This window comes from Flavobacterium sp. N1736, from assembly GCF_025947065.1.
GTDB lineage: Bacteria > Bacteroidota > Bacteroidia > Flavobacteriales > Flavobacteriaceae > Flavobacterium.
Map to the genome: position 1 here is coordinate 2,018,497 of NZ_CP109994.1, position 922,746 is coordinate 2,941,242.

Annotated in this window: 754 protein-coding genes, 19 tRNA genes, 6 rRNA genes, 3 other RNA genes, 6 pseudogenes and 1 riboswitch (2 of these 789 cut by a window edge); of the genes and pseudogenes, 408 read left to right on the forward strand and 380 right to left on the reverse strand. The window is 33.9% G+C overall.

The features are described 5' to 3' along the window. Both OLM54_RS08525 and OLM54_RS08530 read left to right on the forward strand, forming a co-directional pair. Positions 1-2,502, forward strand: the 3' portion of a protein-coding gene (locus OLM54_RS08525) for a SusC/RagA family TonB-linked outer membrane protein (protein WP_264538167.1). The gene continues 894 nt to the left of window position 1, outside the view; 2,502 of the gene's 3,396 nt are visible here — the last part of the coding sequence; the start codon falls outside the window, past its left edge; it ends in the stop codon at positions 2,500-2,502. 13 nt (positions 2,503-2,515) lie between these two features. Then, on the forward strand, positions 2,516-4,519 hold the full coding sequence (locus tag OLM54_RS08530; RefSeq protein WP_264538168.1) for a RagB/SusD family nutrient uptake outer membrane protein: 2,004 nt from the start codon (positions 2,516-2,518) through the stop codon (positions 4,517-4,519). A gap of 76 nt (positions 4,520-4,595) precedes the next feature. Here the strand turns inward: OLM54_RS08530 and OLM54_RS08535 are convergent, their stop codons facing one another. The 4 genes from OLM54_RS08535 to OLM54_RS08550 form a co-directional block, all read right to left on the reverse strand. Beyond that, positions 4,596-6,380, reverse strand: coding sequence for a T9SS type A sorting domain-containing protein (locus tag OLM54_RS08535; RefSeq protein ID WP_264538169.1), 1,785 nt, complete (start codon positions 6,378-6,380; stop codon positions 4,596-4,598). A 43-nt stretch (positions 6,381-6,423) separates the two neighbouring features. Next, entirely contained in the window at positions 6,424-6,636 is a 213-nt protein-coding gene (locus OLM54_RS08540) for a hypothetical protein (RefSeq protein ID WP_264538170.1), read from the reverse strand. A 70-nt stretch (positions 6,637-6,706) separates the two neighbouring features. Then, positions 6,707-7,462, reverse strand: a complete 756-nt coding sequence (locus tag OLM54_RS08545; RefSeq protein WP_264538171.1) for a tail fiber domain-containing protein — start codon at positions 7,460-7,462, stop codon at positions 6,707-6,709. Then, a complete protein-coding gene (locus OLM54_RS08550; protein ID WP_264538172.1) occupies positions 7,408-8,559 on the reverse strand; it encodes a hypothetical protein in 1,152 nt (383 codons plus the stop codon). Before OLM54_RS08550 ends, OLM54_RS08545 begins: the two co-directional genes overlap by 55 nt. A 416-nt stretch (positions 8,560-8,975) precedes the next feature. On the opposite strand from OLM54_RS08550, the gene OLM54_RS08555 reads away from it, so the two are divergent. The 4 genes from OLM54_RS08555 (at position 8,976) to OLM54_RS08570 (ending at position 11,900) form a co-directional block, all read left to right on the forward strand. Next, positions 8,976-9,794, forward strand: coding sequence for an alpha/beta fold hydrolase (locus OLM54_RS08555; protein WP_264538173.1), 819 nt, complete (start codon positions 8,976-8,978; stop codon positions 9,792-9,794). Between the two features lie 72 nt (positions 9,795-9,866). Beyond that, the gene (locus OLM54_RS08560) at positions 9,867-10,157 is read left to right on the forward strand and encodes a GNAT family N-acetyltransferase (protein WP_264538174.1); all 291 of its coding nucleotides are present in this window, start codon (positions 9,867-9,869) and stop codon (positions 10,155-10,157) included. A 17-nt stretch (positions 10,158-10,174) separates the two neighbouring features. After that, the gene (locus OLM54_RS08565) at positions 10,175-10,795 is read left to right on the forward strand and encodes an alpha/beta hydrolase (protein ID WP_264538175.1); all 621 of its coding nucleotides are present in this window, start codon (positions 10,175-10,177) and stop codon (positions 10,793-10,795) included. Between the two features lie 166 nt (positions 10,796-10,961). Continuing rightward, positions 10,962-11,900 carry a ring-cleaving dioxygenase gene (locus OLM54_RS08570; RefSeq protein ID WP_264538176.1) on the forward strand — a complete coding sequence of 313 codons (939 nt, stop codon included), beginning with the start codon at positions 10,962-10,964 and terminating at the stop codon, positions 11,898-11,900. 82 nt (positions 11,901-11,982) lie between these two features. Here the strand turns inward: OLM54_RS08570 and OLM54_RS08575 are convergent, their stop codons facing one another. After that, positions 11,983-12,597 (reverse strand): pyridoxamine 5'-phosphate oxidase family protein, encoded by a 615-nt coding sequence (locus OLM54_RS08575; RefSeq protein WP_264538177.1) that lies wholly within the window; start codon positions 12,595-12,597, stop codon positions 11,983-11,985. Between the two features lie 27 nt (positions 12,598-12,624). Continuing rightward, the gene (locus OLM54_RS08580) at positions 12,625-13,713 is read right to left on the reverse strand and encodes an NADH:flavin oxidoreductase (protein ID WP_264538178.1); all 1,089 of its coding nucleotides are present in this window, start codon (positions 13,711-13,713) and stop codon (positions 12,625-12,627) included. 281 nt (positions 13,714-13,994) lie between these two features. On the opposite strand from OLM54_RS08580, the gene OLM54_RS08585 reads away from it, so the two are divergent. From OLM54_RS08585 to OLM54_RS08600, 4 genes are all read left to right on the forward strand, one after another. Beyond that, positions 13,995-14,360, forward strand: coding sequence for a DsrE family protein (locus tag OLM54_RS08585; protein ID WP_264538179.1), 366 nt, complete (start codon positions 13,995-13,997; stop codon positions 14,358-14,360). 244 nt (positions 14,361-14,604) lie between these two features. Further along, positions 14,605-15,048 (forward strand): nucleoside deaminase, encoded by a 444-nt coding sequence (locus OLM54_RS08590; protein WP_264538180.1) that lies wholly within the window; start codon positions 14,605-14,607, stop codon positions 15,046-15,048. A gap of 5 nt (positions 15,049-15,053) precedes the next feature. Beyond that, the gene (locus OLM54_RS08595; protein ID WP_264538181.1) at positions 15,054-15,935 is read left to right on the forward strand and encodes a helix-turn-helix domain-containing protein; all 882 of its coding nucleotides are present in this window, start codon (positions 15,054-15,056) and stop codon (positions 15,933-15,935) included. Between the two features lie 234 nt (positions 15,936-16,169). Then, positions 16,170-17,528: a sialate O-acetylesterase gene (locus OLM54_RS08600; protein ID WP_264538182.1), complete on the forward strand. Its 1,359-nt coding sequence runs from the start codon at positions 16,170-16,172 to the stop codon at positions 17,526-17,528. 171 nt (positions 17,529-17,699) lie between these two features. Here OLM54_RS08600 and OLM54_RS08605 read toward each other — a convergent pair. The 11 genes from OLM54_RS08605 to OLM54_RS08655 all read right to left on the reverse strand — a co-directional run bounded on the left by OLM54_RS08605 (position 17,700) and on the right by OLM54_RS08655 (position 34,305). Then, positions 17,700-17,785: transfer RNA gene (locus OLM54_RS08605), tRNA-Leu, on the reverse strand. Positions 17,786-17,791: 6 nt separating this feature from the next. Then, positions 17,792-17,864 (reverse strand) — tRNA-Phe (locus OLM54_RS08610). A 74-nt stretch (positions 17,865-17,938) separates the two neighbouring features. Beyond that, positions 17,939-18,048, reverse strand: a 5S ribosomal RNA gene (gene rrf / locus OLM54_RS08615). A 173-nt stretch (positions 18,049-18,221) separates the two neighbouring features. Continuing rightward, positions 18,222-21,105, reverse strand: a 23S ribosomal RNA gene (locus tag OLM54_RS08620). Between the two features lie 190 nt (positions 21,106-21,295). Next, positions 21,296-21,369 (reverse strand) — tRNA-Ala (locus OLM54_RS08625). 145 nt (positions 21,370-21,514) lie between these two features. Further along, positions 21,515-21,588 (reverse strand) — tRNA-Ile (locus OLM54_RS08630). Between the two features lie 121 nt (positions 21,589-21,709). Beyond that, positions 21,710-23,223 (reverse strand): 16S ribosomal RNA (locus OLM54_RS08635). The 16S, 23S and 5S rRNA genes sit together here with 4 tRNA genes alongside, the layout of an rRNA operon. Positions 23,224-23,898: 675 nt before the next feature. After that, positions 23,899-25,860 (reverse strand): OmpA family protein, encoded by a 1,962-nt coding sequence (locus tag OLM54_RS08640; protein WP_264538183.1) that lies wholly within the window; start codon positions 25,858-25,860, stop codon positions 23,899-23,901. Positions 25,861-25,862: 2 nt separating this feature from the next. Beyond that, positions 25,863-26,771, reverse strand: coding sequence for a type IX secretion system membrane protein PorP/SprF (locus OLM54_RS08645; protein WP_264538184.1), 909 nt, complete (start codon positions 26,769-26,771; stop codon positions 25,863-25,865). Between the two features lie 59 nt (positions 26,772-26,830). Then, entirely contained in the window at positions 26,831-33,670 is a 6,840-nt protein-coding gene (locus OLM54_RS08650; RefSeq protein WP_264538185.1) for an Ig-like domain-containing protein, read from the reverse strand. Positions 33,671-33,681: 11 nt separating this feature from the next. After that, positions 33,682-34,305 (reverse strand): hypothetical protein, encoded by a 624-nt coding sequence (locus OLM54_RS08655; RefSeq protein ID WP_264538186.1) that lies wholly within the window; start codon positions 34,303-34,305, stop codon positions 33,682-33,684. Between the two features lie 698 nt (positions 34,306-35,003). Between OLM54_RS08655 and OLM54_RS08660 the strand changes: the two genes are divergently transcribed. Continuing rightward, positions 35,004-36,545, forward strand: a complete 1,542-nt coding sequence (locus OLM54_RS08660; RefSeq protein WP_264538187.1) for a helix-turn-helix domain-containing protein — start codon at positions 35,004-35,006, stop codon at positions 36,543-36,545. A gap of 94 nt (positions 36,546-36,639) precedes the next feature. Here the strand turns inward: OLM54_RS08660 and OLM54_RS08665 are convergent, their stop codons facing one another. From OLM54_RS08665 to OLM54_RS08705, 8 genes are all read right to left on the reverse strand, one after another. Continuing rightward, positions 36,640-37,293: a GNAT family N-acetyltransferase gene (locus OLM54_RS08665; RefSeq protein ID WP_413614467.1), complete on the reverse strand. Its 654-nt coding sequence runs from the start codon at positions 37,291-37,293 to the stop codon at positions 36,640-36,642. 533 nt (positions 37,294-37,826) lie between these two features. Next, positions 37,827-39,776 carry an OmpA family protein gene (locus OLM54_RS21650; protein ID WP_319802320.1) on the reverse strand — a complete coding sequence of 650 codons (1,950 nt, stop codon included), beginning with the start codon at positions 39,774-39,776 and terminating at the stop codon, positions 37,827-37,829. Positions 39,777-39,797: 21 nt separating this feature from the next. Further along, complete coding sequence (locus tag OLM54_RS08680) at positions 39,798-40,712, reverse strand: type IX secretion system membrane protein PorP/SprF (protein ID WP_264538188.1); 915 nt, start codon at positions 40,710-40,712, stop codon at positions 39,798-39,800. 38 nt (positions 40,713-40,750) lie between these two features. Further along, positions 40,751-42,088 (reverse strand): gliding motility-associated C-terminal domain-containing protein, encoded by a 1,338-nt coding sequence (locus OLM54_RS08685; protein ID WP_264538189.1) that lies wholly within the window; start codon positions 42,086-42,088, stop codon positions 40,751-40,753. 791 nt (positions 42,089-42,879) lie between these two features. Next, complete coding sequence (locus OLM54_RS08690) at positions 42,880-44,181, reverse strand: peroxiredoxin family protein (RefSeq protein ID WP_264538190.1); 1,302 nt, start codon at positions 44,179-44,181, stop codon at positions 42,880-42,882. Between the two features lie 272 nt (positions 44,182-44,453). Next, positions 44,454-47,630: a hypothetical protein gene (locus tag OLM54_RS08695; RefSeq protein ID WP_264538191.1), complete on the reverse strand. Its 3,177-nt coding sequence runs from the start codon at positions 47,628-47,630 to the stop codon at positions 44,454-44,456. Between the two features lie 65 nt (positions 47,631-47,695). Continuing rightward, positions 47,696-48,331 carry a hypothetical protein gene (locus OLM54_RS08700; RefSeq protein ID WP_264538192.1) on the reverse strand — a complete coding sequence of 212 codons (636 nt, stop codon included), beginning with the start codon at positions 48,329-48,331 and terminating at the stop codon, positions 47,696-47,698. A 410-nt stretch (positions 48,332-48,741) separates the two neighbouring features. After that, a complete protein-coding gene (locus tag OLM54_RS08705) occupies positions 48,742-52,704 on the reverse strand; it encodes a hypothetical protein (RefSeq protein ID WP_264538193.1) in 3,963 nt (1,320 codons plus the stop codon). Positions 52,705-53,611: 907 nt separating this feature from the next. On the opposite strand from OLM54_RS08705, the gene OLM54_RS08710 reads away from it, so the two are divergent. Then, the gene (locus tag OLM54_RS08710; RefSeq protein ID WP_264538194.1) at positions 53,612-54,109 is read left to right on the forward strand and encodes a hypothetical protein; all 498 of its coding nucleotides are present in this window, start codon (positions 53,612-53,614) and stop codon (positions 54,107-54,109) included. A gap of 4 nt (positions 54,110-54,113) precedes the next feature. On the opposite strand, the gene OLM54_RS08715 is transcribed toward OLM54_RS08710, so the two are convergent. From OLM54_RS08715 to OLM54_RS08725, 3 genes are all read right to left on the reverse strand, one after another. Then, a complete protein-coding gene (locus OLM54_RS08715; protein WP_264538195.1) occupies positions 54,114-55,094 on the reverse strand; it encodes a YheT family hydrolase in 981 nt (326 codons plus the stop codon). 96 nt (positions 55,095-55,190) lie between these two features. Then, positions 55,191-56,063 carry a hypothetical protein gene (locus tag OLM54_RS08720; RefSeq protein WP_264538196.1) on the reverse strand — a complete coding sequence of 291 codons (873 nt, stop codon included), beginning with the start codon at positions 56,061-56,063 and terminating at the stop codon, positions 55,191-55,193. Beyond that, on the reverse strand, positions 56,063-57,379 hold the full coding sequence (locus OLM54_RS08725) for a hypothetical protein (protein WP_264538197.1): 1,317 nt from the start codon (positions 57,377-57,379) through the stop codon (positions 56,063-56,065). The genes OLM54_RS08720 and OLM54_RS08725 overlap by 1 nt, the downstream gene beginning before the upstream one ends. 279 nt (positions 57,380-57,658) lie before the next feature. Here OLM54_RS08725 and OLM54_RS08730 point away from each other — a divergent pair, with 279 nt between their 5' ends. Together OLM54_RS08730 and OLM54_RS08735 are read left to right on the forward strand one after the other, a co-directional pair. Next, complete coding sequence (locus OLM54_RS08730; protein ID WP_264538198.1) at positions 57,659-59,800, forward strand: catalase; 2,142 nt, start codon at positions 57,659-57,661, stop codon at positions 59,798-59,800. Between the two features lie 19 nt (positions 59,801-59,819). Next, positions 59,820-60,389 (forward strand): ferritin-like domain-containing protein, encoded by a 570-nt coding sequence (locus tag OLM54_RS08735; protein WP_264538199.1) that lies wholly within the window; start codon positions 59,820-59,822, stop codon positions 60,387-60,389. 137 nt (positions 60,390-60,526) lie between these two features. Here the strand turns inward: OLM54_RS08735 and OLM54_RS08740 are convergent, their stop codons facing one another. Further along, complete coding sequence (locus tag OLM54_RS08740; protein WP_264538200.1) at positions 60,527-61,696, reverse strand: zinc-dependent alcohol dehydrogenase; 1,170 nt, start codon at positions 61,694-61,696, stop codon at positions 60,527-60,529. A 198-nt stretch (positions 61,697-61,894) separates the two neighbouring features. Between OLM54_RS08740 and OLM54_RS08745 the strand changes: the two genes are divergently transcribed. Beyond that, on the forward strand, positions 61,895-62,575 hold the full coding sequence (locus tag OLM54_RS08745; protein ID WP_264538201.1) for an SRPBCC family protein: 681 nt from the start codon (positions 61,895-61,897) through the stop codon (positions 62,573-62,575). Between the two features lie 87 nt (positions 62,576-62,662). Here OLM54_RS08745 and OLM54_RS08750 read toward each other — a convergent pair whose 3' ends face one another. From OLM54_RS08750 to OLM54_RS08790, 9 genes are all read right to left on the reverse strand, one after another. Then, positions 62,663-62,959, reverse strand: a complete 297-nt coding sequence (locus OLM54_RS08750) for a hypothetical protein (protein ID WP_264538202.1) — start codon at positions 62,957-62,959, stop codon at positions 62,663-62,665. Between the two features lie 229 nt (positions 62,960-63,188). Then, positions 63,189-64,991 (reverse strand): glycoside hydrolase family 2 protein, encoded by a 1,803-nt coding sequence (locus OLM54_RS08755; protein ID WP_264538203.1) that lies wholly within the window; start codon positions 64,989-64,991, stop codon positions 63,189-63,191. 205 nt (positions 64,992-65,196) lie between these two features. Then, positions 65,197-66,606, reverse strand: a complete 1,410-nt coding sequence (locus tag OLM54_RS08760) for a hypothetical protein (protein WP_264538204.1) — start codon at positions 66,604-66,606, stop codon at positions 65,197-65,199. A gap of 255 nt (positions 66,607-66,861) precedes the next feature. After that, positions 66,862-67,758 (reverse strand): hypothetical protein, encoded by an 897-nt coding sequence (locus tag OLM54_RS08765; protein ID WP_264538205.1) that lies wholly within the window; start codon positions 67,756-67,758, stop codon positions 66,862-66,864. Between the two features lie 136 nt (positions 67,759-67,894). After that, positions 67,895-68,983, reverse strand: coding sequence for an endo-1,4-beta-xylanase (locus tag OLM54_RS08770; protein WP_264538206.1), 1,089 nt, complete (start codon positions 68,981-68,983; stop codon positions 67,895-67,897). A 249-nt stretch (positions 68,984-69,232) separates the two neighbouring features. Continuing rightward, positions 69,233-70,822, reverse strand: coding sequence for a RagB/SusD family nutrient uptake outer membrane protein (locus tag OLM54_RS08775; protein ID WP_264538207.1), 1,590 nt, complete (start codon positions 70,820-70,822; stop codon positions 69,233-69,235). Positions 70,823-70,866: 44 nt separating this feature from the next. Further along, complete coding sequence (locus OLM54_RS08780) at positions 70,867-73,935, reverse strand: SusC/RagA family TonB-linked outer membrane protein (RefSeq protein WP_264538208.1); 3,069 nt, start codon at positions 73,933-73,935, stop codon at positions 70,867-70,869. Positions 73,936-74,281: 346 nt separating this feature from the next. Further along, positions 74,282-78,415 (reverse strand): two-component regulator propeller domain-containing protein, encoded by a 4,134-nt coding sequence (locus OLM54_RS08785; protein WP_264538209.1) that lies wholly within the window; start codon positions 78,413-78,415, stop codon positions 74,282-74,284. Positions 78,416-78,653: 238 nt separating this feature from the next. After that, positions 78,654-80,132, reverse strand: coding sequence for a DUF1254 domain-containing protein (locus OLM54_RS08790; RefSeq protein ID WP_264538210.1), 1,479 nt, complete (start codon positions 80,130-80,132; stop codon positions 78,654-78,656). 410 nt (positions 80,133-80,542) lie between these two features. Here OLM54_RS08790 and OLM54_RS08795 point away from each other — a divergent pair, with 410 nt between their 5' ends. From OLM54_RS08795 to OLM54_RS08815, 5 genes are all read left to right on the forward strand, one after another. Further along, a complete protein-coding gene (locus tag OLM54_RS08795) occupies positions 80,543-81,640 on the forward strand; it encodes an exopolyphosphatase (protein WP_264538211.1) in 1,098 nt (365 codons plus the stop codon). Between the two features lie 418 nt (positions 81,641-82,058). Beyond that, positions 82,059-83,360: a hypothetical protein gene (locus tag OLM54_RS08800; protein WP_264538212.1), complete on the forward strand. Its 1,302-nt coding sequence runs from the start codon at positions 82,059-82,061 to the stop codon at positions 83,358-83,360. Positions 83,361-83,714: 354 nt separating this feature from the next. After that, entirely contained in the window at positions 83,715-85,283 is a 1,569-nt protein-coding gene (locus OLM54_RS08805; protein ID WP_264538213.1) for a sensor histidine kinase, read from the forward strand. Positions 85,284-85,295: 12 nt separating this feature from the next. Next, positions 85,296-85,736, forward strand: a complete 441-nt coding sequence (locus OLM54_RS08810) for a response regulator (RefSeq protein WP_264538214.1) — start codon at positions 85,296-85,298, stop codon at positions 85,734-85,736. Between the two features lie 53 nt (positions 85,737-85,789). Continuing rightward, the gene (locus tag OLM54_RS08815) at positions 85,790-87,064 is read left to right on the forward strand and encodes a sensor histidine kinase (RefSeq protein WP_264538215.1); all 1,275 of its coding nucleotides are present in this window, start codon (positions 85,790-85,792) and stop codon (positions 87,062-87,064) included. A gap of 211 nt (positions 87,065-87,275) precedes the next feature. Here the strand turns inward: OLM54_RS08815 and OLM54_RS08820 are convergent, their stop codons facing one another. From OLM54_RS08820 to OLM54_RS08855, 8 genes are all read right to left on the reverse strand, one after another. Beyond that, on the reverse strand, positions 87,276-87,641 hold the full coding sequence (locus OLM54_RS08820; RefSeq protein ID WP_264538216.1) for a hypothetical protein: 366 nt from the start codon (positions 87,639-87,641) through the stop codon (positions 87,276-87,278). Next, positions 87,641-91,261: a DUF6443 domain-containing protein gene (locus OLM54_RS08825; protein WP_264538217.1), complete on the reverse strand. Its 3,621-nt coding sequence runs from the start codon at positions 91,259-91,261 to the stop codon at positions 87,641-87,643. Before OLM54_RS08825 ends, OLM54_RS08820 begins: the two co-directional genes overlap by 1 nt. A gap of 471 nt (positions 91,262-91,732) precedes the next feature. Further along, positions 91,733-92,188: a hypothetical protein gene (locus OLM54_RS08830; protein ID WP_264538218.1), complete on the reverse strand. Its 456-nt coding sequence runs from the start codon at positions 92,186-92,188 to the stop codon at positions 91,733-91,735. Positions 92,189-92,196: 8 nt separating this feature from the next. After that, entirely contained in the window at positions 92,197-93,585 is a 1,389-nt protein-coding gene (locus OLM54_RS08835) for an RHS repeat domain-containing protein (RefSeq protein ID WP_264538219.1), read from the reverse strand. 302 nt (positions 93,586-93,887) lie between these two features. Next, a complete protein-coding gene (locus tag OLM54_RS08840) occupies positions 93,888-96,023 on the reverse strand; it encodes a DUF6443 domain-containing protein (RefSeq protein ID WP_264538220.1) in 2,136 nt (711 codons plus the stop codon). A gap of 23 nt (positions 96,024-96,046) precedes the next feature. Continuing rightward, positions 96,047-100,096: a fibronectin type III domain-containing protein gene (locus tag OLM54_RS08845; protein ID WP_264538221.1), complete on the reverse strand. Its 4,050-nt coding sequence runs from the start codon at positions 100,094-100,096 to the stop codon at positions 96,047-96,049. Positions 100,097-100,732: 636 nt separating this feature from the next. Then, positions 100,733-101,425, reverse strand: coding sequence for an SIMPL domain-containing protein (locus tag OLM54_RS08850; RefSeq protein ID WP_264538222.1), 693 nt, complete (start codon positions 101,423-101,425; stop codon positions 100,733-100,735). A gap of 51 nt (positions 101,426-101,476) precedes the next feature. Next, positions 101,477-102,115 carry a rhomboid family intramembrane serine protease gene (locus OLM54_RS08855; RefSeq protein ID WP_264538223.1) on the reverse strand — a complete coding sequence of 213 codons (639 nt, stop codon included), beginning with the start codon at positions 102,113-102,115 and terminating at the stop codon, positions 101,477-101,479. A gap of 111 nt (positions 102,116-102,226) precedes the next feature. Here OLM54_RS08855 and OLM54_RS08860 point away from each other — a divergent pair, with 111 nt between their 5' ends. Together OLM54_RS08860 and OLM54_RS08865 are read left to right on the forward strand one after the other, a co-directional pair. Next, positions 102,227-103,102 carry a lysophospholipid acyltransferase family protein gene (locus OLM54_RS08860; RefSeq protein ID WP_264538224.1) on the forward strand — a complete coding sequence of 292 codons (876 nt, stop codon included), beginning with the start codon at positions 102,227-102,229 and terminating at the stop codon, positions 103,100-103,102. A gap of 176 nt (positions 103,103-103,278) precedes the next feature. Further along, a complete protein-coding gene (locus tag OLM54_RS08865; RefSeq protein WP_264538225.1) occupies positions 103,279-104,757 on the forward strand; it encodes a glycosyl hydrolase in 1,479 nt (492 codons plus the stop codon). 280 nt (positions 104,758-105,037) lie between these two features. Here the strand turns inward: OLM54_RS08865 and glmM are convergent, their stop codons facing one another. Beyond that, positions 105,038-106,426, reverse strand: a complete 1,389-nt coding sequence (gene glmM / locus OLM54_RS08870; RefSeq protein ID WP_264538226.1) for a phosphoglucosamine mutase — start codon at positions 106,424-106,426, stop codon at positions 105,038-105,040. Positions 106,427-106,678: 252 nt separating this feature from the next. On the opposite strand from glmM, the gene OLM54_RS08875 reads away from it, so the two are divergent. From OLM54_RS08875 to OLM54_RS08925, 11 genes are all read left to right on the forward strand, one after another. After that, positions 106,679-107,263: an acyl carrier protein phosphodiesterase gene (locus OLM54_RS08875; RefSeq protein ID WP_264538227.1), complete on the forward strand. Its 585-nt coding sequence runs from the start codon at positions 106,679-106,681 to the stop codon at positions 107,261-107,263. Then, the gene (ggt, locus tag OLM54_RS08880) at positions 107,260-108,942 is read left to right on the forward strand and encodes a gamma-glutamyltransferase (RefSeq protein WP_264538228.1); all 1,683 of its coding nucleotides are present in this window, start codon (positions 107,260-107,262) and stop codon (positions 108,940-108,942) included. The genes OLM54_RS08875 and ggt overlap by 4 nt, the downstream gene beginning before the upstream one ends. Positions 108,943-109,026: 84 nt before the next feature. Next, positions 109,027-110,811, forward strand: a complete 1,785-nt coding sequence (locus OLM54_RS08885) for a chloride channel protein (RefSeq protein ID WP_264538229.1) — start codon at positions 109,027-109,029, stop codon at positions 110,809-110,811. A 62-nt stretch (positions 110,812-110,873) separates the two neighbouring features. Further along, positions 110,874-111,827, forward strand: coding sequence for a Fic family protein (locus OLM54_RS08890; RefSeq protein ID WP_264538230.1), 954 nt, complete (start codon positions 110,874-110,876; stop codon positions 111,825-111,827). Between the two features lie 101 nt (positions 111,828-111,928). Beyond that, positions 111,929-114,760, forward strand: a complete 2,832-nt coding sequence (uvrA, locus tag OLM54_RS08895) for an excinuclease ABC subunit UvrA (protein ID WP_264538231.1) — start codon at positions 111,929-111,931, stop codon at positions 114,758-114,760. Between the two features lie 48 nt (positions 114,761-114,808). Continuing rightward, entirely contained in the window at positions 114,809-115,036 is a 228-nt protein-coding gene (locus OLM54_RS08900) for an addiction module protein (RefSeq protein ID WP_264538232.1), read from the forward strand. 9 nt (positions 115,037-115,045) lie between these two features. After that, positions 115,046-115,351 (forward strand): type II toxin-antitoxin system RelE/ParE family toxin, encoded by a 306-nt coding sequence (locus OLM54_RS08905; RefSeq protein ID WP_264538233.1) that lies wholly within the window; start codon positions 115,046-115,048, stop codon positions 115,349-115,351. A gap of 295 nt (positions 115,352-115,646) precedes the next feature. Beyond that, entirely contained in the window at positions 115,647-116,006 is a 360-nt protein-coding gene (locus OLM54_RS08910; RefSeq protein WP_264538234.1) for a cupin domain-containing protein, read from the forward strand. Between the two features lie 230 nt (positions 116,007-116,236). After that, entirely contained in the window at positions 116,237-116,965 is a 729-nt protein-coding gene (locus tag OLM54_RS08915) for a TIGR00730 family Rossman fold protein (RefSeq protein WP_230712271.1), read from the forward strand. Positions 116,966-117,310: 345 nt separating this feature from the next. Further along, positions 117,311-120,061, forward strand: coding sequence for an aminopeptidase (locus tag OLM54_RS08920; RefSeq protein WP_264538235.1), 2,751 nt, complete (start codon positions 117,311-117,313; stop codon positions 120,059-120,061). A gap of 189 nt (positions 120,062-120,250) precedes the next feature. Beyond that, positions 120,251-122,662, forward strand: coding sequence for a thiamine pyrophosphate-dependent enzyme (locus tag OLM54_RS08925; protein WP_264538236.1), 2,412 nt, complete (start codon positions 120,251-120,253; stop codon positions 122,660-122,662). A gap of 107 nt (positions 122,663-122,769) precedes the next feature. On the opposite strand, the gene kdsB is transcribed toward OLM54_RS08925, so the two are convergent. The 3 genes from kdsB to OLM54_RS08940 all read right to left on the reverse strand — a co-directional run bounded on the left by kdsB (position 122,770) and on the right by OLM54_RS08940 (position 125,915). Then, positions 122,770-123,504 carry a 3-deoxy-manno-octulosonate cytidylyltransferase gene (gene kdsB / locus OLM54_RS08930; RefSeq protein ID WP_264538237.1) on the reverse strand — a complete coding sequence of 245 codons (735 nt, stop codon included), beginning with the start codon at positions 123,502-123,504 and terminating at the stop codon, positions 122,770-122,772. A 55-nt stretch (positions 123,505-123,559) separates the two neighbouring features. Further along, positions 123,560-124,390, reverse strand: coding sequence for a 4,5-DOPA dioxygenase extradiol (ygiD, locus tag OLM54_RS08935; RefSeq protein WP_264538238.1), 831 nt, complete (start codon positions 124,388-124,390; stop codon positions 123,560-123,562). Positions 124,391-124,490: 100 nt separating this feature from the next. Continuing rightward, positions 124,491-125,915, reverse strand: a complete 1,425-nt coding sequence (locus OLM54_RS08940; protein WP_264538239.1) for an ATP-dependent DNA helicase — start codon at positions 125,913-125,915, stop codon at positions 124,491-124,493. Between the two features lie 400 nt (positions 125,916-126,315). Between OLM54_RS08940 and OLM54_RS08945 the strand changes: the two genes are divergently transcribed. Then, positions 126,316-127,137 (forward strand): DUF3822 family protein, encoded by an 822-nt coding sequence (locus tag OLM54_RS08945; RefSeq protein ID WP_264538240.1) that lies wholly within the window; start codon positions 126,316-126,318, stop codon positions 127,135-127,137. Further along, entirely contained in the window at positions 127,134-127,739 is a 606-nt protein-coding gene (locus OLM54_RS08950; RefSeq protein ID WP_264538241.1) for an RsmD family RNA methyltransferase, read from the forward strand. Before OLM54_RS08945 ends, OLM54_RS08950 begins: the two co-directional genes overlap by 4 nt. Positions 127,740-127,746: 7 nt before the next feature. Here OLM54_RS08950 and OLM54_RS08955 read toward each other — a convergent pair whose 3' ends face one another. After that, entirely contained in the window at positions 127,747-129,861 is a 2,115-nt protein-coding gene (locus OLM54_RS08955; RefSeq protein ID WP_264538242.1) for an outer membrane beta-barrel family protein, read from the reverse strand. A gap of 273 nt (positions 129,862-130,134) precedes the next feature. On the opposite strand from OLM54_RS08955, the gene OLM54_RS08960 reads away from it, so the two are divergent. The 3 genes from OLM54_RS08960 (at position 130,135) to OLM54_RS08970 (ending at position 132,486) form a co-directional block, all read left to right on the forward strand. Continuing rightward, positions 130,135-131,493, forward strand: coding sequence for a sensor histidine kinase (locus OLM54_RS08960; RefSeq protein WP_264538243.1), 1,359 nt, complete (start codon positions 130,135-130,137; stop codon positions 131,491-131,493). A 10-nt stretch (positions 131,494-131,503) separates the two neighbouring features. After that, positions 131,504-132,193 carry a response regulator transcription factor gene (locus OLM54_RS08965; protein WP_264538244.1) on the forward strand — a complete coding sequence of 230 codons (690 nt, stop codon included), beginning with the start codon at positions 131,504-131,506 and terminating at the stop codon, positions 132,191-132,193. Positions 132,194-132,291: 98 nt separating this feature from the next. Beyond that, positions 132,292-132,486, forward strand: a complete 195-nt coding sequence (locus OLM54_RS08970) for a hypothetical protein (RefSeq protein WP_264538245.1) — start codon at positions 132,292-132,294, stop codon at positions 132,484-132,486. A gap of 3 nt (positions 132,487-132,489) precedes the next feature. On the opposite strand, the gene OLM54_RS08975 is transcribed toward OLM54_RS08970, so the two are convergent. The 3 genes from OLM54_RS08975 to rnpB all read right to left on the reverse strand — a co-directional run bounded on the left by OLM54_RS08975 (position 132,490) and on the right by rnpB (position 135,229). Then, positions 132,490-133,404 carry a ketopantoate reductase family protein gene (locus OLM54_RS08975; RefSeq protein ID WP_264538246.1) on the reverse strand — a complete coding sequence of 305 codons (915 nt, stop codon included), beginning with the start codon at positions 133,402-133,404 and terminating at the stop codon, positions 132,490-132,492. Between the two features lie 228 nt (positions 133,405-133,632). Continuing rightward, entirely contained in the window at positions 133,633-134,883 is a 1,251-nt protein-coding gene (locus tag OLM54_RS08980; protein WP_264538247.1) for a cation:dicarboxylate symporter family transporter, read from the reverse strand. 28 nt (positions 134,884-134,911) lie between these two features. Beyond that, an RNA gene (gene rnpB, locus OLM54_RS08985) (RNase P RNA component class A) lies at positions 134,912-135,229 on the reverse strand. Between the two features lie 124 nt (positions 135,230-135,353). Between rnpB and OLM54_RS08990 the strand changes: the two genes are divergently transcribed. Beyond that, positions 135,354-135,647 carry a hypothetical protein gene (locus OLM54_RS08990; RefSeq protein ID WP_264538248.1) on the forward strand — a complete coding sequence of 98 codons (294 nt, stop codon included), beginning with the start codon at positions 135,354-135,356 and terminating at the stop codon, positions 135,645-135,647. Positions 135,648-135,713: 66 nt separating this feature from the next. Here the strand turns inward: OLM54_RS08990 and OLM54_RS08995 are convergent, their stop codons facing one another. Continuing rightward, complete coding sequence (locus tag OLM54_RS08995; RefSeq protein ID WP_264538249.1) at positions 135,714-136,508, reverse strand: SDR family oxidoreductase; 795 nt, start codon at positions 136,506-136,508, stop codon at positions 135,714-135,716. A gap of 148 nt (positions 136,509-136,656) precedes the next feature. Between OLM54_RS08995 and OLM54_RS09000 the strand changes: the two genes are divergently transcribed. Then, positions 136,657-137,007, forward strand: coding sequence for a winged helix-turn-helix transcriptional regulator (locus OLM54_RS09000; RefSeq protein ID WP_264538250.1), 351 nt, complete (start codon positions 136,657-136,659; stop codon positions 137,005-137,007). A 151-nt stretch (positions 137,008-137,158) separates the two neighbouring features. Here OLM54_RS09000 and OLM54_RS09005 read toward each other — a convergent pair whose 3' ends face one another. The 3 genes from OLM54_RS09005 to OLM54_RS09015 form a co-directional block, all read right to left on the reverse strand. Continuing rightward, entirely contained in the window at positions 137,159-137,530 is a 372-nt protein-coding gene (locus OLM54_RS09005) for a LysM peptidoglycan-binding domain-containing protein (protein WP_264538251.1), read from the reverse strand. A 6-nt stretch (positions 137,531-137,536) separates the two neighbouring features. Beyond that, positions 137,537-138,013 (reverse strand): BON domain-containing protein, encoded by a 477-nt coding sequence (locus OLM54_RS09010; protein WP_264538252.1) that lies wholly within the window; start codon positions 138,011-138,013, stop codon positions 137,537-137,539. Between the two features lie 150 nt (positions 138,014-138,163). Further along, positions 138,164-138,640, reverse strand: coding sequence for a cupin domain-containing protein (locus tag OLM54_RS09015; protein ID WP_264538253.1), 477 nt, complete (start codon positions 138,638-138,640; stop codon positions 138,164-138,166). A gap of 141 nt (positions 138,641-138,781) precedes the next feature. Here OLM54_RS09015 and OLM54_RS09020 point away from each other — a divergent pair, with 141 nt between their 5' ends. Next, positions 138,782-139,432, forward strand: a complete 651-nt coding sequence (locus tag OLM54_RS09020) for a hypothetical protein (protein ID WP_264538254.1) — start codon at positions 138,782-138,784, stop codon at positions 139,430-139,432. A gap of 410 nt (positions 139,433-139,842) precedes the next feature. Then, complete coding sequence (dnaX, locus tag OLM54_RS09025; protein WP_264538255.1) at positions 139,843-140,928, forward strand: DNA polymerase III subunit gamma/tau; 1,086 nt, start codon at positions 139,843-139,845, stop codon at positions 140,926-140,928. 28 nt (positions 140,929-140,956) lie between these two features. Here the strand turns inward: dnaX and OLM54_RS09030 are convergent, their stop codons facing one another. Further along, positions 140,957-141,166, reverse strand: a complete 210-nt coding sequence (locus OLM54_RS09030) for a hypothetical protein (RefSeq protein ID WP_264538256.1) — start codon at positions 141,164-141,166, stop codon at positions 140,957-140,959. Positions 141,167-141,182: 16 nt separating this feature from the next. Between OLM54_RS09030 and OLM54_RS09035 the strand changes: the two genes are divergently transcribed. After that, positions 141,183-141,599, forward strand: a complete 417-nt coding sequence (locus OLM54_RS09035; RefSeq protein ID WP_264538257.1) for a DNA polymerase III subunit gamma/tau — start codon at positions 141,183-141,185, stop codon at positions 141,597-141,599. A gap of 32 nt (positions 141,600-141,631) precedes the next feature. Here the strand turns inward: OLM54_RS09035 and OLM54_RS09040 are convergent, their stop codons facing one another. The 4 genes from OLM54_RS09040 to OLM54_RS09055 all read right to left on the reverse strand — a co-directional run bounded on the left by OLM54_RS09040 (position 141,632) and on the right by OLM54_RS09055 (position 145,797). Continuing rightward, positions 141,632-142,207 carry a TMEM175 family protein gene (locus tag OLM54_RS09040; protein WP_264538258.1) on the reverse strand — a complete coding sequence of 192 codons (576 nt, stop codon included), beginning with the start codon at positions 142,205-142,207 and terminating at the stop codon, positions 141,632-141,634. Between the two features lie 99 nt (positions 142,208-142,306). Next, a complete protein-coding gene (locus tag OLM54_RS09045) occupies positions 142,307-143,197 on the reverse strand; it encodes a Ppx/GppA phosphatase family protein (RefSeq protein ID WP_264538259.1) in 891 nt (296 codons plus the stop codon). Between the two features lie 24 nt (positions 143,198-143,221). Continuing rightward, entirely contained in the window at positions 143,222-145,306 is a 2,085-nt protein-coding gene (ppk1, locus tag OLM54_RS09050; RefSeq protein WP_264538260.1) for a polyphosphate kinase 1, read from the reverse strand. A 5-nt stretch (positions 145,307-145,311) separates the two neighbouring features. Then, complete coding sequence (locus OLM54_RS09055; protein WP_264538261.1) at positions 145,312-145,797, reverse strand: SixA phosphatase family protein; 486 nt, start codon at positions 145,795-145,797, stop codon at positions 145,312-145,314. A 499-nt stretch (positions 145,798-146,296) separates the two neighbouring features. Between OLM54_RS09055 and OLM54_RS09060 the strand changes: the two genes are divergently transcribed. Genes OLM54_RS09060 through OLM54_RS09075 form a run of 4 tightly spaced genes read left to right on the forward strand, consistent with a single transcriptional unit; the run spans position 146,297 to position 155,943 of the window. Next, positions 146,297-146,848 carry a hypothetical protein gene (locus OLM54_RS09060; protein WP_264538262.1) on the forward strand — a complete coding sequence of 184 codons (552 nt, stop codon included), beginning with the start codon at positions 146,297-146,299 and terminating at the stop codon, positions 146,846-146,848. A gap of 34 nt (positions 146,849-146,882) precedes the next feature. Continuing rightward, complete coding sequence (locus OLM54_RS09065; RefSeq protein WP_264538263.1) at positions 146,883-153,059, forward strand: gliding motility-associated C-terminal domain-containing protein; 6,177 nt, start codon at positions 146,883-146,885, stop codon at positions 153,057-153,059. Positions 153,060-153,087: 28 nt separating this feature from the next. Beyond that, complete coding sequence (locus OLM54_RS09070; RefSeq protein ID WP_264538264.1) at positions 153,088-154,005, forward strand: type IX secretion system membrane protein PorP/SprF; 918 nt, start codon at positions 153,088-153,090, stop codon at positions 154,003-154,005. 12 nt (positions 154,006-154,017) lie between these two features. After that, positions 154,018-155,943: an OmpA family protein gene (locus OLM54_RS09075; RefSeq protein ID WP_264538265.1), complete on the forward strand. Its 1,926-nt coding sequence runs from the start codon at positions 154,018-154,020 to the stop codon at positions 155,941-155,943. Positions 155,944-156,071: 128 nt separating this feature from the next. Here the strand turns inward: OLM54_RS09075 and OLM54_RS09080 are convergent, their stop codons facing one another. The 7 genes from OLM54_RS09080 to pyrR all read right to left on the reverse strand — a co-directional run bounded on the left by OLM54_RS09080 (position 156,072) and on the right by pyrR (position 161,332). Further along, positions 156,072-156,581 (reverse strand): CAP domain-containing protein, encoded by a 510-nt coding sequence (locus OLM54_RS09080; protein ID WP_264538266.1) that lies wholly within the window; start codon positions 156,579-156,581, stop codon positions 156,072-156,074. 166 nt (positions 156,582-156,747) lie between these two features. Then, positions 156,748-157,392, reverse strand: a complete 645-nt coding sequence (gene pdxH / locus OLM54_RS09085; RefSeq protein ID WP_264538267.1) for a pyridoxamine 5'-phosphate oxidase — start codon at positions 157,390-157,392, stop codon at positions 156,748-156,750. A gap of 89 nt (positions 157,393-157,481) precedes the next feature. Next, positions 157,482-158,390, reverse strand: a complete 909-nt coding sequence (locus OLM54_RS09090; protein ID WP_264538268.1) for a ribonuclease Z — start codon at positions 158,388-158,390, stop codon at positions 157,482-157,484. 131 nt (positions 158,391-158,521) lie between these two features. Next, positions 158,522-158,854 carry a ribonuclease Z gene (locus tag OLM54_RS09095; protein WP_264538269.1) on the reverse strand — a complete coding sequence of 111 codons (333 nt, stop codon included), beginning with the start codon at positions 158,852-158,854 and terminating at the stop codon, positions 158,522-158,524. Between the two features lie 177 nt (positions 158,855-159,031). After that, complete coding sequence (locus tag OLM54_RS09100) at positions 159,032-159,958, reverse strand: aspartate carbamoyltransferase catalytic subunit (protein ID WP_029273654.1); 927 nt, start codon at positions 159,956-159,958, stop codon at positions 159,032-159,034. 82 nt (positions 159,959-160,040) lie between these two features. Then, entirely contained in the window at positions 160,041-160,682 is a 642-nt protein-coding gene (locus OLM54_RS09105) for a DUF6891 domain-containing protein (RefSeq protein WP_264538270.1), read from the reverse strand. A gap of 110 nt (positions 160,683-160,792) precedes the next feature. Further along, positions 160,793-161,332 (reverse strand): bifunctional pyr operon transcriptional regulator/uracil phosphoribosyltransferase PyrR, encoded by a 540-nt coding sequence (pyrR, locus tag OLM54_RS09110; RefSeq protein ID WP_264538271.1) that lies wholly within the window; start codon positions 161,330-161,332, stop codon positions 160,793-160,795. 314 nt (positions 161,333-161,646) lie between these two features. Between pyrR and OLM54_RS09115 the strand changes: the two genes are divergently transcribed. Beyond that, on the forward strand, positions 161,647-163,020 hold the full coding sequence (locus OLM54_RS09115) for a PIG-L deacetylase family protein (RefSeq protein WP_264538272.1): 1,374 nt from the start codon (positions 161,647-161,649) through the stop codon (positions 163,018-163,020). Between the two features lie 128 nt (positions 163,021-163,148). Further along, positions 163,149-163,319, forward strand: a complete 171-nt coding sequence (locus OLM54_RS09120) for a hypothetical protein (protein ID WP_264538273.1) — start codon at positions 163,149-163,151, stop codon at positions 163,317-163,319. 60 nt (positions 163,320-163,379) lie between these two features. Here OLM54_RS09120 and OLM54_RS09125 read toward each other — a convergent pair whose 3' ends face one another. Next, positions 163,380-164,999, reverse strand: a complete 1,620-nt coding sequence (locus OLM54_RS09125; protein WP_264538274.1) for an ABC-F family ATP-binding cassette domain-containing protein — start codon at positions 164,997-164,999, stop codon at positions 163,380-163,382. 213 nt (positions 165,000-165,212) lie between these two features. On the opposite strand from OLM54_RS09125, the gene OLM54_RS09130 reads away from it, so the two are divergent. Beyond that, positions 165,213-166,196 carry a virulence RhuM family protein gene (locus OLM54_RS09130; protein WP_264538275.1) on the forward strand — a complete coding sequence of 328 codons (984 nt, stop codon included), beginning with the start codon at positions 165,213-165,215 and terminating at the stop codon, positions 166,194-166,196. 14 nt (positions 166,197-166,210) lie between these two features. On the opposite strand, the gene OLM54_RS09135 is transcribed toward OLM54_RS09130, so the two are convergent. The 9 genes from OLM54_RS09135 to OLM54_RS09175 all read right to left on the reverse strand — a co-directional run bounded on the left by OLM54_RS09135 (position 166,211) and on the right by OLM54_RS09175 (position 187,834). Continuing rightward, positions 166,211-166,981 carry a TlpA family protein disulfide reductase gene (locus OLM54_RS09135; protein ID WP_264538276.1) on the reverse strand — a complete coding sequence of 257 codons (771 nt, stop codon included), beginning with the start codon at positions 166,979-166,981 and terminating at the stop codon, positions 166,211-166,213. Between the two features lie 324 nt (positions 166,982-167,305). After that, complete coding sequence (gene chiA / locus OLM54_RS09140; protein WP_264538277.1) at positions 167,306-172,036, reverse strand: T9SS-translocated chitinase ChiA; 4,731 nt, start codon at positions 172,034-172,036, stop codon at positions 167,306-167,308. A 504-nt stretch (positions 172,037-172,540) separates the two neighbouring features. Further along, positions 172,541-174,607 carry a beta-N-acetylhexosaminidase gene (locus tag OLM54_RS09145; protein WP_264538278.1) on the reverse strand — a complete coding sequence of 689 codons (2,067 nt, stop codon included), beginning with the start codon at positions 174,605-174,607 and terminating at the stop codon, positions 172,541-172,543. A 156-nt stretch (positions 174,608-174,763) separates the two neighbouring features. Next, positions 174,764-176,701 carry a glucosamine-6-phosphate deaminase gene (gene nagB, locus OLM54_RS09150; RefSeq protein WP_264538279.1) on the reverse strand — a complete coding sequence of 646 codons (1,938 nt, stop codon included), beginning with the start codon at positions 176,699-176,701 and terminating at the stop codon, positions 174,764-174,766. A 113-nt stretch (positions 176,702-176,814) separates the two neighbouring features. After that, entirely contained in the window at positions 176,815-178,404 is a 1,590-nt protein-coding gene (locus OLM54_RS09155; RefSeq protein WP_264538280.1) for a RagB/SusD family nutrient uptake outer membrane protein, read from the reverse strand. 10 nt (positions 178,405-178,414) lie between these two features. After that, positions 178,415-181,432 carry a SusC/RagA family TonB-linked outer membrane protein gene (locus tag OLM54_RS09160; protein ID WP_264538281.1) on the reverse strand — a complete coding sequence of 1,006 codons (3,018 nt, stop codon included), beginning with the start codon at positions 181,430-181,432 and terminating at the stop codon, positions 178,415-178,417. A 353-nt stretch (positions 181,433-181,785) separates the two neighbouring features. Further along, complete coding sequence (locus OLM54_RS09165) at positions 181,786-182,808, reverse strand: glycosyl hydrolase family 18 protein (protein ID WP_264538282.1); 1,023 nt, start codon at positions 182,806-182,808, stop codon at positions 181,786-181,788. Positions 182,809-183,113: 305 nt separating this feature from the next. Then, positions 183,114-184,637 (reverse strand): SusD/RagB family nutrient-binding outer membrane lipoprotein, encoded by a 1,524-nt coding sequence (locus tag OLM54_RS09170; RefSeq protein WP_264538283.1) that lies wholly within the window; start codon positions 184,635-184,637, stop codon positions 183,114-183,116. 11 nt (positions 184,638-184,648) lie between these two features. Then, positions 184,649-187,834: a SusC/RagA family TonB-linked outer membrane protein gene (locus OLM54_RS09175; protein ID WP_264538284.1), complete on the reverse strand. Its 3,186-nt coding sequence runs from the start codon at positions 187,832-187,834 to the stop codon at positions 184,649-184,651. Between the two features lie 270 nt (positions 187,835-188,104). Here OLM54_RS09175 and OLM54_RS09180 point away from each other — a divergent pair, with 270 nt between their 5' ends. From OLM54_RS09180 to OLM54_RS09190, 3 genes are all read left to right on the forward strand, one after another. Continuing rightward, positions 188,105-189,157: a sensor histidine kinase gene (locus OLM54_RS09180; protein ID WP_264538285.1), complete on the forward strand. Its 1,053-nt coding sequence runs from the start codon at positions 188,105-188,107 to the stop codon at positions 189,155-189,157. Further along, positions 189,147-189,848: a LytR/AlgR family response regulator transcription factor gene (locus OLM54_RS09185; protein ID WP_264538286.1), complete on the forward strand. Its 702-nt coding sequence runs from the start codon at positions 189,147-189,149 to the stop codon at positions 189,846-189,848. The genes OLM54_RS09180 and OLM54_RS09185 overlap by 11 nt, the downstream gene beginning before the upstream one ends. 180 nt (positions 189,849-190,028) lie before the next feature. Beyond that, the gene (locus OLM54_RS09190; protein ID WP_264538287.1) at positions 190,029-191,465 is read left to right on the forward strand and encodes an MFS transporter; all 1,437 of its coding nucleotides are present in this window, start codon (positions 190,029-190,031) and stop codon (positions 191,463-191,465) included. A 113-nt stretch (positions 191,466-191,578) separates the two neighbouring features. Here OLM54_RS09190 and OLM54_RS09195 read toward each other — a convergent pair whose 3' ends face one another. Together OLM54_RS09195 and fsa are read right to left on the reverse strand one after the other, a co-directional pair. Then, complete coding sequence (locus OLM54_RS09195; protein WP_264538288.1) at positions 191,579-192,073, reverse strand: hypothetical protein; 495 nt, start codon at positions 192,071-192,073, stop codon at positions 191,579-191,581. Positions 192,074-192,162: 89 nt separating this feature from the next. Further along, positions 192,163-192,819, reverse strand: a complete 657-nt coding sequence (gene fsa / locus OLM54_RS09200) for a fructose-6-phosphate aldolase (RefSeq protein ID WP_042565033.1) — start codon at positions 192,817-192,819, stop codon at positions 192,163-192,165. 181 nt (positions 192,820-193,000) lie between these two features. Between fsa and OLM54_RS09205 the strand changes: the two genes are divergently transcribed. Then, positions 193,001-194,308, forward strand: a complete 1,308-nt coding sequence (locus OLM54_RS09205; RefSeq protein WP_264538289.1) for an ATP-binding protein — start codon at positions 193,001-193,003, stop codon at positions 194,306-194,308. 25 nt (positions 194,309-194,333) lie between these two features. On the opposite strand, the gene OLM54_RS09210 is transcribed toward OLM54_RS09205, so the two are convergent. Next, positions 194,334-195,137 (reverse strand): SDR family oxidoreductase, encoded by an 804-nt coding sequence (locus OLM54_RS09210; protein ID WP_264538290.1) that lies wholly within the window; start codon positions 195,135-195,137, stop codon positions 194,334-194,336. A 218-nt stretch (positions 195,138-195,355) separates the two neighbouring features. Next, an RNA gene (gene ffs, locus OLM54_RS09215) (signal recognition particle sRNA small type) lies at positions 195,356-195,453 on the reverse strand. Positions 195,454-195,541: 88 nt separating this feature from the next. On the opposite strand from ffs, the gene OLM54_RS09220 reads away from it, so the two are divergent. Then, complete coding sequence (locus tag OLM54_RS09220; RefSeq protein ID WP_264538291.1) at positions 195,542-196,591, forward strand: glutaminyl-peptide cyclotransferase; 1,050 nt, start codon at positions 195,542-195,544, stop codon at positions 196,589-196,591. 128 nt (positions 196,592-196,719) lie between these two features. Further along, on the forward strand, positions 196,720-197,961 hold the full coding sequence (gene hutI, locus OLM54_RS09225; RefSeq protein WP_264538292.1) for an imidazolonepropionase: 1,242 nt from the start codon (positions 196,720-196,722) through the stop codon (positions 197,959-197,961). A gap of 83 nt (positions 197,962-198,044) precedes the next feature. Here the strand turns inward: hutI and OLM54_RS09230 are convergent, their stop codons facing one another. Beyond that, entirely contained in the window at positions 198,045-198,923 is an 879-nt protein-coding gene (locus tag OLM54_RS09230) for a hypothetical protein (RefSeq protein ID WP_264538293.1), read from the reverse strand. A gap of 95 nt (positions 198,924-199,018) precedes the next feature. Here OLM54_RS09230 and OLM54_RS09235 point away from each other — a divergent pair, with 95 nt between their 5' ends. Further along, positions 199,019-200,056, forward strand: coding sequence for a formimidoylglutamase (locus OLM54_RS09235; protein WP_264538294.1), 1,038 nt, complete (start codon positions 199,019-199,021; stop codon positions 200,054-200,056). A gap of 136 nt (positions 200,057-200,192) precedes the next feature. Then, the gene (locus OLM54_RS09240; RefSeq protein WP_264538295.1) at positions 200,193-201,449 is read left to right on the forward strand and encodes a DEAD/DEAH box helicase; all 1,257 of its coding nucleotides are present in this window, start codon (positions 200,193-200,195) and stop codon (positions 201,447-201,449) included. A 113-nt stretch (positions 201,450-201,562) separates the two neighbouring features. Here OLM54_RS09240 and OLM54_RS09245 read toward each other — a convergent pair whose 3' ends face one another. The 3 genes from OLM54_RS09245 to aroC form a co-directional block, all read right to left on the reverse strand. Further along, positions 201,563-203,752 carry a response regulator gene (locus tag OLM54_RS09245; protein WP_264538296.1) on the reverse strand — a complete coding sequence of 730 codons (2,190 nt, stop codon included), beginning with the start codon at positions 203,750-203,752 and terminating at the stop codon, positions 201,563-201,565. Between the two features lie 131 nt (positions 203,753-203,883). Next, on the reverse strand, positions 203,884-205,164 hold the full coding sequence (locus OLM54_RS09250) for a dicarboxylate/amino acid:cation symporter (RefSeq protein WP_264538297.1): 1,281 nt from the start codon (positions 205,162-205,164) through the stop codon (positions 203,884-203,886). Positions 205,165-205,216: 52 nt separating this feature from the next. Then, on the reverse strand, positions 205,217-206,275 hold the full coding sequence (aroC, locus tag OLM54_RS09255; protein ID WP_029273121.1) for a chorismate synthase: 1,059 nt from the start codon (positions 206,273-206,275) through the stop codon (positions 205,217-205,219). Positions 206,276-206,463: 188 nt separating this feature from the next. Here aroC and OLM54_RS09260 point away from each other — a divergent pair, with 188 nt between their 5' ends. Together OLM54_RS09260 and OLM54_RS09265 are read left to right on the forward strand one after the other, a co-directional pair. Next, entirely contained in the window at positions 206,464-207,288 is an 825-nt protein-coding gene (locus OLM54_RS09260) for a UDP-2,3-diacylglucosamine diphosphatase (RefSeq protein WP_264538298.1), read from the forward strand. Between the two features lie 329 nt (positions 207,289-207,617). Next, on the forward strand, positions 207,618-208,115 hold the full coding sequence (locus tag OLM54_RS09265) for a hypothetical protein (RefSeq protein WP_264538299.1): 498 nt from the start codon (positions 207,618-207,620) through the stop codon (positions 208,113-208,115). 285 nt (positions 208,116-208,400) lie between these two features. Here OLM54_RS09265 and OLM54_RS09270 read toward each other — a convergent pair whose 3' ends face one another. The 7 genes from OLM54_RS09270 to OLM54_RS09300 form a co-directional block, all read right to left on the reverse strand. Further along, entirely contained in the window at positions 208,401-208,823 is a 423-nt protein-coding gene (locus OLM54_RS09270) for a protease complex subunit PrcB family protein (RefSeq protein WP_264538300.1), read from the reverse strand. A gap of 16 nt (positions 208,824-208,839) precedes the next feature. Continuing rightward, positions 208,840-209,985: an N-acetyl-alpha-D-glucosaminyl L-malate synthase BshA gene (gene bshA / locus OLM54_RS09275; protein WP_264538301.1), complete on the reverse strand. Its 1,146-nt coding sequence runs from the start codon at positions 209,983-209,985 to the stop codon at positions 208,840-208,842. Between the two features lie 269 nt (positions 209,986-210,254). After that, on the reverse strand, positions 210,255-210,737 hold the full coding sequence (locus OLM54_RS09280; protein ID WP_264538302.1) for an ABC transporter ATPase: 483 nt from the start codon (positions 210,735-210,737) through the stop codon (positions 210,255-210,257). 195 nt (positions 210,738-210,932) lie between these two features. Then, positions 210,933-211,724 (reverse strand): (Fe-S)-binding protein, encoded by a 792-nt coding sequence (locus OLM54_RS09285; RefSeq protein WP_042565049.1) that lies wholly within the window; start codon positions 211,722-211,724, stop codon positions 210,933-210,935. A gap of 129 nt (positions 211,725-211,853) precedes the next feature. Then, positions 211,854-213,185: a (Fe-S)-binding protein gene (locus tag OLM54_RS09290; protein WP_264538303.1), complete on the reverse strand. Its 1,332-nt coding sequence runs from the start codon at positions 213,183-213,185 to the stop codon at positions 211,854-211,856. 52 nt (positions 213,186-213,237) lie between these two features. After that, a complete protein-coding gene (locus OLM54_RS09295; RefSeq protein ID WP_264538304.1) occupies positions 213,238-214,203 on the reverse strand; it encodes an MlaD family protein in 966 nt (321 codons plus the stop codon). A 51-nt stretch (positions 214,204-214,254) separates the two neighbouring features. Beyond that, positions 214,255-215,376: an N-acetylmuramoyl-L-alanine amidase family protein gene (locus tag OLM54_RS09300; protein ID WP_264538305.1), complete on the reverse strand. Its 1,122-nt coding sequence runs from the start codon at positions 215,374-215,376 to the stop codon at positions 214,255-214,257. An 82-nt stretch (positions 215,377-215,458) separates the two neighbouring features. Here OLM54_RS09300 and OLM54_RS09305 point away from each other — a divergent pair, with 82 nt between their 5' ends. Both OLM54_RS09305 and OLM54_RS09310 read left to right on the forward strand, forming a co-directional pair. After that, positions 215,459-218,155 (forward strand): putative LPS assembly protein LptD, encoded by a 2,697-nt coding sequence (locus OLM54_RS09305; protein ID WP_264538306.1) that lies wholly within the window; start codon positions 215,459-215,461, stop codon positions 218,153-218,155. 91 nt (positions 218,156-218,246) lie between these two features. Then, the gene (locus tag OLM54_RS09310) at positions 218,247-218,627 is read left to right on the forward strand and encodes a RidA family protein (RefSeq protein WP_264538307.1); all 381 of its coding nucleotides are present in this window, start codon (positions 218,247-218,249) and stop codon (positions 218,625-218,627) included. Here the strand turns inward: OLM54_RS09310 and OLM54_RS09315 are convergent. From OLM54_RS09315 to OLM54_RS09340, 6 genes are all read right to left on the reverse strand, one after another. Beyond that, on the reverse strand, positions 218,608-218,997 hold the full coding sequence (locus tag OLM54_RS09315) for a methylglyoxal synthase (protein ID WP_264538308.1): 390 nt from the start codon (positions 218,995-218,997) through the stop codon (positions 218,608-218,610). The genes OLM54_RS09310 and OLM54_RS09315 overlap by 20 nt on opposite strands. Positions 218,998-219,192: 195 nt before the next feature. Then, positions 219,193-219,567: a methylglyoxal synthase gene (locus OLM54_RS09320; RefSeq protein WP_264538309.1), complete on the reverse strand. Its 375-nt coding sequence runs from the start codon at positions 219,565-219,567 to the stop codon at positions 219,193-219,195. A gap of 13 nt (positions 219,568-219,580) precedes the next feature. Next, on the reverse strand, positions 219,581-220,432 hold the full coding sequence (locus OLM54_RS09325; RefSeq protein ID WP_264538310.1) for an N-acetylglucosamine kinase: 852 nt from the start codon (positions 220,430-220,432) through the stop codon (positions 219,581-219,583). Between the two features lie 130 nt (positions 220,433-220,562). Continuing rightward, a complete protein-coding gene (gap, locus tag OLM54_RS09330; protein ID WP_029273106.1) occupies positions 220,563-221,567 on the reverse strand; it encodes a type I glyceraldehyde-3-phosphate dehydrogenase in 1,005 nt (334 codons plus the stop codon). A 90-nt stretch (positions 221,568-221,657) separates the two neighbouring features. Beyond that, the gene (gene pfkA, locus OLM54_RS09335) at positions 221,658-222,644 is read right to left on the reverse strand and encodes a 6-phosphofructokinase (RefSeq protein ID WP_264538311.1); all 987 of its coding nucleotides are present in this window, start codon (positions 222,642-222,644) and stop codon (positions 221,658-221,660) included. Positions 222,645-222,950: 306 nt separating this feature from the next. Continuing rightward, positions 222,951-227,441 carry a translocation/assembly module TamB domain-containing protein gene (locus OLM54_RS09340; protein WP_264538312.1) on the reverse strand — a complete coding sequence of 1,497 codons (4,491 nt, stop codon included), beginning with the start codon at positions 227,439-227,441 and terminating at the stop codon, positions 222,951-222,953. Positions 227,442-227,647: 206 nt separating this feature from the next. Here OLM54_RS09340 and tsaD point away from each other — a divergent pair, with 206 nt between their 5' ends. The 8 genes from tsaD to OLM54_RS09380 all read left to right on the forward strand — a co-directional run bounded on the left by tsaD (position 227,648) and on the right by OLM54_RS09380 (position 234,749). After that, on the forward strand, positions 227,648-228,670 hold the full coding sequence (gene tsaD, locus OLM54_RS09345; protein ID WP_264538313.1) for a tRNA (adenosine(37)-N6)-threonylcarbamoyltransferase complex transferase subunit TsaD: 1,023 nt from the start codon (positions 227,648-227,650) through the stop codon (positions 228,668-228,670). A gap of 2 nt (positions 228,671-228,672) precedes the next feature. Further along, positions 228,673-229,386, forward strand: coding sequence for a 16S rRNA (uracil(1498)-N(3))-methyltransferase (locus OLM54_RS09350; protein WP_264538314.1), 714 nt, complete (start codon positions 228,673-228,675; stop codon positions 229,384-229,386). A gap of 157 nt (positions 229,387-229,543) precedes the next feature. Continuing rightward, on the forward strand, positions 229,544-230,182 hold the full coding sequence (locus OLM54_RS09355; protein WP_264538315.1) for a DUF4159 domain-containing protein: 639 nt from the start codon (positions 229,544-229,546) through the stop codon (positions 230,180-230,182). A 10-nt stretch (positions 230,183-230,192) separates the two neighbouring features. Then, positions 230,193-230,687 (forward strand): TrmH family RNA methyltransferase, encoded by a 495-nt coding sequence (locus OLM54_RS09360; RefSeq protein ID WP_264538316.1) that lies wholly within the window; start codon positions 230,193-230,195, stop codon positions 230,685-230,687. A gap of 158 nt (positions 230,688-230,845) precedes the next feature. After that, positions 230,846-231,796 carry a zinc metalloprotease gene (locus OLM54_RS09365; protein ID WP_264538317.1) on the forward strand — a complete coding sequence of 317 codons (951 nt, stop codon included), beginning with the start codon at positions 230,846-230,848 and terminating at the stop codon, positions 231,794-231,796. A gap of 111 nt (positions 231,797-231,907) precedes the next feature. Then, positions 231,908-232,999 carry an AI-2E family transporter gene (locus OLM54_RS09370; protein ID WP_264538318.1) on the forward strand — a complete coding sequence of 364 codons (1,092 nt, stop codon included), beginning with the start codon at positions 231,908-231,910 and terminating at the stop codon, positions 232,997-232,999. A gap of 2 nt (positions 233,000-233,001) precedes the next feature. After that, complete coding sequence (locus OLM54_RS09375; RefSeq protein ID WP_264538319.1) at positions 233,002-234,183, forward strand: class I SAM-dependent methyltransferase; 1,182 nt, start codon at positions 233,002-233,004, stop codon at positions 234,181-234,183. Positions 234,184-234,185: 2 nt separating this feature from the next. Beyond that, positions 234,186-234,749, forward strand: a complete 564-nt coding sequence (locus tag OLM54_RS09380) for a hypothetical protein (protein ID WP_264538320.1) — start codon at positions 234,186-234,188, stop codon at positions 234,747-234,749. Here the strand turns inward: OLM54_RS09380 and OLM54_RS09385 are convergent, their stop codons facing one another. Beyond that, complete coding sequence (locus OLM54_RS09385; RefSeq protein WP_264538321.1) at positions 234,750-235,403, reverse strand: M15 family metallopeptidase; 654 nt, start codon at positions 235,401-235,403, stop codon at positions 234,750-234,752. Between the two features lie 74 nt (positions 235,404-235,477). Here OLM54_RS09385 and OLM54_RS09390 point away from each other — a divergent pair, with 74 nt between their 5' ends. Continuing rightward, entirely contained in the window at positions 235,478-236,041 is a 564-nt protein-coding gene (locus tag OLM54_RS09390; protein WP_264538322.1) for a hypothetical protein, read from the forward strand. Positions 236,042-236,331: 290 nt separating this feature from the next. Further along, positions 236,332-238,083, forward strand: coding sequence for a CocE/NonD family hydrolase (locus OLM54_RS09395; RefSeq protein WP_264538323.1), 1,752 nt, complete (start codon positions 236,332-236,334; stop codon positions 238,081-238,083). Positions 238,084-238,088: 5 nt separating this feature from the next. Here the strand turns inward: OLM54_RS09395 and OLM54_RS09400 are convergent, their stop codons facing one another. Next, entirely contained in the window at positions 238,089-238,784 is a 696-nt protein-coding gene (locus tag OLM54_RS09400; protein WP_264538324.1) for a LytR/AlgR family response regulator transcription factor, read from the reverse strand. Then, positions 238,781-240,493 (reverse strand): histidine kinase, encoded by a 1,713-nt coding sequence (locus OLM54_RS09405; protein ID WP_264538325.1) that lies wholly within the window; start codon positions 240,491-240,493, stop codon positions 238,781-238,783. Before OLM54_RS09405 ends, OLM54_RS09400 begins: the two co-directional genes overlap by 4 nt. Positions 240,494-240,552: 59 nt before the next feature. Here OLM54_RS09405 and OLM54_RS09410 point away from each other — a divergent pair, with 59 nt between their 5' ends. Further along, positions 240,553-242,928: an outer membrane beta-barrel family protein gene (locus OLM54_RS09410; RefSeq protein ID WP_264538326.1), complete on the forward strand. Its 2,376-nt coding sequence runs from the start codon at positions 240,553-240,555 to the stop codon at positions 242,926-242,928. Between the two features lie 255 nt (positions 242,929-243,183). After that, on the forward strand, positions 243,184-247,452 hold the full coding sequence (locus OLM54_RS09415; protein ID WP_264538327.1) for an alpha-L-fucosidase: 4,269 nt from the start codon (positions 243,184-243,186) through the stop codon (positions 247,450-247,452). 60 nt (positions 247,453-247,512) lie between these two features. Here OLM54_RS09415 and OLM54_RS09420 read toward each other — a convergent pair whose 3' ends face one another. Beyond that, positions 247,513-248,301: a phospholipase A gene (locus OLM54_RS09420; RefSeq protein WP_264538328.1), complete on the reverse strand. Its 789-nt coding sequence runs from the start codon at positions 248,299-248,301 to the stop codon at positions 247,513-247,515. 586 nt (positions 248,302-248,887) lie between these two features. Between OLM54_RS09420 and OLM54_RS09425 the strand changes: the two genes are divergently transcribed. The 5 genes from OLM54_RS09425 to OLM54_RS09445 all read left to right on the forward strand — a co-directional run bounded on the left by OLM54_RS09425 (position 248,888) and on the right by OLM54_RS09445 (position 252,330). Next, complete coding sequence (locus OLM54_RS09425; RefSeq protein WP_264538329.1) at positions 248,888-249,637, forward strand: SDR family NAD(P)-dependent oxidoreductase; 750 nt, start codon at positions 248,888-248,890, stop codon at positions 249,635-249,637. Positions 249,638-249,821: 184 nt separating this feature from the next. After that, the gene (locus OLM54_RS09430; RefSeq protein WP_264538330.1) at positions 249,822-250,250 is read left to right on the forward strand and encodes an organic hydroperoxide resistance protein; all 429 of its coding nucleotides are present in this window, start codon (positions 249,822-249,824) and stop codon (positions 250,248-250,250) included. 53 nt (positions 250,251-250,303) lie between these two features. Beyond that, on the forward strand, positions 250,304-250,525 hold the full coding sequence (locus OLM54_RS09435) for a hypothetical protein (RefSeq protein ID WP_264538331.1): 222 nt from the start codon (positions 250,304-250,306) through the stop codon (positions 250,523-250,525). Positions 250,526-250,562: 37 nt separating this feature from the next. Further along, the gene (locus tag OLM54_RS09440) at positions 250,563-251,582 is read left to right on the forward strand and encodes a sensor histidine kinase (protein WP_264538332.1); all 1,020 of its coding nucleotides are present in this window, start codon (positions 250,563-250,565) and stop codon (positions 251,580-251,582) included. Then, positions 251,563-252,330, forward strand: coding sequence for a LytR/AlgR family response regulator transcription factor (locus OLM54_RS09445; protein WP_264538333.1), 768 nt, complete (start codon positions 251,563-251,565; stop codon positions 252,328-252,330). The genes OLM54_RS09440 and OLM54_RS09445 overlap by 20 nt, the downstream gene beginning before the upstream one ends. A gap of 74 nt (positions 252,331-252,404) precedes the next feature. Here OLM54_RS09445 and OLM54_RS09450 read toward each other — a convergent pair whose 3' ends face one another. The 6 genes from OLM54_RS09450 to OLM54_RS09475 all read right to left on the reverse strand — a co-directional run bounded on the left by OLM54_RS09450 (position 252,405) and on the right by OLM54_RS09475 (position 257,788). Then, positions 252,405-252,587 carry a hypothetical protein gene (locus OLM54_RS09450; RefSeq protein ID WP_264538334.1) on the reverse strand — a complete coding sequence of 61 codons (183 nt, stop codon included), beginning with the start codon at positions 252,585-252,587 and terminating at the stop codon, positions 252,405-252,407. A gap of 27 nt (positions 252,588-252,614) precedes the next feature. Beyond that, a complete protein-coding gene (locus OLM54_RS09455) occupies positions 252,615-253,391 on the reverse strand; it encodes a DUF1223 domain-containing protein (RefSeq protein ID WP_264538335.1) in 777 nt (258 codons plus the stop codon). 241 nt (positions 253,392-253,632) lie between these two features. Beyond that, positions 253,633-257,319, reverse strand: a complete 3,687-nt coding sequence (locus OLM54_RS09460; protein ID WP_264538336.1) for a hypothetical protein — start codon at positions 257,317-257,319, stop codon at positions 253,633-253,635. A gap of 191 nt (positions 257,320-257,510) precedes the next feature. Next, positions 257,511-257,584: transfer RNA gene (locus OLM54_RS09465), tRNA-Arg, on the reverse strand. Between the two features lie 30 nt (positions 257,585-257,614). Beyond that, positions 257,615-257,689 (reverse strand) — tRNA-Pro (locus OLM54_RS09470). A 15-nt stretch (positions 257,690-257,704) separates the two neighbouring features. Further along, a tRNA-Ser gene (locus OLM54_RS09475) sits at positions 257,705-257,788 on the reverse strand. Positions 257,789-258,029: 241 nt separating this feature from the next. Between OLM54_RS09475 and OLM54_RS09480 the strand changes: the two genes are divergently transcribed. Both OLM54_RS09480 and OLM54_RS09485 read left to right on the forward strand, forming a co-directional pair. Further along, positions 258,030-259,208: an acetyl-CoA C-acyltransferase gene (locus OLM54_RS09480; RefSeq protein WP_264538337.1), complete on the forward strand. Its 1,179-nt coding sequence runs from the start codon at positions 258,030-258,032 to the stop codon at positions 259,206-259,208. A 72-nt stretch (positions 259,209-259,280) separates the two neighbouring features. Further along, a complete protein-coding gene (locus tag OLM54_RS09485) occupies positions 259,281-260,042 on the forward strand; it encodes a C40 family peptidase (protein ID WP_264538338.1) in 762 nt (253 codons plus the stop codon). A 113-nt stretch (positions 260,043-260,155) separates the two neighbouring features. Here OLM54_RS09485 and OLM54_RS09490 read toward each other — a convergent pair whose 3' ends face one another. Beyond that, entirely contained in the window at positions 260,156-261,001 is an 846-nt protein-coding gene (locus tag OLM54_RS09490; RefSeq protein WP_264538339.1) for an AraC family transcriptional regulator, read from the reverse strand. A gap of 120 nt (positions 261,002-261,121) precedes the next feature. Here OLM54_RS09490 and OLM54_RS09495 point away from each other — a divergent pair, with 120 nt between their 5' ends. From OLM54_RS09495 to OLM54_RS09510, 4 genes are all read left to right on the forward strand, one after another. Continuing rightward, complete coding sequence (locus OLM54_RS09495) at positions 261,122-262,108, forward strand: aldo/keto reductase (RefSeq protein ID WP_264538340.1); 987 nt, start codon at positions 261,122-261,124, stop codon at positions 262,106-262,108. A gap of 310 nt (positions 262,109-262,418) precedes the next feature. Next, a complete protein-coding gene (locus OLM54_RS09500) occupies positions 262,419-263,024 on the forward strand; it encodes an NAD(P)H-dependent oxidoreductase (RefSeq protein WP_264538341.1) in 606 nt (201 codons plus the stop codon). Positions 263,025-263,026: 2 nt separating this feature from the next. Further along, a complete protein-coding gene (locus OLM54_RS09505) occupies positions 263,027-263,305 on the forward strand; it encodes a putative quinol monooxygenase (protein WP_264538342.1) in 279 nt (92 codons plus the stop codon). A 17-nt stretch (positions 263,306-263,322) separates the two neighbouring features. Beyond that, positions 263,323-264,303 carry a zinc-dependent alcohol dehydrogenase family protein gene (locus tag OLM54_RS09510; protein WP_264538343.1) on the forward strand — a complete coding sequence of 327 codons (981 nt, stop codon included), beginning with the start codon at positions 263,323-263,325 and terminating at the stop codon, positions 264,301-264,303. An 85-nt stretch (positions 264,304-264,388) separates the two neighbouring features. Here the strand turns inward: OLM54_RS09510 and OLM54_RS09515 are convergent, their stop codons facing one another. Beyond that, a complete protein-coding gene (locus OLM54_RS09515; RefSeq protein WP_264538344.1) occupies positions 264,389-265,096 on the reverse strand; it encodes a class I SAM-dependent methyltransferase in 708 nt (235 codons plus the stop codon). 169 nt (positions 265,097-265,265) lie between these two features. Between OLM54_RS09515 and OLM54_RS09520 the strand changes: the two genes are divergently transcribed. Both OLM54_RS09520 and OLM54_RS09525 read left to right on the forward strand, forming a co-directional pair. Continuing rightward, a complete protein-coding gene (locus tag OLM54_RS09520) occupies positions 265,266-266,210 on the forward strand; it encodes a LysR family transcriptional regulator (protein ID WP_264538345.1) in 945 nt (314 codons plus the stop codon). Between the two features lie 216 nt (positions 266,211-266,426). After that, positions 266,427-267,701: a DUF2130 domain-containing protein gene (locus OLM54_RS09525; protein ID WP_264538346.1), complete on the forward strand. Its 1,275-nt coding sequence runs from the start codon at positions 266,427-266,429 to the stop codon at positions 267,699-267,701. Between the two features lie 181 nt (positions 267,702-267,882). On the opposite strand, the gene OLM54_RS09530 is transcribed toward OLM54_RS09525, so the two are convergent. Together OLM54_RS09530 and OLM54_RS09535 are read right to left on the reverse strand one after the other, a co-directional pair. Beyond that, positions 267,883-268,314: an META domain-containing protein gene (locus OLM54_RS09530; RefSeq protein ID WP_264538347.1), complete on the reverse strand. Its 432-nt coding sequence runs from the start codon at positions 268,312-268,314 to the stop codon at positions 267,883-267,885. 102 nt (positions 268,315-268,416) lie between these two features. Continuing rightward, on the reverse strand, positions 268,417-269,193 hold the full coding sequence (locus OLM54_RS09535; protein WP_264538348.1) for an META domain-containing protein: 777 nt from the start codon (positions 269,191-269,193) through the stop codon (positions 268,417-268,419). A gap of 264 nt (positions 269,194-269,457) precedes the next feature. On the opposite strand from OLM54_RS09535, the gene nirB reads away from it, so the two are divergent. The 13 genes from nirB to OLM54_RS09600 all read left to right on the forward strand — a co-directional run bounded on the left by nirB (position 269,458) and on the right by OLM54_RS09600 (position 287,317). Further along, a complete protein-coding gene (gene nirB / locus OLM54_RS09540) occupies positions 269,458-271,971 on the forward strand; it encodes a nitrite reductase large subunit NirB (protein ID WP_264538349.1) in 2,514 nt (837 codons plus the stop codon). Between the two features lie 116 nt (positions 271,972-272,087). Continuing rightward, on the forward strand, positions 272,088-272,465 hold the full coding sequence (gene nirD / locus OLM54_RS09545) for a nitrite reductase small subunit NirD (protein ID WP_264538350.1): 378 nt from the start codon (positions 272,088-272,090) through the stop codon (positions 272,463-272,465). 207 nt (positions 272,466-272,672) lie between these two features. Continuing rightward, entirely contained in the window at positions 272,673-273,257 is a 585-nt protein-coding gene (locus OLM54_RS09550) for a DUF4202 domain-containing protein (protein WP_264538351.1), read from the forward strand. A gap of 11 nt (positions 273,258-273,268) precedes the next feature. Beyond that, positions 273,269-275,074 (forward strand): ATP-binding protein, encoded by a 1,806-nt coding sequence (locus OLM54_RS09555; protein WP_264538352.1) that lies wholly within the window; start codon positions 273,269-273,271, stop codon positions 275,072-275,074. A 403-nt stretch (positions 275,075-275,477) separates the two neighbouring features. Next, positions 275,478-276,137: a response regulator transcription factor gene (locus OLM54_RS09560; RefSeq protein WP_264538353.1), complete on the forward strand. Its 660-nt coding sequence runs from the start codon at positions 275,478-275,480 to the stop codon at positions 276,135-276,137. Positions 276,138-276,302: 165 nt separating this feature from the next. Beyond that, positions 276,303-277,781, forward strand: coding sequence for an MFS transporter (locus OLM54_RS09565; RefSeq protein WP_264538354.1), 1,479 nt, complete (start codon positions 276,303-276,305; stop codon positions 277,779-277,781). A gap of 101 nt (positions 277,782-277,882) precedes the next feature. Further along, positions 277,883-279,151 (forward strand): alginate export family protein, encoded by a 1,269-nt coding sequence (locus tag OLM54_RS09570; protein ID WP_264538355.1) that lies wholly within the window; start codon positions 277,883-277,885, stop codon positions 279,149-279,151. 137 nt (positions 279,152-279,288) lie between these two features. Beyond that, positions 279,289-279,654 (forward strand): hypothetical protein, encoded by a 366-nt coding sequence (locus tag OLM54_RS09575; RefSeq protein ID WP_264538356.1) that lies wholly within the window; start codon positions 279,289-279,291, stop codon positions 279,652-279,654. 52 nt (positions 279,655-279,706) lie between these two features. Next, the gene (locus tag OLM54_RS09580; protein ID WP_264538357.1) at positions 279,707-280,420 is read left to right on the forward strand and encodes an endonuclease/exonuclease/phosphatase family protein; all 714 of its coding nucleotides are present in this window, start codon (positions 279,707-279,709) and stop codon (positions 280,418-280,420) included. 3 nt (positions 280,421-280,423) lie between these two features. After that, positions 280,424-281,047 (forward strand): class I SAM-dependent methyltransferase, encoded by a 624-nt coding sequence (locus OLM54_RS09585; protein ID WP_264538358.1) that lies wholly within the window; start codon positions 280,424-280,426, stop codon positions 281,045-281,047. A 277-nt stretch (positions 281,048-281,324) separates the two neighbouring features. Beyond that, positions 281,325-284,843: a nitrate reductase gene (locus tag OLM54_RS09590; protein ID WP_264538359.1), complete on the forward strand. Its 3,519-nt coding sequence runs from the start codon at positions 281,325-281,327 to the stop codon at positions 284,841-284,843. Between the two features lie 237 nt (positions 284,844-285,080). Next, entirely contained in the window at positions 285,081-286,511 is a 1,431-nt protein-coding gene (locus OLM54_RS09595) for a rubredoxin (protein WP_264538360.1), read from the forward strand. 176 nt (positions 286,512-286,687) lie between these two features. Further along, entirely contained in the window at positions 286,688-287,317 is a 630-nt protein-coding gene (locus tag OLM54_RS09600; protein ID WP_264538361.1) for a hypothetical protein, read from the forward strand. A 59-nt stretch (positions 287,318-287,376) separates the two neighbouring features. On the opposite strand, the gene moaA is transcribed toward OLM54_RS09600, so the two are convergent. The 16 genes and pseudogenes from moaA to OLM54_RS09685 form a co-directional block, all read right to left on the reverse strand. Next, positions 287,377-288,384, reverse strand: a complete 1,008-nt coding sequence (moaA, locus tag OLM54_RS09605) for a GTP 3',8-cyclase MoaA (RefSeq protein WP_264538362.1) — start codon at positions 288,382-288,384, stop codon at positions 287,377-287,379. Next, a complete protein-coding gene (moaCB, locus tag OLM54_RS09610) occupies positions 288,371-289,285 on the reverse strand; it encodes a bifunctional molybdenum cofactor biosynthesis protein MoaC/MoaB (protein WP_264538555.1) in 915 nt (304 codons plus the stop codon). Before moaCB ends, moaA begins: the two co-directional genes overlap by 14 nt. Position 289,286: 1 nt before the next feature. Continuing rightward, positions 289,287-289,718, reverse strand: coding sequence for a molybdenum cofactor biosynthesis protein MoaE (locus tag OLM54_RS09615; protein WP_264538363.1), 432 nt, complete (start codon positions 289,716-289,718; stop codon positions 289,287-289,289). Positions 289,719-289,969: 251 nt separating this feature from the next. Continuing rightward, complete coding sequence (gene moeB / locus OLM54_RS09620; RefSeq protein WP_264538364.1) at positions 289,970-291,040, reverse strand: HesA/MoeB/ThiF family protein; 1,071 nt, start codon at positions 291,038-291,040, stop codon at positions 289,970-289,972. 10 nt (positions 291,041-291,050) lie between these two features. After that, positions 291,051-291,287 (reverse strand): MoaD/ThiS family protein, encoded by a 237-nt coding sequence (locus OLM54_RS09625; protein WP_264538365.1) that lies wholly within the window; start codon positions 291,285-291,287, stop codon positions 291,051-291,053. A 2-nt stretch (positions 291,288-291,289) separates the two neighbouring features. Further along, positions 291,290-292,078, reverse strand: a complete 789-nt coding sequence (gene cobA / locus OLM54_RS09630) for a uroporphyrinogen-III C-methyltransferase (protein WP_264538366.1) — start codon at positions 292,076-292,078, stop codon at positions 291,290-291,292. A gap of 5 nt (positions 292,079-292,083) precedes the next feature. Continuing rightward, the gene (locus OLM54_RS09635) at positions 292,084-292,656 is read right to left on the reverse strand and encodes a molybdenum cofactor guanylyltransferase (protein ID WP_264538367.1); all 573 of its coding nucleotides are present in this window, start codon (positions 292,654-292,656) and stop codon (positions 292,084-292,086) included. 179 nt (positions 292,657-292,835) lie between these two features. Continuing rightward, positions 292,836-293,582, reverse strand: a complete 747-nt coding sequence (locus tag OLM54_RS09640; protein WP_264538368.1) for a sulfite exporter TauE/SafE family protein — start codon at positions 293,580-293,582, stop codon at positions 292,836-292,838. Between the two features lie 186 nt (positions 293,583-293,768). After that, positions 293,769-294,941 carry a gephyrin-like molybdotransferase Glp gene (gene glp, locus OLM54_RS09645; protein ID WP_264538369.1) on the reverse strand — a complete coding sequence of 391 codons (1,173 nt, stop codon included), beginning with the start codon at positions 294,939-294,941 and terminating at the stop codon, positions 293,769-293,771. Between the two features lie 178 nt (positions 294,942-295,119). Beyond that, positions 295,120-295,371 carry a DUF6755 family protein gene (locus tag OLM54_RS09650; RefSeq protein WP_264538370.1) on the reverse strand — a complete coding sequence of 84 codons (252 nt, stop codon included), beginning with the start codon at positions 295,369-295,371 and terminating at the stop codon, positions 295,120-295,122. Positions 295,372-295,389: 18 nt separating this feature from the next. Continuing rightward, positions 295,390-295,908, reverse strand: coding sequence for a ubiquinol-cytochrome c reductase iron-sulfur subunit (locus OLM54_RS09655; protein ID WP_264538371.1), 519 nt, complete (start codon positions 295,906-295,908; stop codon positions 295,390-295,392). Positions 295,909-295,919: 11 nt separating this feature from the next. After that, positions 295,920-296,489, reverse strand: a complete 570-nt coding sequence (locus OLM54_RS09660) for a 4Fe-4S dicluster domain-containing protein (protein WP_264538372.1) — start codon at positions 296,487-296,489, stop codon at positions 295,920-295,922. A 19-nt stretch (positions 296,490-296,508) separates the two neighbouring features. Next, positions 296,509-298,724, reverse strand: a pseudogene (locus OLM54_RS09670) (molybdopterin oxidoreductase family protein). Between the two features lie 134 nt (positions 298,725-298,858). Next, positions 298,859-299,911, reverse strand: coding sequence for an MFS transporter (locus OLM54_RS09675; protein ID WP_264538375.1), 1,053 nt, complete (start codon positions 299,909-299,911; stop codon positions 298,859-298,861). Between the two features lie 26 nt (positions 299,912-299,937). Beyond that, positions 299,938-301,530 (reverse strand): magnesium transporter MgtE N-terminal domain-containing protein, encoded by a 1,593-nt coding sequence (locus OLM54_RS09680; RefSeq protein ID WP_264538376.1) that lies wholly within the window; start codon positions 301,528-301,530, stop codon positions 299,938-299,940. A 20-nt stretch (positions 301,531-301,550) separates the two neighbouring features. After that, on the reverse strand, positions 301,551-303,023 hold the full coding sequence (locus tag OLM54_RS09685; RefSeq protein ID WP_264538377.1) for an MFS transporter: 1,473 nt from the start codon (positions 303,021-303,023) through the stop codon (positions 301,551-301,553). Positions 303,024-304,181: 1,158 nt separating this feature from the next. Between OLM54_RS09685 and OLM54_RS09690 the strand changes: the two genes are divergently transcribed. From OLM54_RS09690 to OLM54_RS09740, 11 genes are all read left to right on the forward strand, one after another. Then, entirely contained in the window at positions 304,182-307,307 is a 3,126-nt protein-coding gene (locus OLM54_RS09690) for a SusC/RagA family TonB-linked outer membrane protein (RefSeq protein ID WP_264538378.1), read from the forward strand. Between the two features lie 17 nt (positions 307,308-307,324). Beyond that, positions 307,325-308,800, forward strand: coding sequence for a RagB/SusD family nutrient uptake outer membrane protein (locus tag OLM54_RS09695; RefSeq protein WP_264538379.1), 1,476 nt, complete (start codon positions 307,325-307,327; stop codon positions 308,798-308,800). Between the two features lie 18 nt (positions 308,801-308,818). Continuing rightward, positions 308,819-310,387, forward strand: coding sequence for an arylsulfatase (locus OLM54_RS09700; protein ID WP_264538380.1), 1,569 nt, complete (start codon positions 308,819-308,821; stop codon positions 310,385-310,387). A gap of 45 nt (positions 310,388-310,432) precedes the next feature. Beyond that, positions 310,433-312,367 carry an arylsulfatase gene (locus OLM54_RS09705; protein ID WP_264538381.1) on the forward strand — a complete coding sequence of 645 codons (1,935 nt, stop codon included), beginning with the start codon at positions 310,433-310,435 and terminating at the stop codon, positions 312,365-312,367. A 462-nt stretch (positions 312,368-312,829) separates the two neighbouring features. Next, positions 312,830-313,897 carry a sterol desaturase family protein gene (locus OLM54_RS09710; protein WP_264538382.1) on the forward strand — a complete coding sequence of 356 codons (1,068 nt, stop codon included), beginning with the start codon at positions 312,830-312,832 and terminating at the stop codon, positions 313,895-313,897. Between the two features lie 292 nt (positions 313,898-314,189). Further along, complete coding sequence (locus OLM54_RS09715; RefSeq protein ID WP_264538383.1) at positions 314,190-314,903, forward strand: thioredoxin domain-containing protein; 714 nt, start codon at positions 314,190-314,192, stop codon at positions 314,901-314,903. Positions 314,904-315,075: 172 nt separating this feature from the next. Next, positions 315,076-316,695, forward strand: a complete 1,620-nt coding sequence (locus OLM54_RS09720) for a sulfatase-like hydrolase/transferase (RefSeq protein WP_264538384.1) — start codon at positions 315,076-315,078, stop codon at positions 316,693-316,695. A 178-nt stretch (positions 316,696-316,873) separates the two neighbouring features. Next, positions 316,874-318,136, forward strand: a complete 1,263-nt coding sequence (locus OLM54_RS09725) for a YeiH family protein (RefSeq protein ID WP_264538385.1) — start codon at positions 316,874-316,876, stop codon at positions 318,134-318,136. 83 nt (positions 318,137-318,219) lie between these two features. Beyond that, entirely contained in the window at positions 318,220-319,875 is a 1,656-nt protein-coding gene (locus OLM54_RS09730; protein ID WP_264538386.1) for an arylsulfatase, read from the forward strand. Between the two features lie 134 nt (positions 319,876-320,009). Continuing rightward, complete coding sequence (locus OLM54_RS09735; RefSeq protein WP_264538387.1) at positions 320,010-320,930, forward strand: family 2A encapsulin nanocompartment shell protein; 921 nt, start codon at positions 320,010-320,012, stop codon at positions 320,928-320,930. Beyond that, entirely contained in the window at positions 320,914-322,854 is a 1,941-nt protein-coding gene (locus tag OLM54_RS09740) for a family 2A encapsulin nanocompartment cargo protein cysteine desulfurase (protein ID WP_264538388.1), read from the forward strand. Before OLM54_RS09735 ends, OLM54_RS09740 begins: the two co-directional genes overlap by 17 nt. Before the next feature lie 241 nt (positions 322,855-323,095). Here OLM54_RS09740 and rocD read toward each other — a convergent pair whose 3' ends face one another. Next, positions 323,096-324,349, reverse strand: a complete 1,254-nt coding sequence (rocD, locus tag OLM54_RS09745) for an ornithine--oxo-acid transaminase (RefSeq protein WP_264538389.1) — start codon at positions 324,347-324,349, stop codon at positions 323,096-323,098. Between the two features lie 193 nt (positions 324,350-324,542). Between rocD and OLM54_RS09750 the strand changes: the two genes are divergently transcribed. The 4 genes from OLM54_RS09750 to OLM54_RS09765 all read left to right on the forward strand — a co-directional run bounded on the left by OLM54_RS09750 (position 324,543) and on the right by OLM54_RS09765 (position 328,232). Then, complete coding sequence (locus tag OLM54_RS09750; RefSeq protein WP_264538390.1) at positions 324,543-324,995, forward strand: Lrp/AsnC family transcriptional regulator; 453 nt, start codon at positions 324,543-324,545, stop codon at positions 324,993-324,995. 364 nt (positions 324,996-325,359) lie between these two features. Then, positions 325,360-326,133, forward strand: coding sequence for a dienelactone hydrolase family protein (locus OLM54_RS09755; protein ID WP_264538391.1), 774 nt, complete (start codon positions 325,360-325,362; stop codon positions 326,131-326,133). Positions 326,134-326,241: 108 nt separating this feature from the next. Then, entirely contained in the window at positions 326,242-327,207 is a 966-nt protein-coding gene (locus OLM54_RS09760; RefSeq protein WP_264538392.1) for a DUF3667 domain-containing protein, read from the forward strand. Between the two features lie 8 nt (positions 327,208-327,215). Continuing rightward, on the forward strand, positions 327,216-328,232 hold the full coding sequence (locus OLM54_RS09765) for a M28 family peptidase (RefSeq protein ID WP_264538393.1): 1,017 nt from the start codon (positions 327,216-327,218) through the stop codon (positions 328,230-328,232). A 159-nt stretch (positions 328,233-328,391) separates the two neighbouring features. On the opposite strand, the gene rho is transcribed toward OLM54_RS09765, so the two are convergent. After that, positions 328,392-330,245: a transcription termination factor Rho gene (rho, locus tag OLM54_RS09770; protein WP_264538394.1), complete on the reverse strand. Its 1,854-nt coding sequence runs from the start codon at positions 330,243-330,245 to the stop codon at positions 328,392-328,394. Between the two features lie 183 nt (positions 330,246-330,428). Here rho and OLM54_RS09775 point away from each other — a divergent pair, with 183 nt between their 5' ends. From OLM54_RS09775 to OLM54_RS09785, 3 genes are all read left to right on the forward strand, one after another. Beyond that, complete coding sequence (locus tag OLM54_RS09775) at positions 330,429-330,845, forward strand: DUF4293 domain-containing protein (RefSeq protein ID WP_264538395.1); 417 nt, start codon at positions 330,429-330,431, stop codon at positions 330,843-330,845. 167 nt (positions 330,846-331,012) lie between these two features. Next, positions 331,013-331,675, forward strand: coding sequence for a response regulator (locus OLM54_RS09780; protein ID WP_264538396.1), 663 nt, complete (start codon positions 331,013-331,015; stop codon positions 331,673-331,675). Positions 331,676-331,685: 10 nt separating this feature from the next. After that, positions 331,686-332,615, forward strand: a complete 930-nt coding sequence (locus tag OLM54_RS09785; protein WP_264538397.1) for a sensor histidine kinase — start codon at positions 331,686-331,688, stop codon at positions 332,613-332,615. A 4-nt stretch (positions 332,616-332,619) separates the two neighbouring features. Here the strand turns inward: OLM54_RS09785 and OLM54_RS09790 are convergent, their stop codons facing one another. Together OLM54_RS09790 and OLM54_RS09795 are read right to left on the reverse strand one after the other, a co-directional pair. Then, complete coding sequence (locus OLM54_RS09790; RefSeq protein ID WP_264538398.1) at positions 332,620-333,114, reverse strand: metallophosphoesterase family protein; 495 nt, start codon at positions 333,112-333,114, stop codon at positions 332,620-332,622. A 256-nt stretch (positions 333,115-333,370) separates the two neighbouring features. Continuing rightward, positions 333,371-335,287 (reverse strand): SPFH domain-containing protein, encoded by a 1,917-nt coding sequence (locus tag OLM54_RS09795; protein WP_264538399.1) that lies wholly within the window; start codon positions 335,285-335,287, stop codon positions 333,371-333,373. A gap of 547 nt (positions 335,288-335,834) precedes the next feature. Here OLM54_RS09795 and truA point away from each other — a divergent pair. The 5 genes from truA to OLM54_RS09820 all read left to right on the forward strand — a co-directional run bounded on the left by truA (position 335,835) and on the right by OLM54_RS09820 (position 341,642). Further along, a complete protein-coding gene (gene truA / locus OLM54_RS09800) occupies positions 335,835-336,575 on the forward strand; it encodes a tRNA pseudouridine(38-40) synthase TruA (RefSeq protein ID WP_264538400.1) in 741 nt (246 codons plus the stop codon). Between the two features lie 149 nt (positions 336,576-336,724). Next, positions 336,725-338,479 carry an ABC transporter ATP-binding protein gene (locus OLM54_RS09805; RefSeq protein ID WP_264538401.1) on the forward strand — a complete coding sequence of 585 codons (1,755 nt, stop codon included), beginning with the start codon at positions 336,725-336,727 and terminating at the stop codon, positions 338,477-338,479. Positions 338,480-338,622: 143 nt separating this feature from the next. After that, positions 338,623-339,204, forward strand: a complete 582-nt coding sequence (locus OLM54_RS09810) for an HNH endonuclease (protein WP_264538402.1) — start codon at positions 338,623-338,625, stop codon at positions 339,202-339,204. 358 nt (positions 339,205-339,562) lie between these two features. Further along, positions 339,563-340,951 (forward strand): dihydrolipoyl dehydrogenase, encoded by a 1,389-nt coding sequence (gene lpdA / locus OLM54_RS09815; protein ID WP_264538403.1) that lies wholly within the window; start codon positions 339,563-339,565, stop codon positions 340,949-340,951. Between the two features lie 223 nt (positions 340,952-341,174). Then, positions 341,175-341,642: a copper resistance protein NlpE gene (locus tag OLM54_RS09820; RefSeq protein ID WP_264538404.1), complete on the forward strand. Its 468-nt coding sequence runs from the start codon at positions 341,175-341,177 to the stop codon at positions 341,640-341,642. A gap of 78 nt (positions 341,643-341,720) precedes the next feature. On the opposite strand, the gene OLM54_RS09825 is transcribed toward OLM54_RS09820, so the two are convergent. From OLM54_RS09825 to OLM54_RS09840, 4 genes are all read right to left on the reverse strand, one after another. Further along, positions 341,721-342,884: a thiol-activated cytolysin family protein gene (locus OLM54_RS09825; RefSeq protein WP_264538405.1), complete on the reverse strand. Its 1,164-nt coding sequence runs from the start codon at positions 342,882-342,884 to the stop codon at positions 341,721-341,723. 156 nt (positions 342,885-343,040) lie between these two features. Continuing rightward, positions 343,041-344,204, reverse strand: a complete 1,164-nt coding sequence (locus OLM54_RS09830) for a thiol-activated cytolysin family protein (protein ID WP_264538406.1) — start codon at positions 344,202-344,204, stop codon at positions 343,041-343,043. A gap of 21 nt (positions 344,205-344,225) precedes the next feature. After that, complete coding sequence (locus tag OLM54_RS09835) at positions 344,226-345,065, reverse strand: hypothetical protein (RefSeq protein WP_264538407.1); 840 nt, start codon at positions 345,063-345,065, stop codon at positions 344,226-344,228. Positions 345,066-345,369: 304 nt separating this feature from the next. Further along, a complete protein-coding gene (locus tag OLM54_RS09840) occupies positions 345,370-345,603 on the reverse strand; it encodes a helix-turn-helix domain-containing protein (RefSeq protein WP_264538408.1) in 234 nt (77 codons plus the stop codon). A 79-nt stretch (positions 345,604-345,682) separates the two neighbouring features. Here OLM54_RS09840 and OLM54_RS09845 point away from each other — a divergent pair, with 79 nt between their 5' ends. From OLM54_RS09845 to OLM54_RS09910, 14 genes are all read left to right on the forward strand, one after another. After that, positions 345,683-345,871 carry a type I toxin-antitoxin system SymE family toxin gene (locus OLM54_RS09845; RefSeq protein ID WP_264538409.1) on the forward strand — a complete coding sequence of 63 codons (189 nt, stop codon included), beginning with the start codon at positions 345,683-345,685 and terminating at the stop codon, positions 345,869-345,871. A 157-nt stretch (positions 345,872-346,028) separates the two neighbouring features. Continuing rightward, positions 346,029-346,937, forward strand: coding sequence for an arginase family protein (locus tag OLM54_RS09850; protein WP_264538410.1), 909 nt, complete (start codon positions 346,029-346,031; stop codon positions 346,935-346,937). A 98-nt stretch (positions 346,938-347,035) separates the two neighbouring features. After that, complete coding sequence (locus tag OLM54_RS09855; protein ID WP_264538411.1) at positions 347,036-347,545, forward strand: TPM domain-containing protein; 510 nt, start codon at positions 347,036-347,038, stop codon at positions 347,543-347,545. 209 nt (positions 347,546-347,754) lie between these two features. After that, positions 347,755-348,399 carry a suppressor of fused domain protein gene (locus OLM54_RS09860; RefSeq protein ID WP_264538412.1) on the forward strand — a complete coding sequence of 215 codons (645 nt, stop codon included), beginning with the start codon at positions 347,755-347,757 and terminating at the stop codon, positions 348,397-348,399. Positions 348,400-348,666: 267 nt separating this feature from the next. Continuing rightward, positions 348,667-349,341, forward strand: coding sequence for a carbonic anhydrase (locus OLM54_RS09865; RefSeq protein ID WP_264538413.1), 675 nt, complete (start codon positions 348,667-348,669; stop codon positions 349,339-349,341). 214 nt (positions 349,342-349,555) lie between these two features. Further along, on the forward strand, positions 349,556-349,882 hold the full coding sequence (locus OLM54_RS09870) for an ArsR/SmtB family transcription factor (protein WP_264538414.1): 327 nt from the start codon (positions 349,556-349,558) through the stop codon (positions 349,880-349,882). After that, complete coding sequence (locus tag OLM54_RS09875) at positions 349,872-350,372, forward strand: SRPBCC family protein (protein ID WP_264538415.1); 501 nt, start codon at positions 349,872-349,874, stop codon at positions 350,370-350,372. The genes OLM54_RS09870 and OLM54_RS09875 overlap by 11 nt, the downstream gene beginning before the upstream one ends. Before the next feature lie 231 nt (positions 350,373-350,603). Then, positions 350,604-351,500: an NmrA family NAD(P)-binding protein gene (locus tag OLM54_RS09880; protein WP_264538416.1), complete on the forward strand. Its 897-nt coding sequence runs from the start codon at positions 350,604-350,606 to the stop codon at positions 351,498-351,500. Between the two features lie 12 nt (positions 351,501-351,512). Next, positions 351,513-352,427, forward strand: coding sequence for a helix-turn-helix domain-containing protein (locus tag OLM54_RS09885; RefSeq protein WP_264538417.1), 915 nt, complete (start codon positions 351,513-351,515; stop codon positions 352,425-352,427). A gap of 130 nt (positions 352,428-352,557) precedes the next feature. Then, positions 352,558-352,926: an ester cyclase gene (locus OLM54_RS09890; protein ID WP_264538418.1), complete on the forward strand. Its 369-nt coding sequence runs from the start codon at positions 352,558-352,560 to the stop codon at positions 352,924-352,926. Positions 352,927-353,124: 198 nt separating this feature from the next. Beyond that, the gene (locus tag OLM54_RS09895; protein WP_264538419.1) at positions 353,125-353,556 is read left to right on the forward strand and encodes a DUF1801 domain-containing protein; all 432 of its coding nucleotides are present in this window, start codon (positions 353,125-353,127) and stop codon (positions 353,554-353,556) included. A gap of 2 nt (positions 353,557-353,558) precedes the next feature. Further along, positions 353,559-354,656 (forward strand): MBL fold metallo-hydrolase, encoded by a 1,098-nt coding sequence (locus tag OLM54_RS09900; RefSeq protein WP_264538420.1) that lies wholly within the window; start codon positions 353,559-353,561, stop codon positions 354,654-354,656. Between the two features lie 199 nt (positions 354,657-354,855). After that, positions 354,856-355,980, forward strand: a complete 1,125-nt coding sequence (locus OLM54_RS09905; RefSeq protein ID WP_264538421.1) for a lactonase family protein — start codon at positions 354,856-354,858, stop codon at positions 355,978-355,980. Between the two features lie 297 nt (positions 355,981-356,277). Further along, the gene (locus OLM54_RS09910; RefSeq protein ID WP_264538422.1) at positions 356,278-356,859 is read left to right on the forward strand and encodes a TIGR00730 family Rossman fold protein; all 582 of its coding nucleotides are present in this window, start codon (positions 356,278-356,280) and stop codon (positions 356,857-356,859) included. Between the two features lie 13 nt (positions 356,860-356,872). Here the strand turns inward: OLM54_RS09910 and OLM54_RS09915 are convergent, their stop codons facing one another. Then, complete coding sequence (locus OLM54_RS09915) at positions 356,873-357,706, reverse strand: helix-turn-helix domain-containing protein (RefSeq protein WP_264538423.1); 834 nt, start codon at positions 357,704-357,706, stop codon at positions 356,873-356,875. A gap of 86 nt (positions 357,707-357,792) precedes the next feature. Between OLM54_RS09915 and OLM54_RS09920 the strand changes: the two genes are divergently transcribed. The 5 genes from OLM54_RS09920 (at position 357,793) to OLM54_RS09940 (ending at position 361,184) form a co-directional block, all read left to right on the forward strand. Next, on the forward strand, positions 357,793-358,185 hold the full coding sequence (locus OLM54_RS09920; protein ID WP_264538424.1) for a DoxX family membrane protein: 393 nt from the start codon (positions 357,793-357,795) through the stop codon (positions 358,183-358,185). A gap of 5 nt (positions 358,186-358,190) precedes the next feature. Beyond that, a complete protein-coding gene (locus OLM54_RS09925) occupies positions 358,191-359,141 on the forward strand; it encodes a polysaccharide deacetylase family protein (RefSeq protein WP_264538425.1) in 951 nt (316 codons plus the stop codon). Between the two features lie 250 nt (positions 359,142-359,391). Continuing rightward, positions 359,392-359,859 (forward strand): SRPBCC family protein, encoded by a 468-nt coding sequence (locus tag OLM54_RS09930; protein ID WP_264538426.1) that lies wholly within the window; start codon positions 359,392-359,394, stop codon positions 359,857-359,859. A gap of 257 nt (positions 359,860-360,116) precedes the next feature. After that, the gene (locus OLM54_RS09935; protein ID WP_264538427.1) at positions 360,117-360,485 is read left to right on the forward strand and encodes an iron chaperone; all 369 of its coding nucleotides are present in this window, start codon (positions 360,117-360,119) and stop codon (positions 360,483-360,485) included. A gap of 6 nt (positions 360,486-360,491) precedes the next feature. Then, positions 360,492-361,184, forward strand: coding sequence for a 2'-5' RNA ligase family protein (locus tag OLM54_RS09940; protein WP_264538428.1), 693 nt, complete (start codon positions 360,492-360,494; stop codon positions 361,182-361,184). Positions 361,185-361,268: 84 nt separating this feature from the next. On the opposite strand, the gene OLM54_RS09945 is transcribed toward OLM54_RS09940, so the two are convergent. Beyond that, complete coding sequence (locus OLM54_RS09945; RefSeq protein WP_264538429.1) at positions 361,269-363,416, reverse strand: cation:proton antiporter; 2,148 nt, start codon at positions 363,414-363,416, stop codon at positions 361,269-361,271. A gap of 317 nt (positions 363,417-363,733) precedes the next feature. On the opposite strand from OLM54_RS09945, the gene OLM54_RS09950 reads away from it, so the two are divergent. The 8 genes from OLM54_RS09950 (at position 363,734) to OLM54_RS09985 (ending at position 375,259) form a co-directional block, all read left to right on the forward strand. Further along, positions 363,734-365,161, forward strand: coding sequence for an L-serine ammonia-lyase (locus tag OLM54_RS09950; RefSeq protein ID WP_264538430.1), 1,428 nt, complete (start codon positions 363,734-363,736; stop codon positions 365,159-365,161). A gap of 132 nt (positions 365,162-365,293) precedes the next feature. Next, the gene (locus OLM54_RS09955; protein ID WP_264538431.1) at positions 365,294-366,493 is read left to right on the forward strand and encodes an SH3 domain-containing protein; all 1,200 of its coding nucleotides are present in this window, start codon (positions 365,294-365,296) and stop codon (positions 366,491-366,493) included. A gap of 55 nt (positions 366,494-366,548) precedes the next feature. Then, entirely contained in the window at positions 366,549-367,367 is an 819-nt protein-coding gene (panB, locus tag OLM54_RS09960) for a 3-methyl-2-oxobutanoate hydroxymethyltransferase (protein WP_264538432.1), read from the forward strand. 176 nt (positions 367,368-367,543) lie between these two features. Then, positions 367,544-368,233, forward strand: a complete 690-nt coding sequence (locus OLM54_RS09965; RefSeq protein WP_264538433.1) for an RluA family pseudouridine synthase — start codon at positions 367,544-367,546, stop codon at positions 368,231-368,233. A 75-nt stretch (positions 368,234-368,308) separates the two neighbouring features. Then, positions 368,309-369,637: an aldehyde dehydrogenase gene (locus OLM54_RS09970; protein WP_264538434.1), complete on the forward strand. Its 1,329-nt coding sequence runs from the start codon at positions 368,309-368,311 to the stop codon at positions 369,635-369,637. A 118-nt stretch (positions 369,638-369,755) separates the two neighbouring features. Next, on the forward strand, positions 369,756-370,544 hold the full coding sequence (locus tag OLM54_RS09975; protein WP_264538435.1) for a hypothetical protein: 789 nt from the start codon (positions 369,756-369,758) through the stop codon (positions 370,542-370,544). Between the two features lie 91 nt (positions 370,545-370,635). After that, entirely contained in the window at positions 370,636-374,319 is a 3,684-nt protein-coding gene (locus OLM54_RS09980) for a response regulator (RefSeq protein WP_264538436.1), read from the forward strand. A 91-nt stretch (positions 374,320-374,410) separates the two neighbouring features. Beyond that, positions 374,411-375,259 carry a neutral zinc metallopeptidase gene (locus OLM54_RS09985; RefSeq protein ID WP_264538437.1) on the forward strand — a complete coding sequence of 283 codons (849 nt, stop codon included), beginning with the start codon at positions 374,411-374,413 and terminating at the stop codon, positions 375,257-375,259. Between the two features lie 219 nt (positions 375,260-375,478). On the opposite strand, the gene OLM54_RS09990 is transcribed toward OLM54_RS09985, so the two are convergent. The 4 genes from OLM54_RS09990 to OLM54_RS10005 form a co-directional block, all read right to left on the reverse strand. Then, positions 375,479-375,552: transfer RNA gene (locus OLM54_RS09990), tRNA-His, on the reverse strand. A 76-nt stretch (positions 375,553-375,628) separates the two neighbouring features. Continuing rightward, a complete protein-coding gene (bshB1, locus tag OLM54_RS09995; RefSeq protein ID WP_264538438.1) occupies positions 375,629-376,345 on the reverse strand; it encodes a bacillithiol biosynthesis deacetylase BshB1 in 717 nt (238 codons plus the stop codon). 91 nt (positions 376,346-376,436) lie between these two features. Next, positions 376,437-377,519 carry a chorismate-binding protein gene (locus tag OLM54_RS10000; RefSeq protein WP_264538439.1) on the reverse strand — a complete coding sequence of 361 codons (1,083 nt, stop codon included), beginning with the start codon at positions 377,517-377,519 and terminating at the stop codon, positions 376,437-376,439. A gap of 2 nt (positions 377,520-377,521) precedes the next feature. After that, the gene (locus OLM54_RS10005; RefSeq protein ID WP_264538440.1) at positions 377,522-377,950 is read right to left on the reverse strand and encodes a PaaI family thioesterase; all 429 of its coding nucleotides are present in this window, start codon (positions 377,948-377,950) and stop codon (positions 377,522-377,524) included. Positions 377,951-378,302: 352 nt separating this feature from the next. On the opposite strand from OLM54_RS10005, the gene OLM54_RS10010 reads away from it, so the two are divergent. From OLM54_RS10010 to OLM54_RS10030, 5 genes are all read left to right on the forward strand, one after another. Further along, entirely contained in the window at positions 378,303-379,820 is a 1,518-nt protein-coding gene (locus tag OLM54_RS10010) for a DUF5123 domain-containing protein (RefSeq protein ID WP_264538556.1), read from the forward strand. A gap of 302 nt (positions 379,821-380,122) precedes the next feature. Beyond that, positions 380,123-381,970 carry an endonuclease gene (locus OLM54_RS10015; RefSeq protein WP_264538441.1) on the forward strand — a complete coding sequence of 616 codons (1,848 nt, stop codon included), beginning with the start codon at positions 380,123-380,125 and terminating at the stop codon, positions 381,968-381,970. Positions 381,971-382,330: 360 nt separating this feature from the next. After that, on the forward strand, positions 382,331-385,984 hold the full coding sequence (gene purL / locus OLM54_RS10020; RefSeq protein WP_264538442.1) for a phosphoribosylformylglycinamidine synthase: 3,654 nt from the start codon (positions 382,331-382,333) through the stop codon (positions 385,982-385,984). Between the two features lie 680 nt (positions 385,985-386,664). Continuing rightward, on the forward strand, positions 386,665-387,096 hold the full coding sequence (locus tag OLM54_RS10025) for a hypothetical protein (RefSeq protein ID WP_264538443.1): 432 nt from the start codon (positions 386,665-386,667) through the stop codon (positions 387,094-387,096). Between the two features lie 169 nt (positions 387,097-387,265). After that, positions 387,266-389,044: an AMP-dependent synthetase/ligase gene (locus OLM54_RS10030; RefSeq protein WP_264538444.1), complete on the forward strand. Its 1,779-nt coding sequence runs from the start codon at positions 387,266-387,268 to the stop codon at positions 389,042-389,044. Positions 389,045-389,111: 67 nt separating this feature from the next. Here OLM54_RS10030 and OLM54_RS10035 read toward each other — a convergent pair whose 3' ends face one another. Continuing rightward, complete coding sequence (locus tag OLM54_RS10035) at positions 389,112-389,741, reverse strand: hypothetical protein (RefSeq protein WP_264538445.1); 630 nt, start codon at positions 389,739-389,741, stop codon at positions 389,112-389,114. Positions 389,742-389,962: 221 nt separating this feature from the next. Here OLM54_RS10035 and OLM54_RS10040 point away from each other — a divergent pair, with 221 nt between their 5' ends. The 8 genes from OLM54_RS10040 (at position 389,963) to OLM54_RS10075 (ending at position 402,304) form a co-directional block, all read left to right on the forward strand. Next, positions 389,963-390,364: a helix-turn-helix domain-containing protein gene (locus OLM54_RS10040; RefSeq protein ID WP_264538446.1), complete on the forward strand. Its 402-nt coding sequence runs from the start codon at positions 389,963-389,965 to the stop codon at positions 390,362-390,364. A gap of 251 nt (positions 390,365-390,615) precedes the next feature. Beyond that, the gene (locus tag OLM54_RS10045; protein ID WP_264538447.1) at positions 390,616-393,525 is read left to right on the forward strand and encodes an SIR2 family protein; all 2,910 of its coding nucleotides are present in this window, start codon (positions 390,616-390,618) and stop codon (positions 393,523-393,525) included. A gap of 644 nt (positions 393,526-394,169) precedes the next feature. Further along, positions 394,170-394,634, forward strand: coding sequence for a MarR family winged helix-turn-helix transcriptional regulator (locus tag OLM54_RS10050; RefSeq protein WP_264538448.1), 465 nt, complete (start codon positions 394,170-394,172; stop codon positions 394,632-394,634). Positions 394,635-394,763: 129 nt separating this feature from the next. After that, the gene (locus OLM54_RS10055) at positions 394,764-397,154 is read left to right on the forward strand and encodes a 3-hydroxyacyl-CoA dehydrogenase/enoyl-CoA hydratase family protein (protein WP_264538449.1); all 2,391 of its coding nucleotides are present in this window, start codon (positions 394,764-394,766) and stop codon (positions 397,152-397,154) included. Positions 397,155-397,329: 175 nt separating this feature from the next. Next, on the forward strand, positions 397,330-398,511 hold the full coding sequence (locus OLM54_RS10060; protein WP_055096034.1) for a thiolase family protein: 1,182 nt from the start codon (positions 397,330-397,332) through the stop codon (positions 398,509-398,511). Between the two features lie 160 nt (positions 398,512-398,671). Beyond that, positions 398,672-399,022: a four helix bundle protein gene (locus tag OLM54_RS10065; protein WP_253789085.1), complete on the forward strand. Its 351-nt coding sequence runs from the start codon at positions 398,672-398,674 to the stop codon at positions 399,020-399,022. A gap of 58 nt (positions 399,023-399,080) precedes the next feature. Next, positions 399,081-400,886, forward strand: coding sequence for an acyl-CoA dehydrogenase family protein (locus OLM54_RS10070; protein ID WP_264538450.1), 1,806 nt, complete (start codon positions 399,081-399,083; stop codon positions 400,884-400,886). 323 nt (positions 400,887-401,209) lie between these two features. Further along, positions 401,210-402,304: a glycoside hydrolase family 18 protein gene (locus tag OLM54_RS10075; protein WP_264538451.1), complete on the forward strand. Its 1,095-nt coding sequence runs from the start codon at positions 401,210-401,212 to the stop codon at positions 402,302-402,304. A 56-nt stretch (positions 402,305-402,360) separates the two neighbouring features. On the opposite strand, the gene OLM54_RS10080 is transcribed toward OLM54_RS10075, so the two are convergent. Both OLM54_RS10080 and OLM54_RS10085 read right to left on the reverse strand, forming a co-directional pair. Beyond that, a complete protein-coding gene (locus OLM54_RS10080) occupies positions 402,361-402,882 on the reverse strand; it encodes a DUF4251 domain-containing protein (RefSeq protein ID WP_264538452.1) in 522 nt (173 codons plus the stop codon). A gap of 5 nt (positions 402,883-402,887) precedes the next feature. Next, on the reverse strand, positions 402,888-403,313 hold the full coding sequence (locus OLM54_RS10085) for an META domain-containing protein (protein WP_264538453.1): 426 nt from the start codon (positions 403,311-403,313) through the stop codon (positions 402,888-402,890). Positions 403,314-403,502: 189 nt separating this feature from the next. On the opposite strand from OLM54_RS10085, the gene OLM54_RS10090 reads away from it, so the two are divergent. Further along, a complete protein-coding gene (locus tag OLM54_RS10090; protein WP_264538454.1) occupies positions 403,503-404,030 on the forward strand; it encodes a superoxide dismutase family protein in 528 nt (175 codons plus the stop codon). A 109-nt stretch (positions 404,031-404,139) separates the two neighbouring features. Then, positions 404,140-405,342: an LETM1-related biofilm-associated protein gene (locus OLM54_RS10095; RefSeq protein WP_264538455.1), complete on the forward strand. Its 1,203-nt coding sequence runs from the start codon at positions 404,140-404,142 to the stop codon at positions 405,340-405,342. A gap of 46 nt (positions 405,343-405,388) precedes the next feature. Here the strand turns inward: OLM54_RS10095 and can are convergent, their stop codons facing one another. The 4 genes from can to OLM54_RS10115 all read right to left on the reverse strand — a co-directional run bounded on the left by can (position 405,389) and on the right by OLM54_RS10115 (position 408,775). After that, positions 405,389-406,027, reverse strand: coding sequence for a carbonate dehydratase (gene can / locus OLM54_RS10100; RefSeq protein WP_264538456.1), 639 nt, complete (start codon positions 406,025-406,027; stop codon positions 405,389-405,391). 122 nt (positions 406,028-406,149) lie between these two features. Continuing rightward, positions 406,150-407,799, reverse strand: coding sequence for a SulP family inorganic anion transporter (locus OLM54_RS10105; protein ID WP_264538457.1), 1,650 nt, complete (start codon positions 407,797-407,799; stop codon positions 406,150-406,152). A 79-nt stretch (positions 407,800-407,878) separates the two neighbouring features. After that, entirely contained in the window at positions 407,879-408,163 is a 285-nt protein-coding gene (locus OLM54_RS10110) for a hypothetical protein (RefSeq protein WP_264538458.1), read from the reverse strand. Positions 408,164-408,295: 132 nt separating this feature from the next. Further along, complete coding sequence (locus OLM54_RS10115) at positions 408,296-408,775, reverse strand: Dps family protein (protein ID WP_264538459.1); 480 nt, start codon at positions 408,773-408,775, stop codon at positions 408,296-408,298. A 109-nt stretch (positions 408,776-408,884) separates the two neighbouring features. Here OLM54_RS10115 and OLM54_RS10120 point away from each other — a divergent pair, with 109 nt between their 5' ends. Continuing rightward, entirely contained in the window at positions 408,885-409,829 is a 945-nt protein-coding gene (locus tag OLM54_RS10120) for a LysR substrate-binding domain-containing protein (RefSeq protein WP_264538460.1), read from the forward strand. 32 nt (positions 409,830-409,861) lie between these two features. Here OLM54_RS10120 and OLM54_RS10125 read toward each other — a convergent pair whose 3' ends face one another. Both OLM54_RS10125 and mnmD read right to left on the reverse strand, forming a co-directional pair. After that, on the reverse strand, positions 409,862-410,059 hold the full coding sequence (locus OLM54_RS10125; protein WP_115888694.1) for a hypothetical protein: 198 nt from the start codon (positions 410,057-410,059) through the stop codon (positions 409,862-409,864). A 166-nt stretch (positions 410,060-410,225) separates the two neighbouring features. Then, the gene (mnmD, locus tag OLM54_RS10130) at positions 410,226-410,891 is read right to left on the reverse strand and encodes a tRNA (5-methylaminomethyl-2-thiouridine)(34)-methyltransferase MnmD (RefSeq protein WP_264538461.1); all 666 of its coding nucleotides are present in this window, start codon (positions 410,889-410,891) and stop codon (positions 410,226-410,228) included. Between the two features lie 307 nt (positions 410,892-411,198). On the opposite strand from mnmD, the gene OLM54_RS10135 reads away from it, so the two are divergent. Beyond that, on the forward strand, positions 411,199-412,269 hold the full coding sequence (locus tag OLM54_RS10135; protein WP_264538462.1) for a branched-chain amino acid aminotransferase: 1,071 nt from the start codon (positions 411,199-411,201) through the stop codon (positions 412,267-412,269). A gap of 245 nt (positions 412,270-412,514) precedes the next feature. Here OLM54_RS10135 and OLM54_RS10140 read toward each other — a convergent pair whose 3' ends face one another. Beyond that, entirely contained in the window at positions 412,515-412,895 is a 381-nt protein-coding gene (locus OLM54_RS10140; protein ID WP_264538463.1) for a nucleoside triphosphate pyrophosphohydrolase family protein, read from the reverse strand. 81 nt (positions 412,896-412,976) lie between these two features. On the opposite strand from OLM54_RS10140, the gene OLM54_RS10145 reads away from it, so the two are divergent. The 5 genes from OLM54_RS10145 to OLM54_RS10165 all read left to right on the forward strand — a co-directional run bounded on the left by OLM54_RS10145 (position 412,977) and on the right by OLM54_RS10165 (position 416,020). Continuing rightward, complete coding sequence (locus OLM54_RS10145; protein WP_264538464.1) at positions 412,977-413,165, forward strand: hypothetical protein; 189 nt, start codon at positions 412,977-412,979, stop codon at positions 413,163-413,165. 189 nt (positions 413,166-413,354) lie between these two features. Then, positions 413,355-414,491 carry an SRPBCC family protein gene (locus OLM54_RS10150; RefSeq protein WP_264538465.1) on the forward strand — a complete coding sequence of 379 codons (1,137 nt, stop codon included), beginning with the start codon at positions 413,355-413,357 and terminating at the stop codon, positions 414,489-414,491. 64 nt (positions 414,492-414,555) lie between these two features. Further along, on the forward strand, positions 414,556-415,098 hold the full coding sequence (locus OLM54_RS10155) for an RNA polymerase sigma factor (RefSeq protein WP_264538466.1): 543 nt from the start codon (positions 414,556-414,558) through the stop codon (positions 415,096-415,098). A 33-nt stretch (positions 415,099-415,131) separates the two neighbouring features. Then, positions 415,132-415,545, forward strand: a complete 414-nt coding sequence (locus OLM54_RS10160; protein WP_264538467.1) for a hypothetical protein — start codon at positions 415,132-415,134, stop codon at positions 415,543-415,545. Positions 415,546-415,561: 16 nt separating this feature from the next. Beyond that, complete coding sequence (locus tag OLM54_RS10165; protein WP_264538468.1) at positions 415,562-416,020, forward strand: sensor of ECF-type sigma factor; 459 nt, start codon at positions 415,562-415,564, stop codon at positions 416,018-416,020. Positions 416,021-416,087: 67 nt separating this feature from the next. Here OLM54_RS10165 and OLM54_RS10170 read toward each other — a convergent pair whose 3' ends face one another. Continuing rightward, the gene (locus tag OLM54_RS10170; protein ID WP_264538469.1) at positions 416,088-417,149 is read right to left on the reverse strand and encodes a WD40/YVTN/BNR-like repeat-containing protein; all 1,062 of its coding nucleotides are present in this window, start codon (positions 417,147-417,149) and stop codon (positions 416,088-416,090) included. A 121-nt stretch (positions 417,150-417,270) separates the two neighbouring features. Here OLM54_RS10170 and OLM54_RS10175 point away from each other — a divergent pair, with 121 nt between their 5' ends. From OLM54_RS10175 to OLM54_RS10185, 3 genes are all read left to right on the forward strand, one after another. Next, positions 417,271-418,533, forward strand: coding sequence for a hypothetical protein (locus tag OLM54_RS10175; RefSeq protein WP_264538470.1), 1,263 nt, complete (start codon positions 417,271-417,273; stop codon positions 418,531-418,533). A 131-nt stretch (positions 418,534-418,664) separates the two neighbouring features. Then, entirely contained in the window at positions 418,665-420,629 is a 1,965-nt protein-coding gene (locus OLM54_RS10180; protein ID WP_264538471.1) for a KUP/HAK/KT family potassium transporter, read from the forward strand. Between the two features lie 148 nt (positions 420,630-420,777). Next, positions 420,778-421,992: an RsmB/NOP family class I SAM-dependent RNA methyltransferase gene (locus OLM54_RS10185; RefSeq protein WP_264538472.1), complete on the forward strand. Its 1,215-nt coding sequence runs from the start codon at positions 420,778-420,780 to the stop codon at positions 421,990-421,992. A gap of 285 nt (positions 421,993-422,277) precedes the next feature. On the opposite strand, the gene OLM54_RS10190 is transcribed toward OLM54_RS10185, so the two are convergent. Beyond that, a complete protein-coding gene (locus OLM54_RS10190; RefSeq protein WP_264538473.1) occupies positions 422,278-423,318 on the reverse strand; it encodes an AMP-binding protein in 1,041 nt (346 codons plus the stop codon). A 5-nt stretch (positions 423,319-423,323) separates the two neighbouring features. Next, the gene (locus OLM54_RS10195; protein WP_264538474.1) at positions 423,324-424,256 is read right to left on the reverse strand and encodes a CPBP family intramembrane glutamic endopeptidase; all 933 of its coding nucleotides are present in this window, start codon (positions 424,254-424,256) and stop codon (positions 423,324-423,326) included. A gap of 156 nt (positions 424,257-424,412) precedes the next feature. On the opposite strand from OLM54_RS10195, the gene OLM54_RS10200 reads away from it, so the two are divergent. The 3 genes from OLM54_RS10200 (at position 424,413) to fumC (ending at position 429,334) form a co-directional block, all read left to right on the forward strand. Further along, the gene (locus OLM54_RS10200) at positions 424,413-424,757 is read left to right on the forward strand and encodes an arsenate reductase family protein (protein WP_264538475.1); all 345 of its coding nucleotides are present in this window, start codon (positions 424,413-424,415) and stop codon (positions 424,755-424,757) included. A 95-nt stretch (positions 424,758-424,852) separates the two neighbouring features. Beyond that, a complete protein-coding gene (locus OLM54_RS10205; protein ID WP_264538476.1) occupies positions 424,853-427,315 on the forward strand; it encodes an outer membrane beta-barrel family protein in 2,463 nt (820 codons plus the stop codon). 633 nt (positions 427,316-427,948) lie between these two features. After that, a complete protein-coding gene (fumC, locus tag OLM54_RS10210) occupies positions 427,949-429,334 on the forward strand; it encodes a class II fumarate hydratase (protein WP_264538477.1) in 1,386 nt (461 codons plus the stop codon). A gap of 149 nt (positions 429,335-429,483) precedes the next feature. On the opposite strand, the gene OLM54_RS10215 is transcribed toward fumC, so the two are convergent. Beyond that, positions 429,484-430,686: an NAD(P)-dependent oxidoreductase gene (locus OLM54_RS10215; protein WP_264538478.1), complete on the reverse strand. Its 1,203-nt coding sequence runs from the start codon at positions 430,684-430,686 to the stop codon at positions 429,484-429,486. Positions 430,687-430,926: 240 nt separating this feature from the next. Here OLM54_RS10215 and OLM54_RS10220 point away from each other — a divergent pair, with 240 nt between their 5' ends. Continuing rightward, entirely contained in the window at positions 430,927-432,129 is a 1,203-nt protein-coding gene (locus tag OLM54_RS10220; protein WP_264538557.1) for a serine hydrolase domain-containing protein, read from the forward strand. A 67-nt stretch (positions 432,130-432,196) separates the two neighbouring features. Next, positions 432,197-432,593: a transfer-messenger RNA gene (gene ssrA / locus OLM54_RS10225) on the forward strand. A 169-nt stretch (positions 432,594-432,762) separates the two neighbouring features. Here ssrA and OLM54_RS10230 read toward each other — a convergent pair. The 10 genes from OLM54_RS10230 to OLM54_RS10275 all read right to left on the reverse strand — a co-directional run bounded on the left by OLM54_RS10230 (position 432,763) and on the right by OLM54_RS10275 (position 457,482). Next, positions 432,763-433,680, reverse strand: coding sequence for a PorP/SprF family type IX secretion system membrane protein (locus OLM54_RS10230; protein WP_264538479.1), 918 nt, complete (start codon positions 433,678-433,680; stop codon positions 432,763-432,765). Positions 433,681-433,734: 54 nt separating this feature from the next. After that, positions 433,735-443,664, reverse strand: a complete 9,930-nt coding sequence (locus OLM54_RS10235) for an MBG domain-containing protein (protein ID WP_264538480.1) — start codon at positions 443,662-443,664, stop codon at positions 433,735-433,737. 45 nt (positions 443,665-443,709) lie between these two features. Beyond that, positions 443,710-447,735 carry a beta strand repeat-containing protein gene (locus tag OLM54_RS10240; RefSeq protein ID WP_264538481.1) on the reverse strand — a complete coding sequence of 1,342 codons (4,026 nt, stop codon included), beginning with the start codon at positions 447,733-447,735 and terminating at the stop codon, positions 443,710-443,712. A 718-nt stretch (positions 447,736-448,453) separates the two neighbouring features. After that, a complete protein-coding gene (locus OLM54_RS10245; protein WP_264538482.1) occupies positions 448,454-449,734 on the reverse strand; it encodes an HlyD family secretion protein in 1,281 nt (426 codons plus the stop codon). Positions 449,735-449,760: 26 nt separating this feature from the next. Then, on the reverse strand, positions 449,761-451,977 hold the full coding sequence (locus OLM54_RS10250; RefSeq protein WP_264538483.1) for a peptidase domain-containing ABC transporter: 2,217 nt from the start codon (positions 451,975-451,977) through the stop codon (positions 449,761-449,763). Further along, complete coding sequence (locus OLM54_RS10255) at positions 451,974-453,320, reverse strand: DUF6734 family protein (protein ID WP_264538484.1); 1,347 nt, start codon at positions 453,318-453,320, stop codon at positions 451,974-451,976. The genes OLM54_RS10250 and OLM54_RS10255 overlap by 4 nt, the downstream gene beginning before the upstream one ends. 1 nt (position 453,321) lies before the next feature. Beyond that, entirely contained in the window at positions 453,322-454,890 is a 1,569-nt protein-coding gene (locus tag OLM54_RS10260; protein WP_264538485.1) for a thioredoxin domain-containing protein, read from the reverse strand. Between the two features lie 6 nt (positions 454,891-454,896). Beyond that, a complete protein-coding gene (locus tag OLM54_RS10265) occupies positions 454,897-456,378 on the reverse strand; it encodes a TlpA family protein disulfide reductase (RefSeq protein ID WP_264538486.1) in 1,482 nt (493 codons plus the stop codon). An 86-nt stretch (positions 456,379-456,464) separates the two neighbouring features. Beyond that, a complete protein-coding gene (locus tag OLM54_RS10270; protein WP_264538487.1) occupies positions 456,465-456,611 on the reverse strand; it encodes a TIGR04149 family rSAM-modified RiPP in 147 nt (48 codons plus the stop codon). Between the two features lie 214 nt (positions 456,612-456,825). Next, positions 456,826-457,482: a DNA-binding response regulator gene (locus OLM54_RS10275; protein WP_264538488.1), complete on the reverse strand. Its 657-nt coding sequence runs from the start codon at positions 457,480-457,482 to the stop codon at positions 456,826-456,828. A 209-nt stretch (positions 457,483-457,691) separates the two neighbouring features. Between OLM54_RS10275 and OLM54_RS10280 the strand changes: the two genes are divergently transcribed. The 3 genes from OLM54_RS10280 to OLM54_RS10290 all read left to right on the forward strand — a co-directional run bounded on the left by OLM54_RS10280 (position 457,692) and on the right by OLM54_RS10290 (position 460,910). Beyond that, entirely contained in the window at positions 457,692-458,291 is a 600-nt protein-coding gene (locus OLM54_RS10280; protein ID WP_264538489.1) for a LytR/AlgR family response regulator transcription factor, read from the forward strand. Between the two features lie 327 nt (positions 458,292-458,618). Next, positions 458,619-458,822 (forward strand): hypothetical protein, encoded by a 204-nt coding sequence (locus tag OLM54_RS10285; RefSeq protein WP_264538490.1) that lies wholly within the window; start codon positions 458,619-458,621, stop codon positions 458,820-458,822. 108 nt (positions 458,823-458,930) lie between these two features. After that, positions 458,931-460,910 (forward strand): sensor histidine kinase, encoded by a 1,980-nt coding sequence (locus tag OLM54_RS10290; protein ID WP_264538491.1) that lies wholly within the window; start codon positions 458,931-458,933, stop codon positions 460,908-460,910. 232 nt (positions 460,911-461,142) lie between these two features. On the opposite strand, the gene katG is transcribed toward OLM54_RS10290, so the two are convergent. The 13 genes from katG to OLM54_RS10355 form a co-directional block, all read right to left on the reverse strand. After that, positions 461,143-463,407 carry a catalase/peroxidase HPI gene (katG, locus tag OLM54_RS10295; protein WP_264538492.1) on the reverse strand — a complete coding sequence of 755 codons (2,265 nt, stop codon included), beginning with the start codon at positions 463,405-463,407 and terminating at the stop codon, positions 461,143-461,145. A 140-nt stretch (positions 463,408-463,547) separates the two neighbouring features. After that, positions 463,548-464,456 carry an ROK family protein gene (locus OLM54_RS10300; RefSeq protein ID WP_264538493.1) on the reverse strand — a complete coding sequence of 303 codons (909 nt, stop codon included), beginning with the start codon at positions 464,454-464,456 and terminating at the stop codon, positions 463,548-463,550. Positions 464,457-464,555: 99 nt separating this feature from the next. Then, positions 464,556-466,019 carry a glycoside hydrolase family 125 protein gene (locus OLM54_RS10305; RefSeq protein WP_264538494.1) on the reverse strand — a complete coding sequence of 488 codons (1,464 nt, stop codon included), beginning with the start codon at positions 466,017-466,019 and terminating at the stop codon, positions 464,556-464,558. Positions 466,020-466,023: 4 nt separating this feature from the next. Continuing rightward, positions 466,024-468,309, reverse strand: a complete 2,286-nt coding sequence (locus tag OLM54_RS10310; protein WP_264538495.1) for a GH92 family glycosyl hydrolase — start codon at positions 468,307-468,309, stop codon at positions 466,024-466,026. A 547-nt stretch (positions 468,310-468,856) separates the two neighbouring features. After that, a complete protein-coding gene (locus tag OLM54_RS10315) occupies positions 468,857-471,133 on the reverse strand; it encodes a GH92 family glycosyl hydrolase (protein WP_264538496.1) in 2,277 nt (758 codons plus the stop codon). Between the two features lie 176 nt (positions 471,134-471,309). Beyond that, positions 471,310-473,298, reverse strand: a complete 1,989-nt coding sequence (locus OLM54_RS10320; RefSeq protein WP_264538497.1) for a beta-mannosidase — start codon at positions 473,296-473,298, stop codon at positions 471,310-471,312. Positions 473,299-473,560: 262 nt separating this feature from the next. After that, positions 473,561-475,078 carry a SusD/RagB family nutrient-binding outer membrane lipoprotein gene (locus OLM54_RS10325; RefSeq protein WP_264538498.1) on the reverse strand — a complete coding sequence of 506 codons (1,518 nt, stop codon included), beginning with the start codon at positions 475,076-475,078 and terminating at the stop codon, positions 473,561-473,563. Positions 475,079-475,088: 10 nt separating this feature from the next. Then, positions 475,089-478,178: a SusC/RagA family TonB-linked outer membrane protein gene (locus tag OLM54_RS10330; RefSeq protein ID WP_264538499.1), complete on the reverse strand. Its 3,090-nt coding sequence runs from the start codon at positions 478,176-478,178 to the stop codon at positions 475,089-475,091. Between the two features lie 226 nt (positions 478,179-478,404). After that, positions 478,405-479,415 (reverse strand): LacI family DNA-binding transcriptional regulator, encoded by a 1,011-nt coding sequence (locus tag OLM54_RS10335; RefSeq protein WP_264538500.1) that lies wholly within the window; start codon positions 479,413-479,415, stop codon positions 478,405-478,407. A 194-nt stretch (positions 479,416-479,609) separates the two neighbouring features. Further along, a complete protein-coding gene (locus tag OLM54_RS10340) occupies positions 479,610-480,200 on the reverse strand; it encodes a murein L,D-transpeptidase catalytic domain family protein (protein WP_264538501.1) in 591 nt (196 codons plus the stop codon). A 244-nt stretch (positions 480,201-480,444) separates the two neighbouring features. Next, on the reverse strand, positions 480,445-481,707 hold the full coding sequence (locus OLM54_RS10345; protein WP_264538502.1) for an MFS transporter: 1,263 nt from the start codon (positions 481,705-481,707) through the stop codon (positions 480,445-480,447). Positions 481,708-481,729: 22 nt separating this feature from the next. Next, positions 481,730-481,957, reverse strand: a complete 228-nt coding sequence (locus tag OLM54_RS10350) for a hypothetical protein (RefSeq protein WP_264538503.1) — start codon at positions 481,955-481,957, stop codon at positions 481,730-481,732. 6 nt (positions 481,958-481,963) lie between these two features. Then, entirely contained in the window at positions 481,964-482,560 is a 597-nt protein-coding gene (locus OLM54_RS10355; protein WP_264538504.1) for a TetR/AcrR family transcriptional regulator, read from the reverse strand. A 154-nt stretch (positions 482,561-482,714) separates the two neighbouring features. Here OLM54_RS10355 and ribB point away from each other — a divergent pair, with 154 nt between their 5' ends. The 8 genes from ribB (at position 482,715) to hmpA (ending at position 495,483) form a co-directional block, all read left to right on the forward strand. Then, positions 482,715-483,377 (forward strand): 3,4-dihydroxy-2-butanone-4-phosphate synthase, encoded by a 663-nt coding sequence (ribB, locus tag OLM54_RS10360; RefSeq protein WP_264538505.1) that lies wholly within the window; start codon positions 482,715-482,717, stop codon positions 483,375-483,377. Between the two features lies 1 nt (position 483,378). Further along, a complete protein-coding gene (locus tag OLM54_RS10365; RefSeq protein ID WP_264538506.1) occupies positions 483,379-483,951 on the forward strand; it encodes a Crp/Fnr family transcriptional regulator in 573 nt (190 codons plus the stop codon). A gap of 389 nt (positions 483,952-484,340) precedes the next feature. Further along, positions 484,341-485,906 (forward strand): histidine kinase, encoded by a 1,566-nt coding sequence (locus OLM54_RS10370; RefSeq protein WP_264538507.1) that lies wholly within the window; start codon positions 484,341-484,343, stop codon positions 485,904-485,906. 107 nt (positions 485,907-486,013) lie between these two features. Next, the gene (locus tag OLM54_RS10375) at positions 486,014-488,611 is read left to right on the forward strand and encodes a zinc-dependent metalloprotease (RefSeq protein ID WP_264538508.1); all 2,598 of its coding nucleotides are present in this window, start codon (positions 486,014-486,016) and stop codon (positions 488,609-488,611) included. 27 nt (positions 488,612-488,638) lie between these two features. Continuing rightward, entirely contained in the window at positions 488,639-491,983 is a 3,345-nt protein-coding gene (locus tag OLM54_RS10380; RefSeq protein WP_264538509.1) for a SusC/RagA family TonB-linked outer membrane protein, read from the forward strand. Positions 491,984-491,994: 11 nt separating this feature from the next. Continuing rightward, on the forward strand, positions 491,995-493,314 hold the full coding sequence (locus OLM54_RS10385) for a RagB/SusD family nutrient uptake outer membrane protein (RefSeq protein WP_264538510.1): 1,320 nt from the start codon (positions 491,995-491,997) through the stop codon (positions 493,312-493,314). A gap of 58 nt (positions 493,315-493,372) precedes the next feature. Beyond that, positions 493,373-494,131 (forward strand): LytR/AlgR family response regulator transcription factor, encoded by a 759-nt coding sequence (locus tag OLM54_RS10390; RefSeq protein WP_264538511.1) that lies wholly within the window; start codon positions 493,373-493,375, stop codon positions 494,129-494,131. 140 nt (positions 494,132-494,271) lie between these two features. Next, entirely contained in the window at positions 494,272-495,483 is a 1,212-nt protein-coding gene (hmpA, locus tag OLM54_RS10395) for an NO-inducible flavohemoprotein (protein ID WP_264538512.1), read from the forward strand. A gap of 322 nt (positions 495,484-495,805) precedes the next feature. Here the strand turns inward: hmpA and OLM54_RS10400 are convergent, their stop codons facing one another. Both OLM54_RS10400 and OLM54_RS10405 read right to left on the reverse strand, forming a co-directional pair. Then, positions 495,806-497,314 (reverse strand): DEAD/DEAH box helicase, encoded by a 1,509-nt coding sequence (locus OLM54_RS10400; protein WP_264538513.1) that lies wholly within the window; start codon positions 497,312-497,314, stop codon positions 495,806-495,808. 26 nt (positions 497,315-497,340) lie between these two features. Continuing rightward, positions 497,341-497,514: a hypothetical protein gene (locus OLM54_RS10405; RefSeq protein ID WP_264538514.1), complete on the reverse strand. Its 174-nt coding sequence runs from the start codon at positions 497,512-497,514 to the stop codon at positions 497,341-497,343. Between the two features lie 219 nt (positions 497,515-497,733). Between OLM54_RS10405 and OLM54_RS10410 the strand changes: the two genes are divergently transcribed. Further along, positions 497,734-498,786: a glycoside hydrolase family 130 protein gene (locus OLM54_RS10410; protein ID WP_264538515.1), complete on the forward strand. Its 1,053-nt coding sequence runs from the start codon at positions 497,734-497,736 to the stop codon at positions 498,784-498,786. Positions 498,787-498,961: 175 nt separating this feature from the next. Here the strand turns inward: OLM54_RS10410 and OLM54_RS10415 are convergent, their stop codons facing one another. The 11 genes from OLM54_RS10415 to OLM54_RS10465 form a co-directional block, all read right to left on the reverse strand. Next, positions 498,962-499,456: a hypothetical protein gene (locus OLM54_RS10415; RefSeq protein WP_264538516.1), complete on the reverse strand. Its 495-nt coding sequence runs from the start codon at positions 499,454-499,456 to the stop codon at positions 498,962-498,964. A gap of 171 nt (positions 499,457-499,627) precedes the next feature. After that, a complete protein-coding gene (locus tag OLM54_RS10420) occupies positions 499,628-499,993 on the reverse strand; it encodes a hypothetical protein (RefSeq protein WP_264538517.1) in 366 nt (121 codons plus the stop codon). 73 nt (positions 499,994-500,066) lie between these two features. Further along, on the reverse strand, positions 500,067-500,594 hold the full coding sequence (locus OLM54_RS10425) for a hypothetical protein (RefSeq protein ID WP_264538518.1): 528 nt from the start codon (positions 500,592-500,594) through the stop codon (positions 500,067-500,069). Between the two features lie 17 nt (positions 500,595-500,611). Continuing rightward, entirely contained in the window at positions 500,612-502,072 is a 1,461-nt protein-coding gene (locus OLM54_RS10430; protein ID WP_264538519.1) for a toxin-antitoxin system YwqK family antitoxin, read from the reverse strand. A gap of 29 nt (positions 502,073-502,101) precedes the next feature. Then, positions 502,102-502,881, reverse strand: a complete 780-nt coding sequence (locus OLM54_RS10435; protein ID WP_264538520.1) for a hypothetical protein — start codon at positions 502,879-502,881, stop codon at positions 502,102-502,104. 166 nt (positions 502,882-503,047) lie between these two features. After that, a complete protein-coding gene (locus OLM54_RS10440; RefSeq protein ID WP_264538521.1) occupies positions 503,048-503,827 on the reverse strand; it encodes a hypothetical protein in 780 nt (259 codons plus the stop codon). Position 503,828: 1 nt separating this feature from the next. After that, entirely contained in the window at positions 503,829-504,119 is a 291-nt protein-coding gene (locus OLM54_RS10445; RefSeq protein WP_264538522.1) for a hypothetical protein, read from the reverse strand. Between the two features lie 154 nt (positions 504,120-504,273). Next, a complete protein-coding gene (locus OLM54_RS10450) occupies positions 504,274-505,092 on the reverse strand; it encodes a hypothetical protein (protein WP_264538523.1) in 819 nt (272 codons plus the stop codon). Continuing rightward, positions 505,043-508,423 (reverse strand): DUF6443 domain-containing protein, encoded by a 3,381-nt coding sequence (locus OLM54_RS10455; protein ID WP_264538524.1) that lies wholly within the window; start codon positions 508,421-508,423, stop codon positions 505,043-505,045. Before OLM54_RS10455 ends, OLM54_RS10450 begins: the two co-directional genes overlap by 50 nt. A 4-nt stretch (positions 508,424-508,427) precedes the next feature. Next, entirely contained in the window at positions 508,428-511,982 is a 3,555-nt protein-coding gene (locus OLM54_RS10460; protein WP_264538525.1) for a hypothetical protein, read from the reverse strand. A 29-nt stretch (positions 511,983-512,011) separates the two neighbouring features. Continuing rightward, positions 512,012-513,676 carry a T9SS type A sorting domain-containing protein gene (locus tag OLM54_RS10465; protein ID WP_264538526.1) on the reverse strand — a complete coding sequence of 555 codons (1,665 nt, stop codon included), beginning with the start codon at positions 513,674-513,676 and terminating at the stop codon, positions 512,012-512,014. 540 nt (positions 513,677-514,216) lie between these two features. On the opposite strand from OLM54_RS10465, the gene OLM54_RS10470 reads away from it, so the two are divergent. Beyond that, a complete protein-coding gene (locus OLM54_RS10470) occupies positions 514,217-514,666 on the forward strand; it encodes a response regulator (protein WP_264538527.1) in 450 nt (149 codons plus the stop codon). Positions 514,667-514,677: 11 nt separating this feature from the next. After that, entirely contained in the window at positions 514,678-518,268 is a 3,591-nt protein-coding gene (locus tag OLM54_RS10475; RefSeq protein ID WP_264538528.1) for a PAS domain-containing protein, read from the forward strand. 96 nt (positions 518,269-518,364) lie between these two features. Here the strand turns inward: OLM54_RS10475 and OLM54_RS10480 are convergent, their stop codons facing one another. Next, positions 518,365-518,784 (reverse strand): lipocalin family protein, encoded by a 420-nt coding sequence (locus OLM54_RS10480; protein WP_264538529.1) that lies wholly within the window; start codon positions 518,782-518,784, stop codon positions 518,365-518,367. Between the two features lie 409 nt (positions 518,785-519,193). On the opposite strand from OLM54_RS10480, the gene OLM54_RS10485 reads away from it, so the two are divergent. Both OLM54_RS10485 and OLM54_RS10490 read left to right on the forward strand, forming a co-directional pair. Then, complete coding sequence (locus tag OLM54_RS10485; protein WP_264538530.1) at positions 519,194-520,549, forward strand: GH1 family beta-glucosidase; 1,356 nt, start codon at positions 519,194-519,196, stop codon at positions 520,547-520,549. Positions 520,550-520,606: 57 nt separating this feature from the next. Beyond that, positions 520,607-520,771 (forward strand): hypothetical protein, encoded by a 165-nt coding sequence (locus OLM54_RS10490; RefSeq protein WP_264538531.1) that lies wholly within the window; start codon positions 520,607-520,609, stop codon positions 520,769-520,771. 150 nt (positions 520,772-520,921) lie between these two features. On the opposite strand, the gene OLM54_RS10495 is transcribed toward OLM54_RS10490, so the two are convergent. The 5 genes from OLM54_RS10495 to OLM54_RS10515 all read right to left on the reverse strand — a co-directional run bounded on the left by OLM54_RS10495 (position 520,922) and on the right by OLM54_RS10515 (position 527,937). Continuing rightward, a complete protein-coding gene (locus tag OLM54_RS10495; RefSeq protein ID WP_264538532.1) occupies positions 520,922-522,358 on the reverse strand; it encodes a TolC family protein in 1,437 nt (478 codons plus the stop codon). Further along, positions 522,351-525,518: an efflux RND transporter permease subunit gene (locus OLM54_RS10500; RefSeq protein WP_264538533.1), complete on the reverse strand. Its 3,168-nt coding sequence runs from the start codon at positions 525,516-525,518 to the stop codon at positions 522,351-522,353. Before OLM54_RS10500 ends, OLM54_RS10495 begins: the two co-directional genes overlap by 8 nt. A 125-nt stretch (positions 525,519-525,643) precedes the next feature. Beyond that, positions 525,644-526,726, reverse strand: coding sequence for an efflux RND transporter periplasmic adaptor subunit (locus OLM54_RS10505; protein ID WP_264538534.1), 1,083 nt, complete (start codon positions 526,724-526,726; stop codon positions 525,644-525,646). Between the two features lie 170 nt (positions 526,727-526,896). Beyond that, positions 526,897-527,274, reverse strand: a complete 378-nt coding sequence (locus OLM54_RS10510) for a hypothetical protein (RefSeq protein WP_264538535.1) — start codon at positions 527,272-527,274, stop codon at positions 526,897-526,899. A gap of 258 nt (positions 527,275-527,532) precedes the next feature. Beyond that, positions 527,533-527,937, reverse strand: a complete 405-nt coding sequence (locus OLM54_RS10515; RefSeq protein WP_264538536.1) for a GNAT family N-acetyltransferase — start codon at positions 527,935-527,937, stop codon at positions 527,533-527,535. A gap of 175 nt (positions 527,938-528,112) precedes the next feature. On the opposite strand from OLM54_RS10515, the gene OLM54_RS10520 reads away from it, so the two are divergent. Beyond that, the gene (locus tag OLM54_RS10520) at positions 528,113-528,679 is read left to right on the forward strand and encodes a hypothetical protein (RefSeq protein WP_264538537.1); all 567 of its coding nucleotides are present in this window, start codon (positions 528,113-528,115) and stop codon (positions 528,677-528,679) included. Positions 528,680-528,763: 84 nt separating this feature from the next. On the opposite strand, the gene OLM54_RS10525 is transcribed toward OLM54_RS10520, so the two are convergent. The 5 genes from OLM54_RS10525 to OLM54_RS10545 form a co-directional block, all read right to left on the reverse strand. Then, positions 528,764-529,156: an ACT domain-containing protein gene (locus OLM54_RS10525; RefSeq protein WP_264538538.1), complete on the reverse strand. Its 393-nt coding sequence runs from the start codon at positions 529,154-529,156 to the stop codon at positions 528,764-528,766. 12 nt (positions 529,157-529,168) lie between these two features. Continuing rightward, on the reverse strand, positions 529,169-529,783 hold the full coding sequence (locus OLM54_RS10530; RefSeq protein ID WP_264538539.1) for a tetratricopeptide repeat protein: 615 nt from the start codon (positions 529,781-529,783) through the stop codon (positions 529,169-529,171). A gap of 184 nt (positions 529,784-529,967) precedes the next feature. Then, entirely contained in the window at positions 529,968-531,827 is a 1,860-nt protein-coding gene (locus tag OLM54_RS10535; RefSeq protein ID WP_264538540.1) for a M1 family metallopeptidase, read from the reverse strand. A 244-nt stretch (positions 531,828-532,071) separates the two neighbouring features. Beyond that, entirely contained in the window at positions 532,072-533,652 is a 1,581-nt protein-coding gene (locus tag OLM54_RS10540; protein ID WP_264538541.1) for an NADP-dependent glyceraldehyde-3-phosphate dehydrogenase, read from the reverse strand. A gap of 77 nt (positions 533,653-533,729) precedes the next feature. Beyond that, entirely contained in the window at positions 533,730-534,041 is a 312-nt protein-coding gene (locus OLM54_RS10545; RefSeq protein WP_121329352.1) for a rhodanese-like domain-containing protein, read from the reverse strand. A 459-nt stretch (positions 534,042-534,500) separates the two neighbouring features. On the opposite strand from OLM54_RS10545, the gene OLM54_RS10550 reads away from it, so the two are divergent. Together OLM54_RS10550 and OLM54_RS10555 are read left to right on the forward strand one after the other, a co-directional pair. Next, positions 534,501-535,142, forward strand: coding sequence for a Crp/Fnr family transcriptional regulator (locus OLM54_RS10550; RefSeq protein ID WP_264538542.1), 642 nt, complete (start codon positions 534,501-534,503; stop codon positions 535,140-535,142). 209 nt (positions 535,143-535,351) lie between these two features. Further along, a complete protein-coding gene (locus OLM54_RS10555) occupies positions 535,352-536,137 on the forward strand; it encodes a sulfite exporter TauE/SafE family protein (protein ID WP_264534608.1) in 786 nt (261 codons plus the stop codon). Between the two features lie 73 nt (positions 536,138-536,210). Here OLM54_RS10555 and OLM54_RS10560 read toward each other — a convergent pair whose 3' ends face one another. From OLM54_RS10560 to OLM54_RS10580, 5 genes are all read right to left on the reverse strand, one after another. Then, entirely contained in the window at positions 536,211-536,969 is a 759-nt protein-coding gene (locus tag OLM54_RS10560) for a glucose 1-dehydrogenase (RefSeq protein ID WP_264534609.1), read from the reverse strand. 99 nt (positions 536,970-537,068) lie between these two features. Then, positions 537,069-537,659: a Crp/Fnr family transcriptional regulator gene (locus OLM54_RS10565; protein WP_264534610.1), complete on the reverse strand. Its 591-nt coding sequence runs from the start codon at positions 537,657-537,659 to the stop codon at positions 537,069-537,071. A 189-nt stretch (positions 537,660-537,848) separates the two neighbouring features. Continuing rightward, on the reverse strand, positions 537,849-538,925 hold the full coding sequence (gene cydB / locus OLM54_RS10570) for a cytochrome d ubiquinol oxidase subunit II (protein ID WP_264534611.1): 1,077 nt from the start codon (positions 538,923-538,925) through the stop codon (positions 537,849-537,851). A 2-nt stretch (positions 538,926-538,927) separates the two neighbouring features. Then, positions 538,928-540,274 carry a cytochrome ubiquinol oxidase subunit I gene (locus OLM54_RS10575; protein ID WP_264534612.1) on the reverse strand — a complete coding sequence of 449 codons (1,347 nt, stop codon included), beginning with the start codon at positions 540,272-540,274 and terminating at the stop codon, positions 538,928-538,930. A gap of 178 nt (positions 540,275-540,452) precedes the next feature. Then, positions 540,453-541,046, reverse strand: a complete 594-nt coding sequence (locus OLM54_RS10580) for an HD domain-containing protein (protein WP_264534613.1) — start codon at positions 541,044-541,046, stop codon at positions 540,453-540,455. A 136-nt stretch (positions 541,047-541,182) separates the two neighbouring features. Between OLM54_RS10580 and OLM54_RS10585 the strand changes: the two genes are divergently transcribed. From OLM54_RS10585 to OLM54_RS10680, 20 genes are all read left to right on the forward strand, one after another. Next, complete coding sequence (locus OLM54_RS10585) at positions 541,183-542,598, forward strand: MBL fold metallo-hydrolase (protein WP_264534614.1); 1,416 nt, start codon at positions 541,183-541,185, stop codon at positions 542,596-542,598. 86 nt (positions 542,599-542,684) lie between these two features. After that, on the forward strand, positions 542,685-543,254 hold the full coding sequence (locus tag OLM54_RS10590; protein WP_264534615.1) for a YeeE/YedE family protein: 570 nt from the start codon (positions 542,685-542,687) through the stop codon (positions 543,252-543,254). A 10-nt stretch (positions 543,255-543,264) separates the two neighbouring features. Then, positions 543,265-543,744: a YeeE/YedE family protein gene (locus tag OLM54_RS10595; RefSeq protein WP_264534616.1), complete on the forward strand. Its 480-nt coding sequence runs from the start codon at positions 543,265-543,267 to the stop codon at positions 543,742-543,744. A 277-nt stretch (positions 543,745-544,021) separates the two neighbouring features. Further along, a complete protein-coding gene (locus tag OLM54_RS10600) occupies positions 544,022-544,483 on the forward strand; it encodes a MarR family winged helix-turn-helix transcriptional regulator (RefSeq protein ID WP_264534617.1) in 462 nt (153 codons plus the stop codon). Positions 544,484-544,488: 5 nt separating this feature from the next. Next, the gene (locus tag OLM54_RS10605; protein WP_264534618.1) at positions 544,489-545,121 is read left to right on the forward strand and encodes an NAD(P)H-dependent oxidoreductase; all 633 of its coding nucleotides are present in this window, start codon (positions 544,489-544,491) and stop codon (positions 545,119-545,121) included. A gap of 31 nt (positions 545,122-545,152) precedes the next feature. After that, positions 545,153-545,719: a YceI family protein gene (locus OLM54_RS10610; RefSeq protein ID WP_264534619.1), complete on the forward strand. Its 567-nt coding sequence runs from the start codon at positions 545,153-545,155 to the stop codon at positions 545,717-545,719. 211 nt (positions 545,720-545,930) lie between these two features. Beyond that, a complete protein-coding gene (locus tag OLM54_RS10615; protein ID WP_264534620.1) occupies positions 545,931-547,208 on the forward strand; it encodes a hypothetical protein in 1,278 nt (425 codons plus the stop codon). 300 nt (positions 547,209-547,508) lie between these two features. Continuing rightward, positions 547,509-548,909 (forward strand): anthranilate synthase component I family protein, encoded by a 1,401-nt coding sequence (locus OLM54_RS10620; RefSeq protein WP_264534621.1) that lies wholly within the window; start codon positions 547,509-547,511, stop codon positions 548,907-548,909. A gap of 91 nt (positions 548,910-549,000) precedes the next feature. Beyond that, entirely contained in the window at positions 549,001-549,450 is a 450-nt protein-coding gene (locus tag OLM54_RS10625; protein ID WP_264534622.1) for a hypothetical protein, read from the forward strand. A 115-nt stretch (positions 549,451-549,565) separates the two neighbouring features. Next, complete coding sequence (locus OLM54_RS10630; protein ID WP_264534623.1) at positions 549,566-550,132, forward strand: anthranilate synthase component II; 567 nt, start codon at positions 549,566-549,568, stop codon at positions 550,130-550,132. A gap of 84 nt (positions 550,133-550,216) precedes the next feature. Continuing rightward, positions 550,217-551,209 (forward strand): anthranilate phosphoribosyltransferase, encoded by a 993-nt coding sequence (gene trpD, locus OLM54_RS10635; RefSeq protein ID WP_264534624.1) that lies wholly within the window; start codon positions 550,217-550,219, stop codon positions 551,207-551,209. Positions 551,210-551,294: 85 nt separating this feature from the next. After that, positions 551,295-552,077, forward strand: a complete 783-nt coding sequence (gene trpC / locus OLM54_RS10640; RefSeq protein ID WP_264534625.1) for an indole-3-glycerol phosphate synthase TrpC — start codon at positions 551,295-551,297, stop codon at positions 552,075-552,077. 87 nt (positions 552,078-552,164) lie between these two features. Beyond that, positions 552,165-552,797, forward strand: coding sequence for a phosphoribosylanthranilate isomerase (locus OLM54_RS10645; RefSeq protein WP_264534626.1), 633 nt, complete (start codon positions 552,165-552,167; stop codon positions 552,795-552,797). Positions 552,798-552,809: 12 nt separating this feature from the next. Then, positions 552,810-553,991 carry a tryptophan synthase subunit beta gene (gene trpB, locus OLM54_RS10650; RefSeq protein WP_264534627.1) on the forward strand — a complete coding sequence of 394 codons (1,182 nt, stop codon included), beginning with the start codon at positions 552,810-552,812 and terminating at the stop codon, positions 553,989-553,991. A 27-nt stretch (positions 553,992-554,018) separates the two neighbouring features. After that, a complete protein-coding gene (locus OLM54_RS10655; protein WP_264534628.1) occupies positions 554,019-554,336 on the forward strand; it encodes a gamma-glutamylcyclotransferase family protein in 318 nt (105 codons plus the stop codon). A gap of 260 nt (positions 554,337-554,596) precedes the next feature. Further along, positions 554,597-555,358: a tryptophan synthase subunit alpha gene (gene trpA, locus OLM54_RS10660; RefSeq protein WP_264534629.1), complete on the forward strand. Its 762-nt coding sequence runs from the start codon at positions 554,597-554,599 to the stop codon at positions 555,356-555,358. 296 nt (positions 555,359-555,654) lie between these two features. Beyond that, a complete protein-coding gene (locus OLM54_RS10665; RefSeq protein WP_264534630.1) occupies positions 555,655-556,284 on the forward strand; it encodes a TetR/AcrR family transcriptional regulator in 630 nt (209 codons plus the stop codon). Further along, on the forward strand, positions 556,274-557,593 hold the full coding sequence (locus tag OLM54_RS10670; protein WP_264534631.1) for a TolC family protein: 1,320 nt from the start codon (positions 556,274-556,276) through the stop codon (positions 557,591-557,593). Before OLM54_RS10665 ends, OLM54_RS10670 begins: the two co-directional genes overlap by 11 nt. Positions 557,594-557,605: 12 nt before the next feature. After that, positions 557,606-558,685: an HlyD family secretion protein gene (locus tag OLM54_RS10675; RefSeq protein ID WP_264534632.1), complete on the forward strand. Its 1,080-nt coding sequence runs from the start codon at positions 557,606-557,608 to the stop codon at positions 558,683-558,685. A 3-nt stretch (positions 558,686-558,688) separates the two neighbouring features. Continuing rightward, a complete protein-coding gene (locus OLM54_RS10680; protein ID WP_264534633.1) occupies positions 558,689-560,278 on the forward strand; it encodes an MDR family MFS transporter in 1,590 nt (529 codons plus the stop codon). 195 nt (positions 560,279-560,473) lie between these two features. On the opposite strand, the gene yaaA is transcribed toward OLM54_RS10680, so the two are convergent. Next, a complete protein-coding gene (gene yaaA / locus OLM54_RS10685; protein WP_264534634.1) occupies positions 560,474-561,232 on the reverse strand; it encodes a peroxide stress protein YaaA in 759 nt (252 codons plus the stop codon). Positions 561,233-561,627: 395 nt separating this feature from the next. Here yaaA and OLM54_RS10690 point away from each other — a divergent pair, with 395 nt between their 5' ends. Together OLM54_RS10690 and OLM54_RS10695 are read left to right on the forward strand one after the other, a co-directional pair. Continuing rightward, positions 561,628-563,058, forward strand: coding sequence for a CCA tRNA nucleotidyltransferase (locus tag OLM54_RS10690; protein ID WP_264534635.1), 1,431 nt, complete (start codon positions 561,628-561,630; stop codon positions 563,056-563,058). 346 nt (positions 563,059-563,404) lie between these two features. Beyond that, complete coding sequence (locus OLM54_RS10695) at positions 563,405-564,430, forward strand: COX15/CtaA family protein (RefSeq protein ID WP_264534636.1); 1,026 nt, start codon at positions 563,405-563,407, stop codon at positions 564,428-564,430. 39 nt (positions 564,431-564,469) lie between these two features. On the opposite strand, the gene OLM54_RS10700 is transcribed toward OLM54_RS10695, so the two are convergent. The 8 genes from OLM54_RS10700 to OLM54_RS10735 form a co-directional block, all read right to left on the reverse strand. Further along, entirely contained in the window at positions 564,470-565,237 is a 768-nt protein-coding gene (locus tag OLM54_RS10700; RefSeq protein ID WP_264534637.1) for a LytR/AlgR family response regulator transcription factor, read from the reverse strand. A 37-nt stretch (positions 565,238-565,274) separates the two neighbouring features. Then, positions 565,275-565,640: a 2TM domain-containing protein gene (locus OLM54_RS10705; RefSeq protein ID WP_264534638.1), complete on the reverse strand. Its 366-nt coding sequence runs from the start codon at positions 565,638-565,640 to the stop codon at positions 565,275-565,277. Positions 565,641-565,655: 15 nt separating this feature from the next. Further along, a complete protein-coding gene (locus OLM54_RS10710; protein ID WP_264534639.1) occupies positions 565,656-565,973 on the reverse strand; it encodes a 2TM domain-containing protein in 318 nt (105 codons plus the stop codon). After that, positions 565,964-566,290 carry a 2TM domain-containing protein gene (locus OLM54_RS10715; protein ID WP_264534640.1) on the reverse strand — a complete coding sequence of 109 codons (327 nt, stop codon included), beginning with the start codon at positions 566,288-566,290 and terminating at the stop codon, positions 565,964-565,966. The genes OLM54_RS10710 and OLM54_RS10715 overlap by 10 nt, the downstream gene beginning before the upstream one ends. Before the next feature lie 2 nt (positions 566,291-566,292). After that, on the reverse strand, positions 566,293-567,630 hold the full coding sequence (locus tag OLM54_RS10720) for a 2TM domain-containing protein (protein WP_264534641.1): 1,338 nt from the start codon (positions 567,628-567,630) through the stop codon (positions 566,293-566,295). A gap of 20 nt (positions 567,631-567,650) precedes the next feature. Further along, entirely contained in the window at positions 567,651-568,274 is a 624-nt protein-coding gene (locus OLM54_RS10725) for a hypothetical protein (RefSeq protein ID WP_264534642.1), read from the reverse strand. Between the two features lie 46 nt (positions 568,275-568,320). Next, complete coding sequence (locus OLM54_RS10730; protein ID WP_264534643.1) at positions 568,321-568,728, reverse strand: DUF2141 domain-containing protein; 408 nt, start codon at positions 568,726-568,728, stop codon at positions 568,321-568,323. Positions 568,729-569,154: 426 nt separating this feature from the next. Beyond that, positions 569,155-571,314, reverse strand: coding sequence for a TonB-dependent receptor (locus OLM54_RS10735; protein ID WP_264534644.1), 2,160 nt, complete (start codon positions 571,312-571,314; stop codon positions 569,155-569,157). Positions 571,315-571,454: 140 nt separating this feature from the next. Here OLM54_RS10735 and OLM54_RS10740 point away from each other — a divergent pair, with 140 nt between their 5' ends. From OLM54_RS10740 to OLM54_RS10775, 8 genes are all read left to right on the forward strand, one after another. Next, a complete protein-coding gene (locus OLM54_RS10740) occupies positions 571,455-571,913 on the forward strand; it encodes a DinB family protein (RefSeq protein ID WP_264534645.1) in 459 nt (152 codons plus the stop codon). Positions 571,914-571,921: 8 nt separating this feature from the next. Beyond that, the gene (locus OLM54_RS10745; RefSeq protein ID WP_264538558.1) at positions 571,922-572,497 is read left to right on the forward strand and encodes a sugar O-acetyltransferase; all 576 of its coding nucleotides are present in this window, start codon (positions 571,922-571,924) and stop codon (positions 572,495-572,497) included. Next, a complete protein-coding gene (locus tag OLM54_RS10750) occupies positions 572,497-572,886 on the forward strand; it encodes a VOC family protein (protein ID WP_264534646.1) in 390 nt (129 codons plus the stop codon). The genes OLM54_RS10745 and OLM54_RS10750 overlap by 1 nt, the downstream gene beginning before the upstream one ends. A 349-nt stretch (positions 572,887-573,235) precedes the next feature. Then, complete coding sequence (locus tag OLM54_RS10755) at positions 573,236-574,516, forward strand: chloride channel protein (protein ID WP_264534647.1); 1,281 nt, start codon at positions 573,236-573,238, stop codon at positions 574,514-574,516. Positions 574,517-574,608: 92 nt separating this feature from the next. Continuing rightward, positions 574,609-575,208, forward strand: coding sequence for an HPP family protein (locus OLM54_RS10760; RefSeq protein ID WP_264534648.1), 600 nt, complete (start codon positions 574,609-574,611; stop codon positions 575,206-575,208). A 211-nt stretch (positions 575,209-575,419) separates the two neighbouring features. Then, complete coding sequence (locus OLM54_RS10765) at positions 575,420-575,959, forward strand: plasmid pRiA4b ORF-3 family protein (protein ID WP_264534649.1); 540 nt, start codon at positions 575,420-575,422, stop codon at positions 575,957-575,959. A gap of 91 nt (positions 575,960-576,050) precedes the next feature. Beyond that, a complete protein-coding gene (locus tag OLM54_RS10770) occupies positions 576,051-576,410 on the forward strand; it encodes a four helix bundle protein (RefSeq protein WP_264534650.1) in 360 nt (119 codons plus the stop codon). A 157-nt stretch (positions 576,411-576,567) separates the two neighbouring features. Continuing rightward, positions 576,568-577,626: a nucleoid-associated protein gene (locus OLM54_RS10775; protein WP_264534651.1), complete on the forward strand. Its 1,059-nt coding sequence runs from the start codon at positions 576,568-576,570 to the stop codon at positions 577,624-577,626. An 85-nt stretch (positions 577,627-577,711) separates the two neighbouring features. Here the strand turns inward: OLM54_RS10775 and OLM54_RS10780 are convergent, their stop codons facing one another. Together OLM54_RS10780 and OLM54_RS10785 are read right to left on the reverse strand one after the other, a co-directional pair. Next, positions 577,712-578,293 (reverse strand): TetR/AcrR family transcriptional regulator, encoded by a 582-nt coding sequence (locus tag OLM54_RS10780; protein ID WP_264534652.1) that lies wholly within the window; start codon positions 578,291-578,293, stop codon positions 577,712-577,714. Positions 578,294-578,365: 72 nt separating this feature from the next. Then, a complete protein-coding gene (locus OLM54_RS10785; protein WP_264534653.1) occupies positions 578,366-579,118 on the reverse strand; it encodes a glucose 1-dehydrogenase in 753 nt (250 codons plus the stop codon). Between the two features lie 226 nt (positions 579,119-579,344). On the opposite strand from OLM54_RS10785, the gene OLM54_RS10790 reads away from it, so the two are divergent. Further along, positions 579,345-581,714, forward strand: a complete 2,370-nt coding sequence (locus OLM54_RS10790) for a GAF domain-containing protein (RefSeq protein WP_264534654.1) — start codon at positions 579,345-579,347, stop codon at positions 581,712-581,714. A 170-nt stretch (positions 581,715-581,884) separates the two neighbouring features. Here the strand turns inward: OLM54_RS10790 and OLM54_RS10795 are convergent, their stop codons facing one another. Further along, a complete protein-coding gene (locus tag OLM54_RS10795) occupies positions 581,885-583,063 on the reverse strand; it encodes a Pycsar system effector family protein (RefSeq protein WP_264534655.1) in 1,179 nt (392 codons plus the stop codon). A gap of 28 nt (positions 583,064-583,091) precedes the next feature. Between OLM54_RS10795 and OLM54_RS10800 the strand changes: the two genes are divergently transcribed. Further along, positions 583,092-586,838: a metallophosphoesterase gene (locus OLM54_RS10800; RefSeq protein ID WP_264534656.1), complete on the forward strand. Its 3,747-nt coding sequence runs from the start codon at positions 583,092-583,094 to the stop codon at positions 586,836-586,838. A gap of 148 nt (positions 586,839-586,986) precedes the next feature. Here OLM54_RS10800 and OLM54_RS10805 read toward each other — a convergent pair whose 3' ends face one another. Together OLM54_RS10805 and OLM54_RS10810 are read right to left on the reverse strand one after the other, a co-directional pair. Further along, positions 586,987-587,847, reverse strand: a complete 861-nt coding sequence (locus OLM54_RS10805; RefSeq protein ID WP_264534657.1) for a hypothetical protein — start codon at positions 587,845-587,847, stop codon at positions 586,987-586,989. A 109-nt stretch (positions 587,848-587,956) separates the two neighbouring features. After that, entirely contained in the window at positions 587,957-589,009 is a 1,053-nt protein-coding gene (locus OLM54_RS10810) for a hypothetical protein (RefSeq protein ID WP_264534658.1), read from the reverse strand. Between the two features lie 108 nt (positions 589,010-589,117). Here OLM54_RS10810 and OLM54_RS10815 point away from each other — a divergent pair, with 108 nt between their 5' ends. From OLM54_RS10815 to OLM54_RS10825, 3 genes are read left to right on the forward strand one after another with little or no spacing between them, the layout of a single operon-like run. Further along, positions 589,118-590,029 carry an ABC transporter ATP-binding protein gene (locus OLM54_RS10815; protein WP_264534659.1) on the forward strand — a complete coding sequence of 304 codons (912 nt, stop codon included), beginning with the start codon at positions 589,118-589,120 and terminating at the stop codon, positions 590,027-590,029. A gap of 3 nt (positions 590,030-590,032) precedes the next feature. Continuing rightward, positions 590,033-590,869 (forward strand): ABC transporter permease, encoded by an 837-nt coding sequence (locus tag OLM54_RS10820; RefSeq protein ID WP_264534660.1) that lies wholly within the window; start codon positions 590,033-590,035, stop codon positions 590,867-590,869. A 13-nt stretch (positions 590,870-590,882) separates the two neighbouring features. Beyond that, positions 590,883-593,213, forward strand: coding sequence for a choice-of-anchor L domain-containing protein (locus OLM54_RS10825; protein WP_264534661.1), 2,331 nt, complete (start codon positions 590,883-590,885; stop codon positions 593,211-593,213). A 114-nt stretch (positions 593,214-593,327) separates the two neighbouring features. Here OLM54_RS10825 and typA read toward each other — a convergent pair whose 3' ends face one another. Next, positions 593,328-595,124, reverse strand: a complete 1,797-nt coding sequence (gene typA, locus OLM54_RS10830) for a translational GTPase TypA (RefSeq protein WP_264534662.1) — start codon at positions 595,122-595,124, stop codon at positions 593,328-593,330. Between the two features lie 167 nt (positions 595,125-595,291). On the opposite strand from typA, the gene OLM54_RS10835 reads away from it, so the two are divergent. Further along, positions 595,292-597,004: a PAS domain-containing sensor histidine kinase gene (locus OLM54_RS10835; RefSeq protein WP_264534663.1), complete on the forward strand. Its 1,713-nt coding sequence runs from the start codon at positions 595,292-595,294 to the stop codon at positions 597,002-597,004. 4 nt (positions 597,005-597,008) lie between these two features. Then, positions 597,009-597,422, forward strand: coding sequence for a response regulator (locus OLM54_RS10840; RefSeq protein WP_264534664.1), 414 nt, complete (start codon positions 597,009-597,011; stop codon positions 597,420-597,422). An 85-nt stretch (positions 597,423-597,507) separates the two neighbouring features. Here OLM54_RS10840 and rpsT read toward each other — a convergent pair whose 3' ends face one another. The 5 genes from rpsT to proS form a co-directional block, all read right to left on the reverse strand. Beyond that, entirely contained in the window at positions 597,508-597,759 is a 252-nt protein-coding gene (rpsT, locus tag OLM54_RS10845; RefSeq protein ID WP_160375900.1) for a 30S ribosomal protein S20, read from the reverse strand. A 155-nt stretch (positions 597,760-597,914) separates the two neighbouring features. After that, positions 597,915-597,986, reverse strand: a tRNA-Glu gene (locus tag OLM54_RS10850). Positions 597,987-598,029: 43 nt separating this feature from the next. Beyond that, positions 598,030-598,101: transfer RNA gene (locus OLM54_RS10855), tRNA-Glu, on the reverse strand. 45 nt (positions 598,102-598,146) lie between these two features. Continuing rightward, positions 598,147-598,218, reverse strand: a tRNA-Glu gene (locus OLM54_RS10860). Between the two features lie 77 nt (positions 598,219-598,295). Continuing rightward, positions 598,296-599,774: a proline--tRNA ligase gene (proS, locus tag OLM54_RS10865; RefSeq protein WP_264534665.1), complete on the reverse strand. Its 1,479-nt coding sequence runs from the start codon at positions 599,772-599,774 to the stop codon at positions 598,296-598,298. Positions 599,775-599,874: 100 nt separating this feature from the next. Between proS and OLM54_RS10870 the strand changes: the two genes are divergently transcribed. From OLM54_RS10870 to OLM54_RS10890, 5 genes are all read left to right on the forward strand, one after another. Next, a complete protein-coding gene (locus tag OLM54_RS10870; RefSeq protein ID WP_264534666.1) occupies positions 599,875-600,873 on the forward strand; it encodes a hypothetical protein in 999 nt (332 codons plus the stop codon). A 47-nt stretch (positions 600,874-600,920) separates the two neighbouring features. Beyond that, positions 600,921-602,498 carry an OmpP1/FadL family transporter gene (locus OLM54_RS10875; protein WP_264534667.1) on the forward strand — a complete coding sequence of 526 codons (1,578 nt, stop codon included), beginning with the start codon at positions 600,921-600,923 and terminating at the stop codon, positions 602,496-602,498. Between the two features lie 196 nt (positions 602,499-602,694). Further along, positions 602,695-604,008 (forward strand): 30S ribosomal protein S12 methylthiotransferase RimO, encoded by a 1,314-nt coding sequence (rimO, locus tag OLM54_RS10880; protein ID WP_264534668.1) that lies wholly within the window; start codon positions 602,695-602,697, stop codon positions 604,006-604,008. Between the two features lie 39 nt (positions 604,009-604,047). Next, the gene (locus tag OLM54_RS10885) at positions 604,048-604,608 is read left to right on the forward strand and encodes a hypothetical protein (protein WP_264534669.1); all 561 of its coding nucleotides are present in this window, start codon (positions 604,048-604,050) and stop codon (positions 604,606-604,608) included. Positions 604,609-604,641: 33 nt separating this feature from the next. Beyond that, a complete protein-coding gene (locus tag OLM54_RS10890; RefSeq protein WP_264534670.1) occupies positions 604,642-605,547 on the forward strand; it encodes an N-acetylmuramoyl-L-alanine amidase in 906 nt (301 codons plus the stop codon). A gap of 390 nt (positions 605,548-605,937) precedes the next feature. Here OLM54_RS10890 and OLM54_RS10895 read toward each other — a convergent pair whose 3' ends face one another. The 8 genes from OLM54_RS10895 to OLM54_RS10930 all read right to left on the reverse strand — a co-directional run bounded on the left by OLM54_RS10895 (position 605,938) and on the right by OLM54_RS10930 (position 617,003). Beyond that, positions 605,938-607,029, reverse strand: coding sequence for a porin (locus tag OLM54_RS10895; protein ID WP_264534671.1), 1,092 nt, complete (start codon positions 607,027-607,029; stop codon positions 605,938-605,940). Positions 607,030-607,622: 593 nt separating this feature from the next. After that, positions 607,623-608,588, reverse strand: coding sequence for a glycoside hydrolase family 5 protein (locus OLM54_RS10900; RefSeq protein WP_264534672.1), 966 nt, complete (start codon positions 608,586-608,588; stop codon positions 607,623-607,625). Between the two features lie 12 nt (positions 608,589-608,600). Continuing rightward, a complete protein-coding gene (locus tag OLM54_RS10905) occupies positions 608,601-609,836 on the reverse strand; it encodes a glycoside hydrolase family 27 protein (RefSeq protein ID WP_264534673.1) in 1,236 nt (411 codons plus the stop codon). 92 nt (positions 609,837-609,928) lie between these two features. Next, entirely contained in the window at positions 609,929-610,987 is a 1,059-nt protein-coding gene (locus OLM54_RS10910) for a hypothetical protein (protein ID WP_264534674.1), read from the reverse strand. A 16-nt stretch (positions 610,988-611,003) separates the two neighbouring features. Beyond that, positions 611,004-612,602 (reverse strand): RagB/SusD family nutrient uptake outer membrane protein, encoded by a 1,599-nt coding sequence (locus tag OLM54_RS10915; protein WP_264534675.1) that lies wholly within the window; start codon positions 612,600-612,602, stop codon positions 611,004-611,006. Between the two features lie 11 nt (positions 612,603-612,613). Then, positions 612,614-615,247, reverse strand: coding sequence for a SusC/RagA family TonB-linked outer membrane protein (locus OLM54_RS10920; RefSeq protein WP_264534676.1), 2,634 nt, complete (start codon positions 615,245-615,247; stop codon positions 612,614-612,616). Between the two features lie 41 nt (positions 615,248-615,288). Further along, positions 615,289-615,810 (reverse strand): carboxypeptidase-like regulatory domain-containing protein, encoded by a 522-nt coding sequence (locus tag OLM54_RS10925; protein WP_264534677.1) that lies wholly within the window; start codon positions 615,808-615,810, stop codon positions 615,289-615,291. A 314-nt stretch (positions 615,811-616,124) separates the two neighbouring features. Next, the gene (locus OLM54_RS10930) at positions 616,125-617,003 is read right to left on the reverse strand and encodes an AraC family transcriptional regulator (protein WP_264534678.1); all 879 of its coding nucleotides are present in this window, start codon (positions 617,001-617,003) and stop codon (positions 616,125-616,127) included. Between the two features lie 303 nt (positions 617,004-617,306). Here OLM54_RS10930 and OLM54_RS10935 point away from each other — a divergent pair, with 303 nt between their 5' ends. The 7 genes from OLM54_RS10935 (at position 617,307) to OLM54_RS10965 (ending at position 627,213) form a co-directional block, all read left to right on the forward strand. Beyond that, entirely contained in the window at positions 617,307-618,437 is a 1,131-nt protein-coding gene (locus OLM54_RS10935) for a glycoside hydrolase family 26 protein (protein WP_264534679.1), read from the forward strand. A gap of 233 nt (positions 618,438-618,670) precedes the next feature. Beyond that, a complete protein-coding gene (locus OLM54_RS10940) occupies positions 618,671-620,062 on the forward strand; it encodes an MFS transporter (RefSeq protein WP_264534680.1) in 1,392 nt (463 codons plus the stop codon). A 28-nt stretch (positions 620,063-620,090) separates the two neighbouring features. Further along, positions 620,091-621,281, forward strand: a complete 1,191-nt coding sequence (locus OLM54_RS10945; RefSeq protein ID WP_264534681.1) for a glycosidase — start codon at positions 620,091-620,093, stop codon at positions 621,279-621,281. Positions 621,282-621,287: 6 nt separating this feature from the next. Continuing rightward, the gene (locus OLM54_RS10950) at positions 621,288-622,478 is read left to right on the forward strand and encodes an AGE family epimerase/isomerase (protein WP_264534682.1); all 1,191 of its coding nucleotides are present in this window, start codon (positions 621,288-621,290) and stop codon (positions 622,476-622,478) included. 3 nt (positions 622,479-622,481) lie between these two features. Then, positions 622,482-623,711 carry a glycoside hydrolase family 26 protein gene (locus OLM54_RS10955; protein WP_264534683.1) on the forward strand — a complete coding sequence of 410 codons (1,230 nt, stop codon included), beginning with the start codon at positions 622,482-622,484 and terminating at the stop codon, positions 623,709-623,711. A 219-nt stretch (positions 623,712-623,930) separates the two neighbouring features. Then, a complete protein-coding gene (locus OLM54_RS10960; protein ID WP_264534684.1) occupies positions 623,931-625,220 on the forward strand; it encodes a glycoside hydrolase 5 family protein in 1,290 nt (429 codons plus the stop codon). Between the two features lie 13 nt (positions 625,221-625,233). Further along, entirely contained in the window at positions 625,234-627,213 is a 1,980-nt protein-coding gene (locus OLM54_RS10965; protein ID WP_264534685.1) for a glycoside hydrolase family 97 protein, read from the forward strand. Positions 627,214-627,417: 204 nt separating this feature from the next. Here OLM54_RS10965 and mgrA read toward each other — a convergent pair whose 3' ends face one another. Then, positions 627,418-628,374: an L-glyceraldehyde 3-phosphate reductase gene (mgrA, locus tag OLM54_RS10970; RefSeq protein ID WP_264534686.1), complete on the reverse strand. Its 957-nt coding sequence runs from the start codon at positions 628,372-628,374 to the stop codon at positions 627,418-627,420. Between the two features lie 116 nt (positions 628,375-628,490). On the opposite strand from mgrA, the gene OLM54_RS10975 reads away from it, so the two are divergent. After that, a complete protein-coding gene (locus OLM54_RS10975; RefSeq protein ID WP_264534687.1) occupies positions 628,491-628,721 on the forward strand; it encodes a DUF433 domain-containing protein in 231 nt (76 codons plus the stop codon). Beyond that, complete coding sequence (locus OLM54_RS10980; protein ID WP_264534688.1) at positions 628,721-629,056, forward strand: DUF5615 family PIN-like protein; 336 nt, start codon at positions 628,721-628,723, stop codon at positions 629,054-629,056. The genes OLM54_RS10975 and OLM54_RS10980 overlap by 1 nt, the downstream gene beginning before the upstream one ends. 64 nt (positions 629,057-629,120) lie before the next feature. On the opposite strand, the gene bglX is transcribed toward OLM54_RS10980, so the two are convergent. The 3 genes from bglX to OLM54_RS10995 form a co-directional block, all read right to left on the reverse strand. Continuing rightward, positions 629,121-631,415 carry a beta-glucosidase BglX gene (gene bglX, locus OLM54_RS10985; RefSeq protein WP_264534689.1) on the reverse strand — a complete coding sequence of 765 codons (2,295 nt, stop codon included), beginning with the start codon at positions 631,413-631,415 and terminating at the stop codon, positions 629,121-629,123. A 138-nt stretch (positions 631,416-631,553) separates the two neighbouring features. Then, positions 631,554-632,945, reverse strand: coding sequence for a sialate O-acetylesterase (locus OLM54_RS10990; RefSeq protein ID WP_264534690.1), 1,392 nt, complete (start codon positions 632,943-632,945; stop codon positions 631,554-631,556). Beyond that, entirely contained in the window at positions 632,935-634,029 is a 1,095-nt protein-coding gene (locus OLM54_RS10995; RefSeq protein ID WP_264534691.1) for an SGNH/GDSL hydrolase family protein, read from the reverse strand. The genes OLM54_RS10990 and OLM54_RS10995 overlap by 11 nt, the downstream gene beginning before the upstream one ends. A gap of 216 nt (positions 634,030-634,245) precedes the next feature. Here OLM54_RS10995 and OLM54_RS11000 point away from each other — a divergent pair, with 216 nt between their 5' ends. Further along, entirely contained in the window at positions 634,246-634,752 is a 507-nt protein-coding gene (locus OLM54_RS11000; RefSeq protein WP_264534692.1) for a C40 family peptidase, read from the forward strand. Positions 634,753-634,832: 80 nt separating this feature from the next. Here OLM54_RS11000 and OLM54_RS11005 read toward each other — a convergent pair whose 3' ends face one another. Further along, positions 634,833-635,249, reverse strand: coding sequence for a DUF1573 domain-containing protein (locus tag OLM54_RS11005; RefSeq protein ID WP_264534693.1), 417 nt, complete (start codon positions 635,247-635,249; stop codon positions 634,833-634,835). Between the two features lie 172 nt (positions 635,250-635,421). On the opposite strand from OLM54_RS11005, the gene OLM54_RS11010 reads away from it, so the two are divergent. Genes OLM54_RS11010 through OLM54_RS11020 form a run of 3 tightly spaced genes read left to right on the forward strand, consistent with a single transcriptional unit; the run spans position 635,422 to position 638,186 of the window. Further along, the gene (locus tag OLM54_RS11010) at positions 635,422-636,684 is read left to right on the forward strand and encodes a sensor histidine kinase (protein ID WP_264534694.1); all 1,263 of its coding nucleotides are present in this window, start codon (positions 635,422-635,424) and stop codon (positions 636,682-636,684) included. Further along, positions 636,681-637,364 (forward strand): response regulator transcription factor, encoded by a 684-nt coding sequence (locus OLM54_RS11015; RefSeq protein ID WP_264534695.1) that lies wholly within the window; start codon positions 636,681-636,683, stop codon positions 637,362-637,364. Before OLM54_RS11010 ends, OLM54_RS11015 begins: the two co-directional genes overlap by 4 nt. A 57-nt stretch (positions 637,365-637,421) precedes the next feature. Next, positions 637,422-638,186: an MBL fold metallo-hydrolase gene (locus OLM54_RS11020; RefSeq protein WP_264534696.1), complete on the forward strand. Its 765-nt coding sequence runs from the start codon at positions 637,422-637,424 to the stop codon at positions 638,184-638,186. Between the two features lie 127 nt (positions 638,187-638,313). On the opposite strand, the gene OLM54_RS11025 is transcribed toward OLM54_RS11020, so the two are convergent. Further along, on the reverse strand, positions 638,314-640,530 hold the full coding sequence (locus OLM54_RS11025; RefSeq protein WP_264534697.1) for a B12-binding domain-containing radical SAM protein: 2,217 nt from the start codon (positions 640,528-640,530) through the stop codon (positions 638,314-638,316). Between the two features lie 126 nt (positions 640,531-640,656). Beyond that, the gene (locus OLM54_RS11030) at positions 640,657-641,934 is read right to left on the reverse strand and encodes an MFS transporter (RefSeq protein ID WP_264534698.1); all 1,278 of its coding nucleotides are present in this window, start codon (positions 641,932-641,934) and stop codon (positions 640,657-640,659) included. A 344-nt stretch (positions 641,935-642,278) separates the two neighbouring features. Between OLM54_RS11030 and bshC the strand changes: the two genes are divergently transcribed. From bshC to OLM54_RS11045, 3 genes are all read left to right on the forward strand, one after another. Then, the gene (gene bshC / locus OLM54_RS11035) at positions 642,279-643,868 is read left to right on the forward strand and encodes a bacillithiol biosynthesis cysteine-adding enzyme BshC (RefSeq protein ID WP_264534699.1); all 1,590 of its coding nucleotides are present in this window, start codon (positions 642,279-642,281) and stop codon (positions 643,866-643,868) included. Positions 643,869-644,036: 168 nt separating this feature from the next. Beyond that, on the forward strand, positions 644,037-645,308 hold the full coding sequence (locus tag OLM54_RS11040; RefSeq protein WP_264534700.1) for an acyltransferase family protein: 1,272 nt from the start codon (positions 644,037-644,039) through the stop codon (positions 645,306-645,308). Between the two features lie 218 nt (positions 645,309-645,526). Next, the gene (locus OLM54_RS11045; protein WP_264534701.1) at positions 645,527-645,946 is read left to right on the forward strand and encodes a nucleoside-diphosphate kinase; all 420 of its coding nucleotides are present in this window, start codon (positions 645,527-645,529) and stop codon (positions 645,944-645,946) included. A 132-nt stretch (positions 645,947-646,078) separates the two neighbouring features. Here OLM54_RS11045 and OLM54_RS11050 read toward each other — a convergent pair whose 3' ends face one another. Continuing rightward, on the reverse strand, positions 646,079-646,375 hold the full coding sequence (locus OLM54_RS11050) for a DUF721 domain-containing protein (RefSeq protein WP_264534702.1): 297 nt from the start codon (positions 646,373-646,375) through the stop codon (positions 646,079-646,081). After that, positions 646,356-646,796, reverse strand: a complete 441-nt coding sequence (locus OLM54_RS11055; protein WP_264534703.1) for a hypothetical protein — start codon at positions 646,794-646,796, stop codon at positions 646,356-646,358. The genes OLM54_RS11050 and OLM54_RS11055 overlap by 20 nt, the downstream gene beginning before the upstream one ends. 277 nt (positions 646,797-647,073) lie before the next feature. On the opposite strand from OLM54_RS11055, the gene OLM54_RS11060 reads away from it, so the two are divergent. Further along, complete coding sequence (locus OLM54_RS11060) at positions 647,074-648,138, forward strand: serine hydrolase domain-containing protein (RefSeq protein WP_264534704.1); 1,065 nt, start codon at positions 647,074-647,076, stop codon at positions 648,136-648,138. Between the two features lie 198 nt (positions 648,139-648,336). Here the strand turns inward: OLM54_RS11060 and ftsY are convergent, their stop codons facing one another. The 12 genes and pseudogenes from ftsY to OLM54_RS11120 form a co-directional block, all read right to left on the reverse strand. Further along, positions 648,337-649,290, reverse strand: a complete 954-nt coding sequence (gene ftsY / locus OLM54_RS11065; RefSeq protein ID WP_264534705.1) for a signal recognition particle-docking protein FtsY — start codon at positions 649,288-649,290, stop codon at positions 648,337-648,339. A 259-nt stretch (positions 649,291-649,549) separates the two neighbouring features. After that, positions 649,550-649,702, reverse strand: coding sequence for a DUF4295 domain-containing protein (locus OLM54_RS11070; protein ID WP_007805819.1), 153 nt, complete (start codon positions 649,700-649,702; stop codon positions 649,550-649,552). Positions 649,703-649,778: 76 nt separating this feature from the next. Next, the gene (rpmG, locus tag OLM54_RS11075; protein WP_008253902.1) at positions 649,779-649,961 is read right to left on the reverse strand and encodes a 50S ribosomal protein L33; all 183 of its coding nucleotides are present in this window, start codon (positions 649,959-649,961) and stop codon (positions 649,779-649,781) included. A gap of 27 nt (positions 649,962-649,988) precedes the next feature. Further along, the gene (rpmB, locus tag OLM54_RS11080; protein ID WP_007805815.1) at positions 649,989-650,225 is read right to left on the reverse strand and encodes a 50S ribosomal protein L28; all 237 of its coding nucleotides are present in this window, start codon (positions 650,223-650,225) and stop codon (positions 649,989-649,991) included. Positions 650,226-650,296: 71 nt separating this feature from the next. Next, complete coding sequence (locus OLM54_RS11085; RefSeq protein WP_264534706.1) at positions 650,297-651,550, reverse strand: CinA family nicotinamide mononucleotide deamidase-related protein; 1,254 nt, start codon at positions 651,548-651,550, stop codon at positions 650,297-650,299. Between the two features lie 222 nt (positions 651,551-651,772). Then, the gene (locus tag OLM54_RS11090; RefSeq protein WP_264534707.1) at positions 651,773-652,117 is read right to left on the reverse strand and encodes an Hpt domain-containing protein; all 345 of its coding nucleotides are present in this window, start codon (positions 652,115-652,117) and stop codon (positions 651,773-651,775) included. Further along, positions 652,117-652,728 carry a fumarylacetoacetate hydrolase family protein gene (locus tag OLM54_RS11095; RefSeq protein ID WP_264534708.1) on the reverse strand — a complete coding sequence of 204 codons (612 nt, stop codon included), beginning with the start codon at positions 652,726-652,728 and terminating at the stop codon, positions 652,117-652,119. Before OLM54_RS11095 ends, OLM54_RS11090 begins: the two co-directional genes overlap by 1 nt. A 95-nt stretch (positions 652,729-652,823) precedes the next feature. Then, entirely contained in the window at positions 652,824-653,594 is a 771-nt protein-coding gene (locus OLM54_RS11100) for a 3'-5' exonuclease (RefSeq protein WP_264534709.1), read from the reverse strand. A 165-nt stretch (positions 653,595-653,759) separates the two neighbouring features. Next, positions 653,760-655,150 (reverse strand): annotated as a pseudogene (locus OLM54_RS11105) (dihydrolipoamide acetyltransferase family protein). 84 nt (positions 655,151-655,234) lie between these two features. Next, positions 655,235-656,398: a glycosyltransferase family 2 protein gene (locus OLM54_RS11110; RefSeq protein WP_264534710.1), complete on the reverse strand. Its 1,164-nt coding sequence runs from the start codon at positions 656,396-656,398 to the stop codon at positions 655,235-655,237. 30 nt (positions 656,399-656,428) lie between these two features. After that, on the reverse strand, positions 656,429-657,610 hold the full coding sequence (locus OLM54_RS11115; RefSeq protein ID WP_264534711.1) for a hypothetical protein: 1,182 nt from the start codon (positions 657,608-657,610) through the stop codon (positions 656,429-656,431). Positions 657,611-657,767: 157 nt separating this feature from the next. Beyond that, a complete protein-coding gene (locus tag OLM54_RS11120; RefSeq protein ID WP_264534712.1) occupies positions 657,768-658,952 on the reverse strand; it encodes a DUF5009 domain-containing protein in 1,185 nt (394 codons plus the stop codon). A 149-nt stretch (positions 658,953-659,101) separates the two neighbouring features. On the opposite strand from OLM54_RS11120, the gene OLM54_RS11125 reads away from it, so the two are divergent. From OLM54_RS11125 to OLM54_RS11160, 8 genes and pseudogenes are all read left to right on the forward strand, one after another. Beyond that, the gene (locus tag OLM54_RS11125) at positions 659,102-659,839 is read left to right on the forward strand and encodes a tyrosine-protein phosphatase (protein WP_264534713.1); all 738 of its coding nucleotides are present in this window, start codon (positions 659,102-659,104) and stop codon (positions 659,837-659,839) included. Between the two features lie 18 nt (positions 659,840-659,857). Further along, positions 659,858-660,823 carry a T9SS C-terminal target domain-containing protein gene (locus OLM54_RS11130; protein WP_264534714.1) on the forward strand — a complete coding sequence of 322 codons (966 nt, stop codon included), beginning with the start codon at positions 659,858-659,860 and terminating at the stop codon, positions 660,821-660,823. Positions 660,824-660,929: 106 nt separating this feature from the next. Next, positions 660,930-661,349 carry a helix-turn-helix domain-containing protein gene (locus OLM54_RS11135; RefSeq protein ID WP_264534715.1) on the forward strand — a complete coding sequence of 140 codons (420 nt, stop codon included), beginning with the start codon at positions 660,930-660,932 and terminating at the stop codon, positions 661,347-661,349. A 70-nt stretch (positions 661,350-661,419) separates the two neighbouring features. Beyond that, positions 661,420-661,827, forward strand: coding sequence for a helix-turn-helix domain-containing protein (locus OLM54_RS11140; RefSeq protein WP_264534716.1), 408 nt, complete (start codon positions 661,420-661,422; stop codon positions 661,825-661,827). Between the two features lie 174 nt (positions 661,828-662,001). Beyond that, positions 662,002-662,178, forward strand: a pseudogene (locus OLM54_RS21725) (helix-turn-helix transcriptional regulator); the annotation flags it as partial. 258 nt (positions 662,179-662,436) lie between these two features. Further along, positions 662,437-662,754: a HipA N-terminal domain-containing protein gene (locus tag OLM54_RS11150; protein ID WP_264534717.1), complete on the forward strand. Its 318-nt coding sequence runs from the start codon at positions 662,437-662,439 to the stop codon at positions 662,752-662,754. An 86-nt stretch (positions 662,755-662,840) separates the two neighbouring features. After that, the gene (locus OLM54_RS11155; protein WP_264534718.1) at positions 662,841-663,683 is read left to right on the forward strand and encodes a HipA domain-containing protein; all 843 of its coding nucleotides are present in this window, start codon (positions 662,841-662,843) and stop codon (positions 663,681-663,683) included. A gap of 161 nt (positions 663,684-663,844) precedes the next feature. Continuing rightward, a complete protein-coding gene (locus OLM54_RS11160; RefSeq protein ID WP_264534719.1) occupies positions 663,845-665,707 on the forward strand; it encodes an ABC-F family ATP-binding cassette domain-containing protein in 1,863 nt (620 codons plus the stop codon). Between the two features lie 50 nt (positions 665,708-665,757). Here OLM54_RS11160 and OLM54_RS11165 read toward each other — a convergent pair whose 3' ends face one another. Next, positions 665,758-666,126 carry a four helix bundle protein gene (locus OLM54_RS11165; RefSeq protein ID WP_264534720.1) on the reverse strand — a complete coding sequence of 123 codons (369 nt, stop codon included), beginning with the start codon at positions 666,124-666,126 and terminating at the stop codon, positions 665,758-665,760. A 273-nt stretch (positions 666,127-666,399) separates the two neighbouring features. Here OLM54_RS11165 and OLM54_RS11170 point away from each other — a divergent pair, with 273 nt between their 5' ends. Then, a complete protein-coding gene (locus OLM54_RS11170) occupies positions 666,400-666,942 on the forward strand; it encodes a hypothetical protein (protein ID WP_264534721.1) in 543 nt (180 codons plus the stop codon). 113 nt (positions 666,943-667,055) lie between these two features. Beyond that, positions 667,056-667,859 (forward strand): O-methyltransferase, encoded by an 804-nt coding sequence (locus OLM54_RS11175; RefSeq protein WP_264534722.1) that lies wholly within the window; start codon positions 667,056-667,058, stop codon positions 667,857-667,859. Positions 667,860-667,915: 56 nt separating this feature from the next. Here the strand turns inward: OLM54_RS11175 and OLM54_RS11180 are convergent, their stop codons facing one another. Next, positions 667,916-668,575, reverse strand: a complete 660-nt coding sequence (locus tag OLM54_RS11180; RefSeq protein WP_264534723.1) for a DUF6565 domain-containing protein — start codon at positions 668,573-668,575, stop codon at positions 667,916-667,918. 311 nt (positions 668,576-668,886) lie between these two features. Here OLM54_RS11180 and OLM54_RS11185 point away from each other — a divergent pair, with 311 nt between their 5' ends. The 7 genes from OLM54_RS11185 (at position 668,887) to OLM54_RS11215 (ending at position 678,907) form a co-directional block, all read left to right on the forward strand. Then, the gene (locus tag OLM54_RS11185) at positions 668,887-669,573 is read left to right on the forward strand and encodes an ABC transporter ATP-binding protein (RefSeq protein WP_264534724.1); all 687 of its coding nucleotides are present in this window, start codon (positions 668,887-668,889) and stop codon (positions 669,571-669,573) included. 100 nt (positions 669,574-669,673) lie between these two features. Next, the gene (locus OLM54_RS11190; RefSeq protein ID WP_264534725.1) at positions 669,674-670,243 is read left to right on the forward strand and encodes a cob(I)yrinic acid a,c-diamide adenosyltransferase; all 570 of its coding nucleotides are present in this window, start codon (positions 669,674-669,676) and stop codon (positions 670,241-670,243) included. Between the two features lie 278 nt (positions 670,244-670,521). Continuing rightward, positions 670,522-670,743 (forward strand): DUF2795 domain-containing protein, encoded by a 222-nt coding sequence (locus OLM54_RS11195; RefSeq protein ID WP_007138072.1) that lies wholly within the window; start codon positions 670,522-670,524, stop codon positions 670,741-670,743. Positions 670,744-670,830: 87 nt separating this feature from the next. Next, positions 670,831-674,175 (forward strand): preprotein translocase subunit SecA, encoded by a 3,345-nt coding sequence (gene secA, locus OLM54_RS11200; RefSeq protein WP_264534726.1) that lies wholly within the window; start codon positions 670,831-670,833, stop codon positions 674,173-674,175. Between the two features lie 254 nt (positions 674,176-674,429). Next, a complete protein-coding gene (locus OLM54_RS11205; RefSeq protein ID WP_264534727.1) occupies positions 674,430-674,807 on the forward strand; it encodes a hypothetical protein in 378 nt (125 codons plus the stop codon). 94 nt (positions 674,808-674,901) lie between these two features. Then, the gene (locus OLM54_RS11210; RefSeq protein WP_264534728.1) at positions 674,902-677,061 is read left to right on the forward strand and encodes a TonB-dependent receptor; all 2,160 of its coding nucleotides are present in this window, start codon (positions 674,902-674,904) and stop codon (positions 677,059-677,061) included. 250 nt (positions 677,062-677,311) lie between these two features. Beyond that, on the forward strand, positions 677,312-678,907 hold the full coding sequence (locus tag OLM54_RS11215) for a PepSY-associated TM helix domain-containing protein (RefSeq protein WP_264534729.1): 1,596 nt from the start codon (positions 677,312-677,314) through the stop codon (positions 678,905-678,907). Between the two features lie 107 nt (positions 678,908-679,014). Here OLM54_RS11215 and OLM54_RS11220 read toward each other — a convergent pair whose 3' ends face one another. The 4 genes and pseudogenes from OLM54_RS11220 to cysC all read right to left on the reverse strand — a co-directional run. Next, on the reverse strand, positions 679,015-679,677 hold the full coding sequence (locus tag OLM54_RS11220; protein WP_264534730.1) for a TrmH family RNA methyltransferase: 663 nt from the start codon (positions 679,675-679,677) through the stop codon (positions 679,015-679,017). A gap of 63 nt (positions 679,678-679,740) precedes the next feature. Beyond that, entirely contained in the window at positions 679,741-680,709 is a 969-nt protein-coding gene (locus tag OLM54_RS11225) for a sulfotransferase family protein (RefSeq protein WP_264534731.1), read from the reverse strand. Between the two features lie 9 nt (positions 680,710-680,718). Then, positions 680,719-681,402 carry an aspartyl/asparaginyl beta-hydroxylase domain-containing protein gene (locus OLM54_RS11230; protein ID WP_264534732.1) on the reverse strand — a complete coding sequence of 228 codons (684 nt, stop codon included), beginning with the start codon at positions 681,400-681,402 and terminating at the stop codon, positions 680,719-680,721. A 17-nt stretch (positions 681,403-681,419) separates the two neighbouring features. Beyond that, a pseudogene (cysC, locus tag OLM54_RS11235) lies at positions 681,420-681,956 on the reverse strand (adenylyl-sulfate kinase); the annotation flags it as partial. A gap of 235 nt (positions 681,957-682,191) precedes the next feature. On the opposite strand from cysC, the gene OLM54_RS11240 reads away from it, so the two are divergent. The 3 genes from OLM54_RS11240 to OLM54_RS11250 all read left to right on the forward strand — a co-directional run bounded on the left by OLM54_RS11240 (position 682,192) and on the right by OLM54_RS11250 (position 686,771). Continuing rightward, positions 682,192-682,902: an SIR2 family NAD-dependent protein deacylase gene (locus OLM54_RS11240; RefSeq protein WP_264534734.1), complete on the forward strand. Its 711-nt coding sequence runs from the start codon at positions 682,192-682,194 to the stop codon at positions 682,900-682,902. 109 nt (positions 682,903-683,011) lie between these two features. Then, positions 683,012-684,358, forward strand: a complete 1,347-nt coding sequence (gene purB / locus OLM54_RS11245) for an adenylosuccinate lyase (RefSeq protein ID WP_264534735.1) — start codon at positions 683,012-683,014, stop codon at positions 684,356-684,358. A 178-nt stretch (positions 684,359-684,536) separates the two neighbouring features. Beyond that, entirely contained in the window at positions 684,537-686,771 is a 2,235-nt protein-coding gene (locus tag OLM54_RS11250; protein WP_264534736.1) for a cation:proton antiporter, read from the forward strand. 106 nt (positions 686,772-686,877) lie between these two features. Here OLM54_RS11250 and OLM54_RS11255 read toward each other — a convergent pair whose 3' ends face one another. Continuing rightward, entirely contained in the window at positions 686,878-687,516 is a 639-nt protein-coding gene (locus tag OLM54_RS11255; protein ID WP_264534737.1) for a peroxiredoxin, read from the reverse strand. Positions 687,517-687,626: 110 nt separating this feature from the next. After that, complete coding sequence (locus OLM54_RS11260) at positions 687,627-688,538, reverse strand: AEC family transporter (RefSeq protein ID WP_264534738.1); 912 nt, start codon at positions 688,536-688,538, stop codon at positions 687,627-687,629. 117 nt (positions 688,539-688,655) lie between these two features. On the opposite strand from OLM54_RS11260, the gene OLM54_RS11265 reads away from it, so the two are divergent. Genes OLM54_RS11265 through meaB form a run of 3 tightly spaced genes read left to right on the forward strand, consistent with a single transcriptional unit; the run spans position 688,656 to position 690,914 of the window. Further along, on the forward strand, positions 688,656-689,063 hold the full coding sequence (locus OLM54_RS11265; protein ID WP_264534739.1) for an RrF2 family transcriptional regulator: 408 nt from the start codon (positions 688,656-688,658) through the stop codon (positions 689,061-689,063). Positions 689,064-689,119: 56 nt separating this feature from the next. After that, the gene (locus OLM54_RS11270) at positions 689,120-689,761 is read left to right on the forward strand and encodes an NAD(P)-dependent oxidoreductase (protein WP_264534740.1); all 642 of its coding nucleotides are present in this window, start codon (positions 689,120-689,122) and stop codon (positions 689,759-689,761) included. A gap of 55 nt (positions 689,762-689,816) precedes the next feature. Next, positions 689,817-690,914 carry a methylmalonyl Co-A mutase-associated GTPase MeaB gene (meaB, locus tag OLM54_RS11275; RefSeq protein WP_264538559.1) on the forward strand — a complete coding sequence of 366 codons (1,098 nt, stop codon included), beginning with the start codon at positions 689,817-689,819 and terminating at the stop codon, positions 690,912-690,914. Positions 690,915-690,984: 70 nt separating this feature from the next. On the opposite strand, the gene OLM54_RS11280 is transcribed toward meaB, so the two are convergent. The 3 genes from OLM54_RS11280 to OLM54_RS11290 all read right to left on the reverse strand — a co-directional run bounded on the left by OLM54_RS11280 (position 690,985) and on the right by OLM54_RS11290 (position 694,689). Then, positions 690,985-692,919, reverse strand: coding sequence for an LTA synthase family protein (locus tag OLM54_RS11280; protein ID WP_264534741.1), 1,935 nt, complete (start codon positions 692,917-692,919; stop codon positions 690,985-690,987). Positions 692,920-692,964: 45 nt separating this feature from the next. After that, positions 692,965-693,192 carry a hypothetical protein gene (locus OLM54_RS11285; RefSeq protein ID WP_059116453.1) on the reverse strand — a complete coding sequence of 76 codons (228 nt, stop codon included), beginning with the start codon at positions 693,190-693,192 and terminating at the stop codon, positions 692,965-692,967. Between the two features lie 111 nt (positions 693,193-693,303). Beyond that, the gene (locus tag OLM54_RS11290) at positions 693,304-694,689 is read right to left on the reverse strand and encodes an MATE family efflux transporter (protein WP_264534742.1); all 1,386 of its coding nucleotides are present in this window, start codon (positions 694,687-694,689) and stop codon (positions 693,304-693,306) included. A 188-nt stretch (positions 694,690-694,877) separates the two neighbouring features. Between OLM54_RS11290 and OLM54_RS11295 the strand changes: the two genes are divergently transcribed. After that, positions 694,878-695,396 (forward strand): hypothetical protein, encoded by a 519-nt coding sequence (locus tag OLM54_RS11295; protein ID WP_264534743.1) that lies wholly within the window; start codon positions 694,878-694,880, stop codon positions 695,394-695,396. 81 nt (positions 695,397-695,477) lie between these two features. Here OLM54_RS11295 and OLM54_RS11300 read toward each other — a convergent pair whose 3' ends face one another. After that, positions 695,478-696,356, reverse strand: a complete 879-nt coding sequence (locus OLM54_RS11300) for a PPK2 family polyphosphate kinase (protein WP_264534744.1) — start codon at positions 696,354-696,356, stop codon at positions 695,478-695,480. Between the two features lie 89 nt (positions 696,357-696,445). Here OLM54_RS11300 and OLM54_RS11305 point away from each other — a divergent pair, with 89 nt between their 5' ends. The 8 genes from OLM54_RS11305 (at position 696,446) to OLM54_RS11340 (ending at position 704,428) form a co-directional block, all read left to right on the forward strand. Beyond that, the gene (locus OLM54_RS11305; RefSeq protein WP_264534745.1) at positions 696,446-697,282 is read left to right on the forward strand and encodes a DUF6929 family protein; all 837 of its coding nucleotides are present in this window, start codon (positions 696,446-696,448) and stop codon (positions 697,280-697,282) included. Positions 697,283-697,548: 266 nt separating this feature from the next. Then, the gene (locus OLM54_RS11310; RefSeq protein WP_264534746.1) at positions 697,549-698,049 is read left to right on the forward strand and encodes an RNA polymerase sigma factor; all 501 of its coding nucleotides are present in this window, start codon (positions 697,549-697,551) and stop codon (positions 698,047-698,049) included. 2 nt (positions 698,050-698,051) lie between these two features. Then, complete coding sequence (locus tag OLM54_RS11315) at positions 698,052-699,017, forward strand: hypothetical protein (RefSeq protein ID WP_264534747.1); 966 nt, start codon at positions 698,052-698,054, stop codon at positions 699,015-699,017. Positions 699,018-699,096: 79 nt separating this feature from the next. Beyond that, positions 699,097-701,259, forward strand: coding sequence for a YfbK domain-containing protein (locus tag OLM54_RS11320; protein ID WP_264534748.1), 2,163 nt, complete (start codon positions 699,097-699,099; stop codon positions 701,257-701,259). A 238-nt stretch (positions 701,260-701,497) separates the two neighbouring features. Beyond that, positions 701,498-702,199: an SIMPL domain-containing protein gene (locus OLM54_RS11325; RefSeq protein WP_264534749.1), complete on the forward strand. Its 702-nt coding sequence runs from the start codon at positions 701,498-701,500 to the stop codon at positions 702,197-702,199. Between the two features lie 227 nt (positions 702,200-702,426). Continuing rightward, entirely contained in the window at positions 702,427-703,014 is a 588-nt protein-coding gene (locus tag OLM54_RS11330) for a phospholipid scramblase family protein (RefSeq protein WP_264534750.1), read from the forward strand. 112 nt (positions 703,015-703,126) lie between these two features. Then, positions 703,127-703,843 carry a 3-ketoacyl-ACP reductase gene (locus tag OLM54_RS11335; protein WP_264534751.1) on the forward strand — a complete coding sequence of 239 codons (717 nt, stop codon included), beginning with the start codon at positions 703,127-703,129 and terminating at the stop codon, positions 703,841-703,843. Positions 703,844-703,918: 75 nt separating this feature from the next. Next, positions 703,919-704,428: a hypothetical protein gene (locus tag OLM54_RS11340; protein ID WP_264534752.1), complete on the forward strand. Its 510-nt coding sequence runs from the start codon at positions 703,919-703,921 to the stop codon at positions 704,426-704,428. Between the two features lie 163 nt (positions 704,429-704,591). Here the strand turns inward: OLM54_RS11340 and mtaB are convergent, their stop codons facing one another. Next, a complete protein-coding gene (gene mtaB, locus OLM54_RS11345; protein WP_264534753.1) occupies positions 704,592-705,926 on the reverse strand; it encodes a tRNA (N(6)-L-threonylcarbamoyladenosine(37)-C(2))-methylthiotransferase MtaB in 1,335 nt (444 codons plus the stop codon). A 505-nt stretch (positions 705,927-706,431) separates the two neighbouring features. Here mtaB and OLM54_RS11350 point away from each other — a divergent pair. Then, the gene (locus tag OLM54_RS11350) at positions 706,432-706,956 is read left to right on the forward strand and encodes a hypothetical protein (protein ID WP_264534754.1); all 525 of its coding nucleotides are present in this window, start codon (positions 706,432-706,434) and stop codon (positions 706,954-706,956) included. 104 nt (positions 706,957-707,060) lie between these two features. Here OLM54_RS11350 and OLM54_RS11355 read toward each other — a convergent pair whose 3' ends face one another. The 13 genes from OLM54_RS11355 to hisS all read right to left on the reverse strand — a co-directional run bounded on the left by OLM54_RS11355 (position 707,061) and on the right by hisS (position 718,147). Continuing rightward, on the reverse strand, positions 707,061-707,594 hold the full coding sequence (locus OLM54_RS11355) for a GNAT family N-acetyltransferase (RefSeq protein WP_264534755.1): 534 nt from the start codon (positions 707,592-707,594) through the stop codon (positions 707,061-707,063). Further along, complete coding sequence (locus tag OLM54_RS11360; protein ID WP_413614451.1) at positions 707,572-708,405, reverse strand: Cof-type HAD-IIB family hydrolase; 834 nt, start codon at positions 708,403-708,405, stop codon at positions 707,572-707,574. Before OLM54_RS11360 ends, OLM54_RS11355 begins: the two co-directional genes overlap by 23 nt. An 81-nt stretch (positions 708,406-708,486) precedes the next feature. Beyond that, positions 708,487-708,705, reverse strand: a complete 219-nt coding sequence (locus tag OLM54_RS11365) for a DUF2007 domain-containing protein (protein WP_264534757.1) — start codon at positions 708,703-708,705, stop codon at positions 708,487-708,489. 138 nt (positions 708,706-708,843) lie between these two features. Continuing rightward, positions 708,844-709,506 carry a DEAD/DEAH box helicase gene (locus OLM54_RS11370; RefSeq protein WP_264534758.1) on the reverse strand — a complete coding sequence of 221 codons (663 nt, stop codon included), beginning with the start codon at positions 709,504-709,506 and terminating at the stop codon, positions 708,844-708,846. A gap of 98 nt (positions 709,507-709,604) precedes the next feature. Further along, on the reverse strand, positions 709,605-710,768 hold the full coding sequence (locus OLM54_RS11375) for a sigma-54-dependent transcriptional regulator (RefSeq protein ID WP_264534759.1): 1,164 nt from the start codon (positions 710,766-710,768) through the stop codon (positions 709,605-709,607). 212 nt (positions 710,769-710,980) lie between these two features. Beyond that, positions 710,981-712,297: an ABC transporter permease gene (locus OLM54_RS11380; protein WP_264534760.1), complete on the reverse strand. Its 1,317-nt coding sequence runs from the start codon at positions 712,295-712,297 to the stop codon at positions 710,981-710,983. Positions 712,298-712,376: 79 nt separating this feature from the next. Next, positions 712,377-713,306, reverse strand: coding sequence for an ABC transporter ATP-binding protein (locus OLM54_RS11385; protein ID WP_264534761.1), 930 nt, complete (start codon positions 713,304-713,306; stop codon positions 712,377-712,379). A 156-nt stretch (positions 713,307-713,462) separates the two neighbouring features. Next, positions 713,463-713,864 (reverse strand): type II toxin-antitoxin system VapC family toxin, encoded by a 402-nt coding sequence (locus OLM54_RS11390; protein WP_264534762.1) that lies wholly within the window; start codon positions 713,862-713,864, stop codon positions 713,463-713,465. After that, positions 713,851-714,114, reverse strand: a complete 264-nt coding sequence (locus OLM54_RS11395; RefSeq protein WP_264534763.1) for a hypothetical protein — start codon at positions 714,112-714,114, stop codon at positions 713,851-713,853. Before OLM54_RS11395 ends, OLM54_RS11390 begins: the two co-directional genes overlap by 14 nt. Positions 714,115-714,138: 24 nt before the next feature. Beyond that, positions 714,139-715,248 (reverse strand): molecular chaperone DnaJ, encoded by a 1,110-nt coding sequence (gene dnaJ / locus OLM54_RS11400; RefSeq protein WP_264534764.1) that lies wholly within the window; start codon positions 715,246-715,248, stop codon positions 714,139-714,141. Between the two features lie 78 nt (positions 715,249-715,326). Then, positions 715,327-715,905: a nucleotide exchange factor GrpE gene (locus tag OLM54_RS11405; protein WP_264534765.1), complete on the reverse strand. Its 579-nt coding sequence runs from the start codon at positions 715,903-715,905 to the stop codon at positions 715,327-715,329. A 322-nt stretch (positions 715,906-716,227) separates the two neighbouring features. Then, positions 716,228-716,298: transfer RNA gene (locus OLM54_RS11410), tRNA-Trp, on the reverse strand. A 421-nt stretch (positions 716,299-716,719) separates the two neighbouring features. Continuing rightward, positions 716,720-718,147 carry a histidine--tRNA ligase gene (hisS, locus tag OLM54_RS11415; protein WP_264534766.1) on the reverse strand — a complete coding sequence of 476 codons (1,428 nt, stop codon included), beginning with the start codon at positions 718,145-718,147 and terminating at the stop codon, positions 716,720-716,722. Between the two features lie 191 nt (positions 718,148-718,338). On the opposite strand from hisS, the gene OLM54_RS11420 reads away from it, so the two are divergent. After that, a complete protein-coding gene (locus OLM54_RS11420) occupies positions 718,339-719,583 on the forward strand; it encodes an ABC transporter permease (protein WP_264534767.1) in 1,245 nt (414 codons plus the stop codon). 86 nt (positions 719,584-719,669) lie between these two features. Here the strand turns inward: OLM54_RS11420 and prmC are convergent, their stop codons facing one another. Together prmC and OLM54_RS11430 are read right to left on the reverse strand one after the other, a co-directional pair. After that, entirely contained in the window at positions 719,670-720,524 is an 855-nt protein-coding gene (gene prmC / locus OLM54_RS11425) for a peptide chain release factor N(5)-glutamine methyltransferase (RefSeq protein ID WP_264534768.1), read from the reverse strand. 83 nt (positions 720,525-720,607) lie between these two features. Next, positions 720,608-721,093 (reverse strand): GNAT family N-acetyltransferase, encoded by a 486-nt coding sequence (locus OLM54_RS11430; protein ID WP_264534769.1) that lies wholly within the window; start codon positions 721,091-721,093, stop codon positions 720,608-720,610. Between the two features lie 127 nt (positions 721,094-721,220). On the opposite strand from OLM54_RS11430, the gene ribD reads away from it, so the two are divergent. The 3 genes from ribD to OLM54_RS11445 all read left to right on the forward strand — a co-directional run bounded on the left by ribD (position 721,221) and on the right by OLM54_RS11445 (position 723,694). Continuing rightward, a complete protein-coding gene (ribD, locus tag OLM54_RS11435; RefSeq protein WP_264538560.1) occupies positions 721,221-722,270 on the forward strand; it encodes a bifunctional diaminohydroxyphosphoribosylaminopyrimidine deaminase/5-amino-6-(5-phosphoribosylamino)uracil reductase RibD in 1,050 nt (349 codons plus the stop codon). Then, positions 722,263-722,865, forward strand: coding sequence for an HAD family hydrolase (locus OLM54_RS11440; RefSeq protein WP_264534770.1), 603 nt, complete (start codon positions 722,263-722,265; stop codon positions 722,863-722,865). Before ribD ends, OLM54_RS11440 begins: the two co-directional genes overlap by 8 nt. Positions 722,866-723,061: 196 nt before the next feature. Then, positions 723,062-723,694, forward strand: coding sequence for an IMPACT family protein (locus OLM54_RS11445; protein WP_264534771.1), 633 nt, complete (start codon positions 723,062-723,064; stop codon positions 723,692-723,694). 31 nt (positions 723,695-723,725) lie between these two features. Here the strand turns inward: OLM54_RS11445 and OLM54_RS11450 are convergent, their stop codons facing one another. Continuing rightward, positions 723,726-724,130: an acyl-CoA thioesterase gene (locus tag OLM54_RS11450; protein WP_042565137.1), complete on the reverse strand. Its 405-nt coding sequence runs from the start codon at positions 724,128-724,130 to the stop codon at positions 723,726-723,728. Positions 724,131-724,317: 187 nt separating this feature from the next. On the opposite strand from OLM54_RS11450, the gene dnaA reads away from it, so the two are divergent. From dnaA to scpA, 10 genes are all read left to right on the forward strand, one after another. Then, positions 724,318-725,745 (forward strand): chromosomal replication initiator protein DnaA, encoded by a 1,428-nt coding sequence (gene dnaA / locus OLM54_RS11455; protein ID WP_072973220.1) that lies wholly within the window; start codon positions 724,318-724,320, stop codon positions 725,743-725,745. Between the two features lie 9 nt (positions 725,746-725,754). Further along, the gene (locus OLM54_RS11460) at positions 725,755-726,222 is read left to right on the forward strand and encodes a low molecular weight protein-tyrosine-phosphatase (protein WP_264534772.1); all 468 of its coding nucleotides are present in this window, start codon (positions 725,755-725,757) and stop codon (positions 726,220-726,222) included. A gap of 71 nt (positions 726,223-726,293) precedes the next feature. Next, entirely contained in the window at positions 726,294-727,007 is a 714-nt protein-coding gene (locus OLM54_RS11465) for an SAM-dependent methyltransferase (protein WP_264534773.1), read from the forward strand. A gap of 22 nt (positions 727,008-727,029) precedes the next feature. After that, positions 727,030-727,155: a hypothetical protein gene (locus OLM54_RS11470; protein WP_264534774.1), complete on the forward strand. Its 126-nt coding sequence runs from the start codon at positions 727,030-727,032 to the stop codon at positions 727,153-727,155. Between the two features lie 47 nt (positions 727,156-727,202). After that, a complete protein-coding gene (locus OLM54_RS11475; RefSeq protein WP_264534775.1) occupies positions 727,203-728,330 on the forward strand; it encodes a methionine aminotransferase in 1,128 nt (375 codons plus the stop codon). A gap of 75 nt (positions 728,331-728,405) precedes the next feature. Next, on the forward strand, positions 728,406-729,287 hold the full coding sequence (locus tag OLM54_RS11480) for an SDR family oxidoreductase (RefSeq protein WP_264534776.1): 882 nt from the start codon (positions 728,406-728,408) through the stop codon (positions 729,285-729,287). Positions 729,288-729,464: 177 nt separating this feature from the next. Next, positions 729,465-730,073 (forward strand): uridine kinase, encoded by a 609-nt coding sequence (gene udk, locus OLM54_RS11485; protein WP_264534777.1) that lies wholly within the window; start codon positions 729,465-729,467, stop codon positions 730,071-730,073. A 127-nt stretch (positions 730,074-730,200) separates the two neighbouring features. Beyond that, the gene (locus OLM54_RS11490; RefSeq protein ID WP_264534778.1) at positions 730,201-730,527 is read left to right on the forward strand and encodes an FtsB family cell division protein; all 327 of its coding nucleotides are present in this window, start codon (positions 730,201-730,203) and stop codon (positions 730,525-730,527) included. Between the two features lie 17 nt (positions 730,528-730,544). Beyond that, positions 730,545-731,909, forward strand: a complete 1,365-nt coding sequence (locus OLM54_RS11495) for a methylmalonyl-CoA mutase subunit beta (protein ID WP_264534779.1) — start codon at positions 730,545-730,547, stop codon at positions 731,907-731,909. A 45-nt stretch (positions 731,910-731,954) separates the two neighbouring features. Then, positions 731,955-734,096, forward strand: coding sequence for a methylmalonyl-CoA mutase (scpA, locus tag OLM54_RS11500; protein ID WP_264534780.1), 2,142 nt, complete (start codon positions 731,955-731,957; stop codon positions 734,094-734,096). Positions 734,097-734,150: 54 nt separating this feature from the next. Here scpA and OLM54_RS11505 read toward each other — a convergent pair whose 3' ends face one another. The 4 genes from OLM54_RS11505 to dapF all read right to left on the reverse strand — a co-directional run bounded on the left by OLM54_RS11505 (position 734,151) and on the right by dapF (position 737,777). Continuing rightward, positions 734,151-734,798: a peptidoglycan-binding protein LysM gene (locus OLM54_RS11505; RefSeq protein WP_264534781.1), complete on the reverse strand. Its 648-nt coding sequence runs from the start codon at positions 734,796-734,798 to the stop codon at positions 734,151-734,153. A gap of 542 nt (positions 734,799-735,340) precedes the next feature. Continuing rightward, entirely contained in the window at positions 735,341-736,381 is a 1,041-nt protein-coding gene (mltG, locus tag OLM54_RS11510) for an endolytic transglycosylase MltG (RefSeq protein WP_264534782.1), read from the reverse strand. A 10-nt stretch (positions 736,382-736,391) separates the two neighbouring features. Then, entirely contained in the window at positions 736,392-736,925 is a 534-nt protein-coding gene (locus OLM54_RS11515) for a GNAT family N-acetyltransferase (protein WP_264534783.1), read from the reverse strand. 69 nt (positions 736,926-736,994) lie between these two features. Then, positions 736,995-737,777 carry a diaminopimelate epimerase gene (dapF, locus tag OLM54_RS11520; protein ID WP_264534784.1) on the reverse strand — a complete coding sequence of 261 codons (783 nt, stop codon included), beginning with the start codon at positions 737,775-737,777 and terminating at the stop codon, positions 736,995-736,997. 140 nt (positions 737,778-737,917) lie between these two features. Between dapF and OLM54_RS11525 the strand changes: the two genes are divergently transcribed. After that, positions 737,918-739,318 carry a trypsin-like peptidase domain-containing protein gene (locus tag OLM54_RS11525; protein ID WP_264534785.1) on the forward strand — a complete coding sequence of 467 codons (1,401 nt, stop codon included), beginning with the start codon at positions 737,918-737,920 and terminating at the stop codon, positions 739,316-739,318. Between the two features lie 209 nt (positions 739,319-739,527). Further along, a complete protein-coding gene (locus tag OLM54_RS11530) occupies positions 739,528-740,976 on the forward strand; it encodes a glyceraldehyde-3-phosphate dehydrogenase (protein WP_264534786.1) in 1,449 nt (482 codons plus the stop codon). Positions 740,977-741,037: 61 nt separating this feature from the next. Here OLM54_RS11530 and OLM54_RS11535 read toward each other — a convergent pair whose 3' ends face one another. After that, positions 741,038-741,496 (reverse strand): Lrp/AsnC family transcriptional regulator, encoded by a 459-nt coding sequence (locus OLM54_RS11535; protein WP_154784369.1) that lies wholly within the window; start codon positions 741,494-741,496, stop codon positions 741,038-741,040. 197 nt (positions 741,497-741,693) lie between these two features. Between OLM54_RS11535 and ald the strand changes: the two genes are divergently transcribed. Further along, a complete protein-coding gene (gene ald, locus OLM54_RS11540) occupies positions 741,694-742,812 on the forward strand; it encodes an alanine dehydrogenase (protein WP_264534787.1) in 1,119 nt (372 codons plus the stop codon). Between the two features lie 124 nt (positions 742,813-742,936). Here the strand turns inward: ald and pafA are convergent, their stop codons facing one another. The 6 genes from pafA to OLM54_RS11570 all read right to left on the reverse strand — a co-directional run bounded on the left by pafA (position 742,937) and on the right by OLM54_RS11570 (position 750,051). Then, entirely contained in the window at positions 742,937-744,556 is a 1,620-nt protein-coding gene (gene pafA / locus OLM54_RS11545) for an alkaline phosphatase PafA (RefSeq protein ID WP_264534788.1), read from the reverse strand. Between the two features lie 211 nt (positions 744,557-744,767). Next, positions 744,768-744,877 (reverse strand): 5S ribosomal RNA (gene rrf / locus OLM54_RS11550). A 173-nt stretch (positions 744,878-745,050) separates the two neighbouring features. Further along, positions 745,051-747,934 (reverse strand): 23S ribosomal RNA (locus OLM54_RS11555). 190 nt (positions 747,935-748,124) lie between these two features. Beyond that, positions 748,125-748,198: transfer RNA gene (locus OLM54_RS11560), tRNA-Ala, on the reverse strand. Positions 748,199-748,343: 145 nt separating this feature from the next. After that, a tRNA-Ile gene (locus OLM54_RS11565) sits at positions 748,344-748,417 on the reverse strand. A 121-nt stretch (positions 748,418-748,538) separates the two neighbouring features. Next, positions 748,539-750,051: ribosomal RNA gene (locus OLM54_RS11570) — 16S ribosomal RNA — on the reverse strand. 1,184 nt (positions 750,052-751,235) lie between these two features. Between OLM54_RS11570 and thrS the strand changes: the two genes are divergently transcribed. The 10 genes from thrS (at position 751,236) to OLM54_RS11620 (ending at position 759,728) form a co-directional block, all read left to right on the forward strand. Continuing rightward, on the forward strand, positions 751,236-753,182 hold the full coding sequence (gene thrS / locus OLM54_RS11575; protein WP_154339335.1) for a threonine--tRNA ligase: 1,947 nt from the start codon (positions 751,236-751,238) through the stop codon (positions 753,180-753,182). 22 nt (positions 753,183-753,204) lie between these two features. Further along, positions 753,205-753,756, forward strand: coding sequence for a translation initiation factor IF-3 (gene infC / locus OLM54_RS11580; protein ID WP_072974136.1), 552 nt, complete (start codon positions 753,205-753,207; stop codon positions 753,754-753,756). A 90-nt stretch (positions 753,757-753,846) separates the two neighbouring features. Beyond that, complete coding sequence (gene rpmI, locus OLM54_RS11585; protein ID WP_022827375.1) at positions 753,847-754,044, forward strand: 50S ribosomal protein L35; 198 nt, start codon at positions 753,847-753,849, stop codon at positions 754,042-754,044. Positions 754,045-754,227: 183 nt separating this feature from the next. Then, positions 754,228-754,572, forward strand: a complete 345-nt coding sequence (gene rplT, locus OLM54_RS11590; protein ID WP_017498429.1) for a 50S ribosomal protein L20 — start codon at positions 754,228-754,230, stop codon at positions 754,570-754,572. Between the two features lie 135 nt (positions 754,573-754,707). Beyond that, positions 754,708-755,280, forward strand: coding sequence for a Crp/Fnr family transcriptional regulator (locus OLM54_RS11595; protein ID WP_264534789.1), 573 nt, complete (start codon positions 754,708-754,710; stop codon positions 755,278-755,280). A gap of 77 nt (positions 755,281-755,357) precedes the next feature. Further along, positions 755,358-755,792, forward strand: a complete 435-nt coding sequence (locus OLM54_RS11600; RefSeq protein WP_264534790.1) for a carboxymuconolactone decarboxylase family protein — start codon at positions 755,358-755,360, stop codon at positions 755,790-755,792. Between the two features lie 168 nt (positions 755,793-755,960). Continuing rightward, positions 755,961-757,685 (forward strand): ATP-binding protein, encoded by a 1,725-nt coding sequence (locus OLM54_RS11605; protein ID WP_264534791.1) that lies wholly within the window; start codon positions 755,961-755,963, stop codon positions 757,683-757,685. A gap of 148 nt (positions 757,686-757,833) precedes the next feature. Further along, positions 757,834-758,502, forward strand: coding sequence for a DUF5932 domain-containing protein (locus OLM54_RS11610; protein WP_264534792.1), 669 nt, complete (start codon positions 757,834-757,836; stop codon positions 758,500-758,502). A gap of 74 nt (positions 758,503-758,576) precedes the next feature. Further along, positions 758,577-758,831 (forward strand): hypothetical protein, encoded by a 255-nt coding sequence (locus OLM54_RS11615; protein WP_264534793.1) that lies wholly within the window; start codon positions 758,577-758,579, stop codon positions 758,829-758,831. A gap of 93 nt (positions 758,832-758,924) precedes the next feature. Beyond that, positions 758,925-759,728, forward strand: a complete 804-nt coding sequence (locus OLM54_RS11620; protein WP_264534794.1) for an endonuclease/exonuclease/phosphatase family protein — start codon at positions 758,925-758,927, stop codon at positions 759,726-759,728. Here OLM54_RS11620 and OLM54_RS11625 read toward each other — a convergent pair whose 3' ends face one another. From OLM54_RS11625 to tgt, 10 genes are all read right to left on the reverse strand, one after another. After that, complete coding sequence (locus OLM54_RS11625; protein WP_264534795.1) at positions 759,729-760,988, reverse strand: asparagine synthetase B; 1,260 nt, start codon at positions 760,986-760,988, stop codon at positions 759,729-759,731. A gap of 340 nt (positions 760,989-761,328) precedes the next feature. After that, on the reverse strand, positions 761,329-761,994 hold the full coding sequence (locus tag OLM54_RS11630) for a response regulator transcription factor (RefSeq protein ID WP_264534796.1): 666 nt from the start codon (positions 761,992-761,994) through the stop codon (positions 761,329-761,331). 111 nt (positions 761,995-762,105) lie between these two features. Next, positions 762,106-762,894 carry a sensor histidine kinase gene (locus OLM54_RS11635; RefSeq protein WP_264534797.1) on the reverse strand — a complete coding sequence of 263 codons (789 nt, stop codon included), beginning with the start codon at positions 762,892-762,894 and terminating at the stop codon, positions 762,106-762,108. Between the two features lie 26 nt (positions 762,895-762,920). Then, positions 762,921-763,547 carry a hypothetical protein gene (locus OLM54_RS11640; RefSeq protein WP_264534798.1) on the reverse strand — a complete coding sequence of 209 codons (627 nt, stop codon included), beginning with the start codon at positions 763,545-763,547 and terminating at the stop codon, positions 762,921-762,923. 22 nt (positions 763,548-763,569) lie between these two features. After that, a complete protein-coding gene (locus OLM54_RS11645; RefSeq protein ID WP_264534799.1) occupies positions 763,570-763,929 on the reverse strand; it encodes a hypothetical protein in 360 nt (119 codons plus the stop codon). A gap of 204 nt (positions 763,930-764,133) precedes the next feature. Next, positions 764,134-765,678 (reverse strand): replicative DNA helicase, encoded by a 1,545-nt coding sequence (gene dnaB / locus OLM54_RS11650; protein ID WP_264534800.1) that lies wholly within the window; start codon positions 765,676-765,678, stop codon positions 764,134-764,136. Between the two features lie 140 nt (positions 765,679-765,818). Next, positions 765,819-766,772 carry an acetyl-CoA carboxylase carboxyltransferase subunit alpha gene (locus OLM54_RS11655; RefSeq protein ID WP_154785682.1) on the reverse strand — a complete coding sequence of 318 codons (954 nt, stop codon included), beginning with the start codon at positions 766,770-766,772 and terminating at the stop codon, positions 765,819-765,821. A gap of 112 nt (positions 766,773-766,884) precedes the next feature. Then, positions 766,885-767,772 (reverse strand): DMT family transporter, encoded by an 888-nt coding sequence (locus tag OLM54_RS11660; protein ID WP_264534801.1) that lies wholly within the window; start codon positions 767,770-767,772, stop codon positions 766,885-766,887. Next, positions 767,759-768,847 carry an LptF/LptG family permease gene (locus tag OLM54_RS11665; protein ID WP_264534802.1) on the reverse strand — a complete coding sequence of 363 codons (1,089 nt, stop codon included), beginning with the start codon at positions 768,845-768,847 and terminating at the stop codon, positions 767,759-767,761. Before OLM54_RS11665 ends, OLM54_RS11660 begins: the two co-directional genes overlap by 14 nt. 105 nt (positions 768,848-768,952) lie before the next feature. Next, the gene (tgt, locus tag OLM54_RS11670; RefSeq protein ID WP_264534803.1) at positions 768,953-770,083 is read right to left on the reverse strand and encodes a tRNA guanosine(34) transglycosylase Tgt; all 1,131 of its coding nucleotides are present in this window, start codon (positions 770,081-770,083) and stop codon (positions 768,953-768,955) included. Between the two features lie 215 nt (positions 770,084-770,298). On the opposite strand from tgt, the gene OLM54_RS11675 reads away from it, so the two are divergent. From OLM54_RS11675 to OLM54_RS11690, 4 genes are all read left to right on the forward strand, one after another. Next, positions 770,299-770,622: a hypothetical protein gene (locus OLM54_RS11675; protein ID WP_264534804.1), complete on the forward strand. Its 324-nt coding sequence runs from the start codon at positions 770,299-770,301 to the stop codon at positions 770,620-770,622. 253 nt (positions 770,623-770,875) lie between these two features. Beyond that, on the forward strand, positions 770,876-771,727 hold the full coding sequence (locus OLM54_RS11680; RefSeq protein ID WP_264534805.1) for a transketolase: 852 nt from the start codon (positions 770,876-770,878) through the stop codon (positions 771,725-771,727). 81 nt (positions 771,728-771,808) lie between these two features. Beyond that, complete coding sequence (locus OLM54_RS11685; protein ID WP_264534806.1) at positions 771,809-772,762, forward strand: transketolase family protein; 954 nt, start codon at positions 771,809-771,811, stop codon at positions 772,760-772,762. Positions 772,763-772,988: 226 nt separating this feature from the next. Next, positions 772,989-773,222, forward strand: coding sequence for a hypothetical protein (locus tag OLM54_RS11690; protein WP_264534807.1), 234 nt, complete (start codon positions 772,989-772,991; stop codon positions 773,220-773,222). Between the two features lie 154 nt (positions 773,223-773,376). Here the strand turns inward: OLM54_RS11690 and OLM54_RS11695 are convergent, their stop codons facing one another. After that, complete coding sequence (locus tag OLM54_RS11695; RefSeq protein WP_264534808.1) at positions 773,377-774,561, reverse strand: FKBP-type peptidyl-prolyl cis-trans isomerase; 1,185 nt, start codon at positions 774,559-774,561, stop codon at positions 773,377-773,379. Positions 774,562-774,640: 79 nt separating this feature from the next. Here OLM54_RS11695 and OLM54_RS11700 point away from each other — a divergent pair, with 79 nt between their 5' ends. After that, positions 774,641-775,030, forward strand: coding sequence for an RNA-binding S4 domain-containing protein (locus OLM54_RS11700; RefSeq protein ID WP_264534809.1), 390 nt, complete (start codon positions 774,641-774,643; stop codon positions 775,028-775,030). Positions 775,031-775,099: 69 nt separating this feature from the next. Next, positions 775,100-775,600 carry a phosphoribosyltransferase domain-containing protein gene (locus OLM54_RS11705; RefSeq protein ID WP_264534810.1) on the forward strand — a complete coding sequence of 167 codons (501 nt, stop codon included), beginning with the start codon at positions 775,100-775,102 and terminating at the stop codon, positions 775,598-775,600. Here the strand turns inward: OLM54_RS11705 and OLM54_RS11710 are convergent. Further along, positions 775,592-776,110: a shikimate kinase gene (locus tag OLM54_RS11710; protein ID WP_264534811.1), complete on the reverse strand. Its 519-nt coding sequence runs from the start codon at positions 776,108-776,110 to the stop codon at positions 775,592-775,594. The two genes, OLM54_RS11705 and OLM54_RS11710, sit on opposite strands and share 9 nt — an antisense overlap. A 127-nt stretch (positions 776,111-776,237) precedes the next feature. Between OLM54_RS11710 and OLM54_RS11715 the strand changes: the two genes are divergently transcribed. From OLM54_RS11715 to OLM54_RS11725, 3 genes are all read left to right on the forward strand, one after another. Then, positions 776,238-776,310: transfer RNA gene (locus OLM54_RS11715), tRNA-Lys, on the forward strand. A 39-nt stretch (positions 776,311-776,349) separates the two neighbouring features. Next, positions 776,350-776,422, forward strand: a tRNA-Lys gene (locus OLM54_RS11720). A gap of 44 nt (positions 776,423-776,466) precedes the next feature. Further along, positions 776,467-776,549: transfer RNA gene (locus tag OLM54_RS11725), tRNA-Leu, on the forward strand. Between the two features lie 144 nt (positions 776,550-776,693). On the opposite strand, the gene OLM54_RS11730 is transcribed toward OLM54_RS11725, so the two are convergent. The 14 genes from OLM54_RS11730 to OLM54_RS11795 form a co-directional block, all read right to left on the reverse strand. Next, entirely contained in the window at positions 776,694-777,566 is an 873-nt protein-coding gene (locus OLM54_RS11730) for a helix-turn-helix domain-containing protein (protein WP_264534812.1), read from the reverse strand. A gap of 47 nt (positions 777,567-777,613) precedes the next feature. Next, entirely contained in the window at positions 777,614-779,830 is a 2,217-nt protein-coding gene (locus OLM54_RS11735; RefSeq protein WP_264534813.1) for a TonB-dependent receptor, read from the reverse strand. Between the two features lie 198 nt (positions 779,831-780,028). After that, positions 780,029-780,235, reverse strand: coding sequence for a hypothetical protein (locus OLM54_RS11740; protein ID WP_264534814.1), 207 nt, complete (start codon positions 780,233-780,235; stop codon positions 780,029-780,031). Positions 780,236-780,250: 15 nt separating this feature from the next. Then, complete coding sequence (locus OLM54_RS11745; RefSeq protein WP_264534815.1) at positions 780,251-781,528, reverse strand: RidA family protein; 1,278 nt, start codon at positions 781,526-781,528, stop codon at positions 780,251-780,253. 112 nt (positions 781,529-781,640) lie between these two features. Beyond that, a complete protein-coding gene (locus OLM54_RS11750; RefSeq protein WP_264534816.1) occupies positions 781,641-782,531 on the reverse strand; it encodes an urea transporter in 891 nt (296 codons plus the stop codon). 24 nt (positions 782,532-782,555) lie between these two features. Next, a complete protein-coding gene (locus OLM54_RS11755) occupies positions 782,556-783,257 on the reverse strand; it encodes a hypothetical protein (RefSeq protein ID WP_264534817.1) in 702 nt (233 codons plus the stop codon). A gap of 9 nt (positions 783,258-783,266) precedes the next feature. Next, on the reverse strand, positions 783,267-784,052 hold the full coding sequence (locus tag OLM54_RS11760; RefSeq protein WP_264534818.1) for an urease accessory protein UreD: 786 nt from the start codon (positions 784,050-784,052) through the stop codon (positions 783,267-783,269). Next, complete coding sequence (gene ureG, locus OLM54_RS11765) at positions 784,052-784,690, reverse strand: urease accessory protein UreG (protein WP_264204901.1); 639 nt, start codon at positions 784,688-784,690, stop codon at positions 784,052-784,054. The genes OLM54_RS11760 and ureG overlap by 1 nt, the downstream gene beginning before the upstream one ends. A gap of 29 nt (positions 784,691-784,719) precedes the next feature. Continuing rightward, positions 784,720-785,412 (reverse strand): urease accessory protein UreF, encoded by a 693-nt coding sequence (locus tag OLM54_RS11770; protein ID WP_264534819.1) that lies wholly within the window; start codon positions 785,410-785,412, stop codon positions 784,720-784,722. Beyond that, on the reverse strand, positions 785,405-785,917 hold the full coding sequence (gene ureE / locus OLM54_RS11775) for an urease accessory protein UreE (RefSeq protein ID WP_089353446.1): 513 nt from the start codon (positions 785,915-785,917) through the stop codon (positions 785,405-785,407). Before ureE ends, OLM54_RS11770 begins: the two co-directional genes overlap by 8 nt. 73 nt (positions 785,918-785,990) lie before the next feature. After that, on the reverse strand, positions 785,991-787,712 hold the full coding sequence (ureC, locus tag OLM54_RS11780; RefSeq protein WP_264534820.1) for an urease subunit alpha: 1,722 nt from the start codon (positions 787,710-787,712) through the stop codon (positions 785,991-785,993). A gap of 1 nt (position 787,713) precedes the next feature. Then, entirely contained in the window at positions 787,714-788,082 is a 369-nt protein-coding gene (gene ureB / locus OLM54_RS11785) for an urease subunit beta (protein ID WP_264534821.1), read from the reverse strand. Between the two features lie 11 nt (positions 788,083-788,093). Continuing rightward, a complete protein-coding gene (ureA, locus tag OLM54_RS11790) occupies positions 788,094-788,396 on the reverse strand; it encodes an urease subunit gamma (RefSeq protein ID WP_264534822.1) in 303 nt (100 codons plus the stop codon). A gap of 302 nt (positions 788,397-788,698) precedes the next feature. Continuing rightward, positions 788,699-789,073 carry a hypothetical protein gene (locus tag OLM54_RS11795; RefSeq protein ID WP_264534823.1) on the reverse strand — a complete coding sequence of 125 codons (375 nt, stop codon included), beginning with the start codon at positions 789,071-789,073 and terminating at the stop codon, positions 788,699-788,701. A 541-nt stretch (positions 789,074-789,614) separates the two neighbouring features. Between OLM54_RS11795 and OLM54_RS11800 the strand changes: the two genes are divergently transcribed. From OLM54_RS11800 to OLM54_RS11840, 9 genes and pseudogenes are all read left to right on the forward strand, one after another. Then, positions 789,615-790,433 (forward strand): 1-acyl-sn-glycerol-3-phosphate acyltransferase, encoded by an 819-nt coding sequence (locus OLM54_RS11800; RefSeq protein WP_264534824.1) that lies wholly within the window; start codon positions 789,615-789,617, stop codon positions 790,431-790,433. 191 nt (positions 790,434-790,624) lie between these two features. Beyond that, positions 790,625-791,125: a tetratricopeptide repeat protein gene (locus OLM54_RS11805; protein ID WP_264534825.1), complete on the forward strand. Its 501-nt coding sequence runs from the start codon at positions 790,625-790,627 to the stop codon at positions 791,123-791,125. A 125-nt stretch (positions 791,126-791,250) separates the two neighbouring features. Then, positions 791,251-792,212: pseudogene (locus OLM54_RS11810) on the forward strand (ion channel). A gap of 73 nt (positions 792,213-792,285) precedes the next feature. Next, positions 792,286-793,185: a MerR family transcriptional regulator gene (locus tag OLM54_RS11815; protein WP_264534826.1), complete on the forward strand. Its 900-nt coding sequence runs from the start codon at positions 792,286-792,288 to the stop codon at positions 793,183-793,185. A gap of 36 nt (positions 793,186-793,221) precedes the next feature. Further along, positions 793,222-794,709, forward strand: coding sequence for a phytoene desaturase family protein (locus tag OLM54_RS11820; protein WP_264534827.1), 1,488 nt, complete (start codon positions 793,222-793,224; stop codon positions 794,707-794,709). After that, complete coding sequence (locus OLM54_RS11825; protein ID WP_264534828.1) at positions 794,693-795,532, forward strand: phytoene/squalene synthase family protein; 840 nt, start codon at positions 794,693-794,695, stop codon at positions 795,530-795,532. Before OLM54_RS11820 ends, OLM54_RS11825 begins: the two co-directional genes overlap by 17 nt. 78 nt (positions 795,533-795,610) lie before the next feature. Continuing rightward, entirely contained in the window at positions 795,611-796,051 is a 441-nt protein-coding gene (locus tag OLM54_RS11830) for a sterol desaturase family protein (RefSeq protein WP_264534829.1), read from the forward strand. Between the two features lie 9 nt (positions 796,052-796,060). After that, the gene (locus tag OLM54_RS11835; RefSeq protein ID WP_264534830.1) at positions 796,061-796,525 is read left to right on the forward strand and encodes an SRPBCC family protein; all 465 of its coding nucleotides are present in this window, start codon (positions 796,061-796,063) and stop codon (positions 796,523-796,525) included. 176 nt (positions 796,526-796,701) lie between these two features. Further along, positions 796,702-797,997, forward strand: coding sequence for a cryptochrome/photolyase family protein (locus tag OLM54_RS11840; RefSeq protein ID WP_264534831.1), 1,296 nt, complete (start codon positions 796,702-796,704; stop codon positions 797,995-797,997). A 214-nt stretch (positions 797,998-798,211) separates the two neighbouring features. Here the strand turns inward: OLM54_RS11840 and OLM54_RS11845 are convergent, their stop codons facing one another. Then, positions 798,212-799,516, reverse strand: coding sequence for an ABC1 kinase family protein (locus OLM54_RS11845; RefSeq protein WP_264534832.1), 1,305 nt, complete (start codon positions 799,514-799,516; stop codon positions 798,212-798,214). After that, a complete protein-coding gene (locus tag OLM54_RS11850; protein WP_264534833.1) occupies positions 799,513-800,175 on the reverse strand; it encodes a TetR family transcriptional regulator C-terminal domain-containing protein in 663 nt (220 codons plus the stop codon). The genes OLM54_RS11845 and OLM54_RS11850 overlap by 4 nt, the downstream gene beginning before the upstream one ends. 95 nt (positions 800,176-800,270) lie before the next feature. Between OLM54_RS11850 and OLM54_RS11855 the strand changes: the two genes are divergently transcribed. Then, positions 800,271-801,182 carry a TIGR01777 family oxidoreductase gene (locus OLM54_RS11855; RefSeq protein WP_264534834.1) on the forward strand — a complete coding sequence of 304 codons (912 nt, stop codon included), beginning with the start codon at positions 800,271-800,273 and terminating at the stop codon, positions 801,180-801,182. 4 nt (positions 801,183-801,186) lie between these two features. Here the strand turns inward: OLM54_RS11855 and OLM54_RS11860 are convergent, their stop codons facing one another. The 4 genes from OLM54_RS11860 to rmuC form a co-directional block, all read right to left on the reverse strand. Next, positions 801,187-801,756, reverse strand: a complete 570-nt coding sequence (locus tag OLM54_RS11860; RefSeq protein WP_264534835.1) for a YceI family protein — start codon at positions 801,754-801,756, stop codon at positions 801,187-801,189. 231 nt (positions 801,757-801,987) lie between these two features. After that, complete coding sequence (locus OLM54_RS11865; RefSeq protein ID WP_264534836.1) at positions 801,988-802,383, reverse strand: VOC family protein; 396 nt, start codon at positions 802,381-802,383, stop codon at positions 801,988-801,990. 62 nt (positions 802,384-802,445) lie between these two features. Next, positions 802,446-802,994, reverse strand: a complete 549-nt coding sequence (locus tag OLM54_RS11870; protein ID WP_264534837.1) for an acyl-CoA thioesterase — start codon at positions 802,992-802,994, stop codon at positions 802,446-802,448. A gap of 26 nt (positions 802,995-803,020) precedes the next feature. Then, on the reverse strand, positions 803,021-804,394 hold the full coding sequence (gene rmuC / locus OLM54_RS11875; protein WP_264534838.1) for a DNA recombination protein RmuC: 1,374 nt from the start codon (positions 804,392-804,394) through the stop codon (positions 803,021-803,023). A gap of 202 nt (positions 804,395-804,596) precedes the next feature. Here rmuC and OLM54_RS11880 point away from each other — a divergent pair, with 202 nt between their 5' ends. From OLM54_RS11880 to OLM54_RS11900, 5 genes are all read left to right on the forward strand, one after another. Then, a complete protein-coding gene (locus tag OLM54_RS11880; RefSeq protein WP_264534839.1) occupies positions 804,597-805,454 on the forward strand; it encodes a protease complex subunit PrcB family protein in 858 nt (285 codons plus the stop codon). Positions 805,455-805,461: 7 nt separating this feature from the next. Then, complete coding sequence (locus OLM54_RS11885) at positions 805,462-805,860, forward strand: hypothetical protein (protein ID WP_264534840.1); 399 nt, start codon at positions 805,462-805,464, stop codon at positions 805,858-805,860. A gap of 86 nt (positions 805,861-805,946) precedes the next feature. After that, a complete protein-coding gene (locus OLM54_RS11890) occupies positions 805,947-806,462 on the forward strand; it encodes an RNA polymerase sigma factor (RefSeq protein ID WP_264538561.1) in 516 nt (171 codons plus the stop codon). Continuing rightward, a complete protein-coding gene (locus tag OLM54_RS11895) occupies positions 806,459-808,345 on the forward strand; it encodes a hypothetical protein (protein WP_264534841.1) in 1,887 nt (628 codons plus the stop codon). Before OLM54_RS11890 ends, OLM54_RS11895 begins: the two co-directional genes overlap by 4 nt. A gap of 42 nt (positions 808,346-808,387) precedes the next feature. Further along, positions 808,388-808,915, forward strand: coding sequence for a MepB family protein (locus OLM54_RS11900; protein ID WP_264534842.1), 528 nt, complete (start codon positions 808,388-808,390; stop codon positions 808,913-808,915). 60 nt (positions 808,916-808,975) lie between these two features. Here OLM54_RS11900 and OLM54_RS11905 read toward each other — a convergent pair whose 3' ends face one another. Both OLM54_RS11905 and OLM54_RS11910 read right to left on the reverse strand, forming a co-directional pair. Further along, positions 808,976-812,389 carry a T9SS-dependent choice-of-anchor J family protein gene (locus tag OLM54_RS11905; protein WP_264534843.1) on the reverse strand — a complete coding sequence of 1,138 codons (3,414 nt, stop codon included), beginning with the start codon at positions 812,387-812,389 and terminating at the stop codon, positions 808,976-808,978. 353 nt (positions 812,390-812,742) lie between these two features. Then, complete coding sequence (locus OLM54_RS11910; protein WP_264534844.1) at positions 812,743-813,120, reverse strand: hypothetical protein; 378 nt, start codon at positions 813,118-813,120, stop codon at positions 812,743-812,745. 130 nt (positions 813,121-813,250) lie between these two features. Between OLM54_RS11910 and OLM54_RS11915 the strand changes: the two genes are divergently transcribed. Both OLM54_RS11915 and OLM54_RS11920 read left to right on the forward strand, forming a co-directional pair. Further along, positions 813,251-813,823 (forward strand): pseudouridine synthase, encoded by a 573-nt coding sequence (locus OLM54_RS11915; RefSeq protein WP_264534845.1) that lies wholly within the window; start codon positions 813,251-813,253, stop codon positions 813,821-813,823. Between the two features lie 78 nt (positions 813,824-813,901). Further along, a complete protein-coding gene (locus OLM54_RS11920) occupies positions 813,902-814,360 on the forward strand; it encodes a tRNA (cytidine(34)-2'-O)-methyltransferase (RefSeq protein WP_264534846.1) in 459 nt (152 codons plus the stop codon). A 171-nt stretch (positions 814,361-814,531) separates the two neighbouring features. Here the strand turns inward: OLM54_RS11920 and OLM54_RS11925 are convergent, their stop codons facing one another. The 3 genes from OLM54_RS11925 to OLM54_RS11935 form a co-directional block, all read right to left on the reverse strand. Then, a complete protein-coding gene (locus tag OLM54_RS11925; RefSeq protein ID WP_264534847.1) occupies positions 814,532-815,308 on the reverse strand; it encodes an ABC transporter ATP-binding protein in 777 nt (258 codons plus the stop codon). A gap of 109 nt (positions 815,309-815,417) precedes the next feature. Next, on the reverse strand, positions 815,418-816,446 hold the full coding sequence (locus tag OLM54_RS11930; protein ID WP_264534848.1) for an iron ABC transporter permease: 1,029 nt from the start codon (positions 816,444-816,446) through the stop codon (positions 815,418-815,420). Next, positions 816,447-817,589 (reverse strand): ABC transporter substrate-binding protein, encoded by a 1,143-nt coding sequence (locus OLM54_RS11935; protein ID WP_264534849.1) that lies wholly within the window; start codon positions 817,587-817,589, stop codon positions 816,447-816,449. Positions 817,590-817,929: 340 nt separating this feature from the next. On the opposite strand from OLM54_RS11935, the gene OLM54_RS11940 reads away from it, so the two are divergent. The 7 genes from OLM54_RS11940 to OLM54_RS11970 all read left to right on the forward strand — a co-directional run bounded on the left by OLM54_RS11940 (position 817,930) and on the right by OLM54_RS11970 (position 825,348). Further along, a complete protein-coding gene (locus OLM54_RS11940) occupies positions 817,930-818,133 on the forward strand; it encodes a DUF5522 domain-containing protein (RefSeq protein WP_264534850.1) in 204 nt (67 codons plus the stop codon). A 177-nt stretch (positions 818,134-818,310) separates the two neighbouring features. Beyond that, the gene (cobU, locus tag OLM54_RS11945; RefSeq protein ID WP_264534851.1) at positions 818,311-818,820 is read left to right on the forward strand and encodes a bifunctional adenosylcobinamide kinase/adenosylcobinamide-phosphate guanylyltransferase; all 510 of its coding nucleotides are present in this window, start codon (positions 818,311-818,313) and stop codon (positions 818,818-818,820) included. A 198-nt stretch (positions 818,821-819,018) separates the two neighbouring features. Beyond that, positions 819,019-820,698 carry a nicotinate-nucleotide--dimethylbenzimidazole phosphoribosyltransferase gene (cobT, locus tag OLM54_RS11950; RefSeq protein WP_264534852.1) on the forward strand — a complete coding sequence of 560 codons (1,680 nt, stop codon included), beginning with the start codon at positions 819,019-819,021 and terminating at the stop codon, positions 820,696-820,698. 104 nt (positions 820,699-820,802) lie between these two features. Beyond that, positions 820,803-821,594, forward strand: coding sequence for an adenosylcobinamide-GDP ribazoletransferase (locus tag OLM54_RS11955; protein WP_264534853.1), 792 nt, complete (start codon positions 820,803-820,805; stop codon positions 821,592-821,594). Beyond that, positions 821,579-822,115 carry an alpha-ribazole phosphatase gene (gene cobC / locus OLM54_RS11960; protein WP_264534854.1) on the forward strand — a complete coding sequence of 179 codons (537 nt, stop codon included), beginning with the start codon at positions 821,579-821,581 and terminating at the stop codon, positions 822,113-822,115. The genes OLM54_RS11955 and cobC overlap by 16 nt, the downstream gene beginning before the upstream one ends. Positions 822,116-822,182: 67 nt before the next feature. Further along, positions 822,183-822,383, forward strand: a riboswitch (cobalamin riboswitch). Between the two features lie 26 nt (positions 822,384-822,409). After that, complete coding sequence (locus OLM54_RS11965) at positions 822,410-824,272, forward strand: TonB-dependent receptor plug domain-containing protein (protein WP_264534855.1); 1,863 nt, start codon at positions 822,410-822,412, stop codon at positions 824,270-824,272. 5 nt (positions 824,273-824,277) lie between these two features. Continuing rightward, complete coding sequence (locus tag OLM54_RS11970) at positions 824,278-825,348, forward strand: YncE family protein (protein ID WP_264534856.1); 1,071 nt, start codon at positions 824,278-824,280, stop codon at positions 825,346-825,348. 124 nt (positions 825,349-825,472) lie between these two features. Here OLM54_RS11970 and OLM54_RS11975 read toward each other — a convergent pair whose 3' ends face one another. Beyond that, positions 825,473-826,954 (reverse strand): S41 family peptidase, encoded by a 1,482-nt coding sequence (locus tag OLM54_RS11975; protein WP_264534857.1) that lies wholly within the window; start codon positions 826,952-826,954, stop codon positions 825,473-825,475. Between the two features lie 249 nt (positions 826,955-827,203). On the opposite strand from OLM54_RS11975, the gene OLM54_RS11980 reads away from it, so the two are divergent. The 4 genes from OLM54_RS11980 to OLM54_RS11995 are packed head-to-tail and all read left to right on the forward strand — an operon-like array spanning position 827,204 to position 829,251. Beyond that, positions 827,204-827,713: an RNA polymerase sigma factor gene (locus tag OLM54_RS11980; RefSeq protein WP_264534858.1), complete on the forward strand. Its 510-nt coding sequence runs from the start codon at positions 827,204-827,206 to the stop codon at positions 827,711-827,713. Then, positions 827,700-828,167 (forward strand): hypothetical protein, encoded by a 468-nt coding sequence (locus OLM54_RS11985; protein WP_264534859.1) that lies wholly within the window; start codon positions 827,700-827,702, stop codon positions 828,165-828,167. Before OLM54_RS11980 ends, OLM54_RS11985 begins: the two co-directional genes overlap by 14 nt. Positions 828,168-828,181: 14 nt before the next feature. Continuing rightward, positions 828,182-828,709, forward strand: coding sequence for a DUF4252 domain-containing protein (locus tag OLM54_RS11990; RefSeq protein WP_264534860.1), 528 nt, complete (start codon positions 828,182-828,184; stop codon positions 828,707-828,709). Between the two features lie 2 nt (positions 828,710-828,711). Next, on the forward strand, positions 828,712-829,251 hold the full coding sequence (locus tag OLM54_RS11995; protein WP_264534861.1) for a DUF4252 domain-containing protein: 540 nt from the start codon (positions 828,712-828,714) through the stop codon (positions 829,249-829,251). A gap of 85 nt (positions 829,252-829,336) precedes the next feature. On the opposite strand, the gene OLM54_RS12000 is transcribed toward OLM54_RS11995, so the two are convergent. Beyond that, positions 829,337-830,515: a M57 family metalloprotease gene (locus OLM54_RS12000; protein ID WP_264534862.1), complete on the reverse strand. Its 1,179-nt coding sequence runs from the start codon at positions 830,513-830,515 to the stop codon at positions 829,337-829,339. A 317-nt stretch (positions 830,516-830,832) separates the two neighbouring features. Here OLM54_RS12000 and yiaA point away from each other — a divergent pair, with 317 nt between their 5' ends. Further along, positions 830,833-831,225, forward strand: a complete 393-nt coding sequence (yiaA, locus tag OLM54_RS12005; protein WP_264534863.1) for an inner membrane protein YiaA — start codon at positions 830,833-830,835, stop codon at positions 831,223-831,225. Between the two features lie 86 nt (positions 831,226-831,311). Here the strand turns inward: yiaA and carB are convergent, their stop codons facing one another. The 4 genes from carB to rpmH all read right to left on the reverse strand — a co-directional run bounded on the left by carB (position 831,312) and on the right by rpmH (position 835,096). Beyond that, positions 831,312-834,167: a carbamoyl-phosphate synthase large subunit gene (gene carB, locus OLM54_RS12010; RefSeq protein ID WP_264534864.1), complete on the reverse strand. Its 2,856-nt coding sequence runs from the start codon at positions 834,165-834,167 to the stop codon at positions 831,312-831,314. Positions 834,168-834,189: 22 nt separating this feature from the next. Next, on the reverse strand, positions 834,190-834,579 hold the full coding sequence (locus OLM54_RS12015) for a DUF6169 family protein (protein ID WP_264534865.1): 390 nt from the start codon (positions 834,577-834,579) through the stop codon (positions 834,190-834,192). Between the two features lie 91 nt (positions 834,580-834,670). Further along, the gene (locus tag OLM54_RS12020; protein WP_264534866.1) at positions 834,671-834,835 is read right to left on the reverse strand and encodes a hypothetical protein; all 165 of its coding nucleotides are present in this window, start codon (positions 834,833-834,835) and stop codon (positions 834,671-834,673) included. 99 nt (positions 834,836-834,934) lie between these two features. Beyond that, positions 834,935-835,096: a 50S ribosomal protein L34 gene (gene rpmH, locus OLM54_RS12025; RefSeq protein WP_008464848.1), complete on the reverse strand. Its 162-nt coding sequence runs from the start codon at positions 835,094-835,096 to the stop codon at positions 834,935-834,937. Positions 835,097-835,262: 166 nt separating this feature from the next. On the opposite strand from rpmH, the gene OLM54_RS12030 reads away from it, so the two are divergent. After that, entirely contained in the window at positions 835,263-835,778 is a 516-nt protein-coding gene (locus tag OLM54_RS12030) for a DUF2892 domain-containing protein (protein ID WP_264534867.1), read from the forward strand. Between the two features lie 283 nt (positions 835,779-836,061). Here OLM54_RS12030 and OLM54_RS12035 read toward each other — a convergent pair whose 3' ends face one another. Next, positions 836,062-836,721 carry an alpha/beta fold hydrolase gene (locus OLM54_RS12035; protein ID WP_264534868.1) on the reverse strand — a complete coding sequence of 220 codons (660 nt, stop codon included), beginning with the start codon at positions 836,719-836,721 and terminating at the stop codon, positions 836,062-836,064. Positions 836,722-837,005: 284 nt separating this feature from the next. Here OLM54_RS12035 and OLM54_RS12040 point away from each other — a divergent pair, with 284 nt between their 5' ends. Further along, positions 837,006-837,308, forward strand: a complete 303-nt coding sequence (locus OLM54_RS12040) for a GNAT family N-acetyltransferase (RefSeq protein ID WP_264534869.1) — start codon at positions 837,006-837,008, stop codon at positions 837,306-837,308. Between the two features lie 70 nt (positions 837,309-837,378). On the opposite strand, the gene OLM54_RS12045 is transcribed toward OLM54_RS12040, so the two are convergent. Continuing rightward, positions 837,379-839,013 carry an ABC-F family ATP-binding cassette domain-containing protein gene (locus tag OLM54_RS12045; protein ID WP_264534870.1) on the reverse strand — a complete coding sequence of 545 codons (1,635 nt, stop codon included), beginning with the start codon at positions 839,011-839,013 and terminating at the stop codon, positions 837,379-837,381. A gap of 323 nt (positions 839,014-839,336) precedes the next feature. On the opposite strand from OLM54_RS12045, the gene OLM54_RS12050 reads away from it, so the two are divergent. From OLM54_RS12050 to OLM54_RS12070, 5 genes are all read left to right on the forward strand, one after another. Then, positions 839,337-840,008 carry a response regulator transcription factor gene (locus OLM54_RS12050; RefSeq protein ID WP_264534871.1) on the forward strand — a complete coding sequence of 224 codons (672 nt, stop codon included), beginning with the start codon at positions 839,337-839,339 and terminating at the stop codon, positions 840,006-840,008. After that, positions 840,008-841,279: a sensor histidine kinase gene (locus OLM54_RS12055; protein ID WP_264534872.1), complete on the forward strand. Its 1,272-nt coding sequence runs from the start codon at positions 840,008-840,010 to the stop codon at positions 841,277-841,279. Before OLM54_RS12050 ends, OLM54_RS12055 begins: the two co-directional genes overlap by 1 nt. Positions 841,280-841,353: 74 nt before the next feature. Further along, positions 841,354-841,791, forward strand: a complete 438-nt coding sequence (locus tag OLM54_RS12060; protein WP_264534873.1) for a PepSY-like domain-containing protein — start codon at positions 841,354-841,356, stop codon at positions 841,789-841,791. 33 nt (positions 841,792-841,824) lie between these two features. Next, on the forward strand, positions 841,825-842,286 hold the full coding sequence (locus OLM54_RS12065; protein ID WP_264534874.1) for a PepSY-like domain-containing protein: 462 nt from the start codon (positions 841,825-841,827) through the stop codon (positions 842,284-842,286). 181 nt (positions 842,287-842,467) lie between these two features. Next, on the forward strand, positions 842,468-843,331 hold the full coding sequence (locus OLM54_RS12070; RefSeq protein ID WP_264534875.1) for a PepSY-like domain-containing protein: 864 nt from the start codon (positions 842,468-842,470) through the stop codon (positions 843,329-843,331). Between the two features lie 86 nt (positions 843,332-843,417). Here OLM54_RS12070 and OLM54_RS12075 read toward each other — a convergent pair whose 3' ends face one another. Beyond that, the gene (locus tag OLM54_RS12075; protein ID WP_264534876.1) at positions 843,418-844,593 is read right to left on the reverse strand and encodes a GlmU family protein; all 1,176 of its coding nucleotides are present in this window, start codon (positions 844,591-844,593) and stop codon (positions 843,418-843,420) included. Positions 844,594-844,963: 370 nt separating this feature from the next. After that, on the reverse strand, positions 844,964-845,218 hold the full coding sequence (locus OLM54_RS12080; RefSeq protein ID WP_029272307.1) for a type B 50S ribosomal protein L31: 255 nt from the start codon (positions 845,216-845,218) through the stop codon (positions 844,964-844,966). Positions 845,219-845,466: 248 nt separating this feature from the next. Here OLM54_RS12080 and OLM54_RS12085 point away from each other — a divergent pair, with 248 nt between their 5' ends. The 5 genes from OLM54_RS12085 to OLM54_RS12105 all read left to right on the forward strand — a co-directional run bounded on the left by OLM54_RS12085 (position 845,467) and on the right by OLM54_RS12105 (position 851,769). Next, positions 845,467-846,000 (forward strand): DUF4199 domain-containing protein, encoded by a 534-nt coding sequence (locus OLM54_RS12085; RefSeq protein WP_264534877.1) that lies wholly within the window; start codon positions 845,467-845,469, stop codon positions 845,998-846,000. Between the two features lie 8 nt (positions 846,001-846,008). Further along, complete coding sequence (locus OLM54_RS12090; RefSeq protein ID WP_264534878.1) at positions 846,009-846,956, forward strand: glycosyltransferase family 2 protein; 948 nt, start codon at positions 846,009-846,011, stop codon at positions 846,954-846,956. Positions 846,957-847,111: 155 nt separating this feature from the next. Continuing rightward, entirely contained in the window at positions 847,112-848,839 is a 1,728-nt protein-coding gene (locus tag OLM54_RS12095) for a phospho-sugar mutase (protein ID WP_264534879.1), read from the forward strand. A gap of 331 nt (positions 848,840-849,170) precedes the next feature. Continuing rightward, on the forward strand, positions 849,171-851,000 hold the full coding sequence (locus OLM54_RS12100) for an ABC transporter ATP-binding protein (RefSeq protein WP_264534880.1): 1,830 nt from the start codon (positions 849,171-849,173) through the stop codon (positions 850,998-851,000). Positions 851,001-851,067: 67 nt separating this feature from the next. After that, a complete protein-coding gene (locus OLM54_RS12105; RefSeq protein ID WP_264534881.1) occupies positions 851,068-851,769 on the forward strand; it encodes a DUF2971 domain-containing protein in 702 nt (233 codons plus the stop codon). Between the two features lie 198 nt (positions 851,770-851,967). Here the strand turns inward: OLM54_RS12105 and OLM54_RS12110 are convergent, their stop codons facing one another. Genes OLM54_RS12110 through OLM54_RS12125 form a run of 4 tightly spaced genes read right to left on the reverse strand, consistent with a single transcriptional unit; the run spans position 851,968 to position 857,534 of the window. Beyond that, positions 851,968-852,693: a hypothetical protein gene (locus tag OLM54_RS12110; RefSeq protein ID WP_264534882.1), complete on the reverse strand. Its 726-nt coding sequence runs from the start codon at positions 852,691-852,693 to the stop codon at positions 851,968-851,970. 46 nt (positions 852,694-852,739) lie between these two features. Beyond that, positions 852,740-853,375 carry a hypothetical protein gene (locus tag OLM54_RS12115; RefSeq protein ID WP_264534883.1) on the reverse strand — a complete coding sequence of 212 codons (636 nt, stop codon included), beginning with the start codon at positions 853,373-853,375 and terminating at the stop codon, positions 852,740-852,742. Then, a complete protein-coding gene (locus OLM54_RS12120) occupies positions 853,372-855,837 on the reverse strand; it encodes a TonB-dependent receptor (RefSeq protein ID WP_264534884.1) in 2,466 nt (821 codons plus the stop codon). Before OLM54_RS12120 ends, OLM54_RS12115 begins: the two co-directional genes overlap by 4 nt. Before the next feature lie 11 nt (positions 855,838-855,848). Next, positions 855,849-857,534: a M23 family metallopeptidase gene (locus OLM54_RS12125; RefSeq protein WP_264534885.1), complete on the reverse strand. Its 1,686-nt coding sequence runs from the start codon at positions 857,532-857,534 to the stop codon at positions 855,849-855,851. Between the two features lie 179 nt (positions 857,535-857,713). Between OLM54_RS12125 and OLM54_RS12130 the strand changes: the two genes are divergently transcribed. The 3 genes from OLM54_RS12130 (at position 857,714) to rny (ending at position 860,074) form a co-directional block, all read left to right on the forward strand. Continuing rightward, positions 857,714-858,004 carry a hypothetical protein gene (locus OLM54_RS12130; protein WP_264534886.1) on the forward strand — a complete coding sequence of 97 codons (291 nt, stop codon included), beginning with the start codon at positions 857,714-857,716 and terminating at the stop codon, positions 858,002-858,004. Between the two features lie 5 nt (positions 858,005-858,009). Further along, positions 858,010-858,303 (forward strand): cell division protein ZapA, encoded by a 294-nt coding sequence (locus OLM54_RS12135; RefSeq protein WP_264534887.1) that lies wholly within the window; start codon positions 858,010-858,012, stop codon positions 858,301-858,303. A gap of 208 nt (positions 858,304-858,511) precedes the next feature. Then, the gene (gene rny / locus OLM54_RS12140; protein ID WP_264534888.1) at positions 858,512-860,074 is read left to right on the forward strand and encodes a ribonuclease Y; all 1,563 of its coding nucleotides are present in this window, start codon (positions 858,512-858,514) and stop codon (positions 860,072-860,074) included. A 92-nt stretch (positions 860,075-860,166) separates the two neighbouring features. Here rny and OLM54_RS12145 read toward each other — a convergent pair whose 3' ends face one another. The 7 genes from OLM54_RS12145 to OLM54_RS12175 all read right to left on the reverse strand — a co-directional run bounded on the left by OLM54_RS12145 (position 860,167) and on the right by OLM54_RS12175 (position 866,416). Further along, a complete protein-coding gene (locus OLM54_RS12145) occupies positions 860,167-861,687 on the reverse strand; it encodes a PAS domain-containing protein (protein ID WP_264534889.1) in 1,521 nt (506 codons plus the stop codon). Positions 861,688-861,847: 160 nt separating this feature from the next. Further along, on the reverse strand, positions 861,848-862,744 hold the full coding sequence (gene xerD / locus OLM54_RS12150; RefSeq protein ID WP_264538562.1) for a site-specific tyrosine recombinase XerD: 897 nt from the start codon (positions 862,742-862,744) through the stop codon (positions 861,848-861,850). A 79-nt stretch (positions 862,745-862,823) separates the two neighbouring features. Next, positions 862,824-863,402: a porin family protein gene (locus OLM54_RS12155; RefSeq protein ID WP_264534890.1), complete on the reverse strand. Its 579-nt coding sequence runs from the start codon at positions 863,400-863,402 to the stop codon at positions 862,824-862,826. Between the two features lie 179 nt (positions 863,403-863,581). Beyond that, on the reverse strand, positions 863,582-864,199 hold the full coding sequence (locus OLM54_RS12160; RefSeq protein WP_264534891.1) for a porin family protein: 618 nt from the start codon (positions 864,197-864,199) through the stop codon (positions 863,582-863,584). A 108-nt stretch (positions 864,200-864,307) separates the two neighbouring features. Next, the gene (locus OLM54_RS12165; RefSeq protein WP_264534892.1) at positions 864,308-864,883 is read right to left on the reverse strand and encodes a porin family protein; all 576 of its coding nucleotides are present in this window, start codon (positions 864,881-864,883) and stop codon (positions 864,308-864,310) included. Between the two features lie 200 nt (positions 864,884-865,083). Next, the gene (locus tag OLM54_RS12170; RefSeq protein ID WP_264534893.1) at positions 865,084-865,689 is read right to left on the reverse strand and encodes a porin family protein; all 606 of its coding nucleotides are present in this window, start codon (positions 865,687-865,689) and stop codon (positions 865,084-865,086) included. 223 nt (positions 865,690-865,912) lie between these two features. After that, positions 865,913-866,416 (reverse strand): porin family protein, encoded by a 504-nt coding sequence (locus tag OLM54_RS12175; protein WP_264534894.1) that lies wholly within the window; start codon positions 866,414-866,416, stop codon positions 865,913-865,915. 247 nt (positions 866,417-866,663) lie between these two features. On the opposite strand from OLM54_RS12175, the gene OLM54_RS12180 reads away from it, so the two are divergent. The 3 genes from OLM54_RS12180 to OLM54_RS12190 all read left to right on the forward strand — a co-directional run bounded on the left by OLM54_RS12180 (position 866,664) and on the right by OLM54_RS12190 (position 870,603). Beyond that, positions 866,664-867,221: a porin family protein gene (locus tag OLM54_RS12180; protein ID WP_264534895.1), complete on the forward strand. Its 558-nt coding sequence runs from the start codon at positions 866,664-866,666 to the stop codon at positions 867,219-867,221. Positions 867,222-867,352: 131 nt separating this feature from the next. Further along, positions 867,353-867,766, forward strand: a complete 414-nt coding sequence (aroQ, locus tag OLM54_RS12185; protein ID WP_264534896.1) for a type II 3-dehydroquinate dehydratase — start codon at positions 867,353-867,355, stop codon at positions 867,764-867,766. Positions 867,767-868,113: 347 nt separating this feature from the next. Next, on the forward strand, positions 868,114-870,603 hold the full coding sequence (locus tag OLM54_RS12190) for a DUF5686 and carboxypeptidase regulatory-like domain-containing protein (RefSeq protein ID WP_264534897.1): 2,490 nt from the start codon (positions 868,114-868,116) through the stop codon (positions 870,601-870,603). Positions 870,604-870,802: 199 nt separating this feature from the next. On the opposite strand, the gene OLM54_RS12195 is transcribed toward OLM54_RS12190, so the two are convergent. The 4 genes from OLM54_RS12195 to OLM54_RS12210 all read right to left on the reverse strand — a co-directional run bounded on the left by OLM54_RS12195 (position 870,803) and on the right by OLM54_RS12210 (position 874,121). Next, positions 870,803-871,678 carry a cation diffusion facilitator family transporter gene (locus tag OLM54_RS12195; RefSeq protein ID WP_264534898.1) on the reverse strand — a complete coding sequence of 292 codons (876 nt, stop codon included), beginning with the start codon at positions 871,676-871,678 and terminating at the stop codon, positions 870,803-870,805. 12 nt (positions 871,679-871,690) lie between these two features. Beyond that, positions 871,691-873,004 (reverse strand): UDP-N-acetylglucosamine 1-carboxyvinyltransferase, encoded by a 1,314-nt coding sequence (murA, locus tag OLM54_RS12200; protein WP_264534899.1) that lies wholly within the window; start codon positions 873,002-873,004, stop codon positions 871,691-871,693. Between the two features lie 94 nt (positions 873,005-873,098). Next, positions 873,099-873,821, reverse strand: coding sequence for a DUF4290 domain-containing protein (locus OLM54_RS12205; protein ID WP_264534900.1), 723 nt, complete (start codon positions 873,819-873,821; stop codon positions 873,099-873,101). A gap of 3 nt (positions 873,822-873,824) precedes the next feature. Then, on the reverse strand, positions 873,825-874,121 hold the full coding sequence (locus OLM54_RS12210; RefSeq protein WP_264534901.1) for a DUF493 domain-containing protein: 297 nt from the start codon (positions 874,119-874,121) through the stop codon (positions 873,825-873,827). A 259-nt stretch (positions 874,122-874,380) separates the two neighbouring features. Between OLM54_RS12210 and OLM54_RS12215 the strand changes: the two genes are divergently transcribed. From OLM54_RS12215 to OLM54_RS12240, 6 genes and pseudogenes are all read left to right on the forward strand, one after another. Then, the gene (locus OLM54_RS12215) at positions 874,381-875,298 is read left to right on the forward strand and encodes a carboxylesterase family protein (RefSeq protein ID WP_264534902.1); all 918 of its coding nucleotides are present in this window, start codon (positions 874,381-874,383) and stop codon (positions 875,296-875,298) included. Positions 875,299-875,596: 298 nt separating this feature from the next. Further along, positions 875,597-876,130, forward strand: coding sequence for an ATP-binding protein (locus tag OLM54_RS12220; RefSeq protein ID WP_264534903.1), 534 nt, complete (start codon positions 875,597-875,599; stop codon positions 876,128-876,130). Between the two features lie 64 nt (positions 876,131-876,194). After that, positions 876,195-878,090 (forward strand): ATP-dependent DNA helicase RecQ, encoded by a 1,896-nt coding sequence (locus OLM54_RS12225; RefSeq protein WP_264534904.1) that lies wholly within the window; start codon positions 876,195-876,197, stop codon positions 878,088-878,090. Beyond that, positions 878,090-879,036: pseudogene (gene fmt / locus OLM54_RS12230) on the forward strand (methionyl-tRNA formyltransferase). Before OLM54_RS12225 ends, fmt begins: the two are co-directional and overlap by 1 nt. A 182-nt stretch (positions 879,037-879,218) precedes the next feature. After that, positions 879,219-879,491: an HU family DNA-binding protein gene (locus OLM54_RS12235; protein WP_042567273.1), complete on the forward strand. Its 273-nt coding sequence runs from the start codon at positions 879,219-879,221 to the stop codon at positions 879,489-879,491. Positions 879,492-879,619: 128 nt separating this feature from the next. After that, positions 879,620-880,180 carry a YqgE/AlgH family protein gene (locus OLM54_RS12240; protein WP_073396461.1) on the forward strand — a complete coding sequence of 187 codons (561 nt, stop codon included), beginning with the start codon at positions 879,620-879,622 and terminating at the stop codon, positions 880,178-880,180. Here OLM54_RS12240 and OLM54_RS12245 read toward each other — a convergent pair. After that, on the reverse strand, positions 880,177-881,016 hold the full coding sequence (locus OLM54_RS12245; protein ID WP_264534905.1) for an aminotransferase class IV: 840 nt from the start codon (positions 881,014-881,016) through the stop codon (positions 880,177-880,179). The genes OLM54_RS12240 and OLM54_RS12245 overlap by 4 nt on opposite strands. A 55-nt stretch (positions 881,017-881,071) precedes the next feature. Further along, a complete protein-coding gene (locus OLM54_RS12250) occupies positions 881,072-881,464 on the reverse strand; it encodes an START-like domain-containing protein (protein ID WP_026727620.1) in 393 nt (130 codons plus the stop codon). A gap of 153 nt (positions 881,465-881,617) precedes the next feature. On the opposite strand from OLM54_RS12250, the gene OLM54_RS12255 reads away from it, so the two are divergent. Both OLM54_RS12255 and OLM54_RS12260 read left to right on the forward strand, forming a co-directional pair. Further along, positions 881,618-881,691: transfer RNA gene (locus OLM54_RS12255), tRNA-Met, on the forward strand. 206 nt (positions 881,692-881,897) lie between these two features. Beyond that, positions 881,898-882,155 carry a hypothetical protein gene (locus OLM54_RS12260; RefSeq protein ID WP_264534906.1) on the forward strand — a complete coding sequence of 86 codons (258 nt, stop codon included), beginning with the start codon at positions 881,898-881,900 and terminating at the stop codon, positions 882,153-882,155. A 23-nt stretch (positions 882,156-882,178) separates the two neighbouring features. On the opposite strand, the gene OLM54_RS12265 is transcribed toward OLM54_RS12260, so the two are convergent. Then, positions 882,179-882,877: a LytR/AlgR family response regulator transcription factor gene (locus OLM54_RS12265; RefSeq protein WP_264534907.1), complete on the reverse strand. Its 699-nt coding sequence runs from the start codon at positions 882,875-882,877 to the stop codon at positions 882,179-882,181. Further along, positions 882,867-883,880 carry a sensor histidine kinase gene (locus tag OLM54_RS12270; protein WP_264534908.1) on the reverse strand — a complete coding sequence of 338 codons (1,014 nt, stop codon included), beginning with the start codon at positions 883,878-883,880 and terminating at the stop codon, positions 882,867-882,869. Before OLM54_RS12270 ends, OLM54_RS12265 begins: the two co-directional genes overlap by 11 nt. A gap of 140 nt (positions 883,881-884,020) precedes the next feature. On the opposite strand from OLM54_RS12270, the gene OLM54_RS12275 reads away from it, so the two are divergent. Continuing rightward, positions 884,021-885,565, forward strand: a complete 1,545-nt coding sequence (locus tag OLM54_RS12275; RefSeq protein WP_264534909.1) for a serine hydrolase — start codon at positions 884,021-884,023, stop codon at positions 885,563-885,565. Between the two features lie 229 nt (positions 885,566-885,794). Next, positions 885,795-886,205: a helix-turn-helix domain-containing protein gene (locus OLM54_RS12280; protein ID WP_264534910.1), complete on the forward strand. Its 411-nt coding sequence runs from the start codon at positions 885,795-885,797 to the stop codon at positions 886,203-886,205. Between the two features lie 72 nt (positions 886,206-886,277). On the opposite strand, the gene OLM54_RS12285 is transcribed toward OLM54_RS12280, so the two are convergent. Then, positions 886,278-886,754 carry a GNAT family N-acetyltransferase gene (locus OLM54_RS12285; protein WP_264534911.1) on the reverse strand — a complete coding sequence of 159 codons (477 nt, stop codon included), beginning with the start codon at positions 886,752-886,754 and terminating at the stop codon, positions 886,278-886,280. 94 nt (positions 886,755-886,848) lie between these two features. Between OLM54_RS12285 and OLM54_RS12290 the strand changes: the two genes are divergently transcribed. Both OLM54_RS12290 and map read left to right on the forward strand, forming a co-directional pair. After that, the gene (locus OLM54_RS12290) at positions 886,849-887,211 is read left to right on the forward strand and encodes a nuclear transport factor 2 family protein (protein ID WP_264534912.1); all 363 of its coding nucleotides are present in this window, start codon (positions 886,849-886,851) and stop codon (positions 887,209-887,211) included. A gap of 21 nt (positions 887,212-887,232) precedes the next feature. After that, the gene (map, locus tag OLM54_RS12295; protein ID WP_264534913.1) at positions 887,233-887,997 is read left to right on the forward strand and encodes a type I methionyl aminopeptidase; all 765 of its coding nucleotides are present in this window, start codon (positions 887,233-887,235) and stop codon (positions 887,995-887,997) included. Between the two features lie 37 nt (positions 887,998-888,034). On the opposite strand, the gene OLM54_RS12300 is transcribed toward map, so the two are convergent. The 5 genes from OLM54_RS12300 to OLM54_RS12320 all read right to left on the reverse strand — a co-directional run bounded on the left by OLM54_RS12300 (position 888,035) and on the right by OLM54_RS12320 (position 892,563). Then, positions 888,035-888,814: a TIGR03915 family putative DNA repair protein gene (locus OLM54_RS12300; RefSeq protein ID WP_264534914.1), complete on the reverse strand. Its 780-nt coding sequence runs from the start codon at positions 888,812-888,814 to the stop codon at positions 888,035-888,037. 5 nt (positions 888,815-888,819) lie between these two features. Continuing rightward, positions 888,820-890,079 (reverse strand): putative DNA modification/repair radical SAM protein, encoded by a 1,260-nt coding sequence (locus tag OLM54_RS12305; protein WP_264534915.1) that lies wholly within the window; start codon positions 890,077-890,079, stop codon positions 888,820-888,822. A 141-nt stretch (positions 890,080-890,220) separates the two neighbouring features. After that, positions 890,221-891,420 carry a porin family protein gene (locus OLM54_RS12310; RefSeq protein WP_264534916.1) on the reverse strand — a complete coding sequence of 400 codons (1,200 nt, stop codon included), beginning with the start codon at positions 891,418-891,420 and terminating at the stop codon, positions 890,221-890,223. Positions 891,421-891,422: 2 nt separating this feature from the next. Next, positions 891,423-891,833: a hypothetical protein gene (locus OLM54_RS12315; RefSeq protein WP_264534917.1), complete on the reverse strand. Its 411-nt coding sequence runs from the start codon at positions 891,831-891,833 to the stop codon at positions 891,423-891,425. A 55-nt stretch (positions 891,834-891,888) separates the two neighbouring features. Continuing rightward, positions 891,889-892,563 carry a CBS domain-containing protein gene (locus OLM54_RS12320; RefSeq protein ID WP_264534918.1) on the reverse strand — a complete coding sequence of 225 codons (675 nt, stop codon included), beginning with the start codon at positions 892,561-892,563 and terminating at the stop codon, positions 891,889-891,891. A 691-nt stretch (positions 892,564-893,254) separates the two neighbouring features. On the opposite strand from OLM54_RS12320, the gene OLM54_RS12325 reads away from it, so the two are divergent. From OLM54_RS12325 to OLM54_RS12335, 3 genes are all read left to right on the forward strand, one after another. Further along, positions 893,255-893,818 carry a DUF6642 family protein gene (locus OLM54_RS12325; RefSeq protein ID WP_264534919.1) on the forward strand — a complete coding sequence of 188 codons (564 nt, stop codon included), beginning with the start codon at positions 893,255-893,257 and terminating at the stop codon, positions 893,816-893,818. Next, the gene (locus tag OLM54_RS12330; protein WP_264534920.1) at positions 893,819-894,739 is read left to right on the forward strand and encodes an AraC family transcriptional regulator; all 921 of its coding nucleotides are present in this window, start codon (positions 893,819-893,821) and stop codon (positions 894,737-894,739) included. It begins immediately after the preceding gene. Positions 894,740-894,809: 70 nt separating this feature from the next. Continuing rightward, a complete protein-coding gene (locus OLM54_RS12335) occupies positions 894,810-895,010 on the forward strand; it encodes a hypothetical protein (protein ID WP_264534921.1) in 201 nt (66 codons plus the stop codon). Between the two features lie 178 nt (positions 895,011-895,188). On the opposite strand, the gene OLM54_RS12340 is transcribed toward OLM54_RS12335, so the two are convergent. From OLM54_RS12340 to OLM54_RS12355, 4 genes are all read right to left on the reverse strand, one after another. Further along, positions 895,189-896,730, reverse strand: coding sequence for a DUF5123 domain-containing protein (locus tag OLM54_RS12340; protein ID WP_264534922.1), 1,542 nt, complete (start codon positions 896,728-896,730; stop codon positions 895,189-895,191). Positions 896,731-896,802: 72 nt separating this feature from the next. Beyond that, positions 896,803-898,593, reverse strand: a complete 1,791-nt coding sequence (locus OLM54_RS12345) for a RagB/SusD family nutrient uptake outer membrane protein (protein ID WP_264534923.1) — start codon at positions 898,591-898,593, stop codon at positions 896,803-896,805. Positions 898,594-898,613: 20 nt separating this feature from the next. Further along, positions 898,614-901,829 (reverse strand): SusC/RagA family TonB-linked outer membrane protein, encoded by a 3,216-nt coding sequence (locus tag OLM54_RS12350; protein WP_264534924.1) that lies wholly within the window; start codon positions 901,827-901,829, stop codon positions 898,614-898,616. Positions 901,830-902,405: 576 nt separating this feature from the next. Continuing rightward, positions 902,406-903,572 (reverse strand): MFS transporter, encoded by a 1,167-nt coding sequence (locus OLM54_RS12355; RefSeq protein ID WP_264534925.1) that lies wholly within the window; start codon positions 903,570-903,572, stop codon positions 902,406-902,408. A gap of 102 nt (positions 903,573-903,674) precedes the next feature. On the opposite strand from OLM54_RS12355, the gene OLM54_RS12360 reads away from it, so the two are divergent. The 7 genes from OLM54_RS12360 (at position 903,675) to OLM54_RS12390 (ending at position 909,802) form a co-directional block, all read left to right on the forward strand. Then, positions 903,675-904,508, forward strand: a complete 834-nt coding sequence (locus OLM54_RS12360) for an AraC family transcriptional regulator (protein WP_264534926.1) — start codon at positions 903,675-903,677, stop codon at positions 904,506-904,508. Positions 904,509-904,641: 133 nt separating this feature from the next. Continuing rightward, a complete protein-coding gene (locus OLM54_RS12365) occupies positions 904,642-904,965 on the forward strand; it encodes a hypothetical protein (RefSeq protein ID WP_264534927.1) in 324 nt (107 codons plus the stop codon). Between the two features lie 175 nt (positions 904,966-905,140). Next, the gene (locus tag OLM54_RS12370; RefSeq protein WP_264534928.1) at positions 905,141-905,671 is read left to right on the forward strand and encodes a DUF3347 domain-containing protein; all 531 of its coding nucleotides are present in this window, start codon (positions 905,141-905,143) and stop codon (positions 905,669-905,671) included. Positions 905,672-905,715: 44 nt separating this feature from the next. After that, a complete protein-coding gene (locus tag OLM54_RS12375) occupies positions 905,716-906,234 on the forward strand; it encodes a helix-turn-helix domain-containing protein (RefSeq protein WP_264534929.1) in 519 nt (172 codons plus the stop codon). A 237-nt stretch (positions 906,235-906,471) separates the two neighbouring features. Beyond that, complete coding sequence (locus tag OLM54_RS12380) at positions 906,472-907,185, forward strand: heavy-metal-associated domain-containing protein (RefSeq protein ID WP_264534930.1); 714 nt, start codon at positions 906,472-906,474, stop codon at positions 907,183-907,185. Positions 907,186-907,242: 57 nt separating this feature from the next. Then, positions 907,243-909,450, forward strand: a complete 2,208-nt coding sequence (locus OLM54_RS12385) for a multicopper oxidase family protein (RefSeq protein ID WP_264538563.1) — start codon at positions 907,243-907,245, stop codon at positions 909,448-909,450. A 199-nt stretch (positions 909,451-909,649) separates the two neighbouring features. Next, positions 909,650-909,802 carry a hypothetical protein gene (locus tag OLM54_RS12390; RefSeq protein ID WP_264534931.1) on the forward strand — a complete coding sequence of 51 codons (153 nt, stop codon included), beginning with the start codon at positions 909,650-909,652 and terminating at the stop codon, positions 909,800-909,802. Positions 909,803-909,967: 165 nt separating this feature from the next. On the opposite strand, the gene OLM54_RS12395 is transcribed toward OLM54_RS12390, so the two are convergent. After that, positions 909,968-910,420: a DUF4442 domain-containing protein gene (locus OLM54_RS12395; RefSeq protein WP_264534932.1), complete on the reverse strand. Its 453-nt coding sequence runs from the start codon at positions 910,418-910,420 to the stop codon at positions 909,968-909,970. 230 nt (positions 910,421-910,650) lie between these two features. Here OLM54_RS12395 and OLM54_RS12400 point away from each other — a divergent pair, with 230 nt between their 5' ends. The 5 genes from OLM54_RS12400 (at position 910,651) to OLM54_RS12420 (ending at position 914,986) form a co-directional block, all read left to right on the forward strand. Then, positions 910,651-911,130, forward strand: a complete 480-nt coding sequence (locus tag OLM54_RS12400; RefSeq protein ID WP_264534933.1) for a DUF4870 domain-containing protein — start codon at positions 910,651-910,653, stop codon at positions 911,128-911,130. Positions 911,131-911,262: 132 nt separating this feature from the next. Then, positions 911,263-911,595, forward strand: a complete 333-nt coding sequence (locus OLM54_RS12405) for a PadR family transcriptional regulator (protein WP_017498072.1) — start codon at positions 911,263-911,265, stop codon at positions 911,593-911,595. A 2-nt stretch (positions 911,596-911,597) separates the two neighbouring features. Next, positions 911,598-913,328, forward strand: coding sequence for a PspC domain-containing protein (locus OLM54_RS12410; RefSeq protein WP_264534934.1), 1,731 nt, complete (start codon positions 911,598-911,600; stop codon positions 913,326-913,328). 4 nt (positions 913,329-913,332) lie between these two features. Beyond that, entirely contained in the window at positions 913,333-914,067 is a 735-nt protein-coding gene (locus tag OLM54_RS12415; protein WP_264534935.1) for a head GIN domain-containing protein, read from the forward strand. Between the two features lie 85 nt (positions 914,068-914,152). Next, positions 914,153-914,986, forward strand: a complete 834-nt coding sequence (locus OLM54_RS12420) for a DUF2807 domain-containing protein (RefSeq protein WP_264534936.1) — start codon at positions 914,153-914,155, stop codon at positions 914,984-914,986. 162 nt (positions 914,987-915,148) lie between these two features. Here the strand turns inward: OLM54_RS12420 and trxB are convergent, their stop codons facing one another. Next, positions 915,149-916,096 carry a thioredoxin-disulfide reductase gene (gene trxB / locus OLM54_RS12425; protein ID WP_264534937.1) on the reverse strand — a complete coding sequence of 316 codons (948 nt, stop codon included), beginning with the start codon at positions 916,094-916,096 and terminating at the stop codon, positions 915,149-915,151. 156 nt (positions 916,097-916,252) lie between these two features. Continuing rightward, a tRNA-Pro gene (locus OLM54_RS12430) sits at positions 916,253-916,327 on the reverse strand. A gap of 277 nt (positions 916,328-916,604) precedes the next feature. On the opposite strand from OLM54_RS12430, the gene OLM54_RS12435 reads away from it, so the two are divergent. The 7 genes from OLM54_RS12435 (at position 916,605) to OLM54_RS12465 (ending at position 922,626) form a co-directional block, all read left to right on the forward strand. Beyond that, positions 916,605-917,009, forward strand: a complete 405-nt coding sequence (locus OLM54_RS12435; RefSeq protein WP_264534938.1) for a septal ring lytic transglycosylase RlpA family protein — start codon at positions 916,605-916,607, stop codon at positions 917,007-917,009. Between the two features lie 311 nt (positions 917,010-917,320). Beyond that, positions 917,321-918,088: a ParA family protein gene (locus OLM54_RS12440; protein WP_029272236.1), complete on the forward strand. Its 768-nt coding sequence runs from the start codon at positions 917,321-917,323 to the stop codon at positions 918,086-918,088. A 5-nt stretch (positions 918,089-918,093) separates the two neighbouring features. Beyond that, positions 918,094-918,996: a ParB/RepB/Spo0J family partition protein gene (locus tag OLM54_RS12445; RefSeq protein WP_264534939.1), complete on the forward strand. Its 903-nt coding sequence runs from the start codon at positions 918,094-918,096 to the stop codon at positions 918,994-918,996. Next, complete coding sequence (locus tag OLM54_RS12450) at positions 918,996-919,556, forward strand: DUF5683 domain-containing protein (RefSeq protein WP_264534940.1); 561 nt, start codon at positions 918,996-918,998, stop codon at positions 919,554-919,556. Before OLM54_RS12445 ends, OLM54_RS12450 begins: the two co-directional genes overlap by 1 nt. Positions 919,557-919,597: 41 nt before the next feature. After that, the gene (gene dapB / locus OLM54_RS12455; RefSeq protein WP_264534941.1) at positions 919,598-920,299 is read left to right on the forward strand and encodes a 4-hydroxy-tetrahydrodipicolinate reductase; all 702 of its coding nucleotides are present in this window, start codon (positions 919,598-919,600) and stop codon (positions 920,297-920,299) included. A 53-nt stretch (positions 920,300-920,352) separates the two neighbouring features. Continuing rightward, the gene (lepB, locus tag OLM54_RS12460) at positions 920,353-921,906 is read left to right on the forward strand and encodes a signal peptidase I (RefSeq protein WP_264534942.1); all 1,554 of its coding nucleotides are present in this window, start codon (positions 920,353-920,355) and stop codon (positions 921,904-921,906) included. Between the two features lie 99 nt (positions 921,907-922,005). Then, a complete protein-coding gene (locus tag OLM54_RS12465; RefSeq protein ID WP_264534943.1) occupies positions 922,006-922,626 on the forward strand; it encodes a WbqC family protein in 621 nt (206 codons plus the stop codon). A gap of 13 nt (positions 922,627-922,639) precedes the next feature. Here the strand turns inward: OLM54_RS12465 and OLM54_RS12470 are convergent, their stop codons facing one another. Beyond that, positions 922,640-922,746, reverse strand: the 3' end of a protein-coding gene (locus tag OLM54_RS12470; protein ID WP_264534944.1) for an endonuclease/exonuclease/phosphatase family protein. The gene runs 940 nt beyond the window's last position; only the last 107 of its 1,047 coding nucleotides appear in the window; the start codon falls outside the window, past its right edge; the stop codon is at positions 922,640-922,642.

Consider the following 922,746-nt stretch of genomic DNA (forward strand, 5'->3'; position numbering starts at 1 on the left):
CGTGAAGACTGGGAAACTGCTGCCACTTACGGCGGTAATGCAACAACCGGTGAATACGGACCATGGATGGTAGGAACAGTTGCTAATGGTAAACCGGGTTACTTCTCAAATCCTAATGATTTAAGTAAGTGGGGAATTACTCAGGACCAATGGTTAGCTTATCAGCCAGCTGCACAAACAACAGGAAAAAGTGCCAAAGAAGTATGGGGAAATCGTTTGGGTCTTAATTTCGATCCTTCGCTTATGGCTAATTTCCTTGCAGATAAAACACACGATTGGACTAATAGTTCTTTTAGAACAGGGATTAATCATGACAATAATCTGAGTGTTTCCGGAGCGGGCGACAAGGTAAATTATTATATGTCTTTGGGTTATTTAACTTCAGAAGGTGCTATTGTTGGAAATGATTATAAATCGGCTCGTGCCAATATGAAAGTAGACGCTAAAATCACGGATTGGCTTGATTTTGGTGTAAACGTTAATTTTCAGGATCGTACTGATGGTGATATCAAACCTTCTTTAGATACACGTTCCGGGAATAATAATATGATGAGAACGAGCCCGTTTGGAACTTTTATAGATGCAAATGGCAACTATGAGAGACAGCCGATGGGGAAAAATGTTTCTGGACAGAATTATAACTATTACTATGATCGCCAATTTATGGAGCTTGAGAAAGGATATACTACTTTAAATACCATTTTTAATACAAAGGTAACTTTGCCTTGGGGTATTACATATTCATTTAACGTTGCCCCCCGTTATCAATTTTTTCACCATCGTGAGTTCAAATCGTCACTAAATCCAAATTTTCCTGCTGCTACTAATGGAGCAATTAGAAATAATGAAACAAGATTTGATTATAACCTGAATAATACAATAACGTGGGATTATACACTTGCTGCAAAACACCATATTATATTAACTTTAGTTCAGGAAGCTGAAGAACGCCGTTTTTGGTCAGATGGAATGAATGCCTATAATATTCTGCCTACGGATGCTTTAGGATTTCACAATGTTTCTACTGCAACACTGGCAAATAGCGCGCTTAGATCAGAGGATACACATCAAACGGCAGATGGTTTGATGGCAAGACTTTTCTATTCGTTTGATAATCGTTATATGTTAACAGCGACTGTTCGTCGTGACGGATATTCGGCATTTGGAGCTTCAAATCCTTATGCTACTTTCCCTTCTATCGGGATTGCATGGAACTTTAAAAATGAAAACTGGATTAATTGGGATGCGTTGTCAACAGGTAAATTCCGTTTGTCCTGGGGTGAAAATGGAAACAGATCGCTTGATAATCCATATATTTCTTTGGCAAACTTAATAAATACCGGGACCATGGGATATTTAGATGCTTCAGGAAAACCTCTTGAACTGAAATATTTATCACTTGATCGTATGGCAAATCCACATTTGGAATGGGAAAAAACAAGATCAACAAATATTGGTCTTGACTTAGGTTTTTTACATGATCGTGTTACTGCTACTATAGATGCTTACCAAAAGGTTACGCATGATATGATTATGAATCAAACTCTACTTGGTTTCACTGGTTTTTCAACAATTGCAACCAATCTGGGAGAGGTTGAAAATAAAGGTTTTGAATTGAGTCTTAGCACTCTTAATATGAAAAAACCAAACTTTGAATGGCGTACTTCGCTTGGTTTTTCATATAATAAGAATACTATTAAGTCATTGTATGGCAATATGGTAGATATTAAGGATGGCAGTGGTAATGTCGTTGGAACTAAAGAGGGTGATGATTCAGCAAACGGATGGTTTATAGGCAGATCGATCACTCAAATTTGGGATTACAGAGTAACCGGAATCTGGCAAAAAGATGAGTGGCAGGAAGCTTTAAAATACGGACAGCGTCCCGGAGACCCAAAAGTGGCAAACAGTTATACCGGAGACGATGTTGATGCGGTAGATGCAAATGGTGTTGCGTATAAAAAAGCGGTTTATAATGAAAAAGACAAGCAATTTTTAGGAGATAAAACTCCTCCTGTACAATGGTCGCTTCGCAATGAATTTAAGATTTATAAAAATTGGGATTTGGCTGTAAGCATGTATTCTTATATGGGGCAAAAAGATCTTAATTCAAGCTATATGAATACTTTCAATGATAGCAGTTTGTATAAATTCAACTTCAATCCGTATGTAAATCCGTATTGGACAGTGGACAACCCTACCAACGATTGGGCACGTCTTGATGCTAAAGGACCTGCTGGAACTCCGGCTGCACCGGGAAAATTGTATGATCGCAGTTTTATTCGTCTGGATAACATTTCGCTTGCTTATTCTTTACCAAGAGATCTTTTGGATCGCGTACACATTAAAAATTTAAAAATTTATACTTCGGTTCAAAACGTAGCAACATGGTCTGCTTCTAAACAATGGAAATATTATGGAGATCCGGAAGGAGATGTTAATAATGGAAATGGAGGATTAGCCACACGAACGTTTAATTTAGGTTTTAATGTACAACTTTAAAAATTATTCAACCATGAAAAAAAGATACACAAAAAATACAATTTCAAGACTGGTGCCTTTTATACTATTGGCTACGCTGTCTGGTTCTTGTTCGAAAGATTTTCTCGATTCAGACCCGCTTTCGTTTTACGAACCGGGAGCTACATTTTCTACAGAAGCCGGATTGCAGGCAACTTTAGCACTGTGCGATAAGCAGCTGCGTAATAATTATATTCATTTTAATGCTGCGGGCGTTAGTGTGCCTATTGGTACAGAGTATCTTTTCTCTGATATGGCACAATACGGAAAAACAGATACGGCTGGTAATATAGCCGATTATGCTGCTACTGTTGTTCCTACCGGAACTTTTAACAGAGACGTATCTGAGTCGACTTATCTTGGTTTTTACTGGACAGAAGCCTATACAGGGATTAAAAATGCTAATACCATATTAACGTATATTGGTAATGTGACAACTTTATCTGAGGATGTTAAAAATAAATATATCGGGCAGGCTTATTTTCACAGAGCATATCGTTATCTTAATCTGGTTTATCAATTTGGAGATATACCGTTGATAACTAAAATTTTGGAAGTTCCAAAGCAGAGTTATTATTCTACTAAAAAGGAAGCCATCATAGAAATGATTACAGCAGATATGGAAAAAGCCGTACAATATGTACCAGAACAGTCAAAAATAGGATATGTAGGTATGGTTAGCAAAGGAGCTTGCCGTCAGTTACTTATAAAATGTTATTTGGCATCAGGCAGATTTGCAGAAGCGGAAGCACAAGCAAACATTCTTATCAATCAATCGGGTTATTCTTTGGTACAAAACACTTTAGGAATTTTTGATCCGGGAGGAAATCCTACGGCATGGCCTATTACCAGAAATGTGATTTGGGATTTGCACAGACCTGAAAACAAGGTGATTTCTGCAAATACAGAAGCTATATTAGTGGCACCAAACGGAGGAGCACAATCATTTTTATCGTTTACTTCAATGAGAATTTTTGGACCTAACTGGAATGATGCCAATTTAATTACTCCCGATGGAAAAACAGCAGCACCGCGTTTTCCTTTGACAGATAAAACCAATTACAATGCAAAATATGATTATCAAAGAGCATTAGGACGCGGTATTGGTACTATTAGCGGTTCTTATTATTCACAGCATCCTATGTGGGTTGTAAACGGCGTTGAGGATAAGGTAGATCTTAGACATAACAGCACAGTTGGAAACTGGGTAAATATGGAAGACCTTAAATATGCTCCCGGAGCAGGTGGTAGTGCAGTATGGGCCGGGCAAAATTTTAGAATGAAAGATGCGACCGGCAAACTGTTGGCACAAGATTCTATTCGTGATTGGTATGATTTTCCGCATTACAAAATCTTTTTACACGATGTTGTAGCCGAAGCTAATCCGGCGGCAAATGATTTTCAGGGTGCTACGGCAGGATCTAGTGCGCATTTGTACATATATCGTTTAGCCGAGACTTATCTATTGCGTGCAGAAGCCCGTTTTTATCAGGGAAATGCCGCAGGAGCAGCTCAGGATGTGAATGTTGTAAGAGCAAGAGCAAAAGCTTCACAAATGTATGGAACGGTAACTATTGGTGATATTTGCGCAGAAAGAGGAAGAGAACTTTATCTTGAAGAATGGAGAAATGTAGAGTTAAAACGTATTTCGCACTGTTTGGCGCTTAGCGGAAAACCGGACGAATGGGGTCATACTTACAGTGTTGCCACTTGGGATAAACAATCCGGAACAGATGCAGCCGGAGGAAGTTACTGGTACCAGCGTATTGTACATTATACCATTTACAACAAATATCCGGCAGGTATTTCTATCAAACCGGGTGTAAAGTTTTATACCATGGACAAGCGTAATAATTACTGGCCAATTCCGTATAGACTTGCTATAGAACCAAACATTAAAGGTCAGTTAAGTCAGAATTTTGGTTATGATGGTTATAATGCAGGAGTTAAAGTATGGGATAAATGGCAGGATGCCGTTGATGATGAAAGTAAAATTTAAATTATAAACATTTATAAAGAAACAAGAAACGAGTTAATATATTAACTCGTTTTTTGCTTTTTATAGAGATTAAAAATTATTTTAAGGAAGATGCTATTAAAATTTTCTGAGTAAATCTTTCGTTTTCAATAGTTAAAAATTCAGCAATATAAATTCCATAACTCAAGCTGTTGGTTGAAAAAGTGTATTTCAGATCGTTTCCAATAGCTTTTTTGTACAAAACAGTCTTACCGGACATATCATATAATTTAAATGATTTTATGTCTAAATTATCGGGATTTGAAACATTTAAATTGGCATTCACATTATCCTGACTGATACTGAACTCATTTTTAATTTCAGAAGGTACTCCCAGTGTTTGATTTGTAAATACTATTTTAAAGCGATCCGGATATACGCCCGAAGCAACTGTAACCTGATAAGTTCCGTTTTTGATATCATGATACGATTGATCCAAAGCATCAAATATATAAATAGGCTGCGATGAATCGAAGTTGATCACTTCCGGAACATAAAACTTAAATGTTGAAGCTGCAGTAGCTTTTACACGTAATGCAATCCTTTTTTGCTGATCAAAAGCGATTCCCTGAATTACATAATTATCATTGTTTAGTAAAAAAGTAACATCGTTAGGAAGATTTCCATTCATATCTAAAGCATCAATACCAATATCAACACCATCAGTTGCTTCAGGAAGAAATGCTAAAGCCAGCTGCCTTGTAAATTGATTATTGATAATAGTATTCAACTTAAAATAAGAGACATCTGTTACATTCAATGTGCTTTTATTTGTTTCTTTTATCTGTGGTGCATGTTTTTCAAACTGAGATAAACCAACGCCTTCCTTATAAATCATTCGATGCGAATTCTTGAAAGTGGCTGTTCCGTTTGTATTTCCATTAAGTATGAATCCCTGACCTATGGGTGCAAATTTACGCTGTATGGAAAGCCCTGATGATAATCCGGTGTTATTTAATGAGCCATCGCTTTTATAAGAACTAAATGCGGCGGCGGCATATAACCCGCTGGAATTTACAGTCATTGGAGAATACGCCCCATAACCTCCCCTATAATCCGTAAGTACGTGAGAATTTACGGTTTTATCCTGCTCCCAAAAATAGGCAATACCTCCGGCAGCACTATTATCCGGATCTAAAAGAAATGCATTTAAATGTAAAGCCGACGGATACGGATTACCGGTTAAAGTGGCATTATTAGCCCCTAAAGTTACAATGATAATACCGTCATTAGGTTTTCCTCTAAAATCATATCGCTGCGCACTTCCGGGATTATTTACAACAGTTCCTTCAGGATTTGTGGCATCTGTTCCGCTCGTTCCTTTCATTGTAAAACCTTCACCGGGCGCTATTGCAGTTGTTCCGCCAACAAATATCCATTGCGAATAATTGTTGGCATTTATCAATTTATAAATCCATCTTGATGCTATAGAAAGCGGATTAGAAACTCCGTTATTTGTACCTGTTGGCAATATTAAAGCAGGAGTAGAAACTGTTGAAGATACAGGCTGGCTTAACATTGTAATTCCAAAGTTTTCATTACCTGCTAAAACAGAAGCATTTCCCACCGGAGAACACCAATAATTATAATCAAAATTATCAGAAGTCCCCTCTTGATATACGGATAATGTACCCGCTCCTGAATTACCTGAAACACCTGTAGTTCCTTGAATTAATTGCGAATTGTTTCTTAAATACAAATTTGAATTTGCGCCTAAACTTATATTTTTATCCACATACAAAACATCACCTTTTACGTACATGTTCGTGTTGGGATTAAAATAAATTTGCGAAATACATTTTGTAGTAGCCAATACCAAAAAAAATAGTATAGTTTTTTTCATAGCTTTTACCTTTAATACGTAAACAAATGTTTATCTGTTACTTCTAATTTTTTATAATAACCTTATTATTTTTTCTTTTCCAAATAAAAAAAATACCCAGCAAAAAACCACTTACTATTAATTTTGAAATCTCACTGTTTATTGGTGAACCCGGCGGTGGCGGCAATCCAGGTGGCGGTGGTGCCGGTGGCGCACTAATGCTAAAAGAGGTATATAAAAATAAAATAGCCAGTAATTTTAAAGTTCTAATTTTCATATAGTATCTATTATTATTTAGATTTAAAGGAATATGACAATCTTAGACGGATTCTATCAATAGGCAGCAATTACTTAGAAGTAGAAATTAAACTGTTTAATTTTTTTTCTAATGCTTCAAGTTTCGTATTTAATTCTATTATTTTAGTTTCCTGAGCAGCAACGGTTTTTTGTAAAATTTCAGTCTTTTTATCGGATTCTGATAATTCCTGTATACTTTTTATAATAGGAGCAAATAAATCAGTGTATCTAATCGATAGAAACTTATCTTTCGATTTATCACTTGAAATAATAGCAGCATTTTTATAGTTTACCTTATCAAGCGTTTCTTTTAGTTCCTGAGCGATTAATCCCCACTCCTTTGTTTTTTCAGAATTCGTTTTTTTAATGTATTCTACAGGATGCAGCTGATTGATAAAATCCAGCCCTAAAGGAATTGTTGCAATATCTTCTTTATATCTTCTGTCAGAAGCTACAGTCATTGCCACGAAACCTTCAATGATGGTTACGTTATCATTACCAATTCTCACTTTATTAGATTGGTCAGCAATAGCGCCATTTCCCAAGGCAGTTGAGTTTGTAATATTTCCACTCGAAACATCTGCCTGATGACCAAGAGCTGTGTTATTACTTCCGCTTACATTATTGTATAAAGTAAAATTTCCAATGGCTACATTATTATTTCCTGTTGTATTAATCCTCGAGGCTTCCAGACCAATACCAATATTGCCAAAGCCCGAAGTATTATCTCTGCAGGTTTCCATACCAATGGCTATATTTTGATCTCCGCTGATATTCGAATATAATGAAGCAAAACCCAAAGCCACATTATGGTTTCCTGTTGTGTTATTATATAAAGTTTCCTTACCAAATCCGGTATTTGTATCTCCTGAAATATTATGAAAAAGAGAATTGATTCCATAAGCTGAATTGCCAGAACCCGCATCATTAGAAAATAATGCCAAATCTCCCCCGATGTATTTTCATTTCCTGCAGTATTATTGCGCAGCGAATTATTACCAAAAGCACTATTATTTGCTCCTGTAGTATTCATATGCAGTGATTCTCTGCCCAGTGCCGTATTTGCACTTCCTGTTGTAGAATTTCGTAGTGATTCTCTCCCAACTGCTGTATTAGAATCTCCTGTTGTATTAGCATATAAAGACTGGTATCCTACTGCTGTATTAGAATCTTCATTATTGTTTCTTAATGCCTGATATCCTACCGCCACATTTTCTCCGTGATCGATATTTAAATACATCGCCTCATAACCTATAGCAGTATTAGCAGATGATGTCGTATTTTCATGCATCGCATTCGATCCTATGGCAATATTTTCAATACCTGTCGTATTTTTATACAGCGCATTAGATCCTACAGCAACATTATGATAACCGGTAGTATTGGTAAAAAAGGCATTATCTCCTATACCTATATTAAAATTTTCAGTATTACTGTTTCCGGCCTGATACCCAAAAAAAGTATGTGTGGTACTTATCGTTCCGGCTTTTTGATTATTTACTCTAAAGTTTAAAGGAACATTATCAACAGTTCCTAAAAAATTTGTTCCGTCAATAGTTGCACTATTACCGTTTAATGACCAGGATAACCCTGAAGAGTCAAGTGCAACCCATTTAAGCTGTGAAAAACTCCAATGATAAAAACCCACAGGATTTACACCAAATGGTGATCCTGCACCCGTAGCTACATTTAAATAAACCAACATACTATTTTGGCTTGCCGTGGGATTGACCGCAGGAAATGTATCTATTCTGGGAATTAATAATCCATCTATATTTGCTGGAGTAGCAGCGTTAGAAGCTGTAATATCCAGAACGGCTTGTGGATTTACATTATTAATACCAATTTGAGAATAAACACTTCCAGATAAAGCAAAGAAAAATAAAAATAGAATTTTATTCATAATTAACTGTTTTTAGGATTAAAGTATAAGTTTTACCCAAATATAATTATATTCCTATAAAATTAATGTTAAAAGAAAAGAAATTATCAACATAAAGTATTGTAATTTAACATTTTAAGAATAATACGCACAAAAGCTCATTTTATTACAGCGTTTGTCGTTAAATCTCTCACAGCGATTTATTTCGTCATGAATCACTTCATGAATTTTCGATATATCGTAAATAAAAACAACCTCAAAAAACATTAAACATCTGATTTAAAATAAGTTATATTTTTGGTATCTTAGTTGGTTTATGTATGGCATTCAAATATTTTTTTTTTCTTAATCTAGGTTAACCAACAAACTTTTGAATCTGCTGTAAGTTTGTAAAAGAAATTTAACAACAAAATTTAATAATTTAAAACCACAAAAAAATGAGCACAATTAAAACACAAGACGGAACAGAGATTTATTACAAAGATTGGGGAAAAGGTCAGCCAATAGTTTTTCACCATGGATGGCCTTTATCCGGTGATGACTGGGATGCGCAAATGATGTTTTTTCTAAAACAAGGATACAGAGTAATTGCACATGATCGCCGCGGACACGGTCGTTCTGGTCAAAGTTCTGAGGGAAACAATATGGAAACGTATGCAGCAGATGTAGCTGAATTGACAGCTGCGCTTGATTTAAAAGATGCCATTCATATTGGTCACTCAACCGGAGGCGGTGAAGTAATTCGTTATGCAGCAAAATACGGAAAAGGACGTGTTGCAAAAGCAATAATCATTAGTGCCGTGACACCAATAATGATAAAAAATGAAGCAAATCCTGAAGGTGTGCCGTTATCTGTTTTTGATGAAATAAGACAAGGTACAGGATTTAACAGAGCACAGTATTTTTACGATTTTCCAATACCATTTTACGGATGGAACCGCGAAGGGAAAACAGTTCAGGAAGGTATAAAACACAATTGGTGGCGTCAGGGAATGATGGGTTCAGTTCTGGCTCATTATGAAGGAATAAAAGCGTTTTCTGAATCAGATTTTACAGAAGATTTGAAGAGTTTAGATATTCCGGTTCTTGTATTACACGGAGAAGATGATCAGATAGTACCTTATAATCAGGCTCCTAAAGCGGCGGCACTTTTGAAAAACGGAAAACTAATTTCTTATCCCGGATTTCCTCACGGTATGCCAACAACAGAAGCAGAAACAATCAATAACGATATTCTGGCTTTTATTAAATCATAAGCTATCTTTAAGAAACGAATATAGGTTCTCTTTTATCTGCTCAAAAACAATAATAAAATATAATTAAAATATATGGAAAGTATAAAACTGGAATTAGACGAGAAAAAACATGGCGCTTTTAATCTTTATGTGGATGATAAAAAACTAGGCGAAATGACGGTAAGCTTAAAAGACGATTTACTAACCGTTTACCATACTGGCGTTGAACCGGAAGCCGAAGGAAAAGGTTATGCCAAAAAACTGCTGGAAGAAATGACATCGTATGTACGCGCCAATAATTTAATGGTTTTACCACTTTGTCCATACGTACACGCACAATTTAAAAGGCATCCGGATGAATATCAGGATATCTGGAAAAAATAATTATAAAAATAAACGATATGAATGCAGAAATTATAACCAGCGGTGTGTCTCTAAATAATGCTAAAAAAGCTTTGATTATGATTCACGGACGCGGTGCTGGCGCTCATGATATTCTGTCGATTGCGAAACATCTTAAAGTTGATGATTTTGCATTGATTGCACCTCAGGCAGAAAACAGAACCTGGTATCCTTATTCATTTTTAGTGCCTGTTAATGAAAATGAACCTGCTTTTTCAAAATCATTAGAGGCTATTCATCAGGTTGTTGTTGCAGTGCAGCAAAACGGGATCGAAAAAGAGAATATCTATTTTCTTGGATTTTCGCAGGGAGCTTGTCTGGCTTTAGAATTTACGGCTAGAAATGCTGCAAAATATGGCGGCGTTGTTGCTTTTACCGGCGGACTTATCGGCGATAAAGTATATGAAAATCATTATGCAGGAAACTTCGAAAACACACCTGTTTTTATCGGAACAAGTGATCCTGATTTTCATGTTCCTGTTGAAAGAGTGAATGAAACAGAAGCGCTTCTTAAAAAAATGGGCGCAGCTGTAACTAAAAAAATCTACGAAAATATGGGACATACCATAAGTCAGGACGAAATAGATTTGGCTAACGAACTTGTTTTTACAAAAAAATAATGATTCAGATTACCAGAGGCTTAATCCACTTGGAGTATTATTTGGTTATTAATTGACAAATGAAAATAGACGGCTTTTTATTTCTTAATCTAGGTTAATCGATGCAGAAGCATAACAGACGTAAATTTGTATAAGAAAATCAATAACAATTTAATGTATAAAAACCATGGAAAATAAAATTTTAGGCTTACACCATATTACTGCCATTGCAGGTGACGCAAAACGCAATTTCAATTTTTACGCTAACATATTAGGATTACGTTTCATCAAAAAAACAGTAAATTTTGATGATCCGGGAACGTATCATTTTTACTTTGGTGATGAAGTTGGAAGTGCCGGAACAATCTTAACATTTTTCCCTTGGGGAGAAGGAATTCAGCAAGGAAGAAAAGGTTCAGGAATGGCAACCGAAATTGGATATTCTGTTCCAAAAGGAAGTCTTGATTTCTGGCAGAAACGTTTTGAAAAATACAATGTAATTTATAATAAACCAGCTGAGAAATTCGGTGAAAAGTATCTTACTTTCTTAGATCCTGACGGATTAAAATTAGAATTAATCGAATCTAAAACAGACGATAACAGAAAACCCTGGGAAACAGACGAAGTAAAAGCCGATGTGGCAACAAGAGGTTTTCATAATATTACTTTAACTTTAAACAGTATAAAAGCAACTGCCGCAATCTTAACCGAAATATTTGGTTACAAGTTGATTGAACAAGATGTAAATCGTTACCGTTATGCAACAGATACTGTAGAAAATGCAGCTATTGTTGACTTGGTAGAATTGGCTGATGAAAAACGCGGTCATGTAGCAAACGGATCTGTTCATCACGTTGCTTTTCGTGTAGAAAACGATGAAATTTTAATGCACTTCCGTGAAAAAATCGAAGCTTACGGATTGTCTATTACACCACAAATTGACAGAAATTATTTCCACTCTCTTTATTTTAGAGAACCGGGAGGAGTTTTGTTTGAAATCGCAACCGAAAACCCTGGCTTTATGGTTGACGAAAGTCTAGAAGAATTAGGAAAAAACCTAAAACTTCCTGAACAATACGAGTCAGACAGAGCTGCTATTGAAGCGCATTTGGTAAAAATTAATTAATCTTTTTTTTGAATATTTTAAAAACCTGCAGATCGAAAGATTTGCAGGTTTTTTTATTTAAAGCACTTTTTAAGTTAAGATTTTATTTTTTGGATAATTCCAATTCAAGCTCTTTTACCCTATTTTCCAAATCAGAAATATACTTTTTCTGCGGCAATAGTGCCTGCTCAATTTCGGTGGCTGTATAACGAGGAGTAATATGCTGTGGGCAGTTCCAGTCATAAGCCTGAATTTCAAAAATCATCATTCGTTCCGGTCGAAACTTATAATCTGTCGGTTTTAACAGATCATATAATGCATTGTTTTCTTCTAAGTCGACAATTTTCGCATTTGCATAAATTTTCAATCTGGCTCTTTGCGGATACGAAATCATAATTAGAGCCACTTTTTCATTCTTAGAAATATTACCCGTAGAAATGTATTGCCGATTGCCTGAAAAGTCAACAATTCCAATTGTTTTATTATCGATCACTTTAATAAATCCTGCGGGTCCGCCACGATGCTGAATGTATGGATATTCATTTTCTCCAAAACTAGCCATATAAAAACTATCTCTTTCCTCTATAAAGTTAATTTCGTTTTCCGTTAATCCGTCTACAACCGACATTTTCTCCATACGATCATAAGCACTTCTGCTTCCCGCTTCTTCCTGCATTTTTTTTATTGCATCTGTAAAAGCTAATTGTCCGTAATTCATAATTCAAAATTTAAATTGTTCATAATTTTACAATGATCCCGGTTTTACAAAAGTCTGCCATCCTCGCATGGTTTCAATAAAACGTTCACTTAGCCCGCCCTCCCGCAGATAATCTGCTATAACAGGAAGTTTTGGACTGTCGTAATCAGGATTTAATTTAACCTGCACAGGAAAATCGCGCTGAAGAATTGCTGCTCGTGCAATAAGCACAAAATCACAGCCTTCATCCAAAAGCTCTCCTGCACGCTGCGCGCTCATAATTTTTCCGGCTGCACCTAAACGTACTCCCTTTCTGGGAAGTTCTGCAAAGATACTAAGCATAGTCTTTCCCTGAAAAGTTCCTTCACGAACAATTTGAGCCGAATCCCACAAAGCCAGATCCAAATAATCAATTAGTTCGCGATCAAAAATATCAGCCGTAACTTCGCGCAGCTCTTCTAAACGCAGTCCATAACGTTCTATTGATAACCTCCAGCCAATCTGAAAATCAGGACCACATGCAAGACGAATTCCTTCAATGACTTCAATCGTAAATCGTGCACGGTTCTCCAGACTGCCTCCATATTTATCCTTACGATCGTTTAAATTTGGAGACATAAATTCTGAAAGAATCCATCCAAAAGCACCATGCACCGAAATGCCGTCAAATCCCGCAAGCTGAGCTCTTTTAGCTGCCGTAATAAAGCTGTCGCGGATTCGCTCTACTTCTTCGGTTGTAATCGCCTTTATATCTTTTAATGTATTGCCAGATGCAGGCGATGGTATTCCTCCTATTAACGGCGAGGCACGATGTCCGGCATGGTGTAACTGCACCGCAGACAATCCCCCGCCTTCACGGATAACTTTTGCCATTTTGGTTAGACCCGGCAAATGATCATCGCTGTGAATACCCAGCTGACGCTCAAACGCAATTCCTCCGGCTTCAACAGTCGACGCACTTGTTTGTATTAATCCGTAATTACTATGCGCAAGCTGCTCCATCCAAAATTGATCATATTCCGATGCTCTTCCGTCGTGATGACTTTGCTGCGTAGTGAGCGGCGCGAGCATGAAACGATTTCTCATTACCGGACCATGCAGTAAACTGAGCGGTTTAAATAAATCAGAAACAGACATATTTCATTCTTTTTTAGGGTTTTACTTGTATTAATTATATCAATACAAAGATCTCCCGATAATCGCTCATTAAGAATGGATGATTTTTACATTATGATGGACGTTTTCAATCAAATTCTCCGGTTTCGATTTTAAAAGGTTTCAGTAACAATAATAGTGAGATGAATTCACTGCCTGATAAAAATTGACTAATGCAAAAATCCTCCATCACAAAGTAAAAATCATCCATTAATAGCAAAACATTTGCATCTGATCTTTGCAGTATTAATAAAATTATTAAAATGAAAAAAACAGCTATTATTATTCTTTCTGATCCCAAAGCTGGTTCAGAAGAAGCTCTTGGACGTGTATTTAATGCCTTAGCATCGGCATACGAGTTTAAACATGCAGGTGAAGATGTAAAGATTATTTTTCAGGGTACCGGTATAAGATGGCCTGAACAGCTTGAAAAAGCGGAGCATCCGGTTAACGGACTTTACAAGGAAGTAAAAGATCATGTTCATGGTCTTTCTAAAGGTTGTGTTGCAGTATTTGGTACCGAAGTGTCTGGCTATGATCTTTTAAACGACAATGAAGTACCTGGCACTCCCGGATTACCAAGTTTTCTTAATCTAAGAGACGAAGGTTACAGTATTTTAATTTTCTAATCTGGTTTTAACTGCCCTTTATTTTATAAAAAGGGCAGTTCTTTTTTTTGGAGGTCATAAAAAATATTCTTAAACAAGTAATAAATAATTATACAGTAATCATTTAAATCAAATTCAACTTTTTTATTTATATTCTGCTGTTAAAACGCTTGTACATTTTTAAAGTATTTTAGCATAGTTTTTAAAGAAGACTATTTGTAAAAGTAAATGGGATTAAATTATGAAAGACGATTTTCAATATTACATGAAACAATGTCTTGCTCTTGCCGAAACGGCCTTAGAAACTGGTAATCCACCCGTAGGGGCTCTAATTGTTTTAGATGGAAAAATAATAGGGGAAGGTATAGAATCTGGGAAATCAACCGGAGATATTACAAATCATGCTGAGATAATGGCAGTTCGGGATGCCCTAAAAAACGGACATTCAGATAATTTGCATCTTGCAAGAATGTATACCACACATGAACCTTGTATAATGTGTTCTTATCTGATACGACATCACAGGATATCCGAAATCGTGTATGGCTCTGCTGTACCATTGGTTGGCGGATTGACATCAAAGTTTAAGGTGCTTGAAACCGAAGATGTACCAAAATGGGGAAATAAACCAAAAATTGTCAGCGGTATATGTCTTGACGAATGTAATGCGCTTACTGCTCGATTTTTAGAATCATTAAGTAAATCATAAATACTATGTTTTCACAGTCCGTTTACACACTTATTAATCAACAGAACGGGAACTTGTCATTCAAAGTTTTCGAGTTCGATAACAGCAGTTATTTTGATCATATTCAACGCAACAATTATTTCACTGTAATTATCATTACTTCTGGTCAGGGATTAGCTAAAGTTGATCTTTCTGAATATGTTTTTGAAGAAAATACGATGTTTGCATTTTATCCTTACCAACCCTTTATGCTTGCTTCTGAAGGATCAATCGCTGGTGTCTGCATTCAGTTTCATCACGATTTCTTTTGCATTTACAGACATCACAAAGAAATAGCTGCAAACGGCATTTTGTTCAATAATATCTATGAGCAGCCTTTTATATACCTTGACCAGAATAATAAAAATACGTTGATGAACATTGTCAAAGAGATAGTCAATGAGCTAAAAATGGAAGCGTTGAGAAAAGATGAAGTTCTAATTTCTTATCTGAAAATATTTTTAGTTTTTGCCACCAGAATAAAACTTGAACAGCAGTCTGTTCATGAGACTAAGTTAGTTGGTGCAAAACAACTAACGATTGTACAAAATCTAAGAAATGCAATTGAGGAAAATTTCAGAATGAAGCATTCTGCAAGTGATTACGCTGAAATGCTTCATGTAACTCCCATTGCATTATCTCGAGTTACAAAAAATCATTTCAACATGACGCTTTCAGATCTTATTACTGAGCGAATTATTGTTGAGGCAAAAAGAGAATTATATCTTACCGATAAAACAGTTAAAGAGATTGCCTATGAGCTTGGTTATGAGGACGAATATTATTTTAGCAGGGTATTTAAGGGCAAAACAGATATATCGCCACAGTTCTACAGAGAAAATATAGGATTTAACAGAGGAGTTTCCTGATTTTCCGCAAAAAAACGCTCAGGACACAACAGGATAGATCCGCAACTGTATTTCTTTATTTTTGAAATTCTCCATTATAAACTATTAGTTAAATAATAGGATACTTTTCGACACAATACTAAAACAGAAAATATGTCTTCCAATAAATTGACTTTCCTATTCATAAGCATTTTGCTTCTATCTAATTTTAATCTTTTTAGTCAAGTTACACTCCCTAAAATACTGGGACACAACATGGTTTTACAGCAACAAAAAGAGGTGCCTATTTGGGGAACCGCGAGTCCGGGTGAGAAAGTATCAGTAGATTTCGCAGGACAAAACAAGACAACGTATGCTGACAATTCTGGCAAATGGTCGGTTAAACTCAATCCCATGAAAGCATCATTTACGCCACGCGAAATGACTGTTAAAGGAACTAATACAATAGTTTTAAAAAATATACTTATTGGTGAAGTTTGGCTTTGTTCAGGTCAATCAAACATGGAATATGCTATGCGCAAATACAGTAAATTTGCAACGGCTGTGAAGGGAAACAAACCTCCGGAAGATGATTTGAATACCGCAAATAATCCTAATATTCGCATTTTTCTGGACCGCCGAAAATATATGGATCCAAGCCCTGAACATCTGGGCTGGGATTCGGCAATGGGAAAACCGCTAGTTGATTTTTCTGCTGTGGGTTATTATTTTGCAAAAGATCTGTATTCCAAATTACACGTGCCAATCGGAATGATTTCTGCCGCTGTTCCCGGCAGTAGAATTGAACCCTGGATTGAGGCTTCGAAAATGGAATTATTTCCTAAAATGAAAAATGGCAAAACACTGGATAAACTCAGCACTGATGGTGGAGATCCCGGTAAATTCTACAACACGATGATACAGCCACTAATTCCTTTTTCATTGAAGGGATTTCTATGGTATCAAGGAGAATCTAATTGTTTTTTGAATGAAAATATTCGTTATGCCTACAAGTTTAAAACACTTATTGAGAGTTGGCGAAACGACTGGAACGACAAAAAACTCCCTTTTTATTTTGTTCAAATTGCTCCCTACGCTTATTCCACTGCCAAAGATAATAGTGGTCACAATGTTGAAAATCTTCCCGAATTTTGGGAGGCACAGCAGCTGGCTCTTCATTTGAAAAACACCAGCACAATCGCCATTACCAATTTAGTTGATAGTATTGCTGATCTCCACCCGGGATATAAATGGGAAGTGGGTCGACGATTGAGTCTTGTTGCCGCAAATAAAGCATATGGACAAAAAGACGTCGTTTGTTCCGGACCTGTCTATAAAAAAATGAAGACAGTGAACCACACCATTTCTATCACTTTCACTAACACGGGAACCGGTTTGACAAGCCGTGACGGAAAACCCCTTGACTGGTTTAGCATAGCCGGAAAGGATGGGAAATTTACTCTGGCAAAAGCAGAAATAAAAGATAACAAAATAATTCTTTCATCGCCTCAAGTTCCGTATCCCGTTTCGGCTCGTTTTGGCTGGAATGAAGGTGCTCAATCCAATTTCATTAATAAGGAAGGATTTCCTGCTGTTCCTTTTAGAACTGATAATCCGTGGGATAAACTTTTTTGATTAAAGGATTTCACACACAAAACAGGACAAAGCAGATACATTTGCAATAGTTAGTTCTAATGCAAACTCTCGCTAAAAGCCTGATGAAAATGGCTTTTTCTAAATTGAATAAAAAACTTTCGTTTTACTGCAAAAAAAAACTTCAATTAGCAAAGCCAATTGAAGTTTTAGTACTCAGAGCGGGACTTGAACCCGCACGAACATTGCTGTTCACTGGATTTTAAGTCCAGCGTGTCTACCAATTTCACCATCCGAGCATTATGTGGTACCTCCAGGGATCGAACCAGGGACACATGGATTTTCAGTCCATTGCTCTACCATCTGAGCTAAGGTACCTTATTTACTTATAGTTAAATAAGCAAAAAAAAGAATAAAAAACCCCATTTCGTTAGAAACAGGGTTTTTCAAAAGAAAGGCGACGACATACTCTCCCACAAAACTGCAGTACCATCTGCGCAGGCGGGCTTAACTACTCTGTTCGGGATGGGAAGAGGTGAGCCCCGCCGCAATAACCACCTTAAGGTTGTTCGTCCAAAGTCCAAGGTCATAAAGTGGCAGGTCTTTCGACTTTCGACTTTAATCTTTCGACTTAAAGACTGCCCGCGACGGGCAAATATCTTAACATACTGAGATAAAGAAAGTATTTTAGTTTTAGAAAGTTTCTCCCTCCCGATTGCTCGGGAGGAAAAGGGTGTACATAAGCTTACGGATTATTAGTACTACTCGACTATGACATTACTGCCTTTACATCTATAGCCTATCAACGTGGTCATCTTCCACGATCCTTAAAAGAAATCTCATCTTGTGGTGGGTTTCGCGCTTATATGCTTTCAGCGCTTATCCCTTCCAAACGTAGCTACTCTGCGGTGCCCCTGGCGGGACAACAGATACACTAGAGGTTTGTCCAATTCGGTCCTCTCGTACTAGAATCAGATCCACTCAAATTTCTAACGCCCACAGTAGATAGAGACCGAACTGTCTCACGACGTTCTGAACCCAGCTCGCGTGCCACTTTAATGGGCGAACAGCCCAACCCTTGGGACCTTCTCCAGCCCCAGGATGTGACGAGCCGACATCGAGGTGCCAAACCCCCCCGTCGATATGAGCTCTTGGGGGAGATCAGCCTGTTATCCCCGGCGTACCTTTTATCCTTTGAGCGATGGCCCTTCCATGCGGAACCACCGGATCACTATGCTCTACTTTCGTACCTGATCGACCTGTATGTCTCTCAGTCAAGCTCCCTTATGCCATTGCACTCTACGCACGGTTACCAAGCGTACTGAGGGAACCTTTAGAAGCCTCCGTTACTCTTTTGGAGGCGACCACCCCAGTCAAACTACCCACCAAGCAATGTCCCCCACAATATGGGGTTAGGCCTCAGATAAACAAAGGGTTGTATTTCAACAATGACTCCACAACGCCTGGCGACGCCACTTCACAGTCTCCAACCTATCCTACACATCATTTATCCAAGGTCAATACTAAGCTATAGTAAAGGTGCACAGGGTCTTTTCGTCCCACTGCGGGTAAACGGCATCTTCACCGTTACTACAATTTCACCGAGCTCATGGCTGAGACAGTGTCCAGATCGTTACACCATTCGTGCAGGTCGGAACTTACCCGACAAGGAATTTCGCTACCTTAGGACCGTTATAGTTACGGCCGCCGTTTACTGGGGCTTCAATTCAATGCTTCTCCGAAGATAACATCTCCTCTTAACCTTCCAGCACCGGGCAGGTGTCAGGCCCTATACTTCATCTTACGATTTTGCAGAGCCCTGTGTTTTTGATAAACAGTCGCCTGGACCTCTTCACTGCGGCCCCCATTGCTGGGGGCGACCTTTCTCCCGAAGTTACAGGTCTATTTTGCCTAATTCCTTAGCCATGAATCTCTCGAGCACCTTAGGATTCTCTCCTCAACTACCTGTGTCGGTTTACGGTACTGGTACTAATTACCTGAAGTTTAGAGGTTTTTCTTGGAAGCCCTTAGGCGCACTATCTCTTTGTCCGAAGACTCCGAGTACTATCGTATTTCCCCAAGACGCGTGGATTTGCCTGCGCATCTTATAGGTAGGTACTTCAACGAACTATTCCGTCAGTTCGCGGCGCTTTCATCACTCCGTCACCCCATCACAGTAATTAGTAGTACGGGAATATTAACCCGTTAGCCATCGACTGTCCCTTTCGGGTTCGCCTTAGGACCAGACTAACCCACAGCTGATTAGCATAGCTGTGGAAACCTTAGTTTTTCGGTGTGCGGGTTTCTCGCCCGCATTATCGTTACTTATGCCTACATTTTCTTTTCTAACCAGTCCAGCATACCTGACGATACACCTTCAACCCTGTTAGAATGCTCCCCTACCACTTACAGTAAACTGTAAATCCATAGCTTCGGTAATACGCTTATGCCCGATTATTATCCATGCTCGTCCGCTCGACTAGTGAGCTGTTACGCACTCTTTAAATGAATGGCTGCTTCCAAGCCAACATCCTAGCTGTCTGGGCAGACAAACCTCGTTCTTTCAACTTAGCGTATATTTGGGGACCTTAGCTGATGGTCTGGGTTCTTTCCCTCTCGGACTTGGACCTTAGCACCCAAGCCCTCACTGCTGTGAAACATTATATAGCATTCGGAGTTTGTCAGGAATTGGTAGGCGGTGAAGCCCCCGCATCCAATCAGTAGCTCTACCTCTATATAACTTTATGCACAGCGCTGCACCTAAATGCATTTCGGGGAGTACGAGCTATTTCCGAGTTTGATTGGCCTTTCACCCCTACCCACAGGTCATCCGAAGACTTTTCAACGTCAACCGGTTCGGTCCTCCACTGTGTGTTACCACAGCTTCAACCTGCCCATGGGTAGATCACACGGTTTCGCGTCTAACACTACTGACTAAAGCGCCCTATTCAGACTCGCTTTCGCTACGGATCCGTGGCTTAACCACTTAACCTTGCCAGCAACGTTAACTCGTAGGCTCATTATGCAAAAGGCACGCCGTCACCCCACGAAAGGGCTCCGACCGCTTGTAAGCGTATGGTTTCAGGATCTATTTCACTCCGTTATTCACGGTTCTTTTCACCTTTCCCTCACGGTACTGGTTCACTATCGGTCTCTCAGGAGTATTTAGCCTTAGCGGATGGTCCCGCCAAATTCAGACAGGGTTTCACGTGCCCCGCCCTACTCAGGATACCACTATCTATTACACTTGTTACCCATACGGGACTATCACCCTCTATGGTGCCGCTTTCCAGCAACTTCCGGTTCCTTGTGCATAAAATGTCGTGGTCCTACAACCCCAGCATTGCCGTAACAACACTGGTTTGGGCTAATCCGCGTTCGCTCGCCACTACTTACGGAATCACTTTTGTTTTCTTCTCCTCCGCCTACTTAGATGTTTCAGTTCAGCGGGTTTGCCCACCTATCGGTGTACTATGTCTTCAACATAGTGGGTTGCCCCATTCAGGTATCTGCGGATCAATCGGTGTGTGCCCGTCCCCGCAGCTTTTCGCAGCTTATCACGCCTTTCATCGCCTCTGAGAGCCAAGGCATCCCCCATACGCCCTTATTTTGCTTATTGTACCAATCATAAAATCAATTATGACCGTTTTTTTTGTCTTTTACAATAAATTGTAAAAAACGCTTTCTACTTTTTATTATTTTCTTATCTCAATATGTCAATGAACTTTATTTAGTCGAAGCTCAAAAGTCAAAAGTCGTCAAGTGAATCACTTTGGACTTTATAACTTTAGACTTTATGACTAAAATCGTGGAGAATAACGGAGTCGAACCGTTGACCTCCTGCGTGCAAGGCAGGCGCTCTAGCCAGCTGAGCTAATCCCCCATTTTTCAATCTTAGATTGTAGAATTCAGATTTTAGATTTCTTGAGTTCTTCTCTAATTTCCTGTGGTGAATCCCAACTTCCAGAATTTCCTTTTTTAAGCTTAACTTTAAATCTAAAATCTATAATCTTAAATCTAAATTTTAGTAGTCCCGGGCAGACTCGAACTGCCGACCCCTACATTATCAGTGTAGTACTCTAACCAGCTGAGCTACGAGACTCTGTTTTACTTAAAATTTATTATTTGAACTAACAGCAAGAGTAAAATAGCCTTGAAATCAAAACCCATAAAGCTTCTTCTTTTTTCCCCAGCGTGTGTTTCCACTAACACTAAGGCTCTAGAAAGGAGGTGTTCCAGCCGCACCTTCCGGTACGGCTACCTTGTTACGACTTAGCCCTAGTTACCAGTTTTACCCTAGGCAGCTCCTTGCGGTCACCGACTTCAGGCACCCCCAGCTTCCATGGCTTGACGGGCGGTGTGTACAAGGCCCGGGAACGTATTCACCGGATCATGGCTGATATCCGATTACTAGCGATTCCAGCTTCACGGAGTCGAGTTGCAGACTCCGATCCGAACTGTGACCGGTTTTATAGATTCGCTCCTGGTCGCCCAGTGGCTGCTCTCTGTACCGGCCATTGTAGCACGTGTGTAGCCCAAGGCGTAAGGGCCGTGATGATTTGACGTCATCCCCACCTTCCTCACAGTTTGCACTGGCAGTCTTGTTAGAGTTCCCGACTTGACTCGCTGGCAACTAACAACAGGGGTTGCGCTCGTTATAGGACTTAACCTGACACCTCACGGCACGAGCTGACGACAACCATGCAGCACCTTGTAAATTGTCTTGCGAAAGTTCTGTTTCCAAAACGGTCAATCTACATTTAAGCCTTGGTAAGGTTCCTCGCGTATCATCGAATTAAACCACATGCTCCACCGCTTGTGCGGGCCCCCGTCAATTCCTTTGAGTTTCATTCTTGCGAACGTACTCCCCAGGTGGGATACTTATCACTTTCGCTTAGCCACTGAAATTGCTTCCAACAGCTAGTATCCATCGTTTACGGCGTGGACTACCAGGGTATCTAATCCTGTTCGCTACCCACGCTTTCGTCCATCAGCGTCAATCAATTAGTAGTAACCTGCCTTCGCAATTGGTATTCCATGTAATCTCTAAGCATTTCACCGCTACACTACATATTCTAGTTACTTCCTAATAATTCAAGTCTAACAGTATCAATGGCCGTTCCACCGTTGAGCGATGGGCTTTCACCACTGACTTATTAAACCGCCTACGGACCCTTTAAACCCAATGATTCCGGATAACGCTTGGATCCTCCGTATTACCGCGGCTGCTGGCACGGAGTTAGCCGATCCTTATTCTTACGATACCGTCAAGCTGCTTCACGAAGCAGTGTTTCTTCTCGTACAAAAGCAGTTTACAATCCATAGGACCGTCATCCTGCACGCGGCATGGCTGGATCAGGCTTGCGCCCATTGTCCAATATTCCTCACTGCTGCCTCCCGTAGGAGTCTGGTCCGTGTCTCAGTACCAGTGTGGGGGATCTCCCTCTCAGGACCCCTACCCATCGTTGCCTTGGTAAGCCGTTACCTTACCAACTAGCTAATGGGACGCATGCTCATCTTTTACCGTTGTGACTTTAATAGTTCAGCCATGCGGCCGTACTATACTATGAGGTATTAATCCAAATTTCTCTGGGCTATCCCTCTGTAAAAGGTAGATTGCATACGCGTTACGCACCCGTGCGCCGGTCTCTAGCTCCGAAGAACTATACCCCTCGACTTGCATGTGTTAAGCCTGCCGCTAGCGTTCATCCTGAGCCAGGATCAAACTCTTCATCGTATATTGTTGATCTTGATAATTCAAGATCGTATTGTTATTCGAATCAGTCTCTATCGGTTCTTTTCAATCTCTCGATTATCTTACTCTTTATTCTTTTGCCCTAACATCTCTGTTAAAGCGGCTGTCAATTCAATATGTCTACGAACGTGTATTTCTTTTTAGTCTCGCTTGTGTTTCAAAGCGGGTGCAAAAGTACACACTTAATTGACATTCGCAACTATTTTTATTGAGTTTTTTGAATCTTTTTCAAAACTTTTTCTTAACAATCTGATAATGCTGAATTTAGATTTTGAACTATTTATTGTTTTTAAAGGAATTTTCCTATAAGCGCTATCTTTTTCTCAATTTACTATATTTGAAAGATTGCCTTTTTACGAATTTCACAGCTTTCTTTGTTGTTTTAACCAACTTCATATATAACGCTATAAACTCATATTCGGATAAAGGTGTTTCATCAGTACCATGACAGGGAGATTTACTGTAATTAGATTATTTTTAGGGACAGGCAATAAATCCTGTAGAACTTGTCTTGTGGCAAGTAATGAAATTTCATGTATTTATTTTTAAAATTTTTGATCTTTAAATACTGAATAAAACTTTTTCATTTGTTGCAAACAAAAAGCCCAATCCGAAAGGATTGGGCTTTCATAAGCTCTTAGAGCTCTTAATTACATATTACATGGATACAATTACAAATTCACTTCTTCTGTTTAACAAATGTTCTTCTTCTGTACATTTTACACCGTCTTTACATTTGTTGAGTAATTGGCTTTCGCCGAAACCTTTTCCTTTTAAACGATTTGCTGCGATACCTTTTTTTACAAGCCACGCCATAATAGATTTTGCTCTTTTATCTGATAAAATTAAATTTGATTTTACGGATGATCTGCTATCTGTATGCGAGCGAATATCTATTTTCATTTTTGGATATTCCTGCATTACGGCAAATATCTTTTCTAATTCAATTGCTGCTTTATCTGTAATATTCCATTTTCCTAAATCAAAGTAAATCATAGAAATATTTAATGTTTTACCTAAATCTGTTCCTACTTTGATTGCTTGTATATCCGGAATTTCCAATGCCGCAATTTTTTCTTTTTCTAAAGTAAAATCTAACTTATTGTCAATATTGGTCGAAACGGTAAAGTTATTTTCTTTTGTTGGATATTGTTTTCTTTCAACTCTGACTAAATACTTTTTATTGCAGTTTACTTTAAAATTATAAACTCCATCTTTTCCTGTTGTTACTTCTTCAAGTACCTGATTATTTTCATCAAACAAAGTTACTTTTGCTGCTTCTATAGTTTCATTTGCTTTGCTGTCAAAAATAGTTCCGGTTAATGTTCTTTCGCAAACCAGTTTTTTTGTTTCTGTAAATTTATAAATATCGTCATTTCCTATTCCGCCTTTTTTATTAGAAGAAAAATATCCTGTACGGGTATTGCTGTCAATAATAAAAGCAAAATCATCAGATTTGGTATTAATTGGTTCACCAATATTCTGCACTTTGTCAAAAGTTCCGTTATCGAGTATTTTTGAAACAAATATGTCGAGTCCTCCAAGTCCCGGACGTCCGTCAGTTGCAAAGTACAATTCATTATCGCCTGAAATAAACGGAAAAGTTTCTCTCCCTTCTGTATTAATATTTGTCCCTAGATTTTCAGGTTTTCCAAATGTTCCGTCAGCATTAATCGTGACGCTGTATAAATCCGACTGACCTAAACTTCCGGGCATATCTGATGAGAAAAACAATTTCTTTTCATCTAAACTTAATGCCGGATGTGCTGTACTAAAGGCGTCGCTGTTAAATGGCAATTCCTGAATATTATCCCATTTTCCATTTACAAAACTGGCTTTATACAATTTTAGCAATGTAATATTCTTGTCATCTTTTCCTCGCTTTCCATCCAAAAAGTTGTTTCTTGTAAAATACATGGTTTTGCCATCTTTTGTAAAAGCAGGGGTCGATTCGTTAAATTTAGAATTAACTTGTGTATCTAACAAAACCGGAGTAGAAAGATTTCCATCAGGCTGAATGGCCGCTGAATATAAATTTGTAAAAGATTTATTTGTCCATCGAAATGTCTTTTCTTCTCCTTTTCTAATTTTACGTGCGGAGCTAAATATTAAATTATTATTTAAAACAGCTGTTCCAAAATCTGATTGTTCTGTATTAATATTGGTATTTACTATATCAAATCTGCCTGAGTTTAACTTAATCTGCTCCAGGTAATTTCTGTTATTTTCAAATAAAATTCCTCTGGTATCTGTCGTTACTTTCTTATTGAATTCTTCGAGCATTTTATCTGCTTTTGCATAATCTTCTACGGCTTTAAGAGACTGTGCATATCTGTAAAGATATTCCGGTTCTTGTTTTGGATTCAGAAAGAAAAGTTCGTCATAGCAAACAACTGCTTTTGATAATTCAGCATTAAAGTAATAGGCATTACCAAGTCTCTGAAACATTTTTTCATCTTTGTATCCTTTAGCGGCAAGCTTTTCATAAATCGAAATTGCGTCTGCATACGCATAATTATTATATTGTTTTTCTGCTTTTTGCAAAAGTGCTTTTTGTGCCATTCCGCTGAAAAAGAAAAAAGACATTAGTATGCTATAAATTATATTTTTTATTTTCATGATTAGAAAAATCTTGGTGATGTTATTCGGCTATACTTATTCAAAAACTCAAAACGCAGGAATATTTCATGTGATCCAGAATTGTAATTCACTAATTTGGTTGTTTCACGATCATAGGCATATCCCAGATATAAACTATCGGTAATTTGAAAACCTGCCAATGCACTTACCGCTGCGCTCCATCTGTAGGAAACACCAACAACAAATTTGTCATTAAACATGAAGTTTGCCGAAGCATCAACCTGAAGCGGTGAACCTTCTACCATTTTAGCCAAAACTGCGGGTTTGAATTTTATCTGTTCATAATGATCAAGATTAAATACATATCCCGCAATTAAATAATAATTAATCTGCTCTTTAAAAATGGCAGTTTCATTATCATCATATCGATTTGTTTCGATAAAATTTGGCACGGATAAACCAACATATCCTTTGTCTGAATGATAGTAAATTCCTGCTCCAACGTTTGGTGAAAATTTATTTTTGAAATCCTGAAATTGCGGATCTCCCTGATCTTCCGGAGTTAACTTTGTTGGGTCCAGTTTGAATACATTTGCGGATCCTTTTATACCAAAAGAAAGTTTGGCTGTTGCCGATGTTTGAATCGAATACGAAAAATCTGCAGATATATTGTTTTCATTTGTTGGACCAATTTTATCATTTACTAATGAAACACCAAGTCCTACATTATTACCTACGGGTGTATTTACAGAAAAACTGCTTGTTTCGGGCGCTCCGTCTAACCCAACCCATTGTGTTCGGTAAAGTCCTAAAACACTTATAACTCCTCTTGAACCGGCGTAGGCTGGATTTATATTAATGGTATTATACATATATTGTGTAAACTGCGCATCTTGCTGAGCAAAACCTGCAACGGAACAAAACAATAAAACTAAAACTAATTTTCTCATTTATTTTATTTTTAAATAATGGCTTAGCCGTGACTAAGCCATTTAATTTGTATAGTGAATTACTTGGTAAGGTATAAATACCCGGCCTGTTGCTGTGCGTTAGATTGTTTATCTTTATATCTAATGATATAATAATAAGTTCCTTCAGGTAATCCGTTTGTATCTTTAACTGTTACACGTCCTTCTGAAATACCTCTAAAAGCAATATCGGCATTGTTGTAATGATCACGTTCGAATACTAATACTCCCCAACGGTTGAAGATTTGTACCGTATTATCAGGATAACATTCTATACCCTGAATATAGAATCTTTCGTTTTGTTTATCTCCATTTGCAGATACGGCATTAAAGATTTTAATTACACAACCGCTTAATTCCAGAACAGTTGGTTTTTCTCCTTCAGTATCACTAAAATCTGATTTGTCTGACACAGTTATTCCACTTTGTGTAATTGCCGATACTGTTGCCTGATTGCTTATGCTTCCAGAATCTACATCTGCCTGAGACAAAGTATATGTTCCGCTTATTGAGGTAGTATCAGTTTGACCAACCGTAAGATTAATAGGACCTCCACTCATTACAATTCCCGGTAAAGGATCAGAAACTGTTATATTTTCAAGAGCAACATTTCCTTTATTTGTTATGGCGAAATTATAGGTTAAAGTCTCCCCGGCTTCGGCATATCCATTGTTATTATCATCATTTAATACGACTGTTTTTACAATTGCAATTGCTGGAATTTCAACAAAAATCTTAACCGTTGCAGTGCTACAATTAGATGAATTAGCTTTCTCGCATATCTGGTATGTTAATGTATGCTCTCCTCCTGCTGTACCTGGCGCTACGTTAATTGTACCGTCATCGTTAATAGTAATTCCTGTTGGTAAATCCAGACCTTTTAGTATAACATCTGAAGCTTTAGCAGGAACACCGTTTAAGGTATCATTGTCTAAAACATTGATTACTTCTAATGAACCATTAAGTCCGTCAGCACGAGTTATATCGTCTTCATTACCAGCCTGAATTCCAAATGTAGGCATCGCGTTACAGCCAGATGCTGCTGCAGGATAATTGACCACTACTGATTGTGTTGGGTTTAATGTAAACTGCATTGTAACAGCCGGTCTTGTTAATTCAAAACCGTCATTTCCTTGTATCCATTGTCCGTTAACTAATACCCATCCCGGCCAGTCTGTTGGTTTATTATTACCATCAACAACTGCTCCCGGCCATAAAACTGTACCGCTTAATGGCATATTAGTTTGTGTTGCTACAATGTTGTTAGCACTGTCTATCCAATTAATAGTTAATAATCCTGTTGGAGTAAAATTATCTGCTACAACATTATAAGAAACATACGGTGCATTATTAGCGCAATAACTATTTGCAGTTATTGTCATTGTAGGCGCCACAACCGTAACTGAAACAGTAGCAGAACTACAATTTGAAGGGTTGGCTTTTTCGCAAATTTCGTATGTTAAAGTATAATTCCCAGCCGGTGCATTTGGAATCAATTCTACAGTACCATCAGGTTTTAATGTCATCGTTCCTGTTGGATCTGGAGTTACTACATGTAAATTAACATCTGACGGAATTAGTGGATTATTGTTTAAAGTATCATTATCAAATACATTTAATACTGTAACTGTTTTATCGATTCCTACAACCGCATTTATTGGGTCTGATACAGCATTTACAATTGTTTTTTCGACTACAATTGTTATGGTTGCCGGTGTTGCATCAACAGCTCCGTTATTGTCTGTTGCTGTAAAAGTAAAAGTTTCGTTGCCTGAAAATGCTCCGCTAGGATCATACGTAAGCATGCTGACTTCTAAAGGTGTCAATACCTGATTTATCGTTATTGGTGCACCAGATAATGCTAAAATTCCATTAGCAGGCAATGACAAGACGGTATAATTTACAATGGTTCCATCAGTATCTGTTGCTGTTAAAGCATTGATCGCTGTCGCTCCGGCTCTTGACGGAATACCAGCGTTGGTATCGTCGTTTGAAACTGGTGAATTATTTGCAACCGGAATTGTAATAGTTCCCGCTGATATAGCGATCGCACCAAGATTATCAGTTGCAGTAAATGTAAATGTATCGTCGCCTGTAAATGTTCCACTTGGATCATAAGTAAGCATACTTGCTTCTAAAGGCGTTATTATCTGATTTATTGTAACCTGAACTCCGGCTAGTGCCAAAATTCCATGAGATGGTAATGTTAAAACCGTATAATTTGCTATAGTTCCATCAATATCTGTTGCTATTAATGTGTTTAGGGCTGTCGCTCCTGATGTTGACAGAATTGAAGCATTTATATCGTCAGCTGCTATCGGATTATCATTTACAGCATTTACTGTTATAAGTTGGTTTGCCGTAGCGGTTCCACCGTTTCCATCACTGATCAGGTAAGGAATACTTACAGCTGTAGCTGAATTGAAGTTTGCCGATGGCGTGAAAGTAATCACTCCCGCAGCTGAGATATTTACTGTTCCGTTTGTAACAGAAATTGTTTGTGTTGTTCCCGTAAGTGTTGTTCCGCCAATTGAAGTAATACTCAAGGTATCTCCGTCAATATCTGAATCCAATGCCAATGGAGTTAACGTTACCGTAGCATCTTCGTTCATCGTATAAACATCGTTTACTGCCGTTGGGATGTCGTTTACTGCATTTACTGTGATAAGCTCGTTTGCTGTTGCAGTTCCGCCATGACCATCGCTGATTCCATACGGAATACTCACAGCTGTAGCTGAATTGAAGTTTGCCGATGGCGTGAAAGTTATTACTCCTGCAGCCGATATATTTACTGTTCCGTTTGTTACGGTAATAGTTTGTGCTCCGCCTGTAAGTGTTGTTCCGCCAATTGAAGTGATACTTAATGTATCGCCGTCAAGATCAGAATCCAATGCCAATGGAGTTAACGTTACCGTAGCATCTTCATTCATGGTATAAACATCATCAACTGCTGTTGGAATATCGTTTACTGCATTTACCGTGATAAGTTGGTTTGCCGTTGCAGTTCCGCCATGACCATCACTGATTTCATACGGAATACTCACTGCTGTAGCTGAATTAAAGTTTGCTGATGGTGTGAAGGTAATCACTCCCGCAGCTGAGATATTTACTGTTCCGTTTGTAACAGAAATTGTTTGTGTTGTTCCCGTAAGTGTTGTTCCGCCAATTGAAGTAATACTCAAGGTATCTCCGTCAATATCTGAATCCAATGCCAATGGAGTTAACGTTACCGTAGCATCTTCGTTCATCGTATAAACATCGTTTACTGCCGTTGGGATGTCGTTTACTGCATTTACCGTGATAAGCTGGTTTGCTGTTGCTGTTCCGCCATGACCATCGCTGATTTCATACGGAATACTCACCGCTGTAGCTGAATTAAAGTTTGCCGATGGCGTGAAAGTTATTACTCCCGTTGCTGAGATATTTACTGTTCCGTTTGTAACGATAATAGTTTGTACTCCGCCTGTAAGTGTTGTTCCGCCAATTGAAGTGATACTTAATGTGTCGCCATCAAGATCAGAATCCAATGCCAATGGAGTTAACGTTACCGTAGCATCTTCATTCATGGTATAAACATCATCAACTGCTGTTGGAATATCGTTTACTGCATTTACCGTGATAAGCTGGTTTGCTGTTGCAGTTCCGCCATGACCATCGCTGATTCCATAAGGAATACTAATCGCCGTAGCTGAATTAAAGTTTGCCGATGGCGTAAAAGTAATTACTCCAGTAGCTGAAATATTGATTGTTCCGTTTGTAACGGTAATGGTTTGTGTTGTTCCCGTAAGTGTTGTTCCGCCAATTGAAGTAATACTCAAGGTATCGCCATCAATATCTGAATCCAATGCCAAAGGAGTTAACGTTACCGTAGCATCTTCGTTCATGGTATAAATATCGTTTACTGCTGTTGGAATATCGTTTACAGCATTTACCGTTATAAGCTGGTTTGCTGTTGCTGTTCCGCCATGACCATCACTGATTTCATACGGAATACTCACTGCTGTAGCTGAATTAAAGTTTGCTGATGGTGTGAAGGTAATCACTCCCGCAGCTGAGATATTTACTGTTCCGTTTGTAACAGAAATTGTTTGAGTTGTTCCCGTAAGTGTTGTTCCGCCAATTGAAGTAATACTCAAGGTATCTCCATCAAGGTCAGAATCCAATGCCAACGGAGTTAAAGTTACAGTAGCATCTTCATTCATGGTATAAACATCGTTTACTGCTGTTGGAATATCGTTTACAGCATTAACTGTTATAAGTTCATTTGCTGTTGCAGTTCCGCCATGACCATCACTGATCTCATACAGAATACTCACAGCTGTGGCTGAATTAAAGTTTGCTGATGGTGTGAAGGTAATCACTCCCGCAGCTGAGATATTTACTGTTCCGTTTGTAACAGAAATTGTTTGTGTTGTTCCCGTAAGTGTTGTTCCGCCAATTGAAGTGATACTTAATGTATCGCCGTCAATATCTGAATCCAATGCCAACGGATTTAACGTTACCGTAGCATCTTCGTTCATGGTATAAACATCATCAACTGCTGTTGGGATGTCGTTTACAGCATTAACTAAAAATGTAATATCTGCATTATCACATAATCCTGTAGGATCACATAAAGTATAGGTAATTGAAGCTGTTCCATTAAAATTGTTTGCCGGATTAAAAGTTACAACTCCTGTAGTTGTATCTAATGACCAAACACCTTTAGCATCTGTATATGTTGTTTGGATACCTGAAACAGCAGGATTTAAATCTACTGTAAATTGACCAACTCCGTTTAATGGTCCAGTCGGCTTACCATCTGCGTCTGTATCATTAGTTAATACATTAACTGAACCGTCAACTCCATCTTCATTTAACGGAAAAGAAGTAGTATCATCATCATTAGCTTCCGGAGTATGATTGACTGGTGTAACTGTTACAGTATCTGTATTATTTAAAGTATTGGTATCTGAATCATTTCCACTAACAACCGCTGTATTCACATAAGAACCTGAAGCCTTGACAGTAGCAGTAATGGATAAAGTTGCACTTGCTGCGTTTGCTAAACTTCCAACAGTCCAGTTTGGTGCAGACCATGTTCCTGTTGATGGTGTTGCACTTACAAAAGTATAACCCGAAGGAAGCACATCATTTACTGTAACTCCGGTCGCTTTATAAGGTCCGTTGTTAGTGACAGTAATCGTAAAAACACTATTATCTCCCACACTCGGATTAAGATTATCAACAACTTTGCTAACCTGTAAATCTAAAGGACAAAGTGCCGCTTCAAAACTTTTAGTGGTAACAGAAGTACCCCCACAATCAGTAGCTACTGAATATTGAACCTCAACTGTACCTGATCCGGTAAAACTTAACGTATTTCCTGTCAAAGTACCCGGACCGCTAAGTATACTTAACGTACCTCCGGCTGGTGTTGGCTGCAATAAAACAGGATCACCAACACAATATTTTGAACCTGGTCCTCCTCCTGTAGAAACAGGCTGAATAACCGGAATTGATTCGACACCACAAATTTGCACAGCAGCTGTAGCAAAAGTATAACTTTGTTCAACTGTAGTTGCACTACTTCCATCACCCATACTACCGCTAATTCTATGACCAACATAACCGAACTTAGCTTCACATTTTTTAACAATCATTGAGGTATGTCCTCCTGTTTCAACCGCCAGAATATTAGTTATGTCAACACCATTTGGAGTCGTGGGATCAGTTGAAGTATTTCCTTTTCCAAGTAAATAATTATTACTATTACCAAATGCATAAATATTTTTACTGCTGTTAATGACATTCATACTGCCATATTGCGCATCATGTTCTTGTGAACTAAACCATTTAATATCATTCATCACCGGACCGCTTGCAGATGTATATCGAGGCTGAACCCATGCTAGTCTGTCAGCAGTCGCCCAATTTCCAAGCTCTCTGGCAGAGTTTTCACCTACTGCATATAAATTTCCGTCTGTCGCTAAAATATAGTAAGATCTTGATGTACCATTTCCTGTTGAACCAATCATTTTTGGAGTCATAGCAGGAATTGTCATTTGTGCAGCGCTATTTTGATTAGGAATTATTGCCGTATTATCTCCTAATAATACGTTATTACCCCAAACGTACACAGTACCATCCGACTTCAATGCCATAAGACCGTCATAACTACCTCTACAGGCTATAACATTAGTCAAAAACGGATTTCCCGTAGCAGAAGTGGTAACTTTGTACCAAGTCGTAGCAGAAGTTGCTCCTGCTCCGCTACCTCTAACATTGGGACTTTGTGAAATCACCCAGACATCTCCACTACAAGTTGTAATAGCTAATGTTTTAAAGGTAGCAAACATCATTTTAACATCGCCTGGCGTTACTCCGGTTGGCAAACCGTTAGTATTCCCACCAATCGTCAGCTTTTGAAAAATTACACCTGAAGTAATTGAAGCATCAAGAACAGCACCTTCTGTAGACCATGCATATAAACCATCAGTAGCTAAAAGAATACCTTGTACGTTATTAGAAGAATTACTTCCCAATCCAACTTTTAAAGGAGTACCGGTTAAACCTGTAAAATTTGTAGCATTAATTGTTAGTGGTGTCAAAACATTAGAAGTTCCATTACCTGCAATTTTTTCTCCCCATACCTGAAAAGAACCATCTGAAGTTCTTACAACTGTCGTATGAAAACTAGAAACAAAATTATCATACTCTATGGTTGTAGCATCGTTATTTGAATCAACTCCAAAATTTGATAAATCAGTATTTGGACATCCGGCAACTGGCGAAGAACATTGCGCATTTGCGAATTGACTGCATACGAAAAAAACAAAAAACAAAAAGATTGTCTTTTTTAATTTCAATATGTTATTTAAGTTTGAGTAGTTTTTTATCATAAGTAATCCGATTATTTTATTATCTGAGAAAGATTATAAGTCTGCACCTGATTATTGAAATCATAAAAATCAAACATCAGATAAGTTTCCTTATCTACTATTCCTGACAGCTTATATTTCAATAATTGAATTTTATTATTTAAGATAATCTCCTTTTCTAACGGAACAGCAGTAAATGCAACTCCTATTCCCGAAACTGACATGCCCGGTGCAGGTAATTTTGTAATTGAATTATCTTTTGTAGTAATAGTTGCGGGAACAGTAATTATTAAATCCGAATAATTTCTTCCCTTTTCTATTTTTTCAGAAAACTGAATTTTCGAAAAATCAAAAACCAATTTAACGGGTGCAACTTTTATGCGGAATCTTTCAGGAAACATTGCGTGATTGCAATCGTCATCGTGTTTTTTATTTTCCTGAAAATTTATATCATATTCTCCCGGTTCCTGAAATACATACTTATTAATTTCATTGCCTTGTAATGTAGTATTGATATTATTTTGAGAATTTGTAATAGTCCACATAATTGATGTATCCATATTGCCAAAATCAACTTTTTCGCCATATGAAATCACAGTATAAAATTGCTTAATTTCATCGTTGATTTTATTTTGAGCTTCTGATTTAAAACCCATAAATAGGCTGAAAAATAAAATACAGGCGACCTGTTTTTTTAAGTTGAAACAGATGTATTTCCGATAAATATTCCTGATCATAAGTAATAGTTTAGTTTTAATAGCTTTTGTATAATTTTGGCTGCGAATCTAAACGATTTGGGATCCGAAAAAAGTCTTAATTCTTTACCAATTACGCAATAGGTAAAACATTCTTTCATTGCAAAACACATAAAGCACTGTTTTACAATGTGTTAAATAAATGTTGTTTTTACACTTTTAATGTCTGAGAATTATTTAACTGTAATAAAAATTATACATTTGTAAATTAGAATCAAGTAAGCAGTGTTTGATTATAATGAGAACTACCAAAATAAAGACGGCTGATGTAGCATTGATGTAGTCATCTAAGCTACTATTAATACGCATATGTATAATTTTGGAACATCAATTTATCTGCAAATATTTTTAACTTAAATATTAAATGATGTTAAGAATGCACATAATCAGCGGGATTAAAAGAAATATTGATTACATTTCAACTTAGTTAAAATTACATCTGGCTGCGTTGGTAAAAAATTATATTTCTAAAGTTAGAAGGATTAAATATGATTTACATTATTAAGGTAAACATCAAAAAATCTTCCACAAATAAAAATATTTACTTGATTTAAAGCTGAGTTTATACACCTAATTTTCACTTATTTTTTATTTATTATATGCACTTAAAATCATTTCTTCTCCTATTTGCAGTTGTTTTTTTTCACTGTACAATCTATTCTCAAAACTCAAAATACGACACTGTTTTTTCTGAAACAGCTCAGGTATTATTAAGTTCGAATCCTAAAAAAGCACTAAGCAATACCGATTATCTCTACAAAATTTCTAATAATAATGCGGAGCGAATAAAAGCCTGCATGCTTAAAGCAACTCTTTTACGCCAATACGGAATACGTAACGAAGCTATTTCTGCATTAAAACGGGCAGACAGTCTTGCCATAATCGATAAAAATTACACGCTGCAGGCAAGAATAAACGGTTTTTTATCAACCCTTTTTCGTGAAAACGAAATTTACAGTCTTGGAAAAATTCATTTACAAAAAGCATTAGCTGTTAGTAAAAAAATTGAAGACAAAAATGAAATGTATAAATTTCAGGGAAATTTGTCTCAGGAAATAGCCTATTACGAAATGTTTGATGCCAACTATTCTAAAGCAATTGCACATCTTAAAAGTGGAAATCAATTGTTTGAAAAGGCAGGTTCAAGTATTGATAAAAATTTCCAGATAGCCGTTAATGACGAACTTATCGCAAAAAATTATCTTTCACTGCAAAAAGTGGATTCTGCTATGATAACGTATCAAAAAGCAATGAAAGAGCTCGATGCGTCACAATCGTCAAACAGTCCGTTGAAAGGTTTTATATATAATGGTTTTGCAAATGTTTATTATACTACAGGAGATTATAAAAATGCAATTGTAAATTATCAGAAAGCCGAGAAAATAGCTGACGAATCTAATTTTTTTGCATTAAAACAAGAAGTATATAATTCACTTTTAGAATTTTATAAAAAGACTGATAATAAAAAATACATTCTTTACAATGAAAAAAATCTGGCGTTAAACAAAAATGAAGAGCATAACCGAAAAATCATTGCAGATGATCTTATTAAATCACTCCGAAAAAAGCAGGTCGAAAACAAATCGCAATATCAAAAAACGACCTATATCATTATCGGTATTTGTATCTTTTCTATTTTGCTAATTCTTGGATATTACTATTACCGAAGACAGCAAGATTATAAAAAATTTAAAAAATTCATAAATAAAACGCAGGAAGTTCCTGATATTGATATTGAAGCTGTATCAGAGCCAAAAAAAGAAATTGCAAAAGAATATATGTCTGAGGCTACAGAAAATAGTATTCTCAAAAGCATACAGGAATTCGAAAAGTCTCATTTTTATTTAAATAAGGATTTATCATTGAATTCTGTTGCTGCAGAACTTAATATAAACCACCGGTATTTGTCTTATGTGATTAATAAACATAAATCGAAAGATTTTGCAGGTTATATCAATGAGCTTCGAATAAATTATATTGTTGATCGTTTGAGAAACGACAGCAATTATTTAAAATATAAAATAAGTTACCTTGCAGATCAGTCCGGTTTTTCGTCGCACAGCAGATTTACAATCAACTTTAAAAAAATTACCGGAGTTTCGCCTTTAGACTTTATTACCTACCTTCAAAAAGAGAATTGAGCAAATAAACACTGAAAAACAAAAACCTGCAAATCAAAGGATTCGCAGGTTTTTTTTATTTAGGCAATTTAACTTTTTATTCATCAATGATCTTTTAACTGGAAACGGTATCACTTTTTGGATCATAAAGCATTGCTGTGCATAAACAGTTTTTTCTTCCTTTACTCATTAATATAGGACAATTGACACAGGTTTTACAATTTTCCCAAAAAAGATCATCATTGGTAAGTTCCGAAAAGGTAACCGGTTCAAAACCCAATTCATGGTTCATTTTCATTACAGCAAGACCAGAGGTTAAACTAAAAATACGTGCATCCGGATACTTCTCTCGACTTAGCTCAAAAATCTTTTTTTTGATTCTTTTTGCAAGTCCCGTATGTCTGAATTCAGGTGCTACAATTAATCCTGAATTAGAAACAAATTTTCCATTTTCCCATGCAGAAATAAAAGAAAAACCTGCCCATCTGCCATCTGATGCAAAAGCGATTACGGCTTCACCCTTTTTCATTTTTGTCTCAAGCATTTCCGGCGAACGTCCTGAAATACCGGTTCCACGGGCTAAAGCAGATGCTAATGTTTCTTCGCAGATTTGTTTGATCCAAAAAGTGTGAGCAGATCTGGCTTTTTCAATAGTAAATTCAACGGGTTCAGCAACATCTTCGCCTGATGGAAAAATTGGCTTGTTACGAAATGAAAAAATCTTTGTCAGGTTTATTTTAGGATCTATAACGGGGTCTATAATTTTCATAATCGTTTATGTAATAACTTATACCATTTGAGAAATGAGCAAAACTGTAATAAAGAAAACGATAGTAAATACCATTAAGTTAATGATACTATCCTTATTCTGTCTGGATTTATTAGTTACATATTGTTTCGTAATCTCCTTGGTTCTGGTTCTATTTGCTTTCATATTTTTTTTATTGTTTTCTACTCCATAAAAACAAACGATATGCCAAAGAAATTCAAAACGAATCAAAACACTGACTACCAATAAAATACAAATAATAGTTATTATTTTACTTTCAAATTCCTATCAAAATGATACGATCAGGCATCCAAAATGAGAAGCATAACAGGCAACTTTATTAAAAACATTGAAAAACAAAAAACCTGCAAATCCTAAAATTTACAGGTTTTATTTATTTAAGATGATTTGTGCCTTTTCCTTATTTATGTATCGGCATTTAGTTTCATGATGAACAAAAGCTACTGAATTAAAACACAAAAAGGATATCTTTTCAGATACCCTTTTGTATTTATATACTATTAAAAAAAAAATTAATCTTTATTGTGAAATTGTATAATAAATTCTGAGCGTCTGTTTATTTCATGTTCACTATCTGAACATTTAACACCATCAGCACAATTGTTCAGTAATTCAGTTTCTCCATATCCTTTTCCGGTAACGCGAGCAGGTCGAATTCCTTTACTCACTAAATACTTGATTGTTGCCTGTGCTCTTCTTTCAGAAAGTTTAAGATTATACTCATTATTTCCCTGACTGTCAGTATGTGACTTAACATCAATTGTACTTGTTGGATAATTTTTTAGAATTTTTACAATTTTATTCATTTCCACCATTGAAGACTTTTTAATTTTGGTACCATTAAGGTCAAAATAAATAGGTTTCACTACAATATTATCCCCATTGCTTATGCTACCTGAACCATCCGCAGGGAATTTTGTTGCATTTGGATCAATTTTAAGGGTTTTATTAATAGTAACTACACCATTACTTCCTGATTTAGACGAAATTACATCATTTGAGGAAATATAACCTGGTTTCTCATATTTTATAGTATGATCTCCAACCGGAATTTTAAGCATATATTCTCCCGCATTATCGGTATAAAATATATCTACAACTCTGTTATCCTTATCATATACTGTAATCTTAACATCGGGTAAAGGATCCCCTGTTGTCGCATCAAATGTTTTACCAATAACGGTAACTGTTTTATCAATCTCTTTTACAGGTTGAAATTCTGTCAGACTGTAAATTTGATCGTTCTTGCTTCTGTTAGACGAGAAAAAACCTTTCTTTTCATCATTGATTACAAAACCAAAATCATCATCTCCGGAATTAATAGGTTCTCCTACATTAGTAACCGAATAGCTATTGTCATTATTTTTTACAGTAGCAAAAACATCCAGACCACCAAGTCCGGGTTGTCCGTCTGATGAAAAGTACAATTGTCCCGATTTAGTTATAAAAGGAAAAGTTTCTCTGCCAATAGTATTAATCGATGGACCTAAATTTCTTGGTTCCCCAAAAGTGCCATCTATTTTAATTTCGACTTCATATAGATCTGTCTGACCTAAAGATCCTGGTCTGTCTGATGCAAAAATCATTTTTCTATCATCAGGTGTTAAAGCAGGATGTGCATTTGAATACGAATCATTATTAATAGACAAATCTTCTATTTTATCCCAAACACCGTCAACAAGAGTTGCTCTGTAAATTCTAAGATGGTTTATATTCGATTTATCAGATTTAAGTTTGTTTCCTTTTATATTACTTCTGGTAAAAAACATAAATTTTCCATCACTTGTAATTACAGGTGTTGATTGATGATATACCGAATTAATTTTTCCGGTTAATTTTTTTGGATCTATCAGATCTCCATTTGAAATGGTTGCTTCGTAAAGCTTAAAATATGGTTTACCTGTCCAGGCATCTCTGTATTTTTTTCCAATAGTATCTCGTGCCGAAGTAAAAATTACATGGTCATTATTAAAAAATGCAGTTCCGTAATCCGGCATGTTAGAATTAGCCGTTACTGGTTTAATAGCGTATCTGTTAGATTGATCTTGTATATCCTTTAGATAATCTATACTCGAATTTAACGATTCATTTCCTTTTTTTAAATTTAGCTGCTTAATAAATCTAGTGGCTTCACTATATCGTTTTACTGATTTTAACGATTGTGAATATCTAAATAACTGACCACTGGTAAAAGCATACTCATCTTCTAACTTATCAGCATAATCATATGCTTTAACCGCATTTTCATAATCTCCGTTAAAATAGTATGAATCTCCAAGTTTTGCATATACTGCAGCAGACCCAAATTTATTTTCAACCAAAGTATTAAACAGATTATCTGCGTTTACAGATGCATATGCTTTTTGATCGAATTCTTTTTCGGCCTTATCAACTAATTTAGTCTGCGAATATGTTGTATGCAGACCAAATAAAACTATCCAAAGTAGTAAATATTTTTTCATAAGTAATTGTGACATCATTAATTAAAAGAATCTTGGATTAATCAATTGTTTACCTGATTTTGTAAACAGATCAAACCTTAGAAAAAACTCATGAGAACCCGAGTTATAATTTGACAGCCTGGTTGTTTCGTAATCGTATCCGTATCCAATCTGGATCGCATCTGTTAACTGAAAACCAGCCATTGCACTAACACCGGCATCTAAACGATAAGCCGCTCCAAGTGTAAACTTGTCATTAATCAGGAAATTTCCAGATAAATCCAGCGATATAGGTGCTCCGGATACAAATTTTGCCAATACAGCCGGCTTAAATCGTAAATATGGATTAATGTCAAAAACATATCCTGCGATACCATAAAAATGTGCTTTAGAAGAATATACAGAAGCGGCTACATTATCATCATGACTTGTTTGTAATAATTTAGGCGAAGATAATCCCGCATACCAATTATACGAATGCACATATACACCAGCTCCTACATTAGGAGATAACATAGACTCTCTTCCTGTTAGATAAGCATCCTGATTTTCAACATTTAATTTTGAATAATCTATTACTAAATTTTCAATACCTCCCGAAATTCCAAAAGAAAACTTCAGTTCGTTATCTGTTTCAATTGTATAGGCATAATTAAGCATTGCACCTAAATTTTTTGTTGGTCCAATCTCATCGTTAACAATGTTTAAACCTATACCATTACCATGATATCCTAACGGGCTCTGAATAGAGAAATTCATTGTTTTTGGAGCTCCATCTAATCCTACCCATTGCGTTCTGTATAAAGCCATTGCACTTACTACCTCTCTTGAACCGGTATAACCAGGGTTAAATGTCATCGTATTATACATATATTGTGTATACTGGGATTGTTGCTGTGCTGATGCGCTACAAACTCCAAGCAACATTATGACTGTTATGTAAAAAATATTTTTCATTAGCTGTTCTTATTTTTTTATTCCTTAATTTTTATTTTTTATTGATTATTTACATATAAATAACCTGATTTCTCCATTCCATTCCCGTCTTTATTATATCTCAGGATATAGAAATAAGTTCCGGTTGGTAGTTTTTCTCCTCTTTTTATTGTGGCGCGTCCATCAGAATATCCTGTAAACATATTGTCACTTTCATTATATCCTTTGGTATCATACACTTTTACACCCCAACGGTTGTATATTTCAACTGTATTATCCGGATAGCTATTAATTCCTGCAATATGAAAAGTGTCATTAAGACCATCTCCGTTTGGCGAAATAGCGTTGTAAACTATTATTTCATCTTTACGTGGTTCAATTGATTTCTTAACAATTCCTATTGTGAAAAATCCATATCCTGTTACTTCACCCATAATAAGGTTTGAATAATTAGTGCCGGATATGTTTTCAGCAATTCCGCCTTCGCTTACCCATTTTTCACCATCCCAGCGAACTATTGCCAGTTGTTCATCGGCATTTAGATTACTAAAATCATTTGGTGTTGTTGCATCATTCAGAGTAAGACCCAAAATAATTTTATCTGGTCCGCTCTCCTGAGTTACCTGCCAGTATTCTGCATTGTTTACTTTAAGTACAGCAACATCTTTCTTGTCTGCCGGAAGAAACTCATTGTTTGTTTTTCTTAAAAAATATTGAGATATATAGGTGTTCTCTCCTAATGAAGAGTCTGCAATATTAGGTCTGTAAAAAAATAGCTTTTCTTCATTACCATCACCAACAGGAAATTCAAACCTGGCATTACCTTTTTTTGCTACCTTTCCGTCAACAAAGCTTTGATTTCCTGCATTTTCATGCAGTGCATTTTCACCAAAAATTACCAGAGCATCTTCGTGAAGAGCATTAATAACCCCGTTTTTAAAAGAAACCATTCCAGCCGCATTAATGTTAGTTTGCAACAAAAAAGGCATTTGTTTTTTATCAATACTATTATCAAAAACTAAATTTTGAAACTCCGACAATCCATCTCCGTTAATTAACTGAGGTTTGAAAACTTTTGAAGAATCCTTGTCCCTAAAAAAAGTTGTTCCTTTATAATCGGGATCGAAACCAACTATACCTTTGTTAAGCCAGTTTTTAAAAATAGAAACCTGCCCGTCATTTATAAAAACGCCAGATTCTTCATTTTCATAATCTTCATAAATATACATCTCGGTACCAGCCTTTACCCGAATTTCTCCTTCATTATTAAACTGGGCGTGCCCTGTTTGACAAATCAATAAAATCATCAGGCAACTGAACATGCCCCCTGAACTTTTGCCGCGTGACAAAACGGGTCTTAATTTATTTATTACTTTATAAGAGTCATTTTTTTTCATACATCTTAGTTATATAGGTTATACAATCGTACCTTATTTAAGATGCAAAAGTAAATCCATAACAAAAGGTATTAAACCCGTAAAAGTTATCACTATATCAAAATAAGGTCAATACTTGATTTATAAACAACTAACAACCAAACCCTTGAAAAACTAAAGCGCTTTAACAGTACTTAATACTGGATTTTACCACGTTAAATACAGTATTTAATTCTCTTTAAATCAGGCTGAATAGGCGAATGCCCAAAGATTTTAATTACTTTTTGCACGCAATAAGATTTATGACTTTAAATAAAATGAAGCAGCAAAACCTGCTTTAAATAAGATAAAAGCAAAATAGTATCTCTATCTGTTAAATTCTTATTTTAAGTTACAGAATTATAATAAAAAGTAATTTACTATTGGGTTTACAGAAGAAGCTATTGCTCAATTTTTAACAATCAAAATACCTTTAAAGAAGTAGAATAAGAGAAGTTTCGAGGATTTTAATTTAATAATCTATCTGAGAATAACGTTTTTTTCTAAAATCAATTTCCGGTCTTCTGGTAAGTATGTGAAATAATAATTGTATAGATTCTTTTTATTTGCTTAAGGAACTAAACAAAAAATGAGGGAATATGTATTCCCTCATTAAAAAAAACAAATCATTAATGCCTAACCAAAGCAAATAAAAATAATGGCAAATATCAATTTAAAAAAATGCGTTTATGATCCGAATAAGTCCAGTTTATTTCAAAATAAGGTATTTTATTTATGATGTACTGTAATATTCTTTACTGTCTATGGTTTGTTTATTGTAAAACTCCTGCCTCGGCTAAGGTTGCGTAACGGCCTGTGATTTTACCTTTTTCGTCGATAACAAAAAAGGTTGGGGTTCCTATGATGCCGTAGTTGATAAAATTTGGGCCTTTAAATCCTTTATAGTCACATAACTGATCTTTCCAGGGAAACACGTGACCGTGACCGTCACCGGCATTTTTTGTTAAATCTGCAGCAACGGTAATTACTTCGAAACCATTTTTTGTAACTACATCGTAATTACCCAATAACGAATGCATTTCGTTTTCGCAATTGTTGCATCCTGATTCGAAAAAGAATAATAGGGTTTTATTTTTAATCGTTTTTTTACCTGTTGCAGTTTGCAAAACCGGAGCTATAGAACCGGCACCAAGATCATTCATGGCACTTAACAAATTATTACCCGGATTTAGTACTCTGCCGGATTTTGCTGCATATGCGCCTAATTCTGTTACCAGATAATCTTTTCCGGCTTTGGCGAATACACCCACCATTTTTTCTGCAAAAGCAGTGTACACCGTATTGCTTTTTATACGCGATAAAATTACTTTGGCATCCTCAAACAATACTGCATCGTCTTTTACGGCATATTGCTGCATTTGTACCCAGTTTTGTATTACGGGACTCCATAAATTACTGGTGTATAAGGCATCTATATCGAGGGTGTTGCGAATGTAGGGACTAAACTGCTTAATTAAATCTTCTTCGCTCATATCTGGGGTATTGCCTGTATGCATTAAAAAATTGAGCATTTCGCGTACGCGCGCTGCATATAGCGGGCTATTTTGTACCAGGGTTTGCTGTATGGCAAACTGGCTGTTCAGGTTTGCTTTTTCTTTCTCAAAAACGATATATAACGGTTCTTGTGGCTGATAAACCTGCAAAACTGCCTTGGCAATACCCATTTTATCGAGTATGCTTTTTTGCTGCTGCGCTGCTTTTATAAAATCATTCTCAGGCGAGTTGGTGATTTTTACATTCTCTGCTGTAAACTGCTCTGCTGTACTGCTTACGGCAATGTTCTCGTTGTTTACAATAAACTCTATATTTTGAGTTTTAGCAACAGTAAACTGTGCAAGACCCTTATACCCCTTGTATGCTTTAGGAAGTACCAATGCAGCAGTACCGGTCTTGGTAAGCATACCTTTTGCTATAGTATCTCTTTTATCTCCTTGTGTAAGCGCATAGCTGTATTCTTTACCTGCATAGTGCGGTAAACTTATTTGCACGGTTTGTGCCTGTAGTGCGGTTACACTAAAAATAACCATGACACTTATATATAATTTTCTTTTCATATTATGTATTTTTTAGATGTTACCCATTGATTTTAAGCAAGATAGTAAAAAATAAAAGTAATCTGACATCGTAATGCTTTAAAATGCCCAACGCTTCTCCTTTCTGCAGGATAGCAGAAATGAAAAGCGGAGGGCTTATTTTTATGTATAATTAATCTGTCTTAAAAATAGCTTTGCTACTTTTTTTTTAACCTTACTGTTCAATTCCTGAAGTAAAAACAAACTTCCTTCAGGACTAAAATCCTAAACAGAATTATTTATTAATTATTTTTTTATTCGGCAATACATCGAACGCTGCTACCAGACCTAGCGTCAGTTCCATATATCCCCATCCCATACTGAATATCACCTACTACAAGTACTTGCCCATTAGCAGCTAGATACCTTCCCTCAACTCCAACATAAGCCCTACTACCAAGATATGATATATAACCTACTAAAGGTAAAAATAAAGAGCCTATTTTTACACCCTTATCATAAGTTGATGCAGAACCTGAACCTACTCTACTAGAGCTATTATTATCTAGCACTCCTTTCCATTCATTCACCGTAGGTACACGAAATCCAGTTGGACATGGATCAGTACTAGTTTTAATTCCATTAGCACCCCATGTTGAATCTATAGAACCTACTGGTGCTAGATAATCAAATATATTTGCTCTTGGCTCTTTTAGACCATACTGGTAATAATTACCAAGTATACCTAAAGCACCAACAAATGGATCCAGGGATACATCGGCACCAAGATTATGGCACAGAAAGTTTTTCCAGACTGTAGGGCTAATCATCGCACCACAACAAGAACAGTCTTTTATTGATGCTTTTAGTTTAACCTGTACATCTGTTCCGGAACCATCTGCTTTATTATTGTAAACCGCATAAATCGTAACCGATAAGGCACTAGCATCTGTTTTACCGTATGCTGCTCCTGTACCGGCTGCACCACCGGAGCTTAACGTAGATTTGTATATTAATGTAGTAGTAACAGCTCCAGATACATTAAGGGCATCTTCTTTACCACTAGCCGTCATAGACTGTACAATATTTCCTGTAAGTGACTCTACATACATAAAACGAACTTTACTTACTGCCCCATATGGTGTAAAGGTGTATACTTGTGTATTTACCGTAGAAAGCGCAAAATTAGCCTTATTAGATGTACGGGATACTAAAGTACCACAAGTCGCATTATCATTGCTTTCAGCAATATCAAAACAGGTTCTACCATTTAATGTTCCTGATCCTGGAGGTATAGTATCCGGGCTAACCTGTGTTGTAATGGTAAATACCGGTGAAGCTGCTGTATAGCTGCCTACACAACCATTGGTCACGATACAATATACATAACTGATACCTGGACCTGCCGGTTTATAAGAATAACTTGCTGTAGTAGCGCCGCTAATCATAGCACCACCAGATGTACTGGCTGTAGTATTGCTATACCATTGGTAAGTTGGGCTAACCCCACCGCTAACCGATACAGATACAGGTGCACCTGCTCCTGATGTAATGGTTTGTACAAGCTCTGACTGTGCTGTAAGTACCGGAGTAGGACATGCGTTGTTTAAAACAACAGCCGCTATAAGCTCGATAGATTTACCACAAGCATTTACTGCGGTTACTTTTACCTCTACGGTAAGACCATCTGTACCTGACGCAGGAAGCTGTATTGTAACACTTGCTCCTGAACCAATAATAGCAGCGCCATTTGTTGCTGACCATGTATATGAAACTGCAGGACCAAACTCTATAGCAGTCTGCAAAGTAACATTGGCTCCAAAAGTAGCGGTAGCCGGTTTAGAGATCCATGACAATACCGGCAAGTTTGAAACCGTTGGGCTTATTACTTTGGTTGCCATAGTACTAGAACATCCTGTTGCATTGGTAATAGTAGCATAATACACTTCACCCGGTGTATTTACCGTGATAGTAGGTGTAGTAGCTGCCATTTTTACAGCGCCTTTGTACCATGTATAAGTATAAGTACCTGCAACTTGTGGTACAATTGTTAAATCTGTAGTACCGTTACATAATACATTATTACCTGTAATGTCCGGTTGTGCCGGAGCTCCTGTAGTAACGATTTGTTTTTCGGTAGAGTTTATTTCTGCAGGACAAACTGCCCCTGTATTATCTGTAGCCACAAGGCTTAATAAAATAGTAGTTTGTGATGCTGGTATTGCAAAAGGATTACTGCTTATTGCTTCAGCACCGTTATACCAGGTATAAGTTACACCATTTTGTTTGTTGGCAACACTTAAATCTAAACTTCCGCCTTTACAAAAAGCTGTAAAACTATTTAATGGCTGACCGTTTACCAGGGCATCATTTGCATTAAGGCTTACTTGTCCTGTTACTGCACTTTTTGATACCACTATATAATTAGAAGCCTGAGAGAAACAGTTACCTTCTTTAATAGCTGCAAACCATGTTCCTACATCACCGGCAGCATTAAGTGTAATTACTGCTCCTGTTTTACTATCCTGAACCCCGTTATGAAACCATACTACATTTGCGTTGTTCCCCAAAGCCGTAAGCTTAACCGCATTAGTACCACAAATAACACCATTGTTTGATGATAATATAGAGATACCTGCAGGAGCTGCCGTACTTGATTCTTTAACATTGCGCTCGTTGGCTATATTGGTATTACAACCTACTGCACCCATAGATACATTGTATTTTCCTTTTTGTGTTGCCACAAAAAAAGATGTGCCACGCGATACTTCGATACCGTTACGGGTCCAGATTAATTTATCCAGATTTGCTGTATTAGCAGGAACCGAAAGATATACTGCCCCACCGGAACACAAACTAAGATCGCTTGACGAAGGGCTTACCACAGGTACTGCGTACGTCATTGATGTACATTCTACTCCGTTTTGAGAGAATAAGAAATCTTTAAATGAATTATTACATGAACTGCTAACACGTACTAATACAGAACGTGCATTTACAGAAGCATTCTCTGAAAAACCAACATTAAATTTACCGTTTTTAGTATCTACATTATACAACGAAGCATATTCGCCTCCTGCTACAATGGTAAACATAAAAGGTCCGTTTGGACAATCCGGGTCTGTAATGCTAAATTCCTGCGCACATCCTGTACCATCTGTTGCTACTGTAAGACATGCTGCCGGACTAATCGTAATTTGAGAAGTACCTTCGCACAAGCTCACCCAACGGCCGCCGTTCCAATACTCAACACAGTTTACCGTTTTGTTAAAAATAGTAAGACCATTTGCTAATGCATTTCCTGAAACTGTAAAAGCATTACGCTCTGCAGTTGTTAACTGAGGCAGTCTAAGCCCTCCTTTATTACCCAACTCTAACACAGAGAATGCCTCAGGAGCTTTTTTACCCCCAATGGTGACCTGTGCGCTTGTATTTACTGAAAATAACATGGCCACAAACAAAAGCCATATATAAAATAGATTTTTTTTCATTATTGTATTATTAAATTGTTTTTAAATTTGCCTGATTATTGTTGACAAGATTTAATTTACAGCTCTTAAAGAGCCGAAATTACATGCCAGTTAAGTCCGTCAGATTGTAATGTAATTTTCAGACTTCCGCCTGTAGCCGAATAATAAGGTGCCATTAATTCGCTTTTGCTTACTGCATCAGAATATACCACAGGTACATTAAATTTTACTGTAAGTTCTTTACCTGCAGCATCTGTACCATTAAGCTGATTTATTACCAATACTCTTCCTTTACTTGCTGTTGCAGCCGGCAGGGTAATAGTAATATCATTTGTTAGCTTAGAAGCAACAATGGTGTAATCTGCATCTTTTACCTCGTAATCAATACTGGTGGTAATAAAATCAGCTACTTGTGAACCTCCTTCATTTTCTCCGGTTGTCATTTTTACCCATTTTTTTTCACTACTCCAGTAATAAAACCCCTGGGTTACAGAAGCATTGTTAGTGATATTGTATACCAACAAACTTTCTGCAGGTGTTCCTACAATTGGAAGCTGACTTGCAACTTCTACCAAAGCAACTCTTGGAATCAGAAGGCCTCTTTTTGCAGAAGTAATATCTAACTGTGCAGAATTGTCCGGATTATTGGTTCCGATACCTGTTTGAGCATGAGATACTATTATCCCAAATCCCATTAACACGAATGTTAATACTGTTTTCATTTTAAATCTCATTTGTCATTGAATTTAATTAATACTATTGCGTAACTTTTTAATCATTAACCTTTTTTTATTCACGTGCAAAGATCTCTCTTATATCATTTTAACTTTGCCTTTAAAAGTTTTCAGAATTACAAAATAGGGCATTATGGAACATCTTTTTTTGGTTTTTCGATTGTCGGATTTTTAGATTTTTAAATTGTAAGACTAACTAAACCGTTAGATTAAATTAGATTGTTGGATTATTGGATTGTTGGATTGCAGTTTACCGGATCGCTGATTAGATTATTAAATCTTTAAATCCGACAATTGAATAATCTGAAAATCTTTTATACAGGCTGTGAATGATATAAATGAAAAAAGAGGAAGCGATGCTTCCTCTTTTAACTTAGTTAAAAAATAATCTTTGTTAATTAAAGCGTCTGCCAGCTTAATGGGGAAACAGATTCTAACAATAGTTTAACCGTATTGGTCTCACCAAGTGTCATTTGAGTTTCTTTTCCATTAATTAATCCACCGTCAGTTTTAATCTTAACAATTGCGTTGCTATTATCGTCAGTACGTTTAAAAGTAAAAACTTTTCCTACTAAAGAGGCATCTGGTGCAGACGGTAATTTAAGATCTAAAATTCCTGATTTACCAGTTGCATTCATAATTGTTATATCTTTTGCAAGATCTACATCTCCTCCGGTTGTAACATTAACAATTTTTAAAGCTCCTGTTTCAGCTGCTGTTGGAGTTACCCAAACTGCTTTACCATTTGCATCTGTTGTTAATACTTGTCCGTTTGTACCTCCGTTAACTCTAATTACAGCATCAGAAAACAATATATCTTTACCGTTTGTTACAGAAACAATTCCTTCTGCGGTTAAACTTCCTTTGCTTGCAGGTCCGTTAATAGGTTTCCAGTTTGCAGGGTCTTTAGGATCTGTTTCAGGTACTAATACGTATATAATTCCTGTTGTATCGTCAATAACCATTGCAGTTCCGGCAGGAATACTTACTCCACTTGCACCAGGTGCTCCAGGAATACCCAGTAAACCATCTTTTCCGTCTTTACCGTTAACAGAAACCCAGCTTGCAGGATCTAATGGATCTGCTCCAGGTGTTAAAATATAAACCGTATCGGTTGCATTGTCAATATAAATAGTACTGTCCTTACCAATTCCAGAGGCTCCGGCTGTTCCAGGGGCTCCGGTTCCGCCAATCATTCCGTCTTTTCCGTTATTTCCGGCTGCGCCGTCTTTTCCGTTGATAGAAACCCAGCTTGCAGGATCTAATGGATCTGCTCCGGGAGTCAATATATAAACATTACCTGTAGCGTTGTCTACATAAATCGTACTGTCTTTGTTGATTCCTGAGGCTCCAGCTGTTCCAGGAGCTCCGGTTCCGCCGGTCATACCGTCTTTACCATTGTTTCCTGTTGGTCCGTTTAATGGAACCCATTGAGAAGCATCTTTTGGATCTTTTACATAAACAATTCCTGTAGTCTGGTCAATGTACATTTCGATAGTACCGTCTAAACCTGCTGCACCCGGTAAACCTTTACCGCCTGCAATTCCGTTTTTACCGTCCAATCCGTCTTTTCCGTTGATCGCAACCCAGCTTTCCGGCTTGGCAGGATCTGCTCCAGGTGTTAAGATATAAACCGTATCGGTTGCATTGTCAATATAAATAGTACTGTCCTTGCCGATTCCAGAGGCTCCGGCTGTTCCAGGGGCTCCGGTTCCGCCAATCATTCCGTCTTTTCCGTTATTTCCGGCTGCACCGTCTTTTCCGTTGATAGAAACCCAGCTTGCAGGATCTAATGGATCTGCTCCGGGAGTCAATATATAAACATTACCTGTAGCGTTGTCTACATAAATTGTACTGTCTTTGTTGATTCCTGAGGCTCCAGCTGTTCCAGGAGCTCCGGTTCCGCCGGTCATACCGTCTTTACCATTGTTTCCTGTTGGTCCGTTTAATGGAACCCATTGAGAAGCATCTTTTGGATCTTTTACATAAACAATTCCTGTAGTCTGGTCAATGTACATTTCGATAGTACCGTCTAAACCTGCTGCACCCGGTAAACCTTTACCGCCTGCAATTCCGTTTTTACCGTCCAATCCGTCTTTTCCGTTGATCGCAACCCAGCTTTCCGGCTTGGCAGGATCTGCTCCAGGTGTTAAAATATAAACCGTATCGGTTGCATTGTCAATATAAATAGTACTGTCCTTACCGATTCCAGAGGCTCCGGCTGTTCCAGGGGCTCCGGTTCCGCCAATCATTCCGTCTTTTCCGTTATTTCCGGCTGCACCGTCTTTTCCGTTGATAGAAACCCAGCTTGCAGGATCTAATGGATCTGCTCCGGGAGTCAATATATAAACATTACCTGTAGCGTTGTCTACATAAATTGTACTGTCTTTGTTGATTCCTGAGGCTCCAGCTGTTCCAGGAGCTCCGGTTCCGCCGGTCATACCGTCTTTACCATTGTTTCCTGTTGGTCCGTTTAATGGAACCCATTGAGAAGCATCTTTTGGATCTTTTACATAAACAATTCCTGTAGTCTGGTCAATGTACATTTCGATAGTACCGTCTAAACCTGCTGCACCCGGTAAACCTTTACCGCCTGCAATTCCGTTTTTACCGTCCAATCCGTCTTTTCCGTTGATCGCAACCCAGCTTTCCGGCTTGGCAGGATCTGCTCCAGGTGTTAAAATATAAACCGTATCGGTTGCATTGTCAATATAAATAGTACTGTCCTTACCGATTCCAGAGGCTCCGGCTGTCCCAGGGGCTCCGGTTCCGCCAATCATTCCGTCTTTTCCGTTATTTCCGGCTGCACCGTCTTTTCCGTTGATAGAAACCCAGCTTGCAGGATCTAATGGATCTGCTCCGGGAGTCAATATATAAACATTACCTGTAGCGTTGTCTACATAAATAGTACTGTCTTTGTTGATTCCTGAGGCTCCAGCTGTTCCAGGAGCTCCGGTTCCGCCGGTCATACCGTCTTTACCATTGTTTCCTGTTGGTCCGTTTAATGGAACCCATTGAGAAGCATCTTTTGGATCTTTTACATAAACAATTCCTGTAGTCTGGTCAATGTACATTTCGATAGTACCGTCTAAACCTGCTGCACCCGGTAAACCTTTACCGCCTGCAATTCCGTTTTTACCGTCCAATCCGTCTTTTCCGTTGATCGCAACCCAGCTTTCCGGCTTGGCAGGATCTGCTCCAGGTGTTAAAATATAAACCGTATCGGTTGCATTGTCAATATAAATAGTACTGTCCTTGCCGATTCCAGAGGCTCCGGCTGTCCCAGGGGCTCCGGTTCCGCCAATCATTCCGTCTTTTCCGTTATTTCCGGCTGCACCGTCTTTTCCGTTGATAGAAACCCAGCTTGCAGGATCTAATGGATCTGCTCCGGGAGTCAATATATAAACATTACCTGTAGCGTTGTCTACATAAATAGTACTGTCTTTGTTGATTCCTGAGGCTCCAGCTGTTCCAGGAGCTCCGGTTCCGCCGGTCATACCGTCTTTACCATTGTTTCCTGTTGGTCCGTTTAATGGAACCCATTGAGAAGCATCTTTTGGATCTTTTACATAAACAATTCCTGTAGTCTGGTCAATGTACATTTCGATAGTACCGTCTAAACCTGCTGCACCCGGTAAACCTTTACCGCCTGCAATTCCGTTTTTACCGTCCAATCCGTCTTTTCCGTTGATCGCAACCCAGCTTTCCGGCTTGGCAGGATCTGCTCCAGGTGTTAAAATATAAACCGTATCGGTTGCATTGTCAATATAAATAGTACTGTCCTTGCCAATTCCAGAGGCTCCGGCTGTTCCAGGGGCTCCGGTTCCGCCAATCATTCCGTCTTTTCCGTTATTTCCGGCTGCACCGTCTTTTCCGTTGATAGAAGTCCATGTACCATCTGTATTTTGTACATAAACAGTACTTGTAGTGGTATCCGTATAAAGATTTACACCTTCTCCCGGATATCCAAGTTCTCCTCTTTTACCAGGAGCTCCAGCTGCTGCTACAGTACTGGATAAAGCGGCTAAATCTGAAGTAGTAACTATTTTATTCCATCTTTTATTCTGAGAAGTCCAATAGTAATATCCTGGAGTAACACCATCAACACCTGTAGAAGTGTTTGTATTATAAACTAACAAGCTATTAGAAGAGAAAGGGATGTCTTTATCTGTATCTAAATTTATAACTGTTTCAATGTCTTTAATATCAGTTAAAGCAACTCTGGGTACTAAAAGACCTCTATGTCCAGACTTAATGTCTAATTGTGCGGCTGCATCCGGATTAAGAGTACCTATACCCACCTGAGAGTAAGCCGAGTAACATCCTAAAACAAATACTAAAGGGAGTAATCTATTCTTCATAAGATTTATTCTTTATTGTTATTATTTTTTATTTATCCAATAATTCAAACATTGGAATTTGAAAGTGCAAAGGTCCAGCCAATTACGAGAGACTTTTACCTGTAGAAGTTTTTAGATCTATAGAATAAGACATTTTTAATTTGGTATACGAAATGCTATTTTTAAAAGGAAGGAATAATTATATTGAACAGTAAGCTTTATTGATTAGTAAAAAAGCCGTCACTTTACCGTATTTGAATATCTATTAAAGTATACAGATACTATAGTGAAATAAATAAAAGATGTATATATAAGGATACTGTCTTACATAAAATTTTAGCCTTTATTATAATTACTTAGGTTTTCAATAAGTCAAGCGAATAATAAATAGTATTGCTTTATTTGTTATCTTATACTATTTAAGAAGTAGTTATATGGCTGCTTTTTTTCTGATTAATCAATTTTATCTTTTCCAAATGAAGACAATAAAAATTTTAGTGAAAGTTTCCCGGATTATTTAGTCTTTAGAAAGCACTGATAAAATCATATAAAAAAAGAGAACCGAAGTTCTCTTTTCATAAAATTATCAAATTAATAATTTTCACTAACAACAAACTATTAAAACTATGTTGGTAACCCACTTACCGATGCAAATATCTTATATCTTTAAAATTATAATTCCCCCAAGAAGGTTTAAAAATCATAAAATAAGTTTTTTTATCTATAATGCTTATAAAAGCCAGAAGAAGTTAATATTGACGCATCACTTGCCATAAGAATTAAACCAACTATTTGTGTTAAATAGGATCACATTCAGTATAATATAAAACATTGCATCTTCCAGATCCTGCAAAATACAAATGTTATTATGTAACAATAAATTCTAAGAAAGAATCTAAATTTGAGATGTTTTATTAAAAATACTGTTATGAAAAATTTTTTAATGCTTTTACTGTCGATTTTCTTTTTTGCATGTCAACAAAAAGAAAATAAAGATATTTCTATTAAAAATCAGAATGATTCGATTCAAACCTCAGATTCAATTCTTACGAAGGAAAACCAGGAAGTGAGCAAAGATGAGAACAAACAAATTGGCGACACGATCGTTATGAATTTTATAAATGAAAAAGGTCTATTTATAGCTGAAGGTTCCTTAGATTCTATTCATCCGAGGATATATGTCAAATTTAAAAATGAAGACTCAGGCGAATTAAAAGCAAATATTATCCCAACTACAGGTAAAGGAAACATCCGTTTCAACCAAATTATTTTTCCTGATAATTCTTCAGACGGACCTTTTGGAATGGATTTGAATATTCCGCTTAAACAAAAAGGAAATTATATTTTAGTAATTGGACATTCGCAAATGGCTGATAATCCTTTTTGGGGTAAATTCAAAGTGCAGATTGAGCCTAAGAAAGAATAGTTTATTAAGCCTTAAAAATTTCTACAGGTCCGCAGGATTTAAAAAACTCATACGCTCTTTTCTCTGCATAAGAATACATTGAATTACGCAACGGAAAAGCACAATGTCCTCCATACTTTGGAGTTTCAAGATAAACATAAGCGCTGTCTTTTGCTATAGCTCTGGGATAGCACCTTTCACCTAAAAAAGGATCATCAAGAGAATTAATAATCAAAACCGGAGTAGTAATATTTTTAAGTGAAAATTCAGGAGAAACACGCTGATAATAATCATCCCGACTTGCAAAGCCATGTAACGGTGCTGTAAAATAATGATCAACCTCATCAAAAGAAGTAATTTTATCAATCTGATCACTGTTTATAAAATCAGGAAACTGTGCAGCTTTGTGTTTCAGCTTTCTTTTAATATCAATTGTAAAATTCTTTAAATAAACTCTGTTAAAGCCTTGTTTGAGTACTTCTGCACTTGTTGCAATATGAGTTGGTACTGAAATCGAGACCGCTGCTTTTATACGCTCATCAATTTTTTTCCAGCCAAAATAATTCAAAAGCTGAACACCTCCCATTGAATATCCAATCAAATAAACATCTTCGAATCCTTTTCGTAAAACAAACTGAACTACTTCATCAAGATCATCAACCGCACCATGATGATAAAGCCTTGGAAGACGGTTCATTTCTCCTCCGCAAGTTCGATTATTCCATGCAAAAACTGAAAAACTTTTCTGCTGAAAATAAGCCGCACAACTATTATTATAGGTTCTGCGGGAATCTCCTTCTAAACCATGACATAAAATAACTGCTTTTTTAGGATCATCTATAATAAAATCGATATTGATAAAATCTCCATCATTTAACTCCAGTTTTTCTCTTGTGTATCCCGGAGCGTCAAACTTTTTAAATAAAGCAGCATAAATAGTCGATATATGCCTGTTGCGGTGAATAATAGAAGGAAAATTATATTCTGATTGTTCAATTAGCGGCATGATAAAAAAGTTTGTGGTATTTAGTACAAATCTAAGAAATCAATCAACATGTAATTAAAAACTGTATTTTTATTTCATATTTATAAATCAATAAAATTAATGCCACGCTATTTTAACCGTACTTTCCGCTGGAATTATATACTCAAGCAAATCAGCTGTTTTTGCAATAGGTACGATCGTATTTTTATGAATGGAAACTTCAATTTTTAATTTTACCTTTTCGGGAATTAAGATTTTTAAGTTGCATTCAAAAGAAGCACTTCCCAAAACATTAAAAGTGACTGTTTGTTTTGATTTTCTCATATCAACCAGCGGATAATCTGAAAATAGCAAAAACTCCTCATTTTTAATCTTATGATATTGTCTGGTCAAAACTCCAAAACCTACTCCGGCACCGTAAACCTCCTGCCCTACTTGTCCGCTTTTCTCCCATCCATTATAAAGATCTTCAAGCGGAATCCATAATTCTTTTACGATTTCGCCTGTTTTCACTTCCTCAGATATCATTTCCTCCGGAAGCATTGTTGGATAATAATACGGAAATCTGCTAATCGCATATTTTAGAAATTCAGGAATTAAAATCTTTAATGACGGCAATAAATCTATTGCTTTGGATTGTATTAAATATTCTGATAATCCTGCATATACTTCCATTTCCTCATACGCGGCGGTATAAGGCGCATCATTAAGCGGAAAAACAGAAAAGTAATTCGGATAATTTTTTCCAAATCCGTACTGGCAATCCCAGATTTGCATATTTTTAAAAAGACAGGCAAGACATGCATAACTCAAATCCAGATATTCCTGTTTACCGGTAATTTTATGCAATTCTAAAAGTGCTCCGGCAGAAAAAGCCGTATTATTCGCCTGATAAAGAATATCAAAACCACAGCCAACGAATTTTTTTACAGCTTTTTCAGCTTCATGTAAATATCGTTTCTCATTTGTAAGTCTAAATAACAGCAGCATTAAATGTGCATACGATCCGGGCACATCTTTTTCACCGCCTTCTCCCGTATAGTTTCTTTTTTTATAACTTCCAGCGTATCCATTTTATAAAAAACCGGCCATTCATAATCAAAATGATGCGCCACTTTAATCGCAAATTCAACCGATTTTAAAACAAGTTCCTTTGCCTTTTTTTCTCCGCTTAAAGCGAGTCTCGTTAAATTCATCAGCGGATGATGCAGATACCAGGAATCCATCACCATTTCCTTTTTTTGTTCTTCTGATTCATCAAGTTTATCAACAAGTTCAGGAAGCCAGCGATTAATCGTTTTTACCTTAGGATCATAAAAAGAATCAATTCCGTCGAGCAGTTCTTCATAAAGAGGATGAATTTCTCCATACCAATTTTTCAATTCATTCAATGGCGTCAATACAGCAAGCTGTACCATAACTTCTGCGGGTGTATCATAATCGCACAAATACGCATTTAGATACGAAATTCCTTTGGTTTGTGTCCAGCAACCTCTACTTTGATGCAGATCGACAAGGCATTTTTGTGTAATGTCCGGCCAGTTATTATAGGTAACTTCAGGATGCGGTAAAGCGCAGTAAACATCAGCAAGATTATTTAAAAATTGCTGTGTTTTTTGTATTTCATTTTCAATAATAGCAGTTGAGAATACAACATATGCATCCGATACGACATACGCTTTATCTGAAGGCAAAGGCTCTTCTTCGGTTAACGGTAATTGAAAACCAATTTCCGGCCAGGTTCCTCCAACAGTATTTTCTAATGTTGTTTTTGTAGCTTCGCAATATGGACTAAAGGAACTCAGATTTTGAAAGTAAAAAACAGAACCGGTTTTGGGTTTGGTCAAACTTGCAAATAACATTCCTGATCTTGAACCCATTTGGCTCATATGGATGCTTCCATTAGTGTTTTCTACACTTCCGTTTTGTGTTAAAGGAATAATATCCCTGGGCCAAAACGGAATCAACAAGGGAAAATTTGCCTTAAATGATGTTTTATAATGCAATAAAGCGATGTCATTATTGGGAAAACTGACACAAATTTCATATTTACCAAGCCTTGTTTCTAAATTAATGACAAGAAGTTCTCCGTCATCTAATAAATTAGTGACTTCAAAAGTACTGTTCATGCCAAAAGCAGCACGAAAAGCCATCTTTCCCTTATCCGGCCAAATAACAACAATCCATAATGAATCGCCGGTATTAAAAGCCTGAAAGGTATAGTCCTGAAATTTCTTTTCCCAAATTGCTGTATTATTTTCCAAATCTGCGTGAACGGTTGCCGCCCAAGGTGAAATTGTGTGCATAACTTATCTTTTTTAACACAAATATCAATTCATTTGAAATCAATCAATTACATTATTTTATTTTCAAATTATACTTTTTCAACTAATTAAAAGTAACTCGCATTTGAAAGACTTTACATACAATGGAAATTGTACAATCTTATAAAATAATCATATAAAATCTTGATAAGCACATCAATTAAATTTGACATCGTTGATTAATTAAGGAACAGTAAGTTATTCATAACCTGACATTAACCATCCAAACCAAAAAAAAATTTAATTACAAAATCGCATGATATGAAAAATTTTCAAGACGAAAAACAGCGTGATTTGTTGATAAACAAATCCGATGGAACAAACAAGTTCCTGACAACCGATCAGGGTGTCCGCATTAATGATGATAACAATTCACTTAAAGCTGGCGAAAGAGGACCTTCTCTACTCGAAGATTTTATTTTGAGAGAAAAAATCACGCATTTTGACCATGAACGAATTCCGGAAAGAATCGTACATGCAAGAGGTTCAGGAGCACATGGTTTTTTTGAAGTAACAAATCCAATTCCTGAATTAACAAAAGCAGGATTTTTGCAGGAAGCCGGTTTAAAAACACCTGTTTTTGCCAGATTTTCGACAGTAGCCGGATCAAGAGGATCTACGGATCTTGCCCGAGATGTAAGAGGATTTGCCGTTAAATTTTATACTCAGGAAGGAATTTATGATTTGGTAGGTAATAATATCCCCGTATTTTTTATTCAGGATGCATCAAAATTTCCAGATTTAATTCACGCTGTAAAACCTGAACCACATAATGAAATGCCTCAGGCTGCCTCTGCGCACGATACCTTTTGGGATTTTATTTCGTTAATGCCAGAATCTATGCACATGATTATGTGGGCAATGTCTGATCGTGCTATTCCGCGCAGTTACAGAATGATGGAAGGATTTGGCGTTCATACTTTTAGGTTAATCAATGAAGCCGGAAATTCTACTTTTGTAAAATTTCACTGGAAACCCAAATTAGGAACTCATGCAGTAGCGTGGGACGAAGCACAAAAAATCTCCGGAAAAAATCCTGATTTTCACAGAGAAGATTTATGGGAAGCCATAGAAATGGGGAATTTTCCTGAGTGGGAATTAGGTGTACAAATTATTCCTGAAGAAGACGAACATAAATACGAGTTTGATTTACTTGACCCAACCAAACTTGTTCCTGAAGAACTTATACCGGTAACAATCGTGGGAAGAATGGTTTTGAACAAAAACCCTGATAATTTCTTTGCAGAAACAGAACAAATTGCATTCCATCCGGGACATGTTGTTCCGGGAATTGATTTTTCAAATGATCCTTTGCTTCAGGGAAGATTGTTTTCGTATACAGACACACAACTTTCGAGATTAGGAAGTCCTAATTTTCATGAAATTCCAATTAACAGAAGTGTTGCTCCGGTTCACAACAATCAACGTGACGGACATATGCGTCAGGAAATTAACAAAGGCCGCGTAAGTTATCATCCTAATTCGCTAGGCGGAGGTTGTCCTTATCAGGCTAAAATTGCAGAAGGCGGATTCGCAAGTTTTAACGAACGTGTTGATGCTCATAAAGTAAGAGAAAGAAGCGAGAGCTTTGCAGATCATTTTGGTCAGGCAAAATTATTCTTTAACAGTCAGACTGATGTAGAAAAAAGTCATATCGTAAAAGCATTACGTTTTGAACTTGGTAAGGTTGATACTGCCGCGATCAGAGTAAGAATGCTTGGACTTTTGTCTCAGATTGATATGCAATTAGCAGAAAGAGTGTCGATGGGAATAGGAACTCAGGTTCCGCCAATTCTTGAAACGCCAATTAATCACGGTGTATCTCCTGAAAACGAAATGGGCAATCAGGAACCAAAAACGGTAGAATCTTCAGTAGAAAATTCTGATGCACTTTCTATGCTTAAAAATCCAACAAATACACCTACAATCGCTTCTCGAAAAGTGGCTATTATTTGTTCTGACGGAGTTTCTGAAGCAAGTGTAAAAAACATGAAAGATGCTCTTTTAAAAGAAGATGCAAAAGGTTTGGTTATCGCACCACATTTAGGAGCCGTTCTTACTGATGAAGATGGAGCAATTGCTGCCGATTTTAGTTTCTTAACTGCATCATCTGTTTTGTTTGATGCCGTTTATATTCCACATGGATTGGGACTTACTGCCTTGGCAGAAAATGATGATGTAATGGAATTTTTAAACGATGCTTACAAACATTGCAAAGTTATTGGTGCCAATGGCGAAGCAACTGCCGTGTTAAGTGCTGCGCCTTTTGCTTCAAAAATAAGCAATGACGATGCAGGACTTGTATTATCCGGCGAAATTGGAACAGAAACGTTTATACAGGATTTTATAAACGCTATGAGTGAACATCGTTTTTGGGAACGTGAAAAAAACTTATACAAATAACATTCAAAAATAAAAAAATATGAAAAATTCAGAAAAACCAACTGATAGCAAGGCTAATCCTGCTAAAAGTGATAAAAATTTTGTACAACCTGCAGCTGATGCAGCTACAGATTTAAGAGCCTTATTTATTGACAGCCTTAAAGATATTTACTGGGCAGAAAATGCTCTTGTTGGCGCGTTGCCTAAAATGGCGGCAAATGCAACAGCGGCAAGTCTTTCAACGGCTATTTTAGAACATCATGCCGTGACTAAAAACCAAGTGGCAAGACTTGAAAAGGTTTTTGATGTTTTGGGAGAAAAAGCAGAAGGAAAAAAATGCGAAGCGATGGCGGGACTTTTAAAAGAAGGCGACAGCATTCTTGAAGAAACTGCGCCGGGAGCTGTTAGAGATGCCGGAATTATTGCAGCATCTCAAAAAATAGAACATTATGAAATTGCTACTTATGGTACGTTATGCGCCTTTGCAAAAACGCTTGGTGAAAACGACGCAGCAAAATTATTAACGCAAACGCTTGCCGAAGAAAAAGAAGCGGATTGTTTGCTTAATGACGTTGCGCTAAATAACGTAAATATTGTAGCGGCAGAATAAACCTTGCTGTAATTCAGGAAAAATAAAAAAACATCTGTACTTAATAGTGCAGATGTTTTTTTGTTTTATGAAGAAATTCAAAAATAAAAGATGAAATTCTAAACAATCTTTTATTTAGAATTTCATCTTTTTAAGCATTACTTCCAAGGATCGAGTACCACTTTTACACAACCATCTTCACGCTTATTAAAAATATTATAAGCATCTGAAATTTGTGATAATGGCATTCTGTGGGTAATAATATCGTCAAGTTTTACTTTTCCCTGCACTACATATTCTAATAATTTATCGATATGTTTGTGCGCCGGAGCTTGTCCGCCTTTTAAAATTATCCCTTTATCAAAAAATTGTCCCAGAGGAAAATTATCATAATTAACAGGATAAACGCCTAATACAGAAACAATACCGCTTCGTCTAACCGCGCTCATACAAGCTTCTAAAACCTTTGTTGATCCTTTTTCAAAATTAATAGTCGCTTTGATACGGTCTGCAAAATTACGATCCGGTTCAAAACCAACAGCGTCGATACAAACATCGGCACCACGTCCCTGAGTTAAAGCACGAATTTGCTCTACAACTTCCTTAGCGCCGTCTTCCCAAAGTATGGTTGTACATCCTGAAGCTGCTTTTGCCTTATCCAATCGATATTGCAACGTATCAACCACGATTACTTGTGCGGCGCCACGAAGCCACGCACTTTTGGCAGCCATAATTCCAACAGGACCAGACCCAAATATTGCCACCGTTTCGCCGCCTTTTACTTCTCCCCAATCTACTCCCGTATATCCTGTAGGGAAAATATCGGTAAGAAATAAAACTTCTTCATCTGTTAAATTATCAGGAACCACTCTAGGTCCATAATTGGCATACGGAACACGAACATATTGTGATTGTCCGCCATCATATCCGCCATACAAATCTGTATAACCAAATAATGCGCCGCCTTTTTCTGTCAATATTCCACCTTCCGGACCATAATTTTCAGGATTACTGTGCTCACAATTTCCGGGAACATCGTGATTACAGAAAAAACAATTTCCACACGCAATAGGAAAAGGAACAACTACGCGATCTCCTTTTTTAAGGTGCGTAACCATAGATCCAGTTTCTTCTACAATTCCCATAAATTCATGCCCAAGAACCATTGGCCTTGGCTGCGGAAGTCCGCCCGAATAAATGTGAAGATCAGAACCGCAAATGGCGGTCGAAGTCACTTTTAAAATAATATCATCTTTCTCAATTAGTTTTGGATCATCTACGGTATCATATTGTACCGATCCGGGCCCGTGTATAACAGCTGCTTTCATGTTTATATATGTTTAATTAATTAAAAAACTAATTAACTAATAATAAGACGCTTAGATTTACACAATTCTACGATATTATTACAAATCAAGACAACTGGCAGCGGTTAATTCTGTAATGAATCTCATTAATGTTATAAAATAAAAATCACATAAAGCATTTACTTTTAACATCTTATAAATTTTAAAAAAAAAAGAATCATGGATATAGCAGCAACATCTCAAAAAGAAGTTTCAAACTCTGGAACTTCAAAACTTAAAAAAAACGTTTCGGCACTCGAAAGAATCTTAATGGTTACCAGCGGCGGTTATCTTTTGTATAAAGGTTTATCGAAAAATGATAAAAGTATCGCAAAAATAGGTTCTGGAGGCGCTATGCTTTTACGCGGGCTTTCAGGATATTGCCCTGTATATGATGCCGTAGATCATCTTAAAAATGATAAAGCTTCGAATGTAAATATTAGAGTTAACAGCATCATTAACAAACCAATAGATGAAGTTTACAACTTTTGGCGTGATTTCGAAAACTTACCAAAGTTTATGAGTCATATTGAATCTGTAAAACCGATAAGTTATACAACTTCTAAATGGACAGCAAAAGGACCTGCGGGAATTGGAAAACTGAGCTGGAAAGCCGAAATAATCAAAGATGAAAAAAACAGACTTATTAGCTGGAATTCATTACCGGATTCATCTGTAAAAAATGCCGGAAAAGTGGTTTTCAGACCAAGTGGAAATGGCACAGAAATTATTGTTACGATTTCTTATCATGCACCTCTGGGAATTGCCGGCGAAAGCGCTGCGAAACTTCTTAATCCGTATTTTGAAAAACTGGTAAAAGATGATATTATCAACTTTAAATCGTATTTAGAATCTCTTTAGAAATTGGGATATTTCATTTAAACTATTTTCTAAAAAGAAAAGCCTGTAACTTAAATTACAGGCTTTTCTTTTTATTCTCCATTTTACTTATTTTTTTGAAGCAGTAGCTGTTGAATCTGTTCTTACAGATGTATTGCCTTTTTGTGTTGTTCCTGCCGCTCCTGAACCTGTAGAACCTTCTCCTGTTGCGCCAGTAGTTCCGTTTGTAGATGAATTAGCACTTGTTGTGTCTGGAGTTGTTCCTACACTGTCTATTGTTTCCTGCGTAGTATCAGCTTCATTTGTGTAATTATCTGCCGGAGCATTCTCATTTTTTTTACATGAAAATGAAAGTCCTGCCAGAAGAATAAATAACGCCGCTTTTAATTTGATTTGAGTTCTCATAATAATGATTTTTAAGTGTTTATAATTTTTTAAAAGTAAAGCAATCATTAAAAATCACTTTATATAATTCTTACAAAAAATTACACAGTAAGCATTATTATTTCGCAAGAAACCCGACAGGGTTTAAAAACCTGTCGGGTTTAAATTCAGTATTGTTTTTTAGCCACGAATTCACGAATTAAATTTTTGATTTTCATTAAAATAATTCGTGAATTCGTGGCTATAATATTTACTTATATTCTTCTTCTTTTTGTGTATACCAATCTTTCATGACATAAAAAGCTTTTTTCTTTATTCCTGCGCTAGAAATCAATCCTTTACGATTAAAAAAGTCCTGAATATTAGGAAGCTGTCTTCTCGGCGATCTAAAGTCAACCAATATCCACGGAGAAACTCCTGCCAAACCTTCAATTCGGTTGAACATTTGTGTATTTTGTTTGTACAATTCTTCCTGATATTCCTCAGTCCAGCGCTCGGTTTTATCACCATGTCGCCCTTGTAAAGCCTCACCTCCAAATTCACTAATAATAACAGGTTTATTATACGGAATTACCCATTGCATGTCTTTGCAGGATTCGTTCGTTCCTCTGTACCAGCCTACATATTGATTAAAACTAACAATATCAACATATTCATTCATATTATCGTGCAATGTATTGACATTATTTGGGCTTTTAGTTACTTCCATAGCCATACTTATTAAGCGGGAATTGTCTTGTGTACGGGCATATTTAGACAGTTTGCTCAGAAAAATATCCCTGTCATCGCCATGCGGTGTTTCGTTTGCTATAGACCAGATTATGATTCCGCAACGGTTTTTATCCCTGTAAACCATGTCGTGCAACTGGCGTTCTGCATTGGCATACGTATCAGGATTTGTCCATGAAATTGTCCAGTAAACCGGAACTTCAGACCAAATCATCAAGCCCATTTTTTCGGCTTCTTTTACCATATTTTCGTTATGCGGATAATGCGCCAAACGAACATAATTACATCCTAACTCTTTTGCCCACGTTAATAAAGTAACGGCATCTTCCTGCGACCACGCTCGTCCTGATCTGTAAGGTGCTTCTTCGTGAATACTGATACCGCGTAAAAAGACTTTTTTTCCGTTTAACAAAATCTCTTTTCCTTTGGTTTCAATAGTTCTAAAACCAATTTTATCCGTAATATTTTCATCGGCTTTATTAATCGTTACTTCATATAACTTTGGTTTTTCGGGCGTCCATAAAACAGGGGTTGTTTTTATTTCAAAATAAGCCATTCCTTTTGCATCTGTGGTAATGTTTTTCTTGATTTTTAATTCTGGAATGTTAACCGACAGCGATTGATTTGCAGATTCTGTATTCAGTTTTACCCAACCCGAAATTTTGTTTTTATCTTTTTTATCCAACTGAACCAAATAATCTTCAATATATGTGTTGGGAACCTGCGCCAAAATTACATCTCTCGTAATTCCACCATAATTCCACCAATCCATATTTACCGTTGGCACATTATCTTTATGACGTTTGTTGTCGACTTTTACAACCACAAAATTATTGCCGTCGACTAAAAGATTGGTCACATCAAAATTAAATGGCGTATAACCACCAATATGACTTCCGGCAAATTTGCCGTTTACATATACTTTAGCATCATAATTAACGGCTCCGAAATAAAGAATTCCTTTCGTTTTTGAATCTTTTTTATAACTGAAATCTTTCTCAAACCAAACCGTTCCTTCATAAAAAAACAATCTTTCATCTTTACTATTCCAGTCCGAAGGAATATCCATAGTTGCCGAAGTCGCAAAATTATATTCAACCAATTCTGACGTTGAAAAAGCTTTATTTTCGAAAAATCCATTGTTTTTAAACGGCATAAGACGATAATCATAATAGCCGTTTTCGAGCGGATCTACAATATAACTCCATTTTCCGTTTAAGTTAATGTTGTTTCGCGATGAAATATTGGATACTAGCGGAACTTCCTGCGCTATCATTTTTCCTATAACCAAAATGGTAAAACACAGTATTATTATTTTTTTCATAGTTTAAATTGTATTATTTTTTATTGTAAACTTTTGTTTATTTCAATGGATCTTGTCTTTTCGACGGAGGAGAAATCGCACACGAAACTCCGCAAACAAAATCGTCATGACAAGATTGTGTTTAATATTTTTTCTCGCAGATTAAGCAGATTTTTCTTTTTAATCTTTTAATCTTTTAATCCTTCAATCTTTTTAATCTGTGACGTTATTTCTTTTTATCAAAATACTGTGTCAATTGATAGGCGTTCTCATTAATTATTTTCATCTCTTTCAATAAAGACAAATAAGGTTCAAACTTGCTGTTGACAATGCCTTTGTTAGAATCTCTGTTTGAATAATCTGTACTTAAATCCTCAGGATCATTGTCCATATATTTAAACCAATGCCAGCCTACCGAGTTTTTGTTTTTCAACAATTCTAACGTAAAATTTTGATAGAAAAGTCCTCTTTCCTGTTGCGTACGAACGAGCCATCCTGCGCCCGTATTATTTGGCAATCCCGAATCTTCTGCTTTCGTATACCATTCGGTAATTAAAAATGGTTTTCCTGACCATTCTCCCCAATTGTTCATTAATTCCTGACTCGGTTCCCATTTTCTGTAATGATTAATCGACACGATATCCATGTACTTTCCGGCAACTTTAAAAATTTCCGGATTCGTTAATTCCTGTTCTTTATCCTGATTAAAACGACATCCTAAATACAGATGATTTGGATCTGCTTTGCGGAGCGCCGCTGTTACTTTCTTCATGTATGTTTCAAAATAAAAAGCAGTAAATGCCATGCGGTCTTCCTGCGTTACATCTTTAATTGAAGCATCGAAACCTTTTCGCTGATCGAGCCATTCTTTTGCTGCAATATATCCCTGTTCATCTTTGGCTAACAAAGTTAAATGTTTATCTAAAGCATCATTATACCAAGGCAATTCATTATCTGTAAAATACCCCATCAAATACTTATCATCTTTATATTGGGCGACCTGTGCTACCGATTTTTCTACATAAGCATCAAATTCTTTGTCGAAAACCATAACAAGATCAAAACGGTAATTTTGCCAGCTGGCTTCTTTATATTTTCCGCCATATTTTTTAATGTGATCGGAATGGTACATTCCCATTGGCGAAATAATTACGGTATAAACCAACGGCTTTTCTGATTTTCGCACTAAATCTACATTCGACCACGCACCTACTCCATTAAAACCGTTATTGCGCAATAATTGTGTTTCCTGATTTACCCAGTTTTCCGGACTTCCGAATTTTTCATCAAAGGCTTTTTGCTGATTTACAGAACGTCCGGCATTAAAAACAGCAATTCCTTTGTAAATAAACGGATAACCTTCAGGATCAATAATCCACCATCTATTGTCTATTTTTTGAGTTCTAAAAAATCCCGTTGCTTCTTTTTGCCATACTTTCCATCCTCCATAATTTGAAATTTCGGTTTGTTTTTTAGTTTTAAAACCGGGCAGTTTATCTACGGTTTTTGCCTGATATGCAACCCATTTCGGGTCTAATGCGTTTTGTCTGGCTTCGACTTTCTGGTAATTATTCTGTGCGTATAAAGGAATCAGGCTTATAAAAAAACAGAACAATATAGAGATGGAATGTTTCATTAAATTAGTTTTTAAAAGTTGTCGTTAATGCATTGAAAATTTATTAAACACATAGAAACATAGATTTTATGTCTAAAAAAGAACGCAAAAAAGAAACTCGTTTCTTTTCACATAGCTATGTTTGTTTAAACAAGTGAAACGTCTTTTTTGAGCATGCTAAATCTATGTTTCTATGTGTTTAATTTTTTCCCGCAGATTTTGCAGATCGAGCAGATTTTTTTAATTGGGACAGCTATTAAACTGTCCCAAATAGTATTAATTAGATAAATAGACGTGGTCAATGCCAAAAGTGTAATTGTTTAAAGCCCTTACATCTTCGGGATCAACGCTTCGTAACACCAATATATCTTTGATTTTTGTTAGGTCTAATGCCGGATTTTGCTTTTTATATTCCGCAATCGGAATTTTGACCATATTCCAGTTTCCGTCTCTTTTTAATCCGTAAAGATTGCTTGTGGCATCAAATTCTACATATCCGGTATTGGTCGCATCTTTCATTCTAAATCTGATTTTACCCGTACTTGTCGTTCTTACCGCCAGATTAAGATAGGTATAAGATGAAATATCTGTAACGGCGACAAATTGCAAAATTGCCATCGCCCATTTAGCTTCTACGGCAGGTGGAGTCGCCGGAAGTGTAAAGCTTTTAAAAGCACCTTCATATCCGCCATCAGCATTATCTGAAATAACAAATTGATTGCTTGAAGACCAGTTTAAAGTAGCGGCGGTTTTTGTAAAATTAGGATTATCAGAATAGATTTTTAATCCTTCTATCGTTACAACCGGAGGTTCGGGAGCGGCTTCTACAGCAACAGCAAATGTTTTTTTCTCAATTTGATTATCAACGTACGTTATTTCAAGTGTTGTGGTATAACTTCCGCCTTTGGCATATTTTACAACAACATTAGAGTCGATTGACGAACCGGGAGATCCGCCCTGAAAAGTCCATTTTATGGCACGTACTTTTGTAGATGAATCTGTATACGTTACCGTTTCGCCAGCTTTGATTGCTGTATTGGTCGAAGTTGCTTCTAATTTTCCCGGAGTGTATAAATAAACCTCGCGTACATCGCTGTCGCAGGAAAGCAAGCTTAAAGAAAGCGCTAAAACAAAATAGTTTAGCTTGGCTATAGTTTTTAGTTTTATGTTCATGGTTTTATTCTTTTGGTTCGTAAATAGTTATTTAATAGTGTCTTATTTTTAACACATAGAAACATAGGTTTTGTAAACTTAAAAAAGGCGTTTCACTTCTTTAAATAAACATAGCTCTGATTGTCTCTTCGTTGCATTATTTTAAACCTGCCAGAAATCCCTGATATGCGGGCTTTTTATTATAATCATTATCCAATAACAACGGATATTCTTTTGGATGCCAAAATGCGGTAAGCCACGTATATTTATCTGTTACGCCCCAGGTTGTAATCGCAAATTTTTGATTTTGTGGCAGTTCTTCATACATCGATGTGATGTATTGATACGTTTCTGACTGTTTCTGCGCTTCGGCATCTGTAAAAACATACGAATCTGATTTACCGGTATTAACCTTAATATCTAATTCTGAAATATGAATTAGTAATCCGGTGCTGGCAAGATCTGTAAAACCGGTTTTCATGGTTTGTTTATTGGTGTCGTTCGCATAATGAAACTGATCGCCTAAACCATCAATTGGATATCCTTTTGCTTTAAATCTGGTTACCATTTTTTTGATGGCAGTTCTTTTTCCGGCATCTAAAACCACGCTGTAATCATTGTAAAATAATTTTGCATCAGGATCTGCGGCTCTGGCATATTGAAAACATCTTCCGTAAAAACCTATCGGATCTTTAAAAACTGTTTTTATAACGCTTTCTTCTCGTAAAGCGCCGCCGTCTGCAAAAACTTCGTTGGCTACATCCCAGCTTTTTACTTTGCCTTTATAACGTCCAACGACATCAGTAATGTAGATTTTCACTTTTGCCTCAAATGCAATCGAATCGTATTTTGCATTTTTAAACCAATCCGGAAATGAATCGTACCAAATCAAGGTATGTCCGTGTATTTCCATGTTATTATCTTTGGCAAAATTCACCAGATAATCGGCTGCTGTCCAGTTATAAACCGTTGAAGAAGTCCAAATACTCGCCATTTTCATTTCATATTCTGCAGTAATTTGGCTGTAATGTTTTACGACGGCATTTTTGTAATTGACTTCGCCCTGTAAATCCTTCATTTTTACTGCCGCGCCAATTTTAAATTTCGCTTTTTCTTTTAAAGTTGCCTGCACTGGCGGATTAACCGGAGTTTCATCTGCATAAATAAAAACTACTTTTTCGTCATTGCTGCAAGAGGCAAATACGAAGGCAGATAGTACGCCAAATATAATTTGTTTCGTTGTCATTGTTTTATTTTTTAGGATCCGAAATTTAGTGTTCCGAATGCGTTGTTTTTTTTTAGATTGATTGTAATTAATTATTAACACATAGAAACATAGAATTTGTATTCTTAAAAAGACGTTTCACTTATTAAAACGCACATAGTGAGCTATGTGAAAGAAATGAGTTTCTTTTTTGCATTCTTTTTCGAGATAAAATCTATGTTTCTATGTGTTAAATATTTTTTTTATGAATTACAACTCAATACGCTTGGATTAATATCCTACATTAAATCCTGCAGGTTTTCCCATTAAATCAATCTGACTTTGCGGAATTGGCATATTTACCATCGCCGGAGTCATTCTTAAAGGAACTTCTCCGGAAATTGTTCCTGACGGACTTGAACGGAAATATAAATTTTGTCTTTCTACCAGAAGTCCTAATCTTTTTAGTAAAAACCATCTGTTGTTTTCAAAAGCAAGTTCTCTGGCTGATTCGTCTAAATAATTATTTATGGTCCAGGTTGTAATATCATACGTGTTATTTGTACTTAACGGATCTCCGGTATACCCTCTCCTTCTTACTTTATTAAGATATTGCAGGGCTTTTGTATCATTACCCAAATTATGATACGCCTCTGATGCCAATAAATAAGTTTCGGCCAGTCTGTAATACATATAATCTTTGTAACTGTCTGAAGTCATTGGCAGTTTTTCTGTATCATGGTATTTTTTCAAACTCCAGTGCCACGCTCTGTAATTGCCGTTTGGCGCTGCAATTGCTGGGTTTGTAATGGGCTGACCAAATTTTGGGTTTCCGGCAACGTTAATTTTATAGTCTAAATAATTATCTGAATAATAATAGGTTTTAAATCTTAAATCGTTGGTTTGATCGTAAAGTGATTTCAAATAATTATTGGGATAAAACCATCCTAAAGCTTGTCCGCCGTAAGCCACATCCTGAATAAGTTCGGCTGGATTTAATTCGTACGTTCTTTGTGTAAAAACACTGCTTAACCAAGAACCGCCACCTCCGGCTAAATTGTCATTTGGTCCTAATAAAAAGTCTTTTTGATAGGTAAAAAGTGCTTCTTTATGATTGGCATTTTGTCCCCAAACTTCTGCTAATGGCACCAAAGCATGTGTACCATCATTTATAATCGCATCAAATTGAGCTGCTGCTCCTGCCCAGTCCTGCTGCCATAAAGCACTTTTTCCGCGAATGTGTCTTGCAACGCCCTGACCATAACGTCCCGGATCTACTTTGTACGGAAGATTGGCAATTGCATAATCAAGATCTCCGTCGATTAATGTATAAACATCGGCATCGCTGGCTACTTTATATTCTACAACATCGTTAATGTTTTCCGGAGTTGTTGGAATGGTATCGATTAAGATTCCGCCGTACATTTGTTTTAAGTCCAAATATAATTCGCCTCTTATAACACGCGCCTGCGCTACTAATCTTTTCTTGGCATTTTCATCCATATTTATAGATCTTGCCGAAGTAATAATCGCAGAACATCTGTCGATAATTTTATAACCCTGAATCCATTTTGATCCGGTAAAAGATGCCGGATTATGACCTGTTCCATAAGGCGTATTCCAGGTTCTGTGCAATCCTAAATCTGTCGCTGCCATAAAAAATACATTGGCCCACAAATCATTATTATCACCAGATGGCAGATTATAATATCTCATTTGATTGTAAAGCGCATTTACGCCAACCTCTAAACCGGCGGGTGTACTGTAGATATAATCTACTGCAATCTGATCTTTTACGGTTTCTTCAAGAAAATCTTCGCATGAAGTAAGGCTTAAAGAAAACAGGAATATCAAAACAAATAGAAAATTTATATTTTTCATAATCTTGTTATTTTTTAATTTATTATATGTGTTAAACTGCACCATTAAAAACCAAGTTGTAAACCTATAACACAAGTAACGGGTTCCGGATAATCGCCTACATTTTTCTCCGGACTGTACGATTGAAAATCTGTAATGGTGATTAAATTACTTCCTGTTACGTAAAGTCTCAGCGTAGTTAAACCTAATGATTTAAGGGTATTTTCAGGCAAGGTAAAACCTGCCGATACATTTTGCAGTCTTACGTAAGATGCATCTTGCAAGCCTAAAGTGTACATATAAGGCGGATCGCTTCCGTCTCTTGGTCTTGGCCAGTTTCCGCCCGGGTTTTCAGGTGTCCAATAATCTTGTTTTATACCATTTTTAACGCCTCTTAAAGATCCTCCCTGAACGTAGCCGTATAAATAAGCGTTATCTTTAGTAATACCCTGAACAGTATAAATATCTGCAGAGAAGTCGAAACGCTTGTATTTCATGCTTAATGAAAATGTACCAAACCAATCCGGCATTTTTGATGTTATCACACGGTCTTCGTCAGGATTTGGGTTAGCTCCGTTTGCGGTATTTGCATTGTATAATTTGATATCTCCCGGCAATAATGTTGTTCCGGTAACTACAGGAATATTTTCGCCAATTTGATAAATTCCAACGGATTTGTATTGGTAATACACATCGATTGGTTTACCAATAAACCATAAATTTCCAACGGCATCATCTTCTTTTCCGTCTCCGTTGGCATCTTTTCCATAGATACTTACGATGCTGTTTTTGTTTTTTGTGAAGGTTGCGCCAAGATTCAGACTAAAATCTTTCTTTTTGATAAGTTCTCCATTCAAAGTCACTTCAAGACCTTTATTGTTGACTTTACCAAGATTCGATAATTTGGTTGTATATCCTGTATTGGCATTTAATGTTTCGTAAATCAATAAATCAGATGTGTCTGTATTATAAACCTCAACGGTACCGCTTAATCTGTTTTTGAATAAACCAAAATCTACGGCAAGGTTTAATTGGGTTGAAGTTTCCCATTTTAAATCAGGATTTGATAATTGATTTCCCGGAACATAACCGGATACTTTTACACCATTAATAATATAATCTCTTTGGTTTGCCGTTGCCATACTTTGATACGGATTTTGAGGCTGATTCCCCACTTTACCATAACTGGCTCTTAATTTTAAATTACTGATTACAGGAACATGTTCTGTTATAAATTCTTCTTTATAAACATTCCACGCCGCATTTACAGCAGGGAAATATCCCCATTTATTATTTTTTCCAAATACAGATGAACCGTCCGCTCTTCCGGAAACGGTAAAATAATATTTGTTATCAAAGTCATATTCTAATTTTCCGGCAAATGAAACTAAAGATCTTTCGCTTGCTGCAATTTCCGGTGTGTTCAAAAAAGCACTTTCTAAACCATATATTCCAAGAATATCACTCGGAATTCTGCTTGCTGTATTTTTGAAATCACTATATTCAGATGATGTTATTTCGTAAACTGCGGTTGTGGCGAAATGATTTTTTTCGGCAACTTTAAAATTATAATTGAAAATATTACTCAATTGATATTCTACATTATCTTTATACATAATACTTCCGTTTCCCTGTCCGGAATTAGCAATTCCCGAAAGTGATTTCGAAGTATTATAAGCCAATCCTTTATAATTCCACGATCTTCTACTCGTGTTCAGTTTATATGTAAGTCCTTTTAAGATGTTGATATCCAAAAAAACATTCGCAATATCATTTCTATTTAACTCATTTATTCTGGTTTCGTAAATATCAATCAGCGGATTTGGTGTTTCCTGTATTCCGCCCGGTAATTGGCGGTACGTACCGTCATCATTGTAAATTCTGCCTAATGGCGATGTCGTAATAGAATTGCTTATAATATTTCCTACTCTTGAATCGTTTGAAATCGCATTATTTAAAACATTTCCTGAGTTTGGATTATTAGATTCTGAAAACTGAAGTGAAGCATTCATTCCTATTTTTAGCCAATCTGTAACTCTTTGATCGACATTAATTCTCATTGCCACTTTTTCAAAGTCACTGTTTGGTATTACACCTGTAGTATTGATGTAATTAACACTGGTAAAAATACTTGACTTATCTGTTCCCGAAGAAACACTAATACTATGATTATTGGTAACTCCGGTTCTCATAATATATTTTTCCCAATCTATGTATTTTCCCGACTGAACTGATTCTAATTCAAGCGGAGAAAAAACCTGATTGTCTGGTCTGTAAACTCCGTTATTACTGGTTCTGTACGCTTCTCTTTTTAGCTGCGCAAATTCTTCACCGCTGTAAATGTCAAAATTTCTATTTACCGTCTGCACTCCAGAGAAACCGTTGTAAGCAATTCTTGCCTTTCCTGTTTTTCCTCTTTTGGTGGTAATTAAAATTACACCGTTTGATGCTCTTGCTCCGTATATCGATTGTGCGGCGGCATCTTTCAGAATTTCTAAAGAAGCGATATCATTTGCATTAATATCATTGATACTTCCTATAACTATACCATCTGCAATTACGATTGGTTCATTGCTTCCGTTAATCGATTTTTTTCCTCTAATCTGAATTGAAGATGAACTTCCCGGACCTCCATCGGCAAGAGTAACCTGAACTCCGGCGGCTTTTCCTCGAAGCATTTCACCAACATCCGAAGTTGCAACTTTTAGCAGATCATTTGGTTTAACCGATGCTACAGAACTTATTACGTCGCTTTTCTTTTTTGTACCGTAACCTACCACCACTATTTCGTCCAGCGTTTGTGAACTTGGTTTTAAAGTCACTTTTAAATTCTTTTTATTTTCTGTTTCTACAGAAACTTCGTCCATTCCGATAAAAGAAAAAACGAGTACGCTTTTTAATGGAACGCTCATACTGAAATTACCGTCAAAATCAGTTTGTGTTCCTTTTGTTGATCCTTTGGCATGTACATTTACGCCTGGTAAGGGCATTCCTGTATTGTCTGTTACTTTTCCGGAAATTAAACTTTCCTGCGCATTCACGTTTATGGCGAGAATACACATAAAAAGGGTTAAGATTAATTTTAGGTAATTCCCTCCAAGAAAAAGCATCTTTACATGTTTGTTGTTTTTCATTGTTAAAATTTTAATTGGTTAGTTAGATAAATTCATTAGTAATTTACATTGCAAAAATGATTAATAAATGACGGTATGAGGGGAGCAATATATTCGTTTTTAGGGGGATGAACGTCTTTATTTGTGAATTACATATCTTTTTAAGTCTTAAAAAACAGTATTCGTAATAAAAACCTTAAAAATTATTAGACGCGTAATTTTGTTTGTTTTTACCAAATATTAAACCCGACAGGTTTTTAAAATCTGTCGGGTTTCTACGAATGTTATAGCCACAGATTAAAGGATTAAAATGATTAAAAAAATTCTGTAGTAATCTGTGCTAATCTGTGGCGAAAAAAATTAATGGTTAATCCTTAACCTGCGAACTTTTGTAAATTGTGGGAGATAAATTGTAGAATTTTTTAAATTCTTTGCTAAAGTGTTTCCTGTCATTAAAACCAACCATATAGGTTATTTCAGAGACGGAATACGTTGAATTTAGTAATAAACTGGCCGCTTTTTTTAATCGCATATTTTTGATAAATCCTGCGACTGAATGATTGGTCAGCGTTTGTACTTTTTTATAAAGCACCGTTCTGCTCATTCCAATTTCTTTGACTAAATCATTGACGTCAAAATTAGGATTATCTATGTTTGATTCAATAATATGCGTTAGTTTTTTTACAAATAAACCTTCGGGAGTATTTGTATTTTCCTGTTCTGAATCTGAAATAAATCGTTCTCCATATTTTTGGCGCATTATTTCTTTGGCAGACAATAAGTTTAGTATTGTAAGTTTTAATTCTTCGATGCTAAAAGGTTTCGAAATATAAGAATCTGCACCGGTAGAAAGTCCTTCAATACGATTTAAGGTCGAAGATTTTGCCGTGAGCAGAATCACCGGAATATGATTGGTATTGATGCTTGTTTTTAAGATTTTGCATAATTCAAAACCATCCATTTCCGGCATCATAACATCGCTTACAATAAGATCCGGAATTTCTTTGTCCATATAATTCAAAGCATCCTGACCGTTGGTAAATTTTAAAACCCTGTAATCTGTATGTAAAATATCAAAAATAAAAGACAGGACTTCCTCATTATCTTCTACAACAAGAATTGTCTTTTTTGTATTGCTTTCTGATTCTTCCAGATATTCGGCTTCATAGCTTTCAAATTCTGTTACAACATCAGAAATCGGACTTGCAGATTCTGTTATGGCAATGGCGTTTTCTACAATTTGGGATTTTTTAAAATGATCTTTGCCTTTTTTTAAGGTTATCGTAAAAATCGTTGTAAAATTAGCGTCAGCTTCTGTCTGTACTTTTATTTCTCCATGATGAAGTTCTACGATACTTTTACTTAATGCCAAACCAATTCCGCTGCCCAAATTGGCACTTCCGCGATCGTCTAATTGAAAAAAGTTTTTAAAAATCTTCTTTTTTCTGTTTTCGGGAATTCCAATTCCGTTGTCTTTTACTTTAATTTCAATAGAATCTGAATCTTCTTTTTGTTCTACAGCCAAAGTAATACGTCCGTTTTTGCTCGTAAATTTAAAAGCATTCGAAAGCAGGTTATAAATGACCTTTTCCATCTGATTTTTATCAAAATAAATCAATGCCGTATTGATATTAAGCACAAATTTGTAATCGATTTTTTTCTCGACAGCAAATCCACGGAAAGATTCGTAGATATCAAAACAGAAAGAAACAATATCCTGCTGTTCACAATAAATTTTCATGCTTCCTTTTTCTGCCTTTCTAAAATCCATTAATTCATTTACCAATTTTAATAATCGGTCTGAATTGCTTTTTATGATTTTTAATTTATGTTCCAGATTAGAGTTTTTTTCTGCACCGCTTAAAAGTTCTTCAACGGGACCGCTTATAAGCGTTAACGGCGTTCTGATTTCGTGCGAAACATTGGTAAAAAAGTCCAGTTTCATTTTGTATAATTCTTCCTGTCTTTCTTTTTCAACCTGTTCTAAATAAAAGGCTTGTTTTAATAATTCCCGATTTCTGAAAAAACGAAACAATAAAATTGCTCCGGTTAATAATATTCCAAAATAGAATATATAAGCCCACCAGGTTTTCCACCAGGGCGGCAACATTATAATTTTTAAGGTTTTAATCGAAGGGTTCCATTTACCGCCGGCATCTGAAGTTCTTATTTTTAAAAGATACGTTCCTGAATTTAAATTGGTCAGATTAATATAATGCTGCGAACCTATTGTATGCCAGTCATCTTTATTAAAGGAACTTTCTAATTTATAGGCATATTCGTTTTTTTCAGGATTAATAAAATTCATTGCACTAAATTCAAGCCCAATATATCCCTGATCATAACCCAAAGTTATTTCTGAAGTTTCACTTATATAATTGTCTAACGGAATCTTTTTGTTTCCGGGTTTTATTTCTTCATTATTAACGATAAGCTTCGTTAGGACAATCTCTGCGGTATCTTCTGTTTTTATTAATTTTGATGGATTAAAAAGAATCAAACCGTTTGATGATCCAAAAACCATCTGATTGCTGTTCAGTTTTAAGCTGCTGTTATTCGAAAATTGTTTTACTTTCAAACCATCTTTTGAGGAATAATTGGTAATCTCAAAATCAGTTATTTTGGGCACAGATTTGAAATTCTTTGTTCTAATTTTATAGAGCAAATTATTATCGCTAACCCAAATATTTCCCTGAGCATCTTCTGAGATACTTTTTATGGTTTCATCCGTAAAGCCTTTTGCTTTATTAATTTCAAGAAAATGTTCTGATTTTTCATCAAATAAATTAATTCCGCCACTTTCAGTACCAATCCAAAACCTTTTTTTAGAATCTGTAAACATAACCGTAAGGCTATTATTTGGCAATCCGCTCTTTCCGCCGGTTTTAAATACTTTGGTAACTTTTTTTAATCTTTTGTCGAAAAAGTTCAAACCATATTGTGTGGCAATCCATAAACCATTATTTCTGTTCGCGAGATCGGTAATAAAGTTGTCGCTAATAGAATTTCCCGTTCCATCCGCCATATAACTTTCAACGGTTCCATCTTGTGTTACTTTTTTTAATCCGTTTCCGTTTGTACCAACCCACAAATCGCCATTATCCATTAATAAAGACGTTATGGGTCTTTCGTTTTCTTTTGAATCTTTTTGTGAAAGTGATACCGTATTGAATGTTTTACTGCTTTTATTGAATTTAAACAATCCTTTAAATGTACCACAATATAAATTTTGATCATTTTGATGCACCAAAGAGGTGATCATATTCACGGTCTTTTCAAAACGATAATTATCTATTAAATAAGAAGTTGTTGTATTGTTTTTAAAATCCAGATGATTCAGACCGCCGCCATTTGTTCCAACCCATAAAGAACCGTCAGTTTCTTTGGCAAGCGCATTTACAAAAGCATTATTTAGTCCGAAGCTTGGTTTGATAACTTCTGTAATAGTCGTAAAATTGGCTTTTGTTTTTTGAAAAAAGTTGACGCCGCCGCCATTTGTTCCAATCCAAATATCACCGTGACGGTCTTTTAGAAAACATTTTACATCATCATCAGAAAGGCTGTAACTCGTTAACGGATTATGCTTGTAGGTAATAAATCCGTTTTTGTCTTTTTTAAAAACGCATAAACCATTTTTAGTGGCAAACCAAATCGTATTAGAATCTGCGGCTGTAATATCATTGATCCAATTAGAAGACAAACTTTTTCTGTTGTTAAAATCAACTGTATAATTGATTACCGTTTTTTTTATTTCAGAATAATGAAAAACGCCATTTGTTTCTGTGGCAAACCATAAATCGCCGCTTTTTTCCTTAATGATTTTCCAGATTTTCGATTTAAGTAAAAAAGCATTGTCGCTTAAAGCTTTAGGCAGAGTTTTCTTTGAACCATTTTTAGGATCAAAACATTCCAATCCTTTCGCTGTGCCCACTAATACGCCATATTTGCTGTCATAAAATAAAGATAGAACCCTGCTTTTTCTAAATGTTGAATTGTGATCGTTCGAGATTTCTTCAAGCAAATATTTCTTTTTGTTAAGACGTTTGATTCCTCCAAAAGTTCCAACCCATATTCTATTTTGATCATCCTGAATAATGGATGAAATATAGTTTCTGCCGCCTTTTACTTTGAGAACATCAACTCTTAAAAAATTATTTTCTTTTTTGTTAAACAGGTTTAAGCCATTATTTGTTCCAATCCAAAGTTCTTTTTGGTTATCCTCTAAAACAACATTGATATGACTATTGCTTATTGTGGTTAATATATCTTTATTGTAGACATATCTTAAAAAATTATATCCGTCGTAACTAATTAAGCCGTTTGCTGTTCCTATCCAAATAAACCCATTTTTAGTTTGATGAATACTGGAAATCATACTTTGAGAAAAACTCTCATCATAATTAATATGGTCAAAATACAAATCAGAGCTTTGAGCGCCGGAACTAAAAGGTATTGAAATAAATAATATAAAACTTAAAATGTATCTTTTAATGTTTTTCATGTATGAAATATGATAAAGCTCAATAATAGTTAATTTTGACCTGATTCGCTTTTTTTAACCAAAAAATTGAATCAAACATACTGCAAGGTAAATCTAATACAAAAAACAAAAGGCTGTATTTTTTCTTTTTAAGGGGTGTATTTGTACTTTTAAAAACCAAAAAGCCTGAAAAATATAAATCTTTCAGGCTTTTGGTTCGAATAGTTTTGTTCAGTTTTTCAAATTTCTACTCTATTATTTATTGCACTTTTATTACTGCCGGCGGTGTCCATTTTCCTTTTACCACTTCTTCTTTCGGCCAGTATGTGCGCAGATAAAGTGAAAATCCTCCTTTTTCTACAGCTGGCAGCCAGTTGTTTTGCCATTCATCTTCGGGTGGAACAGATTGCACATATATTGTTAACGAGCCATCTGGGTTATATTTCATTGTTTTATTTTTTGTTCCCAATGAATATCTGTTCAGTTTATTAATTTCAAAAAAATGATGTTCGTTGTATAATGTAAGCGACCAAAATCCGTTTACGGGCGGCAGCTTTCCTTTATCAAAAGTAACTTTATATTTATTAGAACTATTTAATCGGATGCCTGCTGCATCTAAATCCTGATAAAAATAACGTGTTTCGTTTGGGGCATTTACCAGAATATTTGATTTCGCCACTGCGGTACGTGTAAAATAATCTGTTCCCCACGATGCTCCGTTTGTAACTCCAGACCAATAATAGGGCAACTGTATTCCCCAATTTCTAAATTCAAATAATGGTTTTATTACTTGCTGGTCCGTTTCTGTTGCTGCACTTATCATCGCCTGTTTTAGTTTTGGGTCTTTTTTGGCGGCTGCAATTACGGCAAGTATTTGTTTATATTGTGCTTCTTCACCTGCTAGTGGTTTCGCGTCTGCCAATACTATTGGCAGTTCATCAAAAAATGTATCGGGACGCACCCATACCGTTTCTTCCTTTCCTCCTTCGCCTCCGGGCAATTTTTTAATATTCGCCCAATCTATAGTTTTCATTTTACCATCATAATCAGATAAAGGATACATTACTACTGATTTTAATACTTCCTGAATGGCTTTACGGTCTTCCTTTGTATCATCCATGAATATACGTGGCCCAACTAATCCGGTATTGGTCGACGATCGAAAAACTTTAAGTATTCCATCCGGTACTTCGCCTTTCCAATCTGGTCCTGCCAGTAGATAAAATCCCGGTTTATTGTGGTACATCTTACCCAGTTTTGCAAAACCTTCTGTTCGCAAATCAACAATTTGATAAACCCAAAAACGTTCGCCAAAATCAGGAACTTGTATAACAACCGGAGATTTATCGAGCGCGAGACATCCAATACCATAAACGACATCCTGATTAGGACAGGCTACGGCTCGTTCTGTAGGGATAATGTAATCTGTAAGCATGGTAAATTGATTGAGCGGAGCCATAAGCAAAGGTCCTGACAATGCCAGCTCTTTTACATCTTTGAATGCCAAACGGCGGTTGTACATGTTTACCAGAGGCCATGCCCAGAAATACGCATTTTTAGCAGCCAAAGCGGCATATTCCGGAGTTATTTTCACGTTTAAATCAGGACCCGATATGTTTGATACAGAATCTGTAACTATTTCCTGACTGTCTGTTTCATGGTCAGATTGTTTTGACTGGTCTTTTTTGCATGCACTTACTACCAGCATTATTACAACGAGTAAAAATATCTTTTTCATTTCTGTTGTTTTTAATTTTGTAATAGTAAAGATACAAATTTTACTTTTTAATTTTAATTACATCACACTCAAAAAAAGCATAACAATCTACTTATCTGATATTTACGTAAAAAAATAGTGTATGTTATAAAAATTGCCCAAATGAGATGTTTTTTCAAAACACAAAACCCTACCCTTACAGTAAAAAAATTTTAATCTTACAATTCGGTTTATTTCTATTCAAAACATAGTAATGCCTTAATAATTAAATAATATGTTTTCTCAATAACTGCGTTTATATTAGTAAATGTTTTTATAAATTCGCGATCTCATATTAAAACCCATTATTTTTAATTCAAAATTATGACTTTCACATAATTACGATAAAGTCATAATTCAAATAAAGTATATTATAACTATAATTAAATCCAATGCTTAAAAAAAACAAATCCCACATTCTAATTTTTATTCTTTTAAATTTATTTTTTTCGATTAATTCATTCGCTCAAAAAAATCTTTATGCAGGAATTGAAATCGGACGCAGAGCTATAAAAACTTCGATTCTGGAGGTAAATAATATCAAGAAAGCAGAATATAAAATTCTTTATTTCTCAAATGAAAGAATTAGTCTTGCTGATCATATTGCTGCTTCCGGTGAGGTTCCTCAGGAGGACATCGACAAAACCAGCGCTATTATTGTTGAGCAAATGAAAAAAATAAGAGCAGAATTTAAAATTCGCGAAGAAAATATTTTTATCGTAGCTGCTCCGGTTTTCTCATCTGCCCGCAACATTGATGTTTTAATGAAAAAAATTACGAGTACGTCTAATAAAAGTTTTGAAGTAATTAATGTTCAGGAAGAGGCCAAAATAATGGTTAAAGGTGCTATACCGCCTGTTGATTATTCTAATGGTTTATTACTTGATATTGGTGCACAAACTACTAAAGGCGGATACATTATTGATGACCTTGAAGATAATAAATTAGAGTTTATTCCACTGGAACTTGATTTTGGTACAATGACACTTACCGATGCGGTTAAAAAAACGGTTGTAAACCAAAGTCAGGTGAATGATATGTCTACGTATCAGGAAAAATCTTTTGATTATAACCCGATTCTGCGTAAGAAGATTAAAGAAATGCTTGACGCAAATCCCCTTTTAGCAAAAAAGGAAAAAATCTATTTATCAGGAGGCGCTGTTTGGGCTTTTGCAACTTTATATTATGATGAAAATGTTAAAGATCATTATATTCCTTTAACTCTGGAAGATGTTATTAATTACGATGCAATTCTGAAAAATAATTTCACCAAGTTTAGTAATCTTGCTAAAACCAATAAAGAAGTAGCCCGAGTTTTGAGTACCTATGACCAGAAATACCTTATCTCTGCCAATAACATATTACAAAACTTATTGGAAAGTATTCCAAATATAGCGACAAAGAAAATATACTTTGTTAAGGACGGGCAAGTAACATGGCTTATGTCGAACATTGCGGATCGTTCTAAAAAAGTAAATACTAATTTTTAAAGTATTTCTTCTTTATAAATTTTACAAAGCTTCAGAGAAATCTGGAGCTTTTTTTATGGGATAAATTCATCTGTTTATTTCTTTTTCTTTCTAGAGAGATTGCCAATTCTGCTTAGAAACGTTCTATAAATCACTTCAATAAACCATTTTGCTTTTACTTTTTTGTAAAAACCATTCCAATTCCTGTAAGTAACCTTTTGTTAACGGTATCATAATATTTTTAGATAGTACGATTTCTCTCTTTAAGTACTTAATCTTAAATAAGAATTATAATTCAAAAATCTGTCGACAAGATTTTCAAAAAACAAGTTTCTACTGCTGCTGAATGCTTTTTATTTCTCAGTGGGTTAATTGCATCAAATTATTTTACCAAACCAAGGAATTTTAAATAGGTTATAAAACAATTAAAACTAGAATTATGAAAAAACAGAATCGAAAAAAGATTTTCAGTAAAGTCTTAATTATCATGTTATCGGCGATTACATTCTCTTGTCAGGACACGACATTAGAGGATGCAGAAGTTTCTGCTGTGGCAAAAAAACAACAAAATACCAGCAAAATCAGTGCGGCAGCTATTTCTGATTTGGCAAGAAGATGGGCGCCTATTCATTATAAAGATGTAGATGCCACAGGAACTTATGCTGAAGGCGGAAAATCTGATTATCTTACGGCTATTAATTATGACAATGACTGGAATGGCGAAAATAACTGGAACAATCTTCCTGCTTATGCTAATTCTTTAGCTGCACATTGTTACTATTCTGTAGTAGAATCAAACACACACTGGTTTATTACGTATGCTTTCTTTTCTCCAAGAGACTGGACAGATAACCCGCTTTTATATTCGTTAGACCAGCACGAAAATGATTTAGAAGGTGTATTGATGATTGTAGAAAAAGATGGTTCAAATTATGGTTCCCTAAAAGGAGCTGTTACAGTAAGTCATTCTGATTTCTTTTCGTATGTACCATCCGGAAGTTCTTTTGTAAGCGGATTGGAAAGTGTTGACGGAACTTTACAAATGAGAGATTATAACGGAGAATTACATCCAATTACAGCGCAAGACGCTAAAGGACACAGCCTTAAAGCCTGGCCTCAGCACGATATAGACGGAGATGGAATTATTTATTACCCATCGGCAAGCGGAACTGCACAAATACCTTCTGATAATTATGACAATTATGTAGAGTACAAACTTGTAGATATTTTTGAAAGCGGAGGATTATGGGATCAGCGATTTAATACGCAATTGTTTTCTAGTCCGGCTGGAGGATTTACAGGAAATGACTTTAAAACCGGAGGTGCCAATGCTCCGTGGGCATGGAATGATGGAAATGATGCAATCGTTCAAGGTGGCGAATTTGCAACGGATCCTGCAAAATTAGCTGATAATTATTTTGATGGCGTGGGCAATTTATCCCGTACTTATGTAGATAATAAATATAATAACGCTGCCGGCGGAATTGTAACTCTTTACCAAAATTGCAATTATACAGGTTATGCAATTGCGTTGCCTGCCGGAAATTATACATTGGCTCAACTAAAATCGTATGGTATTGCAAATGATGATTTGTCTTCTGTTCGTTTAGAAAATGGATATAAAATCACCATGTACCAAAACGATAATTTTGGAGGCGAATCTGTAGTAATTACAGGAAACAATAGTTGTTTAGGAAGTTTTAATGACAAAGCAAGTTCTGTAAAGATTAGTGCTCTGTAAACTGTCTTTTAATTTTGAATATGCAAATGAGAATAAACAAGTTACGTTATTCTTGTTTGCATATTCTTTTTTTTATTCCTTATATTCTCACTTTAATTAATGCATTCTGTTTCAGAATTAAACTACGACTGCGACTGAAAAATTGTTAATTTGTCTAATCTTTGTTTTAGTGAATAAATCAAGCCTTTTATTCAGTATAATTCATTACATTCGCCAGACTACCGCATAAATCCTTCTCTATTAATATGTTTAGGTGAATATTACTATTCAATACCAATGTTACATTAATAATAAAAATAGAGGTGCTTTTCCAGCAAATTACTGCCATTATTTTCTAATACCATTTCGCTTACTATGAGCAAAGAAGAAAAAAAGGACGGTAAATACCTGACTATTATCAGCAAAGCAAAATCTGATGTTGAAAAAAAAGAGCAATATATCGAAGAACTGAATATTGCTAAAAAAGAACTGCTCTTCCAAAATCTCGAAAAAGAGAAACGGGCAGCTGAATTGCTCATTGCCAATATAGAACTTGTCTATCAAAACGAAGAAAAGGAAAAAAGGGCTGATGAACTTCTCATCGCTACTGAAGAACTTATTTACCAAAACAACGAAAAGGAAAATCGTGCCGATGAACTTTTCATCGCCAATAAAGAACTTATTTATCAAAATAAAGAAAAGGAAAAACGTGCTTCTGAACTGATTATTGCCAATAAAGAACTGGCTTTTCAAAATAAGGAAAAAGAAAGACGTGCCGATGAACTAATTATCGCCAATAAGGAACTTGTTTACCAAAATACCGAAAAGGAAAATCGTGCTTCTGAACTTATTATTGCAAATAATGAACTTGCTTTTCAGAATAAGGAAAAAGAAAAACGTGCCAATGAACTGATCATTGCAAATAAGGAGCTTGTTTACCAAAACATCGAAAAAGAAAAACGTGCATCAGAATTGGTTATTGCCAATAATGAACTTGCTTTTCAAAATAAAGAAAAGGAAAAACGTGCCGCAGAGCTTATTATTGCCAACAAAGAACTTGCCATTGAAAGCAAGGAAAAAGAGAAACGCGCTGCAGAACTTATCATTGCCAATAAGAAATTAGCCCTTGAAAATATCCAAAAAGAGAAAAGAAAAGCAGAGAAAGAAAAAACTGCTGCTGAACTTATTGTAACAAACAGGGAACTTGCGTATCAGGAAAAAAGAGGAAAAGAACTTTTCCTGGCTAATAGCGAACTTAAAAAAGCGCAGGAAGAACTTGAAGCCTTTTCTTATTCGGTTTCTCATGATTTAAGGGCACCAATACGAGCCATCAATGGTTATACCCAAATTTTAATGGAAGATCATGCAGAATTTATTGATGAGGATGGAAAAAGAGTTTTGGATGCTATCATACACAATTCCAAAAAAATGGGACATCTGATTGATGATTTACTGGCCTTTAGCAAACTGGGACGAAAACAGGTAAACACAGGACCTATCAATATGGCTAATTTAGTAGATAACGTAATCACTGAGCTGGTTGTTGAAAAAAATCAGAAGATTCCCGTATTTGATATTGGAATACTCGACACCGCTATAGGAGATGCTTCACTTATTAAACAAGTGTGGATTAATTTAATCTCAAACGCTATTAAATATTCGCAATACAAAGACGAAATCCATATCACAATTACTTCGACAACAGAGAACGATAAGATCATATATTGCGTTAAAGACAACGGCGCAGGCTTTGACATGGAATACTATGATAAGCTTTTTGGCGTATTTCAGCGTCTGCATTCACAAGAAGAATTCGATGGTACAGGCATTGGTCTGGCTATTGTTCAAAAAATAATAAATCGCCATCATGGTACCGTCTGGGCAGAATCTAAATTAGATTTTGGTGCCAGTTTTTACTTTAGCCTTCCCAATATTAACAACTAATTATACAACAATATGAATTACGACGACATAGAAATTTTATTTGCCGAGGACAGTCTCGATGACGCAATGTTAACGATCCGCGCATTAACGAAGAGTGGTTTTACCAACAAACTACTGCATGTAAAAGATGGTGCCGAAGCACTTGATTTTATCTATTGCCGCGGAATATACGCTGATAGAAATCCGAATGCACATCCTAAACTTTTTTTACTGGATCTTAAAATGCCAAAGGTTTCAGGTATGCAGGTTTTGGAAAAAATTAAGGGTGATCCTAATTTAAAAGCGATTCCAACCGTAATACTTACCTCTTCGCAGGAAGATCCGGATATTGCCAAATGTTATGATCTGGGTGCCAACAGTTACATTGTAAAACCGGTAGACAGCAATAACTTTTTCAATGCTATCAAAGAAATGGGCATGTACTGGATGATTCTGAGCCAGCCTTCTATATAAAATAGATTTTACCGGGTTGTTTTCCCGGTATCACTTATATTTTGCCAAATAAAATGAAAAAACAAATTAAAATATTGATTCTTGAGGACAACAGAACTGATGCAGATTTAATGCTTCGACAGCTGCGAAAATCAGAAATAAATTTTGTGGATAAAATTGTTGAAACAAGAAAAATGTTTGAAGAAGCGCTTGACACCTTTTCTCCTGATATTATTTTATCCGACTATTCTCTACCCACATTTGATGCAGTATCAGCATTTCATCTGCTTAAAAGCAAAAATCTTTCTATTCCGTTTATAATTATTTCAGGAACTATTGGGGAGGAAAATGTCGTGCAGCTTTTAAAAGATGGCGTAACTGATTTTGCCTCTAAAAATAATTTGCTCACTTTACCTCAAAAAGTACTTCGTGGACTTCGTGATGCAGAGGAAACTCTGGAGAAAATAGAAATTCTGGAAAAATTGAAAATACAAACTGCCGCATTGCTTATTGCTAATGATAAACTTGTACTTCAAAATGACGAAAAAGAAAAAAAAGCTGTTGAATTGCTGAATGTCAATAAAGAACTTTTAGCTTTTAATTTTGTTTCAAGTCATGATTTGCAGGAGCCTTTGCGAAAAATTCAAATCTTTATTTCAAAAATCAGGCAGGATGAAACCACGACAATGAGTGAATCCGGAAAAAACAACATGGAACGCATACAAGTTGCCGCTACAAGAATGAGGCAACTGATTGAGGATTTACTGGCTTTTTCCCGTGTTAGTACTACCGAACGCAAATATGAAATGAATGACTTGCGTGTTATTATCGAAGATGTAAAGTTAGAATTAGTAGATAGCATTAAACAAAAAGACGCCGTTATTGATATTATTGGACTTGTACCCGGGAATATGGTAACATTTCAATTTCGTCAGCTGCTATATAATCTAATCAGCAATGCGCTTAAATTCTCTAAAGACGATTTACAGCCGCGAATTACGATAGAATCAAGTATTATAAAACATGCTGATTTGAAACTGCGTGGTGTGACTCCGCAAATGAAGGACAAAAACTACTGGAACCTGAGTTTTAAAGATAACGGAATTGGGTTTGAAGCTGAATATAATGACCTTATTTTTGTAATGTTTCAAAGGCTTCATCACTCTCAGGAATATTCCGGTACAGGAATCGGGCTTGCCATTGTAAAGAAAATCATCGACAATCATAACGGAATTATCACTGCAAGCGGCGTATTAAATCAAGGCGCAACTTTTGAAATTTATATTCCGATAAAGGAAAATTTAAAACTAATTCGTAAAGTGGTAAAGCATAAATTAGTTAGTGCATAACTTTTGCCCGAAGAGTCATATCGCATATTTTTGTTAATAGGTGTTTAAATGCAACTATTGTTTGATAAGTAGTAATTATAACTCTAGAAATAAAAAGGATGAGCATAATTGCTCACCCTTCTTTAAATTAATTTCAATTATATTTTTTTCAAGACATTAAAAATATAAAATCGTATGTGATTAATTTTGAAATACTATTCATTACTAAACATCATTTACTTTTTAAATAACAATCTTCGCTTCGTCCCAGCTTATTTATAATGAAAAGCTTATTACCTTTAATTAAATATTTATCTACTCCATATATATCAGAGGCTTTAATTTTTGGACTTAAACTATCTATAGATTCACTCCATATATCAGAAGTCAAAATTAAAGTGTCAGATTTCATTTTCCATTTTCCTACTATTTCTTTATCATTATATCTAAAGTTATAAATAAAGCTTTTATCTAAATTTAGCTTTAAAGTAACTTCTGATTTCCCATAAAGCCTACAGGTACTAAAATAAGTAGTTGTTTTTATTGATTTACAACAAATACATAAACCTAAAACTAAAAATATAAGTATTTTTTTCATTATCTTTTTTTATAATAAGTTTGCCCATCGATTCTAAAGGCATGTCTAATGTTATTTGAAAGACCTTGCAAAATCTGTTTTTTATTTGGAGAACTTATTGCGCTACTAGTTGGTGGTACATTATTAAAATTATATGGACCTGTAGCAATTCCCGAATATTCATCTGGCAGATTTCTAGCGCTATAATTATTTCTATCTCCAAAAAGCGCACCTCTCTGATAGGCTTCAACTTCATCATTTTTATCGTAAAATAAATTCTTGTAAGGGACTCCAGATAACTCAGGACCAATACTATAACTACCCATCTCGAACTGAAAAGCATGTTTAAGTTCATGTGCAAATAACCCTACAGAAGTTCCGCTTGACACAGAAATATCAATATTACCATTTGCAAAATTAAAATTAGTACTATTCGTTGTTGATTTATTCCCTATTGCATCTGATTCTGTACCATTAGAATCTTCTATTACGTTGTATACTTGATTAGATGCTGCTAATGTTGCCGTTTCACCTCTTGCTGTCTCCAACTCTGTGTTATTCGCTGTAAGTGAATTAATATTTCTGTTCCATCTGGCTATTTCTCTATCACTACCACCTTTTGCTATTCTCGATTGGAAATCAGCAATACTAATGTTGTTTTTTTCTTGTCTGGAATTTATATCTGCAATCAATCGATTAACCCATTTCCAGGCACTTTCTGTAAATTCATTACCGTCAACATCTAAATTAAGCACAGGATTATTTCCAGCATAATGATAAGGGGAGATTGAAACATACTTTTCTGCCATATTATCAATATTCATCCAACGTCCTAATGCAGAGTCATAATTTCTCCACCCGTAATCATAAAGGTTAAGTCCCTGCTCATCTTGAAACTCTTTTCCGTTATACTTATACTTATATGCCGTTTGGTTTATTATTTCACCAGCTACTTTTTGTTTCATTCCAAATGGATAGTAATTGCTTTCTTCCACTATTTGTAATGATGATGTTCCCACATCTTTATAACTCAAACGTACATTGCCTAAATGATCTTTGTATTGATAAATATACGAAAAAGTTTCGTTGTTATTCTCGGCATAACCTTCTGTCGTTGGAAAAAATTTCAACGTTTCCGTTGTTCCTATTTTTTCATACTGAAAGCCTGCTGCATAATCAGTAGTTATCGTACCAGCCACTTTACGTTGTTTTACTCCTGCAGCATCATAGCCATAATGAATAATTCCCCCTGCAAGGGTTATATCTGTAGGCAAATTCAAATGGTTATATACTATAGCTGTAATGCCTTTGTTGGCATCTGTTTTCATATTACCATTATCATCGTAGGTATACTCCTGATCAGTACTACTGCCATTTTTAAATCCTTCAGTACTGCCTAATGATTCTTCGACCTTAATGAGTTTGTTTCCTGCATCATAAGTATAAAAAAGATTATCCATACTACCAAATGTAGTAGCCGCAGAATTGGTATTCCCTGATCTTACAAGACGGATAATATTACCATTTTTATCATACTTTGCCCCTTCATTATATCTTCTCGGATTTATGGCTGAATTATCTGTAGCTTGTATTAACCTGTTTAAAGCATCATAACTATAACTATAATTTCTTAAGCTGGTATCTATTGGATTTGTTGTTTTCCAAAAAGTTTCACTGATATTTCCGTTATATAATGGAGTACCTGTAAAAGGTTTGTTGTAATTAATTTTAAATCCAAATAAATCTCCGGATTCCATAGTAATAATACCATTATTTGTATCGGCATCATTTATTCCTTTCAGCCAGCCACGAATATTATAAGCATAATCTACAGTTTGTAAACGGTTTGTAACGGATAGCTTTCCTCCCACTCCTTTTTGAATAAGCTGCCCCAATTCGTCATACTTATTTGAAACAATGATTTCTTCAGATTGGTTATTTATTTTCTGGGATTGAGTCAATAAACGATTTTGACTATCATAGGTAAAAGTATCTATAATATCTACTGTAGTTCCTTTGATATGTTTAGTCGTTATTTTTATTGGTTTACCCTCAAAATCGAGTTCGGTTTTTACTTTTTGGGTTAAACCTAAAAAATCATTTTTAGAGTAATTGTATATCGGATGACCTTTTTGATCATAATAAATGACATTGGTTGTCCAATTATTGGTTCCCAGAATACGTATTTTACTTCCTGTTTCCAAAGACTTAGTTACTGTGTTTGGAATAGTTGAACCAACATTTTCAGAAACTCCCCCATTTACATCAAAATTATAATCATCGTAATAATTGATGGTAAATAAGTTTATATCTGTATTAGGAAACACAGAGTTAGTATAATATATAATTGTATTATTAATAGTATTACTGTCTTGTTTGTTTTCAAACAAGACAGTATTTCCATCTGCTATTCCTTGTATCTCTACGCGAGTATTTTGACTTGTTTTAGTATATTCACCTGTATAAACAGGACGGTTAAAAGCATCATATTTATTAAAAAGCCATTTGTTTTGGGCTTTCAAATTAGCATCCTGAGTTAAAACAGGTCTGTCTAGTTTGTCATATATAATATATTCCCATTGTTTTCCAGGAAGCTTTTTTTCAACGAGCCTATTGCGATAATCGTATTTGTATTGGTAGCATAAATTATCTAAAACGCTTTGACTGCCATTGTCTATAACGGCAGAAAAAGTGCTGCCTGACTGCGCATAAAATCCCTGCAATAATGTAATGGAGTTAGTAGCTTTTAAATCTAAATTGCTTCCAGAATTAACCACTGCTGTTGATGTAGTATCGGCCTGAAGTGCTGTTGTACTGCCAACTAAATCTACAGCTTTTGGTGGAATCACATAAGTAAGATTTCCGTAGATATCATAGACATAATAGGTATCATGTTTTTCATTAACTGTTCCTGTTCCAACCGCTCCATAGGCTCTTTTTAAAACTACCTGTCCTTCCTTATTTTTGAATTCAATCGTTGATCCATTACTTTCAGATGGTACTGCCGCAGTATTCTCATCATAAACAATGCTTTTATAAAGCTCATTAGCTAAGTAATACCCATTATCTGTCAATGAAATGAAATATAATTTCTGACTGGCATTCCAACTGGCATTTGCCGTAAACGATTTAACTTCATTGGCTGCATTGGTTTGATAATTCATTTTTATTTCATGTCCTGAACCTATTTTCCAATCAGCACCCGGAGCTGCTTGTTTTATAACACGGTTCAATGGTGAAACCTCTAAATCTTTTTCAAAATAGGGATTTCCATCATTAAAAAATGTTTGATATTGACTGACAATTGCTGGTATAATAATACTATTATCTATTCTGTCCATATTGTTTTGAGAGGAAATATAAGGCAGATATTCCTTCTTTTGGCGTCCATAGTCATCATATTCAATAGGTACAATAATATCTTTTTCTAATGGCGATTGCGCATTAGCAATTTTTTGTATAGGTCTTCCAAGTCCGTCAAAATAAGTAATATTCTGACTGACCTGATCAGGGGTTGGATTTGCAATAGTAGATGAACTAGCTAGTTTATATGTACTGCTTTTTATGAAATTACCTGTTTGAGTTTGCCCTACCAACGTGAATGGAAACATAACCAAAAGGAATTTGATTAAATTTTTCATGCTCTTTTTGGTTTTGTTTTTTTTGATGATACTGATTCTCTGAAAGTAGTTATCCATTAAATATTTGTTTTCGAAAGTTTTTACTATTTCTCCTTTTTTATTATAGTGATGCTCTCGTAATTTTATTATTCATATGCATCATCATATGAAGGCACATTTTTTATTCAATTTGTAATTTTTCAACCAATATTAGTACATTATTTCTTATGTAATGTTTAGATTATATTAAGTAATTGAATACAAAATGATAGTATTGTTATGGATTACTTTATAATTATTTTATTTAAAATCTTACTATTTCGGCTGTAACCAATAAAGACTTTTATATTAAAAAAGGGATGAGTATTAATACCCATCCCTTTAAAGTAAATTTTATTTAAGATGTAATAATTATCATATAATTGAGTTTTGAAAAATAAAAATCTCATTATAGACACATCATTTTTCAGGCAGCCAGAAGAAAATTGTGATCTACTTTTTTACTCCATAACGTTCCGGATGTTGTCGGACGATAGCGGGAACTGTATTTTCATAATCAATCATTTTTTTTACAAATGTCAATATCTCCTTATTATCGGTAACTTTTACTCCATTTTTGTAGGTGTCAAAATGTTCTCCAAAACATAAAGTATCTACTTTGTTTTTATAATGAATCAAAACTTTTATTCTTGCATTGATTCTGTCAGATTCATTAGATTCCTTATATGTATTAGATAAACTAATTAGTTTTTCATACATATTTTTATCAACTATTTTTTTATAGTTTATTTCTTCTTTTAATATTCCTTTAGAAAGCATACTACAAGAATAACTCATAGGTGTACTAACATTAGGTCCGATATAAAAAACTTCCAAAAACTCTGAATCGTTTTTATTGGAACAGTTTAATAAAAAAACAACTGCTAGATAAAAAAGTGTACTTTTCATTATAATTTTTAATCTTTATATTTATTTGTATCTTCTATTCCAAAACCAGGAAAAAAGGTTCCCTGATCATGCAAATTTTGTAAAAATCTATACGTTTGTCTTCTGTTAACCTTATTTGAGGTAGGAGACGTTGTTATTACCGGTAATCCTTTATGGTCTTTTCTTGTAATGCCAGCAGCTGGAATTTCCCCATTTGCCCTGGCGGTTACTTGTTCAGAACCATTAACAACTCTTTTTTCTTCTTTATTATCATAATTTTTATCAGGAGTACCGGTTAGAATGTCTTTAGATTTAGAAGCTACGGCACCTGCTAATGCATGATCTGCTTCATGTTCTGCCATGGTTGCCGGTGACATAATAGTACCATTAGTAGTTTCATATCCAACTTTTGGATTCCAGGTAACTACATTATAATTCGATTGTTCTGAATTTTCTTGTTTACTAAATACTCCTTCCTGAACATCAACCGTAATATTAGGATTTTCTGCAATTGCCTGCATCGCCTTACCACCACCATTATTAACATTGTAATTATATGCATCTACAAAGTCTCTCACAAATTGATTATCTGGTAAAACTGTTGCACCACCATTAAAAATAAACTCTTTACTTTTTCCTTGTTTATCTATATAATTTATTCTCCAATCATCAGGCGCCATCCCGTCAGGGTCAATAAAATAGACAGGGTTATTAAATGCATAATTATAAGGACTATGTCTTCTCATTTTTTCTGCCTTAGGATCAATGTTCATCCATCTTCCTAAAGCTGGATCATAGTTACGTGCGCCATAATCATATACATTAAAACTTAGCTCGTCTTGAAGTTCTTTTCCATTGTATTTATACTTTAAGGCAGTGCGAGTTGAATTAACTATACCGTTATCCTTATGTTTTAACCCGAAAGGATAATAATTATTTTCTTCCATGTTTTCAGAATAGACAATCATTCCATCGTTATTTGAATCACAATAACTCAATCGAACGTTTCCTAAATGATCTTTGTATTGATAAATATAACGAAAAATCCCGGAATTATATTCCACAAAACCTTCAGGTTGCGGAAAAAGTTTTAATACATTGTTTTCATACTGAAATCCGCCTGCGTAATCTGTTGTTATTCCTGTACTTACTATTTTACGCTGTTTTGCACCAGTTGCATCATACTTGTAATCAATAGTTCCGCTGCCAAATGTGACTTTGACAGGCAAGTTGAGATGATTGTAGGTAACAGAAGTTATATCTTTGTTTTTATCAAGAATCATATTCCCATTGGCATCATAAATGTAATCATCATCAGTATTAGTACCATCTTTAAAGCCTTCGGCACCATAGGCGCTATTTTTAAAACCATCATCTACTTTTTTTAAGCGATTACCGTTATTGTAAGTATAGCTCAAAGCATCCATTGAAGTGGAACCATTTCCGACATTCGGAGTAGGTGTCTGACGAGTTAAATACATAATATTTCCATTTCGATCATACTCATTAACAATTTCATCAAATTTATTATTGGATAAATTATTCTCATAATAAAGAGCTTTTGTAAATCTATTCAGTGCATCATAAGTATAATTGTATTGCTTTAAGGCTGAAGGCGTAAGGTTGTTTGACTTCCAGGAACTACTGCTTATATTACCATTGTATAATGGTTTATTATAAAAATATGGAGAAACTGATGGATTTACTATCGTATTGTAATTCAATGCATAACCAAACAAATCACCGGATTCTGAGCCATAGTATTAGGGTTGTTAATACCAGTAAGCCATCCGCGAATATTATAGGTAAAATCTACATTTTGCAATCCTTCATTGTTTTTTCCTCCAACTTTTTTATTGGTTAATTGCCCAAATTCATTATAATTATTAGCCACAATAATTTCCGGAATGCTGGCAGCATTTATGGCTTGAGTTTGTTTTAACATCCTGCCTGCCTGATCGTAAGTAAAGGTGTCTGCTATAAAGGTATTCACGCCGTTTCTGAGGTGTGTAGTAGTACTTCCCAATATTTTGCCCACAAAATCGAATTGGTTTTTTACTGTAGTGGTTGTAGACAGGTAATCATTTTTTGTGTAGTTGTAAATAGGTTTTCCTTTAGCATCATAATAATATGTATTGGTTATCCAGTTAGCAGTTTCCAAAATACGAATTTTACTTCCTGTATTCATGCCTTTGGAATTAGTAATTGGTGTAACACCATAAGATGTTGTCGAAACGCCACCGTTTAAATCAAAGTTATAATCATCATAATAATTAATCGTTAACACATTAATGTCGCTTGTGTTTGGAAAAGCAAAATTGCTATAATAGATAGTAGTTCCATTAAGGGTGTTCATCGCTGTTTTTATTTCTGACAAGCTGCTGCCTCCAACATCTGCTAAGAGCTGTATTTCTGCACGTGTTGTTTTTAGTGTATTTATATATTCACCAGTGTAAACAGGTCTGTCAAATGCATCATATTTGGTAAACAGCCATTTATTGGAAGTTTTTAAATTGGCATCCTGAGTTAAGATCGGTCTGTCTAGTTTATCGTAGACAATATACTCCCATTCTTTTCCTGGTAATTTCTTTTCTATAAGCCTATTTCGTTTATCATACTTATATTGATAAATTAAATCATTAAAAGTACTTCTGTCTAACGAAGGGATAGTAAATTTACTCTGCCAATTGTCAAGATTTATAGAAAACTGGGTAGTAAAATCGCCTCTTTGATGTGAGGACACCAAAAGACCTGTTGGGGAAAAACACAAATCTCCATTCAAAATATAAGCAGTTCCTGCTACAATTGGGTATCCTGAACTATTGTACATTATAATATCTCCTAAAGTCATATTAGGTAAATCGGGACTAAAATTTAAGTGTGCAATTTTACCGCTTTTTACGGGCTCATTTTGAAAATTTTCTCCGTAAAAATAACACTCTAATTTTCCTTTCGATTCATACATCGAAATTTCACTATAGTAGCCGTTATCTACAAGAAAGGATGCTCCATCGTTATAACTATCCAGAAAAATCTCTTGTTTTTGAAACACCTGCCCTAAATTACTGTATGTAAAAACTTTAGGAGGAAGTACATAAGTCAAATTCCCATAATCGTCATATACATAATAGGTATCGTGCCATTTTTCTGCATCAAAATTACGTTTCAAAATCATACGTCCCTCTTTGTCTTTAAATTCTTGCGTGGTATGATCATTAACATCAGTTTGACTAGCCATCCAATTTTCGTCTTTCGTAATCGTTTTATATAATTGAGATGGGGCATAAACACCTTGGTCTTCCAAATAGGGATTCTCTGTATTGCCTGAAATAAAAGAAACACCAAAACGTCTTACCTGATCTGCATAACTATTGGTTTGATAATCTAGCTTTATTTCATGACCATTGCCAAGTTTCCAATCCTCTCCCGGTGCTCCTTGCTTCAGCACTCTGTTAAGCGGTGAAACTTCTAAATCTTTTTCAGAATAGGGATTGCCATCTTTATAAAATGTTTGGTATTGGCTGGCAATTGCTGGTATAACAATACTATTGTCTATTCTGTTCATATTGCTTTGAGAGGAAGTATAAGGCAAATATTCCTTCTTTTGGCGTCCAAAGTCATCATATTCTATAGGTACAATAATATCTTTACCTAGTGGCGATTGCGCATTAGCGATTTTTTGTACAGGCCTTCCAAGTCCGTCAAAATAAGTGATATTTTGACCTACCTGAACAGGAGTTGGGTTTGCAATAGTAGACGAACTAGCTTGTTTATAAATATTGCTTTTTATGAAATTACCTGTCTGTCCAATAATTATCATTGGAAATAGTAATAATATATATAGATATCTTTTCATTATGATCGTTTATTTAATTATTACTAATCTCTGAATACAGTATTACAAGTTACTGAGATTACCTCAGAACCTATTTTTGTAAATGTTCCTGAACTTAGTACATTTCCACTTCCACTATTAGCATAACCGTTAAATAGTACCCCTCTTACAGAACTGGTCACTTTTAAATATTTATCGTAAGTATCCTGACTTGCTGTAATAGTGGCATAAAAAGTATCTCCTTCCGTGAGAGTGCCTGTTGAATATCCAGTACTTGTCATAGTTAAATATGGAACGCCATTTTTATAAAAAGCACAGGATTCGGATGAACCATTATAGCTTGAAAATTCTATACTGCAAGCGTTTACTAAGGCAATAGTTTTCATCGCTACAACGGGACATAATGCTCCTTCGCCAGTACTATTATAAGCAAGAACCTGCACATTATAAGAGGTTCCGCCTACCAGACCGGATAATGAACCGGATGTTGTAGCCGATGAACTAACATATACTCCATTCTTATATATTTTGTAACCTGTTGCACCAGAAACAGCATTCCATGTGAAGTTTAAAGTTGTTGACGTGGCACTTGAAAGAGACAATCCTGTTAATGCTGTAGGTATTTGATTAACGGTAATACAATCTACAGATTGCCCTTGATAATTATAACAATATGTTTCAATAATATTTAGATTCTGATCCTTTATAACTGCCAGTCTATTATTACTGTCATATTCGTAATAGGTAATTAATCCTTTAGGATCAGTTATAGTACTTACTCCTGCAAGTGGCTTGTAGGTATATGTAGTAACCATGGCATTGGTCAATGCTGCTCTGATTTTGTTTAATACAGTAATCATTGTGGCTTGATTGTATGTCCCATCCTTAATATTGGATAGCTCTGTTGGTGTCAAAATAGCCACAACAGATGCCAGAGAGGCATTTTCTATTTTAGCAACAGGATATTCTTCTTTGTATCCCCACAGAAAAACAGTTGTGGCACCATCGGTTTGCTTATACTCAGCAAGGTTTCCGTATTTTCCATAACCTGTAAAATCTATCTTTTTGTCATAACTTGTTGCCCCACCTTTTATAGTTTTAACATTTTTAGGTAAAAACATATTTTTGGAAACATTATTTTCATCCAGATAAGAGCTACTATTGAAATTATTAATAGTTCCTTGTACTAAGTTTCCATCAATAGTATTTTCTGATTGTATCACGGGATTAACAACATTCGCTGCAATCATACTCGAGATAGTAGCTGCAGGGGTTTCATCTATACCGGCTATTAAATCTTGTGGATATTTATTTTTAGCTATTATTACTTTCCCTTTACTATTAGTGGTAGTGGTTTTAGTTAAATTTTTATGCTGAGGATTTTCATAATCGTATGTAGTTTTTGTCGTAATAGGATCTTTTCCATTTACATCAAAAATCGTTTCTGTAGTACTCTCAGGATGCCACCATTCACAATAAAATCTATAATAATTAATAAAAATACCCTGTTTTGGATCAGAACTAGACCGATCTTTTAAAACAGTTCTTGTAGAAATCCCCTTAATAATTTTTGATGAAAGATTATCTTGCATATAATTGTTTTCTGTGATTTTTACGATATCACCTTTGGCATTATATTGTTCCTCTTTTATTAAATCACCATTATTCATATGCGTTATTAGGGGCATCCCAGGAATATTAGTAAAACCTTCTACATCAGGATTATTGGAATAATAATAAACAGATTTTCCCAACGTATTTCCTGACGAATCCTGATCTGACACTGATACATTTGTGTATCCAATATAATTTCCCTGAGCTGAAGAACTTAAAGGTGTACAATTTTCTGTAGAACGCACAACAACTTTCGTAAAATCATAACCTGAATAACCTTCCGGACTATAGTATTGCTTTGTTCCTGAATCTATATAAAAATGCTGAATATCACTCATAGGAACTCCTGAAGTCCAAGTCGTTCCTTTATAGTTATAATCATAAACTCTGCTCAGTTTAACGGTGCTGTCAGTATCTAAACTTTCCTGTTTCAAGATTCTTAAACCGCCTCCAATTATTCCGTCTGATCTAAGTCCTTGCGTAAAACTAACACGCATAGAAATTGTTGCATAGCCTGTATAAGCTTTAGTATTGGCTCTAATATTATAAAATCCGGGAGGTAAAATCAACTGAACGTTTGAACTAAAATTATTTACGCCTGGGCTAAAACGCAGTATAGTTTCACCGGCAGAGGTTTCTAGTAAAGCTTTAATATTTGCCAATGTACTTGAGGTACCTGAATTATTTGTAATGTTGCAATTAATTTTTACAATGGTATAGTCATTTAAATAAAATCCTCTTGATTCATCATCTACTGAATCGCCATCATGCCATATTGCATATTGTTGGTAATTATAATTCAAAACATCCTGATCACCATTAGGATCATATTTGTTTGATTCATAAGTAAACGTTGCAGCGCCTCCTGTAGGGTAATTAATTTTGGTTAAAATCCCTGCTTGCGCGTTAGTTTCATTGGGTTCTCTGTAAGCACCATTTAGAAAAGGATACCAGGTAGAACTTGATGCCGGACCACACTCCATTTGAAAAGGTAAAAAACTGGTATGGCTTATTTTATATTCAGGTGCATTATCTTCTCGTATTACAACAGGATTTCGTATGTAATCATAATCTGACGAGTTGTATCTGTATAAAGATGAGCTTACGTCTCTATAATATTGGAGATGATCATTATCAAATCCATTATAATATCCCCAGTGATCTGTCGAAGTAGATGTTTTAGCAGGAAGTATAATCGAATTATAAGTAAATGTATAGGGAGGATTTTTTTTATAAGTATTGGATACCTTATCATAAAATGATTCCTGAACGCTATTTAATTTCAGCCTCCAATAATTTTCTTTATTTTTTCCTGTTACATTTCCGTTAAAATAAGAATAGTCAAACGCCACTTTCTTAACAGATTCTCCATTTAAATTAAATACCTCAAAAGAATTTAGTTTTTGAGATTTTGGAGCTATATTTCCAAAGTGATTATTCTGGCGCTGATCTTCCCTGTCGTTTGAAGTAAAATCAATATAACCATTTTTAAATTTTATTTTTGTCAAATTGATATCACTAGCTGATGACATACTAACAGCTATATTATATTTTTTTTCATTAAAAGTTCCATACCATAAATTATAATATTCTGAAGATTTAAAAAGAGGATCTCCAAAATAACTTTCCTGTTCATAAAAACTTAACTGACTGATACTTCGGCGCCCGATCGCGTCATCATATTCAAAAGTTAGTGCATCTCCTTTTGGTGTTATTATTTTATTAATATACCATGCTGATATATATTCATCGAAATTAACATTGGGATCCAGTCTGGAAAATCTATCTTCACGTAGCACATCATCTACCAGATAATATGGAACCGCACCGCTATCAGTACCACTGTAGCTACGCGACACTTCTTTTACATTAAAATAATATTTCCAGCCATTACCATCGGTTACTTCCCACTCCATTTTATCTGTGTCATAAACAAATGTGGTATTGGTTTGTTTTAGAGGTATTCCTTTAATCTTAGGAGAACTTCCTTGCCTTTTATCGAAAATCATTTTTCCTGATTCTCCTAAAAAATTATAATACATTATATCTGGTTTTCCATCCCTTGCCCCTTCATCAATTTCTCTGTAAGAATTACAATATTCGCAATTATTCCCAAAAATAACTACATCAGTACTTGTAGAAGGCAAATCGCTAACTGTGGTATATCCAGTAAAAGGTTTTAAATCGTCTAAACCATTTATAGATCTGGTTATAACACCACCTGCATTTAATGCCCAGCCAAGACCAACATTACTCGCTTCTTGAGAAACTCTTATCCCTGAAGCGTGGTAACTTACTGAAATCGGTAATTCTATTTCTCCTGATTTTATATTATATAAGGGTACCGATATATCAGGAACCCCAGTATAATTATTTGTTGGCACATTTGCGTATTGTGCTAATGCAGCTGCATTTGGTGAAGGAGGCATCACTTTCGGTGCATTTTGTGAGAAAGCTAAGCTAACACTAAGTAGTGCCAAAATTTTAGATAGTACCTGTCTTTTCATATGGTTTGTTCTATGTTTTTCTTATTTTTCATAAAATTTTAACCAATATTAGTACATTATTTCTTATTTAATGTTTGCACTATATTAAGGAATTAGATATAAAATGAATGCATTGTTATGGATCAACTTAAGTAATTATTAATCAAAAACTTATAAATTAAATTACAAACTAATAAAGATTCTTATGGTGTCATTTATCTAAAAATAGGTCGACAGAAATCAATTTATTATGAAAGACAAAAAAGGAAACTGAACTCATTGAGACTTTAAATTAACTACTGTTTCTCAAGTTAAAGAAGCGTAAATTCGTCTAAAAACAGATACGTTTAAACAAAAACTCAAAAGCTTATGTTTAACATTAAATTTACATATGTAAGAAAGCAAAAGCTTTTGAAAAATTTATGATATACTTTTTTGCGTGATTTTTAATGATTCTTGAATATAAAAATTAAGATTAACTTATTATTTACCAAAAATTCTAATTCGAATATCTTTTGTCAAAATTCAATCTAGAGTTCTTTTATAGAAAACGTTCAATAAAAAAAATTCCAAACCCCAATTTTTAAATTGGAATTTGGAATTTAAGATTTAGAATTCTTTATTTATGATTTATTCTAGAACAAAACTTACACTTACATTTGCTGTAACTTCGATTTCACCAACTGCTAAAGTTTCATTTTCTGCACCACCGTTGCTATCCATAGCCATCGATTTCATAGCTGCATACATTGGTTGCGGGTGATAAATTTGTGAATTATCAGAAATAACAAAAGCTTTACCTACTTTTTGTCCTAAAACAGAAACGTAATCTTCTGCTTTTGCTTTCGCATCTTTCATCGCTAATTTACGAGCTTCTGATTGTAGCTGAACTATTTTTGAAGATTCAAAAGAAACTTTGTCCAAACGGTTAATTCCCTGTTGAACCAAACCTTCCATCAATTCATCGTATTTAGTTAAATCTTTTAAAACAATTTCTACTGTTTGCGTAGCGTTGTAACTTGTTTTCTTTTTTTCGTAATCATATTGCGGATTTAGCGCAACTTGTTTGGTTTTAAAATCTGCTGTTGGAATATTCATTTTTTTGATGAATTTCAAAACAGCATCAATTTTTTCGTCATTTTGCTTTTTGACGTCTTTAGCATTATTCCCTTTTGTTTCAACTGTTGCTGAAATACAAACCTGATCAGGTGCTACTTTTACTTTTCCTTCTCCATTTACATTGATTTGTGGAATTTGTTTGGTTTCCTGGCCGTAAGACATAGTCATAAACATGATTGTTAAAAATAATACTAGTTTTTTCATTTTTGTTAAATTTTAATTATTCAATAATGGCATTTCAAAATTTGTGCCACATTATATTTTTCCCAATTTTGCTAATACAAAAAGTATTAAAATAGGAATCGCCAACAGGATTACCATTAAAGTATGATCTGCAATTAAGGAAGGTTCTTTAATTAAAGTTATCAAATAACCGCCTATAGCACCTCCAAAGTGCGCTGTATGACCAATGTTATCATTTTTGGCGCGCATTCCGTAAATTGAATATAATAAATATAAAATTCCGAAAAGATAAGCAGGAACGGGAATCACGAAGAATACCCCTAACATCATATCCGGCTGTAAAAGTATTGCCGAATATAAAACACCTGTTACTGCGCCCGAAGCACCAACGGCTCTGTAACTGTAATCGTTTTTATGAAAAACCATTGTTAGCAGACTTCCAAAAATTAAACTTCCAAAATAAACCAGCACAAACGAAAAGTTACCCAACCAGCCTAAAACAACCGGAGCAAAAAACCAAAGCGTAAGCATATTAAAAAGTAAATGCATCATATCTGCATGTAAAAAACCGGATGAAAGCATTCTGATTTGTTCCCCGGAACGAATACTTCCTACATGAAATTCGTGTTTTCTAAAAAAAGCAAGATCATTAAAACCTTTGTAGCTAATCAATACATTGGCGACTATAATCCCAATTAAAATGGTATTCATAAAAAATATTTAATGTGAAATGTAAATATAGTCATTCTTAAACATATGTTAGCGTCAGTCCAAAATATCCGTCTTTATTCATTTTTATTTTATATTTGTAAAAAAATTTACATGCAATTTCTCGTTTATATATTGGCCTACCCTTTTTTATGGCTTATCTCTATATTACCTTTTCGAATATTTTACTTGTTTTCTGATTGCGTATATTTCATTATATATCATGTTGTTGGTTATCGTAAGAAAGTTGTTCGCGAAAACTTAGCAATGACTTTACCACATTTAAATAATGCCGAACGAAAAGAAATCGAAAAGAAATTCTATCAGCACATGTGCGATATGTTTTTAGAAACGATTAAAACGATGAGTATTTCGCCTGAAGAAATGGAAAGGAGATTTCAAGTCACTAATATTGAACTCATACAGGATTATGCAAGAAAAGGCAAAAGTGTTATTCTCGTTGCTTCACACTACGCCAGTTACGAATGGCTTCTGACAATTAATCCAAAACTTGGTTTTCAGGGAATTGCAATATACAAGAAAATTGCCAATCGTTATTTTGATAAATTAATTCGTAAAATTCGTTCAAAATATAATACAGAATTAATTGAAACCAGAAAAGCCATTCCAACTATGGCTCAAAATCAGCGTGAAGGAAAATTAAGCCTTTACGGATTAGCAAGTGATCAGTCTCCAAAACTGGACAGGATTTTTCATTCAATGAAATTTATGGGTATTGAAGTTCCTGTGCACACCGGAGCCGAAATGCTGGCAAAAAAATACGATTTAAGCGTGATAATGGTAAAAGTAAAAAAAGTTGCAAGAGGCTATTATGAAGCCACTTTTCTAACTATTGCTGATAATCCTAATGATTATGAAAATTTTGAAATTACAGAACGATATTTAAGAGAAGTCGAAAAACAAATTTATGAAGTTCCGGAATATTATTTATGGACACATAAAAGATGGAAACATAAAGTTGAAAAATAATCTTCAAAAAAATCCAAAAAACAATACATGTTTTTTGGATTTTTGGGTTTTAGTGCAAATCATAAAAAAATGAAAACTGATTGATGTGTTTTTGTATATCTTTTTTTTGATACGATTTTTACTAAAAAAACATACATTTGAAATAGATAAAATTAACCCAAATCTTATTATCTATTATGATCAAAAACCTATCTTTAATTGTATGTTTCTCATTAGCAACATTCGCACAAAGCCCAAAACGCGGAATTGCATACGGAGACCATTCTACATCTGATTTATTACTATTAAAACCCGGAGTTTCCTGGTGGTATAACTGGGGATCTTCTCCAGAAAACGACACTAATGCAAACTACGAATCTATTGGTGTAGAATATGTACCCATGGCATGGGGAAAAATAAATGATGCTGATGTTCAGGCTTTTATTAACAGAATAAAACCCGGAGCCAAATATTTATTGGCTTTTAATGAACCCAATTTTAACGACGGATCCAGATTAACGCCGCAAGAAGCAGTAAATGCATGGGCAAATGTCGAAAAAGTTGCTGCTGCAAAAAATCTCGAAATCGTAAGTGCCGCGCCGGCTTTTAACGGTTCCAATAATTATGGCGGTTACACAAGCCCAGTTGCCTGGCACGATCAATTTTTTCTGCTATGTCCAAACTGCAAAGTCGATTACATAGCTTTTCATACTTATGATAGTTCATCAGGATCTGTTATTGGCGTTACAGGACTTTTAAAAAAATACAATCGTCCTGTTTGGGTAACCGAATTTGCCAATAGAGTCATTCAGACTGCCGCCGAAAAAACGACATTCATGAAAGAGATCTTAACCAGTTTTGAAAACGATCCGGATATCTATCGTTATTCATGGTTTACCGGAAGAGTCGATCCTGCAAAATGGCCTGACATGGCCGAAGGACCATTATTAGAGTTAAAAACCAGTGCTTTAAGACCTATTGGAACGGAATATATAAATGTGCCTTACACTACCAAAAAAATGAATGTTCCGGGACGAATTACTGCCAATAAACATTATCGCCGAAAAGGAACAACATTGCAAAACACAACAGATGGCGGAACAGTTCAGAATGTTAGCGCAATAAATGAAGGCGACTGGAACGAATTTATGATCAATGTTGTCGATGCCGGAACCTATAAACTTACTTTTAGAGTAGCGGCTGCAACCATTGCCGGAAAATTTGACATTTTTGTAAATGATATTGCGGTAAAAACAGATGAAACTTTCCCCGCTACAGGCGCAATGCAAACGTATGCAGATAAAATCGTAAACGGAGTTGTGTTACCAAAAGGAGAAGTTTATCTGAAAATTAAATTCAAATCAAACGATATGAATTTTAATTATATAGATGTTGCCGTTACTAATTTAGGTGTAAATGATCCGGTTTCTGAAAAAGATTCTTTTACGGTTTATCCAAATCCAATTAAAACACAATCGACACTTCATATTAAATCAGATCTTACAGAACCTTTGTCTTTAAAAATAGTAGACATGAAAGGAAGTATTTGTTTTTCTTCTGATGAATATTTCACAAATGAAGATATAAAAATTGGAGATAAACTTTCGACAGGAATTTATATTGTAACCGCAACTTACGGTTCAATTAAAAAATCATTGAAAATTATCAAAGAGTAAGATTCTGATTAATAAGCGAATCAAAAGTTAAATGTGCCGTTAGGCACAAATATTGGTAGAAAACAAGAAGTGGAATAAATTTAGCGTGCCGTAGGTACGCAATAGTTATCATTTTGTTGCGTACCTACGGCACGTTAACGAATTTTCAACCTAATTAATAACTACCAAAATTTGGTGCTTAACCGCACAAATTGCAAATTTTCAACTCTTGCATTTAATAAAAAAAATACCTCTTTCATTGATTTTGAAAGAGGTATTTTTTTTATAGAATTGTCAAAAATTAAATTCCGGCAATTGCTTTTATTTCATCTATAATTCGAAGTGCCAAAACATCTGCTTTTTCCTGAGACGGAGCTTCGGTATAAATACGAATAATAGGTTCTGTATTTGATTTTCTTAAATGAACCCATTCTGTAGCAAAATCAATTTTTACACCGTCAATTGTCGAAATATCTTCGTTTTTATATTTTTCAGTCATCGCAACTAAAATTGCATCAACATCAATTTGCGGCGTTAATTCAATTTTATTTTTGCTCATATAATATTCAGGATATGAAGCACGCAATGCCGAAACTGAGATCTTTTTATTAGCCAAATGCGTCAAAAACAATGCAACGCCAACCAAGCTGTCACGACCGTAATGAAGCTCAGGATAAATAATTCCCCCGTTACCTTCACCGCCAATAATAGCATTATTTTTTTTCATTAATTCCACAACATTTACCTCGCCTACTGCGCTGGCTTCGTAATTTCCTTTATGACCAACAGTTACATCGCGCAATGCACGTGAAGATGACATATTCGAAACTGTATTTCCCAGAGTTTTACTCAAAACATAATCAGCGCAAGCGACCAAAGTATATTCTTCACCAAACATTTCACCGTCTTCGCAGATAAAAGCCAAACGATCCACATCAGGATCAACAACAACACCTAAATCTGCCTTTTCTTTTACAACCAATTCTGAAATATCCGTTAAATGTTCCTTTAAAGGTTCCGGATTATGAGGAAAATGTCCGTTTGGTTCACAATATAATTTCACCACTTCAACCCCCATTAATTCCAGTAATCTCGGAATAATAATTCCGCCAGAAGAATTTACACCATCAACAACAACCTTAAATTTTGCCGCTTTTACAGCTTCAACATCAACTAAAGGCAAATTTAAAACCTCGTCAATATGAATATCCATATACGCATCATTCAACGTAATCTCGCCTAAACTATCCACATCCGAGAAATCGAAAGCCTCAGCATCAGCAATTTCAAGAATTTTTGCACCTTCAGCGCCGCTTAAAAATTCCCCTTTTTCATTCAGTAATTTCAAAGCATTCCATTGTTTTGGATTGTGCGAAGCCGTCAAAATAATTCCGCCATCCGCTTTTTCCAAAGGCACGGCAACTTCAACAGTTGGCGTAGTTGAAAGTCCAAGATCAATTACATTAATTCCCAAACCTATTAAAGTATTTACCACAAGATTGTGAATCATTGGTCCTGAAATTCGGGCATCACGGCCAATTACAACCGTTAATTTTTCTTTTGAAGTATTGTTTTTCAAAAAGGTTCCGTAAGCCGATGCAAATTTTACCGCATCAACAGGAGTCAGGTTATCACCTACTTTTCCTCCAATAGTGCCACGTATACCTGATATTGATTTTATTAAAGTCATTTTTTTGAGTTATGGTTACCAGTTACAAATATAGAAAAGTTAGTAAGTTTCTAAGATGCTAAGTGGCTAAGAATTTAAAAAAAGTTGTTAAGTGGCTAAGGTTCTAAGTTACTGAGATTTTTTAAAATAAGCTGAAATGTTAAGTTTATATTGAGAAGTCCTATTATAAAAACCATTTAAAAAAGATTTTATACATTTACAATAGAGAGAACTTAGAAACTTAGTCTCTCAGAACCTTAGCAACTCAAAAAAATGAACTTCCTAGCCCACATATATCTTTCAGGCGATAACGATTTAATAAAAATTGGCAATTTTATGGCCGATGGCATCCGTGGAAAACAGTTTGAACATTTTCCTGACGATGTTCAAAGAGGAATTATTTTGCATCGTTTTATTGATACTTACACCGATTCGCATGATGTTTTCAGGCAAAGTACCAAACGGTTACACGAAAAATACCATCATTATTCAGGAGTGATTGTAGACATTGTTTACGATCATTTTTTAGCTAAAAACTGGTCTAATTATTCAGATGAAAAACTCGAAACCTTTATCGATAGATTTTACAGTTCATTGCACGATAATTATGATATTCTAACAGAAAAAACACAGGGTTTAATGCCTTATATGATTGAGCGAAACTGGCTTTTAAGTTATCGGACTGTCGAAGGAATTCATCAGATTTTAACTCAAATGGACCGACGATCTAAGAATATGTCGAAAATGCAGTTTGCCAGTGAAGAATTAAAAGAATTTTACGATGAATTTGAACAGGAATTCACTTTATTCTTTGAAGATATCAGGCTCAATGCACATCAAAAATTACAATCTTTATGAAGAAAATTACGCTTTTATTGAGCCTTATTTATATTAGCTGCGCCACGCAGGAAACTTCAAAACCAACCGGATTAGTCACTTCAAAAGCAATGGTGGTTTCTGCTCGCGAAGAAGCTTCTAAAATTGGTGTTGAAATCATGAAAAATGGCGGAAACGCTTTTGATGCCATGATTGGAACCGAATTGGCTTTGGCGGTTTCATTTCCTTTTGCAGGAAACATTGGCGGCGGCGGATTTATGGTTTACAGAAAAGCAAACGGCGAAGTTGGATCTTTAGATTATCGCGAAAAAGCGCCTTTGGCAGCATCAAAAGACATGTTTCTGGATAAAGACGGAAACGTTATAAAAGGAAAAAGTACTGAAACTGCTTTGGCAATTGGCGTTCCGGGAACTATTGCAGGTGTTTTTGCCGTGCATAAAAAGTTTGGTTCTCTGCCAATGTCTGAAATTTTAAAACCTGTAATTGCTCTTGCCGAAAGAGGCGTTATTGTTACTGAAAAACAAGAAAAAAGCATGGATAATTATCGGGAATCGATTGTAAAAGTAAACGGTTCTACGACTCTTTTGGCAACTCATTTTAAAGAAAAAGATACTATTAAATATTCGGCTCTGGCCAATACTTTAAAACGAATTTCAAAAAACGGACGAGATGAATTTTATAAAGGTCAAACTGCTGAAATTCTGGTTGATTATCTACAGAAAAAAGGCGGCATTCTTACGCTTGAAGATTTAGCCAAATACGAAGCAAAATGGAGAAAACCACTTCAGTTTACTTATAAGGATTTAAAAATTACCTCAATGTCGCCGCCAAGCAGCGGGGGAATTTGTCTGGCACAAATCCTGAAAATGATTGCTACTTATGATTTGGCAAAAATGGGTCATAATTCTCCGGAAGCAATTCAGGTAATTGTTGAAGCAGAAAGAAGGGCTTACGCCGACAGAAGTCAATTTTTGGGAGATCCTGATTTTGTAAAAATTCCGACAAAAGCATTACTTTCCGATGCTTATTTAAAAGACAGAATGTCGACTTTTAATGTTGACAAAGCCAGTTTATCATCTGAAATAAAAGAAGGAAAAATAACGTACAGCGAAAGTACCGAAACGACGCATTATTCAATTGTCGACAAATTTGGAAATGCCATTGCAGCAACTACAACCTTAAACGACGGTTACGGTTCTAAATATTATTGTGATGAATTGGGTTTCTTCCTTAATAATGAAATGGATGATTTTAGTGCAAAGCCGGGATCTCCAAATATGTTTGGTTTGGTTGGAAATGAAGCCAATAGTATTGTTCCTCAAAAACGAATGCTGAGTTCGATGACACCAACAATTGTAGAAAAAAACGGTAAACTTTTTATGGTTGTCGGAACTCCCGGAGGTTCTACTATTATAACATCTGTTTTGCAGACGATTTTAAATGTTTACGAATATAAACTGAGTATGCAGGAAGCTGTAAATGCGCCGCGTTTTCATCATCAATGGTTACCCGATCTTATTAATTTTGAGCCAGAAACCTTTGATATAAAGACTATTGAAGTTTTAAAAGCAAAAGGGTATCTGATAAACGAAAATCCAACTCCGGTATTGGGCAAAGTCGATGCAATTTTGGTTTTACCAAATCAAAACCTTGAAGGAGGCGCTGATTTTCGTGGAGACGATACTGCTTCCGGTTTTTAGTTTTTCAAAAAATAAACCGAAATAGTTGACTTTTATGAATTCTATGCGCTAAATTTGTAGTTTACCTAACTTTTTAAACAAATAATGTTAAGAAAACTTTTTCGCAGACTAGAAAGCATTATTGCTTTAGCTCAATCTATATTGACACCAAAGCAATTTATATTTTTATCCAGTGTCTTAGTTGGTATTTCTTGTTCATTGGCTGTAATTGTTTTAAAAACATTTGCCCACAGCGTTTTTTCTTTTGCCACGTATATAAACGGAATCCTGAAATTAAATTTCATTAATGGTATCTTGCCTATAATTGGTATTTTGCTAACCGTATTTGTGGTCAAAAAAGTATTAAACGGTTCTATTCAAAAAGGTACTTCTCAAATTTTATATGCCGTTGCAAAAAAAGCAAGCATAATTCCCAAAAAACAAATGTATGCGCAAATCATAACGAGTTCCTTAACAGTAGGTTTAGGAGGTTCTGCCGGATTAGAAAGCCCAATTGTAATTACCGGAGCCGCTTTTGGGTCCAATTATGCGCAAGGTTATAAATTAGCTTACAAAGACAGGACTTTGCTTATTGGCTGTGGCGTTGCTGCCGGAATTTCGGCTGCTTTTAACGCTCCTATTGCCGGAGTTCTTTTTGCTATCGAAGTTTTATTGGTTGATGTTAGTATTTCAGCCTTTACTCCTATTATGATTTCTGCGGCTACAGGTGCTTTAGTTTCTGCTATTTTATTAGATGAAAGCATTTTATTGTCCTTCAAACAACAGCAAACTTTTAATTATCACAATATTCCATTTTATGTTCTTTTGGGTGTTTTAACTGGTTTTATTGCGGTTTATTACGCACGAAATTTTCAAAAAACAGAGCATTATTTTTCTAATTTAAAAATGGGTCCTTATAAAAAAGCACTTATTGGTTCTTCTTTATTAGCCTTGCTTATTTTTATTTTTCCAACCCTTTTTGGTGAAGGTTATGAAAGCATCAAAACCTTATCAGAAAGTGATCCGGGACAATTATTAGACAATACTCTATTTGCTGATTTTAGAAACAACCAATGGGTTTTACTTCTTTTTGTGGGATGCACGATGATGGTAAAAGTATTTGCTTCAGGATTAACTCTTGGAAGTGGTGGAAACGGAGGAAATTTTGCTCCATCCTTATTTATGGGATCTTATTTGGGGTATTTCTTTGCAAAATTCATTACTTTAATTGGTTTGGCAAAACTGCCAATAAGCAATTTTACAATGGTTGGAATGGCCGGTATTTTGAGCGGATTATTTCATGCGCCACTTACAGCGATTTTCTTAATTGCCGAAATTACCGGAGGTTATGGCTTAATGATTCCGCTTATGATCGTATCTTCTATAAGTTTTGCCATTTCTAAACGATTTGAAAAATATTCGCTTGACGTAAAAAACCTCGCTAAAAAAGGTCATGCATTTACAAGTAATAAAGACTCCAATATACTTTCGACTTTAGATATTGATACTATTATACAATGCGATTATTTAACCGTTCATCCGGAAGAACATCTAACTAAACTGGTCGATCTTATCTCGCACTCCAATCAGGTTGTTTTTGCTGTTGTTACGAAAGAAAATGAACTCGTTGGCGTTGTACATTTTAATGATATTCGCGAAATTATTTTCAATCCGTATCGGGTAAAATATACCTTAATAAAAGATGTCATGAAAACACCGCCTGCCACTATTTCATCTTATGATAGTATGGAAGTGGTTATGAGCAAGTTCGAAAAATCGAAATCAGCATTTATTCCCGTTTTAAAAGATCAAAAATATTTTGGTTTTATTTCTAAATCTATCGCACTCGAAGCTTACAGAACAAAATTGCGTTCCATGACAATTGAATAGTCTTAATATCGGATAGGTTAAAATTTGATATATCCGATATTAAGAAGTACCTTTGTGGGGAAATGTGGAATATAGACTTAACATATAGAGAAGAATTTCAATCGACATTTGATCGATTGTACCAAAAAAGGCTTGATTTGCAAAATAGCAGACCATTGCCCAATATTGCTTTGCATAAAATTCGCGAAAGTTTATCGCTCGAATGGACCTACAATTCCAATAGTATTGAAGGAAATACAATGAGCTTACGTGAAACCCAAATGGTGATTCAGGAAGGAATTACCATAAAAGGCAAATCGCTTCGGGAACATTTTGAAACTCATAACCACGATAAAGCGATTGATTATTTATACTCAATTGTTGATGATAATTATAAAATTCGAAGTATTGATATCCTCTCTATTCACGGATTGGTCTTGCGTTCTATTGAAGATGATTTTGCAGGACGAATACGAAATGGCGGTGTTCGAATTTCGGGAGCTAATTTTATGCCTCCAAATGCTAATAAAGTTTCAGATTATCTCGATGAATTAATTGAGTTTATCAATACAAATCCGTTGGGTTTAAACGATATTGAGCTGGCAACAATTTATCATCACAAGTTGGTTTGGATTCATCCTTTCTTTGACGGAAACGGTAGAACTGTTCGTTTGAGCATGAATTTGTTATTAATGCGCTGCGGTTTTCCTCCTGCTATTATCCTTAAAAATGACAGGAAAAAATATTACGAAGCACTTAATCAGGCTAATAATGGCAATTATCAAAAACTGACGCTTTTGATGTGTCAGGCACTGGAACGAACGCTAAATATTTATTTAACCGCTATGCCGGGAAGTAGTTACGATTATCAGCCTATAATAAATATCGTAAGTGAACCCCGAACACCTTATGGTCAGGAATATATTAGTTTACTCGCCAGAACAGGAAAAATTGACGCTTATAAAGAAGGACGAAACTGGTATACAACCAAAGAAGCCATCGAAGAATATATGGCAACCAGAAAAAGAAAACGCTAGTGTAAACTAGCGTTATTTTGTTACTAATTGTAACATAAAGTTTTGTACTCTAGTACTAAAAGAACAAATCAAAGTGGTAACTTTGCGTTTTGCTCAAATTTATGCTAGATAAAGACAATACTATTGAAGTTCTTGGTGCAAGAGTTCATAATCTAAAAAATATCGATATTTCTATTCCGCGTGAAAAACTGGTTGTAATTACCGGTTTGTCAGGTTCGGGAAAATCATCTTTGGCGTTTGATACTATTTATGCCGAAGGACAACGTCGTTATGTCGAAACTTTTTCGGCGTATGCCAGACAGTTTCTTGGCGGTTTGGAGCGTCCGGATGTAGATAAAATCGACGGACTTTCTCCCGTAATTGCGATTGAACAAAAAACAACCAGCAAAAGTCCGCGTTCAACTGTTGGAACAATTACAGAAATATACGATTTTCTAAGACTTTTATATGCTCGCGGTGCAGACGCTTATAGCTACAACACAGGCGAAAAAATGGTCTCTTATTCTGATGAACAAATTAAAGATTTGATTATTCAGGATTTCAGCGGAAAACGCATCAATATTCTTGCTCCGATTATTCGAGCCAGAAAAGGGCATTATGCCGAATTATTCCAACAAATTACCAAACAAGGTTTCTTGAAAGTTCGTGTAAATGGCGAAGTTCAGGATTTGGTTTCAGGAATGAAACTGGATCGTTACAAAACCCACGACATCGAAATTGTTGTAGACAGAATGTTAATTGAAAATACCGAAGACAATCAAAAACGATTGGCTGAAAGTATCAATACAGCTATGCATCATGGCGAAAATGTCTTGATGATTTTAGATCAGGATACTAATGAGGTACGTTATTTTAGTAGAAATTTAATGTGTCCGACAACCGGAATCTCGTATCAAAATCCGGAACCGAATTTATTTTCATTCAATTCCCCAAAAGGTGCTTGTCCGCATTGTAACGGATTAGGAACGGTTCACGAAATCAACATCAAAAAAATTATTCCAAATCCAAAATTATCCATTAAAAGTGGTGGTTTTGCTCCGCTTGGTGAATATAAATCATCGTGGATTTTTAAGCAATTAGAAGTTATTGGAGAAAAATTCGGATTTAAAATAACAGATCCGATTGAGAAAATTCCGGAAGAAGCCATGAACATGATTCTTCACGGAGGAAAGGATAAATTTACCGTAAACTCGAAAGATTTAGGCGTAACTCGCGATTATAAAATAGATTTTGAGGGGATTTCGCATTTCATCAAAAACCAATATGACGAAAGTGCTTCGACAACCATAAAACGTTGGGCAAAAGATTTCATGGACGAAGTCAATTGTCCGGTTTGCGAAGGCTCACGTTTGAAAAAAGAAGCTCAGTTTTTTAGAGTTAACGGGAAAAATATCACTGAATTATGTGATATGGATATTTCTGATTTAACAGCCTGGTTTCAGGATTTAAATTCTCATTTATCAGACAAACAGCTTTTAATTGCCTCAGAAGTTGTGAAAGAAATCAAAGACCGTTTAAACTTTTTGATGAATGTTGGTTTGAATTATTTGGCTTTAAGCCGAAGTTCAAAATCACTTTCGGGCGGTGAAGCACAGCGTATTCGTCTGGCAACACAAATTGGTTCGCAATTGGTTGGTGTTTTATATATTCTGGATGAACCAAGTATTGGTTTACACCAAAGAGACAATGAAAAACTAATTCATTCGTTAGAACAATTACGTGATATCGGAAACTCGGTTATTGTGGTTGAACACGATAAAGACATGATCGAACGTGCTGATTATGTAATTGATATTGGTCCGAAAGCCGGAAAATACGGAGGAGAAATTATTAGTATTGGAACTCCTGCTGAAACTTTAAAATCGAACACGATTACCGCTCAATATTTGAATGGTAAAATGAAATTAGAGATTCCGAAAGAGCGTCGTAAAGGAAACGGCAAGTTTTTAAAATTAAGCGGGGCAACCGGAAACAACTTAAAAAATGTTTCAATCGAATTGCCTTTAGGACAATTGATTTGTGTTACAGGAGTTTCTGGAAGTGGAAAATCGACTTTAATAAACGAGACGCTCTACCCTATTTTAAACGCCTATTATTTTAATGGTGTGAAAAAACCACAGCCGTACAAAAAAATAGAAGGTTTAGAACATATTGACAAAGTAATTGATATTGACCAAAGTCCGATTGGAAGAACGCCGCGTTCGAATCCAGCGACTTATACAGAGGTTTTCACCGAAATCAGGAACTTGTTTACGATGACTTCTGAAAGTATGATTCGTGGTTATAAAGCCGGACGTTTTAGTTTTAATGTAAAAGGTGGACGCTGCGAAACCTGTGAAGGTTCCGGTGTTAGAACTATTGAAATGAACTTTTTACCGGATGTTTATGTAGAATGCGAAACATGTCAGGGAAAACGTTTTAACAGAGAAACGTTAGAAATTCGATACAAAGGAAAATCAATTTCCGACGTATTGAATATGACGGTTGATGAAGCGGTTCCGTTTTTTGAAAACATTCCGAAGATTTATAGAAAAGTAAAAACAATTCAAGATGTTGGTTTAGGATATATTACACTTGGTCAGCAAAGTACAACACTTTCCGGCGGAGAAGCACAACGTATTAAACTGGCTGGAGAATTGTCTAAAAAAGACACCGGAAATACCTTTTATATTCTGGACGAACCTACAACAGGTTTGCATTTTGAAGACATTCGTGTTTTGATGGACGTGATTAATAAACTGGTCGATAAAGGAAACACAATTTTGGTAATCGAGCATAATATGGATGTTATCAAACTTGCCGATTACATTATTGATATTGGTCCCGAAGGTGGAAAAGGTGGCGGACAATTGATCGCCAAGGGAACTCCGGAAGAAGTTGCGAAAAATAAAAAAAGCTATACAGCTAAGTTTTTGAAAAAAGAGTTAATTTAGTAGGTAATTATTAGAATCAATAGTTTTCCTATTTATAAAAGTATCGTTATGAACAGTTTAAGTTTAAAAGTAGATTTAGATTTTAAAGAGTTACTAAAAGTTGTAAAACAATTATCTCCTTCAGAAAAATTGAAACTTAATGATGAAATTTGGAAAGATGATATCGAAATTCCTATTGAACATCAAAAAATAGTTTTAAACAGAATTGAGAAAAGTAAAGCTTCACCTAAAAGAATGTTAGATTGGGATGAAGTATCAGATTTGCCAATTCAGTAATTCTTGAAAATGTATAATATTAAGATAGACCAAGATGCTTTAAATGATCTTGGAGAAATTGTTATTTGGTACAATAATCAATTGCAAAATTTAGGATTACGTTTTCATAAACAAATAAAATCTCAAATTAATTCTTTAAAAAACGAACCTTATATTTATACTATTCGTTATAAAGACGTTCATGGTATGCTTGTTAAAAAATTTCCGTTTATGATTCATTACACAATTAATGAAGAATCTAATTTAGTGGAAATTTTCGCCATATTTCATACTAGTCGAAATCCAGAAATTTGGAATTCAAGGATAAAAAAATAATCTTAATTGCAGGGTGGTTAAACTTTTGACTATTTCATTGTGTCGACGAATTCATTGATGATTTTAATTCTTAAAAATTTATTCAACAGACATTAATTTCGCAATAACAATTCTTTCTATTTTGATTAGATTTTTTAATCTACTGATAATGAATATCCAATCAAAAATACCACTATAGAAATGTTACATTTAAATTAATAAATACGCACTTCTGTAACAATTCTCAAAAAAAGCAGTAATTTAGTACGCCCTTTTTGTCAAAGCTTTTAATTTTGACAAAGACTAAGATGAATCTATGAATCTAAAAGAGAAATTAAACAGCGTTGACCAATATTTTTCGCCGAAAATAATTGATGAAGTAAATGATCAATATATTAAAGTAGCTAAAATAAAAGGTCAGGAAGTGCCCTGGCATAATCACGAGAATGAAGACGAATTGTTTTACATTATTGACGGTGAACTTTTAATGGAAATTGAAAATGAATCTTCGTTCATCATGAAAAAAGGTGATTTATTCGTTGTGAAAAAAGGCGTAAATCACAGGGTTTCATCGGTTGAGGAATGTTCAATAATGCTGATTGAATCGAAAACTACTGAACATACCGGAAAAGTTAAAAGCAACATTACCAAATCAATTGAAGAACAATCGTATTAATTAAAAGACAATTTCTTTTTTTTATAAAACATGTTTCAATTGAAAACGGCTGCCCTAGCCCTGATGGTCCCGAAGTGTCGGGAGGCATCCTTTTTCTTGCTTCTTTAGCAAGGAAAAGATATAGCAGACAGCAGGATTAAGCTCCTCACTTCGACTACGCTCGGGATGACAATTTGAGTAAAATTAGAGACACAACTTAAAATAAAAATATAAATTATAATATACCAAAAATGAGATTAGAAGATTTTGATAATGATGAGGATAAAGTAATTCAGGATCGTTTGAAACAAAAAACGTGGAATGAAATTAGAACCAATGACAGCTGGGCGATTTTTAAAATCATGGCCGAGTTTGTAAACGGTTACGAAAGTATGGGTCGTATTGGTCCGTGTGTTTCGATTTTTGGATCGGCGAGAACAAAACCGGAAGACAAATATTATTTACTTGCCGAAAAAATTGCATATAAAATCAGTAAAGCCGGTTATGGCGTAATTACAGGCGGAGGACCTGGAATTATGGAAGCCGGAAATAAAGGTGCACATTTAGGGGGCGGAACTTCGGTTGGTTTAAACATCGAATTGCCTTTTGAACAGCATTTTAACCCTTATATTGACCATGATAAAAACCTGAATTTCGATTATTTCTTTGTGAGGAAAGTAATGTTTGTAAAATATTCGCAAGGTTTTGTGGTTATGCCGGGAGGTTTTGGAACTCTGGACGAGATGTTTGAAGCAATTACTTTGATTCAGACTAAGAAAATTGGAAAATTCCCAATTATTTTGGTTGGTGTTGAATTTTGGTCTGGATTGATTGACTGGGTAAAAACGGTTTTGGTAGAAAAAATGCATACGGTAAGTCCTGAAGATTTGAACTTATTTAAAATAGTGGATACTGAAGATGAAGTAGTTGACGTTTTGGATAAATTCTATAAGAAATACGATTTAAGTCCGAATTTCTAAAAATATTTTTAGACATATAAGTAAAGTGATATACTAAAATAATTGACGCGGATTAAACGGATTCGCTAAAGCGAAGACGCGGATTAAAACGGATTTATTGGAATTTCGTTTTTCAACTTATATCACATATATGGTTAAAACACGTTAAGTATCGTAAAAATTGAAAGCTGTTTTTTTAACAGCTTTTTTTATACTATTTTTACAAAAAAACCAAATTTACTTTATGCTCGTAACTTACATATATCCTTAAATTTTAAGCTATCCTTGAAATCATTTTATAAAATTATATTTTTTGTCTTCGTTTTATTCAGTTCGGTAAAACAATATGCACAACATCAATCTAAGATGGAAGTTGCGGTTAATCTTGAACTTAAAACGCTGAATATAAAACAGGATATTACGTTTTATAATACTTCAAATGATTCTTTAAGTACGATTGTTTTGAATGACTGGAACAATGCTTTTTCTCATAAAAATACGCCGCTTGCGAAACGATTTTCGGATGAATTTTATCGAGGTTTTCATTTGGCAAAAGATTATGAAAGAGGAAATACAACGATTCTAAATCTGACCGATTCAGATAATCTGGCTTTTGAATGGGAAAGAACTGTTGAAAATCCGGATTTTATTGTTATAAAACTGAAGCAAAAATTACTTCCGGGACAAAAAATAGAATTGCATCTTACTTATATTTCTAAAATTCCGAGTGATAAATTTACGCACTATGGTTTTGATCAAAATGGCGGAATGAGCTTAAAAAACTGGTTTTTGAGTCCGGCGCGTTTGGAAAATGGTACCTTTATAACAAACCATAATTTTAATCTGGATGATATTGCAAATGCAGGTACAGATTATAAAATTGAAATAAAACTTCCGAATCAATATGCTATTACAACTGATTTGAATTCGGTTTCAAAAGATAATTCGAATCCTTCTTATAGTACTTATTTTTTCTCAGGAAATAACAGAACTGATTTTAACGTTTTTATTGAAAAACAAAATACTTTTAGAAGTTATACCAACGGAGATTTAGAAATTCTTTCGGATTTAAAAAGTAAAAAAATTACTGAGATTCAAAAAGCGATTATCATTAACAGGGTTGTGACTTTTACGAATGACTTTATTGGGAAATATCCGCATCAAAAAATCACAGTTTCTCAGGCAGATTATGACCGAAATCCTTTTTATGGGTTAAATCAGTTACCATCATTTATTAGTCCGTTTTCTGATGATTTTATCTTCGAAATTACCTTTTTAAAAACATATCTGAATAATTATCTAAGGAATAGTTTACGCCTGGATCCGCGAAAAGACAATTGGGTTTATGACGGAATTCAGATTTATGCCATGATGCAATTTATGGAAGAACATCATGCGGATCAAAAGATGCTGGGAAAGCTTTCGGATATGAAAATTTTTAAAAGTTACAATATCACCAATCTTACATTTAATGAGCAATACAGCTACTATTATATGTTAATGGCGAGAAAAAATCTCGATCAGCCGCTTGGAGATCCTAAAAATACTTTAATAAAATTCAACGAACAAATCGCCAGTAAATATCGTGCGGGTTTAAGTTTGAGTTATCTCGATGATTATTTAGATCATAATGTTGTTCCTCAAAGTGTACAGGAATTTTATAATCTGAACAAAACAGAACAAACAAATCGTTCTGATTTTGAAAGAATATTGACCAAAAACAGTCCTAAAAATATTGATTGGTTTTTTGAAACTATTATCGATTCGAGAGAAATTATAGACTATAAATTTTCGAATGTTTCGAGAACAAAAGACAGTGTTCAATTTTCGATCAATAACAGAACCGGCATTTATGCTCCGATTCCCGTTTACGGAATCAGGAAAAAAGAGATCGTTTTTAAAGAATGGATTGAACCCAAAAACAATGATTCTGTTTATAAATTTGACCGAAAAAATGCAGATAAAATTGTAATTAATTACGATAATGAAGTTCCTGAATATAACCAGAGAAACAATTGGAAATCATTAAAAAATCTGGTTATAACCAATCGTCCGATAAAATTTAATTTTGCCAAAGATTTAGAAGATCCCTATTACAATCAGATTTTATATATACCAACGTTAACGTATAATTTATATGACGGTTTTATGCCCGGAATTCGTTTTCACAATAAAACAATACTGGATAAACCTTTTAATTTTGACATTAACCCCACTTATTCGATTAACACTCAAACCTTAACAGGTTCATCTGCATTCTCATACACTCAGAATTACAGAAATAGTACGCTGTATAATGTACGTTATTCTATTAGTCAAAATTATTTTCATTATGCGGAGGATGCTACTTATTTTAGATTAAATCCGATGGTTCAGTTTCGAATTCGCGAAAAAGAGTTCAGAGACAATAGAAAACAACTTATTTTGTTACGTCAGGTTATTGTAAATCGCGAAGCAAGTGAGCATATAACAGATAATTCAAAACCAAATTATTCTGTTTTTAATGTGAGATATTCTAATACAAAAACAGAATTAATAAATCATTTTAATTTTATGACTGATGTTCAATTTTCCGGTGATTTTGGAAAATTGGCTGCAGAAGTAGAATATCGAAGATTATTTGACAATAACCGCAAATTGAATTTAAGATTGTATGCCGGAAGTTTTTTATACAATACAACAAATTCAGATTATTTTAGTTTTGGTTTAGACAGGCCGACAGATTATTTATTTGATTATAATTTTTACGGAAGATCAGAAAGTACCGGTTTTTTTAGCCAGCAATATGTAATGGCCGAAGGTGGTTTTAAGTCTAAAATAGAGCCGCGTTATGCCGATAAATGGATGACAACCTTAAACGCCAGTTACTCCCTTTGGAACTGGATTGAAGCGTACGGAGATGTTGGTTTTATGAAAAATAAGCATAAAAGCGAAAACTTTGTTTATGATAGTGGCATTAGATTAAATCTGGTTCCGGATTACTTTGAACTCTATTTTCCGGTTTATTCTAATAATGGCTGGGAGATTTCTCAAAACAAATACAGTGAAAAAATCAGATTTGTAGTGACACTTTCTCCAAAAACATTAGTTACTCTTTTTACCCGAAAATGGTTTTAATTCAATAAAATTTACACAAAAACATAAATTATTGTTATTAAAACCAGAATAACCTTAAATATTACACAAAAAATATACGTAGTTTTAGCAATTTAATTATAAATAATTAAATTATATTTACTTTAATGAATTATGATTATTGATACTTTTTAATTAATTTTGCAGCGTAACATGACCCATTCCGAGATTATGATTAAAGAAAAAAACAATACTACACTTACTTTCGAAGATTTCAAAACAGAAGTAATGAGCGACTACAAAATTGCTGTAACCAGCCGCGAATGTAGTCTTTTAGGACGTAAAGAAGTATTGACAGGAAAAGCCAAGTTTGGAATATTTGGTGACGGAAAAGAAGTGCCGCAGCTTGCTATGGCAAAGGCTTTTAAAAACGGAGATTTTCGTTCCGGATATTATCGCGATCAGACTTTTATGATGGCAATTGGAGAATTAACTCCTAAACAGTTTTTTGCAGGTTTATACGGCCATACTGATTTGGATTATGATCCAATGTCTGCCGGAAGACAAATGGGCGGACACTTTGTAACGCACAGTTTAAACGAAGACGGTTCGTGGAAAGACTTAACTCAACAAAAAAATTCAAGCGCAGATATATCGCCAACAGCCGGACAAATGCCAAGATTATTGGGATTGGCTCAGGCGTCAAAAATTTACAGAAATGTTGATGGAATAAAAATCAAAGACAAATTTTCTGTAAACGGAAACGAAGTTGCCTGGGGAACTATTGGTAACGCAAGTACATCTGAAGGTTTATTTTTTGAAACCATAAATGCTGCCGGAGTTTTACAAGTTCCGATGGTAATGAGCGTTTGGGATGATGAATACGGAATTTCGGTTCACGCCAAACATCAAACTACAAAAGAAAATATATCTGAAATTTTAAAAGGATACCAACGCGACGAAGACTCAAAAGGGTATGAAATTTTCAGGGTTAAAGGCTGGGATTATGCGCAACTTGTTTCGACTTACGAAAGAGCTGCAGCAATTGCCCGCGAAGAACATGTTCCGGTTTTAATTCACGTTAACGAATTAACACAACCACAAGGTCACTCGACATCAGGTTCGCACGAGCGTTATAAAAACGCAGAAAGACTGGCTTGGGAAAGAGATTTTGACTGTATTCGCCAAATGCGTTTATGGATGATTGCAATTAATATTGCATCTCCTGAAGAATTGGCTGAAATTGATTTTGAATTGAAAAAAGAAGTTCTGGAAGCTAAAAAAGAGGCCTGGAATTCTTTCATCAATCCGATTATTGAGGATCAGAAAAATCTTTTGGTTTTATTGGAGCAAATTGCAGAAGCCAGCATCAATCATAAGGAAAGAATAAAAAAATATATTTCAGAATTAAGCGCTATAAAATCGCCTTTAAAAAAGGAAATGCTGGTTATTGCAAGAAAGATTTTGCGTTTTATTGAAGTTCCAAATAGTAAAGTGCTATTATCAAACTGGATTACCAATTATATTGGTGTTACTCAGGGAAAATTTAGCAGTAACTTATATTCTGAATCCGATTTAAATGTGTTTTCAGTACAAAAAGTACTTCCTGAATATGCAGATAATGCTAAAGCTGATTTAGACGGGCGAATGATTTTGCGCGATAACTTTGATGCTTTGTTTACCAAATATCCTGAAACATTGATTTTTGGTGAAGATGTTGGAAACATTGGCGATGTAAACCAAGGTTTAGAAGGCATGCAGGAAAAATACGGAGAACTTCGTGTTGCCGATGTCGGAATTCGTGAAGCGACTATTATTGGTCAGGGAATTGGAATGGCTTTGAGAGGTTTACGCCCGATTGCCGAGATTCAGTATTTGGATTATTTATTATATGCCATCCAAATTATGAGTGATGATTTGGCTACGTTGCAATACAGAACTGTTGGAAAACAAAAAGCGCCATTAATTATCAGAACCCGCGGACACCGTTTAGAAGGTATCTGGCATTCTGGTTCTCCAATGGGAATGATCATTAATGCTATTCGTGGAATTCACGTTTTGGTTCCTAGAAATATGACGCAGGCGGCAGGTTTTTACAATTCACTTTTAGAATGTGATGAACCGGCTTTGGTAATTGAATGTTTAAATGGTTATCGTTTAAAAGAAAAAACACCGCTGAATTTTGGTGAGTTCAAAACGCCAATTGGTGTTGTTGAAACATTAAAAGAAGGCGCTGATATTACTTTGGTTTCTTACGGATCTACGTTAAGATTGGTAGAACAGGCTGCTACTGAATTATTAGACTTAGGAATTGATTGCGAAATAATTGACATTCAGTCTTTACTTCCATTTGATGTCAATAAAGATATTGTAAAAAGTATCGCTAAAACAAACCGTCTTTTAGTAATCGACGAAGATGTTCCCGGTGGAGCTTCTGCTTTTATTTTACAGCAAATTATTGAAGAACAGGATGCTTACAAATATTTAGACAGTAAACCACAAACGCTTGCTGCAAAAGCACACAGAGCTGCTTACGGAACTGACGGTGATTATTTCTCTAAACCTTCTGCCGAAGATATTTTCGAAAAGGTTTATGATATGATGCATGAGGTAAACCCTTCTAAGTTTCCGAATTTATATTAAGGACTTAGTTTGGTTTTAGATATAAAAAAAGCTCCTAAACAATTGTTTAGGAGCTTTTTTGTTTTTACACTGTCTACGTCATTGCGAGGAACGAAGCAATGACAGTATTATTTCGCAGCCAATATCGCTCTCGCCTTCTCTAAATCTTCCGTCGTATCAATTCCAATTCCTACATGCGTAGTTTCGACCATTTTAATTCGTTTTCCGAATTCTAAATAACGAAGCTGTTCCAGTTTTTCAGATGCTTCTAAAGATTTCATTGGTAAACTATAAAAATCTAATAAAGCTTGTTTTCTAAAAGCATAAATTCCGATGTGCTGAAAATAACGCACGCCAACATCTTTATCTCTTGGATATGGAATTACTGAACGCGAAAAATATAACGCAAACTGCGACTGATCTACAACCACTTTTACATTATTCGGGTTATTTATTTCGTCTTCGTCAGTGATTTCACGCATTAGCGAAGCCAAATCAACTTTGCGATCTGAATCGTTTTTAAAAACCGATAAAACCTGTTCTAAAGGTCCGGCTTCAGTAAAAGGTTCGTCGCCCTGAACATTTACCACAATATCAACATCAAGATTTGCAACAGCTTCGGCAATTCGGTCACTTCCTGATTCGTGTTCTTTAATGCTCATAATGGCTTTTCCGCCATTCGAAACAATTTCATTATATATCAAGTCAGAATCGGTTACAACAAATACATCGTCAAATAATTTTGTTGCTACAGAGGCTTCGTAAGTTCTTAAAATTACCGTTTTACCTTCTAAATCCTGCATTAGTTTTGCAGGAAAACGTGTTGATGCATATCGCGCCGGAATTACAGCTATTATTTTCATTTTTAATGTCATTGCGAGGAACGAAGCAATCTCATCCTCATTGTTATTTAATTTTTTATATTATTTTTACTGACGTCATACTCAACGAACCCGCCAATAATTTATCGTTGAACAAACTCAGTTCTTCTGATTTTTCTTTTAAACCTAAAGTGTACAATAAAGGCAAGTAATGATCGGGGGTTGGAATCGCAACCTGAACAGCTTTACTCATTTTTTCGTAATCAATAAGAGGCTGAAAATTTCCATCTAACAAATAATTATTAACAGTTTCTCTGGCTTCAATTGCCCAATCGTAACCATAATTATCTTTATCGAAATTTCGAAAATCAACCAAACGAAGGTTGTGAACAATATTTCCGCTTCCGATAATTAAAACGCCTTTATGACGTAACGATTGTAATTTCTGTGCTAGCTCAAAATGATATTGTCCGGATTTAGTGTAATCAATACTCAACTGAATTACCGGAACATTGGCTTCAGGATATAAATGTTTGATTACGCTCCATGCGCCATGATCTAAACCCCAATGTTCATCTAAATCTACGGGAACCGGATCTAAGATTTTTCTAGTTTCTAATGCTAATTCCGGACTTCCTTTTGCAGGATATTGCACATCAAATAAAGCTTGTGGAAATCCTCCGAAATCATGAATCGTTCTTGGCATTTGCATCGAAGTAACTTTGGTTCCGTTTGTAAACCAATGCGCCGAAATACACAAAATTGCATTGGGCTGCGGTAATGTTTTTGCCAGATTACGAAAACCCGCTACAAACTGATTTTCTTCAATTGCATTCATTGGACTTCCGTGTCCTAAAAACAAAACCGGCATTTTATCTGTATTCGAAAACGTAGACGAAATCGAATGTAAGTCGTTTAATGTTGTCATTGTAAAATCTTTTCTTTTTGCCACAGATTAAAAGGATTAAAAGATTTTCTAAATATACATTTTAAAATCTGCGAGAATCATTTTAATCTGTGGCAAAAAACTATTCCTCGAAACTCTCGTCTTTAAATCCTATCAAATATAATTTATTTTTGGCACGCGTCATCGCTGTATAAAGCCATCTGATGTAATCACGATCAATTCCGTTTGGTAAATACGGCTGTTCAATAAAAACTGTATTCCACTGCCCTCCTTGCGATTTATGACACGTAATGGCGTAAGAGAATTTTACCTGCAACCCATTAAAATATTCGTTCTCTTTTACTTTTTGGAATTTCTTGTATTTCGTACTTTCATCTTCATAATCTTTCATCACTTCTTCATACAAACGATTTGATTCTTCGTATGTCAGCGACGGAGATTCACTTTTTATGGTATCCAAAAGCAAAACCGTTTCAAAAGGTTTCTGGTCCGGATAATCGACCATTCTAATTTTTACTTTTGCAAAAGTAAAACCGTATAATTCCTTGATTCCAAACATTTCCAGAACTTCAATAATATCTCCGTTGGCAATAAATCCGGCTTCATCCGTTTCTTTCAGCCAGAAATAATTATTCTTGACAACCATTAAAAAATCGCCAACAGAAAGTTCGCTTTCTTTAAACAAAATTCGGGTTCTGATTTGTTCATTATACTGATTTGCTCTTTTATTCGAACGTACAATAAAAGCCGTATCTTCAATACTATAATTGCTGTATGCCGTATTTATCGCATCCTGAATATCATAACCATCCGTTAAACGAACAATATCTTTAAACTTTTTTACATTGAATTTAAACTCCGTAATAAAGCTATCTTTCAATAATTCACGCAATTCGGTCGCATTGTATAAAATTCCCGAATTTTCTTCCTGACGCATGACTTCATCAAGTTCAATATGTTCAATTTCTTTATCATAATGAACGCCCAAAGTTTGTATATCAAGCGCCGGACTAATGTCTAAATTTACGGGCGGCAACTGAGCTGTATCTCCCAAAAGAATCATTTTGCAATTCGTTCCGGAATAAACATAAGAAATCAAATCATCTAAAAGTGATCCGTTATCATACAATTTCGAATCAGAATTGCTGTCTGAAATCATCGAAGCTTCATCGACGATAAAAATCGTATTTTTATGTTTATTGATTTGTTTGGTAAAAGCTACGCCTCCGCCAGCCGATTTTTTAGGAAAGTATATCTTTTTATGAATTGTAAAAGCAGGCGTATGAGAGTAATTCGCAATTACTTTTGCAGCACGTCCGGTTGGTGCCAGCAAGACAAATTTCTTATTTATATCTCCCAGATTATTAACGATAGTCGAAATCACAGTTGTTTTTCCGGTTCCGGCATATCCTTTTAATACAAAAATGGTATCATTATGCGTATCGGTTAAGAAAATGGCGATTTTTTGAAAAAAAATATCCTGTTTATACGTTGGTGCAAATGGAAATCTTTTTTGTAAAACGCCGTAAAACAATGATGAATTCATAGGGAATAATTGAAATACAAAGTACGGTTTTTTAAATGGTAATGTCAATGTCAAAATTCAATATCAATTTCAAAAATCAATGACAATTTTAATATCAAAAATTAATGCCGATTTAAATATTAAATCCAATTGCAATGTCAAAATTCAATATCAATTTCAGAAATCAATGGCAATTTTAATATCAAAAATTAATGCCGATTTGAATATTAAATCCAATAGCAATGAAAATAGCAATGTAAAAATTATAAGTATTAATTAAACTTTCAATTGAAATTTGAAATTCTTACATTGATATTGAATTTTGCCATTGATATTGTTATTGAATTTTTAATTTGTAAGTTTGTGTTCGAATTAAATTCTTTCTTGACACTAAAGCAGGTAACGAATTGTAAATCAAATTATGTCTTTACAAAATACTAATATTACATCAAAAAAATACAAAAAACTTTCGATTCAGGTTTCCCTGAGCGGATTTTCTTTTTGTTGTTTTGACACTTTAAATAATACGATTACTTCGTTTAATGAAGTTCATTTTGATCCTACACAAAAAACAGCCAAAATAGAAGAATTATATCATGATAATTTTAAAAAATATGCTGAATTAAAGGACACTTACGACGAAATTATGGTTATTCATACTAATAATCTTTCGACTTTTGTGCCAACAGCGCTTTTTGATGAACATTATCTGGGAAGTTATTTACAGTATACAACCAAGGTTTTCGAAACGGATTTTTTTACATACGATCATATTTCAAATTATGAAATGAATTCCGTTTATATTCCGTACGTAAACATCAATAATTTCCTGATCGATCAGGTTGGTTCTTTTGATTACAAACATGCCAATAGTATTTTGATTGAGAAAATTTTAGAAAGCTCAAAAAATAATGATGATAAAAAAATGATTGTTAACTTTAATGTTGGTCATTTTGAAATTATCATCGTTCAAAATCAAAAGCTATTATTGTTCAATTCGTTTGAATATCAATCGCCTACGGATTTTATTTATTATGTGCTTTTTACCGCCGAACAATTAAGTTTAAATCCTGAAAGTTTTCCACTTGAATTATTAGGCACAATAGAAAAAAATGACGCGTATTATGCCATTGCGTATAAATACATTCGTAATATTTCATTTTTGGATGTAAGCACTTTACAGCAAAAAAATAACTTTTCAACTGCTCAGAATCAAAAACATTATATCTTATTTCAATCATGAGAATCATTTCAGGAAAATACAAAGGGCGCCGCATTTTTCCACCTAAAAACCTTCCTGTAAGACCTACGACTGATATGAGTAAAGAAGCATTATTTAATGTTTTAAATAATCATTTTAGTTTTGACGGCTTAAAGGTTTTAGATCTATTTGCAGGAACAGGAAACATTAGTTTTGAATTTGCTTCACGCGGAAGTGAACCAATTACGTCTGTTGACGGCGATTTTGGATGCGTAAAATTCATTAAGCAGATTGCATCAGAATATGATTTTAATATTGCGGCAACCAAAAGTGACGTTTATAAATTTCTGGAAAACTGCAAAACATCGTACGATATTATTTTTGCCGATCCGCCTTACGGATTAGATCAGGCTGCTTTTGAAAAAATTGTTTTAACGGTTTTCGAAAGAGATTTGCTTCACGATGACGGAATGATGATTATTGAACATTCAAAATATACCAAAATGGAACATTTAAGTAATTTCTCTTTTCAGAAAAATTACGGCGGTTCGTTTTTTAGTTTCTTCGAATTAAATTCTACAGATGATGACGAAGAACTTCCGGATGATTCTCCTTTAAAAATAGCAGAAGAAGACGAAGGTTAATTGTCTTTTATTTAATTCTATTCGAATTTTCATCAGCATTTTTCTCTTTAAATTCTGTTTCTTTTATTTTTCCAAAAGAATATTTTACAGAGAGAGAAATCTCATGACTATCAACCACATATCTTGCTTTAGAATTAATATTATTGATGGTGAATTTTTCTGTTTCAATAGTACTTTTAAAAACATTATTACAGCTTAAAGTACAATTCCATTTTTTTGAAAACGTTTTTGAAATCGCCATATCGACTCTAAATCGTGGATTTGTTTCAAAAACACCCGTGTTTTGTTTCGTTAATCCCCAAAAATTCAAAATAAGGAAATACTCTTTTGGAAGTTTAAATTCATTATTTGAAGTGTAATATAAATAAGGTTTTGAAGCTATGAATACAGCAGTATCATCTTCAATCTTTTCTAAAACAAATACCAAAGAGTTAGTTGTTGTCCAAAATTTATATGTGAAAGGCAAGGTAAAATCAACCGTAAATCCTGAACTTTTATCAAAATTTATATCTTTAAAAGTCATGATATTATTTTGATCATCAAAAGAAAAACTATTGTAAACAGGATCTTTAGCCTTATAAAAACTAAATTTTACCGACTTATCATGATATTGAAAAGTGGTCGAAATTTCATCAGTAATTGTTGGTCCTAAATTAATATTTCTTGCATACAAAAAATACGGATTAATATAAGTCGCGCCCTGACTTAAAGAGGAGTAATTAGGTCTTGAAATACTTCTTGCATAGTTTACAGAAATGCTTTTAATGCTATCAATTGGAAACGTAAATTGCGCTTTCGGGAAAAAATTAGTATAGTTTTTATCCAGTAATGGTAATGCATCTGCTCTGAATTTTCCAATTACATTTGAATTTTCAACCCTAAAACCAAGTGAAAAATCAGTCTTTTTAATTTTACCGGATAATTGAGTGTATCCGGACAAATTTTCTTCTTTAAAGTCATAATAGCTCAATTCATTTTGATTGTTTTCAGTATAAAAAATAGCAACATCTGATTTAGAATTTGCTGAAGAATATAATCCTCCAATTTCAAATTTCATTTCATTTTTAAGCTTTTTCTCCATATCAATTCTTCCTGAAAAATAATTGACCTGAAATTTCTGATCTCTGATTTGTGACAATTCAAATTGTGTTTCATTATAATTATTATTTATTTCGGTAAACAATCGCTGATCAAAATTAGAATATTGCAAACCTGTATAAATTTGTGCATCAATCGATTTTATTTTTTTCTGATAATTTAAAAATGAGTTTACAAAATTCTTTTTGCTATCATTATCAGTAAAAGTCAAAACGTTATTTTCAACATTTTTATTCTTATTATCCGTTATTGTATTGATGGGGAAAGTATCTGATTGTAACTTGCTATTTATATTTATCGAAAAATAATCATCCTCGTTTATCTTATAAAATAAACCACCGCCAAAAACATATTGCTTTCTTTTTGTACTCGCAGTTACATTATATTTTGACACAATTTCTGCTGTTGGAATTTGATAATCAATACTATGGCTTTCCCAGGGATTCAGTCTATTGTAATTAAAATTAGCTTTCAATTCCAGTTTGTTTTTTTTGAAATTAGAATTAAATCCTAAGTAATTATTACAGTTTTTTTTGAAAGAAGCCACTTCTGAAATTTCCGTTTTAAAACTGTCTTTTTTACTAAATTTTCTGGTAATCAAAATCACAGAACGTCCTTCTGCTTCATATTTAGAAGATGGATTTTGAATGATTTCGATCGTTTTTATATCGGCGACAGCCAAAGCGTTCAAATCATTTATTCCCACTTTTTGATTATCGATATAAATCAACGGATTTCCTTTGCCAACAACTGTAATACTTTCTTTGTCTGAACTAATTTGAACTGTTGGTAATTTTGCCAGTAAATCGACTGAATTCGGAATTGAACTATAAATAGAATTAGCAACGTCAACTTTAATATTCCCGTTTGAATTGGTAAACGTTTTTTTGTTTTGAGTGATAATAACTTCATCCAGTTTATTCGAAATACTGTCTTTTTGAGTTTCATTTTGTGCATTTGCAACTAGAGAAAAACAAAACAATAATAAAATTAAAAAAAGTTTTAAAGGCAGATAAATCTTCATTTTTTAGATTGATTTTAGATTGAAACATTGCAAAAGTGCTTCTAAAAAAGTGTTCTGAAGGTTAATGCGGAGTTAATGCATTTTTCGTACTATAAAAGCATTATTTTTGAATTTAGAATCTTCGTGCGTTAATCTCACGCAGATTGTGCAGATTGAAGCAGATTTAAGGAAATTATTTTTAATCTGCTAAAATCATTTTTAAATCTGCGTGAAAAATAAAAGAAATTGGTATAAATCCGTTTAATTCGCCTTATCAGCGTGCCATAAAAACTAATGAAACAAAGAATCAATTTATTAATCGTGTTTTCAGTCGTTGCTTTGATCGTTTTATCGACGGTGCAATGCTATTTGGTAAAAACGACTTACGATTATAAAGTGGCGCAGTTTCATACCGAAATCAAAAATGAAATCGCTCAGATATCTAACAATTACAGCGATATTGATTCTGTAATTGTATCTAAAAAAGAAGCGCTTTATAAAAAATTATCTGAAAATTATATTCAGGGAAAAAAGACCAGACTGGATATTAAAAACAGTATTCTTGAAAATGAATACAGACATATTCTAACCGAGAAAATTCAACGTAAGTTTGAAAGAGATTTACCCAATCTTAAAATAGATTTTGCAATTGTACTGAATAAATTTATTCTGTATCAAAACACAACAAAAGCGGATACTATTTTTTCTGAAAAGCCTTTTATACAAAACAAATTATACGGAAATCTGGCTTCTCTAAATCATGCTTTTTTGGTTCGGAATTATGTTGGTACCACAAACGGATCTTACGCAAATCAAGATTATAAATTATTGACTGAAGATTCGATGTACATTTCTGTAATCGATTGGGAAATGATTATTTTAAGGCGAATGATGTTTATTCTCACTTTATCTTTGCTTTCGATTTTAACGCTTATTACACTTTTTGTAATTGCCATAAAAGCATTAATCAAACAGAAAAAAGTAAACGATGTCAAAACTGATTTCATCAATAATATTACGCATGAACTTAAAACGCCTTTGGCAACTTTAAGTATTTCGACCAAAATTTTAGAGCAGAAAAACATTCGTGAAAACGATGAAAATTTCAATTCGATTGTCAATACTATTTCACGTCAAAACAATCGCCTGCAAAATTTAATCGATCAGGTTATGGCAAATTCATTGGCTGAAAATGAAATTGAACTGCAAAAAGAAAAAATAGAAACCGAAGATTTTTTGCTGACTATTGTCAATGATTTTAAAATTACATATCCTAAAATCAATATTGGAACTGATTTTCAAACATCAAAAACAATGTTGGTTTTAGACAAATTTCACTTAACAACGGCCATTTTAAATGTACTTGAAAATGCCGTAAAATATGGTTCGAACAACATTCGCGTAAAAACCAAAAACTTTCAAAATCAATTTTCGATTAGTATTGAAGATGACGGAATTGGAATTTCGAAAAACAAACAGGCTCTGCTTTTTGAGAAATTTTATCGCGTAGAACAAGGAAACCTTCATAATACAAAAGGCTTAGGTTTAGGACTTTATTATGTCGATCAGATTATAAAAGCGCATCAGGGCTCTGTTAGCGTTGTGAGCGATTTAGGAAAAGGAACTCAGTTTACTATTTTATTAAAAGTTTAATTACCTTATTTTGAAAAAATTACTTTTAGCCGAAGACGATTTTGATTTTGCTGCAATTTTAAAACAATATTTAGAACTGCATCAATTTGAAGTAATCTGGGCAGAAAATGGAGAAATAGCTTTAGACTATTTTAAAAACCAAACTTTTGATATTTGTGTTTTTGACGTCATGATGCCAAAATTGGACGGATTTTCATTAGCGGAAAAAATAATTACAATCAATCCTGAAATTCCTTTTATTTTTCTAACGGCAAGAAAGTTAAAAGAAGACAAAATCATTGGGTTAAAACTAGGTGCAGACGACTATATTATAAAACCTTTTGAAGTCGACGAACTTGTTCTGCGTTTGCAGAATATTCTAAAGAGAATCGAACAAAAGAGAAGTCTGGAAGGAAATAATATAATTGAAATTGGTTCTTATATTTTTGATAATGAACGATTAACCCTAAATAATAAAAATCATGTCCAGCAGCTCACAGAAATGGAAGCTTCTCTTATTGAATATTTATATCTGAACCATAACCAGTTATTAAAGAGGGACCAAATTTTAATGTCTGTCTGGAAAAAAGATGATTATTTTTCAGGTCGAAGCATGGATGTTTTTATCAGCAGGCTTAGAAAATATTTTAATTCAGATCCAAAAATTAGTATTGATAGTGTTCGTAATATTGGTTTAGAATTTAAAATAAAAAAATCTTAGTTAAATTACTGCAAATCATATAAGTTTCATAAGCAATTGTATAACAGCTTAAAAGTTGTTATAAGGTACTTTTGGTATAAACCTTAAAAACATAAATCATGAACCTTAAAAGATTTTTTGGAGCAGTGCTTACCATTCTGGGAATAGTGGGCTTAATTTATACTGCTGTTATATTTGCCGGCACTTCTGGCGAAACAAGAGATATTAAATCGCTAATTATTTACGGTATACTTGGAATCGTTTTTTTCATGTCCGGCATCAGTTTAGTTCGTACTACAAAAGACGAATCATAAGCGTTACACCAAAGTATTTGCTATCTTTTCATAAAGAGGTGTTTGTACGCCATGCTTTAAACCCTCATTTACAACAAATTGCGTTAGTGAAATAACTTCTGTTTTATTACCGGAAGTTAAATCTCTATGCATCGATGAAGTCGCTTCTTTAGGCGATTTTTCGAGTTTTACAACAGTCTGTTTTACAATATCATCAGGCAATTGTAATCCTTTTGCTTTTGCAACAGCTTCAATTTCATGCAGTAATTGTACATAAAGTGCTTTAGAATCTTTATTGCTTAGAATTTCACCAATATTTTGATTCAGATAGGAAGTTGCAGAAGCAAGTGCCGAAATAAAAATGAATTTCTCCCAAACTGTTTCTTCAATATTTTCTACTAAATAGCTCTCTATTTTAGCGGTTTCAAAAATGTTTTGCAATTCATGCAATCGGGAAATTTGAGCCGTTTTTGAGCCAAAAAACAACTTTTCATAAAAGCCTATTTTCCTGATTGTTCCCGGCGAAAAAATCATCGAAATGATATAAACACAACCTTGCAGAATATCATTTTCAGGAAATATTTTCTGAATACGTTCCGGCGCATCAACGCCATTATACAAAGGAAGAATTACCGTTTTTGGAGCAATACATTTTTTTATGGAAAGTAAACTTTCCTTTATATCATAAGTTTTTGTAGCACAAATTAAATAATCCAAAACACCAATTTCATCCGGATTATTCGAAACTATTTTTGGATAAACAATCATTTCTGTAGTATCAGTTATGATCTTTAATCCGTTTTCTACAATTGCCTTTTTGGTTTCGCCACGAGCGATAAAAATAATTTCAACTTCTTCTGACTTATAATAGGCTTTCGCCAAAAGTCCGCCGAAATAACCACCAACACCACCAAGTCCTAAAATTCCAATTCGTTTCATAAATTTCAATTAAAAAATTTCCAAATTCTAATAAATATAAAATAACCGTGTCCCGTTTGTCCTTGCGAGGAACGAAGCAACCACACTAACAATTAGACACAAAGTTGATTTTGTAAATGAGATTGCTTCGTTCCTCGCAAGGACAAAAAATGAGGATAAAAATCCGTTTAAATCTGCGTTTTCGCTTTAGCGAATCCGTATAATCCGCGTTCCACTATACGCAAACAATCACTCCTCCGTAACAGGCTCTAAATTCAACTCCGTAAAATCGTGTTCTGTTTTCGAAATTATAATTGTTGCGACTGTATTTCCAATTAAGTTTGTAATTGCTCTTGCTTCGCTCATAAATTTATCGACTCCCAATAAAAAAGCTAAACCTTCTACGGGAATTTTATGCAAAGCTGTTAATGTCGAAGCCAGAACAATAAATCCGCTTCCGGTCACGCCCGCAGCACCTTTTGAAGTAATCATCAAAATTCCGATTACGGTTAAAATCTCAAAAAAACTCAAATGAACATCGTACAATTGCGCCAGAAATATGACTGACATCGATAAATAAATTGAAGTTCCGTCAAGATTAAAAGAATATCCTGTGGGAATCACTAAACCTACTACAGATTTGCTGCAGCCCATTTGTTCCAGTTTTACCATAATACTTGGCAATGCGGCTTCTGAAGAAGATGTTCCCAAAACCAATAAAAGTTCTTCTTTAATATATTTTAGAATCGAAAGAATATTAATTTTATAATATCTCAGAATACTTCCCAAAATTAAAAACACAAATAAAGCCATTGTCAGATAAACGCAAAGCATTAATTTACCAAGTGGAATCAAAGTTTCTAAACCGAACTTTCCAATCGTGTACGCCATTCCGCCAAAAGCACCAAGCGGCGCCAGATACATAACATATTTCAATCCGGTAAAAACGACTTTTGAAAATCGTTCTAAAACCAAAATTGTCTGTTCTCTTTTTTTATAAAAATTCAATGCAATGCCGCATACAATCGCTGCCAATAAAACCTGCAAAGTAAAATTCGACAGGAAAAACTGGAACCATGAAAAATTCTCTGCGGCGTGAGTTGTATATTTACTAGGATCTTGTAAAGTCAATCCGGATTTATCAATTTTTCCGGGCTGAAAAAAATACGCAACACTTACGCCAATTGCCAAAGCAACTGTCGAAACGACTTCGAAGTAAGCTAAAGCTTTAACGCCAATTCGCCCCACTTTTTTAAGATTTCCCATTCCGGAAATTCCCAAAACAATCGTCAAAAATATAATTGGACCAATAAATAGTTTGATAATATCGACAAATGTTTTCCCGATGATTTCCATTTTAACGCCATTTTCAGGCGAAAAATGTCCGAGCAAAACACCTGCAATAATGGCAATTAAAACCCAAAAAGTAAGATTTGTAATTATTGTTTTAAAAGTACTTTTCTTTGGTTTTGTGGCAGTGTTTGGAGTAGGTATATTCATGAAGATAAGTTAGTATTCACAAATATATAAAAAATGCAGACCTATAAGCCGGATTCTGTCCCTGATAAATCAGAGCCTTATCATTTATCTAGATTCCGAATTACTTCGGAACTCAAGCTACCTACCCTTCAACAACGGACGAGAAGCCCTTAAATGCTGATATACTTGGTATTTCACCGCATAGAGTTTACCTGGTTTCACTACAGCATTACCTGTACATACTTTCTGTTGCACTTGTCCTGACGTTATTGCTAACGCCGACGGGTGTTACCCGCTATGCTTCTCTTTGGTGTCCGGACTTTCCTCCCTCCCGATAAATCAGGACGACGATAAGGCGGTCTGCGCGGCAAAAGTAGCGATTTATCAGGGAAGAAACGAGTATTTAAATTTCGGTTTTTTATAAAGTTTTCATAACAATTTAATTTTAAATTAGTTACCTTTAAAATCCTTAATTTTTAAATTCATTTATTATGGCTAAAATGTATCATTACGCAACTGTTTCAAAAGCTTTAGATCAATTGAATGAAAAAGGATTTACATGTGATTTTAATCTAAACTCGGACGTGATTAAAAAAAATCCTGAAAAATTTGAAATTGTTCATGTGTATCGATACGAAGGGGATTCGGACCCAGGCGATGAGGCAGTTGTATACGGAATTAAATCAACATCAGGCAAAAAGGGCGTTTATGTAGCAGGCTTCTCCGCTGATTCTGACCAGGAAACCGCGAAGTTTTTATTTGATTTGAGTATTAGAGGAAGGTAATCAATAATGAAGTCGCTGAGTTAAAAATTGCTTTTATACTCAGCGACATAAATCTTTAACCTGTTATTAAATCGTCGGAATCGTTCCGCCATCAATTACAAATTCTGTTCCCGTTAAATAATTAGCTCTTGACGAAACCAGAAAACCAATTAATTCTGCTACTTCTTCCGGTTGTGCCGGACGTCCGAAAGGAATTCCGCCCAATGCATTCATCACACTTTGAGTTGCTTCTTCGATCGTACTATTCGAACTTTCTGCTATTCTCTCCATCATTCTGTTGGCAGATGTAGTCATAATCCAGCCCGGAGAAACCGTAAGCACGCGAACTCCTTTTGGCGAAACCTCATTCGATAAACTTTTGCTGTAATTAATTAAACCTGCTTTTGCTGCTGCATAAGGCAAAGTCGAATCATACAGCGGTAATTTTCCCTGAATTGAAGCAATATGAATAATAACACCTGATTTTTGTTGTATCATTTCAGGCAAAAAACCTCTGTCTAACCTTACAGGCGCAAACAAATTGGCCTGAAAAGTACGTTCCCAATCTTCATCCTTTAAAGCTTCAAAACCACCACCCGGAGTTTCTGAACTTCCCAGATTATTTATCAGAATATCCAGTTTTCCAAAGTTTGTTTTTACTTCTTCGATTACTTTTGCTGTTCCTTTTGAAGTACTCAAATCTGCCGAAATAAAATGCAAATCCTTATTCTCCGTCTCAGGTTTATTTCTTGCCGTAATAATAACTGTTGCACCGGCTTTCAATAACCTTTCTGCAATTGCTTTTCCTGTACCTTTTGTACCGCCGGTTACCAAAGCAATTTTGCCTGATAACTCCTTATTAAAATTTAATTCTTTTTCCATTTGTTTGTTATTTACAGGACAAATTTCGACAGTATAACTGGTTCCCACAATTACGGAAAATCGAATTGCATACGGATAAATTTTTCCCCTATTGTGCAATTTGGAACATTAGGTTATTTTTGTATTTATGTACGAAAGAAAAATCCCTTTGAACTTAAATTGTGGCCTGGACCTAATTGGAGAAGTGCTTTATGGCAAATGGAAAATCCGTTTGTTGTGGTTCATCAATGAAGGATTCCAGCGGCCAAGCGAACTGCAGCGAAAAATTCCGGATGCCTCCAGAAGGGTTTTAAATATTCAGTTAAAAGAACTGGAACAGCACGAACTGGTTTCAAAAATTATTTATGCACAAATGCCTCCCAAAGTCGAATACAGCTTAACCGACTTTGGTAAAACACTGATACCTATAATTTTTGCTTTAGGAAACTGGGGCGATGAAAATGAGGAGCGTTTAAGAGTTGCTATTTTAAAACAGCCTTTAAATGATGGTGCTGAATAACACAATCTACCTCATTGCGAGGAAAGAAGCAACCACATTTGCTAAATCAATTATAGTGTGGTTGCTTCTTTCCTCGCAATGACAAAAAATAAGAATAAAAAAAAAGCCCATCATAAAATGACAGGCTTTTAAAAATAATTCGCAAAAAAAATTACGCTGTAGGTATTTTTAATTTCCAACCCGGTTGAATAACGTCCGGATTTTTAATAATATCTTTATTGGCTTCATAAATAGTTTGCCATGAAACGCCATGTGCTTTTCCTATTTTTGATAATGAATCGCCACTTACAACTGTATAATCTGTAGTTGTTCCTTCTGCAACTGCAATATTCATAACCACATCTGCTGATCTAAAATCAGGATCTATTTTTCCGTAAGCATCCCAAAGTTTTTCTTTATCATCTGCAGATTTTGCTGTACCATCAATATACAATACATTATCCTGTTCTCTAACTTGCAAATCTGATGTACCTAAATTAGTAGCCAAATCTGTTAACTCTTTGTATTTATCTAGTAAACTCATAACTTTTTATTTAATAGTTAACTTGTTATCCACTTTTTTAGGTTTCAATTCCTGTACGCTTTTTATAAGGTTAGGCAATTGACTTCTTTTGATTTCTCCTGTAAGCGTTACTACTCCGCCTACAACGGTAGCACTAACACCATCGTAAGATTTTACAACTTTACTTAATGCTTTGTCTAATTCAGTATCAGGACTAATTATAACAGCTGCTGCCGCAGTTTCTTCCGGCGCAACAATCTGGCAGTTATTCACCACAGATTTTACTCCTTTGATTGTTTTTATAGAACTTTCAACATTTTGCTTTAAGATATCATCTTTACAAATTCCAGAAATTGTAGCAACACCTTTTTCTACTGTAACCTGTACTTCTGGTGTATCACTCAATTTTGCACTAATTTCTTTTTGAATATCTGCATCTTTAGGCCCACAAGCTACTAACAAAACAGCAAGACCCATCCCTAATAAAACTGATTTAATCTTCATAACGATATTTTTTTAATTAATTTATTATTTAAAGTTAACGAATTAATTAATTAAATATTACAAAATAATCTTACAATTTTTATATTTTTCCCAGTCAGTATTTGGATTGAGAGTTAAGAGACTGATCTGTTTGTAGTTAAAATCTTATTTTTAATCTAAATAATTTTCAGGAAACATTTTTTGCCCATACTTTTCAAAAATCGAGTTAATCTTTTGCTTAGTTTCCTTTTCAGAATCTTTATTAGTTTCCATATAATCTGCTATTTCTTCAAACAAATCATCTAATCCTGCTGGTGTAACGGTACATAAAAGTTTTGCCGGTTTGTCGCTCTCGTTTTTAAAACCGTGAACAATTCCCCCTTTCGGAATATTGACAAACGAATTCTTCTTCGCGATATAATTTCCTAATTCTGATTTAAAAGAAACCTCGCCTTCCAGCACAAAAAAAGTTTCCGTAAAATCAGCATGTGCATGCGGATTTGGCCCAGCACCCGGTGGAATCGACATTTCGATTACAGCATATTCTCCATTAGTTTGTTTTCCTGAAATTATGATTCGGTAATTTCCTCCGGCAATTTTTAATTTTTGACCTTGGGTTTCGTCGATTGTTATAATTGGGTTATTCATGTGATTTTATATTATTGTTCAATTTTCAGTTCGTGTTATCTTAGATAAAATAATCGCTTTTATTACAAAACATCTAAACTAAATTTATAAAAACTAAGAATAAAAAAGATTATTATTGTATTAAAAATCAATCTTATGAATTTGAAATATCTTTTACTATTAGTTTTCTTTTTCACCATCAAAGCTTATCCAAGTGAATACCCTCACTATACAAAACAGGAAAAGGTTAATAGGGGACTGAAAGCTGCTGATATTATTTTTTATGGAGAACTTATAAAAGTAGATACAATTTTAGGTACATACGATTTTAAAATCCTTGAAATTTTTAAAGGTCATTATCACTCAAAATTTATTAAAGCCACAAACAATGAAAAAGATTTTTTTATTGCTCCGTTTAAAAATGATTTATGGATTGTATATGCTAAATTTAATAAAGACAGAACCATTTCTCTTAATCTAAGATCACCAACCCAAACAATGGAAATTCCTTCCGGATTTCCACCACCAATACCTTACTATAATACTTACGGAAGAAAAATTACAAAATTAGATTCTTTAAGCAATGATATAGAAAATTTGAAAATAAGAAATGAAACTCTGACAACATTTTTTTATCAATTAGATCAATTAAAATCTTATAAAGCTTCTCAAAATACAAATTCTGAAAAAGAAAAAAGCGAACAAAAAATAGAAACTTATAGCAGATATATTATCATTTCTTTAATTGTCAACATCATATTATTTCTAATTCTAATTTTCGTTATTTCCAAAAAGAAAAATACGAATCTCTAATTTATCCGCTTTATGAGATTGCTTCGTTCCTCGCAAGGACTTTGATTGTCGATTGTGATTGTCGATGATGATTGCGGTCCTTCGACTTCGCTCAGGAAGACAAACGGAGCGCCCATAAAACTAAAAGCCTTATTTCGCTCAGGAAGACAAACGAAGTGCCCATAAAGCTGAAACCATTTCTTCGCTCAGGAGGACATATCCACAGAAAAAAATCCGTACAAATCAGCGTTTTCGCTTTAGCGAATCCGTTTCATCAGTGTTCAATTTATCAAACATATATTAAAAATCGTTAATTTAATTTCCTTACTTTCTCACATTCAAACCAATCAAAATCTTCTCTAAGATTTATGATTTTCAGATTTGTGATTTGGTAATTTTCAGACTATATTTGCTATCGAATAAAATAGAATATGGAACAATTTGTAGTATCGGCTCGTAAATATCGCCCACAAACCTTTAAGGATGTTGTAGGCCAGAAAGCCATTACCAATACTTTGCTAAACGCCATAGAAAGCAATCACCTTGCCTCTGCCCTTTTATTCACGGGACCGCGTGGCGTTGGAAAAACGACTTGCGCGCGTATTTTGGCTCGAAAAATAAATCAGCCGGGATATGACGATCCAAACGAAGATTTTGCGTTTAACGTTTTTGAGTTGGATGCCGCTTCAAACAACTCGGTTGATGATATTCGAAGTCTGATTGATCAGGTTCGAATTCCGCCACAAACCGGGCAATACAAAGTCTATATTATTGACGAGGTTCATATGTTGTCTTCGGCAGCTTTTAATGCTTTTTTGAAAACATTGGAAGAACCGCCAAAACATGCTATTTTTATTTTGGCAACTACGGAGAAACACAAAATTATTCCAACGATTTTATCTCGTTGTCAGATATTTGATTTCAAGAGAATTACTGTAAAAGATGCTAAAGAACATTTGGCAGAAGTTGCAACAAGTCAGGGAATTAATTTTGAAGACGATGCTTTGCACATTATCGCTCAAAAAGCTGATGGTGCCATGCGTGACGCTTTATCGATTTTTGACCGTGTGGTTTCTTATTGCGGAACCAACTTAACACGTCAGGCTGTAACCGAAAACCTAAACGTTTTAGATTACGAAACGTACATTAGTATTACCGATTTACTTTTAGAAAATAAAATTCCGGATCTTTTAATTGCTTACAATGAAATTCTTGCAAAAGGTTTCGACGGTCATCATTTTATTGCCGGATTAGCTTCGCATTTCAGAGATTTATTGGTAAGCAAAACTCCTGCTACTTTAAGTTTGCTTGAAGTTGGTGAACAAGCGCAGCAAATGTACGGCGTACAGGCGCAAAAATGTTCTCAGGAATTTTTACTTAAAGGAATTGACATTGCAAACGACTGCGATTTAAAATATAAATTAAGTCAGAATCAGCGACTTTTGGTCGAATTATGTTTGATGCAATTAGCCTCTATCAACTTTGATGGAGAAAAAAAAAAGTTGAGCAATTCATAATTCCGCCCACTTATTTTAAAAATAGCGGTTATTCGATAGTCGAAAGTCCAAAGGCAAAAGCCCAAAGTCTTGAAAACGAAAATTCAAAGCCAAAAGCTGAAAATCCAACTCCAGCCACTGAAGTTCCGACTCCACAAAAAACAGAAATTGTTGAAACTCCAAAAGTTGAAACTCCAGAAACTCCAAGAGCTGAAACAAAAGGCGAACCAAAGGTTTCTGCATTTTCTCTTGCAAGCATTCGTGCTAAAAAAGCAATGGAAGAAAGCAATAAATCGTATGTAAAACCTTCCTCAGTTTTGCCTACGGAAGAATTTACGGAGACTGAAATGTTATTGCATTGGAACAAATATGCACAACGTTTGGGCGAAAAAGGTTTAAAAATCATGGAATCGTTATTATTGATTAACGACCCAACTTTGAACGGAACAGTTATTACACTTGAATTACCAAATGAAGGTTCTAAATTAGATTTTGAAAGTCAGCTTAATGGGCTTTTAGGACATTTAAAAGGACATTTGCATAATCACGACATTACAATTGAAATTATTGTAAATGAAACGATACAAACCAAAAGAAGCTTTAACGATCAGGATCGCTACAATCGTTTATTAGAAATCAACCCAAATATTGAGCTTTTGCGTTCTACATTTGGATTGGATTTACCTACATAGCTTTTTGTATGAGATAAGTTTAGTGCTTAAAGTTATTTAGTAAATACTTTTTCGATTCTTTTATCCGGAATAAGCCAGGACATTGCAACGATGAAATAGGCTGCTCCGGAAAGCCATTCGTTGTAAAATGAAGCCACAATTCCAACCGTATATAAAACAGCAGAAGCTTTTCCTTTTAAATCGTTTCCTAAAGCTTTTGCCAATACAGAATCTTTTCCTTCAACATCTAAAACTGTTTTTTGAAGAATTACATACGCAATCGCACAAAGCAATAAAATGAATCCGTAAAATGCCATCGCAGCTTTTGCGAAGTTATGCTCCCCCATCCAGCCTGTTGCAACGGGAATTAGTGACAGCCAAAATAATAAATGAAGATTTGCCCAAAGTATTTTTCCGTTTACTTTAGATAAACCATGAAGTAAATAATGGTGATTGTTCCAGTAAATTCCAACATAAATAAAACTCAGGATATAACTTAAAAACTTAGGAATAAGTGGTTTTAAATCAGCAAACTCAACTCCGTGAGGCACTTTTATTTCCAAAATCATAATGGTAATAATAATTGCTAAAACACCATCACTAAAAGCTTCGAGTCTGGTTTTATTCATTTTATATAAAGTTTGATGTTGAAAAAAAGTTTACCACAGATTAAAAGATTTTCTCAGATTTTATACTCTTTTGAATCTGTGTAATCTGTGGCAATATTTTTAGATTTTACCGTAATACATTGCTTTTACGATTCCGTCAGAAAGTCCTATTTTAGGAACGTAAATCTGGCGTGCTCCACTCCACTTCATAGCATTTAAGTAAATACGTGTGGCGTGAATAATTACGTCGGCGCGATCAGAGTTTAAACCTAATTCGGCAATTCTTTGTTCGTAAGTCAATGAATTTAAAAACGCATATTGCGAATTGATATAAATGTATGAAAGCGGTTTTTCCTGCTGTTTTCCAGACATTTTAAACAATTTATTGATGTTTCCGCCAGAACCAATTAAGGTTACTTCTTCATAATCTGCGGTATTGGTTTTAATCCATTTTTCAATTTCATCCCAAACTACATCATGAACCATATTATTTAATAAACGAACTGTTCCTGCTTTAAACGATCTTGAAGTAATCATTTTTCCATCAGAGAATAAGGTAAATTCGGTACTTCCGCCGCCAACATCTACAAATAAATAGGTTTCATCTGATTTTAATAAATGATGTAAATCTGTAGAAGCGATTATCGCCGCTTCTTTTTTACCATCAATAATTTCAATTTTAATGTCGGCTTTTTTCTTAATCAAAGCCACAACTTCTTTCGCATTATATGCTTCGCGCATTGCCGAAGTTGCAAATGCCATATAACGTTCTACTTTATGTACTTTCATCAAAAGATTGAATGCTTTCATGGCATCAACCATTCGATCTATATTTTCTTCTGAAATTTCTCCTACTGTAAAGGCATCTTGTCCCAAACGAATTGGCACACGAACAAGGGAACTTTTATTGAATTGAGGTTCTTTGCCTTCTTGTTCTACAACATTGGATATCAGAAGCCTCATGGCATTTGAACCGATATCTATTGCTGCATACTTTTTAATTTTAATCATGCTCACTTATGATTTGTTTTGGTTTTATAAATTTATTTTTTGTGAAACCTCTTCTAATACCGAAATTTTATTCTGATAATATTTATAGGTCTCCAATTGAGCTCTAAATGGGGCATGATGATTTCTTGCTTTATATTTATTATCTAATTTATAGGAATGATATCTCACTTTAACATTCCCTTTCCATCCTATATCAAAATTGTCAACGAGTTCTTTTTTGATTTCAAGGTCGTAAATTGGACAGGTTACCTCAACTCGTCCATCAAGATTTCTTGTCATAAAATCAGCAGAAGAAATATAAACTTCTGTTAATCCGGCATTTCCAAAAATATAAACTCTTGAATGTTCCAGATAATTATCGACAATACTTATGGCTTCGATATTTTCGCTCATTCCCGGAATTCCCGGAATCAACGAACAAATTCCTCTTACCTGAAGCTGGATTTTTACTCCGGCATTACTGGCTTCGTATAATTTATCGATCATTTTAAAATCAGATAAACTATTCATTTTAAGCTTTATATGTGTTTTTCTACCTGCCAATGCGTGCAGAATTTCACGATCGATCAGTTTAATAAATTTACTTCTTGTATAATGCGGAGACACTATTAAATGTTTGTATCTGTGCACTCTGTAATTGATGTCAAAAAATTCAAAGATTTTAGAAATGTCTTTCAAAATTCCCTGATTACAGGTAAAAAGTGTCACATCGGTATAAATTTTTGCTGTCGATTCGTTGAAATTTCCCGTCGAAATAAATCCGTAACGACGACTTTTACCTTCTTCTGTTCTTTCGATAACACATATTTTACTGTGTACTTTTAAGCCTTTGATTCCAAATATCAATTCGATTCCTTCGGTTTGCATTTGTTCTGCATACGAAATATTCGAAGCTTCATCAAAACGCGCCTGAAGTTCGATTTGAACGGTCACTTTTTTACCGTTTTTTGCTGCATTTATCAATGAACTGATAATTTGCGAATTTTTAGCCAAACGATACAAGGTAATTTTAATACTTGTTACTTTTGGATCTAATGCCGCTTCTCGTAAAAACTTTGTTAAGTATGAGAAAGACTGATATGGAGCGTTTAATAAATAATCTTTTTTACTGATTTTTTCCAGAATACTTCCGCCTAAACTCAAACCGGGAATTGGCAGCGGATCATTGGTTTTATACAATAAATCGTATCTTCCTAAATTTGGAAAATTCATATAATCACGTCGATTATGATATCTTCCTCCGGGAATTATACTGTCTGTTTCTACAATTTTCATTTTATCAAGAAAGAAACGCAATGTGTCTTCTTCGATTAAACTATCGTAAATAAAACGAACGGGCTCACCTATTCTTCGATCTTTTACTGATGTGGCGATTTTTTCGAGCATACTTTTGCTCAAATCACTATCAATATCCAATTGCGCATCTCGCGTAATTTTGATCATATGCGCCGTAACGCTTTTATAATCGAAAATATTGAAAATGTTTTTCAGATTATGGCGAATCACGTCATCAATTAAAATAACATAATGTTTATCATCATGAGAAGGCAAAACAACGAATCTGTTTATGGTTTTTGGGATTTCGATAACGGCGTATCGAACCTCATCATTTGTATTCATCTCTAATCGAACAGCCAAATACCCTAAAGTATCTTTAAGAATAGGAAATTCAGCAAGATCATTCAAGATAATCGTGACTAATTCCGGACTTAATCTTTGCGTAAAAAAGTCTTTCAGGAATTTATCCTGCTCTATTGTAATTTGATCTTCGTTTATAATAAAGATATTTTCGGCTTCGAGTTCAGATTCTATATTTCCTAAAATACGTAAACTTTCAGATTGCTGCTGAATTACAATTTCGGTAATATCCTTAATTAATTGGTGTGCCGAAACGCCGCCTAAATATTTTTCGCCTGAAATTCCAGAAAGACTCAATCTGCGGATTGCGGCATAACGAACTCTGAAAAATTCATCTAAATTGTTCGAAAAAATTCCAACAAAACGCAACCTGTCTAAAAGTGGCACTGTATTATCTGCTGCTTCCTGAAGCACTCTTGCATTAAACGCTAACCAACTTTTTTCTCTATCGATATATTTCTGCTCGTACACTTTATTTATTTTAAATCTTTGGGGAAAATTGTTTTTTGTGTCTTGCCTTTATGAATTGCATCCCAGGCTTCGGTATCAAATTTAAGCGATACAAATCCTGAAGTAGGTACATTTTCTATAAAAACATCCCCAAATTTATTAACAAAATTTGTAATAGCCTCATTATGTCCAAAAAGAATAACGCTTTCGAAACTATTATCACAAGATTTAATAACTTTTTCGAGTTGTTTATCATCAAAAGTATAAAGATCGTCTTTATAAACAATGCTTTCTATGGGATAGGATATGTTTTGAGCAAAGATAAGTGCTGTTTCAGATGCACGAGCCGCAGTGCTGCTCCATATTATATAGGTTTTAGGAAGATATTTTGCAATATGGGTCGACACTTCATGAGCATCTAAAATTCCTCTTTTCATTAATGGCCTGTCAAAATCCTTTAAAGGCGCTTCCCAACTTGATTTGGCGTGTCGTATTAAAATTAAATTTTTCATAAATAGAAGGGTTTAGAAACGTCAAAATTGAAGTTGCTTTTTTATTGAAGTTCTAATTTACAAAAGAAATTGTAATAGTCCTCCTTTTTTTAATTCTGTTAACATTTGAAGAAAATTTTAACAAGAATTTAAATTGCTGAAAAGTCAAAATTTCCAAAATTATCAAAATTATCATTTTAACAAATTATGTACTTCATCTAACAAACCCATCATTTCGTCGATTTAATTATCATTCCTAAAAAATTAACTAAATATCTGATTATTAGTTATTTATGATATTTATTTTTTTCTCTTTTAACACAAAAAAGTAAAAAATTCGTACAATTTTATTTGTTACAAATGACATAAAAAATTGCATTTTTTACCATTATTTAACAAAAAAAGAACATTTCAACGAGTTTTTAGGTTAGTTGCAGATAAAAAAAATCAAAAAATGATTGCCTATATAACTTTGATTCTGTTAAAATATTAGAAATAATTCAAAACAAAATCTTTAGTTATGAGAACAAACTCTACTCTTCAAAAAGCCGTAAAATTTGTAAAAAATTGTAAGTCTATTTTTTCTTATAAAAAAAGAATCTTTCAAAAAAACATTTTTTCATTACTGTTTTGTTTACTCCTCAATATTTCATTTGCACAATCAGGTTCGTGCAGCGCAATTTTGGTTGTTGAAAATAACGGAAATATTAGAAGTACTCCTCTCGACGGAACTTATTACGCGATGGTTCTTACCAACAATGGAGCATCGACAGATACTTATGTCCTGAATTCTAAGAATATAAATTCTTCCTGCAGTAATAGTGACGATAGCCCTGCAAGCGGCAACGTTGCAGTTAATGCTGAATTTATAGATTCTGAAAAAAATACCATTAGCGAAATAACATTAAATGCGGGGCAAAGCATAAATTTCTACATACACATTGCAGTACCTATTGGCACTGCTGTAGAAAAATGGTCCTGCAATCAGATTACTGCGACTTCAAAAAACTGCAGCAATTATTCTGCTGAAACGGTTTTACACACTTACATCATTAATCCGGTTAATGATTAACTCTATTTCAGGTATTCCCTTAAAATAATTTAAAATGGAAAAAACTCTACTCTCTTTCAGCAATTATTTTCATGATATAAAAAAAATACATTTTGTTTTTGTATTACTTATATCATCTTCATTAGGGTTGGCGCAAACGATAACAACCAATAAAACGGTTACTGCAAATGCGGGTAATTGTGGCATTGTGAATGTAAAAGTAGACATTACAGGCGCTAATCCTGTTACTCGAAATTCTGATGTGATTTTAGTTATTGATGTTTCCGGAAGTATGGGAAACACGATTTCCGGCGATACAAAAACATCTATGGATTATGCTAAATTGGCGGCGAAATCATTTATTACACAGGCATCTGCAAATACAAATAACCGAATTGCTATTGTATCGTATACTACAAATGCTAAGCTTGAACTGGGTTTAACGTATTTGAATGCGGCGGGTGTTACGACATTAAATGCTAAAATTAATGCGCTGACGGCAACAAATAATACGAATATTCAGGATGGAATTGTAAAAGCAGAAACGGAACTGGAAACCAATGGGCGTTTTGACTGCAGTACTTCAAGAGGCATTATTTTACTTACGGATGGTGTTGCAAACAGAACCGGAAGTGTTGGAAATACAACAAGCTGTAATACTGTAAGCACTTCTTCAGTTTGTGTTACAAGTGCTATTACGGCTGCAACGAATGCTAAAACTACGGTAAAAAGCAGTGTAACTTACAACAATCAGATTTTTTCTGTTGGTTTATTTGGGGGAATTCCGGGGAATATTAGTACTGTTGGAAGTGACCAGTATGTAGCAAAATATACTTTGGATGGCATTCAGGGAAGTGCTGCGTATATCACGCAAAGCGCTGCAAATTTAACTGCAATTTACAATCAGATTGCGACTCAAATTTCGTGGGTTGCGCAGAGTTTAATCGAAAAAGAAACTGTGATTCCGGGATTTACTGTGGGATCAATTTCGGTTAGCAAAGGAACAACTTCAGTATCTGGACAAGTAATTACGTGGAATACCGATTTTTTGAATTCTGAAACCATTACTTTAAATTATCAATTAACACCAACCGGAAGTGCCTGCGGAAATCAAACAGTAAGTACATCTAGTTTTAATTATCAGAATACATCATGTTCCGCTGATTCAAAAACAATTACAAGTCCGGGTTATTTTGTGCCTTGCCTGCCATTAATAACCGGAGTTCTAAGCGCCTGCGGATCTACAACATTAACCGCAAGTACAAATGCGGCTTCTCCAACTTATACTTGGTACAAAGACAATGTTGAAATAACAGGACAAACGGCTTCAACACTTATTGCAACAGCAAGTGGAGCTTATACCGTAAAAGTTAAAAACGGCAATACAAATTGTGAATTAACTTCTGCAGTTTCAACCGTAACGATTAGTCCGGCGGCGGCTCTTGTCGCGCCCGATAATGCTACAATATCCGGATGCAGTACAGCCGCGATTACAGGATTAGCATATAAAACAACTGATACTGCAATTACTCTCGCACAATTAAATACGGCTGGTGGTTCTCTTGCAAATAGTGCAAGTTTGGGAAGTTATACAATATCATATTCTGATGTTGCATCAGGAACTTGCCCAACAATTGTAAACAGAACTTTTAAAGTTACAACCGGATGTGGAGTAATAACAAAAACGCAAATTATTACAATTCAGGATACTGCTGCACCAACATGGACAACAACTGCAAATGCCTTAAACGTGACTTTGCAATGCAGTGATTCTGCCGGACTTTCTACGGTGCAAAATCAAGCGCCAACTGCAACTGATAATTGTGGAGGAACTATAACATATACCAAAGCCAGTGGAAATTTTGTTGCCGGTTCTTGCTCAAATTCTGGAACTTATACCAATACGTGGATTGCGAAAGATATTTGTTTGAATACTTCGACAACTTTTACGCAGGTAATTACTATTATTGATAATACAACGCCAACTTGGACTACAACTGCAAATGCCTTAAATGTGACTTTGCAATGCAGTGATTCTGCCGGACTTTCGACAGCGCAAAATCAAGCGCCAACTGCAGTTGATAATTGCGGTGGAATTATAACATATACCAAAACCAGCGGAAATTTTGTTGCAGATTCTTGTGCAAATTCAGGAACTTATACCAATACCTGGGTTGCAAAAGATGTTTGTTTAAATACTTCGACAACTTTTACGCAAGTAATTACAATTATTGATAATACAGCGCCAACTTGGACAACAACTGCAAATGCCTTAAACGTGACTTTGCAATGCAGTGATTTTGCCGGACTTTCGACAGCGCAAAACCAAACGCCAACTGCAACTGATAATTGTGGAGGAACTATAACATATACCAAAGCCAGTGGAAATTTTGTTGCCGGTTCTTGCTCAAATTCTGGAACTTATACCAATACGTGGATTGCGAAAGATATTTGTTTGAATACTTCGACAACTTTTACGCAGGTAATTACTATTATTGATAATACAACGCCAACTTGGACTACACAAACTGCTTTTTTAAACAGAACTGTAGAATGCAGCGATTTATCTGCTTTGGCTTCCGCGCAAGCGTTATTTCCTATTGCTTCTGATTTATGTGATGGTGATGTTTCGAATATCGTAAAAACCAGCGGTCAGTTTGTGGCTTCGGGATCTTGTTCGAATGCGGGAACGTATACCAATACTTGGGTTGTTTCTGACGATTGCGGAAATATTTCGGATACTTTCACACAGATAATTACAATTGAAGATACTACAAAACCAACTTTTAGCGGAGATCTTCCAACAGATATTACCGTTTCTTGTGACGCCGTTCCTGAACCTGCCGAAATGCAGGCAACAGACAATTGCGATAGTAATTTGCCAATTGTATTCTCTGAAATTAAAAGTGATATTGCGAATGGATGCAGTACAAATTATACTTTGACCCGTAAATGGACAACAAGCGATTGTAGTGGAAACACGCAGTTTTATGTTCAAATTATTACCGTAAAAGATACGACTCCGCCAACAGGTACTGCTCCGGCTGATGGGGCAGATTTACAAAATATTGCAGATATTCCATTGGCAAACCCACAAGACATAAAAGATGCTGCCGATAATTGCAGTCAAAACATAAATATTACAATTAGCGATGCAAATAATGGCGCTTCGGGCTGCGAAGGAAATGCTTATATCCTGACCAGAACTTATACGCTGACAGATTGTGCAGGCAATAAAACAGATTTAATACAAACTTTTACTGTCGAAAATAAAGTATTTGTTTCGGGAATTGCTTCTAATGTAACTTGTTTTGGCGGAAATAATGGTTCTATTTTAGTTACAAACAGTCCCGGTTCAACTGTTGTGATTACGAATGACAAAAATGAGGTTGTTGGAAATTCTAATTTACCTGCCGGGATTTATACTTTAACAGCTTTGTCTGCTGTAAATAACGGAAATCAAACTTGTACAGCAACTTCGATTGTAACGATAACTCAGCCAACATATACCGTAAAAATATCCGGACAAATTATAAATACAGATACAAATACGCCTATTGCAAATGTTCCGGTTACTTTAGTTCCGCAAGGCAATACAGCGGGACCAATTTTATTGCGGGTAACGGGTATTGATGGACTTTATAATTTTTCTGGTGTACCTGCAGGAAACTATTTAGTTCAGGTTCAGGATGCTAATTTAAATAGTGCTTATCAATTGTATCCTGTAACTTCGAGTTTGTTTTTTACTACTCTTGAAGATTGTATTATTCAGGAACATAATTTCGAATATGGAAAATCGACCTTGCCCGTTTTAGGAGATTATGTTTGGTATGACACAAATGGCAATGGCATTCAGGATGAATGGTATGATGCTAATAATGACAACATTGTAACGAAAAATATTCCGGATAGCGAAGGCGCAATTGATTACAGCCAATGGGAATGGATTGATTTTAATGGTGACGGAAGTTATACAGGAACACAAAATGTTGGTGAATTAAATGCCGGTGGTTTTGGAAATGCATTGAGTTCGAACGTTATTATTGACGGCTCAAATGGTTATCACGCAGAAGTAATTGTAGGTATTGAAGGATTTTGGAGAAACAGACCTGAAACTGCAAATCCGTATGGAGATTATACCATTAAACTGGTAAGAGATTCTAATTTTGATACTGTGGCAGCTTCTTTAGGAGCAACGAATCTGGTAAAAGAACTTCCTTCGGCTACAGCCAAAAAAATAACTTCGAAAACCGGAAAAACACAATTACACACTGTTTGTCAAACCACTACAAACTCCGCAATAATTGTAACTGTAACGCCTCAGGATTTGGTTCATTTGGATGCTGATTTTGGTGTAAACTGCAAAGTTTATGCTGATATTGTTGCTAATGATGATAGCGCCGGACCAATTGCAGGTGTAAATCATACGACGCAAAATGTGCTGAATATATTACCAAACGATACGCTTGAAGGAGTTGTTGTAACTGCTTCAGACGTGATTATTACGACTGTAACACCAAATGCGTTTTTACAATTAAACGCCGATGGTTCTGTCGATGTTTTACCAAATGCTCCAGTAGGTATACTCACATTAGTATATCAAATTTGCGAAGCTGATCAAATTTCAAACTGTGATACAGCAACTGTAACGGTTACGATTGTAGCTCCGGTTATCACGATTACCGCAACTTCTATTTGTGTTAATGACGTTCCGTATATTGATTATGTTGTAACTCCGGTAAATTTTACTCCCGTAAATGGCGTAACAATCTCCTGGACAAATAGTGGTAACAACGTTATAAGCACTACAACAGATTTATCTTTGAGCGGCAGAGTCTTATGGCCGGGCGCTGTTGTAGATCAAGCCGGTAACGGAATTGACTGGCCGGGCTGGATTTTCGAAAATAATAAATGGATTCAGGGCAGCGACGGATTTGAAACACTTCGTCCAACGGCGACATTAGCAATCTCTGTGAATCCAACTCAAACTATTACAATAAATTATCCTCCGGCAGATCCTTATTGTATTGCAAGACCAACATTTGCAATTGTGGCAAATGATGATGTCGCAGGACCAATTAATGGAATTACAGGCGGAACTAATGTCTTAAATGTTTATAATAATGATACATTAAATGGCTCAACAGTTAATCCAAATGATGTAACTCTTACAATTGTAACACAAGATCCTAAAGGAATTTTGACTTTAAATGCTGACGGATCTGTAAATATTCCCGCAAATACACCCGCAGGAACTTATACATTGACGTATCAAATTTGTGAAAAGGCTGATTTTGGAAACTGCGACACCGCAACGGTAACCATTACTGTATCTTCTTCTGCAATTATGGCGAACGACGATGTTTATGCCAATATAAGCTGTAACACTTTTGGGCTTGTTGGAAATGTTTTAACCAATGATCTTCTCAATCAAACTGCGGTTACGTTACAGCTCGTAAACTTTATGTTAGTAAATAATAACTCCGATAAAACAGATGCAAATATTAAGATTGATGCTTTGGGTAATGTAAATGTTTCGGGCTTAACTCCTGCCGGAACTTACACGTATAATTATCAAATTTGCGAGAAACTAAATCCTGATAATTGCGATACAGGATTGGTTACTATTACGGTTCTTCCTAACGGAATTACAAATATTTCCGGCGAGGCTTGCGCCGATGACTCAAGCCTTATTGATTTAACAACTTTATTACCGGCAAATACGCCAGCAACCGGAACGTGGATTGATCAAAATAACAGCAATGCATTGCAGGGAAATATTTTGAATCCTCTTGGTTTGGCATTGGGAAATTATGTATTTGAATATCAAATTGCAGATCAAAATTGCCCTAAAAGTATTGTGCTAACTATGGAAATTAACGATGACTGCAAAGTATTGGCGTGTGGAAATGTTATCATACACAATGCTTTTTCGCCAAACGGAGACGGAATAAATGATTTCTTTAAAATTGACAATATTGATGACACAACATGTTATCCCGAAAATACAGTCGAAATCTATAACCGCTGGGGAATATTAGTATTTGAAACTTCTAATTACAACAATACTACTAATGCATTTGACGGAACTTCCAGAGGCAGAACAACCGTTAAACAATCTGACGGGCTGCCAACCGGAACTTATTTTTATATCGTGAATTATAAATCCTTAGACGGAAATAATACAATTCAATCGAATAAAAAAGACGGCTTTTTATATTTATCGAAGTAATCAATAGTAATACTAAAAAACATCTACTATGAGAGCAAAATTATTATCCTTCGTTTTAATGCTTGTATCTATTGTAGGTTTTGCACAGCAAGATGCTCAATTTACGCAATATATGTACAATACCATCACTATTAATCCGGCTTATGCGGGTTCTCGTGGAGCTTTAAGCATTTTTGGATTGTATCGTACGCAATGGGTTGGACTTGACGGAGCACCTGAAACCAGCAGTTTTTCGGCAAATACACCTATAAATAATTCTAATTTAGGAGTTGGTTTCTCTTTGGTCAATGACAAAATTGGTCCTACAAATGAGAACAATTTTTCTGTCGATATTTCTTATACGCTTCAAACATCTGCTAATTTCAAACTTTCATTTGGAATTAAAGGAACAGCAAATTTATTCAATTTGGATATCAGCAAACTAAATCCTGAAAATCAGAACGATCCACAATTTCAGGATCTCGATAATAAATTTTCTCCCAACGTAGGAGCCGGAGTTTATTGGCATTCTGATAAAGCTTATATCGGATTCTCGGTTCCAAATTTCATCGAAACAAATCGTTATGATGACAATGATATTGCTATTTACAAAGATAAAATCAATTATTATCTAATGGGAGGTTATGTATTTGATCTCGATAAATATCAGTATATAAAGTTCAAACCTGCAGTTTTGGCAAAAATGGTCGAAGGCGCGCCATTGCAAGTCGACATATCAGCCAATTTTATGTTTTATGACAGGTTTGTATTGGGAGCTGCTTACAGATGGAGCGCTTCGATAAGTGCAATGGTTGGATTTCAAATTACAGAAGGTCTTTATTTAGGTTACGGTTACGATCGCGAAACCACCAACTTAAACAATTATAATTCAGGATCGCATGAGATATTTCTTCGATATGAATTTTTCAGGAAAAATAGCAAAATAACAAACCCTCGTTTCTTCTAAAAATAGTTAATCATGAAAAATTATACACTCTTTTGCATCATTATTTTTAGTTTTATTGCACTCGAAGGCAATGCGCAACAGGCGAAAATAAAAACAGCCAATAAAGAATATGATACATATGCGTATGTCGATGTGATAAAAACGTATGAAAAGGTAGCCTTAAAAGGATACAAATCTGAAGATATGTTTAAAAAACTGGGAAACTCCTATTATTTCAATTCAGATTTTGAAGGGGCGACAAAATGGTACGATGAATTATTTGCTATGAATACCCCTGTTGAACCGGAATATTATTACCGATATGCGCAATCATTAAAATCGACCGGACAAATTGAAAAAGCCAATAAAGTTATGAATGAGTTTATCCTTAAATCTAAAGATGATAGCCGGGGAAAACTTTATAATGAAGATGTAAATTATCTCGATCAGATAAAAGCCAATTCCGGACGTTATACAATTGAAGATGCGGGCATAAATTCTAAATACTCAGATTATGGAACTTTTGTTTACAATAAAAAGATATATTTTTCATCGGCAAGAGATACCGGAAATTTTACGCAGCGCAAACACACCTGGACAGGCGAATATTTTACTAATCTTTATACTTCAGATATTGATTCAGGCAAAGTAAAAAAAATTAAAGGCGTATTAAATTCTAAATTTCATGAAGCCTCACCTGCTTTTACAAAAGATGGTAAAACAGTTTATTTTACCAGAAACAATTATGTTGACGGAAAAAAAGGAAAAAACGAAAACAAAATTACATTAGTAAAACTCTATAAAGCCACTTTTGAAAATGATAAATGGACTAATATAACGGCGCTTCCTTTTACGAGTAACAATTACACTACGGCACATCCTGCGCTTAGTCCGGATGAAAAAACCTTATATTTTTCATCGGATATGCCCGGTACGTTAGGGCAATCTGATATTTATAAAGTAAGCATAAATGATAACGGTGCAACTTATGGTAGTCCGGTAAATTTAGGTGCAACAATTAATACGGAAGGAAAAGAGACATTTCCGTTTATAACCGATGAAAACGAAATCTATTTCTCATCAGATGGTCGGCCCGGACTTGGAGGATTAGATGTTTATGTAGGAAAACTTGAAGATAACGGAACTGTAACTTCTATACAAAATGTTGGTGCAGATGTTAATTCTCCGCAAGATGATTTTGCTTATGTAATTGATCCGGTTTCCCGAAAAGGTTATTTTAGTTCTAATAAAAATGGCGGACAAGGTTCTGATGATATTTATAAATTTCTCGAAACCAAAAAACTGCAATGTATTCAGGAATTAAGCGGAGTTATAACAGATGCGGAAACAGGAATTATTCTTCCGGAATCTAAAATTACTTTATATGAAAATCAAATCGTAAAAAACACCACAATTTCTGATGCTTCCGGCACTTATTATTTTCCTGTAGAATGTGGAAAAATGTATAATGTAAGAGCCGAAAAAGAAAATTTTACCACAAAAGAACTTACGATTACAATTGGAAAATTAACCGGAAAAACCAATTTGCCAATTGCACTTGACAAAGCAAAATGTAAAGTAACTGTTGGCGATGATCTTGGAAAATGTTTTGCTATAAAAATGATTTATTTTGATTTGGATAAATCCGATATTCGAACAGAAGCGGCTTTAGATCTGGAAAAAATATTGGATGTACTCAATAATAATCCAACAATGAAACTCGATATACGTTCGCATACCGACAGCCGACAAACGCATAAATACAATGAGGCTTTGTCTGACCGAAGAGCAAAATCGACGATTAACTGGTTAATTAAAAACGGAATTACAGCTAACAGACTTAAAGGCAAAGGATTTGGAGAAGCCCAACTGGTTAATAACTGTTCTGACGGTGTAAATTGCACCGAAGATCAACATCAGGCAAACAGACGAAGTGAATTTATTATCACTGCTTTATAATTATTAAACGTGTAAAGCTGCCTAAAATGGGCAGCTTTACTAAAAAAACAATAAAAAAAAATAAAAAAATCGTTGTAACTCTAAAAAAGAGCTACAACGACTAACTAAAAAACCAGTCCAATAATTTTTTAAATTTTAGCGAATATATTCGTGTAATATTTTTTACCGGAAGCATCTGTCGTTACAGCCAAACCAAAATGAGTATAATTTCCTTCGATATTCTCTTTGTGTCCAGCGCTTTCTAACCAGCCTTTTACAACAGCTGCAGATGTTTTATAATTGTAAGCAACGTTTTCGCCTACTTTTTTTGCGCCTAATAATTTCATGATATTTTCAGAACGCGCTACAAAATCATTATGGTTTACGACATTATTTTCGATCATATATTTATTATGCTCTTCACATTTATAAGAGATATGATTGATTTTTTCAAGCGCATTTAAACCAATGCTTACTCTATATTCGTTTATTAATTTCATGGTTTCCAGCTCTGCATCGTTATACGCATAGCTTGTAACAAGAGTTTGTTCTGTAGTGGCAGTATCTTCTTGACTTCCTTCGGCAGTGTCAGCAGTACACGAGTTCATTGTAATGCTTATTACAATGAACGTCGCGATGCTGCATATCATCTTTTTCATAATCAAATGGTAGTTAATTTTTAAAGTAAATGTTGGGGCAAATGCTTTATATTTAGATGATATAATTTTCTAATTCTTTGTCAAACATATTTAATTTATCGGTAAACTACAAAAATAATCGATGAACTACATATTTAAAGTTTAAAATAATATATTTTTCTTACAACTAAGAAGATAGGCGTTCAATCTTCCAGGAGAAATCAGATTGGCTTTGATAACGAATTCTGTCGTGTAATCTGTTTGGTCTTCCCTGCCAGAATTCAACTTCTAAAGGAGTTACTAAATATCCTCCCCAGTTCTCCGGTCTCGGAATTGATTTTCCTTCAAATTCTGCTTCTAATTTCTTTAAATTTTCTTCCAGAAAAGTTCTTGACGGAATGACTTCACTTTGGTTCGAAACAATAGCGCCCAATTTGCTTCCGTCAGGACGAGAATCAAAATAACCGTCTGAGATATTTTCAGAAGTTCTCTGGGCAATTCCTTTAATAATAACCTGACGTTCCATTTCCTGCCAAAAAAAAGACAGACAAACATGCGGGTTTGCCGCAATTGCTTTTCCTTTTTCCGAATTATAATTGGTATAAAAAATAAATCCTTCCTCTGAGAATTTCTTCAATAAGACAACTCTCGATTTCGGAAAACCATCCAAACCAATAGTCGAAACCGTCATCGCATTTACTTCTCCGCTTGCACCAAAATCCTCTACTTCATGAAACCATCGGTTAAAAAGATTAATGGGATCTTCGGGAATATTAGTTTCTAATAATTCGCTTTTCTCGTAAGACTTTCTATAATTGCTTAAATCATTCATTTTTTCTAATGTTAAATGTTAGATGTTAAAAGTTAGATCGAATACGTTACAAAGTACTTATAACTTTTAACATCTAACATTTAACTTTTTTACTCAAAATCAAAAGAAACCCCGTCGTCGCCTAAAAGCACATTTGGGAAAATTTCCTGAGCTTCCTCTTTAAAACGCTCAATACCGTCATATCGTGTGGAGTAATGTCCTAAAACCAATTGTTTCGCATTTGCTTTAAGTGCAATTGTTGCCGCTTCTTTTGCTGTTGAATGCAATGTTTTTAACGCTAAAGGAGCTTCTGATTCTAAAAAGGTAGATTCGTGGTATAAAATATCTACATTTTTTATTATTGGGATAATCGCTTCATTATAAACGGTATCAGAACAAAATGCATAACTCATTGCCGGAATCGGATCGAAAGATAATTTCTTATTTTCGATTACAGTTCCGTCATCAAGCGTAACATCTCCGCCGTTTTTTATTTTTTGATAATAAGCCGTATGAATATCATATTGCTGAACAGCATCTACATTTAATTTTCGTTCTCCGGGTTTTTCCTGAAACAAAAATCCGTTTGTATAAACACGGTGTTTTAACGGAATCGTTTTTACAATTACTCTGTTATCTTCAAAAATAACTTCACTTTTATCTGATTCTAATTCATGGAAAAATAAATCATACGTTGTCCATGAATTCGATAATCGCAATTGCAATGTTATGATTTCCTTTACTCCTTTTGGTCCATAAATATGTAAATCTGTAGTTCGTCCTAAAAGTGCAAAAGTCGAGATAGTGCCAATCAATCCAAAAAAGTGATCACCATGCAAATGCGAAATAAAAATGTGATTAATTTTCGAGAATTTAATTTTGTTTTTTCGCAATTGAACTTGGGTTCCTTCGCCGCAATCAATCAAAAACAATCTGTTTTTAATTTCTAAAACCTGCGAAGTCGGGTTGGTAATTGTTCTGGGAGTTGCGGCATAACAGCCAAGTATGGTGAGCTTCATTTGTAATTTTAGATTGTTGATTTTAGATTTTAGATTGATGAACTTAAAATTTCAGATTCAGTATTAAAAATCTAATAAATAATCCCGCAATGTTGGGGAAAAATCTAAAATCTGAACTCTAAAATCTAAAATTAAAACCCGAGGTCTCTTTCGATTTCTTCCATTTCGATAATATCATGCGCTTCTAAAAGAGAAGGAACGACAGTTAATTTATCCGAAACAGCATTGAAATCAAGTTCAGAAACTACAATTACAAAAGATTTTTTTGCTTTTTTTTGTTGCTTCGAAAGTGGTAAAAAAAGTTTTAAATCACTTTCAGATAAATTAGAATTGGCAGACAAATCAATTATAACATTTTGTTTTTCATAGGTTTTAAACTGCTGCGTAACGTTATCAAAAAAAGATTTAAAATCTCTCTGAGTATCTTTAATCGTAACAGTATGTCCTTTTTGATCTACTTTCATTTTAATATATGGGGGCTAATATAAAAACAATAATTTGAGAGCTAAGGTACGAAGTTTTTTTATTTTTTATTTTTAGTTTCAAATTTCAGGTTTCAGGTTTCAAAGTTTCATGTTTCAGGTTCTAAGCTTAGCGTTCCAAAACTTGAAACTTGAAACCTGAAACAAAATAAACCAACTCTACTGAATCTTAGACGCCAAAAGATAAATCACCGCCATTCTGATTGCAACTCCATTCTCAACCTGATTTAAAATTACCGAATGATCAGAATCGGCAACTTCAGAAGTAATCTCTACTCCTCTGTTGATTGGTCCGGGGTGCATGATGACGATTTCTTTTCCAAGAGAATCCAATAATGGTTTATCGACTCCGTATTGTTGTGCATATTCACGTGTTGACGGGAAGAAGTTGACATCCATACGTTCGTTTTGTACACGAAGCATATTTGCAACATCGCACCATTCTAATGCTTTTCTAAGATTTGGTTCAACCGTAACTCCAAGTGATTCTATATATCTTGGAATCAGTGTTTTTGGTCCGCAAACTTTAACTTCTGCGCCTTGCATCTGCAAAGCATATATGTTGGATAAGGCAACTCTTGAATGAAGAATATCGCCTACAATAACGACTTTTTTTCCGGCAACATCGCCTAATTTTTCTCTGATAGAATAACTGTCCAATAAAGCCTGCGTTGGATGTTCGTGTGCTCCGTCTCCGGCATTTACGATACTGGCTTTGACATTTTTAGATAAAAAATAAGCCGCTCCGGGGTTGGAGTGGCGCATTACAACCATGTCAACTTTCATGGAAAGGATATTGTTTACAGTATCAATTAAGGTTTCACCTTTTTTAACCGATGACTGTGCGGCAGAAAAACTAATAACATCTGCCGATAATCTTTTTTGGGCTAACTCAAACGAGAGTTTTGTTCTGGTACTGTTTTCGAAGAAAATATTGGCAATCGTAATATCTCGTAATGAAGGAACTTTTTTAATTGGTCGGTTAATGACTTCTTTAAAATGATCTGCCGTTTCAAAAATTAGGTTAATATCATTCTCGTTGATGTATTTAATTCCTAATAAATGATTTACGCTTAATTCTTTCATTTTTGTTTGTTTAATATTTATGTGTCAAATTCCTGAATTTCTGAAACTTTCAGTTCTTCAATATCTTTAAGAGTTGCTGTTTTTATTGAACCATTCTGTCTACAACTTCACTGTAATCCTGCAGATCTCTTGCATCTTCATCAAAAAGCTTCTGCCATCTGAAACCCGGAATTTCAATTTTAGTTCTTGCAGAGCCATCCCATTTTATTTTAAAATCGTTATTTATTAAAACTTCGGCAACTCGTTTTCCTATTTCTATTGTAATTGTATCATTAGTATTATCCACCTTTTGAAAAGCAATATACAAACCCGGATCTTCAACTGCGATTGCTCTTGCTAAATCCTGTTCGTGATAAAAACAATAACCATCAGACTCGACTTCATTTTCCTGCAAATCTCTTTCAACCTCAACTACTTCATATTCACCGTCGGTTGTGGTATAACCTGCTTTGTGAAGCGCGATTATGTTTTCATCGCATAATTCATCAAACGCTTTTATTAGCTTTTCAGTATCGGTTGGACTTTTCCATTGTTTACTTTCTGCAAGTAACTTTTGGTATTCTTCTCTTACTTTATCAAAAGCCCATTCTTCTGAGATTTCGTCGCCAAATTCGTTGTCTTCAATTTCTTCAAGGATATTTTCCTGAATCTCATCAAGCGAAAGAAATCCCATTCTGACCTGATTAAAAATTGATTCATAAATAAACGCTTCGTTCTCTGTCATTTTTTTGTTTATTCGGTTATTTGTTGATTTGTTTAACCGTTGATTTGTTGATTTGTTTAATCGTCTCGTTTTTGCGATTAAACGGTTAAACGATTTATCGATTAAACATTTTAATTTGTTACTAAATGAACAACATCTTCTCCGTCATTTTCTTTCCAGCTCACTCTTACTTTTTCACCATTAATTGCATCTACCTGACGACCGCGATAATCGGGCTGAATTGGTAAATTACGGCTAAAACGTCTGTCGATTAACACTAACAATTCAATTTCTGAAGGTCGCCCAAAAGACTGAATTGCGGTTAAGGCAGAACGAATGCTTCGTCCGGTAAACAAAACGTCATCGATAAAAATGACTTTTTTGTTTTCGACTATAAAATTTATTTGTGTTTTATTGGCTTCAAGCGGTTTATCAGTGCGACGAAAATCATCTCTAAAAAAAGTGATGTCCAGATATCCCAAAGAAATTTCAGGTCTCTGATATTCGTTTTCTAATATTTGTTTTAAACGTTCAGCTAAAAAAACGCCTCTCGGCTGAATTCCGATTAAAATGGTATCGGAGAAATCAAGGTGTTTTTCGATTAACTGACAAGCCAAACGATGGAGTATGATAGTAACTTCTTTTGAATTAAGTAATACTTTTTGGCTCATAATTAAGTGTAATGTTTGGTTGGGCAAATATACGAAATCAGAATTTATTTGTTGGGGTATTATAAATACAAATATTTTTTTTTGAGTTGAGTGGATTTTAAGGTTCAGAATTCGTTTTTTGGAACAGACTTAATCTCCTTTTTTTTCTTATAGAATTATTTCTCCTTCATTAGTAAAATCTTTAAAAATAAGAAAAATAAGAAATTACTTATTTTTACGAATATCGCATCATTATTTAACATACATTTAAATACCTAAAAAACAGGTGTTTACATAGTGTTTATTTCTAATTATTAATTTTTAAAAATTAAATCATGAACAAAAAATTACATCTAACAAAACTAAGTATTAAAGTAGGTACAATAATGTGTCTTTTATTTTTGTTTTCATGCTCTGCTGATACAAGTGATAGTGAATCTGAAGTTAAAACAGCAAATACAGCAAAAAGTTCACAAAAATCGAATGCTTTATTGATTGCAAAAAAAATATTAATATTGGCGCCTCATAATGATGATGAAGCATTGGGATGCGCAGGAATTATAGAACAGGCAATAGCTAACGGCGATCAGGTAAAAGTTGTAGTTGCTGTATGTTATAATAATAGCAGCCGAATTCAGGAAACAATAAATGCGATGGCTTCATTAGGCGTTAGTTCATCTGATTTGATTTTTTTGGGTTATCCTGATTGGGGAAAGAGTTACAGTGTGTCATTTCTATACAAATTGTATTATGCCGCCAGCGAAACTACTGCAATTGGTACCGGAACTACAAAAGGTTTTGAGCCTGGATTTCCAGATTACCATTATACAAAATTTGGTTCTCATGCTCCATATACCAAGGCTTCATTTCGTCAGGATATAGGATCGATCATAAATGACTATTTACCTACGGAAGTTTATGTAACCAGTTTTTATGATTTGCATGGGGATCATTCGGCATTTTATTCATTTGCAAAAGATGCCATCATTAACGCAGGTTATCCAACCTCTCTTTTTACTTATTTAATTCACGATAAAAATGAGCAGGATACTTCTAATTATTGGCCTGAAAGAGAAACATCCTTGTCGTCTGCAATGAGAGCTTATAATGCCCCTGGATTTTCATCGCAGGTACCAGCATTGGACTGGACTAAAAAGATATTGGTACCAGTACCTGCTGATATGCTGCTTTTGCCGCGAAATCTAAACCGAAAAACAAAATGTATTGCCCTGTATCCTTCTCAAAATCCGGCAGCCGGCAATAACTACCTTTATTCTTTTGTAAAAACCGATGAATTATTCTGGAAAGAAGATTTTCCGGTGGTAATACCTGATCCCGTAAAACTAGATGATCGTACACCAACTATTACATATTCAGGAACCTGGGGTAATGCATCCGGTTCCAATTATTTTATGTCTACAGCAAAGTATAGTACAACCGCTGCCAGTTACAGTCAGCTTACATTTACCGGTACCACTATTAAATGGTATGGTGTACTTGGATCAGACCACGGAAAAGCCGATGTATATATTGATAATGTTCTCGATTCGACTGTAGATTGTTATGGCAGTGGCTGGACCGCAAATTATTTACTTTATACAAAAACAGGACTGTCTGGCGGTTCTCATACCATTAAAGTTGTAGTAAGAAGTGATAAAAATCCTTCTTCGACTAATAAATATATTGAAATTGATTCTTTTGACTATTGATAAATAGTGCCAAATATTAGAACTTTCTAATTAAATTGTGTAAAACATTTTTTTGCTGATTAAAGTAATTTTATTCTACGATAATTAGAATACAAAATTCTTTTTAAAACAATTAAAAAAGCAAAATCATGCAAAAGAACATTACACGTTTGTTAATGGTATTCGTAATACTGTTTTCATTTACAAGTTGCGAAGTTATTGGAGATATTTTTCAAGCCGGAATGGGAGTCGGAATATTTATCGTGATTTTTGTAATCGCCATAATTATCTGGATCTTTACCAGGTTTTTCAAAAAATAAAACATAAAAAAATCCCGCTATGAAAATAACGGGATTTCTTTTTTTATGTAAAAAATAGAGTTACAAATTATACATTTTCTTTCTTAATTCCTGAATTTTTTCATCATCAAGATATTCATCAAATGTCATGTAACGGTCGATTGCTCCGTTTGGTGTTAACTCCACTACTCTATTACCTACAGTTTGTGCAAACTCGTGGTCATGTGTGGTGAAAATCACAGATCCTTTAAAGTTTTTCAACGAGTTATTGAAAGCTGTAATCGACTCCAAATCTAAGTGATTTGTTGGCTCATCAAGCATTAGTATATTCGCGCGTTCCATCATCATTCTTGATAACATACAACGTACTTTTTCTCCTCCTGATAACACACGGCTTGTTTTTAAAGCTTCTTCTCCGGAGAAAATCATTTTCCCTAAGAAACCTCTAATGAAAACCTCATCACGCTCTTCTTCTGTTTTTGCATATTGACGCAACCAGTCTACCAATGTCAAATCGTTTTCGAAAAATGAGTGATTTTCTGCCGGTAAATAAGCTTGGTTTGTTGTAATTCCCCAATCAAAAGTTCCTGCGTCTGCTTTTTGATTGTTATTTAAAATTTCGTAGAATGCTGTTGTAGCACGCGAATCTTTTGAGAAAAGAACGATTTTATCTCCTTTTGCCATATTCAGGTTTACACCTTTAAATAAAAGATCACCTTCAACAGAAGCTTCTAAATTTTCAACATTCAAAATCTGATCTCCTGCTTCACGATCCTGATCAAAAATGATCGCCGGATAACGACGGCTTGAAGGTTTAATATCTGAAATATTTAATTTAGAAATCATTTTTTTACGTGAAGTTGCTTGTTTAGACTTTGCAACGTTGGCGCTAAAACGACGAATAAATTCTTCTAATTCCTGTTTCTTTTCTTCTGCTTTTTTGTTTTGCTGTGCACGTTGTTTTGCTGCTAATTGGCTAGACTCGTACCAGAATGTATAGTTTCCTGAATAGTGATTAATTTTTCCAAAATCAATATCCGAAATATGTGTACAAACCGAATCTAAAAAGTGACGGTCGTGAGATACTACAATTACAGTATTTTCATAGTTTGCCAAGAAGTTTTCTAACCAGGCAATTGTCTCGAAATCCAAGTCATTGGTAGGCTCATCCATAATAAGCAAATCAGGATTTCCAAAAAGTGCCTGTGCCAAAAGGACACGAACTTTAATTTTTCCCTCAAGATCGCCCATTAATGTATAATGGTGTTCTTCGTTGATTCCTAAGTTAGACAACATCGAAGCGGCATCAGAATCTGCATTCCAGCCGTTCATTTCTTCAAACTGAACCTGAAGTTCTCCAATTCTGTCTGCGTTTTTATCGTTGTAGTCTAAATAAAGTTCATCCATTTCTTTTTTAACAGCGTACAGAACTTTATTTCCCATCAAAACAGTTTCCAAAACCGTATGCTCGTCGAACATGTTGTGATTTTGGTTCAAAACCGACATACGTTTTCCCGGTTCTAAATGAATGTGACCGGAAGTTGGGTCGATATCGCCTGAAATGATTTTTAGAAAAGTTGATTTTCCAGCACCATTGGCTCCAATAACTCCATAAATATTTCCGTGTGTGAATGTGGTATTTACTTCGTCAAACAAAATTCGTTTGCCAAATTGAACTGATAAATTATTGACTGTTAACATGAATGTCTTTTTAATTAATTTGGTGCAAAAGTACGGAAAAAGGTTCTAAGTTGCAAAGGTACAAAGGGTCGAAGTTTTTTTATTGCAAACACTTATTTTTCCACCATATAAGTTATGTAAGTTCATTTAAACTAAACTTATATTTTCTTACATAACTTATATGGTTTAATAATTACAATTTTGATTACCTTCACTTTTATTTTATTCAAAATTATGCAGGCGCCAATTTTATTATATCAAACCACTCAAACCAATATCGAAGTCGAAGTAACGTATCTTGATGAGAGTTTTTGGCTCTCGCAAAAAGCAATGGCTCAATTATTTGGTATTGAATCAAATACAGTAACATATCATTTAGGAAAAATACTGAAATCTAACGAATTAGATAAAGACTCAGTTACTCGAAAAATTCGAGCAACTGCATCAGATGGTAAAAATTACAGCACATTATTTTACAATCTCGATGCTATTATTGCAGTTGGCTACAGAGTAAATTCGAGCCAGGCTACTCAATTTAGAATTTGGGCAACCAAAACACTAAAAGAATTTATCATCAAGGGATTTGTTTTAAATGATGAAATGCTAAAAAACGGAAAAGCTTTTGGTAAAGATTATTTTGAAGAATTACTGGAACGAATTCGCGAAATCCGTTCTTCTGAAAGGCGATTTTATCAAAAAATAACCGATATCTATTCTCTTTCTGCAAATTATGAGAAAGACAGTATTGAAACTAAAGCTTTTTTTGCAACGGTACAAAATAAACTACATTGGGCAATAACCGGTAAAACTGCTGCTGAAATCATTTATTCGGAAGCCGATGCCACCAAAATTTATATGGGACTTTCGACATGGAAAGATGCGCCTGACGGAAAAATTCTAAAAAGTGATGTTAGTGTTGCTAAAAACTATTTGAATGATGCACATATTCAAGAGCTTAATAGAATTGTTTCAGCATATTTAGATTTAGCTGAAAATTACGCCAAAAGACAGATTATCATGCAAATGGAAGATTGGACTATCTTTTTAAACAATTTTCTACAACTTTCCAATTATCCAATTTTGAATGATAAAGGTAAAATTTCTCATTTGGAAGCAAAAATTAAAGCTGAAATGGAGTTTGATAAATACCGAATTATTCAGGACAGAGAATATATATCTGATTTTGATAGGGAAATATTAAAACTGAATAAAAAATAACTTTACTAAAATAACTACAGTTTACTTTCTTTCGCCAAAGCTACTTCTAAACTTTCGAAATTGGGTAAAACTTTCGAAATCAAACCTTCTTTATTCAGGATAAAATGTGTTGGAAAAGCATTCAAATCAAGTGTTTCATTCATGTAAATTTTCATATCCGGAATTACGGAATAGGATAATGGTTTTCTTGCCAGAAATGTTTTTAATTGTTCCGGTGAATCTTCGGCAAGGCTTATAAAAAGAATGTCTTTTCGGTCTTTGTATTCTTCTGTTAAACGATTTACTTGCGGAAATTCTCTTATACAAGGCGTACAGTGAATGTACCAGCATTTAATTACGATGATTTTTCCTTTCATCGATTCGTTTGAAACTACGTTTCCATCTAAATCTTTAAATGAGAATTTTGGAAATGCAGTGCCTCCCATTTTATAGTTTTTGTAAGCATCAAAACCAATTTGATTGATGGTTGCTTTTATACTTGTATCTGATTTTGGCTGAATTTTAAACAACTTGTAATAATAAATCGAATCGTCTGATTTTAATCTGATTGGAATAAAATTTCCGTTTGCCATTTGATCTAAAAATGATTCTTTTGAGGTTTCTTTTGAAAGAGGATCTAATGCTACAAAATCTCTTGAAAGCATGATTTTTTTGCTTTGATATGCTGACCAATCGTTGAAGTTTTTCTGAATTTGAATGGGATCAATTTCCGGATTTCCGTATTTGGTTTGGGCGAAAGTTGACGTGAGTATTAGAAATAATATGATGGTGATTGTTTTTTTCATTTTTAGAGGAATAATTGGGTATCAAAAGTACTTAAAATTTTTCACGCAGATTTGGCAGATTAAGCAGATTTTTTATTCGCGTTTTTTGTGATCTCTCCTCCGTCGAGATGACAAAAATGAGTCTTACCTCATTTTAAACCATAAAAAAACCCGGCAATAATTGCCGGGTTCATAATGCTCTCCTTCAGGTGAAAACCAAATAACAAATCACCTAAATTCAATGCATTTATTCGAAATAAAAACCAGATTAAAAAATAAATAACCAAACTCAATTTTAACCGTCCCAATTTTTCTATTTCTAAATTTTACATTCATTGTTAAACTTTAGTTTAAAAAGTTCATGACTTTGAATGATTTTTTGTTTCCTGCTTTGTCTGTTACTACAACTATGAATATTTGCTTCGTTGCGAAACTTTGGTTTTGCAGTAAAATTTCTTTATTATTCTGAACGTTTTGGTGGTTTACCAAAGTTTGTCCAATTGTATTAAATACGTCTACGTGTGCAATGTCCTCGGTTTCATTTGTTACCGTTAAGGCATTGTTTTTAAAGTAAACAATTGTGTTGCTTTTTGCTTCAATTTTTTCAACTGCTAATGTTTTTCCTGCTGATGCAAAATAAGCGGCATAGGCTTTAGATAATTCAGATGAATTACCACAAGAAGATGCATCCCAGTTTACAGACCAAGTCATTAAACCTCTTAAAGAAGGATATGGTCCGCCTGGCTGCATAGTGTATGTTCTTCCTGAAAAAGTGGTTCCGGTTCTTAAATAATTCATAGCACTAATTCCTTCTGCCGGTGTTAAATAACCGCTGCCTGCTGCACTTGGACAAGCTGGTAATGCAATAAGAACTTTTGATGCCGGTAAACCATCAAAATGCATTCCTGTTGTAGCAATGTTATATCCTTTTATCACCATATCAGTCAGGGCAGTTACCATGTTTGCTTTTTTAGCTGAACCATAATATTGACCATCTAATCCGTTTTCTCCTCCTGTATTATACAATTGTACCGCTAACAAATCTAGTTCATTACGCAAGTTTTGAATGATTGGAAGGAACGAACCAAAAGTATCTGTATAGGTAGAATATCCTCCTTGTACGTATTGTGTTTCCGGAGCTGCAGTTAATAAAAACCCAGTGCCATAGTAAGCTTTTAATTCTTTGAAAGCATCTACTACGTTTTTTAATCTTGGATAAGCAGAAATACCTGCATAAGAAATATCTCTTAATCCTCCTGCATTAAAATTCATCGATCCGCCTTCAAAATCAATATCAACTCCATCAAATTGATACTCGTCGATAATTGCTTTCAGACCATTAACAAAAATATTTTTTTGAGTTACATTGTCTAAAACAACATGTCCATTTTGACCTCCGATAGAGACAATAACAGGAACGCCGCTATCTCTTAATGATTTTATATCATTTTTCAATAATTGCTTATTGAAAACACCATTAGTCAAATATCTGGTGTCGTTTGTAGTTAATATTGGTGTGTAACCATCACGATTAACTGTTTCTACGAATGAATAATCGACTACGTTAAACTTACTTCCAACCATTTGAGAAAAATATAAAAACGGAGCTGAAGCATTTTCCCAAGAGTGTGCGTATCCTAAAATAATTTTAGATGGAAGCGGGATAAATCTATTCGTGCTCACCGGAGCAATTTTAATTGTGTTGTTTAATGTAGTTACACCAGATTGATTATCGGTTGCTTTGATGACAACTGGATAATCCTGATAAGCAGTTGGTGTAAAATTATACGTATAGATATTATTTGCACCCGCTGTCATGTTAAATGTACCTCCGTTTATTGTAATGGTAACTCCTGAAACTGATCCGTTACTATCGACAGCTGTAACTGAAATTGGCACAACCTGAAAAGAACTTTGGTTTACAGTGGTATTCGATGGTGAATTCCAAGTAATTACAGGTAATGAATTTGGGCAGTTTGCACCTGAACAAGTTAATGTAAAACTATATGTTTTTGCATCTGTTGTTCCGTTTGATGCAGTGGCCGTAACGGTTAATGTATGACTAAGCGAAAACTGATTTGCTGCCGGTGTCCAAACTGATGTGTAAGTTCCCGAAGAATTGGTAGCACTCAAAGTTTGTCCATCTAAACTAAATACAACAGATGAAATTGTAGTGGCATCTGCAGCACTTAATCCAACACTTGCAACAAAATTAATTGATGACCCTAAATTTATAGCAATTGCCGAAGCTGTTGGCGCTGTAATGGTAACCACCGGTTTAGTCGCAACCACCGCTTGTCTATTAAAATTATAAACTGTTGGGCTTGTTGGAACTGCAAAATTGGCTAAGTTATTTGGATAATAAGTCACTTCACCATTTTCCCATGAATTCAATTTCAAACTTAAAATTTGTGTATAACCTGCTACAACTGAGTTATCGAAAGTATAATTTCCTGATGCATCTGTTGTTGCTAAAACACTTTTCCAGTTATGTGTATTATCTGTCCACGGTAAAACGATTTCTACTTTTGCTCCTGCTACTGCAACTGTTCCGTTTTTAACGCTTCCGCTAATTAAGTTGGCAAGAACTTGTGCTGATTTTGCAGTCGCACTTGTATTAAAGTTGTAAACTGTTGGGTTTGCAGGAACTGCAAAATTCGCCAGATTGTTTGGATAATAGGTTGTTTCTGCGTTTTCCCAAGTGTTTAATTTTAAACTTGTAATGGTTGTATAACCTGCTACAACTGAATTATCAAAGCTGTATTTTCCTTGTGCATCTGTTACAGCAATAACACTTTTCCAGTTGTGTGTACTATCTGTCCAGGGTAAAACGATTTCTACTTTTGCACCAGCAACCGGAGTTGTTCCGTTTTTAACTGTTCCGCTGATTTTGTTTGTAGGTGTTACAATAACATCTTGCGTAAAGTTTAATGTTTTGTTGGCTGTTAGATTGGTATAAACTGTTGAAGCCGGCGTATACGTTTGTCCTGCCAAAGCTGCTGTTACGGTATAATTTCCGCCTGACGGTAAATTAGCAATTGTATAAACTCCGCTTGAATTTGTAGTTGCTGTAAAAGTTCCGGCTGTTGAAGTTGCCGTTATTGTTACTCCTGAAACTGGTGTTGTATTGTTTAAAACGGATCCGCTTACGGTGTAATAAACAATTGGTGCGCCTTGAGCAAAATTCAACGTTTTGTTAGAATCAATTACGTTATAAACTGTTGAAGTTGGTGTGTAAGAGAATCCTGTTTTTGCAGCTGTAACGGTAAAGTTTAGTCCGGCTGTTAAACCTGCAACGCTGTAAACTCCGCTTGCATTAGAAACTGCTGTTAAAACTGTAGATCCTGAAGTTGCTGTAACTGTAACACCAGAAACTCCTGTTGTTCCGTTAAGAACTGTTCCGCTAACTGTATATAAAGGCTGAGTTCCATTAATAACAACTCCTGTTTGGTTCGTTGTTACATTGGTTAACGTTACGGGAGTAAAAGTATAAGTGGCTTTTAAAGCTGTAAGTATATAATTTTGTCCCGAAGTTAAATTACTGAACGTGAAATTTCCTCCTGTAGAAACTACTGTTTGCAATACTACATTGCTTGCGTTTCTTAATTCAACGGTAACATTTGGTACTAAAGCTGATCCGTTTTTTACTGAACCTGCAATACTTACTGTTCCCGGAACAACGCTTCCGAATGATGTATCTACCTGTGTTAATAAGGAGTTTGGAATTGAACCTCTTGTATCCTGAGATAATTCCCAAACCATACCTCCGGCAAGATTTCTCGATTTAATATACTGCACTTTTAAATCCATCGATTGTTTATCTTCATAAGAGATGAACTGTTTTAAAGTAGCATTGTATAAGTAAGGAACTTTTGTGGTGTTATCAAAGTAACGCACCCATCCTGCAGAAGCTGCGGCTGGTGTAACCAACATGGTGTTTGGATCTAAATAAGCGTGTGAATTGGTAACGGGATTTCCGACTAAATCGCAAATTTCGATACTTCCTGATTTTTCGCAAGCTGCCGGTCCGTCCCATGTTCCTGTTGGATTTTGCGGATTTGTACATCCTGCAACAACATCTCTTGGAGCTGAAACGAATAATCCATTTGTTGAATTTGTCGCTACATGATCAAATTTTTTCCCGTAAAAAGGCAATCCCATGATTAATTTATTCGCAGGAAAACCAACAACATTCAAGTATTGATTTGTTAATTCGTCTAATGATTCTGATTGTGTTGCTCCATAAAGCGGATCATTTGTGTTTCCACTTGCATACAAAGGGGCATTGTAGCATGTTTTATCATACCAGTTTCCACCAAAATCATATCCAAAATAAGTAATGTAATCACAATACGTCGAAATGTCTTCTGTCATTCCGTATTGTGCTCTGTTTGATGGTCCTAAATATTGCGAAGCCACTTTACGAACATTGTTTCCGGCAGCAATCGAGATTAATTTATTTGGCATTGCCTGACGCATTGCTTTCAATAAATACACTAAATTTTTGTTGTCGTCCGGGCTGTACTTTTGCGGAGGAATTGGTGCTCCGTTAATTACTTCAGTACCGTCTGTTCCACCAGAAAGAGGATACTCCCAGTCAATGTCGAATCCGTCAATAAAAGGATACGTAACAATGAAGTTTGCCATATCTGCAGCCAAAGCGGCTCTTGCAACGGGACTTGCTGCAATTGGAGAAAGATCCTGACCTTTTGTCCATCCTCCAACAGAAATTAAAATTTTAAGATGCGGGTACTTTTCTTTTAATTTTTTCAAATCATAAAAATTCCCTTTTACAGGAGCATCCCACGGTATTCCGCCTTCCATATGCTCAAAATCAGCATAGGTGTCCAAACATAACAACTTTGTATTCTCCGGATGTGCGGGATCATAAGTTGTTCCATAAAAAGAATAATTCAAATGCGTAATTTTACTTCCATCTATCTTGGGAACGTTGAAATCCCTTGCATAAATAGACCATTGCGCATAGTACCCTACTACTTTTTTACCGTGGGCTGGTTGGGCCAGGGCAAGTAAGGGAAACAGTAACAAAAAAAGCAATCTGTAATAATGTTTCATAGTTAATTAATATTGGTTAATAGAAAATAAATATTCCAATTACAATACTTTACATACCAACAAAGCATGCAAACAGAATAACCGGGATTCAAGAACTGCAATCGAAAAACATGCAATCCGTTGGAAATTAATTCATATTACGTTCTATAAATAAATATTACTATTACTGATTCTACCATAATCTTAGCAAATAGTATTGATTGATATTTATGTATAATTCTTTTAAAAATTAGTATTACATACAAATGATAAATTTGGGATAACTCATCAATCTAAATACTTGGTTTTGTCATGTTTTTATTCTTACTTTATTTGGTTTTTTAAGGTTAATACTCTTTTAATGGTTATTTTTTAATGATTTTATTGGTTAATTTTTTTAAAGTTTGAAAATTTTTTTTGTCCGAAGTTTTACTATAATTACCTCTACTGAAGTTTTGCAGTAGAGATAATTAAAATTCTAAACAGGTAACATAAACTTACTAAACACTAATTCAAACCAAACTTTTATATTAATTTCTTTAAGCTTGCATAAACTGCGAGCTCAACATCTGCGTGATCTTTTGTGTTACATTGTTCGATTAAACGCTGCAAATCCTCCAATTTTAAAGTCGATTTATTATCTAAAACAAGCAGCAATTCCTGCGATGCATCATTTAATTTTTTCGATAAAGGTAAAATTGGCTGTACTAGCGGCGCTGTGGAACTCAACTCAACCAAACCTTTATTTACGGCAATCCATTTGTTTAAAAATCCTGCTACTTTTGCTTTATTTTCAGCCGTTTTATTGGTCTGATATTGTGTTACGGCATCATCAAACGCCAAAGCATCTTTCGCATCCGGCGTGCATGCATCTGCAAAAAGTGTAAACGGCGAATACATTTGATATTCTGTTCCGCCTTTATTTCTTGTATATCCTTTTAACGGTTCGCAAACATTCGTGAATTCGTTAAGCGATTTTATATTTTGGTTATTGGCAATATTTCTTAAAATAACGGCTCTGTTGCGAATGTGCGTTAATCCAAGTTCTTCTAATCTAAAAGAAACTGTTTCAAGACGTTTGCGCATGCTTGCCAAATCTGTAATATCTTCTGCAGACCAAAGTCTTTCTGCAATTGCGGCTGTTCTTGGCCAAAGTCTTGAATCTATTGTTGTTGGTGTTGCAAGTTCTGTCCACATTGTAGCTTCTCCGCCCAAAATTCTTGCTTTTTCTTCGGCCGTTAAATCGGCACCTTTTGGCATTGGATCATTTAAATAATGACTTGCAATTGGGTACATCAAATCGATATAATATCCGTTTGATAATACTGTCTTGTATCCTTTTTTTACTGCATCTGTCAAAGATTGTCCTGCAACCATTCCTTCATTTGGTCCTCTCCAGGAATGAATAATGGCTTCTTTTGACATGTTTTTGGTCAAAATTTCTTCCCATCCCATTAATTGCTTTCCGTGTTTTTTAAGCATCGGAACTAATTGCATGGTAAAATATGTTTGCAATTCGTGGTTTGTGGCTAATTTATTTTTCTTTTTAAACTCCTGGATTTTCGGGTTTGCATCCCAATCTTTCCCCTCATTTTCATCTCCCCCGATATGAAAATAAGCTCCGGGAAATAAAGGGCAAACCTCATCAAAAAGTTCACTTAATAACTGATATGTTTTAGGATTTGAAGGATCTAATGTTGGCGAAAAAATACCTGCATTTCTTTCAACTCCATAGGTCGCAATTGCGGTTCCCTGAATATTTTTTTCTGAAGTTCCGCCTGTCAGCGTAATCACTTTGCTGCCAATTTCCGGATACGCCGTAAGAATTGCAGTTCCGTGACCGGGAACATCTATTTCCGGAACGATCAAAATACCGCGCTCATCTGCATATTTTACGATATTTCTAATTTCCTCTTGTGTGTAATACATTCCATCCGAAGCTAATTCGATTAACTTAGTATGTTTTTTCATTTCGATTCTCCAACCCTGATCGTCTACCAAATGCCAGTGAAAAACATTCATTTTCATGGCAGCAAGTCCGTCGATATTTCTTTTGATAACATCTACCGGCTGAAAATGTCTTGCAGCGTCAATCATTAAACCTCTCCATGTAAATCTTGGAAAATCTGAAATTTGTGAGTTAGGGAAATAAAATGAGGTATTATTATTCTGCAGCATCTGCAATAACGTTTCAAGGCCGTGTAAAGCGCCTAAATCGCTGGTTGCATTGATTGTAATTTTATTTTGAGCGATGTCTAAATGATAACTTTCGTCTTCATACAAACCAATTTTTCCGCTTTTGGTACAGTTTATCTGAAGTTCGGCATCCGGAGCTTCATTTAATTTTGTAATGAAACCTTGTTGAAAAAAGATACCGGTTCTACCATCTAGGCGGCGTAAAAAACGAGTTACTCCTCCAAAAATTCTTGGATTTGGATTTCCGGTAATGTTTACTTTAAAGTTTTTATTTAAAGCAAAATTTCCGTCGTTTAAAACAACACTTTGAGGCCACGGCATAAGATTTAGCTGCTCTTTCTGGATCTGAGCACTAGAAGTTACACCTGCTAGTAGTAGGACTAATAAATATTTCATTTTTATTTTTTTGAAAAGATGTTACCGAAGCAACATTAATAATATAAGGAAAACAAATTCAGAAAGACTTTCAAGAAACCCTCACAATTGCTATGAAAGCCGATCTGAATTTTGTGGTTTGATTCGCTCTCACCCGAATCCTTTTTAAAAACAACGCTAATAGTCAAAACGCTTAAACGCCTCGATAGCTTCGTACTCAGCCAAACCTAGTTCATCATATAAGATGGCTGTATTTTTGTTACGATCTTCTGCCCTAACCCAAAATTCCCTGGAGTCATTTCCCTGAAACATTACTCTGTCTTTTTGTGATTGGTGGTATAAAATCGCGTGTCGTTTTAATAATACTTCTGATGGAGAAAGCGGAACAGCCATATCAATTTCGTGAATGTCCCATTCGTGCCACGCTCCTCTGTAAAGCCATAACCAGCAATCATCCATGTATTTTTCAGGTTTTAATTGCTTCATGGCTGCAAAAATCGCATTTAAACATACTTCATGTGTTCCGTGCGGATCTGCCAAATCTCCTGCTGCAAATACCTGATGTGGTTTTATTTTGGCAATAATATCTTTTACAATGGCAATATCTTCTGGCCCTAGCGGATTTTTCTTAACCTGTCCTGTTTCATAAAACGGAAGATCGAGAAAGTGTGTGTTTTCATCTTTTAAGCCAATGTATCTTGTTGCTGCATACGATTCTCGTCTTCTTATAAGTCCTTTTAATTTTCGAACTTCTAAGGAGTCGATTTGATTTTCTGATTTGCTATTCAAAAATTCAATTACAGATTTAAAGTTTATGCCACTTCCTGCTTCACCAACAAAATCTTTGGCAACTTCAGCAAATTTTAAGGCTTCGTCGTCTGTAACAGCTATATTTCCGGAGGTTTGATATACTACGTGTACATCGTGACCTTGTTTTATCAATTTTGAAAAAGTTCCTCCCATAGAAATCACATCATCATCCGGATGCGGACTAAAAAGAATCACTCGTTTTTTTGCAGGATTTGCTCTTTCCGGACGATGTGAATCGTCTGTGTTTGGTTTTCCACCCGGCCATCCTGTGATGGTATGCTGCAATACGTTGAACATATTGATGTTCAAATCATAAGCAGAACCTTCTTGTGCCAATAGATCAGACATTCCGTTATTGTTGTAATCACGGTCTGTTAATTTTAATATGGATTGTTTTGTTTTTTGGCATAACCAAACAATCGCTTTGCTTTTTAATTCTTGTGTCCAAATACATTCTCCAACAAGCCATGGCGTTTTAAAACGCGTTAATTCTACAGCTGCAGACTGGTCTAAAACGAAAGTCGCATTTGGGTGGTTTTGTAAAAATGTTGCGGGAACTTCTGAACTGATATCTCCCTGTATGGTTCTTTTAATGATATCGGCTTTGTTTTGTCCCCAAGCCATTAATACGATTCTTTTTGATCTCATGATGGTAGAAACTCCCATGGTAATCGCTCTTTTTGGAACGTTGTCTATACCATTAAAATCTGACGAGGCATCTACTCTTGTAATATGATCCAGTGTAATAATTCTTGTACCGGAGTTAATGTGCGATCCCGGTTCGTTAAAACCTACGTGACCTGTACGCCCAATTCCTAATAATTGAAAATCAAGTCCGCCAACACTTTTAATATTCATTTCATAATCAATACAGTATTGATTTAACTCATCTATAGCGACATTACCATCCGGAATATTAACGTTTTCCGGTTTAATATCAATATGATTAAAAAGATGCTGGTGCATGAAATAGTGGTAGCTCTGATTGTTTTCTCTTGTCATTGGATAATATTCATCCAGATTAAAAGTGATTACATTGCTAAAACTAAGGCCTTCTTCTCTGTGCATTCTCACTAATTCTTCGTACACTTTTATAGGAGATGAACCTGTTGCCAAACCTAACACACAAGCTTTATTTTTTTCTTGTTTGGTTCTGATCAATTGTGCAATTTCCTGGGCAACAATTATCGAAGCTTCGGCAGAACTTTTGAAAATTTCGTTATGAATTTTTTCGAATCTGGTCTCTTCAAATTTTCCTGCACTTTTATAGCTGATATCAGGTTTTATTTCTAAAGCACTTTTCATTTTTTCCTTTTTATAGTAATTACCGTTTTGGTTTTGAAATGGTATAAGCAATTTTCACCGCTTATACCATTTGCTAACCAAACTTAATATTCTTTTTTTTTTTTATTTTTTTTTTAGAAGTTAGATCCGGTAGTATCCCACCATAATCTTGTTCCTCCTGTATCAGGACCTCCTAACTTAGAAATTCCACTATCTACACCACCTTGATTGCTTGATTTTTCAGATTGAACAAAATTGATTCTTCTTACACCAAACTCAGTTGTGATTGTGTTTCCACTATAATTTTTAAGTACCGGGAAAAGTTTTGGATACCCTGTTCTTCTGTAATCAGACCATGCTTCTTGTCCTTCAGGGAAACCTGCAATCCATTTTTGAGTAATAATTTTTTGCAATTTCACTTCGTTAGTTGCTGCTTCATCCCAAGCCACAGTAACGTTGTTTACCGCTGGAGAATTATTTATCGGAAATTTAGGGTCAACATAAGCTTTAGGTAATTTTGTATTATCAGCAATATAAGCTGCTACACCTGCTGCATCTCTTTGTCCAAATGATGCTGCAATACCTTGCTCATATAGTGATTTAGCATCACCTCCCATATCCCATCCTCTTAATGCACCTTCTGCTCTTAAAAAATAAGCTTCGGCAGTAGTCATTAAAACAATTTCGTTTGTTTTTGCAACAGTTCCAAGACCAGAAAAATCCTGGTGATCTGCTTTTGCAGCAATTTCAATTCCGGTACGAACTCCTTTGTATTGACCAGGAAATTGTGTTGAAGGATCAAAATACGCTTCCGTTCTTGGATCTTCGTATCCGCCCATAATTGACTCCATATCTGCAGACATACGAATGTCTAACCATGAACCACTAATTGTTGCAAGCGGGTTTGTATAAACCGGAGATATAATTTTAAATAAATCACCGTTTGATTGCATTACTCCAAATTTGTGTGCTACAGCTTTTTCTGCCTGAAGTTTTGCTAATGCAGGATTTACTTTTACAATACGCATTGCTAATCTTAAACGTAAAGTGTTAGCAAATTTTACCCATTGTTTGTATTTTCCTTTGTATGCTGTTAAATCAGTTGTTTTAAAAGTACTTTCTCCAGTATCTCCGTCATCAACTCTTTGTGTTAAATCTGCAACAGCTATATCCAATTCATTAAAAAATTGGTTATAAACTTGCTCCTGGCTGTCATATTCTGTTGGACTTGTGTTTCCGTATTTAGAATAGATAATAGGACCAAAAGTATCTGTTAATCTGTGCATTCCTTCTACTTTCAAAATCAATGATAAGGCATAAAACTGATCGAATTTTCCTTTTGATTTCTTTTCAATATCTACTGCATTATACATTACATTTTTATAAGCATAATCCCAGATAAATCCGTTCCAGCCATCAACCAATGCATACGTTGTATTGTTGATACCTCCTGCAAAACCTGTTGGCGTAGCCATGTATCCTGACCAGATATCACTGTTTAAGTTTTGTTGTAATTGGTATACCCACTCAAAATTGGCCGTGATAACCTGAATGTTATTAAATATAGGTGCAAAACCTTGTTTGATGTGGTTAAAATCCTGCTCTAATAATTCTGGTGTAATCCCTTCCTTATTGGTGTTAATTTCCTCAAAGTTGTCTGTGCAACCAAATGTTGTCAACAATGAAATGCAGACAGCTGCTTTTGTTATATTATTTAGTTTCATGTTTTTAATTTTAGAAAGTTACATTTAAATTAAGACCGATACTTCTAGTAGATGGTAAACCATAAATATCTACTCCTTGTAAACCTTGGGCAGTACTTAATGCAATGTTTGGATCAAAAGGCGCATCTTTATATATAAAGAATAAATTTCTGGCAATTAATGAGATACTTGCAGTTTGAATAAAAGGTAATGTTTTTGGATTGAAATTATATCCGATAGAAACTTCTCTAACGCTTACGTTTGTTGCATCATACATATATTCTCCTGTAATACCCGCTCTACCTCCAACTTGTGTGTAGTACGATTTTGCATCCATTGTCGTTACAGCAGTACCATCACTTGCTCTTACTGCATTAATTGCAACACCTCCGGCATTTCTTGCATCTCCTGTTGCTTTAGAAACTCCAAATGAATCATTTTGTGCTTCTGTTAAACTCATTACATCTCCTCCAAAACGACCATCGATCAATACGTTTGCAAAGAAAGAACCCAATTTAAATGAGTTTGACCAACCTAACATAAAATCCGGATTTGCATTTCCAACTTCTTCAAAATCTGTTCTTTGAATTGTTCCGTCATCGTTTAATAAAATTCTGCCCTGATCATCTTTTTTAAAGTTGATTCCTTCAATAACTCCATAAGGTTTTCCTTCTATTAAAGCATATCTATAGCTGTTTACTCCAGCTTCAGTTAAGTTAACTCTACCTCCTAATTCAGTAGGGATTTCTTTTACTTTATTATTGTTTTTAGAAAAGTTTACTGTAGTATCCCAAGAAAATTTATCTCCTCTGATGATTCCACCTGTTAACACAACCTCAATACCTTTGTTTTCGATACTTCCTGCATTAATTCCGTAAAAATCATATCCCATATCGTTTACCGGAGCAACTACTTGCAGGTATTGGTTTTTAGTTTCAGAATTATAGTAAGAGATTTCAAAACCTAATCTGTTGTTGAACATTCTCCATTCTGTACCAAATTCAAATTCAGATTTTAATTCCGGTTTCAATGTTTCGCCTGGTCTTGGTCCAACTTTAGGATTTATTCCTGAAACGCCCGGTGCAGAATAATAGGTAGGATTTGTTACGAATGGAAAAATATCGTTACCCACTTTTGCAAAAGTACCACGAACTTTACCGTAGTTAATCCATTCTGGTAAACTAGCCATTTCGCTAATAAGTGCAGTTACACCCACAGATGGATAAAAATAAGGATCTGAAACTGTAGATGACCAGTCATTTCTTCCTGAAAGATCTAAGAACAACATATCTTTATAACCAAAAGTAGTTGCTGCAAAAACCGATTGAACTTCTCTTTGAGAATCTACTGTTTGATAGTTTCCTGTATTATTATTAAAATTATGAAGTGTAAACCAGTTTGTAATATTTAAACCTCCACTAATTCCAGAATCTAAAATTGTTTTTTGGTTTGTCAAAGTATTTGTAATACTTCCACCAATATTAGCGTTGAAGTTAAAATCTGATCCAATTTTTGTATTAATTGTAGCGATTAAATCACCATAACGTTGTGTGCTTAAAGAATTTTCATTGATGTATCTTCCGTTTACATTAGAAAGTGTTCCTTGTGTTGTAGCATATATTTTTTTATCAAAAATACTTGTTACTCTGTTGTAGCTGTAACGAGATGCAATGCTTAACCAATTTGTTGCTTTGTAGTTTAAAGATAATGCTCCGTTAAAGAAATCATTTTTATCTTCAGATTTGTTTCTGTTAATTGCCCAATATGGATTTTGCATAATATCTCTATTTGTCATCCAGTTTTGCGCCATTAAGTTTCTTGTAGGATTAAATACTTCATAATTATCTTTATAATAATTAAAGTCATTTCCTCTTGGCATTAAATAAACTCCTGTAAGCGGGTTAAAATAAAATCCGTTAACCGGTTTATTTTGAATAGTTTGAGAAGTATAGTTTGCATTTGCTGCAAAAGTTAATTTATCACCAAAGAATTTAGCTGTTTGTCTAATACCAAAGTTATTTTTCTTTAAAGCATTTCCAGGTACAATTCCTGTAGCAGAAGTATTAGCATAAGAAAATGCTGTTGAAGAATTTTCAGAACCAATAGAATATCCTACTGAAGTAATTTGAGTTGTTCCTGTATTAAAAAAGTCTTTTACGTGATCAGGAGACTTTTGTTTAGCTCCCCAAGATTCATCAGCTCCCGGAGCAGCGATATAATCTGTTTGAAATTTAGGCATATAAGCCGCTTCTTCAAAAGTAGTTACAGATGAAGCAGAAATATTAGCTTTTCCTGTTTTTGCTTTTTTAGAAGAAAGTAAAATAACACCATTTGCTCCCTGAGAACCATATAATACAGAAGCCGCAGCACCTTTAAGAACTGTCATTCCATCGTAATCATCCGGATTAACAAGAGAAATTACATCTCCACCATCACGGTTACCTCCTGCTAAACTACCAAATGAATCATTTGGCTGTCCTGAACCTGAGTTCAACATTGGGATACCATCAATAACATATAAAGGCTGACTGTTTGAAATAGAAGAATTTCCACGAATAACTACTTTTGTAGATCCACCAGTTCCACCAGAACTTTTAGTTACGGCAACACCGGCAATTTTACCGGCAATTGTATTGATAACGTTGGCATCTCTAACTCTTGTTAACTCTTCTCCTTTAAGTTCCTGAGCTGCATAAGTCAAAGATTTTCTCGTTTTCTTTAAACCTAATGAAGTTACCACAACCTCGTTAAGTGCATTTGATGCTGCTTGTCCCATTTTAACGTTAATTGTAGTAGCATCGCCTACAACTATACTTTGTGTTTCAAGACCTACATAAGTAAAAACTAATGTTTGTCCTTTTTGCGCTTCAATTGTATACAAACCGTCAAAATCGGTACTTGAACCTTTTTGACCTCCTTGTACTGCAACAGACGCCCCTGGTAACGGCATCCCATCAGAATCTGTAATCACACCTTTGATACTTTTTACCTGAGCAAGCGAAACTTGCGCCGTAAAAGCAATCATAAAGATTAAGAAAATTTTTTTCATGTTATTTATTTTGTTAGTTATGGTGTAAATTTATTCTTAACGTATTGTTAAAAAAAATAAATTATACAAACAGCTTCGTTTTTTAAACCAACGACATAAATCATTCAATAATGCGTTTTACGAAAACGTTTTCCGTTTGATTAATTCTAAGGTTTTTTAGAATTGTCTTTCTTATATGCAATAAAAAACTCAAATTAGTTACGAATTACTCAATATAACACCAACAGGTTTAAATGCGATATTGTGGTAATAATTAAGGAATTAACTATGAAAAGCGTAAAAAAATTAACAAAAAATTCAAAGTTTTACATGCGGTAAAAAAGTATTTTTTGATGTCGTTTTCAGCAGCATTTTTAGTTGTTGCACATTCCTGTAGTCTTGATTTTTAGCGCTGTATATTTTTTATGGATTACATTTAATAACGAATACTGATCGAAAGAGTCCTGCGCAATTTCCCATATCATTATTCCTCCTGTATTTTCAGAGGCAAATTCAACTTTCTGATCTATTGTTGGTCTTCCGTTATAATAAATTTTACCTACTTCGTCCTGATCTGCAAATTCTACGTTGGTAGCCACAATTTGAGCGTATGTAGCACTTGTAACTTCGGGATAGGTAAAATTATATCCGTAAAAAGGTACACCAAGCGTTAACTTATCACTTGAAATATGTTGTTGTTTATTCCAGAATTCAATTCCTGTTTTTGCGTTTTCAAACGAACTGTGCTGTCCGGGATTATTGGGAGTCCACGGTCCGGTACTATCATACGACATGATATTTAAAAAATCAAATGCATTTAAAGCTTCATTACTTATATTTTCAAATCGGGAATTATTGGGCAATGCTGCCGTTAAAAGTTTATTTTTTAAAATAAGTTCTTTTTTTAATTCAATAACAAAACCACTGTATCCTGTTGTTACGGCATCCCATTCGAGATCAACATCGACTCCGTCTAATTTATGAAGTGTTATAAAGTTTATTATATTCTGAATTAAATTGGGTCTGTTTTCGGGATTATCAATGAGAAATTTCCAGTTTGATGCTATTTCTTCCGATAAAACGCCGCCTGCAAGCGAAATACTAATTTTAATTTTCGGATTGACTGATTTTACATAAGTAACAAGTGCATCAATATCTCCGTTAAAATTTAGATTTCCATTTTTATCAGGATTTGCAAATGCGAGATTAAGATGCGTCAATTTACAAAACTGAATCATGCTGATTTTATCAAAATTGTCTGAAGATAAATAGCCGACTACTCGTGCCGTTTTTTTTGAATGATCAGAATCTGTTTCTTTTTGATTTGAACAGCCGTACACGGAAAAAAGCGAACTTAGAAAAAAAAGGATGCCTAATAAGGCGTTATTTTTTATCATAATTTTTAATTTAAACTTGTTGTTTTTAATTTAATTAGAATGAAAATAATACCGTATTAGGCATATGTTTATGGTTGGAATTCCGAGATTTTAACACATAGAAACATAGTTTACTGTGGAGAAAAAGCGTTTCACTTAGCTTTTTTTCTCACACAGATTTGGCAGATTAAGCAGATTTTTTTTGATCTTTAATCTTTGATCTGTCCATTGCTATGTGCATTTCAACAAGTGAAACGCCTTTATCAGGTATCTAAATCCTATGTTTCTATGTGTTAAAAAAATTACGTTCAACTGGTTTGTTTTTTTTAGTTTACATCCCACCAAACTTTACCTAACCAGTCATTTTTTCCACCCATTCTTGATAAAGCGTCTAAATAGTTTTTCTGGTTTTTCTGCATTTCATCATTCGGATAATACAAACGTGTTGGTACAACACCGCCGGTTCCTGAATCTGAATTTGTTATTGGTATTAAATGCGGATATCCGGTTCTTCTCCAGTTTGAATAGGCTTCAATACTATTAAATAAATAAGTGACCCAAATTTGCGTTCCTATTTGCTCTTTTTCTGTTCCGGCTACTAAAGGATGCGCCGTTAAATAGGCATTAATATCTGCTTGTGTGGCAGGAGCAGCACCATAAATTTCCATTTGTTTTATCCCTGCTTCCACTCCGTTTTTATAATAATCAGCTGCAGCACCTGTAACCCAGCCTCTAAAAGCTGCTTCGGCCAATAATAATTGGGTTTCTGAATAACTAACATGTAAAAAAGGAGTTGTTCTTAGTTTTAAATACGGCTGTATTCCAGATGCAGAATTTGATCCTCCGGGAAGATCCCATCTAAACATTCCCGGTTTAACGCCTTCATATAATGTTTCTCCGGGTTGTATTGGCGACCAGTATACCACACTGCTGCTTGTTTTAGGAGTTGCGATCATCGTTAATCTCGGATCTCCGTTGTCTCTTAAAAAATCAATTAATAAAGAGCTGAAATGATCTCCGTGTTCATCAGAGATAAAACCGTAAGACAATCCGTTTCCTCTGTAATCAAGTCTGGCAGGATCATCACTAAAAGGAAAATCCAAATGATGCATGATACAGTTGTCATCATTGCTGGTAAAAACACCATTTTGAAAAGCTGCTTTAGCTTGTTTTTCAGCTTCTGCCGGATTTACTTCTGAGATTCTCATCGCTAAACGCAAACGCATGGTATTGGCTAATTTTTTCCATTTTGCAATATCTCCGTTATAAAATAAATCGCCTTTTACCGTTCCTCCGCCAGCGTTTAACTGATTAAAAGCTTCGTCTAATTCTTTGAAAAATGACGTATAAATATCTTCTTGCTTGTCATATTTAGGCGTTACAATTCCTTGCGAAAAACCTAAACCGGCTTCAGAATAAGGCACATCGCCATAAATATCGGTTAAACGCTGCGCGATCATTACTTTCATAATTTTGGCAACAGCATTCATGTTTGAAGCGGCAGGATCTTTACTGGTATTGTCAAGAATATCTACAATACTTTTCATTTCATGCGCATAAACATTTCTCCATAAAGCAACGGCATATTCTTCGTTGTTTTTAAATTTGCTGCCATATTCTGTTACTGCCCATGAACCTGAATAATGCTGCACAAAACCTCCGGCATATATTAAGTTGGTTCTGTGTTGGTAATATCCATCTCCGGACATACACAATTGGGTAAATGTAAGCTGACCTGCCGGATTTGGCGATAATGCCACCGGATCTTTTATCAGATCATCAAAATTTTCTGTACAGCCAACTGCCGTAAATACTGCAAGTGTGGCTATTATTATATGTTTAATTTTCATAATTTACTTTTTTAGAATGCAACTTTAATATTAAAACCATATGATTTTCTTGATGGCAATGAACCATACTCAAAACCTTGTCCATTTCCTGAAGTATACATAGATTCAGGATCAATGTTTGGTAAATCTTTATTAAATGTCAATAGATTTCGTGCAAATAGAGAAATATAGATTGAGTTTATAGAGCTGCCAAAAACACTTTTAGGTATTGTATACCCTAAACTTACCTCTCTTAATTTTACATAAGAAGCATCATAAATAAATGGTGCAGGCGTATTTTCGGTAACATTGCTCCAATAAGCCTGAGGATCTACAGGAGTTGTGTTTTTTACATAATTTGGATTTTCAGCAGTTCCTGTATTCACCACTCCGTTTGCTACATAACCTGCTGTTGGCGTCCAGGTTCCTACATTAAAATTAGGATCTGCGGCTGCTGCAGCGGCTCTTGCTGCATTATAAGCATCTCTGCCTTCTGTAGTGACATCAAGTAATCCTTTTCCTGCCGCAACAGAGTTTGTCATAGAATATACATCCATACCAAACTTCATATCTAATAAAAACTGAAGCGTAATGCCTTTATACGAAAATCTGTTTGTTAAACCAGCTGCCCAATCAGGAAGTCCTTTTCCTAATTCTACTTTAGTATCGGTATAAACAGGAAGACCGTTTGCGCCTACAATCATTTCTCCCGATGGCGTTCTTTGAAAATCTTTTCCAATAATAGTTCCGTATTGTCCGCCAACCTGAGCCACAATTGCTGCTCCCGCCCAACGAGCCTCAGAAATGGTATACGTGTTAATATCCGGATGCAAAGAAAGAATTGAATTTTTATTTTTAGAAAAGTTCAAATCAATTCCCCATTCAAAATCTTTCGTTTTAATTGGCGTGCCCGATAAAAATATCTCGATACCTTCATTACGCAATTTTCCTGCATTTACAGAAAGAAACTCATATCCTGATGTTGCAGAAGAAGCTAAATCAAGAGTTTGATCTGCGGTATCTTCACGATATACTGTTATATCTGCTTTTAATCTGTTTTTAAAGAAAGCGGTTTCCAATCCAAACTCGATTCCTGTTTTTGACTGAAAAGTCAGGTTTGCATTTGGTGCCGATGAATTTTTAATATTCACCACACTTTGTCCGTCATAAGCAGAATAAGTCGTATAATTTAATGAGTTTTTATAAGCGCCCGGTGCATTAGAAACTTTTGCCCACGATCCTCTAAGTTTACCATAAGAAAAAGCATCACTCTTAATACCAAAGGCTTCTGAGAATATAAAACCTAACGAAGCTGCCGGATAAAAAGCATCTTTGGTGATCACACTAAACCAGTCATTTCTTCCTGTAAACTCAGCATACAAATAGCCTTTGTAATCAAACTTGGCAGCACCGTAAACAGAATTTGTTCTTGTTCTGGTTTCTGATGGCGCATTGATTGTTTGAGTAGAAAAATTACTGATATATTCTGTTCCCGCCTCGATTATATTAGTTCCCTGACTGGAATTTTCCTGTCTTCTGAAATCTCTCCTGCTTGTTCCCAAAATTCCTGAAAAAGTCAAATCAGTAGCCAGCTTAATATCGCTAAAAGTCGCAATAATATCTGTATTCATTTCAGATACCGTAATATCATTCAAACCAAGATAACCGGTGTCTCTGCCCGGCCATGTACTTCCGGGTGCCATAAAATCTGTAGAACCAAAAACATACGTATCCAAACCGGTTCTAAAAGTTAATCCAACCCATTTTTTAAGTTGATACGTTCCGGTAACATTCCCCATAAAACGATTTTTCTTAGACGTATTATGGTTTGCATCAACCGTAAAATAAGGATTTAATTGATAAATATTATTGTTCCATTTATAAATTTCTCCCGTATCAGGATTCCAGTAATTTTTCAGCCACGCCTGATCAATATTTGGCGCTAAACCACTCAAAGAATATCCCACGTTATTTGGAGAATCTCCTAAACCAGGTCTGTTTTCGGTTTTTTCAACCATGTAATTTACATTTGCTGCCAACGTAAATTTTTCTGATTTTAAAGTTGCATTTAAACTGGCATCATTTCTTTCTAAACCTGAACCCGGAACAACATCATCATTTTTAAGATTATTATATCCAAAACGAATATAGGCGTTCTCACTTCCGCCAGAAAGCGAAATCCCGTTGGTTGTTGTAACTCCCGTTTTAAAAAAACCCTGAATATTGTTATCTACTTTAGCATACGGTTTCATAGAACCGTCAAATATTTTAACCTGCTGCCCTACAGTTTCAGAGAATTTTGGTCCCCATGCACTTGTAGTATAACCGTAAATTTCTGAAGGTGCTTTTAACGGATCCGGCAAAAGTCCGTGAGATCCCGTTCCATAGTCACTTTGAAAATCTTCGTATTTAGCATTTACCTTGTCAAAACTAACGCCGCTGGTTAATTCTACCTGTAATTTTCCTTTGCTCCCTTTTTTAGTTGTAATTAAAATTACACCATTTAGTGCTCTTGAACCATACAAAGCAGATGCCGCTGCTCCTTTTAATACCGTCAGACTTTCAATATTGTTTGGGTTAATACTCGAAATTCCGTCACCATTATCACGTCCGTCAAACCATTTGCTTGATGCAGCAGTATCATTCGACAAACCTGTATTATCAATAGGCACGCCATCTACAATATAAAGCGGTTGGTTATTCTCGCCTATACTTGAGATACCTCTAATAATAACTCTTGTGCTTCCGCCGGCACCTGTAGCCGGTATAGAAACATCAACACCCGCAATTTTACCTGAAAGTGCTGTCGCTACATTTGTTGTAATTACTTTATTTAACTGGTCGCCTTTAATATCCTGAACGGCGTAACCCAGCTCTTTCTTTTGTCTTTTAATACCTAATGCAGTAACAACAACTTCATCCAGGTTTTGAGCACTTTCTTCAAGTACAGCATTTACCTGAGGCGAATCGCCAACTGTTACTGTTTTAGTTTTAATACCAATGTAAGAGAACACTAAAACATCGCCTTTTGATGCTTCAATGGCATACATTCCATCATAATCCGTTTGGGTTGCTTTTGCTGTTCCCTGGATAAGAACAGTAACGCCCGGTAACGGCAATCCTTTTTGATCGCTTACTAAACCTTTGATCGTTTTTACTTGCGCGACTGTGACATGCGCGGTAAAAAAAACGATTAAGATTAACATAATTTTTTTCATTTTGTCATGGTTTTGTTGGTTAAGCAGTAAACTTATTGTTAAAATTAACATAAATAAAACTTTTTAAACAAACTGTCCCAAATCTTAAACAAACGACAGAAAACAATCAATAATACGTTTTACGAAAACGATCCCTTTTAAAAATAATCGACGAAATGCCAATTTTGATAAAATTTTATTCAAAAGAATTGCGTTTTACCAACTAATTGTTTAAAGTTGCAAAATATTATTCTTATGAATACTATTTGAACTAACCCCCCATAAAACAAATTGAACGAAATTCAAAAATTAAAGTTTGAAATAAAACTGCAAAATCATATTTGGTTTTGGGGAGGCTACTTTACTCTTAACTTTTTAAGATGGGGCGCTTATTTTAATGATTATCCGTATTCGTTTAAATCGAATCTAATTGAATTTTCATTGCATATTCCGTTAGTATATTTTAATCTTTTTGTTCTTGTACCCAAATTCGTTTTAAGACAAAAATACATTCAGTACACCTTTGCTTTATTGTTAAGTCTTTTTGGAATTTACCTTTTAAAAACGGCTCTTACCTATTATATTATATCCGAAAACATTTGGCCCGAAGCCAATAGAGAATACCATCCTTTTGAAATTAATCATATCGTAGCCGTCTGCATTGGCGAATTGTATGTATTAGCCATGGCGTCATCTGTTTACCTGACTTTAACCTGGATGCGCGAAAGGGAAAGAAACAGATCTTTGCGGGAAAATCAGTTTAAAATCAAATTAAAATACCTTGAAAATCAAATTCAGCCGCATTTCTTTTTCAATACTTTAAATAATTTATACGCGTTATCATTAGAATCTTCCAACAAAGTTCCTGACGTAATTATTAAATTATCGAATTTGATGGAATATGTATTGTATGATATAAAAGGAACGAAGTTTGTACCTCTTATAAAAGAAATAGACTATATTCAGAATTATATCGAAATCGAAAAATTACGCTTTGAGAATGTAGAAGTTACCATAAATCTTGAGTCAGATATTGAAGATATTGTCGTGCCTCCGCTCATCTTTATTTCATTGGTCGAAAATGCATTTAAGCACGGCGGATTAAACAACCGTAACTTAAAAATTAAAATTAACTGTAAAGTTATTGACAATAAAATGTTAGATTTTGAAATCTTAAATAATTTTGTAATTTCACAAAATCTTAACCCAAAAAGCGGTATTGGATTGGTCAATACCAAAAAACGACTGAAATTAATTTACAAAAACAATTTCAGCCTCAAACACAAAACAAAACTAAATTACTATATAATCCGCTTGCAAATACCTATTCATAATGAAGATTAAATGCGTATTGATTGATGATGAGCCTTTAGCTATCAAAGTCTTGCAAAATTATTTCAACAATTTTACAGATTTTGAAGTTATTGCTACATTCAATAATTCTCTCGAAGCACTTGATTTTATAAACAGTACAGCTGTCGATGCCGTATTTTTAGATATCAATATGCCTATGATGACCGGATTTGAACTGATTAGTTTAATCGAAAACAAAACCAAAGTCATTATTACAACAGCGTTTAGAGAATTTGCTGCCGAAAGTTATGATCTTGATGTTTTAGATTATTTAGTAAAACCCATTCCTCTTCCAAGATTTATAAAATGCATTAACAAAATCACAACCGAATACAATTTAAAGAACAATATTAAAGTAGAAACCACAAAAGGCGATTCTCATATTTTTATTAAAGTAGATAAAAAAATGATGAAAATTAATATTGAAGAAATCTTGTTTGTCGAAGGAATGAAAGAATACATCAAAGTCGTAACGCCTGATAAAACCTATATTACACACAAATCCTTAACTTCATTATCTGAAGAATTACCTGCGGATCGCTTTCTTAGAATCCATAAATCGTATGTTATTGCGCTAAATAAGGTAAAATCTATTGAAGGTAACAGAATCCAGATACAGTCCTACACCATTCCTATAGGAAGAAATTACAGTAAAGACGTTAAAAATAGGATTTTAGAGTAAAAATACAATTTCATTTTTCATTTTCTAAGTCGGTAAAAATTAACACTTTGTTGAAAAAATGATGCCGTTGGTTTAAATTTAACATTATTTGTGCCTTTTTATTTTTTTTTGATATACTTAACAAATATATTTACGGTCTTCAAAAAACAATAAAATAAAAAATTAACCTTATCACAAATTATGAGTTCAGAAAATGTACAAACGAAGTGGGGACAGTTTATTCCTCTAGTTATCGTATTCTTCTTTTGGGGATTTGTCGCTGCAAGTAATGACATCCTGATTCCTGTTTTTAAAACAGCATTCCATTTATCTCAGGGAGAAAGCCAATTAGTATCTTTAGCATTTTATATTGCTTACACCGTTGGATCACTAATATATATGGGAATCTCTGTTTTAATAAAAGAAGATTTAGTAAACAAAATAGGATATAAAAATGGTCTTTCACTAGGTTTGCTTATTTCTGCCTTAGGAACATTATTATTTTACCCTGCTGCAAATACAGGATCTTTTCCTTTAATGTTATCAGGATTATTCATTGTTGCACTTGGTTTTTCACTACAACAAACCGTTGCAAACCCTTTGGCTATTGCTTTAGGGCCAATTACAACCGGATCTCAGCGTTTGACATTAGCGGGTGGAATTAACAATTTAGGTACTACAATCGGACCGCTTATTGTGAGTTTTGCTATCTTCGGATCAAGCACAGGATCATCTACATTAAGTATTGAAAGTGTAAAAATTCCTTATTTAATACTTGGTTTAGCGTTTTTATTAGTGGCAATTTTATTAAAATTCTCTTCACTACCGGACAAACCGGCTTTAATTGAAGAAGAAATTGCTCACGATGGCGCAACTGCAAAAAAATCTGCATTACAATATCCACAATTAGTAATGGGAATGATCGCTATTTTTCTTTATGTTGGTGTAGAAGTTTCTACTGCAAGTAACTTACCGGCTTATATGGAAAGTAAATTAGGATTTTTAACGAAAGATGTTGCTCCTTATATCTCCTTATATTGGGCAAGTTTAATGATTGGACGTTGGACAGGAGCTATTGAAGCTTTTACAGATAAAGCAAGTTTACAGCAAATATTACGTTTTGTAGCGCCTTATTTAGCTTTTGGAGTATTCTTAGCCGTAAATGCAATTGCAAAACACGATTTAACGCCATTTTATATCTACGGATTAATCATTTTAGTATTAATTGCTGCTGATATCGCAAGTAAAGGAAACCCAGCCAGAATGTTACTTATATTCTCTGCATTAGGAATCGTTGCCTTAGCTATCGGAATGTCGACTAGCGGTATTGTAAGTGTTTACGCTTTTACAAGTGTTGGTTTATTCTGTAGTACACTTTGGCCATGTATCTTTACATTAGCCGTAAGCGGATTAGGAAAAAATACAAGCCAGGGAAGCAGCTTCCTTATCATGATGATTATGGGTGGTGGTGTTATTAGCTGGTTACAAGGTTTTGTTTCTGAGTTTATTGGTATTCAGGCAAGTTATGTTGTAGGTATTTTATGTTTTGCCTACTTAGCATTTTACGCATGGAGCGTAAGCGGAATCCTTAGAAAACAAGGAATTAATTTTGACAAAAAACTTTCTGGCGGACACTAAGCCTTAAAATAAAACAATAAAAAAATTCCAAATTCCAATTTTATAGATTGGGATTTGGAATTTTTTTTTATCCTCAGCAAACCTGACAGGTTTATTATTTATTATTTTATTTGCTATTTCGCATTAATAATATTGTTCAAATTCTTCTTAAAAATTGCCTTATTTTGTTCTGATAGTTTATAGACAACATCTTTATCCGCATGTACAATAACTTTATCAATATCAGCCTTTAAAAGTGCTTTTGGGTCTTTAATTTTTAGTGTGCAGGCGCCATCAAAATAACCGTCATCTTCAATTGTTTTTTTGGCATCGATAACAGTCCCGTCGCTTAAAACAGCCGATATTGTCATCGTACTATTTAATGTATTCGAATAAAACCCATCCATTACCAATAATAATCGATAAGAATTTTTCATTTCAGGACCTTTGAATTCGTGGCGTGTAATATTATAACGTAATCCTTTTGCCAAAGTCTGAAATTTTACGGTACAGTCTAATTCATAAGTGGCAACATCACCGGCTTCGCTCACACTTGTCAAAACTTTAGCTTGTGCATTTACAGTAATATTGATTGCTAAAAACGCAAAAAACAAAATAGCTTTTTTCATATATCGTTGTTTTTGAGACATATAAAGATAAAAAAAATCGCCATCTTTCTTACAAAAATGGCGATTTTAAATATTTATTTTAAAGAAGCTTATTTATTACCTTTCTCAAAATCAGCAACAAACTGAGCTAATCCAATATCAGTTAACGGGTGTTTCAACAAACCGTAGATTGCAGAAAGAGGTCCAGTCATAACATCAGCACCAATTTTAGCACAGTTTACAATATGCATTGTATGACGTACAGAAGCTGCTAAAATTTGAGTTTCGTAACCATAATTATCATATACTAATCTAATTTCTTCAATTAAATTTAAACCATCAGTCGAAACATCGTCTAAACGACCAATAAATGGAGAAACATAAGTAGCACCCGCTTTTGCAGCCAAAAGAGCCTGACCAACAGAAAACACAAGCGTTACATTTGTTTTGATTCCTTTATCAGAAAAATATTTCGCAGCCATAACTCCCTCTTTAGTCATTGGCAATTTAACTACGATTTGATCATGCAATTCAGCTAATTCTTCACCTTCTTTAATCATTCCATCATAATCCAACGCATTTACTTCAGCACTTACATCGCCTTCTACAAGATTGCAAATGTCAACATAATGTTTCAGGATGTTGTTTTTTCCTGTAATACCTTCCTTCGCCATCAAAGATGGGTTAGTCGTTACACCATCCAAAACACCTAAAGCCTGTGCTTCTTTAATTTGAGCTAAATTAGCTGTGTCAATAAAAAATTTCATAATATATTTAAATTTAATTGTGTTGATTCTTTTTTGGTCGCGTTCGCAAATTTCGGTGCAAAATTACAACTTATAATTTTTCCAGAATTAAAATCTTAAAAATAATTCTAAATTTCAGCAATCATCGCTGTAAAACCTTAATTAAAAAAGTCGTAATTTTAAGGCATTAAATACGTCCCAAGTGCTAGAAGAAAATTTTCAACAAGACATCACCAATATCCAAAATATAGCGATAGTTCCAACCCTGCTCAATGTAATATGCCAAACCACCGGAATGGGTTTTGCAGCGGTAGCAAGAGTTACAGAAGATCGCTGGATAACTTGCAGCGTTCTGGATAATGTTGCATTTGGTTTAAAACCCGGAGACGAATTAGAAGTAAAAACAACGATTTGTCATGAAATTAGGCGAGACAGAAAAGCCGTAATAATTGATAATGTTAGTGAAGACGATGAATTTCGTGATCACCATACGCCCAAAATGTACGGTCTTCAAAGCTATATTTCTGTTCCAATTATGCGTCAGGACGGAAGTTTCTTTGGCACATTATGCGCTATCGACCCTAAACCAAACAGCCTGAAAGAGTTTAAAATTAGCGAAATGTTCAATTTATTTGCTGATTTAATCTCTTTTCATATTAGCACTATTGAGCAGGCAACCGAAAATAAAACAATCTTATTAGAAAAAAATAATCTTCTCGCAAAAACAGAAGTTGAAAAACAAAAAGCCGAAAAACAAAAATTAGCAGCTGAAAAAAAACTTATTGAAAAGAATATTTCTCTGGAAAAAATGAATAGCGAACTCGAAGCTTTCAATTATATTTCAAGTCACGATCTACAGGAACCTTTGCGTAAAATTCAGCTTTTTACTGATACCATTGAACGCGAAGAAGCCGTTAACTTATCTGAAAAAGGTAAAGCTGCATTTCATAAAATTAAAAATTCAGCTTTTAGAATGCAAAATTTAATCAATGATCTTCTAATCTATTCCAAAACAAAATTTGACGATAGAAAGTTCGAAATAAAAGACTTAAACACAATTGCGAAAGATGTTATTGAAGATCTTACTGATGAGTACGAAAATAAAAATGCCGTTTTTGATATTAAGGAATTAGGCAAACTCTCTGTAATAGAATTTCAATTCAGGCAATTACTTTATAATCTGATCAATAATTCATTAAAATTTGCAAGTCCTGAACGAAATTTAGTCATTACAATTTCAGCCGAAATTACAAACGGAGAACTGGAAAAACTGACGCCGCTTACTAAATATTATAAGTTAACGATTTCAGACAATGGTATTGGATTTGACCAATCGTACAACGAAAAGATATTTGGTCTCTTTCAGGCGTTACACACAAAACCTTTAAAAAGTACAGGAATCGGACTTACGATCGTCAAACGAATTGTAGAAAATCACGATGGTTTTATTAAAGCCGAAGGAATTTTAAATCAGGGAGCAAAATTTGAAATATTTATTCCAATAGCATAATTTCAAAAATTGCCCCAGTCAGATTCTATAGTTTATAGTGATTCATTAGCATTTTTTCATACATTTTATCCGGAAGCGCACGTTTTAAAACAATAGAAAACTTTTGCATAAAAACGCCCACTTTATAATGTACGTTTGGCTTTTTTTGCTGAATAATTTTATAAACTGCCTCTGCCATTTCATTCGGATTACTTCCTGCATCGACATGTTCGTTCATTGTGGCAAGAATATCGCCATATACTTTTTCGTAAGCAGAACCAGGAATAACCGGTGCGTGATAACGTCCCGAAGCAATATTGGTTGCGAAATCGCCCGGAGCTACATTTGTAATTTCAATTCCAAAAGACTTTACTTCCATTCGCAAAGCCTCAGTAATTAATTCTAAAGCTCCTTTTGATGCTGAATAAACGCTTCTGTAAGGCAATCCCATATAACCTGCAATTGACGTTATATTTATGATCAAACCTGATTTTTGTTCACGCATTTGCGGTAAAACAGCTTTCATGACTTCTATAGGACCAAAAAAATTGGTTTCGAAGTTGTTTTTGATTTCTTCTGTTGGAATTTCTTCCAAAGGTCCGGTAATTCCAACTCCGGCGTTATTAATTACAATATCCAATCGACCCGAAGTCTGAATAATTTTGGCTACAGCCGATTTAATTGATTCAGTATTTCGAACATCTAAGGCCACAAGTGGAAAAACAGAATTTAAAACCTTTTCTGGATTTCTGCTTGTTCCATAAACTACGAAACCTTTTTGATGTAGAAATTCTCCAATAGATTTTCCTATTCCTGATGATCCTCCGGTAATTAAAACGACTTTATTCATTTGTAGGTTAGGTGTTAAATGTTATAGGTTATAGGTTATAGGTTAAATGTGATTGTCTATACGTAGAACCAGATGTTGCAGGTAAAACTTTTCACCTTTTACATATAACTTCTAACTTTCGACAGGTCCAAAAATAAAAAAATCCTCCATAAGGAAGACTACTTTTAAATTAATTCTAAAAAAAAAATCCTGAAATATTTCAGGACATATAAACTAAAAAATGGCAAGCGACCTACATCGCACCGCTCAACCACGTACCCTTGCTATGTTCCCATCCTGGGGGAGTCTGCAGGAGCTGGTCGTGTAGGACTTGCCGGTGCAAATATACAATCTTTTTATATTTTTGCAAGAGCTTTGTTGCTATAAAAATATCGTCGTATATTGGCTCATTCAAATTTTAAACTATGAAAAAATATAACTTCCTAACTGTCATTTTATTAGGAATAACATTAATCGGATGTGGAGATACAAAAAAAGGTGAAAATTCTTTATTTAATATCGATGATTCGGCATTTCCGGCACATTTTCAGTCTCAGGAATCCGTTTCTGTCGGAATTTTAAACCCAAATTCGAAAGAAATTGATAGCATTGCTTACTTTGTAAATGACAAAAAAGTGGGAAGCAAGAAAGGAAATGAGAAATTTAAATTTGAATTAAAAGATCAAAAACTAGGATATCAATACCTAAAAGCAACGGTTTATTTTGGCGGAGATTCGTCAGATGCGACAAAACGAATTGAATTAGTTTCAAACGTTGAACCAAAATTATTAAAATATAAAATCGTAAATACGTATCCGCACGATACAAAAGCCTTTACAGAAGGTTTAGAATTTCATGACGGCGTTTTATTTGAAAGTACGGGTCAAAAAGCAGATTCATATTTTAGATCTGTCGATTATAAAACCGGAAAAGTGATTAAACAAGTTGATCTTCCAAAAGAATATTTTGGTGAAGGAATTACTTTCATCAACGGAAAATTATTTCAATTAACGTGGCAGGAAAAAACAGGTTTTATTTACGATGCCAAAACCTTTAAACTGGAAAAGAAATTTACATACGATAAAGAAATTGAAGGTTGGGGAATGACACACGATGATAAATATATTTATCGTTCTGACGGAACTGAAAAAATCTGGAAAATGGATCCTGAAACACAAAAAATGATTGATTATATCAATGTTTATTCAGGAACTTCAAAAATTAAAGTTCTTAATGAACTGGAATACATTAACGGAAAAATTTATGCTAATGTTTGGCAAAAAGATGCAATTGCAGTTGTAAATACAACATCCGGCTCAGTTGAAGGAATCCTGGATATGTCTGGTTTACGTAAATTTATCAAACATCCGGAAGCAGAAGTTTTAAACGGAATCGCTTATAATCCTGCAACAAAAACAATATTTGTAACTGGTAAATATTGGGAAAAAATGTTCGAAATCACAGTTTCGGAATAAAGATTAAAAATAAATTATAAAAACAAATTTCACAGATTTTCACGAACTCATTGGTGCTAATTTGTGACACGAGACCGTAGGGCGAACTGACGAAGTAAATTTGTTTTTAATACACTAAACTAATAATAATGATTACTCTTATTACAAACATAAAAGAATTACTTCAGGTTCGTGAAACTTCGGTTTCTAAAGTTTCGGGTGCTGAAATGGCTATTCTTCCTACCATTAAAAATGCTTTTTTAGTGATAAAAGATAATCTTATTGCTGATTTTGGTGCTATGGAAAATCTTCCTGAAATCAAAGCTGATAAAATTATAGACGCAACCGGAAAAATCGTTTTGCCATCGTGGTGTGACAGTCACACGCATATTGTGTATGCCGGAAATCGCGAACAGGAATTTGTTGATCGAATTAACGGATTTTCATACGAAGAAATTGCCAATCGCGGCGGCGGAATTCTGAATTCGGCAAAAAAATTAAACGAAACTTCCGAAGATGAAATTTATGAGCAGTCAAAAGTTCGTCTTGAAGAAGTAATGCGATTGGGAACGGGCGCTGTAGAAATAAAATCCGGTTACGGGCTTACCATCGAAGGCGAACTTAAAATGCTTCGCGTTATAAAAAAACTGGCAGAAAATTATCCTGTTTCTATAAAAGCCACTTTTTTAGGCGCTCACGCATTTCCATTACATTACAAAGAAAACAAAGCGGGTTATATTGATGAAATTATAACCAAAATGCTGCCGGAAATTGCACAAAATAAACTGGCAGATTATATCGATGTTTTTTGCGAAACCGGATATTTTTCTGTCGAAGAAACGGAGAAAATTATGGAAGCCGGAATTCAATTCGGCTTAAAGCCAAAAATTCATGTGAATCAGTTTAATTCTATTGGCGGAATCCAGGCGGGAATTAAATTTAAAGCCCTTTCTGTCGATCATCTTGAAATCATGAATCCGGCAGATATTGAAGCTTTAAAAGGTACAGAAACAATGCCTGTTGCTTTGCCATCGTGTTCTTATTTCCTGAGTATTCCGTATACTCCTGCCAGAGAAATGATAAAAGCAGGTTTACCAATTGCTTTGGCAACAGATTTTAACCCCGGCTCTACTCCATCCGGAAATATGAATTTTGTTGTTGCAACGGCTTGTATAAAAATGAAAATGACGCCTGAAGAAGCTATTAATGCTGCCACTATAAACGGTGCGTACGCAATGGGAATTTCTGAAACTCACGGAAGTATCACAATAGGAAAAAAAGCCAATTTGATCCTCACAAAACCTGTTTCGTCTTATTATCAGATTCCATACGCATTTGGCAGTAATTTAATTGAAAGCGTTTTTGCAGAGGGCGAAATGTTAGAAAACTAATAACTATCATTTAAAAATAACATAATAAAAAAAGGTCTGTGAATTTCTTCACAGACCTTTTATTTTACTTTAAGTAATAATTCTTATCTCAAAGAAAAACTAGTTTTAGAAACCAATTCGTCATTATCAAATACATTGATAAAATAAGTTCCTTTAGCGAAGTCTTTACCAGGTAAATCTTCAGAAACCTGTACCGTTTTGTTTTCGTATTGTATTGTTTTCTTAAAGCTATAAGTTAGAGTATTATCTCCAAAACTTTCTGTTTTCTTGTCACCTAAAACATTGTTTTTAGCGTCAATAACTTGAATATAATACGTTTTATCTCCAGATTTTGCAATTTGATTTTCAGCAATTGTAAAACTTACTTTTAATACATCAGCACGGCTTGCTTTATCAGTTTCAATTTGTTTTCCTGAGCTTTTCAATTTGTAAGCTGCAGTTTTTGTGTTTAAAATTGATAATTTAGAACCCTTTTCAACTGTTTTAGCCAATTCTTCATTTTGACCAACTAAAACTTCATTGAATTTCTTAGATTCTCCTAAAACTACAATAGTACTGTCTCTTTGAACTGTTAAAACACCATTTTGCTTTTTCAATTCATCGTTTTCAGCAACTAATGTTTTCATTTTAGCCTGCATACCTACTACTTGATTTCTGTATTTAGATACATCTCCTTTAGATTTATTTAAATCATCCATCAAAGCTACTACTTTGTCTCTTTCCTGAATTAATTCATCAGACATTGAAGTGTTTTCTGCAATTGCTGCATCGTAAGTTGCTTTTAATTCTTGCAAATCTTTCATAACAGATTCTTTCTCTGTTAGGGTTGTTGTCAGTTCAGTTTTAACTACATCTGTATCAGACGATAATTTAAAAATATACACTAAACTTCCAATTAGTAGGACTGCTAAAACTGCTATTACAGCCTTTAGACTTGAGTTGTTGTTCTTTGGGTTTTCCATATTTTAATAATTTTCTTAAAAACAAATTTAATAATTAATATATCTTAATAACGTAAGTTACTACAATTATATTATTTTTGAGCAATATTTTTTTTATGGAGAAACTAATCCCTTTTACTATTAACGATTTAGCCAAAGTTACAAACCACAGAAGTGGTGAAATTAAGTTTGGAGAAAAGATGATTATCATTCCGAAAGGAGTTGATAAAATCGAATTTCTAAAAGAAAGCGAAGCTAAATATGTACTCTTGGGAATTCCGGAAGATATTGGTGTGCGTGCTAATTACGGCAGACCAGGCGCAGCATCAGCATGGGAAAGTGCCATAAAAAGCATTGCAAACATACAGCATAATCGTTTTGCAAAAGGCAGCCAGATTATTGTTTTAGGGCAGATTAATGTTTCGGAAGAAATGCGCGATGTTGAAAATCTTGATTTTAACGACATTGATGATCGTTCAAAATTAAGTCAGCTGGTTGAAAAAATCGATAAAGAAGTTTCTCATATTATTTTTACGATCGTCAAAGCAGGAAAAATTCCAATTATCATTGGCGGAGGCCATAATAATGCATACGGAAATATTAAAGGTTCGGCTTTAGCCAATGGAAAACCAATAAATGCAATTAATTTTGATGCGCATTCTGATTTTAGAATCCTTGAAGGTCGTCATAGCGGAAATGGTTTCTCATATGCTTACGAAGAAGGTTTCCTGAAAAAATATTTCATTTTTGGATTACACGAAAATTATACTTCAAAAAGCGTTCTTGATATTATTAAAAAACTAGAAGATCGTGTTCGCTATAATACGTACGACAGTGTCAATATTCGTAAAGAAAAAGATTTTGACAGAGAAATGGCTTTGGCTCTGGAATTTATAAAAACAGATTCGTTTGGTATTGAAATAGATTTGGATGCGATTCCTAATATTGCCAGCAGTGCCATGACAATCAGCGGGTTTTCGATAGAAGAATTACGTCAGTTTGTTTCGTTTTTCGGACAGAACAGAAATGCTGCTTATTTACACATTTGCGAAGGCGCGCCTGATTTAGACCAATCACCAAATAATCATTTAATTGGAAAACTAATTGGTTATTTAATCACTGATTTTATTAAAGCCAACAACGAAAAAATATAATTCAGATAAATTAAGAAATGTCCCTAAAACAGGTCATTTGCCAAATAAACCTCAATTCAAATAAACGATTGGCTGAATAAACCTATCTTTGCACTGAATTTTAGTACTTAAAACTAAATTTCTTAATACCTAAGATATGTTATTTGAAGATTTATCACTTTCCAAAAGTATACAAAAAGCCGTATTTGAAGAAGGCTATTTAAACCCAACACCTATTCAGGAGCAATCTATTCCGATAGTTTTGGCAGGAAGAGACCTTATTGGCTGTGCACAAACAGGAACAGGAAAAACAGCAGCATTTGCTATTCCAATTATACATCAATTACACCGAATTGTAGGTTCATCAAAAAAAACAAAACAAATTCGTGCGCTTATAGTTACGCCAACACGTGAACTTGCCGTTCAGATTGGGCAAAGTTTTGACACTTATGCAAAATATACCAATCTTGTACAGTTGACTATTTTTGGCGGGGTTTCTCAAAATCCACAAGTTGATACCTTAAAAAATGGTGTTGATATTTTAGTTGCAACTCCGGGACGATTATTAGATTTACACAAACAGGGTTTTCTTGATCTTGATCATTTGCACACTTTGGTTCTTGATGAAGCAGACCAAATGCTTGACATGGGTTTTATTAATGATGTAAAAAAGATTGTAAAACTTACGCCTAAAAACCGTCAGACTTTATTGTTCTCTGCCACAATGCCGATTGCGATTAGAGAATTGGCTGAAATGTTTTTGCAGGATCCTGCAAAAGTAGAAGTTTCGCCGGTTTCTTCAACTGCCGAAAATGTAGAACAACGTGTCTATTTTGTTGAAAAAACAGAGAAAAGAAATTTACTTTATCATTTAATAAAAAACGAAGATTTATCAAACGTATTGGTTTTTTCGAGAACGAAACACGGCGCTGATAATGTTGTAAAAGCACTTCGTAAAAAAGATATTCCCGCCGAAGCCATTCATGGTGATAAATCGCAAAATGCAAGACAACGTGTTTTGGATGCTTTTAAAAACAAAGAAGTTGGAGTTCTTGTTGCTACAGATATTGCTGCAAGAGGAATTGATATTGACCAATTGCCTTTTGTAATTAATTTTGATTTACCTAATATTCCTGAAACATACGTTCACCGAATTGGTAGAACCGGTCGTGCAGGAAATGGCGGAATTGCAATTTCGTTTTGTAGTAAAGATGAACACCAGTATTGGAAAGACATTCAGAAATTGATAAAAGTCGATGTGAAAATAATTACAGATCATCCGTATCAATGGCATTCAGGGAGTCCGGAAGCAGCAGCAACGGCAGAAAAACCTAAAAATTCAAACCGCAGCGGTGGTGCTCATAAATCAAGAAAATCAAACGCTTCTAAACAAAACAAGAAACGCTGGTATTAGGTTTAAAAAATAAACACGAATTTCACTAATTATCACAAATTCTAGTAGTTAAATATTTTGTGAAATTAAATTTTACAAAGTACTAATTCGTGATAATTCGTGAAATTCGTGTTTTAACATCCTACGTTTTTGGTTTCGTATATTAGATAATTCATAATTTTAAACAGTTTTACAGGTTCAAAAGGTTTAATGATAATATCATTCATGCCTGATGAAATGGCTTCATCTGTAATTTCATCCTTATCAAAAGCGGTCAAAGCTACAATAGGCGTTTTAATGCCCAACTGACGAATTCTTTTTGTGGTTTCAAATCCATTCATTAATGGCATATTAATATCCATTAAAATAAGGTCAAATCCTTCATTTTCGAGTATTTGCAAAGCTCCAAAACCATCGTCAACAACTTTACAGATATAATTATTTTTTTCGATAATTTTTCTTGTAACCAATTGATTGATAAGATTATCCTCGACAACTAAAATTTTATATATTTCATGCGCCGTTAAATCAACCTGAATTTCATCAATGATAACTTTTGTTTTGGCGGGATCACATTCAAACGGAATTGTAAATGAAAAAGCGGTTCCTTCGCCAAGATCACTTTGCAAAAGTATCGTCGTTCCAAAAAGTCCTAAAAGTCTTTTTACAATACTTAAACCTAATCCTGTTCCCTGGTAATCTTCATCTTTTCTTCCAACCTGAACAAATTTTTCAAAAATTTTGCTCTGATCTACAATAGCGATTCCTACTCCGTTATCTTTTATATGAAACTCTAAATAATAATATTTTCCTTCTGTTTTTTTAAGGTTTACAATAATTTCGACTTCACCATCTTTAGTAAATTTCAAGGCATTACTCACTAAATTCATAAGAATCTGGGCTAATCGTAATTTGTCTCCAATTAAATATTCCGGAATATTTGAATCTATAAAAACTGATATTTTATTATTATTTTTTTGTGATAAAAAAGAAAGTGAATTCTTGATCATGGCAATTTCATCAGAAATATTAAAGGTCAGGTTTTCTAATACCACTTTATTTTCTTCTATTTTATTGATTTGAAGTATATCATTTACCAAAGACAATAAATATCTGGCAGAGAATTTTAAAGAACTTAAATGCTGGCTATTCGACAATTCTTTATGTTCTTCGAGCAGCATATTCGTTATTCCCACAACACCATACAAAGGTGTGCGCAATTCGTGGCTTATGGTCGAAATAAATTGCGTTTTAAGCAATGAAGCTTCTTCTGCAATTTCTTTTGCCTGTAAAAGCTCTAAATTGTGTTTTTTCTTGTATCGGATGTTTTTGATCAGCGTAATAATCAGCAAAAGCAGAATGAAGGAGATTATGATAAAGAGAATTACAATAATTCTCGATTTTTTTAAACTCTGATATTGCGATATTTTTTCGTTTTCTATTTTATCGATTTGCCTTTTGTATTCGTCTAATTCGAGATTAAAACCTGCAATTGAAGCTTTTTTGAGTTTTTCTTCATTATACAGTTCTTCGGTAATTTTATTAAATGCCGAAAGATTTTTATAGGCTTCTTCGTAGTTTTTAATTTTGGTTAAAAACTTAGAATATTCTAAATGAGCATATGATAAATCTGATTTTTCTTCACTGGTTTTACCGGCTTCAATTGCTTTTATAAAATAGTCATTTGCGTTATCATTATCTGCTTTATAGCTTGCATACATACCGTTAAGCATGTTTACAACTACTTCTGTAGATTTATCTCCGTACTTTTTCTTATTAGCATCAATGTATTTCAAATACGGATATCCTTCTTTAAAATTTCCGTAATCAAAATTCGCCCATGCTATATTTACGTTTGTAAAGTAAACCTGATTAAGGTCGTTAATTTTTAAGCCATACGCAATTGACTTTTTATAATACCGGATTCCTTTATCAAATTGTTTTCTTTCAAAACAATATATGTTTCCCAAGTTATTATAAAGGCTGTATTTGATAGAATCGTTGTTGGTTTTATTGGCATAAAACAAACTTTTATTATAAAAGAAAATTGCTTTATCAAACTCTGATAATTCGCTGTAATTTCCGGCAATTATTTTATAGGAACGCGCTATTAAATAATCATTTTTTATTGCTGTAGCATAATTAAGTGCTACACGCGAAGTAATTAGGGATTTTTCGAAATTGGAGTCTTTATAGTCAAACCAGGCTTGTTTTACAAGCTTATTAATCTTGCTTTCTGAGATAACTTCAGACTGCGCAATTGCTGAATTGTCAGAGCAAATCAGAATTAATAGCAAGGTTAAAAAAATGCGTATTCGGGGCATAAATAGGCTAATTTGATCAAATATACGTTTAAAAATAAAAAAAAGCTGTATTTCAATTAAAAATACAGCTTTTTTCTTATTTTATAGATTTGTATAAAAACGACAACGTTTTTCTTTACGAAATAAACTTTTTAGTTTTCAGAAACAATATCTGATTCTTTATCACTTTCCCACTGACCTACAACTGAGGTTGCCAAAGCGTTTCCTAAAACATTTGTGGCACTTCTAAACATATCGCAAAAATGGTCAATTGGCAATATCAATGCAATTCCTTCTATAGGAATTTTAAACATACCACAGGTAGCCGCAACGATAACCAAACTCGCTCTTGGTACACCGGCAATACCTTTACTCGTTAACATTAATACCAAAAGCATTGCCATTTGTGTTCCTAAATCCAGATGTACACCATAAAACTGGGCGATAAAAATACTGGCAAAAGTCATGTACATCATACTTCCATCAAGGTTAAACGAATATCCTAACGGCAGCATGAATGCCACAATTTTGCTTTTTACACCAAAATCTTCTAATTCTTCTGTTAATTTAGGAAAAACAGCTTCACTGCTTGTTGTTCCAAACGCAATTGCCAATGGTCCGATAATTCGTTTTAATAATTCTGTCATTCTTCCTTTTAAGAAAATATAACCCACCACAATCAGGACAACCCACAATGTGCTGATTCCGACTAAAAATGATCCGAAAAATTTAAAATAGGTAATTATTAATTCTTCCGCATCTCTAATAGCAAAAACTCCTGCAATAGCACCAAAAACTCCAATTGGAGCAAAGTTCATTACATAGTTTACCATTTTTAAAATAATATGCGAAAATTTATCAAAAGCATTTATAATCGGTTTTACCGTACTTCCTAATGAAGCCGCTGCTAATCCAAAAAAGATAGAAAATATTACTATTTGTAAAATTTCGTTGGTTGCCATTGCTTCAAAAATACTTTTAGGAACAATATGTTCAACAAAATTTTCTACAGATAATATTTTTGTTTTAGCTGTAACCTCAGATGCTGATGCCATATCTACATGCTGTAATTTTAAACCTACTCCCGGTTCTAAAAGATTTACATAAAACAAACCAATCAATAAGGATATAAAAGAAGCTGTGAAAAACCAGCCAAGTGCTTTTCCTCCAACTCTTCCCACTGTTTTTATATCTCCCAGTTTAGCAATTCCAACTACTAAAGTGGTAAAAACTAAAGGAGCAATAATCATTTGCACTAATCTGATAAAGATAGTTGCAAGCATTTTTATTTTATTACTAAAGGATACTGCTGCCTCCTGTGAAATTGAATTATGAATAATAATTCCCAGCGTTGCCCCAAGAATCATCGCAATTATAATTTGCCCTGTTAATCCTGAAAGAAATGATTTTTTTTTAGTTTCTGTAATTTGCATTAATTTGTTTTTTTAGATTAAAATATTAAGACCCTCACTGTCTTAACTTTTATTAATATGTTTTGTTGATTAAGTAAAAATCAGCCAAAACAATCGCTGCCATTGCTTCAACAATTGGCACTGCACGAGGTACTACACATGGATCATGACGGCCTTTACCGGTCATTGGTGTAATATTTCCTTTATTATCTAATGAATCCTGAGTTTGCATAATAGTGGCAACCGGTTTAAAAGCTACCCTGAAATAAATATCCATTCCGTTGCTAATTCCGCCCTGAATTCCACCTGAAAGATTTGTTTTTGTAGTTCCGTCAGGATTGTATAAATCGTTGTGTTCACTTCCTTTCATTTCAGAACCTGAAAATCCGCTTCCGTATTCAAAACCTTTTACGGCATTTATAGAAAGCATTGCTTTTCCTAATTCAGCATGTAATTTATCAAAAACAGGCTCGCCTAAACCAACCGGAACATTTTGAATTACACATGAAACCACTCCGCCAACGGTATCGCCCTGTTTGCGAATATCACGAATATATTCTTCCATTATTGCTGCTGATTTTTCGTCAGGACAGCGAACAGGATTGCTTTCTATTTTCGAAAAATCCAAATCCTGATACGGTGTATCTAAATGAATTGGTCCAACAGATGAAACGTACGCATTAATTTTAATTTCCGGTAACATTTGCTTAGCAATTGCACCTGCAACTACTCTGCTTGCTGTTTCGCGCGCCGAGCTTCTTCCGCCTCCGCGATAATCACGAAAACCGTACTTTTGATCGTATACATAATCAGCGTGGCTTGGTCTGTAGTTGTCTTTTATATGAGAGTAATCGTCTGATTTTTGATTGGTATTCGGGATAATAAAACCTATTGGGGTTCCGGTAGTTTTTCCTTCAAATATTCCTGATAAAAACTGAACCGCATCCGGCTCTTTTCTTTGGGTTACGATGGCAGATTGTCCCGGTTTTCTTCGTGACATTTCAACCTCAATTGCTTCTAAATCAAGTTCTATTCCTGACGGACAACCGTCAATAATTCCACCTAAAGCTTCTCCATGCGATTCGCCAAATGTAGTAACTTTATATAGTGTGCCGTAGCTATTTCCTGCCATTGTAAATTGTTTTGAGCAAATGTAAGTTTTATGAATTAAATTAAAAAATTTAAAATTGGTATTATTAAATAAAGGTTAAGTTGTTTAAAAATCACAATTTATTAAGATTGTGGTCAAATTGATAACCTTTTGATAAACCAAATCCGGCGTTAGATTCTTTTATTTGTAAAACTTCAAAATACGAAAAATTGAAAAAGAGAAATGTCGAATTGGTCATTCTATCAGATGTCCATTTAGGAACTTACGGTAGTCACGCCAAAGAACTAAACAACTATCTGTCAAGCATAAAGCCAAAAACATTAGTCTTGAATGGCGATATTATTGATGCCTGGCAATTTAGAAAATCATACTTTCCGAAAGCACATTTAAGAGTCATTCAAAAAATAATCGGAATGGCATCTAAAGGTACAAAGGTGTATTACATTACCGGAAATCATGACGAAATTCTTAGGAAATTCAGCGACATGAATATGGGGAATTTTGCTTTGGTTGATAAATTAGTTTTAGAATTAGGCGACAAAAAAGCATGGATTTTTCACGGAGACGTTTTTGATGCTTCTGTACAACACTCCAAATGGATTGCTAAATTAGGTGGTTTAGGTTACGATTATCTAATTTTAATAAACCGTTTTATCAATTGGATATTATCAAAATTAGGACGTGAACCTTATTCATTTTCTAAAAAAATAAAAGCAAGCGTAAAAAAGGCGGTGAAATTTATTTCAGACTTTGAAACTACGGCTACAGATCTTGCAATCGAAAAAAAATACGATTATGTAATTTGCGGACATATTCATGAACCTAAAATAGTCAAAAAAGAGAATAAACACGGATCAACTTTATATCTTAATTCAGGAGACTGGGTTGAAAATCTGACTGCTTTGGAATACCACAAAAAACGCTGGAAATTATTCTCGTATTCGCAAACCAACTTCACCGAAGAAGAAAATCTTTTTGAAATGGAAGACATTTTAAGCAATCACTTAATTAATTCTATTATAAAACAAAAATAAAAAAAGCATTTAGCTGTCGTTTTAAACCATATAAGTTTATATAAGTCAATTAAGTTTATTTAAATACTTATATACCGAAAGTTTTATTACATAAGTCATCAGAAGCAATTAAGTATTACTTTTATACTTAATTGCTTTATATTTTGTGCTTTTTTATATCTTATTATTATCGCACTGTTTATTTAAATACTTATTGACTTATATGGTTTAATTTTTTCACACATTCTTTACGAAATTTTCTAAATGTAAATTATATAACAATTTTAGATAATTTTATACGTTTTGACTTTTACAGTAATTGTAAGTTTGAAAAAAATTAATACCGAATTATGAAAAAAATCATTTTATCTGCCATAATGCTATTAGGTTTGGCATTTACAGCTCAATCACAAGAAATTTCGAAACACGCTTTAGGTTTACGTTTAGGAGATAATAACGGATTTGGAGGCGAAGTATCATATCAATTAGGATTAAGTCAAAAAAACAGACTTGAATTTGATTTAGGATGGAGAAACAGCAGCGATGTAGATGCTATTAAAGGTGTTGCTCTCTACCAATGGGTTTGGAACATTGATGGTGGTTTTAACTGGTACGCCGGTGTTGGTGGTGGTTTAGCCGCTTGGGATCACGATTATTACTACAATAACGGAAGATATAATGATAGCGGAACGTATGTTTTTGCAGCTGGAGATATCGGTATAGAATATAGATTTTCTGAAGCTCCAATCACACTATCATTAGATGCAAGACCTGAAATTGGTTCCGGATATTATGACGATGACAATTTTGGCTTCGACGTAGGTCTTGGAGTTAAATTCAGATTCTAAAATAAAAACTAAAAAATAATTGTAAGAAGAAACCTGTCGCGTAATACGACAGGTTTTTTTTATGTGTATATTTTTGTTTCAGGTTTCAGGTTTCAGGTTTCAAGTTTCAGGTTTGTTTTGTTTCAGGTTTACTACAATCTTGTCATTTCGACGTGAGGAGAAATCACACTAGAAACTCCATAATCAAAATCGCTAATCTTTGTAGAGTTACGCGTGTGATTTCTCCTCACGTCGAAATGACAAACTAGACTTTGATACTGTCAGGTTGAGCGAAGTCGAAGCCCTTTATTTAACAATAATCTCTTTTTTAGAATGAACTCTCACAACGGTATAAGGATAGGTAATAACCTGCATTACCATAGCATCTGCAGCCGGAGCTTTTTCTTTTACTGTAATAATGATATTTTTATCTGTTTCTTCTACTTTTTCAACACCAATTGAATATCCGCCGGTGTTTTTTTCGCCCATATTCAGGATAACATAATTAGAATTTGCTATGTCGGCCTGTTTCATTTTATCAGCAAGAAGCGGATCATTTTCAAGCATTTTAATTTCGTTAGGTTCTGTCAAAATTTCAAAAAACCTAATATTTCCACCTCCGTCAGATTGCTCAGTCAAAACTTCATAAAGTGCTTTTGAATCTGATGTTTTTTTTGCTCCGCAAGAAATTAAAACAAAAACTGCTAAAACCGAAATAACTTTTTTCATTCGCTTATATTTTAAATTAATGTTTTTCATATTTATAATCGTCTATCGCTCTTTGATATAACGCTTCATACTTTGGTAATATGTTTTTGATATCAAACTTTTTAGCAACTTCTAAAGCATTTGCTTTAAACTGATTTAAAACGTCATCATCTTTTAGAATTTTAATTGCATTTGCAGCCATTTCATCAACATTTCCAACATTGCTCAAATATCCTGAATAACCGTCAAAATTTACTTCTGGCAAACCACCGGAATTACTCGAAATAACCGGAACTCCACATGCCATTGCTTCTAACGCTGCCAAACCAAAACTTTCAGTTTCTGACGGAAGTAAAAACAAATCGGTTAAAAGTAAAATTTTGTCAATTTCATTACTGTTTCCAAAGAAAATTACTTTGTCGTGAATTCCTAATTCCATACACAAAGCTTCTGCTTTTTCTTTTTCAGGACCATCACCTACCATCATTAATTTAGCCGGCATTTCTTTCTGGATATTATAAAAAATCTTAATAATATCCGGAATACGTTTTACCTTTCTAAAGTTACTAATGTGCGTAATAATACGCTCATTTTCTTTTGCCATTACATAACGATGACAAGGTGCAAGCGGATCTTTTTTTACTTTATCCAATTCGATAAAATTCGGAATCACCCTGATTTTATTCTTGATTTTGAATAATTTCAACGTATCATCTTTCAAACTCTGCGAAACCGAAGTTACATAATCTGATTTATTTATACTAAAGGTCACCGCAGGTTTATAAAACGGATGATTTCCAACAAGCGTTATATCAGTTCCGTGAAGCGTTGTAATCATCGGAAGGTTAATACCTTCGTTTTTCAACATTTGCTTCGCCATATAACCCGCATAAGCGTGTGGAATAGCATAATGCACGTGCAGCAATTCAATCTTATATAATTTTACCATATCAACCAGTTTGCTTGACAAAGCCAACTCATAAGGCTGGTAATGGAAAAGTGGATATTCAGGAACGTTTACTTCGTGATAATGAACATTTGGGTTCAAAAGTGCCAACCGAACCGGCTGACTATACGTAATAAAATGGATTTCGTGTCCGCGTCTGGCTAGTTCAAGGCCTAATTCTGTAGCAACTACGCCACTACCACCAAACGTAGGATAACAAACTATAGCTATTTTCATGTATTAAATTTAATAACTACGAAAGTACTCAAAATTCACGTTTAATTGAAGTTTTCAATTGTTAGATTTTTGTGAAGATTGGATTTATCAGATTATTAGATTGTTAGATATTTATTCTTATTTAAGGACAAACTGTTGTGGGAAAATTGTTGCGGGGATTCGACTCCGCTCAGCCTGACAAGACAGATCGTTTACTATTTGTGAAAGGACAAACCACAAAAAAAGGCACAAAATCTAAATTTTATGCCTTTCAATTATTATAAATATTTTTAGAAAAATCGACTGTGCCAGCTGTCAGCAGCAGGAACTTCCCAAGATTCGTTGTATTCTTCAATATTGTTTACAAGGTTATTAAAAACAATCGTATTTTCAGATACTGATTTATCTTTAACCATTTTCTTGAAATCAATTAATGGTTTATGTGCGATATGTTCGCCTAGTTTAAAAGTAACGTTCATTTTATCCAGCAAATCAACGTTGTATTTTTTCTCTAAACTCTGAATAAACTCGACCGAACTATCGATAGAACATCCTGTAGCAGCCTGTACATCCTGATTTACAGCCAAAATAATGAATCGGTTGTATTTTAATTCGTACGAAGCTTCAAGACTTGTTCCGTGTGCTGCCCAATCTTCAACAAAAGCTTTCAGATCAGTTTCTATTTCAGAAAATTCTTCCTCAGAAAACTTTCTGTTTGATTGATAAATCCAGATTCTGGATTCACCAGGTAAATTTTCAAAAGGTGTATACATTTTTAATTTTAGATTTTAGATTAATGGATTTTAGATTTCATGAAAGTTTCAGGTTTCAAGTTTCAAGTTTCAGGTTTCAAGTTTCAGGTTTCAAGTTTCAGGTTTCAGCCTTTGTCCCTTTGAACCTTTGCAACTTTGAACCTTTGTCTCTCTGAACCTTTGTCCCTTTGAACCTTTGTAACTTTGAACCTAAGCCTACAAGTCTTGTGCATTCGCAATTAACTCCGCGATGTCCATTACTTTCACCTGACCTTCTTTTTCCTGATGTTTAATACCATCCGTTAACATCGTATTACAAAATGGGCAACCGGCTGCAATAATATCCGGTTTCACTTCTAATGCGTCTTCGGTACGCAATACGTTTACTTCCTTGTTTCCTGGTTCGGCATCTTTAAACATTTGTGCTCCACCGGCTCCACAACATAATCCGTTTGCTTTTGAGCGTTTCATTTCGACTAATTCAACATCAAGTTTCTGAATTAAATCTCTTGGTGCTTCATATACTTTATTGGCTCTTCCTAAATAACAAGGATCATGAAAAGTTATTTTTTTTCCTTTAAACTGTCCACCTTCAACTGTCAGTCTTCCATCATCAATTAACGACTTTAAAAACTCTGTATGGTGAATTACATCGTATTGACCTCCCAGTTCAGGATATTCATTTTTTAAAGTATTAAAACAATGCGGACAAGCTGTAACAATTTTTTTTGCTTCGTACGCATTCAAAACCTCGATATTCATCATGGCCTGCATTTGAAACAAAAATTCATTTCCTGCTCTTTTTGCCGGATCTCCGGTACAGCTTTCTTCCGTACCAAGTACTGCAAAAGATACGTTTGTACGGTTTAAAATACGTACAAATGCTTTTGTAATTTTTTTTGCTCTATCATCAAAACTTCCTGCACAACCTACCCAAAACAAAACTTCCGGTTGTTTTCCTTCGGCCAGCATTTCTGCCATTGTTGGCACTACTAAACTTTCTGACATCTTCTTTTTTTTGTTTAATCGGTTAATCGCTTATTTGGTTAATCGTACTCTTTACTATAACCCTAACAAAAACCTTAAATATTTTATTCAATCGATTAAACGGATAAACAAATAACCGTTTAAACTATCTTAATTTTCGTTTTTCCAATTCAATCGGTCCTGTTGATTGTATTGCCAAGGCGCTCCATTGTTTTCAATGTTTGTCATCATGGCGTTTAGTGACATTGGAGCCGCACTTTGTTCCATCACTAGATAACGACGCATATCCATAATAATAGATAGCGGACTAATATTTACGGGACATTCTTCTACGCAGGCATTACAGGATGTACATGCCCATAATTCTTCGGGAGTGATATAATCGTTTAATAATGTTTTATTATCCGGAACAAAAACGCCTTTATTAGCATCAATATTTTTACCTACTTCCTGTAAACGGTCTCTTGTGTCCATCATAATTTTACGAGGAGACAGTTTTTTACCGGTTTGATTTGCCGGACAAGATGATGTACAACGTCCACATTCTGTACAGGTATAGGCGTTTAATAACTGAACCCAGTTTAAATCCTGAACGTCGCTTGCTCCAAATTTACTCGGCGCTGCATTTTCATCAACGGGAGCTGCGGCAAACGGATCAGCATTAGGATCCATCATTAATTTTACTTCTTTTGTAACGGATTCTAAATTATCAAATTTCCCTTTCGGATTTAAATCTGCAAAATAGGTATTTGGAAACGCTAAAAGTATATGTAAATGTTTTGAAAAGTATAAATAGTTCATGAAAACCAAAATCCCTGCAATATGCAGCCACCAGAATAATTCAAACAATAAAACAACTAATTCGTTTGACATTCCGTTAAAAATTGGCGCTATAAACTGACTTACAGGAAAGCTTCCTGCTTTATGAAAAACTTCTCCGGGAACATTTTGTAAATGATAGTCAGAAGCATTCATCAATAAAAACAATGTCATTAAGACCATCTCAAAATACAAGATGTAATTGGCATCACTTTTAGGAAATCCTTTTAAATCCGGATTTATGAATCGTTTCAGTCTTATGATATTTCTTCTAATCCAGAATACTGAAACTGCTGCAAAAACTAAAATTGCAAGTATCTCAAAAGACGCAATCAAAACATCATAAACCACTCCTAAATAAGGAGCAAATATTCTGTGTGTACCCAACAAACCATCAATGATGATTTCGAGTAATTCGATGTTAATAATTATAAAACCTAAATAAACAACAATATGCAATATCCCTGCTACAGGACGTTTTACCATTTTAGATTGTCCAAGCGCAATCAAAGCCATGTTTCCCCAACGTGCCTTCGGATTGTCTTTTCGATCTACATCAACTCCTAAATTAATGTTTCGGATAATTTTTTTTACGCTCGATGCAAAAAAACCAAAACCAGCTATCAGAAGTATAGCAAATAAAATATTGTCTAAATAACTCATTTTATAATTTTATTTATCCTGTATTATTTTTGTCAGTATTATTTTGTCAGTATTATTTTTTGTCTGTTGTTTTTGCATCTTCCGCAGGTGCAACATATGGTTTGTTTTTCTTCCCAAAAAGAGAAACGTTTACATAACGTGTTGGGTAAAGACGAACATCCTGCAATAATAATTCTAACTCTTTTGAAGTTTTAGACAGATTATTATACAACGCATCATCGTTTAATAATTTTCCGGCAGTTCCTTTTCCAGAGTTTAGGTTACTCATTATTCCATCAACTTTAGCCAAAGTCTGGTTTAGGTTTCTCACTGTTTTACCTAAATCTGCCTTGTTTAAAGAATCTGATATTTTATTGAAGTTGCTTGACATTTTATTAAAATTAGTCACAACTCCGTTAATTTGACCTTTGTTTGTATCTAAAATAGAATTAAGACTTCCTGAAGCTCTATGAAATTGTTCCATTGTCTGGCTTAGTTCTGATAATGATTTTTTCAAATCTTCCTGTCCTTTTTTATCTAAAACATTGTTTAATCCTGAAACCAGCGTATTTATATTAGCAAGCATTAGGTCTAATTTTTGCTGAATTGGCTCGATTTTTCCGCCTAAAGACTCGGTTAATCCTAATTCTACAGCAGATTCTAAAGTTTGTCCATCAACTGCCAGATCTTTATCTGCAAGGTTTGGGATAATTTTGATTTGCTTTCCTCCTATTAAACTTGGAGAATATAATGCTGCTTTACTGGTTTTAGAGATAGGGAAATCAGTTTTTAACTGAAGTTCTACTAATAATTTACCTGTATTTTCATTGATTGAAATTTTACTTACTTTTCCAATTGCAAGCCCGTTTAAAGTTACGGAAGCTGATTGTGGCAAATCTTCCACATTATCATATTCAACGTATAATGTCTGGTAATTTGTAAAAAGGTCTTTGCCTTTTAAAAAACTATAGCCCCAAATAAATAATAAAATTGATGCGATAACTAATATTGCCGTTTTAATTTCTCTTGTTATTTTCAAAATTCTTAGTGTTTAATACAAAATTAATATAAATATTCGAACTTGTGGCTATTATTTAATTGCGTCCTGAATATTGATTTTTTCTCCATCTTTATATGCAATTAAAAAAGACGCTCCATACCCTTTATCTTTAGCTTCTTGCAAGTATTTCTTAGCTGTTTCGTAATCTGAGGTTTCCTGATAAAAATATTTATATATATTGTTTTCAAATAACATGGTTACATTTTTAAGACCTTTAAAGTTTTTAGGTTCTAATGGCGTTTTTTTGATACTGGCAATAAGCTGTACTTTGAAAAAAGTACCTTTTGGAGCATTTTTTATTACTGTAGGCGTTTCGGTAACTTTAGGTTTTGAACTCGAAGTGTCTTTTGCCGGTCTTGTATCTGCTTCCGGAATTCCAGAACCAAAATATTCTCTTTTATAACTTATAATTGCTTCGGCAATAGCCTTGGCAATATCATCTTGTCCTTCTTCCGAATTTAAAATAGTACCTTCTGCAGGATTAGAAACAAATCCTGTTTCTACCAAAACTCTTGGCATATATGCTTTATGAAGTACCATAAATGGCGCTTGCTTTACGCCGCCCTGACGAAGTTTTTTTCCTAGTTTTTCAAAATTAGATTCAATTTTATCAGCAAGTGAGATACTGTTATCCTGATATTCTTCCTGCATTAATGTTAATCCAATCATTGATTCCGGAGAATTTGGATCGAATCCTTCGTATTTACGTTTATAATCTTTTTCTAATGTAATTACCGAGTTCTCTTTTTTCGCAGCTTCAAGATTCGAGGCTGTTTTACTTATACCCATTACATAAGTTTCGGTCCCGTCTGCAGCCGTATTTTTGTTTGCATTACAGTGAATCGACACAAAAATATTCGAATTTGCCCTGTTTGCAATATTGGCTCTTTCAACAAGATCAATAAAAACATCTGTTTTACGAGTATATATTACATTAATATTGGGAGTTGCTTCCAGTAATTTTCCAACTTTTAACACAATAGCCAATGCAATATTTTTTTCTATCCGACCGCTATAAACAGCACCAAAGTCATGATCACCGTGTCCGGCATCAAGAGTTACTTTAAATACATTTGATTGACTGTAAGCACAAAAAGTCGTTATCGTTAGAAAAAAACTAAAGATTAATCTAGTTTTGTTAAATATGTTCATAAATTTAAAAGTTAATTTTAATAAAATGCAACTGCTATAATTTTTACAATTGATTATTTTTGCCAAAAAATTATATGTAAGTTTGACATGTCAAAAAACAAGCCATACTTTTACAAAAATAGCATTTAAACCTTTGCATACAAACTTATTTAATATCGTTTTATTATCATTTTTCCTAACACTAGGTTGTGGTAAATTATATTCGCAAGAGATAAAATCTAAAAAAAATCCATTATCAACTGAAAAACAAACAGATAAATCCAATACAGCCGTCGTTGATACGATAAAATTAGATACTGTCAGACCTACAAAGACTTTTTTGGATGGTAAGGTAAAATACAGAGCGAAAGATTACGCAAAAATCGATCAGAAGAAAAAAAGAATCACTCTTTATAATGAAGGGGAATTATACTACAAAGATGTCGAATTAAAATCCGGTATCATTGTACTTGATTATGAGAAAGATGAAGTGTATGCTGGCAGAATAAAAGATTCTGCGGGTGTATTAACTCAATATCCAAACTTTAAACAAGGTGCAAGTGAAGTTCAGCCTGACTCTATTCGCTTTAATTTTAAAACAAAAAAAGCCTTAATTTTTAATTCAAGAACAGAACAAGGAGAATTTAAGGTTAAAGCTGCCATTACCAAAAAAGAAAACGACTCTGTTTATTTTTTAAAAGATGCAAGATTTACCACTTCTAAAGATGTCGATAATCCTGAATATTATTTCCGTACCAGTAAAGTAAAATTTATTCCGGGAAAAAAAGTAATTACCGGTTTAACCAATATGGTTATTGCTGATGTGCCTACTCCACTGGCATTGCCTTTTGCTTATTTTCCTATGAGTCAGGAAAAGAGCGTTTCAGGAATCATCATCCCAAGTTATAATGACTCGAATACACGTGGATTCTCGCTTCAAAACATGGGTTATTATTTTGCTTTAAGCGATAATTACGATTTAACTGTTCTGGGAGATTATTATACAAACGGAAGTTATGCCATGCGGTTTGAATCGGCATATGCAACCCGATATAAATACAGAGGTAATATTAATATTCGTTTTGAAAACCTGATAAACAGTGAAAGAGGTTATCCGGATTATTCGAAACAGAATATTTACAACATTCAGTGGTCGCATTCGAAAGACACCAAGTCAAATCCGAATTCTACTTTTTCTGCATCCGTAAACTTAGGTAGTAGTAAATATTTTAAGCAATCTATTAATCAGGCGAACGTTGGATCAAATTTAAATAATACATTAAGTTCCTCTATTTCTTATAATAAAACATTCAATACCATTCCGCAGGCGAGAATATCGTTAACTGCAACGCACTCACAAAATACCCAAACCGAAGTTATAAACATGACATTACCTACTTTGCAGGCAAGTATTGATCGTGTATATCCGTTTGTTGGTAAAGATGGCGTAAAAAAGGGGTTTATAAAAAACATCAACTTACAATATAATCTGAGCGGTAAAAACAATATTGTAACTACGGATTCATTGTTTTTTAAACCACAAATGTTCAGAGATGCGCAAATTGGGATGCAGCACTCGATTCCGATTAGTACCAACTTCAAAATATTTAAATATTTTAGTGCAGGAGCTTCTACCAATTATCAGGAAACATGGGTAACCAAAACAATCGAAAAAGATTATAATTCAGAATTAAGTAAGGTTGAAACTAAAACAATCAACGGTTTTGATGCGTTTAGAACTTATAATTTGAGTACGAATTTAGGTACTACTATTTATGGTACTTTTAATTTTGGAGATGATAAAAAAATCCAGTCGATTCGCCACGTTATGCGACCAACTGTTACGTACGCATACACGCCAAGTTTTGAAAAATACTACGATACGTATGCTGTAGATGCTTCGGGTCGAATTACGACTGAATATACCCGTTTTGAAGGCGGTGTTTACGGTGCTCCTAGTAAAGATAACTCGAACATTGTGGCATTTGCTTTAAGCAATACTTTTGAAGCCAAAGTAAGAGACAGCGACAGTACAAAAACAGAACCTAAAAAGATCATGTTACTGAACAATTTAAATTTCAGTACAAGTTATAATTTTAATGCCAACGGAAAAGAAACTCTCGCATGGCAGCCTGTTCTTGTAAGCGGTGGAACTCAATTTTTTGAAAATAAAATGAATGTCAATTTTGGTGCAACTTTAGATCCGTATGCGATCGACAATTCCGGAGCCAAAATAAATGTTTATAATATCGATAATGGTGGAAGTTTATTTAGGCTTACAAGTGCAAACGTGACCTTAAATTATTCTTTTTCGAATAAAGGTGTAAAAGAAGAAAACAAGCAGAGTGAACGGAACGGTGGTCGTAAAGATGATTTATTTGGTACCAATACCGATTTAAATGACAGCCGAAACAGCCAGTTTGCGAATGAAAAAGATGATGGTGAGGATGTTATTACAGAGTTCTTTAATTCGAAAATACCGTGGGATATGACAATGGCGTATTCATTGACGTATTCTAACTTAAATCGTGAAAATAAAATAACAGGAAACTCGATCATGATTTCTGCCAATATGGATATTACTCCAAAATGGAAAGGCGGGGTTTCTACCGGTTATGACTTTGTACAAAAAGGAGTTACGTTTACTCAGTTTCGTTTTGAACGAGATTTATTGAGCTGGAGAATGGCTTTTAACTGGAGTCCGTTAGGAACAAATTCTAACTGGAATTTCTTTATCGGAATTAAATCCGGTGTTCTTAGCGATATTAAATGGAACAAACGAAGCGCTTCTAATCGATAATAAATCGTATTTTAGATCAAATATTTCCTTAACCATTAATTTCTTTTTTTAGTGATTAAGTAATCTATTCCAGCATTTAACAATCTATATTATGAAAAGAATAATTTTTACAGAAAAAGCGCCTGCACCAATCGGTCCTTATAATCAAGCCGTATTATCAGGAAATACACTTTATGCCTCCGGTCAAATCGCAATTAATCCTGCTTCGGGAGAAATCATTACAGAAAACATTAATGATGAAACCCATCAGGTTATGCAAAATATTGCTGCTATTTTAGAAGCTGCAAATATGACTTTTGAGAATGTTGTAAAGGCAACCATTTTCATTATGGACATGAATAATTTTGCTGCAATAAATACTGTTTACGGTTCTTATTTTGACGAAAAAACTGCTCCTGCACGTGAAACAGTTCAGGTCGCCTGTTTACCAAAAAATGTAAATGTAGAAATTTCTATAATTGCTGTACAATAGCATTTAATAATAATTGTGCCGTGGCTTCATTTGTTGCCAGCGGCACATTATGAACATCGCAAATCCTGAGCAGCATATTTACATCAACTTCATGTGCGTGGCTTGCCAGGGGATCTTTAAAAAAGAAGACAATATTAATTCTGCCCTCCGCTACTTTTGAGGCAATTTGAGCATCACCGCCCATAGAACAGGGAAGCATTTTTTTTACTTTAAAGCCTGATTTTTCTGCATTTCTTCCTAATAATCCTGTAGCGATAAGTTTTACCTTCTCATGTTGCAGCGTAAGTCCGTTTTTAATTAAAAACTGAATCATATCCGCTTTTTTATTATCATGAGCAATAATCGCAATTAACGTATTTCCTTTTTTCATGATTTAACAATAAATTTAGTATCAAATTTACGTTAATAAAAATTAAATCATCGATTTAAAGCCATGAAAATCAAATATTTAACTAAATATCAGCAAAAGACTGGCGATTATATGATTTTAATAAATTTAATAACAATAAAAAACCGTTTCATTAAAATGAAACGGTTTTAAATATAATTTTAAATATGTAAAATTTTATAATTGCAGTGCGACAGCATTAAGTAATAATTGAGCAGAAGCTTCATTTGTTGCTAATGGCACATTATGTACATCGCAAACACGAATAAGCATATTAATATCAACTTCATGAGCGTGACTTGCCAGAGGATCTTTAAAAAAGAAAACCATCTGCGTTTTACCTTCGGCAACACGTGCAGCAATCTGGGCATCACCTCCCATTGGTCCTGAAAGTTTTCTTTTTACTTTAAAACCAGCATTTACAGCCTTGCTTCCGGTAGTTCCTGTTGCGATTAATTTAATGTTTTCCTGAAGAAGCAGGGTTTTGTTTTTATTTAAAAACTGTACCATATCTGCCTTCTTTCCATCGTGAGCAATAATAGCAATTTCCATATAATAAATTTAATTATTGATTAGCAACATGGTATGCAATTAATCCGTCAATAGGTCTTCTTAAAACGTTTCCTAATTGAAGTTCGTATTTATCAAATGTTTCCTGTAATTCATCTTTCAGATAAAAAGCAATAGAACCTACGAAATGCACAGGAACTTCTTTGCAATTATCAAATTGCTTGATGTAATTTTTCACGAAAGATTTCATTCCTTTGAAAATAATTTTTCGGCAAAATTCTGAATCTTTATGTTTGATTAAGAATTTAGCAAAAGTCGCTAAATAAGCATTTGGATTTGGTTCTTTGTATAATTTGTTCTTAATATAATCAGCATCCAGATTATATTCTTTTTCAAATTCAACCGCCAAATCTTTAGGCATTTTATTGAAATAATATTTTCTGATTAATTCTTTTCCGAAAACATTTCCACTGCAATCATCCATGGCAATATAACCTAATGACTGTACTTTTTGATGCAATACTTTTCCATCAAAATAACTACAGTTAGAACCTGTTCCTAAAATACTAACAATTGCTGATTCTCCTTTTGGAGTTGTAGCATAAACTGCTGCATAAGTATCTTCATGAACTTCTACAATAGCGTTATTAAAATATTCCTGGAATATTTGTGAAAGTGCTGTTTGCATTCTCTCCGTTCCACAACCTGCTCCGTAAAAGAATAAGTGAGTGGCATTTTTTTTATTTTGCAAAATATCAAAACGATCATTTAATCTTGAAACAATTTCAGGACCGTCAAGAATTTCAGGGTTTAATCCCAAAGTTTGTGTCGTGAATAATACTTTTCCATTATCATCAATTGCAATCCAGTCTGCTTTTGTAGATCCACTATCAACTATTAATTTCATTTTTTTTAGTTTTTTGGATTAGTTTTTCTTCATCAATTTAAAAGTGTGTTTTTTACATTAATTAAAGACAAAACAAAATAAGAAAATCCCGTTACCTTTAGATAACGGGATTTGCCAAATTTATATATTATTATTTTAAACCTGCGATATGCACAGATAAATCGATCAATTTTGAAGAATATCCGTATTCGTTATCATACCAAGATACGAATTTGAAGAAAGTAGAATTCAATCCAATTCCTGCAGTAGCATCAACAATTGAAGTTCTTTTATCAGAAATAAAATCCTGAGAAACAACTGCATCTTCAGTATATCCTAAAATACCTTTCATTGTAGTTTCAGAAGCTGTTTTTAAAACCGCTAAGATTTCTTCGTATGAAGTTTCTTTAGAAACTTTTACAGTTAAATCTACTACAGAAACGTCAGCTGTAGGAACACGGAAAGACATTCCTGTTAATTTACCATTCAAAGATGGAATTACTTTTCCAACTGCTTTTGCAGCTCCTGTTGAAGAAGGAATAATATTGATTGAAGCAGCACGTCCACCTCTCCAGTCTTTTCTTGAAGGTCCGTCAGCAGTCATTTGAGTTGAAGTTGTAGCGTGAACAGTTGTCATTAAAGCTTCTTCAATACCAAAGTTATCGTGAATAACTTTAGCTAAAGGCGCTAAACAGTTTGTTGTACAAGACGCGTTAGAAACTACTAAATCAGAAGCTTTTGCAGTTTCGTGATTTACTCCCATTACAAACATTGGAGCATCTGCAGAAGGAGCAGAAATAATTACTTTTTTAGCACCACCTTTAATGTGCTCATTTGCAGTTTCGATAGTTGTAAAGATACCTGTACATTCTGCAACTACATCAACATCAACTTCGTTCCATTTTAAGTCAGCAGGATTTCTTTCTGCAGTGATACGGATATTTCTTCCGTTTACATACAATTTTCCTTCTTTTACTTCTACAGTTCCGTTGAAACGACCGTGAACTGAATCATATTTTAATAAGTAAGCTAAGTGATCTACATCTAATAAATCGTTGATTGCTACTACTTCTACATTATCTCTGTTGAATGATTCTCTAAAAACGATTCTTCCGATACGTCCAAATCCGTTTATTCCTAATTTTACTTTTGACATTTTACTTAATTTTTGCTTTTGTTTTTATTACACTAATTTAAAGTCTAATTTCCTCACAATAAACTTCATTCCTTATTTAAACTTTTATTTTTATGTTGACATGATGTCAGACACTCTCAATAATTCTCTATCAATTTCAGATTTCCCTTTAATTGCTTGTTCTAATGGTGTTAGAGCTACTTTATCTTCACGTAAACCAACCATATAATTAGATTTACCTTCAATTAAAGATTCTACTGCTTTTACACCTAAACGGCTCGCTAAAACACGATCAAAACAAGATGGAGAACCACCACGCTGCATGTGTCCTAAAACAGAAACTCTTACGTCGTACTCAGGTAAATTAGCTTCAACATAATCTTTTAATTCGAATACGTTTTTACCAATTTTATCTCCCTCAGCAATAACTACTATACTTGATGATTTTCCCGAAGCTTTACTTTTTTGCAGTGAGTCCAGCAATCTGTCCAGACCTAAATCTTCTTCAGGAATAAGGATTTCTTCGGCACCGGCTCCAATACCTGCGTTTAGAGCAATATGCCCTGCATCTCTACCCATAACCTCTACAAAAAATAATCGGTTATGTGAACTTGCAGTATCTCTAATTTTATCGATACAATCTACAACTGTATTTAAAGCAGTATCATATCCTAATGTATGACTTGTACCAAAAATATCATTATCAATTGTACCCGGAATTCCCATTACAGGGAAACCAAATTCTGAATTAAAAACCAAACCTCCGGTAAAGCTTCCGTCTCCGCCAATAACTACAAGAGCATCAACTCCTGCTTTTAAAAGGTTTTCGTGCGCTTTTTTTCTACCTTCAGGTGTTTTAAACTCAAGAGAACGAGCTGATTTTAAGATCGTTCCTCCTTTATTTACAATATTATTTACACTTCGGGGACCCATTTCTTTGAAATCACCTTCGATCATTCCCTGATACCCTCTGTAAATTCCGATGCATTCTATATTATGATAAGCACATGTTCGAACAACTGATCGTATTGCGGCATTCATTCCTGGTGAGTCTCCTCCTGAAGTTAGAACACCAACTTTTTTTATTGTTTTTGGCATTATTTAAGTATTAAAGTGTAAAATTAGCAAACATTCACCACTTTACAGGTGGTAATTGTCATAAATTAATAAAATATGTTAAATTCAAACGTTTTCGTTAATAAGTTTTTTGATATGAAAAAATTCATTTAAAATAATAAAAGATGTATTTTTTAATTAAATCTCTAAAATTAACAATACATAAATGAAGTGTTATAAAAATCTGTGTGGAACTAAAATTCAAAAATTTTATTAATTTATAAATTTAGCAAAAAAAACCATTATAAAAATGGTTTTGAGAAAGTTAACGTTTTTTAAGCGATTTGCTTAAAAATCATTATCGTCAGGAATATATCCTTCGTTGTTATTATTTTGTTGCGGCTTAGGTTTCTCCTCGTCTTTTTTATCAGATTTCTTTTTATTCTTATCTGTTTCTTTTGAACTTGAGAAATTCAAATAATCCGGATTTACATAAGAATCCGGCAAATCATCAGGAGAACTTTTTAACGATCGTTCTAATTTATGGTTCTTAAATATCTTATTGACCAATTCACTAAAAGTATCAAAATCTACCTCATACGAAATACCAACTCCTTGTGTATAACCAATTCCCTGACCAACATAATTAATATCATTTTCTTTATTAAACAAACGAAGATTCATAGAACCATCTTCATTTACTCTGTAAAGAATTTCAATATCTCCAACAATCGCAGATTCATTAACGCCTCCAACCGGAACTCCTAATTTTCCGTTTATGGATATTTTTTCATTAATTTGAGACGATATATTCGCCACAAACTGACCATCGGCTTCCTGACCAATTCGTTTGTCTGCAGATATAAAGTTCAGGTCAATATTAAACTTATCATTATCTGATTTAATGATTCCACCCAATAAACTGGCAGCAGTTTCAGCAAAAGTTCCAGATAAATCACTTTGATTAAATCCATCCGGACTCATAAACGAACCTGTCGACAGTAAATACAATGCCTGCGTTTGGCGCACATCTTTATCATCTAACTTATATTGTATTTCTGATTTTAAAACATTACTTACAGACGGAAACTGAATATCAAAATTAGGCTCCGGGCTCGTTAAATCTCCTCTTAAACCAATTACAACTTCTACCGGTACTTTTTTATTAAAGGATGAATTATCCAGCAATACAGCAGGATTTGCAGATGTTCTGTAAACGGCTTCAAGATTCAACTGGGCTTTCATCGGGTTACCTTCCCAAATAATAGATCCGCCTTTTTTAACGGCGAATTTTTTATCGATCAAACCTCCGTATTTAAAGTTATAAGTTCCTTCGTATGCCTGGAAATCTCCCCACATATTAAATTTACCCAATGTGTTGATTTTAAATAACAACGAACCATATCCTTTTCCTTTCATACCGTGACCGGAATTTCGATCCAGAATTACTTCGACTTCCGCATCTGGCGTAATATCAAAATCAAACTCCAGTTCAAGTCCGTTATAATTTCGCGTTTTTTCAACAATACCATTTGCGAGATTGTATTTTTCTTTTGGCGTTACAAAATGTATCCAGCTGCTCTCCCCTACACTTTGCACATTATTAATAGGTATCTTAACTTCCGTTCCTTTTTCAGATTTAGCATCTACCTTAATAAACAAACTTTCTGTTGGTCCTTTTATACTTGCTGTACCATTAATAAATGCAGTACCAAAATAAGCCGCATCATCGCTGTCTTTGGTATCAAGTGCCAATAATCGTTTCGTCGTTATGGTTAAATCGAGTTTCCAGTCGCCAAAATTATGATGTTCAATACTTCCGTTCAGCAATCCTTTTGTGCCGTATTTCGTATCGGTTAACTGATTATTTCTAAACAAAAATTTCTCATCAGTTAAATCAATAACCGTTCGATCGCTTAATTCATAATCTGTATTAAGGTACGGAATGGTCATTCCGGCTTTTTCGACATATAATCTACCGTTGATTTCCGGTTTTTTAAGATTCCCCACAACCGCGGCATTTCCGGACACACTTCCTCGAACATTCGACAAAACGTCTCCGCCAACAGTTCCTAAAGTGGCTAAATTAAAGCCTTCAAGTTTTAGCTTTAAGTCCAGAATAGTTTCTTTATTTTCGATCGCAAAACTTCCGTTGGCACTAAACGATTCCGAAAAACCATTTTGTATCGATGAATTTATAGTAAATTTTCTCAGGCTTTCATCTCCCGAAATATCAAAATTTAAAGTACCTAATTCCGTTTTATTTAAGTTAAGATGGTCAATAACAATAGATGCCGTGGGTTGATAAACATCTTTATTCTGTTTAAAATTGACCTTTCCGTTCAAATTACCATTAAACACAAATTTTGAAGTTAACGGCGTAATTTTATTAATATCGACATCTTCAAAATTCAGCACAATATCCTTATAATCCTTTCCTTTTATTTCTCCATTTAAATCAATTTTTTGATCTTCATGCGATAATACAATATTGTCTATATTAAAGTTTTTGAAATTTTTATCAAAAACAACCTGATTATCTGATGCATCTTCTTCGTTTAAATACCATAAATAATCCTTAAACTTCATCTCAGATTTTTTGATACCAACAATATTATTTTTGTTTTTATCAATAGTATGATACAAGTTCATATTAAAATAATCATTCCCTTTTTCGCCACCTTTAAATTCTGAACGAACAAACAAAGTATCTTTTGATGTTACATTAATCAAATTGAAATCACGAATTTTATAATAAGGCGTTTTGATACTATCTAACTCAATAAAAGCATTATAAAGCGGATTTTTATTATCTATATTAATCCTGATATTATCAAACGTATTTTTTGCAGCAGTTATTTTTTGCGATTTAAACCTAAATTTAAATTCATTCAAATCAGCATCAATTTTTCCACGAACCACAGTTGATGAATCAACATTGATTTCAGGATATAACATTTCGACCACTTTATCATAAACATGAAAGTTGAAACGTAAAAATTGTCCTTTTTTAACCTTATAAGGTTTGTAATTCGTATAAAGACTTCCTACTGAATTCATTACCAGTTTATCTAATTGAGCAAACTGAAATTTACCCACAATTTTACCATTAACAATATCCGTAGAATTAATGGTTATGGTACGTAATTTATCAGCATCAAAACTAGAATTAACCGTTAAATCATCAAAAGCATAAGTCGATTTTGGATTTTGATAAACCGCGTCTTTAATGTAAATATTTCCCTGTAGATTTTCGATCGAATTTCCGGTAACTTCAACAACCGCGTCTCCCTGAAAATGAGAAATGGAATCGTTTACGAACTTCAATTTTTTCAAATCAGCATTTTCAACATTAATATGAAAATCGTATTTACTTTCGCGCTTGCTTAAATCAACCAAACCATCAAATGTTAAGGTCAAATTTGGATCGTTTATAGAAATTTGTCCTTTATAATAAGGCAGTTTAAAATTACCGTTAACCACAATATTATTATACGTGTATTTATTATAATCCAGTTTTTCAATATCACCTTTTATAATCGTGTTTAGATATTTCTCTGTAAAACCAACACCGTCAACATCTAAATTTAAAGTTGTTTTACCAATATCCTTTCGCTGCAGCAATGCTCCAACATCAAAATTATCCAAAATAATATTACCGGAGTAAGACGCTTTATCAATAAAATCCATATTGTTCAGGTGCAAATTTACCTGACCATTTCCTAAATCTGTAGCTATTTTAAAATCGCTTTCCAGCTCCGTTGTCGAAACTTTTGCTTTACCAACAATATTAAATTTACCAATTCTCTGTAGTTCCTTCGGAAGTTTTTTCCCTAAAACAACAGGCAGTAAAACCACCAAATTATCATAGCTGGAAGTTAATCTGTCAAACTTTCCATCCATGGAGAATTTCTGCTCTTTTGTACCTAAAAGATTTCTAAAATTAATGTTTCCTATAATTCGCGAACCGTTTGTATCAGTAAGTTTTAACCTTTTTAAATTTAAATTATTAAGCGTTCCTTTTAGTTTAGTTTTAAGCTTAAAATGCTGGTCTTTGCCCAATCCGTCATAAAAATAACGAATATCATTTGTGGCAATTGACGCAGAATCGACCGCAACATCAAACTTCACTTTATCTGTAAATGCCAGGAAATCCCCAACTTTATAATTTAAAATTGCTTTACCATAAATCGATGATCTTTTGGTTTTTATGGCTAAATTTTCAAGCTTGATTTGTTTTTTAGTATAACTAAATTTCGCTGCCAGATTAGAAACATACAAACCGCGATGATCCTCAAATGAAAACCTGTGAATAGTCGTATTTACATCCGGTCCATATAATTTAAAATCGCTGATATAAGCATTCAGTTTTTTAAAATCAATAAGTTTTGGCGTTTTCTTGTTTTCATCAATTACCGAAAATGTTCCTTTTGAGATATAGGCATTTTTGGCTGTCAATAAAAAATGTTTATTGGTTTTAGAAGGTTTATCAGAATCGAATAAGCGAATAAATTTATTGATATTGTTTTCGTTTTCGCCTTTGTAGGTTTTCAAATTAAAAACCAAACCTGTTAAGCGAAGATCGCCAAAAATTAAATCGCCATCAAGAAGCCTTTTTACACTTAAAATATCAGTACTGATAATATCTGAATAAATTAAAGTTTTTTTATGATGATCACGAATTAGTACGGTTTTAAGTTTAACGCCGCCAAAAATATTAATGGCAACTTTATCTATCGTAATATCTGTTTTAAAATCGTTGTTGAGTGAGTCTGTAACATATTTGGCAATTTTTGTCTGAACCACAGGCAAAGACAGTGTTATAGCCAATGCCAACAAAAGTAAAATTAACCCAATTAGGGTTCGTGATATTATTTTCTTTACTTTTTTGATAGCTTTTTAATTTTAGTTTTCTTTTAAATTTACTATGAACAGACAAAGAACGACTGTTTTTGATAAAAAATTCTTTAATTTTGGCGTCTACTTCAATCAAATAAATTTAAAAATTTGATTTGTCAAATATAATCCAAAATTCGTGCCTTTATATGCAAAATTCAGAGGTTTTTATTCTTGCCATCGAAAGTTCATGCGATGATACTGCTGCTGCAGTTTTACATAACGATAAAGTACTCTCAAATGTTGTAGCCAACCAGCTAATTCACAATCAATATGGGGGCGTTGTTCCTGAACTGGCTTCGAGAGCACATCAGCAGAATATTGTTCCTGTTATTGATGCGGCGCTTCGTAAAGCAAATGTACAAAAAGATCAATTAACCGCCATAGCATTTACGCAAGGTCCCGGTTTAATGGGCTCATTATTGGTAGGAAGTTCGTTTAGCAAATCACTTTCATTAGCATTAAATATTCCGTTAATTGCTGTAAATCACATGCATGCGCATATTTTAGCGCATTTTATAGACGAAGAAGGATTTGATAAACCTGAGTTTCCTTTTTTAGCCTTAACGATTAGCGGCGGACATACGCAAATTGTAAAAGTTAATGGCTTTTTTGATATGGAAATTATTGGCGAAACCACTGACGACGCGGTTGGAGAAGCTTTTGACAAGAGTGCAAAAATTCTCGGACTTCCTTATCCCGGCGGACCTTTAATCGATAAATATGCCAAAGAAGGAAACCCGAAAGCTTTTGCCTTTACAAAACCAAAAGTGCCCGGATTAGACTTTAGTTTCTCCGGATTAAAAACAGCCATTTTATATTTTATTCAGAAGAAAAAGTTAGAAAACCCAAATTTTATCGAAGAAAACCTCAACGATATTTGCGCTTCTATACAATATACGATTATCGAAATTTTGATGGATAAATTAAAATTAGCGGTAAAAGAAACCGGCATTACACAAATTGCGATTGGCGGCGGAGTTTCGGCAAACTCAGGAATCAGAACCCGATTGAAAGAAAGCGAAGCCAAATATGGCTGGAAAACTTTTGTTCCAAAATTTGAATACACTACAGATAACGCAGCCATGATTGGAATTGTAGGGTATCAAAAATATTTATCAAATCGTTTTGAAACTTCTGCGGTCGTTTCAAAAGCACGAATTCAATTTTAATTATGCAATTATTTTACAATCCCGATATAGACGAAACTACTGAAACTTTTTCTTTTGACAAAGAAGAAAGCCGTCATATAATCAAAGTTTTACGAAAAAAAGATTCCGATATTCTCCACGTCACAAACGGATTTGGTTTATTGTTTGAAACCGCAATTACTTTGGCGTCTGACAATAAATGTATTGTTGAAGTGCTTTCGATAAAAAAAACACCGGAACCGAAATTTCGTTTACATCTTGCGGTTGCGCCAACCAAAATGAACGATCGTTTTGAATGGTTTCTGGAAAAAGCTACTGAAATTGGTGTTCAGGAAATTACGCCTGTTTTTTGCGACAGATCAGAAAGAAAAGTGGTGAATAAAGAACGTTTTGAAAAAATCATTCTTTCGGCGATGAAACAATCCAATGAAACCTATTTGCCAAAATTAAACGAGGCAATTTCATTTAAAGAATTCATAAAACAAAAAAATGATGGTTTGCAATTGATCGCCCATTGCGAAGAAACCGATAAAAAATCATTGAAAGATGTTTTAAAGCCAAACGAAAATGTAACGGTATTAATTGGTCCCGAAGGCGATTTTTCTGAAAAGGAAATTGCATTGGCTTTAGAAAATAATTTTCAGCCGGTAATGCTGGGAAACACACGTTTACGTACTGAAACTGCTGCAGTTGTGGCTTGTCATAGTGTTGTTTTCTTTAATGAAACATCGAATTAATTGTGTCATTTAGAGGACTGGATTGTGTCATTTCGACCAAAGGGAGAAATCACATAACGTAACCACGGTGCGTTGCTCTCTGAATGTGATTTCTCCCTTTGGTCGAAATGACACAGCAGAGCGTTTAGAGTAAAAAAACAAGATAATTTATAATTACATGAAAAAAATATTTTACTTATTATTACTTATTTCCACACATTCCTTTTCACAGGAAATTGCTTTATTAAAATACAGCGGTGGCGGCGATTGGTATGCAAATCCTACATCACTGCCCAATTTAATTCAGTTTTGTAATTCTAATATCAATACAAGGATAAAACCAAAACCATCAACGGTAGAACCCGGAAATCCTGACTTGCTTTCGTATCCTTTTGTACATATGACGGGACACGGAAATGTGGTCTTTAGCGATGCCGATGTTAGTAATTTGAGAAATTATTTAACATCCGGAGGTTTCCTGCATATTGACGATAATTACGGAATGGATCAATACATTCGAAAAGAAATCAAGAAAATATTCCCGAATAATAATTTAATTGAAATTCCTGCCAATCATCCTATTTTTCAAAAACCGTTTCCTTTTCCTAACGGATTACCAAAAATTCACGAACACGATGGTACTCGTGCTCAGGCTTTTGGCATTTTTGTCGACAATAAATTGGTTTTATTATACACGTACGAATGTGATTTGGGCGATGGCTGGGAAGATGCAGAAGTACACAACGATCCGCTTGCTGTTAGAGAAAAAGCGCTAAAAATGGGTGCCAATATCATCAACTATATTTTTACCAATTAAACCTTAAAAAGTGCAGCTTACTCACGAAGAAAATCAATTTGAACGAAAAACGTTTCCCATAACGCTGGTTTGTGATCATATTTATTTTCAACAAAATATTGGTTCTCTTTTTAGAATTGCAGAAGCTTTTGGTGTGGAAAATATTATTTTTTTAGGAAAAGATATTCCGCTCACACCCAGAAAAATCAATAAAACTTCAAGAAGCACACATCTTTATGTGCCGCATATTGTAATCGAACAAACAACAGAACTTGTTGATTACTTAACTTCAAACAACTTCGAAATTATTGCTTTGGAAATTGCCAGCAATAGTAAACCCTTAAAAGAAGTTGTAATTCCTGATAACCAAAAAATTGCACTTTTACTGGGAAGTGAAATTGACGGAATCTGCGATGAACTTTTAAAGATTTCGAACCAGATTGTACACATAAACATGTTCGGAAAAAACAGTTCGATGAATGTTGTTCAGGCTGCAAGTATCGCTTTGTACGAAATTACTTCTTAATAAATTGTCTTGAATTTTTGTAAGAACTAGATTATATAAGGGTTTGTAAAATTCTGACAAATAATTATTTGTAAATATTTTGCTACGTAAAACTTTTGTTATAAAATTGCGATATTGTTTAACTAATCAACAATATTATAACAAAAACCCCTATTATTATGAAAAAAGTTTTTTTATCCGCAGTTACAGCCTTATTGCTGTTTTCATGTCAAAATGATCAATCAGAATCAGCAGATTCAGGTGTAAGTGCAATTGCCCAAAGAGGATGTGCCACTCAGGAAGTTTTAGAAGCACAATTAAAAGCTGATCCTACATTAGCGATCAGAATGAATGAAATTGAAGCTTTTACAAACAAAGCTATGCTTACAGGTAAACTTGTAAATGGCAAAGTTCAAATTCCGGTTGTTGTAAATGTTTTATACAGAACTACTGCTGAAAACATTTCGAATGCACAAATTCAAACACAAATCGATGTATTAAACAAGGATTTTAATGCGTTAAACTCAGATTTTGGTAGTGTTCCTGCACTATTTTCTGGTGTAAAAGCAAATGTAGGTATTTCATTTGTTTTAGATCAGGTTATTAGAAAATCGACTACAAAAACATCTTGGGGAACAAATGATGCCATGAAAAAAACGGCTCAGGGAGGTCTTGCACCAACTACTCCAACAACAAAGCTTAACTTATGGGCTTGTACTATTGGTGGCGGAATTTTAGGTTATGCTCAATTTCCTGGTGGAGCTTCGGCTACTGACGGAGTTGTAATTGACTCTAAATATTTTGGTTTATCAGGTTCAGCAAACGCTCCTTACAACTTAGGAAGAACTGCTACTCACGAAGTTGGTCACTGGATGAATTTACGTCACATTTGGGGAGATGCAACTTGCGGAAGCGATTTAGTATCTGATACGCCAACTCACAACACTGCAAATTACGGTGTACCTGCGTATCCTCATTACAGTACTTGTTCTGGAACTCCTGTAGAAATGACAATGAACTACATGGATTATACAGATGATAATGCAATGTACATGTTCTCTAACGGACAAAAAAGCAGAATGGCTGCAATATTTGTAACCGGAGGTCCAAGAGCTGCATTTGGTATCTAAAAGATATTCAACATAATACACTTAAAAGCGAGATATACACTATCTCGCTTTTTTTGTTTTAGTACCAAAATTTCAAAGCTTTTTCCTATATTTATCATCTAAAACCCAATCATGATCACATCAAAAATAATATCTAACGGAATATTACGAGCTTTAACCACCATTTTAGTTGTTGCCCTGATTTTATATTTCTTATATGAAATACAAACCGTAATTGTCTATTTATGCATTTCTTTAATATTGTGTTTAATAGCAAATCCGTTAGTACAATTTTTAAAAAATAAATTAAAATTCGGAAATTCATTAGCCGCTACAACAACCATAATTGTTTTTATATTAACAATGGTTGGTTTTATATTTTTGTTCGTTCCGCTGATTATTTCGCAAGCCAATAATTTATCTTTACTCGACACCGATCATTTACAAACGCAATTTCTGGAAGCAGAACAAAGTATTGAAACTTATTTTAATATTCCGCACGTAGATTTAAACAAAGTATTGAAAGATTCTAAAATAACATCCATGTTCAATTTTAGTTATTTTACAGGTTTCATCAATTCGATTTTAGGTTTTGTCGCTGATATGGGAATGGGATTGGTTTCGGTATTTTTTATTACTTTTTTCTTTATTAAAGATCAGGACGCGTTTAAAGCTACTGCAAGAAAAATTTTGCCGGATACAAACGAAGACAAAATTTTAAATTCTATCGCAAAAATAAATCATTTCCTAACACGTTATTTTATTGGTTTATTGCTGCAATTAACAGTTGTATTTATTTTGTATTTGATTGTTTTAATGATTTTTGGAAATCAAAATGCTTTTGTAATTGCTTTTTTATGTGCCATTTTAAATATCATTCCGTATATAGGACCTATTATCGGAACTATTTTAGCAGGTCTTTTAACGATGATAAGCATGATTGGAAGCGATTTTCAATCGGAGATTTTACCCCGAACTATATATGTAATCATAGGTTTTTTAATTGTTCAGGCAATTGATAATAATATTAGTCAGCCCATAATTTCGTCAAAAAGTGTAAATTCGCACCCGTTAGAAATATTCCTGATTACTTTAATTAGCGGCATTACTTTTGGAATTGTGGGAATGATTATCGCCATTCCGGTTTTTACAATGGTAAAAGTAATTTTAAAAGAATTTTTTCCTGACAACAAAATTGTCTCCGTATTAACCGAAAGAATTTAGCATTGAACACTTCTATTTTACAACAAAATATTCAAGACTTCATAAATAAAAATAGCGGTGTTCCGATTACAAAATTAGCGCTTCAAAAAAATCCTTTTCCAGAAGTGGAATGGATTACGATTTTAAATCAAATCGAAGCCAAAACGAAAGCAAAAGACAAATTACCAACTTGGTTTTCGACCGAAAACATCATTTATCCAAGTAAAATTTCTGTAGAACAAACTTCTTCTGAAAAAACAGCGGCGTATAAAGCTTCTTTAATTTCAGGAAAAAGTTTAATTGATCTTACCGGAGGTTTTGGCGTTGATGATTATTATTTTTCTAAGAAATTTAAAACTGTTGCGCATTGCGAAATCAATGAAGATTTATCTGAAATTGTAAAACATAATTTCGAACAATTAAAAACAGAAAATTGTACTTTTTATGCCGATGATTCTGAAAATGTTTTAAAAGAATCAGATCAAAAATGGGATTGGATTTACATTGATCCTTCACGAAGAAATGATGCAAAAGGCAAAGTTTTTATGCTGAAAGACTGTTTGCCGAATGTTCCTGAATTATTAGATTTTTACTTCGAAAAAAGTGATTCTGTTTTAATAAAAACAGCGCCTTTGTTAGATATTTCGGCAGGATTATCTGAATTGAAATTCGTAAAAAACATTCATATTATTGCTTTGGAAAATGAAGTGAAAGAATTGCTTTTTGAAATTCACAATCATTATTCAGGCGAAATAATAATAAAAACCGCCAATATTTTAAAAGACAAAACTGAAACTTTCGACTTTATTTTAGGTGATGAAACTGAATTGCCTTTTTATCATTTACCGCAAAAGTTTCTCTACGAACCCAATTCTGCTATTATGAAATCCGGTGGTTTTGATGAAGTTAGTATCCTATTCAAAATAAATAAACTTCATAAACATTCTCATTTATATACTTCTGATGAATTAATTGATTTTCCCGGAAGATCTTTTGAAATCGAAAAGGTGGTTTCGTACAGCAAAAACGATATGAAAGCCACACTTTTAAATCAGCAGGCAAATGTTACCGCGCGAAATTTTCCGGACACGGTAGAAAACATTCGAAAAAAGTGGAAAATAAAAAATGGTGGAAATTTGTATTGTTTTTTTACAACAGATAAAAATGATAACAAAATAGTTTTAATTTGCAGAAAAATTACTTAAAAATGAAACAACTAATTACACTAACTTTTTTTCTATTAACCTTTTCTGCATTTGCCCAAAAACCTTGTGAATACAGCACCAATGTAACTGATTCTATTGGTACTTATAAAGTAACTAACGAATATTTGATTAGCGAGAAAAACTTTGGCGGAACTTCTAATTATGTGTTCTTTTCATTGGCACAAACAGATGGTTTACCAACATTAAATCTGCAATTAATTCAAAAAAGTAAAGATTTTGTAAAAGCGAATTGTTTTGACAAAAACTCAAAAGTGTTTTTACAATTGCAAAACGGCAAAATCGTAACTTTAATACATATTAATCAGGAAAACTGCGGAACGCTAATTCGTGATAAAGAATATAATAACAGAGTAAATACCGGAATTTTTATGTTTATGAAAGATAATTTCGAAGAGCTTAAAAAATCTCCTGTTACCTTAATGCGAATTAAGTATTTAACTGATATTGAAGATTATATTGTAAGAAGCGAAATAACTTCAGAAATGAACCAGAAAGTATATCATCCTGATACGTATTTCATGGAAAATATCAGATGCGTTGAGTAATTAGTTGCAATCCCATTTTTGATTGGAAACCTTATCTTTTAAGCCTGTTTTTAGATTATAATGCCACCATTCTGAATCGAAGGAATTGAAGCCATGTTTAATCATTACTTTTTTAAGATATTTTCTATTTGATTTTACTTCATTTGGCAATTTTGTATAGTTATGACTCGCCTGAATTCCGAAGAAATCAAAAGGAGTTCCCATATCAAGTTCTTTTCCAGTAGCATCGACAAGCGTAATATCAACGGCTCCTCCTCTATTATGAATGGAGCCTTTTTTTGGATCTGCCACATACTCCGGATTCGAAACTATCTCCCACATTTTCTTTTGAATAGACAAAGGTCGGTAGCAATCAAAAAGTTTTATTTTATAGCCTTTTTTCATAAAATCTTTATTGGCGGCAACTAAGGCTTCAACGGTTTTTAAACGCAAAACACATTCGGCACAATCATATACTTTAGCTTTTAAAAAGTTATCTTCGGTTGCATATTTCATATCATAGATAAAATCTTTACTGTACTCTTTTAAATTCACAAAAGTAGTATCGGCAATTTCATGTTTTACAGGTTCTGAATAGGTTTCGTGTTGCGCGTTTGCAGATAGTGTCCCAAAAATAGAAACCAGAAAAAATAAAAAAGTGTTGAATTGTGGCATGAAAATGGCGTTTTAAATGTAAAGCTTTTCTCAAAAGTAAATAAATTATTTATCAATCTTATTAAATATCAATCATGAAAAAATTTACTTTCTTATTCTTTCTTCTTCCATTTATAGAAAATTCTCAGGAAATACAATATTCAGAACCATCAAAATTCATTGAAAAATCAGGTTATGTACAGATAAACATGTCCGAAAATGAAAAGACTTTATTTAAATCCGGTTTGGGAGAAACTGTTTCATTTTATCCAAGTGAGATTATTGATTTAAAACAAAATACAAAAATATCAGGCTTAGCCGTAGAAAGCACTTACATCATAAAAGATTATCCAAACAGACCAACTGAATATACAAAAGAAACGGCATGGATTGGAACGGATGAAATACCTGATTTAATTATTTGGTTTGAAAATTATGTTATTCCGAATATGGATTTGGCGGCAAAAGAAAAGAAAATAGTAAAATATATCTTTAACACGAAGGAAATTCAATTGAAATTTGAAAATTATAATACAACCCAAACTTTTACTGTAATAATCAAAAACTCAAATTATAAAGACAAATATTTCTGGACAGAAGCAAGAGTAAAAGATATTCCGAATATCCTGTTAACTTTGAAATACCTTCAATCTAAATAAAATTGTATTTTTCTTTTAAACTGAACTTTAATTGTAACACTTTACGATAATTCTTGTCTTTTAATGAAAGTGTAGTCTCTACGGGACATTTTTTTGCGGTTCTAATTATTTGTTACCAACATTTAATCTCTACGAGATATGATTTTAGCATTTAAATATGAATAAAAGCTACCAAAAAATAATCCGTTAGGATTAAAATGTTGGTAGAAAAACATATCCGACACAAAAAAATATCCCGTAGGGATTATACCTTTTTACGCTAATAATTTAAATTCCTTAAACCTGACATTATGCGAAACAAAATAATTATATCATTTCTAATTTTATTTCTAATTAGTTTCAACTTATCGGCTCAGCAAACAAAAGCTGCAAAATTAAACAGCGACACAAGCGATTATGATATTCAGGATAGTATATTGATAAAAACACGTGACGGCGGAATATTATCGGCAATAATGATTCGTAAAAAAGGAGAAACTAATCCTAAACCTGTGATTCTGCAATACACTATTTATGTTCGGGATAAAGGCAGAGATATAAAAACCTTAAAAGAATCTGCAGATCATGGATATGTTGGCGTTATTGTATATTCGAGAGGAAAGCGTTTTAGTCCTGATGAAATAAATCCGTACGAAAATGAAAGCAACGATACGTATGATGCCATTGACTGGATTAGTAAACAAAAATGGTGCAACGGAAGCGTTGGTATGTTTGGCGGAAGTTACAATGGTTTTACGCAATGGGCAGCTTGCAAAACACCTCATCCGGCGCTTAAAACAATTGTTCCCTATGTAGCGAACAGACCCGGAATGGGTTTGCCAATGGAAAATAATATTTTTATAAACCCCAATTATGAATGGGCTTTTTATGTTGGCAACAATAAATTTTTAGATACTGTTGCCGGAAATAACAGACCGCGTTTTAGGGGATTGCAATTTAAATGGTGGGAATCCGGCGCAGCGTACAAAAAACTGGACAGCATTGATGGCGAACCAAACCGATGGTTTCAAAAATGGATTAAGCATCCTTCATTCGACAATTACTGGCAAAAAATGGCGCCTTATAAAACTGATTTCTCTAAGATCAAAATTCCTGTTTTAGCCTTTGATGGTTATTATAATGATTCGCAAAACTCCAGTTTATATTATTTAAGAGAACTTCAAAAATACAGTCCAAAAACACCCGCTTATTTGATTATTGGTCCGTATGGTCATTTTGGAACTCAAATTGGCGGCGAAGCTATTATTAATGATTATAAAGTTGATGCAAATGCACTAATCGACATCAAAAAAATAACATATCAATGGTTTGATTATATTTTAAAAAATGGTGCTAAACCTGAAGTTTTAAAAGATAAAATCAATTATGAAGTTATGGGTGCGAATGAATGGAAAAGTGCTCCATCGATAGAAAAAATGCATAATGATTTTCTAACTTTTTATCTGATTGATACTAAATTAGAAACCTTTTATAGGGCGAGTTCTAAAAAACCGGATAGAAAAACATTTCTATTGCAAAAAGTAGATTTTGCAGACAGGCAAAACAGCAGCAACAACGACTATTATCCGGGTCCGATAATTAAAAAAGAATTGGATACAACCAGCGGATTTAAGTTTATAACCGAACCTTTAAAAGAACAATTGATTGTAAATGGTTCTTTTTTAGGTGAACTAAAAATAAGCATCAACAAAAAAGATGTGGATCTTGGTGTCACTATTTATGAAGTAACGCCAAATGGCGAATATTTTCATTTATCTTATTATATTGGGCGCGCCAGTTATGCAAAAGATATGGAAAAGAGAAATTTGTTAGAACCAAATACAATTGAAACCATTGCTTTTGCAAATACACATTTAATTAGCAAACAAGTCAGTAAGGGAAGTCGATTGCTTATTGTAATTGATGTTAATAAAAATGCGTTTTCTCAGTTAAATTACGGAACCGGAAAAGATGCAAGCGAAGAAACAATTCAAGACGCTAAAGAACCTTTGCAGATAAAATGGTACACGGATAGTTTTGTAAAAATTCCTGTTTTGAGATAATAAACTCAGATCATTTTTTGCCTGATTTCTTTATACCTGGAGCGTCCTACAGGCAGTATTTCTGCATTTTTGAGCAACATACCGTATTTTCCACCGGGTTCGACAATTAGTCGATCTGCTTCATGCCAACAAATAATAAACGATTTGTGTATTCGCTCAAATGATGGCGGGAGTAATTTTTCCAGCGACTCCAGCGATTTATCGTGCAGTTCAATGCTATTATCTGATAAATGCAATTCCGTATAAATTCCTGCTCCCTTAATATATAGTATATCAGAAATTCTGATCAGTTTGACCGTTTTTGCTTTTTTTACAGCCAGAAACTTAATATCCTGATTTAATTGTTTCTCGGGTGTTGTAAAACGTAAAAAGGCTTGTGATAATCTGTTTTCATCAAAAGGTTTGGGTACAAAATCTAATACGCCATATGCAAAAGCCGTAATTGCTTTATCTGTATAAGCTGAAATAATAATGGTTTGAAAAGACCGTGCTACAAAAGCTTTCAGGACATCAAATCCGTCTTCGCCATTTAAATTTAAATCCAGCAATAGCAAATCGATCTCGTGCTGATCAATACTGCTTAATCCAGTTTCAAGTGAGTCCGAAAGTAAAATGTTCACATCTTTATCAAAGAAATTTCGGGTCATTCTTTCAATTCGTTTGGCAATTCGTGCTTCGTCTTCAATAATCAAAATCTTCATCTTTTCTCAAAAATTTTAATTGTGGTTTGCCAGCCTTCTTTTACCGCACAGGAATCAAAAGACCAATTATCGCCATAACTTTCGTCTAATCTGGCTTTTATATACTTAAAACCGGTTCCATTACTTCTGTCTTTCTTTGTTTGTCTGTTTTTTGCAATAGTTTGCAATGTATACTCTTTATAGTTTTTTTCTCTTATAAAACTCAGGCAAAAACAAATACAGCCTTTTTCAGGCGGCAAACTGTGTGTAATTCCGTTTTCTATAATAGTATGAATAATCGCAGGCGGAATCTCTTCATTTTCATCAATATTTTTTTCTTGCCAATCGTAGCAAACTTCTTTACGAAAAGACATTACTTCGAGATGTTTTCGGCATAATTGAATTTCTTCTCTTATTGGTATCAATGTATCTTCGGCAATAGAATTCATGATATCAAACTCGTCTGCCAGCGCGCGAATAAATACAACGCCTTGCTGCGGTGATTCTTCAACCCAATCAATTAAGGAAGTTAAGGTATTACGAAGAAAATGAGGCTGAATATTTTTCTTAATCAGTTCTAACTGTAATCTTGACGAAAGTAATAATGATGCGTTATGCGCTTCTTCGATTGCTTTGGCGCGAATAGTATGCAGATAAAGCATGCAAAGTACGATAATGGTGAAAGCGATAAACAATCCAAAATCATAAAATAAAAAGTAATTAACAGCCACACTTGCCACTAAACCGAGTACAACAATTATTCCTCCCTTAATTTGTCGAGCTGCAGCATTAGTAGCGACCGCAATAGAAATAAGCCACATTGCATCGCTAAAAAGTATGGCAGTAAGATCATAATGATGATAATTTAAAATATAAATACCAATAAGTCCCGAAAATAAAATAAGCAAATACAGCCGCTTTTTTTCGAATTCAAACTGCAGCATAAAATACCACGGAACGAGCATCGAGATTGCAAACGTAATCCAGCCAACGATCTCTAAACGGGAATAAAATTGGGTGTATGGAATGTTGATATAAAACTTTACGTATTCTATGATTAATAAGCAGAAGAAAAACAGACATATTATTGCAAAAAGCAAAACTGTTGTTTCTTTACGGGTACTATTGATATACAGAAAAGAATAATAGATAGCGGCAATTAAAAAAGCTCCCGCCATGAGGTTCATAAAAGACATGACAATAAGCGGTGCACGATGAAGTCTTAAATAGCTTTCGAGTTTAATATCAATTCCGCGTTTTGCCTCTTGTAATTGCGTTTGTGTTCCAATAATAGTAACAATGTGTTTGCCTATATTGGCTCGTTTTTCGGGTATTTGATAATATGTCATTTCGGTTCCGGGTACTTCGGGCTGACCTGATTTTGCCATTTTACCGTTGCTTCCCACTAAAATACCATCCCAATACACATCAAAAGCACCAAAAGCATTTACCTGTAAACCTAATGGTCCGGCATTATTATCACGTTTAACAAGCTTTAATGGTATTTGAACTTTAAAAATATCTTGTGCAGATTTACCCAAATAATCCTGTACACGATCTTCATTAACATAGTACGATGCATCCGATTTTACATAATCAGTATATTGTTTACATGACGTAAACAAAAGCAGTAAAAAAAAGGTAAAAAAGGCAAATCGATACATAAGATAAAGATAGAATAAATATCGAATTGGGAAATGCATTTCAAAAGGTGTTAGAGCCGTTTGCATGTTTTCAAAAGCAGTGTTTTGTTTTATGATTTAATCTTGCAGTATCAAAACCTTATAATATGAAAACCTTAATAATCAGTATTCTAATCTTATTTTTTCAGCTTTCTGTCGTCGCGCAGCAAAGCACTGTTTCCGGTAAAGTACAGGATAATACCACTAAAGAAGCGTTGCCGTATGTAACAATCGCTGTAAAAGACAGCAACTCAAAAATACTGGCTGCGGGCATTACTGATGATTATGGCGCTTTTAATCTGGACGGATTACCATTGGGAAAAATGACCGTAACTTTCAGTTTTTTGGGTTATCAGTCTTATAGTCAACCGTTGGAAATTATTGCAGCTCATACAAAAATACAACTCGGAACTATTGGTTTAAATAATGATGCCGTGCAATTAAATGCAGTCGAAATTAACGGAACAAAATCTAATATTAGTTTAAAAATAGATAAAAAAGTTTTTGAAGTTGGTAAAGATGTGCTTTCGCAGAATGGCTCTGCTCATGATGTTTTAAATGGAGTGCCATCTATAGCGGTAAGCCCAACGGGAGCAATAAGTCTTCGTGGCAACAGCAGTGTATTAGTTCTTATAAATGGTCGTCAGTCCGGTCTTACACAAGGCAATGCACTTGATCAGATCGCCGCAGACCAAATTGACCGAATAGAAGTAATTACGAATCCTTCATCGAGATATGACGCTGCCGGTTCTGCCGGTATTATCAATATTATATTGAAAAAAAACAAAAAAAGTGGTTTTAGCGGTCAGGTTCGATTAGTTGCGGGTTCGCCTAACGATAGCCGCCTTAACCCAAGTATCAATTATAAATCAGATAAGATCAACATTTTTTCTAATTTCAGCATTCGCTCTTCTGATTATGTTGGTTTATACACTACAAATCAATCCACTACTAATGGCACACCCACTTTAATGAACCGCGTACAAAATGAAGATCGTCATGACGACGGCAAATTACTGTATCTGGGTGCTGATTATTTTATTAACGAACATCAAACTATAACCACCGCTTTTTTAAAAAATGCTACACACGACAATGATAAAACTGATTTATTTTATGATTACAGTAATCCTTCAAGTACTATCCAGGATAGTATCCTGACAAGACACGGCAAATCACTTGAAAAAAGAGATTACAGCCAATTAGAATTTAATTATACGCATACATTTAAACAGCCCGAAAAAAAATGGACTATTGATATGCAGTATGATTGGTGGAACAGCGATAAAAAATGGAATCTTACAACACAGCGTTTGTCGCCAACGCCATTAGATTATCCCGGTATTAGAACGAGCTCTATTGGCAACAGCAAAGATTTTCTTGCCAAGAGTGATTTTATACAGCCTGTTGATAGTGTTTCGGTATTTGAGTTTGGAATTAAAACTGAAATCCGTAAAGTTTCGAGTAATTTTTTAGCTGAACAAGAGCAGGATAATATCTGGAACGTTTACCAAAATATTGATAATCACTTAAATTATGCCGAAAACATTTCCGGTGCTTATGTGCAATTTAACAGCAAGGTTAAACACTTTTCTTATATGCTGGGTTTGCGTACAGAGTTAACCCATATTTCGATCACAGATATTCAAAACACATATAATGATACGAAAAACTACAATAAATTGTTTCCAACCGTTAATATGAGTTATAAGTTTGAAACCTCAACTTTACAGCTCAATTACAGCAAGCGCATTAACCGCCCTGATTTGTATGAGTTGTATCCTTTTAATGAGTTAACGGATTTAAACGCACAATATATTGGTAATCCTGATCTTAACCCTTCTTATTCGGATGTTTTTGAAATGGCTTTCCTTAAAACATGGAAAACACTGACATTGAATCCTTCCGTTTATTACCAGCGTGAGAATGGTTATATTCAGGATTTTACCTATCGTGAAAATGATATTTTTTACACAACGCCTATTAATATCGATTACGAAATACGCAGCGGTATAGAACTTTCTGCATTATACAATCCGATGAAATGGCTGCAGATCAATGCCGAAATGAATTTTTATCGCTTTGAACAAAAAGGAAATTATCAGGAAAAAAATCTTGACTATGACGGAGAAACCTTTACCGGACGTTTGAGTACGCAGATCAAGCTTCCGTCTAAATTCAGTTTTCAGGGTCGTTATAACTTTCGTGGAGAACAGCAAAATGCACAAACAAAAAATGAAGCATTGCAATCAATCGATTTTGGTTTGAGCAAGATTTTATTAAAAGACAAAGCAACTATTGTATTTGATGTTTCAAATGCTTTCAATTTGCGCCAAAACAAAAGTACCACGACCGGAACAGATTATTTATTTACCCAAAACAGTATTCCAAACGCTGCCCGATACCGACTTAGTTTTGTTTATCGTTTTAACCTGACTGATCCAAAAGTAATCCGACAAGCCAATAGTGCCAATCGTAATTAATAATCAAATTATTTACTGAAAATTTAGTAGTTTTTTTATGATGTTTTATTCAATAATAATGAATATATTCGTATTATATTTATCACAAAACCTTAATTTTCAAATACTTAAAACAATAAAAACCTATCATTCTTTATTTTTAAAGATCATCAAAGCCCGCCTTCTGCATTAGCAACTACAGCAGAAATAAGATTATTTATTTGAGGAACAGAGCATACAGTGTTACTTACTATTATCAAAACCTAAATTAATCTTATGAAAAAATCTGCTTCATTACCGCCTGTGCTTACAGACGAAGAATTGCTTACCAAAACACAAAAATACACCTTTAAGTACTTTTGGGATTATGCATCGAGTTCAGGAATGGCATACGAACGTATTCCTGTTGAAGGAGCAGCCGGAAATACTGTTACTTCCGGCGGTTCCGGATTTGGAGTAATGGCTATTTTAGTTGGTATCGAAAGAGGTTTTATTACCAGAGAAGAAGGACGCCAGCGAATGGAGAAAATTGTTGATTTCCTGACTAACTCCGCAACAAATTACAAAGGTGCTTTTGCCCATTGGATGAATGGAAATACCGGCGAAACCATTCCGTTTAGTACAGATGATAATGGCGCCGATCTGGTCGAAACATCATTTATGATACAAGGTTTGCTTACGGCACGTCAGTATTTTAATCAGCCCATTTTAACCGAACAGGATTTAGTTGTTAAAATCAATATCCTTTGGAACAATGTCGACTGGAACTTTTTTACATTTGGATCAGACAGGCTTTACTGGCATTGTAATAATGAGTTGCAGAATGTGCTTAAATTGCAGATTATCGGCTGGAACGAATGTATGATTACGTATCTGTTAGCTATTGCTTCACCAACTCACCCCATCGCTCCCGGTTTATGGCAAAGCGGTTGGTCATCAGGCAGTACCTATAAAACCAAAAATCAAAAGTTTTATGATATAACGCTTCCTGTTGGCAGAGGAAGTGCAAAAGGCGGCCCATTATTTTTCTCTCATTATTCATTTCTCGGGTTTAACCCAAAAAATTTGCGGGATAGTTATAATGACGTAAATTATTTTCAGCAAAATCAGGCTCATACCTTGATAAACAGAGCGTATTGTCAGGAAAATCCGTTGGAATATAAAGGATATGGCGAGAATAAAGCCTGGGGACTAACGGCTTCTGATGGTCCTGTAAGTTACAGCGCACATTCACCCGGAAACGACAAAGGTGTCATTGCGCCAACGGCAGCTATTTCTGCAATGCCTTATACTCCCAAAGAATCATTAGCTGCCCTGAGGTATTTTCATGATCAGTTGGGAGCTAAAACATGGAACGAAAAAGCCGGATTTTTAGACTCTTTCAGTGAAACAGTCAATTGGAGCGATGCCAGTTATTTGGCAATCGATCAGGGTCCGATTATTTGTATGATAGAAAATTACCGTTCCGGTTTGCTTTGGGATTATTTTATGTCGGCTCCAGAAATTCAGACAGCATTAGGCAAACTGCAATTTAAACCGGATTATTATCCGCGTCTCATAATCAGAGAACCGCTTGTATTAGATAATTTTGAAAACGGACAAATCAACTTTACAAATAAAATAAATATCAATCCGGCAGGCGCTACGGAAATTACTGTGGTAAATAATCCAGACAAAACCGGATCAAACCAAAGTAATAAAGTCCTGAAATTTAAACGACTTGACAATGCCATTAAATGGGCAGGATTTTTTTGTACGCTAAAAGAACCCCTTACCGAGTATAAGTATTTGTACATGAAGTATTATCGCAATAATCCAAACTCTCAGATCAGAGTTAATATTGGAACTGAATTCCTGCCTCAAAGTCCACTGGATAAAGTAAACGAATGGGGAGTTGCCGTATTTGATTTATTGACGAATAAGGTAAAAGATATCAGCAGTTTTGGTATTCAGCCTGATTTTACTGATAATCGTGCCGTTGGAGATATTGTTTATATCGATGAGTTAACTTTTAGCGATACAGAAATTGATATTAATCCTTTTTATAATAACAATCCTAAAGAACTCAAAGCTACTAATATACAAGCCAATTCTGTTTCTTTATCGTGGGATGTACTTCCGGGAATAACTTCATTTGACGTTTTTCAAGAAGGTGTTTTTCATCAAAATGTTACCTCCAATTTTATCACTATACATAACCTGAATTCATTTGATATTTACTATTTCTCAGTAAGAGGCCGCGATGACAATCTGAACCTTTTTACTAAAATGAGCAATAGTCTTTATATAACAACAGAAGAAACAAAAACACATAAAGATCTACGGATGGCGTGGTGGCGTGAAGCGGGTTTCGGGCTATTTCTGCATTGGGGCGCTTACTCCGGACTGGCAGGACATTATACAGGACCAACTTTAATAAAATCCGGTCCCGGCATTGGACCAGATTACTGGATGCAGGATTATTACTCTGCTTATCGTCCGGAATGGATTAATCCTGACGGAACTATTAAAATTGATCCCGCGACAGGAGAACCTTACGCGCGCGGTCAATATGCAGAATGGATTATGTTTGCAGCCCAGATTCCGCGAAGCGAATACAAAACGCGCTGGCAGCAAAATTTTACGGCGCAAAACTTCAATGCTTCCGAATGGGTAAGAATGGCAAAAGATGCCGGCATGAAATATATTGTCGTTACCGCCAAACATCACGAAGGTTTTGCTTTGATACACACCCATCACGTTGGATATAATATTCAGGATGATACCAATATTTCGGCAGATATTTTGAAAAATTTGGTAATTGAAGCACATGCGGCAGGATTAAAAATTGGATTTTATTATTCGCAATGTCTCGATTGGATGAATCCGGGAGGAATGGGCTGGATACCTCAAAATACAACACCCAGTCATGAAGCTTCTTATGATGAAAAAGCACAATATACTGATACGATTGTTGTACCTCACATTCAAACCATGATTAATGATTACGATATTGATTTGCTTTGGTGGGATATGGGTGAAGGCAGTACACCTGAATTTCGTTACAGAATGATGAAAGCAATTAAAAACATTCCCGGATCTGAACGTTTGATATTCAATAACCGAATGGAAGATGGTTTGACCGGAGATTATTTTACCCCGGAACAAAACATTCCAAGTATGCCACCAAACGGAAACGGAACAGATTGGGAAACTTGCATGACCATGAATGATAATTGGGGATATGATGCTTATGATCCGCGCTGGAAAACCGAGAAAGATTTAATTCAAAAGTTAATTGATATTATCAGTAAAGGAGGTAATTTCCTGCTCAATATAGGTCCTGAAGGAGACGGAACATTTCCGCATGAAGCCGTAAACAGACTGGATGGTTTTGCAGCCTGGATGGCTATAAATAAAATGGCTATAGAAAAAGCACAGCCAAGTCCTTACACCAAACAATTATCCTGGGGACGGGCGACCCGCAAAATTACAGACGGAATACAATATCTCTATCTGCATATATTTACTGATAACTGGCCTACGGACGAAAATTTACTTGTTCCCGATTTGCCCGAAGGAAGTATTGTAAAATCGTATTTCCTTGCCGATACTACCAAAACAGCATTAAATATAACCCCAAATGACAAGGCTTCGGGATATATTATTCCTGTTCCTGCTGCTCCGCTGGATAGTATAAGTACAACTATTGTTTTAGAAATGTCAGGTATTGTCGATATTCTTATCAGTTTTGTTAAACAATACAAAGATGGTACACTTAATTTAAATGCGGTCGATGCCACTACAACCGGATTGAGTATTGAAAACGGACCACTTTATAATCTCGGTTCATGGACTGATGATACTAAATTTGCAACCTGGCATGTTGAAGTTATTCAACCCGGAAATTTCGTTTTGGATGTTATTGTATCCGGGTATTCAGGACAATTTGTACTAAAAGTAAACCAAGCAGATCAGGGACCGTATCCCTTCACAACAGCAACAACTGATTTTAATAACTATCAGACTTTATCCATCGGAATGCTTAATTTACCTGTTGGAATTTATAATATAGAGCTGCATCGTATCTCAAATGGAGGCTGGAATCCTGTAAATGTGCGTCAAGTTTCAATTCATGTTCCCATAGATACCACTCCTATTATCAATCAAAATGCAGACAGAATGCTTATTCTTCCTGCTCAAAGCGCAATATTACACGGAAGTGGTATCAAGATAGAAAACGCACCCAATTATAATATTGGCGGATGGACAAATGCAGCTTCTTATGTAGCATGGAGAGTCAAAATAAATGTGGCAGGCATCTACCATTTGCAAAGTGAGCTCGCGGGTTATTCAGGTAAATTCCAACTAAAAATAAACGATAGTTTAAGTATTATTTATCCGTTTACTACAACTAATAATAATTTTACAAACTATCAAATCAAACAATTGGGTAATGTTTATCTGGAAGAAGGAATTTATTATATTGAATTACACCGTATTTCTAACGGAGCATGGGATCCCGTAAATGTTCGTAATATTACCTTTTATCAGGATCTGCTATAAAATGAATTTGTATCAGAGATAGTAGCAAGGCATTCTTGCTGCTTCTCTCATACAAAAAATTTAAAAAATCCCCATATTTTCAGGTTTGATTGTAAATCCTAAACGTACCATACTTTTGTGTTCCTGATAATCGATCAAACTTTCTGTGTAGCCCACAAACCATTGAAGCGTAAGATAATAATTCTCAGTTTTGTATGGTCTCCAGTTAACTTGTGTCTGCAAAGATCCATAATTAATAAGACCACTTCCCTTTCTGAAAAGAATGTCAGCACTCCATCTTCCGGGTTGTATTTGATAAGTGGCGCTCGCTTCGCCGTATCCAACATATTTGGTAAGCTCCGGATTATCTTCTTTATCAACAAGCGGAATCCATCCTCTTAGTCCAACAACCCATCGTGGCGAAATTTGTGACTTTAGCGAAAAAGCAAGCATGTTCCAGGTTCTGGAATAAATAGAATCCCTGCCGTTTGATTCATGTTCTAATGAAATTGTTCCATATGTTAACCTTCCTCCTTTTAAATAAAACGGACGTACGATGGCAACACCGGGATTAAAATTAATTTCGGCAAAGGGTTTTGAATTGGCATAAATATCCCAAAAAGCTTTTTGAGTATATAATAAATACGGAAAAAAACCGCCCCACAAAGGTTTTGATTTCAATCGTAACTTAAAACTCACCTGATATTTTACATCGGCAGTATTGCGGGTAATATCAGTATTAATGGGCACACCGGTTAAAAAATAATTATCTCTGTGTACAGAAAAACTAGGCTCTTTCAAGAGCGAATCTGCTGCCCGAAAATTTTTCTTCTCTTCTAAAATTTGTGAATTTGCTTTGAATGAAAACAAAATAAAAAAAATCAATAGATACTTTAAATGCATTTATATGGATTAAATTGGGATTATTTTTTAATTTTTATAAATGTCCTTTATTTCAATGAATGATATTGGCTCAATAAAAATAAGTGTTAACCCAAAAAATTATAACAAATATAATAATAGATTCAGCTGAAAAATTGCCTCTTTTACATATTCAATTGTATGTTAAAACGCTGGTGATTTTACCTATTTATTCCTAATTTTATGCATTAAGAAAATTGACCGTACATACGGCTCCCCAATCAATTTACCTTAATAAAATTCCCTTTTGATCTGCATTATAGTTATTCCCTCTTTTTTATGAATGGTGCAAACCAAATTCATTAGGGCTTGCCAATGTCCGTAAACTGCTGTGCACATCACACCTTACATCTAAACAATTAAAAAACAAACAATTAACTCAGAACACTTTAACTGAGTTCCTGTCCAATTTACCCCCCGCTTCGCCCATTTAAGCCACTTTGTGATTAAATATGCTGGAATCGCAAAATATCTTTGCCTCAGAAATTTAAAACACATTTCAACTTAAAATTTTATTCATTATCAAACTTATATTATGAAAATTCTTGAAAACAAAGTAGCCCTTATTACAGGTGCAGGTGCCGGTATTGGAAAAGCAACCGCTTTGCTTTTAGCCGAAAATGGCGCAAAGGTAGTTGTGTCAAACATTAGTAAAGAAAACGGTCAGGCAGTTGTAAAGGAAATAATTGAAAAAGGAGGCGATGCCATTTTTTTTAAAGCCGATGTTGCCAGCGCTGCTGAAAATGAAGCCCTGGTTGCCTATACCTTAAAGCATTACGGACAACTGGACATTGCGGTGAACAATGCCGGTATTGTTGGTCCATTCGGGCTGACGGGCGATTATCCGCTGGAGGACTGGCAGAAAGTAATCGACGTAAATCTCTCGGGTGTTTTTTATGGACTGCGCTACCAAATACCAGCCATGATCGAAAGAGGCGGAAGTATTGTCAATCTAGCGTCTATCCTGGGTCAGGTTGGAACCAAGTTTTTGCCTGCTTATGTTGCGGCAAAACATGGTGTGGTAGGTCTTACCAAAGCAGCAGCACTGGAATATGCAGATAAAAATATCCGTATTAATTCTATCGCGCCGAGCTACATTAAAACACCGCTGGTAATGAAAACCCTTGACCAGGCAACTATTGATACAGTAGTAGAATCACTACCGCTTGGACGTATGGGCGAACCTGAAGAAATAGCAGAACTGATTCTGTTTCTGGCATCTCCTAAATCATCCTATGTTACCGGAGGCTATTATCCTGTAGATGGCGGTTTTTTGGCTCAATAGCCATAAGAAACACCAAAATTTGCACAATTAGAACATCTGAAAAATTAATAAAAAAATATCCGGCATAGCAAATGTCCAGTTCACCTTTCAATTTGTCGGCTTAAACAATATAGCCATAGGCTGAGGCTTAAAACCAGACTAATTTTGATCTATAAATTCATAACAACTTAAATTTTTACAAAAAATGGAAAACACAATCCCACAACCAGAAAAAGTGCTTTATACAGCAAAAACACGTACTACAGGAGGCCGCGAAGGCTCAGCTCAAAGTTCTGACGATCGTTTGAACATTAAACTTACATCACCGGGCGCAGCGGGTCCGGGTACAAACCCAGAACAATTGTTCGCAGCAGGATGGTCTGCCTGCTTTATTGGAGCTATGGGTATTGCAGCAGGAAAATTAGGCATCAGGCTGCCTGCTGACACTGCAGTAGATACCGAAGTAGACTTATATCAAACAGGCAGTGAGTATTATTTACAGGCACGCTTAAACGTTAGCCTTCCGGGTATCGATAAAGAAACTGTAAATACGATCACAACAATGGCGCACCAGACCTGTCCTTATTCTAAAATGACAAGAGGAAACGTAAATGTTACCATCACTGCAGTCTAAGTTATTTGGGTCAGCACTGTTTAACAGTGCCGACCCTTTTTAAAACAAATACTATGAAAAAAATTAAAAATACTGTCTCTGCCCTTTCCTTGAAAACGCATGCGCAGTTGGATACTTTTGACCATCTCAAAATCAATAAATCAGATTATTCATTTGACAATATGTATTGTAATAATGAAGTCTTGAGAGAGGTAATACTGGAAACAGAAAACCCATCATGCGAAACAGGAATGCTAATGGATATGATGGAAAGTGATGAAGCTCTTTGGATTTAAAAAAATTATACCTTTATACAAACTAAACACACTGATCATGAAAAAAGAGAGAAAAATGTTCCAAGTTTCCTGGCGTGTGATTTGGGGAAGCTCCCTTGTATTGGGCATACTGGCTTCAATTCCTAAGCTGTGTGAGCAGAATTCCAAAATTAGCGACGCACTCATTAATTCTTCTATTTCTTTTTTCTTTTCGCTTTTTATCTGGTACTACAATATTTATGCGCTTCCTAAATTTACATCCCGCGGAAGCAGTAAAAATTTCCTCAACGGAAGACTATTTCTCAGTGTGATAATAGGAATGATTACCATGATACTTATTGTGATCGCTCATGAAGAACTCTTTTTGGTATCAAGATCAGATGCGAGGGTTATGTTTGAAATATTGAGTTTTCTTATTAACCTTATTGTTTATATGTTCCTTCATCTGTTATTCCAGAATTACAAAACTCAGCAGATAGGTTTTGAATTGGAGCGAACTATCGCTGTTAATTTAGGTGCGCAATACGAACTTTTAAAACAGCAGGTAAATCCGCATTTTCTCTTTAACAGTCTCAATACATTAAAGTCGATGGTTGAAATGCAGGATCCCTCCAGTGCTGACTTTATTTTAAAACTTTCCGACTTTTATCGTTTTACACTCGAGAGCAGAAAACTCGACATCATTTCTTTAGGCGAAGAACTTCAAATTCTCGAAGCCTATACATATTTATTAAAAGCCCGTTTTGAAGAAGGGTTTGATGTAGAAAATCAGATCGAACCTAAATATTATCAATGTGGCATTCCTCCGTTTGCACTGCAGCTTCTTATCGAAAATTGCATCAAACACAATATAGTCTCACTTGACAAGCCCCTTAAAATCAGATTGTACACTGAAAATGACTTTGTGGTTGTTGAAAATAAAATACAGCTAAAAATGGGAAGTTTATCAACCGGCGTAGGTCTTGATAATATCAACCAGCGTGTTTTACATCTTACTGACAAAGAGATTGAAATTGACAAAAATGAAACTGAGTTTAAAGTAAAAATACCTTTGATCCATGACTATACTAATAATTGAAGACGAAATCAAAACAGCCAAAGCGCTGGGGCAAATAATTCTCAGCATTCGTCCGGACGCACAGATTCTGGCATATATTCAGAGTATTGAAACAGCAGTAGAATACCTGAAGGAAAAAGACCAGCCTGATTTAATATTTATGGATATCCAGCTCGCAGACGGGCTATGTTTTGAAATTTTTAAACGAGTCGAAATAATTTCTCCCGTCATTTTCTGCACCGCATTTGACAATTATGCTATTGATGCCTTTAAAGCAAACGGCATCGATTATATACTAAAACCCTTTTCAAGAGAAAGCATAACCCTGGCTATTAAAAAGGCGGGAGAACTAAAAAATTTCTTTCAGAGAAACCAAAAAAACATTCCTGATTTTGATTACCTCCTTACCCGACAGGGAGAACATACAGGCAAGCGAAGTTTTCTGGTATTTAAAAACAATAAGTATGTAACAATTCAAACAGATACCATTGCTTTTTTCTTTATCCATTATGAAACAGTTTCTATTATGACTTTTGACAAGTGCCTCTACCCACTTGCGCAGTCTCTTGACGATGTTTCTAAACTGCTTGCGCCGGGTCAGTTTTTCAGGATTAACAGGCAGTATTTGGTCAACTTCAGCGCCATTAAAGAAGTCGAGCATTATTTTTCTCGCAAATTGCTGGTAAAACTCAGTATTCCAACAGAAGAAAGACTTTTGATAGGCAAAGAAAAAACCACAGCCTTTTTGAGCTGGCTTGAGAACAGATAAAGCAAAAAGCCCTGAATTTAAAGGGCTTTTTTAATACACTAAAGAAATTCCTAAATCTAAAAAGCCACAAAATTTTACGGCTTAATGATTAGAAAAAACTCCCTGATCTTATGCCTTATTTTTGAAACTTTGTCCTTTGCCTCTGCAATAACACCCTGCTGTTCCTCTTTAGAACAAAAATTAAAAGTATCAAAGCATTCCAGACAACAGGCGGTCACCACAATTTCTGCTATCGCCCTAAAAAATATTTTTATCATCACTTTTTAGTTTTAAGTAAATACTAATTAATAAACCGCTTTTGCAGCCGCTATAATCTTTCCTGTACTGTTGTTTTGTATAAAACCTATAATTTCCCAGTGCTCAGCATCAAAACCCAGAGGTTTTAAAAGCGTGACAAATCCTTCTTTTTTGTTTAAAATAGCAACAAAGGTTTGTCTGACAGTCTGCGCATGATGAAGCAAATTCCCTGCATTTTCACCTTTTTTTACCTCTGTGTAAGTATCTTTCTGAATCAACGCAACCAGCAAATTGCTGTCTTTGTACTCTTTCTGCACCTTAAAATCCACCTTTATAAGGCTGTCTTGAGAACGACTTCGCAGCATTAGAGGATCAGACACATTGTGCATGGTTCTGGAAACAGTTCTGTAAAGCGTTCTTTGATCACTTCCTGCAAATTCTGACTGTCCATTAACGATAAACTGTGGCGTATAAAGAATTTGAAGATTCATCCATTCCGCATATTGTTGCTGGCGCGCTGAAAATTTTTGTGAGCTAAATCGGTCTGCCCATCCAAGATTGTTCCAGTAATCAACATGAAAAGCCAAAAAGTAAATTTGTTTATTGCCGGATTCTGCACGCATTTTGTCTATGAGATCTTCAGCAGCCGGACAGCTCGAACAGCCTTCCGAAGTAAAAAGTTCAACCACTGCAAATCCGTTTGTTGGAGCAGATTCCAGATAAGATTTGCCAAGCCAGTTTCTTCCCGGGAACATAAAATAATAACCCGCTACTATTGACAGTATTATGAAAACTGTCCAGGTTCTTTTATCTCTGTTTTTCATATCATTTCTCTTTTTAAATACTTCTAAAATCAGAGTTGCTACATTATGCAAGTACTCTGATTTCTATTATCGTACAAAGGTATATGTGATATGAAACTGCAGAAAGCAGAAAAAGGTAAAGCCGTCAAAATGATGGCTGTAGAGGACAAAACAAACTTTTAAAAACAAACGAAAATAGAGAAAGAAACAAGGTTTGCTAAAACATCAGGAAAAGAAAGCAGTAAAAGAATGCAATTAGAAATCAATATTTAAAATTAAGACCAATAAAAAGAATATTTCCCTCAGCTGAATTGAAATATGCAGCCTGTAAACTAAGCGTATTCAGTCCGCCAAACCAAATTCCGCCACCTTGCGAAGTATGCCATTTTCTTGAAGGATCATCTTCGATCCATACACGGCCGAAATCGAAACCGCCATAAATACCAAAATCAACAGGAAGAAGCCCAGTTTTAAAACTCGTGATTTTCAGGATAAGATTAGAACTGTCGTACAAACTGCTTTTTCCGCTAAAACGCTCATTGCGATAACCACGTAATCCATGATTTCCTCCGAGAGACGAAGCGTGATAAAAATTATAATTATCCCCAAAAATAACCCTTCCCTCTACAGTTGTTTGAAATACCAAATTTCCTGAACTGACTAATTTGTCCGTCAGTCCTAATTTTGCCAGAATATATCCAAAATTATTATCGCTGTTTGCCGTATTAAATTTCCATCCCGCTTTTGTTTCCGCATACAATCCCTGAGTTGGAAAATCTTCTGCATCCCTGTTTTTATAAAGCAACGATGCTTCTGCGCCTAAATAATTCTGATGTTCAAAAACCGACGGCGCAAAATTGGTGCTGTTAAAATAGCGGTCGTCCATTTCTTCAATTTCATACGATTCAAAAAGCCCTTTTATTTTAAATTTACGATATTCCAATCCCGCACTTAGATTGGTCTGACGGGTTCGGGCACGATTGTAATCTTTCCCCAAAGTCTGATCTTCGTTGATGGTTTCATTTCCATATCCAAAAAAATTGTTCGAGAATTTCGCGCCTGAAAAATAAGCTTCTGCCACAAAATTAATATTAGGGAATATATTGAAAAAAGTACCGCTGTAACCTGCTTCTGCAGATTGATACATAAAATAATAATTAGCAAAAAGCTGGTGAATCTGTTTGTGCGGATTTCCATTGAAATCATTATAAGTATATTTATCTTTCAAACCCAGAAATAATCCGTCATCAGTCACAAACCCTATCACGGGAAGCAAGACATTATTACTCGGGATAAAATATCTGAAATGCAGATTATTAGTTTCATACAAAGATGACAATTGTTTTTTTGAAGGTTTATCATCATCTATAATCTGCTGCTCATAATCGTAATCATAAATGCGCGCTTTTTTATTGTTGTGAATCTTATAATGATCCGTTCCATAACCACCAATCATTCTTATAAGATTTTCCTGCTCACCATCTCCATCCACGATAAATTCATCATCTCCATTAAGTCCGTAAAGCCAGACTTCACAAGATTGGTGCGAATTAATCGTTGCTGTATAATAGGGCATATTGCTATTTTCTTCCGTAGAAATAGTTATGGTAGTATTCCCTTCCGTTTGTCTGCTTATATGAAAAATATCTTTTTTGTCCGTTCCATGAATCACAACTTTATTACTGATAAAATGGGCATATTCCTGAGCAATTTTATCCAGATTTTTTAATCTGTTTTTTAATTTAGTTTTGATGACTTCTAAATCCTGATCCTGCAGTTCTACAGGCAGTTTCAAAAAGGCACGATCTATGGTTTCACTGGAGAGACTTTGCTGAATCGAGCGCGCTTCATCTATCCAAACCGCTTCATCATAAGGAGAAATAAATAGTTTATCAAGATTATAAGCTTCAGAATTGAACCATTTTACATCTTTTAAATCATCATCATACGTCTGCCAAAAACGGGTTTCGGGAAGAATCCTTTTTATCGAACTAAAAGCTATTCCGCCAAATTTTGAAAAAGAAGCGTCTCTGTCACGCGGAATCGGAGCATAAATCCCTCCTTTACTTCCATTTTCATGAAGTGCCCAGCGCCATTGATCTTCGTGGCGATCCCAGTCGCCTATTAGCATATCAAAAATTCTGGATCGAATATACTGGCGTTTGTCAATTGTATATTTATCACTTTTACGCAGGTTTTCTATTACTTCCGTTGTACCCGTAAAATCAGTTATGGGTCCTTTGCTTTCTGCAGATGCATATTGATATCCTTTAAAATTTTTCTGTTCTTTTGACGCCCTTTCCTCAATATAATAAAGACCGTCCCCATATTTTTCATTCAGGTTTCCAAATCCCTGCTGTTTGGGAAAATAATATAATTTGATATTAGAATGATTGATTTGTGCTGCATCTGCTATATCGCTCACGGCAAGCTGTGCATAAGGATGTGCCGTTGTAAAAAAGTCCGAAACCAGTTCTTCGGCAGCCGTATCTTCATAAGCTTCAGGATCAAAAGCCAGACCTTTTAACTTAAAACGCAAAAATTTCACGGCGTCTTTCCGCAACGAGCGCATTACATATTGCCTGCCGTCTTTACCTACTACTCGTAAGGATTGTGACTGATGACCGCCGCCTTCCTTCACAATAGTAAGACCACCGTAAAGCGTGTCCAGCAACGCTGTTTTTACCGTTACAGGTTTAGAATAGGCTTTGCGGTAATGTTCGCCCCATAAAAGCCGGTAGAACCCTGATTTTGATGTTTCTTCATTCGTTAAAATCTGTGCCTGAACTACATCGGGAAATACTGTTTTCTCGTGCGTAGTCAGCGGTTTTTCAATTATCGGAAGCGGTTTAGTCAGTTCATGTCTGTACAATAATTTATCCTGATTGAAACTATGAAATTCAACCGCAGAAGAACCATCCTCATAATAATTAAGTTTCGCATATCCGTATTCACTGCTCGTAAAAACGCCCTGATAATTTAATTTCCCTCCAACGGCGGTTATCGTTCCCTTTGCTAACTTTGTTGCTTCACTTTCAGAAAGTGATCCGCTGATGATCTGATGGATTTTACCTCCTTCCAAATATTGCAGATTGCCTTCGTGCGCCGAGACAATCGTAATATGATCTGAAAGTTTGGCAAGAGCCGTTACAAACGAAGTGAGTTCCCTGTATCTGCTATACGCCACGTCCTGCGGATTGGTCCCGCCCAGTTTTCGAACTGCTTTATCAACAGAACCTGCAATTGGCAAAGGTTTCATATAGTCATTAAAACTGTATTTTCCGCCATGTTTTCCATTGCTAAATAAGGGATGATGCATGGCGATAATAATATTTTTGAATTCCGCATCACGAATCATTCCCTCTAATTCTTCCAGAAAACGTCTTCTGGTTTTAATGTCCGGAGAATATTCATTGATATATTTTATTTTATCCCAATCTGAAATATACCACTGCGAATCAATAAAAATAATTTCGAGATTATCCCCTAAAGATACACTGCTTAAAGGTCCGCCTTTTTTAGGAAGAAATATTTTGGCGTCACCCGTCTGCTCCATAAGGAAATCCTGTATCGCATTGTTTTTGCGGTTGTCCCGATATTTCCATTCATTTTCTCCCGGAATAAAATAAGTTTTCCGCTGGTATTCTTTCACAGCTGCAACCTGTTCCTTTAAGATTGTTTTATCGGCAATACTATCGGCAGAAGCAGAAACATTGTCTCCTAAAAATAAAACAGAAGTATTCTCGGGTGCTTTTTTTATGATATCGCTCAACTCCTGAAGATGACCATTTCCTGTACTCTTTTCTCCAAAACCTCCGGCAAGATAAACGGTATTCGTGATTTTTTGCCCGGAGGCGGCGGTGCTTTCTTCCTGATGCTGCTCTTTGAAGGTAGCACATGCCATTAACAGCAATAAACTGCAGAATAATGAAAGGGTCGTTTTTTTCATGTGATCATGTTTAAATGAAAAAATAAAATTTGTGACGCTAACCGATGGGGAGATTATTCGTGTAATGAATCTTTACAGACTGTAAATCAAAATAGTATAACAAAATTAATCATTAATTTTATTATGTTATAGTAACATTTGTGAATATTTGATACAAAACAAAAAAGCCACTCGGTTTGAGTGGCTTTTCGTGAACGCAGAAGGATTCGAACCTTCGACCGCCTGCTTAGAAGGCAGGTGCTCTATCCAGCTGAGCTATGCGTCCATTTTTCTTTAAACTTATGGCAAAGTTTTGTCGGGGTGGCAGGATTCGAACCTGCGGCCTCCTGCTCCCAAAGCAGGCGCGATAACCGGGCTACGCTACACCCCGAAGGCAAAAATTAAGCGGAGAGACAGGGACTCGAACCCTGGCGACGGTTACCCGTCGACAGATTAGCAATCTGCTCCATTACCGCTCTGGCACCTCTCCAAGCTCAAGGAAACATGTCCTATTTTGCGGTTGCAAATGTAAGACAACATTATATTACTCACAACTATTTTTGCGCTTTTTTTAATCTTTTTTTAATCTTTTTCTTAAACCGCTTCACAATCAAACGAATAGAATTAACAAAAAATTCATATTGAATTTAAAATCCAATCGAATTGATACAAAATTTGAATTTATTTAAATAAACAGTAAATTTGCTTGATTAACTAATATTAAACAGAAAATGAACAAAAGAGTTGTTATCGTTTCTGCCGTTAGAACACCTATCGGAAGTTTCATGGGAGGTTTATCTACCGTACCCGCACCAAAATTAGGTGCTGCCGCTATAAAAGGAGCACTACAAAAAATTAACCTTGACCCAAAATTAGTTGATGAAGTTTTCATGGGCAACGTCGTTCAGGCGGCAGTTGGACAAGCACCTGCACGTCAGGCTGCACTTTTTGCCGGCTTATCTGAAGAAGTTGTCGCTACAACCGTAAACAAAGTTTGTGCTTCAGGAATGAAAGCAGTAATGTTTGCTGCGCAGGCAATTGCTTGTGGCGATGCGGAAATAGTAGTAGCCGGAGGAATGGAAAACATGAGTTTGATTCCGCATTATGTACAAATGCGTAACGGAAACAAATTTGGTCCGGCAACAATGCTTGACGGAATGCAAAAAGATGGTTTGACAGATGCTTACGATAACAACGCAATGGGAGTTTGCGCTGATTTATGTGCGTCTGAATACAACATCAGTCGTGAGGAACAAGACAATTTTGCCATTCAGTCTTATGAAAGAAGTGCAAAAGCCTGGGATGCCGGAAAATTCGACAACGAAATTGTTCCCGTTGAAGTTCCGCAAAGACGTGGTGAACCAATCATTGTTTCAAAAGATGAAGAATACACTAATGTAAAACTGGACAAAATTCCTTCTTTAAGTGCTGTTTTTACAAAAGACGGAACTGTTACGGCCGCAAATGCTTCAACCATAAATGACGGAGCTGCCGCTTTAGTTTTAATGTCTGAAGAAAAAGCAATTTCATTAGGATTGAAACCTCTAGCCTATATAAAAAGTTATGCCGATGCTGCTCAGGAACCAAAATGGTTTACAACAAGTCCGGCAAAAGCATTACCAAAAGCCTTAGACAAAGCAGGAATTGCAATTGGCGATGTTGATTATTTTGAATTCAACGAAGCATTTGCTGTTGTTGGATTAGCCAATTCAAAAATCCTGAATCTGGATAACAATAAAGTAAACGTAAATGGCGGTGCTGTTTCACTAGGACATCCGCTGGGATGTTCAGGAGCCAGAATCATTGTAACTTTACTAAATGTTTTAGAACAAAACAATGCAAAAACTGGAGCTGCAGCTATTTGCAATGGTGGTGGCGGTGCTTCGGCAATTGTTATCGAAAGAGCTTAAAATAATAATACATTAAATCAGGAGTTATTTTATAAAAATAGCTCCTGATTTTCAACTTATAAATTACCTTAAATGTTCGGAATTTGCAATCTAGCCATAGTACCCGTTCGATCTGAACCAAGTGACAGAAGTGAAATCGTTACACAACTTTTGTTTGGCGAGCACATCGAAATTTTAGAACGCCAAAATCAATGGGCGCGAATAAAAATTCAGTTTGATGATTATGAAGGCTGGATAGATTCTAAACAATATCAGGTAATTTCTGAAGAGCATTATAATCAATTAAGCAAAGAAGCCATTATTTTAAATGCAGATTTAATTGATTATATCACTGCGCCGGACAATTTATTGTTACCAATTCCGCTTGGCGCGTCCTTAACTTTTTTAAATAACAGCGAAATCAATACTTCAAATTTTGATTTTGAAGGCACAAAAACCAGTGGTATAAAACCAAAAAACGCACTTATAAATACTGCTTTCATGTATTTGAATGCGCCGTATCTTTGGGGCGGAAAAACACCTTTTGGAATCGATTGTTCCGGTTTTACTCAAATGGTGTATAAATTAAACGGTTACAAAATACATCGCGATGCTTCGCAGCAAGCACAGGACGGAGAACCTTTAAGTTTTATTGAAGAAAGTGAAGCCGGAGATTTAGCCTTTTTCGATAATGAAGAAGGAAACATAATTCACGTTGGCATCATTATGGAAAACAACTACATCATTCACGCCAGTGGAAAAGTTCGTATTGACCGTTTAGACCATTTAGGAATTTACAATCCCGAACTCAATAAACACACGCATAAACTAAGAGTTATAAAGAAAATAATTTAATTTTTTAGCCACAGATTAAAGGATTAAAATGATTTTTTTTACATGAATAAGCAAAAAAAATCCGCAATAATCTGTGTTTTCACTTGCGAATCCGCGTCATCCGTGTGCTAATTTCACGCACTAATACGAATAACTTTCCTAAACTCCGAAGGACTATTTCCGCGTTGTTTTTTAAAGAATTTATTAAAGTGACTTTCATCCGTAAAGCCAAATTCATACGCAATTTCGTTGATTCGTTTATCGCTAAATTGTAGACGATGTTCAATCAGTTTCGTTTTATAATTGCTGATGTATTGCTGCATCGTTTCATTAGCATGTTTCTTAAAATAACGACCTAAATACGTATTCGAAATTCCGAAATAATCACTAATTGATTCCGCTTTTATTCTTTCAGGATAATAAATATTGTTCTGAATATATTGCAAAATATCCATCGCTTTAGCCTCGCAGCCAATGTTTACCTGCTCCGGCAAATACTTTGCTATATTTCTCGCAACCACAATAATCAGGGTATTCACCAATTGCTGAATCAACTCTTTATTATAAACATCTTTATCCTGATGTTCACGAATAATAGCTTCAACCATTACTTTTACCAGACATTTATCGGCATCGTTTTTTAAAATACAACCCGGCTGATGGTTTGCATTTTGCAGAATATATTCTAAACGCTGAATATTCTCATTTTGCAGACTGGAGTTTTTCAAATAAATATCGTTGAATCTCAAAAAGAAAAACTTCGTTTCCGTCTCAATCGTAAAATTATGACAATCCTCAGGCGTCAATAAAAACATATGTCCCGCATCATATTCAAAAATATTTTTGTTGATACATTGCCTTCCGGTTCCGCCTAAAATATAAACCAATTCAAAGAAATTATGACGATCTCCAACATCAGGATATTCATCCAGAGTTTCAAAAGAAACCGTAAACGGCTCATATAAATTTTCTTTTTTCATAACACTGCTACTTATTTGAAGTTGCAAATTTACATAAAAAAGACAAATATATACAAATTAATAGTCTTAAAAATGGTATAATTTTGCCAAGTGAAATTTAAGATTTAAAAATACAACATTATGGAATATAGAAAATTAGGCAATAGCGAACTTGAATTATCAACTATTACATACGGCGCATTTGCCATTGGCGGAAATATGTGGGGCGGAAATGAAAAAGCAGATTCAATTGCTTCCATTCACGCTTCAATCGATCACGGCGTAACCACAATCGATACTGCACCATTTTACGGATTTGGTTTAAGCGAAGAAATGATTGGCGAAGCTTTAAAATCACAAGACCGCTCAAAAGTACAATTGTTAACCAAATTTGGTTTGGTTTGGGACGGAAGCAACAACGGAAAAGGCGATTTCTTTTTTGATGCCGATGACAACGGAAAAAAAATCCCCGTTTATAAATACGCTTCAAAAGCAAATGTGATTAAAGAAGTAGAAGAAAGCTTAAAACGTCTTCAAACCGATTATATCGACTTATTGCAAATTCACTGGCCAGACTCTACTACTCCAATTCACGAAACAATGGAAGCTTTGGAAACCTTAATAAAACAAGGAAAAATCAGAGCTGCCGGAGTAAGTAATTATAGTGCATCGCAAATTCAGGAAGCACAAAAAACAATACAATTAGCCTCAAATCAAGTTCCGTTTAGTATGCTGAATCGCAAAATTGAAACCGATTTGATTCCGCTAACAATGGCAGAAAACATCGGAATTATCGCTTACAGTCCGATGGAAAGAGGTTTGTTAACCGGAAAATATTTCACAGACAGCAAACTAAAAGACAACGATCACAGAAATGGATATTTTGGACAATTCGATCTTCAAAAAGTAAAAACTTTAGTCGAAGAATTGAGTTCTCTCGCAAATGCAAAACACATCACGATTTCGCAATTGGTATTACGCTGGACAACTTTACAAAAAGGAATCACCATCGTTTTAGCCGGAGCAAGAAACGCAGAACAAGCCATTTCAAACGCAAAAACAATGGATTTTGACTTATCGGTTTCTGAATTGGATTTTATCAATCAGGCAATTTCAAAATTAAAATAATATTCATTTACAAAATATTTAAACACATAGAAACATAGCCAATAGAAATTTAGAAAGGCGTTTCACTTATTTAAACAAACATAGCTATGTGTTAGAAACTAGTTTCTTTCAATTACCTTTTTTAGAAAAAGAAAATCTATGCTTCTATGTGTTTAAAAAATCTCAAAATTTAAATAATTAGAATTTGGGCGTGTCCCTTCGGGTCGGGCTATTCGTTACAATCTTTTTTATAAATAGAAAAAAATTATAAAAAAGGATTTTCACTTCTATCCCTCACACAAATCATGAATACAAAAGAACATTTACAATTATGAAGAAAATATTTATCATCAACGGAAGTCAAAATTTTGCACATTCAGGCGGAAAATTCAATGAAACCGTTACCAATTGGACAATCGAATACTTAACAAACAGTAAACAATTCGAAATTAAAACAACCGACATCAAACAAAAATTTGATCTTGATGAAGAAGTTGAAAAGTTCGTTTGGGCAGATGTAATCGTTTATCACACACCGGTTTGGTGGTTTCAATTACCAAACCTTTTCAAAAAATACATCGACGACGTTTTCACCGCCGGACACAACAAAGGAATTTACAAAAGCGACGGAAGATCCAGAACAAATCCGGATATTAATTACGGAACCGGCGGACAATTACACGGACGCAAATACATGTTAACCACAAGTTGGAATGCGCCTGCAACCGCATTTACAATTCCGGGAGAATTCTTCGAAGAAACATCTGTAGATGACGGACCTATGTTTGGTTTCCATAAAATGAATAAATTTACAGGTATGGAAAAATTGGATGGTTTCCATTTTCATGACGTTGAAAAAGGTGCAACCGCAGAAAACATCAGCATCTTTAAGAAAAATTATACCAAACATTTAGAAGAAACCTTTAAAACTTTATAATCATGATTTCAATTACAGCAATTATAAAAAGCAAAAAGGAAAATATTGAAGAAGTTAAAAACATGGTTCAGCATTTGGTTACAGAAACCAGAAAAGAAGAAGCCTGCATTCGTTACGATCTTCACAATATTGAAAACACGTTCATTATCTGGGAAGAATGGAAAGATCAAACAGGGCTTGATATTCATAATAACCAGCCTTATTTACTTGATTTTATTACGAACAGCGAAAGTTTAACCGCCTCACCTATTCAGGTTTACAAAACGGTTCAAATACTATAATTCTAACAAACAAACAAATGAAAGCACTTTTCACAAACACATACGAATCTGATTTTATAATCACAGAAACAGAAAAACCAAGCCCTAAAAAAGGCGAAGTTTTAGTAAAAATACACGCAAGCGGCGTTAATCCGATCGATAATAAAATCAGATTAGGACTTTCTCCTTATGCATCTCCCGTTTTACCAGCCGTTTTAGGAACTGATCTTGCGGGAGTTATCGAAGAAATTGGCGAAGGTGTTACCGATTTTAAAATTGGCGACGAAGTTTACGGACTTGCCGGTGGTGTTTTAGGTCTTCAGGGAACTTTAGCTGAATACACAGCCGTCGATGCAGATTTACTAGCTAAAAAACCAACAAACCTAACTATGAAAGAAGCCGCCGCAATTCCGTTAGTGTTGCTTACAGCCTGGGAAGGTTTGATTGACAGAGCCAAAGTACAAAAAGGCGACAAAGTTTTAGTGCATGCCGGAGCCGGCGGTGTTGGACATATGGTCGTTCAGCTTGCTAAAATCTTTGGTGCCGATGTTTATGCAACTGTTTCTCCTCAAAAAGCCGATATTCTAAAATCATTTGGAGCAACACCGATAGATTATAAAACCGAAGCCGTTGAAGACTACGTGAATCAATATACAGACGGAAAAGGTTTTGATATTATCTACGATACTGTTGGTGGTCAATCACTTGACGATTCTTTTAAAGCAATTCGCCATTATGGTCAAATTGCAAGCTGTTACGCCTTTGGAACACATACTTTAGCAACCGGATCGCTGCGTTCTGCAAGTTTGCACGGTATTTTTGTTTTACACCCAATGATTAGCGGTGAAGGAAGAAAACATCATGGCGATATTTTAAAAGAAACCACAAAACTTATTGAAGAAGGAAAATTAAAACCAATTATAGATTCCAGAAAATTCACTTTAGACAATGCAATAGAAGCGCATAAAGCCGTAAGTGATGGTTCTGCAATTGGTAAAATTGTTGTTGATATTGTTTAAGTTTTTCGCCACGAATTCACGAATTAATCGAATATGTTACGCATAGATTTTAAAAAATAAATTCGTGAATTTGTGGCAAAAAAAATTATTTAATTCCGCCAAAAGCACCAAAACACATATTCTTGTGCAAAATTTCAACGCTTTTAAAACCAACCTTTTTCATCAAATCCAATTGATAATTCATAGATCTTGGCGTATCTTCTTTTTCTACGTAATCCAATACTTTCTGGCGATATTCTGCACCACCAATTCCCTCTAAATAATCGCCATAACGCTGCCACGTATATTCATTCAACAAATCCGTGTCTTGCGTAATTAAATCGGAAATCATGAAACATCCTCCCGGTTTTAACAGTTTAAATATCTTGGTAAAAGTCGTTTCCCAATCTTCATCATCACGTAAATGATGCAAAACCGCGCCCGCCAAAATAATATCAAAATAATTTTCGGTTAAATCAACCTCGCGAATATCGCCATGCTTTACCTCTACTTTACCGTTTGTTGCTGCAGAAACCCTTTCAAAAGCCCTGTCTAACATTGGCAAACTCAAATCGATCAAAGTACAATTCAAATTGGGCACTTTTGAGAGCATTTTTAAAGTATAATTTCCTGCACCGCATCCAATATCCAAAACATTTTGAGCTTGAGGAACAATCCTTTTAGAAGCTTCTGTAATTAATTCCAATGAAATTGTAGCGTCGATTGTTGCAACCTGACCCGTTTCTAAATTCGAAAATCGTTCGACATCATTATCAAAACGTTCTCTGATTTCTTCAATAGTTGATTTTTTCATGTTTCTTGTTTTAGGATTTCACGCAGATTTGGCAGATTTAAAATGATTTCTTTTTACTCGCTATAATCTAAATAAAAAATCTGCGATTATCTGCTTAAATCCATTGAATCTGCGTGAAACAATTTTTTTCAAAAGTATCATTTTGATATATACTTCAAAAATACTTATTTTGTCAATTATTAATACTTTACAGGTATTTATGGAATTACGTCATCTTAAATATTTTTTGGCTGTCGCCGAAGAATTAAACTTTACCAAAGCCGCTGAAAAACTATGTATTTCGCAACCGCCTTTGAGCCGCCAGATTATAGAATTAGAAGAAGAAATCCAGGCGCGTTTATTCATTAGAAATAATAAAAAAGTCGAATTAACCGAGGCGGGAAAATATTTCGAAAAAGAAGTAACAGTACTTTTTCAAAATCTGGAACGTATTTCGATCAAAACAAAAAAAATAGCCCAAAATGTTTCCGGTGAATTTAGAATCGCTTATATCAGTTCAATATATTCGGCTGTAATTTCCGATTTAATAAAACATTTAAAAGAGCAATTTCCATACGTAAATTTCAAACTATTTGAAGTCTCAACAACAAAACAAATTTTAGCTTTAGAACAAGGAAAAATCGAATTAGGAATTATTCGGTCGCCAATAAAATCACCTAAAATAAAATCGCAATTATGGTTTAGGGATGGCTTTTCAGTCGTTTACAACAAGAGTTCAATTCAAATTAATTCAGAAGAAGAAATTCCGAAACTGAAAGACGAAACTTTTGTGTTTTTCAATAAAGATTACGCGCCACATTATCATGAAGTTTTATTGGAACTTTGTGCCTTTTATGGCTTTACGCCAAAGATAATTCACGAATCTAACAACATTAATTCGATTGTACAATTGGTTAAAAATGGATTGGGAATTTCGATTGTTCCATCTAATATTGCAAAAAATAATCAGGATTCTCAAATTGGTTTTATTGAATTAAAGAAAGTCAATTTATACACTGATGTTTCATTAATCACCTCAAAAGAAGACGATTCTGAAATCACAAAATCGGCGGTTGCTTTTTTGTTAAGTCGCCAATCTTTGTCGAATTTCGAGTGTGATTTCTCGTTCCTCTAAATGACAAAAAAAATTCCGTAAAAAAGGAAATCCGTAAAATTTAAAAACTGCTAGTTTCTAAATTGTACACTTTAAAAAAAACAAACACAAAAAAATTAGAGAAAATTTGTGCAATTCGTGGCAAAAAAGTTACAATTTATCACACCTAAATCTCTTGAAAAGAAGGAACTTTTAAATACCTTAGCAAATTATAATTCTACTCAAAAATCAATAAAAATGGCAGAGCAATCTTCAATTCAGTGTCCAAATTGCGGAACTAATATCGATGTAAACGACATACTGAAACATCAGTTAGAAGATAGTATTCGTAAAGAATTTCAACAAAAAGCCAATGCCCAAAGCAAAGAACTTGAACTTAAAAACGAGCAATTTGAAAAAGCAAAAGCTGAATTTGAAGCCAAAAAGAAACAGGAAAATGAACTTTTTGCTGAACGTTTAGAGCGCGAAAAAAAGACAGCTGAGAAAGAAATTACCGAAAAAATAAAAACTAAACTCGACGAAGAAAATAAAGACCGTTTGCTTTTGATGGAAAAAGAGCTTTCAGAAAAATCAGAGAAACTTCGTGAATTAAATAAAATGACGGGCGAAATTGCAAAACTTCAACGCGAAAAACTCGAAATGAAGGAAGCAATAGAAGCCGAAGCTCAAAAACAATTGAATGCAACTTTGGTTTTAGAACGTGATAAAATCCGCAAACAGGAAGAAGAAAAAAACGAACTAAAAATTAAAGAGTATCAAAAACAATCTGACGATCAAAAAAAGCTGATTGAAGAAATGAAACGCAAGCAGGAACAAGGTTCTATGCAATTGCAAGGTGAAGTAATGGAATTGGCAATCGAAGAATGGCTTGCCAATAATTTTCCGCTTGACAGTATTGATGAAGTTAAAAAAGGCGCAAATGGTGCCGATTGTCTTCAAATTGTAAACACGCGCGAGCTTCAAAATTGTGGTTCTATTTATTACGAAAGTAAACGTACAAAAGCGTTTCAGCCTTCGTGGATCGAGAAATTTAAAAATGATATTAGAACCAAAAGAGCCAATATTGGTGTTTTGGTAACAGAAGTTATGCCGGCCGGAATGGACCGAATGGGAATGCGTGACGGAATATGGATTTGTACGTATGAAGAATTTAAAGGTTTAAGTGCTGTTTTACGTCAGTCGCTAATTCAGGTTAGTCAGGCAGTTCAGGCACAGGAAAACAAAGGCGATAAAATGTCGATGTTATATGATTTTTTAACGAGTAATGAATTTCGCTTGCAAATTGAAGGAATTGTTGAAGGTTTCACACAAATGCAAGGCGATCTTGAAGCCGAAAAAAGAGCGATGCAAAGAATCTGGAAACAGCGCGAAAAGCAAATCGAAAAAGTAGTTCATAATACTTTAGGAATGTACGGTTCTATTCGCGGTATTGCCGGAAATGCCGTTCAGACCGTTAAGGCTTTAGAATTGGATTTTATTGAAGATGAAGAAGATCCTAAGGAATTGGAATAACAATGTGAGATGGCACGCGGATTAAACGGATTCGCTAATGCGAAAACACTGATGTGCGCAGATTTTTTCTTATAATGATTGAACACCATATTTGTCATTGCGAGGAACGAAGTAATCTCACTAACAATAATCACCTATCGATTTAGCAAATAAGATTACTTCGTTCTTCTCAACGACAAGATTATCCTTTTTTGAAAGACATAGTCAATCCAAACTGATTTGAAAGGAATAATTTATTATTGTCTATAGAATAACCTGAATTTGTTCTTAACAATTGTAAAAATTCACCTTCTTGCTTTGCATCACATTTTTTAGTTTCTGTAGTAAGATTTAAAAACTGAACCTGTTTCTCTCCTTTTGACGACAAATTGCCTTTAATAGCATTACATCCTGTAGAACCTGAAAAAGTAGAAGAAGTCATTACGATTTTTGGAAGAACTGAAAAATCCTTTTCTGTAACAACTTTTCCGTTTAAGTTTTCTAAAACCCAGGTTTGCTGTAATTTCTTTTCAATTGCATTTTCGTTAGTCGAAGCCGTTGATTTTGAGTCTTTTGCAGATTTGCAGCTGTAAGCCAGTGAAACTGCAATAAATAGTATTAAAATCCTTTTCATGTAAAATATTTTTTATAAGTTTTATTTTACAAAAATATCCTGCATTTGAAGTATCTAAGAATACCATAAAGGTATTTTTAAAGCATATTAAGACATTTTAAATCAATCTACTTTCTTAAAAATAAGAATTTTTCCGGACGGATTTGAAAGCGTTAATCTATTATCGCCTATCGAATACGTTGTTGTGCTTTGAAGCGCTTTTGTAAATTCTCCTTCTTTATTTCCCGGCGGGCAAGCCATTAATGTCGAAATGACTTTTGAAAATCGTAGTAAATCTTTTTCATAAAATATAGTACCGCTGATAGCATTACAGCCTCCATAACCCATAAATTTATTCTCGGCAGAATTGATTTCTATTCTCGGTAATTCTCTTTGAAAATCGGTTACAAAAACTTTAAAACCATTTAATTCTTCCAAAACCCAAATATCATGCAAACGATAATCTGTATTATATTTTCCGCAGCCGCTTAATTTTTTAGCTTCTAGTTCTGAGTTATTTTTAATTTCAACAGAAACCTTGTAGGGAGAAATTGCGCCGGACATTGAATTCTGACATTCTAATTGCTGAATCGTAATTGCAGCTGTCGAAGTTTCATTACTCACTTTGTACATTTTTACATTGGCATCCATTGCTTTAACAGCTTCAACTGATGGAAAAACAAGCTTTTCTTTTCCGGGAATTAAAGATGTAAAAACGATATTTTCACTTCCCATTTTTAATCCCCAAAAAGGCTCGTTTCCGGTTGATGTAAAAAAATATTTCATCTCATCTTCCTGAGTTCCATATTCAGAAGTTGTTTGTGTATCAGAAGTTTTGCCCGTTGTAGATTTACAGCCTGTAAGTAAAAGTAAAAGCAATATTGAAACTATATTTTTCATAACGATTTTATTAATATTTATTTATCTCAAAATACAAGTAAAATTCTTATGAATTTACGACAATTTTTTGAAACTATTATTTAGAATGCTTTCAAATTTTAAATAATTTCCAATAGAATATACTTTCGAAATGCCCACTACATAAAAGATCACGACTAAATACGTATGCAAAAATCATTTTTTCTAACAAAAAATAAAAATACTTACGTAATTTAATAAGTATAAATACTTATATTTGCGTAGTAATACTTAATTAGAGAAATCATGATAAGAGTAATTGTAGTTGGAAACGGCATGGTGGGTTATAAATTTTGCGAAAAATTCATTGCAAAATCAGGACAGGAAAAGTATCAGATTACCGTTTTTGGTGAAGAACCAAGGCGAGCTTACGACAGGGTTCATTTAAGTGAATACTTTGGAGGCAAAACCGCAGACGATTTATCGCTTTCAAGCAGCGAATGGTATGCAGAAAACAATATTACTCTCAATACTTCTGAATTAATTACAGATATTAATCGATCTGAAAAAACAATACATACACATTTAGAAAAAACACATACGTATGATTACTTAGTTCTTGCAACGGGATCTTCTGCATTTGTTCCGCCAATTGATGGCGTTGAAAAAGAAGGTGTTTTTGTATACAGAACTATCGAAGATCTTGACGCTATTATGGCTTACGCCAAAAAAATAAAACAAAAAGGCGCTACCGAAGCCGCTGTTTTAGGCGGTGGTTTGCTAGGTCTTGAAGCTGCAAAAGCAGTTCGCGATCTAGGATTGAATCCGCATGTGGTAGAATTTGCCCCGCGTTTGATGCCGAGACAATTAGACAAAGGCGCCAGCGATATGCTTCAATCTAAAATCGAGGAATTAAATATTGGAATTCATCTTAACAAGGCCACACAATATATTGACGGAAAGGAATGTATAACGGGAATGATGTTTGCCGATGATGAGTTGTTAAAAGTTGACATGTTGGTTATTTCTGCCGGAATAAAACCTCGTGACGAATTAGCGCGAGTTTCAGGACTTGAAGTGGGTTTACGAGGCGGTGTTGTGGTAAACAATCAAATGCAAACATCAGATCCTTCAATTTTTGCAATTGGTGAAGTGGCTTTATACAATCAGAATATTTACGGACTTGTTGCTCCGGGTTACGAAATGGCTGATGTTGCTGCCGAGCAAATCTTAAATGGCTCTAAAACCATGCGGGAAACCATCGATATGTCGACACAATTAAAATTAATTGGCGTTGAAGTCGCAAGTTTTGGTGATCCTTTTGTCGAAAATGAAAATGTAACGGCGATTATCTACGAAAATAAATTAAGCGGAATTTACAAAAGAATCAACGTTACCAAAGATTCTAAAACGTTATTAGGCGGAATTTTGGTAGGAGATTCGAGCGATTATAATTCTCTTTTTCAGATTTTTAGCAATGCAATGGCTTTGCCTAAAAATCCCGAAGATTTAATTTTAGGCTCCAGAGACGGTTCTGAAAGTTCAGGTTTAGGCAGCGTTCTCGATTTACCGGATACAGCCATAATTTGTTCTTGCGAAAATGTTACAAAAGGCGCAATCTGCTGTTCTATATTAGATGAAACCTGCTCAAATTTTTCAGATGTTGTAAAACACACGAAAGCAACTTCTGGCTGTGGAGGCTGTAAACCAATGGTTTCTGATTTGGTAAAAGCCACTCAAAAATCGCTTGGAAAAGAAGTTAAAGATGTTATTTGCGAGCATTTTAGTTATACACGTCAGGAATTATTCGATTTGGTAAAAATCAATAAACACGAGAATTTCTACGAAGTTATCGATCATCATGGCAAGGGCGATGGCTGCGAAGTTTGCAAACCTGTTGTAGCTTCTATATTCTCCAGTATTTACAATGATACTGCAAATAAACACGTTACAACGCAAGATACAAACGATAGATTTTTGGCTAATATTCAACGTAACGGAACTTATTCTGTAGTTCCAAGAGTTGCCGGAGGAGAAATTACTGCCGAGAAATTAATCGTGATTGGAGAAGTTGCCAAACAATTTGATTTATACACCAAAATTACCGGAGCGCAACGTGTTGATTTATTTGGCGCTCATTTAAGTGATTTGCCTAAAATTTGGAGAATCTTAATTGATAATGGTTTTGAAAGTGGTCACGCGTACGGAAAATCGCTTCGGGCTGTAAAAAGCTGTGTTGGAAATGCGTGGTGCCGTTACGGAATGGACGATAGCGCCGGATTTGCAATAGAACTTGAAAACAGATATAAAGGAATTCGTTCTCCGCATAAATTAAAAGGCGGTGTTTCGGCTTGTATTCGTGAGTGTGCCGAAGCTCGCGGAAAAGATTTTGGATTAATTGCGGTTGAAGGCGGTTGGAATTTATACATCGCAGGAAACGGTGGAGCAAACCCAAAACACGCGGTTTTACTGGCCGAAAAAATAGACAAAGAAACGGTTATCAAATATCTGGATCGCTTTTTAATGTATTACATCCGCACGGCTGGACCGCTGATTAGAACGGCAACCTGGTTAGAAAAACTAGACGGCGGTTTAGATTATTTGAAAGAAGTAATTATAGAAGACAGCTTAGGGATTTGCGAAACTTTAGAAGCTGAAATGCAGACTTTGGTAAACACTTTTGAATGTGAATGGAAACAAGTTCTTGAAAAACCAAGATTATTAAAACGTTTCAGTCACTTTGTAAACTCTGATGAAAAGGATGATAATGTTGTTTTTGTTCCGTTACGAGATCAAAAAGCACCAAAAGCCTGGTCTTAAATAATTTAAACGTGGAATTTTAAGAGCTAATTTATTTTGCCACAGATTAAAGGATTAAAAAGATTAATCATTATAATCTGTGAAATCTGTGGCAAAAAAAAAAATAAAAAAATAAAATGGAAGAAATTTTAAATCAATACGCAACAGTGCATCCAAGCGAAGCAAAAATCTGGTTTAAAGCTGGAAAAACAGAAGATTTTCCAACCAATCGTGGTGGCTGCATCAAATACAAAAATAAACAAATTGCCATTTTCAATTTTGCGCGTCGTAACGAATGGTACGCGTGTCAAAACGCATGTCCGCATAAAATGGAAATGGTTTTGGCGCGGGGAATGACAGGATCTGCGGATGATATTCCGAAAATTGCGTGTCCGATGCATAAAAAAACATTCTCATTGGTGGATGGTTCTAACTTAAACGGCGATGATTTTAAAATAGCAATTTACCCCATAAAAGTAATTGAAGACGAAGTGTTTGTTGGTTTTATAGACTGACTATACCAATTGAAAATAATTTAAACACATAGAAACATAGCCTATAGATATGAATAAAGGCATTTCACTTGCATTAACAAACATAGCTATGTGCATTTAAACAAGTGAAACGTCTTTAACCGCAAAACAAAACTATGTCACTATGTGTTTAAAAAATACACGCAACGAGTAAATTCAGTATCTTTGAAATCTATCTATTACCAAAAAATGAACACACCTTTTCAAAAAGCAAGTGAATGGATTGATGCTGAAAACGCTCAGGATCCGAATATCGAAACCGATCAAAATATCGAATATCCGAAGGAATTATTTTACTCGAACAGAATGTATGAAAGATTGATGCAATTTGAGCCGGAAGCTTCAGAAGAAATACAAATTGCTTCAAAAGCACAGCACATTTGCCGATGGAAAGTAGCGCGCGAATCTTATCCAATGGATCGTGTGGGTTATTTGAGATGGAGAGAAGAACTCAAAAAATTTCATGCTGCAACCACTGCCGAAATCTTAGTAAAAGCAGGATATAATCAAGAGTTTATAGATCGTGTTTCGTTTTTAATCGAAAAAAAACTGCTTAAAAAAGATGCCGAAACGCAATTACTCGAAGATGTTATTTGTCTGGTTTTTTTAGAATATTATTTAGATCCTTTCGTACACAAACATGACGAGGAAAAACTAAAAAATATCATCAAAAAAACATGGGATAAAATGTCGGACAAAGGGCATGATGAAGCCTTAAAAATCAACTATTCTGAAGAAAATTTAAACTTAATAAAAGCTTCTTTAGGATTGTAATCTGATTTTTTATGATAAAAAAAAGCAATCAGGAAGCTGCGGATAAAATCACTTTCAAAAATTTACGCCGATTGTATTTTTTTGCACTTTTGACTATTGCTGTAACCATCATTTTAAGTCAGTTATTAGTTCAGTATAATTTAAAACAACAATTAAGCGATTCTAAAATCATCAATATTTCGGGCAAGCAAAGAATGCTGAGCCAGAAAATTGTGAAAGAAGTTTTGATTTTATATTATGTTTCTGATACTGTATCTCAAAAACAAATTTCGCATTTAAAAGATGTTTTATCCCTTTGGAAAACAACTCAGAATTCATTGGAAAATGGAAGTGAAAACTTAGCTTTTCCAAAAGAAAAAAGTGAGACACTCTCTCAGTTATATACGGAAATCAAACCAAGTTTCAACAATATTGAAGACGCTGCAAATTCGTTTCTGCTGAATTTAGAACAAAAAAACAACTCCAATAATCAAACATTGGTACAAAATATTCTAAAAAATGAAGGTGTTTTTCTTTCGAAAATGAATCAGATCGTGACGCAATATGATCTTGAAGCGCATGAAAAAGTAACGGAACAACGCAAAATAGAATATTGGATTTTTGCCTTCACGCTGTTTGTTTTGCTTTTGGAGTTTTTCTTTATTTTTAAACCTACCAATAAAAAAATCGAGAAACTTATCGCGACGCTTTTATCTTCAGAAAAAAGAGCTTTAAAACTCGCTTATGACACTGAAATTATTAGTGAGATTAAGGAAAACTCGGTAAAAGAATTAAAATCGCTTAATTATGCCATGGAAAATACGCTGCTTTATTGTCGTATTGCTCCTGATGGTTCGATTATTCATATTGGAGAAAAATTTGCCAAACTTTTAAACTACACCAACTTTTCATCCAACAAAAAATTCTCAGAAGTTTTAACGACAGACGAAAAAGAACAAATCAATTTTGATCGTATTATTTTCGAAAAGCACAGAAGTGGCTGGCAAGGCGAAATTAAAATCATTAATAAGGAAGCGCAAACTATCTGGCTCGATTTATCGATGGTTCCGGTAACAATTAAAAAAGATGAACTGGAGCTTTTAATCGTTTGTTTTAATATCACCGAACGTAAAAAAGCACAGCGCGAAGTAGAACGTTTGAATATTGAAAACAGCACGGAAAAAATCAATCAGCAAAAAATTATTTCGAGTAAAATTGTTGAAAATCAGGAAAATGAACAAAACCGAATTGCCAAAGAAATTCACGACGGAATCGGTCAAATGCTTACGGGTTTAAAATTTAGTCTTGAAAGTATCAATCTGGACGATAAAGAAAAGTCTACACAAAAAATTGAATATCTTAAAAAATTATCGCTCGATATTATCAAAGGCGTTCGTACGGCAACCTTCAACTTAATGCCGCCGGAATTAAGCGATCACGGTATTGTTTCTTCGCTTGCAAAACTAACACAGGAACTTTCTAAACTTACCGGAAAAGAAATTCTGTTTTATAATAAAACCGGTTTCGATCAACGTTTAGATTCTTTAATCGAAATTAATATTTACCGCATTACGCAGGAAGCGATTAATAATGCCATAAAATATGCCGATTCATCACATATTATTGTACAGCTTTCGCATAGTGAAACGTTGTTAAGCATTATTATTGATGATAACGGAAAAGGATTTGATGTAAATGCTGTTGATAAAAAACGCAACAGCGAATCCGGAATGGGACTGTTATTTATGAAAGAAAGAATTCAATACATTAACGGACGCATTTTTATTAAATCGATTCCAGGCGAAGGAACGAGGATTACTTTTAATATTCCTATTTGAGAATTAGAGAATTTGTCAATTAGATAATTAGGAAATTAGATAATTAGACAATTAAGATACCAATCTTTGTCTTTTCCGGACTAACACTTACGCCAAACCCGACAGGTTTTTAAAACCTGTCGGGTTTACAAAATCTACAATCTTTGTCGAGCTGCAAGTGTGATCTCTCCTCCGTCGAGATGACAAAAAAACACAAAATTTTTGCTCAAAAAGAAACTAAACAAAAGTCTACAACAAATTATCCAATTGTCTAACTGACAAATTATCTAATTATCTAATTGACAAATTATCTAATTATCTAATTTCCTAATTGACAAATTTTCTAATTATAAAAATTACGTATCTTAGCATTATCTTTATAGATGAATATACGTAAAAATTTAGAATTAAAATTAAGTAAAACATGAGTAATATTATTCGGGTTGTTCTGGCAGATGATCATGTATTTGTGAGAGATGGAATAAAATCTTTATTGGAAAACGAAGCAAACATTGAGGTTGCAGGCGAAGCAGTTGATGGCGCAGATGCTCTTGAGGTTATCGCAGCCACTAAACCTGATTTACTTATTGCTGATATTAGAATGCCAAACTTAACCGGTATTGAACTGGTAGAAAAACTTAGAAGCGAAAATAATAACATAAAAATTATTATGCTTTCTATGCACGAATCTGAAGAATATGTACTAAAATCTATCAAGGCAGGAGCCGACGGTTATTTACTAAAAGGATCCAGCAAAGAAGAATTCCTGAAAGCATTGCATACAGTTGCTGCAGGCGGAAAATATTTTAGTGGCGATATCTCATCCATTTTAATTAGTCAGTTAACAAATTCCTCTTCTTCATTAGAATCTAAGCATAATTTAGGCGAAGGAATGGTAATTACGAAAAGAGAAAAAGAAATTTTAACCCTTTTATTATCCGGAAAAGGAAACAAAGAAATCGCTGAAGCATTGGAAATTAGTAAAAGAACCGCCGAAGTGCATCGTTTTAACCTGATGAAAAAGCTAAAAGTGAAGAACTTAATGGAACTTTCGAATAAAGCCGCTGAATATTCGCTTTTATAAATCTACTTAAAAGATAAAATTCGACTTTAAAAAATAGCATTTTAATAAAATAGAGAATCAATTTTGTGATGTTGGCAAATCTACTTATTGAACTTAAAATACTTAATTAAAAATACGTATTAATACTTATATGTACTTAAATTTGAAAAAACAAATCTAAGTACTATGAAAAATACAAACTCTTTATCACAATCACACAAGATTTTATTTTTGAATACTTTAGCATTCACCGTATGTTTTGCTTGTTGGACATTAAACGGTGTATTGGTTACTTTTTTGGTTGACAATGACATTTTCAATTGGAGCGTTGTACAAGTGGGCTGGTTACTCGGCATTCCTATTTTAACCGGCTCAATTATGCGTTTGCCAATTGGTATTCTTACCGATAAATTTGGCGGGAAATATGTTTTTTCGCTTTTGCTCCTGCTCTGTTCGATTCCTTTATTTTTATTGCCTTATGCCGATAGTTTTATAATGTTTGCATTGTTAAGCTTTTTGTTTGGAATGGTGGGAACGAGTTTTGCTGTAGGAATTGGCTATACTTCTATTTGGTACCCTAAAGAATGGCAGGGACGCGCTTTGGGAATTTTTGGAATGGGAAATGCCGGAGCAGCGATCACTACATTTTTAGCGCCTTCATTACTTAATTATTTTTCGATTGATGATCCTCAAAACGGCTGGAAAATACTTCCTGTTATTTATGCTGTTGCATTAATTATTATTGGTTTTGCCTTTTTAATCTTCGCTAAAAATAAAAAAATAGAGAACGATACCAGAACAGTTTCTCAAATGCTTCAATCCTTAAAATGTGCCAGAGTTTGGCGTTTTGGAGCGTACTATTTTTTGGTTTTCGGCTGTTTTGTTGCTTATTCGCAATGGCTTTTACCCAATTTTATGAATGTTTATCAAACCAGTTTGGTTATGGGAGGCTTATTTGCCACACTTTTTAGCTTGCCTTCAGGCGTTATCAGAGCTTTTGGTGGTTATTTGTCAGATAAATTCGGAGCTCGAAAAGTGATGTATTGGGTTTTAAGTTCTTCTGTTATTTTGAGTGCCTTATTAATGATTCCAAAAATGGAAATCACTACAACCGGACCCGGAATTTTAGCCTCTAAAAAAGGAAATATAACGGCTGTATCTGACAAAAATATTAAAATTGGAGAAACTGATTTTCCTATTGCTCAAAAAAAGGCAAATGAATCTGAAAATGCTATTTTTCCAACCAGAACATCGTGGCAGCAAGTGGTTGTTACAGAAAATCAATTGGTAAAGAAAAAAGAACTTTTAGCCAAAGGAATTACTGTGATTAAATTTGATGCTAATATGTGGGTTTTTCTAGTTCTGGTTATCCTAATAGGAATTTCGTGGGGAATTGGAAAAGCAGCCGTTTACAAACATATTCCGGAATATTTTCCAAAAGATGTAGGCGTTGTTGGCGGAATGGTGGGAATGATTGGTGGTTTGGGCGGTTTTTTTGGTCCAATTATCTTTAGTTATTTGCTTACTGCAACCGGAATTTGGTCCAGTTCGTGGATCTTTATTTTAGTGTTTTCGGCTATTTGTTTGATTTGGATGCATTATACAATAACAAAAATTATGAATGAGAAACAACCTGTTTTATCCAAAGTAATTGATAGGCAGTAATATAACTTAAAAAGATTAAAAAAGAATGAAATTGTATGATTTTTATCACAAGTTAAACCTTTTTAATAATTTAAATTTGCCTCATATTAAACAAACCAATTATGAAAAAAATCAAAATAATTGCTTTATTACTTTTGGGAGGAATCAGCCTTCATGTTGAAGCACAAGAACTAGATGTAAATTTACAAATCAGGCCGCGTTTCGAATACAGAAACGGATACAAAACACTTTTACCATACGGAAAGGAAGGTACTTCTCAAATATCGCAACGTTCCAGATTAAATTTTAATTACAAACAAGAAGATTTAACGGTAAAATTGACTTTACAAAATACCAGAACCTGGGGAGATGTAACTCCTACAGCAACAGCTGACAAAAATGGTGTTGCCGTTTTTGAAGCCTGGGCACAATATGATTTCACAAAAAAATGGAGCGCAAGAATGGGACGTCAGGTACTTTCATACGATAATCAACGTATTTTGGGAGAGCAAGACTGGGGCCAACAAGCACAAAGCCATGATGCATTAACAGTAAGTTTTCATCCAGAAAATCAACGTTTAGACTTGGGAGTTGCTTACAATTCAGATGCTGAAAATACTTTTCAGACTCCTTATACTGTAGCCAATTATAAAGCGATGCAATATGCGTGGTATCACACCACTTTTGATAAAATTGGAGCAAGTTTATTATTGCTGAATACCGGCTATGAATATGCTAATACCGATGCAAAATTATTAGTGGATTACAAGCAAACTTTTGGAACGTACTTAACCTATAAAACCGATAAGATTGATACTAATTTAAGCGCTTACGGACAAACCGGAAAAAGTACTAACCAACAAGTGAGTGCCTGGAATGCCGCAGCAAATTTTACATACTCTATAACTGATTCATTTAAAGCTGGTTTAGGTTATGAATTTTTATCAGGAAAAGATACAAATGACGGAAGTACAGTAATAAAATCATTCAACCCGTTATTCGGAACAAATCATGGATTTAATGGATATATGGATTATTTTTATGTAGGCGGCGGTCATTTAAACAATGTTGGTTTGCAGGATGCATTCTTAAAACTAAATTACAGCGTAAACAAATGGCAATTTGCTTTGATGCCTCACGTATTTTTAGCTGCTGCTGATGTAGTTACGCCTTTACCTCAAGGTGAAAAAATGAATTCTTATTTAGGAACTGAAATTGATGCTACTTTTGGATATAATTTCAAAAAAGATATTGTGGTTTCAGGAGGATATTCTCAAATGTTTGGTTCTGGAACGTTAGAATTTATAAAAGGTGGAGACGCTAGTCATACTAACAATTGGGCGTGGTTAATGATTTCTGTTAATCCAAGAATTTTTAGCTGGAAAAAATAGTTTTTCTTCAAAATTAACTGATATATTTTACCCTTTTCCTATTTCGGAAAAGGGTTCTTTTTTTTTGTCTAATCAGAGCGTTATTATATGTATAATTAGTTATATTTGAAACGATTATGAACCCCAAATTCTATCCGATGAAACAATTTTTAAAACTATCCATGTTAACCTTTATTGTAACTCAAACTGGTATTGCTCAAAAATTTAATGATGCTTTAATTTCAAAAAATTCAGAAATTAATTTTGCAAAAACTCAAAAAAGAGGAATTAAAAAAAACAATATTATCTATTATGTTGAAAATGACTTACAAACAATATCTGCCTACAAAAGAAGCAAATTGAAATGGCAAACAAATGTAATTTCTGTTTGCGGAAAACCAAAAGTTGGGGAACCTCAAATAAGATATGTAGGATATAATGCAAACAAACTGCTTATCGTTATCGGGAAACATAATTTTGCAGAAATTGACATAGATAGTGGCATAACAAAATTTGTTGGCTAAGATTAAAAATACATAGCGATATTTATTCTAAATTGCATATAAATTTCATTTGATGAAAATTATAGCTTGGAATTGTAATATGGCATTTAGAAAAAAGGCAGGATTAATTCTGGCTTACACGCCTGATATTGCAATAATTTCAGAATGTGAAAGTCCTGAAAAACTAAAATTTCCAAGCGAAACAAAATTGCCAACAGACATTCTTTGGTATGGCACAAATGTGCACAAAGGTCTTGGCGTTTTCTCCTATAGCGATTATCGATTTCAATTGCTTGATTGCCATAATCCAAGCTTCAAAAACATTTTGCCTATTGCTGTAACCGGCGGAAAGGTTGATTTTACTTTGTTCGCCGTTTGGGCAAATAATCCCGAAGACAAAGACGGACATTATGTAACGCAAGTTTGGAAAGCGATTAATTATTATGAAAATTTAATCTGCGAAAACAAAACCATTTTAATTGGCGATTTCAACAGCAACACGATTTGGGATAAACCACGACGAGAAGGAAATCACTCGACAGTGGTAACTGCATTAGAATCTAAAAAAATCTACAGTACCTATCATAAATACTTCAATCAAATTCAAGGCAAAGAACAACATCCTACTTTGTACCTGTATCGTCACGAAAACAAACCTTACCATCTTGATTATTGCTTTGCTTCAAATGATTTCATCGAAACTTTAGAAAGCGTTGAAGTTGGAAGTTATCACGATTGGACTTTACACAGTGATCATAAACCTTTAATAATCAATTTTAATATATAAAAAATGAACAACAACTGGACCGAAAGGTGGAACGACCGCTACAGCAATGAAGAATTTGCTTATGGGGAAGAACCCAACAATTATTTTAAGGAACAAATCGAAAAATTAAATCCCGGAACGATTCTTTTTCCTGCCGAAGGCGAAGGGAGAAATGCAGTTTTTGCTGCAAAATTAGGTTGGAAAGCAGCTGCTTTTGACATAAGTGAAGAAGGAAAAAACAAAGCCTTAAAACTTGCTGAAGCTAATAATGTACATATTGACTATCAGGTTGGAGAATTAGAATCTTTACATTATCACACAGAACAATTTGATGCGATTGCCTTAATTTATGCTCATTTTCCGGCAGCAATAAAATCGTCTCTTCACAAAACATTAGAAACGTATTTACACAAAGACGGAATTATTATTTTTGAAGCTTTCAGCAAAAAACATCTGAAATATCTTGCCCTAAACGATAAAGTTGGCGGACCAAAAGACATTGAATCTTTATTTTCGATTGAAGAAATTCAAGATGATTTTCCTAATTATGAAATCATTCAGTTAGAAGAAAAAGAAATTGAATTAAACGAAGGTTTATTCCATAACGGAAAAGGTTCTGTAATTCGATTTATCGGAAAGAAAAAATAAATTACACAATCATGTAGAGACGTATTACGATGCGTCTCTACGAACTGACTCTCTACAATATTCTCCCATTTTACCTTTTACAATTCTCATTTTATTTTTTACACAATTTTCCCATTTTACTTCTCACAATCCTCTTTTTACTTTTTTTCTAAAAACTCAAAATAAATTCAAAAAATACGTATTTATACGTAAAAATACTTATTTTTGTTTACACCAACATACGTGAATTATCTTAGACAAAGTAATTCATATTTTTAGTATTCAAAAACGAGTTATAATGCAAAATACCAAAATCAAAACTACCTGTTCGTATTGTGGCGTTGGCTGCGGAATCATCGTAACCAATGATGCAAAAAACGGTGTGATGGTAACGGGCGACAAAGATCATCCTGTCAACAAAGGAATGTTGTGCTCTAAAGGAATGAATTTGCATTATGTTGTCAACGATACTTCAGACCGAATTTTATATCCTGAAATGCGAGGCAGCAAATCCTATCCGCTGGAACGTGTAAGTTGGGATACTGCTCTTGATCGCGCTGCCGCCGTTTTTACTTCTATCATAAAAAAACACGGACCCGATAGTGTTGGTTTTTATATTTCGGGACAATGTTTAACCGAAGAATATTATCTCGTTAATAAACTCGTAAAAGGCTTTTTGAAAACCAATAATATCGATACCAACTCCAGACTTTGCATGAGTTCAGCCGTTGTGGGCTATAAAAAGACTTTTGGCGAAGATTCTGTTCCCATTGCGTATGATGATATTGAACTGGCAGATACTTTCCTGATTACAGGCGCAAATCCGGCTTGGTGTCATCCAATTTTATTTAGAAGAATCGAAAAACACAAAGAGAAAAATCCGAAAATAAAAATTATCGTTATTGACCCCAGACGAACTGATACGGCTGCTTTTGCCGATTTGCATTTGCAGATTCTTCCGGGATCTGATATTATTTTGTATCATGCTATCGCCAAACGCATTATCGAAAAAGGCTTTGTAGATCATGATTTTGTAAAAAATAATGCCGAAAATTTCAAACAATACAAAGACTTAGTTTTAAGTACTTCGCTTGAAAAAGCTTCAAAACTTTGCGGTATTTCGGTAAACGATATTAAACTTGCCGCAGATATTATCGGAAAAGCAAAAGGTTTTATTTCGCTTTGGGCAATGGGATTAAATCAAAGCGCTGTTGGCGTAGATAAAAATACGGCTTTACTGAATTTATCTTTATTAACGGGACAAATTGGAAAACCGGGTTCGGGACCGTTTTCGTTAACCGGACAACCCAATGCAATGGGCGGACGCGAAGTTGGCGGAATGGCGACTCTTTTAGCAGCGCATAAAGACATTGCAAATCCCGAACATCGAAAAGAAGTCGCTGATTTTTGGGGTGTTGATTCAATTTCTGATAAACCCGGTTTGACCGCAACAGAAATGTTTGAAGCTCTGGAGTCAGGAAAAATGAAAGCTGTCTGGATTATCTGTACCAACCCAATGGTGAGTCTGCCGGATTCCCGCCGAATCGAAAAAGCTTTGCAAAAAGCCAAATTTGTTGTCGTTCAGGATATTTCGCATAATGCAGATACAGCCAAATATGCCGATTTATTATTGCCCGCTGCCGGTTGGTTAGAAAAAGAAGGCACAATGACCAATTCTGAACGTCGTATTTCGTATTTACCAAAGGGAATTAACGCTCCCGGAGAAGCACTTCCGGATATTGAAATCCTGATTCGCTTTGCTAAAAAAATGAATTTCAATGGTTTTAATTTTAATAGTGCCGAAGAAATTTACAAGGAACATTGTGCGCTGACTAAAAACACCAACATTGATATTTCATTCTTAAATTATCACCGATTAAAAACCGAAGGCACTTTTCAATGGCCGGTTCCGGATTACAATCATCCGGGAACCCCTCGCCTATTTACTGATAAAAAATTCTATACGCCATCGCAAAAAGCCATTTTCAATTTACCCACTTTTATTGAAAATACATCAGAACAGCCAACGCCGCAATTTCCGTTTATTCTAACCACAGGACGTGTTCGCGATCAATGGCATACGATGACTAAAACCGGAAAAGTTTCGAGATTGATGACACACACACCAAGTCCGGTTCTGGAAATAAACCCGATTGATGCTTATAAAAATGATATTAAAAATGGCGACATTGTAATTGTTTCCAGTAAAAACGGAGAAGTTCGTGTAAAAGCAAAAGTAACCGATTCGATCAAAGAAAAAGTCGTTTTTCTGCCCATGCATTGGGGAAAACAACTCGATAATGATTTAAACAGAACGAATAATTTAACGAATACAGTTGTTGATCCTGTTTCAAAAGAACCTGATTTTAAATATACTACAGTTGCGATTTCAAAATATATAAAACCTTTTCAGAAAATTGTTATTGTTGGCGCGGGTGCAGCTTCGTTCCGATTTATTCAAAACTATCGTGAGTTTAATGTAACAGATGAAATTATTGTTTTTTCAAATGAAGTAAACCCATTTTACAATCGTGTTTTACTTCCGGAATATATGACTGGCGAATTTACGTGGGAACAATTATTAAAAGTAAAAGACGGTGAAGCTTTTAACAAGCTAAAAATCACCATGAAAACCGGTGTTGCAATTGAAAAAATAAATGCAAATGAAAAAACAGTTTTAGACAATCAGGGTAATTTGCACTTTTTCGATTCTTTGATTCTGGCAACCGGAAGCCGTCCGTTTGTGCCTGAAAATGCGCAGCTTCATTTGCCCGGCCGATTTACAGTGAGAAGAAAAGAAGATGCTGATCGCCTAAAAACTTATTTGGACAACACCAATTTACCTCCTGAAGAACAACATGTTGTAATTATTGGCGGTGGCTTATTAGGTTTAGAATTAGCCGCAGCTTTAAAACATAAAAAAGTAAAAATTACCATTATACAAAGAGCTTCACGTTTAATGGAGCGTCAATTAGACAGAATTTCAAGTAAACTATTGGCCGAAGAAGTCCAGCTTCGCGATATTCAGATTTATTTTGATAATGAAGTAAGTACCGTCTTTAAAACAGATAATGACAATGAAATTGAAATTGCATTAAAAAGTGGACGAATTATCATCGCAAATGCAATTGTTTATACTATTGGAACAATTCCGAATATTGAAATCGCCCGCGAAACAGGTCTTTCATGTGGTCGCGGTGTAAAGGTAAATCAGTATTTACAGTCATCAAATCCTAATATTTATGCGATTGGAGAAATAGCCGAATTCAACAATAAGCTATTCGGAATCACTTCTGCAGCAGAAGAACAAGCCGATATTCTCGCCAATTATCTTGCCGGCGATATCAGCAGTTATTATAAAGGTTCGATTTTAATGAATATTTTAAAACTGGAAGATATTAATTTATGCAGTATTGGTGATATTGAGATTCCGGAAAACGACGATTCTTATGAAGAAATTATTTTTGCCGATTTAAAAAAACGTTATTACAAAAAATGCATCGTAAAAGATGATTTGCTTGTTGGTGCCATTTTAATGGGTGATAAAAATGAGTTTGCCGAATTTAAAACGATGATCGAAAGCAAAATCGAATTATCAGACAAGCGAAATTTATTATTAAGAGGAAGCTCAAATGCAAAACCTGTTTTAGGAAAATTAGTGTGTTCCTGCAGTCAGGTTGGTGCCGGAAATATTGAAGAAACCATCAAAAGCGGTGTCAACAACTTCACAGATTTATGCAAAAATACCGGCGCCGGATTAGGCTGCGGAAGCTGCAAAACTGAGGTAAAAGAGATATTGGCGAAGTGTAAAGTTTAAAAAAAATGTTTCAGGTTTCAGGTTTCAGGTTTACTTTGTCGATAGACTTTATCCAGACAAAGTATTGTCATTTCGAGAGACGAGAAATCACATTACGGGATTCTCAGTTCGTTGCTCTCTGAATGTGATTTCTCGTCCCTCGAAATGACACACAGGGCGACAACATGAAACATGAAACCTGAAACAAAAAAAACCTGAAACCTGAAACAAAAAAACCTGAACCAAAAACTAAAAAAAATGAACCTAACAAGATTAATAGTAAAAGGAGGCGTTATTTCGCCGGGAGAATTGCGAGAAGTGGTTAATATCGCTATGGCTCATGATTTGGACTCAATTTCATTTGGTTCAAGACAGGATATTATTTTCCCAAAAGGGTTAAAATCTTTAGATAAAGAAAAGCTTGGCAAGCATCATTTTGTTTTCCCTGATGAAAAAAGCGGTAATAATATTGTTTCATCTTATGTTTCAACCGATATTTTCAGAAATACGAATTGGTTAACCGGCAACAAGTTTTTATATATTTTGGAGCAATTTAAGGAACAGCCAAAACTCAAAATAAACATTAATGATCCAAAACAGCAATTGGTTCCATTATTTACGGGTCATTTAAATTTTATTGCTTCAGAACAGGAAGATTATTGGTATTTATACATTCGTTTACCAAAATGGGAACGTATGGAAGTGTATCCGGTTTTAATTTACAGCTGGGATATTGCAACAATTTATTATCAAATTGAAAGAATCGTAGACGAAGAATCTTGCGGAATCGATACACTTTTTTCTTTAGTCAGTGAGGTTTTAGAAACCAATAATCGTACGATTGATAAACCGCTCCATATTCCGTTTTATCCTTTTCCCTATTATGAAGGCATGAACCGAATGGGAATTGATCAATATTGGCTGGGTTTATATTGGCGAAATAATTTATACAATTTAGACTTTCTGAAAGAAATGTGCGATTTGTGTTTTGATTGCAAAATTGGAAAAATATGCATAACACCCTGGAAATCCTTTATCATAAAAGGAATTCCGAAAGATCGAAAATTGGAATGGGAAAAATTCTTAGGTAAAAAAGGAATTAATGTCCGACATTCTTTACTCGAATTAAACTGGCATTTACCCGTTGCTATGGAATGGGCTTTGAATCTCAAAACCTTTCTGGTTCGTACGCTTGATCAGTTTGATATTAGTACGTATGGACTAACGTTTGGAATATCGGAATACAATCGTGAAGGTCACTATTTTACTTCGGTTGTCATTGAAAAAAATGATTTACCGGCAGCTTTAGAATCGATTAAAATCAGAGATACTTATAATGTTTTGTTTGCGAAGAATTTCGACCCAAATACTAGAGAATATATTGTGCATTCGCAAGATATTGACAAACTCGAATTACCTACAATTTTAATTGAATTAAGTAAAAAATATTTCGAAGAATTAGGAAATTCGATTTCAGAAACTACAGAGAATCCGCAAAAAAAAGAAAAACCACAATTAGATATTTATCAATGTCAGGAATGCCTAACGCTTTATAAATCAGAATACGGTGACGAAAGTCAGAACATTCCAAAAGGCATATTATTCACTGATTTGCCCGAAACCTATTGTTGTTCTTTGTGTGAAGGTTCTAAAAGTAATTTCAAAATTTTAGAAATTGCAGAGAATTAAAACAAAAATTCCAGTGATGAAGCAATTATAATAAGCGGGTAATAAAAATCTTAACATTATGGTATTTAAATATTTCCTAACTTTAGCTTAACTAAAATTTAATAGTAAGATCGAATATTTTACGAATCTAACTATCAATTAGTTAAAAACATATTTACTCAACTAAAGAAACTGTTATGATAAAAAGAACGCCAGGAACACCAGCTGAAAAAAACACAGAAACTTCAACAGAAACTGCCGAAACCATAATTGATACTACTGCAGAAGCACCAAAACCGGCAGCAAAAACTCCGGTAAAGAGAGCGCCAAGAACTACAACTGCCACAAAATCTCCTCAGGCAACTGTAAAAACACCAGCGAAAACGCCAGCAAAAACACCGGCAAGAACTCCAGCAAGAACACCTGTTAAACCAGCATCTGCAAGCACTCCAAAAGCAGTTATAAAAAGAACGACAGGATCTACTGCAAAAACAGGAACCATAACTCCTGAAATTATAGAAATCACGACGGTTGATAAAAAAACGGAAAAACAACAACCAAGTGTAAATCAAAAGGAAACCGGTTTAAAAACTATAAAAGATAAGCTGAAAGATGCTAAAAACAAGCAAAAGGAGAAAAAAGAAAACGTTAAGAAAAGAGAAAAAGAGATAAAAGCAGTCATAAAAAAACTGGAAAGAGAGAAAAAAGCAAAGCTTAAAGCTGAAACTAAAAAGAAAGAAAAAGCTAAAAAAGAAAAGGAGAAAGCAAAAGCAAAGAAGCTGGATAAGAAAAAATCTTCTAAGAAAACGAAATCAAAAAAGAAATAATAATTATAACTATAAGGTTTGACTTTAATTGAGTTGAGCCTTTTTTTTACGCCTGCAACTTAACCCCCAATCGCAATCATACTGCGATTATCAAAATGCAGTGAAGGATCATTCATTTCTTCAAGAGTGACCATTCCTGCTCTGACTTTCTTTTTGTTTTTTATCGATTCTGAAATTAAATTCTCGATTGGTTCACCGTTTCGAAGAGACGTCAATATATCAGTTTCTGAATTAGAAAAAAGACAATTTTTTATCTTTCCATTTGCCGTCAGACGAATTCTGTTGCAGCCGTCACAAAACGGATTTGTAATCGAACTGATAATTCCGAAATCACCCTGAAAACCTTTTATTTTATAGGTTCTTGCAGTAAAGTTTTTTTCGTCTTCCAATTTCTGAATTTCTTCAGCAGTGAAAGCGCTTCCAACTTCTGATAAAATCTCATTTTGAGAAACCATTTTGCTTTTATCCCACTCGTTTCCGGCAAATGGCATAAACTCTATAAACCGAATTGAAAGTGGCAAAAACTGTGTTAATTTGATAAAATCTATAATTTCATTATCATTAAAACCTTTCATCAAAACTACGTTTACTTTGACCAAAAAATCTTCATTTAAAAGTAAATGCAAATTATCAATTACCTTCTCAAATTGATTTCTTAGTGTTATCGAATTAAATTTTGATGCAACCAAAGTATCCAGACTCAAATTGATTTTTTTTATACCGGATTGCTTTAAAACATCAATATGACGATCAATTAAAATACCATTTGTGGTTATCGAAAGTGACGTTTTTAACGTTGATAGTCTTGAAATAATCTCTGGAAAATCTTTTCGTAATAAAGGTTCTCCGCCCGTTAATCTAATTTTATCAACACCATTTTCTACGAAAGTCCGGGCAATAGAAAAAATCTCATCAGCCGTCATTAAACTGGCTTTTGGAGACAAAGTTATTCCATCAGCAGGCATGCAATATGTACAACGCAAATTGCATTTCTCCAGCAACGAAATACGCAAATAATTGTGTTTTCGTCCAAAATCATCCGTTAAAATGGTTTTAGATGGTATCATGATTTTTTCCTTTTAAAATATGAAAAACGTGCATAACATGCGGAAAAACAGCATCCATAGATTCTCTGGCTCCGTTTGTTGATCCCGGCAAAGCCAAAATCAAACTTTTTCCTAATGTTCCTGCAACCGTTCTTGATAACATGGCGTATGGCATGCGTTGTTGTCCGTAATCGCGAATTGCTTCTTCAATTCCCGGAATTCTGCTTTCTAATAATGGCAATAATGCTTCCGGTGTAACATCTCTTGGCGATAATCCCGTTCCTCCGGTAAAAATAACCAATTGATTTCCTTCGGCGAAAGCCTTCGTTTTTTCCTGAATAATATCAATTTCGTCAGGAATGATTTCGTAATGCGAAGTTTCAACGCCGTACGAAGTTAATTTTTCGACGATAATTTTCCCGGAACGATCTTCTTTATCACCTGCAAAAATAGAATCAGAGCACACAAAAACCGCCGCTTTTATTGCATTTGGAAATTTATTTTTGAAAGAAGATTTTCCGCCTTCTTTATTGATTAATTTAATAGTTGAAATTTCTATTTCCTTATCGATTGGTTTCAACATATCGTACATTGTCAATGCTACAATCGATGCGCCGTGCATAGCTTCAACCTCAACTCCGGTTTTGTAAACCGTTTTTACTTTAAAGATAATCTCAATCGTTAAACCTTCAATTTTATATTCTACCGAGGTAAATTCAATAGGAATCGGGTGACAATCCGGTATCGATAAATGGGTGTTTTTTACCGCAAATAATCCTGCCGTTTTTGCCATTTCAAATACATTCCCTTTCGGAACCAGATTGTTTACCACAGCATCAATTGTTTCCTGTTTGCTAACTTTTACAATTGCTGTTGCTGTTGCGGCTCTTAAAGTGTTTATTTTATGTGTGATATCTACCATTTTAGGTATTTTGTTTCCAGGTGAATGTATCATTTTCAAACATTTCTTTACCAAAAATCGGTACATCTGTTTTTATCCAGTTTACTATGGCTTCTGTTGCTTCATAAACTTGTTTGCGTCGTGTTGCCGAAACAAAAACGAACAAACAAATCTCGCCCGCTTTTACAATGCCTAAACTGTGATAAATATGCATACAGGTTAAATCGTATTTAGCGAAAGCTTTTTCTCTAATGGTGTGCAAAGCCTCATTTGCCATATCTGTATACGCCGAATAATCAATTGCAACAACTTTGTTATCATGAATTACATCAGCGCGAACCTGACCCAGAAAAATATTGTGCGCACCAATCGTATGTTTTGATTGATGTTTGGCAATCGATTCTGCTATAAATTCAGGAGAAATTGGACCTTCTATAAATACATTTTTACTCATTTCTTTTTATTTTTTACCACAGATTATTTTATCTTTTTGCCACAGATTTTAATGATTTTTTTTTGCCACGAATTTCATTAATTTTCACTAATTGCTATAATTTCCCAACTTTGTCATTTCTGTGGAGGAGAAATCGCACTAGAAACTTACTCACAGTATGTCTATACAGTACGTCGCTCTCTGGATGTGATTTCTCCTCCGTCGAAATGACAAAATATAAAAATAATCCTTTTAATCTGTGTAATCTGTGGCTATACTTTTTCTTTTAATATTTGATTGAATGCTAAAGCGCCACCTATGACACTTTTTATATTTTTAAATTGTTTTTTCTCAAGTAATTCAACTGCCATTTTACTTCTGATTCCTGATTGACAGAAAACATAAATAGTTTGGTTGTGATTTAATTTTCTAAATTCATTTTCGAGGTTCATTAACGGAATCTGAATTGAATTTTTGAAATTAATTTTAGGAAGTTCATCTTCATTTCTAACATCCAAAAAAAGAACTTCTTCATTATCTATTTCATTCAGAATTGCCTCAACAGAAATTTCTTCAATCTGATTTTCAGTTTCTTTATACTTTTCTTCGAAAGCTTTTTTATCTATCAAAACAAATGTATTCTTTTCAAAGTCATACTTTTGCTGTTCATTATTTAAAATATTATAAACCAGTATTTTACCACTCAACACTTCACCTATTTCAAGAATCATTTTTATAACTTCATTCGCTTGCAGCATTCCAATAATTCCAACCGAGATTCCAATTACTCCTGCATCTTCACAATTTAAAGATTGGGTATTTTCATCCGGAAACAAACATTTGTACGTTGGTCCGCTTTGATAATTAAAAACCGAAACCTGACCCTGAAACCTAAAAATAGATCCGTAAACCATTGGTTTATTTGTAACACAACATGCATCATTAATTAAATATTTGATTGCTATATTATCTGTGGCGTCAACAATAATATCATATTTTTCGAATAAAAAAACGGCATTTTTCGCTGATAATTTCTCAGCAATTGCATTCACTTTTACGAACGGATTTAACTCAGAAATCATGGCTTTTGCCTCATCGGCTTTATATTTTCCAAGTGCTGAACTTTTATAAATTACCTGACGCTGTAAATTCGAAATCTCGATAACATCATCATCCACAATTCCAATTTCACCAATTCCTGCTGCCGCCAGATAAGGCAATATAGCCGAAGCAAGACCACCGGCACCAATTACTAAAACTTTTGCTTTTAATAATTTAGATTGCCCGGTTTCTCCAATCTCCGGAAGAATGATTTGTCTGTTATAGCGTTCTGATGTATTCATAAAATTTATTTTATCCTCCGGCAAATGGAGGCAATAAGGCAACAACATCACTGGTTTTTAAAGTATAATTTGTTGCTTTTGGAATTATTTTCTGGTTTACCGCAACACTAAATGACAACGAATCAAACTGATATTTTTCTTCAAGATTCTGCAATAATTTTTGCAATGAAATTTCAGAAGAAACAATCTTTTCAAACTCGCACTTGGTCTTTTCAGCGACAGCTCCAAAATATTTAATCTCAATCATTATTATAAATTTAAATTTTGAAAAATAAATTCATCATCAAAATACTCCTTAAAATACGAAGTTAATTTTGAGGTATTTTTTACCACTTCTCCAATTACAATAATTGCCGGCGAAGAAATCTTATTTTCTGATACTAATTTAGCAATTGAACTGATTGTTCCAACTACTTTTTGTTCGGTATTTTTTGTTCCGTTTTGAATAATTGCAATGGGCAAATCATCGGTTCTGTTTTGTTGATAAATCGAAATAATCTCTTCCAATTTATGCATTCCCATCAAAATCACAACTGTTGCCGCTGATTTTGAGGCTAAATTTATATCTTTAGATAACTCATGATTCGAGGTTGTTCCTGTAATCACCCAAAAACTTTCAGCAATTTGGCGTTGTGTCAGACTAATTCCTACCGAAGCCGGAACACCTAAAGCAGATGAAATTCCGGGAACAATGGCTGTTTCTAATCCTAATTTTTCTGCATATTCAATTTCTTCACTTCCTCTTCCAAAAATAAACGGATCACCGCCTTTTAAGCGCACAACGTGACCGTAACGATTTGCCATTGACACGATCAACTCGTTAATCTGATCTTGTGTATACGCATGACAGCCTAAGCGTTTGCCTACAAAAACAATTTCTGCCTTTGTTGCATATTGTAATAATTCTTCGTTTACCAATGCGTCATACAAAACTACATCGGCACTTTCTAAGGCTTTAATCGCTTTTAAAGTAATCAATTCAGCGTCTCCCGGACCTGCGCCCACAATCGTCAATTTTGGTGTTTTTGAATTTCGCATAACTTTTAACTTAAATTGATATTCAGGTCGTTTAATTCATCTGCCGAATTAATATTCGTTAAAGGAAAGTTTTCACTTTCGTCAATATTGATGATTTGATGCGGAACATTTGCTATTAAATTCATCATTTTCAAATCATTGTTATCAATTGCAGTTTTAACAACGGGCAATAATTTTTTTGAATAAATTCCAATTAACGGATGCAATTTACTTTCTGATGCAAAAACCGTAATCTCTGCTTCATCGTTATGTTTTGAAATTAATTCTGATAATAATTCCGTTGAAATTAATGGAATATCGCAGCTCAAAATCAAATTAAATTCAGATTCAGAATGTGACAACGCTGTGTAAATTCCCCCCAACGGACCTTTATCTGTTATTATATCTGCTATTTTTAAATAGGGCAAATAATCGTAATCATTTGAATTTGTAATCAAGACAATATTATCTGTAACGGGCAAAATTGCCTGAATTATATGTTCTACAAAAGGTTTATTCTGAAACAATACCAATCCTTTCTCTGACTGCATTCGAGAACTTTTTCCTCCGCAAAGAATAAAAACTGTTAGTGTTTTCATGAGTGTTTTTGTTTCAAATTTTTTGTTTCAAGTTTCAGGTTTTTTGTTTCAGGTTTCAGGTTTTTGCCAATCTTATTTTTTTGTTTGCCACAGATTAAAGGATTAAAAAGATTAATCATTCTAATCTGTGAAATCTGTGGCAAATAATTTTTAATTATAATCTATGTTTATATTATTATCTAAGGAAAAATCAATTTTATACTTGCCATTAAAATTACTACTCCCAAAACCATTTTTAAAGTTTTATTAGAGAAATAACCGCTTCCATAAAAACCTCCTAAAATGCCACCAATAACGGCAATTGGAACTAAATAAAAGCTGTCTATCGGAATTGTTTTTCCTCCTAAAAAGAAACCCAGCATTCCGGCAAATGAATTCACAAAAATGAATAAACTCGAAATCGCTGCCGATTCTTTTACGGTTGCCCATCCTAAAAATAATAAAATCGGGCTCAAAATAATGCCTCCGCCTATTCCTAACATTCCTGACAATAAACCAATTGCAAAACCAATAGTTAATGCAAAAGGAAGATTTATCTGAACGGTTTCTTTTTCTTTAAAATTAAATATTCCGAACAATCGTAATGCTGCAAAAACCAATACAATTCCTAAAATGATTTTATAGATTGCATTATCCAGAGTTACAAAACCACCAATAAACGCTGCAGGAACTGATGCTATTGCAAACGGATAAAAGAGTTTTGGCTTGAAATAATTCATTCTGTAATAAAAGAAAAATGAAATACTGGAAACAAATAAATTCAACAGCAATGCCGAAGGTTTCATAATCGCCACCGGAAAAGCAAAAATCGTCATTAAAGCCAAATATCCAGATGCACCGCCATGTCCAACACTTGAGTATAAAAATGCGATCACAATTAATGCAAAGCTGAACAGAAGGATATTTTCGGAATTAAGGAGGTTCATAGGTTTTGTTTCAGGTTTTTTTTGTTTCAGGTTTCAGGTTTTCTTTGTTTCAGGTTTCAAGTTTTTTTGTTTCAGGTTTAAGGTTTCAGGCTGTGTGTTTAATTTTACATACTGCATTACCCATTTCAAATTATCTAATTTTCTAATTGCCTAATTATCTAATTGTCTAATTGTCTAATTGTCTAATTAATCAATTGGCAACAAAGTCACTTCTTGTCCTTTTTTTAAAATTTCAATATCGTTTGGAACAATCAATAAACAATTGGCTATTGCGAAGGTATTTAGCATTGCTGAACTTTGTCCTTCTAAAATTGTTACGGTTGTTTCGTCATACAATGCTTTTAAAAACAATGTTTTTTCGGTTGTATTTGTAAAGCCTGTGTTTAATTTTCGAACTAATTTCGGTAAATGCGTTTTAGAAAATCCCATTCGGTTTTTAATTGTGGGATACACATATACATAAAAATTGGTAAGCGATGATGCGGGATTTCCGGGTAATGCAAATACTAATGTCTCATTTTTAGATCCAAAAAACATGGGTTTTCCGGGTTTTTGATTGATCTTATAAAAAAGTTCTTCTACTCCATTTTCTAATAAGGCTTCTTTCACAAAATCATAATCTCCAACAGAAATTCCACCGGAAATTAGAACAATATCAAATTTTGGAAGAATATTTTTTAAAGCTTTTTTTGTTGCTTTAAGGTTATCTTTTACTTTATAAACTTTCGTCTTAGTAACTCCAATGGTTTGCAGCGCTGCCTGCAACATTATCGAATTACTTTCATAAATTTTCCCTTTTGGTAATTTTTTACCTGCTTTTACCAATTCGTTGCCTGTAACTAAAATAGCCACTTTTGGTTTTTTATAAACGGTTACTTCCGTAATTCCCAAGCAGGCTAAAAAACCAATTGCTGCGGGAGTTATTAAAGTATTCGCCTCAAAAACAACCTCTTCTTTTACGATTTGTTCTCCTTTTGCCCTAACATTTGTAAATTGTTCCGGCATTCTGGTAATCAAAATCGAATTTTCATTAGCCAGTACATGTTCCTGCATTACAACTGTATCGGCATTTTTAGGTACAAAAGCACCGGTAAAAATACGTACTGCTTCATTCTCTTTCAATTTTATATCAGTATGATCTCCTGCCTGCGAAATACCAATTACATCATACTGATGTCTTTGACTGTGAATAAAAGCATAACCATCCATAGCAGATTGACGAAAAGGCGGCATATTTATGGGCGAATAAACGGTTTCTGCTAAAATATATCCTAATGCTTTATGCACAGAAATTTTCTGAATGGGCATTGTGGCGCTATTCTCTGCAATAATTGATAAGGCTTGTTCAACTTGAATCATGGCTGCTATTTTGTATACAAGCAAAAAATACTTATTACAAATATAAGTATTTTTACTTAGTTTAAAACATTAGTAAATATAAATTTTAAAAGAATATAAATTTAGGGCTAATTCTTCTAATTCTATCAAAAAAACAGATTAATAGATGTATTGTTTACTTCTGATTAAACGGACAACCTTATTTTTTGCTTTTAAAATTTCCTGTTGGAAGAAAATATAACCACGCAAAACCAATAAAAAATAAAAGCGCTGAGGCAATAAAAGCAGGCAATAATATCTCTTTATTATTATCAAGTGCATTATTTAATGAAGCATATAACAGCCAAATCTGAATACTGACATTTAAAATTAAAATAAAAATAAGTGTCGAAAGTATGTTGTTCAGTTTATTAGGATTTACTCGATTCTGACTTCTTCTAAAAGTACTCATACTTATTAAATTTAGGATTTATAAATAACTGTTTTTATTTGCTGCAAGTGCTTTTACAAAAACGGCATTTTCTTTAAAAAATACTTCTAACTGCGGCAACGCTCTTGGCGGTGGTCCTGCAATTACATCTCCTGTCATGGCATCAAAAGATCCTTCGTGACAAGGGCAATGTATTATTCCTGTTCCGGGTTTGTAAAAAACAGAACAGGACAAATGTGTACATTTTTGTTCGTAAGCCCTGAAATCTCCGCTTTCAAGATGTACTAAAATATACGGAATTGTGCTTCCTTCAATTACAAATCCTCGTGTTCCTCCTACCGGAATTTCTTCTTTATTACAAATAAAATGTTCTCCCTGAACACTTTCTTTTGGCAATAAATAGGCTTTTGCAGCAACAAATCCACTGCCAACCATTAATCCGCCTGAAACAAAAGTCAGGAATTTGGCAAAATCCCGTCGGCTCACCTGAGTTGATTCCTGTTTTTTTATCGGGAAATCTTTTTTCCAGTTTTCGTTTAAATTATCTTCTTTTGACATCGATTCCGGATTTAATATATTCTTAATTCATTACTGCCTTTTGGCATCATAATATTTACTTTGGTATTTACTGTTTCTTTACCGAATATGAAGGTATTAACAGGAGAACTATTGGGTCTCATTTCTTCGATTTCGGCCTTTGTGCCGTAGAATAATGCTCCGCTGGGACAAACAGTTGCGCACATTGGTTTTTTACCTACGCTTGTTCTGTCGTAACACATGGTACATTTCATCATCAAATCATACTCTTCCATTTTTTTAGGAACTCCAAAAGGACATGCCATTACGCAATTTGAGCAGCCAATACATCTTTCTGTATTTGCGGTATGAACAATTCCAAATTCATCTTGCGAAATCGCATCGGCAGGACAAACATTTGCACATACCGGATCTTCGCAATGCATACAAACCTGTACTGTGGTTTGAATCGTTGATGATCTTTCTACATAATTCACGCTTATCAAAGATTCCTGTCCGTTTGTCTCACATTCTGCACACGCCATTTCACAGGCTTTACAGCCAATACAACGCTGCAGATCTACAAAAAACTCTTCATTTTTATTAAAATTAGTCAAGTTCATAATTTTGCAATTTTATAGATTAAACACTTGCATAAGCTTCTGATTCTTTTGATGGCGGTGCAATTTCCCCCAGCGGATCTAATAAACAGGCACAAACTTTAAATTCGGGTATTTTTGAAACAGGATCTAAAATTCCGGTTGTAAGTTGATTTGCAGATTTGGCTCCCGGCCAATGATATGGTATAAAAACGGTGTCTTTGCGTATAGTTTCAACGATATTCGCCGGAAAAATTCCTTCACCTCTCCTTGTTGCTACCCGAACCAGTTCTCGTTGTTTAATTCCATATTTTAAAGCCAGTTCCGGATGAATTTCTAACATAGGTTCAGGGAACTGGTCTACCAATTTACCTATTCTGCGTGTTTGAGTACCGCTTAAATATTGTGAAACTACACGACCTGTAGTAAGGGTTATTGGGTATTCGTCATTAGTAATTTCTCCGGGTTCTCTATATGGAGCAGGATTAAAATGTGCTTTTTTATCGGGAGTTGCAAATACTTTATCTTCCCATAATCTTGGTGTTCCCGGATGATCATCTGTTGGACAAGGCCAAAAAACGCCCATATTATCTTCTATTTTTTTATAGGATATTCCAAAATAATCTGCGGTTCCGCCTTTTGAGGCTACGCGCAATTCATTAAAAATAGCTTCGCTGTTTTCGTATGTAAATTTATCTTCTTCTCCTAGTCGTTTGGCTATTTCCAGCAATATTGACGTATCTGTTCTGGCTTCTCCGGAGGCGTAACTGCCTGACGAATTCTAATAACACGACCTTCTGCAGATGTTGTTGTTCCTTCTTCTTCTTCCTGCAAAGAACCTGCTAAAACAATATCCGCATGACGAGCCGTTTCATTTAAAAAGAAATCGATACAAACGTAGAATTCTAATTTTTCAAGTGCAGCCCTGACATAATTATTATTTGGAAGCGAAACCAGCGGATTAAAACAAATGGAAATCAATCCTTTGATCTCTCCGCTATGAATGGCTTCTATAATTTCATAAGCTGTTAATCCTTTTCCGGGCATGTCTTTCTCGTCAATTCCCCAAACTTGAGAAATATATTTACGATGTTCCGGATTTTCAATATCACGATTTCCCGGTAATTGATCGCATTTATGACCGTGTTCTCTTCCGCCTTGTCCGTTTCCTTGTCCGGTTATGGTTCCATATCCGCAATAAGGTCTTCCAATTCTTCCGGTTGCGAGAACGAGATTTATACAGCCAACTACATTATCAACACCTTTGGAGTGATGTTCGATTCCGCGTGCGTGAAGTAAAAAGCTAGTCTTTGCTTTTCCCCATAATTCTGCGGCTTCTTGTATTTTATATTTATCAATTCCTGTAATTTCTTCTGCCCATTCTAAGGTATAATCTTTTACAGCATCGATTGTTTCCTGAAATCCTGATGTATAATTGTCTATAAAATCATGATCAAGCATATCGTGATCTACCAGATATTTTAGCATTGCGCCATATAAAGCGGAGTCTGTTCCGGGTTTTACATCTAAATGCACATCAGCAGTTCTGGCTAACGGTATCATTCTTGGATCGATTACAATTAATTTTGCGCCGCGATCTCTGGCTTTCCAAATCCAGTGCGTTAATGTTGGAAACGTTTCGCTGATATTGGCTCCGGCAACAATAATTACTTCTGCATATTCTAAATCAGAATAATTGTTTGAGGCGCGATCTAAACCAAAAGCTTTTTTATTTCCGGCTCCGGCACTTACCATACAAAGTCTTCCGTTATAATCCAGATTTCTGGTTTTTAAGGCTACACGGGCAAATTTTCCAACGAGATAACTTTTTTCATTGGTTAGTGATACGCCTGATAACATCGAGAATGCATGTTTACCATATTTCTCCTGTATTCTTTTTATTTCAGATACGGTTTTATCCATTGCTTCATCCCAGGATGTTTTCTCAAAACCTTTGCCTTCTATTCTTTTTATGGGATGCAAAAGACGATCAGGATGATTATTTTGCAAATAACGCTGTACTCCTTTTGGGCACAAACGACCTTCGTTAAACGGAAATTCCATCCACGGTTCAAAACCAACTACTTTATTTTCTTTTACCAATAACTGAATTCCACATTGCATTCCGCAAAAACAACAATGTGTTTTTACTACTTCATCCGGTTCATCTCTACCTGTGTAACCATCTTTTGGCGCATAATTTAAATGAGGACCAAAATCTTCAATAATTTTCTCGATTGATACGGGTAATTTTGCCATGTCTTTTTTTTTATTTTTGTTTCAGGTTTTCAGTCTCAGTTTTCAGTCTCAGTTCTCAGTTCTCAGTCTACAAACTGTGACTGCTTTTACTGTCACTGTAAACTGAGACTGTAAACTGTTTTTTCACTGCGACTTTATCCAAACAGCTTACCGCCGTTTTCTAATCTTGCTTTTAAGTGTGCTTTCGCCAAACGTGATCTTTTTCCTTCGGGGCTTAAATCGAGATGGGAAGTTCCGTCTTCATGTGTAAAATCAAAACCTAATTGTTTGGTTACAATTTTTAAATCATCGATATGAAGTTGTGTTGCAAATTCTTCGCCTGTATGCGGGCAAACTGCCATTCCTTTTTTTCTTCCTTCTTGTTTATAAATATGTGCTCCTATTTGAGCCGGACGCTGTATGATGTGAAAGAATTTCCCAAACGGAATCCATATTAAAAACATAATTACGGTTACGGCATGAATTACGGCAAGAAAATCATATGCAAATCCTTTCATAAATTGATACGAATAGGTAAGACATAATCCTGTAACTGATATTGCTATTAATAGAATTAAGGGTAATAAATCGCCTTCAAAAGTTTGAGTTGCAATTAATCCCGGATTTGTCAATCGCCTGCGCAAATAATAAACAGATCCAATTATAACTAACCATGAAGACCAGTTTAAGGCATGAAAAATTAGAAATGCCAAGAATGAGTTTATTTTAAAATCCATCATTTTGAATCCAAAAAAATGAGCTTCATAAATTGAAATGGAATCTGGCGCCAATGTAAAATGAATCCACCCAAACGTAAGCGGAATTGTTATTGCAAAGGCAGAAAGACAGCCTAAAGCAATACAAAAATGCGCCATCCAGCGGTATTTACTTCTGGGATAAATAAATTTTTGAACTACTATATTTTCAACCGATTCTTTGCCTAAAAACCACATATGTTCAACTATTTTTCCGGTAAACAAAAAAGTAATGCTTCGTTTAAAATACATCCAGGTTGGCGGTCGCTGCAGCCAAACGGTATAACGATATACGATTCCAAAAAAAGCAAATACAGTCCCGAATAAATAAGTGATTAAAGCGGCATCAAAATTTTGCAGCTGTCTTGATCCTAAAAAAACCAATACTATCGTTAATGCAGAAACGAGCGTTGCGATAAGTAAAGCTTTTGTATTGAACGTTTTAGTCTTCATCCTTAATAAATTTTAATGATTACTTATTAACTTGGTTTTTCGCAATTTTTACGATTATAAAACCACCAATTGATACTTGTTGCCAGTATTGTGAAAACTGCAACTCCAATAAAAAATTGATTTACAGTGCCGTTCGCTGAAAGATTATTTCCAATTAATTTAGAAAATATAAAGGGTCCAAATGCAGCGATTGCAGCTGTCCAGCCAATTACTCCGGCTGCCTGACGTTGGTTTTCTGCAAAAATAATTGGGTATTGTCTAAACGTTCCCGCATTTCCAATTCCGGTAAAGAAGAACATTCCCAGTATTACTGCTACAAAAAGAGGAAATTGCTCCATACTTGTTGGCGCCACTAATCCTTGAGTAACTAAAATAATTGCTCCCGCTAAAATTCCTAAACCGGTAATTGTAGTCAAAATTGCGCCTCCAACTTTATCGGCGACAAATCCAAAAGCAATTCTGCTTGCTGACCCAATAAGCGGTCCGTAAAAAGCATAAACCAAAGGATCAGGAGCATTTGGGAAATCTCCGTATAAAAATTTAATCATTAACGGAAACGCCGCAGATAAACCCGCAAATGTTCCAAAAGTCATCACATACGTAATGGTGCAATACCAGGTATGTTTATTCGAGAAGATGTCCATTTGTTCTCTAACAGAGGCTTTCATTGGAATACTTCTTAAATAAAACCAGCTTATAATTGATAATAGGATTAAAAAAGGAACGTACCAAAATGCCGCTGATTGCAGGTATATTGTTGTGTTTTTAACCGCCGTATTTTCAGGACTGATATCATTTAATATTTTTTCGGCCATTTTTGGGTTGGCATTTGCGATCGCCTTGGCTTTTGCTTTTAAAGGCAATGAAACAAAAACGACGACTTTATCATTAGAATGTGTAGCAGTTCTTACTGAATCAGTTATATTTTCATTTACGTTTGTCAATATTCTGGCTTGTACATCAGGATCTAAAGCTGCAAAAACCTCTTTTTGTTTTTCAATACTGGCATTCTGAAAAACAACTATTGCTTCTTTATGATCGATACTTGTAAATACTGACGCGGCGCCAAAAATACTGACGCTTATAATAAGCGGCGTAACAAATTGCGCTACCGAAACACCAAAATTTCCAATTCCTGCCTGAATTCCAAGCGCTGTTCCTTTAAGTCTTTTAGGAAAAAATAAACTTGTACTTGGCATGTAGGATGAAAAATCTCCTCCGCCAAAACCTGTTGTAAAGGCTAATAATGCAAAGACCCAAAATGGTGTGTTGACATCCATTACTGCAAAACCAATTCCGATTACGGGAATTAACTTTATAAGCGTTGCAAATGAAACGACATGCCGTGTTCCGAAAATGGGTAATATAAAAGTGTGAATAATTCTTAAAAGTCCTGCCGCCAATCCGGGAATTGCTGTTAACCAAAAAAGCTGATCTTTAGTAAAACGAAATCCTAACCCGGGTAATTTAACTGCAATCACACTCATCATGAACCAGGAGGCAAATGATAATATTAAAGTAAGCGTTGTTATTGTTAACGTTCTCCATGCAATTTTACTTCCATTAGAATTCCAAAACGTTTCATCTTCGGGCTCCCATTTATCTAACCAAGTTTTCATATTATTTTATATTCGTTTAATTATTTATCTTCTATATCTCGGGTAAAATCCGGTGATTTTATTCGCATTGCATTTATAATTGTTCGGTGCATCCAGAGTAAACAAAGTACTGATACTACAAAAATGAATATCCATGAACTGGTCCAGAGTCCGGTATAATTAAGGAGATAACCAAAAATAATGGGACCGATAAATCCACCAAGTCCGCCTATTAAGCCCACCATTCCGCCAACTACGCCCACTTCATTAGGAAAATATTCCGGAATATGTTTGTAAACAGCCGCCTTACCAATTCCCCATGAAATACCTATTAAGATTACTAAAACCAAATAAACCCAGATATTTGCACTAAACTTGATTTGTGTAATGCCTTTGGCTAATAATTCTTTCTTTTTTACTTCCTGATTTTGTTTTACAACAATTTCCTGCCATGAGTTTTTTACAGGAAAAACAGCCGTTTCACGATTTTCTGAAATTTCTTTTTTATAGATATTATGTGTTTTACCATTTACAATTACGGTATTGGCAGAAACTTCGGTTACGACACCATTTGTAGAAGATAAAACTCCGGGACCGGCTGTAAATATTTCCATTTTTGGAAACATCAATAAAAAGCTAATTACGATTGATGAACCTAAAACCCAATACATTACTTTTCTTGCGCCATATTTATCTGATAAATAGCCTCCAAAAGCCCTGATAATTCCGGATGGTAAACTAAACATCGTAGCAAACATTCCGCCCATTACAAGTGTCGTATGATAAACATTCATAAAGTTTGGAAGCAGCCATTGTGAATAGGCTACAAAAAAGCCGAAAACTAAAAAGTAGTATGCTCCAAAACGCCAAACCCGTATGTTTTTAAGCGGAGACATCAACTCTGTCATTGTTTTTGAAACGGCGTTATTTGTTTTATTTTTTGCAAAAACGATAAAAAGAATCCCTATTATTACTAAAACACCACCATAAATAATGGGCAGCATTTTCCAGCCATTTACAGGATCTTTTTCTGATAAATGATTGAGTAATGTTGGAGCAATAAAAGTTGTGATTGCTGCACCGGCATTTCCCATTCCGAAAATACCTAAAGCTCTTCCCTGCCATTCTTTAGGATACCAAATTGAAGTATAACCAATTCCTACTGCAAAACTGGTTCCTACCAATCCGAAGAAAAAACTTAAAACGGCAAAACTCCAGAATGAATCAGCAAAAGGAAGAAGAAAAAGCGGAATCGAACAAAGTAATAATAAGATTGAAAATACAATTTTACCACCATATTTATCTGTTAAAATACCAATAGGAAGCCGAAATATGGAACCTGATAAAATAGGAATTCCTAACAACCAGCCTGTTTCTACAACTGTCCAGTTAAAAATACCTTTATCTACCAAATACGTAACTAAAACGCCATTTAATGTCCAACAGGCAAAACATATTGTAAATGCCAGTGTATTTAAGAATAAAATTCTGTGAGACTGAGATAAACTACTCATATAAGCTTATTTTTTAATATGGATTTTAACAAATTGGTATTCAATTAAAAAAAGGATTCTTTACTTTAAAACACAAAATTGATTAAATAAATTCTTACACAAAATGACAATTGTCATATATGAAATACATTTCAAATTTTTAATATTTTATAATTAATATAAAAAATGAGTGTTTAGGTATTGTTATTCTGGCAGGTATAATGAAGGAAATAAAAAGAAGCAGATATCTTTATTTTTGCATAAATTTAGTAATAAAATTCTACTAAAATGGATTTATTTTTTATTTTTTAAAACATAAACAACTCATACACTTATAATTAGCATTTACAAACCGAAAATTAAATTTAAATTGATTTTTTGAGACTGCTTTTTCTCAAAAAAATAGCATTAAATTCTAAATCAGTGCTTAACGTGACGTTTTATGGTTCTGTTTTGAAATTTACAAGTAATTCAGAGCGAATATATTAAGTATAAAATACTACATTTTGTGGTTTGTATAATAGTAATTTTTAACATTTATAAGTTTTTCAAAAATGCAAATAAACAACTGAAAATCAATAAATTAAACTCTAAAAACACGAGTAAATCTTGCTTATAAATTAGCCGTTTTAAAAAAAAATGTATTTTTTTTTGGATTTTATTATATTAAAATTAACTTTGTCTATAGGATTAGTAGAGTTTAAAATTATATTTGAAATCAAAAAAACTATATTTTGAAAACAACCGAAAGCATATCGTATTACATTCTTCCTAAAAAATACACTTATAACACATTCTGTTATATGTGCTTCTGTTGCTAAATCTCTCGGCATCACTTTCGTTTTATATCGATTTATAAATAATCGGATAAAAAAAACGAGTCCAAAAAAACACACCAAAAGTTTCTTATTGAAAATTACAAAATCTATCAGATACCTGAATTTGTATCGAAATGATTCCTGAAACTATACCTATAAATCCAAAAAAAATAATTAATAACTAAAAAAACTAAAATGAAAAATATGCAATGTTGCTGTAAATAAATAAAAAAGCCATTTCTGCGGCAACAGAAATGGCGAGGCTTAAAGAAAATTTATCGCTAAATGAAAGAACCTGTATGAGAGTTGAAATATCAACTTTCAAGGCTCCTTGTTAATTACTAAAAACCAATACAAAGAAATGAAAAAATATTTAAACATATACTCATTGCTTTTTCTCCTTCTGTTATCAGCAGGAATTAATGCTCAAAATACAACCCCGCTTATACAATCTAAACTCGACGGAACTGTTGTCGACGACATTACAAATCAGCCTATTATAGGCGCTTCTGTAAACATAAAAGGTACAACGCACGGTGTTGTAACCGATGCAGAAGGAAAATTTTATTTTCAAACCGGTCAAAAACTTCCTTATACTTTAATAGTAAGTTATATTGGATATAAGAAAACTGAAATAATAGTTGACAAAAATCCGGTTACGATTAGCTTAAAAGAAGAAAGACAGGAACTGGACGAATTAGTTGTTGTTGGATACGGAACGCAAAAGAGAAAAGATATTACTGGTTCTGTAGCTTCTGTGCCAAAAGCCAATTTATCTCAGGTAACCTCATCGGCAGATAATTTATTAAGAGGCGCCGTTGCGGGAGTTGTAGTTACACAAAGTTCAGGACGTCCTGGTGCATCTTCAAGTGTACGTATTCGTGGCGGAAACTCTATTACAGCGGGTAACGAACCTTTGTATGTTTTAGACGGAATCTTAATATATAATGACAACAATAATGGTTCGGCAGGAGTTTCAAATGCCGGGGCAAGTATTAATGTATTGTCTACTATAAATCCTGCTGATATTGAATCTATTGAGGTTTTAAAAGATGCATCGGCAACTGCTATTTATGGTTCACGCGGCTCAAATGGTGTTGTTATTATTACGACTAAAAAAGGTACAAAAGGTCAGGATAGTATTTCGTATCAGGGTTATTTTGGATTTCAGGATGTGTCAAAAAAACTTCATTTAATGAATGCCAGCCAATGGGCAAGTTTGCGAAATGATGTTCAGGCAAGTATTGGTCAGGCACCATCTTTTAGTGATGCGCAAATCGAAGCTTTTAAAACTTCAGGCGGATACGACTGGCAATCGGCTGCTTTTAGATCTGCCGCTCCCGTTCAAAATCATCAGCTTTCTTTTTCAGGCGGTGACGAAAGATCTCGTTACGCTATTTCTGCAGGATATTTTGATCAGGAAGGAACTGTTATTGGATCTGATTTTAAAAGAATTTCTCTTCGTATTAACTATGAAAAAAACTATTCTCAGAATTTTAAATTTGGCGTAAACGCTAATTATAGTAACTCAATTTCAAATGGTGTAGGAACAAACAGCGCTGGCGGAAGAACTCCGAATCCGTTGGTAAGCGCCGTACTTACTGCTCCGGTAGTGCCTATTAAAAATGCAGACGGAAGTTATAATGTAACCAATAATATTTATGCAACTTCTGTAAATGGTTTTGTTCCAAATCCTATTAACGATTTAGAAAATACAATTAACGAAACTAAAATCAACAGAATCCTAACCAGCTTATTTGGTGAATATAAAATCACTAAAAAGCTAACTGCAAAAGTGGCTGTAAGCGGCGACGTAATTAACACGAAACAAAATTATTATGCGCCTGCAAATACAACAAACGGTGCAGGAACAAAAGGATTGGCGTCTATTGGAGACCGATTGGTAAGTTCTGTATTGAATGAAAATACGCTGAATTATAATACCACTTTCGGTGAAAACCATAAATTTTCAGCTTTAGGAGGTTATACGCTTCAATATACACAAGGTGAAACGGTAACGGCAGGTGCAAACACTTTTGTAAACGATGCAAATACGTACAATTCTATTCAGGATGGTGTTCCTGTAAAACCATATAGTGATGCATTCGAAAGTGTTTTAAAATCATGGCTTGCCAGAGTAAATTACTCTTACAGAGGAAAATACAACTTTACACTTTCCGGACGTGCAGATGGTTCTTCAAGATTTGGTTCTAAATCACTTTGGGGATATTTCCCGTCAGCAGGTTTTTCATGGAATATTACTGATGAAGAATTCGCCAATAACATTAAAGGTGTAACCGAAGCCAAACTTAGACTTACAGCAGGAACAACAGGAAATCAGGAAATTGGAAATTATCTTTCACTGGCTTCAATGGGGTCTGTAAATTATTCTTTTGGAGGTACTTTATATACAGGATTAGCCCCTACCCGTTTGGCAAATCCGGATTTGAAATGGGAAAAAACAACGCAATATAATGTTGGTTTGGATTTATCATTATTAGACAGAAAAGTAAATTTTGTTTTTGATGTTTATTACAAAAAAACAAACGATTTATTAATCAGCGTTCCGGTGCCGTTAACTTCAGGATATGCGAGTGTACTTCAAAACATTGGAGGTGTTGAAAATAAAGGTCTTGAAATTGGTTTAACGACTGAAAATTTAAGAACAGAAAACTTTTCATGGAACTCAAACATTGTGTTTTCTGCAAACAGAAATAAAGTAGTTTCTATAGGAAATGGCGTTGATCAGTTTTTTCCTGTAGTGCCAAACGGCTCCTTATTACAGCAACAGCCTGTAACGGTTAAAGTTGGTTTGCCTTTGGGAACTTTCTGGGGATACAAAACAAATGGTATTTTCCAGACTCAGGAAGAAGTAAATACACAACCAAAAATAAACAGTCTTGCCAATACAAAAGTGGGAGACAGAAAGTATGTTGATACCAACGGAGACGGTGTAATTACAGCGCTTGATAAAGGAAATTTAGGAACATCGCAGCCAAAATTTGTGGCAAGTTTCAGCAACACGATTTCGTATCATGACTTCGATTTAAATTTCTCTTTTCAGGGATCTTATGGCGCAAAAATCTTCAACGCTTTAAATCAGCAGTTAGAAATTTCTACACTTGGTACCAATGCTAATGTTACTTTGGTAGACCGTTGGACTCCGGCAAACCCAACCAACGACGTTCCAAGAGCATCAAGTTCTCCTTTAGGAATTGTTTCTGAGCGCTATGTTGAAGATGCTTCTTTTGTTAGATTAAAATTAATCACGCTTGGTTATACATTACCAAAAAGCACTTCTAAAAAACTGGGAGCAACAAGCGTGAAATTCTATGTCTCTGCAGAAAATCTGGTTACATGGACAAAATACACCGGATTTGATCCTGAGGTAAGTTCATACGAACAAAATAACTTATATCCGGGAATTGATTTTGGTTCTTATCCAAACTCAAGAACATTCATTTCCGGTCTGAACGTAACTTTCTAAGTAAAAAAAAATAAACGATGAAAAAGATAATCATAACAATAATAGTAAGCGCCACGTTACTTGTATCGTGCGCAGATTTAGAGGTAACGCCAACCTCTTTTGTAACCGAAGATAATTACTTCAAGACTCAGGATGACGCTGTTGCAAGTGTAACTGCGGTTTATGCTTCATTAAGCCTTGATCCGGGTGAACAAAGTTTATTTGGAAGAAACCTTTATTTCTTAACCGATATGGGTTCTGATTATGCAGCAGCGGGAGTTTCTGCAACAAATCCGCAGGTACGAGCCATGAGCGCCTTAACACACGACGCTACTAATGACCGCGTTCAGGTTGCGTGGAGACAAATTTATGCCGGAATTAACAGAGCCAATGTTTCTATTGATAATATCCCGAAAGTTTCAGGTTCTGAAGTAGTTAAAACCAGATTAATTAATGAAGCAAAATTTATTAGAGGTTTATTATACTTTCAGGCAGTTCGCCTTTGGGGAGGAGTTCCGATTGTTTTGCACGAACCAACTTCTATTCAGTTAGAAAGTTTAAAATCAAAAAGAGCAACAGTTGATGAAGTGTACACGCAGATTATTTCTGATTTAAAAGATGCCGAAAACTTACCTCCTACTTATACTGCTGCCGATGCCGGACGTGCAACATCCGGAGCTGCAAAAGCTATTTTAACAAAAGTATATATAACACGAAAAGATTGGCCAAATACAATTGCAAAAGCAAGAGAAGTCATCAATGGCGGTTACGGATATGCTTTGTTCGAAAACTTTCAGGATATATTTACTAAAACGAAAAAGAACGGAAAAGAGCATATTTTCTCTGTTCAGTTTGAGCCAAATCAGGCAGGAAACGGATCTAGCGGAAGCACTTTTCAATCTACTTCTTTTACCGGATTTACAGCTACAGAACCTGCTGATATTATCTCTGACGTAGCTTTGTTTTACGACATTTATGCTCCGGGAGATACACGCAGAGATGTGAGTTACGCCAAACAATTAGTAAACCCAACAACCGGAACTTTGTATACTTTTCCAAAACCAATTTTTAAAAAATATTTGGATTTGACCAATTTGGCAACGCCCGGAAATGTCGCAATCAATTTTCCTCTTATTCGTTATGCCGATATTTTATTGTCTTTGGCAGAAGCCATAAATGAACAGGGAGCGCCCACTGCTGAAGCTTACGAATTGATTAATCAGGTAAGAAGAAGAGCTTTTGGAAAACCAATTACGACTCCTGATGCTACCGTAGATTTGGCTGGTTTGGATCAAATCTCTTTTAGAGCAGCTATTCAGGAAGAACGCAAAAAAGAATTTGTTCAGGAAGGACAAAGATGGTTTGACTTAGTACGCTGGGGAACTTTGGTTACCGAAGTAAAAAAAGTAACCGCTAAAAATTCAGTTTCTGAAAAAAATAATCTTTATCCAATTCCGCAAAGCGAAAGAAATTTTGATCCGGTTGGATTGCCACAAAATCCGGGATATAATTAACCACAACCAAAACTATAAATGATTAAAAAACTGCTCATTATTGCCCTATTGGTTGTTGCACAATCTTCGCTATTTGCCCAGAAAAAGCAACCTAATATCATCGTCATTTTGGCAGATGATCTGGGTTTCTCAGATATTGGTGCTTTTGGCTCAGAAATTTACACACCAAACTTGAATAAGCTCGCTCAAAACGGGCTTATTCTAAAGCAATTTTACAATGCAGGGCGATGTTGTCCTTCTCGGGCGTCATTGCTCACGGGTTTGTATCCGCATCAGGCAGGCGTTGGAGACATGGTTCAGGACAAAGGATTTCCAGCCTATCAGGGATATTTAAACGAGCATTGTATTACGATTGGGCAAGCACTTAAACAGGCAGGATACAACACGATTGTTTCAGGAAAATGGCATGTTGGTTTAGTACCATCAGCTTGGGCGGTGAATCGGGGATTTGATGATTCTTTTACTTTACAAAATAACGGAAGCAGTTATTTCAACTCGCAGCCTTTGTATAATGACGGAAGAAAAGTCACTTTTTTGAAAGGAGATAAAGAAATTATCCGCACGGATACGGCTACTTATCTGACACAAGAGATTACCAATTTTGCTATAAATTCTTTAGAAAAACAGCGAAATCAGCAAAAGCCATTTTTTCTTTATGTTGCTTATAATGCACCACATTGGCCCATTCAGGCATTGCCGGAAGATATTGCAAAATACAAAGGTAAATACCTCGAAGGCTGGGATAAATTGAGAGCAAGCCGTTTTAAAAAATTAAAAGAACTGGGAATCATTGATAAAAACTGGGACTTATCAAGTCGTTTTGAAAAAGTACCGGATTGGGAAAAACTAAGCGCCGAAGAAAAAGACAAATGGGATACACGAATGGCAATTTACGCCGCCATGATCGACAGAATGGATGCCGGAATTGGAGAAATCCTGCAGAAAGTGAAGTCTTTGGGAGAAGAAAATAATACGCTTGTTCTTTTTCTTTCAGATAATGGAGGAAGTGCCGATGATGTGAAAAACTGGAATTATGTTACACAAAAAAACGGAACACCAGGTTCAGTTGCATCAATTGACAGTTATGAAAGCCCGTGGGGAAATGTGAGCAACACGCCATTTCAATTATTCAAAAAAAACACCCACGAAGGCGGGATTGCCTCCCCTTTTATTGCTTATTATCCAAACCATATTAAGGCAAGGACACAAAGCAACAGAGTAAGTCATTTGATCGATATTTTTCCAACTTTTCTGGAATATGCCGGTTTTCAATATCCCGATACTTTTCAGGGAAAAAGTCTCACGCCATTAGAAGGAATTAGTTTAAAAAAGGAATTTGAAGGACAAAAATCTGAAGCACATGAAGCCTTGTTTTGGGAACACGAAGGCAGCAAAGCAGTAAGAAAAGGCGATTGGAAAGCAGTAGCCGAAAACAATCAGCCTTGGGAATTATACAATCTTGCTACAGACCGGACAGAAACAAAAAACGTAGCAAAATCAGAACCAAAACTACTCCAGAACCTGATTGAATTACACCAGCAATGGTCCGTAAAAGTAGGTGTCGAAGATTGGAATAAAATAAAATAGCATAGTTAAAATATTGATTACGATTAACCAACAAACTATTTAAATATGAAAAAAATTAATAATAACAGTACAATCAAAAGTCCTAAAAAAGGGCTTTTGATTACTGCACTACTTGTAGCACAATTAGGAGCAGTACAAGGATTTGCACAATCAAATCCTGATCAGGAATTTAAAGGTACAATTGGAAAAACCTTAGCCGATTCTAAAGAATATTGGCCTGAGCCGGTAAAAGCGCCACAAGGTGCGCCAAATATCGTTTGGATATTATTAGACGATGTTGGTTTTGGAGCTTCAAGTAGTTTTGGAGGATTAATACAAACACCCACTTTTGATGAATTGGCTAATAACGGTTTACGTTATACAAATTTCCATACAACAGCAATTTGTGCGCCTACCCGCGCCGCTTTATTAACCGGAAGAAATTCAGGACGAGTGCATGTTAGCGGTTTCTCTCACACGGTTTTATCAGCAGGTTTTCCGGGTTGGGATGGCAGAATTCCATCTGATAAAGGAACAATTGCAGAGATTTTAAGAGACAAAGGATACAACACTTTTGCAGTTGGTAAATACGGATTAACGCCTGACGAAGAAGCTTCAGACGCCGGACCGTTTGACAGATGGCCGACAGGAAAAGGTTTTGAACACTTTTTTGGTTTCTTAGGATCTCAAACGGATCAGTACAAACCTGATTTAGTGGAAGATAATACACACATTGTTCCTGACGGAAGACACTTAACAGAGCAAATTACGGATAAAGCAATTACGTACATTAAAAACCAACATAAAGCGGCTCCAAACAAACCATTCTTTTTGTACTATGCGCCGGGAGCAGTCCATGCACCTCATCAGGTTGAAGAAAAATGGAGCGATCAATACAAAGGAAAATTTGATGATGGCTGGGATGCTTACCGCGAAAAAGTATTGGCAAACCAAAAGAAATTAGGTGTAATTCCTGCCAATGCCGTTTTACCGGAACGTAATCCGCTTATTACAGACTGGAAAAAATTAACGCCGGATCAAAAGAAAGTTTATGCACGTTTCATGGAAGTTTACGCCGGATATCTTACGTATACAGATTACGAAATTGGAAGAGTTGTAAATTATCTAAAAGAAACCAATCAACTTGAAAACACTTTGATTTTTGTTGCGATTGGCGATAACGGAGCAAGTAAAGAAGGTACAACGCAAGGTACAATCAACCAAAATTTATTTGCCGGCGGCGTATCTGATGAAAAAAATCTTCAGGATAATTTAAACAACATTGGAGAAATTGGAACTGCAAAAGGTTTAAATACCAATTATCCATTAGGTTGGGCTCAGGCAACTAATTCACCTTTTAAAAACTGGAAACAAGATGCACATTCTGAAGGCGGAACGCGCAATCCGTTGATTGTTTATTATCCAAAAGGAATTAAAGATAAAGGCGGAATCAGAAATCAATACAGCCACGTAACTGATTTATTGCCAACAACATTGGATATTGCAGGACTTAAAGCTCCGGAAACTATCCGTGAAATCAAACAGGATAAAATTCAGGGTTCATCTTTCTATGCTTCCTTAAATGATGCAAAAGCAGAATCATTACACAAAGTACAATACTATTATATTTTTGGAAACAGAGCTATTTACAAAGATGGATGGAAAGCCGCTGCGGCACATTTACCGGATTCTTTTGCTTTGAAAAATAATTTGGGTAAAGGCGAAAAACCTGCACCAAGCAATTTTGATGCTGATGTTTGGGAATTGTACAACTTAAACGAAGATTTTAACGAGCGTAACAATCTTGCTAAAAAATATCCTGAAAAATTAGCCGAACTTCAAAAATTATTTGATGAACAAGCGAAGGAAAATAACGTTTATCCGCTAATCGACTGGCAGGATGTATTTAGCAGAAGAATACATAATAACGGAACTGATAAAAGTAAAAATCTTCAGGAATTAATTCGTCAGGCAAATAAACCAGCCGGAAGTACCAATTAAAATTATAAGCAACCCAACCTGCAAGGTTTTCAAAACCTTGTAGGTTTAAATAAGATTTTGCAAGTCTCAAATCATACCTACAAGGTTTTGAAAACCTTGCAGGATTACATAAAAAAATCAATCAAAAAGTAAAACAATACCATTTTTGACAGGATTGTAACAAAATTCATGAAAATAAATAAAATAAATTCTACTAAATCTATAGAGTTAAAAGAATAAATTTTTATTTTTGTGATATACAAAGCATTATTGATTTTCAGGACAAGTCTAAAGAGTTCTTGAAAATTAAAAAAATACCCTTTAAAAAAAATAAATAATAACATAAAACACAAGATAATGAAACGAGTAGACTATGAAATTATCGGAAAAAAGATTGTCGTTGGCGCAATTGTATTTCTAGTTCCACTGGCGATTTTAGCAGGTGGTTTAGCATTAATTAATCAAATTTTAAAATAAGAAATCATGGCAATAGTTCAAAAAGAAAAACTAACAAGAGATTTAAGCATCAGTCTTTTAATATACAGTTTGCCTGTAGTGGCAATTTTCCTTTATTTTAAACTAACAAATGGTGTTGTAGCAGAATCACATATCACATTACCAGCATTTTTACAATTTGCACAACCTGCATTTCAACACATTAGAACCTGGGGATTAATCGTTTTCATGCTTGTTTTAGGAGCAATCGAATTTGCCGCAGGTTTATACGATGACGAATGGACGGGCGAAGAACGTAAAATTGATATCGTTTGTTTCTTAGCTCCAAAATTGCTTTTACCGCCTGTAATTGCATTTTTCAGTTTAACTGCATTACCTTATTTAATTCCAAATTTAGCCAATACACTTTCATGGGTTCCGTTTTGGGGAGGTTTTTTCCTAATCGCCATTGCCGATGATTTAACGCAATATTGGTACCACCGTTTACACCACCAAGTTCCGTTTTTATGGCGTTTTCACAGAACACACCACTCCGCTCCATACATGGGAATGGCGATGGCTTCGAGACAAAACTTTATCTATACTGTGTTATTTTCTCAAATATATTTAACAGCAACTTTAACGTATTTAGGTTTAGGTTTACCGGCACTTTTTGTTTTGGTTATTAAAAGTTTCATCACTTTAGGAGCGCACTCAAGCATTGCATGGGACAAACCTTTTTACAAATACAAAGTTTTACATCCAATTGCATGGGTTTTAGAACGTTTAATCTCAACTCCGGCAACGCATCACGCGCATCATGCTGATACAAGCGGTGACGGTGTTGGACATTTTAAAGGCAACTTCGGAAATATGTTTTTCATCTGGGATGTGATTTTCGGAACGGGTTTAATTACACGTAAATTCCCAAAATCATACGGAATGAAATCATACAAACAAGAAGAATGGTACGCACAATTTTTGTGGCCAATATTCAAATCTAAAAAAGAAGGAAGTGCTTTGGCAGAAGGCGTTTTATCAGTTCCGTTAAAACCAAAAGCAGAACCTGTTGTTGCAGCAAGTCCGGTTTATTACGACGAACCGGCTCAGGTATAAACCTTTCTGGATTTAATCATTGGGTGTCCATAAAAATTTAATTTAACACATAGAAACATAGATTTTTCCTCTTTTCAAAGAAGATTAAATAAATGATACATCATTTACACATAGTCCCGAAGCATCGGGATGTATTAAAATAAGTGGAACGCCTTTTTTAGACTTTCAAAAACTATGTCTCTATGTGTTAAAAATAATTACACCTAAAGGCTTGTCCTAATATAAAATAAATTGGCAGTGTATTCAAAATAATCCTGAATACACTGCCAAACTTATGCAAAAACCAAAAGTTATGAAAAATAAAATACTCAAAACCAGTATTACAACGCTGATATTGCTCTTTACAATTGTAGGTTTTTCGCAAGGAAACAGTGCCAATATATTGTTGGATGCTTTTTATGCTAAAATTAAAAGTCAAAAAAATCCACAGATAATTGATGCCAGAGGCGCAGATGAATTTGCTTTAAATCATATTGAAGGCGCCGTAAATTTCAATCTTAAATCTGAAGATTACGAAAAACAAGTTGCCGCCTTAAATTCGTCGCAACCCGTATTTATTTATTCTATTGCGGCATATCGAAGCGGTCTTTTATCAACTGATTTAGCAAAAAGAGGTTTCTCTGAAGTTTATATTTTAGAAGGCGGAATTGCAAGCTGGATTGGCGGTGGAAAACCTTTTTATACCAATTTAAAAAGCAAATTAACGCTTCCTGAATACAAAAAAATTGTCGCAGATAATCAATATGTTTTGGTAGATATTGGATCAAAATATTGCGCTACCTGCAAAACCGTAAAACCAATTTTAGAAGACCTGAGAACAAAATACGGCGAGAAATTAAAAATCGTTCAAATCGAGTTAGAAGAAAGTCCGCAGGTTATTGCTGATTTAAAAACAGTAAAGGTCTTCCCTACTTTGATTTTATATCAAAACGGAAAAATTATTTTCAAAAAAGATGGCTTAGGAAATCTTAAAACTGCTGTAGATGTGGCTTTGGCTTCAAAATAATTCATACTGTTTGTCATTTCGAGGAACGAGAATCACATCCAGAGAGCAACGTACTGTATGGTTACGTTATGTGATTTCTCCTTGCGTCGAAATGACAAATCTTACCAAAATTTAAAAGAAACTGGACTACTTTGAACATAAAAACCTCAATACCAAAAACTAAATCAAAAACATGGCATCATTCACAAGAATTAAAAAAATACTTATACCAATTCTGCTTGTGCTTTTTATTGCCGTACTATTTTTATTCTGGCCCATTAATACCAATGGAAAATTAATAGAACCGGACAAAAAATTAGTCGACGGAAAAGCAGCATTTCTGGCACAAAAAGACACCTCAAAATCTTCAGAAAAAAAACCTAATATCATCATTCTACTTGCTGATGATTTAGGTAAATACGATATTTCATTATACGGAGGAAAAGCAACGCCAACACCTCAAATTGATTCTTTGGCAGCTTCCGGCGTAACCTTTACAGATGGGTATGTTTCAGCTTCTATTTGTTCGCCATCTCGTGCCGGTTTGTTGACCGGGCGTTATCAGGAACGTTTTGGTCATGAATATCAACCCGGAGACCGATATCCGAAAAATAACTTAGAATATTATGCTTTCAAATATTTGATAAATACCAATAACTGGCGATTAAATCAAAAAATTGAATATCCAAATGATGCTTCGATTGCAACTCAGGGTTTACCGCAATCTGAAATTACTTTTGCAGATTTAGCAAAAAAACAAGGTTATGCAACAGCCATTATAGGAAAATGGCATTTGGGACACAACAAAGGATTTTTTCCGCTGGACAGAGGTTTCGATTACCACTACGGCTTTTATCAGGCATTTTCGCTTTATACGCCCGAAGATGATAATCCGGATATTATCAATCATCATCATAAAGATTTTACCGATAAAACAATTTGGGGGAACGGACGTGTTGGAATTGGACAAATTCGCCGCGATACAACGATTATAAAAAATAAAGCCTATTTAACTGAAACATTTGCTGATGAAGCTGAGGCTTTTATCGACAAAAATAAAACAAAACCATTTTTGCTTTATGTTCCGTTTAATGCACCACACACGCCTTTTCAGGTTCGTAAAAAATATTACGATCGTTTTCCGAATGTAAAAGACGAAAACAAACGCGTGTATTTTGCCATGATCAGCGCGCTTGATGACGCCGTTGGAAGAATTGTTGCCAAAGTAAAAAAAGAAGGTCTTGAAGAAAATACCTTAATCATTTTTGCCAGCGATAACGGCGGCGCAGATTATACTTTTGCCACAACAAATGCGCCATTAAAAGGCGGTAAATTTTCTCATTTTGAAGGCGGAATCAATGTTCCGTTTGCATTGTCATGGAAAGGAAAAATCAAACCGCATACCGTTTATAAAACTCCTGTAAGTTCATTGGATATTTTTAGTACAGTTGCAGCCGTTACACATTCCGGTTTACCAAAAGACAGGGTTTATGATGGTGTCGATTTGATCTCAACCGTAAACAATAATACAGAAGCGCATAAAAATTTATACTGGCGTTCCGGCGATGCAAAAGCAATTCGAAGCGGTGATTGGAAATTAATTATCAGCGGAAAAACACACGAAGAATGGCTTTATAATTTGGCAAACGACAAGTCTGAAACGACAGATCTTTCTCAAAAAAATCCGGCAAAAGTAAAAGAACTTCATGCGGCATTGCAAAACTGGGAAAAAGGTCTTGTAAAACCTTTATGGCCTAATTTAACTTATTACGAATTTGACTTTGGCAAACAAAAATACTTTGTCGATTTGTAATAGTGTAATAAAAAATTAAATCAAACCTCTTTTAATTGCCTCCAGCTTTAGCTGGAGGTTTAAAAATTTAAGCAAAATAAAAGGCTTTAGCCAAATAAATTTCGGCTAAAGCCAATTTCAATTATAATAAGTTATCTCCAGCTAAAGCTGGAGGCAATTCAAAGTAAATACATATACAATGTCAACCCAAACAAAACAATATAATGTTCACGAAGACTGGACGGTTGTAATTCTCGGATTTCTAATTATCGGGATTTCGCTATTTGTTTTTCTTCCAGAAGTTCCTGCTTTCAGCTGGTCAAATAGTACCGATTTAACAACGAAAGTCTTTGCTTTTGAAAACCTGCAAATCCTTTTAATTCAATTTTTATATTTGATTACGATTGGAACTTTAGGTGCTTTTTTAATTGGAAAATCTGTAAAATATTTTCTTTTTACTTTTCCCATAGTTTATTTCTTAACACTGATTGCACTTGTTCTGGCAGGAAATTCAGCTATAAAATCTATCAATTTAGAAGCCGTTATTTTCAGTTTAATAATTGGTTTGGTAATCGGTAATTTCTTCAAACTTCCTGAATGGTTTCGATCAGCGCTTTCTACAGAAGTTTTTGTCAAAATTGGATTGGTTTTATTGGGAACCAGCGTAATTTTTTCAGACATTTTAAAAGCGGGTTCATTAGGATTAATTCAGGCATTGGTTGTGGTTTTATCGGTTTGGTATTTTGCTTTTTGGCTTTGCCGAAAATTAAAAGTTGATGACGAATTAACGATGATGATTTCGAGTGCGGTTTCTATCTGCGGCGTTTCTGCTGCAATTGCAACTTCGGGCGCTATAAAAGGAGATTCAAAAAAACTGTCTTATGTAATTTCGATGGTTTTGGTAACCGCAATTCCCATGATGATTTTTATGCCCATAATTGCTAAACATTTCCATTTTCCCGAAGAAGTAACGGGCGCATGGCTTGGCGGAAGTATCGATACATCCGGCGCAGTTGTCGCCTCCGGAACTTTGGTTGGCGAAACGGCATTGAAAATTAGCACGATTGTAAAATTCTCTCAAAATGTTTTATTAGGAGTGGCCGCTTTTGCAATCTCTGTTTATTGGACATATACACATAATAAATCAGAAGAAGCTGTGGCATCAAAACCAACCCTGAGCGTTATTTGGGAACGTTTTCCGAAATTTGTTATTGGCTTTATTGTCGCTTCACTGGTATTTTCTTTTTTAATTACTCCGGAAGTTCGGGATGAAGTAAAAGACAGTTTAAAAAACCTGCAGGGCATTTGGTTTGCATTGGCTTTTACAAGCATTGGTTTAGAAACTAATTTTAAAGATTTACTCAGCAACAACAGCAAAAAACCTTTATATGCCTTTTTAATCGCGCAATTATTTAATGTGATTATTACGTTGATAATCGCTTTTTTACTGTTTGGCAAATAACCGCAATCATTGTCATTGCAAGGCACGAAGCAACCTCACTAACAATTAGACACAATGTTTGATTTACTAAAATATCAATTACAATGAAAAAAACAATTCTTACACTAAACCTTCTGTTATCAACAGTAGTTTTAGTTTCGGCACAAAACAAAACCACAACCGATACTTCAAAACCCAACATCGTTTTGATTATGGTAGACGATATGGGCTATTCTGATTTAGGAAATTACGGTTCAGAAATTAAAACGCCCAATTTAGATAAACTTGCCAGCGAAGGTTTACGCCTGCGCGAATTTTACAATAATTCGATTTGTGCGCCTACGAGAGCTTCTTTATTAACGGGACAATATCAGCATAAAGCAGGAGTTGGTTTTTTTGATGTCAATTTAGGATTGCCGGCTTATCAGGGCTATTTAAATAAAGAATCATTAACACTTGGCGAAGTTTTTCGTTCAGGCGGTTACAGTACGATTTTATCCGGAAAATGGCATGTTGGTTCAGAAGATCAGGCGCAATGGCCAAACCAAAGAGGTTTTGATAAATTCTACGGAATCTTAAAAGGCGCTTCGAATTATTTTGATACCAAACCTTTGCCTTTCGGAAAAAATCCATATCCGGTTTCTTTAATCAGAAACAATGAAATTTTACATCCAAAAGATGATTCGTATTATTTTACAGATGAAATTGGCAATAACGCGGTTACATTTTTAGATGAACAAAATAAAGAAAACAAACCGTTCTTTTTGTATCTGGCTTTTACGGCTCCGCATTGGCCGTTGCAGGCAAAACCTGTTGACATTGCAAAATACAGAGGCAAGTTTGATGAAGGCTGGGATGTTTTAAGAGAGAAAAGAATTGAGAAACTAAAAGCAAACGGCATTTTACCCGCAGATCAAACCATATCGCCAAGAGATCCTGATGTTCCGGAATGGGATAAATTAACCTACGACGAAAAACAATTCTGGAAAGCCAAAATGGAAGTTTACGCCGCAATGGTTGATAATATGGATCAGAATGTTGGGAAGGTTTTAGAGAAAATAAAAGCGCTGAAAAAAGATAAAAACACATTGATTATTTTCATTTCAGATAATGGTGCACAAGGCGGTTTCAATACGTATAATCCTTTAGGACGCGGACTTGTGAGAAACACGGGACCAGTTGGAACTTCGGGTTCTTTTGATTATCAGGAACAAAACTGGGCGTATTTATCGAATACGCCGCTTCAGCAATATAAAAATAATATGCACGAAGGCGGATTCAGTTCTCCGTTTATTGCGTGGTTTCCATCAAAAATAAAAGCCGGAAGAATCGATAAGGGAACGGGACATATTATTGACCTTGCTCCTACTTTTTATGAATTGGCGGGAATTGAATATCCCAAAGAATATAATGGTGTGACCACAAATCCTTTGGTTGGAAAGAGCTTATTGCCTGTTTTATTTAATAATGTTTCTCAGGTTGACAGAGGCGCACCATTATTTTGGGAAAGAGCCGGAAACAGAGCTGTTCGTGACGGTAAATGGAAATTAGTTTCGATTTATCCGTCTTATGAATGGGAACTTTATGATCTGGATACTGACAGAGGTGAAACCAAAAATGTAGCCAAACAAAATCTTGCGGTTGTGAATCAGTTATCAGCCAAATATTTTGACTGGGCAGATAAAACCGGAGTTGTAGAATATAGTAAATTCAGTTTAAAAGCTGAACAAATGCCTGGTGGTGCAGCGCTAAAAAAATAGAGAAAAATACAAGTATATTTTTTTAACATTTTAGAGTTAATTGTAAATAAATTGAACGTATAATATTTCGGGTGCATTTATTTTTAACATAAATTTACCTATGAACTAATAATAACCTTTAAAACCATTCAGCCATGGCAGAATCAAAACAACAACAGACTGCATTAGGCGATGTTGCAGCAAGACAGTTAGCAATCGCAACACGTACAGTTCCTCAAATAGGAACGACATCGCCACGTTGGTTAACGCATCTTTTACATTGGACTCCGGTCGAATCGGGTGTGTTTCGTTTGAATAAAGTAAAAGACGGAAGTCATATAGAAGTAGATTGTTCTGCAAGAGATGAAAGGGTTTTACCAAATACTTTTGTTGATTATATCGAGAATCCAAGAGAATATAATCTGGCAGCAGTTCAAACAATTGTCGATGTTCATACTCGTGTTTCTGACTTATACAGCAAACCATACAATCAAATTTCTGAGCAGCTTCGTCTGGCAATTGAAACCATTAAGGAACGTCAGGAAAGCGAATTAATCAATAATAAAGATTACGGTTTATTGAGTAATGTGGCTAAATCTCAAATTATAAAAACGCGTACAGGCGCTCCAACTCCGGATGATCTGGACGAATTACTAACTAAAGTATGGAAAGAACCGGGCTTTTTTCTTTTGCATCCGTTGGCTATTGCAGCTTTCGGACGTGAATGTACGCGTCGTGGAGTTCCTCCGCCAACTATTTCTTTATTTGGATCTCAGTTCTTGACATGGAGAGGAATTCCGCTTATTCCATCTGATAAATTACCCATCGTAAACGGGAAATCAAAAATCATTTTATTGCGTACAGGTGAAAGCCGTCAGGGCGTTATCGGACTTATTCAGCCGGGACTTCAGGGTGAACAATCGCCTGGATTATCGGTTCGTTTTATGGGAATAAATGAAAAAGCAATTGCTTCCTATCTGGTTTCTCTTTATTGTTCGTTAGCGATATTGGTTGATGATGCCATTGCCGTATTAGAAGATGTAGAAATAGGAAAGTACCATGAGTATAAATACTAACAACAACGGTTTACCTAACATCGACGATTTGCAGTTTTTAGCAAACGAGCTGTTCAAAACGTTACCCAATGAGTTTCCTAAAGAAATTTCACTGAGTCCGAATAAAGACGAACATCCGCGTGCCGTAAAAGCTGTAGAAACGTTGTTGCAGGCAGGAAATTTAGGCGATTATAACCAATCGACTATTTCGTTGCAGCAGTTAGAAAACATACCGGAAGCACCTCCAGCCTTTGGAGGTTTTGGTGTTTCACCGTCTGTTGCCAGTTTTGGAAATACAGGAATTTCATCTTTATATCCAAATACAATAAGCGGATTTGATCCCAATAGTGCCCTTTCTCCGCTAGAGATTCCGCATGGAAATAATGTGAACCTTAATAATCCGCAAACCGGATTTTCTGATACTAATTTTAAAAATGGAGGAACAGCAGCGTCAACAGAGAAAAATATTTTTTCTGAATTGAATCTCAATCAGCAATATTCACCATTTGAAATTGGCGGTTTTTCGTTTGAAAAAGAATTGGATGAAGCCTTAAAAACAGTTGATACCCAATTTACAAAACGATTAAATATACCTTCAAATCCGGCTGAAATTCCGAATTCATATTATTTCCTCGATCAGAATCCTTTTGCTTTTGATAAAAGAAATACAAATGTGGTACTGGGAAACTCTTTCGATTCAAAGGAATTTCACACTTTAGAAAGTTCTCCTTTTAATGCCAATCTGATTAAAAAAGATTTTCCAATTCTAAATCAAACCGTAAATGGCAAACCGTTAATTTGGTTTGATAACGCGGCAACGACTCAAAAACCTCAATCGGTAATTGATCGTATTGCTTATTTTTATGAGAATGAAAATTCGAATATTCACCGTGCAGCGCATGAATTGGCAGCGAGAGCTTCTGATGCTTACGAAGCAGCGCGTGAAAAAGTAAAAGTTTTTTTGAATACGAATTCTGTAAACGAAGTTGTATTTGTCCGCGGTGCAACAGAAGCAATTAATCTTGTGGCACAAAGCTGGGGCGATCATAATCTGGTTTCCGGCGATGAAATAATCGTTAGTAATCTTGAACATCACGCCAATATTGTACCGTGGAAACGTCTTGCTGATAAAAAAGGATTAAAACTTCGTGTAATTCCGGTTGACGACGACGGGCAAATCCTGTTGGAAGAATATGCCAAATTGCTAAATTCTAAAACGCGTCTCGTTGCTTTTACTCAGGTTTCAAACGCATTGGGAACGGTAACTCCTGCCAAAAAAATAGTTGAAATGGCGCATGCCGCCGGAGCGAAAGTTTTAATTGACGGTGCACAATCTGTTTCGCATATGAAAGTCGATGTTCAGGATTTAAATCCCGATTGGCTGGTTTTTTCCGGACATAAGTTATTTGGTCCTACCGGAATTGGCGTTTTATACGGAAAAGAAGATTTGCTAAACGAAATGCAGCCGTATCAATCTGGCGGAAACATGATTCAGGATGTTACTTTTGAGGAAATAAAATACCACAAAGCACCCAATCGTTTCGAAGCAGGAACAGGAAATATTGCCGACGCTATTGGTCTTGGAGCGGCAATTGATTATGTCACCAAAACCGGAATCGAAGCAATTGGGCAATATGAGCATTTTTTATTAGATTATGCCACGAAGCTTATAAAGGAAATTCCGGGTGTACGATTGATAGGAACTGCAGCTAATAAAGCAAGTGTGCTTTCTTTTAATCTGCAGGGATATTCTAACGATCAGGTTGGTCAGGCGCTAAACAAAGAAGGAATTGCAGTGCGAACCGGACATCATTGTGCGCAGCCTATTTTACGCAGAATGGGTGTTGAAACCACAGTTCGTCCGTCGCTGGCATTTTACAATACTACGCAAGATGTAGATACTTTTATTAAAACGTTGTGGGAACTTAAAAAAGTTAGGTTCTAAAATAAAATGAGCCAATGCATCTGGTACATTGGCTCAAAGAAATAGTTACTTTTTTTTGATATTTTAAGTAATTATAACCAAAAGGCGATTGTTTATACAGTCGCCTTTTTATATTTTTTTAAACACATAGAATCATAGATTCTGTAACCTTAAAAAAGACATTTCATTTATTTAAACAAACATAGTTTGAGTTCGTTATGCGAAAGAAATATGCTTTTGTCTGTTAAAAAAACTTTTTATATTAATCTCTAAAATCGTTTAATGATTTTTCGATAATTTCAAGACATTCCTGTATTTGAGTTTCTGTCATTACCAAAGGCGGCGCTAATCTGATTTTATTTCCGTGAGTTGGTTTTGCCAGTAATCCGTTATCTCTGAATCTTAGGCAAATTTCCCAAGCCAAATCAGAATCTTCTCCACAATTAATTACAATGGCATTTAATAAACCTTTACCACGAACCAGCGTAATTAAATTGTTACGTTCTGCGATTTCGTTTAATCCTTTTCTTAAAATGATTCCTAAACGTTCTGCATTTTCGGCTAATTTTTCGTCTTTTACCACTTCAAGCGCTGCAATGGCAACGGCAGCCGCAACTGGATTTCCTCCAAAAGTAGAACCGTGCTGTCCTGGTTTTATTACATTCATGATTTCATTATTCGCCAAAACTGCCGAAACAGGATAAACTCCGCCAGAAATTGCTTTTCCTAAAATCAAAATATCAGGCTGAACATTTTCATGATGAACGGCTAATAATTTTCCGGTACGTGCAATTCCCGTTTGAACCTCATCTGCAATAAACAATACATTATGTTTTTCACACAATGCTTTTGCTTTCGCCAAATATCCTTCTGATGGAACATAAACTCCTGCTTCACCCTGAATTGGTTCTACTAAAAATCCGGCAATATTTTTTGATGATTCTAAAACTTTTTCCAAAGCTTCAAGATTATCGTATTCAATTTTTATAAATCCATCTGTAAAAGGTCCGAAGTTTTTACGGGCACTTTCATCATTCGAAAATGAAATAATAGTTGTTGTTCTTCCGTGAAAATTATTTTCGCAAACAATAACCTGCGCTAAATTTTCATGAATTCCTTTTACTTCATACGCCCATTTTCTACAAAGTTTCAAAGCCGTTTCTACCGCTTCTGCTCCCGTATTCATTGGTAAAACTTTATCAAAACCAAAATAATTGGTCACATATTCTTCGTAGTTTCCTAATTTATCATTGTAAAAAGCTCTTGAAGTCAAAGTCAGTTTTTGCGCCTGATCGACCATTGCCTGCACAATTTTTGGATGACAATGTCCCTGATTTACTGCAGAATAAGCAGACAGAAAATCATAATATTTTTTTCCGTCAACATCCCAGACATATACACCTTCTCCTCTTTCTAAAACTACCGGAAGCGGATGGTAATTGTGAGCTCCGTATTTATTCTCTTTTTCGATTAAAACTTCCGATTTTGACGAAAGAATTTCTTGTGTATGTGCCATAATATTTCTTTTTATTGAAACAAAAATATAAAATTTATTCATTTAAAGGTATGAAATAGATATATTTAACTTATTAATTGATATTTTAAAATCAAAATAACTTATTTTTACACTAATTAAAGTCATATCTTATTATAATCCTAAGTTTCAAATAAGAGTTATTTTTATCTTTACAAAAATTAAACAGCATTGCATGGATATTTTAGATGAGTTCGACGTAAAAATTATCAAAGAATTGGAGAAAGATGGACGAATTGCTTATTCGACGATTGCTACTAATTTAAAAATCTCAAATACTATGGTGCATCAACGCATAAACCGCTTATTTGAGCAAGGCATAATTACTGGCATCAAACCTATTTTAAACGAAAAGCAAATTGGGTATGACTGGGCTTCGTTTACCGGAATTACTCTTAATAAAGATTCTGATTCTGAAGGAGTTATTGAAGTTTTAAAACAAATACCGGAAGTAACAGAATGTTATTTTGTAACGGGTTCTTTTACGCTTTACCTAAAAATTACGGCGAAAAACCATGAGCACATGCGTAAAATATTATACGAGCAAATCGATAATATTCCGGGAATTGCTAAAACCGATTCTATGATTGAGTTGGGATGTGCGTTTAAGAGAAATATTTCCTTGTAGAGAAAAATAGCACGCAGATTATTTTTAAAAAATCATAATAATCTTTTAATCTGTGGCAAAAAAAATGGCTCGCAGATTTTGCAGATTGAGCAGATTTTATTTTTTGATTTTTTCTAAAATGAACTTATATAAAAGATTTCACGCAGATTGATTTTTATCATAATAATCTTTTAATCTGTGGCAAAAAAATGGGCTCGCAGATTTTGCAGATTGAGCAGATTTTATTTTTTGATTTTTTTGAAAATGAACTTATATCCATGATATGATTTAAATGAGTTAATTTAAGTTTTATGGTTAAAAAAGTATTGTTTTCAGGTTTTTTTGTAACATATTATTTCTGATATTTGTTAAAAATTGTGAAACCATGAAAAATTCAACATTAATCATTATTGCTACTATATTGTTCACCGGAACTGTAAACGCACAATTAAAAACTGTAAAATATACTGACGGAACTCAGGTATTAAACGGTTTATCTATAAAAGCTGCTAAAAAAAGCAGTCAAAACCCTGGAATTTTACTTTTACCGGCTTGGCTCGGAATTGATAATGCTTCAAAAGAAATTGCGGCTAATTTATCAAAACTAGGCTATCATGTTTTTATCGCTGATATTTATGGAGAAGGCAACTATCCGAAAAATACAGGAGAAGCAGGAAAACTGGCTGGCTTTTACAAAACAAACATCAACGATTATCAAAGAAGAATAAATCTGGCATTGCAGGAATTAATTAAATCCGGAGCAAATGCTGATAATATTGTTGCTATTGGATATTGTTTTGGAGGAACGGGAGTTCTTGAAGCTGCACGCGGACATTTGAATGTAAAAGGCGTTGCTTCGTTTCACGGTGGTTTAGGCAAAGATGCAAGTCGTGTCGTTGAACCAATTACAGCTAAAGTTTTAGTTTGTCACGGTGCTGACGATCCGTACGAATCTAAAGAAGAAATTACTGCTTTTCAACAAGAAATGCGTGACGCAAAAGCCGATTGGCAAATGATTTATTATGCAAATGCCGTACACTCGTTTACAAATCCGGAAGCCGGAAATGATAACTCAAAAGGTGCCGCTTACAATCCGGTTGCTGCAAAAAGATCTTTTGAACATTTACAGCTTTTCCTGAATGAAGTGTTGAAAAAATAGCATTCATAACTATGGATTAAAAGGTGTGTGATTTTAAAATCATTTTAATCTTTTAATCTGTGACAAAAAAAAACTTAACAACCAAAACCAAATCAATTGCAATAACCAATGTCACATAGTCCTATTAGAAAAGACAAAACCTGCTTGAATTGCAGGCACGTTGTCGAGCAAAGATTTTGTCCAAATTGTGGACAGGAAAATACAGACAGCCGAAAGACGTTTCACCATTTATTTATTCATTTTTTTGAAGATTTAACCCATTACGAAAACGCTTTTTGGAAAACAATTAAAAATTTACTTTTTAAACCTGCAACTTTAACTAAAGAATATCTTTCAGGAAGAAGATTGTCTTATCTGGCGCCGGTTCGTCTTTATATTTTTATCAGTTTTATTACTTTTCTTTTAATTGCTCTCTTTCCAAATCACGTAAGCGAAAATCTAAATAATAGCGAAAAAGAGATTACAACAAACCTTATTAAGCAAGATAAAAAGGCAACTAAAACTTTTAACGAAAACCCCTATTTTGAATTACAGCCGATGAAAGAAATCGACTCCATTCAAAAATATGGAAAACCGAGTGAAAAGTATACCGATTTTGAATATTGGGTTTATGAAAAGGTCGTGCATGTTACTGAAAATAATACCAAGAAAGAAATTGTAGAAAAATTTATTGAATCATTTGTTCATAATATCCCTAAAATATTATTTATAATAATGCCGTTTTTTGCCTTCTTTTTATGGATTTTTCATGATAAAAAGAAATGGTATTATTTTGATCACGGAATATTTACGCTGCATTATTTTTCGTTTTTACTTTTAATATTCCTCATTCTGTTTATTATTCAGAGAGTTACTGATTTGTTTGGAAGCACTTTAGGTTTTATAGCCGATATTGCAAATTTTGTGGGTATACTATGGATGTCATACTATTTTTATCCTGCGCATCATCGTTTTTACGGAGAAAGCAGAATTGTTTCTTTTATTAAAAGTGTGTTTCTATTCTTCATAAACTCATTTTTTATACTATTTTTACTAACTTTTTATGTTTTTTACATATTCATTAATTTACACTAAACCCCATAATGAAAAAACTCGTAGTTCTATTATTAATTGCCTCAGCATTTTCATGTAAAAATGCACAGTCGGTTGTATCGAAGGATAATTCAGATCCAACCAAATACGTGAAAGTGATTACCCAAAAAGATTTAAAAAAAATGTTATATGTAGTTGCTTCTGATGAAATGGAAGGTCGTCAAACTGGCTCACAAGGTCAGAAAAAAGCAGGTCTTTACATGATCGAACAATACAAGAAAAATAAGATTTCGTTTCCTAAAGGTGCAAAAGATTATTATCAAACGGTTCCCGCAGCTTTTTTAAATGCAAAACGTAACGAAAACCTGCCTGATTCTGAAAATATCTGGGCTTATATAGAAGGTTCTGAAAAACCGGATGAAGTTTTGGTAATTTCGGCTCATTATGACCACGTTGGTATTAAAAATGGTGAAGTTTATAACGGTGCCGATGATGACGGTTCCGGAACTGTTGCTGTAATGGAAATGGCGAAAGCTTTTGCAAAAGCTAAAAAAGACGGACACGGACCAAAACGTTCTATTTTATTTTTGCATGTAACAGGTGAAGAACACGGATTACACGGTTCTCGTTATTATTCTGAAAATCCATTGTTTCCAATTGCTAATACAATTACAGACATCAATATTGATATGATTGGCCGTCGCGATGTAGAGCATGCTAATACAAACAATTATGTGTATGTTATTGGTGCCGACAGGTTATCATCAGACTTGCATAATATTGTAGTTGCTCAAAATGAAAAATATACTAAAGTCGATTTAGATTTTAAATTTAATGATCCTAAAGATCCAAATCATTTTTATGAGCGTTCTGATCATTATAACTTTGCAAAAAACGGTATTCCGGCAGTTTTCTTTTTTAACGGAGTTCACGAAGATTATCACGGTAAGGGTGACGAACCTCAAAAAATTGAATACGACGCTTTAACAAAAAGAACACAATTAGCTTTTGTTGTTGCGTGGGAATTAGCGAATAGAGAAAATCGCCCAGTAGTTGATAAAAAATAGGACAAAGGTCAAAGAGACAAAGGTTCTGAGGTTTTTAAACTAAATCTATATTATCTGAAAAAACAAAAAAGGGATTAAGTTTAAAACTTCATCCCTTTTTTTATATTATAGATTCCAAAAAGAAAACCTTAGTCCCTTAGAACCTTTGTACCTTTTCTCTTAGTCATTCATAGAAATCAAAAACTCTTCGTTATTTTTGGTTTTCTTGAAACGGTCGTTTACAAAATCCATAGATTCTACAGGATTCATATCTGATAGATATTTACGCATAATCCACATTCTTTGTAATGTTTTTTCGTCTAACAACAAATCATCACGACGTGTACTTGACGAAGTAAGATCGATTGCAGGGAAAATACGTTTGTTTGCAATTTTACGATCCAATTGAAGTTCCATATTACCTGTACCTTTAAATTCTTCAAAGATAACCTCATCCATTTTAGAACCTGTTTCTGTCAATGCTGTTGCGATGATACTTAACGAACCACCGTTTTCTACATTTCTGGCAGCTCCAAAGAAACGTTTTGGTTTTTGCAATGCATTGGCATCCACACCTCCACTTAAAACTTTTCCTGATGCAGGCTGAACTGTATTGTAAGCTCTTGCTAAACGTGTAATCGAATCTAAAAGAATCACTACATCGTGTCCGCATTCTACCAAACGTTTTGCTTTTTCAAGAACGATGTTTGCAATTTTTACGTGTTCCTGTGGTTCTCTGTCAAAAGTAGAAGCAATAACTTCACCACGAACGCTGCGTTGCATATCTGTAACCTCTTCCGGGCGCTCATCAATTAAAAGAACGATTAGATAAACTTCAGGATGATTGGCTGCAATCGCATTTGCAATGTCTTTTAATAACATTGTTTTACCGGTTTTCGGTTGTGCGACTATCATACCACGCTGTCCTTTTCCTATTGGAGAAAATAAATCGATAATACGTGTTGAAACTGAACTGCCTTTTTCGGCTAATTTGAATTTTTCTGAAGGGAAAACCGGTGTTAAGTGTTCGAAAGAAACTCTGTCGCGAACTACTTGCGGATCGTGACCATTAATTTTTAGTACACGAACCAGGGGAAAAAACTTTTCGCCTTCTTTAGGAGGACGAACTACTCCTTTTACTGTATCTCCGGTTTTAAGACCGAATAATCTGATTTGTGAAGTTGATAAATAAATATCATCCGGAGAAGCTAAATAATTATAATCTGATGAACGTAAGAATCCGTATCCGTCAGGCATCATTTCAAGAACACCTTCACTTTCTATAATTCCGTCAAATTCAAAATCTGAATCTCTGAAATTATTCTTTTTATTTTTATGATTTGGGTTTTGGTTTCCGTTAGTCCCGTTTCCATTTCCATTTCCGTTTACATTCCCATTTTGATTAGGATTTGGGTTTGCGTTTTGATTCGGATTTGCGTTTTGGTTGGGATTTTGATTCGGATTCTGCTTTTTAAGCTGATTTGGGTTGATCTTTTTTACAGGAGCAATTTCTTCTGCTTTTTCAGCTACAGGTGTTGAAGTCGAATCAATGTTTTCTAAAACTTCATCAGTAACAACTTCTTTTACAGCTTCTTTTTCTTTTTGCAAAGCGACTTTTTTCTCGTAAGCTGATTTATTAAATTTGACAATTTTTGGTCCTTTCTTTTCTACTTCTCCGTTTTCTACAGTTTCTTCAACTGTTGGAGTTTCCTGTACTTTTGGGTTTTGTTTTGAAATTACCGGAGCATCAATTTTTTCAGGGGTTTCTTCTACTTTATCAAATTCCAGAATGGGAGCATTTTTACTGATTGCTGCTTTTTTTGCAGGTACAATTCGTGCTCTTTTGGGTTTGTCATCAACTTCTGCCTGAGCAACAGCAGGTACAGGCGGCGCTACAGTCGCTTCTTGATGTGCTAAAATCTGACTTATTAAAGTCTCTTTTTTAACACCATTAAACTTTATAGTTTTAGCTAACTTAGCTATTTCTTGAAGCTCAGAAAGCTTCATTTCTTTTAATGCAGAAATATCAAACATGAATATTCTATGAATTTAATTATTTTAAAGGAAATACTGTAAAAAGAATAGGTAGATAATTGTTTTCAACTAACCGCAGTATGAAGTGCTTACGGTATTATGATGCAATAATACGAATAAAATTTAATCATACAATAGTATTTTATAAAAAGAAAATATATTTTTGTAAAACAATTTTACACCATGATACAACGAATTCAAACCGTATATTTAATTCTTACCTTTGTAGTAACAGGGGTTTTATTGTTTTTTATTCCGCTTTGGACATTAAATACCGGAAAAGCTTTCTATTTTATGCAAGACCAGGTTTATACTATTATTTTAGGTTTAAGCACGATGCTTACCGTTATTAGTATTATTTCATACAAAAAAAGACAAAATCAGTTTGTAATGGGCAGGCTGAACATAATATTAAATTTAATTTTATTAGGATTATTTGTATACCGATCACTAAATTTATCTGGAGAGACTGTTAACGCAGTTTCTGAGAAAGGTATTGGGATGTTTCTTCCGATTGTTGCTATCGTATTATTAGTGTTAGCTAATAAGGCCATCAAGAAAGACGAAGATCTCGTAAAATCTGTAGATCGTTTGAGGTAAACCTATAAACTTAATTTATGTGCGAAGAGAACCCGGATTTTATAATTCGGGTTTTTTTGTGTCCAAAATTTTCTTCAATTCTTCCCGAACTCCCAAAAAACAAGCGCTAAAGAGTTAATTTGTAAGATAAATTTCATAAGTTTGATTTCTCAGACTCAAAAACAATCATGAAACATAAAATAAGGATACACCTTGCTGATGATCACCAAGTGCTTATCGATGGACTTACCAATTTATTGCGTACTGTTTCTGACTTTGAAGTGGTAGGGAATTCATTAGACGGAACATCAATTTATGAAGATGTATTACACAATAAAACAGATATTTTATTATTGGATATCAGCATGCCTGCAAAAGACGGAATTGAAGTTTTGAAGGAATTTAATGAAAAAGGATTTCCATGCAAAGTAATTATTCTTTCCAGTTATGATGATTTGAAAATTGTAAAAGAAGTAATGAAACTGGGCGCAAAAGGATATCTGACAAAAAAAAGTGCCGGAGAAAATATTATCGAAGCAATTGAAGCCGTAAATAAAGATGAAGAATATTTCGATAAACATATAAGAGAAAAAATATTTACCAACTTTACTCAAAATAATCCAAAATTAAACAGACCGGATTTTATAGATAATCATTTTTTAAGTGAACGGGAAATTGAAATCATTACTTTAATTTCTTTAGAATATAGTGCAAGAGAAATTAGTGAAGAACTTTTTATAAGCGTCAATACGGTCGAAACACATCGTAAAAACATCATGAAAAAACTAAATACTAAAAATGTTGTTGGTGTTGTAAAATATGCTTTGAAAAATAATTTAATAAAACCCTAATTGTGTTACCATGTACATTTTTAGAATAATTCTATTACTTGTTTTTTTCTCTGGCTTAAACGCGATTCCGGTTTTTAGCCAGCACGCATCTACACCAAAAACTGGCTTAAAAGAATTAAAAAAAGAAATCAAAGTTAATATAGCACCTGAAAAAAATCAATTGCTTGAACTGGAAAAATCTACAAATAAAAAAATAGTAAGCTTATTTATGGTTCTTGCCATAACAATGATTGTTTTACTTTATTTTGTGTATCAGAATGACAAATTGAAACGAAAAAACAAGCAAAAAGATATACAGCAAAAAATACAGCTCAACATTATTAATGCCGGAATTGACGGGCAGGAAAATGAAAGAAAAAAAATCGCCTCTTTTTTACATGATAATATCAACTCTTTATTATCATCAGTTGGTTTACATTTAAATGTTTTTACTGCTCAAAACGATATAAAATCAGAAGAACTTATTAAAGCTAAATCTATTCTTGAAGATGCCCACGATCGTTTGCGTGATATGTCGCACGAATTAATTCCAACACTTTTGGTTCGGTTTGGTTTGGTTTATGCCTTAGAAGATTTATGCGAAAAAAATTCTAATTCAAGTCTTCAGTTTGATTTTTTAAGTTCGATCGCAACTACAAAAAGATATAATGAAAAATTTGAAATAAAACTTTATTTCGTAGTAAGCGAGCTTTTTAGCAATATTATAAAACATAGTGAAGCAAAAAAAGCGCAAATTTCATTACACGAAAAACAAAATAATTTAATCATTATTATTCACGATAACGGAATAGGTTTTAATTGTGAAAAATTAAATCAGGAAGGTTTTGGCCTTAACCGAATCAGAGCAAGAATTAAAAAATTAAAAGGAAGTTTTGCTATTATTTCAAGAGAAAATGATAATGCCGGTACTTCTGTCAAAATAAAAGTTCCTGTTTTATAAAATCTTATTTTTTTCCTATTTCTATAATTTCAAGATCCTTTATTTTATCATCATCAATTACAAATCGCAACATAGTTCGCATTTGATGAAATCCGCTTTTTCCGGCAGCACCGGGATTCATATGTAATAAATTGTTCTTTTTATCAAATATGACTTTCAAAATGTGCGAATGTCCGCAGATGAATAATTTAGGCGGATTCGACGCCATTTCTTCTCTTATCGCCGGATTGTATTTACCCGGATAACCGCCAATATGTGTAATCCAGACCGAAACGTTTTCGCATAAAAAACGATTGTGCAACGGGAATTCTAATCTTGCTTGTGCATCATCTATATTTCCATAAACACATCGTAAAGGTTTCAATTTTTTTATGGTATCCGTTACATTCAAATCTCCAATATCTCCAGCATGCCAAACTTCATCGGCCTGATTAACATATTTTAAAATTACATCGTCAATATGACTGTGAGTATCGGAAAGAAGGAGAATTTTTTTCATTTTTTCTAAAGGGAAGATCAAAGTTTCAGAGGTGCAAAGGTACAAAGGTTTTCTTGAAAGATGCTATCCCGAGGCTTCGGGATTGAGATACTAAGTTGCTCAGCTTTTAACAAAAAAATCCGATCTGCTTTCGCAAACCGGATTTAAAACTTTGTGTTAGACGTACTGCTGTGCGGCTCTACGTTATACGATGTATTTTACATTCATATCTGACATTTTACATCTAACAATTTGCATTTTTACAATGCACAAATACTTATTGTTTCTTAGGATTCTTACTGTCTTTAGAATCTTTGGTATCCATCATTTCCATTAATTTTAAACCTAATAGTCCACTGATAGAACCATCAGAACCACCGTTTCCGGAAATTAAAACATCTGGAATTACTTTGATATTTCCTTTACCAATTTCTTCGGTTACTTTATATCTGGTGAAGTTATCACCGCCCATTGCACTAACCTGAAGTTGGTATGATTCTGCAGTCGATTTACCAATTGCCATAATTTTTTCCGCTTCGGCTAAACCTGTTTTCGAGATTCTTTCTGCTTCGGCGCTTGCATTTAGTTTAGTTGCTTCTGCCTGTGCTCCCGCTCTTGCTTTTGTTGCTTCGGCTTCGGCATTTGCACGCATTTTTGTAGCTTCGGCTTCGGCGTTTACGTTTAGTTTTAAACTCGTTGCATCTCCTTCTGCTTTTTTAACGGTTGCATCGGCTGTACGTTGTGCGATTTCAACACTTTGCGAAGCACGAACAATTTCTTTTTGCATATCTGCGATGGCCGTTTCTTTCTCCATTCCCTGACGCTGTTCCTGCGCCATTCTTTGGGTTTGATATGTTTTTTGCTCCTCTTCTGCCAATTTTCTGTCGGTTAGAGTTTTCATCAATGAATCTGGCGGAACAATATCTCCAATCAAAGTATCAACTGCGTTTACATTGTATTCGTCAAGAACTAATTTAATATGATTTTTAGCCGATTCCTGACGTTCTTTTCTTGTTGATAAAAAAGAAATCACATCGCTGTCCTGCGCCGAGTTTCTAAAATAGTTACCAATAGTAGGTTCTAAAACCTGAGAAACGAGGTTGTTCATACTTCCAAAACGGGCAATTACTTTTGGCGCTTCATTTGCCGGAACGTGAATAATTTGCGCTACATCAAGATTAAAAGGGAAACCATCTTTTGAACGAACGGTAATCGTAGAAAGATTTTTATCTAAATCATGCGATTCACTTCTTGCATTTGCCCAGTTTAAAACCAGGTTTGTTGTTGGAACTGCTTCTAGTTTTGTTGTATATTTATTCAAAGCATATTTTCCCGGACCAAGTGGTTCCATCCAAACACCACGCTGCCCTTTCGAAACAATATTTCCGTGTTTAAAAGTATCTCCTGTAACATCTTGTCCGTCTTCTCCAATATACGAGATTACAACACCAACATATCCAATTGGCACATCTGTCATTGGGTTTTGTTCGATTAAAATTCCCCAAGTATTAATATAATAAGAACCTGCCAACATTACCTGAGGCTGTAAGCCACGGTTTCCTCCACTTCCTAAAAACTTGTCAAAATCCTGAAAGTTGTTATGACCTTCAACAAATTTACCTGCAATTTGTCCCTGCGGAATTGGTTCTCCGTCAAGTGCCGTTACAATACCAATCATGTTCTCGTAAATCTTAATCTGATCTGCGATTACAATTTCGAACAAAAACGTGTTTATACGATACGAACCTGTTGTAATAAATGCTGTCTGACGTCCTTTTTGTCCGCCGTTGTTTAAGAAAAAAGTAGCATCCTGAAAGTTGTCACTGTCTACTTTTCTGGCCAAGATTCGTCCGGTTGGAATTTCCTGTCCGTCTTTACTTAAAACCAATCCAATTTTGCCTTCCGGAATCACGGTAAATCCGGTCATGTCGATTGAATATTGCCAAATCCACATTCCCCAGTATAAACCCGGAGCGAGTGTTTTTGCCTGATATCCGGCTTCTCCTTTTGTTGCAATAATACGACCGTCAGGAAGCGATTTATCGGCACCAAACAAAACGAACTTTTTGGTTACCAAACCAATTTTATCTTCCGGAACCATTACCATTCCGAAGAAAACGCGTAAAATAAATTTGTAAAAAAGAATGGAGAATAAGATTAAAATTATCCACCAGTAAGAAGTAATTTCATTCATAGTTTTTGATTATTTAGGTTACAAACATAGGAGAAATATTTCCTATTAAAATGAAATATTTTTAAAATTAACTTTTGCTAATTTCCTCTAAATAATGTTAAAAAAAAGCTTTCATTAAATCGTTGGAATTGTCAATTTCTGACACGATTTTTTGTCGGGTAAACTATGATTTGCATTTTGGGTTTTAACAGTTTTTACAAAGGTGCAAAGATGCAGAGAGGTAAAGGTTCAAAGGGTTCTTTTATTCAGGTGCAGAGGACCAAAGGAGAAAGGGTTTCTTTGGAGATTCATAACAGCCTATCTTTTTTTGTCTTCAATATAGACTTGACAGGTTTTAAAAACCTGTCAGGTCTGGCAACATTAAAATCTTTATCGTTTTCTTACTTTAAATCTATGAAACGTTAGACGCACTATAGAAAAATCCATGAACCTTTGTTGCTTCGAACCTGAATAAAAAAAACCTTTGAACCTTTGTATCTATAAACCTTTGAACCTATAAAGAAAAAAATCTTTGTACCTTTGCACCTCAGAACCTCTGCACCTTAAAATGAGATATTTTATTCAATTCGCTTATAACGGAACACATTATCATGGCTGGCAATTTCAGCCTAATGCATCTTCTGTTCAGGAAACGTTAAACAAAGCCTTTTCGGTTTTATTAAATGCTCCTATTAATATAATGGGCGCTGGCAGAACTGATACCGGGGTTCATGCGCAGGAAATGTACGGTCATTTTGATTTTGACAAAACTATTGATACTCTGACTTTACTGCATAAACTAAATTCATATTTGCCAAAAGACATTGCGATTTTTGATATTATCTTAGTTCATGATGACGCGCATTGCAGGTTTGACGCTACTAAACGAACATATGAATATCATATCAATACTGTTAAAAATCCATTTTTGGAGGAATTGAGTTGGTATTTTAATCAAAAATTAGATGTAGCTTTGATGAATGAAGCGGCGAAGATTTTATTAAATCACACGGATTTTCAGTGTTTTTCGAAAGTTAATACAGATGTGAACACTTTTGATTGCACGATTTTTGAGGCGTATTGGAAACAGGAAAACGACAAACTGGTTTTTACTATTTCGGCAAATCGGTTTTTACGAAATATGGTTCGCGCCATTGTGGGCACTTTGGTAAATATTGGTTTACACAAAATTTCTCTGGTTGATTTTGAAAATATTATTGCAAGCAAAAGCAGGGAAAAAGCTGGATTTTCGGTTCCGGCACACGGATTATATTTAACCGAAATTTATTACGATTACATCATAAAATAGCCCTGATTGAAGTGAAAAGCTTTTTTGAGAAAAATTATAGTTTTTGTGTTTTTATAGAGCGACCAACGGAAGCTTTATAAAAACAATACAAAAACATATTTTTGAGAAAAACTTGTAACGGAAAGCAGGAATAGCTCCTAAAAAAATAAATGAAAGCAAAAGCATTTGATACCGGATTATTCAAACGAATTTTAAAATATACAAAACCTTATAAATGGCGTTATTATGGCGTTATTATTTTTGCAATTTCATTGTCTGTTTTTGCGGCACTTCGCCCCTATTTACTAAAACAAACGGTTGACGGTTATATTAAAACGCATGATAAACAAGGTTTATTGATGTACATTATATTAATGGGAGTGGTTCTTTTATGCGAAGTTTTCTCTCAGTTTTATTTTGTGTATTGGGCAAACTGGCTTGGTCAGGATATTGTAAAAGACATTCGTACAAAGCTTTTCAAACATATTTTGAGTTTTAGAATGAAGTATTTTGATTTGGTTCCGGTGGGTCAATTGGTAACCAGATCTGTATCTGATATTGAATCGATTGCGCGTATTTTCAGTCAGGGATTATTCATGATTATAAGCGATTTGATGAAAATGCTGGTTGTGCTGCTTTTTATGTTTTATATGAACTGGGAATTAACATGGATTGTCGTTATTGCAATGCCAATTTTGGTTTATATCACCAGAATTTTTCAACGCAAAATGCAGGTTGCTTTTGAAGAAGTTCGTACGCAAATCGCTAATATGAACTCTTTTGTTCAGGAACGTGTTACGGGAATGAAAATCGTACAGCTTTTTAACCGTGAAAAAATTGAAGCCGAAAATTTCAGAGTAATCAACGACAAACATAGAGTTGCGTGGATTAAAACTATTCTGTACAACTCGATATTTTTTCCAATTGCCGATATTATTTCGTCTATTACTTTAGGTTTAGTGGTGGTTTATGGCGGATTCAAAATCCTTAACGGAGATCATTTTACAACTTTTGGAGATTTATTTTCTTATACAATGTTTATAGGTATGTTGTTTAACCCATTGCGTCAAATTGCAGATAAATTTAATGAGATGCAATTAGGAATGATTGCTGCCAATCGTGTTTTTGACATTATTGACACTCAGGATCATATTCAGGATACAGGTACGCTGGAAGCTCCAATTTTTGATGGAAGTATCGAATTCAAAGAAGTTCGTTTTAGTTATATTCCCGAAGAAGAAGTAATAAAAGGTATTGATCTTTCTGTTGCCTCTGGACAAACTATTGCAATTGTGGGTTCGACGGGAGCAGGAAAATCAACCATTATAAACTTGCTGAACCGTTTTTACGAAATAAACAGCGGAACGATTTTTATAGACGGTCATAATATCGAAAATTATACTTTGGCTTCTTTGCGTAAACAAATTGCGGTTGTTTTACAAGATGTATTTTTATTTGCCGATACTATTTATAACAATATCACACTTCATAATCCTGAAATTACGCGTGAACATGTTCTTAATGCTGCCAAAAAAATTGGTGTGCATGATTTTATAATGAGCTTGCCGGATAATTATGATTTTGATGTAAAAGAGCGCGGCGTAATGCTTTCGTCAGGACAAAGACAATTAATCGCCTTTTTGCGATCATATGTGAGTAATCCTAGTATTTTAATTTTAGATGAAGCTACTTCTTCTATAGATACTTATTCTGAAGAATTGATTCAGCGTGCTACAGAAACGATTACAAAAGGCAGAACTTCGATTATTATTGCGCATCGTTTGGCGACTATTGTGAACGCAGATAAAATTGTAGTTATGGATAAAGGTTTAATTGTAGAGCAAGGTACACATCAGGAATTACTAAATAAGTCAGATGGTTATTACAAAAATTTATATGACTCACAATTCTCGGTTGCAAACTAATTTTAGAAATGCTAAAAAAGTTCTTAAAAAAGTTAAAATAGCGTTATAGGAATCATAAATGTAAGATCTGGAAGAAATTATGTAACTGTGTTAGCTTTCGAATTTTTTATATTTGAGAATATATAAATCAAATGTAAAAGAAAATGCCACAAAGATTTTATCCTAACGAAGAATTTAAAGAAATAGAAATAAACGCTTCATTACAACTTCGATACGCTATTTCAAACAGAGGCCGTTTAATTAGTTTTTCTGACGAAATTGAAAACGGACGAATATTAAAAGGAGGTTTAAGCGACGGTTATCCTACCTTTAGATTCAAGATTAAAAAAGATGATAAGATTGTCAACAAATATTTGTTTTTATACAAATTGGTTGCTCAATATTTTATTCCGAAACAATCTGAAGAACAAACTTATGTTTTACATCTCGATTACAACCGAAGTAATGATGATGTAAAAAATTTACGCTGGGCTACCAAAGCCGAAATGATGGCGCACAGTCGTAAAAGTCCGCGCGTTATCCAGGCGAAAAAGAATCTGATTGAACACAATCTAAAAGCCGACGGAAGAAAATTAACTACCACAAAAGTGATGTTAATTAAGAAAATCCTTGGCAGACCAGAACAAAAAACACGTCTTAAAATGATCGCGAAGCAATTTGGCGTAAGCGAAATGCAAATTAGACGAATTGCCAGCGGAGAAAACTGGGGACACGTTAAAGTTTAAGGGTTAATTATGAATGGTTAATTGTTAATGGTTTTCGATGCCTTAATTAATTCATCATTAACAATTATTTTGTCACTCTGAGCGAAGTCGAAGAGCTTTTTCAACACGAAAAGCTCTTCGACTTCGCTTTGTTTATGAAAGTATTGTTTTACAGATTTAGAGCAACAAAGATAATTTACGATTAATAATTTACAATTCACATTTTGTCTTTTTACCTTTTTACCTTTTTACTGTTTTACATCTTACTGTTTTTTAAAATAAATCCTTAAATTCGCAATCACAAATAACAAGAGAAATCGAAAAATGAGTTTCGGAATTATAAACTTCATTTTCGGTATAAATACTAAAACCCAAAAAAATGAAATACGACGTTATTGTTTTAGGAAGTGGTCCTGGCGGATATGTAACAGCAATTAGAGCTTCACAATTAGGCTTTAAAGTAGCTATAGTTGAAAAAGAAAACCTTGGTGGTGTATGTTTAAACTGGGGATGTATCCCAACAAAAGCATTATTAAAATCAGCTCAGGTTTTTGATTATTTAAAACACGCTTCTGATTACGGATTAAAAGTTTCTGAATTTGATAAAGATTTCCCTGCAGTTATACAACGTAGCCGTAGTGTTGCTGACGGAATGAGCAAAGGAGTTCAGTTCTTGATGAAAAAAAACAAAATTGACGTTATCGAAGGTTTCGGAAAACTAAAACCAGGTAAAAAACTTGACGTTACAGATAAAGATAATAAAGTAACTGAATATAGCGCTGATCATATTATTATTGCTACAGGAGCTCGCTCTCGTGAGTTGCCAAACTTACCACAAGATGGTGTAAAAGTAATAGGATATCGTCAGGCAATGTCATTGCCAACACAGCCAAAATCTATGATTATTGTAGGTTCCGGAGCAATTGGGGTTGAGTTCGCTCACTTTTATAACTCAATGGGAACTGAGGTTACTATTGTAGAATTTATGCCAAACGTTGTTCCTGTTGAAGATGAAGACATCTCGAAACAAATGGAACGTTCAATGAAAAAAGCAGGTGTAAAAATTATGACCAACTCATCTGTAGAGAAAATTGATACTACAGGAACTGGCGTAAAAGCAACTGTAAAAACAGCAAAAGGAGAAGAAATTCTTGAGGCTGAAATTTTACTTTCGGCAGTTGGAATTAAAACAAATATTGAAAACATAGGTCTTGAAGAAGTTGGAATCGCTGTTGACAAAGATAAAATCTTAGTAAACGCTTACAACCAAACTAATATTCCTGGTTACTACGCAATTGGAGACGTTACTCCGGGTCAGGCTTTGGCTCACGTAGCATCTGCAGAAGGAATTAACTGTGTAGAAAAAATTGCAGGTTTACACGTAGATCCAATCGATTACGGAAACGTTCCGGGTTGTACTTATGCAACTCCAGAAATTGCTTCTGTAGGTTTAACTGAAAAACAAGCTAAAGAAAAAGGATACGAATTAAAAATTGGTAAATTCCCATTTTCAGCTTCAGGAAAAGCAAAAGCTGCCGGTGCTGCTGACGGATTCGTAAAAGTAATCTTCGATGCAAAATACGGAGAATGGTTAGGATGCCACATGATTGGTGCAGGAGTTACAGATATGATTGCTGAAGCAGTTGTAGCCCGTAAACTAGAAACTACTGGTCATGAAATTCTAAAATCTATTCACCCACACCCAACAATGAGCGAGGCTGTTATGGAAGCTGTTGCAGATGCTTACGGCGAAGTAATTCACTTGTAATACATACCGTTTTACGGTTATATATAATTCTCAATTTTTAAAAATCCGATTTGTGAAAGCAAGTCGGATTTTTTTTATGTTTTGAATTTAATTCTAATTCTAAAAATCAGTTTTACAAAACTTGAAATCGCTTAAAACAAAAAAAAACAATACTAATGTAATAAAATAACTACAAATACGTTTTAGGTATCAGATACTTTTATCTCATCCCTAATTTAATAAAATGAATCAAATTAAAACAAAGATTTTAGCACTTGCAGTGATTGGACTGCTGTTTGTAAGTTGTAAAAATAAAGACGAACAAAAACAAGAAACCAACTCACAAGAAACAGAGATTACAACAGACGGAGACAATTCTAAAAATTCATTAGACTGGCCGGGAACTTACAAAGGAACTATACCATGCGCAGACTGCAAAGGAATAGAAGTGGAAATAAAAATAAACGATGACGACACTTATTCTTTAAAATCTACTTATCTCGGTAAAGAAAAAAATCAAAAGTTGGAAACCGGTACTTTTACATGGAGCAAAGACGGAAGCACGATTACAACTGTTTCACAAGATAAAAGCATTACAACTTCTTATTTAGTTGGCGAAAAAAAATTAATTCAATTAGACGCTGATAATAAAATAATTACAGGTTCTCTTGCTGATTCGTATATCTTAAAACAAGTAAATCTAGAAAACTAAATGTGATTAATTAATCATTTTAAAAAAAATATTACAAAAAAGCCAATCTATTAAAGATTGGCTTTTGTTTTTAATTCCTTAGTTTGGTTTTAATTCTGTAAATTGTTGCGTATACATATCTTTTACTTCAACTTCGGTATTGTCTTTTAATCTGCGTATTTTGTACGATATTAGCGCAGATGAAGAAACTAAATCTGAAGAACTAGGAGATTGTAAAAATTTTACAAAACTATTGTAATCTGTTACTTTTCCTCCTAAATCAATTGGTCCTCCTACGATCATAACTTTTACTTTATTTTGTGCAAATAAGCTTTTAAACTCTTCCGAATAGTTTACATCGACACCAATATCTACAACTTTTAGAGCCACACCTACAGATGCTTTCACCATTTTATTGTTATAAGCTTCATCTTTTGTAGTTTCTATCAATATATAAGCAACTCGGCCATAATCTACATTGCTTACATATACCGGTTCATGCGTTCCAAAATTGTTTGCGCTAATATCTCCATCAATCCAGTCTGCATAGTATTTTGGATCAATAGTCATACTATACAAACGTTGTCTTACTTTTACCATTACATAAGACTTGGTGTTTGTTGAGCCGCTATTTTGTGTATAACCAAAATTTGCTTTTACCATACCGCCCAATACATTTACATTTAAATGAGCATCAAGTGCTTTTTTAAAACTATTCTCTGTTGTAATCTCATCACTTTGACATTCATAATATGTTGGTACAGCATTATAGTCAATAAGATTTTTATTTTTGTTAACTAAAATATTTGTAGCATTTGTTATCTCACTATATGTAGGAAGAATGTTCGCACTCATACCTAAATCTCCTCTTAAAGACATTGATAAAGTAACAGGTTTAAAAGCATTTTTAAGCACTAACGGATCATAAGCTGCATTCATAAAACTGGAACCGCGCAAAATACTTCCGGGATAAATTACATCCAAATTTTCCTCATTTATTATAGACAAAGGCGAAAGTGTCGTTTGTTTTTCTACCTCTGTAAGATAAACATATTCTTTATTGCCTGTTGTAGGATTGAGTTCCTGCGTTCCGGTTTTTTTAGAACTTAGCACCTTATCCGCTTTTTCTGTAAAAACTATAGGCTGTAAATTGTCTAAAGTAGCTTTAGGATCGTTGTTTTTATTATCATCACTGCAAGAAATGAATAATGCGGCACTAATAGCAAAAGCTAAAATGGCTGTTTTTTTCATTTTGTCTTTCATTGAGTTAAATTTTAAAAGTTATTATTTCTGTTTAATAGTCAAATTATGATACGAGATGATATGATGAATAATTTTCATCGCTACTGTATTCGTTGTCCTGCAAGGTTTTGAAAAAAAGCCAATCGTTAATAGATTGGCTTTTGCTTTTTTGAATTATTAATTTGCTTTTAATTCAGTAAATTGTTGCGTATACATATCTTTTACTTCAACTTCGGTATTGTCTTTTAATCTGCGTATTTTGTATGATATTGGAGCAGAAGAAACTACTAAGTCGTTTGTAGTAGGTGATTGCAAGAAATTCACGAAACTATTATAATCTGTAACTTTTCCTCCTAAATCTAAAGGTCCACCTACAATTACAACTTTTACTTTGTTTTGTGCAAACAATTTTTTAAATTCTTCAGAGTAGTTTACATCTACACCAATATCTACAACTTTTAGAGCTACACCTACAGATGCCTGAACCATCTTATTGTTGTATTCTTCATTTTTGGTAGTTTCTATTAATATATAAGCAACTCTGCCATAATCTACATTGCTTACATATACAGGTTCATGCGTTCCAAAATTGTTTGCGCTAATATCTCCATCAATCCAGTCTGTATAATACTTAGGGTCAATAGTCATACTATATAAATGCTGTCTTACTTTTACCATTACATAAGATTTGGTGTTTGTCGAGCCGCTATTTTGTGTATAACCAAAATTTGCTTTTACCAAACCGCCCAATACATTTACATTTAAATGAGCATCAAGAGCTTTTTTAAAACTATTCTCTGTTGTAATCTGATCACTTTGATATTCATAATAAGTAGGAATAGCATCAAAATCAATAAATTCTTTTTTTATGCTGACTAAACCGTTAATTGTATTTCTGACTGCACTAGGAATGGGCAATGTGCTTATATTAACTAAAAGATCTCCCCTCAACGACATAGATAAATTTACAGGCTTAAAAGCATTTTTAAGCACTAACGGATCATAAGCTGCATTCATAAAACTGGAACCGCGCAAAATACTTCCGGGATAAATTACATCCAAATTTGCCCCATTTATAATAGACAAAGGCGAAAGTGTCGTTTGTTTTTCTACTTCTGTAAGATAAACATATTCGTTGTTACCCGTTTTAGGATTTAGTTCCTGTGTTCCCGTTTTTTTAGAACTTAGCACTTTATCCTCTTTAGCTGCAAAAACTACGGGTTGTAAATTGTCTAAAGTAACATTAGAATCATTGTCTTTATTATCATCACTACAAGAAATAAAGAATGCGGCGCTAATGGCCAAAGCTAAAATGGTTGTTTTTTTCATTTTGTTTTTCATAGAGTTAAAATTTAAAAGTTATTATTTCTGTTTAATGTCTAAATTGTAATATGAGATGATGTTATCAGGTTTAGAATTTATTTTTTGTGTTATTTTAATTTCCGCTAATATCCAGTTAGGTACTATCTGTGCGCCTTTTTCGGTATTTACCTGTTCGCTAAATGTCATCACATTATTTATCAAAATGTTTCCGTCATACTTATTACCATTATATAATGTTGTGTAGCTATTTTTTTTAGAATCACTGTCGGTTAGATAGGTGTCGTTGGTCTGATCTCCGTCATCGACAGTAAATTCATAAAAACGACTGTGCTTCGAACTTGAAAACATACCAGACTTATCTGTTTGCACATTCTTTGTATAAACTTCTATTTTTACCGCAGAAAACAGCATTTCCTGTGTCGATCCCGCAACATACTTGTTCGCTCGCATTTTGCGAAGTTCATATTGCTGTATAAAATTTCCGGGTTTTAAAATCGAAACAAAAAAGGAAGAATTCGCCTTTTTAAGAATAATACTATCTCGCGTTACTTTAGCATTAATACTATCTTTTGAAGATGGAATTGGAGAAAGTATTTTTATTTCTTCCTGAAAATTGTAGTCAATTTTGTTTTGTTGGTGTTTCGTAGCATCTGTTGTTATGGGTTTTAACACATAAACTACATCGGCAGACGAATCGAAGTTTTTGATTTTAATGTCAAATTTTAAAACTTCGCCCACTAGAATGTTGTTCCAGGCTATCCTTTCAATACTTTTAGATAATGTAAAATTAGCTGCATTTTCATGAACTGTTTCTGATGAATTGTTATCCTCGCTGCATGAAGCAATGCCAACTAAAATAAGGAATAGATATTTTTTCATGATGATTTTTTTTACAAATTTGCATCATTACTATATCGATATAGTGCCTCTATAAGTTTTTAAACTAATAGAATAAGGTTTTTTAAGCAGAATGAAAAAAACGAGTTTTTAAAGACTAAAACTGAGTGTTTTCTTGCATTCATTGTCCTGCAAGGTTTTTTTCAACCTTGTAGGTATAACTATATGCAAATCACCAATCTTTGTCGAGTTTCTAGTGTGATTTCTCGTTCCACGAAATGACAAAATGCACAATTAAAAACCTACAAGGTTAAAAAAAACCTTGCAGGAACTCAAAAGAAAAAAGTTATGAGAAATCTAGCAATTTAGACAAAGAAATTCCTAAAGCACTTGAAACCTCAAGTAAAGTATAAAGTGTTGGATTAACTTTTCCGTTTTCAAGTTTTTCAATGGTTTGGCGGTCTTTCTTGCAAGCTCTCGCCAAGTCAGATTGGCTCCAACCCTTTTTTTCTCGAAATTCTACAATCTGTTCACCAATCTTCTTTTTTAGTATATCGCGTGTCATAAAAACAAATGTCATACTTTTTGTTGACAACTTTGTCATATTAAAAGCTGACAACTAGTTTTTTGTTCTATATTTGTCGTATAATTATATGACAATGATAAACTCAAGAAAAATAAAAATTCACACTAAATACAAATCGGGAATGCCTACAAGTACAAAAATTCCGGTAATAAGACTTGAAGGCAAATGGCTAAAAAAACTTGGTTTCAACGAAGGAGAAATGATAAACATCGAACAAAAAAAATACAAACTCATAATTACTGTTGAGAAAGATAATTTGTAAAACAAAATCAGTTTTTTTTATTTGGGCGTGTCCCTTCGGGTCGGGCTTTTCGTTACAAGTCCTCGCACTTCCTTCGTCAGGCTGTGGGCTTTCCTCTTCTATCCCTCACGCAATAAATCTATATATTTTACTAACTTTATAACGAAATAAAGAAGTTATGAAAGACGCATATATTGTTGAATTTCCATCAAATTTAGGTTTAAAAGAACCGCAACCGGGAAAAGAACCGGGCGTAAAAAAATTACCGGACTGGTTGTGGAAAAATAATTTGCATAAAGCCATTAATCCAAAAGACATAATTAGGCTTGATGCTCCAAAATATACAAATGTTAGAGATACTGAAACTAAAATTCTCAACACAAATTCCTTAATTGATTATGCCAGAGAACAAGCGTATTTAATCAATAATTTACTTACTCAAAATAAATTTCCTTTCATACTTGGCGGCGATTGCAGCATTCTTTTAGGATCGGCAATAGCTTTAAAACAAAAAGGAAACTACGGATTATTCTACCTTGACGGACATACTGATTTTATGAATGTTTCACTATCCGAAACCGGAGGCGTTGGCGGAATGGCGGCTTCTATAGTTACAGGAAACGGACATGAAAAACTAACCAATATTCTTAATTTATCGCCTTACATAAAAGAAGAAAACCTTTGGTGCGTGGGCAATCGCGAATACGATGACGAATATGAAAATGAAATTCGAAATTCTTCTGCCACTTATATCAGCCTGAATGAATTGCGAAAAAGAGGTATTCTAAATTGTATCGAATCTTTTCTTTCAGAAGTTAAAAACAAAAATCTCGATGGTTTTTGGCTTCACATTGATGTTGATGTTTTAAATGATGAAATAATGCCCTGCGTAGACAGTCGAACTCCGGATGGTCTTACTTATGATGAATTTAATGAACTTACCTCCTATTTATTTCAAAGTGATAAATTAAGCGGACTTGAAATTACAATTCTGGATCCTGATTTGGATTTAACGGGTCAATACACAAAAGATTTCGTTTCGAATATTAGCAATACTTTCAATTTATCTCAAAAAAATATTTTATGAGATATATAATCGTAACATTTTAGTATAAAATTACAAGACGAATTGTAATAATAAATTGGTAATTTTGCGGCACCAAATCTACTTTTTAAGCATTACCGATGAAAAAAATATTCTTCATTATTACGATAACCTTGTTTTCAGTAAACAACTTTTTTGCCCAAACAAAAAAAGAAACAAGCACAAGTTCAGCAACAGAAAACGTTTTTGCAAAATCATATAATAACGTTAATGATTTTGAGAAAATATTAAACCCGGATCAAACCAATAGCTTAAATAAAACCTTAAATGCGTTTGAAAAAAAGACATTGTATAAAATTCTGATCATAACAGTTTCTTCCATAAAACCATACAATGATATTTATGAATATACACAAAATTTAGATAAATATCTTGACAGCAATTTAAGACTTCGACCTACAATTATCATTGTTTTAAGTAAACAATTGAGGCAAATTCAAATTGTGGGAGAAGAATCTATACGTTATAAATTTAGCGATAATGAAGCTAAAGAAATTGTTTCGGGTTTTGCAGTTCCAGAATTCAAAAAAGGAGATTATTATAAAGGTCTCGAAGTAACCGTCGCCGAAATTATAAAAAAACTGGAATAAAATTTCAGTTTTAAATCAAAATAATTAAATCCGATTTGCGAAAGCGAGTCGGATTTTTTTGACCTGTTTTTTCAGAAACTTTGCTCTTTATATAATAAAATTTACATTTTTAAAATCACGAAATAATAACCATAAAATCAAAAGCAAAGTTTTATTTTTTACATCAAAAAACCATATATTGTCATTACTTAATGATAAAACAGATACGTATGACATTAGAAGAATACAAAAAAGAATTTTCAGATGATGACGCTGTTGGTTGGTTATCAATCGATAAAGAATTCGAAACACTTTATCCAGGTCAGGAACCAAAACATTTTGCTCCGGCAATAAGTTATATGCTTGGTGGAGAAAGTCCGCTTGACGGAGTAAGTATTTATGAAAGTAAAAAACAAACCGATCACTTTCATTTTATCACGTATGGCTTTTCAGAATTATATTATAATGAAGAAAAACTAGACAGCGAATTTAGCAAATGGGGATTTGAAATCACTTTTAGATTAAAACCTTTTGAAGCAGATAATGGAAATCCAAGCTGGGCAATTGCCTTGCTGCAAAATATTGCTAAATATGTATTTGATAGTGGAAATTGGTTTGAAGAGTTTCATTACATGCCAGCAAATGGTCCAATAAGACTTGATACTGAAACAGATATTACGGCATTACTTTTTGTATCAGATCCTGAAATTCCGAAAAAACAAACACCGCATGGCGAAGTTTCGTTTTTACAAATCGTGGGAATAACTTCTGATGAATACGAAAACTTAAAGAAGAATCCGGAAACGGTCGAAGAATTAGTAGCAAAACTACAAGAAAGTAATCCTTTATTAATTACTGATTTAACGAGAAAGTAAGCCAATAAATAAACTATAATTTTGGAATGAAAATCCGGTTTGTGAAAACAAGTCGGATTTTTTTGTTTAAATATGTAAGAGAAAAAAGCATCAAATAAAAAATAAAAAAAAACTTTTTAGCATCACAAATACATGTATGATATTCAAAATCAATTAAGTGTATTCATAAAGAAAAACAATTTTAGCTTTATAATAAAAACTATATTTGTAAGATTTAAATTAACAAGTAATTTCTTCGACACACATTAAATCTTAATAAATAAAAACATGAAAGCAAAAATTTTAATGCTAACGCTAATTCTGTTTTCATTCATTGGATGTCAGAAAAGCGACCAAAACATAGAATCAATTGATAATAACAAAAAATTAGATCCTTTAGAAAGATTAACTCAGGGAAATCAGCGATTTTTAGACGAAAGATCAATTCATCCTCGTCAAAACAAAGAATCTGTTTTACAAAATCAGGACACACAAAAACCGTTTGCTGTTGTTATAACTTGCTCAGACAGCAGGGTTTCGCCAGAAATTGTTTTCGATCAGGGAATTGGAGATTTATTTGTAATTCGAAATGCCGGTAATCTGATCTCAGATATTGATATGGGAAGTATCGAATATGCGATTGAACATCTCGACACAAAAATGATTGTAATATTAGGTCATACAGAATGTGGCGCAATTAAAGCGTATATTAACGATAAAGATAGCGCGTACAAAAAGCATTTTAATCACATTGATGATATTGTAGAAACCATTTCGCAAGAAGATGAAGAAATCGAAGCAGATAAAACCACGCCTAAAGCAAGTAATTATCTTGGCGCTATTGATGCAAATATTAAACATTCGACAAAACTAATACAAGATAATCCACTTATAAAAGAGCATAATATTAAAATTGTATCAATGAGATACGATGTACATACGGGGAAAATTACACAATTGTAATAACTTCTATTTTAAAAATATAATTCAGCCGAAAACTAAACTCCATATTATTCAGTTTAGTTTTTCGGCTTTATCCTATATTTTGATTTTCTCTTAAATATATTTTAGCCTTTTTTAGAAACCAAATTAAAAAAATATCATTTTTTTTAATTGCGAAACCAAAAGGTTGCTTATATTTGCAACCTATTAATTGCGCAATTAAAATTACTTTTTCATGAAACGAGATATATTTCAAGCCATTGCAGACCCAACACGCAGAGCTATTTTAGTATTAGTTACCAGTCAGGCTCTCACTCCAAATGCAATTGCAGACCAGTTTGATACGACACGTCAGGCCGTTTCTAAACATATTAAAATTCTTAACGAATGTGAATTATTACAACAACACAAAGTTGGAAGAGAAATTTATTACCAATTAAAAATTGATAAAATGAAAGAAATTGATAAATGGCTGGAACAATTTAAGCAACATTGGGAAAACCGTTTTAATCAATTAGATCAAGTATTAATTAATCTAAAATCTAAAAAAAATGAAATCTAATCTTTTAATGGACTTTACTGTAAACAAAGAAACCAACACAGTTAATGTAAAACGAGAATTTGATGCATCTATTGCTAACGTTTGGTCTGCCTGGACAGAACCTGAAATTCTGGACCAATGGTGGGCTCCTGCTCCATGGAAATCAAAAACAAAAAAAATGAATTTTAAAGAAGGCGGTCAGCGTTTATATGCAATGGTTGGTCCTGAAGGTGAAGAACATTGGGCAATAGCAGATTTTACCTCAATTACGCCAAAAACAAATTTTAAATATCTGGATGCTTTTTGCGATAGCGAAGGCAATTTAAATGTAGATTTTCCACGTTCTGATTGGGATGTAAGTTTTAGCGAGCAAAATGGTGCAACAATTGTTGACATTGCCATTAAACACGAAAACTTATCTGATCTTGAAAAAATAATCGAAATGGGATTCAAAGAAGGATTTACAATCGCAATGGAAGGATTAGATGCGATTTTTGCATCTAAAAAATAAATTTTCGGAAGAACTTTAATTTGTCTTTGCGAGGAACGAAGCAATCTCAGTTGCTAAATCGACCATGACTTATAGTAGTGTGGTTGCTTCGTTCCTTGCAATGACTTTGCAGTCGTTTTTTTGTTGCAAAACCAAAATTAGTGAAATCAATTTAGGCTAAGACAATAGTAGATTTGGCTACAACTATCGATTTGATGTTACGCAACTTTGTATCATCAAAAAAATAGAACGATGAAAATTATAATTACAGGTTCTTTAGGGAACATCAGCAAGCCACTAGCTACGGCATTAGTGCAAAAAGGACACGACATTACGGTTATTACCAGCGATGTCGAAAAACAAACTACAATTGAAAATTTAGGGGCCAAAGCCGCAATTGGTTCTGTTGAAGATTTGACCTTCTTAACCGAGACATTTACTGGTGCAGACGCAGTATATTGCATGATTCCGCGTGCGAATTACTTTGATCCTAACCTTGATCTGGATGCTTTTACCCGCAAAATTGGAAATAATTATGCACAGGCAATTGAAAAATCGGGCGCAAAACGTGTTGTGTTTTTAAGCAGCATTGGCGCACATTTAGAGAAAAATTCCGGCATTATTCAGCGTTATAATGAAATAGAAGCCATGTTGAATAAGCTTGGGAATGTTGGTATTACATTTATGCGTCCAACTTCTTTCTTCTACAACTTATTGGGTTATGTTGGCATGATAAAATCTGCGGGTATTATTGCCGCAAATTATGGTGCAGACAAAATGATTCCATGGGTTTCGCCAAATGATATTGCCGAGGCTATTGCCGATGAAATAACAACTCCGTTTGACGGAAAAAAAGTTCGTTATGTAGCAAGCGAGGAACTTACAGGACATGAAACGGCACAAATATTAGGAAACGCAATTGGAAAACCAGATTTAAAATGGGTTTTAGTAAGCGATCAGGAAACTTTAGATGGTTTAACTTCGATTGGTATTCAGCCAAAAATAGCGCAAGGTTTGGTCGAAATGTACGCCGGACTTTACAACGGTTTATTGGGCGAAGATTATGAGCGCAACAAACCAGCCGTAATGGGAAAAGTAAAACTCGCAGAATATGCAAAAGAATTTGCTGCCGTATATAATCAAAATTAAGTAACTTAGACTATGGCAAATCAGCAACCACATCGAATAAAAAGTATTAGCGAATTTCATCAGTTTCGAGATTTGCCAAAACCGGAACATCCGTTAGTGAGTGTTTATAATTTTGAAGATCTTAAACACTTAAACGAAGATGAACCAAAAAGTTTAATGCTTGATTTTTACTCGATTGCATTAAAACGACATACAAATGCAACCATGCGTTACGGTCAGCAGGAATATGATTTTAATGAAGGTGTTTTGCTTTTTATTGCGCCCGGTCAGGTTTTTTCTATAGAAGGAAATGCAGAACTTCAGCATACAGGATGGTCCTTATTGGTCCATCCTGATTTTTTGTGGAATACGCCGCTCGCCAAAAAAATAAAACAATACGAGTATTTTGGATATGCTGTTCATGAAGCTTTACATCTTTCAGAAAAGGAAGAAAAAATGATTATTAACATTATCAAAAACATTCAGCATGAATATCAATCCAATATTGATAAATTCAGTCAGGATGTAATTATTGCACAAATCGAATTATTGCTTACCTATTCTGAGCGTTTTTACAACCGCCAGTTTATTACCAGAAAAATTAGCAATCACCAAATTTTGGAACGTTTGGAACGCTTATTAGAAGATTATTTTTCTAATGATTCCTTATCTAAAAAAGGATTGCCAACCGTTCATTATATTGCCGAAAGTCTAAATGTTTCGCCAAATTATTTAAGCGGATTATTGAAATTACTAACCGGACAAAGTACACAGCAGCACATACACGAAAAATTGATTGAAAAAGCCAAAGAAAAACTTTCGACAACTAATTTATCAATAAGCGAAATTGCTTTTGAATTGGGTTTTGAGCATCAACAGTCTTTTAGCAAATTATTCAAAACAAAAACAAATATTTCTCCACTGGAATTTAGACAATCATTTAATTAACAGAATGGAAAAATCAGCCAAACAAAAACCGGCAAAAATGTGTTACCAACATATTAGCGGAAAACTCGGTTTTACCTGAAAAAGATACTGGTTAATTTCATAACTTAGTTAGCTTTTAAATTAACAAGTCATGACTAAGAAAGATATAGCCCAGGAGTTTTTAAAACTCGCTGCAAACGGGCATTGCCACGAAGCATTCCGACTTTATATTGGTAAAAACTTCAAACATCACAACGCATACTTTAAGGGCGACGCCGATACTTTGATGCTCGCAATGGAAGAATCTACCAGAACAAATCCAAACAAAATTTTCAAAATTCATCATATTTTAGAAGACGGAAATTTAGTTGCCGTGCATTCGCATTTAAAACAAACTCCAAACGAATTGGGTTTTGCCGTAGTTCACATTCTTAAATTCGAATCAGATAAAATAGTCGAGCTTTGGGATTTAGGACAGCCGGTTCCGAAAGAAGCAATTAATGAAAATGGGATGTTTTAGATTTTTAGTCTCAGTTTTTCAGTTTTCAGACTCAGTTTTCAGACTCAGTTTTCAGACTCAGTTTACAGTCTCAGTTTACAGTCTCAGTCTCAGTTAGCAAATAAGATTTCCAAAATTAGCAATTCACATTTCACAATTCACAATTAACAGTTAACAATTCACAATTAATATAATTTCCAGAATTTAAAAATAAAAACGATGGCAAAAAATAAAACGACCGAAACACAAAGCAGCGTTGTCGATTTTATCAATACTACTGTTGAAGATGAAATAAAGCGAAATGATGCTTTTGAACTCATCAAAATAATGCAGAAACAAACTGGTTTTGAAGCCAAAATGTGGGGACCAAGTATCATTGGTTTTGGCAGTTATCATTATAAATATGAGAGCGGACACGAAGGCGACGCGCCACTTGCCGGTTTTTCGCCAAGGAAAGCCGCTATTTCGCTTTACGTTTATTTTGATGCCGAAAAAAGAGAAGAATTACTTTCAAAATTTGGAAAACACAGAGCCGCAAAAGGCTGCATTTACATTAAAAAACTATCCGATATTGATATCGAAATTCTGAAAATCATGATTTCAACATCCGTAAAAGAATTACAAAAATTATATCCCCCAATCTCAAATTAATCATGGTTTTAACAATAATCCTTCTTTTAATAGCTTATTTAATCTACTTTCTACAACATCCAAAATTTGGAAAAGCACCTTCCGGCGAAAGGCTTGAACTGATCAGGAAATCGCCTCAATATAAAAACGGAAAATTCGTAAACAATAGTTTTACGCCTGACCTTGCAGAAGGATATGGTTATTTTGGAATTTTGTATGCGTTTTTATTCAAAAAATCAGAGAGAAAAATTCCAACAGATATAATTCCTTCCATAAAAACCAATTTAAAAGAACTTGCTATAAATGAAGATGTTTTGGTTTGGTTTGGACATTCTTCGTATTTTATTCAGCTTGCAGGAAAACGTTTTTTAATCGATCCCGTTTTTAGCGGAAACGCCTCGCCTATTGCCGGCACAACAAAATCGTTTAAAGGAACTGATATTTATACGGTTGACGATCTTCCTGAAATCGATTATTTATTGATTACGCACGATCATTACGACCATTTAGATTATAAAACAATCCTGCAGTTAAAACCTAAAACAAGACAAATAATTTGTCCGCTTGGCGTAGGTTCACATTTTGAATTTTGGGGATTTCCATTGCAAAATATTATCGAAAAAGACTGGCATGAAAAAATTGAGCTCGATCAAAATTTAACACTTTATACCACTCCATCAAGGCATTTCTCAGGCAGAAGTTTTACGCGTTGCAACACGCTTTGGACATCTTTTGTTTTAGAAACCAAAGATTTTAAAATGTATTTGGGCGGCGACAGCGGTTACGATACCCATTTTGCTGAAATTGGTAATAAATACGGTCCGTTTGATGTTGCGCTTATCGACAACGGTCAATATAATCCAGCATGGAAATACATTCATAATTTACCTGAAGACGTTATAAAAGCAATGAAAGATATAAAATCAAAAAGAGTATTTCCGGTGCATTCTTCGAAGTTTTCACTGGCGCTTCATGCGTGGGACGAACCACTGATTAAAGTAACTCAATTAAATGCAGATTCAGAAAATCCGATTCCGTTAATTACACCAATGATTGGAGAATTAGTTGAACTGAGAAATGAAAAACAGGAATTTAAACAGTGGTGGAAAGGAGTTAAGTGATTTTAGATTTTAGATTTTAGATTTTAGATTTTAGATTTTAGATTGAAATTGTAAAATGTAAAATGTAAAATGTAAAATGTAAAATGTAAACTGAGACTGAGACTATAAACTGTAAACTATAAACTGAGACTGAGACTGAAAACGCCCTAATTGTCCTTTCGACGGAGGAGGCCCGATTGAACAAAAAAAATAAAAAAACATGAAACTAAAATTCATCTGTACAACGATTATCTTTCTCGTAACCTTAAATATCTTCTCTCAAAATACGTATGTCTTTTTAGGATCTTACAACAGAGACAAAGAAGCAGAATCTATTCAGGTTTATCAATTAGATACTTTAAACGGAAAACTGACGAAAATAACATCGGCAAAAAATGTTATAAATCCGTCGTATTTAACCGTTTCACCAAACGGAAAATATGTTTATGCCTGTACGGAAACAAAAACGCCAAATGACGGAAATGTTAGCAGTTTTGAGTTTAATTCTGAAAATAAAACGCTGACTTTTTTAAACAAACAAAAAAGCGGTGGCGAAAATCCGGTTTATGTTTCGGTTCATAAAAGCGGGAAATGGCTCGTAAATGCTAATTATACCGAAGGAAGTGTTTCGGTTCATCCGTTATTAGAAAACGGAAAAATTGATTCGCTTGCGCAGAATTTTCAATATCTCGACGGCAGCGTTCATAAAGAAAGACAAACCCGATCGCATGTTCATTCGGCAGTGTTTTCTCCACAATTCGATTATTTATTTTTGCCAGATTTAGGTGCTGATAAAATTCGTTGTTATGGTTTTGATGAAACTAAAAAACAGCCATTAACTGAAACGCAAAATCCGTTTACAAAAACAGATTTAGAAGCCGGACCAAGACATTTTACTTTTCACTCAAATCAAAAATTCGGCTATTGTATTGAAGAAATGGCGGGCGCAATAAGTGTGTATCATTATGAAAACGGAAATTTGCAAAAAATCCAGCGTATCAATACGCATTCTGATAAAATTAAAGAAGGATTTGAAAGTTCAGACATTCATATTTCGCCTGACGGAAAATTTTTATACGCCACAAATCGTGGAAAAGAAAATAATATTGCCATTTTTTCTATTGCTGAAAACGGACTTTTAACCAACATTGGTTATCAATCAACTTTAGGAAAACATCCCAGAATTTTTGCAATCGATGAAACCGGAAAATTCCTGATTGCAACAAATGTTATTTCAGGAAACGTTATTGTTTTTAAAAGAAATGTAAAAACAGGAATGCTTAAAAAAGCCGGTAAAGAGGTTAAAATGGAGAATGTTTCTTGTGTTCAGATTAAAAGAATATAATGCTGTTTTTTGTCATTCTTATGTCATTCTGAGGAACGAAGAATCTTCGCTAGTAACTCTACAAAGATTGGCGATTTTCGGGATGGAGTAACTTGTGAAGATTCTTCGTTCCTCAGAATGACAAACTTTGTGGTTACTCACGTCTCATCTGTCGAAATGAACCAAACTTTAGCAAAAAAGCTTTTTAGTTCAAAATAATTAGTGAAATTGGTGGCATAAAAAATAAATGAGATAAAATTTAAATATGAATATAACTAACGTAATTCATTACGAATACGAATTAAAAAAATAATTAAAATGAAAAGCATAACAGTATTTTGCGGATCCAGCTTTGGTACCGACGAAATTTATAAAGAACAAGCCGTTTTGCTTGGGCAAACATTGGCAAAACAAAACATCAAATTAATTTATGGCGGCGCCAATGTTGGTTTAATGGGTGCTGTTGCTGATGGCGTTTTAAATGCCGGCGGAGAAGCAATTGGTGTTTTACCTAATTTTCTCAGATCAAAAGAAATCGCGCATTTGGGTTTAACCGAATTAATTTTGGTAGAAAGCATGCACGAAAGGAAAACCAAAATGAACGAGTTATGCGAAGGCGTTATTGCGCTTCCGGGTGGTTTTGGAACTCTCGAAGAACTTTTTGAAATGTTAACCTGGGCTCAATTGGGTTTACACAAAAAACCAATCGCTATTTTAAATACCAACGGATTCTACGATTCGCTTATCGAATTAACAAAAGTGATGGTCGAAAAAGGTTTATTAAAAGATGTCAATCAAAAAATGCTTTTGGTAAGCGATAATATTGATGATTTATTAAACCAAATGAAAAATTATGTAGCGCCTACTGTTGGAAAATGGGTCGATAAAAATAATGTTTAAGTTAACATAAAACTTAATTTTTAAATTGCTTTTTATAATCACTCGGATTCAATCCTGTGTATTTTTTAAACAACCTATTTAAGTGACTTGCATCGCTAAAACCAAACTCATAAACAATTTCGTTAACTTGCATATTGGTAAATTTCAATCTCGTTTCGATCAATTTTATTTTATAAGCAATTGTATATTGCTGAATACTTTGTCCGGTTTTGGTTTTAAAATATTCGCTGATATACGTGGGAGAAACATGAAACTCTTTTGCCATTTTTGTCGCTTTTAATGCTTCGGGCAGATAAATATTCTGATGTACATAATTTAATAAATCCAGACTTGTTTCTTCATTAGATGGCAAAATAGCAAGTGGCGCCGTCAATGAAATATTTCGCGCAGCAATTGTAATAATAGTATTCAGAATTTGCCTGATTACTTCTTGCTGCTGCGGAAAGTTAGTGGTTTCTTCCCGAATCAAAGCTTCGATCATGGCGCGTACCAAAGGTTTATCAGTTATTGTTTTTAATATACAGCCCGGCAAATGATTGTGATTATGAAAGATAAATTCCAGTTTCTGAATCCAATTGCTGCTTTGTGTTTTAAGATAACTGTCATGAAACCGGATAAAGAAAAATTTAGTTTTTTCATCCACTTCAAAACTGTGAATATCCTGCGGAAAAATCAAAAATAGTTTATCTGAGGCATACGGTAATCTGTGATCATTTATAATCTGAATTCCTTTTCCTTCCAATACAAACACCATTTCAAAAAACGTGTTTTTGCGTTCTTTAGCTTCATATTCTGAAACTTCTAAAAACTGAAGTTCAAAAGGATGATATAAATTTCTAATTTCCATCTTCCAAAAATACAAATTATTCCAATGATTATACAAATTTAAGAAAGCAGTTCTTCCCAACTTTGTACTATAAAATCACACAAAATATGGAAACAACTACTTTTTTATTGCTACGTCTTGCCGTCGCTATCAGCATGTTTGGTCACGGATTAGTACGTCTGCCAAAATTAACTACCTTTAGTAATTGGATGATTGGCAGTTTTGAAAATTCTATGCTGCCAAAATTCATTGTTACACCTTTTAGTTACATTTTACCAATAGCGGAATTTACAATTGGTTTGCTTTTATTGTTAGGTTTATTTACAAAACCATCTTTACTGGCTGGCGGCTTTGTTATGCTGGCATTAATGTTTGGAACTGCAATGATTGAGAACTGGGAAGCTATTCCGTCACAATTAATTCACGTTGCATTTTTTGCTTTGCTATTGCATTTTATCGATTATAATAGTTGGGCAATTGATCTTTTAATTAAAAAATAATAATCATGAGTTCAAGAAGAAATTTTATAAAACAAACCGGAATTATTGGAATGGTCGGTATGATGAATCCAATAGAAACATTTGCAGAAGTATCAAAAACAGATTCTTTTTTATCTCCGCCAAAAACAAAATGGGCTGATGGATCGAGATTAGTGGTTTCGATTTCGATGCAGTTTGAAGCGGGCGGACAACCTGATAATGCCGAAAGTCCGTTTCCTCAAAATATACAAAAAGGCTATATCGATCTTCCTGCCGCAACCTGGTACAATTACGGCTATAAAGAAGGAATTCCAAGAATGTTAGACAATTGGGATAAACTAGGCGTAAAAGTAACCTCGCACATGGTTGGATCTGCTGTTTTGAAAAACCCCGAACTGGCAAAAGAAATTGTACAGCGTGGTCACGAAGCCGCAGCACACGGTATGAATTGGAGTACGCAATATACAATGCCGTATGAGGAGGAAAAGAAATTTATAAAAGATGGTGTTGATGCCATCAAAAATGTAACGGGTTTTACTGCTATTGGTTATAATGCCAATTGGTTACGTCGCGGAACAAATACACTTAACATCTTGCAGGAGCTTGGTTTTAAATATCATATTGATGATTTAAGTCGGGATGAGCCTTTCATTATTCAGGTAAAAAACAAGGACTTTGCCGTTGTTCCGTATACAATTCGTAATAATGATATTGTTTTGATTGAAGGTAAAAACTTTTCGGCTGATCAATTTTTACAGCAGGTTAAAATGGAATTTGACCAATTGTATGCCGAAAGTGAAACACAACGCCGACAAATGTCTATTAGTTTTCATGATCGTATTGGCGGAACTCCACAAATGGTAAAAGCTGCAAATGATCTTATTAAATACATGCAACAGCACAAAGGTGTGAGCTTTAAACGCAAAGACGAAATTGCCGAAATGGCGCTGAATGATAAAACTACTATAAGGGAATAAAAATATATTTTAGAATTTGAAAATCCATGCAGGCAAAACTTGTATGGATTTTTTTATTAAAGTAATTGAAATTTCTTTCTTAAATTAGGGGTTTGGAAAACTTGTTTCAAGTTTTTTTGTTTCAAGTTTCAAGTTATACGCCAGTTTTGTCATTTCTGACAAATTAAACTTTATTGACATTTTACATTTTACATTTTACAATTTACTTTTTACAATTTACTTTTACAACTAAAACATTTCACTCATAAAAATGAAAACAGAAAATAATAAATTCGCAAAAGCTGAAATGCTGATTAGAAAACCTGTTTCAGAAGTTTTTCAGGCTTTTATTGATCCGGAAATTACAAGTAAATTTTGGTTTACAAAAGGTTCCGGAAAACTGGAACAAGATAAAAAAACCGAATGGACTTGGGAAATGTATGGTTTTTCGCTTACGGTTACAACTCATGTTCTACAGGAAAACAAAAAAATTGTTATTGAATGGGGAGATCCTGATGAAACTACTTTAGTCGAATGGATTTTTACGCCTTTAAACGAAAATGAAACTTTTGTAAGCATAACCAATTCTGGTTTAAAAGGCGATGCCGATAAAATAATTGATCAGGTTCGAAATTCTACCGAAGGTTTTACACTGGTTTTAGCCGGAGCAAAAGCATATTTAGAACATCGTATTTTACTGAATCTCGTTTTAGACAGATTTCCAAAAGGATTGGCGTAAAGAAAAGGTTTCAAGTTTAAAGTTGTTTTTGTTTCAAGTTTGTTTTGTTTCAAGTTTCAAGTTCTATGCGGAGCTAAACCTGAAACCTGAAACCTGAAACTTGAAACTTGAAACTTGAAACCTGAAACTTGAAACTTGAAACCTGAAACTTGAAACCTGAAACTTGAAACCTGAAACTTGAAACCTGAAACTTGAAACCTGAAACTTGAAACCTGAAACCTGAAACTTGAAACCTGAAACCTGAAACAAAAAAAAACATGGATACCAAAAAACCTGAAAATATTAATGAATACATTGGCGGATTTCCGAATGAAGTTCAAGAAATTCTCGAGAAAATAAGAGCAACAATTCAAAAAGCTGCTCCGGATGCCAAAGAAAAAATCAGTTATTCGATGCCGGCTTTTGACCAAAACGGAATTGTGGTTTATTTTGCCGCTTTTAAAAATCATATTGGTCTTTATGCGTTGCCAAGCGGTCATGAAGAATTTAAAAACGAACTTTCGAAATATAAATCCGGAAAAGGTTCTGTTCAATTTCCTTTGGATAAACCAATGCCTTATGATTTAATCACCAAAATTGTAAAATTCAGAGTAAAAGAAAATCTGGAAAAAGCGAAAAAGAAATAATTTTCAATGAATTTAACCGAACATTACAATCAACTTTATAAAAAATCTAAAGACGTTATTTTAGCAGGAAATTATAATTTAGATTCACAGATTAATGATCAATCAGATTCACGTTTTGGTATTACGTTACTCATTCGCCCAAGCGAGAAAATAAAAGCCAGTATTCAGTTGTTTTTAGATGAATTAAAAGCGCTTGAACCGGAACAATATTATTATCCCAATTCTGATATTCATATTACGGTAATGTCGATTATTTCGTGTTATGAAGGTTTTACTTTGGATAAAATTTCTATCGAAGATTATATCAAAATCATTCAGGAAAGTCTAGTTGGCTCAGGAAAAATTAAAATTGCATTTCGAGGCGTTACAGCTTCACCTTCTGCCCTAATGATTCAGGGTTTTCCTGCTGATGAAAGCTTGAATAATTTACGAAACAAACTTCGCAATAACTTTAAAAAATCGGCTTTACAGCAAAGTATTGATAGTCGTTATACTATTGCAACGGCACATTCGACGGTAATGCGCTTTCAGGAAAAACTTCAAAATTCAAAAAAATTAATTGAAATTACAGAGAAATATCGTGATTATAATTTTGGAGAATTTACGGTAGATAAAGTAGAATTGGTGTATAATGACTGGTATCAGAGAGAAAATAATACCGTTCATTTAAGCGATTTCTCGCAAAGATGTACGCAATAAACCCGACAGGTTTTAAAAACCTGTCGGGTTTGTCAAAGTCATTGCGAGGAACAAAGCAATCTCACTACAAAAAATATTTTTTAATTACCCTTTCTTCAAAATACTTCCTAAACCTCTACCAATTTGTTCAATGGCTTCAAGGCCTTTTGTTAATGGCGTTGCGGTAAAATCTTCGTAAGCATCCATAGAAGTTACTTTATTATCGTCTTGCGGATAAACCAAAATCAGATTGTTATCTGCAAATGATTTTTCGAATTTCTGAGGTAATTTATCAAATATTGATTGATACGAAACAGAGCCTTTTCTCGATAAATTAAAAGCAATTAAATCCGTTGGACGAATCTCATCTGAAATAGCTTCAAAATCATCCCAATTTAAAATACTTTTGAAACCTAATTTTGCATTTAGCTTCAAATTAAGTGCAATTTGCGAAATAGACTGATGCGTTTTATATTCCGCATAAATCATAATCGGAATACTTAATTCTTGCGACAATCTACAAATTTTTTGAAGCAAAAGCTGAAACCCAACTCCTCTTTCTGAAAAAGGCGGACAAATAAATACCAATCTTTTTTCTTCTATAAAAGGTCTTTCAAAACGACAGATAAATAAACTTTTGTCAACATTATTAATAATTGAATCTACATTTTCACCGAAAATTTTATCCAGAAAACCTGTTTTTCTCGGCCAGCCTACAATCACAATATCTGACATGATTTCTTTTGAAGTTCTCGCAATTCCACTCGCCGGATTATGATCTATTCTGGCAATTGTATTGATTTTTACTTCTGATGCTGAACCCTGAATGACAAATTTATCAACGGCTTTTCTATATCTTAAAATATTTTTTTCAGCCTGATCGTTATTCGGAACAATCGTTAATAACGTCACCGGATTGGTTGATTTTTTATCTTTTATCAAAAGTGCAAAATCCAGTAAACTTGCTGTCGCAGAAGTTTTTGCCAATGGAATTAAAATATGTTCTTCTAAAATATGATCTCTGTTTGTATCTTCATGCGAAACTTCTTCTTCGCAAATGGCAATTTTTTTAGCCGCTTTTTCAGTCGCAAAAGATGCCACAATACACGTAATCAGAATTAAAATAATAGTTCCGTTTAAGATGTTTTCGTCTAATATTTTTGCTTTAAAACCAACCAAAATTACAGCCAGAGTTGCCGCAGCATGCGCACTGCTTAATCCAAAAATAAGCTGCCTTTCGGTCTTTGTATATTTAAACACAATTTGAGTAAAAAAGGCCGCAAACCATTTTCCAAAAATAGCCACAACACTCAAAGTTCCGGCAACAATTAAGGCAGTTGGACCGCTTAGAATCACACTAATATCAACCAGCATTCCCACAGAAATCAGGAAAAAAGGTATAAATAATGAATTACCAATAAACTCAATTCTGTTCATTAAAGCCGATGATTGCGGGATTAACGGATTCAATGCCAAACCGGCAACGAATGCGCCAATAATAGGCTCTACTCCAGCTACCTGCGCTAAAAATGCCGCAAAGAAAACCACCGAAAGTACAAAGATATAATGTGCGTGTTTTTCGCTTTCAAGCTTCTTAAAAAACCATTTTGCAACTCTTGGAATGACCAAAAACATAATCGCCGAGAAAATCGCCAGTGAAACGCCTAATTTTATCCAAAAAGCCTGATTTAAATTTCCCTGACTGCTTCCCATAATTACGGCAAGAATAATCAAAACAGCCGTATCGGTTAAAATAGTTCCGCCAACGGTTATGGCAACTGCTTGGTTTTTAGCGATTCCTAATTTACTCACAATTGGATATGCCACCAAAGTGTGCGTTGCAAACATACTTGCTGTTAAAAAACTGGCGTTAAAATCGTATTGCAGCAAATAATGACAAACCGGAAACCCAATCGATAACGGGAAAATAAAGGTAAAAAAACCGAACAATAAACTCTTATTTCTATTGGCTTTAAACTCATTCATGTCGAGTTCTAAACCCGCAATAAACATGATGTACAAAAGCCCGATAGTTGAAAATAAATCAACTGCTGAGTTTTTGGCAAGAATATTAAGTCCGTGAGGACCAATGATTACGCCGGAAATTATAAGACCAATAATGCCGGGAATATTTATTTTTTTAAGTAAAATTGGAGACAGCAGAATAATGAAAAGTATCAACGAAAAAATTAATACTGGATTGTTAAGCGGTAATTCGAATTCTTGTAAAAAATGCTTGAAAAATTCTATCATAATGTAATTTTATCTTCTTTGTGGTATTTTCTTTTTTCGTAAAAAGAGCTTCAAAAACAAAATACAATCTCAGAAGTATTATTCATCCGATTTATTCAGAAATCAAAAAAACGGATTTTTTTAGTAATTGCTTCATCACAAAAATACCTAAAAAAAACGCGAAGTCTTTACGAAAACCGCATATTAAGTAATTAAATTTATTTCATTGTCAAATTATTAAAATTTAATACCTTTTTTAACAAAACCGCAACATTAACAATTAAAAAATAAAGTTCATTGCATTATTCAATTATCTTTGTCTTAATAAAAATTGAACAATGGAAGAATGTATCTCTGTTTTTGATATGCTTAAAATTGGTGTTGGCCCGTCTAGTTCCCACACATTAGGACCCTGGCGCGCTGCAGAACGTTTTTTAGAAGAGTTAAAAGACGAGTCTATTTTAGACCAGATTACCAGAGTCAAGGTCGATTTATACGGTTCGCTATCCTTAACAGGAAAAGGTCACGCTACAGATTTGGCGGTTATGCTGGGTTTAAGCGGTCAGGATCCTGAATATATTCCAATCGATGATATTGCAGGAATCATAAAATTGATTGAAACCAAAAATGAAATCGTTTTGGGCAACCAAATCACCATTCCGTTTTACTTTCTTCAGGACATTGTTTTCAATAAAGACTTTCTTCCTTTCCATGCAAATGGCTTGAAATTTACAGCTTATAAAACTGACGATTCTGAATATGAATCTACTTTTTATTCTATTGGAGGAGGTTTTGTAGTAAAAGAAGAACGCACCAATGCCAAAATAAAAGAGGAAATAAAATGTGCATTTCCGTTTCCGATTCAAAATGCTGTTGAGCTTTTAAATTATACGGTTTCAGAAAACAAATCGATCTCAGAAATTGTTTATGAGAACGAAAAATCGATGCGTCCCGAAGCAGAAATTCACTCCGAATTAATGCGTATTTGGAACACAATGTTAGAATGCATGTATATTGGCTGTCATACCGGAGGAATTCTTCCCGGTGGTTTAAATGTACGCAGACGAGCTTTTGATATGCATCAAAATTTAATTGGTTTATCTAATTATTCAAATCCGCAAACGTGGCTGGAAGAAATCAGAAAAACCGAAGTAAAGTTTCGACAGATCTTAAAATGGGTAAGCTGTTTTGCACTTGCCGTAAATGAAGTAAATGCGTCTTTAGGTCGTGTCGTTACTGCGCCTACAAACGGAAGCGCAGGTGTGATTCCCGCAGTTTTGATGTATTATTTAGTGATTGAAAACCACGACGCAGGCGAAAAAGAAATCAAACAATTTTTATTGGTTGCCGGAGAAATTGGAAGTATTTTCAAAAAAGGAGCTACTATTTCTGCAGCAATGGGCGGTTGTCAGGCGGAAATTGGTGTTTCGTCATCAATGGCTGCTGCGGCACTTTGCGAATTAATGGGCGGGTCTCCTGCTCAGGTTTTAATGGCTGCCGAAATTGCAATGGAACATCATCTTGGTTTAACCTGCGACCCAATTGGCGGTTTGGTGCAAATTCCGTGTATTGAACGTAATACAATGGGCGCGATAAAAGCCATAAATGCTGCCGAACTTGCCTTAGAAACTGATTCGAAAAACGCAAAAGTTCCTCTTGATAAAGTCATCAATACAATGTGGCAAACGGCAAAAGATATGAACTCAAAATACAAAGAAACTTCTGAAGGCGGACTTGCAATTGCCGTAAATATGGCGGATTGCTAAAAATAAGTTTGCCTAATTTGTTTTGCTACAGATTAAAGGATTAGCGCCGATAAAAATTTCAACATAGCGCAATTAAAAATCTTTTTAAATCTTTTAATCTGTGGCAAAAAAATCTCTTCCAAAAAATACTTGATGAAAAAACACTACTTTCTTATAGCAATTTTATTCTGCTCTGTTTTATTACATTCACAAGAACGTTATTTCCTTAATTCAGATACGCGATTGTATACTTCGACAAATACTTCTGCTGAATTTTTAGGATATTTTAAATATGGTGCCGAAGTTCAGTTATTATCTGAAAGCAAAAATGGCTGGTATAAAGTAAAAGCCGATAATTTATCAGAAGGTTATATTCCCGAAAAGTTTGTTGCAACACGATTAAATGCTGCCGACATTAAAGTTGCAGATAAAGAAAATCCCATTTTGGCAGGCGGTGATAATTATTATGGCGGAAATCATCTTTTTGTTTTAGCTGCTGGTTTAAAAGCAAGAGCATTGCCGGATAAAAACTCAAAAATTAAAGAAATTTTGTTTACAGGAGATCCGGTTGCGGTAAATTATCTTCCTAAAAATCAAGACGAATGGGTCAATATAAATGGTAATTTTGACGCCGAATATGCCAAATATACGCTGAGAAAATTCATTGGTAAAAGACCTGATTTTGATGCTTTATTAAAAGAATTTGATAAATTAAGTCCCGATGCAATTGCAGACAGAAAAACTGTTGCCGAAAGAATTGTAGAACTGGCGTGGAATAGCGAAAACTCAAAATTAGCTCCGGCTTATCAAAGATATTATGAGGTTGTAAAACAATTAAACGATCCTAAATTAATTGCTGATACTGAAATGAATATGGCTATTGCCAAAGGATTAGCCAAACATAAAAAACCGGAAGAAATTGTTGCTTTTTCTAAAAAAGCCGAGTTTGTTTTGAAAGGTATAAAAACAAAATCTTTGTTTCTTACTCAAAAAGATTTAGTAAAAACCTTTGGAAATCCTATAAAAAAGGCATCTATTAGCGATGAATGCGGCCTGTATTTAAGCGATTTATTTTATTATTATCCAGATCTTGAAGCTTCTGTAGATGAAAAACAAAATAATGTTGAAATCATTAAGGTTTTCATTAATGAAAACAACAAACTTATTTTAAATGCTAATTCGGTTTTAGACAGTTCATTATCTGAAAAAGCATTTATCGAAAAATACGGCACCTATATATCAGCTTCTATAAAAGCACCACATTCCTATTCTCTACAATTAGAAGACAGCGAGTTTAGAATAGAATTCAAAGACGGAAAGCTCCTTTTTGTTGAAATAATCTTCTATTGCTGATTTCAATCTATAATTATTCAATACTTTTACATCTTCAAAAAAAATAAAAAACAAAATGTCAGTAGCAAAAAAAGATTATAAAAGAATCACTACAAAGTCGTTAATCGAAATGAAAAGCAACGGAGAGAAAATCTCAATGCTTACGGCTTACGATTATACAATGGCGAAGATTGTTGATACTGCCGGAGTCGACGTGATTTTGGTTGGAGATTCAGCTTCAAATGTTATGGCGGGACACGAAACGACTTTGCCAATTACTTTAGACCAAATGATTTACCATGCTTCATCTGTAGTTCGTGCTATCGAAAGAGCTTTGGTTGTAGTTGATTTACCTTTTGGAAGTTACCAGTCAGATCCTAAAGAAGCTTTGCGTTCTGCGATCAGAATCATGAAAGAAAGCGGCGGACATGCGGTAAAACTGGAAGGCGGAAAAGAAATTAAAGAATCTATCAAAAAAATATTAAACGCAGGAATTCCGGTTATGGGTCACTTGGGTTTAACGCCACAATCGATCTATAAATTTGGAACTTACAGCGTTCGCGCAAAAGAGGAAGAAGAAGCAGAAAAATTAATTGAAGATGCTAAATTGCTGGAAAAAATTGGCTGTTTTGGTATTGTTCTTGAAAAAATCCCCGCAGATTTAGCAGAAAAAGTAGCGAAAAGTATTTCGATTCCGGTTATAGGAATTGGTGCCGGCGGCGGCGTTGACGGACAAGTTTTAGTTATTCACGACATGTTAGGAATGAACAACGAATTTAGTCCGCGTTTTTTACGTCGTTACTTAAATTTATACGAAGAAATGACAAAAGCAATTGGTCAATATGCTGCAGATGTAAAGTCTAGTGATTTTCCTAATTCTAATGAACAGTATTAATTTTTTAAGTTACTAAGGTTCAAAGATGCAAAGTAACAAAGGTTCTAAGGTTTTAAAATTGACTAGCCTCCTGCTTTAGCCGGAGGAATATTTTAATATCACGATAATGGCTTTAGCCAAATTTCTTTCAATCTCAAATCAGAAATCTAAAATTTCAAATCCCCAGCCAGTCTAAAATGAAAATTATCTCAGATAAAAATAATCTTCAAATATTACACGAAGACAATCATATTATTGTGGTTAATAAGCGTGTAGGCGATATTGTGCAGGGTGATAAAACGGGTGATAAACCTTTATCTGATGTTGTAAAAGAATACATTAAAGACAAATACAATAAACCTGGCGACGTTTTTTTGGGTGTAATTCATCGTTTGGACCGACCTACAACCGGAATCGTGGTTTTTGCCAGAACAAGTAAAGCTTTAACGCGAATGAATGAATTGTTCAGTAATCGCGAAACGCAAAAAACCTATTGGGCAGTTGTCAAGAATAAACCTCAGGAAACAACTGCCAAATTGGTTCATTATCTTAAAAGAAACGAAAAAAATAATACTTCAAAAGCACATTTAAAAGAGGTTCCGGATAGTAAAATTGCCAGTTTGGATTATACTGTTTTTAAAGAACTTCAAAATTATGTGGCGCTTGAAATCAATTTGCATACAGGGCGTCATCACCAAATTCGTGCGCAGTTATCGGCAATTGGTTCTCCTATAAAAGGGGATTTAAAATATGGTTTTGACAGAAGTAATCCCGATGGCGGAATTCATCTTCATGCCAGAAAATTAGTTTTTATACATCCTGTGTCTAAAGAAAATATTACGATTATTGCACCAACTCCGGACGAAACCATTTGGAATGCTTTATGATTTTATGATTATTTTCTTATTTTTTTAAATTTTATCGATTAACTTGCAGAGACAAAAAAACAAGCTGATCGCAAAATGGACTATAAAAATGATATCGGATACCGAAAAGAAACGCTGAAAAAATTATTATATAACATTCAAAAAAGCGAAGATTTAATTGTAAAAGCGTTATATGATGATTTTAAAAAGCCTGAATTTGAAGCTGTACTTACCGAGACAAACTATGTTATTTCGGAACTAAAAGACACGATCAAAAACATTTATAAATGGGCAAAACCAAGACGCGTTTTTCCTTCCCTTCTCAACTTTCCTTCCAGCGATTATATTTACAAAGAACCTTACGGAAAAGTTTTGGTAATTGCTCCGTGGAATTATCCTTTTCAGCTTGCTTTGTGTCCGTTAATTTCTGCAGTTGCAGCGGGAAACAGAGTGGTTTTAAAACCTTCTGAACTTACACCCCATACATCTGCCATAATTTCTAAAATTATTGAAAAAACCTTTCACATCAAACATGTTGAAGTTGTAGAAGGCGGAGTCGAGGTTTCAAATAATTTGTTGGCAAAACGCTGGGATTATATTTTCTTTACAGGAAGTGCCGCCGTTGGAAAAATCATCGCCAAAGCTGCTGCTGAAAACTTAACACCGGTTACGCTCGAATTAGGCGGAAAAAACCCTTGTATTATTGACGAAACTGCCGATTTAAAATTAGCCGCAAAACGCATTGTCTGGGGGAAATTTATAAATGCCGGTCAAACCTGCATTGCACCGGATTATATTTTGATTCAGAAAAATATGAAAATCAATTTCATCACTTTCATGATGGAAGAAATGACAAAAGCGTATGGAAAAAAGATGGAAAAATCGCCGGATTTTGCCCGAATCATAAATACTAAAAACTGGTTAAGGCTAGCAAATATGCTTGAATCTGAAAAAATAATTTTTGGAGGAGAAACAGATGCCAACAAATTTTATATTGCTCCAACACTTCTTGAAGAACCAAGTTTGGATAGTCTGGTTATGAAAGAAGAAATCTTCGGTCCTATTTTACCAATTCTTACTTATGAAACAGAAACCGATATTAAAAATGTCGTGAGCCGATATGAGAAACCTCTTGCATTTTATATTTTTAGCGATAATAAATCATTTGCCAAAAAATTAATCGCAACTTACTCTTTTGGAGGCGGTTGCATTAATGACACGATTGTGCATTTTTCTAATAAAAGACTGCCTTTTGGCGGAGTTGGACATAGCGGAATTGGTGCTTATCACGGTAAGTTGAGTTTTGATATTTTTTCGCATCATAAAGGAATTGTCAAAAAAGGCAATTGGATCGATTTGCCCATGCGTTACGCGCCTTACAAAGATAAATTGGCTTCTATTAAGCGCTTATTAGACTGGATATAAATACTGAGACAATTTCGTAATGTTTTGTAGATTTTTATAAGGATTTAATTAAAAATATTATATTTACGATTAAATAATAATTAAATACCACAGAATATAAAACAATTCTACTAAAAAAATGAAATCTACACTTGATCAAATTGAGGACATTAAAATTAATGGCTATTCCTTAGACTTTTCTAATGTTTTTAACCATGCTTTTGAAAACTACAAAAAAATTGCGCTTTACGCCGGATTAATACTATTGGTATTTTCAATTTTAGCGATTTTTCTTGGTGGCGGTATTTTTGCTGCGATATTTGGCATCCAATATTTTAACGAAGATTTCATAAAAAGTCTTCAAAACGAGCAAACAACAAGTTCCGTATTAGCTATTTACAGCTTGGCTCTTGCCTTTATAGCCGCAATTTTTAGTCCGTTTACCGCGGGATTTTTAAAAATGGCATATTCTGCTGACAGAGACGAAGAGTTTAATGTTTCTACCATTTTCAGCTATTATACTTCACGTTATTTCGGACAGCTTTTTATTGCTGCGCTGCTAATTTCATTAACAAGTGGTTTAATTTCAGTTGCTTTCAACTTAGTTGGGATCATTTTGGTAGATACTATTATTGCTCTTCTAATAAATGTATTTACATGTTTAACAATACCGCTTATCATTTTTGGAAATTTAAACGCTATTGACGCTATAAAATCAAGCATAATTTTAGTTAGCAAACAACCATTTGTTATAATCTTATTGCTTTTTGTAGCCGGCGTTGGTTCTGCTATTGGTTTTATTGGCTGTTGTATTGGTATTGTATTTACAATTCCTATTACATATTCTGTAAAATACGCTATATATAGTGCTATATTAAATATTGACGAAGACGACTCAATCGATTCTATCGGATCTGATTCAGAATAAAACAGAAGATTCTGTAAAAAAAAGAGCCTGACCTACTCTTTTTAGAAAATTCTAAAATGCTATAACTAAACCAAACATACCCCAAAATACTATGGTAGAAAACTATAGTTTTTATAAGCCATCGATTTTAGGCGTCGCCAATTTTGGTGATGCCTTAAAATCGATCGTTTCAAATTGGTTTATATTTCAATCAGATATTATATTCTATAACAATCCTAAACTTATTATTCTAGGATTATCATTATTTGGTTTTGTAAGTTTATTGATTTATCAGTTTTTTAGAATTAAAGCAAAAATTGGTTATTTCATCGAGAAAAAACTGGAAAGCGAAACCGCCCATCGGGAATATCAATTGTATGCTTTGTTTTTTGGTATTGCAATCATTGTTATCGAAATTATCAATGAAATATTTAAAATTCGGCCAAGAAGTTTATTATTTTTTAATGTAGTTATTGGTATTTCTGTTTTACTGCTTTATTTGATTACAGATAGAATTAAATTCTTACGCGATCGGACCCAGAAAATTTTCATTTTCTTTTTCTTCATTTATTTCTCTTATGTTGCCCGTAACATTATATTTCTGCCAAATGATGTTATCCCGATTATTACTTTTTTACTCTCGTTTTTCTTCTCTTACAGCATTTTAAAACCCATAAAAGTATACTGGTTTTTTGTTGGAGCTGTATTTTTGTATTTACTTATAACCGTCGTATTCCATTTAGTTCCAATAAAATCTTCTATTTTATTGATCAATTTCTGCATTATTGTTTTTATCATCAATCATGTAAATTATGCTGTTTTATTAAACAATCGTGATAATTTCAGGTTTACAAACGAAATTGTTCATAAAGGAAATTCATTAACTATTGCCACAAACAGAAAAGGCGAAGTATTATTTAGCAGCGAAACCATCACCACCATTTTGGGATATTCGCCGGATGAAGTTATGGCAATGGAGTTTTGGAAATTAACAGAAGATCCGGAATTTATCAGAGAAAATTATCATAAAACATATATAGACAATAAATTATATATTCGAAAATTAAAGAGTAAAAACGGCGAATTCAAATACATTCAATGGAAAGATAAAAAGTTTTCGAATGATTTAATAATCAGTATTGGTCAGGACGTTACGGAGCAAATCATTGTTCAGGATCAATATAAAAATCTGATTCAGACGGCAACTGATATTATTTTTGAAATAAATGTTGATGGTTATTTTACTTTTATAAACGAGTTTGGGTATTCGATTCTTGGTTATTCTGAAGGAGAAGTTATTTCGCATCATTATTCTAATTTTATTCATGAAGATTACATCAAAAATGCGGTTGATTTTTATGAGAATTTAGAGCAAAATGAACTTAATTATCCTACCATTGAAATTCCGGTTATAAAGAAAACCGGCGAAGAATTATGGATTTCGCAAAAGGTTATTATTCGTAAAAATGATTTGGGCGAAACGACTGGTTATGCGGGTATTGCAAGAGATATTACGGAGATAAAAAATATCGAAAATGAGAAGAAAAGACGCCTCGAGAAAATCGAATCGTACAACAATTCGACAAAAAAATTATCGACAACAGATTTTCGTGGTTACAGTGATTTACAAACCGTAATCGATTATATTATTCAGGAAGCCGCAACAGTTTCTAGAACAAACCGGGTAAGTTTCTGGAAATATTCTAATGATACTATTACATGCCGAAACTTATTTAGCCGCGATAATCAAAGCCTGAATGATAAAAATATTCTGGATAAAGAATCGTATCCAATTTACTTTGAAACGCTAAAAAACAAAGCGATTATCAACGCTTCGGATGTATTTAATAAACTGGAAACATCAGAATTTCAGCAAGTATATTTTATCAAAAACAAAATAAAATCAATGCTGGATGTTCCTATTTTTCTAAACGGACAATTGGCAGGGGTTGCGTGTTTTGAAAGTACCGAAGAAAAAAGAGAATGGGATAACGAGGATATAAATTATGCCCGAACAATTTCAGATGTGATTTCATTGGCAATTTCATCGCAAATGAGGCTTAAAGCCGAGAAAAAACTGGAACTGAAAAGTGAATTATTATCGGCATTGGCGCTTTGTACCGAAAAGTTTTTATTGAGCAAAAGTCCGCAGAAAATGTTTCAGGAAACGTATGAAATTATCGGAAAAGCATCAAAAGTTGATCATATTTTTTACTACGAAAAAGATTTTGAAACCAATACGATCAGCCAGAAATACAAATGGACAAGAGAGGGAATCGAAAAACAAATAACTAAATTACAGCACTTTACAGAAGAAAATTTAAAAGAAATCATTTGGCATTCTCAAAACAAAAAGGTTTTAAGCACATTAACGCGAAATCTGGAAAACACTTTTTTTAAAAATTTATTGGTCTCAAATGATATTAAATCAATTTTGATTTTGCCTTTGTACGCCAATAATATTTTTTCAGGATTTATAGGTTTTGATGATTGTACGAGAGAAAGAAAATGGTCTGATGATGAAATTTATATTTTTCAAACGCTCGCCAATAACATTTCATCGGCTTTAGACCGAAATAGAAATCAGGCAAAAATCAAGGAAAGTGAAGATGCGATAAAAGCCAAAGAATTAGCAGAAGCAGCGAATAAATCTAAATCGGATTTCCTGGCTAATATGTCGCACGAAATTCGAACTCCGTTAAACGGAATTATTGGTTTTACGCATTTGCTCATGAAAACAAATCTTGAAGAAATTCAGGAAAAATACATGACAACCATAAATCAATCGGCACATTCTTTACTTGAGATCATCAATGATATTTTGGATTTTTCTAAAATTGAAGCCGGAAAACTGGAGCTTTTTATTGATTTGTATGACATTCAAAAAATACTGGGACAAATATTTGATCTGATTATTTTTGAATCAAACCAAAAAAATCTTGATCTTGAATTAAATGTCGATCCAAATGTTCCTAAATATATCTGGACAGATATTGTGCGATTGAAACAAATTTTGATCAATCTTTTATCAAACGCCATAAAATTCACCAATGAAGGTTCTATAAAGCTGAATGTTTCTGTACTCGAAAAAAAATCGGAAGAAAATTACATGCTTCGTTTTGCAGTTGTAGATACGGGAATTGGAATATTAGAACAAAATCAGAAAAAAATATTTAAGGCTTTTTCGCAAGAAGATAGTTCTACAACGCGAAAATTTGGAGGCACCGGTTTAGGGCTTACCATTTCGAATCAGCTGCTGGCTTTAATGGAAAGCCGTTTGCAGCTTGACAGTAAAATTAATCAGGGAAGTACTTTTTATTTTGATTTAAATTTGAATATCAGCCATAAAAGTATCAATGAAAAGTATAAGGATATTTTAAGAAACAGTAATCCTGAGTATGCATTAAGTTATTATTCGAATCAAAAAAAATTAAACATTTTAATTGTAGAAGATAATAAAGTAAACATGCTTCTATTAAAAACTATTGTAAAAAACCTGAACCTAAACACTATTATTTTTGAATGTGAAAATGGTTATGAAGCTGTAAATCAAATCGAAAACATCAATCCTGATTTGGTTTTTATGGATATTCAAATGCCAATTATGAACGGTTATGAAGCCACAAAAGCCATTAGAAGTACATTAAGAGGCAAAAATATTCCGATAATTGCTGTTACGGCGGGCGCTGAAAAAGATGAGCGAAACAAATGTATATCGGCGGGAATGAATGATTATATCTCAAAACCAATCATTCGCGGAACTGTTGAGGAAGCTTTATCGAAGTGGATAAAATAATAAAAGTAAATACTATTAATACAACATATTTTACAAAAAAATATATAAATTCGTACATCAAAATTTATAATAACTTTTAATACAATAAAATATGAAATGGAGAGGAACAAGAGAAAGTGACAATGTTGAAGACAGAAGAGGTGTTTCTGGTGGAAAAGTAGCCCTTGGAGGCGGAGTCATTGGTATAATTATTTTGTTACTAAATGTTTTTGGTGGTGAAACCGGCCAGACTGTCGGAAATGTATTAGAACAAATGCAAGGTGGACAACAACAAACTGAAGCCGCAGCTCCGTTAAGTAAAGAAGATGAAGAAATGGGTCACTTTGTAAAAACTGTTGTAGCTAAAACAGAAGATACCTGGGACAAGATTTTTACAGAACATGGAATGACTTATAAAAAGCCAAAATTGGTGCTTTTTAAAGGTTCTGTTCAAACGGCTTGTGGAGGAGCATCTTCTGCATCAGGACCATTTTACTGCCCGGGAGATCAAAAAGTATATATGGATTTAGATTTCTTTGAAGAACTTAAAACAAAATTTGGTGCCAAAGGCGGCGACTTTGCTATTGCATACGTTATAGCGCATGAAATTGGGCATCACGTACAAACTTTGCTTGGAACATCTGCCAAAATGCATCAGGAACAAGAAGGAAAAAGTGAGACAGAAGCCAATAAACTTTCGGTAGCTTTAGAACTACAGGCCGATTTTTATGCCGGAGTATGGGCTCATGATAATCAGCAATATATAGAAGCTGGTGATATCGACGAAGCTTTAAGTGCTGCAAATGCTGTTGGAGACGACGCCATTCAAAGCAAAATGAGTAATCAGGTTGTTCCGGATTCATTTACACACGGAACATCAGAACAAAGAATGTACTGGTTTAAAAAAGGTTTTAAAACCGGAGATATTAAACAAGGAACTACTTTTGAGGAGATTCGATAATACAACAAACCAAATATAATAACCCACTAAAGCATAACTTAAATGTTGTGCTTTTTTTATTTGTTTTTTTGTCATTGCGAGGAACGAAGCAACCTCACTTGCTGAATCAAACTTTGTGTTTTTTGTTAGTGTGGTTGCTTCGTTCCTCGCAATGACATTTCTAAAAAAAATTAACTGCACAAAAAAAGCCTTGAATTTCTTCAAGGCTTTAAATTTCTGGGTGGCTGACCGGGTTCGAACCGGCGACCCGCGGCACCACAAACCGCTACTCTAACCAGCTGAGCTACAACCACCATTTTGCTTAGCGGTTGCAAATATACAACTAATGTTTACTTCCGCAAATAAAAAATTGAAAAAATATTGATCTTTTTACATCAAATCTCCTAAGCTATTGACAGCCAAACATCTTTCTACAGTAAAACCTTCGGCAAAATCTTTGTTAACAAGCCTTCCTAAGTCTTGTGCGCGGTAATTTAAGCTTTCCATAAAGTTTTTACTGGTAATAGGCGTTGTAGGTTCTTTTGAATTTGGGTCATAAAACTGGGTTTTATATGCCATAACGGCTTCTATCTTTTTTTGTTCAAAACCTGTAATATCAACTACAAAATCAGGTTCCAGATTTTTCCATTGTATATAATGATAAATTACTTTTGGTCTCCAGGCTTCTTGTTTTTCGCCATCAACCGAAGTTTCTATTTTAATTAATCCGGATAAAAAACAAGCGTCAGAAACTAATTTACTTCCTTTTCCGTGATCGATATGTCGATCGTCGACTGCGTTGCATAATACAATTTCAGGTTTATATTTACGAATCATTTTAATGACTTCTAGCTGATGTTTTTCGTCATTTATAAAAAAACCATCACGTAATTCTAAATTTTCACGTACTAAAACGCCTAATATTTTTGCTGCTGCTTTTGCTTCTTCATCTCTGGTTTCTGCAGTTCCGCGCGTTCCTAATTCACCACGCGTTAAATCAACGATTCCTACTTTTTTTCCTAAAGATACTTCTTTCAAAATTGTTCCTGCGCAACCTAATTCTACATCATCCGGGTGTGCGCCAAAGGCTAATATATCTAATTTCATTTCTTAAAAATTTGTTTTTTTGTTTCAAGTTTTCTTTGTTTCAAGTTTCACGTTCTGGATGTCAACTTGAAACCTGAAACTTGAAACTTTTTTAACAACTACTATTCTTTTTTATATTCAAAACTCGTTTCATTGTCATTGATTTGTTCACGCTTTCCTCCCACTCATTTTCGGGAATACTTTCTTTGGTAATACCGCAGCCCATGTATAAAACGGCGCTTTTTTCCTGAATTTGCATGCTGCGCAAATTTACGAATAAATCAGAACTTACGGTTTTATGCGCAAAACTGCTGTTTAATTCGCCCAGAAAACCAGTGTAAAAGGTTCGGTCGTAATTTTCGTTTTCAATGATAAACGCTTTTGCTTTTTTCTTTGGCAAGCCACAAACGGCAGGTGTTGGATGCAATGTATCGATAACTTCTTCAAGAGTTGAATTGTCATTTAAAACACCCGAAATATCGGTTTTAATATGCCAGATCGATCCGGCTTTTATACTATATGGCTCTGTAACAACAACCGAAGAAGCCACTTCGCGCAGTCTTTTTACAATAAAATCAGTAACATATTGCTGTTCGTCTTTTTCTTTTTGCTGCCAGAGAATTTCTTCTTCCGAATTTGCTTTTTGAGTTCCGGCCAAAGCGGTAGTTTCAAAAACATTTCCGTTTGCTTTAAGCAATTGTTCCGGCGTTGCTCCTATCCAAAGTCCAATTTCGGGATGAAAAAAACAATAGGAAAAAGTAGTTGGATACAAATGAATCAAACGCTGAAAAGTAATGACAAAATCAAAATCAGTTAAATCAACTTTTTCGTTTCTGGACAAAACTACTTTTTTGAATTCCTCTTTTTTAATCGCATCAATTCCTCTTTCTACAAGATCTTCGTATTGATTTTTAATTTCATAATCAACGTTTGCATCCTCAATTTCAATAAAATCGAAATTAATTTGTCTTTGCTCCGTGCTTATTATTTTTGATTCTTTTTCAGGAATTAAAATCAGTTGTTTTTCATCAAAAGAAGCAAAAACAAAGCCTTTTTCGCTATAATCTGTAACTGTATACAAAATATCGTCTTGCTGTAAAAAAGCAAAAATAACCGACGAGTTTGGTTTCGAATAAATTACAAATGGTAATTTTTGCTCCTGATGTTTTCGTATGGTTGAGAAAAAGTCGTTCATAATTAAATTGCTTTTTTATCTAAAACCATATTCGTGAGCTTGCAAAGTGAAATCAGATTTCCGGCTTCATCCGTAATTTTAATTTCCCAAAGATGAAGGCTTCTTCCCTTATGTATAATCCGAGCGGTGCCAAAAACCCAGCCTTCGCGAATGCTTTTTAGATGATTTGCAGAAATTTCAATTCCGCGTACTTCCTGTTCTTTTGGATTGATAAAAAAGAATGATGCCGCACTGCCAACACTTTCTGCCAAAGCAACCGAAGCACCGCCGTGTAAAAGTCCCATTGGTTGATGAACACTTGGATTTACAGGCATTTTGGCTACTAAAAAATCTTCGCCTGCATCAACATATTCTATTTTTAGCGTTTCCATCAAGGTGTTTTTAGAAAACTGATTGCAACGCTCTAAGATTTGCTCTTTTGTATAATTCATTAAAATGGACTTTAGAATCGTAAAATTAAAGAAAAGATGAGATACAAATTATAAAATACAATTCTATTATTTAAAATCATCTTCAAACATGTAAGTTTTTTGTTATTTTTACAAAACGATAAAAAAATATTTGCCCAGATTTGCTTTGCCCGTTCGCTGTCACTCGGGTCACAGATTAGCACAGATTATTTTTTTAGCATTGCGCAAAAAATCATTTTTAATCCTTTTAATTTGTATCTGAAAATTTATTTTTTGCCACAGATTTCACAGATTAACACAGATTATTTTTTAGCATTGCGCAAAAATCATTTTAATCCTTTAATCTGTGGCAAAAAAAATTAAAACAATTCAAATGCGTCAATACTTTATATTTTTCATTTTCGGAATACTTTTAACTGCCAGTTCTTGCCGAACTGATTTTGATACGGTTGCAAGTTCCGGAGATTTAAAGTTTTCAAAAGATACTGTTTATTTAGATACTGTTTTTAAAAACATTGGTTCGAGTACGTATCAACTTAAAGTGTACAATAAAAGTAAAGACGATATTTCGATTCCGACGATTCAGCTTAAAAAAGGACTGAATTCTAAATACAGAATGACGGTTGACGGAATGAACGGAAATAACGGTAAAATCTTCAAGGATATTACGCTTTTAGCCAAAGATAGTTTGTATATTTTTATAGAAACTACGGCTGATATTACAGATGCAAACCCAACAGATTTTTTGTATACCGATGAAATTCAGTTTGATGGCGGCGCAAATCTTCAGGAAGTGGCTTTGGTGACTTTAATTCAGGATGCTGTTTTTCTTTATCCCAAACAAAATCCTGACGGAAGTAAGGAAAAAATTGAAATTGACGGAAAATCGGTTGATGGTTTTTATTTGGATGAAAATGACGCGGTAAACGGAAATGAATTGATTTTCAATAAGCAGAAACCGTATGTTATTTATGGATTTGCAGGTGTTCCCGAAAATAAAACGGTAACTTTTGAAGCCGGTGCAAGGGTTTATTTTCATGCCAATTCAGGACTTTTTGTAGCGAATAAAGCTTCTCTTCAAATTAACGGAACTGTTTCGACAACCGAAAAACTGGAAAACGAAGTTGTTTTTGAAGGCGATCGTTTAGAACCTGAATATGCGGATGTTCCCGGACAATGGAGTTCAATAATTCTGGCAAATGGAAGTACAAACCATTCGATCAATCATTTAACTTTAAAAAATGCAACGATTGGTTTATCGGTTCAAAATCAGGACGCAACGACTTTTCAAATTAAAAATACACAAATTTACAATTGTGCCGAATATGGAATTTTAGCTCAAAACGCTCATATTGTTGGCGAAAATATTGTGATAAATTATTCTGGTTTAGCAAGTTTATCTTGTGTTTATGGCGGAAATTATAGTTTTACACATTGTACTTTTTACAACAATTGGCAAAGCAGTTCGCAATTTGCGGTTAATTTAAGCAACAGTTTGGCGGGCGAAACTCCGGAAACAAATTCGTTAACTCAGGCAACTTTCAACAATTGCATTATTTATGGTTCAAATACCAACGAATTTAATTTGAATAAAAACGCAAATGCTGCATTTGTATATCAATTAAACAATTGTTTATTAAAATTTAGCAGTTCATCAACAAATGCCGATTATCAGTTTAAAACAGATACGGAACATTATAATCAGATTATTCTAAACGAAAATCCTAAGTTTTATAATGTCAATCTAAATAAATTCAATATCGATAATACATCTTCCGCTTTCGCGAAAGGAAATCAGGCGTATATAATTCCGTTAGATATTCTTGGAGTTACAAGAACGTCTCCACCGGATTTGGGCGCTTATCAGAGTGCTGCGTTTCCTAAAAAATAAGATTTGCCGCCAAGACGCGAAGACGCAAAGTTCTCTTCACCATATAAGTGATGTAAGATAATTTAAGCTTTTATTAATTGGTCAAGTGAAACTCTATTCAACATGCTTTCTAAAATGAACTTATATAACTTACATGGTAAAAATATACCCGTAAGAAAATATTTCTTAATTTAAACATCGCTTAACTTATCGTATTTATAAAAGTAGTAGATTTGGTACAATTATTAAATTAAGCTTCTAATAATCAATTTATTAAAAAGCTTAAAAACAAACATTTTCAACCAAACCTTACACTATTTTTTATGAAAAAAATCTACTCTTTCTTATTATTGTTACTAGTTACGGTCAGTTTTGCCCAGATTCCCAGTGGTTATTACAACACGGCAACCGGAACCGGTTATACATTAAAAACACAATTGTACAACATTATTAAAGGTCATACTGATAATGGATATGCAGGTTTATATACGACGTACCAAACGTCGGATGTAGATAATTTTTATGAAAATGACGGATCTGTTTTAGACATGTATTCTGAAAATCCGTCAGGAACAGATCCTTATAATTATACAACGGGAACTACACAACGCTGTGGAAATTATTCTGTAGAAGGCGATTGTTATAACAGAGAACACATTATTCCGCAATCTGTATTTAATGAAGCATCGCCTATGGTTGCCGATGCGCATTTTATTACGCCAACGGACGGAAAAGTAAACGGAATGCGTTCTAATTATCCACATGGAACCGTAAGTTCTGCAACTTATACATCTCAAAACGGCAGTAAATTGGGATCAAGTGGTGTATCCGGATATTCAGGAACTGTTTTTGAACCTGTAAATGCTTTTAAAGGTGATATTGCCAGAATGTACTTTTATTTTGCAACGCGCTACGAAAATACTGTTGCCGGATATTCATACGCTATGTTCGACGGTTCAAGCAACAAAGTTTTTACAACTGCTTTCTTAAATATGCTTTTAGCCTGGAATGCTCAGGATCCGGTAAGTGCCAGAGAAATTGCAAGAAATAATGCCGTTTACGGACGTCAGCATAACAGAAATCCATATATCGATCATCCGGAATATGTGAATCAAATTTGGGGCGGCACTGCTCCATCCGGAGATACTCAGGCACCAACAACTCCAACAAGTTTAGCTTCAACATCTAAAACTGCGACTTCTATTACCGTTGCCTGGACAGGTTCTACAGATAATGTGGGTGTTACAGGTTATGATGTTTATGCAAATAGTGTTTTAAAAACAACTGTTTCAGGATTATCAGCAACGATAACTGGTTTAACGGCTTCTACAAGTTATTCTATTTATGTAAAGGCAAAAGATGCTGCCGGAAATGCTTCTGCGTCAAGCAACACGATTGCCGTAACTACAAACAGCAGCGGAACTGGCGGATCTGCAACAGATTTGCTTTTCTCTGAATATATTGAAGGTTCAGGAAATAATAAAGCTTTGGAAATTGCAAACAACACCGGAAGTTCTGTTAGTTTATCAGCTTATACTATTAAAAAACAAACCAATGGTGCGGGTGCATGGAGTACAGGTTTAGCTTTGAGCGGAACTTTAGCGACAGGAAGTAAATTTGTGATTGTGAACAGTTCTATTTCTTCGACTTGTTTTTCTACAAGTGCTGCTAATATTTCGACAAGCGGAACGGAGTTAATGTTTAACGGAAATGATGCTGTAGGTTTATTTAAAAATGGTGTTTTGATCGATATCATCGGAACTTTTAGCGGCGGAACTGCAAACTTTGCCGTAGATGTTACTTTAAGAAGAAAATCGACTGTAACTTCTCCATCAACAACTTTCAATTTAAGCTCGCAATGGGATTCATACACAACAGATACTTGTAATAATCTGTCAAGTAAAATTGCGAGACCAATCGATGAAGAAATTTCAGATTCTGATGAAATTACCATTTATCCAAATCCTTCTGATGGTAACTTCTATGTTGGTTTTGACAATTTAGATACTACTTATTCTATTGAAATAATTTCGTTTACGGGACAAAAAGTTTTCGAAAAACAAAATACTACAGATGCTGCAGTTGCTGTAAGTCATCTTGCAAAAGGAATTTATGTTGTTCAAATCATTACAGATTCAAAAACTGTAATTAAGAAGATCATAATCAACTAATATTTTTTCACCATATAAGTGATATAAGAAATTGAAGCATAATTTGCTCGTGAAGTCCCTTGTTGGCTTTGCGAGCATTTTTTTTATTTTCATAAGAATACTTTCGTCTAGTTTGTCATCTCGACGGAGGAGAGATCACACACGGAGCTCTACAAAGATTGGCGATCCGGTTTGCGGAGTTTCTAGTGTGATTTCTCCTCCGTCGAAATGACAAACACTACGATTAATCATTACTTTAACTAAAAGCTTTTCGCCTTTGCATCATTGTAACAAAAAGTTTAAAAGAGTTTGTTTTCAAATTTGCGCTTACTATTTATTTACACTAAATTTGCACCTCAATACAACAAACTACACATCACAATGATCCATTTCTTTGAAAACCAAAGCAAAACTGTTTTTGCAGTACAAACGCAAAACGAAATTTCGGCTCAAGACATTTCAAAATTAAACTGGCTTTTTGCCAACTCTAATAAGATCGAAAAATCCGCGCTGTCGGATTTTTTTGTTGGTCCACGTGCCACAATGATCACACCTTGGAGTACAAATGCTGTAGAAATCACTCAAAATATGGGTATTCCGGGCATTATCAGAATTGAAGAATTTCATCCGGCAGCGGAGGATTTTACTGATTTTGATCCAATGCTTTCACAAAAATTCAATCAATTAGATCAGGAGATTTTCACAATTAATGTTCAGCCGGAACCAATTTTGGAAATCGATGATATTGCCACATATAATAAAGTAGAAGGTTTGGCTTTAAGCCAGGAAGAAGTTGATTATTTAGACAATCTTGCTGTAAAACTAGGAAGAAAATTAACCGATTCTGAGATTTTTGCTTTCTCACAAGCAAATTCAGAACACTGTCGTCACAAGATTTTCAACGGAACTTTTGTAATTGACGGTGAAGAAAAAGAAACTTCTCTTTTTAAATTAATCAAAAAAACATCACAGGAAAATCCTAACGATATAGTATCTGCTTACAAAGACAACGTTGCTTTTGTAAAAGGACCAAAAGTGCAGCAATTTGCACCAAAAACAGCTGACAAACCTGATTATTACGAGATAAAAGAATTTGATTCGGTTTTATCTTTAAAAGCAGAAACACACAATTTTCCAACAACAGTTGAGCCTTTCAACGGAGCTGCAACAGGTTCAGGAGGAGAAATTCGTGACCGTTTAGCGGGAGGACAAGGTTCTTTGCCATTGGCTGGAACAGCAGTTTACATGACTTCATATTCTCGTTTGAATGATGACAGAAAATGGGAAAATGCTGTTGCAGAAAGAAAATGGTTGTACCAAACTCCAATGGATATTTTGATCAAAGCTTCAAACGGAGCTTCTGATTTTGGGAATAAATTTGGTCAACCGCTTATTACAGGTTCTGTTTTAACTTTCGAACATCAGGAAAACGACCGTAAAATTGGTTACGATAAAGTAATCATGCAAGCAGGCGGAATTGGTTACGGAAAATTAGATCAGGCAATTAAAAAGAAACCACAAGAAGGTGATAAAATCGTAATTCTTGGTGGAGAAAATTATAGAATCGGGATGGGTGGAGCTGCGGTTTCATCTGCAGATACTGGAGCTTTTGGTTCAGGAATTGAATTAAATGCGATCCAGCGTTCGAATCCTGAAATGCAGAAACGTGCTGCAAATGCCATTCGTGGTTTAGTAGAAAGCGACAATAATCCAATTGTTTCGATTCACGATCACGGAGCTGGAGGACACTTAAACTGTCTTTCGGAATTGGTGGAAGAAACGGGTGGTTTAATCGATTTGGATAAATTGCCTGTTGGAGATCCAACACTTTCTGCAAAAGAAATTATTGGTAACGAATCTCAGGAAAGAATGGGATTGGTGATTGGTCAAAAAGATATTGATATTTTACAAAGAATCGCCGACAGGGAACGTTCGCCAATGTATCAGGTTGGAGATGTAACGGGAGATCACCGTTTTACTTTCGAATCAAAATCAAATGGTTCAAAACCGATGGATTATGCTTTAGAAGATTTCTTCGGAAGTTCTCCTAAAACGGTTATGACTGATAAAACTATCGATAGAAAATATGCTGATGTTACCTATTCAGCAAATGATTTCGAAAAATATTTACAAGACGTTTTACGTTTAGAAGCTGTTGCCTCAAAAGACTGGTTAACAAACAAGGTTGACCGTTGCGTTGGTGGAAAAGTAGCAAAACAACAAAATGCAGGACCATTGCAATTGCCTTTGAATAATGTTGGTGTTATGGCGCTGGATTATTTAGGAAAAGAAGGAATCGCAACTTCTATTGGGCACGCTCCTATTGCTGCTTTGATTGATCCGGTTGCGGGAAGCAGAAATGCTATTGCAGAATCGTTATCAAATATTATCTGGGCGCCAATTAAAGATGGTTTAAAAGGAATTTCATTATCTGCAAACTGGATGTGGGCTTGTAAAAACGAAGGTGAAGATGCTCGTTTGTACGCTGCCGTTGAAGGTTGTTCCCATTTTGCAATTGAATTGGGAATCAATATTCCGACAGGAAAAGATTCACTTTCGATGAAACAAAAATATCCAAACGACGAAGTAATAGCGCCGGGAACGGTTATTATTTCGGCTGGAGGAAACTGTAACGATATTAGAAAAGTGGTTGAACCGGTTTTACAGAAAAACGGAGATTCTATTTATTATATTAATTTGTCTCAGGATGATTTCAAATTAGGTGGTTCTTCTTTTGCACAAATTAGAAACACAATCGGAAACGAAACTTCTACTATTAAAGACGCTTCTTTCTTCAAAAATGCGTTTAATACGATTCAGGAATTAATCGGTGAAAACCAAATTTTAGCGGGTCACGATATCGGAAGCGGTGGTTTAATTACTACTTTATTAGAATTGTGTTTTGCTGATGTAAATCTTGGAGCTAAAATTGATTTCTCTGCTTTCGCAGAAAAAGATCTATTGAAAATCCTTTTTGCTGAAAACATCGGAATTGTTTTCCAGGCAAAATCTGATGCAGCAGTTGAAGCTAAATTAAAATCTAACAATATCGAGTTCTTCAAATTAGGTACAGTTCAAAGCACACCAAGTTTGGAATTTGCAAATTATAAATTAGATATTCCAACTTACAGAGATATTTGGTTCGAAACTTCATATCTACTAGATCAAAAACAATCTAAAAACGGAAGAGCTCAGGCACGTTTTGAAAACTATAAAAATCAAGTTTTACAATATAATTTCCCATCTCATTTTACAGGAAAAAAACCGGTAATCGATGCTTCGAAACCACGACCAAAAGCAGCTATTATTCGTGAAAAAGGAAGTAATTCTGAGCGTGAAATGGCAAATGCGATGTACTTAGCAGGTTTTGATGTAAAAGACGTTCACATGACAGATTTAATTTCTGGTCGTGAAACACTTGAAGATATTCAGTTTATTGGTGCAGTTGGAGGATTCTCTAATTCAGATGTTTTAGGTTCTGCCAAAGGTTGGGCTGGAGCTTTCTTATACAACGAAAAAGCAAAAACTGCGTTGGATAAATTCTTTAAAAGAGAAGATACTCTATCTGTTGGAATTTGCAACGGTTGCCAATTGTTTATGGAATTGGAAGTGATTAATCCGGAACATGAAGTTCACGGAAAAATGCTTCATAACGAAAGCCAGAAACACGAAAGTATCTTTACATCTGTAAAAGTTCAGGAGAATAATTCGGTTATGTTATCGACTTTAGCCGGAAGTACTCTAGGAGTTTGGGTTTCTCACGGAGAAGGAAAATTCAATTTGCCTCTTGCCGAAGAAAACTACAACATTGTTTCTAAATATGCTTACGAAGGTTATCCTGCAAACCCTAACGGTTCTGATTATAACACAGCAATGATGTGTGATAAAACCGGAAGACATTTGGTTATGATGCCTCATATTGAGCGTTCGACTTTTCAATGGAACTGGGCGAATTATCCAAAAGACAGAAACGACGAGGTTTCGCCTTGGCATGAAGCTTTTGTGAATGCAAGAAAATGGATTGAGAAAATCTAAAAAATAAAAAAAATGCCTCAGCAACTATCCCTATTAGCTGAGGCATTTTTGTTTTAAAACCTTTTGGTGCCGAAGCAGCTCCTGTTACAACATTTGATGTACTTAAAGCAAACAGCTCTGAAGTGATCGTATTTTGACCCGCAAAAAATTGATTCTCCACAATTGTATTGCTAAACAATGCATCTCCTGCAACTCTACTCAACAAAATAGAGTCAATAGCAGCAACGGCCCATTCAGGTTTTGAATTCGGTGTCGGCGCTTTTTACAAAACGCCTGCACCAACTTGAGTTTAGTTCCACACTTACTCATTACTATATAAAAAGCAGTTTCAATATTTAAAATAATGCCTGCTTATTTTGCTTTTCTGCTTATAAATTTTGATGTGGTAAAACTAATATTTGCTTCAAAAGAACTTACAAGGGTATTTCCTGTTTCTTAAAGGGGAAAAATACCCCTTTTTTATTCTGTATAGTCTTTGACAACTTATAATGTGCAGAATTGACAAAAATGATAAGGAAATCAGATACTTATTCAATAAAATTGTTCTGAAAATAAAAAGTTAAAAAAAATATCTCATATTTATTTGTGTTTTATATTTCTATTGAAATTTGAACTATATTCGCCAAAAAGTTCCTGCCACAAAACTTTTTTTATAACCCAAAAACGTAAAACCTACTACAATGAAAATCTTTAGAGTACTTCTTATTGCATTATTTTTTATTGCCACAAAATCACATTCACAAGTTCAGGTTGATGCTATCAATTATAAAAATAAAGAGCGTTACATTACTACGACTCTTAATTATCCGGTTCCGGGAACTTATTTGCCAATAGGTCAAAAAGCACCCAGTACAGTATTAAATCCTGACGGAACGGGAGTTATTCAGAATGACGATTTAAGCAAAAAGAAAATTAACTGGGGAATTGAATGTACAGAAGAAGGTGTGCCAATTTTTAAAGAAGGTTTTAATAGCGCTTCGTATACTTTTTGGTACAGAGTAACCGATAGTGAAGACTGGAATTATACTCAGCTTTCTATACATTTTCTCAAGAAAAAAATGTTCCTGATGGGCGAAAGAGTAAAAGAATACGAAGATTATAACGTGCAATAATAATTGCATGAGATTAAACATTTCTTGTTTTTTCGTAAATTTTACTACAAAAAAGAAAACGTTTTCGTTGATTTTCAATAGTACCTATAATTTTTCCCATAAAATTTCATAAAAATAAAAATTATACCTTATTTTTATTTAATTTGCAGTAAAATTCAATATATTAAACATGGTTTCAATCACACGCCTTTTTGATTTTCCTTATTATCAACAAGAAACTTACAACCTTCAGGTTGCTTTAGCAACCAAAAAAAACGGAGTTTGGGAAAAAACATCCAGCCAGGAATATATTGCAAAAGCTAATGCTGTTTCAAGAGCATTATTGCGTATGGGCGTTCAAAAAGATGACAAAATTGCTTTAATTACCTCAAATAACCGCACAGAGTGGAATATCATGGATATTGGTATTTTGCAAACCGGCGCTCAAAACGTTCCAATTTACCCAACAATTGCCGAAGAAGATTACGAATATATCTTAAATCACAGCGGTAGTATTTATTGCTTTGTTTCTGATAAAGAAGTACTTGACAAAGTAAATGCGATCAAAGCAAATGTTCCTACTTTAAAAGAAGTATATTCTTTTGATGAAATCGCAGGCTGCAAACACTGGACAGAATTATTGACTTTAGGTCAGGACGAAAGTAATCAGGCTGAAGTTGAAGTAAAAAAAGACAGCATAAAAGAAGACGATTTAGCGACAATCATATACACATCAGGAACTACAGGAAGACCAAAAGGTGTTATGCTTTCGCACAAAAATATAGTATCGAATGTTTTAGACAGCGCGCCAAGAATTCCGTTTGACGCAGGAAAAAGTACGGCTTTGAGCTTCTTGCCTATTTGCCATATTTTTGAAAGAATGATTCTTTACATTTATCAATATTATGGTGTTTCGGTTTACTTTGGAGAATCGATTGATAAAATCAGTGATAACTTAAAAGAAGTTAAACCAACCGTTATTACGGCTGTTCCGAGACTTTTAGAGAAAGTTTACGATAAAATTTATGCGAAAGGAACTGAATTAACAGGCATTAAGAAAAAACTATTTTTCTGGGCTATCGATTTAGGTTTAAAATACGAACCATACGGAGCAAACGGTTTCTGGTATGAATTTCAATTGAAGATTGCCCGTAAACTTATTTTCAGTAAATGGAAAGAAGGTTTGGGAGGTAATTTAGATTTGATGGTTTCAGGAAGTGCGGCATTACAACCGCGTTTAACGAGAGTTTTTGCTGCTGCCGAAATTCCGGTTATGGAAGGTTACGGATTATCTGAAACATCGCCTGTAATTGCCGTAAACGATCAAAGAAACAAAGGTTTTAAAATTGGAACTGTTGGTAAAGTAATTCGTAATGTAGAAATAAAAATTGCGCAGGACGGAGAAATTCTTTGCAAAGGTCCAAACGTAATGTTAGGATATTTTAAAGATCCTGAAAAAACTGCCGAAGCTTTGCAAGACGGTTATTTTCATACGGGAGATATTGGAGAAATTGACAGCGAAGGATTCCTGAAAATTACAGATCGTAAGAAAGAAATGTTCAAGACTTCGGGCGGAAAATATATTGCACCTCAGCTTATTGAAAACGCGATGAAGCAATCTCGATTTATAGAGCAGATTATGGTAATTGGCGAAGGCGAAAAAATGCCGGCAGCTTTTATTCAGCCAAATTTTGAATTCGTAAAAGAATGGGCAAAACTTCATAAAATAACTTTAGGAAGCACCGATAAAGAAATCAGTGAAAACCCTGACGTTATTAAACGTATCGACGAAGAAGTAGAAGGAATCAACGAGAAATTTGGACACTGGGAAAAAATCAAACGTTTTGAATTAACTCCCGATGTTTGGTCTATTGATGGCGGACAACTAACGCCAACCCTAAAATTGAAACGTAAAATTATCAAAGAGATTTACAAAGATCTTTACGATAAAATCTATACTCACAATTAAGAATCAAAATAATACAAACCAACGGAAAACGGCTGTCGATTGACAGCCGTTTTTTTTTATTTGATCATTATGGTTTGTAAAAGTCTTCGGTAAGATAAAAAACGGTATCGATGAATTTTAATAAACCATCTTGTGTCAAAACGTTTTCATCGTGTAAATCTTCTAAAATTATACCGATTTCAGGATGAAAATAATCGTTATTTTTTTTATTGATAAATCCTGAGTTTTCAAGAAATATTTTTACGTTGGTTAATTCAGTTTTTTCAGTTGCTAAAACAAATTTTTGTTGAACAACTGCATATAAAGCTTTATCGTTTCTATAAAAACCGAGAAGTTCATAAGCAGTATCAGGGAAAAAATAATTGTTTAGAAGTAAATTATTAAAGTAATCTTCCCAGGAAGCATAATATATTGTATCATTTATTTTGAGGACATCTCGTTCATCTTTTAGATAAACCATTTGTTCTGCACCACTCGAAACAAAATTTTCAATTTTTAAATCGGTAATCCAAAGAGCATTTATTGTAGCAAATTGCTCAATTAAGACTTCTTCTTGTTTTTTGATGTCGATTCCTTTTTCAGCCAAAGTGCCTGCTCTCTTGCCATTTTTAAGGTAATTGGCGGCTGCTTGGATATTTGTTCCATGCTTAACTTGGCTCTTTCCTGCAATGATATTTTGTAGTTCATGTTTCATCATTTTATAATGCAAATATAAAGATTTTAAAGTTATAATTTACTTGACAAAACAACCTGATATTCACAGTTTACCAGAAAAAGAGAAAACATATCTTTTAATTTAAAGTAAGAAAAAGCATATATTTACATGATCTAAAAGCAACTCAAACTGTATTTTATCGAATCGATCTTGTTTTTTACCAATCCCTATTTTTTAAAAAGAATTTTAAATATCTTTGAATTATGAGCACAACAGAAAAACCCAAACATATTGGCAGAAATATTAGCCGAATTAGAGAGCTTCGCGGAATGAAACAAGGAGCACTTGCTGATGCTATTGGCACAAGCCAACAGACTATTTCTGGTATTGAAACCAGCGAAACTGTTGATTTTGAAAAACTTGTACAAATTGCAAAAGCACTTGGCGTGACGGTAGAAGCTATTGAAAATTTTACAGAAGAATCTGTTTTTAATTTCTTTAATAACTTTTACGATAATAGTGCTAATAATGGTGCTCAGGGAAACACAACTAATAATCATTGTAATTTCAATCCTCTTGATAAAGTTGTTGAGCTTTACGAACGTTTGGTTCAGGCTGAAAAAGATAAGGTTGAATATTTAGAAAAATTGATGAAAGGGAAATAATATTCTCGATAAAGAGGATTTTTTATATATAAAATGCGCAATGAGAATTGCGCATTTTATATATTGATATAATTTTTCCTATTTTTTATTAAAGTTTGAATTGCTTTTGTTTATTTGGTTTTTCCGTAAGAGACGATGTTTGAAAATTATTTTCAATTGAACTAGAAATAGTAGAATTACTTTTTTTAATTTAACAAAAATAAACTGTAAATTAAATGTAAAAATGTATTTTTGAGTTTTACTATAAAGCTATGACCAAGATTTTAACTATTCCACCAAAATTAGAAGCTGCAATACAGAAAAACAATCTAGTAATTTTTGTTGGTGCTGGATGTTCAATGCCTTTAGGATTACCATCTTGGAAAAAATTGGTTGAAGAAATACTTCAAGATTTGGATGATAAATATGGTGAAGCATCTGATACAAATTTTAAGAACATATTAAAAGGAGTTAAAACCGATAACAAATCTTTATTTGATGCATTAAATAAAATTGAAAATGATTCCGATAATGGAACTACTTTTAAACTAAAGTCTCAAGAGTTTATTAATTTTCGAATAGAAGAAATTTCAAAAAAATTACCTGAACAATCAAATGTACATAGTTTATTATGGGATATTTCAAGTAAAATAATTACTACTAATTATGATAAGATTTTAGAGCAATATATTCCAAAATCCATATCTCCAACAATCTTCGATAATTCAAATGCTTTTCAAAGTTTAAAAAGTCAGACTAACAATGCAGAGTTTCTATATAAAATTCACGGTGACTATGAAGACCCGAAATCCATAATTCTTTTTGAAAGTGATTATAGAGAAATTTACAAGACTGAAAATTATAATACAGATACATTAGCAAATCATTTCAAAGAAAAAACCTTATTATTTATAGGGTTCAGTTTGACAGATCCTTTTGTAAATGATTTATTCATAAAAATCAAAAACATGTATGAAGGCTATTCTATTAAAGAACATTTTATTTTCACAACAAAAATTGAAGACTTTATAAAATATGATGTTACACCAATAAAAATTGAAAATTGGAATGATGACTTATTAAATCATCTTTTAGAATTAAAAAAAATAAAACTAGGAATAGAAACAAAGAAGGAGTCTTTATCAATTGTTGAGGAAAAAGTTGAAGATAAAGAATTAACAAAAGATGATATAAATAATATTCTTGAACTTATTACCAATAAAACAAATAATTTACTAAATGATCCTAGCAATAGAGAGCTTATAAAAGAACTTAAAGATTTAAGAATTAAGCTTGATAAATTAATATTTGGAAAAATAGACTATCTCCAAGAAGTTGACAAACCATTTCGAGACAGTGATTTGCAAATCTTGTTTGAAACTATTTATTCTTCTGAAAAATTAAATTATCAAACTTTAGAACAAATCCAAAAAATACGAAATAATAGTGAGAAATATGCATGGTATGATAGAAGTGTTATCGTTAGTGCAATTTGTTGTAGCTTAATACATTTTAACAAAGCTGATGAGCAAAAAATCACCTTACTTATTGATTTCATAAATGATAATGAGGAAAAAGTATGGCAAAAATCAATAACTTCATTATTTATTTCATTAAATCATTTAGGAAATAAATGGTTAAGACTTAATTCGATCAAAACTAAGATTACATCCTTAAATCAAAACTTAAGAGTACAAGATGCTTGTTCAACAATTATAAATGTATTTAATATTGGATTAAATAATATTTCTATGGTTAATGAGGAGTTATTCGAAAATCCATACTTCAATGAAAGTCCATTTAATTACTTTTTTCCGTATCATCAAGAAAAGAACTCTGCTTTTGACTTAGTTTATGAAACTTATGAGGGAGAAAATATTGAAGAATTTATATCTTTTCTAAATGAAGTTCCAATTCCTGATCAAGTAAAATATTTAATATGTAGTGATGCAAGTAAAAAAGAAGATAATCACAAAGAGGAGGAAGAGGAGGAGAAAAACCAAAAGTTAAATCAAATATTAAATTATAATTCATTCTTGTCTCCCTATTCAATTTATGTTCAAGAGATAATTAGCTTTTATAAGTTTTTTCCAAAATATAAACACGAAGAAAAGCTCAAATCACAGCTTAAATTAACGGAAACACCTTTAAAAGATTACTTATTAAACCAAAAAGAAAAACATTCTGCTTTAGGAGCTCATTTCATGCGAGAAGAAAATTGGTCTCAAGCAATTGTGAATTATAAAGAAGCCATAAAATTAAACAATAATGATACTGTAATATTACTAAATTTAGCGCGTTGTTATCATTATGCTAAAGATAGTGATAATGAATTTTTGATTAGAATCAAAATACAGAATTCAGAACCTTTAAATGAGAATAACCTCCAAAGCTTATTTGATATATTTTTCAGCTATAAAAAAGACTTTCATAATGCTTTAAATATTGCTGAGCAATTAATAAACATTAACAATAAAAAAGCAGATTATTACCATTACAGAGGAATTTCATTAAAAAAACTAAACAAATATAAAAAAGCTATTGAAGATTTAGATTTAGCTATTGAACTAGATTCGGAGAATCATTTTTATTATGTTAGCAGAGCTGATGTATATTTTTCATTAAATAATGATGAGAAATCACTTTCTGATTGGAATAATGCATTGAAATTTGAAACCAAAGATGACTCAATATATTTTAATCGCTCACTAGTATACAATCGTCAAGAAAAATATATTGATGCGATAAAAGATTTAGATGCTGCAATTTTAATAAATAAAGATAGTTCTTATTTTTTAAGCAGAGCAAGCATTAATTTATGTTTATTATTGTTCGATGAAGCTTTATTGGATATTGAAAGAGCAAATGCTCTTAGCCTTGAAAAAGAATACATCTATCACTTTTACGGCAATTATTACCGTTTGACTAAGGAATTTGACAAGGCTTTTGAGTATATTAACAAGGCAGAGCAAATTAGTAAAGATAATAGTTTCACAGGAACCAAGGCTACTATTTATGCGTCTTCTGGAGATTTGGAAAAATTTTATTTATACTTAGAGCAAGCTTTTATGGAAGATGCGAAAGTAAATCAACTTTATCCTGATATAATAGAGGAATTTAAGGATGACCCCAAATTTATAGCTTTATTACAAAAATATAATCAAAAAGTTATTAAAAATTAGCAAATCAAAAAGCGGAAGTCATAAAATTCCAGATATTTATAAACTTATTTTAAAAACTCAATTCATAGAATCCTGAAAAAGCTTTTAGCATTCCTCATAGTTTCTTCCGCTACTTTATCTAACGAAACTCATTTAAACTGCGCCACAGTTCTTGCAACAAAAGGCAGAAAAATAGGTTCGCAACGGCGTTCGTGGTATTTTTTCAGGAGATTATTGAGTACGTTTTTCGGCAATATAAACTTCACTCTTTTTGTTTTTGTTCCCGTTAGTATCATTTTTCTATAAAGAACGCTTTTTATTGGTATTTGGCGACGAAATAGAAATTATTCCACTAGAAAATTTGCGAAATAGAATGAAAAAAAATCTTCAAAAGCCATTATCTCATTATGATGAATAAAATTTATTCGCATTTAAACTCTTATTTTTTTACATAAAGAATAATTATACCTTTATTTTGAATGCAGAATCTTTTTTTAGAATCTTAAATTTGTATAAATCTCAAAAAAGAATAGTATATTTCAATTCAAAAACTAACCCTAAACCACTCTATTTCAGAGACATTTTTTTATTAACTAAAAATTTATTAAAAAATAATATGCATGCATAGTATTTTTTAATTATATTTGAAATCGATATAGTTACCTATGAAAGACAAAACAATAGATTATATTTTGAGAGCTACATGGCAGGCTGTTTCACGAATGTATAACGAGGAAGCTGCAAAATACGACGCCACAATGGCAACCGGATTTGCACTTTTAAGTATAGATAAGGAAGAAGGAACTCCATCGACCGCTTTAGGCCCACGAATGGGAATGGAAGCCACGAGCTTAACCAGAACATTGAAATCAATGGAAGACAAAGGTTTGATTGTTCGAAAAAAAAATCCAAGTGACGGTCGCGGTGTTTTGATTTACCTGACAGAATTTGGAAAAGAAAAAAGAGATTTATCTAAAAATACTGTTCTGAAATTTAATGAAACGGTTAGAAAACATGTTTCTGACGAAAAATTAAAACACTTTATTGAGGTTTCGGAAATTATCAATGAATTGATTCAGGACAAGAATATATTTAATCAAACAGAAAAACTAGAAAATGAAAAACCTTAATAATAAGGAAACTTCAAATTCAAAATAAAAACAAATATTAACGACTTATGAAATCGCCCACATTACATTTTTTTCCGAATAATAAAAAGGCGATAACATATTTGACCAATAGAAATAAAATTAACAAATATGAAACGCACAATTAAAAAAGTTGCTGTAATTGGATCCGGAATTATGGGTTCAGGAATAGCTTGTCATTTTGCCAATATTGGTGTTGAAGTTTTATTACTTGACATCGTACCACGCGAGTTGACAGAAGCTGAAACTAAAAAAGGATTAACGCTTGAAAGTAAAGTTGTTCGCAACCGAGTGGTAAATGAGCACTTAGCGAATTCATTAAAATCGAAACCGTCTCCTATTTACAGTCAAAAATTCGCAAGCAGAATCACGACTGGAAATACTACTGATGATATGGCTAAAATTGCCAATGTTGACTGGATTATCGAGGTTGTTGTAGAGCGTTTGGATATTAAGAAACTGGTATTTGAGCAAATCGAGAAATTCCGTAAACCGGGAACTTTGGTTACTTCTAACACTTCTGGTATTCCAATTCATTTTATGAGCGAAGGAAGAAGCGAAGATTTTCAACAACACTTCTGCGGAACTCACTTTTTTAACCCTGCGCGTTACTTAAAATTATTTGAAATTATTCCTGGTCCAAAAACTTCAACTGAAGTATTGGATTTCTTAAACGAATACGGATCTAAATTCTTAGGAAAAACATCTGTTGTTGCTAAAGATACTCCGGCGTTTATTGGAAACAGAATTGGTATTTACGGAATCCAAAGTTTATTCCATTTGGTTAAAGAAATGGGATTAACGATTGAAGAAGTTGATAAATTAACTGGTCCCGTTATTGGTCGTCCAAAATCGGCTACTTTCCGTACCGTTGACGTTGTTGGTTTGGATACTTTGGTACACGTTGCCAACGGTATTTATGAAAACTGCCCAACAGACGAACAACACGAATTGTTTAAACTTCCTGATTTCATCACAAAAATGATGGAAAACAATTGGTTAGGAAGTAAAACAGGACAAGGTTTCTACAAAAAAGTAGACAAAGATATTCTTACTCTTGACTTAGATACTTTAGAATATCGTGCTGCTAAAAAAGCAAATTTTGCTACGCTTGAACTTACAAAAACTATCGATAAACCTATCAATCGTTTTAAAGTTCTGGTAAAAGGAAAAGACAAAGCCGGTGAATTTTACCGTAAAAGCTTTGCCGGAATGTTTGCTTATGTTTCTAACAGAATTCCTGAAATCTCAGACGAATTATATAAAATTGATGATGCGATGAAAGCCGGTTTTGGATGGGAAAATGGTCCATTCGAAATTTGGGACGCTATTGGGGTTGCAAACGGAATCGAAATCATGAAAGCAGAAGGTCTTGAACCAGCTGCATGGGTTACTGAAATGTTGGCTTCTGGAAGCGAAAGTTTCTATTCTGTAAAAGAAGGAGCGACATATTTCTATAACATTCCAACAAAATCACAAACTAAAGTTCCGGGACAAGATTCATTTATTATTCTGAACAACATTCGCGAAAGCAAAAAAGTTTGGAGCAATAGTGGTGCAATTATCCAGGATTTAGGAGACGGAATTTTGAATTTAGAATTCCAATCTAAAATGAATACAATTGGTGGCGATGTACTTCAGGCTATCAATAAAGCAATTGACTTATCTGAAAAAGAATATCAAGGTTTAGTTATTGGTAATCAGGCAGCAAATTTCTCTGTTGGGGCTAATATCGGAATGATTTTCATGATGGCTGTTGAGCAGGAATATGACGAATTGAACATGGCTATCAAAATGTTTCAGGACACAATGATGCGCGTTCGTTACTCTTCGATTCCAGTTGTGGTTGCGCCTCACGGAATGACTTTTGGTGGTGGATGCGAAATGAGCTTACATGCTGATAAAGTGGTTGCTGCTGCTGAAACTTATATGGGATTAGTTGAATTTGGTGTTGGTGTACTTCCTGGTGGTGGTGGATCTAAAGAAATGGCTTTAAGAGCGTCTGATTTATTCCGCAAAAATGATGTGGAATTGAATGTTCTTCAGGAGTATTTCTTAACAATCGCTATGGCAAAAGTATCTACTTCTGGTTATGAAGCTTTTGATACAGGACTTCTTCAACATGGTAAAGATATTATCGTAGTAAACAAAGATCGTCAGATTGCCGAAGCTAAAAAACATGCTTTGTTAATGGCAGAAGCTGGTTATACGCAACCAATCAGAAGAACTGATGTGAAAGTATTAGGGAAACAAGCTCTTGGAATGTTCTTAGTAGGGACGGATCAAATGGAAGCTGGAAAATATATTTCTGAGCACGACAAGAAAATCGCTAACAAACTTGCTTACGTAATGGCTGGTGGTGATTTATCTGAAGCAACTTTAGTATCTGAACAATATTTATTAGATATCGAACGTGAAGCTTTCCTGAGTTTATGTACAGAACGTAAGACTTTAGAGAGAATTCAATATATGTTAACTAAAGGAAAACCACTTAGAAATTAGAAAATAGAACAAAGAGAATAGAATATAGATTTCGGACTACATAAAGTCTATTTTCTATACTCTATCTTCTATCCTCTTAAAAAATAGAATAAAGAGAAAAGAATATAGATTTTGAGACAAAGTAATAGTCTATTTTCTATGATCAATTTTCTATAATCTTAAAAAACAAAAACAAATGAAAACAGCATATATAGTAAAAGCTTACCGTACTGCGGTAGGAAAAGCACCAAAAGGGGTTTTTAGATTTAAAAGACCTGATGAATTAGCTGCAGAAACCATTCAGTTTATGATGGATGAATTGCCTGATTTTGACAAAAAACGTATCGATGACGTAATGGTAGGAAATGCCATGCCGGAAGCTGAACAAGGACTTAACGTTGGACGTTTGATATCTCTTATGGGATTAAAAGTTGAAGATGTTCCTGGTGTAACGGTTAACCGTTATTGTGCATCCGGATTAGAAACTATCGGAATGGCAACTGCAAAAATCCAATCAGGAATGGCAGATTGTATCATCGCCGGTGGTGCAGAAAGTATGAGTTTTATTCCGATGGGAGGTTACAAACCAACTCCGGATTATAAAGTTGCTGCTGCAGGTCACGAAGATTACTATTGGGGAATGGGTTTAACTGCGGAAGCGGTTGCTAATCAATATAAAATTTCAAGAGAAGATCAGGATGAGTTTGCTTACAACTCTCACATGAAAGCCCTGAAAGCACAAGCGGAAGGTAAATTCGACAAACAAATCGTTCCGATTACTGTTGAACAGACTTTCATCAATGAAAATGGTAAAAAAGAAACTAAATCTTATGTTGTAAAACAAGACGAAGGTCCAAGAGCCGGAACTTCTGTTGCTGCATTAGCAGGTTTAAGACCAGTTTTTGCTGCTGACGGAAGCGTAACTGCAGGTAACTCTTCGCAAATGAGTGATGGTGCTGCTTTTGTTTTAATCATGAGCGAGGATATGGTAAAAGAATTAAACCTTGAACCAATTGCAAGACTTGTAAACTTTGCTTCTTCTGGTGTTGAACCAAGAATCATGGGTATTGGTCCGGTAAAAGCAATTCCGAAAGCATTGAAACAAGCAGGATTAACATTGAATGATATCGAGTTAATTGAATTAAACGAGGCTTTTGCTTCACAAGCTTTAGCAGTAACTCGCGAATTAAACATTAACCCGGAAATTGTGAACGTAAACGGTGGAGCAATCGCTTTAGGACACCCTCTGGGATGTACCGGAGCTAAACTTTCTGTTCAGTTATTTGACGAAATGAAACGCAGAGGTAATAAATACGGAATCGTTTCTATGTGTGTGGGAACTGGGCAGGGTTCTGCGGGGATTTACGAAGTTCTTTAAAAAAGAGAGAATAGAGCAAAGAGAATAGAATATAGAATAAAGAGAATAGAATAAAGAGAATAGATGTTTTTTTAGATGAAAGAGACAAGAGCAAAGATTTATAAAAAGTAATAAAAAACTTACTTTAAAATTCTTTGTTTCTTATCTTGGCTCAAAAAACATGAGACATAATTATAAGAATTTGAAAATTTGGAAGATCGGAATTGCAATTGCTAATGAAATTTCAGATGTATTAATAGAATTTCCAAAACACGAACGATACGATTTGAGTTCTCAAATAAGCAGATGTTCTGTTTCGATGCCTAGTAATATTGCCGAAGGATCTTCAAGAACCGATAAATCTTTTAGTCACTTTTTAGACATTTCTCTTGGTTCTTCATTTGAATTAATTACGCAATTATTAATTGCTAAGCACAGAAAATATATAAACGAAATACAATTTAATCAATTAGAAATTAAAATAGAAGAATTTCAAAGAATGACAATGGGTTTTCAAAACGGACTTAAATAAGTTCAGTCAAAAATCTATTTTCTATATTCTATTTTCTTTTCTCTAACAAAAAATAACAATGGCAGATACAATCGAAAAAAACGTAACCCGTGGTGGTCAGTTTTTAGTTAAAGAAACAAAATGCGAAGATGTCTTTACACCAGAAGATTTTTCGGAAGAGCAGTTAATGATGCGTGACTCTGTAAAAGAGTTCGTTGACAAAGAATTATGGGCACATAAAGATCGTTTCGAAAAGAAAGATTATGCGTATACAGAAGCATCTATGCGTAAAGCTGGTGAACTTGGACTTCTTGGAGTTGCAGTTCCTGAGGAATACGGTGGATTAGGAATGGGATTCGTATCTACAATGTTAGTTTGTGATTACATTTCTGGTGCTACAGGATCTTTCTCAACTGCTTTTGGTGCTCATACAGGAATTGGAACTATGCCAATTACACTTTACGGATCAGAAGAACAAAAGAAAAAATACGTTCCTAAATTAGCTTCCGGAGAATGGTTTGGAGCTTATTGCTTAACAGAGCCAGGCGCAGGATCTGATGCAAACTCAGGAAAAACAAAAGCTGTTTTATCTGAAGATGGAAAATACTACTCTATTACAGGACAAAAAATGTGGATTTCGAATGCAGGTTTCTGTAGCGTTTTCATCGTTTTTGCCCGTATTGGTGATGATAAAAATATTACAGGTTTCATCGTAGAAAACGATCCTTCAAACGGAATTTCTATGAATGAAGAAGAGCATAAATTAGGAATCCGTGCTTCGTCTACTCGTCAGGTTTTCTTCAACGATACTAAAGTTCCCGTTGAAAATATGTTGTCTGAAAGAGGAAACGGTTTCAAAATTGCAATGAACGCTTTGAACGTTGGTCGTATTAAATTGGCAGCAGCTTGTTTAGATGCTCAACGTAGAGTGACTACAAATGCAGTTAAATATGCTAACGAAAGAATCCAATTTAACACTGCAATTTCATCTTTTGGAGCAATTCGCTCTAAACTAGCTGAAATGGCAACTAATGCATACGCTGGAGAAAGTGCTTCTTATCGTGCTGCAAAAGACATCGAAGACAGAATCGCTGCTCGTGAGGCGGAAGGAACTACGCATCAGGAAGCTGAATTGAAAGGTGTTGAAGAATATGCTATCGAATGTTCTATTCTAAAAGTTGCAGTTTCTGAAGATGTGCAAGCTTGTGCTGACGAAGGAATTCAGATTTTTGGTGGAATGGGATTCTCAGAAGACACTCCAATGGAAAGTGCCTGGAGAGACGCTCGTATTGCTAGAATCTACGAAGGAACAAACGAAATTAACAGAATGCTTTCTGTTGGTATGTTGATCAAAAAGGCTATGAAAGGTCACGTTGATTTACTTGGACCAGCAATGAAAGTTTCAGAAGAATTAATGGGAATTCCATCTTTTGATACGCCTGATTTCTCTGAATTATTTGCAGAAGAAAAAGGAATTATCGCCAACCTGAAAAAAGTTTTCTTGATGGTTGCAGGAAGCGCAGTTCAAAAATACGGTCCGGATTTAGATGCTCACCAACAGTTATTAATGGCTGCTTCTGATATCTTAATCGAAATCTATATGGCTGAAAGTACTATTTTGAGAACTGAAAAATTAGCCAAAAATCAAGGTGAAGCTAAAGTACAAGAGCAAATTGCTATGGCAAAATTATACTTGTACAAAGCGGTAGATATCGTTAACTCAAGAGGAAAAGAAGGAATTATTTCTTTTGCCGAAGGCGACGAACAACGTATGATGTTAATGGGATTAAAACGTTTCACAAAATATACAAACAATCCAAATGTTGTAGCCTTGAGAGAGGTTATTACATCAAAATTAGTTGCAGAAAACGAATACTGCTTCTAAGATAAAAATAGTTTTTAGCTTTTAATTTGTTTAAACCCGCACTTATCCGAAACAGTGCGGGTTTATTTTTTTTATTTTGCCACAGATTTCAGGATTCACAAAGATTTTTAAATCATTTTAATCCTGTAATCTGTGGCATACTTTTTAGAGGCGGACAACTATGCATCTACAAATGAGAAGACACGCTTGTGTGCTCCTCTACAGTATCTCGTGATATCATTTCACAAATCTTTATTAAAATTACAATTCTGTTACATATTCTATAGCGATTTTTATATTCTAATGTTTTATATTTAGCATTTCAAAAAACAAATTGCTTAAAAATGAAACAAATTAACCTAATTGCCCTTTTATTATTATGTGCACTTACTACAAACCTTTTTGCACAAAAAAATAAAAAAATGGACATTATCGCTTATTACACAGGCGATGACAAACTAATTAATGAATACGAAGTAAACAAACTAGACCAGATTATTTTTAGTTTCTGTCATTTAAAAGACGGAAAACTAAGTGTTGATTCTCCCAAAGATTCTACTACAATTAAACATTTGGTTTCACTAAAAGCTAAGAATCCACAACTTAAAATTGTTTTATCGCTTGGTGGCTGGGGAGGTTGTGAGCCTTGTTCAGCAGCATTTTCTACTGCCGAAGGAAGATTGAAATTTGCTAAATCAGTAAAAGAAGTGAGTACTTATTTTAAAGTTGACGGTTTAGATTTAGACTGGGAATATCCTGCAATTGAAGGACTTCCCGGGCATTTATTTCAGCCGGCAGACAAACCTAATTTTACTGAACTAATCAAAATTCTACGTTCTACTCTTGGAAAAAAATACGAATTGAGTTTTGCTGCCGGAGGTTTTCAAAAATATTTAGATGAATCTATCGACTGGAAAACGGTTGCGCCATTAGTAAATCGTATTAACATTATGAGTTATGATTTAGTAAACGGATATTCTAAAGTTACCGGACATCATACGCCTTTATACAGCACGAATCCTAATGAAGAATCTACAGACAGAGCGGTTACTTATTTATTAAAACAAGGAGTTCCGGCTGAAAAATTAATCATTGGAGGCGCATTTTATTCAAGAACATGGCAAAATGTAGAGAATATAAATAATGGATTATATCAGGCAGGTGAACATATTCCGGGTGCAGATTTTAAAAATTTTGCTACGACTTATACAGAAGCAAACGGCTGGAAATATTTTTATGATGAAAAAGCACAAGCACCATATTGGTACAACGCTGGCACAAAAACATTTGCAACATCTGATGATTTAAAATCGATAAAAGCTAAAACCGAATATGTAAAAGCTAAAAAATTAGGTGGAATTATGTTCTGGGAACTTACTTTGGACAGTCCTAAAAACGGAATGGTAAACGCTATTTATGAAGTTAAAACAGCTAAATAAATTCGTTTAAAACAATAAAAAAACGGCAGTTACTTCTTAGAAATAACTGCCGTTTTTTATTTTTTATTTTCGCTCTCTTTTGGAGCTCTGATTCTGCCATCGTAAGAAATAAACGCTCTGTTGTTACTATTGACATTCAATGTCGTTCCGCCATCATAAAAAATAGTAAATAAAAGATCGTATACATCATTTGCGTCTTTTACGGTTGCTTTAACAATGTATTTTTTTCCTTTATTTTCAACTGAAATTTTCTCCGGTTTTCCTTCAAATTTTATTCCCCCATCAGATCCGTAACCAACATTATAGGCGCGTCCGAAAAAAGGTAAATCGCATATTACATTCTCTGAATTAAACTTTAACGAATAAGTATTATAATCCAGATTAATCATTCTGCCTCCTTGCGGGGAAACTTTTTCGGCATCAAAAACAAAATTTTTAGCATCAATAAGCGCTTCTGTTTCTTTTTGTTTTTGAAGTTCTCTTTCCTGCTTTAATTCCTTTTTCGTTTTTTCCTGAGCAAAACCATCAAAACTAAAAAAAGAAAACAGCAATACTAAAATGGCTAACCTGCTTTTCATGGTTTCTATTTTTTGGTGAATCGCATCATAGCAACATCTCCGGAAATTAAATTCAGGGTTTTGCCATCATCCGTAATATCATACGAAGTTATCTTTTGCAGTATACTCATATAAGTCTGCTCCCCTTGCCCGTCCATACACATCATTTTTGTCATTACCATTGGTTGTGTAAAATCGATTTTATTACCATCTACACTCAATTTTCCTGTATATGAATTACAGCTGCTATTACCGGAAACACGATTTTCTTTAGAGTCAAAAACTATGGTTGGTTTTTTATTTGGATACAAACCGTCAAAAGCAATTCTTGGACCAGAGATATAATTGAGTTCCCATGTTCCGTCAAGTTTAGAAACTGTATCCGTTTTTTTACATTTACATGAAAGCAATACAACTCCTAAAAAAACTAAAATTAAAGTGTTCTTTACCATATTATTATAGATTAAATTAAAAAAATTTTGTGGATAATTTATACGAAATTGTATACTAAATTTAATGACTTTTATTAAAACAATTGTAAAATGAAAGTAATAGTTTTGGTTTTTTTTAACTTTTAGCGTCAGACAATTTCAGTAATTTTAAGCTAAATTTACTTATTATTTAATTTAAAAGCCTTACAAATGAAAAAAATAATCGTTTCCTTCGCTATAGTTACAGCCTTAGTTGTTGGCTGTAAGACCAGTACAAAATCAAATGATGCTAAAACTTTAACTGTTGCATTAGAACCAAAAAGTAACAGCACCGTAACGGGAACAGCTACTTTTACAGAGAAAAATGGCAAAGTAACTTTTGTGGCAAAAGTGGCAGGTTTACAGCCCGGAGTTCACGCTATACATATTCATGAAAAATCAGATTGTACTGCTGCTGACGGAAGTTCTGCTGGCGGACACTGGAATCCAACTTTTAAAAAACATGGAAAATGGGGCGTTGGCGAATATCATAAAGGTGATATCGGAAACTTTACCGCAGATGATAAAGGTAACGGATCTATCACGCTTACAACAGACGAATGGTGTATAGGTTGTGAGGATGAAACCAAAAATATACTTGGAAAAGGTTTAATCGTACATCAGGGAACTGATGATTTTACAACTCAACCAACCGGAAATGCCGGCGGCAGAGTTGCCTGTGCAGGTATTATCAAGTAAAAACAAAATAACCACTACTTTTTCACAAAATTTAGTGGTTATTTCATTTAAAATTTAAACATACCACAAGAAAAAGATATAGCTTTGTAGCCTCAAACCAAAGTTAATAATGATTAACCCATCGGCATCAGGCTGGATCGATAAATTTTTTAGCGAACAAAAGTTTTCAGAAGCAATTCCTTTTGAAACAGTAGATTCTTTTTACTATAAAGTGAGAGAAACTGGCTTTATCTATGGGCACATTATTTCTATAGATTCCCAAATTCCAATTCCGATAAAAGGCTGGTTTAAAACAGAAATTTCTAAAATTGCTTTACTAAATACTTTGTACGGTGCTTTTTGTTTAGAAAAAAGAAACTCTGAGCCTAAGAATTTCATTACCGAAGTTTTAAAGTTTTATAAAGCAATGAATCCGGAAGGGTTTAATCTCTTTAAAATTTTACTTCCAAAAGATGCACCTTCCCATTCTTTAGAAAATATAATTGATGAAAGAGTGCAGACTAATGATAGTATTATTAGTAAAAACTTTTCGCATCTTGTTACCAACGCTTTATTATTTATTGATGTTTTGGCATTTAGACAATATTTGGCGCATGGTGAAATTCCTGAAAAATATTTAAAACGAATTGAAGAAACGGTTCTTGGTATTGTAGGTTTAGCATTAAAAACGAAAACAGTAAAATCGCAACACGATGATTTATTGATTAAACTTTTTGAAGCTTCTATTCGATATTCAAAATTTTCAAAAGTTACGGTTGATACTTTAGAAACCTTGCAGCTTGATTATTTTAGCAACAAACTAGAGCAATATTATTTGATCGATATGGCCGGAATGGCTTTATGGAGCGATGGCGTTGTCGAAAATGAGGAAGCATATTTTTTATATTCGCTAGGATCGATGATGCATGTTTCTGATGATTTCGTTACCCAAAGTATCGACACGACACATACTTTTATTACGACTCATAAACATAAAATTCCGTATTTTAATTATTCAAATCCGGTAAAGCATTTTTATGACCAGATGACGCACACGGTTGTAAAACTGATTATAAGAAACAAAAACAGGCTGGTTAAGGAAATTGTTCAGAGTAAAGAATTGATGGTTCTTTTGGCTTATTCTACAACAAGGGATTTAGATGCAAAAGAAAAGAAAAAAGTAAAAAAACAGCTTTTGGATATCTGCAAAACGATTCCGTCATTGACAATATTCTTACTACCCGGCGGAAGTTTATTATTGCCGATATTAATCAAATTTATTCCAACAATGTTACCATCGGCTTTTAATGAAAATCTCGACGAAAATGAATAAAAAATCGCCCCTTTGAGGCGATTTTTTATTATATAATTTAATTATTTTATAAATTACTAAGCTGGTAAACTTCATCTAATTCAGCATTTGATGCGATATTTACATTCAAATCGGTTACAAAACCAGAATTTAAACCGTAAACCCATCCGTGAAGCATTAAATCCTGACCATTTTTCCAGGCACCTTGTACAATTGATGTCTTTGCCAGGTTGTAAACTTGTTCTTTGGCATTAATTTCAACAAAAGCATTGAAACGTTCTGTTTCATCTTCAATTGAATTCAGGTATTTATCATGCAAACGATATTCATCTTTAATATGACGAATCCAGTTGTCGATAATTCCAACAGACATATTTCCCATTGCAGCTTTTACACCACCACAACCGTAATGTCCGCAAACAATAACGTGTTTTACTTTTAAAACATTTACTGCATAATCCAGTACGCTTAACATATTCATATCTGAATGCACAACCATATTGGCAATATTTCGGTGAACAAAAACTTCACCTGGTTTAGCACCAATAATTTCGTTTGCCGGAACACGGCTGTCAGAACATCCAATCCATAATAATGGCGGAGTTTGACCTTTAGCTAAATCTGCAAAATAATTTGGGTCTAATGCTAATGATTTTTCAACCCATTCTTTATTATTGTCTAATAATTTTTGATAAAATTCTCTCATAATTTATTATTATTTATAGTGGTATTTTTAACGTGTAAAAATATCAATAAGGACTTTTTGTAAAGTTACCTAAATTCTGATACTTCTTCACTTTCGAAATACCTAAAATTTATTTAATTGTTTTAAAATTGTTCTTTTCTAACTTCTTTTTTAACCAACGCTCTTTTTGCAACATCATAATAATGTTCTATCGAAACGTGATTATTAATATCCGGCGTATTTTCTAATTCGTACGCTTTTTTAAAGCCTTTTAGTTTTACTTTGATGTTTTCATCAATAGCACGGGTTTCTTTAAATTCACGAATTAAATCCAGAACATCATGCGCAATATACTCTGTATCATGTGCATTGATGATTACTTTTGAGTTTTCAGGAATTTCATTTAGTGTTAATTTGATCGCCGCTTTATTCAAAAATGAAACTTCCTGCGCCAAATCAATATGAATAACATCTCCATCTTCGTATTCTTCTTTTTTAAAGCTATATGCTCTTTTCAGGTTTCCTCTCAATACAAAAATAATACTAATGATGATTCCCAAAGCCACACCTTTAAGTAAATCTGTTGCAACAACAAATACTAAAGTGGCAATAAAAGGTACAAACTGGTATTTTCCTTTTTCCCAGAAATGTAAAAATGTTGCTGGTTTTGCTAATTTATATCCAACTAAAATCAAAACTGTTGCTAAAGTCGCTAACGGAATCTTGTTTAAAAGTGCCGGAATCGCCAAAACGCTCACCAATAAAAGTACACCATGAATAATTGCCGACATTTTAGATTTTGCTCCTGCATTATTATTTGCTGAAGATCTTACTACAACTGATGTCATTGGTAAACCTCCTAAAAGTGAACTTACAATATTACCAATTCCCTGAGCTCTAAGTTCAACATTTGTATTGGTATAACGTTTTTGAACATCCATTCTGTCTGCTGCTTCAATACATAATAATGTTTCGATAGAAGCAACAATGGCAATTGTAATGGCAACAACCCAAACCTGCGGATTTGTAACTGCAGCAAAATTTGGCAGTATCAAAATAGATTTAAACTCATCAAAAGATTTTGGAACAGGCAGAGAAACCAAATGCTCTTTTGCAATAGCAAGCGAACTTCCTGTTGAAACAAAAATTTCGTTTATAGCAACTCCCAAAATAACAGCAATAAGTGCACCCGGAACTAATTTTAGTCTCTTTAAAAAAGGAACTTTTTCCCAGGAAATTAAGATCACTAATGAAATTACTGAAATTACGACTGCTCCTAACTGAATGTGATTTATTACGTTGAATAAAAATGAAAATGAATTACTTCCATCGTTTTGAATAAAAGCCTGATCTCCTTCAAAATCAGCATCGTAACCAAAAGCGTGTGGCAATTGTTTTAAGATGATAATGATACCGATACCAGCAAGCATGCCTTCAATAACATTGGTTGGAAAATAATTTGAAATACTTCCGGCTTTTAAAAATCCTAATGCTAACTGAATTAATCCAGCAATAAAAACAGACATTAAAAACACATCGAAGGCACCCAAATCAGTGATTGCGGTTAAAATAATAGCTGTTAAACCAGCAGCCGGACCAGATACACTAATATGCGACTGGCTTAAATAACCTACCACAATACCACCAATAACACCTGCGATAATTCCAGAAAATAAAGGCGCTCCAGAAGCCATTGCAATACCTAAACACAACGGAAGAGCCACCAAAAAAACCACTAAACCCGATGCAAAATCAGATTTAAGGTTGGCAAAAAGATTAATTTTTTTTGTCATAATACAATACTAAAAATTGATACATTAAAGAGCTACTGCATTTACGATAAATACAGTTGTTTTTAAACAATCGGAAGTACTATGACAAGTTTGGGGGTGGGGCAAATATACTTGGTGAAATATTATCTAATTTGACGATATTTTCAGACACTATAGTTTTTTTCTCAATATAAACAGGAATCACAACTTCGTGTTGAAGTATTGTTGGATAAACTGCTGCTTTAAGTTCTTTATGAGAATGCTCTTCTTCAGAGAAACTGAAGAACATAGACGTATCACTGCTTTTCTTTATCACCGTAACAATGGTTGGTGTTGTCAGGAAAGCAATAAATATGAATAATAATATGCGAGCGACTAATTTCATTGGGGCAAAAATAGTGTTAAACAGATAAAATCAAAGCGAGAAACTAAAAATTTTATAGAAATTTAACATAAATAAAAAACAGAATGACGATAAATTCACCATTCTGTTTCTAATTTGCTTATAAATAGTTGTTTACAATTCTTCTTCTAACCACGCATTCATCATCCAGATTGTTTTTTCCTGTTCAGCAATAAAATCGCTCATCATAGAATTTGTTCCTTCATCATTAATTTCTCCTGCATGATTAAGGATTTCTCTTTCAATTTTCAGTAAATCAGATAATGAATGAACAATTAACTGTACTGCTTTTTCATCATTTGAGATATTTTTACCAACAGCTAGTTTGTTGTTTTTAATATAATCTTCAAAAGTATGCAACGGCGTTCCGCCAATGGTTAAAACTCTTTCGGCAATCATATCAATTTTTAATTGTGAATCTGTGTATAATTCTTCAAATTTTACATGCAGATCAAAGAAACGTTTTCCTCTGATATTCCAGTGAATTCCTCTTAAATTTTGATAGTATACCTGAAAGTTTGATAATAATATGTTTAACTCCTTTACTAATAATTCTGACTCTTTTATAGGTAATCCTAAAATATTTGTTTTCATGTTTTTTTCGTTTTTACAGTAAGATACTACAAATTTAAAAGAACTTCTTCGAAAAAAGTATAAAAAAAAATTATATTTTCTTATTTTTGCATCAAAATTTACTATCAAAATGACGATCACCCAATTACAATATGTATTAGCTGTAGCCGAGCATAAAAACTTTACACTTGCTGCCGAAAAATGTTTCGTAACTCAACCAACATTAAGTATGCAGATTCAGAAAATTGAAGATGAATTGAATATTTTAATTTTCGACAGGACTAAAAAACCAATCCAGCTTACAGATATTGGTCAGAAGATTGTAAATCAGGCTAAGAATATTGTAAATGAAGCTGACAGAATTAAAGATATTGTAGAACAGCAAAAAGGTTTTATTGGCGGAGAATTTCGTTTAGGAATTATTCCGACTATTATGCCAACTTTATTACCAATGTTTTTAAATAATTTCATTAAAAAATATCCAAAAGTTAAGTTATTAATTGAGGAATTAAATACAGATGAAATTATTATAAAGTTAAAAAACGGTCATCTTGATGCTGCCATTGCCGCTACTCCGCTTGAAGATGAAAAAATAAAAGAGATTGTTTTGTATTTTGAACCGTTTGTAGCTTATATACCGGAACAACACGCTAATTTTCAAAAAGAAGAAATTGAAGTTGCTGATTTGAATATTAATGAGATTTTGCTATTGCAAGACGGACATTGTTTTAGAGACGGAATTTTAAATTTATGTAAAAACGGCACTGATATCGACCAAAATAATTTTCAGATTCAAAGCGGAAGTTTTGAAACTTTAATAAAATTAGCCGATGAAGGTTTGGGTACAACGTTACTTCCGTACTTGCACACACTTGATTTAAAAGAATCCGATAAACTGAAACTACGTAATTTTAAGGAACCAAAGCCGGCTCGTGAGGTAAGTTTAATTTACCCAAAGAGCGAATTAAAAATGCAAATCATCGACGCATTGCGATCTACAATTGCCGGAGTTGTAAAAGGAGCAATTGTTTTTCAAAATGTTCAAATCATTAGTCCACTGCATCAAAAGAAATAGAAATAAAAAAGGAGCCAAATTGGCTCCTTTTTTTATACTTTGATTAGTAGTAAACTTGGTTTTAATTCTGGTTTTTCAATAATGAAATTTAATAACCATTCTTGCAATTGTTCCATTTCGTATGGTAACAGTGTTTTGATAGCTTTTTCTAACTCTTTGCAGAAAAGTACCGGATCGAAACTAACTCTCTCAAGTATTGATTTCGTGTAATCAAACATCATTTTTGACATAATAAAATAAGATTATGGGGGGTTATCTATATTTCTAAACTCGCACCAAATTTAAACAAATATCACATATAAAGACATATTTTAACGATTTTTTTTAAAAATTTTATCAACGAATACGTTTTCTTAGTATATATAAATCAATATAGAATAATTCTAAATAACTCATTTAAATACCTTTAACAGCTCTAAACATCTCGCGTTTTCCCGGAGGTCCTGCTAATTTTTCGACGGTAAATCCAACCGAAATCATACTTCTTTTAACAACTCCGCGAGCTGCATAAGTTACCAAAACACCATTTGGTTTTAAACTATTGTACATTTTCTGAAAAATTTCGGTACTCCAAAGCTCCGGTTGCACACGATATCCAAAGGCGTCAAAGTAAATCAAATCAAAAATTTCTAAATCGTCGATTTCATCAAAAAATTGTTTCCTTTTAGTTAAGTTGAAATCAGCGCTAATTTCGGTTTTACTGTTCCATTCGCATTTATGCATTTCCTGAAAAATGTTATCGAATTTCAATGCATCAAGTTCTGCAACATAGTTCATTTCCAAAACTTCTTTTGCATCGACAGGATATGCTTCTACTCCTACATAATCTATATGTTGTTTTTTTTGAGTCGCTTCTAAAAAAGTAATGAAAGCATTTAAGCCGGTTCCAAAACCAATTTCAAGAATTGAAATGGGTTTATCCTCAAATAAGGAAAGCCCATTTTTTATAAATACATGTTTTGCTTCCTGAATCGCTCCGTGTTTTGAATGATAACATTCATCCCATTCTTTTAAATGGATTGTTGTTGAACCATCCAGCGTTTTAATTATTTCTCTTTCCACTTTTTTGATATTAACGGCAGGGTTTTATTTGGTTAAAGCCCGCATTGCTAGTCAAAATTACTTAAAACAAATGCGTAAAGCCTCAAAAATCGATTGTTTTTTCATAAAATCTTTATAAAACCAAGTGTTTTTTTTCTGTTTATTATAAGATAAATAAATCTCAATTAAATGCGGGAATTAATGCAGTTTTAGTAAGTAAATTATATATTTTTACTTAATTTTGCATTTCATAAAACCTATTTTACACCAAATCATCACTTTAGATTTATCATATTGAGATGAAAATTACATAAAAACTTACATTACTATGAGTACAACTCAAACAAACAAAATTGAAATCAGAAAAGCTGCTTCGTCAAAAATAAGCGCAGTAGACTTTGAAAATTTAAGCTTTGGTGCTGTTTTTACAGACCATTTATTCGAATGTGATTTTAAAAATGGGGAATGGCAAAATCCTGTCATTAAGCCTTATGCTCCTATTTTAATGGATCCTTCTTCAAAAGTCTTCCATTACGGACAAGCGATTTTTGAAGGTATGAAAGCTTATAAAGATGAGAACAATGATGTTTGGTTGTTTAGACCTGATGAAAACTACAAACGTTTCAACAATTCTGCAGTTCGTATGGCAATGCCGGAAGTTCCGGAAGCTATTTTTATGGATGGTTTAAATGAATTATTGAAAATTGATCAGGAATGGATTCAAAGAGGTAACGGAAGCAGTATGTATATTCGTCCTTTTATGATTGCGACCGGTCCCGGTGTTATTGCAAATCCATCTGATGAATATAAATTCATGATTTTACTTTCTCCTGCAAAATCATATTATGGTGGCGAAGTAAAAGTAATTATTGCTGAACATTACAGTAGGGCTGCAAATGGTGGAATTGGTGCTGCAAAAGCTGCCGGAAACTACGCTGCACAATTTTACCCAACAAATTTAGCAAACAAAGAAGGTTTTCAGCAAGTTATCTGGACAGATGATGCAACGCATACTAAACTGGAAGAAGCGGGTACAATGAACGTTTTCTTTAGAATTAATGATACGTTATTGACTGCGCCAACAAGCGAAAGAATTTTAGATGGTATTACCAGAAAAAGTTTGATTGCAATGGCAGAAAAAGAAGGCTTAAACGTTGAAGTTCGTTCGGTAATTGTTTCAGAATTAGTAGAAGCGGCTAAAAACGGATCTTTAAAAGAAATTTTTGGTGCAGGAACTGCTGCTGTAATTAGCGTTATTAAAGGATTCTCTTATCAGGATGTTTATTATGAAATGACTCCAATTGAAAATTCTTATGCTTCTTTATTAAAAGAAAAACTAACAAGTCTTCAAAACAAACTTTCTGAAGATACTTTTGGATGGACTGTAAAAGTGCAATAACTAAAAGATACTATACATTATATATAACAAACCCGACAGGTTTTAAAAACCTGTCGGGTTTTCTATTTTTATTCTATTGCAGTGCAAAATATTTAAACACATAGAAACATAGATTTAAATGTGTTTAAAAAGAATATAAAAAGAAACATGTTTCTCACACATAGCTATGTTTATTTAAATAAGTAAAACGCCTTTTTTCTTTGCGTACTTACAAGCTATGTTTCTATGTGTTAAAACAATTTATTTTATAATAGTTTCGAAAAATCAGGTTTAAAATAATTCGGACCTTTCATTACTTTTCCGTCTTCTCTGTAAATTGGCTGCCCGTCTTCGCCTAATTTACTCATATTACTACGCTGGATTTCATCAAAAATAGCTTCGATTTTATCCTGCAAACCGTGTTCAATAATAGTTCCGCATAAAATATACATCATATCACCAAGAGCATCTGCAATTTCAATTAAATCATTTTTTTGCACTGCATCAAGATATTCTTCGTTTTCCTCCTTCATTAAATTATAACGAAGATACTTTTTGGTTTCGCCCAAATCTGCAATTGGCGTTTCGCTATGTCCTATTTTAAAAGCAGTATGAAATTCTTTTACTGCATCTATTTGTTTCTTCATGATTTTATTTAGTTAAATGGAGTACCAAATTAGCAACTATTCATATACAATTCTCTAAATTTGTCAAAAATAATTTCAATTATGTTTAGTCAGGGACAATTAATATTCGCAGTCTGTTTTTTTATCGCATTTGTAATCGTTATGATTTTTGCTTACCGAAAAGATCTTGCGCTCCATAAAATCTTTTATAAAGGAAATTACAAAGTATTAATTGGTTTCTTACTTTTTATTGCCATTTTATTTTGCATCAAGATCTTTTTTAAAAGGTAATTCCGGAATTTATTTCTATATTTAAAAATGTAAAAACAGAAACTGATTTTTATACTTAAATTTCATTATTATCGTTCTGTTTAAATGTTTTTTCTGATCATAATATAACTCAACGAATCGTTTTATTTTTATGCAATTCGCAAGACTAGCAATAAAATTTATAACTTTACGAACCAAATAACCTGCACAATGAAGATTTTAAAATATCTGTTTCTATTATCGTTACTAACCTTAGTTGCCCTAACTGTATTTGTTGCTACCCAAAAAGGAATTTTTTCTGTCGAAAGAAGCAAAGTGATCAATTCACCCAAAGCTACAGTTTATAACTATGTAAATGATCTTAGAAATTACGAAGATTTTGAATCGTGGTCTCTTGAAGATCCTACAATAAGAATGTCTTTTCCAGACAAAACTACCGGAAACGGAGCTTCATATTCATGGGAAGGTGCTGAAGGTAAAGGAAATGCCGTTACAATTAAAACAAAAGACGGCGAAAGTATTGAGCAAAAAATGAAATTTGACGGTACCGAAGCTGACGTAAACTGGACGTTTAAAGACACTTTGGCAGGCAAAACTGTTGTAACCTGGAAAGCTAAAGGAACAATGAGTTTTTTATTTAAAGTCTACACGGCTTTAAACGGAGGTTCTGATAATGTTATTGGAACGATTTATGAAAAAAGTCTTGCCAACATTGATAAAAATCTGGATTTTGAAACTAAAACTTTTACTGTAAAAGTAAATGGTGTGGTTAAAAAAACAGAAACTCCTTATATCAAACAAACTTTTACAAGTGAAATTTCTAAGGTAAATAAAAATGCCCGCGTTGTAATCCCGAAACTTATCCATTTTAGCCAAACAAACGGATTACATACAAACGGAAAGCCTTTTATTATATATCATACTTATGATACTGCTACAGGATTGGCAAAAATCTCTATTTGTTTGCCTATAAATAAAGAGATCTCTATAAGTGCCGGAAGTGATATTTTGTCTGGAAAATTAAATAGTTTTGAAGCTGTAAAAACCACTTTAACTGGTGATTATTCACATACAAATGAAGCAATTGCCAAAACAAGAGCTTTTATAAATAACGAAAAAATTGTTCCAGAATTAGGCTGGTCGCATCTTGAAATCTTAACGATCAGTAAATTAGATGTAAAAAGTCCGTCAAAATTAATGACTGAAATTTATTTTCCAACAAAACCTAAAGTAATTCCGGTTACTGTTGAAAAAGTTCCGGTTTACAAACCACAAACTCAAACACCTGCACAACCGGCAACAACTACACCTACACCGGCAAAAGAAGAGGAACAATCAGAATTCTAAAAAAATACGAGGTTGCATTAAACCTTTTGTTTTAAATTCATTCTAACAAGATAAATGATAACGCTTGACAAACGAGAAGGAATTTATAGTACAATTATTAGATCCTAAAACGCAGAATACTGCGTTTCAAAAACTCCTGTCTGATTATCAAAAACCGCTATATTCTCATATTCGAAACATTGTTCTGAATCATGATGATGCCGATGATGTTTTGCAAAATACTTTTGTAAAGGTATTTCAGCATTTAAAAAATTTTAAGGGAGAAAGTAAACTTTTTTCCTGGATGTATCGCATTGCTACCAATGAGGCATTGACTTTTTTGAATCAAAAAGCAAGATTAAGCGGCATTACATCAGAAGCTTTACAGAACAAAACAATCGACAATTTAAAAGCCGATACTTATTTTGACGGAGATGAGATTCAGATTAAACTTCAAAAGGCTATTGTAACATTGCCGGAGAAGCAGCAATTGGTTTTTAAGATGAAATATTTTCAGGAATTAAAATATGAAGAAATCGCAGAAATCCTGGGAACTTCAGTTGGAGCCCTGAAAGCCTCTTATCATCATGCGGTAAAAAAAATTGAATTATATGTTACATCAAATTAAACCTTTTGTTATAAAATATATCTTATAAACATTATGAAAGCATTTAAATTAGAAGACGAGCCGAAAATAGCACCGGGATTTAAAACTCCGGAGCATTATTTTGATGACCTTTCGATAAGAGTTTTACAGCAAATTAATCAAACAGAAGTAAAAGTAATTCCGCTTTACAAACGTAAAAAAGTTTTAGGAATGCTTGCCGCAGCAGTTGTGTTTGTTGGATTAATGATTCCGATAGTAAACAATTATAATAATACATCAAAGGAACTTGACGAAGCTACTTTAGAAACTTATTTGTCGTATCAGTCAAATTTAAATCAATACGATTTAATTAAAGAATTGGACACAAAGGATATTGATAAACTTAACAAAAGTGTTGCGCTTGAACAGGAAACACTGGAAGATATTTTATCATCAAGTCCAAATATTGAAAATTTAATTTCAGAATAAAACAAAAACTTAAAAGATGAAAATCAAAAATATACTACCGATTCTGCTATTTTTAGTAAGTTTTTCTTTTTATGCACAAAGTGATAAATCAGACGAAAAACGCGAAAAAATTAAAGCTTATAAAGTTTCTTTTTTGACAACAGAACTTGAACTTACGTCTACAGAAGCCGAAAAATTCTGGCCTATATATAACGCCTTTGATGACAAACAATTTGAATTGCGTCATGAAAAAATGAAAACGTATTTAAAAAGATTAGATGGCGATAATATCAATTCCTTATCTGAAAAAGATGCCGCAACGCTTTTAGCACAAATAGAATGTACTGATAAAGAATTGTATCTTTTGCGCGAAAAATATATGACGAATCTTAAAAAAGTCCTTTCTGCAAAAAAAATACTAAAGCTTAAAAAATCTGAAGACGATTTTAACCGAAAACTGTTAAAGCAATATCGGGATAAAGCAGCTAAAAATTAAGATTACAAGAAACAACAGCGACAAGAACCCTATATAATAATACTTACTTTATTATTTAGGGTTCTTGTTATTTAAAACGAAGTCTGATCACTTTATTAAAACCTGCAGCAATAGCTGTATTTCTATTAACAAAACGAATTGTAAAAAGTGATGAATCAGTAGATAACTGCATCCAGTTTTCGCCGCCGTTTTGAGAGTATTGTATGCCTTCTGAGCCAACGCAAATAATTTCTTTACCATTTCCGCCCGGAACATATTGTATGCAAGACGCGTATCCAAAACCTAAATCCTGACCTATTAATGTCCAGGTTAACCCTCCGTCATTAGTAAAAGCTTTATTATTTACTTTTTTGTTTGGAAGTTCATAATCTCCTCCTGCAATAAATCCATGTTTAGCATCGTAGAAATCAGCTGTAAAAATACCCGTCATTGTTTTTCCCTGAACAATTGGTGTTTCAATTACTTTCCATGTTTTTGCCTTATCGCCTGAATAAAAAACACGTGCTTTTTTTCCACCCGAAACCAACCATGTATCATTTCCGTTAATTACAATATTGGTGTTACTTGCTGCAAAAGCTGCTTCTCCTTGTGAGTTTGTTGGTAATTTATCTGATAATAATTTTGTCCATGTTTCACCGCCATCGCGGGTAACAATTATAGAGAATGTATCTTCAGTTGGATCTCCAATTGCAATACCTTCTTTATCATTCCAAAATTGCATGCTGTCATAAAATACTTTCTGATTTATTTCTTTATAAACTAATTTTACTTTTTGTGTTTTTTTAGAAACCTGATAAAGCAAAGCAGGATTTGCTACGCTTAATAAATATATGTTTTGTGACGTTTGCGCAATACTTCTGAACTCTAATTTTAAAGTATCACGATAGATATGTTCTTCATATTTTTCACTTTTATCTAAATCATAGTACCCAAAACGTGAATTATCACCCCCGTACCAAACTTTATTTTTATCAATTAATATAGCTCTAATACTAATTTTATCCTTAAACAAAGTATCTATTTGTACTGAAGTAAAACCTCCAAACAAATTTTGTTTCTCGTTAGGGCTCAGCGTTTTAAAAGAAACTATCAAAACAAATACAGCGCTAAATAAAAATACTTTTTTCATATAAATTAGATTTTTTTTGTTGCTAAAATACAATTATTTATAACATATAAAAGAGGTTTACTTTTTTTTTCTGGCACAGTAATTGGATATCCAACAATATTAATCTTAATATGATTTTATCATGAAAGCGAAACTACTTTTAATAGCGTTAATAGCAATAGGTTTTGGATCTTGTAAAGCACAAAGCCAAACTACTGTTTATGCAAAAAATTCAGATATAAGCGATAACTTAGACCTTAGAGCAGTTGCATCGATGTTTGGTGACTCAGACAATCTTCAGGATTTTGAAAGAAGGTTGAATGATCCAAAATATCAAATATCAAATCTTGACTTAAACGGCGACGATGAAGTTGATTATTTACGTGTTATAGAATCTGTAGAAGACAGAACTCACGTTGTAATTATTCAGGCTGTTCTTGATCGCGATGTTTATCAGGATATAGCAACTATTGATATTGAAAGAGATAATTCTAATAAAGTTGTTGTTCAGGTTGTTGGTAACAGTTATTTATATGGAGATAATTATATTTATGAGCCCGTTTATAGTGTAGCTCCGGTAATTTATACTTCATTTTGGGTAACAAACTACAGACCTTACTATTCAACTTGGGGATGGAATTATTATCCAACGTATTATACCGCCTGGAATCCTTATCCAATTTACAGATACAGAAACAATGTTAACGTATATATTAACGTAAACAACCATTACAATTATGTAAATACACGTAGAAGTTACAGAGCTCCTGCAATTTACCAAACAAGACGTAGTTACGGTTACGAAACAATGCGTCCTAATAACAGTTTCTCTCAAAGACATTCTAATGTAAACAATCGTTATGAGTTAGATCAAAGACGTGTTGCGAGCAGAGAAGCAAACAGAAATTCAAATCCTAACAGATCAAATTCAGGAAGAGTTTCAGGTACTGAAAACAGAAATTATACTGAAAACAGAACAAATACAAACAGAAGTTATAATACTGAAAGAGCGACTCCAGGCAGAGATAATTCGGCTAAGCCAAATACTCCTGCAAGAGTTGAAAATAATACACAAAGAACAGAATCAAGAGGATATTCTGAAAACAGATCGAATACAAACAGAACTTCTACTGCACCACAACAACAAACGCAGCCAACAAGAAGCTATTCTGAAAACAGATCGAATACAAACAGAGCCACTTCTGCACCGCAACAGACACAACAACCAACAAGAAGTTATTCTGAAAGCAACAGATCAGGTTCTAATAATACATCAAGAGCACAAAGTTCTCAAAACACGCAACGTTCTGAAGCACCAAGAGCAAGTCAGGAATCAAGAAGCAGCCAGCCACAAAGGGAAAGCGGTTCTGGTTCACAATCAAGAGGCGGTGGAAGAAGAGGTTAATAAAATCATAATTCTTAATTAAAAATTAAAGCACAATTTATCAATTGTGCTTTTTTTTATCTTTTTAATTATAATAGACGCTAATTTGTTTTAAAACAGTAAATTTGCAACCGTCTTTTATAAAAATATACATGAGCGCAGCACATAAAAACTTACACAGTAAGTTGTCTATTGGGGGTTTATTAATCACACTAGGAATTATTTATGGAGATATTGGTACTTCTCCATTATATGTAATGAAAGCCATACTTGGCGAACATACAATAAGTATGGATATCGTTTTAGGTGGTATTTCTTGTGTTTTTTGGACATTGACATTACAAACGACTATAAAGTATGTTCTTATTACTTTAAGTGCCGACAATCATGGTGAGGGAGGAATTTTTGCCTTATATGCATTAGTCAAAAAAACAAAAATTCAATGGCTCATTGTGCCCGCAATTATTGGTGGTAGTGCTTTATTGGCAGACGGAATCATTACGCCTCCAATCTCAGTTTCATCAGCAGTAGAAGGTATAAAGACGTACTATCCTGAAATAAATACGATACCAATTGTTATTGGAATTTTGTTTGTTTTATTTACGATTCAGCAATTTGGAACCAAACTGGTTGGTAAATTTTTTGCACCAATGATGTTAATTTGGTTTACAATGCTGGGAACTTTAGGAATTATTCAAATCTCACAGCATCCTGAAGTTATAAAAGCAATTAATCCGTATTATGCGTATCACTTATTGCAAATTCACCCGGAAGGCTTTTTTGTTCTTGGATTAGTATTTTTATGTACAACGGGAGCAGAAGCTTTGTACTCTGACATGGGACATTGTGGAAGAAAAAATATTAGAATCAGCTGGATTTTTGTAAAACTAACTTTAGTTTTAAATTATTTTGGTCAGGCAGCATATTTAATACACCACGAAGGACAAACTTTGCAAGGTTTAGGTGGAGAAAACGGAAATCCGTTTTATTTGATCATGCCGGATTGGTTTCAGCCTGTTGGAATTATCATTGCAACTTTGGCCGCTGTAATTGCTTCTCAGGCTTTAATAAGTGGATCTTTCACTTTGATTAACGAAGCCATGCGATTAAATTTCTGGCCAAAAGTAAAAATCAAATACCCTACAGAGGTAAAAGGTCAACTATATATTCCATCTATAAACTGGTTATTGTTTTTTGGTTGTGTGGGAATCGTTCTTCACTTCGAGAAATCAAGTAATATGGAGCACGCTTACGGTCTTGCAATTGTATTGTGTATGATCATGACAACTATTTTGCTAAACTATTACTTAATCATGAAACGTATTAAATTGTATTTCATGGTTCCGTTAATTACCATTTATTTATTGATAGAATTTAGCTTTTTGATTGCCAATGTGACCAAATTTACTGAAGGTGGTTACGTAACTTTAATCATTGCAGCAGTTTTAATTTCGATCATGACGATTTGGTATCTTGCTAAGAAAATTAATAAAAACTACACCAAAATCGTTAAAATTGACGATTACAAAAAGGTGCTGATGGAATTAAGCGAAGATTTATCGATACCAAAATATGCAACGCATTTGGTTTATATGACTAATGCAAACCGTGTTGATGAATTAGAGCAAAAAGTAATGTATTCTATATTACAAAAACGTCCTAAAAGAGCGGATATCTACTGGTTTGTACACGTTAATATTTTAACTGAACCGTATAAAACACAATATAAAGTAACCGAAATTGCAAAAGACGATATCTACAGAGTCGATTTTAATTTAGGTTTTAGAGAGCCAACAAAAATCAATCTGATGTTTCGTGAAGTAATCAGGGACATGGTAAAAAATGGCGAAGTGGATATTACCAGCCGTTATGAATCATTAAACAAAAACAATATTATTGGTGACTTTAAATTTGTTTTGTCTGAGAAGTTTTTATCGAATGATAATGATTTAAGATGGCATGAAAACATCATTATGAACTCTTATTTCTTCATTAAAAAACTAAGTTTATCCGAAGAAAGAGCTTTTGGTCTGGACAGCAGTTCTGTAAAAATCGAGAAATTTCCAATGGTGCTTCATGCTCCGGAAAATATCGGATTAACGCGAATTATAAAATAAAGTTATTCCAAAATAAATTCAGAAAACACTCTTTTAAAACTTTATTAGAGTGTTTTTTTTCTTTTTAAATGAAAGTCAAAATAACAATCAGAATTAAAAATTTAACTTTCAATCAATTAATAGTACCTTTGCAACTCAAATAATTAAAATGAGATTACACAGAAATTTAGTTTATACTACCATCGATTCCTTAAATGCTATTTTCAATGAAGGAGAATATGCTGACAAAGTGGTAGCAAGAGCCTTAAAAAAAGACAAACGTTGGGGAAGTTCTGACAGGAAGTTTGTTGCTGAAACGATATACGAAATTGTTCGTTGGAAAAGATTATACGCTGAAATTGCCGAAGTTAAAGAACCTTTTGACAGAGACAATTTATGGAGAATGTTTGCTGTTTGGGCAGTTTTAAGAGGATATCCAATTCCGGATTGGAGGCAATTGGAAGGAACTCCGGAAAGAAAAATAAAAGGACGTTTTGACGAACTTTCCAAAATTAGAGCTTTAAAAGAATCTATCCCGGATTGGATGGATGAATTGGGTGTAAAAGAATTGGGCGAAAAAGTCTGGTCTACAGAAATTGCTGCTCAAAATCAGCCTGCTAAAGTTATTTTAAGAACTAATACGCTTAAAGGAACTAAAGAAAGTTTAAGAAATACGCTGATGGATTTAAATATTGAAACAGAATATTTAAAAGATCAGCCCGAAGCTTTGGTTTTAAAAGAAAGAGCTAATGTATTTTTGACAGACGCTTTTAAACAAGGACTTTTTGAGGTTCAGGACGCAAACTCACAATTGGTTGCCGGTTTTCTTGATGTAAAACCAGGAATGCGTGTTGTAGATACTTGCGCCGGAGCAGGAGGAAAAACATTGCATATTGCTTCTTTAATGGAAAATAAAGGACAATTAATTGCAATGGATTTATACGAAAGTAAATTGAAGCAATTGAAATTAAGAGCGAAAAGAAATGGCGCTTTTAATATTGAATATCGTATTATTGACACTACAAAAGTGATCAAAAAACTGCATGAAAAAGCAGATCGTGTTCTTATCGATGCACCTTGCAGTGGTTTAGGAGTTTTAAAAAGAAATCCTGATGCAAAATGGAAATTACAACCTGAGTTTATCGATAACATTCGTAAAGTACAGTCAGAAGTTTTAGAGAGTTATTCTAAAATTGTAAAACCCGGCGGAAAATTAGTGTATGCTACTTGTTCTGTTTTACCATCAGAAAATCAGGAACAAGTTGAAAAATTCCTTAAAACTGAAATAGGACAACAATTTACTTTCATAAAAGACCGCAAAATTCTGGCCTCAGAATCTGGTTTTGATGGTTTTTATATGGCGTTGTTAGAACGTAAAGGATAAGAAAATAAAATTTCAAATTTTTTAAATCTCAAATTCCAATTTTACGATTGGAATTTGAGATTTTTATTTTTTATAGCGGTTTATTTTAAAATATTTAGTCCCTACGGGACAATTTCTCACAGCGATGTTTTTTTACCAACATTAATATCTCGTAGAGATTGTATATTGGTAAATAATATTAATTAAAAAACTCCTTTAGGAGTTTAATGTTGGTAGAAAAGAAACGCGACCAATAAAAAATGTCCCGTAGGGACTATACTTATCTATAGTTATATTTTTATTTCCTTAATTTAAACTCGGTTTACGCAATAGCTTTCCATTCTCGTTTTCTTTAAATTTCGGAACAAAGACAATTTCCTTTGGTTTTTCGTATTTGTCTAAAACATCAAAAAAGTCAGTGGGGAAATCTTGTTTTTCGCCTTCAATAACCAGAATTAATTTTTCACCTAAAACAGAATCCGGGATTCCGGTTACAAAAAATCGGCTATTGATTTTATCAATTAATTTAGCTTCGATTTGTTCGGGAATCAGCTTCACTCCTCCACTATTGACCACATTATCAATTCTTCCTAAAAATATAAATTGATTTTCTCTTATTATTTCTACCAAATCATTTGTAATAATAGGTTCTTCAGAAATAGTATTGACAGTAATTACCAGACATCCGCGATCATCCTGAGCAATTTTTACATTTGGCAAAACCGTAAAAACTTTTTCTCCTACCTTTTTTGCAGCAATATGCGTAATAGTTTCCGTCATACCATAAGTTTCATAAACTTCTGTTTTTAACGGCAAAACTTTTTCCTCAAGAGCTGAATCCATTTTTGCTCCGCCAACAATCAGTTTTTTGACGTTTTCTAAAGCTTCAATCGAATTTTGAACCTGTAAAGGCACCATAGCAGCAAAATCATATTTTGTCGTATTTAAAGCTAATGGCTGTGTGCTTGGCTCGACAATATCTAAATCAAGCCCTAAAATTAAACTTCGAACTAACATCATTTTGCCGGCTATAAATTTAACAGGCAAACAAAGTAAGGCTTTATCACGAGGTTCCAGTTTAAAAAAATCTCCTGTTGCTAATGCAGATTGAATCATGGCTTGTTTTTGCAGTCTTACCACTTTAGGAAGTCCGGTTGTTCCGGAAGTTCGCATTTCGATATACTCTTTATCATCGAACCAATCCAGCAAAAATTCTCCTATTGATTGTTCATTTGCATCGCCTTCCTTTATATAATCATAACCTATGCGGCATAATTCTACCGCATTAAAATGAAATCCGTTTATTTTAAAATAATTGTGAACGTTTTTATGTGTTAACTGTAACATATATTTTAATTTGATGATTCTACGACATTAATTTTTCCGGTTAATTTTTCTTTCCAGTTACTCCAATTGTACTTTTTTGTAAAAATGAAAAGCAAAATTGGGTAAATCACTACCACAGGCAGGATAACGTCAAGACCTGCAGAAGGTTCTGATAAATCTTTAAAAATAGAATGTGTTTGAAAAACCGTCCAGTCTGAAGTAACCAATAAAGCGCCAACCAAATTATTAGAAGCATGAAAACCCAATGCTAATTCCATTCCTTCGTCCATAAGCGCAAGTACGCCCAAAAACAAACCTGTACCAATATAATAAACCATTATAACGTAACCCATTTTGGCTACTTCGGGATTAAAAACATGCATTGAACCAAAAATAAGTGAAGTCATTAGTAATGGAAACCATTTATTGTGCGCCAAATTAGCAAATCCCTGCATTAAATAACCTCTAAAAACATATTCTTCTGTGCTGGTTTGTATGGGAATTAATATAGAACCTAAAACCACTAAAACTAAAAATGGCACTAATTTAAAATTCCACACAAAATTTTCAGGAGCTCTTAAATAAATCACCAAAAAACTTAATATCGAAAAAACTGACCATAAAAAGAAGGAAAAGAAAACCCTGTTCCAATCGATTTTTTCTCGCGATGTTGTAATAGATAAAAGAGTTTGGTTGTGCAAATACTTCACCACAAAATAAATTCCTGCAAATGCAAATGCAAAAGATATCATAACTAAAAACAAAGTCATATTGGGTTCAAACATTTTCATTACTTCGGCATTATCCGTAGGAAAACCTTTTTTATCCATAAAACTTTCATAGAGAACTGCAACAGAAAAAGGAATTTGACCAATAAACGACGCCGTAATAATAATAACTGATCCAATAAGATATTTCCAAAATTTATTTTCGGGCTTAATTCCTTGTTCTAAAAACATATATTAAAAATTTAAAAATGAGAAATAATATCTTTTAAACCCGGACATGTTTTTCCTCTTAAAAGACATATGATTAATAAGTAAATCTTATTTTTGGTCTTGCTAAAATACCTAAAATTTACTTTAACAGCCTTACAACATATTAAAATTAACAAAATGATACAAATTTACCATAATCCTCGTTGCGGAAAATCAAGAAACTGTCTTGCTTTTATTGATCAGTCAAAACAGGAATACGAGATTATTCCTTATCTGACAGAAACGCCATCTTTTGATGAGCTAAAATCTTTATTACAAAAATTAGATTTACAACCGATTGAATTAGTAAGAATTAAAGAAAAAATATGGATCGAAAATTATAAAGGAAAAGAATTGACCAAAGACGAAATTATTAAAGCAATGGTTGAAAATCCAATTTTAATAGAGCGTCCAATTGTTGTAAAAAACGGAAAAGCGATTATTGGACGAGATTTAGATCTTGTTGCTTCTTTTTTAGATTGATTATAAAGAACCAGATTAACATTTTTTTGTGATTTCCTTCTTTAAACCAAAAGCTACATTTGTGGTCTAAAAAGAAAAAGAAACCAGAAAACACAATGAAACAAATAAAATTTGCTGTATTACTTGTATTGCTTCTTACAAGTTTTTACAATTATGCGCAACAGCCACCAGCCGGAAGAAATAAGGTAAAAGTTACCGGAAAAGTTTTCGAAAAAGTGAGCAAGCAGCCACTGGAGTATGCTACAATTTCGCTTATGGCTCCTAACGATACAAAAGTTATTGCCGGAGGTATTACTAATCCAAAAGGGGAATTCGATATTGCTGTTGCTCCGGGAATTTATGATATAAAAATTGAATTCATATCATTTAAAGCAACCGAAATTAAAGGAAAAGACATTCAGAGTGATACAAATTTAGGTGCCGTTAACTTATCCGAAGATGCAGCGCAATTAAATGAAGTTGTAGTTCGTGCCGAAAAATCGACAGTAGAAATAAAACTGGACAAAAAAGTATACAATGTTGGTCAGGATATGATGGTAAAAGGCGGAACTGTAAGTGACGTTTTAGACAATGTACCATCTGTTTCTGTTGATACAGAAGGAAATGTAAGTTTAAGAGGAAGTGATAATATCCGAATTTTAATCGACGGAAGACCTTCAAACGCTATCAATGTTGCCGAGGCTTTACGTCAGCTTCCGGCAGATGCAATTGATAAAGTAGAAGTTATCACAAACCCATCTGCTCGTTATGATGCAGAAGGAGGTTCAGGATTAATCAATATTATTCTTAAAAAAGGAAAAAACCAAGGTTTAAACGGAACTTTTATTGCGTCAACCGGTCTACCTGAAACCTATGGTTTAAGTGCCAATTTAAATTATAAAACCGAAAAGTTAAACTACTTTACAACTGCAGGTTACAACTACAGAACAAGTGAAGGAGGCGGATTAACAAATACGGAATATTTTAATGCTGACGGAACTCCTAAACGTTACTTAGATGAAGATCGTGACACTAAAAGAACTTCAGACGGATTTAACGGAAGAGCGGGCTTAGAATGGACTGTTGCTCCAAATACTTTTTGGACAAATGCCATAAATTATCAAAAAAGCACAGGAGATTCAAGAGATTTAATCAATTATTATAATTATGATAATACCCATACTTTCACGGGTACATCATTCCGTTTAAACAATGGAGATACAGATAGTGAAAATGTTGAGTATACCTCGAATTTAATTAAAAACTTTAACGATAAAGGACATAAACTTACTGCTGATTTATCGATTTCAAGAAATACAGATGACAGCAATAGTATTATTGATGCCTCTCCAAATTTCAATACGACCTTAAATAATCAGGTTCAAAAGCAAATACAAGTTCAGGCTGATTATGTTTTGCCATTAGGAAAAGGAAGTCAGTTTGAAGCCGGATATAAAGGAAGTTTTGGCGACCTGAACAACAAATATGTTATAACAGATAATGAAGGTGCAGTAGATCCTGATTTATCAAATACATTAGAATACAAAGAAAATATAAATGCACTTTACACCCAATACGGTTTCAAGATAAATAAGTTCTCTTATTTATTTGGGTTACGTTGGGAAGACACCAATATTCAGGTTAACTTATTAGATTCTAACGATTTCAATACTAAAAAATACAACAACTTGTTTCCAAGTGCTTTTATTAGTTATGAAATTTCAGACCAAAGTAACTTCACTGCAAGTTACAGTAAGCGTTTAACAAGACCTAGAGGGCGTTTCATGAATCCTGCAACGAATTACTCCAGTAATATCAATATTTTTCAGGGAAATCCGGACTTAGATCCTTCTTTGACTGATAAATACGATATTGGATACATCAAACGTTGGGACAAATTAACCTTCAATACTTCTGCTTATTTTGAAAACACAAAAGACGTTTTCAGTTTCGTGAGAACTCCCAATGGTACAACAGAAGACGGAACTCCGATTATTTTAAGCAAGCCAATTAACCTTGGAAGAGAACAAAAATTCGGTTTTGAATTTACCCTGAATTATTCGCCATTTAAAGTATGGAGAATCAACAGTAACTTCAATTTTTACAATGTAAAAACTACCGGAGAAAACACTTATACTGATGATTTAGGAAACTTAGTTGTACAAAATCTGGACAATCAAGCCAATACATGGTTTGCCAGAATCAACTCAAAACTAACTTTACCATACAAAATAGACTGGCAATTGAGCGGCGTTTATAATGGCGAACAAAAAACAGCTCAAGGTAAAAATCTTGGACAATTTGCTATGAATACAGCGTTTAGCAAAGACGTTTTAAAAGATAAAGCGACAATTGCTTTCAATATTAGTGACATTTTCAATTCAAGAATCATGAGGTCTTATACGTATCTTCCAAATGATACTACAGGTGAGAGTCAAAATTCTTATGGTGAAATGCAATTCCGTAAACGTCAATTCAATTTATCGTTTACTTATCGTTTTAACAAACCAAAAAGCGAAAGAGACAAAAACGCAGCGCCTAAAAATGAAGGAGATGGCGGAGGAGATTTTCCTGGATAATTTAGGTTAAAATCCATCCCGAAGCTTCGGTATAAATTCCAAATTCCAATTTTATAAGTCTTAATAATTAAGTTTTAGAAATTGGAATTTGGAATTTTTTTTATTGGAATATAATTTTTAGAATAAAAAAAAGGACTCGTTTTCACGGGTCCTTTTTTATGAAATCAATTTAAAATTAAATTGATTGTTCTTGTTTCTTCTTTGCTCTTTTCTCTTTAATCATTTCCCAGCTCGCTCCCGTTACCCAATAAGATACGAAACCAACTAAGAAAAACATCAACCAAAACCCTATAGTTAGTATGGTCAAGAAAAGTAAAAAACCTAAGTACTGTGAAAATTCAAACATGTTTTCCGGAATTTTTGAATGTAAGGACAAATGTAAGTTTTATATTTTTCGTTAGCAATAAAATCCAAATCAATTTTCGTAAAATCACAATTATCCGTATATTTAAACTCATTTTAAATAAGGATTTTTTGCAATTATTTTTTAACTGTCTAAACTAGAAGATTATGAGTGTTTTCAGGAGCTGTTTCATCTTCAAAAGAGAATTTTCAAATCAAAATAAAAAATCCACTACAATCCGCGTCTAATTTCACACAACATTTTACAGATAACATTTTACAAATAACAATATGAAATACAGAATAGAAAAAGACACAATGGGCGAAGTTCAGGTCCCAGCCGATAAATATTGGGGAGCACAAACAGAACGTTCCAGAAATAATTTCAAAATTGGTCAATCGGCATCTATGCCGCAGGAAATTATTGAAGGTTTTGCGTATCTTAAAAAAGCCGCCGCTTATGCAAATTACGATCTCGGAGTTTTACCTATTGAAAAACGAGATGCAATTGCAGCAGTTTGTGACGAAATTTTAGAGGGAAAATTAGACGATCAATTTCCGCTTGTAATCTGGCAAACAGGCTCTGGAACACAAAGTAACATGAACGTAAATGAAGTTATTGCAAATCGTGCTCAGGTTCTTAAAGGTTTTGAAATTGGTGAAGGCGAACAATTTATAAAAGCAAATGATGATGTCAATAAATCGCAGTCATCAAATGATACTTTCCCAACCGGAATGCATATTGCTGCTTACAAAATGATCGTTGAAACCACAATTCCGGGAGTCGAAAAATTACATGCTACTTTATCCGCAAAAGCGAAAGAATTTGCAGCTGTTGTAAAAATTGGACGTACGCACCTTATGGACGCAACGCCATTAACATTAGGACAGGAAATTTCAGGATACGCCGCTCAATTATCTTACGGATTAAAAGCGCTTAAAAATACTTTAGCGCATTTGTCTGAAATCGCTTTGGGCGGAACTGCCGTAGGAACCGGACTTAATACTCCAAAAGGATACGATGTAAAAGTTGCCGAATACATTGCTCAATTTACCAATCACCCTTTTGTAACTGCCGAGAATAAATTTGAAGCTCTGGCGGCGCACGATGCCATTGTTGAAACGCACGGCGCTTTAAAACAACTGGCTGTTTCTTTAAATAAAATTGCAAACGATATCAGAATGCTGGCTTCTGGTCCGCGTTCCGGAATTGGCGAAATCCACATTCCTGAAAATGAACCCGGATCATCAATTATGCCCGGAAAAGTGAATCCAACGCAATGCGAAGCGCTTACAATGGTTTGCGCGCAAGTTATTGGGAACGATATGGCAATTGCTGTTGGCGGAATGCAGGGACATTATGAATTGAATGTTTTTAAACCTGTTATGGCTGCAAATTTCCTTCAATCGGCGAGATTATTAGGAGACGCTTGTGTTTCATTCGACGAACATTGCGCTCAGGGAATCGAACCAAATTACAAACGCATTAAAGAATTAGTAGACAATTCATTAATGTTGGTTACAGCTTTAAACACAAAAATTGGATATTACAAAGCCGCAGAAATCGCACAAACCGCACACAAAAACGGAACAACTTTAAAAGATGAAGCCGTTCGTTTAGGTTACGTAACGCCGGAAGATTTTGACGACTGGGTAAAACCGGAGGAAATGGTTTAGATTTTTGTTTAAAAAAGTTTCAGGTTTCAGGTTTCAAGTTCTGAATCGCGGAAACTAGATTGCAATACATTTAAATAACAAAAGCGGTATAAAACTTTAAAAGTTTTATACCGCTTTTTAACTTGAAACCTGAAACTTGAAATTTTCTTCTATTTCCCGTCTACATACTCTTGCAGATACGCAAATCTTGGTGTTAATTTTCCTTTTTCGGTTATTTTGGCGCGTTTTAAAATTCCGTCTTTGTCACCATTAAAAAAGGCTGGTATAACATGTTCCATAAACTGTTCTCCAAAACCTTCGCTGGCATCTTTGGGAATTTCGCATGGTAAATTATCAACTGCCATAACCACAATTGCTGCCGGATGAAAAACATCAACTTCTTTATTTTCAAGTGGAAAATAGCCATAAATAGGTTCTTCAATTGTTGAAGAACGCAATGTACTGGCGATTGGTCCGTTTACATCACACGAAATATCTGCAACGACTTTTATTTTGCAATCACTTGCATTCAGCATTTCTTTTGTTAAAATCATCGGAGCTCCACTTGCGTGAAAATGACCTGCAAAATAGACATCTGTAACTTTAGTGAATTTTTCAAAATCAGAAACGTAAGCATCAGGATTTTCTACAAAATCATTAAAATCAAGAATCTGTCCGTCAATTCGTTTATTATATTCTAAAACATCCAACTGAACGTAAACGGCTTGCGTGTAGTTTTTAGTCAGGTAATTTTCGATCGTAATTTCTTTTACTTTAATGGCATCTAAAATTTCTTTAGCACCAGACCCAACCTTTCCTGTTCCTGTAATTACAAATTTTAAAGGTGGTAAAGTAATACGTTTTAAATGCATAATCAGGGCATCTTTTCCGGCAAGAGTTTCTGCTTTTGGAAGTTTAAATAATTCAAACTTTATTCCGAAAGCGCGAATTCCGTTATAGACACCAACCATTCCGGCATATTTTCCAAAACCAATTAAACGGCGATTATGTTCGTCGACAATAGTTTCGTGATCATATAAATCAATATTTTTTTCTAAAATTGCTTTTAGCAGCTTTTGATTATATGGTTGTTTCTTAATTGTGTGAGAAAAAAAGAAATATGATTTATTTGGAATTAAATTTTCAACAGGCACTTCTTTTACTCCAAATAATACATCACAATCTGATACATCATCTGTAATAGTTATCCCTAAACTTTTATATTGAATGTCAGAAAAAATCCTGATATCTGAACTTTCTACCTCAACTATAGCGTCGTGGTAAAGCTGTTTTAATTTTGCAAGTTCACCCGGAGCAAACACAACACGCCTGTCTGGTGGGTTTTTTCTTTCTTTTATTATTCCAAATTTCATTTATTTCGGATTAAGATAAATATTAATGTAACTTTTTAGATTCAATTTGTTTCAAATATAACAAAATAAGTTAAAATTTTGTTTCTTTTTTCTGATTTTAAACACATTTATAACGTTACTAGCTGACGTACAATCGACTAACAAAAAAAGAAGTTAAAGCAATGTTAAAAAAAGTTTTCTCAGGGGATGAAAAAACCAAAACATAATTATTGAATTCTATATATTTGTTTTTAAAGAATGATGAAAATGAGCCTCCTTAAAAAAACAAATATACCACAAATACTTTTCTTAATTTTAGTTTTCGCTTCATGCGGAAAAGAAAAAACAACAATCGAAAAACAAACTGTTACAGTCGAAGATACTTTACCAAAAATGAAACCGGCAGGTCCTGAAAAAAGACTTCCGGCAAATTATGCAAACTCAGTTGTAGGGAGAATAAATCATTTTTATACTAAAAACTGGCCGAACAATAGTATGAACGGAAGTTTTTTGGTAGCAAGAAACGGTCAGATTATTTTTGAAAGATATAATGGTTTTGCCAATAAAAACGAAGGAACTAAAATTACGGCAGAAACATCTGTACAAATTGCTTCTGTGAGCAAAGTATTGACTGCTACAGCGGTTTTAAAACTTGTTAATGCCGGAAAAATAGATTTAGACCAAAAAGTAAATACGATTCTAAAAACATTTCCATACGAAGACTGCACGATTAGAATGTTATTGTCTCACAGAACGGGAATGAGAAATTATGCGTATTTTACAGATCATGATAAATCGGTTTGGGACAGGCATAATCAGCTTACGAATAAAGATATATTAGAAATTCTGGCAACAAAAGATATTGGATTGGAGTCAAAAACAGGAACACGTTTTAGCTATTGCAATACAAATTATGCGATTCTTGCACTTATCATCGAAAAAATTACCGGTTTAAAATATAAGGAAGCCATGGCTGAAATGATTTTTAAGCCTTTAGGAATGACGCATACGTATGTTTTTGATGATGATAAGGATCGAAAAGAAATTGTGCCTTCTTATAAAGGTAATGGTGTAGAAATTGGTTTTGATTATCTGGATAATGTATATGGGGATAAAAATGTATTTTCTACGGTAAGGGATCTTTTAAAATTTGACAGGGCACGAAATGCTCCGGGATTTTTAAAACCTGAATTACTAAAAGAAGTTTATACGGGTTACAGCAATGAGCGCAAAGGCGAAAAAAATTATGGTCTTGGTATTCGAATGATCAACTGGGATTCCGGACAAAATTTCTACTTTCATAACGGTTGGTGGCATGGCAATACTTCGTCTTATATTCCGCTTATGAAAGAGCATGTCACTATTATTGCTTTATCAAATAAAATGACGCGAAAAACGTATGCGGTTCGTAAACTGGCTCCAATTTTTGGCGATTATCCGTTTAATTTTAAAGACGACGAATAATAAAATTTTTCTGAAAGTTTTATTATAATAGTAACTTCAAATAGTATAAATTTGCAAACTCATTTTTGGGGTCGACTGGTTTTGACAGCAAGTCGAATTGGAAAGTAAGCACGTCGAGCATTGAGACCTTGCTCGTAAATATAAGATCTTACAATTTTACACGGCGAAAATAACTACGCTTTAGCTGCATAATCCGAATTATAGTAAGATTGCGCCACGTCCCTATCAGATAGGGAAGCTGGATTCTCCTTGAAAGCCTTGGTTTGTGGCGTTCAGTATAGGGGAACCGTAAAAATAAACCTAGATTTCCATGAGCTTCGGGTGGATTTCGAAATTAAGAAGATAAGTGTTGAGTGGTTGTTCCTGACCTAGCTTAACATCGAAAATCTAATCAGGAAATAAACGCGTAGAAAGCTCTTTAGTTGCTTGTTTGGACCCGGGTTCGATTCCCGGCGACTCCACAAAAAAGCCTGTAAACATAAAGTTTACAGGCTTTTTTTTCTCAAAAAAAAAACAAATCACTATTAACAAAATAGTTCAACCACGAAAATTAAATCCCCAAAAAAACTAACAACAATTATTCTAAATCAACATAAATATTATTTATTAAGCTCAAAAAAGCTATTTACTTCATTATTCTAAAAACTTATAACGCAGTCCCAATTCAAAACTATCATTTGCAAAAGCGCCTGTATTTCCCACATAATTAGACGTCGATAAAAAGATGCCCAATTGTTTTAAATCAATACCAAATGATGCCGAAATGGTTTGATTGGTATGATAAAAAGTGGATACATTAAATTTGTATTCGGGCAAATTAAAGCGGGCGCCAATATCAAAAATATCTTTATATCCTTTTACTGCACGATACGCAAATATGGGTTCAAGATTAAAATCATTGATTCGGCTTGACGTATATATTTTATAACTTATAGCAGCATAAAAAGTCGTGCGGTCTACATATTCTTTTACAATGTCATTGTCTTCAAAAAAAAGATGATTTAAATTAGGCAATGTTGCTTGTATGGTCCATAATGAACTGGTATAGGCAATTCCAAAATCTCCATCTAATGTGGCGCCTTCATTAAAATTCTGTAAGGTTGGATCATCAGGATTACCAATTACTTTATCATAATCTACAGAAGCAAAATTTGCTCCTAAGGAAAGTCCGAAGTTTAATTTTTCGTCTTCTCCTCCAATAGGCAGGTGATACGCATAGGTTGCCAAGATTTTTGTTCTGGTGATTAGTCCGGCTTCTTCGCTTCCTAAATTTAATCCAATCCCCACTCTTTCCCTGAAATTGTATTCAAGGGTTGCGCTCATTAATTTTGGATTTCCCGGAACTTCCTGCCATTGTCCCTGATATCCTATATTGGCAATTAATCCTTTTTCTAGTCCTGCCATTGCGGGATTACCTAAATATTTATTTTGAAAATACATCGCCTGAAATTCTTTTAACTGTGCGCTGGCAGTATGGGATATCAGTAGTGCAAAAAATAGGATTACCTGAATATAAAATGATTTGCTGTGTTTTATTTTTATTGTACTCATGTGTCTTTATGATTATGGTATAACAATTATATTTTGTTGCTCCGGTCTTTACTTTTATTGTCTAATTATGGTAATGAATCCCTTAATTTTAGGCAATCCATCTCCCAGATTAATTAGATAGTAATAGGTATCATCATTTAATGGAGAACCTGTATAAGAACCATCCCAAGTATTATTATAATTATTTTTGGCATATACTATTCTTCCTCCACGATCATACACAGTGACTGAATTATTTGGATATAAATTAATATCCTTAATTTCCCAATAATCATTTACGCCGTCTCCGTTTGGTGAAAGAATATTTGTTCCTGCAACTTTATCCGGAAGAACCTTTCTGTTAATAATGACGGTATATGTTTTTTTAGTAATGCCATCTTCGGCAGTAACTTCTACTTTAATTATATTATCGCCTGCAATTAAAGGCAATTCTCTGCTTTCGCCGTCGTTAACCGCTATTCCGTTTAGTGTCATAACTGCTGATGGATCGCTTAATAAAGAGGTTACGGCAACGCTGGCAATATTACTTTCAACTGTTGCCGTATAATTGGTAACAGCGGGATCGAATGCCGGATTTAAAATTCCTTCACTAATAGAAAGATCTACTAATGTCGCATCATTTAATACTGCTCTGGTCACTGTAATGGTATAGGTTTTAATTGTAACACCATCCTGCGCCGTAACCTGGGTAACAATTATATTGGGTCCGGTTACCAATGCAATTGCATTAGATGGATTTCCGGTTGGTACCACTACTCCATTTACGGTTATTGCTGCAGATAAATTTTCTGATGTTGGTGTTATTGTTACTGAATTTGTTTCGCTGCCAACGGTAGCGGTATAAGAGGTTACATTTGGCGAAAACGCTGGACTTAACACATCATTACTAATTGTTAGGTTTGCCAGATTTGCATCTGATGAAGGCGTTACGGCTAAAATTCCGTTGACATAACTAATTATATAATTTGAAGATACTGCTCCGCTTACGGTAATTGGATAACTTCCAACCGGACTTGCCGTATTTGCAGTCGTACTAATTGTTGGCTGTGTTGAAAGATTTGCGTTTGTATCTCCGTTTACAAATCCGGTATAACTTGCCGTTAAAAGCGGGTTTGCTTCTCCATAGATTTTCGTTTTATTATCGGCTGTAATAGTCAATAGTGCTTCGGTAATGGTTAGATTTCCATCAACATAACTAATTGTATAATTGTTGGATACTGCCCCATTTGCTTTAATTGGATATGTTCCTACTGCGCTTCCCAAACCTGCTATTGTGCTAATTACGGGCTGTGTGGTAAGACTTGCATTTGTATCGCCATTTACAAATCCTGAATAAGCTGCCGTTAATGCCGGATTTACTGTTCCGTATACTTTGGTATTATCATTGGCTGTAATGGTTAATGCTGCAGTCGTTACCGTTAGAGTTCCATCAACATAAACAAAAGTATAATTGTTAGATGTGGCTCCGCTTGCGGTAATTGGATAGGTTCCAACTGCACTGTTAATATCTCCCGTTGTTATAATTACTGGCTGGGTTGTCAGGCTTGCGCTCGTATCTCCGTTTACAAATCCCGCATAATTCGCTGTCAAAATTGGATTTGCTGTTCCGTAAATTTTCGTCTGATTATCTGCTGTAATGGTTAATGTCGCCGCAGTTACCGTCAAAGTCCCGTCAACATAATTAATGACGTAATTAGAAGATAAAGCCCCGCTTGCCGTAATTGGATACGTTCCTACTGCGCTGTTTAAAACTCCAATTGTAGTGGTTGATGGCTGAGCCGATAAATTAGCATTGGTATCTCCGTTTACAAATCCGGTATAAGTTAACGTTAAAGGAGGATTTACTTCTCCGTAAATTTTAGTCTCATTATCAGCTGTAATAGTTAGTGTTGCGGTGGTTATTGTTAAACTTCCATCGACATAACTAATGGCATAATTAGGAGATAAAGCACCGCTTGCCGTAATTGGAAATATACCTACCGGACTACTTGTATCTGCAATTGTGCTAATTGTTGGCTGAGTGGTTAAACTAGCTGCTGTATCTCCATTTAAAAACCCTGAATAACTTACTGTTAAATTCGGATTTGCCTCTCCGTATACTTTAGTCGCATCATTTGCTGTAATAATCAGCGTCGCCGTAGTTATCGTTAAAGCGCCGTCAACATAATTTATAGTATAATTGTCAGATGTTGCTCCGCTTGCTGTTATTGGGTATATTCCTACTGCACTATTTATAGTTGCTGTTGTACTAATAACCGGAAGTGTTGTTAGACCGGTTTCTGTATCGCCGTTTACAAAACCTGTATAAGTTGCTGTCAATGCGGGATTTATTGTTCCGTATGCTTTAGTATCATTATTTGCTGTAATGGTTAATGTTGCTGCTGTTACTGCCAAAGATCCATCTACATATACAACTGTATAATTGTCTGTTACGGCTCCGCTTGCTGTGATTAAATAAGTTCCTACCGGACTGTTAACATCAGCCTGAGTTGTAACTATTGGCTGGGTTGTTAAGCTGGCGCTGGTATCGCCATTTACAAATCCGGTAAAACTTACTGTTAAATTTGGATTTACTTCTCCATAAACTTTTGTCTGAGCATCAGCTGTAATGGTTAGAGTTCCTGTTGTTACGGTTAAAAGTGCATCAACATAATTAATGGTATAATTGTCTGATGCTGCTCCGCTTACCGTAATTGGGTACGTTCCTACTGCACTGTTTACATTAGCGATAGTACTTATAGTTGGTGCCGTAGTTAAACTAGTACTGGTGTCTCCGTTTACAAATCCTGAATAACTTGCAGTTAAAATTGGATTTATAGTTCCATAAACTTTAGTCTGAGCATCGGCTGTAATTGTTAATGTTGCAGTCGATACCGTTAGAGTTCCGTCAACATAAACAAAAGTATAATTGTCAGATACTGCTCCGTTTACTGTAATTGCATACGTTCCCACGGGGCTTGATGTATTTGCGATTGTTGCAATTGTTGGTAAAGTTGTTAAACTTGCACTCGTATCTCCGTTTACAAATCCGGTATAACTTGCGGTTAAAGCTGGATTTGTTTCTCCGTAAATTTTAGTTTGAGTATCAGCAGTAATCGTTAATTCTGCTTTAGCTATTGCTAATGCACCATCAACATAGCTAATTGCATAATTGTTTGATGTCGCCCCGCTTGCAGTAATTGCATATATCCCTGCGGGACTTGCAGTATCTGCAATGGTATTTGCGGTGGCTTCAGTGGTTAAACTTGTACTCGTATCACCATTTACAAAACCAGAATACATTACGGTTAAAAGAGGATTTGCTTCTCCATAGATTTTAGTTTTATTTTCACTCGTAACAACAAGATTTGCTGTATTTACAGCTAAAGTACCATCTACATAAACAATTGTATAATTATCTGATGTTGCCCCGCTTGCGATAATTGGATAGCTTCCAACTGCACTTGCTGTATTTGCAACTGTACTTATTGTAGGCTGTGTTAATAAATCAGCGCTGGTATCGCCATTTACAAATCCTGTATATGTTACCGTTAATGTTGGATTTACTTCTCCGTAAATCTTAGCTTTATTTTCGACCGTTATAGTCAGCAAAGTAGAAGAAGTTACACTTAATGTTCCTGCAACTTCATTAATACTATAATTAGATGCTGTCGCCCCGCTTACGGTAATTGGATAATCTCCCACAGGACTTCCTGTAACGGCTGTAGTACTTAGTATTGCGGGAGTGGTAAGATTAGCTTCTGTATCGCCATTTAAAAATCCGGTGTAAGTTGCTGTTAAAACCGGATTTATATCTCCGTAAACTTTATTCTTATTATCTGCCGTAATCGTTAATGATGCAGTTGTTACTGTTAAAGTTCCATCAACATATGTAAATGTATAATTTGAAGATACTGCTCCGTTTGCTGTAATTGCATACGTTCCAACGGGGCTTAATACATCTGCAAGTGTAGTTATCGTTGGTAAAGTAGTTAAACCTGCACTGGTATCTCCATTTACAAACCCTGAATAACTGGCTGTTAATGTTGGATTTGCTGATCCATAAACTTTAGTCTGAGCATCGGCTGTAACCGTTAATACTGCAGTTGTTACTGTTAAAGTTCCATCAACATAAACAAATGTATAATTTGGCGAAACTGCTCCATTTGCTGTAATTGCATACGTTCCAACGGGACTTGATGTATCTGCAAGTGTAGTTATTGTTGGCTGAGTTGTTAAACTTACACTCGTATCACCGTTTACAAATCCTGAATAACTTACTGTTAATGTTGGATTTATAGTTCCATAAACTTTAGTCTGAGCATCGGCTGTAATCGTTAATACTGCAGTTGTTACTGTTAAAGTTCCATCAACATAAACAAAAGTATAATTTGGCGAAACTGCTCCGTTTGCTGTAATTGCATACGTTCCAACGGGACTTAATATATCTGCTAAAGTTGCAATTGTTGGCAGAGTTGTTAAGCTTGCACTCGTATCACCGTTCACAAACCCTGAATAACTTGCTGTTAATGTTGGATTTGCTGCTCCATAAACCTTAGTCTGAGCATCGGCTGTAATCGTTAATACTGCAGTTGTTACTGTTAGAGTTCCATCAACATAAACAAAAGTATAATTTGGTGAAACTGCTCCGCTTGCCGTAATCGCATACGTTCCAACCGGACTTAATATATCTGCTAAAGTTGCAATTGTTGGCAGAGTTGTTAAACTTGTACTTGTGTCGCCATTTACAAATCCTGAATAACTTGCTGTTAATGTTGGATTTGCTGATCCATAAACTTTAGTCTGAGCATCGGCTGTAATCGTTAATACTGCAGTTGTTACCGTTAGAGTTCCATCGACATAACTAATTGCATAATTGCTGGATGTAGCTCCATTTGCTGTAATTGCATAAGTTCCAACTACACTTGCTGTATTTGCAATTGTATTTGCGGTGGCAGCTGTCGTTAAACTCGTGCTTGCATCACCATTTACAAAACCGGAATATGTTACGGTTAAAACAGGATTTGCCTCTCCGTAAACTTTTGTTTTATTTTCACTGGTAACAACAAGACTTGCCGTATTTACCGTTAAAGTACCATCTACATAAATAATTGTATAATTATCAGACGTTGCTCCGCTTGCTGTAATTGCATATGTTCCAACTGCACTTGCTGTATTTGCAACTGTACTTATTATGGGTTGTGTTAACAGGTCAGCGCTCGTATCTCCATTTACAAATCCGCTATACGTTACTGTTAATCCAGGATTTGCTTCTCCGTAAATTTTAGACTTGTTTTCGACCGTGATAGTTAATATTGTTGAACCGCCTACAGTTAATGAACCATCTACATAATTAATACTATAATTAGAAGAAACTGCTCCGCTCGCTGTAATTGGATAAGTTCCAACCGGACTACTTGTAACAGCTGTGGTATTTAATATTGGCGGAGTGGTAAGATTAAGTTCCGTGTCACCATTTACAAATCCGATATAACTTGCGGTTAAAACTGGATTTACATCACCATAAACTTTGCCTTTATTATCAGCCGTTATCGTAAGCGTTGCAGTAGTTATGGTTAAAATTCCATCAGTATAACTAATTGTATAATTTGGCGAAACTGCTCCGCTTGCTGTAATTGCATACGTTCCAACGGGGCTTGATGTATCTGCTAAAGTTACAATTGTTGGCAGAGTTGTTAAACTTGTACTTGTATCGCCATTTACAAACCCTGTATAACTTGCGGTTAATGTTGGATTTATTGCTCCGTAAACTTTTGTCTGGGCATCGGCTGTAATGGTTAATACTGCAGTTGTTACCGTTAGAGTTCCATCAACATAAGTAAATGTATAATTTGAAGATGTTGCTCCGCTTGCTGTAATTGCATATGTTCCAACGGGGCTTGATATATCTGCTAAAGTTGCAATTGTTGCCGGAGTCGTTAAATTCGTTACTGTATCGCCATTTACAAATCCTGAATAGCTGGTTGTTAAAGTTGGATTTGCTGATCCATAAACTTTAGTTTGAACATCGGCTGTAATTATTAATACTGCAGTTGTTACCGTTAAAGTTCCATCAACATAAGTAAATGTATAATTTGGCGAAACTGCTCCATTTGCTGTTATTGCATATGTTCCAACCGGACTTGTTGTATCTGCAACTGAACTGGCGATTGCCGGAGTCGTTAAACTCGCTACTGTGTCTCCATTTACAAATCCTGAATAACTGGCGGTTAAACTTGGATTTGATGACCCATAAACTTTAGTTTGGGCATCGGCTGTAATTGTTAATACTGCTGTGGTTACCGTTAAAGTTCCATCAACATAAGTAAATGTATAATTTGAAGATGTGGCTCCGCTTGCCGTAATGGCATAAGTTCCAACCGGACTTGTTGCATCAGCAATTGTACTGGCGATTGCCGGAGTTGTTAAACTCGTTACTGTATCTCCATTTACAAATCCTGTATAACTTGCCGTTAATGTTGGATTTGCAGATCCGTAAACTTTAGTTTGAGTATCGGCTGTAATTGTTAATACTGCTGTAGTTACCGTTAAAGTTCCATCAACATAAGTAAATGTATAATTTGAAGATGTGGCTCCGCTTGCCGTAATTGGATATGTTCCAACGGGACTTGATGCATCGGCAATTGTACTGGCGATTGCCGGAGTTGTTAAACTCGTTACTGTATCGCTATTTACAAATCCTGAATAACTAGCTGTTAAAGCTGGATTTATAGTTCCATAAACTTTAGTCTGGGCATCTGCTGTAATTGTTAATACTGCTGTAGTTACTGTTAAAGTTCCATCAACATAAGTAAATGTATAATTTGAAGATGTCGCGCCGCTTGCTGTAATTGGATATGTCCCAACTGCGCTGGTTACATCAGCAATTGTACTGGCGATTGCCGGAGTTGTTAAACTCGTTACTGTATCTCCATTTACAAATCCTGAATAACTAGCTGTTAAAGTTGGGTTTGCAGATCCATAAACTTTAGTTTGAGCATCGGCTGTAATAGTCAACACGGCAGTTGTTACTGTTAGAGTTCCATCAACATAAGTAAATGTATAATTTGGCGAAACTGCTCCGCTTGCTGTAATTGCATACGTTCCAACGGGACTTGATGCATCGGCAACTGTACTCGCGATTGCCGGAGTTGTTAAACTCGTTACTGTATCTCCATTTACAAATCCTGAATAACTTGCCGTTAAAGCTGGGTTTGCAGTCCCATAAACTTTAGTTTGAGCATCGGCTGTAACCGTTAATACTGCTGTAGTTACCGTTAAAGTTCCATCAACATAAGTAAATGTATAATTTGGCGAAACTGCTCCATTTGCTGTAATGGCATACGTTCCAACCGGACTTGTTGTATCTGCTATAGTACTTGCGGTTGCAGGAGTGGTTAAACTCGCTACTGTATCCCCATTTACAAATCCTGAATAACTTGCTGTTAAAGCTGGGTTTGCAGATCCGTAAACTTTTGTCTGAGCATCGGCTGTAATTGTTAGTACCGCCGTTGTTACCGTTAAAGCTCCATCAACATAAGTAAATGTATAATTTGGCGAAACTGCTCCATTTGCTGTAATGGCATACGTTCCAACAGGACTTGTTGTATCTGCTATTGTACTTGCGGTTGCCGGAGTCGTTAAACTCGTTACTGTGTCTCCATTTACAAATCCTGAATAACTGGCGGTTAGTGTAGGGTTCGCAGATCCATAAACTTTCGTTTGGGCATCTGCCGTAATCGTTAATACTGCTGTATTTACCGTTAAAGTACCATCTACATAAACAATTGTATAATTATCCGATGCTGCTCCGCTTGCTGTAATTGCATACGTTCCAACTGCACTTGCTGTATCTGCAATTGTACTTATTGTGGGTTGTGTTAACAGGTTAGCACTAGTGTCTCCATTTACAAATCCGCTATAGGTTACTGTTAATGCCGGATTGGCTTCTCCGTAAATTTTAGACTTATTTTCTACTGTAATAGTCAATATTGTTGAGCCTCCTACGGTTAATGAACCATCTACATAATTGATATTATAATTAGAAGAAACTGCTCCTGAAACAGTAATCGGGTAGGTTCCTACAGGACTGCCCGTAACTGCTGTGGTATTTAATACTGGCGGAGTAGTAAGGTTGAGTTCTGTGTCACCATTTACAAATCCGGTAAAACTTGCCGTTAAAACTGGATTTACATCGCCATAAACTTTAGATTTATTATCAGCTGTTATTGTTAATACTGCTGTAGTTACCGTTAAAGTTCCATCAACATAAGTAAATGTATAATTTGGCGAAACTGCTCCACTTGCTGTAATTGCATACGTTCCAACCGGACTTGTTGTATCTGCAACTGTACTGGCGATTGCCGGAGTGGTTAAACTCGTTACTGTATCTCCATTTACAAATCCTGTATAACTAGCTGTTAATGTTGGATTTGCTGATCCATAAACTTTAGTCTGAGCATCTGCCGTAATTGTTAATACTGCAGTTGTCACAGTCAGAGTTCCATCAACATAAGTAAATGTATAATTTGGCGAAACTGCTCCGTTTGCTGTAATGGCATACGTTCCAACCGGACTTGATGTATCTGCTATTGTACTTGCGGTTGCAGGAGTGGTTAAACTCGCTACTGTATCTCCATTTACAAATCCTGAATAACTTGCTGTTAAGGCTGGGTTTACAGATCCGTAAACTTTAGTTTGGGCATCTGCCGTAATTGTTAATACCGCAGTTGTTACAGTCAGAGTTCCATCAACAAAAGTAAATGTATAATTTGGCGAAACTGCTCCACTTGATGTAATTGCATACGTTCCAACCGGACTTGATGTATCTGCTATTGTACTTGCGGTTGCAGGAGTGGTTAAACTCGCTACTGTATCTCCATTTACAAATCCCGAATAACTTGCTGTTAAAGCTGGATTTACAGATCCATAAATTTTAGTCTGGGCATCGGCTGTAATTGTTAGTACCGCCGTTGTTACCGTTAAAGCTCCATCAACATAAGTAAATGTATAATTTGGCGAAACTGCTCCGCTGGCTATAATGGCATATGTTCCAACTGCGCTGGCTGTATCGGCAACTGTACTGGCGATTGCAGGAGTGGTTAAACTCGCAATCGTATCTCCATTTACAAATCCTGTATAACTTGCTGTTAAGGCTGGGTTTACAGATCCATAAACTTTAGTTTGATTGTCGGCTGTAATTGTTAATACTGCAGTGGTTACTGTTAAAGTTCCATCAACATAAGTAAATGTATAATTTGAAGATGTCGCTCCACTTGCTGTAATTGCATACGTTCCAACCGGACTTGTTGTATCTGCTAATGTACTTGCGGTTGCAGGAGTCGTTAAACTCACACTTGTATCGCCATTTACAAATCCTGAATAACTTGCCGTTAATGTTGGATTTGCATCTCCGTAAACTTTACTTTGATTATCTGCCGTGATGGTTAAATTCGCTTTGGTAACTGTTAAGGTTGCACCTGATGTATAACCAATTGTATAATTATTTGACGTTGCACCACTTACTGTAATTGGATAAACTCCAACAGAACTTGCAGTATCTGCTGTTGTTGTGGTTATTGGCAGTGTAATTAAATCTGCTTCTGTATCTCCATTTACAAATCCTGTATAAGTAACCGTTAAAGTTGGGTTTGCAGATCCATAAACTTTTGTCTGATTATCTGCTGCAATAGCTAAATTAACTGGGTTAACAGTCAAAATTCCGTCAACATAACTGATGTCGTAATTAGCATTAACCGCACCGCTTGCTGTAATTGGATAACTCCCAACCGGACTTGCTGCATCTGCTGTTGTAGAAATCGTTGGAGCTGTAGTTAAGCTCGCGACGGTATCACCATTAACAAATCCCGTGTAAAATATCGTTAAGGTTGGATTGGCAGCTGCATAAACTTTACTTTTATTATCGGATGTAATTGTCAATACTGCCGGAGTCACCGTACTAGATGCTGTAGCTAAATTTATAGTAGCCGCGCTATCGCTGGTCAAAACTACATCTCCTGAATAACTTCCTACATCAATTGTACCTTTTAATCAAATATATACTGGTGTAGATGCAATAACGCCTGCTGCTCCAATAGTTAGTGTATTAGTAAAAGTTATATCATCAGTACTTACTTCAAATCCTAAAGGCGAAGTCACTACGATTCCTTCAAACATATCGGTTCCGGAAATATTAAAAGCAGCAGATGTTGATGCGGTACCATACGTAGCAGTCAATGCTGGTAAAATATCTGTAACCAGTATAGTTGGCGGTGCGGTTCTCGTTACAGTAATCGTATAAGTTTGTGTTGTTGTACCATCTTGTGCCGTTACTATTGTCGTAATAACATTAGAACCCACTGCTAAAGCAATCGATCCCGACGCATCTCCGCTAATTACAGCAGTTCCGTTTACTGTTACTGTAGCATTAGTATCTGTTGTAACAGGAGTCACCGTCAAACTACTGCTGGCATTAGGAACAGTAAAAGTATAATCTAACGTTCCACTTGCAAAAACCGGAATTAAGGTTCCTTCACTTACACTTAAATTACTTAATGTAGCAACATTATTAAGTGTAGTTACAGCTGCAGGATTTCCTGTAGCAACCGTCGAAAAATATAATTCATTCCCAACAGAACCATTGTATTCAACTGTCATTACCTGATAATTTGTATTAGCAGTTAAACCAGTTATAGTAACTGTTGTTCCTGTACCGTTGTAAACACAATACCAGCCTGTTGTGCCAATTTGTGTTCCTGTACCAAAAATAGCATTAGCTGTATAAGTCGCAGAATCTAACGGTAAAGGGCTGCCGCTTGCTCCTGCATATACAAATACTGCTCTTGAAGCCCCGTTTCCGTTTACCCAAGTGGCTGTAGTCGCGATTCCTGTTGTATTCGAAAAAACAACATTAGTTGCCTGAACAGTTGGTGCAAATAACGGACTATTACGAAAAACTGAAATCGTACTTCCGGTATTATGATTAACGGCAATATCATCTTTTCCGTCCCCATCCAAATCTCCCAATACTAAGTCGGAAGTGCCGGTTGTACTGGGTATTTTTAATGGAGTAGCAAAACTTAGAGATCCGCCTGCGGTTGCCGTATTTCGCATAATATGCAAAAAAGCACTGCTTGAAGCAACTAAATCGGGCATTCCATCTCCATCAATATCTGAAATTGCTGCGTCAACCTGAATATTTCCAATAGCTAAATTTACCGTTGTATCAAAATTAATATTTCCGCTTCCTGAAGATGTATTGAGAAAAACAGATATAGAATTGCTGCCATTATTTGCAACAGCAATATCTAGTTTTCCGTCCTTGTTTAAATCTCCAATCGCGCCATATAAAGGAGATGTACCCGTAGTAAATGTCTGTATGGGTGCAAAAGTAATAACACCGGTTGTTGACGTATTGCGATAAACTGAAATATGAGTGCTTCTGTTATTAGTTGTAATCATATCTGTTTTATTATCCCCATCCAAATCCCCCATTAATATATCAGCAGGGCCAAAATCAGAAGGGAAATCTATTTTAGCAGCAAAATTAATATTTCCAATTCCTGAAGATGTATTTCGCAAAACCGAAACTGTATTACCAATATTATTGCCTACAGCCAGATCTATCTTACCATCTCCATCAATATCGGCAATGCCTACGCTAAGTGGATTTGCGCCTGCTACAGCAAAAGTCATCTGGGCAGCAAAATTAATATTTCCGGTTCCCGAGGAAGTATTTCTTAAAACAGACACTAAAAGACTGGTTCCAAAGTTTACTGCCACAATATCTAATTTACCATCACCATCAAAATCACCAACAGCCATTTTTCTTGGAGTATCAGTAACAGCAAAATCAACCTTTGCAGCAAAAGAAGCAGAAGTAATAGAACCACTGGCAGATATATTGCGATAAATAGAAATAGATGGTACAGCTATATTATTTATTGCTAAATCTGCCTTGCCATCTCCATCAAAATCCCCAATAGTTATACCACTTGAAGAAGTACCGGCTGTTGCAAAGTCAACTTGAGGAGTTATATCATCAATGGTTATTTTTCCTTTATTTGGTGTAAAATTTGTGCTAAAAGGTAAAGAAGAATATCCTGCTAAAACTGTAGTGGTATTAAGTACAGATATAGGTTCATAAGTTGTTCCCACCGGAACTGTGACCGTTATACTTGTTGAAGTTGCAGCAGTAATTACAGCTTTAACTGCACCAAAAAATACAATATTATCTGTCGCTGTTGCACCAAAATTAGTCCCCGTAATAGTAACTGTCGTTCCTACCGGACCATTTTGCGGGCTAAAAGTCGTTATAACAGGCGGTCCAACTCTGGTTACTGTGACCGTATAAGTTGTAGTTGTTATTCCGTCTTGCGCTGTTACTACGACAGGAATTACATTTGGACCGGTTACCAAAGCTATTGCTCCGGAGGCATTTCCGCTCAATACCGCTATCCCATTTACCGTGACTGTTGCAGTGTTGTTGGTAACAACAGGAGTAACCGTCATGCTACTGGTAGCATTGCTTACAGTTGCAGTATAATTTGTTGTTCCTGTAGCAAAAACCGGGTTTAAAGTACCTTGACTTATGGTTAAGTTATTTAGTGTTGAAATGTTGGAAAACAAGGGAGTATTACGCAAAACTGATATATTAGAACTTGTAGTATTACTAATCACAACATCATTTTTACCGTCTCCATCTAAATCTCCAACTGCTATTGCGTTTGTAATATCACCTGGTGAGGATATGAAATCTACTTTTGCGGCAAAACTGGCAGCTGCGCCAACTACACTATTTGTATTATGAAAAACAGATAAAAAACCTGTTGCAGTACAAGCGGCTATATCAATACCTCCATCTCCGTCTATATCTGCAATAGTGACCGCTTTTGCATTTCCGTTCGTTGAAAGATCAACTTTTGTATCAAAACTTATATTTCCCGGACCTGATGATAAATTGCGAAAAACAGAAACCGTATTAGTAGTTGAATTACTAACTGCAAAATCTATTTTTCCATCTTTATTAATATCTCCAACTGATATGAAATTAGGATTTGGTCCAGTAGGAAAACTTACCCGTGCAGCAAAATTAATCACACCAATTGTCGATATATTGTTAAAAACTGATGCTGTGCCACTACTTGTCAGATTCGCTACAAGAGCATCAACTTTAGTATCGCCATCAATATCAGCAAGAACCAGCGCATTGCCTGTAGCAGAAGAAGGAAAACTTACATAGGGAGCAAAATTAATATTTCCTGATCCCGATGATATATTGCGATAAACTAATAGTGCATTATTATTACTAACAAGGGTAAGATCAGCTTTACCATCTCCGTCAATATCTCCAATTTTTACATCAAGAGGATTAATTGCAGAAGTAAGAATAACAGCAGCTGCAAAGCTAATGTCACCAGCACCGGAAGATGTATTAAGTAAAACTGAAATATTAGACCCAATAACATTAGTTACTACAAGATCTGGTTTTCCATCTCCATCCAAATCACCGGCTGCTATACCTCCTGGATTATTGGGAGAAGTTATATTTACTGGAGTAGTAAAAGAAGAGGAACTAATTGTACCGGTGACCGAAGTATTACGAAAAATTGATATTAAATTAGAATTTCTATTATTCACAGCAATATCAGACTTACCATCTCCATCAAAATCGACAATACATAACAAATATGTTGCAAAACCGGTAGAAAAATTAACGGCACTAGACATATCACTGTTTGCTATAGTACCCTTATTAGGTGTAAAAGTCGTTACAAATGGTTCCCTTGAGTAACCGAATAAAACAGTACTTCCATTTAATACAGATATAGGTTCGTATGTCGCCCCAATAGGAACAGTAACTGTTAAACTCGTACTGCTCGCAACAGTAACGGTAGCTTTGGTTGCACCAAAAAATACTATATTTTCAGCTGTTGTTGCACCAAAATTAGTACCTGTAATGGTAACTGTAGTTCCCACCGGACCGCTTTGCGGACTAAAACTGCTTATAGTTGGTGCTTGCCCAAACCCTAAATTAAAAAAAAGCAACCCTAAGATTAAAAGTATAATTTTCTTCATATTACCAGTAATTAAAATTTGACATAAATCGATAGAAAAATTTAACCAAAAAAATACTATTAATTTAAAATAAGACGCAAAAAAGGTCCTATTACAATTTGAAGTATCTTCAGATTATAGAATAAGGCATATCATTTTAATACAATTAAAACAATAACAAAACGGCTTTTAGCAATAGATTTAAATAAGACGAATAATCTTATTAATAAAATAATTTTTCATTTGAAAAATGAAAAGAGGTATTGTGGCTTTTGAATTACTAAGGTATTGAATTTCAGCATACAAAAAACAAATAAAAAATTTAATTTTCATTTTTTAGGATTATTTGAACGTAAAAACATGTTAAAATTCGTTATTTTACTGGGACTAATTCCATTAAAAAAAAATTGAATAAAAATTAAAATACAGCTCAAAAATCATTGATTATTTAAAAAAAGACATAAAAAAAAGAGAGCTTTCGCTCTCTTTTTTAGCCAAAAAAATTTCGAAACTTCTCTTTTTTAAATATTTAAGAAGTTTAAAAAACAAAAACTATAAAACTTAGGTTTAAATTACAATGCAAATATTGGACTTATTTGGATCTGTTTTTGCCACTAAAAGTTGTTAGATTTGTAGTTTAAGACAAACTTTGCAAGTCATTTTGGTTACCCCTTATTTGTCATTCTAACGCGAATTGACAATTTCATTTACTATCTCTGCTACCATTATTTTCATTATTCTACGTTCTAAAAATATCCCGAAACTGGTATAACAATCGTTCTGCTAATCTTAAATCTTCGGTAATAATCTCTGCGCTTCCAGACATTTCCTGCTGAAACGGGATTGTTTTATTATACGATGTTTCAAGATTTTTAGGTAAAACCACATCAATCCATAAATTTCCGTCTTTATCAGGCGTTAATGAAATATTCTTGATTTTACCATTCAAAATTCCGTATTGACTATCAGGAAAATTAGTCAATCGAATATTAACATCCTGATCTACCAGAATCTTTCCTGAATTAAGCGCCGGAGCCTTCAGTTTTCCAATATATCCTTTTTCTAAAGCCGGTATAACGGCAAAAATAGCGTCACCCGTTGTAATCGTTTGATTCGCCGTCCAAATTTGCAAAAAAGTAACTTTGCCCATAACTGACGATTGCAAAACATACGACAATTCCCAATCCTTTATCACCTTTTTTAATTGATAAAAGGTTTGATTTTTACTGCTTTCCAAATTTATTTCTTCAGTTGTTCCTTTAATTGTATTGCTTTTACTATTTCTGGAATTATCTATCAACGTTGATTTCAATTGCGAAATAGTACTCAACAAACTCCTGTAACTTTTTTCTGCCTGCAGATATCCCAGCTTTTTCACCTCAAAATCCTGGGCAGAAATTACTCCTTTATTAAACAAAGTTTCATAACGATTCACGTCATTTTTCTGTAATAATAATTCACTTTCATTTAAACTTTTTTGCTGCTGCAAAATTGCCAAACGAGCTGCAATTTGCACACTTTCAGAATCTTGTGCGTTTCTCTCAACTTCATAAGGTTTTAAATCACTGTTTAAATCATAAGCAATATAAGCGGCATGAAAAGCGGCGTAAGCACTTTCGATATCGCCAAGTTGAACATTTTCTAATTGTTTAAAATCAAATCTTTGTCCTTTATTATAATCCTCTAAAAGTTTTTTCAGTAAAAAAACATCCTTATAATTGGCTGTATTCTGAATAATGGCAAGAGGCGTATTTTTAGGAATAATCTCTTTATCATGTACCAAAATAGTTTCAATTTTACCCGTCGATCTCGCCACTATTTTTTCAGGAGGAATATTAGTTGTTATAACAATTGACGCCGAAACCGTATCAGGATATTTAATAAACCAGGTTGCCAGAAAAAGCATGAAAATTATTCCTGAAACTACAATTGTTCCCCAGCGAATCATCCAATTTGGAATTCGGGTCAGTATTTCCTGCACTTCTTCACTACGAAGTTCCAATTCTTTGTAATCAGACATTATTTCTTCTTTTTATAGTATAAATTCTAATTTCCTAACTGCAATTGATTGCGAACCAATTTATAATAACTTCCCTGCTGGCTTACTAATTCCTGATGATTGCCAATTTCAATTATTTTTCCTTTTTCAAGTACCACAATCTGGTCAGCATCCATAACCGTACTTAATCGATGCGCAATAACAACAACCGTTTTATTTTTGAAAAAAAGATTTAATTTTTCCATAATAACCCTTTCATTATTAGCATCCAAAGCAGAAGTCGCTTCATCAAAAAATAACATTTCGGGATTTTTATAAACCGCTCTCGCAATAAGCAAACGCTGTTTTTGTCCCGTACTCATGCCCTGCCCTTCCATACCTATTTTAGTATTATAACCCAAAGGCAAACCGTTGATATACTCCGTAATATTCGCCACATCGGCAGCATAAACCAACCTTTTTTTATCAATAATATCAACGCCAATGGCAATATTATTGGCAATTGTATCATTAAAAATAAAACCCTCCTGCATAACCGCACCAATATTGCTGCGCCAGGATTTTTGAACCGTCATTCCCAATGAAACCGAATTAATCTGATCCTTATATTGCGTCGTTAAATTTATTTCTCCGCTATTTGGTTCATAAAACTTCAAGAGCAATTTCATCAAAGTCGTTTTTCCGCTGCCGCTAGTACCAACAATAGCTGTAATTTTGTGAGCCGGAATAGTTAAATTTAAATTTTGAAGAACCGGAATATCAGAACCTATATAACGAAAAGACAAATCTTTAATAACGATATCACAATCTTTTGGAATATCCTTTGTCTGGTTTATTTCCTGTTGCGTTTCATCTTCTTTTTTATGTATTTCTGACAAGCGCGACAACGATATTTTCGCATCCTGAACTTCCCGAATAAAACTTATTAATTGTAAAATCGGACCATTTAAACTCCCAACAATACTGGCTATCGCCATCATAACCCCCAAAGTTATTTGTCCGTCGATAACCAATTTTGCGGAAAGAAAAATGATAATAATATTCTTTAATTCATTGATAAAATTAGACCCAATAGTTTGCGTTTGTTCTAATACCAAACCTTTCATCGACACCTTAAACAATCGTGCCTGAACATATTCCCAACCCCAGCGTTTTTGTTTCTCCGCATTGTGCAGTTTAATTTCCTGCATGCCGCTAATAAGTTCAATTACCTTACTTTGTTCCTGACTTGTTTCTGAAAAACGCTTGTAATCAAGGACTTCCCTGCGTTTTAAAAAAAGAATTACCCAAAGAAAATAGAGAAAGCTTCCTAAAAAGAAAACAACAAAAATCTGAATATTATAATACGCCAAAACCCCGCCCATAATCACCATATTAATTACCGAAAACAAAACATTAAGCGATGACGTTGTCAAAATACGTTCAATTCGGTGATGATCATTAATGCACTGCATAATATCTCCCGTCATTCGAACATCAAAAAATGAAATTGGCAAATTCATTAATTTGATAAAAAAATCAGAAATCAAAGAAATATTAATACGTGCAGAGAGATACAATAAAATCCAGCTTCGGATTAACTCCAAAGCCGTTTTTCCAAAAAATAAAAATAACTGCGCAAAAAGAATTAAATAAATAAAATGTATGTTTCGGTTTTGTATACCAACATCGACAATACTTTGCGTTAAAAAAGGAAAAACAAGCTGTAATAAACTGCCCGCAAATAACCCTATAATTAATTGTGTCAAAAAAGCTTTATACGGTAAAATGTACTTTGTTAATAGTGCAAAACCAAAGGTGTTATTCTCCTCAGCTTCAAAATCACTTTGAAAAAATTTTGGCGTTGGCTCCAATAACAAAGTGATCCCTTCCTCTGTGGTTTCATCAGAATTGTTGCCAATCCACATTTTTAAAAAATTGCTTTCATCATATTCCAACAATCCAAAAGCCGGATCAGAAACATAATATTTATTTTTTTTAATTTTATAAAGTACCACAAAATGCATCTTGTTCCAATGTAAAATACAAGGAAGCGGCACTTCTTCGAGTTTTTCGCAGCTTGTTTTAAAACCTAAAGTTCTAAAACCTATTTTTTCTGCCGCATCACTCAACAACAATAGATTACTGCCTTCGCGATTCGTTTCACTATACTCGCGCAGTTCCTGAATGTTGAGTATTTTACCGTAATGTTTTGCAATAATTTTTAAGCAAGTAGGTCCGCAATCCTTAGATTCTGATTGCTTAAAATTGGGGAAATTTTTCAATTTGAATAAATGCTAATTATTTTATAAACAAGATAATTTCTTAGTCTGTTATTTATTAAAAGTAGAAATTCGTCATCTGAATCCTCTTCTGTATCATCATCAAAATACGTTTTTAGTTTTTCGATAAAATCACTGTACAACGTTGGTTTCGATAACTCGTCTAACATAATTAAATCGATCTCATCGACTTCATATTGATTGTAAACCGAATTATGCTCTTTTATTTCAATAATTTCAATCGGTTCGTCTTTTTCGACAATTGTTTTCTTGTAAAAACAATTCAGCAATACGATATTAAAATCATCTTTTTCTTCTAACGAAAAGTCAAATATTTGAGTTAAACCGCCGCCGTATAAATCGCGTTTCAACAGGAAATTTTCAGACTCAAACTGATTTATTTTCAGCTCTTTTTCAAATTCAGAAACCAATTCATGAACTCTGTCTTTTGTTAAATAATCAATTTCCTTATTCGTAGAATCTGCTTCGTTTATTAAACCCATAAGTTTCGAATACATTTCTGTATAATGCTGCATCACATAGATTTCCATGGCTTTACAAACGGCTCCGTGTCTTTTGTAAACGCCTAATAAATGCAAATAAGTTCTTCTGTACGGCACTTTATCAAAATCACCAAAACCAATATATAAATTATCTTTTGGCGTTTCCTGAAATAAAAAGTCAATTTTTTGATTGGTTTTAAGACACGCACCATAAAAAAATACCTGCTCAAAAAAAACATTAAAATTCAAATTATCCTGATCACTCCACGCTTTTGTATTTCGATCTACAAACTCCATACTTCGGGCACAAAAATCCTGAAAAAACTCAATATTTGTACCGCCAATAATTCCCATATTGCAGGCAAGATTGCAAGTATCTTCATGAAAACCCTTCATTTCATCCGGCAAATAATTGATGTTTGGCGAAATTGCATCCCAGCGATTACGGTAATATCCGGTAGTTACTTCTAGATTTTGAGTAACTAAATTTGAGTTGCTGAATTTATCCGTCAACGATTCCCAAACAAAAACATCGCCGTCAACATGAAGAAAAGGTTCATCCTGCAATTGAAAAGTTCTGATTTTAGCAATAGCCCAAAGATCTTTATGGTAATTATTAAGTTCATCTAAAACAACATGAACTTTTGTGTATGGCAATTGTAATTTTTCGATAAGTATTTCGTAACCAAAACTATCTGTAAACAATTCAACATCTTTATGATATTTTACCAATTGATGACAGCTTAAAATCCAGCTCATCCAATTGTATTTATAATCAAGCCAGCCGTAACTATTTGTAAAATCTTTTTGATTTCCTGCCCAAAAACTTTGTATTATCTTCATCTTAAAAATTTTTATCTTCTGTTAGTTCTGTTATGTATAATTCTAAATTTTCTCTTTCATACGCTTCCGGAAACACATATCCGTTTACAAAAATTTCGGGAGTAAAATTAAAGTCGTTTGTTTTGCACCAATTATTTTGAAGGTTGAATGTGGCATCAATTTTCTTGGTATTTATAGTTTCTAATTGATATTTTTCAAGCCAGTTTTCGATGTTTTTATGATGAAACCAATCGTTTAATGCGTGCTTAAATATTTCCTCGCCATTTTCGATATAAATTCCCATTAAGGTTCTAAAAAACAATTTTCGTTCTTCATTTTCCTGCTCCAGATCAGTTTTAAAAATGATTTTGATTTGAACTGTTTTACCGTATTTTTCGAGAATTCTTTCTATAACTTCATGGGCATCTTTGCAATGACCACAAAACGGATTTGTTAATATGGTGATCTGAACATTGCTTTCGCGATTTCCTAAAACAATATGCGTAAAAGGCAATTCGACTTTTTCTTTTGAAAGAAGTGAGTTTTTGAAAATTTGATAATTGCGCAAAAATCGATTCGCTTTAAGCTTAAATTCTTTCAACTTTTTTTGCGTTACTAAAATCTTTTTTAATACAAACCAGCTGTTTGCAACAACCAAAAAAAGCAAGCCAAATAAAAGAATTGAATTAACAGAAACAGAAAAACTAACGGTTCCGGTGACCAATAAATAACTTAATTCAGCCAAAATTAACGTCACAATAACCAAACAAATCGGACACCATTTTTTTTCTACGAACTTTTGAAAATACAGCGAAAGCAGCGTTACCGGAACCGATGCAAAAAGTAACATGATCTGGATATTAAAAAACTCCGCACTATCGCCCGCCAGTAAAAAAGAGAATAAACCAATAAATTGCGAAACAAAAAAAACAACACTTAAATCACTAAAATTGATAAGTTTAAAAATTGCCCATTTGTCTGAACTTACCACTGTTGTACAACTTGTAGAAGTTGAAATATTGCAGAATTTATTAATTAATTCGCTTTTTGTTTCGAACAAATCTTTTAAAGCTGCCATCGAAAACAAAAAACCCATTATGGGAAAACCAAAAAATAACTTTGTTTTTAGATCTGCTTTTAAAACAACCAATTCAGCCAAAAACAGCAATAAACATAACGATGGTAAAATCCATCCAAAACTTCTTTTAGATTTTATTACTACCGATTCTGACTTTTCAATCAACAATACAATACCGCGCCATTTATCAATTAAATCTGCTTTTGAAACCACAACATTTTTTCCCTCTTCAAATAAAAAATATGTTTCATCTTTTTGTTCCACCAAATAAAGATGCTGATGTCCGTGATCTTTTTTTAAAAGAGCGATAAATAAATCAGGCAATAATTCAATTTCTGTACTATCAACCTGAATCGCCTGATTGTCAATAGAAAAAAAACTCAGCGTATCTGCAATCGACAATAAAGAAGGATAATCCGGATGTGATTTTATTTGATATAAAAATTCAGTTTTGTCAATAGTTATCCCTTCCTTTTCCAAATATTGAAAAAGGTAATTTAAATCTTCGTTCATTTTGTTTTAGAAATTAAGCGATTTTCGAATTTCGGAATACAAATTTTCCCCTTCAGACGGGTTCTTTGCGTTTTTTAAAACTAACTCTCCATTGGCATTAAAAAGTAAATACCTTGGTATATAGACGTCATTTTTTTCATTCAACATCTTTTTTAAACTCGCTAAAATAGTGTTTGATGCAAAATAATGATTTCCCTTTAACTCAAATCCGTAAATGTCTTTTTCCCATTTTTGAATTTGACTTGCATTATCAACAGAAACATACAATATTTCGACATTGTTGTTATTCAGGAATTTATGCAAACCTTCGGCATATCTAAACTCCACTTTGCAAGGCGCGCAATATGATGCCCATAAATCTACAAAAACAAATTTTCCTTTAAATTTCTCCGCAATAAGCTGGGCTAAATCCTGATATTGTTTTGTCTCGGTATAAATTATTTTTTTAGATTGATTTGAATAAGTTCCAAACGAATACAACGGAATGTTGGCACTTAATTTTTCATCGTCACTTATTGCTTTCAACTTTTTTAAATACACGCTGTTTGGAAATTTCTCTTTAAATTTTTCAAACGTGCATTTTGCTTCCCCAAAACCGGCAATCGCAATCGTGCTGCACATAATTAATTCCTGATATTTTACAGGCGCATAATTATTTTGCTCTTGTTCAGCAGTCCAAAGACCAATATCATATTTTTCGCCCGGAAGTATTTTATTTTTTATGTTAGCGCATTTTTTTTCAATCGTCGAAACTCTTGAAACTCCCTCGCAAATATTATATTTTTCGTCAAAAACATTATACTTTTTATCAAATGCTACAATCACCGCATTTAACTGCTCTGTTGAAAGTTGCTGTTTTTTGAAATTTTCAGGATTATTGGCATAAAAGCCCACGATATCATACGTTGTTTCTAAAAATAATAAATCAACATCAAGATTAAGCGTATGGTAGAAAGCCGTTGTTATTTTCTTTTCTTCCAATAATTTCTTAAAAGGGGTTAAAGCTTTTACTTTGATATTTTCTATTTCAGTTACAACTTCGTCAGCGTTTTTTGTTTTTGGAATTAAATCACCAATAAGCGGCGTAAGTTTTTTTCGGGTCAAATAAGGTGAGTTGTATAATTCTTCAAGACCTGAAGCATTACTGCCTTCAAATTTTACTGTAAAAACACTTTTATCACGTTTTACGGCAATTTTTATCTTATCGCCTTTAGTCGCAATGAGTTTGATTTTCGGATTAAAATTACTTCCGTTGATCATCATTACTCCTGAACCATTTAAATGAAATGTCTTTTTAAAAGAATTATTTTTTATCGTTGCAAATTCACAATTATAGAAGTAATTACTAAAATTTTCATCTACAGATTTGTTAAACCAAATTTTAGTTGAGTCTTTAGAATCCTGAATATTTACCTCAACTTCAATATTTTGCGAATGAACTTTTAATAGGGATAAAAGTAAGAATGCAATTAAAAAAATATTTTTCATTTTATAATCTAATTTGGGAACATGACTGTAATAAAATTGAGGCTGAAATAAATCAGCCCCAACCATTTATTGCTTTTTCGCAGAAATTAGCATCTACCAACGCAATCTGAAACTGATCCAGATTGTCCGTTATAAGATCCATTACAATAACAAGAAAATGACCCCCCGGAAATTGTTCTCATTTCGTCTCTGTTCAAAGCATTTTTAACGTCTTTTAGGTTTAATTTTTTCATCTTAGGTTTTTTTGATGATTAATAAATAGTTTAAAAAGTTCAAATTATCTCCAATCTCAGAAATTAATCCAAAGTGCACTTTAGTTTTTTTCGTAAGATTTTTAATAACTTCTGCCAAACATATAAAGAAGAAATGGATTGCTGATATATCCGAAACAACCTTTAACAAAGAAGGTGATTAATAAGTAAAATATGTTAAAATCGTGAAGTGTGTTTAAATAAACCCTTGTTTTATTGCTTCTTTCACTAATCCGGAATCGTCAGTTACGTCGAAGACTTTTTTCATGCGGACAATACGTTTTTGAATCGCGCTGGTGGTCAAACAAATAACGCCATCGAGTTCTTTTATTTTAAAACCTTTGGATAAATAAAATATAATCTGGCGGTTGTAATCTTCCACCATTAATTCCTTTTTCCAAATTTCATTGATGCATTTTTTTGCCGTAGGACTTTGATATTGTTTGCCTTGCATTACATCTGTAACGGCTTCCTGCAATTTCTCGGGCGTGATGTCATTTTTTATAATTAATCCTTCAGGGCGTACTTTTTTTGCAATATCATACACGATAATAATTTCTGTGTGTGCCGTAATCATAATGATTTTACAATTTGGCATAACGTCTTTAATGTACAAGGCTAAATTACTGCCCGAAAAAATAGATTTTTCCTCATAAGCAGGAAGTCCTTTGTCGACAATGGCAATATCAAAAGATTGTTTTGCCGCAATACTGCCCGTTATAGCAAAATAAGCTTCTTCGCAATTATGCGCTTTTGTAAAATGAGGTTCATTTGAAGCAAAAGAAGCTCCGGAAAGCGCATTAATATAGCCTTCTACAGTCATCGGATGGTCATCTACAACAAGTATATTCATGATTACGAATTTAACTTTAACAAAATAGGCAGTTTTTCTGCAACAGTAAAAATTTAAACTTTTCTAGCTTGCGCTTTCTTTTATTAGTATAATCTATGCGGTTTTCCTTTCTTATTATTGATGACAATGTCTCCAATGCTAAAAAAAATTTAGAACTTTTTGAGAATTTTCCTAACTATTTTTGTGCCGGTGTAGCCAAAGATAGTCAAATGGCAATAAACCAAATTATAAAATTAAAACCACAATTGGTAATTGTACAAATTCCTGCAAAATCTGATGAAAGAACGTCACTTTTTAAAACCATAGCCGAATTATTTCAATATATAGAATCGATCCCTTATTTTGTTGCCCTCGCTTCATCTCCAAATTTTGCCTTTGAAGCCATACAATCCGGATTTTCAGATTATTTGACAGAACCATTGCAATTGCATGAATTAGGTAAACTGCTCTTTAAATTTGAAAAGAAAAACCCAATTAACCTTGCAACAAGTATTTGTATTAAATCGTACAGCGATTATCATTTTGTTCCCCTGCAAAATGTAACGTATTTAAAGGCAGACAATAATACGACTGACATTCAAATGGATAACGGAAAAATTGTGAATGCGTATAAAACTTTAAAACATTTTGAGAGTACGCTGCCTTTTTATTTTCTCAGAATCCATAAAAGCTATATCGTAAACATTAATCATGTTTCGCGAATACATTTCAGCAAATCAAAATGCTATCTAAATTACAACGAAATACTGCCATTTTCACTTACTTATAAAGATAATGTAGATTCTATAATCAGAAAAATAAACATTTAAAATCCGGCATTTTTTCTATCCAAAAAAGACCAAAATATTCCTTATTATTTCAAATGGTCCTTTTCACCACTTCGATTATACTTAAAACTACCGTAACAAACAGGATCACTATAAGCTAGTGGAAAACTAAAAACGAAACCTCTTTTTTCCTGTTTATTTGCCATTATAATAAACCAAAATAATTATTGAAAATGGGGAAAAATTTGCTTTTAAGCAATGTCATTTTCAGTAATCAGAATAGTCAATTCCCGGCTTTTCAAAAAAGGTAATTCCGTATTGGAATCATGCCTGAAAATAATATTTACTAATTATTTAATTTATTTTTTTATGAAAAAGCTATTATTTGCTATTGGCTCTATTGCTGCGATGGTCATCATTTCTTCTTGCTCTACTGACAATTTAGACGAGGGAAAAACAGAAAATTTAATAAACAAAGACCAGATTTTGCCACCGGTAATTATTGACTCTATACATAATACAACTCCTCAAAATCTGCTTGAAATATCTGATAAAGATAAAAATCAAGGATAATTTTTTTATAATAACCAGATAATTAGGAAAATTATCTGGTTATTAATAGCTATTTTTGGATAAATTTTTTTCCAAAAAACATTGAACATAAAATCTAAAATAATCTTATTGGTTTTTTTTTTAATACTAGCATGCCACAAAAAAAATTATTCCAATAAATTTAAGAAAGCCGTAATTGAGGCTTTAAAAGATACCGATTCAGAAACATTAAAAAATGATCGTAAAGAAGAAATAGTCGATACTATTTTTAATTACGTATCAAAATATGAAAATGATTCTGTTACAAGAAATCTATACTTTAAAATTGCCAGTAAATATTACAATATTGGTCAATATGAAAAATTTTTAACTACGGTTAAAAAAGTTCACAATCTGGGATTAAAGCAGGATGACACAACTCATATCGCAAAAGCATTGTATTTTTTTGGTGATTATTACGAACAAAAATCGCAATTAGACAGCGCGTTTAGTTATTATTCTCAGTCTGAAAGACTCTACAAAATAAAAAACGACACTTTAAATTCTGGAAGAACAAAATTATATAAAGCAGGAATTTTGTTTGATGCCGGAATTTTTTCTGAAAGTGAAATTGAGGCCGTTAGCGCTTTACGATTACTTTCGAAAACGAATAATACGCGATTAATCTACGAATCGTATGTTTTATTGGCTATTTCATTAAATGAAGTGAATGATTGTTCCAACTCTTTAAAATATTTCAATCTCGCCTTAAAGCAATTAAACCAGCTTGAAAAAGAAAATTATCCAAAGGAAAAAATTATTAAATCAAGAATTTCCTGCTGCAATAATATGGGCAGAATTTATGAAAAACTAAATAATCATAAAAAGGCAATTCAATTATATAAAACTGCTTTACAGATCAAGGATATCAAACAAAATTATCCAAAATCGTATGCCATGCTGCTGGATAATCTTGGAAATTCTCAAATGAAGATTGGAAATTATACAAACGTATACAAGCTTTTAAGTGAATCCTTAAAGGTAAGCGATAGTCTTGATATAAAGCCGATTATAATATCTAATAAAATTAATATCGGGCAATATTTTCTATTTAAAAAAGATACGGTAAAAGCATTAGAATATATAAAAGAAGGATTTGAAATTTCGCAAAAAATAAAATCGAACGAATTAACGATTCAGTCTTTAAAATTGTTGATGGAGAATGATTTAGAAAACAAAACTTATTATACCAATCAATATTTAAAAATTGACGACAGCCTGCAAAAAGTAGAAAGAATAACGAGAAATCAATTTGCACGAATTGCTTTTGAAACCGATCAGGTTGAAGAAAAAAATGAAATTTTATCAAAAAGAAACAGCTCTATTATTATCGGGTTTGGAATCGTAATTCTTTTTTCATTAATATTCTTTATCATCTATCGATTAAAATCAAAAAATAAAGAACTGTTTTATATCAAGGAACAACAGGAAGCCAACGAAAAAATTTACCAATTAATGTTACAGCAGCAATCTGAAACTGAATTGGCACGAAATGAAGAAAGAAATCGTATTGCAATGGAATTGCACGATGGCATTGTGAACAGCGTTTTTACCACCCGATTTAATCTTATTCAATTGGATTCTGTTCAAACAGATAAAAAAGAACAATTGGTGAAGGAACTTGAAAAAACAGAAAATGAAATCAGACGGGTTTCGCACAATTTAACGCAAAACCTGCTTTTTGAAGATATGAGTTTTCCTGAAATAGTGACACATCTCGTTGAATCTCAAAAGAATCAATTTGATACAAAATTTGATATATCAGTAGATAAATATATCGATTGGTTTTCGGTTTCAAGCATCAATAAAATACACATTTACCGCATTATTCAGGAGGCTTTACAAAATATCAACAAATATTCGAATGCCGAAAGATGTTATATTATGCTATTAAAAACGGGAGATAAAATCACGATTCGAATTTGGGATAACGGAAACGGATTTAATCCCGAAAAAGTAAAACATGGCATTGGTTTAAAAAATATTGAAGAAAGAACCAACGCGCTCAATGGCGAATTAAAAATAACTTCTGATTTAGGAAACGGAACTACAATTGAAGTTATTTTTTAAGCATTATTCTTAAAATTTAAAAGAGGAGCCATTGTAGCTCCTCTTTTAATTTAATTACCCTTTGGGTGCAATTCTTTTTAACACATAGAAACATAGAATTATTGAACTCAAAAAGTCGTTTCACTTGCATTAACGAACATAGCTATGTGTGAGAAACAATCTATGCTTCTATGTGTTTAATTAAATTTTCAAGCATTACAACCAACGGGTTTAATTATTATTTTGATAGTTTTTATTTTGCCAAATCAAATCGGTCTAAATTCATTACTTTATTCCATGTTGTAACAAAGTCATTTATAAATTTTTCCTGCGCATCTGCACTTGCGTAAACTTCTGCAATTGCTCTTAATTCTGAATTAGATCCAAAAACAAGATCGGCGCGTGTTCCTAACCATTTTGGCTGTCCGGTATTACGATCGTTTCCTGAATAAAGCTCCTTATCATTTGATACCGTTTGCCATTGCGTATTCATATCCAGCAGGTTTACAAAAAAATCATTGCTTAATTGCCCCGGACGATGTGTAAAAACGCCGTTTTTGCTTCCGACAGTATTAATATCCAAAACACGTAATCCGCCTAAAAGCACTGTTAACTCCGGCGGTGTAAGCGTTAATAAATTTGCTTTATCAATAAGCAGTTCTTCTGTTGAAACGGTTGATTTTGTTTTTCGGTAATTGCGGAAACCGTCTGCTTTAGGTTCTAAATATCCAAACGATTCAACATCAGTTTGTTCCTGAGATGCATCCATACGACCTGGTCTAAACGGAACTTTAACGGTATTTCCTGTTGCTTTTTCTACACCTGCGTTACCTGCCAAAACAATTAAATCAGCAAGGGAGACTTTTTTTCCGTCTTGTGCCGAATTGAATTCTGTTTTGATCGTTTCAAGTTTGTCTAACACCTGTTGAAGCTGTGTGGGATTATTTACTTGCCAGTCTTTTTGCGGAGAAAGTCTTATACGTGCTCCATTTGCACCGCCGCGTTTATCTGAACCTCTAAATGTAGAAGCCGAAGCCCAGGCTGTAGCCACCAATTGTGATGTGCTTAATCCGGTATTTAAAACTTTTTCTTTTAATTGTGCAATGTCATTTTCATCGATTAATTGATGGTTTACTTCCGGAATAGGATCTTGCCACAATAATTCTTCCTGAGGAACATCTGGTCCCAAATAACGATCGCGAGGTCCCATATCTCTATGTGTCAGTTTAAACCATGCACGGGCAAAAGCATCTGCAAACGCATCAGGATTTTCTAAAAAGCGACGGGATATTTTTTCATATTCAGGATCTAATCGAAGCGATAAATCAGTCGTAAGCATGGTTGGCAAATGTTTCTTACTGCTGTCAAAAGCATCGGGAATAATGGCTTCGGCATTTTTAGCGACCCATTGATGTGCGCCTCCCGGACTTTTTGAAAGTTCCCATTCAAAAGCAAATAAATTTTCGAAAAAATTATTACTCCATTGTGTTGGTGTTGTCGTCCAGGTAACTTCAAGTCCGCTCGTAATTGCGTCTTTACCTTTACCGGAACCAAAACTGTTTTTCCAGCCAAAACCCTGCAATTCTAGTCCCGAAGCTTCCGGTTCTTTATCGACGTGATCTGAAGTCGCCGCGCCATGCGTTTTACCAAAAGTATGTCCGCCCGCAATTAACGCAACCGTTTCTTCGTCGTCCATCGCCATACGCCCAAAAGTATCTCTAATATCTTTGGCAGCAGCAATTGGGTCAGGATTTCCGTCCGGACCTTCAGGATTTACATAAATAAGTCCCATTTGTACCGCCGCAAGAGGTTTTTCCAGATTTCTGGAATGAACATGACCGTCTGCGTCATCATCAGACGATACAACGCCATGCTCTTTTGGTACACCTTCAGAACCATCGCTATAACGTTCATCTCCGCCTAACCAAGTTGTTTCAGAACCCCAATAAACAGCTTCATCCGGTTCCCAAACATCAGCGCGCCCTCCGGCAAAACCAAATGTTTTAAAACCCATAGATTCTAAAGCAATATTTCCGGTTAATATCATCAAATCTGCCCACGAAATTTTACGTCCGTATTTTTGTTTGATAGGCCATAAAAGTCGTCGTGCTTTATCAAGACTTACGTTATCAGGCCAGCTGTTTAACGGCGCAAAACGCTGTTGTCCCGCACCTGCTCCGCCCCGACCATCGTGTACGCGATATGTTCCTGCGCTATGCCAGGCCATTCGAATAAATAAACCTCCATAATGACCAAAATCTGCAGGCCACCAATCTTGTGAATCTGTCATTAATGCATGTAAATCTCTTTTGACTGCTTCAAGATCAAGGCTCTTAAATGCTTCAGCATAATTAAAATCCTTACTCATTGGATCTGACAACGGTGAATGCTGTCTCAGGATATTTACATTTAATTGTTTTGGCCACCAGTCATGGTTTTTTGTACCGGTTGCCGCCGCATTGTCCATGCTTCCATTATGAAATGGACACTTGCTGATGTCGTTTGATTGATTTTCCATAGTTACAAATTTAATTATGTGTTGATTTCTTTATTTCTTATGAATTAACTTACCATTTTGATAATACTAATTTACAAAAATCAAAACACTTTGTATCTAAGATGGATATTATATTAATGTAATTTCATAGATAAAATCTATTATAATGACACTGTATAAAGCATGCTCGCGGCGCCTAATAAAGCAGCAACTTCATTATCTGTAGAAACAGAAACATTGATTTCAATTCCTTTTTCATTTATTTTTTTGTTAAAGGCAGGCAGAAAAAACTCGCTTGCATTTGCAATTTTTCCGCCAATAATAAAACTATCGGCTTCAAATTTTTCTAACCATGAACTTACAATTAATGCCAGATCTTCTCCCATTTCTTCAAAAACCTGTATTGCCATTTTATCTTCGGCAACAGCCAAATTAAAAAGCTCTAAACCATTGTTGAGATTTTTTCCGGTTACTTCTTTGTAATGATTTAAAAGTCCGCGTACAGAAACGTAATCTTCGGCAATTCCGTTTTTATACGAAAGATTGTAAATTTCCCCATCTTGCGGTACTAATTCTCCTGAAGAAATCGAAACGCCTTTATCTATAAAACAAGCGCCAAGTCCGGTTCCTAAAGTTACTGCCATGACTTTTTTATTACGATTTTGTACGTTTTTAAATACTTCGCCTTTTCCAAAACAAACCGCATCATTTTCAAAAAGAATCGGAGAATCGCCGGAATGTTTTAAAGTTTCCCGAAACAAATCACGAACATTCAAACCGTAAAAATGTTCGTATTTTGACTGGTCTTTTATCCAGCAAATTCCATTTTCATAATCAAACGGACCGGGCATGCAAATAGCCAGACCTTTTATGTTTGCTATTTTAGAGTTTTCAATAGAAATACGAATTGCTTTTTCCCAAACAGACATGACTTCCGGCACTGGCATATTCGAATCGAAACTTTCTTTATACAACGATCCATCAATCACTTTCATGTTTATTATGTCGATAATCGCTGCAGTAATATGTGTTCCTCCAATGTCGATTCCTACGGCGTAATTTTCATTCATGCTTTTATTTATTTTATTTTGAACCATTAAGGCATTAAGAAAAATGAAGTAACTGTGCTTAATTTTTCTTAATATCTTAATGGTATATATTTTTTATTTTTAAATATTCTTATCATTTAAAATCTGAGGATAATGAATGCTCGTATGCACAATCATTTCGCCAAAAAGTGTATTCGCCCACGCAAACCATTTTCGGGTAAATTTGGTTACGTCATCTTTATGAAATGATTCGTGCATAAAACCTGTATCAGCATTTGTTTTGATCAGATTGCTAATGCACATTTTGATTTCTTTTTCGTCGACGCTTGTAATCGCTCTCAAAACAATACTCATTGGCCAGATTGTATCGACTCCGGTATGTGGACCTCCAATTCCTTCTCCGGCTTTTCCTTTATAGAAAAACGGATTATTTTCTGAAAGAACTACTTTTCTGGTGTTTAAATAAAGCTGATTATCCGGTTCTATCGCGCCCAAATAAGGCAATGACAATAAGGACGGAACATTGGCATCATCCATCATGTGAAAACTGCCGTATCCGTTTACTTCAAAAGCGATTATTTTACCAAATTTTGGATGCTCGATAATCCCGTTTTCTTCCAATCCTTTTTGAACCTGATTTCTTAATGCTGTAGCTTTTGCCACTAAATCCTTGTCTAACATTGCCGGCAACGAGAAGATTTCGATTAAATAACCCAAAACTTCAATAGCAAACATATTACTCGGAATTAAATATCCAAACAATGTACTGTCGTCGCTTGGTCTGAAAGTGGAAACGATTAATCCGCAAGGTTTTACGGGATATCCATAACCACCCAACGGAACGCCATCTGTTGCCCACGCGGTTTGTCTCTGAAAACTGTACGGACCGCCTTTTCCATCTAATCTTTGTTGTTCTTTAAAGGTTTGAAGCACCAAAAGCATGGCTTCTTTCCATTGTTTATCGAACATGCTTAAATCTCCGGTTTCCTTCCAATATCCGTGTGCTAAACGAATTGGGTAACATAAACTGTCAATTTCCCATTTACGTTCGTGAATTCCGGGCTGCATTTTGGTTAAATCATTTTTCCATTCGCTTTCTTTTGTAAAATCTTTATAAAAAGCATTCGCATACGGATCTAATAAAATACATTTCGCCTGACGATTAATCACGCCTTTTACTAATTCTGCAAGTTTTTTGTCTTCTTTTACAAACGGAATATAAGGCCAGATTTGGGCTGTACTATCGCGAAGCCACATTGCATCAATATCGCCGGTGATGACATACGTATCCGGTTTTCCGTCAATAATTTCAAACTCAACTGTGGTGTCTAATGTATTGGGAAAACAGTTTTCAAACAGCCACGCCAATTCCGGATTTGCTATTTGTTTTTTGATTTTAACAATGGCTGCTTCTATCGCCGGACTTGTAAATTTTCGCTCTGCCAACGGTGGACGTTTGCTGATAAAATCTTTTAATGCGAAGTTGAAAGTATCTGAATTAAATCCAAAAGCATCTGCTTGAATTGCTAATAATCCTGCTGAAAAAATGCCTGTATTTTTTATAAATTTTCTACGTGAATTCATAGTATTATTTTGAAGTTGAATAAGAATAGGGATAATCGTTTTTTGAGGTTCCTCTTTGTAAATTAGGAGAACTTGTCATATCAAAATTTAATTCACCGCCTTTTAAAAGATCAAAATGATTGATATAATTTTTTGTATACGTTGAATTATCCCATTTTAATTCCTGAACATATCTGCTGATATCTGAATTATCCGGAGCGTTTATAATCAATTGCTTTCCGTTTTCTAATTGCAGTGTTATTTTTTTGAATAACGGCGCGCCAAGAACGTATTCGTCTGTTGCCGGACAAACGGGATAAAATCCCATTGCAGAAAAAATATACCATGCCGAAGTTTGTCCGTTATCTTCGTCTCCACAATAACCATCAGGAGTTGGTTTATACAAACGATTCATTACTTCTCTCGACCAATATTGTGTTTTCCACGGTTCGCCTGCATAATTATACAAATAAATCATGTGTTGAATGGGCTGATTTCCGTGCGCATATTGTCCCATATTCATGATTTGCATTTCGCGAATTTCATGAATTACAGATCCGTAATAACTGTCGTCAAAAACGGGAGGTGTTGTAAAAACAGCGTCTAATTTTGCTGTAAAATTTTTCTCGCCGCCCATTAAATCAATCAAACCCTGTATGTCATGAAAAACGCTCCAGCTGTAATGCCACGCATTTCCTTCTGTAAAAGCATCTCCCCATTTAAACGGATTAAAATTGGCGGGAAAACTTCCGTCTTTATTTCTGCCGCTCATTAAACCGATTGCAGGATTGTACAGATTTTTATAATTCAGCATTCTTTTTTCGAACAAATTAATTTCCTTTTTAGGACGATCTAAGGCTTTTGCCAATTTCCAGATCGCAAAATCATCATAAGCGTATTCTAAGGTTCTCGCTGCATTTTCATTGATATTTACATCGTAAGGAACATATCCTAAAGTGTTGTAATACGAAACTCCTTTTCGACCTACGGCGCTCATTGGCCCTTCATTATTGGCACCATGAACTAAAGCTTCATAGAGTTTATTAATATCATAACCTCTTAATCCTTTGATATAAGCATCTGAAACTACAGAGGCAGAATTGTTCCCGACCATCACATTTCTAAAACCGGGACTTGACCATTCCGGTAAAAATCCGCCTTCTTTATAATCGTTTATTAAACCTTCCTGCATTTCTTTATTTATGGAAGGATAAACCAAATTAAGCAATGGATACAGCGCTCGAAAAGTATCCCAAAAACCGGTTCCTGCATACATATATCCAGGCAAAACTTCTCCGTTATAAGGGCTGTAATGCACAATATCGCCGCTTGCATTTATTTCGTATTGCTTTTGAGGAAAACAAACTGTTCTGTATAAACAGGAATAGAATGTTTTTAATTGTTCATCGCTTCCTCCTTCTGCATCAATTTTACCTAAAACAGTATTCCATTCTTTTTTAGAATTTGCCACTGTTTCCTGAAATGATGCCGAACCTAATTCGTTCTTTAAATTCAATTCTGCCTGATCTGCGCTGATAAAGGATGAAGCTACTTTTACGTTTATTATTTCTCCTTTTTTAGTTTTAAAATTAACAACGGCACCGACATGATTATTTGTTTTTTCCAGTTTATCTTTTTCCAGCGTTTTATCATGCCACGTATAATTTGACGCAAATGGCTTGTCGAAAACTAACACAAAATAGTTCTTGAAGTTCGTTGGAACGCCACCGCTATTACGGGTTGTATATCCGATAATCTTATTTTCAGAAGGAATTATTTTGATATACGATCCTTTATCAAAAGCATCAACAACTATGGATGACTGATCGTTTTCAGGGAATGTTATTTGAAAATGCGCCGCTCTTTCTGTAGCTGTAATTTCTGTTGTAACGTCGTAATCTGCCAGATAAACGCTGTAATAATATGGCTTTGAAACCTCAGCTTTATGGCTAAACCAACTTGCTCTGTCGGCTTCGTTAAAAACTAATTTTCCGGTTACGGGCATAATCGAAAACTGTCCGTAATCGTTCATCCACGGCGATGGCTGATGTGTTTGTTTAAATCCTCTAATTTTTTCGGCGGTGTAGGTATAAGCCCAGCCGTCTCCCATTTTACCCGTTTGCGGCGTCCAGAAATTCATTCCCCAAGGTCTGCAAATTGCAGGATACGTATTTCCGTTAGAAAGATTCGGCAATGATTCTGTTCCCATTAACGGATTTACATAGTCTGCCGGGTCTAAAGTTTTAACTTGTGCATTTACAAAAATGCAGCATTGTAACAGCCCTAAAAAAATTAAACTCTTTATTTTCATTTTGTGTGAATTGTGTGTTGTAAAATGTGATCTGAAAACTGTGACTAAAAAAACACCTCTAAAATCTATATTCTATATTCTACATTCTAAAATCTAACGTAACCTGAAAACTTAAATTTTTATCCTGCAAGGTTTTCAAAACCTTACAGGTATGTTATGCTTCTTCTAAAATGCCTTACGTAAATCTGAGAACTTATTTTATTCCTGACAGGTTTTAAAAACCTGTCAGGGAACTGAAAACTTAATAATACCTACAAGGTTTTGAAAACCTTGCAGGAAAGCTTATGTAAACCTGAAAACTTAAATTATACCTGACACGTTTTAAAAACCTGTTAGGAACTGAAAACTTAATAATACCTACAAGGTTTTGAAAACCTTGCAGGAAAGCTTACGTAAACCTGAAAACTTAAATTATACCTAACAGGTTTTAAAAACCTGTTAGGAAACTGAAAACTGCGACTGTAAACTAAGAACCTTCTTAAATCTAAAATCTATATTCTAAAATCTATATTCTAAAATCTATATTCTAAAATCTTAAATCTTAAATCTACAAAGGTCTGTCTTCTTTTTTCACTCCAAAAGTTGTCGAAGGTTTACTTCCCATAAACAATTTTAACTCTCCTCCTTTTACTATCATATCTTGTGTGATGAATGATTTTGTATACGGTTTTCCGTTATATGCTGCTTTTTGAATATAGATATTTTCAGCATTGTTATCGATTGCTTTTATTGTAAATGAAATTCCTTTTTTATGATGAATTACTGCTTCGTTTACCAACGGACTTCCTAAAACATAAATTCCGTTTGCGGGATTAACAGAATAAAATCCCATTGAAGATAAAACGTACCAAGCCGACATTTGCCCTAAATCTTCATTTCCGCATAATCCGTCCGGTTTTGTGGAATAGAATTTTTCATCAATTTCACGAATTAATTTGGCTGTTTTCCAAGGTTCTCCGGCGTATGCATACAAATACGGAATATGATGATTTGGCTCATTTCCCTGTGCATATTGACCAATTAATCCGCTAATATCCGGCGAAACTTCTTCACCTTCTACTTTTTCTGTTTGTAGAAAAAGTGCATCTAATTTGGCTGAAAATTTACTTTCGCTTCCAAATAAATCGATTAAACCATACGGATCCTGAGGCACGAGCCACGTGTATTGCCACGCATTTCCTTCTACATAATCGTCTTTTCGATGTGCAGATGAAAGCGGATTAAAGGGTGTTCTCCAATTTCCATCGGTTAATTTGCCACGCATAAAAGTCGTTTCCTTATCAAAATACAATTTGTATAAATTCGCTCTTTTCGTGAAATATGTATAATCTTCGGTTTTGTTTAAAGACTTTGCCATTTGCGCCACACAATAATCATCAATCGCATATTCTAAAGCATTTCCAACAGATTCAAGCATTTTATCGGCAGGAATATATTCCAGTTTCTGCACATAATCCATTCCGTCGCGCGTTTGCATTGCCGTTTTTTTAATGGCTTCGTAGGCTAAATTAACATCGTAATTTCTGTAGCCTTTTAAATAAGCATCGACAATAACGGCGATCGAATGATTTCCGTTCATCGTATTGGTTTCATTGCCCATTAAATGCCAAACTGGTAATCTTCCCTGCTGTTCGTAAATCGCCAGAAATGATTTTACAATATCATTGATTTTATCGGGCTGCGTAATGGTGTATAACGGATGTAAACCGCGATATGTATCCCAAAGTGAAAAAGTGGTGTAATTGGTAAAATTTGCTTTTTCGTATACTTTTTTATCGGTTCCCAGATAATCTCCGTTTACATCATTAAAAATAGAAGGCGCAAAAGCGGTGTGATACAGCGAAGTATAAAAAACTTTCATGGTTTTATCATTCGCTTTTATCTGAATTTTACCTAATTCTTTGTTCCATTTTGAAGTGGCTTCTTTTACTGTATTTTCAAAATCCCAATTCGGAATCTCGGCTTTTATATTGGCAGAAGCGTTTTCATAACTCACCGGAGAAATGCCTACTTTTACTAAAACCTGTTTGTTTTTTAAAGCGGTAAAATCTACGATTGCTTTCATTTTTAAACCTTCTCCTTCATTTCCTGAAACAGCCGTTTTATCATCGTATAAAGCTAAATTTGAAATTGGTTCTGAAAATTCTATCGTAAAATAAATACGCTGATCAGCCGCCCATCCTGTCGAAAAGCGATAACCGGCAAGTGTAGTTTCATTTATTTTTTTGATGAATGTTTTCACCGGTTTATCCCATCCTATTCCGTCGGCAAGATCAATTAAAATATGAGAATCTGTTGCAGAATTAAAAGTATATTTATGAAAACCAACTCTTTCGCTGGCTGTTAATTCTGCTTTTATTTTGTATTTATCCAATAAAACACTGTAATAACCCGGTTTGCTGATTTCATTTTCATGAGAGAAATAAGAACCGTAACCGTTTGTCATATCTTCTTTTGTGCCTTTAAAAAGCGGCACTTTTCCTGAAACCGGAAGCAACAGAATATCGTTTAAATCTCCAATTCCTGTTCCGCTCAAATGCGTGTGTGTAAATCCTAAAATGGTATTACTGGCGTAGTTGTAACCGCTGCACCAATCCCAGCCTTCAAAAATATTTACAGGCCCTAACTGTACGGCTCCAAAAGGCACATTCGCTCCAACAAATACGTGACCATGTCCCGCTGATCCTATAAACGGATTTACATATTGGGTATAATCTGCATTTTTTTCTTTTGTTTTCTTTTCCTGTGAAATTGCAGGATTTGCAAAAAACAGGTTTATAGCTAAAATATTGATGAAAACTGTTTTATTATACTTTATAAACATTATTCTATATTTTTTATTTTACTTGTGTAATGTGTAATGGGCCACGGATGACACGGGTTAAACTGATTTACGCAGATATTTTTTTTAATCTTTGAACCTAAAGACGCACTGCTATGCACTCTACAAAAAACCTTTGAACCTTTGCAACTTAGAACCTTTGAACCTTTGAACCTCTATTAATACTTTTTCAAAACCTCAAATAAAGAAAAGACCTTTAAAACCGGCTTCTCTATCTCCCCTTCAAAAGAAATTGTTTTTTCTTCGTTTGCTTTTAAATCTATGTAATTATCGCTCCATTTTCCGGTATATCCTTTTATGGAAACATATACGTATTTTGCAAATTTTGAGGATTTTAAAACTACTTTATTTCCTTTTATTTCCCATGTTATTTTTGGGTCTTCGAGTTTTAAATCTATTGGTCTCGTTAAATCTATTTCTGGTGTTTTGTCATCTCTGTACGCTTCTTTCATGGCATACCACGCTGCTTTTGGCTGTCGGTTGTAATAATCGGTTACGCTCCAGCTTGCAACGGGCCAGCAATCGTTGAGCTGCCAGACTAAAGTTCCCATATTGTAGGGCGTTTTAGAACGATGAATTCCGATAATATTTTTTAAAGCATAATATTGCAAACACTGCGTGAGATAGGTATAATCTTCAACAGTCATTTTCTTTATTTTTTCTGAACTGATAAAATAGCGATTCAGATAAGAATCTAATTTCATGAAACCTTTCCCGGCTTTTTGGTGCGCTTCGAGAATATCGGAGTATAAATATCGATCTTCCGGCAAGGTAAAAGCTTCAACAGAAGAATAATTCGGCATTGCCTGCATTCCATATTCGCTTACAAAACGTCCTGTTTTTTTCTCTGTGATTTCAACATCCTGCAATCCCCACCAGGTTCCCCAATAATGACTGTCGCCTTGTGTAGTGCTTTTTTCATTTGACCAGTGAAATAATGGCGACGAACTAATATAAGGTCGTTTCGTATCTACTTCTTTTATCCATTTTGGGATACTGTCGTGAAACAATCGAACGTAATCGTGCCACAAACGGGTTGAATCTTGTTTGGACATTTTCATGCTTTTTTGCCATCCCCAGCTTTTAAAAGCTTCATCGGCTTCGTTGTTTCCACACCATAAAACGATGCTTGGATGATGACGAAGGCGTTTTACCTGATATTGAACTTCTTTTTTTACATTATCAAAAAAAGCATCATCTCCGGGAATCATTGTTCCGGCAAACATAAAATCCTGCCAGACGTAAATTCCGTTTTTATCACATAAATCATAAAAATAATCATCTTCATAAATTCCTCCGCCCCAAACGCGAAGCATATTCATATTGGCATCTTTCGCGAGAGCAATTACTTTTTCGTATTCGTTTTTGGTAACTCTGGATAAAAATGCATCTGACGGAATATAATTGGCGCCTTTCATATAAACCGGTTTATCGTCTATTTTAAAATAAAACGATTTGCCAAGACTGTCCGGTTGCTGTATGAGTTCTATTTTTCGGTTTAAAACGTATGGTTTATCGACAGGTTTTTCATCAAATGCTTCTAATCGTGGTATTTTCCAGATGCCGCAAGTGGTAAATTTTGGTCCCCAATCCCAGCCAAAATGGTATTGTGCTTTACGAACATACGCTCTTGGATTATCCGGAATTACAAATGGCAAATCTTTCCTGGCAAGTGAATCAACAACGTTTTGTGCCGATTTAAAAACTATTACCAAATCGTTATTGCCTGATTTTAAAACCTTTTTTACATCAACACGCCATTGCCGAAACATATTATCGGCTTTTAAAACCAATTGATTGTTTAAGTAAACGGTTGCATAGGTATCTAAACCATCAAAAATGAGTTCTGTATTTTTCTTTTTTAACAGCGATGAATTGACCTGAAAAGTGGTTTTATATTCCCAATCTTTCTTTTCAATCCATTGTACTTTTTTTTCGTTGTCCCGATAAAATGGATCGGGAATTATTTTATTATGCAATAAATCGGTATGAATTTCTCCGGGAACTGTTGCAGGAAACCATTTATCGGTATGAATTTCTCGGTATTGCCAATCTTCTTTCAAATCAATGTTTTGAGCATTGATTACAAACGAGAAATTCGCAATACAAATACATATTAACCAATAAAAGCTTTTTATAAATTTCATTTTTTATTTTTTACTGCAAGTGATAATAGAACGCGGATAACGCAGATTTAAGCGGATTTTTTCTGAAAATATTTGAATATAAATTTACCGAAAAGTACGCAAGGTTAAACAAAGTTTACAAAACTTAGAAACTCAGAGACTTTGAACCTTTGTTCCTTTGAACCTTTGAACCTTAAAAAACTCCTTTTAAAAAAAAAGCCGGGCGAGGTACAGGTAATCCTGCCCGGCTTAGTCAAAAACTCAACTAATTAATCAATTTAAACTATTGTTTATCCCACCAAACTCTGGTTGTTAATAAATCCAGACCCTGGCGTTGGATTGCTTCTTTATAATTTGCTGCATTGGTAAGCAATTCTGACTGATCATAAATTAATCTTCTCGGAATTGTTCCGTTTGTTTCTCCTGTTGGATCATTAACAGGAACTAAAACAGGATATCCTGTTCTTCTGTATTCTGAAAATGCTTCAAAACCATTGAACAATAATACAATCCATTTTTGGGTGATAATCTGTTCGATTTTTTGAGCCTCAGTTCCGGCAGATTTAAAAGGATAAGTGGTAATATAAGTGTTGTATTCTGCACTTGTAACGGCTGGAACTTTATCTCCAAAAATGGTCAATACTTCCATCGCCGCTTTTACGCCGCTTTCATAATATTGCTGTGCGCTTCCGCCAACATTCCAGCCTTTTACTGCTGCTTCTGCCAATATAAATTGTACTTCGGCATACGACATAATTAAAGTTGGAGCGTCTAAACGTAATACGGTTGACGTATTAGGATCTGAGAACAATTTTTTGTCTCCTCCCGGAAATTCTTTTGCATCATTTGCAAGTCCTTGCTGATGTGCCGGATTGTTGTCTCCTGTCGCTTCTAATTTTGCGTAAATTCTTAAACGGGGATCGTTTGTGTTTTTCAATAAATCGATAAATGTTTTACTGAATTTAATATTCGATTCTCCTCCATTTAAGTCATTTCGAACCCATGAAGATGTTATTGGGTTTGTTTTAACTCCCGCAGGAGCAGCGTCATGTTTTAAAACAAGGCTGTCATCATTTGAAGTAAAAACACCTTTTGCAGCCGCTTTTTCTACATATTCTTTTGCTTTGGCAGGATTTACTTTAGACAAACGCATTGCAACTCTCAACATTAATGAGTTGGCTAGTTTTTTCCATCTTGCAACATCGCTTTGGTAATACAAATCTGCGGCACCGGCAAAAGATTTACTTGCGTCTAAAGTGTTTCCGGCTTCGTCTAATTCTTTTAAAAGATCATTGTAAATGGCTTCCTGCGTATCATATTTTGGGGTAAAAATATTTCCGTTATATCCTTTTCCGGCTTCAAAATAAGGAACTTCACCATAAGTATCTGTCAATTTTTGGAACAAGAAAACTTTCATGATTCTACAAGCCTGAATCATGTTTGAATTTTCCGGAGTATCAGGCAATACAGACATTAACTGGTAAATCTGGTTTAATCCTTTTCCGTATGTTTCTCCAAAAAGCGCTGCTGAATATTCTGAAGAATAGGTGTATTTTGAACCTGAACCTCCTAATGAAGAAAATTGCTGTACAATTTGTGCTGCATAAATATTGTTTCCTCTTGTATTCGAAAAATCCTGTCCGTCTACATAAATTTCAGCCAGTGTAAACATTGATTTTACAGCCGGATCTGTTAATGCATTTGGATTCGTATTCATTTCTTCGAATCCTTTATCGCACGATGTCAATGTCATTGCACTAACAATTGCGATACAAAATAGTTGTATAAATTTATTTTTCATCTTTTTATTATTAGAATTTGACATTAAGCGTTAAACCATAATTTCTCGTTAATGGCATAGAAGCTCTTTCAAGTCCCTGAGCATTACTATTATTATAGTTTGACTCCGGATCAATGTTTGGCACTTTGTCATAAATAGTCCATAAATTATGTGCAGAAAATGCTAAACTAATCGATTGAAATGGTGTTTTTGACAAATATGTTTTTGGAAAATTATAAGCAAAAGAAATCGCTCTTAATTTTACAAAATCAGCATCGTAAACAAAATTTGATGTTACATCGCTATAACTTCTCCAGTAATCGTATGCAGAAACGTTTGTGTTTACAGCATTTCCGTTTGTATCTGTTCCTGTTACTGCAACGCCGCCTTCACGACCCGGAAGTGACGCTTCAGATAATCCGTAACGCATTCCTAACTGGTTTGTAGCCGAATAGATTTCGCCTCCAAATTTAGCATCTACGAAAACCGAAAGTGTGAAATTTTTATAGGAGAAATCATTAGAAAGTCCCATAGAAGTTGGCGCAACACCTTGTCCTGCAATAATTAAGTTTCCTCTAAGGAATTTACCACTTGGGTCAAGTACAATATTTCCGTTTGCATCTCTTAAATAATCATACGCTTTGATTACGCCAAAAGGCTGCCCTTTTTCTAATACTACAGAAGCTCTTGCATCTCTGTTATCATCTAATAATTTGGTTGGAATTTTATCAGAAAGATTCACCACTTCACTATTATTATACGCAAAATTGTAACCAACGCTCCATGTAAAACTTGGTGTTTTTACTGCTTTTACATTGATAGCAAATTCAACTCCTTTGTTTAAAATTTCTCCCACATTGATTTTTGTAGTTCTAAAACCGGAAGCTTTAGAAATATCAGCATCAGCAATATCGTTTGTGGTTCTTTTTTGGTAGAAAGTCAAATCTGTACTTACTCTGTTATTGAAAAATGTGTTTTCAAAACCAAATTCGATTGTACTTACATTATAAGGTTTTAAGTATTTGTTTGGCACTGTGTCTCCGTTAATACCTAAAATTGGCTGTCCTTGCGAATCTGTTTGTCCGTCTGGAGTTGTGTATGTTAATGACAATGCATAAGCATCCGGCAATGCGCCTCCTACGTTACCCCAGCCTGCTCTTAATTTACCATAAGACATCCATTCCGGTAATTTAATTATTTCAGAATAAATAAAACTGGTGCTCACAGATGGATAAAAAATACTGTTATTTGATGGATCTAAAGTCGAAAACCAATCTTCACGACCTGTTAAACTTACATATAAGAAATCTTTATACCCTAAATCGGCTGAATAAAAAAGAGAGTTTACTTCACTTTCTGAAAACAATTTTTCTGTTTTATCAGGCTGTGTATTGGCATAAAAATATTTGAATGGCACGATAAAATTGTTTCCTTTCATTTTAATACCGCTCATTCTGTTATCCTGACGGTTGGCTCCAATAAAAGCATCCAAAGAAAGGTTTTTAACGATATCACCTTTGTATCCTAAAAATCCTGAAAAATTGACTTCTGAACGGTTTTCGATTCTGTTTTCAATTGATCCGCCCGGACTGTAATTAATTCCTGTTGGCTCAATCTCTGTATATTCATAGTTAATATCGTCGATACCCACTACTCCTTTTGCATAAATTTTATCGGTAATATTATAATTTACTTTTGCAGAACCTATAAAACGTTTTCTAAGATCTTCGTTTAATGTTTCTTGTGTAACATAATAAGGATTAGTGTGGTATACGTTTCCACCGAAATAATCTGCTTCACCGCCATTTTCGTCATAAGCATTGTTTATCCATCTAATGTCTGTTCCCGGAGTCATAAAAGTTACCGGGAATGACGGGTTTCTTGGCGAGTCATTCAAATAAGGTCTGTTATGACTTTTTTCAGAAATATATTGTGCGTTTGTTTCTACACTTATTTTTTTGTTTGGTGCCGAATTTAAACTCAAAGTCACGTTATTTCTTCCGAAATTTGTTCCCGGCAAAATAGATTCGTCTTTTGTATTTCCGAAAGATAACCTGAAATTTGTCGTTTCATTTCCGCCTGAAATTGCCAGTGTATTACTAAAAGAATATCCGGTTCTGTAGAAATTTTCCACATTATCCTGACCATAAGCTTTGTATGGTTTTGTAGTTCCGTCGATTGCCAAAGAAGGCGTTCCGTCGTATTTATCTCCCCATGCAAAATAGTATGAATCTCTAAGTTCCTGCAAGTTTGTAAATCGTGTTGCTACACCATTTACAGGCGCTCCGGCGCCATATTGATCTTGCCAGTGCAAAAGACTTGCCGGTGTATTAAAGGTAGAATTTGTACTAAAATCTACTCCAATTCCTGTTCCGCTTTTACCTTTTTTAGTTGTGATAAGAATTACACCATTTGATCCTCTATATCCGTAAAGAGCAGAAGCCGCACTACCTTTTAATACTGACATCGAAGCGATGTCATCAGGATTAAAAGAAGACATACCGTCACCTTTATCAGCTCCTCCGTACATTCCGGCGTTTCCTTGCTGGCTGTTATCAATAGGGATTCCGTCTACAACATACAAAGGCTGGTTAAGTCCCGAAGCAGAAGTTGCTCCACGAATTACAACACGGCTTGAACCTGAAGGTCCTGTAACCGGTGCAGAAACGTTAACTCCGGCAATTTTTCCCTGAAGTGCATTTCCTAAGTTAATTTCTTTGTTTTTTGTTAAGTCGTCTCCTTTTAATTCTCCAACGGCATAACCTAAACTTTTTCTTTGTTTTTTAACTCCAAATGAAGTTACTACAACATCTTTTAATTCCTGTGCATTTTCGATTAATGCAACCGAAATTCTCGTTTCGTTTTCCTGCAGTACTACTGATTTTGATACAAAACCTATAGAAGTTACACTCAAAGTAACTTTACCTTCCGGAACGTTCATTTTAAATCGACCTTCAGCATCTGTAATTGCGCTAAATGGTTTTCCCTGAACTTCGATTGATGCAGCAACAATTCCCTTGTTCTCTGCATCTGTCACTATGCCTGTTATTAATCGATTTTGTGCCAGAGCTCCTAAGCTGCTGAACAATACCATTGCTAACATTGCTAATATTCGTTTCATAAGCATTTTTTTGGTTTAATTTGTTTTGATTTTGTTTTGTTTTGTAATGTGCTTGTTTTAAATAATTAATAAAAATTTGAACTCAATTTAATATGGCATTCAACGTTTTTTCGACTATCGAATACTATGTTTTTGATTTACTAAATATTTACTAAAACGATTTAGTAAACTGTTTAAAAAAAAACAAATCGCTTTGTTTTTTTATTTATCTATATTCGGTACGAAATCAGACGGATTCCCTAACGATTAATTTTCCTTTTTTGAGACTTTTTTCAACATCAAATGTGACCATATCCGTCATTTGACTCATTAACAATTGTATCGATTTAACCGCTATTTCTTTAATGGGCTGTGCAATAACGCTAATTGTTGGCGTATGCAATTTAAAACTGTCATGATCATCAAAACTAATGACTGAAATATCATTCGGAATTTTAAGTCCCATATCTTTAAAAGCCTGAAGACCTGTAAGTCCCATGTAATTTGTCAAAAATAAAACAGCATCAATTTGAGGATTTTTTTGAAAAAAATTGACAACGGTTTCAATTCTCGCTTCCTCGCTGCTATGGTATTCCATATGAAGAACAAGCGCTTCATTATAAATTCCTTCTTCTTTTAAGGCATCGCGATAACCATCTTCCCGCAATTTCATCTGAACCATTTCAGAAGTATTGTTGACAACGGCAATATGCTTGCAGCCTTTTTTAATCAGGAATTTAGTGGCTGAATTTGAGGCTTCGTAATTATCCATTACAACATGACTTACCCTTTGTCCCGGAAAATACCTGTCAATTAATACGACCGGTTTTTTCAATTTTAAAAGGAGATCAATGCTTTCTTCCAGATTTTGTGTTGGCGTAATTATAAAACCATCAACATTTGCCTGCAAAAGACTATGGATCAATTCTTCAGAACGTTCATCATCATCACCTGTACTGCAATAAAAAACTCTGTAATCTATATTTTTAGCTTCATCTTCAATAACTCTTGCCAAATCAGCAAAGAACTGATTTGAAATATCCTCGACAATAAGTCCAATAGATCTTGTTTTTCCGGTTCTTAAACTGGTCGCAATCATACTGGGTCTATAATTGAGTTTTTCGGCTACATCCTGTACTTTTTTAATGACAGAACTGCTAATTCCCATTTTTTCACCTTTACCGTTAATCACAAAAGATACTGTAGATATTGAAACTTGTGCCTCTGTAGCAATATCCTTTATTGTGATTTTTTTCATACAGTGGTTAGTGGTTTGTAAGGTTATTAATGGTCTAGCAAATATATACAAAAACAATTACTAAAACGATTTTGTAACAATTTTTTTGAACTAATCGTTTTTTTATTCAAATAAAAAAGAATTATTATTAGTAAATACGGGTATTTAGCTAATAATAATTCTTTTCATAAAGTACTTTTGACCATTTGGATTTATTAGTAATAAACGCTCAAAATGATGTTTGATTTAGAGCTGTCAATTATTTTTGAAAGCCTTTTAAAGAAGTTTTCATTTACCATTGGACATCCTTTGCTGTTAGAAATATAATAATCCTGTTCATCTTCCGGAACTGCGGAATAAAAATGTAAAACAATCGCACGTTTTAATGCGTTGTTGTTAGTTTCGTCTAAACCGGATAATTTATATGATTTTCCGAACATTCCGCTGTATGATTTTCCAATAGCATATTTGCCTAATGAGGTAGCATTAGAATTGGGTTCATTACTAAATTTCAATTCGCCTTTTATTTTGGTTTCAGAACCTGATCCGTGCGCTACAAGTCCCTGATCTATAATTTTATCGTTTACCAGGTCGTAAACAAAGAATCTGTTTTTTGCTGATTTGATTCTCATGTCAACAAAAAAAGCAATTTTGGTATTATAATTTGGGTTCGAATTAATCATTGCTTTTATGTCTGTAACCTGAGTATTAAATCTTTCCAATTCAATATCTGACAATGTGTTATTTTCTTTTATGCCTCCAAAAAAGGGCATTACTAAAAATAATAGTAAGTTGACTATTTTCATAAAAATGTGCTTTAAAGTTTAAATCACTGTTTGATTATTAAACATGATTTCAGCTATGATTTAAACTAATTTTAAGTGCACAAATTTACATTGCAATTAAACCGAAAATAGACCGTAAAAGACTGAAAAACAAGACAATAAGACTCAATAAATATATTATTTAAGCTGCGGATTATGCATAAAAAAGCCCTGTAAAACAAATATTTTACAAGGCTTTTTATTTAAGTATGCGAATAGTTAGGCTTTATTCAAGAATAACAGGAACATCGAGCGTTTTATCTTTTGTTTTTGCCAATTGATTGACTCTCCACATTAAAAATACGGTGGTTAAAGTAACCGCAGCAATAACATAACCCAGAACATCATAGTTTTCAAGAGGTGATGTTTTTGTTTTTTGGTGCACAATAAATCCCGCACAAACAGCTGCAATTCCGCCTGCAATTTGCTGTAATGATGATGTAATCGACATATAGGCGCCACGATCTTTCATTTCAGGAATTGCTGTATTTAGCGTTGTTGCAGGAATCATTCGGCTCATGATTCCCATAAATAAAATCATGTTGATTACGACGATTTCCCATAGCGGAATTGGATTTAAGTTGGTGTAAATTAAAATCATAACGATTGAAATTACAGATCCTGCGGCAAACAATTTAAACTTGCTTACTTTATCACTTAATTTTCCAACTAAAGGCATTATAAATAATACTGAAATTCCGGTAAAGAAAAATACCATTGGCAATTCGAGCTGGCTAATATGAATATTGTTTACCAAAAACGCACTTCCAAAGGGCTGTAACATAAAACCTCCAACAGAAAGAAACGCAATTGACGTAAAACCTATCTGATATTGTTTGTTGCTAAGCGTATGCCAAAGGTGCAAAAACGGACTTTTGTCTGATTGCAATTCTAAATGTTTGGTGATTGGTTTCATTTGGGTTAAAATTGCAATTAAAATAAGCAATCCTAAAACGGCGATCATAATAAATGCCGAATGCCAGCCCCAGTTATTGGCAAAATATAATCCTACGGGAATACCTAAAATCTGGCTTGTTGCAAATGCCATTTGAATAAAACCCATAACACGGCCTCTTTGCTGAATAACGAATAAATCAGTCACAATAGCTAATGAAACAGAACCAATTACACCGCCAAAAAGTCCGGTAACGATTCTTGCCATTAACAGCATTTGGTAACTTGTAGAAAGGGCACAAAAAACAGTACCAATTATAAATCCGGTGTAAAAGAATATGAGGAGTTTTTTTCTGTCAAACTTATCTGCAAAACCCGCAGCAAGCAATCCCGAAACCCCGGCACTAAATGCATAAGCCGAAACCGCAAAACCAAAGTTTGCCGTTGTCATGTCTAATGTTTTCATCAGGATATCTCCCAACGGAGAAATGACCATAAAATCGAGTATAACAGTGAATTGTAAGAGCGCCAGTATGGCAATAATTATTTTTTGGTTGGAAGTAAAAGCCGGAACTTCTATTTTAGTTTTTTCCATTTTAACGGTTTGTATTTTTTGATTAGGTTAATTCCTGGCACTCGTGGCCAAGTTGATTGATGATATTGATAATTATTTCCGGCTCGAGTGTTTCTGAAACAACACGAAGTACACGGTCGACATCTTCGCAATCGACGCTCCATTGCTGAATATCTTTATGATTGCCTAATGTTGTATTTATGGCACAATCCGGATATATTTTATCAATATTTGTTTTAAAAATATGTATTTTTTGTAAATCTGTTTCCATAATTTTTCATGGTTTTAAAGCTTTTACTGCAGCCTGAAAGGCTTCTTTCATTATTTCTTTGGTTAACACAAATGGTTTTCCTCCCAAACTTTTTCCTTCGGTATGAAAGTTCAACAAAGTGTATAACGGCCCGTAGGCGATACTCCAAAAAGCTTCAAATGACATCGGAATTAGCTCTTTATTTTCCAGTCCGTTATCTATAAACTGTTTCATAATAGCCCTGAAATCTGAGAACTCTTTAATAGTGTCTAAAATAGCTTCTGAGTGAGGCGAATGTTTAATAATTTCAAAAAATGCAACTTCTTTTGGATATTTCATGGTAAAGTCGGCGCGGTTTTCCCATTGTCTCCACAAACCTTCTTCAAACGACATATCCGGCGAAAAATCTTTAATCGTTCCCGCAAAAAACTTTAATGCAATTTTGCCGCCTATTTTCTGAATCAAATCATCCTTGTCTTTGTAATAAATATATAAAGTCGCGACGGAAATATTACAGGCTTTTGCTAATTTGTTCATACTAAAACCCTGAAATCCGTCTCGTACAATTTGATCAATCGCATTTTCGATCACCAAATTTTCCTTATCAATATCTCTTACTCTCATGCAACTCAATTTTTGACAAAGATAAAATAATAAATGAATGAGCATTCTTTTATTTATTATTTTTTTTATTTTATTTTATTGACTTACATCAAACTTTCCGATTTAAAACAACTTTAGATTTGCGGGGTAAAATTTAATTATAGAATCCATAACAATGATAGATACATTAATAAGTCCGTTAGAAAAATTTGGTTTAACCAGTTATGAACGCGTAGAAAATGCTTTAAAACATTTGCAAAACGGAAAAGGCATTTTACTTACCGATGACGAAGACAGGGAAAATGAAGGCGATTTGATTTTTTCTGCTCAACATATGAATGTTGCCGATATGGCTTTGATGATTCGTGAATGCAGCGGAATTGTTTGTCTTTGCCTGACAAATGAAAAAGCCGATGCATTGGATTTGCCTTATATGGTGCACGAAAATACAAGCAGTTTTCAAACTCCGTTTACAATTACTATCGAAGCTGCAAAAGGCGTTACAACAGGAGTTTCTGCGGCAGACAGAATAACCACGATTAAAGCCGCCTGCAATGAAAATGCAAAACCTTCAGATTTGGCAAGACCGGGACACATTTTTCCGCTTCGTGGAAAGAAAAACGGCGTTCTCGAAAGAAACGGACACACGGAAGGAAGTATCGATTTAATGAAATTAGCGGGCTTAAAACCTCAGGCGATTTTGTGTGAACTAATGAATGAAGATGGCACGATGGCCAAACTTGACAAAATAATTAGCTTTGCAGAGCAGCACGATTTAATAGTTTTATCGATAGAAGATATTGCCTATTACCGTAAATTTGTGGCAGACTACATTTAAGATGATATACGAACAGCTTGGTCATTACATTAAAAAGAATATCGAGATTTGCGATGAAGATTTAAATACCATTCTTTCTTATTTTAAACCTTTAAAACATAAAAAGAATGATCTTTTGCTTTCTCAGGGACAAACCAGCCAACAGAGTTTTTTTGTTGGCAAGGGTTGTTTAAGAATTTTTTTTATTAATGAAGAAGGAAAAGATGTTACGCGATATATTGCTTTCGAAAATCAGCTGGCAACGGCTTTGGTAAGTTTTATTACAAAATCTCCTTCGGCAGAATATATTCAGGTAGTCGAAAAATCAGAACTTTTAAGCATTAGCCATGACGATTTTAATTATTTGATGGAAACGATTCCGCAATGGCGCGCCTTTTATTCTGTTTATCTCGAAAAGGCTTACGTTAATAGTTCAAACCGATTAATGTCGTTTACTACAATGGATGCATTAGAAAGATACCATCAGCTTTTGCAAGTAAACCCAACGATTGTAAAGCGCCTGCCAAATAAAATCGTGGCATCATATATTAATATTTCGCAGGAAACTTTAAGCCGTTTAAAATCTAAAATTTGATGACAGAACCTGCGTTTTTGTCATCCCGAAGAACGAGATACATTGTGATTATGTTTGTTTAGTCCCTACGGGACAATTGTATAACCGGAACATTTTTTCTACCAACATTTAACCTCTACGAGGTACAAAATCAAATACTCCTTTAGGAGTTAAATATTGGTAGAAATTAAATTAGAATGTAACAATTGTCCCATAGGGACTACATATAAAAATTACACACCACAGTTTGATCGATAGATTTAAAAAATAAGGAGTAAAATTCTTTCAATCTGATTATCAACAATATCCGAAGCGAAAAATCAAAACGGTTTAAAAGAAAATACTATATTTGCCGGGCAAAAAATGCCAAAAAAATCCGCTAACAGTATTCCCTTTATTTAAAAACATCTTTGAAATTCTCTTTAAAAAATATCTTTTCAGGTCGTAACTTTATCATTTTAGGAATCGTTTTTATTGCGCTTACGTTACTTTCTATTTATGTATTAAGTAATTTAATTACTCAAATCACCGAAAAATCAAATACGGAAAGTACCAAACGAAATTTTCTTAAACGAGAAGAAGTCGTGCAACAGGAATTCTCCCGTTTTCTGGAAACTCAAAAAGAGCTCGATCATATTATTAAAATTAGTAATGCTGAAAATCTGGCAGATCATTTAAGAGTTTTAAGCACGATTCATACCAATGATAGTTTGATTAAAAACACCTGGTTTCAGATTAACAATAATAAAATAGAATTTACAACTTCTAAAAACAATGCAAATCGTGATGCTTCTATAAAAGATTTTATTCTTAAAAATAATGCCAAAAATCAATCCGGCGCTATTATAAAAGACAAAGAAAACTTTTTTTGGCGTATTTATTTTAAGTCGGTTGCTGCAAACGGCACCATCGTTCGATATGGTTTTGATGTGGATCTTAAAGCACTGCAATCTTATTTTTATACGATCAACCAAAATTTACCCAATTATGCTTTTGTTTTTGATGAACATGGAACTATTATTTATCATCCTGAAATAAACCTTTTAGAAAAGAATGCTTTTAAGATTGCCAACCTGACTTCGGCTGATACTACTTTTATCAATGACGAGTTTTACGGCAAAAAAATAGCGTTATCAGAATATCTGAAATTGGATATTGTGCGCTATACAAAACGGCTTAATGTAAAAAACACGAATTGGTATATTTCTGTAAACTCACCAAAAGAAATTGGAAATGAAGATGTCGATTCTGTAAAAAAATACGCTTCTTTAATATATGTTATCACGACTTCGATACTGATTTTGTTTTTTTATCTTTTTACCATTTTTAACAAAAAAACATTCCGCGAAAAAGCCATTCTTTCGAGAGAAAAGAACAGACTTCTGTTAGAAAATGAAAAGATAAATAAAGAGAAAGCACTGATACAGTTGCAACAGCTGAAAGAACAAATTAATCCTCATTTTTTATTCAATTCGCTAAACTCACTTTATATGCTTATTGACAGCGATACAGGCGTTGCACGAAAATTTACGCTCAATCTTTCTAAGATTTACCGCTACTTAATTAATCCGCCGTTGCAAAATATTGTGACGCTGCAGGAGGAACTTCTTTTTATAGAAAAGTACATTTTTTTACAGCAGACAAGGTTTAAAAAAGAATTCATTTTTACGGTTGATATCGTTGATGATGAGAATGTTCTGTCGAAAAAAGTTCCGTATCTGGCTTTTCAGATTGCGATAGAAAATGCTCTAAAACACAATATTGCTTCAGATGAAAATCCGTTGGAAATTAGTATTGAAATTAGAGAAACCGAGGTTATTATCACCAATAATCTAAATGAAAAACAAAACTCCGAAAAGGGGTCACAATTTGGTCATAAATATTTAGAAAGTATTTATACTTTTTATGCTAAAAATGATTTTCGAGCTTACAAAAAAGACGGGAAATTTACTTGCATTTTACCTCTAATTGGATAAAAAGAAAACATTCACTCCCAAAAAAAAGCCACTCACTCCATTTTGTTTTTTTTAACATAATTTATCGAATATTTTCGACAAAAATTAACTTAAACTTAACTTTCACAATGAGGGAAAAGGCAATATTGATGAATCTGAAAAACATTGTTTTAGTAGCAGCGCTATTAAGTACATGTTCTGTGGTTTCTCAAAAAAAGAATAAAAAAGACAAAGAAAATACAGAACAAGCTGCAGATTCCCTTAAATCTTCAAAAGGGAAAAATTACAACGACCTTATTAAAAAGGGAACTTTCAAAAAAGGCTTGTTCAATACCATTCAGGTTAAAACAGATTTATATTTAGAAATAAACGATTCGCTTTTTCAAAGGGAATTTTTAGTAGTTAATAAACTTTCTAATGTTCCAATGCCGGTTAACGATGCCGGACTTAATAAAGGAATAAATTACGAAAACAAGATTATTACTTTTCATAAAGATCTTGTTGCAAAAAAAGTTTGGGTAAAGTCATCTGTCCCAAAAGTTTCTTCGCCTGTTGGAGACGCAATTACAGCATCGGTAAACAGCAATTTCTCAGAATCAATTATCGAAGTTTTTGATATTGAAACAAAAAATAATGATTCTACTTCGATTGTAATTAAAGCAAATAAAGTTTTTGACGGAAAACAAAAGAGTTTTAATGATGTTTTAAGCAATATTGGTCTTGGCGGATCTGTAAAATCAGAGCTTTCGTATATAGAAAGTGTGAAGACGTTTCCAAATAATATTGTGGTTAAATCTCAGCTTACGACTTCTGTTGCCGAAGGCGGTCCTGCCCTTTCGGTTACTCTTGGCGTAACAAGTAATATTATTTTGTTGGATAAAACACCAATGCAAGCCCGTTTTGCGGATAAACGCATTGGTTATTTCTCAGAAAAACACTGGTATTTTAGCGATGACCAACAGGCAATGCGTGAGAAGGAATTGATTACTCGCTGGAGATTAGAGCCTAAAAAAGAGGACATTGAAAAATATAAAAATGGCGAATTAGTAGAGCCAAAAAAGCCTATTGTTTACTACATCGATCCTTCGACTCCTAAACAATGGCGCTCTTATATCATCGAAGGGGTTCGTGACTGGCAAATTGCATTTGAAAAAGCAGGCTTTAAAAATGCGGTTATTGCCAAAGAACCTACTGATGAAGACACTGATTTTGATATAGATGACGTTCGTTATTCTGTTATCACTTATGTTGCATCGCAAAAATCTAATGCGATGGGACCAGCGGTTGTTGATCCTAGAAGTGGCGAAATTATAGAATCAGATATTATTTGGTGGCATAATGTGATGACGTCACTTCATAGCTGGATGCGCATACAAACGGGTGCAATCGATCCAAAAGCAAGAGGAAATAAATTTAGTGATGAACATATGGGAGAAGCAATTCGTTTTGTTTCGTCTCATGAAGTAGGTCACACCTTTGGTTTAAAACACAATATGGGCGCTTCATTTGCTTATGATGTAGAATCGCTTCGTTCTAAGGATTTTACGGCAAAAATGGGCGGAACTGCTCCTTCTATCATGGATTATGCACGATATAATTATATCGCTCAGCCGGAAGATAATGTAGAAGCCATTACGCCAAAAATTGGTGAATATGACAAATACGCCATCGAATGGGGTTACAGATGGTACGCGAATGAAAATGAGGAACATGCTGCTTTAAACGCTTTGATTACGAAACATCAGGATGATCCAATTTATTTTTACGGAGAACAACAAGACGGAGATGCCACAATTGATCCGCGTTCACAATCTGAAGATTTAGGAAATGATGCCATGAAAGCCAGCGAATATGGGCTTAAAAACTTAAAAAGGGTTGTAAGTCATATTCTGGAATGGACGTATGATAAAGATGAATCGTATTACGGAACAGGTAAACTTTATATTGGCGCAATTGGTCAATGGAATTTGTATAACTATCATGTATTAAGCAATCTTGGCGGTATTTATTTAAACACTACCGTTCACGGCGATAATAAAGCGAGTTATATTCCGGTACCGGCTGCGGTGCAAAAAAGAGCGGTTGCTTATTTATTAAAAAATAGTATTGCGCTTCCTGAATGGTTGTTTTTTAATGCGATTTTGGATAAAACAAATCCTTTAAAAGATTCTCCGCTTGGACCTTACGAATATACGCCTTACACATTGGCAAGAGAGCTTCAATATGGAATATTGTACAGTATGTTAAGCGATGATCGTTTGTTGCGAATTACTGAAAACGAATTATTTCAGCGTAACGAAACGAAAGAAAATGTGTTTACGGTAACGCAATTATTTAAAACGTTACGCCAGAATATTTTTGCTTCGACGATTCAAAATAAATCATTGACAATTTTGGAACGTCTGACTCAGAAAAATTATGTTGATGTTTTAATTGTATCAACAAATAAACTTTTTGAAAAAACGGAGCCTAAAAAGAGTATCGAAATTCAGGAAAACCTAAGCATGCCTCAGTTGTGTGATTATTTAGATAATTCGAAAATGGCACGCAACATTAATCAATCTTCTTTAAAAAGAGTTTCGGAAGTTACATCTGATAAAAAAGGAGAATTAAATCAGGTTTTGCAATTATTAAAATCAAAAAGAAGTATTGGAAATCAGGAAACCAAAAACCATTATTTCGACCTGATTCAGCGTATAGAAAGAGCATTAAACAACACATTATAAAATTTTTAACCAAACCCAAATTCCAGAATGAAAAATCTATTTTACATGCTGAGTTTTCTCCTTGCCCTGTCCGGGTATGCCCAGGAAACCAGAACGATTAAAGGAAAAGTAACCGATTCTAAAGATGGGATGCCCTTATATGGTGTATCTGTCTTTGTTGAAAATGCTTCTATTTCAAACAGCACACAGCAAAAAGGCGTAATTCAAAGTTCAAGCCTTGGTACCGTTACTGATTTTGATGGTACATTTACATTACAAATAAATGGTAACGTTAAGTTTTTAAGGGTAACTTATATCGGCTATGAGTCTACATCTCTTGAAGTTACAAATCAAAAAAACTACAATGTTGGTTTAAAATCTGAAACCGCAGAATTGAAAGAGGTTGTGGTTACGGGTTACCAAAAAATCGAAACCAGAAAACTTACTTCTGCTGTTGGTAAAGCAAACATGATCGACATTCAACAAGCGGGTGTTGCCAGTATTGATCAATTATTAATTGGTCAGGTTACGGGTGTTGCCGTTACGCAGGCAACCGGAGCTCCTGGTACAATCGCGAAAGTGAGAATTCGTGGTACTGCTTCGCTTTCAGGGCCACAAGATCCGTTATGGGTTTTAGATGGTTTGCCTCTTGAAGGAAATGATGTTCCGCAAAACTACGATAAAGACAATATTGATCAATTGACTAACTTTTCTATTGCAGGTTTAAATCCTGAAGATATTAAAGATATTACGATCTTAAAAGATGCTTCGGCAACTGCTATTTACGGTGCAAGAGCTGCAAACGGAGTTATCGTTGTGACTACTAAAAAAGGTAAAAAAGGAAATATGAGAGTAAATTTTACTACGAATACTTTCCTTACGCAAAGACCTGATTTTTCTAAATTAAACTTAATGAATTCATCTCAAAAAGTAGACTTAGAATTAGCAATGGCTTCTGATGCAAATTTAACTTACAGAGATACCGGCGGACAAGTTTCCCGCATTCTAAATGGGGCTAATGAATTAGGAGCTTACAGAGCGGGAGGTTTTTCGTCTTTGAGCACAGATTCTCAAAACGCAATCAACACATTAAGAAACAACAATACAAACTGGGGTAATTTATTGTATCAGGATGCCGTAAATACACAATATGGTTTGAGCTTATCCGGTGGTGGAGAAAAATCTGATTACTACTTCTCTCTTGGTGCTTATGATGAAGAAGGAACTACAATTGGAACCGGATATAACAGATACAACCTTACGTTGAAAAACAACTTTGAAGTAAGTGATAAATTACGTGTTGGTGTTAGTATTTTTGGTTCTCAAAGTACAACAAAATCGTATGTATCAGATACAGATGCGTTTACAAATCCTGCAAATTATTCAAGAAATGTAAACCCTTATTTAACACCTACAAATGCTGACGGTAGTTTTAACTACGATAAGGATATTAGCGGATATAGCAATAACTCTGTATATGTTCCTTTTAACTTTCTTGAAGAAAGAGAAAACACATCTTACGAATTAAAAAACAGAGCTATAAAAGCCATTCTTGATATTGATTATAACATTACTAAAAACTTCAAAGCAACAACTCAGGTTGGTCTTCAATTTGACAATAATGCTTCTGAAAAATTTGCTGATAAAGAGACTTACTACACTAGAAAAGTAAGAGAAAATACAAAAAGATTCAGCGGCGGAGTTCCAACTTATTTCCTTCCTGATGGTGGAATTATTCAAAACTCAAATACTGACTTTTTTCAATACAACTGGAAAACGATGTTAAACTACAGCGCTGTTTTTAACAAAAAACATGAGGTTGAAGTTATGGCAGGTAGCGAATTAAGAAGAAATTACAATACTTCTATCGCAACCAAAGGTTTTGGATTTAATCCAACAACTTTAACGACTAAGCAAATCATTTTTCCTAACGAAAGTGTAGCTAACGAGGCTTTATACAGAACATACCAAAAAACAGAGAATGAAAATGCATTTGCTTCATTTTTTGCTACAGCATCGTATACGTATAACAGAAAATATACTGCTTTTGGTAGTGTGCGTTACGACGGATCAGATTTATTTGGTGTAGATCCTAAATACAAATACTTACCATTATGGGCTCTTTCAGGTTCTTGGTTGGTATCTGAAGAAAGCTTCTTAAAAGAGAACCCGTATTTATCTACTTTAAGATTACGTGCTTCTTATGGTTTACAAGGAAATATCGACAAAAACACGTCTCCTTATGTTGTTGGAGAATACAAAAACGTGGTTTTATTGCCGGGACAAAATGAGCAGACTATTTTTATCTCATCTCCGCCAAACGATAAATTAAGATGGGAAAAAACAACCAATACCAACTTTGGTTTTGATCTTGGTTTGTTTAACAACCGTGTAAGTGTTGTAACAGATGTTTACGGAAGAAAAAGCAGCGATTTAATTGGTTTACAATCTTTACCTATCGAAAATGGTTTTGAATTCTCTACTTTAAACTGGGCACAAGTGTCTAACAAAGGTTATGAGATTGCATTGACAACAAAAAATATCGAACGCCCTAATTTCTCCTGGACTACAAACATTAATTTCTCTCACAATAAGAGTAATGTTGATCGTGTTCAAATTAGAGAAAACACGTATACACCTTCAAGAGAAGGACATCCTGTGAATGCTGTATTCGCCCTAAAAACAGCAGGAATTGATGAAAATGGCTACCCTTTGTTTATTAATAAAAACGGAGAAACAGTTAACACAAATACCCTTTTTGCCCTATATGACCCTTATGCAGATTTTTTCCCCGGAGAAATTACGCAATCACGCTTAACAGCAACAGAAATGAGAGACCTATTTACCTACGTAGGAGATCGTGACCCTAAATTTACCGGAGGTTTTATCAACACGTTTAAAGTACATAACTTTGACCTAACCATTGCTACTACTTTCAACATTAAACAAACTGTTGTAGAAAGACCTCCTTATAATGGAACAATTGTAGATCGTGGACAAAATTATTCTACTGAAATTTTAAATGCATATTCTTCTACAAATACCACTTCAAACTTGCCTGGCATAGTAGGTAAAAACTCCGGAACAGGAGATTCATGGATGGCGTATAACTGGTATGCAGATGCAACACCAATAAATTCTTATGCTTTACTTGATACATGGGTAAAAGATATGAGTTACATGAGATTAAGCAGTATTCGTTTAGGATATTCATTGCCTAAAAAAGCAACTAACAGTGTTTTCATGGAAGATATCAGATTTAGTATTGAGGGAAGAAACTTATTTGTGGTAAGTTCTGATTACAAAGGTTACTTTGACCCTGAAACTTACGGAAATATCTACGCACAGCCAATTCCCAGATCACTATCTATAGGATGTAACTTAACTTTTTAAACTGATTTAAAATGAAAAATATATTAAAATATGCATTCTTTTTCGTCACAGCAATTACTACGGTAAGTTGTGATGATTATCTGGACGTACAACCAATTGGTAAAGTAATTCCTGAAACATTAGCAGATTACAGAGCCGTACTTACAAGAGGATACGAAGCTTTTCCTGAACATAAATCGCTTATTACATTAAGAACCGATGAAATGATTTTGGATGATTTTTCAAATGATTTCGTTTACTGGAAAGATATTTATTCCTGGAATGACGGAAATGCTGACAGAATCACAACAGATTTTCAATACGATGGTCTTTACAATACCATTTTTTATGCAAATGTTATTATTAATGACGCAAATGGTAAACTTGCAGCTTCTGCTGATAAAGATCAGTTAATTGGAGAAGCTTATGCATTGAGAGCTTACGCTTATTTCGACTTATTGAACTTGTTTGGAAAACCATACAATCCGGCTACCGCAGCTACAGACAAAGGAGTTCCGTTAGCTTTAAAAGTAGATTTAGAACAGGCTTATATTCCTGAAACTGTAGCCAAAGTTTACGAGCAAATTCTTTCTGATAAAGAAGAAGCTAAAAGATTGCTTAATAAAGACACTCAGGCAAAAGGATTAAATTACCGTTTCTCTAAAGCAGCTTTATATGCAATGGAATCTCGTATTTTTTTGTACCAAAAAGAATGGGCAAAGGCTATCGAAGCATCGAATAATGCCTTAACATACAAAAATGCTTTAGTAGACTTAAACGCTACTCCGGTTTTGCCAACAAGTTATGACGGAGTTGAATCAATATTAGCACTTGAAGATGTTTTTAATAATAACTTAAAAGGATCATCTTACGTTTCATCAGATTTATTAGATGCTTACGATCAGGTAAATGATTTACGTTTTGGAGTATATTTTAGAAAAAGCGGTGGAGATTTCTACTTTAAAAAAGGTGGAGAACTTGCTCAAAAATGTTCTTTCAGAGCAGCTGAATTATATTTGACAAAAGCAGAATCTTCAGCGCAGTTAAATGATTTAACAACAGCAAAAACTACTGTTTTAACTTTTATCAAAAAAAGATACAATGCGGCAGGTTACAATACACTTAGTGTAGAAATCGATGCCATGAACCAAACTGAACTTCTTGATTTTATTGGTCAGGAAAGACAACGTGAGTTTGCTGCAGAAGGACAACGTTGGTTTGATTTGAGAAGAACAACTCAAAAAGAAATCACACATTATGTATCCGGCGATGAATACATCTTAATTCAAAATGATCCGCGTTATACGCTGCCATTCCCACAGAATGCACGTTTAAATAATCCAAACTTGTAGATTCAATTAAGCTCCGTTTTTAACGGAGCTTTTTTTTTACCTTTGCAAAAAAAAGGAAATGAAAATTGCCATCATTGAAGATGAACATCTGGCTTCAAGTTATCTGAAATCAATTCTCGAACAACAACAAATTATCACCATCAGTGAAATTACAGTATTGAAATCAGTAAAAGATGCAGTTGCTTTTTTTAAAGAAAACACAGTCGATCTTTCGTTTATGGATATTCATTTGGGAGACGGAAAAAGCCTTGATATTTTTGAAGAAGCCACCATTTCATGTCCCGTTATTTTTATTACCGCTTATGATTCGTATGCCGTAAAAGTTTTTAAACATTTTACGATCGATTACCTTCTAAAACCTTACGAAGAACAGGAATTATTAGAAGCCTTATCCAAATACAAAAACATAAAGCAAACCTTTAATCCAAACCCAATTGTTGAATCTTTGGTCGAAATCGAAAATCAAAGCAATATTCAGCATCATTTTTTGGTAAGCCACAGAGATAAATTAATCTCAATAAATGACACCGCAATTCCGTATTTTTTTGCCACAGGAAAACACCTTTTTCTTCACACCAATTCTGGAAACAGTTATTTGTACAACAGCAACCTTAAAGATCTTATCAATAATCTGGATCCAAAATTATTTTTTAAGATAAACAGAAAATACATTATCAACAGACATCATATTCAGGAAATTGTAAAACATTCAAGCCAAAAAATTGAATTATTACTCAACATTTCCGTTCCCGATACTGAACCCATTATTTTAAGCAAAAAAGAAATTAATAATTTCAAAAACTGGCTAAACTCTTAAAGCCGGATTCTTCTTTTTGTATTCTTATGATTTGAGTCATAAAACAGAGCTTTATCGCCTGTTTAACTTTGTAAATGTAAAATTCTAAATCACTTTATTTTTTTTAGAATTCCAAACATTTTAATCCTAATACATACAAAATGAATCCACATCAAAAAGACCTCATCAAAGCAACAATTCCAATATTAAGAGCAAGCGGCGAAGACCTGACTAATTATTTTTATAAAAGAATGTTTACGCACCATCCTGAATTGCGAAACATGTTTAATATGGGAAATCAGGCAAACGGAAGGCAAAAATCGGCTTTGGCAAATGCGGTTTTGGCTTACGCCGAAAATATTGACGACCCAACCGTTTTAATCAGTGTTTTGAAAGGAATTGGAACCAAACACCGAAGTTTAAATATCCAGCCCGAGCAATATAAAATTGTGGGAACACAGCTTATCGCCTCCATCGCAGAAGTTGTTGGAGACGCCGCAACACCCGAAATACTCGAAGCCTGGACGATTGCTTTTTATCAGCTTGCGCAAATTATGATCGATCTCGAAAAAGATATGTATCAGGAAAATGCCGCGAAACCCGGAAGCTGGAACGGCTGGAGAAAATTTGTCATTAAAAAAATCGCAGAAGAATCAAGCGAAATAAAATCATTTTATCTTTATCCCGAAGACGGAAAAGAAATCACCAATTATCATCCCGGACAATTTATCAGCGTTCAGGTTTTTGTTCCTGAATTAGGACTTTTACAACCCAGACAATATAGTTTGTCCAGCGCTTTTAATCCGGAATATTATAGAATTTCGGTAAAAAGAGAAAGCGGCATTAATTCAAATCCATCCGGAATGGTTTCGAATACATTGCATTCAAAATCAGAAGGCGATGTAATTTCAATCTCTGCTCCTGCCGGATTATTTCACTTAGAAAAAGATTCTCAAAACCCATTGGTTTTAATAAGTGGCGGCGTTGGGCTTACGCCAATGTTAAGCATGCTCGAAACGAATTTAAACGCTATTCAGCATAAAAAAACAATCTGGATTCACGGTTGCAGAAATGAATCTGTTCATGCATTTAAAGATCAGATTGTAACTTTAAAAGAAGAAGCAAAACATCTTGAAACATTTACTTTTTATGATACGATTGAAGATGAAAACAACATTTCGAACGAAATAATTCACGGCCGTGTTGATCTTCATAAATGCAAAGATTCTATTTTACTCGATCAGGCAAAATATTATATCTGCGGACCTGAAATGTTTATTAAAACGCAATATCAAGCGCTGATTAATTTGAATGTCAATCAGGAAAATATCTTTTATGAAGAATTCGGACCTCAACTTATCAATTTGAATTAAGATGAAAATCGTTCGGTTTTACAATAAGAAATATTTAATTCAAATCACGCAAAATCTGATAACAACATTTTTTATAACCTTTACATTAGCCAGTATAAATTGCACGAATAAATCGAATTTTTTATTTTTTTGGATGCGTTCCTGGTTCGTTGCAGGTTTAATTTCTAATGTGTTTTCATTTTTTATCTTTTCGAATAAAAAGTAAGTTATTCAATTTTAAACTCCTGCAAGGTTTTGGAAACCTTGTAGGTTTGTTATTTATATCGAGATACCTACAAGGTTTTGAAAACCTTGCAGGATAACGTGATTGGTACCGCTGAATTTAATGATGTATTTTTGGATACAATTTTATAATCAATCCTTTAAGTCGGTTTTGATAATCTTCTATAAGCCATTCCTTATAATTTTTGCTTGCATTATCAAGGCATTTTACATATTGTTTTACACGCCATTCTACTTCCGGGTTCAAAACTTCTGCCAATGCGGTTGCCTGAGTCAGCGTTTCTGCATTATCCATACACATTTTTGCCTGTTGCCTAATTGATTGCTGTATCACTGTTTTAGGCTTTTTATCCATATCGATTGCTTCCTGATAATGTCCTTCAATATCAAAAGTCATTTCCAGCGTATTGGGAAACTGCGCCCTTAACTCTGCCGATAAAGCATGCGATTGAACGGATGAACCTCCGCCTGTTGCCTGATAATGAATTTGTTTGGCAAAAGCCTCAGGATTTTTAAAAGCATAATTCCAGTCTACCGGTTCCTGCCATTCACCAAAACGCTGAATATTATTTCCTAAATCTGTAATCGTAAATGTTTTTTTAGACGGAAGCTTGCGAGAACCGCGCCCCACCATTTGATGATAAAGAGTAATCGAAGTCGTCGCCCTGTTTAAAATAACATTTCGAATTGTTGGTTCATCAAATCCTGTTGTCAATATAGAAACAGATGTTAAAACCGCATTTTTTGTTTTCTTAAACCATTGCAGAATTTCTTTTCGTTCTGCATCAGAAGTTTTATTATCCAAATGTCTGATTGCAATCCCTGCCGCCGTAAAACTATCCTGCACTTTAAGCGAAGTATCAATTCCGTTATTAAAAATTAAAGTCTTTTTTCCAGTTGCATTTTCCTTATATGCTTTCAAAAGCAAATCCAGCATCGCCGGCGAACTGTATAATTCATTAGAAGAACTCACCGTATAATCACCGTGAATTCCGGTTTTAAGCATATTTAATTCTACTTCATACACATAAGATGTAGGTTTTGCCAGAAAACCTTCTTCAATAAGTTTCGAAATAGTTTCGCCCGTAATCAATGATTTATAATGACGTTTCATTGGTTTCGAAATATCAGAGCTAAAAGGAGTTGCCGTTACACCAATCACAACTGCATCTTTAAAATTTCCCAGTAATTTTCGAAATGAATTATGGTGCGCTTCATCAATAATCACCAAACCAACATCGTTCGTTTTTATTTTTTTTGATTTTATCCTGTTGCGCAGCGTTTCTACCATAGCCACATAACAATCGTAATTTGCTTTAAAATTGCCGCTTGTACTATTTATCATTCGGTTTTGAACACCCAGCTTTTTTAATGTCGTCGAAGTCTGTCTGCATAATTCTTTACGATGCGTCAGGATAATCACCTTCTTGTCAAATTGATTGATAAACCGTCTGGCTATTTCAGAAAAAATGACCGTTTTTCCGCCTCCTGTTGGTAATTGATATAAAAGTTTATGATTGGGCGTGCTTCCCATTTTATCAAAAATAGACTGAATATCCCTTTCCTGATATTCATAAAATAATCCCGTTGGCTGCGTTGTAGTTTCCATTTGTAAATGTGCTTTCTATTGCTGAATTAATCTTCGGTTACAACCTCAAGCTGCGACTCCGTAAATTTTCCAGTCATAATGTTTCCTAACTCATCTTCCCACTGCGTGATGACATTTTCTATTAATTCAGGCTCAAATCCAACCACTTTCATAATCTGAGTTCCAAATTCCTGTCTTACATTTTCTCCTTCTTTAAACATGTGTCCTCGTTTTATTGTTATTAATAAAGTAAAATTAATTAGCCGTTTTGCCAATACTTTATATCATTTCAATATCAATTTATATGATTCGGGATAAAACCAAAAATTTGATTAGTATCATAAAGTAAATTTTATAAATCTGCACACAGATTATATAAAAGATTTCTCCCTGAAAAAGATTTACTTTATAGCTATTTAGCGAATTAAAACAAACTTAATATGAGCGATATAGCAAAGCGTTTTCCCGAAAATCCGTTATTAATGCCTAAAGACTTAACTGCGAGTAATCCTGAATTACAAATTATAAGTCTTTTAAATCCCGGTGTTTTTACTTTTGAAAATAAAACGTGGCTTTTGGTTCGGGTTGCAGAATCTATAGCTCAAAAAGAAGGTGTAATTTTCTTTCCGGTTGTAAATGCATTAGGCAAAATAGAAATAATCGAAATTCCGCTTAATGATCCTGATCTTATAGCAAACGATGCACGTGTTGTTAATTATAAAGGACTGGATTATTTAACGACGCTTTCGCACTTGCGAATACTATGCAGTGACGACGGAAAAAAATTCTATGAGCCAAAAGATGCAACCACACTTTTAATGGGTTCCGGAATTCTCGAACAATTCGGAATTGAGGATTGCCGTGTAACAAAACTCGAAGATACGTATTACCTCACGTATACCGCAGTATCTGAAAATGGTGTTGGCGTTGGACTTCGCACAACAAAAGACTGGAAAAGCTTCGACATAAAAGGAATGATTTTCCCGCCACACAATAAAGACTGTGCGATATTTGAAGAAAAAATAAACGGAAAATTCTACGCTTTACATCGTCCGACAAGTCCGCAAATTGGAGGAAATTTTATCTGGCTCGCCGAATCACCTGACGGAATTCACTGGGGAAATCACCAATGCATTTTAAGATCAAGACCCGGACAATGGGACAGTGCACGAGTTGGCGCAGGAGCCGCACCAATAAAAACCGAAAAGGGCTGGCTGGAAATATATCATGGCGCAAATGCTGAACACCAATATTGTTTAGGCGCTTTTTTAATGGATCTTGAAAATCCCGCAAAAGTAATTGCCAGAACTATAGATCCTATCATGCTGCCGCAAGAAAGTTACGAACTAAGCGGTTTTTTCGGTTACGTAGTTTTTACTAACGGACATATCGTTAACGGCGATAAATTAACTATATATTACGGCGCCGCAGACGAATTTGTTTGTGGAGCAGATTTTTCTATTCAGGAGATTTTGGATTCTTTGCAGTATTAGACTAGCTTAGAAGTTTTAAACACCTGCAAGGTTTTCAAAACCTTGTAGGTTTTATTATTATTTACATCAGGATACCCTACGAGGTTTTTATTATTAACATCAGATACCGACAAGGTTTTGAAAACCTTGCAGGAAAAATTTTGGCGTTATTATTACGTATGTCTGAGCGATCAGGTTATTGTTGCTCTTCATAACATTTCATCTTTGGCTCAAAAATTATTGGAGGATTATCGGGACCATATTCTGGCATTTTACCTAATATATTATAGAAATCAATATTTTCTAATCTAATAATAGCTTTATTATTATCACCAAATAAAAGTACTGGAATGCCTTCATAATTAGAATAACCAATTAACTTATCAAATGTCTCAGGTCTGCTACTTTTAAAAATATTGTAATCAGTTTTTGAAATACATAACTCGTCTTTGTTAGGCATTTTTTTACTAATTATTAATAAGATTGGGAAATCATATTTACTATAATTTGTAGTGTCATTTAAAACTTGATAAAGAGATTTTTCTAAATTTAAATTTTTTATTTTATGTGTACTTTGAAAATTTAACAACTCATTGTACGATATATCTTTATCACCAGACTTACAACCATTTGTTGTTATTATGAGCATTATCACAATAAATCGTAATATTTTTTTTGATATTTTTATCATAATTAAAATTTTGAAATAGTTCCCGATAGCCCGGATTTGCAATCCGTGCCCGCAAAGTGTATAAAAACAAAAACTTAAATTTTCGTAATTAATAATAACCTATTTTATATCTTTTTGTGCACACGGAAATTTTTTTTGCGCTATCGTTATTCATATCAGATCGATTTAGGTTTATTTAAAACACAACCCTAATAACATATCTGTAGTATAGGCAGTATATTTTCCTCCATCGCTCCAAACTACTCTATCTTCAATAGATATAGAAAAATTCTTTCTATTAGGAATACTAATTACAGGAACATATTTGAATAAAATCAAGTCGTATTTTTTAAACAACATAATTTTTTCACAAGTATCATCTTTGATTTTACTTTTTACAGATACAATTAAGTGTTTTTTAAAATTCTTTTTAAATGTAATAAAATAATAGTTGCTTACAGAGTCAATTGCTAATACTTTATAGGTTCTGGATTTTTGAGCAAAGATATTTTGCATCACAAAAAATATAAAAGCAAGGATAAAAAAATTTCTTTTCATAATTATTCTTTTTAATTGAACATTTTCCCCACTCTCGCATGAATCTTTTTGTGTGGTACAACAGTTGAATCTCCTAGCAAGCAGGGAGATGATCAGTAGTTGTGAGATTTGTGCTTTTAATGATAAAATCAATTGCCAGTTTTACCTTATCAGCTTTAGTTAAAGTTAACATCTTTTTTCCATTACCTTTATTCTCATCAATCATTAATAGAGTAAAACTAGTTATTGAATAATTCAAATCCGGTTCCCAATTACGCGATTCTTTAGTATTGTACGAATACGCGTAGTTAGTTGAAAGTTTTCCTTGTCTTATCGAAACGTGTTGAAAATTTGATGTTTCAATTAAAGTTTTTCTTAACCGAAATCCAAACAAAAAAATAGTATTGTAGAGTCTTTTATTTTCAATTGACAAACCCTTTTTAGTACATAAAATAGCAATGAATATAAAATTTAAAACCAATAAAATAATTTCAATAGTATAATACGATTTAAAATCAACAGAGTTTAGCATTCCTAGAAATACCATTACAGTAATAAAAGTTAAAATAATTAAATTTTGAAACTGTTTAAAGTCCAGTTTTTTTTCCAAAATAATTTTCATATTTATATAATTAATTATTAATTCACCTTAACTTCAAAAGAAAGTGTATCATTTATAACCGTTTTTTCTTTATCATGAAATTCATATTTAACAATAGCTCTTATTCTATTATTCCCTTTTTTAGTTAGAATTTCTTTTACATCAATACCTACTGGTGGCATTTGTGTAAATATTCTTTTTACTTTAGCATTATCAACATCTAGATTTTCTATCTTAAAACTACGCTTAGCATTAGGTATATTTGCTATTAAATAGTGATATTTTAAAGTATCTCCAACTTTTAAATATTGATTGACTTTTATTTTAAACTCTTTTTGACGTGCTATTTTATATTGATAAATTTCCATTAATATAAGTCCCTCATGACTAATTATATTTCCCAATTCATCATATTTCGCAATGAAAGATGTGCTTCCAAAATCATCACTTAATGCATATCTTTTAATTTTCCCACTCTCATAATAATACTTTGTTTCTTGAGATATTTTTTTTTCATTTTTGTAATCAATGCTTTCAATATTACCATTCTCAAAATAAAAAATAACGGGTCCTATTGCTTTACCATTTTTAAATATGCCGGACTTTATTTTTACACCATTGTATTTGCAAAGGATATATTTTCCATCTAAAACCGTATCTTCTTTTTTAATAACATATCCTGAAAACAGTATTTCTTTATCTTTAGGGAAATATGTTTTTAACACACCTCTTATTTCATTTTCTTTTTTGCAGGAATAAAGCATAAATCCAAACAAAACAAACAATATGAAGAATTTATCATTTTTTTTCTTTTCCATTTTAATTATTTTTTCGGTCTTAACAATTTTCCCATCAACTGATTTCTCAGTCTTTTGCAGTGTATTATCTACACCTCCATAATGAAGGACTTGAAGAGTATCTTTTTTTGCTTGTGGCTCTTTATCTTTCTGTTCTTTAATAGCAGCTTTTACAGCTTTACCTCCATTAATACTATTATCAACTGCCGTTATTCCATCATCTGCTTTATTTCCTATTGTTGCTCTTCCTCCATTTGTTCCTTTTCCAATAGGTGCAAAATTAACATTTAACTCAAAAGCTGATATCGTAGTCATAACTTCTAATGAACCACCAAAGTCAATCCAAAGGACATCTCTGCCACCTTTTGGTAAAGCACTTGGATTTTGATTATTTCCTCCATCAGAAAATGCAATACCATTTCCTCCAGGACCAGATTTATCAGAACCTCTTCTCTCTGTAGTTGTACCAACAGATACTGCACCCATAATGTTTGAAACGGTAGTTTGCATTGTTTGAACTGCAGAATCATATTTACTGGAGAACCATCCGCCAAAACTTGCAGTAGGATTTCTTGGCGCTAATTCTAAACCTTCTAACTCTCGACCCATACCCATTTTATTTTCCTGAAAAGCGTAAGTAGAGTTATATTCATATTTTTCTGCCAAAGGATCTATATTAAAAAAACGTCCTAAATCAGGCATGTAATTATAAACATAATCGAAGACAATAATTAATTCACATTTACCTCAAAAGAAACCTCTTTATTTAGATCAGGAGTTACTTTGTCATCAAAACTATATTGAGCTTTTACTTCAATTCTATTAAGTCCTTTTTTAGTTAAAACTTCTTCAACAATAACTTCTGCTGGTTTTTTACTTTTAATAATCCTTTTAACTTTTGAGTTGTCAATATCAATATTTTCTATTTTAAAAGTTCTTTTAGCATTAGGTATATTCGCTACTAAAGAGTAATATCTAATAGTATCCCCAACTTTTAAAACATCTCCTGTTTTAATTTCAACTTGTTTTTTATTTGATAATTTATATAAACCTCGTGGTAAAATTGAATAACCCTCGTACTTTTTAACTACTCTGTTATCAAACTTAATAACAAAAGCCGTATTTCCAATCGTATCGCACATAATATACTTCTCAATTGAACCTTTCTGATTATAATATGTACACTCTAAATTAACTTTACTATTTTTTCGATAGAATACTGATTCTATTTTACCATTATCATAATAGTATGAACATTTCCCATTTGGTTCATTATTCACAAACTGTCCTTCGGCAATTTTAACTCCTTTTCCATTATAATTTATAAATTTTCCATGCACAATTGTATCGCCATTTCTAATTACATATTCATTTGTTCCTATTAATTTCCCCATTGAATTATACTCGTTTAGAATATGTACTTTTTTATCATCAAGGTATTTATTAAATACTATTAATCCAATAATTACAATAAATACTATCAGTAAGGCTATTTTATATATTTTTTTCATTATTTCTTTTTTTGGTCCTGTTCTTGTTTTTGTTGTGCTTCATAGATATCGCCCCCCGCTCCCCAAAGTCTTCTGAAAACGCTGTACGAAGTCTCCCGACTTCGTACCAGTTCCAATATATTATCAATAGCTGTCAATTATACAGATAGAATGACTTGTGTTTAAACTAATTCACCTTAACTTCAAAAGAAAGTGTATCTTTTATAATTGTTTTTTCTTTATCATGAAATTCATATTTAACAATAGCTCTTATTCTATTATTCCCTTTTTTAGTTAGAATTTCTTTTACATCAATACCTACTGGTGGCATTTGTGTAAATATTCTTTTTACTTTAGCATTATCAACATCTAGATTTTCTATTTTAAAACTGCGTTTTGCATTGGGTATATTTGCTATTAAATAGTGATATTTTAAAGTATCTCCAACTTTTAAATATTGATTGACTTTTATTTTAAACTCTTTTTGACGTGCTATTTTATATTGATAAATTTCCATTAATATAAGTCCCTCATGACTAATTATATTTCCCAATTCATCATATTTCACAATGAAAGATGTGCTTCCAAAATCATCACTTAATGCATATCTTTTAATTTTCCCACTCTCATAATAATACTTTGTTTCTTGAGATATTTTTTTTTCATTTTTGTAATCAATGCTCTCAATATTTCCATTCTCAAAATAAAAAATAACGGGGCCTATTTCTTCACCATTTTTAAATACACCGGACTTTATTTTTATACCATTGTATTTGCAAAGGATATATTTTCCATCTAAAACCGTATCTTCTTTTTTAATAACATATCCTGAAAAAAGTATTTTCTTATTTTCAGGAAAATATGTTTTTCGAACTCCTCTTTTTTCATTTTCTTTTCTGCAGGAGCAAAATAAAAATCCAAATAACATAAACAAAATAAAAAACTTACTAATACTTCTCTTTCCCATCTTAATTATTTTTTTCGATTTTAACAATTTGACCATTAACTGATTTTTCAGTCTTTTGCAGTGTATTATCTGTACCTCCATAATGAAGAACCTGAAGAGTGTCTTTTACAGTTTTAGATTCGTCAGTTTGTTTTTTAGTATCTCCGGCTATAATCTTTGCAGCATTCGCAGCATTATCAACAGCACTTATTCCATCATCTATTTTATTTTCTAAAGTTGCTCTTCCTCCATTTGTTCCTTTTCCAATAGGTGCAAAATTAACATTTAACTCAAAAGCTGATATCGTAGTCATAACTTCTAATGAACCACCAAAGTCAATCCAAAGGGCATCCCCCCGCTCCGCAAAGTCTTCTTGAAAACGCTGTACGAAGTCTCCCGACTTCGTACCAGTTCCACTATATTATCAATAGCTGTCAATTATACAGATAGGATAACTTGTGTTTAAACTAATTCACGTTAACCTCAAAAGAAATCGTATCATTTATAACCGTTTTTTCTTTATCATGAAATTCATATTTAACAATAGCTCTTATCTTATTAATTCCTTTTTTGATTAACACTTCTTTTACCTCAATACCTACTTGAGTAGTTTTTTTGAATGTTCGTTTAACTTTTGTGTTATCTACATCTAAATTTTCAATTTTAACAGTACGTTTAGTATTAGGTATATTCGCTATTATATATTGATGTTTTAAAGTATCTCCTACTTTAAGATATTGATTTATATTTACTTTAAAGCGCTTATTTGTAATTTTATATTGATAAATCTCCATTATTGGATATCCTTTATAATTTTCTACATTTCCTCCTTCATCAAAACGTATTATAAAAGCTGACAGGCCAGAATCGCCATATGATGTATAGCGCATTATCTTTCCTGATGGAAAATTGTCTATATTTTCTTCTGTAATTTTACTATTCTTGCGATAGAATATTGATTCTATCTTACCATTATTGAAGTAATAAACACTTTTTCCATTTGGTTCTCCATTAACAAAATTTCCTTCAGCTATTTTATTTCCTTTCTCATTATAACGTACAAATTTACCATGAACAATAGTATCTCCATTTCTAATAACATATTCAGACACATCTGTTTGTTTTGTATCAGGATAATATTCTTTCAAGGAATATGTTTTTTCATTCTTAAAAGCAAAAAACACCACTAGCCAAGTAAGTGCTATAATGGGTAGTAATATTATTATTCTATATCTTCTATTCATTCTCTTTTTTACCTCTAATTTCTGTTCTAATTTCTGTTCCATCTTTTGCGTAAAATGTTTCCCTTACGGAGTCTCTCTTTTGTCCATTGTCTGGTTTGTCTATCTTCTTTTTGACTTCTCCAGCTATAGTTTTAACACCACTTGCAGCATTATCAACAGCACTTATTCCATCATCAATTTTATTTTCCATTGTTGGTTTGCCACCATTTGTTCCTTTTCCTTTAAATGCACCATTAAATCCTAATTCAAAAGCAGCTACGGTTGTCATCGCTTCTAAAGACCCTCCAAAATCTATCCAAAGTACATCTCTACCGCCTTTTGGTAAAGCACTTGGATCCTGATTATTTCCTCCATCAGAAAATGCAATACCATTTCCTCCAGGACCAGATTTATCAGAACCTCTTCTCTCTGTAGTTGTACCAACAGATACTGCACCCATAATGTTTGAAACGGTAGTTTGCATTGTTTGAACTGCAGAATCATATTTACTGGAGAACCAACCTCCAAAGCTTGCAGTAGGATTTCTTGGAGCTAATTCTAAACCTTCTAACTCTCGACCCATACCCATTTTATTTTCCTGGAAAGCGTAAGTAGAATTATATTCATATTTTTCTGCCAAAGGATCTATATTAAAAAAGCGTCCTAAATCAGGCATGTAATTTCTCCATTTAAAACTGTCCCAATTTAAGCCTAACTCGTCTTGACGTTCCTGGCCTTGGTATTTGTAATTATACCCAATTTGCTTATTATCAGAATTATATCCTTTATGGGCTAAACCAAATGCGTAATAATTATTCTCTTCTAATATTTCTAGTTTATTTGTCGCGGTATTCTTAGCATAACTCAAACGAACGTTCCCTATATGATCTAAAAAATTATAAACATAGCCGTAAATTCGTGTTGCAGGATTTACACTTGTGTTTCGTACATACCCTTCTGCCGTTGGAAAAAACTGTAAGATGTCGTTTTTATAATGAAAACCACTTAAATATTTCGTGTTGGTTACAACATTATTTTCTGTTACTATTTTCTCTACTTTTTGTCCGCTTGCAGTGTAAATATACTCAATTGTATTTCCGGCTGCAAATGTTGTTTTTAGCGGCAAATTAAGATGATTATAGTCTATAGTAACGATTTTCTTGTTTTGGTCTTTTATCAAATTTCCGTTTGCATCATAGGCGTAATCATCTTCAGTATCGTTGTATCCGTCGCTGTCGTCTTTAAATCCCTGCGGGTTGTTCGATTTGTCTGTAACTTTCATAAGCTGGTTACTATTATTGGCATAAAAATAATCCAGATTATCCATATGATCTGCATAAGGATTGGTCGATATTCCTGCCATAAACATACGCTCGAGGCTTTTTATGTTTCCATTTTTATCATAAACGAGGTTTTCGCCAAAATAGTTTTTGCTGTCTGTGAGCTTAGGTATTTGATAGATCGCTGATTTCAAACGATTTAAATTATCATAACGGTATCCATAACCACGAATGATGCCACCATCTGAATTTGTTGCCCAAAAAGTTTCGGCTATATTACCATTATAAAGTGCTTCTAAACGAAACATAATTGCCTCAGGGTTATTATAATTTATTTTAAAAGCAAACAAATCTCTTGAGGCATTATCTTCTTCTAAATTATTTATATTATTAATGTTCGTTAGCCAGCCTCTTATATTATATTTATAATCAATTTTCTGTAGCGGGTTTTCAGTTGTATTCCCAACATTTTTACCTATTAACTTACCTAAAGCATCATACGTATTGTCTGCAAGAAGTTCCACTGGTCCTTCATTTACTTTATGGGTATGGGTAAGCAAACGATCTTGTGCGGAATAGGTAAATCTTTCGACAACTTCAATATTAAATCCGGACGTCATTGCCCTGTGTGCCGTAAATTTAATAAGTGTCTTTCCTGTAAAATCGAGCATATAATCGATAAGAGTAAAACCTCCCAGATGATTCTCTACATGTTCTTCTATTGGTCTTTTTTTAGCATCGTAAAATACAGTATTGGTTTCTCCCAAAACTGCCGAGGCTGTTGTAGGTACTCTTGTCCAACTGCCGGTTATCAAACGGCTATTTTCGTAATCTACTTTTTGTCCGCCAATATAATACGGTTCGTACACTATTTTAGGATATTTATAATCATCATAATACGTTGCGCTAAGAATTTTTAAACCCGATGTTGGTGCATTCGCTCCTTTTATCGTAATTCCTTCAATAGTTCCTGAGCCCGGTTTGGTTTCTGTTACCGGAATTACGGCATTTTGTGCCTCTTGTAAACTATATCTCGTTTGTGTATTCACCGTTGCATTTCGCCAGCCTGTGTATATTGACCTGCCAAGCGCGTCATATTTTGTTATTAACCAACCTGTAGCCGTATCATCCTGAAATGGCGAATTTGCAGGACCCGTTGCTACAACGTGATTTTGTTTGTCGAATACTGTAAACTCCCATTGTTTGCCGGGTATTTTTTTCTCGACTTCACGATTGCGATAATCGTATTTGTACTGATAACATAAATTATTCAGTACTTCATCACTAATAACTCCGTCTGCTGCTTTTGGCGGAATTACATAGGTTTTATTATTGTATTCATCAAATACATAGTAGGTGTCGTGTTTTTGTCCTGATTCGTACAGTCGCCTCAAAACAACCAAACCTTCCTGGTTTTTAAACTCAACGATACTTCCGTTAGATTCTAAAGGATCTGCGGCTGAATTTTCGTCGTAAGTAATGGTTTTATACAGCTCATTTTTAGGGTAATAACCGTTATCCCAAAAAGAGATATCGTATAAACCTGTCGCTGCATTCCAACTTGTAATGGCTTCAAACAAACGAACTTCGTTATCCTGATTGGTTTGGTAATCTATTTTTATTTCATGCCCTTTATCCATTGCCCAATCCGTTCCCGGAGCGGCTTGTTTTAAAACACGGCTTAATGGCGATGCTTCAAGCTTTTTTTGAAAAAACGGATTCATCGTGTTTTCATAAATATCCGTTTGATAATAGGCATGTGTAGCATCAAAAGCAGATTGCGCATCGATTCTCGAATAACTTCCGTTACCATTAGAAGAGAAAGGCAAATATTCTTTTTCTTGTCTGCCAAAACCGTCATATTCAATATGAGTAACAATATTCGATCCGTCTCCGCCCTGTCCAATGGCAATGGTTTGCACGGGACGACCTAAACCGTCAAAGTAGGTTATGTTTTCTTTTACGTCACTTTTATTTTTAATTCCGTTAACCGTTGTCATCGGAGTATTAAAAGTACGATTGAATGTGTAATTTTCGTTACTTGATTGCGCTTGTAAAACAGCCGTTATAAAAAACAATAAAACAGCTATATAATGGGATATATTTTTTATCATGATGTTATTCTTTATAATGATATTGGTTTTCAGACAGTAAATTCCCATCTGCATCTTTTACAAATTGCAATCTTCCAAAGCTGTCATAAGTAAAATAAGTAAATACGTCGCGAGCATCTTTTTTCATGCTTAAACCAATAAGTGGTTTGTGTATGTAAGTTGTAATCATGGTATTACCAAATTCTTCTTTGCTATAAGCGAAATTTTTTATCGCCTTAAACATACTTTCCTCTGTTCCTTTGTCTGATGCGGTTTGCACTTCATTTATCAAACTTACCGGAATACTTTTGTAGGCTATATTCTCAATTACAGCAACCGGCAATGTTTTATTATAACCCCAAACAATCGATACGGGAGTACTGCCTTCTTGGGTATATTGCATAATATTTCCTTTATCATCATACAAATCAAAAGAGATTATTTTGTCTGTTACCAGATTTAAAGCTGCTGTTCCTTTATTTACGAGTTTGTATTTTGGCAATAATAAGTTGCTCGTTGCACCACTTTTGTCGTAAACGGTTTTTTGCTCAGCTATTTTTGTAGCTCCTCTGTATGTTTGCGTATTTAGAGGAATGCCTATCATATTTGTTGCTACTAAATCTTTTACAAATGGCTCGTCTGCCATTTCCGAATCTTGTGGATAATAGTATTTGGTTTCGAGGGTTTCATTACTTTTTGAGGTTGTACTTTTAACCGCAGTTAGTTGTATATTATTTGGCAAATTATTATATATAAATTCCTCACTTTCTTCAACTATACCATCCTTGAAATAATTTTTTACTGTTTTAGATTTTAGTTTATCAAATCCTGTGTAGATTTTGAAATAAGGGATTTTTAAACCATTAGGTCCATAATTTTCTACGGTATATTTATTTGTTGCATAAATTCCATCATAAGCAAATTCTCTATAAGGATTGTATGGAATATCTTTTAATATGTTAGGAAAGCTAACTCCTAAAGGAAAAATATGTTTGGATACAAACGAGTTTCCTGTACACAATTGGTTTTGATCCATTAACTCATAATTAATTTCATCAACATACCCTCTGTTTTTTTCTACTTCTTTTCCATAGTAGTCATACAACTCTTCTTTGATTATTTTTTTATCATTATAAAATAATTTCTTTAACAATTTTCCTCTGTGCCACTCTTGTGGTTCATCTTCCCGGTAGTCATCAAATAATGGAATTTCTGAAAATAAGGGTTCTTTAAAACTAAAATAATGATCTTCTTTAATTTCCGTCTTATTTATATTATCGTAATCTATTTGACTTACTTTAGTATACCCCACATTTGAGCCGGATGTTTTATAAAGTGGCAATGTAGATGATGAAGACAATCTTACTCCAAGTTGATCTTCAATTTGAGTTGAATGACCTCCCTCACCTGGTTCATAATGGATACCATCAAAAACATAAAGAGAGATACTTTCAACATATGTTGGTACATTCATCATTTTACCGGACGTAATTTTATTATCATCTAAGTATTTGAAGTAAGTTGTATATTTTGCACTACCAAAGTTTTCATCAGTATAGGTTTGAATATCTTTTATTCGTAACCCTCCAACACGTACATCGTCTCTTACTTTGTCTCTATATTTAATTCGAAAACTAGTATTATGATAAAAATTATAATCATTTGGGCTTGATAGTAAATAATTTTGGGTAACTATAACTTTCATTCTATAAGTACCTTTACCCCCTATATCAAAAGAACCATTTATAATTCCTGATGCATTTTCGTCTTTAGAAATTGTACCCTGATATTTTATATCTTTATAAGTGCCATTGTCTTGTTTTTGCTGCAGATAAAACGCAACCTTATTAAATTCTGTATATATATTTTTATAATTGGGGACTTTAAAAGGTAAGTTTGAATTTATCAATAGACTTATTTCACTAGATTTTAAGGTTGTACTGTGAATACTTGTTTCTATGGGTTCACTATAGAATACTTTATTGAACATGTTTACTTCATTCGGTGCAGGATAATAATAGTTTAAAGCATAACCTGAAATAACAAATGAAGACTCTTTAATTGCATAGCGTTCATCAGAGATGGCATCAAAATAATTTGCAGTTGTTGGATTGGTTAAACATTTATGGTTTTCATAATCGTAATGTTTAATTCCTCCTTCAGGAAATTTAATACTTTTAAGTGAAAATGTTTTAGTATATAAAGTGTCTAAATCTCTATTAAAGCCTAAATTACTTTCCACATGATATTCTGGTAATAAATTTTCAGGAAAAAGAGAAACGTTTGTTTTTTTACCATTAAAATAGCCCCAATGATCCTGGGCTTTTGAATATTTTGATGGAATTTTATCAAATAAATAATAATCAAAGTTATAATTCTCGACAACCGTATTTTTTGTATCGTAAAATTTAACTGCATCAAGTCTTAATCGCTTATCAACAGCATCTTTACCAAAAAGATGCATATCGGCATTAAAATAACTCTGAACTAATTCGATTTTTTTAATTAAATTATTCGCAATATCGTAAACTTCTATTTTTTCTAATCTTTTTGCACCCGTTTGTAAATCAAGTCTGTCTCCATAAGTAAAATTAATTTTACCAGAAGGAAAAATAATTTCAGAGATCAATTTTTCTTTTGTGCCAGTAATACTTGACTCATAAGAAGTACCTGTTTTTTCTCGTGAAGACCTAACAATTATTTGACTGACATGATTTCCCAAATTTGTATATAACATATAATTTGCTGAAATATAATTATAGATAATTTCTTTGTTTTTTGTAGAAACTATTCTTTTCAATTGCCAGGATTGATCAAATGGAGTAAGACCGTATTGACTTATTGATGATGTACCGTCCTTACCTAAAATTATGTTATAACCGGTAGGAAGTTGAATTGAAAAGTTATCAATATAATTAGAATTACCTCTGGCTAAAATCTCATAATTAATACTAATATCATCTAATGGAAAAGTTATAAACTTTTTTAGTTCCTGACTAAACATAAACTTACCACTATGCCCAAAGAAGCTATAATAAAACTCATCGGGGCGAGAATCTTCATTACCAAAAACATTTCTTATATCATTTCCTGCTAAAAATGCTTTTGCATAAAACTGCATCCTACTCCCATGTTCACCACGATTATTACAATCCCATCCTGTACTTTCAGTAGGATCTATAGACGTGTTTAATCGTCCTATTCCAAAAGTTTTTTTGTTGCTATAATCCTGATTCATAAAATATCGTTCATCTGGTGCACCATGATTATTTCGAGTTATTTGCCCGCCAATATTCAAACTCCAGCCCAAACCTACAGATGTGGCGTCTTCTTCTACCTTAATACCGCCTGTGTTATATGAAATAGAAATTGGTATCTCCATACCGTCCAGATTAATAGAATATATTGGAATATCAATAGAGGACTGTCCGGTATAAAGAGATACATTATTTAATAATCTTTTCTTGAATTGATAAGATTCCGGTGGTAAAGGAATACCGTAATCATATTCTGTCGATTTTTGACTATATATATTTAACGCTACTAATAATAGTATTACTGTTATAAAATTAATTTTCATGGTTTTTGTATTATTTGGTTGTTATTGATTTAATGTTTCCCTCTTCGTATCACTTTCACACCATCACTCTGCACATTTGTCTTAACATTTATCACATAAATTCCTTCGGGATATCGGCTTAAATCGACCGGAACAGTTCGGGTTGTAATAGGAAACTGCTGTAGCAGGCGACCTGCCATATCTACGACTGTAACTGTGCCTTTTTCATATTCATAACCTATAATTATATTAGTAAAGCTTACCACAGGATTCGGAATCGCTTCGATGCCTTTAGATTTTGATTTTTCAGGCTTTTGTTTGTCTTTTATTTTGACAACCCAAAAATCATTTCCGCCAATACTGGAGTTTTTATCTTTCGAAACATCAGACTTTGACGTGCCTGCCATTAAGTAACCGCCATCTCTGGTTTCGAATAATTTTTGCATGATATCTTCGCCATTACTTCCGACGATTCTCTTCCAGATTTCCTCGCCTTTTTTATCAATTTTCAATGCGATATATCCGCTTTCTTTATCTTCTCTTTTAGGTATTATTCCGGCTGTTTTTTGAACGATATCTCCTTTAGAGAATTTATGTTCACTTTGCGAATAACCTCCAATCAAATAGGTATGATCTGCATTTTCTACCAGTGAGGCCAGAATATCTGTTTTACCAAAATCATAGGTTTTACTCCACAAAACATCGCCTTTTTCATCTAATTTTAAAACCCAATAATCGGTGCCATTACTTACCATTCCGCCCAAAGAAGTTAGCGGACTTGTACTATTTGAGTTTCCACCAACAATATAGCCGTCATCTTCTGTTTGATGAATCGTATACAATTGATTATCGCCATTTCCGCCGTATGTATTTTGCCATTCTATGGTGCCGACATCACTGATTTTCAGAATCCAATAATCACCAATTCCTTTTTGAGGTGCTGTTTTATCTCCGGATTGCGGAGAGTTTGAATAACCGCCAATAATGTAACCGCCATCTTTGGTTTGTTCCATGCTTCTTAATAAATCAGCATAATCTCCGCCGTATGTTTTTTGCCATTCGATTACTCCGGATTTATTCAATTTGACAATCCAGTAATCCATATTGCCACGGCTTTTTTCTGATTTTATGTATACGTCCGGTTTAGTATCTAAAGGCTGATAATGGGTTGTAGTGTTCCCTAATTCCGGACTTGAACTTGAAGATCCTGCCAGCATATAGCCGCCATCTTTGGTTTGAAAAGCACAAACTAATTCATCCTGACCACTTCCGCCAATGGTGCGCTGCCATTGTTCATTGCCTTTGGCATCCAGTTTAATAACCCAAAAATCTGTACTGCCTTTATTATTGTCTTTCTTTTGAAAATCATTTGATGAATTGGATGTTCCGGCAAGAATAAAACCACCATCTCTTGTAATCTTTATACTTTGAAGCAAATCGAAACCACTTCCTCCAAAACTTTTCTGCCAGTCCAGATTACCGCTTTCATCCATTTTCCAGATCCAGTAATCCAGATCTCCATTGTTGTTTTCTTCTTTATTTCCTGTTTTATTAGACAACGAGCTTCCAGCCAAAATAAAACCATAATCTGCGGTTGGCTGAGCGTCAAATAAATAATCGGAATGGATTCCTCCATAGGTTTTTTCCCAAAGAATATCCTGAGACCAACTCAGAAGTGGAAAAACGAATACCAGTAATAAGTAGATTTTTTTCATGGCTTGTAGTTTAGAAGTTAAGTGAAGATTTTTTTGTAAGTAAATACGTCGTTCACATAACAAGGTTAGGCATAGTTTATATAGTAAACAATACCCATTTTCCGTGATTTTTCTACAATACCCACTTTCGGGGATGGGGTAATTATAAAGTGTTTTTATTTTTCATTTTTCCAAACAAAAAGTAAATTATTCACAAGGTTAAACTCCTGCAAGGTTTTCAAAACCTTGTAGATTTTATTATTTACATCAGGATACTTACAAGGTTTTTATTATTAACATCAGATACCTACAAGGTTTTGAAAACCTTGCAGGAAAAATTTTCGCACAATCATCATCTTTTTTTATTCCCAAATACCTAAACTATCTTCTTTTAGTTCGGATTTTTTATCATTGTTATTTCAAACTTTCTGTTAAACAAATCTTGTTTATTTATTTTTTCAAACTTTTTTCACGAATTGTAAGAACACTTTTTAAAACCCACTTCAATATTTGTAGAAAAATTAGTTTTATATTAGCTGAACTAAAACTTATCCTAATAAAATGATTAAACAGCAATACAATCTTTTACTTGCAGATGATGACGAAGATGATTGTGATTTTTTTAAAGAAGCCTTAGAAGAATTAAATCTTCCAACATCGCTTGTTACGGTTAATGATGGCGTACAGCTTATGGATTATTTATCTAAAAGTGGTGCTGAAAATTTGCCTGATATTTTGTTTCTTGACCTAAATATGCCCCGAAAAAATGGTCTGGAATGCTTAACCGAAATAAAACAGGCAAATGAATATAAGAATCTTCCTGTTATCATTTTTTCTACCTCTTTAGACAGAGATATTGTAGATTTAGTGTATGAAAAAGGAGCTGTTCATTACATTCGGAAACCCGGTGAATTTGCCAAATTAAAAAAAGTGATTGGAAATGCGTTGAACCTGGCATCTGAAACTAATTTTAAACAACCCGCAAGAGAGCATTTTATCCTGCAACCCTAATATTTATTTGAATGGGCATTACAAATAAAGATCTGTATTTTCTACAAGGTGGTGAAGAAATGGGGCAACTCATGCGATCTAAAGATTGGAGTAAAACACCTTTGGGAGATCCTGCGACCTGGCCGCAAAGCCTTTGCACCATGCTGGCAGTAGTGCTCAATAACCCTTTTGGCATGTACATTGCCTGGGGAACTGAATATACACAATTATACAATGACAGCTTTAGACCTATTTTGGGTTTAAATAAACACCCTCAGGCTTTAGGAATTAGTTCTAAAGAAACTTTTTCTGAAATTTGGGATACTATAGGACCAATGTTTGGTGATGTAATGAAAGGAAAACCAGTTAGTTTTCCGGATTTTATGGTGCCTTTAAACCGAAATGGTTTTGTAGAAGAATGTTATTTTGACTTTTCATACAGTCCAATTAAAATAGAAAATGGAGAAGTTGGCGGCGTTTTGGTTACCGTAATTGAAACTACAGAAAAGAAAAAAACGGCCGAAGCATTAATACAAAGCAATACCAGATTTAGAAATAATATCATGCAGGCGCCTGTTGCGATGTGCGTTTTTAGAGGTGAAAAACATATTGTTGAAATTGCAAATGAACAAATGATTCAGTTGTGGGGAACTACAAGTGAAAATGTCATTGACAAACCCATTTTTGAGGCATTGCCACAAACAAAAAATCAGCATCTGGAAAGTTTACTGGATAATGTTTACCAAACCGGTGAAAAATTTGTTGCCAATGAAGAGCCTGTTAAACTTCTCAGAAATGGACAAATAGAAGACACTTATATTAATTTTGTTTATGAAGCTTTACGCGAATCTGATGGCAGTATTTCCGGTGTTGTTGCAATTGCAATTGAAGTAACATCGCAAGTATTATCAAGAGCAAAAGTAGAAGAAAGTGAACATAAAGTGCGAGCGCTGGTAGAAAATGCGCCTTTTCCGATTGCCGTGTATGTTGGCAAAGAAATGCGTGTAGAACTTGCCAATGAATCGATTATCAATATTTGGGGAAAAGGAAATGATGTGATAGGCAAATCATTTAAAGATGTATTGCCGGAACTTGATAATCAGCTTGTTTTTGAACAGATTAATACAGTTCTCGAAACCGGAAAGTCTTTTCATACCCAAAATACACCGCTTGACTTAACGGTAAATGGAAAGCTCCATACCTATTATTTTAATTACAGCTTAACGCCGCTTTACGATATAAATGGCAATATTTATGGTGTAATGAATACCGGAGTTGATCTTACGGATTTAAATCTTGCAAAGAAAAAAATAGAAGAAAGCGACAAACGATTCCGTAATACTGTAAAACAAGCTCCGGTTGGAATTACAATTTTGCGCGGACCAAACCTTATGGTTGAAATGGCCAATGAAGCCTATTTGAAATTAGTGGGCAGAGAAGAAGATACCTTTGTAGGCAAACCATTATTTGATTCTTTACCGGAAGTTAAAGATGCTGTAAGTACTTTATTAAACGGTGTTTTAGAAACAGGTATTCCATATCATGGAAATGAAGTTCCGATACCTATTAACAAATTTGGAAAACTGGAGACTTTATATTTCGATTTCTTATATCATCCTTTAAAAGAAGAAGACGGAAACATTACTGGCATTATAGTTACCGCAACTGAAGTTACCGAAAAAGTAGAGTCCAGAAAAAGAACAGAACAAAACGAAGAACGACTTAACATTGTTGTAGATGCGAGCGAACTTGGAACCTGGGAGCTAAACCTCAAAACAAAAGATGCTATTTATTCTCAAAGATATCTTGAAATTATTGGCGGTTATAAAACAAATGAGCAATTAACCCACGAACAATTACTTAAACATGTGCATCCTGATGATATGCATTTGAGAACCAAAGCGCTTAAAAATGCTTTTGAAACAGGGTATCTCAATTATGAAGCGCGAATGATTTGGCTTGACAAATCAGTACACTGGATGGAAAGCAAGGGAAAAGTTTTTTATGATGAAAACAATAATCCCGAAAAATTAATAGGAACGACCAGAGATACAACTCTCGACAAAAAACATCAGCAAGAGCTTGAAGACAGCGAAAAAAGATTCCGTAATCTTGTGATGCAGTCTCCGGTGCCAAAAGCAATATTGAAAGGAAACGAGATGGTTGTTGAAATGGCCAATGTTGTCTTATTAAAAAATATCTGGAAGAAAAATGAAAGTGATGTTCAGGACAAAAAAATATTCGACATATTTCCGGAACTCAAACAGCAAAAATATGCACATTTATTAAACGAAGTTTATACTACAGGAAAAGTACACTCAGAATCTGAATCGTTGATTTTTATTGACGGAAAAAATGGTGGACACGAAATGTATATTGATTTTGAATATGCGCCATTACTGGAAAAAGACAATGCCATTTCCGGTATTAAAATCACTATAATTGACGTAACCGAAAAAGTTCTCGCCAGAAAAAAAATAGAAGAAAGTGAAAAAAGATTTCGTTCATTAACAGAAAGTATTCCGCAGCTAATCTGGGAAACTGACGAAAACGGAAATTCTTTATTTGCATCAGGAAAATGGTTTGAATACACAGGCATTCACCCTAATGGAGAGGCTGAATGGCGCGCTATGATTCATCCGGCTGATTATGAAGAAAATGCAAAAATCTGGGCAAACAGTTTAGCAACGGGAGAAGTGTACAGATGCGATGTACGAGTGAGAAGCAAAGACGGAAATTACCGCTGGCATGCCGTTATTGGCGAACCTGTTTTTAATGAAGAAAATAAAATTATAAAATGGGTGGGCGCTTTTACAGATATTCAAACTGAAAAAGCGTTTACAAATGAATTGGAAAAACAAGTTACCGCAAGAACCAAAGAATTGGAACACAATAATATGGAACTTGAGAAAATGAATAAAGAACTTCAGTCTTTTACCTATATCTCAAGTCACGATTTGCAGGAACCGCTTAGAAAAATTCAAACATTTGCCTCGCAGATTATGGAAAGAGAATCTGAAAATTTATCTGATGTTGGAAAAGATAAGTTTCAGAGAATGCAAAATGCTGCCAAAAGAATGCAAACGCTTATTAACGATTTACTTTCTTACTCCAGAACAAATACGCAGGAAAGAGTCTTTGAAAAAAAGGACATTTCTGAAATTATCAATGAGGTAAAAGAAGATTTAAAAGAAGAACTCGAACAAAAACATGCTGTTATAGAAAGCGGAGAACCTTGCGAGATTAGTATTATACCATTTCAATTCAGGCAATTAATATATAATTTAGTAAGCAATTCACTTAAATTTTCTAAACAGGATATTACTCCGGTCATAAAAATTAAAAGCGAAATTCATCCCGTAAAAAGTTCAGATGATAATTTTTTAACCGAAGGAGGTTATTGTCATATTAGTATTTCGGATAACGGAATTGGTTTTGATCAGGAATACAATACCAAAATATTTGAAGTATTTCAACGATTACACGGCAGAGAGCAATACAACGGAACAGGAATTGGTCTTGCCATCGTAAAAAAAATTGTAGAAAACCACAATGGTTACATCACTGCCAAAGGTGAAAGTAATAAAGGTGCCACTTTTGATATTTATATTCCCGTAGTATAAATATAAATCATAAAAAAAACGGAAACAACTTCAAAAGTCGTTTCCGTTTTAATCCTGACTTCATTGAAGTCAGGATTTCTTAATTCAAAAAATAAATTATCTTGTATATACTGTGATAACACCAGTAGCTTTATCTTTTAATTTTAACTCTTTATTAGTTAAATTCATAATGTCAGATGTTGTACCAACACCGTTAACAGTAATCGTTAAATCATTATGAGATCTTGCGTAAGTTCCTGTAGTTTCAGTTAAAGAACAAGTAGTTCCTTGATAATCACCTAAAACTGCTGCATTACTTACTCTTAAATCTAAATAATCTCCAGGACAACCTGCTTGATTTGCCGGAGCATCAACCAATTGTTCTACACCGTTTACAATTACACCTTGTTTACTAAGGTTATATTTTCCTTCAATTGGAACAATTGTTTCTCCATCGTTATCGTCATTGCTACAAGATGTAGCGAAAATACCTAACCCTAATGCTACTACGAATAATATTCTTTTTAAATTTTTCATGATTTGATTTTTGTTAAATTTTAATTATAATTTTTTATTTCTGTAGTGCTAAATTACTTTCAAAGAGGCTGAAGTCTGTTCCATAATTTTTCCATTTTCTTACATAATTTGTATTTTTAGATAATTTTAACTAAAATCGTTGCATAATCGTCTAAAAATAACCTGCTAAACAGGCATTTGTTAATTTTTATTTAAAACATTGATTTTTAACCAAAAACAACAGTTAACTATTTCATAACCTTTAGATTACGATCAATTTATATGTTTTTTATTAATTTGATTAAAACTAAATACCATGAAATTCTTCAACCTGACATTCCTCACTTCATTTAAAGAATGGCTTTTTTTAAAAGCTATGCAATCTACTTTCCTTCATTAATAACCAGAAATAAAGGAAAGAATTACTTAAATGAATAAAATTGACAATTCACTACTAAATAAAGAACAATTTGGGGAGGATTTCTTGTGGGGAGTCTCTACAGCCGCTTTCCAAATTGAAGGAGCACATGATGCCGAAGGGAAAGGTGCTTCGATCTGGGATGTTTTTACTTCTCAAAAAGGCAAGATAAAAAATGGTCATCACGCTATTAATGCCTGCGATTTTTATAACACCTATAAAGACGATATTGAGCTGGTAAGGCAATTAAATATTCCCAATTTTAGATTTTCTATTAGTTGGCCGCGAATTATGCCTACAGGAATTCATCCTGTAAATCAGGCAGGAATCGACTACTACAATAAAATCATTGATTTTTTAATAGAATGCGGAATAGAACCCTGGGTTACACTTTATCATTGGGATTTACCACACGCCCTTGAATTAAAAGGCGGATGGACCAATAGAGAATGTGTTTCGTGGTTTTCAGATTATACAGAAGTCTGCGCAAAACACTTTGGCGACAGGGTTAAAAACTGGATGGTTATTAACGAACCTTCTGTTTTTACGGGTGCCGGATATTTTCTGGGTATTCATGCTCCGGGAAAAAAAGGAATTACCAATTTTATAAAAGCCATGCATCATGTTACATTAGCAACTGTTGCGGGTGCAAAAATTTTGAGAGATAAAGTTGCTGATGCTAATATTGGTACCACTTTTTCGTGTACGCATATTGAACCTTTCTCTGATAAACCGGCTGATATTCAAGCTGCAAAAAGAGTCGACACTTTACTAAACAGAACTTTTATAGAACCTATTTTAGGACTAGGTTATCCGCAGGAAGATCTACCCGTGCTTAAAAAGCTTAACAGTTATATTCTAAAAGATGATGTAAACAATCTTGCGTTTGATTTTGATTTTATCGGATTACAATGTTACACGCGCGAAATTGTAAAATCGTCAATATTGATTCCGTATGTTGGTGCCGAATTAGTTAGTGCTGAAAAAAGAAATGCCATTACAACCGAAATGGGATGGGAAGTTTATCCTCCTGCCCTATACCACGTTTTAAAAAGGTTTAATGCATATAAAAACATTAAAAAAATCATTATAACCGAAAACGGTGCCGCTTTCCCTGATAAAGTGACAAACGGTAAGGTTTACGATATTAAACGTACACATTATATACAAGATCATTTAGAACAAATATTAAAAGCCAAACACGACGGTTTTAATGTTGATGGTTATTTTGTATGGAGTCTTACTGATAATTTTGAATGGGCAGAAGGTTACAATGCAAGGTTTGGATTAATTCACGTTGATTTTGATACACAAAAAAGAACCATTAAACAATCCGGTCAATGGTATGGTGAGTTTTTATCAAAATAAACGAAGAAGAAACAAGGATAAAATTTAGAAATTTATATAAACTTAAATGGCAATTTTATGGAAATCAATTGGCTTATTATAGTTGCAGTTTTTATTGCTGTTGTTTTATTGGTTTATATTTTGATAAAACAGAATAAAAAAGACCGTAAAAAAATTGAAGAAGAATTAAATTATGTTCCGGAAGGTGAAGAAGCTGAAATCAATAATGAGAAGGAATCATAGTAGGTGTAGATTTTTAAAAAACTAAAAAGGGTTTTGAATGTTAAATCTCAAAACCCTTCTCTTTTATACTTTAATAAAAAGTATATTCTAATAAAAAGCCTTTCAGGATTTCTCCCAAAAGGCTTTTATCTACAAATTAACAAGGCAATATTATTTCCAGCCGCCGCCTAATTCTTTATAAACATTGACTGCAGCAGTTAATTGATCTCTTTTAGTATCTATTAATTCAAGTTTCGCTTCTAAAGCATCTCTTTGTGTCATCAATACCTCAAAATAATCGACTCTCGCTGATTTAAACAAATCGTTAGAAACATCAATCGATGTGTTTAAGGCATCAACTTGCTGTGATTTCAGATCGTAGCTTTTTCCTAAATTATCAATTTTAGAAAGCTGATTCGAAACTTCGATATAAGCATTCAAAATCGTTTTATCATAATTGTACAACGCCTGAAGCTGTCTTGCATTAGCACTGTTAAACTCTGCTTTAATCGCATTTCTGTTAATTAATGGCGCAGCAATATCTCCGGCTAATGAATACAATAATGATTCCGGAAGTGTAAACAAATACGATGGATTGAAAGCATTAAAGCCAACCGCAGCAGAAATATCCAAAGATGGATAAAACTCTGCACGAGCCACTTTTACATCCAGTTTTGCAGCTGTAAGCTCCAATTCGGCTTGTTTAACATCAGGACGATTCAGTAATAATTGAGACGGAATTCCTGATTGAACCGTTGAAGGCAACAAAGCAAGGAAATTGTTTCTGTCTCTTTTAATTTCCTGTGGATATTGACCAACAAGGAAATTAATTTTATTTTCGGCTTCTTTAATTTTCTGACGAATGTCAAATTCTAAACTTTTAGAAGTTAAAACCTCCGCCTGAAATTTCTGAACAGCCAATTCTGTTGCTCTCGCAGCCTGCTTTTGAACTTTTACAATTTCCAAAGCATTCGATTGCAATTCAATATTTTGTTTTACAATATCAAGCTGACTGTCTAAAGCTAATAATTCATAATATGAATTTGCAATTTCAGAAATCAAACTTGTTACTACAAAGTTTTTACCTTCAACCGTAGCTAAGTATCTGGTTAATGCCGCTTTTTTAGAATTGCGTAATTTTTTCCAGATATCAACTTCCCAATTTGCATAAGCAGCAACCGAAAAATCTCCAAGCGGATCCGGCGTTTCTTTGCCCGGCATAATTTCTGTCGTAGCATCACCCGCACCCTGGCTTGTGTAACGTCCTACTTTCTCTACACCCGCTCCGGCTCTAACACCAACAGTTGGTAATAAAAGTCCTTTTCTAACGCGCACATCATTTTTTGCAATTTCAATTTCCTGTAAAGTCATTAGCAACTCCTGATTATTTTTCAGGGCTAAGTCAATTAAATTTACAAGGTTTTGATCTTTAAAGAAATCATGCCACGGAATAGCTGCCATATTCGTTGTGTCTTTGCTAGTTGCAAAAGCCTCTGGAACCGGTTTACTTGGTGTTTCGGGCGTTGCCGCCTGTGGAGCTTTGCAGCTTGCAACAGCAAGGCAAAGTCCCACAGCAACACCATATTGATATGTTTTAAATTTATACATGATTGTTGTCAATTTCTTCTGTTAATGGATTCTCTTCTTCATGTTTTACCAACTTGTGTTTCTCTGCAATTCTTCCAAAAATGTAATACAATCCCGGAATCACAAATACACCACAAATAGTTCCGATAAGCATACCTCCCGCGGCGGCAGTACCAATAGTTCTGTTACCAATTTTACCCGGACCGGTAGCAAAAGCAAGTGGTAATAAACCGGCAATAAAAGCAAATGAAGTCATCAAAATAGGACGGAACCTCGCTTTCGCTCCTTCCATTGCGCCTTCAAGAACTGTTTTACCAGCAGCGTGCCTTTGAATAGCAAACTCGACAATTAACACGGCATTTTTACCCAGTAAACCAATAAGCATTACCATCGCAACCTGAGCATAAATGTTATTCTCTAATCCAGTTACTTTTAACAGAAGGAAAGCTCCGAAAATACCTGCCGGTAAAGAAAGAATTACTGATAATGGCAGAATAAAACTTTCATATTGTGCTGCTAAAACTAAGTAAACAAATCCTAAACAAATCAGGAATACCCAAATTGCCTGATTACCCTGAGCAACCTCATCGGCAGAAATACCCGCCCAATCAATATCATAACCTCTTGGTAATTTTTTTGCTGCAACATCCTGAATTACTTTAATAGCTGTTCCTGAACTATATCCCGGTGCAGCACCACCACTAATTTCAGTAGAAGTATACATATTATGTCTCGTAATTTCTGAAAGACCGTATACTTTTTCTAACTTCATAAAAGCAGAAAAAGGCACCATTTCATCACGATCATTTTTTACATACAACTTTAAGATATCATCCGGCTGTGCACGATATTCCGGCGCTGCCTGAACGATTACTTTATAGTTAATACCGTATTTAATAAAACTGATTTCGTAGTTACTACCCACAAGAGTTGACAAAGTGTTCATCGCATTTTCGATAGAAACGCCTTTTTGCTGTGCCAAATCATTATCGACTTTCATCATATATTGAGGGAAACTCGCACTAAAGAAACTAAATACGTTCGCCAATTCCGGACGTTTATTCAATTCTTCAACAAAGTCTTTATTAACAGCTTCCAGTTTTTTGAAATCGCTGGAACCGGTTTTATCCAGTAAACGAAGCTCAAATCCTCCCGCTGCTCCATATCCCGGAACCGCCGGCGGTTGGAAAAACTCGATATTAGCACCCGGAATATCTTTCGATTTCTCTTCCAGTTCAATCATAATCTCCTGTACAGATTCTTTACGGTCGTTCCAGTCTTTTAAGTTGATCAAACAGGTACCGGCATTAGATCCTGTACCTTCCGTCAAAATTTCATAACCTGCCAATGAAGAAACTGATTTTACACCGTCAATTGTTTCCGCAATTTTTTGCAATTGTTCTGCAATATTATTTGTTCTTTCTAATGATGAACCCGGAGGTGTTTGAATAATGGCATAAAACATTCCCTGATCCTCATTCGGAATAAATCCTGAAGGAACTGTGCTGCTGATTAACCATGTTCCTGCGCAAAATCCTAAAAGAGCAATAATAGTAACCCCTCGTCTGTTTACAATTTTACCTAGTACATTTTGGTATTTACCTTGTGCAAGGTTAAACTTGTTATTAAAACCGTCGATAAATCTATTTATTGGCGTTCTCTTTTTAGGCGTACCATGATTATTTTTTAACATCATCGCACAAAGTGCCGGCGTTAAAGTCAAAGCCACAATACCAGAAAGGATAATCGCTGTTGCCATCGTAATCGAGAACTGTCTGTAGAAAACCCCCACCGGACCAGACATAAAAGCAACCGGAATAAATACCGCCGCCATTAAGAATGTAATCGCAACAATTGCTCCTGCAATCTCGTGCATTGCTTTTTTAGTTGCTTTAAATGGAGAAAGATGTTCTTCTTCCATCTTGGCGTGAACGGCTTCGATAACTACAATTGCATCATCGACGACGACCCCAATCGCTAATACTAAAGCAAATAGCGTAATTAAGTTCAATGAAATATCAAAGAATGTCATGAACACAAAAGTTCCAACCAACGAAACCGGAACCGCAATTGCCGGAATAACCGTAGATCGCCAGTCTCCTAAGAAAAGAAATACAACCAAACCAACCAAAATAAATGCCTCGATCAAAGTATGAATTACTTTTTCGATAGAAGCATCAAGGAATTTAGAAACGTCATACGAAATTTCATAATCCATTCCTTTTGGAAATTTTTGCTTGATTTTTTCCAATTTCGCTTTAACATCTTCAATAACCTGATTTGCATTAGATCCAAAAGATTGTTTTAATACAATCGCCGCAGATGGTTTTCCATTCAAATTAGAATAAATATCATACATCGAACTTCCAAATTCTACTTTGGCAATATCTTTCAAACGCAACAATTCTCCGTTACTGCTTGATCTTACGACGATATTTTCGTATTGTTCTTTAGTTGTAAAACGTCCTGAATATTTTAATACATACTCAAAAGCCTGAGAACGTTTCCCTGAGCTTTCCCCTGTTTTACCAGGAGAAGCTTCCAAACTCTGACTAGATAATGCTTCCATTACCTCATCGGCAGAAATTTTATACGCCAGCATACGATCAGGTTTTAACCAGATACGCATTGCATATTCACGTGTTCCCAAGATATCTCCTGATCCCACACCATTTACCCTTTTTAATTCTGATAAAACGTTGATATCTGCATAGTTATATAAGAACTTCATGTCCGTATTTTTATCCGTACTGTAAAGATTCACATACATCAACATACTCGGAACCTCACGGGTAATCTTAACACCTTCTCTAACTACCAACGGAGGTAATTTATTAGTTACCGAAGCCACACGGTTTTGAACGTTAATTGCAGCCTGATTAGGATCTGTACCTAAATTAAATACAACCTGAATACTTGCTTCACCATCATTTCCGGCATCAGAAGTCATATATTTCATTCCCGGAACTCCATTTAAGGCTCGTTCTAAAGGAATAACAACCGATTTGATCATCAATTCACCATTCGATCCAGGATAATCCGCCGTAACGTTTACCATTGGAGGAGAAATGGAAGGGAACTGGGTAATTGGTAAATTCATCACCGACAATACCCCTAAAAAGACAATTATAAGCGATATTACTATCGACAGTACAGGTCTTTGAATAAATTTATTAAACATTTTTATATTTTTTTAATGATTAAAACAAACTGGAATTTAAAAGTGTTCCAAGTTTTAAGTTTCACGTTTCAGGTTCAGTGCGCAACTTGAAACTTGAAACTTAAAACTTGAAACAACTTAAAAATCTATTCTGCTTTTACGCGTAAATGATTGATTACCGTTTGCGGAGCCAGGAATTCATATTTAATCTTGTCATTTTCTTTTACTTTCTGAACTCCTTCAAGTAAGATTTTATCATTTTCAGTAAGTCCGGTGCTTACAACGTACAAATCTGGAATTTCGCCTGTAATCGTGATTTCTTTAGAAGTTACATGATTGCTTTTATCCACAACAAAAACATATTTTTTGTCCTGAATTTCGTAAGTCGCTTTTTGCGGAATTACAATGGCATTTTTAAGCGGAACTAGCATTTGAACTTTTCCTGTTTCTCCGTTTCTAAGTAACTTTCCTGAATTAGGGAATCTTGCTCTGAAAGCGATATTTCCTGTTTCATTATCAAATTCACTTTCTATAACTTCAACGTTTCCTTTGTATTTGAAAAGTTCGCCATTTGCCAAAAGCAAATTCACATTATTTCCTGCGCGATCTTTAATATCAGTTTGATATTGAAGATATTCCGGCTCAGAAACATTAAAATAAGCAAACATTTGACTGTTGTCTGAAAGGCTTGTCAGCAATTCACCTTCGTCAATAAGACTTCCTAATTTTAATGGAATTCTATCAATTGTTCCGTCAAACGGAGCTCTGATTTCGGTAAATGATAAATGAAGTTTTGCCAAAGCAACTTCAGCTTTTGCTGATTGTAATTTTGCCTGAGCTACACTTAATTCGTTTTTAGAAACGATATTTTTATCTGCTAATAATTTGGCATTTTGTACTTCAATTTCTGTTGATTTTTGTTCAGCCTGAGCTTTTAACAATTCTGCCTGATACATGTTTGGCATAATTTTAAACAAAAGCTGTCCTTTTTTAACAAACTGACCTTCATCAACATAGATGTCTTGTAAAAACCCTTTTTCCTGGGCACGGATTTCGATGTTTCGAACAGATTTAATTTGAGAAACATACTCTTTAGTAAACGAAGTATCGATTTTTACAGGATTGGTAACTGTAAATTTTTCTTCTTCTTCTTTTTCTTCTTTTTTTGATGTACAACTGGTAAGGCACAACACGGCAAGCATGCCCGTTAACACGATAATTCTTTTCATTGGTATTTAATTGGAAATTAAGCGATTAAATTAGGGACATAAGAATCCCTTAGATGTAAGTCATCAGTCGCCAGAATAACGTGATTTTGTTGTAATTAGGAAGTACTTCTAAAAATTACCATCCATATTTATCCATGATCACGCTTTTGGTAACCGATGTATAAATAGAATCAAATTCTTAAAACTCTCTGAGTAATGTAGATAGGATTTGACTGACCACAAGATGGTCCTAAAATTTCAAAAAGACTATATGAGTTTGCAACGCTTTGACGTGAGATTGTCAAATATAAATCATTTAATAAACTATAGTTTGTTGCAAGAAACTTAGTCGAAAAATCTTTAAGATCATCGCTTCCAAGATATTCTTCATCCAAATCTACATCAGCATCTTCGATTATCGAACTGCCCTGATCATTATTGGTGAATTTTACGCGATGTCTTTTCTCAAGATTGTGGTGAGAATTTAGGTGTGTTTCGGCATTAAGATATTGCCCTCCGCCTAACAGAAGGAAATTCATAAATGTTAAAAATACTACTAACTTTCTCATTTGAGTGCGAAAGTAATAAAAGATCGGAATAAAAAAAATAAAATAAGAAAGTCTTAACAACATATAATATACGAAAACGTTTTCTTTTTATTTCTGCTTTTTATTTCACAATAAAAACATCTATTTTATACAAAAACAATATTTTAGCTTAACATTTAAACAACATTGCTACAGTATTCAAAACGTATTAGCTCAAAATGAGTAAAAATCGTAAATATTTGAGGCTGTATATTTTATTTGATAATTCCTGCTCTTTTTTTATATTAAAATTTCCATTATAGTAAATTCCTGTTCCGCTTTTATAAAAGTTTTGTGCGTATCTTTCATTCCAAATTTCTCATAAAACGACTTTTTATTTGTTCGGGCATTACACCAGACTTTCTTTGCTTTTTTATCTTTTGCTAATTTTAAAATATACTTTAAAAGCTCAGATGCAATTCCTTGTCCCTGAAAATCTTCTAATGTTGCCAGCTTTCTAAACTGCATTTCCTGATCAACAAAAAAACAGGAAACTATGGAGACTAATTTTTCCTGAATAAAAACTCCAAAATGCATTCCTAAATCATCTTCTTTAAGCTGCACAAATTCAAAAGGCTGATCCGGCCACATTACTTCGTTCCTGATTTGCCAGGTTTGAGAAGCCTCAATTTCTTTAATAATCATGGTTTAATTCTTTTCCATTCAAATTTAAACCAATTTACACAGCTATTCAAATTGAGGCAAAAAGAAAACACATTATATTAACTATCAAACAGATACTAAAAATAAATAAGATAAATCTCTCTATTTCGATTAATAATAATTATTTTTATAGTATCTAAAAACGAAAATATCCAATATGAAAAAATTTATTGTAACTGCATTATTATGTATTAGTGTAAACGGTTTTGCACAATTGATACAATTTGGACCACAATTTTCGGCCAATATTACTTCGCCCATAAGCGATGATTTTAGTTCTAAAAGTTCAGGAACTGATATTGGTTTTGCAGGATTTGCAAGAGTTAATTTATTGCTTTTTTACGGTCAGGCCGAATTTGGTTACGCAAAAAATAAATTTACTGTTTCACAAACGGGAATAGTTGGCGAAACTGAATATGAATTAGCAGGAACAGACGCTACATTAATTGCCGGTTATAAAATACTCCCATTTGGTAAATTAGGAAATCTCCGCATTTTTGTTGGTTATAACTGGAAACATTACTCTGATATAAAAGCCAGTAATGATATTAATTTAATTGCTTTTGAACAGGATAACAGCAGTATTCTTGGCGGCGTTGGTGTCGATTTATGGAAACTTACATTAGATTATCGTTATCTGGCCGGTTTGTCAGATCTTGATGCTTCAGGCAGAGAATTAAAAACCGGAATTTCTACTGTTACACTTGGGTTTAAATTTCTCTAATAGTAACAAAATAAAAATGCCACAGATTTACATATTCAGAGAATTAATCTTTTGAATCTGTAAAATCTGTGGCAAAAATAGTATTTATTTAGAAAACGAATTCAGAATTTCCAAAGCTCGTTCTGCATCTTTTTTATTTACAAAAATATGATCGTGATAAAACGCAGCGACCACATTACAGCTAATTCCGTTTTGCGAAAGTGCTTTTGAAAACGCTGCCGTTAAACCAACTGCTTCTAATGATGAATGAACCGTTAATGTTATCCAGGACATTACAACTGAATATTCAAGACTTAATTTATCTGCAATTTCTTTTTTAAGAATTAATGTAATGGCTTCTTTTTCTTTAAAGAACATTACAATATGATCTAAATCTATTTGCTCCTGTTTTTCTATTTTACAAAAAACATAATCACCTGAATTGAGTTCAGGTTTCATGCTTTTTAGTAATTGCTGTAAATCTTTTTCTCCTGACATAATCGTTAGTAATTATACTTTCATATAGAAAAATTCCGGATTTTCATTTTCAATTTTTTCGACACCTTTTTCTGTTTGTTTCGCAATGTTTATTACGTGCAATATACTGGAGTTTTTATCAACAGTACAATTCCAGATTGTCCCGTCAGATAAGATAATGGCCGAGAATAAAGAATCTGATTTGTCTCTGTTAAAGTAAACTAAATCTTCTGTTTTAATATTTTTTTTAACTAACGTTTTTTTGTCCTGCTCATAAAAAATAATTTTGTTTTCAGATATTTCAATGAATTCTTCTACTTCTTTATTTTTAGAATCAGCTTCTGTTTTTACGGCCCAAACCGGTTTATCACCTTTCATTCTCCAAATTCCCAAAGCTTTCTGCATTATTTCTTTTCTTAAAATAGCTTTCAGGGTATCTACTTTTTTACTTGATTCCTGACCTATCTCATTTTCAGGTCTAATTTTAGACGCTACAGAAAACAAATCGAGTGCATTTTTAAAATCTGATTTTTTGTAACAGGAAACAGCTAATTCATATTTATTCTTTTGAAATTTTGCTTTTGCATCATTTTGGGCATAAATGCAAATTGTAAACAATAAAAAAACAATAATTAAATAATTTTTCATTCTATGGGGGCTTTATTTTGATGCAAACATACTTGTTAAATTTGTAACTTTTTGTGGTTTTCCGTAATATTTTTTCAACTCTAACACAAAAAATCATTCAAGTTACTAATAATCAGTATCTTAAAACAAATAAATCCTCTTTTTCACTTGAAAAAGAGGATTTTTATTAAATAAATTAAGGTAATTATCTTACTAAAAAGACATTATTTTTTGGTGTTGCGTCCATAAAGATACCTCCGTCAACTGTAATTTGTTTTACTTGTTTCTTAGTTTTTAGAGCAATTAAAGCTGCTTTTTGATTGGTTTGCCAAATTGCCGGAGTTTGGTGTATTGTTTCTTTTGAATCATCAGCATAGACAATATTTACATCAAACGGAATTGCAAAACCTCCCACATTTTCGATCGTAACAGTATTCTTTTCTACCTTTTTAACGGAAAGATCAATATAATTGTTGGTAAAAAACCAGTTGTTAAAAAACCAATTCAAATTTTTTCCTGAAGCGGTATTCATAGAATTAAAATAATCCCACGGAATTGGGTGTTTCCCATTCCAGTTTTCCATATACGCATGAAGCGACTTTTTAAACAAATCATCTCCAAGCAAATCTTTTAAAGCGATGTATGAAAGAGACGCTTTTCCGTATGAATTATTTCCATATCCGGGACCTGAAACCTGTGTAGACATGGAGATAATAGGCTGATCTTCTTCTGTTGATGCATCGTTAATATAGCCTTCTACTCTAAATTCTTTATAAAATTTATCTGCCGCTTCTTTGCCGTGCTCTGCAATTCCAATTAAATATTCAAAAGTCGTTGCCCAGCCTTCATCCATAAAAGCATAACGCGTTTCGTTGATTCCCATATAAAAAGGAAAATACGTATGTGCTACTTCATGATCCTGAACTAATTGTGCAAAAACAGGATCATTCATTTGCGAATCGTTACACATCATTGGATATTCCATATCTGCAAAACCCTGAAAAGCTGTCATTTTAGAAAACGGATACGGAATTCCCGGCCAGTTATTCGAAAACCAATCTAATGCATACTGATTGTTTTTGATTGAATTTACAAAATCAGTTCCTTTTACATCATATGCCGCCTGAACACTCGCGCGACGATTCGTTTTTTTATCAACAACAACGCTGCTCGCATCCCATAAATAATGATCACTTAAACCAAAACAAACATCCGAAATATGTTTGGCCTCAAATTTCCAAACATTCCATTCGTTTTGTTTCGTAACTGCGCCGCTTTTCATTTCCTGTTCGTTTGCAATATGCAAAATCTCATCTGTTATGTATGATTTTTTTAAACGTGCTGCAAATTCAGGCTGCAAAACATCATCAGGATTTAATAAATCTCCGGTTCCATAAACCACATAATTTTTAGGTGCTTTTACAGAATACGTATAATCATTAAAATCATTGTAAAATTCCTGACGATCTGTGTGAGGCAATCTGTCCCATCTGTTATAATCATCAAAAACAGTAACACGAGGATAACTGTATGCGGCAAAGAAAGTCGTATTATCAATTTGACCTTCTCTTCCACTCTCTTTCGATAAAGGATAATTCCAATCGATATTAATTGTAATTTTTGAATGTGGCAGAATTGCTTTTTTCAACTTAACATTTCCAACCGTTCCCCAGCTTCTGGCATCTTCTTTATACACTTCGTCGCCAATTTTTAAAGCCGTAATGGTTAATCCGTCACTTAAAAAATCATCGCTAACCGTGCCGCTTCTTGGAGAAGATGGTTTATGAAGATTATTTACAAACCTGATAGGTAAGTTTTTCAAAGTATCGCTGCTATTGTTTTCATAGACAATAGTTTCAGTTCCGTTAATTACTTTTGTATCAGCATTTACCGTTAAAGCGATATCATATTTTCCGTGGTTTTGCCAGTAATTTTTTCCTGGTTTCCCGTCCATAGAACGAGTTCCTTTTGCGTAAGCATCTTTAATATTTCGCGGCATATAAAGATCCTGCGCAAAATTATTTTGTGCCAAAAACAAAAAGACAATGAGTATAAATTTTTCCATAAGTGGTTTCAAGATTTGATGATTTAAGAGTTGTTATGAATATTAGTTGTAATTTTTTGACTAAAGTTACAATTATCTAACAAATTTTTAAATTTTTGTTTTGATTACCATGAAAATGCGAAAGTTTTTTAATGCGACAGATTAAATGATTAAAATGATTCACAACATTTGCAGTTTTCAAAAAAAACCGCCTAATTCTAAAAAGAAAAAGGCGGCATCTACAAATAATATATAACCTTGATAACTACAAAATATAATCGGTATTAATAAAATTCGATTCTTTGCTGTTTAGCAATTCCTGCAAAATTTCATTATTATAAGCAATATCTTTTGAAGCCACAAACGTACGAATGGAGAATGAACGCAATGCATCCGGAATACTTAATGTTCCCACAGCCGAATCTTTACGACCTGTAAACGGGAATGCATCAGGTCCTCTTTGGCATGAACTGTTCAGGTTTACTCTACACACTAAATTCACCAAAGAATCAATTAGTGGAGCCAACGTTTTAATATCTTTTCCAAACAAACTTACTTGCTGACCATAGTTAGATTCGGCCATGTCATCAAGAGGTTCGTCAATATGTTTAAAAGAAATAATAGGCACTACGGGTCCAAATTGTTCTTCGTGGTATACTCTCATATTTTTATTTACAGGAAATAAAACTGCCGGAAAAATATAATTTTCAGTATGTTTTCCGCCTTTTTCATTCAGGATTTTTGCTCCTTTCGAAGTTGCATCGTCAATTAATCCCTGAATATAAGCCGGTTTATCCGTTTCCGGAAGTGGAGTTAACGAAGCACCTTTATCCCAAGGATTTCCAAAAACTAATTCGTCTACTTTTTGAGAAAAACGTCTGTTAAATTCTTCTGCGATAGATTCATGAACATATAAAACTTTCAAGGCTGTACAACGTTGTCCGTTAAAAGACAAACTTCCTGCAATACATTCCTGAATTGCCAAATCTAAATCAGCGTCCGGTAAAACAATCGCCGGATTTTTAGCTTCTAAACCTAAAATCAAACGCAATCTGTTTTTATTTGGATGCTGATCCTGCAAAGCAATCGCTGATTTACTATTTCCGATTAATGCCAAAACATCAATTTTTCCGGATTTCATAATCGGAGATGCAATTTCGCGGCCTCTGCCATAAACAATATTAATAACACCTTTAGGAAAACTGCTTCTAAAAGCATGCAATAATGGCGAAATACATAAAACACCATGTTTTGCCGGTTTAAAAATTACGGCGTTACCCATAATCAAAGCCGGAATCAATAAAGAGAAAGTTTCATTAAGCGGATAATTGTAAGGTCCAAGACATAAAACAACGCCAAGAGGTCCGCGGCGAATCATGGCATTTACACCCTGTACTTTCGAAAAGTAAGAACTGCGTCCGTTTAATTCTTTATAACTGTCAATTGTATCCTGAATATATTCTACCGTCCTGTCAAATTCTTTTTGCGAATCGCCAAGGTTTTTTCCAATTTCCCACATCAAAAGTTTTACTACTTCTTCGCGGGTTTCCTTCATTTGTCGCACGAAATTTTCCATGCATTTAATTCGGTCAGCAACTTTCATCGTTGGCCATAAGCCTTGTCCTTTATTGTAAGCTCCATTTGCAGCCTCAACAACTTCAGCAGCTTCTTTTTCTCCCATAAACGGGATCGATCCTAATACTGTTGGTGCATATTTTTCTGTAGAAGAAATAGTCGAAAAAACGGGCGTCGTTTGACCTGTCCATTTTTTCAATTCTCCGTTTACAAGATAAGTATCTTGGTTTATAAGGGTTTTAATCTGATATTCTTCAGGAATTAAACTCATAATCTGGTAATTTTATAGTTTGGTTATTAATAGTCATTGAAAAGAAAAAAGAGGCTTTTTTTGCCTCTTTTTTATCTTTATGGATTTACGGTTTCACCTTCCCAATCCAGGATTCCACCAAGCAGGTTGTAGGCATTATTAATACCTAACTCATTCATAATCTGACATGCTTTGGCACTTCTGGCTCCAGAACGGCAATACACATAATAGTTTTTATTTTTATCAAGTTCTTCGATTTCATAAATAAAACCCTGACCTTTATTGATATCAATATTTACGGCATTTTCAATATAACCGTCATTAAATTCGTCTTCAGTTCTTACGTCCAGTATAACTGCATTCTCGTCAGCAGCAAGCTGATTAACCCAATCTTCTTGTGATAAATTCATAATAAATGTGTTTTTGTAAATTTACAATGTTTCTATTAATTAAAAACGTGCCAAATACGATTTCGATTATTATTCTCAGAAAACGTTTTAGCGAAACTATAATACTCAGTGAAATACAAATTTACTCACTATTTTTAAAAATATAGTCTATAAAATCGATCGAAAATAGGATTTTTTCATTTGAGTAAAATACATCTTAAAAATAGTTTTCTGACAATTAATACCGTTTCAATCTGCTATCTTTGTATAAAATTATGTGCTTTAATCTTAATTTGATAAAATTATTTATCATGGATTGTTTTTTTTGCCAAAGATTAAAAGATTAAAAAGATTAAAAATTAACCATTAAAAGATTAAGAAAAATTAAGATTTGCTGCTTAATGAACTTAATGTCTTAATGGCAGAAAATTATTTTTATATTAAAACGTAACGCTCGATGTGACCAATTAAGAAAAACTAATGCAAAATTCATTACAAACTATATTCCCTAATTTTTCCGAAGAACTTATTTCTACTATTGAAGAAAACGGAAGCTTGCAGGATTTTGAAGCCGGAACTATTTTAATGCGAACCGGACAATACATTAAAAACACGGTTTTAATTACCAAAGGAAAAATCAAAATTTATCGTGAAGGCGAAGACGGCGGCGAGTTTTTAATGTACTATTTACAACCCGGACAAGCTTGTGCCATTTCGATGATTTGTACTTCTAAAAGCGAAAAAAGCCAGATTATGGCAAAAGTCGTCGAAGATGTTTCTGTTATGATGATTCCACTGCAAATGATGGATAAATGGATGATGGAACACAGAACGTGGTTTGAGTTTGTAATCGAAACCTACCGAAGCCGTTTTGAAGAAGTACTCGAAGTTGTCGACAATATCGCATTTCGATCTATGGATGAACGCTTAGAATTTTATTTAAAAAGACATTCTGATGCTTGTGGCTGTACCGAAGTAAAACTATCACATCAGGAAATTGCAACCGAATTAAATACCTCACGAGAAGTTGTTTCGAGATTACTCAAAAAAATGGAACAACGCGGTTTGGTAAAACTCAATCGAAACCAGATTGAATTATTAAGCACAAATTTTACAAATTAACACGAAGTGTTTTTGTTTTTTAACCATTAAGAGATTAAGTTTAATTAAGATTTACTGCTTAATTAAGTAAGTTTTAAAAAAGCTAAACTTAACCTTCTTAATATCTAAATGGTAAAATATTTTTTTATGTTGACTTTTCACAGTCTTATGTGATAAATGTTACTGTACTTTTCTAATTATCGAAGCACCTTTGCCTAAAAACAAATGCAATGGAATATTTAGGATATTTTGCTTCAATTATTATCGGGATTTCGCTTGGCTTAATTGGCGGAGGCGGATCTATACTTACGATTCCTATTTTAGTATATTTATTTAAAGTAAATCCTGAGCAAGCCACATCCTATTCTTTATTTATTGTTGGATTAACGGCCATGTTTGGAAGTTACAACCATTATAAAATGGGAAATCTAAAACTGAAATCGGCATTGTATTTTGCGATTCCGTCAGTGATTTCGATTTTGATTATTCGCGAAGTTATTTTTCCACAAATTGCCTCAACTTTATTTTCAATTGCTTCTTATTCAGTTTCCAAAGATTTCCTGATTATGATTATCTTTTCGGTATTGATGATTACGGCGGCGATTTCAATGATTCGCAAAAACCAACCTGAAATAAAAAGTCAGGAAACAAATTATATCCAATTGAGTTTTATAGGTTTCATTGTCGGAATCATAACCGGATTTCTTGGCGCCGGCGGAGGATTTCTAATTATTCCCGCGCTGCTGTTTTTCGCCAAATTACCCATGAAACAAGCCGTTGGAACTTCTTTATTAATAATAAGTATTAATTCTTCAATAGGTTTTGCAGGCGATTTATACATCGGAACTCCAATCAATTACCCATTTTTATTGGGCGTTTCAACAATGGCACTTCTCGGAATGGTATTAGGAAGCCAACTTTCTAAAAAAATCGACGGAACTAAATTAAAACCAATATTTGGCTGGTTTGTTTTGATAATGGGGTTTTATATTATTACAAAAGAGGTTTTGTTTTAAAACGCCAAAAATTCAATGACAGGAATAATTCCCATCATTGAATTTTGCAACCTTTATATCGGTAAAAGTTTAATTAGCGTTGTCCGCCAGAAACAGCAATTGTTTCACCAGTAATCCAGTAAGAATCATCAGAGGCAAGAAATACAGCCACATTTGCAATATCTTCGGGTTTTCCTACACGACCAAGCGGCGTTTCTGAAACATGCCATTTTTCTGCATCTCCATTCATAACACCCGAACTGTGAGATCCTTCGGTTTCTATCAGACCAGGATTAATAGAATTGACACGGATTTTTTTAGGTCCAAGTTCTTTGGCAAGAATACGCGTCATGGCATCAACAGCATATTTTGTTTGAGTATAAACCAATGCCGTTGGCATATCAAGTGTTGATACTATCGAACCAGTATTAATAATAGCTCCGCCTTTATCACCAAACATCTTCACAGCTTGCTGAATCGTTAATATGCTACCCAACACATTAATGTTGAACATATTATGAAAAGATTCTTCTGTAATATCGTCAATACCCGCAAATTTGTAAACACCCGCGTTGTTAACCAATATATCAAGTTTGCCAAATGTTTTGGCAATCTCTTCAAAAATACGTTTTACATCAGCTGCTTTTTCAACATTACCTTGTATTGCAATAGCTTTTCCACCATTACTTGTAATTTCTGCAACAACTTTATCGGCATCATTTTTACTGCTGGCGTAATTTACAACCACAGTTGCGCCCTGATTTGCGTATGCTTTTGCGATTCCTGCACCAATACCTTTTGATGCACCAGTTATTAAGGCAACTTTACCGTTTAATTTTCCTAAATTTTCCATCTTTTTTTATTAATTAAATTTTATTAATTGATAAGGCAAAGTTGGATATTAAGTCAGGCTAAAAAGTTGAAGTATCTTAGGAAAAAAGGTTGAACTACTTCAACTTTTCTTCTTCACTTTTTCATTACGTATTTTCGATAAAAACTCTGTAGTCATATTAAGGTACGATGCAAGAGCGTATTGTGGCAGGCGTTGCGCCACTTTTGGAAACTTCTCAAGAAATTCATTATAACGTTGTTCTGCATTTTGTGTAAGCATCGCAATAATCCGACGCGAATAAAATGCGGCAGATTTCTCAGCCATTAAACGAAATAGCTTTTCAAGATTATGAGTAGAAGCTTTCAGTTTTTGTTCGGCTTCATAATTTATCTGTAAAATCATACTATCTTCCAGTGCAACTATAAACATCGTCGCTGGAGTTTGGTATATATAACTATTATAATCAGCAATCCACCAGTCTTCAATCGCAAACTGAATCGTGTGTTCAGTACCTTTTTCATCAACCACATACGCGCGAAAAGCCCCTTCAAGCACATAAGTTCTGTGTTTGTTTACAAACTCAGGCTGTACAATAAATTGTCTTTTTTTTACTTTTCGCACTTTAAACTCAGACAATAAAACATTCATTTCGTCTGGTAATAAGGCGACTTTTTGGTTAATATTTTCAATAAATAAGGTTAGATCTTCCATGAAGTTTTAAGTTATTTAGCTATAACAAGGAGGTTTTATTTTATAGATTTCTGTTTCTCGCAGATTCTGCAGATCGAGCAGATTTCTTTTTAAACACACGCTACGTCATTGCGAGGAACGAAGCAACCACACTAGCAAGAATTAAGTATAATTCGAGAAAATTTGTGCAATTTGTGGCAAACAAAAAAATCAATGTTCCCCATACCCAACCTCATCCATTTTCCCGCTAAAAACACGATATTGAATAACAAAATAAACAATAACCAAAAACAAAGCAATGAAAAACCAACTCATTCCGGCGTTTAAACCGTATTCTCCGGCGGCGGTATTATAAATCGTTAATGACGGATTTACATTATTAGTCGAAGGCAAAACATTCGGAAAAATAGAAACGGCTGTTGAAGCAAATCCGCCAACTAAAAACAAGGTCGAAAACAGAAATCCTAAACCATCTTTTTGGTACGAACGCACTTTGAATAATCCTAAAATACCAACAAAAGTCAGTAGTGGAAAAAACCAAAGAATAGGATTTTCGACAAAATTATGAAACGGTTCCGGTTCAATAAAATGCCAGATTTGCAGCGAAATAATAACTAAAACCAATAAAACGATATTCAGTTTAAAAACAATATTTTTAAGCTGTGTATTCAATGACGAATTGGTTTTAAAAATAATCCAGTTTGCGCCGTGAATTGTTAATGCCACAACGCTTACAATTCCCAGAAAAAGAGTAAACCAATCGATAATTCCCAATTCATTTGCCTGCGGGCTAAAGGTTGGATTCCATAAAGGCAGAAAGAAAAAATGTGGTTCCTGCGTTGAAACTCCATTCGTTACCATTCCAAGATTTACACCGCGAACAATATTTCCCAAAGCAATTCCGAAGAAAAGCGCCAAAAGTAAACTCGCCATTCCAAAAGCTTTATCCCAAATCGTTTCCCACATTGGATGATGTACTTGCCCGCGCATTTCTAAACCAATTGCACGGAAAATCAAAAGCCATAAAATCATAATCAAAGGCAAATAAAATCCGCTGAAAGAAGAAGCATATAACGTTGGAAAAGCAAAAAACAAAACACCTCCGGCAGCAATAATCCAAACTTCATTGGCATCCCAAAACGGACCAATTGCGCTTGTAATTGCTTTTTTATCTTTCTCGGTTTTGGCAAAAAATAAATGAATAATTCCTGCTCCAAAATCATAGCCGTCTAATACAATATAAACAGCCAGAATTCCCATTAAAACGACGTACCAAAAAAATTCCATACTTATATTTTTTCTGTTGAAAGTTCCACATGACGAGGTCCTTTATTGATAATTTTTCCAACCAAAAGCAAAAACAACATTCCTAACAAAAGATACAATCCTATAAAACCCAGTAAAGTAAACAAGGTATTTCCGGATGAAACAGTTGGCGATGCACCTTCGGCAGTTCGCAATAAATTATAAACCAGCCAGGGTTGTCTTCCTAATTCTGCTGTATACCAACCGGTTGTATTGGCAATATACGGAAACGGCATCATAAACATGAGCGACCATAAAATCCATTTTGTTTCGAATAATTTCCCTCTTATTAATTGAAAAAGTGCAAAAGCCATTAATCCAATAAAAAGCGTTCCAAGTCCTACCATAATATGATACGCATAATACAATCCTGAAATATTAGTGGGATGCAGATCTTCTTCAAACTGATCTAATCCCTTAATTTCCTGATGCCAGCTTCCGTAAGTCAGGAAACTCAAAATATTGGGAACGGCGATTTTATTATCCAGTTTTTTATCTTTTACATCGGGCTGACCAATTAAAACAATTTCAGATCCTTCTTTTTCGGTATGAAAAATTCCTTCCATTGCAGCAAAAGTTACGGGTTGGTATTTCACGACATTTTTTGCCAGTAAATCTCCCGTTGGAACTGCGACAATAAGGCTCGAAATCAATCCGAAAATCACACCTGTTTTAAGAAATAGTCTTCCGAAAGAAACATTCTTCTGACTCAAAATATAGAAAGCGCCAATTCCGGCTACAACAAATGAACTCGTAACCAAAGATGCTGCCTGATTGTGCAAATACGAAGGCCACAACCACGGATTTAAGAATAAAGCTTTGAAATTCGTCAGTACAAATTTTCCGTTTTCGAGAATTTCATAACCAACCGGATTCTGCATCCAGGAATGTGTGGCAATAATTAAATAACCACTTGCCCACGAACCAATCATGATTAATAATCCGGTTACAAAATGCCATTTATGCCCGAGGATTTTTTCTCCAAATAAAAAGATACCCAAAAATGAAGATTCTAAGAAGAAAGAAAACATGCCTTCCATCGCTAATGTCTGACCGATAATTCCACCGGTTAATTCAGAGAATTTTGCCCAATTGGTTCCAAACTGAAACTCCATTGGGATTCCTGTTACAACGCCCATCGCAAAATTGAGAGCGAAGATTTTCATCCAGAAATGCGTGGCGTGATTGTATTGTTCATCTTTAGTTTTGAGGTATTTCCACTTAAAATAAACAATGATCAGCGAAAGACCCATTGTAAGTTGCGGAAAAAGATAGTGAAAAGTAATTGTGAAGGCGAATTGCATTCGGTCATAAAAAAGCATTTCTTCCATAGTGGTATTTTATTTATGAAGTCCCACAAATTTACCCATTAAAACCCGAAATTCCGACCAATAAAAAAAGTTTATCGCCTGATATTTGTTAAACTTTTCAACAATTTCGCCAAAGTTTGTAATTAGAATTCCTTTTCTAAAGGTAAAAAAAAGTTATTTATACATGATGCCTACAAAACTATTCCTTCTTCAAAATTCCTTTTTCTAAACTTTCATTTATTAATCCTTCAGCATAATTCCATATTGTTTTTGAACCTTCTTTTATAACGCTCTTTTTTTCGTGCACTTTATTATAATTCACGCCAAATTCTTTCCAGGTTCCTCCATCGTTAGACGTATTTTGCAATAACGGTTCTAGTCTGTCCATAGATTTTGCAAACTTTGCTTCGTTGGTTTCACCTGCTTCAAATTCTTCCCAAATGACAATCAATTCATTGGCTTGGTTTTTAGGCAATAATCCAAAAATGCGATTTGCCGCCAATCGTTCTTCATCAGTATTATCGTGACTTTTTTGCGTATCATATATAAAGGTATCTCCGGCGTCGATTTCTACAATATCATGTATCAAAACCATTTTTACGACTTTTAAAACATCAATTGGCTCATTTGAATGTTCTGCTAAAACAATTGCCATCAAAGCCAAATGCCAGCTGTGTTCTGCATCATTTTCGTTTCGGTCGCTATTAAACAGTTTGGTTTTGCGCTGAATGTATTTTACTTTATCAATTTCTTTTATAAAAGCAATTTGATGTAACAAATCTTCTGTGTTCATATGGATGATTTTTCGTAGTGTTGTAAAATTACGTCAATTTTTTTTTTACACAAAAATCAATTTTCTGTAACATTAGTCACCTATTTTAATAAAAAACAAAGTTATCTTTGTAACCCATCATTTTTCAATTCATATCATGAAAATAGAACAAATCTACACCGGATGTCTTGCTCAAGGTGCATATTATATAACTTCAAACGGAGAAGCTGCGATTATAGATCCGTTAAGAGAAATTCAGCCTTATCTGGATCGTTTAGAACGCGATCAGGTAAAATTAAAATACATTTTTGAAACGCATTTTCACGCTGATTTCGTTTCGGGTCACATTGATTTAAGCAAAGAAACTCAGGCACCAATTGTTTACGGACCAAATGCTGCCTGCGAATTTGATTGCATTTCTGCCAAAGACGGACAGGAATTTAAAATTGGAAAAATTACCATTAAAGCGTTGCATACTCCGGGTCATACTATGGAAAGTACAACGTATTTATTGATTGACGAAAACGGAAAAGATCATGCCATTTTTTCCGGAGATACTTTGTTTATAGGCGATGTTGGTCGTCCGGATTTAGCCCAAAAAGCAGCCGGAATGACTCAGGATCAATTGGCGGGAATTTTATATCATTCTTTAAGAGATAAAATCATGACGCTTGCTGATGACGTTATCGTTTATCCGGCGCATGGTGCGGGAAGCGCGTGCGGAAAAAATATGAGTAAGGAAACAGTTTCTACTATTGGAAATCAAAAAGCGACTAATTATGCGTTGCGTGCCAATATGACGGAAGCTGAATTTATTACTGAAGTTACGGATGGATTATTGCCTCCGCCAGCTTATTTTAGTATGAATGTAGCGATGAATAAAGGCGGCTACGAAAGTTTCGAATCGGTTTTAAATAACGGAATGAAAGCTATTAAAGTAGACGAATTTGAGGCTGTTGCCGAAGAAACCGGGGCATTGATTTTAGATACCAGAAAAAGTGGCGATTTTTATAAAGGATTTATTCCGCAATCTATTAATATAGGCATCAACGGAGATTTTGCGCCGTGGGTTGGAACTTTAGTTGCCGATGTAAAACAGCCAATTATATTGGTTACAGAAACCGGTCTTGAAGAAGAAACCGTAACACGTTTAAGCCGTGTAGGTTTTGATTCGATTATTGGTCATCTTGAAGGGGGTTTTGAAGCCTGGAAAAATGCAGGTTTTGAAGTTGATACGGTAAACCGAATTTCGGCAGAGCAATTTGCAGGCGAATTTAAAATTGAAAAAGATAAAGTAATCGATATTCGCAAAGAAACGGAATACGAAGCAGAACATATCGATGATGCTTACAGTAAACCGCTTGCTTATATTAATGACTGGGTGAAAGATATTAACCCAAATGAGCATTTTTATCTGCATTGCGCCGGCGGATATCGCAGTATGATTGCAGCTTCGATTTTACAAGCTCGTGGTTTCAGAAATTTTACCGAAATTGACGGCGGTTTTGGAGCGATTGCAAAAACGAATATTCCAAAATCTGATTTTGTTTGTCAGAGTAAAGTATTAAAGTAAATAAGTAACAAAGGTACAGAGGTACAAAGCGACAAAGGTTTTTAGCCTTTGAACCTTTGAGCCTTTGTACCTCAGAACCTAAAAAAATGAATCTATTAGAAATTTTGAGAGAACCTTGGCCTTGGTACGTTGCCGGACCTTTAATTGGATTAACAGTTCCTATTTTGTTGATTATCGGAAATAAATCTTTCGGGATTAGTTCTTCGCTTCGTCATATTTGCGCGGCTTGTATTCCGGCAAATATTTCTTTCTTTAAATACGATTGGAAAAAAGAAAGCTGGAATTTATTTTTCGTTTTCGGAATTTTCCTTGGCGGAATTATCGCAGCTTATTTTTTGGCAAATCCAAATCCGGTTGAAATTACGCCGCAGCTTTCAGAACAATTAGCTTCTTATGGAATCACGGATCATTCCGGATTATTACCAAAAGAACTTTTTTCATGGGAAAGTTTATTGACACTTCGTGGTTTTATTATGATTGTTGTTGGTGGTTTTCTCGTTGGTTTTGGAACACGTTATGCCGGCGGATGCACGAGCGGACATGCAATTATGGGAATTTCGAATTTACAATGGCCATCATTGGTAGCGACAATCTGTTTTATGATTGGCGGTTTTATTATGGCTAATTTGATTTTGCCTTATATTCTTTCACTTTAAAATTTCAAAAATGAATAATTTAGAAAATACAAATACCGATACTGAAGGAATCAACGGAAGTCAATTGAAAGATTCTGGTTTCTCAAACGTGAAATATCTTTTGGTTGGAATCTTTTTTGGAATTGTATTCGTAAAAGCCGAAATCATAAGCTGGTTTCGTATTCAGGAAATGTTTCAATTGCAATCTTTCTTTATGTATGGCGTAATTGGAAGCGCTGTTGTTGTAGGGATAATTTCGATTCAGATCATTAAAAAATTCAATATCAAAACCATTCAGGGCGAAAAAATCGAAATTCAGGCTAAAGTTTTCAGTAAAGGTCAAATTTACGGCGGATTACTTTTTGGTTTCGGCTGGGCAATAACCGGAGCTTGTCCCGGACCTTTATTTGCTCAAATTGGTACTGGAGTTACTGTAATTGTGGTTACTTTACTAAGTGCTATTTTTGGAACCTGGGTTTATGGTTTAATAAAAGACAAACTGCCTCATTAAGATTTTTTGCTTTTCAGTTATAATATATCAAACCCGACTGGTTTTTAAAACTTGTCGGGTTTAATTATATAAGTCTAACTTTAGTTAAATATCCAAACGTAAGTATTTTAATTCAAAAATTTTATACTACTTTTATACTACTTTTATACTAATTATATAGGGTTTGTATAACTATAAAATCAGTGTTAATTTTATTAACAAAGAATTAACACGACATTTGTATATACAACTATTAAAAACTTCTACATTTGTATATACAAATTATACACTTACGACTATGACAATTGAAGAGGTTATAAAAAGTACAGTTAAGATGGATAATGCGAAAAAAGTTATTCTGAATATCATGTACACGCAAAACGTAATTCAGGATCATTTCAGCGAGTTGATGAAACCGTATGATTTATCCGGAGAACAATATAATGTACTGCGTATATTAAGAGGACAAAAAGGAAAGCCTGCAAATATGTGTGTGATTCAGGAACGAATGCTGGCTAAAACCAGTAATACAACCCGATTAGTAGACAAATTATTGTTGAAAGATTATGTTACAAGAAAGGTTTGTGAAGGCAACCGAAGAAAAATTGAAGTTTTGATCACGCAAAAAGGATTGGATATTTTAAAAGAATTAGACCCTAAGGTAGATGCACACGAACGTTTGTTTGCCGGGAATATAAGCACTGAAGAATTAGAATTATTAAATAAATTATTAGAAAAATACAGAACCCAAGAAAATTAATATTTATGAGTACATTATTAGACAAGTTAAATTGGAGATATGCAACTAAAAAATTTGATGCAGCCAAAAAAATAAGTGCCGCTGATTTAAACACTTTAAAAGAAGCTGTTAGATTGAGTGCTTCTTCATACGGATTACAACCTTATAAAGTTGTTATTGTAGAAAATCCGGAAATAAGAGAGCAATTAAAAGCTGCTGCTTACGGACAAACTCAAATTACAGATGCTTCTCAATTGTTTATTTTTGCAAACGACTTAAATACCGGAGCTGAATCTGTAGATGCATATATTCAAAATATTAGCGAAACAAGAGGCGTTCCTGCTGATGCTTTAGCCGGATTTGGCGATATGATGAAAGGTACTATTGCTAACTTATCTGACGATGCTAAAAATATCTGGACAGCAAAACAAACGTATATCGCTTTAGGATTTTTATTAAATGCTGCTTCTGAATTACATATAGATGCAACTCCAATGGAAGGTTTTAATGCTTCCGAATTTAATAGAATACTAGGTTTTGACAAACTAGGTTTAAACGCTTCAGTAATTGCAACTGTAGGTTACAGACATGGTGAAGACGATGCACAACATTACAAAAAAGTTAGAAAATCTCACGAAGAATTATTTATCACTATATAATTATTATTAATCCAAAATCAATTTTAACAACATGAAAAATTTAAAAACAATTGCAATAGCATTATTCGTAGCAGTGGCTAGCGTTTCAGTAAACGCACAAACTAAAAAAATCGACGTAAAAGCAAGTACTATCAAATGGGTAGGTAAAAAAGTAACCGGAGAACACTCTGGAACTGTAAACTTTAAAGATGGTGCTTTAGTTTTCAAAGCAAAAAAATTAGTTGGCGGTAGCTTTACAGTTGACATGACTTCTTTAACTTCTACAGATTTAACTGGAGAATACCAAGGAAAATTAAACGGTCACTTGAAATCACCAGATTTCTTTGGAACTGATAAATTTCCAACTGCAAAATTAGTTTTCAAAACTATTGCAGCTAAAGCAACTGACGTTTATACTGTAACTGCTGATTTAACTATCAAAGGAATCACTAAACCTGTAACTTTTGATATCACTGTGGCTGGAAATACTGCTACAACTGCATTTAAAGTTGACAGAACTAAATACGATATCAAATACAACTCTGGTAACTTCTTCGAAAACTTAGGAGACAAAACTATCAATGACGATTTCGAATTGACTGTAGCTTTAAAATTCTAATATTACATATAGAATATTAAATTCTCAATATTATAAGAAATGCCTCAATAATTCAAAATTATTGGGGCATTTTTTTGTTTTGTTTTCAAAATAATAACGTTCATAATACTTAGATAACCCTTTGATAACAATGCTTGATGTTTTGATTAACATATGGCTTCTAATTTTGGGGTAATTAAAAAATCACAAACTAGAAATCAAAATTATAGTTATGAAAACAAAAACATGTATTGCAATTCTAAGTATTCTAAGCTGTTTTTTTCTACAGGCACAACAGCAACAAAGAGGAATTATTGGAACGACCAACTGGATGAATAACTGGACTAATTTTAAACCAGCAATTATAGAATATAGTGAAGCCAGCAATATTATTGCGGGAACAATAGATAAAGATACCAAATTATACAAACGTAATACATATCAATTGGTTGGTACTGTTTATGTAACCAATAACGCCGTTTTAACCATTGAACCGGGAACTGTTATTCGTGGAGATGATAAAACCTGCGGAACCTTAATAATTACGAATGGTTCTAAAATAATGGCCGAAGGTTTAGAAACAGATCCTATCGTTTTTACTTCAAACAAAGATGTTAACGACAGAAAACCAGGTGACTGGGGCGGAATAGTAATTATGGGAAAAGCACCAATAAACAGTTTGGGCGGATTGCATACTTTGCCTTTTGATCTTGACCCGTTATTAAATCATTACGGTGGTCAGGATGCCGATGATAATTCAGGAATTTTGAAATATGTGAGAATTGAATATTCAGGAAGAAAACTAAGCGCTTTGAAAGAACTTAACGGACTTTCATTAGCCGGTGTTGGACGAAAAACGGTTTTAAATTATATTCAAATTAGTTACTCGAACGATGATTCATTCGAATGTTATGGTGGAGGTTTTGATTTGAACAACCTTGTTTCTTACAGAACAACTGATGATGATTTTGATTTTACACAAGGAGCTCAAATTAATATTAGTAACAGTATTGCTATTCGTCACCCCTATTCATCAGACATTTCAGGATCAAGATGTTTTGAAGTGGATTCATACGATAAAATTGAAAATACTGATATCAATAAATTGACAAAAATAAACGCCAATAACATTACTCTTGTCAATCTTGAAGAAAATAATCAGGGATTGGTTAGAGAATCTATTCACATTAGAGAAAACACCTTTTTTACTTTAACAAATAGTATTGTATCAGGTTTTACCCCATTTGTTATATTAGAAGATAATATTGGAACCACAGATGCCAATCTATCTAAAATTAACTTTAAAAACATAGTAGTTAATAATTGTGTTGGCGAAATTACAAGTGAATCATCAGGTAATGATCCGGCAATTAAAAGTTTTTACAGCAAACCTGAATTATTATTAAATTATACTAAAATTAGAAATAGTGATTTATTTACAATGCCTAATATCAAAGGAAGCCCTGATTTTAGAGTAAATCAAAATAACACTATCGCGATTGGAAATTAAGGCTTTTAAATGATCTTATCTTGTGAAATTTAACAAATTTTCAGATTTAGAAAAGTTTTTTTTGAACTTTTATGTATTCTAATTCAAATTACATTTATATATTTGTGACATCAAAATAAGATATGAAAACAATAATGAACAATACTTGGTGGTGGAAGAATTTACGTCAAACGTCGTGAACAAAGCTTCCTATGGTATTGTAAAACTATAAAATATAAAAGGCTTGTCATCACGACAAGCCTTTTTTTTTGGTCAAAACTCAAGTGAAAATAATATACAAATTAAAAAAACGAAATAACATTGAAACCTTTTATACTCAACACACATTACAAACAAATTCTGGCAGACACGATCACGCCGGTAAGTATTTATTTTAAAATCAGAGATAAATTCCCAAACAGTTTATTACTTGAAAGTAGTGATTATCACGGAAATGACAATAGTTTCTCCTACATCTGCTGTAATCCGATTGCGACGATTAAAATCGAAAACGAAACTATCTCAAAAACTTTTCCTGACGGATCAACAGAACAAATTGCAATCGACGCTGCAACCAATATTCCCGAAGTAATTCAGGAGTTTTCAAGTCAGTTTCAATCAGAGAAAAATGATTTTAAATTCATTAATAACGGTTTATTCGGATATATTTCTTACGATGCCGTTCGTTATTTTGAGAAAGTTTCGATTGCAAAAAAAGACAATGCCACTTCAATTCCGGATGTATTTTATGCCGTTTATCAAAACATAATCGCCATTAATCATTTTAAAAATGAAGCATATATTTTTTGTCATAGTGTAGACGGAAGAAACAATATTTCGGAAATCGAGCAATTATTACAATCCAGAAATATTGCATCTTATAAATTTACCAAAGAAGGCGAAGGTTTTTCTAATTTAACCGATGAAGAATTCAAGCACAATGTGGCTTTAGCCAAAAAACACTGTTTTCGCGGCGATGTATTTCAATTGGTATTATCGCGTCGTTTTACACAAGGTTTTAAAGGCGACGAATTCAATGTTTACAGAGCTTTACGCAGTATAAATCCGTCTCCGTATTTGTTCTTTTTTGATTATGGAGATTTCAAAATATTTGGGTCTTCGCCCGAAGCACAAATTATCGTAAAAAACAGAAAAGCCGAAATTCACCCAATCGCAGGAACTTTTAAAAGAACCGGAAATGACGAACGCGATGCACTTTTAGCCAAAGAACTTTCTGAAGATAAAAAAGAAAACAGTGAGCACGTCATGCTTGTTGATTTGGCAAGAAACGATTTAAGTAGAAACGGACATGATGTAAACGTAGAAAAATACAGAGAAGTTCAGTTTTTCTCGCATGTAATTCACTTGGTTTCGAAAGTTACAGGTCATTTACATGAAAAAGCAACCACGATGCAAGTTGTTGCAGATACTTTTCCGGCAGGAACTTTAAGCGGTGCGCCAAAACACAGAGCGATGCAATTGATTGAAGATTATGAAAAAACAAATCGTAATTTTTACGGAGGCGCAATTGGTTTCATGGATTTTAATGGAAACTTTAATCATGCGATTATGATTCGAACTTTCCTAAGTAAAAATCATCAATTACATTGTCAGGCGGGAGCAGGAATCGTAGCAAGTTCTGATGAAGAAAGCGAAATGCAGGAGGTTTATAATAAATTAAGAGCTTTGAATACAGCGCTGGAAATGGCGGAAAAAATTTAGTTTTTAGTCACAGTTACAGTCACAGAACCTGAAACTTGAAACTTGAAACAAAAAAAACCTGAAACCTTGAAACCTGAAACTAAAAATATACATGAAAAACATTATTCCCTTTTTGATTTCAATTATGCTTTTTGCCGCTTGCGAATCTAAGAAAGAATCAAATGCAAATCCGTTAGCGGGAACCTGGCGTCTTATATCAGCAGAAACGACAGAAAAAGATTCGACATTCTCGACTTTCAATCCAAAAACAAAAATGATAAAGATTATAAATGAGACACATTTTGCATTTTTCAATCATGATTTAAACAATGGAAAAGACAGTACAGCAGCCGTATTTTTTGGCGGAGGCGGAAAATATACTTTGAAAGATAGTATTTATACTGAAAATCTGGAATATTTTAATAACCGTCAATGGGAAAATGGCAAGTTTGAGTTTACAGTAAAAATTAAAAATGACACGTTGACTCAAAAAGGAATCGAAAAAGTAGAAAAATTAGGAATCGACCGCATTATTACTGAAAAGTACGTTCGAGAGAAATAAAAATTTAGTTTCAAGTGTTCTTTGTTTCAAGTTTCAAGTTATTGGAACTTGAAACTTGAAACTTGACACGAGGCTTTAGCCGAATTGGCGAAGCAAACCTGAAACAAAAAAAGACATGAAAAAAATATTAGTTATAGACAATTACGATAGTTTCACGTATAATTTAGTGCACTATTTAGAAGATTTAAACTGCGAAGTTACCGTTTACAGAAACGATGAATTTGATATTGACGAAATCGCAACTTTTGATAAAATTTTACTTTCGCCGGGACCGGGAATTCCGGATGAAGCTGGCTTATTAAAAGCGGTAATTGAGAAATATGCGCCAACAAAAAGTATTTTAGGCGTTTGTTTAGGACAACAGGCGATTGGAGAAGTTTTTGGCGGAACACTTTCTAACCTTGATAAAGTATATCACGGCGTTGCCACAAACGTAAAAACCGTAGTTTCAGATGAAATTCTATTTGAAGGTTTAGGAAATGAATTTGAAGTTGGCAGATACCATTCATGGGTCGTTGACGCAAATTTACCTGACGTTCTTGAAGCCACTTCAATCGACGAAAACGGGCAAATTATGTCATTAAGACACAAAACGTTTGACGTAAGAGGCGTTCAGTTTCACCCGGAAAGTGTTTTGACTCCAAAAGGAAAATTGATTTTAGAAAATTGGATTAATAGCTAGTATTCAGTCACAGTTTACAGTAAAAAAACTTAGTCCCGAAGTCTCGGGATAGTTTCTCAGAACCTTAGCAACTTAAAAGAAAAAATGAAAACAATATTAAATAAATTAATCAATCACGAAGTGCTTTCAAAAGAAGAAGCTAAAAATGTATTGATTAATATTTCAAGCGGAAGTTATAATCCAAGTCAGATTTCGGCATTTTTGACCGTATTTATGATGCGAAGTATTACGATTGATGAGCTTTCGGGATTTCGTGAAGCTTTATTAGAATTATGTGTTCGTGTTGATTTATCAGCTTACAATACAATCGATTTATGCGGAACGGGCGGTGACGGAAAAGATACTTTCAACATCTCGACTTTGGCATCATTTATAGCAGCCGGAGCGGGAATAAAAGTCGCCAAACACGGAAATTATGGTGTTTCATCGATTTCAGGATCAAGCAACGTAATGGAAAAAATGGGAATTAAATTCAGTAATGATTCTTCGTTTTTAGAAAAATGTATCGATCAGTCCGGAATTTGTGTTTTACACGCTCCCCTATTTCACCCTGCAATGAAAAATGTTGGGCCAATCCGTAAAGAATTAGCCGTAAAAACCTTCTTTAATATGTTGGGACCAATGGTGAATCCGTCATTTCCTAAAAATCAATTGGTTGGTGTTTTCAATTTAGAATTGGCAAGAATCTACGCTTATTTATACCAAAGTACAGATGTGAATTTTACGATTTTACATTCGCTTGACGGTTATGATGAAATTTCTTTAACCGGACCAACCAAAACAATTTCAAATCATATGGAAGGCATGCTAAAACCGGAAGATTTTGGTGTTCGCCTTTTATCGCAAAGCGAAATCGAAGGTGGAAAAACCATTGAAGAATCTGCAGATATGTTTATAAACATTCTTTCAGGAAAAGGAACCGAAGCGCAGAATAATGTTGTTTGTGCAAACGCTGCAATGGCAATTTCGACTGTAACAAAATGCTCTCCGTTAGAAGGTTTTGAATTAGCAAAGGAAAGTCTATTCTCCGGAAAAGGGATTCAGGCATTGAAAACATTACAAGAACTAAGCAGGTAAAAATATAGTTTCAGGTTTGTTGTTTCAGGTTTCAAGTTGTTGGAGCGTGAAACTTGAAACCTGAAACCTGAAACAAACAAAACTCATGAATATACTCGATAAAATAATATTTGATAAACAGCGAGAAGTCGTTTTAAAAAAATCCATCATTCCGGTTTCGCAATTGGAAAGTTCTGTATTTTTTGGAAGAGAAACGATTTCTTTAAGTCAAAAACTTAGAACAAGTTCTACAGGAATTATAGCAGAACACAAACGTCGTTCGCCTTCAAAATCAGTAATTAACCATAGTTTTACGGTTGAAGAAGTAGTAAAAGGTTATGAAAATGCCGGCGCTTGCGGAATTTCGGTTTTAACAGATGGAAAATATTTTGGAGGTTCTCTAGACGATTTACTTTTAGCAAGAGCGAGCGTAAATATTCCGCTATTGCGAAAAGAATTTATTGTTGATGAATACCAAATTTTGGAAGCCAAAGCTTTTGGAGCCGATTTGATTTTATTGATTGCAGCAGTTTTAACTCGTGAAGAAATCAAATCATTATCTGAATTTGCTAAGAAATTAGGCTTAGAAGTTCTACTGGAAGTTCATAATCAGGAAGAACTGGAAAAATCGATTATGCCTAGTTTAGATATGATTGGCGTGAACAATAGAAATTTAAAAACGTTTGAGGTTAGCCTGGATTTCAGCAAACAACTGGCATCACAAATTCCGAATGATTTTGTAAAGGTTTCAGAAAGCGGCATTTCATCCATCGAAGCTATTTCAGAACTTAAACCTTACGGTTACAGCGGTTTCTTAATTGGAGAAAACTTCATGAAAACTGATAACGCCGGTCAAGCAGCAACAAAATTTATAAAAAGCTTACAATAAACACGAATTTCACGAATTAGCACGAAGAAAAATTAAAAAAAACTTTGTGTCTTAGTGCCTTCGTAGCAAAAAAATAAACACAATACAATGAAACTCAAAATATGCGGTATGAAATATCCCGAAAACATTCTCGAAGTAGGTGCACTCCTACCCGATTATATGGGATTTATTTTCTGGGAAAAATCCGCTCGATATTTTAACGGAACAATTCCGGAACTAATAGGAACGATTAAAAAAGTGGGCGTTTTTGTCAATCAGACTCAGGAAGAAATTCTGGAAAAAGTTGTAAAATACAATTTGCAAGCCATTCAGCTTCACGGAAATGAATCTGTTGAATTTTTATTGGAACTAAAAACAAAATTGAATAAAAAAATAGAACTTATAAAAGTATTTTCGGCTGATAATGATTTCGATTTCGAAATTACAAAACCATTCGAATCTGTTTGCGATTACTTTTTATTCGATACAAAAGGAAAATTACCCGGCGGAAACGGAACCACTTTTGACTGGACAATATTAAAAAAATACAAATCTGATAAACCCTTCTTTTTGAGTGGCGGAATCGGAATAAACGAATTAAAAGCCATAGAAGAAATTTCAAAAACCAATTTACCTATTTACGGTATTGATGTAAATAGTAAATTTGAAATTGAACCCGGGCTGAAAAACAAAAATCTATTTAGCAATTTCAAACGAAAATTTGATGTTGCCAACTTTTAAAATTGGAATAAAATGAATTTTAATGTCAACGAAAAAGGCTATTATGGAGAATTTGGAGGTGCTTACATTCCTGAAATGCTGTATCCAAATGTGGAAGAATTACGCCAAAACTATTTAAAAATAACAAGCGAGCCAGATTTTAAAGCCGAGTTCGACCAATTGCTAAAAGATTACGTTGGGCGTCCAAGTCCGCTTTATTTTGCCAAGCGATTATCTGAAAAATACAATACAAAAGTCTACTTAAAAAGAGAAGACTTAAACCATACCGGAGCTCATAAAGTTAATAATACAATTGGGCAAATATTAGTTGCCAGACGCTTGGGCAAAAAAAGAATTATTGCCGAAACCGGAGCTGGTCAACACGGAGTTGCAACTGCAACAGTTTGCGCGTTAATGGGCATGGAATGCATCGTGTATATGGGCGAAATTGACATTGCGCGTCAGGCACCAAATGTTGCCCGTATGAAAATGTTAGGCGCAGAAGTTCGTCCGGCACTTTCAGGTTCAAGAACGTTAAAAGATGCTACAAACGAAGCCATTCGCGACTGGATTAATAATCCCGTTGACACGCATTATATTATTGGTTCTGCGATTGGGCCACATCCTTATCCGGATATGGTGACGCGTTTTCAAAGTGTTATTTCAGAAGAAATAAAATGGCAGTTGAAAGAAAAAGAAGGACGTGAAAATCCTGATTATGTTGTTGCTTGTATTGGTGGCGGAAGTAACGCAGCCGGAACTTATTATCACTTTTTGCACGAACCACAAGTTGGCATTATTGCCGTTGAAGCAGCAGGAAAAGGCGTTGACAGCGGTCATAGTGCCGCAACAAGTAAACTGGGAAAAGTAGGCGTTATTCACGGTTGTAAAACGCTTTTAATGCAAACTCCAGACGGACAAATTACGGAACCTTATTCGATTTCGGCAGGTTTGGATTATCCGGGAGTTGGACCAATGCACGCGCATTTAGCACAAACAGGTCGTGGAGAATTTTTCTCGGTAACGGATGACGATGCGATGAATGCCGGTTTGCAGCTTACAAAATTAGAAGGGATTATTCCGGCGATCGAGAGCGCGCATGCATTTGCAGTTTTAGATCAAAAGAAATTTAAACCAACAGATATTGTCGTGATAAGCCTTTCTGGTCGCGGCGATAAAGATTTAGACAATTATATCGATTATTTTAAGTTGTAAATAAATAACTGGAAAAATAAATAATTTATGGAAAAGTTATTCTCATACGGAACATTACGGTCGAAAGAAATTCAAATGCGACTTTTTAATAAAGTATTAACCGGAAGCCCGGATTCTCTTTTGGGGCACAAACTAAAAAGCCTGCAAATTGAAGAAGAATTTGGAATGGCAGATTATGTCGTGGTTGTTCCCAGTGACGATCTTTCGGACATTATACATGGTGTTGTTTTCACTATTTCAAATACAGATTTGTCTAAAGTAGATGTATTCGAATCGAATGCTTATAAAAGGGTTCGCGTAACGTTAAGATCCGGAATTGAAGCCTGGATTTATATGGAAAATTAATAAAGGTGAACTTGTTGAGCAAATGAATGATAGTGCCACAGATTTTACTGATTCTCACTGATTTTGTTTCACGCAGATTCGGCAGATTAAAACAGATTTAATTAAAAAAATCTGCGCGAATCGGCTTAAATCTTTTTGAAATCTGCGTGAAATAAATTTAAAGTTAATCAGTTAAAACCCTTTTAATCTGTGGCAAAAACTTAATAATATATATCTGCAAGGTTTTGAAAAGCTTGCAGGAGTAAATAAAAAATATTAAAATGAACAGAATAACTCAAAAATTACAAGAAGACAAAAAGATACTTTCTATCTATTTTTCTGCCGGATATCCGAACTTAAACGATACGGTTCAGATTATTGAGGATTTAGAGAAAAATGGAGTTGATTTAATCGAAATAGGTTTGCCTTTTAGTGATCCTTTGGCCGATGGACCAACAATTCAGGCAAGTTCTACAAAGGCACTTCATAACGGAATGACAACTCAAATTCTTTTCGACCAGCTGAAAAACATCCGTGAAAGCGTAAAAATTCCGTTGATTATTATGGGATATTTTAATCCGATGTTACAATACGGAGTGGAAGAATTTTGTAAAAAATGTGCCGAAATTGGTATCGACGGATTGATTATTCCGGATTTGCCGGTTGATGTTTATGCGGATGAATACAAGGCAATTTTTGAAAAATACGGTTTAATAAATGTGTTTTTGATTACGCCACAAACTTCAGACGAACGTATTCGTTTCATCGACAGTGTTTCAAATGGCTTTATTTATATGGTAAGTTCTGCAAGTGTTACGGGTTCTCAATCTGGTTTTGGCAACACACAGGAAAGTTATTTCGAAAGAATCGGAAATATGAATTTGAAAAATCCTCAGATTGTTGGTTTTGGAATTTCAAATAAAGAAACTTTTAATCAAGCAACAAAATTTGCAAAAGGCGCTATTATTGGAAGTGCTTTTATTAAACATTTGAGTGAAAATGGAAGCGGGAAAATTAGTGAATTTGTTGGGGAGATTAGGTAAAAAAGTATTGAATTAAACGAATAAACGTTTAGTTTATCATTTCGATCCCGAGGCTTCGGGAGAGAATCGCACTCGTAATCGACAAAGATTGGCGACTTTCCTTACGTCCCGAAGCTTCACAAAAACATAGGAAAAAAGCTGAAATTTATGTTTTCAGCTTTTTTTATTGGTATATAAAGCATAATTTATACATAAAACGACTAAACCGTTTTCTGTTAAAATTGTGTTAAAATAAAATTAAACAACTGTTTAAATTAAACGCTTGTTTAATTTTGTACCCGATTAGAAACAATACCATGTCAGACATCGAATTAAACGATAAAAAAATTCAAATTTTGGAGGTAGCCGAAAAGCTATTTTCTGAAAAAGGATTTGAGGGTACATCAATACGGGATATCTCAAAACATGCCAAAATTAACATTGCCATGGTTTCGTATTATTTTGGTTCAAAAGAAAGACTTCTGGAAGCTTTAATTTTTTACAAAACTTCTGATATTAAGTTACAACTCGAAAATTTATTGCAGGAAAAACTGGAACCGCTTGAAAAAGTCAATAAATTAATCGAAATTTACATTAACAGAATCAATTGTAACAGAGGAATTTACAGAATTTTACATTTTGAACTTACTTCAAAAAAGAGAGAACAAAACTTACTGGCTTTTACTGAACTTAAAAAAGGGAACTTAAAATCTCTTGAAACTATAATTCAGGAAGGACAATCTAAAGGGGTTTTTAGAAAAGATGTAATTATTCCGCTTATAACACCAACTATAATGGGTACATTTTTTCACTTTCATATGAATAAACCTTTTTTTGAGGAACTTCTTAATTTAAATACAGAAACGTTATACAACGATTACATTAAAAACAGTCTTACAAAGCACATTCAACAAACTATAAAAGCTCTACTTGTTTATGAAAATTAATCAATTAATGCTCTTTGGGATTTTCTTCATTGGAATTTCATCAATAGAGGCACAAGAAAAAACAAGTTTAACCTTAGACGAGGCCGTAAAAATGGCTTGGGAAAAGAGTAACGAAGTTACGCTTGCCAACACTAAGGTAAACTCAAAAAAGTACGAATTACAAACGGTTAAAAATAACCAATATCCGGATCTTAAAATTTCAGGACAATATCAGCGTTTGACAAAAGCTTCGATCGATATGCCAAATCAAGGTGAAAGTGCTTCTTTGGCTTCTCCTGATCGTGCAATGATTGGTATGGCAAATTTAAGCTTACCGCTTTTTGCAGGATTTAAAATTCAGAATAGTATTGACGCATACGAAAGCTTATATGAGGCTGAAAGTGTTACTGCTCTTAAAACAAAAGAGGATGTCGCTTTAAGGGTAATTACTTATTATACTGCTTTATACAAGGCACAAAAAACGCTTGATGTTTTAAATGAGAATCAAAAAAGCGCTAAACAGCGTGTTACTGATTTTACAGAATTAGAGAAAAACGGAATTATTCCGAGAAATGATTTATTGAAAGCGCAATTATTGGTTTCAAAAACTCAATTATCTATTGATGAAGCGAATAATAATATCAATAACATTAATTTTTATTTAACGACATTACTTAAATTAGAGCCATCTGTAAAAATTCAGGTTAATGAAGATGACTTTTTCAGCTTAAAAACAACCAATGCACCAACAACTGATGCTTTGGCTCTTGAAAGCAGAAAAGATTTAGAGGCTATTCGCTTGCAGCAAAAAGCTTCTGAAGCTAATGTTAAAATAGCAAAAGCCGGATATTATCCAACAATCTCTTTGCTTGGTGGTTATACTGCTTTAGATCTTAAAGATATTATAACTGTAAAATATGCCATGAATTTTGGTTTAGGTTTATCTTATGATTTATCGGGTATTCTTAAAAACAGCGCTCACGTAAAAGAAGCTGAAAGCAGAGCTATGGAGGTAAAAAATACCGAAGCTATCATGACAGACCGTATTAAAGTTGAAGTTCAAAAATCTATTGAAGATTATGATCTGGCTATTAATCAAAGTGTGGTTTATGATGAAGCGCTTCAACAGGCATCTGAAAATTACAGACTTGTAAAAGATAAATTCGACAACGGTTTAGCTGACACCAATGATTTGGTTGAAGCCGATGTTGAGCAATTAAGTGCCAAAATTAATACCGCTGTATCTAAAGCAACTATTATTCAAAAATATTACGAATTACTTTCAGTATCAGGACAATTATCACAATCATTCAATCTTTCTAAAATATAATCGATAGCTCTCATGGAAAAGAAAAAAACAAATACTAAATTCATCATTATACTAACCGTTTTGGTTTTAGTGGGCGGAACTTACGGAATAACAAAATATATGCACTCATTGGCTCACGAGGAAACGGATGATGCTCAAATCGAGAAAAAAATGAATCCGATTATCCCGAGAGTATCCGGATATATTAGCAAAGTGTATGTAAAAGATAATGATTTTGTAAAAAAAGGAGATACTTTATTTACTATCGATAAAAGAGATTATCAATTAAAAATCGATGAAGCCAACGCTGCTTTATTAGGTGCTGAAGGTCAATACGAAGCTGCAAAAGCAGATATTGGAAGTGCATATGCAAGCATCTCCGTTTCTGATGCTCAAATGAGATCTGCCGGCGGTTCTATCGAAAGTGCAAAAATTAGATTGAGACAGCTTACAAACGATTTTAATCGTTACAATAACTTGTATAAAACACATACAATTACAAAACAACAATTTGAGCAGGCTCAGACTGCAAAAGACGAAGCCGAAAATCAAGTTCGTGTTTTAGAACAACAACAAAGAGCAAGTTCTTTCCAGAAATCTGTTATTCAATCGAAATCTAAAGTTTCTGATAAACAAACGGAAGTTGCTTCTGCAAACATCAAAAAAGCGAGAACTATGCTTGATGTTGCCAAATTAAATCTTACTTATACTGTTGTTACTGCAGCAATTGACGGTCAGGTTTCTAAAGTTGATATTCAACCGGGACAATTGGTTCAGCCAGGACAATCTTTATTTTATATCATCAATAATACTGAAGCCTGGGTTGTGGCTAACTTTAAAGAAACACAATTAAACAAAATGGTTGTTGGTCAAAAAGTAAGCTTAAAAGTTGATGCTTATCCTAACTATGAGTTTAAAGGTATTGTAACGTCATTTTCTCCGGCTACAGGATCACGTTTTTCATTATTACCTCCTGATAATGCTACAGGAAACTTTGTTAAAACAATTCAGAGATTACCGGTAAAAATTAGTTTAGATGAATCAAACGATCCTGAGAAAGTAAAATTATTACGTCCGGGAATGAATGTTGACGTAGACGTACATTTAAAATAAAATATGGCAACAGCAGTACAAGCAGACGACGATTTAGTAGAATACGGTTATAGACGTGTGATCATTACGATTACTGCAGTACTTTGTGCACTGTTAGAAATTGTTGATACAACGATTGTAAACGTAGCGCTAACAGACATGCGAGGCAGCCTTGGTGCTACTTTGACAGATGTGGCTTGGGTTATTACAGCATACGCAATTGCGAATGTTATCGTAATTCCAATGACGAGCTGGCTATCGCAGCAATTTGGAAGACGTAATTATTTTGTGGCTTCTATCATAATATTTACAGTCTGCTCCTTTTTGTGTGGTAACGCCAGTAATATTTGGGAATTGGTTGCTTTCAGGTTTGTACAGGGTATGGGTGGTGGAGCACTGCTTGTAACAGCACAAACTATTATTACCGAAAGTTATCCGGTTGCAAAACGTGGAATGGCACAGGCAATATACGGAATGGGTGTAATTGTTGGTCCAACTTTAGGTCCGCCTTTGGGAGGATATTTAGTAGATAATTATTCATGGCCGTATATATTTTATATCAATATTCCGTTAGGAATTATTGCAACTATTTTGGCTCTTACTTTCGTAAGAAGTCCGAAATATGGAGAAAAATTAAAAGCAAATCAAGTTGACTGGTGGGGAATTTTTCTATTGGCTTCTTTCATCGGATCTTTGCAATTCGTGTTAGAACACGGTCAGCAAGATGACTGGTTTAATGACTCGCTAATTGTAACATTAAGTGTTGTAACCGTTATGGGACTTATCCTTTTTATCTGGAGGGAGCTAACGTACAAACACCCAATTGTAAATCTAAGTGTTCTAAAGGACGGAAATTTAAGAATTGGAACTATAATGTGTTTTATTCTTGGTTTCGGATTATACGGTTCTACTTTAATTATTCCAATTTACACGCAATCTATTTTAGGATGGACAGCAACTGATGCCGGAATGTTATTGATTCCGGGTTCGATTACAACAGCCATCATGATGCCATTTGTTGGTAATATGATTCAGAAAGGTGTTCCGCAAGGTTATATGGTGGGAGTTGGATTTTTAGTTTTCTTCTTCTTTACTTTTATGATGCAAACTCGCATGACGCCTGACACTGGTGTTGAGCATATGTATTGGCCTTTGATTTTAAGAGGAATTGGTCTTGGATTACTTTTTGTACCTATTACCACACTTTCGCTTTCAACATTAAAAGGAAAACAAATTGGGGAAGGAGCAGCTTTTACCGGAATGATGCGTCAATTAGGAGGTTCGTTTGGTATTGCAATTATTACCACTTTTATCACTCGTTTTAGTCAGGAACACCGAGTAAATTTAATAAACAATTTAGATCCTGCAAAATACGATGTACAACAACGTATTGCAGGAATGCAAAGAGCTTTTATGTCTAAAGGCTATAGTGCAGATGTTGCTCTTAAAAAAGCATATCAGGCATTAGATTTTGCTGTGATGAAACAAAGTACTGTAATGTCATATATGGACATTTTTATGTACTTAGGAATTATGTTCTTATGTTGTATTCCAATTATCCTTTTTATTAAAAAAGGCAAAAACAAGATTAATCCTGCTGATGCAATGCATTAATAATAATTGATTTATAATTTATAATACGAAAAAGCCGGGCTATTAATTTAACCCGGCTTTTTTATTTTTATATTTTTTGACATTATTTGAAGGGATTGAAATCCCTACCTACAATATAAACCGAGACTCCGACTCTCTCTTTAAAACCTTAGAACCTTTGAACCTTTGCCACTTTGAACCTTCAAAAAAAAAAACCTATCTTGTAAAAACCAAATGATTTCCTTTTGAAAGATTGGCATCAAAATGATAACCTTCATAATCGAAACCTTTTAAGTCATCAATCGTTTCGGCATTTGTATCGATTATATAACGCACCATCATACCTCTCGCCTTTTTTGCGAAGAAGCTGATCATTTTTAATTTTCCGTCTTTGTAATCTTTAAAATCCGGTGTGATCACAGGAACTTTTAAGGCTTTTACATCAACTGCAGAAAAGTATTCATTACTGGCTAAATTCACAAATAATTCACCTTTTGTCAATTCTTTATTTAAAGCTTTCGTAACGGTTGGTTTCCAGAATTCATGTAGATTTTTGTATTCACCAACAGGCAATTTCGTCCCCATTTCTAATCGGTAAGCCTGCATTAAATCAAGTGGTTTTAAAACTCCGTAAAGACCTGATAAAATTCTTAGTTTACTTTGAAGTGCGTCTAATTTTTCCAGCGGAAGTGAATAAGCATCTAAACCCGTATAAACATCTCCGTCAAAAGTATAAACTGCAGGTCGTGCATTTTCAGGTGAAAAAGGTGTTTTCCATTTCTGGTTTCTTTCCCAGTTTAAATCAGATAATTTATCTGAAATTGACATTAATTCCGATAATTCAGCTGGCTTTTTAGGTTTTAAAACTTTATGAACCTGACGCGCTTCTTTTAAAAAAGATGGTTCTGTATATTGAGTAGTTGGTAATTCTTTTTCGAAATTTAAAGATTTCGCCGGCGATATAACAATTTTCATTTGTGCGTTTTTATAGAATTCAAAAATACAAATTGAATTTCTAAAAAATAGCAATCCGAATTGATTTGTTTGATAGCGTTATAAATGTTTTTTTTTACGAATTGCACGAATTAGCACTAATTTTTTTACACCGTTTGCGAAGATTTTTTGTCACAGATTTAAAAGATTTATACAAATTTTTTTAATCCTTTTAATCCTTTAATCTGTGGCTAAAAAAAAATCAATTCGTGAAATTCGTGGCAACCCTTTTTAATTTGATAAAATTCTAGCCGCTAAACTGTGAATTTCTATAAAAAAGTACCCTTTACATTATAAAAGGCATTTTCTATGTTGTAAATTTGCACACGTTTCATTCTCTTCAAGAAAGAAATGTAATATTTAAAATTACTGAATTCGTGGCTATACAAACAAACTACAAAACAGCTTTACAACATAAAATCTTCGAAATCATTTCGAAAGCATCTCAGGAACTAAACGTTGACAGTTACGTAATTGGCGGTTTTGTCAGAGATTTGCTTTTAAATCGAGGTTCTAAAAAAGACATTGATGTTGTTGCTGTTGGCAGCGGAATAGAATTGGCTTTGAAAGTTTCTGAATTACTTCCCAAAAAACCAAAAGTACAGGTTTTTAAAACGTACGGAACAGCAATGTTGCGTTTTGAAGATACTGATATTGAATTTGTTGGCGCCCGAAAAGAATCTTATAATTTTGACAGCAGAAATCCGCTTGTTGAAAACGGATCGCTGGAAGATGACCAAAACCGTCGTGATTTTACCATCAATGCTTTGGCTTTATCCTTAAACGAAAAAACTTTCGGAGATCTTTCAGATCCTTTTAACGGATTGGCAGATTTGGAAAATAAGACAATCAAAACGCCTTTAGATCCAAGTATTACCTATTCTGACGATCCTTTGCGAATGCTTCGTGCCATTCGTTTTGCGAATCAGTTGGGTTTTGAAATCGAGAAAAATTCTCTTGAAGCAATTACTAAAAATGCAGAAAGAATTAAGATTATTTCAGGTGAACGAATTGTTGATGAATTGAACAAAATTCTTTCGACAGATAAACCTTCTGTTGGTTTTTTACTTTTATATCAAACGGGACTTTTAGATATTATTCTTCCTGAATTAACGGCGTTGAATCAGGTAGAAGAAATTGAAGGTCATACCCATAAAAATAACTTTTATCATACGCTTGAAGTTGTCGATAATATTTGTCCAAATACAGATGATGTTTGGTTGCGATGGTCGGCTTTATTGCATGATATTGGAAAAGCGCCAACAAAACGTTTCAACAAAAAACAAGGCTGGACTTTTCACGGTCATGAATTTCTGGGCGGAAAAATGGCTAAAAGAATATTCGAACGTTTACACATGCCGTTGAATCACAAAATGAAATTTGTGCAAAAAATGGTTATCATGAGTTCCCGTCCAATTGTTTTGGCGCAGGAGATTGTAACAGACAGCGCCGTTCGCCGTTTGGTTTTTGATGCCGGAGAAGATGTTGAAGATTTAATGACGTTGTGTGAAGCCGATATTACAACCAAAAATCCGGCTAAGTTTAAAAAATATCATAAAAACTTTGATATCGTTCGCAAGAAAATTGTTGAAGTTGAAGAACGCGATCATGTTCGTAATTTTCAACCGCCAATTTCAGGAGAAGAAATTATGGAAATGTTCGATTTGAAACCTTCACGCGAAATTGGAGTTTTAAAAGAAGCCGTAAAAGAAGCTATTCTAGAAGGTGATATTCCAAATGAATATCAGGCTGCTTACGATTTTATAATTACAAGAGCTGCAAAGTTAAATCTAACGCCTAAAAAATAATGGATTTTTCAGTTACAATTTTTAGGATTTTACTTTTATTAGTAGTTGTATTACCCAACTATTTATTTTATAAAAAGCTTAAAAAAATTAAAAAAAGGCATTTTAGACATCAATTAATTTTCTTCTTCATTAGTCTTGTAATATCTTTTTTAGTTTTGCTTTCCTTGGCAATATTAAAAGAAATAATATCTGATTTATTGAAGATTAAAATTAAAGAAAACATTACTTATATGTTGTTTTTTGCCACCATACTGCTACCTATCAGCGTTTTAGCAAATATGTTTTTCCTGAATTTTTATTCAAGAAAGATCCATAAAATAAATGAAATCGAATTAATTGGAAAAGAATGAAAAAAGAGAATAAATCAGTAATCATTTGGTTACTATCAGGTTGTGTTTTATTGTTTTTAATGGTTGTTGTTGGCGGAATTACCCGTTTAACAAATTCAGGTTTATCAATGACCGACTGGCATTTGGTAACGGATACTTTCCCGCCTTTAACGGATGCAAAATGGAATGAAGCCTTCGAACAATACAAGAAGTTTCCTGAATATCAAAAAATCAATATCCATAATGATTTTCAACTTTCAGATTATAAATTTATTTATTTCTGGGAATGGTTTCACCGCTTTATTGGCAGAATCATTGGCTTGGTTTTCTTTGTTCCTTTTGTTTATTTTTTAATTAGAAAAAAACTGGATCGCGAAACCATAAAAAAATGTATTGTTCTTTTGGCAATGGGCGCTTTTCAGGGTTTTCTGGGCTGGTTTATGGTTCGCAGCGGATTAATTGACAATCCGGATGTTAGCCATTTCAGACTTTCGCTTCACTTAACTTTTGCTTTTATCACTTTTGCTTATACTTTGTGGGTGGCGCTGGATTTAATTTATCCGGAAAGAGCAATAACGAAAGTAATTCCGCTTCGAAATATCGCGCGATTTGCTTTGGTGGCTTTATTGATTCAAATTATTTATGGTGGTTTTGTTGCCGGATTAAATGCCGGATTAATTCACAATCACTGGCCATTAATGAGCGACGGACAATTTATACATGATTCTGTTTTTATTGAACAGCCAACTTTGGTTAAGAATTTAATTGAAGGAAAAAGCGGCGTTCAGTTTGTACATAGAACTTTTGCTTATGTTGTAGTGGCTCTTATTCTGTTTTTATATTACAAAAGCACGAAATTTTCTCTTAGCAGAACACAAAACAACGGAATCAAAACTTTGGTTGTTTTTGTTTTCATTCAATTTTTACTTGGTGTATTTACATTATTATACAGCGTTCCGTTGGCTTTAGGATTAATTCATCAAATTATGGCATTTTTCCTTTTAAGTGCAATGACTTTTACGTTGCATAGATTGAGCAAATAAAAAAAAGATCCTTCAAATGAAGGATCTTTTTTTTTCATTTTATCCCAGCCAATTTTTAAAATCCTGCACTTTTTCGCGGCTTACAATAACCTCATCTTCTTTATAAGTTGGCAAAATTACTTTCAATCTGGAATTGGTGTAAACCTGAATTTCTTTGATTGCCGGAAGTGGAATAATAAATTTTCTGCTTACGCGAAAGAAGTTTTTCATGTCTAAATCCTGTTCCAGAATTTCTAATGTCGAATCGATCAGATAATTTCGATTGTCGAATGTATGAATATAGGTTCCTTTGTTTTCACTAAAAAAACATTCGATTTCATCTGTTGTAATGACTTTTAAATGCTGACCAATTTTAACCGTAAATCGCTTTTTAAAATTCTTCTCAAAAGGATTTGACAACATTTGGCGTATTTGCTCAAAATCAACCTGAAGGTTTTTTGTTCCTGATTCTGCTTTAGGCAAACGAGCTTTGAATTTATTAACCGCAACATCCAAATCATCTTCGTCAATAGGTTTTAAAAGATAATCGATACTGTTGAGTTTAAACGCTTTTAGAGCATATTCATCATAAGCGGTTGTAAAAATAATGGCGCTTTTAATATCTATTTTTTCAAAAATTTCAAACGACAAACCATCTGACAGCTGAATATCCAAAAAAATCAAATCCGGATGTTCATTATTTTTAAACCAATGAACAGATTCTTCTACAGAATGCAGCATGGTTTCTACAGCAATGTTAAGTTTCTCTAACTTTCGTTGCAATAACCTTGCAGCTGGTTTTTCGTCTTCTATTATTAATGTTGTCATTTATTACAAAGCAAAGTTTAAAAAAGTAAAATTACAATTATTCCCATTTATTACTGGCAGCTTCCTTTTTCATATATTCCTCAATTTTTCTTTGCTCCCAATCGGCACTAAAAAATATATCTCTTCCAAAAACAGATAATCCGTGAGCCAGTAAACCAATTCCCCAAAACAAAGCTGTCGAATAAGTTTGCCAGTCTAATAGTCCATTTTCATGAATTCCTTTTGAGAAAAAGTCGTCATTTACGCTGGCAACAATTATTAGGATATTTATAATGATATAAATTCTTAAATGCGAATAAAATCCTCTTATTCTTTTTACTTTTCTGTACGCTACATTAAAGCGCTCATCTGTTGAAAATTCTTGCGAATATTCTTCGTACATGCGTCTTCTAAATCTTCCCATTATATTAAAATTAAATTATTTCCATTGGTTTTCATTCTTTTTTTCTTTTTCCATAAATTCCTTAATTTTTCTTTCTTCCCAGTCTTTTCCTAAAACCGGAAATACTTCAAAAACCTTTAATCCGTGAAAAATTACGCCTATTCCCCACCACATTAGCGGCCAGTAAAACCACAAATGATCTGGTGATGTATATAAATTAATAAAAATTAAAATGATATTAACACCAATAAAAGAGGTAAGATTTGCGTAAAATCCTTTTATACTTTCTACTTTCTTTCTTGCAAGATAGTATTTGTCGTCTTCATTAAAATCCATTTCCATAATTACTCCCATTTTTGTTTTTTTTGTTTTTTATCTAAAATATTTTTCAGTTTGCGTTCTTCCCATTCTTTACCAAAAATTTTGAAAGAAACTAATATCTCCAGTGCAGAAATCACATAAACACATGTCCATATTATCAATATATAGCCCGTTAAAAAATTGAACGGAAAGAAGTGTAACGGAAATCCATAATAATTTTTTAAAACATACGCAACCAATCCGATAATGTAAACAATGGTGTGAATGTAAAATGATTTTAGTTTAATCACTTTTTTGCTGGCTATTTGAATATCAAACTTTTCACGATCATTACTAGCATTTGTTTCCATGATTATTTCCATGTTTTTTTGTTATTCTCTTTTTCCAGAATCTCTCTGATTTTTCGTTCTTCCCAGTCAGAGCTGTAGCCAAAAACTTTAAAGGCGTGCATTACAAGTCCGAATCCCCAACCTAAAGCCGAAAACCAAAACCATTGAAATCCAGGAGAATACCTCAAATTTATAAAAACTAAAAAAGGAATTACACAACAATACGAAATTATATTTCCGTAAAAACCTTTTAATTCTTCAACTCTTTTTTTAGCTCTGAAATAGGCTTTATTTTCATCATTATAATCTGCACTTGTTTCCATAACTGTAATTTGTTTGGTTAAAATTGGAATTTTAACCGTGAAAGTTTCTTTGTTTTGTTCAATTAAAACCTTTCTATTGGTTATGATTCCGTAACGATTAACAATATTTTGCAAACCAACCCCTTGCCTGTCCTGCAAAACTTCTTTCTTTTGAAAATCATTTTGAATCGCAAGATATTCCCCATCAACAAAAATTCTGATATGTAACGGTTTTTGTTCACTTACAACATTGTGTTTTACCGTATTTTCAAGTAAAAGCTGTAACGATAACGGAACCACTTTTGCATCGGGATTTATATTGGTTGTAGGCAATTCATAAAACAAACTATTCTCAAAACGCATTTTAAGCAAATTCATGTAGGTTTTTGCAAACGACAATTCATCTTCAACAGAAACTAATTCTTTATCTTTTTGCTCTAAAACGTAGCGGTATATTTTAGATAAAGAAGTAGTAAACCGTTGTGCATTATCAGGATTTTCTTCGATCAAAGAACTTAATACATTCAAACTATTAAAAAGAAAATGCGGATCTATCTGATTTTTTAAACTTTCGAATTTTGCATTTGCTGTTCCTGCAATAATTTTTTGCTGGGTTACTTTATTTTCCTGATATATTTTGTAGAAATGCAACGCGTGGAATATCAACAAAATGATAAAAGTAGTAACAGACGATTCTATATAATTTGCTGCTTTTTCATTTGCCAGAAAACTTATTATCGGTCTTCTTTCGATCACAACCTCCGTAAAAATTCGAAGTATTAGAATAACGAACAGCGAAAGAAAAAATGAACTTATAAACCCGACTAAAATTCTTCTTGGCGAAAATCTGTTTCCTTCAAAAACCTTATCCAAATACACAAATAAAGATGCATTAACCACATACAGAACAACGCTGTACAACATGCAATACAAAAAATAAATATATAATTGGTTGTTAAAAACTTCAATTCCTACCGAAGCAAACCGAATTAAAAAGGAGAAAACAAAAACTATCCCGCCAATTAAAAAAGCTTTTAACAAATTTGGTTTTAAAGACATTCTATTATTATTTTTTAAATTTATTTTTTACAAGATTTTTGCGTTTCCAGCGCTCTTTCTAATCCCCATTTTGGAGAAAAAGGAGTTTCTGGTTTAAAAGTACCAAAAAGTTCAACAGCTTTATCAACCTGAGCACATAATGGTTTTGTATCAACACCTGTCCATTTTGCACCTCCTAATTGGTAATCAGCTTCACCAAAAACGGCTCTTGGATTATTTGGATTCAATGTTTTTGCTTTTGCATAAGCTTCCATAATTTTAGAAGAATATTTAGGCGCATTTGTCATTGGGTCCGCAACTACATAAGCGGTATAAATTAAAGCCTGAATAACGTATAATTCTGAATTACTCTGGTCTTTTATCATTTCAACATCAACTGCATCTTGTGCTTTTGTCAACATCAAATCAATTTTAGTTGGGTCTTTTTCACTAAATGCTGCAGTCGTGTTTACCATTGCCACATAATAATTAGGAAGCCAGCTTGTTTTCTCTGCCGAAGCAATTCTTTCAAACATTGCCGAAGCTTCTGTATTTTTTCCTTCTTTCCAAAGTCCGAAGGCTTTTCCCATTCCTTGTTCAAATTGTGTTTGTGCAGAGCTTATTACTACTACAAATAATGCGATCAAAGTGATAATTTTTTTCATTTTTAAGTAATTTTAATGGTTATTTTAATTTTTGTTAGTTACTATATTATAGGGCAATTTCAATTTTTGAATCTTTATCAATAACAAATTTAGCATCTTTATAAGAAGGAGGTCCCATAAATCCTTTAGCATTGTTTGATGCTGCATAATCTTCAGAAGGAATTCCCATTGCGTTTTTATCCAGTTTTCCGTTGTTGTTTTCATCGTGATACGTTGAAATCGCATATTCACCAGCCGGAAGATTGTCAAATGTTACAACTGCTTTTTCATCTTTAATTTCAGAAGTAAGGCTTTTGTATGCTGTTTTCAAAAATGTACCTTCTGAGTTGTACAAACCTACTTTCACAATTCCTGTACTGGTTTTTAAACCTGAAACAGAAACGGTTAGTTTTACATTTTGAGCAGACATTAAACTGCAGATAAACAACATTGTCATTGTAATAATTTTGGTCATGAGTTTGTTTTTTAAGGTTATTTTATTTGTTTCAAGTTTCAGGTTTCAAGTTTTGTTGATTGATGATTAAAACTCTTTTTTTTAAGATTCTAAGTTTCTGAGTAACTATCCCGAGGCTTCGGGACTAAGTTTTTTCTTAGTGTCTTAGAATCTTAGTAACTTAGTGCCTTCTAATTTTATACTTCAAAAGTATGCTGGTTTTTATTCTTTTAAAATTAAATAATACTGAGTTGTTGATTTTTGCGACTGAATTGTTTTTTTGAGGTTCAAAGGTTCAGAGTGGCAAAGGTTCAAAGGTTTTCTAGATTCTTCGAATCTTATAATCTATAAAATATTTTATCTTTTGCTAAGAAACCTCTGTCCCTTCAAACCTTTGCAACTCTGAACCTTTGCAACTCTGAACCTTTGCCCCTTTGAACCTCCTTCTTAAAGATTCTTCAACTGATTCTCATTTTTATTATCACTAATTGTCCAGAAGAAACCAACGAAGAAAAATCGGTCTGCGGTTGGCGTTACGGCTTGTCTGTTATAGATTCCGGTTGCGTCTGGGGTTTTAGCATAATCATATCCAAAAACGTTTTGTGATCCTAACACATTTGAAACTGAGAAATACAGGATTTTTTGTGTTGTTAATAAATACGCCCAGTTAAAACTCAAACTATTATATGATTTTGTTTTTCCGTTCATGAATTGTGTTTGATTTGGATCATTATACGGACGTCCTGAACTATAACTGTTTGTAAACCCAATTTGCGATTTCCAATCTGTAATAAAATATTTTGTTACAATTGATAAACTGTGATTTGCTATGAAACTAGGAGTTGCCATCGTTGGAAAATTCTTGTATTGTCTTTCAGAATCGATATAAGAATAGGAAATCCAATATTCAAGATGTTTGATCAAATTGCTGTCTCTCCAAAATAAATCTAATCCTTTTGCATATCCTGAACCATTATTATTGAAAACCGAATTGTAAGCAATATCTTTTGTGTCATATTGAACTAAATTGCTGTAATCTTTATAATATGCTTCGGCTCTAAAAGTTTGTCCCGGTTTTGTAAATTGATAGTTTAAAATATAATGCTGCGCTTTTTCACTCTCAAACTGATGGTATTTTGAATATTTGATATAATCGACAACCGGTGTTTGAGAAAAATCTCCGTAAGCAAATGAAAACTGACTTGTTTTAGAAACTTTATAAGCAATAGAAGCTCTTGGCGCAATATTGGTTTCATTTAATAAACTATTGTTCGAAAGCCTTGCTCCTACTTTTAAAGCCAGATTTTTAGAGAATAAAATATCTCCTTCGGTATAAAAAGCAGCAATATTTGAATCGTAACCGTTTGCAACATCAATAGAAATATTATCCTTGAAATTTTCATTGAATTTTGTGATAAAATAATCAGCTCCAAAAGATAATTTAAAGTAATTCGAAATATTTTTTCTCAGCTTTAATTTCAACTGCGCTGCATTTTCATTAGAATCTACATCGTTAATATCATACTTAACTTTGTTTTTGCTGTACCCGTAACTAATTCCGGATGTAAGCTGCCAGCCTGTTCCAAAATCACCTTTGTAAGAACCATTTAAGTAAAAATTATTATTATTTAAGTCCGTTCTTATAGGATCAACAAAATTTACATTTTTTTGATTTAAATCAAATTTCTCCGAATCGAAAGCAGCATATAATTTTAAAATTCCTCTTTCAAAATGATAACGGTACACGGCTTCACCACCCAAAGATTGATATGGATTATTCCAGTCTACATTTTGAGGAATCACAGCCTGATAAGGCGCTAAATTGATATAATTGGTATTGATACTAAAAGAGCTTTTTTTCCATTTTTGAGTATTTCCAACTCCCAAACCAACAGTCATTAAAGCAATATCTGTTTTATTCTGGTCTGGTTCATCTTGCGTATTCAACAATAAAACACTTGATAAAGCTTCGCCGTATTCTGCAGAATAACCTCCGGTAGAAAATGCAATTCCGCTAAACAAGAAAGGTGAAAAACGGCTTCGGGTTGGTAAATTATTCGTCGTTGCGCCATAAGGCTGCGCTACACGAAGTCCGTCAACAAAAGTTTGAGTTTCACTGGCTTCACCTCCACGAACAAACAAACGCCCGTCTTCGCCAACAGTTTGCGTTCCCGGCAATGTTTGCAGAGCCGCAACAATATTTCCGGCAGAACCCGCAGTCGTTACAATATCTAAAGGTTTTAAAACCGAAACTCTTGCTTTATCGCCGGATTCTAATGTTCCGGCAGTAATAACAACGGCATCCAGCGCGTTTACGTTTTCTCTTAGTTTTACCGTTTGATCTTTAAAATTTGCAACATCAATTTCTTTTTTGAATGTTTCATAAAGTAAAAAACTTACTACTATAAATTGATTTCCTGTGGCTGTGGTTTCAAAAGAAAAATCTCCCGTTTCAGAACTTGTTGCACCATCATAAGTGCCGTCGATATAAACATTTGCTCCCGGAACTGGTTTTCCTTTATCATCAACCACTTTTCCTGAAATGGTATTTTGAGCAAAAATAAAAGACGTAAGTAATAATAAAATAATTGTAAAATTGGTTTTCATGTCATCTTGGTTTTTGATGAAGCAAATATATTTTAACAATCGAAGGTATAAAATAATAAATAACCCAATTGTAGAATTTTGTGGATGAGTTGTAAATTACTTATTCGTATCTTAGCTTTCACGTTTAAAAACTATTAATCATGTCAGAAAGTAAAAGAGTTTCAAATTTATACCAATCCATTTATAATGGAAATCCGTGGCTTGAGGTCACATTAGCAGATACTTTAAAAGATGTTACCGCAGCGCAGGCTTACAAAAAAGCAAATCCTAATTTGAATACAATTTGGGAAATTGTCAACCATTTAATTCAATGGAGAAGAAATATTTTAAGACGTGTTCAGGGAGAAATAATTACAACGCCCGATCATAATTATTTTGTACCTATTTTAGATTCATCTGAACCGGCCTGGGAACAATCTCTGCAAAGTCTTGCAAAATCTCAGGAATTATGGACTGCCTTTTTGAGTGATTTTGATGATGCCGGTTTTGATAAAATAGATCCAAATAACAATCATAATTTTTATGAAGATATTCACGGAATTATTCAGCATGACGTTTATCATTTAGGACAAATTGTTATTTTGAAGAAATTGGTTTAAAGTCTTTTATAATGACAGAAAAAGAAAAAATGATTGCCGGAGAATATTACATTGCCGGAGACCCTGTTTTGGTAAAAGAACGCAGAAAGGCTAAAATTTTATTGCATCGCTTGAATGTTATCGAATATCGCCTGACAAAAAAAGCAAAGGAAATTTTAGCAGAATTAATTCCGAATTCAGGCAAGAGTTTTTATATAGAACCTCCGTTTCATTGCGATTACGGATACAATATTACTTGTGGCGACAACGTTTATTTTAACGTGAATTGCGTTGTTTTAGATTGTGCGCCGGTAAATATTGGATCGAATGTGTTTTTTGCACCAAATGTTCAAATTTATACGGCAACGCATCCGCTTGACGCCGAATTAAGAAAAACACTCGAAAACGCTTTGCCTGTTTCTATTGGCGACGATTGCTGGATTGGCGGAAACGCTGTAATTTGTCCGGGCGTAACTATTGGAAAAGGCTGCGTTATTGGCGCAGGATCTGTAGTAACAAAAGACATTCCGGACAATTCATTAGCGGTTGGAAATCCGGCGAAAATTATTAGAAAATTAAATCAGGAACCTGAATCAAATTCATAATGCTTACCTTAAATAAAGTTCATCATATTGCCATTTTATGCTCTGATTATCAAAAATCTAAAACTTTTTATACCGAGGTTTTAGGGCTGACTACTATTAGAGAAATTTATCGCGAAGAACGCCAATCCTATAAACTTGATTTGGCATTAAACGGTATTTATGTTGTCGAATTATTTTCATTCCCAAATCCGCCACAACGTCCTTCAAGACCTGAAGCTGTTGGTTTGCGTCATTTGGCATTTGAAGTTATCAACTTAGATGAAACAGTCGATTTTTTAAACTCGAAAAATATAGAATCAGAACCTATTCGAATTGATGAAACAACCGAAAAGCGATTTACGTTTATTGCTGATCCAGATTTGTTGCCAATTGAATTTTATGAGCGATAAGAACTAAGATTCAGAGGTTCAGAGTTGCAAAGGTTCAAAGAGACAAAGGTTTTCTCATTTTATGTCATTTCGACTAAAGGGAGAAATCACACTAGTAGATCGACAAAGATTGTCGACATTTCTTTACCGAGTTTCTAGTGTGATTTCTCCTTCGTCGAAAAGACAAACAGTGCGTTTCATCATAATTGTAAAAAAAACTTCCCTTTATACGACATCATTACTTAATGAGAGAATTTTCCTCTTTAATTGCGTTTTAACACATTATATTGATTCTTTTCTACAAAAAACCGAATTTGATTCTTAATTTTGTAATCCGCGTAAAAAAACGCGATCTACAAATTTACTTCTGATGAACAAAACGGCTCAAATCAAAAAAAATCATCAATTTATAAAGTTCCGAAAATTAGTTATTGTCTCCATTTTAATCGGTTTTCTTTCGGCTTTTTTAGGAATTTCACTTAAAAAAATAACTGAATATTACGAAGAAATCTTCTTTCATGAAGTTTCAGTAAATCCACTTTTTTATATTTTGTTTCCCGTTTTCGGATTGTCTGTAATTTATTTTTTACGTCAATATCTTTTTAAGAAAAAAGAAAATAAAGGAATCAAAGAAGTATTTGAAAGTACACAGTCAAAATCAAAAAACTTACCTTCTTATAAAATTCCATCTCATTTTATCAACGGATTAATTACGGTTATTTTTGGCGGTTCAACGGGAATCGAAGTTTCAACCGTTGTCGCAACAGCGACAATTGGTTCTGTAGCGCAGCAAAAAGAAAATGTATTTCGCCAATACAAAACCGAATTAATTTGTGCGGGTGTTGCAGCCGGAGTTACCGCTTTATTTAGTTCTCCAATTGCCGGAATTTTATTTGCTCTCGAAGTTATTTCGCGAAAAGTAACCCGTGCTTTTATCATTTCAAATATAATTGCGGTTTCAGTTGCTTTTGGATTGCTTTCTATTTTAAACGAAGAACCTTTATTTAATGTTGCCATTACAACCTGGCATTTAAGGGCGATTCCGTACTTTGTACTTTTAGGAATTTTAGCCGGAATAAATTCGGTTTATTTAACGCGCTGCGTTTTGTTTTTTAAATCTCAATTTGGAAAAATTGGAACTCATTATTATAAAATATTAATTGGATCAACGGTTTTAAGTATTTCTCTTTTTATTTTTCCACAGTTATATGGCGAAGGTTATCATGCCATAAAAGGAATATTTGCTAATACATCAGAAATTCCGCTAACGCTAACTTTAGCTTTTACTTTCATCGGAATTCTGCTTTTAAAACCTATTGTAACTTCTATAACATTAGCTTCCGGAGGCGACGGCGGTGTTTTTGCTCCGAGTCTTTTTATTGGTGCTTTTTTAGGATTGTTACTGGCATCTGTTTTAAATACATTTTTTCATATAAATGTAATTCCCGTTAATTTCATGATTATCGGAATGGCTGCTGTTTTAAGCGCCAGTATTCATGCGCCTTTTACGGCAATATTTTTAGTTTGCGGGTTAACAAATGACTACACTTTATTTTTACCGATTTTGGTAGTTTGCCTAATTTCAAAATACACTGCAAAAATGATTTATCCTTTTACCGTTTATTCCTATTCACCAAGTTTAATAAAGTAAAAAAATATTTTTTCTTCAAAATATTACACAAGTTGTCACAGATAATTAATCTTTAAATCTGTGGCAGAAAATAATTAAAATAATACCACATAATGCCTACTCAAAAAATAAAAAGAAGCTACAGAAAAACGCGCTACATTCTTTACAAAGAAACTTTAATCGATTTTAAAGAACACTTTTGGTCTTTTATAGGATCGTTTGTTGGTATCGGAATTTTGGCTTATGTGCAATCGATTCATTTTTCAGGAAATGATGCTGTTTATTTAATTGGTTCGTTTGGTGCTTCGAGTGTTTTGGTTTACGGAATTATTCAAAGTCCGTTTTCTCAGCCTCGAAATTTGGTTGGCGGACATGTTATCTCTGCTTTTATTGGTGTAACAGTTCAAAAACTGGCTCCGGATATTATCTGGATTTCTGCTCCCCTAGCCGTTTCATTGGCCATTATTTTAATGCAAATTACAAAAACACTACATCCGCCAGGAGGCGCAACGGCTCTTATTGCGGTTATTGGTTCTGAAAAAGTAAAAGCTTTGGGGTATCAATATGTTTTTTCTCCGGTATTAGTGGGCGTTTTGATTTTACTTTTAACGGCTTTGGTTTTTAATAATATGACTTCCGGCAGAAGTTATCCAAGTCATAGTTCTTACCACAAACGTTATCATAAAATTAGAAAAAGACTGGTTGGGAAGTAAAATAATCAGCGTTTCGTTTGTCATTGCGAGGAACGAAGCAATCTCACTAACAATTACACAAAGCTTGACTTTATAAATGCGGTTGCTTCTTTCCTCGCAATGACAAACCGGATAAAACTTTTTTAAAAAAAATCTTTTCAACAAATCGCAATTCGTAATTCGGATTTCGTTTTTTATATTTTACCTTTGACTTTTCAAAAAAACAAAGATTATGGTTTATAAATTTAGAGTAATTCTAGACGCCGAAGAAGACATTTTTAGAGACATTGCAATTCTTGAAGACGATACGCTTGAGGATTTACACAATGCGATCTTCAACGCTTTTGGTTTTGACGGAATGGAAGTAGCTTCGTTTTATACTTGCGATGAAACTTGGAATCAGGAAGATGAAATTGCACTCTTTGATACCGGCGACGTTCCCGGCGAACAACGAACTATGGGCGATTATAAATTATCTGATCTATTAGATGAACAAAATACTAAAATAATCTACGTATATGATTTCATCAATATGTGGACTTTCTTAGTGGAGTTGGCTGCTATTGAAGATCAAATTGCCGGAGTTCCGTATCCTGAAACTTTATTTTCTCACGGTGAAATGCCGGACGAAGCCATCGAAAAAAACTTTGAAGCAGATATGCACGACGATATCTACGGAGAATTTGAAGATGATCTCGACGAAGACGATCTTGATATGTTTGAAGGCGATGACAGCTTTGAAGATTATGGGTTTGAGGAGAATTGGAATTAGTCTAAGTTGCTAAGATTCTGAGATACTAAGATTCTAAGTTTTTAAACTGAAAGATTTTTCTTATTTTTATAAATAATTTAAAAATAAGATAATGAGTCATTTTAAAAAAATCTTAGTTTGGCAGAAATCAATTTCCCTCGTTACTAAAATTTACAAAGCAACAAAAACGTTTCCGAAAGAAGAAATCTTTGGATTAACCTCACAAATACGCCGAAGTTCAGTTTCAATTCCAAGTAATATTGCAGAAGGATCAGGCAGAGGAAGCAATAAAGATTTTTTGCGATTTTTATACATTTCACTTGGTTCAATATTTGAAATGCAGACTCAACTTGAAATTGCAAAAAATATAATTTACATAAACGAAGAAGAATTTAACAATTTATATGAGGACAGTCGAGAGATTGAAAGAATGTTAGCGTCATTAATTAGAAAATTGAAAGACAATAATTAAAAACTTAGAATCTTAGAGACTTAGAATCTCAGTAACTCAAAACATGAGAATAGTCGCGAAGTAGAAAGAATGCTGGTTTCATTTATTAAGAAATTAAAAAATAGAAACTAAAAAACTTAGAACCTTAGCAACTTAGAATCTCAGTACCTAAATAAATATGATCAACTTATTCAACACACACATCGAGACGCTTGCGATACACCGCGTGGGAAACAAGAGCCGAAACGAAGCCATTTTTTTATCGGAACAGCCTTTTAACTTAAATGACGAAATTGTGCCTTTGATAAAAGAGTACTTTTTTAAGCCTTTTAGAGAGAAAGAAGAAAACTATTATCAGTTTGCGCACGAAGTCGATTTGGATTATAACGACATGTTTAAATATGCTACGGAGATTTTTAATAATCCGGCTAATTTACAGGAGATTTCGAAAAAAATCACAACGCATTTATTCGAGCAGTCCAATCATCCGCATATTAAAAACGGAGAGGTTTATGTTACTTATTTAACAAATTTGAGTATTGACAATAATGTTGTTGACGCTATCGGAATTTTTAAAAGTGAGCTGCAAGCAGACTTTTTGCAATTTGAGGAAAAAGACAGTAATCTTGAAATGATTTTACAGCAAGGAATCAACCTTAGTAAACTTGACAAAGGCTGTTTGATTTTTAATTATAAAAAAGACGAAGGATATAAAATTCTAACTGTAGACAGTAACCGTTATGATGCGCGTTATTGGTTGGAGCACTTTTTATCTGTTGATGCTTTTGAAGATGAAAACTTCATCACAAAAAAATACTTGAAATTCTGTCAAAGCTTCGCAAAAGATGTTGTTTTACCGGCAGAAGACAAAAAAGAAGAAGTGATGTTTATGAACCGTTCTGTGAATTATTTCGCTAAAAATGACCAGTTTGAAGAACAAAATTTCTTAAATGAAGTATTAGACAATCCGGACTTAATTCCTGAATTCAAAAACTATAAGGTTGATAAAGGAGAAAAATACAGCATCGAAGATGTAACCTCATTCCCAATTGCGAACGCAGCAGTTTCTGACGCCAGAAAATCGATTAAAAACGTAATTAACCTGGATACTCATATTCAGATTAAAATGGATTTTATCAACCCTGAAAGCGCGGAAAAATTTGTTGAAAAAGGCTGGGATGAAGAAAAACAAATGTATTACTATTTAGTTTATTTCAATAAAGAAGAAAAAAGCTAGTAGTTTATTCATTTTCTATTACTTACTTAAACAAAAAACGGCAATTACAAATGTAATTGCCGTTTTTTAATTTCAGCTGTTTCCTTTATAAAATAGAAAACATCGCTTTTATAATATCATCGTAAACTTGTTTGTCTCTTTCACCGGTTCTCGCCAAAACACGAATTCCTGAATAATTATTAAAAATAAATCGGGCTAATACTCGTGCATCGGCAGTTTTTGAAATATGTCCTGCGTCTTGTCCTTTTTGAACCGCTTTTGTAAAAACATCTTGCATAACCTGAGTGTTGTTTTTTACAATCTTTGCAATCTCTTCATCATGCATTGCAAGTTCTACAGAAGAATTCACCATAAAACAGCCTTTCGTAATCCTGTCTTCCAAACTTTCTATAACGGCTTGTTTAAAAAGATCATGCAGTGTTTCTTTTATGTTTTCAGATTCGTCTAAGAGTTTGATTACCTGATTTTCCGATTGTTTTTGATAGCGCTGCAAAGATTGGGAAAACAGCTTCTGTTTGTCTCCAAAAGTATCATACAAACTGGATCGGCTCAAGCCTAAATGCGTTACTAAATCCTGTGCCGAAGTTCCGTTGTAACCTTTGTGCCAAAAAATTTCTATCGCTTTATCTAAAGCCTGATCTTCATTAAATTCTTTTGTTCTAGCCATGATTTCCTAAATTGAAATGTTCTACAAAGATACAAAAATACGGAACAATCGTTCCTGAATTAAAGAAAAAAATTATACTACTGCATTTACAGTAAGTCCGCCATCAACAACAATTTCTGTTCCTGTAATAAACGAAGCATCATCTGAAGCAAGGAATCCAACTGTTTTAGCAATTTCAGAAGCTTGTCCAAAACGTTTCAATAAGATTTTGTCAGCCAAAACTGCTCCAAAACCATCTACTTCTGCTTTCTCTAAACCTAATTTTCCGTAAAGCGGAGTTTCAACAGGACCAGGAGAAACGGCGTTTACTCTGATTTTTCTTGGTGCTAATTCTGTTGCAAAAACTTTGTTTAAAGATAAAACGGCTGCTTTACTTGATGCATAAACACTAGAGTTTGGCATACCAACATGTGCGTTAATTGAAGTATTAAATATGATTGAACCTCCGTCATTTAAAATTGGCAATACTTTTTGAACTGTAAAATAAACTCCTTTTACATTTACATTCATAATACTGTCGTAATGCTCTTCTGAAGCTGATTCTACGGGAGCAAATGAAGCAATTCCGGCGTTTAAGAATAAGATATCCACTTTTCCAAATTGTGCTTTTACTTGTTCAACCAAACTGTCAATTGATTTTAAATCAGATTGATCTGAAACAATTCCGGTTACATTCAATTCCTTTTCGGTTTTTGTCACAGCTTCTTTATTTCTTCCTGTTATAATTACTTTTGCACCTTTTGCTATTAATTCAGCAGCAGTTGCGTACCCAATTCCGCTATTTCCACCAGTTACAATAGCTACTTTGTTTTCTAAATTTTTCATTTTTATTTGCTTTAAATTATTGATTATTCAATTATTATGTTACAAAGATATAATAACGGAACGATCGTTCCGTTATTATTAATGTTAATTTTTAGTTAAAATAATTAACATCGCTAAAAACGCTGATTATCAGCAGTTAAAATTTATAGAAGTATAAATGAAATAGATAATAAATTAGTGTTGATTCTTAATATTTGCTTAATTTTGTAGCCTAAATAAAACCCACATGGATATTCATTTATATAAAGAAAGTCCTTTCCAAACTATAATCTCATTTCATAAATTAATAGAGTCTTTTGAAGAAATAGCTTTATCAAATGTTGATTATCGTTCTAATTATGCCAAGGCAATACTACAAGAAATAGCACTTATTCCTGAATTAAGAACCGGAATTACGGAATATTCTATTATAAAAGACAACGAAGCTTTAATTAAAAATATACTGGCAGATTTATTTCCAACGGCTCTTACCAATAACGAAATAAAAGCTGTTACGGTTCCGTTTCAAAATGTTTCATTTAATTATACAGAACGTTTTAAGAAAATTTTACGCAACGCAGGCGACGAATTTTATATGGAAATTCGTGATTTCGATGATCACCAATTCTATATTAATAACTGCTGTTTGATTTTAGGTATTTATTATAAGCAGAAAATTGACTTTAATAAACCGTTTTTTTATGATATTCCGGATGAAGACGGCGTAGAAAAACATTACCGAATTTTGTATAATGGAGATTTTATGGAGATTATTCCAACAGAAAATGCCATACACTTAACTCAGGACGATATCGATTTGTTAATGGATAATTATAGCGATATCGAACTCTGGAAATCAAAATTCCCAAAAGGAAGCTGGATTTTAAAAGGTTTTGGAATTGTTTCTTTATTTGACGCTACAACTGAAAGTGCGATATCAAACTTAAAAAGTAATTTACTGAAACCGGACACAAAAACGGTTGCATCAAATGATATTATAGAAAATATTTTTAAATCTATATTTAAGGTTCCGCACTTAAAAGTTGGTTTTATTATTTATAATCCTGAAGAAGAAAAATTCATCAGACCTATTAAGTTTGATAATCAGCTGCAGAGTTTTTTACTTTCTTCAGATCAGGAAGTGGATTGCAAGAATGCTTTTTTTGGATGTTCTTTTGAGAATTTATTAGATAAAAAAGAGCCTTTGGTCATTTCTAATGTGAAGAAATTTATTGAAGAATCGACTAATAAAACGCTTGGCGAACATTTATTGAGACAAGGTATTCAAAGTTGTGTTTTTGCGCCTGTTATTAAAGATGGTCATTTATTGGGTGTTGTAGAACTGGTTTCAGAAAATGCACGTGATTTAAATAGTATAAACGCTACTAAACTTGAACTGGTTTTACCTTATTTAACGGATACAATTGATCGTTATAATACGGATATGCAACATCAGATCGAGGCAATTATTCAACGTGAGTATACCACGATTCACCCAAGTGTGTATTGGAAATTTAGAAAAGAGTCTCAAAATTATTTCCAAAATACGAATCATACAAAAGATTATATTTTTAAGGAAATTGTTTTTAAAAATGTATTCCCTTTATACGGACAAATCGATATTAAAGGTTCGTCTGAGCATAGAAATGAAACGGTAAAAAGGGATTTAAAAAATCAATTGACCACGATTTTGGAAATTTTTGAAAATCAGAAACCAAATAGTAATTTGGTACTTCTTGAGCAGCGAAAATTTGAGTTGGAATCGATGCGCGCTGAGTTAGAAAATCCGCTAAAGGCAGATACTGAACAGCATATTCAGCGTTATATTGAAGAAGAAATTCATCCTATTTTAAAAAACACAAAGGACACGGCAAAAAATCAAAAGCTGGAAGAATTATATTTTGAAAGTCTTGATGAAAAAACAGGCATGTTTTATCAGGAAAGAAAGAAGTTTGATAATGCAATGTCTATTATAAATAAAAGGCTGGCTACTGTTCTGGACAAAAAACAGCTTGAGGCGCAGCAAATTTATCCGCATTATTATGAGCGTTTTAAAACGGATGGTGTTGAGCACAATTTATATATTGGTGCTTCAATTTCGCCAACAAAACCTTTTGATATTATGTATTTGCACAACTTGCGTTTGTGGCAGTTGCAAACTTTGTGCGAAATGGAATTAGAACATCACCAGCTTAAAGAATCTTTGCCTTATGAGCTTGATGTAACTTCGTTGATTTTGGTGTTTAGCGCACCGCTTTCTATTCGTTTTAGAATGGATGAAAAACGTTTTGATGTTGACGGAACTTATAATGCAAGATATGAAGTGGTAAAAAAACGTATTGACAAGGCAAATATCAAGGGAACAAAGGAACGAATTACTGAGAAAGAAAAAATTACAATTGTCTATTCTCAGAACAATGAGGAAACTGAGTATTTGAAATATATCAAATATCTACAGCACAAAAAGATTCTGGAGCCTTCGATCGAACAATTTGAAGTTGAAGATCTTCAGGGCGTTTCAGGTTTAAGAGCAATTCGTGTTAAAGTGATTAATAACGTAAGTAATTCAGCTATTAAAAAAATAACATATCAGGATTTATTAGATGAGCTCAACTAAATAGTTGAGCTTTTAATTAACACATAGAAACATAGCTTTTGAAACTTCTAAAGGCGTTTCACTTATTTAAACACACAGAGGCTATGTGTTAGAAACTTGTTTCTTTTTTGCATTTTTTTTACAGAAACAAAACCTATGTTTCTATGTGTTAAATCTTTAAATCAGGAATATCAAATCGATTTAAAAGCAATTACAAACGCAATAACCGTCACGATAATTCCGGCCATAAAAAGGTTGTAGGCAATTCGCAGTAAATTGTATTTACGCTGTAAAACCAAGCCAAGGTAATATAAATCTTTGATCATGGTTGAGTACAAATAATCACGATCTTTCATCATTTCGTTCATTGCCCAGTCATATTCTTCTAAAGGCATTTTATAGAAATTTCCAAAAAACAATAAGTTGATTTTTTTATTCTCTATATCTTCTCGGGTAAAAGTACCGGTTGTTACTTTTGGTCGTGTCGAAAGTATGGCAAAAATAATTGTCGTTACGCTGGACATTAACATGATGAATGTTGGAATTACCAGGTGTGCATTTTTTGGACTGTCTAATTTTGGAATTATCGATGATAGTGCAATCGAAATAATAATAGCGTTTACAGATAATAAGATATTGGCTTTACTATCTGCAATGCCGCTTAAACGCGTGTGATTTCCTAATGTAACGCGAAATAATGTATCGACACCACGATCCGGTTTTTCAATTTTGTCTTTCTTTTTATTCTCGTCTTCCAATTTATCAGCTGCTTTTTTTTCTTGTTTTTCGATTTTCTTTTGAACCAAAAGTAAGTTTTTTTCTTTTAAAGGCTGCCATTTTTTTAAGGCATAATCTGTATAAAAGCGATGTTTATTTAAAAGAAAACTCAAATTTTCCTTTGCCCATTCTGCATTAGAAAAAGAAACATTATAAGCGTTTTTCAATTCAAGACGCAATAATTCGCAGGTTGTTTCATATTGATTTCCCATTAGATGCGCAAAATCGGCATCTTTTATAATTTTTTCTAAATGGGTTTTCGGTACGTATTCTTTTACGGTTGCCAAAATTAAAGAGGATACTTTTGCAATAAATGCATCAGACTGATCTTTTTCTTTCAAAAATTTAGTTGCAATTCTTACACTTTCTTCTTCATGCTTTTCATAACCTATTATATAACCTGTGTCATGAAACCAGGCGGCAACCAAAAGCATTTCTTTTTCATCTCCTCCAACATCTTCTTTTTTGCACAGCTCTTTTACTGCATTTACAACAGTTAAAGTATGGTTAAAATTATGATAAGAATATAAATTAGAAAGTTTATCTTTGAGTAAATTACTGACGAAATCTTCAGATTGTTCTATTAGATTCATGGCGAATATTTTTATATACCACTAAATTATGAAATTGTTTTTGGATAATCATTTTATTACTAAGATTAAAAATTATTCTTTAGTAATCACTATATCATTTTTACTGTATTCGTGTGCCACACACAAGGCACAATACGGTAAAAATGTGAGCGCTAACGAAACGGATAACGCAACAGATACTATAAAAATTGCACATACTTTATTTTTAGTTGGAGATGCAGGAAATGCTGATGAAGAACAGGCACAACAGACATTGGAATTATTGCATCAGAAATTAAAAAGGGCGAATAAAAAATCGACTTTAGTTTTTTTGGGAGATAATATTTACCCAAAAGGTTTTCCTGACGGCAACAACGATTCTGAAAAGGCTTTGGCAGAAACAAAACTGAATAATCAGTTAAAATTAACGAAGGGATTTAAAGGAAAAACAATATTTATTCCCGGAAATCATGATTGGTATAGCGGTATCAAAGGTCTGGAACTTCAGGCTGATTTTGTAACTAAATATTTAAACGATAAAAAAGCATTTCTTCCAAGAAAAAGCTGTCCTATCGAAGATGTAAAAATTGATAGTACTTCCACTTTGGTTACGATTGACAGTGAATGGTTTCTGGAAGATTGGGATAATCATCCAACAATAAACGATAATTGCGACATTAAAACCAGAGAAGATTTTTTTGATGAATTAGAAAACATTCTGAATAAAAATCAGGAAAAAACAGTGGTTATTGCGATTCATCATCCTTTGCTAAGCAACGGAACGCACGGAGGTCAGTTTTCGTTAGAGAAACAATTATTTCCTTTAGAGAACAAAATTCCGCTTCCGGTAATTGGTTCTTTTATTAATTTGCTGCGAAAGACGTCCGGCGCAAGTCCGCAGGACATTCAAAATAAACAATATACTATTTATGCAAAGCGAATTAAAACGTTATTGCAAGGTCAAAAAAATGTAATTGTAGTTTCAGGGCACGATCATAATCTTCAATATATTAATAAGGAAAACATCAAACAAATTATTAGCGGCGCCGGTTCTAAATCTGAGGCAGCAAGGGCAATTAATGAAAATGATTTTTCGTACGGAGGAAATGGTTATGCAACGCTGACTTTATTTAAAAGCGGTGATGCAAAAGTGGCTTACTTTGGAAATGAAAATCAAAAGGAAAAATTACTTTTTGAACGTGAGATTATAAAAGCTAAAGAAATTAACTGGGCAGCAGATGTTTCAAATAAATTTCCTGCAACTATTACAACATCTATTTATTCTAAAAAGATGACGGATAAAAGTTTGTTTCACAAGTTTTTATTTGGTCAGCATTACCGTAAATACTACAGTTTGCCAATCGAAGCCAGAACGGCAACGATTGATACTTTAATGGGCGGTTTAAAACCTATTCGCGAAGGCGGCGGGCATCAATCTGTATCGTTAAGAATGTCTGATCCCAAGGGAAGAGAATATGTAATGCGTGCCATGAAAAAAAGTGCTACTGCATTTTTACAGTCGGTTGCGTTTAAAGATCAATATATTGTAAATGAATTCGATGACACATATACTGAAAATTTTCTTTTAGATTTTTATACGACTGCTCATCCTTACGCCCCTTTTGCAATTGGCAGTATGGCATATCAGTTAGGTATTTCTCACACAAATCCTGTTTTATATTATATTCCGAAACAAGAAGGTTTAAAAGAATTCAATTCGAATTTTGGAGATGAATTATATATGGTCGAAGAAAGACCTGCGGATAATCATCTGGATGGTAAAAATTTTGGTAATCCAACCAATATTATCAGTACAGAAGATATGATGGCGAATCTTCATAAAGATGAAAAATATTCTGTTGATGAAAAAGAATATATGAAGGCGCGTTTATTTGATATGTTAATTGGTGATTGGGACAGACACAGCGATCAATGGCGTTGGGGAGAATACAAAAAAGGGGATAAAGTTATCTACAAACCTATTCCGCGCGATCGCGATCAGGCATTTGCAAAATACGACGGAACGTTACTTTCGATATTAATGAATATTCCGGCACTTCGCCACATGCGTACTTTCAAGAACAAAATTGATAATGTAAAATGGCTTTCCAGAGAACCTTATCCTATGGATTTGGCTTTCTTAAAAACTTCTGAAGAGAAGGACTGGCTTGAACAGGCTAAGTTTATTCAGGAAAATTTATCAGACAGTGATATTGATAATGCTTTTAAAAATATGCCGAAAGAAGTTCAGGATGGAACTGTTGAGGATATTAAACGCAAGCTGAAAAACAGGAAAAAAGAGTTGCAAAAATATGCTGCAGAATATTCAGATGTTCTGGCTAAAACGGTAATGATTGCGGGAACTGATAAAAAAGACAAATTTGTTATAAACCATAATGCCAAAAAAAGCATTGAAATTCAGGTGTACCGAATTAAAAAAGAAGGCGATGAACTGGTTTATACAAAAACGGTAAATGATGCAAAAACTAAAAATCTTTGGATTTATGGTTTAGACGATACGGATGTCTTTGAGGTTGTTGGCGATAAGAAATCGAACATAAAAATTCGTTTAATTGGCGGACAAAACAATGACACTTACAATATTGAAAACGGAAAAAAAGTGATTGTTTACGATTTTAAATCAAAAAACAATACTTATAATTTCTCCCAAGGTCTCGGGACGAAAACCAAAACACAGCTTACAGATGATTATGATGTAAACTTATACAATTACGAAAAACCAAAATATAATGTTATTTCAGGACTTCCAAATATTGGTTTTAATCCTGATGATGGCGTAAAAGTGGGTATTAATCTTAATTATACGGTTAACAATTTTAAACAGAATCCGTATACGCAAAGGCACGTTATAAATGCTTTTTACTATTTTGCTACGGGCGGTTTAGAATTTAATTATGTAGCTCACTTTCCGGGATTATTGGGTAAATGGGTTATTGATGTAGAATCGCTTTATACGACTCCAAATTTTGCCATGAATTATTTTGGATACGGAAATGAAACGACGTATGATGATAAAGAGGTGGGAATGGATTATAATCGTGTTCGTATTCGCAAATTTAATGTTTCGGGCGCTATAAGACACGTTGGGCGTTATGGAAGTGAATTTAGTATGCAGCCAATTTTTCAAAGAATGACGGTTGAAGAAACGGAAGACAGATTTATTGACACGCCAAATATTGTAAATCCGAATGTTTTTGACAGTCAGAATTATGGTGGTTTAAAAATGAAATATCTTTTTAAAAATTCTGATTTTGCAGCAAAACCTACTTTGGGAGTTGCATTTATGTTTTCGGCAACATGGCTGACTAATTTAGATGAAAGCAAACAAAACTTTCCAACTCTTGAAAGTCTTTTAGGTTTTACTCATAAAATCGATCATAACGGAAAATTAGTTTTAGCGACTCTTTTAAAAGGAAAAGCTGTTTTAAATAATAATTATGATTTTTATCACGGTGCGTCTTTGGGCGGAGATACTGATTTAAGAGGGTATAGAAACGAGCGCTTTTTAGGAAGTTCTTATTTTTCTCAAAGTAGTGATTTACGTTTTACTATTGGTAAAATTCAAAAAACAATCGCGCCATTAACGTACGGAATTCTGGGAGGTTTTGATTATGGAAGGGTTTGGCTTGACGGCGAAGATTCTAAAAAATGGCATCAGGATTATGGCGGCGGACTTTGGTTAAACGCTATTAATGTGCTTACTGCCCGAATTTCTTATTTTAAATCTCCTGATGAAGTAGGTAGAGTTATTTTTGGAGCGGCGTATAGCTTTTAGTCTAAGGTTCAAAGTTTTTTTTCTTAGGTTCAAAGCGGCAAAGGCTTAGAGTTACAAAGGTTTTTTGCCACGAATTCACGAATTATTTGTAATAGAAATTCGTGAATTCTTGGCTAGCTTTTTTTTTAAAATCTTAGCAACTCAGTAACTATTTTAACTTAAACTCATAAACATTCCCTCCTATTTTGTTTGTTTTTTCGTCGGCGATTAGTAAGGTGTTGTTGTCTTTAAAAACGATGGCTTCTTTTTGTGAAAAGTGATTTAGTTTTATTTCTGTCTGGGTTCCTTTGTGAAATAAATCTCCTTTAAAGTCTGTAAACAAAACGATTTTATCATGACTTAAAACCACAACTTTTTTTCCGTCTGGGCTTATTGTTGCGCTGGTTAAAACGCAATGGTTGTAATTAGCACAGGTTTTAAACTCTCCTATTTTTGTTGCTTTTTGAGTTCCGGGTGCATTTAATATCTTGTAGATAAAAGCGGTTCCGTCAAAGTTTTTGCTTCGGTTTTTTGTAAAGAGATAAAAGTAGTTTTGATATTCAAAAAAACCTTCTACATCATAAAACATTTCTTTTTTCTTTGGAGGAAATTCTGTCTGTTCCGGATAGGAAAATGAAACTTTATATTCGGCGACAGCCATTTCTTTATTGAGTTCATTTTTGGCTACTTTGTAAATACATAAATCTTTACGTTCGTTGTCATTATTTCCAAAATCACCAATATAAATATTATCGTTTTTATCTTTTGTAATATCTTCCCAATCTACATTTGTTGCATTTGTAATGATGATTGTTTTATCTAATTTTCCGTCAGAATTTATGGCGTAGATTTTATTTGCATTTCCGCTGTCTTCTAAGGTATAAATCAAATTGTTTTTTGGGAAATAAGTAATTCCTGAAACTTCTTTTAATTTTTTGGGAAGTGAATAAAGTGTTTTAAAATCACTATTTGATTGCTGCTGACAGGCTAATAAACCAATTGAAATTCCAAGTAAAAAAAACTTTTTCATAAGATTATTTTTTTATTTTTTTAGTAACAGATTAAATGATTCCAATGATTATATCAAAGTTGAATTCTTAAAAAAAATCTTTTTAATCTTTGCAATCTGTGGCTAAAAACTAGATTAAATTCGTATTTTTAAAGTTACGGGTGATAAACTCAAAAGCTGCAAACATAATGTGTCCCATCGATTTTGCATTTTTAAATTTCATATCATTAGTATAACGGTATAATTCCATTTTTAGCTGACTCAAATGTTCATCTGTAGAAATCGTATCGTGACACATGATATTCAATAACTTTTTAATTCTGTTTTCGGCAGAGTGAATACGTTTTGCCAAAATCGCTCTTTCTTCATCTTTATACTGAATGATGGAGCGCTCTTCTAATTTGTCTTTAATGAGTCTTATCATCGGATAGTTTTCCTTAAAAAACTGCGGACGATATACTTTAAAATTTCCCTCATAACATTGCTGATCAAAGTCAATGGGACGAATTTTATAAACTACCTGATCAAAATCGTGAATGGGCACAATTACATAATTATAAGCTCGCATATCGCCTAAAAGCCTGATCATACAGCGTTCATTAAACTTTACAAATTCTTTTGCAATTTGCGATTTCTCCATTTCTGTACAATTATCCAATAAAGTATCCATAAAAACATCGCCCGGAATTCCAATAATATGTTCTTCAATTAAAGTGTCTTTATAAACCAGAAAGTTGATTTTATCCGGCGAAAGAATATCTTCTAATTCTAATCCGTATATTCTTGAAGCATCTGCTTTTTTAATATAAAAATGAACATAATTATCATTGAGAATGTTTCTTACTTTTATCCGGAATGGTTTCGAATTTCCAAAAGTACAATAGTCGATCGCATCAATATTTAAAAACTGAATAATCTCGCTGTTTCCGTCAGAATGCAAAAGGGAATAGATTTTTTTCAGATTGAGGTCTATTTCATTTCTTTCAAATTCGCTGTAATATACCCGAATCCATAAGGTATCGGTTTCATTTTTATCGTAGACATTTACAGAACCTGCAAAGCGCAATAAATCATCATAGAACACCGATACTTTTGAGATTCGTTCGTATCGTTCTAAATAACTTAAAAGTGATTGCGTTAAAGGATAAGATGGTTTTTTTAAAACCATTAAAGGTTCGCTCATTTTGAATATCTTTATTACAAATTTACATGAATAGCATGATATAAATAAATTTAGCGTAACAATATACAAGTTGGATCGTCATACTAAAAAACTAAAACCGAAATAAATTTGGAAACCATTCTTACTATTGAAAATCTTAACAAACGATACGGGCGTATTCAAGCCTTAAAAAATGTGTCTTTTGAAATACAAAAAGGCCGTGTTTATGGCATTTTGGGTCCTAACGGAAGCGGAAAATCAACCACTTTAGGAATTGTGCTGAATGTTGTTAACAAAACATCCGGCGAATATCGCTGGTTCGACGGAAAAATTCAAACGCACGAAGCTCTCAAAAAAGTTGGCGCTATTATAGAAAGACCAAATTTTTACCCGTACATGACTGCCGAAGAAAACCTGAAATTAGTCTGCAAAATAAAAAGTATTGACTATTCTAAAATCATTGAAAAATTGGATTTAGTAGGTTTATCGGAACGAAAAGACAGTAAATTCAGTACGTTTTCTTTAGGAATGAAACAGCGTTTGGCAATTGCTTCGGCGCTTTTAAATGATCCTGAAATTTTAATTTTAGATGAGCCAACAAACGGTTTAGACCCACAAGGAATTCACCAGATTCGGGATATTATTAAGACAATTGCTTCGCAGGGAACGACCATTTTACTGGCTTCGCATTTATTGGATGAAGTTGAAAAAGTGTGTTCGCATGTTATTGTTTTACGAAAAGGAGAAATTTTATACTCAGGTTCTGTTGATGGAATGTCTGCAAATGAAGGTTTCTTTGAAATTATGGCTGATGACAATATTGCTTTAAAATTTGCCTTAAAAGATCATGCTGCCGTTGATAGAATTACTGAGGAAGAAGGGAAATTATTGGTGTATTTAAAATCAGATTTCTCGGCTTCAGAATTAAATCAGTATTTATTTTCTAAAAACATTACGTTGAGTCATTTAGTAAAACGTAAAAATAGTTTAGAAGCACAATTTTTAGAATTAACCAAAAACGCAACTGCCAAAACCAACTAAACCATGAACCGACTTATATCTATAGAATTACAAAAAATCTGGAAAAACAAGGCCAGTCGTGTCCTTACTTTAACCTATTTTATTTTACTTTCTTTTATTGCCTTAATTGCCTCTATAAAATTTGATTTTGGCGTTGTTAAAATTCACGTTGCCGAAATGGGAATTTTCAATTTTCCTTTTATCTGGCATTTTAACACGTATATTGCTGCGTGGCTAAAACTCTTTTTAGCAATTGTAATCGTTTCTATGATGGCAAATGAATATAGTTATGGAACTTTAAAACAGAATTTAATTGACGGTTTAAGCAAAAAGGAATTTATTCTGTCAAAATTTCTAACTGTTGTCGTTTTTGCATTATGCTCGACAGTTTTTGTTTTTGTAATGAGTTTAATTTTAGGATTTAGCTTTTCATCTTATACAGAACTTGACGTTGTTTTTATGGATTTGGATTATCTTTTGGCGTTTTTTGTAAAGCTAATGGGTTTCTTTTCGTTCTGTTTATTTTTAGGGATTTTTGTAAAAAGGTCTGCTTTTGCTTTAGGTTTTCTTTTGGTTTGGAGTATTTTAGAAGGCATTATTAAAGGTCTTCTGATCTTTCAGGTTTTCCCAAACAGCAATAAAGCAGATTATATCACGCAATTTTTGCCATTAGAAGCTATGTCTAATTTAATTATTGAACCTTTCACAAGATTATCGGTAATAAAAACTATTGGAAACCAAATTGGTATTGAAAATACAAAGGATTATCATGTACATTATTTTTCGATTTTTATTGTTTTAATATGGACATTTTTATTTGTTTATTTTTCTTACAGAATATTAAAAAATAGAGATTTATAGTATATTTGCTGCTATGAATTATTTAAAAAGTTTTTTGTTATTTTTATTCCTCGGTTGTATATCTGCAAAGGTAAATGCCCAATTTATAAAGGTTGATGACCAAAAAACACCACAGCAGCTTATTGAAAATATTTTAGTAAACAGTTCTTGCGTTTCTGTTTCTAATACCTCAGAAAAAGGAGATACTTTTAGTCCGGGTCAAAATAGTTATGCCTATTTTAACGCGAACTCAACCGGTTTTCCTTTTCCTGAAGGTGTTGTTTTAACGACTTCTAAAAGTAAAAATGCAATTGGTCCTTATATAAGTGATCTGGGCGACGGAAGTCCAAACTGGCTTGGAGACGCAGATTTAGATCAAATGTTGGGTATTAATTCTATAAATGCTACTTCGCTAGAATTTGATTTTGTGCCTTTAACTAACTTTTTAAGTTTCAATTATATTTTTGCATCTAATGAATATCAGTTCTATTTTCCCTGTGTTTTTTCAGATGGTTTTGCATTTTTAATTAAAGAAGCCGGCACAAGTGATCCTTATAAAAATTTAGCGGTTTTACCCAATACAACGACTCCTGTTTCTTCTACAAAAGTTCATCCTAAAATTGAAACGTTTATTGATACCGACGGCAAAGTATATGAAGGCTGCCCTGCTATAAATGAAAACTATTTTAATGGTTTAAATGATATCTCGAGCCCGGTAAATTACGCCGGACAAACTATTGTCATGAATGCACAAACGAATGTAATTGCAGGAAAAAAATACCATATAAAACTTGTTATTGCCGATGATAAAAATAGATATTACGATTCGGCTGTATTTTTAGAAGCCGGAAGTTTCTCTTCAAAAATTGATTTTGGAACTGACAGAACAGTTTCAGACGGAAATCCTGTTTGTTATGGAGATAAAATGACATTAAATACAAATTTAGCCCCCACATATTCCTATAAATGGTATAAAGACGGGCTTATAATTAGCGGTGCGAATACGCCTTCCTATTCTCCAACCGAATCTGGAACTTATAAGGTAGAAGTAACGCTAACGCCTTCTGTTTGTGTTTTAAAAGGTGAAATTAAAATTGAATTTGCTCCCGAAGTTTTAGCTACAAATACTGCTTTAATACAATGCGATGATAATACAGACGGAATCTCTGTATTCGATTTAACTAAAGTAAATAATATTGTAAAAAATAATGATTCGGAAATTCTAAACAAAGGATTTTATGAATCATTAGTTGATGCGGAATCGAAAATAAATCCAATTTTAACTCCGGAAAAATATACCAATAAATCCTCCGGTCAAATTGTTTTTGCAAGACTGGAAAACAAATACGGATGCTATAAAATTGCGCAGGTAACATTACAAATTTCGAATAATGTTATCCCAAATCAAAATCCGGTAGCAACTTGTGACAGAGATGAAATTCAGGATGGTTTTTATCAATTTAATCTGGATGAACAAGTTACGCCTCAAATTATTTTGGGATTACCAGCAGGATCAATTATACAGTATTATTTAAATGCTGCTGATGCAGTAACAGGAACAAATCAGGCACTTAATGTCTTTAAAAATACAGTTGCTTTTACTCAAACTATTTATGCAAAAGTTGTAAATGGACCTGATTGTTATGCTATTACTCCTGTAACACTTGTTGTAAATACTTTTGATCCGCCAAATTTTGAAGATGAGACTAAATATTTATGTAAAGGCGGTCAAATCGATTTAGCAGTAGATCCTGGTTTCGCCAGCTATGTGTGGAATACGGGAAGCAATGCAAACCATATAATTGTTATTACTGCATCAGATTATTCGGTTATCGTTAAAGATGCCAACGATTGCGAGAAAACGAAAAAATTCAAAGTAATTTTATCAGAACCAGCTGTAATCACGGGAGCAAGTATAAAAGATTTTTCTGCAAATGAAAATTCAGTTTCATTAGAATATACAGGAGTTGGAAATTACGAATTTTCATTGGATGGAATTATTTTTCAGGATCAGCCCTTATTTACCAATGTAACGCCGGGAATTTATAATGCTATTGCCAGAGACAAAAATGGCTGCGGATTATCAAACTCTTATGTGGTATATGTTTTGGATTATCCTAGATTTTTTACTCCAAATGGAGATGGTTATAATGATGTATGGTTCATTAAAAATTTAGACCAGCTTCCTGATTATACTCTTTATATTTTTGATCGTTACGGTAAACTTCTTAAACAAATGAATCAAAACAATAGTGGCTGGAACGGTATTTTCAACGGTCAGCAATTACCATCTGACGATTATTGGTTTAACTTAACTTTTATTGATGGCAAAATAGTAAAAGGTCATTTTAGTTTAAAAAGATAAAAGGCTGGAAATTCCAAATCTCAAAAATTACAAATTCCGATATTACTGATAACAAAAAAAATCCCAAACTCCTTATAATTGGAATTTGGGATTTTTATATTGAAAATTAAATTCTTAGAATTTAAATCTTTTTCTATCAGTTTCTGTCAAATAGATTTTTCTCAAACGAATAGATTTTGGTGTAACCTCTACATATTCATCTTTTTGAATATACTCTAAAGCTTCTTCAAGAGAGAAAATAATTGGTGGAATGATTCTTGCTTTTTCATCATTTCCAGAAGAACGAACGTTAGATTGTTTTTTCTCTTTAGTTACGTTTACACACATATCATCAGCACGAGAGTTTTCTCCAATTACCTGACCTTCGTAGATTTCAGCATTTGGTTCAACAAAAAACTTACCACGATCTTGTAATTTATCGATAGAATAAGGAATAGCTTTTCCTTTTTCCATAGAAATCAAAGAACCTTTGTTACGTCCTGAAATTTCTCCTTTGTAAGGCTCATATCCAATAAAACGGTGAGCCATAATAGCTTCACCAGCTGTTGCAGTTAATAATTGGTTACGTAATCCAATAATTCCACGTGATGGAATATTAAATTTTACAATCATACGTTCCCCTTTAGTTTCCATAGAAAGCATTTCTCCTTTACGCATTGTAACGAATTCAACTGCTCTACCTGAAAGATTTTCTGGTAAGTCAATAGTTAATTCCTCAATTGGCTCACATTTTTTACCATCAATTTCTTTGATGATAACTTGTGGCTGACCAATTTGTAACTCATACCCTTCTCTTCTCATTGTTTCAATAAGAACAGATAAGTGAAGTACTCCACGACCAAAAACCATGAATTTATCAGCAGAATCAGTTTCACCTAACTTCATAGCTAAGTTTTTCTCTAATTCTTTTGTCAATCTTTCTCTAATATGACGAGAAGTTACAAATTTACCTTCTTTACCAAAGAAAGGTGAATCGTTAATTGTAAACAACATACTCATTGTTGGCTCATCAATTGCGATAGTTTGTAAAGCTTCAGGATTTTCAGAATCGGCGATTGTATCACCAATTTCAAAACCTTCAATTCCAATAATAGCACAAATATCACCAGCAATTACTTGTTGTACTTTTTTACGGCCTAAACCTTCAAAAGTATGTAATTCTTTAATACGTGATTTTATAACTTTACCATCTCTTTTTACCAAAGAAATTGGCATTCCTTCATTCAACACACCTCTTTCAAGACGACCAATAGCGATACGACCTGTAAATGCAGAGAAATCTAAAGATGTAATCAACATTTGTGGTGTTCCTTCTGATACTTTAGGAGCCGGTACATTTTTGATTACCATGTCTAATAAAGGCTCGATGTTGTCAGTTTGGTTTTTCCAATCGTCAGACATCCAGTTGTTTTTAGCAGAACCGTAAACAGTTGGAAAATCTAATTGCTCTTCAGAAGCACCTAATTCAAACATTAAGTCAAAAACTTTTTCATGAACTTCTTCAGGAGTACAGTTTTCTTTATCAACTTTATTGATAACTACGCATGGTTTAAGACCTAAGTCAATAGCTTTTTGTAATACAAAACGAGTTTGTGGCATTGGGCCTTCAAAAGCATCCACTAATAAACATACACCATCGGCCATGTTCAATACACGTTCTACTTCACCTCCAAAATCCGCGTGGCCTGGAGTGTCAATAATATTGATTTTTGTTCCTTTGTATTGAACAGAAACGTTTTTAGAAGTAATAGTAATACCTCTTTCACGCTCTAAATCGTTATTATCAAGAATTAAATCACCTGTATTTTCGTTGTCACGAAATAATTGACAGTGATACATAATTTTATCAACCAAAGTGGTTTTACCGTGATCGACGTGGGCAATAATTGCAATATTTCTAATAGATTCCATCTGTGATTTTTAATGGGTGCAAAGGTACACTTTATTTTCATATAAAAAACGTTTCTGCGATAGTTTGCGTATAGACAACTAATTAGTTAACAAAAAACTGCATTATTTAAGTGTAAAATCAACTTTTGTTATTGTTTAATTATAGTTAATTTAATTATATTTGAGTAATGAAAAGTAAAACTCTCCAAATTACTCTAATCTATATTACCATTTCGTTATTTGTAGCTATTATCTGCGACAAATTGCTAACTAGCTTTATCTCTTCTAAACAGGATTTTTATTTCTTTATCATAAAAGACTTTATTTTCATCTTAATTACCGGTCTTATTTTCAAGTACATACTTTCGAAAAACGAAAACAGAAACAAATCAATTTTCGAAAAATTCAAAACTACAAATGAAGAAATTAAAGAATCGAATGAAAAATATGATATTGTAGCAAAAGCAACAAGTGACACTATTTGGGACTGGAAAATTCAGGAAGACAGCATTAATTGGAATAAAGGAATCGAAAGCGTTTTTGGATATAAACAAGAAGATGTTGGAAAAACGTCAAAATGGTGGTTTGATAAAATTCATCCCGAAGACAGTATTAGAATGTCTATTAAATTATATTCATTTATCGAACAAAAAACCGAAAAATGGCAAGATCAATATCGTTTCAGATGTGCAGACGGAACTTATAAATATGTTCTGGATCGGGGTTTTTTATTAAAAGACGAAAACGGAAGGGCTATCAGAATGATTGGGGCAATTCAGGATATCACGAAACAAAAAGAAGAAGAACAGCGATTAAAACTTCTTGAAACCGTAATCACACAATCAAAAGATTCTATCTTAATTACAGAAGCAAATTCTGTAAATGGTAAAATCCCAAAAATAGTTTACGTAAATCCTGCATTTTCTCAAATGTCAGGTTATCATTCAAACGAAATAATTGGAAAATCAACCAATATTTTCAACAAAGGACCAAATTCAGATTCAGATGAATTAAAAAAACTTTTACGAGCTATTAAAAATGAGGAAGAATGCCTCATAGAGACCATTAGTTACACAAAACAAAAAGAAGAATATTGGGTTCGATTTTCTATGATTCCGATTTTCAATAACGAAGGTGTAATTTCGCATTGGATTTCTATTCAAAGAGATATTACCGATGAGAAAAAACTAGAGACAGAAAAAGAACATCTTATTCGTGAATTAACACAAAACAATAAGGATTTAAAACAGTTTTCATACATCACATCGCACAACTTGCGCGCACCTCTGTCTAACTTAATCGGTCTTTTAAATCTTACCGAAGATATTCCGATTGAAGATTCTGAACTCGAAGAAATTCTTGCCGGATTTAGTAAATCAACCCATTTGCTAAATGAAACTATCAATGATCTGGTAAAAGTGATCATTATTAAAGACAATCCTTCGATGCAAAAAGAAGAAGTCTCCTTAAAAGAAATATTTGAAAATGTCTTTAGTCAATTATCTTTTCAAATCGAATTACACAAACCAATTATTAAACTAAAGTTTGACAGAGTACCATTATTAAACACAAACAAAGCTTATATTGAAAGTATTTTACTTAATTTACTGACCAATTCCATAAAATACAAATCAGAAAACAGAAAACTCAAAATTTCCATAATTGCAGAACAAATCGATCATCAGGTAATCCTGATCTTTAAAGACAACGGAATTGGAATTGATTTAGAAAGAAATCGCGACAAAGTTTTTGGATTATACCAAAGATTTCATAACTATCCTGACAGTAAAGGATTAGGATTATATCTTGTAAAATCGCAGGTAGAAACAATGGGAGGTACTATTGGTATAGAAAGCGAAGTTAACAAAGGGACTACTTTTACAATAACTTTTAAAAATTAATATTATGCTTGAGCAGATTTTATGTGTTGATGACGATCCAATTACATTGATGTTATGCAAAAAAGTGATTTCAAAATCTTCTTTTTCCAAAGAAATCATTACAGCTCCAAATGGCGAAGAAGCTCTACATCATTTTAATACTTTAAAGTATAACAATAGTAAAAATAAAGTAAACAAAAAACCGGAATTAATTTTTTTAGATTTAAATATGCCTGTAATGGGCGGTTGGGAATTTCTTGATCATTTTACTTCTCCATATTATTCTGAATTTAATACGGCAAAAGTTATTGTGTTATCTTCTACAATTGATCCTCACGATTTAGCCAAGGCAAAAAAATATCCAATTATTATTGACTTTCTTTCAAAGCCTATTACAAAACCAATGTTAGAATACCTAAAAAAGAAAATAGAACTTTAAGGAAAAAGAAGAATTTCCCATTTGTTCAAACAAAAAAAAGTCCTCTAAAAGAGGACTTTTTATATTTTTAGGAAATTGTAATTAATTACAATTTAGCAACATGTTTAGTTAATTTAGACTTCAGGTTAGAAGCTTTATTATCATGAATGATGTTCTTTTTAGCTAATTTATCAATCATAGAGATTACAGTTGATAATTTAGAAGTTGCATCAGATTTATCAGTAGCTAATCTTAACGCTTTGATAGCATTACGAGTAGTTTTATGTTGGTATCTGTTAAGAACTCTTCTTTTTTCGTTACTTCTGATTCTTTTTAATGCTGACTTATGATTTGCCATTTTGTTTTAATTTTAGATGTAATAATTATTATAGATACTAGTTAAAAAAGAAAAACCTCCCACAATTGCAAAACAATCACTTTGGTTTTAACTAATAAAACAAAAATCGAGACACCAATTTTTATTTTATAAAACTTATTCACAACTAATTTTAGTAGTCTGTAAGGGAATCGAACCCCTGTTACCAGGACGAAAGCCTGGAGTCCTAACCCCTAGACGAACAGACCAGTTCTTCTAAGTTTTCTTCAATTTATAATAAACTGAAATTTGTAGCCCGTAGCGGAATCGAACCGCTCTTACATGGATGAAAACCATGCGTCCTAACCGATAGACGAACGGGCCATTTTTTACATCAAGTTAAATAACGTAATTCACAAAAGAAAATAGTAGCCCGTAGCGGAATCGAACCGCTCTTACATGGATGAAAACCATGCGTCCTAACCGATAGACGAACGGGCCTGCTTCTCTAATGCGGATGCAAAAATACAACTATTTTTAAGATGTACAATACCTGACGCAAAAAAAATTAAAATTTTTTAATATGCCTTCGCAAAAAGCACTCTTTTTGAAGAAGGATTCCCAGTAAGCACACAGGTTCCCGCCTCTTCTACAGCATCCAAAGGGATGCAGCGAATCGTCGCTTTTGTCAAGTCTTTTATCTTTTCTTCAGTAGCAGCAGTACCGTCCCAATGAGCTGATACAAAACCTGCTTTTCCATCCAAAACTTCCTTAAATTCCTCAAAACTATTTACTTCCGTAATATGCGTATTACGATATTCTAATGCTTTATTAAATAAATCATTTTGAATTTGCTCTAACAGGTCATTTATATAGTTTACAATTCCTTCACCAGAAACCGTTTCTTTTGTCAATGTGTCACGTCTTGCTACTTCAAAAGTTCCGTTTTCTAAATCTTTTGGTCCAACAGCAATTCTAACCGGAACTCCTTTTAATTCCCATTCAGCAAACTTGAATCCTGGTTTTTGAGTTGTTCTGTCATCATATTTAACTGAAATCTTCAACTTTTTCAACTTGGCGGTTAATTCATTCACTGCCGTTGTGATTTCTGCTAATTGTTCATCTGTTTTATAAATTGGAACTATCACCACTTGTATTGGCGCTAAATTAGGAGGCAAAACCAATCCCTGATCATCAGAATGCGTCATAACCAAAGCTCCCATCAAGCGGGTAGAAACTCCCCAGGAAGTTCCCCACACATGCTCTTGTTTTCCTTCGGCATTTGCAAATTTCACATCAAATGCTTTTGCAAAGTTCTGACCTAAAAAGTGAGATGTTCCTGCCTGCAATGCTTTTCCGTCCTGCATTAAAGCTTCAATACAATAAGTTTCATCTGCTCCTGCAAAACGTTCTGTTTCGGTTTTTATACCTTTTACCACAGGAATCGCCATGAAGTTTTCTGCAAAATCCGCATAAACATTCATCATCTTTTCAGACTCTTCCAAAGCTTCTGCTTTTGTAGCATGAGCCGTATGCCCTTCCTGCCATAAAAACTCAGCAGTTCTCAAAAACAAACGTGTACGCATTTCCCAACGAACAACATTTGCCCATTGATTGATTAATAAAGGTAAATCTCTGTAAGACTGTACCCATCCTTTATAAGTAGACCAAATAATTGCCTCACTTGTAGGACGAACAATAAGTTCTTCTTCTAATTTGGCATTTGGATCAACCATTAGTTTTCCGGGTTTATCCGGATCATTTTTTAATCTATAATGGGTTACGATAGCGCACTCTTTTGCGAATCCTTCAGCATTTTTTTCTTCAGCTTCAAACATGCTTTTGGGCACAAATAAAGGAAAATATGCATTTTGATGTCCGGTCTCTTTAAACATTCTGTCAAGCTCTGCCTGCATTTTTTCCCAAATCGCATATCCGTATGGTTTTATTACCATACAGCCTCTAACCCCTGAATTTTCGGCTAAATCTGCTTTTACAACCAGTTCATTATACCATTTCGAATAATCTTCTGATCTTGTAGTGAGGTTCTTACTCATATTGAATAGTTTGGCACAAATTTTGTTTTAATAATTTAACTAAATAGTTTGACAAAACTAACTATTTTTGTAATGTGCAACAATAAAAATCACCACAGATATGAAAACTTCTATTTCTCTTCGCCAAAACTCAGCTCATTTCTACCTAATTGGATTACTGAGTTTTCTAGCAGCTTCGTGTGGTTCTTACCAAAATACTTCATACAGTGATAATGACGGAGTATATGGTGGTTCATCAAGAACATACGCTCAAACTACTACCACAGGTACAAACAATCAATATAAGGATTATTTCAAATCATTACAAGACGATAATCAGCCAACTGAGATTTTTACAGATGTAGATTCTTATGGCAATTACGCCGAAAATGACAGTACACAAACTGCTGTAACAACAAATGCATACCCTGCATGGGGAAGTGCTAATACCGAAGTAGCTGTAAACTATTACTCTGATCCAACCTGGTCAATAGGATTTGGTTTTGGACTTGGATATCCATATTACGGATGGGGTTATGGCGGCGGTTACTGGGGATACCCTGGCTATGCCTGGGGATACCCTGGATATTGGGGAGGTGGTTACTACCCTGGATACTGGGGAGGTTACGGATACCGTTACAACAACTACGCTTACAACTATGGCAGAAGAGGATCTGCAGCTTACTATGGCGGAAGAAACTACGCTTATAACAGAAATTATACTTCAAGAGGATATACTAACAGAGGATACACTGACAGAAGCTATAGCAATAGAAGCTACACGAACAGAGGAAGCTATACCACTAATAGAAATTATACCAACAGAAGCAACGGCTATTCTGACTATAGAAGAAGCGCTGTAAATGGCAGAACGTCAAGTCCTACTTTTACAAATAGAAACTATTCTAATTCTAACAGAAGCAGTTACGATTATTCAAACAGAGGTTCAGGTAACACTACCAGAAGCTACAATAGCGGCAGCAACAACTCATCTAGAAGTTATTCATCACCAAGCAGCGGATCTTCACGTTCTTATAGCAGTGGCGGCGGTGGCGGAAGCATGAGATCATCTGGCGGCGGCGGTGGAAGATCTGGCGGTGGCGGTGGAGGAAGAAGATAATTTCTCTACTGTTTAACATCTACAAAATCATTTAACACCTAAATCAAATGAAAAAAATATTATTCCTAATTATATCGGGACTAACTATTAGCGTCTCACATTCACAAGAAGTTTCAGATGCTGTACGTTATGCTCAGGACAATTTAACCGGAACTGCCAGATTTAGAGCCATGAGTGGAGCCTTTGGAGCAGTTGGCGGAGATTTATCTTCTCTTTCTGTAAACCCTGCCGGATCTGCTATATTTTTGAACAATCAGGTTGCAATAACTTTTAGCAATCAGAATATTAAAAATAATTCTAGTTACTTCGGAACTCAAACAAGTGACAAAGACAACTCTTTTATCCTGAATCAGGCTGGCGGTGTTTTTGTTTTTAACGATAGAAATAATAAAAGTGGTTGGAATAAAATAGCTATTGGAGCTTCTTATGAAAATACCAATAATTTCAATAATAACACATACTCTGCTGGAACGAATCCAACACGTTCTATTGATGGGTATTTTTTAGCTTATGCTAATTATGGTAATGGAGGAGCGCCAGTGCCTGGTCAATTTGTTGAAATAGGTGACAAAGAGCCAATCACTAACAGATACGGTTTTTTAGGTTCTAATTTACCTAATAGCCAATATCCTAATTTATCAGGATTCTCTGCTCAGCAAGCAATGTTAGGATATCAAGGTTTTATAATAAATGCCGATGACGAAAATAATCCAAACAGTACTTATAGCACAAATGTTCCTGCTGGCGGCAATTTTTATCAGGATAATATAATATCTGAACGAGGATACAATAGTAAAGTAAGTTTTAACATTGCAACCTCATATAAAGACAGAATTTATCTTGGAGCCAACTTAAATGTACATGTTACTGATTATAGAAGATCAAGCAGTTTTTATGAAGAAAATGATAATCCATTAGTTCCTGCTCCAACTATCTCTAATTTAACTTTTAATAACGAATTATATACTTACGGAAACGGATTCTCTTTTCAACTCGGAGCCATTGGTAAAGTTACAGAAGCTTTTCGTCTTGGTATAGCATACGAATCTAATACATGGTACGAACTTTATGATGAAGTTCATCAAAGTTTATATACACTAACAGAAACAAGCGGAGGACAAGGGGTTGAATATACATTAAATCCTGACTATGTAAACGTTTACGAATCTTACACCTTACAAACACCCGGAAAATTTACTTTTAGTGGAGCTTATATCTTCGGAAAATCAGGTTTAATTAGTATTGATTATGCTATAAAAGATTACGGAAACACTAAATTTAAACCAAATAGTGGCGGTTTTGGAGGATTAAACAACGACATCAGCGACCAAATGACCAGTAATGGTGAATTAAGAGTTGGTGCTGAATACAAAATAAAAAGATTGAGTTTAAGAGGCGGATATCGTTTTGAAGGAAGTCCTTATAAAAACAAAACTACAATTGGAGATTTAAACAGTTACTCTGGTGGTTTGGGTTATAATTTTGGAGGCACAAAATTAGATTTAGCCTATTCTTATGCAGAGAGAAAAACAAGTCAGGGATTTTTTGCAACAGGATTAACTGATCCTGCCAATATTACATCGAAACTAAATAATGTTTCTTTGTCTTTATTATTTGAATTGTAATTAAGAATAAATAGATTATCTAAATTTCCGTCAGGTCTTTTACCTGGCGGATTTTTTTTAGCCCTGATACAAAAAGATATAACAGAAACCAGTCCCAATAACTATTCAGGAAGCTTCATAAAAAACATCTAAAAGAAACCGAAACAACTGGTGTTTGAATAAAAAAGTGTAATTTTGCACTCCAATTTATAAAAGTATGAGAACCAAGTCTTTAAAAAAGAACAAAATTAACGTAATCACTCTTGGGTGTTCGAAGAATGTGTATGACAGCGAAGTGCTTATGGGTCAGCTTCGTGCGAATGGAAAAGACGTACAACACGAAGCTCCGGCAGCCGAAGAAGGAAACATAATTGTAATTAACACTTGCGGATTTATCGATAATGCAAAAGCAGAATCAGTAAATATGATTTTGGAATATGCTGATAAAAAAGACAAAGGTTTAGTAGACAAGGTTTTTGTAACCGGATGTTTATCTGAACGTTACAGACCGGATCTGGAAAAAGAAATCCCAAATGTCGATCAATATTTTGGTACTACAGAATTACCTCAACTATTGAAAGCTTTAGGTGCCGACTATAAACACGAATTGTTAGGAGAACGCTTAACGACAACTCCGAAAAACTACGCTTATTTAAAAATTGCTGAAGGTTGCGACAGACCTTGCAGTTTTTGTGCGATTCCGTTAATGCGTGGAAAACACGTTTCTCAAACTATTGAGAAATTAGTGAAAGAAGCAGAAGGTTTAGCTAAAAATGGCGTAAAAGAACTAATCTTAATTGCTCAAGACTTAACGTATTATGGTCTTGATATTTATAAAAAGAGAAATCTTGCCGAACTTTTAGAAGCTTTGGTAAAAGTAGAAGGCATTGAATGGATTCGTTTGCACTACGCCTTCCCTACCGGTTTCCCGATGGACGTTTTGGAAGTAATGAAACGCGAGCCAAAAATTTGTAATTATATTGATATTCCGTTGCAGCATATTTCTGATTCTATTTTGAAATCAATGCGTCGTGGTACAACTCAGGCAAAAACAACACAATTGTTGAAAGATTTTCGCGCTGCGGTTCCGGGGATGGCAATTAGAACTACATTAATTGTTGGTTATCCGGGAGAAACTCAGGAAGATTTTGAAATTTTGAAAGATTTCGTTCAGGAAATGAAATTTGACAGAATGGGCTGTTTCGCTTATTCTCACGAAGAAAACACACATGCTTATTTACTTGAAGACGACGTTCCGGATGATATAAAACAAGCAAGAGCAAATGAAATTATGGAATTGCAATCGCAAATTTCATGGGATTTAAATCAGGAAAAAGTAGGTCAGGTTTTCAAATGTATTATCGACAGAAAAGAAGGCGCTCATTTTGTGGGAAGAACAGAATTTGATAGTCCGGATGTTGATAACGAAGTTTTAATAGATGCATCAAAACATTACGTAAAAACAGGTGAATTTGTTAATATAAGGATAATTGAAGCAACAGAATTTGATTTATACGGAGAACCTGCTTAAATTTACGGTATTCTTTTGCTAACTTTAGATAAAACATTTATGAAACCGATACAATCTTTATTTCTTTTAGTTTTTACCTTATTATGTTTCAATTCAGTTTCTGCACAATACGGAAACGGATATAATAATGGTTACGGCGGCGGCGGATATGGCGGCGGTGGCGGCTACGGAAGAGGCGGCGGAATGGGAATGGACAGAAGTATGATGCAAGGAAATCCAGGCAACACAAGCAAACCAAAGGAAATTCCTGCTGAAGAAACTGCAGCCAGAATCGTTGAACAAATGAAACCTGTAGTCAATCTGGATGAATTGCAGGCTATTGCAATTACAAATGTTTTAACGGACAGCATGAAAGAACAAGGAGTTCTTTTGAAAAACGAAAGCAGCAGCCAGGATGAAAAAATTGAGCAAATGAAAGCTTTAAGAGAAAGCACGACTAAAAAAATAACTGCCTTTTTAAATCCTGACCAAATCCCAAAATACACCGATTTCATGGAGAATTTTAAGGAGATAAAAAAATCGAAATCTAAAAAGAAAAAAGATTCTAAAGAAAATAAAGACGATAAAAAAGAAACAGAAGCAATAAAAACACAAGAATAATTGTTTTAACTTATATTTAAAAATAACAAAACCATGGCAAAAAAACATTTTTGTTATCTGATTTTAGCAATTATTATTACTTCTTGCTCTACAAATCCTTATAAAACTACTGAGAAAGTTTACGATCAGCAGCTTAAAAATTTAGAGAATCAAATTACCAGTAAAGAAGCACAAAATATACCTGCCGTTAGCCCGTTAGTTATCGATACTACATATGCGCAACAATTGGGTATTGTAAAAGATACGTTGTCAAAAACAGGATCTACTGCTTTATTAAATGGTATAAATACAGAATGGATTGGTACTGTCAATTTTAATTTAAGAAAACCAAGTTTTATTATTATTCACCATACCGCACAGGATTCTATTCAGCAAACTATAAATACTTTTACCAAGACCAAAACGCAGGTAAGTGCACATTACATAATTTCTGAAAATGGAAAAGTAGTGCAAATGCTAAATGACTATTTAAGAGCATGGCACGCCGGAGCATCATCTTGGGGAAAAAACACTGATTTAAATTCGACTTCAATTGGTATTGAACTTGACAATAATGGTTTTAAACCTTTTACCGAAGCGCAAATAAGCAGTTTGGTTGCCCTTTTAACAAAACTAAAAAAAGATTATAATATTCCGACTCAAAATATTCTGGGTCATGCTGACATTGCTCCTGGCAGAAAACAAGATCCAAGTGCATTGTTTCCGTGGAAAACATTAGCTGAAAAAGGATTTGGTATTTGGCCGGATGAAATTTTAGAAGAAGCTCCTTTTGATTTTAAAATAGAACAGGCTTTACGTATTATTGGTTATAATACCAAGAATCTTTCAGCTGCAATTCAGGCTTTTAAATTACATTATATCCAAACGGATGCAACAGCAGTTTTAGATCGAAAAACAATAGATACGATTTATTCAATTTACAAAAAACAACTTCAATAAATCTCATCCTTATAAAAATTCAAAACGCGTTTCTAACTATTTAGAAACGCGTTTTTTTGTTGTGCATTGGTGGTTAAAGTTTGCCACAGATTAAAGGATTAAAAAGATTATTCCTGTTATGCGATGTGAAGTTTTTTTACCACAACCCGAGCGATTGCGAGCAGACGAAGCAATTACACGATTAGCACAAATTAAAAAGCATATTTAAAATTGAACCATTAAGATATAGTTTCATTAAGCAAAACTTACCTTTTCTTAATATCTTAATGGTAAAAAATCATTTTAATCCTCTAATCTGTGGCAACAAAAAAACAAGCAATAATAAAAAAGCTGCCAAAACATTAATATGTTTCGACAGCTCCAAAAAAAAAAAAATATCAATCTTTATCTCTAGAAAGAGTATGTTGTAGCAAGCAGCGCATAGAATGATCCTCCTGTTGGCAGGGCATCTTTATCTAAAAATATATCTTCTGACGCAGCATCGTATCTTACCTCAGGAATTATAGTTAGTTTTCCAACTTTGTAATTTAATGATAACGTGTTTGCAAAAACACTAGAACCGTTTAGAGTTCCAAGATTTAAAGCATCTTTAGCATCAAAATATTCAATTCTGTAAGCCAAAAGCAAATCCGGTTTAAATGAATAATTAGCGTATCCTACAAGTGAAAACCATTCACCATCTAAAGTGCTGTCAAAATCATTTTTACTTTTAGCATAAGTGGCATTAAATCCAAGACCGAAACTATCACTTATTGTTTTAGACGCTACTAAATCAAACTGCGATTTATTTTCATCTGTTGGCGGAACTAAAGTTCCCGGTGTAGGATTTGTACTTCCTGATGTAAAGTTTAAATAAACACTTCCGGTTTCACCAATATATCCTAATTGTCCTATGTATGTTTTTTGGCTGGATCCTGCATCCATTGCCGATTTAAAATCGGTTGGGTTTGTGATACCAAACATCGCTGTAAATTTCCCTGAGGTATATTGTGCTTTTACTCCAGTATTAAAGAACGGCCCGTATGAAAACGCATATGACATACTGTAATTTTTATTGTCTACCGCGTCTAATACTTCGTATCCTATATGTGTACCAAAACTACCTGCAACGACCTTAAATTTTTCGGTTATTTGATACGTAAAAAACAATTGTTTAATTAAGAACTTTGCATTAATATCTTTATCTGTTGTTTCATTATATGAAAACTCTCCTGCTCTTTTTCCGAAACCTAAATCTACAAAAACAGAAGCTTTACCGAATGTATGGGCTGCTTCTACAGAAGCCATCCCTAATTCGAATGAATCTTGTGAGTTGGTAAAGCTCGTTAATCCATTCATTTGTTTTGAAAAATCATATTTGTAATACGCATCTGCAGATCCTCCCCATGTTGTTGCTGGTGAAGTTGCTGTCTCCGTATCGTCTTGTGCAAAGGCAAAAGAACTGGTTAGCATCGCGGCTAAAATGTGAAATACTTTTTTCATGTTTTAATTGGTTTTTAGTTATTAAATTGATTCTGGTTAGTTAAATTTTTATATATGTATTTAATACTATAAGTCACTTCTAAAACCTCTTATTTCCCCTTAAAACCTCTTCATTTTCATTAGCGAATTTATTAACTTTTGTATGAGTAAAAGAATTGAAGTCTATTTTTTTGACGTTTTGGATAAAGAATTATGGATTACAAAAATTAATTTGACAATAATCGTGATTTGACATTTATAAAGATTTATTTTTGAAAATTCAATAACGCATTTTTACCAAAACAAGCCTAAAAATTAGGGTTAACAACAAAACTAAAGCTACAAACAACCAAAAATCATCTGTAAAAAGACTCAAAAATAATATTACCCTGTAAAAAACAGGGGTAAGTTTAATTTCAAAATAAACAAACAATATTATACCTATTTAACTTAACATCTGAACAAATGTTGCTTTTTAATCAAAATTCTTACAAAAATACAAACCATGAACAATCAATAATCATAGGGAATATGAAAGCATTTAGAACAATAAGCAAAACAAAAAGCCTGCTCAAAACTGAACAGGCTTTTTAGAAAGTAATTATATTAGATTACTATTCTTGCGAATTATATTTTCTTAAATACTCCCGAACTTTAATTCCGGATTCTTTTAAATCTTCTGTTTTCCATTTCCCTTCTGACTTTGCTGATTTTTTCAAAATAGAACAAGTTTCCTCTTTATCTGAAACTGACCAGGTAATCCAGCTTAATTTATGCGCTTCCATCCAGTCAATATATTCTTGCCAGGTTACATAATTTAATGGTCCATCTCCTGTAGCTTCCATTCCTGCAGATTCTGAAATAAAAATAGGCAAACCGCTTTTTAGGGCCTCATCAGTTTTGTCTCTCAACTCTTTTCCGTGTGTGGCTGCATAAAAATGCATCGTATACATTAAATTACTATATCCTTTTATAGGATCTGCCGCCGGAAGATTAACATCCTGATCCCAATGTGGCGATCCGATCAAAATAATATTGTTTGGGTCATTTGCTCTAATAACCTTAATTACTTCTTCGGCGTAAGCTTTAACTTCCTGCCATGTTTCATAATCAGGTTCATTAAAAACCTCGTATATTATATTGGGATACTTTGCGTATTTCTTTGACATTTCTGCAAAGAATTCTTTGGCTTCTTTTAAATTGATATTATGGCTGTGCCAATCTATAATAACATATATATCTGATTTTATGGCTCCTTTAATAACGCTCTCTATTTTTTCTTTTGAAAATTGTGGTTCCTTTATATAAGACATCTTGCCTGATTCGATGCCCATTGCGGCACGAACAACATTACAATTAAAGTCTTTTTTTAACCAGCTTACCGCTTTTTCATTATAAAATCTTGGCCACATGCTATGCCAGCCAAAACTCATACCGCGTAAAACAACAGGATTGTTATTTTTATCGACCAATTGTGTTCCTAAAACATGAAGCTGACCATGATGTTTTACAAATTGGGCATTCGAAAAACAAAACATCATAAATAGAGTGATCGTACTAATTTTAGTTTTTAATTTCATAGGAAATTGATTTTACGGAATTAGTCGCAATGTAATGACATCATGAGAAGCAAGATCTGAAACGAAACTCTTTTTGGTATTTCCGACTTCCTTGTTTTTCCAAAGATCTTTTAATTTGTAAACTACTTTATTAAAATCGGCTTCATAGCCAAAATCTGCATCCTTAATAATATGCTTCTTCCAATCAAAATTGATTTTTTTAGCAACATCGCTTCTATTTAAGAGAGTTACAGCCCAATTTCCATCTGATAATGGTTTTACCCAAACTTCTAATCCGTCTTCGGCGATATATTTAAAACCCTGAATTCCTAATTTATCCTGATTAACAGCAATTAATTCCTTATTGGTTAAAATCGCCAGGGTTTCTTTTGACATTTTTCTGAAATCATTTCCTGCAATAAGCGGAGAAGCCAGCATACACCACATTGAAAAATGCGATTTATCTTCGGTATCATTCATTTCGTTTCCAACTTCCATCATATCAAAATCATTCCAATGATCCGGTCCTGAATATTTCCGAATATCTTTTCTCATTTCGGCAATTTTCATAAATCCCCAGGATGACCAATTTCCTTCTTCGTGTTTGAATTCGCAATCAAAACAAGGATAAATATCTCCGGAAATTCTCCAAAGATTCCCAATTGGTTTTCCCCATTCCCAAGGTTGGTTATCGCCCCATTCGCAAAGACTAAAAACAATTGGTCTTCCGGCAGTTTTAAGCGCATTACTCATTGTAGCATAAGCTTCCGGCGCGGTGATACCTTTTGTATTACACCAATCGTATTTTAAAAAATCAATTCCGAGTTTGGCATAAAAACGTGCATCCTGATATTCATAACCTCTTGTTCCGGGATAACCCGCACAGGTTTGCGTTCCTGCACAATTGTACAAACCAAACTTTAAACCTTTGCTGTGAACATAATCAATTACAGCTTTCATTCCGTTAGGAAACTTTACAGGATCAGGAACAAGATCTCCGTTTACATCGCGTTCTTTTGCCATCCAGCCATCATCAAGTACAATATAATTGTAACCCGCTGCGGCCATTCCTGATGAAACCATTTCATCGGCAGTTTCTTTTACTAATTTTTCATCAATATTGGTTCCGAAAGTATTCCAGGAATTCCATCCCATTGGCGGCGTCATGGCAAGTCCTTCAAATTTTCCACCAGTTTGTGTATGTGTATTTCCCTGACTAAAACCTAAAACGGAAACACAAACGGTTATTATTAAAATTATTTTCTTCATTATATTTCAATTTAAAATATGGTATAAAAAGATATTCCCTAATTTTTCAATTAGGGAATATTCAAAACAAAATTCAAAACAAAAAATACTTATTATTTTAGTACAAAACCTATATCGTCAAATAAAACCGTATTTCCTCCATCATTATTTGATTCCTGAAATGTCAGCATTGTTACGCTTGCAGGATTTCCTAAAGCACTTAGCGGAATTTCTATATAAACCCATGTCGTTGTAACAGGGATTACATAATTTGATCCTCCGTTTACACTAAAATTAACCTGACCATTTTTTGTCCCTTTCACGGCAATTCTCATCGCTTTGTATGGCGTCATATCCACATCAAAGCCCCAGTTTCCGCCGTCCCATCCGCCGAAAACCCATTGCCATGATTTTTCGCCTTGGTAAGAATCTCCATCAAAATCAAAATTAACACCTTTGCCTGACCAAGGACCTCCCCATTGCATACCGTACAATTTATCATCGTATAATGCTGTACCAATCGCTTCTTTAGACACGGCTGTTCCTGATATATTCGTTACAGCAAGATTTCTGTGATTGGCGTTCGCCGGAATTTTTACCACTATTTGCTCTAAACTTGAAGAGACAATAGTAATCGGAACTTCTGGTTCTGTTGCTGTTTTTGCAAGCGTAACAACAGGATCTAAAAAGTACTTTCCTTTAATAGTTACCTCATCGCCTTCAACTGCATTTATTAAATTAAAACCGCTAAATGTTGGTACAGGAGGCGCAACGGTTAAATCAAAAATGGCAGTTCCATTTGCTGTTACAACTTTTAACTGATTTGAAGCATCGGCAAAAGGCGTATTTTCGTCTACCAATATAATAATGTCAGTATCGGTTACAAAAGTGGGTCTGAAATAAGTATCAAAATCATTAAAATAAACCTTTTGCGTGGTAAGCAATCCTTTACCATGAATGACATAATAATTTTTTGGATCTACTAAAGTAACCGGCGTTAATGGTTTCATACTTCCATCGACATTATAACCAGAAGGCATTACAGATTCTATAACCGGTCCTCCACCACTGTTTTCTGCATTAGCATCATCATTTGAGCATGAACTAAAAAGCATTAAAGATAACATCCATGCCAGACATGCTGTTAACGAAACAATTTTTATATTTTTCATATTTTTATTTTTAAAATTATTTAAAAGTATACGGTGCTACTTCTGTCAATTTTGGATTTTTAATTAAATCATCTGCAGGATAAGGCAATAAAAGACTTGTTGCAGAAATTGTGATGTGCTTTTCGATATCTTGATCACCTCTGTTTTGCGCCTCTAATATTTCTTTGGCTTTACTGAAAGGTAAACGTCCCAAATCAAAATAATAATCGCCTTCACAAGCTAATTCTGCGCGTCTTTCTCTAAATATATCATCAAAAGAAATTGATGCTTTTATTGGCAAACCTGCTCTTTTACGAACTGCATTGTACGATTTAAGCGCCATCGCATCAGCTGTACTACCCGTTTGTGAACCTAAAATAGCTTCGGCATGAATTAATAACAATTCAGCATAACGCATCATGTAGCTATTCATGCTGCTTTCTCCATTAAAAGGAGCATTAAACGGTCCTGTAATTGGTAAATTTTCTTTTCCGATAACGTATTTCTTCAAACCCGCACCTGAGTTTTGAGCTTCATTTGCAAGTTCAAAAGTATAGCCCAATATTTTTGGAGAATCTACAGCAAGTGTTTGTGCATAGGTTAAATTTGGATAAAAATCTCCCGGAAGCATAAATGTTTCGATTCTTCTTCTGTCTCCGTTTTCAAAAACATTATGAATTAAATCCTGAGACGGAGCAATTTGTCCAGAATAAGTAGTTTCAACCAATCTGTTTTCAGGAGCAAATAATGTGTTAGAGAAATTACCCTCAAAATAAGTTCCTGTTCCTGTCCATTGCCATGAAAAGATCGATTCTTCATTATTATTATTTTTTTGCAGCCATAAATCGGCAAAAGATTTTGTAGGCAATTCTTCTCCACCCAATAATTTAAACTCACCACTATTAATTACTTCCTGAGCCATTGCTCTTGCCAGCTCGTATTTTTTCTGATACAAATATACTTTTGCTAAAAATGCTTTTGCAGATCCGCTGGAAACGTGTGCATTTGCAGCATAATTAGAACCTCTGCTTTTTGATTTTAAATTGGCAATCGCAAATTTTAAATCATTTTCAATAAAAGTATAAACATCCTGAACCGGATTACTTGGCACCACAAAGTTTTGAGAATAATCAGCATTGTTTTCGATAATTGGCACATTTCCCCATAACCTTACTAAGAAGAAATAAGAAAAAGCTCTTATAAAATGTGCTTCTCCCAATGCATTATTCAAAGCCGCTTTACTAACATTTGGTCCAACACTTTGAGGCAGGTTATTAATATAAGCATTAGAATTTGCCACTGCACCAAAACAAGATCTCCATGCATCAGAAATAAAAGCCTGAGAATTGGTAAAACTTAAATCGGTGAATTTTCCAAAATCATTATACTGGCTTGCGTACATATTACCCGAAATCACATCTGTAATACCATAAAAAGCCGATTTGTTCATATTAAACCAAACAAGACCATATAATCCGTTTGATGCATTATCCAGTTTTTCATCTGAATCGTAATAATTACCAATTGTTGGTGTTCCTTCTGCAGGAACATCGATAAAATCCTGAGAGCAAGAAGATGAGATTAACATCAGCATTGTTATAGCAACCACACTGCTTCTTTTTATTATATTTTTCATATTAATTTTCATTAAAATTCAACGTTAAAACCAAAAGTTATTTGTCTCGGAACCGGGTAGCGTCCATTATCAACACCGGATAATAATGCATCCTGATTGTACGAACCAACTTCAGGATCATAACCTTTGTATTTAGTAAAAGTGTACAGATTTTGTCCGGAAGCATAAATTCTTAATCTTGTCAAACTCAATTTAGAAATGATCTCAGATGGCAAAGAATATCCTAAAGTAACATTCTGAATTCTTAAATAAGAACCATCTTCGATATGACGGCTTGATATTGCATTATTAATATCGTCATAAGTTGATGGTCTTGGCAAAGAAGCATCAATATTTGAAGCCGAATAAAAATCTGAAGCTTCTGCTAAATAATTAGTTCCCAGGTTACTGTTCATCGTTCCAGACAAACGAGTTAAATTCATTAGTTTATTTCCTGCAGTTCCCTGAACGAAAATCGACAAATCAACATTTTTGTATTTGAAATTATTTGTGAATCCATAAGTGAATTTTGGATTTGGATTTCCAATTGGCACTAAATCTTTTAAGTCAATTAGACCGTCATTATTTTGATCTTTGTAAATAACATCGCCTTTTTGAAAATTAGGCAATAATGAATTCGTACCATTTTTCAGGATAACTTTTGTACCCGGAGCCGTTTCATGACCATACGTAAGTAAATCATCGTCAGTTCTGTAAATTCCAAGCGCTTCATAACCTATAAAGGAACCAATTGGCAAACCTTCCTGAGTTCTTGAAACCGTTACCGTATTATAAGCCAGCGTATTCATTGTTTTTACAATATTTAAACCAGCCATATTTGTAACCTCATTTTCATATTTAGTAAAATTTAAACTCGTATTCCATGTAAAGTTGTCTGAGAATTTTTCAGTATAACCAAGCGTAAATTCGATACCTTTATTATTCATACTTCCAAGATTAAAGTACGGAGGATTTACACCACCTTCATAATCGCCACCGCCGGAAAGAAAGTTTGGCAACGGAACCTGATACAAAAAGTTTTTAGAAACTTTTTTATACAAATCTACAGAAGCCGTAAGTTTAGAATCAAACATCGTGAAATCTAAACCTAAATTCGTCTGATCCTGAGTTTCCCATTTCAAATCTTTATTAGGAGTATTTGATGGCAAATATGAAGTTCCCATTGTACTGTTTACCAAATGCAGATTAGAATCATATAAATTATTTCCAATTTGGTTATTTCCTGTTTGTCCCCAGCCAAATCGGATCTTAATATTGTCAACGTACTTTTTAGTACTTTCCATAAAAGATTCATTTGAAAGTTTCCACGAAGCACCAACAGAACTAAAAACGCCCCATTTGTTTCCAACAAAAAACTTTGAAGATCCATCAGCTCTAACCGCAGCAGAAACTCCGTATTTATCAGCATAATCATAAACTACCCTTCCTAAATAAGAAGACAAAGTTTGCGTACCTGAATATACACCGCTTGTAACCGCTTTAGACAAATCTGAAGCCGCAAGCGATTTATCATTATTATCCTTATAACCATAACCCGTTATAGAATATCCCTCCCAATGTGCCCTGTTAGATTCCTGAACTGCCAAAACGGTAAAATTGTGTTTACCAATCGTATTTCTATACGTAAGCATGTTTTTTAAGTTCCATGAATTACCAGTCGAAGGATTGTAATATAAATTAGCATAGCTTTTTACGGCATTTCCCAAAGAATACATAGGATCAAATCGTTGTCCTAAATTATCATAGATATAACCACCGGCTTCAAAACGATATTCTAAACCTTTAAATAAATCAACCTGAGCATAGAAATTTCCATTATAATTTTTTCTGACCAAAGTATTAGAACCCAATAAAGAAGTCGCAACAGGATTTACAAAAGATGTTGCCCCGCCAGCCGGAGGTCCTGCAAAAGCACCGGACAATTCTCTAACCGCAACATCAGGCGTTGCTAATAATGAAGTCGCAACAACACCATTAAACTGACCGTTTAAAGTTAATTTTTCATCAGTAATTGCACCGCTTATATTAACACCAACTTTAATAAATTTATTTACCCTTGCATCAATGTTAGTTCTAAAATTATATCTTTTAAAACCGGATTCTATTACAATACCTTCCTGATTTAAAATACCTCCGGATATATAATAATTAATTCCTTCTTTACCACCTGAAAATGACAATTGATTTGAAGTCATGATTCCGGTTTCATAAATCGCATCCTGCCAGTCAGTTCCATTACCTAAAAGTTCAGGATGAGCAAATTCCGGACGTTTTGCAGTAGGATCATAAACATCTGCCAATGCATTTTGATGTGTTGCATAATCCTGCAAATTCATAGAATGCAATTTTTTTGGCAAATTACTTATTGAATACGAATTTTCGAAAGTCAACTTTCCAGTTCCTTTTTTACCGGATTTTGTAGTAACAATAATAACCCCATTTGCACCGCGAGAACCATAAATTGCAGTTGCAGAAGCATCTTTTAAAATATCAATAGACTCAATATCATTAGGATTAATAAGTGATAACGGGCTTAAAGTAATATTACCATTGTTCGCAAAATTTGTATTTCCCTGAGCATTTCTTCCTGATGTAGAGGAGTTTCTTGCATCACCGGAAATTGGCACACCATCAATTACATACAAAGGTTCGTTAGTTCCCGTTAAAGACGAAACACCCCTGATTCTTACCGAAACATTACTTCCCGTTCACCAGAATTACTATTTACAACCACACCGGCTGCCTTACCCTGCAACATTTGGTCGAACGACGCTACTTTTAAATTTTCAATATCTTTAGAATTAATACTAGAAATAGCACTGTTTATGTCTTTTCTCTTTTGAGTTCCATAACCAATTACTACAACATCTCTTAAATCTTCAGCAATTGCCTTCAACACTACATTTATGGTTGTTTTTCCATCTACCGCTATCTTTTGAGTATTAAAACCAATAAAAGAAAATACCAAAGTTGCATTTGCCGGAGCATCAATAGTATATTTTCCATCAAAATCAGTTGAGGCCGTTGTTTTTGATCCTGCAATCGAAATATTGGCACCAGGTATAGATAGCCCTTTTTCATCAGATATTACTCCTGATACTTTTACCTGAGCCGATATAAAATTACTTGTCAGTAACAAAAATAAAATCAAAGGAACAGTTCTGTGGTTGGCGTTCCAATGAATGAAGTTAGTCATTAGTTTTTTCATAATAAATGTTTGGTTAGTTTAAATTTGTTCTTCATAATTCAGTAATAAAAAAAGGGTATTATTTATTTTCTAAATTATTTAACAAATCTATAACAGAACTAAACATTAAATCGATAGTATTATATCATTTAATGATAATATTTTTACTATATCTTCCTAAAAAAACATATATGAAAATAAAAACTAATAAAAATTACATTATTCGTAATTTCAACACCCTGCATTATCAAAAATTATAAATAAAAATTAACGAAACAGTCAAAAAGCAAACGATTTCGTTAAAAATAATATTTGTTTGTGCAAAAAAAGTATCATTATAAAATACGCTTTAATCCGGAAAAATCTTCTCTATATTGACTTGGCGTACAATTTTTAATAGACTTAAAGCTACGATTGAAGTTTGCGATATTATTAAAACCGGATTTAAAAGCAACTTCAGAAACACTCATATCTTTTTCAACCAACCAGCGTGCCGCATACCCAATACGGATATCATTAATATAATTTACAAACGTTTTTCCCGTACGTTTTTTAATAAATCTGTTAAACGAAATAATAGACATACTTGCAATATTCGCCACATCTTCTAAAGTAATTTTTTCAGCAAAATGTTTCTGCACATATTCATAAACCAACTTCATTTTATCATAATCATCAAACGTATCATAATCTACCGTATAAGTCGAAAGCAAACGTTGATTTCTGGAATTTGCCAGATCATATAACAAAGAAGTGATCTCCAGAAAATAGTCCATGCCGTCTAATTTAGACAGCTTTACAAGTCTTGGAGTCAATTCCTCAGCAACTTTTTTAGAAAATAAAATACCATGAATCGAACGGTTAAACATATCCCGAATTGGATTCATTATTCTTCTCGACAATAAAGATTCATGAAATAAATCATTATGAAACTGAATTGTAATTTCATGAATTTTTTTACTCGTGCATTTATTTAATTCCCATCCATGATATAAATTCGGACCAATTAAAACCAATTCTACATTATCAATTTCCTCAATATTATCACCAACAACACGCTTCACCCCTTTTCCGTTTAAAATAAAATTAATTTCAAATTCCGGATGATAATGCACCGGAAAATCAAAACTGTCTTTTATCCTGTCAAATACCAAAAAGCTGTCTCCGGCAGAAAGTGGCGCGATTTCTCTATAAAAATTCTTTGCAGTACTCATCTTTAAAACTGTTTTTATAAAATGATATTCGATTTTTAATTGCAATAATATGATATATAATTGATAAAATAATATTAATTATGCGATAAACATCCGTTTATCTTTGAAAAATAAAATTATCATAATTTCAAAAACAATATTAATAATAAACATTAATCGTTTTTAATGTAATATCTTTTTAAAGTTTTAATAATTTTAACCAACAAATAGTATCAAATATAAGATTGCAAATTGAAGCATGAAAAAACTTGTTATCAATTTCCTTATTTGTCTATATAATGCAGAAAAACAATAATATCAGAAATGAAAAAAAACATTATAACCCTAATAATAGCAGTATTTATGGGCAGTTCCTGTTCTGCAAAGAATAACATTAGTAATACTAATTTGTCACTTTCAGATAAAAAAGCTACACCTGAGACTGTTGCGCTTTACAAAAAACTAAACGCATTAACTCAAAAAGGGTTTCTTTTTGGACATCAGGACGATCTTGCTTATGGTGTAAACTGGAAATATGAAGATGGTCGAAGTGATATAAAAGATGTCGTTGGCGATTATCCTGCTGTATATGGCTGGGATCTTGCCGGTTTAGAAAAAGACAGTCCTAATAATATAGACGGAATTCCATTTATCAAAATGAAACAATACATTGAGGAAAGCCATGAAAGAGGCGGAATCACAACAATAAGCTGGCATTTTGACAATCCCGCAACCGGAAAAAGTGCTTGGGACAATACGCCAAACTCCTTAAAAACAATTTTACCCGGCGGAGAAAATCATCAAAAATTTACCATTTGGCTAGACAAAGCCGCGAATTATTTATTATCCTTAAAAGATAAAAAAGGAAAAAACATTCCCGTACTTTTTAGACCGTATCACGAACTTACAGGCGGATGGTTTTGGTGGGGAAAAGGAAATTGCACACCGGAAGAATTCAAAGCCGCATGGAAATTTACCTTCGAATATCTTCAGAAAAAAGGAGTACATAATTTAATATATATCTACAATACAAGCAGTTTCAATACCAAAGAAGATTTCTTGGCCAACTATCCCGGAGACGATTATGCAGATATGATAAGTTTCGATTCGTATCAAAATAACGACGACAAAGAAGGCAATAAATTCATTTCAGAAGTGCAAAATCAGTTAAAAATGCTAAATGAAATTGGCATTGAAAAACATAAATTAATCGCTGTCGCAGAAGCCGGTTACGAAGCAATTCCCGACCCAAAATGGTGGACAGGAACCTTACTGAAAGCAATTGGAGATTATAAAATATCCTATGTTTTATTATGGAGAAATCACGGCTGGCAGGAAAAAGAACAAAAAATGCATTATTACGCGCCCTATACCGGACAAATAAGCGAAAAAGATTTTGTTAATTTCTATAATTTAAACAAAACTCTATTCGAAAAAGACATCAATAAAAATTAAAAAACATTAAACACATTCAAAATAAAATCCGTTTTTATCCGCGTTTTTACGAAGTAAATCCGTTTTATCCGCGTCAAAAAATAAACACATAGAAACACAGATTTTAAACCTAAAAAAGAATACAAAAATAAAATCCGTTTTTATCCGCGTTTTTACGAAGTAAATCCGTTTAATCCGCGTCAAAAAAACCAACACATAGAAATCTAACTTACAACCAATAAAAAAAAGCCCTAATGCACGACAAAATTAGTTTAAAAGAAAAAATAGGTTACGGTCTTGGAGATGCCGCATCATCCATGTTCTGGAAAATTTTCAGCATGTATCTTTTGTTTTTCTATACCGATGTATTCGGATTGGCGCCCACAGTAGTAGGAACCATGTTTTTGATTACCAGAATCTGGGATTCCTGCTTTGATCCGATTGTGGGAATCATTGCCGACAGAACAAAAACGAAATGGGGTAAATTCAGACCTTATTTGTTATGGGTTGCCGTGCCCTTTGCCGTTATTGGAGTTTTAACTTTTTACACACCGGATTTTGACGAAAAAGGAAAAATAATTTATGCATATGCAACGTATTCGGCAATGATGATGATCTATTCGTTAATCAACGTGCCGTATGCATCACTTTTGGGCGTAATGTCGTCTGACAGAAAAGAAAGAACCACTTTATCATCTTACAGAATGGTTTTTGCCTTTGGCGGAAGCCTTTTGGCACTTTGGTTAATCGAGCCATTAGTACAATATTTTGGCGGAAACTTAAACTCAAAAACGGGCTGGCTGGCTACAATTTCCATTTTCGGAATTATAACAACCGCTTTTTTCTGGGGCTGTTTTTTCTTCACCAAAGAAAGAGTAAAACCAATTGCCGACGAACAAACAAACTTAAAAGAAGACTTAAAAGATTTACTAAAAAATAAACCTTGGTGGATTCTACTCGGAGCCGGAATTGGTGCTTTAGTCTTCAATTCAATCCGCGACGGAGCCGCCGTTTATTACTTTAAATATTATGTAAGCAGCAGCGTAAACTTTGATTTTTCGCTTTTCGGAACAGATTTTCACATGACGCCAACTTCCATTTACTTGGTTTTAGGACAAGCGGCAAATATCATCGGCGTTATCGCCGCAACACCAATTGCGAATAAAATTGGCAAAAAAAATACCTTTTTTGGCGCAATGGCTTTAGTCGCAGTTTTAAGTCTGATTTTTTACTTCTTCGGAAAAGAAGATGTTTTACTCATCATGAGTTTTCAGGTTTTAATCAGCATTTGTGCCGGCTGTATTTTTCCATTAATCTGGTCCATGTACGCCGATAGCGCCGATTATTCAGAGTGGAAACAAGGCCGCAGAGCGACAGGTTTGGTTTTCTCGGCTTCATCAATGTCACAAAAATTTGGCTGGACAATTGGCGGTGCCGGAACCGGCTGGCTTTTAGGCTACTATGGTTTCAAGGCTAACGTAGTACAAACCGCAGTAACTCAAAACGGAATTCAGTTAATGTTAAGCATACTTCCTGCAATAGCAGCTTTTATATCAGTCGCTTTTATTTTGTTTTATCCTTTATCCGAAGAAAAACTTCAAACGATAGAACAAGATTTAAATGAAAAAAGAGACCTAACGAACTAAAATAATACAGATACAGAAATCGATTTATATGACAACAATAACATCGTCGACTACTTTTCAGGACAGAAAAGCAGCATTAGAAAAAGAACATAAAATACTGATCGAGCAAAAAAACGCTCCGCAGGATCATGCCGGAAACGGTATATATGAACGTTATAAAAACCCCGTTGTAACAGCATCTCACGTACCATTAAACTGGCGTTTTGACCTCAACGAAAAAACAAATCCGTTTTTGCAGGAAAGAATCGGAATGAATGCTGCTTTTAACGCCGGCGCCATGAAATGGAATGGAAAATATTTGCTTGCCGTTCGTGTGGAAGGAATTGACAGAAAATCTTTTTTTGCTATAGCAGAAAGTCCAAACGGAATAGACAATTTTAAGTTTTGGGAAAAACCATGCGTAATTCCACAAACCGAAGAACCGGACACAAACGTATACGATATGCGTTTAATAAACCATGAAGACGGCTGGGTTTACGGCATTTTTTGTACCGAAAGAAAAGATCCAAAAGCACCAAAAGGCGATACAAGTTCGGCAGTAGCCAATGCAGGAATCGTGCGTTCAAAAGATTTGGTAAACTGGGAAAGATTACCGGATTTAATTTCAAATACAGGTCAGCAGCGCAACGTAGTTTTGCATCCTGAATTTGTAAACGGAAAATATGCCTTATACACACGCCCGCAAGATGGTTTTATAGATGTTGGAAACGGCGGCGGAATTGGTTTAGGTTATGTAGATGATATGACAAATCCGGTTGTAAAAGACGAAAAAATCATTTTTGGGAAACAATATCATACCATTTATGAATTAAAAAACGGACTTGGCCCCGCTCCTATCAAAACAGAAAAAGGCTGGCTGCATCTGGCACACGGCGTTAGAAATACTGCCGCAGGTTTACGCTACACACTTTATATGTTCATGACAGATTTGCACGATATTACCAAAGTAACGCACGTTCCTGCAGGACATTTTATGGGACCTGAAGGCATTGAAAGAGTTGGTGATGTATCGAATGTTCTGTTTTCAAACGGATGGATCGAAGATAATGACGGAACTGTTTATGTATATTATGCTTCATCAGATACAAGAATGCACGTTGCCGTTTCATCTATTGCAAAATTGGTTGATTATGTAACAAATGCTCCCGCAGATACTTTTATTTCAGGAGGTTCTGTAAAAACAATCATCAGTCAAATCGAAAAAAACAACGCAATATAACTCCAAGTGTCAACAAAACTAAAGCAACTTAAAACCGAATTATCTGCTGAACTTGATTCAATTTTAGACTATTGGTCAAAAAACACAATCGATGCTAAAAATGGCGGTTTTATTGGTCAGATTGATACTAATGAAAATGCCATTGAAAATGCCGAAAAAGGTTCTGTTTTAAACGCCAGAATTTTATGGTCCTTCTCGTCAGGTTATCAAATCACTAAAAATAAAGAACATAAAGAAATCGCAAAACGCGCTTTTGAGTTTCTTTCGCAATATTTTTATGATGCAGAATTTGGCGGATTATTTTGGAGCATTAATGTTGATAAAGCACCAAAAGACACCAAAAATCAAATCTATGCTTTAGCTTTTGCCATTTATGGATTATCTGAATACTATGTTATTTCTAAAGATGAAAAAGCGTTGGCAATAGCCATAAATTTATATTTGAGAATACAAAAAAACAGTTACGATCCAGTAAACAAAGGTTATTTAGAAGCTTTTACCAGAGATTGGCAGCCAATCGAAGATTTACGTTTGAGCGATAAAGATGCCAACGAAAAAAAAACCATGAACACCCATTTGCATATTGTTGAAGCCTATGCAAATTTGTATAAAGTCTGGAAAGATAAAACACTTCAAAACGATATTATTGAATTATTACAAACTATAGAAAAACATTTCATCAATACTAAAACAGGGCATTTACGATTGTTTTTTGATGAAAACTGGATTGAAAAACCCGATGTTATTTCATACGGTCACGATATCGAAGCCGCCTGGCTTTTATTGCAATGTGCCGAAATCTCCCAAGATGAAAATCTAATTGCAAAGTATAAAAAACACGCCATTCAAATGGCAGAAGTTACCAAAGAAGGTTTAGATACTGACGGAGGTTTATGGTATGAATTTGATCCTGAAAAAAAAGAATTAATTGCCGAAAAACATTGGTGGGTTCAGGCCGAAGCTTTAATTGGTTTTTATAACGCGTATCAATTAACCGGAAATGAAAGCTATTTAGACATCGTTTTAAAAAACTGGAATTTTATTAAAACCCGTATTTTGGACACTAAAAACGGCGAATGGTTTTGGGGAGTTTACCGCGATTATTCCCTAATAGAAAAAGACAAAGTCGGATTCTGGAAGTGCCCTTATCACAACAGCCGCGCTTGTCTTGAGCTAATTAATCGAATTAAAACCTAACAAATGAAAACTACATTTCTTAAAATAACATTTTTGAGCTTATTTATTTTAGCATTCGCAAGCTGTTCTTCGGATAATGAATCAAACGACGAAATCATTGTTGATCCGCCCACACAGGGAGATCCTTTAACAACGCAAAATGTGACCAATTATATGGTTGATGCCAATGCTACCAAAGAAACCGCAGCTTTGTTTTATAACTTAAAAAGACTGGCAAAAACCAAAGTGGCAATCGGTCAGCAAGATGCTTTTAATAGTTTTTACCAAGATGCAGCGGGCGATTCTGACATTAAGAAAAATACAGGTTTTGATCCTGCTATTTTAGGTTCTGATTTTATGTTTATTACAGACAAAAGCAATAACAATCAGACAAATAACTGGTTTTATCAACAAGAACAAAAAATTGTTAGTGATGCAAAAGCTGCTTACGCCAAAGGTATGATCAATACTTTTTGCTGGCATTTAAGAGAACCTAATAATGAAGATTCTTTTTATGTTGCCGATATGACCGCAGATCAAAAAGCAACTGCTTTTAAAAGTATTTTGCCTGGCGGAGCAAATCACGAATGGTACAAGAAAAAACTCGACAAAGTTGCCAGCGTTGTTTTAAATTTAAAAGGCACAAACGGCGAGTTGATTCCGATAATTTTCAGACCTTTTCATGAATTTGACGGAAGCTGGTTTTGGTGGGGCGCTAATTTTTGTACAGCCGATGAATATAAAACCGCATACCAATTTACCGTTGATTATTTAAAAAACACAAAAGGCGTTCACAATATTCTGTATGCATTCTCACCTGACAATTCATACACTACAGAAGCAAATTATTTAAGCCGATACCCGGGAGATAAATATGTAGACATTTTAGGAATGGATAATTATGGTGATTTTGATAATCAGGGTTCTGCCGGAGCTGCAAAAGCAAATACTAAACTAAAAATCATATCAGATCTCGCAAAAAATAAAGTAAAAATTACAGCTTTGACCGAAACAGGTTTTCAGGTTACAAGTGCAAAAGCTCCAATAACAGATTGGTTTTCAACTTATTTATATAGCGCATTAACATCAAATAGTATAGAAATAAGTTATGTCATGTTTTGGAATAACACGAAAGATGGTTATTATGTTCCAAACAATTCTGTTTCAAATGCAGCCGATTTTAAAACATTTGCTACCAAACCAAAATCAGCATTAGTGAATTCTTTGCCAAAAATGTATGAGTTGCCTAAATAACATAAAGTATGTCATTGCGAGGAACAAAGCAACCACACTAACAATAAACACGTTAAAATATGCTGCATCAGATTGCTTCGTCCCTCGCAATGAATTATAAAACCTAAAAGCCCTAGCCCTGATAGAAGTGGAAATCCTTTTATTTTTTTTCTTTAAAAAAATAAAAGATTGAAACGTCCCGAAGCTTCGGGAGCAGGAATAGCTCCTAAAAAATAAATAATGAAAAACAAACTTCTAAAAACCCTCAAATTTGCTTTAATTTTCTCCATAATAGCGTGTCAGGCGCAGGAAAGAATTACCGTAAAAGGAACGCAATTTTACAAAGGCGACAAACCGTACGCGTACATTGGAACCAATTATTGGTACGGAAGTTTGCTGGCTTCGAAGAAAATAGGCGACCGAAAAAGATTGCTTCGTGAACTAAATTTGATGCAGAAAAACGGAATCGACAACTTGAGAATTCTGGTTGGTGCAGATGGCGGAAAATATGATTTTACGGTTCGTCCGGCGTTGCAATACGAGCAGGAAAAATATGACGAAGATTTGCTTGACGGATTGGATTTTTTGATCAATGAAATGCGCAAACGTAAAATGTATGCCGTTTTGTATTTGACAAATAACTGGGAATGGTCTGGCGGAATGTCGCAATATTTAGAATGGAATGGCAAAGGCGCAATTCCGGTTCCGAATATTGCTCCAAATACCTGGCCGCAATTTATGTCGTATACCGAGCAATTTCATAGCTGTGAGCCTTGTATGCAAGCTTTAGAAAATCATGTCAAGTTTATTATTGGAAGAACCAATAAATATTCGAAAAAGAAATATACCGAAGATAACACGATTATGGCTTGGCAGGTTGGAAACGAACCAAGACTTTTTACAGTCGAAAACGAAAATAAATTTACCGTTTGGCTCAATAATATTGTGAATTTGATTGATAGTTTAGACAAAAATCATTTGGTTTCGACAGGTTCTGAAGGAAAAAACAGTTCGAACGACAGTATGGAAATTTTCGAAAGAACACATCAAAATCCGAACATCGATTATTTAACGATGCATATTTGGCCAAAAAACTGGAATTGGTTTAAAGCTGATAATGCCGAAAAAACATTACCAACAACTCTTGAAAATGCCGGAAAATATATTGACGATCATATTAAAGTAGCCAATAATTTAAAACGTCCGATTATTATTGAAGAATTTGGTTTACCGAGAGAAAATGAAAACTTAACCGCAGAAACTTCTGTTGCAAACAGGGATATTTTTTACAACTACATTTTTAGCCGGGTTGCTGAAAGTGTCAAAAATAATGGACCGTTGCAAGCAGCAAATTTCTGGGGATTTGGCGGCGAAGGAAAAGCCGTTACCAAAGACGGAAAATGGAATCCCGGCGATCCTTTAACAACAGATCCTCCGCAGGAACCACAAGGATTAAATTCTGTTTTTTCGACTGATAAATCAACTTTGGATATTGTAAAAAAATATAACTTAGAGTTCAGGAAAAAATAATTTAAATATTCGCATGAAAAAAACACTTATTCTTGTTTGTTTATTACTAATCAATTTTACTTTTTCTCAGAAGAAGCAAGACTTTGTTTTGAATTCTCCTAACGGAAAAATTGAAGTTAAAATTGCTGTAAATGATAAAATAACATGGAAAATTTTACATGAAAAAGATGTAATTCTGGCTCCTTCTGAAATGTCTCTGACTTTGGATGGAAATATCGTTTTAGGGAAAAATGCTGTGGTTTTAAATTCGAAAAAAGAAAGTGTTGATACTTCATTCGATTCTCCATTTTATAAAAAGAAATCAGTTCAGAATAAATACAATCATTTGATTATAAACTTCAAAAATGATTTCAGTATTGAATATCGTGCTTTTGATGATGGTGTTGCGTATCGTTTTATTACCAAAAAGAAAAATGATATTACCGTAAAATCAGAAGAAGTTCTTTTGAATTTCGACCAGGATTACAATACTTTGATGCCGTATGTTCGTGATTTAAGAAACCCAAAAGATCCTTATATTTCTTCGTTTGAAGCACATTATGAAAACAAGAAAATAAGCGAATTTGCAAAAGATACATTGGCTTTTCTTCCGTTCTTGATTGATTATAAAAATCATAAAAAAGCCGTTTTCTTAGAAGCCAATCTCGAAGATTATCCGGGATTATTTGTCACAAATAATGCTTCAAAATCAGGTTTTGAATCTCGTTTTTCTAAATATTCGTTGCAGGAAAAAAACGGAGGTTTCAACAACATAAACCGATTAATTACAGAAAGAGCGGATTATTTGGTGAAGACAAAAGGAACAAGAAATTTTCCGTGGCGAGCGATTGTTATTTCAGAAAACGATGCCGCTTTAACCAATAATGACATGGTGCAGAAATTATCTGAACCATCAAAAATAAAAGACATTTCGTGGATAAAACCCGGAAAAGTAGCCTGGGATTGGTGGAACGACTGGAATATTTATAATGTTGATTTCAAAGCCGGAATCAATACACAAACTTATAAATATTACATCGATTTTGCCGCCAAAAACAAAGTAGAATATGTGGTTCTCGATGAAGGCTGGAGTTTGGAAGAAGACATTATGAAACACAATCCAGACGTTGATCTTGAAACTTTGATCGCTTACGGAAAAGAAAAAAACGTTGGCATTATTTTGTGGAGTTCGTGGATGGCTTTGACTAAAAACACTTCCGGTATTTTAAAAAATTATGCTGATTTGGGAATTAAAGGTTTTAAAGTTGATTTCTTAGATCGTGATGATGCCAAAATGGTGAATTCGGTTTATGATATTGCACAAAAAGCGGCTGATAATAAATTACTTTTGGATTTTCATGGTATGTACAAACCAACCGGAATTCAAAGAACTTTTCCGAACATTTTAAATTTTGAAGGCGTAAAAGGTTTAGAAAATAATAAATGGACGCCAAATGATGATGTCCCATTATATGATTGCACGATTCCGTTTATACGAATGATGGCAGGACCAATGGATTATACGCCCGGAGCGATGCGAAATGCAACAAAAAGCGAATTCAAACCAAGTCATTCAAATCCTGTAAGTCAGGGAACAAGATGTCATCAATTAGCGCTTTACACCATTTTTGAAGCGCCTTTGCAAATGATGGCCGACAGTCCAACGGCTTATATGAAAGAACAGGAAAGCACAGATTTTATTGCTAAAATTCCAACCATTTTTGATGAAACAGTTTCCTTAAATGGCGAAGTTGGAAAATTTGTTTCAATCGCCAGAAGAAAAGCAAACATCTGGTATTTAGGAGCAATTACCAACTGGGATTCCAGAGAAATTACAATTGATTTTTCATTCCTTGAAAAAGGTAAAAAATTCGAAGCCGAAATTTTCTCCGATGGTTTAAACGCTGATAAAGCAGCCGTTGATTACAAAAGAGAAATTATTACAATTGATTCTACAACTAAATTGACATATAAATTGGCAAGTGGCGGCGGGTTGGCAATGATTATAAAATAAAACAAAGGAACAAAGGAACAAAGGAACAAAGGAACAAAGGAACAAAGGAACAAAGGAACAAAGGAACAAAGGAACAAAGGAACAAAGGAACAAAGGAACAAAGGAACAAAGGAACAAAAAAGGGACAATATTTGTCCCTTTTTTTATTTACGTTCGAAACCCGACAGGTTTTGAAAACCTGTCGGGTTTAATTTTTGCGGTAAATTACGCCAATATCTTTTCAATCGCGTTCAATTCATCTGATGAAAATTCCAAACTCTGCAAACAATCAATATTATTATTCAATTGTCTAACAGAACTTGCACCAATTAAAACTGAGGTAATTCGTTTATCTTTTTGCAGCCAAGCCAAAGCCATTTGTGCCAAAGACTGATTTCTGTTCTGAGCAATTTCATTCAGCTGAACTAATTTCTGAATTCGTTCTACTGTAACCTCATCTTCCTTTAAATGTCCGTTTGGATTATGCGCTCTTGAATTTTCAGGAATTCCGTTTAAGTATTTATCCGTTAAAAGTCCTTGCGCCAAAGGTGAAAATGCGATACAACCCACTCCTTTTTCTTCCAGAACATCTAGTAAACCATCTTCTACCCAACGTTCCAACATTGAATATTTCGCCTGATGAATCAAACACGGCGTTCCCAATTGTTTTAAAACATCAACTGCAACACGCGTTTGCTCTGCCGAATAATTACTGATGCCAACATACAAGGCTTTTCCGCTTCTTACAGCATAATCTAAAGCCATCATCGTTTCTTCAATTGGCGTTTCAGGATCAGGACGATGTGAATAAAAAATATCGACATAATCAATTTTCATTCTCTTTAAACTCTGATCTAAACTTGACAATAAATATTTTCTGGAACCCCAATCGCCATAAGGTCCATCCCACATTGTGTAACCGGCTTTTGTCGAAATGATGATTTCATCACGTAAATTTCCCTGAAAATTATGCCAAAGGATTTTACCAAAATTCGTTTCCGCAGATCCCGGAACCGGTCCGTAATTATTTGCTAAATCAAAATGGGTAATTCCTTTATCAAAAGCTTCAACGGCGATACTTTCCGCATTCTCAAAGTTATCTACCGATCCGAAGTTGTGCCACAATCCTAAAGAAATTTCAGGTAATAATAACCCGCTTTTTCCGCATCTGTTATATTTCATTGTTTTAGTTTAATTTGTTGGAAGTTTTAAATAGGTTTTAAAGGTAAAAAACAAACTTCAATATTTAAAAATCTAATTAGTCTTTAATTTTGTAAATTTGTTTAAATAATAAAATCATGGAAAATAACTGGCAAAATTTAATTTCGATTAATCAGAATATCCGATTTGGAAAACCTATCATTACTGGAACTAGAATCTGTGTCTCTGACATTCTTTCCTGGCTTTCTACAGGAATGTCATTCGATGAAATTATTGAAGATTTTCCTGAATTAAAAAAAGAACATATTCTTGCTGCTCTGGCTTTTGCAGCCAATAGAGAAAATATTACAAAAATAATTGCAGCATAATGAAATTACTTTTGGATGCAAATATTTCATGGAGAATTGTAAAACTCATCGGAAATGATTTTTCAGATTCTTTACATTCTAATGTTATTCCAGTAAATCAACCAGCAAAAGACATTGAAATTTGGCAATTTGCAAAACAAAACAATTTCACAATCCTAACTCATGATGATGACTTTGAAAAATTATTGCTTTTAAAAGGAGCCCCTCCAAAAGTAATAATTCTAAAAACCTTTAATAAAAACACAAAACAAATTGCTGAACTTTTAATTTCAAAAAAGGAAATCATCGAATCATTTATTTCTAATAATGATCTGATGATTTTAGAAATTTATTAATTGATTCTAAAAATAAACCCGACAGGTTTTTCAAACCTGTCGGGTTTGAAAATCGATTTTTTTTTTATTTCAACTCAAAACCACTTTCCAATCCTTTATCAGAACTTCCTCCAACCATAATTTTAAAAGTTCCAGGTTCTACAAGATAATTTCCATCATTATCATAAAAACCAAGTTCTTTATTGGTTAAAATAAAAGTTACGGTTTTGGTTTCTCCTTTTTTCAGATTTACCAATTCAAAACCTTTCAATTCTTTTATTGGGCGAACAATACTTGCAAATTCATCACGGATATATAATTGCACTACTTCTTTCCCGTCATAATTTCCGGAGTTGGTAACCGCAACACTAACCTGAACATTCTCTCCTTTTGCAAAAGATGTTTTATTAATTTTTAAATCTTTATAATCAAACTTCGTATAACTCAAACCAAAACCAAACGGATATTGAGGCGTTTTCTCCACATCCATATAATGCGACCAAAACACGTTTTTATCACTGTCAACAGGCCTTCCCGTACTATATTTGTTATAATAAATAGGAACCTGACCCACATTTCTAGGAAAAGACATTGGTAATTTCCCGCTTGGGTTATAATCTCCGTATAAAACCTGCGCCACCGCATTTCCGGTTTGAGTCCCTAATTGCCAGGCTTCTACAATTGCCGGAACATGTTCTGCAGCCCACGGAATACTCAACGGACGGCCATTATTTAAAACCAAAACGACATTTGGATTTACTTTATAAATTTCTTCTAATAATTCCTGTTGCAGTCCAGGCAAATTAAGATCCGTTCTGCTTCTGCCCTCGCCGCTTTGAAAACCATATTCGCCTAAAACCATAACGACAACATCAGCAGTTTTTGCGGCAGTTTTTGCAGCTTCAAATCCGTTTTTATCAGTGGTATTAAAAACCGTTTCAGTCAAAAAAGTAGCTTTTTGCGAAAGTAAATCGGCACCTTTTTCAAAAACCAATTGATTGTCTTTATATTGCTGCATTCCTTCTAAAACCGAAACGGCTGTATTATCATCTGCAGCAATTCGCCAGCTTCCAAGCGGACTATTTTTATCATTTGCCAAAGCGCCAATCAACGCAATTTTCTGTCCTGATTTTTTTAGCGGAAGCAAATTCTTCTCGTTCTTCAATAATACAATCGACTTTTTCGCCATGTCCAGAACTCCGTCATTATTAGCTTTATTGCCAACAACCGCTTTTTCACGTTTTTCATCGCAATATCTGTACGGATCATCAAATAAACCCAATTCAAATTTCACACGCAAAATTCTGCGAACGGCATCATCAACCAAGGATTCTTTTACTTTTCCTTCTTTCACCAAAGCTGTTAATTTTGCAACGTATAAATACGATTCCATATCCATGTCAGAACCTGCAATTACAGCTTTTGCCGTTGCATCTTCTTCATCTTTTGCATAACCATGTGCAATCATTTCCCTAATCGAAGCATAATCTGAAATCACAAAACCATCAAACTTCCATTTTCCTTTTAAAATATCTCTTTGCAGGAAAACATTTCCCGTTGCCGGCACTCCATTCAGCGTATTAAAGGAATTCATAAACGTACGAACTCCGGCATCAACAGTTGCTTTAAAAGGCGGCAAAACCGAATTATACAACTTAGAATTACTGATATCTACAATATTATATTCCAATCCGGCTTCGACATAACCATACGCCGCAAAATGTTTAGCACAAGCCGCAATCGTATTTACTTTCGCTAAATCGGCAATGGTTTCTCCCTGAAAACCGTGAACTCTGGCGATTGCAATTTTACTTCCTAAATACGGATCTTCTCCCGCGCCTTCCATCACACGTCCCCAGCGCGCATCGTTTGCAACGTCAACATTGGGTCCAAAAGTCCAGTTTATTCCTGATGCCGAAGCTTCATCAGCCGCAATTGCCGCCGATTTTTTAATCGCTTCTAAATCCCAACTTGCCGCTTCTGCCAACGGAATCGGACTCAACGTTTTATAACCGTGAATAACATCAAAACCAATAATCAGCGGAATCCCCAAACGGGTTTCTTCAACCGCAATTTTCTGCACGGCGCGAACTTCTTTTACACCGCGAACGGTTAACATACTTCCCACCCAGCCTTTTCGTAAATGTTCATATTTTAGTTCCGCAGTTCCACCTTTTGGAGCCGGTCCCGTAACATCCCAAAAACCATTATATTGATTCATTTGTCCCACTTTTTCCTCCAGAGTCATCAAAGGCAAAAGCAAATCAATGCGTTGTTCAATAGTTTTATTTTTATCCAGATAAGGCTTTTTCTGTGCATTCATATTTCCAACTGTAAACAGGGCAAAAACCCCAATCGTTATTATTTTTTTATTTTTCATGGTTTAGTTAGTTTAGTTGTTATTGCGATAGTCTTGTTATTGCGACAATTATGTCATTGCGAGGAACGAAGCAACCACACTAATAATTAGACAAAAGTCTGATTTTGTAAATGAGATTGCTTCGTTCCTCGTAATGACTTATTCAGTAATAAAACAAGAAGCCGGTAAATTAGCCTTATTAAACAAATCAGATTGTATTGTATTTCCCCACGCAAATCTCACTTTTACAGGAGTCGTAACTTTTTTACTCACCAAAATCACCTGATTATTTTTTATAGAAGCTTCTGCGGGATAGAAAACTCCATCGGCTCCGGATAATTCAAATTGATTTGAAGTTTTGTTTTTAAAATACAATCCTTCTGCATAATCAAACGAAACGATTATTTTATTTTTATCCACTTTAAAATCTCTGTAAAGCGGACCATTCACCAAATTAGAATTTAGTCCTGAAACTTCGGGATAAGTGTCGGCCAAAGCCAGATTTGCCAAACGAATTCCAACATCTTTTTTATTCTTTGGATGAATATCAATTGTATCCGAAATATCGCTTGTTAAAACCATTCCGGTTTTTGGAATTTCTTTCAGGATTTTTCTTTGGGAATCTCTTACAATAACATTTGAGAAATTATTGCTACCGGTTTTATATGGCGCAATCTGCACGAAATAAAACGGAAATTCGTCTTGCCAGGCTTTTCGCCATGAAGCAATTAAAGCCGATAATGTTTTATCATACACTAATGAACCAACATTCGATTCTCCCTGATACCATAAAGTTCCGGCAATTTTAAAACCTGTAATTGGATAAATCATCGCATTATAAGCGCGTCCGGGCTGGCGTGGTCCGTATTCTTGTTCGTTTAGTTTTTTGGCATTTTCTAATAAAACAGGATCGTTTTGAACCACTTCTTCCGGCATCCAGATTTCAGCCGGAGTTCCGCCCCAATTGGATGAAATTAATCCGATGGGAATGTTTTTTAAATCTTGCTGCAAACGTTTGGCAAAAAAGTAACCAATCGCACTAAAATATTTCATGGTTTCAGGAGTCGATTCTGTCCAATTTCCTGATAGGTTATTTTGTGGAGTTACAGCGGTTAATTTCGGAACTGTAAAAAAGCGAATATTAGCATTCGTCGCATTTTTCATTTCTTCTTCGCCGTTGTCAATTCCCCAGCTTGCAGACATTTCCATGTTGGATTGTCCGGCACAAACCCAAACTTCACCAATCAAAATGTTCTTTAAAACAACTTCATTATATCCTTTTATAGAAATGGTGAAAGGTCCTCCGGCTTCGGGAGTTTTTATATGTAATTCCCACTGCGCCTGATTGTTGGCAACCACTTTATATTCCTGATTGTTCCAGCTTGAAGTTAATTTGATTTCTTCTTTCGGATTTGCCCAACCCCAAATTTTTACTTCGGCATTGCGCTGCAAAACCATATTATCGCCAAAAATATTCGGAAGTGTTACGTTTGCCATCATAGTACCGGAAATCAATAGAAAGAAAACAAACTTAAATATATTATTTTTCATTTAGCAGCTTTTTTAAAAATGGAGCATATTCATTCGCTAAAACCTTATGATCTGCAATATCAGGATGCCCTGAACAACCTTTAGGCGTCATAGGTTTGAATTTAAAAATCTGAATTGGTTTATGTGTTTTATCTTCCGCGAAAGCGTTTTTCACTTTATTAAGACAATCTTCAAAAACAACTGCATTTTGTCCGTTTACCATCGGGCTGTTTGTAATTACAATTTGTCCTTTTGGGTTATGCACGTAAAGCATTTTTATAAAATTGATGTAATTCGAAACATACTTTTCGACATTAAAAGGCAAACGTTCTTTTTTACCATCTCCTCCCGAAAAATCATTAGTCCCTAACGCAATACTTATAATATCCGGCTGAAAAGCAAAATCATATTTAGGCTTAGAATTGTCTTTTGTTAAATATAAATTCTGATACACATCCGGCATAATCGCTTCCTCTTTATTTTCGTCGTTCCAGTTTCTATACATTCCAATTCCTGAAACAGAGCTCATCAAATAATCAACATCAATTGCTCTCGAAAGTACCGGTCCGTAAGCATAATATCCATTATGATGATCAAAATATTCTCCTTTATCACACGGAATATCAGATGGATCACTTGCTGCTCCACAAGTTATAGAATCTCCAATAAACTCAATTTTCTTTTTCTTTTTTGCAGAAATTGAAGTTAGTTTTGCGGTTGTTCCCCCAAATAGAATTCCGCCGCTATGCGCTTCTGTCGTTTTATAAATGGTAAGATTATGGATCTTTTTATTTGAAGTAATTTTTATTGGGAAAGATTGTGCCGCACCTTTTTCAATTTTTATTTTACCAATATATTTTCCGTCTAAAACCAGAGAAACATAATTATGATGTTCATATGAATCAATACTTTGCAGAGAAATTGCACAATTATTTCCGGTAAAATTAAATGAAACCGAAGAAGCCGTTCCTATCAAAATAACACTATCATTTTGAAGTTTTTCAACACGTCCGGCATATAAATAGTTTGTGGTTTTATTTTGTGAAGTCGAAATCAGCGAAATCAACAAAAACGAAATTAAAAGTATAATTTTTTTAAGAAACATAATTTTTTTGTTAAAATATAAATGCGATTCACAAATATACCTGAAATAAAACAGGCAAAAAGATACTAAAACATCAAAAAGCAATAAAAAAACACCAAAATAATAGGTCTTTTTTCTCGTTTTATATGATAAATAAAAACTCATAACAAACCATTCCTTTGATATTCAAAAGCAAGAGTCTATCTTTATGAATTAAACTTGTATTATTCTTTCAACATGAAATCGACCATTTATATACTATTTGCAATATTCTTTTTATCGTGTTCCTTTACATCAAAAGAAAATAAAACGGTAATTGATCCAGTTCAAAAAACATCTGCAAATGTTGATAGGGATTTACTGGTACTTTACGCTAAACAATATTTAGGAACGCCTTATTTATATGCCGGAAATGATCCTAAGAAAGGTTTTGACTGTTCTGGATTTGTGAGTTACGTTTTTAAAAATTTTGATATTGATTTGCCCAGAAGTTCGGGCAGCTACAAAAATTTAGGAACCGCATTGAAACCCGAAGATTTTAAAGTGGGAGATATTTTAGTTTTTTATGGCTATCAGGACAAAACTATTATTGGTCATTTGGGAATTATTTGCGAAGCAAACGGAATGCAGTCAAAATTTATACATGCTTCATCAGGAAAAGTAAATAGCGTAACGATCACTTCACTTGACACAGAACATTATACAAAACGTTTTTATAAATGTATTGATGTAATTTCTAAATAAATTTTTCATTTAAAAACATAAAAAAACTCCAGATACATTACATATCTGGAGTTTTCCCCTTTATAATCAACCTTTTATTTTTAGATAACCGTTCCTTTTAAGGTAAGGGTTTTTGGTGTTGCTTCGGCGCTTGTTGTTACAGTTACTGTTTTTGCAAATGCACCTTTATTTGCTGCATTGTAAGTAGCTGTTATTTTTGCAGATTTACCCGGTAAAATTGGTTCTTTTGTATAATCTGTTGCTGTACAACCGCAAGATCCTACTACATTAGTAATTACAACGGCTGTTTTTCCTGTATTTTTAAATTCGTAAACAATTGCTTTTGGAGTTCCTTGCGGAATTTCACCTACATCTACTGTTTCTGCTTTCCAAACTAATGTTGAAGCTGTGATTGCAGTAATTTCTTCTGTAGAAACTATTGCCTGAACTGGCGCTATTGCTGAGAATGACATTAATCCTAAAGCTAAAGATAACATTGAAATTTTAATGATTTTCATAATAAATATATTTTAAAGTGGTTTATAGTAAATTTTCTTTGTCAAAAGTAGTTGAGATAAAAACAATTCGCTGTTAAGCGGTTTCAAATGTTTGTTAATGACATGTTAATGGGTATTTTTCGTATAAATTCATTTATTTTTTACCTATATTACACTATGTAAATACGATTCATTGAAAATAAATAAACTCAACAGTATCATTCTTTTAGGACTTATTGCCATCATCAGTATTTTGGTAGCGCAATTGCTATGGACTAAAGAAGCCTTTACTTTAGAGCAAAAAAAATTAAGTCAGAAAACCCATATTGCTTTGCTTGAAGTGGCAAAAAAGCTCTATGAAGGTACAAATCATGAGTTGCCTGTACAGAATCCTGTTCAAAAAATTGCCAATGATTATTATATTGTAAACGTCGAAAATGACTTTGAACCTGATATTTTAGAATTTTATCTGAAAACAGAGTTTAAAAAAATGAATATTACTTCTGATTTTGAATATGCAATGTATAATTGTCAGAGCGACGAAATGGTGTATGGCAATTATATTTCGTTATCTAAACAGGAAAAAGCAAAACAATCTATTTATTTTCCAAAACATAAAAATTTGGTATATTATTTTGCTGTTCGATTTCCAAATGAAACATCGTATTTGTTTAGTTCGATGCGTTTTTGGTTTGTGCTTTCGATAGTATTGGTGCTTATTTTATTGATTTATGTTTATTCGATTTTTACGCTTTTACAACAAAAAAAATATTCTGAATTACAGCGTGATTTCATTAATAATATGACACACGAATTTAAAACGCCTTTGTCGTCGATTTTAATTGCTTCCAAATATTTAATTGAACAAAATCCGATTAAGGAAGATAAAAAATTATATACTTATACGGATATTATCATTAAACAAAGTCATAAATTAAATCATCATATTGAGAAAATTTTAAATACTGCCAAATCTGATTATAAGACATTAGAATTAAAAAAAGAATGGGTTTTGATTGTTCCTGTTATCAAAGAAACAATCGAAAATATTGTACTGAAATATCCAGAAGCAATTATCAAAATTGACAATAAAGCAACTGATTATAAAATTGAAACAGATGTTTTTCATTTTACGAACTTAATCTATAATTTATTGGATAATGCGGTAAAATATTGCAATGAAAAACCAAAAATCACAATTGAAATTACAGAGGAAAACCAAATTTTAAAATTAGCTTTTATTGATAACGGAATTGGAATTCCTGTCAAAAACCTGTCTTTAATTTTTGATAAATTTTACCGCATTCAAAATCAAAAAGGCAATGAAGTCAATGGTTTTGGTCTTGGTCTATACTATGTAAAAGAAATTTGCAATTTGCAGAACTGGAAAATAAAAGCCGAAAATAACGAAATAAAAGGTGTTACCGTCGCCTTATCAATTCCTTATAAAAAATGAAAAACTTTAAAATTCTTTATACCGAAGATGATGAAACATTAGCGTTTCTAACCAAAGATAATCTGGAACAAAATAATTATGATGTCGTGCATTGCTCTGATGGCAAATTAGGTTTGGAAGCTTTTAGAAAAGAAGATTTCGATGTTTGCATTCTTGACATTATGCTGCCAAAAATTGACGGTTTCGAACTGGCAACAGAAATTAGAAAAAACAATACTGATATCCCGATTATTTTTCTTTCGGCAAAAACTTTAAAAGAAGACCGTATTAAAGGATTGCGTTTGGGCGCTGATGACTATCTCGTAAAACCTTTTAGTATTGAAGAATTATTATTGAAAATTGAAATTTTCCTGAAACGGTCACACAAAAACAGTTTGGTAGAAAAATCGCTTTACACAATTGGTAAATATCAATTTGACTACACGAATTATTTCCTTTTTAATGAAAATGAAAAAATTGGTCTTACACAACGCGAAGCCGAACTTTTAAAATTATTCTACGATCATAAAAATGTGGTTTTAAAAAGAGAAAAAATTCTTTCGACACTTTGGGGAAATGACGATTATTTTACCGGACGCAGTCTGGATGTTTTTATTTCTCGTTTGCGTAAATTTTTAATCAATGAAAAAGGTATTTCTATAGAAAATATTCACGGCGTTGGTTTTCGTTTTAAGATGTAATTTATTGCTAATATTTGTTTTAAAATTTTGTATTTTTAATATCTAATTTTTTCCGATATGAAATTACATCATTTACGAAATGCTACTTTAGTTATAGAAACAGATCAACATGTGATTTTGGTTGATCCGATGTTAGGAAAGAAAAAAACGATTCCGCCCTTTACAATCTTTCGATATAAACCTAAAAGAAATCCTTTAGTTGCTTTGCCTAAAAACAGCAGAGAAATTTTAAGCAAAGTAACCCATTGCCTCATTACACATTTACACCCAGATCATATTGATAAAGCCGGAGAAGTTTTTTTAAGACGAAAAAACATTCCGGTTACTTGTAGCGTCAAAGACGAAAAAATCCTGACAACAAGAGGTTTGAATATCGTTCAAAGTTTAAACTATTGGGAACCACAGGAATTTTTAGACGGAAAAATCACTGGAATTCCTGCTATTCATGGCTACGGATTTATCGCGAAACCAATGGGAAATGTAATGGGTTTTCATATTGAATTGGCTAATGAAAAATCTGTTTATGTTAGTTCTGATACTATTTTTACAGAACATGTACAAAAAGTTCTCGTTGAATTTAAGCCCGAAATTGCTGTTGTAGCCTGTGGAACTGCCCGACTTGATATTGGTCAGCCTTTATTAATGCGAATGAATGATATTTTAAAATTTGTTGCTTTGGCTCCAAATCAGGTTTTTGCCAATCATTTAGAAGCTTTAAATCATTGTCCAACAAAACGATCAGAATTAAGAGCGGCTTTAGAAGAAAATAATCTTTTGTCGAAAGTTGCAATTCCAGAAGATGGGGAGAATGTTTCTTATTAATTATATAAAGTAATTTGTGAAATGTGAGAAGTAAAATCTTGTCAATCTAGTTTATGTGATTTGCTTCGCCTGTTTGCCAGCGCTTGGGTCTCCTTCGTAGAAATGACAAAAATTCATTGCAATTTTACTACAATACTAATAACCCAAACTCACGTAACGTATTAATTGGTTTTGAATACCAAAACAATTCAAAATCATCTAATTGAGTTTCGAAATCATTTTTTAGTTCCTGAAAAGTCAAATTTTTACCGCTTGAAATGGCAATTTTTTTCAGAATTTCAAGCAGCCATTCGCCTTCAATTTTATTAGTCTGAATCGTGAAACTTTCCTTTTTATCATGAAAAGTAAAAGTCATCATTTCCCATGTTTGTCCCTTTTTAGATTTTGTAAAATACTCCACAGAAGGTTTTCCTCCTAACCAAACTACTTTTGCATTTGGTTTTGTGCTGAAATCATTTGTGCTTTCAAGTGCATTAAAAATAAAATACGGATCAATTTTCGTTTTCGGAATTTTAAAATCGAACCAATCCTGAAGTTCGTAGTCAAAACAAATTCCGTGCATGAAATTAAAAAGTGATTTTTTAAGTCCAAAACTAAATTTATCGTGGTTGATTCCCGTAGAATCCGTGTAGTCAATATCATTATTGGCAAAAGTCCCAATTGCTTCAGTGGTTTTTGTTACACCAAATTTCTCGGGATATAAACCAACCGGACTATGCGCCGTCATCGCAAACTGATGCCAAAAACCGGATTGCAAAATTCCGGCCTCAAATAATTGTCGCACCATTTCTAAACTGTCAATCGTTTCCTGAATTGTTTGTGTTGGATAACCGTACATTAAATAAGCATGAACCATAATTCCGGCTTCTGTAAAATTTCGGGTTACTTTTGCCACTTGTTCAACCGTTACGCCTTTGTCTATCAATTTTAACAATCGGTCTGACGCTACTTCTAAACCTCCGGAAACAGCAATACAACCCGATGCTTTTAGTAATAAACACAAATCTTTAGAGAAACTTTTTTCAAACCGAATGTTTGTCCACCAGGTTACGGCGAGTTTCCGACGTAATATTTCTAACGCCAAAGCACGCATCAACGCTGGCGGAGCGGCTTCGTCAACAAAATGAAAACCATTTTGTCCCGTTTGCAACATCATTTCTTCTATTCTGTCACACAATAAATTGGCAGCAACCGGTTCGTAAACTTTTATGTAATCTAATGAAATATCACAAAAAGTACATTTTCCCCAATAACAGCCGTGCGCCATAGTGAGTTTATTCCAGCGTCCGTCACTCCACATTCTATGCATCGGATTTACGATTTCGATAACCGAAATATATTTATCCAAAGACAAATCAGAATAATCAGGAGTTCCTACATAAGCTTGTTTATAATCGTGTTTTAAGGAATTGTTTTTATAGACAACTTTTTCATCTTCCAATAAAAAAGTTCTTTTATACCGCCTTTCTTCCGTCGATTCTGCGCGGGATGACAAATTCTCTATCAATTCTTCTATCGGCACTTCGCCATCATCTAAAGTGATAAAATCGAAGAATTCGAAAACACGTGCATCAGAAAGTGAACGTAATTCGGTATTTGGAAAACCGCCACCCATCGAAATCTTAATTTCCGGATGATGCTGTTTTATCCATTGTGCACATCGAAAAGCGCTATATAAATTTCCCGGAAAGGGAACTGAAATTAAGAAAAAAGTAGGTTCTACAGCTTCAATTTTTTCTTTTAAAATAGAAATTAAAATAGAATCTATATAAGTTGGATTCTGTTGTAAAGCCTCATATAATTCATCAAAAGAATTGGCGCTTCGACCTAAACGTTCCGCATATCGGCTAAAGCCAAAATTTTCATCGACACATTCTACAATAAAATCAGATATATCTTCAAGGTATAAAGTGGCTAAATGTTTTGCTTTATCCTGTGTTCCCATTGTTCCGAAAGCCCAATCGAGTTCTTCTAATTGTGCAAAACGAGAAGCTTCCGGCAGAAAATCTTCCTGACAGATTTGCAATGCCAACGTTGGATTTTTTCCCTGCAAAAACTGAATTACAGCATCAATTGTTTTGATGTATTCGTCCTGTAAAGCAAAAATTCGTTTTGAATTATCGGAAATCGTGTTTCCTGCAAGCTGAAACTTCAAACTTGAAACTTCAAATAAATCAATTAAACCCTTTTTAGAAAACAATTCCAAAATCACATCGATACCCAAATCTGCCTGAACGGATTCGACATTTTTAGTATTTAAAAATCCTTTTATATACGCTGTTGCCGGATACGGTGTATTCAGTTGTGTAAAAGGCGGCGTGACAATGAAGAGTTTGGTTTTCAAAAGAAATGTTTTTGCAAAAATACGAGATATTTAGAGACTTTTTAAGGAAAGATTTCTCTTGATTTTTAAATAAAAAAGCCTTTCGGAATATCTTCAAAAGGCTTATATAATATAGAATAAGATTTTTTAAAACTGATGCACTTTCTTTGAAATCACTATAAACGAAATTAAAGATATTAAAGCGGCCGTAGTCAGATAAAAGCCTACGTAATTTAAACCGTAAGTACTTGCAAGCCAAATTGCAATCATTGGTGCAAACGCAGCGCCTAAAATTCCGGCGAGATTAAATGTCAAAGAAGCGCCTGAATAACGAACTGTGGTAGGAAATAATTCTGATAAAAAAGTTCCCAAAGGTCCATAGGTAAAGCCCATTAAAGACATTCCGATACAAACAAAAGCGGTTACCAAAATAGGGTTTCCTGAATTTAGAAAGTACGAAAAGAAAAATCCGAAAACAGCGATTGTAGCCGTTGTAATAATTAATATTTTTCGACGTCCGATTTTATCTGCAACCAAAGCGGAAACAGGAATAAAAAAGGCAAAAAACAATACTGAAAACAATTGAATCAATAGCGCATCTCTTTTTGTAAAACCTAAATCAGACGTTGCCCAACTCAATGTGAAAACAGTCATTAAATAAAAAACCAAAAAGGTAGTAATAGCAGAAAAAGTTCCGAAAATTAACTGGTTTTTATACGATTTCAATAAAGTTAAAAACGGAACCTTAACTTCTTTTTGCTCCAGTTTAGAGTTTTCGAATGCTGGAGTTTCGCTTATTTTTAAACGAATATAAAAACCAACAATTACTAAAAGTGAACTTGCTATAAACGGAATTCTCCATCCATAATCCATAAAAGCTTCGGCGGTCATCGTATCTGTTAAAATTAAAAAAGTTCCTCCGGAAAGCAACAACCCGATTGGCGCTCCTAATTGCGGAAACATTCCGTACCAGGCACGTTTATGTGGCGGTGCATTTTCAATTGCCAGTAAAACAGCTCCTCCCCATTCGCCTCCTAAACCAACTCCCTGCCCAAATCGGCATAACATTAATAAAATTGGTGCGGCGATGCCAATACTTGCATAACCCGGTAAAAAACCAATCGCTATTGTCGATAATCCCATGGTCAATAAGGCAACTACCAAGGTTACTTTACGTCCTATTTTGTCTCCATAATGCCCAAAAACGGCTGATCCTAAGGGTCTTGATAAAAAGGCTATTGAAAAAGTAGCCAAAGATTCTAATGTTGAATTGGTGCTGCTTGCTCCCGGAAAAAATAATTGCGGAAAAACTAATACAGCTGCATTAGCATAAATATAAAAATCAAAAAATTCGATTGTGGTACCAATTAAGGAACCAAAGAGAACATGTCGTAACGAGTTCTCCTGATTAGGGTTATTTTTCATCCGGTTTTGATATATTTTTTTTTGAAAAATGACGCTGCAAAAATGAATCGATTCATTTTACGCAACAAATATTTGTTTGCAAAAATATAGTTTCATTATTAAAAACACACATTTAAGAACAACAGTTTTGTATTACTCTCAAAATTTTAACAAAAAAACCAAATCGAGAACTTTAATATTCTTCCAACTATTTCTTATTCTGCAACAACAAAATCAAAAATCAAAACCCTGAATATAAACACTTTAAAACTAAAATTAAAAATCAAATATTAAGCATTCGTTAAAAACACATTTAACTGTATATTTTCATTAAATTTACAGCTGTCAAAAATAAACCCAAAATTATGCCCACCGACTGTATCAACTACCAAAACTCAGGATATTTCTCTAAATTGATACAAGATTATTTAGATCAAAAACCCGAATTACGATCACTATACAACCATTTTCCAACGCTGGAAAACTTCGAACAACAAATCATTGAAAAACAATCGAATTTTGATAATGCAAACAGAGTTTCTCTTGTCGAGTCTTTAAAAAAGCAATATCAAAACATCGAAATCTCTGATGCTACAAAACAAAATATAGAGCTTTTAGCACTTTCAAACACTTTTACAATTACAACCGGACATCAATTAAACTTGTTTAGCGGTCCGTTGTATTTTTTATATAAAATTATTTCAACGATTAATCTTTCCAAAGAATTAAAATCTAAATATCCAACAAATAATTTTGTTCCCATTTATTGGATGGCAACAGAAGATCATGATTTTGAAGAGATTAATTATTTTAATTTTAAAGGAAAAAAATTCAGATGGAATAAAGAAAGTACCGGTCCGGTTGGAAGGCTTTCTACTGAAGGTTTAGCTGAATTTTTCGAAATTTATGCTGCCGAATTAGGTTCGAGTACGAATGCAAGTGTTCTAAAAAAACTGTTTGAAGAAGCGTATTTGAAACATGAAAATCTGGCTGATGCGACACGTTTTCTGGCTAATAGTTTATTTACCCAATATGGTTTGGTAATTCTTGATGCTGATGATGCTCATTTAAAACGTGCTTTTATTCCTTTTGTAAAAGAAGAACTAGAAAAGCAAACTTCATTTAAAGCTGTTCAGGAAACAATCGATCAACTTAAAGAGTATACTATTCAGGTAAATCCGCGTGAAATCAATTTATTTTATATTGAAGATACTTTGCGTGAACGTATTGTTTTTGAAAATGATAAATACTTTGTAAACAACACTAAAATTTCATTTTCAAAAGAAGAAATTCTAAGTTTACTGGAAAGTAATCCCGAAAAATTTAGTCCAAACGTGATTATGCGTCCGTTATATCAGGAAATTATTTTACCTAATTTATGTTATATTGGCGGAGGCGGAGAAATTGCGTATTGGCTGGAACTAAAATCGTTTTTTGACGCTGTAAACATAACTTTTCCGGTGCTTTTGGTTAGAAATTCGGTACTTTTAAACACAGAAAAACAGGCTAAAAAAGCGGACAATTTAAATTTAAGCTGGGCAGATTTATTTACAAAACCTGCTGATTTAGTCAATGCGATTACACATAAATTATCTGCTTTTCCTATTGATTTAACGCCTCAAAAAGAAACGTTGGAAAAACAATTTGAATATCTTTACGAATTAGCAGCTAAAACAGACAAATCGTTTACCGGAGCTATAAAAGCACAAGAAGTAAAACAAAAGAAAGGGTTGGAAAACCTGGAAAAAAGATTATTAAAAGCACAAAAACGAAAACTGGACAATGAATTACAGCGCGTAATTGATTTACAATGTGAGTTGTTTCCGAACCAAAGTTTGCAGGAACGTCAAGCTAATTTTTCTGAATTTTATTTAGAAAAAGGAGAACAGTTGATTCCGCTTTTGATACAAAAATTAAAACCTTTAGAAATGAATTTTAATATTATAAAAATTTAAAAAGTTAGTCACGAATTCACTAATTTTTATTTGACTAATTCGTGAATTCGTGACAAAAAATAAAGTAATAATCATCAGAATAAATAACCGCCTCTTCTGAAATTATTGCCTCTCTAAACCAAATAGTAACCTTTTAAAACAAAAACTAACCTATTACCAAAAAAAACTATGACCAGAGAGCGCTTGATTTCATTAGATGTCTTCAGAGGATTAACGATTTTATTGATGACCATTGTAAACAATCCCGGAGATTGGGGCAATGTTTATCCGCCTTTATTACATGCTGAATGGCATGGCTGTACGCCAACCGATTTAGTTTTTCCGTTTTTTATTTTTATTATGGGAGTTGCAGTTCCTCTTGCAATGCCTGATAAAATCTACGACAATACTACTTTTAATAAAATTTTGGTTCGTTCGTTACGAATGTTTTGTTTAGGGATTTTCTTTAACTTTTTTGGCAAAATACAATTATTTGGTCTTGACGGAATTCCACTTCTTATTGGTCGTCTGGCCATTACAATTGCTGTTGGTTATGCATTAATGGGAAGTTTCAGTTCAAAAGTCAAAAACATTCTGGCATTTACAATTCTTTTTATTTATTTGTTTTTAGCGTATAGCGGGATCGAGGCGTATCATGACGTTCGTCTTCCGGGCGTTTTGCAACGTATTGCAATTGTTTATTTTGTGGTTTCGCTTTTGTATTTAAAAACATCTCAAAAAACACAAATTATAACCGGAGTTATTTTATTACTTGGTTATTGGGCAATTATGACTTTAATTCCTGTTCCGGGAATTGGTGCTGCAAATCTTGACAAAGGAACCAATTTTGCTTCATGGATAGACAGCATTCTACTTAAAGGACATATGTATCGCGAAACCATAACCTGGGATCCTGAGGGAATTTTAAGTACAATTCCATCTATCGTAAACGGAATTATTGGTTTATTAATTGGGCAAATTTTACTGCGTGAAGTCCCTAAAACACAAAAAACAACAAAAATGGCGATCGCCGGTGTCGCGCTTATTATTGCCGGTTTATTATGGAATATTGTTTTTCCAATCAATAAATCAATCTGGACAAGCAGTTATGTTTTATATACCACAGGATTAGCAGCCACATTTTTAGCCATTTTATATTATGTAATTGATATCGCCGATTATAAAAAAGGGTTTAAACCGTTTTTAATTTGGGGAGTTAACCCAATGATTGTGTTTTTTACATCGCAGATTATCCCGCAGGCTTTAGTGATGATTGAGTTTCAAAATCCTCATAATCCGGAAGAAAAAATCAACCTTTTAAATTATTTATACAGTTTTTGGATTGCGCCATTTTTCAGTAATCCAATGACAGCTTCTTTGGCAGGAGCATTAGTTTATGTATGTATCTGGACATTTATTTTGTGGATATTCTACAAAAACAAACTGATTTTCAAAGTATAAAAAAAATACTTTCACCATATAAGTTATATAAGTTCATTTAACAGCTGGTTATATCAATACCAAGTTATTACGTTTTTTAATATGAACTTATATAACTTATATGGTTTAAAAAAAGATTTTCCTATTCAAAACATCTTTTTACTGTGTTTTAATTATGATTTTATTAAAATCAATTCATAAAAAAAGTCTATTTTTGCACAAAATTTAAAAACACAAAAATGGCAACAAATAGAACTTTTACAATGATTAAGCCAGATGCTGTTGCAAACGGACACATCGGGAATATCTTAGCAATGATTACAAACGGAGGTTTCAAAATCGTTTCATTAAAATTAACTCAATTAACTGTAGCTGATGCTCAGGCGTTTTATGCAGTTCACTCTGCAAGACCTTTCTACGGAGAATTAGTTGAATTTATGTCACGCGGACCAATTGTTGCTGCTATTTTAGAAAAAGACAACGCTGTAGAAGATTTCAGAACTTTAATTGGAGCTACAAATCCAGCTGAAGCTGCTGAAGGAACTATTCGTAAAGCATACGCAACTTCTATTGGAGAAAATGCAGTTCACGGTTCTGACAGTGACGAAAACGCTGCAATCGAAGGCGCATTTCACTTTGCAGGAAGAGAGCAATTTTAAATTTTAGATTTCTGAATTTAGATTTAAAAATAAAAAAAATAAAAAAATCCCGTTTCAAATTGAAACGGGATTTTTATTTAGAGCTTATTTATAAAGTACAGCAATCTAAAATCTGAACTCTAAAATCTATAATCAACGTAATATAACATCCTTCACCACTTCACGCCCTAATTCTTCATTAATCATTTTAACGATTTTTGATTTTCCGTGACTTAATTCTTCTCTTAAAACTGCCGATCCAAGCTCCACATATAAGGTACTTCCTTTTAAAACAACGTTTTTCGTATACGTATTTACGCCATTTCCCATCAATTGTCTCCACGCCTCTTTTACATCAATCTGATCCATGCCGGGCTGCAATTTATTCACCTGAATAATCTGTTGCAAAACAGCCCCAATAGTACTTTCGTTATTTAGTCTTTTTGCCATCGTTTAAAATATTTATAGGTTCTGCTTTTTTATAATGATATTCTTTATTCTGATCATTTTTAACTACAAAATTCTTCTCCGAAATCGAAATTAATTCTTCACTCCACTTTGCATAATCCGTTTTATAATCCAGAAAAGTTCCTTTATCTGTAAACCTGACCGAAACATTTTCAAACGTATTTGTCGTCAAAAAAGTTCCGTCAAGCTGCGCCATAACCTTCGTTCGCGTTCCTTTTGTTCCTTTAATCTGAAAAAAATCAAAATTCTCATTCATTCCGTATGCCTTCTCATCCCCTTTATCAAAAACCACTTTTTCAATCTCCCAATATCCATTCAATTTTGCAATATCAGCGGGTTTAATTTCTTGTTTACAGCTTACAAACAAAAACGATAAAACCAAAATCATAAAAGTGTTTTTCATATCTATTATATTAAAATTCAATAATTGTCTTTCTTATCATCCCGAAATTTTGGGAGAAGAATAAGAAGCTATTTCCTGCTGTTCGCTATATCTTTTTATTTTTAAAGAAAAAACAAAAAGGATACCGCTTCCATCAGGGCTAGGGCTTCGGTTTTCAAAAGATTTTTTGTAATCTGCAAAGATAACTTTATATCGTTTAAAAGAGATGAAATTTACAAAAGCAATTTAAACTATTTTACATATTTTTAGTCTTACCCTAAACCAAAACCAAAAAAACATGACTAAAACCATTTCTACATTCCTGACAATCTTACTATTGGCAGGATGCAGTTCAGATCCTGCTGAACCAACGCCAGCGCCTGATCAAACAATGTACTTTCCTCCTTCAACAGGAACCACTTGGGAGACAACTTCGATTTCAGATTTAAAATGGAATCAAAATGCGGTTCAGCCACTTTTAGATTATTTAGAACTCAAACATTCCAAATCTTTTATCATTTTGGTCAACGGGCGAATTGTCATGGAAAATTATTTTAACGGGCATTCTGCCTCTACAAATTGGTATTGGGCAAGCGCAGGAAAAACATTAACTTCAACAATAACCGGAATTGCACAACAGGAAGGTTTATTAAACATCAACAATAAAGTATCACAATATATTGGTACGGGCTGGACAAGCGAAACACTTGCTCAGGAAAATTTAATTACCTGCAAAAACTTATTGACCATGACATCAGGTTTAGACGACAGCACTGACGATGTAGATCCTGCCAGCTTAATCTATAAAGCCGATGCCGGAAAACGCTGGGCATATCACAATGTTTACGTGAAATTACAAGATGTTGTTGCAGCAGCAAGCGCACAAACATGGGAGAATTATTTCAATGCCAAATTAAGAGATAAAATAGGCATGAACGGTAATTGGGTTCAACTTGGCGTAAATAGCGTTTACACCAGCACATCAAGAAGTATGGCGCGTTTTGGACTTTTAATGCTTAATAAGGGAAAATGGGATAATAACCAAATTTTAAATGAAACGTATTTTAATGAAGCCACTACAACTTCACAAAACATTAATTTAGGATATGGTTATTTATGGTGGCTAAATGGTAAAACTTCCTACCATTTACCGCAATCGCAGCTTACATTTCCGGGAAGTATAATTCCAACAGCGCCAAACGATATGTTTATGGCTTTGGGCAAAAACGACCAGAAAATATATGTTGTACCAAGCAAAAACATGGTAATTATCAGAATGGGAGATGCCGCTGACGATGTCAACTTAGCCTTATCTGATTTTGACGAAAAATTATGGGAGAAAATTAGCGCTTTATATCAGTAATTAACGTTTGGTACGCAATCTCTTTAAGATTCCCATAAAAAAGAAAACCAATCCTAACACCAATAAAACGTAGTAAAAAGACAAACTTTTGTTTCGTAATACATTTGCTAAAACAAAACAAATAACGCTTCCGAAATAAAAAGTAAGAGGCGTTATATTTTTTAAAGAAGAAAAACTCATTGAATTATCTAAAAGAGATTATTTAAAAAAACTATCTACAAATTCGTATTTATTAAAGACTTGCAAATCTTCAATTCCTTCACCAATACCAATATATTTTACAGGAATTTGAAATTGATCTGAAATACCAATTACAACACCACCTTTTGCGGTTCCGTCTAATTTAGTTACAGCCAGAGAAGTTACTTCGGTTGCAGCTGTAAATTGTTTTGCCTGCTCAAAAGCATTCTGACCTGTAGAACCATCTAAAACTAAAAGTACATCGTGAGGCGCATCAGTAACCACTTTTTGCATTACACGTTTTACTTTCGTAAGTTCGTTCATCAAATTGATTTTGTTGTGCAAACGTCCGGCAGTATCAATAATAACTACATCTGCATTTTGCGCAACTGCTGATTGTAAAGTATCAAAAGCTACAGAAGCAGGATCGCTGCCCATATTTTGTCTTACAATTGGCACATCTACGCGATCTGCCCAAACTTGCAATTGATCGATCGCAGCAGCACGAAAAGTATCTGCAGCACCTAAAACTACTTTATAACCTGCTTTTTTAAATTGATAAGCCAATTTACCAATGGTAGTTGTTTTTCCAACTCCATTTACGCCAACAACCATTAAAACATACGGTTTTTTGTCTTTCGGAATTTCGAATTCAGTTGCTTCACCTCTATTTGTTTCAGATAGTAAGCCTCCAATTTCTTCGCGAAGAATTTGATTTAATTCTTCTGTTCCTAAATATTTATCGTCTGCAACACGTTTTTCGATTCTTGAAATTATTTTTAATGTTGTGTTTACACCAACATCCGAAGCTACAAGAATTTCTTCCAGATCATCTAAAACATCGTCATCGACTTTAGATTTTCCGGCAACGGCTTTACTTAATTTTGAGAAAAAAGTAGTTTTTGATTTTTCAAGACCTTTGTCTAAAGTCTCTTTTTTATCAGTAGAGAATAATTTTTTAAAAAAACTCATTATTGTTTAGATTATAAGATTGTTCGGCTTTCGGATTTTTAGCATATCCAAAAAAGCCTGAAAGCTTAAAAAAGGCAATTTGCTTTTAACAAGTTTAAATTATGCAAAATCGTAGCTTTTAGAATAAAAGTTTGAAGCATAAATAAAAATCTATGTTTTTAAAAACCAATTATTAGTCTTTTCTAAATTTTAAACAAATATAAAAATAAAAAAGCTACTTTCGGAATGAAAGTAGCTTTTCTATATACTGTGATTGTTATTATTTCTTTTTCAAGAAAGTATCAACTTCTTCAGGAGCCATAATAGATTCTACGAATGTATATGCACCAGTTTTAGGAGATTTTACCATTTTGATGGCTTTTGATAATCTCTTAGAAGATGTTTGTAACGATGCTACGGTTTTCTTTGCCATGATTCAAATGTTATTTGAAGTTTCTATAAAACTCTAAATGGCAAAACCATTTGAGATTTACAAAAATCTCTAATTATTACTTAATTTCTTTGTGAACAGTTACACGTTTCAAGATTGGATTAAATTTTTTAATCTCTAATCTATCCGGAGTATTTTTTTTGTTCTTAGTTGTAATGTATCTAGAAGTTCCCGGAACACCAGAAGTCTTGTGCTCAGTACATTCTAAAATTACCTGGATTCTATTACCTTTCTTTGCCATCTTGCTATATATTTATTTAGGAAAAGATTATTTGATAAATCCTTCTGACTGCGCTTTTTTCAAAACAGCAGAAATTCCATTTTTATTAATTGTTTTTATCGTAGACGCTGCTACTCTAAGAGTAATCCATCTATCTTCTTCTGGAAGATAAAAACGCTTTTTAACTAAGTTTACAGAAAACTTTCTCTTAGTTTTGTTCATAGCGTGAGAAACGTTATTTCCTACCATCGCTCTTTTACCTGTAAGGTCACAAACTCTTGACATTATACTTATCTTTTATCGTTATTCAAAATCAGGGTGCAAAGAAAAGAAAAATAAACCATTGTAGCAAAAAATTAATGCACATTTTTTAAAATTTCTTTCTGTAATATTTCTAAGCTCTTAATCGAAGCTCTATCTATCACTTTATCACGTGGTTGACCAAAATTAAATTCTTCAACAATTATATCATTCGGAGTAGCCAAAGCGATAAAAACAGTTCCAATTTCAGCATCTGAGTCACCTTTTGTTGGTCCGGCATTACCAGTTGTTGCAATTGCATAGTCTGTTTTAAGCATCTCTTTCACATTCAAAGCCATAGCCGATGCAACTTGTGCACTTACTACCGAAAATTGATCTACTAAATCTTGCGAGACACCAAGAACATTAACCTTTACCTCTGTTTTATACGAAACAACACTTCCTTTAAAATATTTTGAAGCTCCGGGAACTGCCGATAAAATCGATGCAATTTTTCCTCCGGTAAAACTTTCTGCTGTCGAAATAGTCTTATTTTGTTTCGTCAAAATCTTTCCAACTACAGATTCTATGGTTTCATTTTCTTCATAACCTACTATAATATCATGAATTATAGCATCTAAAGATTTTACGTTTTCTTCAATGGCAGTTTCTAATTCTTCTTTATTTGTTCCTCTTGCCGTTAAGCGCAAACGCACTCTTCCCGGATTTGGCAAGTAGGCTAATTTGATAAATTCAGGTAAATTATTCTCCCAATCTTCAATACGTTCTGCAACTAGACTTTCGCCTTGTCCGTACGTTAAAATCGTTTTATGTATGATATAAGGACGTTTATATTCACGAACAATCTTCGGAATTATTTCTTCTTCAACTAAATATTTCATCTCATACGGAACTCCCGGAAGCGAAATAAATACGGTATTTTCTTTCTTCATCCACATTCCCGGCGCTGTACCTACTTTATTATGCAAAACGGTACATTTTGACGGAACTAATGCCTGATCTTTATTTAATTGTGAGATTGGTCTCTTGTAAAAACCTTCAATTAATTCTGTTACATGAGCCAAAACTTCGGGATTTACAACTAACTCATCATCAAAATATTCGCAGAAAGTTTTCTTGGTAATATCATCTTTTGTTGGCCCTAATCCGCCGGTAATAACAACGACATCTACTTTGTTTTGAAGTTGCGCGAAAGTATCCAGAATATGTTTTTTATCATCGCTTATGGAAATCATTTCTCTGGTTTCAACTCCAATTCGGTCAAGGGATTTGGCTATAAAACCAGAATTTGTGTCTACAATCTGACCTATTAAAATTTCATCTCCAATGGTAATAATAGTTGCTTTCATATGAATAGAATATTTTACTTACAACAAAGTAAGTCATTATTAGAAAGTAGGTTGTTGTTGAAAACGATTTGCGTGAGGGGTAGAAACGGCATCCTTTTGTGACAAAAAGAAACGGCACGTTAAACGAAAAATTTCAGGAACAAAAGATATAGTGTCCCGTAGTTTCGGGACCGCCCTATTTTGGACCTCAATTAAAAAGGCCTAAAATAGGGTCACGTCCAATTAAATATCAAAGTCTTTTTTGATTTCTTTGATCGCTTCTTTTACTTGTATTTTGATGCTTTTAAAGGTTTCGACTATTTCTTTTTTCTTGCCTTCGGCTTTTGTCCATGCTTCAACCTGAAGAATTTCTTCAAAAGCTACATTTAAGCCTAGTAAATCTAAAGTTGGTTTAATTTTATGCGCATAAGCATAGGCATATTTATGATCCTTCTTTTTAATTCCTTCTTTGATTTGTTTTAAATCTTCAGGAACTTCGGTAACAAACAATTTAAGAATTTCGTTTACAAATTCAGGATCATTATCTGAAAGCGCATACACTTTCGAAAGGTTATATTTTAAAGCCATTATTTTACTTGTATTCTAAATAATTTTTTATCTTCTAAAAAGCCTTCTAAAACATCGTTTGGCTGAACTGCTGCAACACCTTCCGGCGTTCCTGTAAAAATAATATCTCCTATTTTTAATGTAAAGTATTGCGATACATAGGAGATAAGTTCATCAATTTTCCAAAGCATATGACTTGTATTGCCTTTTTGAACTGTTTTTGCATTATTTGTCAGTTCAAAACTAAGATTTTCCATCGAAATAAAATCGGTTTTTGGTAAAAAATCTCCAATAACAGCAGATCCGTCAAATGCTTTTGCTTTTTCCCAAGGTAAACCTTTTTCTTTTAGTTTGGCTTGTAAATCTCTGGCAGTAAAATCGATACCCACACTAATTTCATCATAATATTTATGTGCAAACTTAGGCTCAATATACTTTCCTACTTTATTAATTTTAACAATTATCTCTATTTCGTGATGAATTTCCTCAGAAAATTCAGGTATTACGAACGGATGCTGCTTCAATAAAACCGCCGAATCAGGTTTCATAAAAATCACTGGTTCTGCAGGTCTTTCGTTTTTTAATTCCTCAATATGATTGGCATAATTTCTACCGATACAGATTATTTTCATTCTTTTTAGTTTTCAGTCTCAGTTTTCAGTCACAGTCTTTGTAAACACAAAATCAGTCTCAGCATAAACTGAATACTGACACTGCGACTGAAAACTTATTTCGTGTTTAACTTTCTTAATTTTATAGCTGTCAGAACTTTTTTGGTATATAAAGGAAAATCGGCATTTTGAATCCAGCTGAAATATCCAGGCTCAGATTCTAACACTTTTTCTACTTTTGCTCCTTTGTGTTTTCCAAAAGTAAAAATTTCCTCATTGTCTTTATCAAAAGCAATCATTCCGGCAAAATCGGCAATTTTTTTTCGGGTTGTAAATTCAGACAAAACTTTCATATCGTTTTCTAATTCAGGATAACGATCTAATTGTGCTTTTAAAATTTCGTACGTTGCCATAGTATCTGCTTCTGCAGAATGCGCATTTTCAAGACTTTTTCCACAATAAAATTTCAAGGCAGCACTTAAAGTACGCTCTTCCATTTTATGAAAAATAGTCTGCACATCTACTGAAACTTTGTTTTTCATATCAAAATCAACTCCCGCGCGAAGTAATTCTTCTGCCAATAACGGAATATCAAAACGATCTGAATTAAATCCGCCCAAATCACTGTCCTTAATCATATTATGAATTTGTGGCGCCAATTCGTTAAAAGTAGGTTCGTTTGCTACTTTTTCATCGGTAATTCCATGAACAGCTGTGGTTTGCGGTGGAATTGGAATGGTAGGATTTACCAACCATGTTTTACTTTCTTTATTTCCGTTAGGAAAAACTTTAAATATTGAAATTTCTACTATTCTATCTTTTCCGATATCAATCCCTGTTGTTTCAAGGTCAAAAAAGCAAATTGGTTTGTTGAGTTTAAGTTCCATATTTAAATTTTATAAGTCTACAAATATAAATTTTAAAGACGAATTTTCCCCGTTTTTTTTAGAAAGTTAAGCATTTATACTACGTATTACAGAAATTCGGGCAAAAGAAAACCCTTTCAACATTTAAAATGTTAAAAGGGTTAATTATTTATAATATTATGATTTTTAAAAATCTCTGTCTACGTCAAAAGCCTCTAAATATTCGGCAACACGTTTTACAAAACTTCCTCCTAATGCGCCGTCTACTACTCTATGATCGTAAGAATGCGATAAGAACATTTTTTGACGAATTCCGATAAAATCACCTTCCGGAGTTTCGATAACCGCAGGCACTTTACGAATTGCTCCCAAAGCCAGAATTCCCACTTGTGGCTGATTGATAATTGGCGTTCCAAAAACACTTCCAAAAGTCCCTACATTAGTAACGGTGTAAGTTCCGCCTTGTGTATCGTCTGGTTTTAGTTTTCCTGCTTTAGCACGGTTTCCTAAATCGTTAACCGCTTTTGCCATTCCAACAAGATTTAACTGATCGGCATTTTTAATAACCGGTACAATTAAATTTCCGTTTGGTAAAGCTGCCGCCATTCCTAAATTTATATTTTTCTTTTTGATGATGTATTCGCCATCAACAGAAATATTCATTCCCGGAAATCTTTTAATGCTTTTGCAACCGCTTCCATCATAATTGGCGTAAAAGTCAGCTTCTCGCCTTCTCTTTTTTCAAAAGCAGTTTTAACTTTATCTCTCCATTTTACAATATTGGTAACATCAACTTCTATAAACGATTGTACGTGTGCCGAAGTTTGTACCGAAGCGATCATGTATCCTGAAATCAGTTTACGCATTCTGTCCATTTCGATGATTTCGTCACCTCCATTTACAGAAACCGGAACCGCCTGATGGCTTTTTTGAGCAACTGGGGTTACAGTCGCAGTTTTAGCTTCGCTTATTACAGTCGCAGGCTCAGTTTTAGGTTGAGTTATAGTCGCAGACTCAGCCTCAGTTTTAGCAGGCTCAGCTTTTGGAGTTATAACACCGGATTTGCGATCTTCAACGTATTTTAAAATATCTTCTTTAGTAACTCTGCCATCTTTTCCGGAACCATTAATACTGTCTAATTCTGCAATAGAAACATTTTCTTCTTTTGCAATATTTTTCACTAATGGAGAAAAGAATTTATCCGATCCTGCAAAATCCTGAGGCGCAGCAACAGTTTCCTTTGCCGCTTCTATCGTTTGTTCTCCCGAAGTTTCGGGATCAGCAACCTCAACCGGAGCAGCAACTTCTTCAACAACTTTAGCTGCCGGAGCATCGCCCTCGGTTTCAATAATTGCAATGGTTTGACCAACCTGAACTAAATCATCTTTGCCAAATAATTGTTCTACCAAAATTCCTGAAACTTCGCTTGGCACTTCGCTATCCACTTTATCAGTTGCGATTTCTAGTACTGCTTCGTCAGCTTCAATTTTGTCTCCAACTTCTTTCAACCAGTTTGTAATAGTTGCTTCAGCGACACTTTCTCCCATTTTAGGAAGTTTTAATTCAAATCTTGCCATATTGTTAATCTCAAGGATGATTTTAATTTTCAGATTGCGAAATTACTGAATATTTTAAATATAAATTACATTTAATATAATTTTTTACTCAATTTTTATAATTTGACCTCTATCATTTCTTGAATTACTTCCGATAATAAAATTTGCTTTTTTAGGGAAAATTTTAAAAGTAATGCTCTTATCTTTAAGAGTTTCTATGATTTTGATACATTTTTTGAACGAAACATAGTGATTATCTAAAATAATCTCAACTCTTTTACCTTTCGAAATCTGCGACGAATTTACCATTTTTTCTTTTTTGAAATCGAAAATCACCACTTTATTTTTCAAAATAAAAGTCAACTTTTCAGACAATTTCGCATTTAAAGAGTATAAAAAATAAGTTTCCGGCAATGATTTTTCTTTCGGTTTCCCCTGAAACATTTTAACAAAAGAAAAAAACACGATTCCAATTTTAAAGAAGATAGAAAAAAACAGTGATTTCTTAAAATGCTTTTGGTAAAAAAATGTCATTGCTTCCTGAAAACGTTTCATATATTTTTCGTCTTTTACGGTACTTTCACCTTTATAATGTAAAACCGTAGTTTCATGAAAATAGAAATTTCTTTTTTGCAGCTGCAAAGCGCGATACGACAAATCAATATCGTCGGCATACATAAAACAATCTTCATCAAAACCTTTTAAATCCAGATATAGATCTCGTTTCATCAGCATAAAAGCGCCAACAAGTATTTCTACTTCTCCGGTTTCATTTTCGCTCAAATGCTGTGCATAATATTGATTAAAAAGTTTCGATTTGGGAAAGATTTTATACAAACCAAAAAACTTCGTAAAAGCAACCCAGGGCGTTGGAATTCCGCGTTTACTTTCCGGGAGAAAACTTCCTGTTCCGTCAATTAATTTGCATCCAATAATTCCTAAGTTCGTTTGCCTTTCGGCGAAAGCCAGAATCTTCGTAAAAGTATCTTCTGCAACAACGGTATCGGGATTTAAAATGCAGACATATTTTCCTTTTGCATAATCGACTGCAATATTATTTCCCTTTGGAAAACCAAAATTTTCTTTGTTTTCAATCAATTTTACTTCCGGAAATCGTTCCTGCATCATTAAACAACTGTCATCTGTAGAATTATTGTCGATTACGATTATTTCGGCATCAAGTTTAGAAATTGCTTCCTGAACACTTAAAACGCATTGTTCGAGAAAATAGCGCACATTATAATTGAGAATAATAACGGATAATTCCATGAAAATTTGATCTGTGGATTTTTTCGAAAGTTAGAAATTTTCGGCTAAACCCAATCGCAAAGACCAATCGTTTTTACTGACGCCAAAATCCAATATCAAATTATTATTATTTTGTTTGTTCCATTTAACACGAATTCCGGTTCCTACGGCGGGATTCCATTTACTGAATTTGTATGTATCTAATTTTGAAACCGAAGAAATATTGGTAAAAAATACAGCACCAAGAAAACCATTTTTGGTAATATCAGTTCTATATTCTGTTTCGAAATAAATAAGTGCATTGCTTCGAAACCTGTTTCTGGTAAAACCCCTGCCCGTTTTGCCGTCACGATCCCAGCCAATACTTGGTAAATCGAGATAATGCGGTTTTCCTCCAAAAGTAGACCAATAAAATGCTCTGGACGCTAAAACCCTGTGTTTGGTTTTACTGAAAGAATGATATTTTCTGGCATCAAAATAAAAAGATTTCCATTTTTCATCTTTTACTCCGCTTGTATTTATTCTGTAATCTGCTTCTACGTATAAACCTTGCTCAGGATTTACGTTATTTTTCCGCGAATCATATAAACCCTGAATCGCAACTCCAAAAGAATTTTCGTCAGCGAAATCTCCATTCATATATTTTGAATAATCGGTTTCTTCATCGATATAAGATTCCTCAGAAATATTCTGATAATTGTCCAGCAGCAAACCTAATCCGAGCCTGAAATTTCCAATTATTTTTCGGGTTGCAAATTGGTAAAAACGCCATTGCTGATAATCTAAAGTCGACATTTTTTGATCTGTATTATGTTCTCCCAAACCATAAGTTGGCTGCGGATAAATCATAAATCGATAATCGCCAATAAAATTCCATTTATCATCTTTTGTATATATATAAGTCTGAATGGGAAATACATATTGTTTGGTAAAACTAAAATAAGGCGAAAAAGTAACCTGCGACATACTCGTGGTTTTTCTGTCTCCGAGATAAAAAGTGGTTAAAAACGAAACGACTAATCCTGCATTTTTATCTGCATCTATAGGAACAGGAAGCAACGAAAACGCTACTTTTTTGTCGGTATTTCGTGCAAGGGAATCGTTTTTATGAAAAAGTTTGTAGAGAACATCTAAAATATCTTTTTTGTTGTTTACAACCGAATCATTTTGTGAATAACAAAACGACATTAGAAAAATAAAAAATAAAGTAATTAGAAATTTTACATTTTTCATCTCGTAAGGTTTTAAGAAACAACTTCTTACAAATTTAAAGCTTTATTCAAGACAGAAGATGATTTTAAAATAATAAAATTTGTTTCAGGTTTTAAGTTTCAAGTTTCAGGTTAACGCAACGTGAACCTGAAACTTGAAACCTGAAACCTGAAACTTTCTAAAGATGTAATTGAATTTTATACTTATTGCAAATTTTCATGACAAGTAACATAATTGTTGAGAATACGAGTGACCAGATTATTCCCGGTAATCCTTCACGGAAATATTCCGGTATAATTTCGATTTTAAAAGCCAGATTAAAATAATAAATAACGCCCGGCAAAATATAAATCAATAACGGATTTGCAGCGGCTGGCATGAAAAAATCGCTCCATTTGGTTTGTTTTTTAATTTCCATTAACCAATACAAAAAGTAAAATAAAACGGTACAAATTGCTGCAGAAAACATCGTCCAGGAAGGAGTTCCTTTTATTTTTGATATTCCGAAATACGGGCGCAATAAATATCCTGTTGCAAAAAATAAAATGGCGAAAATAATCACCTGCCAATTGATTTTAAGCGGAATTTTTCGATCGAAAAACAATAACGAAATAATTACGCCGGCACTTACTAAAGAAGCGTGCGTTAAATGTCCGGCAATAAAACGAAACCATTCCGGCAAAGCCAAACCTTCTGTCAAATTAGCCGAATTAGCGGCAACACATACGACAAGAAAAGCAATCATTGCCCACAATTTTCCCGAAACCAGCCAATAATAAATTACAGTAAAAAGATACGCCCAGCCAATTAAACCAAGAATTCCCCACCATTTTGGCGTCATTCCTATTTTACCGTTATCCTGAACATATAAAAAATAAAGTGTTATTAAAACCAATATTCCGCCATATTGAAGGGTGTTTTTAAGCCAAAGCGGAAAATCTTTTGGGTATTTATTCCAAATAGGAATTGGCATTGAATAGGCTAAAAGTCCCCAAAAAGCGGGTGCAATTATCATTTTTGTTGCATCGTAACCATATTCGGCATTGACCATAAAAACGCCAATAATAATTAAAGCCAAAGCTCTTTTTAAAGTATGTGTCCAAATTGTTTTGGTCGAATCTCCTTTTAGTAATCGTGCATTAAACGCAAATGGAACCGACATACCAACAATAAATAAAAACGCAGGGAATACCAGATCAACAAAAGTCATCGCATCTGCATCTGCAGGCATGTGTTTCATCCATTGCGGAACATTTTTTACGCTTGCGAGTTCATTTACAAAAATCATAACAAAAATCGTGATTCCGCGTAAGGCATCTATTGAAATTATTCTTTGATTGTATAAATTTTCTTTGATTTTCATAAAATGTTACATTTTTTGCAATGCAAAATATAACATAATTAACAAAGCGCAAAACTTATCTTTCAACCGCTATATATTACTAATAATCCTCATAAATAAAAAACTGCGACGGTAAGAAAATACAACTTATTTATTTTTACTTTTACCGCATGTTATCATTCTTTAAATCAAAACCGCATTTAAAAGATCTTCTTTCAGAAGATTATATTGATATTCATTCTCATTTATTACCCGGAATTGATGATGGTGCAAAAACCATAAAAGAAACCACAAAACTGGCAAAAGCGTTTAAAGAAATTGGTATTTCGCAATTTATTACAACGCCGCATATTAGCCATTATATCTGGAATAATTCGCCTGACGTTATTATTGCCAATTCTATCGAAACAAAACTTGCGCTAGAAAACCATAATATTAAGGTTCCGTTTTTGGCTGCTGCCGAATATTTTATGGATGATTGGTTTGAAAATCATTTTAAATCTGAAAAACTTCTTACCTTAAAAGATAATTATGTTTTGGTCGAGATGTCTTATATAAATGCTCCGGTGCAATTGTATAAAATACTTTTTGATTTGCAAGTTGCCGGATATATTCCGGTTTTGGCACATCCCGAAAGATATTTGTTTTATCATAAAAACTTTTCTGAATACGAAAAATTGAAAAAAGCAGGTTGTTTATTTCAATTAAATTTATTGGCTTTAGTGGGTTATTATGGTGACACGGTAAATAAAACCGCAGATTTGCTTTTGAAAAAAGGAATGTACGATTTTACAGGAACAGATGTTCATCATAGCAATCATATTGCATCATTTAGCCAGAAAGTAAAAACAGATTATATTTCTAATTTAAAAGAAATTATTGCTAACAATCAGTTTTTTAAATTTTAAGAAAATAGTTTTCGAATAATGATAAAAACGATATTCTTTTTCTTTATTAGCACAATCGCAGCATTTGCGCAGGTTTCTGGCTGTACAGATATTTTATCTAAAAATTATAATGCAGCGGCAACAATAAATGACGGAAACTGTCAATATGCAAACTTTAAAATAAGACCACAATATTCGAATAAATTAAGTGATTCTGTAAAAGAAACGTCGGGATTAATTGCTTTCGATCATTTATTATGGACTCATAATGACGATCATGATAAAACAATTTACGGATTAGATTCTCTGGGAAAAATTCAGAAAAAAATCATTTTGGATAAAGTGATAAATCATGACTGGGAAGAAATTTCGCAAGACAGCTCGTATTTATATATTGGTGATTTTGGCAATAATTACACCGGAAACCGTACTGATTTAAACATTTTAAAAATTGAAAAAAAATCATTTTTAAATGGAAATCCAATTATCGAAAAAATTTCTTTTTCTTATGCTGACCAAACTGATTTTACCGCACAAAAAGGAAACACGACCAATTTTGACTGCGAAGCTTTTATAGTTTCCAAAGACTCTGTTTATTTGTTTACGAAACAATGGAAATCATCAAAAACCAGTATTTATGCGTTACCAAATAAATCCGGAAACCATATTGCACAATTTAAACAAACTCTTGATACAAAAGCTCTTGTAACAGGCGCGACATATTTAGAATCAAAAAAATTGATTGTACTTTGTGGTTATTCAAAAACGGGGAAATCATTTTTATATGTATTATACGATTTTAAAAACAATGATTTTCTATCAGGAAATAAACGAAGAATAAATCTTTCACTTCCTTTTCATCAAATCGAAGGAATTTCGTCAGAAGATGGTTTGCATTATTATCTGACAAATGAATCTTTGGTTCGAAAACCGATAATCAATGTTCCGCAGCAAATTCATTATTTAGATTTAAGTCCCGTATTGAATTCCTATCTGCACAAATAATTCGCAAATCGCGATATAATAGTTTACTATTTTTTTATCTTTGAAACTCATACTTTTTCATACAAATGGCTTTATCTTTGAGCTTTCAGAAAAATTGATATTCATTATGGAACAAAAAATACATCAGGGAAGAAACGTAAAACGTTTTAGAGAAATGCTTGGAATCAAACAAGAGGCATTGGCTTTTGATTTGGGAAATGACTGGAATCAGAAGAAAATTTCTATGCTGGAACAAAAAGACATAATCGAGGTTGATCTACTAAATCAAATCTCAGATATATTAAAAATTCCTGTGGAGGCTTTTCAAAATTTTGATGAAGAACATGCGGTGAATATTATTGCAAATACCTATTCATTTCAAGATTTTAAAGATAATGCGGTAGCTTCTGGATTTAGCTATCAGCCTTCTTTCAATCCCGTTGATAAAATCGTTCAATTGTATGATGAAAAAATCGCGTTGTATGAACGTATGTTGAAAGAAAGAGATGAAATGATGGCAAGGCTTGAAAAACTAATCAATAAATAATTTCTTAATAATTATTTATAAGACATACAAATGGCTTTATCTTTGAGCCTTCAGAAAATTGATATTCATTATGGAACAAAAAATACATCAAGGAAGAAACGTAAAACGTTTTAGAGAAATGCTTGGAATCAAACAGGAAGCATTGGCTTTTGATTTGGGAAATGACTGGAATCAAAAGAAAATTTCTATGTTGGAGCAAAAAGATATAATTGAAGTTGATCTACTAAATCAAATCTCAGATATATTAAAAATTCCTGTTGAAGCTTTTCAAAATTTTGATGAAGAGCATGCGATAAATGTTATTTCTAATACTTTTGGAGATAATGCCTGTGTTGGAAATCCTAACTCCACATTCAACTTCAATCCTATCGAAGAGTTAAAAAAACTTCACGAAGAAAAGATTGCTTTATTTGAGCGTATGCTGAAAGAAAAAGATGAAATGATGGCAAGGCTTGAAAAATTAATCAAGGACAAATAGAACATTAATCTATAATATCTTAATATACAAGGAGGCTTTCGAGTCTCTTTTTTAGTTTTGAATTAAAAATCTATACCCGTAAGGGATTTTTTTATTAATTTTTACATATATTATACCCTTACGGGTACAATATTGATTAAAATTACTATATTTATACCCGTAAACGCATAAATTATGAGCAACTTATCTCCGTTTATTAAATATCATCGTAAAAAACTTGGTTTTACACAAGAAGACCTAGCGTTAAAAGCTGGTGTTGGAATTCGTTTTATAAGAGAGTTAGAACAAGGAAAAAAAACGCTTCAGTTAGATAAAGTTGAACTAGTATTATCTTTATTTGGTTTTGAATTGACTCCTGCAAAACAACAACTGGATCCTTATGATATAGTTTCTAACTTTCTTCTCAAGGCTATTAAAATTACCCTGAAAAACAAGACAATAAAATATGGAATGTTCGTTAACGAAATATTTGATTTCAAAGAAAATAAAATTACCGCTTGGGAATTTATATCTAACATGAATATGATAAAATATCACCAAAAAACAGATGACCAAATAATCGAAAAAATTGCTCATAGTGATATTCAACAAATAGAAGAACAATAAGTAATGAAAAAAGGATTAGTTTATAAAAAAGAGCTTTTGGCAGGTTTAATTTGGGAAAATGAAGATGGATATTTCTTTCAATATGATTCTACATATATACAAAATCCTCAATATGGTCCCGTAAGCAGAACATTGCCCGTAAGAGAGGAATTATTTACAGATAAAAACATGATTCCATTTTTTGACGGTTTAATCCCTGAGGGATGGTTATTAAAAATTGCTATTGATAATTGGAAACTTAATCCGAGGGATCGAATGAGCTTATTACTAACATTATGTAGAGACTGTATTGGCGACATAAGTATAATTAATACAATATGAATTGTTTACTGTGTTATAAAGAACTAACAAACGAAGAAATCGATTATCATTCTAAATGTATAAAAAAAACATTTGGAATCAAAACAATGCCAATAATTGATATTGATGAAAAAAAACTGACATTGTATGCAAAAGAAGTAATAGATACTAAAGCGGCAATTACAGGCGTACAGCCAAAACTAAGTTTATGGTTGGAGGAAAGTAAAAACGACATCCGATTTACAATTACTGATAATAAAAGTAATTACATTTTTAAACCACAAAGCGAAACATTTCAATTGTTACCTGAAAATGAAGACCTTTGTATGCACCTGGCTCAAATATTTGGTATTGAAACGGCCATTCATGGTTTAATAAGACTTCCCAGCGGTAATCTGGCTTACTTAACCAAAAGATTTGAACGACTTGGCGAAAAAAAATTAGCTTGTGAAGATTTGTGCCAACTCACAGAAACACTTACAGAACATAAATATAGAGGAAGTCATGAAAAAACAGGAAAAATTATTCGTCAATATTCTTCTCAACCCGGACTGGACTCATTGAGATACTTTGAAATAATTTTATTTAGTTTTATAACAGGTAATGCTGATATGCATCTAAAAAATTTCTCTATGCTTGAGAGAGAAAATGGACAATTTCTTGTAAGTCCGGCTTATGATTTAGTTAGCACATATCTTGTAATTTCAAATGAACCAGAACAAATGAGCCTTACTATTAATGGACGAAAAAATAAACTAACAAAAAAAGATTTCGATGCATTAGGCAAAAGCCTGAACCTTACTGAAAAACAAATATTAAATACATATAACCAATTTTTTAAAAAACTTAGTAAAGCATATTGGTGGATTGAAAATAGTTTTCTTTCAATAGATCAAAAAAACAAATTGGCTGAATTAATTTCCAAAAGGATCGAATTATTAAATAATTAATATTTTAAAACATCATAGCGTAGCGCTATCTTTTTTTGTTACGTTCAAAAGGGTATCTTTGCCGCTTAAATAAAAATCAGTCTCTTTAAAGCTAGAGACTAAATTAGAGACCTGTATGTTTAAAAACATTACAATTATTTGATTTTAAGCAACTTAATAACATGAATTACTTATCTGTAGAAAACATATCGAAGTCTTTTGGTGAAAGAACATTATTTGACAACATTTCATTTGGTATTAATAAAGACCAAAAAATAGCTTTTATTGCCAAAAATGGTTCCGGAAAAACAACCATTATGAGTATTATCAATGGTTTGGACGAACCAGATACGGGTCAGGTTGTTTTGAGAAAAGGAATTAGAATGGCGTTTCTTTCTCAGGATAATAATCTACAGGAGGAATTAACGATTGAAGAAAGTATTTTTGCTTCAGATAATGAAACGCTGAAAGTAATTGAGGCTTACGAAAAAGCACTTGAAAATCCGGATGACGAAGAAGCATACCAAAAAGCTTTTGACGGAATGGATCAGCATAATGCGTGGGATTTTGAAACGCAATACAAGCAAATTTTATTTAAATTAAAACTGGAAGATTTTAAACTTAAAGTAAAAAATCTTTCTGGTGGACAAAAGAAACGTCTATCATTGGCAATCATTTTGATTAATCGCCCAGATTTATTGATTCTTGATGAGCCAACCAACCACTTAGATCTTGAAATGATCGAATGGCTGGAAAGTTATTTTGCAAAAGAAAACATTACATTGTTTATGGTTACGCACGACCGTTTCTTTTTGGAGCGTGTTTGTAATGAAATCATCGAACTTGACAATGGTAAATTATACCAATACAAAGGAAATTATTCTTATTACTTAGAGAAAAAAGAAGAGAGAATCGCTTCTGAAAATGCCAGCGTTGACAAAGCAAAAAACTTATTCGTAAAAGAATTAGAATGGATGCGCCGTCAGCCAAAAGCGAGAACTACAAAATCAAAATCTCGTCAGGATGATTTTTATGTAATTAAAGAAAAAGCACAAAGCCGTCGTCTCGAAAATAAAGTTGAACTTGAAATTAATATGGAACGTATGGGAAGCAAGATTATCGAGCTTCACAAAATTTCTAAAAAATTCAAAGATCACGTTATTCTTGACAATTTTAGTTTTGATTTTCAGCGTGGAGAACGTATTGGAATTATTGGTAAAAACGGAACCGGAAAATCGACTTTCTTAAATCTTCTTACCGGAACAATTCCATTAGATAGCGGACGCGTAGTAAAAGGTGAAACTATAAAAGTTGGATATTATACGCAAAGCGGAATCAACCCGAAACCAAATCAGCGTGTTATAGATATTATTAAAGAATACGGAGAATTTATTCCGCTTGCAAAAGGACGAATGATTTCGGCTTCGCAATTGTTGGAACGTTTTCTTTTTGATGCCAAAAAACAATATGATTTTGTCGAAAAATTAAGCGGTGGCGAATTAAAACGTTTGTATTTATGTACTGTTTTAATTCAGAATCCTAACTTTTTGATTCTCGATGAGCCTACAAATGATTTAGATATTGTAACATTGAACGTTTTAGAGAGTTTCCTTTTAGATTATCCGGGATGTTTATTGGTGGTTTCGCACGACCGTTATTTTATGGATAAAATTGTAGATCACTTATTTATCTTTAGAGGAAAAGGAGAAATCGAAAGCTTTCCAGGAAACTATTCTGATTTTAGAGCTTATGAAGACAGCGCCGATGTTGCTCAAAAAGAAGAAAACAAAGCCGACAAAAAAGACTGGAAACAAAATAATCCAACAGGAAATCTGAGTTTCAACGAGCAAAAAGAATATCAAAAACTAGAAAGAGAAATTAAAGATCTGGAAATTGATAAAACTAAAATCGAACAGTTATTCTCTGACGGAAAAGTTGCCGACGCAGATATCGAGAAAAAAGCAAATGAACTGCAAAATATCATCAATAAAATAGATCAGAAAGAAGAACGTTGGTTTGAGCTTTCGGCTAAGATCGAGGGATAGTTTTTAGTTTTCAGTCTCAGTTTTCAGTTTTCATTTTTTAGTTTGAGAAATTATGTATTGCATCCAAATTTACCAGGATTGTTTATCATGTAATTTATTAGTTTTCCAATTTCGTGACTTTTATAATTTAAACTTTCAAATGTTTTTTCATTGATGTATTTACATTTGAGCGAAAATTCTAACCAAACATTGGTTTCCGAATTTTCAGCATCACTATCCGTTAGTTTACTTATAAAGTGGTTTACATATCGTCTCTTCCTATATGATTCTGCAATATTTGCCGAAACACTTCTGGAAGAACGCCTTATTTGATCTGTTAAAGAATATTTTTCTTCCTTCGGAAATGACTTAGAAAGTTCAAATATTTCCATCGCAAGTTCAAACGATTTTTTGTAAGCCAGTAATTCTTTAAAATCCATTGTTTAGTTTTTCACAAGGATATATAAAAAATAAGAAAAAACCTATTTTTAAAAAACCAATCCACTGAGACTGAAAACTGAGACTGAAAACTGAGACTAACACTAAACCCAGATTTTTTAAAGTTTTCAATAGACTATCAAAAAAAGTGCTTAAAATTCCGAAAATGTTAAAATCAGTATGTAAGAATTTGGAATAATTGTATAAATATAAATAAAGTGGTTTAACGAGATTTGTATAAGTGAAAACGAATTCACAATTTAAAATATATACAAATGGAAAATTTACATAACCCAGACAGTAACAAACGTACAATGCTAACAGGAATGTTTTCTGATAGAGATAGTACAGAAAGAGCTTACGAAACATTAAGTGAAAGAGGATATACAAAAGATGAAATCAATCTTATTATGTCTGACGATACAAGAAAAAAACATTATTCTGATAAAGACGATCACTCTGAATTAGGAACAAAAGCAGCAGAAACAGCTGGAACAGGTTCTGCAATTGGAGGAACTATTGGCGCAATCGTAGGCGTTATCGCAGCTTTAGGAACAAGTCTTGTTATTCCTGGTTTAGGACTAATTATTGCGGGTCCGCTTGCAGCAGGATTAGCCGGTGCCGGTGCCGGAGGAATTACTGGTGGTTTAATTGGTGCTTTGGTGGGTTCTGGTATTCCTGAAGAAAGAGCAAAAGTTTACGAATCAGGTATTAAAGATGGTCACGTAGTTTTAGGTGTTCACACTCGTAATGATGAAGATGCTGAATACTTTGAACAACAATGGAAATCAAATAAAGGAGAGAATATCTACAGATAATCTGTCATTAAAATACATTATAAAAAGCCCGATCTAATAACGATCGGGCTTTTTTATTTCTTTTGATTAAAGATAGCTGATTTGTATCTTCGCGTTTTCCTGAAAATACTTTTATGCTGTTTCAAATACAATCATATCTCAAATTCTTGTGGCATTCTAAAAATGAACATGCAGTACATTCGCCATTTGTATTCCATTTATTGACGAAATGTTTTTATGATAAAAAAGATAAGCCGGAATATTCTATTTTAAAAAATTACAGAAAATCCCTTTTAGCGAATAAAAATTTCATAGAAGTTACTGATTTTGGTGCAGGATCAAGAGTTTTTAAATCGAATAGAAGGCAAATTTCTAAAATTGCTAAAACTGCCGGAATTTCTCCAAAAAGAGCTGAATTGTTATTTCGTGTAACCCGATATTTTGAACCCAAAAACATTCTCGAAATAGGAACTTCATTGGGTTTGGCTACTTCTGCCCTTGCTTTAGGGTCTCGAAGCCTCGGGACGAAAGCAAAAGTAATTACACTCGAAGGCTGTCCGCAAACGGCAAATCAAGGTCAATCACAATTGCAAAAATTCAATTTCAATAATGTTAATTGCGTTATAACAGAATTTGAAAGCTATTTTCAGGACATTCAACTGAGACTGAAAACTGAGACTGAGAACTTCAATCTAATCTATTTCGACGGTAATCATTCTAAGAAAGCAACTTTAGCTTATTTTGATCTATTATTGCCAACTATTGACAATGATTCTGTTTGGATATTTGATGACATTCATTGGTCGGCAGAAATGGAAGAAGCTTGGGAAATTATTAAAAATCATCCTAAAGTAATCGTAACAATAGACACTTTTCAATGGGGATTTGTATTTTTCAGACGCGAACAAAAAAAGGAACATTTTATTTTAAGAGCATAAAAAAATGGCAACCATTTCTGATTGCCATTTTTCAAATCTAAATTTAAACCAATAACTTATTTTTTAGCTGCTGCTGTTTCTTCAGATTTAGCTCCCATTCTGTTAACAGTATACATTGGAGCAAATTTAATTTTTAAACCTGCAATTTTTCTGTTATCTTCTGATGAAAGTCCTTCTTTTTCAACTGTATTTTTACGACTGTCTAATGCTTCATACATTAATTTAATTTCATCCCAGTCTTCACGAGAATAACTGTCTTTATTATTTTCTACAGTATGTACAAATTGTTGGTATACACTATGAATGTTTTGAGCATTTACCCAGGCAAAACTCATATCATCACCAATTTTTCCTTCTCCAAATAATGCATTACGCAATTGTTGTTTAGGTGATACCGCTGGAGGCGCAAGAGCTGCAGCCATTCCGGTTTTAAACTCCTCATACTTCGTTTTGCTTTCATTAATTCTTTCAGTTTCAGCGGCATTGTCTTTAATATCTGCAAGCGCCAATTGTGCATTTTCAGCTCTTCTGTTGTATTCTGCTTCAACATCTTTCCAATCTGCTTTTAAGTCATCAGCTTTTACATTTTTTACTGAATCTACATACGTTACGTATGCGTCGATTGTTTTTTTAGCTTGTTCTTGTTTTTCGTCTTTACATGATGTAAAACTTAATGCAATTAATGCAATTCCTGATAAAATTTGTATGTTTTTCATAATTTTGATTTTTAAAAGTTACAAGACAAATATAGTTAAAAAAATGAATTATTCTAAATAATTATTAAAAATTTAATCATTAAAATAAAAATAATTTAATAAAATTTAGAAAATATGATAATTATGTAAAATGATTTTAAAATCATATAACAATTATTTCTTGTATTAGATTATAATTTATTAAAAAATGAAATTGTTCTTAAAAAAGGCTATTACTACTGCTTACAATCTTGTAACAAAAATCAATTAAGCACTACTTATATATTATTGAAAAGTGTTTCGTACTTTTAAATCCAAAATTGTAAAAAGAAATGGCAGATCCATTAATTAAAATAACTAACATCAAACGAGATTTTGTACTTGGTAATGAAATCGTTTATGTTTTAAAAGGAATCGATTTAGAAATCAACAAAGGAGAATATGTAGCTTTAATGGGACCTTCCGGATCCGGAAAGTCGACTTTAATGAATTTATTGGGCTGTCTGGATACGCCAACTTCGGGACATTATGTTTTGAACGGAAAAGATGTGAGCCAAATGAAAGACGATGAACTGGCGGGAATTCGAAATAAAGAAATTGGGTTTGTATTTCAAACTTTTAATCTTTTGCCCAGAACCACAGCTTTAGATAATGTTGCTTTACCAATGATTTACGCCGGACATTCAAAATCTGAACGCAATACACGTGCTGTTGAGGTTTTAACCCAAGTAAATCTTGCAGACAGAATGGATCATCAGCCAAACCAGCTTTCGGGAGGACAACGTCAGCGTGTGGCAATTGCCCGTGCTTTGGTCAATAAACCTTCTATTATATTAGCCGATGAACCAACAGGAAATTTAGACAGTAAAACTTCTGTAGAAATCATGAAACTTTTTGGAGATATTCATGCTCTTGGAAATACGGTGATTTTGGTAACACACGAAGAAGATATCGCAGCCTATGCACATCGTGTAATTCGTTTACGTGATGGTGTCATTGAAAGTGATACTACAAAGTAATTTTAGATTTCTGATTTTAGATTTTAGATTATTTTCTACATCTAAATTTTGAGTTATATTTTTTCAATCTAAAATCATAAATCTACAATCTAAAATAAAAATGAAAGTATATACAAAAACAGGAGATAAAGGAACGACGGCTCTTTTTGGAGGTACGCGTGTTCCTAAAGATGATATTCGAATTGACAGCTATGGAACTGTTGATGAATTGAACTCTTATATAGGTCTCATTCGGGATCAGGAAATTGATTCTCATTATAAAACTATTTTAATAGAAATTCAGGATCGCCTTTTTACTGTTGGAGCAATTTTAGCAACTCCACAAGAAAAAGAAGTCTTAAAAAATGGCGAACTACGACTAAAAAACCTTGGAATAATTGATTCTGATATTGAATTATTAGAAAACGAAATTGATAAAATGGAAGAAAGTCTTCCGCAAATGACTCATTTTGTTTTACCTGGCGGTCATTCAACCGTGTCACATTGTCATATAGCACGTTGTATATGCCGCCGTGCAGAGCGTTTGGCAGTACATTTAAGCCATAATGAACACGTTCCTGAAATCGCAATTATGTACTTAAACCGACTTTCTGACTACCTTTTTGTCTTGGCACGGAAGTTGTCGTCTGACTTAAAAGCGGATGAAGTGAAATGGATTCCGAGAAAGTAAACAGTTTACAGTCGCAGTCACAGTTTTTACACTGAAAGGCGAATTCTTGAAAAGAAAGTAAAGAGTCGCAGTTTCAATCTTTAAACGGGAAACTAGCACCGAAACTGAATACTTTGAAAAAGAGTAAAAACAGTCGCAGTTTTTAAGTTTCAGACTGGAAACTGGCACTGAAAACTGAAAACTAATAGAGACGTTCTTAAATTTTCTTAAAATAAATCAAATTTTACTTGTCTTTTTCAGTAAAAAATTTATTTTTGCACAAACTAAACAGATAACAGATGTATTGGACATTAGAATTAGCATCTTATTTAAGTGATGCGCCATGGCCTGCTAACAAAGATGAACTTATTGACTACGCTATTAGAGCTGGTGCTCCATTAGAAGTAGTAGAGAACCTTCAGTCAATTGAAGATGAAGGTGAGATATACGAATCAATGGAAGAAATTTGGCCTGATTATCCAACAGACGAAGATTATCTTTGGAATGAGGATGAATATTAAAAAATAAACCAAAGGAAAAGTCTCATCACAGAGGCTTTTTTTTTGGTTCAAATACACATTTACATATAATAGAAATACACTTAAATCATGAGTTTCATAAACAGTATCATTAAAGTCTTTGTAGGTGATAAATCACAGAAAGATGTCAAAGCTTTACAACCTTATTTAAACAAAATTAAAACATTCGAAACCAGCTTAATGAGTTTGTCTCACGACGAATTGAGAGCTAGAACCGCATTTTTTAAAGAGAAAATAAAAGAAGCCAGAGCTGATAAAGATGCTAAAATTGCTTCGCTTAAAGCGGAAGTAGAAAACATCGAAGACATCGACAAAAGAGAAGATCTTTATGATGCTATTGATAGTCTTGAAAAAGAAGCTTATGAAATTTCAGAAAAAACTTTATTGGAAATTCTTCCGGAAGCTTTTTCTGTTGTTAAAGAAACCGCTCGTCGTTTTAAAGACAATTCTTTTATTGAAGTTACTGCAACTTCAAAAGACCGCGAACTTTCAGCTACAAAAACATATATCACTATTGAAGGTGAAAAAGCAACCTGGGCAAATAAATGGAACGCTGCCGGTAAAGAAATTACCTGGGATATGATTCATTACGATGTTCAGTTAATTGGAGGTATGGTTTTGCACGAAGGTAAAGTTGCCGAAATGCAAACGGGTGAAGGTAAAACTTTGGTTGCTACGCTTCCGCTTTACTTAAACGCTTTGACAGGAAACGGAGTTCACTTAGTAACTGTGAATGATTACCTTGCAAAACGTGATAGTACATGGAAAGCACCTTTATTCGAATTTCACGGTTTAACTGTTGATTGTATTGATAATCACCAGCCAAGTACTGAACAAAGAAAAAAAGCTTACGACGCAGATATCACTTACGGAACCAACAACGAATTTGGTTTTGACTATTTAAGAGATAACATGGCACACTCGCCAAGCGATCTAGTACAAAGAAAACACAACTACGCTATTGTCGATGAGGTCGATTCTGTATTAATTGATGATGCAAGAACGCCGCTTATTATTTCAGGTCCGGTTCCTCAGGGAGATCGTCATGAATTTAATGAGTTGAAACCAAAAATCGAAAACTTAGTTTCTCAACAACGTCAGTTAGCGAATGGTTTCTTAGCAGAAGCTAAAAAATTAATCAAAGAAGGAAATACTAAAGAAGGTGGATTCTTATTGTTAAGAGCTTACAGAAGTTTACCTAAAAATAAAGCATTAATTAAATTTTTGAGTGAAGAAGGAATCAAACAATTGCTTCAAAAAACCGAAAATCAATATATGCAGGATAACAATCGTGAAATGCATAAAGTGGATGAAGCTTTGTATTTTGTAATTGAAGAAAAAAACAATCAGGTTGAATTAACTGATAACGGTATTCAATACCTTTCAGGAGATACTGATGCAGACTTTTTCGTACTTCCGGATATTGGAACTGAAATCGCTGCTATCGAAAAACAAAAACTGGATAAAGACGGTGAAGCAGAAGCCAAAGAAAGATTATTCCAGGATTTTGGAGTAAAAAGCGAGCGTATTCACACTCTTACTCAACTTTTAAAAGCATACGCATTATTCGAAAAAGATGTTGAATATGTGATCATGGACAACAAAATTATGATTGTCGATGAGCAAACTGGTCGTATCATGGATGGTCGTCGTTATTCTGACGGTTTACACCAGGCGATTGAAGCTAAAGAAAATGTAAAAATCGAAGCTGCTACACAAACTTTTGCAACTGTTACATTACAGAACTACTTTAGAATGTACAGCAAATTGGGTGGTATGACAGGTACAGCGGTTACAGAAGCTGGCGAGTTATGGCAGATTTATAAATTAGACGTTGTGGAGATTCCAACCAACCGTCCGATTTCAAGACAAGACAAAGAAGATTATATCTATAAAACTACACGTGAAAAATTCAACGCTGTAATTGAAGATGTTACTGAATTATCAAATGCAGGAAGACCAGTTTTAATTGGAACAACTTCTGTTGAGATTTCAGAATTATTAAGCCGAATGTTGAAAATGAGAGGCGTTACACATAACGTTTTGAATGCAAAAATGCACAAACAAGAGGCGCAAATCGTTGAAGAAGCAGGAAAAGCCGGAGTTGTAACTATTGCAACAAACATGGCTGGTCGTGGTACCGATATTAAATTATCTCCAGAAGTAAAAGCTGCCGGAGGTTTAGCAATCGTGGGTACAGAACGTCATGATTCCCGTCGTGTAGACAGACAGTTACGTGGTCGTGCAGGACGTCAGGGAGATCCGGGAAGTTCTCAATTTTATGTTTCTCTCGAAGATAACCTAATGCGTTTATTTGGTTCTGAAAGAGTTGCTAAAGTTATGGACAGAATGGGACTTCAGGAAGGTGAAGTTATCCAACATTCTATGATGACAAAATCTATCGAACGTGCTCAGAAAAAAGTAGAAGAAAATAACTTTGGTGTTCGTAAACGTTTATTAGAATATGATGACGTAATGAACTCGCAACGTGAAGTAGTTTACAAACGTCGTCGTCACGCCTTATTTGGTGAGCGTTTGAAACTGGATATCGCTAATATGCTTTATGATACTTGCGAATTAATCGTAAGCCAGACTAAACCAATTAACGATTTTAAAAATTTCGAATTTGATTTAATCCGTTATTTCTCGATCACTTCTCCAATTACAGAAGCTGATTTCCTGAAATTATCTGATATTGAAATCACAGGAAAAATCTATAAAGAAACTTTAGCATTCTATACAGAAAAAACAGAAAGAAGCGCAAGAGAAGCTTTCCCAATCATTAAAGGAGTTTACGAAGAGCCAAATAATCATTTTGAGCGTATCGTAGTTCCATTTACTGACGGAATCAAAACTTTGAATGTGGTTACTGACTTGAAAAAAGCTTACGACAGCGAAGGTGCTCAGTTAATTGCTGATTTTGAGAAAAATATCACGCTTTCTATTGTTGATGAAGCCTGGAAAAAACATTTACGCAAAATGGACGAATTGAAACAATCTGTTCAATTAGCTGTTCACGAGCAAAAAGATCCATTGCTAATTTACAAATTAGAAGCTTTTAATTTGTTTAGAGGAATGTTAGACAATGTTAATAAAGAAGTTATCTCATTTTTATTCAAAGGTGATTTACCGGCTCAAAACGTTACTTCTGAAATTCACGAAGCAAGAGAAGTTCGTCAAAAAGACAACTTCAAATTAAGCAAAGACGAAATTGTAAACAGCGAAGATATTAATCGCGAAGCCGGAGAAACACAACAACGTCAGGTTACAGAAACTATTGTAAGAGATATGCCAAAAATCAACCGTAATGACACTGTAACAGTTCAGGAAGTTGCAACAGGTAAAACCGAAGAAATGAAATTTAAAAAAGCAGAAACTTTAATTGCATCAGGCGCTTGGGTTCTTGTTAAATAGTTTTTAGTCTCAGTATTCAGTTTACAGTCTGATATTCTAGATTATATACATCAAACCCGACAGGTTTTAAAAACCTGTCGGGTTTTGTCTTTTCAAATAGTTTTTAGTTTAAGTCTGCGACTGAAAACTGCCACTGAAAACTTTAAACTGAGACTGAATACCGTGACTAAAAACTTTTTTCCGGAAAATTTAAAAATAAATTCGTTCTAAATTGAATAAACAGTACTTTTGCAATCATAAACAACAAAAAAGCTTTGAAGCGAATTCTAATCATATTTCTTTCCTGCATGCTTTTGGTGCCATCATTTGGCAGTTTCTTTGTTTATACCTCATTCAAATTAAATCAGGAAGAAATTTCAAAAACCATCTGTGTACAGCGAAAAATGATTTTTAATAGCTGTAACGGTCGATGCGAGCTTCAAAAGAGTTTAAAAAAATACGCTGATAACGAAAAGAAAATGCAAAACAACCTGAAAGAAAAAGCAGAAGTTGTTTACATTCAAAATACACCAACAAATAATTTCAAATTAGTAGAACCAATCGAATCACAAGCAAAACTTTTCGCTTCATTCGATACCAAACCTATTTCGGTTTCAAATTCTACATTTCACCCTCCATCCTATTTTATATAAATTTTAGCTACACTTTTCAATACAAATTGAAAAGATTTTTCCTGTTCTAAAACCAGGAAAATGTCCGTTACTTTTAAAATTTATATAATTTAAAATGAAAAAAATATACTTTACCCTATTGATTATAGGGCAATGTGTCTTAGCACAAAACAAAGTCGAAAAAGACACAACCAAATCACAGGAACTCGAAAACGTTTTTATAACAGCCAATCGTACAGCAACTTTACGTAAAGAAACCCCTGTGGCAATTAGTAAAATAACAGCTAAAACAATCAACGAAACCAAAGCTACAGCCGTTTACGAAATCATTAATAAAACGCCGGGAGTTTTAATGGTTAATTTAGGAAACGAACAGCACATGATGTCGATTCGTCAGCCAATGACAACCAATGCATATTATTTATATTTAGAAGACGGTTTGCCAATTCGCCCAATGGGAATATTCAATCACAATGCTTTACTTGAAATTAATCAATATAATTTGCAAAGTATTGAAGTTGTAAAAGGTCCGGTTTCTTCTTTATACGGTCCTGAAGCTGTTGGCGGAACGATCAATTTAATTTCACTGAAACCACCTGTAGATCCTGAATTTAAATTTGGTATTCAGGCAGACAATTATGGTTACAGAAGATTTCAGGCAGCTGGTGGTGCAACCATCGGAAAAGTTGGTTTTCATATTGCCGGAATTTCAAGCTTGCAGGAAAATGGCTGGATGACTTATTCTGATTATAACAAAGATAATTTGAACGCCAGAATCGATTACAACATCTCACCTTCTACCCGATTGATTAGTAATACGATGTATGGAAAATATTACTCTGACATGAGCGGAACGGTTGACGAGCAAGCTTTTAACAACAGAACTTATAAAAGCACAACCGATTTTACTTATAGAAAATCTGATGCTTTGAGAACAAGATTAACATTAGAACATGATTGGAACAGCAATTCAAGCAGTTATATTACAGGATATTTACGTGACAATAAATTAGGTCAAAATCCTTCGTACGGAATAAAATGGAGTCCAACTGTAAACCCAACAACAGCGAAAGGGGAAGTAAATTCAAATAATTTTAAAAGTTATGGCGCCATTGGACAACATACTCAAAAATTTGATTTCTTAAATGCTAAACTTGTTGCGGGAGCATTATACGATTATTCTCCGGTAACATATTGGTCTTATGTTATTGATTTAAAAGCCAATTTAAATCCTGGAGAAGCAGGAAAACAAACGGTAGATTATTATGAAATTATTGCCGAACATCCGAATTCTAAATTAGCTGATTATACTGCTGATATCTTTAATTCAGCCGGATATGCACAATTGAGTTTTAATCCATTTGAAAAATTAGTGATCACAATTGGCGGACGTTACGACAATATGAAAGTTAATTACGATAATGCTTTAGACCAATCTACCGGAAGCAAAGTTTACGACAAAGCTACTTTTAAAGCCGGTGCAAACTACAATCCGTTTGAGTTTGGAGGTTTTTATGGTAATTATTCACAAGGTTTTGCGCCTCCCGGAATCACATCTATTTTTAGAACAAAACCAGGAACTGGCGGAACAACCGGCGTTCCTGCTGATTTTTATTATAATCTGGAACCAGCGACTTTTGATAACTACGAAGTTGGCGGATGGCTTTCCTTCCTTCAAAATAAATTAAATTTTGATTATGCCTTTTATTATATGGAGGGAGAAAATGAACTTTTAAGCGTAAAACTTCCCGACAATACAACCGATTATCGTTCTGCCGGAGAAACGCGTCATAAAGGAATTGAGTTTGGCGCTTCATACCGACCATCAAAACAATTCAACATTCGCTTTGGCGGAACTTATGCACAACACACTTATATTGATTTCAAACTTTCAGATAAACCAAGCGATCCTGTTCAGGATTTAAACGGCAAAGAAATGCCTGCTGCACCAAAATGGTCCGGAAATTCAGAAGTAAGTTATTATCCAAACTGGCTTCCAAATCTAAGAACATCCATAGAATGGCAGCTTGTGGGAAGTTACTATCAGGATCAAATCAACACCGTAAAATATGATGGTTATAATATATTCAACGCAAGAGTTGGCTACCAATGGAAAGGGATCGAAGTTTACGGAAACGTACTTAATTTAACCGATAAATTATATGCCTACAATGTTTCAAGAGCCAATACAACAAATGCGCAGCCAACATATACAGCAGCGGCGCCAAGAACTTTTGTATTTGGAATTCAATATAATTTTTCATTAAAAAAATAAGTTTTTGCCACAGATTCCACAGATTAAAAGAATTATAAGAATGTTTAAATTGAACCATTAAGACATTAAGTTTCATTAAGCAAAACTTTACTTTCTTAATCTCTTAATGGTAAAAAATCATTTTAATCGTGAAATCTGTGGCAAAAAATAATAATTATTTAGAAGCTAATCCCGCTCTCGGCTTTATCTTTTTATGGCAGAAAAAGCCATAAAAAGGATATCGCCTCCATCGGGGCTAAAAAACCTAACAATGAGCAAAGAAATAAAAGAAAAAAAGTCTAAAAAGAAAGATTCTAAAATCGTCAAGAAAATCAAACAGTATATGTACAAGTGGCATCGCACAATTGGTTTGATTACGATTATTCCCGTAATCTTCTGGACATTATCAGGATTGATGCATCCATTTATGGCGCATTTTTTCAAGCCTGAAATTGCACATGACAAACTGGAACAGCAAATTATTGATAAAAATCAATTGCATTTTTCGATTCAGGAAGTTTTACAAAAAAACGAAATCAGCCAATTCAAGAATTTTAGAATCGTTTCCTTTAACTACGCAACTTTTTATCAGGTAAAAACCATTTTTGGAGAATTGTTGTATTTTGATACTTCAAATGCAAAAAAACTGGAAAACGGAGATCAAAAATATGCAGAATGGCTTTCCAGATATTTTTTAGACGATCAAAAAAGTGCCGTAAAAAAGAGCGAAGTTGTTACTGAATTTACTTCGCAATACAAATATGTAAATCGCTATTTGCCGGTTTATAAACTTAGTTTTGATCGCGATGATGCTATGGAGGTTTATGTAGAAACTTCTTCGGGCAAACTGGCAACGTACAATCCTACTTCAAGACAAGCTTTTATTTGGTTCTTTGATACTTTTCATAACTGGTCGTTTATCGACGCCATTACCAATAACAGCATCCGAATTATTACGATGATTTTCTTGTTATCTATTATTGGTTTTTCTGCCTTGAGCGGTATTTTAATTTATGGTTTATTATGGAAACAATTCAAAAAAACCGATAGTATACAACCTAAAAAAGGACTTAGAAAATACCATCGCCAAATTGGAATCTGGGTTTCACTTTTTACCTTAACTTTTGCTTTTAGCGGCGGTTATCACGCCACCACAAAGTGGACGCCTTACACTTTATCGCAAATGGTTTACGAACCTACATTTAAAACGAAAGAAATTTCTTTGGCAAATAATGCGCTGGATTTAGACTGGAGTCGTTTTCAAAACGCAAGCATTATTACTTTAAACGACACTACTTATTTCCGTTGTCAATTATTCGAAAAAGGAAAATTTAAAACGTCAAAAGTAGATTCAGGTTCAAAATGGAATAAAAAAGAAGATAAAAAATCTGAAGTCGTTTATATCAATGCAACAACCAATAAAGTTACTCCGAATATTGATCTTGAATATGCCGAATTTCTAGCTTATTATTTTACAGATGGAGCGCCAAAAGCAGCTTGTTGCGAAATGGTCGAAAGTTCTGATGAACCGGAAATATCTTTAGAAAATGCAAAACTCTTAGAATCTAAAGTTTTAACTGATTTTGAAAGTAGAGAATATGGCTTTGTCAACAAAAGATTGCCCGTTGTAAAATTGGCGTATGACACTCCCGAAAAAACAACTTATTTTATAGAAACAGCCACTTCAAGATTAGCAGCCGTAATTAAAAGTTCTGACATGGTCGAGGGTTATTCGTTTGCTATTCTGCACAAATTTTTATTTATGGATTGGGCAGGAAAAAACATTCGCGATCTAACAATGGTTTTGGCAGCTTTGACAATTCTGATTGTTAGTATTCTGGGATTTATTTTGTTTTTGAAAAAATAACCAAATTTCTATAACCTGCAAGGTTTCCAAAACCTTGTAGGTTTAAATTATAAATCTGCACTAGAAAAATACCTACAAGGTTTTGAAAACCTTGCAGGAAAACCAAGCTACCGAGGGTTTTCCTCGTAGTATCTCGCTTCAATTCGCTTAATATCTTTAATTGAATTTTTAGCCCAAGCCAAACGTTTTTCCAGAATTTCATTTTCTGACAATTGCCAGTTAATATCTGAATTTCGTAATCTGTTTGTTAGGTTTTGAATGATAATTGCTGCAGAAACCGAGATATTCAGACTCTCTGTAAAACCAACCATCGGAATTTTAAGAAAACCGTCTGCTTTTTCCAGAATCTCCTCTGACAAACCGTCTCTTTCTGTTCCAAAAAATAAAGCACTTGGTTTTGTAATATCAAAATCCTCCAGTAAACAATCATTTTCATGTGGCGTTGTGGCAATAATTTGGTATCCCTGATTTTTTAAAGTCGAAATACAATTGGTTACCGAATCATACTGATGAATATCGACCCATTTTTGAGCGCCCATCGCAATTTCTTTATCGATTTTTTTTCCGTAGCGCTGCTCGATCACATTTAGTTCCTGAATTCCAAAAACCTCACAACTGCGCATAACAGCGCTGGTATTATGCATTTGAAAAACATCTTCTACAACAATTGTAAAATGTTTGGTTCTGTTTCCCAGTACTTTCAGGAATTTTTCCTTACGGTTATCTGTTAGTATATTTTCAAGAAAAGCGAGGTAATCTAAATCAATCATTTCAATTTTATTTATCGCAAAAATACATTATAATAAAACAGAAAGAAAAATTCATCTGTATTTTCAACGCGCTTCGTATTCAACAAAAGTATTATTGAATTTTGCATGCAGAATGTTTACCTGCTTAAAATCTATTTCTAAAGTTTCTTCTTTAAAAGAATCACCTGTAAAAGCGGCATTTTCATTTTTAGAATGTTTCGTCAAACGTTCATACATTTTATCAAGCTCATCATTTGCATAATCAACATTAATAAAGGAGATAAATTTTTGTATCACATTTTTCATTCCTTCATTATAATTCAATTTCGTAACATTTTGATCTGTTTTGTAAAAGTTCAGGAATTCCTGAAAATATTTCTCTAAAACCAATGCTTTGTATTGATGAAAACTAACTTCACTCATTTCTTTATCTGTAATTCCAAAGACGCTCGATGGCAATAAATTTGGAACCATATGCATTCCTGTCAATTTTTGATGCGATTTTAAAACCTCAACCGGATTTCTGTAAAGCAGTGCAAAAGGTGTTTCAGGAAAATTTGTTCTTAAAAAACTGGCATTAAATATGTGCCAGGCATCCAGTTTTACGATTAAATGCTTTTGCTCCGGAAATCTTTTTTGACCCAATAATCTTATTACCGCTTTTAAAAGAGTGCTTTTTTGATCTAAATCGAATTTTTTGCTTCTTAAAATTTCATCGATAATTGGTACTTCAGAAATCATGATATTTTCAGCAGAAGTTGCCAAAGACTGACTCAACATCGTAGAACCACATCGTGATACATGAAAAACCAATGATTTTAATTCGACCGAGATCAATTCATTAGACCAATCGAGAAGATTTTCTACAGTTGTTATTACTTTAAATGGTCTCGAATTATTGGGGTGGCTTCTGCATTTTGAAATTGTTTCATCAAAAAAAGGTTCAGCATATTTTATATCTGCCAGATAAATCCATTCAAAATAAACTTTGTTATCTTTTTCTATCAACTTATACGGAATCCAATTTGCAAGAGGATGATTTATATTTTCCATTTTTTTGTTTTATTCTGCTAATAAATTGGCTATAATTTTTGCTCCGGCTTCTGATGGATTTAGAGAAAGTTCTGCAATAATCTGTTGTTTCATTTCATCTGAATACGGAGCTTCCTGATGAGTGTAATTAATATCAAAACCCATTTCTGCAAATAATTTATCAGACCAATCATTTCTTATACAATCAAGCGTAAGATGAATACGCGGTTCTGTACTTTTATTTGCTACGCTATGCGGAAGTTGAAAATTGGCGTACCAACATTCACCCATTTTCATGGGAACGAGTTTTTTATCCACATAAAAAAACACCTCAGGATTCGTAATAATTGGAATATGAATTCTAAAAAACCCATCTTCATAAGAAGTGTCATTATCTACATGTTCCTTTATTTCGCTTCCGCCTCCTAATCTAAGCAATCGTACCGCTTCTTTTTCGCATTCGAACCAATCCATAATTTCCTTAAAATAAGGGCAGCGATCCAGCAAATCAGTATTTTTATATTCGGCATTTGCAAAAGAGGTAATGTCATTTATTAAACCAGACTGCGATCTTAAAGAAACACTTGTCCAATTGCCTTCGTAACGATTGGTATTAAAATGAGGCGTCCATAGATTATCTTCGCATATTGCGAGTTCTTTTTGTAATTTATCTATTGAAAAGGAAATCGGAAGTTTGCTGGAAGAGGGATTCATAAGTTTTTAAAATTAGATTAGGCCAAACCGGATATATTGTCAATAATAAAATTATAAAGTTTATTAGTCGAGAAAGGAATGGTTTCAAAATCGGTTTTTAATACTAAATCTGCACTTGACGGAATTTCAAAAACATCGCTTATTCCTGTAAAATTATTTATTTTATTGATATCATTATCAGGCAGTAATGCTTTTTTATACAATCCTTTCGGATCTCTTTTAATCAAATTATTAATCGAACAATCGAGAAATACGGTTCTGACAAATTCATGCGATCTCAATTCATTTCTCAGGTTTTCGTATGGATTTATTACGGACATCAAAACAATTGTTTCTTCTCCGATAAAATTTCGCCCAACATTAAAAAGACGTCTGACATTTTCGCATCTGTCATCTTTAGAAAATCCTAAATCTTTACAAATCGTTTTTCTGTAAACATCGCCATCAATTATTTCGGCTTTATACCCATTTTCAATCAACAAATGCCGAACATTTTCTGCCAATGTTGTTTTTCCTGAACCTGATAATCCTGTAAATTGTATCAAAATCATTGCGAATTTTCTTTTGTTTTTTTAACCTTAAAACTAAATAATTTGTAGGAATGAAACAATAAGTATAAATACCCTTTTATTAGGTACGCAACAAATTGATAGTTATTGCGTACCTACGGCACGCTAAATTTATTTCAATTCTTATTTTCTACCAATATTTAGTACCTAAAGGCACAAAATATAAGCTTTCGCAGTTTGATTGGTATAAATCATTATTTTTATCTTTTAATTGTATAAAATGAAAAAGAAACTTGTTGTATTAACGGGAGCCGGAATTAGTGCCGAAAGTGGAATTAAAACTTTTCGCGACAGTGATGGTTTATGGGAAGGTCATGATGTGATGGAAGTTGCAACGCCCGAAGGCTGGCGAAAAAATCAGGAATTGGTTTTGGACTTTTATAACAAAAGACGCCAGCAGCTTAAAGAAGTTGAACCCAATTTAGGTCATAAAATTTTAGCCGAATTAGAACAGGATTTTGATGTGCATATTATTACCCAAAATGTTGATGATTTGCACGAACGCGCCGGAAGTACAAAAGTTTTGCATTTGCACGGGGAATTACTAAAAGTAAGAAGTACCAAAAATCGTAATTTAATTCTTGATTGGAAAGACGATTTATATACTGGAGATTTTGATGAAGACGGACATCAGTTACGCCCACATATTGTTTGGTTTGGCGAAGAAGTTCCTGCGCTCGAAGAAGCAATCGCCATTACAGAAACTGCTGATTATTTTGCCGTTATCGGGACTTCGTTACAAGTATATCCCGCGGCTGGATTAATTTCATATACCTATAGTATTACGCCGGTTTTTTATATTGATCCAAAACCAATTGCGATACCAAATATTCGAAATAAAGTTGAAGTTATCGCCAAAGTTGCCTCTGAAGGTGTAGCGGAATTAAGGGAACGATTAAAATCAAACAGTAATTTTGCAGATTTACACTAATTCAAAGAGCATTTTTCGCAGAGATTAGTCAAATTACTGTTTAATCTTTTGTCTATTTTAATCCGCAAATTCTGTTTATATTTGCACCTTTCGAACAAACAACATAACAATGACTACTTTAAACGAATTGAATGCTATATCGCCAATTGACGGAAGATATAGAAGTAAGACCCTTTCATTAGCCTCTTTTTTCTCTGAAGAAGCTTTAATCAAATACCGTGTATTAGTTGAAATTGAATATTTTATCGCTTTGTGCGAAGTTCCTTTGCCACAACTTGCAGACGTAAATCCAAATTTATTTGAGAGTTTACGTAACATCTATAAAAATTTCTCTACTCAAGATGCGCTTTGGATAAAAGAAACAGAAAAAGTAACCAACCACGACGTAAAAGCGGTTGAATATTTTATTAAAGATGCTTTTGAAAAATTAGGCTTATCTCAATATAAAGAGTTCATTCACTTTGGTTTAACGTCTCAGGATATTAACAATACTGCAATTCCGCTTTCTACAAAAGAAGCTTTTGAGCAGGTTTATATGCCATCTTTAATTACTTTAATTTCTAAACTAAAAGAATTAAGTGTTGAATGGAAAGATATTCCGATGTTGGCACGTACGCACGGACAACCGGCTTCTCCTACTCGTTTGGGTAAAGAAATTTTGGTTTTTGTAGAGCGTCTTGAAGAGCAAATGCGTTTGTTATTCAACATTCCGTTTGCTGCTAAATTTGGTGGAGCAACAGGAAACTACAACGCACATCATGTTGCATATCCGCAAATTGACTGGAAACAATTTGGTAGTAAATTTGTAGAAACAGATCTTGGTTTACACCACTCTTTTCCAACAACTCAAATTGAACATTACGATCATTTTGCAGCATTTTTTGATGCTTTAAAAAGAATCAACAATATTGTTATCGATTTAGATCGCGATATCTGGACGTATGTTTCAATGGATTATTTTAAACAAAAAATCAAAGCCGGAGAAATTGGATCTTCTGCAATGCCACATAAAGTAAATCCTATTGATTTTGAAAATTCAGAAGGAAACTTAGGAATTGCAAATGCTATTTTTGAGCATTTGGCAGCTAAATTACCTGTGTCAAGATTACAGCGTGATTTAACGGATAGTACGGTTTTGCGTAATATTGGTGTTCCGATAGGACATACAATTATTGCTTTTGAAGCTTCTTTAAAAGGTTTAAACAAATTATTGCTGAACGAAGCTAAATTTGCCGAAGATTTAGAGAAAAACTGGGCAGTTGTTGCCGAGGCTATTCAAACGATTTTACGTCGTGAAGCGTATCCAAATCCTTATGAAGCTTTGAAAGGTTTAACCAGAACCAATGAAGCAATTGACAAAAATGCAATCCACAATTTTATTGCGACTTTAGAGGTTTCTGATGCCGTTCGTGCAGAATTAATGCAAATAACTCCTGCTAATTACACAGGAATTTAGATAAAACGTAAAATATTTTACCAAAAAAAGCTATCTTTATCGATAGCTTTTTTTATTGTCTATAAACTCTATTGGGAAACTAGCCCAAATCTAATAAAAGCCTTTTGCAAAAAAAACTTGTTTTTAGGTAAAGCCTGAAACAAAAAACCGGACTAGCTCCTGAACAAAACACCAACTTATGATTGCCTTAAACGCCGCTGCTGAAGCTACACACCACTTGAGACCTTTAATTAGTGATTTGGGATTAATCCTGATTACTGCCGGAATTGCTGTGCTTCTTTTTAAAAAAATGAAACAGCCTTTGGTTCTGGGTTATTTAATCGCAGGTTTTTTAGCGGGAAACCATTTTGACTTTTTCCCGTCTATAACCGAAATGAAAAGTGTGGAGGTTTGGGCAGAAATTGGTGTAATCATTTTATTATTTAGTTTAGGACTCGAATTTAGTTTTAAAAAACTGATGAAAGTAGGCGGTACAGCCTCAATTACGGCGATTACCCAAATAATTACGATGGTTATAATTGGTTATTTCGTTGGTCAATGGATGGGCTGGGGTTCTATGGACAGTATTTTTCTTGGTGTAATAATATCAATTTCCTCAACAACAATTATTTTAAAAACGTTTGACGAACTGGGTGTTAAAGCACAAAAATTTGCCGGAATCGTTATTGGTTCGCTAATCGTTCAGGATATTGTAGCTATTTTAATGATGGTTTTACTTTCGACAATTGCCGTAAGTCAGCAATTTTCAGGAAGTGAATTGATGATGTCTGTTTTAAAATTAATTTTCTTTCTGACAGCCTGGTTTGTGGGCGGAATCTTTTTTATACCTACAATCCTTAAAAAAACAAAACATTTACTAACTGATGAGATGCTGCTTATTATTTCGCTTGCATTGTGTTTAATGATGGTAAGTTTTGCAGCAAATGTTGGATTTTCTCCCGCTTTGGGCGCTTTTATTATGGGATCTATTATTGCCGAAACTACACAGGCAGAACATATTGAACACTTAATAAAACCGGTAAAAGATTTATTTGGTGCCATATTTTTTGTGTCAGTTGGCATGTTAATCGATCCGGAAATGCTGTACACGCACGCGCTTCCGGTTGCAATTTTAACTGTTGTAACTATTATTGGTCAGTCTGTTAGCTCTACAATTGGCGCTTTACTTGCCGGACAGCCGCTTAAACAGTCTGTACAAACAGGAATGAGTTTATCGCAAATTGGTGAATTCTCGTTTATTATCGCAACTCTGGGAATGACATTAAACGTTACGAGTTCGTTTTTATATCCAATTGTTGTGGCGGTTTCGGCAGTAACAACATTTACAACTCCGTTTATGGTAAAATATGCAGTGCCTTTTTCTAATTTTCTGGAAAGAAAAATGCCTAAAAAATGGATTAAAAACATTAATCGATATAGTGTAAATGCGCAGGCAATAAAAGCAGTAAGTACCTGGCAAAAAGTTCTGAAAGCCTACATTTTGCAAATTGTAGTACACACGATTATTATTGCTGCCGTAATTTTATTATCATCAAAATTTGTAGCGCCTTTGGTAGCCGATACAAGATTTGGAAACACGCTCGCAGCATTAATAACATTAGTTATAATTGCTCCTTTTTTATGGGCACTTTCCTTGCGACGTGTTGCAGTAGAAGAAGTCGAATTATTATGGGAAGAACGTAAATATCGCGGCGCGCTATTAATGTTAATTTTAATAAGAATGAGCCTTGGTTTATTCTTCATTGGTTTTTTATTAAACATATTCTTCTCTCCGTTAGTTGCTTTTGTTGCCCTGATCATTGCAATTGTGGTATATCAAATATTTCCAAAAAAACTAAACGAGCAATACCACAGAATTGAAAGTCACTTTTTGAAAAATTTAAACGATCGTGAAAACAAAAAAATCGACAGACGTTATGCTAATTTAATGCCTTGGGATGGTCACATGTCGTTTTTCGATATAGGAAAAGAATCAAACTTAGCCGGAAAAACATTGCAGGAATTGCGTATTCGCGAACAAATGGGAATCAATATTGCGTATATAAAACGTGGTGAAGTAACAATCCCTATTCCAACCAAAACTGAACGTTTGTTTCCCGGTGATGAAATTTGTGTTATTGGTACTGATGCTCAGGTTACTGAATTTAATAAGTATTTAAATCAAAATGAAACCGAAGCTGCAAAAGCCGTAGAAGAATCTCAAATTGTTTTACGTCAGCTGGAAGTTTCTGATGAAGAATTTATACAGAAAAGTATCGGACAATTTAGAACTAAAACCAACGGAATGGTGGTGGGAATTGAACGAAACGGAAATCGTATTTTAAACCCTGAATCTCATTTAACTTTAGAAAAAAATGATATTCTTTGGGTCGTCGGAGATAAAAAACGAATGAACGAATTAATTAGAAAATAGTTCTTTTTAAAGCTTCTAAGATGCTAATTTTCTAAGTTACTGAGTTTTTTTCTTCAGTAATATATCTTAGAAACTTAGCAACTTAGTAACTCAGTATCTTAGCAACTTATTTATTAGGTTGCGGTGTCATACGTAAATACGGTTTTATAGGTGTATGCCCTTTTGGAAATTTTGCCGCAATATCACTATCCGGAACCGCTGGCGTAATGACTACGTCTTCGCCATCTTTCCAGTTTGCAGGTGTTGCAACGCTGTAATTAGCCGTTAATTGCAAACTATCAATAACACGAAGTAATTCTTCAAAATTTCTTCCTGTAGAAGCCGGATAAGTCAAAGTAAGTTTGATTTTTTTATCAGGACCAATTACGAAAACAGAACGCACTGTAAATTTTTCGCTCGCATTTGGATGAAGCATATCATACAAAGTTGCTATCTTTTTATCTTCATCAGCAATAATTGGAAAATTGACTTCTGTATTTTGAGTTTCGTTGATGTCTTTGATCCACTCTTTATGTGATTCTAAACCATCAACACTCAAAGCAATAACCTTCGTATCTCTTTTTGTAAATTCAGGAAGATAGTTTGCCACAGTTCCTAATTCAGTTGTACATACAGGAGTAAAATCTGCCGGATGCGAAAATAAAACACCCCAGGAATCTCCTAACCATTCATGAAAACTAATTGGTCCTTGTGTGGTCTCTGCCTGAAAATCCGGAGCTATATCGCCTAATCTTAATGTTGACATAATTTAATTTTTTAGTTCATCTAAAATTAACTAAAAAATGAATAAAGAAAACATCTAATATTTAAAAATAAGTTAAAATTCTATCTTTTCTATCTAATTACTATTCTAATCTAAATAAACTGTACCACAAAGTACCAAATAGCAAGGGTTACGAACGAAATCGGGATTCCAAAACCAATCATCATACTGCTTAATTTTGGCTTTAAACCATAAGTCGAAGCCAGAATTGCACCTGTAATCATCGGTGCCATCGCAATTTCGATAATTGTTATTTTTATGGCTTCAGAATGCTGGTTAAAAACAAACACATATAAAACAAAAATGATCAGCGGCGTGACAATAAGCCGGAAGAAAAGTCCGAGTTGTAAAAATTTCCAATGACGGCTTTTTCGATCAAAACTCAGCTGTAATCCAACTGAAAATAAAGCCAGCGGTGTAACCAGACTTCCTAATTTTAATAGAACAGACTGAACATTCAAATCTAAAGCATATTGAAAAACGTTTAATAAACAAGCTACTACAAAGGTGAGAAACGGTGGAAAAAGAATTATTTTTTTGAAAATACTCAATGCATCCGGACTTCCTTTTGAATAAAAAGCTGCAACAAAAACGCCCAAAGTCGAAACCACAACAAACGTTCCTGGCTGATCTACCAAAACTGCGGTTTCTAAACCTTTTTTTCCAAACAAAGCTTCTACAATTGGATAACCAAGAAATGAAGAATTACTTAATCCGGCTGTCAAAACCAAACAGCCAATGAGTTTATTTGACCAACCCAATCTTCTTCCTAAAAAATGGAAAAATAAAAAAGCCAGTAAAAAACTAATCCACCCCGCTCCTATCGGAAACAATAATTCATTGCTCCATTTTATCTTTGGAATATGATATAAAGTGATGGCAGGAAGACATAAATAAATGACAATTTTATTGATGTTTTTGTAAATATGAGTCGGAAACCGCTTTACATTCTGCAAAAGCAATCCTAAAAACAAAAAGAAGAATATTATAAGAAAGTTGTTCATATCAAGACTTGAACACAAAAATAGGTATTTATAAAATGCCGTGCGACATTAATTTTTAGTTAAAAATATTTTTTATGTGATAAAACAACTTATATTTGTAACATATTTTATTACAGTATGCTTTCAGGTAAATTTGCCATAACGATTCACATTCTTACTTTGCTCACTAAATTCCCAAATGATTATTTATCATCAGAATTTATTGCAGGAAGTATTAATTTGAATCCTGTTTTGGTTCGAAAAGAAATCGCAAACCTAAAAGCACATCATATTGTAGAAAGTAAAGAAGGAAAAAATGGCGGAACAAAAATGGCTGTAGATTCATCAAAATTGACATTGAAAGAGATTTTCGAGATGACTTTTGAATCGATAAATTTAGGTTATGCCAAAAATCAACCAAATCCGGATTGTCCTGTTGGAAAAAAAATCAATCAAAATTTGAGCGCCTTATATGCTGATATGAATCAAAAAGTTAGTTTACAATTAGAAGGAATTTCTTTGGAAGATTTTTCAAATCAGTTTTAAAACTATTTTTTACCCTAAACTGTAACATTTTTTATTACTAATTAAAACTATATATTATGAAAATTGCCATTATTGGAGCAACAGGATTTGTTGGCTCAGCTATTTTAAATGAATTAGCAAACAGAAATCATGACATTACCGCTATTGCAAGAAATCCAAAAGGGTCATCAAACGCAACATGGATTGCTGCAGATATTTTTAATGTTGATGCTTTAGCAGAAGTTTTAAAAGGGCAAGATGTTGTAATAAACGCTTACAATCCGGGTTGGACAAACCCAAATATTTATGATGATTTTATCGCTGGTTCAAAAGCGATTCAGCAAGCGGTTAAACAATCTGGTGTAAAACGTTTTATCACGATTGGCGGCGGCGGAAGTTTGTTTGTTGCACCAGGTTTACAAGCAGTAGACACTCCTGATTTTCCTAAAGAATTTTATCCCGGAGCAACTGCAGCCAGAGATTATTTAAATATTATTAAAGAAGAAAAAGATTTAGATTGGGCATTTTTTAGTCCGGCTTTTGAAATGCATGCAGGAACTACAACAGGAAGAACAGGAAAATACCGTTTAGGTTTAGAAAATCCTGTTTTTAATGACGAGCAAAGAAGTATTCTTTCTGTAGAAGATTTAGCAGTTGTTATTGCTGATGAAACCGAAACTCCAAAACATCATCAAGTACGATTTACGGCGGGGTATTAATGTTTTTGAAACTGTTTTTGTTTTCTGTACTTTTACGATACAAAAAAGTATCGTTTTGCCAAGTCCAAATAAACAATCGAGCAGTTTACAAGAAAAAGCCGGAATTTCATCTCCTGAAATTACCAGTATTGCCGCCATAAATCAAATTCAGAAAAACAGAAAAAAACAACCTTCTGCAAATGAATTGATTAATGGAATCCTTGACGAAAACAGAACTGCGTTAAGCCGTGCGATTACTTTAGTAGAAAGTACAAATCCGGATCATGCAGAAAAAGCAAATGAAGTTATTAAAGGATGTTTGCCACATGCTAATAAATCTATCCGAATAGGAATTACAGGTGTTCCCGGCGTTGGAAAAAGTACATTTATTGAAGCCTTTGGAACTTTCCTGACACAATTAGGCAAAAAAGTCGCTGTCTTGGCAGTTGATCCGAGCAGTTCGCTTTCTCACGGAAGTATTCTTGGAGATAAAACCCGAATGGAAGAATTGGTCAAAGATGAAAATGCTTTTATCAGACCAAGTGCTTCCGGAGAAACTTTGGGAGGCGTAGCAAGAAAAACACGTGAATCAATCATTTTATGCGAAGCAGCAGGTTTTGATACTATTATTATTGAAACCGTGGGCGTGGGTCAAAGTGAAACTGCGGTTCACAGCATGGTTGATTTTTTTCTATTATTAAAAATTTCCGGTGCCGGTGATGAACTTCAGGGCATTAAACGTGGTATTATGGAAATGGCGGATGCGATTGTAATTAACAAAGCAGATGGCGATAATATTAAAAAAGCAAATCAGGCAAAACTGGAATTCAACAGGGCTTTGCATTTATTTCCTCCAAAAAAATCAAACTGGCAGCCAAAAGTTACCACTTGCAGCGCAATTACAAAAGATGGAATTTCGGATATATGGAATACAATTTCAAACTATTTTGAAATGACAAATGAAACAGGTTTCTTTCCTGAAAAACGAAAAGAACAAAATCATTTCTGGATGATGGAAACCATAAACGAACAATTAAAACTGAACTTTTACAATCAGCCCGAAATTATTGCACAATTAGAACTAAATAAAAAAGCAGTGCAAAATGATGAAATTTCACCTTTTGCAGCTGCTCAGAATTTATTAAAATTGTATTTTAATAAAGGCGCAAAGTAGCAAAGGTTCAAAGCTACAAAGATTTTTACTCTCTGTTTCTTTGAACCTCTGTCCCTTTGTTCTTCTGAACCTATTTCTTCCTAAGCTTATATTTATTTTCTTTATATAAATTCCCCGCTGTAATTACATGCGCCAAAGCATCTTTTGCTAATTCTTCATTTAATTTTACAGGAATTAAAGTTGTATCGTTTTTAATTTCAAATTGCAAAGGTTTCAAATTTGGCTGCATAATTACAACTTGATTTTCTACTCTGAATGCGTTGATGTCGTTAAACTGCATAATCGATCTTCCTTGTGTTTTTACGTCTAATTTGTTTAGATTTCTACCTACCATTGGTGTTTCAAAAGGAACTCCTAAATAACCCAATAACGTTGGCGGAATATCAATTTGACTTGCCAATTTACTGTAAACTGTTCCTTTTCGAACTCCTGGTCCCATAATCAAAGCCGGAATATGAAATTTGTTTATTGGCACTAAATTTTTTCCGTATGTTCTTGTGTTATGATCTGCAATTACGATGAAAATCGTATTTTTAAAATAGGCTTCTTTTTTTGCCATTTCAAAGAATTTCCCAATAGAAAAATCGGCATATTTCATGGCATTGTTTACTGTTGCCGGTTTTGCATCATAAGGTTTTATTCTTCCCGCAGGATATTCAAAAGGTTCATGATTTGAAGTTGAGAACATCAAAGAGAAAAATGGTTTATCTCCTTTTGCTTTAAAATAACTATTTGCTTTGGTTACTAAATCTTCGTCAGAATATCCCCAGGTTCCTTTAAAAGCATATTTATTTCCGTCAGACTCAAAATCGGTTTGATCTACAATATCTTCAAATCCGTTTCCGTTGAAAAACGAAGCCATATTATCAAAATTTGCCATTCCGCCATAGATAAAACTAGTGTCATATCCCTTTTGCTTTAAAGCGTCGGCAAGCGTAAAAAATCCTTGTTGAGAGTTTCCCAGCTTCACCACACTTTCAGATGGCGAAGGTAAAAATCCGGTTACAACAGCTTCAATTCCGCGCACGCTTCGTGTTCCTGTGCAATATAAATTAGTGAATAATAAACCTTCTTTAGAAAGTTTATCGAATTCCGGTGTTAATGGTTTTCCTCCTAAAATTCCAACATATTCAGCACCTAAACTTTCCTGTAAAAAAATCACCAGATTGTATGGTTTCTTCATAACAGAATCTGGTTGCTGTACATGCAAAAACGGAATATTGGCATCATTAAAATCAGAAGGTCCGGCGATCATGTATTTTTTTACACGAGCAATTGCTTCGGCTTCATCCATTTTTCCGTACATCTTTGTGTTTCCTTCATTTTTAATAGAATAAGCAGCAAAAGCTACGGTATAAAATGAATTTAATCCTAATGTATTAGTCAATTGATCTGTTGAGAAAACAGCGTTACTAGCGTTTATAGGTCGCTTTGAAGTAAGACTTGAACGTGCTCCAAAAAACAATAGAAAAGCTACCAATGGAAAAACCATCAATTTAAATTTATATTCGGCAGTTGTCGTATAAAAATATTTCTTCCCTTTTTTGAAGGCAAAATAAATCACAACTCCTAAAATAAGGAAAGTAACGATTATCGAAGTCAGGTAACTTTTTAAAAGCATGCCGACAACTTCTTTAGGATAAATAAGATAATCCAAGAAAATCTTATTTGGTCGTGTGTCGTATTGTTTTACAAAATCAGGTGAAGCTAATTCTACAAAAAGAATCAGAAATAGAAATAAAAAACTATAAATTACCAGAAAACTGTTGGTAAACTTTAGCCATTTATTTGGCAAAAAAGTAATTAATACAGCCGGAAGAAAAGACAAATAACATAGTAAAATCAAATCCATTCGAAGACCGATTGGAAAAATATACCAGAAATTTGGTGTTTCGACAACTCTGTCTTTAAAAAGAAAAAATAAAAAGATTCGGCTTAAAGTAGTAATCAGCAATCCGATTGCTATGAAATTAAAAATTGGTTTTAAAAAACTTATTTTTTTCATTAGATAATTTTTGGTTGAAACAAATTGTAAACACACATTAGTGTTCTACTCTTCGTAACGGTTTATTTCTCTATCATAAAACTCATTTGCCAAAACAATTAATCCTTCCATTTCGGCATTTAATTCAGCTTCATCAAGATCTTCGGCTTCTTCCATAATTTCAACCTCATCATCTTTTAAATTGATTATAAATCTTGGATAATCAAGGTGAATGATGAAAATATCATCTGGAAAATCAGTATTATCTCCGAGTAAAAATTTAGGTAATTCCATTTTTATTAATTTATTTTTTTGTTTATTTTTTTGTTTATTTTTTTGCCACAGATTTTACAGATTAAAATGATTCTTTAAAAAAATCTGTGGCTTATTTTTTAATTTTCAAATTTAGTTATTTGAAAATGAATTATTGATTAATTTTTTTGTCAGGTAATGAAAACGAATATACAGAAATATTGCTGCGGAAGTTAATCCTGCCAAAAGTCCAATCCAAACTCCTTGTGCTTTTAAATCAGTATATTCAGCTAAATAATAAGAGGTAGGAAAACCAATTATCCAATAAGCTACAAACGTAATATACATGGGTACTTTTACATCCTGTAAACCGCGTAAAGCACCTAAAACTACAACCTGAATTCCGTCAGAAATTTGAAAAACAGCAGCTATCAAAAATAATTTTGATGCGATACTTATGACTTCATTATTATCCAGAAGCTGTCCTCCATTTTCCATATTCAAAAAGATATGAGGCAGGAAATCGTGTAAAACCACAAACAGAATCGCAAAAACGGTTTCTATTATAATTGCTAGTAAGAAAATAGAACGCGCTACAACTACAAGGTTTTTATAATCGTTTAATCCTCTTTGATTACTTACTCTAATCATAGAAGTTACGCTTAATCCCATCGCAAACATAAACGTCATCGAAGACAAACTTAATGCAATTTGGTTTGCTGCCTGGCTCGTTTTTCCAATATTTCCGCAAAGCCAGATTGATGCCGTAAACAAAACGACTTCGAAAAGCATTTGCATTGCCGATGGAAATCCTATGCTTATTATTTTCTTTATGGTTTCTTTTTTAATTTCATCAAAACTGAAATTATTGAAAAAACGTTTCAAATCATTTCTTCTTGAAAGCATAATATGCATGAACATCACCAGAAATATTCTTGAAATCACGGTGCCAAGCGCTGCGCCAACAATTCCCATTTTAGGAAAAATCCAAATACCGTAAATCAATAAATAGTTGATACCAACGTGTAACACATTTGCCATAACCATTGCATACATTGAATATTTTGTCATCGACATTCCGTCTGCAAATTGTTTGTAACCCTGATACATAATTAACGGGATTAAGGAAAAAGCAACCCAATCAAGATACGGTTTTGCCAGCGCAATTACATCAGCAGGCTGTTTTAATAATTCCATTATTGGCTTTGCCAGAACAATTACGCCAAAAAGCACTAAACCTAAAATGATACACAAAAACAAACCGTGATGAAATGCAGCACGAATTTTAGAATCATTTTTTTCGGCATCACCTTCGGCAACAATTGGAGTAATTGCTGTAGAGAAACCAATTCCTAAAGACATCGCAATAAAAATCATACTGTTTCCTAATGAAACTGCCGCAAGTTCAGTACTTCCCAGTTTTCCCACCATTATATTATCGACAATACCTATTAAGGTATGTCCAACCATTCCTAATATAATAGGATAGGCCAATCTTAAATTGTATGAAAACTCTTTGGTGTACTGCTTTAAATTCACTTCTGCTTATTTTAGTGGGCAAAGATAATCAGAAGCTTTGAATTCTTCAGTATTATTAAAAATATAAGCCAATTTTAAGAATTGACTATTTGATCGAAATATTATATAACAATTTTTAAAAATTATATAACAAAGCCCTTGTGCCTTGCGTTTAATTTTACATTATTAATAATTCAAAAAAAATTGTCATGAGAAAATTACAAATTATATGCCTTGCTGCTTTTGCTTTTTTATACTCCAACACAACTTTCGCTCAAGACAGTGAAGTAAAAAATTACGATCAGGGATTTAGATTAGGTTTTGGTTTAAACGGTGGTTTGCCAACAGATAATGCTTACGATTGGTCTCTTGGCGGAGACGTTCGTTTACAATATGATTTATCTAAAAGAACGTCATTAACATTTACAACAGGTTTTACCAATTTATTTATGGGAAAAGATGAAAATGGAGTTGATGTAAATGATCTTGGATTTATTCCTGCAAAAGCTGGTTTTAAAGCTTTTATCTGGGAAGACCAATTTTATGTTTTAGGTGAAGTTGGTGCCGGTTTTGCTGTAACAAATGGTTATGATGACACTACATTTTTATGGGCACCGGGAATTGGTTACGCAAATAAATACATTGATATCAGTGTACGTTATGAAGACTATAACAAATTTAAAACCAATCAGGTTGCGCTTCGTTTAGCGTACGGTTTTGATTTGTAAAAATACATTCATTTTTATTCTTTTGTTTTTGGTAATAATCCCGGCAGATCCTCACAGTCTGTCGGGTTTATAATTATCTAATTACTTCTTACCTAATTCCTTCTTATATATTTCAAAATTGTCCCTTATTTTTTCATCTAATTCCGGTTCTTTAATATCTGTGTATTTTTTCATTTCTTCCCAGATAATTTTGGCTACAATATAACGCGCCATTTCTTTATCATCAGCGGGAACAATATACCAGGGCGCATGTTCTGTTGAAGTTTTGTTAATAGCTTCTTCATAATATTCCTGATATTCGTCCCAATGTTCGCGTTCTTTCAAATCTCCGGGCGAAAATTTCCAATTGTGTTTTCCTTCTTCCAGACGACGCAACAATCGTTGTCGCTGTTCCTCTTTACTCAAATGAAGATAAAATTTCATCACAATCGTACCGTTTTCAGCAATATGACTTTCAAAATTATTGATTTGTTCAATTCTTCTTTTCCAGAATTTAGGCGTGATATCATCAACGGAATTAATTCCCGGCAAATTCTCTGCTACAATAAATTCAGGATGCACGCGCGTTACCAAAACATTCTCATAATGTGTACGGTTAAAAATCGCAAACTTTCCTTTTTCTGGCAACGCAATATAATGGCGCCATAAATAATCGTGTTCTAACTCTATCGAATTGGGCGTTTTAAAACTATGCACCACGACGCCACGCGGATTAAATTCTTTAAAAACTTCCCGAATCAAACTATCTTTTCCTGATGTATCCATTCCCTGCAGGCAAATCAAAACAGAATATTTATTGTGCGCATACATTACATCTTGCAAATCGCTCAATTTGGACTGAACTTTATCTAGTTTTTCTTCCTTTTCGTCATCGTCGGCATTTATATTTAATAAGGTTGGAATTTTTGATAATTTTATTTTATCCGTAACTTTAAAATCATTCGGGTCTATAGATTTCATATATTCATTTTTTATATTATAAATATAGTAATTTTACAAAGCATTTTCATTATTATCAGGGCTAGGTTTTATTATTCATAAAAACATTCATGGAAAAATTTACATTAGAAATATTATTTCAAATCATCGGAATCGGTTCTGCATCAGGATTATTTTTCAATAGTGATTCGCTTTATATCATTGGCGATAACAGCGGATTTTTATACGAATACAATATGCAAAATCAGCAATTGAGCCATCATTCTTTAATTGATAATCCGTCGCAAAATATTCCGAAAAATATAAAACCGGATTTTGAATCCATTACGAATCATAATGACACACTTTATATTTTTGGTTCCGGTTCTACCGAAAACAGAAATAAAATGATTGCCTTTGATTTAAAAACTAAAACTATTTTACAAAAGAATAATTTAGTCGATTTATATGCTGTAATGCAAAGTTTTGGTTCCATAAAACCGGAAGATTTTAATCTTGAAGGCGCAATTTTTGATGGCGAAAACTGGTATTTATTTAATCGCGGAAACGGAATTTCAAACAAAAACACCATTTTTACAATTCATGCCAAAAGCCTGGGAGAAGAATTTGCATTGGTTGCAACCAATTATAAACTTCCTAAAATAAAAGGCGTTCGCTCCAGTTTTACCGACGCAATTTTAGTCGATGACAAAATCTATTTTCTTTCTACAGCCGAAAACACTAAATCGACTTACGACGACGGAGAAATCCTGGGAAGTTTCATAGGAAGAATAGATCTTAAAACCATGAAAATCGATTTTACGCAGAAAATAACAGCAACAAATAAATTTGAAGGTTTGACTTTCTATAAAAAATCAAATGATAAAATAGAGTTTTTGCTTTGCGAAGATAACGATACGGAATTGTTGGAAACAAAGATTTTTAAATTGAGTTTACCTGTAAAATAATATCCTGAGTTGTCATTTCGACGGAGGAGAAATCACACACGAAACTCGACAAAGATTGGCGATTTTCTACACGGAATTACTAATGCGATTTCTCCTCCGTCGAAATGACAAAAAAATGCAAGAGACGCACATTGAACCTTTGGAACTTTGAACCTTTAAAAAAAACTTTTTTTTAAAACCGTCCCAACCTTTTTATCTTTTTATCTCTCTATATAAGAAAGACAACAATTGTGATAAACGAAACTCAAATATCCGGCTGCAAAAAAATGAACCGCGATGCTCAGCGTCAGGTTTATGAGCATATGGCTCCAAAGTTATATCGCGTTTGCAAGCGATACTTAAAAAAGGAAGAAGAAATCGAAGAATCTTTGGCTGACGCTTTCTATACCATATTTACAAAAATAGAGCAGCTTAAAGAAGAAAAAGCTTTTGAGGCCTGGGCGCGAAAAATAACAGTCAATCATTGTTTGGCAACGATTAAGAAAAATACAAACTTTAATATGTATTTGGATGATGTGAAACTGCTTTCGCAACCTTTTACTGACGAGATCAATTCGCTCGAAGAAGAAGATTTGCTCAATTTATTAAACCATATTCCGGATGGCTGTAAAACTGTTTTTAACCTTTTTGTTATTGAAGGTTACGGACATAAAGAAATAGCCAGCATGCTCAACATTTCTGAAGGAACATCAAAATCACAATTGAATGCTTCTAAAACCAAGTTGAAGGAATTAGTAAACAAATTGTATTATCAAAAAGCAAAGTAGTCATGGACAATCAAGATAAAATATTCGATAAATTTAAAGAAGCAGCACAAAACTCAGAGCTTAAAGATTTTCCGGGAATGGAAAAAGTCTGGTCACGCGTTGAAGATAAGCTGGACAAAAAAGAGGGTAAAAAAATCATTTCGTTATGGAAGAAAATTGCTATTGCAGCTTCTCTTTTATTACTAGTTTCTTTAGGATCTCAATTTTTATTATCAGATAAAACCAAAGAAAATCAAAATAATAAAGTTGTCGTAAATGATTCTGTCGAAATGAAAATTCAGAATCCCGTTGTAGAAAAAGATGGCGTTAACGTCGAAAATTCTGAAATAGTTCCAAAGAAAGAAGCCGTTAAAATTCTGGACAAACAAATTAAACAACAAAAAGTAGCGGTAAACGAAATAAAAGTTTCTATGACCGAAGCAGCTGGTAATGGAACAGTTGAAGAAATAGTTCCTGATGCCGTTTTTGCTCCAGCTCCGGTTCAGGCTGCACCAAAATATGCAGAAGAAGAAGTTTCTGCTGAAAAAGACGAAGCCGTTCAAAATTACGGCTTTGCCAAAGCTGCACAAAGAGAATCTGCTAAAGTTGCATTTGCAGAAAAGCAATCTTCTGCGAAAGCAAAGAAAAGCGCTCCGCTGGTTGTTATAAACGGAAATGCGATGGCTAATAGCGATGATGCAAAAAAAGACAAAATGATGTCTGTTGAAATGTCAAATCTTGAACCTTCAAATGTAGACTCGTTAGTAATTCTGGACGAGCCTTTGTATATTATTGACGGAACTTACTATTCTGAAAATGATTTATATGGTCCAAACCCAACAAGTCCGTATGCGCCTTTAGATAAACAGGAAATCAAAACCATTACGATTCTTCAGGATCTTGAAGCCACATCAAAATATGGCGAAAAAGGCAAAAAAGGAGTTGTCATTATTACTACAAAAACAGGAAAACCGATTAACAAAAAATAATTCTTACTTCAAAAAATCTTTGTCGGATTTAAGGATTTGACAAAGATAAACCCGAACATTAATTTAAAAAATCACGATCATGAAAAGTTTAAAACTTATTTCATCAGCCATTACTATGCTTATATGTTTCGCAACATTTGCACAGGAAAAAACAATTAAGGGAATTGTTTCAGATATAAATGCTTCTCCTCTTCCGGGGGTTAATATTTACATTCAAAAAACAAAAACATCAGCTACTACCAATTATAATGGAGAATATTCTATTAAAGCTCAAAAGGGAGATAAAATCGTATTTAGCTATATTGGAATGAATTCTGAAACTGTAGTTGTAAAAGATTCAAATGTAATTAATGTTACGTTGAAAGAAAATTCTAATCAGCTGCAAGAAGTGCTTATGATGAGTTCCGGAACAGCTAAAGAATATGAAGTTAATAGCTACAGATCTGAGAAAAGAAAAATGGCAACTAAATCTGTTGCACAAGCTGTTCAGGGACGAGTTGCAGGAGTTGCTATTCAAAATAACACACTATACTTGGCGAGTCCAAGTGTTACGAAAGGGAGAGAATCTATATCTATTGCACCTAAAAATGAACCAATGTACATTGTTGACGGAGTTGCGATAAAAGCAGATCAAATGGCAAAAATAAATCCGAATGATATTCAGGATGTAAAAGTTTTAAAAGACACAAACTCAACTTCTGTTTACGGCACCAAAGGAGCAAACGGGGTTGTTGTAATTGCTACTAAGGGTGATCTGTATAAAAATCTTTCTGAAAAAGAACTTGATGCAAAACTAAATCATATAAATATTCAGCCCACTGAACCAAACGACGAAGATTATGATGGTTTTGTAGAGAATACTTTTGAAAGTCCAAAAACGGCTCCGCTTTCTACTTTTTCTATAGATGTTGACAACGCATCTTATACAAATGTGAGACGTTTTATAAATAACGGTCAATCTGTTCCTAAAGATGCTGTTCGTGTTGAAGAAATGGTAAATTTCTTTAAATACACATATCCTCAGCCACAAGATCAAAATCCATTTTCTATTAATACAGAAATTAGCGATTCTCCGTGGAATGCCAAAAACAGGGTTTTAAAAATTGGCTTACAGGGAAAAAATATTCCAACGAATGATTTACCGGCTTCAAATCTTGTTTTCTTAATTGATGTTTCGGGTTCTATGAGCGATCCTAATAAACTGCCATTATTGAAACAATCATTGAAAATATTAGTAAATGAATTGCGTAATAAAGATAAAGTTGCCATTGTGGTTTATGCGGGTGCCGCCGGATTGGTTTTGGCCCCAACATCAGGAGATGAGAAAAAAACAATTATTGATGCGCTTGAAAATTTAAATGCAGGCGGAAGTACTGCCGGAGGAGCCGGAATTGAACTTGCTTATAAAATTGCTTCTGAAAACTTTATTAAAAACGGAAACAACAGAGTTATTCTGGCAACTGATGGTGATTTTAATGTAGGCAGTACTTCTAACTCTGACATGGAAAAACTGATTGAAGAAAAAAGAAAAACAGGCGTTTTCCTTACTTGTTTAGGCTACGGAATGGGAAATTACAAAGACAGCAAAATGGAAACGCTGGCTGATAAAGGAAACGGAAATTATGCTTATATCGACAATATTCAGGAAGCAAATCGTTTTTTAGGAAAAGAGTTTAAAGGTTCGATGTTTGCGATTGCAAAAGATGTAAAAATTCAGATTGAATTTAACCCTAAACAAGTTCAGGCATATCGCTTAATTGGTTATGAAAACAGAAAATTACGTCCGGAAGATTTTAAAAATGATGCAATCGATGCGGGAGAATTAGGAAGTAATCATACCGTTACGGCTTTGTATGAAATTATTCCGGCCGGAGTTAGCAGCGATTATTTAAACCAACAACCTGATGATTTAAAATACACAAAAGTTCAGGAAAGTGCTAACAATTATAGCGGTGAATTGGCTACAATAAAATTCCGTTACAAAAAACCTGATGGCGATAAAAGTATCGAAATGGTAAAAGTGATTGAGAACAAATCGGTTTCTTTAGATAAATCTACCGAAGATTTCAAATTTAGCACTGCTGTTGCCTGGTTTGGATTAAAATTGAGAGATTCAAAATTGATTTCGAATAAATCATCTGAAGATATTTTAAAATTAGCCAAACAAGGTTTATCAAATGATACCGAAGGCTATAAAGCGGAATTAATTCGACTTATCGAAAGTGCAAAACAGGTTTATTAGTCCAATATTTTATTTACTATCATAACCTGTTGTGTACAATTATTTTAACACATAGAAACATAGATGTTTGAAAACCTAAAGAAGGCGTTTTACTTGTTTAAACAAACATAGCTATGCGTGAAAAATCAAGATTTTTCTTTAATACTTTTTGATTTAAATTTCAATCTACGTTACTATGTGTTTAATTAAACTTTTACAAATTACAACAAACGAATTTTATTATTTAATTTTTATACAAATGAAAAATTTACTTTTTACACTACTGATATTCATTACCATAAATGCTTTTTCGCAGAACAAAACTATAAATGACAAGCCTTTTATTGAAGTTTCAGGTCAGGCTGATACTTTGGTTTTGCCAAATAAAATCTGGATCAATGTGTTATTAACCGAAAAAGATACTAAAGGAAAAAAATCCGTAGAAGATCTGGAAAAAGAAATGCTTTTGAAATTACACGAAATTGGCATTAACACAGAAAAAAATGTTAGTGTAAACGATATGTCCAGCAATTATAAATTCTATCTTTTAAAACAAAATGACATTTTTAAAAGTAAATCATATTCTGTTTTGGTTGCCGACGCTCAAACTGCATCAAAAGTTTTTCTGGGATTAGAAAAAATTGGTATTTCAAATGTTCAAATTGAAAAAGTAGAAAATGATCAGCAAAAAAACATTCGCCTTTTAATAAACGAAAAAGCAATTCTTCGCGCCAAACAAATTGCCGAAAGTTTTAGCAAACCTTTGAATCAAAAAATTGGAAATGCCATACAAATAAATAACTTTGAGGATATTTCGAATCAACTTGCGGGAAATATTGCCGGGATCGCCATTAGAGCAAAAAGAAGCTCTTATGCAGAATCAGTTACGGATGAACCTAATATTGAATTTGAAAAAATAAAGATCGTAACTTCTGTACAAGTTCGATTTCTCTTAGAATAAATTAAAACTATAACCCGTTGGTATAATTATTTTTCAACACATAGAAACATAGATTTAAAAACTTAAAGAAAGCGTTTCACTTGCATTAACAAACATAGTTATGTGTGAGAAACTAGTTTCTTTTGATTTACTTTTTCAAAAACATAAAATCTATGATTCTATGTGTTTAATTATTTTTTATGCGTTAAAGGTTACTATATTTATAAATCAATTTCAAACAAAATTTAATGAACCCAATCTTAAATCAAAACCTATTTCTTGTAAAAGAACATGTCGGAATGTTCAAAGCTGCTAACAATTATGATATTTATGATCCGGAAAGCAATCTGATTATTATGAATTGCAGAGAAAATAATCTTGGCTTTTTTACTAAAGTTTTCCGCTTTACAGATTACAAAAGAATGACGCCTTTTAATATTGAAATTACAACGGCTTCGGGCGAAAAATTAATTTCGGTAAGACGCGGCATTGCCTGGTTTCGTTCTACAGTCGAAGTTTTGGATGAAAAAGATCGTTTGGTGGGAACTTTTAAACAGAAATTCTTTTCTATTGGAGGGAAATTTGAAATTCTGGATAAAAACGAAAAACCGGTGGCAACGCTTCAGGGAAAATGGACGGGTTGGGATTTTAAATTTTCTCACGAAAATAAACAGCTTGCTCAGGTTAGTAAAAAATGGGCAGGAATTGGAAAGGAGTTTTTTACAAGTGCTGATAATTATGTACTTCAGATAGAAGAAAACGTAGCGCCGGAAAGTCCGCTAAGACAATTAATTCTTGCAGCTGTAATGTGTATTGATATGGTTTTGAAAGAATAAAAAGTTTGTTAAACTTAGTTTAAGAAAATTTATAAAAGCATCATTTTAGTTTGCAAAAGCTTTATTTTTGTAAGACTTAAAATGATGCTTTTGCATTTCTAAAATATTAATCATGACTGACTTAAAAAATAAAAATGCTCTAATTACAGGAGCCGGAAAAGGAATTGGAAAAGCAATCGCCATTGCACTGGCAAAAGAAGGTGTAAATGTAATTTTAGTTTCAAGAACACAAGCCGATGTTGATCAGCTTGCTGTTGAAACTTCAAATTTAGGCGTAAAATCATTGGCTCTTTCTGCTGATGTTTCAGATATTAATTCTATAAATAAGGCTGTCGAAAAAGCTTTTGCTGAATTTAAAAGTATTGATATTTTAATTAATAGTGCCGGAATTGCTTCTTTTGGAAAGTTCTTAGAATTAGAACCTGACGCCTGGGAAAGAATCATTCAGGTAAATTTAATGGGAACTTATTATACAACCCGGGCCGTGATTCCGAATATGATTGAAAGACAAACGGGAGATATTATCAACATTTCGTCAACCGCAGGATTAAACGGAAACGCATTAACAAGTGCTTACAGTGCTTCTAAATTTGCTGTTTTAGGATTGACGGATTCTTTAATGCAGGAAATGAGAAAACACAATATTCGTGTTACTGCCTTAACACCAAGTACGGTTGCCACTGATATGGCAAAAGATTTGAACCTGACAGACGGAAATCCTGAAAAAGTAATGCAGTCTGAAGATGTTGCCGAATTAATTATTGCCCAGCTTAAATTAAGCAGCAGGGTTTTTATAAAAAATAGCAGTATTTGGTCTACAAATCCTTAAAATATTTTCGTACCTTAATTTTTGTCAAAGTTTGAAACTTTGACAAAGATCTTAACAGCCTTAAAAACTAATCTAATGGAACAATATTTAAGACAATTAATAGCTATAGAATTTAGCGACAAAAAAGAACTTTTTACAGGTTTTCTTATTGATTATTCTGATGACTGGATTTTGTTAAGAAACAATCCTGTTGATTTTATTCTGGATGGTTTTGTGATTTTAAAAAATAAAAATATTGAAGCTGTTCACAGAGATGAAGATTTGGCTTTTACTGAAAAAGTAATTCGATTGAAAGGTTTAAAAACAAATGCCGAAGACATTATTCCTATTCGGGATTTGGCTTCGATTGTAAATTTCATCAATAATAAATATGGCATTGTGCAGATTTCGAAAAAATCAGCAAAATCAGCTTATTTAGGAAAATTGATCGAATTAAACGACGAAGAACTAACCATTGATTTTTTAGACACAAAAGGGCAGTTTGGTGGTGAATTAAGTTTTAATCCTGAAAAAATCAGGGTTATTGAATTTGATACAGATTATATAAATTCTTTGAAGCTGGTGCTTCAGCAGGAGAAAAAGTAAAACAAAAATGCCCTTTATAAAAGGGCATTTTTATTTATTTAGTCATCGTGATAAACCACAGCATTTATGTAATTGCGAGGAACGAAGCAATCTCATTTAGTATATCTTTTATTAGCTTATTGTTAGTGCGGTTGCTTCGTTCCTCGCAAGGACAAACTATGCGCTAAGCTTCTGCTAATTTGTTCAAAAACTCTAAACGAACGCTTCCGTCTTCATCTATTTTTGTCAAGTTTATTTCTTGCAGTGTATTGACTAATTCAGGATTCCATGGTGTTTTTACTTTTACGTAATTTTCGGTAAAACCGTGAATATATCCTTCTTTATTTTCGCTTTCAAATAAAACGGTTCTGTTTGTTCCTAACTGGCTTTCATAAAAAGCACGACGTTTTTTTACTGATAATCCACGTAGCATTTTACTGCGTTTTGCTCTAACATTTGCCGGAACAACGCCTGACATATTTGCTGCTTCGGTATTATCTCTTTCAGAATAGGTAAAAACGTGTAAATACGAAATATCCATTTCATTCAGGAAATGATATGTTTCTAAAAAATGCTCATCTGTTTCTCCGGGAAAACCAACAATAACATCAACACCAATACAAGCGTGCGGCATTACTTCGCGAATTTTATTTACGCGTTCTGTATACACTTCACGTAAGTAACGGCGCTTCATTAATTTTAAAATATCGTTGCTTCCTGATTGTAGCGGAATATGAAAATGGGGCACAAAAGTTCTGCTTTTTGACACAAACTCGATGGTTTCATTTTTCAATAAATTTGGTTCGATTGATGAAATTCGCAAACGCTCAATTCCTTCCACTTTATCTAAAGCCTGAACTAAATCCAGAAAAGTATGTTCGTGTTTTTTATTTCCGAATTCTCCTTTTCCGTAATCTCCAATATTTACTCCGGTTAAAACAATTTCTTTGATGTTTTGCGTTGAGATTTCTTTAGCATTTTGCAAAACATTCTCTAAAGCATCACTTCTTGAAATTCCTCTTGCCAGCGGAATTGTACAATACGTACATTTATAATCGCAGCCATCCTGAACTTTCAAAAAAGCACGTGTACGATCACCAATTGAATAACTTCCTACATAAAAATCAGCTTCGGCAATTTCGCATGAGTGAACTTCACCCATATCGTTTTTGCTCAAATCATGAATATAATCGGTAATTTTAAATTTTTCAGTAGCACCCAAAACCAAATCAACACCATCTACAGCTGCTAATTCTTCCGGTTTTAATTGTGCATAACAACCCACGGCGGCAACAAAAGCCTTTTCGTTAAGTTTCATTGCCTTTTTTACAACCTGCTTAAATTGTTTGTCTGCATTTTCTGTTACAGAACAGGTATTGATCACATAAATGTCGGCTACTTCTTCAAAATCGACACGATCAAAACCCTCATCGTTAAAATTTCGGGCGATTGTAGACGTTTCTGAGAAATTCAATTTGCAGCCAAGCGTATAAAAAGCAACTTTTTTTCTATTTTCCATAGGAATACACTACGTTTTAAGTAGTAAGATATTATATTTACATCTCAAATTAAAGAGTCTGCAAATTTACATACAATATTCTTTAAAATAAAATCAATAATATACTATATATCAATATTTTGCAGTAATCGTATATTAAAATCGAAGTAAAAAAAACAATAAATACTAATACGGAATCAAAAAATAAGTTTTATTTGTAAAAGGAAAAAAATTAATTCAATAAGAATAAATTGACAAAATATCGATTAAAAGCAAGTTTTGCCGATTAAGTACATTTTTTAACTATTTAAATTAAATTTTTCTTACATTTAACTTTGATAAATTGCATTTTTTAATTGTATTTTTATGAGCCGAAAATTTTAACATAAAATAATTTAATAAAGCGTAGATTTAACGATAACAATTTTGAATTTTAGTCGTTATATTGTTGTTTTGTTACAAATAAAAATGGGTAAGCCGAAAACCATAAAGAGTAGGCAAAAAAATTAAAAAATCCACACTTATTATGAAAGCATTTTTACCCACAATCTGCTTGATGTTCTTAACCTTTTTCAGTTCGCAAGCGCAAACGCAAACTGCTGCTCCATCTACTAATCCATTCCCTTCTATTAGTACATTGACAAATTGGGCGAGTTTAAACTCACAATCACAATTTGACATTGCTATTCGTGCGGTTGGTTTTAAATTTGAAGTAAAAGAACCAGGTGAAGGATCAACTGCTTACACTTATATTCGTAAAGTAACTGTAAATGAAGTAAACTATACTGATAGAATTGTATATAGAATTACAAACAATAATTCTGCAAGTATTATTTCATTAGTAACTGCTTCTACAGATTTAGTAAGCTTGTATACGCCACAATTAGCTACTTTTAAAAACAACAATTGCAAAACTGAAATGTCTAAAGACAAAAACACTACTTGCAGCTGTTATGAAAGTGTGAATTTTGCGATCGATCTTTGCGACGAACGTGTAAAACTAACAATGGGTGATGGAAATAAATATTTTGTTTCTGTAGCTAAAAAATAATATAGAATTAATTTCTCAGAGAATAAAAAAACGAGCTGTTTTCCAAATCTTTGCAAACTTTAAGTAAGTTTATAAAGATTTGGGACGCATTTCTCTGATTTAAATTATTTGTTTGGATTTTTAAATTCATACCAAACTTCTAATTCGTCTTCATACATAAAAGAATTTACGTATTGAAAACCCAGTTTTTCAAGAATTTTCCTTGAATTTTTATTTCCTTCATCGGCATAAGCATAAAGGCAATCTACATTCATTTCGTTAAAAGCATATTCAACAAAAGCTTTTCCTGCTTCGCTTGCATATCCTTTTCCCCAATGTTTTTCGATAAACCGATAACCAATTTCATAAAAATTTTGATGGTTATTGATCTCATTCGTAATAAATTTTATTCCGGACCAGCCTAAAAATTCATTGGTTTCTTTTAAAATAACCGCCCAGCGACCTGTTCCAAAATCTTTATATTGTTTTTGAATGTTCTCTATTTGAAGAATACTTTCGTCAATATGTTTTACAGGTTTGTTTCCAAGAAAAATATGCACATTTGGATTCGAATCCAATTCAAACATTGCTTCTGCATCTGAAAGATTCAATTCTCTCAAAAGCAAACGTTCAGTTTCAATTGATTTTGATTTTTTCATGAACATAATTATTTAGAATATAACGCTGCACAACTTCGGCAACTCCGTCATTGTTATTTGAAGCTACAATTACATTTGCTCTGTCACGCAATTCAGGTGTTACATTATCAACCCAAACACCTAAACCGGCATATTCGATCATCGTTAAATCATTTCCAGCGTTTCCAACGGCAATAATTTCACTTTGGTGAATGTTTAGTTTTTCTGCCAAAAGTTTTAAACTCGCTGCTTTATCAATACCATTTTGAGCTGCTTCAAGGAAAAAAGGCTTAGACATTGCAACACTCAAATGTGGCATTGCCAATTTTAAATCTTTTTCTACTTCTTTTAAATAAGAAGGTTCTGCCAATAAAATACATTTTACAGCAGGTTTAGTAACGGCTGCTTTAAAATCAGGTACTTTATTATGTGGTAATCCGGTGATTTCTTTTTCGATTTCGATATATTCCGAATCGGTTTCACTAACAATTTCACCATCAAGATAAGTGATAATGTGCGTTTTCATCTTTACACTATAATCGTATAAATCATGAATTTGTTCTGGAGTTAAACACTGCTCAAATAAAACCAAATCATCTTTCACAGTACTTATTAAGGCACCATTAAAGGAAATAATGTATGAATCGTACAAATCCAGTTTCAGTTCTTTTGCATAAGCAGTCATCGCCGAAGTTGGTCGACCGGAAGCCAAAACAACATGCACGCCTTTTGCCTGCGCTTCAAGAAGTACTTTTTTATTTAATTCTGATATTTTATGATCGTCTGTCAACAAGGTGTCATCCATGTCGAGTACCAGCATTTTATATTGCATATTTTCAGTTTTGCAGTCTCAGTTTTCAGTTTTCAGTCTCAGTAAACTGTAAACTAAAAACTGAGACTATTTTACTCTCTTCTAGATACTCATTCTGAAATCTTCAATAACAGGATTTGCTTTTGCAAAATCAGTTTCCTGAATAAAAACCTCAACCGCTAAATCTGTTTGTCCAAAACCTCCTAAACGAGCCGATTGAATATTATCTTTTTTTGTCGTCTCTACTCCTGCCTGCTCTAATCTTTCCTGTATAGCAATTGCTAATATTTCACTTCCTGAAAACACCTTCATTAATCCCATAACATTTTATTTTTTATTATTATTTTTTACTGTAAAATTTAGTGTTCAGTCGCAGTCTCAGTTTTTAGTCTCAGCTTTCGGTACACTATGAACTGTGACTGTAAACTGCGACTAAAAACTGAAAACCGAGACTTCTTATTATTCCTCTTCAATAAAACCTTCTTCTTCGTCAAGTTCTTCTTCACCTTCTTCATCCATATCGAATAAAAAAGGTTCTAAAAGCATTTTGTCTGCCAAAATCTCGATACGTTCTGTCAGTGTTTCAGCAAAAATAATGCGCTGTGTTTTTGTAATACTGTTCGAAATACGCATAATTTTAGTTTCATGACGTAATTTCAAAATAGGATCAGCGTCATCCAGAATAAACATTTTCAATCGGTTTACATTATAACCGGCGGTCGTAAACATATCGCTTAATTTATTTGGCGTTCCAATTAAAACATCGATTCCTGTTGAAATATAATTTTTATCATAATCCATATCGCCTTTGTCGTGAACTCCGTAAACTTCAAGTTTTGAATATTTTCCGTATTTCTCAAAAAGTGCTTCCATTTCTAACACCTTGGCTTTATCTTCTACAAAAATCAAAGCACGAGGAGATTCCTCTGTATGACCTGACAATTGCTGAATCACATTCAATACAATTGTTGTTGATTTTCCGCTTCCTGCCGGAGAAAGAATAATACAATCGGCACCACTTTTTATAGTCGAAAAAGTTTCTCTTTGCAGAATATTAGCTTCTGTCAATCCGTTTTCGATTAAGGCGTCTTGTAACTTCTCGTTTATTTTTTTTAGTTTCATCTGTTGAGATTGAAAGATTAAAAAATTAAAATATTGAAAGATTAGATCCTGAAAAAAAAATCTTTGAATTATTAAATCTTTAAATCATTAAATTAATTTTATTTGCTTGCAAACATTGTTACGTCAGATTCTGATATTTCGTTTCCTCCCAAAATGATTAATCTTTCGACTACATTTCGAAGTTCACGAATATTTCCTGTCCAATCGTATTCCTGCAATAATTTTATGGCTTGCTGCGAAAATACTTTCACCACATTTCCTTGTTCCGAAGCAATTTTCTCTGCAAAATGTCTTACTAAAGCCGGAATATCATCACGTCTTTCATTCAATGGCGGAACTTTAATTAAAATTACTGCCAAACGATGGTATAAATCTTCCCGAAAACGACCTTCGGCAATTTCTGTCTTTAAATCTTTATTGGTTGCCGCCACAACACGAACATCAACTTTGATATCTTTTTCGGCTCCAACTCTGGTAATCATACTTTCCTGCAAAGCACGTAAAACTTTGGCTTGCGCCGAAAGACTCATATCGCCAATTTCATCCAAAAAAATTGTTCCTTTATCTGCTGCTTCAAACTTTCCGGCACGATCTTTCACTGCCGATGTAAAAGCACCTTTTACGTGTCCGAACAATTCACTTTCGATCAATTCACTTGGAATTGCAGCACAGTTTACTTCGATTAAAGGAAAATTAGCACGTTCGCTTTTTTCATGCAATTGATGCGCAACTAATTCTTTTCCGGTTCCGTTTGGTCCTGTAATCAAAACTCGTGCTTCGGTTTGGGCTACTTTATCAATCATTAATTTTATATGACTAATGGCATCGCTCTCGCCAATCATTTCGTAATTTTTACTGACTTTTTTCTTCAGAATTTTATTTTCAACTACAAGTTGTTTTTTATCTAAAGCATTACGAACTGTATTTAATAAACGATTTAAATCCGGCGGTTTCGAGATATAATCAAAGGCACCCAAACGCATCGTATGAATTGCCGTTTCCATATCGCCATGACCGGAAATCATCACCATCGGAATTTCTGGTTTAATTTTTTTTACTTCTTCTAAAACCTCAACACCGTCCATTTTTGGCATTTTGATATCGCACAAAACCAAATCGTAATCGTTATTTTTTATTTTCTCAAGACCCGCAACTCCATCTTCCGCTTCATCAACCTGATACGTATCATTTTCTTCTGATAAAATCTTTACCAAAACTCTTCTGATCGCCGCTTCGTCTTCTATAATTAGTATTTTACTCATTTTTTTTCAAGGTTCAAAGTTGCAAAGGTTCAGAGGTACAAAGTTTAAAATCTTTGTCACTTTATTACCTTTTTACCTATTATTAGTAATCTATCTTTATTTAATGCTCAATATAATTTTAAAATTTGCTTTTTATTCTAAGCTATAAAGTTCAATTATTTTAAAAAACCTTTGAACCTTTGTATCTCTGAACCTTTGCCACTTTAAAAAAACTAATATTTAAGCCATCTATACAATTCTTTCCATGTAGGTTTTTTGCCGTACATTAAAATACCAACGCGGTAAATTTTTGCTGCGAACCAGACTACAAGGAAAAAGGCAGCAAACAATAATGATACCGAAATTGCAATTTGCCACCACGGCACGCCAAACGGAATACGCATTAACATGACTATTGGCGACGTTAGCGGAATCATTGAAAACACGACTGCAATTGTTCCGTGTGGATCATTTACAACAGTAAAAAATCCGATGTAAACACTTAAAATAAGTGGCATTATTATAGGCAATAAAAATTGTTGAGAATCGGTTTGATTGTCAACTGCTGCTCCAATTGCAGCATAAAATGAACTGTACAAAAAGTAACCTCCAATAAAATAAACCACAAAGCCAATTATGATACTGGCGATTGGCAAATTCCATAATTCGCTGATATACATTTGTGCTGTTCCTGAAAATTCCTGTTGGGCAGAATGCATTAATTCCGGTGGAATTTTAGCTGTTGGACCAACATTTACTCCAAAAAATGCCGACGCTGCAAACATTAATCCTAAACCGATTATTGCCCAGATTATAAATTGTAATAATCCGGCAAGAGAAGTTCCAACAATTTTACCAATCATTAGCTGAAATGGTTTTACTGATGAAATGATTATTTCGATAATTCGGTTGGTTTTTTCTTCAATTACGCTTCGCATTACCATATTTCCGTAAATGATAATAAACATCATAATTAAATATCCGAATGCGCCGCCAATTCCGATTTTTATTTCGTTTAATCCTTTTAAACTTTCTTCTCCCGAAGCTTTTGCTAAATGAATATTTACTGCTGCATGCGCTTTTTGAATGGCTAATGTATCTAGTTTTGCCTGTTCGAAATTTAGCTTTGTAATTTTATCAGCAATAACATCCTGCGTGTTTTCTATAAAAACAATACTCGGACTATTATTTGAAATAAATTCGACTTTACTTTCTAACTCTTTTAAAGTATTCGTTTTTGGAATAACAATCAGACCGCTAAAATTTTCTTTGGCAATACTGTCTTTTAACGCTTTTGTATCAATTTCCGAAAGGTTCAAATACCTGTATTCGCCATCTTTTTTATTCTGTTTTATAAAATCATCTGCAAACAAACCTGTTTCATCGTGAATGGCGATTCGTTTTGTTTCGGCTTTCATAGAACTTAAATAACCAATAAATCCTGCAATTGCCACAAACAGCAACGGACTCAAAAAAGTCATAACAACAAAAGACTTATTACGAACTTTTGCAATAAATTCTCTTTTTATAATTAATGAAATTATACTCATTTCTTGATTTTAGATTTTTAGATTGTTGACTTTAGATTTTTGATTCTAGGGTTTCACTCTAAAATCTGAAATCTGAACTCTAAACTTTATTTTCAGTTACAGTTTGAATAAAAATATCGTTTACGCTTGGTATTTTTTCTACAAAATGTGTTACTTGCCCGCGTTGTGTCAGGATGTGTAATAACTCATTTGGTGAAGCATTTCCTATCTGGATGTTTAATTTTAAATCATCATTTAATGTTTTAAAATTTGCCTGCGAAACAGTAAATTTCTGAGTGATATCATACATCAAACCTTCTACATTATTTGTCAGGATTCCAACTTCAAAACTATTGGTTTTAAATTGGCGCTTTACATCACTTAGTTTTCCTTCTATTAATTTATTCGATTTATGAATTAAGGCAATATGATCACAAAGTTCTTCAACACTTTCCATTCGGTGTGTCGAGAATATAATTGTTGCTCCTTGTTCTTTCAATGCCAAAATTTCATCCTTAATAACATTTGCATTTACAGGATCAAAACCGGAGAAAGGCTCATCAAAAATCAGCAATTTAGGTTTATGCAGCACGCAAACCACAAACTGAATTTTTTGTGCCATTCCTTTCGAAAGTTCCTGAATTTTCTTGTTCCACCAACCCTGAATTTCCAAGCGATCAAACCAATACTCTAACTGCACTTTTGCTTCGGCTTTAGAAAGTCCTTTCATTTGTGCCAGATACAAACATTGTTCGCCCACTTTCATAGACGTATACAAACCTCTTTCTTCAGGAAGATACCCAATAGTCTGCACATGTTTTGGCTGCAATTTTTCTCCGTCTAAAATTACTTCACCGCTATCTGGCAAAGTAATTTGATTTATGATTCGGATAAGGGAAGTTTTTCCAGCTCCATTTGGACCTAATAGTCCGTAAATACTACCTTTTGGTACATTTAATGAAACTTCGTTAAGCGCTACATAATCACCGTATTGTTTTACGACTTTATGTACTTCGAGTAAGTTGCTCATGCGGTTTTTAGAATTTTCTGCGTCAGTTTGACCATTATGGCTAACAGCCTGTAAAAGTAAATAATTCGAAGCGAAATTGTGTAATAATACACAAAAAACCCATTCTAAATTTGCATTTAAAATGGGTTTTAATTTATTTTATATCTTGAGATTTATTTAAATCTCCTTTTTTAGAAAATCAACATTCGAAATTATTACTTCTTTATCAATTTTTTCAAAATCATCCCAGTCGTCTGTTAAGAGGGGTAATTTTAAAAATTTTGCTGTTGCTAAAATAATTGCATCCGGCAACTTGATTTTCCTTTCTTTATTTCTTCTAATTTCAATTGCCATTTCTGCAATTGTTTTATTTAATTCAACAACTTCAATACTTTTAAAAAGAGCATCAATTAATTGTTTCTCTTTATTATTAGAAAAGTTATAACTATAAACTTCTAAATAAGTAATTATTGAAACATAATACTCATCAAATGAAGTAACAAATTTCTCAACATCAATTAATTGTTTCGAAGCAAAAATGATAACATTAGTATCTAAGACAACTTTATTCCCAATCATCTCTGATTTTTTTTTGCCATAAAACTGGATTATCAATAGATGAAAACATTTCTTCATTCTTCATCTTAATCAAAGTATTACGTAAATTTTCTTTTTTAGAAACTACATTGTCAGCATCTTCAAAAAGCATAATGACACGAACAGATTTATCAATATTTTGATACTCTTTAGGAACTTTTATTTTTCCTTTTTCAATTTTTCCAGAAAACTCAACTGCATTCATAATCTCACTATTAACGATTACTATCAAATATATTAAATTTACTTAGAAAAACTATGAAAACATATCTTTTACTTTTTCAAAAAATGATTTTTCTGATTTTTCAGGACTTGGAACAAAGTGTTCGTCGTTTAAAGCATTTTCAAAAAATTGTTTTTGCTCTTTATTCAACGTTTTAGGAGTCCATACGTTTACGTGAACCAGTAAATCTCCGCTTCCGTAACCGTTGATACTTGGAATACCTTTTCCTTTTAATCTCAAGATTTTTCCTGACTGAATTCCTTCTTCCAGTTTAATACGAACTTTTCCGTTGATGGCTTCGATGTCTTTAGAAACTCCTAAAACTGCTTCAGGGAAACTAATATATAAATCGAAATGAATATTTTCGCCTTCACGTTTTAAAAATTCGTGCTCTAACTCTTCAATGGCAACAATTAAATCACCAGGCACACTATTTCCCGGAGCATCGTTTCCTTTGTTAGAAACTTTAAGCTGCATTCCGTCAACAACTCCCGCAGGAATTTTGATAGAAACAGTTTCATCTTCTAAAACCATTCCTTGTGCATCTGCCTCAGAAGGTCTTTTATCTAAAATTTGTCCGGATCCTCCACAAGTTGGACAAGTTGATGCAGATTGCATTCTTCCCAAAATTGTGTTCGTTACACGCATTACCTGTCCCTGACCATTACAAGTCGAACATGTTTTGTACGTAACTCCTTTTGCCTGAACTTTACGTTTTACTTTTACTTTTTTCTCTACTCCATTTGCAATTTCATCTAAAGTAAGTTTTACTTTAATTCGAAGATTGCTTCCTTTAGCGCGACGAGGACCGCCTCCGCCTCCGCCGAAACCGCCAAATCCTCCACCAAAAATATCACCAAACTGGCTGAAAATGTCATCCATATTCATACCGCCATGACCACCGCCAAATCCGCCAGAACCATCAAAAGCCTGATGTCCGTATTGGTCATATTTTGCTTTTTTGTTAGGATCACTTAAAACTTCATAAGCTTCTGCCGCAAGTTTAAAGTTTTCTTCTGCCTCTTTGTCGCCTGGATTTTTATCCGGGTGATATTTTAAGGCACTTTTTCGGTAAGCTTTCTTTATTTCAGCAGCGTCAGCATTTTTTGAAATGCCTAGTATTTCGTAAAAATCTTTTTTCATAATTAGGTTTAAATTCCAAATCATTAATTCCAAATTCCAATCCTTAAAAATTGGTTTTTAGAATTTTATTTGCATTTTTTAGTTACCGATTACCACTTTAGGGAAACGAATAATTTTGTCTCCTAATTTGTATCCTTTTTCTATAACATCAACAATTTTCCCTTTTAATTTCTCAGAAGGTGCAGGAATTTGGGTAATTGCCTCAGCAAAGTCAGCATTAAAAGCATCACCTGCTCTTACTTCAACCTGCTCTAAACCTTTAGCTACCAAAGTGCTTTTTAGTTTTTCATGAATCAACTCAACTCCTTTTTTCAAATTTTCATCCTCAGATTTGTTGATTTCTACAATCGCTCTGTCAAAATCGTCCAAAACAGGAAGCATTGCTAATAAAACTTCTTGATTTGCGGTTTTAAACAGATCAATACGCTCTTTTGAAGTTCTTTTTTTGTAATTTTCAAATTCGGCAAATAATCTCAAAAACTTATCTTTTTCTTTTGCCAAGTCTTGAGCCAATTGCTCTTCAACACTTAATTCTTCAACAATTAACTGCTCACCGTTGGCATTGTTTTCTAACGTTACATCATCTAATTCCTGATCGAATTCTGTATTTTCCGTAGTCATATTATTTGTATTTTTAAAAATATTCTTAAACTTCATTTTCAATTTCTTTCTGTTGGATTGCAAAAGTACTGCCAAACCTTTTAAAATGTCAAATTGTCACTTTATTAAAAGTTAGCCTTTTAAATAAATATTTCCGCTTTTAAACTTTAGTATAATTTTAAGACTATTACGTTTTAGTTTGTGCTATATTTGGAGTCAAAATTATAATCTAATTATTACCTATCAAAATTGAATTTAAGGGTTAGCCTCGGCTTCATAAATAATTATTAATTCAAGTTTACCTTATATTAAAAAAAGCTTCGCCTATTTCAGACGAAGCTTTTTTTTATGTTCTTTTATTTGATGTGTTTTTTTATTGCACGGGCGGAGGGATTCGAACCCCCATCAACGGTTTTGGAGACCGCTATTCTACCCTTGAACTACGCCCGTAAATCAAGGCCGCAAATTAAATGCTTTTTTTCTTTCCCAGCAATTATTTTACGCAGATTTAAAAAGATTTAAGCTGATTAAATGCTAATAATTCATTAACACAATCATCTCCAGAGCTTTGTGAATTTTGCGGTTAATCGCCACGAATTCGTGAATAGAAAAATCGCCTTTAATCTATAAGTATGTGGCTGAAAAACTTTGATAATTAAATCTTCACGAATTATTTTCAGGCAGATTTAAAAAGATTTAAGCTGATTCATGCAGATAATTTATTACTAAAATTAAATCTGCTCAGATCAATCTGTATGAAACTGAAACTTTTTTATGCCTATGTTTTTTTATTTGAATCATTAAGATATTAAGAGAAATTAAGTCAAACCTTAATCAACTTAATATCTTAATGGTAAAAAATCATCACTTCTTATTGTAATAAAGCATTTTTCAATCCTTCGAAATCAACAGAAATTTGTTCGCCTGAAACTAAATTTTTAAGCGAGTATGAGTTTGAAGCAATTTCCTGATCGCCTGCAATTACCGCAAACGGAATCAGACGTTTATCTGCATATTGAAACTGTTTCCCAACTTTTACATTATCAGGATAAAGCTCTACTTTTATATTATCTTTCCTCAATTTCTGAATCGCCTGCGAAGCGTATAAAGCTTCTGCATCTCCATAATTAATAAACAACGCTTTTGATGTTGCTGCAACAGTTTCGGGAAATAATTGTAATTCTTCCAAAACCAGATAAATTCGGTCTAAACCAAAAGAAATTCCAACGCCGCTCATATTTTTCAAACCAAAAATACCCGTCAAATCGTCGTATCTTCCGCCGCCGCCAATAGAACCCATTGAAACGGTTTTTGGTGCTGCTACTTCAAAAATAGCTCCGGTATAATAATTTAATCCACGTGCCAGCGTTACATCAAGATCTAATGTTGCCGTTGACAATCCTAAAGTTGCCACATTGTCACAAATAAATTTCAATTCCTCAACACCCTTCATTCCTTCTTCTGATTCTTCTAATAACTCAGAAAGCTGTTTTATTTTATCTGTAAATGTTCCTGTAAAACTAAAAAGCGGCTGCACTTTAACCAGTGCTTCTTCGGCAATACCTTTTTCGATCATTTCTTTTTTAACGCCGTCTTCGCCAATTTTATCGAGCTTATCTAAAGCAACTGTAAAATCAATTAATTTATCAGAAGCTCCGATAACTTCGGCAATTCCTGACAATATTTTTCTATTATTGATTTTAATGGTAACGCCTTCTAAACCTAAAGAAGTAAAAACCGTATCATACAATTGCACCAATTCTACTTCCTGCCAAAGCGATTTTGAACCAACAACATCGGCATCACATTGGTAAAATTCTCTGTAACGTCCTCTTTGAGGTCTGTCAGCTCTCCAAACCGGCTGAATTTGATATCTTTTAAAAGGAAATTCAATTTCGTTTTGGTGTTGTACCACATATCTCGCAAACGGAACTGTTAAATCGTAACGCAATGCTTTTTCTGAAATTTTTCCGGTAAATTTATTCAACTCAATTCTTTGATGAAGGTCAATTGTTTCAGCAGAATTAACTTGCAGAGATTCTATAGATTCCGGTAATTCAATTTTATTTTTATTGAAGAAAAAATTACCTGAATTCAGGATTTTAAAAATCAAACGATCGCCTTCTTCTCCATATTTCCCCATTAAGGTATCCGAATTTTCAAACGAAGGTGTTTCTATCGGCTGAAAGCCAAATTTCTCAAAGTTATTTTTTATCGTTTGAATAATATATTGACGTTTTGACACCTCTGCAGGCGAAAAATCTCTTGTTCCTTGTGGTATACTTGGTTTTGAAGCCATCTTTTTTATTTTAGATTTCTGATGTTAGATTTTAGATTTGTTGTAAATCTTAATTAAAATCTTTCCTGGATTATTTTATGTTTAGATTTCTTTATTTCTAAGCGACTGCAAATATCTTATTTTTTAAAATAAATAATGCCTGTTCGAAAACAAACTTGTAACAAAAAACGTATTTTCGTGACAAATTGGTCATGATGCTAAAATTATTTAAAGAAAATATCCGAATTGCTTTTGGTTCTATCAAAACACAATTATTGCGAACCATTCTTACCGTTTTAATTATTGCCATCGGGATTACTGCTTTGGTGGGAATTCTTACCGTTGTAACAGCACTTGAAAATACTGTTTCGACCAATTTTGCATCGATGGGAGCGAATACATTCAACATCAATCAATACGAAAATACGGTTAAAAATCGTGGAGGAAACGAACGTGAAGTTATCAATCCGATTATTTCATATCCTGAAGCTGTCGCTTTTAAAAACAAATACAAATATCCTTTTACTCAAACTTCGCTTTCATTTACTGCAACTACAACTGCCGAAGTTAAATTTTTAGATAAAAAAACAGATCCGGAAATTACTATCGTTGGTGTCGATGAACATTTTATTTCTAATTCTGGTTTAGAAACGACTTTGGGGCGCAGTTTTAACCAATTTGATATTGACAATAATACGTATTCCTGCGTTGTAGGATCTGATTTTGAAAAAGGTTTATTGAAAGATGTAAACCCAATTGACAAAATTATTTCAATTCGCGGGGCTCGTTTTAAAGTGATTGGCGTTTTAAAAGAAAAAGGATCAACTTTTGGACACAGTCAGGATTTACGTGTTCTGATTCCAATTCAGGTCGCGCGTTCTTTATTTACTGCACCAAGCATCAATTATACGATGAGTGTAATGGTTGCCAAAAAAGAACTTTTAGACGAAGCTGTTGATAATGCAACAAGTACTATGCGCCGGGTTCGTAAATTAAGTCCGGTTCGTGATAATAATTTTGGCATTGGCCGAAGCGATGATTTAATCAACAGAATTCTCGGAATTACTAAATATCTGGGTTGGGCTTCGTGGATTATAAGTATCATTACAATTCTGGGATCTTCAATTGCCTTGATGAATATTATGATTGTTTCGGTTACAGAACGTACTCGTGAAATTGGTGTTCGAAAAGCTTTGGGCGCTACAAAAGTGACTATATCTGTTCAGTTTTTTATCGAAACTTTATTAATTGGACAAATTGGCGGTTTGGTCGGAATTGTCTTGGGAATTTTAATCGGTTTTGGTTTTGCAGCCGCAATGAGTTTTGCATTTGTGATTCCGTGGATGGCAATTTTTGCTGCTTTTGCGACAAGTTTTATGGTTGCGATTGTCTCTGGATTGTATCCTGCGATAAAAGCTTCTCAATTAGATCCTATTGAGGCTTTGCGTTATGAGTAGTTTTTTAGTCGCAGTAAACAGTCGCAGTCTCAGTGAGCAGTTCTTAGTCTCAGTTTTGACTGTTCACTGAGACTGTAAACCGTAAACTAAACATTTCCCTTCATCATACGATCATTATCGTAAATATCTTTTCTTAATTCGATATTTTTGAAATTCATTCTTTCTAATAACTCAATCATTTCTTTTCCTAAATACTGGTTGATTTCAAAAAACAATTGTCCGTTTTCTAAAAGACCGCTTTTTGCTAAAACAGCTATTTTTCTATAAAAAACCAAAGCATCGTTATCGTCTACAAAAAGTGCCAAATGTGGTTCGTAATCCAAAACATTCCTTTTTATTTCTTCCTTTTCTAAATTGCGAACATACGGCGGATTGGATACAATAATATCAAAACCACATGTTAGTACATCTGTTTCTAAAATATCCAAATACATAAAAGTAACATCAACATTATTATTGATGGCATTTTTTTTAGCTGTTTCTATTGCTTTTTTTGAAATATCAATTCCATAAACTTCGGCATTTAGAAGATTTTTAGCCAATGAAATTGCAATACAGCCGCTTCCTGTTCCAATATCAAGGATTTTTATTTTTTTAGTCTTATTGTCTTTCTTGTTCTCATTTATAATCCATTCGACTAATTCTTCTGTTTCCGGTCTGGGAATTAAAACATTTTCATTTACTTCGAAATCCATCCCGCAAAAATGTGTTTTTCCCAGTAAATACTGAATTGGAACTTCTTTTTTTAATTGATCCAGAAATGCTGTCCAAATTATTAAATCACTATCAGAAAAGGTTAATTCATGATTAAGCGCCAAATCAATTTGCCTAAGCTTATGCTTGTTTTCTAAAATTAAATAAAAAAAACTCTCTGCTTCGTATGCATCATAAAAGGGAGAAAGTTCTTTGATAAATTGAGTTCTATATTGCTTGATTTTCATTTCTGATTTTTGAATATTATTACGCTAAATTCAATCGCATTGTGCAAATAAGTATTGCAAAACAAAATTTGTTACATCCTCATTTACAATTCTTTTAACATCCAAACCGGGCAAGAACTGTGTCCGGTACATCCTAAAGGAGCATCTAAATATTCAAAGCCTGATTTTTTGTATAATTTTTGAGCCGCATGCATAAAAGGCATTGTCTCTATATAACATTTATCAAAACCAAAATCTTTGGCTTGCAGCAAACACTTTTCCATCATTTCACCTCCAATTCCTAATCCGCGTGTTTTTGGCAAAAAATACATCTTTTGCAACTCGCAAATCTTCGGATCGCCATTTTCCAAAGGTGCAATTCCGGCACAACCCACAATTTCACCTTCATTTTCTACCACAAAATAAACAGATTGTGATTTATTGTATTCTTCAAACATTAAATCTAAATATGGATCTGCATACGCTGTTCCTACTTTTGGAATTTCCATTTCGTCAAAAACAGATCTTATTAGTTGCGCAACTGCCTGATTGTCTTCCTTTTTAATCCTTCTGATAACCCAATTTTCCATATTTCAAATTAGTATGATATATTACAAAAGTAGAAATACTTTTCCGATAGTTTTATAACAAATCAGAATGTTTCACAACTATCCTTTCGCTATCGGCAATAAACCCAAAAATAACTACTTTTGTAATGTGAATATACAGGAGAAATACATAAAGCGCTGCATTGAATTGGCCCGAAATGGTTTTGGAACAACATATCCAAATCCGATGGTAGGAAGCGTTATTGTTTACGAAAATCAAATTATTGGCGAAGGATGGCATAAAAAAGCGGGAGAACCTCACGCTGAAGTAAATGCAATTCGATCTGTAAAAGATAAATCGCTATTAAAAAAAGCTACTATTTATGTGAGTTTGGAACCTTGCAGCCATTTTGGAAAAACGCCTCCTTGTTGTGATTTAATTATTGCAAATGAGATTCCAAATGTTGTTGTTGGAACTGTTGATCCAAACGAAAAAGTGGCTGGAAACGGTATCAAGAAACTCATTGCAGCCGGAATAAATGTCACTGTTGGCGTTTTAGAAAATGAATGTCATGAACTCAATAAACGTTTTTTTACTTTTCATCAGAAAAAAAGACCTTATATACTATTAAAATGGGCCGAAAGTCAGGATGGTTTTTTAGCACCTGAAAAAGAAATTAATAAGGAACGAAAACCGGTTTGGATTACAAATCAATATTCAAGACAATTGGTTCATAAATGGCGAAGCGAAGAACAAGCTATTTTGGTAGGAACCCACACTGTTATTGACGATAATCCGAAATTAAACACACGAGATTGGGCGGGAAGTAATCCGGTGAGAGTTGTTTTGGATCAAAATAACCGTATTTCTAAAGACAGCTTTATTTTTGATGACAGTGTAAAAACAATTGTATTTACAAAATCTGAAATTAGCTTTTCGGCAGAAAACACTACCTTTGAAGTAATTGATTTTAACCAAAATATTATTCCGCAAATTCTAACTGTTTTACATCAAAACCAAATACAGTCTATTATTATTGAAGGTGGTTTACAAACTTTACAATCTTTTATAGATCAAAATATTTGGGACGAAGCACGCGTCTTTATCGGGAAAACTTCTTTTGAAAAAGGAATAAAAGCTCCAGTTATTTCTAAGAAAAATGCATCAAAAACCTACATCAAAAACGACGAATTAATATATTTTAGCAATCATGATTGATACTATAATTTTTGACTTTGGAGATATTTTTATCAATTTAGATAAACAAGCCACTATTTCGGGATTGCAGCAATTAGGCTTAACGGAGTGGAATTCTGAATTGGATCGTTTGAATATTTTGTTTGAAACGGGTGATATTTCGCATGATGATTTTTTGGCAGGTTTTCAAAAACAATTACCAAATGCTTCTATCGAAGAAATCCTGAAAGCATGGAATGCTGTTTTGGCTGATTTCCCTTTATATCGATTGGAGTTTCTGCAAATGCTTTCAAAAAAATACCGTTTATTTTTATTAAGCAATACTGATTCTATTCATATCGAAACTTTCGAAAATAAAAGCGGAATTTCTTTTTACAGCGATTTCTACCAATGTTTTGAAAAAGTTTATTTTTCTTTTGAAATTGGAAAACGCAAACCAAATCCTGAAGCTTATCAATACATTATTAACAAACATGAATTATCGCCAAAACGTACTTTGTTTGTAGATGATAAAAAAGAAAACACAGATGCCGCCGCTGCTTTAGGGCTTCACGTTTGGAATTTGCAAGTGGGTCAGGAAGATGTCGTTGATTTATTTGATAAAAAAATACTTTAGGTCTTTTGCCACAGATTAAAAGATTAAGATGATTTTTTTTACGCAGATTCTGCAGATTTGAGCAGATTTAATTTTAATTATAATCTGCGTAAATCAGCTTGAATCTTTTTAACTCATACAGATTGGTGACCCGAGCGATAGCGAACAGGCGAAGCAAATTCGTCGCTAAAAACTATTAACATTTAGAAATTTACTTTTGGAATATAACGATACGTATCAAACTATTGCTTTTGAATCTGAGGAAGTGCTTTTTAAGGAAAAAGGCAGTAAATTCTTTGGATATGCTTTTCCTATAGAAAATGAGGACGCGGTAAAACCTATTATCGAGAACTTAAAAAAACAGCATCCTCACGCAGTACACTATTGTTATGCGTATCAAATTGGTACGGCTCCAAAAATTTCTTACCGCGCCAATGACGATGGTGAACCGAGTAATACGGCAGGCGCGCCAATTTACGGACAAATACAATCTTTTGGTCTAACCAATGTTCTTGTTGTGGTTGTTCGGATTTTTGGCGGTATTAAATTAGGTGTTGGAGGATTAATTACTGCTTACAAAACAACGGCACAAATGACACTTGAAGTTTGTGAAATTGTCAAAAAAACGATCGATGTTCATTTTTTAATCTCTTTTGATTACAAAAATATGAATAAAGTAATGCGTGTGATTAAAGAAAAAAAACTGGAAATTGTATCTCAGGAAATGGAAATTGATGAAGAAACAGGATTGCCTATTGGCAAAATAATTACAAAAACACGAAAAAAAAATGCCGAAATGATATTCGACATTTTTGATTTAATGTTTGAAATTGACATCAAAACTATATAATTTGATATAAAAAACAAGTGCGATTTAACAATTATACAAGTGTTTTAAATAATTCTAAAATATAATCCGGAGGAGCTGTAGGACGACCTGTTTTTAACGAAATAAATACTAAAATAAACACCGCAGTTGTTAATAACTCATTTGCCTCATTATAGATTGCGCAGTCAAATTCAATCTTAACAGATGACTGACTTTTGAAAGTAGTATGAATTGTAAGAAGCTCATCATAACGTGCTGATTTTTTATAATTTATTTGCATCGAAACAATTGGTAATCCGATTCCGCTTTCTTCCATGCTTTTATACGAAATCCCTTTATTTCTAAGCCATTCCACGCGTCCTATCTCAAAATAAGGTATGTAATTACCGTGATAAACAACTCCCATTTGATCGGTTTCAGAGTAACGAACACGCACTTGCGTTTGATGATTTTTCATTATTTACAGATTAAAAAATTTAAATTTTTAAAAGTTCACTTACAACTTTTTTTTATAAAATTAGAGGGCAAAATATTTTTTTTTACAGAAATTTGTTCACATATTTGTTATCCCGAAATACGGAATAAAATTGCTCCTTTTTTATTAGGAGAATCTTTATCAATAATATAAAAATTTATCTGAATCTATGACTAAAACTGCTCAATCGGTATGGGAAAACTGTTTGTCCTTTATAAAAGACAATATTCAAGATCAAGCATATAAAACTTGGTTCGAACCAATCAAATCAGTTGAGCTAACCGACAACGCGTTATATATTCAAGTGCCAAGTAAATTTTTCTACGAATGGTTAGAAGAACACTATGTTAAATTATTGAAAGTTGCGCTTACCAAAGAACTGGGAAAAAACGCAAAGTTACTCTATAAAATTAAAATGGAAAACACTTATGGCAATAAACAACCGTTTACGGAACAGTTGCCAAGTGCCAACAGAGTGCCCATGAAACCGCAAGAGGTTGATGCTCCGTTTAAAAACTTAAATCCGGAACTTAAAAATCCGTTTGTAATTCCGGGAATCAGAAATCTTAAAATTGAATCACAGTTAAATGCTAATTACAGTTTTGATAATTTCCTTGAAGGAGATTCAAACCGTTTGGCCCGTTCTGCAGGTATGGCTGTTGCCAATAAGCCCGGCGGAACTTCATTTAATCCGTTATTGATTTTTGGCGGAGTTGGTTTAGGAAAAACGCATTTAGCACACGCTATTGGTGTTGAAGTAAAAGACAAATATCCTGAAAAAACGGTTTTATATATTTCTGCCGAAATTTTCACGCAACAATATATTGATTCGGTAAAAAAGAATAATCGTAATGATTTCATTCACTTTTACCAATTAATCGATGTTTTAATTATTGATGATGTTCAGTTTTTATCTGGAAAATCAGGAACTCAGGACGTATTTTTCCATATTTTTAATTATTTGCACCAAAACGGAAAGCAAGTAATTTTAACTTCGGATAAAGCACCTGTTGATATGCAGGATATTGAACAGCGTTTATTATCTCGTTTTAAATGGGGATTATCTGCTGAGTTACACCAACCGGATTACGAAACCCGTATTTCGATCTTAAAAAACATCCTTTACCGCGATGGTGTTGAAATGCCGGAAGACATTATTGAATATGTTGCCCGCAATATCAAAACCAATGTTCGCGAACTTGAAGGTGCCATTATTTCATTAATCGCACAATCTTCTTTCAATAAAAAAGAAGTTACAATTGAGTTGGCAAAAAGCGTTGTAGAGAAATTTGTTAAAAACGTAAAGAGAGAAATCTCTATCGATTATATTCAAAAAATTGTGTCTGATTATTTTCAGTTGGATATTGAAACACTTCAATCTAAAACTAGAAAAAGACACGTGGTTCAGGCGAGACAATTGGCTATGTTTTTTGCAAAGAAATTTACTAAAGCTTCTTTGGCAAACATTGGTTCACAAATTGGAGATCGCGATCATGCTACCGTATTACACGCTTGTAAAACTGTTGACAATTTAGTTTCAACAGACAAACAATTCAAGAAATTTGTCGAAGACATCAACAAAAAATTAACGCTATAAACGCGCATCATGCCAGTAAAAATTTTAATGGTTTGCTTGGGTAATATTTGCAGGTCACCTTTAGCCGAAGGTATTTTAGCATCAAAACTGCCAAACGAAAATTTTACAGTTGATTCAGCAGGAACAGGTTCGTGGCATGTAGGCCATTCGCCGGACAAACGTTCTATTGCTGTTGCACAAAAAAATGGTTTATGTATTGATGGTCAAAAAGGAAGACAATTTCAAACTTCTGATTTTGATGAATTCGATTATATATATGTTATGGACAACTCTAATTACAGAGATGTCATTCATCTTGCCAAAACACCGGAACATAAAAATAAAGTTCAGCTTATTTTGAATGAATTATTTCCTGATGAAAATGTAGATGTTCCCGATCCTTACTTTGGTGTTTCGAACGGATTTGATAATGTGTATCAAATGCTTGACGAAGTAACGGATATTATCGCAAAAAAACTCATCGAAAAACATTCTTAACTTATCTGTTTCAATTATTGCTTCCTTAATAATTGAAAATTTTTCATTTTATAATCTATAAAGTAAAACACATGAAACTTCCAGGAAAACTATATTTAATTCCAACTACTATGGGTGAAAGCGATCCGATGGATGTTTTACCTCAAACAGTAAAAAGAAGTATTGAACTTATAGATTATTATATTGTTGAGAATGACAAAACTGCCAGAAAATCAATAAAAGCTGTTTATCCTGAAAAAAAACAATCAGAACTTGTTCTTTTTACTTTAAATAAACGCACAGAACCGAGCGAGCATTTAGATTTTATAAAACCTTTATTAGAAGGAAAAAATATGGGATTAATGAGTGAAGCCGGTTGTCCCGGAGTTGCTGATCCCGGTGCTGTTATTGTAAAACTGGCGCACGAAAAAGGAATTCAGGTTGTGCCTTTAGTTGGGCCTTCTTCTATCCTATTGGCGATGATGGCTTCTGGAATGAACGGGCAAAGTTTTACTTTTAATGGTTATTTACCAATTGATAAGGACGAGAAAAAATCGGCTTTAAAACATTTTGAGAAATTATCCCAAGACAAAAACCAGTCTCAAATTTTTATTGAAACACCTTATAGAAATAATAAATTAGTCGAAGATCTTTTGCAAATCTTAAATCCTGCAACGCATCTTTGTATTGCAACAGATATTACGTTACCTACAGAATTTATTAAAACATTACGCGTTTCTGACTGGAAAAAACTAAAAGTTGATCTTCACAATCGACCTACAATTTTCATTATTCATAAAATGTAAACTAACTTAAAAGCCACATATAATGAAAAAGTTTCTAATCCTGATTTTGATTTGCTCTGTACAAAGTATATTTTCACAAACAACAAAAGAAGGTGGAAAAACTAAAGTGGATGAAACTTTAAATGCCGGAGAGATAACGGTTAGCTAAGTATTATCCCTATTTCGCTCACAAGTTTTTAATCAACAAACTTTCTAATGAGTAAACTTCCGCACATAACTACAAGTATTTTTACGGTAATGTCTAAAATGGCAACCGAATATAATGCGATTAATCTTTCGCAGGGATTTCCTAATTTTCCTGTTGATGAAAGGCTGACAGATATTATTGCAAAATTAGCGAAAGAAAATGTGCACCAATATACGCCAATGTCGGGTTATCCGCCATTGTTGAATCAGATTTCAAAACTCGTTCAAAGCTCTTATAACAGAACGATTGATCCGGAAACTGAAATTTTGGTTACAGCCGGTGCAACTCAGGGAATTTTTACTTCGATTTTGGCTCTGGTAAGAACCGGAGATGAAGTGGTTATTTTAGATCCGAGTTATGATTCATACGAATCTCCTGTTTTACTTTGCAATGCAAAACCTGTAAGAGTTGCTTTAAATGATGATTATACGCCAAATTGGGAAACGATTGAAAATGCATTTTCGGCAAAAACCAGAATGATTATCATCAATAATCCACATAATCCAACGGGAAAAATTTTAACCCAAAATGATTTTTTAGCATTAGAAAAACTGCTTTCAAAATATCCTGATATATTGGTTTTATCTGATGAAGTGTACGAATATATTACTTTTGAAGAGAAACATATTTCGGCACATGCTAAAAATTTCCTTTTAGATCGCTGTATTATGGTTTCTTCTTTTGGAAAATCATTTCATATTACGGGCTGGAAAATTGGTTACACAATTGCTCCTGAATATCTGATGAAAGAAATTAAAAAAGTGCATCAGTTTTTGGTTTTTAGTGTAAATAGTATTTCGCAAGTTGCTATTAGTCAATATTTAAATGTCGTTGATGTTAATTTACTTGGGAAATTTTATCAGGAAAAACGAGATTATTTTCAAAAGTTACTCAAAAACAGCCGTTTTGAATTGAAACCTTGCGAGGGAACTTATTTTCAGGTTGCTTCGTATGCCAATATCTCCATTGAAGATGATGTTACTTTTTGCAAAAATCTTATTACAGAACATGGGGTTGCTGCTATTCCAATTTCAACTTTTTATTCGGATCAAAAAGATCAAAAATTAATACGTTTTTGCTTTGCCAAAGATGACTTCACATTAGAATCAGCAGCCAAAAAATTATGCAAAATATAAAGTTTATCAAAATTTTATAACATTATTATGCGTGCATCCTATTTTATTTAATTAATATTGTAAAAAAAGAAAAGTATGAGCTATACAGATAAAATGTTACGTGACGATGCTTTAAAGGGCAAAGTTATAGTAGTTACAGGCGGCGGAAGCGGTTTGGGAAAAGCAATGACTAAATATTTTTTAGAATTAGGAGCTCAGGTAGCGATTACTTCAAGAGATTTAGAAAAGCTAAAAAATACTGCTGCAGAACTTGAAACTGAAACTGGTGGAAAATGTTTACCGGTTCAATGTGATGTTCGTCATTATGAAGAAGTAGAAAACATGCTTCAGGAAGTTTTAAAAACTTTTGGCAAAGTAGATGTTCTTTTGAACAATGCTGCCGGAAATTTTATTTCTCCAACAGAACGTTTATCTGCAAATGCATTTGATACTGTTATAGATATCGTACTAAAAGGTTCTAAAAACTGTACACTTGCTTTTGGAAAACACTGGATTGACAGTAAACAAACATCGGCAACGATTTTAAATATTGTTACTACTTATGCCTGGACAGGATCTGCATATGTTGTGCCAAGTGCTACGGCTAAGGCCGGAGTTTTGGCTATGACAAGAAGTCTTGCGGTAGAATGGGCAAAATACGGAATTCGTTCTAACGCAATCGCGCCGGGACCGTTTCCTACTAAAGGTGCGTGGGACAGATTATTGCCCGGAGATCTTGCCGAAAAATTTGATATGGCAAAAAAAGTGCCTTTAAAACGTGTAGGCGATCATCAGGAATTGGCAAATTTAGCTGCTTATTTAGTTTCTGATTTTTCAGCTTATGTAAATGGCGATGTTATTACGATTGACGGTGGCGAATGGTTAAAAGGCGCCGGACAATTCAATTTATTAGAAGCAATTCCGGAAGAACTTTGGGATCAGCTTGAAATGATGATTAAAGCAAAAAAGAATAAATAATTACAAGTGCTTACTAAATTCAGAATATTTTATAAAAACTATACTGATTGCACGAAAATCCCGATGGCTTTGCTATCGGGATTTTTTTGTTTTAATAAATCAATTTTAAAGTTCGGATTCAATTATCAATCCACATAAATTATTTATTTTTGCCGAAACAAATATAACATCGATTTTATGCTCATTATTGGAATTGCAGGAGGAACAGGAAGTGGAAAAACAACGGTTGTACACCAAATTATGAATGAATTACCAGATACGGAAGTTGGCGTAATTTCTCAGGATTCATACTATAAAGAGACCCATAATTTGTCTTTCGACGAAAGAGCATTAATTAATTTTGATCACCCTCGCGCTATTGATTTTGAATTATTAGTAAAGCATTTAAAAGCATTAAAGGCCGGCGAAACGATAGATCAGCCAGTATATTCATTTATTCAGCACAATAGAACTGATGACACTATTTCAACTCATCCAAGAAAGGTAATGATTGTTGAAGGTATTTTAATTTTGACAAATCCTGAACTTCGTGATCTTTTTGAAATCAAAATATATGTTCACGCAGATTCCGACGAAAGATTAATTCGTCGTTTAAAACGTGATATTTCTGAAAGAGGACGTGATATTGATGAAGTTTTAACACGTTATCAAAACACATTAAAACCTATGCATGAGCAATTTATAGAACCTTCTAAAGCTTTTGCCGATATTATTATCCCAAATGACAAATACAATACCGTTGCAATTGATGTAGTTCGTGCAGTAATTAATCAACGAATTTCATAATTTTTATTGTAAATTTATTCCATAATAATTTGGAGCTATTTCCCGCTCTCGCCTTTATCTTTTTATGTCCGCCAAAGGCAGACACAAAAAGGATATCGGCTCCATCGGGGCTAAAATGAAAACAAAAATGAAAAATCCGTATAAAGACAAATCCTGGCTTAAATTTCTTGGCAATAAATATGTCTGGGTTTTACTGTTTTTTGTAATATGGATGCTTTTTCTAGACAATTACTCCTATTTTGATCATCGCTTTTTAGATAATCAAATTAATGAACTCGAAGACAATAAAAGTTATTATCAAGAAGAAATTAAAAAAGATCAGGAACAAATAAAACAACTAAAAAACCCTGAACAAATAGAAAAATACGCTCGCGAGAAATATTTCATGAAAAAAGACAGCGAAGATATTTACATCATTCATTTTGAAGGAGACACTATTCAAGATAAAGAATAATCAGAAAAAAACACCAAATGGCTACTACCCTTTTCGACGATTTTAATCCAATTTCATCCAAACAATGGAAACAAAAAATTCAGTTTGAATTAGATGGAGCTGATTATAACGAAACTGTAATTTGGAATTCTCCGGAAGATATTCAGGTAAAACCATTTTATCACAGAGATGAATTCTCTAAAACTGCTGCTGTAAAAACAAAAGCAAGTGACTTTAAAATTTGTCAAAACATTTTTGTTTACGATATCGAAAAATCAATACAAAGAGCTATAAACACTATCGAAAGAGGTGCAGAAAGTTTGCGTTTTACTATTGAAAACGAAAAAATTGACATTCAAAAATTATTAGAAAATCTTCCTTTAGAAAACAGAATCGTTTACTTTAATTTAAATTTTATCTCAATCGATTTCGTAAAAAAACTGGACACTATTTCTATTCAGAAAAAGGCAGCTTTTTATTGTAATCTGGATCCGATTGGTCATTTTGCAAGAGAAGGAAATTGGCTTTCAACATCTGATAAAAATAATTTTGAAACGATTGAAAAAATTTCAAAAGCAACCACAAACCTTTCATTAATAAGTATAGATTTAGGTTTATATCAAAATGCCGGCGCAAATATTACACAGCAAATTGCCTATAGTCTGGCTCATGCCAATGAATATTTAAATCGTTTGCCTAATATTTCTAAACCAATTGTTTTTCAGGTTGCTGTAGGTACGAACTATTTCTTTGAAATTGCAAAACTTCGCGCTTTACGAATGCTTTTTAAATTAATTGCTGATGAATATAATCCAAATTTAGATTGCCACATATTGGCTTCACCAACCAAACGCAACAAAACAATTTACGATTACAATGTCAACATGCTTCGCACGACAACCGAATGCATGTCGGCTGTTTTGGGCGGTGCAGATGCTGTTGCTAATTTGCCTTACGATTCTTTGTATCATAAAGACAATGAGTTTGGAGATCGAATTGCACGAAATCAACTGCTGATTTTAAAACATGAAAGTTATTTTGATAAAGTAAATAATCCGGCTGATGGAAGTTATTATATCGAAAGTTTAACCATGCAACTGGCCGAAAAAAGTTTGACTTTATTTAAAGATATTGAGGCAAACGGCGGTTTTCTGAAACTTTTAAATGACGGAATTATCAAAAAGAAAATCCAGGAAAGCGCTGCAAAAGAACAGGAATTATTCGATTCTAAAAAAGAAGTTTTGTTAGGAACGAATAAATATCCAAATAAAGATGACAAAATGAAACATGATTTAGAATTGTTTCCTTTTGTAAAAATAAAACCAAGAAAAACATTAATTACTCCTATTATAGAGAAAAGATTGGCTGAAAAGCTGGAACAGGAACGATTAGAACTTGAATAATCATTTTTTAGAAGTAATTAATAATCTACTCAAAAGAGTATTTCAATGATAAGAAAAGACCTTAAACATATAAAGTTAGAATTTAAAAGTCATGAGTTAAGCGAACAGACGCATAACTCAAAAACTATAACACACAACTTCACTACAGCCGAAGGAATTGAGTTGAAAGAAACCTATTCTGAAAAAGATATTGAAGATTTAGAATTTCTTGATTTTGGAGCAGGTTTTGCACCGAATTTACGTGGTCCTTACGCAACAATGTACGTTAGACGTCCGTGGACAATTCGTCAATATGCAGGATTTTCTACTGCAGAAGAAAGCAATGCTTTTTACAGAAGAAATTTGGCTGCGGGACAAAAAGGGCTTTCTATCGCTTTTGATTTGCCAACGCATCGCGGTTACGATTCTGATCATGAAAGAGTTGTTGGCGATGTTGGAAAAGCTGGTGTTGCCATAGATTCTGTAGAGGATATGAAAGTGCTTTTTGATCAGATTCCTTTGGATGAAATGTCGGTTTCTATGACGATGAATGGCGCTGTGTTACCTATTATGGCTTTTTATATTGTCGCTGCAGAGGAACAAGGTGTTGCAATTGAAAAACTTTCAGGAACGATTCAGAATGATATTTTGAAAGAATTCATGGTTCGAAATACGTATATATATCCGCCAACGCCTTCGATGAAGATTATTGCTGATATTTTTGAATTTACAAGCAAGAAAATGCCGAAATTCAATTCCATCTCCATTTCCGGTTATCATATGCAGGAAGCCGGGGCCACAGCTGATATCGAATTGGCCTATACTTTGGCAGATGGACTGGAATATATTAGAACCGGATTATCAACCGGAATGACAATTGATGATTTTGCGCCAAGACTGTCTTTCTTTTGGGCTATTGGGATGAATCATTTTATGGAAATTGCAAAAATGAGAGCCGGACGGATGATTTGGGCAAAATTATTACAGCAGTTTAATCCGAAAAGTGATAAATCTTTGGCTTTAAGAACACATTGTCAAACCAGTGGATGGAGTTTAACAGAGCAAGATCCGTTTAATAATGTTGCCAGAACTTGTATTGAAGCTACTGCAGCAGCTTTTGGAGGAACTCAATCTTTACATACAAATGCCTTAGATGAAGCAATTGCTCTGCCAACCGATTTTTCGGCAAGAATTGCACGTAATACGCAAATTTATCTACAGGAAGAAACTAAAATTACTAAAACTGTAGATCCTTGGGCGGGCAGTTATTATGTTGAAAGCCTGACGAATGAAATTGCCGAAAATACTTGGAAACTAATCGAAGAAGTGGAAGAATTAGGCGGAATGACTAAAGCGATTGAAGCCGGAATTCCGAAACTTCGAATTGAAGAAGCTGCTGCCAGAAAACAAGCCAGAATTGATAGCAGTCAGGATATTATTGTTGGTGTAAATCAATATCGATTAGAAAAAGAAGATCCTTTACATATTTTGGATGTAGACAACCAAATGGTTCGTAAACAGCAAATTGATCGTCTTGAAGAAATAAAATCAAAAAGAGATACTGAAAAAGTAAATCAATCACTCGAAAAATTAATTCTTTGTGCCAAAACCAAAGAAGGTAACTTACTTGAAATTGCTATTGAAGCTGCCAGAAACAGAGCTACTTTAGGCGAAATCAGTGATGCTCTTGAAAGTGTTTTTGGAAGGTATAAAGCACAAATTAAATCCTTTAGCGGTGTGTATAGTGCAGCAATAAAAAACGATGAAAATTTTGAAAAGGCAAAACAACTTGCTGACGCCTTTGCAAAACAAGAGGGACGACGCCCTAGAATTATGATTGCCAAAATGGGACAAGACGGGCATGATCGGGGTGCAAAAGTTGTAGCAACAGGCTATGCTGATGTTGGTTTTGATGTTGATATTGGTCCATTATTTCAAACTCCCGCAGAAGCTGCCAAACAAGCTGTCGAAAATGACGTTCACATTTTAGGTGTTTCATCGTTAGCCGCAGGTCATAAAACATTAGTTCCTCAAGTTATTGAAGAATTAAAAAAACACGGCCGAGAGGATATAATGGTAATTGTGGGCGGAGTAATTCCGGCACAGGACTATCAATATTTATTTGATGCCGGTGCAGTTGCCGTTTTTGGTCCGGGAACTAAAATAAGTGAAGCTGCTATTAAAATTTTAGAAATATTAATTGATTAAAATATTCCATAAAAAAATCCCGATTACTCGGGATTTTTTATTTCTTTTAATACTTTAATCGTTTATTGTAGCATTGCTATCTGCTTCAATATAAGAAAGATCATAACCTCCAAAAGCTTTCATATAACTTTTTAATGAAGTACCGTAAGCATCTCTAAAATGCCTGTTTCCTTTATTTTTAAAGAAGTTTTTTACTGATCCTGCACCACCAAGATGTGCAGCTGCCAAAATTCCTGATTCGGTAATTTCAACTCCATTAATGGTTTTTCCTTCATACCTTACAATTTCATTACGCAAAATCCATTTGTTTATGGATAATAATGCAATAAAAGCTTTTTCTTGTAAAGCAGGGTCTTTTAAGAAGGCTTTTTCATTTTTTACACCGATGGCTCTTAATGCTTTAGAACCAAATTGGTATTTGCCCATGTATCCAAGAGAATTTACCAATCGGTATTTTCCCTGAGATTCTTTAAAAGCAACTGCTTCTTTAAAACCTATAAGACGTTTTCCGGTAAATGGGGCATTTAACTTGTGTAAAGTAGGATAATCATCTACTTCCTGCGATGGAAATAAGTATTCAGATCCATCTGTTTTTTCTATTAAAAACCAAGGTTTGGTTTTTAGATTAAAGGGTTTAAAACCCAAACTTAAAAATGTAATAATAACGATCAAACTCGCATAAAAATACCATTTCTTTATCATAAATTGTTTTTCTTCAAAACGCTGTCACCCTTTTGAAATTTCTACGATGCAAAGATAATAAATACAAAACAATACTGATATTCAGTTATTTAAGCATTTGTAAGAATCTCAATTTTCCTTTGAAACCCTTTATTGATGCAGTATTCGAGCGATCGGCCTAACATTTTTTTAACCTTGAAAACGTGAAAAAAAAATTCCTAAAAATGTCATTTTTATCAAATTTTTAGCAATTTTGTTAAAATTGAAATATTAAACCTACAATATTAGCGTCCTTTTCACTCATATTTGAGATTACTTCTGTTTAATTTGAATAGCAAAAATCAAATTTTTACACTTTCAAAAGTTTATTTATTATCAAAAAGTTAAATTCGATTCATGCAATTTACATTTTCAATTAAAATCATTTAAAATTGACGTCAAAAATACGAAGTTCGTAAACTAATAAAATTCTTTTAAATTCATGAATGCAACTATTTATAAAAATAATTCAATAAAAAAACCGAAGCTATTGCCTCGGTTTTTTTAAAATAAGTGTATCTATTTTATCTTGTCACTCCCTGACTTGCTATCCAGTCTGAGTATTTTTTTGCATTAATTTGATGCTGTTCGTATGTTGAAGCAAATTCATGATAACCAAAGCGATCTACACTTGCACAAAAATAAATATAATCGTTTTTTTCAGGATTTAAAACGGCTTCAAGAGCTGTAATATCAGGCATTGCAATTGGACCCGGAGGAAGTCCTACATTCACGTAAGTATTATATGGAGACTTCATTATCAAGTCGTTATAGAAAACTCTCTTTATTACCTGATCAAAATCATTTGCTTTTAATTTTAACGCGTAAATAACGGTTGGATCTGCTTGTAAAGGCATTGCCAAACGTAATCTGTTTAAATAAACGCCTGCAATACGAGGCCTTTCATCTTTTTTCACAGATTCTTTATGAACAATAGAAGCTAAAATTGTAGCCTGAACCGGCGTTAATCCTTGTTTTTCTACTTTTGCAATTCTTTCCGGTGTCCAGAAATTATGATATTCCTTGATCATTTTATCACGGAATTTTATTGCTGACGTATTCCAGTAAACTTCATATGTATTAGGAATAAACATCGCGAAAACATTTTCTTCATTAAAACCGTTTTCTTTCAAGAAGGTTGAATCTTTAATGGCTTTCATTAGCGATAAACTATCTGCTTCAATTTCTGAACCAACTCTTCCCGCAAAATTTTCTAAACGCTCCTGATTATTAAAAGCTAATTTAACCGGGACATTAGATCGCATCGCACGAATCAAATCGATATTATTCATATCTTTTTTAAGCAAAAAACGCCCAGATTTTACATTTTCGGGATAGCTTCTCTTATTGGCTACCATTTCAAAATTGTCGTAATTTTTAATGTAAGGTTCCAATATTTTTTTTACATCTGTATAATCAGCTCCTGTTGGAACATATACATAAAGTTCTTTTTCTTCGAATTTAGTATTGGCGCTAAAAATTCTGCTTATTAAAATAAATCCGTAAATTATTAAAACTGAAACTACGGCTACGGCAGTTAACGTGATGATTTTTTTTATACTCAAAGCTAAAAATTTAAATTTGTTTATTAATTAACTGAAAAATTGCTTCATCTTGATAGTGGCCATTTAGCAATATCCAATCTTTTTTAATTCCTATTTTCTCAAACCCAAATTTAGTAAAAAGAGCTATACTTGCTACATTTCCTACATTAATATTTGCATATAATTGATGCAGGTTTAAATTATGAAAAGAGTATTTAATTAATAACTCTAAAGCCTCAGAACCAATGTTTTGGTTTCTGTTTTCTCTATTTTGAATGACAATTCCAATTCCGGCTCTGTTATTTTTCGGATCAAATTCAAATAAATCGATTAATCCGATAGCAGGAAAATCTTCGTCCTGACAAATTGCCAAGCGCAATTGTTTTGCCTCATAAATATCCTGATGTGCATTTTCAAGATATTGACGAACCAAAAAACGACTGTAAGGTGTTTGTGTATTACTGACTTCCCAAATGCTCTGATCATTTTCCATAGCATAAACAAACTCTAAATCATTAGGTTCTAATGCCCGAAGATAAATTGAATCGCCTTTGAGTGTAATCATTTTAATTTTAGATTTTTGACTGTAGATTTTAGATTTTGTCTTCGACTTCGCTCAGACTGACATTATTGATTATATTTCAATTGTTCCTTTAAAAACAAATTTTGCTGGTCCGGTTAAGAAAACATTTGAAAAATGATCGCCCAATTTATCAAAAGAAACAACCAATTTCCCACCTTCAACATTTAAATTGATCGAAGTTTTATCTGTTTGACCAATGGCGTTCATAGCAATTGCAACTGCCGTTGCTCCGGTTCCGCAAGCCAGGGTTTCATCTTCAACACCTCTTTCATAAGTACGAAGTGAGAAAGTAGTATCATCCACTTTTTTTACAAAATTGACATTACTTCCTTTTTCTCCATATAATTCACCATAACGAATTGCTGCTCCGTTTTCTTTTACATTATAATGTTCTAAATCGTCAACAATTTGTACATGATGTGGAGATCCTGTATTTAAAAAAGTATAAGAATCTTTCTTTTGTATTTGATCAACATCAATCATTTGCAATGAAATAATAGCATCATCTCCTACTGATGCGTGATGCAAACCATCTGTAGCGATAAAAGTTGTTTTATTGTCGATAACGCCTAATTGATTTGCGAATGCCACTAAACAACGTCCTCCATTACCACACATTGAACTTTGATTTCCATCAGAATTATAATAAACCATTCTAAAATCTGTTTCAGAATCATTTTCTAATAATATAAGTCCGTCAGCGCCAATGCCAAAACGTCGGTCACATAAACGCTCAATTAGTTTGATATCTTCTTTAGGAAAAAAATCAGAACGATTGTCAATCATCACAAAATCGTTCCCTGTACCTTGATATTTATAAAATTCTATTTGCATTTTTATTCTATTAATAAGCACAAAAGTACGAACTATTAATTAATGAAATGTTAATCATTGTTAAAGAGCGTTAAACCGTTTTATCAAATAATATTTTCAATTAATTTTACGTGTAAATAACTTAAACCTATATTCTAATTATGAAAAGATTGTCAACCTTATTTTTAGTGTCATTATTCAGTGGTGCTACTACTCTTGGCGCTTACAAGTTATTATTTGAGAGTAATAATTCTTTTTTTGGAAAAGGAAATTCTGTTGTAACTCTTGCGCCTAATTCATACGGAAGGAATGTTGGATTAGCCTCTGAAACTGTCGATTTTACCGAAGCAGCAGACAGAACAATTCATACTGTTGTACACGTGAAAAATGTTTCCCGCCGAACAGTTAGCAATCCTATGATGGAATTTTTCTACGGTTATGGAGGACAGCAGCAGCAAGAACAAGTAGGAACCGGTTCTGGTGTTATTATTTCTGAAGATGGTTATATCGTAACAAATAATCATGTTATCAAAGATGCAACAGAAATTGAAATCACTTTAAATAACAAAAAATCATATAAGGCAAAATTAATTGGTACAGATTCTAAAATGGATATTGCTTTATTAAAGATTGATGCTGATGAAAAACTTCCTTATACTGCTTTTGCAAATTCTGATAGTGTAAAAGTTGGTGAATGGGTTTTGGCTGTTGGAAATCCGTATAATTTAAATTCTACTGTTACTGCCGGAATTGTTTCGGCGAAAGCCAGAGATTTAAATGCAAATGGAATTCAATCTTTTATTCAGACTGATGCTGCGGTTAATCCGGGAAACAGCGGTGGTGCATTGGTAAATACCAGAGGAGAATTAATTGGGATTAATACTATGATTTCGTCAATGACAGGATCTTATGTTGGATATTCATTTGCTGTTCCTTCGAATATTGCGCGAAAAATTATCGAAGATATAATGGAATTCGGAAATGTTCAACGCGGAATTTTAGGTGTTGAAGGTGGCGAATTAAATAGTAATGCATCAAAAGAATTAGGAATTGCTCAAACTGAAGGATTTTATATTAGTAAGGTTTCTAAAAATTCGGGAGCTGAAAAAGCAGGTTTAACAAAAGCTGATATTATTGTAAAACTGGACGAACAAAATATTGCTTCTTTTGCTGATCTTTCGGGTTACATTAATACCAAAAGACCAAATGATGTAGTTAAAGTAACTTATATTCGAGATGGAAAAACGAAGATTGTTCCGGTAATTTTAAGCAAAAATGAGTTTTATAGTACTGAATTTAAAGGAATCGAATTAGAAAATATCGATGCTTCGGATAAAAAGAAATTCCATATTGATTATGGTGTGAAAATTAAAAACATAACCAACGAGAATTTGGCACAATATCAAAACGAATTACAAGGCAATATTATTTTGAGTATTGATAATGTAAAAGCGACAAATGTTGAAACTGTTTCGAAACTTTTAAGTAAAAAAGACGAGGGACAAAGTGTTCGAATTGAAATGATCAATAAGAATGGGGAAATTCTTAGAATAATTATTTAGTCTCAGTATTCAGTCTCAGTATTCAGTCTCAAAAAACTGACAACTGTGACTGTGACTGAAAACTGTTAAAAAGCCATCTTAGAAAAATAAGGTGGCTTTTTTATTTAAAAAAATAAATGCTAAAATAGTTTACGAAATCGATTGAAATGGATACTTTTGCGCCAAATTCTAAAATAGTGAGCATTTTATTTTTTTCAATTTAATCAATTATGAGCAAAAAATCTTTGTACCAAAAAGAAGTGTCCTTACAAGTCGACCGAAGAAGAGCCGGTGTCGAATTAATAAAAATTATAAGCGATTTATGGTATGACAAATCCATCGAAATGGTTTTATTTAAAAATCAATTATTGGATAAAAATGTCAGCGACATTATCAATCTGCATCAATATGCAGGTGAATTTGTTGGCAAACCAATCAGTATTTTTGATTCGGTAGAAATTGCAAAAGTTATTTTGTCATTAGATTTTCCTCCTGCCAAATTAGATTTAGGAAAACTAACTTACGAGTATCACTTAGAAGATGAGAAATATCCGGACGCAAGGTATTTTGTAATGGATAAATTGAAGAAAGCAAAATCATCAGAAGAAATTCAGCCAAAAGATGTTGTTTTATATGGTTTTGGAAGAATCGGACGTTTGTTAGCCAGAGAATTAATGTCGAAAACCGGCAAGGGAAATCAATTGCGTTTAAGAGCAATTGTAACCCGTGACAAAAATGATGCATCCATTTTAGAGAAACGAGCTTCTTTATTACGATACGATTCAATTCATGGTGATTTTCAAGGATCAGTAACCGCAGATTCAAAAAATAATGCTTTGATAATTAACGGAACTACTGTTCATATTATCAGCGCAAACACTCCGGAAGAAATAGATTACACTCAATACGGAATTAATGATGCATTGGTTATTGATAACACTGGTGCTTTTACTACAGAAGAAGCTTTAAAAAGACATTTAACTTCAAATGGAGTTAGCAAGGTATTATTGACCGCACCTGGAAAGGGGGTTCCAAATATTGTTCATGGTGTTAACCATACCGAATATAATCCTGATCAGATAGATATTTTTTCGGCTGCATCATGCACAACAAATGCTATAACGCCTATTTTAAAAGTTGTTGAAGATAGTTTAGGAGTTATAAAAGGTCATTTAGAAACTATTCATGCTTATACAAACGATCAGAATCTGGTTGACAATATGCACAAAAAATATCGTCGCGGCAGAGCTGCTGCATTAAATATGGTTATTACCGAAACTGGAGCCGGAAGTGCAGTTGCGAAGGCAATACCTTCTCTTGAAGGTAAATTAACTTCAAATGCAATTAGAGTTCCTGTCCCAAATGGGTCTTTAGTAGTCCTAAACCTTGAAGTTAAAAAAGCAACATCGATAGCAGCTATCAATAAAATAATGAAAAAATATGCTCTGGAAGGCGAATTGGTAGAACAAATTAAATATTCATTAAATAACGAACTTGTCTCTTCTGACATTGTTGGCACTTCTGCTCCGTCAATATATGATAGCAACGCAACAATAGTTTCTAAAGATGGAAAAAGTATTGTGCTTTATATTTGGTATGATAACGAATATGGATATAGTCATCAGGTTATTCGTTTAGCTAAATATATTGCCAAAGTAAGACGTTTTACTTACTATTAATATAAAACCAAGACTAACTATTTCTTAAAGCCATCATTTTTGTGATGGCTTTTTGTTTGAATTAAATAGGCAGAACGGTTGTACTTTTTACTTCAGAAATAACAAAAACAGTATTAATTAATGAAACTTCAGGTAGAACAGAAAGTTTTTTTTGATGGAAATGATGGTAGCTTTCCATATCCGGAATTATAATTTTTAGCATATAATCAAAGTTTCCGGATACATAATTACACTCTACAACTTCCGGTAAATTGAGTATCGATTGATTAAATCCTTCCGAAGTATCGTATGTTTGTTTTGTGAGTGTAACCTGGCAATAAACCGTTAGATTATTACCTAGTTTTTTCTTGTTTAAAATCGAGACATATTTTTCAATAACTCCCTCTTTTTCAAGACGTTTAACCCGATCATGGACAGGCGTTAATGACAAATTTATTTTGTTTGCAATGTCTTTTAAAGTATAATGCGCGTCTACCTGTAAAAGTCGTAGGATTTTTTTGTCAATTTCATCTAAGGCCATAACGAAAACGATTTAAATAATCATTAAAATTCAGTCATTTTTTCTTTTTGAAGAATCAAAACATACCTTAAAAAGAATATTTTTCTGTAAAAATACTAAATAAAATAATATTTTCTTATTTATACATCATTTATCCATAATATATTCTCTGTCTGTAAATTTGTAAAACAATTTCACAAAACTAAAAAATATAACAAATGATAATAGGTGTTCCTAAAGAAATTAAAAATAACGAAAACCGTGTAGCTTTAACTCCAGCCGGTGTTTCTGAAATGAAAAAACATGGACATACTGTTTATGTTCAATCTACTGCAGGTTTAGGAAGTGGTTTTAGTGATGAAGAATATGCACAAGCGGGTGCAGTAGTTTTAGCAACTATTGAAGAAGTATATGCTATTGCTGAAATGATCATTAAAGTAAAAGAACCAATTGCATCTGAATATCCTTTAATTAAAAAAGACCAATTGCTTTTTACTTATTTCCATTTTGCTTCTTCAGAACCATTAACTCATGCTATGCTTGAAAAAGGAGCTGTTTGTTTAGCTTATGAAACAGTAGAAAAAGCAGATCGTAGTTTACCATTATTAGTTCCAATGTCTGAAGTTGCAGGCCGTATGGCTATTCAACAAGGAGCAAAATATCTTGAAAAACCATTAAAAGGAAGAGGAATTCTTTTAGGAGGTGTTCCGGGAGTACCGCCAGCTAAAGTATTAGTTTTAGGTGGAGGAATTGTAGGAACTCAAGCTGCAAAAATGGCTGCCGGATTAGGTGCTCAGGTAACTATCATGGATTTAAGTTTACCACGTTTACGTTATTTAGATGATATCATGCCTGCAAACGTTAATACAGAAATGTCTAATCACTATAATATTACAAAAGCAATCGCTACAGCTGATTTAATTGTTGGTGCTGTTTTGATTCCAGGAGCAAAAGCACCTCATTTAATTACTCGTGATATGCTTAAATTAATGCGTCCGGGAACTGTTGTAGTTGACGTAGCAGTTGATCAAGGTGGTTGTATTGAAACTTGTACTCCAACAACCCACGAAAATCCAACTTTTATTATTGATGATATTGTTCACTACTGTGTGGCTAACATGCCAGGTGCTGTTCCTTATACATCTACATTAGCTTTAACAAATGCGACTTTACCATATGCAGTGCAATTAGCAAACAAAGGATGGCAAAAAGCTTGTAATGAAAACGAAGAATTGAAAAAAGGTTTGAACATTGCTAACGGAAAAATCCTTTATAAAGGAGTTGCTGAAGCTTGGAATCTTCCTTTCAACGAAGAATTAGTGTTAGCAAACGCATAGTGCTAACATTAAAATAAGTGCTTACTAAACACTCAATTTTAAAAGGCTTTTCTTAACTGAAAAGTCTTTTTTTTTATGGCATAAAAAAACCTGTCATTATTGACAGGTTTTTGAATATTGGTTTTTATTTCTTTTCATCCAAAACTTCCTGTAATACTTTTGCTTCAGTTCCATTTGGGAAAGTAACTTTAATTTTCTGCGCTATTGTTGGTGCGATTTCAGTAATTGCTTTCTTATCATAAGATTCACCTTTTTTGATATGCCATCCATAAAAAATAGCTGGCACATGTGTATCATAACTATATGGTGTTCCATGAGATGTTCCTGTCGTTGCATATTCTATATCACCAGGCTTATTAATAATAACAATATCTCCATCCTGAGTAATATCGTATCCTTTTGCAACAAAATTCAAATAATAATCATTACCTGAATTAGCTAAAATTTCCTCTTCTGTGTATACTCTTTTAACCTGTGGCTGTGTTATTAAAAACTCTTTAAAGACTTGTTTAACTTTTATTAAATCTAATCCTTTATCTTTTATAAGCTGTTTATTAAAAAATAAATTAAAATTTGAATAATTCAAAACTAAATCAACTCCAAAAGTTTTAATTGAAAAATCCTGAAAACTTTTTTTCACGTCTTTTGAAGGATAATTATCTACATTATATTTATGATCCTTTAAGTAAATTACGTTTTCTGCACCAGCATGATCAGCGGTTAAAAACAATAAATAATTATCTTTACCAACTGTTTTATCTAAGTAAGTCAAAAAGTCTGCTATAGTTTGATCTAGCCTTAAATAAGTGTCCTGAAGTTCTATAGAACGAGGTCCAAGTAAATGTCCTACATAATCTGTAGAAGAAAAACTAACAGTTAAAAAATCAGTGATATTATCTTTTCCTAATTCTTCTTTTTCTATTGCTTTTTTCGCGAATTCTGCCAACAAATCATTTCCGTAAGGAGTAACTCTAATAATACCTGCATCATTCTTTTCATACATTGTTTTTAAATCATATGGAAAGACTGGTGCTGCACTTCCATACAATTTTCCTTCATAAGGATTATTGTCCGGTAAACTTTCGTTATATGTCGCTGCAGGTTTATATAAATCCCAACCTTTGTTAATGTAAGGCATATAATGCTTTTCATTATTAAACTGAGTAACCCAATCAGGTAATTTTTCACCGTAAAAAGTACTTGAAATAAAAGAACCTGTCTTACTATACCAAAAGGCCCAGTTTGCAAAATGACCCGCGGGTAAAATTGCCCCACGATCTTTAAGACTCATTCCAATAACTTTTCCTTGAAAATTAGTTGCCATTCTTACTTCATCAGTAATAGTGGTGCTTTGAAGATTTTTTGGTGACATTGCCCCTTCTTCAACAGTTCCGTCTCCAACTGTTTTTACCGAAGCATCATCTGTACAATACATTTCTTTTCCTAATGTTCTACTAAACCATTCGTTACCAACAATTCCATGGGTAGAAGGCGTTGTACCTGTGTAAATAGATGCATGTCCCGGAGCAGTATAGGTTGGCATATAATTATAATGCATATTCTGAAAAGTGTATCCATTATTCATTAATCTCTTAAAGCCATTTGGAGAAAAATCATCAGAAAACCGATATAAATATTCCATTTTCATCTGATCAACTACAATACCGACAACCAACTTAGGGCGTTGTTGAGCACTTAAATTTGAGATTACAAACAATGTCAACAATACAATACTTTTTTTCATATTTAAATTATAATATTTATCACAAAAATACTGATTAGCATTCAAAAAGGCTAGCACGCCAAAGTTTAAAACCTAAAATTGACTTTAATTTAACAGAATAGGAAGATTCAAATAATAAGATTTGATTGTTTTAAGAAACAGGAAAAGCGACTATTTTCAAAACCGATATAAAACAAAAAACCCTATCCGTTTTGGATAGGGTTTTTCAAAAGAAAGGCGACGACATACTCTCCCACAAAACTGCAGTACCATCTGCGCAGGCGGGCTTAACTACTCTGTTCGGGATGGGAAGAGGTGAGCCCCGCCGCAATAACCACCTTAAGGTTGTTAGTCTGAAGTCCGAGGTCATAAAGTGGCAGGTCTTTCGACTTTCGACTTTAATCTTTCGACTTAAAGACTGCCCGCGACGGGCAAATATCTTAACATACTGAGATAAAGAAAGTATTTTAGTTTTAGAAAGTTTCTCCCTCCCGATTGCTCGGGAGGAAAAGGGTGTACATAAGCTTACGGATTATTAGTACTACTCGACTATGACATTACTGCCTTTACATCTATAGCCTATCAACGTGGTCATCTTCCACGATCCTTAAAAGAAATCTCATCTTGTGGTGGGTTTCGCGCTTATATGCTTTCAGCGCTTATCCCTTCCAAACGTAGCTACTCTGCGGTGCCCCTGGCGGGACAACAGATACACTAGAGGTTTGTCCAATTCGGTCCTCTCGTACTAGAATCAGATCCACTCAAATTTCTAACGCCCACAGTAGATAGAGACCGAACTGTCTCACGACGTTCTGAACCCAGCTCGCGTGCCACTTTAATGGGCGAACAGCCCAACCCTTGGGACCTTCTCCAGCCCCAGGATGTGACGAGCCGACATCGAGGTGCCAAACCCCCCCGTCGATATGAGCTCTTGGGGGAGATCAGCCTGTTATCCCCGGCGTACCTTTTATCCTTTGAGCGATGGCCCTTCCATGCGGAACCACCGGATCACTATGCTCTACTTTCGTACCTGATCGACCTGTATGTCTCTCAGTCAAGCTCCCTTATGCCATTGCACTCTACGCACGGTTACCAAGCGTACTGAGGGAACCTTTAGAAGCCTCCGTTACTCTTTTGGAGGCGACCACCCCAGTCAAACTACCCACCAAGCAATGTCCCCCACAATATGGGGTTAGGCCTCAGATAAACAAAGGGTTGTATTTCAACAATGACTCCACAACGCCTGGCGACGCCACTTCACAGTCTCCAACCTATCCTACACATCATTTATCCAAGGTCAATACTAAGCTATAGTAAAGGTGCACAGGGTCTTTTCGTCCCACTGCGGGTAAACGGCATCTTCACCGTTACTACAATTTCACCGAGCTCATGGCTGAGACAGTGTCCAGATCGTTACACCATTCGTGCAGGTCGGAACTTACCCGACAAGGAATTTCGCTACCTTAGGACCGTTATAGTTACGGCCGCCGTTTACTGGGGCTTCAATTCAATGCTTCTCCGAAGATAACATCTCCTCTTAACCTTCCAGCACCGGGCAGGTGTCAGGCCCTATACTTCATCTTACGATTTTGCAGAGCCCTGTGTTTTTGATAAACAGTCGCCTGGACCTCTTCACTGCGGCCCCCATTGCTGGGGGCGACCTTTCTCCCGAAGTTACAGGTCTATTTTGCCTAATTCCTTAGCCATGAATCTCTCGAGCACCTTAGGATTCTCTCCTCAACTACCTGTGTCGGTTTACGGTACTGGTACTAATTACCTGAAGTTTAGAGGTTTTTCTTGGAAGCCCTTAGGCGCACTATCTCTTTGTCCGAAGACTCCGAGTACTATCGTATTTCCCCAAGACGCGTGGATTTGCCTGCGCATCTTATAGGTAGGTACTTCAACGAACTATTCCGTCAGTTCGCGGCGCTTTCATCACTCCGTCACCCCATCACAGTAATTAGTAGTACGGGAATATTAACCCGTTAGCCATCGACTGTCCCTTTCGGGTTCGCCTTAGGACCAGACTAACCCACAGCTGATTAGCATAGCTGTGGAAACCTTAGTTTTTCGGTGTGCGGGTTTCTCGCCCGCATTATCGTTACTTATGCCTACATTTTCTTTTCTAACCAGTCCAGCATACCTGACGATACACCTTCAACCCTGTTAGAATGCTCCCCTACCACTTACAGTAAACTGTAAATCCATAGCTTCGGTAATACGCTTATGCCCGATTATTATCCATGCTCGTCCGCTCGACTAGTGAGCTGTTACGCACTCTTTAAATGAATGGCTGCTTCCAAGCCAACATCCTAGCTGTCTGGGCAGACAAACCTCGTTCTTTCAACTTAGCGTATATTTGGGGACCTTAGCTGATGGTCTGGGTTCTTTCCCTCTCGGACTTGGACCTTAGCACCCAAGCCCTCACTGCTGTGAAACATTATATAGCATTCGGAGTTTGTCAGGAATTGGTAGGCGGTGAAGCCCCCGCATCCAATCAGTAGCTCTACCTCTATATAACTTTATGCACAGCGCTGCACCTAAATGCATTTCGGGGAGTACGAGCTATTTCCGAGTTTGATTGGCCTTTCACCCCTACCCACAGGTCATCCGAAGACTTTTCAACGTCAACCGGTTCGGTCCTCCACTGTGTGTTACCACAGCTTCAACCTGCCCATGGGTAGATCACACGGTTTCGCGTCTAACACTACTGACTAAAGCGCCCTATTCAGACTCGCTTTCGCTACGGATCCGTGGCTTAACCACTTAACCTTGCCAGCAACGTTAACTCGTAGGCTCATTATGCAAAAGGCACGCCGTCACCCCACGAAAGGGCTCCGACCGCTTGTAAGCGTATGGTTTCAGGATCTATTTCACTCCGTTATTCACGGTTCTTTTCACCTTTCCCTCACGGTACTGGTTCACTATCGGTCTCTCAGGAGTATTTAGCCTTAGCGGATGGTCCCGCCAAATTCAGACAGGGTTTCACGTGCCCCGCCCTACTCAGGATACCACTATCTATTACACTTGTTACCCATACGGGACTATCACCCTCTATGGTGCCGCTTTCCAGCAACTTCCGGTTCCTTGTGCATAAAATGTCGTGGTCCTACAACCCCAGCATTGCCGTAACAACACTGGTTTGGGCTAATCCGCGTTCGCTCGCCACTACTTACGGAATCACTTTTGTTTTCTTCTCCTCCGCCTACTTAGATGTTTCAGTTCAGCGGGTTTGCCCACCTATCGGTGTACTATGTCTTCAACATAGTGGGTTGCCCCATTCAGGTATCTGCGGATCAATCGGTGTGTGCCCGTCCCCGCAGCTTTTCGCAGCTTATCACGCCTTTCATCGCCTCTGAGAGCCAAGGCATCCCCCATACGCCCTTATTTTGCTTATTGTACCAATCATAAAATCAATTATGACCGTTTTTTTTGTCTTTTACAATAAATTGTAAAAAACGCTTTCTACTTTTTATTATTTTCTTATCTCAATATGTCAATGAACTTTATTTAGTCGAAGCTCAAAAGTCAAAAGTCGTCAAGTGAATCACTTTGGACTTTATAACTTTAGACTTTATGACTAAAATCGTGGAGAATAACGGAGTCGAACCGTTGACCTCCTGCGTGCAAGGCAGGCGCTCTAGCCAGCTGAGCTAATCCCCCATTTTTCAATCTTAGATTGTAGAATTCAGATTTTAGATTTCTTGAGTTCTTCTCTAATTTCCTGTGGTGAATCCCAACTTCCAGAATTTCCTTTTTTAAGCTTAACTTTAAATCTAAAATCTATAATCTTAAATCTAAATTTTAGTAGTCCCGGGCAGACTCGAACTGCCGACCCCTACATTATCAGTGTAGTACTCTAACCAGCTGAGCTACGAGACTCTGTTTTACTTAAAATTTATTATTTGAACTAACAGCAAGAGTAAAATAGCCTTGAAATCAAAACCCATAAAGCTTCTTCTTTTTTCCCCAGCGTGTGTTTCCACTAACACTAAGGCTCTAGAAAGGAGGTGTTCCAGCCGCACCTTCCGGTACGGCTACCTTGTTACGACTTAGCCCTAGTTACCAGTTTTACCCTAGGCAGCTCCTTGCGGTCACCGACTTCAGGCACCCCCAGCTTCCATGGCTTGACGGGCGGTGTGTACAAGGCCCGGGAACGTATTCACCGGATCATGGCTGATATCCGATTACTAGCGATTCCAGCTTCACGGAGTCGAGTTGCAGACTCCGATCCGAACTGTGACCGGTTTTATAGATTCGCTCCTGGTCGCCCAGTGGCTGCTCTCTGTACCGGCCATTGTAGCACGTGTGTAGCCCAAGGCGTAAGGGCCGTGATGATTTGACGTCATCCCCACCTTCCTCACAGTTTGCACTGGCAGTCTTGTTAGAGTTCCCGACTTGACTCGCTGGCAACTAACAACAGGGGTTGCGCTCGTTATAGGACTTAACCTGACACCTCACGGCACGAGCTGACGACAACCATGCAGCACCTTGTAAATTGTCTTGCGAAAGTTCTGTTTCCAAAACGGTCAATCTACATTTAAGCCTTGGTAAGGTTCCTCGCGTATCATCGAATTAAACCACATGCTCCACCGCTTGTGCGGGCCCCGTCAATTCCTTTGAGTTTCATTCTTGCGAACGTACTCCCCAGGTGGGATACTTATCACTTTCGCTTAGCCACTGAAATTGCTTCCAACAGCTAGTATCCATCGTTTACGGCGTGGACTACCAGGGTATCTAATCCTGTTCGCTACCCACGCTTTCGTCCATCAGCGTCAATCAATTAGTAGTAACCTGCCTTCGCAATTGGTATTCCATGTAATCTCTAAGCATTTCACCGCTACACTACATATTCTAGTTACTTCCTAATAATTCAAGTCTAACAGTATCAATGGCCGTTCCACCGTTGAGCGATGGGCTTTCACCACTGACTTATTAAACCGCCTACGGACCCTTTAAACCCAATGATTCCGGATAACGCTTGGATCCTCCGTATTACCGCGGCTGCTGGCACGGAGTTAGCCGATCCTTATTCTTACGATACCGTCAAGCTGCTTCACGAAGCAGTGTTTCTTCTCGTACAAAAGCAGTTTACAATCCATAGGACCGTCATCCTGCACGCGGCATGGCTGGATCAGGCTTGCGCCCATTGTCCAATATTCCTCACTGCTGCCTCCCGTAGGAGTCTGGTCCGTGTCTCAGTACCAGTGTGGGGGATCTCCCTCTCAGGACCCCTACCCATCGTTGCCTTGGTAAGCCGTTACCTTACCAACTAGCTAATGGGACGCATGCTCATCTTTTACCGTTGTGACTTTAATAGTTCAGCCATGCGGCCGTACTATACTATGAGGTATTAATCCAAATTTCTCTGGGCTATCCCTCTGTAAAAGGTAGATTGCATACGCGTTACGCACCCGTGCGCCGGTCTCTAGCTCCGAAGAACTATACCCCTCGACTTGCATGTGTTAAGCCTGCCGCTAGCGTTCATCCTGAGCCAGGATCAAACTCTTCATCGTATATTGTTGATCTTGATAATTCAAGATCGTATTGTTATTCGAATCAGTCTCTATCGGTTCTTTTCAATCTCTCGATTATCTTACTCTTTATTCTTTTGCTCTAACATCTCTGTTAAAACGGCTGTCAATTCAATATGTCTACGAACGTGTATTTCTTTTTTGTTTCGCTTGTGTTTCAAAGCGGGTGCAAAAGTAGAAAACTTATTTCTTACTGGCAAATGTTTTTCGAAGTTTTTTTCGAGAAATTTTCATTCCCTTTTCCCTTCCCAAACCTTACCAATCTATCAATGAACTTTCCGTGTTTTGCGGGGTGCAAATGTAACATCTGTTTTCAAATCTCACAAGCTTTTTTTAATCTTTTTTGAAAATAAATTTTCCTCCCGATTGTATTTGCCTGCCAGTATTTCAGTGAACGCCCGTCGTTGTTGCGGGTGCAAAAGTAGCACCTTTATTTACATTTACAAGCCTTTTTTTTATATAATTTCAATCTTTTTTATAACTCGCTGGTATAACGTTTTTTACAACCCGAAGTTTTTTTGTGGTTGCCCTGCTTTTGACGGGGTTTGCCTGTTTTGGGTAGTTTGCTCGCAAAGGCGCTAAGACGCAAAGTTTGTTTTTACTGGGTTTTATGAATCGCGCAAAGGCGCAAAGTCGCCAAGTTCTGCTTTTTCCTGCTCTTTATACCGAATGTTTCTTCTCAAAACCGCTGCCCTGGTCCCGATAGTCCCGAAACTTCGGAATTGAAAACCTTTTGCTTTTCCTTTAAAAAGCTAAAGATTAGAGCGCATAGCGGGAAATGGCTCCTGATTCAAGTCATAAAAGCTTCGGCTTCGATCAGCTGGACAAAAAGCACTCTTATATTATAGTAGAAAATCTCTCCTTATATATGTATAAAAATAAACACGACAGTCCCGAAGCTTCAGATTGAAAACCTGTCGGGTTTAGTAAAGTGATTTGCTCCTATAATAGTAGCAAAATGTACCTCATATATATGTACAGAAGAAGATCTGATAGATTTTAGAAACCTATTAATTAAATAACCGATGTTTCTTATATATAGTACAAAGAATGCCCTTAATGATAATTTATAACTTTTAGTCTTACACATTATAGTATAAACATGAATATATGTATTGTATGTATTTTTGTAATGCGTTATATTTGCATTCACAAAATTATAAACAATGATTAAGATTACTTTACCCGATGGGTCAATTAGAGAGTTTGCTTCAGGTGTAACTCCGATGGAGGTTGCTAAAAGCATTAGTGAAGGATTTGCAAGAAACGTGATTTCAGCGTCTTTTAATGGTACAACAATTGAAACCGAAACTCCATTGACGACCGACGGTAGTCTTATTTTATATACTTGGAATGATGCGGAAGGTAAAAAAGCTTTCTGGCATTCGACTTCGCACGTAATGGCGCAAGCGCTTGAGGAATTATACCCCGGTATTAAATTAACTCTGGGACCTGCAATTTCAAACGGATTTTATTATGATGTTGATTTTGAAGATCAGAAAATTGTTGAAGCTGATTTTAAAAAGATTGAAGATCGTGTTCTTGAGATTTCAAGAGAGAAACACGAGTTTAAAATGCGTCCGGTTAGTAAAGCAGATGCTTTAGCAATGTATAAAGACAATGTGTACAAAACTGAATTGATTTCGAATCTTGAAGACGGAACTATTACGTTTTGTGATCATGCTACTTTTACTGATTTATGCAGAGGTGGGCATATCCCGAATACTGGTATTATCAAGGCTTTTAAAATTATGAGCGTTGCCGGTGCTTACTGGAGAGGTGACGAGAAAAACAAACAGCTGACTCGTGTTTACGGAACTTCTTTCCCTAAACAAAAGGACTTAACTGAATATCTTGAACTTCTTGAAGAGGCAAAACGTCGTGATCATCGTAAGTTAGGTAAGGAACTTGAATTGTTTGCTTTTTCTCAAAAAGTTGGACAAGGTCTACCTTTATGGTTACCTAAAGGCGCGGCGCTTAGAGACCGTTTGGAGCAATTTTTAAAGAAAGCTCAGAAGAAAGCCGGATACGAACAAGTAGTTACGCCACATATTGGTCAGAAAGAACTTTATGTAACTTCTGGTCACTATGCAAAATATGGTGCAGATAGTTTTCAGCCAATAAATACTCCTGCTGAAGGCGAAGAGTTTTTATTGAAACCTATGAACTGTCCTCACCACTGTGAGATCTACAACGTAAGACCTTGGTCGTACAAAGATCTACCTAAGCGTTATGCTGAATTTGGTACTGTATATAGATATGAGCAATCTGGGGAATTACATGGTTTAACTCGTGTACGCGGGTTTACTCAGGATGATGCGCATATTTTTTGTACTCCGGAGCAATTGGATGAAGAGTTTAAAAAAGTAATTGACTTGGTACTTTATGTATTTGGTTCATTAGGTTTTGAAAACTTTACTGCTCAAATTTCGTTGAGAGATCAGGAAAACAGAGAGAAATACATTGGTTCTGATGAAAACTGGGAAAAGGCTGAAAATGCAATTATCAATGCTGCAGCTGATAAAGGATTGAATACTGTTGTGGAATATGGCGAGGCTGCTTTTTACGGTCCGAAGCTTGACTTTATGGTAAAAGATGCTTTAGGCAGACAATGGCAATTAGGCACTATTCAGGTTGATTATAACTTACCTGAACGTTTTGAATTGACTTACAAAGGTGCTGATAATGAATTACATCGCCCTGTTATGATTCACAGAGCTCCATTTGGATCTATGGAACGTTTTATTGCAATTTTACTGGAACATACTGCAGGAAATTTCCCACTATGGCTAATGCCTGAGCAGGCTATAATCTTGTCTTTGAGCGAGAAATACGAAATTTATGCTAAAAAAGTTTTAGATTTGCTAGAAAATCACGAAATTCGCGCCCTAATTGACAACCGAAGCGAGACTATTGGTAAGAAAATTAGAGATGCTGAAATGCAAAAAATACCATTTATGCTGATTGTGGGTGAAGAGGAAGAGAAAAACGGAACTATTTCTATTCGTCGTCACGGACAGGAAGGAAAAGGGAATATTACAGTTACAATTGATGAATTTGTCGCTATTGTAAACGAAGAAATAAAAAAGACATTAAAAGTTTTTACAGTTTAACTTAAATTATAAAGTCATAGCAATAAGAAGCAACAGAGGTTACCAACCTCGAGTAGAAAAAAAGGATGCACACAGAATAAATAACAATATTCGTGGTGTACAAGAAGTAAGATTAGTAGGCGAGAACATCGAACCAGGTGTATTTAAGCTTGCAGAAGCTTTACGTTTAGCAGATCAGTTCGAATTGGATTTGGTTGAAATTTCGCCAAACGCTGAGCCGCCGGTTTGTAAAATCATGGATTACAAGAAATTTGTTTACGAACAAAAGAAACGTGATAAGGTTTTAAAAGCTAAGTCTACCCAGGTTGTAGTAAAAGAAATTCGTTTTGGTCCTCAAACTGATGAGCATGATTATGAATTTAAAAGAAAAAATGCTGAGAAGTTCCTTAAAGAAGGTGCTAAATTAAAAGCATTCGTATTCTTTAAGGGTCGTTCTATCATCTATAAAGATCAGGGACAGATTTTATTACTACGTTTGGCTACAGATTTAGAAGAACATGGTAAAGTGGAAGCTATGCCGGTTTTGGAAGGTAAGAGAATGATTATGTTCATTGCTCCTAAGAAGAAAAAATAGTCTCAGTTTATAGTATTCAGTTTACAAACTGAAACTTAAACCTGAAACGAAAATATAAGTAAGTAAGAATAAATTAAAACACTAGGAAAAATGCCTAAAATGAAAACAAAATCTAGCGCCAAGAAACGTTTTAAAGTTACTGGTTCTGGAAAGATTAAAAGAAAGCATGCTTTTAAAAGTCACATCTTGACTAAAAAATCTAAAAAACGTAAATTAGCTTTGACACACTCAGCGCTAGTTCACAAAACAGATATGAAAAGCATCAAACAACAATTAAGAATTATCTAATATAAGTCGAAAGTAAAAAGTCTAAAGTTTAAAAGTCAGTAACTGACTTTTGACATTTGACCTTTAAACATTTGACTAGAGAATTTCTTTAGGTTAAAAAAATATTTATTATAACCTTGGAGTATGGCTTTGAAGTTCCTTTGATTCAATTCAGGACGCCTGCTACAAAAACACATTAAAATTATGCCAAGATCGGTAAATTCAGTTGCTAAAAGAGCAAGAAGAAAAAAAATAATGAAGCAAGCCAAAGGTTTCTTTGGTAGACGTAAAAACGTTTGGACAGTTGCTAAGAACGCGGTAGAGAAAGCGATGAGCTACGCTTACCGTGACAGAAAACAGAATAAAAGAAATTTCCGTGCTTTATGGATTCAACGTATTAACGCTGGAGCCAGATTAGAAGGAATGTCTTATTCTCAATTCATGGGAAAAGTTAAAGCTAACGGAATCGAATTGAACCGTAAAGTTCTTGCAGATTTAGCGATGAACCACCCAGAAGCTTTCAAAGCAATACTTAATAAAGTAAAATAAACGTTTTATAAACTCAATTTAGATTACTTACTTATCATAGAAAAACCATCCTGTTCAAACGGGATGGTTTTTTGTTTTTAGGATAATTTCGAAAAATCAATTTTATAAGTAAATTTGCATAAAACAAAAACATATATGCATACAGCACTTTTACAGCATATTCAAAAACATATCAACCTTGAACCATCCGAAATTGATATTTTGGAATCTGTTTTGAATGTTTCTAAAATAAAAAGAAAAGAACTTGTACTACAGGAAGGACAAATTTGCAATACAATGTACTTTATCATCAAAGGCTGTATGAGACAATATATAATAAATTCTAGAGGTGTAGAACAAACCCTTCAGTTTGGTATTGAGAATTGGTGGATAACAGATTATTTAAGCTACCATAATCATGTACCTTCACACTTTTATATTCAGGCTGTAGAAAGTTCATTAATAATAGCCTTAGAAAAACCTACACTTGAAGCTGTTCTTGTAGAGATTCCAAAATTAGAGCGATACTTTAGGATTATATCAGAAAAATCATTTGGTGCAGCACAAATGCGAATTAAATTTCTATTTACTATGTCTGCGGAAGAACGTTATCATCATTTCAATAATAACTTTCCGGAATTTGTACAGCGTGTTCCACAATATATGATTGCTTCTTATTTAGATTTTTCGGCTGAGTTTTTGAGTAAGATTAGAGCTGGAAAGGTATAAATTCATTTTTTGAAGTAGTTCAAGTTTTTTAAGGTATAGATGCAGGAACTTTGTATCAAACTTTTAAAACACATAAAATGAAACCAAGAATTGTTATCCCAACAGTTGCTCCACAAGCTTATCAGGCTATGATGAATTTAGAAAAATATATTTCTACTACTTCATTAACTCCTGTACATAAAGAATTGATTAAAATTCGCGCATCTCAAATAAATGGCTGTGCTTATTGTATTAATATGCACACTGCAGATGCCAGAAAATATGGTGTAACTGAACAGCGCATTTATTTATTAAGTGCGTGGCGTGAAGCCGATGTTTACACCGAAGAAGAAAAAGCAATTTTAGCTTTAACCGAAGAAGTAACACTAATCAATAATCATGTTTCTGAAGAAGTTTATCAAAATGCTGCAAGCTTATTTGATGAAAAATATCTTGCTGAAATCATTATGATGATCATCACTATTAATGCCTGGAACCGAATAGGAATTACCACAGGCATGAGAGCTGTATAATTTTATAAAGATAAATTTTACAACATTCTGATAAAACAAAACCCTCCTGCGTGAGGGTTTATTTGTATATGCCTGTAAATGAGTATTTGAAAATTTCACCTTTTAAAAAAAATCAAAAACAGGTATTTATACGTGCTCTCAACTATTAGAATTCTATATTTTTGGCGTATGATACCAAAAAGAATACAATTCTATCTATATATAACGCTTACTTTAATTGTCATTATTTTTTCTTGTCAAAAAAATAATAACGAAGCCAATCAACCAAAAGAAACAAAAAAAGAGATTGAAAGATTAATTACGACTGCTGATCAATTTAATAAAGAAGAAAAATTTGACAGTGCTTTCTATTATTATAATGAAACAAAATTAACAGCCAATCCAAAAACAGATATAGAAAAAATTGCTTTTTCGCTTTTGAAAATGTCTGAAATACAACAAAACAATGGCGATTATATTGGCAGTGAAGCGACCGCTACAGAAGCTATTCAATACATCAATAAAGCACACAATCTGGATTATACCTGGACGATATATCGTATACTAGGCATAAATTACTTCAGCACTTATAATTTTAAAGCCTCAATTGATTGTTATCAAAAAGCTTATCAATTAAAAACAGATAGAAAGCGAAAAATAGCAATGAAAAATAATATTGCTTTAGTTTATCGGGAGCAAAAAAAATATAAGAATGCTATTCAAATATTTGAAAGTATACTAAAAGAAAAAGAGATTAGGGATAATCCATTATTGTTTTCTAAGGTTCTGGATAATTTGGGATCATGCTATACTTCTGTCAACAATCCTCTGGCAAGTGATTTTCTGCATCACGGACTCGAAATCAGGCTAAAACTAAAAGATAATTTAGGTTTAGGAATGAGTTATATACACTTATCACAATTTTACGAAAAAAGTAATTCAGCACTATCCGAAAAATATGCGCGATTAGGCTACGAAAACTTTACAGAAGCAAATTGTATCGATTATAGATTGAATTCACTAGAATTAATAATCAAAAATACTGATGGATATGAGTTGAAGAAAAACTCACTCAAATACATTTCGTTAGTTGACAGTCTTTTTGAAGTGAGACAAAAATCAAAAAATGAGTTTGCGAGAATTAAATATGATTCGAAAAGAGAAAAGGACGAAAATTTAAAATTAAAAGCTAACAAAACGGAAAACGAATTACAATTAGAAAGACAAAAAAATCGGAATACTGTTTCGTATATCATAATCGCTTTTACCTTATTTTTAATTTTAGTGCTCTATTTTTATTTGACTTCAAGGGCAAATAAAGATAAGATTGAAGCAACTTATCAAAGTGAAACACGTATTTCGAAGAAACTGCACGATGAACTTGCCAATGATATTTACCATACTATGGCTTTTGCAGAAAATAAAAATCTCGCTCTTGCTGAAAATAAAGAACAATTATTAAATCATTTGGACGCCATTTATTCGAGAACAAGAGATATTTCTAAAGAAAACAGCCCTATTGTTACAACTGAAGAATATGTTTTTTACTTAAAAGAAATGATTTCCGGATTTGATACCTGCAATATCAATCTTTTAATTAATGGTTTAGATACTATTTCATGGAACGATATTGAAAAAAATAAAAAAATAGCCGTTTACAGGGTACTGCAAGAATTACTTGTAAATATGAAAAAACACAGTAACGCCACATTGGTTGGTATTTCTTTCAAAAAAACAAAGCGAGATATACATATTAATTATACTGACAACGGAAAAGGTATTAATGCAAATGGTATGACCTTTAAAAATGGCCTGCAAAATGCCGAAAATAGAATTCTTGCAATCAAAGGTGAAATTCAAATAGATGCTACTCCTGAAAAAGGATTTAAAGTTCAATTTAAATTCCCAATATAATAAAAACCACAGTTTAGTGTATTATAAAAAATGGTAGGCAAAATGTGGAAAACCGTACTAAATTTATAAATGAAACGACTACTTTTGACCAAAATTCTCACAAAGTATAGAAAAATTACGTTTCCTTTCCTTTATAAACTTACACCTTATGTTTAAAAAAGTTTTAGTTGCCGAAGATTTAGATAGTATTAGCATTACCGTTATTCAAGTACTTGAAGATCTTAAAATACCTTTTATCGATCACGTGAAATACTGTGATGACGCTTTAATAAAAATAAAAAAAGGAATTATTGATAATGAACCTTACGATTTATTGATTAGTGATTTATCTTTTAAATCAGACCATCGCGAAATAAACTTAGCCAGTGGAGAAGATCTTATAGGAGCTGTAAATGAAGTTCAACCTGCTATAAAAAAAATAGTGTTTTCTATTGAAGATAAATCGTACCGAATAAAGTCTCTCTTTAATGATTTTAAAATTAATGCCTATGTTTCAAAAGGAAGAAATAGTATAAATGAATTAAAAAAAGCAATAGAACGAGCATATGAAAACGAGGAAAAGATTCTTTCATCTGATTTGTCTTTTAGTTTTACTGACAAAACTTTGATTGAAATAGAATCTTACGATATTTCTATTTTAAAGTTATTAGCCCAGGGCTATACTTTAGAGAATATTTCTAACGAATTTAAAGCCAATTGTATTTTGCCAAATGGCACAAGCAGTCTTGAAAAACGTATAAACAAATTAAAAATATATTTCAAAGCAAATAACAATGTCCATTTAATAGCAATCGCAAAAGATTTTGGTCTTGTTTAACTTATGTCTTTACGGTTTCCCGTAAGGAAATAGATATTTATAAATTTAAATTTGCTAAAATCCTGAACTAACAAATGAAACCACATTTTAATATTAATTCTGAAGAAATTCCCAACCAGAAATACATCACAAAACTATATACAACCAAAAATAAAATTATAATGAAAACAATGTTACTCTGTCTTTTTCTTTCAATAAGTTTTGCATTTGTATCAGAGAAAACAGGTTGGCTTGAAGTTGATTGGAAAATTATCTTCATACCTGCCCTTTTGGTTTTACAAATAATAATTATATCAACTGCTCTAAAAAACAGATACAAAAAACACTAAGGATGGCGTTTAAAAAAGTATCAAAAAATTAAAACATCAGAAGATTGATTGTCAAATTTTGAAATGGTTTATATTTGATATTTTAAACTCTACATGAAAAATAGTCTAAGCCTTTTTGTTTTCTTTTTTGTAATTCATTCATTTTCTCAGGTTAAAATTGTTTCCTGGAATATAGAAAACTTTGGAAAATCAAAAACTGATTCTCAACTAAATAGTATTGCCAATACGGTCCGAAATTATGACATTGTTGTAATTCAGGAAGTTGTTGCAGGCTATGGCGGTGCAAAAGCTGTAACAAAACTAGCCGAAATTTTGAATGAAAAAGGAACAAAATGGGATTACAGCATTAGCGATCCAACAAGCGGTACGAGCTATAAAAAGGAAAGATACGCTTATATCTGGAAAACTTCTAAAGCCAAACTTAAAGGCAATACCTGGCTGGAAAAAAAATATCACTTAGAAATTGATCGCGAACCTTATTTTGCTACCTTCGAGATTGACAAGAAAACAATTACGCTGGTAAATTTTCACGCTATCACCAAGAAAAGACAACCGGAAACTGAAATTAAATATTTTAAATTCCTGCCTCAGGAATATCCTGCCTTAAAATTGGTTTTTATTGGAGATTTCAATTGTCCGGAATCACATACTGTTTTTAATCCCTTAAAAAAAATGGGCTACTCTCCTATTTTTGAGAAACAGAAAACAACATTAAAACAAGAATGTAAAGGTAATAATTGCCTTGCATCTGAGTTTGACAATGCTTTTTATAAAAAAAGCGATCTAAAATACATCAACTCCGGAGTAATTACTTTTTATAAAACCTTTGACTCATTAAAAGAAGCAAGAAAAATATCAGATCATATTCCTATTTGGTTTGAATTTTCCTTAAACTAATTATGTTTTTAGTTTTTTCTTTCTTGCTGCTGGAAATAATACGTTGTTCAAAATTAATCTATAACCCGGTGAATTAGGATGTAAATCTAAAACTGTTGGCGGATCACCAACCTGATGCTGAAAATCTTCAGGATCATGTCCTCCAAAAAAAGTAAACATTCCTTTTCCTTTTTCGCCATGAATGTATCTTGCTTCGCCATTTAACTCACAAGTTCCCATTACTAATACGCTGGATTTTACTAATACCGCATCAAAAGAGGTGGTTTGTCCCATAAAACCTTTTACTAACTGGGTATGATTTTGACATAACATACTTGGAATTGGATCCCATTTTGCAGAAAATTCCATTAATGAAAAATAATCCTTTTCCATAGGGATTCTACGTTTTAAAGTCATATCAATATCTGAGAATTCATATTGTTCCGGACGTCTTTCTAATGTGAAATTTTTAAAAGCAAATGAATTTCCGAAGTTTAATTTCGATTGATAATTTGGTTCACTTGCATCTCCATCAAACATTGCTTCGCATATATCTACACCGTCAGCTGCAAGAGCAATATCAAAACTATCTGTTGCTGAACACATTGCAAACATGAATCCACCACCAATTACAAAATCGCGTATTTTTTTTGCAACTGCTCCTTTTTCCTGTGATACTTTAGAGTATCCTAATTTTGCTGCTAGTGCCTCTGCGTCCTTTTTTTGATCAATGTACCAAGGCGTGTTTTTATAAGCTGCATAAAACTTTCCGTATTGACCTGTAAAGTCTTCGTGGTGCAAGTGCAGCCAATCGTATAGCAATAATTGATCACTTAAAACTTCTTCGTCATAAATTGGCGTGAAGGGAATTTCGGCATAAGTTAAAACTAAAGTTACTGCGTCATCCCAGGGCTGTTTTCCTTTTGGCGTATAAACGGCTATTTTTGGTGCTTTTTCAAGTATAACCGATTCCATATTTTGAGAAGGACTCGAAATTTCGTTTAAAATCGAAGCTTCTTCACTATCTGAAAGTATCTCAAAGCTTACTCCACGAATTTTGCATTCCTTTCTAATTTCTTCAACATCAGGAAGCAAAAAAGAACCTCCTCTATAATTAAGCAGCCAGCTTGCTTTATAATCTTTACTTAAACACCAATATGTAATTCCGTAAGCTTTTAAGTGATTTTGCTGTGTAGTTTCATCCATTGGAAGTAGAATAAACGAAGCTTTAACAGTAAATGAAAAAAGGAATATAAAGATATAGACTAAACTTTTGTGCATCAGAAAATTATTTTAGTAAAGATATAAAGGAAGAATTAAAAAACACAATAGCACGTCATAATTAACTAAACTAAGCATTGACGAATAAGCGAAACGTTCTGTATTAAAATTTATTTTACAAAATCAGGTAAAAACACGCATTAAGTGAATATACTTTCTTGTTAAATTTGTGATTAAATAACCAATTAAGTAAATCAATGAAAAATTTAACCATGAAATTAAATGAAAGCAAGAACCAACTAAAAGGATTGAGTATATTACAAAAAATAGGTATTTGTGTACTTATAATGACTATAATTGTGTATTACGTATTATCCATTCAATTTTTAACAAGCTAATTTTAGATTGTTAAAACAGCTATTTCATTTTGAATAGCATAAACGACCAATCCTGCAATATTTCTGGATTCAGTTTTGAGAAGTAAATTATTGCGGTGTCCCTCAACGGTTCTTGGACTTAAAAAAAGATGATCAGCAATTTCAGTAGTTGTTTTTTGCTGACAAATAAGTTGAAGAATTTCGATTTCACGAGGCGAGAGGAAACCTGTTTCCAGATTGCCTTTTGAATTTTTAGTAGAAACAACAGTCTCCTGAATTGTTTTTAAAACTGTTTGATTATAATAAAAACCTTTTTTGGAGACTTCATTTATTGTATGAATTAAATCTTTTGGAGTTGTGTTTTTAATTAAATAAGCAACTGCACCAACCTGAATCATATTTGCAATAAATGATTTTGTATCATAACTTGTTAAGGCAATTATTTTAATTTCGGGATAAGATTTGCGGATAATTTTTGTGGCTTCAACGCCATTTAATACAGGCATTTTCAAATCCATAATAATAATATCAGGTTTTAATTCGCTGCTATCTAATTTAGAAATAAGTTCTTCGCCATTTGAAGCTTCAAAAATAATTTCTATATTATTTTCTCTTTGCAGCAAAAAAGCAATTCCTTTCCGAAATAAAACTTCGTCATCAACTAAAGCAATTTTAATAATGCTACTCATTTTATTATGTTATTTGGGTTTGGAATTTCGAAATTACAAAATATGCTTCAAAAAAACACAAAATACCTTGTTTTGTAGACAAAATGTAGACATTAATCTAAAAAATAATATCTAAAAAGTAAACATTACGGCAACTCCATTATTAATTTGAGAATTTATTTTGATTGTTCCATTCAAAAAAGAAATCCTGCTATCAATGTTTTTCATGCCAAGTCCTTTTTGATTTTCAATATTTTGGGCATCAAAGCCTTTTCCGTCATCTTCGTAATTACAGGTTTTTATTTCATCAATTGTTTTAAAAGCAATCCAAATTTCAGATGCTTTTCCGTGTCGTAAAGAATTATTCATCAGTTCCTGCAAGATTCTGAAAACATGCAAATGTCTATCCATCTCTCTTTCATCAAAGTCAATTTCATTTTTATAATGAACTTTTACCTCTTTACTGCTTTCAAATTCTTCGCATAATTCTTCTATACCCGCATTTAGTCCAAATTTTTCAAAAACAGGCGGTAATAAATTATGAGCAATTTTTCTCGAATTTTCTAAAGCTTTCGTTGTCAAATTAATGATATTCTCTGTAATCTCATTTGTTTCTTCTGCTGTTAAATTTGGAGCGGTTAACAAATGACTGTTTAATGAAACTATATTGAGTTTCGAACTAATATCATCATGTAAATCTTGTGCAATACGTTTACGCTCTTCTTCTTGTGTAATAATAATTGCATGAAGCTGTTCTTTTTGATATTGCAGCACTAAATCTTTCTTTTCAAGTTCTTTTTGAATTATTTTCTTTCTTGAGAAATAGAAAAATACGATCAATACAACGGCAACAATTATAAAGAAAAGCGAGATATATAAAATTATTGCAACAAGTTCTTTTTCAGGAATTGAATGAATCATATCAATATTCTTTATTATAAATTATATTACTGAACTTTTTTAGAAAAACTTTTTATCCAGTCGTATAAAATGAAAAACTGGTAAACTAAAAGTAAAAAAGCATTTAATATCCATGTTAAGTATTTCAAATCGTTACTAAGCTCTGAAGAAAGATTTCCAATTAAAAATAAAACAGTACTTGCCAATAAGTAAAATATAAGACCAATGCTAACATAATAAAATTCTTTATTTTCTGTAAGCATATTATAAAGATGAAGCAAAGCAAAAATAACTATAAGTAAAGACGTTAAAGTAATTTCAAATAAATTAAATTTTAGAAATTGGCTTGAATCCATCATAAGCTGTATTGTTAAAATCAATAATGCCACAAACAAACTGGTCGTAACAAATATTTTTTGACTTTTAATTACTAGTAATGATTTATAAAACAAGGCTAATAATACCATTTGACCAATAAAAAATATATTGACAGCAAATAGGTTGTTCATTCGAAGAAAATACATCACTTCCATAGAGAATTGCATTAAAAATGCAAATGCCAAATAAGAAACAAAAAAAACATTAGCTTTTTCCTTTCGGAAAAAGCTATATGTATACAAGATTAGATTTAATGATAAAATTAAATAACCTGAATAAATTAAAAAATCATCCACTTTCTGGGTATTTTATTTAAAATCAATATGGAGGACAAGGGCGTGCACCATCATAAACAATATCTTCAGCTGCTTCTGCTTGTGCTGATTTATTTTGTTGAGACGGCGGTCCGTAAACATCTACATATTTACCTGTTTCTTTATCTAGTTCTGCACCAACAAAAAGCAATGTTTTTTCTTTTTGATCGTTAATACCAATATAAGCACGAACGGCTTCGGTATTAAGCTGCAAAACTAATTCCAGACTTTCTCTGGGTATCAAATAGGATTTTACTTTGTTTTTAGGATCTTCAACAGTAGTGTCGTCCTCATATCTCTTTTCCCATTCTTGAGCAGTTGCTAGTGGAATTTGAATTGGGCCCGGAAAGGTTTCTTCACTCATAGTTACAATTTTTAATTAGTTAATAATTTTAGATTCGTTAAACAGTTGTTAATGGTTTGGCTAATCTACCGAATTAATTTTTATGTAGAAATATAATTTATCTAAAATTATTAACGAATCCAGGCGTTTATAGAATAAAAAAAATCTTTATAAGTATTACCTTATAAAGATTTTTTCTTCGATTTCTCTTATATATTATTCAGATTAAAATGGTACATCGCTGTCATCATCATCGTCATTGAGATTGCTTCCGAAAGCTTCATTTGCCGAGGGCAGATTTTTAGTGATAAATGGATTATCGTCATGATTCATTTTTGATGGTAAATCGTCATAACTGCCTGAAAAATCATCAAGATTATCAAATTTTCCAAGGTGTCCAATAAATTTCAAACGAACATTTTCGATACCACCATTACGGTGCTTGGCGATCATTATTTCAGCCTGACCAGCAGTTGGCGAAGCTTCATCATCATCCCATTCGTCAATTTTGTAGTATTCCGGACGGTATAAAAACGAAACAATATCGGCATCTTGTTCAATTGCTCCAGATTCACGAAGATCTGATAACAACGGACGCTTACTTGATCCGCGTGTTTCAACGGCACGCGATAACTGCGAAAGTGCAATTACCGGAACGTTTAACTCTTTTGCCAAAGCTTTTAAGTTTCGCGAAATAGTAGAAATTTCCTGTTCACGATTTCCTCCACCCTTGCCATTTCCTCCGGCAGTCATTAATTGCAAATAATCGACAATGACAATTTTGATATTATGCTGTGAAACCAAACGACGACATTTTGCTCTTAAATCGAAAATAGAAAGTGATGGCGTATCGTCAATATACAACGGCGCTTTTTCTAAGTTTTTTACCTTGGTACTTAACATTTCCCATTCATGCGGTTCTAATTTACCGGTACGCAATTTCTCTGATGACAATCCGGTTTCTGATGAAATCAATCTCGTTATTAACTGAACCGAAGCCATCTCTAAAGAAAACAATGCTACTCCGTGCCCAAACTCAATAGCGATATTTCTGGCCATTGAAAGTACAAATGCTGTTTTTCCCATCGCAGGTCTCGCCGCAATAATAATTAAATCACTCGGTTGCCATCCGGAAGTTAGTTTGTCTAAATTGGTAAAACCGGTTTCAACACCGCTTAATCCTTCTTTTCCGGCAATTTCTTCAATACGTTTCTTTGCCTGCAAAACTAAACTCTGAGCAGTTTCAGAACTTCTCTTGATATTTCCTTGTGTAACTTCGTATAATTTTGATTCGGCTTGATCCAATAAATCAAATACATCTGTTGTTTCATCATAAGAAGCTTCGATAATTTCCGAAGAAATTCGGATCAAACTTCTTTGAATAAATTTCTGAAGTATAATACGGGAGTGAAATTCAATATGCGCCGAAGAGGCTATTTTTTGTGTAAGCTGAATCAAATAAAAATCTCCACCGGCAATTTCTAATTTTCCATTCTTTTTCAGCTGAGATGAAACTGTCAATAAGTCAATTGGCTGCGTTTCTGTAAAAAGCTGAACAATTGCTTCAAAAATATATTTATGGGCGTCTTTATAAAAAGCATCCGGTTGCAAAATATCAATTACATCATCCACTCCTTTTTTATCAATCATCATTGCCCCAAGTACAGCTTCCTCTAATTCAAGTACTTGCGGTGGTAATTTCCCTTTTTCTAAATTAATAATAGTGGTTTTATCTACCTTTACAGGATTTATATTTTTGAAATTTTCCATATAGCGAAAGTAACAAATTTTAAAAAAAAATTGCTATCGAGTTATAACTATTAATTGTTTATAAATAAGTTTTTTTTGTTGATAACCAAAAAAAAATCCGAAACTGTAAGGCTTCGGATTTTAAATAATATTGTAAGAATTTACTCCTTATACTCACCCATATTACTATATTTGTCCATTCTCTGAGCAATTAAGTCGGCTGTTGATAAGTCTTTTAATTCGTTATATCCTTTAGTAATATATTCCGCTACTGTTTTAAAAGTAGTTTCTCTGTCGTAGTGCGCTCCGCCTAGTGGTTCCGGAATTACATCATCTACTAATTTTTGTCTTTTCATGTCAGATGATGTTAATTTTAAAGCATCAGCTGCACGTTCTTTGTATTCCCAGCTTTTCCATAAAATAGAAGAGCATGATTCCGGAGAAATTACAGAATACCAAGTGTTTTCTAACATATATACTTTGTCTCCAACACCTATTCCTAAAGCCCCTCCAGAAGCACCTTCACCAACAATAATAGTAATGATTGGCACTTTTAAACGAACCATTTCAAAAATATTTCTGGCAATTGCTTCTCCCTGTCCTCTTTCTTCGGCTTCAAGTCCTGGATATGCACCCGGAGTATCGACTAAAGTTAAAACCGGAATTCCGAATTTCTCTGCCATTTTCATCAAACGTAAAGCTTTACGGTATCCTTCAGGATTTGCCATACCAAAATTACGGTACTGACGTGTTTTTGTATTATATCCTTTTTGCTGCCCTACAATCATAAACGACTGTCCGTTTACTTTTCCTAAACCGCCAACCATTGCTTTATCATCCTTGAAACCTCTGTCTCCGTGAAGCTCTAAAAAAGTATCACCGCAAATTGCTCTGATATAATCTAAAGTGTAAGGTCTGTTTGGATGTCTTGAAAGCTGAACACGTTGCCAGGCCGTAAGGTTTTTATATATGTCTTTCTTAGTTTGTTCTAATTTCTTGTTGATTTCCTTGCAGGTTGGTGTTACATCAACATCAGATTCTTTTCCAATTATAACACACTTTTCTAACTGTTCTTCTAGTTCTTTTATTGGAAGCTCAAAATCTAAATATTCCATGGATTTTTGAATTTTGTTTTTAAATCGAACCGCAAATATAAAAATATTATACTATTCGTATGATTATTTCGTGTTTAAAATGTAAAAATGCAATTTATAAATAAGTAAAATATTACAGATTCTTCTTGTTTTGATAATGTTTAAAAACACCATTTAAAATAACGGTAATTACAATTATAATCGCACCGATATAAAATTCAGTACTCATTTTTTCTTTTCCTCCAAGAATAAAATAAGCAAGCATAATTCCGTAAACCGGCTCTAAATTAGTCGTTAACATTACAGTATAAGGCGTTAATTTCTGCATTACTTTTACAGAAGCCGTAAAGGCATAAGCCGTACAAACTGAAGCTAAAATGAGTAATAAAATCCAGTTATTTAGTGACATGGTGAAAAAATCGGCAGTAAATTTTCCTTGTACCAAAAAATAAATAGAAATAAAGAAAACTCCTGCACCAAACTCGTAGAATGTAATTACTGAAGGTTCGTGGTCAGAGATTAATTTACCATTCATTAAGGTAAACAAAACCCCCAAAATAATAGAAGCCAAAGCATAATACATGCCGCTCAGGTATTTAACCTCAACCTGCATAATAAGTGCTAAACCTCCAATAATTATTAATCCGAAGAAAACTTCGTACCATAATATCTTTCTTCCGTAAAAAAGCGGCTCTAATAAAGAAGCAAAAAAAGCGCCTAACGAAAATATAGACAAGGTTATCGAAACATTTGAAACGTGAATTGCCTTAAAAAAGAAAATCCAGTGCATTGCAATCAATAATCCCACAAAAATTAATTTGGCAAAAGATTGAACCGATATTACAAAAGACTGTTTTTTATAGACAATAAAACCCGCAAGAAAAAGTCCTGCAAGAAACATTCTGAACCAGACTAAATTTTCGGCATCAATTGTTATTAAAGCGCCAAGAATTGCAGTAAATCCCCAGATAAAAACAATTAAATGAAGGTTTAAATAACTTTTTAAATTATCGTTTCGCATTGCGTAATAAGTAAATCGCCAAAAGTCCAAAAACAATATTTGGAAACCAAACAGCTAATAAAGGTGAGAAAGTAGATTTTTCGGCAAGTGTACCAAATATTTTATCAAAAAACACGAACGAAAATGCAATGGCAATACCAATAGCAAGATTCATTCCCATACCGCCACGACGTTTCATTGCAGATACAGCAACAGCAATAATCGTTAAAATAAATGCTGAAACGGGTACACTATATTTTTTATAAAGTACAACCAAATAAGTATTTATATTTCCTGAACCACGTTTTCTTTCTTTTTCGATAAACTTATAAAGTTTACCCAAACTCAACGTTTCGGCGATATAAACTACCGGCGTTAAATCTTCTAATTCAAACTTAAAAGCGGTATTTTTTTCAGGAGCTTTTTCGATTACATCATTCAGATCTCCAAGAGTTCTTTTTGTATAATCATACATCGTGTAGGTTTTCTTTTTAGGATCCCATTTAATGCGGCTTGCTGTAATTTTATACTTTAGTTTATCTTTTTCAAAATGTTCCAGTGTAAAATTAAAGGCTGTTTTAGATTCATCATTAAAACTGTTTACAAAAATAAAATCATTGTCATTAATTTGTCTGTAAACATTTGTATTATCGCCATGCATTGCTTCTTTTCCACCACCTTTTAAATATGTATATCTAAAATTATTAAAACCTTCACTAGCGGCCGGAACAATAAAAAATCCCATTAAAAGAACCATAAGCGAAACAATAGTTGCACCAATAATAAAAGGTCTTAAAAAACGTGTAAACGAAATTCCGGAACTCAAAATAGCAATAATTTCTGTATTATTCGCCAATTTTGAGGTAAACCAAATTACCGATAAAAACAAAAATATCGGAAATAGGGAATTTAAAAAGTAAATGGTAAAATTGTAATAATAGATAGCAATCTCCGTAAAAGGAATCTTGTTTTCTAACATTTTATTTACCTTTTCAGAAACGTCAATAACGATTCCGATAGGAGCAAATAATAGCAGCATTACCGAAAAGGTAGCCAGATATCTTTTTAAAATATATTTATCTATTATTGTTAACATAAAACTTTTAGTTTCAAGTTTAAAAGTTTCAGGTTTCAAGTTTCAGGTTTCACGTTCTTATAGAAGAAACCTGAAACCTGAAACAAAAATAACCTGAAACAATTTTTATAGTCTTTGACTCATATTTTTAACCATCATTTCTTTCCATGGTCTAAAATCGCCTGCTAAGATATGTTTTCTAGCTTCACGAACCAACCACATATAAAAACCTAGGTTATGTATTGTTGCAATTTGCTTTCCTAAATATTCATTAGCAGCAAATAAGTGACGCAAATAGGCTTTTGTATATTCTGTATCGACAAAAGTATGCCCCATTTCATCAATTGGAGAAAAATCATCCTCCCATTTTTTATTTTTAATATTGATAGTTCCGTTTGATGTAAACAACATTCCGTTTCTGGCGTTTCTGGTTGGCATAACACAATCAAACATATCAATTCCTAATGCAATATTTTCCAAAATATTAATTGGCGTTCCCACTCCCATTAAATAACGGGGTTTATCTTCCGGCAGGATTTCGCAAACAACTTCAGTCATTGCGTACATTTCTTCAGCAGGTTCTCCTACTGATAATCCGCCAATTGCGTTTCCTTGCTGCCCTGAATTTGCAATATATTCTGCAGATTGCTGACGTAAATCTTTATAAGTACTTCCCTGAACAATTGGGAAAAATGTTTGCTCGTATCCGTATTTATAAGGCAATTTATCCAAATGATTAATACAACGATCCAACCAACGGTGCGTCATATGCATCGAGCGCTGCGCATATCTGTAATCGCAAGGATAAGGTGTACATTCATCAAAAGCCATAATAATATCAGCACCAATGGTTCGCTGAATTTCCATTACATTTTCTGGTGTAAAAAAGTGATATGAACCGTCAATATGCGATTTAAACTTCACTCCTTCTTCTTTAATTTTTCGATTACTTGAAAGAGAATAAACCTGATATCCACCAGAATCTGTCAAAATATTACGATCCCAGTTCATGAATTTATGCAATCCACCAGCTTTTTCAAGAATTTCTGTTTGCGGACGTAAATATAAATGGTATGTATTTCCCAGAATAATATCCGGATTAATATCTTGTTTAAGTTCACGCTGATGTACTCCTTTTACAGAAGCAACCGTTCCAACGGGCATAAAAATAGGCGTTTCAATTACGCCATGATCAGTAGTAATACTCCCCGCTCTCGCTCTCGACTGCGGATCTTTTTGTAATAAATCAAACTTCATCTGTTTCTTTTTTCAGTCGGCAAAGATAAGTTAATTTCAGGGAAATTTAATTAGATAATTTGTCAATTAGATAATTAGATCATGTTTGCCAGCCTAAATCAAATGTAAAAGTTACAACAACCACATTAATAAAGTGTAACACCGCAACAGTATTCGTTTTGTAATTTTAATGATATACAAAAAACAAAATTAATATCAATTAAATTATAGAAATCATGATAAATTCAGAAGAAAAAAATCCTGTCGATTTAGATCAGATTAAGGATGATCAAATTGAAAGAAATCTGGAAAACTTAGATTATCCGTCAAACGAAGACATCTACAATCAGGAAGAAAAACTGGAAGATATTGATCCCGAAGGAATATCTGGTGAAAGAACAGTCATTCAAAATGATAACAATGATAATGAATGGAAACAAAATAGTGACAAACTAGGAAATGATTTAGACATTCCGGGTTCTGAACTTGATGATGATCAGGAAGATATTGGCGCAGAAGACGAAGAAAATAATTTCTATAGCGAAGGCGACACAGAATAACCCTTTTTGCCACAAATTTTTACACATTATTTTTTGCCACAGATTACACAGATTAGAACGATTTTTTAAAATCACTTTAATCATGTAATCTGTGGCAAACTTTTATACACTATCTACAAGAATTCAAAGTTTTTTTTGACATCAATAAAAAAACAAGTAAAATTTAACAATTGTGACAAACTAAAGCAAAAAATCATTTGTGAGCCCGCAAAATAAAATTTACTTTTGCACCAGTTTAACTTTTACATATAAAATGAAGCCTAACACACAACAATTAAGCGATTTAACTATCCAAGTAAGAAGAGATATTCTTCGAATGGTACATGCTGTCAACTCAGGTCACCCAGGTGGATCACTAGGTTGTACTGAATTTTTGGTAACGCTATACCAAAATATTATGGAACGTAAAGAAGGTTTTGATATGGACGGAATTGGAGAAGATATTTTCTTTCTTTCAAACGGTCATATTTCTCCTGTATTTTATAGCGTTTTAGCTCGCAGCGGTTATTTCCCTATTTCAGAATTAGCTACGTTTAGATTACTAAACTCACGTTTACAAGGTCACCCAACAACCCACGAAGGTTTACCTGGTGTTCGTATGGCTTCTGGTTCATTAGGACAAGGTTTATCTGTAGCTCTTGGAGCAGCTCAGGCAAAAAAATTAAATGGAGATAATCATTTGATCTATACTTTACACGGAGATGGCGAATTACAAGAAGGTCAAAACTGGGAAGCGATCATGTATGCTTCTGCTAAAAAAGTAGACAATCTTATTGCAACTGTCGACGTTAACGGAAAACAAATTGACGGAACTACAGACGAAGTTTTAGCAATGGGAAGTCTTCGTGCTAAATTTGAAGCTTTTGACTGGGATGTTTTAGAAATTGCCGAAGGAAACAATATCGATGCTATTATTGCAGGATTAACAGATGCAAAATCAAGAACAGGAAAAGGAAAACCGGTTTGTATTTTATTACATACTGAAATGGGTAATGGTGTAGATTTTATGATGCATACGCATGCCTGGCACGGAAAAGCACCAAACAACGATCAGTTAGCAAGTGCTTTAGCTCAAAACTATTCTGCAGATCAAATCGACTACTAAAAAAGTGTTCAGTCTCAGTAAACAGTTTTCAGTTTAAAAAAACTTACTTACTTAGAAACGTAGCACCTCAAAAGAAAAACAATGAAAAAATATACAAATACAGGAAGTAAAGATACTCGTTCTGGTTTTGGAGCGGGAATGACTGAATTAGGTCAAAAAAACGAAAAAGTAGTAGCACTTTGTGCTGATTTAATTGGTTCATTAAAATTTGATGATTTCAAGAAAAATCACCCGGAGCGTTTTTTCCAAATTGGTATTGCAGAAGCTAATATGATTGGTATTGCTGCAGGTTTAACAATTGGAGGAAAAATTCCTTTTACAGGAACTTTCGCTAACTTTTCTACAGGAAGAGTTTACGATCAAATTCGTCAATCAGTTGCTTATTCTGATAAAAACGTAAAAATTTGTGCTTCTCACGCTGGTTTAACACTTGGTGAAGACGGAGCAACACACCAAATCCTCGAGGATATTGGTTTAATGAAAATGTTGCCTGGAATGACGGTAATCAATACTTGCGATTACAATCAGACTAAAGCGGCTACATTAGCATTAGCAGATCATCATGGTCCTGCTTATTTACGTTTTGGTCGTCCGGTTGTGCCTAACTTCACTCCTGCTGACGAGCCTTTCGTAATTGGAAAAGCAATTTTATTAAGCGAAGGAACTGATGTTACAATCGTTGCAACAGGACATTTAGTTTGGGAAGCTCTAATTGCTGCAGAAGCTCTTGAAGCAAAAGGAATTTCTGCTGAAGTAATTAACATTCACACTATTAAACCACTTGATGAAGAAGCAATTCTAAAATCATTGGCAAAAACGAAATGTGTTGTTACTGCAGAAGAACATAACATTCTTGGAGGTCTTGGAGAAAGCATTTCAAGAGTATTAGCTTTAAATACTCCTGCTCCGCAAGAATTTGTAGCTGTAAACGATAGTTTTGGTGAATCTGGAACTCCGGAGCAATTAATGGAAAAATACAAATTAAACAACCAGGCGATTGTTGAAGCTGTAGAAAGAGTTATCAAAAGAAAATAATTTTTTTATTTCTTACTTTATATAAAACCTCGAAATCACTTTCGAGGTTTTTTTTCTCACTATATTGTACATTATATTCATAACGGAAAGATTTTTCTTATATTTACATATTCTTAAACTACGACATTAGGAATTAAATAAACTTTACTCAATTGTAAGTGCACTATTGGAAACAACAGTAATGTTCATTAGCAATATGGGTTTTTAATTAACAAAATGTCGAATTATGAGTACAAACACCCTTTCGAAAGAAGCTGAAAAAAGGCTAATCGATTTTTTTAACAACACAATAGAACCCGAAGAAATGTCAAGGGCAATAAGAAAACTAAATTATATAATTGCGATAGGAATTCTGCGAGAAGATAAAAACCTTAAAAATGAACTAATCAACTTAGAAGGCGGCTTTTATTGGCTCAACGAATTAGCCGAAGTTTTAAATCCTTATTTGAATTTGGAATAAGTTTTTTATTTTAATTTTATACTAAACGGAAACCTCGATTTTAAAAGATCGAGGTTTTTTTGTGCCTTGTCTTTGTCCTAAGAACTGATAAAAATCAAAAACCTCCAAAATCAAATGACTTTGGAGGTTTCTAAAAAATTATCTTTAATCCTGTTTATTTTTTCTTAATAGGATACGTATTATCTAAATGTATTCTTAATCTTGGCTTAGCCGTATAATCTTCTTCTACGTATTTTCTAGGATTCGTTGCAGATTCTACTGGATCATTTGGATCATTAGGTTTTGTGAGTTCCCCCGTTGGTCTTCTAGGCATACCTCTTGGCTCAGTTTCATCTGTATTTGGCGTAAGTGGATTATCTACAATTTCATCCCAAGGATAATAAGTACTTAATCCATAATTAACTCCTCCCACAATACCAATTTGTCCGGTTGGTTTACTAATTTCGAAAAAAGTTGTAAAACCATCTCCGTCATCATCACTATCCAGAAAATCAGGAATACCGTCTTTATCCGTATCATCCGGATTTACCGGTGCGTTTGGATAGATCGTTGTATTTCTAAAGTCTCTTACATAACCATCTCCATTAATATCTTCGTTATAATCAAAAACACCATCAAAATCATGATCCAGTCTTTTAAAATTATAAAATTTAATACTAAAAATTAAAGGAGAGTAAGCTGGAATCGAAGCGCTTCCTGCATAATAACCTAATCCCGAAGGAATAAATAAAACCGCTGCTCCAAAATTCTCATATTTAATAGTTCCGTCAGGCTGAGGAGTCCCAGTTCCGGTTTTAAACTCAGGGAAAGTTTCACCCCATCCAATAATCGCTGTATATAAATCTACACTTGTTTGCGGAAACTTAACTTCTTCAAAAAAAGTAGTCTTTAAATAAGTAGGTGCTTTATCGGTTTTTGCAACACGAGTTAAATAATCTCCTTTATAAGCAGCTAAAACGCCATCAGTATTTACAGGCGATGTTCCTGTACCTTCTCTTAAAACTAAATAGTACATTTTATAAGTAATACCATCCAAATCTACATTTTTGCTTAATAGTTTTGGAAAAGTAGCACTATTAAGATATGACATTATAGAAGGCTGAGTTGTTGGATCTGTAATACTGTCAATAACAACATCCTGATCTTCCTGCGCACCCGCATTTTGGGTTATAGTAATATAATTTGTACTTAAATACTCTTCAATATTAGCATTATCTGTATTAAATTGCTCCTGATAATCTCTTAAAGGCTCAACAGGCGTATCATCATCAGCTTTGTTACAAGAAACTATTGCAATACCAGCAAGCAATAAAACAAAATAATATTTAAATTTATTCATTATTGTTAATTTTTTAGGTGCGCAAGATACAATATTGATTTATTTTTGTAAAGAATTTAACTTGGATTTTAGAAAAATTATGAGAATAGATAAATACTTATGGTGCGTGCGTTATTATAAAACCAGAAACATGGTTACAGAGGCATGCAAAAAGAACCATATTACTGTAAATGGGCAGGTTGCCAAGCCATCTAAAGAAGTATTCCCAACGGACAAAATTACCTTTAGAAAAGATCAGATTACCCAAATTATAACCGTTCTGGATATTCCCGAAAGTCGTGTTGGGGCAAAACTTGTTGATATATACCGAAAAAACGAAACTCCGCCCGAAACTTATGCGCATTTAGAGTTATTGAAATTATCTAAAGAACACTATCGCAAAAGCGGAACCGGAAGACCAACAAAAAAAGACCGAAGAGATATTGACGAATACGGAAATGAAATTTTTGATGAAGATGAAACAGAATAAACTTCAAAAATCTGAAATCCACAATCTACAATCTAAAATTCAATTTGTACTTTAGCAAAAAAATCAATCATGAGCAAAAATATCATCTTAACCAATCAGGAAATCGAGCATAAAATAAAACGTATTGCGTATCAAATTTACGAGACTTTTGTTGATGAAGAAGAAGTTGTTATTGCCGGTATTGCAGCTAACGGATCTGTTTTTGCCCAAAAAATTGCTTTGGCATTAAGCAACATCTCTACGCTTAAAATTTCACTTTGCGAAGTTAAAGTCGACAAGCAAAATCCGCAATCACCAATACAGACCTCATTGAATGCATCAGAGTATTCAAATAAAGGGTTAGTTCTTGTAGATGATGTCTTAAATTCAGGAACTACATTAATATATGCCGTTCGCCATTTTTTAGACGTTCCGCTTAAAAAATTCAAAACGGCAGTACTTGTAGACCGAAATCATAAAAAATACCCTGTAAAGGCCGATTTTAAAGGAATTTCCCTATCAACATCTTTACTTGAACATGTTCAGGTTGTTTTTGACGACAATGGCGACGATTATGCTTTTTTAAGCTAAGATTTCTAAAATATCCTGAACTGTGTCTTCGACCGTTTTATTATCAACCGAAACTTTATGTTGCGCATGGTTGTAATAAAAACTTCTGTCGAACAAATGTTTTGCGATAAACTCTTTCATTTCTTCCTCATTCATATTAGCGATTAACGGGCGTTTGCTTTTGTTATGAATTAATCTATTATATAAAGTCTCTATCGAAGCTTTTAAATAAATCGAAGTAACATCATCTCTTTTTAATAATTCGTGGTTATTTGCATAACAGGGCGTTCCTCCGCCTAAACCTATTATACTATTTTCTGCAGACTGAAGTAATTCTACAAACATTTCGTGTTCTAATTTTCTAAAATAGATTTCTCCATGTTGTTCGAAAATCTCATTTATCGCTAAATTGGCTCTTTTTTCGATGCATTTGTCCAAATCTAAAAATGGAATATTTGTAATTTTTGAAAGATTTTGGGCAATGGTTGACTTTCCGCAACCCATATATCCTAATAATATGATTTTTTTCATTTTAATAAAACCCTATAAACTAGGGCGTTGTAGACGTTGGTTAAAAAAAGACAAATTTATAATAAAAATGCTTGCAAATAATAAAATAAACTCCTTATATTTGCACCCGCATTCAAGAAACGAATATGACTCGATAGCTCAGTCGGTAGAGCACATCACTTTTAATGATGGGGTCCTGGGTTCGAGCCCCAGTCGGGTCACAAATTTTGTGATTAACACATAAGTTTCTTGATAGCAATGACTCGATAGCTCAGTCGGTAGAGCACATCACTTTTAATGATGGGGTCCTGGGTTCGAGCCCCAGTCGGGTCACAAAAGGTCGAGTAATTTATTTTACTTGACCTTTTTTTATTTTAGGCCACGTGGAGAAACGGTAGACTTGCCATCTTGAGGGGGTGGTGCTCGTAAGGGCGTGTGGGTTCAAATCCCACCGTGGTCACATTATCATTAATTAAGGATAATTAATTCTTTCATCATTTGTTATTTTACGTATTTGATATGCAAATTCTCTACCTCTATTTATTCTGTATGAAATGATACACAGGGTATATTATTATTATATTTTTACAAGGGAAATATAATCTTATTTTAAAAATTGCAATCTGTATTCTTTAGGTGTAATTCCGGTAATTTTTTTAAAAAGCTGTGTAAAATGAGAAGCTGTGTGGAAATTGAGTTGATACGCAATTTCGGCAATATCTTTACTGGATTGAAGGAGTGCCTTGCTATAATTAATATCCATTTCGTTAATCCATTGTTTTGGTGATTTTTGAGTTATATTTTTTACACATTTATTAAGGTAATTTTCTGTAACAGATAGTTTATCTGCATAAAATGTTACTCTTTTTTCATCTCTGTGATATTTGAACAAAATATCCCGGAACTGAAGAGACAAATCCATAGGACGAGTAGCTGATTTATGATGACTATCAGAATCTGTACTTAATATTTTAACCAAAATAAGATGAAGCATAGTAATGATTATCTCATTTAAATTTAACTCATTAAGCCATAACTCCTGCTCCATAATGGTGAGCAGTTGTTTAATCGTTCCGTAAGTAAGGTTATCCAAATTTAGGAAAGGAGGCATAAAAAAAATGCTGGTTTTATGTTTGGGTAATTCCTGTTCAGATACAATATTGTTCTCATAGGCTAAGAAAAAACCTTCGGCATCATCAGATAATTCTATGGTTGCCGTAATTGTTCCTTGTTTGATAAAAATAACACCCCCTTTTTCTACATTATATTCTTTATTCTCCAGATACTGTTTAATATGTCCGTTGGTAATAAATAGAACAAAATTAAAAGTGGTACGGTATGGAACTACAGGCATAAGAATACCTTTTAGATAATCTTCAAGCCTGTAAAGCTGTATATCTGCATTATTAGAAAGTATTTTTTCTGTAATATTGGGAAGAAAAAGCTTTTTATATTGAAAATTAGAAAGTGTTTCCATATTAATTATCCTATTAAAGATCGTGCAAATTTAATAATGAATATCATTTAAAATTTATAAAATATTCCCATTTTTATCCCAAAAGGATTTCCCGGAGTATAGGTAATATCAGTAATTGGAGCCGTTTCATTTTTCAATTGAGTTTCTGTCGCAAATTGAGCTTCATTCCATTTTACATCAAATAAGTTATTGATTTGCAAATTAGCGCCCCATTTTGCACGGCTGTAGGAAAGTATCAAATCATTTACAAGATATGGTTTTGTTTTGAGACTATTATCCTCAACAGCAGGTCTTTCACTAAGATATCGATACTGTAGCCCTATAGAAAAACCTTTCAGAAAATCCCAATTTAAAGATCCGGTACTCGTAATTATTGGTGCTAATGGGATATAATCTTCTCCTTTTGCCTCCTCTATTAATCGAGCATGAGAATAATTAATATCAGCATTTAGGTACAGATTTGGTAATGGCTGGTAACGAATACCTAAATCAAAACCATAACGTTGTGATTTTCCCGAAGGTTCGACTACTGCATCATCACCTACGTAAACAAATTCCTGTTGTAGAAACAAATACCATATTGTTGGCGTAATAATTAGTGATTTTAAGGGATGAAGTCTTGTTCCGAAATCAGCTCCTATCGAGTATGGTAACGTGTTATGTCCGTTTTGAGGAATTACTACCCTCATATCATTAGAGTGAAATCCCATACCTGTTTTTAATAACCACACAACTTTATCACTGGAAGCATAAGATAAATTAAGCTTAGGACTCAGTCTGGTTGCTTCTGATGATTGTCTGCTAGGCAATTGTTCCTGATCCAGTAAATTATGCATATTGAAAATAAAATGATCTAGCCTTAACCCTGGAGCAACAGTCCATTTTTCGGTTTTCCATATCAATTCTGAATAAGCATGCAAATTGGTTTCCAGGCCAGTATCATCCATTTTTTTATCTAACAACAAATCTCTGTGATAAACATGATTGAGTTGCAAAGTCCCAATATCGTCATTTCGGAATCCAATTCCGGATATCAATTCTATAGAACTATTAGACAGGATGAAATTTTTGATATGTTTAAATTCACTGCCATAAATATTTCTGCCGTCTTTTTGTTGAATTTCATCTCCGTGAATAGGATCATTTAGGAAAAATGTAAAATCAGAATACAGATTAAAATTATACTTAGAGTACCATCCCATCGCTTCAATATGCTCTGATGGAGAAATGATATGTTTAAAATTCATCTGAATATTGGTACGGGAAGTACTTCCTCCTTCAGTAGGATCGATACTTCTCCAGCGATCAATAATTCCTTCATTAACGGCACGTTCCGGAATTTGTCCTGAAGCATTCCAGGAAGAATTGAACGTAGAAAACTGAATGTTGAAATAATCATTATCTGTTAGCCACTGGTTATATTTTCCAAAAATATTAAGTCTGTTGAAATTTTGTTTTACATCAAAAGGCCCATCGGTGTAATTGTATTCTGTTGCTATATAGAAATTTTTCTTGTTGTCGGGATCGTTTATGATATTGAACATTCCCAGAATTCTTTTGGTATTAAAAGAACCTGCTTCGAGTTTAATCATACTGTTTTTCAAAGAGCTATAAGTTTTAAAATCTACATATCCCGCAGTATTAAAATCTCCTCTGTCAACATAGTAGGCCCCTTTTCCAAAATCGATATTATTGATGGTTTCGGGAATTACAAAATGCAAATCCGAATATCCCTGACCGTGGGCATGCGATACAATATTTACAGGCATTCCGTCTACATTCACACTTACGTCCGTTCCGTGATCTGCATCAAAACCTCTCAGAAAAATTTGTTCTGCCTTTCCGCCGCCGGCGTGTTGGGCAATAAACAAACCAGGAACTTTGCGCAATAAATCCTGAGCTGAATTTACTGGGAATTTATTAAGATCAACCTTTGTGATATCTGAAAGAAATGAATTATGGTTAATAATTATTTCGGAAATCTCAATAGGTTTACGCTGAAGAAAAATGACTTTGTTTTCATACGCTGTATTGCTATTAACCACCCATTTCTTCTGATCATATCCCTCATGACTAATTATAAGTGTATCAGGAAAGTGTTGAATATGCAATTTGAATGAACCATCTGGTTCTGAATGGGTATGTAGGTTTCCGTGATTGTATTCTATCAAGGCGTTGCCTACAGGGAATTTGTTGTCTGTATCTTTAAGGAAAGTTTGTATTTCACTTTCTTTCTTCTGTGCTACAGAGGCTACACTTATCATTAAGACAAGGAAGGTTATTGTATTTTGAATTCTCGTCATTTTGTTTTAATATGAAATGTTAGAGCAAAGGCATTGATATTTGTAATCATATAATTGTTTACTCTGAGTATAATCTACAAAATCTGGTTGCAAAAGCCTCACACAGATTTTGTAGATCTTTATGTTTAATGTGATTCAAAAGTTTTATTATCAGTAAAGCTAGAATCCAACCATCATGCCTATAGCAATACGATTGACTGTAGAAGTCTGTGTATTGGTATTGACGATCTGTTTGGCGCCAGTATCATATTCTAAACCTATTAAGAAGTTTTTGGTTACATCATACATGGCATTGATATCATTATTCCCCCTTTTATAAATTATTTTTTGAGTTAAATGTTTATCAAAATGAGGTACTATACTCATCTAAATAAATGACTGTTATACTTGTGGAGGTGTTCCTTCTGCGTTTGAAACAACTACATCGATTTGGATTAATGCATCCTTTAGTAATGCCGACACGCCAACTGTTCTTCGTGCAGGAATACCACCCGGAAAGAATGTTGTATAAACTTCGTCTACAACGTTGCTATCTGTGATGTTTTTAAGGAAAATATTAACTTTAACCACATCTTCCATATTATGGGAGATACTTTCTAAAATTGCCTTGATGTTTTTCAGGCATTGTTCTGCCTGTTCTTTTACACCTCCGGCTATCATTTCACCAGTTTTTGGATTCAAAGGTAATTGAGCCGAAATGTGATTATAATGAGAGAATGCTACCGTTTGTGTAGACAAAGAATTCTTTGGTGCATTTTCAGTATTGTTTGCTTTTATGACGATTCCATGTCTGTCTTCAATAGCTTGAGGAGGCGTTCCGTCCCCATGTGATACCACTGCTTCAATTTGCACAAGGGAATCCATAGATAAAGCCGAAACAGCTACGATTGTTCTTGCAGGAACATAAGCTACAGCTCTTGCAATAGCCGAGTCCGGAAAAAATGTTGAATAAACCTCATCTACAGCTTCAATGTCTGACAGGTTTTTAAGGAAGATATTAATCTTAACAATATCATCAAAAGGAACATCAATACTGTTTAAAATGGTTTTGATATTTTTTAAACACTGTTGAGTTTGCTCTTTTACACCTCCCGTTATCAATCGGCCAGTTTTTGGATCGATAGGTAATTGAGTTGAAAGATTATTATAATGAGAAAATGATACTGTTTGCGCAGACAAAGTACTCATAGGCGCATTTGCCGTGTTATGGATAAGTTTTATCAGATTCCCTGCCTGTGGTGCATTAGGAATTGTACCCTCACCATTTGAAACAAGTGCTTCAATTTGTACCAAAGCATCCATAGGTAAAGCAGCAACTGCAACTGTAGTTCGTGTAGGAACATAAGTAGGGAAGAATGTTTTATAGACTGCGTCTACAGCATCAACATCCTTAATATTCTTGACGAATACAGTGATTCTAACAACATCGCTCATGACGTGATCGATGCTGTCCAGAATTGACTTGATATTTTTAAAGCACTGTTCTGTCTGTTCTTTTATACCACCCGCTACTATTTTACCGGATTTTGGGTCGATTGGTAATTGAGCCGAAAGATTATTATAATGTGAGAATGCTACAGTTTGTGAATATGAACCGATACTTTTTGGAGCATTTTCGGTATTTCTTGCTAGTATTGAATTTGTTTTATTTGATGCCATTTTGTTTATTTATTAATGATTTAAGTAATTTTTAGCTGATTCGTTCTGCTATCAAGGCAAGAAAAGCTGTTATGATTTGAATTTGATTTAGTGCTATTATTAGTAAAGGTGATTAGTTTAGTTTTTTAGGAATAAAAAGTCTCTGAATAAGTAATGTAATACAGGTTCCGGCAACAAACGGAAAAGTTAATACTCCGCCAAATTCAGTGAGGATATTATTATCAATCAGGAAGTCATCAATAGCAACTGTAATCAGGACTGCGATTAATACCCATAATCCGTCTGTTTTTTTGAAACCTGAAAAAACAATAGCAGAAAGTACCGCGTTAAAACCGAATAGTCCCATATGAATACCTTCAATTGATTCTCCATCCATATAAGAAAAATAAGCTCCCAATAAAGATCCTACAAGACCATATAAAGCTGCTGCCGGGGAACTGATAAAAATTGCGATAAAGAAAATGACTCCGGATAATAGTCCTCCTTGAAAAATAACTTCGCCAAAGCCATTTATGGGTGTTATGAATTCGCTATAAGCTACAGTTTCCGGTTTTGCACTAATCATTTCAGAAGGGGGGATATTTGTAAAATGATGTAAAACAAAAACACATACCCAAATTATAACAATGAATGGAAATGTAAACGCGGGAATTTTTTTGCTAATAAAAAAATGCTGGATAATGCTTGCCAGTGCACCACCCACAGCAATAAGCATCCAGATTAATAGTGTGGTCTGAAAGAAAAAAGACAAAGCCACTCCCGCCAAAGCTGCACTAAAACCATATAATCCGGCATTAATTTCGGATTTGTCATAACCTAGTTTCATAGCGGTAAATGTTCCAACACTTGTAGCCAGCAAAATAGCAACACCTCCTTGCCAGCTTCCTATAAAAATACCAATAAGAAACAAGAGTCCTGTCCATCTGTTTTCCTGAAGCATAATTTGCCCTATCCCTTTTAATTCATTGTCGATAAAAGGAATTTTTGTAAAAATTTTATTCATTGTGAATTGTTTTTTGTTTTGATTTTACCATCCTAAAAAGACCATTCCAATACCACATATAGTGACTACTGCGCCACTTATAACACTCATATAACGTTCTAGTTTGTCTGTATTGAAAAAGTTCGAATATCCGTACCGTCCAAGTAAAACCATACCAAGCATCGTTGCGACAGTTGTAAGTGTAAATGGTACTACTAGTGCAACAATTTCGGTCACGGAACGATTTAATCCCGAATAAAAAAGAAGTGGTGTAAGTGGTTCACTCGGTCCCATGACAAAAATCATGAACAACACAAAGGGCGTTACTTTTATTCGGCTCTCAGGCATAACGACTTCTCCGTGATTATGTTCATAAACATAAACATCATCTCCTAATACATCAAAATGCTTGTGAGGTTTGTTTTTTATGGTTTGAATCACTCCGTATATGAGATAGATTACACCAAAAAGAAGCAAGGCCCAACCCGAAATATTGCCTCTGATTTCCTGAAACCATGAAAATTTGTTAAGCTGCCATCCCATAAAAACTCCTACAGTGCCTAAAACCAAAGAACTTAAAACGTGCCCAAAACCACAGGCAATTGTTAGTAGAATTGTTTTGCTTTTGCTCCATTGTTTTGATTTAGACAACACAATAAATGGCAAATAGTGATCTGGTCCTGATGCCGTGTGGATAAAGCTTATCGATACAGCACTTAGTATTAATGCCCAAATAGTAGTATTCATAACTTATTTTTATTCTAATTCCCAAAGGATTTCCTGAACCCTGAGAAAAAAATTATACATTACTTCTCCGCCAAGTCCCAGTGCTCTAATAACGAATCCGCTATCTTCCATTGCCGAAATACCGATTTCCATCTCATTTTGTGTTTCAATAATAGAATGGATAGTATCGACCAAGACATTTTTATCTACATTTTCTTTTGTACTATAAAAAATAAGTGTTCCCTGATGGGTAAATTCTTCCAAATTTCCTATACTATTTATAGGAATCAGATCCGGTTGAATAAGCACATTATCCTTTACAACCAATTTGTTTTTATGATAAATCTCTGTAAGATTTTGAAAACGTCTCAATTTAAAAAGCTCTCCATAATGCTTTCTTCCACAAGTAATAATCTCACTGATTATCACTTGACTGTTGGTACCAATACGGATTTCGGCTTTACTTTTGAAATTAGAATTTTCATGAGGAACCACCGGATGCGGAACATAGGCAAAAGAAGTGTCATCCTCCATTGAGATAGTAAGTTGCTGCACAGCATCATCTTTCATATTAAATAATCTTTGATATGATTGTGACTGTAGCTGCAATGCGGCTCCTTTCTCCAAAACAATATCCAATTGGTAACGGTCACCAGATAGAATTCCTGGCGAGGTACTCATCACAATTTGATAAAGTTTATTGTCACTTTTGCGTTGTCCTACTGAGACTACACGAAAAGGAGGAGATACATAGAGGTCTTTTACATAGGAACTTCCTTGTTTATAACCTGCTATAATATGTAAGCGACTGTCCATTATCTTACTAGATTCGGTTCTTCACATTCTTCCAGTAAAGCATATTTTTTGATCCAGCCTATAATTTCCGGCACACCTATATCTTTTTTAAGATTTGTAAATATAAAAGGAGTTCCTTTTCTCATTCTTCTTGTGTCGTTTTCCATCACTTCAAGGCTCGCTCCTACATAAGGCGCCAAATCAATTTTATTGATAACCAGTAAATCTGATCTTGTAATACCTGGTCCTCCTTTTCTTGGAATTTTTTCACCCTCGGCAACATCAATTATAAAGATAGTCACATCGGCAAGATCCGGACTGAAGGTTGCTGATAGATTATCTCCGCCACTTTCAATAAAAATCAATTCAATATGAGGAAATCGGTTTGCCAACTCATCTACTGCTTCAAGATTCATACTTGCATCCTCGCGAATAGCCGTGTGAGGGCATCCTCCTGTTTCTACTCCGATAATGCGCTCATGAGGCAAAAGACTGTTTTTTGCCATAAACTCTGCATCTTCTTTGGTATAGATATCATTTGTAATCACACCAAGGTCATACGTTCCGTATAAATGTCTGCTCAATCGTTCTAATAAAGCCGTTTTTCCAGAACCTACTGGTCCGGCAACTCCTACTTTTATATATTTTCTATTTTCCATTTTTTTTGTAAATTAATTTTTGATTTTAATTAGGACATGTATAGTCTTGAATAGAGTCTTTCGTGCTGCATACAGCGAATGTCAAAAGAGGTATTGCATAGTCCTATATACTCTCGCTCTAATGTTATAGTTTCCTGAGCTGTTTTTTCCATTATGGGATACAGGCGAAACAAAATATCCTGTCCGTCCAATTGTCCCAGTGGTACTAACTTTACAGCATTGGTAATCATTCCTGCGGTAGAAGTATAGTAAAATCCGAAAAGTGCTTCTTGCAAAGGAATTTTCAGCAGGCAGCAATACATTCCAAAAACAATACAGTAATGGGAACTTGCTTCATGATTTCGGACAGCTTCTTCATAAGCTTCCATAAACTGGAAATTCTCATGTCTTTTGAAAATCTTAATCAAACGCAATCCCAATTTCTGGCTTGCCTGACGGATTTCTCTTGGGCACTTTAAAGCATTACATTCCTGATCCAGATCTAAAATGTTTTTTAGATCACCAGACTCAGTAGCTTCATAGGCCAATTTTACAAAAGCACCGTCGTTGTACTTGAGATTATACTTCAGCATGTTTTCTACAAATTCCTGTGCAGTTGCTGCATTGTGTACAATTTTATTTTGCACATACGTTTCAAGTCCGTTAGAATGAGAATATCCTCCAATAGGCAATGTAGGATCTGAAATATGCAAAAGGCTGGCTAAAAATTTTATATTATTCATCTTTTGGAGCTGCCATTTTTAGGATTTTAGTAAAAATTGTTGAACCCAAGCTTCCATGTCCGTGTGGTTCTACATTTGATTTTAATAGATTCAATAATTTCACGGATTGTTTTTCGGGTTTAAAACCGCTCACTTCAAGCCATCTGAACATTGGCATTTCGAAAGGCAACAACACTTTGTCTTCTTGTATAAAAAGCGGAATATGTTTGTTTCCAATTTCATAGCACACTGTTCCCATTTCGAGCATTGAAGACGGAGAAATAACAATAGTTTCTGTCTCCAGAATATTGACCACAATTATTTTCTTTTCATTTTCAAAAAGAATATCTCCTTCTCGAAGACGTTGTCCTTCTCTAAGGAATTTAATGGCAATATCTTCTCCCTGACGTGTTTTTTTACGTTGAATTCTCTTTGTCGATTCGAACCATTCCAGGTCGAGATAATCTATTGATCGTCCGTTAATTGTACTATTCGAAATAGTACCTAAAGTTTCACTGATGGTCATCGTTTTTTTATTTTTTATATGAGACCTAACGGGTTTTAAAAATCTGTTAGGTCTTTTTAAATCTATACTACTTTTAAAATAAATAATACAATTGAGTCAATGGAAGAGTTTCTGCCGGCTCACAAGTAATATGTACACCATCTACGGTTACATGATAGTTTTCGGCATTCACTTCAATTACTGGTGTTTTATCATTGTGGATAAGATCTTTTTTAGAGATGTTTCTGCAGTTTTTTACTGGAAGAATCATTTTTTCTAATTTGTAATCAGCAATAGATCCATTATCAATCGAAGCCTGAGAGACGAAAGTTGCACAAGTTGTGAATTTAGCACGACCATGTGCTCCAAACATATTTCTGTAAATTACGGGTTGAGGAGTAGGAATAGACGCATTTGGATCACCCATTTTAGCGGCAATTACAAAGCCTCCTTTTACAATCATCTCAGGTTTAACACCAAATAATGCTGGTTTCCAGATTACTAAATCAGCCATTTTACCTGGTTCAATAGAACCAACATAGTTAGAAATACCATGAGCAATAGCAGGATTAATGGTGTACTTAGCTACATAACGTTTTGCACGGAAGTTATCATTTTGTGAATTTTCATCTTCTTCTAATTGACCACGTTGCTCTCTCATTTTGCTTGCCGTTTGCCATGTTCTGGTAATTACTTCTCCAGGTCTTCCCATAGCCTGAGAATCGGAACTCATAATACTGAAAACTCCCATATCATGTAAAATATCTTCGGCAGCAATAGTTTCAGGACGAATACGAGAATCAGCAAATGCTACATCTTCAGGGATATTTTTGCTCAAATGGTGACAAACCATTAGCATATCAAGGTGTTCATCTATTGTATTAACTGTATAAGGACGTGTAGGATTTGTAGAAGCAGGCAATACATTTGGATACATTGCAGCCTTGATAATATCAGGAGCATGTCCACCACCGGCACCCTCTGTATGGAAGGTATGAATTACTCTTCCATTGATAGCTCTCATTGTGTCTTCCAGGAATCCGCCTTCATTTAAAGTATCGGTATGGATAGCCACCTGAACATCATATTTATCAGCTACTTTAAGTGCAGTATCAATTGTTCCGGCTGTAGCTCCCCAATCTTCGTGAATTTTTAAACCTAATGCTCCTGCTTCAATTTGTTCTTCAAGTGGTGCTTCTGCAGAACAGTTTCCTTTACCAAAGAAGCCTAAATTCATAGGAAAATCTTCTGCAGCTTCCAACATTCTCTGAATGTTGAATTTTCCTGGCGTACAAGTCGTTGCGTTTGTTCCATCATTTGGTCCTGTTCCTCCACCAATCATGGTTGTTATACCACTATAAAGAGAAGTTTCAATCTGTTGTGGGCAGATATAATGAATGTGTGTATCTATTCCTCCGGCAGTTACGATATAACCTTTACCACCATGAACCTCAGTAGAAGCCCCGATAATCATATTAGGAGTTACTCCATCCATTGTGTCTGGATTTCCGGCTTTACCAATAGCTATGATTTTGCCATCTTTGATTCCAATATCAGCCTTTACAATTCCCCAATGATCAATAATAGTTGCTCCAGTGATACATAGATCTAATACTCCCTGATCTCTTGTACATTCAACATTTTGTCCCATCCCGTCACGAACCGTTTTTCCACCTCCAAAAACAGCTTCATCGCCATAATAGGTAAAATCTTTTTCGATCTCAATAATTATTTCGGTATCTCCTAATCTGATTCTGTCTCCAGTAGTTGGGCCTAATATATTGGCATACTGTTTTCTGTCTACATTTAAACTCATGTTACGAATTTTTATAATTTAATTGATTAGCTTTAGCTAAACTTTGTTTTTTCTTAGAACCAGAATCTATCAATCCGTCAACAAGATTATTGAAACCCATTGCTTTTTTATTTCCTCCAATTGCTACAAGTATTACTTCTTTTTCCTCTCCCGATTCAAAACGAACAGCCGTACTGGCAACAATGTTTAGCCTTTTTCCGAAAGCCTTTTCACGATCAAAACTCATCGCTTTATTCACTTCAAAAAAGTGGAAATGGGAACCCACCTGAATAGGGCGGTCTCCTGTATTGGTCACTTTTATTTTCACAGTCTCTCTGCCTTTATTGCAGATGATTGTACCTTCTTTTACAAAAATTTCTCCTGGTGTCATAATAATTGGGATTAACGGATTGGATCATGTACTGTTACTAATTTGGTTCCATCAGGAAAAGTAGCTTCGATCTGGACATCATGAATCATGTCTGCTACTCCTGGCATTACATCATCTTTTGTGAGGATCTGAGCTCCTTCATGCATTAGCTCGGCAACTCTTTTGCCATCTCTTGCGCCTTCCAGTAAAAAATGACTAATTAAAGCTATTGCTTCCGGATAATTTAATTTTAGGCCTCTGGCCTTTCTTTTTAGAGCAAGCTCTCCTGCTGTGTATAACATGAGCTTCTCAATTTCTCTTGGTGTTAAGTGCATAGTTTTTTTATTTTAAAATTGAATTTATTGCATTATTTTACTTGTTAAAAATTTAAAAAAAATACAATAAATGTATGAAAAGGGAATATTTAATCTGTAAAGAATTCATTTGTAGGTTAGTACCTATTACTAAGAATTAACATGAGTTATATCAATATCTGTTTTTTGGTTTTGCCAGCATATTTAGAGAATTAATCATAAAACGCTGACGGTGGAAAGAAAGTTAGCAACTCCTTTTTAGCAAAGCAAAAGTTAGTTTCACCCGTAATTATAAACTTATAAATGAAGTTTAAAAAAAGAAATTAACAACTGGGAATTCGCAGAGAATGAAAAAATATATATCGGGGTAAAGTGATATATGAATAGTTATCAGTGGTTATAATAACCGGCTGGGTAGAATAAAAATGAAGATTTAAAGTATAAGGGCTCCATTTTTCAAATACTATATTAGCATCAAATGGTACTTGATTCAAGTCATCATCTATAGCAAGTTCTTCTTGAATATCGAATAAATTAAAAACATTAGTCGAAATTTGATTATCTGTTTTTTGTGAATATTTACCATTATTAGTTTTTAATAACAGATGATTTTCACTTTTAAGCATAAAGAAAACACCACAAAAAATTGTGAAAAAGAAAATGGCATAACGCCCAATTGACCCTCTTTTTGTTTTCATTATCATAAATGTAAAGGTATACTGGCAGATGTTTTTGTCACTATCAAAAAGATCACTTAAAATAGTCAAAATCGGGACAAAATATAAAAATGCAGTTTTCAACCCGTTGGATATGATTAATTGGGTTATAAAATATCCGTAAGACCTTGTTAATTTGCTGATTGTAAGAGCATTTCATGTAGACAGATTAGAAAATGGCTTTTTGGGTTAAAGATTGTTTTAAACTTTAAAAAATCAAATGCTTTTATTTTCAGACCTCTGTCAGCTCGCTTAAAATCTGAAAATCTTCCGGTAAAAGGTTCGAATTTTGTACCAAGGAGTTCATATAAAAAACAAAAAGCCTGTAAAACAATGTTTTACAGGCTTTTTGTTTTTCGTTTAAATAAATTGAGCTTACTGGAAAGAAAACACAAAGATAACGTTAAGAAATCCTTACTTTTCATAGTTGTTTTATTTGCATATTTAACTTTCACATGTAAAATCGAGTATCTTTACCCGGATTGCGATAAAGAACAGCATTCAACCTTAATAGTTATAACATATGACATTGATATCCAAAGAAAAATTTTCAGAAGCTGCAGGCCTTTCTAAAATTCCTATCCCGGGATTACCTTCTTATTTAATGAAAGTGATGAAAATTAATAATTTGAATACAGTGGTAAAAGAAGCAGGTAATCTTGAAGGTGCAGATTTTGCTAATCATGTCCTAACAAAAATTGGGGTAAAAGTTGAATATAACAACAACGAATTACAAAATATTCCTCGTGAAGGAGCATTTATAGTCGTTGCAAATCATCCTTATGGAGGTATCGAATCATTGGCTTTATTAAGTACACTTGCAAAAATACGTCCTGACACACTGTATATGGGGAATTTTTTATTAAAAGAAATACCAAATCTTGAAAAATGCATTATTGCAGTAAATCCATTTGAAAATGTGCAAAATTCTGCGAGTATAACAGGATTAAAAATGACTTTAAAAACTTTAGGAGAAGGTACTCCTGTTGCAATATTTCCTGCCGGAGAAGTTTCATCTTATGATTTTAAAACCAATAAAATTACAGATCCGGAGTGGCATCCTGTAGTAGGGAAAATTATCTGCAAGGCAGACGTGCCTATTTTACCGATATATTTTCATGGAAATAATGGATTATTCTTCAGTATGTTAAAATCAATTCATCCTATGTTACAGACTTCAAAACTAATTTCGGAACTTTTTAACAAACAAGGACATTCCTTAAAAATGACCATTGGACAACCCATATTTTTAACCAGAGTTAAAGGTAAAGTTTCCGATCCTCTAATGCTAAAAAATCTTAGAAGCACACTGTACGCCCTCAAAAATCAATTACATAATTAATCAATAGAATTAATCGCTGTTAATTCACCTAAATCTCCAAATCATGTACAAAGAAGTATCTTTCTTCCTTGTACATTTTTTATTTATCAATTTCTTATTCATTTTTTTCAAAAGAAATCCATCTACAAAATAAAACTTTTCCTAAATTCGTTTCAAATTAATTAACCATTAACCTAATCCCCAATTAGTTTATGAAACACCTACTAATCCTATCATTTATTATGATAACCTGCTCTGCATGGGCACAATCTGCAACTGCTTATTTTGACAAAGCCATGAAAAAAGCCGAAGCCGGCAACACAAAAGGCGCAATTGCCGATTATACAAAAGCAATTAGTATGAATTCGCACTTTACAGAAGCTTACCAAAACAGAGCCGTTGCAAAATACAAACTCAACGACCTGCAAGGAGCCCTTGCCGATTTTACCAAAGCAATTGAGTTAGACACAATGAATTCTGATGCATTTACAGGAAGAGCAAATGTAAGCTACAAATTAATGAATTACGACGCTGCCGTCGAAGATTGCTCTTATTGCCTTATGATGAATCCAAAAGACTATATAGCCTTAAATTTAAGAGGTCTTTGTTACAACAAAATGGGAGAGAAAAAGAAATCGTGCAAAGACTTCTCTAAAGCAATTGAATTAGGAAGCCAGAGCGCCATAAAAAACAGAGCCACTTTCTGTAAATAAAATAAAAAGCAAATCAATTAAAAAGCAATCTGCAACATTAGTTTACAGATTGCTTTTTTCATTAAAACCACACCAAATTCAGTATAAAAGATATTACTACATTTGTCCGATAAATTAAATTTTCAATGGCACTTCTTAAAAAATTAAACTACAATGCTAAAACAGATGAAAACTCTGGTTTTGGAACCAACGCAAACAGTTACGGAGGAAGATTTGTAAACAAAAACGGAACTCCCAATATTGAAAAAAAAGGAATGAATTTTCTGCGTCGCATCAGCTGGTATCACACCATGATCGATATGCCAAACTGGAAATTCATGTTTATTCTATTCTCCTTTTACATCATAATTAATTTTATTTTTGCCATTCTATATTATGCTATCGGGATTCAACATCTTGATGGAATATCACAATCACAAAATCTCATAACTCAATTTGGTCAGGCTTACTTTTTTAGTGCACAAACTTTTACAACAGTGGGTTATGGTCATATTAGTCCAACCGGATTTTTAACCAGTTCCTTATCAGCTGCCGAAGCTTTAATTGGATTATTGAGTTTTGCTATTGCAACAGGATTATTTTTTGGAAGATTCAGCAAACCAACCGCTTTCTTAAAATTTTCGCATAACGCCTTAATTTCCCCGTATAAAGAACAAAAAGCATTAATGATTCGGCTTGTTCCTTTTAAAAACACCAATTTTACAGATGCAACAGCAAAAGTAACTCTAGGAATGAGCATTGAAGAAAACGGACAAAAAACAAATAAATTTTATTCACTTGATCTTGAGTTAGACCGAATAAATGCACTCTCATTAAGCTGGACATTAGTACATCCGATGACAGAAGAAAGTCCTTTATATAATTTTACCGAAGACGATTTTAAAAAATTCACGGCGAAATTCTGGTTTTCATTACCACTTTTGATGACATGTTTAGTAACACCGTTGCCGCACGAACATCGTATACTTTTAATGAGATCATTTATGGTGCAAAATTCGAAACAATGTACAACAGAAGTAAGGATGGTACTAAAACGATTTTGTATCTCGACAAATTAAATCAGTATCATACTACAAACTTCCAATAATCTGTTCATTTTAATTAAGTTTTAAAGGTAATCTCAGATTTTGTTTTATTTTTGTTTACCCAAATAATGTACAATGGTAAACAATATAAAGACTGTTTTCAGCATAAAGGATCTCGAAAACTTATCAGGAATAAAAGCACACACAATTCGCATCTGGGAGAAAAGATATAACATTCTTGAACCTATGCGAACGGACACTAATATCCGACTTTATAACCTACAAAGCTTACAAAAACTTTTAAACATAACTTTACTGCATGAGTATGGTTATAAAATTTCTAAAATCTCTACTTTTCCGGAAGAAAAAATTCCGCAATTAGTACGCGAGATCATCTCAAAAAAGAATGCCCAAAATTATGCCATTACTTCATTTAAAATGGCAATGATGAATTTTGATCAGGAAATATTCTTTAATACTTTTGACTGGCTTATTTCTGAAAAAACATTTAAAGAAGTTTTTAAAGACCACTTTCTTCCTTTATTAAAAGAGTTGGGATTATTATGGCAATCAGAAACCATAACACCTGCAAATGAACATTTCATGAGTCATTTGATCAAACAAAAGATTTTAATTTACACCGAAAGCCTTCAAATATTAAAGCCAACCAAAACAGACAGGATCTTTGTTCTTTCATTACCATTAAATGAAATTCACCAAATTGGACTACTGTATCTTCAATATGAAATTTTATCAAAAGGCTACAAAACCATTTATTTAGGCGAAAGCATGCCAGTTGAAAACCTGCAGGATCTTACCAGACATTTTGAAAACATTACGTTTGTTTCATTCATGACTATTCAGCCGGACCGAAACGTAATTAATCAATACGTAAAAACAATGGGACAAAAGCTGCTTCAAAAGAACAATGAAATCTGGCTTATGGGTAAAATGGCTGAACATATCGATCGCAAAAACCTGCACGAAAGAATAAAAATTTTCGACTCAATGGAAGAAACAATCGATACAATATAATATTTTGTTTAAAGTTTTTGTACATTTGTTAAACAAATGAAAAAAACTATCGCAATAATAGGATCAGGCTTCTCAGCATTAGCCGCTTCATGTTACTTGGCTCAACAAGGAAACAGCGTCACTATTTATGAAAAAAACGAGACTATTGGCGGCAGGGCAAGACAGTTTAAAAAAGATGGTTTTACCTTCGATATGGGACCAAGCTGGTATTGGATGCCCGATGTGTTTGAACGTTTCTTTCATGACTTCAACAAAAAAACGTCTGATTATTATGAACTCATAAAGCTAAATCCGGCATATCAGGTTTATTTTGGCATAAATGATTTTATAAGTATCCATGATAATTTAGAAGAAATTAAAACTGCTTTTGAAAACACTGAAAAAGGAAGCGGCGAAAAACTGCAAAGCTTTATCAATAAGGCAAAAAGCAATTATGATATTGCTATTAAAGATTTGGTTTATCGACCGGGAATTTCGCCTTTAGAATTAATAACTACTAAAACGATTTTTAAGCTCAATCAGTTTTTCAGCACAGTAAGCACCGATGTCAGAAAAGAGTTTAAAAATGAAAGATTAATTCAGATTCTTGAATTCCCTGTTTTATTTCTTGGTGCAAAACCATCAAAAACTCCATCATTTTATAATTTTATGAATTATGCCGATTTCGGTTTAGGAACCTGGCATCCAAAAACAGGCATGTTTGATGTAGTTCGCGGAATCAAAAAACTAGCTCTTGAATTAGGCGTTACGATTAAAACCAATTCGTCAATCGAAAAAATAATAGTCGAAAACAAAACCGCAACAGGAATTGTAATTGATGGAAAAATTATAAATGCCGATATTGTTTTAAGCGGCGCAGATTATCATCATACCGAAACTTTACTGGAAGAAAAATATCGTGCCTATTCTCAAGAATACTGGGAAAGCCGTGTATTTGCGCCTTCATCCTTATTGTTTTTTGTAGGCTTTAATAAAAAAATAGAGCATATTTCTCATCACGCACTTTTTTTTGATGTTGATTTTAATCAGCATGCTGCAGACATTTACGATAATCCAAAATGGCCCGATGCTCCTTTATTTTATGCCAATTTTCCATCAAAAACAGATCAGACAGCAGCGCCGGAAGGAATGGAAACCGGTTTTTTCCTTATTCCCTTAGCTCCGGGAATACAGGATAATGAACAACTTCGGAAAGACTATTTTGAAAAAATCATTACTCGTTTTGAACAGCTTACGCAACAGCAAATTAAAAATAGTATTATATTTAAGAAGTCATTCTGCAAAAACGATTTTGTAACAGATTACAATGCCTACAAAGGAAATGCCTACGGAATGGCAAATACATTATTGCAAACCGCATTTTTAAGACCAAAACTAAAAAGTAAAAAAGTTCGTAACTTATATTTTACCGGGCAATTAACCGTTCCCGGACCAGGTGTTCCGCCTGCTTTAATTTCAGGAAAATTAGTAGCTGAGTTAATTCAAAAATCTATTAGATCGAAAAAAGATGAAATCACTATTTGACACAGTCTCTTATAAATGTAGTAAGTTGGTCACCAAAACCTATAGTACTTCTTTTTCGCTAGCCGTAAATATGCTGTCACCAAGTATTAGAGATGGTATTCACAGCATTTATGGATTTGTTCGTTTTGCCGATGAAATTGTCGATTCGTTTCACGATTACGACAAAGAAAGCCTTATTAATGATTTTGAGAACGAATATTACAAAGCCATAAAAACTGGAATTAGCCTCAACCCTATTCTAAATTCGTTTCAGCATACTGTAAAGAAATACAATATTACAGACGATTTAATTCAGGCATTTTTAAAAAGCATGAAACTCGATTTGGTAAAATCAAATTACGATACCCAAACAGAATATGAAGATTATATTTACGGTTCTGCAGATGTGGTTGGGTTAATGTGCCTGAAAGTTTTTGTGGCCGGAAAAGACCAAAAATACGAGCAGCTTAAACACGAAGCAATGCGATTAGGATCTGCTTTTCAGAAAGTCAATTTCCTGAGAGATTTAAAAGACGATAATTTAATTTTAAACCGAAATTATTTTCCCGGAATCGATTTAAACTCCTTTAGTGAAAGCGCCAAAACAGCCATCATAAATGATATCGAAGAAGATTTTCAAATTGCGTTACAAGGAATTATAAAACTTCCAATTGAAGCAAAATTTGGTGTTTACACCGCTTATATCTATTACAAAAAATTACTGAAGAAACTTAAAAACACACCTTATTACGAAATAGGAAATTCGAGAATCAGAGTTTCAAATTATACTAAAGCCGGGCTTTTAGCACAATCTTTTGTAACTTACAAATTGAAACTGGTGTAGCTTTTTGTCATTGGGAAGAACGAAGCAATCTCACTATCATAATACCCAAAATTATTACAACAATTCAAAACATAAAAAATGATTTCATTTTTAATCTTTTTAGGCGTTTTTCTCTTCATGGAATGCGTTACCTGGCTTACACACAAATACATTATGCACGGATTAATGTGGTATTTTCATGCAGATCATCATCAACCCAAATACGAACATACATTTGAGCGCAATGATATTTTCTTTGTCATTTTTGCCATTCCAAGTATTACTCTTTTCTATTTTGGCGTTCAGGGCGGATTTAATTACCTGTTTTTTATTGCTTGCGGCGTAACATTATACGGAATGTGTTATTTTTTAATTCACGATGTTTTGATTCATCAACGCTTTAAATGGTTTAAAAACACAAAAAACAAATACCTCATCGGATTACGAAAAGCACATAAAATACATCATAAACATTTAGGAAAACAAGATGGCGAATGTTTCGGAATGTTATTTGTTCCTTTTAAATATTATAAAATGTAAATAGATTTTATGAAAGTATATAAAATAGAAGCCACTCAATACATAAACGCACCAATCGAAGAATGCTGGGATTTTTTCTCCAGTCCAAAAAATCTTCAAACCATAACACTTGACAATATGAGTTTCGAAATTCAGGATTTCGATGGCAAACGAATGTATCCGGGACAAGTTATAACCTATACTTTAAAACCTCTTTTAGGAATAAAAATTAATTGGATGACAATTATAGCGGTTTCACGAGAAAACGAATATTTTGTAGACGAGCAACGTTTTGGTCCTTACGCATTATGGCACCACAAACACTTTTTTGAAGCAACAGAAACCGGTACAAAAATGACAGATATTGTGCATTATGCTTTACCATTTGGTTTTTTAGGGATAATCGCAAATTATTTCATGGTCAAAAATAAACTAAAAGCCATTTTCGATTATCGTCGAAACAAGATTGAAGAATTATTTAATTTAAAAGTTTAATTATTTTCTGTCACAGATTAAGGATTAGCACCAATTTTTTCACGCAGTTTTGGCAGATTTTGGCAGATTTATTTTTTAATTATAATTGAAATAAATCTGCATGCATCTGCTTAAATCTGTAGAATCTGCGTGAAATAAACCCAATAATCTGTGTCATAAAAACAGCATCTCATATAATGATAAAACAAAAAGTTACTTTTTTTTGGTTTAGACGTGATTTAAGATTAGATGATAATACGGGATTATTTCACGCCTTACAATCTGATTTTTCGGTAATCCCATTGTTCATTTTTGATGATGATATTCTGGAAAATCTTCCTAAAAATGATGCCAGAGTAAATTTTATTTATGATTCGCTTCAAAAAATAAACGATGAACTTTTAAAACTTGATGTTTCAATTTTAATCAAAAAAGGAAAAACTACCGAAGTTTGGAAATCACTTTTAGCAGAATTCGATATTCAAAAAGTATTCTTCAATAAAGATTATGAGCCTTTTGCAATTAAACGAGATTTAGCTATTTCTTCTTTATTAAAAGAAAATAACATCGAACCGTTTTCATTTAAAGATCATGTGATTTTTGAAGAAAAAGAAATCACAAAAGCCGACGGACTTCCTTATACCATTTATACGCCTTATAAAAATAAATGGCTCGAGAAATATCATTTTTCAGGACAAGCGCCCGAATATGACACAAAATCATTATGGAATAATTTTGCCAAAAGTCAGTTTAAATTTCCTGAATTATCCGAAATAGGTTTTGAGAAAAGCTCCGTAAAAGTACTCCCTCACAACCTTACTCAAATTGCAAATTATAAAGAGACCCGAGATTTTCCGGCATTAGACAGTACATCTTATCTTTCGCCTCATTTACGTTTTGGAACTGTTAGTATTCGGAAATTAGTGAATTGGGCAAACCAAAAAAATCAGACTTTTTTGAGCGAATTAATCTGGAGAGAATTTTTTATTCAAATACTATTTAGTTTTCCGAATGTGGTAAATCATAATTTCAAATCGGCTTATGACGGTATTCAATGGCGCAATAACGAAGATGATTTCAAACGCTGGTGCAGCGGAACGACAGGTTTTCCAATGGTTGATGCAGGAATGCGACAGCTTAATGAAACCGGTTATATGCACAATCGTGTACGAATGGTAGTGGCAAGTTTTTTATGCAAACATTTACTAATTAACTGGCAATGGGGCGAAGCTTATTTTGCCGAAAAATTATTGGATTTTGAATTGGCATCAAATGTTGGAAACTGGCAATGGGCTTCCGGAACTGGTTGCGATGCTGCACCGTATTTCAGGGTTTTCAATCCGGAAATTCAACAAAAGAAATTCGACGAAAAAGGCATTTACATTCGCAAATGGATTCCGGAATTTGATTTTGGTTATAATGAACCTATGGTCGATCATGCTTTTGCAAGAGATCGCGCGATTGCAGTTTATAAGGCTGGGATTTTGAAATAGTTTTTCTTGTTTCAAGTTTCAGGTTTACACACGCAAAGTCATTGCGAGGAACGAAGCAACCACACTGACAAGAGATATGCTAAATGAGATTGCTTCGTTCCTCGCAAAGACGTACTTTATGTTTATTTTGTTTCAGGTTTCAAGTTTCAGGTTTTAAGTTACACAACCTGAAACTTGAAACCTGAAACAAAAAATTAAAACCTGAAACAAAAAATCAATACTTCAAATAATTATCTACAACAATTTTCGCTTTTAAATCAAACATCAAATTATACAAACCAAAGAAAGTTCGATTCATATAAATAAAATGTTTTGAGCCGCGATTTCCGTTCATTTTTTTAAGATTGGTATCGTTAGAGAAACGTTCGCCCAATTTGGCAATATTTTCAAAGAAAGTCTCATCGGCAAAATCGAAAGTTTCGCCTTGAAAAGGTTTTGTAAAAAGAGATAACAAATCATGAAACATTTCGGTAAAATATTCGATTTCAGAAGGTGAATCATCCGGACGAAGAATTTCAAGTTCGAATAATTTTTCATTGAAAAGGGCTGAATCAGTAATCACATTTTTGTTGATTAACTCAAAATATGGTGTGTAAAAATCCTCGGGAATTTGTTTCATACAGCCAAAATCCAACGCAATTAAATGATTTTCATCGTCTACCAAAAAGTTTCCGGGATGCGGATCTGCATGTACTTTTCTAAGAACATGAATTTGATACATATAGAAATCCCAAAGCGCCTGCCCTATTTTATCGCCAATTTCCTGATCAGTGTTTTTAGCTGTAAACTCTGAGAGGTGAATTCCCGTCATCCAATCCATTGTAATTATTTTCTCTGATGAAAATTCAGGATAATAATTAGGAAAAAGTATGTTTTCGATTTTGCTGCAAGCTTCAACAACTTCCTGACTTTGTTGCAATTCCAGCAAATAATTGGTTTCTTCGATTAATTTATCTTCGACTTCCTTGAAATATTTATCAGAATCTTTTCCCTGCAAATTAAACATTCTGATCGCAATAGGTTTTACCAGAGCTAAATCTGACGAAATACTGTTTGCAACACCCGGATATTGAATTTTAACAGCTAGTTTTTTATTGTTATTAGTTGCAAGATGCACTTGTCCAATACTAGCGGCATTTACAGAATTGGCATTAAATTCATCAAAAATTTCATAAGGTGTTTTTCCAAAATTAGTTTTAAAGGTTTTTAAAACCAATGGCGCCGAAAGTGGCGGAACTGAAAATTGTGACAGTGAAAATTTCTCAACATATGCCTGAGGCAAAAAGTTTTTGTCCATGCTTAGCATTTGAGCAACTTTCAAGGCGCTTCCTTTTAAGCTTTTTAATCCGTCGTAAATATCTTCTGCATTATTTTCGTTTAGTTTATCACGGGTCAAATCAGAATTAACCATTTTTTCGGCATAATGCTTTATGTAGTTTACACCAATTTTTGCTCCCGTTTGTACTAATTTGCCGGCTCTCTCAATTTTTGAAGTGGGGATATAATCAATTGTTTTCATTGTTTGCTGTATATTTTTTCTTTAAACAGAAATTTTCCTAAATCTATAAGATGATTTAATGGCGCAACATTCAGTAACTCGAAAGAAGCATTTACAGATTTTTCGATAAAAATATCTGTTTTTTCAAAAGCCGGAGAAGCATCGTCCATCCAGAATTTTATAGTCATCAATAATTGGAGCCAGGCTGATTCCTGAATTCCTTTCTCTTGAAATTTTTGAAATTTTTCCTGTTCAATTCTATAATCATCTGTCAAAATTTCACCAACATATTCTTTAAAACTTTCTCGAAGTGATGATAATTGCGAAAGATTTCTGAGCGGATTTCTATCCATTTTTAGGGTTTGCAAAACATAACTTCTGTTGGCCGTTAAAACTTCGAAGAATGTAAAATAAAAACTCAGCATTTTATTCTTCATATCATACCCTTGATATTCTGCATTTTTATGCAACAAATCAACCGTATTGACCAAAAAGAGCCTGAAAATTTCTTTTTCCAAACCTTCTAATGTTCCAAAAAATGCATAAAATTCAGTTTCTTCAAAATCATTTTCTTTTGCAAAATGGTATACAGATTTTGGCTTTTGACCTTTCTCCAAAACTTCATCCATGTAAAGTGAAACGATATCTTCTTTGTTGATTATCTTATTTTTAGTAGCCATTTTAGTTAAATTTAGAATTGACCTTAAAGATAAGCAATGTTTAATTATCTTTACTAATCCCTAAACAGGATGCACTGTTAAATATATTATAAATCATGGCAAAGAATGTTTTACTTACCGGAGGATCAGGATTTGTTGGTAAATACTTAACCGAAGTATTGATTGCTAATGGTTTTTCAGTATCTGTTTTGAGCCGTTCTGACCGAAAAAACACACCTTTAATTACGTATTATAAATGGGACTTAAAAAATGATTTTATTGAGGAAGAAGCGATTCTAAAAGCAGATTTTATTATTCATTTAGCCGGTGAAGGCATTGTTGAAAAACGATGGACTGAAAAACGAAAAAAAGCAATTTTAGAAAGTCGGACAAAACCTGTCAAACTAATTTTGAATGTTTTAAAAAATAATAACAAATCGCTGGATGCATTTGTTTCTGCTTCTGCCGTTGGGATTTACGGCGCTATTACCAGCAAACAAATTTGTACCGAAGAACAGCTTCCGGCAAATGATTTTTTAGGGCTAACATGTCAGAAATGGGAAAATACTGTTGATGAAATTAATGCATTAAGAATTAGAACTGTAAAAATAAGAACGGGAATTGTTCTTGGAAAAAATGAAGGTTATCTTAAAAAAGTTGTCCCTTCTTTTAAAGCCGGTTTTGGAACTATTTTGGGTTCCGGAAAACAATATTTACCCTGGATTCATATTGAAGATTTATCTCAGATTTATTTAAAAGCAGTGACAGACATTGAAATGTTTGGTGCATATAATGCCGCAATTACAGATAATACTACTAATGCCTCGTTATCAAGAATTTTGGCTAATTTATACGGTTACAAAATCTGGCTGCCAAAAATACCTGCTTTTCTCATTCGGTTTGCTTTAGGCGAAATGAGCGATGCCATTTTAGAAGGACAAAGGGTTTCTTCGGAAAAAATACAAAAAACAGGTTTCGAATTTCAATTTAATGATATCGAAATCGCGCTTTCTCATAGTTTGTCTTAACTTTCTATTTTAAAGTTAACAGCGCCATTTCATCACTTCGAATAACGCCGGTTAATCCTGTATTTGCTGTTGACGAAACTTTTGAACCTATTTTTTTGGGAATTGAAATATCAAAATCAGATACTAAAATTGGAAAATCAGAATGGATTTGTATTCCTTCATTTACTTTTTTCAATAAGGCTTTTACTTCAATTTCTCTTGATTTTCCATGTACGGTCAATCTTCCCTTTATTATATATTCTTTTTCAATATTATCGATGTCTTTCAAATCAAACTTTGCAATTTTGCCTTTAAAAACTGCTTTAGGATAGCGTTCGCTTTCTAAATAGTTTGTATTAAAATGCTCCTGCATTAAATCTAATTTGAATCGAAAATCTTTGATTATAACCGTGCAAATAAATGTACTGGTTTTAGGTTCTAAAACAATAACAGCCGATCTGTTTACTGCTTTTATTTCTTCAAAAAGAGGAACTGATGCTTCAAAATTTACTGTGGCTGTGTTAGTTGTAAATTTTTCCTGAGCATATATTGAAAATGCAGTAAAAAGCAAAATAAGTAAGGTAGTTCTTTTCATAATCGTCAGCAATTAAACAATTATGTCACTCCATTTTTTAGGCTAATAAAAATAACTGAACAGTTCAGTCTTGAAAAATCGAATGGCAATATTCCGTGAAAATATAGTAACTTAATCTATACACTTAAAGTTACGTAATTTCCACGATTTTAGGCGCTGAATTTATGCTAAATATTTGTGAAATGTTTAGCATGTAAAATATAAAATGATTCCTGTAAGATAGTATACTTTTTAACCTTCAACTTCAGTACAAATCTCAATTAAAAAACCATCAAGGTCTCTCAAATAAGCAACGATTTGTCCCCACGGCTTTTTTGTTGGTTCCTTTACCAGTATTGCTCCAAACGAAGTTGCTTTTTGCACAAGTTCTGCAACATTATCCGTTATAAAGCCTATTTCTATTGCAAAAGGTTTATCCTTTGGATTACTTTCGATAAAACCGTCTTTTAAATTTTCAGTCGCCAATTTTTTTGATGCGAATGAAAGTGTCGTTTCACCGGTAATTAATTCGCCATAATCATTATCCGGCGAAATAAATTTTCTTGAAAAATCAAAGGCATTTTCATAAAATACAATTGATTCTTCTACATTTTCGACATATAATATTGTATATCCAAACTTTACCATCTTTCTAATTTTTAAGCATTAATAACGTAGTTTCAATTTACAAAAAATATTGTATACAGAAATTATCCAATTTCTAATAAAACATTATATTTATCTAAACTTGCCAGATCTTCTATAGAATTTACATTCGTAATTTTAGCATGGTCTTCTAATTCTTTTTTAGCCTCAATTTGTTTGATGCATTTTCTAAATCTTCGAACTTCATCCAGACTAGACAAAATAAGTCCCGGAACCTTCACGCTTTTACCTTCTTTATCTTTGGCTACCATTGTAAAATAAGAGGACAGACAATGTTTTACAGCACCGGTCTGGATATTTTCGGCTTCGACACGAATACCAACAATCATCGAACTGCGGCCTACATAATTTACAGAAGCCTTCATGGTAACCAATTCGCCCACTTCGATAGGTTTTAAAAAATTTACCGTATCAACCGAAGCTGTTACACAATAATTACCGCAAAATTTTGATGCTGATGCAAAAGCAATCTGATCTAGTAATTGCAAAATATATCCACCATGAATTTTACCGCTAAAGTTAGTATGCGATGGAAGCATCAATTCTGAAATGCTAATTTTTGATGAAGAAACGGGTTTAAAATCTGTAGTCATGTTTTTTGTATTCAGTTTGGTTAAGTTTAATTTAAAGATTGACTTTCGTCTGTATTTGAGGCTCTTGTAATAATATTTTCAGGAAGCGATTTCTTTGCTTTTGCTCCCATTTTTTTTAATCTTTCTACGCTTGAAATAAGATTTCCTTTTCCGTCAACAAGTTTGTTCATGGCATTTTCATATTCGGTTTTCGTATCTTTAATTTTGTTTCCTATTTTCACCAAATCAGTTACGAAACCTTCAAATTTATCATATAACGCTCCGGCTTGTCTTGCAATTTCAAACGCATTTTCCTGTTGCTTCTGATTGCTCCACATACTATCAATAGTTCGCAAAGTGGCCAATAATGTTGTTGGTGTAACAATTACAATATTACGATCGAATGCTCTGTTATATAAGGTAGAATCTTCGTTTAAGGCAATGGCAAATGCGGGTTCTATGGGAATAAAAAGCAACACAAAATCCGGACTTTCAATTTGATATAAATCATGGTAATTTTTACTGCCAAGCTGTTCTACATGCCTTTTAATCGAAAGTACATGTTCTCTTAAATAATCAATTTTAAGAATTTCAGATTCTTCGTTGATCCATTTTTCATACGCTACCAATGAAACTTTCGAATCGACAATCATTTTTTTACCATCGGGCAAATTGATTACAACATCTGGCAAAACACGACTTCCTTCGGTATTTGTGAAACTTTGCTGTACTTCGTATTCACGTCCTTTTTCTAATCCTGATTTTTCAAGAACACGTTCTAAAACCAGTTCGCCCCAATTTCCCTGCATTTTACTGTCTCCTTTTAATGCTTTAGTTAAATTCAGCGTTTCCTTGCTCATTTGGGCATTCATTTCGCTCAAACCAATAATTTGCTGACGTAAAGCTGCATGGTAATCGATGCTTTCTTTGTGGGTTTGATCTACTTTTTGCTCAAAAACATGAATTTTATCCTGTAAAGGCAACAGGATATTTTTCATGTTTTCGCTATTTTGCTCTGTAAATTTTGCCGATTTTTCTTCGAGAATTTTATTGGCTAAATTTTCAAACTCTTTGGTGAATTTTTCCTGAAGTTCTGTTATTTCTGCTTTTTGTTCTTTATGACGTTCCCATAAATTTTCAAAATCTACTTCTTTTTTTGAAAGCTGAATCGCTAAACTGTCTTTTTCTGTTCGAATATTTTCTTTCTCCAGATTAGTTTGCAACAATTGTTTTTCGAAGTTTTTCTTGTCATTTTCAAATTGTTCCTTCTGCAATTGAAACTGATTTACATTCGAATTCAATCTTTCTTCTAAACTTACTTTCTCCGATTGAAATTTAGCCGAAAACAACATTCTTCCTAAGTAAATACCCAGCAGCAATGCAATTATAAAAACCAATATAAACGGAAGAAAGTCGAACATAAGCCAGTTATTTTTTAAGTAAAATTACGCAATAATACGTAGTGCAGAATTTTAAAATTTAAATTTCACGAATTATTATCAATTCAAAATTAAACAAACATTCTAAACCTTTATCCAAAAAATTAACATCCAAAAAATATTGTTTTACGCAACCTTTTCAAAAGATGATTATCTACTAAATATAACCTATTAAAAAATGATCATGAAAAAATTAATGCTTGGCTTATTTATAGCCTTTGGGATTAGTGCCTGCTCTCTTAACAACGACGATTTTAATACAGATTGCGGAACTGATGTAGTTGTACCTTTTACAGGATTTCCTCTTTTATGTAATTATAGTGTAAAAACTTTGCCTAATAATCCGCTTGCTGTCCTGGTAAAAACACAAACTGATTTAGATGCAAATTTTACAAAACATGCCAATACTTGTCCTGTAGCGACTGATCCTAATATCGATTTTACTAAAAATTATTTAGTTGGAATTTTTGCCGGAGTTAAACCAACAAGTGGTTATGAAATAAAAATGACTTCTATGGTAGAAAATATGTGTGAAATTGTGATTAATTTTTATGAAAAAAGTCCACAAGCCGGAGAACAAATATCGCAAACACCAACGTATCCTTCCGATTTTATTTTGATTCCTGTAACTTCAAAACCAATTATCTTTAACAGAACTACGGAGTCTCCGGATAATATTATAATTGGAAACATTGGAACTACACGTAACTTTTTTCAGCTAAATGATTTTAACATTCTTAAATTTCAGGATGTTGCTGCTGACAGTTATAGTTTTGAACAATACAAATACACTAACGTAACAAAAAGAAATGAATATACTTCGTTTTTAGCAATTGTTCCTCAGGATATTTTGACTATTAAAGGACAAACTAAAACGTACGGTACTCCGGATGCTGCAGGTCAGGGCGGCGTTTATTTCCAACTTCGCCAGGCGGGAACTATTACAAAAATTTATATCGATAATAATGACACCGAAGATCAAAGTTCAGCCGTAAAACTTTTCAAAAAATCGATTCAGGATAAAATTACAAGTTTAAAATAATTAAGTCATGAAAAGATTTTTATTGTTTTTTATCGCATTTTCTCTTTTTTCCAGTTTTTGCTCTACAGAAAAAACAACCGTAAATTCTGACTCGATCGTGAATACATGGATTTGGGAAAAATCAATTGGCGGAACCAACAATCCTTATACTGCGACACCAAAAACCAGTGGCTACAGTAAAAAGGTGGTTTTTACTCCTGATGGCAGAGTTATCACTTATAAAAACAACGTAGAGATTAGAAATAGTTCTTATGAAATTGGAAAAGGGCTTGGTGTTTCTGACAACTTAGAACATGACCTTATTACATTTGAAGGTAAAACTTATGTAATAGAAAAGCTTGATAATCAAAATCTAACCATTTTAAGCAATAACTCAGACGCTACCCGCACAATTTATAAGAGATAGTTTAATGAGTGAAAAAAAGCTAATTTTGCCAAAACAAATTTAACCACTTTTTGAAAGACGATTTAGAGAAATATATTCGCCAATGCATGCAAAATGAACGAGAGGGACAACTGAAAATTTATCAGTTGTTCTCTCCGGTTTTGTATGGCATATGCTTAAAATATATGAAAAATGAAGACGATGCAAAAGACGTTTTTCAGGAAGCGTTTGTTATTGTTTTTCAAAAAATAGATCAATTTAAATTTGAAGGAAGTTTTGAAGGCTGGATGAAGCGAATTTTTGTAAACAAACTCATCGAAACTTTAAATAAAAAGAAAAAAGAAAGTTTTTTTCTGGATGTTTTTGATCCTGACACTGATTTTATTGAAGAACAAGAGTTGGATATTGCTCCAATAGAACAAGAAAAACTCTTAGAATTTATTCGGGATTTACCCGATCAATACAGGACGGTTTTTAACCTTTATGTTTTTGAAAAGATGAAACACAAGGAAATAGCCGAATTATTAAAGATTTCAGAAGGAACATCCAAATCAAATTTAAACAGGGCCAAGCGCATTTTGCAAAAGAGAATTTTGAGCATAAAAAATTTTAAGACAGCATGAAAAAGCAAAATATAGAAGATATTTTTTCATCAATGGAAAACTTTTCAAGTGTTCCGCCCCCTGAATTATGGGGTAAAATTGAAGAGAAACTAAACAAACCAAAAAAGAAAAAAAGAGCGATTCTTTGGTGGTCTGCTGCCGCATGCTTATTATTAGGATTAATGCTGCCAACTGTTTTACATTTTAATTCTGATTCAGGAATTAAAACTATAGATACGAGCTCTGAAAAAAATAACGTTGTTCTGGATGACAAAAAAACAGAATCAGATGATTTGAAAACCAGAAGTACTGAAGAAAACAACATCCAAAACGAAACTGTAAACAAAATAAATAGCGGTGAAAACGCTATTGTACTTAGAAATTCATCTGATAAAGAAACAAAAAACGCATTAGATCCTTCACAAATCAATCAAGATCAAAAAACAACAGTTACTGATATAAATTCTAAAAACAAAGGCAATAAAGAAGGCGTTTTAAATGTAAAATCAAATTTAGAAGTACATAAACCAAATCAGGCTGTAGCCGAAAAATCATTTGCCCCAAATAATGACAATGGATTTAATACCGCTTCTAAGGCTGAAACATTAAACTCTGAGAAAAGAAATTCAAATAAGGCTGTAGCCGGAAAATCTTTTGTTCCGAATAATGAAAAAACATTTAATTCGTCTTCTAAATATCAGATACCAAATTCTGAAAACACAAAAACAAATCAGGCTGTAGCCGAAAAAACTTCAGTTCCTAATAAAACAAATGCGGTTAATTCCGGTTCTGAAAATTCGTTATTTAATGCTAAAAACGCAAAAGCAAATCAGGCTGTAGCCGAAAAATCTTTTGTTCCGAATAAAACAAATGCGGTTAATTCCGGTTCTGAAAATCAAACACCAACTTCCATTTTTGAAGAAAAACTAAATCCAAAAAACAACACAAACTTTGCTTTAAATTCTTCTAATTCGAATTCGACTAACAATCAAAACAGAACGAATGATTCTAAAAAAGAGTTTAAAAACGAAACTATAACAAACGAAAAAGCTTTTGCCAGTAATCAAAAAAGCAGTTCGAGATTTGGTGACGCTTTGAGTAAACAGGATTCTGTTCAATTAGCTGAACTTCAAAATTTAGAAAAAGGTATTGTAGCGGTAACGCCTGAAACCAAAAAAGAGAAAGAGGCGAAGGACAAAGCTATTGCTAAAAATGAAAAATGGGCTTTAGAAGTTTTTGCCGGAGTTGCCAATTCTGAAAATTATAAAAATGAAAAAACGTTAGGCAGCGTAAATGACTCAAAACAAAGTAACAGTTACGGTGTAAAAACGAAATATAAAATCAATAAAAAATGGGCTGTAAGTTCCGGAGTAAAATTTAACGAATTGGGTCAAAGTATTGCCAATGTTTCTTATATGAGAACAACAAATGCTTTTTTGACTTCAAGTGATTATTTTAATCAGAATGCAACGGTAGCGGCTGCGCCAATTACTGATAATTCCAGTTATGTATTTGTGCCTAAAAACACAATAATGGCATTAAAAAGTGATAATGTAGAAAGCGGAAAATTAGATCAGAGTTTAAGATATCTTGAAGTACCTTTAGAAGTTTCGTACTCTGTTTTTAATAGAAACAAAACCAATATCAGTTTAAATACCGGTGGTTTTGTAGGGAAATTAATTTCTAATAATATGGCTTTAAATGGCAATTCTATTGGCGAAAACACAGGTGCAAATGATTATGTGTATGGTTCATTATTAAGCAGTACGATACAATATCGTATTTACAAAAAGACAAATGTTTTTGTAGAACCTGCTATGAATTATTATATAAATCCTTTAAACGAACAATCTTTTAATCAATTTCAATGGGGATTGAATTTTGGTTTGAATGTTTCATTTTAAAACTGTTTTTGTTGTACTTTTCAAGAAAAATAGCAGCAAAAAATGGCAATCAAAAACAATTGGACCAATTCAAAACTATTACCTCAAGATTTAATTATTGCCAAAGAACTGGTTTATGATTGTTGCGATTTTGAATGCACTGAACCTCAACCAGAGGCAGAAAGTCAGGATTATAATGCATACAATTTTCAAATTAACAATTACAATATTAAGTTTAGATCTGCCAAAATAACGCCAACAAAAACGGGGCAGTTTGTTACTTTATGGAAACGAAATAAAGCCGGAATTATTGAACCTTTTGATTTTTCTGATGCAATTGATTTTGTCATTGTAAGTGTTCGAAAAAACGATTTATTTGGTCAGTTTATTTTTCCGAAGTCCGTTTTATTACAAAAAGGGATTTTCTCAACCGCTGCAAAAGAAGGCATACGAGCCACAAGAGTATATCCGCCGTGGGATGAAACTTCGAGCAAACAGGCTCAAAAAACGCAGCAATGGCAATTGGAATATTTTTATGAAATTATACCAAACACAAATCTTAATAAAATTAAAAAGTTGCTGTTTATTTAAATACAAAAAGGCTGTCTGAAATTCAGACAGCCTTTTTTAGTACTGGTTATTATATTATAATTATTTTTTTATGATCTTATCTTTAAAAACAACTTTATTGTTTTCTGTTAAGGTATAAACGTAGATTCCGGTTCTTAAATTACTAACCTGAACCGCTGTAGTATTACTTTCCTGAGTTGCTTTTATTTCGATTGGGCCTCCAACCAAACGTCCTGATATATCATAAAGTCTTAGCTTTAAGTTTTTATCATCAGCAGTTTTTACTACAATATTTACAACATCTGTTGCGGGATTTGGATATGCATTTGCAAAACCATTTTTAGACTCAAAATCAATTGTTGATAAATTGGCCTTTAATTCAAAACGGGCAATTACCGGTCCGTGATCAGAAGTTGTATTGGTATAATTTGCAATATCAGCACGAGGATCATAAACTGCAATTGAATTTTCTATGTACTGATCATTCAATTCGTTTGAAATCATAATATGATCTAAGAATCCGCTTGAACTTAAATAACTAAAAGCTCCTGCCTGACTAATACCTAAAGTAAGTGCATTATAATTTGCAGTATCATCTACAAACATTTTATAAGAAGAAGGATTTGGTGTAATAACAGATGCTTTTACATCATCATTGTAATCTCCTAAAATGATTAAATTAGAATTTGGATAATATTGATCCAAACTGTCTTTTAATACCTGGGCATCGTATTTACGCATGTTGTATTTACCAATATCAGTTCCGCTATTTGCACGAGCGTGAATATCAACAAGATTAAGTGTTTTCTTTACTCCGCCAACATTGGTTTCTATTTGTACCATGTAAGGCAAACGTCCTGATGCAAAAAAGCTTTTCTGAGTATCTGGATAACCCGGCAATAAATTTGGAGTTCCGGCAAGTATCTGATCATAGAAATTCTTAAACATTACACGAGTATTTTTTACTGTTGTTGTTTGTGTATTATAAAGTACAACTAATTTTTGCGGTGGAAATTTTGGGTCTGGTGCATCAAATGAATAAGACCATGATGTTGAAATTGTTTTATCAAATGTTTTTCCGTTAATACTTATATCTTTAATTAAATCATCCAAAGCCGCTTCATCAGAAACTTCCTGAACAACATAAACGTCGGCATCTAATTTGTTCATTACCTTGGCAACATTCTGCCTTTGTAAAACATCATCCGTTGGACCAAATTCAACTCCGTCTGATCCTTTTACATCTGTACCAAAAAACTCTAAATTATAAGTTACAATATCAAAAGTATCTGCTTTTGGTAAAGAAGAACCTGTAAGTGAACCAATTTGTTTGTTTAAACCTGTACCGGTAACCGTTACAGTTCCGGAAATTTTTATTTTTTTTGATGAAGGTGTAAATCTTGCATAAAGTGTTTTTCCTGCTAATGCATCTGCTTCACTAACAATTATACTGGATTGAAATGTACTATTATCCAAAGACAATTGATAATCTGCAGGAGCTGTAAGTGTAATATCGCCATAACCTCCTGCTTTAAAAGCAAAAAACTGACTCGTAGATATTGTACTTTCATTTACAACTCCAAAATCTAAAACAGGATTAGAAGTTACATAACCTGCATCATTTGTAATAGCAATTACATCTATTGACCATTCTGCTGCATTATCTGTTCCTCCTTTTGCAGTTTCATAAACCCATGCCACATAGGTATGATCTGTTTTATAGGCGTCTAAACCAATAAATTGTGATTGAACATAAGTATCTGTTACTGTTGGAAAATTTCCATTTATTTCTGTCCATGTAGCAGTCTCCGGATTACTTTTTCCATCATAATCAGTAGAAACCATTAATTTTAAACTTGGTCCATTGTAAAACTTACGAGAATAAAAAGACAGTACCGGAAATTGAGTGAAATTATTTAAACGTAATCTTGGAGAAATTAACCAGTCTTTACTGGCTCCGCTATCAGAATAGCCGTTCACTAAAACGGCTCCGGTTCCTAACTTTATATTTCTGGCAATAGTTGTTTGTGACCATTTATTTAAAGTACCTGCAACATTATATTGAGTCCATCCGCTATTTGCTAAAACATTTACATCATCAAATCCTTGTGCATACGGATTAATTCCAATTCCTGATAACGTAACAATTTTAGTTGTTGCACCATTTGATTCATGACTAATTTGTCCTGAAAAATTACTTGTTGCATCTGGTGTAAATCGAACATAAACGGTTTGCGCCGTTGCTAAATCAGCTGGAGTAAACGTTAAAGAAGATGCAAATATGCTGTTATCTTTAGATATAGTAAAATTTGACAAAGAAGAACTTACAACTACATCATTAGTAAGATTTGATGCTTGTATTTGATAACTTAAATTCTCTGAACTATAATTTGCTTCTGAAATACCTAAATCAAGTGAAGAAACTGTTGTTGTTAAAGATGGAATTGCAACATTTGACGTTGTAGCATCAACTTTATTTACTGTTGACTGAACATTTCCGTAAGAATCTTCAGAAATAGAGAAAACAGAATACGCAGTATTAAGTGTTAAACCTGTAAAACTTTTTACATATTCCTGAGATGCATCAGTGATATCTAAAAATCCAGATTGCAAAGCTGCAGTTCCTGTTGCATCCTGACCTGCTTTTATTTGAGCAATTGTTGGTTCTGCACTTCCTGATGCCAACAGTACATAATAAGTTTTCCCGATTTCATCTATTTTATTGATAAAATCAAAACCATTAGATAAAATATTATCTGCCTTTGGATATCCTGTAACATTAACAGGCGCTATAATATCACTTCTAATATCAATATTATCAATTGCAAATGAAGGACGAGAACCTCCACCTGAATTTTGCTTAGAAATCCATCTAATTTGAACTATTGGCTGATTATCACATTCTGAAGGCAATGTAACTGTTATAGTTTGGGGATTTTGAGGAATAATTAAAGCCGTAACCTGTGCTATATCATTATTTTGATAAGCTGTTTCTGATAATACTTTAAAAGCTGCAGTTGTACCAACACGATATTCTAAAGCCATTTCATTAATACGATCTGAATATCCTGTTCCTGTTCCTGTACCATAAGGATTACGTATTGTCATCGCATCATATTTAACCTGAATACCTTTCTGATTTGTGGCGTTGATAGCGAATCCAATTGCCAAATCAAGAGAACCATTATTCAAAAATCCAATTTTACCATTGTAATTATGAAAATTTCCACTATTCGTAGCTGCCGTACTACTTGCTACTAAAGGTCTATCGGCAACTATAGTACCGCTTACATTATATGTAGAACCTGGTAATACAGCAGCTGTCCAGCCTTGAAATCCATCCGGATATGCTGTTATTGTAGCAGCAAACGAGAAATCCTGCTGATAAGGCAAAGATTTAGCTGTTGGCATTGTCTGGGCAAAAAGACTTCCCGAAATGCAATAAAAAAAACTTAAAAATGCCAGCAAGTGGCGAAATGAGTAGATGTTTTTCATGTGTTTAAAAAATAGCGTTTTTAGAAATCAAATTTAAAGTCTTTAAAGTTAACAGAATATTGTCAAAACTTAAACTTATTGCTTTTCGTTTTATGAACATATTATAACAAAAACTAAATTATTCACATCTAAATTCAATTATTCACAGATAAATATTGACTTTGCGAGATTATATATTATTGTACGAATTAACGTGAATTTATTTTTTAACACAATAAATCTTAGTTTTATATTTCTTTGAAAAAACTATAATGCATAAAAAAAGCTACCTCATGACAAGATAGCTTTTTAAAACCTATATGAAAATACTTATATCGCAGTGTCATAAAATGACGTAAATCAAGTCATTTTCACTATTTATTATCTTCATCTAATTTCATATTTCCTCTGTCTTTATGACTTTCCGGATTCGAATTTGGATAACGATTAGACGTAACATCCGAATTTCTGTCTTTGTTTTCGACCGTTTTCTTTGCTTCTTCTTCTGTGGCAACACCACGATTTGCATTTGCATTTTTGGTATTTACCTTATCAGAAACTTTATCTATAACCTCATTTTCGTTTCTGGCTCTTTCAACAACTTCTTTATTTCCATCAGAATCTGTTACAACTTCTTTTTTAAGTTCTGATTCATGTAATTCTGTATCGTGAGAAATATTTTTTCCTTTAGATTCGTCTATATTTTTTTGTGTTCCGTTTATTTTTTTAGAACCCAGATCATTATTTTCCATAGCATTATTTTTAGCATTAGTACCTTAATATTACGTATTTTAAATTTTAGAAATAAGTCATTTAACATTGCTTTTGGATAATTGGTTTTACTATTCAAACAAAGTTATCTTTGCAAATAAAAAATACAGCATGCACAAACACTTCATTCTTTTTAAACCTTACGGTTATTTAAGTCAATTTATATATGAATTAAAAAGAAAGAAAAAGCTTCTGGGCGAATTAAATGATTTTCCTGAAGGAACAATGGCAATTGGCAGACTTGACGAAGATTCTGAAGGTTTACTTTTATTGACTACTGACGGAAAAGTAAGCGAACAAATAAGAAGCAAAAAAGTTGATAAGGAATATTACGTTCAGGTAGACGGCGTTATAACTCCCGAAGCAATTGAACAATTACAAAAAGGTGTTGAAATTGGTTTCGAAGGCGGAAAATACAAAACAAAACCCTGCTCTGCATTTATCGTTACAGAAATTCCTGATTTTGGACCAAGAGCAAAAAAAATCAGAGACGAACGCCACGGACCAACTTCGTGGGCATCAATTACTGTAAATGAAGGCAAATTTCGTCAGGTTCGAAAAATGACCGCTGCAGTTGGTTTTCCAACTCTTAGATTGGTTCGTGTTCGAATAGGAAATGTATATTTGCAAAACTTAAAAGCCGGAGAAGTTGTAGAAGTTCCCGATTTTAAATTAGAGAATTAATTAGAATTAGAAAATGTGTCAATTTGAAAATTAGATAATTCCCGAATTTTCAAATAAACGAATAAACAAATAACGATAATGCTAAACGTTGTTCTTGTAGAACCGGAAATACCAAACAATACCGGAAATATTGGGAGATTATGTGTAGGAACCGAAAGCAGGCTGCATTTAATTCATCCTTTTGGATTTGTAATTAATGACAAAAACCTGAAACGTTCGGGGTTGGATTATTGGGTACATCTTGATGTTACCGAATATCAAAATATAGAAGAATGGATTCAACAGATCCCTGATCTGTCTCGTGTTTTTTTGATGAGTTCTCATGCTGAAAAATCGTATTTAGAAACTGATTTTCAGGATGGTGACTGGTTGGTTTTCGGAAAAGAAAGTGTTGGTTTAAGCAAAGAAGTTTTAGCCCGTTTTGAAAATCATTTAACGATTCCGATGTCAAAATTAATTCGCAGTTTTAATATTGCAAATTCTGTAGCTTTTGTGGTTGGCGAAGCTAAAAGGCAAATTGGGTTGAAGAAAGTTTAATCGTTTATTTGTTTAAATGTTTAATCGCACTTATAATCCGATTTCCTGCAAGGTTTTTTTAACCTTGTAGGTATAACTAGATTTTCATTTGAATACTTAAAAAATACCTACAAGGTTTTGAAAACCTTGCAGGATCGCTTAAACAAATAAACGATTAACCGATTCAACATTTTAACTAATTACAAACTTCCCTTTTTCTGCATCAAAAACAATATGTTCATCTTTGAATAAAGTTGCAAAACTTCCTTTTGAAATTAAATTACAAGGTTCATCCTGAACAACCATTTCCGGTGTCATAATAATCATTTCATCACTTAACTGAATCGCCAAATCAATATCGTGTGTCGAAAACAAAATACATTTTTGGGTTTCCTCAGTTAGTTTTTTCAGCAATTTAAATAACGAAACTTTGTGTAATAAATCAAGATGCGTTGTAGGTTCGTCCAGAATAATAAGCGGTGTATCCTGCGCCAAAGCTCTGGCAATTAAAACTTTTTGCAATTGTCCGTCGCTAATTTCGTAATGTCTTTTTGCAGCTAAATGTTCGATTTGAGTCAATTGCATTGCTTCGTGAACTTTCTCAATATCTGTTTCTGTTAAAGTTCCAATCCAATTTGTATAAGGCTGTCTTCCTAAAGCAACGAGTTCAAAAACAGAAAGATTGCTTGGCGGTAATTTTTCGGTTAAAACCAAACTTAGATTTTGAGCTAATTCTAATGGTTTATACGTATTTATATTTTTATTATTTAGAAAAACATTTCCTGATAACGGCTGTTGAATTCCCGTAATGGTTCTTAATAATGTTGATTTCCCAATTCCGTTGGCACCAATCAAAGCAATAAGTTTTCCTGAAAATAAATTCAAATTTAGATTTTCAGCAATAGTCACAGTTGCTTTCTTGGACTTATAGCCAATGTTTAAATTTGAAGTTTTTAAAATATTTATCATTTTTAAAAGTTGCTGAGATACTAAGTTGCTAAGTTTTTTTTGCCACAGATTATAAGATTGAATTGATTTTATAATCTGTGAGAATTTGTGTAATCTGTGGCAGATAAATTTACTGAAAATTTCTTTTTCGCATTAATAGCCAAACTACAACCGGCGCACCAATTATAGACGTAATTGCATTAATTGGCAACGTGGTTTCTAATCCCGGTAATTGAGAAGCGATATCGCAAAACAACATAATTATTCCGCCATAAAAAAGCGTGCTCCAATATAAAACTGCGTGATTACTCGTTTGAAAAGTCAGCTTTGCAATATGCGGAACCGCCAAACCTATAAAAGCAATAGGGCCGGTAAAAGCCGTTATACTTCCTGCCAGAATACTTGTTGCAAATATGATAATTAGCTGTGCTTTTTTATAATTCAAACCCATGCTTTTAGCATAATTTTCACCTAAAAGTAATGCGTTTAAAGGTTTGATGCTTCCTGCACTTAAAAGCAAACCAAAACCCACACAAACTGCCAAAACAGAAATCGATGTCCAGGAAAGATTACCAAGACTTCCTAATGACCAAAAGGTAAATTTTTGTAATTGTTCTGCTGAACTAAAATAGGTTAAAACGCCCACAATGGCGCTTGTAAAACTGCCAAACATAAGTCCGACAATTAAAATAGCCATTGTATTTCGCAATCGCTGCGCTACAAGCAAAACCAATAATAAAACCGAAACACTCCCTAATGTTGATGCAAGGACGATTCCGTATGGTGATAGTAAAATAGTTTTTAAAAATACCGGCAAAAATCCTGCGCCCAAAATAACAATGGCAACCGCTAAAATTGCTCCGGATGTTAAACCTAAAACATCTGGACCTGCTAACGGATTCCTGAATAATGTCTGCATGAGCAAACCGCTTATCGATAATCCCACGCCAACCAAAAAGGCTGTTATCGCTTTTGGCAAACGATAGTTAATGATAATATATTCCCAGGTTGATTTACTGGCCTGACCGCCTGTTAAACTGGTGTAAACTTCTTTGAACGGAATGGTAATGGAGCCCAAACTTATGTCCAGAAAAAACATAAATAAAAGTGCTAAACCAAGTACAGAAAACAGGATTATATTGCGCTTTGAATTTATCAATTAATTTAATTTAGAGGCGAAAGTAAACTCATAACTTGGCAATAAATCAGGATGAAAAATCTTAATGAAATCTTTCAGCACTAAATCCGGACGGCTTGGTGCCAATTCGTAATAAACTGTTCCGCCGGTTGCTCCAAATTTGCCTTCAAAAGTGTATACATTTTTTGAAGTAAAAGCGTCAAATTGTGTATAATGCGGATTGCTTTTCCCGAATTCGTCTAACGTTTTAAACGAACCTGAAGCGATCCAGAAATTAGCCGTTTTGGCTTTAACCAGTACTTTTTCAAAAGACAAACCTTCGCTTCCTGTTCCTTTTAAATCTGCCCATAAATAATTGGCGTGAGCATCATTCATAAATTGTGCAACCCAGCTATTTCCTTTTGCTACATACCAAACATCTTCGTACATAGAGCCATATAAAACTGTTGAAGCGGCAGGTTTATCAGCCACTAATTTTTTCGCCTGATTGTAGCTTTCAACAATTTTATCAAACAATTCCTTTGCTTTGTCTTCTTTACCAAATAAGGCTCCGTAAAGTTTAATCCATTCTGCTTTTCCAAGAGGTGATTGTTCCATCCAATCAGCCTGAATAAAAACATTTAAACCGCTTTTTTTCAAATTATCCAACATTGCATTGTTGTTGTCAACACCAAAAGTAACAATCAAATCCGGTGATAATTCTATTAATTGTTCAATATTTAATTTTTCGTTTTGTCCTACATTTTTAACTAAACCTTTATCGATCAGGGCTCTTGTTCTTTCTGAAGAAATATAATCGGTGTGGGGAAAACCAACTAATTTATCTTCAACATCAAGCATTTCCAAAAACGGAATATTTGTTGTCGATGTTACAACAACAGATTCTAAAGGCACTTTTATAGTGGTATATTTTTGCAGACTATCCGGTACTTTAGCTTCTTTTTCTTTTAAAATATAAGTGAATTTTGCATTTGCATCCGGCCAGGGATCTGTAACTGTAACGACAGAATAACCGTCGTGTTTTACAATCGAAAGTCCCGAAGCAAACTCGATACTATTTTGTGGAATTTCAGATTTTACAAGCTCTGTTGTTTCATTTTTTTTACATCCAACCAGAAGAAAAAAAGATAAAACAAAAATAAATTTAGAGAATAAATGTTTCATATTGTAGGTCATATTGCTTTTAGAGACTCTGTATCGCTATTTTTCAGCATCATCATCAGTGATTTCAGATGATATGATTTGATAATTGCGTTTTCAATAACGACAAAGGTAGCGTAATTTATAAATTTTTTATTTACCTTTATTCTTACAAAAACCAAATTTATCTTTTACCTTATATATGAATACCACAAAAACCAAAATTTGCTCTAGTTGCGACTCTGGATTTAGTTGCGGAGATATTTCTGTTGAAAACAAATGTTGGTGTAATGAGTACCCTCCTATTTTCAATCTTTCTGAAGGAGGCGATTGCCTTTGTCCTTCGTGTTTTAAAGAAGCTTGTATGGACAAAATTGATGCGTATATAGAAACAATGACGCCTCAAAAAGCACTCCAAAATAAAGCCTTATCTTTACCAAAAACCGAAAAACTAATTGAAGATATTGATTATTATATCGAAAATGGCAATTATGTTTTTACAGCCTGGTTTCATCTAAAAAGAGGAACTTGCTGCGAAAACAAATGTCGGCATTGCCCTTATCAATAATTGTTAATTATAAATTGTACTTTACTTCTTAAAAATTCAATTGGTCTTTTGCGTTAGGGATAGAAACGATATCCTTTTATTTTTTTTCTTTAAAAAAATAAAAGATATAGTGGATAGCCCGACCGTAGGGAACGCCATTATAATTCATAACTCAAAACTCAAAATTAAAAATTAAAAATGATTTACTTAATTACCGGCGGCGAACGATCAGGAAAAAGCAGTTATGCACAAAGTTTGGCTTTGCAGCTTTCAAATTCTCCAATTTATGTTGCAACAGCCAGAAAGTGGGACGATGATTTTCAGCATAGAATTAACCGACACAAACAAGAACGTGATGAACGCTGGACTAATATTGAAAATGATAAATATTTTAGCGAACTTGATTTTTCAGGAAAAACAGTATTGATTGATTGCGTTACGCTTTGGCTGACCAACTTTTTTGTTGACACTGATAATGATGTAAACCTTAGTCTGGAAGAAGTAAAAAGGGAATTTCTTTCGATTGCAGATCAGAAGAATGTAACACTGATTATCGTTACAAATGAAATAGGAATGGGCGTTCATGCAGAAACTCATATTGGCAGAAAATTTACAGAATTACAAGGCTGGATGAATCAGTTTCTGGCTTCAAAAGCAGATGAAGTTGTGTTGATGGTTTCCGGAATTCCGGTTAAAATTAAAGGTTAACAATTGCAAAGTTCAATGTCAATTACAAAAATCAATAGCAATTACAAAAATCAATAATAAAGAAATTTCAATAGTAAAATTCCAAAACGCTGCCTTAACTTTACATAACTTCAAATGATACTATTTTAATTTCATTTTCGATTTACTGAAATTAATTTTGAAGCTGATATTGAACTTTGCAATTGATATTGAAAAATTATGAGCTATTTAGATGATATACTAAAATCGCGTCGCGATACCCGACATTTTACAACCGATGAAGTTCCTGATGAAGTTATAGAAAAAGCTTTACAGGCGGGACATTGGGCGCCTTCGGTTGGACTTACGGACGCTACACGATATTATATTATTAAATCGGCCGAAGTAAAATGTGCGATTAAAGATTTGTTTTTGGACTATAATAAAAAAGCAGAAGAATTAACAGATAATCCCGAACAAAAACAGCATTATAAATCACTGAAACTGGAGGCAATTGAAGAAGCACCAATCGGCCTTATTATTGCTTATGACAGATCTGTTTTAAATCAATTTACGATTGGAACTGTTGGCAGTAATGAGGCTGTAAAATTTAGTTCGGTTTGCGCAGCTCAAAATATTTGGCTTTCGCTTACAGAACAAGGATATGGTATGGGATGGGTTTCGATTTTGAATTATTATCAGTTTAAAAAGATACTCAATTTACCTGAAAATATTGAGCCTTTGGGTTATTTCTGCATAGGAAAACCAGCTACAAATTACGATAATCAGCCCATGCTTCAGCAATTGCACTGGAAACAAAAATCAGAAGCTCCGGATTGTACCGAAATCAAAAATGTTTCTGAAAATTATGTTTCTGATCTTCAATTTAAGGATAAAACAGGGGTCGAAAACTCAGATAATTTCAATACCCTTTTGCAGGAAAAAATAGATTCTAAAACCAAACCAATTGGTGCTTTAGGCACTTTAGAAGCTTTGGCTTTTCAGCTAGGAACTGTTTTTGAAACTCTGGAACCAAAAATTATAAACCCAAATATTGTTGTTTTTGCCGCAGATCACGGAATCGCAAATCATGGCGTAAGTGCTTATCCACAAGATGTAACGAGGCAAATGGTTGGTAATTTTCTCGATGGCGGCGCAGCAATTAACATTTTTTGTAAGCAAAACAACATTCAATTATCTATTGTAGATGCAGGCGTCAATTATGATTTTCCGACGAATGCAAATTTAATTAACGCTAAAATCGCCAAAGGAACGCAGTCCTTTCTACATATTCCGGCAATGAGCGAAGAAGAATTACAATTGTGTTTTGAAAAAGGAAAATCTATTGTTGAAGATATTGCAAAAACAGGTTCGAATTGCATCGGTTTTGGTGAAATGGGAATTGGAAATACCTCAACTGCTTCTGTTTTAATGAGTCTCTTAACTGGTTTTTCTCTTGAAGAGTGTGTTGGAAAAGGAACTGGTGTTGAAAATGAAAAACTGATTCAAAAACAGGATATTCTTAAAAAAGCAATCGAAAATTATTCTGGTCAGACCGAATTAATGCAGCAGCTTGCCTATTTTGGCGGTTTTGAAATCATGCAGATTGCCAGCGGAATGCTGACTGCTTTTGAAAACAAAATGATTATTCTGGTAGATGGTTTTATTTGTAGTGTAGCTTTTTTAATTGCATTCAAAATAAATCCCGACATTATAAAAAATGCTGTTTTTTGTCATTGTTCTGCCGAAAAAGCACATCAAAAATTGCTTGATTATTTAAATGTAAAACCCATTTTAAATCTTGATCTTCGTTTGGGCGAAGGAACGGGTTGCGCTATTGCTTTTCCCATTTTAAAATCGGCAGAAGCCTTTTTAAATGAAATGGCGAGTTTTGAAAGTGCCGGTGTTAGTAGGAAGTAACTTTTGTCATTGCGAGGAACGACGCAATCACATTCGCTGAATCCGTTATTAGTGAGATTGCTTCGTTCCTCGCAATGACAAACTAAATTAAAAACACAATCTTAATGAAAAAAGAACTACATATTTTCTTTACCTGTTTAATGTTCTATACCAGAATTCCCTGCCCGAAAAACATCGATCATAATCCTGATTATTTAAATAAAGCCACGAGATATTTTCCTTTTATTGGATGGATTGTTGGCAGTATTTCGTTTTTTGCTTTCTATCTTTTTTCTTTTTTTCTATCAACAGAAACTGCTGTTATTTTAGCAATTATAACGTCTGTATTAACAACCGGAGCTTTTCATGAAGATGGATTTGCTGATGTCTGCGATGGTTTTGGCGGAGGCTGGACTAAAGAAAAAATTCTGACAATTATGAAAGATAGCGCCATTGGTGCTTACGGAGCAATTGGTTTGGTTTTATTGTTTTTATTAAAATTCAAATTACTTTCAGAAGTTATTTTACTTTTTACCGATAACAATTCTCTTTTTCTGATATTTATTTTATTCGTTTCTGCTCATGCTTTGAGTCGGCTGGCTGCAATTTCGATCATATTTACACATGAATATTCAAGGGAAGATGCTTCAAGCAAAAGTAAACCAATTGCGAATAAACACAGTTGGAAAGAAGTTTTTGGCGCTTTTTTCTTTGGATTAATTCCTTTATTGGCACTCTCCTATTTTAACTATAAAATTCTATTTGCTATAATTCCTGTTTTTATAACGCGTTATTTTCTGGCTCGCTATTTTCAAAAATGGATTGATGGTTATACCGGAGATTGTCTTGGCGCTACGCAACAAATTTGTGAGGTTATGTATTATTTAAGTATTCTTTTTTTATGGAAGTTTATCTAATTCGCCATACCGAAACAATTTGCGAAAAAGGAGTCTGTTACGGACAATCGGATGTTTTGATTGCTGAACCATTTGATTTGGTTTTCGAAAACATTATTTCGCAATTACCTGTCGAAGCAATTATTTTCTCAAGTCCGTTAAAACGCTGTACGGTTTTAGCAAAATACATTCAGAATAAAATAAAAACCATTTCTTATAATGAAGATGATCGGCTGAAGGAAATGAACTTTGGTGATTGGGAAATGAAAAACTGGAATACTATTCCGCCTGAACAACTAAATCCGTGGATGGAAGATTTTGTAAATATTCCGGCTTCAAACGGTGAATCTTTTACTGAACTGCATAAAAGAGTTGGAGACTTTTTATCTGATCAAATAGTAAAAAATAAAGACAAGCCTGTTATTATAGTTTCTCACGCCGGAGTAGTTAGAAGTATTTTATGTCATTATAACTCATTGCCTTTAAAAGACGCATTTCAAAATAAAGTTGATTTTGGACAAGTAATAAAAATAGTACTTTAAACATCCTTTTGTTGAAAATTTGATACAAAAAGTGAAACAAATTTGAACATTCGACGATTTTAACTTTATCTTTGCAGGAAATTAAGGTTGTGTTTTATTGAAACACATTAAAAGGGAATCAAGTAAATTCTTGAGCTGTACCCGCAACTGTAAGCTTTATTCTGAAAAGAATGCTTGTTGTTAACTACAAACCACTGCTCGCCCCGCGAGTGGGAAGGTAAACAACAAGACGCGAGCCAGGAGACCTGCCTTTGTAACAAATATCGAACTCTCGGGAAAAAGAGTGTAGAAATTATGACTTTAAAAAAACGTTTTACATTTTGTTTACTATTGCTGTGCCAATTTATTTCGGCGCAAAATGACTCTGTTAATAAACTTAGAGAAGTTATAGTTTCTGATGTTAATCTTAAAAAATACTCCAATTCACAATCAGTTCAGGTTTTAAATGATTCTGTTATCAATAAAAACTCATCTTCTTTAACGTCACTTTTAAATTACAATACTGTTATTTATTTTAAAGAAAATGGTTTAGGAATGACTTCATCACCTTCTTTTAGAGGAACAACGGGTGCGCAAACCGCTGTTATCTGGAACGGAATAAATATCAATTCACAATTTTTAGGTGAGGCCGATTTTAATACTATCGGAACCAGAGATTTTAATTCAATTACTGTAAAAGCCGGTGGAGGAAGCGTTTTATACGGAAGCAGTGCCATTGGAGGAAGTATTCACCTGAATAATGATTTGAGATTTAAAGATGAATTCTCTAATCAGGTATTTTTTAGTTTGGGAAGCTACAATACTTTGAGTGCCAATTACCGCGCTATTGTTTCGTCTAACAAATATAGTTTACAAGTAAATATTTCAAGAAACAGCTCGGATAATGATTTTAAATATCCCGGTAATTCAAATGAAAGAAACATAAATGGTGATTATTATAACACCAGTATGAATACGACTTTTGGCTATAAAATAGACGCTAAAAATACTATAAAAGCATACAGCCAGTTTTACGATTCTGAACGTCATTTTTCTTTGGCTACACCTACAGAGAGCAAAACAAAATATAACGATTTTAACACCCGAAATTTATTAGAATGGGAAAGTCTTTTTAATCGTTTTACTTCAAAATTGAAATTAGCACATATTGGTGAATCATATAAATATTTTCCAAGTATTACTTCAGAATTATTCACTTATGGAAAAGTCGAAACATCGATTATAAAATATGATTTGGCTTTTGATGTAAATGATAAAATTAAACTAAATGCTATTGTCGACTATAGTCGTAATAAAGGTTATGGTTCAAGTATCGATAATGTAAAGCGAGAAGTTGGTTCGGCTAGTTTGTTACTAAGTCATTTAGTAACGGAGAAATGGGATTATAATGCCAGTATTCGCCAGGAAGTAACAGATAATTATGGTAATCCGTTTCTGTTTTCATTTGGAACACGGTATCAGTTTACTGATTTCTATCGTGTGAAATTTAATGCTTCAAAAAATTTCAGAATGCCCACTTATAATGATTTGTTTTGGGAAGGAAGCGGCAATCCTGATCTAAAACCCGAAACTTCATATCAGGCTGAAATTGGCAATGAGTTTTTTATAAAGAATTTTTCTGTTTCTGTAACTGCCTATTATAATGCTATCAAAGACTTATTACGCTGGGTTCCGAGGCAAGGAAGCGGTGATGCGTGGTCTCCTGAAAACACAGACAAAGTAAGAGCTTATGGCGCAGAAGTTTTAGCAGAATGGAAACCAAAAATAGGAAACAACAATTTTACGATTAACGGAACCTATGCTTATACCGTTTCTGAAAGCAAACAATTAATAAAAGGAGAATCTGTTTACAAACAATTAATCTACGTTCCTTACCATAAATTGACAGGATCAGTTTCATACAACTGGAAAAAACTGTCTTCTTATTTTCAATATTTATACAATGGAGAAGTTTACAGCACTCCGTTTAATAATCCTGCTACAAGAGTAAAAGATTATAACATTGGCAATATTGGCGTTGATTATGACTTTGGAAAAAAGAATACATACAAACTTGGCTTTAAAGTCCTTAATGTTTGGAATGAAAACTACCAACCAATCATAAACAGACAAATGCCGGGAAGAAATTACACGATATACATAAACCTTAATTTTTAAATACCATGAAAAGATTGAACAAACTATTTTTAGTAACCATAATAAGCTCGGCATTTTTCGTGTCATGTAGCAACGATGATGACAATACACAAGAAGCCAGAGGCGATTACGAAGGCGGGTTATTTATTGTAAATGAAGGAAATATTAAAAAAGCTAATGGAATCGTTTCGTATTTATCTGATGATTTACAAATCGAAAACAATGTTTTTTCATTAGTAAATTCAGGAAAAGTGACAGGTGATGTACCAGAATCTTTGGGTTTTAATGGAGATTTAGCTTATTTAGTTGTAAATAATTCTAATAAAATTGAAGTAGTAAACAGATATACTTTTAAAAGTGTTGCTACGATTACTGCAAATTTAAACAACCCAAGATTTATTGCTTTTGCAAACGGAAAAGGATACATTACAAACTGGGGAGATCCATTGCTTGACACAGATGATTATGTAGCGGTTCTTGATCTTGCTACAAACGTTGTAAGTGCTACAAAAATTCCTGTAGTTGAAGGTCCTGAAAAAATAATCGAGAATGACGGAAAACTTTATGTAGCTCACAAAGGCGGTTATAATCAGGGAAATTCATTAACTGTAATTAATTCTGCTACCAATACAGTTGTAACAAACATTGTTGTTGGAGACGTTCCTAGTTCATTAGTTAAAGACAACGGAACTTTGTATGTGTTGTGTGATGGAAGACCATTTTATGCAGCACCTGAAACTGCGGGTAAAATTGTAAAAGTAAATCTGAGTAATAATACCATTACATCGACACTTACTTTTCCAGATTTAACTCATCCTGGTTTTATGGATATTAATAACAATAAAATTTATTATACAATTGACAGCAATGTTTATACTACAGCTACAACTGCTGCAACATTGCCTACAATTCAAACATTTAAAGCTGAAAAAGTGACCACCCTATATGGTTTTGCAGTAAAAAATGACAAAATTTATTTGGCTGATGCAGGAAACTATCAAGATCCCGGAAATATTTATATCTATTCTTTAACAGGAACATTTACTAAGGAATTTAGTGTGGGAATAATACCAAACGGTTTTTACTTTAATAATTAATAAAAACAGCTAAAAGAGTATTTCAAAATATTCTTGCAGTAAAATCGAATTATACTTTATTTATTTTTTTATTTTTTTTGGAAAAAAAAGGCTTTCATCACTGAAAGCCTTTTTATTTGTTATTCTATTTTAATGCCCTTAAAAAATCTTTTGGAGCACTCTCTAAATACATTTCGTTTCTTATTCCGTTTATTTTTTTAGAATCACTAAAATAAGGCAGAACCAATTTTTCATCATCCTGAATTCTTTTTGCTGTTGCACCGGTAATTTTAGATATTGCAGTGGCTAAGTATGGCTCGTTTACATCTCCTAAAACACCATAACTTGTTACATACTCTGTCTGCACATACGTTGGCGTTAAACCGCTGGTATAATCACCAAAACCATCTACATTTGAAATTTTTAAAACCAAAGGCTGCATCGCGTATTTATGATTTGGATTAATATTCGTTTTACTCAAATAACTTGGTGAGTCATAAACTGTAAACGAACCAACATTTTTACCTACTGTAACTTCACCAATCTGCACAACCGTGATATAAGGTTTTAATCCATTTATAACCAACTCACTTGCCGATGCCGTATTATCTGTTGTTAAAATATATACTTTCGAAAGGTTTAAACTATTTAAGGCAGGTCCTCCTTCTCCTAGCTCTTTTACAAATTTTATATTTAAGTCATCTAAGTCCTTTGCATTCATTCCTGCCATTAGTTTCAGGTTATATTGCATTTTCGAGAAAACTTTACCCTCAAACTGACCTGTAATCAAACTAGCTAAGCGTGTTGCGCTAGTAACAGAACCTCCCCCATTATATCTTAAATCTAAAACTAAATCTGTAGCGCCTTGTGCTTTTAATTCTCCAAAAGCATCATTTAATCTGTCATCATAACCCGAATAAAAGCCATTATACATTAAATACCCTATTTTATGCCCCCCTGAATTTATTACCTTATTAATTAAAATAGGGTTTTCTTCTAGTGTTGTTTTTGTTAAATTAACAGATTTGCCGTTTAAGACAAAACCTGATTGGGTATAATCAGCAAAATTTAAAGTATAGTTTTCGCTATCCAGTAATAATGTTTCGTAATTTGAAATTGTAAGTTTTGTTCCGTTTACCTGCGTAAAGAAATCACCTCTTTTAATATTTTTAGTTGATGCATCAGAATTAGCAATAATATAACGCACATAACCCACTACGTCATTAGATCCTTCAGAAATTCTGCTAAGCCTAAAATCTACACCATTGTTTTTACTAATTCCGTTTAGTTCCTGTTCTAAAACCGTATAGTCATCAACAATCCAGCTAAAACGGTCAATTGCATTAATTGGATATTTGCTCACCGGTTTATTTAATAAATCTTCAAATAAATCTTCCGGTTTAGAATATCCTCGTAAAAAAGAGTTGAGAGCATCTTGATTGCTAAAACGATCATCTGCCAAATTAGGTACATCAGCTTGCCATAAGTAAAATGCATTCAGCCCTTTCCAGACAAAATCATTTACCTGCAAGTCAGCTGGCGCGGCAACATCATCCTCATCTTCGCAGGATTGCAAAGCAAAGGCTAATAAAAATATTAGCAGGACACTTCTTAATATTGTTTTCATAAAAATACGTTTCGATATTGTATTAACGTAAAAATACTATCTTTAGTTTTAACATTTATAAATTTGTTGCTTTTTTTCAGTAAAAAAATTTCATTACTGCTGTAACAAAAATAATAGTGCCTCGTCTTGACTATATAAACGCTCTAATAATAGTTTGTTTATAAAATGAAAACGATCCTTAATTCATCATTAATATGATCAAAACAGGGAGTTGTCATTAACCAGCCAAAAACCAAAATGAACCAAAAGATGAACCAAGTTGTATTTATAGAATTAATTAATCCTTTTAAAGACAAAGTTTTTCGTCTGGCAAAACGATTACTTACCAGTACCGAAGAAGCTGAAGATGCCACTCAGGAAGTAATGGTTAAATTATGGAGCAAAAAAGACAACTTAGATGCTTATAATAATATTGAAGCTGTAGCGATGACAATGACCAAAAATTATTGTCTGGATCAGTTAAAATCTAAAAGAGCCGGAAATCTTAAAATCGTGCATAACAATTTTACAGATCGTGAGCCGCAATTAGACAAAAAACTGGAAGATATTGATAGTTTAGAATGGGTAGAAAAAATAATGAGCCAGCTGCCGGAACAGCAGCAAATATTAATTCAGTTACGCGATGTTGAACAATATGAATTTGATGAAATTGCGAAAATTGTCGATATGAATGAAACGGCTATACGAGTAGCACTTTCGAGAGCGAGAAAAAAAATTAGAGAATCAATGCTTAATACACACCGTTATGGAATTAAATAAAATAGAAGATATATTAGAAAAATACTTTCAGGGAGAAACTACTATTGCCGAAGAAAATCAATTAAAAGACTATTTTTCTTCACCAAATGTTGCGCAGCATTTAGAGCAGTACAAACCAATGTTTGGTTATTTCTCTCAGGTAAAACAACAAAAATCAACACATGAAATACCACTCCCGAAGTCTCGGGACAAGAAACGAAATGTGGCGTGGTTATCAATTGCAGCTTCTGTTGTTGTTTTACTATCGATTGGAACCTATTTTTATGTAAGCGAAAAAAATACAGCTCCGGTTGTAGCGCAATCAGAATTAGGAACCTATAATGATCCGGAAGAAGCTCTCGCAGCAACGCAAAAAGCTTTGGCCTTATTATCAAACAACGTTAATGTAGGTATTGGAAGTGTACAATACATTAAGGAATATAAACAATCAAAAAATAAAATTTTTAAACAATAAAAACATCAATCAAAATGAAAAATTTAATCATAACACTAGTTTTCGCATTCGTTACCACTACTTTTTATGCACAAAGTGCATTTGACAAGTATGATGGTCAGGACGATGTAACCTCTGTAATTGTAAACAAAAAAATGTTTGATTTAATGAGCAAGGTTAAAGTCGATGCTTCTGATAAGGAAACAGCACAATACATTAATCTGATTAAAAAATTAGACTATTTAAAAGTGTTTACAACTAAAAATCCTAAAATTGAAGCCGACATGAAAGCTTCTGCAGAAAAATATGTAAAAACTGCCGGATTAGAAGAATTAATGAGAATAAATGACGGCGGAAGAAATGTTAGAATATCAGTAAAATCAGGAGCGACAGACTCTCAGGTTAGAGAATTACTGATGTATGTTGACGGTGCTAAAGGCGACGAAACTGTTTTATTATCTTTAACCGGTAATTTTGACATCAACGAAATTTCAGTTCTTACAGATAAGATGCAGCTTCCAGGAGGTTCTGACTTAAAAAAAGCTTCTAAAAGCAAAAAATAATCATGAGAATCAATGTTTTTACCTCAGCCCTTTTAGTATTGCTAACTTTAATAAGTTGTAATTCTGAACCTTCATTGCAAAAATATTTTGTAGAAAATACAGATAATAAAGATTTTATTGCTCTTGATGTTTCGCCTAGTATTTTAAATTTAGAGAAAGCAAAATTATCTGCAGAACAAACAGAAGCTTTAAACTCTTTTGACAAAATGAATATTCTGGCATTTAAAGCAAATGCTACAAACCAGACACAATTTGAAACAGAAAGAGCAAAAGTTAAGGCTATTCTGAAAGATCCAAAATACCAGCAATTAATGAGTTTTGGCTCAGGTAAAGACGGCGCATCTGTAAGTTATGTTGGTACCGATGATAACATTGAAGAGTTTGTTGTTTTTGCCAACAGAAAAGAAAACGGCTTTGCAGTTGTTCGTGTTTTAGGAAAAAACATGAATCCAAACAACATCATGACGTTAATGTCGGTTTTAAAACAATCAAACATTAATATGGAACAATTGAAGCCTTTGCAGCAATTGATTAAACCATAATAGGTCTGGTTTGAAAACTTTATAAACAAAGGATGAGTTAGCTCTCATCCTTTGTCATTTAACAAACTTAAATTTTTTATATTTTTTAAAATATTATATCATCTTTATTATTACGTAAAAATTTATGAAGAACAAATCCGGTAATAATTTTTCCACCACCATGATTATATTCTATTTTGTATATATTAAATGTTGGAGCCATAAAAAAATAAAGTGCTGTTGTTCCAGGTAATTGCGAAGTGTAATAATATCCTAAAATAATTTCATCTGAAGTTTTAGATTTACTTATTGAATGCCCTCCCTTAGAACTAATTGATCGATATAGTGGCACTGTTCCAGGAACTTTCGTCGTATATAAATAACCAACATCACCATCAAAAACATAACCATCTTTGCCAGGAGTTATTTCACAAGCATCTGTTGAGTAGAAAAAATACTCACCTTTTTTATATCTATACATTTTTTTTGTACCTACAGCAACAGGATATAGTGTGCTAATTGCAACATCATCAAAATAACTAAAATCAACATAATCATTTACCGTTGAATGCATTATGGAAGACTTATCTGAAATTGGTGTGCACGGTATTAGGGATCCAAAAGATCCATCCGTATGAGATAGCCCAAAAGTGTGACCAAGTTCATGAGTTATTGTACTAATTCTCTTGGTATCATTTAATTTATTTGCAAAATTAGTATTTATCCTTACCCTCGTTCCTGGTTTACCACCGGAAGGATAATAAGCGTCAGCAATCACGCTTCTATCAGCTAGAGAAACCATAATTATGTTTACAGTTGAAGATGTAGAAGCATTTACAATAGTTATATTTATGCCTGAATTTGTAATATTCCAAGTGTTTATTGCCTTGTTTATTGCAATTCGCCATTCTGATGTAACTTCTGAAGAAATATATACTTGTATTGACGCTGCCATTTCGGGTTTCATAATATTACCATTAAACTGTTGGGTAATTTTATTTGTATTTTTAAAACCAGATTCATTATAACGATCTCTAGCTTGTTGCAAAGGCATTACTACATCTTTATCGATTATAAAAGCATTTTCTTTTGAATCGTAAATAATTTTTTCTATATCCCCATGTAAACTTTCTGCAAGAAAATTTCTTAATAGAATAATTTCATCTGTATATTGTTCTGCAATTGGTTTTTCTTCAATCCCTTTGTTATCATCACTGCTACATTGGATAAAAAATTGTGATAAGCAAATTGCTATCATCACGGTTATTTTTTTTACGTTTTTCATGGTTATTTTTTTTATGATTAATCCTACAAACATAATGTAATTTTTCATTAAACCTAATTTTTTTTCAGGTTATTTCTTACTTTTTTAAAAGAATAATGCAAATAAAACACAATCAAACAGAGATTTTGATAAACAACAAATACATATAAATTGATTAAATAATACATCTTTTACTTATTTTGAAAATAAAAAAAGCTCCATTATTGGAGCTTTTTTCTTATAATATTTGAGAGATTATACTGCATAATATTTGATGCTATTTATTTTAAACTGAAATGAATTTAACTATATTTGTTATCTAACCAAAAATAAATAATATGGTACAAAAAACATCTAATGCCTTTATCGCTGCTTCTTGGGTTGCTCTTGGAGCCGGAATGATTGGCTACATTGTAGGACTTGCCAGAGCTGAAATGTTACTAAACGAAAAAGGATATTATTTCACTGTTTTAATGTTTGGTCTGTTTGCTGTAGTTTCATTACAAAAAAGCGTAAGAGACAGACTTGAAAAACTTCCGGTAACAGATATGTATTACGGTATTTGCTGGTTCGGAACGCTGTTATCAATTGTATTATTAACCGTTGGACTTTGGAATGCGACAATTTTACCAAGTGAAAAAGGTTTTTATGCATTTGCATTTTTATTAGCCTTGTTTGGTGCTATTTCAGTACAAAAAAACACAAGAGACAATATGTCTTTTTCTGAATAATAGATTACAAACAAAAATAACTTCCAAATTATTAAAAACAAAAAAGCTCCATTTTCATGGAGCTTTTTTTATATCAGAATCTGAGATTATTTGCTCAAATACATTTTTCTTCTTGAATACAATTCGTAGAATTGATCGTCTTTTAAGTCATCAATAAACAAGATGCTTTCTCCTGTCGATTTCATTTCAGGTCCTAATGCTTTGTTTACATTGTGGAATTTACTGAAAGAGAAAACCGGCTGTTTAATCGCATAACCTTTCAATTGCGGATTAAATTTGAAGTCCGTTACTTTATTATGACCTAACATTACTTTTGTAGCGTAGTTTACATAAGGTTCTCCGTAAGCTTTTGCAATAAACGGAACTGTTCTTGAAGCTCTTGGATTTGCCTCGATAATATAAACCGTATCGTCTTTTATCGCAAACTGAATATTGATTAAACCAACAGTTTTTAAAGCTCTGGCGATTTTATGAGTATGATCTTTTATTTGCTGCATTACGAATTCTCCTAAGTTAAAAGGAGGCAAAGTCGCATTACTATCTCCCGAGTGAACTCCGCAAGGCTCGATGTGCTCCATAATCCCGATGATGTAAACATTACCATCAGCATCACAAATTGCATCCGCCTCAGCTTCGATTGCTCCGGCTAAGTAGTGATCTAAAAGCAATTTATTTCCCGGAATCGTTTTCAGTAAGTTGATAACGTGTTCTTCCAGTTCTTTTTTGTTGATTACGATTTTCATTCCCTGACCACCTAATACATAAGAAGGACGAATCAATAACGGGAAGTCTAAAGTATCTGCAAGTGCAGAAGCTTCATCTGCTGTTTCAGCAATTCCGAATTGTGGGAAAGGAATATGTAATTCTCTTAATAAATCTGAGAAACGACCTCTGTCTTCCGCCAGGTCAAGTGCATCAAAACTGGTTCCGATGATTTTTACGCCATATTTAGACAATTTTTCAGCCAGTTTCAAAGCCGTTTGTCCACCTAACTGAACAATTACACCTTCTGGTTTTTCATGCTGAATGATATCGTAAATATGTTCCCAGAAAACCGGTTCAAAGTACAATTTATCAGCAGTATCAAAATCTGTTGAAACCGTTTCAGGATTACAGTTAATCATGATGGTTTCGTAACCACATTCTTTTGCTGCCAAAACTCCGTGAACACAAGAATAATCAAACTCAATTCCCTGACCAATTCTGTTTGGTCCTGAACCCAAAACGATGATTTTCTTTTTATCTGTTACAATGCTTTCGTTATCTACATAACGCTCTCCGTTTGCTTTTTCGATTTCAGCCTCAAAAGTAGAGTAATAATAAGGAGTTTGCGCTTTAAATTCAGCGGCACAAGTATCAACCAGTTTAAACACACGGTTAATATTTTGATCCATACGTAAAGTATGCACTTCACTTTCAAGACAATTCATCATGTGCGCGATTTGTCTGTCGGCAAAACCTTTTTGTTTCGCTTCAAGCAATAACTCTTTTGGAAGATTAGAAATTTTATAGTTCGAAATTTCTTTCTCTAAAGTATAAAGCTCTTCGTATTGTTTTAAGAACCACATATCAATTTTTGTGATTTCGTGAATACGGCTCAACGGAATTCCCATTGCGATGGCATCATAAATTACAAAAACACGATCCCAACTTGCAAAAGTTAGTTTCTCGATAATTTGTTCGTAGTTCTTATATCCTTTCCCGTCAGCACCTAAACCATTTCTTTTGATTTCTAAAGATTGAGTTGCTTTGTGTAATGCTTCCTGAAACGAGCGTCCAATTCCCATTACTTCACCAACAGATTTCATCTGAAGACCTAAAGTTCTGTCAGCACCTTCGAATTTATCAAAGTTCCAACGTGGTATTTTTACGATTACATAATCCAAAGTTGGTTCAAAAAGAGCCGAAGTCGATTTTGTAATTTGATTTTGCAATTCATCCAAATTATATCCTAAAGCCAGTTTAGAAGCAATTTTAGCAATTGGATATCCAGTTGCTTTTGATGCTAAAGCAGATGAACGAGACACACGAGGATTTATCTCGATTGCTACGATATCTTCTTTGTCGTCTGGCGAAACTGCAAATTGTACGTTACAGCCTCCTGCAAAATTCCCAATACTACGCATCATTAAGATTGCATAATCACGTAATTTCTGAAATGTTGTATCTGATAATGTCATCGCTGGCGCAACCGTAATCGAATCTCCCGTATGAATTCCCATCGGGTCCATATTTTCGATCGAACAAATGATTACAACATTATCATTTTTATCTCTTAAAAGTTCTAGTTCGTATTCTTTCCAACCCATTAAAGCTTTGTCAATCAAAACTTCGTGTATTGGCGAAGCTTCTAGTCCGCGAGTTAAAAGCTCATCAAAATCTTCTTTTTTATAAACAATTGCAGCTCCTGTTCCTCCAAGTGTAAAAGATGGACGAATTACAAGCGGGAAACCAAATTCCTGTGCAATTTCTTTTCCTTCTAAATATGAAGTAGCTGTTTTTGCCGGTGCAGTTGGTACATTAATTCTTTCTAAAAGCTGTTTAAACTGCTCTCTGTCTTCGGTAATATTAATAGCGTTTACATCAACTCCAATTAATTTCACTCCAAAATCCTGCCAGATTCCTTTTTCCTCAGCTTCCAAACATAAATTTAAGGCCGTTTGTCCACCCATTGTTGGCAAAACAGCATCAATTTGTGGATGTTCCTTTAGAATTTCAATAATCGATTTTGTAGTTAGTGGTTTTAGATAAACATGATCCGCCATGGTTGGGTCGGTCATAATTGTCGCTGGATTTGAGTTTATCAAGATAACTTCAATTCCTTCTTCACGAATAGAACGTGCAGATTGAGATCCTGCATAATCAAATTCGCAAGCTTGACCAATAACAATAGGTCCTGAACCTATTATTAAAACTGATTTTATTGATGTGTCTTTAGGCATTGTAAATATAGTTTGTGTTGTTTTATTTTTTATTATTCATTGACATTTGAACAAATGCTTCGAAAATTTCTGATCTATAAGGATTAGTTTTTGCAATTATTAAAGAAATAGGAAATTTATTGTTTTTCTTATCTATTAACATTTCATCGACTTTCACAAATGTATCATCATTATATTTAAGAAACCATTGGTCAAATTTTCTTTTTCTAATTAATTCTTTTCCATCAGCTGAATTGCAAATATAAACCGAGACCGCTTTGTTTTTTTTTAAATAAAAGTCCATAAAAATAGCCACAACAGTGGCTCCTATTTTTTTATCATTTGAAGGTGTTTTTGAATTAGGATTGTAATTTAGCAAAATTGAAAATTCAAAAGTATTTTCAATTATATCTACATTCTTTAATTCAAACAAATAAGGTGTAAATTTGAAAATGATTTCATAAATTATTCCTTCGGTTGTTTCAAAGAAATAACTATTGTTTTGACCTCCTTCAAAATAAAACTTATAGCTCATTTTTTTTATTTAATTCTTTAAGCTTTTTTCTAATAACCTGAAATTCTTCTGTTTTTACAAAAGATTTACTTTCTTCTGTTATTTGCTTTTTTGTTTCTAATAAATATCTAATAATTTCATCAGTACTTCTGTTTTGTGGTTTTAAAATTTCCATAATATTTATATTTTAAACAAAGTTACGATTTTAAAAAATTAGTTTAAAAAAAGCCGTTACTAAAAAAAGTAACGGCTAATATTTCGTTTTATTCAAACATTATTTTTTGTGTCTAGGCTCGCTAGAAACAGTTAATTTATGTCTTCCTTTTGCTCTTCTACGCGCTAGAACTTTTCTTCCATTCGCAGAAGCCATTCTGTCCATAAATCCGTGCTTATTTCTTCTTTTTCTTTTCGATGGTTGAAATGTTCTTTTGCTCATTGCTTTGTATCTTTAAAATGGTATCTAATATCTCTTTTCTGTTTTTGAATATCGTTATTCCAAAACCGAGTGCAAATATACAAAGACTTTTTTTTCCCACAAGTACTTTAATAAAAATATTTTTAATTCATTTTACTATATTTGCAATCACAAATATACATCTATTATGTTTCACAAAAATATTAAACTTATTTTAGCCGGACTTCTTGTAGTTGCTGGCGTTTGGCAATTTACAGAGAGTAATATAGGAAATGGAATTTTCCTTATTTTACTTACTGCAATTCCTGTTTTTCTTTACTTTAAAAACGAATTTATCCTTTTAGCTTTCCTTAAATTAAGAAAACAAGACTTCGAAGGCGCTAAAAAATGGCTGGCATACATTAAAAACCCGGAAGCGGCTTTAGTTAGAAAACAACAAGGTTACTTTAATTATCTTCACGGAATCATGTTGTCTCAAACCAATATCAATCAGGCTGAGAAACATTTCAAAAAAGCTATCGAGCTTGGACTATCAATGGATATGGATTTAGCCGTTGCTAAATTAAACCTTGCAGGAGTTGCCATGTCACGCCGCAGAAAACTTGAAGCAACCAATTTATTGAACGAAGCTAAAAAACTTGACAAACAAGGCATGTTGAAAGAGCAAATCTCAATGATGAAAGAACAAATGAAGAAGATCTAGACTTCTTTAAATTATAATCCCGAAGCTTCGGGATAAAATCCCAAATTCCAATTAATGGTGTTTGGGATTTTTTTTTCTTTGCGAGGAAATACTTAATCGCAAAGTACCCACAATCAAATGTCATCCTGAGGAACGAAGGATCTCCACAAGAAACTAACACAAAGTTATTGTATAATTGGCGAGTTACAAACGGAGATCCTTCGTTCCTCAGGATGACAAGATTGCGTAAAACTGTTTCAGTTGGCTTCGTTCTAGCGAGATTGCTTCATTCCTTGCAAAGACTTTAATTTTCTAAAATTATAGAAGGCAAATTCTCATTAAGCCATTTATACTTATTAAGAATCATAATATGAGTTCCTCCTTTTACGATAATGCAGCTTTTAATATATTTTATAGGAAAAATTTCATCCTTATCTCCGTGAATATGAATTACATTTTGATCAATTTCGTTTCTATCCCATAAAATCACATTTTCTACCGCCCATTGTAAATAGCGAATATCACGCATGGCAAGAAACTTTTCATATAACTTGATTCGTTTATTGACTTTTTCTCCAAAAGAATACTTTGCCAGATTCTCGATATTCAGAATCAATTTCATCGGAATGAGTTTGTAGGCTTTTGTAGTTTTACCTATTTTCATTCTTCGTGGAAATTCTAAACTGCTTCTAACGCTCGAAATAATAATAATTTTTCGGGTTTCAATATGTTTGGCGATTTCCTGCACCAGGATTCCGCCAAAAGAAACTCCAACTAAAACCGGATTTTCATGTTTGATGTTTTGTGCAATTCGAAGTGCATAATCTGATAACGATTCTTTTGGATTTGGAATTTCCCATTCCAGTAAACAGATTTCAAAAACAGATTCGTCTAATTTGATTCTTTCAAAAATAGTTGAACTTGCAGCCAAACCGGGCATAAAATAGACAGGAATTTTACTCATTATATCAGAATTGTAGCTTTTAATTTTATTCTAAAATTACTTTTTTTAGTAATATGCACAACAAATCTTACGCCATAATTCCATATTAAACTTATTTAAATTACAAAAAGTAAGTAAAGCCTGAGAAAACCGCATCTTCGAAAAAATAATTTATTATTGAGAATCAAATGATTACCTTTGTATTCTAAATAACTCGTGTTAAATATCTTTTCAAGGAGTTTTTATATGAGTCATTTGCCCCTCCATTTCTATTATTTTTTTTAACCTAACAAAAACAACTAATTATGGAAACTATTGACATTATGGAAATCAAGGACAACACCTTTGCAAGACAATTTGAGGCCATAATCCCCGAAGGATTACTTTCTGTTGAATATTCGTTTCAGGAAAAGAAAATTTTTTTAACTAAAATCAATACTCCCGAAGGATTTGAAAACCAAGCATTAATTGATACTGTACTTAAAAGCATCATGGAAATTGTAGTAGAAAAGAAATTCAAATTGATGCCTATTCACCCAAAAATTGTACAATTCATCAAAAAAAATCCAAAATACAAAGAATTACTTCCTCCGGGAATTAGAATTTAAATTTTATATTTTTCCACATAAAAAAAGCACAAGAATTAACTTGTGCTTTTTTACTATATAACGTAAAAAGTTACTTTTCGATCTCTCTCATTGAATCCATTTTTTTATGAGCAAGGAAACCGGCAACATCTTCAAAATGTTCTTTAACTCGTTTGTTTCCAAATTCAAAAACCTTCGTTGCTAATCCGTCAAGGAAATCACGATCGTGAGAAACCAGAATTAATGTTCCGTCAAAATCACGTAATGCATCTTTAATAATGTCCTTCGTTTTCATGTCTAAGTGATTCGAAGGCTCATCCAGAATTAATAAATTAACAGGTTCCAATAATAATTTAATCATTGCCAAACGCGTTTTTTCTCCTCCCGAAAGCACTTTTACTTTCTTGGTAATATCATCTCCCTGAAACATAAATGCGCCTAATATATTTTTGATTTGCGTACGGATATCTCCAACAGCAATAGCGTCAATTGTCTCAAAAATTGTAGCATTTTCATCTAATAAAGAAGCTTGGTTTTGAGCAAAATATCCAATTTGAGAATTATGTCCAATTTCTACACTTCCTTCATCGATACCAATTTCTTTCATGATCGCTTTGATCATTGTCGATTTTCCTTCACCATTTTTACCAACAAAAGCAACTTTTTCTCCTCTTTCGATAACAATATTAGCATCTTTAAAAACTACGTGATCTCCGTATTTTTTAGATAACTCTTTTACCACAACAGGATATTGTCCTGAACGTGCTGCAGGCGGGAATTTTAATTTTAATGCAGAATTATCTACTTCATCAACTTGTACGATAACTAATTTTTCAAGCATTTTAACACGCGACTGAACGGCATCTGTTTTAGAGAATGTTCCTTTAAAACGATCGATAAAAGCTCTGTTATCAGCAATCATCTTTTGCTGCTCGTCGTATGCTTTTTGCTGATGAATACGACGGTCTTTTCTTAATTCTAAATAATGAGTATATTTTGCTTTATAATCGTAAATTCTTCCCATTGTAACTTCAATCGTACGGTTTGTAATATTATCTACAAACGCTCTATCGTGCGAAATTACTACAACTGCTTTTGCTGAATTTATTAAAAATTCTTCCAGCCACTGAATACTTTCAATATCCATGTGGTTCGTAGGCTCATCCAGTAAAATCAGATCCGGTTTTTGCAAAAGAATTTTCGCCAATTCAATACGCATTCTCCATCCTCCTGAAAATTCAGAAGTCTGACGTGTAAAATCTTCGCGTTCAAAACCTAAACCAATTAAAATTTTCTCTACTTCAGCTTCGTAATTTACTTCTTCAATCGCATAATATTTCTCGCTCAGGTCTGAAACTCTTTCGATTAATTTCATGTATTCGTCACTTTCATAATCAGTTCGAACCGTTAATTGCTCGTTGATTTCATCAATTTCGGACTTCATTTTAAAGATTTCACCAAACGCTTTCGATGCTTCTTCCATTACAGTCGAACCGTCTTTGGTCAATAAATGCTGTGGTAAATAAGCCACAACAGCATCTTTTGGTGTCGAAATACTTCCGGTTGAAGGTTTGCTCTGACCTGCAATTATTTTTAAAAGTGTCGATTTTCCCGCACCATTTTTACCCATAAGGGCAATTTTATCATTTTCATTTATAGCAAAAGAAACATCGCTAAATAATGTAGTTCCACCAAACTGAACCGAAATATCGTTAACTGTAATCATTACTTTCTGTGAATTTGTTTAATCGGTTAATCGTTTATTTGACCACCTGTTTTTTTCGTGGTGCAAAGATAGATTTTAATTAGATAATGTGCCAATGAGATAATTAGATAATTTCTTAATTAGAAAATGTGCCAATGAGATAATATTCAAATTCTATAACGATGTCAAACCCGACAGGTTTTAAAAACCTATCGGGTTACAAAAAATTATCTAATTATCTCATTGACACATTGACACATTATTCAAATTCCCAAATGTTTCCAGAAATCCGGACTTACTTTGAAATCATATTCTTACATTTGGAATACAGAAAACAGTCAAACATGAAAATTTTAATAATAGAAGATGAAACCGGTTTGCGCGAGGTAGTACAACAATCTCTTGAAAAAGAGAAATATATTGTTGAAACCGCTTATGACTATATTTCAGGATTTGACAAACTGGGTTCTTACGATTATGATTGCATTTTAATTGATATTATGCTCCCAAATGGAAACGGTTTGGACTTACTTCGCGAAATAAAAAAACAAAAAAAGCAAGGTGCGGTTATTATTATTTCTGCAAAAGATGCTGTCGACGATAAAGTCGAAGGTTTGGATTTAGGTGCTGATGATTATTTGAGTAAACCTTTTCATTTATCCGAATTACATGCCCGAATCAAATCGGCAATTCGAAGAAATAATCATAACGGAGATAATTTAATTGTTTGGAAAAATATAATACTTTCTCCTGAACAGCGAACTGTCTCTATAGATAATCAGGAATTAATTTTAAACCGAAAAGAATTTGATTTGCTCTATTATTTCATCATTAATCCAAACCGATTAATTAATAAAACTGCTATTGCTGAATATGTTTGGGGCGATCACACGGATCAGGCAGACAATCTGGATTTCGTGTATTCTCAGATTAAAAATTTACGCAAAAAACTAAAAGACACTAATGCCGAAATTGATATTCAGGCAATTTATGGTATTGGATATAAAATGAATTAATGAAATTACAAAATTATACACTTCGTTATCTCGCTATTACGCTTTTATTGGTAATTCCAATTTGGGCTGGAATTTTCTATATCCATATTTTAGAAGAAGTACATGATAATATTGATGATGATTTAAAAAACTCAAAAATCATTATAATCAGACATGTTTTTTCTAATAAGGAAATATTGAATTCTCCTGAATTCGGAATTAATAAGTTTACGATAAAACCGCTTCCAAAAGGCAATTATTCGCATAAGGATCAACTTTTTACTTCATCTGAATTCATGGAATATGATAATGAAAATGAACCTATCCGTACCTTAAAAACAGTTTTTAATGATGATAAAGGAAACTCTTATGAACTGGTTATAAAAGCTTCGATAGTGGAAGAAGATGAATTACTGGCCGATTTATTTCTGGCTTTAATTGGTTTGTATGTTATGCTGGTTATTAGTATTTTGGCTGTAAATCATTTGCTTTTAAAAAAAATATGGAAATCGTTTTACACTATTTTAGAAAATCTTAAAGAAATAAAACTGGGAACCGGCGGTAAATTAAAACCCATTAATTCTCCTATTGCTGAATTTAAGGTTTTGGCAAATGAAGTAGAAACAATGCTAAATCGCAATGAATCTATTTATTCAAGTCAGAAACAATTTATCGAAAATGCATCTCATGAATTACAAACGCCGCTGGCAATAAGTATTAATAAACTGGAATTATTTGCAGAAACTACAGTTTTATCAGAGGAACAAATGATGGAAATTGGAAAAATAACTGATACCTTAAATCGATTAACGCGATTGAATAAATCATTATTACTGCTATCAAAAATCGATAATCAACAATATTCCGAAGAAGAAAATATCGACTTTAATAAACTTATATTAGTATTAACAGAAGATTACGCTGATCTTGCCGATTTCAAAAAAGTCAAAATTAATGTGACCGAAAATGATACTTTATATTTTGTTATGAATAAAGGATTGGCAATTGCCTTAATTAGTAATTTATTGAAAAATGCCTTGATTCATAATCATCATAACGGTTTCGCTAATTTTATAATTAATAAAAATGACATTTTAATTTCTAACAGTGGAAATAGCTTTCCGTTAAATTCAGAAATGATCTTTAATCGATTTTACCGACATACTACAACCAATGAATCTACGGGTTTGGGCTTATCTATTGTAAAATCGATCATTACTAATTATTCGATTACGATTGAATATTTATTTAATGAAAATCATACCTTCAAAATTAATTTTCCAAAAAAGTAGCCTTTTTATTATATTTTCCTAATTGTTTCCAAATTCAGGCAGTACTCTTGTATCAGAATTTAAACAATACAATTATGAAAACGAAATTAAAATTGACAACGTTCCTACTTGCAGGATTAGCATTTTCTGCAAATGCTCAAAAAACAACTATAACAAAAGCGGCTTTACCAGCAAGTGCACAGACTTTTTTAAAGACTCATTTTGCAGGACAAGAACCGTCTTATATTATTAAGGATAAAGAAACTTTCTCTACAGATTACAAAGTTCAATTTGCAAACAATATTGAAATAGAATTTGACGCAAAAGGAAATTGGGAAGAAGTAGACGGAAACCACACTTCGATTCCTGCCGCAATAGTTCCTAAAACAATTGCCTCTTATGTAAAAGCAAATTTTGCGAATACAACAGTAACCAAAATCAGTAAGGACTACAATGGTTATGAAGTAGATATAAGCAACGGCTTAGAATTGGAATTTAATTCTAAAGGCAGCTTTTTAAGAATCGACAACTAACAATCATTTATTTTACATTACAATATATATATCATGAAAAAATTAATTTTATCAGGTTTTATCGCTTTATCACTTTTATTTACCACAACATCTTGCGACAGTAAAGATGACGATCACGAATCTGTAATTTCTGCTGCCGACTTACCTGTTGCTGCCACCACATTTGTAACGACCTATTTCCCTAATGCAACTTATGCGCTCATACAAAAGAAAAACAAGCTTGATAACGACGGTTCTCTTTATGATGTAAGACTTACCAATAATTTCGAAATTGATTTTGATGCAAACGGAAATTGGGTTGATATCGACGGAAATCATCAGGCGATTCCTGTTGAATTGGTTCCTGAAAAAATCCAGGCTTATGTAACAACAAATTATGCCAATCAATTTGTTACCTCAATTGACAAAGAACCAACTTATATTGAAGTGGAGCTTTCTAACAATATGGAATTAATATTTGATCTGCAGGGAAATTTTAGCAGAATTGATAATTAAAGGTATTATAATCTCGCAAAAGGCTCCGATAGAAATATCGGAGTTTTTTTTATCCTTATCTGAAAAATTATTTTTATTTATTTTCAAATAAGTAAGATTATTCCCAATTCTTTCCAGTTTCCAGCTGTAATATTGCACTATAAATAATCAGAAAAAATATTAAATTTTAAATTAAACAATCATGAAAAAAACATTTTTAACAGGTTTCATCGCTTTATCTCTTTTAGTTTCTACAACATCTTGCGATAGTAATGATGACAATGGTAATAACGAAAAAACGACAATTCAGTCAACGGAACTTCCTACTACAGCAAAAACATTTACCGAAACATATTTTCCAAGTGCAGTATACAAATCAGTTTTAAAATCAAAAACTCCAAGTGCAAACGGATCTGTATATGATATTTCGCTGGCAAATGGCTTTGAAATTGATTTTGATGCTAACGGAAACTGGACAGAAATTGACGGAGGAAATCAGGCAATTCCAACTGCTTTAATTCCGGCAAAAATAAACGCTTATGTTGCAGCAAATTATCCGGAACTATTTATTGTTCAAATCGAAAATGAAAAAACAAAATATGACGTAGAACTTTCTAATGATCTTGATTTAGTTTTTACTATGGATGGTGATTTTGTACGCATTGACCATGACGGAGATAATCATAACGAAGTTGTAGTTAACCCAACAACATTACCGGCAGCGGCTAAAACATTTATTAGCACACATTTTCCTGATGCAATAATACGATTAGTAGAAAAACAAAATACTGCCGGTACAAACGGTTCGATTTATGATGTTTCTCTTTCAAATGGTTTCGAAATTGATTTTGATGTTAACGGAAACTGGACAGAAATTGACGGAAACAGACTAGCGATTCCAACTGCTTTAATACCTGCAAAAATCAGTTTATACGTAACTGCGAATTATCCTAATTTGTTTGTAACAGCAATCGATAAAGAGAAAACTTATATTGATGTAGAACTTTCTAATGATGTAGATCTAGTTTTTGATCTTCAGGAAAATTTTCTTAGAACCAATAATTAATAATAAACAAAACCCGACAGATTTTAAAAATCTGTCGGGTTTACTAAATTATATGATTATCTAATTTGACTAATTACCTAATTAAATTAATCGTTTCTCCATTTTTTTGTTTCCTCAAAAATGTGTTCTAAAATTGCTGCTTCTGTTTCGTCGAAATCTATATTTCGTCGTCCCATTACTAATTTTGCAGTTTCAAAAGCTTTTTTGGTTACATACGTTGTAAAACCTGCTGCGCCGCCCCATGAAAAACTTGGGACAAAATTGCGGGGAAATCCGCTCCCAAAAATATTGGCGCTTACTCCAACCACAGTTCCCGTATTAAACATCGTATTGATGCCGCATTTACTGTGATCTCCCATCATTAAACCACAAAACTGGAGTCCGGTTTTTGCAAAACCTTCCGTTTCGTAACTCCATAATTTTACTTCTTCGTAGTTGTTTTTCAGGTTAGAATTGTTGCTGTCAGCTCCAATATTACACCATTCTCCAAGAACAGAATCACCTAAAAATCCGTCGTGTCCTTTGTTTGAATTCGCAAACAGAACCGAGTTTTTAACCTCTCCTCCTATTCTTGATCCGGGACCAACAGTTGTTGCGCCGTAAACTTTAGCGTTTAGTTTTACCTGAGCATTTTCGCATAAAGCAAAAGGACCGCGAATTACCGTTCCTTCCATAATTTCGGTATTCTTACCTATATATATAGGTCCGTTTGAGGCGTTTAAGGTTACGAATTCTAATTTTGCACCTTCCTCTATAAATATATTTTCGGGTGCAATTGTATTAACGCTTTTAGGGATTGGCTGTGATTTTCGATCCTCTGTTAAGTATTCAAAATCGGCACGAATTGCAGCGTCGTTTTTAGAAAAAATATCCCAGGTATGTTCAACTGTTAAACAATCGTCATTATATTGAATGATTTCATAGGAATCAAAATCAACTTCTTCCTGATTTTCATTTGTAAAAAAAGCAATTACATCGTCGCCTTTAAATATGGCCTGATTGGTTGTTAAATTAGAAACCAGTTCTGCAAGCGTATCATTTGGCAAATAAGCTGCATTGATCATTACATTTTCTTCTAATTCTACCATCGGAAATTTCTCTGACAAATAATCTTCGGTTATAGTAGTTATGGTCGAGCCTAAACGCATTTCCCATTTTTGACGAATAGTCATGATTCCGATTAAAATATCAGCCACAGGCCTTGTAAAAGTAAAGGGCAATAGAGCATTCCGGACGGGACCGTCAAAAAGAATGTAGTTCATAAAATTGATTTAATATTGTTAAAATTGATTTGGTTACCGGATTCAAAGTTACAAATATTTATGCGTTTCATTAAAAACGTATCTATTCAAAATAGAGAAATACATTTTTTTTTAGCGATTAATTCAATATGGAATTTATGGCTTTACCTAAAAGTAAACTTTAGTTTATTTCTAAAGTTGTTTTTTTGTCACAGAATTAAAGGATTAAAAATGATTTTATAATCTGTGCGGATCTTTTAATCTGTGGCAAATATTTTAACAGCAAAAGATTAATGTAATTCGTGGCAACCTTTTTTATCAATAATTGGTTGATTAACTCCATAAAAAAAGCCTTCCGATTGGAAGGCTTTTGTATAAATAAAAACAGTTATTAGTTTTTAACGTGTTTTGCATATTTAGTTTTGAATTTATCAATACGTCCTGCAGTATCGATAAGTTTAGATTTACCAGTATAAAAAGGGTGAGATGTTCTGGAAATCTCCATTTTTACAACTGGATACTCAACTCCGTCAACTTCAATTGTTTCTTTTGTATCTGCAGTAGATTTAGTAATAAAAACTTCGTCGTTAGACATGTCTTTAAATGCAACTAATCTGTAATTTTCTGGGTGAATTCCTTTTTTCATCTTTTCTTTTTATTTATTGTTTAAAGTATTTTTATTTTGAAGCTTTTTCATGGTTAGAAAAAGGTGTAAACAAATAATACTCTTTTTGTTTAAAATTTTAATTATTTTTGAGTGTGCAAATTTACAATTCTTTTTTAATAAACAAACATTTAGCACACTTTTTTTAGCAAAATTCAAAAAGCTTTTTTTCCACACGATTATATTCGGAATTACTATATTTGTGGATTAATTTTAAAACATATAGAAATATGATTAATGAAGTTATAAAAAAGAATGGTATTACTTTTGGCGTAATGATTGGAATTGCATCTGCTTTAGTAACTAGTACTATATATGCGGTTGATTTAAATCTGTTCACAGCATGGTGGATGGGATTAATAGGTATTGCTATCAGCTTAACTATTAGTATCATTTTGCTTACTAAGACAAAAAAAGATTTAAATGGTGTTTTTCCGTTTAAAGAAGCTTTTACAACTTATTTTATCGCGGCAGTAATTGGAATTTTGATTTCGACCTTTTTTAACATCCTTCTATTTAATGTTATCGATCCGGGTGCAAAAGATACTTTGAGCGAATTAATGATTAAATACACTGTTGGAATGTTGCAAAAATTTGGAACTCCGGCATCGGTTATTAATGAAACAATTGCTAAAATGAAACTAACCAATCCATATTCAACTATAGAACTATTAAAAGGATCTGTTTTTGCAATTGTAATCAGTGCAATTTTCGGTTTAATTTTCGCAGCATTTTTTAAAAGCAAAACTACTACACAAGAATAAAAAAATAAATGAATTTATCTATACTTATACCGCTTCTAAACGAGGAGGAATCACTGAAAGAACTCTATTCGTGGATTATTAAAGTGATGCAATCTAACAATTACTCTTATGAAATCATTTTTGTAGATGATGGAAGTACAGATAATTCCTGGGAAATCATTGAAGGTTTCTCGAACGAAAATTCAAATGTAAAAGGAATTCGTTTCATGAAGAATTTTGGAAAATCGCAAGCTTTGCATGCTGGTTTTGCCAAAGCAAATGGTGATGTCATTATTACTATGGATGCCGATTTGCAAGACAGTCCGGATGAAATTCCGGGATTGTATGAAATGATTACCCAAGAAAAATTTGACTTGGTTTCAGGCTGGAAAAAGAAACGTTACGACTCTGTTGTGGCAAAAAACCTTCCTTCGAAATTATTTAATTGGGCTGCCAGAAAAACTTCAGGCGTTGAATTGAATGATTTTAACTGTGGATTAAAAGCGTACAAAAACACGGTTGTAAAAAATATTGAAGTTTCGGGCGAAATGCACCGTTACATTCCGGTTTTGGCAAAAAATGCCGGTTTTAATAAAATTGGAGAAAAAGTGGTAATTCACCAGGCCAGAAAATATGGGGAAACCAAATTTGGAATGGATCGTTTTATTAATGGTTTTCTTGATTTGATTACGATCTGGTTTTTGTCACGATTTGGAAAAAGACCAATGCACTTATTTGGTTTATTAGGTTCGATTATGTTTATGATCGGATTTTTACTAGCTTTATATTTAGGAATCGATAAATTGTTTATTCACAAAACAAGCCGATTAATTACAGAAAGACCGCATTTCTATTTATCAATAACATCGATGATAATAGGAACGCAATTGTTTTTAGCCGGGTTTTTAGGAGAAATTATTTTGAGAACCAAAAGTAATGAAGCACGTTACAAAGTAGCCCGCGAAGTTAATTTTTAACGTTTAACACAAATCTTGATATTCCTGAATCTTTTAGGAACATCTTTCTTTGTTATCACAAAAAGAATAAAAGATAAAGTTTTCTGATTATCAGGAAGCAGGATTATTCCTTAAAAAATCTTATCTTTAATTAAAACATTAAAAAAAACATTTACATGAATATAGCACCTAATATTTTAAATGCTGTAAACGAATGGCTTACGCCTACATTTGACGCTGAAACACAGGCTGCCGTTAAGGAATTAATGACCACATCACCAAAAGAACTAGAGGAAAGTTTCTATAAAAACCTTGAATTTGGAACGGGCGGAATGCGCGGTGTGATGGGAATTGGAAACAACAGAATCAACAAATATACACTTGGAAAAAATACGCAGGGTCTTTCAGATTATTTGCATGAAGTTTTCCCAAATCAACCTTTAAAAGTGGTTATTGCTTATGATTGTCGTCATAACAGTAATACATTGGCAAAGGTTGTGGCTGATGTTTTCTCTGCAAATGGAATTCAGGTTTATTTGTTTTCAGATTTACGACCAACTCCGGAATTGTCTTTTGCGCTTAAATATTTAGGCTGTCAATGCGGAATTGTGCTTACGGCTTCGCACAATCCACCTGAATATAACGGTTATAAAGTGTATTGGCAAGATGGAGGGCAAATTGTTCCGCCGGAAGATGCAGCAATTATTAATGTAATCGAAAATTTAGATTACGATAAAATTAAATTTAACGCCAACGAAAGCCTGATTCAATATATTGATACTGAAATTGATAAAGCTTTTATTAAATCATCTATAGAAAACGCAAGTTTTAATACACCGGCTGAGGCAAAAGATAATCTTCATATTGTTTTTACTTCTTTGCACGGAACTTCTATAAAATCGATTCCCGATACTTTATCTCAGGCTGGTTACAAAAATGTCCATATTGTTCCTGAACAAGCAGTTCCGGACGGAGATTTTCCAACGGTTAAATCTCCAAATCCCGAAGAACCTGAGGCATTAACTATGGCTTTGGCTTTGGCCGATAAAACAAATTCTGATATTGTTGTTGGTACAGATCCTGATTGTGATCGTTTAGGCGTTGCGGTTAGAAACAATGACGGTAAAATGATTTTGCTTAACGGAAATCAAACCATGATTTTGATGACTTCTTTCTTATTGAAACAATGGAAAAAAGCCGGAAAAATTAACGGAAAACAATTCGTTGGTTCGACAATTGTTTCTACTCCAATGATGATGGAACTGGCAACAAGTTATGGCGTAGAATGCAAAGTTGGTTTGACCGGTTTTAAATGGATTGCCAAAATGATTAAAGATTTTCCGGAGCTTCAATTTATTGGCGGCGGAGAAGAAAGTTTTGGTTTTATGGTTGGTGATGCCGTTCGTGATAAAGATGCGGTTGCCGCTACCTTATTAATATGTGAAGTTGCTGCACAGGCAAAAGCTGCCGGAAGTACAGTTTACAAAGAACTTTTACAGCTTTATGTTGAAAATGGTTTCTATAAAGAATTTTTGGTTTCGTTAACCAAAAAAGGAATGGAAGGTTTACAGGAAATTAATCAGATGATGATTGATTTACGTGAAAATCCTTTAAAAGAAATCAACGGACAACGTGTGATTATGGTCGAAGATTATCAATCGTCAATTGCTTTGAATTTATTGACGGGCGAAGAATCTACTATGGATATTCCTAAATCGAATGTATTGATTTATTATACAGAAGACGGTTCTAAAATTTGTGCAAGACCAAGCGGAACTGAACCAAAAATTAAATTTTACATCAGCGTTAATGCTGAATTAGAATCGGTTCAGGATTTTGATGCTGCAGAAAGTTTCTTAGACGAAAAAATACAAAATATCATTGCAGGAATGCAATTGAAGTAAATAAAATGAGTGACAAGCTCTTTTTAATACTATTTCAATTCTGCGCACATTCTCTGCACAATTTGAATTAATACAATACTTAAACTCTGATTTATATTAAACCAATATAAATTAGAGTTTTTTTATAAAAAAAACAAAAAACAGGGAGAAAATAAACCAATTGGATTAATTTTGTGCAGTCAAAATCTCCAGAACAAATTAATTGTTTGATACCGGATAATGACAAATAATGTAAAGTATCAGCATATTTAACCCAATTACCAGAAAAAAAATATTGCTGGAAAAACTTGAAAAAGCAATTACAATAGCAGAAAATAATATCTATAAATAAATGAGTAATTTCAAAAAAATATTCCCTTTTATACTTCCATATAAAAAATACGCTTTTTTAAACATTTTCTTTAATGTTTTGTATGCACTTTTTAGTACGCTTTCGTTTATGGCATTAATTCCAATGATTCAGGTTTTATTTGACAAAACAAAAAGCAATACTGTTATGCCAACTTACGAAGGTCTGGCGCATATAAAAGACTACGGCGAAAATTATTTAAGTTACTATATTACCACACATACAGATCCAAACAATCCCGGTTTTGTACTTTCGGTAATGGTTGCCATCATTATTTCGATATTTCTATTAAAAAATTTAGCTGATTATGCGGCTATGTTTTTTATTACTTTTCTTCGAAATGGTGTTTTAAGAGATATGCGAAATGCGATGTATAAAAAAACACTGGAATTGCCATTGGCTTTTTATTCTGAAAAAAGAAAAGGAGATGTTATTTCGAGAATTTCTGCCGATGTAAATGAGGTTCAAACTTCCTTTTTGGCTATTTTAGAGCTTATCGTAAAAGAACCATTAACGATTGTTTTTACTATAATTGCAATGTTAATTATTAGTGCTAAATTAACCTTGTTTGTTTTTATTTTTATTCCCGTTTCCGGATATATTATTTCCTTAATTGGAAAACAGCTTAAAAAACAATCCACAAAAGCACAGCAGGAACAAGGCACGTTTTTATCAACTATTGAAGAAACTGTTGGTGGATTAAAAGTGGTAAAAGGATATAATTCTGAAAACTATTTCAACACGGTTTTTCAAAATTCAACAGAACGTTTTTTTAATTTATCAAACACTATTGGCAATCGCCAGAACTTAGCTTCGCCTGCGAGTGAATTTATGGGAATCACGGTAATTGCCATATTGCTTTGGTACGGAGGTCAGATGGTTTTGATCGAAAAAACTTTAGACGGCGCTTCGTTTATTGCTTACATGGGATTGGCTTATAACATCCTGACTCCTGCAAAAGCTATCTCTAAAGCTTCTTACGGCGTAAAAAGAGGAAATGCCGCAGCAGAACGTGTTCTTGAAATTTTAGATCAGGAAAACCCAATTACAAGCAAACCGGATGCTATTGAAAAAACTACTTTTGACAACAATATCACGGTTCAAAATATTAACTTTAAATATGAAGACGAAACGGTTTTAAAAGACTTTTCTCTTCAAATTAAAAAAGGACAGACTGTAGCACTTGTTGGACAATCCGGAAGTGGAAAAAGTACGATTGCAAACTTATTAACCCGTTTTTATGACGTTACTGACGGCACTATTTCTATTGACGGAATTAACATCAAAGACATGAATTTGCAGTCGCTGCGTGGTTTAATGGGATTGGTTACACAAGACAGTATTTTATTTAATGATACGATTAAAGCAAATATTTCGTTAGGAAAACTAGACGCAACTGATGACGAAATTATTGAAGCTTTGAAAATCGCCAATGCATACGAGTTTGTAAAAGATTTACCTTTAGGAATCTATACTAATATTGGGGATAGCGGAAATAAACTTTCGGGTGGACAAAAACAACGTTTATCGATTGCCCGCGCGGTATTGAAGAATCCTCCAATTATGATTTTGGATGAAGCGACATCAGCTTTAGACACTGAAAGCGAAAAATTTGTTCAGATGGCTTTGGAAAACATGATGCAAAACAGAACTTCGATTGTAATTGCACACCGACTTTCGACTATTCAAAAAGCAGATTTAATCGTTGTAATGCAAAAAGGAAAAATTGTAGAACAAGGAACTCACGACGAATTAATTGTACATAACGGAACTTATAATAAACTGGTTACCATGCAGTCTTTTGAGTCATAAATATATTTGCTTGAACCTTTGTCGCACTAAACCTTTGTTGCTCTGAACCCTTTGAACCTCTAAAAAGATGTACTTAAATAACCCAAACATAAAGTTGCCTGAAGATCCGGATACTATTGTTTGGAAATACCTGGATTTATCTAAGTTTCTGGATTTATTATTGTCTAAGAAATTATTCATGTCCCGTTCTGATAAATTTGAAGATCAATACGAAGGCACATTTAGCGAGCCTACTTATGAAGAGATTAAAAAGCTTGCCATTGATAATCCTGACTTTTTAAATTACTACAAAACGCATCGCGAAAGAGTAGCGGTTAGCTCCTGGCACATTAACGAATATGAATCGTTTGCGATGTGGCAGATATTTACACAAAACAGCGAAGGATTAGCGATTCAGTCTACTATTGGCAGATTGCAGAAAGCGGTAAAACCAGAGAATAATTTTGATCAGTATATTGGTGAAGTAAATTATATCGATTATAGAAAAGAATATATTCCGTTTGATGATTTATTCTTTCCGTTTTTATTTAAACGAAAAAGTTTTCAGTATGAGCGTGAAGTCCGCATTTTAACTGATACTTCAAAAAGCACCATAAAACTAAACGACGGATTAAAAATTAATGTTGATATTAATCAGCTAATCGAAAAAATATACATTCATCCTAAATCTGAAAACTGGTATAAAAAACTGGTAATTGAATTGGTGGAACGTTTGGGATTTGGTTTCGAAATCGAAAAATCTGATTTGGAAAGTGATATTTTGATTTAAATTTGTCATTGCGAGGAACGAAAGTCATTGCGAGGAATGAATCTCATTTGCCGAATCTAAGTATTACATGTGTTTGGAACGCGGATGATGCGGATTTGCTTTGCAAAAACGCGGATTAACGCGGATTTTTTCTTATGTCGAAATGAAAAAAAAAAACTTAGCAACTCAGAAACTTAGAGACTTAGAAGCTTAAAAAACTTATATCGGTTTATAATTTTTCACTTCCCATTTTTTAGAAGCCAAATCAATATAGTTATAATGCAAAACGTCATTTTTATCGAATTGTCCGTTTTGGTTGGTATCTTCTATCGTTCTAAAATATAAACGGTTCTTAGATTCGATTAAACTCCAATCTACCAATTCCTGAAAATCCTCTGAAATTTTAGTGAAATGTTCTCCGCTAATATTGCTTAAATACAATGTTTTAATATCTCCTGAATCAATTTTACCGTCTTTGTTTGTATCCGAATCTGCCAGCGTGTAAACCATAATCTGGTTTTGTGTTTTATCGGCAACCGGTTTTAAATAAGTAGCTGTTAAAATCAAAACTGGTTTATCAGATAAAGGTCGGATGGAATCTGAATCTGTTTTTTGAAATTTCAGGTTTTGTAAATATCCTGTAATTTCATATTCGCCTAAGTTTGAAATTGTAAAACTCAAATCATTCACGCTCGAAGATCCGTAACGTGATTTTGTTCCTCTTTCATATACACGCAAATCTCCAACAGGATGAATTAAATAACTCGTCCCTGCCATCTGAATCGGTAAATCCGCCACTTCTATTTGCGTTGAATCTGTTTTATCAATCACCTTGACTTTATTCGAAGCATCATAAATTACTTTTGGCTGTTTCTGGGCATCATCTTTACAACTTATTACTGTTCCGACGATTACTAAGGCGATATATTTTAAATAGTTTTTCATGTATGCTTATTATATTGGAATATCAAATATAGTATTTTTGATCGTATTATTTATTTTTATTGACGTTTACTAGGGCGAAGATGTTTATTATAACAATTCCAAGATAGCCTAAAAAAATAACCCAATATTTCCTATACAGGTTTAAAACATATGCAAATTGCTTATCTCTTTCTATCTTTAAAAAATAATCTTTATTGGCTTCCCAATAACCACAGGTTATAGGAATAATTTTAGGCATGTTTTTATTTTGCTTTGGCTTTGGCAGCATTAAAACAAAAAAATCATTTTTATATTGTACATAATTTGGAATTTTTTCAATTATAAAAATATCCAACAATCTAATATAAACTTCATACGTCATTTTATTTCCTAAATGAATCTTAATGCCATTAAGTGTGTCATTTTCTCGTTTTAATTTCCTTAAAGCTAATCTAAGATTTTCAAAGTTCTGCTTTTCAACAATTTCAGAATTATTAAAATTAAACACTTGGTTATTTCTTTTAAAAATCAACAATTGCTGTTTCATAATTGAATCGTCAGGAAAATAGAAATCAATAGATCTCTGTTCTTTAAAAGCATCAACTTTATAAAAATGATAAAAACAAAACAAAGGAATAAAGATCAACGAGATCATTCCGGGAACGTAAAAAATCTTATTTCTCTTTTCTTGTTTTTTTATCATAACCTCGCATTCAGTTTTACATTAAAAACTCGCGAAGTCATATAATTTGGAATCGCATATTGATTTTTAGAATACACATCGCGAACCCACGTATTTGTTATCGCATTTTGATTGTTGAAAAGATTGAAGATTTCTAAACCAAGAGACAATTCTTTAAAGTTTTTTATCCAGCCTGTTTTAGAACTTTGTGTATTACTATCAACAAAAACCTTTGCAAAACCTATGTCCGCTCTTCTGTAATCTTTTAACCTGTTTTGATATAAATACGGGTCAGAATATGACGGTGAACCGCCTGGTACGCCTGTATTATAAACTAAATTCAAATACAATTTCACACTCGGAATGTTTGGCATATAATCCTGGAACAACATGGCAAATTTCAAACGCTGGTCTGTTGGGCGCGCGATATAACCTTTGTTTTCGTAGTTTTCTTCGGTTTTTAAATAGCCAAAACTAATCCACGATTCTGTTCCGGGAACAAATTCTCCGTTTAATCTAAAATCTAAACCTTGCGCATAAGCCTTTGCATTGTTGTTTGCAATATATCGAATTCGAACATTATCGATTGAATAGACATTTACATCTGAAAGTGATTTATAATAAATCTCGGTAACCCATTTAAACGGACGATTCCACATTTTAAAATTATGATCGTTGCTTAAAACAATATGTACAGATTCCTGTGCTTTTACATTCGGGTTTACAACGCCATCTAAATCCCTGAGTTCTCTGTAAAATGGCGGTTGATGGTATAATCCTCCGGAAAGCCTGAAAACCATATCCATATTCCAATCGGGTTTTATGGCGAATTGCGCTCGCGGGCTAAAAACAATTTGATTTTTCCCTTCAACGGCAGCACCGGAAACGCTCCAACTCTGGAAACGCGCTCCAATATTATACCAAACTTCACTTGAACCAATTTCTGACTTTTGATTCCATTGTGTGTATCCTGAAAATCTGTTTATGGTATTGAAATTTGTAGCACGAACATCCTGATAAGGTAGCAAAGGTCCGGTATAAGGTTCATAAGGCTGATTGTTTTTTGGCAAAATAACAATTGGCGGGTTTATAGAAAATCCTGCCGAGTCGATCATCTCCCACTCTACTATTCTGTCACGAATGGATTCTCTGGTATATTTTAAACCAAATTCTAATTGGCTATTGCTCCATTCTTTAAAACCCTTAATTTCTGCATTTGCAATTAAGGCATCGAGATCATTACGCGCATGATTGAGTTGAGAACCAATTCCGCGGGTAAAATCAACATTGTCGATATCGGTTTCACCATCAGCGTTTACATTTCCTAAACGATATTGTGCCAAAATATCAAAATGTTCCTGTTCTGTGGTGTGAAATAAAGATCCAATAAGTTTTAATGTCAAACTTGGCGACACTTTATAAGTGGTTTTAAACGCGCCAAAATAAGTATCGTATTGATCTTTTTCCTGACCTTCGTAATAAACCGCCAAAGCCATTGGCTGGTCAATGGTTCCGAATTTTGTTTCGCGTGTTAATGGCTGATACAAATATTTGTTTCGCGAAATATTTCCCAGAAAACTCATTTGCCATTTTTCAGAAATATCATAATTTATATTTGTCTGAACATCAACAAAAGTTGGGGTATAATTGGTTTGAGTATCCTGACTATTTACAAGTAAGCTATTGTTTCGATAACGAACTCCGGTAACGGCAGACCATTTTTTATTTTTAGAAACAGCATCAACAGCAATACTTCCTCCCAGGAAACTGGCTTCTAAAGCTGCTCCAAATTCTGTTGGTTTTCTATAAGTAATATCTAAAACGGAAGATAATTTATCTCCAAATTTTGCCTGAAATCCACCGGCTGAAAAATCAACATTCTGAACCAGATCTGTATTGGTAAAACTCAAACCTTCCTGCTGCCCTGAACGTATTAAAAACGGACGATAAACCTCAATTTCGTTTACATAAACTAAATTCTCGTCATAATTTCCACCACGAACGGCATATTGTGTACTCAGTTCATTGTTTGAATTTACACCCGGAAGTGTTTTTAAAATATTTTCGATTCCGGCATTGGCTCCCGGAATTTTCTTAATTGTCGCTGCATCAATAACCGTAATTCCCTGAACTCGTTTTTTATTTCCTGATGACACAAAAACTTCTCCCATTTGTTCTGCAGAATTACTCATAACAGGATTAAAAACAAAAATCTCGTTTGGTTTTAAGTTTACCGTAAGACTCATCATTTTTAATGAAATATGAGTAAAAATCAAAGAGACTTTTTTGTTTGGAGGAACTTCTATTTCAAAAAAACCATTCGAATCGGTTTGCGAAATATTTCCTAAAGCAGTAATATTTACATCTGCAACCGGACGTTTTTCACTATCTAAAATAATTCCTTTAACACGGGCATTTTGGGCAAATGAAAAATAACCAATGCACAAAAAAAGGAAAACGAATATTAACTTGCTATGATTCAAACGTTCTGGTTTTATTTTTGTTGACTTCTAAAAAAGTGAGTTTCAAAGATAGCAGAATTACCCACATTATCAACTACTTCAATTTTTAAATCATTTGCACCTTCGGCAACCATACTGTCTGCATCAAACTTGTGTGTAATTTTTCTGGTTTTATTATCATATTCAAATAAAACCCAATTTCCGTTTAAATAACCATTATAGGATTTAATTCCTGATAAACTGTCACCAATTGTAAACTGAATTGATTTCATATCGCTTATCCATTTATCCTGAATTGGTTTTGCAATTTTAATAACCGGAGCAATTGTATCGAGCACCAAACCATATTGCCCTAAAATTTTTGCTTTAGCGGTAAAAACATCACCTTTTCTAATTGTTCCGTTATAACTGTTATTTCTTCCTATATACAGTTTATCTCTTAAAGATTCAGAATAAGTGCTGTCTTTAATTGTAATGGTGAAATTTGAATGTACCGGAATTACATCTTCATGAATATAAATTTTGTTGTTTTTTACATCAAAATTCATATTAAAATCATCATAGAAAGTTCCCGCCGGAAAAAAGACTGACATATTATCTTTTTCAAAATTGGAATCTTTATTATATCTCACAAAATATTTTGAAGTTACAGGTTCTGCATTTACAATTGGCGTTGCCGAATCATATTCGATGGGAACATTAACTGAATTTAAATTTCCGAAATAATCAGAAACTTCTATTCGATATACCGAAGCTAAATTGGGTTCAACCGGTAAAATTCCACGAAGCGAATCTGTTTTGATGATACTTAATGCATACGGCGTTTTCATGAATAACTTTTGTACTCTTTGCCCTGATTTTTTATATCTTGGATAATCAACCAGCGCGTTTATGTAGCGCATTTCATCAAATGAATAGGTATTGAATTGATAATTATAATTTTGATTTCCGTTGAAAAACGTCGAAACATTAAAAACGCCATTTCTATTTGCCGAAACGTCATCAAAATCAACAGCCGTGATTCCAAAACCAATTTTACCGTTTGCTTTTACTTTACTTGCCAGATAAGTTCCGTCTTTTTGAAGTGAAACATTCAACAGCAAAGGCAATTTTGACTGATTTGCCGTTGTACCGTCAAGCGGATACACGAAGACGCTCGAAATAGTTGGTTTTTTAGTGTCTTTTATATTTTTATCAAATCCGAAAAACATTGGATTAATTACAAATTCGGTTTTAGAATCGCGAAATTCAAAATGCAAATGTGGTCCTTCCGAAGATCCCGTGTTTCCTGAAAGCGCAATTAACTGCCCTTTTGTAACCGGTAATTCATCCGGTTTTAAAAATATTTCTATTTCGAAAGCTTTCTCTTTATAATGTGTTTTTAAAACATAATCCTGAATAGCACCTACAGTTGTCTGCAAATGCCCGTAAACAGATGTATACCCGTTTGGGTGAGTTATATAAATGCATTTTCCGTTTCCAAAAGTTGAAATTTTGATTCTCGAAACATATCCATCGGCAACAGCATAAACATTTAAACCTTCTCTTTGATTTGTTTTTAAGTCAAAACCAGCATGAAAATGATTTGGTCGCAACTCACCAAAATTGCCCGAAAGCTGCATTGGAATATCTAACGGCGGACTAAAATAATCTTTGGGATATTGGTTTTGGGCAAAGAATAAATTACAAAAAAACAAGGTAAATAGTGAAAATCTCATAAGCAACATTTTTGCTAAGATAAAAAATTAACCAGCAAAAACCGAGGATTTGGCTACAAAAATACAATTCACTGAAATTCATTTATTTGTCTATTTTAAATGCAAAAAAATCAATAAAAAATTGCATTAATAAAAAGGAATACTAACTTTGTATGATTAAGTAATGAATAGGATTTATAATGAGTGTAATTGCCGAAATAATTGATACTCTTGAATATAAGGTCGAAAAGCTTTTTGAGAAGTCAAAAGGGCTGGAGAAAAACAATCAGGAATTACGATTACAACTAGCCAAAGCTGTGCAAATTATCCAGAAACAATCTGAAGAAATGGAAGCTTTGAAGAAGCAGTATGATACACTTAAAATAGCCAATTCGTTGCTCGGCAGCGACAATAACAAGAGAGAGACAAAGCTTAAAATAAATTCATTAATTCGCGAAATAGATTACTGTATAGCACAACTATCTGACTAGAAAACATGGACGGAAAGCTTCGAATTAAAATATCAATCGCAGACAGAGTTTACCCGTTAACGGTAGAACCAACTCAGGAAGAAGGACTTAGAAGTGCTTCTAAAAAAATTGATGCTATGATCAAGCAATTCGAAGAAAGTTACGCAGTTCGCGATAAGCAAGATGTATTGGCCATGTGCGCCCTGCAGTTTGCTTCACAAGTAGAACAAAAACAAATTGATAACGCAATCGACGGTGAAGATACCATCGAAAGAATTAAAAGATTAAATTCGCTTTTAGATCAATATCTCGAAAATTAAACGTTCTTTACAGAAACTAAGATACTGCCTACATTAGTTCACAATTGGTAAACTCAACACTAACAAATTAAAGTGAGTGAATCTTCGCTACTATAGTATGCCCCGATTTATTGGGGAAACTTGAACAGTGAGTTAGCTCAAAACTTGTCTTTACGAGTTTATTCAAGCAATTAATGTAGGCTTTTTTTATATATAAATTTTAACAAACATGGACATCATAACGATCATTATTTCAGGTATTGTAGGGATTGCAGCAGGTTTTGCAATCGCTAAAATTATCGAAAAAAGCAATATTTCTAACTTAATCAAAAACGCCAAAAAAGAAGCATCCTCCATATTAAAAGACGCAAATTTAGAGGCCGAAAATATTAAAAAAGATAAAATCCTTCAGGCAAAAGAACGTTTTATCGAACTAAAATCAGAACACGAACAAGTAATTTTAGCAAGAGATAAAAAAGTTGCCGAAGTAGAAAAAAGAGTGCGTGACAAAGAGTCTCAGATTTCAAATGAATTATCGAAAGCTAAAAAAGTAAATGATGATTTTGAAGCTAAAACGCTTGAATACACTAATAAAATTGAGATTTTAGATAAGAAACAAACAGAAGTAGACAAATTACATAAAAGCCAGTTACAACAGCTTGAAGTAATTTCAGGACTTTCTGCAGATGAAGCAAAAGAGCAATTAGTTGAAGGTTTAAAAGCCGAAGCTAAAAGCAAAGCTATGTCTCATATTCAGGAAACCATTGAAGAAGCAAAACTTACTGCACAGCAAGAAGCTAAGAAAATTATCATCAACACTATTCAAAGAGTTGGAACCGAGGAAGCAGTTGAAAATTGCGTTTCTGTTTTCAACATTGAATCTGATGATGTAAAAGGTAGAATTATTGGTCGTGAAGGACGTAACATTAGAGCGCTTGAAGCTGCAACGGGAGTAGAAATCATTGTTGATGATACACCGGAAGCAATTATCCTTTCTTGTTTTGATCCTGTTCGTAGAGAAATTGCGCGTTTATCATTGCATAAATTAGTAACTGACGGACGTATTCACCCGGCAAGAATTGAAGAAGTTGTTGCTAAAACAGCCAAACAAATCGACGATGAAATTATTGAAGTTGGTAAACGAACGGTTATCGATTTAGGAATTCACGGTTTACACCCGGAATTGATTAAAGTTGTAGGTAGAATGAAATACCGTTCTTCTTACGGACAAAACTTATTACAGCACTCAAGAGAAGTTTCTAAACTTTGTGGTATCATGGCGGCTGAATTAGGCTTAAATGTAAAATTGGCTAAAAGAGCAGGTTTACTTCACGATATTGGTAAAGTTCCTGATACTGAAAGTGATTTACCACACGCATTATTAGGTATGCAATGGGCTGAGAAATACGGTGAAAAAGAAGAAGTTTGTAACGCTATTGGAGCTCACCACGACGAGATTGAAATGAAATCATTACTTTCTCCAATCGTTCAGGTTTGTGATGCTATTTCAGGAGCAAGACCAGGCGCAAGACGTCAGGTTCTTGATTCATACATTCAACGTTTGAAAGATCTTGAAGAAGTAGCTTACGGCTTTAGCGGTGTAAAAAATGCTTACGCAATTCAGGCTGGTAGAGAACTTCGTGTGATTGTAGAAAGTGAAAAAGTTTCTGATGATAATGCAGCAAACTTATCTTTTGAAATTTCACAAAAAATTCAAACAGAAATGACTTATCCGGGTCAGGTAAAAGTGACGGTAATTAGAGAAACAAGAGCAGTTAATATTGCTAAATAATCTCAACTTTATATAAAAAAACAAAGGCTATCCGAAAAGATAGCCTTTGTTTTTGAACCTAATGTCATCCTGAGCGAAGTCGAAGGCTCGATTTACATATCGTTAAATATGATTTTAAAACTGGTTCCTACTTCTACTTCACTTTCTACAGAAATTGTTCCTTTCATCGCTTCAATCTGATTTCTGGTTATATACAAGCCAATTCCGCGAGCTTCCTGATGTTTATGAAATGTTTTATACATTCCGAATAATAAATCGCCATAAACTGCCAAATCGATACCTAAACCATTGTCTGTAATCTTCAATGATTTATGCCCGTCGGGTTCAATAGCAAAATCAAAAGTAATAACAGGATCTCTATCAGGATGACGGTATTTGATAGCATTTGTTGCAAAATTCAACAATACACTTTCAAGATATGCCGGATTAAAATTGATCTTTAAATATTCAGGTACATTATTTACAATCGTAGCATTTGTTTGCTTGTCGTAACCTTTAATTGTTGCAATTGTTTTATCGATATATTCGTTCAGTTTTAAAGGAACAACGGCGATATTAATATTGCTTTGCGTTTTTACAATCTGCGTTAAATTCGAAATAGTTTCATTCAAATCATTAGAAACAGTTCTAAGATGAATCAACATTTCATTAATTGTTGCCTTATCTATATCGGCATCAATAAAATCCAGAATCGATTTTATGTTTCCTGCCTGCGTATTTAAATTGTGAGAAACTATATGGGAAAAATTCAATAAACGACTGTTTTGATCGCTATAAAGTTTCATGGTTTTTAAAAGCTCCAGTTCTTTTTCTTTCTGCAAAGAAACATCGGTATGCGTCCCGATAACACGCAATGGACGCCCGTTTTCATCACGATCTATAACCTTTCCCCTATCCAGAATCCATTTATAATTACCGCTGGAAGTCATTACACGATGGTAATTTTCATAATATGGAATCTTATTATCAAAATGTTCCTGAATGTCTGAATAATATTTTGGCAAATCATCGGGATGTACAATTTTGTCCCAGCGTTCCGGATCATCAAAAATATCTGCTGATTCTAATTCTAAAATTTTAAGTGAAAGTGAAGAATAAAAAACACTGTTTGTAACCATGTTCCAATCCCAGATTCCGGTGGTTGAAGCTTCGAGGGCAAACTGAAAACGTTCTTCGGAGATACGTAATTTTTCTTCTTTATCTTTTAAGTCCGTAATATCAGAAACATGTCCAAAAAAACTAACGCAGCCATTCGGAGCTAATTCTGTTTTTGAAGAAACTTTAAACCAGCGCAATCCTTTTTTGGGCAAAATGGCTCTAAATTCAATTACCCAGGGTTTTATTTCTTTACGGGCTTTTACCAAAGACTGAAAAAATAAGTCTCTGTCATTGGGATGAATTCTGTTATAAATAATTAATGTGATTTCGTTTGAAAAAGTTGTCGCTTGTAATTCAAAAATTTCATCTGCCGATTTACTAACAAGGGGAAAAGTGTAGTTATTATTACAATCGATTACAAATTGAAAAAGCAAATCAGGCATTTCAGCAAACAATTTTTTATAAAAATTATTCACCTCTAAACAATCCTCATTTTCATATAAATCAAAAACCATATATATCTATTTATGCAAACTGAATTATTAAAATTAATCTTTAACCAATAACAGAAAAAGAGATAAGTTATTGTTTTTAACCCTATTAATGCAGAAATATAATACAAGATATTAATTTTTAAGACATAAAAATACAACAACACCAATATATACGTAAAAACTACTTTCTTGGATGAAAAGAATGCATAACTTCTTTTAAAAAACTTCGGTCTAAATGCACATAAATTTCGGTTGTCGTAATCGATTCATGTCCAAGCATTAACTGAATTGATCTTAAATCTGCCCCATTTTCAAGCAAGTGTGTTGCAAAGGAATGACGCAAAGTATGCGGACTAATATTTTTATGAAGATTGATTTGTGCGGCGAGGTTTTTTATTATGGCGAAAATCATCGAACGCGTAAGCTGGTTTCCTCTCCTGTTTAAAAATAATGTATCTTCAAAACCCTTTTTTATATTTAAGGTATTCCGAATTGAGTTTTGATAGATTTGAATATATTTCTGCGTCACTTTTCCAATAGGAACAAAACGTTCTTTATTTCCTTTTCCGGTAATTTTGATAAAACCTTCTTCAAAAAATAAGTCAGAAATTTTAAGCGAAACCAATTCAGAAACCCGAAGTCCGCAACCGTATAAAGTTTCTAGCATTGCACGATTTCTTTCGCCTTCGTTTGAACTTAAATCTATCGCAGCAATAAGTGCATCAATTTCTTCTACAGATAAAGTATCCGGTAATTTACGTCCGGTTTTTGGCGATTCGATTAATTCTAACGGACTGTCTTTTCTGTAATCTTCAAAAATTAAGTAATTAAAAAAGCTTTTTAGTCCGGAGATTATTCTCGCCTGCGAACGTGGATTTACTTCTTTAGAAACTGAATATATAAATTGCTGAACTGTTTCATCAGTAATATTTATGGGAGAAACTTCAATTTGATTTGTTTCTAAAAAAAGACATAATCGCTCGATATCGAAGCCGTAATTTTCGATGGTGTTTTTAGACAATCCTCTTTCGATACGCAAATACGATTGATAATCTTTTATATAAGTATTCCATTTCATACTTACAAAGTAAAACATTTTTAAGCATAAAAAAACCTTCCGGATTACGGAAGGTTTTTATAAATATTCTAAAAAAGAATTAGAATTTGTATGCTGCAGTTAATGCAAGAACACCATTTGTACGTCTGTTATCTAAATAATCTCCATAATAATCATCATTATTATAGTCATAATGAGTATCATATACATTTGTAAGACCTACAGTATAACGAATACCTGCAGAGAAATTATCTGTAAAATTATATCCTGCTCCAAAATTAAAGCCTAAATCTACTGATTTTTCATTGTTAATGTTTTTGCTTGAAACTAAAAAACCAAGTTGTGGTCCAGCTTCAACAGTAAATTGTTTTGTAATATAATATTTAGCTAACACAGGAACATTGATATAATCTAAATTTACGGTAAAGCCTGGATCACCATAATATCTATCAAATTTAGCTCCCTGAGCAGAATATACAAGTTCTGGCTGAATGAATAATTTTTTCCAAATATTGATTTCAGCAAAACCACCTAATTGAAAACCAATTAATGCATTAGCATCATCAAGACCATTTATCGTAGCGATATTAAGACCACCTTTTACTCCAAATCTAGTTTTTTGCGCATTCGCAAACCCAAATACCATTATTGCAATAGTACATAAGATAATTTTCTTCATTTTATTTGTAGGTTAAAATTAAGTGGCAAATATAAACCTATAGTTAGTGAAAAAGGATTTGTTTTTTAACAAATAATTCTATAATTAAACAGGATTATGTTAAAATAAATTTATTGTTAACTCAATATAATAAAAAAGCCTCCCATATTTGGAAGGCTTTTGAATATCAAAAAGTATAATTAGAATTTGTATCCAACATTTACCGAAAAAACGCCGTTATGAACTTTTGAATCATCTCCAGGTTCAGTTTTAGCAGTATTTGCCAAACCCAAGTTGTATCGCAATCCCGCAGAAAAATGCTCTGTAAAATCGTATGCTGCTCCAAGATTTAAACCAAAATCAACTGATTCAAAACTATCTTTTACATCCATATCATGCTCACCTGAATATCCGTTTAATGTTGTAGTTGTTTTTGCAGAAGTTAAAAAACCTATTTGTGGTCCTGCTTCAATATTAAATTTTTCTGCAACATAATATTTAAACATAACAGGAATATTTATATAGTTAAGTTTAAAAGCAACGTCACCTGTAATACCTGTTTCAAAATCTGCAAAATCATCAGCCGTAGCACCTTGAGTAGAATACAAAACCTCTGGTTGTATCGCAAATTTATCTGATAGTTTAATCTCTACAAAAGCACCAATATTAAATCCGATTCTGGATTTAAAATCAATTCCCTCAGTATCGCCCGAAAAATTTGAAATATTCAAACCTCCTTTTAAACCAAATTTAGTTTCTTGTGCATTTGTAAAACCAAATGCCATAATTGCAATTGCAGACAAAATAATTCTCTTCATTTTTTGTTATTTATTTATAATTAATTAAAATCTGTATTATTTAAATTGATCCTCTATTAAAAAAGCCTTCTACAATTGAGAAGGCTTTTATATATTGTATAATAAACATTAGAACTTATATGCTAATGCTAAAGCTAATACACTATTCTTTGCACTATCGTAATAATCATCTATATCATCATAATCACCTCCGTCAACAACGCCAGACAAACCAACGGTATAACGTAAACCTAGTGAAAGATTGTCAGTAAAATTGTAACCTGCGCCAAAATTAAAACCGAAATCTGTTGATTTGTAAAAATCTTTAACATCATCTCCTTCATCTTTAGCAGAAACTAAAAACCCAATTTGAGGTCCTGCTTCAACTGTAAACTGTTTAGTGATGTAGAATTTTGCTAAAACCGGTACATTGATATAGTTTAATTTTAAATCGCCATCATTGCTTCCGATATAATTATATTTTGCTCCTTGAGTAGAGAATAAAAGTTCTGGCTGGATTGCCAATCTTTCTATAATTTTAATTTCTGCGAAACCTCCAACTTGGAATCCAACTAAAGATTCTGTATCAACATCTCCAGAAAAATTCGTAAGGTTCAGGCCTCCTTTAACTCCAAATCTTGTTTCCTGAGCATTGGTAAACCCAAATGCCATAACTGCAATTGCAGATAAAATAATTTTTCTCATTTTATATGTTTGGTTAAAATTAATAACCAAATATAAAACTATTCTTCATAAAAAATAATTTGTTTTTTAACAAATAATGTAGTAATTAAGAGCCAAAGTTTTGTTAATAAACATTTTAATTAAATGATAGATTGTTAAAAATCAAGCAAATAAAAAAGCCTTCTCAAATAAGAAGGCTTTAAAATATCTTAATGAAAAGATTAGAATTTGTATCCTACAGATAAAGAGAAAACACTGTTATTTAACTTGAAATCTTCACCCTCTGCTTCAGCAATATTTGATAAACCGATATTATAACGAACACCGGCAGAAAGATTTTCTGTAAAATCAAATCCAGCTCCAAGATTTACACCGAAGTCAATAGATTTAAAATTGTCTTTAACGTCTTCGTTAGATGAAATAGTTTCTCCATCAAATGTTTCTTTGTATTTATCTTTAGCGCTAACTAAAAATCCGATTTGAGGTCCAGCCTCAAGGCTGAATTTTGGTGCAACATAAAATTTAGCCATAATCGGTACATTAATGTAAGATAAGTTCAATTTATCTTCTGCAGAAAAATTTTCACCAGAATCTTCAATTTTAGATCCTTGAGTAGAAAACAATAATTCTGGTTGAATTGCGAATTTTTCTGATAATTTAATTTCAGCAAATCCACCTACATGGAAACCAACAATAGCTGAATTATCTTCAACATCTCCACCTATGTTAGAAATGTTAAGACCAGCTTTAACTCCAAATTTAGTTTCTTGTGCATTTGAAAAGGCAAAAGCCAATACTGCTGCCGCAGTTAACATAATTTTTTTCATTTTTAATTTTTTTGGTTTGTAATTTACGTGCCAAATATAAAATTATACTTTACAAAAAAAATCTTGTTTTTTAACAAATAATGTAGTAATTAAGAGCCAAAATCATGTTAAATAACATAACAATTAAATAATAAATTGTTAAAAGTCAAGAAACAAAAAGAAATAAAATAAAAAACCCTCCTCAAAATTGAGGAAGGTTTCTCTAAAAAAGGATTGTTTTAAATTAGAACTTGTAATTAAATCCTAAATTAATAGAAGAAACGTCTACATGATCAGAAATCCCTTTATATCCCATATAAACTTCAATCTTTTTGTTTTGGTATCCTGCTTTTGGCTGATACAAGAATCCTCCATCAGCTTCATCTGTAACAGATATTGCATATCCTAAATCAATACCTACAAAAAAGTTATCTACAATAGAATACTGCGCAGTAGCAGCTACAGGAATATATGATACATCTTTTTGTGTAAGCTCATAAGACAAAGGCCCAAAAGTATACATCTTACTTTTACCTAAATAAGCGGAATATCCAGTTGTCGCACCTGCACTAAATTTATCAGTTACTTTCCATAAATATGCCACATCAACACCAAGATTCACAGAAAACAAATCTTTACTATCGCCAACCGGCAAACCAACATGAGCACCAACCTTAAATCCATTGTCCTGCGCACTTACAAAACCAAAAGTCATTACTGCAATAGCAGCGAAAATCATTTTTTTCATTTTTATTTTTTTTAATTTGTTATTAATACATAAAAATAAGTTTATTCTTACCTTTAAAAATCCACTAGAAGTGTTTATTGTATTAAAATAAGACAGAATTTAATTTAAAGGAATAGAGCAAACCTCGATTGCTGATTTGAAAAATGTAAATTTTGTTATTTTTTTAAAGCAATGTATAAAAGCAATAAAATGAAAAAACTGTAGTTTTAATATTATAAAACAATTTTAATCTTAAAAAGACAATTCTATGAAAAAGATATTATTAGCAGCTGTATTGTTCATTGCAACATCGGCTACAATTCAGGCACAATTACTACAGATAGGTGTTAAAGCAGGGGTAAATTTCGCCAGTCAAACCGGAGACGCATTTCCTGAACAAAATTTTGATAAAGAAGGCATTACAAGTTTTCACGCAGGATTAGTTGCCGAAATTAAATTACTAGACAGATTTTCTGTTCAGCCAGAGCTTTTATATTCTACTCAGGGAGCAACTTACAAAAATGTAGATCAGGAATTTAAAAATGAATTAGGCTACATATCAATTCCTGTAATGGCTAAGTTTTACCTAACAGATTCATTTAGTCTTGAGGTTGGTCCACAAGCTTCCTTTTTAGTTAGCGAAAAAAATGATTTTGATGTAGAAGATGGAGAAACTTTCGAATTTGGACTTAATGCCGGATTAGGATATAAAATTACCAAAAACTTCTTTGTTCAGGGTCGTTACGGTTTAGGCTTAACAGAAGCTTCAAAAAATGCAGATGTTAAAAACTCCACAGTACAATTGTCTGCCGGATTTATGTTCTAAAAATAATATCACATACTTTTATAAAAACCGTCCTATTAATTAGAACGGTTTTTTTATTTTTACATTCTTGTGAAATGTTTTTTATGAAACATAAATGAATTCAAATCACTATATTAAAATTTAAATCACTTATGAAAATCGCTATAATCAACGGTCCAAATTTAAATCTTCTGGGAAAAAGAGAACCTGAAGTTTACGGTAGTCAAACTTTTGAAGATTATTTCGAAAAACTGGAACACAAATTTCCAAACGTTGAGCTTTCCTATTACCAAAGTAATATTGAAGGCGAATTGATTGGAAAAATCCAGGAAGTTGGTTTTACATTTGATGGAATTATTTTAAATGCTGGCGCTTACACGCATACTTCTATAGGTTTGGGCGACGCCATGAAAGCAATTACAACTCCGGTTATCGAAGTTCATATTTCGAATACATACGCGCGTGAAAGTTTCAGACATCAATCATATTTGTCAGGAAATGCAAAAGGGGTCATTTTGGGCTTTGGATTAAAAAGTTACGACTTAGCGATTCAGTCTTTTTTGTAAAAAAGCTTCTCCCGTGCCTAAAATCAATGTCATTTAGTTAAGGGGAAATCCACAAAATTACTTAACAGTTTAATCAAGAAGGTAATTAGAAAAATCCATTTTTATCAGTGTTTTCGCTTTAGCAAATCAGTAAAATCAGCGTCTAATTTTGACGCGGATAAAACAGATTTACTTCGTAAAACGCAGATAAAAACGGATTTTATTTTCTAAAGATTAGCTTAATGAAATTGCCCTAAGCTTCGGGATCGGGGCGTTCAGTCTGACAGAGTTGTAAGGTTTTAATATTTAACAAATAATTAATAGGCTCGCTTTTTACTTATTCTATTTTTGTGAGAGAAACTACTTTCATGAAAAAATTTACTTTACTTGCCTTTTTATTTTTTTCGATTTCAAACTTTGCCCAAATCAAAGGAACGATTACCGATGAAAAAGGAAATCCGTTGCCTTTTGTTTCTGTTTTTGAAGAAAACACATACAGCGGAACAACCTCAAACGAGCAGGGAAAATATCAGCTTATCGTAAAAGAGATTGGTAAAAACAGAATCATTTTTCAATATTTAGGCTTTAAAACTCAAAAACTTTCCGTTTCGCCAGATTCTAAAACAGTTATTCTGGATGTAAAAATGCCCGAGGAAAGTTTTACTTTAAATGAAGTAATTATTGATCCCAAAAATAATCCGGCAAATGCAATTATAAGAAGCGCTATTGCAAACAAAAAAGAAAACGCTGAAAAAACGTCCCGTTATACTGCCGATTTTTACTCTAAAGGAATGTTTAAAGTGAAAGATTTACCAAAAAAAATTCTTGGTCAAAAAGTAGATCTTGGCGATGATATGTCTTCTAATCTGGATTCTACAGGAACCGGAATTTTGTATTTATCTGAAACCGTTTCGAAAATTGCTTATGAAAAACCCAATAAACTAAAAGAAAAAATCATTGCTTCACGTATTTCCGGAAACAATAAAGGATACAGTTATAATACAGCAACTTTATCCTATTATGATTTTTATGACAATACTTTAGACTTCGATATCAATTTGATTTCGCCAATTGCTGATAATGCATTCAACTATTATAAATACAAACTCGAAGGAACTTTTTTTGATGCTAATAATCATGAAATCAATAAAATTAAAGTAACGCCAAAACGCGATAAAGAGCCTGTTTTTGAAGGTTATATCTATATTGTTGATGACAGTTTTGCCATTTATGCGATCGATCTCGATATAAAAGGGTACCGAATGAAGAATGAATTTACTGAAATTATGACTTTAAAACAGAGCTTTAATTATAATGCTGCAAATAAAATCTGGTCTAAAAATGCGCAGACACTTTCATTTAATGCGGGAATTTTTGGTGTAAAATTTTCAGGACAATTTAATTATGTTTATTCCAATTATGAATTTCCTGATTCGTTTGAAAAGAAAACTTTTACGAACGAAATTGTTGCTTTTGAAGCTAATGCCAATAAAAAAGACAATACTTTTTGGAATGAAATTCGTCCAATTCCGTTAACGATCGAAGAAAGCACAGATTATACTAAAAAAGACAGTTTACAAATCATTCGAAAATCTCAAAAATATACGGATTCTATTGATGCAAAAAACAATAAGTTTAAGGTTTGGGATATTCTGGCCGGTTATGATTACAAAAACACTTTTAAAAAATATTCTTTCAGTTATGAGGGTTTATTAAACATTACTTCACTGAGTTTTAACACCGTTCAGGGGTTTAATTTAGATTCCGGTTTCTCTTTTAAAACATGGAATGAAGAGGAAGGAAAAACCACTTCTGTAAAAACTACTTTTAATTATGGTTTTTCTGATGAACGTTTCCGCGTTATTGGAGAATTCAATCATAAATTCAACAACATTAATTTCGCAACAATTGGCATATCGGGCGGAACAAAAACGGCACAATTTAATAGTGCAGAACCAATAAGCAAGCTTGTCAATTCTATAAGTTCTTTATTTTTCAAAGACAATTATATGAAGTTGTATAATTTAGAATTTGCTCAGATTAATTATGCACAAGATGTTGCAAACGGAGTAAATCTGAATGCAAAAGTAGCTTACGAACAGCGAAAACCGCTTTTTAATACAACTGATTATTCATTCTTTAAAAAGGATGATATTTATTCATCGAATAATCCGCTTGCGCCAAATGATTTTATTATCCCTGCATTTGATCCGCATCATTTATTTAAAGCCGCTTTGACAGCCCGAATCAACTTTGGAAATAAATACATTTCAAGACCTGACGGAAGATATAATTTTAAAGATGATAAATATCCAACTCTATTTTTAGCATTTGAAAAAGCTTTTGCTGCAAGCGAGAAAAAATATGAATTTGAAAGAATTGGCGCATCTGTACAATATGATTTATCACTCCAGAATAAAGGAATTTTAGGAATGAATTTCAGAGCCGGAAAGTTTTTTAATGCCGAAAACATATCGTTTATCGACTATAGACATTTTAACGGAAACCAAACTCACATTGGTACAAGCGACCGTTATTTGAATGTTTTCAATTTAATGCCTTATTATGCCAATAGTACAAATAACAGTTATTTTGAAAACCATTTAGAATATAATGATACGGGATTTATTATGAATAAAATTCCGCTATTAAATTTATTAAAATCAACAATGAATCTTGGTTTTCATTCATTGGCAATTCCAGACAGAAAACCTTATTCTGAGTTTACAGTGGGCTTAGATAATCTTGGTTTCGGTAAATTTAAATTGTTCCGAATAGATTATGTTCATTCTTACCAAAGTGGAATTCAACAAAATGGTGTTGTATTTGGCTTGAAGATTTTAAATGTTTTAGATTAGGTACAAAGGTTCAAGGTGCAGAGGAACAAAGGATGATGCTTTTTTGAGACGTTCTTGGCTTCACTTGAACTTATCATACCAATAAAAAATCCGTTTACTCTTTAAAGAATAAACGGATTTTGAAGCTTCTATCTTTGCCAAAGTTTAAAAATTTTTAAAACCTTAGTACCTCTGCACCTTTGAAACTTTGAACCTTTCCTCAATGATAATCATCTGGTTCAATATGGATCAAAACATTTCCTAATTGAGGTATTTTTTCTTTTAAAGTGTCCTGCAGTTTATGTGATAAATCATGCCCTTCTTTCACAGAAATTTTTGCCGAAACTATTGCGTGAAGATCTACATGATATTTCATTCCTGCTTTACGAATAAAACATTTTTCGGTACCCAGGATTCCCGGAACCGTCAACGCTTTTACACGAATTTCTTCGACTAAATCATCATTTAAATGTTCATCCATGATTTCGCCAAGAGCAGGTCTGAAAATTTTATAACTATTATATAAGATAAAAAAAGCAGCAAAAAGTGCCGCCCAATCATCTGCAGATTCGTAACCTTTTCCCATAATCAGCGCTATGGAAATACCAACAAATGCTGCGACAGAAGTAATTGCATCACTGCGATGGTGCCAAGCATCTGCTGCTAAAGAGGAACTATTTGTTTCCTTACTTCGTTTCATTACCAATCTATACGAATACTCTTTCCAGATGATAATTGCTCCTAAAACATACAAAGTCCAGGATTTTGGTAAATCGTGTGATGATTGAATATTTGCAAGACTTTCGTAGCCAATAATAGTTGCCGATGTAATTAAAAAACCAACTACCAAAAAAGTAATTAAAGGTTCGGCGCGCCCATGACCATACGGATGATTTTCATCGGCTGGTTTGTTCGAATATTTGATTCCGAATAAAACCAAACAAGACGAAAATATGTCTGCAGTCGATTCGATCGCGTCTGCAATCAAGGCGTAAGAATTGCCAAAAAAACCTGCCAAACCTTTTATCAAGGCTAAGCAGGTGTTTCCGACTATACTAAAGATAGTAGCTTTTATAGCTTTTTTTTCATCTGTCATTTAGACTATTTTTTACGCTCTCACGATTTTTGCGCCAATAGCTCTCAAACGCTCGTCGATACGCTCATATCCACGGTCGATTTGTTCTATATTTTGAATTGTACTTGTTCCTTTTGCAGAAAGCGCAGCAATTAATAATGAAATCCCGGCACGAATATCCGGAGATGACATTGTTGTTGCTTTTAATTGAGATTCGAAATTATGTCCCATAACCACCGCTCTGTGCGGATCACATAACATAATTTTTGCTCCCATATCGATTAATTTATCCACGAAAAACAAACGGCTTTCGAACATTTTTTGGTGAATTAAAACATCGCCTTTTGCTTGTGTTGCCACAACCAAAACAATACTCAATAAATCAGGCGTAAATCCTGGCCAAGGCGCATCTGCAATAGTTAATATAGAACCATCGATATCTGTTTTTACTTCGTAACCATCTTTGTGAGCAGGAATGTAAATATCATCTCCGCGTTTCTCGATAGTAATTCCAAGTTTTCTGAATGTATTTGGAATCAAACCTAAATTTTCCCAACTTACATTTTTGATTGTGATTTCGCTTTTTGTCATCGCCGCAAGACCAATCCAGGAACCAATTTCGATCATATCCGGAAGAATTGTGTGCTCGCATCCACCAAGGCTTTCAACACCTTCAATAGTCAATAAATTTGAACCAACTCCGGTAATTTTAGCTCCCATCGAGTTCAGCATTTTACACAATTGTTGCAAATAAGGTTCGCAGGCAGCGTTGTAAACTGTTGTTTGTCCTTTTGCTAAAACTGCAGCCATAACAATGTTTGCTGTTCCGGTAACAGATGCTTCATCAAGCAGCATATCTGTTCCTGTAAGTCCTCCTTCAGGAGATTCTACTCCGTAAAAGTGATCTTCTCTGTTGTATCTGAATTTTGCTCCAAGGTTAATAAAACCTTCAAAGTGTGTATCTAATCTACGACGACCAATTTTATCTCCTCCCGGTTTTGGAATATATCCTTTTCCGAAACGTGCCAAAAGCGGTCCAACAATCATAATAGAACCACGAAGTGCTCCACCTTCTTTTTTGAAAGCTTCTGTTTCTAAATATCCAACATTAACTTCATCAGCCTGAAACGTAATCGAACCCGGTTCATTGCGTTGAATTTTAACTCCTAAATTACCCAACAAAGTGATTAATTTATTGATATCAATAATATCGGGAATATTATTAATTTTTACTTTATCCCCCGTTAGAAGCACGGCACATAAAATTTGTAATGCCTCATTTTTTGCTCCTTGCGGAGTGATTTCTCCTTTTAAAGGAATTCCTCCTTCGATTTTAAAAATTCCCATAGATGTCTTTTAGGTTCTGAGGTTCTGAGATTCTGAGGTTCTAAGCTAAATATCTTAGCATCTTAGTTCCTTAGCATCTTAACCCTTTCTTTTTTTACTTCTGATTATTATTTTTCTGGAAAGGCTTAGGTTTTCCCGGACCTTTATTGTTTTTGTTGCTTTGAATTTTTGGTTGTCCCGGTGGTGTGATTTTATTCGACATGCGTTTGTTGGTACGTAATAAATCAGTTGTGTTTAAAAGCTCTTCTGTACTTTGCAGCAAGTTGATTTTTCCGCCTGACAATTCAAATAAATGTTCAAAAATCACATCATCTTTTACCGTGTCTTTATTCCAGCTCAAATATGATTTTTTCATATGATTGGCGATTACCAAAACCAATGCATTTTTCATTTCGCCTTCGTCCCATTTATTGGCAACATCAATCATATATTTGATATTGTTACCGTAAAATCTGTATTTCGGGAAGTTTTGAGGATACTGTAAAACATCCGGTTTTAACTGCAATACATCTCTTGAAGGAATTGGATATGGTGATTCTACATTTAATTTAAAATCAGACATGATAAAAAGCTGATCCCATAATTTATGTTGAAAATCGGGCACATCACGCAAATGCGGATTCAAACTTCCCATTACCTGAATGATGTATTTTGCGGCTTTATTTCGCGTTTCATCATCTTCAATAATAGTAGCCTGATCGATCAGTTTTTGCAGATGACGACCATATTCCGGAATAAGTAAACGCTGTCTTTCAGAATTGTATTCTAAATTAAAAACAACGTCATTCGCGACTTCTTTTTTATATTTTTCGACCATAAGTTATAATGAAACTATACCTTCTATTGTAGATACTTCTTTGTATTTGCCAATCACTTCGTCGGCACTATTCATCGTAACATCTACAGAAACACTGGTAAATTTACCTGTTTTAGATTTTGTTGTTTTAATAACCGCACCCATACTGTCAAAAGCTTTTTCAACGCGCTCAACATTATCGGCTACTGTAGGCACTATAAATTTATACAAGTATTCTGCAGGCCAAGTATTTGAGTTGTCTAACTCAACCTTTAATCTTTCGTAAAATTCGGCGGTGTTTTTTTCTTTATCGTTCTCCATTCGTAATTAAAAATAAACGCAAATATACGGTTTTGAGTTTAGATTTTAGATTTTTTTCTTTCGAAAAAGGCGCAAAGTTACAGAGGCGCAAAGGTGCAAAGAAAAAAGCTTTGTAACTTTATTTCTTTGTGAAATTTCATCTTATATTTGAGAAAAGAATGCAACGAAATCTCTCGCAAAGTCGCAGAGTCGCAAAGTTTTTAAACTTAGAACGTTTTCTTTGCGACTCTGCGACTTTGCGAGATTAAAACACAATCCCATGAAAAAAATTATCTTTTTACTTTTTACAATTCTCACTTTTCACAACATTCAGTCACAGGAAATCAAAACGATGACTTATTTTCAGAATGATACAATCAAACTGGATTTAGATTTGTATTTGCCTCAGAAAAAAACCAGCGAGAAAATTCCGCTAATCATTTTTGCTTTTGGCGGAGGATTTTCCGGCGGTGAACGTACAAGCGAAAAAGACTTCGGAATATTTATGGCGAAAAACGGTTATGCAGTTGCCAGTATTTCGTACAGTTTATATATGAAAGGAAAAGATTTTGGCTGTAATGGAACCTTAACCGAAAAAATAAAAGCGATTCAAATTGGCGTGAGCGATATGTGGCAGGCAACTTCGTTTTTGATTGAAAATGCCAATAAATACAATCTCGATGCTTCGAAAATCTTTATTTCGGGAATTAGTGCTGGTGCCGAAATTGGTTTTCATGCTTCGTTTTGGGATTATAAACTGATGAATTTATACAAAAGTAATTTACCGGAGAACTTTAAATACACCGGTTTTATTGGAGGTTCCGGAGCAATTCAGGATATTAATTTAATTACAAAAGAAAAAGCGATTCCTATGTTATTGGCACATGGAAATAACGACCAGACCGTTCCTTACGCTGCAGGTTCGCACCGTTCTTGTCCGACAAATGCTTCAGGCTGGTTGATTCTTTTTGGGTCTTATGCCGTTTATAATCATATGAATAATTTACACAAAGACATTGAAATGATTACATTTTGCGGCGGCAGTCATGAATTTTCAGGTTATCTTTTTCATCAGGGACAGCAATATGTTTTGGATTTTGTAAATGATGTTTTGAAAGGAAAGAAATTTGAATCACATATTATTATTCCTTCAGAGAAGAAAGGCAAGGATTCAGGAAAATATTTATTTTGTGAGTAATTAGATTGATTTTTCTTCTCCTGCAAGGTTTTCAAAACCTTACAGGTATTACGAATTACTCATTATAATTATTACGAACCAATATCTTTACATTATACATTTAAACTGGACTAAAGTTCAGCCCTAAAATATTTGTCGAGTCTCTGACTCTTTTTTGTTTTAGTTCCAGAGGAACGATTTATTTTATAGAGCTGGACTTTAGTCCAGCATCATAATAATTACGAAATCATTCGCTTTAGTTAAAATAATCTTTTTAAATACAATAAGTTTAGGTAAATTTGCGCTTTATTTTACGAAAGTGCAAAAACAAATCATAGTTCTCATTGGTGGCCCGGGAACGGGAAAATCTACTCTTATCAACGAATTGGTAGCTCGTGGCTACTGCTGTTACCCTGAAATTTCAAGACAAGTTACTCTCGAAGCGCAACAGCGCGGTATCGAACAATTGTTTCTGGAACAACCTTTATTGTTTAGCGAAATGCTTCTTGAAGGCAGAATTAAACAATTTAAAAATGCTCTTGAAGAACCTGATAATGTAGTTTTTATAGATCGCGGAATTCCAGATGTGGTTGCATATATGGATTATATTGGCGACGAATATCCGGAGCATTTTATAAAAGCCTGCGAGAATTTTAAATATACTAAAACTTTTATTTTACCGCCTTGGGAAGAAATTTACGAAAGCGACACAGAGCGTTATGAAAATTTTGAACAGGCATTAACGATTCAGAAACATCTTGTTGAAACGTACAAAAAATATGGTTACACCTTAATTGAAGTGCCAAAAGATACGGTTGAAAACAGAATTCTTTATATATTAGATAAAATTTAGGCAGGCGGTTTAAAGTTGTAAAACTAGAACTGATTTCTAAATTTTTAACTTTAAAACCAGAGCCATGCCACAAGCACAAGAAATTCTTTTAAAATACTGGAAACACGACAGTTTCAGACCGCTCCAAAAAGAAATTATTGAGTCGGTTTTAGACGGTCAGGATACTTTTGCCTTACTGCCAACCGGTGGCGGAAAATCGATTTGTTTTCAGGTTCCGGCTATGATGCAGGACGGAATTTGTTTGGTTATTTCTCCTTTAATCGCTTTGATGAAAGATCAGGTGGCGAATTTACAAAAACGTGATATTAAAGCGATTGCGCTTACCGGAGGAATTCATACGGAAGAAATAATTGATCTGTTAGACAATTGCCAATACGGAAATTACAAGTTTTTATATCTTTCGCCTGAGCGTTTACAATCGGATTGGATTTTGGAACGTATTAAAAATTTACCTATCAATTTAATTGCTATTGATGAAGCGCATTGTGTTTCGCAATGGGGACACGACTTTCGTCCGGCATATTTGAAAATTTCAGAACTTAAAAAATACTTTCCTAAAATTCCGTTTTTGGCTTTAACGGCAACGGCAACTCCAAGGGTTATTCAAGACATTAATACGGAACTGGGCTTAAAAGATCCGAAACTTTTTCAGCAATCTTTTGAAAGAAAAAACATTGCATACATGATTTTTGAAGTGGAAGACAAATTGTATCGCACGGAACAAATTTTAAAGAAAAATCCACAGCCTTCTATTATATATGTACGAAATAGAAAATCATGTTTGAATATATCGACGCAATTACAATCTTTAGGATTTAAAGCAACTTATTATCATGGCGGACTTTCGGCTAAAGAAAAAGATAAAAACATGCAATTGTGGATGTCTGAACAAGCACAGGTAATTGTGGCGACAAATGCGTTTGGAATGGGAATTGACAAAGACAATGTAAAAACCGTAATTCATACGCAGCTTCCTGAAAATATTGAAAATTATTATCAGGAATCAGGAAGAGCGGGACGAAATGGCGAAAAGGCTTTTTCTGTTTTACTATATAATAATTCAGACGCCAACCAAACCGAACAGCAGTTTTTGAGTGTTTTGCCGGATAAAAAGTTTCTGAAAACCATGTATGTTAAACTTTGCAATTATTTTCAGATTGCTTACGGTGAAGGTTTGGATGATTCTTTTTCGTTTAAACTAAATCATTTTTGCCATAAATACGACTTCCCTACTTTAAAAACATATAACGCTTTACAGTTTTTAAACCAGCAGGGAATTATTACGATGTCTCAGGAGTTTTCAGAAAAGATTACAATGCAGTTTTTAATTGAATCAAAAGAAGTGATTCGTTATATAAGTTTAAATCAAAATGAAGAAGAAATTATTCTGGCAATTTTAAGAACTTATCCGGGTGTCTATGAAATGAAAACGCCTTTTAACCTTTCTTTAATTGCAAGAAAATCAAATCATACGGAAGAACAGGTTGCTGCGGTTTTAGAAAAACTGAAAGAGAAAGAAATCATCGATTATAAATCAAAAAATAACGACGCCACTATATTATTTAATGAAGTTCGCGAAGACGATTTAACTATAAACAGGGTTTCTAAATATCTGGAAAGACAAAATCAACTGAAAAAAGAACAGCTTTTATCTGTTCTACATTATATAAAGGAGAATAAAACCTGCAAAAATCGTTTGATTTTAGATTATTTTGGAGAAGAAACAACAGAAAATTGTGGTGTTTGCTCCTATTGTATTACTCAAAAAGGAAAAATCACAGAAGCTGATTCGATTGCAGATAAAATTTTGCATTTATTAAAATCGGCCGCTTTGACTTCGAGAGAAATTCAGGCTCAGATAAAACTGGATGCTAACGATATTGTTTTAGTACTTCAGGAATTATTGGAAAACAATCATATTACCATTCAATCAAATAATAAATACACTTTAAAATCATAATGGAAAAATTGAGAATTATATTTATGGGAACTCCGGAATTTGCCGTTGGTATTCTGGATACCATTATTAAAAACAATTACGATGTTGTTGGCGTTATTACGGCTGCAGATAAACCAGCTGGACGCGGACAAAAAATAAAATATTCGGCAGTAAAAGAATATGCACTGGCGAACAACCTTACTTTATTACAGCCTGTAAATTTAAAAGACGAAAATTTTCTCGCTGAATTAAAAGCTTTAAATGCTAATTTACAAATCGTTGTTGCTTTTAGAATGCTGCCAAAAGTAGTCTGGGAAATGCCGGGCTTAGGAACTTTTAATCTTCATGCCTCATTATTACCAAATTATCGTGGCGCGGCGCCAATTAACTGGGCTATTATTAACGGAGAAACTAAAACGGGTGTTACGACTTTCTTTATAGATGATAAAATTGATACCGGTGCGATGATTTTAAATTCTGAAATTGCTATTGAGCCGGAAGAAAGTGCCGGGGAATTACACGATAGATTAATGCATTTAGGAAGCGAAACTGTTATTGATACTTTAAAAGTTATCGAAAACGGAAATGTAACCACTACAATTCAGCAAGATAACGCTGAAATTAAAACTGCATACAAGCTAAATAAAGAAAATTGTAAGATCGATTGGACAAAATCCGGCGACGAAATCAATAATTTAATTAGAGGTTTGAGTCCATATCCTGCTTCGTGGTGTTTTTTGAAAGACAAAAACGAAGAATTAGCAATTAAAATATATGAAGCAAAATTGGTTTCAGAATCGCATTCGCATGAAATTGGAAATTTAATTAGCGGCAAAAAAGAAATCAAAATCGCTATTAAGAATGGTTATATTTTACTTTTAAGTTTACAATTACCCGGAAAAAGAGAATGCAAGTAGCTGAATTACTAAATGGCATCACTTTTACAGAAGAAGCAAAAGTCTATTAAGGCCAATAAAACGGGGGTTTTTCCCCTTTTTTAGTCGACAAACAACCTGCTTTATGAACAAAAAAAGCAAGTTATTAACAATTTTTGCTAAATTTAAAGAAAACACTTGCAAGGAACGGATTTCCTATTAAATTTGTGTATTAACAATTTTTTTTTTAACCAACAATTAATAACTAATTATTATGAACAAATCAGAATTAATCGATGCTATCGCTGCTGATGCAGGAATTACAAAAGCTGCGGCAAAATTAGCTTTAGAATCATTTTTAGGAAATGTAGGATCTACTTTGAAAAAAGGTGGAAGAATTTCATTAGTAGGTTTTGGGTCATGGTCAGTATCAGCTAGAGCTGCTAGAGACGGTAGAAATCCTCAAACAGGAAAAACTATCAAAATCGCTGCTAAAAATGTAGTGAAATTTAAAGCTGGAGCTGAATTAGAAGGTGCAGTGAACTAAGTAAGAAAGTTCTCTAAACTTATAATATAATTAAAACCCTCCTTGTGGAGGGTTTTTTTGTGCGGTTTAACGATTTTATTTGGGTTTTTAAAAAAATTATAACTAAATTTAATAAAAATTGTAGCCGTATGATTTCAGAAAAATTAAAAAAGGGACACCTGCTTATTGCCGAGCCTTCGATAATTGGAGATTTATCTTTTAATAGATCGGTAATTTTATTAGCAGACCATAACAAAGAAGGATCGATAGGTTTTATTATTAATAAACCATTAAAGTATACTATTAATGACCTAATTCCTGAGATTGATGCCACTTTTAAGATATATAACGGCGGTCCTGTAGAACAGGATAACCTTTATTTTATTCACAATATTCCAGAATTAATCCCGAATAGTGTCGAGATTTCTAATGGAATTTATTGGGGAGGTGATTTTGAATCGACCAAAGACTTAATAAACGACGGATCTATAAATAAAAATAACATTCGTTTTTTCTTAGGATATACAGGTTGGGATGAAAATCAGCTTGAAAGTGAAATGCAGGGCAACTCCTGGATTATTGCTGATAATAATTACAAAAATAAAATAATCGGAAAATCTACCACTCACTTTTGGAAAGAACAAATTATTGAGTTGGGCGGAGATTACGTTATTTGGTCGAATGCACCTGAAAATCCATATCTGAATTAATTTTCAGAAATGGATTCATTTAGTTTTTGCACTAATAAATGAGCCAGATCATTTTTAAATTCCTTTTTTCGATACTTCGTTATCGGCTGTATTCCCATGATTACATTTGTTAGAAATAATTCATCCGCTTTTTGAAGATCAAATGGCGAAATTATTTCTTCAGAAACCTCTATATCAGCAACTTTCTTCGCTAAAGCCAAAATTTGTTTACGCATTACACCATTCAGACAGCCTTCAGAAACCGGCGGCGTGATCAATTTTTTGCCCGTTAGCATAAATAAATTTCCCTGTAATACCTCCACTACATTTTTTGTATCGTTAAGTAAAATACAATTCTCTAAACCATTTTCATGAGCAAAAATACTTCCGGTAACATTGATCATTTTATTTGTCGTTTTAATAGACGATAATAATTGTTTGGTTACGTAGAAATCTTTATACAAATCAACTTCATAAGAAGCTGTATTTAATAGGTAATTCGTATTATCAAGGGCAGTTGCATGAATCAAATATGAAATTTCATTCGTTTTTGGCAAATATAGACCGCCATCATTTCTAAAAACGGTAATTCGTACTCTTGCCGATGCAGAAAGTTCATTTTGCTGAACGAGTTTTAAAACTTGTTCTTCAAAAAATTCCATTGTAAAATTCATTGGAATTTCCATTCTAACAACACGCATCGAAGCCATTAACCTGAAATAATGATCTTCGAGGAACAAGATTTTGTTATTGATTATTTTTAGTGTTTCAAAAACACCATCTCCATACAAAAACGCACGATTTTGAGTTAATACATTATCATCCTGCGCTACTATGTTTCCGTTAAAATTGATCATAAAAAAAACCCTGAATTTTGTTCAGGGCAAATATAAGGCATAAAATAGACTTTTACTAAACTGATCCAATAAGATGTTTCAGATCTGAGATCTGATTCTCCCACAATTGTTTAGCCTCGCCTACTTCTTCTTTTTCTGCAAAATCAACTACCATTAATGATACATCTTTAGTTAATTCATCAACTAAAATATGCAGCTCAAAAAAGTATTCAGTATCCTTACTGCTTTCATCGACCCATTTAAACTTTACTTTTTCACCGGTTTTTTTAGACGCTAAACGTGCTTTTTCCTGCGAATCGTTCCAAATAAAAGTGAAAAATTCACCTCTTGAATTTACATTGTCAGCAAACCATTCTGATAAACCTGACGGAGTTGATATATATTGATATAATAATTGCGGCGAAGAATTTATTGGAAACTCTATTTCGTAACGTATTTTTGAATCCATGTGCTACTTTTAATTTTTTCGAAATATAAGAATATATGTCCAAAAACAATGCGTTTTTAAAAATATTTTTTTTTCTTCATTTTATGCTTGTAAGCTTTAATATTATTTTTATATTTGCACCCGCAATGAGGAACACGGTTCACTTGCAATTTTGGCGAGGTAGCTCAGTTGGTTAGAGCGCAGGATTCATAACCCTGAGGTCACGGGTTCAACTCCCGTCCTCGCTACAAAAAACAAACCCCTAATCATCAATTGATTAGGGGTTTTTTATTAAAAATAGTTCTTCACCGGATGAAAAATTAGAGCGAAATTTTAAATAATCAGATTATAACTCTAATAATTAAATATTTTTTAGTACTTTTTTAGTGTCATATAAAACTCAACATGCTAATATTCATGTTCGAACATTCGGAAAAGTTAAAACGTTATAAATATGGATATAGTAAAATTTAAAATCACATCAAAAACGATAAAAGTAGAAGTACGTAACTCGAATAATTACGTTTTTAATTTTAATACTGCTTTAGAGATCGCTAAAGAAGACAAAGATGTTTTATTAAAACTATATAATGCTTTAGATATTCTTTTTAAGAAAGAAACTCCGGCTGAAGCAAAAAACTACATTTCGCCTAATCAAACCAATATATTGGATCAGATTTCTGCTGTTGATCGTTTAGAAGAAGAAAAATAAACAATTAATTTATATCACTTTGACTAATACCCCAACAAAGTCCTAACCTTTACTTTATAGGTTTCACCAATTGGCAATCGTTTTTTACCAATAACAATTTTGCCTTTTTCGAGATAATCGATGCAATTGAGGTTAACGATAAAAGACCTGTGAATACGCAGAAAATGTTCAGGAGATAAAAGCAATTCCATATTTTTCATGGTTTCAAGTGTAATGATTTTTCCTGATGCAGTAAAAAAGATTAAATAATCGCCAAGTGCTTCAATGTACAATATAGACGAAAGATCTGTTTTATGAAGACGATGCTCTGTTCTTAGCATTAAATGCCCTGAACAACTGCCAAGACTATTATGAATTCGTTCTTTAGCTTTTTCGGCAGCTATTAAAAAACGGTCAAAAGTTATGGGTTTTAGTAAATAATCGATAACATCATTATTGAAACCATCTACAGCATATTCCGGATAGGCAGAAGTTATAATTACTTTTGTGGCGGTTTCTTTTATCAGTTCCATTATTTCGATTCCTCTGATTTCCGGCATTTGAATATCCAGAAAAAGAAGATCTGCATTTCCGTTCAAAACTGCTTTTAAAGCTTCTGTAGGTTCGGTTGTTTTTAAAGCAAGTACAAAACCGGGAGTATCAGCTACATAAGAAGCCAGCAAACGTATCGCCGGATGCTCATCATCAAGAATAATACATTTTATAAGTTTGTTATTTATCATTTTTAATTATGAGTTTTACAGCAAACCAAGCATTGTCTTTTTCAATTTTTAAGTTATGATTGTCTGGATATAGCAAGTCCAGCCTTTTTTTTACGTTTTCAATTCCAATTCCGCCTACAGCATCTGTGTTGTTTTTTGATGTTAGATTAGAACATTGAAAAAACAATTGTTCTGCATCACTTTTTAAGATTATTTTCAGCCATATTTGATCTGATTTTATCGCTCCGTGTTTAAAAGCATTTTCTATAAAAGGAACTAATATTAACGGAGGCAAAAGCTGTTGACCATCTTTTATATCAATTTCAAACTGAATTGCAGATGGTTTCTCAAACCGAAGCTGCTGTAAGTAAATGAACTTTTCGAGATAATCGACTTCTTTTTCTAATGCAATTTTTTCTCCGGCATCATATAACATATAGCGTAATAATTCGGCAAGATGACTAATTGCAGGAAGTGCCTGGTTGCTGTTTTCAAGAACCAGCGAATATATATTATTAAGATTGTTGAACAAAAAATGCGGATTAACCTGCGAACGCAAAAACAATAATTCGGTTTGTCTGTTTTGCAGCTGCAGCTTCACATTTTGCAAATCGCGATATTTTGAATATCTGATCAAATAAAAAACACATGCAAATGCAATATTGATTATTGCGGTAAATGAAACCAGATGAAAATGATTTCGGCTTCTGATTGGTGAATTTTCGATAAAACTTGTCCAGAAAAAACTTAGATAAAAAAAGGAAACCGAAAGCAATAGTATCAGGACAAAAATCGTCAGCATTTTTCTGACTGGATAAAACTGATGCAGCACCAAATAAGTGCCAAATGACAAACCATAATACAGCATCATATCAACGATAAACCGAAGCCAGGTTTTTAAATGATATCTTCCATAAGGAATGTCAAACCGACCGTGCACCAGATTTGGAAGTTGACGCATTCCGAATGACATCATATAAAAGACTATAAATGCAAGTGTAAATAAAAAAATCTTTTTTTTCATAACTCAAAGTTATAACATTATGGATTCTGTTTTTAGAATTTGGAGGCGTGTTTATCGATGTTTTTTCCGTGTTCACCGAAAAAATTAAAAATGCCTTAATGTTTGCTGTTTCTTTGATAATGAATTAATTAAACACTATCATGAAATCTATTATTCTATATCTCGTAACGGTTCTGGCCTCTTTAACCATCCATTTTTGCAAGGGTCAGAATGTCAATTCTAATTTCGAAAATTATTTTGAAACGCTTAATGTTTCCAATCAACATAATGGAAATATCCTTGTCTCCCAAAACGGAAAAACGATTGCAGAGCTTTCTTCCGGTTACGCCAATCTCTCTTTAAGACAGCCGTGTATCTCAATTTCAAGGTTTAATCTGGCATCAATTTCAAAAGTCATTACTTCAACCGCAGTTTTGCAGCTTAGGGATAAAGGAAAATTTAAACTTGATGATCCATTTGTTTTATATTTTAAAGATTTTCCGTTTAAAGAAATCACAATTCGGCATCTTTTAACGCATACATCCGGTTTGCCTGATCTTGAATTGTTTGAGGAACTTGTAAAGCATTTTCCTGATACGATTATAACGAACAAAAATGTAATTCCTGAACTTCAAAAATGGAAACGCGGCTTATACTTTAAACCCGGCGACAAATTTCAATATTGCAATACCGAATATAATTTACTGGCATTACTTGTTGAAAATAGAAGCACATTAAAATTTGGTGATTATTTAAACAAAAATATATTTCGCCCAGCCAGAATGTTTAATAGTTATTTAAGCAGTTATCCTGATTTTGATAAAAAAGATAAACTGGCAGTTACGGCACAGGCTAAACCTCATCCAGGTTATGATAGTACGTATGTTTCTGTAGATTCAATTTTGAGATATAAGTATTTGAATTACAACAACAAAGGCACCGTTGGACAAGGAAATATAATGACAACAACGACAGATCTTTTACTTTTTGATACCGCATTTTTTAATGGTAAATTATTAAAACCAAAATCAGTTACAGAAGCCCTGACTCCATTAATGCTCAATAATGGAAGCAATTATTATGGCAAAATGGATACGCTTGATGGTGAAGGAAAAATGACTTACGGACTGGGTTGGGAAATATTTGATCAGCCTTTATACGGAAAATCTGTGGGACATGGCGGTTATAAAATTGGGCTCGCGACATTTTACTGGCATAATATAGCTAAAAATCAGGTTATTATTGGGTTTGATACTACTGCCGGAAGTGAATTTGGACGATTTCTAACTTCTTCAATAGCCATTTTAAATGAAAAAGAGCCTTTGGAATTACGAACTTCAAAATCTCTTGTGACGCTTTATGGAACGGCGCTGGTAAAAAACGGCGCCGATTATGCAGCCGCAGTTTTAAACGCCAATAAAGGAGATAAAAAGTATTATTTTAGTGAATGGGAAATGAACGAACTCGGATATAATCTTTTTTACATGTCTGCTTTTGAAGGTCATCAGGAATTAGCTCTGGAAACTTTTAAACTGGCCACTTTTTTATTTCCGGACAGTTTTAATACGTATGACAGTTATGCGCAATTATTAATGGATTCAGGCAAAAATGAAGAAGCGATTATGATGTACAAAAAATCAATTATTCTTAATCCGGATAATGAAGAAGGAAAACAAAAACTGGCGCAATTACTTAAAGAGAATTAGTTTATATTAATTTGATTTTATGAATTTCAATTTTTATTACTTTTTAAAATCAGGCTTTTTTCAAGTAATTTGTTTACAATATCATTACATGTGAGAAAAATTGTATTTTTGTTTGAATATATAAAACATAAGATTTTCATATTTAAATTATGAAAATGTATTTTACAAATGCAGCAATGTGTTTTACCAAACCTGAAAATTTTTAAAGAATTTTGAATATCTTTGAACTATGAGCACACTAACAAAACCAAGTCATATAGGGCGAAAAATTAGCCGTATTCGTGAACTGAAAGATATGAAGCAAGAAGCTTTGGCGCAAGCTTTAGGAATATCTCAACAAACTGTATCAGCAATAGAAAACAGCGAAACAATTGATGATGAAAGACTTTTAGAAGTAGCAAAAGTGTTGGGTGTAACGGTAGAAGCAATTAAAAATTTTTCGGAAGAAGCTGCAATTAATTATTTTAATAGTTTTACAGATACAAAGGACAGTAATGTAAATTTTGGAAGTCACTGCACTTTCAATCCGTTAGATAAATTAATGGAATCAGTAGAAGAAAATAAAAAACTTTACGAGCGTTTGTTGCAAGCCGAAAAAGATAAAATTGAATATTTAGAAAAATTATTGCAGGCAAAATAATTTTTTATAAAAGATATATAAATTCAAAAGAGACTTTCGAGTCTCTTTTTTTGTTTTGAAAAATTATCTATTTTAACTTATATCGCAGCGCATTGTTGTCAGTATTTTTTTGAAGCCTGCTTTTTCGTATGCTTTCACTGCTGCTTCGTTTTCATCGTATACTTCTAGTCTAACCTCGGTAATTCCTTGCGATAAAACCCATTTTTTTAGATCTTCAAGTAATAAACCGTTAATTCCTTTTCCTCTAAATTCTGGTTTTGTAAACATGAAACCCAGATATCCGAATAATTCATGCTTTTGGTACGGTTTCGCAGATCGTATTTGTGCATATCCACAGCCAATAATTTCGTTATTATTTTCGACAACCATAACTTCTGTGGCCTTATCTGCTATCATATCTTCTATATTATAATAGAATATTTCGCCTTCTTTTAACGTAGGATCAAACGGGCGTTCTGCATTAACAAGCAGCTGAAGAAATTCAGCAAGCTTAGGCAAATCGGCATTTGTTGCTGTTCTGGTCGAGATATTTTTGCTGTTTATGCTCATGTTTAGGTTTGGTTTGCAGAAATTTATTGATGAATTAGTTATATTAGCAATAACAAAAATAGTGAATAATTTAAACCTTTCAGAAAACACAATTATGGCAAATCAATTCGAAGATACAATTCAGAAAGCCTACAATGCTTTTAACGAAAGAAATATAGACAACGCATTATCGACAATGCAAGAAGATGTGCAATGGTCTAAAGCCTGGGAAGGTGGTTACATAAGCGGACACGACGAAATTAAGCAATATTGGACAAGACAATGGACAGAAATAAACCCTAAGGTTGAACCAGTAGGTTTTGATGAAAGAGAAAACGGAAGTCTGGAAGTTAAAGTGCATCAGAATGTAAAAGATTTGCAAGGTGGTTTACTGTTTGATGGAATGGTAAAACATGTGTACACTTTTCAGGACGGATTGATAAAAACAATGGATATTGAATTGGTTGAAAATAATTAATTTTGCATTAAAATAAAAAAGATGTCAATAAAGCAAGAATCAGAATTAATAGGAATGAAAAAGATAAGTGAAGCCGTTGCTTTTACTTTGAAAGAAATGAGAAACTTTGCAAAACCCGGCATGACAACTAAGGAATTAGACGATTATGGCGGAAAAATCCTGAATGATTTAGGAGCAAAATCAGCACCTTATTTAACTTATGGTTTTCCGGGATGGACTTGTATTAGCGTGAACAATGAATTTTGTCACGGTATTCCGTCTGATAAAAGAATTCTTGAAGAAGGTGATTTAATTAATATTGATGTTTCGGCAGAATTGGATGGTTTTTGGTCAGATAACGGAGGTTCTTTTGTTATTGGTGAAGATAAAAACGGACATCAAAAACTGGTTGATGCTTCAAAAGATATTTTACAAAAAGCAATAGATAATATAAAAGGCGGCGTAAAAATTTCTGAAATAGGATATCTTATAGAAACCGAAGCTAAAAAAAGAGGTTACAAGGTTATAAAAAATTTAGGCGGACATGGTATTGGTCGCAGTTTGCACGAACAGCCTGATGAATTGCTAAATTATAAAAACAGATTTGACCAAAGACGTTTTAAGAAAGATTCTGTTGTAGCTATTGAAACTTTCATTTCAACATCTTCATCTATTGCGGTAGAACTTAATGACGGCTGGACGATGGTTGGCAACAAAGGCGGACATATGGCGCAACACGAACACACGATTGTTGTTACTAACGGCAAACCTATTATTTTGACCGAAATGAATGGAATTTGGAATTAAATATAAAAGAGATAAAAAGAGGTTTTCAAGCGTTTTTTTATCTCTTTCTTATATCGGGAATTTTCTCTGTTAAATTCTTCCAATATCGTTTTGGCATATGTTGAAGATGAAGTTTTGTGTTTTTTCTTGACTCAATATTTACACTCTTGAAATAATTTCGCCACAGGTTTTGAAAAAATTCTTCGTCTTCATCCCCAATTTCGGCTAAAAATTTTGATGAATCAGATTTAGCATTAAATTGTAATGTTACAGTCGATGTATTTTCAAGATCATAATAAATTCCATATTTACGTTTTGCATCATATATCAACCAGCGCTGATCTGCATACCGATTTTTAAAATGGCTTTCTATAAGTGGCAAAACATCGCATTCTGGCTCTACAATTGCATAATACAACTGATCTTTTGCCAGTTTAAAACGCACAAAGGCTTTCATTCTGTGACTTTCTTTTGTTGTATAACGCGAAGCTTTTTTAACGCCTAAAACATCATTATTACTTAAATCTTCTTCGATGTTTTTTGACGTTGAAAATACATACTTTACAAATCGAAATAAAACTTCTTCTATCTCATTTATTTCAGATAAAAAAGCACAATAAACATTTTGAAATCCTTCTGTAGAAAGCTTTTCTTTCAATCTGTTTACTACACGATTGGCTTTATCAACATTTGTTGTAACTAAATGTGTATTTGCAAAAAGCAAAGCGCCCGAAGATTCGTTTTTGGAAAAAACAATTTCTTCGAGTTTATATTCATAAATTTCGAATACCGCTGTGAGCCAGCCTTCGTAAGTACCATCGTAAATTACTTGTGTCATTTTGATTAAAATAAAGCAAGTTGATTCGAGAAATCATTTTTGTATTTACTTTTTTGAGTATTTAAAATATGATCCTTAATTTGATTGGAAGTGAAATCTTTCTGTAATTGAAATGGCGTTGCAAATGCCAGAAAATATTTGGCACGCGTATAAGCAATTCCAAGTTTTTGCAAATCCTGAGGAACAAGTTTTTTAAATTTTCTTGCTGCTACAATTTTCTGTGCGCCTAAATAACCAATTCCCGGAATGCGTTTTACAAGTTCTAAATCGGCAGTATTTATGTCAACCGGAAATTGATTCAGATTGCGCAACGCCCATCCTAATTTTGGGTCGATATCAAGGTCAAGATTTGGCTGATCGAATCCAACGATTTCATTAACGTTGAATCCGTAAAAACGAATTAACCAATCTGCCTGATACAAACGATTTTCGCGTATCATGGGCACAGGAGTTCCAATTGCAGGAAGTCTGTTGTCATAACTTATTGGTACATATCCGGAATAATAAACGCGCCGCATGTTCATTTGCTCATAAAAATAATTGGCCATACCAAGAATTTCCATGTCATTTTCTTTGGTTGCACCAATAACCATTTGCGTGCTTTGTCCGGCAGGAGCAAAAACAGGTGCTTTGTAGTTTAGTTTTTTTTCTTCTTTATGACCAACAATTTCATTTTTCAGATATATCATTGGCTTAATCACATCATTGTGATTTTTCTCGGGCGCAAGCAATTTTAGACTTTGCTCTGTTGGCATTTCGACATTTACACTTAATCGGTCTGCATACATTCCGGCTTGCTGCAGCAATTCGTCACTTGCTCCCGGAATCGCTTTTAAGTGTATATAACCATTAAAATTCTCTTCTAATCGCAATTTCTTTGCAATCCTGACCAACCGTTCCATTGTATAATCCGGATTATCAAAAATACCCGAGCTCAAAAATAAACCTTCGATATAATTTCTTCTGTAAAAACCAATTGTTAAATCAACCACTTCCTGCACGGTAAAAGCGGCACGTTTTACATCATTACTTTTTCGGCTTACGCAATAAGCGCAGTCGAAAATGCAATGATTGGTTAGTAAGATTTTCAGCAAAGCAACACAACGTCCGTCTTCGGTATACGAATGACAAATACCATGTCCGGAAGAATCTCCTAATCCTTTATTTTTGTTTTTCCTGTTGCTTTGACCGGAAGAACATGAAACATCATATTTTGCAGCATCAGCCAAAATCGCCAACTTCTCCATCACTCTTTCATGTACCATTTTAAGCTTCTTTTGTGGTTAAGAAATTAAATTTGTTTAACCTCAAAACTACTCTTTTAAGTCAGAAAGATTCTGGAATTGACTGTTCTAAATTGTATCAAATTTTGGTTGTAGGATTATATTTCTATATGTTGAGTTTTATTAATTATTTGTGTTTTTTAATTTCGAACTTCCAAATCCGTAGTTAATTCCAAACAGCGTGAAAAGTGTATTCTCCTGTCCGAAATTCTTACCATAAGTTCCTGTAAAGTATAGATTATCATTAAGTTTATATTCCATCAATCCCACACTTCTATCGCTATTTAGGCTATTGTCTTTTGAATATTCTCTTTTTAAATATTCATACGATATAGAAAAATCCTTTATGTTATATTGTATTCTGCCTCCATAATCAAAAGCGTTGGTTCTATTAAAAACATCTGTTGTATTGGCTTCTAAAACATTATCACTGATAAAACGAACTGATCCTATTATTGAAAAATTTCCGTTTAATAAATTATCATCAATTGTTACATTATTGATATTATACGCTCCATTTAACCAAAATCCACTTCTGTTAAAGCGCTTATTATCAGATTTATTATCTGGTAAAGCATCAGAATAAGCAAAAGCTCCGTCTAATTGAAAAATAGGCAGTTCTTCAAAAATTTTATAGTAACTCTGAATTTCTTTATCGTCATTTAAAGCTTTTTCTAATTCATTTGGCTGTTTTGCAATTAATGTTGTCATTTTTGCAATTATTTTAGCCTCTTCATCTTCATCAGCAGCATTTGCTAATTGCATTTCGAGTTCCTCTATTTCTTCCTTATAGGGTCTCAGCTCTCTTACTCTATCCGAATATTTAGAAAGCGATTTACTAATATTATCGGATTGAGTTTTGGTTCTGATCGTAATTAAATTCGTTCTAATACCAAAAGCAATATAATTTGTGTTTTTAAGTAAACTGCCTGCTGTAGAGTCATTAGAAGTTGAGGCTATCGAAACACTCATTTTTCTAAAGATTCCACTAAATATATTGGGTTTAGAGTTTTTATCTTTTGGAATATTAAGGTATTTACGAACACTGCTTGTCGAATCAGATTTAAATGTCCAAAAGGGTGAAAATTCCATTGCAAAGTTTTTTGGAATAGCTGTTCCATTACTGGTTAAACTCATTAATGATGCCGCAAAAGCTTTTGGATTTGTCGGTTGTTCGATAGATGTAGGTGCAACATCAAGAATTTGAAACCCCGGAGAATTGGGTGTTTTTAAATCCTTTAATTTAACCATTGATTCTTCTTGTGCCTGTACACTCGAAATAATGATCATATTGATTACTATTATTCTAATTATTTTTTTCATGGCTAAACTTGTCTTAATCGAATAAATTTTTTAGTTACAATTTTTTCTCCTGTATCACTTTTATATTTATAATCTTCCGGTAAAAGTTGGTAGCTTTTCTTTTCTTTTCCACCCTCTAATATATATTTTATACTCAGGTTTTTAAAGCAGTTTTCCCACAACTCTTTGTCAACAAGCCTTAAATCTATAACTGCATCTATAACCAATAGACCATTTGCCAATTCGTTAGCAATTCCAATAGAAGATTTAGGTATAAAATGTTCTCCGTTTTCAGATTTTCCTATAAGATGTCTTTTGTCATTTATTAATAAATTTACATCAGCTGTAACCAAAGCAGCATCATTTGTAATTATATTTACTGATATGTAAATTTGATTATTGTTATCTTCAATTGGGTATTTTACTACATTCATAATTACTATATTAAAATGTTATCTTTTATATTTCTATTTTCAATTTCCGAGGTTTTTATAATTTTTGACTGTCCATATATCTGATGATCTGTGTATCTGTAAGCCAGCCAACAACCACATTATTAGCATCTACAACAAACAAGTCTTTGTAATTTTTCTCATTCATTAATTTTCTGGCATCTTCAACTTTTTTAGTTTCACTTATTACATCGAACTGAATAACCGTTGGGTTCGCGGTAATAAAATCGGCAAGTGTTTGTGCAGGCGTTGCTTTAAGCAGTTCATCGCTAAATGTGCTCTTGTGAATGATGCATTTTATTTTTCCACCTTCTAAAATCGGAAGTCTGCTTTTGTTTATACTATCAAGAAAATCTCGTAATCCTTGTAAATTAAATGTAGTAATCATTGAGTTATCGGTATCGATAGCGACCATCGTAAATTTATCAATCATTACTTGCTTTACTAAAATATCATCTAAAATATCAGGAGATATTTTATTAATTATTTCATGATAACTTTTAGAAGCTGCTTCAAAACTTTCTCTTCCAAAATAAAAAGCAAGAAGAGTTCCAATCCAGGTACTAATTAAAGGGGCTAATAAACTAAACAATCTTTCCGGATCGCCGTCGCATGTTATCCAATATATTACAATTGTGATTAAAAGAATAAATGATCCGATAAGTAAAATTTTTGCTATTAGATCTCTATAAACTATTTTTGGCTGTGCCATAATTCCTCTATTTTTGATTTACTATAATTAAACTCCTTTTTTCAATAGAAATGACTTAATCAAAAATTACATAAGCCATAAAAAATACGTAAAAAACTAATTTCTTCTTACATAAATTAAAAATCAAATACCTCACAATCAGATTTTTAATTATTCCATCTCTTGGCAGCAATCAAATATCTAAAACATAAACAACCGGATGCTACAACCATTATTCCTCACTAACAAACAGTCAAATATATAAATTTTAACATTTTAAAAAACAAATCAAAAAGTAATATTTTAATTACACAATTGTTAAAATAAAAGTTACGCTAGAAAACCTAATGAGGCTCTGACTTAACAACTTTTCTTACATCTCAGATAAAATATTTTTTTCTAAAAAACACGTATTTCCACTTAGCAATTTACTTACAGCGCTATTAAAATTTGAATAGTGAATTATGAAAATAGTCTATATAAATCTTAAAAAGCATCTTAAAAAACTTCTTCTTCGTACTTTTTTATCACAATTATTAAAATTTCAAACACATGATTTTCTATTTACATAATTGTTCCTGAATGAATCCCGATCTAAAAAATGCGTTAAAATCTTCGTCCTGTAACAGTTTTTCCGCAATAAAAAATATATTTGTCAAAACGAAAACAAACCGCGTCTTTCATCACTGACTACAAACTGAAGTGTATTAATATGGATAATGATAAATTTATTTTCTGTCTTGAAGGCGTTCCTGATGTCGATACGCAAATAGAGACTCTAGTAGTTAGAAATCTGGAAGAAATAGCCATTGATCAGGGAATTGCGAGTATTTACAAAACTTGTGATACGATCGAAGGTCTGGAAGAAAGTTTGAATGTATTGCTTTATGAAGATCATAATTTTAAGGATTATGAAATTATTTATTTAGTAATGCCGGGGGAATCCAACAATATATGCCTTCATGATTATTATTACAGCCTTGAAGAAATAGCAGAACTTTTTGAAGGAAAAATGAAAGGAAAAATTATTCATTTTGCCAATAAAAAAATACTGGACCTCAACGAAGAAGAAGCTCAATATTTTCTGGACATTACCGGTGCCCGCGCCATTTCCGGATACGGTTCTACTTATAATAAAATTGCCAGCAGCAGCACTATTGATAAAGCTTTTTTTAGTTTATATCAGGATAATGATGATCTTATCGAAGTGGTTGAAGAATTGTATCAAAAACATTATGCCTTGTGTCAGCTTCTCGATTTTAGACTATATTATTAGATGAAAACAAAAATGGTTGAAAAGGTAAAAACGTATGAATCAAAGGGATTTCGCGAGCGATTTCTTGGCGAAGAAAATCCGATACATTTACTTTTTAAATCCAACTCAGATCATTTTTTCTGTCTAAAAACAGAAGAAATAATGCGATTGCAATTTCCGGTTCCGCCATCGAAACACAGTTGTCATACTTTGATTTTTATCGCTTCGGGCACGCACATAATGAAAGTAGGATATGAAGAATATAAAACTGTTTCTAATGAAATTATTGTGGTTCCTGCCGGTCAGATTTTTTCAATCGAAAATGTTAACAGCACGCACAACGGCTATATCTGTCAGTTTCATCCCGATATTTTAATTGGAAAATACGGTAATCGTGAAATGCTGAATGATTTTGATTTTTTGAAAATATCAGGAAATCCTAAAATTAGTTTGTCAGTGGAAGATGTAAAATCTATCACTTCAATTTTAAATCGGCTGCAGCAGGAATATTCAGAGACCGAAACTGCAAATCTAAATATTGTACAGGCTTATCTTATTGCTTTGTTTTATGAAATGAACAAAAACAAGGTGCAGACTTTTAAAACTGTATCGGCTGCAGAAATGCTTACCGGTAGATTTAGGGAGTTAATTCACAACAATATTAAAACACACCATCTGGTTAATTATTATGCTTCTCTGCTTAATGTGACACCCAATCATTTAAATAAATCGGTAAAATCAGCAACGGGTCAAACAGCTACTAAATGGATTGATGAAACCATTTTATTAGAAGCCAAATATTTACTCTTTCAAACTACGCTTTCTGTAAGCGAAATTGCTATTGAAGTTGGACATGAGGATCATTCTTACTTTTCTCGTTTTTTCAAAAAATACGAAGGCATTACTCCTATTCAATATCGAAAATTGATTGATAAGTCCTAATTATTGATTGCGAAATCCTATTAAACTTATCGTTGATTTATTGAAATTTGCCCTATAAAAAGAGTGAATTATGATTTATGTATTTAAAACAACGGTTGATTCAAAATCGAAATTTGAGTCTGCAAGTGCGTTACTTCACGAATTGTTGCCTAACGCTACATGGAATTTTGATCTTGAAGATTGTGACAACATTTTAAGAATTGACAGTGAATACGAAATTTCTGAATCGATGTTGGACAATACTATTTTCGATTGTATCGAATTAGAATAATCAGACTTAGCCTAAATCTTTTTTTTTAACCTCAACTTATTTCTAGTTTTTAGTCTCAGTTTTCAGTCTCAGTTTCTCTTTGAGTCTGGAGAAACTTTGTCAAAGTTAGAAAAATTAGAAACAAACAAAAGGGATGCGAAAACCGCATCCCTTTTTAAACTAACTCTGTAAAAAATTCTTATTTTATCCAACGTGGATCTCCAATTGCGTTGTCTTTTAAAGTTTGGTTACCAATGGTGAAATCACCTGCTGCAGCGTTTGTAAACTGCGGATTAGCGGTAATTCCTGTAGCATCAATTTTATTTAAGGCAATCGTTGCATCCATAAAACTTGCTGCGTTGTAATAATACGTTTTAGTAAATGTTGGCGCTTTTGTAGCAGCCTGATTGGTATAAATTGCAGTAGTTTCTGCAATCAACGTATTTCTTACTATTGACGTATTATCATTAAAACGAACGTATAATATTCTTTTTGGTGCTGCTGTACTAGATACTTTGTATAAGGTACATTTGTCAATTAATACATTGGTTATTAAACCTGTACCTGAGAAACCTGCAGCTGGCGCAACGGCATCGGCTCTAACAAAATCACGGGCAGTTGAACAGTTATCAAATGTGCTGTTTTTAAGAATAATGTCAGCAACATATGTATTTCTGAAATCAATAAAATCGGCACCTGCATTTGTATTTACATTTCTAACAATACTATTGTCTACAACAAAAGATTTTACTTTTGTCGCACTTGCATTTGCAGAAACCAATGCACGTGCGTAATCATGAACTTTACAACCGCTTATTAAAATATCATTGTATATACTTGAAGCTCCGGTAATGGTAAGAAGTGCAGAATTGGTTATTCCTGTACCATTTAAATCCAAATCGATCAAACTTACTGCAGAAGCTCCGGCAGCAGCAGTAAACGTTACATTTACTAATGGCATGTCATATCTTTTAACTCCTCTGATGGTAACCGGTTTAGTTAGTACTATATCGCCAATATAAGCGTTATAGTTTCCAGGCATTAGATAAAGTTTTGCATTTGGCGCTGCTTGTGTTATGATGGTATTTAAATTATCTGTCGGATTAACTACAGTTCCTGTTGACACATCAACACCGGTTGTAAATGTTGCGGTACCTCTTGTTTTAGTTCCGTTTAGCAATGTAGCGGTGTAGAATGTATCACCTGTAAGTCCTGTTACAGTAGCAACTCCGGCAAGTTTTTCTGCGGGAGTTATTGTGTGTGTAATATTTCCCGGAGCAGCAGTAATTTGTGTTACATTACTATTAGCCGGCCATCTTAATGTTGCAGATGCTCCTTCAACATCAGTTTCCAGAACCGGGAAGAAAATTTGCTCTGATAAAGTTGTTGCTGTAACAACAGACCAGCTAGAATCTGCTAATCCGGTTGTGCCAACTGCTTTTACTCTGATTGAATATACGGTTTCTCCTTCTAATGCAACTTGTATAGGCAATTGCTCTTGTGTTACATTTAATGTTTTGTAAATTGTTGTAAAATTGGGATCATCTGCACTAAATTCTACAACAAAATGATCTGCAACTTCGTCTTGTTTCAGCGTCCAGTCAAGTTCGACAGTTGTTTGATTTCTGATTGTTGCTTTTACTCCAATAGGAGAAAATTCTCTGCTTACATTAAGAGTTTCTACCACTCCATCATTATAACTTTCACAACCCGAAAATGCGGCTGTCAGTACTAATGACATTATTAATCCTTTAAATATATATTTTGTTTTCATAAACATGATGCCTTATAATTAATTAATAATTGTGTGTGATTAATAATTGTAATCATTAACCAATTTACCATTACTTCCGTCAATAAACACTTGCCATATTGGCCAGAATTGTCTATTATCAGGATTAACACCAGCTTTATAAAGCGTATTTATCTTTGTATCTGTAGCAGTACCTGTCCATGTCCATGCAAATGCAGTATAAGCAGCTCCCGGATTTGTAGTTTCTCCTTTATTCAAACCATAAATATCAAGACTTACATTGTCTGCTTTATATTTATAATACAAAGTTGAAGGTACAGTTGCATATTCACCAATATGTTGCGACAGATTTGTCATTTTTGCTTTAGCTTCATCTAATTTTGTTTTCAGTAAATTCCAACGAATAAGGTTTTGCTTACGCTCCATTTCTCCTGTAAATTCATATTTATTTTCTTCAACAAGAGCATTAAACATGGCGTCTTTTCCAGTCAAAGCATTTACATAATTATCCACTTTGTCAGCCTGAACAGCTGCAGGAAACGCTCTTCTGCGTATTTCTTTTAAGTATGGCGCTGCTGCTGACGGACCTTCAATTTCATTGGCGGCTTCTGCTGCAATTAAAAGTACTTCGGCATAACGCATATAAATTTTATTTACTCCATCATCGTTTGTTGAGGTAACAAAACGTGTCATCCATTCGTAACGGTATTTTCCGAAATACCAGGTATTTAAAGCTCCAAGTTCTTGTTTGGCAACATTATTTACAGCTGTACCATACTTATAAGGCACACAAGTAACATCTCTACGGGTATCTGTTGGATCATAATCGTAAAAAACGAAAGGAAGCGGTCCTGCAGTTCCACCACGATTTGGTCCGTTTGCATGAAATTGATCATTTGTAGTATGTCGAACTGCAAATGTAAATAACATACGGCCTCTACCTTCTGAAAACGGAAGTTCCCACAGCGATTCTCCACCGGCAACTAAATATTCCTGATTGTATTTTCTCCAAAATGTTTCAAAAGATGGCTCTAAATGTGCGGATCCGCTTTGAATCACATCACGAGATTCTTTTAATGCCAATGCATACATAACAGGAACAGAAAGTTCAGGATCTGTACTTCTTCTTACTCCGTCAGGATATTGCTGATAACCGCTTGCAACCATTGCTAAACGTGCACGGAAACCTTTTACAAAAGCTTTATTAATTCTTTCTACTTTGCTTGTTGCAGCAGTTTCACCCGGCCATGGAACCAGTGTTGATGCTTCGGCTAAATCTGCAATAAGCTGTTTGTAGATAACGTCTCTGCTTGTTTTTCCAACATAAAGAGTTGCATTGTTAACCGGCTCAAAACGAGCAGGTACATCTCCCCACGCTTTAATTAAATCCGCATAATAAATCGCTCTTAATGTCAAAGCTTCTCCTAATAAATATCCTAATTCTGATCCTGCTGTTGGGTTACCGTAAGCACGTAAACCGCGAATACAAATATTAGCACGCTCAATTCCTGAATACATCATTGCCCATGCATTATTAGTGGTATTCATTTGAGAATTATTCGCTTTTGCATCATACGTACATAAATCTGATGCGTCACTTACTGTTTGAGAAGAGTTATACCACTCCACATCAGTATTTAAACCGTAAAAAGGAAGGAAACGACCTCTGTACGAGTTAGTTTCTGCAAACGGAATTTTAATTCCGTCAATTGCGCCTTCAGCTAATCCCGGACTAGAAAAAATAACTGATTCATCTAATGTTGATTCTGCCGGAGCATCTAAATAATTATCGGAGCAGGAAGTAAAAATACTTGCTAGAATAATTCCTGCTATTAATATTTTATGTTTCATCTTCTGAAAGTTTTACTGAATTAAAAATTAAGGTTTAAACCAAATATCAACTGTCTGCTTCTTGGGTAAGCTGAATAATCAACTCCCGGAGTAAGCGGCGTATTTCTTCTTGTTGAAGATTCAGGATCTGGTCCGGAATATTTTGTCCAGACAAAAACGTTACTCGCCGTAAGATAAAATCTCAACTTAGAAACCCCTAATGCAGAAGTTAAATCATTTGGAGTAGTATACCCTAAACTTAACGTATTAAGTCTCAAGAAAGATCCGTCTTCAACAGCCCAGTCGCTAAAAACATAACGAGGCATATAAGGAGACCACATTGTTGTATTTGCATTTAAAGCTGTCAACGCAGCAGGATCTGTTACTAATTGTCCCGAAGCAGGATCAAGATTTGTCCATCTTTGTCCATCTGCCATTTCAGAATTTAAATTTCTATATTGTCCGTTTGGAATTGATGTAGAAAATTCGATTTTGTTTGCGTTGTAAACATCATTTCCTATGCTATAATTGAATGCTGCAGAAAGATCAAATCCATACGCATTCGCATTTAATACAAAACCTCCTGTAGCTTTTGGGTTCGCATTTCCGATAACAGTTAAATCGTTTGCATCTACTTTATTATCACCAGTAATATCTTTTAATTTCATTGCACCCGGTTTCATAGGCCCAACAATAGTAGTACCATCCGGCACTCCGGTTTTTAAAGTATATGTTCCTGCATTATAGTCGAAATCAGATACTTCATAACGTCCGTCGCTTTTGTATCCATACATGATACCTATTGGCTGACCTACGTTTACTAAATAATCATTTCCAATAGCTGTAGAAGCCCATCCGGAACCTTGTCCGAAATTATTCATTATACCAAGCGAATTAATTTTATTTGTATTAAATCCGGCATTAAAAGATACGCTTACTCCATATTTAGGTCTTTCAATAAGGTTAAGATTTAAAGTTGCCTCAACCCCGCTGTTTTGTACCTCACCCATATTTCTGTATTGAAAATCATATCCTCCTCCAGAAATTGGGAAGTTTATTAATAGATCTTTTGTGACATTTTTATACACCTCAACAGATCCTGTAACACGATTTTTGAATAAGTCAAAATCTAAACCAATGTTTTGTGTTACTGTAGTTTCCCATTTTAAATCCGGATTAGCCATTGTTTTAGAAGCTGCCCAAAAATTATCTACACCGTTAATCCATGTAGAAGTAGATGATATGAAACTTTGAACCATTTGTCCTGTCGGAATATTATTATTACCGGCTTCACCATAACTTACTCTCAGTTTAAGCAAATTAACCCACGAAGCATTTTTCATAAATTCCTCTCCTGAAATTTTCCATGCTGCTGCAGCTGCCGGGAAAAATCCCCATTTATTATCTCCTAAAAATTTACTTGAACCATCGGCACGATATGTTGCTGTAAAAAGGTAACGATCTTTATAATCATAATTAACACGACCAAAGAAAGAAAGTAATTTATCATCCGGAAAATAGAAATTATCAACTGAAACCGGCGTTCCCTGAGTCGTCAGTTTTTTTGCCTGATCTATACCAAAAGATAATGGATAACCGTGAATTGCAGTGTTTACATCGTTTCTTTGAAAGTCTATAGATTCCTCACCTAAAAGGAATTTTAAACCATGATTTTCTCCAACTAATCTTTTCAAATCATAGTTAAGTGTATTTGCATTTCTAAAACGAACATCTTTTCTGTCTCCTAAAATCATTGCAGGCATACCTTGTCTTTCTGCTGCAGGATTATTTTTTACATAATAAGTAGAACGTCCATAATAACGATAATCTAAATAATTATAGTTATCCAAACCTAATTCAGTTTTAAACACTAAATCTGAAGTAAGTTTCCATGCAAAACTGCCCAACATATTAAAGTTTTTTCTGAATTGCTGACGATCTGTATCATAAATAGCTACGAAAGGATGTGTCAGATTTTCAGAAACTGCTTCATCTGTATCGTCTGTTGTTAATCCCGGAACCGGAATTGGAGCATATCCTACAACATTTTTTAAACGAGAGTCTGCAGATGAAACCTCATTTTGTTCATTCATACCTCCACCATTAATCTCAGTATCTGAATAACGTACTGTAAATGAAAGATCAACTTTATCAGAAGCTTTACTATTCATAGCAAGCGACAAGTTATTTCTGCTAAAATCTGATCCCAGCATTATCGCTTTTTCATCATAATGAGCATAATTAAAATTGAAGTTCATTTTATCCGATCCACCGCGAATAGATAAATCACGGCTCTGAACTTCACCTGTGCGTCCAAAAACTTGTTTTTGCCAATCAGTTCCTTTTTGCCCTTTGTACATATCATAATCATTCCATCCTCCAAAGTATTTTTCATAAGAGCTTAAATCAGTATTATCTTTAAGTGAAGCATACTCATATTGCCATTTAACATAATCTTCAGGAGATGTAACACCAATAGTTTTTGCTATTTTTTTCATTCCGTAAAACATATTATAGTTTACAGAGATTTTACCGTCTTTCCCTTTTTTAGTAGTCACAATAACAACTCCATAAGCACCTCTTGAACCGTAGATTGCTGTAGATGAAGCATCTTTTAAGATGGTCATCGTATCAATATCCGAAGAAGAAATATCATTAATATTGTTTACCGGAAATCCGTCTACAATATATAATGGGGAAGCATCTTGTGTTAAAGATCCGTTTCCACGAATTCTAATCTGAACATTTGAATCTGGTGAACCTTCAGAAGAAGTTACCTGAACCCCTGCTATACGCCCTGTTAAAGCTTCTGCAACGTTAGGCACCGGAATTTTACGCATTTCATTTCCAGAAAACGTAGCTACCGCACCAGTCAAATCAGATTTCTTTGATGTTCCGTATCCAATTACTACAACTTCATTTAAGTTGTTTGAATCTTCAGCCATTGAAACATCAAGCTTCGTTTTTCCATCAACAGCTACTTCTTTGGTTTTAAAACCTATAAAAGAAAAACTTAATACTGCTTTAGGATTGCTTAGTTTGATTTTATAACGCCCGTCAAAATCAGATGAAGCAGCATTTTTCGTGCCTTTTTCTAATATATTAACACCGGGAAGTCCCATACCTGAAGCATCTTTAATAGTACCTTCAAGTGAAACATTTTGCGCACTTATTTGATTGCTCGTAAATAAGCATAATAAGAAAACAAATGCGAAACAGCATTTTGTTCTTTTATTAAATAAATCTTTAAAATTCATGGTTTTGTGTTTAAGTTATTAATTAGTCTAGTTTTTTGTGGTTTTTTGTGTTCTATATATTTCTTATGATAATTTTTAAGCTTTATTAACAAAGTATCTTCGATTTCTTTTGAAATAAAAATGCATGATATTTTTCTAATGCAACAATCATGTAATCGATTACACAAACATAGATATTTTTTTTATATAAAAAATTAAAATTCATAAAAATTTCCTAAAAAAAAATTCATATCAAAAAATAAAGCTATTTTTTATATGACATGTGTAATTTATATCCTCAATAAATATTAAATATATTATTATTAATACCGTATTTGCTTTCCATTTAATAAAAAAACAATCGATTACATGAAGAAAAATTACAAAATTATCAGGTGTAAAAATCACACTTAAAATTATTTTGAAGACGAAGTCCGTCTCAAAAAATTAACAAATAAAATAATACTTAGCAGAATCAGCATTGTCATTTTTACCAATGCTAAAGAATCAACAAACGTTAAAAAAATCTTATAAAAAGACACAAAAAAACCTCTGAACAATAATGCTCAGAGGTTCTCTTTTTTGGTAAATTTATTTTTAAACGCTTTGCAGCTGTACCGAAGTTTTTCGTCGTTGTATTAACACAACAGTAATAACCATACCTATAACTGACATGATTACACCAATAAGATTTGGAGAAGCATAACTATATCCTGCCGTAAGAGGTAATCCGCCAAGAAAAGCACCCAAGGCATTTCCGATATTAAAACTTCCCTGAAGTGATGCCGAAGCAATCATTTCTGCATCTTTCGCCGTTCTGATCATCAACATTTGAATTGGTGCAATAACCGAGAATGAAATAGCTCCCGTTAAAAACGTAAGAAATAAAGAAGCGTATTGATTGAAAGAGAAAAAGTAAACCAGCATTAAATCGATCGCCATGACAAACAATAATGCTAATGTTGTTGGAGCCGGAGAAAATCGATCAGCCAGTTTACCGCCGGCAAAATTTCCAACCACCATTCCAAAACCAGCCAAAATCAAGATATACGAAACATCTTCTGCCGAAAATCTAGAAACATTTATCATTAATGGCGCGATGTAACTAATCCACGCAAATAATCCTCCGAAACCAATGGCTGTGATTCCAATAATAAGCCACGCATCGATTTGCTTAAAAAACTTCAATTGCGTTTTCATGTTTACACTATTATTTTTTTCCAGATTTGGCATCCATAAATAAATAAACAAAAACGTAAGCAAACCTACAATTGCAATTAATATAAAGGTATAACGCCAAATAAAGTGATGACCTATATAAGTACCAATTGGCACACCAATAAGATTTGCCAGCGTTAAGCCCGAAAACATAATGGCAATCGCCTGCGCTTCTTTACCTTTATCTGCCAAACGGCTTGCCACTACCGCTCCCACTCCAAAAAAGGCACCGTGCGGTAATCCGGATAAAAATCTCGAGGCGAATAAAAAATTATAAGTAGGCGCAATGATCGAAAGGGCGTTAAAAACCGTAAGCATCAAAGCTAAAATTAAAAGCATTTTTTTTGGAGCAAAATTTCGTCCAAGAATTACCAATAATGGTGCGCCAATAACAACACCTAAAGCGTAAGACGAAATTAAATATCCTGCAACTGGAATCGAAACTTTCATATCTGAGGCAATATCAGGCAATAAACCCATCATTGCAAATTCAGTTATTCCGATAGTTAAGCCTCCTAATGAGAGAGCAATAAGACTTTTTTTCATTTGTTTTTACAAGAAAGGAATAGATTTTCTATGGTGCAAATTTAACACTGTTCTCTTTAAAACAAGTTGTACATTTGCGATATAAACTTGTAAATTTAGGTTATGCCAAAGTTAAATCAATTTGAAACGCTTGTTATAGATGAGTTTGAAGATGAGAAATTTCACCTTCCGCCGCATACTCATACTTATTATGAAATCATTTACATTAAAAAAGGAAGCGGAATTCATCGTTTGAATAAAAATCTTCTTCCGTATAAGACAGGTGATTTGTTTGTGATTTCGCCGGAAGATGAACATTATTTTGACATCAAAAAAAGTACTCGTTTCTTTTCTATTAAGTTTACCGACAATTATTTTAATTCAAAACAAAATCTTACCTGCGACGAATTTTTAATTCATACGCCGGAAAGTTTCATGCGTGATAAAACACTAAAAGAAACTGTTCTAAAATTAGACGATCCCTGCAAAACAATATTAAAAAACACGATTGAAAACATTGCGGCTTATAATTGCAAAACCGACATTTCAAATTCGCCAATTGTATTTTATCAGATTCTTTCGATTTTTGGATTAATCAAAGAAACAATGCGCGGTTTGAATCTTGTTGTTAAAGGAAATTCTATTGATAACGAGCAAATCACATCTTATATTCATCAGAATATTTACAATCCGAAATTGGTTCAGATTAAAGTAATTGCCAATCATTTTAATATTGCAGAAACTTATTTCAGTGCTTATTTTAAAAGAACTTTTGCGATTAGTTATCGCGATTACATTCATAATTTAAGAACAACTTTGATCGAAAAACGAATTCACAACAATCAATTACCCATTAAACAAATTGCGTACGAGTTTGGTTTTACAGATGAAAGCCATCTTTCAAATTATTTTAAAAAGAGAAAAAATATGAAACCAACTGATTTTAAAAAAACATGAATTGGAAATCTTAAATATATAGCTGCTCTTAAAAAAAATCTCTAAATTTGTAATTCTAAAACAGTTTTAATTGTCTAAAAAAATCCACATATTATTTTTTGCTTTAACTCTTGGCTTCTTTTTGATGTCAAATATGAGTTATGCTTGTGGAAAAGTGGAAGAAAAAACATCTTGCGAAAAGAAAGCAATTTCAAAAAAAGAAGTTTCTGATTCCTGCCAAAAAGATTGCTGCAAAGAAAATCACAATTCTAAAAAAGACCAACACGGCTGTAATGGAAAATGTGATCATTCCAGTTGTACTCAAACTGCGTTACAATTTAGTCTGATTGCCGTAAATGAATTTGAATTCAACAATAACTTATTTAATTTCTCTATTGAGAAAACAACTCCATATTATAAAAATATCAGTATTTCTGATGGTTTTACATCTATTTGGCAACCGCCAAAAATAAAATAATTGTATTTTCTGACAGCCATAATTATCTTTCAGCCACAAAGTCTCTAAGATACTAAGGTTCAAAGAAAAAATTAAAGTTTGTGTCTCTGCATCTATGCGAGACAATAACTTCCTATAAAAATTAAAATTATTTAACTTAGAGAAAAACATAAATTCTCTATCAAAATTTACAACAATGAAAAATACAATAGCAACTATAGCAGCAGTAATTACAGTACTATTCTCTGCAAATACCATTCAGGCAAATTCAGTAAAAACAGATACAACAACAATTGAAGATGTAAATTCAAGTCAGTTACAAGTTGTTTATGATGCTTATTTTACTGTAAAAGATGCTTTAATTAAAAGTGATGCTAAATTAACTTCGGCAAAAGCCAAAGATTTATTGACCGCAATTACAGCGGTAAAAATGGATAAATTAAAAAGTGACGAACATACCATTTGGATGAAAGTCGTTAAAAAACTAACTGCAGATGCAAAAAGTATTTCAGCAACTGCAGATCTTAAAAAACAACGTGAAACTTTTAAATCACTTTCAAAAAACACCTACGATTTAATCAAAGTTTCTAAATCTGGCGAAGTTGTCTACAAACAATATTGCCCAATGGCAGATGCAGATTGGTTAAGCAAAGAAAAAGCAGTTAAAAATCCATATTACGGTTCTTCGATGTTAACTTGCGGAAACGTGGTAGAAACTATCAAGTAAATATGACACTCTACATCAAAAACATGGTGTGTGGTCGTTGTAAAATGGTTGTGAAGTCTGAGTTTGAAAAACTTGGACTTCATACTATTTCTGTTGAATTAGGAGAAGTTGAACTGCAAGATTCAATTACCGAAAATCAAAAAGAAATTTTACTTGAAAACCTGCAAGCTTTAGGTTTCGACTTCATTGATGACAAAAAAAGTAAAACTATTGAGAAAATTAAAAATCTAATTGTTGACTTGGTTCATCATAAAAACAGCGAACTCAAAATCAACTTATCTGATTATTTAGTCGAAAACTTAAATCAGGATTATAGCACTTTGAGTAATCTATTTTCAGAAGTTGAAAACATCACAATCGAAAAATATTATATCAGTCAGAAAATAGAAAAGGTAAAAGAGTTATTAATTTACAACGAACTTTCATTAAGCGAAATTGCAGATATTTTGAACTATAGTAACGTAGCGCATTTAAGCAATCAGTTTAAAAAAATTACTGGTTTCACACCTACTTATTTCAAGCAATTGAAAGACAAAAAACGAATTCAAATAGAGAATTTGTAATTTTTTTAACCGCAAAGGATGTTTTGTCATTTCGAGAAACGAGAAATCGCATTAAGAGCTCCGTTTAGTATGTCGCCAATCTTTGAGTTACGCGTGTGATTTCTCGTTCCTCGAAATGACAAAACGCCTTTTACGGTTAACTAACTTTTCGTAAATATTACAAATCATTCTCAAAATTCTACAAACCGAAATAAACATTACTTCGGAAATTTGCATTGTAATACTTAAAGATAAACAATGACACATACCTATAAACTTACCGGAATGACATGTACAAGCTGTGAAGACAAAGTAAAAAAAGCACTTGAACTTGTCGACAACATAACAAATGTTGCTGTTTCGAAAGATAAAAACACTGCAATTATAACTATGAGCAAACATGTTGCTTTAGCAGATTTACAAAACGCATTAGACAGTAAATATCAAATCTCAGTAATCGATCAGAGTGAAACCGCAGAGCAAACAAGATCCTGGTTTGAGACTTATAAACCAATTGTACTAATCTTCTTTTATATCAGTTTAGTTACGATTTTGATTCAGTTAACAAATCATCATTTCGATTATATGCAGGCTATGCAGCATTTTATGGCAGGATTCTTTTTAGTTTTCTCATTTTTCAAACTGCTTAATTTAAAAGGTTTTGCCGAAAGTTATATGATGTATGATGTTCTCGCCAGAAAAATTCCAGCTTGGGGTTATATTTATGCATTTCTCGAACTTGGTTTAGGAATTTCATACTTATTAAATTTCAATCCCATTTTTACAAATGCGGTTACTTTTATAGTAATGAGTATTAGTATCATTGGCGTTTTACAATCGGTTTTGAATAAAAAGAAAATTCAATGCGCGTGTTTAGGAGCAGTTTTTAACTTACCTATGAGTACTGTGACCATTATTGAAGATGGTTTAATGATTATAATGAGTTTAATTATGATTTTAACATTGATCTAAATGAATTATAAAAAACCACTTTTAACGTTATTATTGCCGTTGCTTTTTACACAATTTATGCTCTCGCAAAAGATTGTTCGTTACGATTTACACGTTCGGGATACGATTGTCAATTTTTCGGGAAAAGAAAAACGCGCTCTAACCGTTAACGGACAAATCCCGATGCCGACATTAACTTTTACCGAAGGCGATATTGCAGAGATTTATGTGCACAACGATTTAAAAAACGAAGATACAGCGTTGCATTGGCACGGATTGTTTCTGCCAAATAAAGAAGACGGAGTTCCGTATTTAACGCAAATGCCTATTAAACCCGGAACTACGCACAAATATACATTCCCAATTATTCAAAATGGAACCTATTGGTATCACAGTCATTCGGGTTTGCAGGAACAAATAGGTTTGTACGGGCTTTTTATTATCAACAAAAAGAAAGACGATCCTACCTTTAGAAAAGGAATTGATGATTTGCCAACAGTTCCGGTAATTTTAAGCGAATGGACAGATCTAAAACCTGAGAATGTGCAACGAATGCTGCACAACGCCAACGATTGGTTTGCCATAAAAAAAGGAACAACCCAAAGTTATGCCGAAGCCATTCAAAAAGGACAATTTTCGACAAAAGTCACCAACGAATGGAAACGCATGAACGCGATGGATGTCAGTGATGTTTATTATGAAAAATTCCTGATTAATGGAAAAAATGAAGATCAGCTTTCGCAATTTAAAGCGGGCGATAAAGTTCGATTACGAATTGCAAACGGTGGCGCCTCAAGTTATTTCTGGCTAACATATGGTGGCGGAAAAATAACGGTTGTTGCCAGCGATGGAAACGATGTTGAACCTGTAGAAGTCGACCGATTGATTATTGCGGTTTCTGAAACCTATGATATTGTAATTACAATTCCTGAAGATCATAAATCATTTGCTTTTTTGGCTACAGCCGAAGACAGAACCGGATCTGCTTCTTTGTTTTTAGGCGAAGGAACTAAACAGCCTGTTTCACATCTTTCAAAATTAAAATATTTTGAAGGTATGAAAATGATGAATGATATGATGCGAATGAACGGCGAAATGAATGATATGGGTATGAAAATGTCGCTCAATAAAATGGACATGAATGCCGTAATGTATCCTGAAATTTCCGGTGAAGATGAATCAACTAAAGTTGAAGATCATTCCGGTCATAATATGGAAAGCATGGAAATGGAGGATATGAAAATGGCAAGCGACTCGACTGAAGTTGCCGAAATCACAACTTTGAATTACGGAATGCTAAAATCTCCTGCCAAAACAACGCTGCCAAAAGACGCTCCGGTAAAAGAATTACGTTTTGAATTATCCGGAAACATGAATCGCTATGTTTGGAGTTTAGACAATAAAGTGATTTCTGAAACAGATAAAATCTTAATTAAAAAAGGCGAAACTGTTCGGATTACATTATATAATGGATCGATGATGCGTCACCCAATGCATTTACACGGTCACGATTTCAGGATTATTAATGAACATGGCGATTATTCTCCGCTAAAAAATGTAATTGATATTATGCCGATGGAAACCGACACAATCGAATTTCAGGCAAATGCCGATGGTGATTGGTTTTTTCATTGTCATATATTATATCACATGATGGCGGGAATGGGGCGCATTTTTAGTTATGAAAATTCAGCACCAAATCCGTTAATTCATCATCCTGAAATGGCATACAAAATGCTAAAAATGGATGATCGTATGTTTCATTTTATAGGCGAAAATGATTTTGCTTCAAACGGAAACGACGGTGAAGCAATGTACAGCAACACGCGCTGGAGCATTGGAACGGAATGGCGATTGGGTTACAACGATAAATACGGTTATGAAACCGAAACACATATTGGTCGATATATTGGCAAAATGCAATGGTTCATGCCTTTTATAGGTTTTGACTGGAGATATAGAAAAATGGGAATGGATGAACAGGAACAAAATCTTTTTGGACAAACGAATACAAAAGACAATCGTTCGGTTTTTAGTGCAGGTTTAGAATATACTTTGCCAATGCTGATAAAAGCTCAGGTTGAGGTTTATACCGATGGAAATGCTCGGCTTCAATTAGAAAGAAAAGATATTCCGCTTTCCAGACGTTTGCGAATGAACCTGATGTGGAATACTGACAAGGAATATATGGCGGGTTTAAAATATATTGTGACAAGAAACTTTGGGATCACGACCCATTATGACAGTGATATGGGAATTGGTTTTGGGTTTAATTTGAATTATTAAAAATTAAAGCTAAATATTGCTTTCTAATTTTGCCACTGATTAAAGGATTAAAATGATTAAAAAATTCGGGTTAATCTATTTAATCTGTCGCCAGCGAATTTTAACTTCTTTATAAGAATCAAGACTAATAAATGTCTTTATATTTGAAAACATCTTCAATCAAAAAAAGAAAGTACCTAAACAATTAATTATACTAAAAATGAAAAAATTATTTACCGTTTTAGCAATCGCTTTATTTACAATTGGATTACAGGCACAAGACACAAAACCAGCTCCTAAAAAAGAAAAAGCTAAAAAAGAATGCTGCAAAAAATCAGCAAAAGACAAAAAAGCATGTTGTGCTAAAAAGTAATCAAATATTGATTTCAACAAAAAAGACCTCGAATTGAGGTCTTTTTTTATGGTTTATTTTTTTTGTCGCAGATTTTTCTTTTCTAATTCAACGGATTAAAATCCGTCCATTTTAATTTTTAATTCTTTTAATCTGTGCAATCTGTGGCAAAAAAAACTTTAAAATCTATTTCAATCTAACACTCCATTCAAAATCCATTTCAGAAACCTGAACTCCTTTTTCATCTGTTCCAATAGATTTCATCCAGAAAGTCTGACCCTCGCCTGTTGCAATTGTATTTTGAATAGCTTCGGCGATTAAATGTCCGTCGTTACAGACAAAAGTGATTCTTCCGGTTGCTTTTTTCGTAAAGTTACCTTTATTGTTGGCAACCAGCATTGATATTTTTCTTCCGCTTTGTTGAATTTGAGAAATCACTAAAGCTCCGGTTGTTAATTCTGCTGCCATTGCCTGTACAGCAAAATACATCGAATTGAATGGATTTTGATTTATCCAGCGATGTTTTACACTTACGATACATGTTTTATCATCGATAGCTTTAACACGCACGCCGCAAATGTACGCCGATGGTAATTTGAATAATACAAATTTGTTGAGTTTAGAAACTGAAATTGCCATGTGATTTATTTTTTTAGTAAAAATACAAAAAAACTATGCACGCACAATATATCACTATTACTTTCCTAATTTCTCAATAAATACAGGCATTTACGCTGATTTTCAGTGTTTTTTCAGCTCAATTAAAACTTTATATTTGTTAAATTTATGTTAATATTTGGTACTATGCAAAACAAGATACTGTCTTTTGGCTATATATTTGTATAAGAAATTACTATATGCTTTTAATCATGGAAACAACAACACCACTCATCATGGAAACAACATCAGAAAGGAACACTGCAACGTTCACACATTTAAGTACTTTAAGTCAGTACATTATTCCGTTTGGAAACTATATTTTTCCAATATTAATATGGACGAGTTACAAAGACAAATCAGAATTTGTAAATCACCACGGAAAACAAGCATTAAATTTTCAATTAAGTTTATTGCTTTACACTTTGATTTTGGCTTTAATTGCTATTCCGATTTTTGTCATTTTATTTTTTCAAAACCTTCCAATGGAAGCTGTTTTTAACGATGAAGATTTCGTTATCAGAAATTTTAATTTCGAAGGCAATATTGGTTTATTAACAATTGGTATAACAGCTGTAGTACTTTTTGGATTGCTAAAAGTTGTTGAATTCTTTTTAGTGATTTATGCTTCAATAAAAACATCAAACGGAGAATATTATAAATATCCGCTAACGATTCCTTTTATAAAGTAAATTATCTGGAAATTAAAAGTTATAGTCGAAACTCCACAGACAATCAATCAGAATAGTTTCGAAATCAATCATCAATCAATCATCATCAATCAAAAAACGAATTGTTCAATCTAAAAAAAACAAAATGAAATTATGAACATTGAAAACACAAAAGCACAGATGCGCAAAGGTGTTCTTGAATTTTGCATCTTATCTGTTTTAAAAGAAAAAGACGCATATACCTCAGAAATATTAGACACTTTAAAAAACGCAAAATTACTAGTGGTTGAAGGTACGGTTTACCCTCTTTTAACCAGGCTCAAAAACGACGGTTTACTGAATTACAGATGGGAAGAATCGACATCAGGACCACCACGAAAATATTATGGATTAACCGAAATAGGACAAACTTTTTTAAACGAACTTAGCGGTACCTGGACAGAATTGTCTGACGCCGTAAAACTAATCACCAATCAAAATCAATAGTCATGAACAAAACAGTAAATATTAACTTAGGAGGCATGTTTTTTCACATCGATGAAGATGCATACTTAAAATTAACGCGCTATTTTGACGCCATAAAACGATCATTAAACAACTCATCCGGTCAGGATGAAATTATTAAAGATATCGAAATGCGTGTTTCTGAATTATTAACAGAAAAACAAAAAAGCGAAAAACATGTTGTGGGATTGAAAGACGTTGATGAGGTTATTGTAGTTATGGGTCAACCGGAAGATTACATCATCGAAGATGACGAAAAAACAAATCAGTCTTTTAACGATTACAACAACAGAAAAACCAAAAAATTATACCGTGACAAAGAAAAAGGTATGATTGGTGGTGTTGCAACCGGTTTAGGACATTATTTTGGAATTGATGCCGTTTGGATCAAAATCGTATTCTTAATATTTGTTTTTGCAGGTTTTGGAACCGGAATTTTAGCTTATTTCGTGCTGTGGATTGTAACTCCGGAAGCAGTTACAACATCTGAAAAATTAGAAATGACAGGCGAACCGGTTACAATTTCGAATATCGAAAAAAAGGTACGTGAAGAAATCGAATCATTATCTGATAAATTTAAAGGTGCTGATTATGACAAAATGGGAAACCAGGTAAAGTCGGGAGCTGAGAGAATAAGTAGTTCATTTGGAGACTTTATCATGACGGTTTTTAAAATCTTTGCTAAATTTTTAGGCGTAGTTTTAATCATGTCCGGAATTAGTGTTTTAATTATGTTATTGATTGGCGTTTTTACTTTAGGAACGAATGTTTTTGTTGATTTTCCATGGCAAAACTTCATTGACGCAGGTAACTTTACAGACTATCCTATCTGGTCATTTGGTTTATTGATGTTCTTTGCTGTTGGAATTCCATTTTTCTTCCTGACACTTTTAGGATTTAAATTGTTATCTCCAGACTTAAAATCAATTGGAAATATCACGAAATATACATTACTGGCGATTTGGATAATTGCAGTTGCAATTGCAATCAGTTTCGGAATTAAACAAGCTACAGAAGTTTCTTATGACAATAAAACAATTGAGAAAAAAGAAATTGGAATTAGCCCAAATGATACACTTTACGTGAAGTTCAGATATAATGATTACTATGCAAAAGATTTAGATCATCACAGAGATTTTGAATTTGTACAGGATTCTGCCAACAATCAATTGATTTATTCTACAGATGTTAGCTTACACGTTTTACATACTGATCAATCAAATGCATACTTGCAAATAGAAAAAAGTGCCAGAGGAAATTCATTTATAAATGCTAAAAAAAGAGCAGAAAAAATAAATTATAAGGTTGAAATTAACGGAAATCATTTAATTTTGGATAATTATTTTCTTACCGATGTAAAAAATAAATTCAGAGGTCAGGAAGTTGATATTTATCTATATTTACCAGAAGGGCAGCTGTTTAAACCAGATGCATCGGTACAAGATTATGATGATTCTGACGATGATTTTTTCAACTTACACTTTAGCGGTACATACAACTATAAAGTAGAAGGTTCTAAAATTAAATGTTTGGATTGTCCGGCAGATGAAAACGATCACGATGATATGGATTATGACAGCGAAGACAACACAATTGACAATGATACTGTAAAAGAAGTTTCTATTAAAATAAACGGAAAAGAAGTTTTAAACGGAAAAAAAACAAAAGGAAAGCTAACCACTGACAAAAACGGAGTTATAATCAAAATCAACTAAAGCCATGATAAAAATAATCATCCATATTACAAAATTCATTATTGCGACAATCACCGCATTATTGTTTACCTCATGTAATTTTAACATGAATACAATTGAGGGCAGCGGAAACGTTACCACCGAAAAAAGAATTGTTCAGGGAGATTTTAAAAGTATTTCTGTAAGCAATGCCATTGATTTAGTAATCGAACAATCTGACGCAACCGAAATTATTGTTGAAGCAGATGATAATTTACAAAAAGAAATTGTTACTACAGTAGAAAACGGAACTCTTGTAATTAAATGTAAATTCAGCTCTTTCCGTAATGTTACCATGAAAAAAGTAACTGTAAAAGTACCTTCACTTGAAAAAATTGAAGCTTCGAGTGCATCTACTGTAGAAAGTAAAAATGTTTTTCAGGGAGAAAATATCGACCTCGAATCATCAAGCGCTGCAACTATGGATGTTAATGTTGAATACGATAATGTTTCGGCAACATCAAGCAGCGGAAGTTCGATTAGTGTTAAAGGAAAAGCATTAAAAATTCAAACAAGTGCCTCAAGTGGTGCAAATGTTGAAGCCGGAAATTTATTAGCAAACGAAGTTGATGCAAATGCGTCAAGCGGAGGAAGTGTAAACGTTCACCCAATTGTAAGCTTAAAAGCAGAAGCCAGCAGCGGAGGTCACGTTAATTACGACACAACTCCTAAATCAATAGACAAAAAATCCAGTTCAGGCGGAAGCATCAGTCAGGGCTAACAATATTTATCTGTTAAATATAAAAGAAATCATTCATCAAAAGTGGATGATTTTTTTATATTTGTCCAAATCAAATCTAGAATTAATGAAAAAAAATACAGCCTTACTCCTATTATTATTAGTTACGACATTAACTTTTGCTCAAAAGAGAGAAAAATTAAAAGGATCTAAAATCGTAACCACTTCTATAAAAGAAATTGGAGATTTTGATGGAATCGAAGCCGATGATAATCTGGAAGTTTATCTTGAACGTGGCGAAAAAAACGAAATTAAAATTGAAGCCGATGACAATTTACACGAAATCATCGGAATGGATTTAAGAGAAAAAATGCTTCGTTTATACACCACTAAAGAAAGTACTATCTTTAAAAAATTAGTAGTACGTGTAACCTATACAAGTTCGCTTAAAAAAGTGGTTGCAAAAAATGAATCTGTTATTTATGCTATTCAGGAACTTCAATTAGATGATATTACCTTTAATAGCTACGATTACTCGAAATTGTATTTGAATGCAAATGCTAAAAAATTCACCTTGATCGCTGATGATAAATCAAAAACCGAATTGAATGTAAAATCAGATGATGCAAACTTACAATTAAGCAAAAGTGCATCGATTAAAACATTAGTGGCTGCCATTAAATTTAAATGTGATTTGTATCAAAAAGCAAATGCTTCTATTGAAGGAATTGCTCAAAAAGGAACAATTCGTTTAGATAACAGTGCAACTTTTACAGGAACTAAATTCACTGTAAAAGAAGCAAATGTTACAACTGAAGGAAATTCAACAGGAACTATTCTTGCCGAAACTACGATTTCAATAGCTGCCGGAGACAAATCAGAACTTACACTATTTGGAAATCCAACGATCGAACTTACTCGTTTTTCTGAAGAAGCGAAATTGATTAAGAAGATTAAATAGAAAAAAGTTTCAAGTTTCAAGTTTTCTTTGTTTCAGGTTATTGAAACTTCAATAAATAAAAAGTCCCATTCGTTAAGAATGGGACTTTTATTTTTGTCAATTCTCCAGATTCACCTTCCAAATAACCTGAAACCTGAAACTAAAAAACCTGAAACTAAATTTTTACTCTTTAGAAGCTAAATATCTTTCTGCATCAAGTGCAGCCATACAACCTGTACCGGCAGCAGTAATTGCCTGACGATATACATGATCTGCTGCGTCTCCGGCTACAAAAATACCTTCTACATTTGTTCTTGATGTTCCCGGAGTATTTATGATATAACCGGTTTCATCAAGTGTAATATAGTCTTTAAAAATATCTGTATTTGGTTTATGACCAATAGCTACAAAAAATCCTGTTGCAGGAATTTCAATAACAGCACCGGTAGTTTTGTTTAATGCTTTAATAGCATGAACAACATTATTATCACCTAAAACTTCAACGGTATCGTGATTCATTAAAATCTCAATATTTTCAGTTTTGCGAACACGTTCTTCCATGATTTTCGAAGCTCTGAATTTTTCGCTTCTTACTAACATCGTTACTTTTTTACAAAGTTTAGATAAATAATGCGCTTCTTCACAAGCAGAATCTCCAGCTCCAACAATTACAACTTCCTGATTACGGTAGAAAAATCCGTCGCAAACAGCACAAGCAGAAACTCCTCCGCCCATATTTAAATAATGTTGTTCTGATGGTAATCCTAAATATTTAGCCGAAGCACCTGTAGAAATAATAACAGTTTCACAGTGTAATTCGATAGAATCATTAATCCAAACTTTATGAATATCTCCTGAAAAATCTACTTTAGTAGCCCAGCCATCGCGAATATCTGCACCAAAACGTTTTGCCTGATCTTGCAACTGAATCATCATTTCAGGACCTGTAACACCATCAACATAACCAGGGAAATTTTCTACTTCATTCGTTGTAGTCAACTGACCACCAGGCTGCATTCCCTGATATAAAACTGGGTTCATATTTGCTCTGGCAGCATAAATAGCGGCAGTATAACCTGCAGGACCAGAACCTATTATTAGGCATTTAATTTTTTCGATTGTATCTGACATAATATAGTTACATTAGTAATTGATGGTGCAAAAGTAAGTTTTTATTGTTGGATTTTGAGGCTCCCGTAATCAGTTTTTATTATTGTAAAATAGATGATTTCACATTAAAATACTGAAATAAAAAAATCCCTTCTGCAAGTACAGAAAGGATTTTCGTCGGGGTGGCAGGATTCGAACCTGCGGCCTCCTGCTCCCAAAGCAGGCGCGATAACCGGGCTACGCTACACCCCGTAAGCGGATGCAAATATAGTAATAAATTCTGTTTTCAAAAGGAAAATCTCAAAATAAATAAAAACTTATTTTAAGTTCATTATTTCATATTTATTTTTAGAGACTTTTTATTAAAAAATTACACTTCTATATAGAGATCCTAATTTCAGTAATTCATTTGTTTACAAAACGCTATAGTTTTTATCTATCTCAAAATTTGGCTTTTCATAATATAAATATGGCTTCTTTAATACCTCTGTGCATTAACAATTTCTTCTCTTTGCACAAAATTTTAAAAATGAAAAAACTACTTATATATATTGTTTTACTTTTTTCTCTTGCAGTTACTGCACAAGAAAATCGGGATTCGATACAAGAAAATACAAAAATCGAGAATCTTAAATTATATAAAGAAAATGCCCATGCTTCTTATTATCATGATAAATTTGATGGACGAAAAACGGCAAGCGGTGCAAGATTCGACAATAGTAAATTAACTGCGGCACACAGAAAACTTCCCTTTGGTACAAAACTAAAAATCACGAACGAAAAAAATAAAAAATTCGTTATTGTAGAAATTACTGATAGAGGACCTTTTATTAATGGCAGAGAAATCGACCTGAGTAAAAGAGCTTTTATGGATATTACTTCTAACAAAAAAGGCGGTGTCGTTTTCGTGAAAATTGAGATTGTCGAAAAATAGATCGCATCAAAGTCTTATAATACATATCACTTATAGTATTTATTTTTGCAGCAGGTTTGGTAAAGATTTAAAAGAGAAAAATTAAATTAGATAAATTGATTTCTATTTATAAATCAAAAAATTTAGAGTTTTATCTGTTTTAAAGATTAAATAGAGGGAATTTTCGGAACTATTCTTTGTTTATTTCAGAAATAAAATTCTGCCAAACACGCACCAAATAACGGTAAATCAAAGTTTATCAAATGTTAACAAAATAGATTTTCAAAAACCATAAATAATTGTATTTTTACGGTTCAAAATTCAGAAAATAAATGGGCAAAATCATTGCGATTGCTAATCAAAAAGGAGGCGTTGGAAAGACTACTACATCAGTAAATCTTGCGGCCTCATTAGGTGTTTTAGAAAAGAAAGTATTATTGATCGATGCTGATCCTCAAGCAAATGCTACATCTGGTCTAGGGATTGACGTAGAATCTGTTGAAATTGGTACGTATCAAATACTTGAACATAGTCACACCCCAAAAGAAACTATTGTTCAATGTTCAGCTCCAAATGTTGATGTGATACCTGCACACATTGACCTTGTTGCCATCGAAATCGAATTGGTTGATAAAGAAAACAGAGAATACATGCTTAAAAAAGCATTAGAAAGTGTTAAAGACGAATATGATTATATCATTATCGACTGTGCCCCTTCTCTGGGATTATTAACCCTGAATGCTTTAACAGCAGCAGATTCTGTAGTTATTCCTATTCAATGTGAATATTTTGCACTAGAAGGATTAGGGAAATTACTGAACACCATAAAAAGTATTCAAAAAATACACAACCCGGATCTTGATATCGAAGGATTGTTACTTACCATGTACGATTCAAGATTACGTTTATCAAATCAGGTTGTAGAAGAGGTTCAAAAACACTTTAACGATATGGTTTTTGATACCGTTATTCAGCGAAATGTAAAATTGAGCGAAGCTCCAAGTTTTGGCGAAAGCATCATTAATTATGACGCAACAAGCAAAGGAGCAGTTAATTACATTAATTTAGCTCAGGAAATTATAAAGAAAAACAGTAAATAGTTTTTATGACAAAAGCAATTAAAAAACAAGCCTTAGGAAGAGGATTATCAGCATTATTAAAAGATCCGGAAAATGACATTGTATCAGTAGAAGATAAAAATGCTGACAAGGTTGTTGGAAACATCATAGAGCTTGAAATAAGTGCTATAGAAATAAATCCGTTTCAGCCCAGAAGTAATTTTAATGAAGAATCGTTACGTGAGTTAGCCACTTCTATTAAAGAACTTGGTGTGATTCAGCCTATTACTGTTCGAAAATTAGACTTCAACAAATACCAGTTAATTTCTGGAGAGCGTCGTTTGCGTGCTTCAACTCTAGTTGGTTTAACAACTGTTCCAGCATATATTCGTATTGCAAATGATAACGAATCGCTTGTTATGGCTTTGGTTGAAAATATTCAGCGTCATGACTTAGATCCAATTGAGATTGCACTTTCATACCAGCGTTTAATTGACGAAATTCAATTAACTCAGGAACAAATGAGCGAACGCGTAGGAAAAAAACGTTCTACAATTGCCAATTATTTGCGTCTTTTAAAACTAGACCCAATTATTCAAACCGGCATTCGTGACGGTTTTATCAGTATGGGACATGGTAGAGCAATTATTAACATTGAAGATCTTGATGTTCAAACTGATATCTATCAAAAAATAGTTAGCCAGAATTTATCTGTTCGTGAAACTGAAACTTTGGTGAAAAATTATCACGAAAGCTTACAGCCAAAAGCCGAAGGAAAACCAAAAGCTGAGTCTTCATTTATAATTAAAGAAACACAAAAAAATACTTTTAACGATTATTTTGGCGCAAAAGTTGATGTAAAAGTCGCTGGTAACGGAAAAGGAAAAATCACAATTCCTTTTAATTCTGAAGCCGACTTTAATCGAATTATAAAATTAATAAACGGATAGTGAATAAAATTGTCCCCATAAGTCTATTGTTCTTTCTCTTAGGAACCGTCTCTCTTTTTGCCCAGGCAAAAGAAGAAACGGTTTTAGTCGCTAAAGACACTACTAAGTTAGAAGAAATAGACCCGCTAACACCTGCAAAAGCTGCCTTTTATTCGGCAATTTTACCTGGTTTAGGTCAGGCATACAACAAAAAATACTGGAAAATTCCGTTGGTTTACGGAGCAATTGGAACCAGTATGTATTTTTACATCGACAACAATAGAAAATACAAAGATTATCGAAATGCCTACAAACGAAGATTGGAAGGATATAACGACGATAATTATCAATTTTTAGATGACAGCAGACTTATTGCAGGTCAGAAATTCTACCAGCGAAACAGAGATTTATCTGCCTTATTTGTAGTAGGTTTTTATGTTTTAAACATTATTGATGCCAATGTTGATGCAGCTTTGATTCAGTTTAATGTAAACGAAAGACTCTCAATGCGTCCGGAAATTTATCCCAACGATGTAACATTTAAGCCAAATGTTGGACTAACTTTTAATTACCAATTTTAAACAGACTTTATTGCTGTTTAAAAATCAAAAATATACACAAAATGAAAATTGCTCTTTTAGGATACGGAAAAATGGGTAAAGTAATCGAGAGAATTGCTTTAGAAAGAGGTCATGAAATTGTTTTAAAGAAAGATGAACACAATACTTATGACGGACTTTCGACTGCTGATGTCGCTATCGATTTTAGCGTTCCTACTGCCGCTGTAGCCAATATTTCAAATGCTTTTAATGTTAATGTTCCTGTAGTTTCAGGTACAACAGGCTGGTTAGAGCATTTTGATGAAATGGTTGCTCTTTGTAATGAAAAACAAGGTGGTTTTATTTCCAGTTCTAATTTTAGCTTAGGGGTAAATATTTTCTTTGAATTAAATGAATATTTAGCCAAAATAATGTCGCAATTCGATTCGTATAAAGTTACGATGGAAGAAATTCATCATACTCAAAAACTGGATGCTCCTAGCGGAACTGCTATTTCTCTGGCAAAAGGTGTTATTGAAAACAGCCATTACGCAAATTGGACTTTAGACGAAGCAAAAACAAACGAAATTCATATTGAAGCAAAAAGAATTGGTGATGTACCGGGAACTCATACCGTTACTTACGACTCAATTGTAGACAGCATAGAACTAAAACATACGGCTCATAATCGCGAAGGTTTTGCTCTCGGTGCCGTTATTGCTGCCGAATGGTTAGCGGGTAAAAAGGGAATTTACAGCATGAAAGATGTTCTTAACTTAAAATAAACAGATTTAAACTTAGGGTTAAAACCTAAACTTGAAACTTTAAACAAAATATTATGACTCTATATCTTTGGTTCGTATTTTTCTTAGCGGTACAGGTAATTCATTTTCTTGGAACCTGGAAATTGTATCAGGCTGCAGGCAGAAAAACCTGGGAAGCAGCAATTCCTGTATATAATTCAATAGTTTTAATGAAAATTATTGGCCGACCAACCTGGTGGACTATATTACTTTTTATTCCGATTATCAACCTGATTATGTTTCCGGTTGTTTGGGTAGAAACTTTAAGAACATTTGGTAAAAAATCGACTTTAGATACTATTTTAGGGATTTTTACCTTTGGATTTTATATCTATTATGTAAATTATACTCAGAAATTAGAGTATAATGCCAATAGAAAATTAACTCCTGAAAACAAAACTGCTGATACAATAAGTTCATTGCTTTTTGCTATTATAGTTGCTACATTAGTACACACTTATGTGGTTCAGCCTTATACGATTCCAACTTCTTCGTTAGAAAAATCATTACTAATTGGAGATTTTTTATTTGTTAGTAAAGTAAACTACGGTCCCAGAGTTCCTATGACTACTGTAGCAATGCCAATGGTTCACGATACAATACCTTTTATAAAAAGAAAATCATATTTAAGCTGGCCGCAATTGCCTTATTTCAGATTGCCTGCTTTTGAAAAAATAAAACGTACCGATATTGTCGTTTTTAACTGGCCTGTTGATACCGTTCACTATTTTTATGAGCCAAAAGGAAGACCGGGCGTTATTAAACCAATCGATAAAAAGTCAAATTACGTAAAAAGATGCGTTGGTATTCCCGGAGATAGTTTGTCTATAAAAGACGGATTTGTTTTTATCAACGGCAAAAAATTAGTTTTACCTGAGAGAGCAAAACCGCAATATTCTTATTCTGTAGCTTTAGACGGAAAAACGCCTATCGATTTCGAAACTTTAATGAAGGAAATGGATATTACTGATGGTGCAGGTTTCAAAAACGAAAAAAGAGACACTTTATATTTTAGAGCTCTAACTGAAGCCAGTGCTGAACGTTTGAAAAATACTCCCGGAATTACTGCTGTAATTAGAGAAATTGACAGAGGAAACGATAATGCAATTTTTCCTCATATTAACAAATGGAGTCAGGATAATTTTGGACCAATTTATATTCCGGAAGCAGGTAAAACAGTGGCACTAACAAATGAGTCATTGCCATTTTATAAAGAAATCATAACAAAATACGAAGGAAATACGCTTGAACTAGATGGTTCTCATTTTATAATTAACGGAAAACAAACCAATAGTTATACGTTCAAACAAAATTATTACTGGATGATGGGAGACAACCGTCACAACTCTGAAGATAGCCGTTATTGGGGTTACGTTCCGGAGGATCATATCGTAGGAAAACCGGTTTTTATCTGGTTAAGCTGGGATACTAACGGTAAGGGAATCAACAAAATTCGCTGGAGCAGAGTTTTTACCACTGTTGATGGCGAAGGACAACCACAATCATACTTTAAATATTTCCTAATACTTCTGGCAGTTTATTTTGTTGGAGAATATTTCTGGAGAAAAAGAAAAGAAAATAAAGCATAAAAATAAAATAGTTATTTTTGTTTCAGGTTTCAAGTTTCAAGTTCTTCACGAGCCTGAAACTTGAAACCTGAAACATTTAAAACAAAACCTAAAGAAAGCATGAACTCGTTATTACTTCCTACCTATTTTCCGTCAATTAGCCACTTTGCAGTTATGGCTCAATCTGAAAATATTACTTTTGAAATGGAAGATAATTTTCAGAAACAAACCAACAGAAACCGTACTTATATCTATAGCCCAAACGGGATTCAGTTATTAAACATACCTGTTAAGCATTCTAAAGAAGCACATCAAAAAACAAAAGATGTTTTGATAGAGAATGAATTTGACTGGCAAAAACAGCATTTTAAATCGTTAGAAGCTGCTTACAGAAGTTCTCCTTTTTTTGAGTTTTTTGAAGATGATATTCGCCCTGTATTCGAAAAAAAACATACTTTTTTGATGGATTTAAACTTGGAAGTTCTTGATATTGTAACGAAGTGTTTACGAATGAAACTGGAGTTTAACAAAACAACAGAATATTTTCATGAAATAGAAAATGTTGCTGATTTCAGGTATTTGACAAACGGTAAAAAAGACACAAACGCATTCGAAAAATACACTCAGGTATTTGATGACAAACACGGCTTTATAAACAATTTAAGCGTGTTGGATTTGCTTTTTAACGAAGGTAAATTTGCAATGGATTATCTGAAAAATCAGAAGTTAGAAATAAAATAGAAGTTATTCTAATTTATTCCATAGAAAGCCTTGCCATAATTGGATAATGATCTGAGTTTTCAAAATCTGAAAAACTTTCGAATTGCTTTACTTTCATTTTACTATCAGAGAATATATAAT

What these genes read in the sequence shown, in the direction of transcription:
- OLM54_RS09870 (WP_264538414.1), top strand. Translation starts at nt 349,556, where the DNA reads ATGAAACGAGATATATTTCAAGCCATTGCAGACCCAACACGCAGAGCT.
- OLM54_RS08680 (WP_264538188.1), bottom strand. Translation starts at nt 40,712, where the DNA reads ATGAAAAATATTTTTTACATAACAGTCATAATGTTGCTTGGAGTTTGT.
- OLM54_RS09410 (WP_264538326.1), top strand. Translation starts at nt 240,553, where the DNA reads ATGAAAACCTTAATAATCAGTATTCTAATCTTATTTTTTCAGCTTTCT.
- thrS (WP_154339335.1), top strand. Translation starts at nt 751,236, where the DNA reads ATGATTAAGATTACTTTACCCGATGGGTCAATTAGAGAGTTTGCTTCA.
- OLM54_RS11635 (WP_264534797.1), bottom strand. Translation starts at nt 762,894, where the DNA reads ATGATTCATTCAATTCCTGAAAAAGAACTTGTTGCAATAATTTTATAT.
- OLM54_RS11525 (WP_264534785.1), top strand. Translation starts at nt 737,918, where the DNA reads ATGAAAAGATTGTCAACCTTATTTTTAGTGTCATTATTCAGTGGTGCT.
- rplT (WP_017498429.1), top strand. Translation starts at nt 754,228, where the DNA reads ATGCCAAGATCGGTAAATTCAGTTGCTAAAAGAGCAAGAAGAAAAAAA.
- OLM54_RS10910 (WP_264534674.1), bottom strand. Translation starts at nt 610,987, where the DNA reads ATGAAAAATATAAAAATTGTTTCGTTAACAGCATGTCTGGCATGGATG.
- OLM54_RS10035 (WP_264538445.1), bottom strand. Translation starts at nt 389,741, where the DNA reads ATGATGAAACATGAACTACAAAATATCATTGCAGGAAAGAGCCAAGTT.
- OLM54_RS09765 (WP_264538393.1), top strand. Translation starts at nt 327,216, where the DNA reads ATGAAAAAACTCGTAGTTCTATTATTAATTGCCTCAGCATTTTCATGT.
- OLM54_RS08790 (WP_264538210.1), bottom strand. Translation starts at nt 80,132, where the DNA reads ATGAAAAAGATATTTTTACTCGTTGTAATAATGCTGGTAGTAAGTGCA.
- OLM54_RS09555 (WP_264538352.1), top strand. Translation starts at nt 273,269, where the DNA reads ATGATAAAAAAAAGCAATCAGGAAGCTGCGGATAAAATCACTTTCAAA.
- OLM54_RS09790 (WP_264538398.1), bottom strand. Translation starts at nt 333,114, where the DNA reads ATGAAAAAAATTCTCCTTCTTTCCGATACTCACAGTCATATTGACGAT.
- OLM54_RS11430 (WP_264534769.1), bottom strand. Translation starts at nt 721,093, where the DNA reads ATGGAAAATTGGGTTATCAGAAGGATTAAAAAGGAAGACAATCAGGCA.
- OLM54_RS12440 (WP_029272236.1), top strand. Translation starts at nt 917,321, where the DNA reads ATGGGCAAAATCATTGCGATTGCTAATCAAAAAGGAGGCGTTGGAAAG.
- OLM54_RS10670 (WP_264534631.1), top strand. Translation starts at nt 556,274, where the DNA reads ATGAAAATTAATCAATTAATGCTCTTTGGGATTTTCTTCATTGGAATT.
- OLM54_RS09490 (WP_264538339.1), bottom strand. Translation starts at nt 261,001, where the DNA reads ATGAAAAAAGAAAATTTATATGAGCCGTTTACGGTTTCTTTTGAAACT.
- OLM54_RS10955 (WP_264534683.1), top strand. Translation starts at nt 622,482, where the DNA reads ATGAAAACTACATTTCTTAAAATAACATTTTTGAGCTTATTTATTTTA.
- OLM54_RS09285 (WP_042565049.1), bottom strand. Translation starts at nt 211,724, where the DNA reads ATGTCAGAAAGTTTAGTAGTGCCAACAATGGCAGAAATGCTGGCCGAA.
- OLM54_RS12135 (WP_264534887.1), top strand. Translation starts at nt 858,010, where the DNA reads ATGGACGGAAAGCTTCGAATTAAAATATCAATCGCAGACAGAGTTTAC.
- panB (WP_264538432.1), top strand. Translation starts at nt 366,549, where the DNA reads ATGTCAGTAGCAAAAAAAGATTATAAAAGAATCACTACAAAGTCGTTA.
- rpmG (WP_008253902.1), bottom strand. Translation starts at nt 649,961, where the DNA reads ATGGCAAAGAAAGGTAATAGAATCCAGGTAATTTTAGAATGTACTGAG.
- OLM54_RS10375 (WP_264538508.1), top strand. Translation starts at nt 486,014, where the DNA reads ATGAGGGAAAAGGCAATATTGATGAATCTGAAAAACATTGTTTTAGTA.
- OLM54_RS10550 (WP_264538542.1), top strand. Translation starts at nt 534,501, where the DNA reads ATGCAAAATTCATTACAAACTATATTCCCTAATTTTTCCGAAGAACTT.
- OLM54_RS09875 (WP_264538415.1), top strand. Translation starts at nt 349,872, where the DNA reads ATGAAATCTAATCTTTTAATGGACTTTACTGTAAACAAAGAAACCAAC.
- OLM54_RS11310 (WP_264534746.1), top strand. Translation starts at nt 697,549, where the DNA reads ATGAACCGCGATGCTCAGCGTCAGGTTTATGAGCATATGGCTCCAAAG.
- OLM54_RS12040 (WP_264534869.1), top strand. Translation starts at nt 837,006, where the DNA reads ATGGAAACTATTGACATTATGGAAATCAAGGACAACACCTTTGCAAGA.
- OLM54_RS09985 (WP_264538437.1), top strand. Translation starts at nt 374,411, where the DNA reads ATGAAATGGAGAGGAACAAGAGAAAGTGACAATGTTGAAGACAGAAGA.
- OLM54_RS09705 (WP_264538381.1), top strand. Translation starts at nt 310,433, where the DNA reads ATGAAAAAAATTAATAATAACAGTACAATCAAAAGTCCTAAAAAAGGG.
- OLM54_RS10170 (WP_264538469.1), bottom strand. Translation starts at nt 417,149, where the DNA reads ATGAAAAAAGTATTTTTATTTAGCGCTGTATTTGTTTTGATAGTTTCT.
- OLM54_RS09115 (WP_264538272.1), top strand. Translation starts at nt 161,647, where the DNA reads ATGAACAAAAAATTACATCTAACAAAACTAAGTATTAAAGTAGGTACA.
- OLM54_RS12050 (WP_264534871.1), top strand. Translation starts at nt 839,337, where the DNA reads ATGAAAATTTTAATAATAGAAGATGAAACCGGTTTGCGCGAGGTAGTA.
- OLM54_RS12095 (WP_264534879.1), top strand. Translation starts at nt 847,112, where the DNA reads ATGAATATAGCACCTAATATTTTAAATGCTGTAAACGAATGGCTTACG.
- OLM54_RS08765 (WP_264538205.1), bottom strand. Translation starts at nt 67,758, where the DNA reads ATGAACATAAAACTAAAAACTATAGCCAAGCTAAACTATTTTGTTTTA.
- OLM54_RS09210 (WP_264538290.1), bottom strand. Translation starts at nt 195,137, where the DNA reads ATGAATAAAGTCGTTTTAATTACCGGAGGATCATCAGGAATAGGAAAA.
- OLM54_RS08980 (WP_264538247.1), bottom strand. Translation starts at nt 134,883, where the DNA reads ATGAATATACCTACTCCAAACACTGCCACAAAACCAAAGAAAAGTACT.
- OLM54_RS10325 (WP_264538498.1), bottom strand. Translation starts at nt 475,078, where the DNA reads ATGAAAAATAAATTTATACAACTATTTTGTATCGCAATTGTTAGTGCA.
- OLM54_RS10420 (WP_264538517.1), bottom strand. Translation starts at nt 499,993, where the DNA reads ATGAAAAGAAATTTTTTTATCCTTGCTTTTATATTTTTTGTGATGCAA.
- rocD (WP_264538389.1), bottom strand. Translation starts at nt 324,349, where the DNA reads ATGGCACATACACAAGAAATTCTTTCGTCAAAATCGGAAGTTTTAATC.
- OLM54_RS11615 (WP_264534793.1), top strand. Translation starts at nt 758,577, where the DNA reads ATGAAACCACATTTTAATATTAATTCTGAAGAAATTCCCAACCAGAAA.
- OLM54_RS10385 (WP_264538510.1), top strand. Translation starts at nt 491,995, where the DNA reads ATGAAAAATATATTAAAATATGCATTCTTTTTCGTCACAGCAATTACT.
- OLM54_RS09680 (WP_264538376.1), bottom strand. Translation starts at nt 301,530, where the DNA reads ATGAAAACTTGGTTAGATAAATGGGAGCCCGAAGATGAAACGTTTTGG.
- lepB (WP_264534942.1), top strand. Translation starts at nt 920,353, where the DNA reads ATGACTCTATATCTTTGGTTCGTATTTTTCTTAGCGGTACAGGTAATT.
- OLM54_RS09460 (WP_264538336.1), bottom strand. Translation starts at nt 257,319, where the DNA reads ATGAAAAAAACGACCCTTTCATTATTCTGCAGTTTATTGCTGTTAATG.
- OLM54_RS09080 (WP_264538266.1), bottom strand. Translation starts at nt 156,581, where the DNA reads ATGAAAAAGATGATATGCAGCATCGCGACGTTCATTGTAATAAGCATT.
- uvrA (WP_264538231.1), top strand. Translation starts at nt 111,929, where the DNA reads ATGCTAGATAAAGACAATACTATTGAAGTTCTTGGTGCAAGAGTTCAT.
- rny (WP_264534888.1), top strand. Translation starts at nt 858,512, where the DNA reads ATGGACATCATAACGATCATTATTTCAGGTATTGTAGGGATTGCAGCA.
- OLM54_RS12210 (WP_264534901.1), bottom strand. Translation starts at nt 874,121, where the DNA reads ATGGAGAACGATAAAGAAAAAAACACCGCCGAATTTTACGAAAGATTA.
- OLM54_RS11475 (WP_264534775.1), top strand. Translation starts at nt 727,203, where the DNA reads ATGAGTAAACTTCCGCACATAACTACAAGTATTTTTACGGTAATGTCT.
- OLM54_RS11815 (WP_264534826.1), top strand. Translation starts at nt 792,286, where the DNA reads ATGGTAAACAATATAAAGACTGTTTTCAGCATAAAGGATCTCGAAAAC.
- OLM54_RS11800 (WP_264534824.1), top strand. Translation starts at nt 789,615, where the DNA reads ATGACATTGATATCCAAAGAAAAATTTTCAGAAGCTGCAGGCCTTTCT.
- OLM54_RS10580 (WP_264534613.1), bottom strand. Translation starts at nt 541,046, where the DNA reads ATGAACACAGAAGATTTGTTACATCAAATTGCTTTTATAAAAGAAATT.
- OLM54_RS10925 (WP_264534677.1), bottom strand. Translation starts at nt 615,810, where the DNA reads ATGAAAAAACTAATGACTAACTTCATTCATTGGAACGCCAACCACAGA.
- OLM54_RS08755 (WP_264538203.1), bottom strand. Translation starts at nt 64,991, where the DNA reads ATGAAAAAAATAATAATACTGTGTTTTACCATTTTGGTTATAGGAAAA.
- purB (WP_264534735.1), top strand. Translation starts at nt 683,012, where the DNA reads ATGACTACTTTAAACGAATTGAATGCTATATCGCCAATTGACGGAAGA.
- OLM54_RS09560 (WP_264538353.1), top strand. Translation starts at nt 275,478, where the DNA reads ATGAGTAATATTATTCGGGTTGTTCTGGCAGATGATCATGTATTTGTG.
- OLM54_RS11220 (WP_264534730.1), bottom strand. Translation starts at nt 679,677, where the DNA reads ATGATTGATTTAGATTACCTCGCTTTTCTTGAAAATATACTAACAGAT.
- OLM54_RS09395 (WP_264538323.1), top strand. Translation starts at nt 236,332, where the DNA reads ATGCGAAACAAAATAATTATATCATTTCTAATTTTATTTCTAATTAGT.
- OLM54_RS11535 (WP_154784369.1), bottom strand. Translation starts at nt 741,496, where the DNA reads ATGGCCTTAGATGAAATTGACAAAAAAATCCTACGACTTTTACAGGTA.
- OLM54_RS09795 (WP_264538399.1), bottom strand. Translation starts at nt 335,287, where the DNA reads ATGAATGAAATTACTTCTTACTGGTGGATAATTTTAATCTTATTCTCC.
- OLM54_RS12320 (WP_264534918.1), bottom strand. Translation starts at nt 892,563, where the DNA reads ATGGCACAGCCAAAAATAGTTTATAGAGATCTAATAGCAAAAATTTTA.
- OLM54_RS10870 (WP_264534666.1), top strand. Translation starts at nt 599,875, where the DNA reads ATGAAAACTTCTATTTCTCTTCGCCAAAACTCAGCTCATTTCTACCTA.
- OLM54_RS09310 (WP_264538307.1), top strand. Translation starts at nt 218,247, where the DNA reads ATGAAAAGAATAATTTTTACAGAAAAAGCGCCTGCACCAATCGGTCCT.
- OLM54_RS10410 (WP_264538515.1), top strand. Translation starts at nt 497,734, where the DNA reads ATGAGCGATATAGCAAAGCGTTTTCCCGAAAATCCGTTATTAATGCCT.
- OLM54_RS10280 (WP_264538489.1), top strand. Translation starts at nt 457,692, where the DNA reads ATGGCAATAAACCAAATTATAAAATTAAAACCACAATTGGTAATTGTA.
- OLM54_RS12360 (WP_264534926.1), top strand. Translation starts at nt 903,675, where the DNA reads ATGCCAAAGTTAAATCAATTTGAAACGCTTGTTATAGATGAGTTTGAA.
- OLM54_RS10915 (WP_264534675.1), bottom strand. Translation starts at nt 612,602, where the DNA reads ATGAAAAATATAATAAAAAGAAGCAGTGTGGTTGCTATAACAATGCTG.
- OLM54_RS12075 (WP_264534876.1), bottom strand. Translation starts at nt 844,593, where the DNA reads ATGAACTACATTCTTTTTGACGGTCCCGTCCGGAATGCTCTATTGCCC.
- OLM54_RS12270 (WP_264534908.1), bottom strand. Translation starts at nt 883,880, where the DNA reads ATGAAAAAAAAGATTTTTTTATTTACACTTGCATTTATAGTCTTTTAT.
- rpmI (WP_022827375.1), top strand. Translation starts at nt 753,847, where the DNA reads ATGCCTAAAATGAAAACAAAATCTAGCGCCAAGAAACGTTTTAAAGTT.
- OLM54_RS10630 (WP_264534623.1), top strand. Translation starts at nt 549,566, where the DNA reads ATGAAAAAAATATTAGTTATAGACAATTACGATAGTTTCACGTATAAT.
- OLM54_RS10765 (WP_264534649.1), top strand. Translation starts at nt 575,420, where the DNA reads ATGGTTTATAAATTTAGAGTAATTCTAGACGCCGAAGAAGACATTTTT.
- OLM54_RS09735 (WP_264538387.1), top strand. Translation starts at nt 320,010, where the DNA reads ATGGCAGAATCAAAACAACAACAGACTGCATTAGGCGATGTTGCAGCA.
- OLM54_RS11970 (WP_264534856.1), top strand. Translation starts at nt 824,278, where the DNA reads ATGAAAAGATTGAACAAACTATTTTTAGTAACCATAATAAGCTCGGCA.
- OLM54_RS09915 (WP_264538423.1), bottom strand. Translation starts at nt 357,706, where the DNA reads ATGGAAATTAGAAATTTATATCATCCTTTTGAACTTCAGTTTTTAGAA.
- can (WP_264538456.1), bottom strand. Translation starts at nt 406,027, where the DNA reads ATGAGAGAATTTTATCAAAAATTATTAGACAATAATAAAGAATGGGTT.
- OLM54_RS09030 (WP_264538256.1), bottom strand. Translation starts at nt 141,166, where the DNA reads ATGCTTGCAAGAGAAAATGCAGAAACCTTTGGTTCGCCTTTTGTTTCA.
- OLM54_RS10305 (WP_264538494.1), bottom strand. Translation starts at nt 466,019, where the DNA reads ATGAATTCACGTAGAAAATTTATAAAAAATACAGGCATTTTTTCAGCA.
- glmM (WP_264538226.1), bottom strand. Translation starts at nt 106,426, where the DNA reads ATGACTTTAATAAAATCAATATCAGGTATACGTGGCACTATTGGAGGA.
- moaCB (WP_264538555.1), bottom strand. Translation starts at nt 289,285, where the DNA reads ATGGTAGATATCACACATAAAATAAACACTTTAAGAGCCGCAACAGCA.
- OLM54_RS11330 (WP_264534750.1), top strand. Translation starts at nt 702,427, where the DNA reads ATGAACCCAATCTTAAATCAAAACCTATTTCTTGTAAAAGAACATGTC.
- OLM54_RS12375 (WP_264534929.1), top strand. Translation starts at nt 905,716, where the DNA reads ATGGTTGTGAAGTCTGAGTTTGAAAAACTTGGACTTCATACTATTTCT.
- OLM54_RS09920 (WP_264538424.1), top strand. Translation starts at nt 357,793, where the DNA reads ATGGAAACAACTACTTTTTTATTGCTACGTCTTGCCGTCGCTATCAGC.
- OLM54_RS11645 (WP_264534799.1), bottom strand. Translation starts at nt 763,929, where the DNA reads ATGAGTGAAGAAACCTTTCCGGGCCCAATTCAAATTCCACTAGCAACT.
- OLM54_RS10060 (WP_055096034.1), top strand. Translation starts at nt 397,330, where the DNA reads ATGAAAACAGCATATATAGTAAAAGCTTACCGTACTGCGGTAGGAAAA.
- trpD (WP_264534624.1), top strand. Translation starts at nt 550,217, where the DNA reads ATGAAAACAATATTAAATAAATTAATCAATCACGAAGTGCTTTCAAAA.
- OLM54_RS12055 (WP_264534872.1), top strand. Translation starts at nt 840,008, where the DNA reads ATGAAATTACAAAATTATACACTTCGTTATCTCGCTATTACGCTTTTA.
- OLM54_RS10755 (WP_264534647.1), top strand. Translation starts at nt 573,236, where the DNA reads ATGAACAAAACGGCTCAAATCAAAAAAAATCATCAATTTATAAAGTTC.
- OLM54_RS10135 (WP_264538462.1), top strand. Translation starts at nt 411,199, where the DNA reads ATGAGTACAACTCAAACAAACAAAATTGAAATCAGAAAAGCTGCTTCG.
- ureG (WP_264204901.1), bottom strand. Translation starts at nt 784,690, where the DNA reads ATGGAAAATAGAAAATATATAAAAGTAGGAGTTGCCGGACCAGTAGGT.
- mtaB (WP_264534753.1), bottom strand. Translation starts at nt 705,926, where the DNA reads ATGGAAAATAGAAAAAAAGTTGCTTTTTATACGCTTGGCTGCAAATTG.
- OLM54_RS08925 (WP_264538236.1), top strand. Translation starts at nt 120,251, where the DNA reads ATGATTAAAGAAAAAAACAATACTACACTTACTTTCGAAGATTTCAAA.
- OLM54_RS08555 (WP_264538173.1), top strand. Translation starts at nt 8,976, where the DNA reads ATGAGCACAATTAAAACACAAGACGGAACAGAGATTTATTACAAAGAT.
- OLM54_RS09695 (WP_264538379.1), top strand. Translation starts at nt 307,325, where the DNA reads ATGAAAAAGATAATCATAACAATAATAGTAAGCGCCACGTTACTTGTA.
- OLM54_RS09900 (WP_264538420.1), top strand. Translation starts at nt 353,559, where the DNA reads ATGGTTTTAACAATAATCCTTCTTTTAATAGCTTATTTAATCTACTTT.
- OLM54_RS10560 (WP_264534609.1), bottom strand. Translation starts at nt 536,969, where the DNA reads ATGGAAAATTTAGGAAAATTAAACGGTAAAGTTGCCTTAATAACTGGT.
- OLM54_RS09715 (WP_264538383.1), top strand. Translation starts at nt 314,190, where the DNA reads ATGAAAAATAAAATACTCAAAACCAGTATTACAACGCTGATATTGCTC.
- OLM54_RS11515 (WP_264534783.1), bottom strand. Translation starts at nt 736,925, where the DNA reads ATGATTACACTCAAAGGCGATTCAATTTATCTTCGGGCATTAGAACCT.
- OLM54_RS08560 (WP_264538174.1), top strand. Translation starts at nt 9,867, where the DNA reads ATGGAAAGTATAAAACTGGAATTAGACGAGAAAAAACATGGCGCTTTT.
- OLM54_RS08565 (WP_264538175.1), top strand. Translation starts at nt 10,175, where the DNA reads ATGAATGCAGAAATTATAACCAGCGGTGTGTCTCTAAATAATGCTAAA.
- OLM54_RS08970 (WP_264538245.1), top strand. Translation starts at nt 132,292, where the DNA reads ATGAACCTTAAAAGATTTTTTGGAGCAGTGCTTACCATTCTGGGAATA.
- OLM54_RS09445 (WP_264538333.1), top strand. Translation starts at nt 251,563, where the DNA reads ATGACTATACTAATAATTGAAGACGAAATCAAAACAGCCAAAGCGCTG.
- OLM54_RS08640 (WP_264538183.1), bottom strand. Translation starts at nt 25,860, where the DNA reads ATGAAAATAAAAAATATAATTTATAGCATACTAATGTCTTTTTTCTTT.
- rmuC (WP_264534838.1), bottom strand. Translation starts at nt 804,394, where the DNA reads ATGTTCGACTTTCTTCCGTTTATATTGGTTTTTATAATTGCATTGCTG.
- rimO (WP_264534668.1), top strand. Translation starts at nt 602,695, where the DNA reads ATGAGAACCAAGTCTTTAAAAAAGAACAAAATTAACGTAATCACTCTT.
- OLM54_RS11885 (WP_264534840.1), top strand. Translation starts at nt 805,462, where the DNA reads ATGAAAAGATTTTTATTGTTTTTTATCGCATTTTCTCTTTTTTCCAGT.
- OLM54_RS10960 (WP_264534684.1), top strand. Translation starts at nt 623,931, where the DNA reads ATGAAAAACAAACTTCTAAAAACCCTCAAATTTGCTTTAATTTTCTCC.
- OLM54_RS12205 (WP_264534900.1), bottom strand. Translation starts at nt 873,821, where the DNA reads ATGGTCGAAAAATATAAAAAAGAAGTCGCGAATGACGTTGTTTTTAAT.
- OLM54_RS10525 (WP_264538538.1), bottom strand. Translation starts at nt 529,156, where the DNA reads ATGTCAGGAGAAAAAGATTTACAGCAATTACTAAAAAGCATGAAACCT.
- OLM54_RS12280 (WP_264534910.1), top strand. Translation starts at nt 885,795, where the DNA reads ATGAGCACACTAACAAAACCAAGTCATATAGGGCGAAAAATTAGCCGT.
- OLM54_RS12020 (WP_264534866.1), bottom strand. Translation starts at nt 834,835, where the DNA reads ATGGAAATTTTAAAACCACAAAACAGAAGTACTGATGAAATTATTAGA.
- OLM54_RS10780 (WP_264534652.1), bottom strand. Translation starts at nt 578,293, where the DNA reads ATGGCTAGAACAAAAGAATTTAATGAAGATCAGGCTTTAGATAAAGCG.
- OLM54_RS10195 (WP_264538474.1), bottom strand. Translation starts at nt 424,256, where the DNA reads ATGTTTTTAGAACAAGGAATTAAGCCCGAAAATAAATTTTGGAAATAT.
- OLM54_RS08855 (WP_264538223.1), bottom strand. Translation starts at nt 102,115, where the DNA reads ATGAATACCATTTTAATTGGGATTATAGTCGCCAATGTATTGATTAGC.
- OLM54_RS12390 (WP_264534931.1), top strand. Translation starts at nt 909,650, where the DNA reads ATGAAAAAATTATTTACCGTTTTAGCAATCGCTTTATTTACAATTGGA.
- OLM54_RS11915 (WP_264534845.1), top strand. Translation starts at nt 813,251, where the DNA reads ATGCACAAACACTTCATTCTTTTTAAACCTTACGGTTATTTAAGTCAA.
- OLM54_RS08535 (WP_264538169.1), bottom strand. Translation starts at nt 6,380, where the DNA reads ATGAAAAAAACTATACTATTTTTTTTGGTATTGGCTACTACAAAATGT.
- OLM54_RS09325 (WP_264538310.1), bottom strand. Translation starts at nt 220,432, where the DNA reads ATGAAATTAATAGTTGATAGTGGATCTACAAAAGCAGACTGGATTGCA.
- OLM54_RS21650 (WP_319802320.1), bottom strand. Translation starts at nt 39,776, where the DNA reads ATGAAAAAATATTTACTACTTTGGATAGTTTTATTTGGTCTGCATACA.
- cobU (WP_264534851.1), top strand. Translation starts at nt 818,311, where the DNA reads ATGATTTACTTAATTACCGGCGGCGAACGATCAGGAAAAAGCAGTTAT.
- OLM54_RS09250 (WP_264538297.1), bottom strand. Translation starts at nt 205,164, where the DNA reads ATGCAAATTACAGAAACTAAAAAAAAATCATTTCTTTCAGGATTAACA.
- OLM54_RS10075 (WP_264538451.1), top strand. Translation starts at nt 401,210, where the DNA reads ATGAAACAAATTAACCTAATTGCCCTTTTATTATTATGTGCACTTACT.
- OLM54_RS09415 (WP_264538327.1), top strand. Translation starts at nt 243,184, where the DNA reads ATGAAAAAATCTGCTTCATTACCGCCTGTGCTTACAGACGAAGAATTG.
- OLM54_RS11755 (WP_264534817.1), bottom strand. Translation starts at nt 783,257, where the DNA reads ATGAATACTACTATTTGGGCATTAATACTAAGTGCTGTATCGATAAGC.
- OLM54_RS10890 (WP_264534670.1), top strand. Translation starts at nt 604,642, where the DNA reads ATGGCAAAAAAACATTTTTGTTATCTGATTTTAGCAATTATTATTACT.
- OLM54_RS09600 (WP_264538361.1), top strand. Translation starts at nt 286,688, where the DNA reads ATGATAAAAAGAACGCCAGGAACACCAGCTGAAAAAAACACAGAAACT.
- OLM54_RS12240 (WP_073396461.1), top strand. Translation starts at nt 879,620, where the DNA reads ATGATTTCAGAAAAATTAAAAAAGGGACACCTGCTTATTGCCGAGCCT.
- OLM54_RS10040 (WP_264538446.1), top strand. Translation starts at nt 389,963, where the DNA reads ATGAGCACAACAGAAAAACCCAAACATATTGGCAGAAATATTAGCCGA.
- OLM54_RS11855 (WP_264534834.1), top strand. Translation starts at nt 800,271, where the DNA reads ATGGCAAAGAATGTTTTACTTACCGGAGGATCAGGATTTGTTGGTAAA.
- OLM54_RS08805 (WP_264538213.1), top strand. Translation starts at nt 83,715, where the DNA reads ATGAGCAAAGAAGAAAAAAAGGACGGTAAATACCTGACTATTATCAGC.
- OLM54_RS10715 (WP_264534640.1), bottom strand. Translation starts at nt 566,290, where the DNA reads ATGGAAACAAATGCTAGTAATGATCGTGAAAAGTTTGATATTCAAATA.
- OLM54_RS10625 (WP_264534622.1), top strand. Translation starts at nt 549,001, where the DNA reads ATGAAAAACATTATTCCCTTTTTGATTTCAATTATGCTTTTTGCCGCT.
- OLM54_RS12445 (WP_264534939.1), top strand. Translation starts at nt 918,094, where the DNA reads ATGACAAAAGCAATTAAAAAACAAGCCTTAGGAAGAGGATTATCAGCA.
- OLM54_RS09125 (WP_264538274.1), bottom strand. Translation starts at nt 164,999, where the DNA reads ATGTTAACAGTCAATAATTTATCAGTTCAATTTGGCAAACGAATTTTG.
- OLM54_RS11480 (WP_264534776.1), top strand. Translation starts at nt 728,406, where the DNA reads ATGAGCTATACAGATAAAATGTTACGTGACGATGCTTTAAAGGGCAAA.
- OLM54_RS08690 (WP_264538190.1), bottom strand. Translation starts at nt 44,181, where the DNA reads ATGAAAAGAAAATTATATATAAGTGTCATGGTTATTTTTAGTGTAACC.
- OLM54_RS08700 (WP_264538192.1), bottom strand. Translation starts at nt 48,331, where the DNA reads ATGAAAACAGTATTAACATTCGTGTTAATGGGATTTGGGATAATAGTA.
- OLM54_RS08720 (WP_264538196.1), bottom strand. Translation starts at nt 56,063, where the DNA reads ATGCTGCTGTTATTTAGACTTACAAATGAGAAACGATATTTACATGAA.
- ureB (WP_264534821.1), bottom strand. Translation starts at nt 788,082, where the DNA reads ATGACACCAGGAGAAATTTTTGTAAAAGAAGGTACAATCATCTGCAAT.
- hmpA (WP_264538512.1), top strand. Translation starts at nt 494,272, where the DNA reads ATGAATCCACATCAAAAAGACCTCATCAAAGCAACAATTCCAATATTA.
- OLM54_RS09535 (WP_264538348.1), bottom strand. Translation starts at nt 269,193, where the DNA reads ATGAAAAATATAGTTTCAATATTGCTTTTACTTTTACTTACAGGCTGT.
- OLM54_RS08915 (WP_230712271.1), top strand. Translation starts at nt 116,237, where the DNA reads ATGAGATTAGAAGATTTTGATAATGATGAGGATAAAGTAATTCAGGAT.
- OLM54_RS12400 (WP_264534933.1), top strand. Translation starts at nt 910,651, where the DNA reads ATGGAAACAACAACACCACTCATCATGGAAACAACATCAGAAAGGAAC.
- prmC (WP_264534768.1), bottom strand. Translation starts at nt 720,524, where the DNA reads ATGAAAATCAAGCAATATAGAACTCAATTTATCAAAGAACTTTCTCCC.
- OLM54_RS11225 (WP_264534731.1), bottom strand. Translation starts at nt 680,709, where the DNA reads ATGGAAAATATAAATCATCCTCTTGCAAATTGGATTCCGTATAAGTTG.
- OLM54_RS10430 (WP_264538519.1), bottom strand. Translation starts at nt 502,072, where the DNA reads ATGCCTGATTTAGGACGTTTTTTTAATATAGATCCTTTGGCAGAAAAA.
- OLM54_RS11655 (WP_154785682.1), bottom strand. Translation starts at nt 766,772, where the DNA reads ATGGAATATTTAGATTTTGAGCTTCCAATAAAAGAACTAGAAGAACAG.
- rpmB (WP_007805815.1), bottom strand. Translation starts at nt 650,225, where the DNA reads ATGTCAAGAGTTTGTGACCTTACAGGTAAAAGAGCGATGGTAGGAAAT.
- fsa (WP_042565033.1), bottom strand. Translation starts at nt 192,819, where the DNA reads ATGAAATTTTTTATTGACACAGCTAATTTAGCTCAAATTAAAGAAGCA.
- OLM54_RS09190 (WP_264538287.1), top strand. Translation starts at nt 190,029, where the DNA reads ATGAGTTCAGAAAATGTACAAACGAAGTGGGGACAGTTTATTCCTCTA.
- OLM54_RS09925 (WP_264538425.1), top strand. Translation starts at nt 358,191, where the DNA reads ATGAGTTCAAGAAGAAATTTTATAAAACAAACCGGAATTATTGGAATG.
- OLM54_RS11920 (WP_264534846.1), top strand. Translation starts at nt 813,902, where the DNA reads ATGCTAAACGTTGTTCTTGTAGAACCGGAAATACCAAACAATACCGGA.
- OLM54_RS09965 (WP_264538433.1), top strand. Translation starts at nt 367,544, where the DNA reads ATGAAAATTATCTCAGATAAAAATAATCTTCAAATATTACACGAAGAC.
- OLM54_RS11600 (WP_264534790.1), top strand. Translation starts at nt 755,358, where the DNA reads ATGAAACCAAGAATTGTTATCCCAACAGTTGCTCCACAAGCTTATCAG.
- ribB (WP_264538505.1), top strand. Translation starts at nt 482,715, where the DNA reads ATGATAGATACATTAATAAGTCCGTTAGAAAAATTTGGTTTAACCAGT.
- OLM54_RS11100 (WP_264534709.1), bottom strand. Translation starts at nt 653,594, where the DNA reads ATGGAACTTAAACTCAACAAACCAATTTGCTTTTTTGACCTTGAAACA.
- OLM54_RS10205 (WP_264538476.1), top strand. Translation starts at nt 424,853, where the DNA reads ATGAAACAAATAAAATTTGCTGTATTACTTGTATTGCTTCTTACAAGT.
- bshA (WP_264538301.1), bottom strand. Translation starts at nt 209,985, where the DNA reads ATGAAAATAGCTATAGTTTGTTATCCTACGTTTGGTGGTAGTGGCGTA.
- OLM54_RS11625 (WP_264534795.1), bottom strand. Translation starts at nt 760,988, where the DNA reads ATGCACAAAAGTTTAGTCTATATCTTTATATTCCTTTTTTCATTTACT.
- OLM54_RS11185 (WP_264534724.1), top strand. Translation starts at nt 668,887, where the DNA reads ATGGCAGATCCATTAATTAAAATAACTAACATCAAACGAGATTTTGTA.
- OLM54_RS09650 (WP_264538370.1), bottom strand. Translation starts at nt 295,371, where the DNA reads ATGAGTACTTTTAGAAGAAGTCAGAATCGAGTAAATCCTAATAAACTG.
- dapB (WP_264534941.1), top strand. Translation starts at nt 919,598, where the DNA reads ATGAAAATTGCTCTTTTAGGATACGGAAAAATGGGTAAAGTAATCGAG.
- OLM54_RS09845 (WP_264538409.1), top strand. Translation starts at nt 345,683, where the DNA reads ATGATAAACTCAAGAAAAATAAAAATTCACACTAAATACAAATCGGGA.
- OLM54_RS12175 (WP_264534894.1), bottom strand. Translation starts at nt 866,416, where the DNA reads ATGAAAAAAATGATTTTCGCTGCTATTGCAGTAATGACTTTTGGTTTT.
- OLM54_RS08800 (WP_264538212.1), top strand. Translation starts at nt 82,059, where the DNA reads ATGAAAAAACAGAATCGAAAAAAGATTTTCAGTAAAGTCTTAATTATC.
- OLM54_RS10665 (WP_264534630.1), top strand. Translation starts at nt 555,655, where the DNA reads ATGTCAGACATCGAATTAAACGATAAAAAAATTCAAATTTTGGAGGTA.
- OLM54_RS10095 (WP_264538455.1), top strand. Translation starts at nt 404,140, where the DNA reads ATGATTAACCCATCGGCATCAGGCTGGATCGATAAATTTTTTAGCGAA.
- OLM54_RS11870 (WP_264534837.1), bottom strand. Translation starts at nt 802,994, where the DNA reads ATGACTACAGATTTTAAACCCGTTTCTTCATCAAAAATTAGCATTTCA.
- OLM54_RS09130 (WP_264538275.1), top strand. Translation starts at nt 165,213, where the DNA reads ATGCAGGCGCCAATTTTATTATATCAAACCACTCAAACCAATATCGAA.
- OLM54_RS09175 (WP_264538284.1), bottom strand. Translation starts at nt 187,834, where the DNA reads ATGAAAAAAATTATGTTAATCTTAATCGTTTTTTTTACCGCGCATGTC.
- OLM54_RS12365 (WP_264534927.1), top strand. Translation starts at nt 904,642, where the DNA reads ATGAGTTATGCTTGTGGAAAAGTGGAAGAAAAAACATCTTGCGAAAAG.
- bshC (WP_264534699.1), top strand. Translation starts at nt 642,279, where the DNA reads ATGCCCACCGACTGTATCAACTACCAAAACTCAGGATATTTCTCTAAA.
- OLM54_RS09450 (WP_264538334.1), bottom strand. Translation starts at nt 252,587, where the DNA reads ATGATAAAAATATTTTTTAGGGCGATAGCAGAAATTGTGGTGACCGCC.
- OLM54_RS12330 (WP_264534920.1), top strand. Translation starts at nt 893,819, where the DNA reads ATGAAAACAAAAATGGTTGAAAAGGTAAAAACGTATGAATCAAAGGGA.
- OLM54_RS11675 (WP_264534804.1), top strand. Translation starts at nt 770,299, where the DNA reads ATGATAAATTCAGAAGAAAAAAATCCTGTCGATTTAGATCAGATTAAG.
- OLM54_RS12130 (WP_264534886.1), top strand. Translation starts at nt 857,714, where the DNA reads ATGAGTGTAATTGCCGAAATAATTGATACTCTTGAATATAAGGTCGAA.
- OLM54_RS10555 (WP_264534608.1), top strand. Translation starts at nt 535,352, where the DNA reads ATGGAATATTTAGGATATTTTGCTTCAATTATTATCGGGATTTCGCTT.
- OLM54_RS09055 (WP_264538261.1), bottom strand. Translation starts at nt 145,797, where the DNA reads ATGAAAAATTTAATTTTAATACGACACGCCAAATCAAGTTGGGAAGCG.
- OLM54_RS10285 (WP_264538490.1), top strand. Translation starts at nt 458,619, where the DNA reads ATGAAAAAGCTATTATTTGCTATTGGCTCTATTGCTGCGATGGTCATC.
- OLM54_RS10805 (WP_264534657.1), bottom strand. Translation starts at nt 587,847, where the DNA reads ATGAAAAAGTTTTTTTTACTTGGAATTTCAATTGGTTTATTAGCCTGT.
- OLM54_RS10180 (WP_264538471.1), top strand. Translation starts at nt 418,665, where the DNA reads ATGAGCGCAGCACATAAAAACTTACACAGTAAGTTGTCTATTGGGGGT.
- OLM54_RS12335 (WP_264534921.1), top strand. Translation starts at nt 894,810, where the DNA reads ATGATTTATGTATTTAAAACAACGGTTGATTCAAAATCGAAATTTGAG.
- OLM54_RS09230 (WP_264538293.1), bottom strand. Translation starts at nt 198,923, where the DNA reads ATGGAAAACCCAAAGAACAACAACTCAAGTCTAAAGGCTGTAATAGCA.
- OLM54_RS10445 (WP_264538522.1), bottom strand. Translation starts at nt 504,119, where the DNA reads ATGACTACGATATCAGCTTTTGAGTTAAATGTTAATTTTGCACCTATT.
- OLM54_RS09035 (WP_264538257.1), top strand. Translation starts at nt 141,183, where the DNA reads ATGGAAGAAAGCAATAAATCGTATGTAAAACCTTCCTCAGTTTTGCCT.
- OLM54_RS10770 (WP_264534650.1), top strand. Translation starts at nt 576,051, where the DNA reads ATGAGTCATTTTAAAAAAATCTTAGTTTGGCAGAAATCAATTTCCCTC.
- moeB (WP_264538364.1), bottom strand. Translation starts at nt 291,040, where the DNA reads ATGAATACATCAGAACGCTATAACAGACAAATCATTCTTCCGGAGATT.
- OLM54_RS08575 (WP_264538177.1), bottom strand. Translation starts at nt 12,597, where the DNA reads ATGAATTACGGACAATTAGCTTTTACAGATGCAATAAAAAAAATGCAG.
- aroQ (WP_264534896.1), top strand. Translation starts at nt 867,353, where the DNA reads ATGAAAATCGCTATAATCAACGGTCCAAATTTAAATCTTCTGGGAAAA.
- hutI (WP_264538292.1), top strand. Translation starts at nt 196,720, where the DNA reads ATGATTACTCTTATTACAAACATAAAAGAATTACTTCAGGTTCGTGAA.
- OLM54_RS10935 (WP_264534679.1), top strand. Translation starts at nt 617,307, where the DNA reads ATGAAAAAAAACATTATAACCCTAATAATAGCAGTATTTATGGGCAGT.
- ureA (WP_264534822.1), bottom strand. Translation starts at nt 788,396, where the DNA reads ATGCACTTAACACCAAGAGAAATTGAGAAGCTCATGTTATACACAGCA.
- OLM54_RS12275 (WP_264534909.1), top strand. Translation starts at nt 884,021, where the DNA reads ATGAAATCTATTATTCTATATCTCGTAACGGTTCTGGCCTCTTTAACC.
- OLM54_RS08815 (WP_264538215.1), top strand. Translation starts at nt 85,790, where the DNA reads ATGAAAAAACAAATTAAAATATTGATTCTTGAGGACAACAGAACTGAT.
- OLM54_RS11495 (WP_264534779.1), top strand. Translation starts at nt 730,545, where the DNA reads ATGGCTACTACCCTTTTCGACGATTTTAATCCAATTTCATCCAAACAA.
- OLM54_RS09880 (WP_264538416.1), top strand. Translation starts at nt 350,604, where the DNA reads ATGAAAATTATAATTACAGGTTCTTTAGGGAACATCAGCAAGCCACTA.
- OLM54_RS10810 (WP_264534658.1), bottom strand. Translation starts at nt 589,009, where the DNA reads ATGAGCGAACCTTTAATGGTTTTAAAAAAACCATCTTATCCTTTAACG.
- rpmH (WP_008464848.1), bottom strand. Translation starts at nt 835,096, where the DNA reads ATGAGCAAAAGAACATTTCAACCATCGAAAAGAAAAAGAAGAAATAAG.
- OLM54_RS10160 (WP_264538467.1), top strand. Translation starts at nt 415,132, where the DNA reads ATGAAAGCATTTAAATTAGAAGACGAGCCGAAAATAGCACCGGGATTT.
- OLM54_RS09945 (WP_264538429.1), bottom strand. Translation starts at nt 363,416, where the DNA reads ATGATAGAATTTTTCAAGCATTTTTTACAAGAATTCGAATTACCGCTT.
- cobA (WP_264538366.1), bottom strand. Translation starts at nt 292,078, where the DNA reads ATGCGAAATTCAAAAACACCAAAATTGACGATTGTGGGCGCAGGTCCG.
- OLM54_RS12090 (WP_264534878.1), top strand. Translation starts at nt 846,009, where the DNA reads ATGAATTTATCTATACTTATACCGCTTCTAAACGAGGAGGAATCACTG.
- OLM54_RS10455 (WP_264538524.1), bottom strand. Translation starts at nt 508,423, where the DNA reads ATGATAAAAAATATATCCCATTATATAGCTGTTTTATTGTTTTTTATA.
- OLM54_RS09690 (WP_264538378.1), top strand. Translation starts at nt 304,182, where the DNA reads ATGAAAAAATATTTAAACATATACTCATTGCTTTTTCTCCTTCTGTTA.
- OLM54_RS10535 (WP_264538540.1), bottom strand. Translation starts at nt 531,827, where the DNA reads ATGGAAAAATTTATACTCATTGTCTTTTTGTTTTTGGCACAAAATAAT.
- OLM54_RS10260 (WP_264538485.1), bottom strand. Translation starts at nt 454,890, where the DNA reads ATGAACGAAGATTTAAATTACCTTTTTCAATATTTGGAAAAGGAAGGG.
- OLM54_RS11250 (WP_264534736.1), top strand. Translation starts at nt 684,537, where the DNA reads ATGATTGCCTTAAACGCCGCTGCTGAAGCTACACACCACTTGAGACCT.
- OLM54_RS11120 (WP_264534712.1), bottom strand. Translation starts at nt 658,952, where the DNA reads ATGAAAATCAAAGAAAATTTATACAATCAAAGAATAATTTCAATAGAT.
- OLM54_RS11040 (WP_264534700.1), top strand. Translation starts at nt 644,037, where the DNA reads ATGACCAGAGAGCGCTTGATTTCATTAGATGTCTTCAGAGGATTAACG.
- OLM54_RS11350 (WP_264534754.1), top strand. Translation starts at nt 706,432, where the DNA reads ATGAAAGCATTTTTACCCACAATCTGCTTGATGTTCTTAACCTTTTTC.
- OLM54_RS10125 (WP_115888694.1), bottom strand. Translation starts at nt 410,059, where the DNA reads ATGTCAAAAATGATGTTTGATTACACGAAATCAATACTTGAGAGAGTT.
- OLM54_RS09890 (WP_264538418.1), top strand. Translation starts at nt 352,558, where the DNA reads ATGACTAAGAAAGATATAGCCCAGGAGTTTTTAAAACTCGCTGCAAAC.
- OLM54_RS10485 (WP_264538530.1), top strand. Translation starts at nt 519,194, where the DNA reads ATGAATAAAATTGACAATTCACTACTAAATAAAGAACAATTTGGGGAG.
- OLM54_RS09290 (WP_264538303.1), bottom strand. Translation starts at nt 213,185, where the DNA reads ATGAGTTATTTAGACAATATTTTATTTGCTATACTTCTGATAGCTGGT.
- nirD (WP_264538350.1), top strand. Translation starts at nt 272,088, where the DNA reads ATGGAAGAAATTTTAAATCAATACGCAACAGTGCATCCAAGCGAAGCA.
- OLM54_RS10115 (WP_264538459.1), bottom strand. Translation starts at nt 408,775, where the DNA reads ATGAAAACAAATATTTTAGGATTACCTATAAAAGAGTCAGAATTATTA.
- OLM54_RS12115 (WP_264534883.1), bottom strand. Translation starts at nt 853,375, where the DNA reads ATGATAAAAAAACAAGAAAAGAGAAATAAGATTTTTTACGTTCCCGGA.
- OLM54_RS10120 (WP_264538460.1), top strand. Translation starts at nt 408,885, where the DNA reads ATGACGATCACCCAATTACAATATGTATTAGCTGTAGCCGAGCATAAA.
- gap (WP_029273106.1), bottom strand. Translation starts at nt 221,567, where the DNA reads ATGTCAAAAGTAAAATTAGGAATAAACGGATTTGGACGTATCGGAAGA.
- OLM54_RS08830 (WP_264538218.1), bottom strand. Translation starts at nt 92,188, where the DNA reads ATGAAAAGTACACTTTTTTATCTAGCAGTTGTTTTTTTATTAAACTGT.
- OLM54_RS12355 (WP_264534925.1), bottom strand. Translation starts at nt 903,572, where the DNA reads ATGAAAAAAAGTCTTATTGCTCTCTCATTAGGAGGCTTAACTATCGGA.
- OLM54_RS08990 (WP_264538248.1), top strand. Translation starts at nt 135,354, where the DNA reads ATGGCTAAAATGTATCATTACGCAACTGTTTCAAAAGCTTTAGATCAA.
- ureE (WP_089353446.1), bottom strand. Translation starts at nt 785,917, where the DNA reads ATGACCATCAGTGAAACTTTAGGTACTATTTCGAATAGTACAATTAAC.
- OLM54_RS11160 (WP_264534719.1), top strand. Translation starts at nt 663,845, where the DNA reads ATGAATTACTTATCTGTAGAAAACATATCGAAGTCTTTTGGTGAAAGA.
- OLM54_RS08960 (WP_264538243.1), top strand. Translation starts at nt 130,135, where the DNA reads ATGAAACAAAGAATCAATTTATTAATCGTGTTTTCAGTCGTTGCTTTG.
- OLM54_RS11085 (WP_264534706.1), bottom strand. Translation starts at nt 651,550, where the DNA reads ATGAAAGCAACTATTATTACCATTGGAGATGAAATTTTAATAGGTCAG.
- OLM54_RS08995 (WP_264538249.1), bottom strand. Translation starts at nt 136,508, where the DNA reads ATGGAAAAAGAATTAAATTTTAATAAGGAGTTATCAGGCAAAATTGCT.
- OLM54_RS09590 (WP_264538359.1), top strand. Translation starts at nt 281,325, where the DNA reads ATGCAAAATACCAAAATCAAAACTACCTGTTCGTATTGTGGCGTTGGC.
- OLM54_RS11630 (WP_264534796.1), bottom strand. Translation starts at nt 761,994, where the DNA reads ATGAGTAGCATTATTAAAATTGCTTTAGTTGATGACGAAGTTTTATTT.
- OLM54_RS10405 (WP_264538514.1), bottom strand. Translation starts at nt 497,514, where the DNA reads ATGTTTAAAGAAGGAGAAAATGTAAGACAGGAATTTGGAACTCAGATT.
- OLM54_RS11660 (WP_264534801.1), bottom strand. Translation starts at nt 767,772, where the DNA reads ATGCGAAACGATAATTTAAAAAGTTATTTAAACCTTCATTTAATTGTT.
- tgt (WP_264534803.1), bottom strand. Translation starts at nt 770,083, where the DNA reads ATGAAGTTTGATTTATTACAAAAAGATCCGCAGTCGAGAGCGAGAGCG.
- dnaJ (WP_264534764.1), bottom strand. Translation starts at nt 715,248, where the DNA reads ATGAAAAAAGATTTTTACGAAATACTAGGCATTTCAAAAAATGCTGAC.
- OLM54_RS11420 (WP_264534767.1), top strand. Translation starts at nt 718,339, where the DNA reads ATGATGCTAAAATTATTTAAAGAAAATATCCGAATTGCTTTTGGTTCT.
- OLM54_RS09280 (WP_264538302.1), bottom strand. Translation starts at nt 210,737, where the DNA reads ATGTATACACCTTTTGAAAATTTACCTGGTGAATCCAGAATCTGGATT.
- OLM54_RS08730 (WP_264538198.1), top strand. Translation starts at nt 57,659, where the DNA reads ATGAAAAATTTTCAAGACGAAAAACAGCGTGATTTGTTGATAAACAAA.
- OLM54_RS10840 (WP_264534664.1), top strand. Translation starts at nt 597,009, where the DNA reads ATGCTTGAGCAGATTTTATGTGTTGATGACGATCCAATTACATTGATG.
- ggt (WP_264538228.1), top strand. Translation starts at nt 107,260, where the DNA reads ATGAAGAAAATTACGCTTTTATTGAGCCTTATTTATATTAGCTGCGCC.
- OLM54_RS11460 (WP_264534772.1), top strand. Translation starts at nt 725,755, where the DNA reads ATGCCAGTAAAAATTTTAATGGTTTGCTTGGGTAATATTTGCAGGTCA.
- OLM54_RS11905 (WP_264534843.1), bottom strand. Translation starts at nt 812,389, where the DNA reads ATGAAAAACATCTACTCATTTCGCCACTTGCTGGCATTTTTAAGTTTT.
- OLM54_RS11240 (WP_264534734.1), top strand. Translation starts at nt 682,192, where the DNA reads ATGAAAAAGAAACTTGTTGTATTAACGGGAGCCGGAATTAGTGCCGAA.
- OLM54_RS11385 (WP_264534761.1), bottom strand. Translation starts at nt 713,306, where the DNA reads ATGAGCAACTTACTCGAAGTACATAAAGTCGTAAAACAATACGGTGAT.
- OLM54_RS08945 (WP_264538240.1), top strand. Translation starts at nt 126,316, where the DNA reads ATGTCTTTACAAAATACTAATATTACATCAAAAAAATACAAAAAACTT.
- OLM54_RS10520 (WP_264538537.1), top strand. Translation starts at nt 528,113, where the DNA reads ATGAAAAAATTTATTGTAACTGCATTATTATGTATTAGTGTAAACGGT.
- pyrR (WP_264538271.1), bottom strand. Translation starts at nt 161,332, where the DNA reads ATGAGCCAAAAAGTATTACTTAATTCAAAAGAAGTTACTATCATACTC.
- OLM54_RS08710 (WP_264538194.1), top strand. Translation starts at nt 53,612, where the DNA reads ATGAAAAATTTTTTAATGCTTTTACTGTCGATTTTCTTTTTTGCATGT.
- OLM54_RS10365 (WP_264538506.1), top strand. Translation starts at nt 483,379, where the DNA reads ATGATATACGAACAGCTTGGTCATTACATTAAAAAGAATATCGAGATT.
- OLM54_RS12395 (WP_264534932.1), bottom strand. Translation starts at nt 910,420, where the DNA reads ATGGCAATTTCAGTTTCTAAACTCAACAAATTTGTATTATTCAAATTA.
- OLM54_RS11295 (WP_264534743.1), top strand. Translation starts at nt 694,878, where the DNA reads ATGAGAAAATTACAAATTATATGCCTTGCTGCTTTTGCTTTTTTATAC.
- OLM54_RS08875 (WP_264538227.1), top strand. Translation starts at nt 106,679, where the DNA reads ATGAACTTCCTAGCCCACATATATCTTTCAGGCGATAACGATTTAATA.
- OLM54_RS11450 (WP_042565137.1), bottom strand. Translation starts at nt 724,130, where the DNA reads ATGAAAAATCATCAAACGCAAGTGCGTGTTCGTTACTCTGAAACCGAT.
- OLM54_RS10590 (WP_264534615.1), top strand. Translation starts at nt 542,685, where the DNA reads ATGAATCTATTAGAAATTTTGAGAGAACCTTGGCCTTGGTACGTTGCC.
- OLM54_RS08795 (WP_264538211.1), top strand. Translation starts at nt 80,543, where the DNA reads ATGCTTAAAAAAAACAAATCCCACATTCTAATTTTTATTCTTTTAAAT.
- OLM54_RS11150 (WP_264534717.1), top strand. Translation starts at nt 662,437, where the DNA reads ATGAAAAAAGGATTAGTTTATAAAAAAGAGCTTTTGGCAGGTTTAATT.
- OLM54_RS10480 (WP_264538529.1), bottom strand. Translation starts at nt 518,784, where the DNA reads ATGAAAAATTTAAAAAGAATATTATTCGTAGTAGCATTAGGGTTAGGT.
- OLM54_RS11110 (WP_264534710.1), bottom strand. Translation starts at nt 656,398, where the DNA reads ATGGAATTATCCGTTATTATTCTCAATTATAATGTGCGCTATTTTCTC.
- OLM54_RS09685 (WP_264538377.1), bottom strand. Translation starts at nt 303,023, where the DNA reads ATGAGTAGTTTATCTCAGTCTCACAGAATTTTATTCTTAAATACACTG.
- OLM54_RS10335 (WP_264538500.1), bottom strand. Translation starts at nt 479,415, where the DNA reads ATGAAAAAAATCACAATAAAGGATATTGCTACAGAGGCACAAGTTTCA.
- OLM54_RS12315 (WP_264534917.1), bottom strand. Translation starts at nt 891,833, where the DNA reads ATGAATGTAGTAAAATACCCAATTGAAGATAACAATAATCAAATTTAC.
- OLM54_RS09070 (WP_264538264.1), top strand. Translation starts at nt 153,088, where the DNA reads ATGAGAGCAAAATTATTATCCTTCGTTTTAATGCTTGTATCTATTGTA.
- OLM54_RS11070 (WP_007805819.1), bottom strand. Translation starts at nt 649,702, where the DNA reads ATGGCAAAGAAAACCGTAGCATCGTTACAAACATCTTCTAAGAGATTA.
- OLM54_RS09785 (WP_264538397.1), top strand. Translation starts at nt 331,686, where the DNA reads ATGTACATTTTTAGAATAATTCTATTACTTGTTTTTTTCTCTGGCTTA.
- OLM54_RS10240 (WP_264538481.1), bottom strand. Translation starts at nt 447,735, where the DNA reads ATGAAGAAAATTATACTTTTAATCTTAGGGTTGCTTTTTTTTAATTTA.
- OLM54_RS09405 (WP_264538325.1), bottom strand. Translation starts at nt 240,493, where the DNA reads ATGCAAACGGCTCTAACACCTTTTGAAATGCATTTCCCAATTCGATAT.
- OLM54_RS08580 (WP_264538178.1), bottom strand. Translation starts at nt 13,713, where the DNA reads ATGTCTGTTTCTGATTTATTTAAACCGCTCAGTTTACTGCATGGTCCG.
- OLM54_RS12035 (WP_264534868.1), bottom strand. Translation starts at nt 836,721, where the DNA reads ATGAGTAAAATTCCTGTCTATTTTATGCCCGGTTTGGCTGCAAGTTCA.
- OLM54_RS11015 (WP_264534695.1), top strand. Translation starts at nt 636,681, where the DNA reads ATGAAAAACTTTAAAATTCTTTATACCGAAGATGATGAAACATTAGCG.
- OLM54_RS10530 (WP_264538539.1), bottom strand. Translation starts at nt 529,783, where the DNA reads ATGAAAAATTATTTAATTATTGTTTTTTTATTGTTTACAATTTGCATT.
- OLM54_RS11390 (WP_264534762.1), bottom strand. Translation starts at nt 713,864, where the DNA reads ATGATTGGGAATAAAGTTGTCTTAGATACTAATGTTATCATTTTTGCT.
- OLM54_RS10795 (WP_264534655.1), bottom strand. Translation starts at nt 583,063, where the DNA reads ATGAATCTAATAGAACAATCTGAAGATTTCGTCAGTAATTTACTCAAA.
- OLM54_RS12285 (WP_264534911.1), bottom strand. Translation starts at nt 886,754, where the DNA reads ATGAGCATAAACAGCAAAAATATCTCGACCAGAACAGCAACAAATGCC.
- OLM54_RS08530 (WP_264538168.1), top strand. Translation starts at nt 2,516, where the DNA reads ATGAAAAAAAGATACACAAAAAATACAATTTCAAGACTGGTGCCTTTT.
- OLM54_RS12300 (WP_264534914.1), bottom strand. Translation starts at nt 888,814, where the DNA reads ATGACACAAGTAATTTACGATGGTACTTACGAAGGCTGGCTCACAGCG.
- OLM54_RS09145 (WP_264538278.1), bottom strand. Translation starts at nt 174,607, where the DNA reads ATGAAATATTTATTAGTCCTACTACTAGCAGGTGTAACTTCTAGTGCT.
- OLM54_RS09165 (WP_264538282.1), bottom strand. Translation starts at nt 182,808, where the DNA reads ATGATAAAAAATAACGCCTTATTAGGCATCCTTTTTTTTCTAAGTTCG.
- OLM54_RS12125 (WP_264534885.1), bottom strand. Translation starts at nt 857,534, where the DNA reads ATGAGATTTTCACTATTTACCTTGTTTTTTTGTAATTTATTCTTTGCC.
- OLM54_RS12405 (WP_017498072.1), top strand. Translation starts at nt 911,263, where the DNA reads ATGAACATTGAAAACACAAAAGCACAGATGCGCAAAGGTGTTCTTGAA.
- OLM54_RS09575 (WP_264538356.1), top strand. Translation starts at nt 279,289, where the DNA reads ATGAAACAATTTTTAAAACTATCCATGTTAACCTTTATTGTAACTCAA.
- map (WP_264534913.1), top strand. Translation starts at nt 887,233, where the DNA reads ATGTCAATAAAGCAAGAATCAGAATTAATAGGAATGAAAAAGATAAGT.
- OLM54_RS10175 (WP_264538470.1), top strand. Translation starts at nt 417,271, where the DNA reads ATGAAAGCGAAACTACTTTTAATAGCGTTAATAGCAATAGGTTTTGGA.
- OLM54_RS11175 (WP_264534722.1), top strand. Translation starts at nt 667,056, where the DNA reads ATGCTGTTTCAAATACAATCATATCTCAAATTCTTGTGGCATTCTAAA.
- dnaX (WP_264538255.1), top strand. Translation starts at nt 139,843, where the DNA reads ATGGAACAATTTGTAGTATCGGCTCGTAAATATCGCCCACAAACCTTT.
- OLM54_RS08585 (WP_264538179.1), top strand. Translation starts at nt 13,995, where the DNA reads ATGAAAAAAACAGCTATTATTATTCTTTCTGATCCCAAAGCTGGTTCA.
- pafA (WP_264534788.1), bottom strand. Translation starts at nt 744,556, where the DNA reads ATGAAAAAAAGTATTGTATTGTTGACATTGTTTGTAATCTCAAATTTA.
- glp (WP_264538369.1), bottom strand. Translation starts at nt 294,941, where the DNA reads ATGATTCAAGTTGAACAAGCCTTATCAATTATTGCAGAGAATAGCGCC.
- OLM54_RS11305 (WP_264534745.1), top strand. Translation starts at nt 696,446, where the DNA reads ATGGAAAAATTTACATTAGAAATATTATTTCAAATCATCGGAATCGGT.
- OLM54_RS09935 (WP_264538427.1), top strand. Translation starts at nt 360,117, where the DNA reads ATGGATACCAAAAAACCTGAAAATATTAATGAATACATTGGCGGATTT.
- OLM54_RS09220 (WP_264538291.1), top strand. Translation starts at nt 195,542, where the DNA reads ATGAAAAAATATAACTTCCTAACTGTCATTTTATTAGGAATAACATTA.
- OLM54_RS08650 (WP_264538185.1), bottom strand. Translation starts at nt 33,670, where the DNA reads ATGATAAAAAACTACTCAAACTTAAATAACATATTGAAATTAAAAAAG.
- xerD (WP_264538562.1), bottom strand. Translation starts at nt 862,744, where the DNA reads ATGAAATGGAATACTTATATAAAAGATTATCAATCGTATTTGCGTATC.
- OLM54_RS10315 (WP_264538496.1), bottom strand. Translation starts at nt 471,133, where the DNA reads ATGTTTATAAAGTATAATAAAACAGTTTTCATCAATATTTTAGCTATA.
- OLM54_RS10425 (WP_264538518.1), bottom strand. Translation starts at nt 500,594, where the DNA reads ATGAAAATTATTTTGGAAAAAAAACTGGACTTTAAACAGTTTCAAAAT.
- ald (WP_264534787.1), top strand. Translation starts at nt 741,694, where the DNA reads ATGATAATAGGTGTTCCTAAAGAAATTAAAAATAACGAAAACCGTGTA.
- OLM54_RS11890 (WP_264538561.1), top strand. Translation starts at nt 805,947, where the DNA reads ATGCAAAATGAACGAGAGGGACAACTGAAAATTTATCAGTTGTTCTCT.
- OLM54_RS08745 (WP_264538201.1), top strand. Translation starts at nt 61,895, where the DNA reads ATGGATATAGCAGCAACATCTCAAAAAGAAGTTTCAAACTCTGGAACT.
- OLM54_RS10610 (WP_264534619.1), top strand. Translation starts at nt 545,153, where the DNA reads ATGAAAAATTTAAAAACAATTGCAATAGCATTATTCGTAGCAGTGGCT.
- OLM54_RS12070 (WP_264534875.1), top strand. Translation starts at nt 842,468, where the DNA reads ATGAAAAAAACATTTTTAACAGGTTTCATCGCTTTATCTCTTTTAGTT.
- OLM54_RS10145 (WP_264538464.1), top strand. Translation starts at nt 412,977, where the DNA reads ATGTTTAGTCAGGGACAATTAATATTCGCAGTCTGTTTTTTTATCGCA.
- OLM54_RS12305 (WP_264534915.1), bottom strand. Translation starts at nt 890,079, where the DNA reads ATGGTACATGAAAGAGTGATGGAGAAGTTGGCGATTTTGGCTGATGCT.
- OLM54_RS09775 (WP_264538395.1), top strand. Translation starts at nt 330,429, where the DNA reads ATGATACAACGAATTCAAACCGTATATTTAATTCTTACCTTTGTAGTA.
- OLM54_RS11975 (WP_264534857.1), bottom strand. Translation starts at nt 826,954, where the DNA reads ATGAAAACAATATTAAGAAGTGTCCTGCTAATATTTTTATTAGCCTTT.
- OLM54_RS11270 (WP_264534740.1), top strand. Translation starts at nt 689,120, where the DNA reads ATGAAAATTGCCATTATTGGAGCAACAGGATTTGTTGGCTCAGCTATT.
- OLM54_RS10615 (WP_264534620.1), top strand. Translation starts at nt 545,931, where the DNA reads ATGAAAACAAAAACATGTATTGCAATTCTAAGTATTCTAAGCTGTTTT.
- OLM54_RS10800 (WP_264534656.1), top strand. Translation starts at nt 583,092, where the DNA reads ATGAAATTGTTTTTGGATAATCATTTTATTACTAAGATTAAAAATTAT.
- OLM54_RS12250 (WP_026727620.1), bottom strand. Translation starts at nt 881,464, where the DNA reads ATGGATTCAAAAATACGTTACGAAATAGAGTTTCCAATAAATTCTTCG.
- OLM54_RS10585 (WP_264534614.1), top strand. Translation starts at nt 541,183, where the DNA reads ATGAAAATAGAACAAATCTACACCGGATGTCTTGCTCAAGGTGCATAT.
- OLM54_RS11325 (WP_264534749.1), top strand. Translation starts at nt 701,498, where the DNA reads ATGAAAAATTTACTTTTTACACTACTGATATTCATTACCATAAATGCT.
- OLM54_RS10990 (WP_264534690.1), bottom strand. Translation starts at nt 632,945, where the DNA reads ATGAAAAATAATATATTTAAGTTTGTTTTCTTTCTATTGATTTCCGGT.
- OLM54_RS09855 (WP_264538411.1), top strand. Translation starts at nt 347,036, where the DNA reads ATGAAAAAAATATTCTTCATTATTACGATAACCTTGTTTTCAGTAAAC.
- OLM54_RS12325 (WP_264534919.1), top strand. Translation starts at nt 893,255, where the DNA reads ATGGATAATGATAAATTTATTTTCTGTCTTGAAGGCGTTCCTGATGTC.
- OLM54_RS08595 (WP_264538181.1), top strand. Translation starts at nt 15,054, where the DNA reads ATGTTTTCACAGTCCGTTTACACACTTATTAATCAACAGAACGGGAAC.
- OLM54_RS11195 (WP_007138072.1), top strand. Translation starts at nt 670,522, where the DNA reads ATGTATTGGACATTAGAATTAGCATCTTATTTAAGTGATGCGCCATGG.
- OLM54_RS11180 (WP_264534723.1), bottom strand. Translation starts at nt 668,575, where the DNA reads ATGAAAAACATACAAATTTTATCAGGAATTGCATTAATTGCATTAAGT.
- OLM54_RS08810 (WP_264538214.1), top strand. Translation starts at nt 85,296, where the DNA reads ATGAATTACGACGACATAGAAATTTTATTTGCCGAGGACAGTCTCGAT.
- OLM54_RS09400 (WP_264538324.1), bottom strand. Translation starts at nt 238,784, where the DNA reads ATGAAGATTTTGATTATTGAAGACGAAGCACGAATTGCCAAACGAATT.
- OLM54_RS10490 (WP_264538531.1), top strand. Translation starts at nt 520,607, where the DNA reads ATGGAAATCAATTGGCTTATTATAGTTGCAGTTTTTATTGCTGTTGTT.
- OLM54_RS12310 (WP_264534916.1), bottom strand. Translation starts at nt 891,420, where the DNA reads ATGAAAAAAATAATTAGAATAATAGTAATCAATATGATCATTATTTCG.
- OLM54_RS10070 (WP_264538450.1), top strand. Translation starts at nt 399,081, where the DNA reads ATGGCAGATACAATCGAAAAAAACGTAACCCGTGGTGGTCAGTTTTTA.
- OLM54_RS11710 (WP_264534811.1), bottom strand. Translation starts at nt 776,110, where the DNA reads ATGAAAAAAATCATATTATTAGGATATATGGGTTGCGGAAAGTCAACC.
- OLM54_RS10885 (WP_264534669.1), top strand. Translation starts at nt 604,048, where the DNA reads ATGAAACCGATACAATCTTTATTTCTTTTAGTTTTTACCTTATTATGT.
- OLM54_RS10190 (WP_264538473.1), bottom strand. Translation starts at nt 423,318, where the DNA reads ATGTTACAGTTAACACATAAAAACGTTCACAATTATTTTAAAATAAAC.
- OLM54_RS11405 (WP_264534765.1), bottom strand. Translation starts at nt 715,905, where the DNA reads ATGAAGTTTAAGAATATTTTTAAAAATACAAATAATATGACTACGGAA.
- OLM54_RS09355 (WP_264538315.1), top strand. Translation starts at nt 229,544, where the DNA reads ATGAAAAAAATATTTTACTTATTATTACTTATTTCCACACATTCCTTT.
- OLM54_RS09655 (WP_264538371.1), bottom strand. Translation starts at nt 295,908, where the DNA reads ATGTCAAAAGAAGATAATTTAAACGAAAACTGGAAAAAAGATTTCCCG.
- OLM54_RS10010 (WP_264538556.1), top strand. Translation starts at nt 378,303, where the DNA reads ATGCGTCAATACTTTATATTTTTCATTTTCGGAATACTTTTAACTGCC.
- OLM54_RS10705 (WP_264534638.1), bottom strand. Translation starts at nt 565,640, where the DNA reads ATGGGAAGATTTAGAAGACGCATGTACGAAGAATATTCGCAAGAATTT.
- OLM54_RS11050 (WP_264534702.1), bottom strand. Translation starts at nt 646,375, where the DNA reads ATGGCAAAAAGACTAAATAACGAAAGTACTATTGGGGCTGTTTTGCAA.
- OLM54_RS09780 (WP_264538396.1), top strand. Translation starts at nt 331,013, where the DNA reads ATGAAACATAAAATAAGGATACACCTTGCTGATGATCACCAAGTGCTT.
- OLM54_RS11130 (WP_264534714.1), top strand. Translation starts at nt 659,858, where the DNA reads ATGATAAAAACGATATTCTTTTTCTTTATTAGCACAATCGCAGCATTT.
- OLM54_RS10140 (WP_264538463.1), bottom strand. Translation starts at nt 412,895, where the DNA reads ATGAAGAAACAAATAGATGCAGTAAAAGAATTTCATACTGCTTTTAAA.
- OLM54_RS10545 (WP_121329352.1), bottom strand. Translation starts at nt 534,041, where the DNA reads ATGAATTTATCACAAGAAGATTGGGTTAATCAGCTTGCTGCTGACGAG.
- OLM54_RS11965 (WP_264534855.1), top strand. Translation starts at nt 822,410, where the DNA reads ATGACTTTAAAAAAACGTTTTACATTTTGTTTACTATTGCTGTGCCAA.
- OLM54_RS08735 (WP_264538199.1), top strand. Translation starts at nt 59,820, where the DNA reads ATGAAAAATTCAGAAAAACCAACTGATAGCAAGGCTAATCCTGCTAAA.
- murA (WP_264534899.1), bottom strand. Translation starts at nt 873,004, where the DNA reads ATGGGAATTTTTAAAATCGAAGGAGGAATTCCTTTAAAAGGAGAAATC.
- OLM54_RS12215 (WP_264534902.1), top strand. Translation starts at nt 874,381, where the DNA reads ATGAAAAAAATTATCTTTTTACTTTTTACAATTCTCACTTTTCACAAC.
- OLM54_RS12410 (WP_264534934.1), top strand. Translation starts at nt 911,598, where the DNA reads ATGAACAAAACAGTAAATATTAACTTAGGAGGCATGTTTTTTCACATC.
- ygiD (WP_264538238.1), bottom strand. Translation starts at nt 124,390, where the DNA reads ATGACAACATTAAACGACTTACATTCGATTTCGTCTACGTTTTCGAAT.
- OLM54_RS08955 (WP_264538242.1), bottom strand. Translation starts at nt 129,861, where the DNA reads ATGAAGATTTATCTGCCTTTAAAACTTTTTTTAATTTTATTATTGTTT.
- OLM54_RS08885 (WP_264538229.1), top strand. Translation starts at nt 109,027, where the DNA reads ATGTTAAGAAAACTTTTTCGCAGACTAGAAAGCATTATTGCTTTAGCT.
- OLM54_RS10275 (WP_264538488.1), bottom strand. Translation starts at nt 457,482, where the DNA reads ATGAATATACTTGTTGTAGATGACCATCCGATGACTGTAGAAGGCTAT.
- OLM54_RS12340 (WP_264534922.1), bottom strand. Translation starts at nt 896,730, where the DNA reads ATGTCATTAGTACTGACAGCCGCATTTTCGGGTTGTGAAAGTTATAAT.
- OLM54_RS11850 (WP_264534833.1), bottom strand. Translation starts at nt 800,175, where the DNA reads ATGGCTACTAAAAATAAGATAATCAACAAAGAAGATATCGTTTCACTT.
- OLM54_RS09320 (WP_264538309.1), bottom strand. Translation starts at nt 219,567, where the DNA reads ATGGAAATTGCTATTATTGCTCACGATGGAAAGAAGGCAGATATGGTA.
- OLM54_RS09245 (WP_264538296.1), bottom strand. Translation starts at nt 203,752, where the DNA reads ATGCCCCGAATACGCATTTTTTTAACCTTGCTATTAATTCTGATTTGC.
- OLM54_RS10230 (WP_264538479.1), bottom strand. Translation starts at nt 433,680, where the DNA reads ATGAGTACAATAAAAATAAAACACAGCAAATCATTTTATATTCAGGTA.
- udk (WP_264534777.1), top strand. Translation starts at nt 729,465, where the DNA reads ATGCTCATTATTGGAATTGCAGGAGGAACAGGAAGTGGAAAAACAACG.
- OLM54_RS09065 (WP_264538263.1), top strand. Translation starts at nt 146,883, where the DNA reads ATGGAAAAAACTCTACTCTCTTTCAGCAATTATTTTCATGATATAAAA.
- OLM54_RS11610 (WP_264534792.1), top strand. Translation starts at nt 757,834, where the DNA reads ATGTTTAAAAAAGTTTTAGTTGCCGAAGATTTAGATAGTATTAGCATT.
- OLM54_RS11910 (WP_264534844.1), bottom strand. Translation starts at nt 813,120, where the DNA reads ATGGAAAATAATGATCTGGGTTCTAAAAAAATAAACGGAACACAAAAA.
- OLM54_RS09440 (WP_264538332.1), top strand. Translation starts at nt 250,563, where the DNA reads ATGAAAAAAGAGAGAAAAATGTTCCAAGTTTCCTGGCGTGTGATTTGG.
- OLM54_RS11685 (WP_264534806.1), top strand. Translation starts at nt 771,809, where the DNA reads ATGAAAAAATATACAAATACAGGAAGTAAAGATACTCGTTCTGGTTTT.
- OLM54_RS09170 (WP_264538283.1), bottom strand. Translation starts at nt 184,637, where the DNA reads ATGAAAATTAAACATATAATAATAGCCACACTTGCAGTATTTACGGCA.
- OLM54_RS10975 (WP_264534687.1), top strand. Translation starts at nt 628,491, where the DNA reads ATGGAAAATAACTGGCAAAATTTAATTTCGATTAATCAGAATATCCGA.
- OLM54_RS09740 (WP_264538388.1), top strand. Translation starts at nt 320,914, where the DNA reads ATGAGTATAAATACTAACAACAACGGTTTACCTAACATCGACGATTTG.
- OLM54_RS10080 (WP_264538452.1), bottom strand. Translation starts at nt 402,882, where the DNA reads ATGAAAAGCAGGTTAGCCATTTTAGTATTGCTGTTTTCTTTTTTTAGT.
- OLM54_RS08660 (WP_264538187.1), top strand. Translation starts at nt 35,004, where the DNA reads ATGCACTTAAAATCATTTCTTCTCCTATTTGCAGTTGTTTTTTTTCAC.
- OLM54_RS09385 (WP_264538321.1), bottom strand. Translation starts at nt 235,403, where the DNA reads ATGCCACAATTCAACACTTTTTTATTTTTTCTGGTTTCTATTTTTGGG.
- bshB1 (WP_264538438.1), bottom strand. Translation starts at nt 376,345, where the DNA reads ATGAAATTAGATATATTAGCCTTTGGCGCACACCCGGATGATGTAGAA.
- OLM54_RS08715 (WP_264538195.1), bottom strand. Translation starts at nt 55,094, where the DNA reads ATGCCGCTAATTGAACAATCAGAATATAATTTTCCTTCTATTATTCAC.
- OLM54_RS10055 (WP_264538449.1), top strand. Translation starts at nt 394,764, where the DNA reads ATGAAACGCACAATTAAAAAAGTTGCTGTAATTGGATCCGGAATTATG.
- OLM54_RS09060 (WP_264538262.1), top strand. Translation starts at nt 146,297, where the DNA reads ATGAGAACAAACTCTACTCTTCAAAAAGCCGTAAAATTTGTAAAAAAT.
- OLM54_RS09380 (WP_264538320.1), top strand. Translation starts at nt 234,186, where the DNA reads ATGAAACAACTAATTACACTAACTTTTTTTCTATTAACCTTTTCTGCA.
- OLM54_RS09195 (WP_264538288.1), bottom strand. Translation starts at nt 192,073, where the DNA reads ATGAAAAAAGCTATTTTGTTTTTTGCGTTTTTAGCAATCAATATTACT.
- OLM54_RS08705 (WP_264538193.1), bottom strand. Translation starts at nt 52,704, where the DNA reads ATGAAGAATAGATTACTCCCTTTAGTATTTGTTTTAGGATGTTACTCG.
- OLM54_RS09930 (WP_264538426.1), top strand. Translation starts at nt 359,392, where the DNA reads ATGAAAACAGAAAATAATAAATTCGCAAAAGCTGAAATGCTGATTAGA.
- OLM54_RS11830 (WP_264534829.1), top strand. Translation starts at nt 795,611, where the DNA reads ATGATTTCATTTTTAATCTTTTTAGGCGTTTTTCTCTTCATGGAATGC.
- OLM54_RS09675 (WP_264538375.1), bottom strand. Translation starts at nt 299,911, where the DNA reads ATGAAGACTAAAACGTTCAATACAAAAGCTTTACTTATCGCAACGCTC.
- OLM54_RS08940 (WP_264538239.1), bottom strand. Translation starts at nt 125,915, where the DNA reads ATGAATTCATCATTGTTTTACGGCGTTTTACAAAAAAGATTTCCATTT.
- OLM54_RS10930 (WP_264534678.1), bottom strand. Translation starts at nt 617,003, where the DNA reads ATGAGTACTGCAAAGAATTTTTATAGAGAAATCGCGCCACTTTCTGCC.
- yiaA (WP_264534863.1), top strand. Translation starts at nt 830,833, where the DNA reads ATGGTACAAAAAACATCTAATGCCTTTATCGCTGCTTCTTGGGTTGCT.
- OLM54_RS11140 (WP_264534716.1), top strand. Translation starts at nt 661,420, where the DNA reads ATGGAACAAAAAATACATCAAGGAAGAAACGTAAAACGTTTTAGAGAA.
- OLM54_RS09425 (WP_264538329.1), top strand. Translation starts at nt 248,888, where the DNA reads ATGAAAATTCTTGAAAACAAAGTAGCCCTTATTACAGGTGCAGGTGCC.
- OLM54_RS09100 (WP_029273654.1), bottom strand. Translation starts at nt 159,958, where the DNA reads ATGAAAGAATTAAGCGTAAATCATTTATTAGGAATTAAATACATCAAC.
- OLM54_RS10565 (WP_264534610.1), bottom strand. Translation starts at nt 537,659, where the DNA reads ATGGAAGATCTAACCTTATTTATTGAAAATATTAACCAAAAAGTCGCC.
- rho (WP_264538394.1), bottom strand. Translation starts at nt 330,245, where the DNA reads ATGTTTGATATTTCTGCATTAAAAGAAATGAAGCTTTCTGAGCTTCAA.
- fumC (WP_264538477.1), top strand. Translation starts at nt 427,949, where the DNA reads ATGAAATACAGAATAGAAAAAGACACAATGGGCGAAGTTCAGGTCCCA.
- OLM54_RS09240 (WP_264538295.1), top strand. Translation starts at nt 200,193, where the DNA reads ATGTTATTTGAAGATTTATCACTTTCCAAAAGTATACAAAAAGCCGTA.
- tsaD (WP_264538313.1), top strand. Translation starts at nt 227,648, where the DNA reads ATGCAAAATTCAGAGGTTTTTATTCTTGCCATCGAAAGTTCATGCGAT.
- secA (WP_264534726.1), top strand. Translation starts at nt 670,831, where the DNA reads ATGAGTTTCATAAACAGTATCATTAAAGTCTTTGTAGGTGATAAATCA.
- nagB (WP_264538279.1), bottom strand. Translation starts at nt 176,701, where the DNA reads ATGAAAAGTGCTTTAGAAATAAAACCTGATATCAGCTATAAAAGTGCA.
- OLM54_RS10005 (WP_264538440.1), bottom strand. Translation starts at nt 377,950, where the DNA reads ATGAATTATACAAAAGAGCAAATCTTAGAGCGTTGCAATCAGTTTTCT.
- OLM54_RS09830 (WP_264538406.1), bottom strand. Translation starts at nt 344,204, where the DNA reads ATGAAAAACAAAATGAAAAAAACAACCATTTTAGCTTTGGCCATTAGC.
- OLM54_RS11825 (WP_264534828.1), top strand. Translation starts at nt 794,693, where the DNA reads ATGAAATCACTATTTGACACAGTCTCTTATAAATGTAGTAAGTTGGTC.
- OLM54_RS09885 (WP_264538417.1), top strand. Translation starts at nt 351,513, where the DNA reads ATGGCAAATCAGCAACCACATCGAATAAAAAGTATTAGCGAATTTCAT.
- OLM54_RS12190 (WP_264534897.1), top strand. Translation starts at nt 868,114, where the DNA reads ATGAAAAAATTTACTTTACTTGCCTTTTTATTTTTTTCGATTTCAAAC.
- OLM54_RS10105 (WP_264538457.1), bottom strand. Translation starts at nt 407,799, where the DNA reads ATGACAAAAAAAATTAATCTTTTTGCCAACCTTAAATCTGATTTTGCA.
- OLM54_RS11135 (WP_264534715.1), top strand. Translation starts at nt 660,930, where the DNA reads ATGGAACAAAAAATACATCAGGGAAGAAACGTAAAACGTTTTAGAGAA.
- OLM54_RS08775 (WP_264538207.1), bottom strand. Translation starts at nt 70,822, where the DNA reads ATGAAAAATATAAATTTTCTATTTGTTTTGATATTCCTGTTTTCTTTA.
- OLM54_RS10940 (WP_264534680.1), top strand. Translation starts at nt 618,671, where the DNA reads ATGCACGACAAAATTAGTTTAAAAGAAAAAATAGGTTACGGTCTTGGA.
- OLM54_RS09660 (WP_264538372.1), bottom strand. Translation starts at nt 296,489, where the DNA reads ATGAACTTGACTAATTTTAATAAAAATGAAGAGTTTTTTGTAGATCTG.
- OLM54_RS10515 (WP_264538536.1), bottom strand. Translation starts at nt 527,937, where the DNA reads ATGATTATTAAAGAAATTGAGGCTTCTCAAACCTGGCAAATCAGGAAC.
- OLM54_RS11705 (WP_264534810.1), top strand. Translation starts at nt 775,100, where the DNA reads ATGAGCAAAAATATCATCTTAACCAATCAGGAAATCGAGCATAAAATA.
- OLM54_RS08910 (WP_264538234.1), top strand. Translation starts at nt 115,647, where the DNA reads ATGAATCTAAAAGAGAAATTAAACAGCGTTGACCAATATTTTTCGCCG.
- OLM54_RS09570 (WP_264538355.1), top strand. Translation starts at nt 277,883, where the DNA reads ATGAAAAAAATCAAAATAATTGCTTTATTACTTTTGGGAGGAATCAGC.
- OLM54_RS10270 (WP_264538487.1), bottom strand. Translation starts at nt 456,611, where the DNA reads ATGAAAAAATTAAACCTAAAAGACGTTAAAAATGCTTTGAACAGAGAC.
- OLM54_RS11900 (WP_264534842.1), top strand. Translation starts at nt 808,388, where the DNA reads ATGGCAATCAAAAACAATTGGACCAATTCAAAACTATTACCTCAAGAT.
- OLM54_RS09640 (WP_264538368.1), bottom strand. Translation starts at nt 293,582, where the DNA reads ATGAACCTCCTTAATTCCGAAAATATCCTTCTGTTCAGCTTTGCATTA.
- OLM54_RS09095 (WP_264538269.1), bottom strand. Translation starts at nt 158,854, where the DNA reads ATGAAAGTAGATCAAAAAGGACATACTGTTACGATTAAAGATACTCAG.
- OLM54_RS09835 (WP_264538407.1), bottom strand. Translation starts at nt 345,065, where the DNA reads ATGAAAAAATATCTATTCCTTATTTTAGTTGGCATTGCTTCATGCAGC.
- OLM54_RS09040 (WP_264538258.1), bottom strand. Translation starts at nt 142,207, where the DNA reads ATGAATAAAACCAGACTCGAAGCTTTTAGTGATGGTGTTTTAGCAATT.
- OLM54_RS10200 (WP_264538475.1), top strand. Translation starts at nt 424,413, where the DNA reads ATGATACAAATTTACCATAATCCTCGTTGCGGAAAATCAAGAAACTGT.
- bglX (WP_264534689.1), bottom strand. Translation starts at nt 631,415, where the DNA reads ATGAAAAATAAAAAAATAATAACGATTGGGGTTTTTGCCCTGTTTACA.
- OLM54_RS12170 (WP_264534893.1), bottom strand. Translation starts at nt 865,689, where the DNA reads ATGAAAAAAATTATGTTAACTGCGGCAGCAGTATTGGCTTTTGCCTTT.
- OLM54_RS10065 (WP_253789085.1), top strand. Translation starts at nt 398,672, where the DNA reads ATGAGACATAATTATAAGAATTTGAAAATTTGGAAGATCGGAATTGCA.
- OLM54_RS11300 (WP_264534744.1), bottom strand. Translation starts at nt 696,356, where the DNA reads ATGAAATCTATAGACCCGAATGATTTTAAAGTTACGGATAAAATAAAA.
- OLM54_RS10945 (WP_264534681.1), top strand. Translation starts at nt 620,091, where the DNA reads ATGACAACAATAACATCGTCGACTACTTTTCAGGACAGAAAAGCAGCA.
- OLM54_RS11465 (WP_264534773.1), top strand. Translation starts at nt 726,294, where the DNA reads ATGAAACTTCCAGGAAAACTATATTTAATTCCAACTACTATGGGTGAA.
- OLM54_RS11215 (WP_264534729.1), top strand. Translation starts at nt 677,312, where the DNA reads ATGAGCAAAGAAATAAAAGAAAAAAAGTCTAAAAAGAAAGATTCTAAA.
- OLM54_RS10355 (WP_264538504.1), bottom strand. Translation starts at nt 482,560, where the DNA reads ATGAGAGTAAGAGATATTGATAAGGAAAATTTGGTGATCGAAAATGCG.
- OLM54_RS10675 (WP_264534632.1), top strand. Translation starts at nt 557,606, where the DNA reads ATGGAAAAGAAAAAAACAAATACTAAATTCATCATTATACTAACCGTT.
- OLM54_RS08695 (WP_264538191.1), bottom strand. Translation starts at nt 47,630, where the DNA reads ATGAAAAAAAATCTATTTTATATATGGCTTTTGTTTGTGGCCATGTTA.
- OLM54_RS11380 (WP_264534760.1), bottom strand. Translation starts at nt 712,297, where the DNA reads ATGAGTATAATTTCATTAATTATAAAAAGAGAATTTATTGCAAAAGTT.
- OLM54_RS11365 (WP_264534757.1), bottom strand. Translation starts at nt 708,705, where the DNA reads ATGGGATTAATGAAGGTGTTTTCAGGAAGTGAAATATTAGCAATTGCT.
- OLM54_RS11055 (WP_264534703.1), bottom strand. Translation starts at nt 646,796, where the DNA reads ATGAAAAACACTTTTATGATTTTGGTTTTATCGTTTTTGTTTGTAAGC.
- OLM54_RS09160 (WP_264538281.1), bottom strand. Translation starts at nt 181,432, where the DNA reads ATGAAAAAAATTTTCTTAATCTTTATGATTGCTTTTACGGCGCAAGTT.
- OLM54_RS10380 (WP_264538509.1), top strand. Translation starts at nt 488,639, where the DNA reads ATGAAAAATCTATTTTACATGCTGAGTTTTCTCCTTGCCCTGTCCGGG.
- OLM54_RS11375 (WP_264534759.1), bottom strand. Translation starts at nt 710,768, where the DNA reads ATGAGTAAAATACTAATTATAGAAGACGAAGCGGCGATCAGAAGAGTT.
- OLM54_RS10905 (WP_264534673.1), bottom strand. Translation starts at nt 609,836, where the DNA reads ATGAAGAAAATAATTTTAATAATAACCGTTTGTGTTTCCGTTTTAGGT.
- OLM54_RS11020 (WP_264534696.1), top strand. Translation starts at nt 637,422, where the DNA reads ATGAAATTACATCATTTACGAAATGCTACTTTAGTTATAGAAACAGAT.
- OLM54_RS11995 (WP_264534861.1), top strand. Translation starts at nt 828,712, where the DNA reads ATGAGAATCAATGTTTTTACCTCAGCCCTTTTAGTATTGCTAACTTTA.
- OLM54_RS08850 (WP_264538222.1), bottom strand. Translation starts at nt 101,425, where the DNA reads ATGAAAAAACTAGTATTATTTTTAACAATCATGTTTATGACTATGTCT.
- OLM54_RS10245 (WP_264538482.1), bottom strand. Translation starts at nt 449,734, where the DNA reads ATGTCTGATTACAAAGAATTGGAACTTCGTAGTGAAGAAGTGCAGGAA.
- katG (WP_264538492.1), bottom strand. Translation starts at nt 463,407, where the DNA reads ATGGAAAATCAATCAAACGACATCAGCAAGTGTCCATTTCATAATGGA.
- OLM54_RS09550 (WP_264538351.1), top strand. Translation starts at nt 272,673, where the DNA reads ATGAACACACCTTTTCAAAAAGCAAGTGAATGGATTGATGCTGAAAAC.
- OLM54_RS11690 (WP_264534807.1), top strand. Translation starts at nt 772,989, where the DNA reads ATGAGTACAAACACCCTTTCGAAAGAAGCTGAAAAAAGGCTAATCGAT.
- OLM54_RS10695 (WP_264534636.1), top strand. Translation starts at nt 563,405, where the DNA reads ATGAAAAAAGAGAATAAATCAGTAATCATTTGGTTACTATCAGGTTGT.
- OLM54_RS11210 (WP_264534728.1), top strand. Translation starts at nt 674,902, where the DNA reads ATGAAAAAAATATACTTTACCCTATTGATTATAGGGCAATGTGTCTTA.
- OLM54_RS10220 (WP_264538557.1), top strand. Translation starts at nt 430,927, where the DNA reads ATGAAAATGAGCCTCCTTAAAAAAACAAATATACCACAAATACTTTTC.
- OLM54_RS11620 (WP_264534794.1), top strand. Translation starts at nt 758,925, where the DNA reads ATGAAAAATAGTCTAAGCCTTTTTGTTTTCTTTTTTGTAATTCATTCA.
- OLM54_RS08825 (WP_264538217.1), bottom strand. Translation starts at nt 91,261, where the DNA reads ATGAAAAATTTAATCAAATTCCTTTTGGTTATGTTTCCATTCACGTTG.
- OLM54_RS10820 (WP_264534660.1), top strand. Translation starts at nt 590,033, where the DNA reads ATGAACCGACTTATATCTATAGAATTACAAAAAATCTGGAAAAACAAG.
- OLM54_RS11940 (WP_264534850.1), top strand. Translation starts at nt 817,930, where the DNA reads ATGGACAAAATTGATGCGTATATAGAAACAATGACGCCTCAAAAAGCA.
- OLM54_RS09720 (WP_264538384.1), top strand. Translation starts at nt 315,076, where the DNA reads ATGGCATCATTCACAAGAATTAAAAAAATACTTATACCAATTCTGCTT.
- OLM54_RS12155 (WP_264534890.1), bottom strand. Translation starts at nt 863,402, where the DNA reads ATGAAGAAAATTATCTTATGTACTATTGCAATAATGGTATTTGGGTTT.
- OLM54_RS11835 (WP_264534830.1), top strand. Translation starts at nt 796,061, where the DNA reads ATGAAAGTATATAAAATAGAAGCCACTCAATACATAAACGCACCAATC.
- OLM54_RS09730 (WP_264538386.1), top strand. Translation starts at nt 318,220, where the DNA reads ATGAAAAAAACAATTCTTACACTAAACCTTCTGTTATCAACAGTAGTT.
- OLM54_RS09595 (WP_264538360.1), top strand. Translation starts at nt 285,081, where the DNA reads ATGAACCTAACAAGATTAATAGTAAAAGGAGGCGTTATTTCGCCGGGA.
- OLM54_RS09635 (WP_264538367.1), bottom strand. Translation starts at nt 292,656, where the DNA reads ATGAAAACACTAACAGTTTTTATTCTTTGCGGAGGAAAAAGTTCTCGA.
- OLM54_RS09185 (WP_264538286.1), top strand. Translation starts at nt 189,147, where the DNA reads ATGAAGATTAAATGCGTATTGATTGATGATGAGCCTTTAGCTATCAAA.
- OLM54_RS11045 (WP_264534701.1), top strand. Translation starts at nt 645,527, where the DNA reads ATGGCAACAAATAGAACTTTTACAATGATTAAGCCAGATGCTGTTGCA.
- OLM54_RS09235 (WP_264538294.1), top strand. Translation starts at nt 199,019, where the DNA reads ATGGAGAAACTAATCCCTTTTACTATTAACGATTTAGCCAAAGTTACA.
- OLM54_RS10645 (WP_264534626.1), top strand. Translation starts at nt 552,165, where the DNA reads ATGAAACTCAAAATATGCGGTATGAAATATCCCGAAAACATTCTCGAA.
- OLM54_RS10655 (WP_264534628.1), top strand. Translation starts at nt 554,019, where the DNA reads ATGGAAAAGTTATTCTCATACGGAACATTACGGTCGAAAGAAATTCAA.
- OLM54_RS11730 (WP_264534812.1), bottom strand. Translation starts at nt 777,566, where the DNA reads ATGGAAACACTTTCTAATTTTCAATATAAAAAGCTTTTTCTTCCCAAT.
- OLM54_RS08570 (WP_264538176.1), top strand. Translation starts at nt 10,962, where the DNA reads ATGGAAAATAAAATTTTAGGCTTACACCATATTACTGCCATTGCAGGT.
- OLM54_RS10740 (WP_264534645.1), top strand. Translation starts at nt 571,455, where the DNA reads ATGTCAGAAAGTAAAAGAGTTTCAAATTTATACCAATCCATTTATAAT.
- OLM54_RS08840 (WP_264538220.1), bottom strand. Translation starts at nt 96,023, where the DNA reads ATGAAAAGATATCTATATATATTATTACTATTTCCAATGATAATTATT.
- OLM54_RS08750 (WP_264538202.1), bottom strand. Translation starts at nt 62,959, where the DNA reads ATGAGAACTCAAATCAAATTAAAAGCGGCGTTATTTATTCTTCTGGCA.
- OLM54_RS12180 (WP_264534895.1), top strand. Translation starts at nt 866,664, where the DNA reads ATGAAAAAGATATTATTAGCAGCTGTATTGTTCATTGCAACATCGGCT.
- OLM54_RS12225 (WP_264534904.1), top strand. Translation starts at nt 876,195, where the DNA reads ATGCCACAAGCACAAGAAATTCTTTTAAAATACTGGAAACACGACAGT.
- OLM54_RS08740 (WP_264538200.1), bottom strand. Translation starts at nt 61,696, where the DNA reads ATGAAAGCAGCTGTTATACACGGGCCCGGATCGGTACAATATGATACC.
- OLM54_RS12435 (WP_264534938.1), top strand. Translation starts at nt 916,605, where the DNA reads ATGAAAAAACTACTTATATATATTGTTTTACTTTTTTCTCTTGCAGTT.
- OLM54_RS10085 (WP_264538453.1), bottom strand. Translation starts at nt 403,313, where the DNA reads ATGGTAAAGAACACTTTAATTTTAGTTTTTTTAGGAGTTGTATTGCTT.
- OLM54_RS09480 (WP_264538337.1), top strand. Translation starts at nt 258,030, where the DNA reads ATGAACAAAAGAGTTGTTATCGTTTCTGCCGTTAGAACACCTATCGGA.
- OLM54_RS12195 (WP_264534898.1), bottom strand. Translation starts at nt 871,678, where the DNA reads ATGACAGATGAAAAAAAAGCTATAAAAGCTACTATCTTTAGTATAGTC.
- OLM54_RS08785 (WP_264538209.1), bottom strand. Translation starts at nt 78,415, where the DNA reads ATGAAAAACATTAAAAGATACATTTTAAGTTTTATATTATTTATTTCA.
- OLM54_RS10165 (WP_264538468.1), top strand. Translation starts at nt 415,562, where the DNA reads ATGAAAATCAAAAATATACTACCGATTCTGCTATTTTTAGTAAGTTTT.
- OLM54_RS11260 (WP_264534738.1), bottom strand. Translation starts at nt 688,538, where the DNA reads ATGAACAACTTTCTTATAATATTCTTCTTTTTGTTTTTAGGATTGCTT.
- trpB (WP_264534627.1), top strand. Translation starts at nt 552,810, where the DNA reads ATGAATTTTAATGTCAACGAAAAAGGCTATTATGGAGAATTTGGAGGT.
- OLM54_RS09710 (WP_264538382.1), top strand. Translation starts at nt 312,830, where the DNA reads ATGGCAATAGTTCAAAAAGAAAAACTAACAAGAGATTTAAGCATCAGT.
- OLM54_RS09810 (WP_264538402.1), top strand. Translation starts at nt 338,623, where the DNA reads ATGCCACAAAGATTTTATCCTAACGAAGAATTTAAAGAAATAGAAATA.
- OLM54_RS12065 (WP_264534874.1), top strand. Translation starts at nt 841,825, where the DNA reads ATGAAAAAATTAATTTTATCAGGTTTTATCGCTTTATCACTTTTATTT.
- OLM54_RS09500 (WP_264538341.1), top strand. Translation starts at nt 262,419, where the DNA reads ATGAAGAAAATATTTATCATCAACGGAAGTCAAAATTTTGCACATTCA.
- OLM54_RS12420 (WP_264534936.1), top strand. Translation starts at nt 914,153, where the DNA reads ATGAAAAAAAATACAGCCTTACTCCTATTATTATTAGTTACGACATTA.
- OLM54_RS10440 (WP_264538521.1), bottom strand. Translation starts at nt 503,827, where the DNA reads ATGGGAAAGAGAAGTATTAGTAAGTTTTTTATTTTGTTTATGTTATTT.
- OLM54_RS10750 (WP_264534646.1), top strand. Translation starts at nt 572,497, where the DNA reads ATGCTTACCTTAAATAAAGTTCATCATATTGCCATTTTATGCTCTGAT.
- OLM54_RS11000 (WP_264534692.1), top strand. Translation starts at nt 634,246, where the DNA reads ATGAAATCGACCATTTATATACTATTTGCAATATTCTTTTTATCGTGT.
- OLM54_RS10030 (WP_264538444.1), top strand. Translation starts at nt 387,266, where the DNA reads ATGGTTTCAATCACACGCCTTTTTGATTTTCCTTATTATCAACAAGAA.
- OLM54_RS09955 (WP_264538431.1), top strand. Translation starts at nt 365,294, where the DNA reads ATGAAAAAACACTACTTTCTTATAGCAATTTTATTCTGCTCTGTTTTA.
- OLM54_RS11795 (WP_264534823.1), bottom strand. Translation starts at nt 789,073, where the DNA reads ATGAAAACAAAAAGAGGGTCAATTGGGCGTTATGCCATTTTCTTTTTC.
- OLM54_RS11840 (WP_264534831.1), top strand. Translation starts at nt 796,702, where the DNA reads ATGATAAAACAAAAAGTTACTTTTTTTTGGTTTAGACGTGATTTAAGA.
- OLM54_RS12380 (WP_264534930.1), top strand. Translation starts at nt 906,472, where the DNA reads ATGACACATACCTATAAACTTACCGGAATGACATGTACAAGCTGTGAA.
- trpC (WP_264534625.1), top strand. Translation starts at nt 551,295, where the DNA reads ATGAATATACTCGATAAAATAATATTTGATAAACAGCGAGAAGTCGTT.
- OLM54_RS09105 (WP_264538270.1), bottom strand. Translation starts at nt 160,682, where the DNA reads ATGACAGAGAACGAAGCGTTTATTTATGAATCAATTTTTAATCAGGTC.
- OLM54_RS10505 (WP_264538534.1), bottom strand. Translation starts at nt 526,726, where the DNA reads ATGAAAAGAATTATCGTGTTAACGGGCATGCTTGCCGTGTTGTGCCTT.
- OLM54_RS10605 (WP_264534618.1), top strand. Translation starts at nt 544,489, where the DNA reads ATGAGTACATTATTAGACAAGTTAAATTGGAGATATGCAACTAAAAAA.
- OLM54_RS10965 (WP_264534685.1), top strand. Translation starts at nt 625,234, where the DNA reads ATGAAAAAAACACTTATTCTTGTTTGTTTATTACTAATCAATTTTACT.
- OLM54_RS10500 (WP_264538533.1), bottom strand. Translation starts at nt 525,518, where the DNA reads ATGTTTAATAAATTTATTCAAAGACCTGTACTGTCGATAGTAATATCG.
- OLM54_RS11760 (WP_264534818.1), bottom strand. Translation starts at nt 784,052, where the DNA reads ATGGACAGTCGCTTACATATTATAGCAGGTTATAAACAAGGAAGTTCC.
- OLM54_RS09975 (WP_264538435.1), top strand. Translation starts at nt 369,756, where the DNA reads ATGAAATCTACACTTGATCAAATTGAGGACATTAAAATTAATGGCTAT.
- OLM54_RS10460 (WP_264538525.1), bottom strand. Translation starts at nt 511,982, where the DNA reads ATGAAAATTAATTTTATAACAGTAATACTATTATTAGTAGCGTTAAAT.
- OLM54_RS09625 (WP_264538365.1), bottom strand. Translation starts at nt 291,287, where the DNA reads ATGATTGAGATTAAATATTTTGGAGCTGTCGCTGAAAAGACCAAGTGC.
- OLM54_RS08860 (WP_264538224.1), top strand. Translation starts at nt 102,227, where the DNA reads ATGCAATTTCTCGTTTATATATTGGCCTACCCTTTTTTATGGCTTATC.
- OLM54_RS09565 (WP_264538354.1), top strand. Translation starts at nt 276,303, where the DNA reads ATGAAAAATACAAACTCTTTATCACAATCACACAAGATTTTATTTTTG.
- OLM54_RS11735 (WP_264534813.1), bottom strand. Translation starts at nt 779,830, where the DNA reads ATGATAAGTGTAGCCTCTGTAGCACAGAAGAAAGAAAGTGAAATACAA.
- chiA (WP_264538277.1), bottom strand. Translation starts at nt 172,036, where the DNA reads ATGAAACATTATTACAGATTGCTTTTTTTGTTACTGTTTCCCTTACTT.
- OLM54_RS11985 (WP_264534859.1), top strand. Translation starts at nt 827,700, where the DNA reads ATGGAATTAAATAAAATAGAAGATATATTAGAAAAATACTTTCAGGGA.
- OLM54_RS12260 (WP_264534906.1), top strand. Translation starts at nt 881,898, where the DNA reads ATGGATATAGTAAAATTTAAAATCACATCAAAAACGATAAAAGTAGAA.
- OLM54_RS08655 (WP_264538186.1), bottom strand. Translation starts at nt 34,305, where the DNA reads ATGGGTTTTAAATCAGAAGCTCAAAATAAAATCAACGATGAAATTAAG.
- truA (WP_264538400.1), top strand. Translation starts at nt 335,835, where the DNA reads ATGAGATATTTTATTCAATTCGCTTATAACGGAACACATTATCATGGC.
- OLM54_RS11955 (WP_264534853.1), top strand. Translation starts at nt 820,803, where the DNA reads ATGAAAAAAGAACTACATATTTTCTTTACCTGTTTAATGTTCTATACC.
- cobT (WP_264534852.1), top strand. Translation starts at nt 819,019, where the DNA reads ATGAGCTATTTAGATGATATACTAAAATCGCGTCGCGATACCCGACAT.
- OLM54_RS10825 (WP_264534661.1), top strand. Translation starts at nt 590,883, where the DNA reads ATGAATTATTTAAAAAGTTTTTTGTTATTTTTATTCCTCGGTTGTATA.
- OLM54_RS10000 (WP_264538439.1), bottom strand. Translation starts at nt 377,519, where the DNA reads ATGAACGACTTTTTCTCAACCATACGAAAACATCAGGAGCAAAAATTA.
- OLM54_RS09615 (WP_264538363.1), bottom strand. Translation starts at nt 289,718, where the DNA reads ATGAGTAAAAATGTATTTATAGAAGGTCCAATTTCTCCTGAATTTATA.
- OLM54_RS09390 (WP_264538322.1), top strand. Translation starts at nt 235,478, where the DNA reads ATGAAAAAATTTACTTTCTTATTCTTTCTTCTTCCATTTATAGAAAAT.
- OLM54_RS09820 (WP_264538404.1), top strand. Translation starts at nt 341,175, where the DNA reads ATGAATCAAATTAAAACAAAGATTTTAGCACTTGCAGTGATTGGACTG.
- OLM54_RS11125 (WP_264534713.1), top strand. Translation starts at nt 659,102, where the DNA reads ATGTTATCATTCTTTAAATCAAAACCGCATTTAAAAGATCTTCTTTCA.
- OLM54_RS10215 (WP_264538478.1), bottom strand. Translation starts at nt 430,686, where the DNA reads ATGAAATTTGGAATAATAAAAGAAAGAAAAAACCCACCAGACAGGCGT.
- OLM54_RS08950 (WP_264538241.1), top strand. Translation starts at nt 127,134, where the DNA reads ATGAGAATCATTTCAGGAAAATACAAAGGGCGCCGCATTTTTCCACCT.
- OLM54_RS09700 (WP_264538380.1), top strand. Translation starts at nt 308,819, where the DNA reads ATGATTAAAAAACTGCTCATTATTGCCCTATTGGTTGTTGCACAATCT.
- OLM54_RS11845 (WP_264534832.1), bottom strand. Translation starts at nt 799,516, where the DNA reads ATGAAAACAATTGATTATATCCCCACTTCAAAAATTGAGAGAGCCGGC.
- OLM54_RS12030 (WP_264534867.1), top strand. Translation starts at nt 835,263, where the DNA reads ATGTTTCACAAAAATATTAAACTTATTTTAGCCGGACTTCTTGTAGTT.
- OLM54_RS10050 (WP_264538448.1), top strand. Translation starts at nt 394,170, where the DNA reads ATGAAAGACAAAACAATAGATTATATTTTGAGAGCTACATGGCAGGCT.
- OLM54_RS11230 (WP_264534732.1), bottom strand. Translation starts at nt 681,402, where the DNA reads ATGAATCCCTCTTCCAGCAAACTTCCGATTTCCTTTTCAATAGATAAA.
- OLM54_RS11090 (WP_264534707.1), bottom strand. Translation starts at nt 652,117, where the DNA reads ATGGCTTTAAAATATAACCTTTCGAAAGTGTATGCGCTTTCAGATAAT.
- OLM54_RS10015 (WP_264538441.1), top strand. Translation starts at nt 380,123, where the DNA reads ATGAAAAAAATCTACTCTTTCTTATTATTGTTACTAGTTACGGTCAGT.
- OLM54_RS08770 (WP_264538206.1), bottom strand. Translation starts at nt 68,983, where the DNA reads ATGACAACGAAACAAATTATATTTGGCGTACTATCTGCCTTCGTATTT.
- OLM54_RS08665 (WP_413614467.1), bottom strand. Translation starts at nt 37,293, where the DNA reads ATGAAAATTATAGACCCCGTTATAGATCCTAAAATAAACCTGACAAAG.
- OLM54_RS08900 (WP_264538232.1), top strand. Translation starts at nt 114,809, where the DNA reads ATGAACAGTTTAAGTTTAAAAGTAGATTTAGATTTTAAAGAGTTACTA.
- OLM54_RS08645 (WP_264538184.1), bottom strand. Translation starts at nt 26,771, where the DNA reads ATGAGAAAATTAGTTTTAGTTTTATTGTTTTGTTCCGTTGCAGGTTTT.
- OLM54_RS11745 (WP_264534815.1), bottom strand. Translation starts at nt 781,528, where the DNA reads ATGGCATCAAATAAAACAAATTCAATACTAGCAAGAAATACCGAAAAT.
- OLM54_RS10340 (WP_264538501.1), bottom strand. Translation starts at nt 480,200, where the DNA reads ATGAAAATAGTCAACTTACTATTATTTTTAGTAATGCCCTTTTTTGGA.
- OLM54_RS09950 (WP_264538430.1), top strand. Translation starts at nt 363,734, where the DNA reads ATGGAAGAATGTATCTCTGTTTTTGATATGCTTAAAATTGGTGTTGGC.
- OLM54_RS09755 (WP_264538391.1), top strand. Translation starts at nt 325,360, where the DNA reads ATGAAAAATTCAACATTAATCATTATTGCTACTATATTGTTCACCGGA.
- OLM54_RS11060 (WP_264534704.1), top strand. Translation starts at nt 647,074, where the DNA reads ATGACTAAAACCATTTCTACATTCCTGACAATCTTACTATTGGCAGGA.
- OLM54_RS12000 (WP_264534862.1), bottom strand. Translation starts at nt 830,515, where the DNA reads ATGAAAAACGTAAAAAAAATAACCGTGATGATAGCAATTTGCTTATCA.
- OLM54_RS11750 (WP_264534816.1), bottom strand. Translation starts at nt 782,531, where the DNA reads ATGAATAAAATTTTTACAAAAATTCCTTTTATCGACAATGAATTAAAA.
- OLM54_RS09300 (WP_264538305.1), bottom strand. Translation starts at nt 215,376, where the DNA reads ATGAACATATTTAACAAAACTAGATTAATCTTTAGTTTTTTTCTAACG.
- nirB (WP_264538349.1), top strand. Translation starts at nt 269,458, where the DNA reads ATGATAAGAGTAATTGTAGTTGGAAACGGCATGGTGGGTTATAAATTT.
- OLM54_RS12350 (WP_264534924.1), bottom strand. Translation starts at nt 901,829, where the DNA reads ATGAATTTTAAAGATTTATTTAATAAAAGAACAAAATGCTGTTTCGCA.
- OLM54_RS11285 (WP_059116453.1), bottom strand. Translation starts at nt 693,192, where the DNA reads ATGGAATTACCTAAATTTTTACTCGGAGATAATACTGATTTTCCAGAT.
- OLM54_RS12245 (WP_264534905.1), bottom strand. Translation starts at nt 881,016, where the DNA reads ATGATCAATTTTAACGGAAACATAGTAGCGCAGGATGATAATGTATTA.
- OLM54_RS09270 (WP_264538300.1), bottom strand. Translation starts at nt 208,823, where the DNA reads ATGAAAAAAGTTATTTCGGTTTTAGCAGTTTTTGTTTTAATTTCTTGC.
- OLM54_RS11895 (WP_264534841.1), top strand. Translation starts at nt 806,459, where the DNA reads ATGAAAAAGCAAAATATAGAAGATATTTTTTCATCAATGGAAAACTTT.
- OLM54_RS11770 (WP_264534819.1), bottom strand. Translation starts at nt 785,412, where the DNA reads ATGAATAATATAAAATTTTTAGCCAGCCTTTTGCATATTTCAGATCCT.
- OLM54_RS09525 (WP_264538346.1), top strand. Translation starts at nt 266,427, where the DNA reads ATGGCAGAGCAATCTTCAATTCAGTGTCCAAATTGCGGAACTAATATC.
- OLM54_RS11805 (WP_264534825.1), top strand. Translation starts at nt 790,625, where the DNA reads ATGAAACACCTACTAATCCTATCATTTATTATGATAACCTGCTCTGCA.
- OLM54_RS09860 (WP_264538412.1), top strand. Translation starts at nt 347,755, where the DNA reads ATGACATTAGAAGAATACAAAAAAGAATTTTCAGATGATGACGCTGTT.
- OLM54_RS08780 (WP_264538208.1), bottom strand. Translation starts at nt 73,935, where the DNA reads ATGAAAAACAACAAACATGTAAAGATGCTTTTTCTTGGAGGGAATTAC.
- OLM54_RS11320 (WP_264534748.1), top strand. Translation starts at nt 699,097, where the DNA reads ATGAAAAGTTTAAAACTTATTTCATCAGCCATTACTATGCTTATATGT.
- pdxH (WP_264538267.1), bottom strand. Translation starts at nt 157,392, where the DNA reads ATGAATGATTTAAGCAATTATAGAAAGTCTTACGAGAAAAGCGAATTA.
- OLM54_RS12085 (WP_264534877.1), top strand. Translation starts at nt 845,467, where the DNA reads ATGATTAATGAAGTTATAAAAAAGAATGGTATTACTTTTGGCGTAATG.
- typA (WP_264534662.1), bottom strand. Translation starts at nt 595,124, where the DNA reads ATGGAATCTATTAGAAATATTGCAATTATTGCCCACGTCGATCACGGT.
- OLM54_RS11925 (WP_264534847.1), bottom strand. Translation starts at nt 815,308, where the DNA reads ATGATAAATATTTTAAAAACTTCAAATTTAAACATTGGCTATAAGTCC.
- OLM54_RS10980 (WP_264534688.1), top strand. Translation starts at nt 628,721, where the DNA reads ATGAAATTACTTTTGGATGCAAATATTTCATGGAGAATTGTAAAACTC.
- OLM54_RS12080 (WP_029272307.1), bottom strand. Translation starts at nt 845,218, where the DNA reads ATGAAAAAAGGAATTCACCCAGAAAATTACAGATTAGTTGCATTTAAA.
- OLM54_RS11095 (WP_264534708.1), bottom strand. Translation starts at nt 652,728, where the DNA reads ATGAAAATAATCTGTATCGGTAGAAATTATGCCAATCATATTGAGGAA.
- OLM54_RS12160 (WP_264534891.1), bottom strand. Translation starts at nt 864,199, where the DNA reads ATGAAGAGAATTATTTTGTCTGCAATTGCAATTATGGCATTTGGTTTT.
- OLM54_RS12385 (WP_264538563.1), top strand. Translation starts at nt 907,243, where the DNA reads ATGCTCTCGCAAAAGATTGTTCGTTACGATTTACACGTTCGGGATACG.
- OLM54_RS10575 (WP_264534612.1), bottom strand. Translation starts at nt 540,274, where the DNA reads ATGGAAGAAATGCTTTTTTATGACCGAATGCAATTCGCCTTCACAATT.
- dnaB (WP_264534800.1), bottom strand. Translation starts at nt 765,678, where the DNA reads ATGGAAAATTTCAAAAATATAAATCCTGTAAAGGTAGATAAAACCACT.
- OLM54_RS09725 (WP_264538385.1), top strand. Translation starts at nt 316,874, where the DNA reads ATGTCAACCCAAACAAAACAATATAATGTTCACGAAGACTGGACGGTT.
- OLM54_RS09850 (WP_264538410.1), top strand. Translation starts at nt 346,029, where the DNA reads ATGAAAGACGCATATATTGTTGAATTTCCATCAAATTTAGGTTTAAAA.
- OLM54_RS12265 (WP_264534907.1), bottom strand. Translation starts at nt 882,877, where the DNA reads ATGATAAATAACAAACTTATAAAATGTATTATTCTTGATGATGAGCAT.
- OLM54_RS11595 (WP_264534789.1), top strand. Translation starts at nt 754,708, where the DNA reads ATGCATACAGCACTTTTACAGCATATTCAAAAACATATCAACCTTGAA.
- trpA (WP_264534629.1), top strand. Translation starts at nt 554,597, where the DNA reads ATGAACAGAATAACTCAAAAATTACAAGAAGACAAAAAGATACTTTCT.
- OLM54_RS11740 (WP_264534814.1), bottom strand. Translation starts at nt 780,235, where the DNA reads ATGAGTATAGTACCTCATTTTGATAAACATTTAACTCAAAAAATAATT.
- OLM54_RS11115 (WP_264534711.1), bottom strand. Translation starts at nt 657,610, where the DNA reads ATGAAAAATGTAAAATTTCTAATTACTTTATTTTTTATTTTTCTAATG.
- OLM54_RS08600 (WP_264538182.1), top strand. Translation starts at nt 16,170, where the DNA reads ATGGTTTTACAGCAACAAAAAGAGGTGCCTATTTGGGGAACCGCGAGT.
- cydB (WP_264534611.1), bottom strand. Translation starts at nt 538,925, where the DNA reads ATGGAATTTTTTTGGTACGTCGTTTTAATGGGAATTCTGGCTGTTTAT.
- OLM54_RS10735 (WP_264534644.1), bottom strand. Translation starts at nt 571,314, where the DNA reads ATGAAAACCAATTTTACAATTATTTTATTATTACTTACGTCTTTTATT.
- rpsT (WP_160375900.1), bottom strand. Translation starts at nt 597,759, where the DNA reads ATGGCAAATCATAAGTCAGCATTAAAAAGAATCAGAAGTAACGAAAAA.
- OLM54_RS11155 (WP_264534718.1), top strand. Translation starts at nt 662,841, where the DNA reads ATGCCAATAATTGATATTGATGAAAAAAAACTGACATTGTATGCAAAA.
- OLM54_RS10255 (WP_264538484.1), bottom strand. Translation starts at nt 453,320, where the DNA reads ATGAAGATAATACAAAGTTTTTGGGCAGGAAATCAAAAAGATTTTACA.
- OLM54_RS11860 (WP_264534835.1), bottom strand. Translation starts at nt 801,756, where the DNA reads ATGAAAAGAACTACCTTACTTATTTTGCTTTTTACTGCATTTTCAATA.
- OLM54_RS12060 (WP_264534873.1), top strand. Translation starts at nt 841,354, where the DNA reads ATGAAAACGAAATTAAAATTGACAACGTTCCTACTTGCAGGATTAGCA.
- OLM54_RS10470 (WP_264538527.1), top strand. Translation starts at nt 514,217, where the DNA reads ATGATTAAACAGCAATACAATCTTTTACTTGCAGATGATGACGAAGAT.
- OLM54_RS08685 (WP_264538189.1), bottom strand. Translation starts at nt 42,088, where the DNA reads ATGAAAAAAAATGACTCTTATAAAGTAATAAATAAATTAAGACCCGTT.
- OLM54_RS10150 (WP_264538465.1), top strand. Translation starts at nt 413,355, where the DNA reads ATGAAGATTTTAAAATATCTGTTTCTATTATCGTTACTAACCTTAGTT.
- OLM54_RS09005 (WP_264538251.1), bottom strand. Translation starts at nt 137,530, where the DNA reads ATGAGTTTACTAGATAAATACAAAGAGTTAACAGATTTGGCTACTAAT.
- OLM54_RS10390 (WP_264538511.1), top strand. Translation starts at nt 493,373, where the DNA reads ATGAAAATTGCCATCATTGAAGATGAACATCTGGCTTCAAGTTATCTG.
- OLM54_RS09350 (WP_264538314.1), top strand. Translation starts at nt 228,673, where the DNA reads ATGCAATTATTTTACAATCCCGATATAGACGAAACTACTGAAACTTTT.
- OLM54_RS11340 (WP_264534752.1), top strand. Translation starts at nt 703,919, where the DNA reads ATGGAACAATATTTAAGACAATTAATAGCTATAGAATTTAGCGACAAA.
- OLM54_RS08890 (WP_264538230.1), top strand. Translation starts at nt 110,874, where the DNA reads ATGTGGAATATAGACTTAACATATAGAGAAGAATTTCAATCGACATTT.
- scpA (WP_264534780.1), top strand. Translation starts at nt 731,955, where the DNA reads ATGATAAGAAAAGACCTTAAACATATAAAGTTAGAATTTAAAAGTCAT.
- OLM54_RS09365 (WP_264538317.1), top strand. Translation starts at nt 230,846, where the DNA reads ATGAAAAAAGTTTTTTTATCCGCAGTTACAGCCTTATTGCTGTTTTCA.
- OLM54_RS11335 (WP_264534751.1), top strand. Translation starts at nt 703,127, where the DNA reads ATGACTGACTTAAAAAATAAAAATGCTCTAATTACAGGAGCCGGAAAA.
- OLM54_RS10045 (WP_264538447.1), top strand. Translation starts at nt 390,616, where the DNA reads ATGACCAAGATTTTAACTATTCCACCAAAATTAGAAGCTGCAATACAG.
- mgrA (WP_264534686.1), bottom strand. Translation starts at nt 628,374, where the DNA reads ATGAAATATAACAGATGCGGAAAAAGCGGGTTATTATTACCTGAAATT.
- OLM54_RS10540 (WP_264538541.1), bottom strand. Translation starts at nt 533,652, where the DNA reads ATGAGTTTAATTCCTGAAGAATATCAGATTAAAACCCTTATAAACCAA.
- OLM54_RS10900 (WP_264534672.1), bottom strand. Translation starts at nt 608,588, where the DNA reads ATGAAATTAAAAACTAAAATTAGTACGATCACTCTATTTATGATGTTT.
- OLM54_RS11370 (WP_264534758.1), bottom strand. Translation starts at nt 709,506, where the DNA reads ATGAAACTAAAAAAAATAAACGAGAAGTTACAAGACGCCTTAATCGAA.
- OLM54_RS09760 (WP_264538392.1), top strand. Translation starts at nt 326,242, where the DNA reads ATGTCACATAGTCCTATTAGAAAAGACAAAACCTGCTTGAATTGCAGG.
- OLM54_RS11605 (WP_264534791.1), top strand. Translation starts at nt 755,961, where the DNA reads ATGATACCAAAAAGAATACAATTCTATCTATATATAACGCTTACTTTA.
- OLM54_RS11505 (WP_264534781.1), bottom strand. Translation starts at nt 734,798, where the DNA reads ATGATAAAGAAATGGTATTTTTATGCGAGTTTGATCGTTATTATTACA.
- OLM54_RS09430 (WP_264538330.1), top strand. Translation starts at nt 249,822, where the DNA reads ATGGAAAACACAATCCCACAACCAGAAAAAGTGCTTTATACAGCAAAA.
- OLM54_RS10895 (WP_264534671.1), bottom strand. Translation starts at nt 607,029, where the DNA reads ATGAAAAAAGTATTTCACATTTTAGCCGCGATGCTAACCAGTTCTTTT.
- OLM54_RS11530 (WP_264534786.1), top strand. Translation starts at nt 739,528, where the DNA reads ATGAGCAAAAAATCTTTGTACCAAAAAGAAGTGTCCTTACAAGTCGAC.
- OLM54_RS11680 (WP_264534805.1), top strand. Translation starts at nt 770,876, where the DNA reads ATGAAGCCTAACACACAACAATTAAGCGATTTAACTATCCAAGTAAGA.
- OLM54_RS12370 (WP_264534928.1), top strand. Translation starts at nt 905,141, where the DNA reads ATGAAAAATACAATAGCAACTATAGCAGCAGTAATTACAGTACTATTC.
- OLM54_RS10475 (WP_264538528.1), top strand. Translation starts at nt 514,678, where the DNA reads ATGGGCATTACAAATAAAGATCTGTATTTTCTACAAGGTGGTGAAGAA.
- OLM54_RS10090 (WP_264538454.1), top strand. Translation starts at nt 403,503, where the DNA reads ATGAAAAAAATAATCGTTTCCTTCGCTATAGTTACAGCCTTAGTTGTT.
- carB (WP_264534864.1), bottom strand. Translation starts at nt 834,167, where the DNA reads ATGCCTAAAGACACATCAATAAAATCAGTTTTAATAATAGGTTCAGGA.
- OLM54_RS10310 (WP_264538495.1), bottom strand. Translation starts at nt 468,309, where the DNA reads ATGAAAATAAAGAGTTTAATTTTTTTAGGGCTGTTACAATGCTGCATT.
- OLM54_RS08550 (WP_264538172.1), bottom strand. Translation starts at nt 8,559, where the DNA reads ATGAATAAAATTCTATTTTTATTTTTCTTTGCTTTATCTGGAAGTGTT.
- OLM54_RS11935 (WP_264534849.1), bottom strand. Translation starts at nt 817,589, where the DNA reads ATGAAACATTTATTCTCTAAATTTATTTTTGTTTTATCTTTTTTTCTT.
- OLM54_RS11280 (WP_264534741.1), bottom strand. Translation starts at nt 692,919, where the DNA reads ATGAAAAAAATAAGTTTTTTAAAACCAATTTTTAATTTCATAGCAATC.
- OLM54_RS09315 (WP_264538308.1), bottom strand. Translation starts at nt 218,997, where the DNA reads ATGAAAAAAGGAAATACGTTAATTGCGATTATTGCTCATGATAATAAA.
- hisS (WP_264534766.1), bottom strand. Translation starts at nt 718,147, where the DNA reads ATGGCTTCAAAACCAAGTATACCACAAGGAACAAGAGATTTTTCGCCT.
- OLM54_RS09485 (WP_264538338.1), top strand. Translation starts at nt 259,281, where the DNA reads ATGTTCGGAATTTGCAATCTAGCCATAGTACCCGTTCGATCTGAACCA.
- OLM54_RS09010 (WP_264538252.1), bottom strand. Translation starts at nt 138,013, where the DNA reads ATGAAGATTAAATCAGTTTTATTAGGGATGGGTCTTGCTGTTTTGTTA.
- OLM54_RS12165 (WP_264534892.1), bottom strand. Translation starts at nt 864,883, where the DNA reads ATGAGAAAAATTATTTTATCTGCAATTGCAGTTATGGCATTTGGGTTT.
- OLM54_RS10350 (WP_264538503.1), bottom strand. Translation starts at nt 481,957, where the DNA reads ATGGAAACAGATTTACAAAAAATACATATTTTTAAAACAAATATTGAT.
- OLM54_RS10510 (WP_264538535.1), bottom strand. Translation starts at nt 527,274, where the DNA reads ATGAGAAAGTTAGTAGTATTTTTAACATTTATGAATTTCCTTCTGTTA.
- OLM54_RS11490 (WP_264534778.1), top strand. Translation starts at nt 730,201, where the DNA reads ATGAAAAATCCGTATAAAGACAAATCCTGGCTTAAATTTCTTGGCAAT.
- OLM54_RS09840 (WP_264538408.1), bottom strand. Translation starts at nt 345,603, where the DNA reads ATGACATTTGTTTTTATGACACGCGATATACTAAAAAAGAAGATTGGT.
- OLM54_RS11255 (WP_264534737.1), bottom strand. Translation starts at nt 687,516, where the DNA reads ATGTCAACATTAAGATTAGGCGATATAGCTCCGGATTTTCAGGCAGAG.
- OLM54_RS08820 (WP_264538216.1), bottom strand. Translation starts at nt 87,641, where the DNA reads ATGAAAAAAATACTTATATTTTTAGTTTTAGGTTTATGTATTTGTTGT.
- OLM54_RS08975 (WP_264538246.1), bottom strand. Translation starts at nt 133,404, where the DNA reads ATGAAACGAATTGGAATTTTAGGACTTGGTGGTGTTGGTGGTTATTTC.
- OLM54_RS11315 (WP_264534747.1), top strand. Translation starts at nt 698,052, where the DNA reads ATGGACAATCAAGATAAAATATTCGATAAATTTAAAGAAGCAGCACAA.
- OLM54_RS12045 (WP_264534870.1), bottom strand. Translation starts at nt 839,013, where the DNA reads ATGATTACAGTTAACGATATTTCGGTTCAGTTTGGTGGAACTACATTA.
- OLM54_RS09805 (WP_264538401.1), top strand. Translation starts at nt 336,725, where the DNA reads ATGAAAGCAAAAGCATTTGATACCGGATTATTCAAACGAATTTTAAAA.
- OLM54_RS08905 (WP_264538233.1), top strand. Translation starts at nt 115,046, where the DNA reads ATGTATAATATTAAGATAGACCAAGATGCTTTAAATGATCTTGGAGAA.
- moaA (WP_264538362.1), bottom strand. Translation starts at nt 288,384, where the DNA reads ATGATACCATCTAAAACCATTTTAACGGATGATTTTGGACGAAAACAC.
- OLM54_RS10450 (WP_264538523.1), bottom strand. Translation starts at nt 505,092, where the DNA reads ATGGAACAGAAATTAGAACAGAAATTAGAGGTAAAAAAGAGAATGAAT.
- OLM54_RS10680 (WP_264534633.1), top strand. Translation starts at nt 558,689, where the DNA reads ATGGCAACAGCAGTACAAGCAGACGACGATTTAGTAGAATACGGTTAT.
- OLM54_RS09495 (WP_264538340.1), top strand. Translation starts at nt 261,122, where the DNA reads ATGGAATATAGAAAATTAGGCAATAGCGAACTTGAATTATCAACTATT.
- OLM54_RS11355 (WP_264534755.1), bottom strand. Translation starts at nt 707,594, where the DNA reads ATGAAAAAATCAAAATCAATTGAAACTGAACGTTTGCTTTTGAGAGAA.
- OLM54_RS08865 (WP_264538225.1), top strand. Translation starts at nt 103,279, where the DNA reads ATGATCAAAAACCTATCTTTAATTGTATGTTTCTCATTAGCAACATTC.
- OLM54_RS09455 (WP_264538335.1), bottom strand. Translation starts at nt 253,391, where the DNA reads ATGAAAAACAGAGATAAAAGAACCTGGACAGTTTTCATAATACTGTCA.
- ftsY (WP_264534705.1), bottom strand. Translation starts at nt 649,290, where the DNA reads ATGAGTTTTTTTAAAAAATTATTCTCTACTGATAAAAAAGAGACTTTA.
- dapF (WP_264534784.1), bottom strand. Translation starts at nt 737,777, where the DNA reads ATGCAAATAGAATTTTATAAATATCAAGGTACAGGGAACGATTTTGTG.
- OLM54_RS12110 (WP_264534882.1), bottom strand. Translation starts at nt 852,693, where the DNA reads ATGAAAAACTATTTAAAATATATCGCCTTAGTAATCGTCGGAACAGTA.
- OLM54_RS12235 (WP_042567273.1), top strand. Translation starts at nt 879,219, where the DNA reads ATGAACAAATCAGAATTAATCGATGCTATCGCTGCTGATGCAGGAATT.
- yaaA (WP_264534634.1), bottom strand. Translation starts at nt 561,232, where the DNA reads ATGAAAATTGTTATATCGCCGGCGAAATCTTTAAATTTCGAAAAAGAA.
- OLM54_RS10995 (WP_264534691.1), bottom strand. Translation starts at nt 634,029, where the DNA reads ATGTTTCTTAAAAAAATTATACTTTTAATTTCGTTTTTGTTGATTTCG.
- OLM54_RS09505 (WP_264538342.1), top strand. Translation starts at nt 263,027, where the DNA reads ATGATTTCAATTACAGCAATTATAAAAAGCAAAAAGGAAAATATTGAA.
- OLM54_RS11360 (WP_413614451.1), bottom strand. Translation starts at nt 708,405, where the DNA reads ATGCAATATAAAATGCTGGTACTCGACATGGATGACACCTTGTTGACA.
- OLM54_RS09970 (WP_264538434.1), top strand. Translation starts at nt 368,309, where the DNA reads ATGGACTATAAAAATGATATCGGATACCGAAAAGAAACGCTGAAAAAA.
- OLM54_RS11880 (WP_264534839.1), top strand. Translation starts at nt 804,597, where the DNA reads ATGAAAAAATTAATGCTTGGCTTATTTATAGCCTTTGGGATTAGTGCC.
- OLM54_RS08920 (WP_264538235.1), top strand. Translation starts at nt 117,311, where the DNA reads ATGGAAGTTGCGGTTAATCTTGAACTTAAAACGCTGAATATAAAACAG.
- OLM54_RS11190 (WP_264534725.1), top strand. Translation starts at nt 669,674, where the DNA reads ATGAAAGTATATACAAAAACAGGAGATAAAGGAACGACGGCTCTTTTT.
- OLM54_RS10785 (WP_264534653.1), bottom strand. Translation starts at nt 579,118, where the DNA reads ATGAAAAATTTAGAAAACAAAGTAGCTATTGTAACTGGTGGAAATAGC.
- proS (WP_264534665.1), bottom strand. Translation starts at nt 599,774, where the DNA reads ATGAGTAAGAACCTCACTACAAGATCAGAAGATTATTCGAAATGGTAT.
- OLM54_RS09585 (WP_264538358.1), top strand. Translation starts at nt 280,424, where the DNA reads ATGAACAACAACTGGACCGAAAGGTGGAACGACCGCTACAGCAATGAA.
- OLM54_RS10300 (WP_264538493.1), bottom strand. Translation starts at nt 464,456, where the DNA reads ATGAATGAAAATTACGCCGTAGGAATCGACATTGGAGGAACACATATT.
- OLM54_RS09895 (WP_264538419.1), top strand. Translation starts at nt 353,125, where the DNA reads ATGGCAAAAAATAAAACGACCGAAACACAAAGCAGCGTTGTCGATTTT.
- aroC (WP_029273121.1), bottom strand. Translation starts at nt 206,275, where the DNA reads ATGGCAGGAAATAGCTACGGCACACTATATAAAGTTACTACATTTGGC.
- OLM54_RS10720 (WP_264534641.1), bottom strand. Translation starts at nt 567,630, where the DNA reads ATGTCTTTAAAACCAAATTTGTTAAAAGCTTTTTTAATTGGCGGGATA.
- dnaA (WP_072973220.1), top strand. Translation starts at nt 724,318, where the DNA reads ATGACTAAAACTGCTCAATCGGTATGGGAAAACTGTTTGTCCTTTATA.
- OLM54_RS10265 (WP_264538486.1), bottom strand. Translation starts at nt 456,378, where the DNA reads ATGAAAAATATTTTTTTAATTGCATTCTTACTTTTATCCCTATTAAAA.
- lpdA (WP_264538403.1), top strand. Translation starts at nt 339,563, where the DNA reads ATGAAATACGACGTTATTGTTTTAGGAAGTGGTCCTGGCGGATATGTA.
- OLM54_RS12145 (WP_264534889.1), bottom strand. Translation starts at nt 861,687, where the DNA reads ATGGTTTTTGATTTATATGAAAATGAGGATTGTTTAGAGGTGAATAAT.
- OLM54_RS09940 (WP_264538428.1), top strand. Translation starts at nt 360,492, where the DNA reads ATGAATTTAACCGAACATTACAATCAACTTTATAAAAAATCTAAAGAC.
- OLM54_RS10595 (WP_264534616.1), top strand. Translation starts at nt 543,265, where the DNA reads ATGAATAATTTAGAAAATACAAATACCGATACTGAAGGAATCAACGGA.
- OLM54_RS10775 (WP_264534651.1), top strand. Translation starts at nt 576,568, where the DNA reads ATGATCAACTTATTCAACACACACATCGAGACGCTTGCGATACACCGC.
- OLM54_RS09515 (WP_264538344.1), bottom strand. Translation starts at nt 265,096, where the DNA reads ATGAAAAAATCAACTATTGAAGAAATCAGAGAACGTTTTGATAATGAT.
- OLM54_RS09120 (WP_264538273.1), top strand. Translation starts at nt 163,149, where the DNA reads ATGCAAAAGAACATTACACGTTTGTTAATGGTATTCGTAATACTGTTT.
- OLM54_RS12415 (WP_264534935.1), top strand. Translation starts at nt 913,333, where the DNA reads ATGATAAAAATAATCATCCATATTACAAAATTCATTATTGCGACAATC.
- OLM54_RS10700 (WP_264534637.1), bottom strand. Translation starts at nt 565,237, where the DNA reads ATGACAACATTAATAATAGAAGACGAAAAACCAGCTGCAAGGTTATTG.
- OLM54_RS10725 (WP_264534642.1), bottom strand. Translation starts at nt 568,274, where the DNA reads ATGAAAAAAATTATCACTTTGATCGCATTATTTGTAGTAGTAATAAGC.
- OLM54_RS09135 (WP_264538276.1), bottom strand. Translation starts at nt 166,981, where the DNA reads ATGAAAAAAACAATCACCATCATATTATTTCTAATACTCACGTCAACT.
- OLM54_RS10790 (WP_264534654.1), top strand. Translation starts at nt 579,345, where the DNA reads ATGGATATTCATTTATATAAAGAAAGTCCTTTCCAAACTATAATCTCA.
- OLM54_RS09435 (WP_264538331.1), top strand. Translation starts at nt 250,304, where the DNA reads ATGAAAAAAATTAAAAATACTGTCTCTGCCCTTTCCTTGAAAACGCAT.
- OLM54_RS10415 (WP_264538516.1), bottom strand. Translation starts at nt 499,456, where the DNA reads ATGATAAAAATATCAAAAAAAATATTACGATTTATTGTGATAATGCTC.
- OLM54_RS12345 (WP_264534923.1), bottom strand. Translation starts at nt 898,593, where the DNA reads ATGAAACATAAAATATTAATAGCAGGAATTATTCTAGCAAGTATTTTT.
- OLM54_RS11030 (WP_264534698.1), bottom strand. Translation starts at nt 641,934, where the DNA reads ATGAAAAATAACCCTAATCAGGAGAACTCGTTACGACATGTTCTCTTT.
- OLM54_RS09905 (WP_264538421.1), top strand. Translation starts at nt 354,856, where the DNA reads ATGAAACTAAAATTCATCTGTACAACGATTATCTTTCTCGTAACCTTA.
- OLM54_RS12290 (WP_264534912.1), top strand. Translation starts at nt 886,849, where the DNA reads ATGGCAAATCAATTCGAAGATACAATTCAGAAAGCCTACAATGCTTTT.
- OLM54_RS11005 (WP_264534693.1), bottom strand. Translation starts at nt 635,249, where the DNA reads ATGAAAATCATTAAAATTTCAATGTTATCTTTAGCTTTAGGATTAATG.
- OLM54_RS09910 (WP_264538422.1), top strand. Translation starts at nt 356,278, where the DNA reads ATGAAAAGCATAACAGTATTTTGCGGATCCAGCTTTGGTACCGACGAA.
- OLM54_RS11865 (WP_264534836.1), bottom strand. Translation starts at nt 802,383, where the DNA reads ATGGTAAAGTTTGGATATACAATATTATATGTCGAAAATGTAGAAGAA.
- OLM54_RS08725 (WP_264538197.1), bottom strand. Translation starts at nt 57,379, where the DNA reads ATGCACACAATTTCACCTTGGGCGGCAACCGTTCACGCAGATTTGGAA.
- OLM54_RS10710 (WP_264534639.1), bottom strand. Translation starts at nt 565,973, where the DNA reads ATGGGAGTAATTATGGAAATGGATTTTAATGAAGACGACAAATACTAT.
- OLM54_RS09075 (WP_264538265.1), top strand. Translation starts at nt 154,018, where the DNA reads ATGAAAAATTATACACTCTTTTGCATCATTATTTTTAGTTTTATTGCA.
- OLM54_RS10330 (WP_264538499.1), bottom strand. Translation starts at nt 478,178, where the DNA reads ATGAAACGAATATTAGCAATGTTAGCAATGGTATTGTTCAGCAGCTTA.
- OLM54_RS08540 (WP_264538170.1), bottom strand. Translation starts at nt 6,636, where the DNA reads ATGAAAATTAGAACTTTAAAATTACTGGCTATTTTATTTTTATATACC.
- OLM54_RS10025 (WP_264538443.1), top strand. Translation starts at nt 386,665, where the DNA reads ATGAAAATCTTTAGAGTACTTCTTATTGCATTATTTTTTATTGCCACA.
- pfkA (WP_264538311.1), bottom strand. Translation starts at nt 222,644, where the DNA reads ATGCCAAAAACAATAAAAAAAGTTGGTGTTCTAACTTCAGGAGGAGAC.
- OLM54_RS12105 (WP_264534881.1), top strand. Translation starts at nt 851,068, where the DNA reads ATGTACTTAAATAACCCAAACATAAAGTTGCCTGAAGATCCGGATACT.
- OLM54_RS10185 (WP_264538472.1), top strand. Translation starts at nt 420,778, where the DNA reads ATGAGATTACACAGAAATTTAGTTTATACTACCATCGATTCCTTAAAT.
- OLM54_RS11980 (WP_264534858.1), top strand. Translation starts at nt 827,204, where the DNA reads ATGAACCAAGTTGTATTTATAGAATTAATTAATCCTTTTAAAGACAAA.
- OLM54_RS09580 (WP_264538357.1), top strand. Translation starts at nt 279,707, where the DNA reads ATGAAAATTATAGCTTGGAATTGTAATATGGCATTTAGAAAAAAGGCA.
- OLM54_RS11820 (WP_264534827.1), top strand. Translation starts at nt 793,222, where the DNA reads ATGAAAAAAACTATCGCAATAATAGGATCAGGCTTCTCAGCATTAGCC.
- OLM54_RS12100 (WP_264534880.1), top strand. Translation starts at nt 849,171, where the DNA reads ATGAGTAATTTCAAAAAAATATTCCCTTTTATACTTCCATATAAAAAA.
- OLM54_RS11695 (WP_264534808.1), bottom strand. Translation starts at nt 774,561, where the DNA reads ATGAATAAATTTAAATATTATTTTGTTTTATTGCTTGCTGGTATTGCA.
- OLM54_RS11700 (WP_264534809.1), top strand. Translation starts at nt 774,641, where the DNA reads ATGAGAATAGATAAATACTTATGGTGCGTGCGTTATTATAAAACCAGA.
- OLM54_RS09370 (WP_264538318.1), top strand. Translation starts at nt 231,908, where the DNA reads ATGATCACATCAAAAATAATATCTAACGGAATATTACGAGCTTTAACC.
- OLM54_RS11470 (WP_264534774.1), top strand. Translation starts at nt 727,030, where the DNA reads ATGAAAAAGTTTCTAATCCTGATTTTGATTTGCTCTGTACAAAGTATA.
- ureC (WP_264534820.1), bottom strand. Translation starts at nt 787,712, where the DNA reads ATGAGTTTAAATGTAGACAGAAAACAGTATGCCAATATATTAGGCCCA.
- OLM54_RS09265 (WP_264538299.1), top strand. Translation starts at nt 207,618, where the DNA reads ATGAAAAAAATCATTTTATCTGCCATAATGCTATTAGGTTTGGCATTT.
- OLM54_RS10320 (WP_264538497.1), bottom strand. Translation starts at nt 473,298, where the DNA reads ATGAAATTTATAAAAAGCTTTTATTGGTTAATATGTATTTGTATTGCG.
- OLM54_RS09510 (WP_264538343.1), top strand. Translation starts at nt 263,323, where the DNA reads ATGAAAGCACTTTTCACAAACACATACGAATCTGATTTTATAATCACA.
- OLM54_RS10110 (WP_264538458.1), bottom strand. Translation starts at nt 408,163, where the DNA reads ATGAAATTAGTCGCTCGCATATTATTATTCATATTTATTGCTTTCCTG.
- OLM54_RS10835 (WP_264534663.1), top strand. Translation starts at nt 595,292, where the DNA reads ATGAAAAGTAAAACTCTCCAAATTACTCTAATCTATATTACCATTTCG.
- OLM54_RS11440 (WP_264534770.1), top strand. Translation starts at nt 722,263, where the DNA reads ATGATTGATACTATAATTTTTGACTTTGGAGATATTTTTATCAATTTA.
- OLM54_RS10345 (WP_264538502.1), bottom strand. Translation starts at nt 481,707, where the DNA reads ATGGAAAAAACTAAAATAGAAGTTCCGGCTTTTACTTCCAACCAAAAA.
- OLM54_RS11665 (WP_264534802.1), bottom strand. Translation starts at nt 768,847, where the DNA reads ATGTTAACAATAATAGATAAATATATTTTAAAAAGATATCTGGCTACC.
- OLM54_RS09045 (WP_264538259.1), bottom strand. Translation starts at nt 143,197, where the DNA reads ATGATTAAAATTAAAAAGTATGCAGCAATAGATATCGGTTCAAATGCC.
- trxB (WP_264534937.1), bottom strand. Translation starts at nt 916,096, where the DNA reads ATGTCAGATACAATCGAAAAAATTAAATGCCTAATAATAGGTTCTGGT.
- OLM54_RS09865 (WP_264538413.1), top strand. Translation starts at nt 348,667, where the DNA reads ATGAAAGCAAAAATTTTAATGCTAACGCTAATTCTGTTTTCATTCATT.
- OLM54_RS11265 (WP_264534739.1), top strand. Translation starts at nt 688,656, where the DNA reads ATGCTTTCAGGTAAATTTGCCATAACGATTCACATTCTTACTTTGCTC.
- OLM54_RS10875 (WP_264534667.1), top strand. Translation starts at nt 600,921, where the DNA reads ATGAAAAAAATATTATTCCTAATTATATCGGGACTAACTATTAGCGTC.
- OLM54_RS08760 (WP_264538204.1), bottom strand. Translation starts at nt 66,606, where the DNA reads ATGAAACATTCCATCTCTATATTGTTCTGTTTTTTTATAAGCCTGATT.
- OLM54_RS08590 (WP_264538180.1), top strand. Translation starts at nt 14,605, where the DNA reads ATGAAACAATGTCTTGCTCTTGCCGAAACGGCCTTAGAAACTGGTAAT.
- OLM54_RS09155 (WP_264538280.1), bottom strand. Translation starts at nt 178,404, where the DNA reads ATGAAACTAAATAATATAACAAAAGCAGCTGTCTGCATTTCATTGTTG.
- OLM54_RS09825 (WP_264538405.1), bottom strand. Translation starts at nt 342,884, where the DNA reads ATGAAAGACAAAATGAAAAAAACAGCCATTTTAGCTTTTGCTATTAGT.
- cobC (WP_264534854.1), top strand. Translation starts at nt 821,579, where the DNA reads ATGGAAGTTTATCTAATTCGCCATACCGAAACAATTTGCGAAAAAGGA.
- kdsB (WP_264538237.1), bottom strand. Translation starts at nt 123,504, where the DNA reads ATGAAAATAATAGCTGTAATTCCGGCGCGATATGCATCAACACGTTTT.
- OLM54_RS09750 (WP_264538390.1), top strand. Translation starts at nt 324,543, where the DNA reads ATGGATATTTTAGATGAGTTCGACGTAAAAATTATCAAAGAATTGGAG.
- OLM54_RS10400 (WP_264538513.1), bottom strand. Translation starts at nt 497,314, where the DNA reads ATGGAAACTACAACGCAGCCAACGGGATTATTTTATGAATATCAGGAA.
- OLM54_RS10465 (WP_264538526.1), bottom strand. Translation starts at nt 513,676, where the DNA reads ATGAAAAAAATCTACTTATTACTGGTATTCGTTTTTCCACTTCTGAGT.
- OLM54_RS09015 (WP_264538253.1), bottom strand. Translation starts at nt 138,640, where the DNA reads ATGAATAACCCAATTATAACAATCGACGAAACCCAAGGTCAAAAATTA.
- OLM54_RS12465 (WP_264534943.1), top strand. Translation starts at nt 922,006, where the DNA reads ATGAACTCGTTATTACTTCCTACCTATTTTCCGTCAATTAGCCACTTT.
- OLM54_RS10495 (WP_264538532.1), bottom strand. Translation starts at nt 522,358, where the DNA reads ATGTATAAATTTAAAACATATCAATATGGTGTTGCTGTGGGACTTTGC.
- OLM54_RS11165 (WP_264534720.1), bottom strand. Translation starts at nt 666,126, where the DNA reads ATGGATTTTAAAGAATTACTGGCTTACAAAAAATCGTTTGAACTTGCG.
- purL (WP_264538442.1), top strand. Translation starts at nt 382,331, where the DNA reads ATGATCCATTTCTTTGAAAACCAAAGCAAAACTGTTTTTGCAGTACAA.
- OLM54_RS10730 (WP_264534643.1), bottom strand. Translation starts at nt 568,728, where the DNA reads ATGACCAAAATTATTACAATGACAATGTTGTTTATCTGCAGTTTAATG.
- OLM54_RS10760 (WP_264534648.1), top strand. Translation starts at nt 574,609, where the DNA reads ATGCCTACTCAAAAAATAAAAAGAAGCTACAGAAAAACGCGCTACATT.
- OLM54_RS11990 (WP_264534860.1), top strand. Translation starts at nt 828,182, where the DNA reads ATGAAAAATTTAATCATAACACTAGTTTTCGCATTCGTTACCACTACT.
- OLM54_RS09530 (WP_264538347.1), bottom strand. Translation starts at nt 268,314, where the DNA reads ATGAAAAGGATTTTAATACTATTTATTGCAGTTTCACTGGCTTACAGC.
- OLM54_RS10600 (WP_264534617.1), top strand. Translation starts at nt 544,022, where the DNA reads ATGACAATTGAAGAGGTTATAAAAAGTACAGTTAAGATGGATAATGCG.
- OLM54_RS09090 (WP_264538268.1), bottom strand. Translation starts at nt 158,390, where the DNA reads ATGAAGCTCACCATACTTGGCTGTTATGCCGCAACTCCCAGAACAATT.
- OLM54_RS10435 (WP_264538520.1), bottom strand. Translation starts at nt 502,881, where the DNA reads ATGAAAAAAATATATAAAATAGCCTTACTGATAGTATTTATTGTAATT.
- OLM54_RS09980 (WP_264538436.1), top strand. Translation starts at nt 370,636, where the DNA reads ATGGTAGAAAACTATAGTTTTTATAAGCCATCGATTTTAGGCGTCGCC.
- OLM54_RS11170 (WP_264534721.1), top strand. Translation starts at nt 666,400, where the DNA reads ATGGAAAATTTACATAACCCAGACAGTAACAAACGTACAATGCTAACA.